Genomic DNA, 922746 nt, shown 5'->3' on the forward strand with positions numbered 1-922746 from the left:
GCGAATGCGGCTTGCGGCCTCGTCGACCTCGAAGAGGGTCATGTCGGAACCGCCGGAAATCGATATCAGCACGCCCTTGGCACCTCTCATCGAGATATCGTCGAGCAGCGGGTTGGCGATGGCAGCTTCTGCTGCCTTCATCGCGCGTGCCTCGCCCTCAGCCTCGCCCGTGCCCATCATCGCCCGGCCCATGCCGCGCATGACGGACTTCACATCGGCGAAGTCGAGATTGATCAGGCCTTCCTTGACGATGAGATCGGTGATGCAGCCAACACCAGCATAAAGCACACGGTCCGCCGTCATAAAGGCATCGGCGAAGGTGGTCTTCGCGTCCGCAATGCGGAACAGGTTCTGGTTGGGAATGACGATGACGGTATCGGCCGCCTGACGCAGCGCTTCAATGCCGGCTTCCGCCATCTTCATGCGGCGATTGCCCTCGAAGGTGAAGGGCTTGGTGACGACACCGACCGTCAGGATGCCGGCCGAACGTGCCGCATGTGCAATGACGGGGGCTGCACCCGTGCCCGTGCCGCCGCCCATGCCGGCGGTGACGAAACACATATGCGAGCCGCTCAGGTGATCCATGATCTCGTCGAGCGATTCCTCGGCAGCAGCGCGGCCGACTTCCGGCAAGGAGCCGGCGCCGAGGCCTTCCGTGACATGGGCGCCGAGCTGGATGCGGCGCGTCGCCTTGGAGGTCGCGAGCACCTGGGCGTCCGTATTTGCAGCGATGAAATCAACGCCCGCCAGTTTTTCGGCGATCATGTTGTTGATCGCGTTTCCGCCACCGCCGCCGACGCCAATCACCGTGATCTGCGGCCGTAGTCCCGTAATGCCGCTCTTGGCGTCTGTCATCGAACTCTCCTTTTGTCCCTCGTGCATGCTCCGCCCCGTCGCGGATAGCGAATCGCATAATACGTTAAGCGCGCAACAAGGCAGAGGCGGGGCGAGCTTTGCAATATCCAAAGGGATTTCAGCACTCGTTCATGTTCGAAAAGACCGCACGGTGAGATTGATCCGGAAGATCGCACCAGCAGCGATTGCTTTGCCTCGAGGCGAAGTTTGGCTAAAGATGAAAGCGAAACGAAGGGAGGGCGCATGTTTCTGTCGGATCGTCAGGAGAAGATCATCGCGCTTGCGAGGTCGTCGGGCCGGGTACTGGTTGATGATCTGGCGGCGCAGTTTGCCGTGACACCGCAGACGATCCGCAAGGATCTGAACGATCTTTGCGATGCGCAGCTTCTGACACGCATTCATGGCGGCGCAACCTTCCCGCGTGGGACGGAGAATGTCCGCTATGATGCGCGGCGCCAGATTGCCGCAACGGAAAAACAGGCGATCGGTGTTGCTGCCGCTGATCTCATTCCCAATAACAGCTCGCTCTTCATCAATATAGGCACGACGACGGAAGCTGTCGGAGAGGCGCTCTCCGATCATCACGAATTGATGGTGATCACCAATAATATCAATGTCGCCAATAGATTACGGCTGATCGACAATATCGAGGTGGTTATCGCCGGCGGTGTGGTACGCCAATCCGACGGTGGCATTGTCGGGGAAGCAGCCGTCGATTTCATCAGGCAGTTCAAGGTCGATTATGCCGTGATCGGCGCTTCGGCGATCGATCCGGATGGTGCTTTGCTCGATTACGATTTCCGTGAGGTGAAGGTGGCCCAGGCCATCATCGCCAATGCCAGACACGTCATTCTGGTAGCGGATTCGACCAAGTTCGAGCGCACTGCCCCCGTCCGAATCGGCCAGATTTCGCAGGTCCATACCTTCATCACCGACCAATGCGATTCGCCTTCTATCCGCAATATCTGTCAGCAGAGCGGTGTTGTGCTGGTCGAAACAGCGAAAGCTAATCGCTGATTTTAGCCGTGAATAACATTCGTTTGACATTCGAAAAATTTTCGGTTTAATCATCCTCACTTTCGCAATGGTGGGGGAACCGTTGCGCTGTCCTGGCTCAAAGAGGGGGAGCATGAGCCGTATCAACGATATTTTCGTCATTGGCGGCGGGATCAACGGCTGCGGCATTGCGCGCGATGCGGTTGGCCGTGGTTATACGGTAGCCCTTGCCGAGATGAATGATTTCGCCTCCGGCACCTCGTCGGGTGCCACCAAGCTCATCCATGGCGGATTGCGCTATCTCGAACATTACGAGTTCCGCCTGGTGCGGGAATCCTTGATGGAGCGCGAGATCTTATGGGCCATGGCCCCGCACATCATCTGGCCGCTGCGCTTCGTGCTGCCCTATCACAAGGGCGGCATCCGCCCGGCCTGGATGATTCGCCTTGGCCTGTTCCTCTACGACCACTTGGGCGGCCGCAAGCTCCTGCCGCCGACGGCGGTCTTGAACATGCGCACCGATCCGGCGGCAAAGCCGCTGAAGGCGCTGTTTTCCAAAGCCTTCGAATATTCCGACGGCTGGGTCGACGATGCCCGCATGGTGGTGCTGAATGCCCGGGATGCCGCCGACAAGGGCGCACTGATCATGCCGCGCACCAGGGTGGTGTCCGCAAGACAGGAGAATGGCGTCTGGACGATCGAGACGATCAATACCGTCACCGGCAAGAGTGAGCGCCATCAGGCCCGCATGCTCATCAATGCCGCCGGTCCCTGGGTCGACCATGTCATCCGTTCCGCCTTCGGCCAGAACGAGGCCCGCCATGTGCGCCTCGTCCAGGGCAGCCACATCATCGTCAGGAAGAAGTTCGAGGGGCCACGCGCCTATTTCTTCCAGAACCCCGACAACCGCATCATCTTCGCTATCCCTTATGAGACCGACTTCACCCTGATCGGCACCACCGATCGCGACTACACCGCCGATCCGAAGGATGTGAAGATTTCCGAGGAGGAGACGCTCTATCTCTGCAACGCGGCGTCGGAATATTTCAAGGAGCCGGTCAAGCCCGACGATATCGTCTGGACCTATTCGGCGGTGCGCCCACTTTTCGACGACGGCGCCTCGAAGGCACAGGAAGCGACGCGTGACTATGTCTTGAAGATCGAGGGCAAGCAGGGCGAGGCACCGCTTCTCAATGTTTTCGGCGGCAAGCTCACCACCTATCGGCGGCTGTCGGAACATGCGCTCGAAAAGATCGGCGAGGCGATCGGCGTCAAGGGCAGGCCGTGGACGGCGGGCAGCCATCTGCCGGGCGGCGACTTTCCGGTGCAGGGCTATGAGGGCGTAGTCGGCAAGCTCAAGAGCCGCTATCCGTTCCTGACCGAGCCGCATGCCCGCCGGCTTGTCCGCCGCTACGGAACGAAAGCCGCCACGCTTCTTGGCAATGCCCAGAAGACAGAGGATCTCGGCAGGCTGTTCGGATCCGATCTCTACGAGGCAGAGGTTCGCTACCTGATCAAACATGAATGGGCCAGGCACGCAGAAGACGTGCTCTGGCGAAGAACAAAGGATGGCCTGCGTCTTTCGAAGGAGCAGGTGAGATCACTGGAGGAGTACATGGCTGCCATACCGGCACAGATGGCCGGATAAGGTGGCGTGTGGTCCCCGTTGCGAGGAGGCACGGGAATCGGAATGCTGGAGCTGCGAAACGCCGCCAAGATGGTGGGCGCGGACTATCATATCTATCCGACCGATCTGGTTCTCGAGCGGGGCACGCTGAACGTCCTGCTGGGGCCGACCTTGTCGGGCAAGACGTCGCTGATGCGGCTGATGGCGGGGCTTGATCGGCCGACCGAAGGCTCCGTGCATTTCGACGGCGCCGATGTCACCGGCATGCCGGTGCAGAAGCGCAATGTCGCCATGGTCTACCAGCAGTTCATCAACTATCCGGGGCTTACCGTCTATGAGAACATCGCCTCGCCGATGCGCATTTCCGGCAAGGATGGCGCCACGATCGACCGCGACGTGCGCAAGGCAGCCGAGCTCCTGAAATTGACACCCTATCTCGATCGCACGCCGCTCAATCTCTCAGGCGGCCAGCAGCAGCGCACCGCGCTCGCTCGCGCCCTCGTCAAGAATGCCAGCCTCGTGCTGATGGATGAGCCGCTCGCCAATCTCGACTATAAACTGCGCGAGGAATTGCGCGAGGAACTGCCGAAGATCTTCGCCCAGTCGGGGGCGATCTTCGTTTACGCCACCACCGAACCATCAGAAGCGCTGTTGCTCGGCGGCAATACGGCGACGCTGAACGCCGGCCGGGTCACGCAGTTCGGGCCGACGATCGATGTCTATCGGCGACCGGTCGATCTCGCCACCGCCGGCATCTTCGCCGATCCGCCGCTGAACGCCATCGAGGTCACTAAATCAGGTCCTATCTTTGTGCGCCCAGGCGGGGGTACGCTTCCGGTTCCGGCCCATCTTTCCACCGTGTCCGATGGACCCGTGACGATCGCCTTCCATCCGCACCATCTCGGGCTTGCGCCGCAAACCGGCGATGCGGCTCGCCTCAAGGCGCGCACACTGGTTTCGGAAATCACCGGCTCGGAGAGCTTCGTTCATCTGGACTATGACGGCGTGCGCTGGGTGATGCTGGCACACGGCATTCACGACATCGATCCGGACATGGAGATCGAAGCCTATCTCGACACGCGCCACTTGATGGCATTCGGCGCCGATGGTCAGGCCATCGCCACGGTTGGAAAGGTTTAGGAGAGCACAATGGCACGCATCACGCTCGACCATATCCGCCACGCTTACGGCGCCAATCCGAAGAGCGATAAGGATTATTCGCTGAAGGAAGTCGACCACGAGTGGAACGACGGCGGCGCCTACGCGCTTCTCGGCCCTTCCGGCTGCGGCAAGACCACGCTGCTCAATATCATCTCCGGTCTTCTCCAGCCGTCGCACGGCCGCATCCTGTTCGACGGCAAGGATGTCACGGACCTTTCGACCCAAAGCCGCAACATCGCGCAGGTCTTCCAGTTTCCGGTCATCTACGACACGATGACGGTCTACGACAATCTTGCCTTTCCGCTGCGCAACCGCGGCGTTGCCGAAGCGGATGTCGACCAACGTGTACGCGACATTCTCGAAATGATCGACCTTGCCGGCTGGGCGAAGCGCAAGGCGCAGGGTCTGACCGCCGACCAGAAGCAGAAGATCTCGCTCGGGCGCGGGCTGGTGCGCAACGACGTCAACGCCATCCTCTTCGACGAGCCGCTGACCGTCATCGATCCGCATATGAAGTGGGTGCTGCGTTCGCAACTGAAGCGGCTGCACAAGCAGTTCGGCTTCACCATGGTCTATGTCACCCATGACCAGACTGAAGCGCTGACGTTCGCCGAAAAGGTCGTCGTCATGTATGACGGCCAGATCGTCCAGATCGGCACGCCGGCCGAGCTCTTCGAGCGGCCAAGCCACACCTTCGTCGGCTATTTCATCGGCTCGCCCGGCATGAATTTCATGCCGGCAAAGATCGACGGCAGCACCGTCAGGGTCGGCGACGAGATGCTGACGCTCGACTATGCGCCGAAGACCGAGGGCGCGGCCAAGACCGAACTTGGCATCCGGCCGGAATTCATCCGGCTCGGACGGGAGGGGATGCCTGTATCGGTGAGCAAGGTCGAGGATATCGGCCGTCAGAAAATCGTGCGCGCCCGTTTCGCCGGCCAGCCGATTGCAATCGTCGTGCCTGAGGATGGCGAAATCCCTGATGACGCCCGCGTCAGCTTCGATCCGTCAGCCATCAGCATTTACGCCGACAGCTGGCGCGTCGGCAGGGAGGCCTGAGCCATGCAGAAGACGTGGAACAACAAAGCCTGGTTTCTGGTCTTGCCGGTGCTGCTGCTCGTGGCGTTTTCGGCCGTCATCCCGCTGATGACCGTCGTCAATTATTCGGTGCAGGATACGTTCGGCAATAACGAATTCTTCTGGGCCGGCACAGACTGGTTCGTCCAGACCCTGCATTCCGACCGTTTCTGGGAAGCATTGCAGCGCAACCTGCTCTTCTCCTTCATCATTCTGTCGCTGCAGATTCCGCTCGGCATCTTCATCGCGCTCAACATGCCGAAATCGGGGCCGGGCGTTCCTGTCTGCCTCGTCTTGATGGCGCTGCCGCTGCTCATTCCGTGGAACGTCGTCGGCACGATCTGGCAGGTCTTCGGCCGTGTCGATATCGGCCTGCTCGGCCATACGCTGGAAGCGATCGGCCTCGACTACAACTATGTGCGCGATCCGGTCGATGCCTGGGTGACCGTCATCATCATGGACGTCTGGCATTGGACGAGCCTTGTTGTGCTGCTCTGCTATGCAGGCCTCGTTTCGATCCCGGATGCCTATTATCAGGCGGCCAAGATCGACGGCGCCTCGCGCTGGTCCGTCTTCCGTTACATCCAGCTGCCGAAGATGAAGCGTGTGCTTCTGATCGCCGTGCTGTTGCGCTTCATGGACAGTTTCATGATCTATACCGAACCCTTCGTCGTCACCGGCGGCGGCCCCGGCAACTCGACGACCTTCCTCTCCATCGATCTGGTGAAGATGGCGGTCGGCCAGTTCGATCTCGGCCCGGCGGCGGCAATGTCGATCATCTACTTCCTCATCATCCTGCTGCTCTCCTGGGTGTTCTACACCGTGATGACCAGCGGCGACGCGAACGGCTGAAGGAGGGCGCAGACATGACCAAAAAATACAAACCTGCAGGCAACCTTTCCTGGCTCGTTCCGACGATCTACATCATCTTCCTGATCCTGCCGATCTACTGGCTCGTCAATATGAGCTTCAAGGAGAATGCCGAGATCACCGGCGCCTTCTCGCTGTGGCCGACGAACCCGACGCTGCGCAACTATGCGGTCATCTTCACCGACCCGTCCTGGTACAACGGCTATATCAACTCGATCATCTATGTGGTGATGAACACGGTGATCTCGGTCGCCGCAGCACTGCCGGCTGCCTATGCCTTTTCGCGCTACCGCTTCCTCGGCGACAAGCACCTGTTCTTCTGGCTTTTGACCAACCGCATGGCGCCGCCGGCGGTCTTCGCGCTGCCCTTCTTCCAGCTCTATTCGGCCTTCGGCCTGATCGACACGCATATTGCCGTCGCCCTCGCCCACTGCCTGTTCAACGTGCCGCTGGCGGTCTGGATCCTCGAAGGTTTCATGTCCGGTGTGCCGAAGGAGATCGACGAGACCGCCTATATTGACGGCTATTCCTTCCCGCGCTTCTTCGTGAAGATCTTCATTCCGCTGATTGCGAGCGGGGTAGGTGTCGCAGCCTTCTTCTGCTTCATGTTCTCGTGGGTCGAGCTCCTGCTTGCCCGCACGCTGACGACGACGGCGGCAAAGCCGATCTCGGCGATCATGACGCGCACGGTCTCGGCAGCCGGGATGGACTGGGGCGTGCTGGCGGCAGCCGGCGTGCTGACCATCATTCCGGGCGCCCTCGTCATCTATTTTGTTCGCAACTACATCGCCAAGGGCTTTGCCCTGGGCCGCGTCTGAGGAGGACCGGACATGAGCTTTTCCTGGATGGCCTGGACGCTGCCGACGGCGCTCTTCTTCCTGACGATCCTTCTGCTGCTGATCGGCATGAGCGTCTGGGAATATTTTTCGCCGGGCGGCACGCCGCGCGTTGGCTTGCTTCGTTTCGAGACGACGCGCGGCGACCGGCTATTCATTTCGCTGCTCGGCGCAGCATTCATTCATCTTGCATGGCTGGGTCTCATCGGACCCAACCTGTGGTGGGCTCTTGGCATCTCCGTGATCTACGCCATCGGCGTATTTCGTTACGTGTGATTCCAAGGTGATACGGAGGCCGGGGGTACTGGCCGCCTGAGACGTGAAGACTGCAATCGCTAAACCTGGGAGGATATTATGCGACGGCACTTATTGACGACGACAGCAGGCTTGCTGCTGGCAATGACCTCATCGGCCTATGCCGGCATGGACGAGGCCAAAACGTTCCTCGACAAGGAAATCGGCGACCTTTCGACGCTTCCCCGCGCCGATCAGGAAAAGGAAATGCAGTGGTTCGTTGATGCCGCGAAGCCTTTCGCCGGCATGGACATCAAGGTCGTGTCCGAGACCATCACAACCCATGAATATGAATCGAAGGTGCTGGCACCCGCCTTCACCGCAATCACCGGCATCAAGATCACCCATGACCTCATCGGCGAAGGCGACGTGGTCGAAAAGCTGCAGACGCAGATGCAGTCGGGCGAAAACATCTACGACGCCTATATCAACGACTCGGACCTGATCGGCACCCATTGGCGCTATCAGCAGGCCCGCAGCCTGACCGACTGGATGGCCAATGAAGGCAAGGATGTCACCAATCCTGGCCTCGACATCGACGACTTCATCGGCAAGTCCTTCACCACGGCGCCTGACGGCAAGCTCTATCAGCTGCCCGACCAGCAGTTCGCGAACCTCTACTGGTTCCGCTACGACTGGTTCAACGACGAGAAGAACAAGGCGGACTTCAAGGCGAAGTACGGCTACGATCTCGGCGTGCCGGTCAACTGGTCGGCCTATGAGGACATTGCCGAGTTCTTCACCGGTCGCGAGGTCGGTGGCAAGAAGGTCTATGGCCACATGGACTACGGCAAGAAGGACCCGTCGCTCGGCTGGCGCTTTACCGATGCTTGGCTCTCCATGGCCGGCAATGGCGACAGGGGCATCCCGAACGGCAAGCCCGTCGACGAGTGGGGCATCAAGGTTGATGAGAACTCCCGCCCGGTCGGCTCCTGCGTCGCGCGTGGCGGCGATACCAACGGCCCTGCGGCGGTCTATTCCATCCAGAAATATCTGGACTGGATGAAGGCCTATGCACCGGCCGCTGCCCAGGGCATGACCTTCTCCGAATCCGGCCCGGTCCCCTCGCAGGGCGAAGTCGCCCAGCAGATGTTCACCTACACGGCCTTCACCGCCGACTTCGTCAAGGAAGGCCTGCCGGTCGTCAATGCGGACGGCACGCCGAAATGGCGTTTTGCACCGAGCCCGCATGGCGTCTACTGGAAGGATGGCATGAAGCTCGGCTATCAGGATGCCGGCTCCTGGACGCTGATGAAGTCCACGCCTGACGATCGCGCCAAGGCGGCCTGGCTCTATGCCCAGTTCGTCACGTCAAAGACTGTCGATGTGAAGAAGAGCCACATGGGCCTGACCTTCATCCGCCAGTCGACGCTGGACCACAAGTCCTTCACCGATCGTGCGCCGAAGCTCGGCGGCCTGATCGAGTTCTACCGTTCGCCGGCCCGTCTGCAGTGGTCGCCGACCGGTACGAACGTTCCTGACTATCCGAAGCTCGCGCAGCTCTGGTGGCAGGCAATCGGTGACGCTTCGTCCGGCGCAAAGACGGCGCAGGGAGCAATGGACTCGCTTTGCTCCGAGCAGGAAAAGGTGCTGCAGCGCCTCGAACGCGCCAAGGTGCAGGGCGACATCGGCCCGAAGCTCGCCGAGGAGCACGATCTCGACTATTGGAACAAGGATGCCGTCGCCAAGGGCAACCTCGCTCCGCAGCTGAAGATCGAAAACGAGAAGGAAAAGCCCGTCACCGTCAACTATGACGAGCTCGTCAAGAGCTGGGCCGAAGCCAAGAAGTAGGCTGATCGACCGGGCGTGAGCCCGGCAGCCATCAGACCTTCCCGGCAGTGTGCCGGGAAGGTCGACACCACTTCCAGAACAAAAACGGGGACAGAGCTGCCGTTCCGGCGGAACGATGGCTGCTGCGCAGGAAACAGATGTCATGAGCGGCCATATCCTTGCCATCGACCAGGGCACGACATCGTCACGAGCCATCATTTTCGACCCTCAGATGCGAACCGCATCGTCGGCCCAGACGGAGATCACCCAGCATTTCCCGCAGACCGGCTGGGTGGAGCATGATGCGAACGAGATCTGGAACACGGTGCTTTCGACGGCCCGCGATGCCCTGGCAAAGAGCGGCGCAGCACCCGGCGCAATTGCTGCCGTCGGCATCACCAATCAGCGGGAGACGACCGTCGTCTGGGAAAAAGCCACCGGCCGGCCGCTCCACAAGGCGATCGTCTGGCAGGACAGGCGTACGGCGGAAATGTGCGACCGACTGAAAGTCGATGGCTATGAAAAGCTCTTCACCGCCAAGACCGGTCTGCTTCTCGATCCCTATTTTTCCGGCACGAAGCTGCGCTGGCTGCTCGACAATGTCGAGGGACTGCGTGCCCGTGCCGAAGCCGGAGAGGTCTGTTTCGGTACCATCGACAGCTGGATCATCTACAAGCTGACCGGCGGGCGAGCGCATGTCACCGATGCGACCAACGCCTCGCGAACCCTGCTCTACAATATCGCCGAGAACCGCTGGGACGACGAGCTTCTCGAGATCCTGCGCATCCCGCGGGCGCTGCTGCCCGAGGTCAAGGACAGTGCCGACGATTTTGGCACGGTCGATCCTGACATCTTCGGCGCGGCGATCCCGATCCTCGGGGTCGCGGGCGACCAGCAGGCGGCGACGATCGGCAATGCCTGTTTCGAACCGGGCATGGTGAAATCGACCTACGGTACCGGCTGTTTTGCGCTCCTGAATACCGGCGACGATCGCGTGCACTCGAAGAACCGGCTGCTCACCACCATCGCCTACCGTTTGAACGGCAAGACCACCTATGCGCTGGAAGGATCGATCTTCATTGCCGGTGCGGCCGTGCAGTGGCTGCGTGACGGTCTCGGCATTATCGGAAACGCATCGGAAACCGGTGCTCTGGCTGACAGAGCCGATCCGCAGCAAAGGGTCTATGTCGTGCCCGCCTTCACCGGCCTCGGTGCTCCCTACTGGGATCCGGAGGCGCGGGGCGCGATTTTCGGCCTGACGCGCAACAGCGGCCCGGCGGAGTTGGCGCGCGCCGTCCTGGAATCGGTCGCCTACCAGACGCTCGACCTGCTCGTGGCAATGCGCAGCGATTGGGGCGACCATCCGATCGAAACGGTGCTGCGCGTCGATGGCGGCATGTCGGCCTCCGAATGGACCATGCAGCATCTCGCCAACATTCTCTCAAGTCCGGTCGATCGGGCGGCGACCTTGGAGACGACAGCGCTCGGTGCAGCCTGGCTTGCCGGATCGAAGGCCGGTGTCTGGCCGGACCGGACGGAGTTCGCACGCGCCTGGGCGAGTGACCGTAGCTTTGAGCCCGATATGACTGACGTAGACAGGCAGGCGAGAATTGTCGGCTGGCGCAACGCGATTGCGCGAACGCTCAGCACGGTGACCTGACCTAGCGCGGACCACCACCGTGAAACGAGCCGGGCGGTGTCAGGCCGCCCGGCTCATCGATATGTCTTGCTTCAAGCGTCGATCCGGTTCTGTGTCTGCCGGTCGAAGAAATGCACTTTCGGGGTCGCAAAGGACAGCTTGATCCGCTGCTCGGGTTCAAGGTTCACACGCTCGCGCACAACCCAGGTGAGTTCCTTGCCCTCGACCTCGACGGCGACATGGGTTTCCGAACCGGTCGGCTCGATGACCTTCACGATCGCTTCGACGCCCTCATCGCCACCGAGCGAAATATCCTCCGGACGGATGCCGAGCGTCAGCGACTTGCCAGCGGAATTCTCCGGCGCTTGCGAGAGTTTGACGCGGGCGCCGCCGGGAAGAGCGAGGCTCGGGCTACCGGAATTCTCAAGCGTGCCCTCGAGGAAATTCATCGCCGGTGAGCCGAGGAAACCGGCGACGAAGATATTGCGCGGCCGGTCGTAGAGTTCGAGCGGGCTGCCGATCTGTTCGACGTGGCCACCCTGCAGCACGACGATCTTGTCGGCCATGGTCATGGCCTCGATCTGGTCGTGCGTGACATAGACGATCGTCGTCTTCAGGCGCTGATGCAGCGCCTTGATCTCGGCTCGCATCTTGACACGCAGCTTCGCATCGAGGTTCGACAGCGGCTCGTCGAAGAGGAAGACCTTCGGATCGCGAACAATGGCGCGGCCCATGGCGACGCGCTGGCGCTGGCCGCCCGAAAGCTGGGCCGGCTTGCGCTCCAGCAGCGGCTGCAGGCCGAGGATAGCAGCAGCCTCTCCCACCTTTTTGTCGATCTCTGGCCGCTTGGCGCCGGCAAGCTCCAGCGCAAAACCCATGTTCTGGGCGACCGTCATTTGCGGATAGAGCGCGTAGTTCTGAAAGACCATGGCGATATCGCGGTCCTTCGGCTGCAGATTGTTGACGACGCGCCCGTCGATGCTGATCTTGCCGGCGCTGATCTCCTCCAGGCCGGCGATCATGCGCAAGAGCGTGGACTTTCCGCAGCCGGACGGGCCGACGAGGATGACGAACTCGCCATCGGCAATCTCGACATCGATGCCGTGGATGATGTCGACCGAACCGAAGGATTTCTTGACTTTGTTGATGCTCAATCCGGACATGGGGGCTCCTTCTATCCTTAGCGCTTCCTGCGCACGCGCAGCGCCTGATGCGGCTTGCGGGGAAGCTTGACGCCGAAAGCAGCATCCGGCTTGCCGCCGCGCACGATCGCGCCATGACGGGTGGGATGCGGGACGGGTGCAGCGACCTTCTCGGCCGGTGTGATCGTCATCTCCCAGGTATCGATGATATCGACATCGTAATTGTCGTCGTCGAGCGGCAGGCCCGATGACCAGATGACCGGCTGGTGCTCGCCGAGATAGATCAACCGGAAATCACCATCACCGTCCCGTGCGCCCGAGACGCGCGACCAGGGCCATTCGCCGATGACGCCGAGCGGCTCCAAACCGTGCTTCACATCCGCCTCGAGCAGATCGCGCAGGAAGCCGATGCGCTTCCAGGCCTCGCCGCGCAACTGACCGCCCTTGGCCCACCAGATCAGGTCCTCGGGATGTGAATAGGTCTCGCCGTGGCCGGCATAACCGCCGCGCGCCATGGTGATCCAGTAGCGATGCACCAGTTCCTGAGCCGAAAGATTGCCCCAGGACTGCAGGATGTCGCCTTCATATTCCGGCTCGTCGTTGACGACCGGCTTGCCATAGGCGTTGCGCCATTCCTGCGTGCGCTTGACGTCGGGGTTCTGGATGCAGGTATGGGTGACCCAGGGCTTGCGATGGTCGAAATTTGCCGTCACGTCGCCATTATGGATCGAGCGCAGGTGCTGGTAGGGATCGTTTTCTTCCAGGATATGGAAGTAGCGGTCCCACTGCTCCATCGGCTTGGTATCAATCAGGAAGTCATATTCATTGGCAAGCGACCACCAGACATTCCGGTAAGCAGAAAGCCGCGCCGCGAGATAGGCGACATAGCGGAAATCCTGCTCGGCCGACATGTCGGCATAGCCCCAGCGGTCATAGGGGTGAAAGATGATGATATCGGCCTCGATGCCGAGCGCGCAAAGGGCTGCCACCTGCCGGTCGAAATGCTGGAAGAGGGCAGGGTTCGGCCGGTCGAAATCTTCCTTGCCGTCAGCGCCCTTTTCGAAGCAGGCATGTAGCGGCTCATTGGTATTATAGGGATAGTCCTTCGGGAAGACGCCCATGCGGATCTTGTTGAAGCGGGTTTTCTTCAGCGTCTCCAGTGTCTGGTTCTGCATCTCCAGCGGCTGATGCGTCCAGGCATAGCAGGTCGTGCCGAAGGAGAAGAAGGGCGTTCCGTCGGCATAGCCGAAATGGAACTTGTTGCGCACGTGCACCGGCCCATGATTGCCTGCCGACGGCGCAGCTGCTGTAAACGAACCCGTCTTGCCGTCGAGTGCCGACGTCTTTGAGCGCGTCTTGAAGGACCATTCGCCCTCGACGTCGGGCATGAAGCGGATGCGGTAGGTGCCGTTTCCGTCATAAAAGCCCGGCACGCGGACCTCGCGGCTCTTTTGCGTGAACACGGCATCGAATGCCACGTCGAGATAGGGATTGCCTTCGGACGGGCCGGCAAAGGCCGCTTCGAACACGCCCCATTTTTCGACTGCTGCATCGGACATTCTGTCTCTCCTCGTAAACAAGATTTCGGTCAGCCCTTAACGGCCCCGGAGGTCAGTCCGGACACGAAGTAGCGCTGGAACATGAGATAGACGATCGTCGCCGGTAGCACGGTCATGACGATCGCGGCGTTGAGCTGGCCGTAATTGCTGGAAAACTGCCCCTGGAACGACATGAGGCCGAGCGGCAGGGTCCACATGTGCTGGTCCTGCAAAAGGACAAGCGCCATGGCGAATTCGTTCCAGGTGGAAACGAAGTCGAGGATCAGCAAGGCGGCGAGAACCGGCAGGCAGACGGGCAGGAAGATCCGCCGGAAAATAGTGAAATGCGTGGCGCCATCGATGAGGGCTGCCTCCGACAGCTCCTTCGGAATGCCCTTGAAGAAGCCGTGCAGGATGAAGACCTGATAGGGAACGCCGAAGGCGATATAGGGCAGGATGACGCCCGGGTAGGTGTCGATGAGCCCGAAGGAATTCACCAGCGTGAAGAGCGGTGCGAGCATCACCTGGAAGGGGATCATCGTGCCGAAGACCACGAGCAGCAGGAGCGCCTTGCTGATCTTCAGCTTGATCTTGGCAAGCGCGTAGGCGGCCATTGCCGACAGCGCGAGGCCGAGCGGCACCTTGATGACGGTGATGATGACGCTGTTGAAGAAGGAGCTGGCAAAATTGCCGCGGCTCCAGGCGTCGGCGTAGTTTTGAAAGGCGAGTTCGGTCGGCGGCATGAAGGCGCCGGTGCTGGTGACCGCGGCCGGCGTCTTCAGTGAGGTGAATACGATGAAGACGAAAGGCGCGACCCAAATCAGCGCGACAAGGATGAGGGCGATCCACAAGCCGATGAGGATGGGGTCGCGCTTCAGGCGAAGGGGCTTGGTATCGATGTCGAGATCGTCGGCTTGCGCTCCGAGAACTGTCACGATTCGACCTCCTCATGCTTTTGCGTCCAGCGCAGATAGGGGATGACGATCGCCATGGTGATTAAAAGCAGCACCACCGAGATCGCAGCACCGCGGCCGAAATCGAAGATCTGCATGGCCTGGGTGAAGGCCCAGAGCGCCAGCATCTGGGTCGACTGGGCGGGACCGCCGCCAGTCAGGCCATAGACGATGTCGAAGGCCTTCAGCGACGAGATGATGGAGAGAACCAGAACGATCGTAATAGTGGGACGCAATGCCGGCAGCGTAACATGCTTGAAGACGGCCCAGCGGCCGGCGCCATCGATGCGGGCGGCTTCCACCAGCGTCTGCGAGACGTTCTGAAGACCTGCGAGGAACAGCACCATCGAGAAGCCGACGGTCTGCCAGAGATAGGCGATGAAGACGGAATAAAGCGCGATATCCTTGTTGCCGAGCCAGTCCTTGATCCAGGTCTGCATGCCCCAGGAGGTCAGCATCTGGCTGAACAGGCCGAAGAAGGGATCGTACATCCACTTCCACATGGTGGCGACGGCGATCGGCGCAATGATGACGGGCAGGTAGAAGATGGCGCGCAGGCTGTTGCGGCCGAAAATCTTCTGGTTGAGGCTGAGCGCCAAGAGCAGCCCGACCAGCGGCGGGAAGATCAGGCTCATCAGCGTCCAGATCACGGTATTCCGGAAAGCGACCCAGAAGACCGGATCGCGCGTGAAGATCGCCGTATAATTCGCGAGGCCGACGAAAGGCCGTTGCGGATCGAGCCCGTTCCACTTCTGGAAGCTGATAATAACCACGTTCAGCATCGGGTAGAGCGCGAAGATCGCGTAAATGGCCAGAGCCGGGACGAGCAGGATGAAGGCCTGCATGCGTGGATCATGAGTTGTTTGGCGCAATGACATGCTCACCTCCGGGCAGGGCACGACCCTGCCGGTCTTGCGAATGCGGCGCCAGCCGACCGACATTGTGTCGGCCAGCCGGCGTCTCGGGAGGAGTTAGGTTCTACCGGCGATGAAGGCCTGCATCTGCTTGGCTGCTGCGGCCGGCTCGATGCTGCCGGAGGCAACATCGTTGATGACGCGGAAATATTCCGTCGTCACGTCAAGCGGAAAGGCCTGGTCGCCATTCATGTAGATCTTGCTGTAGGTCTTGAAAATATCCAGCCACTCGGCTTCCAGAGGCTTCTGGTTGGTGTACTGGACATTCTTGTTGACCGAGATCGAGCTGATCTGGCCGACGAGATCCTGCTGCACTTTCGTCGACAGGAAGTAGTCGATGAATTTCGCAGCCATGTCCGGGTTCTTGGTCTTGGTGCTGATGTAGTTGTACTCGGCGAAACCGTAGAGACGGTTGGTGTTGGTCGGGAAGGGGAAGATTCCGTACTCGTCGAGATTGACGCCGCTGCCGGACAGCTGGCCGACCAGCCAGTCGCCTTCCAGCATCATCGCCGCGCGACCGGCGGTGAAGAGACTATAGGACTGCTTGTTGTCGATGCCCATGAAAGGCTGCAGCGTATAGTCCTTCGTCCACTTGGCGAATTCGGTGAACGCGTCGGTCGCGCAGGGCTCCTTCGACCAGTCGAGCTTCATCAGCTTCAGCTGGTCGTGCTTTTCAGCACCGCACTTGGTTTCCAGGATCACATCCATCAGGCGCATGACGTGCCAGTTGACGGTGCCGCCGAAGGTGAAGCCCGGAATACCGGCTGCCTTCAGCTTGTCGGCTGCGGCCAGAAGCTCGTCATAGGTCTTCGGCTCTTCGGTGATGCCGGCCTGCTGGAAGAGCTTCTTGTTGTAATAGACGGCCTCACCCTTGAAGGTGAAGGGCGTGCCGTGCTTGCCGCCCGGATAAAGATCGGCAAAGGCAGCCGCAGAGGGAAGCAGCTCGTCGTTCCACTTGTATTCGGTGTAGTACTTGTCGAGCGGCAGCGACAGGCCGGCCTTCACGTATTCGCCGCCGAGGCCAAGGCCTGCCCAGCTGAAATAGATGTCCGGGCCGCGGTTGGAACCGGCAGCGACGCGTAGCGCCGTCTTGTGCTCGTCGACGGCGCGCTGGACGATCTCGATATGGGTTCCCGGGTTTGCCGCTTCGAAGTCGCTCGCAACCTTCTTTAACGCGACGTTGGCGGCATTATTGTCGAAGTTCAGCGTCCAGAGCGTGATGTCCTCGGCCTTGACGGGGGTGACCGCAACAGCCGCAATTGCGATGGCGGCCATGCATGAAGACTTCAATTTTGCAGAAAGCGTCAGCATTACGTCCTCCTCTTGTAAGCTGGAGCCTTTCTTGCCGGATGCTCATTGACATGTCAACTGGTATGATGAGCTAACCATAGGAATGGGCGTCTTATGATCGCTGCCAGTTTCGTTGAGGCCCTGGGGGCGGCCGCGGCCGGGGAGGATCCGTTTGTTGGAATGGTTATTTCAGGTTGGAAAACCTGGCGCCTTCTAGCTTCGGCGTCCAGCCTCGATTGAGAGACGCCGAAAATCTGCGCCACGCCGGGGTGTGACTACGGTCGGACTAAGCCCTCCCTTCGTGGCGGGCGCTAGTCTAATCCTGACTGAGAGAGAATCCGACCTTGATCGCCGCTACGCATTAGCTGCCAAGCAATCGCGGAAACGCTTCAGTTTTGTTCGCGGTCACTTTTAGTGAGCGCTTCAGCAACGTGTGGCCGTAGCTCTAGCGCCTCTACATGCCTTCATGGGTTTGTGTAGGACCGGGCAAGCCGAGCAGACCTTCGTGCGGTCGAGGGCGGGGCGCCATGCGTCTCGATATGACGGACTTTGAGGCGTCCATCGCCGCGAGGCTGCACCAGCCAGTCATGGCCCGGACGATCTCGCCCGGCTCGGAGGTCGGGCTGCGTGATTGGACGACGCCCGGCATCCAGAATGGATAATTGCGTCGTTTCACATTTTGGAGATTTTTCCTACGATCTCTTACGAAATCTCGGGAGGATTTCGGCGTATCCACGGACATCGGCCTCTAACCGAGTAGCGTGATGGATCATCGCCAGGGGAGGTTGCTGATGATGTCGAATACGCTGACGACCGCTCTCCAGGATTGGCGCAAGGGACGGCGCGCGGAGGTCCTCGATCTCAACGGTCACGTGGTCGAAACCTCGAAAAGGGCGGGCCAGAGCGCGCCTGTCAATCAACGGATCGTCGAGATCGCCCGCGCCATCGAGCGCGGCAGCCTTTCGGCGCAACCGCCAAACGCCACCCTTATCGAGGCATGAATGGCCGTTACCGGCCGGAGCAACAGTATGAGAGGAGAAGTTCATGGGTTGGGATGAGACGCGCGGTCCGCGGATTGCATTTGTTGGAACGGGCGCGCAAGGCGCGTCCATCGGGGCGGATTTCGCCTTGGCAGGCCTTGATGTCACCTTCATCGAGCAATGGCCGGAGCATGTGATGGCGATCCGTGAAAAGGGCATCACGGTGAACCTGCCGAAACGCACCATCAATGCGAAGGTCCCGGCTTTACACCTGTGTCAGGTCGCCGAAATCAAGGAACCCTTCGATGTCGTGTTCCTCGTGGTAAAAGCCTACGACACCAAATGGGCATGCCAGCTGATCGAGCCATGTCTGGCGCCTGATGGGCTGGTCGTCGGTCTCCAGAACGGCATGACGCATGAGGATATTGCCGACGTGGTCGGCCGCGAGCGGACGATCGGCGCCGTCATCGAAATCGCCTCCAATATGTTCGTGCCCGGCGTCACCAACCGGCAGAACGATCATGACACGTCCTGGTTTGCGCTCGGCGCGCTCGATCCGAAGACGCAGGATCGCGTGGAAGCAGTCGCCGATCTGCTGCGCAATTCCGGCACGGTCGAAGTGATGGACGACATTCGTTCCGCCAAGTGGATGAAGCTTGTCGTCAATGCCGCCGAACTTATTCCGTCGGCCATTATCAATCTGCCGCTCGCCGATGCAGCGCGCGCACCGGGCATGCTCGAGGTCATGCGGGCCGCCGGATATGAGGCGATGCGGGCAGCACTCGCCGACGGAGCCAAAATCGTTCCGATCATCGGCATGCCGCCGGTGACCACCAATCATCCGGAACGTTATGTCGATCAGATCTTCGACGAAGTGCTGAAGACCTTTTCACAGGCCGACACATTGACGACGTCGCTGCAGGATTGGCGCAAGGGACGCCGAGCGGAAGTTGGGGAGGTCAATGGCTGGGTTGTCGATATACTGCGCGTGCACGGACAGGAAGCCCCGGTCAATCAACGGGTCATGGACGTGGCTTTTGATATCGAAGCCGGTCAGATCGATGCGCGACCGGAGAATGCAGCACTACTGATCGAGGCATACCAGGCCGTGATGGCACACAGCTAGGATAAGAACAGGCGGCTTTTTGGGGCCGTGGTAAATATCCACGGCCACCCGTCGTCGTTCATCGCCGGTGCATTTTGATTGGCTAAACCGTGCTTTGCCGTGTCCAGCTCCTTTGCGTGGATTTGAGGTTTTCTTCAATTTGAGCGGCGGCGTGCTCAAGTGCAAACCGCGGCGTCTTATTGCCGAGCAATGCCTCATGGATCTCTTCGCCGAGGACCTTCTCGATCGTCGTATATTGTGGGATCTTTGGGCGCTGCCAGGTCTGCAGAAGGTTCTTCTTGGCGAGCTGGTCCACGAAACGCACGATCGGCGAACTTGCGGCAGCCTCCGGATCGGCACTGACGGAAAAGCGCGGCGCGACCGGAAATCCGTTTTTCACATGCGCTTTCATTGCTTCTCTCGATGCCATCCAGGCGATCGCATCGGCGGCCAGTTCCACTCGTTCCTCGGGCAGATTTGTCGGAATGCAGAAGAGAAAGCCCCCGATCGGCGAGGCGCGCGTGCCGCCCGGGCCAGAGGGCTGAGGCAGATATTCGACCCTGCGCTTGACGACCGACTGGACGTCATATTCGAAGCGAGCCGCGCGCATGGTCCAGAAATAGCCGAGACTTGCTTTTCCTTTGAGGAACACTGCGAGCGTCTGGTCCCAAGCCATTTCAAGGATCTTGGGTGGAGAGATTTCGAGCAGCCTGCGCATATAGTCAAGCGCCGCAAAACCAGCGTCGGACAGAATCGTGCAGCTCAATTCTTCGAGGTTGACGCCCTCAAGCGTGAAGCCCGCGCGGATCTTGCGCAGCGAAATCGCCGGTTGACCGCAGGCGCCCATGAAAAACAGGAAGCTCGAGGCGATCGGCATGCCGCGCGCACCATCCCAGACCGCGCCGAACATTCCCTCATCGGGAGCGTGAAATTTGCGACCGGCATTGATCACATCATCGAATGTCTTCGGGAACGACAGGCTCGCATCGGCAAACAGGTCCTTTCTCGCTGCAAGGACCTCGATGGTGCAATAGCCGGGAACGCCATAGTCACGCCCTTCCCAGGTCGCTGAAGACCAGATGGAGGGATGGAAATCGAGTGGGTTGATGCCCGTCTTCTGGATATATTGGTCGATCGGCCTGATAACGCCGCTCTCGGCGAATTCGCCGAGCCAGGGCATGTTGATGGCGATGACGTCGTAATCGGAAAGCCGCTTGGCGCCATTTTCGCGCGCACGTCGATAAAGGTCGGGAAGCGGCAGAAGGTCGAAATTCTTGCGCGAAGCGAGGTTGCTGCGGAAGTCGGCCCACATGTTGCGCATCGCGGAGAAATAATTATCGTCGTTCAGGAGAAAACGAAGCTCGATCTGCGATTCCGCGCGCTTCTGCACCAGCCGCATCGGTGGGATGATTTGCGAGCCGAGCGGTGTTCCGCCGAAATAATACTCATCCTCCTCCTCGCCTGCCCGCAGCCCCAATGTCTGCGCGAGCAGGGATTTCGTCTTGCGGGCATAAAGCTCGAAGGAGCGAAGCAATTGCTCGCTCGGCTGCAGCGCGAAGCTCTTTCCTGTCTGTCCCTTGGCGACCTTGAGAATGTAACCGGCATCGATGAGGCGATTGATCAATCGCATCGAGGTTGCATAGGGAAGACCGGATTCCTGCCCGAGCGTCGAGATCGAGACAGGCTGGCTCAGAATATGCGACTTGATCAGGAACGTGACGATAAGCCAGATCGCATCATCATCGGCCGCTTCGACGACCTCTCTGAAGGGGCGGCGTGTTTTCTCGATGAAATCGATGACGCGCAGCATTTCATATTCGTTCACGTCGGCCTCCCAACCGTCGCGCTGCCTGCAATCAGACTAGCCGGCAACTCTTCCGCTCGCCAGCCCCGTCAATGCGCTAAATGGCCTTGAGGGTGTGCGAAGCAGCAGCCTTTTCCCGGCCCAGGCCAGCAAGGCGCTCATATTGTTCGAAGAGCACGAAGAAGTCCTTTTCGGCAAGACCATCGGCGAAGGCTGCCTCGTACTGCTGGCGGATCATCGAGGCGAGATACATCGGAACATGATCGGATTTTGCCGCCCCAAGGATCAAGTCGAAGTCTTTCATCATCTGTGAGACGGAAAACGCGGGATCGAAATTGCGGTTGACCAGCAGGTCGCGCTTGTAGGCGATCAGCGGTGACGAGACAGCACTCTCGCAGATGACGTTGAGCATGGTCTCGACGGTCAGATTTCCCTTTAATCCAAGCGTCAATGCCTCCCCAAGAAGGGCTGCCGTTGCGCCGACGAGCGCATTCAGCACGAGTTTCAGATAGCGTGCCTGCTCGCCTTCGCCGAGATAGAACTGTTTCGCTGAAAAGCTCGCCAGAACGGGCTCGACCTTTTTATATGCCTGTTCGGGACCAGAGACCATGACCGAGAGCAGACCCGAGGATGCGGTGATCGTACTGCCCGAAACGGGCGCACGCACATAGTCGACGCCCTTGCGGTGAAGGGCTTCTGCAACTTCGGCCGAAAGCTCCGGCGAAACGGTGCTCATCTCCACCAGGATTTGGCCGGGCTTGAGCAGTTCGACAAGCGTGGAGGGTGCAAGTGTGAGCTGACGCAGCACCTCGTCATTCGGAATGGTCAGGATCACTATGTCGGATGCCTCGACCAGATCCTCCAGGCTGTGGGCGACGTTCGCGCCCTGCGCAACGACGGAAGCACGGTTTTCCGGAAGTGGCTCATAGACGGACAAGGCATATCCGTTCTCGAGGACGCGCCGGCTCATCGGCGCGCCCATCTTGCCGATGCCGGCCCATCCCACTTTCAACGTCTCGCTCATGCAAAACCTTCCTTCCCCGGAGGTGATCGCCAACCGGAATTCTCGATGCAGCTCTATGTCGAAGGAGCGCCAGCGAACCGGGCGAAAACATGCCTCAACTCGGCGCGAGCGCCGTCTCCTCCCGAAGAAATACTAGCGTCAGCCGAAGACCTATTGCTGCATTGAAAATATCCATTTCGGACAATTAAGGATTTGTCGAAGCGCAGGTTGATCCTCTAGCCTTCGCTTCGGATCGCACGGCGGTTCCTGTGGGAGGAATATTGCCGTCAACATGTTGGAGATGACGCGGAAGCCAGCGCTTCCGCGCTTGATCCCGCGTCCTCAGCGGTTCGGACAGTTCAGGGGAGGGGTAGATCAGATGAGGCGGCGGCCTGCCGTTCTGGTCGGATCCCCTCACACCGCAACCTGTCGCATTCGCCCTGTCCGTCACTTCTGACGGTCTCAGCTGAAGCGACGGGAATTCTATTAGGAGGGAATGCCATGAGTGGCTTGGTCAACGATAAGGTTGTCGTCATAACCGGCGCGGCGCGCGGTATAGGCGCGGGCATTGCCGCCGATCTTGCCGAAAATGGCGCGCGCGTGGTGATTGCAGATCTCAATCTTGATAGCGCGCAGCAAACCGCATCAAAAATTTCCTCTGCGGGCGGCAGCGCGGTTGCAATTGCCGTCGATGTCTCGAGCCGTTCCAGCGTCAGGGCGCTGATCGACGAAACCGTATCTCGTTTCGGCCGGCTCGACGTCATGTTCAACAATGCCGGCATCAGTCAGACCTGCCCCTTCATGGAGGTGACGGATGAGGATTTCGACAGGATCATGGCGATCAATGGCCGCGGCGTTCTGATCGGAACGCAGGAGGCGGCAAGGCAAATGGTCGCTCAGGGCGATGGTGGCAAGATCGTCAACACTGCCTCGATCGCCGGAAAGCAGGGCTACCCGCTGTTTGCCCATTATTGCGCTTCCAAATTCGCGGTTGTTGCGATCACGCAGGCTGCTGCCCGCGCGCTTGCAGAACACAAGATCACGGTCAACTGCTTCGGCCCGGGTGTCGTCAAAACCGAGCTGTGGGAACAGCTCGACCGCGAGTTCATCGAGCGCGGCCTGACGGAAAAGCCGGAACAGGCGATCAATGATTTTTCCCAATCGATCCTTCTGGGGCGGGTATCGCTTCCCAAGGATATCGCCGGCGTCACGACGTTTCTCGCCTCCCAGGCATCCGACTATGTCACCGGCCAGACCATCATGGTCGATGGCGGCATGGTGCTGATTTAAAAGGGCAAGCGCTGTGAAAGGACCGACCGGAAAGCGTCTTGCTTTGGGCATCGGACCGGTCTGCGACGGCGGCTCAATAACAAGTTCGTCATGAAAGGCGTGAAGATGAAGGCTGTACGGTACTATTCCAAGAAAGATATTCGCGTCGAAGACGTGCCGGCGCCAAGCGGCCGCCTGGGCGACGACATGGTGCTGATCGACCCCCTGGTTTGCGGCATCTGCGGTACCGATATCCACGAGTATATTGCAGGGCCGATCGTCACCCCGGCCACCCCCCATGTCTATTCCGGCGCCACGCTGCCGCAGATCCTCGGTCATGAATTTTCCGCACGTGTGCTGGAGGTCGGCAGGAACGTCACGCATGTTGCTCCAGGCTCGCGCGTCTCGATCCAGCCGCTGATCTCGCCGCGCGACGATTATTATGGCCGGCGTGGGCTCTTCCACCTCAGCGAAAAGATGGCCTGCGTCGGCCTGTCATGGGACTGGGGCGGAATGGGCGAGCGCGCCGTCGTCAATGGCTATAACGTCTTTCCGGTCCCAGACAGCGTCTCAGATGTTCAGGCAGCGATGATCGAGCCTGCTGCCGTCGCGCTTTACGGCGTCGATCGCGGTCGCGTCACCTCCGGAAGCTCGGTGCTGGTGTCTGGTGTCGGTCCGATCGGCGCCCTCGTGCTCCTGGCGACAAAGGCGGCAGGCGCCACGACGATTTTCGTCTCGGAACTCAATCCCAACCGCAGGGCGCTGGCCAAGACGCTCGTTCCTGAAGCGATTGTCTTCGATCCGCGCGAGACCGATACCGAAGCGCTGTTGCGCAGCCACACTGAGGAAGGCGTCGGTGTCGACGTCGCCTTGGAATGCGTCGGCGCCGAGGCGTCGCTCAATCTTTGCGCCAAGGCCGTCCGGCGTCAGGGCACGGTCGTGCAGGTCGGGCTTCACGTCCGGCCGGCGGCAATCGATGCAATGCTCTGGGCGCTCAAGGACATCACCGTCGAAGCCACCTGGTGCTATCCGGTGCAGATCTGGCCGCGCATCGCGCAGATGATCGGAGCGGGAATCTTCCCGGTCGAAAAGATCGTCACGGCGCAGATCGCCCCGGAGGACGTGGTCGAAGAAGGCTTCGAGGCCCTGATCGATCCGGCCGCCTCCCACATGAAGATCCTCGTCAACATGAAGGCCTGATCAAGGAATTTCCAAACGCCAAACCTTCGACGACCACGCCATTGCCTGAATTCGAAAGGAATTAGACATGCATTATGTTGTTCATTGCCTTGATCACGAGGGGGCTGTCGACAAGCGCCACGCCAATTACGACGCCCACAAGGCCTATCTGTCGACCGGCAAGACCAAGACTGTCATCTCCGGTCCGCTTCTGGCCGACGACAACGAGACCATGATCGGTTCGCTTTTCGTTTTCGAGGCCGATACCAAGGAAGAAATCGTTGCGTTCAACAAGGCCGATCCCTTCACCAAGGCCGGCGTTTGGAAAACCGTCAACATCCACGCGTTTAACAAGCGAGTGGACAATCGATGACCATGCGCGAAGATAAACCCGTCATCGCAGCGCTGGTCGGTCTCGGCTGGTGGGGTCGCAAGATGGCGAGCCTCGTCAATGCCGGGGGCGCGAAAATGCATTTCGTCCGCGGCATCGATCCCAATCCCGACGCAGCCGCCTTTGCTGCCGAGATGGGCTTGCAATATTCCCATGACATGGCGGAAGCGCTCGCGGATCCGACGATCGAAGCCGTTGTGCTCGCGACACCGCATTCGCTGCACCGGGAACAGATCGCGCGTGTCGTTGCAGCCGGAAAACACGTCTTCTGCGAAAAGCCGCTGGACCTGACCAAGGCTGGCGCGCAGGCATCGGTGGATCTCTGTCGCGATGCGGGACTTGTCCTCGGCATGGGCCACGAGCGTCGTTTCGAGCCGCCGATCGCTGCAATCCTGGAGGCTGCAAAATCGGGCAAGCTTGGCAGGCTTCTGCAGATCGAGGCGAATTTCAGCCATGACAAGTTTCTGGCACTCGATCCCTCCAATTGGCGGCTGAAGGCCGATCAGGCGCCAGCAGGCGGCATGACGGCGACCGGCATCCATCTGACCGACCTCTCGGTGAAGCTGATGGGCCCTGCCGCGGACGTGCGCGTCGTTTGCGAAAATCTCGCGTCTAGCATCCCGCAGGGCGATACGATGAGTGCTCACATCCGTTTTTCAGGCGGCGGCACGGCCTATGTCTCGGCAACGCTCGCCACCCCCTTCATCTCCCGCTTCGCCGTCTTCGGGACGGAGGGATGGATCGAAGTGCGCGACAGGGCCCATGTCGAGGCACCCGATGGCTGGGTGGTGACCGAAGGCTGGAAGAACGAGAAGATCACCGTTCGTGAGCTGCCACCCGCCGAACCGGTCCGTGACAATCTGAGGGCATTCGCCCGGGCGATCCGTGGCGAGGCGCATTATCCGATCACCGGTGAGGACATGATCAACAACATCGCTCTGCTGGAAGCGATTGTACGCTCCGCAAAGAGCGGCACGCTCGAGAAGGTCTGAGGAGAAGGACATGAAAGCTCTGGTTTTCGAGGCTCCCGAAAAACCCGTCGTCGCCGAGGTTGGAATACCGGACCTGTCGCCGAACGAGGTTCTCGTCCACACCAAGGCGGTTGGGATCTGCCACTCCGATTATGAACTGCTTGCCGGCCGCTACATCATCCCGATCTCCTATCCGGTGACACCAGGGCACGAATGGAGCGGCGAAATTGTCGAAGTCGGACGCAACGTCCAGGGCTTCAGCAAGGGAGACCGCGTTGTCGGCGAATGCGTGGTGCGCACGCCTGAGCGCCTGCATCATTTCGGCTTTTCGATCAGCGGCGCTGACCGCGAGTATTTCACGGTCAATCCGGAATGGCTTCATAAGCTGCCGGACGCCGTGGACGACAAGAAAGCCGCGCTGATCGAGCCGTTTACCTGCGGTTTTTATGCCGTCCTTCGTTCCGGCGGGACAAATGCCAGCGAAACCGTTGTGATCTCGGGTGGCGGTACGATCGGCCTTGTGTCGGCTGCAGCCGCCATCGGCATGGGCGCGCGCGTGATCGTCGTCGATCCGCTTGCCTCGCGCCGGGACGTCGCAAAGCGGCTCGGCGCAGACGTCGCGCTCGATCCATCTGACGGGGGTGCTGCAGAGACGATCCGCGAGCTGACTGGCGGAAAGGGGGCCGATCTCGTCATTGAGGCCTCCGGTCACGATGCCTCGCTTGCGGCAGCATTCGACTACGCGCGCGAGGAAGGCCGTGTGTCGATGGTCGGCATCAATATCGGCCGCAAGGTGCCGGTCGTGATCGGCCAGATTCAGATGAAGAACCTGACGGTGCGCGGTTGCATCGGCTCACCGGGTGTATGGCCGGCTGCTATTCGCTTTCTGGAACGGACAGGCATCGATCTGTCGCCGATCCAGACGCATGACTTTGCACTGACGGAGGCGGTCCAGGCCTTTGCCTTCGGACAGGATCCGACCAAGAGTATCAAGATCACACTGTTGAACGGTTGAACCCATGACAAAGCATGCCCTGATTGTCGGCGCGACCGGCATTACCGGAAGCAACCTAGCCGAACTCCTGCTTGCCGCGGGTGACTGGGGCGTATCGGGCCTGTCCCGATCCGTCAGCCCGATCGCCGGGGTGCAAACGCTTCAGTGCGATCTCGTCGATCCGGATTCCGTCCGTGGTGCGCTGCTCGGTCTGCGGCCAAGCCACGTCTTCATCACTGCCTGGTCGCGCCAGGAGACGGAAGCGGAAAACTGCAAGGTGAACGGGGCGATCGTCCGCAATGTGCTCGATGGCTTGCAGGGCGCAAGTGTCGGCCATGTCGCGTTGACGACTGGCACCAAGCATTATCTCGGGCCGTTCGAATCCTACGCCAAGACACAGCCCGAGACCCCTTTCCGCGAAGAGCAGGAGCGCCTGCCGGGGGAAAATTTCTACTATGTCCAGGAGGATGAGGTGTTTGCTGCCGCAGCCCGCGACGGCTTTACCTGGTCGATCCACCGGCCGCACACGCTGATCGGCTATGCCGTCGGCAATGCAATGAATATGGCTGCAACACTCGCAATCTACGCATCGATCTGCAAGGAGACGGGAAGGCCGTTCATCTTCCCTGGATCGCCGCAGCAATGGCAGGCGACGACCGATGTCACCGATGCGCGCCTGCTTGCCCGGCATCTTCGATGGGCCGCAACCACGAAGGAAGCGGCCAATCTCGCGTTCAACGTCGTCAACGGCGAGGTCTTCCGGTGGAAATGGTTGTGGCCGCGGATCGCCGCCTATTTCGGCATTGAGGCAGCACCCTATTCTGGTGCGCCCGACCCCCTCGAAAACCAGATGGCGGGCGCTGACGAGATCTGGAACGGAATGGTCAGAAAATATGACCTGCAGCCCAATGCGCTCTCGCGGGTCGCCTCCTTCTGGCATTCGGACGCAGATCTCGGTCGGCAGGTCGAGACCTTCAACGATATGGGCCGCAGCCGCAAGCTCGGCTTCATGGATTATCAGGACACGACCCAGTCCTTCACCGACGCTTTCGACCGCCTGCGCGCGGATCGCATCATACCCTGATTGGAGGAGGACCGCATGAGTGCCGACGTCACAGCACCGGTTTCGCCGGCGGGATATTTTACCGAGGAAAACTCGATCGAGACCGTCAATGCGCGCATGGCCAAGGACGTCAATCCGCGGCTCGCCAAGATCATGGCATCCCTCGTGAAGCATCTCCACAATTTCGCGCGCGAGATCGAGCTCACGCAGGAGGAATGGGAATTCGGCATCGATTTCCTGACCCGCACGGGCCACATCTGCACGCAGGAACGCCAGGAGTTCATCCTGCTCTCGGATACGCTCGGTCTTTCCATGCTGGTCGACGCCATTAACAACCGGCGGCCACAAGGGGCGACCGAAAACACCGTCTTCGGCCCGTTCCATGTCGAGGGCGCTCCCGTACGCCGTATGGGCGATCAGATCTGCCTCGACGGCAAGGGCGAAAGCTGTCTGTTCACCGGCCAGGTGCTCGATCTTAACGGCAATCCGGTAGCGGGCGCCCGCATCGATGTCTGGTCGGACAATGCGGAAGGCTATTACGACGTGCAGCAGCCCGATATCCAGCCGAAGTGGAACAATCGCGGTGTCTTTATCACCGGCTCCGACGGAGCCTACAGCTTCGTCGGCATCAAGCCGGTTTCCTATCCCATTCCCGATGACGGACCGGTCGGCAAGATGCTGGCGTCGCTCGGACGCCATCCCTATCGTCCGGCCCACATGCACTACATGGTCCGCGCCGACGGCTTTCAGAAGCTCGTGACGCACACTTTCGTCGGGAAAGACCCCTACCTTCAATCAGACACCGTTTTCGGCGTGAAGAAGACGCTGGTCACGCCTTTCGAACCTGTCGAGAACGGCGACACGATATGGCGCTCCGATTTCGATTTCGTCCTCACGCGCACCGGGCAGGCGCGCTAGGAGGCCGGCATGGAACACTTCGTCTATACCGGAAATCCCGGCCGCGTCATTTTCGGCAGCGGCACGATCTCAAGGCTTGCGGAGGAGGCCGATAGGCTCGGTGCAAGACGCCTGCTCGTGCTCTCCACACCGGAACAGGAAAGCCAGGCGCAGGATATCGCCGCTCATCTCGGTACGCGCGTGGCCGGAATGTATTCCAAGGCGACCATGCATACGCCGACCAATGTGACGGCCGACGCCATGCGACAGGTCGAGGCACTCCGAGCTGATGGCCTGGTGGCGATCGGTGGCGGATCGACGACGGGTCTCGGCAAGGCGATCGCCTATCGTACCGATCTTGCACAGATTGTTGTTCCGACCACCTATGCCGGATCGGAGGCAACGCCGATCCTTGGAGAAACCGAGGGTGGACGAAAGGTGACGCGATCCGATCCTCGCATTCTTCCAGAAATCATCGTCTACGATGTCGACCTGACGCTCAGCCTGCCGGTTTCAATGTCCGTCACGAGCGGTATGAATGCGGTTGCCCATGCGGTCGAGGCACTCTATGCCCGGGAGGCAAACCCGATCATTTCGATGATGGCGCTGGAGGGGATCAATGCGATCGTTCGCGCCTTGCCCGGGATCAGCCAGAACCCTGGAGACAGGATGTCCCGTTCGGATGCTCTCTATGGCGCCTGGCTCTGCGGTATTTGTCTCGGGTCGGTCGGAATGGCGTTGCACCACAAGCTCTGCCACACGCTCGGCGGCATGTTCAACCTGCCGCACGCAGCAATGCATACCGTCGTATTGCCGCATGCCATCGCCTACAATGCCAGTGCCGCACCAGCAGCGATGGACATGCTCGGCGGCAAGCTTGGTGCCGCCGATCCCGCCCAGGCACTCTTTGATCTTTCGAGGCGGCTCGGTGCGACGATGTCTCTGCAGGAGCTCGGCATGCCACAAGGCAGTGTAGGAGCTGCCGTCGAACAAGCCATGTCGAATGCTTACTGGAACCCGCGTGCTCTGGAAAAGGAAGGTCTGACCGACCTGCTCGAGCGCGCCTTCCGGGGCGACGAACCCCGGGCAAAATAGGTTCGCCGCCATCCGGGAGCGTTGGACGCGACGAGGAGTTTTGCGTAGTGGGGGCAGGGAAATCCGGAAATCCAAAATGGATAATTCCACTGTTTCCTTTGCTCAGAGTGCGGTTACCATCACTGTTGCGATGTCTCCGATATCCGAAATTGGACGGGAGACGGGGGCCGATTTGGCTACCAGGGAGGGAGAGGTCATGCTTGCAGTTCGTGTCGCACTATCCAATCCCGGCAGGGCGGCCGAACGCGAAACCTATCTCGAGGACCACAAGCGCCATCTGCGGTCCGGTCGGGTCGGCATCGTCCAGTCCGGACCGATCGTGGATGAATTCGGCGAAGGCAGCGGAGGAGTTGTCGTGGCTGACGTCAGTTCGCTGGAGGAAATGCATCGCTTCAGCGCGGAGGATCCCTTTGTCCTCCACGACGTCTATGCAAGCGTCGCCATCTACGAGTGGCGGCCAACGATCGGCGGCCATCGCTAAGATGACCGCATCGGGATGCCCGCGTGTCCCGGCAGCAGCTGATTTTCTGAGGAGGAGGGAAAATGAAAGCGGCAGGTACAATCAACTGGGACGAGATCCGCGACTGGCTCGCAGAAGCCGGGAGCATTTGCAGCGGATTTCACGTCGAGTACCAGGAATCGCGAAATCCGCCCCACCCACTGTCAGCGCGTCGACGGCCTAGCCGACTGCGACCTCCGCCAAAGGCCGGCCCATCGATAAGTTGGGTTTTTCCGAAACGGGATACCTGACGTCGGTCTCCTCTCTTGAACATTTGCCGAACGGGCCCTCCGGTTTTTGCCGGGAGCTCGGCGGCGGAGCCATGACATTCAGCGCGAAAGACAGACTTCGATGACGAACGCCTTTCCCATTGCTTCCAACAAGCATCCAAGGGGGACAATCTTGCCGATACCGCTGGCACGAAGCTTCGTGACCGTCGTCTTCTCGACGCTCGTTCTCCTTCTCGTATGCGCGGTCTTTGCGCCGTCGAGCCTGTCCTGGGGCGCGCTTTCGGGAAGCCTGCCCTTTGCGGCAATCATCGCCATTGTCGGTCTCGGTCAGTTGCTCGTGGTGCAGCAGGGTGGCTTCGACCTTTCCCTTCCTGGCGCGGTGTCGCTTGCCGTCGTCATCGCAACCCACTTTCCGCAGCAGAACGATGCGTTGCTCCATCAGGCAGTCCTTCTGTCGATTGGCATTTCGCTCGTCGCCGGCTCCCTGAACGGGCTTCTCGTCAGCATCTTCAGGGTGAACGCGATCATCACCACGATCGGCACCAATGCGCTGCTTTACGCAGTCGTCTTTGCTGTGTCGGGCGGCGTCCCCTCGATCACCACCAACCTTCTGGCCGAGATCGCGGGCGGCGAAAGTCTCGGCCTGCCAAACTCGGTCATCTTCGCGCTGGCGGGCATGGCGCTCGTGAGCTTCGCGCTCAAGAAAACGGTGGCGGGTCGACGGTTCGAGGCGATCGGTGCCAATCCTCTTGCCGCACGAGCTGCCGGCCTGAACGTGCGCATTCACCAGATGATGGCCTATGTCTATGCGCAGCTTCTCTATTGCATGGCCGGCACACTAATTGCCGGCATCACCCGCGAACCCACCGCCTTTCAGGGGGACAGCCTGCTGCTGCCCTCCGTCGCTGTCGTGGTTCTCGGCGGTACGTCACTTCTCGGTGGGCGAGGTTATCCCGTCTCGACGGTCATCGCTGCATTTTTCCTCAACCAATTGAGCCAATTCGCACTGACGGTCGGGGTGCCGTTTTCAGCTCAAACCATCATCCAGGCCTTGGCTCTGGGTTTTGGCATCGGTGTTTACTCGATCCGCTGGACGGTAAACCGCAAGACAACGACTGGGACAAGAAAAGTGGAGGACAAAACATGAAACATGCATCTCTCTCGAAATACCTGGCGCTTTCCGTTGTGGCCGCGACCACTGCATTCGCCACTACCGGTATCGCCAAGGCCGAGGCCCCATCCTGGTGCGGCCCGAAGAAGGCAACGCTCGGACTACTGGACGGTTATGGCGGCAACAGCTGGCGCCAGGTCACGACGGCCTCCGGCAAGCAGACCGTGGATCTTTGCCCCAGCATCACCAAGTACGAATATGCTGACGGTCAGGGCGACACGTTGAAATCGATCTCCGACATCAAGAGCATGGCGGCCAAGGGTCTTGATGCGCTTGTCGTCTTTGGCGATGCAGGCCCGGCCGTGCTTCCAGCCATTACCAGCGTCTTCAAATCCGGCAAGGTCGTCGTGCCCTATCGCGTCGCCGTTGGCGGCAAGGATGGCCAGAATTATTCGAAATTCGTCGGCGCATCCTTTGAAAACGATGGCGAAAGCTGGGGCAACTGGATCAAGAGCGTCCTGCCGAAAGGCGGAAACCTCCTCTTCCTCTCCGGGCCTGCCGGCAACAGCCAGGGCCTCGATGAACTCAAGGGCCTCAAGAAGGTTCTTGGCCCCGAATATGTGTTCGTCAATCAGGAGCCCTTCGCCGTCACCAACTGGGATCCGGCGCTGACACAGAAGGTACTGACGGCGGAAATCGCCAAGAACCAGAAGATCGATGTGATCATCTCCGACTTCGGTCCCTCTCTCGTCGGTGCGCTGCCGCTCTTTGCCAAACAGGGGAAGTCGATCCCGGCGCTTGCTACCTCTGATGGCAATTCGCTCGGCTGCTTCTGGCAGGACAACAAGGACAGCAATCCGGACTTCAAGCTCTTCACGGTCGCAACCGGCAACGACAATGTCAGGCTCGCGGTCCAATGGGCCGTCGCGCTTGCCACCGGCGGCACGCCGCCGAGCGAACAGGTCTTCAAGGCACCGGCCTTCGAGGATTCGGTATCCGGCAAGCCAAGCGCGGTGCAGTGCCGCAAGGATCTTCCGGGCGCGATCTACCTGTCCTCCGAACTTTCAGCCGAGGATCAGGCAAAGGCGGTCGGAAAGTAATCGTAAACATCCAGGACCTGCCCGAGCTCCGGGCAGGTTTTCTCTTCCAGCGGATGACAAGCTATGGCTGCAGCAGAAATCAATGCAATCGCGACACCGTTGTCGACCCGTTCCGACCAGACGATCTGCCTGACCGGAATCCACAAATATTTTGGGGGTGTTGCCGCGCTTCGCGACGTGAGCGTCGAATTCCGGCCGGGCGAAGTCCATGCCATTCTCGGTGAGAACGGTGCAGGCAAGTCGACATTGATGAACATCATCGCCGGCACGCTCCAACCGAGCGAGGGCGAGATCAGCTTCGAGGGCGAGCGCATCAGGCAGATGACGCCTGAGTTCGCGAGCACCATCGGCATTGCCATCTGTTTCCAGCATCCCGCCATCCTCAACGACCTGTCGATCCTCGAAAATCTGAGCGTTGCCCTGCCGCCATCGATGTTTTCCGGCAGGCCCATGAGCGAAGTCGCAAGGGAGATGCTCGACACGGTCGGATTGGCACTACCGTTACACATGCGCGCCGGCCAGATGACGGTGGCGCAGAAGCATTTGCTCGAAATCGGCAAGGCGCTCGCAATGAAACCGAAGCTCCTCATCCTTGACGAGCCGACGGCCTCCCTCGACCAGGAGGCAACTGACATGCTCTTCGGTCTTATCCGCAAGGCGGTGAAGGCGGGCACCTCGGTGATCTACATCACCCACCGTCTGGCAGAGCTGCGCCAGATCGCCCAGCGCGTTACTGTCATGCGAGACGGGCGCGTGCGCGGTTCGGCACTTGTCGATGACACGAGCGATGCCGAGCTCGTCAATCTCATCGTCGGCCGCACGCTGGAGGCTGCCTTTCCGCCAAAGTCGAAGCGGGTCGGCGGTGAGGCCAGTTTGTCCGTTGCGGGTTTGAGCGGCCACGGATTTACCAATGTAAGTTTTGATGTAGCGCGCGGCGAGATCATTGGCGTCGCCGGTGTCTCCGGCAACGGCCAGACAGAGCTGATGCGCACGCTTGCCGGTCTGCACACAGCAGAGGGGGCGGTCACGCTTCACGGGCAAGCCGTCAATCAACCGACGCTGTTGCGTCAATCTGCCTTCATGCCGTCTGACAGACATCTCGAAGGCGTGGCGAGCGGCCTGACGGTGCGCGAAAACGCCACCTTCTCTGCGCTGGAGAAATTCGCCGCAAGTGGCGTCATGAACAGTAGGAGAGAGCACGAAAAAGTCACCGCGATCTTCGGCGAGCTGGCAGTCAAAGCTCCCGGTCTCGAAGCACCGATCATGTCCTTGTCCGGCGGCAATCAGCAAAAGGTGGTAATGTCGCGCGCCCTCCTGTCAGAGCCTGGCATTGTCATTGCCGACGAGCCGACGCAGGGTGTGGACGTTGGCGCGCGCTTCGAGATCTATCGTATCCTGCGTGACGTCTCGGAGGCAGGAACGCCTGTTGTCGTCAACTCATCCGATGCGGTCGAGCTCGAGGGGCTGTGCGATAAGGTCATCGTCATGTCGCGCGGTCACGTCGTCGAAACGTTGACCGGTGATGATGTCACCGAAGAGCGCATCGTCGCGGCGGCCGTCAAGGCCGCAACTCACGATGTCGAAAGCGGTTCGATATCAGGGGGGACCGCACCGAACGGGCTGCGCCATTTCCTGCAGTCGGATATTGCGCCCGCCGTGCCGTTGGCGCTTGTGACTATTCTTCTCGGGCTTTTCGTCAATGGTCAGAACGACAACTTTCTGTCGATCTACAACATCTACAACATCCTCCTGCTGTCGACCGCGCTGGGCTTCATCGCCCTCGGACAGACGATCGCGCTGCTCATGGGCGGCATCGACCTATCCGTCGGCCCGCTTGCCGGTTTTCTCGTCGTCGTCGCCTCGTTCTTCGTCACCGAGGATATGTCGAGCGGTATGATGTTGATTGGATTTCTGCTCATGCTGACGGGTGCGTTCGTCACGGGCGCCGTGAATGGCGTTTTGATCCGATACGCGAACTTTACGCCGATTGCGGCAACACTTGCCATGTATATCGCGATACAGGGTTTCAGCTTTCTGCTACGCGAAAACCCGGACGGCTATATCAGCTCGACCGTCACAGATTGGATCAACTGGCAATGGGGGCCGCTTCCCGTCGCCTTCCTCATCCTCGTCGTCGTGACGCTGATTGGTGAATACGCGCTGCGCCGATCGAGACTTGGCTGGCGCTTGCGGGCGGTCGGTTCAAACGAGGAATCCGCACGCAGAATGGGCATTCGTGTCGATCTGACCTATATCAGCGGCTATATCGCTTGCTCCCTGATGACCGCCGTCGGCGCACTCATGCTGATGACACAGATCGGCGTCGGCGATCCACGCCAGGGCGTCAACTACACCTTGTCCAGCATCACGGCAGTCGTACTCGGTGGTACGAGCCTGACGGGTGGTCGCGGAACATTCATCGGCACGGTCCTCGGTGCCGTCCTGCTGACGGAAGTGCTGAGCGCGGTGACATTCCTCAGTCTCACGCAGACCTATCAATATCTGTTCCAGGGCATCCTGATTGTCGTCGCGGCGCTGATCTATTCGGCTGCCCGCAGGCGGACAGCACACTAGCTGAGGCGACCTCCTCCGCGACTGATGGCAAGCCGCGGTTTCTATCAGCACACGCACGTCCGGCATTTTCGAGCGGCTCAACAAATTGGATAAGGTTATCATATGACGGGCAGGGTCTACGGCATGCACCACATCGGCATTACGGTGCCGGATATTGAAGAGGGCATTGCTTTCTTTCGGGCGGTTTTCGGTGCAATCGAGGTCTTTCGTACCGGACCCTTCGATGTCGACCAGGATTTCATGGCAAAAAAGCTGGGCGCATCCGCACAATCGACCATACGCGATCTGGTGTTCCTGCGTTGCGGCGAAGGGACGAGTATCGAGCTGTTTGAATATAGTGGCGAGGAAGACAGCCGACCGAAGCGATCCTCGGAGGTCGGCGGCATGCATCTTTGTTTTGAAGTCGACGACGTTCATGCGTGCGCGAATCGATTGCGAGCGCAGGGCATCGACATGCTGGATGGACCCAACTTAGTTGAAAGCGGACCATTGGCGGGATTCAATTGGATCTATTTCCGAGCCCCGTGGGGGTTGATTTTGGAAGTCGCGAGCTTCGCGGAACTCGGCTATGAGCGCAATTCGCCTGATCGGTTATGGAGAGTGGAGCGGAAGTGAACTTCGGCGCCAGCTGTTGAGTTGTTGGTGGGTCAAGCGCGCCGGTGCTAGTGCGAATGTTGTCCTCGCGTGACTGTCAAAGAACCGGACGTCTGCCAGGTTGGCGGCAGCGTCGATGCAACGGTCACATATTCGGATAGACCGGCCCTTCGCCACCCTGCGGCGGAACCCAGTTGATGTTCTGGTTGGGATCCTTGATGTCGCAGGTCTTGCATTGGACGCAGTTCTGGGCGTTGATGACGTAGGTTTCCTGGCCATCCTTCTCGACCCATTCGCAAACGCCGGCCGGACAGTAGCGGGTCGAGGGACCGGCATAGATGTCGTGCTCGGACGACTTCTGCAGCGCCATGTCCTTGACCTTGAGATGCACCGGCTGGTCTTCCTCGTGATTGGTGTTCGACAGGAACACCGAGGACAGCCGGTCGAAGGTCAGGACACCATCGGCCTTCGGCCAAAAGGCCGACTTTCTGCCTAAACTGCTCATAATAGCGTTCAGCGGGCTTGAGGTTGGTGAAGACCTATCTCGACATAAGTATTGATGACGTCGTCCTCGGCTTGAGGCGACCAAACGAGCTTAACCGCCATGATGGCGAGCGGCGTTCAGTTTCTGACGGGCTTTTCCGTGGGTTGCCTCGAAATTAATAGCTTGAGGCGCGCCGCTGGCTTTGCCCTGCGCTCACAATTCGCGGAGATGCACAATATCGTCCTTCCGGCTAGCCCATTTCGCAGACCAGTCACGCATGGCTTCGCGTACAACTTCGCTGCTGCTGCTGGCATAAGCACCGCTTTCGACCGCATCGCGCAAAAGCTCAGCTTGCTGCGGTGTTACTGCAATGCTGACCTTTGAGACGTTAGACATGATTGCTGCGCGGCGGCAAGTATGTCTTAGACCTACCACAAAGGCCAAGCTCCCGTTATTCCTGCAGAATCTCCTGCAGATAGAATCGTAATGGCAGCGCTCTGGGTTCTGGTCTCATCAAGAGCAAGTACTCAAACAATCAGCGCTCGAGGATTCGATTACCGAGGACAAACTTATAGCGCTCCGGCCGAATAAAGAATTCAGACTTTTCGGCGCAGACGCCGTTATCGAAATAGGAGGTTCGTTCGAGCACGAGCAGGACGGTATTTTCCGTCGCTCCGATCAGCGACGTGATCCGAGGCGAGACAGCACGCGCCCCGATCGCAATCTCAGCGGAGACAATGTCGGTGCCGGCTTTGTCTTTGAGGAGTGCATAAGTCGGTTGCTGTTCTGCGACCGCTGGTTCTAGCTCCAATATGAAGGTCGGCAACAGGCTTCGGCCCAACGCAATTGGTTCATCATTCACGACATGAAGCCGTTCTAAAAGTGCGCATTTCGTTCCGAATAGCGGGATGAAGGCAGGTGGTGTTTCAATGGCGGTCAGTTCAACGATTCGCATGGTGGTATCGAAGCCCTGGACTTTCAGCGACTCATGAAAGCTACGCAGCGTATCGATCCGGTGGCGCACCTGCTTGCCTGCTACGAAAGTGCCTTTGCCTTTCCGACGCTCGATCAGCCCGTCCTTGTCGAGCTGTTCGAGCGCCAGCCGGACGGTAACGCGGCTGACATTGAAGCGGGACATGGTCTGCGATTCTGACGGGAGCCGTCCGGAGGGTTCGTAGGCCCCTTCGGTGATCTCGCCACGAAGGCGGTCGGCGATCTGCAGATACATCGCCACCGGGTTGTTCCGTATCAGACTCATCTATCTTCCATTGGGTCGAAAAGACCACGAAGCAGCAAAGCTTTGGAATAGCGTTCCCTTTAGTCGCCAGACAAGGGGAACTCTTCACGTTGATAGCCTGTATTATAATGTATTAAATTTTGGGGCAACTCCAATCCAGGGTCATCCTCAGGCAACATGGCATCTCGATCTACACCACGGCAGATTTCATCCGGCGCCGCGTTCTCGGTGGACGGCATGGCTTTCGCCTATCCCGAAAGCCGACGCGGCGTATTCGAACGGTTTTCGCTGAAAGCTCGGCCGGGAGAATTCGTGGCAATCCTCGGTCCGTCCGGTTGTGGCAAGTCAACGCTCCTCAATCTTCTTTCCGGTTTCCTGCGCCCGCAATCGGGGCATATCACCATAGACGGTGCGCCTGTTGCGCCGGAGCATCCGGTTCTCGGATATGTATTCCAGTCGCCAAATCTCTTCCCTTGGCTGAGCGTCCTCGAAAACGTCCGCTTCGGCCTACGCATGAATCGCCGTGGATCGTCCCAAGAGCAGCGAGCCCTCGCGCTGCATTTTCTGCGGCTTGTCGGCTTGGAAGAGCAGGCGCATGAGCCACCTCACCGATTGTCGGGCGGCCAGCGTCAACGGGTTGCGCTAGCGCGCTCGCTGGCGCTTGAGCCGCGCCTACTGCTCATGGACGAACCATTTGCGGCGCTCGACGCGATGACGCGCGCCTCTCTCAATGACGAATTGCTTCGCATTTGGTCAGGCTTGGGAAAAACCGTGCTGTTCATCACCCATGACATCGACGAAGCGATCTATCTCGCCGACCGGGTTCTCGTCCTTGGGCTGCCGCCGGCAGGCATCACCGCCGAAGTGCCGATCGATCTGCCGCGTCCTCGCGACCAGCGTGGCACGAGAGCCAATCCTTTATTCGCACAACTGCGCGAACGGCTCTGCGAGGAAATAGCCAAGGTCACGGCCGACAATCAACCCGTTACGTGAAGGGGATCATCCGATGAAACGCATTCTACCTGCACTTCTTCTCGCACTTGCGGCGGCTTTGCCTGCCCACGCCGGGGACCCGCAGCCGCTTCGCATTGGCTGGGTCCAAGCCATGGCGAACGCGCCTGCGCTGATCGCCGAGGAGAAAGGCTATTTTCGGGAAGAGGGATTGAACGTCGAACTCAAGGGTTTTGGCGATGGTCCGGTCATCCAGCAGGCGGTGGCTGGAGGCGAAATCGACGTGGCCTATATCGGTGCGCCGCCGGTCTATCAATGGGCAGCGCGTGGTCTCGATGCCAAAATCATCGCCAAGGTCAATTATGGTCAGGCAGCGCTGATCACGAGGACGGACGGCTCCATCCACGCGCTTTCCGACCTTAAAGGCAAAAGGCTTGCCGGCGTCAACAGGGGCAGCGGCATGGATGTGCTGCTGCGTGGCTACGTCCTGAAGGAGGCCGCCGGCCTCAGCCCGGACACGGATCTTGCGCTGTCGCAAATGCCCGTGGGCAACATGAACGCTGCTCTCGATACCGGTGTCGTCGATGCAGCCTTCTTGTGGGAGCCTTTCATCAGCCAATCGTTGCTCCGTGGTGCAGGTCGCGTCGTCTTTGACGTGAACGAAGCTCTGCCCGGCTATCCCTGGTACGTCATCGCCGCGCCTGCCAAGACGCTGAAGGAGCGACCGGAGGATCTGGTGAAGCTGTTGCGGGCGAATTCGAAGGCCATCGTCTTTCTGCGGGAGAACCCCGAGGAGGCCGACCGGATCATTGCCCGGAGCTTTAAGCTGGAATCTCTGACGGCCGCGGACGGAAGTGTCGTTCCGCCGGAAGCGATCGTCGTGGAGGCAAGGAAGCGCCTTGGGTGGTCGGCCGAAATCGAGCCTTCCGATCGTGCGTTCATCCAGAGGCTCATCGATTATTCCGTCGCCCTCGGCTTTCTCGATAAGCGTTTGAATGTCGACGATATCATTGATGACAGCTTCGCCGTCAAAGCGGCCGCGCAACGATGAGATCCGATCAATGAAGAAGTTGGCAGCGCGGCTGCATTTTCCGCAACCGTCCTGGCGCTGGGCAGCGCTCCCGTTCCTGCTTGTCGTGTGGTGCATCGCGGCAAGCCGCGTTCCCTCCTATGTGCTGCCGCAGCCATGGGACGTGGCGGCCGAAGGGTTTCGCTGGATCCGGTCGGGCGAGTTGGGCCGCCAGGTCATGGCGAGCTTGTTGCGGGAATTCGGCGGCTTCGGAGCGGCCGTCATGGCTGCTGTGCTAATCGGTGTATCCGCCGGACTCTGGCGGCCTTTCCGTGAATTCGTCCAGCCTCTGGTCGGCCTCTTCATGGCTATCCCGCCGATTGCCTGGGCGCCGCTGTCACTGATTTTCTTCGGCCTTGGGTATCTGTCCATTGCCGTCGTCATATTCATCGCATCGGCCTTTCCAATGGCCCTGACGATTCAGGAGGGCGTGCTCTCCATCAGCAGTGGCGAAGTGCGAGCGGCGCGCATTTTGGGTGCCAAGCGGCTGCAATTGCTGGCTCATGTATATCTTCCTGCCTCTCTCCCGTTCCTGACTGCCGCATTGCGCATCGGATTTTCCCAGGCGTGGCGTGCGCTTGTGGCGGCAGAGATGATCGGAGCATCCGAAGGGATCGGCTGGATGGTCGCCATGGGCGGGCAGCTGGGCAACTCGGCGCAGGTGCTTCTCGGCATCGCCCTGATCGGGCTCACGGCGTGGCTCATGGAGAGTCTCGTGTTTCGACGGATAGAGCGCCACTACGAAGGCTGGCGCGGACAATAAACGGACATTCCCCATGACAGAGATTTTGCCGCATCGGACTTTTCAAACCACCGTTCATTCTCCGAAGGGGCTTGCCGGTCATTTCGATACTCTGCCCTTTCTCGGCCGTCTGACCTGCCAGAGGCAGGTGTTGACGGCGGGCGAGTGGACCGAACTGGAGCTCACTTATGAGGTCGGCGCTGTCGGCCTCGCCGACGGCGCGTGGCTGAAGCTCGCCTTCAAGTTCTATTCCGACTGGGCGCTGTTCCAGACAACGAAGCCGACGGGCGCCAACTATGTCTCCGCCGAATACCACGCCGGCCCTCTGGTTTCGGGGCAAAGCCCAGGCACGATTCAAGCATTGAAGGTGCGTTTCGATCAAAAGGGACACGAGCGTCCCTTCCAAAAAGCTGTCATCATTGACGTCGTCGACGGCTATCTCAATCCCGGCGACAAGATCGTCATCCGCCTGGGCGATCGGCGGCAGGGCGGCGCCGGCACGCGGGTGCAGACTTTCGTGGAGAAGGCGTTCCGTTTCCGGCTGTTCGTCGATCCGCTCGGCAGCTCGAAATTTGCAGAAGTTCCAGGCGACTGCACTCTGGAAATCGCGGCCGGCGAGCCGTATGCGCTTCAGGTCATCGCGCCGCGGCTGGTTGGCCTCGGTCAAATCTTCGACGCTATCGTGCGCGTCGACGATATATGGGGAAACACTTGCCGCGGTCGCGACCTGCAGGGCTCGCTCGTCATGACCGCCCCGGATGGCACGCAAACAACGGAGCCAGTGGCACTCGCCGCGGAAGGCTGGACATTCGCGCGGATCTCCGGCCTTTCCTTCGCCGACGCCGGCGAGTGGAAACTGGAAGCACGGCTGAACGGCGAACCCTTCGTCGCCGCGGGCGTCGCCTATGTCCAGGGGGAAGACGGCGCCTTGCGCCCTCTCTATGCGGATCTGCACGTCCATTCCGACGACACTGTCGGCACCAATGACGCGACCTACAATCTCACCTACGGGCGCGACATCGCCGGGCTTGACGTGGTGGGCTATACCGTCAACGACTTCAACATCACCGAGGCGAATTGGGACAAGGCGGTGGAGATCATCCACGATCTCAACGAGCCCGGTCGTTTTGTCTGCTACCCGGGCACCGAATGGTGCGGCAACTCCGCTGCCGGCGGCGACCGCAACGTCGTCTTTCTGCGCGACGGCAAGCCCCGGTTTCCGTTCGACGAGAAGGGGCATTCCCTTCGCTCTTTCGAATGGAATGAGACGACGGCGGGCGCGATCCGTCCTGGGATATGGCCCGTCGACAGGCTCTATGCCGCCTATGAGGATGATCCGGAAGGCCATTTGCTAATCCCGCATGTGGGTGGCAGGCGCTGCATTCTGGACTGGAACCATCCGGAGCTGGAACGACTGATCGAGGTCGGTTCCGCCTGGGGACAATTTCATTGGCTTTACACCGAAGCCCTGGCACGCGGGTACAGGGTCGGCGCTTCCGCTGCGAGCGACGAACACCAGGGCCGCTGCGGCGGTGGTGCGCCGGCCACCGGAGCTTTCGGCGCGCGCGGCGGGCTCACCGGCGTCATCGCCGACCGCTTCGACCGAGCCGGCGTCGGGAGCGCGCTTCGGGCGAGGCGCACTTTTGCCACGACTGGCGAACGTAGTTTCGCCGTTCTGTCGCAAGGCAGGCATTTTATGGGCGAGGTATTCAGCGCCGAATCCAAAGAGCCGCTCTCTTACCGCCTGCTCGGCGATGCCGGATGGGAGGAGGTTCAGCTCTTTGACGGAGATTGCGTCGTATGGCGTCGCGATCTTCATGCCGAAGCGGGCTTCAGCGCGCGGAGAGTGCGCATTCGCTTCGGTGGCGCACGGATCAAGGATCGCTATCGCGCTGCCTATTGGAGCGGGGAGGTGGTTGTGACCGGTGCAGCGCTTCTGGATGTGCACGGGATCGGTTTCGATCATCCCGAACAAAGCGTGTGGCGCACTGGGCTCGGCACGCTCGGCTTTAGGACGGCAACGCATGGAGACGTCGACGGGATCGAACTTGAGCTTTCCGACCTTCGCGACGCGCGCATCGCTATTGCCGTGAAGCTCCATGGCTACAGCAAGATCGGAGATCCGCTCCAGCCGCCGCCGCATCTCCATGCCCCCGAAGTGTCGCTGGAGGCAAGCGGAAACGAGCTGATCGCACAGGGCTCCATCTCGGTCGATCTTGCCGGTGTTGAATTGCGCCTTCTGTTGGAGCGCGTCACCGATCACCCTCTTCCGCGCGACCTCTTGGGTGAGATCCCGCTTGCAGGACTTCCATTGAACGACGGGCCCGAACACCCGCTTTTCCTGACAGCGAGACAGAGGGATCAATCCCGCATTTGGACGTCACCGCTATTCATGACCGCCTGAACTGAGACTGAGCAACCGTCAGTCCCGAAGTTCGGCTAAGTGAGCGGGCGTCCACCTGGTTGGCCCGCAAACCGTGACCAACCGGAATGGGACTTCGTTTAGGGCGGGGCGTGTGTTCCAAGCAATGCAGTTGTAACGCCCACAATCAACTTTCCGGCATTGTAAGGCCTCTAGCGAGAACCAAAGGCCATTCGGCGCCGAAAGCAAATGTCCTGTAGAGCTCGTGCACCGGCAGGTCAAATATCTGAACAACGTCGTTGAGGCCGATCACGGCAAGCTGTAGCAACTGATCAAACCGGTGAGAGGATTCAAGACGCTGAAAACGGCCTATGCGACGATCAAAGGTTTCGAGGTCATGCGCGCTTTGCGCAAAGGACAGGCTGCGATTTTCAACCTGACGGGCGACATCCGTGGAGAAGCACGCATCGTTGAACGTGCTTTCGGGATTGGATCGAGCGGGCTAACAAAGGCGGTAGCACTGCTCGCCAGGAATCTCGAAAACCGCGAGGCTGCCAGGTAATCGAAGCCTCAACCAACCGCCTTCATAACCATGATGGAAATTTGCAACAGAGCCCGTCAGAGACCCGATGTATTCGATGGCGGACGTGAAGGGCTCCCCCGGCGTAAGAACGTCTTGCCCGTTTCTTCTTCAAGCAGGCAGAGGTCGCTGGACCATGCATTCAGCCCGCCAGATCGCTGGTCAGAAGTCTTGCGTAGGGGAAGAGCGCCGGGGAGCCGCCGCAATGGATGAACAGCACCGAGCTGCTCTTGGCGATGGAACCGTTCTCGACACATCCCATGATGCCGGCGAAGGCCTTTCCGGTATAGACAGGATCGAGGAGCATGCCTTCGCGGTTGCCGGCGAGCTTTATCGCCGCATTGCCCGCCTCCGAGGGGATTGAATAGCCAGGACCGATATAGTCGTTCTCGATGCGGATGTCGGCGCCAGTCCAGCGTTTCTTCAGATCAAGAAGTGCGGCGCCGGCGTTCGCCATCGCGGCGATGCGGTCACTGAAGGGAACGGCGCTGCCGGTGACGGCAATGCCGACCACTTCCGTGTTCGGCCAATAGAGCGAGCAGCCGATGTGAAGGCCTGCCAGCGTGCCGCCGGAACCGACGGGAGCGACGAGATATTGCGGTGCCGGCGTGCCGACGGCCATATACTGTTCCGAGAGTTCCTTGACGGCATTGACGTAGCCCATCGCGCCAAGCGCGCTCGCGCCACCGAGCGGGATGATATAGGGCTTTTCACCGCGGGCTTCTGCTTCCGCGGCATGGTGATCCATGCGCGGGTTGATTTCGGTGAAATAGGCATCCGGATCGAGGAAATCGATCTCGGCGCCGAACAGATGATCCAGCAGAAGATTGCCCTGATACTGGTCCGGACGATTGCCGCGCAGCACGAGGATCGGCTTCATCCCGAACTTGCGGGCGGCGGCGGCCGTCATGCGCGCATGGTTCGACTGGTGTCCGCCGGTGGTGATCAGCACCTTGACCTCCTGCGCGACGGCATCCGCCATCAGGTACTCCAGCTTGCGGACCTTGTTGCCGCCACCGCCGAAACCGGTGAAATCGTCCCGTTTAACCGACAGGGATATGCCGATTTCGGCGCCGAGGCGCTCCATCGGTTCGATCGGGGTCGGCAGGTAGCCGAGGGAGAGCCGGGGGAGTTCTTCGAGCTTCATCTGCGGAATTCCTTCATCGCTGCCGAAGCGGACCGCCCCGCAAAGGACGGTTCCGCCAGATCATGATATATAATATATCCTATATCGACCCTGGCAAGATGCTTTTATTTGTGGCATTCAAGATATTGAGGCACGGGCATGCGGGTGCCTTTTCGCGATGAAAGGAATGGACATGACCGAACCTGTAATGACCGTTTCTGGCCTGAAAACCTCGTTCCGGCGCAAGGGTGTCTGGCTGCCAGTCGTCCGCGAAGTGTCCTTCGATGTCTCTGCCGGCGAAACGCTGGCGCTGGTCGGCGAGTCGGGCTCCGGCAAGAGCGTTACAGCATTGTCGATCATGCGGCTTTACGGACAGGACAACTGCCGGATCGAGGGTTCGGTGAGGCTGGAAGGGCAGGAGCTTTTGACGCTGCCGGAGCGGCAGATGCGCAATATCCGCGGCAACCGTATCGCCATGATCTTTCAGGAGCCAATGACCAGCCTCAATCCGTCTTTGACTGTCGGTGACCAGATATCGGAAGTGCTGGTTGCCCATCGCGGCCTGCCTTTCCGGGATGCGGCAAAGGAGACGCTCGGGCTTCTCGAGAAGGTGCGTATCCCTTCCGCCCGCACGCGGCTCACGGAATATCCGCACCAGCTCTCCGGCGGCATGCGCCAACGCATCATGATCGCCATGGCACTCGCCTGCCGGCCACGGCTCTTGATCGCCGATGAGCCGACGACGGCCCTCGACGTAACGATCCAGGCGCAGATTTTGGAACTCATCAAGCTCTTGCAGGAAGAAGATGGCATGGCCGTTCTCTTCATCACCCATGACATGGGCGTCGTCGCCGAGATCGCCGACCGGACGCTCGTCATGTACAAGGGCGAGGCGATCGAACGCGGTGAGACGGAAGCGATCTTCGATCAACCGCAGCGCGCCTATACGAAGGCGCTTCTTTCCGCCGTGCCGAAACTCGGCTCCATGCAGGGCGCATCCGGCCCGGCGCGTTTCCCGCTGATCGATGTCGAAAGCGGCGTGCCGGTCGATATGCCTCCGGTTGCCGATACCGTCTCCGTCAAACCGCTCCCACTTCTCCAGGTGCGCAATCTCGTAACCCGGTTCGATGTCGGCGCAGGTTTTCTCGGGGCGACGTCGGGACGCGTGCATGCGGTAGAAGACCTGTCCTTCGATCTGAAAGCCGGCGAAACGTTGGCGCTTGTCGGGGAATCCGGCTGCGGCAAGTCGACGACCGGACGCACGATCATGCGGCTGCTGGACGCCAATTCCGGCTCGGTCAAGCTCGACGGCAAGGAGATCCTTGATCTCAAGGGCGCGGAAATGCGTGCCATGCGGCGGCATATCCAGATGATCTTCCAGGATCCGTTCGCCAGCCTCAACCCGCGCATAAACGTCGGCGATGCGGTCGCGGAACCCCTGCTGGCCCACGGCATTGCGTCTGGCAAGGGCGACGCGCGAGACGGGGTCGCAGACCTGATGTTCAAGGTCGGCCTGCAGCCGGATATGGCAAGCCGCTACCCGCATGAATTTTCCGGCGGCCAGCGCCAGCGCCTCTGCATCGCCCGAGCGCTCGCCATGGCGCCACAGATCATCGTGGCCGACGAGGCCGTCTCGGCGCTCGACGTCTCGATAAAAGCGCAGGTCATCAATCTGATGCTCGACCTGCAGGAAAGCCTCGGTCTCGCCTATCTGTTCATCTCCCACGACATGGCCGTGGTGGAGCGGATGAGCCACCGGGTGGCCGTCATGTATCTCGGCGAGATCGTCGAGATCGGGCCGCGCCAGTCGATCTTCGAAAACCCGCAACATCCCTATACGAAGCGGCTTCTGGCGGCGGTTCCGGTTCCTGATCCGTCGCGCCGCGGTATCCGGCGGGGCCTCAGCAACGACGAGATCAAGAGCCCGATCCGGCCGACTTCCTACGTGGTCCCGAAGCGGGACTATCTCGAAGTCTCTCCTGGACATAGGGTGCAGGTCTGGGGCGACGAATGGGGCACTGCTGCGGTTGCCGCGTAAAATCTGACAGGTTGGAGGGGCAGAACGATGTCCAGCAACCTGCCGGGTGGCGATGTTCAGTGGCGCTTCGCGGGGGATAGGCGCGCCGATTGCAGCAAAACTGCTCCATGCCGGACGGGTTTCGGGATCGGGCCGGCGAGCGGAGAGCTGCTGGCGCAGATCGCCATCGGCGACAAGCCGTCTGTCGATCCGTCGCCATTCCGCCTCTGGTTCAGGACGGCAGCCCGATCGAAATCCAGAGCTGGCTTTAAACCTCTTCGGCGGGTCCGATCTCGATCGGCAGGGCAGCATTGCCGGCCCATTCGTGCCAGGAGCCGGTATAGATCTTCACCTTGTCGAAGCCGGCGAGCCTGAGGCCGTAGAGCGCGGTGGCGGCCCGGGCGCCGCGGTGGCAATAGGTGATGATCTGGCGATCCGGCGTCAGGCCGGCGGCCTTGGCGATTTCGCGGATCTCAGAGGCGGGGCGATATTTGCCGTCGCGCAGCATGTCCTCGTAGAAGGCGAAATGCGAATGCGGAATGCGGCCGGGACGGGCGCAGCACGGATGCACGAAGGTACCTTCGAATTCCGACTGCCGTCGGACGTCGAAAATTTCGGTGTTGCGGTCCGAATGGCCGAGAACCTCGTCGGTCGAGGCGACAAGCTCGCGCCGAAACCCATTCGGAGAGGTATCCGACTGCCGGATGGCGTCGGTGGCGCCGGTCGCCGGTGCGACCTCACCACCGATTGCCTCCCATGCCTGGATACCGCCGTCGAGAACGAGGCCGCCATCGAATCCGGCCAGTTCATGAAACCAGAGGCCGCGCGGCGAAATCATGCCGGTCTGTTCCTCGAAGAAGACTGGAACGCGTCCCTGACCGATGCCGAGCCGTTCGAAGGCCTCGCGCGCGCCCGCCGCCATGCCTCTTATCCCCGTCTCATCGCTTTGGGGAATGAAGTAGTCGTAGACGTTGAGATTAATGGCGCCTGGCAGCGTCTTTTCGCGCCAGGCGGCTTCGGGGCGAACGTCGACTGGGACAAGTTGTCCTTGCGGTAGCGCCTTCAGCAGTTCTTCGGCGGTGATGATCATGACCGGGTCCTTTCCTTGCAATAGGCATCAGATGGCCGGCATCGCGGTGCCGATCCCGAGTTCGTTTGCCCGTCGCAACAGACGTGCCGCAAAGGCAATGTCGAAAACGTTGAGGCCGAAGCTCGAGAAATACAGCGATGCACCTGTCGGTGGCTGCCAGCCATCGAGGACGATGGCTGGCAGGTCCGCCGCGACACGCGAGGGTGCAAACTGGCCGGCGCGATACATCTGGAAGAGGCTTTTTGCACTCCTATCGGCAAAATCGCCCCAGAGATCGACGGTGACGAGATCCGTCGCAGCGATCGTCTCGAACTTCACCTCGTTGAAACCGATCTGCATGATCAACCGGCCGGCACCGACGGCGGAGGCTTCGAGAAACGGTTCCGGCGCCGAGGTGCAGCAGAGAATGACATCTGCATTTTCCAACGCGTCGTGCAGGTGATCATGCGGGATGAGCCGCGTGATCGCGCTTGGGATTGCCTGTTTGATCAACGTATCGAGATGGGCTCTCGTCCGGTTCCAGAGATGAATTTCGCCCAAGTCCGGAAACAGGCTGCGCAGCATGTCCAGATGCGTCTGCGCCTGTGCGCCAGCACCTAGGATAGAGACGGCTTTGAAAGCGCTCGGCATCAGGCCGCGGATCGCAGCGGCCGAGACGGCGGCGGTGCGCATGCGGGTCAGAAGCGCGCTTTCGACAGTGCCGAGCGGCGCGCCATCGGTCAGGCCGTTGATGAATGTGGTGCTGCTGATACTGGGAAGATCGTCCACCGGTTCGGCGCGATGGACCGTCCATTTCAGGCCGGCTGCGTCGTAGACGCCGCCGACGAAGGCGGGGAGACCATAGGCCTTGTTGCGAGGATCGGCGCCGAGCGGCATGACGCTTTCGGCGACCATGCCGGCCTTGCCGTCACGCAGAAGGCGTATCGTTGCCTGCACGTCCTTGACGGCTTCTGTCCAGTCAAGGGCACCGGCTTCGATCGCGTCGGCACGGGAGAGATGGCGGATAGTGTTCATGCGGCCTCCGCTTCGTCGGCGACAAGATCGAGCCAGAGGGCGATGGACTCGATGAATCGGCGATACCCTTCGAGCGTCATGAACTCGTCGATGCCATGCGCATTGCCGCCGCGACCGGCGCCGGCGAGAAGGAAGGACTTCGCATGCCGCGCAAAAGCATAGGCGGGGGCGGCGCCGATCGCCCAGGGCCAGACCTGCGGCGCGGCAAGGGCGGTCTTTCCGTAGCTCTTCAGAAGCGGTGCGACACCGGGCGCATCCGCGGAAAACCGATGGCCGGGATAACTGTCCGCAACATTCAAGACAGCGCCGGGCGTTGCCTTTAATGCATTTCGGTAGGTGGCCAAAAAATCGGCAGGATTGAGCGTCGGCGGGGTGCGTAGTTCGAAGCCAGCGCGGGCGCCATGCGGTATGACTCCATCGGCGGTGAGCGGCATGCTTTCGAGGCTGGAAATGTTGAAGGAGGCCGCCGACAGGACATGTTCGAGGAGGGATCTGCCACCACCTTCGAGTGCGAACTTTTCGGTTCTGCGAAAGCGCAGTTCCGCCGCCGGATTGAAAGACGCGGCCAGCCTCGCGATGATGCCGGCAGCCTCCGCGTCGATCTCGATCCCGCCGAGTTCGCCGGTCGGCGGTTTGCCGATCAATGACAGGGCCTCGACCAACCGGCTGGCGGGATTGGCGATCCAGGGTGCGTTGCTGGAATGAATGGCCGCTTTCGGGCCACCCCATTCGCCGCCCTCGACACGGACCTCGCCCTTAGCGATGCCGGAAAAACCGAGATAGACCCGCGGCGGACCGCCGCCATATTCGCAGAAGGAGGGAAAGATCGCGGCTGCGCTCGGCCGCACCGGGCAGGCATCGTTGGCCAGGTAGTCGCGCATGGCGCTACTGCCGCTTTCCTCCTCGCCATCAACGAGGATCTCGACATTGACGCGCAGCTTTCCCGCATCCGCAAGCGCCTTGACGGCGAGCAGCATGCCGGCGAGCGGCCCCTTGTTGTTCTCGGCGCCGCGGGCGACGAAACTCGGACCGATCTCCGGCAGATCGACGATGCCGCCGCGGAACGGATCGACGGACCAGCCCTGCGACGTGGCAGGCATCACGTCGTACATGTTGTAGAGGATGACGGTGATTGCGGCTCCCACGTCGATGCGGGCGTGAACCACGGGCGGGCGGCCCCGCGACGAGTTGGAGCAGATGATCTCGGCGCCGAGCTGCTGCTGGAGCCAGCAGCGGATCTCGTCCGCCTGGACGCGCAGCGCCTTGTCGTCGCCCTTGACCGACGGGATGGCGCACCAGTCATGCGTCAGTTGCAGCGCCTCCTCGACCGCCCACTCGTCGATCATAGCCTGATCCTCGGGTTCAGCGAGACATAGGCGAGGTCGACCAGGAAGTTGACGACCACGAAAACCGCGGCCGCAAACAGCACGACCGCCTGGACTACGGGGAAGTCGCGGTTCTGGATGGCTTCGACGGCCAGACGACCGATGCCCGGCCAGGCGAAGATGATTTCCGTCACCAGCGCGCCCCCGAGCAGCGAGGCGAAATACATGCCCTGCACGGTGATGACCGGGATCAACGCGTTGCGCAGCGCATGGTGAACGATGATGCGCCAGGAGGAAATGCCCTTGGCGCGGGCGGTGCGAATATAGTTTTCGCCTAGAACCTCGATCAAGCTGGCACGCACCAGCCTTGTGATGGCGCTGAGATAATAGGCGCCGAGTGCGATCGATGGCATGACCAGTTGGGCAACCGAGCCGATACCGCTCGACGGCAGCCAGCGCAGTTTCAGCGAGAAGAAGATGATCAGCAGCAGCGCCAGCAAGAAGACCGGGATCGCCTGGCCGAGAAGCGAGATGACGCGAATGGCGAAATCGATGGCGCTGTTCTTGCGCACCGCTGCGATCGTGCCGAGCAGGAAACCGAGCAGCGAACTCCAGACGAGTGCCGTGCAGGCAAGCAGCGCCGTCGCCGGTAGGCGTTCGACCAGGAGATCAAGTGCTGGACGGTGGAAGCGCACCGACGTGCCGAGCTCGCCGCTCAGCGCGCCGGCCAGGAAACGGCCATATTGTACCCAGATCGGATCGTTGAAGCCCATGGCCTGGCGAAAGGCCTCGATTTCTTCGCGCGATGCATCGGGCGTCATCATAAGGGCGGCCGGATCGCCGGTCAGGAACAGGGCGAAGAAGACGATAGCCGAGACGCCGAACATGACGACAATGCCCTGCAGCGCTCGTCCGGTGATGAAGCTCGCTGTTTTCATATCGTCAGGCATTCCTACTGTCGGCACGCCGCACGAGCCAGTCACCGATGAGATTGCAGCCGATCACCAATGCCCCTATGACGAGGCCGGGATAGAGAATCAGCCAGTTGGCAAGCAGGATATAGGAGCGACCTTCGCCGATCAGATTGCCGAGCGTCGGTGTCGGCGGCTGCACGCCGAGACCGAGGAAGCCGACCGAGGCTTCCAGGATAATCAGGCGCGGCAGGTCCAGCGTCATCAGTACGGTCTGCGGCCCAATGATGTTCGGCAGGATGTGGCGGAAGATGATTGTCCTGTCCGGCAGTCCGATCGAGCGGGACGCATCGACATATTCCAGCTCGCGAATTTCCAGCGTCTTGGCGCGAGCGACACGGGCAAACACCGCCCAGCCGGTAATACCGAGCACCACGACCAGATTGGCCATGCTAGGTCCGATGACCGCGACGATCAACAGGATCAGCAGGATGAAGGGAATGGCGAGCTGAACATCGACGGCGCGCATGATGACGATGTCGAACCAGCCGCGATAATAACCGGCGATCATGCCGAGCGTCGTGCCGAGCACAACGGAGATGGCAGATGCCGCGGTCACGATCGACAGTGAGATCAACGTGCCGAGACCCAGCCGGGCGAGAAGATCCCGCCCTAGCTGGTCAGTTCCGAGCGGATGGAGTTCTCCGCCGATAACGGAGAGCGGCGGTTTGAATGTCGCGGTCAGGGTTCCGCGCACCGGATCGATCGGCCACAAAAGTGGCACGAAGAGGCAGAGCGCCAGAACCGTGACCAGAAGGAACGTCGCAAATATTGCGTCCGCGTTGTCCCGGACATTCCAAAACCGCGTCATGCTGTCTTACTGCTTCCTGATGTCGAAGATCGGGATACGCGCGTCCGGACGCCCTTCAAAGGTAACCGATTTCGCCTTTCCGTAAAGCGCATCCTCCTGATACAGCGGGATGAGGGGCACGTCCTTGGCGGCCAGATCCTGGATCTGAGCGAGCACGGCTTCGCGTTTCGCCGGATCGACGATCGCCCGGCTTTCGTCGAGAAGCTTGTCCATCTCCGGGATCGAGGCCGTCGAGTAGGGCTCGCCGGTCTTCATGATGGCATAGACGGCAGCATCCGCATCGAGCGTCTGGGTCGAACCCCAGCCGAGCATGAAGATCGGGCCCTTGCGCGGCACCTGCTGCGCATAGACGGACCAGTCGAGCACTTCCTGGTCGATCTTCACGCCGATGTCGCCATATTGCTGAGCGATCGCCTGTGCCACTTCGCTGTCCTTGATGTAGATGTGCGAGGACTGCATCTTGATGCTGAAGCCGTTCGGATAGCCCGCTTCCGCAAGCAACGCCTTGGCCTTGGCAGGATCGTAGGCCGGAACTGGAACGTCTTTGTAACCGAAGTCGGCGGGGCCGACCTGGGTGCCACGTGGGGCCGCCATGCCTTGAAGAATATTATCGACGATCGATTTGCGGTCGATGGCTATGTTGAGCGCCTGGCGGACCTTCACATTATCGAGTGGCTTTTCCTTCATGGTAAGACCAAGATAGATGGTAAGACCGCCATTCTTCACCTGCACGAGATCGGCGTCGGGACTTTCCTTGATTAGCGGGAGCAAATCCACCGGGACTTTTTCGATAATATCGACTTCGCCGGTCAGAAGTGCCGTGACGCGAGCGGTACCGTCCGGAATCGAGCGCCAGGTGACCTTGTCGATTGACGGTGCGCCGCGCCAGTAATCCTTGTTGGCTTCGAGAATGACATGCTGGTCCGGAATGAAGTCGACGAATTTATACGGACCGGTGCCGACGGGATGGGTGGCAAACTTGTCGTTGCCGACTTCCTTCACGTATTTCGGCGGAACGATATAGGCCGGGTAGCGGCTCATGCGGGTTGGAAGCAGCGGATCGGGGCCATTGGTCTTAATGCGGACGGTCGACGGATCAACGACGTCAACACTGGCGATGGTGCGGATGTAAGAGACCGTCGGCGACTTTGCCGCCGGATCGAGAACGCGGTCGAGGGTGAACTTGACGGCCTCGGCGTCGAATGCCTCGCCGTTGTGAAACTTGACACCCTCGCGGAGCTTGAATTCCCACGTCGTGTCGTCGATCGCCGTCCATGAGGTCGCAAGTCCAGGTACGAGCTTCATATCCTTGTCTCGCATGACCAGCGTGTCGAAAATATTATCGACGATGGTCGCGGCCTCGCGAAGGAAGCCAGGGTCCATGGCGGTAGTGGAAGCGCTACGGCCGACGACGAGATCGGCAGCCTCGGCGGTCGCTGTGGTGACTGGCAGCAGCATGGATGCCGCGAGAGCTAAAGCAACTAGTCTTTTCATTCGGCCTTCACCTTCTCCGGAGTTGACATTTCCCCCGTCCGGCAGGACGGCAGTTGATAGCGTCACGATATATGATATATCCTGTATGAGCAAGATATGGGCAGTTCCGAATCTGTGATAAAAAACAGGCAAATTTTCCAATGACGAGGGTGATGTGAGTACGGCTTTGTTCAATGCAGCTCCAAGAAAGAGCCTAGTTACGCATGTCGAGGATGAAATCCGCGCGGCGCTTATCGAGGGCCGGCTGGAGCCCGGGACCAGGCTCGTCACGAAGGATCTGGCGCACTCGCTTGGCATTAGCATTACACCCGTTCGCGAAGCTCTGGTGCGCTTTGCCGCCTCGGGTGTCCTGGCCGCGGAACCGGCTCAATCTTTCCGGGTGCCGACGATGACGGTGGCGCAATATTCCGAGATCGCCGAGATCCGCAAATCTGTCGAAGGGCTTGCGGCCTATAATGCCGCAGGCAAAATTAACGGCTCGGAAATCGCCGAGATGCGAGGGTTGCTGAAGAAATACCTCGCCGCGAAGGCAGAAAAGAACCAGCATCTGGCGCTGACGCTGAATAAGGAATTCCGCTTCGTCCTTTACGCGGCGGCTCGCATGCCGACCCTCCTCGGCGTTATCGAAATGCTCTGGCTGAGGGCTGGACCGGGCTTCAACTACCTCTATCCGGAGGCTCAGTCCGGGTCCAGCGATCATCACAACTACGACGACCTGATGCAGGCGCTACAGCATAAGCGGGCCGATGCAGCCCGCGCGGCGATCGAGCATGCGATAGAGGACGGTGCGCGCATCGTCATCGAAGCCTTGCAGCAGCGCGAAGCGCAACGGGTGACCGTGAGGTGACGGGCCAAGGCAAGGCATCGAACAGCAAGATTCGCACTGCCGCTCATTGGGGTGTCTACGAGGTCGTGCCCCAGCCGGTGGGCAGCCCCTCAATAAGGGGCGCCGCAGAGGATTCCGATCCGTCGCCGATCGGCCTTCATATGGCGTCGGGCGATCTGAAGAAGGTGCGCATAGCAAGACCGTCTGTCCGCAGGAGTTGGCTGGAAAGCGGACCCGGCTCGAATCCTCACTTACGAGGGCGTGAGCCCTTCGTCGAGGTAGAATGGGATGTGGCGCTTGATCTTCTCGCCCGCGAGTTCGAGCGGGTCTGCTCGACCTTCGGCAATGAGGCGATCTTCGGTGGCTCTTACGGATGGGCCAGCGCCGGACGGTTTCACCACGCGCAAAGCCAGGTTCACCGGTTTCTCAATCTGATCGGCGGCTATGTGAGCCATGTTGACAATTACAGCCTCGCGGCCGGTCGGGTGATCCTGCCGCATGCGGTTGCCTCGACCGAAATCCTGCTCGACCAGCATACGTCCTTCGACGTGATGACGAAGCATACGACACTGTTCGTCACCTTCGGCGGCGTGCCTACGAAGAATGCTCAGATGTCGCCGGGAGGCGCTGGCCGCCACCGGGTGACGGCAGGCATGCGGGCCATGGAAAAGGCCGGAACCCGCTTCGTCAATATCAGCCCGGTCTCCGACAATATGCCGGTCGATAGCGAGTGGCTGGCGGTCCGCCCCAATACCGACGTGTCGCTGATGCTGGCGCTCGCCTTTGTGCTGGAGACCGAGAACCTCGCAGACCGCGTCTTCCTCAACAGCCACTGTACCGGCTATGGCCGGTTCAGGCCCTATCTGCTCGGGCACACGGATGGCATTGCCAAGACGCCGGAATGGGCATCCGCAATCTGCGGCATCGATGCCGACCGGATAGCCTCGCTTGCCAGGGAAATGGCTGCAAGCCGGACGATGATCAATGTCTCCTGGTCGCTGCAGCGCGCCGTGCATGGGGAACAGCCTTTCTGGATGACGGTGACGCTGGCAGCGATGCTCGGTCAGATCGGTCTTCCGGGAGGCGGTTTCGGTGTTGGCTATGGCGCACTGAATTCCGTAGGGCACGATAATGCCCGGTTCAAGTTCGGCACTTTCCCGCAGAGCCAGAACCCGATCTCGACCTTCATTCCGGTTGCGCGCGTCGCCGACATGCTGCTCAATCCGGGCGGCAGCTTCACCTACAATGGAAAAAACTACAGCTATCCGGATATCCGTCTCGTCTATTGGGCGGGTGGCAATCCGTTCCATCATCATCAGGATCTTAACCGCCTCCTGAAAGCCTGGGAAAAGCCGGAGACGATCGTCGTCAACGAGCCCTATTGGACGTCGACGGCAAAGCTCGCCGATATCGTCCTTCCAGTTACGACCTCGCTGGAACGCAATGACATCGCCGCTGCCGGCGGCGAGGATCTGGTCGTCGCAATGAAGAAGGTCGAAGAACCTTTTGGCCAATCGCGCAACGATTTCGACATTTTCGACGCGCTGGCCAAACGGCTCGAGATCAATTTCTCCGAAGGCCTCGACGAGGATGGGTGGCTGCGGCGCATCTATGCCGTGAGCCGAGACAATGCAGCCGCCAGAGGCATAGCCATGCCGGATTTCGAGACATTCTGGGAGGCAGGCCTGTTCGATCTCGGCCCCGAGGCAGGCCCGGTCGTCATGTTAGAAGCGTTTCGCCACGCGCCTGGTGCGAACCCAGTTCCTACGCCGTCTGGTCTGATCGAGATCTTTTCCGAGACGGTCGATAGCTTCGCACTCGCCGATTGCCCCGGCCACCCGATCTGGTTCGAACCGCCGGAATGGCTGGGTGCCGCATCGCGCGGCGAACAGGAACTGCATTTGATCTCGGACCAGCCGGTGCGCCGACTGCACAGCCAGCTTGATGCCAGCCCGCACAGCAAGGCAGGCAAGGTGGCAGGGCGCGAGCCGATCCATATCAGTCCGGCCGATGCGGCTGATCGTGGCATCGCTGATGGTGATCTGGTCGAAGTCTTCAACACCCGCGGCCGGCTGATCTCCGCGGCCGTCGTTTCAGACGCGATCATGCCGGGTGTGTTAAGGCTTTCCACCGGCGCCTGGTTCGATATGGACCGTGATAGCAATATTGAGCGGCATGGCAATCCGAATACCGTAACGCTCGACATTCCGGCGTCTTCACTGTCACAGGGCTGCAGCGCCCAAACATGTCTGGTCGCTATCCGTAGACTCGATTCCGACCCACCGCCGGTCGAGGCTTTCAACACTCCGGATTTTACATCATGATTTTTGGACCCGATGTCGCAGGTTTGGACTGAGAGTATCTATTTATTCGATTCATATTCACGCCGGCCCACCATATTCTCCTTTAGTCCTCCACCCATTATCAACCCGCGATGACCGCGACACTGAGGCCAGCCGCTTTGCAGCGAGCAATCTTGCCGCGTTCGTAAAATCCAATCTGGAGATCGGTGCGTCTAATTGCGTCTTCCTTGCAATGCGCCAGCTTTCGGACCCGCGCGCGGTCAGCACCTTGTGCGACTGTTCGAAAGTTCTATTTGCTATGGTCTTTACTAAGGGCAGCGGCTGCGGGCCTGTTCGATGCGCCGTCGCTTTGGACGGGGGCATGTCGTCGGACCTGTGGTTGTCGGTCGTGACGGGATGCGATCAAGGAAATGACGGTTGCAACCAACATATCTCGGCAATTATGGGTTTGCCAAAAGTTGATCTCGTTGGGTAATGGTTCGTTCATGCAGAAACACCGTCTATTTCGTCGACGGAACTCCATCTCTGCGTTCGCAGCCAGCAACAGCTTCCTTTCTACGCACAGAAGCTGCGCGACATCTGCGTGGATATGCCGAGGCGGCACGGCACCCATGGGGCGGTGTATACCTGTTCATCGACTATTTGACGGGGCAGTGTCGAGGAGGTGATTGGGGCACATCCGCGAGCTGGTAGGCTACGAAATCGATCTCTGCAACATGCTCGCCAAATACATCGGCGTGAAGGCGCAGCTCACACCTATTTCTCCTCACACCCGCGGCCGCACCCTCCGCTTAGGGAGCGGGCTGTCGCTTTGCTCGCGAGCGAGCCGAAGTGCGCACGGCCGAACTCACGGCAGGAGAGCGGCCTCAGGCTGCCACTACAAGTATCTTTCCATTAGCCTATATTTGCTGCGCAAGAGACGGTTTGGCCTTTGATAATGAAAGCGGCTAGGTGCTGGTGGCCCGACCGCTTCGCTTTTGGTTCGCGCGTTCAGACGGCGCCGCGAGTTTCCACATAGATCGCGTAGACCGAGTGGCTGCTCGCCATATAGAGGCGGTTCTTCTTCGGGCCGCCGAAGACGAGGTTCGGGCAACGCTCCGGCAGGCGGATGAAGCCGATCGCCTTGCCGATCGAGTTGAAGACCTTGACGCCGTTCAGATCCTCGGGCCTGGCGCCCGCAGCGCCGCTCGATCCCCAGCCGCACCAGAGGTTGCCGTCGATGTCGACCTTGAAGCCGTCGAGACCGCCATTGTCGTCGGCCGTCACCAACGCCGTCTTGTTCGAAAGCTTCACGCCGTCTGCGCCCATGTCGTAGCTCCAGATGATACGGTAGGGCGATGCGCGGCCTTCGACGATGTAGAGCTTCTTTTCATCGGGCGAAAACGCAATGCCGTTCGGGCCTTTCAGCTCGTCGGTGACAAGATCGAGCTTGCCGTCCGGCGAGATGCGATAGACCGAGTGCGGCAGCTCCGGTATTGCTTTCTCGCCTTCCCACTCGCCGGCGATGCCGAAAGGTGGATCGGTGAACCAGATGGAGCCGTCCGACTTGCAGACGATGTCGTTCGGAGAGTTGAGCTTCTTGCCGTTGTAATTATCGGCAAGCACCGTGATCGAACCGTCATATTCGGTGCGGGTGACCCGGCGTGTCAGATGTTCGCAGGAAAGCAGGCGGCCCTGGCGGTCGCGGGCGTGGCCGTTGGCATAGTTGGAGTTGGCGTTGTAGACGCTCCAGCTCTCATTGGCTTCGTCATAGCGCATGACGCGGTTGTTTGGAATGTCGCTGACGAGCAGATAGCGTCCGTCGCCGAACCAGACTGGACCTTCCAGCCAGCGAGCGCCGGTTGCGACCTGCTCAAGCGAGCTGCTGGCGACACGATACTTCGCAAAGCTCGGATCGAGAATCTGGATGGCCGGATCGGGATAGATGGGGCTTGGCGTAAAGCCGATCGCTTGCGCAGATGCCATTTTCGGGACGACGGTTGCCAAGGCGGCCGCCGAAAGCTTCATGATGTTGCGGCGTGAAAAATTCACATTGAAGTCCTTCGATTGTGATTTTTGATTTCATATCAATTTGCCCGACTTGGCGGGGAACCGAAACCACGGTTCGCTTTCCAATTAAAGGCAGCCCGTTGTGCGCCGCAACAAACCAGGATTACCTTGTGTCACCTTGGTTAAGCACCCGTGAAATGCAGATTGGAGATCGGCGTGCGCTTTTGTGCGCTGCGACAAGGGTAAGATTTTATTATGAAAAAGCACCTATGATCCACGAACAATCAAGTTTGATCGCTACCGCACTATGTCCACTGCGGCTCCTGCATTTTGCTTTTCAATACACCTTCATTCATTGAGCGTTTTTTGAGGTATCTGATGTTTAAGAATTTAAAGATCAAAACAAAATTCCTGATGGCGATTGCCGTCCTTGCCGTCATTTCGCTGGCAGGCCTGATGTATGTCACCAGCAAGTTCAGCGCTGCCAATGAGGCCTATTCCGGGTTCCTGCAGAAGGAAAGCAATGCGGCGACCTTCGGACCCCGCGGTGCGGCCGGCATGTGGACCGCGACGACATGGCTGAGCCGCGCGCTGGCACAGGACCCGGCAACGCCGGCTTTCCAGGATCTATCAGGCCGGTTTTCGAAAGAATTTGCCGGCGCCCGTGACCGGTTGACACAGATCCCGGCGCTAGTGCCAAGCCGCAAGGCTGCGATCGACGAACTGCTTGCCGGAGCGGACGCACTGAAGGCAATCGGCGACGATCTTCTCAAGGCCCATACCGCAGGCGATCAAGAAAAGGTTCGCACACTCTCCGCCAAGCTCGACCAGGCGATCGTCGATCTCTCGCCGAAATTCGGCGCCAATAACGGCGCCATGGCCGAAATCCTCAACAACGGCGCCAAGACGTTGAGCCAATCGGTCTCCAGCACGATTACCTATGCGATCTGCGGGATGCTTCTGGGGATTGCGATCGCCGCAGTCCTGTCCATGACTATCGCCCATAAGGGCATCACCGTACCGATGGCCCGCTTGCGTGAACGCATGGCTTCGCTGGCTGCCAGTCAGACGGAAGCTGCCATCGACGGCCTCGACCGCAAGGACGAAATCGGCCAGATGGCAGAAGCCGTGGCGGTGTTCCGCGACAATGCGATCGAGCGCCTTCGCCTGGAGCAGGAAGCGGAAGACAATCGCGGTCTATCCGAACGCGACCGCATGGATCGCGAAGCCCAGAAGACGCGGGAAGCCGCCGAGATCAAGTTCGCCGTCGACAACCTGGCGGAGGGACTGAGCCATCTCTCCGACGGCAATGTGTCCTACCGCATCGAAAAGCCCTTCACCGCGACGCTTGACGGTGTCCGCTATGATTTCAATACCTCGGCCAGCAAGCTGCAGACGGCTCTGGAGCAGGTGGCACAGAATGCCCGCAGCATCGAAGCCGGCTCGTCCGAAATCAAGGCGGCTGCCGACGATCTGGCCAAGCGCACCGAGCAGCAGGCAGCTTCGGTGGAGGAAACCGCCGCCGCTCTGGAAGAAATCACCACCACCGTCAAGGACGCCACCAAGCGCGCTCAGGAAGCCGGCGCCCTTGTTGCCCGCACCCGCAGCGGTGCTGAAACCTCCGGGGAGGTCGTCCAGCGCGCCGTCAAGGCGATGGAACAGATCGAAAAGTCTTCTGGCGAGATCAGCAACATTATCGGTGTCATCGACGACATCGCCTTCCAGACCAATCTTCTCGCGCTGAACGCCGGCGTGGAAGCGGCTCGTGCAGGTGAAGCCGGCAAGGGCTTTGCCGTCGTCGCCCAGGAAGTGCGCGAGCTCGCACAGCGCTCTGCCAAGGCCGCCAAGGAGATCAAGGCGCTGATCACGACATCGAACGAGCAGGTCAATGCCGGGGTGCACCTGGTCGGCCAGACCGGCCAGGCGCTGGCGACGATCGTTGCGGAAGTGCAGGAAATCAACCGGCACGTCAACGCGATTGTGGAATCGGCGCAGGAACAGTCTTCTGGCCTTCAACAGATCAACACCGCCGTCAACCAGATGGATCAGGACACGCAGAAGAACGCTGCCATGGTCGAGGAATCGACCGCCGCCAGCCACGGTCTCGCCCGTGATGCCGCGTCGCTAAACGAGCTTCTGGCCCAGTTCAAGCTGTCTGGTCCGCGTCAGACTTCTGTCGTGCGACCCGTCAAGGGCCGGGACGTACCGGTGGCCTCGCCGGCTCATGCCCTTGGCCGCAAGGTCGCACGCGCCTTCACCGGTAATGCCGCGGTAGCCGTGGCCGGCGACGAATGGCAGGAGTTCTAAAAAAGACGTCGGAAAAATTCGCCATTTGCATCAAGGGCGAGGGATACGAGGCCACGATCAGCGCACCATTCGTGACCAGACACCGGAATCGAAAAGGCTATGAAGGCGGGCATTCCAGTCGATCTTTACACGGGTCTTATCGAGGCCGACACCGTCACCACGGAAATTCATGGTGGAGCCGGACACTTCGGCAATGTCATGGGCGACTTCCTCGTCAAGGAACTCAACGGCAGGGCAACATCTGGTCCTTCGTTGATCTGGCTGGACATTCGGAAGACACCCACGGCTGCAATGGTCCGATCTACGGCTCGGCCTACTGAGGAGTACACCTCGCCTTCGACGAGCCGATTGGATATGTCGACCCGGCGGTCGTGGAGAAGACGACGCATTCCACAATCCGGGGCATCCGCATGGTCCGAAAGTTCCGGGCCGCTGATGGCCAGAGCAGGTAGATGCTGCCATCGGCAAGCATTGATAGCAGCTCCTGATGATCCGGTTCGGCGAGCTTGTGAAGAGTGGAAAGCCGGCGATATCGGACGCCCGTCCAGCAAATAAGCAAAAACAACGACGCCTTGGTCGTACCCTTTGAACGGCTCAGCCATCATCTCGGAAACCTGGGGGCGCAACAGTCGCTTTAAATCGGCGCTCGCACCACAAAGGAACAGCTGAATTTTGCTAGGTTTCAGGATCAAACTTGCGCGCAAGCCTCCGGCTTGTTCCCCTCAAGGCGGCCACACGGGTCGCCAATTAGCAAATGCTCACTGTACCTCATTGACATATCTGTGGTGCGCGGTCGTCGCGCGATGAGCGGATATGAGAATGGGGACCGCGAGTTGGTCATAGGCGACCTCGTCGATCGTTAGCACGGCAGCCGGCAGGGCAAGGTCTAACCACCGGGCATCGAAATCGGACGCGAGATCGGCACCGATCTGTTCGCGTATGGCCGAGATGCGGATTCCGTAATTTTCCAGTAGATGCAGGTAGAAAAGCGCAGGGATTTCTTCTGCCCTCTCCGGGAAGTCCGGAACCCGTTCGCAGGAAAGTGTCAGCGTCTCGTGCATGATCGGTCGATCGTCGACGTAGCGCACCCGGTGGAAGGTGACGATCGGCGATCCTTCCTCGATCTGAAGTTTCCCCGCGTCGGCGGTGGAAGCAAAGCTCCTGTCGAGCGAAATCACCTTCGTCACCGACTTGCTAAGCGAACCATCCAGCCCGTGCAGTCGAAAATACTGAAAAAACAATCGCAGGCTGTGCTGCGGCTTGCGGCCGGTCACGACGGTGCCGGTCTTGCGACGGCGGCTGAGAAGGCCGTCATTGGTGAGGTCCATCAGCGCTCGGCGAATGGTCCCAACGGCCACGCCGTAAGTTTGCGACAATGCCACTTCGCTGGGCAGAACAGAGCCCGGTTCCAGTTTGCCGATCATGATCGCTTCGGTGATCTGTCGCTTGACCACTTCGTAAAGCGGCAAGGACAATTCTGTCAGCTTGCTCGCTCCTGATGAATTATTGGGCAGTTCCGGCAATTATTTGCCTCTTCTTTGGAGTTGACTCATGGTCTCGATCTACTCACTATTACTATATAGTTTATATTAAAGCGCAAGCTGAGGAGGCTGGCGTGACGGGTACCGAGGACACTGCCATGAACACCCAGCAGCCAGCATCTTCGCAACAAGGCTTTGAGTCTGCCATGGCAGCGATTGAGCTGGATGTCGAGGCTGCTGTCGATGATCTGGCGCGGATGATCAAAGTTGACACCTCATTCCCGCCGGGGCTGGGCTATAACGCTTTCGCCGATCTGATGGCCGAGCTTCTGGCGCCGCTGGGGTTTGAGTTCGAGCGGGTCGTCGTGCCGCGTGATCTCTGGTACGTAGCCGGTGGTCTGGCTTCTGGCGAGCGGACCAACCTCGTTGCCACCCGCGAAACGGGAAAGCCTGTCTGCGGCCTTTATTATCACGTCGACACGGTGCCGGTTGCGCCCGGCTGGACTCGTGATCCCCTGAGGCTGACGGTCGAGGGCGATGATCTGTTCGGGCTCGGTGCTGCCGACATGAAGGGCACGATCGCCGCAACCTTGCTGGCGCTGCGGGCCGCCAAGGTATGCGGCGTGCCGCTCGCCTATGATCCGATGCTGCTTTTGTGCACCGACGAGGAGGGCGGGCTCTATCCCGGTATCCGCTACCTCGCGGAGCAGGGCATGCTGAAGGACCATATCATCAATTTCAACGGATCGGCGGCACCGCGTGTCTGGGCCGGCTGTTTCGGCATATTCAATCTGCAGGTGACGATAACAGGGCATGCCGTGCATGCAGGCGAGGGCAATCGCACAGGCGCCGGCATCAATGCCATCGAGGGCGCCCTTCCGGTCCTCCACGCCCTGGTGAAGCTGAAACCGGAGGTGGCAAGCCGGACATCCAGGCTAACGCCGCCGCCGCATGCATCCGGGCCGCTTCGACCACAACTGACCATTTCGGCCATCAACGGCGGCACCGCCGGCGGACAGGTGCCGGCCGAGATCAAGATCCTCGTCAGCCGCCGTTATGCGCCGGAAGAAAACTACGATGAGGCACGCGCCGAAATCGAGACTCTGGTCCGAGGTTGCATCACCGACACAGGGCTTGGCCTTTCTGTGGATCTTGTCGGGCATCTGGTCCCAACTGACGATCCCGATGGTCCGCACTGGCCACGATGGCAAAAGGCGCTGTCGCTGGGCTTCGGCTACAAGCCGGAAGACTTTCAAAAATGGGGCGCCGCAAGCTGTTCGGATTTCGGTTACGTGCAGAGGGCCGGTTTCGGGCCGGAAGTGCTGCTCGGCGGCCTCGGCCGGCCGGAAAGCTGCATCCACAGCCCCGAAGAACACACGACACGGCAGGACATCATCGCCCTCGCGAAGAGCATTCTCGCCTATCTCGCGGCCGACTTCGCCGCGGACTGCATTCCTGAAAACAGCAACTGATACGTCAAGGGGAACTACATATGCTGGAAATGAAACGCCGCTTCTTCCTGGCCGGCACGGCAGCCGTGTTGGTCGCACCGTCGCTGAGCTTTGCTCAAGCAACGCCGGCCAAGGGCGGCACGCTGAAGATCTCCGTCGACCAGGCGGCAAGCGTCATCCATCCGCTTCTCACCCGCGTCAACCCGGAATATTTGGTGACCGAACTGCTCTACAGCAACCTGACGCGCCTCAAGGTCGACATGTCGGTGGAGCCGGACCTGGCCGAAAGCTGGACACCGAACGAGGGCCTAACCGAGTGGACATTCAAGCTGCGCACCGGCGTCACCTTCCATGACGGTTCCGCCTTCACGGCAAAGGATGTCGTCGCCACGTTCAAGGCGATCCTCGACCCGGCGACGGCTTCGCCCGGCCGCAACAATGTCGGCCCGATCGCCGATATCGTCGCCGTCGACGATGCGACCGTACTGTTCAAGCTTTCCGGTGCCTATGCCGACCTTCCGGTCTCGATGGCCTACACCAACGCTCGTATCATCCCGGCCCATTTTGCCACCGGCGACTTGAAGAGCCTGTCGACCAAGGCTGTCGGCACTGGTCCGTTCAAGCTTGTGTCCTACGAGCCGGACCGCCTGATCGTCGTCGAGCGCAACGAGAAGTACTACGACCCTGCGCGGCCCTATCTCGACCGCGTCGAAGTGCATGTTTTCCCGGACACTTCGGCTGAAAGCTCAGCGCTGCTTGCCGGCGATATCGACATAATCTCGACCATCCAGCCGCCGGAATTCATGCGCGTCGATGGCAATGCCGGCATCACCACGCTGCGCACGCCATCCGGCCAGTTCTGCAACATCAACTTCGGCTGCGACACGGCTCCGTTCAATGACGCGCGCATTCGCCGTGCGATCGCCCTGACGGTCGATCGCGAAGCCATGGTCGGTTTCGTCACCGAAGGTTTCGGCACGGTCGGCAACGACACGCCACTCAACCCGTCCTACCAGTTCTTCAAACAGGTCAAGCAGCGGGAGGTGAATATCGAGGAAGCCAAGAAGCTTCTCGCCGAAGCCGGCCATGCGAACGGTCTGGAACTGACACTGATCGCCTCCGACCGTCCGGCGGTGCGCACCCAGCTCGCGGTAGCGCTCCGCGAAATGGCCAAGGAAGCCGGCATCACCATCAACGTCCAGACCATGCCGCATGCGACCTATCTGGAGCAGGTGTGGAAGAAGGGCACATTCTACGTCGGCTTCTACAACATGCAGCCGACCCCGGATGGCATCTTCAAGCTGCTCTACACATCTGATGCGGCCTGGAATGAGACACGCTGGAACAACAAGGCGTTCGATGCGCTGGTCGCGGAAGCCCGTGGCACGACCGACGAGGCAAAGCGCACTGAGCTTTACACCAAGGCACAGGAAATCATGAACGAGGACGTTCCCTCGATCATCCCGTCCTTCTTTGACGTTCTGGCCGCCAAGCGCAGCTGGGTCGAAGGCTTCGAAGCGCATCCGCGCGCCTCGGTGTTCCGCCTCGACTACGCCTCGCTCTCCGACAAGGCGCCGAAGCGCGGCTGATGTCGTGATCCCTTCGGGCGCGGCGAGAGCCGCGTCCGATACCTCTTTCTGCCAAGGAACATGACCTTGTCACCGAATTACATAGCCAAGCGGCTGGTGATGATCGTCTACACGCTGTTCGTCGTGTCGTTGATCGTCTTTGCCATAACCCAGATCCTGCCGGCCGACGCCGCCGTCATGATGCTGGGTGAGAACGCCACGCAGGATGCTCTCGACGCGCTGCGCCAGACAATGGGGCTCGATGCGCCTATCTGGCAGCAATACGCAACCTGGCTTGGCCATGTCCTGCAGGGTGATCTCGGCACATCGCTGCGCACCGGTCAGCCGGTCGGCCCGGTGATGTTCGAGGCACTCGGACGCTCGCTGCTTCTTGCCTTCCTGTCGATCGGCCTGATGCTGGTGCTGGCCATTCCGCTCGGCATCATCGCTGCAATCCGCCGCGGCAAGATTGCCGATATGGTCGTCAGCCTGATCTCCTATGCCGGTGTCGCACTGCCGGAATTCGTCACCGCTACGATTGCCGTGCTTGTCTTTGCCGACTGGATGAAGTGGCTGCCGGCGACCGGTTACGTGCCGCTGACGGAAAATTTCGTCGATGGCATTGCCCATCTCGTCTTGCCCGTCTGCGTCATTTCTATCATCCTGATCGCCCATGTCTCGCGCATGGTGCGCTCCGAACTCATCGACGTGCTGCATACCGACTACATCCGTGCGGCGCGGCTGAAGGGCATTTCCCGCGGCCAGGTGCTGCGCCGCCATGCGCTGCGCAACGCGCTTCTGCCGACCATCACCATCGTCGCGCTGGACGTCGGTTATCTGCTTGGCGGCGTCATCGTCGTGGAAGAGATCTTCGCCATTCCCGGTATCGGCCGCCAGCTGATCGTCGCCATCCAGGCGCGCGACCTGCCTGCCATCCAAGCCGGCGTGCTGATCATGGCTGCCACCTATTCGATCGTCAATTTCATTGCCGACATCCTCTATGCCTGGCTCGACAAGAGGATCCAGTATGACTGAGTTTATCAAACGTCTCCTGAAGACGCCTCAGGGCGCCATCGGCTTCGGCCTCGTGGTGCTGGTCCTGTTCATCGTCGTCTTCGGCCCGCTGGTCGCGCCCTACGACCCGGAAAAGCTGTCGCCGCTTGCCCGCTATAAAGGACCAAGCCTGACCTACTGGCTGGGTACCGACCAGTATGGCCGCGATATCTGCAGCCGCCTGCTGATCGGCGCCCGCGCCACCGTCGTGATGGCGGTGCTGGCGACCATTGCCGGCACGTTGATCGGCGCGCTGATCGGCACCGCATCCGCCTTTCTCGGCGGCCGCGCCGACGAGCTGATCATGCGCACGATCGATGCCGTGATGTCGATCCCGAGCCTGCTCTTCGCTCTGCTGATCGTGAACCTTCTTGGTTCCAGCACGGTCAACGCGCTGGTCGCCGTCGCCATCGCCTTTGCTCCGGGCATGGCGCGGATCACGAGAAGCGTGGCGCTGTCGGTTCGCAAGCAGGACTATGTCAATGCAGCAATCGCCCGTGGCGAGAGCTCCGGATATATCATCCGCCGCGAAATGCTGCCGAACGTGATTGCGCCGATCATCGTCGAGATGACCATTCGCATGTCGTTTGCGGTGATGCTGTTTGCCACCCTGAGCTTTCTCGGTCTCGGCGCCCAACCGCCGGCTGCCGAATGGGGCCTGATGGTGTCGGAAGCGCGCCGCTATATGCATCTTTCCGCCGGCATCTTGATCTGGCCGAGCGTGGCGATCGCCATCGTTGCCGTAGGCTTCAACCTTCTGGGCGACGGTCTCCGCGATGCCCTCAATCCGCGGACGTGAGGTGATGACCATGACCAAGACAGAAAACCGCTCGGTCGTTTCTCCGGTTCTCACCATCGAAAACTACTCGCTGGATTACGAGACCGCGAACGGCCCGTATCACGCGCTGAAAAACATCGGTATCGCCATCAACCGTGGCGAGATCCTCGGCCTTGTCGGCGAATCCGGCTCCGGCAAGACTTCGCTTGCCTGGTCGATCATGCGTTATCTGCCGAAGAATGCCCGCGAGCCGGGCGGCAAGATCCTACTTGATGGCGAGAACCTTCTGGAGAAGTCAGAGCGCGAGATGGAAACTTTTCGCGGGCGGCGCATCAGCATGGTGTTCCAGGATCCGAGCACGTCGCTTAACCCGACTTTGTCGCTCGGCACCCAGCTTGCCGAAGTACTGGTCCGCCATCGTGGCCTGACCCGGCAGCAGGCGTGGAAGGAAGGCGAGGCACGGCTTGCTCACGTGGGCCTCAAAACCCCAGCGCGGATGATGAACCGCATGCCTCATGAGGCGTCGGGCGGCGAGAAACAGCGCGTCGTCATTGCGTCGGCTTTTGCCTGCAACCCGGAATGCATCATCTTTGACGAGCCGACCACGGCACTCGACGTGATCACCTCGCGCCAGATCCTCGACCTGTTCGTCGAACTGCAGGCCGAGACCGGGGTTGCCTCGCTCTATATCTCGCATGATCTTGCTCTGGTGGCACGCACCGCAGGCCGCGTTGCCGTCATCAATCGCGGCGATATCATCGAGCAGGGCAACGTCCGCGAGATATTCACCAACCCGCAGCAGGATTACACCCGCGCACTGATCGCGGCCGTTCCCGATCCGGCCCACCGGCTGGTCAAGGATGATGGCGTTGCAACAGACAAGCCACTGGTGAAGGTCGAGAATGTCAGCGTCCATTTCGGCCGCAAGCCGCTCCTCGCCGCCCTGACCGGCAAAAAGACCGAGCGCGTTACCGGCAACAACGCCATCAGCCTCAGCGTCAATCCGGGCGAGATCCTCGGCATCGTCGGCGAGTCGGGCTCGGGCAAGTCCACGCTCGCCAAGGCGATGACCGGCCTCAACCGCTTCGAGGGCAAGATCTGGTTCGACGGGCGCGAGATCAGGAACCTCGGCGATATGGACAATGCCTATCGCAAGGATGTGCAGATCATCTTCCAGCATCCAGATGCCTCGCTCAATCCGCGCCAGAAGATTTCGGAAATCCTGTCTCGGCCGCTGAAACTGTTCGGCCATGCCTCCGATCTCGACAAGCAGATCGGCGACATGCTGGAACAGGTTCGCCTGCCGCGCACGCATGCAAGCCGCTATCCACACCAGCTTTCGGGCGGCGAAAAGCAGCGTGTGGCGATCGCCCGAGCGTTCGCGTCCAAGCCGAAGCTGGTGATCTGCGACGAGATCACCTCGGCGCTCGACGTCTCGGTACAGGCCTCTGTCGTGGAACTGCTGCTGGAACTGCAGAAGGCGAGCGGCACCGCCTACCTGTTCATCACCCACGACCTCAACCTGATCCGCCAGATCGCCAACCGGATCGCCGTCATGTATCGCGGCGACCTGATTGAGGTGGTGAAGGCCACAGAGATCGATAGTCCTGATCGGGCGGACTATACCCGCCGCCTGATCGAGGCGGTGCCGCGCGCTGCCGCTCAATACCAATGATACCGCATCAAGGAGCATGACAATGGACCCGAAGTCCCTGTTGGACCGGATCGACGAAAAGGCCTGCCTCGATTTCCTGTCGAAAATGGTCCAGCACAAGAGCCATTCGGAAACTGAGGGCGAGAAGGATCTCGCCCGCTGGATGGCCACGGCGCTTGAAAAAATCGGCGTCGAAGCCGAACTCCAGGCCTTCGACGAAGGCCGCCGCTTCAACACGATCGGCCGCCTGAAGGGCACTGGCGGCGGAAAGAGCCTACTGTTCAACGGCCATCTCGACACCAATCCGGTTACCGAAGGTTGGACGGTCGATCCCTATGCCGGCCTTGTCGACGACAAGTTCATCTACGGCATTGGCGTCTCGAACATGAAGGCGGGCGACGCCGCCTATTTCTGCGCCGTGAAAACGCTACTCGAGGCCGGCGTCAAGCTGAAGGGCGATGTTGTCCTGACTTTCGTGGTCGGCGAATTGCAGGGCGGCATCGGAACGCTTGCGGCGATCCGCAGCGGCGTGAAGGCTGACTACTTCATCAACAGCGAGCCGAGCGACCTGGTTGCCGTAACCATGCACGCCGCGGCGCTGAGCTACGTCATCGAGCTCACCGGCGATACCCGCCACCTTTCCAAACGCGAAGAGTCCGTTGACGCGATCGCGGCTGCCTGCGACATCATTCCGCGTATCAATGCGATGACCTTCAGCGGCGCCAGGAGCGACGTGCACAGGTCGATCAATCGCGGTCATGTCGGTGTCGTCCATGGCGCTCTTGGACGCAACCTTGAGGAATGGCGCCCGCCGCAGGTCGCCGATTTTGTCCGCCTCAAGGGCTCGTGCCGCTACGCGCCTGGCCAGACACAGGAAGGTGTGCTGGCCGATCTCGAACGCGAACTGAAGGCGCTCGAAGGCCGCTTCCCCGGCCTCAAGGCCAAGCTGGTTCCCGAGATGATAGAGGGCCGCCCGTTGATGCCGCCCTTCGAGGTCTCGCCGGAATCGCGCATCGTCAAGTCGATCAACGCCGCCTATGAAGCCGTGCGCAGCGAAAAGCAGCCGACCGGTGCCATCACGCCGACGCGCTTCTACGGAACCGATGCTGGCCATCTCTACAAGGAGCTCGGCATGGAAGGCATCGTCTGTGGCCCCGGCGGCCGTTACAACACCATGCCCGACGAACGTGTCGACATCGTCGACTATCTCGACATGATCCGCGTCTACATGCTGACCATCCTCGATATCTGCGAGGTTGCCTGACCATGTTCTCCCGGGCGGAATTTGATCGCCGTATCGCACGCGCCCGGGACGCCATGGCATCCGCCGACGTCGATCTGCTGCTCGTCGATAGCGGCGAGCTGCTGGCTTGGCTGACCGGTTACACCGTCTCCGAAACTATGTACCGTGCCGCCTTTTTGCCGCGCGAGGGTGACGCCTGGTTTACGTTGCGGGCGCTGGACGAGGCGCCATGTCGTGAAAAGAGCTGGATCACCGACGTCATCGGTTTCGCCGACACGGAAGACGCGCAGACGGCAGTCGCGGAAAGCATCCGCCAGCACGGCTTCGAAAAGGCGCGGATCGGTCTCGACACCAATTCATACTGTATAAGTGCGGCAACTTTCATGCGTCTCACCCAGCTTCTGCCAGAGGCGACTATCGTGCCGATGCCGGGCCTGAGCGATAGCTTGCGCTGGGTGAAGTCGGCTGAAGAAATCGCGGTCTTGCAGCAAGCATCGGTGATTGCCGACAAGGCCATGCTGGAGATCGCCCGGCAGGTGAAGCCTGGCATAACCACGCGCGACGCAGCAGCTATCGCCTCCGGCGTCTTCCTGCGCGACGGCGCGGATACCGGCGAGGTCGGCCCGGTGGTGAAGGCCTCCGGCAGCCATGAGTTCCTGCATGGCGTGTTCAAGACCGAGGCGATCGAAGAGGGCGATGTCCTACATGCCGAGCTGACCCCCCGCGTCGGAAATTATGGCGCGCGCATGATGCGGCCGATCATGGTTGGCGCACCGCCGGCAGAGCTTACGGCCGCGGCCGAAAAGCTGGTCGATTTGCAGGATCGTCAGATCGCCGCGATGAAGTCGGGTGCGATCGCAAGCGACGTCGACGCGATCATGCGCCAGGGCGCGCTCGGTGCGGGCTTGCGCCCGACCTACCAAAACGTCACGGCCTATACGCTTGGCCTTTATACCCGCACGCCGCGCACGAGCGATTTCTCCCGCGTCTTCCTGCCGACATCCAACTGGTTGCTGAGGGAGGGCATGGTGTTCCATCTCTATGCGACGGCGCAAGGTCTCGGCTTTAGCGAAACAGTTGCCGTTGGAAAGGACGGTGGTATCCGTCTCACGCAAAGCCCGAGAAGAATTCTGTCGGTTATGAGTTCTTGATCAGAGCAGGCCGGCAGTAGTGAGGGGCGGCGGCTTCGTTTCCCTTCAAGGCGAACAGACTACGAAAGACGTTCCCGGCAGATGATCGCGACCAGTCTTTGCAGGACCTTCACCCTTTCGACCAGCCATGCGAGGTCCTCTATAGTGATCTCATAGTTCGGCGAGTACCGGGCCTCGACGTAGGCGCGTGACAGGAGCTCGAAGCGCCGCCGTGCGATCCGGTTGTCGCGCGGCCAAGCTTCGATAATCCGCTTTTCGAGGTCCTCGGCTTTGAAGCGCAGAACCTTGATGCGGTGCGATTTCGGACTGTAGAGCGTCAGGGCCAGCAGCAGGCAGTGATACAGTGCTTCCGTAGCCTGATGAAGCAAGAAAGCGCGTTGCTTAAGGTACTCCTGTCCCAATGCGTCTTCTGCCTTCAGGAAACCTCTCGCGTTTTGGCTCCATTCATCGAAATACCGCTGCGTTTCAACGTTCGCCTCTTCCTTCGTCAGGGCCTTCGGCTGGACGAAGGGATGACCATCCTCTTCGTAGAGGACCTTGCCGTCTGTGGCGATATCGACAAAGAACGGCCGGCCGCGCGACAGTTGGTCGTTGACGTCATGCAGGCTATGGACGATCGGAATGACCGGCGTCTCGATCCGGTGGGCATCTGTTCCCGCAGGAACCGTTCATCAAGCGAAAGCCAAAGCTCCTGTTCCTGCGCAAAGCTCTCTGAATTGACGACGATGAGAATATCGTAATCCGAGCGATAGCCACTCAGCCGGTCTTCCACCCAGTCGCCGCGGGCGTAAGAGCCGTAGAGGATGACCTTGAGGATCTTGCCATTGGCTTTCTTTGCAGACTGCTTGGTTGACCGAAACTGCTCGATCTCGAAGAAGATGATCTCCAGGACGCGGGCAAGTTCGCGCCGCTTGCTGGCCGGCAGATGATCAAGGGTGTCGGTCAGTGTCAAAGCCACATCAAAGCCTTCGGTGGGAATCGTATCCATCGTAACGGCTCGCCCGATATTTCGCATATAAACGTTTTACGAGAATAGAAACATAAAAGCAACCACAGAATGTGCGTGGCCTGGATTTTTAAACAGTGCATCCTCCACGGCACAGACACTGATGCCCACCGGTCTGCGCGATGTGCCCGAAAGCCCTAAACGGCGAGTTTGATCGACGCCGTACCAAAAGGCGCAAGTGCCATGCTCTTGCCTTGCGAGTCCGAGCCGAAGGCACTGATATCGATGCTTTGCTCTTGGGCCGTCAGATTGACGATATGCAGCGTCGACCCCGACAGGAAGGCCAGAACCTTCGACGGATGCGAAGACGTGCAGCCAATCCAGGCTGACCCGGCAAGGCTGGACAGCAGCTTCACGATGGTAAAAAGCGGCCTGTTGCCGCCTTCTTCCGTTGGTTCTGCCTTACCGGCAACCAGGCCGAAGGGGCCGGTCAGCGCTGCGAGCGTCAGGCATTCGAGATCGGCATCCAGCACGCGGATGGCGTAGCCGAGCGCGAAGGCTTCCGCGAAGCGGCCATTGTGGCGTGGATCGCGGTTTGCCATCGGAATGCGGCCGCCGGCGGGATTGTCCATGGTGCGGCTGCCATAGGGGTTCTGCCGCATGGGAATGGTCGATGGACCGATCCGGTAGGGCTTGTCGCCATAGATGGCGCGTACCGAGCCCGTGATGAAGGGCAGCGCTTCCAGCGTCTGCATGACGCTCAGATCATCGGCGGCATGGACGATCGGGTTGGTGCAGTGGCTGATAAAACCGAGGCGATCGGCCGGCACGCGCTTGCGGTTGAGCTCGGTGAAGTAGCTCAGCATTCCGCCGCCGATGCGAATGCCGGCAAAGGCCTCGTGCGCTGCGGCATAGACCTCTTCAAGCGGCGGGCATTCGGGCCACTTGCTGCCCGGAGGCGTCGACTGCCGGTCGACGGAAGGGGAGATCATGATGGCATCGGGGCGGAAACCCGCAGCCTGCATCTGTTTGGCAATTTCGGCAGTTTCGGATGCTGGCGACTGCTTGCAGGGCAGGGCGATCTCCAGCGTCGACTGTCCGCGGTGAAGCGCGGCAATCGCGGCAAAATCCTGCAATGCATCAGCGCCATGCCCGGCGTTAGGATCGAAGTGGAAAAGCAATTCCTGCGGGGCAATCCCCGAAAGCAGATCACGGGCCGCAAGCACGGCCTTGGCTTCATCAGGCGCGACGATCAGGCCAATGGCCGGCATGGTGCCGCTGTGCTCACCCGGTTCGAGCCGGATCGCGCCAGCAGCGGAGCCGGCGGCGGTCGTTTGTCCGCTCCTGGTGTCGCGGATGGAAAGGACGATCCTCTGCCGCACCGGTTCGTTGGCGGCGATCTGGTAGGGCCAGGGAAGCGCCAGCGGGCGCACATAGGTCTTGTAGGAGGCATCCGACCAGTTGCGCTGGTCTTCCATCTCGAATGTATCGCCTTCCATACGGCATTCGGCTGAAACGCCCGGCAGCACATGATGGGTGATCGCCCGCATATCCTTGAAGGGCTGCCAGGGGTCGATCCGGTCGGGAAAGCGCGTCTCGTTCACGCGACCATCCACATGCTCGACCTTGGCTGGGCTTCCGGCAATGCCGACGATCGGGTGCAGGATGCAGAAACCGCAGCGATTGGTCTCGAAACCAGTCGGCGAGAGCGCGCTGGCTTCGAAGGTCAGTTCATGCTCCGTTGCCGCAACATGCACCGAAATGGCAAGCCTGCTATCCTCGGGTCCGCTGCAATGGGCGACATAGCGGACGGAAAAGGCACCGTTGCCCTGCTCGACCCAGAGATCTTCGATCCGGGGGCTATAGGTTCCCCAGTCGCGGTCGCGCACCAGATAGGAGACGGCGCGCAGCACCTCGATACCGTCATAGCGGATCGTGCGCAGATTGCCGTTGGCAAGATCGGCCGAGAGGCGCCCGGCGATCAGGCGGGCCGGATGCTCTTCGGCCTCATGCGTGCCGTAGAGGGCGAAGGCGTCCGTGGTCATTTCAGCATCGCCTCCACGTCGATCGTCTTTCCCGATGCGGCACTGTCATAGGCCGCTTCGACAAGGGCAAAGGTCTTGAGATTGTCGGCGCCCGACGTTGCCGGCTCGCCGCCATTTTTCAGCCGGTCGACCCAGTGCTTCTGGATTGCATAGACGCTCTCCTGAATATTGTGCCAGGGCCGGGAGGCCCAGGAGAGAAGCTGCGGCGAAGCGTCGGAAACGACGGTACCTGCCGCATTGGTCACTTCGAGCCGATAGCCGGCCGAAAGGCGGATCGTGCCATCGGTGCCGTCGAGCTCGATCAGCGTTTCCGGGAACGGCTCGGTGCCAAGCTTCGTCGCGTAGCTGACGTCGACGATGGAGGTGGCGCCGCTTTCGTGGTCGAGCAGGATCGTCGCGACATCCTCGCCCTTGATCTTTGGGTTGACGCGTTTCGTGCGCGCCGTCAGCGCTTTCACGTCGCCGAGGATGAAGCGGGCAATATCCAGTGTGTGGATGCCGAGATCCTCGATGATGAAGCGTTCGCCTTCGGCGAGATAGGGCTGGCCGGAAAATACGTCATAGCCGGAGCGGAAGGAGAAACGGCCCCAGAAGGGTATGCCGATCGCCTTGCTGTCCAAGAGCCGGCGCACGGCCTGGATCGGCGTCTGCCAGCGGAAATTCTCGTGCACCATCAGCGGAATGCCGGCCTTCCGGCAGGCTTCGACCATCGCCTTGGCATCGGCAAGCGTCTTGGCGAAGGGTTTTTGGCAGATGGCCGGGATCGTGTGGCTGGCTGCCATTTCCACCAGCGCCCGGTGGCTCTGGACCGTGGTGGCGATATCGACGAAATCGAAGCCGCCATCGGCAAACATGGCCGCCGCATCCGTATAGCGCCTGTTAATGCCGAACTGGTCGCCGACGATCTTCAGCCGCTCAGGATCGCGGTCGCAGATTGCCACGATCGCGGCACCGTCAACATCCTTCCATGCATGCATCTGATTGATCGCAAAGAAGCCGCAGCCGATCAAAGCACCTTTCACGTCAGCCATTTCAACCTGCCTTTGCCATCTGCATGAGGGTCACGCGCTGCTGCAGCCGACGCTGCGCCTGGTCGACGACGACGGCGATAATGATCACCAGACCCTTGATGACCATCTGCCAGAAGGAGGAAACCCCCATCATCACCAGTCCGTCGGAGAGAATGCCGATGACGAAGGCACCGATGATCGTTCCCCCGATCGTGCCGCGCCCGCCAGACATCGAAGTGCCGCCGAGTACGGCTGCGGCAATCGCGTTGAGTTCGAAGCTTTCGCCCGTTGCCGGATGCGCGGCCATCAGCTCCGAGGAGATGACGATGCCGACGATCGCGGCGCAAAGCCCGGAGAACATGTAGACGAAGATCTTGACCAGATCCACGCGGATGCCCGACATGCGGGCGGCGCGCTCATTGCCGCCGACGGCAAAGATGTGGCGCCCGATCGGCGTCGAGCGCGCGACGTAAGCGGCTACCAGCGCCAGCACGATCAGGATCCAGATCGATACCGGCAGGCCAAGAACGCGGCCCGCACCGAAGAAATCGAAACCGGTCGTCGCATATTCCGGCCGCCCGACGAGGTTCGGAAAGGTCTGGCCGTCGGATGAAAGCAGCGCCAGGCCGCGGGCGACATAGAGCGTGCCGAGCGTGGCGATGAAGGGCGCGACATTGAGCTTGGTGATCAACAGGCCGTTGATCAGGCCGATGAAGAGACCGATTGCCAGCGTGATCAGCACGATCTCGACGAGATTGAAATAGACCGTATAGCCGATCGGCAGTTCGATGCCGTAGAGGATCAACCCGCCGGCGACCATGCCGCACAGGCCGACGATCGAGCCGACCGAGAGATCGATACCGCCAGTGATGATGACGAAGGTCATGCCCATCGCCAGGAAGGCATTCAGCGCCACGTGTTTCGACATGAGGATCATGTTCGCCGTCGAGGTGAAGTTCGGCGCGAAGATCGAGAAGAAGATGATGACGGCAAAGAGCGCGATGAAGGTTCGAAGCTTCATCAGCGTCAGGAGGAAGGAGCCGTTCGCGCCCTTCGGCGCGGAAGTGGATGCGGTAGCCGACGTCATGACGCAAGTTTCCCTTGATGTTCGTGCCCCTTGGCGGAGGCCGCGATAATGGCCTCTTCCGTTGCTTGCGCGCGGTCGAAGACGGCGATGAGATGGCCGTTGCTGAGCACCGCGATGCGATCGGAAAGCGCCATGACCTCTTCGAGGTCGGATGTTGAAAACAGGATGGCGAGGCCATTGGCGGCAAGCCGGCGCATGGTGCGGAAAACATCCGCCTTGGCGCCGACATCGATGCCGCGGCTCGGCTCGTCCATCAGCAGAACCTTCGGATCGGTCATCAGCGCCTTACCGATGACAACCTTCTGTTGGTTGCCGCCGGACATCGAGGTCACCTCGAAGTCCGGGTTCGGCGCTTTGATCGAGAGATCGCGGATCGCCTCGACGATGGCGTTCTTCTCGGCCTTGGCATTGATATGGAAGAGGCGTGTGAAGCGGCCAAGGCTTGCAAGCGTCAGGTTCGATGCGATCGAGAGCACCTGCACCAGCCCTTCGCGCTGCCGGTCCTCGGGAATGAGCGCGAGGCCCCGGCGGATGCGCCGCGTCGTATCGCGCGCTCGTACCTCCTTGCCGTCGATGAAGATCTTGCCGGTCGAGTGCGCATGGCGGCCGATGACGCATTCGAAGAATTCGCTGCGCCCGGCGCCCATCAGCCCGTAAATCCCGAGGATCTCGCCTGCCCTGACCGACAGTGAGACATTATCGACTGCAAGCCCGCCGGTCGGCCGCGGCAGGCTGATATTTTCGGCGCGGAACATTTCCTTGCCGAGCGCATGATCGTCGGATTTCGCAAAATCCTTGGCATCCGAGCCGATCATCGAACGCACGATCCAGCGGGTGTCGATATCCCTGACCATGGCATGGCCGGTAATCTGCCCATCGCGCAGGACGGTGATGTAATCGCCGATCCGCATGAGCTCTTCGAGGCGATGCGAGATATAGACGATCGCGACCCCTTGCGCCTTCAACTCGCCGATCACCTTGAAGAGGATCTCGACTTCGGCTGCCGACAGCGCCGATGTCGGCTCGTCCATGATGAGGATGCGGGCATTCAGCGACATTGCCTTGGCGATCTCTACAAGCTGCTGCTGGCCGATCGGAAGGTCCTCGACCATGGTCTCGGCATCGATGCCGGCATCGAGACGCCCAAGGAATTCGTTGGCCTTGCGGACCTGTTCCTTGTGGTCGATGCCGAGCACGCCGCGGGTCAGTTCGCGCGTCGCAAAGATGTTTTCGGCAACCGACATGTTGGCGAAAAGATTGAGCTCCTGGAAGATCATGCCGATGCCATGCGCCTGCGCATCGGCGGGGCTGGCGAAGGAAACGGTTTCACCGTCCAGAATGATGTTCCCGAGCGTCGGCCGTTCGACGCCGGCGATGATCTTCATCAGCGTCGACTTGCCGGCACCGTTTTCGCCGACCAGCACGTTGACGGCGCCGCGGCGCAATTCGAGATTGGCACGCTTGACGGCGACGATGCCGGAATAGACCTTCGACACGTCGTCGAGGCGCAGGATGATCTCGTCCTTTGGAGCCTCGGCGATCGTCATGGTGCCACCGTCAGCGCCGAAGGGGTCACGAGCGGCAGATCGCTGCCCGAAGGCAGCGGAAAAGCGCCGGTCACGGTCACCGTCTTGCCGACCAGGCTGTCGCGCGGGATCGCCGACAGGAAGGCGCTATTGGCCTGCTCATTGAAGGACTTGCCGAACTGTGCCCATTCGATCTGGTTCTTGAACTCGTTGAAATTGACGAAATCCAGCGTGTCGCGCAGCGCCGTGCCGCGGATGGCAGGCCCGATCTGGACTTTTGCGTCGGCTTTGCCGTCGCCGTCGGCATCGACATCGAGCGTTGCTGCCCGCGAGGCGGTATCGGCGGCGACGACCTTGCCGCTGAACTTGACGGCATAGGTCCAGGGCGAGCTCGCCTGTTTGTGCGGATTGCCGTATTTCTCGCCGGCCTGGTCGGGGCTCGAAGCGGCAAGTGCTGCGACATCCTTCAGCGCGCCGGCGCGCTTTTCATAATAGGGCACGACTTGCGGCTGCCAAATGGCATCGACCTTGGCATTCGGATCGAAAGCGCTCTTGGCCGCCGCTGCGGCTTTTTCTTCCGCAGTCGGTGTCTTGATGATCTTGCAGCCGGGCAAAGCCGCCGCGACGAGCGCGGCGATCAGGGCGCCCCTGATCCTCAACATGCGATAAACCTCGAAATGAAAGAGAATAGGCTGCAGGGAGCGCGGTCTCCCGCGCTCCCTGCAGCAGTCGTCCGCTTTACTTTGCGATGGCAAAGGTCTCGAGCTTGCCCGCATTGTCGGCATTGATGAGGACGCAGTCCATGAGCTGCTTTTCTTCCTTCGGTGCCGTCTTGTTCTTGATATAGGCATCAGCCTGTTCGACAGCCATCTGGGCCTGTGCATAGGCCGGCTGCAGCACGGTTGCCTTGATGCCGCCTGATTTGATGGAGTCGCGCACATCGTTGGAGCCGTCGAAACCGACGACGATCACGTCCTTGCGGCCGGCAGCCTGAAGAGCGGCGATTGCGCCCATGGCCATCGTATCATTGCCGGAGATGACGCCCTTGATATCGGGGTTCGCCTGCAGGATGGTTTCCATCTTGGCGTAGGCTTCCGTCTGGCTCCAGTTGGCCGACTGCTTGGCGACAGATTTCAGATCAGGATAGTCGTCGATGACGTCATGATAGCCCTGCGAGCGGATGCCGGCATTGGTGTCCGACTCCTTGCCGACGAGCTCGACATAATTGCCCTTCTCACCCATCAGCTTGACGAATTCCTGCGCGCCGAGCTGGGCGCCCTGATAGTTGTTGGAAACGATTTGGGCGACGGCAACGCCGGTCGCATTGATTTCGCGGTCGATGAGGAAGGAGGGGATGCCGGCATCCTTGGCCTTCTTGACGGCGGCAACCGATGCATCGGCACCGGCATTGTCGAGGATGATCGCCTTGGCGCCGCGGCCGATGGCGGTATCGATCATTTCCGACTGCTTGTTGGCGTCGTCGTCATGCGTCATGACGAGCGCCTCATAGCCAAGCTCCTTGGCCTTGGCTTCGGCGCCGACCGCTTCCGCCTTGAAGAAGGGGTTGTCGTGGGCCGGCGTGATGATGGCGATCAGGTCCGCCGAAAAGGCCGGCATCGCAACACCGAGCGACAGGGCGCCGGCGAAGGCTGCAAGGGTCAGTCTACGTGTAAGTTTCATGGTTTCTCCTCCCAGGTTTGACGCATGGCCGAACCAACCCCGGTTCGGTTCAATCCATGCGAGATCGAAAACCGGCCCGTCTTCAAAGTCCCCCCGGGCCGGCAAAGGCGGCAAGGCTCGAGCCCTGCCGCGGCAGTATCAGGTGATGCGCCGGATGCTGTCGGCGATCTCCTGAGGTTCGAAGACCTTCTTCCAGTCGTCGCGCATGAGGGCCGGAATGCCGAACTCGATCGCCTTGTTGCAGGCATCCGAGAACACACCGTCGACTTCCTTGAAGATGACGGCGCCGAGCACGTTCATGTGGCCGAGCAGGAAGTCGCGGGCGGCTTCCGCTGGAACACCGCGGGCGACGCATTCGTCCATCGCCTGGCGCATGATCACGAGCAGCGAGGCGCAGACGGTTTCCGAAAGGCCGGGCTCCAGCATCGCCATCTGGTCGACCGTGACGCGGTGCGAGCGCATGACCGGCGCCCAGATAACCTTTGCGATCTCTTCGCCGAGGCCGTAAGCGCTTTCCGGACCCTGCATCAGGGCGGAGACGATGTGCTGCTTGGCAAAGAGGCCACCAAAATGGTCCTTCTTGGCCTGCATCTCCGTCTCGTCGTTGAAGATCGGCGGATGGCAGGGGTGGGTCACGAAATAGGTTAGGTCCGCGCGCTCAGGCAGATGGCCGGCAAAGGGGGCGGCGGCGTCGAGGGCGACGACCATCGTGCCGGGCTTCAGCTTGTCGACGATACCAGCTGCAACCTTGCCGATCGCGGTATCCGGTACGGCGAGGATCACGACATCAGCGCCATCGAGCGCGGCATCGGCCGGCGTACAATCGATGCCGAGATCGTTCTTCAGGCGCGCCTTGCCGGCGTCGCTGACCTCGACATGACGAACATCAAAACGGGAACCTTTGAGATTTTTGGCCAGCCGGTATCCCATTTTTCCGCCGGCGCCAAAGAGGGCAATTGCAGTCATGTTTCCTCACCTTCATATGCGGGATTGGTATCGTAACTGGTATGATGAGTCAATCACCATTCCATTATCGTTCGCGGACGAAGTCACCTGATTGCATCATGCCTTCCTTCCGTCCCGGATCTGCGCGAAATAGCCGTCGGCGCCGACTTGCCCGCCCTTCAGCGCAATCTGCAGCCCGTCCGTCGACGCGTAGCCGCCATGGGCGGTGCAGAGCGGCGAACCGGGGGTCTGCGGCAGCGGCAAGAGGGTCGTCAGTGCATCGACGCGCAATTCCTTCAGCGCATGGCTCGACGTGTCGCCGCCGGCAATAACGGCGCGCGAAAGCCCTTCGGTTTGGACAAGGCGGCGCAGGATGGTTCCGAGCGCGCGACCCAGCCGATGACGGGCGCCGGGTAGCTGGTCGATATCGGCGCCGCGATCGGCCGAGGGTCCAAGGGCGGTGTGCAGGATGACGCTGCGGCCGGCTTTCAGCGCGGCAAGGCCTGCGGCGACCGCGACGTCCAGTGCCGCCTCGGCATTGGTGCCGACCAGTGCCAGAGGATCGAGTGGAATATCATGAAAGCCGTCGGCAATTGCCGTGCGAATCTGCCGTTCCGTCGTCGGCGAGACGCTGCCAGAGACGACGGCGAGCCGATCCACCTTACCCGGCGACTGAAACTCGACGCCCTGGCCGATCAGGCCCTTTTCGCGCCACGCATCGATGAGCGCATATTCGACGCCGGAGGAGCCGGCGACGAAACTGCCCTTGGCAGCCGCGATGCGCTGCAGCTGCCGGCCGGCGGAAGCCTGGCTCTCGGCGGAATCGACATCGAGAAGCAGGATGCCTGACGCCTCGGCGATCAGCTGGTCGGTCCTCGCGTCCGCATCGGGTGCTGACAGCAGCGTCAGGTCGGCGAGCGAAACGGCAAGGTCGGTCTGTTTGCCGAGATGAACGGCAAGATCCGCCTCCTGCATGGGCGTGACGGGATGACGGCTCATGACCGGGTGGCGGTCGATGCGGAAAACGCGCCCCTGATAGGCGGCAAAGAGATTGCCGAAGGCCGTATAGCGCTTGAGTTGCGGCGCACCGACGATGATGGGCACCAGCTCCTGCTCGAAGATCTCTTTGCCGATCTCGATCGCCTTGCCGATATTGCCGACCTCGGGCGCGGAATCGAATGTCGAACAGACCTTGTAGTGGCAGATATTCGCCTGCAAGCCTTTCAGCCATTGGAAGGCCAGGGCAAGATGTTCCTGCATCCAGGCCGGGCTCTCGCTGCGGCTCGTTCCGGCAATGCCGACAGCCCGGCAATCTCGGAAGCGGTCAATCAGTGCCTGCTCGGGAATGCCGAGGAAGAGCACGGTTGGAATGCCGTTGCTGGTGAGCGCTTCCATCACATCGGTGGAGCCGGTGAAATCGTCGCCGTAATAACTGACGAGCAGGTCGCGCATCCTCACGCCGCCTTGCCGTCGCTGAACTTGGCAATCGATGCAGCAAGTTCGGGATGATCTTTGGCGTAGTCGTCGAGCGGAATGTCGGCGACTGCTGCCTGCCAGGCCTGCTGCACGGCGCGTACGCCGGCTGCCGGTCCCTGCGGATGGCTGACGATGCCGCCGCCGCAGAGATAGAGAAGATCGGTGGTGCGGCCGGTGCGCTGATAGGTTTCGGGTGCCTGGCCGCCCCATTGGCCGGAGCCGGCGACGGGAAGCGGGCAGTCGGAGGGGGTAAAGAGCGGCGTGCTGATCGCCTTGAAGGAAACAACGAAGCTTTCGTCCGGCTCCCAGTATTTCACACGGATGCCGTTGATCTGGAACTGGTCGACGCCGAGCATCCGCCAGAGCTGTTGATAGACCTTGAAGTCGAGGCCGATGCCGGGGTGGCGCGTCAGCACGTCCCAGCCGTTGCGATGCGCATGCAGCACAAGGCCGGAGCGTTTGCGCAGGAAGCTCATGCCGCCAAAGCCGATCGAATTGATGTTGACGACGGCGCAGTTGCCGCCAGCCGCAAGCACGAGATCGTGGTTGCGCATCATCTCGTCGGGATCGGCATGCGAGATGCCGAACGCATACATGACCTTCTTGCCGGTCTTCTGCTCGTGATCGAGAATGCGGGGCATGATCGCCGCCACGCGCTCTTTCAGCGGCGAATAGGCAGGGCTCATCAGCTTCTCGTCGTCCTTGATGAAGTCGACGCCGGATTCGATCAGTTCGCCGACAAGCTCCGCCGTCTCGTGCGGCCGCAGACCGAGTGCCGGCTTGACGATCGTGCCGATGATCGGCCGCCCCTCGACGCCGGTCAGGCGCCGGCTGCCGGGAATGCCGAATTGCGGGCCGGGATGGGCTTGTCTGAAGGCCTCCGGAAGCTTCATGTCGACGACGCGCAGGCCGGTCATGCCCTTGATGGAAAAGGTCCCGCCGATCGCGATCGTCATCAGGGCCGAAAGATCCGTGCCGATCGCATCGAGCGGGAATGCGATATCGACATCGGCGCGCTGCAGCCGTACGCCTTCGGGCGCCTCCGGCCAGGAGGGATGGCCCGCATCTTCCAGCGAACGGATGGCAAGCACCCGGGCGGCGACCCGCGACTTCAATTCCTCTGTCTCGCCCGGAACCGGAACGAAGGTGCCGGTCGATTGATCAGAGGCGATCTTGTTCGCCATCGCTTCGACGCTGCCGGGCGTCTCGATGCGGTAGGTGAGGGTTATCATCATGAATTGCCGGTTGCTCCTCTCGCCACGTCAAGAAGCCATGGCGTCAACTTGTAATCTGGTATAATGAGTATTCCATTTTCTGCAATGGAAATTTTCAACAGGTGTGAATTTCGCGTGGCGCGCTTTGTCGTCGGTCGGTGAAAATGCTAAGGGGAGAGAAGATTTGAGCCAGCGAGACGCCATGACCTCAGCCATCGAGCCAATTGTCCGTCGAAAACTGTCTGATGAAGTTTTTGACCGGCTGGAACGGCTGATCACATCAGGAGAGTTGCAACCGGGCGACGAAATGCCCTCCGAGCGCGTTCTGATGGAACGCTTCGGCGTCGGCCGCCCCGCCATCCGCGAGGCGATGCAATCTCTCGCCAACAAGGGCCTCGTCAGCATCTCGCACGGCGAGCGGGCGAAGGTCTTGAAACTGACTGCCCAGTCGATCTTTCGCCAGGTCGACCTGACGGCGAAGATCATGCTGTCGCAATCGGCCGATTCGCTGGAGCACCTGAAGAGTGCCCGTATCTTCTTCGAGCGCGGCATGGCGCGGGAGGCCGCCCAGCGCGCCAAGCAGGCCGATGTCGAAGCGCTCCGCGAGATCATCGACCATCAGCGCGCCTCGCTCGGCCACGCCGAAGAATTCATTTCCGCCGACATGCGGTTCCATACCCGCATCGCCCAGATCTCCGGCAATCCGATCTATGTGGCCGTCAGCGAAGCCATGCTGGCATGGCTGAAGGAATATCATACGGAAATGCTGATCTGGACCGGCAAGGAAAAATATACGCTCGCCGAACATGAAGAGATCCTGGAGCAGCTTGCCGCCAACGACGTCGATGGCGCCGAAGCGGCGGTGCTCAAGCATCTGGAGCGTTCGCGTTCGCTCTATATGAAGTAGAGCCAGCCGCTTGCGGCGAACGGCGCGGCAACGCCATTCACGCGCAAACAGAATGTCAGTGGTGACAGCAATCCTGAGCCACTTCAGGCGCTGGCGGAACGTAAGCGGCAAATTCCTGCTCAAGTGCCTTTATGACGCCGGTGCGCCAGCCATCGGCAACGCGTTCGGAATAGGGGTCGGGGAAGATATCCTCCTCGCCTCTTTCGAAACCGTCGAGTATTCCCGCTGCCACCAGGGCAGGCGGCGACTTCGGTACCTCGAAGCCGCGTGTCATGTCGGTATCAACCGGCCCCGTGAAACAGCTGTGCACCGCGACACCTCGGCCTGACAAGAGCGCTCGGAAGGCCTGCATGAGATTATGTGCCGCCGCTTTCGAGATCGAATAGGCCGGCGTGGACGCGACCGGCACGAGTGCCGATAGGGAGAGATTGTTGATGATGGCGCCTTTCGACCGGGTCAGTGCCGGCAGCAAAGCCTGGGTCATCCTCAGCGGCCCGAAGAAATTGACCGCCAGATGGCGATTGATGATGTCTGTATCGCCGAGATCGTCGGGCATGAAGATGCCGGCATTGTTGATGAGGATATCGAGGTTCCCGACACTAGCGGCCGCCTTCTGGACATCCCACTCATCGGTAATATCGAGCTTTACGAAGGTGACGCGTTCATCGTCATGCTGTTGCTCGCCGCGCGATCCCGCATAAACGTGCTTTGCACCGCGCCGCAGCGCTTCGTCCATGAGAGCCCGGCCGATGCCGCGATTGGCGCCGGTGATCAGCACCGTTTTGTTTTCGATGTTCAAGACATGCTCCTATAATTGACCATGTCATCAGGAGGGGTTCCCTGATGATCGCCAAGGAGCCTAGGCCCGGGCCGCCAATGAGCGGGAGTAACAAGTCTGGCGGGATTTCTGAAGCGCTGATGACGGCAACAGCTACCCGTTTCGTTTTGTGTAATGCCCCTCTATTCTCAGTTTTTTACTACTTAGGCAGCTCGCCCAATTGCTGCGCCACCGACGGGTCGATCACTACAAGGAACATCAAGGCGCCCGCAGGCGCAAAGGCATCGGCAAGGCTGATGCCGAAAAAGGCCTTTCGTCCGCTGCCATCAACGATCCAGTAGCGAAAGCCCGGAGTGATGGACGACGTCATCTCGCCGACGAACTGGCTTGTCTGGAATGTCGCGAGCAACGTCTCTTCCTGAAAGCTGCCGCCACCCATTCCGAGAACCATGCAACCCTTTGCGGGCTTTTCCAGGACGGTGCCTTCGCTTACCTCCAGCAGAAAATCGTCGGGTGATTTCTCGCCCGGTGTTCCAATCTCCCAGAAGGTCTTGTTGGTCGGCATCATCATCGGCACGTTCGCCGGGCTGAGCCTATCGGTAGTCGTCGAGTTCTTGGAGGGCTGATAGGGCGCCATATCGATATTCTTGAAATCCGGAAACTGCACGAGACAGGTCTTCATGAAGACCTCGGCGACCCTGCCCTCAGCCATTGCCGGCGATGCCAGGAGAGCAAGATCAAGACATGCCGCAAGATGAGCCTTCACCGGAGCCTCCATCGTTTCTATCCGGATATTGCTCAAACTATCCCCGGAGGCTGAGGCAAAGTCCAGTTGCTGCTATAGCCACAGGGGTATGTCCGATGCCGCACATTCGCAATACGGTTCTGCGAGGATATGAAGCTGCGGGCATGCGGAGTAGGCCTCAAGCCATCCCTTCACCTTGCCGACACGAACACGCCGCATATATTCGCCTCGGTTGCGCCTTGGGGTTCCTTGATGAGACATGCTCGAATTATCGTCGTTGGGTTCAGTCTCTGCCTGCCGGTGAGCGCAAGCGCCCAGGCAGATTTTGCCGGGCCGCTGAGCCCCGGCGCCTTCGAGGCCACCTTGAATATGGGGCCGATCGCCGAGACGCTGCGCCGGCAGATGCAGCGCCCGGTGCCGCAATCGAACTCGGGAAAGCAAGCGCCTGCCGCAACCAAACCGGTCAGCGTCGCAGACTTTCGCTATACACCGTCGAAGTCGCGCCGTTCCGCCAATCTCGAGAATTTCGTATCGAAGACCAAAGCCGTCGATCCGAAAGGTGCTGACACGCTCGCCAAACTCTTTGCCTCGCAGGATATCATTGAGGCGATGCGCCCACCACTTGCCCGCTACGGCCTGAGGATCGACAATGTCGTCGATGCCTATACCGTCTGGCTGATCAGCAGCTGGCAGGCGACGCGTGGCACGACTGACGACCCGAGCCCGGCATCGACGGCTGCCGTGCGCCGACAGGTCATGAATGCCATGGCATCGGCCGCCATCGTCACCACCGCAGACGACGCGTCGAAGCAGGAGATGGCTGAAGCCCTGCTGCTGCAGGCGGCGCTGGTCGAAAGCGCCGTCGAGCAGTCTCAAAGCGATCCCGACCAGCTCCAGGCCGTCGGCCGGGCAGCAGCCCAGGGCGCTCGTGGCATGGGCATTGATCTCGCCGGTATGACGCTCACTGATCGGGGCATGGTTCCGGCTCAGTAGCCAGGCGCTACTCGGTATCTCCAGCGCGCGCGATCTGCGCCCGCAAGGCGGCATTCTCGGCTTCCAGCTCTGCGAGACGCTGGCGAAGCGGCTGGACGGCGACGGCGATCTCCGCCTCGGTATAGCGTGGTGTGATATGCTGCGGGCAATTCCAGTCGAAAGCTTCGAGGCGAAGGCGGAAAAGGCGTTCCGGCTTTGCGCGATAGGACGGCGTGGCGACAAGCTCCGTCAGCGTAGGATCCGTATCGAGCGCCAGCTTCTCGGCATGCGCATAGATCTTCAGCCGCGCGCGGCGGGGATAATCCATGAGAAAGAGGCAGACCCGCTCATTGGCCGCGAGATTGCCGACGCTTATATACTGCCGGTTGCCGCGATAATCTGCAAAGGCAAGCGTGCGATCGTCGACCACCTTGAGAAAGCCCTGTGGACCACCCCGGTGCTGGACATAGGGCCAGCCCGTTTCGGAAACGGAGGCCATGTAGAAACTGTCGCGCGACCCAATGAAGGCGCTCTCGTTTTCCGTGAAGCGGTCGAAACTCCTGTCGGTCGGCAGGTTGGTCCAGAAATCCTGAACACCCATTTCGGCCTGGGCTGCGCGCACGCTGGGCGTCGAGGCTATATCGAGAAATCCGTAGGACATGATCCATCTCCTCAAGGTTGGGAGGGAGCGGAGCTTCAGCTCCGCTCGTCATCCATTAGGCGGCATTGGCAGCGGACACGACCGGGAAGTCGATATCGGTCTTGGCGACTTCGTTCAGATAATTGGTGAAAGTGTTTTCGGCGACCAGAGCGACGATTTCGACGACCTGCGCATCCGAAAAACCGGCGGCGCGGACGCTCGCGATATCGGCGTCGGAGACATGACCACGCGCCTCGGCGATCTTTGCCGCAAAGCCGACGGCAGCATTCGCCTTGGCATCGGCAGAGGCACCTTTCCTGTTGAGGGCGATTTCTTCCGGGCTGATCTTTGCAAGGTTGAGGCCGAGATAGGTATGGGCCGACAGGCAGTAGTCGCAGCCGTTCACTTCAGCGACGGCCAGAGCGATCCGTTCACGCGTCTTGACATCGAGTGTCCTGGAAAGGGCGTTCTGGAAGCTGGTGAAGGCGGTCAGCGCGGCCGGGCTGTTGGCGATAAGGCGGAAGATATTCGGAACCGAGCCTAGCGTCTTCTGGATGGCGTCGAGCGTTGGTTTTGTTGCTTCTGGTGCATCGTCCTTGGCGGGAATGATAATACGGGACATGGAGATCTCCTTCGCTGCCGCCAAACCGTGATTGGCTTGTTGAAGCAAATGTGTCGATTTCCATTCACCAAGAGAATATACTTAAAATGAAAGTAATTTTACCGGAAAATGGAAGAGTGGTTTGGATCGGTTCGAAGCCATGTCGATGTTGCTGGAGGTGGTGGACAGGGGAAACCTGTCGGCGGCCAGCCGTTCGCTGAAAATTCCCCTGCCGACTCTGAGCCGCAAGATCACCGATCTGGAGACGCTGCTCGGAACCAAGCTCTTGACCCGCACCACTCGCAGGATCGCCTTGACCGATGCAGGCACGACCTATGTCGATGCCGCCAGACGAATCCTCGAGCAGGTGGAGGAGGCCGAACGTCAGGCATCCGGCGAATTCGCCATGCCGAAGGGCGAGTTGGTGATCACAGCTCCGGTGCAGTTCGGCCGCCTTCACGTACTGCCTGTCGTGACGGACTTTTTGGCCACCTTTCCGGCGATCAACGTGCGGCTGATGCTGGCGGACCGCAATATCGATCTCGTCGACGAGCATGTCGATATGGCCGTGCGCATCGGCAATTTGCCCGACAGCGCCATGGTCGCCACGCGCGTCGGTACGGTTCGCAGGGTCGTCTGCGGCAGTCCGGCCTTCTTTGCCGGCCGCGGTGTGCCGAAGGAGCCAGCCGATCTTCTGGGCCTGCCCTGCATCAGCGTCGAGATCCTGACGCCAACCGCCGGCTGGCAGTTCCGGAAGGTCGGAGCAGCAAAGGCCATCGAGGTGTCGATCAGCCCGCGACTTTCCGTCACCACGACCGAGGCGGCGGCCGAGGCCGCCATCCGCGGCGCCGGCATCACCAGGCTGCTTTATTACCAGGTCGCAGGGGCGGTCGCGGCTGGCGCACTGAAACTCGTGCTTGAAGACTTCGAACCGGAGCCCGCTCCCATCCACCTGGTCCATCTCGCCCGTGGCCAGATGCCGCTCAAAATGCGCCACTTTCTGGATTTCGCCGCACCCCGGCTGAGAGCGAGCGTCGCTGCCCTGCAATCTTCCTCCAGGTAAGGCAATTCCTGCTCATCTCCATCCTGACGCCAGCTGTCTTCGGACATCCGTCGGGAGCAATTTCCGTTCGTTTTAGAATATCGTTTGAATCCTAACTATTTTAATGCTACTAGAATGACATGCAATCATTTACGTCCCTTCAGCGCGTTTTCACCGCGAACCTTCTGTCGACCGGCCGCAGCTGGCGCCGGGCGGTGGATCTTGCGCTGACCTCCCACGGCATCTCGGAAGCCTGCGCAGCGCCATTGCTGTGGATTGGCCGTTTGGGCGGTGGTGTGCGCCAGGTCGTGCTGGCCAATCACGTTGGCATCGAAGGGCCCTCTCTGGTCAGGTTGCTCGACCAGCTGGAAGCGCTCGGTCTCGTGGTGCGCAAGGATGATCCGATCGACAGGCGGGCAAAGGGTCTCTGGCTGACGGAGGAGGGCCAGAGCCTCGCAACCCGGATGGAGACCGTTCTCGATGACCTGCGCGGCAGGATCCTCGCGAATGTCAGTGAAGCCGATCTTGAAGCGGCGGTCCGCGTTCTGCAGGCCTTCGAAGAGATCAACCCGTCGCAGGTTGCGGCGGTTGCACAGCAGTTTGAGGAAACATCGTGACCCTTCCCTCCTGGCGGGACTGGCTTTTCTCGGCCAAGGCCTTCCTCGCCTCCATGCTTGCCCTTTTCATTGCCTTGTCCCTGGACCTGCCGCGGCCTTACTGGGCAATGGCGGCCGTCTATGTCGTCGCCAATCCGCTCGCGGGGGCGACAAGTTCGAAGGGCCTCTATCGCGCGCTCGGCACGCTTCTCGGCGCAAGTGCGGCCGTCTTCTTCGTGCCGCTCTTTGTCAATGCGCCGGAGCTTTTGAGCATCGTCATCGCGCTCTGGACCGGCACTTTGCTGTTCATCTCGATGCTGGACCGCTCTTCGCGCAGCTATGTCTTCATGCTGGCCGGCTATTCCCTGCCGCTTATCGCGCTACCGTCCGTCGGTTCGCCTGACACCATCTTCGACACAGCCCTTGCCCGCTCGGAAGAGATCATTATCGGCATCGTCTGCGCCAGCCTCGTCAGTGCCGTCGTCTTCCCGACCAGTGTGCGCAGCGTGCTCGGCCAGCGCATTTCCACCTGGCTTGACGATGCCGGCAGCTGGGCCAATGATATTCTGCGCGGCGAGGGTGCGACGCCGGCAACGCCCTTGAAACGGCAGAAGCTTGCCGCCGACGTCACCGGCCTCGACCTCATCATCAGCCAGCTTGGTTACGATGCGGGCAGCCGCGATATCGTACGCCATTCGCGTGAAGTGCGCGGCCGTCTCCTGATGCTGCTGCCGCTCTTCTCCTCGCTCGCAGATCGTCTTCATGCGTTGAAGACCGAGCGCGAGGTGCTGCCAAAAGATCTGATCTGCCTGCTGAACGAAGTCGCGGACTGGCTGAGCCTCGGCGCGAAATCTCAAGCTGACGACACGACTGAAAAGCTGGCGCAGCGGATCGAAAGTCTCCGCGAGGCCGACCCGGATCGGCGCTGGGGCGACCTGCTGCTTTCCAGTGCGCTGGCGCGGCTGAAGGAGATCGTGGATCTCTGGCAGGATTGCCTGACGCTGCGCGACGAAATCATCAGCGGCAAACATTCCGGTCCTTGGCGGCCGGCCTTTCGCCATCGCCAGATCGTCGGCCGTATCAGGCATTTCGATTATGCGCTGCTCGCCTTCCAGGCCGGCGCCGTCGTAGCCGGCATTCTGGTCGCCTGCCTGTTCTGGATCTATAGCGGCTGGCAGAATGGCGCCGGCTTCGTCACCATGGCAGCCGTTGCCTGCTCCTTCTTCGCAGCGCTTGATCGGCCGGCACCGTTCATCACCTCGATGTTCATCTGGTGCGGCATCAGTCTCATCATCTCCTTCGTCTATATTTTCGGCATCCTGCCGATGGTCAACAGCTACGAGCTCCTGGTTCTTGTCTTCGCTCCGCCCTTCCTGCTCTTGGGGTTGATGATCCCCAAGCCGCAGTTCAACATGTTGGCCATGCTCTTGACCGTAAACAGCGCCTCCTTCATCGCGTTGCAGGACCGTTACACGTCGGATTTCACCAGCTTCACCAATGAGGCGATCGCGGCCCTTGCCGGTATCGGCTTTGCGCTGGTCTGGACGCTGATTGCCCGTCCCTTCGGCGCCGAGCTTGCCGCCTGGCGGCTGGTGCGGGCGGGCTGGACCGATCTTGCCGAGACGGCGGCAGGCGAACGCCGCGCCGATCACCAGCGGCTTTCCGGCCGCATTCTCGATCGCCTCGGCCAGCTCGTACCGCGTCTTGCCGTCGTCGAGGACCGCGAATTGAAGAAGGTGGATGGCTTTGCCGAAGTGCGCATCGGCTTCAACGTGCTGATGCTGCAGAACGAACGCAAGAGACTGCGTGGCGCGAGCGCCGCATCGCTTGGCGCGGTTCTCTCCGGCGTCGCCGAGTTCTATCATGACCGTATTGCGGCCGGTCGGGCGCTCGATCCGCAGGACGGCCTGCGCCAATCGATCGACGACAGCCTCAAAATCATTGCGCTCGAAGACAACAGGCGCGGCGCCGACAGCATCGACGCCCTCGTCGGCCTCAGACGCGCTCTTTTCCCTGACGCAGCCCCGCCAGCAAGCTGGCACGCGGCCGAGGCTGCGCCGCAACTCCTCCCGCTTGCCGCCGAGTAATTGTCATGCCCGCAGAATTTGATGTTTACGGCGTCTATGTCCCACGCCTCCTCGTTCTCATGGTGCTGAGCCTGATGCTGATCATCGTCATCAGACGGATGCTGGCCTGGCTCGGTGCCTATTCCCTCGTCTGGCACCGCGGTCTCTTCGACCTCGCCCTCTACGTGCTCGTCCTTGGAGCCGTTTCCTCCTTCACACGCTGGTATTTCGCATGAACTCCCTGAAATTCATTGGTCGCCTCATCGTCACTCTTGCCATGGTCGTCGCTGCGGTCTTCGTCGGCCGCGGGCTCTGGGGCCATTATATGGACGAGCCCTGGACGCGCGATGCGCGACTGCGCGCCGATGTCGTCGGGATCGCGCCCGATGTCTCCGGCCTCGTAAGCGAGGTGCTCGTCACCGATAATCAGGCGGTGAAGACGGGCGATATCCTCTTCCGCGTCGACCGCGCACGTTTCTCGATCGCGCTCGCACAATCCGAAGCGGCACTCGAAGGCAGCAAGGCTGCGCTCGACCAGGCACACCGTGAGCGCGAGCGCCAGGAGCGCCTCGGGCAAGCCGCGTCCCTGCAGCAGAAGGAACAAGCGCAGACGGCCGAAGAACAGGCCGAGGCCGCCTTCCGCCAGGCGACCGCCAACCGCGATCTCGCTGCGCTCAATCTCGAACGCTCGGAGATCAAGGCGACGGTCAATGGAACGGTCTCCAATCTCAGCCTGCGCCCGGGCGACTATGTCAGCGCCGGAACCGCCAAGATTGCCTTGATCGATACCGATTCCCTGCGTGTCGAGGGCTATTTTGAGGAAACCAAGCTGCAGCGCATCCATCCCGGCGACAAGGTTTCGATCCATTTGATGGGCCAGTCGCAGAGACTTGGCGGCCATGTCGAAAGCATAGCAACCGGCATCGAGGACCGCGAACGCACCGCCGGTACCGGCCTTCTCGCCAACATCAACCCCACCTTCAGCTGGGTGCGCCTTGCCCAGCGCGTGCCCGTGCGCATCAGCATCGACAATGTGCCTGATGATGTCAGGCTGATCGCCGGGCTGACGGCAACCGTCGAGGTGGACAAGAGCTGATGGCAAGCTTTCGTGTGGCCTGCGAATCTGGATAATAATGCAGGCTGAACAAGATCGAAGGTGAGATCACCGGGGCTTCGCAGAATGATAAAATCCGCTTGCAGGCACGCAGTCCTTGTCGCTGCTGTGCTGCTGTCATCGGTGGTCGCCACAATGGCGCAGAGCCAGCCCGTCTCGGTCTGGAGCGACTTCATCCGGAACAGGCGCGATCTCGCCGCTCTCAATGAGCACAAACGGAAAAAAATCCTCAATGACCTCGGTGCGGCGATCATGGCCGATCCCGACGGCGTGAGTATCGAGATCGAAAGAAGCAGGGGCGCGCCGGCGCTTTGCCAATATATGCGCGTCATGTTCGCAAGCGACAGAACGCCTGAGGTGGTTGATCAGCTTGACGCCGTGCTCCATTGGGGCAAGCCGGATAAATCCATCCGCGAGATGCTGAGTACACCCGCCTATGACGACGGCAGCACCTGGTTTCCAAGGGCGAAGAGAGCTGGCTATTTCACCGGTTGCGTGGCCGGGGTGCTCGATGGAAAGAGGAGAAGCAGCACGAGCCTCGCGAGCCGATTACCTTTGCTCCTGAGTTCGAGGGATCAAACCATCATTGCCCTGCAGATTGCCGAGCGCTTGAAGATTGGACGGCCATCCAAAGGCGATAGCTATGCCAAGTGGATGCTGAATGGCCTATCGAAAAAAGACCTTGTCTCCCCGGATGTGATGGATTGGTTTGAGCTTGGTTTCGACAGAGCGTATTGAATGGGTTCAATAAGCACAGCTGTCGCAATCGCGATGCGGCCCGGCAATTATCTTGCCTGCCGGACGTCGAGCAGCACCACCACATTGAAGAGAATGATCAGCAAGGATAGGGCGGGCCTAGGCGTGGATAGTCGGAAAATTTGCAACCGACCGACCCCAGCCCTGATGAGATCGCCTATTTAGATCAGCTTGCCTTCCACGTGTTCACGACCGCCAGGCCGATATTCTCGAAATCGGCTTCGTTGCGCGTCGCAAGCGACGCGCAACGAGATAAGGTTATGGCTGCGATTTGTGCATCAAATTGGCTGATGGGGCGACCGGCAGCGCGCGGCCTAGTCGCTATAGTGGCATAGACGTCAGCTGCTTCGCGATCGAAGGGTAGGACACGCCCTGCAAGATCCTCATTGAAGATCGTATTATTGTGGCCTCTAGCTCCCGACGGCGGCGACCTCCGGGTAGTAAACGCAATCCGTACAGGATTTCTGCCTCGGTGATAGACGTCGTGAATACAGAAGCTGGGCCCTGCTCGGCCAACCAGTCGATGACGGCTGGACTCGGGGATGACACCAGCAGCTCGGAAAGAACATTTGTATCGAGGATGATCACTTTTCGAGGTCCGGCATGTCACGAATAGGCTCACGTGCGGGAATATCAAGGTCAACGCCACCAGTCGGTGCAACGCGTGCCCTGATGGATTGAACAAGGTTGCGTGGTGTCTCGCCGGTGGCCAGTGCCGATCGAAGAATATCGCGCGCTTCCTCTTCCATGGACCGGACGTGGCGCGCAGCCCGGATTCGCAGGCGCCGTTTCAGCGCATCATCGATATTGCGGATGGTGATGCTGGCCATAAAGGCCTCCTGATATCGTTGATTGCGCATAATGCAATGATGGCAGAATTGCAATTCAATGGATCCCGGAAGCGTTCTGTTTCGGGCGCGTGAGCAACGCCGGTTCAATCAAAGTGAAACACTTCCGGCATCATCGCCCACCACTCACCGTCCTTGCGCGTAGCAAGCGGCTTCTGGCAGGGCATGCAGGCCGCCCACCATTGCCGATTTGCCGGATCGGCGGCCATCTTCGCCATATCGGCTTCGAAATCGTCACCGACATATTCCCAATAGCCGAACAGCAGGTTTTCCGGCTCCTTCAGGAAGATCGAATAGTTGGTGATGTTGCAGGCCGAAAGCAGCGCCAGGATCTCCGGCCAGACGGCCGCATGCAGCGCCTTGTAGTCTGCGACCCTGTCAGGCTCCAGACCGATCACCATGCCCATGCGCTGCATGTTCTACCGCCCTTTCGAGATTTCCGTCGTGAATTCGGCGATGCTGCGTTTCTTGACGGCATCCCAGTCCCATTCGATGCCGATGCCGGGTTCGGAGGGGGCGATGGCGCGGCCGTCGCGGATTTCCATGCCCTTGGTGGTCAGATCGTCGAGCTGCGGAATGTATTCGACATATTTGCCGTTCTGGATCGCGCAGACCAGGCTGACATGCAGCTCCATCAGGAAATGCGGACAGACGGGGATATCGAAGGCTTCGGCCGCATGCGCAACCTTCAGCCAGGGTGTGATGCCGCCGATGCGGGCAACATCCACCTGCACGATCGAGCAGGCGCCCTTCTGCATATATTCGCGGAAATGCCGGATCGAATAGATGGATTCGCCGACGGCAATCGGCGTCGGGGTCGAGCGCGACAGCCGGATATGGCCGTCGAGATCGTCGGCCGGCAGTGGTTCTTCGATCCAGGCGAGATCGAGTTCCCTCAGCCGTTCTGCCCGGCGGATCACTTCATCGATGGTAAAGCCTTGGTTGCAGTCGGTCATGATCTCGAAGCCATCGCCGAGAGCGGCGCGCACGGCAGACAGACGGGCATAATCCTCAGCGCCGTGCGGCTTGCCGATCTTCACCTTCGAGCCGCTAAAACCCTTCGCCTTCGCCTGCAGGGCGTCTTCGACAAGCGCCTCCTTTTCGATATGCAGCCAGCCGCCTTCGGTCGTATAGAGCGGGCAGCTCTGCTTGGCACCGCCGGCAAGTTTCCAGAGCGGCAGCTTGTGCTTCTTGGCTCTCAGATCCCAGAGTGCGATATCGACGGCCGCGAGCGCCAGCGCCGTGATCGCGCCGATCGTCGTTGCATGTGTGGCAAATTCCATTTTGTGCCAGATCGCCTCGATGCAATCGGCATCCTCGCCGATCAAGAGCGGCGCCAGATGGTCCGACAGAAGGCGCATGACGGAGGAGCCGCCGGTACCGATCGTGTAGGAATAACCGGTACCCGAGGCACCGTCGGAATCGGTGATGGTGACGATTGGCGTTTCCTGGCTGACGAAGTTCTGGATGGCGTCGGTACGCTTCACCTTCGGCGGCAGGTCCACCATGCGCAATTCGATCTTTTCAATGCGGGCCATGGTTCCTCCTAACGTGCCGTGCGGGTTTGGGCGGGTTCGGCCGCGTGGATTGCCGACATGATGGCGCGGCTTGCCGTCTCATATTTGCGGTCGTTTTCATGTTCGTGGACGATCCTGAAACCGTGCATGACGAGGATGCGGTCGGCGAGCGCCACCATTTCCGGCATGTCGCTGGAGATCAGCAGGATCGCCATGCCCTTGTCGGCAAGCCCGTTGATCAGCTCGTGAATATAGGCCTTGGCCTTGATGTCGATGCCGACGGTCGGCTCGTCGATGAAGAGGATATCGACATCGGCGGCGAGCCACTTGGCGAGCGACACCTTCTGCTGGTTGCCGCCCGAGAGATTGCCGACGAGCTGTTCGAGATTGGGCGTGCGGATTTCCAGCTGCCGGGCAAGTGGTGCGGCGGTCCTGCGCTCCTGGCCGGCGCCGATCAGGCCGAAGGTCGAGGCGATCTTGCCCCAGACGGTCATGGCGATATTCGAACGGATCGGATGAGCGAGGATGACCCCCTCATGTTTCCTGTCTTCGCTGACATAGCCCATGCGAAAGCGCTTGATCGCCTCCTCCACCGAGCCGATGCGCACCGGTTTGTCGTCGATCAGGACCGTGCCCGACTTAAGCTTGTCCTTGCCGATGATAGCGCGGACGAGCTCAGTGCGGCCGGCACCGACGAGGCCGTAGAGGCCGAGGATTTCACCGCGACGGAGGCAAAAAGAGATATTGCCGTGGCCGGTCGCTGTCGCGACATCGCGAAGCTCGATCTTTGGTGCACCTTCCTGCGGCTTGCCGGAGCGGGCAATCACCGGCCGCTCCGCGCGGCCAATCATCGCCTCGATCAGCGTCTGCCGTGTCATGCCGGCCATCGGCGCGCCACGCAGTGTCGTCTCTCCGTCGCGCAGAACCGTGACCCGGTCGCAAAGGCTCAAAACTTCTTCGAGCTTGTGGCTGACGAAGAGGATCGCGGTTCCCTGATCACGCAGTTGTCGCACGAGCCTGAAGAGAATTTCGGTCTCAGCATCGGTGATCGATGCCGTCGGCTCGTCGAGCAGCAGAACCTTGGCCTGGTGGCTGAGCGCCTTGGCAATCTCCACCATCTGCATCTGGGCGACGCTGAGGCGGCGCACTTCCATTGCCGGATCGACATCGAGGCCGACTTTGCGAAGGTGTTCGCGCGCCTGTTTGTTGGCGCGGCGAAAATCGACGAGGCCGTTTCGAACCGGCAGCCCTTCCAGGAGAATGTTTTCGGCCACCGAGAAGCGAGGGATCAGGTTACGCTCCTGATGCACCGCCGAAATGCCGAGGGCGATTGCATCGCGGGGCGAGGAGAGGGATAGAGGCGTGCCGTCCAGCGTCACTGTCCCGCTGTCTGGCCGATGGACGCCGGTGATGATCTTGATCAGCGTCGATTTGCCGGCGCCGTTTTCGCCCATCAGCGCATGGATCTCGCCGCCATTGAGGGTCAGAGATGCATTGTTGAGCGCCCGCACGCCCGGGAAGGACTTGCCGATCCGGTCCAGAATGAGTGCCATCTCAATCCTCCCCGACCCGGACTGCGCGGTAGCGGTTGATCCAGACGGCGGCGAGGATCAGCGCGCCGAGCAGGAAGGTCACCCAGTAGGGATCGACCGCCAGCAGCACCATGGCATTCTGGATCAGCCCGACCAGCAACACGGCGATGAGAGTGCCGAGAATGAAGATCGAGCCGCCGGCAAGGCTCGCTCCGCCGATGATCGGCGCCGCAAAGGAAATGACCACCCAATCTGCGCCGATCGTCGGCTGCGCTGAGCCGAGCTGGGCGACGGCGAGCACGCCGGCAGTTGCGGCCAGCAGGCCGGAAAGCACATGCGCCATGATCGTCGCGCGGGCGACCGAGATGCCCGAAAGCTCCGCCGCATGGGCATTTCCTCCGACCGCCAGCATGTAGCGTCCCTCGACCGTGCGGGCAAAGAAGATGACGAGCAGCACGGTCACCACCAGTGGTACGATCAGCAGCAGCGGGAAGGGACCGAGGCGTCCATTGCCGAAGGCGACGAAGGCCGGCGACAGATTGTAGAAGGGAATGGCCTTGGTGATGCCGAGATTGATGCCGGCAAAGGCTGATCCGGTCGCGAGTGTGACGATGAAGCCGTTGATGCCGGTGCGCACCGTCAGCCAGCCATTGATAAAACCGGCAAGACCGCCGAAGGCGAGGCCGACAATGATTGCGGCGATGGCCGGCAGTCCCCAGACATCCATAAGTCCGCCGGTCACGACAGCGACGAGCCCGCCGAGCGCCCCGACGGAAAGGTTCATCTGGCCGACGCCCAGCATGACCATCTGGCTGAAGGCGACGAGCAGCGATACGCAGATGCTGCGCAGCATGACGAACCAATTGAATTCCGTCATGAATGCGGGGGAGGCGAAGGCGAGCGCGATGCCGCCGGCGATGACGCCGACCAGGATGCCGGACCATTGTGTCCTTGCGGCAAGGGAAATCAGCGTCTTCATGCGCGCCTCGTCTGTTCGCGGATTGCGAGCTTCGTCCGGTAGCGTTCGAACAGGATCGCCGAGAGCAGGAAGATGCCGAGGAAGAGCTGCAGCCAGAAATTCCCGACCTGCAGCACCAGCAGGCCGCTGCGGATGGTCGCGACCAGCATTGCACCGAGGATCGTACCAACCACCGACACCATTCCGCCGGCAAGCGCCGTGCCGCCGATGACGGGGGCAAGGAAAGAGGGCAGCAGCCAATCGTCGCCGGCAACGCCGGGCATGGCCGCTGACAGTCGTGACGTCAGCATCAAGGCTGCTGCTGCGGCCAGCATTCCCGAGAGCACATGCACGAAGACGGTAATCCGTCCGACAGGGACGCCCGACATTTCCGCCGTGCGCGCATTGGCACCAACAGCCAGGATCTGCCGGCCGAGCACGGTATGCTTGAAGAGCATGTAGAGCAGGGCGCCGATGAAAAGTGCTACGACCGCCAGCGACGGCACCGGACCGATGCCACTGCGGCCGAAGGCGCCGAAACTCGCCGGCAAACCGTTCAGCGGCACGCCCTTGGTGAAGATCAGCATGCCGCCGGAAAACAGGCTGGCGCTGGCGAGCGTCACGATGAAGCTGTTGACGCCGGTCTTGACGATCGCAAGCCCATTCAGCGCGCCGAGAAGGCCGCCGAAGGCGAGCGTCAGGATGATCGCAAGCGGAATGGGCAGGCCTGCCGTCTGCATCAGATAGCCCGCAGCCATGACGGAGCAGACACCGATCGCGCCGACTGAGAGGTTCATGCCGCCGGTCGCCAGCACTACCATCTGCGCGAAACCGACGACGACATCGATCGCGACCGAGCGGCCCATGGAATTCAGGTTGAAGCGCGACAGGAAGCCCGGCGCCAAGCTGGTGAAGACGGCCCACAGGATCAGAAGGATGATCAGCAGGCCGAGCTGCGCGGGCCCCCTGGTCAGCAATCCCAGCAGGCTGTGTCTGCCTGCATCTGGGACGGGGCTATCATTGTCGATGGGTGCCATGCGCTGGGATGACCGGTCTCGTGGAACAGGAATGATCGGGCGCAGGGCAGATTCGACCCCGCGCCGCTCTCGTTATTTGCAGGAGAGGTAGGTGTCCTTGAAACTCCCCTGCAGTTTCTTCGTCAGCGCCTTCAGATCGTCCTTGTAGCTGTCGACGTTCTTTTCCGAGATCAGCAGCGTGCCGGAATCGACGAAATGCGCCGTCTGAGGTGTGGCGATCCAAGGGGCGTCCGCCTTCACGCTGCAGCCTGCTGCCATCTGGTCGAGCACATAGGCGCCGATATAGGCCTGGCCATAGGGGTTCTGCGCCATGGTGCCGGCAACGAAACCGTCGCGGATGCCGTCAAGGATGATCTTGTCATCGTCGATGCCGACAAGCTTGATCTTCTTGTCGCCAAGGTTCTTGAGCGCGGTCGCAGCCACGACTGAGGAAATATAGCCGGTGGCGATCAGGCCGTTGATCTTGTCCTTTTGCGCGGCAAGCAGGGCATTGATCTTCTGGTCGCCCTGTTCCTGGCTGTCGGTATCGCCGACCGTCTGCAGCAGGGTGACGGCGCCATTTGTCTCGCCGACGGCCTTTTCGACCGCCTTGACGCGCAGCGTCGTATTCGGGTCGACGAGCAGGCCTGCGAGATGAACAATCGTGCCCTTGCCACCCATCGCCTCGATCAGCGCCTTGGTGCCGAGATAGGCCGATTGCGAAACATCGGTCGCCAGGCAAAGCCCGACATCGGTCGGATCCTGCGCGCAGCCGCCAAGTGCCACCGAGGGAATGCCGTTGCTCTTCATTTCCGACAATATGGCGTTGACGCCGACTGCGTCACCCGGAAACACGCCGAAGCCATTGGTACCCTGTGCCGCAAGGCTTTCCAGAAGCTCAGTCTGCGCCTCCAGCTTCCATTCGCTCGGCACTTTGTACTCGACTGCAGCGATGCCGAAATCCTTGGCGGCATCGGCGGCAGCCTGTTCCCATGGCGCGAAATAGGGGTGCGGACCGCCCGGAACCAGGGCGATCTTGTTGTCCGAGGCGAAAGCGCTGAGCGGCGCGACTGCCACGGAGCATGCAAGGCCTGCAGCAATGAGACTGCGAATTGTCATGACATCCTCCCGTTTTGGGCAAGTCCGGTCCTCTTCCAGCATTGCCATGTCCAATCGCTAACACGATCGAATATCGCATGCAATATTCGATTATTGACTTTTTTGTCATCTTCCCTTTCCATCGCACCAGGCAATCGGCGAGGAGGAGTTGATGGAGCCGCAAGAGAACGGGGCGCGTGTCGACCGATCGAGGCTTCTGCCGGAATATCGGACCATGCTGGAGGATCAGGACGCGCTTGGCGGAGCTGCGATGGAGACGCTCCCACCGCAACAGGCGCGCGCCGATTCCGAAATCCGGCTCGCCCTTCATTGGGGCGCGAAGGACGCGGTCTCCGGCATTGAGGATGTCGAGATTCCAAGCGGCGACGTCAGGCTGAAGGCGCGGCTCTACCGCGTGGCCGGCACCACGCGGACCATGTTGTTCTTCCATGGCGGTGGCTGGATGGTCGGCAGCATCGAGACCCATGACGGGCCGGTTCGCACGCTCGCCAATGCCGCCCACGCCAATGTGCTGTCTGTCGAATACCGCAAGGCGCCGGAAGCGCCGTTTCCGGCGGCCTTCGAGGACGCCGAGACGGCACTTCTCTGGCTTCAGGAAAATGGCGAAGCGCTTGCACTCGATGCAGGCAAGGTGATCCTTGCGGGCGACAGCGCCGGCGCCAGTCTTTCCGCATCGCTTGCGATCCGGGCGCGCGATCTCGCCATCCCGATTGCCGGGCAGGCTTTGATTTTTCCGGCTACCGATCTCTCCGGCACGACACAAAGCCGCCAGGAATTCGCGAACGGCTTTTCCCTGCAACAGTCGACGATGATCTGGTTTGCGGAACATTATCTTTCGGGCGACACGCTACCCTCCGACCCTCGCGTCTCGCCGCTGCTCGCCAGTGATCTTTCGCACCTGGCACCAACCCTGCTGATCACCGCTGACCACGATCCGCTGCGTGACGAGGGCCGCGCTTATGCACAGCGCTTGATTGCTGCCGGAAATGACGTCTGTTACGAGGAGTGGCAGGGAACCATCCATGGTTTCTTCATCATGGATCGTGCAGGAAAAACCGCCCGCAAACTGATCGGGCGCATCGGGAAATGGGCAGACGGCCTTTGGAACAGACATGACGATGGCAAGCGGGGTGGAGGCTGAAACCGCAGCCACGGCTGTGCGGTCCGAGCCGATCTATTTGACGATCTATCAGGTTCTTCGTGACCATCTGGAGCGGGGTGCGCTGGAGCCTGGCCTCATTCTCGGGCAGGCAAGCATTGCGCGCGCCTTCAATGTCAGCCGTATTCCAGCCGGTATCGCGCTGGCGCGGCTCCTGTCGGAAGGCCTGATCCGGACCTTCGAAGGGCGTGGTTATGTCGTTCCGGGCGGCGAGCCGCAGCGCGGCGACCTTTTTGCTGCGGGCCTCGACCTGCCGCATTCGCTGACCGTACCGGTCGTCAACCGCCGGGAGCAGATCTATCCGGAAGTCGAGCATGCCGTTGCCGTCTGTCTTGCCTATGGCCGTTTTCTGTTGAACGAGACAGCACTTGCCCAGCACTACGACGTCAGCCGTACCATCGCCCATGAAGTGCTGACCCAGCTTGAGCGCAGCGGCATCATCGAACAGGACAGCAATAACCGCTGGTATGCCGGCCCACTCAGCGCCAAGGTCTTCCGCCATCACTATGACATGCGCCGCCTGCTGGAGCCGGAAGCCCTGCGCCAGGCCTATCCTTTCCTTGAGAAGGAAAACCTCGAAGAACGGCGACACAGGCTGAAATCGCTGGGTCCCTATCCGCAGGCGCCGGAAATGCTGGAGCGGGCCGAAGCCGACCTGCATCTCGATTCACTCGCGCCCTGCCCCAATACGGTGCTTCTTGCGGCCGTGCGCCGCAGTCAGCGCGTCCTCATCGCCACCCACTCGACCTTCGCCAATTTCCGCACCGAAGCGGAAATTTCCATGATGATATCGGAGCATACGCGCGTTTATGACGCGCTGCTCGCCGGCGATATCGAGAAGGCCCGCGTAGCACTTGCAGATCACCTGCGCCGGGCGCTGGACCCCAACCTGAAGATCCTCCAGCACTTGCCCGCCATGCCCTCAGGCCTGACGCCACCCTATCTGATCCAGGTCAAGGGCGAACGCTGAGCGTGCGCACCCAAGAAGAGGTCTAGGCGCCGGGGACGATTGGTGCATAGGCAGCCCCGTCAACCGTTGCCGGGCGCCCGGCAAGATGCAGTTCAGCAATCCGCGGAGCCGAACGCGCGATGACCTTGCCGCGGCGGATGACGGCCAGCCGGTTCGCCTTCAGCCTGAGCGCTTCCACCGGATCGTGCGCCTGCAGGATGACGAGATCGGCATTCCTGCCCTTTTCCAGGCCGTAGCCTTCGAGGCCCATGGTTTTGGCAGAGTTGATCGTCAGCGCATCGAAGATCTTCTTCTTGTCCTCGATGCCGGCCATCTGCGCCACGTGGATCGCCATATGGCCGACCTCTAGCATGTCGCCGGAGCCCATGGAGTACCAGGGGTCCATCACGCAGTCATGGCCGAAGGAGACGTTGAGGCCGGCTTCCATCAGTTCGCGCACCCGCGTCATGCCGCGCCGCTTCGGATAAGTGTCGTGGCGGCCCTGCAGCATGATGTTGATCAGCGGATTGGGAATGACGTTGATCTCCGCCTCCGCCATCAGCGGAATGAGCTTGGAGACGTAATAATTGTCCATCGAATGCATGGACGTCAGGTGCGAGCCGGCAACGCGACCCTGCAGACCGAAACGCACCGTCTCTGCTGCCAGCGTCTCGATATGGCGTGACAGCGGATCGTCGGTTTCATCGCAATGCATGTCGACGGGCAGGCCACGATCGGCAGCGATGCGGCAAAGAGCTGCGACGGAGGCCGCACCATCAGCCATGGTGCGTTCGAAATGTGGAATGCCGCCGACGATGTCGAGGCCCATGTCGAGGGAGCGGTTCAGAGCGTCAACACCGCCTGGCGAACGATAATAGCCATCTTGCGGAAAGGCGACGAGCTGCAGGTCGATATAGGGGGCGACTTTCTCGCGCACCTCGATCAGCGCTTCAGCAGTCACCAGCCTGGGATCGCTGGTATCGACGTGGCTACGGATGGCGAGAAGCCCCTGCGAGACGGCGAGATCGCAATAGCGCAGCGCCCGCTCCACGAGCGCCTCGCGGGTCAGGATCGGCCGCAGTTCACCCCAGAGCGCAATCCCCTCCAGCAGCGTGCCGGAGCGGTTCATGCGCGGTAGGCCAAGCGAGAGCGTTGCATCCATATGAAAATGCGGATCGACGAAAGGCGGGCTGACGAGCCTTCCCGTCGCATCGATCTCCTCGGCCGCCTCGGCTTCGATCCTGGAAGCGACCTCGGCGATCTTGCCCTTCTGAATGGCGATATCGATGCCGCTGCGGCCATCGGGAAGATTTGCGTTTTTGATGATCAGGTCAAACATGGCGGCACCGGTCTGTTGAGGATTTTGAACATGGCAATCAGCGCTCGCCGCGGCGATAGGGCTGCATCAGCGCCTGCGGCACGCGGGCGCGCCGCGCCATCACGGCAAGGGCTGCGATCGACAGGAGATAGGGCGTCATCAAGAAAAGCTGATAGGGCACATACCCTCCCAGCACCGTCTGCAGTCTCAGCTGAAAGGCATCGAAGAAGGCAAAGAGCAGGGCGCCGAAGAGGGCCCGGCCCGGCCGCCAGGAGGCGAAGACCACGAGCGCGATGGAAATCCAGCCGCGTCCCTGGACCATGGTTGGGAAGAAGCTGTTGAAGGCTGCGAGCGTCAGGAAGGCGCCGCCGACGGCCATCAGCGCGCTTCCGGCAATGATTGCGCCATAGCGGATCCTGATCGGATTGATGCCTTGGGCTTCCGCCGCATGCGGATTTTCGCCGGTCATACGGATCGTCAGGCCAAGTGGTGTGCGGAAGATCAGATAGCCCATCGCAAGCGCCAGGAAGATCGCCAGATAAGTCGGCGCCGTCTGTGCAAAGAGGGCAGGGCCGAGGAAGCGCAAGCCAGAGAGAAGCGGGATGTCGAGCGGTTGGAAGGGCACAATCGTCGGTGGGGTGCCGGCAAGCGGCACGACCAGGCGGAAGACGAAATAACTGAGGCTGGAGGCAAAGAGCGTGATGCCAAGGCCCGTGACATGCTGCGAGAGGCCGAGCGTCACGGTCAAAAGCGCATGCAGCAGACCGAAGACCGCACCGGCGAGCGCCGCAACCAGAATGCCGGTCCAGAGATCGGCGCCGTGGAAGACGGCGAGCCAGCCGATCATCGCCCCGAAGGTCATGATGCCTTCGATGCCGAGATTGAGCACACCCGCCCTTTCGCAGAGCAGCGCGCCGAGCGTGCCGAAGATCAGCGGTGTCGCGATGCGCAGCACAGCGGCCCAGAGGCCCGCGGATGAGACAATGTCGATGAGAGCCATCATCTGCGGATCCTGTATTGGGTGAAGAACAGGGCAATAAGCATGGTGAGCAGCGAGACGGCCACGGTCACGTCTGCGATATAGGTCGGTATGCCGAGCGCCCGGCTCATGCCGTCGGCGCCGACGAACATGGTGGCGGTGAAGAGGGCGGCGAGGATCACGCCGATCGGGTGCAGGTTGGCGAGCATGGCGACGATGATGCCGGAATAGCCGAACCCGGGCGACAGATCCGTCGTCACATAGCCCTTCACGCCCATCACCTCGATTGCGCCGGCAAGACCCGCCAGCCCTCCGGAAAGGCAGGCGACCTTCACCAACGTCATGGCGAGCGGCACGCCGGCAAAGGCGGCGCCGGCGGGATTGAGGCCGGCTGCGCGTGAGCGCAGGCCAAAGACGGTGCGTGACTGGAGGAGGTGAACGGCGAGCGCAATGACGATGGCGATGATGAAGCCGACATGCAGCCGCGAACGCGCCACCAGCTTCGGTAGCAGCGCATGATCGCTAACCGGCATGGATTGCGGCCAGCCGAAGGCGAGCGGATCCTTTAAGACACCATCGATCAGCATGGAAACGAAGAGCAGGGCGACGAAATTCAAAAGCAGGCTGGTCACCACTTCATCGACGGAAAAGCGCAGCCGCAGCCACAGCGGCACGAGGATCAGCACCATGCCGGCGACGGCGCCCGCAATCAGCAAGGCGGGGATAAGCAACGCTGCGGGCAGTCCGGCCAAGAGCTTGGAGCCGAGTGCGGCAACTGTAATGGCGCCAAGATAGAACTGGCCTTCGGCGCCGATATTCCAGAGCCGGGCGCGGAAGGCGACGGCTGCGGCAAGGCCGGTCAGCATCAAGGGTGTGGCCCGCGTTAGCGTCTCCGTCGCCGAAAGCCGCGTGCCGAAGGCGCCGGTGAGGATGCGCCAATAGGCTTCGAACACGGGGGCGCCGGCAAGCGCAATCAGGATGCCGGCAATGGCGAGTGCGGCGATGACGGCGGCAATGGGCGCTGCCACGACCAGATAGAGCGGACGGTGATCGCGGCGTTCAAGACGCATGCTGGACCTCGGACGTCCATTCGCCTGACATCATCAGACCGAGTTTTCTGGGATCGGCACTTTCCGCATCGATGGGTGGCGACAGGCGCCCCTTGACGATCGCCTGGATGCGATCGGCAAGGCCGATCACCTCGTCCAGATCCTCTGATATCAGAAGCACGGCCGTGCCCTCCTTGCGTGCCTGCAATATCCTTGCATGGACGGCGGCGACGGCGCCCTCGTCGAGCCCGCGTGTCGGCTGCGCCGCAATCAGGATCTTCGGCCTGTCATGCAGGTTGCGACCGAGGATCAGTTTCTGCATGTTGCCACCTGACAGAAGCCGCGTGCGTGTCGTCGGGCCGCCACCGCGTATATCGAATTCTGCGATGATCTCCTGGGCGAAGGCCATGCCGGCCTTGCGGTCGACCAGCCCGTGACGCGAAAAGCGCGGCGCGGCGATGCGCTCCAGCACGGCATTTTCCCAGACAGCGAGTTCGCCGATCGCGCCTTCCTTGTTGCGATCCTCAGGTATGCGGCCGATGCCGGCGGTAATCAGGCTTTCGACGCCGATCTCGGTGACCGGCTGTCCGAACAGCAGGATCTCGCCGCTGCTCCAGCCGGCAAGTCCGCTGACGAGATGGCTGAGCGTCGCCTGGCCATTGCCGGAGACGCCGATAATGCCGAGCGTTTCGCCGGCATGAAGCTGCAAGCTGATATCCTTCAGCCGCTCCTGGCCGCCGTCGTAAACGGTGACGCCGACGGCTTCGAAGACGACAGCACCGGGCGTTGACGCCTCGCGCACCGGGCGCGTCACCCGCCTGCCGACCATGAGTTCTGCGAGCTCGGACTTGCTGGTCCGACCGGTCAGCCGTTCGGCAACGACCTTTCCGCTGCGCAGCACGACGACGCGGTCAGCTGCGCTGATCACCTCGTCCAGCTTGTGCGAGATGAAGATCAGCGACAGTCCGTGGCGGGCCATTCCCCTAAGCGTCTGGAAGAGGCGTTCCGCCTCGATATTGGTGAGGACCGCCGTCGGCTCGTCGAGGATCAGGATACGGGCGTCGTTATAGAGCGCCTTGAGGATTTCGACGCGCTGCTGTTCGCCGACCGAGAGATCGCCGAGCCGGGCATCGGGATTGACGTCGAGGCCGAAGCGCGAAGAGATCGACATCAGTTTAGCGCGGCCGGCCGCCTTCTCCGACTTCCAGGACCAGAGCTTTTCCGTTCCCGTCATGACGTTTTCGAGCACCGTCAGGTTCGGCGCCAGGGAAAAATGCTGGTGCACCATGCCGATGCCGGCCCGAATCGCCGCCCGCGGCCGGCCGGCCGGCAATTCGGTGCCCTCGATATGGATGGTTCCCGCATCCGGTACATAGTGGCCGAAGAGGATGCTCATCAATGTCGTCTTGCCGGCGCCGTTTTCGCCGAGCAGTGCCAGCACTTCGCCCTTGTCGAGGCTCAGCGAAATATCCTCATTGGCCTGGATGGCGCCAAAGCGCTTGCTGATGCCGGCAAGCTGAAGCACGGGAGCTGATGTCATGGGGCAAGTCCCGCAATGGCATGGGGATGGATCCAACGTTGCTCCGCTTCCAGCCGCGAGGCAAGGGCAAGCAACATGGGTTCCCCGCCCATCGGTGCCATTAGCTGAAGAGGAAGCGGCATTGCGTCCGCATCGTGTCCATAAGGCAGGGTCAGCGCCGGAAAGCCGGATATATTGGCAAGGCAGGCGAGCGGCGCAAAGCGCGCCATGCGGTTCAGATGCAGCTCCGTGTCGTGATGATCGGTCGGAAAAGAGCCGATCGGCAGCGGCGCTGTGGCAAGCATGGGTGCGAGCAGGCAATCGATGCCGTCGAACAGCCGCCAGAGATCATGGCTGACATGCGGCATGGCGCTGAGGGCCTGCCAGAGCGCGGTTGGCTCAAGTGCTGCCCCACGCGCCGCAAAGGCGGCGGTCAGCAGCTCAGCTTTCGAAACGTCGAGATGCAGGCTTTCGACGAGCCATGCCAGATTGATCGAAATGATATCTGCGAAAATGGCAGCACTTGCAGCGACGCTTGCTGCAAGCCGCTCCCATTCAACGGTGACGATCTCATGCCCGTCCTGTTCGAGGCTGCGGGCCGCGGCTTCGACGGCTTCCTGGCGTGCCGGCTCGGTGGGGAAATCGCTGCTGGTCTGCGTCAGCAGGCCGATGCGCAGGTGGAGTTTTTCGTTCTTCTCGAGGGCCGGTTCCGCATAGGGACCGGCGGGTTTTCCGCGCAAGGCTTCGAAGATCGCACCTGCGTCGCGAACGGAACGGCAGACGGCGAGCTCGCTGGCGATGCCGCCGAGATGATTGCCGAACCCCGGTCCGCCGGGAATGGCGCCGCGACTGGGCTTCAGGCCGACGAGCCCGCAGCATGCCGCGGGCACGCGGATCGAGCCGCCGGCATCCGTTGCATGGGCGATTGCGACGATACCGGCTGCGACGGCTGCGGCCGCACCGCCGGAAGAACCGCCTGCCATGCGGGAGGGATCGAGCGGATTGCGGCAGACAGGCCCGCGGGTCGGCTCGCTCGCAAGCGAGAGGCCAACTTCCGGGCTGGTGGTGAGGCCGAACAGCGTGAAGCCGGCCTGCCGGAAGCGCGCCGCCAGATCAGAATCAGCCGATGCGTCGAGCATCCCGTCGAAGAGCCGCGAGCCGGCGCGAACGGCCAGGCCCTTGAACGGGCCGCCGAGATCCTTGGCAAGCGCCGGCACGCCGGCAAAGCGCCTGATGGAAAAAGTCGCGTGATTGGCCCTGAATTCGTGGTCGAGCGCAGTGGCATTCGCCATGCCCAGCGCTTCGTCGAGATGACAGATCGCGCCAAGCGCCTCGTTGGCCCTGGCTGCTGAAATCGCCTGCTCCATCGCCTCGGCACAACCAAGTGCACCGCTCCCGATCCGGGCGGCGAGCGCAATCGCGTCGCCGCCCGGTATCGAGCCCTTGCTTGCATCAGTCCCGTTCATGCGGATGCCGGCTTATTTCGGCTCCTCGGGCATGATGGGCACTTCGAAGGCGCCGGACTTGATGGCGGCGCGCTTGGCTTCCATCGCCGCTTCGGCTTCCGCCGGTGCGACGCCCTTGACGTAGACGATATCGCTGCCGCCTTCCTTCATCAGGCCGAAGCGCGTGTAGTTGTTGCCGGTCGGCTTGCCGGCCTTCACATCGGCGATCGCGGCATTGAGGATCGGGCGGAAGCCCCAGATGGCGTTGGCAAAGACGGTCTCGGGATAACGCGGCGTGTAGTCGATCAGCGAGCCGACGGACTTGATGCCGCGCTCCTTGGCGGCGTCTGCCGTGCCGATACGTTCGCCGAACAGGATGTCGGCGCCAGCATCGATCTGGGCAAGTCCCGCTTCGCGCGCCTTCGGCGGATCGAAGAAAGTGCCGATGAAGGCAACGAGATGCTTGGCATCCGGGCGGACTTCCTTCACGCCGGCCGCAAAGGCGTTCATCAGCATGTTGACCTCGGGGATCGGCAGTGCGCCGACCGAGCCGACAACGCCGGATTTCGTCATCTTGCCGGCCAGCATGCCGGCGAGGTAGGCGCCGTCATGGTTCCAGGTGCCGAAGACGCCGAAATTATCGCCTGATGCTTCGCCGCTCGAACCCAGCATGAAAGCGGTCTTCGGATAGTCGGCGGCAACCTGGCGGGCTTCCCGCTCGACGGCATAGGCCTCGCCGACGATGAGCGCGTTTCCCTGCTCGGCATATTCGCGCATGGCGCGCGGATAGTCTGTGCCCGAGACTCCTTCGGAGAAGACGTATTCGATCACGCCTTCGGAAGCGGCATCCTGCAGCGCCTTGTGCAGACAGGAATTCCAGGCATTTTCCACCGGCGAGGCATGAATGCCGGCGACTTTGAGTTTTTCCTGCGCCCAGAGCTTGGGTGCGAAGGCGGTCGCGCCGAGCGCCATGCCGGAAGCGAGCACCGTGCGGCGCGTGATAGTGATCTGATTTTTCATGAGTTCCCCTCTTTTTTACCAGATGGATAAAACTCTATGGATCGCCCAAAATTGTGTCAAGTAATGCTGCTGCGCAAAAACTAGACAATAGCGGTGAGCGCCTGCACTCTGAGGCCATGGAGAGAGGGAAAGGGCCTTCTATTATTGGTGCTGCATAACGCTCAAGCCGCCGTCGATCGTCAGGCAGGTGGCATTCATGAAGGTGCATTCGTCCGAGATCATGAAGACTGCGGCCATGGCGATTTCCTGCGGCGTGGCGATACGCCCGCCCGGATGCAGCTTCATCGTTTCGGCCCTGGCCTTTTCCGGATCCGCAAAACTGTTCCAGTAATCGATGACCTTCTGGGTCGAGACATAGCCGGGCGCAATCGCATTCACCCGCACGTTTTGGGGTGCATATTCGATGCCGAGCGACTTGGTCATGCCGAGCAGCGCATGTTTGGCAAGCGGATAGGGGAAGGTGTGGGGAATGATGGTAAAGGCGTGCGTCGAGGCGATATTGAGGATCACCCCGCCTCCTTCCGAAATCATTTGCGGCAGAACCGAGCGGCAGCAGTGCCAGGCGCCCTTGAGATTGATGTCGAAGCAGCGCTGCCACTCTTCGTCCGTCGTCTGCAGAGGCTCGGCGAAGACGTTGACGCCGGCATTGTTGACGAGGGCATTGATGCTGCCGATCTGCTCTTCCGCCTTGGCAAAGGCCGCCTCAATAGCCGCAGCATCGGTGATGTCGGCAGCCTGATAGCCAAGCACGGTGCCCTTTGATGCGAGTGCTGTGGCTGTCTCTTCGAGCAGCGTTTCATCGCGGTCGACGAGGAAGAGGCGCGCGTCTTCGACCGCAAAAGCTTCGGCGATCGCCTGTCCAATCCCTTGCGCTGCGCCGGTGATGAAGACCCGTTTTCCGGAAAGGCGGTTTGGCATCGTCTGTTTCCTCTTTATGCTCGTTCTTGATGATCAGGAGATTTCGTGCGGCTGCATGCGGATCGAACCTTCCAGGCTTTCGCCCGGCTGCAAGATCTTGAGATCGCCAAACCCGGGAAGATTATGCCCGTTGGCGAGATGGGACATCGGTTCGAAGCAGAAATAGTCTCGGCGAAATCCGGGGTCGAAGCGCTCGTCCGACAGGAAGATGACCGCGTGGCGGAAGATCGGGTCCGCCGCCAGGTCAAGCGCCGCACGGCTCTCGGGCCAGGTAATGCGCGCACTACCGCTCCAGCCCTCAAAGCCGTTATTGATCCAGCGCCGCGGCAGGGGCGCGGGCTGCGAGAAATCGAGATCGGCAGGGATCTCGGCCGGTTCGCCTGGCAGCCAGCCCTCCGTCTCGGTCCAGAAGCGCTCTGCCTTGGCAAGAAGCATCGTCTGTTCCGTCAGCGGAAAGAACGGATGCCAACCGAGCCCGAAGGGCAGGGCCGCTTCACCGGTATTCTCCACGCTCATATGCAGCTTTAGCCCCTTGCCCGACAATCTGAAGCTCTGCTTCGCCTTATAACTAAAGGGCGAACCGTCCGCCTGGTGGCGGAAACCGATCTCAGCCTCTGTGGCACTCTCGGAAAGAACCGCCCAGTCGGCCAGCCAGCCATCTCCGTGGAGGTAGTGTGGGTCCCAGGACGTGTTCGGCTGAAGGCTGTAGGCGCGTCCTTCGAAATGGAAACGATTGCTCCTCACGCGATTGCCGAAGGGCACGAGCGGATAGCAGGCCGACGACCGTGCATCGGCATCATCGGCTGCCGGCCTCAGAAGCGGAATTTTCCGGCCATCCCGCATCCAGGAGAAATCAAGGAGCACACCGCCGGCCGTCGAGACACGGGCCGAAAGTGCACCGTCCTGCAAATCGATGATCGCCATGAAACAATGCCTTCCCCACGGATCAAGGCTGATCCGGACTGTGGCGGCACCCTATTATCGGTCGATTGATTGTCAATATAGATAGGATTTATTTTGCTTATCAGGCGGCGTTCTGGCCTAAGTTTCTGCTGATTTCAGCGAGATGCGCCGCACCAATATGAATTTAGTCGGCTTTTCACCCGCTGAATCGCATAAATAATCATACACAAATCTTGACTGGTATGATGTTTCTTTTTATTCAATGGCTGCTGCCGAGTGAGCGGCAGATCGAGATTTTAGGGAGAGAGATTATGCGCTTCTTCAAAGCAGCCATCCTCGCTGGCGCCTTTGCCGTTTTGGCCGCCGGCTCCGTCTTGGCGGAGGATGTCAAGATTGGTTTCATCGTGAAGCAGCCGGAAGAGCCCTGGTTCCAGGACGAATGGAAATTCGCCGACCAGGCCGCCAAGGAAAAGGGTTTCACCGTCGTCAAGATCGGTGCCGAAGATGGGGAGAAGGTCCAGTCGGCGATCGACAATCTCGGTGCGCAGGGCGCTCAGGGCTTCATCATCTGCACGCCTGACGTCAAGCTCGGCCCCGGCATCGTCGCCAAGGCCGCCGCCAACCAGCTTAAGCTGATGACGGTCGACGACCGTCTGGTGGGTGCCGATGGCAAGCCGCTGGAAGACGTGCCGCATATGGGCATTTCAGCTACCAAGATCGGAGAAGGCGTCGGCCAAGCAATCGTTGACGAAATAAAGAAGCGCGGCTGGGACATGAAGACTGTCGGCGCAATCCGCGTCTCCTACGACCAGCTTCCGACCGCCGTCGACCGTGTCGAAGGCGCAATCTCGGTGCTGAAGGCCGCCGGCTTCCCGGCTGAAAACATCTATGATGCGCCGCAGGCAAAGACCGATACGGAAGCGGCACTCAATGCCGCGACGACCGTTCTCAACAAGCATGCCGACGTGAAATATTGGGTCGCCTTCGGCCTTAACGACGAGGCCGTGCTCGGCGCAGTGCGTGCCTCTGAATCGGTCGGCATTCCCACCGACAACATGATCGGTGTGGGTATCGGTGGCGCGGAATCGGCGATCAACGAGTTCAAGAAGCCGTCTGCGACCGGCTTCTTCGGCACGGTCATCATCTCGCCGAAGCGTCACGGCTATGAAACCGCACTCGACATGTATGACTGGATTGCCAACGGCAAGGAGCCGGCAAAGGTGACGCTGACCTCTGGTTCGCTGGCGCTGCGCGGCGACTATGAAAAGGTTCGCAAGGACCTCGGCATCGAATAATCATCCTCTGATGATGATTTCATCCCGGCGGCATTTTCGGCCGCCGGGCATATTCTCGACGGAGCGATGATGGCTTTCCTCGAATTCAAAACCATTTCCAAGGGCTATCCGGGGGTCCAGGCGCTGTCCAACGTCTCCTTCGGCGTCGACAAGGGCGCCGTGCACGGGCTGATGGGCGAAAACGGCGCCGGCAAGTCCACCCTGATCCGCGTACTCTCGGGCCACCAGTCAGCCGATGAAGGCAGCATTCTCATCGATGGCCTCGAGCAGAAATACAGCTCCGTTCGCGATGCCTTCCATGCCGGCGTCATCGTCATCCATCAGGAGCTCCAGCTCGTTCCGGAACTGACGGTTGCCGAAAACCTCTGGCTTGGGCGCTTTCCCGGCAAGGCCGGCGTCATCAACGGCAAGACGTTGGTCGAAACCGTTCGCGCCAGGCTCGATGAGATCGGTATCGACGTCGATCCCTCGGCAAAAGTGTCTTCACTTTCGATTGGCGCCCGCCAGATGGTGGAGATCGCCAAGGCCGTCATGCTCGATGCGCGCGTCATCGCGCTCGACGAGCCGACCTCGTCGCTCTCGTCGCGCGAAAGCGAAATCCTGTTTTCCCTCATCGACAAGCTGAAGGCCAAGGGCACCGTTATCCTCTATGTCTCTCATCGCCTCGACGAGATCTTCCGGCTTTGCGACAGCCTGACCGTCCTGCGTGACGGCAAGCTCGCCGCCCACCACCCAAAAGTCGCCGAGACGACCCGCGAACAGATCATCGCCGAAATGGTCGGGCGCGAGATCAACAATATCTGGGGCTGGCGCGAACGCCCGCTCGGTGAGGTATGCCTCGAGGTTAAGGCCCTCTCCGGTTCCAAGCTCCGCACCCCAATCAGCTTTTCCGTCCGCAAGGGCGAAATCCTCGGCTTCTTCGGCCTGATCGGTGCCGGGCGAAGCGAAATGGCGCGCCTGCTCTATGGCGCCGACCACCGCCATCAGGGCAGTGTTGCGATTGATGGCGTGGCTGTCTCCCCAAGCAATCCGAAGGCGGCGATCAATGCCGGCATGGTTCTCTGCCCGGAAGACCGCAAGTTCGACGGCATCATTCAGGGCCGCTCGATCGAGGAAAATATCGCAATCTCCTCACGCCGGCATTTCTCGCCCTTCGGCGTTTTGAACCCGAAGAAGGAAGCTTCGGTTGCCGACCAGTTTATCGCCAAGCTCAGGGTGCGCACGCCCTCGCGCAAGCAGGACATCATCAATCTCTCCGGCGGTAACCAGCAGAAGGTCATTCTCGGCCGCTGGCTATCCGAGCAAGGCGTCAAGGTACTGGTCATCGACGAGCCGACGCGCGGCATCGATGTCGGCGCCAAGTCGGAAATCTATGAAATCCTCTACGAGCTTGCAGCCGGCGGCATGGCGATCGTCGTCATCTCCAGTGAGCTGCCCGAAGTCATGGGCATTTCCGATCGCATCATCGTCATGTGCCAGGGCCGCGTTGCCGCCGACGTGGCGCGCGCCGATTTCGACGAACGCAGCATTCTGACCGCGGCCCTCCCCGACAAGAATGCCGCCGGTACCATATAAATCAGGAACAGCAGTGATGAACGCGTTGAAAAAAATCCTTCTCGGCGAACAGGGTCTGGTGGTGATCTTTTCGATCGCCTTCGTGATCGTCTCACTGACCGTGCCGAGCTTCCTGACCGAACGCAACATGCTGGGTCTGCTGCAATCGGTGGTGACGATCGGCATCGTCGCCTGCACCATGATGTTCTGCCTTGCCTCACGCGACTTCGACCTTTCGGTCGGCTCGACCGTCGCCTTTTCCGGCATGATCGCCGTCATGGTATCGAACGCGACCGGCTCCATTCCGCTTGGCCTGCTGGCAGCGCTCGTCTGCGGCAGCATCGTCGGCGTCGTCAACGGCGTCGTCATCGCCCGTTTCCGCATCAATGCGCTGATCACAACGCTCGCGACCATGCAGATCGTCCGCGGTCTGGCGCTGATCGCGTCGGACGGCCGCGCCGTCGGCATCAACGATCCGGCCTTCTACCAACTGGCGCTGTCGCGCTTTCTCACGGTCCCGACGCCGATCTGGATCATGGCTCTGCTCTTCATCGTCTTCGGCTTCGTGCTGAACCGCACCGTCTTCGGCAAGAACACGCTGGCGATCGGCGGCAATCCGGAGGCTTCGCGCCTTGCCGGCGTCAATGTCGTCACCATGCGCATCTGGATCTTCGCACTGCAGGGCTTCGTCTGCGCCATCGCCGGCATTCTGCTCGCCTCGCGCATCACGTCGGGCCAGCCCAATGCGGCAACCGGCTTGGAACTCTCCGTCATCTCGGCCTGCGTGCTCGGCGGCGTATCGCTTGCCGGTGGCCGCGCGGCGATGACCGGTGTGATCGTCGGCGTGCTGATCATGGGCATTGCCGAAAACGTCATGAACCTGCTCAACATCCAGGCCTTCTATCAATATGTGGTGCGCGGTCTTATTCTTCTGATCGCCGTCCTGCTCGACAATATGCGCTCGTCGGCCGCCGGGCGCGGCAGTCGCACGTGATGACTAGATTTCTTGGGAGAAGCCGGCTGAGCCTGCGGTTGCACATTGATGAGAAAGCATGGCGCTGCTCATGGTGACATCGAGACCAGCGCTACGGGGGACGTTATGAGCACGCGATCGGGACTTCTGCGAACGGGAAGTACATCAGCCAACCTGGAGCAGGGACGGCGCACGGTGCGCGAGGAGCTGTTGAAGAAGCTCATCGGGCAGATCGTATCCGGTGACATTGCCGAAGGCTCGCTGCTGCCGAACGAAGCGGAGCTTTCCGAGGTCTATGGCGTCAGCCGCACCAGCCTTCGGGAGGCGATGCAATATCTGTCGGCTCTCGGCATGATCCGCTCCCGCACGCGTGCCGGCACCAGCGTGCTGCCGCGCGAGAACTGGAACTATCTTGATCCGATGGTCCTCGATGCGACGCTCGAATTCAGCGACGACCGCAGCTTTTACGATTCGCTCCTCGATGCCCGCCAGCTTCTGGAGCCGGCAGCAGCCGCACAGGCCGCTGCGAACGCCACAGCCAAGCAGCTCGCCCAGATCGCCGAAGCCTTCGAGGACATGGTGGCTGCCAACGCCCGCGACAACGAGGCCTGGAGCCAGGCCGACCTCGAATTCCACACCGCCATCATCAATGCCAGTGGCAACTGGGTGTTCCGCCAGTTCGCCACCGCTATTCGCGCTGCCCTGCTCGCAAGCTTTCGTCTGACCAACCGGGCAAGCCAGAGCCATGATTACGCCATCGCCCGGCATCAGGACGTGCTTGATGCCATCCGCATGCGGCGGCCAGATGCGGCGCGTTTTGCCATGGAGCAGCTGATCGGCACGGCGCGGATGGAATTGAGTGACGCGTTGCGCGTCGGCAAGCCGGGCAAACAGGAATAGAGGCACCGCCGTCTCCCCGCCGAGGTAATAGGAACATTCAAAATTCCGCTTGCCGACAGAAAGTATATTAAGTTTGAAGTCCTTTTGCGGATTCGCTAGTAACTGGGTGTAAACTCGGCTGCTTGAAAGGACGATGGGCGCGTGGACGAGACCGAAAAACTGCAAACGCACAGGCGCGGCTCCGGCGTATCGACGGTCTATGAGACGCTTCGAAACGAGATCATCGAGCTGAAATTGCCGCCGGGCAGCCCGATCGATGAACAGCAGCTGTCGGATCGTTTTGCGCTGTCGCGCACGCCGATCCGCGAAGCCTTGGTGCGGCTTGCCGCCGAAGGCCTGATCACCACGCTCACCAACCGCGCGACGATCGTCTCGAACATCGATTTCCTCGGCCTGCCGGAATTTTTCGATGCGCTGACGCTGATGTACCGCGTCACCACCCGGCTTGCGGCTGCCAATCACGCCGAAGGCGATATCGCCGCTATCCTTGTGCAGCAGAAGGCTTTCGAGGCGGCGGTCAGCAACCGCGATGTGCTCGGCATGATTTCGACCAATCGCGACTTCCATATCGCGATCGCCCAGGCCGGCCGGAACAGATATTACGTCGAGCTTTTCACCCGGCTGCTGGATGAAGGTCGCCGCATTCTGAGGCTCTACTATTCCTCCTTCAACGATGTGCTGCCGCGCCAATATGTCGGCGAGCACGAGGAGTTGATCCAGGCGATCATCAATCGCGACGTCACGCTGGCCGACAGGCTGGCATCTGCCCACGCTGATCAGATCGTCGGCCAAATCCGCTCTTACATCACCGCCGATTCCCGCCAGAACGCGAAGCTGGCGCTCTAGCCGCCGCAAAATTCTCGCACCACAAGAGCAGTGCCTCGTTCAGCATTGAAGGAAAATCGTTTCCTGTATTTTTCTTGTCGACAAGAAGTCGGCAGGATGCTACATGCCTCATCAACCCCGCTGTCCGGGGAGTTTTCGAAAGAACGAGAGATTGGCGATGACTGGTTCCGTATTCCAAGGCTGCATCCCGGCGCTCATGACGCCATGCAATGACGACCGCACCCCAAATTTTGACGCGCTTGCCCGCAAGGGCAAGGAACTGATCGACCTCGGCATGTCTGCCGTCGTCTATTGCGGTTCGATGGGCGACTGGCCGCTCTTGACCGATGAGCAGCGTCAGGAAGGCGTCAAGCGCCTCGTCGAGGCGGGTGTTCCCGTTATCGTCGGCACCGGTGCCGTCAACACCAAGTCGGCCGTCGCCCATGCCGCCCATGCTGCGGCTGTGGGCGCCAAGGGGTTGATGGTCATCCCCCGCGTTCTGTCGCGCGGTTCGTCCGTTTCGGCCCAAAGGGACCATTTCTCGGCGGTTCTCGAAGCGGCCAAAGGCCTGCCGGCGGTCATCTACAACAGCCCCTATTACGGCTTTGCGACGCGCGCCGATCTGTTCTTCGATCTGCGTTCGCGCTTTTCGAACCTCGTCGGCTTCAAGGAGTTCGGCGGTAAGAGCGACATGACCTATGCGGCCGAAAACATCACGTCGGGCGATGATGCGCTGACGCTGATGGTCGGTGTCGATACCGGCGTCTATCACGGCTTCGTCAATTGCGGCGCGGGCGGGGCCATCACCGGCATCGGCAACGCGCTGCCGAAGGAAGTGCTGCATCTCGTTTCGCTCTGCGAACAGGCAGCCAAGGGTGATGCGGCCGCCCGCAGCGCCGCCCGCGAGCTCGAAGAGGCGCTGATGGTTCTGTCGACCTATGACGAAGGTCCAGATCTCGTGCTGCACTACAAGTATCTGATGGTGCTGAACGGCGAGAAGGAATACACGCTGCACTTCAACGAGACCGATAAGCTGAGCAACTCGCAGCGCCGTCACCTCGAAAACCAGTATCGCCTGTTCAAGACCTGGTACGCTGCGCGTTATCCGAACGCCGCCTGAAGCTGTCAGGAACGCTTCGGCCTCGCAGCTTGCCTGCGAGGCCGCTCAATGAAGGGCGCCAATCAGGTGAGCGCCGCGCGTAGGCAAATGGATTGCTGTTGGTTCTCCTACTGGAGACGGGGTCAGTTCGCCACATCGGTGGCGGCCAGGGAGTGGATCAGCATCGTCAGATCGCGTCGGATCTTCAAATCCGAGATACGCTCGATTTCCCTGGCAAGATAGGCTGCCTCGTCCTCGACGCCAGCGCCCGCCTCGGTTTCGATGCCGTTGATGAACCAGCCGGCATCCACCTTCATGAAGTCGCATAACCGCAGCATGACCGCGACGGACAGGCGGTTTGTACCATTCTCGTATTTCTGGATCTGCTGAAACGCGACGCCGATATGCGCAGCGAGTTCGCTCTGGGTGAAGCCGCGAGCGGCGCGCACGGAGCGTAATCTCTGGCCGATTGCCAAATTCAGTTCCTGATCTTTCATGCCTATCCTTGAGAATACTTTCGTCGACTGCAGAATTTGCAGGTTCTCTTTACATGATCGGCTTTTGAGATCCACCTCCATCTGTCAAAAGCGTCAGTTGTTCTTTGAGTTGCCGCTGTTCTCTCTCGGACAGACGCGCAATCTCATTTTCGACGAAGCTCGCGATGGCCCGTGGGTCGTCGCCAAACCGGCGTGCCCCTTCCGCGCAGAGAGCGATGATGGTTGCCATCGGATTGGCAGGGTCCGTCATTTTTGAAATCCCCCCTGAAATCTTCGTCCTTCGCGCCGCAGTCGTTCTGCGGTTGAAGTGGGTTGTGCAGAAAAAGAGGCCGACCGATGGTGAACAAATATCCCAATCTTCGATGCCAAGTCGCAACGACCCAGGACCATGTTCGGGATGCGATGATCTTGAGAAGCATCTGCTTTGTCCATGAGCACGGTATCTCGCCTTCCTTCATCTTCGACGGTAATGATCACCAGGCCACGCATTTCGTCTTTTATGATGGCGAAGAGCCGGTTGGTTCGCTTCGCATCCGCTGGTTCGCCGACTTTGCCAAGTATGAACGAACCTGCTTCCGCGAAAAGTACCGACACCCTTTTACGGTTAAGCGTTGCATTCAGATGACCTTCGATCACGTAGCGCGCAAGGGCTATACGAAAGTTCTGACCCAGGCCGAGCAGCGTCTCGCGCGGCTGTGGACCATTCTCTTCGATCTGGAGATCGTCGACAGCCCGCCGGTGGAGATCGCCGGCCATCCGGAACCCTATCTGACCGTTGTCGGCACGATCCCCGCGTCATCTGATCCGATTACCATGGAAAGCAGCAGCGCAATGCTGTTGCGCATCGAAGGTCAATGGGACGCCCCGAGTTCGTTTGAGACAGCATAACAATGGCAGGTTTTGACAACGCGGGCGACATGTCTGCAACGGCTGCGCTGCAGGAGGAAATTCTCACGCGCACGAAACTACACACCGAAATGGTGCGTCGGCTCATCAATGATCCGACAGTGCAGCCGGTCGAGCTCGCCGGCTTCCTGGAGGATGTCGCAAATGCCTATCTTTCGATCTCGGAAGAGCTCAGCCAAATTGTGAAGGCGGCGGAGGAGCGATAGTTTCGAGCATCTTGCGCAAGCTCTCTTCCTGTTCGTGCCGCCCGGACGGAAAGGTCAATCTGCTGCTGAAAGACGGGTTGGTCCTGAAAATATCGACGATCCAGTCATAGACGGCGGCCACCGGTCTCGATTGCCGGCGATTGGCAACCGAGGTCAGGTAGACGGGCAAGGCGACATGTACGCCGAGTTCGAGCGGTACGAGTTCGGGATCTGCAAGCACGTAATTGCCGAGCAGCCCCACGCCGGCGCCGTTGCGAACGAGGGCAAAGTAGGCAAGCGAATTCTCGCAGTTGTGGGTCTGGTGGCCGGCTTCGACAAGACCGCGCCAGCCATCCCAGATCTCGCGTTCGGAAGCATAATAGTTGCACTGCACGTAGACATGCTGGGAGATGAACTGGCGCTGCGGAACACCGGATTTCTTCAGATAATCACGGCTGGCGATCGGAATGAGATGAAGAGTGCCGATCTCGATGCAATCGACATCCGCCCTCGAAATCGGAGAGAGCGAGATCATCAGATCAGCCTGGTTCTTCTCGAAATTCACGAGCGACACCTGTTCCCGGATATCGAGATTGAGGCGCGGATAGCTGTCGTTCAGCCGGGGCACGGCGGGAGCGACGATGGCGACAGCGAGGCCGGAGGTCACGCTGATGGCAACCCGTCCGGTGACGGCGTCCATTTCATCCTTCAGGTCGTTGGAAAGGGAAAACAGCTGGAAATCGAGCTCTGCAACCTGGATGGCGAGCTTGCGCCCGGTTTCGGTCAGCGTGACGCCGGAAAAGGTAGAGATGACGAGTTGCGAACCCATCTGATCCTGGAGGCGCTTCACGTCACGGCTGACGGTTGGCGCACTGGTGCCGAGCAGTTCAGCGGCTTGAGCAAAGGAAGGGCTTTTGGCGACCGCCAGAAAGGTCCTGAGCTCGCGCCAGATCGGCTGCGAAAGCAGGCCTCTGATTTCAAGTGGCGATTTATCCAGATCGGCGCGTTCGCTGCCGAATGGAAGAGGAGGGAAGGGTTTGTTCACGGCCGCCTCGCGTATTAGTGGAGGCGCAACAATATACTTAATCAGGGATTACGGGCAATTGTTGAAGAATGACAGCTTATCGGTGCTGAGAAGTCGCCGTTTAACGATCGCGAGCGTCCATTCCGGTCGCTGGCTCCTCCGGAATACTACTCATCAGGTGTTCATTTCAATTCCGACGTTTCAATAAAGTGAGGTTGATTTAGCCGTTTAAATCGATCTAATCGGGTCATTTACGCAACTGATGGGGTGTGTTAGCGTTTGCGGCGGGCAAGACCCGATTTCAACATTCCGTTTCGGGACCGATGCAGGCGGACCTGCCCGATCGCGAAACTTTCGCCAAGCTCGGAGGCAAATCAAGGCGATGGCCGATGGAATTTCTGATGTGATTGACAGCAACGAGCCGGTGGGATTCCTGCGGCTTTTTCGTCTTATTTCTGCAGCAAGAGATAGTGCTTCATCACTGGAGCTCATGGATCTCGTGCGTCTGGTGGATATGGCGCTCATGCAGACGGCGCTCGACTGGGAAGGGCTTGATGCCGAAAACCTGGATGAGCGCGCCTTCCTGAATCTCATCCGCGAGAAGCGGGAAATCGCTCACCAGACGCATATCCATGCCGTTTCAAATTGAAATGTCATGATTACTGACCAGTTGCAAGCGTGTCTTATGATCTAAATGCAGCCTCGCCAGGGTCGAAAGCGAGCGGAGAACGAGTTGTAGGTCATTGAGGTGGAGAAAGGCGCGCTGATAGGCCTTTATGTCGGAAATGCTTGAAAACCAGCGGATTTGGAGGAGGGCAGGGGCGTCAGCTCCGCTTGCCGAAGTTCGGGATCGCGCCTCCGCCGTGCTTGAAAAATTGGGCCTCACGGTATCGGATGCGGTTCGTATCTTGCTCACCCGGACGGCCAACGAGGGTGCGCTGCCACTCGACCTTCTTTCAGGCAGCGAGGCCCATGACGCTTGGTTGCGGACCAAGGTACTTGAAGCATTGAACGATACTCGACCGGACGTCTCGGATGATGAAGTCGAGGCCCATTTTGCGAAACGTCGAGCGGCAGCCCGCCTTAAAGCGGATGCACGCAAATCGTGAAGCTTACCTGGTCTGCGTTCGCGTTATCGGATCGTGACGCCATCTTCACATATATCGAGGCAGATAATCCTTCAGCCGCCGTCCTTGTCGATGAACCGATCATCGCTGCCGTTCGTCGTCTGATTGATTTCCCCACGAGCAAGTCGTGTTGGCAGAATTGCTGGCACGCGCGAACTGGTAATCAACAGCACGGCGTATGTCGCGGCATATGTGGTAATGGAAGCATCTGTTCGTATTCTTCGCGTCCTCCATGGCGCGCAGGAATGGCCAGACACTTTGCCAACTAGCTAGACTTCGAGCTCGATGCCTGGAATCAACGGGTCGGTGGTTCGAACCGGTTCAAGACCGAAGAACTTACAACGCAGAATATCAGGTTATCTCTCAAAAGAGATTGGGGCACCCTCGCGCTCTACATACTATTTCACCCGCCGAATTGGGCTGCGCGCAAACCGCCGCTCAAGTCGGCCCTAGTCCACGCGCGCATCGTAGCTGCGCTGACAATCCTGGATGACGTCGATATTCTCGACAGTCCAGTCGAACAGGGTTGAGAACGGCCCTTGCAGTGACCTGCCGAGGGGTGTCAATGCATATTCAACCCCGAGCACACGCCCATCCAGGATCCTGCGCGTCAGCATGCCGTTGCGCTCCAGCTTTCGAAGTGTCTGTGTCAGCACACGCTGGGTCACGCCATCGAGGCGACGCTTGATCGCATTGAAGCGACGGGGCTCGCTTAACACGGCCAGCACCATCATCGACCACTTGTCGGCGATCTGGTCGAGGATCACGCGGCTCGGGCAGTCGGCACGGTAGACCGGGCCATTTTCATCGGTCGGTTCATCCATCGGTATCCTCCAGCATCCCTGGGATGCTTCTGGTGCGTAATTGACGCTAGGTATCCAATGAATACTTTAGGGTCAATGGCGCATATGCGGCGCCAGAGGTTCCTGAAGAAACAGAGACTCACATATGACCGACACAGATTTCAGCCGGCTTCGGATTACTCGGACAGACGGCGTTGCCACGATCACGATCAACAACCCGCCGGTAAACGTTCTCGATGTCCCCCTGATGAGCGAGATCCGCCGCTTTCTCCTTTCTGTTCGCAACGATCCGGACACCCGTGTACTGGTTTTCCAAAGTGCGGACCCCGAATTCTTCATTGCCCATGTCGACATGACATTGATCGATGAACCGCACGCCTTCGACGAGATCGCCCGTGAAGCTCCGGAAGGCCTCAACCCGTTCCAGGCATTTGGCGAACTTCTACGAGAGCAGCCGCAAGTGACGATCGTCAAGCTCGCCGGGCTGGCCCGCGGCGGCGGAGCTGAGTTTGTCGCGGCGGCGGACATGGTGTTTGCTGCGGAAGCGCAGGCAGGGCTTGCTCAATGCGAGGCGTTGATGGGGATTACGCCGGGCGGCGGAGCCACCCAGTATCTGTCCAGCCGGATGACGCGTGGCCGAGCTCTTGAAGTGATCCTTGCCGCCGATCTCGTCGATGCGATGACGGCGGAGCGATACGGGTGGATCAACCGGGCACTGCCGGCTTCTGAACTCGACGGCTTCGTCGAGCGTTTGGCACGCAACATCGCCGCACTGCCCACCGGCGTCATCGCCGCGGCCAAGAGGGCGTTGCCTCCCGAAGACCTGCGGGATGGCTTTCAGCGCGAGCATGAGGCCTGGGCAGGATTGTTCGAACTCCCTGCTGCCGAAAAGCTCATCCGGGGCGGACTGAAAGCAGGAGCGCAGACCAAGGAGGGCGAGAGAAATCTGGAAGGCTTGCTTCGTGCATTGAAGGTGTGAGTACTGACTGATGAGAGAACAACGAAACCGCTGCAAGAAATTGTTGCATAGCGGTTTCGGTCTTTGGATGGCGCGTATGCGTTATCGGAAGCGCCCGCGCTGAATCATGACCTCGTTCGCACCACTGTCTGCCGCGGGAGGAGAACCTCTCCAGAAGATGTCTCCATTCCGCTAACGGCGAAGTGGAATATCATACCGCGCCGGGCACGATATTCCTAGTTTCGTGTGCAGCCTGGACTAGTCCCCGCCGAAGCCATCGACTTTTTTTCTTCCGTCAGCGGATAACGACTGGGTTCACCGCGCAAGATAAGCCACCGGCGCGCTGCCGAACATGCTCTTGTACTCGCGGCTGAACTGCGACGGGCTTTTATAACCCACCTCATACGCCACGCGCGACACATTGGTGCTGCCGCCGGCAAGGAGCTTCCGCGCCTCAAGCAAGCGGATATGGCGTTGAAACGCAAGTGGGCTGAACCCGGTGACTTCCTTGAAATGCCTGTGAAAGCTTGTAACGCTCATGTGAGAAGCCGCCGCCAGCTCAGGAATATTGACAGGCTCACTATGATTGGAAGCGAGCCAATCGGCCGCCGACTTGAGTTGTTGAAAGCGGCCGTTTCTCTGGCTGACCTGTCGCAGCGTGTCGCCCATCGAGCTCTGAAGCAGGCGATAATAAAACTCAAACTCGTAGTGTGGTGCCAGCGCACCGATATCGTCGGGCGCGTTCAGCAGCCCGACGAGGCGAGCAAATGCGTCGCCGACGGGTCCGTCCAGACCGCCGGCGGCGACTGCGCATGTCCAACGGTCCTCACGCTTGGGGATATCGAGCATGACGCGCGTCAAAATATCGGCATCAAGATGAAGGCTGATGCCGACATAGGGGAAATTGGGCTTAGCGCCGGTCAATTGGTGGCTGTAGGGCAGGCCAAAGGACGATACCGCGCAAGCGCCTGTGGCCAGTTCGAACCGATTGGCGCCCATGATCAAGACTTTGGTTCCGCGCAACACCGCATAGAACATGGGTTCGAACACCGCCGGAGTGGGCGACGTGGCCCTTGTGCTTGTCCAAATCGTCAAGCGCGGAACGGAGGTGGGAACGCCGACTGTACCCGCATGCGCCGAAACAAACGGAGCAACGGCGTTCAGCAGAAGTGTCGATGGCTTCACAGGGTCGAACATCACGTCAGCATGTAGTGATTTGGTAGGATCAGGCAAGTGTCTGGGAAGATCAGGAATGTTGCCTGCGTCGCAATTGCCTATTTTGAGGCTCAACAAAAAGCCTGCCGGAGCAGCCCGTAGTGAGGAATGAACCTCCCAATCGGCGTCAAGGCGACAGGAATAGGAAAGGGTTCGACCATGCAGGAACTAGCTGGAAAGAATGCGCTCGTCACGGGTGGATCGCGTGGCATCGGGGCCGCGATCGCGATTGCTCTGTCGGAGAAAGGTGCGAACGTTGCGATAACGTACGAGCGATCCGCCGACAGCGCGGAGCGACTTTTCCGGACTATTGAAGGGAATGGGGGCAAGGCAATCGCGATACAGGCCGACAGCGCGGATCCCTCGGCCATCCAGCGGTCAGTGGACGAAACTGTCCGCACACTGGGCGGTCTCGACATTCTCGTCAACAATGCGGCGATCGCGCGATACAACAACATTGCAGATTTCACGATCGAGGACATCGACGCGCTGCTTGCCGTTAACGTGCGTGGGCCTGTTCTGACCGCAAAGGCTGCCATCCCACACCTCAAGGAGGGCGGGCGCATCATTACCATCGGATCAGCGGGCGCGGATCGCATAGCCGGGGTGCCTGGTACGGTCTATTATATGACCAAAGGCGCGCTCCAGGCATTCAACCGCGGCCTCGCCCGCGAATTGGGCGCCCGAGATATAACGGTCAATCTCGTCCAGCCGGGATCGACAAACACGGACTCGAACCCCGAGACGGGGGAATTCGCCGACTATCAGCGTGGTCTCAGCGCCCTTGGCCGCTTTAACCAGCCGGAGGATGTCGCGGCGGCAGTCGCTTTCCTCGCAACGCCGGCCGCCCGGCAAATCACCGGCACCATCCTTACGGTGGACGGCGGCGCTCTTGCGTAGTGTTTGGTAATGGCTGTTGGTTGCCCGGCGGAGGTCAGGCAACCTTCACTTTGTGAATAATGTATCAGTCGGAGAGCTGGCGTTCCTCGTTCCGCGACAGAGTTTTGCCGATGCGATGACTATTCGAGCCCGCTCCGCAACGCTACCAAACTCAGTGAGAAGTAGATCGGCCAGGCAAAGCCTGTTGCTAGCCGCTTCAAAACGAGAGACCGGGGATGTGAGTGCATGGCTGAAGCGAGCTTGGGGCAGACGATAGGGCCGGCGATCGTCCTGATGGGAGCGGCCGTGGTCGCGGTACCCCTGTTTCGACGGCTTGGCCTTGGCTCGGTTCTCGGATATTTCGCAGCCGGCGTGCTTGTCGGCCCGTCGGTTGTCAGGCTGTTCACCGATGCTGCGTCGATATTGCATTTCTCCGAACTCGGCGTTGTGATGTTCCTATTCGTCATCGGACTGGAACTGCGGCCCTATAAGCTTTGGGCCATGCGCGGCCAGATTTTCGGGCTCGGTCTCGTGCAGGTCGCGGCGGCGATTGCTGTGCTATCGCTGACGGGCATGCTGCTCTTTGGCCTGCCTGCCCCGGTGGGCTTCATCGCCGGCGCGGGTTTCGTTCTTTCCTCGACGGCCGTCATCATGTCCGTCCTGCAGGAAGGAGTCGAGATTTCGAGCCGTGAGGGACAGAAATCCGTGTCCATCCTGCTTTTCGAAGACCTGATGATCGTGCCGCTTCTGGCGGTCGTCGCCTTCCTTTCGCCGCTGTCGCAGGGGCAGTCGGGATGGATGGATGTTCTCTTGGCGCTCGGTGCGCTGCTGCTTCTTCTCGGCGTATCGAAATGGGGGCTGAACCCGTTCTTCGCCCTCCTGGCGCGGGCAAGGACCCGCGAGGTGATGACGGCGGGCGCGCTGCTGGTGGTGCTGGGGGCAGCCTTGCTGATGGCCGGCGCCGGGCTTTCCATGGCCATGGGTGCCTTCCTCGCAGGCGTGATGCTGTCGAGTTCGAGCTACAGGCACCAGATTGAAAGTGATATCGAGCCGTTTCGCGGCCTGCTGATGGGCCTGTTCTTCATGGCTGTCGGCATGTCGCTGGACCTTGCCGTGGTGGCAGCCGAATGGGGCCTTCTGCTTGCCATGCTGGTCGCATTCACCATCGCCAAGGGCGCCGTTGTGTATGCGGTTGCCCGCCTGTTCGGCGGCTCCAGCCACCAGGCCCTGCACCGTACCTCGATGTTCCTGCAGGGCGGCGAGTTCGCCTTCGTGCTCTATGCTGCGGCGACCGCCGGCGGGGTGATCGACGCGCGCGAAAATGCGCTGTTCACTACCGTCATCATCTTCTCCATGGCGCTGACGCCGCTGCTGATGATCGCCGCGGACCGTCTGCTGCGCAGCGAAGCGTCGATGGAGGGTGTCGAGGCGGCGCGTGATCTAAGCGCAAGGGTGCTCATCATCGGTTTCGGCCGTTTCGGCCAGATTGCCTCGCAACTGCTTCTGTCGAAGGGGGTCAACCTTTCCGTTATCGACATGAACCCTGACCGTATCCGTGAAGCGGGGCGCTTCGGTTTCAAGGTGTTTTTCGGCGACGGCACCAGGCTCGATACGCTGCACCATTCTGGTGCGGGTTCTGCCGAAGCATTGATGATCTGCGTCAATGATCCGAAGGCCGCGATTCAGATTGTCGAATTGGCGCAGCATGAGTTTCCGCAGGCGAAGATCCTCGTGCGCAGCTATGATCGCGGCCATGCCGTGGACCTGATCCGCGCCGGTGTGGACTATCAGATCCGCGAGACGGTTGAATCCGCCTATCTAATGGGAGCCGAGGGCCTACGAGCATTGGGCTATGCCGAGCTTGACGTGGAGGAGGCGGCAGAGGATGTGCGCCGGCGGGACGAAGAGCGTCTCTCCGAGCAGGTGCAGGGAGATGCCATGTCCGGCCGAGACCGCCTGCATGTCCGGCCGGTTCCCGAGCCGCTAAGCGCAGTGGCAGCGTCGAAATAGGGCGCGCTAGGCAGAAGAGAGAAGATGAAGACATACAAGATCGCTATTGCAGGGTTCGGTGGCGTAGGACGGGCGACCGCAGGCCTGCTTCTGTCTCGGCGGACACGGTATCGCGAGGTTTACCAAGCCGACGTCCTGCTGGTTGCCGTCTGCGGCTCGCGATCTGGTCTGGCAGATGCGGAAGGCCTTGAGGAGGAGCAACTGGACGCGCTTCAAGATGGATTTTCCGGGCCCGATTTCATTGCTGATAGCGGCGCTGATATCGTCATCGAGGCCGGACCAAGCGATTTTCGCAGCGGTGGGCCGGGACTTGTCTACATCCGTTCGGCACTATCGGCCGGTCGTGACGCAGTGGTCATATCGAAGGGCGCTTTGGTTCACAGCGGGAAAGAGCTCAGAGAGCTTGCCCGCGAAACACGCGCCATGCTGAAACTCAGCGGTGCCGCCGCAGCCGCTCTGCCGACGATCGATCTGGTCGAGCATAGTCTCAAAGGCTGCGCGGTGCTCGAAGTCGAGGGCATTTTGAACGCTACCACCAATTACCTGCTCGATGCCATGATGGCGCGCGGGATCGGCTTCGACGAGGCATTGCGCGAGGCACAGATTGGCGGCTTCGCCGAGGCCGATCCGCGCAACGACACGGAAGGATGGGACACCGCCTGCAAGCTGCTGATCCTCGCCAATTTCGGCCTCGGCGCCGATCTGGCAATGGATGATCTGACCGTCGAGGGGATCCAATCGGTCTGCGCCGAACGGATCGATGCCTGGCGCGGGCAGGGGCTCGTTCCGAAACTCGTTGGCCACCTTTCGCGCGTGAACGGCGCAACCCGCGCCCAGGTCGGCATAAGGACATATCCGCTTGCCGATCCCTTCGCCAACATCCGCGGTAAGGACAAGGCGATCCGCATCGTGACCGACGCGATGGGCACGACGCTCGCGATCGGGTCCGGCAAAGAGCCGCTGGCGACGGCTGCTGCGGCGCTGAAGGATCTGGAACATATCCTGGTGGCACGGACGGGCTGAGAGGCGGCCTGCAGCCGTTGTGACCATTTGAAGGCAGGACGTCCCATACGGGAAAGGAATAGCACATGAAGGCTGCAGTCTATGACAGCCCCGGTCCCCCGACAGTCTTAAGATATGCCGATGTGCCGGATCCCGTCTGTGGACCGGGGGATGTTCTAATCGCCGTCGAGGCGATTTCGATTGAAGGCGGCGATCTTGTCAATCGGCGCTCGACGCCGCAGCGCCCTTCGTGGATCGTCGGTTATGCTGCTGCCGGGACCATCGTCGCGATCGGCGAAAATGTGAGGGATCGGACGGTTGGCCAAAAAGTGACAGCCTTCGACATGCAGGGATCGCATGCCGAACTCTGGGCCGTGCCTGCCTCACGCACATGGTTGATGCCGAACGACGTCGACATGGCGCAAGCCGCGGCGCTACCAATCTCCTTCGGGACGGCCCGCCACTGCGTCATCACCAAGGGCAGGCTAAATGAAGGCGAAACAGTTCTGATCCAGGCCGCCGCTGGCGGCGTCGGTCTGGCAGCCATTCAGCTCGCGCATCAAGCGGGGGCGACGGTTATTGCTGTTGCCGGCGGTCGCGAACGACAAACGCGTCTGACCGAGCTTGGCGCCACCCATGTCATTGATCGATTTGAGCAGGATGTTGTTGGTGAAGTCCGTCGGTTGACCGATGGCAAGGGGGCTGATCTCGTGATCGACCCTGTTGGATCGACCTTGCAAAGTTCTCTTTCCTCACTGGCAGTCGAGGGGCGTCTCGTCTTCGTCGGAAATGCCGGCGGCGGCCTCGACGTCGATCTCTGGTCGCCCCTGCAGAACAATCAGACCCTTCATGGTGTTTTCATGGGATCGCTGTTCGAACGACGTGCCGTGCATCGGACGGTTGACGAACTTCTGGAGGCCGTGGCGGAAAGGCGTCTGGACGTCGTCATCGATAAGGCCTTCCCGCTGCGAGACGCGTCAAAAGCACACGAATATGCCGAAACGGCAAAGCCATTGGGCCGCGTTGTGATGACACCCTGACGCTGAGGGAGTCCGGCTATCGCCACCCTAACTCCACCAACCCGTCTGCTGTTCGTAAGCTACGCGAACCTGCTCGGCTTCGATGCCTTCAACCTCGTTCCCGAGCTATTGTTTCAGCCTCTTCAGGTCATCGTCGGAGGTCGTCGCGGCGCTACCGGCCAATACGAGGCCGGCCAACGACTATTCGATCTTTCACCTGCCGATGAGAAGGACTTTTTCGTGGTCGAGGGCGCCGGCCATTACGACATGTATTACAAGCCGGAATATGTGGGTCCGGCAATTGACCGGCTGACGGCGTTCTACTCAAAGTATCTGCCGACATAATCGCAGGCCTGCGCGTCAGCTCCGGGACCGTCTCGATCTGCCGCTCTATATCCGTTAGATGGGCTGTTCGTTTCCTTGCCCGCTATGATCGAAACACTCGATCAGCATTTCGGTCAGGACGCGGACCTTTCTTGAGGGGTGCTGTCCCGGCGGACGAACGACATAGATTCCGGCCGGTGGCGGCGGATGATTTTTCATGACCGTCACCAACGCGCCGGAATTGAGATAGTCCTGGGTGAGGCCATCGGGGAGGGCCGCGATACCCAAACCGGCCGCGGCAGCGACGACGAGAGCTGCCCCGTTGTCAGCCTTGAAACGGCCCTGCGGGCGAATGGTCAGGATCTTGTCGCCGTCCATCACCTGCCACGTTTCCATCCCCTGCATAAGCGCCTGATGCGTGACGAGTTCCTCCGGTGTTTCCGGGGAGCCATGGGCTTTGATATAGGCGGGGCTCGCGACGTATTTTCCATAGAGGGGGCCGACGCGTCTTGCAATCAGGTTGGAATCCTGAAGTGTGCCGACCCGGATTGCGCAATCAAACCCTTCCGCGATCAGATCCACGAAACGGTCGCTATAGCTGGTCTGGATCTGAAGTTGCGGATGGCGAGATGCCATTTGCGCAATAACAGATGCAAAGTGGGTAGGTCCGAAGGAAAGGGGTGCGGCAACTCTCAGGCGCCCGCTCAGTTCGCCGGCGGGCAGGATCGTGTCTCTGGCGACATCGATCTCGGCGCTGACCCTGGCGGCATAATCCCGGAAAGTGGCGCCCGCTTCCGTCAAGGACGCCCCGCGTGTCGACCTTGCAAGCAGCTGGACGCCAAGCTCAGCCTCGAGCCTTACGAGCCGTCGGCTGACCATTGATTTGGAGACACCCAGTCGGAGCGCAGCAGACGTCACTCCGCCCGCATCCGCAACCTCCACAAACGTCCGCAGGTCTTCGATGTCCATGCTGCGTTCCCCGTTCCGCGACACTGTTCGGCACAAACGATGACTACCGCATCGAAATCGGGAATGACAAGGTCCTTTCGCAGACGACGCTTCGGAGGGTGTTCGCCCCTCCTGCAGTTTGTCTCAATCAACCGCCAACACAGGATGTAAGTATGACCTTTCGTAACGGCCTTGACTCACTTCTTCGTCCCGAAGACTCCGTCCTCGTCATGATCGACCATCAGCCTTATCAGCTCGCAAACGTGAACAGCCACGATCCGCAGGCAGTCGTGAACAACACCACGGCGCTTGCGAAAGCGGCAAAGGTTTTCAACGTTCCTACGATCCTGACGAGTGTGATCGCCGGCCGCGGTGGTCTGCTCTTCAAACACCTCACCGATGTTTTCCCGGGACAAGAGGTGATCGACCGTACATTCATCAACACCTGGCAGGACCCGAAAGTGGTGGACGCGGTCAAGGCCACCGGCCGCAAGCAGCTCATCATTGCTGGTCTGTGGACCGAAGTCTGCGTTGCGATGCCGGCTATCCAGGCTGCCGGCGAGGGCTGGGACGTTACGGTGATTACCGACGCATCGGGTGGCACCTCGGTCGAAGCGCATCAGGTCGCCATCCAGCGGATGATCGGGGCCGGCATCAACATGATGACCTGGCTCGCGATCGCCGCAGAATGGCAGCGCGATTGGGCTCGCGAGGAAACTGCGGCTGCGCTGACGGACGTCATCATCGAGCATGCCGGTGGTAGCGGCATCGCCTATCTGTGGGAGCAGCAGCTCCTCAAAACGCCCGTACAGGCGGCCAGCCAGGCCGGTCTTTAAAAGCTGGGATGGCGGAATCTCGAATTGATGTCACCGTAAAGGCCCCAAAGTCGAGCCTCGCCATCCCGACTCAAGCGAGTTCACGCTTGGCCCAGCCGTGCACCGACGCGAAAGATGCGCCTGCGACCACCGTGACGGCGACAATCTGAGGGCGGAAATGAAGCCGGCCTGGTAGCGACGACAACGAACCGCGCAATCAACTTAAGGACCAAGCATGGAAATCGGTATCGACAGTTTTGCAGCCATCCTTCCTGATCCGAAAACGGGTAAGCTCCCTTCACCATCGGATCGCATGGCCGAGCTTATCGAGGAGGTCGTTGTCGCTGATCGCGTCGGGCTCGATATCTTCGGTATCGGCGAGCATCATCGGGCTGAGTTTCTCGACTCCGCTCCGACTGTCATTTTGGCCGCGGCCGCGGCCCGCACTACCCGTATCCGGTTGGCGAGCGCGGTCACGGTTCTAAGCGCGGCCGATCCGGTGCGTGTCTTCCAGGAATTCGCGACGCTCGACTTGATTTCCAGGGGGCGTACCGAGCTCGTGGTCGGTCGAGGCTCCTTCGTCGAGGCCTATCCGTTATTCGGGCTGGATACGCGTCATTATGACGAGCTTTTCGCCGAAAAGCTCGATCTGTTTCTCAAGCTCGGCGAGACGAGAGATATCACCTGGGAAGGCCGCTTTCGTCCGGCACTCAAAGGGCAAGGCGTCTTTCCGCGTCCACATCAATCGCGGCTTCCAGTCTGGATTGGCGTCGGCGGTTCGCCGGAATCCTTCGCACGCGCCGGTGCACTTGGCCTTCCCTTGATGGTGGCGATCATCGGTGGCAGCTTCGAGCGCTTCCGGCCACTTGTCGATCTCTATCGCGAAAGTGGCCTGCGCGCCGGGCATGATCGCGAAAAACTTAAGGTGGGAGTCCATGCAATGGGTTTCGTCGGCGAGACCGACATGGCTGCAAAGGATGCCTTCTTTCCCGGATGGGCGCATCTGACGACGAAGATAGGTCGTGAGCGCGGCTGGTCGCCTCCGACGCGACAGCAGTTCGAGATCATGGCGGGTCCCGACGGTGCATTCCTGGTCGGCGATCCAAGATCTGTTGCCGCCAAGATGCTGCAGGCAAGCGAAACGCTTGGCGGTCTATCGCGCATCACCTTTCAAATGAGTACCGCGTCGCTCGAGACTGAAGCGATGAAGCAGTCGATCGAGCTTCTGGGCACCGAGGTCGCGCCGATCATCAGGGCGACGCGATAGGACGGGTGTCGACCGTGTCGCAACGGAGGAATGCCGGATGGACATCGAAGATCTGCGGATATTCGTGGAGGTCGCCGATTCGGGGGGTATCACCTCGGCTGCGCGCCGATTGGCAGTCTCCAAGTCGATGGTCAGCCGCGCCCTCACCAGGATTGAGGGTGCGCTCGGCACCCAGCTTCTTGCGCGAACGACACGGGGGGCCGGTCTGACGGAAGCAGGGGTCTTGTTTCGGGACCATGCAGCAAAGGTCTGTGCGGAGATCGACATTGCTCGCGAGGCGATCCTGCCGGAAGGTGACCTTCGTGGACGTTTCCGGATTGCAGTTCCGCTGACATCGGGTCCGGTACATTTCGCACCGGTTCTGGCCAAAATGGCGCGCCACCACCCGCAGCTTCAGATCCATGCCGACTACAGCGATCGGTTCGCTGACTTGATCGTCGACGGGTTCGATTGTGCAATCCGTGTCGGCGCTCTTCGCGATTCGAATTTGATCGCAAAACGCGTCGGCCAGATCTACGGCAAGCTGGTGGCGAACCCGGACTACGTAAGATTGCACGGCTCGCCGGAGACGCCGGAAGACATCGCGTCGCATCAGGCTCTGGTCGGTGCGGAGAGCTGGCGATTCATGGATGGCGAAAAGATCATCACAGTGCAACCGCAGGGTCGCTTCAGGACCGACAACGGCATGGCGCTTGCGAGCGCAGCCGCTGAAGGGCTCGGCATCGCCTGGCTCCCCGATTGCGTCACCCGCGACTATCTCGCTTCAGGGGCTCTCGTTCCGATCATGACCCGTTTTCCGCTACCGGTCGGCGGGGTCTATGTCGTACGGCCTCCCAGCCCGCATCCATCCCGAAAGGTGCGGGTCCTCTCGGAATTCCTGATCGAATCCTTTGAGAATGACGCGCATCTTTGGGGCGCCGGAAGTTGATGCCGCGAACAGCGTGTTCCGCTTGTCGCAACACAGTGTAGCGTTTCCCAAACCTAGTCGCGGGTGCTGTAGCTTTCTAGTTTCGGTGGCGGCTTTGGCCAACCGGGTAGCAGAACGGAACGGCAGCTCGGCGGCGCTAACCCTGCAGGCTGAAGAGGAGAACATGCATGAGTTGGAATCCCGCAATCGCGCCAGCCTGTCCTGAAGATATCGGCTTGGATGCGATCGACACTCTCATCATTCCACGTTCGCGCGACCTTGGTGGCTTTGAAGTTCGGCGCGCCTTGCCTGCACCGAAGCGCCAGATGGTGGGACCTTTCATCTTCTTCGATCAGGTCGGGCCTGCGGAATTCCTGACTGGACAGGGCATCGATGTCAGGCCGCATCCGCATATTGGCCTCGGCACCGTTACTTACCTCTATCGCGGCGAATTTCATCACCGCGACAGCACCGGGGCCGACCAGATCATCCGTCCCGGCGAGTTGAACTGGATGGTTGCCGGGCGAGGTGTTTCCCACTCCGAGCGCACCACAGCGGCGGGTCGAAGCGGGCCACAAAGCTTGCTGGGAATACAGACCTGGGTGGCGCTTCCCGACAGCCACGAAGACACGACGCCCATGTTTGAACATCATGGTAAGAACACGCTTCCGATGATCGAGGATCGCGGTGTCAAGCTGCGGCTTATCCTGGGTAATGCCTACGGCGAGGCCGCTCCCGCAACGATGTTTTCCGATACTTTCTATGCCGATGTTGCACTGGAGGCAGGCGCTCGCCTGCCCTTGCCGGACAATCATGAGGATCGTGGGATCTATATCGTTGAGGGCTCGATCTCGATTGCTGGTCAGGACTTCGAAGCACCGCAGATGATGGTGTTTCGTCCCGGTGACAGGATCACGGTCACCGCCGGCGGCCAAGGTGCAAGGCTGATGGCACTTGGTGGAGCGACACTTTCAGGACCCCGCTACATCTGGTGGAACTTCGTCGCTTCTTCCAAGGAGCGCATCGAAGAGGCCAAGGCCGAGTGGCGCGCCCAGAACTGGGGGAAGGGGCGTTTCGATCTGCCGATTGACGACAGGGATGAGCACATCCCCTTGCCCGAGTAATCTCGGCTGATCGGTTTCAATTGGAAAGACCATCTAATAATGGGGCGAGTCGGCACGTCGAAATGACATACCGCCGAGCGGGTCAAAAGCTGATTATCATCGACTACACAGAAGTCTCTACAGCGCTACGTGGCCGGAAAGTTGGCGAGCGGTTGGTCCGCCAGGCGGTAGAGGATGCCAGGCGGGAGGGCGTCACGATCATCCCGCTTTACCCATTCGCGAAAGCGCAGATCGAACGCCACGCTGAATGGCAGGATGTTTTGAGAAGGTGAGTAAATTCTGCCGAACAACGAAATAGATCCGGCAGAAAGGAATGCTATGCAGAAAAACACCTTTCTGTTCCAAGAGGCGGAACAGGCCCTTCGGGCTGCTGTCGATGGAGCAATCGACCATGCGGCCGAGACCGCAGGGTCCGAACTACGGTCGCTGGGATCACGCATACGACCGCATGAATACTTTGTCGACGCTGTGATGCGAAACTTGTTCCTACCCTTCTGTGGCGCCGTTCCAAAGACAAGCAGGGGCAGTGGCTCGGAGGCTGGATGGGGAATTCTGTATATGGGTCGAGATGTTACGCGTCACAGGGGTGGGACACGCATGTGCAAGCAATTGACTGCTGATGAGGTGAATAATGGCCGAAAATGTCCCTGATCTTACTTTGGCAGAGCGCCAGATCGTCGATGTCATCAGTCGCGCCGACAGGAAGCTGGCTGCCGCAGTCTCGCGCGCCTTGGAGGATGCGACCGAACGAGCTGCCGAGGATATGCGAGCGATCGGGCAGGAAGATGCTGCGCCAGCATTGCAATATTTCGCGGCAGTTGTTCACCAGCGAATGTATTGTCTCATGTGTGGTGCAGACCCGGATACATTCGAAGGGGGAAACCCTGAAACTGCCTACCACGTCATCCGCAACAGCCAGAACATCGCCAGGCATTATTGGTCAGCAGACATTGAGCCTTACCCAGCGAAATAGCGGTGGATCATCCATCGGCATCCATCACCGCGCCATTATTGCATCAGCGGCACCTTTCGTTGCGGATCAACTCGGCACTAAGAGAAAACCATTTCGTGACGTTGGGGAGGAACTGGCCGCGTCCGCGATCGCTGATGCAGGTCAGATTCCTGTATAATCGGGAATCCGCGGCGACCCGTTACCCACATGCTGATCATTCGTCTGGCCTGCCGAGGCCTGCCGCGCCGTCCTTGACGGCCGCGGTTCCGAAACGTTCGATAAGCATTTCAGTGAGGATCCTCACCTTTCGCGAGGGATGCTGGCCGGGCGGCCTTACGACGAACATGCCGGCTGGCGGAATCGGATGACGCGTCATGATTGGCACCAGTGCGCCCGAACGAATATGATCCGCGACAAGCGGTTCTGGCAGGTAGCCGATCCCAATACCGTCTAGAGCGGCAGATACGAGCGATATTCCGTTATCAGCTACGAAGCGTCCCTGGGGACGCACCGTAACTATTTTACCGCCATCCATGAATTGCCACCTCTCGTCGTCTCGCATGACGACTTGATGATCTACGATCTCGTCCGGTGTGACGGGAGCACCGTGAGCTTCTATGTATTCGGGGCTCGCAACCAGAATGCCGAAGATCGATCCGACACGTCGTGCGATTAGGACAGAATCTTGAAGGTGGCCAAGCCGAATAGCGCAGTCAAACCCCTCTCCGACGAGATCTACGAAACGATCGGTATAGGAAGAAAGGACTTGTAGTTGGGGATGTCTGCGCGCCATTTGTGAGAGGATAGGAGCAAAATGTGTTGGGCCAAAAGAAAGCGGCACAGCGACACGTAACCGGCCGCGAAGATCTCCGGAGGGAAGAGTGGCCTCCCTCGCAACTTCAAACTCGCTGCAGATTTTTGCCGCATGCTCGCGAAACGTCGCGCCAGCTTCGGTCAAGGAGGCGCCGCGCGTCGTTCGCGCGAGCAATTGAACGCCCAGGAATTGCTCAAGTCGCGCAAGCCTTCGGCTGACGAGCGATTTGGAAACGCCAAGCCGGCGCGCTGCCTGTGTGACGCGGGTTGCGTCAGCAACCTCCACAAAGGTGCGCAGTTCCTCAATATCCATTGGTGTTTCCTTTTTGGCGACATGGTGTGTCAGTTTGATGGCCTACCGTAGCCGAAATTGCAATGGCACTGTCCACTTGGACGTTTTCACAAGGGTTTTGTCTTCCGACAAGTCGGCCTTCAACGACGGCATGCGAATAAAGTGATGACCTTTCGCGAGCGCTTGGACTCACTTCTTCGCCCATCGCGCGCATCCGCATGGCACCGGCTCCGAATGACCGCATTTCGTAAAATCAGTAGAACGAGGATAAAATGATCAGAAAGATATTCATCGCGTTTGTGACAACTTTTTCTTTCTCTGTAGTTCAGGCACAAACGACGCAGGAACAGCCCGGCGCCGATCTGATCGTTATCAATGCAAAGATCTTCACCGGCAGCCGTGTTCAGCCTGAAGCTTCGGCTTTGGCGGTCAAGAATGGCCGCATTTATTCCGTCGGCTCCGATGTGGACATTCTCGGTCTAAAGAACTCCAACACCGAGATTATTGATGCTCGCCGCCGCACACTCATTCCCGGCATCATTGATGCCCATATCCATGTCCTCAACGATCTGGCCTATAACTACAATGTTCGATGGGATGGCGTGCCGACGCTGCGCCGGGCGTTGACTATGCTGAGCGAGCAGGCCGCACGTACGCCGAAGGGCCAATGGGTCAAAGTGATCGGAGGTTGGTCACCCTACCAATTTGAGGAGAACCGCTTCCCCACGCTGGATGAATTGCGCAGCGCCGTGCCCGATCGCCCCCTGATCGTGCAATATGCCTATAACCAAGCCTTCTTGAACAAGCAGGCGATGGAGGCGCTTGGCGTGGGTACCGATCGGTTCCCAAAGGTGCCGGACACCGAATTCGAAAAGGACAGCCGCGGTTATCCCACTGGTGTGATCCACGGTTATACTTGGTTGTTTCTCGCCCTCGAGAGCATGGTGCCGCAGCCCACGTTCGACGAACAAGTGAGTTCGATGGTCTATAGCATTCACGGTCTGAACCGGTTCGGCGTGACCTCGATCATTGATAACGGCGGTAGGTGGCCCTACCCGGAGGCCCAGGCGAGGGTAGACGTGCTTGCGCGAGACAACCGTCTCAATGTGCGCATGCCCTTTGTGGACTTGCAACTCGGCGACGGCGGACCGGTGAACATGGTGGATCTGGAAATCGAGGCGATCACAAAAACGGCGCCGATAAGTCCAGGACAAAACCTGCATCCCACCCTGGCACATGGCCATGAATATCAAGGTGCCGGGGAGGTTCTGAGCGGGGAAGTGCACGATCATGAGAACTTCGACCGTCCGGCGGTCATCATCGAGCCCGAGAAGATGCGGCGCTTCGTCGAGCAGGATGTGATGAAGCTGGTCCAGCGGCGCATCCCGTTCCGAATGCACGTCAGCTACAACGAGAACATCTCCCCCTTTCTCGACGCGCTGGAGAAGGTGAACAAGACGATCCCGCTCGATGGCCTGAAATGGAGTCTTGAGCACGCTGAGACCATCAGTCCGGAGAACATCGCTCGGGCGAAAAAGCTGGGTGGCGGAATTGCCCTGGACGCCAAAATGGCGCTCCACGGCGATGGCTTCATCAGGACATATGGTCGCGAGAAGGCGTTGGAGACGCCGCGTCTGCGCATGCTCGTCGATAGCGGCATGCCGCTGGCCATGACCACCGATGCATTCCGGGCAGCCACGTTCAACCCTTGGGTTGGTATAAGCTGGATGGTATCTGGCAAGTCTGTGTCCGGATCCGAAATTCTTGCCGAGGACAATCGCCTATCCCGCACCGAGGCGCTGAAACTGTTCACCAATGGCGCAGCGTGGTTCATGAACACAGAATCAGAAATGGGCGTAATCGCTCCCGGATACCTGGCGGATTTTGTTGTGCTCGACAGGGACTACTTCGCCGTGCCGGAAGATCAAATCAGCTCTATATCTTCTGTACTGACTATTATGGACGGAAAGGTAGTGTTTGGTGCACAGGACTACATCGCTCTATCGCCAAAACTGCCCGACATCCTTCCGGCTTGGTCACCCGTAAAATACTTCGGCAGCTATCATGGGGAAAAATGAACCCGGAGGAATGGTTCCCCCTGCTCCACCGACAGTTCCATTGCAGGAGCTCATTGGACCGCGGTTTCGCCGCCCGGCCGTACCCTACCGCGGCGAAAGAACCATCACCTACATTGACGGCGATCGTTCAATACCCCGTCGAAAACAACGCGCGTCAAGGGGTCTGTCGTTATATCGAGGTCCGCATACGGTACCGGTTTACAAGGATCTGGCGACAGCTTGAAGCATGCCAGTTGTCACCACTTCTGCCTGACCGGCGCCGATATCGAAGCCACTGTGGAAGAGCTGCGCCGCCGCAACGTAAAGATCCTCACCGAACCGTTTCAGGTCAACGAGATTAGCCGCAAGATTGCTTTCTTCGCCGATCATTTCGGGAACGTGGTTGAGTTGACCGAAGTCATCTAGCAGCGCAGCCGCGCACGCCCCACGGACGAGCCCAAAACGATTTCACCATAAACGCGCCGGGTGACGGAATCCACCTTCAGCCGGTCGATACGCAACTGGGGTGGCCGTGTGCGCCCCATGCTTCGCCGTGCCAATGGCGGACTGCGTCGACCACCCACGCAGGATGTGGCCACGTGCCGAAGGCTGAAAGGCGAGCAGATGATTGACCAACAGAGATGTTTCACCTCGCTTTTTTCAATGGCGCTCAGCCTTCGGTTCGTATCCATGGTGCGGTCACTCCTGCTTTCGCTTTTCGCCCTTGCATTTGCTCAAGGGGGCTACCGGTCAGCCCTGGCGGCGGATGATTTTTCCTTGAAGCAGAAGAGGCCCTCGATAAAAGCCGACCGTTCGCAGGAGGACTGGTCGCTTCTCGCGGATCCGAAACTGCGGAATGAGCCGTTGGATGGTCTTAAATACATTCCGTTGTTTCCTTCCAATCCCGACAGCTACATCTCGTTAGGGCTCAATCTACGCGAAATCTTCGAAGTCAGTGATGCGCCGGCTTTCGGAACCGTGCCGGCGAATCCCAGAGATTCTTATTGGTTACAGCGTGCGCAGTTTCAGATCGACGTTCACCTGAATGAAAACTGGCAACTGTTTACACAATTCGAGGATGTGCGTGCGTTCGACAAGACTGTGGTCAGCCCTAACGACGCAAACCGATTTGACCTTCGGCTCGCATTCATCGGCTATACGCAGGAGACTGACCTAGGAACCTTCAGGGCAAGGGTCGGCCGCCAAGACTTCGCGTTTGACCTGGAGCGGTTCGTATCGGTGCGCGATGGGCCCAATGTCCGCCAGGCGTTCGATGCCGTCTGGGCCGGGTGGGAGACGGAAGCATGGCGCTTCTATGGTCTGGTCAGCCAGCCGGTTCAGTATCGGGATGACAACCCCTTCGATGATCGATCAAGCGGCGATGCACTGTTCAGCGGCGCCCGCGTTGAGCGGCAACTCTCGCCGACGATCGAGGCCTCCGCCTATTACGCGCTCTATCAGCGCAAGGACGCCACTTTTCTCACCGCGTCGGGTGAGGAGGACAGGCATGTGCTCGATATCCGGTCGGCCGGCAAATATGCCGGTTTCGACTGGGATGCGGAAGCGATGGGACAGGTTGGCCAGGTCGGCTCAGCCGATATTCTGGCCTGGGCCGTCGGTGCGAGGACTGGTTACACCTTCGAGGATGTCCCTTGGTCGCCGCGGATCGGTCTGCAGTTCGACGTGGCGTCCGGCGACCGGGACGCAAGTGATGGCACGCTTGGCACCTTCAACCCGCTGTTTCCGAACGGCTTCTATTTCTCGCTTGGCGGCCATACCGGATATGCTAACCTCATTCACCTCAAGCCGTCGATTACCGTTCAGCCGACAGAAGACCTGACCCTGATGGCCGGGGTCGGACTGCTCTGGCGACAGACAACACAGGACGCTGTCTACACCCTGCCAAGCGTTCCCGTCGCTGGCACGGCGGGTAACGGGCAGGCATGGACCGGAGCTTATGTGCAGGTCAAGGCGGACTACCGCTTCAATCCCAATCTCACGGGGTCGCTGGAGGCTGTTCATTACCAGGTCGGCTCGGCGCTCGAAGCTGAGGGCGGCCGCGACAGCAATTATCTCAGGGCAGAACTGAAGCTGGCCTGGTAACAAAGCCGAAGCTACAGTGTTCGCAGACGAAGGAAATCACCGATTGAAGCGGCGGCCAAGCTTCCTCCCATTACGCAGGCACGCACCTCACCTCATCCGCCCGCCAGCAACGCCCTTGCGCTCTCCTCATCCGTGATCAGCGCGGTTGCGAGTCCGGCGCGTACGGTGGCGGTGAGGATGGCGTGTTTGTGGATGCCGCCCGAGGCGACGATGCGGCAGGGGATTTTGCGGTAGTCGGTGAGGTCGGGGGCTAGCACCTGTGCGTTCAGCGGGTGGGCGACGGGCCGGCCCTCGGCATCGATATAGCGGCCGAGCAGGTCGCCGACGGCGCCGACGGCGATGAGATCACCGACGTCGGTTCCTGCCGGCAGGCCGTAGCGCACCTGCAGGGATTGCCTGGTCACGTCGCCGACGCTCAGGTAGGAAATATCCACTTCGCAGGTCTGGCGGAAGATGCGCTCGAAGACCGATTGCGTGATGATCGCCTCGCGCGATTGCGGGCTCTCCGCATAGATCGGTGCCGCGAAATAGTGACATTGCGCCTTTAGGACCTGCGCGAAGGCGCGCACGATCTCGAACGTGTTGATCTCCGAACCGCGTGTCAGCCCGCCCATCATCGAGCGCAGCTCGATCCCGGGCTCGCTTGCCGGCGTCATGTTGGTGACGGTCTCGCGCAGCGTTGCGCCCCAGCCCACCCCGATAGAACGGGGTTTGCGGGCCTGGATCAGCCGGTCGAGATAGGCGGCCGCGCCGCGGCCGAGCGCCTGGTGCAGAAGCTGCGGATCGGCAGGGGTGGGCACGACGACTGCCGCCTCCAGGCCGAAACGTTCCTGCAGGCGCGATTCCAGCTCCATGCCGGCGGCAAGCGGCGAGGCGAAGCTCACCCTGACGATGCCTTCCTCAAGGGCTGCGGCCAGGAACTCGTTCACCCGGCGACGGGTGAGGTACATGCGCTCGGCGATCTGCGCCTGCGTCAGCCCCTCCACGTGATAGAGCCAGGCCGCCCGGATTTTCAGTTCATGCGATTCCATCAATCCCCATCCAGATGTGCCCTAAACGCCTCGGCGTTACATATTTCACATTGGTGTAACATATGTAACGTAATGCCGTCTGCATGACGATAGAACTTCTGATCTTCGATTGCGACGGCGTATTGATCGACAGCGAGCCGGTGGCGAGCGGCACGCTGGCGCAGGCCCTGCAGCGCGCCGGCGTTCCCTTGAGCCACGCTGAGGTCTACCGTCGCTTCACCGGTCTTTCGGGGGAGGCGGCCGGCCGCCTCTGTCGCGAGGAACTCGGCCTTGCCGATCCGGACCGTGTCTTCGCCGATGCCAAAAGCGCGCTCTACGCGGAATTTTCCCGTTCGCTGCGGCCGATGGCCGGCATGGAAGAGCTGGTGCGGAATGTGAAGCAGCGCAAATGCGTCGCGTCCAACAGCGATATGGAGAGACTGCGCCGCAGCCTCGGTCTTCTGGATCTGTGGACGGAATTTGCCCCGCATATCTACAGCGCCGAGATGGTGGCGAGGCCCAAGCCTGCGCCTGACCTTTTCCTTCTCTGCTCCGAAAATCTCGGCGTGGCGCCGCACCGCTGCCTTGTCATCGACGACAGCGCGCTCGGGATTACGGGTGCCGTGGCGGCCGGCATGGCGGCGATCGGCTTCGTCGATCCGGCCGATCCGCGCAGCGGACGGCACGAGGCGCTGAAGGCGGCAGGCGCTCTGCAAACGGTGGAGGGAGCGGGCGAACTGGCGCGCGCGCTCGAAGCGTTTTCGGCGGGAACCGCCGCTTCGCCCGCAAGCAAACCGGTGGTTCCTGTCGCCGGCTGATTTCGTCGCGCGGGGGCCTTGCCTCACGCGCTGGAACGGCTCTTCGCGGCATCCGCGACGGGCGCCTTTATTGAAAAATTCATGAAGCCGTCAATGCGGCGACATCTAGCTGATTTTAACAACACAGACCACGAGCGGGGGCTCGTCGGTCAAGACAAAAGGAGTTTCCGATGATTTCGATCAATCGACGCGGCGCGCTCGGCCTTATCGGCGCCGCCACCGCCGGCACGCTCGTTCTGCCGCGCCTCGCTTTCAGCCAGGGCAAGCGCCCGTCCATCACCATCGCGGTGCAGAAGATCACCAACAACAACTCGCTCGACGTCTACCACGAGCAGTCCAACGTCGGCGAGCGCATCTTCTTCCCCAACCTCTGGGAAGGCCTGATCCTGCGTGACTGGATGGGCAATCAGGGTCCGGTTCCGGGTCTTGCCACCGAGTGGAAGCGTATCGACGACAAGACGCTCGAGCTGAAGCTGCGCCAGGGCGTCAAGTTCCACAACGGCGATGAAATGACCGCCGAGGACGTCGCTTTCTCCTTCTCCAAGGAACGCGTGTTCGGTAACACGGAGCCCGCCGGCGGCAAGACTATTTTCGAAGCCGACCACAAGCCTGCGACCGCCAAGGAACTGCCGGCAACCGTTCCCGGCGTCGGACGTCGCCTGTGGCCGGCGCTCGCCGGCATCGAGATCGTCGATAAGTACACCGTGCGCCTGCACAACACGACGCCCGACGTGACGCTGGAAGGGCGCCTCTATTCCGGCGGCAGCCAGATCACCAACCGCCGCGCCTGGGATGAGGCGGCAAGCTTCACCGAATGGTCGCGCAAGCCGATCACGACGGGTCCTTACATGGTCGGCGAGTACAAGCCGGACGTTTCGCTGACCCTCGTTGCCTTCGACGAATATTGGGGCGGCCGCCCGCCGCTCCAGCAGATCCGCTTCGTGGAAGTTCCGGAAGTCGCCTCGCGCGTCAACGGCCTCTTGTCTGGCGAATACGACTTCGCCTGCGACCTGCCGCCGGACCAGATCGCCGCCGTTCAGGCCGCTCCGGGCTACGAGATCCAGAACTCGACGATCTGGAACCACCGCATTTCGGTCTTCAACACCCAGAACGAGATCCTCGCCAACCCGCTGGTTCGCCGTGCGATGACCCATGCCATCGACCGCCAGGCGATCGTCGATGCGCTCTGGGCCGGCAAGACGGTCATCCCGGCCGGCCTGCAGTTCGAATCCTTCCGCAACAGCGACATGTTCATCGATGGCTGGGCACCCCCGGCATTCGATCCGGCGCTCGCCAGGGACCTCCTGAAGCAGGCCAATTACAAGGGCGATGCGATCCCCTACCGCCTGCTCAACAACTACTACACGAACCAGACGGCCAACGGCCAGATCATGGTCGAGATGTGGAAGCAGGTCGGCCTCAACGTCGAGATCGAGATGAAGGAGAACTGGGCGCAGATCCACGATCCCCAGGGCATCAAGGGCGTGCGCGACTGGTCGGCTGGCAACTCGATCAACGACCCGATCACGCCGATGGTCGTGCAATTCGGTCCGAACGGCGAAGTGCAGCAGAAGAAGGACTGGACGAACGCAGAGATGAACAAGCTCGCCGTCGTCATGGAAACCTCCACCGACCGGGCGCAGCGCAAGAAGGCCATCGCCCGCATGCTGGAAATCGCCGAGCGCGAAGACCCGGTCTATCAGGTCCTCCACCAGAATGCCGTCTTCACCGGCATGAAGTCGTCGCTGAAGTGGAAGGCCGCTCCGGCCTTCGCCATGGACTTCCGCGCCACCAACTGGTCGATCTGATCGGTCCGTCACTTCGGTCTCCGGCGGCTAAAGCGCTGCCGGAGATCCTCTTCTTGCGGCAACAAAGAGCGGGGATGAAAGATGGCCACGACCGGCTCCAATCTCGTGGAACTGCGTGACCTGGCGGTCGCCTTCGACGGGGTGCAGGTTCTCCACGGCATCGATCTCGATGTCGCCAGAGGCGAGGCGCTCGGCCTCGTCGGCGAATCCGGCTGCGGCAAGTCGGTCACGTGGCTTGCGGCCCTCGGCCTGCTGCCCGGCAAGGCGGGCGTTTCCGGCTCGGTGCAAATCGAAGGCCGCGAACTCATCGGCGGATCGCGCACGGTGCTCGAAAGCGTGCGCGGTAGCCGCATCGCCATGATCTTCCAGGATCCGTCCAGCTCGCTCAACCCGGTGCTGCGCATCGGCCGGCAGATCGCGGAAGCGCTGTGGGTCCATCGTGGGCTCGGCGGCGAGGCGGCAAAGGCCGAGGCGCTGCGGCTGATCGATATGGTCGGCATTCCCGATTCGCGCCGCCGCTTCGATCTCTATCCGCACGAGTTTTCCGGCGGCCAGTGCCAGCGCCTGATGATCGCCATGGCGCTCGCCGGTCAGCCCGATCTTTTGATTGCCGACGAACCGACCACCGCGCTCGATGCGACGATCCAGGCGCAGATCCTCGATCTCTTGATCGGCCTGCGTGCCGAAACCGGCATGGCGACCGTTTTCATCAGCCATGATCTCGGCGCAGTCAGCCAAGTCTGCGAGCGCGTCTGCGTCATGTATGCCGGACGCATCGTGGAGGAGGGCAGTGTCGAACAGCTCTTCTCCGAGCCGCGCCACCCCTATACGCGCGGCCTGTTCGATGCCATTCCGCGCCTCGACGGCACCCGCGAACGGCTGATCCCCATTCCCGGCACCGTTCCCAATCCGAAACATCTGCCGGAGGGCTGTTCCTTCTCGCCGCGCTGTCCGCGCGCCGTCGAGGCCTGTCGCAGCGAGCGCCCGCCGCTCGTTTCCCTCGATGGCGGCCGCAAGCTCGCCTGCACGCGCCCGGTGCCCGTCGCGGGTGCCGTCGAGACCCGGTCGTCCCGTATCGCCGAAGGCCTGCTGCAATGACGCCGCTCATCGAAGTCCACGATCTCGTCCGCATTTATCAGATCCGTCGCGGCCTCTTCGGCCGCCCGACGCCGGTGCGCGCCGTCGACGGCGTTTCGCTCTCGGTCATGCCGGGCGAAACACTCGGCATCGTCGGCGAATCCGGCTCCGGCAAATCGACGCTTGGGCGCATGCTGCTCGGCATAGATGACGCACAGCAAGGAAGTGTGCGCTTCCAGGGGCAGCCGATGCCGGCGCGCCATACCGCGGAATGGCGGGCACTGCGCGCCAAGATGCAGCTCGTCTTCCAGGACCCGCTCGCAGCGCTCGACCGCCGCGTAACGATTGCGAAGCAGATCGCCGAGCCGCTTGATATCCACAAGCTCATTCCTAGGGAGCATCAGGGGTCGCGCGTGACGGAACTGATGCGGGCCGTCGGCCTACGCGATGACCAGGCCGACCGCTATCCCCACGAACTTTCGGGCGGCCAGCGCCAGCGCGCCGTGATCGCCCGGGCGCTGGCTTCGCGGCCAAAACTGCTCGTCTGCGACGAGCCGGTTTCGGCGCTCGACGTCTCCATCCAGGCGCAGGTGGTCAACATGATGCGCGACCTGCAGGAAAAGAACCGCATTGCCATGGTCTTCATCAGCCACGACCTGAAGGTGGTGCGCAACATCGCCGACCGTGTCGCGGTCATGTATCTCGGCCGCATCGTCGAGGAGGCTTCTTCCGACGTCATCTTCCGTGCCCCGCAGCATCCCTACACGAAGGCGCTGGTATCCAGCGTACCCATTCCCGGCAAGCCGCTGGAAGGCCGCGTCATCCTGCAGGGCGAGCCGCCGAACCCGGCCAAGCGCCCCTCTGGCTGCGCCTTCCATCCGCGCTGTCCGCTGGCCCGCGACATCTGCCGTTCCGTCGTGCCGGAGCTCCAAGGGATCGGCGAGTACCGCACCGCCGCCTGCCATGTCGTGGCGGGCGAGACCACGCCGGTGGCGGCATAGGGGAGGGTTCCATGATCCGTTTTGTTCTCGTCCGCCTGTTCCGTGCGATGGTGACCATCATGGCGGTCGTCACCTTCGCCTTCGTGGTCCTGCGCATGTCGGGCGATCCCGCCATGGTGATGCTCGGGCCTGACGTGCCGCGGGAGGCGGTCGATGCCTTCCGCAAGGCATGGGGCCTCGACCAGCCGCTCTGGATCCAATATCTCGCCTATATCAAGTCGATATTCACCGGTGATTTCGGCGTCTCGATGCGTGACAAGGCATCCGCAATCCAGCTGGTGCTGGAACGTGTGCCGGCGACACTGCAGCTGACGGTGCCGGCCCTCATTTTGAAGCTCGTCTTCGGCATTCCGGCCGGCGTCTACGCGGCGCTGCACCGGCAAAGCTTCTCCGATCGCGGCGTCATCCTGCTAGCCGTCCTCGGCTTCACCATTCCCTCTTTCGTCATGGGATTGCTGCTCGTGCTGCTCTTCTCGGTCATCCTCGGCTGGCTGCCCTCGGGCGGGCAGGATACCTGGGTGCACGGCATTCTGCCGACGCTGACCATGAGCATCGGCGGCATCGGCATCCTCGCCCGCTTTTCGCGCAGTGCCATGATCGAGGTGATGGGCCAGCCCTATATTCGCACCGCCTCGGCCAAGGGGCTGACATGGCGCGACGTGGTCTGGAACCACGCATTGCCCAATGCGGCGGTGCCGATCGTCACGATCGTCGGCTTCATGGTCGGCTCGCTGATAGCAGGCGCAGTCGTGGTGGAATCGATCTTTTCCTGGCCCGGCATCGGCCGCCTGCTGGTGGTCTCCGTCAGCAATCGCGACCTCGCCGTCGTTCAATGCATCCTGCTGATCATCGCCGCCGTCATGGTCCTGTCGAACCTCGTCGTCGACCTGCTCTACGGCTGGCTCGATCCGCGCCTTCGCTCGCACGCGGCCGGACATTGAGGAGAAAGCCGATGGCAACTGTCGATCTCGCTGGTACGCCGGCTTCCGGAAAGCCGAACCGCCTCGTCTCCTTCCTGCGCCGCAACGTGCCGCTTTCGGTGGTGGTCTGCCTGCTGTGGCTTGCGGCAATGGTGCTGACCGCCATTTTCGCCGATACCATCCGCCCGTTCAACATCACGGCCATGGATCTCAGCAGCCGGCTTTCGGCGCCGGGCGGGCTCAAGCATCTGCTTGGCACGGACGAACTCGGCCGCGACGTGCTTTCGCGCCTCATCCAGTCGATCCGCGTCTCGCTCGTCATCGCCTTCGGCGCGACGATCCTGTCGGCACTCTTCGGCACGCTGCTCGGGTTCCTGGCGGCGCAGCTGCGCGGCTTTGTAGAGCATCTGGTCCTGATGTTCGCCGATTTCCAGGCGGCACTTCCCTTCCTCATCATGTCACTCGCGGTTCTCGCCTTCTTCGGCTCCTCTATGCTGCTGCTCGTCTGCCTCATGGGTTTCTACGGCTGGGAGCGCTATGCGCGCATCGCCCGCGGCCTCGCCATTGCCGCCGGCGCGCAGGGTTATGCGGCGGCGGTGGTGCAGCTTGGTGCCACACCTTCGCGCGTCTACCTGCATCATATCCTGCCGAACGTCGCCTCGACGCTGATCGTTTCCATGACCCTCACTTTCCCGGAAATCATCCTGATGGAAAGCGGGCTCTCCTTCCTTGGCCTCGGCGTGCAGCCGCCAGAAACCAGCCTCGGCAACATGGTGGGCTTCGGGCGCGAATATCTGACGCGCGCGCCCTGGATCATGCTGGCGCCCGCCGCCGTCATCATGCTGACGACGCTTTCGATCTCGCTCGTCGGCGACTGGCTGCGCGACAAGCTCGACCCGACGATCCGCTAACGCTTATGAAATCAACAGGTTGAAGGATATTTCATGACGCTTATCACCGGCCACCGCGGCGCCCGCAACCTCTGGCCCGAAAACTCGCTCGCCGGCTTCCGCAACGCGACCGCGCTCGGGGTCGACGCCATCGAATTCGACGTGCACCTGACGCGCTCGGGCGAACTCGTCGTCATCCACGACGCGACGCTGGAACGCACCGCCGAAGGTGTTGGCCCGGTCCAGGACCTGTCGGTGGAAGCCCGCAAGTCCGTCAGGTTGAAAGGCACGGACGAGGCCATTCCGACGCTCGGCGATGTGCTCGACGTGCTTGCCGTCAACAAGGGCATCGACCTACATGTCGAGATCAAGATCGACGAGACCGGTACTCCCTATCCTGACATTGCCGCGCGCGTCGCAGCCGAGCTTTTTCGCTTCGGTGTCAGCGAACGTTCCTACCTGACCTCCTTCGATACGTCGGTGCTGGAGGAGTGCCGTCTTCAGGCGCCTGATGTTTCCCGCCTAGTCTCCGTCAACGCCGCCTGGGCCGAGAAGCAGGGCGGGCTCGCCGCCTTCATCGACCGCCTGAACGGGCTGGTGGAGATCGTTGCCATTCATCACGAGCTGATGGAAGCCGAATGGGACTTGATCCGCAGCCGGCTGCCGCTCGACCGCCTCTGTGTCTGGACCCTCAACGACGAACCCGGCATCCGCCACTGGCTGGAGCGCGGCATCGGCAGCTTGACCTCGGACAGCCCGGATCTAGCGCTGAAACTGCGCGCCGGCATTGCTGCGTGAGCTATGGCTTTGCCTCTTCGCCCCAGCGGCCCATTGAGGCCTGAAGCCGGCGGCAAGCTGGGCGTCGAACTCTGCCTGGTATTCGCTCGCGGTCAGACGTGGCGACCGATCTCGAAAAAGCGCTCGACCAGATCAACGACGGCCACGTTATCGAACTGCCGCAGCCTCGCCAGCGCGCTGGTTTTTCGTCGACGAAGTTCTTCCTTTGGCACTCAATTGAAGAACGCTGATTCGAATTGGTTCAGAGCGTTGTTAGATCTTGCTTCACTGCAAATGATACCTTATATGTAGGTACGTTCCTACATGGAGGCATTCTATGAGCTTAACGAGTTTATCTAGTCGGGAGCTGAACCACGATGTCAGCAGGGCAAAGAAGGCCGCCAAAAACGGACCTGTAGTTATCACCGATCGCGGGAAGCCGTCCCATGTGTTGATGACCTACAGCGAGTTCGAGCGCCTGACTGGTAAGCGCCGCAATCTGGTCGATGCGCTTTCAATGCCTGGTTTGTCATCCATTGATTTCGATCTACCTCGAGCCGAAATCGCGCCTCGCGGGATCGATCTGTCTTGAAGCATCTGCTGGATACAAATGTCGTCTCGGAGTTGCGCAAAGTTGGCGACGGGAAAGCCGATCCGAATGTCACGAAGTGGGTGGGTGCGCAAGACTCCAACGACCTGTTCATTTCCGCGATTACGATCCTAGAACTTGAGCGTGGGATACTAGGCATCCAGCGTCGCGACGCTGACCAGGGTTCTCGCTTGCGGCGATGGATGGATGGCCGGGTTCGCCCTGAATTTGCTGAGCGAATACTGCCAATCGATGACGCGGTAGCTACGCGTTGTGCCCATCTACATATTCCAGACCGCCGCAACAAGGCTGATGCTTTGATAGCGGCTACTGCGCTGGTTCATGGATTAACTGTGGTCACACGGAATGTTCAGGATTTCGGTGGCACAAACTTGATCATAATCGATCCATGGCTGGACTGAAATCGGCGCGGACTCAGGCGAGGGGAGGCCCTTTCGCAAACACCAAGTCCACGGGGTACCGACAGCGTCGTCGCTTCGCGTCCGACGACTGGAGCGATCGAACTCAGTAATTGAGCTTCGGGTACCAGTCCGTACCGCGGCCGTCCGGCGTCATGTCCAGGATGTTCCAAAGCGGTGCGATATCGACCGCGCCCCTCGGATCCTGGCCGGGATCCGCCGCTTCAGCCGGCATCTCGGCATTGTAGAAGACCCGAACCTCATTCCTGATCTTCTGGTAGACCGTGAACCCAGGAGATTCGTAGCCCTTGCCGTCGAGCAGGCCCAAGTCTCGCGCATAGTCGTCGCCGACGGTCTGAACGAAATCGAGGTCGCGCCAGCCGCGTTCGATGGCGAACGCGCGCTGCCGATCCACTGGGCTGCGACCGATAATCTTGAACGCGACCCGCTGCTTGACATCGGCGCCGTTGCCGTTCGCTCCCCCGAGGAAGTTCGTGCACATGGGGCAGGGCCGTTCGCGCTGCGGGCCGAACATCCAGAAGTACGTCACAAGCGTATCATGATCCCCGAACAGGTCCGCGAGACCGACTTCGTCACCGTTTTCATCCTTGAAGCGATAGTCCTTTTGGACGACCGGGCCGGGAGGCAGGCGCCGGCGCTGCTCCGCAAGCTTGGAGAGATGTCGTCGGACTTCGATCTCCTCCGCCAAGAGGGCCTTCCTTGCCTCGGCGTAGTCCGGGGTTTCGGTCGTGAATCTGCTTGCGCGTTTCTCCGCCAGTTCCTTCGCAGGTCTCAACTCACTCGTGTCCATGTGCTTGCTCCCTTGATCCGTTCTGACCGTCTCGCGATCCGATCAGCCTTTCGGCGTTTTCGCGTCTTCTCTTCGAGGCTGGCGAGCGCGCATGATGATTTTCTACGGTCCCACCTCTAATAGACGTACGAGGAGATCCGTTCCCGACATGGACGAAGATTTTTTGCGGGGGTTCCTTCAGCGCAGACCGCCGCGACGACATCATCGATATCGCAAGGTCGCTCGCGCGGCCGGGGCGGTGAGGGGAGCGCAAGGCCGGTCGGTGTTACGACGAGCGCCAATGGTCGCCACGTCGGCCCGAAAACGGAACACGACGGCGTGCGGCAGTCGGTCCCGCGTCTGCTCGCACCACTAACGCTGACGCTCCTGCGGCTGCCTTTCTTCACGCCCTCGTGTGACGCGAATTACCGCTTTCCCGCGCGTGTCCGCGCGTCGCGACGCTGAAAGCTCCGATACGCTCCTTTGTTTTTCTGGCCGATCTTTTGGATCGATGAGCTGGGCAGTCCACCTTGCAGTTCCCCTGATTCCGCAGGGAGCGACTCGACGCATTCGAATCGCGTCCCATGTGAATCTGTCGAGATGTCGAGAGGTACTGCGTCATGGGCAATGTTCAGATCCCAACCCCGATTCGTCCGCTTCACGTCGAGATCGACGGAATGGAGAAATACCGCCAGGCACACAGCGTCGAAGATCTCGCGGCATTTCTTCTCAGCGAACAATGGCCGCATCTCGAAAACGATCCCGCCCTGTTCCACCATGCGCTGGCGACCTCGATGGACGCCATGCAGCTCTATGTGGACCCGGAAGTTGCCCGCAAGGCGTTCGTGGAGGCGGCACACGCATCGAGAATGCACATCCTGCCGGATGACATGAAAGGGAAAAAGAAGGCCGGCAAAAGACGCCAAAAGCCCCGCCGAAGCGGGGCAGTTGAAGGTCATCACGCTCAAGTCCGCACCCGGTAAGGTGACTGGCAGGAGGGTACTATCCTTAGCCATCAAGACAACCACTTCTTTCATGCCGGAACCGCGCAGGCACGCACGACGGCTGCAATCCGGGCGACAGACGCTTCCTCTTCCAGTCGGATAGTAATGGAACCGATGATGATCTCGGGCCGACCGCCTTCGTTAGCCGACGGCTGCGAAACGGGCGGATCGACGATCACTGCCGCAAACTCTACCGCATCTTCAGGTGCGGGCAGAACCAGTTTGCCCATTCACCCTCGCACCGGACCGAAGGCTCTCCGAAACAATCTGCGCCTCAACATCGATCGTGCGCGTGTTTGCCGCGGTGTTGGGAATGAGGCGCCCGAGAGCGCCGTCGCATATGGCCTCTACCACAAGGGCTTTCATGCTGTGGGCCGCAGATCTTTCGATCGCCGTAGAACGCCGTTCATGCACAGTTAAAGAGTGACAAGCAGACGACCTAACTCAAACCGTTTCTCTATCTCAGTCTTTACCTCAAGGCCTATCGAAGGGAATATTATCGATTACTGCAAGAGGTCCGTGAACTGAAACGGCACGCGCTTAATGACTTCGAATGACGATATCCTTCGCGTCCTCCGCCGCGTCGAGGAGGGGGTGAAACGGATACGTGAGGACTTGCAAGAAGAAAAGTAAAACGCCCACGAGAGCGGGGCCGTCATTCATTCCAGGCTCGATGACCAGGCCAACCCGATCGCCCACCTCGATACCACGGTTGCGATCAGCGGTGGCGTCGACGCCCAGATCCGGGAGGAGATCAAAGCCCTCAAAAAACACCGTGGACAGGAACCAGGCATCCGTTCAGCCGGCGCCTGAGGAGTGGAAGCGCATGAAGACGCTCCCGGTTGAGGATCTCAGGACTGATCGCATTCGCCGGCCTGACGATCGGCGGCATTGTCGCCTAAATCGGTGACGGGACGTTCGCCGCGATCCGCCATTGGCTGAAAATCAACTCGACGCCACCCAATAATTCTTTCCAGATCCACAAGTGGGATCTTTGTGCCTTACAATCTTGCGATTGAATTAATTAAGACTCTGCACGCATTAAGGAGTACGATCCTCACGTCGGCCCGGTAGTACAACGGTAGTGGCCGCTTGGGAGACCATGGGTGCTCTTGCCGCAACACAAGGTGCCGGCGATGTCTCTACTCAATCTGCTTTCGTTGCATGACGAAGAAATCGATCAGATTATAGCAGTCGTTCAGAAATGGTCTTCCGCTCATAGTACGTCCATGGACAGCCAGCGTGGACGCCGTGCGATGTGTGAGACGGTGAGCATGGTCCTTCTTGCTAAGCAATCACATGAACTTCTCTATGAAGAGCTTAGCCGACACATGGACAAGCCAATCATAGAGCGGGAAACTCCAGCTTCTGCTCCTTGATGCACTTCGTATGGTGGAACATGAATGCACTGTCACGCGGCTTCTCGTTTGAAACGCCGAACTGCGCGAAAGCAAGCGCGTCGAGTGATAGCGGAAACCACCGATCGAAATGCTTCCGTGCCTCGGCGTTGGCTTCCTCTGTTGTCAGCGGTTTCGGCTTGGCCAGCGGATGCCCCTCCTCCTCGTAGAGGACCTTTCCGTCTCTGGCGATATCCACGAAGAAAGGGCGGCCGCGCGACAGCTGGTCGTTGAGATCGTGCAGCGAATGGACGATCGGGATGACCGGTGTCTCGATCTGGTGGGTGATCTGCTCCTGCAGGAACCTCTCGTCGAGCGAAAGCCACAGGTCCCGCTCCTGAACGAAACTCTCGGTGTTGACGACAATCAGGATATCGTAGTCCGAGCGATAGCCACTCAACCGGTCGTCCACCCAGTCGCCGCGGGCATAGGAACCATAGAGGATGACCTTGAGGATTTTGCCATTGGCTTTCTTTGCAGACTGTTTGGTCGCGCAGAACTGTTCGACCTCGGAGAAGATGATCTCGAGTATGCGGGCAAGCTCGCGCCGTTTGTTTGCCGGGAGATGATCGAGGGTATCGGTCAGGGTCAATGCCGCATCAAAGCCTTCGGTGGGAATCGTGTCCATCGTAACTCAAACCTTTTACGGGAATAATAGATTGGTTGCAATCACGGAGGGTGATGCGGACGCATCTATGTCGAAGCCTTATCCGACTATCAGGTCGAACGCGTCGCGGTCATCGGATCCGCCCGCATATCGAAAGCGACATCACCGATGACATTATTCGTCAAGTCTAGACTCGCCGCGTCAATCTCGGCTTCGCAAAGGGTCGGCTCTTCGCTCAGGGTGTCAGCGGTTACGAACCGCTGCGCCAGAATCGGCGCAATATTGGTGAAGAATTAATTTCAGGTTGGCTCCTGCCAAGCTGGCGGTTCATGCGCGCCCCTCATTATTCCATATAGCTGGTCGAAAAAGTAACGCCACTTTCCTAGCCTCGCAATGCGAAGCAGAACGTTGCTCTTCCTCCGGTCCTTCCGATCTGCCTGGCGGTACTGTCCGCCCGAACAAGGGACAGATCAGTGAATTTGGCGTTCTGCGGTTCGATGAGATCGACGATCTTGAGATCATCCACGAGCTCTTCCCCCGTCGGCGGCTTACTCAGCCGCCGATACCCTCCGGGCTGCCGCCCGCGGTTCTAGATCTTGACAAAGGAAAAGGCGTTGATCGGCAGGTCAGTCTGTCCATCAATGGCAAGATCCGCCAGGATTTCGCCGACGACGCTCGTGAACTTGAAGCCGTGGCCGGAGCAGGGCGAAGCGACGACAATGTTCTTTTCGCCTGGCACATGGTCGAGAAGAAAGTCCTCGCTCGGCAGCATTGTATAGCGGCAGGTCGTTTCCTTCATGCGAGGACCGGCCGCAGCCGGAACACGCTTCCTGATGAAGCTGTCAAGCAAATCCCGGTCGGCATCGTTGACGGGCGGGTTTGGCTTGTTAGGATCGATCGGCTCGCGGAAATGTGCGTGCTTGCCGACCTTCACCCCGTCGACGCCGATGGCGGGAAATCCGAAATAGGTGCCTTGCGCACCTTCGTCCCGCAGGAAACAGGGCATGCGCTGCGGCTGCGTGGCGACATCATCCTGCGGCTGATACCAGGCAACCACCTGACGGATTGGCACCGCCGCCTGCTTCAGCTGGGGTATCAGTTCGGCAATCCACGATCCGGTCGCCACGACGATTTTCCCTGCCCGATACCGCCCGGTTTCAGAGATGATCGTCACGCCGGCATCATCGGGTTCGATTGCGGTCACTTTCTCGCCGAAGTGGAGGATGGCTCCGTCTTCGACAGCGAGCCTCAGGTAGCCCAGCACAGCCGCCTCGGGACGAAGATAGCCGCCCTGCGGATCAAACAGCGCCATCTCATGATCGTCGAGCTGGAAGGCCGGAAAGCGGCGCGCCATCTCTTCCTTGTCCAGCGCCTCATAGGCCAGTCCGTGGAGTTCGGAGGACGCGCGCGTACCGGCAACGATCTTGCTGTCCGGTGCGCCGATCTGCAACACGCCTGTTATCGTCAGGATCTCAGTGCGCAGCCGTGCCTCCAGCGACCGCCAGTTCTGATAGGCGCGCTTGAGCAGCGGAACATAGGACGGGTCCTCAAAGTAGCCGAGCCGGATCAGGCGGCTGTCGCCATGCGAGGAACTCAGCGCATGGGCCGGAAAATGGGCATCGAAGCCGATCGCCCTGACACCGCGGGCTGCCAGAAAGGAGAGTGCAGCGCTCCCCATGGCACCGAGGCCGATAACGGCGACGTCGAAGCTGGCGGTCATGAAGTCTCCTCAGGGAATTGCTGGTGCTGCGGCCTTACGGATCAGTCCGCGTAAGGCCTCGATGTCGCGCGAAAGCGGCCGGTCGTCGGCATAGGCAGGCACGATCGTGCGAACGGCTTTGTAGATAGCATCCGTACCCGTCGCCCTCGACGCGGTACCGACGAGGAACTCGTGGGCCTGCGCAGCCGCCATCAATTCGATTGCCAGGATGTATTCGGCATTATCGATCAGCGTGAGAAGCTTGTTGGCGGCGGCCGTCGGGTGGGCCAGGAAATCCTCCTGCAGGCCGGATGTGATACCGCCATCGGTAGAGGCCGGTGCGGCAAGTCGCCGGTTCTCGTTGGCAAGGGCTGCTGCCGTATATTGCGCGATCATGAGGCCGGAATTGCTGCCGGCGTCGCTTGCCAGGAATGGCGGCAGGCCGCTCACGAGCGGATTGACGAGGCGGTCCATGCGCCGTTCGCTCATGGCGGAAATCTGAGCGAGAGCCGTCGCAAGACTATCGGCAGCCTGCGCAAGGGCAGGGGCTACGGCATGTGCTTCGGAGGATATGATCGGCTCCTCGGGCGTGCCTGACACGGCGGGATTGTCGGTGACCGAGGCAAGCTCCTGATCGACGACGAGGGCCGAAATATCGAAGACATCGCGCGCGGCGCCATGGGCATGCGGGATTGAACGCAGGCTGAGCGCGTCCTGCGTCCGTTTGCCTGTCGCAGCTGATATCAGCCCGCTGCCGGCAAGCCTGGCGCGCAGCGAGGCGCCGACGCTGGCGATGCCCTTGGAGGGACGCAGTGCCAGAACAGCCGCATCGAAGGCCGCCATCTGGCAGCCGGCCGCTTCAAGCGTGAGTGCCGCGATCGCATCGGCCCAGTCTAGAAGCCGCTCGGCGCGCGCCAGGGCAACACTTGCGAGCCCGGTCGCGCAGGCTGTGCCGTTGACGAGGCTGAGACCCTCCTTGGCACCGAGCACCAAGGGTTCGAGGCCGATGGCGGCAAGCGCGTCGCGGCCGCTCATATGGCCGCCCTTAACGCGGGCGCTGCCTTCGCCGATCAGCACCAGCGCATTATGGGCGTTATGGGTGAGGTAGCCCGCCGAACCCTTGGAGGGAACGTCGGGAATACAGCCCTTTTCGAGAAAAATGGCGAGATGGCGGACGATCTCGGGACGCACGCCGGAATGTCCGTGGGCAAAATTGGCGATCTGCGCGGCGATGATGGCGCGCACTTCGCGCGGTGCCAGCAATTCGCCGACGCCAACCGCATGGCTGAGAATGATGTTGCGTGACAGTCTGCTCTGCGAGGCCCTGTCGACAACGGTATCAGAAAGCGCACCAACACCGGTATTGATGCCGTAGGCCCGCACGCCGGTCTCGACGATCCGCTCGACGATGCGGCTTGCATGCGTGACACGATCCCAGGCCGCTTGCGATAGGGCAAGCGCTTCCCCCTCGGCCACGCGCGCGATATCGCGCCAGCCGGCAACCCTGTCGATGGTGATGGTCATTGGCCGGTTCCGAAATGGCCGATGAACTGGCGGAAAGCCGGCGATGCGCCGCCGCCGAACATTTCGTTCGGCGTGCCGCTGCTTTCGACCAGCCCTTCGCGCATGAAGACGACGCGGTTCGACACATTGCGGGCAAAGCTCATTTCGTGGGTGACGACGAGCATGGTCATGCCCTCTTCGGCAAGCGCGCGCATGACGCGCAGCACTTCGCCGACCAGTTCCGGATCGAGCGCCGACGTCGGCTCGTCGAACAGCATGACCTTCGGCTTCATGGCGAGCGAACGGGCAATGGCCGCCCGCTGCTGCTGGCCGCCCGAAAGATGCGCCGGGTAGGCATGGCGCTTGTCGGCAATGCCGACCTTTTCGAGCAGCGCTTCGGCTTCGGCGATGCATTCGGCCCGCGGCCGCTTCAAGACATGGACGGGTCCTTCGATGACATTCTGCAGGATGGTCATGTGGGACCACAGATTGAAGGACTGGAAAACCATGCCGAGTTCCGAGCGGATATGGTCGACCTGCTTCTGGCTCGCCGGTTTCGTCTTGCCGTTCTTGTGGATCATCTGGATGTGTTCGCCGTCGACCCAGATTTCGCCGTCGCTCGCCACTTCAAGAAGGTTGATACAGCGCAGGAAAGTGGATTTGCCGGAGCCCGACGCGCCGAGAAGCGAGATTACATCGCCATCTTCGGCATCGAGCGATATGCCGCGCAGCACTTCATGGGTGCCGAAGCTCTTTCTGATATTGCGGACCGAAAGTCGGGTTACGCCGGGCATGGAAGCTCCAATCACGTTCAGTCGGGTTCAAGCCTTCAGCGCCGCCGGAATGGCGCGGCGATGTCGGGACAGCCAGTATTCCAGGAGGGACATGGCCTGCAGGATGATGAAGTTCAAAACGAGGTAGATGATGGCCGCACAGAGAAAGACTTCCATCGTGCGGTAGGTCTGCGAAATCAGCCGCTGTGCAACGCCCGTCACTTCCCAGACCGTCACGAGGCTTGCGAGTGCTGTCGATTTCATCATCAGCACGATTTCGGTCGAATAGGCCGGCAGCGCATGCCGGAAGGCGATCGGCGCCAGGATGCGGCGCACCATCAGGAAGCCGGACATGCCGATGGCGCGCGCTGCCTCGATTTCCTTCGGCGAGACGGCGCGAATGCCGCCGCGGAAGATCTCGGCAGAGTAGCCGGCGGTGCAGAGAGCGAGCGAGAGAACCGCGCAGACCATCGGCTCGCGCAGGAAGGGCCAGAGGAAGGAATAGCGGATGACGCCGAACTGGCCGAGCCCGTAAAAGACCAGGAACATCTGGATCAAGAGCGGCGAGCCGCGGAAGATGAAGATGTAGCCCTTGGCGAAGCCGGAGAGGATCGGATTGCCGCTGACGCGCATGGCGACGATGACGAGCGCCAGCAATCCGCCGAAGAAGATCGACAGGAAGAACAGGATCAGCGTCGTCGGCACGGCTTTCAAGAGCGTGACCATGGTGCTGAACAGGAAGGCGATATCCATCTGTCCCTCCTATGCCTGGCCCATGGCCGAAGCCGGCATGCTGCGATTGGCCTTGCGCTCGGCGCCGTTGAAGACGCGGTCAGACAGGCTGGTGAGGATCAGATAGAGCGCACCGCCGACGATATAGAAGAGGAAATATTGCCGGGTCGAACCCGCGGCGACCTGGCTCGAACGCATCAATTCTGCAAGGCCGGTTACCGAAATCAGCGCCGAATCCTTCAGGCTGAGCTGCCAGACATTGCCGAGGCCGGGAATGGCAAGGCGCAGAACCTGGGGAATGATGATGCGGCGAAACCTGAGACCGCGATGCATGCCGATCGCCGAAGCTGCCTCGAGCTCGCCCTTGGAAATGGCGTTGTAGGCGCCACGATAAACCTCCGCCTGATAGGCGCCCGAGATGATGCCGACGGCAAGCGCGCCGGCGGCAAAGGATGGCAGGCCGAGAAAGCCTTCATATCCCATGGACTGGCCGATCGCGGTAATGGCCGAAGAACCGCCGAAATAGATCAGATAGATGATCAGCAGTTCCGGAACACCGCGGAAAACGGTGGTGTAGATATGGCCGATTGTGACGAGCACGAAATTGCTGGAGAGCTTCGCGGCTGCGATGATCGCGCCGAGCACGGCGCCGATCGCAAGTGCGGTGGCGGTCACGCAGAGCGTCAGCAATGTGCCGACGAGAAGGAACGCTCCCCACCCGGTTGAGCCGAATCCAATCAATTCGAGTGTCGCCATGGGCCTTCCCAGCTCTGTCTTCGTCGTGATGACGGGCGGTCAGAATAGCACGTGGTCTCCGATCGCAAAGTGGAGACCACGGAACGCGGATTCCCTCGAACGCTTAGTTCTGCGGGCTGACGTCGACCTTGAACCACTTCATGGAGAGGTTCTTGACCGTGCCGTCGGCAAGGGCCGACTTGATCGCCTCGCTGAACTTATCGCGCAGATCCGTATCGGCCTTGCGGATGCCAAGCCCTTCGCCCTCGCCCCAGATCGAGCCGACGATTTCCGGACCGGTAAAGGCAAGCGCGCCATTGGCGGCTTCAAAGGCATTGTTGAAGTAGACGGCATCGTCGAAGCCGAGGTCGATACGGCCGTTCTGCAGGTCGAGGTCGCGGTCGGCGCCCGTCTTGTATTCGCGGATCTCGGCGATGCTGCCGAAATTGTCATAGACGAATTTGGCATAGACGGTTGCCGCCTGAATGCCGATCGTCTTACCCTTGAAGGCTTCCTTCAAGGCTTCGATTTCTTTCACGCCGGTCTGGCCGGGTGTCATCTTGATCGTCGCGCCGGTGCCGGAAGCATTGGCAAGCGGGCTGTCCTTGGCGGTAGCGAAGGCTGCCGGCGTTGCAGCGTAGGGAATGGTGAAGTCGATGACCTGCTTGCGCTCTTCCGTGATCGACAGCGCGTCCATGATGACGTCGAACTTGCCCGCGTTCAGCGCCGGGATCATGCCGTCCCAATCGGAGGCGACCAGGGTGCACTCGATCTTGGCGCGTTCGCACAGAACCTTGGCGAGTTCCGGTTCGAAGCCGCCGAGCGAGCCATCGGCATTGGTGAGGTTCCAGGGGGCGTAGGCGCCTTCGAGCGTGATGGTCGCCTTCGTCCAGTCCTTGGCCGAGGCGGGAGCCGCAAAGGCGGCTGCCGTCATCGCGCAGGAAAGAAGAATCGTGCTGAGCTTCATTGATGTGATCTCCTCTGAGATTGGACAGACCTTGCGGTATGAATGCCGATCTTCGCCGGCTTGCCTGTCCTGATCCTTTGTTTCATTTTTGGATCGGCAGGTTGTATAGGGTACCATATGAGATATTTTGTGATATGCAAGTGGAAAGTCGATTTAAAAGGCAGATTCCATTCATGCAAAGGGAATAGGCAATGAAGCGTTCCAGCGAGATGAAACGCGAACTGGCGGAAAATGACGGCGGCCCGCTTTATGCCGGCGTCAAGCAGGTCATTCTCGACCGGATCCGCAGCGGCGAATGGCCGCCGCGGCACCGCGTGCCCTCCGAAAACGAGCTGGTGGTGGAGCTCGGCGTCAGCAAGATGACCGCCAACCGGGCGCTGCGGGAACTGGCGAACGAAGGCGAGCTCCTCCGCATCCAGGGCGTCGGTTCCTTCGTCGCGGAACGCAAGGGCTATTCGGCGCTCTTCGAGGTGCGCAATATCGCCGACGAGATCGCCGAGCGCGGCCATGTCCATGAGGCGACAGTCATCGTTTTGGCTGAAGAGCCGGCCTCTCCGGAGGTTGCCGATGCGCTGGAGCTTGAGATCGGAGCGCCGGTTTTCCACTCGCTGATCGTCCACAACGAGAATGGCGTGCCTGTGCAGATCGAGGACCGCTTCGTCAATCCGGGGGCGGTGCCCGACTATCTGGCGCAGGACTTTTCGACGCTGACGCCGAATGCCTATCTGACGGCGGCGGCACCGCTCAGCGCATCGGAGCATATCGTCGAGGCGGTGGTGCCGCGCGCCTGGGAATGCAAGCTGCTGACAATCCTGCAGAATGAGCCATGCCTTGCCATCCGCCGCCGCACCTGGTCGGCCCGTCAGGTGGTCTCGACGGCGCGCCTCGTCTATCCCGGACACCGCTACCGGTTGGAAACGCGCAGTGGTAAGGTCTTCGAGGAATAGGCTAGTTGTATATGGAACTTGCCTCGAAAAAGCGATTTCCCTAGCCCATTCCATGATTTTACGCCTTCCAGATCGAGATGGCGAAGCAGAGCGCCTGGCCCGAAAGATCGAGCCTGCTGCCATCGCTCTCTTCAAGCAACATTGCATCGCCGGCGTCGAGTTCGATGCTTGCCGCACCTGTTCGCGCCGCCAGAGTTCCGTTGGCGCAAAAAAGCAGGAAAATCCCTTTCGCAAACCCCAGGCTCTTCTCGCCATCGATGAAATGCCGCGCGATTGCGTGCCTGACGATACCCCGCCTCGTCATCACGTTCAGGTCGGTGATTGTGCCATCCGGCAGCGTTGCCGAGACGGCGATATCGGCGGCAAAGGCGAGGGGTTCACTCTCCTGCGTCAGGAGCATCGGCTCACGTCCCTCGATGAAGAGCCGCATACCCTTGCCTTTCAGGATCGACAGCGTGCGGTCGATCCCGGGAAAGACGGAGAAGGGCCCGTCGGAGGCAACGGTTGCCGTGCTGACCCGCCAATCGAAATCGGCAAGGCCGGCACCATCAGGCGAAATGGCGATTTCTACCGTTTCGCCGCCACCGTTCTTCCACGGCATGCGTTTGTGACCGGCAGCGCGCAGGACCTTCATGGCTCAGTTTCCAAGAATGCCGGGCAGGCGCAGGCCCTTTTCCTTGGCGCAATCGATGGCGATGTCGTAGCCGGCATCGGCATGGCGCATGACACCGGTCGCCGGGTCGTTCCAGAGAACATTTCCGAGGCGGCGGGCCGCATCGTCGGTGCCGTCGGCGCAAATGACCATGCCGGAATGCTGCGAGAAGCCCATGCCGACGCCGCCGCCATGATGCAGCGAGACCCAGGTGGCGCCCGAGGCGGTGTTGAGCAGGGCGTTCAGGAGCGGCCAGTCGGAGACGGCATCCGAGCCGTCCTTCATGGCTTCCGTCTCGCGGTTCGGCGAGGCGACGGAACCGGAATCGAGGTGGTCGCGGCCGATGACGACGGGTGCCTTCAGCTCGCCATTCTTGACCATCTCGTTGAAGGCAAGGCCGAGGCGGTGGCGGTCGCCAAGACCGACCCAGCAGATGCGTGCCGGCAGGCCCTGGAAGGCAATGCGCTCGCGCGCCATGTCGAGCCAGTTGTGCAGGTGCTTGTTGTCGGGCAGCAGCTCCTTCACCTTGGCGTCGGTCCTGTAGATATCTTCGGGATCGCCGGACAGGGCGGCCCAGCGGAACGGACCGATGCCGCGGCAGAAGAGCGGGCGGATATAGGCCGGCACGAAGCCCGGGAAGGCGAAGGCGTTTTCCAGGCCCTCGTCCTTGGCGACCTGGCGAATGTTGTTGCCGTAATCGAGTGTCGGAACACCGGCATCCCAAAAGGCGACCATGGCTTCCACGTGGGCCTTCATCGAGGCGCGCGCGGCGGTCTCGACCGCCTTCGGGTCGTTCTCGCGCTTGGCCTTGGCTTGGGCAACGGTCCAGCCGACCGGCAGGTAGCCATTACGCGGATCATGCGCCGAGGTCTGGTCGGTGACGATATCGGGACGCGGGCCGCCGGCCTTCATGCGACGAACGAGTTCCGGGAAGATCTCGGCGGCATTGCCGACGAGGCCGACCGACTTTGCTTCGCCGGCCTTGGTCCAGCGTTCGATCTTTTCCAGCGCCTCATCCAGCGTATGGGCCTTTTCGTCGACATAACGGGTGCGCAGGCGGAAATCGATGCGGGTCTCGTCGCATTCGACGGCCAGGCAGCAGGCGCCGGCCATGACGGCGGCGAGCGGCTGGGCGCCGCCCATGCCGCCGAGGCCGCCGGTCAGGATCCACTTGCCCGTGAGATTGCCGCCATAGTGCTGGCGGCCCGCTTCCACGAAGGTCTCGTAGGTGCCCTGCACGATGCCCTGCGTGCCGATATAGATCCACGAACCGGCCGTCATCTGGCCGTACATGGCCAGACCCTTCTTGTCGAGCTCGTTGAAATGGTCCCAGGTCGCCCAGTGCGGCACGAGGTTGGAATTGGCAATCAGCACGCGCGGCGCATCCTTGTGGGTGCGGAACACCCCGACCGGCTTGCCGGATTGGACCAGCAGCGTCTCGTCCTCGTTCAGCGTCTTCAGCGTCGCAGCGATGCGATCGAAATCGTCCCAGGTGCGGGCTGCACGACCAATGCCGCCATAGACGACCAGCTCATGCGGATTTTCTGCGACGTCAGGATCGAGATTGTTCATGAGCATGCGCAGCGGCGCTTCGGTCATCCAGCTCTTGGCGTTCAGCTGATCGCCGCGCGGCGCACGGATTTCGCGGATATTGTGGCGCGGGTTTACGGTCATGATGATGTTCCCTTTCTAGCGTTTCAGACCAAGCGCGATCTCTTCGATCCGCGTCAGAATGGATTTGAGATGGATGCGCAGATTGTCGGCCTCCTCGCCGTCATAGGCGAAGGGTGGCGCTTCGGTTGCAAGATGCGTGGATTGTGCGAGCTCCATCTGGATGGCGTGCACGCCGGTTTCCGGCTTGCCGTAATGGCGCGTCGTCCAGCCGCCCTTGAAGCGGCCGTTCAGGATGCTGTCATAGCCTGCCGCAGTCGACGCAATGGCGATGGTCGCCTGCTCGATCGCCGGATCGCAGGTCCTGCCCATATCGGTGCCGATATTGAAATCCGGCAGCTTGCCCTCGAAGAGGAAGGGGATATGCGAGCGGATGGAGTGGCAGTCGTAGAGAACGGCGACACCATGAATGGATTTGATCCGTTCGATCTCGGCCGCAAGGGCGCCATGGTATGGCGCGTGAAAATCGCGCAGCCTGACGGCGATATCGGCTTCGGTCGGCGCAGCCCCATCCTTCCAGATTGCCTTGCCGTCGAAATCTGTCTGCGGGATCAGCCCGGTCGTGTTCTGGCCGGGATAGAGGCTGGTGCCCGAGGGATCGCGGTTGGCATCGATCACGTAGCGATGGAAAGTCGCGCGCACCGTGGTCGGATTGTCGAGCAAGCCGTCGTAGAGCTGGTGAATGTGCCAGTCGGTATCGGCAAGCAGCTGGCCATTATCATCAAGGCGTTCCCATATATCGGCCGGAACCTCTGTGCCCGTATGAGGAAAGCCGAGGATGACGGGGGAGGTGCCTTGCTTGACCTCGAAAACAGACATGTCAAACCTCCAGAGCGGGCAGGATGCCGCTTGAAACGGATGCGTTGAGACCGCCGCTCGCAATGAGCACTGTCGCCGCCTTCAGATCGTTCGCCATGTAGCGATCTTCCTCTAGCGACGGGACAACAGCGCGGATAGCGGCGATCGCCTTCTTGAGTTCGGGGCTGGTCGCAAGCGGTGCGCGAAGCTCCACCCCTTGCGCGGCGGTGAGCGCCTCGATGCCGATGATGCTGAAGAGATTTTCGGTCATCGGCAGAAGCCGGCGCGCGCCGTGGCAGGCCATGGACACATGGTCTTCCTGGTTGGCCGAGGTCGGCGTCGAATCGACGGAGGCCGGGTGCGACATCTGCTTGTTTTCGCTCATCAGCGCGGCGGATGTGACTTCGGCGATCATCAGGCCGGAATTGAGCCCCGGCTTCTTGGCGAGGAAGGCCGGCAGACCGTAGGAAAGGGCGGGATCGACGAGCAGCGCGATGCGGCGCTGGGCGATCGCCCCGATCTCGCAGACGGCAAGCGCGATCTGGTCGGCGGCAAAGGCAACGGGTTCGGCATGGAAATTGCCGCCGGAGACGACGGAATTATCCGACAGAACCAGCGGATTGTCGGTCACCGCATTGGCTTCGATCGCGAGCGTGCCGGCCACCGAGCGCAGGAGATCGAGGCAGGCGCCGTCGACCTGCGGCTGGCAGCGGATGCAATAGGGATCCTGAACACGCTCATCGCCCTCGATATGGCTCTGGCGGATCGGCGAGTTTTCGAGCAGGGCGCGTAGGCCCGCTGCCGTGTCGATCTGACCGCGGTGGCCGCGTAGAGTATGGATATCGGGATGGAATGGTGCGGACGAGCCCATGGCCGCGTCCGTCGACATGGCGCCGGTAATCAGCGCCGATTGCGCCGCCCGGTGGGCGCGAAAAAGGCCGGCAAGCGCAAGAGCGGTCGAGGTCTGCGTGCCGTTGATGAGCGCCAGGCCCTCCTTGGCAGCCAGCACGACAGGTTGCAGCCCGGCTTTGACAAGCGCCGTTGCACCATGCAGTCTCTCGCCGCCGAAGAACGCCTCGCCATGACCCATCATCACGGCCGTCATATGGGCAAGGGGTGCAAGATCGCCGGAGGCGCCGACCGAGCCCTTTTCCGGGATGACCGGAATGACGCCGCGCGCCATCATCGCTTCGATCAGCCGCACAATGTCGAGCCGGACGCCGGAGGCACCACGGCCGAGCGAAACGAGCTTCAGCGCCATGATGAGACGCACGACATTTTCCGGCAGCGGCTCGCCGACGCCGCAGCAATGGGAAAGGATGAGATTGCGCTGGAGTGTGGCGACATCGGCGCTGTCGATCTTGATCGAGGCAAGTTTACCGAAGCCGGTATTGATGCCGTAAACCGGCGCATTGCCGGCAGCGATCTCGGCAATGCGTTTCGCCGCCTTGAGGATCCCCGCATCAAACGACGGATCGAGTTTTGCCGGAACGCTGGTCCAGTAGATGGTGGCAAGATCCTGAAGTGAAACGGAACCCGGATGGAGAGTGATGGTCATCGGTCGATCCTCTCGCCCTTGAAGATGTGCGCATAAAGCGGGTTGAAGCCGATGCGATAGACGAGCTCGGCCGGGCTCTCGATATTCCAGACCGCCAGATCGGCGGACTTGCCGGCTTCGAGCGTCCCTGTTTCGGCAAGCAGGCCGAGCGCGCGCGCGCCCTCGCGGGTTGCCCCGGCAATGCATTCTTCCACGGTCAACCCGAACAGCGTCGCCGACATGTTCATGGTGAGCAGCATGGACGTCAGCGGCGAGGTGCCGGGATTGCAGTCCGTGGCAATTGCGATATGCACCCCGGTCTGGCGCAAGGCCTGAACCGGCGGCTTCTGCTTTTCGTTGATCGCGTAAAAAGCGCCCGGAAGCAGTACGGCGACCGTGCCGGCCGCAGCCATTGCCCGCGCGCCATCCTCATCCAGATATTCCAGATGATCGGCCGAAAGCGCGCCGTAGGAGGCTGCGAGTTTTGCGCCGCCGAGATTGGAAAGCTGCTCGGCATGGAGCTTGACGGGAATACCAAGCGAACGGGCCTTGTCGAAGACTCGGCCAATCTCGTCGACCGAGAAGGCAATTCCTTCGCAGAAGCCGTCGACGGCATCGACGAGGCCTTCCGCATACGCCCGTTCCAGTCCAGGCAGGACCACTTCAGTAATATAATCCTGATTGCGTCCCCTGTATTCGACAGGTGTTGCATGAGCACCGAGATAGGAGGTGACGACCCGCACGGGTCGGACATTTGCGAGCGCGCGAGCAGCGCGCAGCATCTTCAGCTCCGCCTCGATGTTGAGGCCATAGCCGGATTTGATCTCGATGGTGGTGACACCTTCGGAAAGCAGCGTATCGAGCCGCGGCAGCGCGGCCTCGACCAGGCCCTCGACGGACAGTGCATTGGTTGCTTTCACCGAGGAGACGATGCCGCCGGCGGTGCGCGCAATCTCTTCGTAAGTCGCGCCTTCAAGGCGCATCTCGAATTCCCGCGCCCGATTGCCGCCATAGACGATATGCGTGTGGCAGTCGACGAGGCCCGGCGTGACCCAGCGGCCTTCAAGATCCGTGATCTCGGCCGTCTCGATCAGGGCGGACGGCAATTCGCCTTCTGGCCCGGCAAAAAGGATACGGCCGCCTTCGCAAACGATGGCGCCTTTGTCGATAATGCCGAGGCCCGTTAGATCCTCCCGCAGCGTCGCAAGGCGCCCATTACGCCAAAGCGAACGGGCGGCGGAGCCGCGACCCGATCCGGAAAATTTGTTCCCACTCATCAGCTTTACGCCTTTCTTTATGGGTTAATATGTATATACATAATAGTAGTGGTGACAAGTGGAAATTTATGGCCCTGTGCACAAAGCCAAGCGGTGGGCCAATAAGAAAGAAGGGGAGCAATCATGACGAAACTTCATGGAACGACTGCCTTGCTGGCCGAGGGCTGGCGCAAGAATGTGCGCCTGACGCTCGAAAACGGCCGCATTTCCGCAATCGAGACGGATGTCGCGCCTGATGCCGATGACGAGCGCCATGCCACCCTTTTGCCGGCTATGCCAAACCTCCACAGCCATGCCTTTCAGCGGGCGATGGCGGGGCTTGCCGAAGTGCGCGGTCCGGCCAATGACAGCTTCTGGAGCTGGCGCACTGTCATGTATAAGTTCGCCCTGTCGATGACGCCTGACCATGTCGAGGCGGTGGCAGCCAAGCTCTATATGGAAATGCTGGAATCCGGCTTTAGCCGCGTCGGTGAGTTCCACTATCTGCATCACGACAAGGACGGCAGCGCCTATGCCAATATCGCCGAAATGGCCGAACGGATCGGTGCTGCGAGTGCGGAGACCGGCATCGGATTGACACTGCTGCCGGTTCTCTACGCCCATTCCGGCTTCGGCGGCGCCGCACCCATTGAAGGACAGCGCCGCTTCATCAACTCCGCAGACAGTTTTGCGCAGCTGATGGACGGCTGCCGAAAAGTCACGGGCCGGCTCCCCGGCGCTGAGATCGGTGTTGCGCCGCACAGCCTGCGCGCCGTCACGCCGGACGAGCTGTCTGTCGCGATCGGGCTTGCCGACGACGGCCCCATCCACATTCACGTCGCCGAACAGGTCAAGGAAGTCGAGGATTGCCTGGCGTGGTCCCGCGCAAGGCCTGTCCAATGGCTGCTTGAGAATGCACCGGTCGATCAGCGCTGGTGCCTCATCCACGCGACCCACATGACCGACGACGAAACACGCCAGATGGCAGGGAGCGGCGCCATTGCCGGCCTCTGCCCGATTACCGAAGCCAATCTCGGCGATGGGACATTTTCGGCGCCCCTGTTCCTGTCGGAAGGCGGGCGCTTCGGCATCGGTTCAGATTCCAACATTCTGATTTCCATCGCCGAGGAACTTCGTCAGCTCGAATATTCCGAGCGTCTCGCGCTGCGTGCCCGCAATGTCATCGCATCGACGGGCGGTTCCACGGGTCAGGCCCTCTTCGAACAAGCACTTGCTGGCGGTGGCGCGGCACTGAAGGCGCCGGCGGGTTTTGTCGCCGGCAACCATGCCGACATCATATCGCTCGAGACCAATGCCGTTTCCTACCTCTCCGAGGACCGGCTTCTCGATCACTGGATTTTTGCCGGTGGTGTGTCGGTCGACTGCGTCTGGTCGCTCGGCCGCAAGCAGGTCGAAAAGGGCCGGCATCTGCGCCGCGACCTGATTGACCGCCGCTTCATCGCCGCGATGAACGAGCTGTTGGCAGCATGACGACCTTTCCTCGGCGCTTCCCAGGCGTTACAGCGGAGGAAGAGCCGGAGCGTGATGATGAATGAACCCAAGGAAACGACCTTACACCAGCGTATCCTCACGGATATCGAAGGTCGCATCGTCTCGGGCGAATGGCCGCCGGGTTACCGCATTCCGTTCGAAATAGAGCTGACGAAGCAATATGACTGCTCGCGTATGACGGTGAACAAGGCTCTGACCCAACTGGTGAAAGCCGGTCTCATCGAGCGCCGCAAGAAATCCGGCAGCTTCGTCATCCAGCCGCAGGCGCAGTCCGCAGTGCTTGAGATTCACGATATCAAGGCGGAGGTCCAGTCCCTCAATCTCGCCTATTCCTACAAGGTCGCAAAGCGTATCCGCAGGAAGGCACAGGCGCAGGACCGCCAGATGCTGGACCTGCAGCAAAATTCCAGTCTCGTCGAAATTATCTGCACCCACTACGCTGGGACGCAACCGTTTTGCCTGGAAAAGCGGTTGATCAATCTTCAAACCGTGCCCGAGGCAGCCGGCGAGGCGTTTGAGCAGACGGCACCCGGCCCCTGGCTCTTAAGCCAGGTTCCCTGGAGTGCTGCCGAGCACAAGATCTTCGCAATCGGCGTTGATGAGGAGGAGGGAGCCATGCTTTCCGTCCCGGTGTCAACCGCATGCCTTGTCGTCGAACGACGCACCTGGAACAAGTCAGGGCCGGTCACGCATGTGCGCTTCGTGTATCCCGGCAATCGCCACGCCCTTTATGCCCGCTTCACGCCGGAGGCGCCGAAATAGGCTTGATTCTCAAGTGAAAAAGCGTCCGGTCACCTCGTATGACCGGACGCCTGTTGCTGCCGCCGCACTGGGTCGGCGGCTTCCCATAGAAAGCGATTTCCCCACCGTCAACATCCCCAAACCAAGGGTATTGCGAAAGTCCACACTTACGATCAAACGGTAGCGAATTAGCGGTTCTCAGCTCTGTTCCTCGGAAACCAACTCAAGCATCAGTCCTGCCTTGGCGTCGGGAGCCAGCCAGCGGCCGTCGACAACGTTGAAGGCACCTGTTGCGGCTATCTGGACGGCTAGCAGGGCCGGGCAGCTTCCTCTACATTGATGTTACACAGCGAGAGCTAAGCTGTTCCTGGGTGGCCAACGGAACCAAGATAGACTGGCCAGGAAAGACGCTTACGCTTCCTGCGCTTCCGGAATGAGGGGCGGCACCTGGATGACGACAGGTTTGTTCGCTCCGGATTCGATGAGCTCGAAAACCTTGTTCAGCATGCCCGGCACGTCCTGGCGCACCATCTCGATGCCGTTTCCAAGCAGGGTGACGAAGGGGTCCCAGTCGAAACAACCGAGCACCAGACTGCGATCGTCGAGATGGCCGGAGCGGCGGATCCAGCGCATGACGCCTTCGAGCGAGATTGTCGAGTTGACGAACATTCCCTTAGGCAGTGCATTGCCGCCAAGCGCGCGCTCGTCCAACGCCTTTTCAGCCTTTTCCGGCGCATAGCCGCAGGCAAGGATATTTTCCTCATGCACGGCAACGCCGAGGTCGGCATGTGCCTCGCGAAAGCCGCGGATACGCTCGGCGGTGTTGTGGTCGCTGCCGCGGCCACCGATGAAGAGCAGCGGCTCCATCTTGCCGAGCCGTTGCTCGCTGTTTTTCAGGATGCGACGCGTCAGCTCGCGTGCGCCGGCGAAATTATCCGAGATGACGGAGGGGGCAAGCGCACCGGGCAGGTCGAGATTGAGGCTGCGCACGCCGGCAGCCGCACACATTTCGGTAATACGGTCGGGGTCCGTGGCACCCGTCGCGATCAGGCATTCGACCTGATAGGAGAGCATGGTGCGCGCTGCCTCAACCTCCAGCTGAGGATCGCGGCGCGTGCAGGTGATGATCGGGAAAAGGCCGCGCGCACGCGCCATGTCCTCGAAGAGTTCGACGATCGAGCCGAAGTAGCGGTTGTCGTATTTCGGCACGATCATGCCGATGATGTGGGACTTTTCGCGCCTCAGCAGGCTTGCCTGCATGTTTAGCGCATAACCCTGTTCCTCGGCGATCCGCATGATCTTTTCGGCAAGCTGGCTGCTGATCCTGCGCTTCTTCCAATTGCCGTTGAGCACGGCGCTGACGGCGCTGGCGGATGTGCCGGCAAGCTCCGCCAGATCGTAAATCGTCGTCCTCTTCGTCTGCTTCACCTGATTCAAAATGTCGTCTCCGTTTGACGGTAACTTGACATCAATCGGTGGAAGTGGCAATTCTTGCTTCATCGATTGAGCAAGGTTGCGCAATCGATGATACAAACCGGACAGCAGGCCGGTGCAGGGAGGTATTTCTAAGAAGCTGCGGAGAGGTTGCCCTTTTTCTGGGGCGCTTTGCTCGTCGTTTTCATGCCGGCGGAGGCTGCGGCGAGCGGGCGAACCGTGGTGACTTCCAGCAATGCCTGGGCCTGTCTTTCGATCACACCAAGGAGGAGAAAATGAATTATCGCAATTTGCTTATGGCCTCGGCGACCGTTTTCATCGGTTTTGCCGGCATGGCCTCGGCTCAGGAAGCGGCGACCGTCGCGTTCCTTATGCCCGACCAGGCATCCACGCGCTATGAGCAGCACGACTTCCCGGGCTTCAAGGCCGAGATGGAGAAGCTGTGCCCGAAGTGCACGGTGATCTACCAGAACGCCAATGCCGATGCCTCGCTGCAGCAGCAGCAGTTCAACTCGGTCATTGCACAGGGCGCCAAGGTGGTCGTTCTTGACCCTGTCGATTCCGCCGCTGCAGCCGGCCTCGTCGAAATCGCCCAGTCCCAGGACGTCAAGGTCATCGCCTATGACCGCCCGATCCCGGACAAGCCGGCCGATTATTACGTCTCCTTCGACAATGAAGGCATCGGCTATGCGATCGCCAAGTCGCTCGTCGAGCATCTCAAGGCTTCAGGCGTTGCCGATGGCGCAGGCGTGCTCGAGATCAACGGCTCGCCGACCGATGCGGCCGCAGGCCTCATCCGCGACGGCATCCACCGCGGCCTGAAGGAATCCACCTACAAGACGCTTGCCGAATATGACACGCCGGAATGGGCGCCGCCGAAGGCGCAGGAATGGGCTGCCGGCCAGATCACCCGTTTCGGGGCCGATATCAAGGGCGTGGTTGCCGCCAATGACGGCACGGCAGGCGGCGCGATTGCCGCCTTCAAGGCCGCAGGCGTGAAGCCGGTTCCGCCGGTCACCGGCAATGATGCCACGATCGCAGCCCTTCAGCTGATCATTTCCGGCGACCAGTACAACACGATTTCGAAGCCATCCGAAATCGTCGCGGCAGCCGCTGCCAATGTGGCGGTGCAGATGATCAAGGGTGAAAAGCCTGAGGCCAAGACGACGCTCTACAATACGCCGTCTCAGCTGTTCATCCCCGCCGTCGTGACGGCAGAAAACATCAAGGCCGAAATCTTCGACAAGAAGATCCAGACGCCCGAGCAGATCTGCACCGGCGAATATGCCGAAGGCTGCAAGAAACTTGGCATTACCAACTAAACGCGCTTGAGTGAGCTCCGGCCGCGCTTGTCGCGGCCGGATGCCCCTATGGCAAGAAGGGCTGCCCCATGACTAGGGATGTGAAGGATATGCCGGAGAAGGGACAGACGATCCTCCGGTTGAGCAATATTTCCAAGAATTTCGGCGCGGTGTCGGCGCTGACCGACATCGATCTCGAAGTGAAGGCCGGCGAGGTCGTGGCGCTGGTTGGCGATAACGGCGCCGGCAAGTCGACCTTGATCAAGGTTCTTGCCGGCGTGCATCAGCCGTCCTCGGGAACGATCGAATTTTGCGGCCGCAATGTCACGCTCGATAGTCCCGGCAAGGCGCTGGAGCTCGGCATTGCCACCGTCTTTCAGGACCTGGCGCTCTGCGAGAACCTTGACGTCGTCGCCAATCTCTTTCTCGGACATGAAATGTCCCCCTGGAGCCTCGATGAGGTTGCTATGGAGGTGCGCGCCTGGACGTTGCTCAGAGAACTTGCCGCCCGTATCCCCTCGGTGCGCGAGCCGATCGCCTCGCTTTCCGGCGGCCAGCGCCAGACGGTTGCCATTGCCCGCTCGCTGCTGCTCGATCCGAAGATCATCATGCTCGACGAGCCGACGGCGGCTCTCGGTGTCGCCCAGACCGCGGAAGTGCTGAACCTGATCGAACGCGTGCGCGAGCGCGGCCTCGGCGTCATCATCATCAGCCACAATATGGAAGACGTGCGCGCTGTGGCAGACCGCATCGTCGTGCTGCGCCTCGGTCGCAACAATGGCGTCTTCACGCCCGATTCGTCCAATCAGGAACTCGTCGCCGCCATCACCGGCGCCACCGAAAACGCCGTCTCCCGGCGGATCGAGCGCAAGACCGGTGCACACGAAACCAGCGGGAGGTCCGCATGAGCCAGAAGATGTCCGATACAGTCAGCCAGCCGGCTGCCCTTGATCGCAGCGACGAACGCGTCCGCCACGACGACAACATCATGGGCATGGTCAAGGCCTTCTTCGACCGCGTACGCTCGGGCGATCTCGGCATGCTGCCGGTCTTCGTCGGCCTGATCGTTATCTCCACAGTCTTCTCGCTGCTCAATCCGGTGTTTCTGGCGCCAAACAACCTCGTCAACCTGCTGTTTGACTGTGCCACCGTCGGCGTCATCTCGCTCGGCATCGTCTGTGTGCTGATGCTCGGCGAAATCGACCTTTCGGTCGGCTCGATGAGCGGACTTTCCTCCGCCATCCTCGGCGTGCTCTGGGTCAATATGGGCTGGCCGATCCCGCTCGCGATCCTGGTTGCGATCGTCGCCGGCATCGTCGTTGGTGCGTTGTATGCGGTGCTCTACAACAGGCTTGGAATGCCGAGCTTCGTTGCGACCCTTGCCGGTCTGCTGGCCCTCCTCGGCATGCAGCTCTATATCCTGGGGCCGACCGGCAGCATCAACCTTCCCTATGCCTCGCCGCTCGTGCGCTTCGGCCAGATTCTCGTCATGCCCGACTGGCTGTCCTACGTGCTGGCGCTCTTGCCGGGCGTGGTCCTCGTCGTCAACGAGATGCGCAAGCGCCGCCAGCGGCAGGCTTCGAACCTCTCCTCGCCACCGGTCGGGGCGCTTGCGGTCAAGGCCATCATTCTTACCGCCGCGTTGGAATTTGCCGTCTATTATCTCAATCTCGGCCGTGGCGTGCCGTGGATGTTCGGCCTTTTCGTCGCAATCGCTGTCATCCTGAACTATGCGCTGACGCGCACCAAATGGGGACGCTCCATGTTTGCCGTCGGCGGCAATCGCGAGGCGGCTCGCCGTGCCGGCATCAATGTGCGCCGCATCTATCTCAGCGCCTTCGTGCTTTGCTCGACGCTTGCCACCATCGGCGGCATTCTCTCGGCCTCGCGTCTTGCCTCGTCCAGCCAGCAAGCCGGCACGGGCGACGTGAACCTCAATGCCATTGCCGCAGCAGTCATCGGCGGCACCAGCCTGTTCGGTGGCCGCGGCAGCGCCTATTCGGCTCTTCTCGGCATCATCGTCATCCAGGCGATTTCCAACGGGCTTACGCTGCTCAATCTCAGTTCGTCGCTGCGCTACATGATCACTGGTGCCGTTCTCGCCATCGCCGTCATCGTCGATTCGCTAGCTCGCCGGTCCCGTGTCAGCCATGGCCGCGCCTGATTACGCATTCTCAAGGAGTATTTGCATGACTGATCTCATGAAGGGCAAGGTTGCCGCCATCACCGGTGCGGCATCGGGCATCGGGCTGGAATGCGCCCGCACCCTGCGTGCCGAAGGCGCAACCGTTGTTCTTATCGATCGTGCCAAGGACAGGCTCGAGGCCCTCTGCAAGGAGATCGGTGAAGGCGCCCTGCCGCTTGTCGTCGATCTTCTCGATGGCCCGCGGGTTTCCGGCATGCTGCCGCGCATTCTGGAATTGGCCGGCCGGCTCGATATCTTCCACGCCAATGCCGGCGCCTATATTGGCGGCCCGGTCGCCGACGGCGATCCGGATGCCTGGGACCGCATGCTGAACCTCAACATCAATGCGGCCTTCCGTTCGGTCCATGCGGTGCTGCCGCATATGATCGCTCAGAAGTCTGGCGATATCCTGTTTACGAGTTCGATCGCCGGCGTCGTGCCGGTCGTTTGGGAGCCGATCTACACCGCCTCGAAATTTGCCGTTCAGGCCTTCGTTCACTCGACCCGCCGCCAGGTTGCCCAGCATGGCGTGCGTGTCGGTGCGGTGCTGCCCGGACCGGTCGTCACCGCGCTCCTGGATGACTGGCCGAAAGCCAAGATGGAAGAGGCGCTGGCCAATGGCAGCCTGATGCAGCCAAAGGAGGTGGCCGATGCCGTGCTCTTCATGCTGTCACGGCCACGTAACGTCACTGTGCGCGATCTGGTGATCCTGCCGAACAGCGTCGACCTCTGAGAGGTTGACAGGTCCGGTTGTGGATTGCTCTAGAGCAATTCCAGCAAGTATGCGTAGCGGTCTTGCGTCCGCAATTGCATGAAAACAAAGAGATAGAGCGTTTCCGCGATTCGAGGAAAGATGGAAATGCTCTGGAACCCTGATACTGCCGATTTGAACGAGAGATCATGAGCGACACTTCACACACGCCATCAGCGGGTGCCAAACATGTCATCGGCGTCGATGTCGGCACCGGCAGCGCCCGCGCCGGCCTCTTCAACCTCGATGGCCTGATGCTCGCATCCGCCAAGCGGGATATCACGCTGTTTCATGAAGCCGGCTCCATCGTCGAGCAGTCGAGTACGGAAATCTGGAGGGCCGTCTGCGCTTGCGTCCGCGAGGTCGTCGCCGCAAGCGGTATCGATCCGGCTTCGGTCGCTGGCCTGGGGTTTGACGCCACCTGTTCGCTCGTCGTGCTCGGCGAGGCTGGCCGGCCGCTGCCCATTGGTCCCTCGGAAGACCCGAACCGGGATATCATCGTCTGGATGGACCATCGCGCGGTCCCGCAGGCGGAGCGTATCAACGCGCTCGGCCATGACGTGCTGCGCTATGTCGGTGGTCGTATCTCCCCCGAGATGGAAACGCCGAAGCTGCTCTGGCTGAGGGAAAGGCGGCCGCAGGTCTTCGATGCTGCCTGGCAATTCTTCGATCTGGCGGATTTCCTGACATGGCGGGCGACCGGCGATCTCGCGCGTTCCACCTGTACCGTCACCTGCAAATGGACCTATCTCGCCCATGAGAAGCGCTGGGATGCGACCTACTTTCATGAGATCGGCCTCGGCGCATTGGCCGACGAAGGTTTTGCCCGCATCGGCCAGTCGATCGTCGAGCCTGGCTCGCCGCTCGGTCAGGGCCTGACAGCGGCGGCCGCCGGTGAACTCGGCCTCGTTCCGGGAACGGCTGTCGCCGCGGGGCTGATCGATGCCCATGCTGGCGGCATCGGAACCGTTGGTATCGGCGCCGGTCCGCAGGCCAATCTCGGCTACGTCTTCGGCACGTCGTCCTGCACCATGACATCAACCGTCGAACCGGCCTTCGTGCCGGGCGTCTGGGGTCCCTATTATTCAGCCATGGTGCCAGGCATGTGGTTGAACGAGGGTGGTCAGAGTGCTGCGGGTGCGGCGATCGAACAGCTCTTGTCCTTCCATCCCGCCGCCAGCGAGGCAAAGGAATTGTCGAAGCGCAACGGCGTTCCGCTGCCGGTCCTTCTGGCTGACATGGCCGCGCAAAAGGCAGGCCATTCTTCCGATGCCGTCAAACTCGTCGCAGGCCTGCATGTCGTTCCCGAATTCCTCGGCAATCGCGCGCCCTTCGCCGATCCGCACGCCCGCGCCGTGATTGCCGGTCTCGACATGGAGAGGGGTCTCGACAGTCTGGTCTCGCTCTATGTCGCAGGCCTCTGCGGCATCGGCTATGGCCTGAGACAAATCATCGACACGCAGGCTGATGCCGGCGTCACCATCGAGAACATCGTCATCAGCGGGGGTGCTGGCCAGCATGATTTCGTCCGTCAGATGCTTGCCGATGCGAGCGGCAAGCCGGTGGTCGCGACGAAGGCCGAGGAACCGGTGCTGCTGGGTGCTGCGATCCTCGGCGCCGTCGCCGGCGGGCTCTTTACCGATATGCGTGAAGCAATGACGAAACTCTCGGCGGCAGAAGGGACTTACAAGCCGGCGCAGGGTGTGATCGCTGATCTTCACGCAAAGCGCTACGAGGGCTTCAAGCAACTCCAGGCGCTGACGCGTGAGTTGCGGAAGTTCTAAACGGCCGTCTCCTCAATCGCGAGTGCCTCACGGCCAGGCGGCAAAGGATGGGGCGAGGCCCTTCTGCGACTGCGCGGCGATCTTGCGCCGGTAGGCGCCGGGCGGTTCGCCGACGCGGCTCTTGAAGAAGCGGCTGAAATAGCCCGGATCGCGAAAGCCGAGCCCGAAGCCGATCTGCTCGACGGATTGCTCCGATTGCCCAAGCCGCAGCTTTGCTTCGGCGATCAGCCTTTCATGGATCAGTTCCATCGGGCTTCGTCCGGTGCCGGAAATGCAGGCCCGATGCAGGTGATCATAGGTGATGCCCATGGCGCGGGCGATATCGGTGATCGCCGGCTGTTCGCGGAAACGCAATTCGACGATCTGCCTGAACCGCTGCAAGGTGGTCGCCCCTGTGCCTGACGTCTTCGTCGGGGCCGATGCCCCTGAGGCCCGCCATATCAGCAGCAGCAGCACGGAAAAATAGGCGCCGACAATCGCTGTCCCGCCGGGTCGGTGGTCCCGTGTCTCCTGCGTCATGACCTCGAAGGCACGACCGATATCGCCTGCACGCCCCGCCAGATTTTCGTTCTGAGCCACGACTACGCGTTCGATCATATCGTGCAACTGCACGGCGGCCGGGCTGTCGCCGACCGTTCTGCCGACAAAGTCATAGGGTGCCGAGAGCATCGCCCCCTCGCTGCCGGCGGTAAGAACGAAAGCCCCCGAAATCCGCCGCGGCAGCCAAAGTACCGCAGGCGCCGAAAGCGTAAGCCCCGCCTGTCCGTCGATGGATAGGCTCGCTCTGCCTCGCGAGACGAAAAAGGCCTGATAGAAGGGACGGCTGCCGTGGGCGTCAAGGCTCCAGGTCTGGCTGCCGAGGCCGGCGGAAATCGTCGATGCGGTGACCGACAAAGCCGGCATATCGAGCAACTTTTCCGGCATCATGAACTCCGGGCGCGCAACCGGCCGGGCAACCACATGCCAAGCGGGAATCTGAAAAAATCGCGGAAAAGTACAATAAGCTGCCAGGAAAATCCATTCATTTCGCCGATGGATTGGTTCCTACTGGCTCCTGAGGAGCGCCTGAATTCAGGCGATATGGGTGAGGATCTTCCAATGAAAGACGTCGATCTCCCGGCGTGACCGCGGGATACATGACTCCCGGCGGATGCCGGAAACCAGCAGACATCATCGCGCCAGCCCTTTGGGAGGGAATCAGGCGCATATCTGAAAGGGAACGAGATGGTTGACCTGATGCTTCTCATTGGCGGTCGTGCCATGCCGGCTTCGAACGGCGCGACCTTCGAACGGCTGAACCCGATTACCGGTCAGCTGGCGACGAAGGCGGCCGCAGCAACGCTGGAGGATGCGCATGCAGCGGTTGCCGCTGCGGCCGCGGCCTTTCCTGCCTGGTCGGCGCTTGCACCGACAGAACGGCGCAAGCGCCTTTCGAAGGCAGCCGACCTCTTGGATTCCCGCACCGGCGAATTCATCGCCGCCATGGCCGAGGAAACGGGCGCCACAGCCGCCTGGGCGGGCTTCAACGTCTATCTCGCCGCCAATATGCTGCGGGAAGCCGCCGCCATGTGTACTCAGATCACCGGCGAAGTGATCCCCTCGGACAAGCCCGGCTTGTTGGCGATGGCCGTGCGCCAGCCGGCCGGTGTCGTCCTTGGCATTGCGCCCTGGAACGCGCCCGTCATTCTCGGCGTGCGCGCCGTCGCCCTGCCGCTTGCCTGCGGCAACACCATCGTCCTCAAGGCGTCCGAGCTTTGCCCGAAGACGCATCATCTGATCGGCGAGACATTGCGCGAAGCGGGCCTCGGCGACGGTGTTGTCAATGTGCTCACCAATGCACCCGCCGATGCTGCATCCATCGTCGAAAAGCTGATTGCCCACCCGGCCGTGCGCCGTGTCAATTTCACCGGCTCGACCCGCGTCGGCCGGATCATCGCCGAGGTCTCCGCCCGCCATTTGAAGCCCGTGCTGCTGGAGCTTGGCGGCAAGGCACCCTTCGTCGTGCTCGATGATGCCGATATCGGCGAAGCCGTGAAAGCCGCTGCCTTCGGCGCATTCATGAACCAGGGGCAGATCTGCATGTCGACCGAGAGGATCGTCGTCGACGAGGCGGTGGGCGACGAGTTTGCCGATCAGTTTGCCCGCAAGGCCTCGACGCTGGTTGCCGGCGATCCGCGCCAGAGCAATTCGCCGCTCGGCTCGATGATAGGCCTCGATGCGGTTGAACGCGTCAATGGCTTGATCGAGGATGCAGTGTCCAAGGGCGCCCGCCTGCTTGCGGGAGGCCGTGCGATCGGGACCTTGATGGACGCCACGGTGCTTGACCACGTGACACCATCGATGCGGATCTATGGAGAGGAGAGCTTCGGTCCGGTTGCCTGCATGGTGCGCGTGCGCGGTATCGATGAGGCTGTCCGCGTTGCCAATGATACCGAATATGGCCTGTCCGCCGCCGTCTTCGGTAGGGATGCGGCCCGCGCCATGGAGGTCGCAAGACGGATTGAAAGCGGCATCTGTCATGTGAACGGACCGACCGTGCATGACGAGGCGCAGATGCCCTTCGGCGGTGTGAAAGCCTCCGGTTATGGCCGCTTCGGCGGCAAGGCCGGCATCAACGAATTCACCGACCTCAGGTGGATGACGGTGGCATCGCAGCCCGGGCACTATCCAATCTGACACCGGCCTTGGCTGGCCTCAGATACGATGGCACACGGTCACGAAATCCGTACGCGGAATGTAGCGGTATTCGACAGTCATATCCGTGCAATCGAGATGCCGGCGCTGCACATAGCGTGCACGAATGACCGGCTTCGGTCGATGCTTGACGACATGGGGGCGTTCATAACCTTGGATCATGTCGGCAGATAGGGCCGGGCCTGTCGAAATGGCGGTCACGGCCAAGGTCAGCAACGATACCAACAGGGCGCGCATGCAGTCTCCTTCCTCAGAAATATGGGTGGACGCGGCATGTGCGCGTCCACCCCTCGGGGTCAATGTGTGGTTAGTCTCGCTTCTGCTGCCGCCGCGAGAAAATCTTCCCTTGCTGTTTCCAGACTAACGCGTCCTTCGACGGCGCCCTTGCAGGCATTGCTTGCCCTGACGAATTTCGCTCCCGTGCGCCGCGGCCACATGTCGTGGAGATAGATGAGTGCGTCGAAGGGGCCTCTGACGGTCCGGGATCCGGCATTGTCGAACTCGATTTCGACCGGTTCGCTCCATTTTGCATTTGGCATCTGTTTTTCCTCCTCCTGTCGCGAGCGCCAAAACGTTGCCGAGCAGAATTTGTTCCCGCGTCAGAGGCTGGTTGGTTAATCGCGGCTTTAACGACCCGGCGGAGACCGACGATTGGGCCTGAAACGCCTGGTTTCTCACAGATTTCGTTGATCCTTCGCCATACTAAAACTGATTTTCGGATATTAAACAAATTACTTGATTAAAAAAATCTCTCAGAATAGCTTGCTCAAAAATCAAATTCAATAAACGAGGAACATCAATGCGGGCTAAAGCGACCCTGAACAGGGAATTTACCATCTCGACCGTCGATAAGCGCGTCTATGGCTCCTTCTTGGAGCATATGGGTCGTGCCGTTTATACCGGTATTTATGAGCCGGGTCACGAAAAAGCTGATAAGGACGGTTTCCGTACCGACGTTCTTGATATGGTGCGCGATCTCGATATGCCGATCGTCCGCTATCCGGGCGGCAATTTCGTTTCGGCCTATCATTGGGAGGATGGCATCGGTCCGCGCGACCAGCGTCCGACGCGTCTCGATCTTGCCTGGCGGACCCGCGAGACCAACCAGATGGGCGTCAACGAATTTGCCGACTGGTCGAAGCTCGCCAAGACCGAGATGATGCTCGCCATGAACCTCGGTTCGCGCGGCCTGAATGACGCTCGCAATTTCCTGGAATATTGCAACCATCCGGGCGGCACCTACTGGAGCGACCTACGCGCCAAGCACGGATACAAGGACCCGCACAATGTCCGCATCTGGTGCCTCGGCAATGAGATGGACGGCCCCTGGCAGGTCGGTCACAAGACCGCAACGGAATATGGTCTGCTTGCCAACGAAGTCAGTAAAGCCTTCAAATATTTCGACAAGACGCTCGAAACCGTGGTCTGCGGCTCGTCGAACGACAAGATGAAGACCTATCCCGAATGGGAGGCACAAGTTCTCGATGCGAGCTATGACAGCGTCGACTATATCTCGCTGCACAAGTATTTCGGCAACGAGGAAAGCGACACGCTGAACTACTATGCCAAGGCGATCGAGCTCGACCGCTACATCGTCACGATCGGCGGCGTCATCGATTACATAAAGGCGAAGAAGCGCTCCAAGCGCGACGTGAAGATCTGCTTCGACGAATGGAACGTCTGGTATCACGACCGCAAGGAAGACGATCAGCGCTACAAGAACTGGGACTGGCCGGAAGCGCCGCCGCTGCTCGAAGAGCTTTACAATCTCGAGGACGCGATCTTCGTCGCCTCGCTGATCAACGTCTTCATCCGCCGCTCCGACCGCGTCAAGATCGCCTGCATGGCGCAGCTCGTCAACGTCATCGCCCCGATCCTGACCAAGGCGGGAGGCCCGGCCTGGCGCCAATCGATCTACTATCCGCTACAGTTCGCATCGAAGTATGGCCGTGGCACGGCGCTGACGGTTTCGGCCTCTGGCCCGACCTATGATTGCGATGTGGCGCAGGACGTTCCCTATCTCGATCTTTCGGCCGTGCTGCAGGAGGATGGCAAGAGCATCGCGCTCTTTGCGATTAACCGCAGTCTCGATGAGGCCATCGATCTCGATGTTGCCCTGCAGGGCTTCAAGGGCGCGAAGGTCATCCAGCATCACACGATGGCGGGCGAAGACCTCAAGGCGCGCAACTCCGTCGAGGATCAGAACCGTATCGTGCCGACGGCAGGATCCGGCTTCCAGGTCACCGACGAGGGCAGGCTCACCGGATCGCTGCCGGCGAAATCCTATCATTTCATCCTGCTCTCCGTCGCTTCGGCGTGAGTTGATCGCCATCGGGGCAGCAGAGGAGGCTGCCCCGTCTGGAGTGTCCATCGGGAGGATATATGTCTGGGATAAAACTGACTGACGTCAGGAAGTCGTTCGGGGCCTTCGCGGTCATCCACGGCGTCGATATCGAGATCGAGCAGGGTGAGTTTGCCGTTTTCGTCGGCCCTTCCGGCTGCGGAAAATCGACGCTTTTGAGGATGATTGCGGGGCTCGAGGAAACGAGCGGCGGGCAGATCAGCATCGAGAATGAAGACGTCACGCACAGGGAAGCATCGAAGCGCGGCGTCGCGATGGTCTTCCAGTCCTACGCGCTCTATCCGCATCTTTCCGTCTTCGAAAACATGGCTTTCAGCCTGTCGATCGCCAAACGACCGAAGGCAGAGATTCAAGAGAAGGTGAAGGCGGCCGCCGATATCCTTCGCCTTGGCGATTATCTCCAGCATAAGCCGAGCCAGCTTTCAGGCGGCCAGCGCCAGCGCGTGGCGATCGGCCGCGCCATCGTGCGCGAGCCGCGCGTCTTCCTGTTCGACGAGCCACTGTCCAATCTCGATGCCGAATTGCGCGTGAAAATGCGCATGGAAATCGCCCGCCTGCACCGGCAGATCGGAGCGACCATGGTCTACGTCACCCATGACCAGGTCGAGGCGATGACGCTTGCCGACAAGATCGTCGTCTTGAAGGAGGGCATCGTCCAGCAGGTCGGCGCGCCCTTGGAGCTCTATCGCGATCCGCAGAACATGTTCGTCGCCGGCTTCATCGGATCGCCGGGCATGAACTTCCTTAAGGGCAAGGTCATCGGCGCCGGACAGGGCTCTGCCCGCGTCGAGCTCGATGACGCACCAGGCCAGGCTTTCGAGCTGCCGACACGCACGCCGGTCGCCGAAGGCGCTGCCATCAATATCGGCGTCCGGCCCGAGCATATCGGGCTCAACAACGGGGAGGCCGGCCTGACGCTGCCCGTCACTGCGGAGTTCACCGAAGAGCTTGGTGGCACCGGATATCTTCACGTGCTGACCGCGACCGATGCGGAGATGACGGTCGAGTGCCGCGAAAGCAGGCCTCAGCCAAAGGAGAAGATCAGCCTCTCTCTGAGAGTGCCTGAGATGCTGGCTTTCGATGCCGAAGGCAGGAGGCTCAGCTGATGAACGGGTCCGGAGCTTGAGATCCGGAGACCGGAAAGGAATGCAGGAGATCTTGATCGCGCGCCTTTGGAGGAGGCTCGCGGCACAAGTCATCCCGTGACGCGGGATGATCCCAACCCATGCTTTAGAGGAGGAACAAACGTGAGAAAACTCTTAAAACTTGCCGTTTCGGCGGCCATCGCATTGCTGCCCTCGGCAGCCGCATTCGCCCAGACCGACATTACCTGGTGGGATTTCTTAAGCGGCGGCGACGGCGTGCGCATGAAAGCGCTCATCAAGGAATTCAACGACACCCATCCCGACATCAAGATCAATGCCACGACCCTGGAATGGGGCGTGCCGTTCTACACCAAGGTGCAAACGTCGGCTGCCGTCGGCCAGCAGCCCGACATCATGACCTATCATATGTCGCGTTATCCGCTTGCCGTACCGACCGGCATCCTGCGTCCCTTCACGGATGAGGAACTGGCTTCCGCCGGCATCAAGAAGGAAAACTATGTCGATGCGGCCTGGAAGCAGGCGACCTTCGACAACAAGGTCTACGGCATTCCCTTCGACGTCCATTCGATCGTTCTCTATTATAACAAGAATATCCTGAAGGAAGCCGGCCTGCTCGGCGACGACGGTCTGCCGAAGGGTCTCGACGGTCTCGACAATTTCAATGCTGCGCTCGACAAGATCAAGGCGACGGGCAAGGTGGAATATCCGCTGTCGCTGCACACGGATGAAGGCGGTTCCATGTGGCGCGTCTTCTATACGCTTCTCTCTCAGCAGGGCGCCAAGTTTATCGACGGTGACCAGATCCTGCCGGGCGATGCCGGCGTAAAGGCGCTGAAGACCATGGCGAACTGGGTCTCCTCAGGCTATTCGCCGAAGCTGATTTCCTATGAAGCCTCAATCGCGCTCTTCACCTCGGGCAAGGCTGCGATGCACGTCAACGGCGTCTGGGAAGTACCGACGATGGCCGACCTCGCAAAGAAGGGTGAGCTCGGCTTCGAATGGGGGGCTATCGAAATCCCGAACCTGTTGGGCACGCAGGCCACCTGGGCGGACTCGCATTCCTTCGCCGTTCCAAACAGCGAGAGCAAGCCGATCACGCCTGAAAAACTGAAAGCCGTGCTGCAGACCATCGCCTGGATGAACGAGCATAGCATCTCCTGGGCAAGTGCTGGCCATATCCCCGCTTACAAGCCGGTGACGGACAGCAAGGAATTCAAGGAAATGCAGCCGAACGCCACCTATGCGAAGCTTGCCGATACCGCCGTCTTCGACCCGGTCTCCAAGCTCGCGGGCGTTGCCGGCCCGATCTACGAGGCAACGCAGAACTTCGTGGTTCCCGCACTCAACGGTCAACTCGATCCGGAAGATGCGATCGAACAGATGCGCGAAGAGCTGCAGAGCCAGCAGTGAGAAGATGCTGGCCGGAGCCTGTCTCCGGCCAGCCCTTCGTCCAGGGAGATGATCTGTGGTCAATACTGAAAAGCGACGCAAGACGCTGACGGCGATCGTCATGATCGCGCCGTTCCTGATCGCCTATGCGACCGTCTTTGCCTATCCGGTCTACAAGATGTTCGCCTTGAGCTTTACCGACGCCCCGCTCGTCGGCGAGGGGCAATGGGTGGGCCTCGACAATTATGTGAAGCTCTTCCATCAGAAGCTCTTCTACACTTCGGTCTGGAATACCGGATATTTCGTCGTGCTGACGGTCATCCCGAACACGTTGATCGGCCTCGGGCTGGCGCTGATGGTCGTGCGCCTGAAAGGCTGGGTGCAGAGCCTGGTGCTGGTGCTCTTCTTCATCCCCTATATTCTTCCGGTTTCCGTAGTCACCCAGATCTGGAAATGGGTCCTCGACCAGCAATTCGGGATCGCGCAATTCCTCATCGAGGCCTTCACCGGCGGGCGGGTCAGTGTCTTCCGTGATCCGATCTGGGCGATGCCGATGGTGGCGCTCGTCACAGTGTGGTGGACCAACGGCTTCAACCTGCTGCTCTTCATCGCCGGCCTGCGCAACATTCCCCACGACTATTACGAGGCGGCGATGCTCGATGGCGCGACGCGCTGGCAATGCTTCAAGCGCATCACCTGGCCGCTGATCTGGCCGGTGACCGCGCTGGTGCTGACATTGCAGCTCATCCTGCAGCTCAAGATCTTTGACCAGGTCTATCTCTTGACCGAGGGCGGGCCGTTCAATTCGACCTATGTGCTCTTGCAGCTCGTCTATCGCGAGGCCTTCCGATCGAACCATGGCGGTCTCGGCTCAGCTGTCGCGGTGATCCTGTTCGTCATCATCGTCGTCGTCTCGGTGCTGCAATATCAGCTCCTGCGTGTACGGGAGCGCTGAGATGCCCGGCAAGACAATCGGCAACGCGCTGCTTCTGATCCTCACGCTGGTGATTGCCTGCACCTGGGCTTTCCCGATCTATTGGGCGATCGTGACATCCATCAAGCCGGAACAGGATGTGGTCAACAAGACAACCCTTTTCCCTGACGTCTTCAATTTCTCTGCCTATTACTACGCCCTCTTCGAGACGAAGCTTTCGACGTGGTATTTGAACTCCATCGTCACCTCGGTGAGCGTGACTGTCGTCGTCATCTTCATCAGCGTCATGTGCGCCTACGCACTGTCGCAGATCGTCTTTCCGGGCCGCAAGCTTCTCTACGGCATCATCCTGGCAAGCTTCATGGTGCCTTCGCAGGCGCTCGTCATTTCGCAGTTCGTGCTGATGCATAAGTTGAACCTGATCAATACCTGGGGCGGCATCATCCTGCCGCAGTTGATCGTGCCCGTGGTCGTCATCGTCTACAAACAGTTCTTCGATTCCGTGCCGAAGGAACTGCGCGAGGCCGCCAAACTCGATGGCTGTGGTGAATTCCAGATCCTGTTCAAGCTCTATCTGCCGCTGAACTGGGGAATTACCACGGCCCTTGCCATCATCACCTACATCATGGCGTGGAATGCCTTCCTCTGGCCATTCCTCGTGACCAACTCCGACGACATGATGACGATCACGGTCGGCATTACCCAGACGAGAGATGCCTTCGGCGTCAAATATGCACGCGATATGGCAGTGGCGATCCTTGCTGCCATGCCGGTCGCCGTCGCCTACCTCCTGTTCCAGAAACGCGTAACGCAGGCGCTGATGCTGTCGTCGGGCATCAAGGGATAAGTGCATGAGAGATTTGCTTCCGGGCCGAGGTGAGAAGGCCCTGCCGGTCCGCGAGAGCTCTCCCGAGGCGCGGACCGGCGCTTATGAAAAAGAGCGGCGACATCGGACATGACGCCGTGATATCAGCTGAAACCAGCAAGAAAGACTGGAGAACCAGTATCAAGGTATGGAGACGAAACTTCTAACCGTCGATCCAATGAGGGACGTTGACGTCGTTCAGGCTCTCGGCTCTCCGACGCGTATCGAAATCCTCAACCTGCTGCGCCAGAAGGGGCCGCTGAATGTCAACGACATTGCGGCGCAGATGCGCTTGCCGCAATCGACGACGGCAACCAATCTGAAGTCGCTCGAGCAGGCCGGCCTCATCCAGACCCAGACGATGAAGGCGACGAAGGGAAATCAGAAGGTCTGCTCCAGCATCTACGATGAAATCCTGATCCGCTTCGATACCAACGGCACCAAGGCGAGCGAAGATGTGGTCACCGTCAGCATGCCGATCGGCCTCTTCACCGAATTCGACGTGGGAGCGCCTTGCGGGCTCTGTTCGGTCAACAACGTCATCGGCATGCTCGACGTGCAGGAGGTCTTCCTCGATCCGCAGCGTATGCAGGCGGCATTGCTCTGGTTTACCCGCGGTTATGTCGAATACAAGTTTCCCAACAACGCCAAGGTCTCCGGCAAGAAGATCCGCAAGGTGGAATTCTCGGCCGAGCTGAGTTCCGAGACGCCGGCCACGAATGCCAACTGGCCTTCCGACATTTCGATCTGGGTGAATGGTATAAAGGCCGGGCACTGGACCTCGCCCGGCGATTTCGGCGACCGCCGCGGCATGTATTCGCCCTCCTGGTGGAAGCTGTCCGGCTCGCAATACGGCAAGCTCAAGACGTGGACGATCGACGAGACCGGGACCTGGATCGATGGCGCGATGGTTTCGACCCAGACCATCGCCTCGCTGCGCATAGCCGATCACCATTCGATCCGCTTTCGCATCGGCATCGACGAAAAGGCCGAAAATCCAGGTGGTATGAACCTCTTCGGCAAGGGGTTTGGTGATTTCGACCAGGATCTGGTCATGTCGATCTATTTCTGACGGACGACGAGTGCACGACGATTGCCGCAACAGTGGCGCAATTGACAGCCTGTCTACGCTCCCGATGGCTGCCCATACTCTCTTTTAACCAGCCGTACACTTTATTCGTGAGTGCGATGCAGGTTATCTCGACATCCGCGATACCGCTCGTGAAAGGGACGGGAAATCCGCCAGGGCTTGCGCAGCGGCTCTCGGGGGCCCGTCATTTAAAGAGGAAATAAATTGAGCATTTCAAGCGACAGAATCTCCTGGGAAGAGATTATCGAGGCCAAGGCTTTCATTGATATGGCCAGGATCACGCCCCAGCCCTTTAAAGACAGCGTCGAGTTTACCTGCATGCCGGTGGGTACCGGCTGCGCCATTTCGCTGCCCGCGGCTCCCGCCGTTGGGCTCAATCGCATTTTTGCTTTGAATGACAGAGACGAACTCAATCTCGCATTCGAATGGCTGAAGACCAAAACAGGCAGGCGGCATGTCCAGATCCGCGAAACCTTTGCCGCCAACGAGCTGCGTGGCTGGATACTGGATCAGGGACTGGTCGAAAACGGCGCCTGGATGAAACTCACGCAGCCTGCGCCATCCGCTCCGCTTGCAATCGAAGGACCTGTGCACACGCGCTTGGCCGGTATCGATGACGCGCCGATTTTCGGCAGGCTGATGTGCGCAGGTTTTGGTTTTCCGACGGAACTTGAGCCGTTGTGGTCATGCCTGGTCGGCAAGAAAGGCTGGGCTTGCTTCATTGCGGAATTGGAGGGAACGGCGATCGGAACCGGGGCAATGTTCATGGAGGATGGATGCGCTTGGCTGGGAGGCGGAACGACACATGCCGAGTACCGGAACCGCGGCGCGCAAAAGGCGCTGATCAATGCTCGCTTGAACGAGGGTCTCGCGCAGGGCGTTTCTCTCTTTGCCGTGGAGACGGCCGAACCTCAGGAAGATCAGCCGAACATCTCCTTCGCCAACCTGACGAAGGCAGGCTTCAAGCCAACCTATATCCGCAAGAACTATCTCCTGCCGAACTAAGCTCTTCTAATCGGTGCGGATTGCCGCACCGATGCCATATCCCGTGACTAGATCGGAATAGGCTTGTGAAGCCGCCGCACTGGAGAAGGAAACGAGATGCAGCTGAACGGCGAATTGAACCCGAACGATCCCGAATTCTTCGAACTTCTCACTGGGAGCTTCCGGCGCCTTGTCGGCCGGGACCTTCTTCCCAGGGATCGGGGCCCCGAGTGGCTCTACGGCGATGCTCCGTTTGTGGTCCTTGCACACAATTCCGCGCCCGATCCCGTCTTTGTCTATGCTAATGGTGCAGCACAGAGGCGGTTCGGGTATAGCTGGAGCGAGTTTGTGAAGCTGCAATCCCGGTTGTCCGCTGGTCCAAGTGAACGGTCGGAGCGTCAGGCGTTGCTCGATGCGGTGGCACGAAACGGGTTTATGACGGGTTATCGTGGTTTGCGGGTGACGAAGTCGGGCAGCCGGTTCTGGATGGAAGACGGAATAGTCTGGCAACTCCGGAACGCAGAAGGACAGGATTTGGGCCAGGCGGCGACATTCTCGCAGTGGATGGAGATACCGCCCCCCTAAATCATCAATGGGGCTTGGTGGTCATCCGCGCTTCCTCGAACGAGTTGCTGCCGGAACGCCTCACAGTTCCAACGGGGTATGATCCCGACCATATATGTCCGATTGCCTAATGTGAAATCGATCCGGAAGCGGCGGAAAACCGCGCGTTTCCGCTGACTATCGCAATTCTGGCATCGATGATCTGCGCCCCGCACATCGATCACTATCGATACTTGAAACTTATTGCGACAGCGAATTTGGCGGCTCACGAGCCACCAAGGGGCCAGATTTGTTACTCGCGCAGGACTTCGGCGACAAGTTTATGCTTGTCGAATTCAAGAGGCCGAGCCACCCGATAGACCGAGATGACGTCAACTAGGCGGAGAAATATCGCGACGATCTTGGCGTGCGGGTTTCGTCATCTTCAGTTAGGGAAATCCTGATGCTGGGACGTGATCGGGTTCAAAGTTTAAGCACGCAGCACCTCGCTCCGAACATACGCATTAGTTCTTACGCGGCGTTGATCTCGTCGGCTCGGTCAGTTGAACTGGCTACTGAGGTCGCTCGATTGGGAGCGCAACTGATACCTGAAGCTGCATTGTGAACAGCTTTTCGACTCGATTTTAGGCAGGCTCTGCCCAGACTCTATCTCGCTGTAACAGGTGAGCCGAGTTCGATTCCTTGCGAGACCTGTTAGATACTCAACTGTTGAGGCGTGGATTAATCTTCGGGTGCCACATTGCTCGTGGTCGTCTCGGCCTGTTCGTCGTGTTGTCTGTTGCTATCCAGAACTACATCACATCCGCGCAGCTTACAGCTACCTTTGACGTGCTGTGGATCGGTGAAGAGAACCGTGTCTTCTCGGAATCCCTTGCCGACGCGCAGCACGTTTGTACCGCAGCAAATCAAGGACAACTACGAGGTCGCTACGAGGTCGCTCTTGCCGACAAGGACGGTGACATCGCTCGGCTCGTGATCGCTCGCCGGCAAATTGACTATACTGAGGTTAAAAACTTCGACCTGAGCGCTGGTCGATCACAAACACATCTACCTTCGTCAAGATGACCCACCTCTATTCGTTGCTCTAGCGACAGCCGGAAGGTGAGCAAATGAAAATTACCTTCGACTTCATCAATGCCTACTCGATCGCCAAACGAAGATCGATAATGCATTTCGGGATAATGTCAGTATGGACGAACTTGCGACGCTTTATGTCAACGGCGAGGCAGAATGCTACAGCAGCCTAGTCTTCGCCGTCACCGCCTTCGTACATCGGCAATCTTTCAACGGCACCAGAATTGAGTTGAGGCTTTTGCCTGATGCGGATGAAGGGCACGCTGAAGCGCGTTGTCAGCTTTCTCGAAATCGCCTTCGCCAAGGCGGGGCGTAGGAGGTGAGGGCATAAAGGGCGCCAGATCGGTTCCGATCAACGCCGATACAATGTTCAGGCCGAGCAAGCTCTTTCGGCAATTTTGATTTGAATGATCCGAAAAACGGCATGCCGGATCAACCCGTCAGCGCCAGCCAATCGCCGATCGTTTTTCCGTAACGCCGCGTGGAGCGGACGGCCGGCGCCGGCCGCTGTTCGGTTGCCACCGCCCTTCGGATTTCACGCGGGCTCAGCCCGAATTCATGGATGAAGGCGCGCGTAAAATTGGCGGCGACCTCGAAACCGGCGGCTTCTGCGATTTCTGAAATCGGCCTGTGGTCGGCCGGAATGCTGAGATCCGCATAGGCCTGCAGCAATCGCCGCCTGCGAATATAATTGAGCACGCCTCCGTTCGCCTCGAACAGTTGGTAAAGCCGCGTACGAGAAATCCCCAACGCGCGGCACATCATGTCCGGTGTCAAGTTTTCCGAATGGAGATTGACGTGAATGTAGCGGTGCGCCCGCTCCATCAGTCCCAGGTTGGTCTGGTTTTGACCGGTATCCGTCCTTGTCGACGATGCCGCGCCCGCAACGACCATATCGCCGATGGTTTGGATGATCCGGGGCACTTCCTCTATCGTCAGATTGCCGAGGTTCGTTTCGAGGCCCGTGAGATAGCCCGTGAGCAGCTCGGCGAGGCTGCCCGAGAGAACCGTGTTGCCGGCGCTCTGGAGAAGGCTCGCATCGCGAGCCAGCAGCTCATAGGGCAAGAACACGAGCAAAGCTTCGGTGTCGGTCATCCGTCCGCGATAGGGGCTGCCCAGAGACATGAAAAATATCTCGCCGGCGCCGGTCTCGGTGACACGACGGTTGACCTCGGTCCAGGCCTGGCCGCTGTGCAGCAGGCCGACGTTCCAATGGTCGATGGGGCTTGATCGAAGCACGGCCTGATCGCGGATATATCTGTGGGCCTGCGCGCGCTGCTGGACGATGAGGATATCGCCGAGATGCCAGCCGATCTGCTCCGCGAGGAACCCGTCTTCCGGTGATTTTCCCTGCGGCAGATGAACATCCACGAGCGGCGCCATATGTGCCCGCCAGGCCGGGAATTGTTCTGCTGGTGGTAGGTCCTGCGTCGAGAATCGCAGCGGCACGAGGGCAGGGGAGGCATGGGGCGGGCGTTCCTTGCGCACGGCCGGTTCACGCGGCCAGCGCCGCCGCTCCATATGCGCCGGCCGTTCCTGTTCTGGAGGAGGACCATCGTCGGATTCAGCCCCTGTAGCCATCCAATTCCTCCAGCGCATGACCCGACGCGAGCCATGGAAATTGACAAAAGCAATTGTTTTGCGGCTGAAATCTCCGCAGAACCCCGCCTTAAAAAGCGGAGGTGCCCGAAGCCACCTCCATAAGTTGTTTATCATACTCCTTTTCGCTCAGAAATGTACGGAGCGATAATTTCCAGGATGTGAGGATAACGACAATTGCCTCCCTTGGCTGTATCTAAATAAACAACGGTTCTTTCCAGAGAAAAAGCCAGGTTAATAAAATATTCTCCTGATCGAACGACGTAGTTGTTCGGAATGGCGAAGTAGAAAACGAAACTTCCACAGGACAAATCTGAAAAAACGGGAGGTAGTCGTGAACTATCTTGGTAAAATTCGTGCGCGCTCTGCGCAAGCGTCGGCTCGTGACGCAAATTATTCATCGAGAAAATCTTGTGCGCCTAAGAGAGTTCTTGTCACCGGCGGTGCAGGTTTCCTCGGATCACATCTGTGCGAGACCCTTTTGGCCGCCGGACACAAGGTGATCTGCCTCGACAATTTTTCCACCGGCATGAGGCGCAATATCGCCCATCTGAAGCGCGTTAATCGCTTCAATGTCGTCGCCCACGATATCGTCCACCCGCTCGATCTGGAAGTCGACGAGATCTATAACCTCGCCTGCCCGGCATCGCCCCCGCATTATCAGGCTGATCCGGTCCATACGACAAAGACCTGCGTGCTGGGTTCCCTCAACCTTCTGGAGCTGGCCGCGCGCACCGGCGCACGCATCCTCCAGGCATCCACCTCCGAAGTCTACGGCGACCCGAGCGTCCACCCGCAAGTTGAAAGCTACTGGGGCAACGTCAATTCGTTCGGGCCACGCGCCTGCTATGACGAGGGCAAGCGGTGCGCGGAGACGCTGTTCTTCGACTTCCACAACACGCACGGCGTCGAGATCAAGATCATCCGCATCTTCAACACCTACGGCCCGCGGATGCGTCCGGACGACGGCCGCGTCGTCTCGAATTTCATCGTTCAGGCCCTGACGGGGCAAGACATCACCATATATGGCGACGGTTCGCAGACCCGCTCGTTCTGTTTCGTCGATGATCTCATTGGCGGCATCGTGCGCATGATGGCCTCGCCGTCGTCGCTGACGGGGCCGGTCAATCTCGGCAATCCGGGCGAATTCACGATCCGGGAGTTGGCCGAGCAGGTGATCGGATTGACCGGCTCCCGGTCGCAAATCATCCATCTCCCTCTGCCGGTTGACGATCCTCGTCAGCGTCGCCCCGATATTTCGCTTGCCATGCAGGAACTCGACTGGCGGCCGAAGATGGCCTTGTCGAGCGGCCTGCGTCAGACGATCGACTATTTCGATGGCCTTCTCACCCGTTCGGCACGAGAACTGGAGGCGGTCTGATGGATGCGCCCCGGGTCCTTGTTACGGGCGGTGCCGGCTATATCGGCAGCCACACCGCCAAGCTCCTCCGCTCGGAGGGGATTGAGCCTGTCGTCTACGACAATCTCACGACCGGAAACCGTTCGTCGGTGCGCTGGGGCCCTTTCGTCGAAGGTGACGTCCTCGACTCGCCAAGCCTGATCGAGGTCATCGAGAAATATGCTCCCGATGCCGTCATCCACTTTGCCGCCTCGGCCTACGTGGGCGAGTCCGTGCAAAACCCGGCAAAATATTACAACAACAATGTCTGCGGTACATTGTCGCTTATCGATGCCTGCCGGCAGACGGGGCTTCAGAACGTCATCTTCTCATCGAGTTGTGCCGTCTATGGCGTCCCCTCTGTGCTGCCGATCGACGAAACGATGCCAAAGGCGCCGATCAATCCCTACGGCATGACGAAGCTCATCGGCGAGCATATGCTCGCCGATTATGCGGCGGCCTTCGGCCTGCGTTATGTTGCCCTGCGTTACTTCAATGCCTGTGGAGCCGATCCGGACGGCGAGCTTGGCGAGTGGCACGTTCCGGAAACCCATCTCATTCCGCGGGCACTGCTGGCCGCGGCCGGCCGGATTCCGCACCTGGAGATATTTGGCGACGACTACGACACCCCTGACGGGACCTGCATAAGGGACTATATTCACGTCGCAGATCTCGCGCGTGCCCATGTTCAGGCCTTCACCCATCTCGCCAATGGCGGATCAAACCTCGCTGTCAACCTAGGCACCGGGCGAGGGTTTTCCATTGGGGAAGTGCTGCGCGTGATCGAGGAAACGACCGGGTGCGAAGTCCCGGTCGTCATCCATCCGCGCCGGCCGGGCGATCCGCCCAGCCTTTACGCCGACGCCAGCCTGGCCCGCGAGATGCTCTGCTTCCAGCCTCGATATTCCGACCTGGAAACCATCGTGAGGACCGCGGCTCCGTTCTTCGGACTGGAGGCGCGCGTGACCGAACCCGCGATCACCCAAGCGACGCATGCTCCGGAACCCTGCCAGGAGCCGCTTCTTGTCCCGGTTCTGACCGGATATCGGCGGGCCGAATATCTGTTCTCGGCGGCTGTATGGGCCTGCGCCTTCGCCTATTTCTGGATCTGGTGGCTGGAGCCGCGCCATCACGTCGATGCTTTCGGCACAATTACGGTGAGCCTCGTTCTTGCCTGGGTTACCGCTCTGCCGGCCTATTTCATCGTCGTCTTCTATCGGGCGGCAAGACCGAACGGTCCCTTGCGCTTACCGGCCGGCAGCCGAGTGGCCATGGTCGTGACCAAGGCGCCGTCGGAACCTTTCTCGGTCGTCAGTGAAACCCTGCTGGCAATGCTTGCCCAGGATGTGGAACACGACACCTGGCTTGCCGACGAAGACCCTTCCCCCGAGACCCTCGACTGGTGCTCCGGGCACGGGGTCTTCGTCTCGACCCGCAAGGGGCGATCCGATTACCATCGGACGTCGTGGCCCAGACGCACGCGGTGCAAGGAAGGCAACCTCGCCTTCTTCTACGACCACTACGGCTACAGCCGCTACGATTTCGTGGCGCAACTCGATGCGGATCATGTTCCCGCGCCCGACTATCTCTTCCACATGCTGCGTCCGTTCGCCGATCCAAAGGTCGGCTATGTCTCGGCCCCCAGCATTTGCGACAAGAACGCGTCCGAAAGCTGGTCGGCACGGGGAAGGCTCTATGCCGAAGCCAGCATGCATGGCTCGCTCCAAGCCGGTTACAATGACGGCCTGGCGCCGCTGTGCATAGGGTCGCACTACGCGGTGCGTACCGTCGCCCTCAAACAGATCGGCGGCCTTGGCCCGGAGTTGGCTGAAGACCATTCGACGACATTGATGATGAATGCCGGCGGCTGGCGGGGTGTGCATGCGCTGGATGCCATCGCCCATGGTGACGGCCCCAGAACCTTCAGCGATCTCGTGACGCAGGAATTCCAGTGGTCGCGCAGCCTGGTCATGCTGCTGTTGCGGTACTCGCCGAGCCTCGTCGGCCGGCTGCCGCCTCGGCTCAGGTTCCAGTTCCTCTTTTCGCAACTCTGGTATCCCCTGTTTGCGTTTTTCATGTTGCTCATGTTTGCGATGCCGATCATCGCGCTCGTGCGCGGCCAGAACTTCGTGACGGTGACCTATCTCGATTTCCTCGCGCATTTCGCGCCGCTTTCTATCGCGCTCGTGGTGATGGCTTATCGCTGGCGCGCCAGCAGCTCGTTTCGTCCCCACGATGCCAAGATCCTGAGCTGGGAATGCATGCTCTTTCTCTTCGCGCGCTGGCCCTGGGCGCTCGCCGGCACCCTGGCTGCGGTGCACGATTTTCTGACGGGCTCCTTCGTCGATTTCCGCATCACGCCAAAAGGGCGGTCCGAAGTCGATCCGCTGCCGGTGCGAGTCCTGGCGCCCTACGCTGCGCTGGCGCTCATGGCGGTATTGCCCGCCTTGGCGATCGGCGATGCCGGCGCCCCCAAGGGGAGCTACTTCTTTACCGTCCTGAACGCGGCAATCTACTGCGCGCTGCTGCTGGTCATCGTCGGGCGCCATTCGAAGGAAAATAAGATTACGGCGGCCCCGCGTTTCTACCGTCCGGCAATGGCGACCTTGCTTCTTGCGCTCGTCGCGCTGCCGGGGGCTGCAACCATCATGCGCGGAAAGGATGCGACCGAGGCACTCGCCTGGGGCAGCGGCCGTCTTCAGCTGTTCGAAGAACGCTACGCCGTCTCCGGTGCAGGCCGGGGCGGAACCGCCCTGCGCACGATCTTCTTCAAACCACGATGGATCTCCGATCCGGAGGAAATCCAACTGAGAACGGATGCCGCTCACCCGGATTTGCGGCCGAGCCTAGAGGAAGTAGACAATGTATAGCCCATCCAAAATAGCCCTGTTGTCATTCACCGGCCTGTTGCTGTCGGGAGTTGCGGTCCTACCGACCGCTCCGGGCAGCTTTGCCGAAGGGAACCCGCTTGCCATGACGACATCGTCCATCGCGCCGCCGACCAAGATGCCGGTCGTTACGAAGGAGTCGATCACGTTCGGCGCCTATGATCCGCACGGAGATTTCGGCGCCTCGCCCGATTCGAAGATCGAACACCTCTTCCTGCCCTGGGAAGACGTCGATCTGCGCACGCTCACCCTCGCCGATGATTATGCACGAGCGCATGGCCGCACCCTGCTGATCTCGGTCGAGCCCTGGACCTGGTCACCCGATTGGCGCCAAACCTCGCAAGAACTGCTGCACAGCATCCTGGACGGTTCGCGCGATGCGAACATGGCCGCCGTCTGCTCGACTGCTGCCAAGTTGAAAAGTCCGGTCATCATTCGCTGGGCACAGGAAATGGACGAAACCGACAACCAGTTCTCCTGGTCGCATTGGCATGGCGCCGATTATGCCAAGGCCTATCGTCGAATGGTGGAGGTCTGCAAAGTTCACCTGAAGACGGCCAAATACATGTGGTCACCGAAGGGCAATGAGGGGCTTCAAGCCTTTTATCCCGGCAACGATGTCGTCGATCTCATCGGGCTCTCGGTCTTTGGCCTGCAGCAATACGACAGGGACAAGACCGGCCATGACCAGACGTTTGCAGAGCGCCTTGCGCCCGGATACGCCCGTGTCGCTGGTTACGGCAAGCCCATCATGGTTGCGGAACTCGGCTACGAAGGCGACGATTCATACGTGCGAAACTGGGCTGAGAGCGTAGCGAAACGCCATCCACAGTTCCCGGCCCTGAGCGCCGTTATCTACTTCAACGACCGTGAAGTCTATCCGTGGCCGGACGGCTATGGCCGCCCCGACTGGCGGGTTGTCCGCGAAAGCATCAATTGAACAAGAAGGAACCTGAACATGTCCATGCTTCAAAAAATGCTCCTGGCCGTGGCCCTGACCAGCGGTATCGCCACGACCGCGTCCGCTGCCGGAACCAGTGAGCCTGCGGGGATCGAGACCGCAAAGCCGATGAGCAGCGCGGAAATCTATCAGCTCTACAACCAGAATTCCTGGATGTGGAAAGCCGGCGCCGGCTACTTCTCCACAAAGGCGCGCCGCTTTACCGCCTGGTCGCGGGAAAACGGCTCGCCGTCCTTCGGCGTGGGCCGCTGGTTCATCACGGAGCGGGGTAAACTCTGCTTCAACGCCGACTGGCACGCCAAGACCGGGACGGCGACGGCAATCACCTGCTTCAGCCACCGCAAGAAGGGCGGCCTGATCTATCAAAAACGCGAACCGGACGGTCAATGGTACGTTTTCAAGAGCGCACCGGCACAAGCAACCGACGAATTCGCAAAGCTTCGCCACGGCGACTACGTGAGCTCTCAATTGGGGAGAATTGAGACGAGCGTCAGGAGGACCAAATAAAGGCGAAGCAAGGGGTTGCGCGCGGCCGAGGCGCCATCTGTGTCCTTGCCTGGGAGCCGATGCCTGCGCGCAACCCTTTTCATAAAGGATCGCGAAGCGCCTTCAAAATCAAAGAGGCGGCGAACGGACGGTCGGCGCCTCTTTTGTCGTGGCCGGACCATCGGGTGTCCCGTCGGCTGTTCCGATTAATGTCGCGACAGTGTTCAATTGAGAGAGAGCCATGGCACCGCAGGCAGAGTCTGGAAGGGCGCAACAGGTGCTCTGGAGCCTACATCTCTATTTATCCAATCCACTGGACGGCGTCGCGACGGGTTCGAATCCTTTCAGGAGTTTGGAGTGTATAGAGCGCACCCAGGCCGAGCGGGCATCTGTCGGCGTCGAAAGTTTCGGCAACTATGCGCTTTCATGCCTGGCATAGAGGGCGGCTTCACAGCTTCCTGAAAGCAGATCTTGCTGGAGGTCGTCGTTGCGCCGGCGCTGGCTATTGCTCATACTCTGTGCAAATGGCGGCAACAGGTTCAGGATCGGACATTAATCACCGTCATTGTACGACACCGGCCTTGCGTAGCCCCTCCATGACGAGCTCGAAATCGGCGGGGTTCTTGAAGGGCAAGACTTTGCGCCGGTATTCCAAGGAGTAGTCGGGATTGACGCGCAGCACCTCTTGCCACGTTGCGCGAGCCTCTTCGAAACGGCCGAGGTGCCCGTAACAGGCAGCCAGAAGCGCGCGAGAGACATCGGTGACGGGGTTGCGGTTCACGCGCTGCAGCAACGGTTCGACGGCCTCTTCGTACCTTCCCAGTTGAAACAAGGCCCAGGCCTGAAAGTGAAGAACGACATCCGGAAAGTAAGGGTTCAGAACCCTCGCCCGATCGAAATAGCCGAGTGCCTCCTCGGATCTGCCTGAATAGACAAGTGCCTCGCCGAGGCTGACCTGCCCTTCCGCGAAGTTCGGATTGAGGACTATCGCACGCTCGGCCTCGCTGATGGCTCCATCGTGCTGTCGCGAGTAAAGGTTGACCAGACTTAGCGACCAGTGCGCCACGGGATCGCTATCATCCCGCGCTACCGCCAGCGTCGCAGCCTCTTCGGCTTGCTCGATCGAGCGCTGCGGCGACGCGCTCCACCGGTTCAGGTAGTCGAGCCCGTGGGTAAGGGCGAGGAAGGCGTGCGCCGAGGCGAAGTTCGGGTCCAGTTCGACGGCACGTTGCAAAAGGTCGCGGGCGTCGCTGTTCGTTTGCTTCGTCAGCCGGTGCCACAGCTCCCGGCCACGCAAGAAGCAGTCATACGCCTCGGGGTGCCGGGTCTGCCCCGGTGCAAGCCTTTGCCGATCACCCTCTGTCAGGTTGACCGCCAGCGCGCCGACGATCTGTTGCGTGACATCGTCCTGAACCGCGAATATGTCGGTGAGGTCGCGATCGAACCGCTCCGCCCATAGATGCCCGCCGGTGGTCGCGTCGATGAGCTGCGCGGTGATGCGTACCCTGTTCCCCGATTTGCGTACGCTGCCTTCAAGTACATGCCGCACGCCGAGCTTTGTGCCCACCTCCTGCACATGGACGTTCTTGCCCTTGAAAGTGAACGACGAATTGCGAGCGATGACGAAGAGCTGCGACAGCTTCGATAGCGCCGTGATGATGTCTTCCGAAATGCCGTCGGCGAAGTAGTCCTGTTCGGCGTCACCGCTCATGTTGGCGAAGGGCAGGACGGCGATCGACAGCTTCGGCGCCGCTGCCGTCGCCGGTTGGCTCGTCGAGGTTTCCGGGGTCGCGGCTAACTTGGTCCCTGCGCTGCCGACTTGCAGCGAATAGACCCGGATCGGCTCGGCAATGTTCTTGAGCTGTGTGCTGCCGAGATCGCTGACCGAGAGGTCGAGTCTTGCCTTGACTTGGCGATAGGCATCCTCGGACAGGCAGATTGCGCCCGCTGCGGCGACGCCCTCCAATCGCGAGGCGATGTTGACGCCGTCGCCCATCAGATCGCCGTCGCTTTCCTCGACGACGTCGCCCAAATGGATACCGATCCGGAACTCGATGCGACGGTCCTGCGGGACGCCGTCATTGCGCTCCACCATACCGTTCTGCACCTCGATGGCGCAGCGCACGGCGTCCACCACGCTTCGGAACTCGACCAGCGCACCATCGCCGGTGCGCTTCACCACCCGGCCATGATGCACGGCGATCGTCGGATCGATGAGATCGCTGCGCAGTGTCCGCAATCTCGCCAGGGTGAGGTCCTCGTCGGCGCCGGCAAGCCGGCTGTACCCAACCACGTCCGCGGCCAGGATTGCAACCAGCTTTCGGTTCTCGCTCATGGCACCGTCTCCTAACTCCCACGATAGCAGGGAGACAGAGGGTAAGAAAGAAGTTTAGCCGCTGCTCAGAGCGACCTTGGTTGAGATCGAGTTGGCCATGGCTCATGTGGACGCAGCCGACGTTGTAGCCCACGCAATGACAGTTCTGTCGGGCTCCCGGCCGTCCGAAACCCACTGAGGGTCAGGTCACGACGATGTCCGCGTCCACCCGTATGTCCGCTCTTTGAAGATCCGCACCTGAAGTTGCCAGTGCGCTTCCGGCCCCAATCAGTCATTCCAGCCAGGCCAAGTTCTTGGCTCGCCTAACGAATCTGTTACAGAGGAAATTTGAAATAACAGGGCCATTGGTTCCAATCCCTCAAGGCGTACAGTTCCGCGCTGCTTCGTAACGTTGCCGCTCATTGGACATTCACTATCCACGCTTAAATTTCGTCGCGGTCGCGACACGGCTTGCTGGCTACAGCCTTATCTTCGCAAAAGCCTTGAAGAAGTTTCCCTGCGTCAGGTCCATGACATTTTCCACGCTTGTCCTCCTGATCAGCGCCAACATATCGATCGTGTGCCTGATAAACGCTGGCTCGTTCCGCTCATCGCGATGGGGAACCGGAGCCAGCGAAGGTGCGTCTGTTTCGACCAGGATTCGATCCTCGGGAAGCCCCGCGGCAATGGCGCGAAGGGCGTCATTTTCCTCGAAGGTCAGCAGGCCTGAGAATGAGAAATAAGCGCCTAGCGCGAGGCATTTTTCAGCCAGTTCAGCACCTCCGGAATAGCAGTGCATGACGATCGGGAAGCTGCCCTTCCGGCTTTCGCGTACCAGCATCTCGGCCATTGCTTCGTCCTCGCGGACAGAGTGGATGATCAGCGGCAATTGTGTCTCGCGGGCAGCGGCGATGTGCGCTTGCAGAACATCTAGCTGGGCGTCCCAGGAGGCGCTGCCGTAAAATCGATCGAGACCGGCCTCGCCGATCCCCACCACCTTAGGATGGCGCGAATGCGTAATCAGTTCGGCAGTGGTAACATCGCGTTCCTCGTCCGCGTAATGCGGCAAGGTGCCGACGCTGCAATACACGTCCGGGTATCGCTCCGCCATGGCAAGCACCCTGTCGAACTGGCGGACACGAATGCCGATTGTCAGAAACACGCCGATGCCGGCTTCCCTCGCCCGTGCCATGACGACCTCGCGGTCGGCTGCAAACTCGGCAAAGTCCAGATGGCAATGGCTATCGACAATCATAGGATCTCTCACTCAGCTTTGTCACGGTCAAAAGGAATGCCGAGAGCCGCGGGATTGCGCGTCTTGCCGGCAAAGAAAATGAGCACAAGAATGGTCAGAATATAGGGAAACATCAGGAATGCCTGGTAGGGCAGTTCTATGCCAAGGTTCTGACCGCGAAGTTGCAGGGCATCCGCAGCCCCGAACAGCATCGCGGCGATAAACACACCCAGCGGATTCCTGCGGCCGAGAACCAGAATGGCAAGTGCTATGTAACCACGCCCTGCGGTCATGTTGTCGATAAAGATGCCGGTTGCACTCAATGACAGAAAGGAACCCCCGAGGCCTGCAAGCAGGCCCGAAAGCAACAGGCAGAGGAAGCGCGTTCGCACAACCGAGATACCAAGCGTCTCGGCCGCCTCTGGATGCTCCCCGACGGCGACGACCTGCCACCCGAACGCGGTCCTTGTCATCACGATCCAGACCACGGGAATGAGGACGAGCCCAAGATAGACGATGGGCGCCTGATGGAACAGCAGCGGGCCGATCAGCGGAACATCCGAGAGCCCAGGCAATTCGAGCGGCGCAAACGACGTCACGCGTGGCTGGGTGATGCCGACCCCGAAGATCGCCCGGTAAAGGAAACTGGTGGCACCGACAATGAGGAGATTGATCGCCACGCCAACCACCACCTGGTTGCTGCCGATCAATACCGCATAGAGGGCGAGCACAGCACCGACGAGCGCGCCCGCCAGCATGCCGGCCGCGACCCCAAGCCACAGGCTGCCGGTGAGGTAGGCGATGACGAAGCCGGTGAAGCTGCCGGCAAGCATCGTGCCGTCAAGGGCGATGTTGAGCACACCCGCCCGTTCGGCAAAGATACCGCCCATGGCGGCAAGCATGATCGGCATGGCCAGGCGCATGCTGCCCTCGAGATAGCCCTGTGTGACGGGATCCGAAAAAAATGACATCATCGTTTCAGCCGCCTCATGGCACGGACGATCTGACCCACGGCCGGTCGCCCGATCAGAAATAGGACCACCATTGCCTGGATGATGATCGTCAAGGTGGCCGGAACGCCTGCCGCCGCCTCCATCGTCGTTGCGCCGACCTGCAGCCCGGCGAACAGGACCGCCGCGACCAGCACGCCGAGCGGGCTGGTTTGGCCGAGCAGGGCAACGATGATGCCGGTATAGCCGAAACCCGGCGACAGGTTCTCGATCATCCGGTGCTGTACACCGACCACCTCCATGAAGCCAGCCAGGCCGGCGAGGGCGCCGCTGATGAGAAAGGCAGAGAGACTGAGACCGTCGACGGCCATGCCGGCGGCCATTGCAGCACGGGCGTTGAGACCCGTCACACGCAGCCGAAAACCCCAGACCGCCCGCCAGAGCAGAAAATGCATCAGCGCGACGGTGGCGAGAGCCACCAGGAAGCCGATATGCAGGCGGGTTGCAGGGACAAGCCCGGCAAAGCGGGCTGCGCCAGGCAGGCGGTCGGTCTGCGGCAGATAGCCTGCCGCCTCCTGCAGTGGACCACGCAGGAGATAGGACACCAGGTAGATGGCGACATAGGTGAGCATGATCGTGGTTATCAGCTCCGATGCGCCGAAGCGCAGCTTCAGTACGCCGGCAAGGCCCGCCCAGGCGGCACCCGCTGCCATGGCGCCTGCCATCATCAGGGGCAGCAGCAGATAGCCGGGAAGGGCGGGCAGCCACAGGGCAACAATAGCGGCGGCCGTCCCGCCGACATAGAGTTGGCCTTCGGCGCCGACGTTGAAAGCGCCGCCGCGAAAGGCAATGGCGACGGCAAGACCTGTGAAGGTCAGAGGGACGGAGCGCAGCAGCGTCTCCGCGACGCTGTTCCAGCTGCCGAAGGCGCCGTCTGCCAGCGCGGCATAAGCTCTCAACGGATTGCCACCCCACAGGAGGATCAGCACTGCTCCGGTGACGAGGGCCAGAAGAAAGGCTGTGGCGCTTGGCAGCAAAAGTCGCAGCCGCCGTAGGACGGGCGTTTGTGCCGCTGACACTGTCTCAGAAGCAGGATCGATGGCCGTCATTCTCCGCCCCCCAGCATGAGCGTAGCAAGGCGCTCGACCGTGACGTCGGCGCGGGCGAGATCGCCGACGATCCGCCCCTTGAACAACACGAGGATCCGGTCCGACAACGCCAGGACCTCATCCAGTTCGGTGGAGATGAGCATGACGGCAGCCCCGCGCTCGCGCTGGGCGAGCAGCTGGCGGTGGATGAAAGCGGTTGCGCCGATGTCGAGCCCGCGGGACGGCTGCACCGCGATCACAAGGTTCGGGTCGCGCATCAACGCGCGTCCCAGCACAACCTTTTGCTGGTTGCCGCCGGAAAGCGTGAGAATGGCCTGCGACGGCCCGGTGCACCGCACGTCGTACTGGTCTATCAGGTCGCGCGCGAAACGATCGGCAGCCTTGGGGGCCATCAGGCCATGGCGGGAGAACGGCTGGCGGCCGGAGACTTCCAGGATCGCATTGTCGCGTATGGCGAGATCAACCAGGGCAGTCCGATGCCGGTCTTCCGGAATGTGCGCCAGGCCACGCGCGATGCGTGCACCCGGGTGGGCATTCGAAATATCCTCACCATCCAGAACGATCCGGCCGCTCTGTGGACGGATCAGCCCGACAATGACCTCGGCGAGCTCCTGCTGGCCGTTGCCATCGACGCCGGCGACGCCGACGATCTCGCCCGAGCCGACGGTGAAGCCGACATTTTCGAGGCGAAGGCTTTGCCCGTCATTGTAGGTCAACCCATCGACCTGCAGGCGTTGCGCCGTCGCGGGTCGCGCATGCCCGTCAACCGTCGGCAACTGGATGTCTCCACCTATCATCAGCCGGGAAAGCTCGGCCACGGAGGTGTCCTGCTTGTCCATGCTGGCAATGACTCGACCTACGCGCAGGACGGTGACGCAGTCGCTGATCGTCATCACCTCGTGCAATTTGTGACTGATGAACACGATGGCCGTGCCGGCAGCGGAAAGCTTTCGCAGCACGTCGAAAAGGCCATCGACCTCCTGCGGCGCAAGAACGGCGGTCGGCTCGTCGAGGACAAGAATCCGGGCGCCGCGATACAGTGCCTTGACGATCTCGACTCGTTGCTGGCCGGCCACGGAAAGGTCGCCAACCCAGGCGAACGGATCGATATCGAGCCGGTAGAGCCGGGAAAGCTCGTCGAGCTCGGCGGCGACCTTGCGCAGATTCGGAAAAATGCGGCCGGCACGGGTAAGGCCGAGGCAGACATTCTGCGCCACCGTCAGTGTCGGCACCAGCATGAAGTGCTGGTGGACCATGCCGATTCCCAGTGCCGTCGCATCGAGCGGCGACTGCAGGTGGACAATCTTGCCGTCCACCCGGATCTCGCCGGCCTGCGGTCGCAGCAACCCCGCCACGACGCGCATCAGCGTGCTCTTGCCAGCGCCATTCTCCCCGAGAAGCGCATGCACCTCTCCGTGGCCAACGGAAAAGCCGATGTCGTCGTTGGCCAGCATCTGGCCGAAGCGGACCGTGATCCCCTTGAGTTCGAGGGGAACGGGCTTCCGGTCCGCAGAGGGCTGCGCTGTGGCGGAGAAGGCTGGCATTCGCTCACTTCACCATGGTGATGTCGTGCGGAACTTCGAACTGTCCAGCCTGGATGGCGCTGAACTTCTCGTCGACCTTCTTTTTGACGTCCGCCGGAACCCTGTCACCGAGGCCGTGGAAGTCTGCAAGCTTGATCGAACCATTGGCAATGCCGTACGTCCAGGCCTTGCTGGTCCAGCTCTTGTCCATCACCGCCTTGGCGGTATCGGTCACCAGGGGACCGAGATCCCACAGCACGCTGGTCAGCACGGCATCCGGGCCCAGATGGTTCTGGTCGGAAACGGCGCCGATCGCCAGCACCTTCTTGTCGGACGCCGCGTCGATGACGCCGACCGCCTGGGCACTGAGAACGTCCGCGCCCTGCTCGACCTGGGCAATGGCTGCTTCCTTGGCCTTGGGCGGGTCGAACCAGGAGCCGATGAAGGTGATCAGCACCTTGACGTTCGGGTTGACCGCCTCGGCGCCGAGCTTCCAGGCGTGGAAGTTCGCGAGCATGTTCGGCGCAGGATTGCCGCCGACCCAGCCGATAACGCCGCTCTTGCTGGCGCCGGCAGATAGCATGCCGCTCAGATAGGCGCCCTGATAGTCCGGATTGTCGTAGGTGCCGACATTCGGCGCAAGGTTTTGGGCCGTGCCGGCCATGAACACCGTATTCGGAAAATCGGCGGCGACATTGAGCACGGCATCGCCATAGGAAAAGGAATGGGCGAAAATCAGCCCGTAGCCCCGCGATGCATATTCGCGCAGCACGCGCTCGGCATCGGCGTCGGCGACATTTTCCGAGTAGGCGACTTCAACGCCGAGCGCCTTCCCGGCTGCTTGCAGGCCGTGATAGCCGCCGGCGTTCCAGTCATTGTCGCTGATCGGGCCCGGCAGGATCATGGCGATCTTCAGGGGCTGCTGTGCGCCGACGGGCATTGCCACGGCGGCGAGCGAAAGCACGAGCGCCAAGACGGCGACGAGCCTCGCAACGGTTGATATGAGTATGCGCGAAAATGTCATCTTCTCTATCCTTTGGAGTTGAATGTCGGGGCGGAGGCGAACGCTGCGAGGAGGTCACCGATGTTGATGATGTGACGGGCGCCGGGCTGGCTGATCGCTTCTCGGTGCCCTCTGTCGGGTCCATGACGGTCATGTCCGGATCGATGCGCTGTCATCATGTTGACGACCACGAAAAGACGCCCTCGGTTGCGATCCGTCGCGACCCATCGGGCTCGCCGAGCGACAACAGCCCGCCGCTAAGATTGGCTACGGGGCATGCGTGGTTGGGCAGGATCAGGACCGGGGTGCCGACCGGCGGGCGGTCGCCGTCATGGACGAGGAAGGCATGCTCTTCCGAGAGCTTCGCCACGCTCAATGGTGCCGTGCGATCGTCCCGCCATGCCTCACCAAAGGAGGTTGTCGCCGATGTCCCATGTGCGCCGAGGTCCGACGAGAGCATCTTGGAGCCGACATTGGCGATCGCGTAGCGGTCGTTGACGGATATGATCCGCGCCGCGATAGCCAACGCAAGGTCGCTACGTTCGGCAAACCCCAGGCGGACGGCCGTCAGGTCCATGAACACGTAGTTGCCGGGCCTGACTTCATCGACACCGTCAAAACCGGCATTGGCGAAAAAGGTCGGCGTGCTGCCTATCGACAAGCTGGGCACATTCACGCCGGACAGGCGCAGCCGTTGACGCAAATCCTGCAGCAGGCTCAGTTCAGTCTCGGCAATGGAACGGATCGCCGTCACGGACGTCGCGCCATAGGCATGGCCGGCATGGGAGAGAAGGCCTGCAAATGCCAGCCGCGTATCGTGGTCGATGTCAGCGCACAGCTTCAGAGTCGACGGCGCTCGCGGATCGACGCCGCATCGATGCAGCCCGACGTCGATTTTGAGGAAAACCGATGCCGTACGGCCGGTCTCAAGCGCGGCCCTGGAGAGGATTTCGATCGTCTCGCTGCTGTCGGCGATGAAACGGATATCGCCCTGCCGGCTACTCGCCTGCAGCAGCGCGCACACCGTCCGATGGCTGGTCATCGGGTAGGCGAGGGTGACAGGAGAGAGCCCCGCTTCCAGCAGCATCAGGGCTTCGTATGGCCTGGCCGCGGTGAAACCGACAGCGCCCGTCTGCCTCTGCAAACGCGCGATCTCCAGACTTTTGTGCGTCTTGACGTGCGGATGCAGCGCCGCCTGACCGCCGACCAGGTTAATGGCGCGCGCGAGGTTGCGTCGAAGGGTCGGCACATCGACTACGACACGCGGCTCCTCGAGCCGCTCGAAGCCACCGAAACGGTGATCGAGCGCCGGACCCTTCATCTCTGTCGTCCTGTCTGTATCGGTCAGCATGCGTTGCTTTCATGTGTTGTCGAACCAAGCGGTCGCCCGCGCCGGCTTGTTTCCAGCCGCTAGAACACCACCGGGTGGGTTTGACCCGTCTGGACGTTGACGAAGCCTTCGGGGGCATAGTCGCTCGGCGCGACAAGCACCCAACGCCAAGGCGCGCAGGTGAGCGTGGCGAAGGCCAGGCGCTCGGGGAAGCCGGGGAACCAGCGTGGCTGGAAGCTCGGCTCATACATCCAGTCGACCAAGGCGCCCTCGGCATAGAGCGCCTCCATGTCCGCATGCAGCGCCTCTGCCGGCCGGCAGCTCATCAGGCCCGCCACCTCGTAACGCACGCGTGCGACCAGCCGGCCTTCGCGCACCAGCGCCCATCCGCCGTCATTGTCGGCAACGGAATTGACAGCCAGCGCCATGGCCTCGTCCGATGATCCGACGCACCAGATATTGTGCTTGTCATGGGCCATCGAGCAGGCAAGTGCGGTGTTCGGCGTGCGCGGCCCGCAGCCGATCCAGAACATTTTTGACACACTGCCTTTGCCAGAGAACCGGTCGACGATCGAGAATTTGGTAATGTTTCGGCTCTCGTCGCGCTGGACCATGGCGTCTTTCACGGGCAGGTCGTAGGTCAGAAAGTCGTCCGTCCAGTGGAACGGCCGAAGGACAGCCGCCTTCATGGTCTCCCGGCCCGCCTCCGCCGCAATCTGGAAGTCGGCGGCATCGAGTGCGCGGCCGATGTTGATCGTCTTGGTGGCCCAATCCGGCCAGGCGATCTTTGGAACCTCCGGGAGATAGGCCTTACCCTCCGAGACCTGCCGGCCATCGGCCCACACCTTGGCGATCTGGAAGGTCGCCACATCCGACAGCAGGACGATATCGGCATAGCGGCCGGGCGCGATCGAGCCGACCCACGGCGTCAGGCGCATGTGGCGCGCCGGGTTGATGGTGACGCACTGGATGGCGATTTCCGGCGCCAACCCGGCCTCGATCGCGAGCCGGACGTTGTAGTCCGTTGCCCCCAGCTTCAACGTGTCGGATGCCGAACGGTCGTCGGTGGTCAGGGCAATCTGTGACCAGTCGGACAGGCCGCGTTCAAGCAGTCCCTTAATGACCTCGGGCACGCTGTGCGGCCGCAATTCCATGAACAGTCCATGGGTGAGCTTGTCCCAGAACTCGTTCACCGTCCAGGCTTCGTGGTCTGAGGAAAGCCCTGCCGCTGCAAAAGCATTGATCGTCTGGATGTCACGGATGCCGGCAGCGTGACCTTCAACAACAGCGCGCTTTTCGAAAGTGGCGCGGATCATCCCCCAGAGCCGATCATAGGACGGGTTTTCCGGATTCCAGACGGCCGGCCAGTCCATGACCTCGTCGAGACCGGCCGTCATCAGGCTGTCCTGCAAGAAAGCCTTCTGCTCGTCATAGCCGAGATAGCCGCCGCCGTGCTCATAGCCGGTCGGCGGCACGGCCGAGCCAGGCAGGGGGAAAATTTTCAGCGGCGAACCGCCGGCGCGTGCCTTGAGCCAGAAGTCGAGTGTTCTGGCGCTGTTGACGTTCGAGAATTCGTGGCTGGCCTCGCAGGTCCAGGTGTTGCCGCGCGGCAGCACCAATGCAGCTTCCCATTCCGGCGTGAGATGGGAACTTTCGATATGCTTGTGCACTTCCCCCAAACCGGGGACAGCAGTAAGGCCCGGTTCATGCACGCGCTGCGATACTTCGCCGACATAGCTCCCCGCTTTGCCGACATAGGCGATACGCCGATCCTTCATGACGATTTCCTGGTCTTCCAGCCAGGTCCGCGTCGCCACGTCCAGAAGCTTGCCGACGCGCAATGCCACGTCCGCCTTCTCCTTGCCCAACGCCACCAACGTCAGCCGCTGGCGGATGAGCACCTCGTTGGTCGCGTCGATTGCCACATCTTCGATTTTCGGGTCACTCATGAGGATGGTCCTCTGCAGAGCGGGAGCTTGCGCCGGGTCGCTCCAGGCAGACCGACAGAATGCGCGCAGGTTGATCGAGGTTGGACGAAAAGCCGTGCTCGCTGGCGGAATCGAAATAGACTGTATCGCCCTTCGACAGCACGACTGGCGCATAGGGGGCCATGAAGAAGACGACCTCGCCCTCGAGCACGTAGACGAATTCCTCGGCGCTGTGGGCGCTGCGCACCGGGCGGCTTCTTGCCGTTCGCACCGGAAGATCGATGATCATCGGCTGCATCGATTTTGCGGCAAGATCAGGGGCGAGGGCCTCGTAGAGGCCCATCCGCGTCGTATAGCGAGTGCCTTCGCCCGCCCTGGTGATGACGCGGGCGGCCGAGGCGAACGTTTCGGTCGGGCTGCCGATCAGCGCGGCAAAATCGATATCCAATCCCTCCGCCAGCCGCACAAGCACGCTGTAGGCCGGCGATGATTGGTTGTTTTCGATCTTTGACAACGACGAGATCGAAACGCCGGTGCGGCGCGACACTTCGGCCAGCGTCCAGCGCTTCTCGAAGCGTAGCCGTGCCAGCATTTCGCCGACCGCCTTGCCGGTGATCTTGTCGCCGCTGGGCCTGGCGGATGTGCTCTCGATGTCGATCATGGATACCTCCATCTTCCTACTCCGGAAGGATCGCGCCCTTGCGCTCGACAATAAGCTTGTACTGGGACGGCTCGCGATGCCGGGCGAAATCGAAGATCGTGCGTTTGTACAGCGCCCCCATGTCCAGATCGCAACGGGCCGTGACAAGCTCATCGCCTGTCGTCGAGGCCATGGCGACAATCTGGCCTGAAGGTGCGACGATCATCGACAAACCGATCATGTTCGAGCCCTCCTCGCAGCCGGCCTTGGCCGCGGCTGCGACCCATGTGGCGTTCTGGTAGGCACCCGCCTGGAGGGAGAGCTGATGGTGAAAGCCTGTCAGTTGATCGAAGTCGAAGACGCCCGTGTGATCATCTGGCGTGTTGTAGCCGAGGCAGACAAGCTCGGCGCCCTGAAGCGCCATAACACGGTAGGTTTCCGGCCAGCGGCGATCGTTGCAGATACACATGCCGACAATGCCTCCGAGCGTCCGCCAGACGGGAAAACCAAGGTTTCCGGGCTCAAAATAGCGCTTTTCCAGATGCTGTGATCGCCTGTCAGCAACGGGTTCGGCATGACCCGGCAGATGAACCTTGCGATATTTACCGACCAGTTCGCCATCGGCGCCGACAATAATCGATGTATTGAAATGTCGCGTTTTGCCGTCTTCCACCGCGAGTTCGGCGTAGCCGATGTAAAAACCGATGCCGAGGCGCTTGGCCTCATCGAAAAGCGGCCGCGTTTCCGGTCCCGGCATCTCCCGTTCGAAAAATCCGTCGACCTCCGCCTGGCTGTCGAGAAGCCAGCGCGGAAAGAAGGTCGTGAAGGCCAGTTCCGGAAAGACCACGAAGTCAGTGCCGCGGCTCTTTGCCTCGCGGAGCAGTGCGATCTGTCGCCGGACAACGGCTGTGCGGCTGTCGCTGCGCGCAATCGGTCCCATCTGCGCGCAGGCGATATTGACAAGACGGCTCATGGTCATTGCTCCTTGCTTGCGCCAATATCCTCATAGGGTAGCACCGCGGCAGCCAGGGGATTGATCGACAGCCCGACGGTTGTTCCGGCCTCCAGCGGCGCCTCGGTTGGACCGAGGGCAATCAGCCTGCCTGCCGGACTTTCGCAGTGGTATTGGTAACTGCGCCCGAGAAAGGTCCGCACGCCAATGGTGGCCGCGATACCGGCCTCTACCGATCCGGCGACCAGCCCTTCGGGCCGTGCGGCGATCAGGCCGCGATCGGGAATTTCACCGTAGTCCGCCGCGTGCAGCAGGCTCCGTGCGCCGCCGCCATATTCCACCTCGGTCGCGCCCTCCGGCCCGCGTCCGACGACCCGGAACGCAAGGATGTTGTCGAAGCCGACGAAACGCGCCACGAAAGCGTTGGCCGGGCGACGATACAGCGTCTCCGGCGTGTCGAACTGGACGACCCGGCCAGCGTCCATGATGGCGACGCGATCGGAAATCGAAAAGGCCTCCTCCTGGTCGTGCGTCACGTAGACGGCGGTGCGTCGTCCGGCCATCTGCAGCCGGCGGATCTGAACGCGCATGTCGACGCGCAGTTTTGCGTCGAGATTGGATAGCGGCTCGTCAAACATCAGCAGCGGCGGATCGATTACTAAGGCGCGTGCCAGTGCGACGCGCTGTTTCTGGCCGCCGGAGAGGACTGCGGGAAGGCGGGCGGATAGATGCGCCATGCCGACGATCTCCAGCATTTCCATGGCCCGCTTTTTCCGCTCGGCCGCGGCAATGCCGCGCTGCTTCAGTCCGAAGCAGACATTGTCGAGGACGCTCAGATGCGGCAGCAGGGCGTAGTTCTGGAACACCAGCCCGATGTCGCGGCGGTGCGGCGGTAGCGTCGTGAGTTCATTTGCGCCGAGCCGGATCGTGCCGGAAGAAGGCTGCAGGAAGCCAGCGATCAGGCGCAGCGTCGTGGTCTTGCCGCAACCCGAGGCGCCCAGTAGCGAGATCAGTTCTCCGCTTCCAATCTCAAGGTTGAGATCGTCGAGCACGTGGGTCTGGCCATAATGTGCGCTGATGCCGCGCAGGGAGAGGGAAGGGCTGGACATCGGCTACCTCATGACTTTCGACAGCCCGAGCGTCCGTTCGACGACGATGATCACGGCCGCAGTCAGCAGCATGAGCAGCACCGACACGGCGGCGACGGAGGGGTCGAAATGCTGTTCGACATAGGTGAACAGGTTGATCGGAAGCGTGCTGATGCCCGGCCCGGTGAGGAATAGCGAGACTGACACGTCGTTCATCGAGGTAATGAAGGCAAGGATGAAGGCTGCAACGATGCCGGAACTGATATTCGGCAGTACGACCACAAAGAACGCCTTGATCGGCGAAGCACCAAGACTGACCGCGGCCTCTTCGGCGCTGAAGTCGAAGCCTGCGAGGCTGGCGCCGACGACCCGTACCGCATAGGGCAGGGTGATCATCGTATGACCGATCAGCAGGGCTGTCATGACGGGCAGATCGAACGCGACGATGACGCTCTTCAACAACGAAAAACCGAAGACGATCTCCGGAACCAGAACCGGCAGAAAGAAGATCGACCCCAGCCAGGACGGAAGGCTGCCGCGATGACGGATCAACGCATAGGCGACCGGAATTCCCACAAGCATCGCCAGGCACGTGCTCGCCGTGGCGACGATGATGCTGGTGTTAAAGCTTTCGATGAAGCTCTCTTCACCCAGCACGAAGGCAAACCACTTGAGTGAAAGGCCCTGCGGCGGAAAGGCGAGATAGCTGCCATTGGTCAACGAAGCACCAACGATGATGACGAGCGGAAACAGCAGGAACAAGAAGACGAAAGCAGCGAGGATGAGCACGGGAAGGGAGGTTTTGGTTGGCATCGTCGTCACCCCGCGGCCGGGTTGAGGCGGCCGGCGGCATACTGACCGAGAAGCACAACGGCAAAAGTAATCGCGACCATCACCACGGCGATGACGCCGGCGGCATCCCAGTCAAAGCTGACCATTGCCTTGTCCTGCAGCAGGGTGGGCAAGATAGTCTCAGCCTCGCCGCCGAGAAGATGGCCGGTGGCAAAAGCTGCGAGACTGCCGGTGAAGACAAGCACACCGCCAACAAGAAGCCCCGGCGCGATCAGCGGCAGTGTCACCTGCCTGAGAACTCCGAACGGGCTGGCGCCGAGCGAAGTTGCCGCATCGATGACGCTCTGGTCGATCACTTCGATGACCCCGATCAGCGACAGGATGGCAAGCGGCGTGAACAGATAGACCAGACCGACGATCAGAGATCCCTCGGTGAACAGCAACGGTAGCGGCGTGTCGATCAGCCCCAGCGACATCAGCGATGAATTGAAGACGCCGTTACGGCCGAGGATCACCATCCAGGCAAAGCTGCGCACGATCGCCCCGGTCAGCAGCGGAAAGACGCTGGCGATCAGCAATGCTTGGCGATACGTTCCTGAACTTCGCGAAATCACCGTCGCTGCGCAGAAACCAAAACACAACGAGATGATCGTGGCGATCAGCGCAATGCGAAGCGAGCGAACAAGGACGACGATGTTGTAACTGACCCCAAAGAACTTGGTGTAGAGTGAAAGCCGTTGGCCGGCCGGTCCGATTGTGTCGGAGAAGGTTGCTAACACCGGAAGGACGAGGAAGCCAAGCACGATCAATGTTCCCGGCAGAACCAGCAACATCGGCAGCGTCCGCTTGAGCGGATAGGTCATCCTGCTACCCTCCGGCCGTTCAAAAGAGAGCCGCTCACTGGCCGAAAATGTTGTTCCAGCGGGCTTCCCAATCGGCCTTGTGTGCGAGGATTTCCTTGAAGTCGGGCCTGCGAAGCTTGCCGATCTCATCGGCGCCGTAGACCATGTCACCGACCTGCTCGGGGCTCAGGGCAACGTTCTTGTTCACGGGGCTGTCGCCGACGGCGACGAACTTCCGCTGCACATCGGCCGACAGCTTGTAGTCGATGAACTGGTAGGCAAGGTCCTGGTTTTCGGATTTCGCGCCGATGTTCAGCGTGTTGAAGATGGCGTAGTCGCCTTCTGACAGCGGCGCCCACTTGGCATTGGGCACGGCTGCGTGGATGGCCGGCGCGGCAAAGTCCTGGACCGCCGCGGCCACCACTTCGCCGGTTGAAAACAGGTTCACCAACTCCGATCCCGTGTTGTATGTCTTGCGGATATTGGGCTTCAGCTCCGCGAGGCTCTTGAAGGCTGCATCTGGATCCTTGAAGGCATCGACGCCGACCCGGTCGCCGGCGATCAGCGCGGTGACAGGGCCGGTCGTTGTATTGAAGCCGGGAACAGCAACCATTCCCTTGAGCTCCGGTCTCCAAAGGTCCTTCCATGATGTGATCGGCTGCTTGACCTTTGAGGCGTCATAGATGATGCCGTAGTGGCCGGCGACATAGGCGGGGCCGAAGTCAGGCCCCTGCGGCGCCTTGGCGATATCGTAAATCTCGCCCAGATGAGGCAGCTTTGTCGGGTCGATCTTAGCAAACACACCGGCATCAATGCCCTGCTGCGTGAAAGCATCGGTGATGAACATGACGTCTATGCCGCCGCGAATACGCATCTTGTTCAGTCGGTCGGCATTATTGCCGGTATCAACGACCACCTTGCAGCCACAGAGCTTTTCGAACGGTGCGTAGAGGAATTCCTCAGACTGCTTTTGCGTATAACCCCATTCGGACACCACTAGCGTCTTCTGTTCCACGGCGAAGGCGGATGGGATTCCAGCGACACTTGTCAGGGCAATCAGGACAAATGAGAGACGAAGATGCATGCGGAACTCCTGATTGACGAGAAGCACAATAAAAGAGCATTTTAAATCTCTGACCAACTTATAAGCAGAAAGTATTTTCTCCATCAAGAAATTTTTTCTTGATGGAGAAATTTGTTCCACGACTATACGGCAGCGTTTTGGCTGCGAATTCCTGCGACTGACTGAGTCTTGCGGCACTTGCGACCCCATCGGCGGAAAAGCATCATTCTCTACAGTGCGTCTCTTGCTGCTGAAATTCACGCTGTAAATCGGCAGGGGCCCGATGCCGATACGCACGACAAGCCATTGTAAAGACATGTGCCGGTGGGTTATTTCACGACGCTGATTCACAGTGAAGGCATAGATCGTTTCGGAGAGTCTTCGGCCCGACGCGATGGTGAGTGAGGTTCGCCGGCAGCGAGATTGAGCGCGGATATCTTCAGAGGATCCAGCTTCCGGTATTCATGGCGCACGGCGGCTGGATGTGTTGATGCCGCCGATCAACGCCTTCGCCGTGCAACACTGTCTCCCAAACGCTCAGTTCGTCGTGCTTCATCCGGACGCCAACCACGGGCCGTAGCCAGTATCCGGACTTGTTCGTAGAGCACACCACGCTTTTCCTGGATGCATGATGGTGGCGGCTTCGATTGATCTAGCCGAGAAAGACACCTCTCCATTGATCACGAGATGACCCTAATCCCGGCGTCGGGCAACGAGATCGATCTCGATCAGTGCGTCATAGGCGAGGCCGGTCACCCCGACGCATGTCCTCGCCGGCAGTCGGTCGGCGGGGAAATAGCTGCGATAGGTGGCATTCATCGCCTCATAGTCCTGTTTGAAGCGCGTCAGGTAAATCCGCGCCATCACTACATGCTCGAGCCCCAGGCCAAGCCCGGCGAGGACCGTCTTCAGGTTTGCCATGACGTGATGCGTCTGGGCTTCTATACCGTCCGGCAAAACGCCCGGGGCCTCCGGCGTATCCGGCATCTGACCGGTGACGAAGACGAAGCCATCCGTTTCCACCGCATGGCTGAAGGGCGCGACCGGCTTCGGTCCGCCGGAAATCATGTGAAACTGCATTTCGCTATTCCTGTTCGCTTTCGAATATGGCCTTACGGATGATGGCATGGACGCCCCAGTTTCCATCGACCACCTGAGTCACGCCGAAATCGACGGCAGCCGACATGACCGCAATCGCCTCGTCTTCGCTGAACCCTTGAACGGACATAAGAAAACGTCGCGCCTTGCGAAAAGCGTCTTTCATCGCAAGGTCGAGGGAGGACTTGGCATAGACCTCTCCCTGCCCCTTAGCGCCGAACTCTGCCAGATAATCAGGGTGGCTGAAACCGGTCAGTACCCATTCACCGGGCGTCTCGATCAAAGGATAGGTCAGGTCTTTGAAGCGTGGATCCTTCTTGTGCAGCGTGATCTTCACCCGTCCAGTCATCGAGCATTCGATCGCCGTACCTGAAAGCTCGCCGTCACCCTGGGCGGCATGCGGGTCGCCGATGGACAGAAGCCCGCCGTGAACCGATACCGGAAGAAAGACACTCGCACCCTTGCCAAGCCGCCAATTGTCGAGATTGCCCCCGAAATAGGCCGGCGGCACGGAATCGATGAGATCCACCTCCCGTGGGGCCAGCCCAATGACGCCGAAATGCGGTCGAAGCGGAATGCGGATGTCACTGCGCGTCGCCCGGCGGATATCGACACTCGCCGCATTTACTGGCACGCCGGGATAATCATAGGTCCGATGGACGACACCATAGGGATCCGTCTGCGCGGCCCAGGGATAGGAATAGAGCGCCTGAGCGTAGCCATCCTCGGGAAAGACCTCGTAAATCGTGACATTCTCGCGCGGCTTGGGTTCGCTCAGCAATTCACCGTAGTGATAGCCCCACCAGGCTGCGACGTTACTGCCGAAATACCGCCCTCCATGGCCCGGCCCGCGGCTCGGTCGTGGGAGCATGTCCTCGATATGGACCTCGATGACATCACCAGGCTCGGCATTCTTCACATAGATCGGGCCAGTGCAGATATGCACGCCGAAGCCTTCGCCGGCCCCCCTCCCGAAGATCGAGGCGTCAACTGGCCCGGCGCCTCGGCGGTCGACCGACTTGCGGTCACTTGTCCAGTGAAAGACCTCCTCGGCTGCGGCATCGCCCGCAATCATCAGGTCGGGTGCGTCGGATGCGTGCTGGCTGAGCGTCTCGATCTCGACCGTGTCGCCGGAACTGATCTCCAAAACCGGCTCAAGCGACCGGCTGAAATACCCCCAGTGAACATTCGAGGCGTTGACGTCGAGCTTGTGGTGCGTGCTCGCAGGACGCCCCGCGGTCGGCAGATCCCATTCGTCTCGTCTTGGGCTATCATCCGCCCTTGTCCGCGATGCTGCTTTTTTGGCGGCAAGCGCCTTTACCGGCCATCCGCGCTGTTCGGCATTGGGCCCGTCGATTTGGCTTTCGAGGTGACGGATACGGAAGGCTCCCGGCGGCAGGCCGAAACGTTCCTTGAAGACACGATTGAAGTTCGCCGCATCGCCAAAACCACAACTATAGGCGACATCCGCAATCGGAAGCCTGATTTCCGCTGAAGTGACCAGAGCCGCGCGGGCGCGCTGCAGGCGTCTCTCGCGCAGGTAATGGGTGAAGCTCTCGCCATTCTGCTCGAACAGTTTTTGCAGGTAGCGTTCCGAGATCCCCTCGACCCGCGCGACCTTGGCAGACGACAGGTCCGAGTCATGCAGGCGCTTTTCGATCGCCACCGTAATCCGGTTGAACAATGCCGCAAGGCTTGGCGTCGAGCGCATATCAGTCGCTTCGGTCTCGACAATCATGGTGACGAACAGGTCGGCGATGAACTGCTCGAGCGACTGCCATTCCGCATTCGAAAAGCCGTCGATTTCCGTAGCAGCACTTTCCATCGCGCGAATGAAGACTGAGGCAAGCCCCTTCGGCGAATAACAACGCGGTTGAGCAAATGGCGTCCAGCCCGCACCGCGTCGTTGCATGGCCGCGTCGGACAGGCCAAAGATAAGGATTCGGTTACTGCCCGAAATCCTGATCTCCCATGGCCTGTCCATCTGCACCACGACCAGCGCGCCACTGTCGACTTTCAGGCTGAAGCTGCCGCCGGCGACGTCCAGAGCTGCCTCCAGCGGGATCATGCCCATTAGCATGCGCGAGCGTTGCGGGATCGAAGACAGAACCTGCGAGCTTGCAACGAGGCGGGCGACGATAACGCCTTCACGGTCGCCTCGCAGGATCGCGCTCGAATATCTGCCGCTCTCTCCGTCGACAGCGACCGAATGAAGATGAAGCTCCGCCAGTACCTCGCGCCACATGTGGGCACGGGTATCGCTGGGATAGGATTCGGCTATGAACTGCCTGACATTCATCCCTTCATCCGAGGTGCGCAGCGGCGCGTGCAGCGCCTTGGTCTGATTATATTGCACCTGCGAAGTAGGAAACGCCATAGCCGGTCTCAATAGCATCGGAACACGTTCTTGCGGATCGATCCGTGGACACCCCAGTTTGCGTCGACCACCTGCGTCACACCGAAATCGGCGGCGACCGACATCAGCGCAATTGCCTCGTCTTCGCTCAGCTTATGCGCTGTCATCAGGAACCGGCGAAGCTTGCGAAAGGCATCGCGCATGGCACGGTCGACGCTGGAATGTTGGGCGATCTCAGCCTGTGCATTGTCACCGAGGCTTTCGAGATAATTGGCATAGGTAAAGCCATAGACTGACCATTGTTCGTCGGTCTCCAGCATCGGATGTGACAGGCCTTCGAGGATCGTGCCACCCAGATCGCCCTTCTTGTGCAGGATGAACTCGAAATCGCCCGTCAATGACGTCTCGATCGCCGTGCCGCCGAGTTCGCTGTCGCCCTGTGCCGCATGGGGATCGCCGACTGAGAAATAGGCGCCGTCAACGGCGACTGGATAATACATGTGTGCACCGCGACCGATGCGCCAGTCATCGATATTGCCGCCCGTATAGGAGGGTGGGATAGAGCTGACGAAATCCGCTTCCGCCGGTGCCAGGCCCATCGTACCGAAATGCAGCCGTGCCGGCACGCGCACATTCTGCAGGATGTTTTCACGCCGCTTCACCAGCCGATGGTCGACGCGCACGCCGGGATAGTCGATGGTGGGATGGACGATGCCGTCCGGATCGGTCTGCGGCGTCCAGATGTAGTTGTAGACCGCCTTGGCATAGGGGTCGCCGGCTGTGTCGAGCTCGAAGATGGTCACGACCTCGCGTGGCTTCGGCTCCTCGATCAGGTCGTGATAGTGAAAACCCCAGTTCGCCGCCACGTTGGAGCCGAAGCAACGGCCGGCATAGCACGCGCTGCAGCTCGGACGCGGCCTGACATCAAGAACGCGCACTTCCAGGATATCGCCGGGTTCGGCGCCCTCGATGGCAATGGGTCCGGTCAGCAGATGGACGCCCACCCCCTCACCCGCACCGATCTTGAACGGCCCCTCGGTCGGGCCGGAACCGCGACGCGAGATCGTCTTCTGTTCCTTCGTCCAGTGAAAGATCGCTTCCGCAGCGGGGTCGCCCTCGATCATCCGCTCGTAATCGTCATTGGCATGATGGGTGAGCGTCTCAATCGTCGCCCGGTCGCCGGACTTCAGCACCAGTGCAGGCTTTACCGCTTTGCTGAAATAACCCCAATGCACCGTGGAAGGCGAAACTGGCAATGTGTGGTGTTTCATCTGGTTCTCCGATTGCGAGGCTCGCCATGGACCGTCATGCGGTCTGTCCGGCCTCGTCTTCCATGATCTGAAGGAATTGCGCGGTGCGCGGGCTCTTGGGCCGGACAAGCATCTCGTCTGCAGCACCCTGTTCGACGATTGCGCCATCGGCGAGGAACACCGCCCGGTCTGCTACATCGCGGGCAAAGCCGATCTGATGGGTGGAAATTACCATTGTCAGCCCGTCCTCGACCGCTAGCCTGCGGATGACCTCAAGCACTTCGCTGACCAGTTCGGGATCGAGCGCCGAGGTCGGTTCGTCGAGAAGCAACACGGCGGGATTGGGTGCCAGTGCCCGGGCAATGGCGACGCGCTGCTGCTGGCCACCCGACATGTGGCGCGGCAGAGCATCCGCCCGATGCGAAAGGCCGACGCGGTCAAGAAGTCCGTTTGCCCGACGGTTTGCTTCACTGACGGAGAGACCTTGCACCCAGCGCAGCGGACCGGCAATATTTTCCCTCGCCGTCAAGTGGCCGAACAGATTGAAGTTCTGGAACACCATGCCGACGCCGACACTTGCCCGCTCGTTGGCGATCGCGCGCGGAGAGCGCGGACGGCCATCAGCTCGCGTCCCAATCCGGCGCCCCAGAACCTCGATTATACCGCTATCCCAGGTTTCCAGGCGATTGATGCAGCGAAGAAGCGTGCTCTTGCCGGAGCCGCTCGGTCCGAGCAATGCAACGACCTCGCCAACGCGCACATCAAGGCTCAGCTCGTCCAGGACGGTGCGGCCGGAATAGCTCTTGCGCAGATCGCGGATTTCCACCGCCGCACGGCTGGTAGCGACTGCTGCCCAGCGCTTCTCCTTGTCCAGTGGCCGCGAGGCTTTGGCCGTCGCAGGCGGCAGCGGCGCATCTACGGCGACGACCGAGGGCGCAGGATCGGGCGCGGCCTCGTCGACTGTCACCGCCCTGCGCCACGGCAGCAGCCGCGCGAATCGGTTGCCGGCCTTTTGCCTTTCGAGGTCGAGTGCTGCCTCGACCACCAGTTGGATAACGGCAATGGCGCCGGTCAGAACCAAATACATCAGCCCCGAAGCGAAGAAGATCGAGAAGAAATCGAAGGTTGCCGACGCGAGCTGGGTGCTGCGAAGGGTTAGCTCCTGCACCGACACGACCGAGGCGAGCGAAGAATTTTTAAGGGCGCTGACCGCTTCGTTGCCGAGCCCTGGCACCATGGTGCGGACAGCTTGGGGAACCACGATGCGCAGCATGATCGCAAATGGCCGCATGCCGAGAGCCTGGCCTGCCGCGATCTGCCCGCGATCGACGGCGATTACGTTCGCGCGAACGATCTCGGCAATGAACGGCGCCTCGTTCAAGGCAAGCGCCAGGCTTGCTGCGTCGATGGCCGTTAGCCGGATGCCGATCAGCGGCAAGGCGTTGTAGCAGAAGATCATCTGCAGAATTAGCGGCGTGCCACGAAAGATGATCGCATAGGCGCGAGCAACAATGGCCAGCATGCGAAACCGGCTGAGCTGCATGCCAGCGAGCACAACGCCCATGACGGCACCGCCGAGGAGCCCGTAACATGTAATCAGCAAGGTGTAGACGATACCGGTGACAAGATAAGGTTGACTGAGATAATGAAAGAATAGATCCATCTTAGCCCGCTTTGGCGTTCGAGGAGCATTGACCGGGCTTGGTAGTGCCCGGCCAGTTCGTGGAGCTAGGCTCAGTCGGCGAGCACGAGCTTCGGCTCTTCCATCTGCGCTTCCGGAAGGTGCCATTTCTTCATCATCTCGACCTGGTGGCCGGATTTCTGGATTTCAGTAAGAGCTGCCATGACCGCCGTACGGAAGTCGTGCTTGCCGAGCGGGACGGCGATGCCGACCGAGTAGGGCAAGGTGACGGCCGTCGCCTTTTCCAGCTTGTCGGGGTAAGCCTTGACTGCACCATCGACGGTGTTGACGTCGTTGATATAGGTGTCGGCACGGCCCGCCAGGATTGCCTGGATGCAATTGGCGTTATTGTCGTAGAGTTGGATTTCCGGCGCCGGCAGTCCGGCCGCCTTGCACTCCGCTTCCAGTGCCTGGATCAGCGGCACTTCGACATAGCCAGTGTTCTCAGCAGCAACCGTGCCGCAGAGCGACTTGTTGATGCCGTCGATCTTTTTCGGATTGCCCTTAGCGACGAGAACGCCGTCATAGACCTTCAGATAGGTGATGAAATCGCCGGCCTTGGCGCGATCCTTGGTGGCGTAGATGTCGGAAATGACGATATCGGCCTGGCCGGCCTGCAGTGTCGTCAGGAGTGCCGCGAAGGTGACGGCCTTGTATTCAAGCTTAAAGCCTAGGCATTCGCCGATCGCCTCGCCGAGATCGATATCGAAACCGACATACTTGGTCGGATCGTTCGGGTCGATGGCTTCATAGCCCGGCGTGTGGGGATTGACCGCGTTGACCAGCGTCTTGCCTTTCAGCGACGGATATTTCGCCTGGAGGTCGGCGCAGGCGGCCGGCGCTGCGGCATGGGCGTCTGACGACGGCACGAAGGCTGCGGCGCCCATTGCTACCGCCAAGAGATGAGCAGCGATGCCGAGGCCAAGCCATGTCCGGCGAAGTGTCTTGATGCTCCCAGTTTCAAATATTCTCATGTCCCGCTCCATTAGTTTAAGTGCTGCTTTCTTCACCCAGCAGACACATTGAAGCTTAGGGGCAATCGCGCCGGGTGCCGTTGTCGGCAAGCGCACATATTATTGTCGTTCTTGGCCGAAAAATTCGCTTTTAAGTTCAGATGCTTAAGTCTTGTGCGGCAAAGAGATAAAAAACAAGCAGACCGGTCAAGGAAGCGGCACCTGAAACTCTGGATATACTAAGAGTGGCCGGTCCGCGTACCCGATCCTGCTTGCAATCTCGCTGTAGGTGAGGCCCTGCTGCCGCAAAGCTTGAAGCGTGATGAATATTTCCTGACGAGATTGCCTGTGCGCCAAGCGGGCACGGCGCTGAGACGGAGAAGACGCCGGTCATGGCGATCGTGTAGCGACCGACAGACATCACCCCGGGTTCAAGTGCCGGCGATGCCCGTGCGGCTGTCGTCACCGGCCTTTCGTTGCGTGCTGCCGTTCGAGCAGTTGCAACACAAGTTGAACTTCGAGCGCATTTGATGAGTGACGAAGCAAAGGCATTCGTTGCCATAGGCGAAAGCTTTGCCGCACACGAGACGGTCAACCACTCAAGCCGCGAATATGTCCGGGATGCCGTCCACGTCAATTCAGCCGAGGGGTTCAATCCACGGGTCCGGCGAACCATTGCAGGCGTCTTTCACCACATCAGCCCGGAACTTGCCGACCTGTATTTCCATGAAATCGGCTTCAGATGGTCTCAGCGCGTTGTTACCGGCCAAGCAGTGCGGAAAAGCCGAAGCGGCAAGGAAAGCAAGAAGATCCTTTGGTCACGAGTACCTCCTGCACTGCAATTACTGCAAGTGTTCCGTGCTGCTACCGGCCGCCAAATGCGCCGTAGTCATAGCGGAGGCATCACCATCAAATCTGCCGTGGCTGTCTTTGGTTGATAAAGCCGGCGTACGATTTCGAACTGCTCTTGATGATGGCGCTTGAGTGCGGCGGACGCTGCGACGGTGTCGTCCTGCAACTTGCGCCCGCGCGTCGTCGAGAGGATCTTCGGGCGCTCGTCAAACGCGAAATCAAATATCGGGACGTCATCGACATGGTCCGGTGGGTGCAGGTTAAAACACCCCATGGCGTGCGGGAAGCCCTGACATTCTGGACAAGCACGAAACGCGCGGGGCTGACGATGCCCTTGTCGCAGGAGACCACCGCGATGCTGATCGCGAACGCCTGCGGGGAGGGAGGATCCTGCGCCCAATATCTGCACAATACGATCGTCGATCTTCAATCCGAAGGCATCCGCGACCGAAACCTCTGGAACCTGCAAGCGCTGGTCGCCGCCGAGATCACCGCAAAGCAGCACTGACCGGGCGGGATACCGTGACGTCAATCAAGCATGACCATCTGAGCCGCCACCTGCTCCTCGAAGAACTTCGAGAAAGAGGCGATGCGTGGAGGCAGCGCCTGATAGGGCGGGTAATACAATGTCAGCCACAGATCGGGCGGCGCCCAGCCCTTTAACACATGCACGAGGCGCCCGGTCCGCAAATGCTCCGAGACGTGGAAGTTTGGCAGCATGGCAACACCTGAGCCGTCGGCGGCCATATCGGCGAGCACCTCGCCATTGTTGGCGCTGAATGCCCGGCCCGCCGAAATTGTCATGCTTGAGCCGCCGTCGGACAGAACCCAGTTCTCACGCCGGCTTTCGCCGCTATAGGCCAGGCAGTCGTCCGGCGTCAGTTCGTTCGGATGCTGCATTTCCACGAACCGGCTTCCCGGTGCGGCAACGAGAATGCGCGGCACCACACGAATCTTCCGCCAGATCGTGAACTTGTCCGATGGCTGGGAAGAGATGCGGATCGCCAGGTCGTAGTCGTCATCGACGATATTCACGAGCCCGTCGGACAGTGAAATCTCGAAGCTCATCTTCGGATATTTTTCCTTGAAGCCCGACAGGATCGGCGGCAATACGGCCTTGCCGAACCATGTGGGGGCGCTGATGCGCAGCCTTCCCTGGTCCGCCTTATGGGCATTCATCACATCGCGGCGCGCGTCTTCGAGCGTCTTCACCGCCGGCTGGATCTGGGCGGCGAAGATGGCACCATCTGTGGTCAGGGAAACCTGGCGCGTCGTCCGCACGAACAGCTGCACGCCGAGCTCGGCCTCCAGTGCCGCTATGGCGCGGGTGACGGCCGCCGGCGTCATATCGAGTTCGCGCGCCACCTGGGCGAAATTACGCTTCTCCGCAGCAAGCAGGAAGGTTCGAAGAGCTTTGTAATCGTTCATGTCATTGTTTCAAAAATAGCAACGCAGTCGAAATGAATATTGCAATTCTCTGAGTTGATCAATCCGCCTAAATATTCGTCAACAGCGAAACACTAACGGTGACACTGAAAGGCAAGGACATGATCAGGGATATCAAGGGACTGCATCACGTAACCTCGATGGCCTCGGATGCAAGGCAGAACAACCGCTTCTTCACCGACACGCTGGGCCTGCGCCGCGTCAAGCAGACCGTGAACTTCGACGACCCGAGTGTCTACCACCTGTACTACGGCGACGAGAACGGTTCCGCAGGCACCGTCATGACCTACTTCCCGTTTCCCAACATGATGCTTGGACGGCCGGGCGTCGGCGAAGTCGGCGAAACGCAGTTTTCGGTTCCCAAGGGCTCGCTCAAGTTCTGGCAGAATCGCTTCGTCGGTCAGGGCGTCGGCGGTGTGGAAACGGACACCGTCTTCGGCGCCAACCGCCTTCGCTTCATTGGGCCGGATGGCGACGGCCTCGCGCTGATCGAATCCGCCGACGATGTGCGTAAGCCATGGCTGGCAGACGGAATTCCGGACGACGCGGCCATCCGCGGTTTTGCCGGCGCCCGCTTTAGCCTGCATGATACCGCAGCAACCGAAGAACTGCTGGGCTTCATGGGCTATGAGCGCGCGGATACTGAAGGCGACGTCACGAGGTTCATCATTCCCCACGGCAACGGTGCCGACACGATCGATCTCGCCGCACTGCCGAAAACACCTTTCGCGCGACAGGGCGCCGGTTCGGTACACCACATCGCGTTTGCAGTCGACAACCGCGAGAAGCAGCTTGAGGTCCGCAAGGCGCTGATGGACACCGGTTACCAGGTCACGCCGGTCATAGATCGCGATTATTTCTGGGCAATCTACTTCCGGACGCCGGGTGGTGTGCTGTTCGAGATCGCCACCAACGAGCCGGGCTTCAATCGCGACGAAGACACGGCTCACCTTGGGGAAGCGCTGAAGCTACCGGACCGATATGAAGCTTTTCGCGATCAGATCCAGGCAAACCTCGAGCCACTGGCAGCCTGACCATGGCATTAAAACTGTGGCGTCTCGATTTCGGGACGCCACATGGCGACCCTTGCGGCACCATGAGGCTTTTGCAAGAACGATTTTCAAACATTCGACTGCGCCTGATGTCCTTGAGCAACAATCGATACCTGAGCCCCAAGACATTCGTATGCATAAACGTCGATGGAGAGATACCAATGGATCAATTGGGGGCGATCAGAGCCTTTGTTCGCGTCGTCGAAGCCGGATCGTTTGCAAAGGCCGCAGACACGATGGGTGCGCCACGGTCGACCGTGAGCAAGCTCGTTCAGGATCTCGAGGCAAGCTTGAGCCTCAAACTGCTCGAACGCACGACACGTTCAGTCAACGTGACACCTCAGGGCGTTGCGTATTACGAGCGCGCCATCCGGCTGATCGCTGATTTCGATGAAATGAACAATGAGGCGAGCCGTGGGCGCCTAGCCACCAGGGGAAAACTTCGGGTCGACGTGGGAGGGACCTTCGCCAATACGATTCTGATCCCTCGGTTGCCAGAATTTTACGCGCTCTATCCAGAGATCGAGTTGCATCTTGGTGTAACCGAACGTCAGGCCGACATCGTCGAAGAGGGCATAGACTGCGTCATTCGTGCCGGTGATCTGCCGAGCGCATCTCTTGTTGCGAGGAAGTTATGCAGCGTTGAAATAGTGACTTGCGCAACCCCGTCGTACCTCGAAAAGCACGGCGTGCCAGCTTTGCCATCAGACCTGCAGCGTGATCATATTTTCGTTCAGTACTTTTTCGCACGCAGCCTGAAAGCTGCACCCGTTCGACTGATGAAAGGCGATGAGAAAGTCGAAATCTATAGCCCCATCAAGCTCTCCACCAGTGATGCGACGGCGCATTTGCATGGAATATTAGCAGGACTGGGTATTGGACAGACATTTGAATTCTTGGCACGACCGCATATCGCTCGTGGCGCACTGGTCCCAATCATGAACGATTGGGCGCCACCACGTTATCCTGTTCACATAGTCAGGCCAGCAGGCCGGTTTCCAAGCATCAAGTATCAAGTCTTTGCAGACTGGGTCGCGGGCGTGTTTTCTGCCTATGACGATGGCACCGCACCGGCCTGATCGCTTTATCCATATCGATGGATAGTTACTCCACAACGACGGGCTTCTCCACTCTCTCCTTTGAAGATATTTCCCACGGCTGATTTGATCCGTCGTCGGACAGCGCGGAGTGGGTGATGGCCCTATCCTGTATGGGAGGTGCCGTGACATGGCACTCGCCTCCTGGTTCGACATAAATCGATCTCTGAATTTGGAGCAACGCCTGTTGAGAGCAAGTAGAAGACAAAGTAATCGCGATATGAGCCCCTGCGCGTATAGCGTATTCACCATCTAGTCGCGTCAATGCTCAATGGCAGACCGGCGCATTTCGCGGCTCACACGCTCTCCTGTTGTCCACGGGCTGTCTCTCCCCAAGCGAATTCAGCCAAATCGCTCCACGCCGAATAGCATGAACAGCGACACTGCAGACTACCTGAGGGACGCCAGTCCAGATGGAATTTTCCTGAGCAAATCCTGGACCGAATGGTCGCGTAGCGCAGCCTCGCGCGACGTCTGCAGGTCAACCGAACTTCCGGCTAATTATTGCGACAAAGGCAATTCATTCGCAACTAATATTGCAATTTTGCACAAGAGCAAATCGCACTACTTTGCCTTTCAGCAGCCGAGGCAACGACTGAAGGGAAGCATCGGTTTCGACCACTCAGGGCCCTCTCACAGGCCCCGCCCAATTTATAACCCGCCGCATTCGCGGTCCAAACAACCGAAGAGGAAAATCTCATGTCCAAGCTCGAAGTCCTGACCCCAGCGAACAGCCAGCTCATCTTCATCGACCAGCAGCCGCAGATGGCGTTCGGCGTCCAGTCGATCGATCGCCAGGTACTGAAGAACAATGTCGTCGGCCTCGCCAAGGCTGCCAAGATTTTCAATATCCCAACGACCATCACTACGGTCGAGACGCAATCCTTCTCGGGCAACACCTTCCCAGAACTGCTTGCCGTCTACCCGGAGAACGATATTCTCGAGCGCACCTCGATGAACTCCTGGGACGACCAGAACGTCCGTGACGCGCTGGCGAAGAACGCTGCAGATGGCCGCAAGAAGATCGTCGTCTCCGGTCTGTGGACCGAAGTCTGCAACACGACCTTCGCCCTCTCGGCTCTCCACGATGTTCCGGACTACGAAATCTACATGGTTGCCGATGCTTCAGGCGGCACTTCGTCCGACGCCCACAAATACGCGATGGACCGGATGGTTCAGGCAGGTGTGATCCCAGTCACTTGGCAGCAGGTTCTGCTTGAGTGGCAGCGCGACTGGGCACGCAAGGAAACCTACGATGCGGTCACGACGCTGGTGAAGGAGCATTCCGGCGCCTATGGCATGGGTATCGATTACGCCTATACCATGGTTCACGGTGCGGAAGAACGCGTCAAGCACGGCAAGCGTATCGGCCCCAATCCCGCCAAGTAATATTCGTCTTAGGCCGCTTCGAATTCATCGGAGCGGTCTTTCCGTTATCGGAGAGAAATCCCATGAAAATCTATCTTCTTTCTCTCGGTGCAGGCCTGCTTGTGGGCATCGTCTACAGCCTCCTGAACGTCCGCACGCCGGCTCCGCCTGTCATCGCCTTGGTCGGCCTTCTCGGCATTCTCGTCGGTGAACAGATCATCCCTTTCGCAAAGACCTTGTGGAGCAGGGAGCCAGCAGCCGTTTCATGGCTTCATCAGATCAAGCCGCACATGTTCGGCCACCTGCCGAAGGGTGGCGATCAGATCGACCTCGCCCACCAGGCGGAGGCGAAAGCGAAGGAGCGGAGCTGATGACGACTCGTCGATCCTTTCTTGGGGGCGCGTCGAGTCTGGCGTTCTCGAACCTCTTCTCCCCGGCGAAAGCTGCCGATCCCAACCAGACCGGAGTAGACACCATGCATCCCGACTTGATTCTCCACAACGGCCGCGTGACGACCCTCGACCGGACCAATCCGAACGCCACGGCGATCGCCATCAAGGATGGCCTGTTTCTCGAAGTCGGATCCGACAGCGAGATTATGGCGCTGGCTGGTGCCAACACGAAGATCGTGGACCTCAGGGGCAAACGGGTCCTGCCGGGTCTGATCGACAACCACACCCACGTCGTGCGCGGCGGCCTCAACCACAACATGGAGCTGCGTTGGGACGGGGTTCGGTCGCTCGCCGATGCGATGGACATGCTGAAGCGCCAGGTGGCGATCACGCCGGCCCCGCAATGGGTTCGTGTCGTCGGCGGCTTCACCGAACACCAGTTCGCCGAGAAGCGCCTGCCGACGATCGAGGAGATCAATGCGATCGCTCCCGATACCCCGGTCTTCCTGTTGCATCTCTACGACCGGGCACTCCTGAATGGAGCGGCCCTGCGCGCCGTCGGCTACACCCGCGATACGCCGAACCCTCCCGGCGGCGAAATCACGCGCGATGCCAACGGCAACCCGACTGGCATGCTGCTCGCGAAACCGAATGCGGGCATTCTGTACTCGACGCTCGCCAAGGGGCCGAAGCTTCCTCTGGACTACCAGGTCAACTCGACCCGCCACTTCATGCGCGAACTGAACCGCCTCGGCGTAACCGGCGTGATCGACGCCGGCGGCGGCTTCCAGAATTATCCTGACGACTACGAGGTGATCCAGAAGCTGTCGGATGAGAACCAGATGACGGTTCGGCTCGCCTACAACCTCTTCACGCAGAAGCCGAAACAGGAGAAGGAAGACTTCCTCAACTGGACGCAGTCGGTCAAATACAAGCAGGGCAACGACTATTTCCGCCACAACGGTGCCGGCGAGATGCTCGTCTTCTCGGCTGCCGATTTCGAGGATTTCCGTCAGCCCCGGCCGGAAATGGCTCCGGAAATGGAAGGCGAGCTGGAAGAGGTCGTCCGCGTGCTGGCAGAAAACCGCTGGCCCTGGCGTCTCCACGCCACCTATGACGAGACCATCTCCCGCTCCCTCGACGTCTTCGAGAAGGTCAACAAGGACATTCCGCTCGAAGGACTGAACTGGTTCTTCGACCATGCCGAAACCATCTCCGAGCGCTCGATTGACCGTATCGCCGCGCTTGGCGGCGGCATCGCAACCCAGCACCGCATGGCCTATCAGGGCGAATATTTCGTCGAACGTTATGGCCAGGGCGTGGCGGAGGCCACACCGCCGATCAAGCGCATGCTGGACAAGGGTGTGAATGTCTCCGCAGGCACCGATGCGACGCGCGTAGCTTCCTACAATCCGTGGGTCTCGCTGTCGTGGATGGTCACCGGCAAGACTGTCGGCGGAATGCAACTCTATCCGCGAGCCAACTGCCTCGATCGCGAGACGGCGCTGCGCATGTGGACCGAAAAGGTCACATGGTTCTCCAACGAAGAGGGCAAGAAGGGCCGCATCGAGAAGGGCCAGTTTGCCGATCTGGTGGTGCCGGACAAGGACTTCTTCTCCTGCGCCGAGGACGAGATTTCGTTCCTCACCTCGGAACTGACCATGGTCGGTGGCAAGATCGTCTACGGCGCGGGGGACTTCAAGACGCTCGACGAGAACGACATCCCGCCTGCGATGCCCGACTGGTCTCCCGTACGCAAGTTCGGCGGTTACGCGGCCTGGGGCGAACCGGAAGGCGCAGGCGCTCGCTCATTGCGCCGCACGGCGATCTCCACATGCGGATGTGCCAGCGATTGCGGCGTGCATGGCCATGACCATGCCGGAGCTTGGACATTCAAGCTTCCGATCGCCGACCTTAAGGGATTCTTCGGCGCTCTCGGCTGCTCCTGCTGGGCGGTCTAAACTCAGCTTTGCGCTCGGGCGGCCACGCTGCCGCCCGAGCATTTCAAAAACCGCAATTAAATCGAAACGATTGCTGCAATTGTTGGTAAGTCGGTAACCAGCCAATATCGCTCCATCAAACGCAGCCGCTCGATCAGATCGGCGAACATGCAGGAGCAGATATGACCCACCAATCCCATATGTCGAATCCAGTCCGGAGCAGTCTGGCACGCATCGTCGCTTCTCCGGTCACGCGAACCGTGTCGCTACTTGCGCTCTGCGCCGCCTACATTCAGGGCCCGCTCACCAAGATCTTCGATTTCAACGGCGCATTGGCCGAAATGGACCACTTCGGTCTCCACCCAGCCGCCTTCTTCGCAGTTGCCGTCATCGTGTTCGAACTTGCGGCTTCAGCCATGGTGGTCTCGGGCTTCCTGCGTTGGGCAGGCGCCCTGGCGCTGGCTGGCTTCACACTTCTCGCGACCTTCATCGCTCTCCGCTTCTGGGAGATGGCGCCCGGCATGGACCGCATGATGGCAACCAACGCCTTCTTTGAACATGTTGGCCTCGCTGGCGCATTCCTCTTCGTCGCCGCATTTGACCTCGCCAAGGGAGCAGGCAAATGAGCGCTGCAAAAGCATCCGGCGGAACCTTCGCGCCGCTCGCACAGCCTGTGTTTGCGGTTCTCTGGATCGCCACTGTCCTTGGCAATACCGGAAGCTTTATGCGCGACGTCGCAAGCTCCTGGCTGATGACAGATCTTTCGGCATCGCCGGCCGCGGTCGCCATGGTCCAGGCGGCCGGAACCCTGCCGATCTTCCTGCTTGCCATTCCTGCGGGCGTTCTGACCGACATCCTTGATCGCCGCAAGTTCCTGATCGCCGTCCAGCTCCTGCTGGCGTCCGTCAGCATCTCACTTATGGTCCTGTCCCAGACGGGCATGCTGTCGATCAGCGCGCTGATCGGTCTGACCTTCCTCGGCGGCATTGGCGCTGCTCTGATGGGACCGACATGGCAGGCCATTGTCCCCGAACTGGTCAAACGCGAGGATGTCAAGAGCGCCGTAGCGCTGAACTCGCTCGGCATCAACATTGCTCGTTCCATCGGGCCTGCCGCCGGTGGTCTGCTTCTTGCCGCTTTCGGGGCGGGGATCACCTATGGTGCTGATGTTGCCAGCTATATCGTTGTCATTGCTGCTCTCGTTTGGTGGCCGCGTGCAAAGAACGCCAACGATGCGCTTCAGGAAAACTTCTTCGGCGCCTTCCGCGCAGGCCTTCGTTACACCCGCTCCAGCAGGCCGCTGCATGTGGTGCTTCTGCGCGCTGCCATCTTCTTTGCTTTCGCCAGTGCCGTCTGGGCACTTCTTCCGCTCGTTGCCAGGCAGTTGCTTGGTGGCGATGCCAGCTTCTACGGGATACTGCTTGGAGCAGTCGGCGCCGGTGCGATCGGTGGTGCGCTGATCATGCCAAAACTGCGCGAACGCCTGACTTCCGACGGCCTTCTGCTCGGTGCGGCTCTGATCACCGCAGCCGTCATGGGCATCCTGTCGCTTGCCCCGCCGAAGATCGTCGCCGTCATCGTTCTGCTCTTCCTCGGGGCTGCATGGATTACCGCACTGACGACCCTCAACGGCGCAGCGCAGGCAGTGCTTCCCAACTGGGTGCGTGGTCGTGGTCTTGCCGTCTACCTCACCGTCTTCAATGGTGCGATGACTGCCGGAAGCCTCGGCTGGGGCGCGGTCGGTTCGGCTGTCGGTATCCAGTCGACCCTGCTCATCGGTGCCGCAGGCTTGCTCGTCGCAGGCTTCATCATGCACCGCATCAAGCTTCCCGCAGGCGATGCCGACATGGTGCCTTCGAACCACTGGCCCGAACCGCTTGTCGCCGGACCTGTCGCCCATGATCGTGGCCCGGTTCTGATCCTGATCGAATACAAGGTCGAGAAACAGCACCGCAGCGCGTTCCTGCATGCCATCGATCAACTGTCCAAGGAGCGTCGCCGCGATGGCGCCTATGGATGGGGTGTCACCGAGGACGCGGCTAACCCGGAGAAGATCGTCGAATGGTTCATGGTGGAATCCTGGGCTGAACATCTTCGCCAGCACAAGCGGGTCTCCAATGCCGACGCCGACCTGCAGGGCAATGTGCTGACCTACCATGTCGGTCCCGAGAAACCCGTTGTTCGTCACTTCCTGACGATCAATCGGCCTGGTGCCGCATAACGAAAATGCAAAGGGCAGGCGGCTTCGGCCGCCCTTTCCATTATGTCGCCTGGCGCAATGAATTCGAAACAATTGATGCAATTGTGAGAGCCGAAGTTCGGTCACAAAACTAGCCTAACCCGCGAAACACGACATCGCGGCATCGGCATCAATCGAGATCACGATCATGAAATCTCCTTCCCTTCCCACACTCCTGAGGGCCGCCAAAAATCGCTCATCTGGTCTAGCCTAATTCGTGCATATTTTCCGTTGGTTGCCGCCTGTGCTGAATATGAAGTTTTAGAGAGAAATGCTATTTAAGACCAAATTTGGGAACGAACATCCATCTCGAGCATCACTTTCGAGCTAGATGTACGATTTCGCACTAGTCTGTTCTCACCCCTGGCTGGCATTGACCCGTTACGCTCGTTCGCAACTCGCCTGGCTGACGTCAGCCGTCCCGCAAATTGAAATATCTTCAATTTCTCATTTTCTGGGTATTCCGGTGCTTAATTATGCAGAAAATAATAATAAATAAGACAAACTCATAACAAAATTAGAATACTATTCTTTTGACGCCCTAAGCCAGCGCCCCTACGCTTTGAAGCGTTTCAATCGGTGGGGAAGTGATGAAGAGAGGCCGTCCTACCATAACGGATGTTGCACGTGCCGCCGGCGTTTCTGTCGGTACGGTGTCGAACTTTCTCAATGGGACGGTGCCTGTCAAAGCGGAGACTGCCGAGAAGATTCAAGCCGCTGTACAGAAGCTCGCCTATCGTCCCAGCGTGTTCGCCAGATCCTTGCCGATGATGTCGGCTCACAAGGTGAAGGCTGCTGAGGGAAATCCGCGGCTTCTGGTGGTCGGCCATATCTGTGTCGACTATCTCTGCCGTGTACAGGTGCTGCCGCATCGCGACGATCGGGTGGCGGCAAGTCATATCAACAAAGCGCTTGGTGGCCCAGCCGCCAACCTGGCGGTCGCCGCGTCCGCCGTTGGTTCGCCTTACGAATTGCAGGTCGATCTTGCGACAGCCGTTGGCGATGACGCCGACAGCGAATGGGCGATGGCGGAACTGCTGGCCCACGGCGTCAATGTGCTGCCGATCCGGCGGCCGGGAAAGAACCGGCTGCCGCGGGCGATGGTGATCATCGAAGCGAATGGCGGCCGCACGATCATTCACGAGACCTTCGAGCTCAGTGAGATCGATCTCACCGCAAACATGGATATTACGCCCGGCCGCGTTCGGTCCTGTCTGCATATCGAGGGCTTCCACTACGAACGCATGATGCCGTCGATCGCTCGTTTCCACGAGGCCGGCTGGAATGTCAGCCTCCACACCGCCGGCCTGCCGGAGGGGTCGCGCAATCCGGAAGCCTTCGAGCACATGATCGGCCAGGTCGACCTGACCTTCATCAACGACGACACGCTGCGCGAGATCTACGCCATCGGCACGCCGCTCGCCTCTATGATCGAGGAAGCCGCGCGCACCATCGCGCGGGTGAAGCGGCGCGGCGACGTCGTGCTCACGCTCGGCGAGTTCGGCGCCGTCGTCTTCCGTAAGAGCGGCGGCCCGCCGATCGAGGTGCCGGCATTGCCGGTGAGCCGGGTCGATGCGACCGGCGCGGGCGATGCTTTTGCCGGAATCTTCCTCAGCCTGTGGTTGCACGGCCGGCCGCTTGTCGATGCCGCACGCCATGCCGCCGTCGGCGCCAGCCTAACGACGACGGCCGAAGGCGCGCAGGGTCGCACGGCGAGCGCCGGGGAGCTCGAAGCACTGCTGTCGGCAGTCGAGGCTAAGGCCGGATAATTTTCGAAACGACATGACTGAAAAGACAGGAGATGGACATGGTGACGAAGGTTTTGCTGGTTGGGGAGAGCTGGGTCAGCTCGGCGACCCACTACAAGGGGTTCGACCAGTTCGGCAGCGTGACCTTCCACCTGGGCGCCGAACCGCTGGTCGCTGCCCTTCAGGGCGACGAATTCGAGATCACCTACATGACGGCGCATGATTGCGTCGAGAAATTCCCCTTCACGCTGGAGGGATTGTCGGAATACCAGGTCATCCTGCTATCCGATATCGGCGCCAATTCGCTGCTCCTGCCGCCAGCCGTATGGCTGCACGGCAAGCCCGTTCCCAATCGGTTGAAGCTCATCCGCGAATGGACGAAGGCCGGTGGCGGCCTGGTCATGGCCGGCGGTTACTTCTCCTTCCAGGGCATTGATGGCAAGGCGCGCTGGCGCCGCACGCCGGTCGAGGAAGCGCTACCCGTCACCTGCCTTCCCTATGACGATCGCCTGGAAATACCGGAAGGCTTCAAGGCCGTCGTCACCGGCGCCGCTACCCATCCGATCCTGAATGGTGTCGAGGGAGAATGGCCGCTGCTTCTCGGCGCCAACGAGGTCGTCGTCAAGGACGGCGAGGGCATCGAGGTTCTGGCCACTCTGCCCGAGGAAGAGGGCGGTCATCCGCTCCTCGTCACCGGTAGCTATGGCAAGGGGCGCACGGTCGCCTGGACGTCGGATATCGGTCCGCACTGGCTGCCAAACGAATTCGTCGCCTGGCCCGGCTACGCGACTATCTGGAAGAACATCCTGCGCTGGGCGAGCCAGGCCAAGTGATCAGCCGCGAAGGACAAGCACGATGACTGTTCCATTTCTGCGCGCGACCGGGATCACCAAACGCTTCGGCGCGCTCACCGCGCTGAGGGGCGTTGATCTCGAGATCAACGGCGGCGAGGTTCTTGCCCTGCTCGGCGACAACGGCGCCGGCAAGTCCACCTTCATCAAGATCCTCGCCGGCGCTCATCCCCAGAGCGACGGCGAGCTGTTGGTCGAAGGTGAACCCGTCCATTTCTCCTCGCCCAAGGACGCGGCAAGCTCCGGCATCGCGACGATTTTCCAGGAGCTCGCGCTGTCGGAAAACCTGTCGATCTCGGAGAATGTCTTTCTTGGGCGCGAACTCAAGCGTTCGGTGCTCGGGGTTCCGTTCCTGCGGCGCAAGGCAATGCGCGATCGCGTCGATGGCCTGCTGCACGAGCTGGACGCCCACATTTCCGACCCGGAGGCACCTGTCGGCAGCCTCTCGGGCGGGCAGCGCCAGGCGGTCGCGATCTGCCGGGCGCTCAACCTCAACGCCAAGCTCGTCATCATGGATGAGCCGACGGCGGCGCTTGCCGTTGCCGAAACCCGCAAGGTGCTGCAACTGACCCGCAAGCTTGCCGAACGCGGCTGCGCGGTCGTGCTGATCAGCCACAACATTGCCGATGTCTTCGAGGTCGCCGACCGCATGGTCGTCTTCCGCCGCGGCCGAAAGGTCGCCGAGCGGCGCAAGGAAGAGACCAACCCCGAAGAAATCGTTTCCCTCATCACAGGCGCTCATCCCGACGTGCGGGCGCTTGAACAAAACAACCAATAAAGCGCGTCAAACCGTTCCAGAGAGGATCCCATGTTTCCAAAATTCAAGACAGTTCTCGCCGTATCCGCACTGACACTCGCGCTTGCCTCCTCCGCTTTCGCGCAGGACAAGCCGAAGGTGGCCTTCGTGCCGCAGCTGATCGGCATTCCCTATTTCAACGCCATGGAAGCCGGCGGCAAGCGCGCGGCGGAAGAGCTCGGCGTTGATTTCATCTATTCCGGCCCGGTCGACACCAATCCGGTTGACCAACTGCAGATCGTCCAGAACCTGATCGACCAGGGCGTCAACGCGGTCTCGGTCAGCGTGCTCGACGCCTCCGCCATTGCCCCGGTTGTCGAAGCCGCCAAGGCGAAGGGTGTCAAGCTCTTCACCAGCGATAGTGATGCGCCCGACAGTGGCCGCGCCGTCTATGTCGCGCAGGCGACCGACGAAGGCCTCGGCGGCACGATCATCGACGAAATGGTCAAGCGCGTTGGCGAAGATGCCAAGATCGGTATCGTCTCAGGCGAGGCGACAGCCTCCAACCTCAACGCCTGGATCGGCTTCATGCAGAAGCGGGCGAAGGAGAAGTATCCGAAGCTGACGCTGCTCGAGCCGCAGTTCGCCGGCGGCACCGCCCAGCGCGCCGCGCAGATCGCCGGCGACCTGATGACCGCGAACCCCGATATCAAGGGCATCATCGCGGTTGCCTCATCCACATGCCCCGGCGTCGCCCAGGCGATCGAGACGGCGGGCAAGATCGGCTCCGTCATCGGTACCGGCTATTGCAGCCCGAACACGGCGCGCGCCTATCTCAAGAGCGGCTCCTTCGGCTTCTCGGTCCTGTGGGATCCGGCACAGCTCGGCTACCTGACGGTTTGGGCCGGCAAGCAGCTGATCGACGGCAAGCCGTTTGCGGCTGAAAACACCGTTCCGGGCTTCACCTCGCCGGTCACCTACAATGCCGACAGCGGCATTCTGCTGCTCGGTCCTCCGGCCGTCTTTACCGCTGACAACGTCGACAAGTTCGACTTCTAAGGCCAGGTAAAATTTGTGATGCGACAGTCAAGTCCACGTCTTCCCGCCATTGGCGGACGTGAATGGGCGCTGCTTGGCGCCGCCATTCTCGCTTCGATCGTATTTTCTGTCGCGTCACCCTATTTCGCGACGGCAGGCAATGCGGCGACCATCGCCCGCAACAGCACGGAGCTGATGCTGGCCGGTCTCGGCATGACCCTGCTGCTGGCGATGGGCAGCATCGACGTCTCGATCGGTATCCTCATGGGGCTTGCCGCCATCGCCGTCGCCCATGGCTTGCTGGCGTCGGTGGCGCCGGCGCTTGGCCTTTTGATCGGCCCGGCGGCCGGAGCGATCCTCGGTCTGGTGACGGCGCTCGTCGTCGTCCTCGGCCGCGTGCCGGCGATCGTCGGCACGCTCGGCCTCCTCGGCGTCTATCGCATGGGGATCTTCGCGCTTCTTGGCGGGCAATGGCTTTCGGGCCTGCCAGTAGGGCTGACGCAACTCCTATCAAGCACCGTTTTCGGCCTGCCGCTATCCGTCATTGTCATCGCGCTTGCCTATCTCGTCGTCTGGCTCGCGCTTCGCCGCACGCCCTATGGACCGCATCTGCTGTCGATCGGCAATGCGGAGGAGAAGGCGCGGCTTTCGGGCGTGCCGGTGACCAAGGTCAGGATCGCCACCTTCGTCATCAGCGGTGCGCTGACCGGATTGGCCGCGAGCTTTTACGTGGCGAACTATCGCAACGTCGAAATGGCGATCGGCAGCACGCTGGCGCTCGATGCTATCGCCGCAGTGGTCCTTGGCGGCACCAGCGTCATGGGCGGGCGCTGCAGCCTATTCGGCACGGCGCTCGGCGTGATCCTGCTCCGCATCCTGCAAAACGGTCTGCTTCTGATCGGCGTACCGTCCCTCTGGCAGCCAGTCGTGACGGGTGCGCTTCTGATCGGCGTACTTGCGCTCGAGGTGCCGGCCTCGCGTGTTGGTGAATTCAAGGCGAAGTGGATGTCGCGATGATAAACTTTCTGAAGCTCTCGGGCTCCAACCGCATCCTCGCATTGCTTGCCCTGTTGTGGTTCGTCGTCATCCTGCTCTTCGCAGCACTTCGGCCGACCATGTTCAGTGCGTCGACGGTCACGACCGTCCTGCAGTTCTCGACCATCCTGGCGCTCGTCTCGCTCGGGCAGTGCCTCGTCATCCTGGCCGGCGGCGCCGGTATCGATCTGTCGGTCGGCGGCACCATGTCGCTGTCGGTGGTGCTTGCCATGCTCGCCGTCAAGGCCGGCCTGCCGCCGAGCCTGCTGCCGCTCGCCTGCATCTGCGCCGGGCTGCTGCTCGGCCTGTTCAATGGTCTGCTGGTTACACGGCTGAAGATCCTGCCGCTGATCGCGACACTCGGCACGCTGTTCATCTACTCCGGTCTTGCGCTGGCGTTGACCGGAGGCGCGGCGCAATCCGGCGTGCCGGGCTGGCTGCTGCCGTGGGGTCGTGGTGCGGTGCTTTCCCTGCCGATGCCCTTCGTGACGCTTGTCGTGCCGGTCTTCGCCGTTGCCGGCTTGCTGCTGCTTTATAGCGCCTGGGGGCGGTGGCTGTTCGCCATGGGCTTCAATGAGCGGTCGGCGCGGCTGGTCGGCATTCCGGTCGATCGCGCCCGGCTTCTGGTCTACGGCCTGAGCGGCCTGCTTGCTGGCGTGGCGGGGCTCGTGTCTCTCGCCTGGTTCGGAAGCGGCAGGCCCAATATCGGACAGAACCTGGAGCTTGAATCGCTGACGGCGGTCATGCTCGGCGGCGTCGCCATCACGGGTGGTGTCGGTGGCGTCGGCGGTGTGATCGCCGCGGTGATCCTCCTCGTCACGCTGAAAACCGGGCTTCTGCAACTCAACGTCAACACCGTCTGGCAGGTCGGCATCGTCGGTGCGCTGCTGATTGCCGTCCTCCTCATCGAACGCCTTTCAAAACGCTGGAGTTAAGCATGCCATCCCTAGAAGAACAGATTGCCGAACGCGTCGAGGCGGCGCAGGACCGGATCGTCCAGACGCTGAGCGACCTCGTGTCCTTTCCGTCGATCGTCAAGTCCAACCCGAAGGAAGCCGGTCCCGGCGAGCGTGATTGCCAGCTTTATCTGCAGAAGCGGCTGGAAGCGCTCGGCTTCGCCACCGATCTCTGGGATCCGGACGGTCCAGCACTTTACGCCAAATACGAGGGGCGCCCCGGCGCCAACAAGGGTCGTACCTTTGAAGGCCGTCCGAACCTCGGTGGCACGCTGAAGGGCACCGGCGAGGGGCGCTCAATCATGCTGACCGGCCATATCGACGTCGTGCCACCCGGTGCTGCCGAGCACTGGACCACCGACCCCTTCGTGCCGGTGCTCAAGGATGGCTTCCTGCATGGCCGCGGTACCGTCGATATGAAGGGCGGCGTCGCCTGCATGCTGATGGCTGTCGAAATCCTCAAGGAGATGCGCATCGAGCTGAAGGGTGACGTGGTCTTTACCACCGTCGTGGACGAGGAAATCGGCGGCATGGGCTCTCTCGCCATGGTTGATCGTGGCTTCAAGGCCGATGCGGGCATCATGACGGAGCCGACCGCCAATCGCATCGCGCCGCTCTGCCACGGCATTCTCTGGGGCAAGATCATCATCGACGGCATCGGCGGCCACGCCGAACTGACGCCGAATGCCTGGTATACGAGCGGCCCGGTCGACGCGGTCCAGCTCTGCCGCCAGATGCTCGACGGCATCGACATTCTCAATCGCCGCTGGATGTTCGACCCGAAGAAGAACCATCCGCTGATGGATCTCCCCAACCAGATCATCGTTACGCAGATGACCGCCGGCGAACATCCGTCCTCCATGGCCGGCCGCGCCGAGATCATCATCGACGCGCAGTATCTGCCCAGCGAAAAAGACGAATTCGGCCTCGGCGGTCATGTGAGGCGCGAGATCGAGGAACACGTCCGCAATATCTGCCAAGCAGATCCCTATCTGCGCGCACATCCGGCCCGCATCGAATGGATACTCGATGCCGACTGCGCCGAGATCCCGGCCGACAGCCCGTTCGTCACGATGCTCCAGCATGCAGTCGAGACGGCAGACCTGTCGCCGAAACTCTCCGGCTTTGGTGCCCACAGCGACATCGGCCTCCCCACCGGACTCGGCAACACGCCGACGGTCAATTTTGGCCCCGGCGATCCGGCACAGGCGCATCAGCCGAACGAGCGGGTTTCGGTGCGCGACCTCATCGACTGCACCAAGGTGATCGCGCTCGCAGTCCAGAAGTGGTGTGGCTAACCGCCGGGAGGTGTAAAACACTTGTCCAAGCTCCTGCTGCGAAAGGCAGGAGCATACACAGTTTCAGTTCTCGTCGGGGCTGACGGGAAAGAAGATGCTGCTTCCTCGTTATCGGCATCTGCATACAAAGCTTTGCCGCTGCATCGTCGGAGCGACACGGTTTTCTCATGCGCAGACCCGAAAATGTCAGAGGAGAGTTCAGCCTGACAGCGCTGGCCCACAACATCAGACGAGCGATAACCGTCGTCGGCATTGCGGGTCAATCGCCGCGGTGAGCGCATAACGGGCTGCCACACGCACTCCTTTGAACCAAAAGGGCGAACGAAGGTCGCCGTCATCCGCATTGGGCTACCGGCTGCCCACATCATTATGCCGATGCAGGCCTGGCCAGCCGACCTGCGCGCCTGCGTCGAAGGGCCGGTCTTCCTCAGCGATCCTGTCGACGAGATCGGCAAGCTGCTTCTCGATCCAGCCCTCGACATGTTCCGAGAGCGAAGGAGCGAGATCCGCCACACGGTCCGCATCGCCAAAACCCATACGCCCACGATTCACGGCGACATCGGTCAACGTCAGCGTGTCACCGCCGGGAACCCTTGCCATCTGTGAGATGCGATAGCCAACACTCGCCGGACCTATGGCATTGTCCTGATCGACGATCGTCCCGCCGCCGAGCGCAATGGCAACGACGTCGGGCGTGCGGAAGAAGGTGGAGACGCCGCCGACATCGAGGACGATCGCCCCGTCGAGCCCCGAAAGCATCCGGGCGCTGCGCGTGCTGTTGGTCGCCCCGGAAGCGAAGCAGAGAACCATCTGCCGGGGGTCTCCCGCGTCAGCAAGGTCGAGAATGCCGGTATCGCCAATGCCATCGGCGCCGCCATGGCGCAAGTCAGCGGCGAGATCGACCGGGTGTTCCACGACGTCGACCGCGCGGAGGCCATCGGCAGCGCCACCGAACTCGCCCGCCACCGCGCCATCAGCGCCGGTACCGAGGAGGCCACGCTCGAGACGCTCGATGTGGACGATACGCCGCTCTCCTATATTCCAGGCAATCCGATTCGGGTGCGGGTGATCGGTGATCTGAAGATCTAGGTCGGGCGAAGAGAAAGTCGACTGCAGCCAGGTCTTGAGTGGATATATCATCAAGACCGCCGCTTGTGTGCTCTCAGCTAGGGCAGGCGACACGCTCCTAATCCTGATCTTACGCAGCTGCCGCCAAACAATAAATAAGGCAACGTTCTGAAGCGGAGGGCACTGTCTGGATGTGTCCGACATGGCGAATGCGACAGCGAATATCGCCATCGCGATGCCGATCGTCACTGGACCCGCCGTGGTGGAAATGCCGGTCATAAGCAACCCCGTAGTCGTGGATCCCGCAGCGCTTCCTGCAGCATAGGCGAGTGTCCAACCTCCACTGCCCGTAACCAATGCCTGACCGGAATATCGTTCGCCCAGCAGCGTCAGGGCGCAGGTGTGGCTGAGACGATCACTGGATTAGCGCCAAGCCAAAAAAGCCAGGGAGCGGCATTGTCATCAGCCGCCGCCGCACACATAGTCCTATGACCAGATCGGTCTGACGATGCCAAGCAGTTAGGATGACCCGCCGCCACCGCAGTTCCGGAACGCGTTGAGTGTGCTGGCAATCGTTCGGATTCTATAAGCCTGTGGGCGATGCCTTGCAGGAGGGCATGCCATGCATCGAGACGGCAAAAGAGCTACCGCAGTGCCGTCACGATGCCCATCGCGATCAAGGCCGGCCCCGCAACGAGGTGGAGGTGCGTGAGAAGCTGGCGCGGGAGGCGCTGGCGCAAGAGCCACGCGGATCCGCTCATCGTCCAATACCAGGAGAGCGTGCCGAGGCCCACACCGCAGACGATCAGGACGTGAAAGAGGCCGCCGATCTGATCGGTCAGCGCGAGGGAGCCGGCGAAGGCGAGATAGGGCAGCAGCGTCATAGGGTTCGCCAGTGCCAACCCCGCACCGGCCAAAAATGGACCCAGTTCACCCGTGGTTGACGTCTTGTTGTCCCGCGCACTCGGATGTCGGAACAGCGTCCATATGCCGAGCAGCACAAAAACTATCCCCGAGAAATAATGAGATTGCGTTTGAAAGCCTGCAACGGGTGCGGCCGAGACATGGGCACCAAAAACCGCCAAGGTCGCGTAAAGACCATGGGTCGTTGCTGCGCCTGCACCACTTGCCAACCCAGGTCCCACCCCTCGCATGAGGCTCTGCTCCAGACACATCATGCCGACCGGCCCGAACGGCATCGCGATCGACAGCCCGAAGACGAAGCTTGAGACGAAATGATCCACACCAGCCCTCTCGGTGTTCCCTGGGAAGGCGCTACTTTAAATAACACCCTCCTTGACATTCTTGTTTTGACGATCGGCACGTCACAATCAGAAGAAGATCATCCTGCCTCCGGCTCTGCATCACCTGAACGAGTAATGCTTGTTAAAATTTCAGCACGACGTTATCGTCCGACGGCAAGATCAGCGTCGGTCACGCGTCGGGGCGTTTGGATGAAACCTTCCACATCGGAGCTGGACGGGTTGTCGGAGATCATCGGCCTGATCTACGACACAGTTCTCGATGAGACGATTTGGCCGCAGACGCTACAGCGGATCTGTGACTATACTGGGGGCAGCGCTTCTCGCATCTATTGGCGTGATGCGACCAATGGGATGGGCGAGACTGTCTATTCCTGGGGGATCGCGCCAGATTTTCTCCGCTTGTATCGAGAGAAATTCGTCACCCTCAATCCCACCTATCCGGCGTCAATCTTCATCAAACCGGGAGACGTGTTTTCGAGCCGTGATCTCGTTCCCTCAGAAGAGTTTCAGGCCAGCCGTTTCTTTCGTGAATGGGCAGCCCCGCAAGGCTTTCTCGACGCCGCCATCTTCAACATTCAACGCTACGAGGCCAGCGCCGCGGCTTTCACGGTCATTACTGGCGATGGCTATGGCCTCGTCGACGAGAACTTGCGGGTGAGGCTGAAGAGGCTGGCGCCGCATCTGCAACGCTCCGCCCTAATCCGCCGCGAATTTGGCAGACACGAAAAGCGTATTCTCTCGCTGGAAGCGGCGCTGAACAGGGTGGAGGCCGGCGTGTTCATTCTCGATCCGGCCGGCCGAGTGACCTGGACTAACCAGAGTGCGCAATCGCTTCTAAGCAGGGGCGACATCGTCCGCGACGACGCGTTCGGCCTAACGCTCTCCAACCCAAACGCCCATCGCCTGCTCCGCGAGGTGTTGTCGGGCGGTCGCGGCCAGCCGGAGCAGCTTCTTCTAGACCGTCCTGCGCTGATCAAGTTGATCGACAGTCAGGGCGGCGAATGGATCGCCTCTCTGATGCAACTGGCGCCGCATTCGCAAACGCAAGCCGCCTTCGAGCGGGTCGGTCGGTCGGCGCGTGCAGCACTGTTCGTGCGCCGCGCGGAGACCGTGCCGCAATCCGGCATTGAGGCCTGCGCAATTCTTTATGGCCTGACGCCCTCCGAGATGCGCGTCCTTCAGGCCGCGCTGGACATTCACACCGTCGCGGAGATGGCGAGCGCGCTGGGGGTTTCTCCGAACACGATCAAGAAGCATCTGTCTGCGATCTTCGCGAAGATGGGTGTCAGCCGCCGCGCGGGTCTCATCCGCCTCGTCATGGATGCCCGCCCTTAATCCGAACGTGGAACAAAGTGGCTTCACGCTTCTTTGTATCCAAGACGTTACCGGCGAAGCATAGATGCCAACAGCTTCCTCCCAAGCGAAGCAGGCGGTCTCTGCGAACAGAAAACCGGAAAATCAGATTGCAGGAAAAGCACCCTCAGCGAGCGCCTTTCTTGCAACACTTCGCCGCAGGAAAGCGGAAATTACCGAGCACTATCAGCGAGGTAGGGATAGTTCACGGACGACTCCTAGCGTGGCGAGAAGGCTCGAAATCCCGCCTTGCGGTGGCGCCACGCTGCGCGGCACGTCGGGTTTGCCACATTGCGGGAGTTTCGCGCGATGATGAAAGATCATCTTCGCCAGACTGCCGCAAATCATCGCTAGGGAGTTGTTTGGCCGGCGATGTCACGTTGTCTGCAGCTAAACGGTTGGGGGATTACGAGTTTGAGATGAGTTCTCCGACCATCTGCTACAAGAACCACCGCTTTCCACCGTCGATCATCGCCCGTGCAGTCTGGCTGTATCTCCGGTTCCCTTTGAGCCTGCGCCTCGTTGAGGAAATGCTGTTGGAGCGCGGTATTGTCGTATCTTACGAAACGATACGGCGATGGGCTCGCAAATTCGGGACGGCCTACGTCAAGCAGTTGCGCAGGACGCGGCCATCGCGAAGGGATATCTGGCATTTGGACGAAGTGGTGATTTCAATCGGCGGCCGAAAACATTGGCTTTGGCGGGCGGTTGACCAGGACGGTTACGTTCTCGACGAAATCGTCCAAGCTCGCCGCGATACCAAAGCTGCCAAACGATTGTTGGTCAGACTGTTGAAGAAGCAGGGCCTGGCGCCCAAGCGCATCGTCACCGACAAACTGCGCTCATGCGGAGCGGCAAGACGGGACGTGATGCCCGCGGTCGAACATCGATCGCACAAGGGCCTAAATGATGCAGGGATTTCGTTCTGTCGGTGGTTTGCAACGCTTCACCTCGGTCTTTTCAGCAGTTCGTAATCTCTTCGTCGCACCGCATCAGAAACACTCAGCCCTGGCCACCCTCGTTCATCGGATCCGTGCAATGGCGCAGTGGAAAGCCGTGACCGGCGCAACCGGCTGAGTTCACAGATAAACGCCTTGTCCGGGCGTTGAGGAAACAACGCGCTATCGCCAGTATGCCTTGTCGTGCGGTGTCATTTCGACCATCCTTTATGCTTATTAGGTTTGTCGGTGGCCGGGGGATACATGACTGATCGGGTGCTGCCTTTGCGCGGAATCTCTGTTTTTGAAGCAGCGGCGCGGGCGGAAAGTTTTCATGCTGCTGCGGAGGAACTGAACCTGACGCCCTCCGCCGTCAGCCACCAGATCCGTCTGCTGGAGGCAGTTTTGGGCGTAAAACTCTTCGACAGGGTAGGGCGTGGTGTCACGCTGACACCAGAAGGCGCCGAATACGCCCGGTCGGTGCGCCACAGTATCCGCTGGCTGCGCGCCGCGACGAGCGACATGAGGGCACGCGGGCAGAACGGAAGCGTGTTGGATGTCGTCAGGATCGAAGCGCCGCCGTCCTTTGCTCATTCCTGGATCCTGCCGAGGCTGGCGGATCTGATGTCTCTCCAGCCGGGGATCGATATCCGGCTGAACGCACAGGGATCATCTATCCAAGGCGAGAGGTTGCCCTGGGAGCCGCTGGTCGATGCGCCGGCAGACATCCAGATAGTCTATGGCGGCGACATATGGAAAGATCGCGCCTCCTTAATGCTCAGAGAAACCTTCCAGCCATTCTGCGCCCCCGACCTATTGGAGCCAAATGCGTTCGAATCCCCCCAAGCGCTACTCAGCCAAACGCTGATCAGCACATTTCACAATCATATGTCCTGGGAGGAATGGCTGAATCTGCAAGGCGTTCAGCTCGACAGGAATCCGGTTAACAGGCTCCAACTGGACCCGTCCTATCTAGCTATACAGGCGGCTACGGGTGGCCTAGGCATCGTGCTGGAAAGCAGCATTCTGGTGCAGCGCGAGTTAAGGTCTGGCGCGCTTGTCGCACCTTTTCCGCATCTCGTGCGTCCGGGCTTGGGGTACTGGATCTTCACGCCCTCCACGAAAAGACTGAGCGCGACAGTCGGTAACGTTATCGATTGGCTGATGGCTGGAGCAGGTTCCGACAAATAACAGGATAAGACGCAATGCCGTCCTAGCAGATGTTCGAGGCGCTCGCGCTGTTCTGAGTGTGATGTTCAACGAGAGATCAACTCTCACAAATGATGAATATTTCTCATTGATTGGCGCGAAATCTTTGCGCTTTTCAAGCCAGATACCCGCGCTAATCTGCCAAAACACATCGCTGGCAGTCTTTGTAGCTGCGGGGAAATACGAACAAGAGAGTTTATTTCGTCAATGAATGCTGATGAGCAAACCGCGATCAAAGCCGACAAATTCCTGCTGCGCTACATGGGATTGGGCGGCGATTTTACCCCTTTCATACCTGAGCGTGCCGAAGGCTCCTGGCTTTACGACGCCACCGGTCGCCGTGTCCTCGACTTTACCTCCGGGCAAATGAGCTCCGTGCTTGGCCATGCCCACCCGGAACTTGTTGCGACCATCCACGAGGCCGCCGGCCGCCTCGACCACCTTCTCAGCATGATGGTGTCGAAGCCAGTCGTGGACCTCGCCGAGGCGCTGGCCGAGCTCGTGCCCGAGCTTCCACGCTCGATGTTCCTTTCGACGGGCGGTGAATCGGTCGAGGCGGCTATCCGGCTGGCCAAGGTTGTGACTGGAAAATGGGAGGTTGTCGGTTTCGCCCAATCCTATCATGGATCGACCGGCGCGGCCGCGTCGGCCACCTATTCGATCGGAAGGCGTGGTCACGGGCCATTGATGCCAGGCGCCTTTGCCATCCCCGCGCCCAATGCGTTCCGTCCCCGCTTTCCCGGTGTGACCTGGCAGCAGGAGCTCGACGACAGTTTCGAACTTCTCGATCGCCAGTCGACCGGAAACCTCGCAGCCTTCGTCGCCGAACCGATCCTCAGCACAGGCGGTGTCATCGACCTGCCTGTCGGCTACCTGGCTGCCTTGAAGGCTCACTGCGAACGTCGCGGCATGTTGTTGATCGTCGACGAGGCTCAGACCAGCCTCGGGCGCACCGGCGAAATGTTTGCCTTCGAGCGCGACAATGTGGTGCCCGACATTCTCCTATTGTCCAAGACGCTCGGGGCAGGCATGGCGATGTCGTCGGTCTCCACGTCGGATGCGATCGCGGAAATTGGCTACAGCCGCGGATTTATGTTCGCCACGACCCACGTCAACGATCCGCTGCCAGCCTGCGTCGCCCTAAAGGTGCTTGAGATCATCCGGCGCGATAGCCTCGTCGAGAAAGCGGCAGTATTGGGTACCCGCCTGAGGAGAGGTCTTCAGAACCTGATGCAGCATCACGAATGTATCGGAGATATACGCGGCCGTGGTTTGCTGCTGGGCGTGGAATTTCTTCCCCGCGCGGGTCACACGGGCACGGCCATCTCCCAGAAGGTCACGCAGGTTGCGCTCGACCTCGGCCTCTCCGCCAACATCACCGGAGCCTACACATCCGGCGTGATACGCCTGGCGCCGCCGATCACGTCAACGGAGGAGGAGATCGACTTCGGACTGAACGCGCTGGATACGGCAATCGGGAGGGTTGTCGAGACGCTCGGAAGCTGACGCGCGGGCTTGGATGATCGGGAGTATCTGGAATGAAAGAATGACGCCCGTTTAGGAGGGCGGGTGGAAAGCAGAACCGGCCGGTAGGGAGGAACCGGCGCGGACCAACCAGAGGGAAGCATAATGAACGTCACACGTCGCAGCATTCTCATCGCGTCGGCCGTAGCCGGCATCATCGCCATGCCCGTCATTGCTAACGCTGAAGGTGTGCTCAATGTCGGCTCCTATCCGAACAATCCCCCATTCGAGTTCAAGAACGCGAGCGGCGTATTCGAAGGATTCGAGATCGACATCGTCACCGAAGCGGCAAAACGCATCGGCATGACGGTCAGCATCGTAGGGTATGACTTTCAGCCGCTTTTCCCGGCCACAAATTCTGGCCGTATCGACGCCGCCATTTCGTCGATTACCATAACCAAGGAGCGCCTTGTTTCGCAGGCTTTCACCCAGCCCTATTACGATTCCGCCATGGGAATCGCGGCGAGGGATGATGGTGCTATCAACGGTCTCGCAGACCTCAAGGGCAAGATCGTTGGCTCGCATTCCGGATCGACCAGCCACAAATGGTTGGTGGACAACAAGGACAAATACGAATTCAGCGAGGTGAAGAGCTACAACAGTCCCCAGGATGCGCTGCTGGACCTCTCAGCCGGTCGCGTTGATGGTGTTACCAGTGACGTTCCGAACATGGAATACGCCTTTACCAAGATGAAAGGCATGCGCGTGGTGGAACGCATCAAGTCAGGCGAGCAGTACGGCATCATGATGGCCAAGAGCTCGCCCTATCTCGGCAAGATCAACCAGGCGCTAACCGCCATGAAGAAGGACGGCACAATGCAGACCATCCACAAGAAGTGGTTCGGTACGAATGCGCCAGAGCAGTCTTCTACAGTGTTGGAAGCGGACCTGCCGAAGGGCTGAAAACGGCAGGCACGAGCCCGATGCCGATCGGGCCGGTGGAGGTTGGCTCCATCGGCTCGATCCCGAGATTCTGACTTCACGGTTCTTCCGCACGCCTATGACCCTCATTGATACATTCTTCAACGTCGACGTCTTCGTCGGGGTATTCCCAGCACTGCTTCGTGGTGTCATCAACACTCTGTTGCTGGGGGTTCTGGCTATTTGCTTCGGCATTCCCGCGGGCATCGTCATCAGCCTCCTCCGGCTCTACGCTCCGCGGCCGGTCCGCTGGCTCACCATTGCCTTTATCGACATTTTCCGAGCGGTGCCTTTGCTGGTCGTCCTGATCCTGATCTACTTCGCATTGCCATTTGTCGGTATACGCCTGTCGGCGTGGGTTTCGGCGACGCTCGCTTTCTCCCTTGTCATGTCGGCCTATTCGGCGGAGGTTTTTCGCAGCGGAATCGAGAGCATACCCAAGGGGCAATTCGAGGCCGCGCATGCGCTCGGCCTGTCCTTCATCACGACACTTCGAAAAGTTGTTTTGCCGCAGGCGATCAAGCTCGTCATCCCGTCGATGACGAGCAACTGCGTCTCGATGTTCAAGGACACGTCGCTTGCTTCCGCGGTAGCCCTGCCAGAACTGTTGAAGGAGGCCAATGACGCCCAGGCATTCTTTGCCAGCCCCACGCCTCTGATTGGCGCGGCTCTAATTTACCTTGCGTTTCTCTGGCCAATGGTCCGGCTGGTCACTTATGTTGAGCAGCGTAGTAAATTGCAAAATAGCCGCTGATGCCGATACCCTTTGAATTTACGCTAGGTCCTGGCTTGTGACCGTCGCTAGGCAATCTTGGTGGTTCGATCCACGGCACATCTTCACGCACGATCTCCATAACGATACGCTGGACTGAACGGCGCGAAATTTCAGTTGAATTTTGCCTCTAATAACGGGTCAAGGTCCACATCCCTTCAAGACCGCCTGCTCTCTCTGAGCGCTTCCTTGAACAGTTCGAAAGCCGTCGTCCCCTTCCGACTTAAGTAATAAAGGTGATAGCCGAGGAACGGCTCGCACCATAGCTCCAGCAGGCGAATGAGACGGCCGTCGGCAATCGGCGCCGCCACCAGATCCTCCAGGATGTAGAGGATGCCGAAACCCTCAAGGGGGTCGGCAGCGCGATGGCATATCGGGATATGGTCGCTTTCGTCGACGAGAATCGCATCAAGCTACCGATTGCGGAGGTTTACGCATTCGACCAAGTGCTTGCCGCTTATCAGCGTGCGGCAGGCAGCGACCAGTTCGGCAAGATCGTCATCCGCATCGGCCACTAGCCGATAGGGGGCAGATTCTTGAGGTCGGGTTTCACGACGCAGAGCCTGACCTCGTCGCTGGTCGCCGAACGGGCAGGTCTCACCTGCAAGGCGCTTCTTGCCCGCTTCGAGGAATTCCTTTGACAGCTATAATACAGGTCCTCGGCTATCCCCTCACGGTGGCAGATTGCGGCAATGCTGTCCTCGCGTCGCAGGCCCTTCCAGAACGCTACCATCTTGTCCTGGGTCGTACGTGTAGACCGCACCGGGCATAACGAAGGTAGTCGTAACTTTTTCTCTGTGGTGATCACCGGCATCGACGATGGTCTGATCAGCACTCTGACAGTCGCCTAGATGATTGTCCGAGCCGCCAATGAGAACTGAGGCGGCATCTGCGGTTTCTGTCGAAAATGACTGAACGGCTGCATTAAGCGGATCGGCGTACCGTTTATCTCGGTCAGGGAGCCGCTCCAGGCTTGTTGATAAAGGCGTGCGAGATCATCGATATCGGTGGTTGTCAGGACACTCTGAGGCCCATAATTCATAATGGAGAGAGGATCATGGGTGCCGAAGATTTCGCTCGCGGAGCCCGTTTCTGACACTTTCGCAAAGAAATGGCGCAGTCCGAACACGTGACCGAGCTCGTGCGCGAGGGTCTCGATTTGCTCTTTGCGCACTTGCTCGAACATTTTCGGAAAGAGTACGAGCTCGTGTTGTCCGGCATCCGGGAAGAAGGCGCGCGCCAGGGTGCAGCCTAAGGAGCTACAATTATCCTGTGACTTGACGACGAACTCGAAATCCCAAGGTTCGGAAGTTTCTGAGAATTTGATCGGAACCGCCTTTCCCCATTTGATCAGCGTCTCACCAAACAGCGTCCGTAGATAAGATTTGACTGCGTCGGGATCAGCGAACTGTCTTAGAGACGCCTCCTGAAACCTCCAATTCAAGGTCACATTGCTGTCCCACAGCGGGATGAATCCGTTGGTGGCGTCGACAACGATTTCGGTGATCGACCGGTTGTCGGGCAAGGCAAATCCCACGCCATCAGTCTCGCAGCACGCGCCACCGTGATAGACGTGGGTGACTTCTTTCAAGACGGACTTAAGTTGCGTGTCTGACTTCAGTGTGAATATGTCAGCGCTGCCCTTCTTTTTGACGACCATTTTGGCCTCCCCCTGCCAGTGCTCGTATTCCCTCGAGCCACTTTTCCCACGCATGTGGCGCGGTTTTATTCTGCTGTGAAATACAAGTTCAGCGTGCATGATAGCAAATCAATATCAAAATTAAAGTATAAAATTGAACCGTTGCCGAACAGGTTTTGAATGCCCATGAAATATAGTAGAAACGCCTTTGAAGTTTTCAGCCTCAATCGATTTTATGCGGTTGGAGTTCTTGCATCATTCGTAAAAAGGTGTCAGGGCGGGAACGCGTCATTGAGAGCGACCTAGAACGTGCAATGCGAACAACGCCATCGGCGACTAACAGGGCCTGGTCGCCAATGTCGAGGAATTGTCCGCTGGATCAGGCCCCGGCATACGTGATTTCACTGGACGGCGGCGGCACCCATCGGTTACTCTACCTATAGGGGAATTAAATATAATCATTCGCGTGTGCGCGCTATGCGCTGCGTTGACAAGGTGGGGTATTGGTCGATGCAAAAGCAATATGTCGTGCTCCCGGCCCACGGTTTTCGGTCCCCGGCCCTGGCGCAAGCGGCCGCCTTGCGAGCAACAATTCCGCTGGTCGCCCGGGGCGCCGGTGGGCTCGCCACGGCACGGGCCGTTGCGGCTGACGTCAATGTAATCGACTCGGTCAGCGTCGATGGCCCGAAACTGGTCGAAATGTCGCCCGAGGCCGAACTCAACCTGCGTCTTCAGGAACCGTCACTGAAGATCGTCCCGCTCGTCAGATACGAAAAGATGCGCGTGGTCTTCGACATCGAGCGGCAGCCCAGCGAGGCGGTTTCGGCTGCCGGTGTACAGGCAGCCGTGCTGAGGGTCGAGGACGACGGGGGCAATCCGGTTGAGAACGCCCGGGTTGTGGCCTTCACCAATTTCCGCAACAGGGCAGGCGACGAAGGCCGCAGCGGTGCCGACGGCAAGGTGGCGCTGCGGATTGCGACCGGCACAACGCTGGAACGGGTCTATGTCTACGGCCCCGCCGGATGGTGGGGATATTTCGAGAAAAGCTTTAGCTTGTCGCAAAATGCGGTGATCCGCCTGCAGGCGATCGATCTGGCCGGGCAATCCCTGGCTTTGCGGCGCTTCCGTACCAACCTTCCCCTGACCGCCGGCGACCAGATCGTCGTTGGCATCGTCGACAGCGGCATCGACCCGCAACACCCGCTGCTGCCCAACGTATCCGGCGGTGCCAACATGGTGCTCGACGAGACGAGAGACGATCCCGGCCAGGTGGCCGACTGGGGGCCGGCCGCTACCGACGGCGAGCATGGAACGCATGTAGCGGGCATCGTGGGCGCGCGCCCGACCGCAGCCCTTGATCTCGCCGGCGTCGCCCCGGGCGTGACACTGAGGAGTTACCGGGTCTTTCCCCATACCGGGGGCGGGGCAACCAACTACGACATCATGAACGCCATCGACCGGGCGGTGCAGGACGGCTGCCATATCATCAATCTTAGCCTCGGTGGCGCAAGTGAGGATGAAGCCGTTCGCGCGGCAATCGGCTCGGCGCTCGACAACGGCGTGCTAGTGATTGCCGCCGCCGGCAATGATGGCCGCAAACCTGTCAGCTTTCCGGGAGCCCTGCCGTTTTGTGTGGCCGTCTCGGCAATGGGCTGGTCTGACAGCTTTCCCACGACCTCCTCGGAAGTCGGAGACATCGCCAAACCCTATGGCTCGAACAGTACCTTCCTCGGCGCCTTCTCCAATTTCGGGCCGCAGATCGATCTGACAGGGCCGGGTGTCGGTATCGTCTCCACGTTGCCGGGAGGGCGGTTCGGGCCGATGAACGGAACATCCATGGCAAGCCCCGCTGTGGCCGGATACGCAGCCTTTCTTTTGTCCTCGGAAGCCACTATATTGGCATTACATGGTGCAGAGCGCAGTACGGCGCTGAGGGACCGGTTGTTTGGCGCTGCGACCCCCTTGGGCTTCGGGCGCGATTACGAAGGCTTTGGACTTCCGAGTTAGGATGATCATGAGCGACATGATGATGCAACAGGTCATATTGCGCAAGGAAAGCGCTTCTGCGCCGTCCTCCAAGGAAGCGGCCGAAAAGCTTGGCCGCGCCGGTGCGACTGTCGTGGACGAACAGGCCTCGTCGCTTCTCGTCGAAGGCGAGGAGGAAACTCTTCGCAATGCCACGGCAGCCCTCAAGGGCTGGAAGACCATTCCGATGAAACGCTATTCCGTGCCGGACACCCGCGAGAAAATCGCTTTATAGCCGGCCGCGACGTCAGCATAGTTTTATGCGCGGATGACGGGCCGTCACGGCCCGGCATTCGGCTTTTTGCGCGCTCCAATGCGCGTTATTATAGAATATCTGAGTGGATTGCGATTTAGCATTGTAATGCCGCATCCCGCATGTATAATCCAAGCACATCCTAAAACTCTGCCAGAATAATGCCTAATCGGGGGAAGTCATGATGTTTGTTCGCAAAGATGTTTGGAAGCTACCAACTGGCGATCAAACGTTACTTTGGTATGGCCGTGCCGTCGAGCGTCTTCAGGGACTGCCATTTTCCGATGTCACGAGCTGGTGGTCGCTTGCCGCCATGCACGGCATCGACGAACCGATCTGGCGCGGTTTCAACATCATCCCGGCTGGCGCAACTTTGCCGGCCGGCCCGGCGCAGGCAGCGCTTTGGCGGCAGTGCCAGCATCTGACCTGGTATTTCCTTCCCTGGCACAGAGGTTATCTGCTTGCCTTCGAGCGTATCGTCCGCAACGCCATTATCGACCTGGGTGGCCCGAAGGATTGGGCGCTCCCCTACTGGAATTATTCGGCCGATGCGCGCAGTCGCGAATTGCCGCCCGCCTTCGCGACGGACAAGCTTGTCGGCGGTCAGCGCAACTTCCTCTTTGTGGCGCAGCGTTACGGTACGGGGCAAGTACCCCAGGTGCAATCGCCAATCGTGCTAGACCCCCGCGCCGTTACCATCACCGACCCGCTCGCCGAACGGTTTTTCGAAGGCTCGGCCGGTGGCGGTTCGCCAGGCTTCGGGGGCGTCAAGACGCCCTTCTGGCATGGCGACGAAAGCAATGACGGCACCTTCGGCGTGCTCGAAACCCAACCCCACGGCCCCGTCCATGTTCTCGTCGGCGGCGGCTTCAAGGGCAACGGCCTCAGTCAGGATCCCCTGGAAATCGGCTGGATGACCAACCCCGACACCGCCGCCCTCGATCCCATCTTCTGGCTGCATCATGCCAATATCGACCGCCTTTGGAATGTCTGGTTGCGCCAGAAGCGCCGTCCGAACGACAGTGCGGATGTATTTGCCAATCCGATTGACCCGGACTGGCTCGATGGGCCACAGGATCGAGAATTTGCGATGCCTGCCGTCGATGGCACGATCTATAATTTCAAGGCGCAGGACGTCCTCGATACACAATCGCCGTCGCTCAACTATATCTATGATGACGAGCCGGCCGGCGAGGACCTGACGAGCGTGGTGGCCGCTCGCCTCCAGCGGCTCGGAGCAACGCCGCAGGTCGCATTCCAGGTTGCAGGAGCTGTGTCAATGGCGCCACCGAAACAGGCAGAGCTCCTCGGAGCCAATAGCGGGACGATCAAACTTGGCGATGACGTCGTCGAGACAAAAGTGCGGCTGGACAAGGACCAGCAGCAGCGGCTGTCCACCACCTTGTCGATCTCCCCCAGCGTCCAGAAGGAACCGGACAAGGTCTATCTCAACCTTGAGAACGTCAAAAGTCCGACCGACGCCGCGGTGTTTTACGTCTATGTCAACTTGCCCGGCGATGCCGATCCATCCGACGATACCGAGCATCTGGCCGGCACCCTGTCGATGTTCGGTGTCAGCAAGGCAAGCAAGCGGGAAGGGCCGACCGGCGGCAGCGGCATCAATGCCTCCTTCGACATCACCAGGATCATCGATGCCGCTTTTGCCCAAGAGGGACTGGCAGAGGAGATTTCGGTCAAACTCGTCTCGGCCGTGCCGGGGGTGACAAGCGAAGGAATTTCCATCGGGCGTATCAGCGTCTACCGACAGGAGCAGTAAGGTGCGGCCCGTCGTCGTCGTTTGGTGTCTCATCACACGACTTCCCAAGCCGCTTCTCCTCGCCACGCTGTTCGGCTGGATGGTGATGACGGGCAAAGAGGTTTTGCCGGCCATGCCTGACCTCTGCTTTTCCTCGTCCTCGGTGGCAGGCCGCCTGACGACCCAGGTCGATGTCGCCCTCGCAGACAAAGGTTTGTTTTTGACGGCGTTGGCCTGGGTCGCGATGATCCTGGCAATGATGCCGCCTCTGCTCGCCGGGCCATTGCTGCATGTCTGGCGACGCAGTTTCAGCCGCCGCAGGCCAAGAGCTGTCGGTGCGTTTGTCGTGGCCTATCTCCTCGTCTGGATTGCGGCCGGGACCATACTCGTTCCTGCCGCCATCGTGCTGAATGCCTGGAGCCAGACCGTCGCATTGGCACCAATCCTGCCCGCGCTGCTGATCGCCTTCGTCTGGCAGGTGACGCCGAGCAAGCAATGGTTCCTGAACGCCTGCCATGGTAGGCCGCCTCTTGCGGCCTACGGCAAGCGGGCCGACCTCGACGTGTTTCGGTTTGGTGTGGCCCGCGGACTGTCATGCGCGGCGACCTGCTGGGCCTTCATGCTGGTGGTCCTCGTCTCTAGCGGCATCGTTCACTGGGCTGTCATGGCCGCCACGATGATCCTTGCTCTTCTCGAGCGAAAACGCGGCCCCCAGCCTGCAACATGGTTCAACGGGGTCCGGCTGTCGGTCTGAACCGGGTGTCGAGGAGGTTTTCCATGATATTGGGCATTCCCGCCTATGACCATGTCGACCTCCTTGATGTCACTGCGACGCTCCCCACCACTTTCGCACGCCGCGATGGTGCCCCACACGAGCCTATCGACCTGAATAAAGCTGCAAGATTGTGCCAGGGGTCGTGTTTGCAATCTGAAGCGCCTGGACGGCAAGCTGCTGCTGGGTCTGTTGTGCTGCTAGCCTGGCAGATTCTTCCTCCATGTCCGCATCCACCAGACGGCCGATCCCGGATGTCATGCTGGCTTGCAGGTGGCTTACGAAATCCGACTGCATGTCGAGCCGCTTGTTGAGAGAGCCAAAGACACTGCCGCTCGCCGTTGAGCGGTGCAGCATGTATTCGATGCCGACAAGATATTCGTCGATCGTGAAGTTCGACGACGTGACATCGACTTCCGCAAGATCGAACTCCAATGCCCATGTGGGATTTGAGCTGACGTTTCCGACCATGACGCGCGCCGCGCGATTTCCCGCGTTGGGATAGACCGTCTGGTCGGCCGAAAAAGTCAGGCGGTTGCCGGAGGTGACTATCGACAGGCCCAGTCCGGCTGTGACGAACCCAATGACAGTCGCAAGGTCGGCTGCATTGCCGATAAAGCCATCCGTCGTTCCAAGGGCCGCATCCACCGTCGTCCGGTCGATCGTGAAGGATTGAGGAGCTCCCGGTCCCACCTGTGCGTCAAAGAAAATCTGGGACTTCGGCGAGACGGTGAATGGTTTGGTGAAATCGAAGAAGGCTTCCGGGTACATGTTGTCGTGGTTGGCATTTGGCGGATTTTCGAGGCCCATTGCAAAACCGGCGGGATAGGTGCTTGCGAGATGCGATATGACGTTGGAGATATCGATGCTGGAGCCTGGATGCCCCGAGGTCTCAAGCGAGCCGACTTCAAAGACACCTGGAGCCGTAGGTGAGCCTGTGAACATGGTCTCGTTGGCTGTTGCGGGGACCGAGTTGTCTGCGAAGACCTTCTGCAAGACCTTTCTCATCTCTGCGCCGTCGTGGATCGTGCCATCCGTGGTGCCGAGAGCAACATCTATGACACTCTTGTCGATCCGCAATCCCGCGAAACTGACGCCCGCGGAGTGGGTCCCCGCGTCGACCACCAGATCAAATGTGATGTAGTCTGTTGCACTAAATGTCGCTGGACCAGTGAACAGGTGGCTCTCGTGGCCTTCATGTGCCACGGAATTGATGCCGGTGCTCCGAAACCCACCGATGTCTCCAACACCGCCGATCTCTTTCTGGAGGATGCCTCCTCCTCCAGCGTTCAGCATGCTAGTCGATTTGAGGTTCACCTTGTTTGTTGCAACCGCCACTGCTCCGTTCTCTGATCGGACGAATGACGAGACCACGTCGGTTGTGAGGTCAATCGTCTCCATCAGGTGCGTTGGTGCATTGGTGCTCAGCCAGTTCTGGCCGCTAAAACTCGCCGAGATCACCGTTGTTTCGGCCTGTGCGTTTAGTTGATCGAGCTCATCCTGGATTTTCGATTTGTCGACGCCATTCTCTTTGGCTGCAACCAGTTTGGCTTTGAACTCGCTGAGGATATCGATGATGGACGAGGTTGCGGTATAGGCGGTATTGACTGTGGCCGATCCCAATTCGATGGCGTCAGATACCGCAGAGAAAGCCTTGTTGTCCGACCTTATCGCCGTGGAGATCGCCCAGTAAGCCGCATTGTCGGATGCTTTTTGAACCCTTAGACCCGAGCTGACTTGCTGCTGCGTCTTTTCGAGACCGGCGTTGACGCCGCGTAATGTCTGGAGGGCTGTCATAGCGGACGTGTTGGTCAAAATGCTGGCCATGTTAAAGCCCCGTGAGGATAAGCCAGCCCCCGGACTTAAGCGCGTCCGGCAAACATAGCTGGCGATGTCGGAACATTTAACGGCTAACCACGAGGGTGCCTGCGATCATGGCAGGACCGTCTCCCCCACAAAACCGAGCGAAATCAGTATGCTAGGGCTATTGCCGGGCGCTCAATTAGACCGGCAATTTCGTGAACCTTTTTGCAATGGAGATGGTTAAAAAAAGGTTAGCGCGACTACGCGGAGCGCGAAAAATTCTATTCCTGGTTGCTCGTTTTTCCAATGCTGTCAGCAGATCTTGGGTGTGGAAGTTGACCCGATCGAACGTCATCTCGACGGAGAGCGGCGGCTTATCCCCCACGTCTCGAATACGTGCTGGCGTCGGCGCGGTCTCTGTCGGTGGCAAGATCCTACCTTATCACTCTTCGTCGCGATGCTTGCCTGTGATCACGCCCCACCATCGAAGCGTCGGAATTGTGGTATCACCGATGCGACGAATGCCAACTCGGGTTCGAAGCCGGCGTGAAGGTGAACGAATTTCTTTTCGATTTCATGTGCGTTGTGAATGTCATCGAGAGCGAGAATGTTCCTTGCAGGAAGCGCATGTAGAGCTTTTGCCGATCAGAAACTCCTGCTTGGAAAGCAGCTTGTGTCGGCAGGGACGATCGCAAATAGTGTCATCGCCGGAGGAACATGGCATTAATGCTTTGCTTCAAGGAGGAGCGCGATTGTCGGAGGAGTGACGATGATCAGACACGATACCGAGCTGTTCGACCGGATGCTCGCGATCTCGCGTGCCTTTGCTGGACATACCGAGACGGGAGCAGCGTTTCGGGCAACGGCAACAGAGATCTTCAAGTTGCTGCCGCATGACCATATCGATGTCGCGGTTCTATTGAACGGCGGGCGGAGCCACATTTGCTATGAGACAGGTTATCAGACAAGCTGGAGCGAACTGGCGCTCAGTCCACCGCCGGTCGAACTTAGCCCGGTGCGGGCGGTGCTCAGAGGCGAGCTGCCATATCTCTTAAGCGATGATGCGCTCGGAGATGAGCGGTTTCATTTCACGGGCGCAATAGACGAGCCGATCTTTACCGCCAAGTTACGCAGCCGCATCGTCGTGCCGATGCGGGCAAGGGGCGAGATCATCGGCGCCCTCAACATCAGCAGGCACGAGCCCGGCTGCTACACGCCTACCGATCTGGAGATCGCCCAGCACTGCGCCGAATTCATTGCGCCCTATATCTTCGCGCTGATCCAGAGCGAGGAGGCACGCCGGGCGATGATGGCAGAAAGCGATGCGCGCAATCGCGAAGAGATCCTGCGCGTCGGCGCATCTCGGCTGACCGAAGGCATGGAGCAGGAGCGGCGACGCATCGCCATGGACCTGCACGACCAGACACTCGCCGATCTCGCCCGCGTCGTGCGCCAGGTCTCTGCGCTGCATCGCCGTGGCATGGCCGGCGTCAGCCAGCTTGCGGATCTCGAGCGGGAAGTCGTCAACTGCCTGACGGAACTGCGCCACATCGTCGACGATATGCGGCCGAGCGTGCTCGAACTCTTCGGCTTGCGCGATGCCATAGAGGCGCATCTCAACCGCAGCGTCAGCCGGGCAACGCCTTCGATTGCGGTGCGGATCCAGGATACCAGCGAAGGCGCCGCCGACATGCTGTCGGAGCGCACGCTGACGGCGATCTACCGCATCGCCCAGGAGGCGATCAACAATGCCGTCAAGCACGCAATGCCGCGGCGCATCGAGGTGCGCATCGAATCGACGCCGTCGCTGCTGAAGATTGTTGTCACCGACGACGGGTCAGGTTGCGTCCAGGCCGACCCGCAGGCGAGCGGCGGCATCGGCCATATGCACACGCGGGCGGCGCTGATCGGTGCGCAGCTTCGCATCGGCCGCTCCAGCCGCAAGGGCGGTACGCGCGTGGCAATCGACGTGCCGCTTACTGGTGAGACGATAAGTGCCGGCACGCTGCCGCCGGACGCCGCGGTCGCTGCAGCCAACGCCGCGGGGAGGCTCTGACATGCTGGTGATGATTGCCGAGGATGAGGGGTTGCATCGCGCATTCGTGCGCGCCACGATCGAGCATCTGTGGCCCGGTGATGTTGAGGTGATCGAGGCAGGCAGCGGCGACGTCGCAATCGATCTCGCGCGACGCCGCGAGCCGCCCTATGTGGTGCTCGATCTGCAATTGCCGAAAGCGACAGGCATCGAGGTGGCGCGATCCATCTGGAGCCGACGGGCCAATACCTACATCCTTTTCTGGTCGAATTTCGCCGATGAATCCTACGTGCGCGGGGTTGCCCGTATCGTGCCGCCGGGCACCGTCTACGGCTACGTGCTGAAATCGGCCTCGGAGGAGGGCATGCGCTCGGCTCTCCGCGGCGTCTTCGCCGAGGGCCACTGCATCATCGACCGGGAGGTGCGCGGCATCCAGCATCGCGTGCAGGATCGCCTGGAGGGCATTACAGACAGCGAATATGAGAGCCTGATCGATGTCGCGCTCGGGCTGACGGACAAGGCGATCGCCGCCCGCCGCGGCCTCTCTACCCGCGGCGCCCAGGCGCGCATCCGCCATCTCTACGAAAAGCTCGGCGTCGTCATGCCCGAGGACGGGGCGGGCGAGGGCTCGCTCTTCAATTCCCGCACGCGGGCGATCTGTCTGGCCTTTGCCCGCGGCCTTATCAATGTCGATGCGCTGAGGCGCGCGCAGGAGAGCCTTGATGCCTGGATCGACCAGGCTTCGCCGTCGAAGGACCTCTGAAGATCCGAGTGTGTGTTTGCACATTCAAATCTGCGTCTTCAAACGTAGCCGAACCCTTCCATCCGTGGCTAACTCGGACACAAGCAATAAAAAGCAGACGGGAGAAGACGCCATGCCCTTCGTCAACATCCAGATTCTCAAAGGCCATTCCCAGGAGCGCAAGGACGAGATCGCGCGGCGCGTCACCGCTGCCGTCAGCGAACTGGCCGAACTGCCGAAGGAGGCGATCTGGGTTGTCTTCGAGGACGTCCTGGCATCCGACTGGTTCGTCGGCGGAAAATCCGTCCAATCCACGAAGAGCTGAGCCATGGCGAGGAGCACCCGCGATCCGCGATTTGCCGACGTGGTCGGCGACGGGGCGCTGGAGACCTTGGCAAGCGGTCTCGGCTTCACCGAAGGTCCCGTCTGGCATCCTTACGAGAAATGGCTTGTCTTCAGCGACATGCCCGAAGACCGCATGTATATCCGCCGGCCTTCCGGCGCGGTCGAGGATTTTCGCCGACCGAGCAACAAGGCGAACGGCAATACGCTGGACCGCGAAGGGCGTTTGCTCACCTGCGAACATGCGATGAGCCGGGTCACGAGGCTCGAGCGCGACGGTTCGACGAGTGTCATCGCCACACACTACAAGGGCAAGGAACTCAACAGCCCGAACGACATCGTCGTTGCGACCGGCGGCGCGATCTATTTCACCGATCCGACCTATGGGCGGATGGAATATTATGGCGTGCCACGGCCGCAGAATCTCTCCTTTCAGGGCGTCTACCGCGTCGATCCCGACGGTTCCAACTTGACGCTGTTGGTGGATGATTTCGCCCAGCCGAACGGGCTCTGCTTCTCGCTCGATGAATCGCGCCTCTTCGTCAACGACACCGAGCGCCAGCATATCCGGGTCTTTGCCATCTCGCCGCGGGGCGAGCTCACGGGCGGGGCGGTCTGGGCCGAGACGAAAGGAGAGGCGCCGGGTGCGCCTGACGGCATGAAGATCGACAGCTGCGGCAATGTCTATTGCTGCGGGCCGGGCGGCATCCATGTCTTCGATCCTTCGGGCCATATGCTCGGCCTTATCCGCACGCCAGAGCCGACCGCCAATTTCGCCTTCGGTGACGAGGATCTGAAGAGCCTATATATTACCGCCTCGAGTTCGCTGCACCGGCTGAGGGTGCGCGTCCCGGGGTTAAGACTGTTCTGACATCCGGGAAACCGGCTAGCAGGAGTGGCTGCCGATGGAGGATCGGCGCCATGGATGTCCAAGCATCCGATCGACGGATTGCCGGAGAATGACCGGCGCTGGGTGAAAGCCTTTCACTCAAGGCCAAACAACTTAGGGAGGATTGAAATGCGTAAAGTCTTCGTACTTGCCAGCCTTGCCGCACTGCTCGCATCGGGCACGGCCTTTGCCGACACGAGCGGCAAGAAAATCGCCTTCTCGAACAATTATGCTGGCAATTCCTGGCGCCAGGCGATGCTCAAGAGCTATGACATCGTGACCAAGAAGGCCGTCGCCGACAAGATCGTGGGCGCGGCCGACGTCTTCACCACGGCCGACCAGGAAGTGCCAACCCAGGCCGCCCAGATCCAAAACCTCATACTGCAGGGCTATGACGCGATCGTCATCAACGCTGCTTCGCCGGATGCGCTGAATGGCGCCGTCAAGCAAGCCTGCGAAGCAGGCATCGTCGTCGTGTCCTTTGATGGTATCGTCAACGAGCCTTGCGCCTATCGCGTCGTCGTTGATTTCGAGGATATGGGCAAACAGGAAATCGCGCAGATGAAGGCGTTTCATCCGGAAGGCGGGAACCTCTTGGAAATCCGCGGCCTTGCCGGTACCTCGATCGACGATTCCATCCACAAGGGCCTGATCGAAGCCGTTGCCGCTCATCCCGAATTCAAGATTGTCAATTCGGTTACCGGCAACTGGGACCAGACGACGGCGCAAAAAGCAGTCGCGACCGTTCTCCCCTCGCTGCCCGATATCGTCGGCGTCGTCACCCAGGGCGGCGACGGCTACGGCGCGGCTCAGGCCTTTGCCGCTGCCGGCAAGCCGCGCCCGACCATCATCATGGGAAACCGTCAGGACGAGCTGCAATGGTGGAAGGAACAGAAGGCCAAGGACGGCTACAAGACCTGGTCCGCCTCGATCGCGCCCGGTGTCTCGACGCTCGCCTTCTGGGTCGCCCAGCAGGTGCTCGACGGCCGCACGGACATCCCACACGATCTCCTGGTGCCTTATCTCGCGTTTACGCAGGATGATTTCGAGAAGCATCTGACGGATATTCCCGTCGGCAGCGTTGCCACTAAGGAATATACGCAAGCCGATGCCATCGAAGCCATTAAGGCCAATATCAAGTGATGATCACGCCGGTGCAGGCTGTGGCCACCCGGATCATCGTCAGCCTCAGCGGCGCCGAGAAACATTTCGGCGCCGTGAGGGCGCTTGATGGCGTCGATTTCGACGTTCGCGCCGGCGAATGCGTCGGGCTCGTCGGCCATAACGGCGCCGGCAAGTCGACGCTGATGAACATACTGGCGGGAACGCTGGTGCTCGACCGCGGCAGCATGACGATCGGCAAAGCGGTCACGGAGAACTATTCGGTCATCCGCGCCCAGAGGTTCGGCATCCGCTGCGTCTTCCAGGAACTGTCGCTCTGTCCCAATCTTTCCGTTGCAGAGAATACCCGCATCAACCATCCGTCACTGCGTGGTTTCGGCTGGCATGGGCGTGCCGCCGAACTGATTAGCGCCAAGCTCGACGAGATCTTTCCCGAGCACGGCATCGATGCCTCCGATATCGTCGCGGATCTGTCGATCGGGCGGCGGCAGATGGTGGAGGTCGCCCGCGCCTTCACGGTGACGGATGATCCGCTGAACCTCGTCATCCTCGATGAGCCGACCTCTTCGCTCGATGCCCATACCGCTGGCCAGCTGCTCGCCTTCGTCCGGCGCTTCGTTGCGACCGGCGGCAGCTGCATCCTGATTTCGCATGTGCTTGGCGAGGTGCTGCAGAATGCCGACCGCATCGTCGTCATGCGCGACGGCAAGGTCGTGGCCGCCGATGCGGCTCGTGGCTATGACCGCGACCGGCTCGTCGCGACCATGGGTGGGGCTGCCCATCGCGAGAAAGGCGCAACGCAAGCCGTCGCGGCCAAGCCGACAGGTGCGCCGCGCGTGCGGGCCCGACCGGCGCGTCAGGGCGATGGCGCCGAACTCGTTGCCCAATCAGGTTCCATCATCGGCCTTGCCGGGCTTGCCGGTCACGGCCAGACCGATCTGTTGCTGGCGATCTTCAATAGCGCGCGCCGCAGCAAGATCGGTATCGAGGTGACAGCACCGGTGGCGCTTGTCGCCGGCGACCGGCAGTCCGACGGCATCTTCCCCCAATGGTCGATCGCCGAGAATATCGGCATCCGATCGCTGAAGCGGCTGCGTGCCGGTCTGCTCATCTCGCAAAAGCGCGAGGCCGAGCTTGCCGATGGCTGGAAGCGCCGGATCGGCATCCGCACGCCCGACATGAACAACAACATCCTGTCACTTTCGGGCGGCAACCAGCAGAAGGCGCTCTTTGCCCGTGCGCTCGGCTCCGATGCCGAGATCATTCTAATGGACGATCCGATGCGCGGCGTCGATATCGGCACCAAGCTCGAAGTCTACGATCTCATCCGCCAGGAGGCCGCCAATGGCCGCACCTTCATCTGGTATACGACCGAGACGGAAGAGCTCGACAATTGTCACCATGTCTACGTCTTCAAGAACGGCCGCATCGTCGCCAACCTCACGCGCGACGAGCTGACCGAGGAGAAGATCATCCAATCCTCCTTCGTCGAGGCAAGCTGAGATGACATTCGTTTCGCTGAACAATTCCCCCATGCGCCCGGCCCGCAGCAGCGCCAGAAGGGCACGCACCCTGCGCGCCATGTTGCCGGCGCTCTCGCTCGTTCTGGTGCTGATTGCGATCGCCTGGCTCAATCCGCGCGCCATCTCCTATTTCGGCTTCAGCCTGATGCTGAACCTCGCGATCCCGATTGCGCTCGCCACCATAGCGCAGATGTTCGTCATCGCCGGCAACGAGCTCGATCTTTCGATCGGCACCTTCGTCGGTTTCGTCGGCTGTGTCACCGCCACCTGGCTGCGCGACGCGCCGCTGCTCGGCATTGTCGTGTTGCTTGGTTCGATTGGTGTCTATGCGCTGCTCGGCGCGCTGATCCACCTGCGCAACCTGCCGTCGATCGTCGTGACGCTCGGCATGAGCTTCGTCTGGCAGGGGCTGGCGATCCTCGTGCTGCCCAAGCCTGGCGGTAAGGCGCCGGAGTGGCTGCAGGCGATCACGTCCTTCAAACCGCCCTTCATTCCTTTTCCGATCGTCGCTGCGATTGTCATTGCCGCCGTCGTCTATTTCGGCCTGATGCGCACCTCGTACGGCGTCATTCTGCGCGGCTCGGGCGGCAATCCGGCAGCGCTGGCGCGGGCCGGCTGGTCGCTCCTGCGTACCAAGATCACCCTCTTTGCCTTGGCCGGAAGCTTCGGCGTGCTCTCCGGCATGACGCTGATTGGCATTACCTCGTCGGGCGATGCCAATATCGGTAATGGCTATACGCTGCTGTCGATCGCCGGCGTCATTCTCGGTGGCGGCGAATTCATGGGTGGGCGCGTGTCGCCGATCGGCGCGGTCATCGGCGCGCTGACGCTGGCGCTCGCCGCCTCGTCGCTCCTGACCTTCATGCATATTCCGCCGGACTGGCAGGTGGCAGCGAATGGCGCGATCCTCATCATCGTGCTTGCCGCACGCGCGCTCATCAGCCGCAAGGAGGCATGACATGGCGCAATTGAAGGCGCTCGCCGCAAAACCCTGGATCTGGTCCTTCATCGGCGCTCTCGCCGCCTGGCTCGCCACCATCGCGTTTACCGGCGGCTACGGCGCCGGCGGCATGCTGACGGCCGCCTTCTCGCTCGCCGTCTTCATGGTCATCGTCGGTACAGGGCAGATGTTCGTCATCACGCTCGGCCCCGGCAATGTCGATCTCTCGCTGCCGGCCAATATCGGGCTTGCCAGCGCCGTCGCGATGAAGACTATGGACGGGCAGGACAGCATGATCGCAATCGGCCTGCTTGCGGCGCTCGCCAGCGGTGCTGCGGTCGGCGCTGCCAATTACCTGCTGATCTGGGCGCTGCGCATTCCGCCGATCATAGCCACGCTCTCGGCAAGCTTCATCATCCAGTCTATCGACATCAGCTATGGCCGCGGCCTGCAGATCAAGCCACCGCCGGGTTTTGCGGAATTCACCAACCTGCAAATTCTCGGCGTTCCTGTACTGGCCCTTGTCACCATCCTGTTCACCTTGGGCGCCGGCATTGCGCTCCAGAGGATGATCTACGGGCGCTCGGTGCTGGCGATCGGGCAGAATATCAGCGCCGCCTGGCTTGCCGGTGTTCCTGTCGGGCGCATCCGTTTTCTCACCTATACACTCTCGGGCACGCTCGGCGGTCTGAACGGGGCGCTGCTTGCCGGCTATTTTCGCGGCGCAAATGTCGATATAGGCAATGAATATCTGCTTTCCTCGATCGCCGTCGTCGTCATTGGCGGCACCTCGGTCGCGGGCGGAAAGGCCAATATTCCCGGCATCTGGGGGGCCGCCCTTTTCCTCGTGCTTCTGCTCACCATGCTCAACACATTCGGCGTCAGCGCCGGCGTGCGCCTGCTGCTCACCGGCCTCATCATCGTCGGGGTCATCACCGCTGCTGGAGGCAAACGCTCATAAGATCGTCAGGCGCGCGCGCCCCGCGTAAGCGACCTCAAGCCCGGACGTCGAACTCGATGCGGAGGAAGCGAGGGCGATCGCAAGCACGATCGCGAAGTTTCGGCCGCGTTGCGCCGTCGGATATCGCAGAGCAGTTGGGGAAGCTGTTATCGATATGACCTCCTGTGTCAGGCAGCCATCCAGCCACCGTCAACCAAAAGGTTGTGACCGGTAATATAGGACGCTTCATCGCTCGCCAAAAACAGCGCAGCGCTTGCGACATCGGTGGGTCTACCCAGGCGCGGCATCGGCGTCCGTTTGTGCGAATATTCCAGCATCTCCGGCAGGATTGCCCGGCCCGATTTCCCGGTCAATATCTTACCCGGCGCGACAGCGTTGCAGATGATGTTGGCGGCGGCGTAATCAGCGGCAATCTGTTTCGTCATGTAGACGAGGCCGGCCTTGCTGACACCATAGGCGAAATCACCCGGCGCAGAAACCATGCCGTGCTGCGAGGAAATATTGACGATCCTGCCACGCGTTTCGGCGACGATCTCCTGCTGAAGCATGATCCGCACGGCCGCACGGCTGCAAAGAAAGGCGCCCTTCAGGTTCACGTCCATGACCCGGTCCCACTCTGTCTCCTCCGTTTCGGCGAGCGGTTTCGGCGCGTGAATGGCGGCGTTGTTGACGACGATGTCGAGCCTTCCGAAACGGGCCTGGGCTTCTGCAAAGACATGCGAGACGTCCTCGGAGCGCGCGACGTCTCCTTGGATGAAGATAGCATTCGGACCAATTGCGCTTAGCACTTCGATCACAGGCGCGCCACCTTCGACAACCGCCGTCGAAATATCGACGGCGACAACATTGGCGCCTTCCTCCATGAAGCGGACAGCAATAGCACGGCCAATACCGGAGGAAGCGCCGGTTATGATGGCGGTCTTGTTCTTCAGGCGCATGATCGCTGTCCGTCCTATGATTTTTCTGTCCGGAGGGAGGATTGCCATTTGATGTAGTCTTCAGCAGCATGCCGGCCGGCGAACCGTGGTTGGAAACCCGTATCCGACAAGAGCCGGTCGATCGAAAGAGGCGCTCGGTCCGCGGCGAGGCCGAATGTCAGGTTCGCCACTTCGCCGCCATTGGCAATGCGCCAGCCGCGCGCATCGGGAAGGCCTTGCAACGCATCGCACCATTCGGCCACGCTCGTGAGCTGCCCGCCGCCGAGATTGTAGATGGTGTGGTTCAATTCCTTCTGCCGGAGAAGGGCAGCAATGCCGGCCCCGGCATCGCGACTATAGAGCCAGTCGCCCGTCAAGGGCCGTGGCAGAACGACATTTTCTCCTTCCCGCCAGAGATCGACAACCTGGCCATGCGGGCTCAGGACAGGGCGCAGACCGGTCTTGTATTCCCACGGACCATAGACAGGGCCGAGCCGGACGATCGTCAGATCAATCCCGTAAAGATCTGCAAGTCGCATGGCTGTCGCTTCGGCGGCGAGCTTCGTAATGCCGTAGAGGCTGACCGGCGACGGCCGGGATTCATCTTCCTGATAGGTACCTCCCTCCGGCCTTGCCACTCCATAGACGGCGACGCTGCTTGCCAGGATGAGGCGTGGCCGTGGCGAAAGACCGGAAAGGGCGTGCATGAGATTGGCCGTTCCGCCGACATTGACCGCGATCACGCCGGCGGGATCGTCCATTTCTGCCTGACGATCCGGCGTAACGGCCGCCAGATGGATGACGGCCTTTACAGCCTCGGTGCCAACGAGGTGATCGATGTCGGCGGCGCTGGTAATGTCGCCGGCAACGAACTTGATATTCCCAAACACGCCGCCAAACGCTGCAGGAACCGCTTCGCGTCCAAAGAGCACGACGGCCTCATCAGCCTGTCCGAGAGCCTCGGTCACGGCCAGGCCGACGAAACCCGTGCCGCCGGTAATGACGATGCTCATCTCCGATTGCTCCCGATGATGGCGCGTCTCTCCATGCGCGATACCCAGTGGGAGAAGGGCCACAACATGACGAAGAAGATCACTGCTGCCGCGGTCAGCGGTGTCGGATTGTAGGTCTGCTCCTGCGCGACACGGGCTGAACGCAGCAATTCAGGAAGTGCCACCATCGAGGCGATCGAGGTCGTCTTGACAAGTTCCAGGGAATTGCTGGCGAGCGGGGCCAGAACCTTGCGTAGGACCTGGGGAAGGATCACGAGCATAATCGTGTGGAAACGATGGAGGCCGAGCGCTGCTGCCGCTTCGTGCTGGCCCTTGGGGATAGACTGGAGACCGGCGCGAAAGATCTCGCCGAAATAGCCGGTATTGTTGATGATCAGCGCCACGACGACGGCAGTGAAATTGCCGAGCGTCAGCCCGAAAAACGGCAGGCTGTAGAAGATCAGGATCAATAGGACGAGGACCGGAAAAGACCGCAGCAGATCGATGAACATCACAACCAGACGTTGCGCGAGCGGTCCGCCGAAGCTGTAGATCATCGCCACGCCGAGGCCCGAAAGCACTGACAGGGGCAGTGAGACAAGCGCCAGCAGGACCGTGACTTCAAGTCCCTGCAGCAGCAGCGGATAAATCAGCAGGAAGGACTGAAAACTTGCGAAATTCTGGATGAAAAGATCCACGGCCACTCCTCAATGCGCATGTGCATAGCGCTTTTCCATCACACGGCTCAGGAAAACGAGCGGGATGAAGAAAGCCAGATAGAAGGCGGCCGCCAATGTCAGCGGTGACGGGTTGGCGTAAATGGACATGGCGCTCTGGGCGCTGCCGAGCGCCTCGGGAAGGGAGACCGCTGCACCAAGCGCCGTGCCTTTTGTGATGGCGATCGAGCGGTTGGTAATCAAAGGGATGGCGAGCCGGATCGATTGCGGCAGGATGACCAAGCGGAGCGTCAGGGCACGGGAAATGCCGAGTGCAGACGCGGCCTCCCATTGGCCCTTGGAAACCGCCATGATCGTTGCCGAGAAGATTTCCGCGGAAAAGGCGGCAAGGACCGCAGCAAGCGCAAGCGCCGTCGCGAAGAATGGCGAGAAGGTCAGCCCGAGATAGGGCAGGCCGAAATAGATGAAGATGATGATGACGAGTTGCGGGAGCGTGCGAAATACCTCGACATAGGCCGTCACCAGCCCGTTGAGAGGCCGATTGTTGGCGCAACGCAGCAGCGCAAGCGCAAGCCCGGTAAGGACGCCGATGACGATCACGCAGACGGCCACTTCGACCGTTACGATGAAGCCGGCAAAAACCTCCGGCAAAGCTTGAGCGATGACCGGGGCATTGAAGTAGTTTTCGAGAATCTGGTCCATGGAACCCTCGCCGTGGAGCGCGGCGCGGCACAGCCGCGCCGGATCTGAGCAGCGTTAGTTGCAGGCGAGTTCGTGCGGCTTGTCGTCGTAGCCTTTGAAGCCCGGCGCGCCATAACCGGGAAAAACGGTCGTCAGGGCCGTGCCGTCAGCAGGCTTTTCGCCGTACCATTTCTCGTAGAGTTTCGCCATCGTGCCGTCCTGTTTCAGGCATTCGATCGCGCCTTCGACCTTGTCTCGATAGGCTTCGTCCCCGTAACGAAAAGCATAGCCGAAATTACGGCCGTTGAAATCCTTGAAGCCGACCTCGATGGCAGGATTCTTGCTGGCGGCATAGACAGTTGTCGGGATCTCGTTGAGTGCTGTGAAAGCGCGATGGGTGATAACGGCCTGCACCGAATCCGGGAAGGTCTCGTAGCGCTCCACCTCGAAGCCATATTTCTCGGCGTTCTGCGTCGCCCAGGTGTCCGAGATGGTGCCCCGGTTGACGGCTAGGACCTGACCCTTCAGCCCCTCAAGCGCGGGGAGTTTCTCGCCCTTTCTGACGAGGAAGCCGTTGCCCGTTGCGAAAAAGGGCTCGGTATAGAGCATCTTTTCGGACCGCTCCTGCGTGATGTTGAGTGGATTGACGGTGAATTCGATACGTTTGGAAAATAGTGCCGCAAACAGGCCGGAGAAGTTGATGTCCTGCACGTCGACCGAAGGCCGTCCGACCTTTTTTGCGATCGCGTTGATGAGATCGACGCCGAACCCTTCCGGGCCGCTTGCGCCGCGCACCATCCACGGCGCGACGCCGAAATCCGAGCCGACGACGAGTGGCTGGTCCTGAGCATGGTCATCTGCAAGAGCCGGTGCGCCGGAAAGCCCCAAGGCTCCAAGCGCGGCCAGAAGTGCGATTGAATTGATTGCTTTTTTTGTCATTGCATTCCCCATTTCTATTGCTGGCGTTGATTATGGTGACGGCTGATGGTGCTGATGCCAATGCCTGGCAATGTCGGCGCGGCGACACACCCAGACGCCGTCGTGGCGAGCGACATGATCGAGAAAACGCTGGAGCCCGGCTGCCCTTCCCGGATGACCGGCGATGCGCAAATGTAGACCGACCGACATCATTTTCGGGGCATGCCTGCCTTCGGCATAAAGGAAGTCGAATGCGTCGCGCAGGAACTGGAAAAAATGGTCGGCGGTGGCCATGGCGCCGCGCATGAACTTGGCGTCGTTGTTGGTCAGGCTATAGGGAACAATCAGCTGATTGCGGTCCCCGACCTTCACCCAATAGGGCAATTCCTCGTTATAGGCGTCGCTGTCGTAGGAAAATCCGCCATGTTCGACGAGCAGATTTCGCGTGTTGACGCTTGGGCCATAGCGGCAATACCACCCTTCGGGTGCGGTGCCGATCGAGGCCTCCATGCTTTGCACGGTTCTTTTGATCCGTGCACGCTCCTCGTCGACGGAAAGCCCGCGATGGTGCTCCCAGCGCCAACCATGAGCGCAGACGTCGAATCTGCTGGTCCGCAGATACGTAGAGATTTCGGGGTTTCGCTCAAGCGCCAGGGCGCATGCCATGACGGTTGCCGGAAAGGCGCGTTCCTCAAGCAATCGCGCCAGGCGCCAGAACCCGACACGGCTCCCATATTCGAACATCGATTCAGCGGCAAGATCGCGGCCGGCAAACGAGCCCGAACCGCCTTCCGTCAGCGCGGTCTCGCTTGCGGCATCTCCATCGAGGGTAGAGGGCTCCGACCCTTCTTCGACATTGATGACAATGTTCAGCGCCAAGCGCGCTCCATCCGGCCATTTCGGATCGTAGCCATTGGCGCCGTAGCCGACAAAATCCCGCGTCAGGTGGCTTTTCGGTCTCATTCTCATGCCCCCGGATTGATCACGACAGGTGTCGGCAGCTCGTAGAACTCGTCATTTGCGGCCTTTTCGGTGACCCCCATCGTGACGAAGAATTCGACGGGAGCGTCGAAAGCGGAAAGCGGTGCGTGCCAGACATTGCGCCTGTAGATCACACCCTGCCCGGGACCTGCTTCGTAGGCGTGGATCTGTTCCAGGTCGGGGCTGCCGTCCGGATTGCTCGGGCAAGTCACGACAAGAAAACGGGTGTCGCGAAGAGGCACGAAGGCCTGGTCGGAGAAGGGATGTCTCTCAAGGAATTTGACTTCTGCCGGAAGCGCTGTCGCTGCGACGACTTTCGACACCCAAAAGGCGCGACGCATGCCGTCCTGTTCGTGCGTAAAGTCGATCGAGAGCGCGCGGCGGCGCTGATCGCCCTGATGTTCAATGACATCGCCGAAATCCACGAAGTCGGCCTGTTTAAGCTGTTGAACGATCCTGCTCACGTCAACTCCATATAGATCCCACTGGGATACCAGCGGGGCACGCGGTGAAGTTAGCGACAAAAATGGGTTTGTAAAGCGCAAATCCCGCACTTGGCACGACGAACAAACCAGCGGGACCCCGCTGGGATTGCTTGGCGTCCTCTCATCGTCTAAGAGGGAGGCCGGCGGGAAAACTCTCAAGGATTGAATGTGGCGGACGAAGCAACCATCACCACGGGAAAAGATCAGACGAAAATCTCGGAGCAGGCCTATCAGTACTTAAGGAGCCTGATTCTGGCGCGCGAGCTCGGTCCCGGCGATGTGTTTACGGAACGCAAGCTTGCAGAGCAGATCAAGGCGTCGCGAACGCCGCTGCGGGCCGCCATCAACCGGCTTGTGGGCGAGGGCCTCGTGTCGCGCCTGTCGAACGGCAGCATCGTCATCCGGCAGGTGGCGGTCGAAGAGCTGATGGAGATCCTGGTGATCCGCCGTCTACTCGAGGGCGAAGCCGCCGCCCAGGCTGCCCATCGCAGTAGCCCCGGCAGCGTCGATGCCATACTGGAAAAGAGCCGGGCGATCGTCGCGGATCCGAGTCTGGAATTCGATTCTTTCTGGGAATATGACGACGACTTTCATCTGTTCATCGCCGATGCCAGCGGCAAGCCCATGCTTGCGCAGTATATCCGCAATCTGCGCGACAAGGCGCGCATGGCCCATGTCGTGCGCATGGAGAGGAATTTCGAGCAGCAAGCGCGCGAGCACATCGCCGTCCTGCAGGCGGTGGCTGACAAGAAACCGGACGAGGCGCGCCAGGCAATGGCCGACCATATAGACCGCGTTCGCGAACGCTTCATGCGTTGGCTCTTTTCGGATTGAGGCATCAATGCCGCTAGCCCTTGGTCAGCAGGCTTGAGAAATCCGAGCCTGACCCGATCGAGGTGATTGCGCGTGTTCTGTCTGGCAAGATCGGCATCGTTTGCTTGCATGGCGCCGAGGATGCAAAGCTGCTCTCAACGGGCCTGGCTAAAACGCCGAGGAAGTTTCGACCTCGCACATATGCAGCAGCGTGCGCACCATCGGCACCGCTGCTCGAGCCATCGATTGGCGCAGGATTTCGCAATCAACACATGCGGTTCGTCGTCAAGGTTCAATGAGGTCGAGACAGGCGGCCTCGCTTTCGACGTTAGGGCGAAACTGGGTCAGCTGCGCAAAATCCTTCACGCACGTTCCGTAACCGCCAGGCACCGTTCGGCGTGCGGTCTCCAGCAGCGTCCCCGAGCGCAGCTCACGAGTCTCGATCAGCGAGAGTATCTGATCGTCGCTGAGTTCCGATATCCGACTGGCCTCTGCGCCGATGCGCCTTTTCATCGTCCTCTTCCCAATTCGTGAGCGGCCCTTCGCCAATTTGCCGATTGACTCAATCAACCAGCTCTTGCTACGGTATCTTGGTGGGATACCAGCGGGATTGCATAGGGATTTCCATGCTGAATACCGACGCCGACATCGTGATCCACGATGACGAAATACGTGCGCGGATCAGCGCCGGGACACTGCACGACCAACTGGATTACCCCCCCGTAAGCGAACGGTGCTCGACGGGGCGGCCGAAGACGGCCGTCTCGCGAGGCCAATCCTGCGTCATGACGCAAGACTGCCCGCCGAGCCGGTGACGGCTACGATGTGACGGAAAACCGATTGACCATGCGATGAGACAAGATCGTCGGTATCTGCTTTTAGTTGCCCGCCAAAGCCCGCGGCTGCTGCAGACCGGCAAAAGCAGGGCAAGCGGATGTTTGGAGCTCGCCCCATGATGGAGCAGACCTATACGCTGAAGCAATTGGCACAGGGTGATCGGCCGATCCGGATCGGCTTTTTCCTGGTGCCGGACTTCCCCCTGATGACGTTCGCCGCCGCGCTCGACTCGCTGCGGCAGGGCAATCGTCTGGCCAAGCGAAAGGCCTTCGAGTGGCTCATTCTCTCGGCCGATGGCAGCCATGTGAAGTCCAGTAGCGGTTTGGGCTTCGATGCCGATACGGCAATAGGGCAGGCGCCCCGTTGCGATATCGTCATACTTTGTGCCGGGATCAATTATGCCGATGCCTATGATGCCAATGTCTTTGCGTGGTTGAGACGCATCCATTCAGAAGGATGCGTGCTGGGCGCCGTCAGTACGGCAGTGTTCTTCCTAGCAAAGGCGCGGTTGCTGGAGGGACGACGTTGTGCAGTTCATTGGGAATCGCTTGCAAGCTTTCGCAGCGAGTTTCCGAACTGCCTCGCCACGGACGACATTTTCGCGATCGACGGACGCTTCCTGACCTCTTCGGGCGGTACGGTCACGCTCGACATGATGCTCTACCTTATTTCCGCTGTGGAAGGCAGGGAGCTCGCCGCGCTCATTTCAGACCAGTTCAACCATGCGAGGATCAGGCGCCAGGATGACGTCCAGCGCATGTCGCCAGAAGATCGTTTCGGCATCAGGAATGCCAAGCTTGCATTCGTGGTGCGCCGCATGGAGGCAAGTCTCGGCGATCCCGTGGAGATTTCAGATCTCGCCGACAGCGTCGCGCTTTCGCTGCGGCAGCTCGAACGGCTGTTCCACGCCAACCTCGGAAAAAGTCCCAGTCATTTCTACATCGAACTGCGCATGGCGCGAGCAAGAGAACTGCTGGTCTACACGGAATTGGCGATCGGACAGATCGCTGAAATCTGCGGTTATCAATCGGCCTCCCATTTCGGTCGCTCGTATCGCACGCGATTTCGCGAGAGCCCTGCTGCCACCAGAAACGCCGAGAAACGACGGGGGATGTCAACCGCATGAACAATGTCGATCGACGCAGAGAAGATGTCGGATCACTGCATGTCACCGAGGTTCATCCCGTTTTAATTTTTATGAAGACGGACGGGCGACGGGCAAAAAGCCCGCGGCGACCGCGGCTTGCCGGCAAAGGTTAGCCGATCGGTCCAACCCATAAAATCGGAACAGTTAAAGCGCTAACTAGGAGATGACTACCGTGGATAAGTCTCAACATTCCTATATTCCGACCCTGGTCGAACAGATGTCGAGCGGCGCGATCGGCCGCCGCGAATTCCTTCGAAAGGCAACACTGCTCGGTGTTTCGGCGGCCGCTGCCTATTCTCTGGCCGGTGTAACGATGCCCGGCGATGTCGCCCAGGCGGACGATTTGCCGAAAGGCGGAAATCTGCGCATCGGCATGCGCTGCATGGAGATCAAGGATCCGCATCTGGCAGACTTCGCCGAGAAGTCGAACGTGATCCGTCAGGTCTGCGAATATCTCACGCTCACGGACCGCAACAATATCACCCATCCCTATCTTCTCGAGAAATGGGACGTCAGCGACGACCTGAAGACATGGACGCTGCATGTGCGCAAGGACGTCAAGTGGCGCAAGGGCAAGCCATTGACGGCAGACGACGTCGTCTGGAACCTGAAGCGCGTCTGCGATCCGGCGATCGGTTCGTCGATGCTCGGGCTTTTCACCGGCTATCTCGTCGAGGAATACGAAACCGGCGAAAAGGACGAGAAGGGCAATCCAAAGAAGTCGAGCAAGCTCTGGGCCGACAATGCCATCGAGAAGGTCGACGATCACACCGTCCGTCTCAACTGCTCCTCGCCGCAGATCGCCGTGCCCGAGCACCTCTATCACTACCCGATGTTCATCCTCGATCCGGAGGAAAACGGTGCCTTCGGGGCCGATGCAAACGGCACCGGTCCCTTTGTCATCACCGAATACGTCGTCGGCAAGGGTGCCAAGTACAAGGCCAGGACCGACTATTGGGGCACAGGCCCCTATCTCGACACGTTCGAATATGTCGACCTCGGCGACAACCCGGGCGCCGGCATCGCCGCCATGGCCTCCAAGCAGGTCGATGGCCTGTCGGAAGCCGATGCGGTCCAGATCAATGCGATGAAGAATTTCCCGCATGTCGCCGGCTACCAGGTCGAGACGACGCAAACGGTCGTTGCCCGCATGCATCCGGATATCGAGCAGTTCAAGGACAAGCGCATACGCCAGGCGATGCGCTACGCGATCGACCGTGACAAGGTCATCCAGACCGCGCTTCTCGGTGCCGGCATTCCTGCCGAGGATCATCACGTCGCGCCGTCACATCCCGAATATGCGGCCCTGCCGAAATATCCCCGAGATATCGAGAAGGCCAAGAAGCTCCTGGCTGACGCAGGCTATCCTGACGGTTTCGAATTCGACATGACCACGCGCCCCGATCCGATCTGGGAGCTCAACACGGCGCAAGTCCTTGCCGAACAATTCAAGGACATCGGTGTGAAGGTCAACATCAAGTCGCTGCCGAGTGCGCAATATTGGGAAGTCTGGACGACGTCGCCGTTCAGCCTGACGGCCTGGGGCCACCGGCCGCTGGCAATCATGACGCTGTCGCTTGCCTACCGTTCGAATGCCGCCTGGAACGAATCCAACTATTCCAATCCGGATTTCGACAAGCTGCTGACGGAAGCCGAAGGCATCCTCGATCCGAAGGAGCGCAGCAAGGTGATGGCAAAGATCGAAGCGATCATGCAGGACGACGGACCGATCGTTCAACCCTTCTGGCGTGTCTTCTCGACAGTCATGGACAAGAAGGTCAAGGGCTTCGAGCTTCATCCTTCGCAATATATCTTCGCGCATCAATACGCGATCTCGGCCTAACCTCTCGGCTGGTGCCCGGCCGCCTTTACGCGGTCGGGTGCTACGCCCCGATATTCGGGATCCCCGGCTATGGCGAATTTCCTTTGCAAGCGTCTGGTGATGATGATGGTGACGATGCTCTGTGCCTCGTTCCTCGTCTTCGCCGTCTGCGAATTCACTCCCGGCAGCGTGGCACGCAAGTCGCTCGGTCCCTTCGCCACCCAGCAGCAGGTCGACCTTTTGTCGCAGAAGCTGAAGGCCAATGATCCGCTGCTGGTGCGTTATGGCCGCTGGCTGGGCGTGCTCGTCGGCGCAATTCCCGACCCCCTCCAGGATCCGGCCACCGGACTGAATTTCAAGGATCCGCGCGGTGCCCAGTATTTTGGCAATTTCGGCTATTCGACGCTGAACAAGCTGCCCGTCAACGACGTCATCTGGGATCGCCTCGGCAATACCGCTATCCTCGCCGGCCTGGCGTTCCTCTTGATCGTGCCGCTGTCGATCATCTTCGGCATCCTGTCGGGGCTGAAGGAGGGCGGCGTGCTCGACCGGACATTGTCGGTCATCTGTATCACTTTCACTTCCATTCCGGAATTTGCGTCCGGGGTCTTCCTAGTGACGCTTTTCGTGATCCTCTGGCCGATCCTGCCAGGCACGAGCCCTCTCAACAGCGATGGCGGCTGGGCAGTGCCCTACCAGTTCGTACTGCCCGTTGCCGTGCTGGTCATCTACGACTTTGGCTATGTCGCCCGCATGATCCGCGTCTCGATGATCGGCGTGATGGAGCGGCCCTATATCCGAACGGCAATCCTCAAGGGCATGAGCACGCGCCGCATGGTCCTCGGCCACGCGCTGCGCAATGCGATGATCGCACCGTTCACCGTGCTCCTGCTGCAAATCAACTTTCTGATCAGCGGCGTCGTCGTGACCGAACTCGTCTTTGCCTATCCGGGCTTCGGCCGCCTGATCCTCGACGCAAGTCTGTTCGGCGATATCGCAACGCTTGAAGCCGCCACGCTGATCACGGTCGCCATCGCCGTCGTTACGCAGCTGCTCGGCGACCTTGGCTACATGCTGCTCGATCCACGTATCCGGGTGAGGTAAATCATGGCTGTTCAAGACAATATCGTCGGTGTCGTTGGCGTACCGTCAAAACGCGCAGCGCGACCCAACTGGATGCGCATTTTCCATTCGCGCACAGCCGTCGTCGGGCTTTGCCTGGTTCTCTTCTGGGTACTTGCCGCCCTACTCGCCCCCATCCTGCCGCTGCCATCGCCGACGGATTCCGATGTCATGGCGATGAGCAACCCCTATCCGTCCGCGGCCCACTGGCTGGGAACCGATATCCTCGGTCGCGACATGCTGTCACGGCTGATCTTCGGTGCCCGCACCGTGCTTTCCGTCGCGCCCTTGTCGGTGGCGGTTGCCATGATCGTCGGCATCACCATGGGCATGATCGCCGGCTACTACGGTGGCTGGATCGATGTGCTGATCAGCCGGTTCTCCGACATCATCCTGGCCTTTCCGGTTCTCGTCATCTACGTCATCCTGATCGCCAATATCGGACCGTCGGTCCTGAATATTGTCATCGCGACGATGATCGCCTCGGCGCCGGGCATTGGCCGTATCACGCGCGGCCTGGTCCTCGGCCTAAAGCAGCAGGAATATGTCGCCGCGGCGAAGCTGCGGGCAGAAAGCACGTTCTACATCATGATTGTCGAGCTGCTGCCGAACTGCCGCAGTCTCCTGATCGTCGATGCCTGCCTGCGCATCGGCTACACGATCATCACCATCGGCATTCTCGGTTTCCTCGGCCTCGGCCTGCCGCCACCGAACCCCGATTGGGGCGGCATGGTCAAGGAGAGCGTCACTGTCTTGAATGTCTGGCCGCACATGTCGCTGATCCCGTCCTTCGCGCTCGTCAGCCTGGTTCTCGGCTTCAATCTCCTCGCCGACGGTATGCGGGAGGCATGGAAGCCATGAACATCATCGCGTCCAATCCTCAAGGAGCGGCCATGTCCACCACGCCATCGATCGATCGTGAACCTGTTCTCGACATTGAAAACCTGCGCATCGAATTTCGCGGCAAGAACGAAACGGTCGTTGCGATCCCTGACCTCTCGTTCAAGGTCATGCCCGGCGAAAGTTACGGGCTCGTCGGGGAGTCAGGCTGCGGCAAAAGCACGACGGCCATGGCGATCATGGGCTATCTCGGCAATACCGGTGTGATCGCCGGCGGCAGCATCCGCTTCAATGGCAAGCAACTGGTCGATGCTTCGACCAGGGAGTTGCGCTCCATCCGCGGGCGGCAGATCGCCATGGTCTACCAGGATCCGATGAGTGCGCTTAATCCGGTCAAGACGATTGGCGCGCAGCTTGCCGAAGTGCCGCTGCTTCACATGGGCGCCAGCAAGAAGGACGCGATGGCGATGGCGGAGGCGATGCTTGCCGACGTTCGCCTGCCGGATGCCCGCGACATGATGCGGCGATATCCGCATCAGCTATCAGGTGGCCAGCAGCAACGTGTCGTCATCGCCATGGCATTGCTCGCCAAGCCGTCCCTGCTGCTGCTCGATGAGCCGACGACAGGCCTCGACGTGACGGTCGAGGCTGCGGTCATCGATCTGATTGCCGAATTGCGTCAACGCTATTCGACGAGCCTCTTGTTCATCTCGCACAATCTCGGTCTGATCGCGGAAAGCTGCGACCGTCTCGGCATCATGTATTCCGGCGAGATGGTCGAAGAGGGAACGACAGGTGAAGTGTTCCGCCGGCCGAAACACCCCTATACGCGTGGTCTCATCGACTGCATTCCCGATATCACGGGTGACAAGCGCAGCCGAACACTTGCCGCGATCCCAGGCTCGATCCCGCTACCGCAGGAACGGCCGCAGGGCTGCCTGTTCGGGCCACGCTGTTCAAGTTTCGTCGCAGGCCTCTGCGATCGCCCCGGGCTTGTTCTGGAGCCGGCGGGCGAGGACCATCTCGTGCGTTGTGTTCGCTGGCCGGACATTCCGGCTGCGACCGCAAGCGGGGCGCATGTCGAGGCGTATGATACCAAAAAAACGACGGCCATTTCGCTAGCCGACGTCAACCGTCTCTATCCTGTCGGCCACCAGCAGACGGTCAAGGCGAATGAAGCGGTCACATTCGAAGCGGCAACAGCCGAGATCGTCGCGCTGGTCGGTGAGTCCGGCTGCGGAAAATCGACGCTCGCGCGCATCGTGACGGGTCTCGACAAGGCGACGTCGGGAAAAATCCGCATGGCTGGCGAAAACATTGCCGAGCTGCAGGCGAGCGAGCGTCCACGCGAACTGCTGCAGCAGGTTCAGATGATCTTTCAAAATCCCGACAGTACGCTCAACCCTTCGCATTCGGCTGCCTTCTCCATTCGTCGTTCGATCAAGAAATTCGGTATCCGGAAAGGAAAGGCTGAGATCGAGCAGCGCGTCCGCGAGCTCCTGGAAATGGTGCGGTTGTCTCCAGCCGTTGCAGATCGAAAGCCGAACCAGCTTTCCGGCGGCCAGAAGCAGCGTATCGCCATCGCCCGCGCCTTTGCGGCCGAACCTTCGCTGATCGTCGCCGACGAACCGGTTTCAGCTCTCGACGTCTCGGTGCAGGCAGCGGTCGTGACGCTTCTTCTCGACATTCAGCGGGAAAAGCATGCCACGATGCTGTTCATCAGCCACGACCTGGCGCTGGTCCGCCATGTCGCCGACAAGGTCGTCGTCATGTATCTCGGCAAGATCATGGAGCAGGGAGCCGTCGAGGAAGTCTTCGGAGAAGGCGCCCATCCTTATACCGAGGCGCTGCTGTCGGCGATCCGCAGCCCGCATCCAGACGAAACGCCGCGCGAGCGTATTCGCCTGTCGGGTGAAACGCCAAGCCCTGTCAACGTACCCGCCGGTTGCCGCTTTTCGACGCGATGCCACCGCAAGCTCGGCAGCATCTGCGACACTGTACCGCCGCCGCTGCGCAAGATGACCGGCACGCACGAGATTCTCTGCCATATCGATCAGGCGGACCTCGCCGCCCGGCCATCCATTCTTGTTCCCGTCAAACAGGCATAATGATGCGCGATCCCGACAGGTTGATTGGTGATTTCTGGCGGAAAGCCGCCGGTCTGCGTGCAATCCTGCACGTGTTGGCGAGCATCTGCATCGTTGCGACTGGAAATTCTCTTCTGACGACGACGGTTTCGCTTCATCTGAGCGATCCCGCAATCGATTCGCACGTGGTCCAGTTGCTGCTGACAGCATTTCCCATAGGCTTTCTTGGCGGTTGCCTGTCGGCCCGTTTCCTTGTCGTCCGTTTTGGACATGAGCGTGCCTTCCAGATCGTCTCATTGCTCGCCGCGTTCGGCGCCGGCGGCTATATGATGACGGAATCCGCGCCGGTCTGGTTCTGCCTGCGTTTGATAAACGGCTTTTCGATCGCGACCCTCTTCGTCGTCTCCGAAAGCTGGATCAACCTTTATGCCGATCAGAAGAATCGCGGGACATATTTTTCCCTCTATATGCTGATGACCTCGCTTGCGACATTGTTTGCGCAATTGTTGATCGAGGCGGCCGGACCGAAATCTCCCCATCTCTTTCAGCTTGTGCTCGGGGTCATCCTGTCCGGGTTGGCTTATGCCCGCTTTGTCGGTGGCCCCTGGCCGGCCTTGCGATTGCCGCTGCCAGTCACGGTCGATGCCGGCAACGTCCACTCCGGGAGCCGGTTTGGCATCTGGCGGCTCGCTGCTCTCGCGCCAGTCACTGTCGTCTGCGTCTTTCAGTCCGGCATGACCAACATGAACGTCTATACGATGACGCCGATCTATGCGGAGCGGGTGAACCTCGACGCAGCCGTTGCGGTGACGCTGGTGACGGCTTTCAGCCTGGGCGGGATGCTCGCCCAGGCGCCGATCGGATGGTTGTCGGATCGCATGGACCGGCGCGTTCTGTTGCTCCTGCAGGGAGTGGCGGCAGCGGGTCTATGTGCTGCAATCGCCTGGCCCGGAATGCGGCCGCAGGCGCTGCTCTACGGCCTGTTCTTTGTCTATGGCGCAGTCGCGCTGACGATCTACCCGGTCGCAATCGCCTATGCCAACGCGCAGCTCGATAGCCGGCACATGGTTTCCGCGTCAGGCAGCCTGTTGCTCCTCTATTCGATCGGCAACATCATGACGCCGGGGCTTGCCGCGCAATTGATGGAACAATTCGCACCGCAGGCTCTCTTCCTTCTCCTCGGCGGCGGAGCCTTTCTGGTTGCTGCCGCCGCCTGCTTCAATTTTGTCCGCCGTCCGATCGGCGCGGCCAAGCCTTGCCTCGTTTCGGGAGGATGCGAATGACATGCGCCAAGCCTTATGACCTTGTGATCCGTGGTGGCCGTGTGGTGCTTCCGGACGCGACCAGGCAGATCGATATCGGCATTCGCGATGGCGTGATTGCCGCGCTGGAGCCGGATCTGCCCGAGGGAAGAAATGAAGTCGCAGCAGAAGGTCGTCTGGTCTTGCCAGGTGGGGTCGACAGCCATTGCCACATGGATCAGCAGCCATGGGAAGGCAAAACGACGGCCGACGATTTCAACACCGGTACGCTGTCTGCAATGTGCGGTGGGACGACCACCGTCGTGCCTTTTGCCATGCAGATGCGCGGCCAGTCGTTGCGCGAGATCGTCGAGGATTATCACGAGCGGGCCCGTCCAAAGGCACGGATCGACTATGGCTTTCACCTGATCGTCGGTGATCCCTCAGCCGAAGTATTGCGCGACGAAATTCCCGGCCTGATCGCCGAAGGCTGTACGTCGATCAAGATTTACCTCACCTATGACGGGCTGAAACTCGATGACTACGAGGTGTTGAACGTCCTCGACCTTGCCCGTGCGCAGGGTGCGATGGTCATGGTCCATGCCGAAAATGATGCCTGCATTCGCTGGCTGACCGAAAAGTTCATCGCTGCGCGCAAGACCGACCTGCGCTATCACGAGAAGGCCCATTCGGCGATCGGCGACCGTGAAGCAACCTTTAGGGCGATCAGCCTTTCGGAACTGATCGAGACCCCGATCCTCGTCAGCCATGTTGCCGCCGGCGGGGCCGTCGAGGAGATTCGCCGCGCCAAGGCGAGAGGGCTTCCGATCTATGCCGAGACCTGCCCGCAATATCTCTTCCTCTCGGCCGATGACATCGATACGCACGACCTGTCCGGCTCCAAATGCGTCTGCACGCCGCCGCCGCGCGACAAGTCCAACCAGCCGGCAATCTGGGGCGGCATCCTGGATGGAACGCTTGAGGTCTTCACGTCCGATCACTCGCCCTGGCACTATGCCGACAAGATCGCGGGTGGGCCGGGAACCCCGTTCCATCGCATTCCCAACGGCATTCCCGGTATCGAAACGCGGCTCGCTTTGCTGTTTTCCGCTGGTGTGAACGGTGGCCTGATCTCGCTGCAGAAATTCGCGGATCTGACCGCCGGCGCCCCGGCGCGGCTCTTTGGTCTCCATCCCCGCAAGGGACGGATTGCAGTTGGTGCCGACGCCGATATCGCGATTTGGGATCCGGATCGCAGCGTCACGATCACCAATTCGCTGCTGCATCATGCGACGGACTACACGCCCTATGAAGGCCAGGTCGTGAAGGGCTGGCCCATCATGACGATCTCACGGGGCGACATCGTCTGGGACGACGGAAAGATCATGGCCGAGCCGGGACGGGGCCAGTTCGTCGCCCGTCACCGGCCGTTCCCACCGCAGCAAGGTCTTTCGAAGGTGCTTGCATCATGACGGCGGCGATGTCACGCCTTGATGGCAAGGTAATCTTTCTGACCGGTGCTGCGAGCGGTATCGGCGTGGCGATTGCGCGCCGCTGCATCGATGAAAACGCCTCGGTGATCTGTGCGGATCAATCGCTCGATAGCGTCACTGCGCTCGCCCAGTCCCTTGGCCCTCAGGCTTTCGCCATCCAGTGCGACGTGACGGACGATGCGTCAGTCAGTCGCGCGGTGGATAGTGGTGTGAAACGGTTCGGACGCCTGGACGGGCTCGTGCACAACGCCGCAGCACCTTCGATGGATGGCACGGTCGTCGATCTTGACGAACAGCAATGGCGCCTCGAGATCGACGTCATCCTGACGGGCGCCTTCCTGGCCAGCAAGCATGCGCTTGCGGCAATGATTGCAGGCGGCGGCGGATCGGTCGTCTTCATCGCATCGCAGTTTGCGCATGTGGCGACCGGCAGGGCTGTCGCCTACTGCGCAGCAAAGGCCGGTCTCGTGCATCTCGCCAAGGCCATGGCCACCGATCATGCGATCCATGGCATCCGCGTCAACAGCCTGTCGCCGGGCGCTGTTGCCACGCCAAGGCTGCTGCAGCGTTGGCCGGATCTTGAGGCGGCCAATGCCGGACTCGGACCTGCGCATCTGCTCGGTCGTATCGCAAAGCCCGATGAAATTGCCGCTGCCGCCGCCTTCCTGCTGTCGTCGGACGCTTCCTTCGTCACCGGAACCGACCTCCTGGCCGATGGCGGCTATGCCACGCGCTGATGCATGTCGCGAAATCTTTGGATGGATTTGAAATGACCCTTCTTGTCACTGGTGGAACCGGCTTTGTCATGAGCGTCCTTGCCCGGACGTGGCTCGATCGTGATGCCGAGGCGCGTGTCGTCATTCTTGACCGCGCCGGCCTGGATGACATGGCTGAGCGCTATTTTGCACCGGTCCGCGATCGGCTCACTGTTATCACGGCTGACATCTGTGATCCCGGCCAGTGGGAGGCAGCGCTCGACAGTCACGATATCCGCTACGTGGTCCATGGCGCGACTGTCACTCCAATCTCGCGTGGCAGTGCCGCCGAAGCAAAGCGCCAGCCCGAAGCTGACGATCCCGCCAGGATCGTCGATGTCAATTTCATGGGCACCGTGCACATTCTCGAATGGTTGAGGGAACGCCCCGGCATTCAACGCGTCGTCTTCGTCAGTTCGGGCTCCGTCTACCGTCACCACGGGCCGGATTGGACGGGTGAGCCGCTTCCTGAAGATGGCTATGTCGCGCCGCTGACGCTTTACGGGATCTCCAAATTTGCAGCCGAGATGGTCGTCAACCGCTACGCAGATCTGTTCGATCTGTCGGCCGCCTCCGTTCGGCTTGCGTCGGTTTATGGGCCGATGGACCGGGTCACCGGCAGCCGCAATTTCCGGCACGTGCCGAACCGGGTCGCCCACATGGCGCTTGCTGGCGAGACCATCCGGCCAAACAGCCTGGAGCCCGTCGGCGATTACATCACCTCGACCGATGTCGCCGATGCGATCATCGCGCTGATCCTCGCAGAACGCCTGCGTTACCGGCACTACAATATCGGCAGCGGCGAGACCTCGACGATCGGCGACATCATCGCCTGGGCGAAGGAGCGGGCTCCGGACCTGCAGGTCGATTTGAGCCGGGGGGAAACTGCCAACATCATTCAGGACGTCTCACTCAAAGACGGCATGTGGGGAGCCTACGACATTGCCCGCATCGCGCGCGACACCGGCTGGCAGCCGCGCGGCGCAAGGCAATCGTTCCACGATTACATGGACTGGATTATCGACAACGAAAATCAGAGCGAGGGAAAGTGATGAGCGCCATGGCAAAAGATCAATCGCGCGACTTTGTCGGTTACGGCCCGAAGCCTCCTGTCATGACTTGGCCAGGTGGGGTCAAGCTCGCGATCAACCTTGTCCTGAACTACGAGGAGGGCGCCGAATATTCCTGGCTCGAGGACGGGCGAAACGACAATTGGGGTGAATACAATATCCCAAACAGCCCGCCGCTGCGCGACCTCGGCACCGAAACGCATTTTGAATATGGCAGTCGCGCCGGCGTCTGGCGCCTAGCACGCCTGTTCGACCGCTACGATATTCCGGTAACCGTCTCGGCCTGCGCCGTTGCGCTCGAGAAAAACCCTGCCGTCATTGATTGGATGAATGCCCGCGGCCATGACCTGCTCGGCCACGGCTTGCGCTGGAGTGAATATTCCATCATGCCGCGCGATGAGGAGGAGCAACAGCTTCACGAAGCCATCGCCCGTTATCAAAAATTGACCGGCAAGCGGCCGATGGGCTGGAACTGCCGATCCTTTCCAAGCGTCAACACCCGCGATCTGATCGTCAGGGAAGGTGGCTTTCTCTATTATTCCGATCCCTGCAACGACGATCTTCCCTATTTTCTCGATCACGAAGGCACGCGCCTTCTCGTCGTTCCCTATTCGAAGACACTGAACGACAGCCGTTATCTGATTGCGCCCGGCTACAGCAATCCGCGCGATTTTGCCGAGGATTGCCGTTCTGCCATCGACTACATGATTGGCGAAGCCGACGAGATCGGGGGGCGCATGCTGACGATCGGCGTGCATGCGCGCTGGATGGGCCAGCCCAATCGGACGTCGGGCCTTCGGGACGTGATCGAACACGTCAAGAAGACCCCGGGCGCTGCCTTCATGCGACGCGAAGACATCGCTCGCTACTGGATGGATCATCATGGCTGACGGTGCGCATGCGATGCCGGGTGACCATCGTCAAGCAGAGGCGGGAACGATAAGCGGCGCCGAATATGTCGCCGGTGTCTTGAAGCAGGAAGGCGTCAAGCAGATCATCGGCTTTCCGGCAAGTGAGCTTTTTGATGCGTCTGCCGCGCTCGATATTCCGCCGCTGATCGCACGTACGCAGCGGGTCGCCGTCAACATTGCCGAAGGTTACGCCCGGGCGACGGCCGGCAGGGAGCTCGCCGTCGTCACCGTCCAGTATGGTCCGGGAGCCGAAAGCGCTTTTGCCGGTATCGCTCAGGCCTTCAATGATCGTGTGCCGATGCTGTTCCTGCCGACCGGTTACCCGCGCGGATCGGAAGCGGTCGCCCCGAATTTCGAATCCCGTCGCAACTTCCGCCACATCACCAAATGGTGCGAAGCGGCAACGCAGGTCGCCGACCTGCCGAAGCTGATGCATGCGGCAATTTCACGTGTCAGAAACGGGCCGCCGGCGCCCGTTCTGCTGGAACTGCCGGTCGACTTGTTGGCCGAAACGCTCGACGCCCGTCCGGCCGATCATCGCCGCCCGCGCCGCAGCGTGCCGCAGGCCGATGACGGTGAGGTGGCCAATCTGGTTGAAACCCTGATTGCGGCCAAGAGCCCGGTGATCCTGGCAGGCCAGGGAGTTCTCGCCGCATCGGCCACGCAGGACCTGGTCGAGCTGGCCGAGCTGTTGAATGTTCCCGTCATGACGACACCGAACGGCAAGAGCGCCTTTCCCGAAGACCATCCACTTGCGCTTGGGACTGCTGGCCGGGCGCGACCGGCGACAGTCGACCATTTTCTCGAAAGGGCCGATGTTGTGTTTGCCGTCGGCAGCAGCCTGACGCGCTCCTATTACATCCTGCCGGTCCCGGACGACAAAACCATCCTGCAGGTGACGCTCGATGAAGCCGATCTCGGCAAGGACTATGCGATCGCTCAAGGGGTGATCGGTGATGCCGCCTCCGTCCTCAGGCAGATGATTACGCTTATCCGCCGGGAATTTCTGCCACTTGGCGACCGGCCGCAGCCGGCCGCAGAAATCGCCGTCATTCGTGCGGCCTTCTTGGAAAAGTGGATGCCGCTGCTGACATCGGACAGCACACCGATCTCGCCCTACCGTGTCGTCTGGGAGATCATGCAGGCGATCGATCCGAAGACCTCGATCGTGACGCATGATGCCGGTAATCCGCGTGACCAGTTCTGCCCGTTCTATATGGCAAACACGCCCGGCGGCTACATCGGCTGGGGCAAGACCACCCAGCTCGGCAGCGGCCTCGGCTTTGCGATGGGGGCCAAGCTTGCTCGTCCCGATGCGACGGTCGTCAATCTGATGGGAGAGTCCGCCTTCGGAATGGTCGGCATCGACTTCGAAACCGCCGTGCGGTGCAATCTGCCAGTCCTGACAGTCGTGCTGCGCAACAACGTGCTCGGCGGCTACGCAAAAAGCATGCCGATTGCCACCACGAAATATGGCGCGAACCGGGTGACGGGCAACTACGCTCCGATCGCTGAAGCCCTCGGCGGCTACAGCGAATGTGTGATCGAACCGGAGAACCTGCGTCCCGCATTGTTGCGCGCCCTGGACAGGGTCATAGCCGGCCAGGCCGCGCTGATCGAGGTTGTCACGCACGAAGAACCGCGGCTCGCAGGTCTGTGGTAGAAAAGCGGAGGCGGACGTGTTCGATACGATGATCCTTGGCGGCACGGTCGTCAATGCAAACGGTCAAGGCCGTGCGGATGTCGGCATTCTCGATGGACAGATAGCGGCTCTGCTTGCGCCTGGCGAGACCGCGATGGCACGCAGTTTCGTCGATGCGGGCGGCAAGCAGTTATTGCCGGGGCTCGTCGATGCGCACGCGCATCTGCGAGAGCCCGGACTGACGCACAAGGAAAACTTTGAGAGTGGCACGCATGCCGGCGCTCTCGGCGGCGTGACAACGATCCTCGATATGCCGACGGACGATCCCTGGACGGCTTCGGCGCAGCAATTGTCCGACAAGATGGCGAGCGCAGCGGGACGACTGAATGTCGATGTTGGTTTCCAGGCCGCGGTTTCGAAGAGCTGCGACAGCCTGGATGACCTGCTTGCCTTGTCGCCGGTTTCGCTTGAACTGTTCACTGCGGATGTGCCTGCCGACTATCGGTTCGACAGTCTGGACGCGGTCACGCAGATGCTGCGCCGGTTGAAGGACACCGGCACGGTGATCGGTGTTTCCCCCGGCGACCAGTCGATCCTCGAGGGAACCAGTTCACGCGACCGCAGCGGCGGCATTTCGGCGTTTCTTGCCAGCAGGCCGCCGCTCGCCGAAGCCGGCGGTATCGCGCGCGCGGTTCTTGCCGCGGCCGAGAGCGGTGCGCGAGTGCATATTCGCCAGGTCAATTCGAAGCTCGGCGTCGAAACCTGGCGCCGCCTTCAGGACATGGCTGATGTCACCGTCGAAACGACGCCGCAGAACCTGTTCTTCACATCCGACGACTACGAGACGGACGGTGCCAAGCTGAAGGGATCACCGCCGTTTCGCGCGCATGACGATGTTGCTGCCCTGCGCCATGCGGTCTCGGAGGGCCTGATCACGATCATGGCGACCGATCACGCACCGCACAGCCCGGCCGAGAAGTCGGCGGCCTATGAATCCTTTGCCGACATTCCCGGCGGCATGCCCGGACTTCAGACATTGCTTTCGGTGATGCTGGGCCTTGTGGCAGAAAAGGTCATAGGGCTTTCGGATCTGGTGCGGATCTGTGCGTACAATCCCGCCCACCGCTTCGGGCTTGGATGTTCGAAAGGGTCGATCGCCGTCGGTCGTGATGCCGACATGCTGATTGTCGATATGGGCAAATCAGCTGTCATCACCAATGCCGAACAGGCTTCCCACGCCGCTTACACACCATTTCATGGCAAGCGTGCGGCCGGCCGGTTGACCGATGTCTTCCTCCGCGGCGAACGCATCGTCAAAGACGGAACGCTCATCATCCCCAATCGCGGCCAGGTCGTCCGCAGGGCCGACTAAAGGAACTCCCATGCCTATGCTCGAGAAGAAAATTGCCATTGTCACCGGGGCGAGTTCCGGTCTCGGTCGCGCGATCGCGCTTCGCTACGCCCAAGAGGGCGCGACCGTCGTGATTGGCGACGTCTCCGAGGATCCGATCGAGGGAGGTGAAACGACCCTGTCCCGCATCCTAGCGGAAGGCGGAAAGGGCATGTTCTTAAAAACCGACATCTCCAGATGGGATGATGTCGACGCGCTGGTTTCACAGACGGTGAAAGGGTTTGGTCGGCTCGACATCATGGTCAACAATGCCGCGATCTACACTTCGACCGATCTCCTGGAAACGTCGCCGCAACAATGGGATCGGCTGATCGCCGTCAATGTCACGGGCTTCTTTTATTGCTGCAAGCGGGCAGCGCAGCAATTCCTACTGCAGGAGCCGGTCGGCGACACGCGCGGCCGCATCATCAACATTTCGTCGCAGCACGGCATGGTCGCCTGCCCAGGCGATTTCCCCTACGGGGTCAGCAAGGGTGCGATCGTCCAGATGACCCGGCAAATTGCAGTCGACCAAGCCGCGGCGGGAATCGTTTGCAATGCGATCGCCCCCGGCAAGATCATCACCGGTAAGCCGGGTGTCGCCAACGATCCCGACGCTCTCGACTATTCACGCCGTCGCACGCCCTGGGCGCGGCTCGGCGAGCCGCGCGATGTCGCGAATGCCGCACTCTTCCTCGCCAGCGACATGGCGAGCTACATGACCGGCGTCAACCTGATGGTCGACGGCGGCTGGATGGCGGGCTGATCATGACGTCGCACAAATTCAACAATAACGGAAAGGAAACAGACCATGGATCTCGGATTGAAAGGCAAGACGGCCCTCGTATTGGGCGCCGGTGGCGGACTTGGCGGAGCAATCGCCAAGACGCTAGCTGGGGAGGGCGCGAATGTCGCCGTTGCCGATATCAACAGGGAGGCGGCCGACAAGACCGTCGCAACAATCGCGACGGCCGGCGGATCGGCGATGGCGTTTCACTGGGATCTTGCCGATCTCGGTGTGATTGAGCCCAATCTCGGTGCAATAGACCGACGGTTCGGTCCGGTAGACGTTCTCGTCAATATCACCGGCGGCCCGCCGCCGACGCTCGTTTCCGGTCAGAACGCCGAAAGCTGGCGTAAGTATTTCGATAGCATGGTTCTCTCGGTCATCGCCGTCAGCGATGCCGTGCTTCCCAAGATGCGTGAAAGGAAGTGGGGCCGCATCATCACCTCGACATCGTCGGGTGTCGTCGCGCCCATTCCCAATCTTGGCCTCTCGAATGCCCTGCGCATGTCGCTGCTTGGCTGGTCCAAGACTTTGGCGGGTGAGGTCGGTCGCGATGGCGTGACCGTCAATGTCGTCCTGCCGGGACGTATCGCTACGCAGCGCATCACTTTCCTCGATGAGCAAAAGGCCAAGCGTGAAGGCAGACCCGTGGAGGAGGTCTCGGCCGCAAGCACCGCTTCGATCCCTGTCGGCCGCTATGGAGACCCTCAGGAATATGCTGACGTGGTGGCTTTCGTTGCTAGCATACGTTCCTCCTATCTGACCGGCTCTGTCATCAGGGTCGATGGCGGTCTGATCGCAAGCGTGTGAGAGGGCGGCCATGCCGATCGATTGGGAAACTGCCTCGGAGAAGCTAACCCGAGGGCGTCAGGCCCATGGGGTAGGGTATCATGCCTCTTCCTGCCCTCAAGGCGAGGGACAGCGATCAGCAAAACAGCTCCAGACAGTCATCCGGCTTGGCCGCGCCTAAAAATCGGTGACTTTGCCCCAGACCGATCTCAGGAACCGCTCGGGATGATAGGGCCTGGGATCGACGATTGGCATGTTGCCGCTGACGATATCGGCGATGAGATGGCCGGCGGCGGGACCGATGCCGAAGCCATGACCGCTGAAGCCGGCGGCCATCATCTGTTCAGGACAAACGCGAGGGACGGCCGGACCAATCTCACCTGCGCTTCAAGCCAAGGGGAGCACGACCCGGAGCGTCCGCCAATCATCCAGCAATCAGTGCAAATTGAACATACAAGGGGAGGGATGGCCGGCCGTTGGTTGCGAGTGTGGCAACCGTGGGAGCCCGGTCCGAAAGCGGAACACGAGGTCGTGGGGCAGTCCTTCCCGCTTCTGCTGCGCACCGCTGACGCGGAAGCTCCAGCGGCTGCGTTTTCTCACGCCCTCGTGCGACGCGAATTCCCGCTTTCCCGCCCCCTAAGGTAGCCATGCATCAGGAAGATCTCACGAGGTTGAAAGCTCCGCAATCTGCCATGAACGAACGGGCGAAGCGGCCTCCTCTCCGCCGATCTCGTATCGGATGGCAGCGGCTATGGCCTGATCAACATCCCGGCCGGCGGCAGCAACCAGCCGTTCTCTCCCGAAATCAGTGCCGAAGATTTCCTGACGACGATGCAGAACGGCCGCGAGGTCTTCTCGCGCGCCGTCGCCTTGATGACCGAAACCTCGAAGCGGGCGCTGTAGCAGGCAGGAATTGTCGCGGCCAATATCGACCGGTTCGTTCCGCATCAGGCCAACGCGCGCATGTTCGACGCCGTCTCCGGCAACCTCGGCATCGCGCCCGAAAAGACGATCCGCGCGATCGAGAGCTTCGGCAATTCGTCGGCCGCGACTATCCCGCTTTCCCTCTCCATCGGCCATGTCGAGCGACGGTTTGTGGGAGGAGAAAAGCTGCTGCTCACCGCCGCCGGCGCCGGCCTGATGGGTGGTGCCGTGGTTTTTGGCATGTGACCAAACGATAATTCTGGAAGGAACACACAGTGGAAAAGGACGTGGGCGCGAAGCTGCATGGCATCCGGGTGAGAGACGCAAGACTGAACCACCACGGATCGATCACGACGAACGGCTCTCTCGACATGTCGGCTACGACGGAACTTGCCAACAATGATTAAGGACTTCCAGCAGGTTTGACATCGAGCGAAGCGGGTCCCTTAACGGGATGTAGGTTCAAATCTTTTCCGGACTCAAGGAAGGCCGGATAGCAAAGATCTTTCTCATGAGTGGGTTCACATTGGCCGCAAAGCCTCGCAACACAAACGCCACAAGTGTGTTCAAGTGCAATACCAGTTACTGGCAACCGATCGCCTTCAGATTTGACATACGCTTTGGGATCGCCGTGGCTGGTGAAGAAACTTCTGCCTTATCTTTTGGTAAATCTGGCGTATATTTGAGTGTATGAATATTGATCGGGTGACCGTGCGGCCCCGGAGGTATTGCCGAGAGGCAATCCGTATTTTCGCTTTGGCATTGATCTGGGGTTCAGCATTCCTGTTTTCCGTCGCCACGACAGCGGGCTCGGAACGCGTCGCTTTACTGCTGCGATTGAATGGCGCCGTCAGCCCGGCGTCCGCCGACTATGTGATACGCGGCATCCAGCTTGCCAACGATCGTAAAGTGACGTTGGTCGTCCTGCAGATGGATACGCCCGGCGGTCTCGATACGTCGATGCGGGACATCGTTCGGGCAATCCTTGCCTCGTCTGTGCCGGTCGCGAGCTACGTGGCTCCGAGCGGCGCCCGCGCGGCCAGTGCCGGCACTTACATCCTCTATGCCAGTCATATCGCCGCCATGGCGCCGGGTACCAATCTGGGCGCCGCAACACCCATTGCTCTCGGTGGGAGTGGACAAGAAAACGGCCAGAACGGCGACAGCAAGGAGCGACAGTCGCCCAACGCTGCAGAGGCAAAGGCAGTGAACGACGCTGCTGCCTATCTTCGGGGGTTGGCCGAGTTGCGTAATCGCAACGCCGACTGGGCGGAAAAGGCGGTACGCGACGCAGCCAGCCTCTCATCGACTGCGGCCGAACGCGAAAAAGTCATCGATTTCGTCGCGTTCACCGTCGACGAGTTGATGGCGAAAGCCAACGGTCGCACGGTACGGGCAGGAGGAACGGACATCCGGCTTGATACGACGGGCTTCGCTGTCCAGAGCATCGAGCCTGACTGGAGAACGCGCCTGCTTTCGGTCATCGCCGACCCGAATGTCGCACTCATTCTGATGGTTATCGGCATTTACGGCCTGATATTCGAGTTTCTCACGCCCGGAGCGGTTATCCCGGGAACAGTCGGCGGCATATGCCTGCTGCTCGGTCTCTACGCCTTGGCAATGCTACCGGTCAGCTATGCCGGCATCGGCCTCATCGTGCTTGCGGTTGCTCTCTTTGTCGCGGAGGCGCATGCACCGACATTCGGCGTCCTCGGCCTCGGCGGTGCGGTCGCCCTCATCCTGGGCGCAACCATTCTCTTCGATACGGATGTGCCCGATCTGGAAGTGAGCCGGCAGGTCATGGTTGGTATCGGTGTTTCAGCCCTCGCCTTCAGCCTCATTGTCGTTCGCCTTGCATTCGGCGCGCGCCGGCGTGCCGTGGTGACCGGTGCGGAGCAGATGATCGGCATTTCAGGGAAAGTCTCCAGTTGGACGGGCACGACCGGCTACGTTGTCGCGCATGGAGAGCGCTGGAGCGCCGCCTCCGCCGAAACGCTCGCGGACGGAGACGACGTGACGGTCATTGCCAGAAATGGGCTAACCCTCGAGGTCACCCGTGATCCCGGCAAGAATCAGCGACCTCAAGAATGCAAGGAGGAGCGCACATGACCATGATTGGAGGTTTCATCTTCTATATCGTCGCAGTCGTCCTGTTATTGATCATCCTGGCGAACGCGATCAAAATCTTGCGCGAGTATCAGCGGGCCGTCGTCTTTACGCTTGGCCGATTTACCGGCGTGAAAGGCCCCGGATTGATCCTACTTGTTCCCTACGTACAGCAAATGGTGCGAGTCGACCTGCGCACGCGCGTGCTCGACGTCCCCAGCCAGGACGTCATCTCCCGTGACAACGTTTCGGTTCGAGTAAGCGCGGTGATTTACTTCAGAGTCATCGATCCGGAGAAGTCAGTGATTCAGGTCGAGGATTTTATGGCAGCCACGAGCCAGCTTGCCCAAACGACGTTGCGCTCGGTGCTCGGCAAGCACGATCTCGACGAGATGCTCGCGGAACGCGACAGGCTCAACGAAGATATCCAGAGAATGCTCGACGCCCAAACAGACGCGTGGGGCATCAAAGTGGCCAATGTTGAGATCAAGCATGTTGACATCAACGAGTCGATGATCCGTGCGATTGCCAGGCAAGCTGAGGCAGAACGCGAGCGACGTGCGAAAATCATAAATGCCGAGGGCGAACAGCAGGCCGCGGCAAAGCTGGTGGAAGCGGCTGAAATGCTGGCCAGGCAACCGTTGTCAATGCAGCTGCGCTACTTGAGCACGCTGAACGTTATTGCCGGGGAAAACAGTTCGACGATCATATTCCCGTTCCCCATGGAACTCATTCATCTCCTGAACGGCAAGGCAGACAGACCAACTGAATGAGCACATGAGGTGCACGAAGCGGAGCGGCTGCGTTTTTCGGGATTGAAAGGGCTCTATTTCGGCAGCGGATTTGCGGCCAATGTCGCGCCCTTCTCGTCGCTGCCGCAACGCGACGATCTGATCGTCCATGATGTGCTGATCCATCCCAGCGCCCGTGACGTCATCTCGGCCAGCAAGGCGAAGGCGGCTGCCCTACCGCACAACGACGTCTACGCTGATTACCTTGATAACGACGCTGCGCATGCAGAGAACCCGAAAGGTTTACCCTAAACCAATCCATCAAGTGCCGGGATTGAGCACTTTAGCGCAGCTTCTCAACGGCGACGGCAAGACACGTCCTGAACGCGGCAAGGTCCGTATAGAGCGCATCCCGCGCTGCGTCTCCGATGATGAGGACGCCACCGCGTCGCTCAATCCCGGCGTGCAGCATGAGATTGTCGGCCAGGCCGAAATCCTCGATCGCAATCCCGTTCGGGTCACGTAGTCGACCTTCCGCATCATACGCGACGGCCCCGCCATAAAGATCGCTCACTCGTCCGCTGTGATCGCGTGCCACATTCGTGTAAGCGAATACAGGCTTACCGCTTGCGCACATGAAGCCGAGTTCGAAGGCCGTCCCGGTATCGGCGGCAATGCCACGAAAGGGCGTCAGATTGGCGATGATTGCGTCAGCCTGGATCATCATCTTCTCGTCCACCGCGTTTATCGCTGCGGCCCGCTCGCGCTTCGAGTTCGTGTGCGGGATTTCCAGATCGCCGGGTGAGAGCGGGAGAAGTCCGGCCTCACGGGCAAGTGCTGCCTTGCGGTCGAGGATCTCACGGGCGTTGGGAAGGAAGACCTCGGGGCCAGCGAGATAAACTTTTCTTGTCATAAAATTGCACCTAAAAGTGATGGGCTCGGCAACTGATACGTTCTCGCTGTACAGCGAAGAAGGATCACAATCCAGTGGGCGAAAACCGCCCACCGGCGCGGCGCGTATTGGCGCGTACAAATCGCGCTCCGGCGCTGCGGCCGGAAATGTCGGGACGGGACTTCAGCGCCCCGAACCAATCCCATTCCCCCATAACGTCGATGACATCCTCAAAGGTGGAGGGCATGCGCGACTTCGCGCTGATTGTGATGATACTTCGCCTTCAAGCTTCCATGTGATCTCCGCCGGATGGTCCCGCCGGAGCGCGCACCCCTCTGCCGCGTCGAGGCGCCTTCTATCCAGCTCAAATTTTGAAACGAACGTCGGGCGCTGACCGATCCGCTGGCCAACTCGGCTTGGGTAACCTTCGCGGCTTTTCAGTCGGCACCAGCCGACGCTGAGACGTTGAGCCGCTATTGAGGCGAGAACGACAAGATAGTTGACAGTAAAAGAATACCGGATGTTGCAAACAGCGAGCCTGTCGCGCCTGGGTCGTGCACAATTCCAGCAACATGACTGATGAGAGAGGCAAATGCTGCTGCCATCGCGATTACGGTTGCCGCACTAAGGAAGATAAAGACGGCTACCAAGCCATCCAGCACAACTTCAACAAAGGGGTTTCCATCGTTCACGATAGAACCTCCAGGCCCGCTGCGTTACATGTCGCAACGCATCCTCCGCGAAAAAATTGCAAGCTGCAACCCTGCATCGTCAGGCTGGTGTGGTACGGCCGATGCATCATCAAAGGTGTTTCGGCGCGTCTCCAAATTTCGCGCGCAACGCAGCAATGGCTTCGGTACCTGAAGTATGGTGCGTCCTCCTATCGCCGTCATCGACCGTGAAGTTTCTTCAGCTTGTCGTAATGATCCTCGGCCGCTCGGAAAGCCTCACGCGGTCTCAGCCCAGCCTTGCTGCGGCATGGCTCTGTGCCGGACCTCGAACGCAAATCCGCCCTACAGCGCCACCAGTTACTTTTGCCGCTAGTCGTAATGTCGAGCTGAATTCGAGCGACGATTTCCCGGCCGTCTTAGCCCGCGAAATCCTGTTTGCCTTTTCCAGGCCAGGTTTCACACCATGGGTATTTCAGACGAAAGTCGGAGGACATTCCGTTAGGCAGGCCGCTGGAGAGAACACGATATTGGATAAAACCTGGGGCAAGGTCACCAGGCCTGCTCGCCCCGAAGTTACTCCGTTTTTGGAGACTGGCCTTCGGTAAGCGCCCCATCCGCCCTGCATGCCGGTCAGCCACGCTGCTGGACGTGTAGCATGCGCTCGCGTGTCGCGAACCATTCCTCGGCGTAATCGTCGCTCCTGTATTCGTCGAAATAGGGTCCGCCATCTGTGAAATGCACGATCTTCGCGTCATCGCGCTTGTCATATTCGTTGACAAGATAGTTCCAGGTGATCGGTAACTCGCCGATCAGATCGTCACCGTCGAGCCACTTGAACTGGTGCAACTGCAGCCCGGTTGCGGTGTTGACATAATCGGGCGTGAGCGCCCTGCATTTCGTATTGTTGAAGAGGATCAGGCTCGACCAATTCTTCTTTTCGTATTTCGTCTGCACCTGGCCGAGAAACTTCGTTTCGATCTTCGGCTGGTAATCGTGCTTCACGCACATGACGGAATAGCGCTCATCGCGCAGCGCCCAGAGTTCGGCAATATCCGTCCGCGCAAGCATGTCGCAATCCATGAACAGGCTCCATCCCTCATACCGACTGAGATAGGGCGTCAGGAAGCGCGAGAAGGAGAACTCGGTCGACTGCAGGGCGTTGCGTTCACGCGTAAACGTGCTTTCGATATTGTGCAAGTAGATCGGCGTGATTCTCACCGGCACGCTCGATTTTTCCAGAATGCTTTGCGACAGCACGTGATGGGCGACAACTTCCTTTGAATCAAAACCAACATAGATGTTGACGATATCGGCCATATCAATTTCTCCTTGGGACGAATTATGTGTTGCCTTCAGGAAGCTTGCTTCTTTGGGCGGTCGAGCGCGCGCTGCTTGCGGGTTTTTGGCCGCGCCTTGCGGAAGGCCTGATCGAGCGCGCGTTGCCATTTGGTTAGTGACATCAGGCCGTCGATGAGGGTCAGCGCGTGATCGAGCCGCGTGGAGAGTGCATCGTTGATCGCCGCCTGGATCTCCTCGCTTTTCGCATCCGGAAAATGCCGGGTCAGAAGATCGAAGCGTGGCGGCCGGGCATGTTCGGCGCTGGCGATGACACCTCTTCGCGCCAGAAGCCTGAAATAGATCCGCTCGAATGTCCAGTCATGAACGTCGAAGACCTTCCAGCGCGCGCTCCGTTTCCCGGAAAATCCGGCGAGCACAATCTTCGGTGTCAGCTGAAGCTCCCGCATCCACGCAACCAGCGCAAAGCCGCTCGTCGGGATCTTGTCCGGCGGATAGTGCTCCGCCATCAGCGTCTCGAGATCGCTGTACATCACTATCGCACCGTTGAATGCGCCGACGGGGCTGAAGCGCTCTTCTGGTGCCGTACGGATATTCAGAACGCCGAGAAACTTGTCGGAAGTGAAGAATTTCAGGACCTCGTCCACCTCCCGCCGATGGACGATATTGGCGCCCATCATGCCGCTGCGCGCCACAAGAATGGCATGCCCGGGGAAACTGTCGTCGAGAACCTTGTAGACTTTGTTGAAGAAGACGAACAACGCATTGCCGGGAAGCTCCGTCCGCATCCGCTGCGGATCAAGCGCCTCGCTATTGGCGACCAGAACAATGTGCGAATAGCGATTGAAGAATGCGCGCCACGCATCGGCGCCCTGTGTGTGAAAGACGTGGCTTCCGGAATTTTCGGATCCGGGGTTCCTTTCGGCCCTAGGGACCCCACTCGCGGCAAAATGTGCCTTCAGTTGCTGGGAGCGGTTTATCGCGCCGACGCGCTTGCCGAGCGCCAGGAGATAGTCGGCAGCCTTTCGGAAGCCGCTGCGCTGGCTGACAAATCCCGACCACGGCGTTTTCGAAAGCATGTTTGAATAGATCTCGGCATAGACCGACTGCCCAGCCTGCACCGAAAAATGCCACGGCTTGCGACGTCCGGTGAAATGCAGGAGCACAGCATCACGGATATACGGCATGATCCCGGTCTGGACATTCCACCGGTTGTCCAGCCGTTGCCACGTCCCGCGAAAGACAATATTGAGAATATCCTGGTCGTTGGAGGCAAAGCATTGCCCTGATCTGAGCAGCGAACGTGCCATCTCGAAAAAGCCGCCGGCCCGGACGGCGGCGCAATCCATGAGAAAGACGCCGGCATTGAAATATCCCGCCCCCGGGTCGAGGCCGAGTTCCCGCTCCAGCCGTCCGATCTTGTCGGGGAAGGCAATGAGGTAGTCGTCAACCGCACCGATCGCCTTGCCGTTGAGATCGACATCGAAGAGTGGATCGACATTGCCGACTGCCAATATATCCGCATCAAGGTAAAGAACGCGCTCCAGCTCCTCGCCCATCAGCTTGTCGAGATAGAGGCGCGCAAGCGTCGACTTGTGCCAGCGGCCTTCCGTCTCGGGCGTATCGGTGGGAAAGGTGAAATCGATGATGTCGATATCGATGCCGTTGACGGCGTTGAAGGTCGCAACCCGAGCTTTCTGGTCCTCAGGCAAATCGATGCCGACAATGATCAGCTTGATATCGTTCTTTTGACTGTTGCGTTCGACAGATAGAAGCGCGCAGCAGGCTGCCGGAAGCATTCGCGCATCCGTGAACACGTATATGGCCTTGCTGCGTATGTGAACCGACATCCCAATCACCTGAGATATGCAGTATTGAACGACGCCAAAAGCCTTGCCGATATTGGATATTCAATAAAAGTTCTGGAAAAGCCAGATATATTTTCCGCATTAACGATAAAATATTTGCGCAAAGAGATTTTTGTCAACGCCATCAAGGTTTTCTACCTTTTGGCATTCGCCGCAGTGTCACCGACAAGCGGCCGGGTGAGGAACGCACGGCCCGCGTGAGCGCAGGCGTCAAGGCTAGGGGATCATCATGAACCTGAAGAAGCTCTGGCGTCTCTATCGGGAAGAGAAGCTGACCGTGCGCAAACGTGGCGGTCGCAAGCGTGCCTTGGGAACGCGACGGCCTTTGGCATTGCCGTCGCGTCCCAATGAGTGCTGGAGCCTCGATTTCGTCAGCGACGCTTTCACGGATGGTCGTCGCTTTCGGGTCCTGGCTGTCGTTGACGACTTCACCCGCCAATGCGCTGGTCGCCGTCGCCTCGGCGCGGCTACGGGGAAGGAAAGTGGGTGACATACCCGCGCTCATGCTTTGCTTGGTGACATTTCGCGACAGTGTTGCGGCCTGTTCCGGCGACCGTGGTAGGAAGGTCGGCGAAATGAGATTGCCGCCGTTGATAAGAGATGCGGCCGCAGACGCCGCCTGCAGCGGGGTCGTCGCGACGCCGTGGGCGAGTTTTACGGTCGTGGCGCTCGCGCCGCAATCGCATGACTGCCACAATAAATGATACATAAATGGATCAAACTCGCTGATATGATCCCTATTGGTATCTTCTTTCTCGACGATCTCGGCGAGTTAGGATATTTATACGTATCATCGCGAAGAAAATGATCTGTTTAGGTGTTACGATGAAGCCGGCATCAGAAGCTCTTCTGGAAATAGGTCAACTGTTGAAGGCAGCCCGCAAAGGCCTGGGGCTCACTCAAGAACAGGTCGCCGAGATGGCGGGCATATCGCGTCCGCGGTATCGCGAAATCGAGACTGGAAGCAGCGCGGCCCGCACGACAACCCTGATCAACATTGCTCGTGCGCTTGGTCTCGAACTGATGCTCATTCCGCAGGCAATGGTTCCGGCGGTCGGTGCTCTATTGCAGCCGCATGATGACGACGATGATATACCTGCCTTCTTAGCCAGCTCTGACGGTGACGCCGATGCCTGAGGCTCCTATCGATCCAAGATCCATCTCATCGCTTGAGGTGTTGCTGAACGATCTGAAAGTCGGTACGATTGTCAGGACACCTGGCGACTTCAACGCGTTCAGCTTCGAGGAAAGTTATCGCGCGACAGGCGGCTTTCCTGTGCTCAGTCTCTCTTTCCGAGCGGCAACCGGAGGGTTGCGCAAGGATCCCAGGCCGGTAGCCAGAGCTTTGCCGGCGTTTTTTGCCAATCTTCTTCCAGAGGACAAGCTGCGCGAGGCGATGGAAAAGCACCATGCAGGCAGTGTCCGCGCCGGAAACGATTTCGATCTGCTTGTCGCGCTCGGGTCGGATCTTCCGGGTGCCGTCCGCGTCGTACCGACCGAAGATACGATTGCTCGTGTCGACGATCTATTCCGTCCCAAACCGAAGGCCCGGTTTTCGCTCGCCGGCGTGCAGATGAAGCTCTCTGTCATCAAGAACATGGGTAAGGGTGGCGGCCTGACTATACCGCTGGGGGATGAGCAGGGTTCGTATATTGCCAAGTTTCCGTCGACATCGTTTCCCGGTGTCTCGGAAAACGAATATGCCAATCTCGCTTTGGCTGAAGCGATCGGCATGGACGTGCCGGAACGCGAACTCGTGGAGCAATCGGCATTCGAGGGAGTTCCGGAAGAGTTCGAAACGCTGTCCGATGGAAAAGTCCTTCTCGTCAAACGCTTCGATCGCGGCGCCGGCGGCGAGCGGATCCATATCGAGGATTTCGCTCAGGTGTTCGGTATCTATCCTTCGCGCAAATACCAAGGCGCGGCTTATCACGATATTGCCGCAGCACTTGGTGTTGCCGTCTCGTCCGTGGCTACCCTCGAATTCGTCCGCCGGCTGGCTTTGGCCGCCATCACCGGCAATGGCGACATGCATCTCAAGAACTGGTCGCTGATCTATTACGGTGCGGGTAACAAGCCGGCACTAGCTCCTGTTTACGACGTGCTCTCGACCGTTCCATATATCCCGGTGGATGCCATGGCGCTGTCGCTTGCAGGAGAGCGCTCTTTCAAGGCGATAAACGTCCAGCGATGGAAGGCCTTCGCCAATCGAGCACGCCTGCCGGAAGCTGCCGTGCTTAAAACGGTGACCGAAACCGTTGAACGCGTCAACCAGTTTTGGTGGTCGCTGCCAGAGCGTGAGGTCGTTCCTCAAAAGGTGCTCGAGCGGATTGATGCGCACGTGAAGCTCATGACACCGATCCTCGGCACCTGTGCCGATTGACATGGCCATCATGTCATACGATTCAGGAAACATCGCCGACCGAGATCACCCCCCGCGCCAATTCACCTGTCGCTTCTTTACCTTTTTTCACAGGGCATCGTCGATGATCCTGAGCGACGGGACTTCCTGGACGATAGTATCATGACCTGTAGAGGCGGCAGGAAATCTGGGTGGCGAAATTCGACTCCGTGCTTTTTGTGTAGACGCCGGCGATACTCCAGGAAGTTCTCCGCCGCCTAGGTAATCCATTGGCTAAGTTGTTCCCAGCCGGTTTGTTTTGCGCCACTCTTCGTACTCTGCGCGGGCATCGTCATGCAGCGGATAGTAGCGCTGCAACGACCCGCCTCCCATAAGCTTCACTCGCGAGAACTCCTCCCAATCGTGATGCTTTTGCGATTCTTCGATTACCTTCGAGGCCATTGCGACTGGAAGCACCACCACCCCGTCATCGTCGGCGACAATGATGTCTCCGGGGATTACCGTGACACCGCCGCAGGCAATCGGAACGTTGACGGCGTTTGGATAGATGCCAGTCTGCACATGATAGTTGGGCGTCCAGCCGCGCAGCCATAAAGGTAGATCTAGCTTCTCGACATTAGGCCGATCGCGCATGCAGCCATCGATCACGATGCCAGCGCCGCCTCTTCCTTTGAAATAGGTCGACATCATGTCGCCGAAGACGCCCGAACTCATGTCGCCGCGCGCGTCGACCACGACCACATCGCCCTCCTGCGCGTGATAAAGCACATGGCGGTGCAACTGCGTCTCCGGATCTGCATATTCTCCCTCGGTGAAGAGGTCCGGCCGCTGCGGCAGGAATTGAAGCGTCAGGGCCGGGCCGACAATCGATTTCCCGCGATTCTGCGCCACGGGACCGACCATGTGCGGATTGCGGAAGCCCATGTGGCCAAGCGTGCCGGAAACCGTCGCGGCGCCGATTTCCTTCAGTGCGTCGATCAGCTCTTTGGGCGGTCGCGTAATGTCGGGCGTGTGCGTCATTTTAGGCTCCGGGTGAATGAAACTACCAGTTTGTGACAGAACCGTCGCGGCGCTTCAGGTGAGGCGCTTCCCAGAAACGAAAGCTCTCCGCCTTGACCGCCTCTTCGTTGACCTCGACGCCGAGCCCCGGCAGATCGCTGACCGGATAGTCGGGGCCGTCTAGCCGTGGTTGCACGGGGAAGAAGTCGGAATTATCGAAGCCCAGCGTTGCTTCGGGCGCCCTTGTCTCGAGCCAAGCGAAATTCGCGACCGCGGCGGCGAGATGGATGGTCGCGGCCGTGCAGACTGGGCCGAGGGGATTGTGCGGCATCAGGTCCACATAGTGCGCCTCGCTCCAGCCCGCGACCTTCATCGCTTCAGTAAGCCCGCCCACATTGCAAACATCGACCCGGTTGAACTGATGGATGCCCCGCTCGATATAGGGCAAGAACTGCCACTTGCTGGCAAATTCCTCGCCGATGGCGAACGGGATGTCGGTCATCGTGCGCAGGGATTGGTAAGCCTCCGGCGTTTCGTCTCGTATCGGCTCCTCGAGGAAATCAAGCACGCCACGGTCGAGCTTGTTGCAGAAGCTCGCCGCCTCTGCCACCGACAGCCGATGATGATAGTCGATGCCGAGGACGACGTCGTCGTCCAGCGCTTCACGCGCCTTGTTCAGCATTCGTGCGGTAGGCCCGATCGACTCCCGCGGCTCAAAGATATCCCTGCTGTTTTGCCCGATGGGGAAGAAGCGGATCGCCTGCCACCCTTGGGCGCGTAGTTCGCGGGCCCGTTCGATGGCAACATCGCCCTCGGCCTCGTCACCGGTCGAGGCGAAGGTCGGAATGCGGTCGCGCTGCTTGCCGCCCAACAGATCGTAGGCCGGCACCCCCAGCGCCTTGCCCTTGATGTCGTGAAGGGCAATGTCGATGGCCGAAATCGCCGCCTGCAGAACCCGCCCACCTTCGAAATATTGGCTGCGATAAACTTCTTGCCAGATCCGACCAATCTGCATCGGGTCGCGGCCGATGAGAAATTCGCGATAGTGCTCGATCGCGCCGGTCACGGCCTTCTCGCGCCCGCTCAGGCCGCTCTCGCCCCAGCCGAAGATGCCATCGTCGGTCTCGACCTTGACCAGCATCTGATTGCGCGTTCCTACCCATACTGGATAGGGCTTGATCGCCGTGATCTTAAGCTTCGCAGTCATCCACGCCCTCGTTTCACACGCACCCGCACGGTCTTAGTTGGCCTTGAGCGCCATTTCTGTTTCGCCGTCGAAAAGATGCATCCGTTCCTGATCGAACTCGAGCCAAATTTGTTCGTCGGGCGCCACCGCAATGGTCGGCGGCACGCTGACGTTGACGATGGCGCCGGACAAGAACGCCTGCACGAAAGTGACGTCTCCGGTCGGCTCCACCGTGTAGGCCTTGGCAGGGACGCTTCCAGGTATCGCACTCTTATGCAGCCTGATCGTCGAGTGTCGTGCGCCGAGCACGACTTTCTTGGTTGTTGCCCTCGAGACCTTCTGAGCGTTTTCCGGCGAGAGTTCGAGGCGCCAGCCCTCCGCGCTCGTCAACACAGTGTTGCCGTTTGCCGTTGATGCCTCCAGCGGAACAAGGCTCATCGCCGGGCTGCCGACGAAGCTGGCGACGAACATGTTCACAGGATGGGCAAAGACCTGCGCCGGTGTATCGTATTGCTGCAAGTAGCCGCCGTTCATCACCGCCATCCTGTCGGCCATGGTTACCGCTTCGAGCTGGTCGTGCGTCACGTAGATGATCGTCGCGTTGAGGTCCTGGTGGAAACGCTTGATCTCGGAGCGCATCTGCACGCGCAGCTTTGCGTCGAGGTTGGAGAGTGGTTCATCCATCAGGAATACCGCCGGATCGCGAACGAGGGCGCGGCCCAGCGCCACGCGCTGCTGTTGCCCGCCCGAAAGTTCGCGCGGCTTGCGCTCGAGCAGTTGCGTCATGTCGAGCACGCGCGCTGCTTCCTTGACCTTCTTGTCGATCTCGTCCCTTGGCAGTTTGCGCATCTGCAGCGGGAACGCCAGATTTTTGTAGACCGATTTCTGCGGGTAGAGCGCGTAGTTCTGGAACACCATTGCGATGTCCCGGTCCTTGGGGTCGAGGTCGTTGACCACCCTGTCGCCGATGACGATATCGCCAGATGTGATGGGGATGAGCCCCGCCACAAGATTGAGCGTGGTTGTCTTGCCGCAGCCTGAGGGGCCGACGAGTGCAACGAATTCGCCGTCGTTGACCGTCAGCGAAACATTGTTGACAGCTTTGAAGCTGCCATAGGTCTTGACCAGATCTTTGAGGACCACGTGGGCCACCGGCAACTCCCTAGTGCTTGACTGCGCCTTCCGTGAGAGCGCGTACGAAGTATCGCTGCAGGACAAGGAACAGGACCACGACGGGCACGCTCATCATGAAGCTCGCCGCCATCAGGCCCGGAAAGTCCGTTGTATTTTCCGAGAAGAAGCGCTGAATGCCGACCGGCAGTGTCAACTGCTCGTTCTTGGAGAGGAAGGTGTAGGCGTAGATGTACTCGTTCCACGCTCCGATGAAGGAATAGATCGCCGTGGCGATGATTCCTGGCGCCGAGAGCGGCATCACGATGAGGACAAAGGCCTGGAACCGCGTTGCGCCGTCGATGCGCGCAGCCTGCTCGAGTTGCACCGGGATGTTGTCGTAGAAGCCCTTCAGGAGCCAGATTGCCAGCGGCAGGCCGAATGTGAGGTAGGTGAGGATGAGCGACCCATGCGTGTTCACCAGCCCGATCGCGCGCATCAGGATGAAGAGCGGCACGAGAAAAATCACTGCCGGGAACATGTTGCGAAGCAGGACGGCGAAGAACAGAAAGTTCCGGCCCGGGAAGGTGAAGCGCGAAAACGCGTAGGCCGCAGGAACTGCCACGATCACCGAAAGGATGGTCGTGGCGGTGGAGACGAAAAGGCTGTTCCAGAAGAAGCGGAGGAAGTCCTGGCCGACGCTGTTTTGCGGATCGAGCAGCTTTTGGTAGCTGGCAAGGGTCGGTTGGTCCGGCCACCATTGCGGCGGGAATTGCATGGCCGCGAAGCCGGACTTGATCGAGGTGATCAGCATCCAGATCATCGGTAATGCGGTGTAAAGCAGCATGAACACGAGGAAGATGCGTCCGCCCCACCGCCATCCATCGATGCGGGTACGGCGACGCGCCTGGCTCCGACGAGCAGTCTCGGCAATCGCGCTCATTCGTTTCCATCCTTCCGTTCATTGCCGCTTAGCGCACGGACGTAGAAATAGCCGAGCGACATCAGGATCAGGAACAGCAGCACCGAATAGGCTGATGCCACGCCCCAGCGCTGGCGGCCGAAGGCCAGCTCATAAATATGGGTGATCCATATATGCGATGCGTTCGACGGACCACCGCCGGTCATGATCCAGGGGATGATGAAAGAATTGAAGTTGGCCACTGCCAAGAGAAGGATCGTCACCGTCGAGACGTTTCTCAAGTGCGGAAAGGTGACGTGCCAGAACCGTTGCCATGCATTGGCGCCGTCGACCTTTGCTGCGCGCAGCAACTGATCGGGAACCGTCTGCAGCCCAGCCATCATCATGATCATAGCAAACGGAAACTCTCGCCAGATATTGACGACGATCAGCGAGGGCAGCACCGTGCTGACGCTGTCGATGAAATTCGGCGGTCGGTCGGCCAACCCGAGGCCGACCAGCACCGCGCCAATGATCCCAAAGTCCGAATGGTAGATCCACTTCCAGATATAGGACGCGGCGACCGCGCTGATGACCCAGGGAATGATCAGGATGGCCCGCAGGATGCCGCGGCCGATAAAGTCGCGATGGAGCGCCAGGGCACAGGCAAATCCGAGCACAAATGAGACAAAAGTGGATGCCAGTGTCCAGATAAGAGTGTTCGAGGTGACCGTCCAGAACACCGGACTTGTGAGAATGGCGACGTAGTTGTCGAAGCCGACGAAAATCTTGTCCCGGAGCTGAAGGCCAGGTGGTGTATTAAAGAACGACAGCTCGATCGTGTAGTAGATAGGGTAGGCTATAACGATGAGCATCACGGCGATCGCAGGAAGCACATACGCGTAGTCAGCGCGATGCTCCCAAATCTTTCGCAGCACGCCGGACCTATCGGGGTGCAGTCTTCGGCGAACCTCGGCCTTGCCAGTCAAGATCGTCACTGTGCCCTGCCCTTATTCTTCGGAAGAAACCGGCTGCAATCGAGGCGCAGCCGGTGAGATCGGCAAGCCTGGACTAGAGTCCGCCGTCCGTCAGGTCTTTTACCTTCTTGGCTGCGTCGTCCGCTGCTTGGTCGACGGTCATGGCTCCGGTCAGGGCATTCTGCAGCATGTCCGGGACGATAATATTCATGATCTCGGGAGACTGTGGCAGCGCCGGGAAGGGGATTCCATATGGCAGCATCGAGGTCGTGACATCAAGGAACTTGATACTGTCCAGCCGTTCCTTCATCCATTTGGTCTTGAAGCCGTTAAGGTTTCCCGGGTTCGAGCCGGCATAGGCCATCTTCAGCGACCATTCGGGGCTCGTCCACATGCAGATGATAGCCTTTGCAGCTGGCTCGTCTACCTTGCCGCCCTCGACATATTCCGGCTTCAGGATGTGAATGTTGGAGCCGCCAAACACGACGGCACGCTTGCCGTCGGGGCCGGTCGGAATCAGGCCGTAGCGCATGTTGTCGATGACGGTCTGCGCCTTGTCCTTGTCGCTGCCCGTCGTCTTCTTCTGGAGGTCGAGCATGACGTTATAGTCGGACGGGTGCGAGATCATCATGCCTAGCTGGCCAGCCAGGAAGAGGGGCTGGTTGTCGGCCTGCTGGTTGGTGAGTGCCGAAACCGGAACCGACTTGTCGCGAACATACATATCGTAGGAGGCTTGCAATGCCGCCTTGCTCTGCGGGCTATTGAGCTCGACCTCTTTATAGGTTGGGTTGGCGGTAGCTTCATCGAAGACGCCGCCGCCATAAGCCCACAGCTGCGGCATGAAACGGTACGGCGTATTGCCCGCATTCTTGCGCGCCACGAGGCCGTAACCGGCAATGCCGAGCCTGTCGTGGATCTGCTTGGAATCTTTGACGACGTCGTCCCAGGTTGCCGGAGCCTTGTCCGGATCGAGGCCTGCACGCTTGAAGATGTCGGCGTTCCAGATGAACGCCATCGTCTCGTTGTTGGTTGGAATGCCGTAGGTCACCCCGTCCCAGGTTACAGCCTTCATTGCGCCGGGCCAGAAATCCTCGGTCGAATACCCTACATCCTCGGGTTTGAGCGGCTGCAAATAGCCCTTTGCGGCGAACTCGGTGCCACCAAGGATTTGCAGGCGGACCGCCATGGGCGCTGCATTGCCAAGGAGTGCGGTCCGGAACTTGTCCAGCAGGTCGTTATAGGTGAGGGCTTGTTCCTCGAGCTGGATGTTCGGATAGGTTTTGCGAAAGGTCTCGAAGAAGTCCTTGTAATACTGGCGCAGGAGGTCGGGGTCGCCCTCGAAGACGCCCTGATACCAGAAAGTCAGTCGCCCCTTATAGTCGAGCGGAGTGACCTTGGCGCAATCGCCGGCCGTGTCAAAATCTTGTGTGCCGGCGATGGAGCGAACGTATTCCGGCGACCACTTGCTCAGGTCGACCGGCGCACCCATCGCAGACACGGACATCAACGATACCATCAAAGCAGTCGAGACAGTGCCGCACAGGATGGCACGGCCGAGTGAAATCCTCGTCATAGGTAACCTCCCAGGTTTTCTCCCATGCCGCTCCGCATCGAGGCGAGCGGTCTTTGCTCTCCGGCCGCGGGACTTCCCCTAATGTATCCCTTCGACCTGATCATACGTTTTCAGATCGTAGATTGCCTGTCAATCAGAGAAATCGTACATTGTTTAAAGAAGCTTCGCGTGATATCCGAACAATGTGTGTATTCATTGGGGACAATTTTGGCCGAAACGAGCGATTTTAAAGCACAGCCACCCGAAGGCATCGACGCTATCGGGGCCTCCAGTGAGGGCGCCTCGCTTTATCAACTGATCAGGGATGACATCATCGAAGGGCGGCTCGCTGCCAACGAGCGGCTTGTTGTCACCGATCTCGCCCGGCGCCACGGCACCTCGACCAACCCCGTGCGCGAGGCTCTGCAACTGTTGCGCGGGGAGGGCTTCGTCACCTTCGTCCCCAACCGCGGAGCGCGTGTCCGGCCCATAGATCAGGATTTCGTTAGGGACATCTATGAGATCGGGGTCTTGATCGAGCCGGCACTGACGAAATGGTTCGTGAATATGGCCACCGTCGAGGACATTGCTGAACTCGAACGCATCCAAGGCCTGATTGAAGAGAACAACTTCGCCGACCCGTTCAGACACAGCGAACTGGACACCGCCTTTCACACGGTAATGTACCAGAAGCACTACAACCGCCATGCCGCCGAGCTTTGGTGGAAGCATCGCGAAGTGCTTCGAGCCGTAAGTCGGCGTTTCGACTTCACGCTCGCCCGGCGTGCCGCAATCCTTAGCGAGCATCGCGAGCTCATCGCGCATGTAAAAGCGGGACATGCGAACGAGGCAGCCGAACTCATTGCACGCCATGTCGAAGGCTCCGGCCGGCACATCCTCGAGCACATGCGTGCGCGTAATGCCGCTCGAGCAGGATAGAATCCACAACCTGAATATAGTTATCCCGACCACTTCAGTTAAAGGCAGTTGAGATGAAAATCACCAGCGTTCGGCCGTGGTTAATCAGATCCGATGCTTCCTATTGGGGAGAGTTCCTGTTCGTCGAAGTGACGACTGACGACGGGGTGAGCGGCTGGGGAGAGATCACCACCACCACAAGGCTTGCCAATCGCGCCCTCTGCACGATCCTTCGCCAGATCGGTGCCGCTTTGACAGGCGAGGACCCGGCGCGGATCGAGTATCTGTGGCACAAGATATTCCGTAGCTTCACTTATATGGGCAGTCGCGGTGCGGCAGTCGAATGCGTAAGCGCCATCGATATCGCCCTTTGGGACATCCGCGGCAAAGTTCTCGGCAAGCCGATTTACGAGCTGTTGGGCGGACCGGTACGCGATGAAATTTCGCTCTACACCCATCCCAACCAACGCAAGTTTACCAGCAAGGAGGCTGTGGTCCAGGAAATTCGAGACATCGTCGACTCGGGCCACACTGCGCTCAAGTTCGATCCTTTTCCCCAGCAGGGTCGCACCGCCGGCGGAGAGGCTCGCGAGCAGCGGGACGGCTATCTCGATGGCAGCATGACCCGCAAGGATGAGCGCGAAGCCGCCGAACTGACGGCTCTGATCCGCCAGACGGCGGGCGCTGATGTCGACATCCTCATCGATGCGCATGGCCGGTTCGACGTTCCCACCGCCATTCGCCTTTGTCGGAGCCTCGAGGAAGCTGGTCAGATCGACTGGTTCGAGGAGCCCTGTCCACCGGAGAGCCTCAACGCTCTCAGACAGGTCCGTGAGAAGGTCAGCGCCGCGATCTCGTGGGGCGAGCGCGGCCACACGAAGTGGGATTTCGTGCCGGTGCTCGAAAGCAGGCTCGCCGACTACATCATGCCTGATGTCACTTGGACGGGCGGCATTACCGAACTCAAGAAGATTTCCGCGCTCTGCGAAGCCTATTACATCCCGGTCTCGCCGCATGACGCTGCAGGGCCAATCAACGTGGTTGCGGGAGCGCAGGTGATGATGACCGTTCCCAATTTCTACAAACTTGAAACGTCGGAGTGGAACCTGGGCAAATACGATCACCTCATCGACAGACCACTCGATGTTTCGAACGGCAGCCTCAAGCTTACGCCCAAGCCTGGTCTCGGCGTCGAAATGAACCGCGACTACCTTCAAAATCACGAGATAGAGCTCGACTAGCTAGCAACGCTCTACGCCGCCTCAGCGTGCGCGACGACGAGCTCCCCCCGACCAGAACGAGGATAAATCATGCCAGAGGCACATGGAGCCGACGAGGCGCTCAATCGGGTGAACACGCATTCCAAGCCGTCCGACCTTCGCATCACCGACATGCGGGTCGCCGAAATTGTCGGCGCGCCGTTCACCTCAGTGCTGCTTAAGATTTACACCAACCAGGGCATCGTCGGGCTTGGCGAGGTGCGCGACGGCGCCAGCGCCACCTACGCACTGATGCTGAAGAGCCGGTTGCTTGGCGAGAACCCTTGCGACATCGACCGCCTGTTTCGCCGCATCAAGCAGTTCGGCGGGCACGGCCGGCAAGGCGGCGGCGTATCGTCGGTTGAAATCGCGTTGTGGGATCTTGCCGGCAAGGCCTATGGCGTCCCTATCTACCAGATGCTCGGTGGCCGGTTTCGCGAGAAAGTGCGCGTCTATTGCGATACCGACGCTACCGTGCCGAGCGGTACTGAGACCGGTAAGCGCCTCAAGCAGCGCATGGAGCTCGGATTCACCTTCCTCAAGATGGATTTGGGATTGATGCAGATCGCGGATGTGCCCGGTGCGGTCGTATTTCCTGCCGGCTCACTTGAAGGATACCGCGACGGTCCCAGTCGCGGGCCGCTGAAGACCATTGAAGAGCGGCGTCTCCGCAACGCTTCATACGATTTGCATAACGTCCCGCACCCGTTTACCGGCCTGCACTTTTCCGACAAGGGCCTCGACCTGCTTGAGCAATACATCGCCGAGGTTCGTGAAGTTATCGGCATGGATGTGCCGCTTGCGATCGACCATATCGGCCATATCTCTATGCAGAACGGCATTCGCCTTGCCAGGCGAATTGAAAAATACGTGCCAGCCTGGCTCGAGGATGTGATCCCCTGGCAATATACCGAACAATACCGACAACTGCAGGACGCCACCACGATACCGATCTGCACTGGCGAGGACATATATCTTAAGGAGGGTTTCGAGCCTCTGCTCAACAGCGGTGGCGTCTCCGTTATCCACCCGGACCTGCTCACCAGTGGGGGCATCCTCGAGACCAAGAAGATCGGCGATATGGCGCAGGACCGTGGTGTCGCCATGGCTATCCACATGGCAGAAAGTCCAATCGCCGCGATGGCCGCGGCACATGTCGCGACCGCGACCGAAAATTTCATGGCGCTCGAATACCATTCCGCCGATGTCGACTGGTGGGACGATATCGTCACGGGCCTTCCCAAGCCGCTGGTCAAGAACGGCTTCATCACTGTTTCGGATAAGCCGGGCCTTGGGATTGACGATGTCGTCGACGAGGTGATCGCGCAGCATCTGCAGCCGGGCGTCACCGGCATTTGGCAGCCTACCGATCGCTGGGACGATGAGTATTCCTGGGATCGCACCTGGAGCTAAGGCGAAAAGGAACGAAGATGAAGATCACCGATCTGCGCTGCGCCGTTATCGGCAAACACCCGATTGTCCGCATCGTAACCGACGAGGGCCTTTATGGTTTGGGTGAAGTCGAGTTCACCAAGTCCTACCTCAAGCCCTTTGTGCTGCACTTCCGCGAGGCGCTGATCGGCGAAGACCCGACCGATGTCGAGAGAGTAATGCTGAAGATCCGCCAACGCGGCTCTTTCAAGCCGTACGGCGCGGCGGTGAGCGCTATTGAGCATGCGCTGTGGGATATTGCTGGCAAGGCCGCGGGAATCCCCGTCTATAAACTGCTCGGCGGCAAGGTGCGGGACAAGGTGCGCGTATACAACGGCTCTGTCCGCCAGAAACGCACGGGCGACCGACCGGAGGATTACGCCGCTGATGTCAAATGGATGATGGAGCAGCCGCAGAACTTCTTCATGGTCAAGCAAGGAATCTCGTTCCACTCGAACATGAAGGACACCATCGAGGACTTCCACTACGGCGTGACGCAGAAGAAGGCCGGTTATCACGGTGCCATGGATCAGGGCGTGATCAGCGAGCGCGGTTTCAATCACATGCTCGACTGCGTGATCGCGATGAAGGAAGTGCTGGGCGACAAAGTCAGCCTGGCGCTCGACTGCGGCCCGGGCTGGATGCTGCCCGATGCGATCAAGTTCGCTCGCGCAGTCGAGAAGTACAATTTGATGTGGCTCGAGGACATGCTGACTGGCGACTACGTGCCGTGGGTCAATCCGCAGGCCTATCGGGAACTGACAACCTCCACCTCGACGCCAATCCACACTGGTGAGCAGATCTACCTGCGGCACAATTTCAAGGAGCTGATCGAGACGCAGGCGGTGCGCGTCATCGGCCCAGATCCGGCCGATATTGGCGGCATTGCCGAGCTTAAATGGGTCGCCGAGCACGCCTACATGCACTCGATCCTGATGGCACCGCACGGCACCGCTAACGGTCTGCTAGGCCTCGGCGCGTTGATCAATGTCTGCGCCACATTGCCTGCAAATTACATCGCGTTCGAATATCCGAGCGCCTCCGACCCCTGGTGGGAGGATCTGGTAATCGGCTTGCCGCCGCAGATCGTGAAGGACAGCATGGTGGACCTGCTGGAAGCGCCGGGGCTCGGCCTCGATATCGACGCTGAAGGGGCCAGGAGATATCTCAGGGAAGAGGATGCGGGCTTTTTCGACTGAACCTCCGTCCACCTGCCGTGCCCATCTTGTCTGGCGCCAGGTAACAGGGCTTGTCGAAATAAGTGGTATCGATCTGTAAACGGAGAATGAAGGCCTCGATCTTCAAGGTCTTGTCGCCATCGGGTACGGCGGCGACCTCTTCCGGCGCCAGTGCGATATACTGGCCATTCTCGATAGCCCTCTTCTATGTCATCACCTGCGGCTGGATGATGTGGAACTGGCTGGCGTCAGGACTGGCAAGTAGCGCGATGTATGCTTGTTCGACGGCTCGCCCTTCGCCTCGGGCAACAAAGGGACTTTGGCGTGGATTTGCTATGCCCACGCTCTGAATCGACCGACCTGGAGCGGCTGTCCTATCGTGATGTCCACCTGGAAATCCACGCCCGCGCTCCGTCCAGCGTCTTGAAATCGTCGAGCGATCGGCTCGGAATGTCCGGGTAACTCGTGGCAGCCATTTCACTTAACGCGCGTCCCGGTCCAAGTTCCAGGAATGCCGTTGCGCCGTTTTCGACGCATCCCTGCAAGTTGTCCGCCCATCTGACCGTGTGCGAAATCTGCGCCGCCAGCTTGTCCAGCCCCTGATCCAGTCGGGACACGCTGGCTCCATCGATCCCGCTCAGAAGTCTAGCTCCAGCAATAGGTGGAAACGCCTTGGATGGACCTTCGAGGGCGCTACGAAACTGCGCGGATACCTCGGAAAGGAGCGGGGTGTGAGACGCGACCTCCACGGGGAGACGAACGATGCGCGTGGCGTGTGCTTCACTAGCGTTCCGCGTGATCGCCCCCAGGAAGGCCTGCCCCCCTCCGACGACGAAAGCATCATCTGGATTAATTATCGCTATGGCTCCGTGGTGCTCTTCACAGAGGCGACGTATCGCCTCGTAGGCGAGACCTCTTATAAAGACCAGCCCATCACCTGCCGCGCTAGCCCCAGACATCATCTCGGCGCGTCGCGCAGCAAGCGTCAAGGTATCAATGTGACGGAAGACGCCAGCTGCGCCCCACGCGGCAATCTCTCCGACGCTGTAACCGGCGAAAACCGAACGCTGCGGAATGCTCGTCTTCAGCGCGGTTATCGCAGCGAGCGACTGAAGGGTGCAGAGGATTTGAGCGGTCCGGTTTTCGAAGACCCCATTCTCGGCCTCTTGCCTTACGATGATGCGTGGATCGACACGGTCCAGCAGCATCGTCGCACTGGCGAACAGGTGGCTGGCCATCGCGCAATCCCCGGTCAGGGTGAACATGTTCGGGTTCTGATTCCCCTGGCCGGAACACAAGATGGCAAGTGTCATGACTGGACCTACCGGGGATAGAGTATGATTATGGCAATGGGCAGGGTGATCACGCCGAACACCGTGAGTGACATCACGAAAAAAGTTGGTGTCAGCGCGAGTAGGATGGTTCCGGCCATCGACTTCAGGGTCCCTCTATCTCATCGACGAACAGCGTCATTGCAAGAAGGTCCGCTGCTCCGCCTGCGCTGAGTGTTCTGGTGATGAACTCTTCGTGGATCGATTGTGCGCGTCGTTGCCAGCGACCGGCGCTGATTCCGCCTGTCGCCAGAAAATGACGTGCAGCCCGCTGGGCAAAGCGAAGGCCCTCCTCGCCGCCCCTGTGCAGAAGGTTGGTGTCATCCAGCTCTGCGATCAGCGCAAAGCAGGTTTCGACCCTCTGCGCCTCCAGATCGTCGGGCGATTTGAGCCGCGCAGCCTGTAGTGCGGGAATTCCGATCTTGTAGACACTCGGAAATCCCTTGGCGGCCTCCGCTCGCGCGCCGCCCGCTCCGTAGCGAAGTTGCGCCTGTGCACCGTGACTATCGGCAAGCCTTGGACCTGCAAGAATGCTTTGGCCCCAAAGCTCGTGGACGACGGAGCCAAGCGGCGATCGGGGGCTGACAACGCCGTTGGCCCTCGCGCCCGCGGCAGCACATAGCAGACCCATGCCGAAGATTGCTCCTCGATGAGTATTAATGCCGTTCGTCGCCGACAGCATCGCCGTTTCGGCTGCGAGTCCGATGGACCTGAGATGCGTCATTTGACAGCCACTTGCGCCGGCGACCACAAGAGACCGGAGATACGGCTCGATTGCGGAAGCACTGTCGCGAAACGTCCCGGCGTCCATGTCACTGTGGCTGCCTGAATCCACATGGCTGACCAAACCCGGCTTCGGCCACGTCTCCACCTCCAGAAGGAGGCTTTTCTTCGCTAGAGAAGCGATGCCCGCCGCATCGACAGTCAAGCGCGCGGAAGCTTCGAACATGGAGACAGGAAGGGAGAGGGCATTCATGAGAGAAAATCTCCGGCGAGGAACCGTCTTCGGTCGAGTAGTGCGATGCCCTGCATGGACTTCACCATGACGTCGGCCGGCCTGAACAGGAATTCGCGCCAGTTGGCGGCAAGGCCGTCGTCACGGATAAACTCGCCGTCGATGCGGCTGGGCGATACATCCTCGATCCTGGAAATCTCCGAGGAGAGCAGGTCTATGTCGGCCGGGGAACGGACATGCAGCAGCAGGTCGATGTCCGACGAGCTTGTAAGATACGCAAGACCGGTCAGCGCCTGCCAAGCGAGGCTGCCGAATACTTGCAGTTCGATACCGCGATGCGCCGCGAAGAACTCAAGTTCGTCGAAGGTCCGTTGCCATACCATGGGGGCTTGGCCGCGGGCGCAGGCGAGCGCCGTCGGTTCGTGGATCGCGAGGATGTCATCGGCTTCCACCACGAACGGAATGCGTCGCTTTTCCAGTGATGGTGGCAGCGGCAGGCCAAGGGCAATGCCGTGCGTCTCGTGCGCCATGGGCCGGCGCGCCACGAGCGGCCATTCTCTGTGCACCCAGGACTGGATCAAAGGATCGGCGCGATCTGATCCCAGCTGCCTTTCAAGCACGGAATCCCATCTCGCCGGGTCGAGATAAACCAGGTCGTGGCGTTTCAGCGGGCGAAGCTTAGGAAGCGCGTGCGATCGCATAGACGCGCTCCGCGATTTCCGCCGCTTTGGTACGGCCATGCCGTTCGAAGCCGAGAAGGTCGCGCTTGTCGACTGTGTCAGGGAGATCGGCCAGAAGCGCGCTCAGTTGGCTTGCCAGCGATTCCCGCTCGTTCCATACGAAATGGACCGCACCCGTTTTCGCGAGATTGTCCAATCCGGGAGCGAAGATGGCAGTCGTCTTAGCCTTTTCCTGCAGAACTTCGATGGATAGCTTCGTCACCTTTGACATGGACGCGAGATCCATCACAGCAGGCTCCGCGCCAGGAAGCGCGACGAGAACACGGGTCGCAAGCGCGGTCGCGAGAAACGCCCCGGCCGCCGTGTGGCCGTAGAGGATGCCGATCGTCGGACGGCCGTGAAAATCGGCGAAGATCAGGCATTTGGCGAGATGAGCCAGGAACTCGTTGAGCCCGAGCAACTCGTCGCGTTTGCTCATCATTTGGCTATCGCTGTCGACGATCACCAGGATCGGCCCCGTCCCCGAATGGTCGTCGAGGATGTGACGGGAAAGCAGGGAGGCCTGATCGACGCCAACTGCTGCCCGATCCGAAACGCCTACGACAAGTGCCTGCTGTCCGTCCGAAAGCAGAGCCGAACCGTACAGCAGACCATGGTCGGTTTTGATGCTGTGACCGTCCGGGAAAAGTGACGCCAGGATATCAGCGAGCTGCATGGTTCGGCCTCCGTACTTTTTGAGCGGCGGCCGTGAACCGCGCATAGGTCATCTCGGGAATGGAAGCGGCGTCGGTGATACCTATGGACCGCCAGATGTCGATCGCATCGGCGGATTTGCCAAACTGTTCAATCCGCCATTCGAGCCGCCTCTGCTCGTCCTGCAATGTCTGGAGAGTGAGCGGCCGAGTGTCGGCCAACAGGCTGAGGGCGGTCTCCCGGAAACCTGCGATCGTGTCATCGACGAAGCCGTCGGCCCCGCCGATCAGACGGCGATGCTTGCCGCCCATGGTGCGCCAGACGAGTGCCCGGTCTTTAGAATCGAATTCCTCAACGCCGCGATTTGTCTCGATCACTTCGGGTCCCGAGACGGAAATGCGGCCCTGCTCGGAGACTGCGAGAGCGGAGCAGCATCCGGCAATCAGGCCCCCGCCGCCGTAGCATCCGGCTCTTCCGCCAATGAGGCCTATGACTGTGACGCCGGCGATCCTCGCCTCTATGACCGCACGCATGATTTCGGCGATCGCCAGTTCGCCGGCGTTAGCTTCCTGGAGACGCACACCACCCGTATCAAACAGGATGATGACTGGTACCGAACGTATATCGCGGGCCGCCCGAAGAAGGCCAGTGAGCTTTGCGCCGTGAACCTCGCCGAAAGCCCCGCCCATGAAACGGCCTTCCTGCGCTGCGATGAAAACGGGTATGCTCTTGATCAGCCCACGTCCAACAATCATCCCGTCATCGAATTGCTCGGGAAGATCGAAGGACTTGAGATTTGGGCTCATCTCGCGTTCTGCCGGGCCGAGAAACTCGTTGAAGCTATCGTCGTCTAGGAGAAGCGATACACGGGAGCGAGCCGAGGACTCATACCAGCTGGCTTGTCTGGCGTCGGTGCCGGCGGCTTGGGTGGCAGCGTTTGTTGGAACGTTCATTTCTCTGTTTTCTCCATCAGGCGCAAAGCCTGTGCCAGGCGAAGCGACACGGTGTCGGGTCGCGCGCCGCCATCGTTGATCGAGAACCGCAGGCCGCCCGTTTGGAAGCGCTCGACGAAATCTTCGACGACCGCCTGCCAGACGGGATCGAACCCTCGAACTGTGGTTCGAATCTCGACAACGCACTGCTTTTCAGGAACGATGCGCTCTACGAGGACTTCCAAATTTCCTGACGCAACGACCCCTGTAATCGCTTGCTTCGTGTTGCCCGCGGCCTTGTCGGCCACGGCATGTGTGAATGTGAGGTTTTCCATGGACTGCTCCCATCACCAGTTGCGAAACTTCGAGGGCGGAACGTAGAGGCCGCCCGACCAGCGAACGATGTCCTTGATGGACCGTGCTGCCAGCAGATTGCGGTCCGCCTGAAGCGGATCGATTCCAAGGTCTTCCGGTCTGAGAATGACGCCGCGGCCCCTGAGCTGGTTGACCATCGCCTTGTCGCGGGCGCGGCCCACGTCTGTGTAGCCGGCAACCCCGCGGATAGCCTGTTCGCGCTCCTGCGGGTTGCGGCACAGCAGCAGGTTCGCGATGCCTTCTTCCGTCACGATGTGAGTGACGTCGTCCCCGTAGATCATGATGGGCGCGAGATCGAGCTTGAGCTTTTCGGCCAGGGCAAGCGCGTCCAGCTTCTCGACGAACAAGGGGACGTTCTTTTCTCCGAACGTCTCGCCAATCTGGACGACGAGTTTCCGGCCGCGGCGCAGGGCCGGCAATCCCGTGGGGTCCGCTTCACTTCCTGCCTGCAGCCAGGGATCGCTCGGATGCCGCCGACCGCGAGCATCCGATCCCATGTTGGGAGCACCACCGAATCCCGCTATCCGTGAGGTCGTCACCGTTGAAGAGTTTCCAGCCAAGTCGATCTGGAGCGTCGAGCCAATGAACATGTCGCAAGCGTAAAGGCCCGCCACCTGACTGAAGGCGCGGTTCGAGCGAAGTGACCCGTCAGGCCCAGTGAAGTAAACATCGGATCGGGCCCTGATGTAGTCTTCCATCCCGACCTCGGAGCCAAACGAGTGTATCTGCTCCACCCACCCGGATTCGATCGCAGGAATAAGTGCGGGGTGCGGGTTGAGGGCAAAATGGCTTGCGATCTTGCCTTTCAGCCCCAGAGCTTCGCCGAACGTCGGCAAAAGAAGCTCGATGGCAGCCGTATTAAACCCGATGCCGTGGTTCAGGCGCTTGACGCCGTAGGGCGCGTAGATGCCCTTGATGGCAAGCATTGCTGTCAGGATCTGGGTTTCGGTGATGGCCGCCGGATCGCGGGTAAAAAGGGGCTCGACGAAGAAGGGCTTGTCGGCTTTAACCACGAAGTGCACGCGGTCTCCGGGGATGTCCACGCGAGGGACCTTGGCGACGATTTCATTGACCTGGGCAATGACGATACCGTCCTTGAAAGCAGTTGCTTCGACGACAGTCGGCGTGTCTTCGGTATTCGGACCCGTATAGAGATTGCCTTCGCGATCAGCGCTAACCGCCGCAATAAGAGCCACGTTGGGCGTCAGATCGATAAAATAGCGGGCAAACAGTTCGAGGTAGGTGTGCACCGCGCCGAGTTGAATTTTTCCGCCGAACAGCATTTCCGCAATGCGGGCCGACTGCGGACCGGAGTAGGCATAGTCGAGTTTGGTGGCGACGCCGCGCTCAAAGAGGTCGAGATGCTCGGGAAGTACCACCCCCGACTGTACCATATGCAGGTCGCTTATGTTTTCCGTATTTACTGCTAGGAGGGCCGAGCTGAGCAAGTCGGCCTGCTTCTGGTTGTCGCCTTCCAGGCAAACGCGATCGCCTTTACGGATGACGGCCTCAAGCAGGCGAGTGGCATCCTGGGCGTCGACGATTTTTCCCGCTGACAGTTTGCGGCCCGCTTCGATGCGTTGATCCCTGGCGTCACGGTTCTTGTGCCACTGCATGCGAAACTCCTGCATTTGGAAGGTGGACCATGCGATCCGTCGGTGTGGACCGAATTGCGGGATGAAGGGCTGCCGCCTGGCGGCAGCCTTTTTGGCCGGCTGTTATTTGTCGCTCGCCATGGCCTCAGTTTCAACTTTTCGCGCGGCTTCGGTGATGACGGCCGCCACTTCCTTCGGATGGGACACGTAGACCGAGTGGCTCGCACCCTTGATCTCGACCGTGTGGCTATTGGCGCGCTTGTAGTACCAACGCTCAAGGTCCGGATTGATGATCTGATCGTTGCCGGCAACGACAGCCCAGCTTGGTTTGGTCTTCCACGCGGCCGCGGTCAGTGGTTGGGTGAACACTTCGGCAGATGCCAGGACCTGTGAACGTGCTCCGAACAGAGCTTGTTCGCGGGGCAGGTCAGGAGCGAACAGTTTCGGAAACTCGTCGGGGTCGAGATAGGTGTAGCCATCCGGGGTTTTCTTGATCGCGCCCGGCGTCTTGGCGAGCACGCTGGGCGTCTTCTTGCCTAGCGATCCTTCGTCTTCCCCGACATCCGGCGCATGGGCGGCGACATAGACCAGACCTACGACAGACGGATGGACACCCGCTTCAGTGATGATGGAGCCTCCATAACTGTGGCCAACGAGCAGTGTAGGGCCGTCCTGCATGTCGAGGACGCGCTTCGTCGCCGCCACGTCATCGGTGAAAGAACTTTCGGGTTCCTGGACCATCGAAACGTGGAACCCTTCCTTCGTCAGGATTTCGAAGATCGGCTTCCAGCCGGAACCGTCTACCCACGCACCATGCACGAGAACGATGTTCTTGACAGGTTCTGCGGCTGCGGGATTGGCCAAGGTCGCGAGCGGAAGGAGTGTGGCAAGAGCCATGCATGCGCTAGTGTATCTCATGATCACGGTTCCTCTGTTGCTGCTGGTTAAAGGCTGTCGCCGATTAATTTCTGAATCGAGTCTAACGTTGCAAAATCAGAAGTTTGCTCCGGGCCCGCTGTTTCGATCGCCGCCGAGTGACCGGGCGTTCGGCACGTTTCGTCTGAGGCCATGGGTTTGCCGTCCTCATAACGCTTTGCGCTGACGATATCGGGCGATGAGTGCTAGGTTAGGCCAGACCGGATTGGAGTGAAACCAAATTAAAGTGTAGGTACCCCCACACTCCGTGGTAGGTACTAGTGATGATCGTCAGGTCTCTTTCTGACGGGGGCCGCTTGTTCCCATCGGATATTCGATTACGAGACCCTAGAGTGGGCCAGCTTCCTAACCTCAACATTTCCGCGAATGGCATTCGAGTATGGGCATATCGCGTCAGCCCGCGCGACAAGCTCGTCGATCAGGCCCGGTTCAATCCCTGCAATCGTGATGTGCAGGGTAACAGCCAGCACGAACGTGTCGCTCTCGGTCTTGCCGAGCCCAACTTCACCAACTACCTCGATGTCACCGTCGGGAATGTGATGACGGCTTTCCCGTGCTGCCCGGAAAAGGGCGTTTTCGAAGCACGCGGCATAGCCTCCCGCGAAAAGTTGTTCAGGATTGGTCGCGCCTCCTTTGCCGCCCAAAGCTTGCGGCATAGCCAGCTGTAAGTCGAGAATGCCGTCGTCGCTCCTAATCTTGCCATGACGTCCACCGAAGGCAGTTACCTTGGCTGTGTAGATCGCTTCCATATACTTACTCCTTTGAGTTCGTTTTTTTGTGAGTGAGGGGCAGGCTCACGCGGAATACGGCGCGCCGCCCGACGCATTGGCTCCGGCCGATCTTTTCAGTCATGGGCTTCGACGATAGACCTGCAAATGGCGAGGCCCATGCCGATTCCGTGCTGTTTCGTCAGTTTGGAAAGGTTTGAAAAACACCTCTCCCTAGCCGGAGATTCCGGCCCGTTGACGACATCGGGCAACTTCACACGAGTTCAATCCCTGTGTCATTGGTATAGCGCGAGAAGCATTCCGATCAGCTGGGCTCCCGCCCAAGAAACTGCAACGAACGCGACAATCGCGATAGGGAGAACTGTCGAGAGCGCAATCAACGGGTGCAATTGACGCGAACTGTCCATGCCCGTGTTCACGCCTAAGGGGCCTGGTTCGGGGCCGTAAGGGAACGCCATTGGCACCGCTAGAGTGTTTTGGCAATTCGAATTCGCGGCGGTCAGAACGCGCGAGTGGGACGACGAGGTCTCGCCCCGACCGCGATGGTACAAGGATAATTGGGTGTGTGACATCGGGGTTCCTCAAGATGCCGATGAGCGTCGGTTCACAATCGAGGATCGCGCAGTTGGAGACTTTGGAGAATCAGGACTAGGTCTATTTGACCGATACCTAAGTTTAGATTCTGGTCGAGCGAATTACAGCGAAGCGTGACTATAATCAGGGCGTAAAGACTCAGCGCTCTGAGTTGGCATGCAGTTGGTTGAGGATCGTAGGGATCTCCAGATCGTGTCCCTTCAAGAGCAGAGGCGGAACTGATGCACAGCCGAGTAATAGCTGGAAAAAGTGGGAATCTGTGGGGTAAATCGGAGAGATCAAGCAGGCGCGGGTGCGCTTCTCCCTTGCTTAGCCTCGTGGAGGGTTCAGCCTTGGTAGAGAATTCGCGTGAGCTGCCGCTTCCCCGGGGTATGGGAAATCATCCCCGAGCTGATGGTCGCCCTCAAAGACTTTGAAGGCGGGGCCATCGACCTCAACAATCTTGTAACCGTTGACATATTCGATTTTCGGCGTTTTCCAACCCACTATGAGCTCTCCTACTGAAGGTCGAGTATTTCTCTGCTCGGGAAGATATGACCGACAGGCCATATTCGGTGATCTGTCGGACCACATGTTTGGTTGCGCAGTATCAGGTAGTATTTCCGCCTTTGCCGCCATCATCGGAAGGCCCCTCATCTAGAAATATCGGCTTCATGGAAGGCGATGGAACTGACGAAGCAACTGACCGAAGGATTGGTGAGGGAGGTTTACCACAATTCAAAACCCTCACAAGCCGAGGGGGTTGATAGCCCCACACTTTCCGGACGCACAGATAGTTGCGGTGGACGCCCGGTCACGTATCAGCCCGGGCGTGACTTTACCTAGATTTGGACCTGCGCGTCACATTGTGCGCAAGCTCACTTGTCGTCGCGAACTCACCGAAAAGCGCGGTCAGCTTCGCTTGCTCCCTTTCGTCCAGCCTGTGCTTCGAGCAAAAATCAGAAATGCACCAAACCTTCGTCACTACGATGGGCTCGGCTGAAATCGAATCGATGTGTTGCATAGTAGTCCTCCCAAATAGGAGGCTACAGAAGGGAACATTAGCCGGCAATAAATAACTGGTTTTTCCCATCAATTCTGTATTGACCGCCACGCGCGACCTCGCGCGCATAGGCCACGCTTCATGCGCTGGCGTCATGAACGGGCCCGTGCTCGGCGGTTGCTCGGTATTACGAGAGACTTTTCGGCACGAACCGTGAGGCCTGTGTCGGCTGGCTGCATGTCAAAGCGTATCGGGAAAGGTTTCCCGACCTGCCGGTGCGTTCCGACAGGCTGTTCAACCTCGATCGGCGCCGCGCGTCTTGCGCGGGCAGAAACAGTGCAGCCGACATGGCAGCCCTTCTGGTGCCGCGTTCGATCAGCTTGGGGACCGACCGCAATGCACCTGAAGTCCTGCAAATCGAAAGGGCCCGCTCGGCTGTCTCGACCAGACCTAGTGGCCCGATTCCGAGATGCCTTTCGGCTCGGCAAGAGGCAGCATGCCGCGATAGATGCCAGGTTCCGAGCCTTCGATCGGAACTGCCCCGACGCTTCGACGGTAAAATTCCATTGGACCGGCGCCCCCGATTACCCCGTAGGCATACCCCTGCGCGTACATATCGAGAAGCGTGGTCAGCAGCAGAGCGTGGCCAACACCTTTGCCGCGGGCGACCGCATCGACGCCGGTCGGCCCGAAGAAACCCTTCGCGGTTGCCTCGTGGCAGGCAAAGCCGATGAGTTCGTCGTTCTGAATTGCGATGAAGCAAGTGGGCGGCTGGCGCATGGTGGCAACGGTCGCTTCCGCGACCCAGCCGGATCCGAAGCGCGGCTCGATCCAGGCCGTCAGAGCGTTCAACTCCGGCGCAAGGACGCGCCGGATGGTGATGCCCTTTTCGGCGATGCGCGCATCGAGTTCAGGATCGGCCCTCAGCTCGTAGAGTTTTACCAGCATGTCCATGGTCTTTTCCTTTGTCAGCCTTTGATGGCGCCTGCCGTCAGGCCGGCAACGATGCGTCTCTGGAAGATCAATACGATGATGATCAGCGGCAGCGTCACGGTAACGGATGCGGCCATGATCTGACCGAACGGATATTCGTACCGGCTATTGCCTGCGATCAGGCCGATCGCAACCGGCACGGTCCGGTTCTCGTCCGTCAGGGTGAAGGTCAGTGCGAAGAGAAACTCGTTCCACGCCAGAATGAAGGCAAGGATGCCTGTGCTGGCAAGCGAAGGTCCCATCAAGGGCAGCAGGATCTTCGTCAGAATTCTAAAATGTGAGCAGCCGTCGATGATCGCAGCCTCTTCCAGCTCCCTTGGAAACTCGCGGATGAAGGTGGTCAGGATCCAGGTCGTGAAGGGCACGGTCGACAGGAGATAGGTGAGGACGAGCGCGCTTGGCCGGTTGAACAGACCCATCCAGTTGATCAGCTCGAACATGCCGGAGAGAACGACGACCTGCGGGAAGATCGAGATCATCAGCACGATCATCAGGATAGTGCGCCGTTGCGGAAAGTCGATGCGCCCCAGCGCATAAGCGGCGCTGAGCCCGATGACGAGCGACAGGAACGTGGTTGAGACCGCGACATAGGCCGAGTTCAGAAGCGAGCCCATGAAAACAGGATTGTCGATCAACTGGCGATAGTAGGTGAAGTCGAACGCAGGCATAAGCGCGGATTGATAGAGCGCCGAACCCTGCTTCGTCGAGGAAACGAAGGCCCAGTAATAGGGAAACAGCGTGTAGAACAGGACGAGCAGAAGAGCCAGGATCTGCAGGCTTCGCACGGCGCGTCGCCGCATCCGGAAGTAGGAGGCAGGCTTGCGCATGGTCTTCGGGATGGTTGCATCGGCCATGTCGCTCAGGTCCCCGCGGCTCTGTCGAGGCGAAGGACCCCGATGATGACGATGGCGACAAGCGCGACGAGCAGGAAGACCCAGGTCGATGCCGCCGAGCCGATGCCGAGCTCCTGGAAGCTGATCAGCCGGTCGCGCGCGTAAATGGAGACGGTCATAACGCTCTCGTTGCTGGCCGCCATCACATAGGCAAGATCGAACATCCTGAGCGCATCAAGGACGCGGAAGAGCACCGCTACGCCGATCGCCGGGCGCAGCATCGGCAGGGTGATCGACCAGAAGCGCTTCCATGCCGGAATGCCATCGACCTCTGCCGCCTCGAATATCTCCGAGGATATCAGTTGCAGGCCCGCCAGGATGAGCAGAACCATGAACGGGGTTGTCATCCACACGTCAACAAAGATCACGACGCCCATCAGCAGCGATCCGCTCGCCGTCCAGGGGATGCCATGATCGATGAGGCCGAGCCCGATGAGGAGCTTATTGATAACGCCGAACTGGTCGTTCAGCATCCATTCCCAGATCTTCGTCGAGACGACGACCGGGATTGCCCAGGGCACGAGGATGGCGGCGCGCGCCAGCCCGCGGCCGGGAATGGCTTCATTGACGAGGAGCGCTATCGCCAGGCCGAGAACCGTCTCGATCGCGACCGAGATAACCGTGAAGATCAGTGTGTTCTTGACGGCAATCCACCAGCTGCGGTCGTTGATGACCTCAAGGAAGTTGTCGACCCCTGTCATTGAATAGACGGAGGGATCGTCAAGATAGGCATCGGTGAAGGCGAAGAAGAAGGTGCGGCCGAGCGGCCAGAGGGCGACGACCAGCATGACCATGATGACCGGCAGCAGAAACAGCCAGGCCGCACGATGGTCGCGGCGGGCGAGCCGGGCACTCATTGCCGCGCTCCTTCGATCACGCCGACCTGGCGGTTGAGAATGAGCCGTCTTCCGTCGGCGGCGAAGGCAAAGATCGAGGCGTCCTGGAAATTCAGGCCGACCTCCTTGCCGATCAGTTCCCTCGGCGGCTCGACATTGACGCGGACGACCCAGATGACGTCACCGTTGATGCGGCAATAGGCGAAATGCTCGTGGCCAAGATCCTCGATACGTTCGAGCATGCAGGTCATTCGTCCGTCCCCTGCCGCCACCAGCTGGATCGCTTCCGACCGTATGCCGATCTCGGTGACTGCCTGGCCCTCGGTGTCCGCGTCGATGACGAGGCCGCCCGGTCCGCTCACTTTGGCTGATGTTGTCTGCACGGGCAGGAAGTTCATGCGGGGACTGCCGATGAAGCCTGCGACAAACCGGTTGTCAGGAGTGTGGTAGAGTTCCTTCGGCGTGCCGACCTGCTCAATGCGTCCGTGATTGAGAACGACGATCCGGTCGGCAAGCGTCATCGCTTCCGATTGGTCATGGGTCACATAGATCATTGTCGTCTTCAGATCGTCGTGGAGCTTGGCGATCTCCATGCGCATCTCCATGCGCAGATCCGAGTCGAGATTGGACAGCGGCTCATCGAAGAGGAAGATTTCGGGCTGGCGCACCAAGGCGCGGCCGATCGCCACGCGCTGGCGCTGTCCGCCGGACAGCTCGCGCGGCCGGCGTTCGAGCAGATGATCGACCTTCAACATTCGTGCGACCGACCGCACTTTCTCACTGATTGCGGCCCTGTTCATACCGAGGGTCTCAAGCGCGAAGCCGATATTGCGCGCAACGTTCATATGCGGATAGAGCGCGTAAGACTGGAAGACGAAGGCTACGCCTCTCTTGGAGGCAGGCACATCAGTCACGTCGTCGCCGCCTATCCTCACCACACCCTTCGATGCGGAGATCAGGCCGGCGACGATGCGCAAAAGCGTTGACTTGCCGCAACCGGAGGGACCGACGAAAACGACAAACTCGCCGTCGATGATCTGCAGGTCAACATTCTGGATAACAGCATGCGTACCGAAATTCTTCGAAACGGATTCGAGCGAAACCGATGCCATTTTTCACCTGGGGGTATGAGACGGCAGAGGGCTCGCCACCGTGATTGGTGGCGAGGCAGTGACGCGTTCCGGTCGCGGACCGTTCCCGCCGCCGGAAATCCGAAGAGCGTCAGCGGCTTTCCTTCAGTTTCTCGAGCCGGCCGGCCAGCGACGTCAGGCTGGACTTGACCTCGGCACCGCCGGAAAGCACGTCGTGAACCGAACGGTAGAAAGCCTGCGAAACGCGGTTGTAGCTGGTGCCAGTGTAGCCGGACGGGCGCACGGCGCTGTCGGCAAAGGCCTGCTGGTTATCCTTGAGGAAGGGTATCTTCTCAAGAACTTCCGGATCGCTGTAGAGCGCCTGGATCGACGGGTTGAGGGCGGCCTTCAGCGCCCGCATCTTCTGCATATCGGGGCCGGTGATGAAGTTCACGAAGTCGGCCGCCACCTCGGGCTTGGCGCTGTATTTGTTGACGCCGTAATACATTGGGCCAAGGCATCCGCTTGACTTTTCGCCTTCCTTGCCGACCGGTAGAGGCATCACGCCGACCTTGTCGACAATATTGCTCCCTTTTTCATGCGAAGTGCCCCAGACATAGGGCCAATTGCGGTGGAAGACCGCGTTGCCGGATTCGAAGACGGCGCGCGACTGCTCTTCATCATAATTGAGGACGCCCTCTGGGCTGATCGAGCCGATCCAGCCCTTCGCCTCTTCGAGCGCCTCGGCAGCCTGCGGGTTGTCGATAGTCACCTTTCCGTCGTCAGAAATGATGGTGCCGCCACCGTTGGAAGCAACAAGCTCGATCGCATCGCAGGTCAGGCCTTCATAGCTCTTGGCCTGCCAGGCATAACCCCACATGTCGGCCGAGCCTGCAGCCCGTTCCTTGTCCTGAATTTCCTTGGCGGTGGCAGCAAGCTCGTCCCAGGTCTTGGGCGCCGGCTTGCCGTATTTTTCGAGCAGGTCTTTGCGGTAGAACATGAGCCCGACATCCATATAGGCAGGCATGGCAATAAGATTGCCATCGAGCTTGGCCGCATTGAGTGTCGAGGCGAAATGCTTGTCCTGATCTGTCTGCGGGATCATTGCCTTGAGGTCGAGCAGGTTACTCTTGAACATGCCGAGCCAGATCACATCGAGGAAAAGGACGTCGACATCCTTGGATTTGGCGGCGAGCAACTGCTGATAGATCGGGATCGCATCGTCCAGAAGCGCGGGCATCTTGTTGATCTTGGCCTCGTTGCCCGTCTTTTCTTTCCAGGCATTGGCAACGTTCGTGCAGAGCTCGAATTCCGTCGGCGAGCAAAACACGGAAATGGTTTCGGCATGCGCGCTGCCGCCCCAGAGGGCTGCAGATATCGCCAATGCGGCAAGGCTTTTCTTCAGCATCGATTGTTCCCTTCGTTGATAACGCTTCGGCATCATGCGGAGCTCTCTGTCCCCTTGTTTCCAATAGGACTGGTTATGACCAGTCATGTCAACATGGACTTTGCCGGCGTTTGCGTCGAAGATGCAAAACGGCAAGAGTGCTCCGCACAGGATCGGATTTCGAAGATGCAGCAAGCTCCGGCATCATTCATCGCGACACAGGGCGGCATCGACCGGAACGACCCTCGCCCCTTGCACAAGCAGGTCTACGAAGCTCTTTTGGCATCTATCCGCGACGGTAAGCTGCCGTTGCGCGGAAAGCTGCCATCAGAACGGGAACTCGTTGATCTCTATAATGTCAGCCGGATCACCGTGCGCCACGCCGTGCGCGAATTGATCCAGCAAGGCGTCATACATAGCCAGCCGGGGAAAGGACTTTACGTCGCTGAGCGTGGTGGCGGCTTCGAACTCCAAGTTCTGAAAAGCTTCACCAGCATTGCCATGGCGAACGGGCGAAGTCCCGGCCATCGGCTGATTGAGGCCAGCATCGTGCATGCGCCGCTTGAGGTGAGCCGCCCGCTTTTCCTTGCACCCGGCGCCGAGGTGGTTCTCTTGTCGAGGCTTCGTCTTCTCGACAACATACCTTCTGTCGTCCAGACCGATTGGATACCGGTGGCCCGCGTTCCGGGCCTGCTTGATCTCGACTGGGCCGTTGCCAACCGGTCGCTCTATGCCGAGCTTCGCGAGCGCTATCGCATTCATCCGAAACGGGGGCAGACAACGCTGAGCGCGCGTCTTGCGACGGATAAGGAGGCTGCGATGCTCGGGCTGCCTCCGCCAGCTGCGGTTCTCACCGTGGATCAGATCGCATTCGACGATCGCAACCGCCCGGTCAACCTGACGGCGCTGGTCCATCATCCTGCGCGTTATCCGCTGACGTTGCTTCAGTCGGAATCGGGCGATTTCACGCAGTATTGAGCCACTCTGTCCTGCTCATCCAGCGATTGCGGCTCGGGATAATTCCGCAGCATGCAGTTACCTGACATGTCCGGCTCCGATACGCTTCTTTCTCGTTGCGCAATCTCCATCTCTTAGCTGTATTCACGCCACCCTGTTCAGGGCATCGCCGATCTTGGAGACAATCGTTTCGATTTCGCTCTTCTCGGCGATAAGCGGCGGGGAGAGGGCTATGATGTCGCCGGTGACGCGGATCAGCAGTCCCTTGTTGAAGCAATCGACGAAGACGTCATAGGCGCGTGTGCCGGCGCTCCCTTGCGAGGCATAAGTGCGGAGCTGCGGTTCGATCCATTTCAAGAGCAGGGGTTACTCATCGAGCATTCGATCAGTAACCCCTTTAGTATCCAACTCACGCTATCGGTCTGTCTCGTTTGTTTGTCGCGCGAAATGAAGCGCAACATGGCCGGTGCCTCAATAAAGACAGGTCATGCCGCCACGCGCAAGCGGCGACATCGCAAAACCCGGGCATCGGATTTTGTGATGCGCGCCCGGCCCGTCGGGGCTTACGACCGCTTCCTGATGGTGGCGTAAATGATGTTGCGGTTGGCACCGAACCAGACCGTCTTGTCATCAGTGTCTTCCGTCGCACTATGATGGGAAATACGCCACATGTCGGCTTCCGAACGCTGGAGAAGCTCCCAGTTCATGTAGGATTCCATGTACCCGTCATCGGCCATCTCGTCGGAAAAGTTGGCAAATAGAAAGACGCCGCCTGGCTTCAGCATTTCCATGCAAATCTGCGTGAGCCGGATTGCCACTTTATCGGTGAGATAATCGTACAATCCTGCTGCGTAGATCAGATCGAAAGTGCCGATCCGATGCTTGCGTGCGAGCAAGCCGCGCACGGATCCATTGATAGGTTCGACGGAAGTTCCGTGGAATTGGCTAGAGATCGAGCCGATACTTTCCGGATCCTGATCAAGAGCTGCCCAGCGTTTAAGGCGGCCTTCCGCAAGTGCCTTTGATGCCTCCGCTTCGCGCAGGTGACCGGCAGCGATGGCCAGGACTTCGGTATTCGAACCCGTTCGCGCGGCGGTCTCGTCGACGTAGCGGGTCAGGATGTCGCGACGTTCCCTTACGGCGACCGGGCCGGGGGCGTTTATCGTATAGTCGAAGATATCCAGGCCGAGACGGGTGGATCTGGCCACTTCTTCGGCCACCGCCGGATGCCCATAAATGAAGTCTATGAGACTGGCATCACCGGAATAGCCGCGAGGCTTGTCAAAGGACCAACGGGTGAACGGGCACTGCTGGAGGATCTTTGCCGAGGGATGGGCCTGAATGATAGGGATGAGCTTCTGCCACACGGCAGCGCCGAATTTATGACGGACGTCATGGAGCTGGCCAATCAGCCACCTGACTGCATCAGGCAGGTTCTTGCCTGCGGAGAACCGTTGTATCGCGATGTTGATGACGATCGCAAACTCAGCCTCCGCAGTTCGCAGGAGGTCTGTTTGGTCATCTCGGTTCGGTGAGGGAAGCTTATTGCTGAAGGACTGCGGCGTGATCAGGCTTTGGCCATCAAGAGAAAAGAGCGGCTGAGCCACTGAAACCTCACTGGTGAATAAGAACTTAAAACATTGCGTAAAATCCTCACCATTTTCACGCAAGTCAAGCGTTAAGGTTGGGCCGCGGCGCCAGTGCACGTCTTAGCTTTAGAAAATATTAGTGAACCCGAGAGATAGCCTGCCCGCTTGGGGATCGTTTGAGCGTTATCGGTTGATGTGGAGTCTGCGTACGGCTATCCAGCTTTAGTTGGCAGTCTGCGAAGGGCAACTGCTGCAAGATGTTGGGTGGCAGGGGCATGATGCACGTGTTAGCCGAGACCGCAGCTGCTACCGTGCGGCCGACGCTGTCGCCAGAGCAGTTGCGTTGCCTTTATGAGCAGAAGAGCGAGAGCGGTCGAAAGAGCGGGACGCGCAAAGGCCTCTGGACAGCGGTCGCTGCTTACCTTGCATATTCCTTCACGGACTATCTTTTTATCGGCGATGTCGTCCAGTACACGGTCGCCGGCCGGCTGGCGGTTGGCGTCAGTGCGTTATGCGTGCTGGAATTTCTGCTCTACCGCAAGGCAAAAGCCGATACGGTCGACATGGCCGCGGCGATGTCGGTGCTCGTAGCCTATCTTGTCTGGCTTCTCACCGCCCAGATGAGCGCGGCCGGGGATGCGTTCTCATATTATATGGTGTTTGGCGCGATCTTCATGATGAGCGTCAACTTGTTCTTCAGTTTCCGGTTTCCGGTTGCTCTTGCGGCCTCCGCAACGAACGTGCTCATCTTCATCGGCGCCCTCTATCTGTTCGCGCCCATGTTGCTTCTCCACAAGCTCATCCTCGGCTCGTTCTGTATTTCCTGCTTTATTTTCACGTCTTACGTGAACCTTCAGCTCAATAGGGAGCGCTACAAAGTCTTCCTTAATGCAATTGAAGCGAGTTTGCAGCAAGCTGCCGCCGACGAAAGAGGCAAGGCTCTTTTGCACCTCTCGAACACCGACTCGTTGACCGGCCTCGAAAATCGCCGGGCAGTCGATCAACGTCTGCGTGATCATTGGCAACGCTGGCAGGACGACAGGGTGCCCTTTGCCGTCCTGCTTATCGATGTGGATTATTTCAAACGCTATAACGACTGCTACGGCCATCAGGAAGGTGACCGCTGTCTTATCGCTGTCTCCCAGCTTCTTCAAAGCGTGGCCTCTTCCTGGGGTTCGATCATCGGGCGATACGGCGGTGAGGAATTCATCGTCATCACACCGATGCCGAATTCGCAACGAGCGGTCGAGCTCGCAGAAGCAATGTGTGCTGCCGTTCGGGCGTTGGCTTGGCCACACGAACACAGGCGAGACGGGACCACTGTCATCACCGTGAGTGTCGGCGTGTCCTATACGCGGGACGAGAGCAAGCATGTCGAGAAGGTCATTCACGAAGCTGATCGCGCGCTTTACGCCGCCAAGGCTGCGGGCCGCAACACCCTCGTGGTCTTCGATCCCGAAGATCCTGAGAGCAGCGATGACAGCGAGGATATAGCTGCGACCCTGAAGATCGCGCTCGAGCACGGCCTTGTCTCGCTCGTCTATCAACCGATCCGCAACGTCCAGACGGGCAAGACGGACGCTGTCGAAGCTTTGATGCGTTTGAGCATGTTGGATGGAACGCCCGTATCGCCTGGTAAATTCATCCCGGTTGCGGAAAGGACGGGCTCGATCGTCGAACTCGGCCGGTGGGCAATCCGCACTGTTTGCCGAGACTTGTTGGCGACCGACCTCGTGCAGGTTGCCAGCGTCAACGTTTCCCCGATTGAACTCAAGATGCCGGGTTTCGCCACCTATGTGGCGGCAACACTGGCAGAATTCGGCGTGACGGGTGCCCGACTTGCTTTCGAGATTACCGAAGGCGTGGAGCTGGAAATCGACCAGGATGTGGTTCGTTGCATTAGCGACCTGAGAAAGCTCGGCGCTCAAGTCTGGCTCGACGACTTTGGCACAGGCTTCGCAGGGCTCTCGTGGCTTCGCCTCATAGAGTTCGACACCGTCAAGATCGATCGATCCTTCCTCCATGACTGCAACACGGAGAGAGGCAAGAGGATGTTGCTCGACATCATCAGCCTGCTGCGCAATCGCGGCGTGAGGATACTCATTGAAGGCGTCGAGACCATCGAACATCAGCGGCTGATGCAGCAGTACGGAATCAACCAGCTCCAGGGATATTTCATTGCAAGGCCCGCGCCGGCAGCCCAGTTTGAAGCTGATAACGTGCTGCCGTTCAGCATGGTCAGGAACCTTGATTCAAAACGCCTGTTCCGGAATGGGGCATAGGTTCAATCCCGTTCAAGGCGTCTTGATTATCAGGTTGCCTCAGATGCGGATTGATCTGCCCCTGAGGCGACCAGTTTGACCGGTTAAGCAGCTTGCCAAACCTGATTCAAAATCTTGGCCGCCAATGCTGCCTTGTCCTGCGGCAGGAATCGACCGTAACGCTGCTGCACGACATCCGGTGTATCCTGGATGGCGTAGCTCGCCTGCTCATACGATCCGGTTTGCTTGAGGATGTGTGTCGGGAGGACGTCGAGTAGCGCCATTCAGGTCCGTTGGCGACATTTCGATGTCGATATGCCCCCGACGCATTGCCATTGTTGCGCACGATAGGAACAAATCGCGGCTGTAACGTGTTCTGTCGAGGTCTTCGGCACTCTGGCTTTGGAACCCGTCGGCAATACGGTCTGGCGCGTGACAGCTCAATGACGGTGCGTTCCACAAACTAGGTTATCGGCGATGGGGAAAGACATGGAAACGCAAAAGATCGTTTTTGAGAAAAGCGACTGGGTGCCCAACAACCAGACGATTCCGGTTATCGTCTATCGCAGCATCTTCATCTGCGATGATGGGTGCGAGGAGTTCGCGCGTCTCTTCACCTCGCACGGGTGGGAAGGCATCTGGCGCGATGGTGTTTTCGATTATCAGCACTATCACGCGGGCGCTCATGAAGTGCTTGGTGTCGGAAAGGGAACGGGAAAGCTGCTGATCGGCGGTCCGACCGGTAAGGTGTTCGAGTTGCATCCGGGAGATTGTCTTGTCCTTCCAGCGGGGACAGGTCATCAAAACCTGGAAGCGAGCAGCGACTTTCAAGTGGTTGGCGCATACCCGCCAGGCCAACACGCCGATATTCAGACAAGCGCTCCAACCGCAGAACTCCTCAGAACAATCGCCGACGTCGCCTTACCTGAAACCGATCCGGTGCAAGGTGCCTCGGGCCTGTTGTTTGAGGCTTGGCATCTCGGCGATAACTGACCTAAGTGGGTCAAGGCACCGATCCAACCCATCCTGTAATCGCAAACCATTGAAAAGTAGGGTTCACTCTCGTGGACGAGGGCCTCAACCGCCTGGATCATTGCCTATTGGTGAGCACGAAGTGCTTTCCTCCTCGACATCAAATGCGGACGACCCATCACGATCCACACCACGGTCCATATCCTTTCAAAAACACCTGTCCAGCCGCTCTGTTTCGAAGCCGTCTGCCGGAGTCTCTTAGCCGCTGGGTTTCCAGACTATCCCAAAACCGATGATAGAAATTCGCGCGTCCGCTCCACTTGCGGCGCGCCGAATATCTCTTCAGGCGCACCCTGCTCGCAGATGCGCCCCTTGTCGAAAAAGCAGACGCGATCCGACACCTCTCGGGCAAAGCGCATCTCATGGGTGACGAGCAGCATGGTGAGATCATGTTCATGCGCCAGCCCGCGGATGACGGAAAGCACCTCGCCCACCAGTTGCGGATCAAGCGCAGAGGTCGGTTCATCGAAAAGCAGAACCCGTGGGCGCATCGCAAGCGCACGGGCAATTGCCACACGCTGCTGCTGACCGCCGGAAAGCTGCGCCGGATAATGGTCCTTCTTGTCCGCCAGCCCCACCATCTGCAGCAGTTCGATTGCTCGCGCTTCCGCTTCCGCCCGCTCCATTCCCAGTACCCGTACCGGCGCTTCGACAACGTTGCGAAGGACTGTCATATGAGGAAAGAGATTAAAGCTCTGGAAGACCATGCCGACATGGTTGCGGATCTGGCGCAGGTGTTTTTCCGAGGCCTGGAACCGGCCCTTGCCATCCGGCTCATGGTAGGACGTACCAGCAAGCGTCAGCTTGCCTTCCTGGAACGGTTCGAGTGTCATGAGAATACGCAGGACCGTCGATTTGCCGGAGCCGGACGGTCCGATGAGCGTGACCTTCTCGCCCTTCGCGACGCTGAAATTGAAATGGTCAAGCACTGTCAGAATGCCGAAGCGCTTGGTGACATCGGAAAACTCGATGATGGGTGGATCGATACTGTCGGTCATCGCAAGGGTATTCCTGCCTTTGGAAGAGCTTTCTGCAAGCGGTGGAGGCCTGCTGAGCAGATCAGCGTCAGCAGAAGGAAGATCAGGCCGACAAGCGTCAGCGGCACGAGATATTCGAATGTGCGTTCGCCGATCATGTTGGCAAGGCCCATCATCTCAAGAACGGTGACAACCGATAAAACCGGGGTCTCCTTGATCATGGCCACGAGATAATTGCCCATGGCGGGCACGATTCGCGGAATGGCCTGGGGCAGGATGATGTCGTAATAGGTCTGCATGCGGGTCATGTTGAGCGCGGTTGCCGCTTCCCATTGGCCGTGCTGCACGGCTTCGATGCCGCCGCGATAGACCTCCGACGTGTAGGCCGCATATTGTAGACCGAGGGCCATTGCACCGGTGAGAAAGGCCGGCAGCACGATACCGAAATCGGGCAGCACGTAGTAGAGGAAGAACAGCTGCACCAGAAGCGGCGTATCGCGCAGGAACTCCACGATAAAGGCTGTCGCCCAGGAGATCACCTTGACGCGGCTTCGGCGCAGGAGGGCAAACGCCAGGCCGAGCACCAGTGCAATCGCAAATCCAGCGGCTGCAGCCTTCAACGTGACGGTCAAACCAATAAGAATGATTGGCAGGATCGAGGTCGTGTAGGTAACCCAGGTTGTTGTGTCCCATTCGTAACCATACATCATAGCCGTAAGGTCCTCACGAATGAGCCGAGCGAGGGAAGACATCGCCGCGCCGCACGAAATGCTCGATCACGCGCACGGCTGCCATCAAGACGAGCGACATGGCGAAGTAGCACACGAGGGTGATTGAATAGATGCTTGCGCTGTCCAGCGTGATGTTGCGGATGGATTGGGCCGCAAAGGTGAGATCGGCTATCGAGATTAACGACACCAGCGAGGACAGCTTCAGCGTTTCGATGGCGAGGTTTCCGAAGGCCGGCATCATTTCGACGATGGCTTGTGGCAGCGAAATGCGAAAGAGGGTCTGGGCACGGTTGAAGTTCAACGCCCGGGCGGCTTCCAGCTGCTGCACGGAGACCGACATGAGGGCCCCTCGAACGATTTCGGCCCCATAGCCGCCGACATGGGCGGCCAATACCAGGATGCCGGTGGTGATCGGATCGAAACTCAGACCGACGAGCGGCAGCGCATAATAGAACCAGAACAGCTGAACGAACAGCGAGGTCCCACGAAACACCTCCGTGTAGCAGAGCGCGACGGCTGACAGGATCGGTCCTCCCTCGACGCGCAGGATGCCGAAAACGAAGGCAAGCACCGCGCCGCAGACGATCGCTGCCAAAGTGATCGTCATCGTCACGGTAGCGCCTTGCCAAAGCATCGGCAGATAGGCTGTCCAGCTCATCTGGCAATCTCTCCGAATGAAAGCAGGCGGCGCCCAGTCCGGGACCGGGCGCCTTTCTTGTTACTTCCCGGCGCAGAGATCGGCGACGTTCTTCTCTGCCGCTGCCGCGATGCTCTGTTCCGACAGACCATACTTCATGAGGATCTTCTTATAGTCGTCCGTCTTTCGGAACGCGACGAGCGCAGTGTTGAACGCGTCGCGCAATTCCTTGTCTTCCGGACGGAAGGCAAAGCCGCCATAGTTGCGGACCGGTGCGCCCTTGACGATCGGATCCTTGAATGGCGCGACCTGCTCGACATTGGCCTGTCCCTTGGCAAGTTCGGAAACGGTCAACTCGGTTGCCGCATAGGCATCGACCCGGCTTTGCACGGTGGGGATCGCATCGGCATTCGCCGGAATGAAGACGATCTGCTCGTCCTTGACGCCGACGGCGCGCAGGAAGTCGACATTGTTTGCGCCGGAAACAACGGCGACTTTCAAGGATGGGTCTTTTGCGATGTCGCCATAGGTCGTCAGGCCCTTCGGATTGCCCTTCTTGACCAGCAGTCCCTCACCGTAGGACGAGTTGGGTTCGGTAAAGGCGACCTGCTTGCAGCGCTCGGGCGATATGTTCTGCTCGGCGGCGGCAAAATCGAAGCGACGAGCCTTGAGACCCGGAATGAGCGTGCCGAAGGGCGTTACGGTCCAATTGACCTCCTCGATGCCCATGGATTTTAGGACGGCATTGGCGACGTCAGGGCCGATGCCGGCAGAGGTGCCGTCCGGCTGCATATACGAATAGGGTACCTCATTGGCTGTCGCGGCGCGGATAAATCCCTGTTTCTTGGCTTCTTCGACGGTCAGTGCGCTGGCCGATGTCACGCCGATGCTGAGCGCCAGCGCGGAAAGGCAAATGGATTTTGAGATGCGCATTCGAATTCTCCTCTGGTTAAGGTTCTTGTGGTCCGTTTTCGGATCTCACATGGTTGCGTTTATTTGGTCTTCTCCGTGATCGTCGCGATGACGGAAAGGCAGTCGCCGGCCTTAATGAGGCCGGGCACGTGGCGAGCCGCCAGAATGCCATCCATGGCTGCGCGGCAGTGGATCGGCGCGACACCGGTCTTTCCGACCGGGTAGATGCTGGCGATGATATCGCCGGTATGGATCGGATCTCCGAGATCCTGCGCAAAGGCGACCAGGCCGTCATCCTCTGCGAATGTGAAACAGTTGCTCGACGGCATATCGAGCCAGCACGTCGGCCGGGTATCCGGCGCCCCCTCAAGAATTCCGGCGTGGCGCAGGAGGTTGAGACTGCCCTTTCGCGCGATCTCGATCGACTTCGCGCTGGCGGTGCCAGCACCGCCGAGCTCAGTGGTGACAAAGGTCTTGCCCATCTCCTCGACCGTCGTATCCAGCATGCCGACCGCATCGATCTCCAGCATCTTCATCGAGTAGGGCGCAGCGAAAGCCGCAACGGCATCAAAACAGCGCGCCTCCTGACCCTTGTCAGGCAACTCGTGTGCCGCGGCATAGGGCAGAAAGTCGAGCGTCTTGCCGCCCGAATGGAAGTCGAGCACGATGTCGGCGAGCGGTATGAGATGGCGGGTGACATAGTCCGCGATCTTTTCCGTCACCGTTCCATCCGGGCGACCCGGAAAGCTACGGTTCAGATTTCCGCGATCAATCGGCGACGTGCGGGTCCCTGCGCGAAACGCGGGATAATTGAGCGCCGGGACGATGATGATGCGCCCACTCACCTGCGCCGGATCCAGTGTCTGTGCCAGCTCGTAGAGAGCCGCCGGACCCTCATACTCGTCGCCATGATTGGCACCGGTGAGGAGGGCGGTCGGACCTTCGCCGTTGGAGATGACGCAGATCGGGATCATGACCGAACCCCAGGCGCTGTCGTCACGGCTATAGGGCAATCGCAGGTGCCCGTGCTGCACACCCTTTCCGTCGAAATCGACGGATGAGGCGATCGGCGAGGGGCGGGGCGCACTCGTCAGCATGGCCTCAGCCTTTCACGAACAGCTGGCGCGGAACATTGGACAGGCATTCGACACCCGTTTCGGTAATCGCGATGCTCTCCGTGATTTCCAGCCCCATGTCTTCGAGCCAGAGACCGGTCATGAAATGGAATGTCATGCCGGGCTTCAGCTCCGTACGGTCGCCTGGGCGCAGGCTCATCGTGCGTTCGCCCCAGTCAGGCGGATAGGAAAGACCGATCGGATAGCCGGTGCGGTTGTCCTTCATGATCCCGTATTTTTTCAAGACGGCAAAGAAGGCGTTGGCGATGTCCTCGCACATATTGCCGGGCCTTGCTGCGGCAAGGCCCGCCTCCATGCCTTCGAGCGTTGCCTTTTCCGCGTCGAGAAAGGCCTGCGTCGGCTTGCCCAGGAATACGGTACGCGACAGTGGGCAATGATAACGCTTATAGGCGCCAGCGATTTCGAAGAACGTCCCTTCGCCCGAACGCATCGGCTTGTCGTCCCAGGTCAGGTGCGGCGCGGAAGCGTCTGCGCCCGACGGCAGGAGCGGCACGATCGCCGGATAATCGCCGCCGAATTCGGACGTACCCCGTATGCCGGCATCGTAGATCTCGGCGACGAGATCGCATTTGCGCATGCCGGGTTCGACGACGTCGACGATGCGCTTGTGCATCAGTTCGACGATCTTGCCTGCCTTTCGCATATAGTCGAGTTCAGTTGGGCTCTTGATCGCGCGCTGCCAGTTGACGAGCCCCGCCGCATCCTTGAAGCGGGCATTTGGCAGATGCTTTTGCAGAGAGGCGAAGGCGGCAGCCGAGAAATAATAATTGTCCATCTCGACGCCAACAGTGAGGCTGGACCACCTGCGCTCATCGATGATCTGCGCCAGGAGATCCATCGGGTGGCGTTCGCTCGACTGGACGTAGTGATCGGGGTAGCCGATGATATTGTCATGGTCCAGATAGGCGGTGCGCTTGGCGCCGTTGGAATCCTGCTTGCGACCGTACCAGATCGGCTCGCCGCTTGGCGGCACCAGGACGCATTGATGCACGTAGAAGGACCAGCCGTCATAGCCGGTCAGCCAGTGCATGTTGGATGGATCGGTGACGATCAGGAGATCGATCCCCGCCTGTTCCATCGCGTGACGGGTTTTGGAAAGGCGCGCGGCATATTCCTCGCGCGTAAAGTTCAGCGTCACACTCACGCTGCATCTCCCATTTTGATGTCATTTTCGATCGTCTGGCCCCGTCCGGCGTCTGTCGCGCGGGCGAGCGCCAGGTTGGCGATGGCTGTGTCCTGCGCGCCGGTGCCCGTGAGGTCTGCAAAGGTTATTTCGTCTGCATTCGACCGGCCAATCGCCTTGCCGGCGATGACAGCTCCGAGTTCGGCAAACTGTTGGTCCGGCAAGACTGCGCCGGCCTTGATGGCATGGTGCAACTCGCCGAGAATGCGGGTCTGCGATATTCGATCCGGGACGTAAGTAGCGCGAGCAAAGACGGCCGGATCGACCTCGTTCTTGTGCTCTGCATCCGATCCCATTGCGGTCAGATGCTGACCGCGTTCGAGCCATTCGGCCATCAGGATCGGCCTTTCTGCCGGCGTCGTTGTGACGACGATATCTGCCCCGCGCACGGCCTCGCGCGGATCGGCAACGGCGGCGACGTCGATTCCGTGGTCGCAAGCGAAATCAATCGCAAGCTTCTGCGCCTTTGCATGATCGCGTGCCCAGATTCGCGCCGATTTGATCCGGTGCACAAGCATGAGAGCCTCAAGCTGCAGCTGCGCCTGCATGCCTGCACCAAAGATCGTGGCGACGGAGGTGTCTTCGCGCGACAGATGTCGTGCGGCGACGGCACCGGCCGCTGCCGTGCGCACGTCCGTGAGATAGCCGTTGTCAAGAAGAAGGGCTTCGACCAATCCGGTCTTGGCGCTGAGCAAGATCATCAGCCCGTTCAGGCTTGGCAGACCGATCTTGGGGTTGTCGAAGAAGCCAGGGCTGACCTTGATGGCGAAGCCGTCAAGGCCTGGCACATAGGCTGTCTTGACGTCCACTTCACCCCGAAATTCCGGAATGTCGAGGCGCAGGATCGGCGGCATAGCAACGGCTTTGGTGGCAAGCGCCGCAAAGGCCTGTTCGACGCAATCGACGGCAGCGACGTCGAGCTTGACGATGGTGCGAAGGTCTTTTTCCATCAGAATGCTGATGCGGCTCATAGGGTGGTCCCATCGACGATTTTCTGGTGCATCTTCGGGTCAATGTTGCCGCCTGATACGATGATGGCGGTTGGACCGGATAGGCGGGCCTTGTCTGCGAGGATGGCGGCAATGCCGACTGCGCCAGCGCCCTCGACGGTTACGCTCTCGTTGCGCGCGGCATGGCGGATGCCTTCGGCAATCTCGTCCTCGCTGAGGAGGATGACGTCGTCGAGCAGATCGCGGCAAAGGATAAAGGTGACATGGTTTTGGAGGCCGATGCCACCCCCTAGCGAATCCGCCAGCGTTTCCTCCTCGCGGATTGCGACAGGCTTGCCGGCGGCAATCGCTGCATGCATGGCTGCCCCGCGCTCCATCGATATGCCGATGACGCGGCTCTGTGGCTTCAAGGCCTTGACGGCAACCGCAATGCCACCGGCCAGACCCCCACCGGAAAGAGGAACAAGCACGGCCGCAAGTTCAGGCAGGTTTTCCACAATTTCGAGGCCGATCGTGCCTTGACCGGCAACGACGTCCGCATGGTCGAACGGCGGGATCGGCGTGAGGCCGCGGCTCTCGGTCAGGTGTTCGACCTCCTCTTGTGCATCGTCCTGCGATAGGCCGACAATGCGGATTTCGGCGCCGAGCGAGCGGATCGCTTCGACCTTGTTGGCCGGAACGAGCGATGACATGCAGATGATGGCGGGAACGCCAAGCTCGCGTGCGGCGTAAGCGACGGCGCGACCATGATTGCCTGTCGAGGCGGTAACGAGACCGCGCTTGCGCGCCGCATCATCGAGCAACAGGATGGCGTTCATCGCGCCGCGCAGCTTGAAGGCGCCGATGGGCTGGCACGTTTCGAGCTTCAGGTGGACAGGCTGACCGGTGCGTTCAGAGAGCGTGCGAGAGCGAATGAGCGGCGTACGCGTCACCCGGCCGACGATGCGGGCTGCAGCCTGCTTGATGTCTGCCAGCACGACTGGCTGGACCTTTTCTTCGGTCAATCTGGACTGGGCGTCGCTCTTCATGATTGTCATGTTGTGAGCGAACTAAAATCATGTCAATTATTATATTGTAATGATTCAATGATTGCCGTGGGATCGCTCTAGCCGATCGAACCGACATCATAGACCGGGGGCAGTTGCTCAAAGGCCTGCCGCACGGTCGTCAGCGCCTTGGCCAGGCTTGCATGGTTCAGGCGTCCGCCCAAACAGATACGAATCCCGCCACCATGACCCGGCCCGGCAATGAAGGGTTCGGACGGCGTGACGGCGACTTTCTGGTTGGTGAGCGAACGAACCAGACCTTCCTCGGACCAATGCGGCGGGACCTTGAGCCAGGCGCAAAGCGAGAGCGGATGAGTGGAGGCGATATGGTCGCCGAGGATTTCTGTGGCGATGTTCTGGCGCACCTGTGCTTCGTCACGCTGGATTTCGAGCAGACGCTGCGCCGTGCCATTCTCGACCCAGCGTGTTGCGATTTCGCCGGTCAGGTAGGTGCCGCTCCAACTCGACACGCGCAGGATTGAGGCGGCGCGGATGGAATAGGCTGGTGGAACAACAAGATAGCCAACGCGCAACCCTGTCAGCACCACCTTGGTGAAGCTCGTGACGAAGAAACCGAGATCAGGCAGCATTTCTGTGATCGAAGGCAGGTTCTCTTCGATCATCGGTCGATAGACCTCATCTTCGATGACGAACACGCCGTGACGAGCCGCAATCGCGGCTATCTCACACCTGCGTCCTGCGCCCGCGACATGACCTGTCGGATTGTTGAGGGTCGGAATGAGCACCAACGCCCGGACACCGCCTGCTGCACACACGGCCTCCAGCGCATCGGGCAAAATGCCCTCATTGTCGGTAGGCAAGCCCTTCAGGCTGAAGCCGAGGATATTGGAAAGCCCGATGATACCGTGATCGGTGAGATTTTCGGTTAAGACGACATCGCCGGAGCGGACAATGCAGCTCAGAGCAAGAAAAATGGCGTGGGCGGCGCCGTTGGTGAGGAGAATGCGCTCTACCCCGGCCGCGACGCCGAGCGTGCGTAACCAGATGCGCGCCGTCTCCCGATGACGATCAAGGCCGGCGATCGGGCGGCAGGGACGCATGAAGCTTGCATTGTCGCCTTCGGAAAGCTCACGAAGGATCTCGCGCGATGCGGCCTCATGCGCATCGAGATAGATGCCGCGAATGATGGAAAGGTCGAGCACTTCGTTGGCGCTATGGTCAAGCATCATGCGGCCGGCGCGGTCGGTCACGCGTGTCTTGACGAAGGTGCCGCGACCGATCTCACCGCTCAGATAGCCAAGCCGCTCAGCCTCCTTGTAGGAGAGGCTGACGGTTTGGACGGAAAGGCCGAGTTCGCGCGCCAGATCGCGATGCGTCGGCATGCGATCCATTGGCTTGAGAACGCCGGCATCGATATCGGCGATGATGCGCTCGGTGAGTGCTGCATGCTTCGTCTCACCCTTTTGCTTGGAAAGGTGCGGTTGCCATGCCACCGGCTTGGTGGCCGTGACCGGAACAAGGTTCAGGGGATTGGCTTGACGTCGCATGAAATTGTCTCGTTTTGAGGACGACTATTTCATGACATTATGCACGCTTCGTTTCAAAAGATGAAGCGTTATGCAGCCAGAGCCGTGATTGCATCAGGAATAATCACGATCGCCGCGATTTTGCTCGGCAGGCGGCAGTGCCGAGCAAGCCTTGTCCCGTGTGGCGGCCATGCTTGCATCAGATCCTCTCGCCAGCCTGGACCAATTCGTCCATGACTGAGCGTACAGCGGATTCGGCGATGACAATGATCTCGTCGACCTCTTCCTTCGTCGTGACGAGGGGCGGCGCAAAACCCAGAATATCGCCATGCGGCATGGCACGGGCAATCAGTCCACGACTGCGCGCGGCCTTCGAGATACGTGCACCGACAGCAAGGCTGAGCGCAAAGCGCGTCTTCTTTTCGCGATCCGCCACAAATTCGATGGCGCCCATCAAACCGACGCCTCGCACTTCACCGACGATCGGAAGCTGAGCGAACTTTTCCTTCAGCTGCGCTTGGAAATAGGTGCCGACCGTGCGTGCATTGCCCGGCAGATCCTCCTTCTCGACGATGTCGAGAACGGCGTTGGCTGCTGCAGCGCCAATCGGGTGGCCGGAATAGGTGTAGCCATGTGAGAACGCGCCGACGCGGTCGGCCCCTTCTTCCATCACCTTGTAGACCTTTTCGCCGACGATTGCGCCCGATAGCGGGAAGTAGGCCGAGGTGAGGCCCTTGGCGACCGTAATTAGGTCAGGTTCGATGCCGTAGTGCTGCGATCCGAACATCGAGCCGGTGCGACCGAAACCGGTGATGACTTCGTCGGCGATGAGCAGGATGTCGTATTTCTTGAGGACCTTTTGCACTTCGTCCCAATAGCCTTGCGGCGGTGGGGTGATGCCGCCGGTGCCAAGTACGGGCTCGGCGATGAAGGCCCCAATGGTGTCGGGGTCTTCGCGCAGGATCAGGGCTTCAAGTTCGTCGGCGCGGCGCTTGGAAAATTCGAGTTCCGTTTCGCCTGCTTCCGCGCCCCAATAATGATGCGGCGCGCCGGTGTGAAGAATACCCGCACGCGGCAGGTCCATATGGTCATGGTAAAAACTCATGCCCGTCATGGAACCGGAGACGACGCTGCAACCATGATAACCCCGTTCACGGGAGACGATCTTCTTCTTGTTCGGCGTGCCCCGCAGGTTGCTGTAGTACCAGACGAGCTTGGCCTGGGTTTCGTTGGCGTCGGAACCCGACATGCCGTAGAAAACCTTGCTCATCCTACCAGGTGCCATTTTCACCAGACGATCGGAGAGGATCGCGAGTTCGTCCGTCGTGTGGGCGGCATAGCTATGGTAATAAGCGAGGCGATAGGCTTGGCGCGAGATGGCCTCGGCGACCTCGGTGCGCCCGTAGCCCACATTGACGCAGTAAAGACCGGCGAAGCCGTCGATCAGCTGCTTTCCCTGTGCATCCTGGATGCGGATGCCCTTGCCGGTTTCGACGATTGTCGGGTCGCCCAATTTCCCGCTGGCGAAATCTTTGATCTGCGTAAAGGGATGCAGGACCGAATTGCGGTCCATTTCGGCGATCTGATCGAGGTTGGCGGTCATGGCAGCACAGATCCTTTCATGCGGCGAGGTTGCCGAAGCAGACATATTTTGTTTCGAGATATTCCAGGACGCCGTGGCGGGAGCCTTCGCGACCAAGGCCGGATTGCTTCCATCCACCGAAGGGGATGGGCGCGCCGGTGAATTTCGAGGTGTTGACGGCGATCATGCCGTATTCGAGCCGGTCGGTCAGGCGCATCGCGCGACCAAGATCATTGGTGTAGACGTAGGCTGCCAGCCCCATTTCGGTGGCATTGGCTCGGGCGAGGACCTCCTGTTCGTCATCGAACGGCAGGATTGCGGCAACTGGGCCGAAGGTCTCTTCGCGTGCGATCAGCATGTCATCGGTGACATCGGCAAGCACGGTCGGCGTGACAAAATTGCCGCCAAGCGGGCTGTCCTGTCCGCCGCAGACGAGACGCGCGCCAGCGGAAAGCGCCTGCGCAATCTGCTGGCGGCATTTTTCAGCGACCGAAGGGCGTGTCATCGGCCCGATATCGGTGCGGGGGTCGAGGCCGTGACCGACTTTGAGCTGCCGGGTCGCGTTGGCGAAGGCATCGACGAAGTGATCGTAATGCCCGCGCTGGACGTAAATCCTATTGGCGGCGAGACAGTCCTGCCCTGACGTGGCAAATTTTGCGCCCATACAGCCCTTTACGGCTTTGGAAAGCTCGGAGTCGCCGAACAGGATGAATGGTGCGTGGCCGCCAAGTTCCAACGAGGCCTTCTTCACCGTGGCGGCAGATTGCCTGAGCAAAATGCGCCCGACTTCAGTAGAGCCGGTAAAGGAAAATGCGCGCACATCCGTGTGTTCCAGCAGACGGCGCGCAAGCGGTGCAGCTTCGCCGGTGAGAACCTGGAATACGCCGGCGGGCATCCCGGCCTCCTGCGCGAGCTTTGCCAGAGCAAGCGCCGATAGTGGTGTTTCCGGGGCAGGCTTGACGATCATGGTGCAGCCGGCCGCGAGCGCAGCACCTGCCTTGCGGGTGATCATGGCGGAGGGAAAATTCCAAGGCGTGATCGCGACGGTGACACCAAGCGGCTGCATCTGTACCGCGAGGCGGCTGCCCGGCAGGTGGCTCGGTATCGTTTCGCCATAAGTACGCTCGCCTTCGGCGGCAAACCACTCGAGGAAATTCGCGGCATAAGAAATCTCGCCTAGCGACTCTGCCAGCGGTTTGCCCTGTTCGGCCGTCATGATGACGGCGAGGTCCTGCGCGTTGTCGCGCATCAGCTTTCCCCAGACACGAAGGATCTGACCACGTTCGACGGCAAGCTTGTCACGCCAATCGAGAAAGGCATTTTTCGCCGCGTCGACGGCAGCGTCGGCATCTTCAAGCGAGCAGGCTGCCACGTCGACGAGGTATTCGCCGCTTGCCGGATCGGTGACGCTCAGCGTCTCTTCGCGCGAAGCCCATGTGCCACTCAGAAAGGCGCGGCGCTCGATCAGATCGGGTCGTTGCAGGTTGTTCAGCGCAGCGCTGGCAATACCTTTCATACGAATCTCCAAATTGGGTTTACAAAGAGACTAATGGTAGGCCATGATCGTTTGACTGCATTGATCTGATCCACCATGCAGGAATTGTGCTCAATTTGGACTGTGCCCGCAGGATTTCTGCATGACTACTCTCGATAGAGCCGACAGAGCGCTGCTTCAGGCTGTTCAAAAGAACAATCGCCTGACCTCGGAAGAGCTGGCGCAGATCGTCAATCTCTCACCGACGGCCTGTCAGCGACGGCTGAAGCGCTTGCGTGAGGAAGGGGTGATCGAAGCGGATGTGTCGATCGTCTCGCCCAAGGCTGCCGGGCGCGGCATCACCATGATCGTGCTTGTCTCTCTAGAGCGCGAACGGGCTGACATCGTTGATCGATTCAAGGCGGCGATCCGCGCCACAAAGGAAGTGATGATCGGCTATTACGTGACGGGAGATGCCGATTTCATCCTGGTCATCACGGCGAAAGACATGGAGGACTACGAAGCCTTCACACGTCGGTTCTTCTATGAGAACCACGACATCAAAGGTTTCAAAACCATGGTGGTAATGGATCGAGTGAAAGCTGGCTTTGCTTTCCCGATAGAGGACTGATTGCTGTCGGCGCAAGGGATTGCTCTGCGACAAGATATTTTCTGTCCCAGAAACCTCATTCTCGCTAAGACCGTTGAGCTTTCGGCAAGCGGTGTCCCGGTTGCACCTTGACCAAGATGCTCTAAGCAGTTTCCAAGACTGCCGCCATGATGAGACGGTAGCTCGCGCCAACAGCGGACATTGCCACGGTATGGGGGAACAAATAATCAATTTCTGCAGCATGTTGGTCAAAGAGGTGACGGGTGGATGCCACGATATGTTTCTCTGGGGGAAGCGGCAGACCTTCTCACGAAAGTTCAGCGCGTGCTGGTTATCGGATGTTCGGGCGGAGGCAAGACGACGTTCTCTGCAAAGATTGCGGCGTTCCGCCATCCCGAATTCCAGTCGCTTGACCGATGTACGATGGCTTCCTGGGTGGAAAGAGCGTGATCGAAGTGAACAACGAGACATCATCGCGCAGTTGGTTCACCGCGAGCGGTGGGTCATGGATGGCAGCGGAGCGTCTTCATTCGATATCAGGCTGCCCCGAACTGAACTGATATTGTGGGTGCGAGTGCCTAGACGTACCGCGCTGCTCGGCCTGTTGAAACGTGTTTCTCGTTACTACGGTTCAGTTCGCCCAGCGATGGCCGAGGGCTGCCCTGAACCGCTGCCTGATCGAGAGTTCCTGTCCTACATCTGGAATTTCGAGAAGAAATACGCCCCTCTTTTCATCAAGCAGATTGATCAGCATGGGGCGGATCTTCCTGTAGTGGTGCTTCGCTCTCATCGCGAAATACGTGACCTTATTGAACTGGCTGCTGGGGGCGCCCACTCTGAGGCATGACCGCTTCGGGCCGACAGAAGCCTTTAGGCACATCAAACCGAAAATCTTGAGATCGTCGAAGTCGCGCTCCCGCCCGGTTTTTGCAGCCCGGATCATTTCTCTCACAATCCTTTCTGAGCAAAATCCTCAATCACTGATCGCGTCGGCTTTTTTGGATGCGGCCGAACATCGAGGCATTCGGCGAGTGATCTTGTAGCAACGCGGAGGTCGTGTTGCGCAGCGTCCTCCGGGCTTAAGGATTTCGTTCTTTTGATCGAGAGCCAGGCTTTCCGTTGTCCCGGTGGCGGCTCCGAAAAGCATTTCGCGTAGCATTGAAAACAAATCGTCTTCACGCATGCGCTGAAAGCGCGTGTTTCACGCGCAGTATGGAGATGGCAACGGCTCCAATAACGAGTGGGATCGATACGAGCATCGCCAACGGGCTGATGTGAAAGCCAGCGTGATCGGCGGTCTCGAAAGCGACCTTGAGCAGACTGAGAAGATAATAGCTGATGGCGATGATGGAAAATCCTTCCACCGCCCTCTGGATCTTGACCTGTGTCGCGGCCCGGTCTGCCATCGCCTGGATCTGGATGGCATTCTGATATTCGATCTCGACTTGTATGCGTGTCTGCAGAAGGTCGATCAGGTGCATCGTTGCGTGGGAGAGCTGATCTAGGCGCAACGCGGTCGCTTCGCAGGTTCGAACGGCAGGTCGGAAGCGCCGCGCAACGAAAACTCCAAACCGCTGGAAGCCCGCAACATGAGATTCGCGTAGCTCGCCGATGCGTTCCTCGACGATTTTTGCATAGGCGGACGTTGCGCCGAAACGATTGCGTGTTTCGGCAGCCGCCGAAATGATCTGGGCGGACAGGCTGGAGATTTCGTCGAGCAGTCTCTTATGCTCAGTGGTCGGCGTCGTCTGGTTTCGGTTCGTCAATTGCACGAGCTTCTTGTCATAATCTCCGAGCAGCGGAGCTAGCCGGCGGGCTTCGGGAAGACCGAGCAGGGCCATGGATCGATAGGTTTCGATCTCATAGATCCTCCGAACCATTCTACCGAGGCGGTAGGCATTCAGATCCTTGTTGAAAAGAAGGATGCGACTCGTCTGGTCGTCCTGGACACGAAAATCCGAACACACCTGTGCCGCCCCGCCGCCGATTAACGACGCAGCGGTATCGCGAAATCTGAGCTTTGAAAGGGTTGATCCGAGTTCCGCTGGTGTGGAGCCGAGCACCAGGATACCCACCCGGGATATGAGCCGTGGCGCGTCCATCTCTACCAGCGCCGCGATGTCATCGACCGAAAGGCTGGAAACCGGCCACGTGTCGGCTTCTGCGCTCAATTGGGTGACACGCGTGATGGTCACGAACTCGGTGTGGTGCTCTACCTGTGTTCGCGGATCGTCATTGTTGCCTCCGTCGGGTAGATAGCGACTGCCATGAAAGGCGGGGAGGGCGGATGGCATGAGCGCGATGTGTTCAACAAAGGCGGGGCCGGTAAAGTAGATGGAAGGCCGGGCATGGAGCTCGGCATTGAAATCCGACGTCATATATCTCACCGCAGGAAAGAGCCGAAACCGCTAAGAGTTCGCCTTCAACGAAAAATCATTGTTCTATCGAAGTGCAGCTTTCCAAAGCAGCCAGATCGCAGGAGGTCAACCGTCCCGGATATTGCTAATCGATTTTACTTTGGCCCGACATGAAGACGCATCTGAATAAGACCTTCCTTCATCCGTTCGCTCTGCCTGCTTTTCGCAAACGCACCCATCAGTGGAGACACACCCCGACCGCTGACCGGTCTTTGATTTTAGGCAAATGGTACTCGTGTTTCCTGCCCTTTGGACTTTACACAGCAGCTGCGATCTGTCTGGCGACAGCGAAGAACGACGCTTCATGTCGCGCAATTTGAAGTTGCTTTAGCATATCGATCTCATCTTCAATCTCTGTCACGTCACCCACGTACGCCGTGGGTTGGTCGACTGCTGGAGCAACTCAAGACTGGATAAGACTTGGGGCGCGCAAGGTCATCACCCATCGGGTCATCCAGATTGGGGTCTCACGATCGTGTTCGGACAAATCACCTTCCGCTACCATCACTGAACACGTGCTCTGTCTCAACCGACACGAGGCCGTTTTGGTCAAGATAAAGCACGCGATCGGCCGAAGCCACGGTTTCAAGGCGGTGGGCGACGATGATGCGGGTGATGCCGAGGGCCTTGACCGAGGCGTTGACGCGGGCCTCGTTGGCGACATCCATGTGCGAGGTGCCTTCGTCGAGGAAGAGCATCTTCGGTTTGCGATAAAGGGCACGCGCGAGAAGCACGCGCTGCTTTTGGCCCCCCGACAGGCTGGAACCCATGTCGCCCACCAATGTCTCATACTGCATCGGTGTCGCCATGATCTCGTCGTGAATGGCCGCGGCACTGGCGGCGGCGATGATGGCGTCCCGGTCCGGCTGCTCGTCGAAGAGGGCGATGTTGTCGGCAATCGAGCCGGCGAAGAGATTGTCGTCCTGCAGCACGGCTGCAATCTGGTTATGGAAGGATTTGTGGCCGAACTGGTTGAGCGGCATGCCGTCGATCAGCACGTCGCCGCTCATCGGTTCCAAGAGCCCGATCATCAGCTTCAAGAGCGTGGTCTTGCCCGCACCCGAAGGGCCGGTGATAGCGATATGCTCGCCGGCGCGGATCGTCAGGCCGACATCGGAAAGCACCAGTGGATCGGTCGGCGAGTAGCGGTAAGAGAGGTTCTTGAGCTCGATGGCGCCCTTGAGCTTCGTCATCGAATTCTCGGTTGAGCCGAAGCTGCGATCGTCGGGTTCGAGTGCGATATCGGACAGACGTTCCAGATGCAGGCGCAGCATGAAGAAGGCCGTTGCCTGGTCGACGAGGTTGCCGGTCTTTTCCAGGAACTGGCCCTTGTAGGCGAGATAGGCAAAGACCATGCCGACGCTGAAGCCACCCTCCATGACGAAGCCGATTGCGAGCCAGATCGTGACGATGTTTTCCAGCCCGAAGATCAGCGCATTGGCTGTGCTTTGCCAGATGCCGACGCGGGAGACGCGGATATTGGCGTTAACTGCATCCGTCAGCAGCGTCTGCCACATGCTGTGGCGCATACTTTCCCGGTTGTAGAGCCGGAAGGTCTGGATGCCGCGAATCGTCTCGATCAGCGCCGTCTGTTCCTTGCCATGGGCAATGATGCTGCCCTCCTGTGCCCGGCGTTCCAGCGAGAAGGAGACGAGGCGCACGACGAAGTAGAGGAAGAAGGCGGTGATAGCGACCAGCGCCAGCTTGGCGCTGTAGAAGAACATGATAACTAGCGTCGTCAGCGCCAACACGCCATCGACCAGTGTCGCCGCAATTCCTTCGCTCAGCAGCTTCTGGATCGGTGTCACCGACTGGAAGCGTGAGAGGATGTCCCCGACCTCGCGCTTCTGAAACCAGTCGAGCGGCAGGCGAAAGAGCTTGCGGGCAATATTGGCGGCAATGCCGAATCCGAGGGCGGAACCCGCGGCAAGGATGACAAAGGAGCGCAGGAAACTCGCAGCGGCATTGAAGACGGTGAATAGTCCGAAGCCCAGCGCCAGGACGCTGAGCAGATCGTGGTCGAGGGCCGGCAATGCAGTATCGATGCCGATCTGCAGGTAGTAGGGCAGCGCCAGCACATAGACCTGCAACACCAGGCTCAAGACCAGCACCTGCACGAAGGCGCCGGCAAGCCCGGTAATACGGCTCCAGAGCTGCGACCAGCGCAGCGTCTCGCGCTCACTCTTCTTCTCGAATGTTTCGTTGGGCCTCAGCTCCAGCGCCACGCCGGTGAAATGGCCTGACACTTCCGAGGTCTGCAGCCATTCGCTTCTTCCCGCAGGATCGTGGATCAGCACCTTGCCGGCCGAGACCTTTTCGACCACCACATAGTGGTTCATATCCCAGTGCAGGATGGCGGGAAGCGCCAGATTGGGGATCTGCTCCAGCGGCAGCTTGACGGCGCGCGGCGACAGGCCGATCCGGTCGGCGATCTTGATGAGGCTCGAGAGCGGCGCGCCGCGCAGCGAGGGCGTGAAGCGCCGGCGCATGGTCGCCAGATCGACGCTGCGTCCGTAGAAGCCGGCGATCATCGCAAGGCAGGCAAGGCCGCATTCGCTGACTTCCGTCTGGCGGATCAGCCGCACGCGGGCGCTGGAGAGGAAGCCTGATTGGAGGACGGCAGTGTTCACGGGGTGCGTCTCCTAGCGGCGCTGCAAGGCGTAGAGCGGCTGGAACAGCCACTCCAGCAGCGACTGGCGGGCCGTCGCGATGCGGGCCGACAGCGTCATGCCGGGAAACAGTGCCTGCGGCTTGCCGTAAGCGAGGATATCCTGCCGTTCGAGCTCGATCTTGACGAGATAGTTGAGATTGGCGCTGCCGGCGCCGCTGCGCGACACCGGGCTTTTCGACAGGCTGCTGACATGGCCGCCGACGGTGCCGAAGCTCTGGTAGGGGAAAGCGTCGATGGCGAGCCGAACATCCTGGCCGACCTCGATGAAACCGATTGCCGCATTCGGCACGTCGAGCTGGGCATGCAGCACGGCCTGATCGGGCACGATGCTCATCAGCGCCTGCTGCGGATTGACGGCCTCGCCGATCCTGGCGGTGAGCCCCGATATGGTGCCGGGCATGGCGGCGCGGATGATATAGGCGCGCGACTGCTCGTTGGTCGCCATGCCGCGATTGACGTCTTCGCGTTGGGCCTCCAGCGATGCCATCTTCTCATTGGCGCGGGCTTTCACCTGGTCGAGCATGCGTTGCGCATCGGAAAGATCCGAGCGCCGTTCGGACAGCGTACTCTCGATGACCGACATCTGCTGGCGGCGCTCGGTCAGCGAGTCCTCGCGCAGCAGCACGTCGCGCTGGGCCACGATGCCCTTGCTGACGAGGCCGCGAATGCGCTCGACATCGGCCTCGATCGACTTGATGAGATCCTGCTGCAGGCCGATCTGGCCTTCGAGTTTGGTAATCTGCGTTTCGAAGCCGGAGATCTGCGCGGAAAACTGCGCCGTTTGGGACGCTTCGTCATTCTTCACTTCCTGCAGCTGCTCGTCGATGCTGGCATTCTGCCGCTGCAGCATCTCGGCGACTTTTTTCGAGGCGGATTCGCCGCTGACGAGATAGTCCTCGGAGCGCACGGCGATCAGTTCCTGTCCCTCGTTCACATGGTCGCCATCGGACACCATCATCTGCATGATGACGCCGGCGCGGGGCGGGATGACCACGGCAATGCCTTTGTCTGGCAGGATGACGCCAGTCGCCTGGACGATGCGCGAATAGCTCGCCATCGAGAGGAAGATCACGACGCCCGCAAGCACGACAGCCATCAGATAGCCGGTCAGATGCCAGCCCATCGGTACGGCCATGGAGACCGTTCCGGCCAGCCGCTGGGATTGTCTTTCCAGAGCTTCTCGGCGAAACAGGTTCATCTCAACGAGACAAGACCTCTGATCGGGTAGGGGCGGGGCAAGGCCGGCTGGATGCCTGTATCGACATTCACTTGAATTTCCTCCTCTGTCGTCCCTAAAGGAGCTAGGCGAAGAGGAATATTCGTCAACCTTGAGAGGAAAAATGAAGCTTTCGACGGAAGGGACGGGCTCTGCGCGATGAGAATGAGGCCGGTGACCCGGCCCCTGATCGTGTCAGCTTCGAAAGCTCAGGTCCGCCGGGCGAAAAGTTCGTACCCAACGAAGGCAGCGGAGCATGCCAGAAACACGATGATAGCCAGCGGATAGTTTACCGGCGCTGCCGGATCGCTGAGCTTCGGCAACCCGATCACCGCGGCCGCCGCAATGATGGCGGAAAGACCGATTTCGCTGATAATGATGCGTTGGAGTGCGGTCATGGCGACACCTCACCCGTTACTGGTTTCGGTCCAAAGCGGCGCAAAGTCCTTTTGCTTCACCATGGAGCCGATCACGTAGCAAATCGGTTCGCCGATCAGACGAACGATCTTACCGGAAATCGATCCTTTGGCGCGACGGCCCGCCTGGAAGGCTATTTCCTCAGCACGGGCCCTTGCCAGCGGATACATGATCTGTTCTGCGAGCCGGCTGCGGCGCATCAGGTGCACGTAAGGGATAGCCCAGTAGTGATAGCCGCGAATGGTGGTTTCCGACAGGTTCGCAAAGGTGAACTCAAGATCCGCGCGCCAAAGATCGCGATCGAGTTTTCCACGTCGATAGAAATGAGTGCAGATCACGCGGCCGCTCGAGTTGCCGCTACCGGATAATCCGCCATTGTAGACGCTGTTCCCGGCACCCGCGGCAAATCCAAATCCGCTGGCTATTCCCGCCTTGCTGAGACTGCCTGTCGTCGAAAAGGTAGCGCCGGCCGCAGCCGTGCCGCCGATCATGCCGCGATCGACGTGGCCGACCCAGGAGCCGGCGCCATTGACCGCATCTATCTCAAAGTCTTCGAGGGGAAGGATGTAGTAGTCGTTCGAATTTGCGTTAACGCTCTGAACGTCAGCCATAGGTGCCTCCGAGGTGAACAGAAATCCGCCGTTTCTAGCGAACGAGAGCAAGTTTAGAGCAATCAGCACGAGCATCAACCCTTCGTGACCAATGAAATTGACGCGCACTGCGTGTGTAAATCATCTGGAGGACCAATTTTTTCTTATTTCCAATACCTTGCTAGGGCCGTCCGCCAATCGAATTTTTTTGCCTTTCCGCCAATGCAACCGGCAAGAAAGAGCTCTATTGCACGGGCTCTGGCCAGTTTCGTCTGCCATTTCGTGTAGCCGTGTGCTTCGCCGGCGAAGTAGTGAGCGGTCACCGCGCGACCGGCTTTGCGCAGCGCCATTTCGTACCGCCTGGTCTGCTCCGCACCGACGATCGAATCGGCTTCGCCTGCCGTCAGCAGGAAGGCGCCCTCGGCGCGCTCGACCTGGTTGATCGGCGAGGATTCAGTGAGTGCGCGGGCATCCGCCTCATTGGCGGGGGTGCCGAAATATTGCTCTACCTGCTCGGTGAAAAGCGCCCAGCTGGCGGGGTTGTGTTCCATCTGAAAGGGCAGGTCGACGACGGGATAATCGATGATGGCTGCAGCAAACAGCCCGGGGTCGCGGCTCATGGAGAGCGCCGCGATCATGCCGCCGAAACTTTCGCCCTGAATGGCGATGCGGCCGGGCACGGTAATGCCCTTGTCGATGAGCCAGCGTGCGGCATCGGCGAGGTCATCCTGCATGGCGCGGCCGAACTGCCGGAAGCCGAGCGCCTGGAAGCGCTTTCCAAAACCGGTCGAGCCGCGATAGTTGACCGACAGTACGGCATAGCCCCTACTTGCCAGGAAGGCCCTGTCGCGGTCGAAGCCCCAATTCTCATGCCGGGCCGGGCCGCCATGGGCGGCGATGACGGCGGGCAGGGGTGTTTTAGCCTTTTCCGGCAAGGTGAGAATGGCGCTCAACTGCTCGCCATCGCGTGCGGCGATCTCTACGGGCGTGGTTGCCGTCGCGGGCAACGCCTGCGGCCCAGGCCCGAGCGTCAGAGCGGTTTTCCCAGCGAGATCGAAGAGCATGGCGCGCGGTTGCTGCGCGTCGAAAGAGACGGAGGCGGCGATGATCCTGCCATCCTTCGACGCGCCGGAAATTTCGAAATCGGCATGCCGGCCAGCGCTGGACACGAGTTCGGCGAAGGCCTCACCGCGTTTAGAGATAGGCACGAGCCGTGGAAAGCCGTTGCGGATGACGACAAGGTCGGTCGGCTCTGCGGGGTTGAAACGGATCGCATCGAGGATATCGACGGCGTCGCTGCCGGCGATTGCGGTTTCCTGCCCGGTTGAAGGATCGATGCCGACGAGGGCGATCTTGTCGCGGCCGCGGTTCGACAGTGCCTCGTAGCGCAGGCCATGCGGGTCGGCGTTCCAGATGATCAGCGTTTCCTCAGCCTTAAGCGCCGCAATCTCTTTCCAGCTGCCGTCGGCAAGCCTTGCGACATAGCGCCTGGCGCCATCCTCGCTGCGCTCGACACGCAGGCAGGGCAGCAGATCGGCATCGAGCAGCCAGCTTTCGGTGCGCCCGGAATTTTCCTCGAGCAGTTGCCGTGCCGTGCCGTCGGCGAGCGTCGTGTAAAGATCGGTGAAGACGGGGCTGCGGTCGTGCGAGATGACGGCCTGTCTTGCGCCGGGGGCGGACGGCTCCGCAATGATCTGCCAGGTCTGGAAACCCTGCGGCGTGACGTCGATGCGTCCGTTCGGACGTCTGGGATCCACCTCGAACAGCCGGTCCCCTTCCGTCAGCAGCAGCCGGTTGGCGTAGTCGCGCCAAGAGAAATGCAACAGGGGTCCGGAAAAGCTCGCAAAGGCCTTCAGCGGCTTTGCTGTGATCTCGCCGACGAAAACCGTCGGGTGTCCGCCCTTCGTGCCCCACCATGCCAGCAGTGTTCCATCAAAGCTCGACTCGTATCCCCAGCTTGCCCAGGGATCGGCGTAAAAGCGGCTGGCTGAAAGCAAACGGTCACGCTTTCTGAGGATGGAGCCAATCGGCCACTTGCGGGCGCGGACCGATCTCTGGCGGCTCTCCGCCTGACGGCGAAGAGCCTGAGTGATTTAAAAGGAATTGTCTCAGGCCGTTGCGAGCCTGTAGATGCCGTAAGCTCCGAGGCCCACCGCTCCGACGGCAAGAGCGCCGACACCGAAGGTCGATAGACCGACCCCGGCACCGATTGCCGCGGCATAACCCATAGCCCCGCCGCCGGCCAATGCGGCCGCGCCGTCAATATAGCTTCTGACAGACCCGGTAACGGAAGCGCCGCCGGAGACATGATCGATTTCGCTATGCGAAAGTTCTTTGATTCCCTTCACTTAACTCACCATTCGTTTGTTTCAGAAAGGTAGTCGAAAGCACCTCAGTGCGTGTGGAAAGCTAATGGCCGATGCCGGAGAGTCAACCTTCAAGGCTTTGTTCCCGTCCTGAGAACCATCGCGGCGTGGCTAAAGGTGGAAACACCGAACAGCAAAACCGCTCCGCATGGTGGCGGAAGAGCGTGCCAAGCCTTTCGATCATCGTTCGCCCTCCCGGCGCTGGCCGCCCGTCGAAGTGGCTTCAGCCTCGCCGGCTGCGATTTTCTGACCCCCATCGGGCATCAGTGCAACACACTTGGATGGGGCCGGGCGGGCTGTTATTGTCGGTCTGGCCGATTTGACTAAAACGATGACTGAGATGGAGGAACACGCGCGCACTGCCGGTCGTTTTCCAGATGTACCTGCACTGGAGGACCCAAGCCATGGAGACTCTCATAGGACAGAAACCTGCAATTCCGCTCAACACGGACTCAGACGAGCGAATTGGCCCGCCGCTTCCGACAAGTTCCACTGAGAAGGTGAATGCGGTTATCCACTACTATCGCGGTGAGATGGGCCGGATGACAAGTTGGCGGGACCGAATTGACCGGACATCCAACTGGGCAATCACCGTCGTCGCGGCACTGTTATCGGTCTCATTGTCGACACCGACGTCTCATCATGGGGTGATCGTGTTCGGCATGCTGCTTGTATCGCTTCTTTTGCTGATCGAAGCACGACGCTATCGCTTCTTCGACGTCTACCGCAGCCGGGTGCGACAATTGGAGCGCTATTACTTCGCTCAGGTTTTAAGCCCGCAAGCCGAACTGAACGTGGATTGGGCGTGCGCAATTGCACAAAGCCTGCGCAGGCCGACATTCTTTATTTCGTATAGGCAGGCCGTGTTCCGAAGGATTCGCCGCAACTACAGTTGGATGTATCTTATCCTCGTTCTCGCATGGGCATTGAAGATATCGTCACCGAAATTGCTGCCAGACGATACAAAGGCCGAGGTCGTCAACCGTTGGAGCGACCTAGTGGCGAATGCCGCGCTCGGACCGGTAAGCGGTTGGATCGTTTTGGGTGGAGTAGCGGCTCTTTATGCAGCAGTTCTGATCGCATCGCTCTATCGTGAATCTGACGAAGGTGAGTTCGCCTTTGGTCAAGCCCATGTGTGACGGTGGAGCCAATGTACTGAGCGTGCGGTTCCTTTTTTGGGATGCGGCTGGAATGGCCAAGTTTGGAATATGATCCTTAGGTTCAATGGCAACAACAGGACATCACCCGCAAGCCCAGTTTCAGCAATCGCTGGTACCCGAAAGGGATCGAAACGGACGCCGGTCGCTGAGGCCCGAGTGGCGCGAAACCGAGATCGTCCGCTCAGTTGCCGGAAAGACGACGCAGACGATTTAGATCGGCACTCTTTTGCTTGGGGCTGTTACGAACACACCACGGTTTATCATAAGCTCGGGGCGCAGCACCTTCCTTTCCGGTCGGCGAAGATGAGGCACGAAGCCGATTACCTCATCTATGCTGAAAGCTCCGATACGCTTCTTTCTCGTTGCGCAATGTCCATGTCTTAGCTGTATTCACGCCACCCGGTTCAGGGCATCGCCGATCTTGGATACGATCGTTTCGATTTCGCTCTTCTCGGCGATAAGCGGCGGGGAGAGGGCGATGATGTCGCCGGTGACGCGGATCAGCAGTCCCTTGTTGAAGCAATCGACGAAGACGTCATAGGCGCGTGTGCCCGGCGCGCCCTCGCGAGGCGTAAGCTCCACGGCGCCGACAAGACCAAGGTTGCGGATGTCGACAACATGGGGATGGCTCTTCAGCGAATGCAGGGCTTCCTGCCAGTGATCGGCAAGGCTGGCGGCACGGGTTAGCAACCCCTCTTCCTCGTAGATCTCCAGAGTAGCGATACCGGCGGCACAGGCGACCGGATGGCCCGAATAAGTATAGCCGTGAAACAGCTCGATGGCGTTTTCCGCACCGACCATCAGTCCGTCATAGACCTTCCGGCTGGCAAAGACCGCCCCCATCGGGATCGTGCCGTTCGTCAGCCCCTTCGCCGTCGTGATCAAATCTGGAATGACGCCAAAATAGTCTGTTGCGAACGGCGTTCCGAGCCGTCCGAAGCCGGTGATCACCTCATCGAAGATCAGGAGAATGCCGTAATTGTCGGCGATGGCGCGCAATCTTTGTAGATATCCCTTCGGCGGAAGGATAACGCCTGCGGAGCCGGACATCGGTTCGACGATGACGGCGGCGATGGTCTCGGCCCCGTGTAGCTGAACGAGGCGTTCGAGATCGTCGGCGAGCTCGGCACCATGGTCCGGCAGGCCCTTGGTGAAGGCATTGCGCTCCACGTCGAGCGTGTGGCGCATGTGGTCGGCTGGGATCTGCGGGAACATCCGGCGATTGTTGACGAGGCCGCCAACCGAAATGCCGCCGAAACCGACGCCGTGATACCCCTTTTCCCGGCCGATAATGCGGGTGCGGGTGCCCTGGCCGATCGCTCGCTGATAGGCGATCGCAATCTTCAGTGCAGTGTCGACCGATTCCGAGCCGGAACCGGTGAAGAAAATCCGGTCGAGCTTCGCGTCAGGCCCGCCGGGCGCGATTTTTGCGAGCTTGGCTGCGAAGTCGAAGGCGATCGGGTGTCCCATCTGGAAGGTGGGCGCAAAATCCATGGTCGATACCTGGCGCTCAACGGCCTGGGAAATTTTCCTGCGGCCATGGCCGGCATTGCAGCACCAGAGGCCAGCCGTTCCATCGAGAACGCGGTTGCCGTCGACATCGGTATAGTACATGCCCTCAGCGGAAGCGAGGAGGCGGGGCGCCGCCTTGAACTGGCGGTTCGCCGTGAACGGCATCCAGAAATTATCGAGCACCGGCGCGTTCGTCTTGCTGATCTGATCCATCTTGCCCTCCTTTGGCTGTCAGAGAGACCTCCCGTATTTTCATCGATCGAACAAGTCCTTTTCTTTGTGCCCGTAACCTATTGAATATACGTGAGTGCTGACCTACAGATTTCGATATTCTGGACAACATAAACGGTGATACATGTCGTTTGATCTTGGAAACCGCCTGCGCTATGTGCGGACGGCTCGCAAGCTTTCCCAGCGTGAACTGGCGAAGCGGACCGGAGTGCCGAACTCGACGATCTCGCTGATTGAATCGAATGCCTCGAATCCGTCGGTCGGTGCGTTGAAGCGGATCCTGGATGGCATTCCCATCGGACTTGCGGAATTCTTTGCCCTGGAGCCGGAAAAGCCAAGGAAGGCATTCTATGCCGCGGACGAACTGGTCGAGATCGGCAAGGGCGGCATCTCCTTCAGGCAGGTGGGCGAGAGCATGTTCGGCCGAAGCCTGCAGATCCTCAAGGAATGCTATCAGCCCGGCGCCGACACGGGAAAGGTGCCCCTTGTGCATGAGGGGGAGGAGGGCGGCATCGTCCTGTCGGGAAGACTCGAGGTCACAGTCGACAATGAGCGACGAATCCTAGGTCCGGGTGACGCCTATTATTTCGAGAGCCGCCGCCCGCATCGCTTTCGATGCGTTGGCCCCGCTGCCTGCGAGGTCGTCAGCGCCTGCACGCCCCCGACGTTCTAGGGACGGCCCTGGATGCGGGCAAGCACCCGGCCAAGTGCGTCATGGAGTGAAGCCTGGCCGCCTTTCGTCTGGAAGTCCGTAAGGACCTGTTCGTTCAGTCCGCCCTTGGTGGCGAACTCGCGGCTCAGTTCGACAACGCTCGCGTCTGGGTCCTCGTTTGCGCATCTGGCAAGCCTCTCGAACAGAGGGGCGAGATAGGAATGGGCCTTCGATTGCGCAAGTCCAACTCTGCAAGCCACGCCGTCGCGATCTCCGTCACCCCGAAATAGGTCGACATCAGCGCACTCGCTGCCGCAAGAAGATCGTACTCCTTCCTGGAGGCGCGTTGCACGGCGCTGCCAAGAGTGTCGAAAAGTGCCGCGACGGCGGTATCGGGAGGATAGATCGCCGTCACGCCGTTTCTGTCTGACGCAGGGGGATCGCCTGGACCAGATGCACATCCGCGCCGATCCAATCGAGCAGCGTCTGCCGCTCGATTCAGGCCGGTAGAGAATATCGGCTCCTTGCGCTTCTTCTCGATTGCCCACGAGCGCTATCTGCTGGCCGTCGCCAAGGGACGCTTGCTGTCGCGCAAGAGCATCTCCACGTGGCATCGACGCCGACTAGATCGATGTCTGTCCTCGTGACGTATTGTTGCTGGCAGAGGACAGAAAATTATCCTCGGCACTGGGGACTTGGCCATTAGGGGTGAGGTCGTCGACCGCCTTGGGAAGGTCGCGGCTCAAACGGGCGAGAATTTCTTCTCGAGAGAGCCCTGTCTTGGCAGCCAACTCGTCTAAGGTCTCGGCGCCCAGCGCTTGCTCGAGTTCGCCATCGTTGATCTCCGCATTAGGGCCGGGCTTGACCCAGGACTCCGCTTTTTCGCCCTGGCCGTTTTGCTGGAAGGTCTTCAGGAGATCGCCCAGTCCCCCGCTGAGGATGCCCCCCGCGGTGAGACCGCCGAGAAGGTCTCCAAAGCCGCCGGGCCTGACGCCTCCCTGATCGTCGCTTGGTTGCGGGGCTGACGCTCCGTCACGCTGCCGGTCTTGCAGCCCCCGCAGAAATTCGCCGATCTTGTCTCTGTTCTGGTACCCGGCAACTGCGAGAACGCCGAGTAGGGCCTTCATAGGTCCGCTCATCATAGTTATTTCTCCTGGCTAGATTTCGGGGCATCCCCGACGGTTTGCGAAGATCATCCGATCCGGACCTCGTCTGGTGAACCCTTCGACGACTATGCTTCGAGGTGTCACCCGGACGACCTGTGCTCTGCGGAGCCCTTCGCCTCGCGCAATGTCAAGGGCCTCCCGAGGAGGGCAGCCTCGTGGCCGCCGGTCGTAGCGTTCATATTGATCACGGTCGTAGACGCCGATGCCTCCGGGGCCTACGCGCAGTTCCAGATTCTGAGTTGACGCGATCGTCGGGAGGACTGTCAGCCCGGACATGGCCGCCATACCTACGAGCACGAACTGAAGCGTTTTCTGCATTGTCTATTCCTCCGAGCATGCAAGCCTTTGAAGAGCACAACATCGATGCGCGGTTTTTGTTCCTCCATCGAGCGGCGTTGAGGCGCTGTCTGACTTTGGACAGCCCCGCGTCACTCATGGCCTCGCGACGGCTTCGCAAGCCCGCCAACGTGTCGGCGATCTCTTGGAACGTGTCGGCCTTGCAGCTTCGATGGCGGATCGTTTTCCGCACGAGTTTTCCGGCGGCCAGCGCCGGCGCGTCTGCATCGCGCGTGCGCTCGCGCTGGAGCCAAAGCTTCTGATCGCCGACGAATCCGTTTCCGCGCTCGATGTCTCCGTGAAGGCGCAGGTGATCAACCTGATGCTCGACCTGCAGGAAAAATACGGCCTCGGTTATCTCTTCATTAGCCATGACATGGCGGCGGTCGAGCGCATCAGCCATCGGGTGGCGGTCACGTATCTCGCCGAAATCGTCGAGATCGGCCCGCGCCAGGCTGTGTTCGAAAACCCGCAGCACGAATATACCAAGCGCCTGATGGCGGCGGTGCCGATCGCCGGTCCGTCACGCCGGCAGCCGCGACGGATCTCCGACGCCGAGATCAAGAGCCCGTTCCGCGCTGCAGATTATGTGCCGCCGAAGCGCACCTACGAACAAGCCGGTGACGGCCACTTCGTTCAGGTGGCCTGAAAAGGATACGTCGTGATCGTCACCTTTGGCTCCATCAATGTCGACTTCGTCTACTCGGTCACAAAGCTGCCTCAGCTGGACCAGACGCTGATGGCCAAAACGTTTCGTACCGAAGCCGGCGGCAAAGGCGCAAACTAGGCATCGGCGGCGGCTCGTAACGGCGCCGAGGTGGTACAACCACCGCTTTGTCCGCAAATGGCGCAAAGCCAGAGACGCGCATCGAACCACTTGTCTCAAACATCCTGAGCCGGACACATCATAGCCAGCAGCGACTTAACTGTGATGGCATTGTATGCGGTGTGTCGCCGTTGTACCATGTAGCCCGACGGTTGCGCATAGTGCTCGATGTATAGCCGGAGCCAAAGTCCGGTCGCATGTTTCAACCCGATGAATAAGTGGCGCGGATCATGGAACTTATCGTCGCCCTTGGCCTGATTGTCTTCAAGGTCGCGTTTCTGATTGCGATCCTGCTGCTGCTGCCGTTGCCGTTAACCTGGGTGGAACGCAAGATCGCCGGGCACATCCAGCAGCGGATGGGGCCGATGCGCGTCGGGTGGCACGGGCTGCTGCAGCCGGTGGCGGACGGAATTAAGCTCTTAACCAAGGAGGACCACATCCCGGCCGAGGCCGATCGCTTCCTGTTCAAACTGGCGCCAATCCTGGCGCTCACCCCGCCCTTTGTGGTGTTCGTCGCGATCCCCTTCGGCGAAAGCATCTCGGTCCTCGGCGCCGAGATCACGCTTTACGTCTCCAACATGAATGTGGCGTTACTCTTCGTCTTTGCGGTGATCGGGATCGAGGTCTATGGCGTGATCTTCGGTGGCTGGGCCGCTAACAGCAAATACGCGGTCCTCGGCAGCCTCAGGACCTGCGCGCAGATGATCAGCTACGAGATTCCGATGGGGTTTGCGGTGATCGGGGTGGTCATGTTGGCGCAATCCATGAGCCTGCTCGACATCGTGCGGGCCCAGACCGATGTCTGGAACATCGTCTACCAGCCGGTCGGCTTCTTCGTGTTCTTCGTCGCCGGATTGGCCGAAGCGCAGCGTATTCCCTTCGATCTTTCGGAAGCGGAGGGAGATCTCGGGGCCGGCTTCCATACCGAGTACAGCGGTATCCGCTTTGCGTTTTTCATGGTCAGCGAATATGCCATCGTGTTGCTGGTATCGGTCCTGGTGGTGATCCTGTTTTTCGGCGGCTGGAACGGTGTGCTAATCCCCTTGCCACCACTCCTCTGGTTTGTGCTCAAGGTCGCATTCTTCGTCTACGTGTTTATCTGGGTCCGCTTCACTTTCCCCCGCTACCGCTACGACCAACTGATGGCGATCGGATGGAAAGTCTTGCTTCCTCTGTCGATGGCGAACATAATTATAACTGGTGTACTTTTAGGGGCCGTAGCGGCTCCGTAGCGAGGCGGCGATGTCGCGCGCGCAGGACAGAGTTGGAACATGGATTGGCTGGGCGTTCTTCGCCGATCTGGCGAATGCGTTGGCTTTGACCTTCGGCTACCTGTTCTCCAGAACCGTAACCATGCAATATCCGGACACGGAAAAATGGCTACCCTACTCACGCTATCGCGGGCATCACTTCCTGACGCGTGATGAAGAGGGCGAGATCAAGTGCGTGGCCTGCGAACTCTGCGCGCGGATCTGTCCCTGCGACTGTATCGAAGTCGTTCCCTACGAGGACGAGAAGGGCAACCGGCACCCGGCAAAATTTGAGATTGACACGGCTCGCTGCCTGTTCTGCGGGCTGTGCGAGGACGCCTGCCCAGCGGATGCAATCGCGCTTGGCCAGCAGTACGAATTTTCGAGTTTTTCCTCGCGTGACCTGGTGATCGGGCGCGACGACCTGCTCGCCAAGCCGGGCAAGGCTGAAACCGGCGGCGGCGTGGTCGCTGCGCGCCTGAATACACAGAAGGACGTGCTCGTCGAGACGAAAGAGATGCAGGGCTACAATTGGTGGCGGAATATCCGGCGAACGTGAACGCGCGCCATCCGTCAAGCCGGAGCGCGCAGACAGGAGGCTCAGATGCTTGTCGGCGAAATCATGAAGAACAAGGGTGTCGGTGTCATCGCTGTCGCTCCCGATCAGACGATGGTGGAAGTCTTGAGGCTGTTTCGCGACAACAATATCGGCTTCGTCGTCGTCAGCCAATCGAACGACGAATACCTGGGTTCGCTATCGGAGCGGGATTGCTGCAATGCGGTGGCGGAATACGGGGCCGAGGCGGTGATGATGCCGGTCGCGGATGTCATGAACCGCAATGTGGCGACCTGTTCGACACGGGATTTGCTACCCGTCGCGATGGGGATCATGACCCAGCGGCGTACGCGTCATGTGCTGGTCATGGATGGAGGCGACGTTGTCGGTGTGGTCAGTGTCGGCGACGTGGTTAAACACAGGCTCGACGAAGCGCAGCGCACAGAGCAGGATCTGCAGGATTACATCTGCGGGACCAGGTATCACTGACGTCGCCAACTTGATGTGAAGGCGCTGGGGCAGGGCAGCTTGCCGGGTGGCCCGCGGCGCGGCGATCCCAAATCTTCAGACCCCACGCCAGATCCGGCTCGTGCGGTCGACCTCAAGAGTGGCATGCACCTTGTGGACCTCCACCGGGCATGGGTATTCGCCCCGCCGCATCAAGCCGTTGAGACGCAAGGCTCGATAGTTTTCCGGAACGAAGACGAGGCCCTTGGGAAACCGCCTGTCGACCTTGAGCTGCGCCGTCAGTTCGCCCTGGGCGGAACGCACAATGACCTGATCGCCATCTAAAAGGCCAAGCTGCGCGGTATCCTGCGCGCTCATCGCGACATAGGGATCATTGGCGACCGTGTTTAAGATGTCCGACCGTTCGGAAAGATATCCGTTGTGGAACAGGCAGTCGCCGGTGATCAACATGAGCCGGTCGGCTTCCGCCGGGACGGACGGCGGCGCAAAGAACCTGGCCACAGGTGGCGTCGGCACCGCCTTGGTAAATGCGCCGTCGGCGCCAAGCCCGTCCTGTCTCAATCCCTGATAGGCCGGAACCAGCCGTGCAATCTCGTCGAAAATTTCGCCTTGCGTCGACGGCCGCAGTGCCTGGTTGCTGAGCGCTGCGACGAAGTCGAAGATCGCCAGATTGCTCCGCGCCTCGAAGGCGGGTTCGCGGAATTTGCGGACCGTCTGGGTCCGGCCCTCGTTGTTGGTGAACGTGCCGGTTTCCTCGCCGTAACCTGCCGCAGGCAGGACGACCTCGGCAAGGCCCGCCGTATCCGTGAGGAAGGCGTCCTGCACGATCAGGAGATCGGCGGCGCCAAGCGCGCGCGTCACGAAATCCCTGTCGGGATAGGCGATCAGGGGGTCGGTTCCGACGATGTAGAGGGCGCCCATCCGCCCGCCGACGCAGAGCTCCAGAATGGCGTCGAGATCCGCGCCGGGTTCAGGCGGGATTTCGGCGCCCCAGTCCCGCGCAAGACTTGTGCGCGCCACATCGTCGGCGACCGCCCGCAGCCCCGGCAGAGCGGCCGGCAGGACTCCCATGTCCCAGGCGCCCATCTGGTTGGCGCGGTCGAAGAGGAACTGCATTGCCAGGCCCTTGCCGAGCAGGCGCAGAACCTGCAGCAGGTTATTGATCTGCTGCAGCGTCGCGCGCGCTTCGGGTGATCTCAGGAGGTCGACGCTAACAAGCAGGGTGACGCTACGGCCTTCCCTGAGCGCCGCGGCCAGACGATCCGGCCCGTCAATGCCGGTTTCCGCCGCCGGCTTGCCGATTGTCGCGGCGATGCCTGCAAGAACGTCGTCCGGCAAGGCCTGACCAACAGCCGCTGCGAGACCGGCCACCACTGCCGCAAGGCTCGCCGCTTCTCCGCCCGGCAGCACGCGAACCACCACCCTGGCATCGGCATCCAGACGGGATGGCCGCGCCGAGAGCATGAGCAATCCGGTCTGCCGCCGCCGCACGCCATCCCGCAGCAGGTATTCGGTGACCGGGTTCTCCTCGGTGACATTGCCGCCGACGACGAGCACGCAGTCGTTGCCGATCACGTCGTCCAGCGGTGCACGGCTGTTGAAGGCTGCCAGTAGCGGGCCGAGCGTTTCGAAGGGCGTGGACCAGCGTGACGAGCAATCAATGTTGTTGGTCCGGAATGCCGTCCGCATCAGCTTCTGAAACTGATAGAGCATCTCGTTGGGGAGGCGAGGCGAGGCCAGCCCGCCGGCAGCCTTGCCCTCGACGCCCGATAGCCGCCGGCGCAGGTAGTCCCCAGCCTCATCCCAGGAAACCGGAACCAGGGCGCCATCACGACGGATCATCGGTCGCTTGATCCGGTCCCGGCTCGCGACGAAATCGAGGCCGAAGCGTCCCCGGACGCAGAGCGTTTCGCGGTTGACCCCCTCGTCCCATTTCGAGCGCACCCGCATGAACTCGCCCTTACGTGTGCCCACCGTCAGCTGGCAACCGGTGCCACAATGCGGGCAGACCGTGTCGGTCTCAGTGAGATCCCAAGGCCGCGCCTTGTAGCGATAGGGGAAGCTCATCAGCGCGCCGACCGGGCAGACCTCGACGCAATTGCCGCACTGGTCACAAGCCGCGAGGCTGCCCTCGAAGCCGGTGACGGCGGTATCCATGCCTTTTTCGATTGTGCCGAGGGCGACCGCGCCGACGACCTCCTCACACATCCGGACACAGCGCTGGCACTGGATGCAGCGGTTGACGTTCATGATGATGACCGGGCTCAGACGAATGTCCTCGGAGTGGAACACACGCTTGTCATCGCGGAATCGGCTCTCGCGGGGCCCGTAGGCCATCACCATGTTCTGAAGCTCGCATTCGCCGCCCTTGTCGCAGATCGGACAATCGAGGGGGTGGTTGGCGAGCAGCATATCGAGCATGGAAGAGCGCGTTTCCTCGATCAGAGCTGTGTTCGCCCGCACCACCATACCCTCGGTGACGGCGGTGGCGCAGGACGGCTGCAGCCGCCGCTGCCCCTCGATCTCCACCAGGCACATGCGGCAGGAGGCCAGCGGCGGCAGACGCTTCAGATAGCAGAAGGTCGGGATATCGATGCCCAAACGCTGGGCGGCCTGCAGCACTGTCGAGCCAGCCTCAACTTCCAGCGTTTGTCCATCGATCGTAATGCTAACCATGCTTCCTCGCAGTCCTGTCGCAGCACACGCCTTCAGTGAAAAGGACACCTGCGGTCCTCGATATGGGCAACGAACTCATCGCGAAAATGGCCGAGTGCCGCCCGCAACCCCATCGCCGCCCCGTCACCCAAGGCACAAAACGTATTGCCGAAAATGCCTTTGCAGAGCATCTCCAGCTGCTCCAGATCACCGGGCGCACCTTCGCCGGCCTCGATCCGGCGCAGGACCTTCACGACCCAGTTCAATCCTTCCCGGCATGGCGTGCACTTGCCGCAGGACTCATGATGGAAGAATTCGATGATCCGGGTGGCGACCTTGACCATGCAGGTCGAGTCGTCGATGACGATAACGCCAGCCGAACCGAGCATCGAGCCGGCGGCAGCCAGCGAGTCGAAATCCATCCTCACCTCCAGCCCGTGCTCCGGTATGACCGGCGCTGAGACACCGCCCGGGATCACCGCCTTGATTCTGCGTCCCGGCAGCGCGCCGCCGGCGTGGTTCTCGACCAGTTCGCGCAGCGGTATGCCCATCGGCAACTCATAGAGGCCGGGTTTGCGCACCTGTCCACTGAGGCAGTAGAGCTTCGGGCCGGGGCTCTTGTCCGGGCCGATGCCCCGAAACCAGTCCGACCCCCGTATGACGATATGCGGCACGCAAGCGAGCGTCTCGACATTGTTGATCACGGTCGGGCTGGCGTAGAGCCCGGCCACGGCCGGAAATGGCGGCTTCAATCGCGGTTGCGCCCGCTTGCCCTCGAGCGACTCGAGCATCGCAGTCTCCTCGCCGCAGATATAGGCGCCGGCGCCGCAGTGGATATGTACGGCGAAATTGAAATCGGAGCCCAGAATGCGCTTTCCGAGATAGCCCTTTGCGTGTGCCTCGGCGATCGCCTGCTCCAGACGACGGGTCGCCGTCACATATTCTCCGCGAATGTAGACATAGGCGGTTTCTGCCCCAATCGCATATGCACTGACCGCCAGCCCCTCGATCAGTTGATGCGGGTCGCGCTCCATGATGATCCGGTCCTTGAACGTGCCTGGCTCGCCCTCATCGGCGTTGCAGCACAGATATGTCGGCTTGCCGGTGCGCTTCGGCACGAAACCCCATTTCATGCCCGTTGGGAATCCGGCACCGCCGCGACCGCGCAGGTTGGACCGTTTGACGAGGTCGACAACCTCGTCAGGCGTGTACGCGCGCAGCGCCTTTTCCAGCGCCTGGTAGCCGCCGCCAGCCTCGTAGGTCGACACCAAATGACTGTCGGCCACATCGACATTTTTGAGAAGAACCGGCTCGAACATGGCGCTACTCCCCCGGCAGCCGCGCGGAGGCGTGCTCGACGCTCGGCGCTCCCACTGTCGCCCGCAGGCTGCCCAACAGTGCGTTTATCCGCGCCACATCAAGGTTGGCGTGGTAATCGTCGCCGACTTGCATCACCGGAGCCATCTCGCAGGCGCCGAGGCATTCGACGGTCGAAAGCGTGAACAGCCCGTCCGGGGTGGTGTCGCCTTTCCTGATCCCCAGCACCGTTTCCAGGTGGTTTAGCAGCTCCTCTGATCCGCACAGCATGCAGGAAACATTGTTACAGAGCTGCAGGTGGAACATCCCCACCGGCTCGGTGTGGAAAAGGGTGTAGAAAGTCGCCAACTCGTAGACCCAGATCCGCTCGACCTTGAGAATGTCGGCGACCTCTTCCAACACCGGCCCAGGCAGATGGCCATGTTCTTCCTGCGCGATCAGCAGCGCGGGCATGATCGCAGAACGCTGGTCGGGATAGCGCGCCGCCGCCTCTTGGATCTTTTCGCGCATGGTCATCGCATCAAATCCTTGCTACTTGTCCACCTCCGCCATCACAGGGTCGAGGCTGCCGAGCACGGCGATCATGTCCGCCAGATAGCGGGCGTTGGTGACCCCGAAGAGAGCCTGAAGATTGACGAACGAGGGTGCCCGCACCTTCATGCGGAACGGTTTTGGCGACCCGTCGCTGATGATGTAGAAGCCAAGCTCGCCCTTTGGCGCCTCGATCGCTGAATAGACCTCGCCCTTCGGCACCTTGAAGCCGTAGGCAGACAGGTCGAAATGCTGGATCAGCGCCTCCATCGAGCAGTGCACCCGATCCTTGTTGAGCGGGAAGGCGATTGTCGGATTGTCGATCTGGAACGGGCCCTCAGGCATCTGGTCGATGCATTGTTCGATGATCCTCATGCTTTCGCGCATCTCGTCGACGCGGCATCGCCAGCGTGCATAGCAATCGCCCTCGTTACGGGTGATGACGTTGAAATCGAGCCGGTCGTAGATCTCGTAGGGCTCATCGCGCCGGATGTCCCAGTCGACACCGGAAGCACGCAGGTTCGGGCCGCTGAGGCCGAGATCGACAGCATCTTCGGCAGAGATCACGCCGATCCCCTTCGTGCGATTGAGAAACACCCGGTTATCTTCGAGCAGTCGCTCATAGTCGCGGATCCGGTTCGGGAAGATGTCGCAAAACTCCCGGATCTTCGGGAAGAACCCGTCAGGCAGGTCCTCGCGCACCCCGCCGACCCGGCAGAAGGACGTGTGCATGCGCGCACCGGTGATCATTTCCAGGAGGTCCATGATCATTTCGCGCTCGCGCATGACGTAAAGCAGCGCGGTCATGGCGCCGAGATCCATCGGCAGCGCGCCGGTGATCAGGAGGTGACCGGAGATCCGTGCCAGCTCGGCCATCATCACGCGGATATATTGCGCTCGGATCGGTGCTTCTATGCCGAGGAGTTTCTCCACCGCCAGCGCGAAGGCCAGGTTGTTCGAGGGCGGACAGAGATAGTCGAGCCGGTCCGTCAGCGGGAAAATCTGGGTATAGGTGAAGCTCTCCGCCAGTTTTTCGGTGCCGCGATGAAGGTAGCCGATATGCGGATCGACGCGCTCGACGAACTCGCCGTCCAGTTGGAGGACGAGCCGAAGAACCCCATGCGTGCTGGGGTGCTGCGGACCGAGGTTGAGAAGCACTTCCCTGGTATTGAGCGCTTCGCCCTCAGGCCTGCTGAGCTCGGTGACTTCGGTCATCTCAACGTTCCGGCGTAGAACGGCCTCCTTACGGAATGTCCCTGGTGGCAAGGTCGGGCTGCGTTGGCGGCGGACCTTCGGCACCGAAGGGGTTCAACTGGTCCTTATAGCCCCTTAAGGGGAAATCCTTGCGCTGGGGAAAGCCCTCGAAGCCTTCCCACATGTAGATCCGGCGCAGATCGGGATGTCCCTGGAACCGGATGCCATACATGTCCCAGGCCTCACGCTCATGCCAGTTGGCGGTGCGCCAGACCCCCGTGACCGAAGGCACTTCAGGAGGATCGCCAAGCCGGCACTTGATGCGGACCCGCCACCTGTTGGGCAGCGAATAAAGATGGTAGACCGCCTCGAACCGCGGCATTTCGGGATAGTGATCAACCCCGCAAATGTCCGAGAGGAAGTTGAATTGCAGCGCCGGATGCTCTTTCAGGAACCGGCAGAACTCGACGATCCCTCCGGGCGGAACGGCAAAGGCGTCGATACCGTGCGCAGTGCCGAGGTCCTCGATTGTTTCTCCGAAGCGCTCCATGATCGGAGCGCGATTGAGGGAGGGCTGCGCACTCATGACGCTATGACCCGATCCAGAGGTGTGCCGGCGAGCGCCCGGGATCTCTTGATCTTTTCTTGAAGCAGGAGGAAGCCGTGCATCAGCGCCTCGGGCCGGGGCGGACAGCCAGGCACATGCACATCGACGGGCACGAAGGTTTCCGATCCCTGCACCACGGCATAGGTGTTGTAGACCCCGCCCGAAATAGCGCAGGTGCCCATGGCGATCACCCAGCGCGGTTCCGGCATCTGGTCATAGAGCCGCCGCACGACGGGCGCGAATTTCCGGGTCACGGTGCCGGCGATGATCATGACGTCGGATTGTCTCGGCGAAGGGCGGAACACCACGCCGAACCGGTCGAGATCGTAGCGGGCGCAACCGGCCGAGATCATCTCGATGGCGCAGCAGGCAATGCCGAAGGTCTCCGGCCACAGCGCCGATCTCCGGCTCCAACTGATGATGCTGTCAGCCGTGGTGAACAGCACGCTGTCGCGGATCGCGTTGTTTACGCCTCCCATTCCAGCGCTCCTTTCAGCCAGGCGTAGGCGAAGCCCACGAGAAGCAGCACCATGAAGACGATCATCTCGATATAGCCGACCAGCCCGATCTCTTTCAGGACGACGGCCCAGGGAAAGAGGAACATCGCTTCGACATCGAAAACGACCAGCAGGATCGCGAGGATAAAGAACGGCACCCTGAAGCGGCCCGCCGCCGCCTCGCCCGCTGCATCCATGCCGCATTCATAGGGCATATTCTTGGCGGGGTAGGGATTGGATGGGCGCAGCAGCGAGGAAACGAACAACGTCACCCCGACCACCAGAACGACTCCGGCGACCATGAAAAGAACGGGCAAGAATTCCATTGCAGTCATATCACTGCACCGGTTGCCCACCGACCTCGTCCCGAACCGGTAAATCGGTCCGCCGCGGCGCGACTTGGGCAATCCTTCCTCCGCGTTCAAGTCTATTCCGTCGGTGTGATCATTGCAAATCCAATCGCTCACCCACCAAAGACCGATCCTTGGGCGAGCTTCAGAAACCACGACGGAAACAGGCCAATGCCGATGGTGCCGGCGGCGGTGACGGCGAGTGTCGCACCCACCAGAGGCGTCAGCGCCGGGGCGAAGGCCCTCTTCGGCTCGCGCATGTAGATCACCATGACGATGCGGATGTAGAAATAGGCGGCGACGGCGCTGAGCAGCACTGCGATTACCGCCAGCATGACGAAACCACGCTCGACGAGGGCGACCAGCACGTAAAACTTGGCGAAGAACCCGGCCGTCGGCGGAATGCCGGCCAGCGAGAAGAGATAGAGCAGCATCAGAAGCGCCAGCCCTGGATGTGACTTGGCGAAACCCGCATAGTCTTCGATGACCTCGCCCGAGAAATCGCCGTTCCGCATCATGATGACGGCGGCGAAAATGCCGAGATTCATGAAAGCGTAGATCAGCAGATAGAGCATCACGCTGGCGATCCCATCGGCACCGCCGGCGGCCACGCCGAAAATGGCGAAGCCGGCATGGGCGATGCTGGAATAGGCCAGGAGACGCTTGAAATTATCCTGGACCAGCGCCACGAAGCTGCCGAGCGCCATGGTCACCACCGCAATGACGGCGAGGATGATCCAGACGTCCGAGGCTGCGACCAGAGGGTTGAGGAACACCCGCAGGATCACCGCGAACCCCGCCGCCTTGGGGCCTACCGACATGAAGGCGGTGATCGTCGTCGGCGCGCCTTCATAGACGTCCGGCAGCCACATATGGAAGGGAACCGCGCCGACCTTGAAGACCAGCCCCGCGACGATGAAGACCACCGCCAGCAACAATCCGGGATCGAGCCGATCGCCGGTCACGGCCGCAGCCATCCCGTCCAATTGCGTTGTGCCTGTGAGCCCGTAGACCAGCGAAACGCCGTAAAGGAAAATCCCGGTCGAGACCGCGCCAAGGATTACGTATTTCAGTGCTGCTTCGTTCGACCGCCGCTCACGCCGCAGGAAACCGGTCAGCACATAGGTGCAAATCACCATCAGTTCGATGCCCACATAGATCGACAGGAGATCGGTCGCCGAGGCCATGATCATCATGCCCGAAAGCGCAAAGAGCAGCAGGACATAGTATTCGCTGCTGCCGATCCCTTCGATATCGGCATATTTTCGCGAAAGGAGGAATGTCAGAACGGTGGCCAAGTAGAAGACGAACTTGAAGAAGACCGCGAAGCGGTCGGCGAGGAACATGCCCGTGTAGGCCGGCCGCACCTCGCTCGCCAGCATGAGTGTCGCCAAGGCGGCAATCAACACGACCGCGACCGACGCCCAGACAAGGAAATGTTCCTGTCCCTTTCGCACAAACTGTCCCAGGATCAGCAGGATGCAGGCGCCAGTGATCACCACGATCTCGGGCAGGCTCGCCAGGGCCGACTGGAAAAGCGTGGCGGCGGTCATGGGCCGCTCCCCCTACTTTGCACCTGCGTCAGCAGATGCTTCACCGAGGCATCGATGACGTTGAGAAAGGGTTTCGGATAGAGCCCAACCCAAAGTACGAAGACGGCCAGCGGCAGGATCGCAGCCATCTCACGTGCGTTCACGTCGCGTATCGTCAACCCGGCGCCGACGCTGGTCGGGCCGAGCGCGACTTTCCCATACATGCCAAGCAGATAGGCAGCCCCCAGCAACGCGCCCAAAACGGCGGCCGAGCCGGCGACCAGGTTGGCGGCAAACCCGCCTGACAGCACCAGCAACTCGCCGACGAACGAATTCGTTCCCGGCAGCGCCATCGACGACAGGGTAAACAGTGCCAGAAACGTGGTGTAGACCGGCGCCACTTTCATCAGCCCGCCATAGTCGGCGATGCTGCGGGTATGGGTCCGCTCGTAAATCAGCCCGACGAAGAGGAATAGGGCGCCTGTCGTCACGCCATGATTGAACATCTGCAGGATACCGCCCTCGAGCCCACGGAGGTTCAGCGCAAAAATCCCGAGCGTCACGAAGCCCATGTGGCTGATGCTGGAATAGGCGACCAGCTTCTTCAGATCGTCCTGCGCCAGCGCGAGCAACCCGCCATAGACGATCGCAAGCACCGAAAGCGCCAGCATCAGCGTCGAATAATACATCGATGCCTCCGGCAGCATCGGCAGCGAGAACCGCAGGAATCCGTAGGCGCCCATCTTCAGGAGCACGCCGGCGAGGATAATGCTGCCCGCCGTCGGCGCCTGCACATGGGCGTCCGGCAGCCAGGTATGGACCGGCACCATCGGCACCTTGACCGCAAAAGCGATCAGGAAGGCGAAGAACAGCCAGGACTGGATCCGGAACGGCAAGTCCTGCTCTGTCAAAGCGAGGATATCGAAGGTCCTGCCACCGTAGAAATAGAGCACGATGACACCGATCAGGAATAGGAGGCTGCCCGCCAGCGTGTAGAGGAAAAACTTGATCGCCGCATAGACCCGACCCTCGCCGCCCCAGACGCCGATGATGAGGTACATCGGGATCAGCATAGCCTCCCAAAAGACGTAGAAGAGGAACAGATCGAGCGCGCAGAAGACCCCGAGCATCAGCGCCTGCATGGAGAGCAGGCAGATCATGAATTCCTTCACCTTGCGGTCGATCGCGACCCAGGAGGCGAGCACGCAGATCGACCCCAACAGTGCGGTCAGGAAGACGAAGAGCGCGCTGATTCCGTCGATGCCAAGCGCATAATTGATCCCGAGCGCGGGCACCCACGGGCGCGTTTCGGTGAACTGCATGGCATGGGTCGTGGTGTCGAAGCCGACCAGCATGGCGATGCAGAGAGCAAGGTCGAGGACGGTGAAAGAGAGCGCAGTCCACCGCGCCGCATCGTCAGCGCGCAGGAACATCAGGACCGCGGCCCCGGCGACCGGTGTGAATATGATGAGGCTCAGCAGCGGGAAGCCCATGGCACCCCCTACCGCCACGCCACGACGAAGACGACGGTGGCTGCGATCAGACCGACGACCATCGCCAGCACGTAATGGGTCACGACACCCGTCTGGAGCCGCCTGAGCCGTCCGCCGCTCTGCAGGATCGAGTGGGCGACGCCGTTCACGACGGCATCCACGCCGAAAAGATCGAGCCGGAGTCCTGCCCGCGCGGCGCCGTGCAGCAAGGGCATCGCTGCGGTCTCGGAGACATTGCTCGCCACCTGCTCATAGCGCGCCAGCGGCCTTTCGGCGAGCCACATGAAGGCCCGCGCACCCTTGCGGTAAAACCAGTCGGTGTCGAGGCTGATCGTGTTCTCGGGATCGAGCGCCCAGAGGAAAAGCACGAACCCCAGGGCGGTGAACATCAGCAGGCCGAGGCTCTCCATGACATGCGAGCCCGTATAGGGTTCGAAATCCACCGGATAGGGCAGAAGCGCATAAAGCGGCTGGGGGAACACGCCGATCGCAATGCAGAGTATTGCCGCCATGCCCATGGCAATCAGCATGTTGCTCGGCGGCTCCCGCGCCTCCAGTTTCCGGTCCGTCCCGAAGAACATGTAATAGGGCAGCTTGAGGCCGGTGTGCAGGAACGTCCCGGACGATGCCATCGTCAGCGCCAGCACCACCAGCGCGCGGTGATCCGCTCCTGCAGCCGCTATCACCATCGATTTGGTGACGAAACCCGAGAAGAACGGGAAGGCCGAGATCGCCAAGGCGCCGACCATGTAAAGCGCCACGGTCAGCGGCATGGTCTTGTAAAGCCCGCCGAGCTCGGTGAGCTTGCGTCGGCCGGTGACGTAGATGACTGCCCCGGCACCCATGAACAGCAGCGCCTTATAGAGGATATGCGCGAAGGCGTGGCTGGCGGCTCCATTCACCGCCATTTCGGTCCCGATGCCGATACCCGCGATCATATAGCCCACCTGGCTGACGATGTGATAGGCGAGAAGCCGCCGGCAATCGTTCTCCAGCACCGCGTAGATGACGCCGTAGAGCGCCATGATGGTGCCGAGCCAGACCAGGAGCTCGGTCCCCGGAAACGCCCGCGCCAGCACATAGACGGCAGTCTTGGTGGTAAACGCGCTCATGAACACCGCCCCGGTGACGGTCGCCTCCGGATAGGCATCGGTCAGCCAGGCATTGAGCGGCGGCACGGCCGCGTTGAGGATGAAGCCGGCGAGGATCAGGTAGTCGCCGCCCCCCATTCCCCCGTTGGTGAGGTCCCCCGCGATCGGACCGAAAAGCAGTGAACCGGTGGCGAGCCCGTGGGAAATGATGCCGCCGAGCAGGACGACGCCGCCGGTGATATGGACCATGAGATAGCGGAAGCCGGCCCGGATCGCCGGCCCACCACGCTGCGCAAAGACCAGATAGGCGGAAGCGAATGCCATGCCCTCCCAGAACAGGTAGAGGGTCAGATAGTCACCGGCAAACACCACGCCAAGCGCGCTGCCGACATAGACGAATGCCGCTACGTGCTGGCCGGCATCCGTCAGGTGCAGCGCGTAGACCATGCCGATCAGCGCCATGATGGTGAAAACGGTGGCGAAGACGATGCTGAGCTTGTCCACCTTCGCAATCAGGACCTCCTGCCCGATGAACCGCGCTTCACCATAGCTGCCCGGCTCCATCGCAAGTACGGCAAGGATCGCGAGCGCCGGGATCAGAAGCAGATAGGCCTTGCGGATCGACCCGCTGAGGAACGGGATCGGCAGGGCGCCAAGAATAAAGAGCAGAGCCGGATGGATGAAGTCAGTCATAATAGTCCTCGCGCCGCATCAGCCCGACCCGATGGCCGAGAAACTTGGAAACGAAGATAAGCAGGACGCAGGAAACGAAGCCGTAGACGGCCGACCAACCCGGCAGGCTGTCCCACAGATATTCGGCATGTTCGCGCAAGACCAGAAAGTCGGCGAGGACGATCAGGACGAGCGCCAGGTAGAACAGTCGGCGTCGCGGCCTCGCATATTGCTCGTCACCAAAGAAGTCGACGACACGCTTGATCATCGGATCACTCCGTCTGCCAGGGTGAGAAAATAGCCCGGGAAAATGCCCATCAGCACCGACAGGATCGCCGTTGCGACCAATGGAATCGTGACCAACGGAATTTCACGGACCGTGGTCCGGCTCTCCTCTTTCCTCTCCGCCTGGAAGAAGGCGGCATAGCTGACCGGCAGGAAATAGGCGGCGTTCAGGATCGAACTCACCAGGAGCACGACCAGGAACGCGGTCTCTCCTGCCGCCACGGCGCCCTCCGCCAGATACCACTTGCTGACGAAGCCGGCAGTGGGCGGCACGCCAATCATGCTGAGCGAGGCGACGAAGAATGCTCCCATCGTCCAGGGCAGCCTGCGGCCGATACCGGCCATGTCGCTGATGTTACGCTTGCCCGACGCGCAATAGATCGACCCGGCGCAGAAAAAGAGCGTGATCTTGGAGAATGCGTGCGCCGCGATGTGGATAATCCCGCCGACCATCGCGACCGGCGACAACAGAACCGCGCCCAGCACGATGTAGGAGAGCTGGCTGACCGTCGAATAGGCGAGCCTGGCCTTCAGGTCGTCTCGCGTCAGGGCGTAAACCGATGCCATCAGGATCGTGAACGAAGCCAGATAGGCCGTGGCGATGCCGAGGCCGAGCCCGCCCACTAGTTCCGTGCCGAAGACATGGAACACCACCCGCAGCACGCAGAACACGCCCATCTTGACCACTGCCACTGCATGCAAAAGCGCGCTGACCGGTGTCGGCGCGACCATCGCGGCGGGCAGCCAGGCGTGCATCGGCATTACGGCGGCCTTGGCGAAGCCGAAAAGATAGCAGAAATAGACGACCGTCAGCAGCGCCGCCGAGGCATTGCTCCCCGCCAGCAGTCCCCCCGCGACAAAGTCGAGCGATCCCGCAATATGATAGGTCAGCGCCAGTGCGGCGAGCAGCGCGCTTTTCGAGGCACCCATCAGATAGACGAGGTACTTGCGGCTGCCCCGCCATCCCTCTTCGTCCTCGTGGTGGTAGACGAGCGGATAGGTAACGAGGCTGAGCACTTCGTAGAAGATCACCAGCGTAAACAGATTGGCGGCGAAGGCGCCCCCGGCGGCGGCCGCAAGACTGCTGGCGAAGCAGGCGAAGAACCGGGTCTGCGCATGCTCGTTCAGATGCCGCATGTAGCCGATGGAATAGATCGCCGCCACGATCCACAGCAGCGACGAGACGGTGGCAAACACCATGCCGAGCGCATCGACCCGGAAAGCAAAGTCGATCCCCGGCACAGTCTCGAACAGGCGCAATTCGACCGTCCCGCCCGCCAGCACCGTGGGCGCCATCGACACGACAATCGCGAACATGGCGATCGCGGCCAACGGCGAGACCAGATCGCGAAGTCTCTCGCGGTTGTTCAAAAGGAGAACTGCAAGGGCCGCCAGACCGGCGACGGTGATGGCAAGCAACGGCCGGATCGATACAACCGGGTCCAAAGCCGCTATCCTTTCATCACCGTCACGTCGTCGACCTTGAGGGTGGATTTGTTCCTCACGAGGGCGACCAGGATACCGAGGGCGACGGCAACCTCTGCCGCGGTGATTGCGATGACGAAGATCGCGAAGATCTGCCCGCGGAAATCGGCATGGTAACGCCCGAAAGCGATGAAATTGATGTTGACCGAGTTGAGCAGCAGCTCCAGCGACATCAGTACGACGAGAATATTGCGCCTGAGCAGCACGCCCGCCGCTCCGATCACGAACAGGGCCACTCCGAGCACAATGTACCACCAGAGCGGAACCATCACCCCTGCTCCTTCCGCGCCAGGATGATGGCGCCGACCAGGGCCGCCAGCAGGATTACGGAGGCGGTTTCAAACGGTAGGAGATAGTCGGCGAAAAGTGCCGTGCTAAGCTGCCTGATGTCATCGCCGCCGCCCATGGCGACGGGCTCCATGAGCGAAAAGCGGTCGCTCCAGAGCACCAGCACGAGCATCTCGACCCCGAGCAGGACGAGCAGTACCAGAGCCGGGAGGTTGCCGCCCGGCAAGAACCGCTGCAACACCACTTCGCGCACATCGATCATCATGATCACGAACAGGAACAGGACCATGATCGCGCCGACATAGACGAAGATCTGGATGACCGCGAGCAACGGTGCCTCGAGCAAGACGAAGATTGCCGAGACCTGCAGGAAACACGCCATCAGCGCCAACGCGCTGTGAACCGGATTGCGCGCCAGGACCACCGTCAGGGCCGTGATCACGGATACCGCAGCGAACAGAAGAAAAAACCCCTGATCCATCGACGCCGACCCTCCGACGCGAACTGCCACTCGGCGCGAGACGGCCGGATTTGAGACTGCGCCGCAACTTCAGATGCCTTCGGAAATTGTGCCCTAGTATCGGATTTTTCACAAGATTATTGTCATCGGGCAGCAAAACTAGGCCAGTCCGGATGTGGCGAAGGCCGCTCTCTCCATAGCGCCACAGCAAGCGGGGAAATTTCCCTGTCCACCTCTCTGCGAATGCAAGGTAAAATTTACCAAGATTTGTAACGATCCGACCCTATCCAAATCGCGGAGGGAATTTAGTGAAGACTGCCACGCTCGCATCCATAGCCTTGGCGATGTCGATCTCCGCCGCCGGCGCCCAGACAATCGGCGTCTCGATGTCCGATCTCGACAAATTCAGAACGGCGCTGCTGAACGGCGTCGTCACCCACGGGCAGACGATATCAGGACTCAAGCTCGTCACCGAAAATGCCAAGGGCGACAATGAGCTGCAGAAGAAGCAGGTCCAGAAGCTCATTGCCGACAAGGTCGACGCCATTATCCTTGCCGTCTCCGATGGCGACCTCGGGCCGCAAATGACCAAGATGGCGGCAGACGCGGGCATTCCGCTGGTCTACATCAACAACGTTCCCTCCAACCTGCTCGACCTGCCGGAAAATCAGGTGGTGGTCGCCTCCAACGAGAAGGAGTCAGGGACGCTCCAAACGAAGCAGGTCTGCGCGCTCCTCAAGGGCAAGGGCCGCGTCGTCGTGCTGATGGGCGAACCCTTCCACGCGGCCGCCCGTGCCCGCACCCAGGACATATCGGACGTCATCGCCACGCCGGAATGCAAGGGCCTCGAGATCGTCGAGCGGCAGGCCGCCTATTGGTCGCGCGATTATGCCGATCAGCAGATGCAAGAATGGCTGGCGGCCGGCGTCAAGTTCGACGCTGTCATCGCCAACAATGATGAGATGGCGCTCGGCGCGATCCGCGCCATGAAGAAGGCCGGTATGACGATGAAGGACGTCGTCACCGCCGGGGTCGATGCGACCGACGACGCGCTTGCCGCGATGGCAGCCGGCGATCTCGACGTCACCATTCTTCAGAGCGCTGTCGGGCAGGGTGCGACCGCTGTCGACGCTGCCGTGAAGCTCGCCAACAAGGAGAAGGTGCCGCGCGAAAATAACGTTCCCTTCGAACTCGTGACGCCCGAGAACATCACCAAATATTTGCCGAAGAGCCAGTGAGCATAAGAGGCCAATCATGTTGCATTTCTGGAATAAATTCGGCATCCGCGCGCAGATCACCTCAGGCTTCGTACCGCTGATCCTGTTGATGAGCCTTCTTACCGTCAGCGCGATCTCCGGCATGAACGGGCTTGCTGCCATCTTCACCTCTTATCGCGCCACGGCAGGCCAGAGCCTCGCCATCTCCGATTACAGCGACAGACTGCACGAGATCCAGATGTCAGCGGAAGCCTTCCGCTCCACGCCGACGCAGGCCGTCGTCGACAGCTTCCGCGCCGGCGTCAAAGCCTTCGAGGCGGGCGATCCGCGTTTTGCAGATAACAAGGACCTGCAGTCCGGTCTTGCGACAATCCGCCAGGACATTGCCGCCTATGGCAATGCGTTCGAACAGATTGTCGCCCTTCAGGCCCGACGTGACATGCTGATTTCCAAGGTCACCGAATTCGGACCCTGGACCAGCATCGCACTCAACGACGTCATGCGCAGCGCCTGGCGCCAGAATGACGTGGCCCTGCAGCACATGACGGCAGAGACGCTGGAGGCCTTGAACCGCAGCCTCTATTTTTCCGAGCGTTTCGTGCATTCGGACGATTTCGCCGCCTATGATACGGCGCAGGCAGCGCTCGCCGAGGCGGTGGCGCTCAACGATGCCGCCGCCAAGGCGGTGAAGAACGAGCTGCAGAAGAAGCGCCTGATGGGCGCCGGCCAGCTCATGCAGAATTACACTGCCCGTCTCAGCGATTTGAAGGAAGTACTGCAGGCATCCGGCAATATCCGGCAGACGCAGCTCAACGTGCTCGCGCCGAAGATATCGGGTGAGTTCAAGGATCTGCAGGAGAGCGTGACCGGCGCGCAGAAGAACCTGGACGGTTCAGTCGAAGCAACCGTCGCCTCCGCGACCAGCACGACGCTGGTCATCAGTGGCCTGTTGATCGTCATCGGCCTCCTGCTCTCCTATCTCGTCGGCCGACTGATTGCCTCCGCCGTTCGCGGCATGGCGCAGTCCATGGAGCGGCTTGCCCGCGGCGACAACACCATCGTGATCAAGGGCGTCGAGCATCGTCACGAGCTCGGCGCCATGGCGCGTTCGCTGAAGGTCTTCCAGGAGACCGGTCGCGCCAAGCTGATCGCCGAGGCCAATGCCGAGCGCGCCCGCCTCGCCGCCGAAGAAGAGCGGCTGCGCCAGGAAGCCGAGCGCCTCAGCGATGCACAGGTGATGGAGCATGCCTTCCGCCAGATTTCGGTCGGCCTGGATGCGCTCTCGAAGGGCGATCTCTCGGTCCGCGTCGGCGAAGTCGACCACCGATACGTCAGGATCCGCGATCACTTCAACAACTCGGTCGCAAGCCTGGAAGAAGCAATCGGTTCCGTTATTCGCGCGGTCACGACCATTCGGTCAGGCCTTGCGGAAATCTCCACCGCCTCTAACGATCTCGCCCGCCGTACCGAGCAGCAGGCCGCTTCGTTGGAAGAAACGGTCGCGGCGCTCAGTGATGTCACCCGCGGCCTCAACGGAACGGCGGAAGGCGCCAGCCGCGCTCAGGCTGTTGTGGCGACGGCCCGCACCAACGCAGAAAAGGGTGGTGAGATCGTCTCCCGCGCCATCGCCGCGATGACGGAAATCCAGAACTCCTCGTCGAAGATCGGCAACATCATTGGCGTCATCGACGAGATCGCCTTCCAGACCAACCTGCTGGCGCTGAATGCCGGCGTCGAAGCCGCACGCGCCGGTGAGGCCGGCAAGGGCTTTGCCGTCGTCGCCCAGGAAGTGCGCGAACTCGCCCAGCGCTCGGCCAATGCGGCAAGAGAGATCAAGGAACTCATCTCCACCTCCTCGATGCAGGTCAAGACGGGCGTCGAACTGGTCGGCGAATCCGGTGTTTCGCTCGAACAGATCGTCGAGCAGGTGACCGCGATGAATGCGACGGTCGCCGAGATCGCGGTGGCCGCCCGCGAGCAGGCCACAAGCCTGCGCGAGGTCTCGGCCGCCGGCGACCAGATGGACAAGGTGACCCAGCAAAACGCCGCGATGGTCGAACAGACCACGGCTGCAGCTCAGAGTCTGACGCAGGAAACTGAGAACCTCGCGGAACTGCTGCACCGGTTCCGGACAAGCAGCGCTCACATCTCAGAAAATCGGCATTATGCGATGGCATCGTGACGCGTTCGATCGCTTCTGAGGCGCGCGTAAAGGCGCAAGGCTGAACCCAGGCAGAAGCCGCACGCGTGTCGGATCTAATCCGTCACAAGAACTGTGTCTTTGGTCTGGACAGCATCCGACAGGAGAGCCGGTCACTCATCGCCAGGCACGCCGTATGACGGAGCAGCCAGCGGGTTGAGTGCTCGTGTCACGTAATCTGCAGCTTGTGGTTTATAGATCGCCCATGCGTGGGCTACAGCTGATATTGGGCAGCCCCCATCAAGCCAGTCGATCCGCAGTTCGGCATAAGGCCAGGATTCCTTGTCGACGATAAGCAGGCCTGCCGAATGGACCGGGCCGGCTTCGCCGCCCGCATCAACGGCCGCCTTGAGCGCCGCGATCAGCCGGTCTCCCAAAGCACCCGTCGCTGCCTCGAACGTGTCGACCATCGCCTTCGGCACGCCGTCGTTTGCCAGCAAGTTGCCGGCCGCAATGCACTGATGACCGGTGAATGACGTCCAGATCCCGAGAGCGTTGGTGCCGGAATGAATGGCCGTCCTGCCTTCCGCATCCACTGCCAGCAACTGGCGATAGTCTGGAAAATCATCGCTCTGTCGCGCCGCAGCGACGGCATCTGCCGCGCTCACGCCGTTTGCAAGTTCCTCGATCATTTTTGGGCCAAGTGCTGGATTGGTGACATTCTGCGTCGCAACCGCGCCGATGCCGGCGCGAGCCCAGGCGCACCGCGCGGCCACAGCAGGAGAAGATGACGAAATCGCGACGCCGAGCTGGCCGGTCTGTTCACAACGAGCGGCGATGGAGAAGGTCATGGGAACTCCTGTGTCAGGACAGTGGGATATTGTTTTCGTCAGGGGTTGGTCCCGGCGAGCGACGAGACCAATGTCATCGCTCAGATATTAGTCCGGAATGACGGCCGTCGCGTCGATCTCGACGAGCCATTCCGGTCTGGCCAGCGCCACCACGACAAGGCCGGTGCAGACCGGGTGAACGCCCTTGATGTATTCGCCCATGGTCCGGTACACCGCCTGACGGTGGCGCACGTCAGTCAGATAGACAACCAGCTTGGTAACATGCTCCATCTGGCCGCCGGATTCCTGTACCAACTGGCGGATGTTCTGCATGACTTTGTGCGTCTGCTCGACCGGGTCATGGCTTTCGATGTTCTTGGCGGTGTCAAGATCCTGCGGGCACTGGCCGCGCAGGAAGATCATCGTGCCGCGGGCAACAACGGCCTGGCAGAGGTCGTTGTCGAGGTTCTGCTCCGGGTAGGTTTCTTTGGTATTAAACGGGCGAATGCGCGTATGTGCCATTCTCTTCTCCATAGGATTGTTCATGCAAAATGCCGGCGCACCGCCTTGATCAGCTCCTGGGCGCATAGGCGAGATAATTGTCCTGGATCAGGATGTGGTCAGCCACGTGTTTCGCGTCGTGCCAGACGCCCCAGATGAAGCTGGACCCTCGCCCGGACAGCCACGGAAGGCCAAGGAAATAGATTCCCTTTTCCGCGGAAACGCCGCGCTGATGTTTGGGGCGACCGGCATCGTCGAAAGCGTTCACCTTCAGCCAGCTGTAATCGGAGACGAAGCCCGTTGCCCAGATGATCGTCGTGACACCTGCATCCTGCAAGTTCAGTTCCTTCAGCGGGTTCGTCACGCAGTCGACTTGCGGCCCAAGCATACGCGCATCCGGTTCTTCCGGTAGATCGAGGCCGTTGCGCGTCACGAAGGCATCGGCCTCGTCGAGCAGCGCCAGATAGTTCTGGTCGCCGCGATCGAGATTGCGGGCGAGATCGTCGGCAAAGAACAGTGATCCGTCACTGTAAGCGCCGGTCATGCCGACAAGCACCATGCCTTGCGCAGCCAGGCGGCGGAAATCGATCGTCTTGCCGCCGCCCGCACCGCTAACAGCAATGGTCACGTGCTCGGAGCCGGGAGCCTGCGCTTGTGCATCCCATTTTCCAAGAATGCCAAGCCACCAGACGAAGTCGCGGCCGCGATAGGCCCGGGGAGGACGGTCGTGCGGGCCGACGGAAAGGTAGACCTTGCGTCCCGAAAGCATCAGTTCCTCGGCGATCTGGACACCTGACGAGCCGGCGCCGACCACCAGCACGGCGCCCTCCGCAAGTTGGGAAGGATTGCGATAATCGCTCGAATGCATCTGCATAATACCGGCGTCTGCAGGTACTATGGGCGGAATGCTCGGGCTTTGGAACGGTCCGGTGGCGGCGATGACATTGAGGGCTTCGATCACGCCATCCGATGTTTCGACGCGAAAGCCGGGGCGGTCTTCAAGTCGTTCGACGTTGGTCACGTCGACGCCGCAGCGGATCGGCGCCTTGTGCATCTCGGCATAGGCTTCGAAATAATCGGCGACGCCGTCCTTGGGCACGAAGCCATCCGGATCGCCGGGAAAGTTCATGCCGGGAAAGCGATCGTGCCAGGCGGGGCCATTGGCAACGAGCGAATCCCAGCGCATCGAACGCCAGCGTTCGGCGATGCGTCCGCGTTCAAGGACGATATAGTCGATGCCATTGCGACTGAGATGCTCGCTCATCGCCACACCAGCCTGGCCGGCTCCGACAACCAGCGTATGGATCTTCTCGACTGACATGCACTCGCCCTTTTCTGTTTCGCCACGACCCGCCGATCGGCGTCAGCTATCGTTCCGCTCTAGCGAACGGTTGGCATTCGGAAAATTACGATTTGCTGCAGCATTGGTTAGGATTGCCGAAAGCAGAGCGCGGGAGAACATTTACATTTTAGCAAATGGCAAATATTAAGCTGACCTCCGTAGCCTTCGCATTGGCATGGGCATACGCGTCAGCTCTTTGGGCGTGACACTTGGCATCAGGGCCTCAAATGCGCTTCACACTGCGTCAGCTCGAATATTTCATCGCGACGGCCGAGGCCGGTTCGATCACTTTGGCATCGGACCGTATCCGCGTTTCGCAACCTTCCATCTCGACCGCAATCTCCCAGCTTGAAATCGAGCTCAACACCCAGCTTTTCTTGAGGCGCCATGCCCAGGGATTGTCGCTGACGCCTGCCGGCCAGAAGCTGTTGCTGCAAGCCAAGACGGTCATCGAGCAGGTGCAAAATCTCTACACCGCGGCTTCTGAGGCGACGGATCAGATCCGCGGAACTTTGTCACTCGGCTGTCTCTTGACCTTTGCGCCGATGTTGCTGCCAGAGGTCAGCCAGAGTTTTAAGGCCGCTTATAACGGCGTCACCGTAAGGCCCACAGTCGCCGATCACCGAACGCTCCTGACGCGGCTGGAGCGTGCCGAGCTAGATATCGCGCTCTCCTATGACCTGCTGATTCCGGAGGGATTTGAGTTTACGCCGCTTGCGGAGTTGCCGCCCTACGTTCAGGTGGCCGAAACCGATCCGCTGGCGGAACGCTCCGCGATCTCGCTGGCCGAACTCGAGGAGCATGAATTCATTCTTCTCGATCTGCCGCTCTCTCGGGATTATTTCCTAGGGCTTTTTGCGGCCGCCGGCGCCAACCCGAATATCGTCGCACAGATCCAGCATCAGGAAGTCATTCGCACGATGGTCGGCAACCGCTATGGTTACACGCTCGCCAACGTCCGGCCCAAGAACAAGGCGGCGCTGGATGGCCGGCGGCTCGTCAGTCTTCGTTTGTCCGGTGAACACAAGCCGATGCGCATCGGCCTGATCCGTGTCGCACAACAGGTGTCTACCCGGCTTGTACGGACCTTCGAAGAGCATTGCAGCAATCTCATTTCCGACAATTACGTGCCCGGCATGGAAGCTCCGATCCTCAATCTGCGTCGCACCAGCCAGAGCTAGGCTCGCTTTTTTCAAAGCACCAGTTCCGAATATCCTATTTTTCTTTTTGATCGTCGGCTGACAGTGTGCGCGCCAAACGTCGCCTGACCAGCGCGGCGTGCCGCATCAAGGAGTCTAGCATGCAAGAGAAGAGCCAGTCCGCAAGCCAGACAATCGCATCGATCGTCGAAGCGATGACCAATCAGGAAAAGGTCGATCTCCTTTCCGGCTTCGGAATGTGGAAGACCGCGGCAGTTCCCGCTTACGGCATCAAGCCGATCGTCATGACCGACGGAACGTATGGCGTGCGCTACTCGATTCCGCAGATCGACAGCGACGAGCGTGGCGGCATGGATCTTGATGCCTTCCTGTCGGTGGTCAACCAGCGCGCCAGCGACGTCGCCATCGCATGGGGAGAAATGAAGCCGGCGACCTGCTTCCCGAATGGCTCGGCCATGGGCAACAGCTGGGACGAAGGCCTGATGCAGCGGCTGGGCGTGCTACTCGGCCAGGAATGCCGTGCCATGGGCGTGAATCTGCTTCTAGGCCCCGGCATCAACCTGCGCCGTACGCCGCTTGCCGGCCGGTCCTATGAATATTATTCGGAAGATCCGCTGGTCACCGGCAAGCTGTCGGCTGCCGTCATTGAGGGCGTTCAGTCCCAAGGCGTCGGCACGTCGCTCAAGCATTTCGCCTGCAATAATTCCGAAGTCGAGCGTACGACAATGGACAGCGTCGTCGAAGAACGCGCACTCCGGGAAATCTATCTCAAGGGTTTCGAGATCGCCATCAAGCAGTCCAAGCCTTGGACGATCATGTCCTCCTACAATCGCCTGAACGGCGTCCAAACCTCGCAGGATCCGTGGCTTCTCGATCAGGTCCTGCGCAAGGACTGGGGTTTTGACGGCGTCGTCGTTTCGGACTGGCATGGCATCAAGCAACGTCCGGTATCGCTGGTTGCCGGTGGCGATCTCGACATGCCGGAAAGCCCGCGCCGCAAGGCCGATCTTCTCGCAGCGCTGGACAGTGGCGCTGTTCCGGCGGAAGTCGCGAACCTGTCGTGCCAGCGCATGCTGGACATGATCAAGCGCTGCAATGAAGGCGCAAAGGCGCCGCTGCCGGTCTATACCGCGGAGGAACATCATGCCGAAGCGCGCGCGATGGCCGCGGCTTCCATGGTGCTCGTGCACAATGAAGGTCTCCTGCCGATTCGGCCGGGTATGAGAAATATCCTCGTGGTCGGTCGTGATGCGGGTACCCCGGTCATTCAAGGCTCCGGCTGCGCCACCACGATCCCGACGATGGTCGATCAGCCGCTGGAACAGCTGGAACGGGCTCTTGGAGCAAGCCATGTTCTGACGTTCCGCGAGGAGGCAGATGCGGAAACGCTGGCGCTCGCGGCCAAGGCGGATCTGGTTCTGGTCTATACGTCGACGGAAGGTGCCTATGATGGCGAGGGTTCGGACAGAACCACGCTGGCGCTCGGCCCCGGTCAAGATGGGATGATCGCCGCTCTTGCGGCGGTGTCGCAGAAGGTGGCGGTAGTGATCGCCTGCCCGGATGCGGTGGAAATGCCATGGGTCAATGATGTCAAGGCGGTGCTTGTCACCTTCTACTCTGGCCAGGCGATGGGCGGTGCCGTCGCTGACGTGCTGACCGGCAAGGTCAATCCGTCCGGCAAGCTGTCCGTTACCTTCCCGAAGCGTCTCGCCGATGTGCCCGGCTTCCTGCATTACCCGGGTGAAAACGGCCGGCATATCTACGGTGAAGGCATCCATGTCGGCTACCGCGCCTACGATCTGCGAGAAATCGAACCCCTGTTCCCTTTCGGCCACGGCCTGAGCTACACGACGTTCGCTTATTCCGACCTCACGGTGTCATCGGTGCAGATCGGGCTTCGCGACGAGATCACCATCGCCTTCACCGTGACCAATACGGGTGAGCGGGCAGGTGCTGAAGTCGTTCAGCTTTATCTGCAGGCACCCGGCAAGCGGCTGAAGCGTTCGCCGCAGGAACTCAAGGGTTTTGCCAAGCCGGTGCTGGCGCCCGGTGAAAGCAAGCGGATCGAACTTGCCATCAAGGGTCTTGATCTGGCGATCTGGGATCCGGTGCTTGGGCGCTGGGTGCTGGAAGGTGTCGATGCGCGCCTTGTCGTCGGTGCCTCTTCGCGCGATCCAAAACTCTCCGCCAAGCTGACGATCAAGCCTTCGGTCCTGCCGTTCCGCCGGATCGCCTATGATACGCAGCCGGCCTATGTGCTGCCGAACGCCATCGCTTGTGAGCACATCTGCGCCTATCTGACGAACCGCTGCAATATTTCGAAAGAGGATGCGATGCGCATGCTCACGCATTGCTCGAACTCATTCTTTGGCATTTTCACCTCGCTCGAGCGCCGTCTTCGTCTGTCCATTCCGGAGGCCGAGGTTGCCGGGTTGATTGCTGAGATCAACGCCGCAATGGACGAGGCGGAGGCAAAACTGTGACCTCGACGCTGGATTGGCTGGAGCGACTGGTTGCCCATCCCACCGTCAGTTCGGACACCAACCTGCCGCTGATCGGGGAGATCGAGACCGCGCTGGCGAGTGCCGGCGCCGTCTGCGAGCGCTTCTACGATGCGACCGGCCAAAAGGCAGCGCTTCTGGCGCGTCTAGGCCCGGATGCACCCGGCGGGCTGATGCTCTCCGGGCATGTTGACGTGGTGCCGGTCGCCGGACAGGACTGGACGGTGCCTCCTTTTAACCTGACCCGGAAGAACGGCAGGCTTTACGGGCGCGGCACGACCGACATGAAGGGATTTGTCGCTTCGGCATTGGCGCTGGCCGAGACGATCGACGTCAAAAGTCTGGCGGCTCCGCTGTGGCTGGCCATCTCCTATGACGAGGAAATCGGCTGTGTCGGCGTCAGGCCGATGCTTGAGGAAATCGCGGCTCGCGACATCCTGCCGGATCTGATCGTCATCGGTGAGCCGACATCGATGCAGCTCGGCCTTGGTCACAAGGGCAAGATGGCTTTCCATGTGAAGGCCACCGGCGTTCCACGCCATTCGGCGGAAGCGCCGCTAGCCCTCAATGCGTTGCATATCGCCACGGACTTCATAGCGAGCCTGCGGCGCCTGCAGGACGAGATCGAGGCCCGCGGCCCGCGTGAGCCGGGCTATTCCGTGCCCTATGCGACGGTGCATGTCGGCAAATTGGCGGGCGGAACTGCGGTCAATCTCGTGCCGGATGCCGCTGAACTGCTGATAGAATGCCGGATGATGGCGGCGGACGATCCTCTTGCTCTGGCCGAACAGGTCCGCAAGGCCGGCGCTGCCGGCGTTGCCCCGCATAAGGAGCGATTCAAGGAAGCATCGATCGATATTGAGATCACCGGCAATTATCCCGGCCACTCGATTGATGGAAGCCATCCTGTGGTTCAGGCCTTTGCTTCGTGCCTGCCGAAGGGCAGCAAGGAATGCCGCGTCAGTTTCGGAACGGAGGCTGGGCTGTTTGCGCAGGCGTTGGACGTGCCGGTGGTGATCTGCGGGCCTGGCAGCATGGACCAGGGACATCGCCCGGACGAATTCATCGAGGAAACGCAGCTTGCCGTCTGCGATGCGGTAATCGCTGCCGCCGTTATTCGCTTTTGCGCAAGCCGTCGCCTGCTTGCTTCGTATGTCCCAAAGCAGATGCACGGAAAAATGTAATTTACCGAAGCCGTGGCGACGGGAAAAGTAGAGTTGACGAAGGTCAAACAAAAATACCGGAGGGTAAAAATGAACAACAATGTATCACGCCGTGGTTTCATGAAGACGACCACCGGGCTTGCTGCCGTGGCGCTTGCCGCTCCGGCGCTTCTGAAGGGCAACCGCGCATTTGCCGGCGAAACTCTGGTCGTGCGCGACATGGGCGGCGCCTTCTACGAAGGCTTCAAAGTCGCCTTCTACGACACCTTTGCCGCCGAGACAGGTGTCACCATCCAGACCAATACCAACGAGCCCGACCCGATCCCGCAGTACAAGATGGCGATCGACACGGACACGAAGCTGTTCGACGTCGCCCTGATGACGCCGGAGCACGTACTGCGCATCCGCCAACTCGGCGACAATTACATGCTGCCGCTCAACATCGAAGTGCCCAACAAGGACGATTTCACGCCGCACACGTTCGAGCCGGATTTTGCCGGTGTCGCGATCTTCGCGCTGGCCATGGGCTACCGCAAGGATACCGTGAAGACGGTTCCGACAAGCTGGGCCGATTTCTGGAACACCGAAGCCTTCCAGGGCCGCCGCGGCCTGTGGCGCAGCCCGGTCACGACACTCGAAATGGCACTGCTTGCCGATGGCGTGCCGCTCGACAAGCTCTATCCGCTCGACGTCGAACGTGCCTTCAAGAGCCTTGACAAGATCAAGTCCCACATCAACATCTGGTGGACGTCCGGCGCCCACGCGACCCAGCTTTTGAAGGACGGCGAACTGGACCTGATGTCGACCTGGTCGACCCGCGCGCAGGCCGCCATCAATGCCGGCGCACCGGCCGGCATCGTCTGGAACGGCGGCCTCTTCAACATCGACGGCTGGACCATCGCCGGCAATACCGAGAAGGCCGATCTCGCGCGCAAGTTCATCGAGTGGTGCCTGGATCCCAAGCGTCAGGCTGCCTATACGGACATCCTTGCCTGCGGCCCGACCAACATGAAGGCCTATGAGCATCTGAGCGCAGAAAAGGCGGCTCTGCTGCCGACGGCGCCAGACAATATCAAGGGTCTGACAGTTCTCAATGCTGCCTACTGGGCAGAACATCAGGACGAGCTGACACAGCGTTTCGAGCAGTGGATCCTGAGCTGATTTCAGCTTGCAAGACCACCTGATCTTCAAGTCCCGCCTTTCGGCGGGGCTCCGTATCTGACAATGGGTGGCCCGGTTCCGTAAAATGCGGAACGGGCCATTTCAACGAACGGGACCATCATGGCTGAACTCTCTGCCAACAACACATTCTCTCGGCAGCGCCTGAGGCTCGACAGCCTCTGGCTTTCCATGCCCGGGCTTGTTTATATGGCGCTGTTGCTGATCCTGCCGGCCGGCGCGCTGATCTGGCAGTCCTTCGTCAACCCGAAGACCGGCGCTTTCGATCTGACCGTCTACGAGCAGATGTTCTCGGCCGGGGTCTATGTGAAGGTCCTTGCCAACACATTCGCCATCTCGGCGCAGGTCACCGTCGTGTGCCTTCTGGTCGGTTATCCGATCGCCGTCTGGCTGGCCGGCATGCCGGAGCGGCGCCGGCGCATGGCCATGTGGCTTGTCCTGCTGCCCTTCTGGGTGAGCCCGCTTCTCAAGAACTTTGCCTGGATCGTGCTTCTGGCTCGCAAAGGCATTGTAGCGCAGATGCTGACCGGCATGGGTTTCGATACCGAGCTCAACCTGCTTTATGGTCGCGGCGCCGTCGTCTTTGGCATGGCGCACGCCATGCTGCCGATCGCCATCCTCACCATGTTGCCGACCATGCTGGCCATCGACGGGCGCCTGATGCCCGCGGCAATGACGATGGGCGCAAGCCGCAGCCAGTCCTTCTGGCGCATCTTCATGCCGCTTTCGATGCCTGGCGTCGCTGCTGCCGGCCTGCTGATCTTCGTCATGGGCCTCGGCTTCTTCATCACGCCGGCTCTGCTCGGATCGCCGAACGAGACCGTCATCGGCCAGATGATGATTACGCAGGTGCAAAAACTCTTCAACATGCGGCTTGCCGGTGCGCTTGCAGCTCTGCTTCTGGCGGTGACGCTTATCACTATCGCCGTCTATGACCGCTTCTTCGGAATGTCGGCCGTATCGGGCAACGGTGCGGTCGCAAAACGCGGCGGTATCATTGGAGCGATCGGCGGCTTGATCATCGAGGTCGGCGCTGCCGTCAGCGATTTCGTCGCCCGCTTGCTGCCGGCCCGCCTCAGTCGCAGTTTCTTCATCATCTTCGTCTGGATCGTGATTGCCGTGATGATCGTACCGGTTCTCGCCTTCCCGCCAATGGCCTTCTCTGGCTCGACCTTCCTTGAATTCCCGCCAAAGAGCTTTTCGCTGCGCTGGTTCCAGGCCTATATGGGTTCCGACCAGTGGATGGGGGCGACCACGCGTTCCGCCGTCATCGCTATCGTCACCGGTGTTCTCGCTACGATCATTTCGGGCATGGCAGCTTATGGCCTGGCACGCACGCAGCGCAAGGCGGGTGGCCTGATCTTCCTCTCCTTCATGCTGCCCATGGTCGTGCCAAACATTGTGATCGGCGTGTCGCTGTTCTACGTGCTCGCCAAGGTCGGCCTGATCGCCACCAATACCGGCATCATCCTCGGCCACACGCTGTCCGCAATGCCGATCGTGTTCGTGATCCTGCTCACCACCTTCCGCAGCGTCGACTGGCGTTTGCTGCAGGCGGCGGCGACGCTTGGCGCAAGCCGCTGGCAGCAGATCCGTCTCGTGCTTCTGCCGCTGGTAAAGGGCGGTGCCGTGGCGGCATTCCTGTTCGGCTTGCTGCATTCCTTCGAGGAACTTACCATCGCGCTGTTCGTCGGTGCGGGCGTGAAGCAGACGCTGCCCAAGCAGATGTGGGACGATATCATCCTCAGCATTTCCCCGACCCTGGCTGCAGCCTCGGTCTTCATCGTGGCGGTGGTGACAGTGCTCTTCGTCATCGCCGAAAAGGTAAGGCCGCGCTGACATGCGTGAACCTGCCTCTCCAATCACGACCAAAGGAACCACTTTCGACATGTCAGCCGCTTCTGCCAACACGCCGGAAATCAAGCTTCAGGTTCAGGGGCTTGCCAAGCTCTACGGCCAGACCACCGCACTCGATCAAGTCGATCTCGAAGTGCGAAAGGGTGAACTTCTGACGCTTCTCGGACCTTCGGGTTCCGGCAAGACCACGCTCCTGCAGCTCATCTGCGGCCTGCAGGAACCAACGTTTGGCACCGTCGTGATCGACGGCAAGGACCAGACCCACGCGCCGGTCAACAAGCGCGACATCGGTGTGGTGTTCCAGAACTACGCGCTCTTCCCACATATGACGGTGGCGGAAAACGTCGGCTTTGCATTGAAAATGCGCAACCTGCCGAAGGCCGAAATCAGTACCAAGGTGGCCAAGGCGCTGGAAACCGTCGGGCTTGCCCATGCGGCCGAACGTTCCCCCTCGCAGCTGTCCGGCGGCCAGCAGCAACGCGTGGCGCTCGCTCGTTGCCTCGTCTACGATCCGGCCATTATTCTGATGGATGAACCGCTCGGCGCGCTCGATGCCAAATTGCGCGAAGTGATGCAGATCGAGATCAAGCGCATTCACCGCGAGACGGGTGCCACGATCATCTTCGTCACTCACGACCAGCAGGAAGCGCTCGCGCTTTCCGACCGCATATGTCTGATGAACAACGGCAAGATCGCTCAACTCGGCACGCCCCGGCAAATGTACGACGAGCCCGAGAACTTGTTCGTGGCGGATTTTATCGGCCTGTCCTCGATAATTCGCGGCACGGTCAGGGCCGGTGCGCTTGAAACGGCTATCGGGACGTTGCCGATCGCCGGTGCTGCTCCGGCCGAAGGGGCCAAGGGCGCGCTCGTCGTCCGCCCCGAAATGATCACGCTTGGCGAAGGTTTCTGCGAGGGGCGTGTGCGCGAAACGGTCTACGGCGGTTCGGAACTGCGCGTCATCATCGATGCCGATGCACAAGAAATCATTGCCCGCGCACCAGCCCAGGCCGGCGATGTGGCAGTCGGCTCGACGGTCCGTTTCGGCTGGTCGGCGGAAGCTGCTCGCTTCCTGGCCGACAAGGATTGACCCAGGGAACTAAGCGATGACTGCTTGCGTTTTCTCTAAGATTGCGATCCTGGTGCTGATGATGCGCTCGCCATGCTGCGCTTGGTCGGTCGGACGCGCTGGACATGATCGCTGTAACCTGTGTCGCCGGCAATGTCGGGCTTGAGCCGGTGCCGAACAACGCAAGGCGCATTCTCGAACTGGCTGGGCGGCAGGACGTGCGCTGGCTGCATCGGCGCCGCTATGCGGACGGCGCCGAGGACATTCTGCTGGAAGAAGCCAAACAAGCCATTGCCGCCACCGAGGGTGAGATCGGAGCGCGAGGTCGAACAAGACGTCTGCCGCCTGGCGGTGCTGAGTCCATCGGGCGGAAAGAACTCGGCCTCGCCGGCTGTCGGCCAGGGACAGCCCTCTATCAGCGCGCGGCCAGGATCTTGAGCGGTGGACATGTCGAAAGATCGCCCTTTTAATTGTCGGCAAGACGCGGAGGATTGCGATCGGCACCGTCTATCCCGCCACCATCGGCGTGCTGCCTGCGTTCCTTGCGCGCATTGCCCGCAAATATCCTGATATCCGCATGCATATCGAAGCGCCACCACCGATGACATCATTGATATCGCACGATCGCGGGTGCGGCCGGGCAGGTGATCTGTGTTCGTTGTCAAGGCAGATTTGGCCCAAGGCCGTTCTGGCTGAGCGAGTAGTTTGCTAGCACGAGGTGGATATAAGCCCTCCAGGTCTCGCGCTGCCGCGCCAAGAGCTCAATCCTGTCGTTGCCCATTGGTTGGCTCGGATAAATGACAGTAGGCCCATTCGAACGCTTCGTCGATGGCGGCAAACTTCACGGCCTGCCAATGGCGATAGTCGCGGATCAGCTCTGCAGCAACCCAGAAATCACAACGGTTGCTGGAGAGATCCCAGCCACTGATTTCAAGCAAGTGAGCACGCTCGAAAATGCGCCGCGTGTGGGTTCGGGAAATGGCGTAGCGTTTGAAGAATTCGCCGATGCGCAAAGGACCAATAGGCATGCGCAGCTCCAGCTCCTTTTCCGGGGGCAGGCGAGACATCAGGTCGTGCAGGATGTTGCTGCCGGAAGCAGTTCGGACGAAAGTGTCCACCGTCTGCGGAGGACTAGTCCAGTTTGGATCGTGGAAGAGGCTCTGGGACATTCTTGGTTGCGCATACCAAAGCAGGCGCCGATCGGCTGATGATCGCGAGAATCGCGTGCCGCAATCCAGCATGTCGAGTGATTTCAAATGCTCATTGAACCATTCGCGTATCAAGGTTTCGGCCGTTTCAGAAATTCTGAGCTGGCGAACGCGCCTGTCCACGCTTTCATGAGTATCAACCAAGAGACCGTAATTGCGCATCTCTGCGAGATGTGCGAATGCCGTGTTCTTGGAGGCAACGTCACTCTCGGCAATGAGGGCATTCAGTTTGGCGGCCGTAAGGCCTGGATGAGACGGCGACGTGACGCGCTGAAAATGAAAAGCCAGAATTGATTGCGTCAGCAACCATCGTTTCATATCTGCGGTATAGCGAACGATACGAGGCGCAGCATCGTGCATGGCAATGAGCTTCAGCGCAGCATCCCTTAAGGCGAACGCATAAAGGCGATTTTCCAAAATAGTTTCGACCGTCAAAACCGTCGGCGCATTAATGGCGGAGCGCATTGCGGTCGATATGAAAGTCAACGGATATCTCCAAGCAAGGATGAATTGGGCAAGCTACGGCCTGAGCGACTGCTTGCGCCCACGGTGTAGTTTATGCGACCAACGCGCTCGCAGGGTTTCGTGTTCACGTGCACTTTCCTTGGACGCTGGGCCATATCGATATCGCCAACTTTCAGCCGCCAGCACTCGGCCATCTCCTGCTGCACTATGTCCCTTAAGAAAGAATTGTAAAATATAGCTATTCTTTTGATTTCCACTAGAACTGACCCGGGCCACAGCCACGCGGGTCGCAGCCGTAACGGCAGACGGCCGGCCGGCGCGGATCTGGATTGTCCGATGCCTCTGCGGGGGACAGGGCCCGGAGACGTGCAAGTGTTCCCCAGTCCCAGATCGTCGACGGCGTTTAGGAGAAGCTAGCCCGATCGCCCGTCAACGCCGTAGGACCCGGCTTTTGAAATCGGAAGCCTTAGGAAAAAAGAAATGCGCCGTGCGGCTTGACACCGGAACGACGGTGTCACTCGATACCATCGTATGATGGATTGTGAGCGGGTGGGGCTGTTGCCTGCTTCAGGCGCTGTGCGGAGCTTGCGGGGTGGTGCGGCGAGGGGTTCTCGTCATGATCTTCGAAAGGGAACTTTATGGTTCATCTGCTTTCGGTCAACGTCGGCCTGCCACGCGATATCGAGTGGCAGGGGAAGCTGGTGAATACGGCGATCTGGAAGACGCCGGTCAAAGGACCTTGCATGGTGCGCCGCCTCAATATCGACGGCGACGGCCAGGCGGACCGCGCTGGCCACGGCGGCGAGAACCGCGCAGTTTATGTCTACCAGACGGATTCCTACCGGTATTGGGAGGAACATCTGGGCCGACGTGATTTCGTCTATGGTCAGTTCGGCGAGAACTTCACCGTCGACGGTCTTCCAGGCGCTGAAGTCTGCATCGGCGACCGCTACCGCATCGGCGAAGCTGTTTTCGAGGTGAGCCAGCCTCGCGTCACCTGCTATCGGCTCGGTATTCGGATGGAACTGCCGGAAATGGCCGCTCTGCTGGTTTCGCACGGAAGACCGGGATTCTATCTCCGTGTCCTGAAGGAAGGAAAAGTTCAGGAGGGTGACGAAGTCGAACAGGTGGCATCGGCAGAGGACAGCATGACGGTCGCCGACATCAACGACCTTCTTTACAAGCCTGGTCACCCTCGCGATCGATTGGAACGTGCATTGCGGATCCTCGCATTAAGTCCCGGTTGGCGTCGCTCGTTTCGGTCGTTGCTGGAGCAATCTCCAAAAAACGGGGCTTCGCCTGGAAACGCTGGCCTTACGGGGGCGAAGCATCTCGAGCCGGCGTGGGAGGGATTTCGCTCGTTCAAAGTGTCGCGTATGTCGCTCGAGAGTGAAAGCGTCAAGTCTCTTGAGCTCGAGCCGACGGATGGAAAGCGGCTGCCCGCCTTCCTTCCGGGACAGTTCATCGTGCTCGGTTTCCAGCCCGGAGGGGCTCCTGTCTTGCTGCGGAGCTATTCCTTGTCGGGCCAGTCAAATGACGCCTATTACAGAGTAAGCATCAAGCGGGAAGCTCACGGCGCAGCCAGCGCCTATGTCAATGACGAGCTGGGCCTCGGCGAGGTGGTGCAGGCAAGCGCTCCGCGCGGCAGCTTTACGCTGGCCCAGGGCGAGACGCCGATCATCCTCCTCAGCGCGGGTATCGGCGCGACGCCCGTCCTTGCCATGCTCCACGCCCTGGCAGTCGATCGCTCGGGCAGAAAAATCTGGTGGCTCCATGGCGCCCGGAATGGACGAGAACACCCGTTTGCGGACGAAGTGAGAGGGTTACTACAAATCCTTCCGCATGCGCAAAACCTTGTCTGCTACAGCGCACCCGATCCGGCCGATAAGCCAGGTATTGACTACGACAGACGATCTCGCCTCGATCTGGCGGTCATCCAGTCGCTGCGCCTGCCGCTGGGCGGCGACTTCTATCTCTGCGGGCCGGCAAGCTTCATGAACGATCTTGCAGCAGGGATTGAGAAGCTTGGAGTGGACCGCGGCCGAATTCATACCGAAATGTTCGGATCGGCCTCGTCGATCACTCCAGGGATCGCGGCCTCGCCGAGCCGGCAACCGCATCTGCCGGACGGGCCACCCGGTGCAGGCCCCTTGATCTCGTTTGCACGCAGTGGTCTTAGCGTCGCCTGGAACCCGAAGTTCAACAATCTTCTGGAGTTCGCGGAGGCCTGCGACGTACCCGTGCGCTGGTCGTGCAGGACAGGCGTCTGCCACACCTGCGAGACCGGATTGATTTCCGGTGCAGTGTGCTACCGTCCCGATCCGATCGATGCCCCGGCGGACGGTAATGTGCTTCTATGCTGCTCGCAGCCAAAAGGCGAGCTCGTCATCGATATGTGAGAGCCGGATGCGATCAGGTATTGTGACCGGGCAGTTTTCCCCGATTGCGAGCGATCACTCAGGAAAGCGCCGGATGCTTTCCAAGCTTCGAGGCCGCTTTCCGGTGGTGCTTGTCTTCCGTCGCGGCAGCTTCTGACCTTCGGATCGTCGCCAAGCGGAGGGACGACTTCACCCTCACCTGCGAGATGGAGGTGGCTATCAACGGAGGGTGACGGTCAGCACCGACGCCGGCTGGTTCGCTGCACCCGAAACCGCGCCAATGTGGCTGCGTTGGCGAAAGGCGGTGCGGAAGGCTTAGTCCTCGATCACCTCGATCTCCGGCCGGCCGGTGAGCGTCAGCCGCAGACGCCCTCGGTCGGCACGTTCCAGTTTGATCGGCCCGGCCTTTTCCTCTAGCCGCCGGCGCAGCAGGATCAGCCGGGTCTCCAGGTTGTCCTTAAAATCCGGCAGCTGCAGGCGCCGGTCGCGGCGGATCTCGCGGTTCAGGAACTCCTGCTTGCCGCTACGGGTGTAGTCTTCGAGAAAGTGCAGCAGCAGCCGCCCCGGCACGCCGCGGATCAGGTAGTCGTCGTCGACGAATAGCGAGCCATCGCGCTGGTAGAAGCGCACCGCGATCCGCCGACCGGCCGGCAGGTGTTCCACCTGCGGCCCGGCCCTGTCGCGCAGGCCCGTCTCGGCCCGCTCGCGCTCATCGGACAGGAAGGAGAGGGCAGTGGCGAGGTGTGCTGCCACTACTGTCAGCGCTTCCTCGTCGCGATGCCGGAAGGTGAAGCGTTCCGTCGATTCCAGGAAGAGCACGCCGACGAGTCTCGAGTGCGCGACCAGCGGCAGAGCGATCTGGCTCAAGGGCTTTTCGAGAGCCGGCAGCGGGATGGATGCGGCGTCCTCGATACCGGCCATGGCCCGCACCGCCTGGACGTAACGCTGGCCGCGGCTGAGATCGGTGATCCGGACGGCGCTCCTGCGCTCGGCGGCGACCCCGATGATGCCGCTCCCGGCCGCAACCTCGGCGCCGAAGCCGAACTGCTCGTAGCCACGGCTGGCGATCGTCGTCAGGCCCCCGCGTTCGCCGTCCGGCACCAGGACTATGGAATGGCCATAGCCGAAGTGCTCGGCCAGCCCCTCGAGCGTCATGTCGAGCAGCGTTTCGGGGTCGGCGCAACCCGACATCCACGCCGCAAGCCTCGCCACCTTGCCCATTAGGTCGGGCAGCACCAGGGGCTCGGGCGCGACGAGCGGATTGGCGGCCGGAACCGGCTGGCAGTCCTCCACCCGGTAAATGTCGAGGGCGCGCAGCTTCATGATCCCGCTCATCCGGCTTTCGAGGATCGCGAGATGGACTGCCACGCGTTCGAAGGCCTCGCCCTCCGTCTCCGAGCGCTCGAAAACAAGGTCGAGCACGTGTTGCTGGCCGCTGTAGCCGTCGACCACCATGACGGTCGCGAACCCGTTGCGCGCCACGTTGGCGGCAGTCTTGGAAAAGAACTGGTTGGAAAGCGCCACATGTGTCTCGTCGACATAGTGCACGTGCGAGAGATAGGAGACGTTGGGCATGCCATTGGCATCGGTGGTGGCGATAACGGAGGGGATGACGCCTTCGAAACTGTCGCGCAGCCGCTCGAGAGGGATCATGCCATGGTTTCCGGCGTCAGCCTGCGTCCGGCGCCCGGCCCCGGCGTCTGCTCGAAGACTTCCTGCGGCTCAATCGTCAGGCAGACAAGATCCTGGTCGGACAGCGTGCTGGAAAGCTGCATGCGGGTGACACCGAGCGCTAGCATGCGCGCCAGCTGCTCGGCGACATAGGCCTCGCCCAGCGTCTGGCAGGCGGCGTCCGCGGGTCCGGCATTCAGGATCCGGCCCTTGATTTGACAGGCCTTGTAATCGGCCGCCCGAACAAAGGTCGTGGCGATCGGGCGCCCGACCAACGCCTCGCCCACGGCCTTCGGCCACTGGCAGCGCGAGGCGAGAAAATGCAGATAGCCGCTTGACCGATCCAAGCGCACGCCCGACCCGCGGCCGATCATTGGGCGGCCGCTAGCGTCGCGCGTCGCAAACAGCATCATGACGGGACTTTCGATGAATTCCGCCAGTTTCGAGCCCAGCAATGCTTTTCTCCCTGCTACGAAGTCACAATAAGTAGTTAGGATATTCTTAGCAATCGTGACGATCGCTTAGGATGGTTTTAGGAAGCTCTTCGCAGGTACCTCGACTATCCCCTCCCTATCGGCCGGTACACAGAGAAACGCCGCCGGCTAAAGAAAGGAAAACCAGTCATGAGCCACGAATTTTCGCTTACCAGCATTCCCGATCTCAATGGCCGCTACGATATCTACGGCGCCGTCCACAAGGGCCTGCGCAAGGCCGGCTGTGACCTGCTCGGACGCCTCGGCACGGCCGATTTCCACAATGCCGAGGAGACCGGCTTTCTGATCGAGGACCTGCGCCACTACCTGATGCTCGCCGCCTCCCACGTCGGTCATGAAGATGACCACATCCACGAAGCGCTCGCCGCCAAGGGCCTTTCCACCACCACGCTCGACGAACAGCACGACGATCACCGTACTGCCTTCCGTGAACTCGAAGAACTGATCGTCGCCTGGGAAAATGCCTGGCCGCTGCACAGGCCGGCCTGCGGGCGCAAGCTTTACCTCGCTTTCGCGGCGTATATCGCCGACGACTTCGCGCATATGCACGAGGAGGAAGCGGTGAGCGGGCCGCTTCTGTGGCGCAACTTCACCGACGATGAAATGCTGGGTATCGAGATGCGTATCATCGCTTCCCTGCCGCCGGAAAAGAGCATGGCCTTTATGCGCATCATGATCCCGGCGATCAATCCGGCCGAACGTGCTGCTCTGCTCGGGGCCATGAAGAAGGATGCGCCACCGGAAGTCTTCCAAGCGGTCATCGATTTCGCCGTCCGCCCCGCCCTTTCGGTCGGCGACTTCGCGCAGCTCGCCGGCGCATTGCAGCTGGTAGCCTGAAAGGCCGGCAGCGGGCGGGAGAAGGCTCGCCCGCTGCCGGTCCAGAATTTCCGGAGAAGACCTATGTGCAAACCAAATGGCGAAGTCGCCATCCCGGCCGTATGTCCGCATCGCGGCGATTGCCGTCACTGTCCCATGCTGTACGCGGTCGCGGCCGAGGAGGTAGCCGAGCGGGTTGATGCGCTCGTCCGGCTAAAACCTCCGACGCCTCACGACCGCCTCGTCTGGAACAGGGAAGACCCGACCGTCGCCCGTGACGACACCATCGATATCGCAATGTCACTGGCGCGGCTTGGGAGGTGAGAGAAGCGCTGGCGATCAATCGATCCAAGTCGCGTCGAACCGGAACGGTCGCTGTTTGGGCCGTCGACTAGAATCCCTTCAAAGCGGGCATGGCCATACGTGACCCCGAACGATTTATGCGATACCGATGCTGGCCATCACCTAAATCGTCTGCGATGGAATACGGCCACTTGCCGCCATCGGGCACTTTCTCAGCGGTGACGAACAATGTGCTGCCCTTGACGTGGGCCGAGCAACTCGAGGATCCATGTTCCGGATGCGACGCACTCGCGTACCGCTACCCTACCCCCTACTCAGCGGCCACATTTTCGTGCGAAGCGTTGCCAGGTTCGAGGAAAAAACGCACCATCTCATTTGTTGCGTCCGGCCCGCGCTGGTCTGTGTACGATCCGCGAGCGTCGCCGCCGAACCAGGCATGCCCGGCGCCTTCGACAAGCCAGTATTCTAGCGCCGGCAACCCTTGCGCATTTGTAACAATTTTTCTGGTGTAGGCACGCTTACCGGGGGAGCGGCCGGTATGAGTTTGAATTGTCCTGGTGGGTTCTGGCGGAATGGCCGCCGCGACTATCCGCTCAGCATTTGAGGGATGGACCGTGCGGTCTGCACCACCCTGAAACACGATCGTGCGAACCTCCGGTGTGGAGCGGTAGCGGGGTTTTGGATCAGATATGAGAGGCGCATCTCCTCGCATGACGGAGAAGGCTGACATGACGTCGTTTGCCGAACCGCAGGCCAGTCCGGAATGAATGCCCACGGCGCTGTAAAGATCGGGATACGTCTCGCTCATAACCGCGGCCATGGCGCCGCCGGCTGACAGTCCCGCAACAAAAACCCGACTGCGATCGAGGTGGAATTCCGCCATGATCTCCGCGGTAATTCCAGCAATGATCGATGGCTCCCCTGCATCGCGCGTCTGATCGGAGGGCCTGAACCAGTTCCAGCAGGATGAGGCGTTGTCCGATCCGGTCTGGTGGGGATAGGCAACGAGGAGGCCATGCGCCTCAGCAACGGCGTTCATGCCGGTGCCCGTGGCGAAGTCGCCTGGGTCTTGTTTGCAGCCGTGGAGCATGACGACCAATCCCAGTGGCTGGCCCTGTTTGGATGCCGGTATATAGAGTTTGTAACTTCGGATGCCGGCCGCGCAGGCATAGGATCGTGCCAGAAATCGCGCCCCGGACGGCACAGCAGCAGAGAGTTCAGGTTTCGTCGGTTCGTGCAGACCCAGGCCCGGCACGGAAGCGAATGCGCCAGAGCCTCCCCGTCCCTCGCGTAGGATGCTGAGTGTCTCGCCAAGGGGCTTTCGCAGCCGATTAAATCCAACACCGTCAAGCGGGTTCGTGGCTCCGGCTGCTTGCGGTGTTTCAGGCTCGATGATCTCGGCGTTCGGATCTATCTGAAAAGGTTTCGAATGATGCGCTCGTGCAGCGTCCGAGATGTCGGGTTCCGTTAAGGCATGAGCGCCGGAGATCGGTCGGCTAGCGAGTGCATCCTGGATCACGCGGGTTGCCTCGGCGAGATTGAAGGATCGCGTCAACGACGTCGCACGCCTCATGGCAATGAGGAAATTGTTCATCGGATGTCCTTGTGGTCGGGCCTTAGCCTAGCGAATACGTTCGGCCAATGCCGATTTCAGTTCCGCACTCGCCTGAAGCGCGCCAAGTACGGTGATCGATTCAATTGTCGCAAGAGCGAGTTCGGGTGTGACGTCCGGGGCGATCCGGGCCAGTCCAAGCACCCTGATCTCAAGCTTTTCTCCAGCGGTCTTCATCGCTTCCAGATCAGCCTTGCTGTAATCCCTTAGGCCGAGTTCCAGCGTTTGCCTGATGGTGGATTGTTTGACAGCCTCACTCTCGCCGGCGAGCTGGTTTCGGATCGCTGTTCGTATGAAATCGCTGCGATTGGAATAAAAGCCCTCCTGCACGAGGAGGTCGATACGACCAAGATCGACATAGCCGAGATTGATCGTGATTTTTTCCGACTCGCTATTTTTGTCGCGAAGCTTGTAAACGCCGTCAGTCATCATTCACTACCATCCACATGGATGCCATATGGATGTTCTCTGGATGGTTTGCAAGGCCATCAATCACAAACCTCAAAAATAACCAGGCGCCAACCGTGAATGTTTGGTAGAGATCGCTCGGACCTTCATTCTGACCCTCAAGGGCTATCGGTCCTGCTTCCCATGTTTGCGATAAATCCTATTGTTGAGGCGACGGTTGGCCCGTTCCACCGCCGGAAGGGCGGGATTTTCGCCGTCATCTCGATTTTGCAATCGCGCCGGCCCCTAGTTATTTTTGGAATTATATCAAAAGCTTGGAATAAGCCTTCGCGGATGGTGTTACCGAGCATGGATAAAGAGCATCTCGACAAGATCCCGGAGCCCATCGCACTCGTCGTGGATGACGAACCGTTGATACGGATGGATATCGCCGACATCATTTCCGATGCCGGATATCATGTCGTAGAAGCGGCCACGGCTGACGAAGCTCTGGCGTTTCTCGAGAAATATAGCTCGCTCCAGCTGCTCTTCACGGACGTGCAGACGGGTAGTGATCTCGACGGCTTTGAACTGGCAAGGAAGATCGCCGAGCGGTGGCCGAATATAGAGGTCGTCGTTGCGTCCGGAGCGAGAGTGCCGAAGGAGAGCGAGCTCCCGGGCAATGCGAGCTTCATACGCAAGCCGTTTTCCGCCGAGACCGTTCTTGAAACATTGCAGGAGCACTTTCCGGATGGACCAAGCAAATCCTGAGTATCGCCCTGCTCAGACTATGGGGCGAGGCACTCGCGCTGTTTGTTGGACCTGCGCTGACGCGACTATAGGGGCATCGTCAATGTGAATCGTGTCTCGGACTCGTGCGAATTTACGGAAAGCTTTCCGCCGTGCACTCTGGCGATCTCGCTCGCTATGTAGAGACCAAGACCCAAACCCTGCTGGCTGCTTCTGACTTCGCCCCGGAAAAAGGGCCGAAACAGTGTCGTCTTCACCTCGTCTGATATCGGCTCGCCACTGTTGGCGACCCAGAGTTCCAGACGGCCTCTTGTCGTCGTCGCGCCGATTTCGATGGGTTTCTTGCAGTCGCCATGCGTCACTGCGTTCCCGATCAGGTTCGAAAGAAACTGGGAAATTCGGGAATGATCGCAGCGGACGTCGCGATCGAGCTCGAAATCAGTGCGGATATCCAGATCTGGGTGCACTGAACGGATCTCTTCGACGACATTTTCCAGAACAGGGCGCAAGGGCGCACCTGTCACGACGTCCAGTTTCAATCCGTCTCCTAAGCGGGCTCTTGCGAAATCAAGTACGTTGTCGACGAGATCGCGCATGCGGATGGTGCTCGACTGCATAAGCCCAAGAACGTCGCGGCTTTCCGAACTCATCCCCACCGCCCGACTTAGGCGTCTGATCCCCGCCATCATCGAAGCGATTGGATTTCGCAAATCGTGGCCAAGAACGGCAACGAACTGCTCTCGGACGACCGAGAGCTCGCGCTCCTCGGCACGGTCGACCTGCGCCTGAACGAGATCGGCATTGTTATCCAAGTTGCTGGCAATTAGTTTGGCGAATAGCCGGAACATCCCGATCGTCTCGGAATTGTCGACCTTGTGAGGTGCCGGGTCGATCGCACAGAGCGTTCCAAAGAAGCTGCCGTCGCGTCTGATGATCGGCACGGAGATATAGCTTTTCAGGCCGTAGATCGCAGGCGTGTGATGGTCGCGATATTGGAGGCTCTCATCGACGTCGTCGATGACAACGAGATCGTGACTTTGCCTAATCTCGTGGCAGATCGTCGACTCAACCTTGAGCTCCCCGCCAGCCTTCAGCCCGAAATCGACAGTATCGAGGATGGCGCATGCAATCCAGCGACTGTCCGTCACCCGAGCGACCGCAGCAAACCCCATCCCGGTTGTCTTGCAGATGACTTCGAGGATCGTCGGCACCTCTGCCATCCGGCCGATAGCCTGGACGTCTGCCTGGATGTCATCCATGGCATCGCTCCTTCTGTAAGCCCTGTTTTTACAGTCTTGGAGCGAGGAAGTCATTTCATTAAGACATAGTGTGGATGCGATGAAGTGACGACGACGAACGAGAAAATATTCTCAGTTGACCCGCCTCGTCATCCTATTCGTAGTTCAGCGTTGCCTTCAAATCCCTGAGTTCGACCTCCTGTCGAGCTGCGTCGTGCTCGACACTGTCGCGATAGGCAGCATTGGTCGCCGCGACAACCTTGTTCAGTTCCGCTATCTGGCTCTGCAACTCGTAGGGCATACATGCCGACGTTATCGTGTTCCCGGAAGCAATAGCCGCCCGTCTCATCACGGATGCGCCTCCCTTCCATATCTCGTTGAAGGCATCGGACCAAGCCGCGGGCGCATCGGCCGAAAGTTGCAGGACCATTGTCGTGAGCGGCCCTACTGCGGCCCCGGATGCACCGTCGTTTAACTCGACGATCTTAATATCCTGGAATTCGGTCATTGGAGAGTTCCCTTCCACCGGATGCTTAGGCTCCATGGCCGGTCACCGCCAACGCCCTGCTGCGGTGACCGCGTGCTGATGGCTGACGCAGTTACGTCAGGGCGTCAGGCAGCCTTTTCGGCATTCTGATTGACGACTTTTGTCGCGATGGAAGTGAGAGCAATATCGGTCGCCTGTTCCTCGTCGAGTGTCGTCTGAAGGAGCTTGGCGGCATCCTTCATCCCCAACTCGAGCGCCCATGTTCGCAACGTGCCGTAGCGCGCCATCTCGTAATGTTCGACAGCCTGGGCTGCGGCAAGAAGGCCGGCGTCGAGCGCCGGCATCCCGGCATACTCATCTATGATTTCGGCGCCTTCCTTGACGATGCCCATCATCGCGTCGCACGTCTTCTGTTCCGGTTTTTTACCGATGATCTTGAAGACATCTTCAAGACGGGTGACGTGCACCTTGGTCTCGGCGAGATGCTTGGTGAAGGCGTCCTTGAGCTGCTTGCTTTTCGCCGCTTCGTGCATTTTCGGCAAGGTCGCAACGATCTTATTTTCGGCAAAATATACGTCCTTCAAAGTGTCGTGAAACAGGACGTCGAGTGTTTTGGTTTCCTTGGCCATCATTGGCTCCTCGGGGTTTGGAATAGCTTCTGTAAAGGACCAGATTTCCGGTCAGGTTCACGGCTGCCGCGACGCAGCCGTGCATTGTAATCAAGCAGCCGGAGGGCGACGGTAGCGATCACGTTCCTGTTCGATCTGCTCCCGCCCATACGGGTCCAGCGTTTCGTCGAAACGTGTCCAGCCCTGCTCGTTGTAAGCGGCCTTGCGTTGGGAAGGATCGATCCAGTTCGAACGCTTCAGGATAGCTTCGGCTTCGGGAGCAAGGGCGTCGTCCACTTTGGCTGTAACCAGAGAGCCGCCGCGACGGACCCCTTCCGCGTAGAAGTTGGCGTCGTCCTCAGACACCCCTGACGCGGTCAGCGCACCGATCAGTCCGCCGGCCGCGCCGCCGGCTACTGCACCCGCCACGGCACCAACTGCGGTCGCCGCAAGCCAGCCGGCAGCGACCACGGGACCGACGCCTGGAATGGCCATAATGCCGAGCCCGGTCAAAAGACCGCCGGCGCCGCCGACGACGGCACCGAGGCCCGCGCCGGATTCCGCGCCGGTAGCGGCACCGTTGTTGGAATGGCGATCATCGGCGTTGTTGGAAACGATGCTGATGTCGTTCGAGGGAACGCCTGTTGCTTCAAGCGCGCTGACGGCGGAACTCGCGTCGGTGTAGTCGTCAAAAAGTCCAGTAATGGTTTTCATGAAAGGTATCCTTGGGAATTTGAGGAGTGGCGTTACTTCGCGACGACGTTGCCCTGATAGTCGAGGGCGACCATGACGGCTTTGCCGTCCTTCATGCCTGCCGCCATCCAGATGCCGTTGTCGTCCTTCTTGAGGTCTTTGACCTCGATGAAGCCGGCCTTCTCGATGCGGTCCTTAGCCTGAGCCTCGGTGAAGCTGTTTGCGCCTGCGACCGGTGCAGCCGGGTTATTTGTGTTGGGTGTGGCGACCGCGGGTGTTCCGGCATCGGTGGAGGGTGCGGGGGTTGTCTGCGCGACAGCAGTCAGTGCCGACGCTCCGACGAGCGCCGCCGCTAGGATCATATTTTTCATTGAGGTTTTTCTCTTTCTCTGACCGGGTTCACACGGCCGTGAAGAGACAACCTATCCAGCCTGTATAAGTTCCGTGCACCTTCCCGGAATATGCGGCGTGCCGACCTCTGCATGTCAGAAAGGATGAGACCGTGGATGAACCTGATAGGGATCGGTTCAAGCGGACAAGATCAGGGCCAGCTGCCATATCGGACACGTAAACAGGCCGGAGACATGACTGCATCCGACCCGCAAAGCTCAAACACCGGCCAACATCACATTGCCAATCGGCGCCATCCAGACATGGTGCGTACCGCGTTAGAACTCGTCCCAGTTGCCCTCGGTCGTCACCTGTGCAGGCGACGTGCCAAGCGCGACTGCGAGCTTCCCACCGAGTGTGCGGGCCGGCGAGGGAGCGGGCTTATAGCCGATGGCCGAGGCGGGAACCATTCTTTGCGCAACAAGGGTCGCGACCGGGCGCGCCGACGGCCTGATAGTCGCGCGAGCGGCAGAGGCCGCCTTTGCCGCCTGACCGAGATTGAACTGGGCCAGACGCCCTGAGAGAGCCGATATCTCCGTCACCAGCGTATGCGAGGCGGCGTTCGATTCCTCGACCATTGCGGCATTCTTCTGGGTCGACTGGTCCATCTGGTTGACTGCCGTGTTGATCTCCGTGAGACCCGTCGACTGCTCTCGGGCTGCCTGGACAACAGCCTGGACATTGATGTCGATCTGCTGCACTTCGGCGACGATCGCCTGCAATGCTTTGCCGGTCTGGCCGACTAGGCTGACGCCACGCTTGACTTGGTCGCCGGACGAGGTGATTAGCGCCTCGATCTCCTTGGCCGCCGCCGCCGAGCGCTGTGCGAGTTCACGCACTTCCTGTGCGACGACGGCGAAACCCTTGCCTGCTTCCCCAGCACGCGCCGCTTCAACGCCGGCATTGAGGGCCAGAAGGTTCGTCTGGAAGGCGATGTCGTCGATCACGCCGATGATGTTGGAGATCGACTGCGAGGATTGCTCGATGCCTCTCATGGCCTCAACGGCACTGCGCACAACCTCCCCGGATTTTTCCGCACCTTCCTTAGTTCGACCAACGAGAGCCCCTGCCTCCTCGGCGCGAAGGGTGGAGTCCTTGACGGACGTCGTGATTTGCTCGAGCGCGGCGGCCGTCTCCTCGACGGAAGCCGCCTGCTGCTCTGTGCGGCGCGCGAGATCATCGGCGCCCGAGCGGATTTCCTCGGAACCGGCTTGGATGACGGCGGCGTTTTCGGAGAAGGAAATCAGGGCTGCCTGGAGTTTTTCGACAGACGCGTTGAAATCGACGCGGATCTTGTCGAGGGAGTCAGTGAACGGCTTTTCCAGCCGGACGGTCATGTCTCCATTCGAAAGGCTGGCGAGCCCGTTTCCGAGCTCGCTCACTGCGAACTTGATTGAATCCTCGCGGGCGGCATGGAGGACGGAACGTTCCTGCCGTTCGACCTCCTCGCGAGCCCGTGACGTTTCCGCATCGACTTCGAGCTTGATCTTCTGACGATTGCTATCCAGCAGGATGCCGAGGGAGCGCGAGAGGTCGCCGATTTCGTCCTTCGCATTCTTGTCGCTCAGTTGCACGTCGAGTTGGCCATGGGCGATACGATCAGTCTCGGAGATCACACCCTCTATGCGGCGGATGAATCTGCGGGCAATGAGCCAGCCTGCGAGACCGAGCAGGAAAGCGGCGACAGCCGTGATCGCAACTGCGCTCCAGACCATGTTGTTCAGTTGGGCGAAGACCGTGGATTTGGGCACCGAAACGACCGCATACCAGTTCAGGTCATTCGTGAGCTTTACCGGATAGGCAACCGAGAAATAGGTCTGGCCGTCGGGGCCTGCGATCTCCTGTTCAACTCCTGGTCTTGCGATCAGCCGATCCCAACCGGCGGTCAGATCCCCGCCATCCTTGATATTCGTGCCTGCAAGTTTGACGGAGGGATGGCTGATGATGCTGCCGGCGCCCGTCACGAGACTGAGATAGCCGGTCTCCATCGGGTGGACTGCGGAGATCGCCTTGTTGGCGTCGTCGAGCGAAATGTCCATGCCGGCCACGCCGAGCGCCTTGCCTTCGACCATGATCGGCTTGGCGACCGAGGTCATCAGCACGTCCTTACCGTCGACGGCGTAAACATAGGGTTCGATGACGACGGTCTTTTTCTGAACAAAGGGAAGCTGGTAGTAGTCGCCGGCGCCCGACACGGTATAATCGACCAGAGGCGTGTGCTGAATCTTGTCGCCACTGCGTACCCAGTAGGGTACATAGCGTCCCGTAGTGTCGTGGCCTTCCTTGTCGACGAAATCCTTGTCCTTGCCGTCGAAGGCATTTGGTTCCCAGCCGGTCCAAACGCCAAGCGCCATCGGATTGTCCTGCAGCGTGTTCCTGAGCAGGGCGTCGGCGGCCGCGCGGTCCGAGTTTCCACCTTCCTTCATCGTCGATAGCGACGTTTCCAGCCCGTTGACGATATTGAGCGCCACGCTCATGGATTTCTCAACGTTGAGCGCGTTGGTGGCAGCGATCTGGAGCATCTGGTCGAGGTTCGATTTGCGCATATCGTTGTAGGCGATATAGGAAAGGACGCCCGATGCTGCGATCGTGGCGACGACACCGCAGGCCGCCACCGAGAAAATATTGCGTCCGGTAGCCGATTTGAACTGCATGCGCTTGCCTCCTCGAGCGAGCATGTGATCGATCGCACCCCGATCTATTCCGTCCCGGTTCCTCTGACCGAGAACTGATTTCGGGACGCGCCTCAACGTTACGAAAATCGTTTGCGAATTAAGGAATATTCGAAGAGGCTTAATTTAGGGTGTATCGTCCGGTATTCGCTAATGAAATGGGCAGCCGTTCACTGGTTGATTTGCAACAATCTGACGACAAGATAGCGTCGCCTTCACTTGCGCCGGCATAAGCCTGCCGCGGTTCATGCTCGATCCGCAGTCTCCCGGCGAGGACGAGCAACCCGAATAACGTCGGCGGCGGCCGGCAGGACAACTCGGCCACGGAGGCGAGCACCCGATAGGGTTAGCAGGGTAAGTATTGTCGAATACACGTATATAAGCATAATTTCTGCGGCTGGCGCTGCCAGCGAGATCGGTCGAGGCTCTGGGGATACCATGGAAACAATTGTTGAGGACGCCCATACCGGCGTAGTGTCGCCTGAACTCGTGGTCGATGCACTGTTTGCATGCCGAAAGACAGCAGCGATCAGGGCGGCCATCGAGCTCGATCTCTTTACTCATATCGGCGAGGGCAAAACGGCAGCATTGCTGGCGTCGGCGACAAGCGCCTCGGAGCGTGGAGTGCGCATCCTGTGCAACTACCTCGTGGTACATGGTTTCCTGACGAAGGAGAGCGGACAGTACCGAATGACACCCTCGACCAGAATGTTCCTCGATCGCAATTCGCCAGCCTATATGGGCTCTGCCGTCGAATTCACCGCCGCACCTGAAATACTGGATAATTTTCTGCGCGATCCGGCCGCCGTCGTGCGAAACGGCGGTTCGGCCGGGCTTGCGAACATGTCGGCAGACAACCCCGTTTGGGTGAAATTTGCGCGCGGCATGGGCTCCTTTACGGGGATGAGCGCCAAAATACTGGCTGGCGAGATCTCCGGCTGGCCGAGGCCTCCCAAAAAGGTTTTGGACATCGCTGCAGGTCCAGGCGTTTTCGGGATCGAAATTGCGAAGGCCCTTCCATCGGCGGAGATCGTCGCCGTCGACTGGGCCTCCGTATTGGAGCTGTCGAGGCAGAATGCGGAAAAAGCCGGAGTGGCCGATCGGTACCGGACGATCGCCGGCAGTGCCTTCGATGTGGAATGGGGCACGGGTTATGATCTCGTGCTACTTCCGAATTTTCTGCACCACTTCGATTTGCCGACATGTGCCCAACTGTTGCGAAGGATCATCGCGAGCCTTGCTGAGGATGGTCGGATCGTCGCGGTTGATTTCGTGCCGAACGAAGATGGCGTGTCGCCGCCTTTCCCCGCGGCCTTCTCCTGGGAGATGCTTGCCGGCACGCCGGCCGGTCAGGCTTATACGCAAAATGAGCTGACTGAGATGGCAAGACTGGCCGGCTTTGCTGGCGTCATGGTCAAACCGCTACCGCCAACTCCGGCAAGCCTCATTCTTTTTGAATAGCCGGCGACAGTAGCCTGCGCCGCCTGGCCGACACGTGCCGGGTCGCCCAGATCATGCTTTTCCAGGACGTGAGGACCAGACGCGAGGTCTAATACAACCGCGCTTTCAGCCTATTGTCAGGATTCGATGTTAAAGTTTTGTGACGCATTATGGGCGGGGGAATGACGCGCCCAATTTCCATTCATCGACCTTGGAGCGGATATGACCGAACAGTCTAACCGTCTAATATTGCATACCAATTCGCGAGACGAAGTTTTTGCTGAAGAACACGATTCCGTTGCCGACTTTTCGTTCAACTCGACCGTCGCGAATGTCTTTGACGATATGGTCAGCAGATCGGTTCCTTTTTATGGCGAGATGCAACGGATGGTTTGCGAGCTCGCCAGGGATTTCGCACAGCCTCAGTCGAAACTCTATGACATCGGCTGCTCCACGGCCACGACCCTTCTGGCGCTGGACCGTGAAGTCGACAATCACATCGATTTCGTCGGGATCGACAATGCTCCGGAGATGCTGAAGAAAGCTGCCGAAAAGATCGCGGAGTCAGGAACCAACCGCTCCATCGATCTTCACACGGTCGACCTTCATCGCGGCTTCTCGATTGAGAAGGCAAGCGTCGTAACGATGGTGCTGACGCTGCAGTTTGTTCGTCCACTCTACCGCGAGCGGGTCATGCGGACGATTTACGACGGGCTCAACGACCAGGGGTGCCTGCTCCTGGTTGAAAAGCTGACCAGTGAAGACACGACATTCAACCGCCTGTTTATTGATCACTACTACGATTTCAAGCGACGGAACGGTTACTCCACCATCGAGATCTCGAAGAAGCGGGAGGCGCTGGAAAACGTCCTTATTCCTTACCGCTTGGAGGAAAACATCCAGCTCCTTCGTGAGGTCGGCTTCAAGAGCACAGAGGTCTTCTTCCGCTGGTACAATTTCTGCGGGATCGTCGCAATCAAGTGAGCATCATGAAAGACATCATGCTGAGGATTGGCACGTTCCTCTTCAAGTATCGCAATCAGGCTTTCCCGCTGATCATCATAGCGCTCTTTATCGCCGCGCCGCCGTCGACCGCGCCATGGGGAAATCCTGCGCTTGAACAGGCGAAGGACGCGCTGGCCCTGCTCATCGTGGTCAGTGGGCTGATCTTGCGGGCAAGCGTTATTGGCTATGCCTACATCAGGCGGGGCGGCTTGAACAAACGTGTTTACGCCGATGAGCTTGTCACCGAGGGCATGTTCGGCGTCTGCAGAAATCCGCTCTACGTAGGCAACATGCTGATCTACGTCGGACTGTTCGTCTTCCACGGCAATCCGGTCGTGATCGTGGTCGGATGCACTCTCTTCGCCTTTTTCTACCAGTGCATTGTCTACGCCGAAGAGGCTTTCCTCCATGATAAGTTCGGCGCAGCCTACAAAGCCTACTGCCGGGATGTTCCGCGATGGACATTTAAGCGCGGCGCCTTTGACGAATCGACGAGGGGGATGGCGTTCAACCTGAAACGGGTCGTGGCGAAGGACTATTCCACGGTGTCGTCAACCTTTATCGCACTGTTGGCAACCGAGTTTTACAGGGTCGCAGTCGGCTCGATTACGGAACAGGAACAAGCCCGTGCAATCGTGCTGGTATTGCTGCTTACCGCCGTTCTGGTCCTCACAGGCTTAGTCAGCGCTTTCAAAAAGCGTGGCGTATTTAAAGAAATCTAATCCGAAGGTATCCAATGAGACTTGCATTGCGTCTTTCCGCCGTGCTTCTGGCAGGCATTGCGTTTTCCGCACTTGCGTCGGTGGCTGGCGCGGCTTCGGCCGAGGATCTGGAATTTTCTATTTACGGCGGTTACCAGACGGCGCCGCATAGCCACGTCGATGTTTCCGACGGCACCTCCTTCAGCGCCGGCTGGGAGGGCAAGTCGTTCGGCAGCCCACCCTATTACGGCGGCCGCGTCACCTGGTGGCTGGGCGACTTCAACCTGCCGAACTGGGGCGTGTCGCTCGACTATACCCATGACAAGGTCTATGCCGATGACGAGACAATGGCACGCTCGCCGGGCTGGACGCATTTCGAATTCACCGACGGCCTGAACCTCCTGACGGTCAACGGCCTCTATCGCTTCAAGGACCCGGCCCGCCGCTGGACCCCCTATCTCGGCGCCGGTGTCGGGGTAAACATTCCGCATGTCGAAGTCACCCGTCCGCAGGGCACGACCTTCGACTATGAATTCGGCGGCGTGACCTTCCAGGCGCAGGCGGGCGTCGACTTCCGCGTCACCGACAATTGGTCGACCTTCGTGGAATACAAGGGCACCTATTCGCGCGTCGACGTTCCGATCGACAGCGGCGACCGCCTGAAGACGAACATCGTCACCAACGCCGTCAACGTCGGTATTTCCTACCACTGGTAATACACGAGGAAGCGATCAGCGCTGACCTTCAGATGCTGGTGGCTTGTCCGCACGACCGTCTGGGATCAGGGGATGGACGGGTTCTCGATAGCCGCAACGACGCCTGAGAGTGCTACGTTGGCAATGGTCTGGTATGACACCGCCATCGAGCGCTCTCCAAGGCGTAAGGCTGGAAGGAATAGATCGTGCGTATTCTCTTGATCGAGGACGACGACATCATCGGCGATGCGGTCCGGGACCATACGAACACGGCAGGTTATGCGACGGACTGGGTCCGTACGATCGTCGATGCAGAAGCCGCGAGCAAGTCCATCGACTACGGCCTGGTCCTCCTTGACCTGCAGCTTCCCGATGGCAACGGTCTGGCCTTCCTTGAATATTTTCGGGCAAGGGGAGGTGACGCTCCGGTCATCGTCCTGACCGCTCGAGATCAGATATCCGACCGCATCGCCGGGCTGAACGCCGGCGCGGACGATTATCTGATCAAGCCCTTCAATCTCGACGAACTCGAAGCTCGAATCCTTGCCGTCCGGCGTCGCTACGAGGGACGTCGGCAAAACACCATTCAGATAGCAGATCTCGTGATCGAGCGATCTACGCACTCTATCAGCGTGGGCGGACAGGACGTTCAGTTGACGCCGCGCGAATGGGCATTGCTCGATCTCCTCGTCGAGCGACCGGGAAAGCTCGTTGCGCTGAAACGGATCGAGGATGCCCTCTATGCGTTTGGCGAGGAGGTCGAGAGCAATACGGTGCAGGTGTACATCAGCAGGCTTCGCAAGAAGATTGGGATGGAGAAGATCAGGACAGCCCGCGGCATCGGCTATATGCTGTCAGTCGAATGACGAGGAACCGCAGCATCATCCGACCCCTTATGGCCGCGCTCACGGGCGCGCTGGTGGCGTTCTGGCTTGGTGCGATCGGGCTTGGCATCTTCGTGATGCGGAGTGAGTTCGACGAGATCTTCGACAACGCGCTTGAGGAAACCACCGAACGGCTGCTGGCGATCGTGGAGGAGGGGCACCTGCCGAATGTTCAGGGCGGTGAGCAGCCCGAGCGGGCGCCGCCCACGACGTCGAAACATGAATATCTTGTCTACCAGGTTCGAACCGCCGACGGAGTGGTTGTCTTCCGTTCGAAAGACGCTCCCGTCGAGCCATTCGACGCCCCACTCACTGTCGGCTTCCATGATTCTGCAAAATATCGCTTTTACACCGCGATGAGCTCGGACGGCGCTCTCATCCTTCAGACGGCGGACCGGTTGAGCCACCGACGTGAGGCCGTGCGGGAAAGCGCGGTCACGATGCTTATCCCGCTCGCCATTCTGCTGCCTGTTAGCGTCCTCTTGATGATGTGGATTGCGACACGAGCAGTAGATCCCATCAACAAGCTGCGCACAGCGATCTCCGAAAAGGACGGTGGCAACCTTTCACCTGTCGAGACGGAGACGATTCCACGAGAATTGAGGCCGATCGCTCAGTCAGTAAATCTGCTGCTGCAGCGCGTGCAGGCGACCATCGATGCGGAACGGGAATTCGCCACCAACAGCGCTCATGAGCTTCGGACACCTGTAGCCGGGGCCTTGGCGCAAACACAGAGACTTCTTGCCGAGTTGCGGGACGAAGCGTCGAAAGCTCGCGCACGGAACATAGAGACCGCGCTCACCAAGCTTGGGCGCACATCGGAAAAACTCCTGCAGCTTGCTCGAGCCGACGCAGGTCTTGGGCAGACGGCCACGGTGGCCGATCTCGGCAAGGTACTCAGCCTGATCGTCCGCGACTATCAGCGCAATCCTGGAACGGGCAAGACGCTTATCTACTCCGCTTCGGCAGATCCCCTGATGCGTGCCGTCGATGTGGACGCCTTCGGGATCGTCGCAAGCAATCTCATCGAGAATGCCATCCTACACGGAAGTCCCGGAGGTACGATCGGCGTTTCGGTCGACGATGATGGCAGCATCAGTATCGCCAATGACGGCCCCGTGCTTTCTGCTGCAGAACTGGAAAGCCTGAAAGTTCGATTTCGCAGAGGTGCGACTGTTGCCAAGGGCGCCGGCCTGGGACTTGCCATTGCCGATACTATCGTTCGCCAGATGGGTGGATTATTGGAGCTCCGCTCGCCAGCAAGTGGACGCATGGATGGTTTCGAGGCCCGGATCGTTCTGCGGCGATGAGCTTCAGGTCGCCCTTCGGGTCCACATCTGACGACGAGTTGTCTGCGGGCGAACTGGTGGGCGAGCCAAAAGGCGAATGCGGCGCCACCAGTCCAGCCCATCATCGTATCGCTTGCCCAATGCGCCGATCATCTGCCGGAAGAAGCAGATCGAGACGCCGAGCGCGATCACGAAAGGCCTGAGCGCCGACCGCATCGACTTGATGCTGAAAGCTCAGATACGTTTCTTTATTGTGGAGGGTGCCTGCGAGATCGCAGAGCATTCGGGATACGCTCAAAGACCTCCGACTGGACATATACTCCGCATCGAACGGTCGGAGCCGAAGATTATTGGGCTCTCTGCGAACCGTGCCTCACCGTGCCGGTCGGCGCAAATTGCCGGTCATCAAAACTTCGTCTGACCCCATCGTCACAAGCATCATGCTAGGGAATGGTCATGCAGTCGTCGCCGTCGGGCGGCTGGAAGTTGCATTCCAAATACCGAGATGCTCATGGATCTGGAAAAGATAAAGACCTTGATCGACTTCGTTGGGCGGTCGAACGTCACTGAGCTGACGGTCACACAGAAGGACACGACCGTCCGGATCTTTCGCCTCAACGATCAGGCAGCCGCGCCCGCTCCGGTCTTATCTGACCCTTCCAAGGACGCGGTTACGGGACCGGTAACGGCCGACACCGCCGCGGTGACAGTCAGGGCGCCCGTCTTCGGCATCCTCCACCGCGCTCCCTCTCCCGGCGAACCGGCGTTCGTGCAGTTGGGCGAGACCGTCGAGGAAGGTCAGACGCTGTTCATCATCGAGGCCATGAAGGTATTCAACCGCATTACCTCTCCGCGCGCGGGACGCATCACACGTCTGCCCGAGATCGACGGTGGCGAGGTGGAGACCGGGGACTTCCTTGCGGAGATCACGGCATGAGGCAGTCTTCCGACAGTGCAGTGGCGCCTCTCCGGTTCGATACCGTGATGATCGCCAACCGCGGCGAGATCGCAACGAGGATCCAGCGTGCCTGCCACGCTCTTGGGATCAAGACCGTCATGATCTGCTCGGAAGCCGATAGGCAGGCGCCATACGGGCGCGACGCTCAACACTTCCTCTGCGTGGGACCTGCTCCGGCGGCAAAGAGCTATCTCAATCAGGATGCAATCCTGCTTGCCGCCCGGCTGACCGGTGCCGGCGCCATTCATCCCGGATACGGTTTCCTGTCGGAGAAGGCGGCTTTTGCGGAGGCGATCGAAAGAGCCGGCCTCGTCTTCATTGGACCACCGGCCTCGGCCATCGCAACAATGGGTGACAAGATTGCCGCAAAGCGGGCGATGATCGCAGCCGGCGTTCCCTGCGTGCCCGGGCCGGACACGGCCCTTCCGGAAGACAGGGATGTGATCGAACGCACCGCCCGTAAGATCGGATATCCCGTCATCATAAAGGCCGCTGGCGGTGGTGGTGGTCGCGGCATGCGCGTCGTTGCCGATGCGGGGCAGCTGCATGAAGCCGTCGCGCTGACCCGCCAGGAGGCGCGGCAGGCCTTCGGCTCGGCCGAGCTCTACATGGAAAAATTCCTCCAGCATCCTCGTCACATCGAGATCCAGGTCCTCTGCGACAACAACGGAAATGCTCTCTGGCTCGGCCATCGGGACTGCTCTATGCAGCGTCGCCACCAGAAAGTGGTCGAGGAGGCGCCAGCCCCGGGTATCTCGCCGCGGATCATCGATCCCGTCGGGCTGGCCTGCGTGGAGGCCTGCCGTCAGATCGGCTATCGCGGCGTCGGGACTTTCGAGTTTCTCTTCGAGGACGGCAGGTTCTATTTTATCGAGATGAATACGCGCCTGCAGGTCGAACATCCTGTCACCGAAATGACGAGCGGTCTCGACATCGTCCAGGAGCAGATCAAGGTCGCCCAGGGCTGCCGTCTGGAGATCGATCAAGCCGGGGTCCGATGCACCGGCCATTCGATCGAATGCCGTATCAATGCCGAGGATCCGGATAGCTTCCTGCCGTCGGCCGGGATGATCGGTCGTCTGACACTTCCCGAAGGTGAGGGCGTGCGGGTGGATACGCACATCCATGAAGGATACAGGGTTTCTCCCTACTACGACTCCCTCATCGCCAAGCTGATCGTGCATGCACCGAACCGACCGGCGGCGATCGCCAGGATGCGCGAGGCATTGGCTGCCACCGAGATCGGTGGAATTTCGACCAATCTTGCCTTCCTGCGCGCGCTCTTTGATGACGAGGCCTTTGCCAGCGGCGCGACGGATATCCACTATCTCGAACAATGGCTCGCACGGCGGAGGTCGACATGAGCAAAATCGACCTTACGGACGCCGAAACGATTGCCACGCTCACCGATGCGCTGACGAGGGCAGGGGTCGAGGGTCTTGAGATCACCACGCCCGACGGCCATCTGCGGATCGTTATTGCCAAGGGAAAGGACGTTGCGGTTTCCGGTTCGGCCACCACCCCTGAGGTCTCCACTTCCACTTTCTTCCTCAAGGCGCCTTTGGCCGGCCATTTTCGACCGTCGGAACCGGGCGGCGAGGCGAGCAACAGCGCGTCGCACTGGGTCGGCGAAGACGACATCCTCGGCTTCATCGCTGTCGGGCCGATCCTCCTTCCTCTGTCTGCCGGTCGCGCGGCCATGGTGCGGCGACGCCTGGCCGATGCCGATGCCCTGGTGGGCTTTGGCGAACCCTTGTTCGAACTCGAGCAATTTACATGACGATACAGCCCAACAACCATGCCCCGCGAGATGAGACGCTGACTGTCGTTCGGGACGGTGCGCGGGTTTCCTTCATCGGGGCGAAATCCTTCCTGCTCGAGGCGCCAGGCGACTTTGATCTTCCCGCCCAGCGCCTCATCTGGGCGACATCGCGCCTGGTTTCGACATGGCATGACGTGGCGGAAGTCATTCCGGGCATGACCAATCTGCTGGCGATCCTGAAAGAGACGCCGGAAGATCCGACCCCCGTCGTCGAGCGGCTGCAGACCGCGTGGCAGGAGGCCCGCAGCATCGATCTGGCCGGCAAGACGATCGAAATCCCCGTTCAATACGGCGGAGAATTCGCTACCGATCTTCCTGCCCTTTGCAACCTGTCGGGGTTGAAAGACCGGGAGATCGTGCGGATCCACCATGAAGCGTCCTACCGGGTCTTTGCGCTCGGAAGCGCGCCGGGCTTCGGTTACCTGCACGGCCTCGACCCACGCATCTACATGCCGCGCAAGACCGTACCGTCGCTTCGGATGGAAAAGGGCTGCGTCACGATCGGCGGCATGCAAACCGGCGTCGCCATGCTGACCGGGCCAAACGGCTGGAATTCGATCGGCTATGCCGATCTCAAGATGTTCGACCCGACGTCGTCGACGCCCGCCTTGATGGCACCCGGTGACCGCGTGCGTTTCGTGCCGGAAAGGATCGAACTGTGATCGAGATCGTCCAGACAGGTCCCCTCAATACGATCCAGGATCTCGGCCGGCCCGGCTATCGCGACATCGGCGTCTCGGCGAGCGGCGCCATGGATCCGCTCGCCGTCAGGATCGGCAACATTCTGCTTGGCAACCCAGAGAGTGCTGCCGCCATCGAAGTACAGACCTTTCCGTTCAAGCTTCGTTTTGCCGTCGACGCGGATTTTGTCGTCACTGGCGCGGAAGGCAGGCCACGCCTCACCGGACGTACATTGTTGCCATGGTGCACACATCGCGCAGCCAAGGGCGATGTCCTGGAGCTCGAGCAGCCCCGTCGTCTGGCACGTGCCTACATCATGGTGGCCGGTGGGTTCGACGTGCCTCTCCTCATGGGATCGCGCAGTACCACGCTGCGCGGCGGGTTCGGCGGCAATTGCGGCAGGCCGCTGGCTACCGGCGACACGCTCTCGATCGTGGCTGCCGACGAGGCGTTGCCGCTCCCGAAGGGCGGCATCTCTGTCATCGAACCGGAGGTCGCCTTGCGCAATCTCTTTCCCGAGGCCATCGATGGAGAGCTTTCGGTTCGTGCCATCGTCGCCGGCGAGCACGAGCTTTACGGCGCCGACGCCGACCGGTTCTGGAGCCAGGCCTGGCGGATCTCCTCGCAGAGCGACCGGACGGGCTATCGGCTGTCCGGCGAACCGATCAAGCCGGCTGCGCCTGTCGAAATGCGCTCGCATGGGGTGATTCCTGGGGTGGTTCAGGTTCCACCGGGCGGTGAGCCCATCATTCAGATGAGCGATGCAAACACGGCAGGCGGATACCCGAAGATTGCGGGTGTGATCGAAAGTGACCTGTGGCGGCTCGGCCAGGCGCGCATCGGCAGCAGGGTAAGGTTCGTTCGCGCAACCCATGCCGAGGCAAGGGCAATCGAGCAGGCGGTCACCCACTATGTCGATAATGTCAGGCGCACTGCAGCGATGGTCAAACGAGCGCTCGGCGTGATCGGCTGACGGGGCGGGTGGGTTGAAATGGAGGACGCGATGAAGATCGATCTGAATTCCGACATGGGCGAAGGATTTGGGCCCTATCGGCTTTGTGACGACGAAGCGATGATGAGGATCGTCTCGTCAGCCAATATCGCCTGCGGTTTCCATGGCGGAGATCCTGAGACGATGGGGCGGATGGTGCGTCTCGCAAAGGAAAACGGCGTCGGCATCGGCGCCCATCCGGGCCTGCCCGATCGCGCCGGCTTCGGCCGCCGCGAGATGTCGTTCCAGCCGGACGAACTGCGCCAGCAACTGCTCTATCAGCTCGGCGCGCTTTCGGCGATCGCCAGCGCGCAAGGCATGAGCGTTGCTCACTTCAGCTTCCATGCCGCGATGGGCAACATGGTCAACCGGGACCCGCAGCTGGCCGACCTGATGATGGACGCGATCGCAAAGGTGGACGATAGGTTGGTGATTTTCGTCACGCCCGGCAGCGAGATCGAGAAAGCGGCCAAGCGGGCCAGGCTGAAGAGGCTGGCGCTCTTCCTTGCCGACCGCGCCTATGATGCGGCCGGAAATCTCGTCGCCCGTGGCCTTGCCGGGGCGCTCGTCAAGGACGAGGCGTCGGTGCGCGCACGCGTGCGCCGTTTTCTTCTCGAGGGTACCGTCGAGGCGATCGACGGCAGCATCATCGCGATGCCGGCGCGGTCCATCCTGGTGCACAGCGACACCCCCGGCTCGCTCGAACTTGCAAGCCTGATCCGCAACGAAATTGAAGCCGTCGGCGCAGTGTTGGCACCCGCATCCGAACTTGCCTCGTGACGTTGCCCGCTGATCGCCGAATCCATCCAAGAGCGAAAGATCTGTTCCATGTCATCCATAGCCGACCGCCTGAAGAACGTTTCCGTATCCGCATCAGCCGCAATGACCCAGCGTGCCCGTGAATTATCCGCCAAGGGGATCAAGGTCGTCAGCCTGTCTTCGGGAGAGCCGGATTTTCCAACACCTGCCCATGCCATCGAGGCGGCGCATGCCGCAGCACTTGCCGGCGATACGAAATATCCGCCGATGGACGGTACCGCGGCGCTGAAGGCGGCAATCGCCGGAAAGTTCAAGCGCGACAACAACCTCGACTATGACGCCAGCCAGATCGTCGTCTCGGGCGGTGGCAAGCAGGTGATCTTCAATGCGATGCTTGCGACCTGCAATCCCGGCGACGAGGTTGTCATCCCGACGCCGTCATGGGTGAGCTACGCCGACATCGTCAAGTTTGCGGGCGGCGTGCCGGTGGCCGTACCTTGTTTCGAACAGGCCGGTTTCAAGCTGCGTGCGGAAGACCTCGAGGCGGCGATCACGCCACGCACGAAATGGCTAGTGCTGAATTTTCCCAACAATCCGACGGGGGCTGCCTGCTCGCGTGCCGACATGGCGGCGATCGCCGAGGTGATGCTGCGCCATCCGCATGTCTGGATCCTAACCGACGATATCTACGAGCATCTGGTCTATGACGACTTCGAGTTCTGCACCATCGCCGAGGTGGAACCCAGACTTTACGACCGGGTGCTGACGATGAACGGCGTTTCGAAGGCCTATGCCATGACCGGCTGGCGACTGGGCTTCTGCGCCAGCGGCTCCAAGGCGCTGATCGGGGCCATCAGCAACGTCAACGGCCAGAATGGCGGCGGTATTTCGACGGTCGCCCAGGCCGCCGCGATCGCCGCGCTCAACGGCCCTCAGGAGCTGTTAAAGGAAAGGGCGGCGATCTATCGGGAAAGGCGTGACTACGTCGTGGATGCCCTGTCGAAGATCGACGGCCTGCGCTGCCACAAGCCGGAAGGCGCCTTCTACGTCTATCCGAACATGGCCTCCCTGATCGGCAAGACCACCAAGGGTGGCCGCAAAATCGAGGGTGACGTCGATTTCGTCATGGGGCTCGTCGACGAGCACCATGTCGCAACCGTCCAGGGCGCGGCCTACGGCATGAGCCCCTATTTCCGCATCTCCTATGCGACGAGCATGGAGATGCTGCGCGAAGGATGCGCGCGTATTGCTGAGTTCTGTGCCAACATGCGCTGACGGTTCAGATGCGCACGAAAGGCCCGTCTCTGGCGGGCTTTTCAGACCTTCAGGCGTTCGGTTAGTTCGACGAGAATGCCCCGAACGGCAAGGGCGGGTTCCGACAGGGCATTCTGATCGGACGTGCAGAGCGACAGGGTCTCCTCGATGCGGGGAGAAACGAGCCGGCAGACGAGCGGCTCGCTTGCTTCCGCGACGATGCGGTCGGCGATCGCTTTCGGCATGATCGTCGCCCCAAGGCCGCTTGCAACCGCACGCGCCAGCGTTCTGACGACCTCGACTTCAGCGACAACTTTCAGGTTGATCCGGCTACGGGTAAATGCTGTGTCTACGGCTCGGCGCACGAAGTTGTAGGCCGGCGGCAAGAGCAGCGGGATGCCATCAAGCGCGCCGATCGGGATTGGCTTGGCATCCGCTTCTATGGCGAAGTCCTGGGGCGCGACGAGGTAGAATTCCTCACTCAGGATCGGGTCGAAACGAACGCCCTTGATCGGACCGACACCATGGATCAGTGCCATTTCCAGCCGGCCGTTCATGATCAACTGGCTATAGGTCTGGCCGACGCTTTCGGTCAGATGCAGGAGAATGCCGGGATGGCGCTTCCTGGTTTCGGATAAGAGATCGACCGACAACATCGCCGCGCTGCTGAAGGGGACGAGGCCGACCGAGACGCGCCCCGCAAGCGAATTGCCGGCGGCGGCGGCATCGGCCTGGGCCTGTTCCATCTGCCTGAGGATGATTTGGGCATGTCGATACACAGCGTGTCCGGCATCCGTCATGCTGACGCCCTGCTGGCTGCGGATCAGCAGTTTCTGGCCGAAATAGTCCTCCAGCGCCGCAAGCTGCTGGCTGAGCGCCGGCTGGGCGAGATGCAGGATGTCGGCTGCACGCGTGATGCTGCCGCTGTCGACGATGACGATGAAGGACTTGAGGCGTTTTATATCCATTTGCGAAGGTGCGTTACAGGCATTGCAATGCATGTTTACAGAGCTGCCGCGCTTTTGCAACGCGCCCGCCAGTCGGCCTCGTCAGGCCAGAACGATCGTGTGAAGCCCTGCGCGAGAGGGGGTTCGGCGCCTGAACCGCATCCATAAGAGTTGCTTATTGCTCCAGACATAATCGGTCTTAGGCAAGGGTTCAAAGCTCCGCTAAGGTCCACGCCAACAACAAGGGAACGCAGATGCCATTCGCAGATTACAAGACAGCATTGGTGACCGGCGCTTCCTCCGGTATCGGCGCAGCGATCGTGGAGCGGTTCGCCCGCGAAAACATCGAGGTGCACGCGATCGCCCGCAGTAGCGACGCCTTGGCAGCACTTGCTGCCCGCACTGGCTGCATCGCTCACACCATCGACGTGACCGATCGCCAGGCGATCACCGAACTTGCCGGCCGCGTTGAGTTCGACATTCTCGTCAACAATGCCGGCGTCGACCGGCCGAAGAAATTCCTCGAAGCCGACGAGGGCGACATCGATCTTCTCGTCGACGTCAACTTGCGTGCCGTCCTGCATCTGTGCCGTCTGATTGTTCCGGGTATGGTCGCGCGCGATCGCGGTCACGTCATCAACATCTCCTCGATTGCCGGCAACTATAATTTTGGGGGCAACTCGACCTATCACGCCGTCAAGGCGGGTGTCGCCATGTTGTCGAACCAATTGCGCATCGACGCCTTCGGCAAACGGGTACGCGTCACCGAAATTTGCCCCGGCCGCGTAGCGACGGATATCTTCAACCACGTTCACGGCAACGATCCGAGCGTGCGCGAACGGTTCATCGACGGGTTCGAACTGCCGCAGGCAAGCGACATCGCCGATGCAATCGCCTTTGCCATCGCGGCCCCGGTTGCCGTCAATATCGGCCATATGGAAATCACGCCCACCCTGCAGGTCATTGGCGGCCTGCAGACCGCAAAGCCGCAGTCGCCGGCCGCCGACGATCGCAGCGAAGGGGCAAGACCGTGAGCGGATTCGATCTCTCTGCGATCCTGTCTAATCCGGAATACCTCTCCATGCTCGCGCATGGGATCGTCATGACGTTCGTCATCTATGCCGGTTCATGGCTGCTCGCCATGACGCTCGCCATCCTATTGCTCTGCCTGCGCATCTCGCCGATCCGGTTCGCCGATCCGGTCGTAAAGGCCTATGTCTCCTACCATCGCAATGTCCCGACCCTCGTACAGCTCATGCTCTGGTACTTCGGGATCTACACGCTGATGCCGGATGCCGTGACGGGCTGGCTTGCTCAGCATAACGCCGAAGCAATCTTTGCGGTCATCGGGCTCGGGCTCTGCCAGGCCGCCTATTTTAGCGAGGACCTTCGCTCCGGTCTTCGTGCCGTCAGTCCTGGGCAGATGGAGGCGGCCAAGGCGCTTGGCCACGGCTACGTCTCGGCGATGCGTTTCGTCATCATGCCGCAGGGCATCCGCAACGCGCTGCCGCCGCTGATCAATCATTCCGTTTCGCTCTTCAAGAATAGCAGTCTCGCCATCGTTGTCGGTGCCTCGGAATTGACCCATGCGGTCAAGGAGATCGACAATGTCAGCTTCCGCACCTTCGAGATCTACCTGATCGGCACGGTGATCTATCTGTTCTTCTCGCTCATCATCATGAGCACGGGCGCGGCGATCTCGATGCGCGCCGACCCGGCTTGGAAGGTGCGCCGATGATCCAGGACGTCGTCGCCATCATCAAGGACTACTGGCTCCTGCTTCTGATCGGCCAGTATCCGAACGGCCCGCTCGGCGGCCTTGCTAATACGCTTCTTCTGTCGGCGCTGGCGATCGCGCTCGCCTTTCCCGTCAGCATCCTGCTGGCGCTTGCCCGCCTGTCGAAGTTCACCGCCCTCAGATGGCCGGTGACGGGTCTCGTCTACGTGACGCGCGGCGTGCCGCTCTTGATGCTGATCCTGTGGTTCTATTTCCTCGTACCGCTCTGGACTGGCGCCGACGTGCCGAGCTTCTGGATCATGCTCGTGACGCTCGTCATTTACGAGGGGGCGTTCCTCAGCGAAGTGGTGCGGGCTGGCATCGTCTCGCTCGGTCAGGGGCAGATGGATGCCGCGCGCGCTCTCGGGCATAGCTACATGGGTGCGATGCGATATGTGATCCTGCCGCAGGCGCTCTACAACATGATCCCGAGCATGATCTCGACCTTCGTCTCAACGATCAAGGATACGACGCTCGGCTACGTCATCAATGTCCCGGATCTGACCTTTGCGGCAAGCCAGGTCAACAACCAGCTGCTCACCCAGCCCTTCCAGGTCTTCCTTGTGCTTGCCCTCGTTTACTACGTGCTCTGCTGGAGCCTGACCTATGTTGCCAATACCGTCGAGCGGCGCATCACGCGTCGCCGTGCCGGACCCGTCAACGTGCGTCTCCCGGCCGAGAGCGTGGCTCTCAAGACACTTACGGAGCAACTATGACCGCGCTTCAACCAAAGCCGCAGGACGGGCAGGCCATTCGCCTGACGGGGGTTTGCAAGAGCTACGGCGACCATCCGGTGCTCAAGAACATCGACGCCGAGGTAAAGCGCGGGGAAGTCGTGGTCATCTGCGGGCCGTCCGGCTCGGGCAAGTCGACCTTGATCCGCACGGTCAACCGGCTCGAGGAGATCAGCAGCGGCTCCATCGAATTCGAGGGCCAGAACATTCACGCCAGGATGCGGGCAGGCGAACTCAACCGCTTGCGCAGCCAAATCGGCTTCGTCTTCCAGAGCTTCAATCTCTTCCCGCATCTGTCCGTCGTCGAAAACGTGTCGATGTCGCCGATCAGGGTCAAGGGTCTGGCGGCGAACGTGGCTCATGACAAGGCCATCAAGCTGCTTGACCGCGTCGGTCTTGCCGACAAGGCGAATTCCTATCCGGGCCAACTGTCCGGCGGACAGCAGCAGCGTGTGGCGATCGCCCGGGCGCTGGCGATGGAGCCGCCGGTCATGCTCTTCGACGAGCCGACGAGCGCGCTCGATCCGGAGATGGTCGGCGAAGTTCTGACCGTCATGAAGGGTCTGGCGGCAGAAGGCATGACGATGCTCTGTGTGACGCACGAGATGAACTTCGCTCGCGATGTCGCCGATCGGATCTGGTTCATCGACGCCGGCGAGATCCTGGAAACGGCAACACCGGACGAATTCTTCAAAAATCCCCGTCATCCGCGCGCCCAGCGCTTCCTGTCGGACCTGCGGCATTGACGGGGCACGACTTCATAACAAGGAGAACAGCAATGAACTGGAAATGCATTACTGCAAGCCTGGTCCTCGTCGGCGCCGCCGCGCTGCCGGTGAAGGCCGATCAGCTTGATACGATCCTATCCAATAAGACGCTGCGTTGCGCGACCTATGCCGACGTGCCACCCTTTTCCTCGCCGGATGTCAAGACGCGCGAGATGGTCGGCTTCGACGTCGACCTCTGCAAGGCGATCGCCAAGGAGCTCGGCGTGACGGCCGAAATCAAGCCGATCTCGGTCGAAGCCCGCATTCCGGAGGTCAAGCTCGGCCGTGTCGACATCACCGTCGCCAATCTCGCCTATACGCTCAGCCGCGCCGAGCAGATCCAGTACAGCGATCCCTATTATGTCGCCAAGGAAATGCTGATCGTGCCGGCAGACGATGCAGGCAAGTCGAAAGCCGACTATGCGGGCCAGCGGCTTGCCTCGACAAAGGGTTCGACCTCTGAGATGTCGATCAAGCTCAACAAGTCCGATCCGTTGACATTCCAGGATACCGGCTCTGCCTATCTTGCCGTCCAGCAGGGCAAGGCGCGCGGCATGGTCGCCAATACCATGACCACCACCAAGCTCGTCAACGAGTCCCAGACGCGCGGCAAGAAGATGCGCATGATCGACGAACCAATGCTTTACCAGCCGATCGGCATCGGCATGCAGAAGGATCAGCCGGCGCTGACTGCCAAGGTCAACGAGATCCTGCACAAGCTCGACGACAGCGGCGAGATCAACAAGATCTGGGACACCTGGCTTGGCCCGAACACCGAATACAAGATGACCCGTACCGACAAGGTCGTACCGCTCTCGCAGCTGAAGTTCGATCCGATCCCCTAAGCCGGCATCTGCCGCAAACGATCTGAGACATCATCCATCAATGCCGGCGGCGGGTCTGCCCGCCGCTCCCAAAACTGTCTCCCGAGGTTTCCTATGATCCACATCAAAGACATCGCTGAACGGCCGAGCAAGGTCGAGATCGAGGCGCTTTCCAAGTTCTCGCCCGCAACGATCCATGAGGCGCAGGGCCGACGCGGCGCTCTCTCCTCGCGGTTGAAGCCGGTCGACTATCGCATGAAACTGTGCGGGCCGGCCTTCACCGTCAAATGCGCGCCGCGCGACAACATCATGCTGCAGCTCGCCATCAATTACGCCAGGCCCGGTGACATTATCGTGGTCTCGGCCGGCGAATACGAAGAGGCTGGCTCGTTCGGCGACGTGTTGGCGAATGCCTGCCTTGCAAAGGGCATCGGCGGTCTCGTGACCGACACGGGAGTGCGCGACACGCTTCAATTGCGCGACCTCGGCTTTCCGGTCTTTTCGCTCAGCGTCTGCATCAAGGGCACGGTCAAGGAGACGATCGCGGCCGTCAACGACCCCATCATTGTCGGCGGCGAGATCATCAATCCCGGCGACATCGTCGTTGGCGACGCCGACGGGCTGGTCGTCGTGCGGCGGGCCGAAGCCCAGGAGGCGGCAAGGCTGTCAAAGCTGCGCGAGGATGCCGAAGCTGGCTTCATCGAGGCCTACAAGCAGGGCAAGTCGGTCATCGAGGTCAGCAAGCTGGAGCCGGTCCTGAAGGCGAAGGGTCTGGTCGTCGACATCTGACGCGCAGGTCCAGTATTGCCGCATACGCGGTCGGAGACAGTCAATGAGCTTTCCATTATTCGACCTTTCCGGACGGCGAGCGCTCGTCACCGGCTCGTCGCAAGGCATCGGTCTTGCGCTCGCCAGGGGCCTTGCCGATCACGGCGCCGACATCGTCCTCAACGGTCGGGACCGGACAAAACTTGACGCGGCCGTACGCGGCATAAAAGAGGCTGGCGCCACTGTGTCGGCTTGCGACTTCGACGTGACCGATGCCGAGGCGGTACGTCTTGGCGTCGACCGCATCGAGTACGAAATCGGCCCGATCGACATCCTCATCAACAATGCTGGCATGCAGTTCCGCACGTCGCTCGAGGACTTTCCAGTCGAGAAGTGGGACCAATTGCTGCGCACCAACGTCTCCAGCGTCTTTCATGTCGGTCAGGCCGTCGCCCGCCACATGATAAAGCGCAAAAGAGGCAAGATCATCAACATCGCCTCCGTTCAGAGCGAGCTCGCCCGCCCCGGGATCGCGCCCTACACGGCGACGAAGGGCGCTGTGAAGAATCTGACGCGCGGCATGTGCGCCGATTGGGCGAGATATGGTCTCCAGATCAACGCCGTAGCGCCCGGCTATTTCAAGACGCCGCTCAATCAGGCGCTTGTCGACAGTGAGGAATTCTCGTCCTGGCTTGAAAAGCGCACGCCCGCTGCCCGTTGGGGCGATGTCGAGGAATTGGTCGGCGCGGCCGTCTTTCTTGCCGGCAATGCTTCCTCCTTTGTGAATGGACACACGCTTTATGTCGACGGCGGCATCACCACTTGCCTTTGACACTAGCTCGCATCTCGGCCCCATCGTAGTGATGGGCGTATCGGGATGCGGCAAGACGTCGGTGGGAGAGCTTCTGGCATCCCATCTCGGCTACCGCTTCGTCGAAGGCGATAGCCGTCATCCGGCGAGCAATATCGAGAAAATGACGGCGGGCGTGGCTCTCGAAGACGAGGATCGCTGGCCATGGCTGCAGACCCTCGGCGACGAACTTGCCGTGGTCGAAGAGACCGTGATCTCCTGTTCGGCGCTGAAGCGGTCCTATCGAACCTTCCTGCGGGCGAGGGCAGGCCGACCTCTTTCGTTCATCTTCCTGCAGGGCGATCGCTCGACGCTAGCTGCACGGCTGAGTGGTCGCAAGGATCACTACATGCCGCTCGCACTCCTCGACAGCCAGCTAGCCATCCTGGAGTTGCCTCTCGGCGAGCGCGACGTCGTAACGATCGAAATCGACCAGCCGCTTGTACGCATGGTCTCGGTTGCGTTGGTAAGCGTCGCATCGCTCGCCAACCGCCGGCACGAATAATCACGATAGTGGAGGAAACCATGACAAAACCTGAAATCCTTCTGGTCGGGCCCTATCCGGAATGGGACCTGGTCGAACTCGAGCGGGATTATACGGTCCACAAATTCTACGAGGCCCAAGACAAGGAGAAGTTCTTGCCGACCACGGTGCCGGTATCCGCGCCGTGGCAACACGCGGCGAACTCGGTGCGTCGGCCGCGATGATCGAAAAACTACCCGGGCTTGAAATTGTCTCGGTCTACGGGGTCGGCTATGATGCCGTCGACCTTGGTGCATGCCAGACAAGGGGCATACGCGTCACCAATACGCCCGACGTCCTGACCAACGACGTGGCCGATCTCGGCATTGCGATGATGCTTGTCCAGTCGCGGGGCATGATTGGCGCCGAGACCTGGGTCAGGGACGGCAGCTGGGAAAACCGGGGGCTCTATCCGCTGAAGAGACGAGTCTGGGGTCGCAGCGCTGGTGTTCTCGGGCTCGGCCGGATCGGATTCGAGGTCGCCAAGCGTCTTCGCGGGTTTGACATGGACATTGCCTATTCAGACGTGAGCGAGAAGCCCTATGCTGCGGGCATGACCTTTGTCGCCGATCCTGTCGCACTTGCGGCGCGTTCCGACTTCCTGTTCGTGACGCTCGCCGCATCGTCTCGAAGGATGTCATAGAAGCGCTAGGTCCCGACGGCATGCTCATCAATATCTCGCGTGCCTCCAATATCGATGAAGACGCGTTGCTCGATGCACTTGAAAGTGGTGCACTGGGATCGGCGGCGCTCGATGTTTTCGAAGCCGAGCCGAAGCTCAATACGCGCTTCCTGGGGCTCGACAACGTACTCGTCCAGCCCCATCACGCCTCCGGGACGATAGAAACCCGCAAGGCGATGGGCAGGCTGGTGCGAGACAATCTCGCTGCCCACTTCACCGGCGCCACACCTCCAACCCCCGTCATTTGAGGACCACATCGATGAGAGCTCTCGTCATTCACGCAGCCAAGGATCTTCGCATAGAGGAGCGGCCTGTCGAGGCACCGGCGCGCGGTCAGGTCGAAGTGGCGATCGAGGCAGGAGGGATATGCGGCTCCGATCTGCATTACTACAATCACGGCGGCTTTGGGACGGTGCGCCTTTGCGAGCCGATGATTCTTGGGCATGAGGTGGCCGGCGTCGTCGCGGCACTTGGCGAGGGTGTCTCGGATCTTGCGGTGGGGGATCGTGTCGCCGTCTCGCCAAGCCGGCCATGCAATGCCTGCGACTATTGCCTGAAGGGCCAGCAGAACCATTGCCTTAACATGCGCTTTTACGGCAGCGCCATGCCGATGCCGCACATCCAGGGCGCATTTCGCGAGCGCTTGATTGCAAAGGCGTGGCAGTGCCACAAGGTCGCCGAAAGCGTATCGATCGGCGAAGCCGCCATGGCCGAGCCTTTTGCAGTGACGCTGCACGCCGTCAACCGCGCAGGCTCGCTGACGGGCAAACGTGTGCTCGTGACGGGCTGCGGTCCGATCGGTGCGCTCGCCATCATTGCCGCAAGGGCGCACGGCGCGCGCGAGATCGTCGCAACAGATGTTATGGACACGGTCTTGAACAAGGCTCTGGAAGTGGGGGCCGATCGCGTCATCAACGTCGCGGAAAATCCTGGGAAGCTGTCGGCATACGCTGAAAGAAAGGGCTACTTTGACGTCCAATTCGAAGCCTCCGGAAACGAACGCGCGGTCCGTGCGGGGCTTGAAGTTCTCCGACCCCGCTCGACCCTCGTCCAGCTCGGCCTCGGCGGAGATGTTTCGATCCCGCAGAACGTGGTTGTCGCCAAGGAGATCGAGATGAAGGGAACCTTCCGCTTTCACGAGGAATTCGCTCTTGCCATCGACCTCATCAACCAAGGTCGCGTCGATCTCAGGCCGCTGTTGACCGAGACCTATCCATTGGACGATGCCGTCCGCGCCTTTGAGGTGGCCGGCGACCGAAATCGGTCGATGAAGGTCCAAATCGCCTTCTGAGAGGAAGCGTGCCGTCAGTCGTGTTGATGGCGCTTCGCGATCGATGATGCCTTCACACACTGGCGCGCTTGTACCTGCACGACCCTCCTGGCTGGCCCAGCGCGCTTCCATTTGAGCAACAATTCCGCTTGCCACGCATCCCATTTGTCGAATCAAATTTCCAATTGTCAGCGGGCTACGGCGGCTGCTGGAATAGTCTATATTTTTAATAGATAAATATTTTGCGATTTTACGCTGGGGCGCATGAGTTTTCCTTTTTCGAAACGCGGTCGGCAAACTTGTGTGGCGCAAGCGCGCTTTGATCGCCTCTATAGTGGCGTTTCAAGATATTGCTTTTTTGGATCTCGTGAATGCCGCTCCGTACGGGTGTCGAAAATCTTCCCTCCCAGTCCGTCGTTTCCATTGCACGCATCGAATGGCAGACTGTTGCCTTGGCGCTCGTCATCTATGGCGGCTTTCTGGCGCTGACCTGGTTTTGGCAGAAATTGCCGCTCGTTGTCGTTATCGCGCTCGGAAGCTGGTTGATTGCCTGGCACGGATCGCTGCAACACGAGGTGATACATGGGCACCCGACGCGAAATCGGCGCATCAACAATGCGATCGGCTGGCCGCCCCTATCACTCTGGTTGCCCTATGCCATCTATCGCGAGGCCCATCTGGTCCATCACCGCGACGAACTTCTGACTGATCCGATTGAGGATCCGGAATCCTCATACTTTACCCAGGTGGCTTGGAACCGCATGGGCCGCTTCGGCCGCGGTTTGGCTGTCTGGAATACAACGCTATTGGGACGGTTGACCCTTGGCCCCCTCGTCATGATCCTAAACTTTGTGGGGGAAGAGTTCGTCAGGGTCACGGGCGGAGACAGGCATCGCGCGATACTATGGACATGGCACTTCGTCGGCATTGCGGTCGTTCTTTATTGGATTGGCGCAATTTGCCAAATGCCGATTTGGCTTTATCTGCTGGCGTTCGTCTATGGCGGCGCGTCCCTCAGCAGGCTGCGCTCCTATGCCGAACACCGCTTTGCCGATCATTACCACGAACGCACGGCCATCGTTGAAAACAGCCCGCTGTTCGGTCTGCTGTTCCTCTACAACAACCTGCATGTTCTCCATCATCAGAGGCCCAGCATACCATGGTACCGGATTCCGCGTCTCTACCGCCGGCACCGGAACCTGCTTGTCTCGATCAATGGTGGTCTCGTCTATAATGGCTATATCGATGTCGCCCGTCGCTTCTTTCTGACATCACATGATGATCCACGCCATCCACGTCACGCTTTTTCAGAACCTCTCGCTCGATCGCTCGATGAAGGCGTCGTCACGACAGGCGAAACACAGCTGACCGGGGCATAACGGAACGCAGCGCTTGCTGGGAAAGACTGAGAGCAGACGGGTTCAGATCGCCAATCGATGAACCAGCGTCGAAGCTATCATGAATCGTACCTTGGAGCGGGGCGAACGCTGCCCGGCGATGAATTGTAAAAGGAACGCCATGCCGATCATCCCGAGCTCTTAAGATCTATCACGTGCTGGACTGGAGATTATGATGCCTTCGACTCGCATCGAGACACGGCGTGGATGGATAGGAGAGCGCAGGCTCGAACTTATCGAAGCCGTGCAACGTGCCTTATTGGACGCCTTGAAACTGCCAAGTGACGACCGGTGTGTGCGTCTCTTTGAGTACGATGACGTCGCCATTATCACCCCGCCCGGAAAAGGTTCCTCCTATATGGTGGTGGAGGTAACCCTATTTTCCGGCCGTACCGACGACGCCAAGCGGCGGCTCTACGCTGGTTTGGCGAGGGAGCTCTCATCCCTCGGTATCCCTGCTTCCGATATCAAAACCATCCTCGTCGAAGTGCCCGCCTCAAACTGGGGGCTTCATGGGAAAGCGGCAAGCGACATTGACCTTGGTTACAAGATCGATGTTTAGGCTGCCGGCCGATGAGGTGCAACTTTGCGAATCCAACGGACAGGACAGAATGATCGGCGGCATCCGTTTCTTCCGACGAACGCTTCCACATCAGATGCCGGTCATGTCGCGACACCCGATAATGTGATTGCGCAGCAAATCTGTGTGAGTGTCTTCGACGGATGGGGACCTCCGGTGTTCGGTCTTCGGGTTGGCGCGATCTGTCCGCTATCTGTCCGCAATCGGCATTTCGCAGTATGGTGTTGTCGGTAGACTGTCTTCACGCTCATCCCTTGGAGATAATCACATGTCTGCAGATACCGCACTCCTCGTCATCGATGCCCAGGAATCCTTCCGTCATCGACCCTATTTCCGTGAAGATGAGATCGGGACTTACATTGCGTCTCAGCAGGCGCTGATCGATGGCGCGAAAAGGGCCGGTCTTCCGGTCGTCCAGATATTTCACGTCGAGGAGTCAGGCGTTTTCTCTGAAGGCTCGGGTTTCGTCCGTCCGCTGACGCCGCTTCAGATCAAGGCGGATGCGGTGTTTCGCAAGCGCCGCCACAGCGCGCTCGTTGGCAGCGGCCTGGACGTCTGGCTGACTGAAAACCACATCCGGCGCGTCATCGTCTCCGGCATTCGCACAGAGCAGTGCTGTGAGACGACGACCAGGCACGCCTCCGACCTCGGTTATGAGGTCGACTATGTCGGCGAGGCGACACTGACCTTTCCAATGACCGATACATCCGGCCGCGAATGGAGTGCCGCCGAGATCAGGGCGCGCACGGAACTGGTCCTTGCCGATCGTTTTGCCCGTATTGTTACCGTGGAGCAGGTGCTCAACGGGCTTTCAGCACGAGCGGCCGCATAATGGTGGAAGGCCCCCGGCGCATCATCCCGGTTTTTGTGGTCGTGCCGCCGCGGGCGCTCCTGCTCGATATCGCAGGTCCGATGGAAGTCTTGCGCAGAGCCAATCTCGAACAGGAATCGATAGCGTTCGTGCCGACCTACATCGGACCTGCCGCTGAGGTGCGAAGTTCGACAGGTCTCGACCTGGCCAGGATTTCCCCGCTTCCGGCACGCCTGCCCGATGACGCATTTCTCGTTGTTTCCGGTGCGGTGGATGAACCGCTCGCTGGAGCGGTTGAGACTGCTCCGGGAGACGCGGCTCTCGAAGCGGAAATCGTTGAATGGCTGAGGGCGATCGTTCGTCCTGGTATCCGGCTTGCGACGATCTGTTCCGGTGCCTTGCTTGCGGCACGCTCGGGACTGCTTGAGGGACACGAATGCACCACCCATCATTCCATGCTGCAGGATCTCGTCCGACTTGCTCCGACCGCTCGCGTCCGCGAAAACCGGCTCTATGTCGAGGACGGCGAGCGCTTGACCAGTGCAGGCGTCACTGCAGGGATCGATCTCATGCTTGCCGTTGTCGCAAAAGAGGTCGGCCACGCCGTGTCGCTTGCCGTCGCACGCACGCTGGTCATCTACCTGCGACGGGCCGGCGGTGATCCTCAATTGTCGCCGTGGCTGGAAGGGCGAAACCACCTCCATCCGGCGATCCACAGAGCTCAAGATGCCGTCGGTGCCGATCCGTCGCAGAACTGGTCCGTCGAGGCGCTTGCCAAGATCGCCGCGACAAGCCCGCGCAATCTGTCACGGCTTTTCAACGAGCACACCGGCATGAGCGTAACCGACTATGTAAACCGCATGCGAATTGCGCTCGCACGAGAACTCATCATCGGTTCAAGACTCGATATGGAAAACGTCGCCGAACGCATCGGCTTTTCGTCGGCTCGCCAGTTTCGGCGGGCCTGGAGACGAGTTCACGACACACCACCAGGCCACGTCCGAGCGCCTGCCAGGGGCTGAAAAGCTAGATCAAATCCCCCGATCCAGAGACAGAATTCGAAATTGTGCTGAGAAAACGCGGCGCAAGAGTGCGCAAACAACGGCTGTATGGCAACGGGATCTGAGCCTGATGGACAAAAAAAGAGGCCACGGGCGTAAAGCCGGGCCTCGAGGTGTGAAGGTCAAGAACCTCCAGAGGGGGAACAGCCGACGTAGCGGGCCGGGAGGAATGAACCGCCGAAGATCGTCGACTGTCGAGATGATGACCGAAGGTCGTTGCTGATGCGAAGTATAAGGCACTCAAATCGAGGCGCTCCTTGACAAATTCTACCGCAGACGATCTCAGAAAGACCCGCAATCACCCGATGGATGGTGAAAGACGATGTCGGCAAGAGCCTGCTGCTGCGCATCGAGAACGTCATTCACGCTCTCGATGCGAGGCTTGAGAGAAGCGTCCGATTAGGCCAGAACAGCCGATCCGTAAGTGGAATCCAATGCTGGCGATCCTCGGCCGACAGCTGTATGCAGCTTGCGGAAAGACGAACGAAGGTCACCTATGAGAATAGAATTTCTGCTTTGGCTCGCCGGCGCAATGGCAACATTCCTCGGTGCGGCGACCGCTTCACGCACCTATATCGCGACCAACAGCATTCTTGTGCTGGTCCTGTCACTTGCGCTTTATTGTGTGGGTAATCTGATCATGGTGCGGCTGATGAGAGAGGGTGGAATGGGGCTCGCCATATCGGTTTCCGCCGTTGCTCAACTGCTGCTCATCAACGTGATTGCATATTTTGTCTTTGACGAGCGGCTCGCTCCCTCACAGATGGTCGGCGCGGGACTGGGTTTGGTCGCAATGATGCTATTGTTATTCCCGATTGGGCAAAGATAGCAGAGCCTGAAGCGGTGAGTGCGGTTCTTCGAAAGATGCGAAACCAGAACGCAACGAGGGGCAATATCCGCCCCAGAGTCTCCTAGAGATAGGGTCCGGGACAGCAGCGTCTGCGAAAGCCTGCATCAGATGATGTATTCCGGCTCTGCCAGCGCTTGATCCATTGTGATGCCGGGAAGGCTTGAGTGGCGTTTTCCGGTCGGTGTCGCCGGAATGCCGACGACGGAGGTGTAGGGCGCAACGGAACCGACGACCACGCTGCCGGCCCCAACCTTGGCGCCGACGCCAATCTCTACATTACCGAGGATTTTGGCTCCGGCTCCGATGAGCGCCCCACGCCTTACTTTTGGATGGCGATCACCGCTTTCCTTGCCGGTTCCACCCAAGGTCACGTTTTGAAGGATCGATACGTCGTCTTCGACAACCGCTGTCTCGCCGATAACGAGGCCGCTTCCATGATCGAGCATGATGCTCTTTCCCATTTTCGCGGCGGGATGAATATCGACCCCAAAGACTTCGGAAATGCGGCTTTGCAAATGCCGGGCCATATGGATGCGGTCATGATGCCAAAGCCAATGCGCGACACGCTGTCCCTGCAAAGCCACGAATCCCTTGAAGTACAGGAATGGCGTCAGGATTTCCGCATTTGAGGGGTCACGTTCCTTGATCGCCGCCAAATCCGCAGCAGCATGATCGACGATATCTGCGTTGCTGATCAGCGCCTGAGCGATCACGGACAACAGCTCATCCTGATCAAGGTCGTGGTTGGCAAGTTTGAAGGCGATGCGCTGCGCGAGCGCCTGAGCAAAACTCGCATGATAAAGAACTGCGGAATTCATTGTACGGGCCAGGGACGGATCCTTCGAGGCTGCATCCATCGCCTCACCGCAAAGCGCGCCCCACAATCTAGAAACGTCTGACGACGGGGGCGGTTCTTTTGACAGATCGCTCAAGCTGCGGTTTAAACCTGCCATGCCAACCTCCTCAAACCGCGAGCACTCGTCTCCATTGTAGGAAGCGATGCTAGGCCGGTTGCTGCGGTGGCGGGAGGTTGCAAACGCTCGCGACGACGACGAAAGCTCGTTTATTTTCCTATATATTCGATAGAAAAAGAGAAAATTCTGCCTTCGACGCAGGTCAAAGGTCGCATTTCGCGGCAGCCCCGCTTGAGAAATTACCCAGCAAATTAAACGGTTTGCGTCCTGTGGCGGGGGTTGGCGAGGATGACTTGCCGAATAGATCTTGCTATCCGGCGACCATTATCTATCATCTTTGTAGAGATTAACGCGGCAAGAACAGTTCCGGCTGTGTTTTTGTAAACCGAGCTGATCCGACGCAGAAGGAGCCAACGCATGACTCTTCTCTCGCCCCACTCTTTGGACCCTCAGGGGAAAGATGCGGACCGCCTTGCGAGAATTGCGATCGTCGGCCGGGGCTTTACCGGCATCATGACCGCAATCGCTCTGTTCAAAGGCATCGATCGTCCTTTTCACCTGATAATGTTCGATCCCCGACCCAAGATCGACGTCGGAGAGGGCGTGAACCATGCTGTGGCAACGGTATTGAACAGTCGTGTTCGTGACTTGTCCGTCGATCCCACGCGCAGGGACGACTTCCAGAGCTGGCTGGAAGCGGACAGGGATTGGCATGATGGCCTTCCCGCCAATTCTGCGGGGCTCGAGCACTCATTCGTTCCGGAGCGGGTGTTTGGCAGCTACGTCTACAAGCGTTTCGCTGAGGCGTTGATGGCGCGGCCGGACGTGGTTGTTCAATTCCTTCCGGAGACCGTGATCGCAATCGATCGCCATCCGCAGATGGGCTTTTCCGTTTTTTTCGGCAATGACCAGAGGAAGCATTTCGACGTCGTCTTCCTGGCGACGGGCTATGGATTGCGCGACAGTCTGGAGAAGCCCACAATACCCATCGGAGCCCAAAGCGGTGTTGTGATCGGAGGCGGGGTCAAAGCCGTGGGTCAAGCCCTTGCGCTTCTGAAAGACGGCAAGGTCCCTCATATCAATCTCATTTCCGAATCCGGCTTTCTGCCGCAATCGCATGCCCAGGCAGCGGTCGGATCCGCCGCTGCGGGCGAACCCATCCCGCGAACGCTGCGTGGTGCGTTCCGCTATCTGCGCGATGCGGCAAGGCGGGCGGACGCAGAGGGGTCTGGATGGCAGGGCATCATGAACGGGTTTCGGCTGCAGGCACGCGAGCTTTGGGAGGAGTTGAGGCCGGATGAACGCGCAAGGTTCAAACGGCATGTGAAAGCAGTGTATGACAGCCATCGCCACCGGTTGCCGCCAGACGATTACAGGCACCTGCATCAGGCTATCGAAAGCGGCGCGATCACCTTGAGGAAGGGCAGGGTTGAACGCATTGCCAGCAATGGTGTGTTGCTGTCGGCCTCGCAAGGCCTCGAAGTACTTCAGGCCGATTTCACGGTTGACTGCCGGCTTCCTTCGTCCACCAATGACAGTTCCCTTATAAGGTCCGTGGTTGCGTGCGGTCTGGCAAAACGCGATGAGCTCGAACTTGGTCTCGTCGCCGACGAATGCGGGCGCACTATTGCTGCGCACCGGTCAGTTTCCGGCCTTTTTGCGATGGGCCTCCTGGGTCTTGGCAGTGTTGCCGATATCGATCTGGTGCCGCAGATCGTCTCACAGAGCCATGCCGCCGCTGCGTCGTTGAATGAATGGATTGGCAACGCTACGAACGTGGTGCAGGCGACAGCCGTGTGATGGGGAACTGGAATATGTGTGTGAGGTTCGCTGCCGCCCGGCAGGATCGACAGGGCTAACGTCTTTCTGAACGGTCGAAGTTGAGATGAAGCCGCCAGCCCGCGGTCCGCCATTCTATCGTGGCGCCTTAGTTCGACCGCAGTCAGGCCGACTGCCTGAGACCGAGTTTCTCTTTTCCGCAATCCTGCCGATGTCGTTTGACAAGATCTGACGATTGGAGTGCGGTCCAATCTGCCGGAGGTCCGTTGTCAGCTCTTGGATCTCCGGCCGATGCGGTTCTGGCAAGGCCGACGCAGAGTGCCTGGAGCGCGTCAGGCCACGTTGCTTAATTCCTGCGACGCAAAATCGATCAACAGGATTGCGATTTCATAACCACGTCGCTGCAGCCAGTGGGCCACGATGCGCGCGCGTGCGCCGATGAGGTCGTCGACTAGTACGACGCGAGCCCCTCTGACCGCGATGGTCCGATAGGCCACACCGAGCAGCTGGCCGCCTTCCGAAGACAGTGTGCCGTCGAGATGGCCGGTTTCGAATTCCTCCGGCGTCCTGACGTCCAAGAGGTAGGTGGTGCGATCGGGATCGGCCGCCCATGCCCTTGCGGTCGCGATATCGATTTCGGGGAAATTATCACCGCTGCTCAGGATGCCGATCTGCCGGCGGGCAAATTCGACCGCCGTCTCGCTGGCCTGTCCGTAGGTGCGCGTCTTGCCTGTCTCCAGGCTGAGGCCGGCTGCGGTCCAGGCCTTGGTCCCGTCGTGAAGATAGGACACCTTGTTGGGAACTTGAGCGTCGATCAGCGTTTGTGCGCCGAGGATGGCGCGCGGCAGGCCGGCGCAGGAGACAACGACCCTCGTCTTTTCGGAGGGCACCACGTCCTTGAAGCGCAATACCAATTCCGCACCGGGCACGCTGACGGCGCCGGGCACGTGCTCGCGGGCAAACTCGGGCACGGTGCGGGTGTCGATGACGACAACATCTTCACCATCATCGCGAAGTCGCTTCAATTCATCGGCAGAGATGACCGGCGTGCCCTTTTCCTCCTTGACTGCAAGGGTAAAGTCGACGCCGGGCGTATCGAATGTCGGCAATTCGGCCCCTTCTCCATCTGCCGTCCAGCCGGGAATACCGCCGTCGAGCGCGAAGATGTTCGGCCATCCGGCAACTGCAAGTTCCGCGGCAAGGCGCTCGGCCGCTCCATCGCCGCCGTCAGCGAGCACGGTGCGGACGACCTTGCGCGGCACGAAGCGCGAAAGTTCACGCACAACTCTGTCGGCCGGCAGATTGGTGGCAAAGAGCGGTGAGGCGTAACCCACGACATCGGGCTCGCGGATATCGAAAACTGCAAGCTCGTTCCCATCTGCAAGCCAATGCCGGAATGTCTCGCGCGAAATCGTCTTCTGGCCCATGATCGGTCTCCTTGTCCTTTGTGGTGATGGCTCAAGACTAGCGGTCGCGCCGTACCGTTTCGAAGCCGGTCGATGCGAGCACAGACCAAAACCCGAAAAGCATTTCCATAATCCATAAAATCTATAGAGTTTATTTTCTTACCAGAATTTCCTGCCTCTCGTAGGTTTTTGACCGTCATTCACCGGCCCTTCGCTCATTGAAGCGCCATGGGGCCGATCGGCCAGGAGGAACGAAGAGTGAGATTGGAAGAGATTACCGGTCTGATCCGCAACGCTGGCTTTGGCATCGCTCTTGCCAGCCTATTTGCCGGTGCATCCTGGGCGCAGGGTGCTCCCGACCTCTCGAGCGTGACCTTGACGGTCGGCACCCCGAACAAGACGGGCCTGCACCGCCAGCTGATCGCTGCCAATGAAATCGAAAATCTTCCCTACAAGATCAAATGGGCGGATTTCGATTCCACGCCGCCGCTCGTCGAAGCGCTGCGCGCCGGACACGTGGATATCGCAGCTGGCGGTGACACCGGCGTGCTCGCGGCGATTGCCAATGGCGTGAAAGTGACGATCCTGGCCGGCACGCGGGAGCGCAAGGAAAGCGGCAGCGCCATCCTTGTGCGCGGCGATTCCTCCTTGAAGGACGTGGCCGATTTGAAGGGTCACAAGGTCGCTTTGCCCTATTTCACGAAGCAGCACTATCAGTTCGCCAAGGCGCTGGAACAGGCCGGCGTGCCATGGGACGACAAGCTGATCCTGAACCTCAACACGACGGACGGCCTGTCGGCGCTGGTCAACAGTCAAGTCGATGCTTTCGTGGTTTGGGATCCGAACACGGCGATCGCCCAGCAGCAGCATGGCGCGCGCATTCTGAAATCGCTGAGCAAGGTGATCGACACGGCGGGCGTCCTCTACGCGCCGACGTCCTCCGTCGAGGATGCGGCCCGCAAGGCCGCTCTCGAGGACCTGGCGCGTCGCATCATCCGGGCGCAAGCCTGGGTGAACGCCCATCCGACGGAATGGGCCGAGCAGGTCGCCAAGCTGTCGCAGATCTCGCTCGATGCGGCAAACCTCCAGGCCAGCCGCTCGCGGGTGGAATATGTTCCCGCAACCGATGACGACGTGCTTGCCGGCTGGCAGAAGGAGGTCGCCTATTTTCATGAAAGCGGCCAGTTCAAGCGCGATTTCAGGGTCGAAGACTATGTCCTCAAGGATTTTGGCGACGTAATCCGTGATGAGAACAAGAAGCTGGCAAAGACGAATTGATGGCGTTGCTCACCAGCCTTTCGGAAGGGCAACCGGCGCTACCCGGATCGGGCGTGTCCGATCCTCGCCCGGTTACAGGTCTTGAACGTATCGTTCCGGCAGGCAAGCAGAAAACGGCTTCCCTGCCGCGGGGCTTCGGCAAGAGCCTCGGACCTGCTGCGCTCGTGGTCGCCTGGTGGTTGGCCACGCGCTACGGCTGGATTTCGGAGGACCTGTTTCCGGGACCGGCGACGCTCTGGGCAACCCTCCTCGACATGATCACGGGCGGCGACCTGTCTGAAGCCCTTTTGCTGTCGCTCCAGCGGGTCGTCATCGGCTTTTGTTTCGGCTTCGTGATCGGCGTCGGCCTCGCGGTCATCTCCGGGCTCCTGCGCCTCGGAGAGGACCTCGTCGATGCGCCGATGCAGATGGCGCGCACGCTTCCCTGGGCCGGCCTCGTGCCGCTCCTGATCATCTGGCTCGGTATCGACGAAACACCGAAGATAACGCTCGTCGCCTTCGCCGTGACGTTTCCGCTCTACATCAATACCTTCGCCGGGATCCGCAATGTCGACAAGACCCTCATTGAGGCGGCGCGCACGCTCTCCTTCGGGCGAACCGCGCTGATCTTCCAGGTCATTTTGCCGGGAGCACTTCCGAACCTGCTCGTCGGCCTGCGGTACTCGCTGGGATCTGCCTGGCTGGCGCTGGTATTTGCCGAGACGGTCAATGCGCAAGGCGGTCTCGGCTATCTGATCACCCACGCACGCGAAGTCTATCGCGTCGACATCATCATCCTTTGCCTTGTCATCTATGCGCTTCTCGGGCTTTCGGCCGACCTCATCGTCCGGCTGCTCGAGCGCGTGCTGCTCAGATGGCGTCAAAGCTTCGATGGAGCATGAGCATGTCCTTTCACGCCCCGTCCCCGACGGGTCTCTCGGTCAGCGTCCACGGGCTTGTGCGCCGCTTTGGGCCGCGCACCGTCATTGATCATCTCGACCTCGAAATCAGACACGGGGAATTCGTCGCCCTGCTGGGCGCGAGCGGCTGTGGCAAGAGTACGCTGCTGCGCATCCTGGCGGATCTCGATCACGAGATCGAGGGCGATGTCTTTGTCTCACCGCGCCGCGGCGTGGCGTTCCAGTCGCCGCGGCTCTTCCCCTGGAAGCGGGTCTGGAGCAATGTCGTGGCCGGACTCGGCAGGAGCGGTAACCGGGCGAGGGCGGAGACGGCGCTTGCCGAAGTGGGATTGGTCCATCGCGGCGATGCCTGGCCAAAGGATCTTTCCGGCGGCGAGGCCCAGCGTGCATCACTGGCTCGCGCGCTTGTGCGCAATCCGCATTTGCTGCTGCTCGATGAACCCTTCGGAGCGTTGGACGCGCTGACGCGGCTGAAGGCCCAGGCCCTCGTCGCCGATCTCTGGCAAAAACATCGGCAAGCGGTGCTCCTCGTCACTCATGACGTCGAAGAGGCGCTGCTGCTTGCCGACCGGGTGCTGGTGATGCGAGACGGGGTGGTGGCGCATGAAGCGACGATCGATCTGCCACGGCCGCGCTCGACCGGCAGCATAGGCTTCAACCGGCTTCGCCTGCAGCTGCTCGACTGGCTGGGCGTGAGCGAGCCGGCAGTCGAAAAGCCAGAACCGAACAATCATAGACATTGAGGAAGCGTGTTGATGACCAGGATCGATGAAGGCTGGGGCCGTGGCCCCTCGGCGCGCTACGAGGAAATTGCCGCACGATTTCGTCCCATCTTCGATCGGATAGGGGAGGCGGCGATCGAAAGGGATCAGCAGCGGCGCCTGCCTTTCGAGGAAGTCCGATGGCTGCGGGAGGCGGGCTTCGGCGCTTTGCGTATTCCGGCGGTCTATGGCGGTCTTGAGGTTACCTTGCCGGAGCTTTTTGCGCTGCTGATCGAACTCGCGGCGGCCGATCCCAATATCACCAATATCTTTCGCAGCCATCTGGGCTTCACGGAGGATCTCCTTAATGCGCCGAACAATAGCTGGCAGGACGAGTGGCTGACTCGCCTCGGGCGCGGCGAGATGATCGGCAGCGGCTTTTCGGAGCTCGCCGGCCTCAAGGTCGGGGACCATTCCACGACAATCGTGCCGGATGGCGATTTCTATCGCCTGAACGGCGAGAAGTTTTATACCACCGGCTCGATCTATGCCGACTGGATCAACCTCGCCGCCGTCGACGGATCGGGTTCGCCGGTCGCCGCTCTCGTGCCCACGTCCGTGTCCGGCGTGGAGATCCTCGACGATTGGGATGGCTTCGGGCAGGCCATGAGCGGCAGCGGCACCGCGCGGTTCAGGAACGTAAAGCTGGAGGGCGTCCACATCAAACCGGATTCGGCTCGTTTTCCCTATACGCCGGCCTTCTTCCAGCTCGTCCACCTGGCAAGCCTTGCCGGGATCGGCCGGGCTGCCGCCAAGGAGCTCGCCCGCCATGTCGGCAGCCGGGCCAGGATCTACCCGCGCGGTAATGGCGCGACGAGCGCGGAAGATCCGCAGGTGCTTGAAGTGGTGGGCCGTGTCAGGGGGCCGGCCTATGCTGCCGGCGCGATCGTGCTCAATGTCGCGCAAGCCCTGCAGCGGTCCTTTGAAGCGAATATCGCCGGCGTGGATCCTGACCAAACCGATACCCACCTTCTTGCAGATATCGAAACGAGCCAGGCGGTCACCGTCATCTCGACGCTCATCCTCGAGGCGACGACGGTTCTCTTCGACGCCCTTGGCGCATCCGCGGCCAAGCGTGCCACGGCGCTCGACCGCCATTGGCGAAACGCCCGCACGATCACCTCGCACAATCCGCGCATCTATCACGATCGCGTCGTGGGCGAGTTCGCCGTCTCCGGCAAGAAGCCGGCAGCCGTCGGTTACCGCAAGATCATCACACCATTCGGCCCGAGCAGCGAGGTTGCCTGACAATGACGACACCGGCCCGCAAACTCAATCTTAACGTCGGCATCAACACCACCGGCTATCTTGCCAATGCCTGGAAATACAGGAGCGGCAGCCGGCACGACATCAACGACCCGGATTATTACCGTCGGTTGACCGAGCTTGCGCACAAGGGGCGCTTCGATGCGGTCTTCTTTTCCGATCATCCGGCGCTGATGACCGATCCCGCGAGCCGGCCCTTTCATACGATCGATCCGCTGATCCTCTGCACCGCCCTTTCGGCACAGGTGCCGGATATCGGTTTCGTCGTGACGATGTCCTCGACCTATAATTCGCCGTTCAATTTTGCCCGGCGGGTGCAGTCGACCGATATCATCTCGGACGGCCGGCTGATCGTGAACGTCGTGTCCTCCTTCAACCCGAATGTCGCCGCCAATTTCGGTTCCGAGCCGCTGCCTGCGCGCAGCGAGCGCTACGCCAAAGCCTCCGAATTCCTTGATGTCGCCAAGGAGCTCTGGGCGAGCTGGGACCCGGCGCGCGAGGGCGAGGTGCCTGAAAACCGTTTCTGGGACGCGGGAAGTTCGCATACGATCGATCACCAGGGCGCCTACTTTTCGGTCAGAGGGCCGCTCAACGTGCCGAAAGGGCCGCAGGGACATCCCGTCATCGCCCAGGCCGGTGCATCCGAGGGGGGTATCGAACTTGCCGCGCGTCACGGTGAAATCATCTATTGCAACATCCTATCGCGCGGCGCGGGCCGGGCTTTCGGCGCGAAGGTGAGGGATCGCGCCGTCGCAATCGGTCGCGATCCGTCGGGTATCCGCATCGTGCCCGGTCTTGTCGTCATCCTCGGCGAAAGCCGCGAGGAAGCGCTGCGCAAGCACGAACTTTACAGCGGCACGGGGTCGGAAGACGGACTGCTGGCGCGGTTCGTCAAGGAGAACGGCATCGACCCAGACGGTTTCGATCCCGACGCCGTGCTGGATGCGGAACGGTTCATCCCTGATCCCAATCGCCTGCAGGCCGTGGGCATGGGACTTGGTCTGTCTGACCTTCTGACGCATGAGAAGCTGACCGCGAGACAAGCGGTGCGCAGGTCGGAGGGCCATCATCGCCTCCTGCTCGGGACGCCGGAGGCCGTGGCTGACGACATCATCGATCTCTGGGCGGACGCTACCGTGGATGGATACACACTCCAGCCACCACGCGCGCCCGACGATATCGAGGAATTCGTCGATAAAGTCATTCCAATCCTGCAGGATCGCGGCGTCTATCGGCGGGAATATGAAGGCAAGACGGTTCGTGACCGCTATGGGCTGCCCTATCCGCAGGATCCTGCGCGGGCTGGTGACGCGAGCGCGCTTGCGGTTCCCGTCGCAGCCCGCATCGGCTCTTGAAACATAAGCATCGATCGCTCAACGCGGCACGGCCGCAGATGGAACGATGCGATGAAGCCCGTTCAAGCTGCCGGAGAAAGAGGCATTTTTTTCGCGCATTGCGCCGATCATAAACTGCCGTTTCTTTAATCTAGTTTTTTTATAGACAATAGTGATTTCAACGAAAGGAAAGCCGATGGCCGCTCTCAAACTCGTTGGAATCGCAGGCAGCTTCAACCGTCCGTCCAAGACGCTGGCGCTCGTGAGCCATATCGCCGGCATCGCTAGCGACAAACATGGTTTCACCAGCAAGGTTTACGACATGCTTGATGTCGGACCTTCCTTGGAGACGCCAGCTGGCGCAGAGATCTTGACGGACAGGCCGAGGCCGTGATCTCCGAGATCGTCAGCGCGGATTTGCTGATCGTCGGCTCCCCCACCTACAAGGGTTCCTATCCAGGTCTCTTCAAACATCTGATCGATCTGATTGATCCGCACGAGCTGCGGGCAAAGCCGATCATCATCACCGCAACGGGCGGCGGCGACCGGCACGCACTGATGGTCGAACATCAACTGCGCCCGTTGTTCGGCTTCTTCATGTCTCATACCCTTCCGACTGCGATCTATGCGTCCGATCGGGATTTTGCCGACTACGCCGTTTCCTCCGAACAGCTTTCCAAGCGCATAGACGAGGTCATAAGCGAGATCGACGCTTTCTTCCCAGGCTCTCGCCCGGCGCTGTATGCCGCAGAATAGGAGGCGGCCATGCACCAGAGATTGCAGGAAAAGACCGAGTCTGAGCCAACGAGCGAGGAATTATGGAGCGTCTTCGACTTCTCGCGGCGCTACCGGCTGGCGAAGTCTGAAGAGAATCGCCTGCTGAAACTGTTCGGAAAGATGGCGTCGCCTCGCGACCTGCTTTCGAGCGCCAGGCGAACCGAATTGTCTCCGTAACAACCGACCGATCGAGGAGGTTCGCTATGACACGAGGCATGCTTGCCCAGCTCGCTGCGAGAATTACCCGGCTTTCTCACCGGCGAGTGCACGGACAAAAGGTCGGATCGCCCGGTCTCGAGGGTGAAGACCGCCAGACGGCACTGGAATACGAGCTTTCCTTTTGGCGAGCGGCAGCTCCAATCTGGTATTAACGGAGGCGACAATGGCAATTGTCGACAATCATCAGCGCTTCTTGCCGCGACGTCGCGCCGACTGGCTCTCTCCCGTCTGTCTGCGCCTCCATCAGGTTGCGGCCGCCGGATCGTTTGCCTTCATTCTGGCGCTCGTCCTCGGACTGATTTGATCGACGACGATGAAGCGGCGAGCCCTGATGGACAGGGACTTGGAAGAAACGGCGTTAGCCGGGGCTGGCGATCCGCCGGCAAGCCAGGCGCGCCGCCGTCAGATCATTGACGAGATTGTGAGAACGCTCGCCGCTCTCGCCGAAGGGCTGGAAGGCCAGAATGGGGTATCGCAGGAATCCATCGGGCGCCTGATCGGAATTCTCCAGACTATGTCGGACGGCATCGCATCGGCCGACGATGCGACCTTCAATGCGATCATGCGCGAGGCCGCCTTGCTGATCCGGGCAGTGCGTGATCGACAGGCCTATTTCAGCCAGTTCACGGTCCACTAGGATGCAGGCGTTCTTGTCGAAAGCCTCACCGATCCATGAGGCCGCCTCGGAAGAAAAGAACCATCCCGCAGACTTGCGTACGATGGCGCTGACGGCCGATCTCGTTTCACTCAGCCTGAGGCTGGAAGCTGACCCCGGACCGGATCCCAATCGTGTTCCGCTAAGCGACGGGGAACTTCAGGTCCTTTCGGAGAGACTGTACCGTGACGCCGTGGGCCGGCCGCTATGGGTTTTTGCTTATGGCTCGCTGATCTGGAAGCCGGACTTCGACGCGGTGGAATGGCAGCACGCCCGTGCCCGCGGCTGGCACAGGTCCTTTTGCCTGCAGATGACGCGGTGGCGGGCGACCGATGCCGTGCCCGGTCTGATGATGGCGCTCGATCAGGGCGGGCAATGCAACGGCGTCGCCTACAGGCTCTCGGAAGAAGACCGCATGGGGCAGATCCGTCGCATGATCCGCAGGGAGATTGGCACGATCACCGACTCCTCCTTCATCCGATGGGTTCCGATCGAAACGCCACAGGGACCTTTGCGCGCCTTAGTGTTCTGGGCCGGACCGAAAGGCAAGCGCGTTCTGCGCGGGCTGCCTCTGGAAAGCGTCGCCGAGGTTCTGGCCAGGGCCTGCGGGCATATGGGGTCCTGTGCCGAATATCTCTATCTCACCGTCAAGCATCTCGAAGAGAAGGGCATCCGCGATCGAAATCTATGGCGGCTCCAGGCACTGGTCGCCGAGGAAATCAGGCGTATTCACGGGCTTGAGGCCGCGTAGCTGCGCAAGACCGCTCCCCACTTCCAAAAAAGCTTCAGCGTCACCGGCGTGGTGTTTGGCTCGGTGCCTTGGCTCTGAGATCCATCACCGATGAGACCCGCCTGGCGCGGGACACGAGACCACCAACGACAATCGTTATTCGAAGGAAAGCGTCAGCAGATGAGCCACGAACTGGATATCGTCGACATTCACACACATCTCTGGCCCCTCGAATGGGGTGCTGATGGCAGCAAACGCATATCCGCCGGGCTTCCCGACACTGTCCGGAAGAAGATTGTCGACCCGGCTTCCCTGATCGACGAGTTTTCCTCGGCTGGTGTCTCGCTTGCTGTTTTGAGCACGACCGTCGAGAGCCTGTTCGGTATGGAGAAGCCTGCCGATCCTCATGTGATCGTCGAGGTGAACGACTGGCTTGCCGGGCTCGTCAAGACCCAGCCCGACCGCCTGGCCGCACTGGCGACCATCGATCCCTTTTCCGGCGAGGTGGCCGCCCGGGAGGCAGAGAGGGCGCTCGGCGAACTTGGACTGGCCGGCCTCGTCGTCGATTCCTATCGTGATGGCAAGTTCATCGGTGATCCGGTCGCCCGCCCTACGCTCGCCGTCGCAGCTCGTTTCGGCAAGCCGGTTTTCGTGCATCCGGTCAATGCGCCGCAAGCCGGCGTCCTTATTGCCGGTGCCGGCAAGCTCGGCAATTCGCTGGGCCGCGGGCTGATGAACGGCGTTGCCTTTCTGTCCCTGCTGGAAAACGGCGTGCTGGACGAGTTCCCGGATCTCAACTTCGTCTTCGCAACCCTTGGCTTGGGCGCGGTCGTGCAGGCGGCGCGTGGTGGCCGCTACTCCCAACAAAACCGCGCTGCCGGGCATCGGCCGAATGTCTACTTCGACACGATGGGCGACGATCCGTCGATCATCGCCATTCTGGTGCAGTTCTTCGGCGCCGAGCGTGTTGTTGCTGGAACGGACTGGCCCATCCTTCCCGCCCTTTCCCGGCAAATGCTGGCGCAAAACCTGGCAGCGGCAGGTCTTGACGCGCAAGCACGGTCTCTGGTTGCCGGTGGCAATGCGCGTCGGCTATTGGGCCACGTCCTTCGCTAGATCCCATCTTTCACCATTGGCAACGTCGAGCGCCGTCCGCTGCCTGTTGCAGCGGACGCGATGCCTGCGCGACAAGCTTTTCTTCTCCGCCGCGATAGAAAATCTGCCTTTGCTTCGGCCGGCCGCAAAGGGATCATTCCGACAGCGGGGCATGGGGCTCCGTCAGCGCTTTCTTGAGCGTCGCCGCCTTTGGAGCCGACCATGTCGATCAATCGCCGTCAATTCAATCAGTTCCTCCTCGCAGGCGCCGCCGGCCTTGCATTTGGTGCCGCCGGTCCCCAGGTTGCCGGCGCCGCAAGCGAGACGCCAGTCAGAGGCGGCACGCTCAACTGGGCCTATTATCCCGATCCGAGCGCACTGATCGCCATCAATACATCCTCAGGCACCGGCCAGGCCATCGGGCCCAAGATCAACGAGGGCCTGTTCGACTTCGACTACGATCTTAATCCCATCCCGCTTCTTGCGACCGAGTGGTCGGTCAGCGAGGATCAGTTGCGCTATACGTTCAAGCTGCGCGAGGGGGTCAAATGGCATGACGGCGCCGACTTCACATCGGCCGACGTCGCCTTCACCATTTTCCGGCTTAAGGAAGCCCATCCGCGCGGCCGGATCACCTATCAGAACGTCACGGCCGTCGAGACGCCCGATCCGCACACAGCAATCGTCGTGCTCACCAAACCCGCGCCCTATCTCATTACGGCGCTCTCCAGTTCGGAATCGCCGATCGTTCCGAAACATGTCTACGAAACCTTCAAACCACAAGAGCAGCCCAAGCTTGCCCAGACGATCGGAACCGGCCCGTTTCTTCTGAAGGAATGGGTTCCCGGCAGCCACCTGATCTTCGAGCGCAATCCGAATTACTGGGATGCGGGAAAGCCCTATCTCGATCGTGTCATCCTGCGTGTCATCCTCGATCCGTCCGCTCGCGCTGCCGCGCTCGAGACCGGCGAGATCGATATCGGCGCCAACCCAGTGCCCCTGTCGGACATCGAGCGCCTCAAGGCCAATCCCAACCTGGTCGTCGATACGACGACCTATGCCTATTCCGGACCACAGCAGCAACTGTTCTTCAATTATGAGAACGAAATCCTGACCAAGCGCGACGTGCGCCTGGCGATCGCGCATGCCATCGATTTGCAGAAGCTTGTCGATATCGCTCTGTTCGGCTATGCGCAGGTCTCGCCGAGCCCGATCAGCACCGCCTTGCCGAAATGGTATGATCCGAGCATCAAGGCCCGTGAACCGGATCCCAAGCTCGCAGAAAAGCTGCTCGATAAGGCGGGCTACCCGCGCGGTGCAAATGGCGTGCGCTTCAAGCTTCGTCTTGCCTACAATTCCTTCCTGCCGCCCTCTTATGCCGACTTCATCCGCCAGTCGCTTTTGGCCGTCGGCATCGATGCGGAAATTCTCAAATTCGACCTCGCGACCTTCCTGAAGACTGTCTACACCGATCGCGCCTTCGACCTCGTGATCGAATCACTGTCTAACACGTTCGATCCGACGCTCGGGGTCCAGCGCGCCTACTGGTCCAAGAATTTCAAGATCGGCCTCGTCTTCTCCAACGCCAGCCACTATGCCAACCCCGAGGTTGACCGGCTGCTCGAAGCTGCAGCCGTCGAGCCCGACGAGGCCAAGCGCCGCGATCTCTGGTACCAGTTCCAGCGCATCATTCACGAGGATGTCGTCTCGGTCGATCTTGTCGCCGCAGGCTCGCAAATCGTCGCCAGTAAAAAGGTGAAGAATTTCGCGCCCGGAGCGCAGGGCATCAACAACAGCTTCGGCCAGATATGGCTGAGCCCGGATGCCTGATGGCTCCGGCATGACCGGCCGCCCCTACGGGGACGGCCGAGCCTTGTTGTTATTTCGAATTTCAGATACGCCCCGCCTCCAGGCGAGCGAGGGCGTTTTTGGCGGCGATCACCCTGACCATGTGGTTTTGCGGCGCATGCGAGCGGCCGGTGATCGCATCGCGATGCTGACGTTCGAGTTCGAAATCCCTGTTGAGCCCGGGATTACCGGCAAGATCGAGCGCCAGGCTTGTCACCGCAACCGCGTTGTCGATCACCACATGGCGCACCGCCATGCCGTCGATCCCGACCGGCCTTCCGGCATCGACGTCTTCGCCGAGCGAACGCAGCAGCCTGGCATTCGTCGACAGGCGAACCTCGATCTCGCCGAGACCATCCTGGATGCGGGGCACGGTTGAAATCGGTGCGCCGAGGCTTGCAGGCGCATGATGCGCCGAGAAGGAGATCACCCTGTCACGCGCCGACAGCGCCACGCCGTGATAGACGGCGCCGATCAGCGAAAAGAAGAAGGCCGTCGCGTGCTCCTCCCGCCTTATCGGCTCCGAAGCGGGCTGCGCCTCGATAACGTCTTCGAGGGGGATCGCGACATCATCAAGAATGATGTCGTCACTGGCGGTCGCGTGCATGCCGGCGGCGTTCCAGGTCTTCTCGATCGTCAAACCGGGGCTGTCGGTCGGCACGAGGAAGGAGGCAAGTCGTGGCTCGGGCTCGTCGGTCAGGGCCAGAAGCGATACCCATTTGAGGATCGGAATGCCGGTCACATAGGTCTTGCGACCGGTAATCCGCCAGCTGTCGCCGACCCGCCTTGCAATCGTCTCCGGCAAGGCGCCATGGGCCGGAGAGCCGATACGCGGCTCGGCCTGGGCGGCGTTGATCAGGGCCGGGCCGAGCCGGTTGGCAAGAAGCACCCGCTCGGCGAGATGGCTCGGCCATTTTCCGAACCGCCGCAGGCTGTAGTGGCTATTGTAGTGCATGGCGAGCACCAGCGCCGTGGAGGGTTCGCCGCGGGCGATCTCGCTGATCACAGCCTGCGCATCCGCAAGCCCCCCGCCATAGCCGCCGTGCTCTGGCGCCGTCATCAAGCCGAGCAGGCCTGCCTCGTAAAGCCGGGCGAAGTTCTCGAAAGGAAATTCGCCGCTCGCGTCGAAATGATGAGCGTCTACCGCGAAATCCTTAGCAAGCCCTCGTGCTCTGTCGATGGGGTCGATCGTTTCCTGCAGCATGCTTATCTCCTGTCAGGCGACAGCGCGGGCATCAAAGCCGTCGATATGACGGCGGTCGACCCAATCGGCGATATCGAAGTCGGCAGCGAGGAAACCAAAGTCGCGCAGGAAATCCTTGTAGTGGCCGACCGCTTCGACCAACCCGGGCTCCAGGCCGAGGCCGAGATGGCGGTGGATCTCCGCCCCGTTTGCCGCCAGTACCTGCTCCTCGGTGGCGCCTGCCTCGCGCGCAACGAAGCGGCGGGTTTCGTCGGGATGGGCTTCGGCCCAGTCGGACGCCTTGTAGATCGCCTCCAGGAGCCGGTAAACGAGATCGGGTCGCTCGTCCGCAAGCAGTTCGTCCACAGTGAGGACGCGCGGCGAACCGGAATTGATGCGGAACTTCGGGTCAGGGTGAAAACCGAATTCAACGACCTGAACGGCACCGATCAGATTGGCGACGCTGATGCCGGCCGTTCCCTTCACATAGATCGCATCCACCTCAGCACGGAGGAGGGCTGCGATCTCCTCGCCATAGGCCTGACGACGCTTTAGACCGAATAGCGATGGTCCCTCCTGGGTGGCAAGCACGGAATCGGCAAGTGCGATGTCGATGATCTCCACATCGCCAAGCGCAAGACCTTCGAGTGAAAGGGCCGACTGCAGACCTTTCAAGGCCGTGGCGCGCATGAAGTCGACGATACCTTCCGGCCGGCGGGCAATGCCGAAACGACGCCCCTTCAGGTCCTTGGTGTGTTTGATCCCGGTCTGGGGCAGGGTGATGATCGCTTGAAACTCGTCGGTCCAGGTGATGCCGACGAGCCGGGTCTTGCGGCCTTCCGAGCGGGCGCGGATTGGCGGCACATTGCCGCCATGGCGGAAGGACCAGTCCAGCGTATGGTTGAAATGGCTCTGGCGGATGGCGCGGTCCGGCGAGTCGATGATCGATTTAAGTGTCACACCTTCCTTGCGGAAGCCTTCCTCCAGGTAGCCGAGTTGGGCGGCAAGGCCAACCGGTGTCGGCACCGGGCAGCGCGTGTACCAGATTTCGGAAATGGCATTGCTGGTCATGGTTGTCCCTTTCTCAGTGGCGCAGGCCGGCCTGCTTCATCAGCGGCAGCACGTCGCTGCCGAAGAATTCGAGGTCGTCACGGAAATCGAAGAAGCTGAGCTGCAGACCGTCGACGCCGGCTGCCTTCAATTTCAGAAACTGGTCGACCACGCTTTCAGGCGAGCCGATGACGCGGATATTGCCGCCGACGAAGCGGTAGGGATCCTGGGGATCGCGGCCTTTCCAGGCCTGGGCGTCGGAGTTTAGCGACGAAAACCCCTGCGGCGAGCGCTGGTCGCCATGGGCGACGATCCTGTCGGCAAGCTCCCAGGCCTCTTTTTCTGTCGGCCGGCAGATGACCATCGGATTGAGCAGCGTGCGCACCGTGCGTCCGACATCCTTGGCCGCATCCTTGACCCTCTTGGTATGGGCGGGCAGCGACTGCAGCGCGCTGTCGATATCGGCCCCCGTCGGGCTGGTGATGAAGACGATGTCCGAATAGCGGGCCGCAAAGGCGATGCCGGCATCCGAACCCGTGGCATTGACGAGGATCGGTCGGCCGAAATTGGGCTTCGGCGTCACGAAGCCGCCGCCGAGTTTCCAGCTGCTTTCGCCCTCGAAGGAATAGTTCTCCGTGTCGCTCCAGAGGCGCTGCACGACCTCGAGGAATTCGGCCGCCAGCTCGTAACGCCTGTCATGTTCGATGCGCGGCCAGCCGAACATTTCGTGCTCGACCGCGCGGTGGCCGGTCACGACATTGATGCCCCAACGGCCGCCGGTGATGTGGTCGAGTGTGGCGCCGAATTTGGCAAGATGCAGCGGATGCCAGGGACCGTAGAGGACATGCATGGTGGAGATCAGCATGATTTTCTTCGTGAGCCCGGCAAGGGCTGCGGTTGATACGAAACTGTCGAGGGCCTGGCCGTTGAAGACGCCGCCATAGCCGCCCTTTGGCAGCCATTGCGACAGGGCGAAGACGAGATCGAAGCCGAGTTCCTCGGCCCTTAACGTGAGCGCCTTGTTGTAGTCGAAGCGCCAGTCGGTCGACCGCTCAAGCGTCGATTGCGTCCAGCCACCGGCCTGGATCGGCAGGAAAAGGCCGAGCAGTACCGGCTGTTTGAGCGCCTGCGAGAGCGGGCTTTCGGCAAAATCGGTGGGGGCGGAAAATTTCGGCAGGCCGACGATGGAGCCGGGAGGATGTTGGATGGACATGACGGATCTGTTTCTCTTTCTGCCTGCCTAGGCTGCCACCACATAGGCGTAGGCGAGGCTGCCCGAAACGCCTTCGCCACCGACCGTGTGGTCGGCGATGCGCTTGTTGTAGATGGTCAGCTCCGGCTGGCTGGCTATGTCGATCGCCGGTAGGTCCTCGACGAGAATTTGTTGGATCTCGCGCCACTGATCGACACGTTTTTTCGCATCGACCTCGATCGCCGCAGCCTCCAAAAGCGCATCGACCTTAGGATTGCTGTAGGCGGAGCCGTTGGAGAAGGGCACGCCCGGCTTGAAGTTCTTGCTCCAGTAGAGACGTTGGACGCCGACGGTCGGATCGAAGAGGTTGCTCATGCCCTCGAAGGCGAAATCGAAATCGCGGTCGGTATAGATGCGTTTGGTATAGGTGGCGAAGTCCTGGCTGCGGACGGTCGCATCGACACCGACCTTGGCGAGCGCCTGGCGGATATATTCCGAACCGCGCGGATAGGTTTCTCCGCTCGGCACATAGTCGAGATTGATGCGGATGCGCACGCCGTCGCTGCCACGCGGATAGCCGGCCTCGTCGAGCAGCTTTTCGGCGGCAGCAAGATCGATCGGATAGGTCTTCAGATCGCCATCATACCATTTGGCAAGATTGGGATTGATCGGACCGGGAATGGCCGCGCCATAGCCGTAGTTGATGGTGTTGAGGATCACCTTGCGGTCGATCACATGGGCGAAGGCCTGGCGGACGCGAATGTCCTTGAAGAAGGGACGTTCGAGGTTGAACTCGATGCGGCTGACGCCGTTCGCATACTGATAGCCGCGCTGCTCGAAGGCGATACCGGGGACCTCCTTCAGACGTTCAAGGTCGCTAAGAGGAACGGGCGTCGAGGGCGCAAGATCGATTTCGCCGGTTTCGATCGCGATGGAGCGCGCCGCTGCATCGGGAATGAAGCGGACGATGAGCTGGTCGAGATAGGGACGCGGTTGATCCCAGTATTCAGGATTGCGCTCATAGACGAGGTGGCTACCGCGAACCCATTCCTTGAACTTGAAGGGGCCGGTGCCGATCGGCGCAAGATTGGCCGGATTTTCGGCGACCTTCGTTCCCTCATAGATATGGCGCGGAACGATCGGCGCCTCTGAGGAGGCAAGCGCGGTGATGAGATAGGGAGCCGGCTTGGAGAGTTTCAGGATCGCCGTCAGCGGATCCGGCGTTTCGACGTCGACGAGGTTGAGGAACGTGTTGCGGCCACGCGGATGAACCTCCTTCAGCGTCTTGATCGAGAAAGCGACGTCGGCCGATGTAAAGGCCTGGCCGTCATGCCATTTTACACTGTCGCGCAGGTGGAACGTGTAGGCCAGCCCATCCGGGCTCACCGACCATTCCTTGGCCAGAAGCGGCTGCGGGTTCAGTTCGAAATCATAGGTCAGAAGGCCTTCAATGACCTTCGGTGAGACGTAGACGGAATTGAAGGCAGTGTTGGCAATCGTCGTCAGCACCGGCGGCTCGGCCGACAGGAGCAGCGTCGCTGTGCCGCCACGCACCGGGGCCGCAAAGGCCGGCAGGCGTGTCACCGACGCCACGGTGAGCGCAACGGAAGCAAGAAGGAAATTGCGGCGTGTCGGGGCAGGAAATGCTGGCATGGTCGGTCCCTCAATGATTGTGCGTGCCCGTTGCCGGGCGTCCTGGGTTCGCCTTTCCATACTTCGGCGCCGTCGTAGAGTTTTTTACCCAATTCCGGAGCTGCGTCGGTAGGAAATTCTTACATAAATCTTAGTGACGTTAAATAATTTCAAAAGACTCCTATATTCGATCTCTTCTTGGAATTATTTACTAATATGGATTTGACAAAACCCACAGATTTAGTCAACTACTATCGCAACGCAGCACGATGAATTCTTCCGGCGACGCGAGGTGGAAATCCATGTCGGCACTCAAGCGGGTCGCCCGCACGATCAGAAAGACCGTCATTCAGGCCGTGCCGACCATGCTCGGCATCGTCATATTGAGTTTCTTCCTGCTCAAGCTCGCACCGGGCGATGCGGCCGACGTGATGGCGGCAGAATCCGGTTCGGCCACGGAGGAAACAATGGCGGCTCTGCGCCAGCGCTTCGGGCTCGACAACCCTCTTCTCGTCCAGCTCGCCAACTACCTGGACAACCTGGCGCATTTCAGCCTCGGTTTTTCGCCGCGCTACGGAATGCCGGTTGCCGATCTCATCGGCCAGCGGCTGCCTGGAACACTGACGCTGATGCTGGCCGCGCTGCTGATCGCCATTGCCGTTGGTCTGCTGCTCGGCGCGCTGATGGCAAGCTTTTCCGGCAGGCTTGCCGACCGGGTGATCTCGGTCGTCTCGCTGCTGTTTTACTCAATCCCCGGCTTCTGGATCGGCCTGATGCTGATCCTGTTTTTCTCGGTCAAGCTCGGCTGGCTGCCGAGCGGCGGCGACAGCACGATCGGATCGCGGCTGACCGGGCTTCCGGCGCTCCTCGACCGGATCCGCTACATGGTGTTGCCGGCAACCTCGCTCTCCCTCTTCTATCTGGCAATCTATGCGCGACTGACACGCGCGGCGATGCTGGAGGTCAAGTCGCAGGATTTCGTCCGCACCGCCCGCGCCAAGGGCGTGTCGCCCTTCTTCCTGACCACGCGTCACGTGCTGCGCAATGCGCTGATCCCGATCACGACAATGGCCGGCATGCATTTCGGGGGCATGCTTGGCGGAGCCGTCGTGGTCGAGACCGTCTATAGTTGGCCGGGGCTCGGCCGGCTTGCCTTCGAAGCCGTGATGGCCCGCGATTTTTCCGTGCTGCTCGGCATCTTGCTCTTGTCCTCCTTCCTTGTGATCGTCGCCAACGCGGCCGTCGATCTGCTGCAGGCATGGATTGATCCCAGAATCGGAGCCAGCCGATGACCAGTCAGAAGCTTCATACCTATGCCGGCAGCGCAATCGATCTGGCCGAGCACGACAGCGACGCCTCGCGGCCGCTGCCCCAGAAACCCGCCGAGCCGCGCTGGACGCATATCCATGCGCCCGACGTGCGCGCCGCCGCCGTACCCGGTATTGCCTGGCGCGGTCTGCGGCGTGAGCTCAAGGTTTTTCTGTCCAATCCCACCGCATTGTTCGGCGTCCTGTTCCTGATCGCCACCGCACTCGCTGCCCTTCTTGCTCCCGTCTTTTATCCCGGCGATCCGATGGAGATGGTGGCGCGACCGTTCCTCTGGCCGGGCCAAAATCCGTCCTATCCGCTCGGTACGGATTCGATGGGACGCGATGTGCTCGCAGGCATCCTCCACGGGGCGCGCATTTCGCTTACGGTCGGTATCGCTGCGACCGCCCTCGGGCTTTCCGCCGGCATCACGATCGGCGCGATGGCGGGATATTTCGGCGGGATCGTCGATGATCTCCTGGTGAAATTCATCGAGATCTTCCAGACGATCCCGAGCTTCGTCTTGCTCGTCGTCCTGGTCGCCATCGCTCAGCCGACGACCTCGACCGTCACGATCGCGATTGCCATCGTCAGCTGGCCGACGGTGGCGCGCCTGACACGGGCCGAGTTCCGCGCCATCCGCGAGAAGGACTATGTGCTGGCCGCTCGAAGCCTCGGCTTCGGCCATGCACGCATCATCTTCCGCGAAATCCTGCCGAACGCCCTGCCGCCGCTGATCGTCACCTCCTCGGTTATGGTCGCAAGCGCCATCCTGATGGAGTCGGCGCTGTCCTTCATGGGGCTTGGCGATCCCAATCGCGTCTCCTGGGGATCGATGATCGGTGCCGGCCGGGACGTGATCCGCACCGCTTGGTACCTGACAGCCCTGCCGGGTCTCGCGATCGTCTTTACCGTACTGGCACTCAATCTTCTGGGTGATGGGCTCAACGATGCGCTCAATCCGCGCTTTTCGGAGGAACGCTGATGAGCCATCTTCTCGAAGTCCGCGATCTCTTCGTCCGCTTTGCGACCGCAGAGCCGGTGAAGGGCGTAAGCTTCAACGCCAATCCGGGAGAGATGCTGGCGATCGTTGGTGAATCCGGCTCCGGAAAATCGCTGACAGCCCTTGCCCTGATGGGGCTCCTGCCACGGCACGCCCGGCCGGGTGGCGAAATCCTGTTTGACGGTCGCAGTCTGCTGACGCTGTCGGAACGGCAGCTGCGCCGGATTCGCGGGCGCGACATCGCGATGATCTTCCAGGAGCCGATGACCTCGCTCAATCCGGTCCTGTCGATCGGTGACCAGATCATCGAGGTGCTGCGGATCCATGAGGATCTGAGCCGCCGCCAGGCGCGTGCCCGGGCGATCGAGCTTCTGGACCTCGTCAGTATTCCGGAGCCGGCCAGACGCATCGATGACTATCCCCATCAGCTGTCGGGCGGCATGCGCCAGCGCGTGATGATCGCGATTGCCGTTGCCTGCAATCCGAAACTTCTGATCGCCGACGAGGCGACGACCGCGCTCGACGTGACCATCCAGGCGCAAGTCCTGCAGCTTCTCGACAATCTGCGCGCCAAGCTGAACATGGCCGTCATCCTGATCACGCACGATCTCGGCATCGTGGCGCAATGGGCTGATCGCGTCGTCGTCATGTATGCCGGCCGCAAGATCGAGGAGGGGCTGCCCGGTCCGGTCTTTGATACGCCCTATCACCCCTATACGCGCGGCCTCCTGGCTGCCTCGCCGCGGCTGACGGCTGATTATCATTATCGCGATGGGTCGCTTGCCGAAATTCCGGGCTCCATCGTCTCGGCCGCCGGCGAGAAGGGCTGCTCCTTCCGCCCGCGCTGTCCGGTCGCCCGTCCCGCCTGCGCCCAGGCGGTGCCGACGCTGTTTTCCATCTCGGCGGGCCGCGAAGTCGCCTGCCCCTATGTTTCAGTCCATGCGGAGGTCGCTCATGTCGCTCCTGTCGGTCGATAGGCTCTCCACCCATTATCCAGGCAGCGCCGGCACGGTGCGTGCCGTCGACGGCGTGTCACTGGAAATCGGCGAGGGCGAGACGGTTGCGCTCGTCGGCGAATCCGGTTGCGGCAAGTCGACGCTTGGCAAGTCACTGACGCGTCTCGTCACGCCGTCTTCCGGGCAGGTCCACTTTCGCGGCCGCGATGTTACGGCCATGTCGAACAGGGAGCTGCAGTCGATCCGCCGCAGCATCCAGATGATCTTCCAAGACCCCTTCGCTTCGCTCAATCCGCGCCAGACCATCCGCACGATATTGACGGCGCCGCTTGCCGTGCACGGCATCGGCGATCGCAGGAAGCGTGATGCGATCGCTGCGGGAATGGTCGAGCATGTCGGCCTGCCGCGCGATTCCCTCGAGCGCTATCCGCACGAATTTTCCGGCGGTCAGCGACAGCGCATTGGCATTGCCCGGGCGCTGATCTTGCAGCCCGAGCTCGTCATCTGCGATGAACCGGTCTCGGCACTTGACCTGTCAATCCAGGCTCAGATCCTCAACCTGCTGGTCGAGATGAAGACGGAGCTGTCGCTTTCCTATCTTTTCATCTCGCACGATCTGTCCGTCGTTCGTTATTTTGCCGACCGGGTGCTCGTCATGTATCTCGGGCGCATCGTCGAAAGCGCCTCGACTGCCGACCTCTGGAGCGGCGCCAAACATCCCTATACGCGGGCCCTGCTTGCCGCCGTGCCCGACCCGTCGCGCCGCAAGCAAGCCGCCCCGATCACCGGCGACCTGCCAAGTCCGCACAATCCACAGTCCGGCTGTCGCTTCAACACGCGCTGTCCGCTTGCCACCGATATCTGCCGGGCCGAGGATCCGGCCTTCCGCCAGTTCGGCGCTGGCCATGCCGTCGCCTGCCACCACGCTCAATGAATGGAGAATGAAATGGTCGATTATCGCTACCTCGGGCGCAGCGCGCTCAAAGTGTCACCGCTCAGCCTTGGAACCATGATGTTCGGCGGGCCGACGCCCGATGAGGTCGCCTTCCGCATTATCGACAAGGCCCGCGAGCAGGGGATCAACTTCATCGACACGGCCGACGTCTATCACGACGGCAAGTCGGAAGAGGTCGTGGGCCGTGGCATCAAGTCAAGCCGCGATCACTGGGTATTGGCGACCAAGTTCGTCAACTCGCACACCAAGGGCCCGAACCTCGGCGGCCACTCGCGCAAATGGGTGATCGAGACGGTGGAGAATTCGCTGCGCCGGCTGAACACCGACTATATCGACATTCTTTATTTCCACCGCGCCGTCTTCGACGCGCCGCTCGAAGAGCCGGTGCGCGCCATTGCCGACCTTATCCGCGCGGGCAAGCTTCGCTATTTCGGGGTCTCGAATTTCCGCGGCTGGCGCATCGCCGAGATCGCTCATCTTGCCGATCAGCTCGGCATCGATCGGCCGGTCGCAAGCCAGCCACTCTACAACATCGTCAACCGCACGGCCGAAGCCGAACAGCTGCCGGCCGCCCACTCTTACGGCCTCGGCGTTGTCTCCTATTCGCCGCTCGCCCGCGGCGTGCTGACCGGCAAATATGAGCCGGGCAAGGAGCCGGGTGCCGATACGCGTGCAGGCCGTGGCGACAAGCGCATCCTCGAAACCGAATGGCGTCCGGAATCGATTGCGATCGCCAAGGAGATCGCTGCCCATGCCAACCGCAAGGGCATTACGCCGACCGAGTTCGCGCTCGCCTGGGTGTTGAACAACAAGCTGATCTCGGCCGCCATCACCGGTCCGCGCACCGAAGAGCATTGGGACAGCTATATCCGCGCGCTCGACGTCAAGCTCGATGCCGAGGACGAGGCCCTGGTCGACAGGCTGGTGACGGCCGGTCATCCGTCGACGCCGGGCTTCAACGATCCAAGCCATCCGGTCGAAGGGCGCGTTCCGCGCCTCAGCGAAGGTGGGACCGACAATGTCGTGTCGCTGACGCGCGCCGTCGCCTGAGGCCGTTGGGGAGGATCCGCTCTCGCGTGGATCCTCCCCATTCTTCAAAAATCCGCCGTTGAAAGCTTGACCATGGCCATTCCGACCTCTTCCGTGCTGTTATCTGCAGGTGGATCAACGCCCGATTCCGATCTTGCCGCCCTGCTTTCGACGGTACCGGCGCTCGCAGCCGAAATCGGCAAGGAAGCGGCACGGCGCGATCTCGATCGCGAGCTTCCGTTTGAGGCTTTCCGCCTGTTCAAGGAGGCCGGTCTCGGAGCGCTGCGCATCCCCGCCTCGCTCGGCGGGCCTGGCGGCAGTGTCCTCGACTATATCGAAACGATCATGGCGATCGGTGCGGCCGATTCCAATGTCGCGCATGCGCTTCGCAGCCATTTCAATTTCACCGAGAGCCTCATTCTCAATCCGAATACAGCGCTCGATCGCACACAGCTTGTCAGAGTGCTTGCCGGCAAGCTGTTCGGCGGCGCTCATACGGAACAGGGCACCAAGCGGCCCGGCGAGGTGACGACCAGGCTTTCAAAATCCGGCGACAGCTATCGCCTCAATGGCCGCAAATGGTATGCGACGGGCACTGCCTTTTCCGATTTCGCTTCCTTCAGCGCGAAAAATGACGAGGACCAGCTCGTCAGCGTTCTCTTGCCGGTCGACCGCAAAGGCATCACCATTCTCGATGACTGGGACGGCATGGGCCAACGGCTGACCGCAAGCGGCGGCGTGCTGCTCGAGGACGTCGAGGTCCTGGCCCATGAGATTTCCACGCGCGGCCTCAATTCGCTTGTCGGGCGCCATACATCGACCCTGCGCCAGCTCCACCTTGCCGCTTCCATGGCCGGCGCGGTGCGCGGTGCGGTGGCCGAAGGCACCGATTACGTGCGCAGACAGGCGCGTTCGGCTGCCCATAGTGCGGCCGAGACGGCCAATGCCGACCCCTTTGTCCAGAAAATTCTGGGTGAGATCGCCAGCGGCTCCTTTGCTGTCGATACGCTGATCCGCGAGGCGGCCCGCGCGCTTGACCGTTCCGTCGCGGCGTTCGGAGCAGGCGATCCGGAACGACTGGAAGCGGCTCTTGTCGAAAGCGCCCTGACGACGGCGCGCACGCAGATCGTCGCCTCTCAGATCGCGCTTTCTGCCGCAACCAACGTCTTCGAACTCGGCGGTGGCTCGGCGACATCGAGGCATCTCAACCTTGACCGCCACTGGCGCAATATCCGCACTGTGCTCAACCATAATCCGCTTCTACACAAGGCGCGTGTGGTCGGCGATTTCTACATCAACGGAACGACGACGCATCTGGAAGAAGGCAAGGTCTTCTAGAACCCAGCCCGTCGCGTCGCTTCCATCTATCGCCCGGGGTCATCCGGATCTCCGGCCGCCGCGTCGGCAGGAGATCTTTGCGCCTTTCTTGCTGTCGTCCCCCGGATCTGCGTAACGGGGAGGGAGGTCTCATGCATTTCGATCCAAAGCCAGGCCATTCCGTCATCATTATCGGCGGCGGGTTTGCCGGCGCGCTAACCGCGCTCAAACTGCTCGACCAGACCACGGTCGCGCTGTCGATCACCATCATCGAGCCGCGTGCCGAGCTCGGGCGCGGCGTTGCCTATAGCACCAGCGATCCCGCCCATCTCGTCAACCCCGCCAACGGCTGGCAGCCGCCCGCAGACGTTGCCGCAAGCAGCCCGCCGCGCCATCTTTACGGCACCTATGTGTGCGACGAACTGAAGCGCGCGGTTGCACAGGCACGCTCCGGATCGAGCCTGCAGCACGTCCGTTCGTCGGCGGCACATCTGTCATCATCGCCACACCGGGTCCGTGTCGCGACCACGGGCGGCACTGTCTTGGAAGCGGACGAGGCCGTACTGGCGCTCGGGGTATTCCAGCCCGATCTGCGCCCTGCCGAGGCAGCTGTGGCGGGACATCCGCGCTTTGCCGAAAATCCCTGGAACACGGCAGCGCTCGACCGGTTGAGCGACAGTTCCGATATCCTCATCATCGGTGCCAGTCTCTCCATGGTTGATGCGATCGCGAGCATGGAGGCGAGGGGGTTTCGTGGACGCTACCGGGTGATTTCGCGGCGGGGCCAGTTCGTCGAGGGTCGCAGGAATGCCGAGCCGGCCCGTGACTTTCTCGCCGAGGGGCCGCTTCCTTCGACGGCGCGGGGCCTGCTTGCGCGCGTCAAGGCGGAACGGCGCCGGCTTGCCGCCGCCGGTGGGGACTGGCAGGGGCTGCCGCTTGCCATTCGCCACCACGTCCTGCCGCTCTGGCAAAACGCAGAGGATCGGGAAAGACTGCGCTTTGCGCGTCATCTGAGGGCCTTCTGGGACGTGACGGCGCATCGATCCGCGCCGGAAAGCCACCGCAGCGTCGAAGAAGCGCGGTCGCAGGGACGGCTCGTCGCAGAGACGGCCCGCCTGCTGGCGCTAAGGCCTGATGAAAACGGTATCGCAGCAACCCTGAAGACGGCGGCCGGCCTCGAGGATACCGTGTTCGGCGGTGTGATCGATTGCCGTGGACATCAGCTGCACGACTGGCGGCAAATCTCTGATCCGTTTGTTCGCCAGCTTCTTTCAAGCGGCGAGGTGCGCCCGCATTCGACCGGCTTCGGCATCGACGCCACCCCTGAAGGCGACCTCATCAATGAGGAAGGGCGCGTTCACCGCAACTTGAGCGCTATCGGCCATCCGTTGCGCGGTGTCGCCTGGGAATCGAGCTCGATCACCGAGCAGCGCACGCAGGCGATCGCGCTTGCCGACCGCATCCTCGCGAAATTCACGCCGGCCCGCGCCGCCTCTTAAGCAAACATTTATTCGACAGATCGGAAAGCGATCGGGGGCGCATCGTCAGATGCGCCCCCGAACCGTCAGCCTTCGCCGTCCTTGATATAGACCTCGGCGAAATTGGCCTGGACGCCTTCGGCGCCGATCGTGTGGTTCTTCACCCGCTTGTTGAAGACCGTGACATTTTCCAGCGCGATCAGATTGACCACCGGAACCTCGTCGGCGATGATCCTCTGGAAATCGTTGAATTCTTGTCTTCGCTTCTGCTCGTCGATTTCGACCGATGCCGCCTCCAGCAGCCGGTCGACCTCCGGATTGGCGTAATGTGCCGCATTGGAAAAGGGCAGGCCGAGCTTGAAGTTCTTCGACCAGTAGATGCGTTGGACGCCGAGCGTCGGATCGAACTGGTTGCCGAGATATTCGGCCGTCACATCGAAGACGCGTTCGGTATAGACCTTCTGGATATAGGTCGAGAAATCGTAGGAATCGATCGTCGCGGTAATGCCGATACGGGTGAGATTCTGTTTCAGATATTCGATGACCCGCTTGAAGCCTTCATTGTAGGAATTGTGGGTGAGCCTGAGGGCAAAGCGCGTGCCGTCGGCGCCGCGCTTGTAGCCGGCCTCGTCGAGAAGCTGTTCGGCTGCCGCAAGATCGTAGGCGTAGGGCTTGATCGAGCCGTCGTGGTAGCGTGACAGGAAGGTACTGATCGGTGTCGGCGAGATATGGCCGTAACCGTACCAGACTGTGTTGAGGATGACGTCGAGATCGATCGCGTGGGCGATGGCGCGGCGAACCCTGACATCCTTCAGATATTTGTTGTCGAGATTGAAGATGAGCTGGGTCTGATCGCCCTTGGTTTCGTAGCCGCGGGAATCGACGTTGATATTCGGCAGCGCCTTGATGCGCTCGAGATCGCTGAGCGGGATCGGATTGTCGCCGCCGATATCGAATTCGCCGGTCTCGAAGCCTGCTGCTCTTGCTGCTCCATCGGGCACGAAGCGGATGACGATCTGGTCGAGATAGGGTTTGCCTGCATCCCAATAATCAGCATTGCGCTCCAGGATGATATGCGAGCCGCGCGTCCATTCCTTGAAGACGAAGGGGCCGGTGCCGATCGGTGCGCTACCGTTCTTGTTGAGCGGCACGTCGGCGATCGCGACATTGTCGTAGATATGCTTCGGCACGATCGGCGATTCCGCCGCATAGAGAGCGCTGAGCAGGTAGGGCGCGGGCTTCGACAGGCGGATCACCGCTGTCAGGGGATCAGGTGTCTCGACCTTGACGACATTGGCGAAGGTGCCGCGCCCGCGCGGATGGACCTGCTTTAAGAGTTCGATCGAATAGGCGACGTCATCGGCGGTGAAGGGTTTGCCATCATGCCATTTGACATCAGGACGCAGCTTGAACGTGTAGCTCAAGCCGTCGTCGGATATCGACCATTCGGTCGCAAGCTGCGGTTTCGGGGTCAGGTCGAAATCATAGGTCAACAGCCCCTCGGTGATCTTCGGACTGACCTTCTGCGTGCCGCCGGCGGTGTGCGCCAGCGCCAGGATTGTCGGCGGTTCGGGCTCGACGATAAAGTTCAGCGTTCCGCCCGGCTTCGGCTTGTCTTCTGCGGCCTTGAGGCCGAACGAGGGCACGAGCGTGCTGGCGGTGGATAAAAGCAGCAGCTGGTTGAAAGTGCGACGATTGATGCTCATGAGGATCGTCCCTGTCAGGCGTTCTTGAGGAGATAGGCGGAGGAGAGGCTGCCCGAGAGACCGTCGGCAACCACCGTATGGTCCTGGACCTTCTTGTTGAAGATCGTCAGCTGCCGGAAGGAGACGAGCGTGATATCGGGCAGATCGCGGGCGATGATCACCTGCATGCGGTTGAAGAGTTCGACGCGTTTGGCCCTGTCGTTCTCGACCGCAGCCTGTTCGAAGATCGCGTCGATTTCCGGATTGTTGTAGCCCGAGCCGTTCGAGAAGGGCACGCCCTTCTTGAAGTTCTTCGACCAGTAGAGACGCTGCACGCCGATGGTCGGATCGAACGTATTGCCCATGCCGTTGGTGACGAAGGCGAAATCGCGGTCGGTGTAGACGCGCTTCAGCCAGGTCGGCACATCCTGTCCGCGCAGCGTCACCTTGACGCCGATCTTGGACAGCGCATCGCGCAGATAGTCACCGATACGAGTATAGGTGTCGCCATAGGGCATCACATCGTGCGGCACCTCGAAGCGCACACCGTCTGGCCCGCGCGGGAAGCCTGCTTCGTCGAGAAGCTGTTCGGCCCTTGCCGGATCATGGGCATAGACCGGGACGTCAGGATTATAGAAAGCCTTGAGGAAGGGGCTGATCGGGCTCGGCGCTGCGACCGCATAGCCGTAGAAGGCGATATTGGCGACAGTCTGCCGGTCGATCGCATGGGCCACGGCCTGGCGGACCTTGTCATGCTTGAAATACTCGTTCTGCAGGTTGAACTCGATGCGGTAGACAGTCGGCGAATAATCGTTGCCGCGATCGTCGACGGCAAGCGTGGGCGAGGCTTTCAGCCGGTCGATTTCGCTCAGCGACACCGGCGTATCGGGAGCAATATCGACTTCGCCGGTCTCAAGTGCTGCAAGTCTGGCGCTGGCATCGGGAATGAACTTGACGACGATGCGGTCGAGATAGGGCTTGCCCTGGTCCCAATAGTCGGGATTGCGATCCAGGATCACATGGCTGCCGACCGCCCATTCGCGGAAGATGAAAGGACCGGTGCCGATCGGGGCGCGACCATTTGCGTGTCCGGCAAGATCGGTGGCGCCCTCGTAGACATGCTTGGGTACGATCGGCGATTCACTCGCCTGCAAGGCGCCGATGAGATAAGGCGCCGGCTTCGACAGACGGATGATTGCGGTATGGGGGTCCGGTGTTGCCACTTCCTTGACACTGGAGAAGGTGGCCCGGCCGCGCGGATGCACCTCCTTGAGCGCCAGGATGGAGAAGGCGACATCCTCGGCGGTAAAGGGTTTTCCGTCATGCCACTTGACGCCCTGCCTGAGTTCGAAACGGTATTCCAGCCCGTCGTCGCTGACGTGCCAGGCGGTCGCAAGCTGCGGGATCGGCTTGAAGTCCAGCCCGTAAGCCAGCAATCCTTCCGTGACCTTGCCGGAGACGCGTGTGGTCGGGCCTGCCGTATGTGCAAGGGTGACGAGTGTGGGCGGCTCCGGCTGGACGAGCAGGTTGAGCGTACCGCCGGCGACAGGCTCCGCCGCCTCGGCAAAGCGGCCGATGGGCACGACCGCACTGAGCGCTGCGAACGCGAAGAGCTGATTGAGCTGACGTCTGTTGATATCCATAACGACCCCCTGTGTCCGTTTCGGCCTGCCGAGGCCCACGCCTTGGTGAGCGCGCATGATCGGTCCGGGGAGGGGAAATCGAGAAGAATGTTTTTCTAGCAGCGCCCGAAAGCAAAGCTTCGCGCAAATCGGCAGGCGTGCCGGGGCCGTAATAATCTAGTCTTTTAGTAGACAATTTTTCGATTTTAGTTTTTGCTTCTCCGGCAAGGGTGATCACGCGCAAGGAAATGTTTCCGGCCTCGCTATCGGCGCAAAGTGGGTTCTCGTCTTGTCTGGTCGGTTTGTGGTGCAATCAGCGCATGAACACGCTCGCGCCCCACCGCAGGAAGACCATCAATCCGACGCTTGCCCGTCTGCCGCCGCTGACGTCGCTGCGCGCCTTCGTCGCGACGGCGCGTCATCTCAATTTCATCCGTGCCGCCGAAGAGCTGCACGTCACCTCGGCTGCCGTCGGCCAGCAGATCAGGCTCCTGGAAAACTACCTTGGCCAGCCGCTGTTCAACCGGGTGCGCGGCCAGCTGCAGCTGACACCGGCAGGCCACGCCCTGATGCCGGGTCTGACCGATGCCTTCGACGCCGTTCTTTCGGCCATGACGCAGTTTGCGACGAGCGATCACGAGCAGCCGATCCGGGTGTCCGTCGCACCGTCCTTCGCCAGCAAATGGCTGATCCCGCGGCTCGATGCGCTTCGCCGCGCAGCCCCCGGCCTGCAGGTCCTGGTCGAAGCCTCGACCGATCTGACGGACCTCGACGCGAGCGACGCCGACTGCGTGATCCGCTTCGGCAGCGGCGCCTATCCCGGCCTCGCGGTCGATCATCTCTTCTCAGAGGCGGTCGTGCCAGTCTGCAGTCCGCAATTTGCCGACCACCACGGATTGTGGGAGCGACCGGAGGCGATCGAAGACGTGCCGCTTCTTCATGAAGAAGGGGCTGAGCATGACCATGCCTGCCCGGACTGGCATGCCTGGCTGCGCGCCGAGGGACTTTCCTATCGCCCGTCGCGCGGCGGCTTCCGATTGAACCAGTCCTCGCTGGTGCTCGACGCGGCTGTCGCCGGCCAGGGGCTCGGTCTCGGCAAGATCCGGCTCGCGGAAGCCGAGATCCGCAGTGGCCGGCTCGTCTGCCCCCTCGGCAGTCCGCAGGCGGTCGGCTATTCCTATTTTTTCGTCACATCCACCCACAAGGCGCGGCTGATGCGGGTCGATCTCTTCCGCAACTGGCTGCTTGCCGAGGCGCGCGCCGCGCAGACGATTGAGGTCGCCTCCTCCCGTAGCCCTCGATCCGATTTCGATATGATCGCCGCCGAGTGAGATCGTGCAGAGGCAGGCCGGGACGGCCTATTTCAGCCGGAACCCCAGTTTGCGCGCCACCTCGCCAAGTACATGGCGGCCCCTGAGCGCCTCGACCGTGCCGATGCGATTGCGAACCTGATCGGTCCAGTCGATCAGAGGCATGGTCTGTTCGGTCTGGAAGGTTCTGAGAATATAATTGTAACCGGCGAGATCATCGGCCGGTGCGCCATCTTGATAGCGCTCGCGGTGCAGGACGCTTGTCTGCGGCAGGCGTGGCTTGACGCCGGCGGGCACCGCCGGATCGGGATAACCGACCGTCAGGCCAAAAACGGGAAAGACACCATCGGGCAGGGCGAGTTCGCGGGCGACCGTTTCCGGATCGTTGCGGATCGCACCGATATAGCAGGTGCCGAGGCCAAGAGATTCCAGGGCGACGACGGCGTTCTGGGCGGCGAGTGCCGCGTCGATCACGCCAAGAAGAAAGCTCTCCACGTAGTCAAGACCTTCGCCCGTCGCGCCGCGCTCGGTTGCAATCTTGCGCGGTCGGGCAAGATCGGCGAGCCAGACGAGCAGAAGCGGGGCCTGGGCGATCTGGCGTTGATTGCCGGCAACCGCATTCAAACGTCCGCGACGTTCGACGTCTTCAACGGCAACCACGCTCCAGGCCTGCAGGTTCGAGGAACTCGGTGCCGACTGGGCGGCGGCAACGGCAAGCTCGATTGCCTCCGCCGGTACCGGGTCCTGCAGATAGTGACGCACGCTCCGATGTGAGAGGATCGTCTCGATGGTTTCGGTCCAATCGCCCGAAAGCTGCTGCTTATTGCGGTAACGCTCGCCGGCAAGCGCCTTCAGCCTGTCGTTGCCGACGTTTCTTTCTGTTGCTGTTGATGGCGTCATATCGATTTCCCCTGTCTGCTGTCATTGTCGATCGCTATTCTGCCGCGGCCGCATACGGGTTGGTCGGGCGGGCAAGACCGAGATGCTCGCGAAGCGTCCGGCCGCTATAGGCTTGCCGGAACAGTCCGCGTTTGCGCAGGATCGGCACGACCTCGTCGACGAAGACCTCGAGCCCGTGCGGCAATACGTCCGGCATCAGGTTGAAGCCATCTGCCGCACCGGCGACAAACCAGCGTTCGATGTCGTCGGCAACGTCCTGTGGCGTGCCGACAATGGTGCGATGGCCAGTGCCTCCGTTCAAGGCGCGGATCAGGCCGCGCGCGCTGAGCCCCTCCCGTTTGGCGAGCGCCAGCGTGGCGCGGAAGAATGTATGGCCACCATCGGGCGGCAGCGGAATGTCGTCCGGTAGCGGCGCGTCGAGGTCGAGGTTCTTGGCGTCGAGCTGCAGCACGCCCGCAAGTCGAGCGAGACTATATTCGAGCGGTATCAGCTCGCGCAGCTCTTCCTGCCGGCGTTTGGCCTCGATCTCGGTACTGCCGATGATCGTCGCGAGGCCGGCAAGCACGAGGATGCTGTCGGCCGGCCTGCCGAAGCGGGCAGCACGCCGGCGCAGGTCGCCGGCATAATCGAGCGCCTCTTCGAAGGATTGCGAGGCGGAGAAAACGGCTTCGGCATGTTCGGACGCAAGCTCTCTTCCATCGTTCGAGCCGCCGGCCTGGACGAGAACCGGATGGCCCTGAGGCGGGCGTGGAATATTGTGCGGCCCGTGCACCTGGAAATGCTTGCCGCGATGGGCGATCGCATGGACACGTGTCGGATCGACGAAACGGCCTGTCGCGACATCGCCGATAAAGGCATCTTCCTCCCAGCTGTCCCACAGCGCCTTGACGACGGCGGTAAATTCGCCGGCGCGCTCGTAGCGGCTGGAATGGGCGACCGGCTTTTCGAGGCCGAAATTGCGGCTCTGCGACAGGTCGGCGCTGGTGACGATGTTCCAGCCGGCCCGGCCGGCGCTCGCATGGTCAAGCGTCGCAAAGCGACGGGCGATATTGTAGGGTTCGTTATAGGTCGTCGAGGCGGTGGCGATGAGCCCTATATGCTGTGTGTTGGCGGCGACCAGCGCAAGCACGATCGTTGGCTCGAGCGAGGTCAGCGGCCGGAAGTCCACCCGGTCCGAGATCGCCGCCTGGTCGGCGAGGAAGACGGCATCGAACGTGCCGCGTTCGGCGATCCTGGCGACATTGATGTAGTGATTGATATCGAAGGAGGCGCGAGGATCGCTGCCTTCCATCCGCCAAGCCGCAGGCGAGAAGCCCGAATGCAGGATATTGATGTTGAGATGAAGCTCACGCCCGCTCATTGGAATATCCCGGGTTCCGGATAGTCGCCCGTCAGGAACCACGTCCCGACATTGCGTGTCTTGTATTCGGCCGGATTGTGCAGCGTATGGATGCGCACATTGCGCCAGAACCGGTCGAAACCATGGGCGCGCACCGCCGACCGCGCGCCCATGACCTCGAAGATCTCGCTTGTGACCTCGAGCGCCACCTTGCCGGCCAGCACGTTGGCGGAAGCAACTGCAATCGCTGCCTGGCCACGCTCGTCCGCCGTCAGCGCAGCGCCTTTGGCATAGGCGGCGTCCAGGGCCTGAGCTGCCCGGTCGGCAAGCGCGGTCGCAGCCTGCACCTTCGTCCAGAGCTCACCATATTGCCGCTTGATCCAGGGATCGTCGACGTGTCGCTCGACGCCCGAATAGATCCAGGGCCGTGATTTCGTGACCGTATAGTCGCGGGCTGCTGTGAGCGCGCCCTGGGCGGTGCCGACAAAGACGTTGAGGAGCACGCTCTGCTGCTGCTGGGGCGCCAGAAGCGCGATCGGGTCGCGCGGGCGCTCCGCCAGGATTTCGTCACCGTCGATCCCGACATCCTTGTAGAAGACTCTACCGCTGCCTGTCTGCCGTTGGCCGATACCGTCCCAATCGTCGGCGATGGTGATCCCCGGACGATTGGCCGGAATATAGGCAAAGCTGCGCTGCGTGGTTTCCTCGTCTTCCCAGGCGACCATGAGATAGTCGGCGACATGCGAGCCGGAGGCGAAGGGGCGAAAGCCGTTCAGGATGACACCACCGGCGGTCTTTCGGCCGAACAGGCTCTTCGAAAAACTGTTGGTCGTATTGCCCCAGAACCAGCGGCCATCCGCTGAGCGACGCAAGATCTCATGTGAGCGATTGTCGCCAGCCGTCGCCGCGTTCTGCAGCGGGCTGAAATGATAGCCGTAGAGATGACCGAGCGAACCATCGACCTTGGAAAATTCACGCAGAACCCTGAGCGCGGTCGAATAGGGCTGCCCCTCACCGCCGAATTCCTTCGGGATCAGCAGATTGACGAGGCCGCTCTCCTTCAGAAGCCTAATCTGTTCGCAGGGTCGGCCGCCGAGCTGGTCGCGTTCGACAGCATCGTGAGCAAAGATCTCCGTGAGTTCGGCCGCCTTGGCGAGATAGGGATTGTCTCGATCCGCCTCAAAGAGGGCAGGCAGATTTGGTGTCGGCTCTGGTTGATTTGGCTCGAACGTTCCAGGCTTTACGGTCACGGTGTTCTTCCTTCAGTTATGAAGCCGGGGGAAGCCATGGCGCTCGGCAAGCAGTTCGAGGATGCGATCGGTCTTGTTGACGAAACGCACGCCATTCCAGTGTTCCGCATCAGCCGGTGCGTTCTCGGCGAGAACAAGCACGGGCAACGACTGATGTTCCTCGCCGACGGCAGCAATCACGCTTGCGCGCGGCCGGGGAAAGGCAACCCGCTCCACCTTGATCTTGCCTGCTAGATCGGGGAAGGACGCCAGCAGTCCCTCGATAGCGTTGCAATAGGGGCAGACGAAACTGACGCCCGGCTTGTTGGGATCGGAAAAACCCGGTTCGATGAGATAAAGCTTGTCGTGGCTCATTGGTTTCTCCCTATTCTGCCGCCGCAGCATTGCCGGCATCTGCGAAGCGGTTTGCCGGGTGCTTGAGACCCAGATTCTCGCGCAGCGTCGCGCCTTCGTATTCAGTGCGAAAGAGGCCTCGGCGGCGCAGCTCCGGAACGACGAGCTCGATGAAGTCGGCAAGCCCGCCCGGCATCAGCGGCGCCATGATGTTGAAGCCGTCGGCCCCGTAATTTTCGAAACGCTCTTCGAGCACATCGGCGATCTGGACCGGCGTGCCGACCACCTGCCAGTGGCCGCGGGCGCCGGCGATTCGCAGATAGAGCTGGCGGATCGTCAGATTTTCGCGTCTGGCGAGATCAAGGACGAGAGCCTGTCGGCTTTTACCGGCATTGGTGGCCGGCGGATCGTCGGGCACCAGCCCATCGAGCGGATAGGCGGATAGATCGACACCGGAGAGCTGGGAGATCAGGTTCAGTCCGACTTCGGGCTGAATGAGCGCCTGCAGGGATTCGAACTTTTCCTGCGCTTCGGATTCTGTTCTGCCGACAACAGGGAAAATGCCCGGCAGGATTTTCAGATCGTCATGTGAACGGCCGAATTTGGCAAGGCGGCCTTTGACATCGGCGTAGAAAGCGACCGCTTCCTCAAGGGTGATCTGGGCGGCGAATATGGCTTCCGCGGTACGCGCGGCAAGCTCCTTGCCGGGCTCGGAGGCTCCCGCCTGAACCAGGACTGGCCGCCCCTGCGGTGAGCGCGGGATGTTGAGGGGGCCGCGCACCTTGAAGTGCTTGCCACTGTGATCGAGCCTGTGGAGCTTGTGAGGATCGAAATAGCGTCCCGATTGCCTGTCGCGAATGAAGGCGTCGTCTTCAAAGCTGTCCCAGAGGCCGAGGACGACATCGGCGAATTCCTCGGCGCGCTCGTAACGGTCGGCATGCAGGATCTGCGCGTCATGCCCGAAATTATAGGCGGCGTCCGGATCGGAAGATGTGACGAGGTTCCAGCCGGCCCGCCCGCCGCTCAACCGGTCGAGGGACGCAAACTGCCGTGCCAGATTGAACGGATCGGAAAAGCTCGTCGAGGCGGTGGCGATCAGGCCGATATTGCGGGTGACGGAGGAAAGCGCGGAAAGCAACGTGATCGGTTCGAACGGATAAATGCCACTATGGGCCTTGCGGCTTGCCGCTTCGACGTCTTTCAACCGTGCTGCCACGCCATCGGCAAAGAAGATGGCATCGAATTTCGCAGCCTCGGCAAGGCGTGCAAGTTCGAGATAATTTTCGAATTCCGTGCCGACAGAGGCCTGCGGATGGCGCCAGGCGGCGACATGGTGGCCGGTGAAGAGCAGGAAGGCACCGAGCTTGATCTGGTCCTTGCGTCTTGCCATGGAATATCCTTTCAGCGGTAGATGGCCGGCACGGGGAACTCGCCCGTCAGCAGAAAGGCGCCGACCGTGCGCTTCTTGTATTCGGCAGGATTGTGCAGCGTGTGGGTCCGCACATTGCGCCAGAAACGGTCGAAGCCGTTGGCCTGCGTAGCGGAACGCGCGCCCATGACCTCGAAGACCTCGCTCGACACGGCAAGGCCGACCTCGCCCGCATAAAGATTGGCCGTGGCGATATCGATGGCGGCAGCACCACGATCGGCGTGGCTCAGGGAGGGTCCTTGCGCATAGGCGTCATCGAGGCTGCGGGCAGCCTTGTCGGCAAGCTCTGCGGCCGCAAGCGTGCGGATATAGAGTTCGCCATATTGGCGTTTGATCCAGGGGTCGTCGATGTGTCGTTCCACGCCCGAATAGATCCACGGTCGGGATGACGTTACCGTATAGTCGCGGCCCTCTTCCAGGATGCCCTGGGCGCTGCCGACGAACACGTTGAGAAGTACGCTCTGCTGAAGAAGCGAGGTGAGGGACGCGTAAGGCGTCAGTGGCACAGAAGGCGCGCTGATCACCTCATCGTCGTCGATGTGAAGATCGCGGAAATGGACGGTGCCGCTGCCGGTTTGCCGCTGGCCGATGCCATCCCAGTCATCCGCAATCACGATGCCCTGATGATCCGCGGGGACCGCCGCGGTCAGGCGTTCGCCGGATGAATTTTCCCAGGATATCTGAATATAGTCGGCAATGTGCGAGCCCGAGGAAAAGGGACGGCTGCCGTTGATCGTCCAGCCGCCTTTGGTCTTTTCGCCTGTCGAGGTCTTCGACATGGCATTGCCGGAATTGCTCCAGATCCAGTTGCCGGCAGCCGATCCGCTCAGCCACCTATCCTTCTGGGGATTCGAACCCCGAAAGAGGATGAGGTTCAGAGGCAGATGATGGTAACCGAAGAGATGTGCGAGCGACCCGTCGGTCTTGGCGAATTCCCGCACGATGCGAAGGATCGTCAGCCAGGGAGCCCCCTGCCCACCATAGGCTTTCGCGATTTGCGCCGACGGCAGGCCGCTTTCCTTCAGGAGCCTGATCTGCTCAACAGGTCTTCCCCCTTGCTTGTCCCGATCGACCGCATCCCGGTGGAACGCCGCCCGCAACTCGGCAGCCTTTGCTAGGAGCGGATCATCAACGTCAAATTCGAACGACATATAGCCTCTGCACATCACGGCGCCAGGAGTTCTGGCGGCGTCTATGGCGCCGACCGTCGACCGATGCTCGGGGCAAGTCCAGACAAATGAATTTGGGGTTCGGGAAAGAAATTCTTTCCGGAACCAGCGCATAATCGGATTACAAGTCTCGGCCTGCTCCGAGTCCTGATACGGCTCAGTCGCCTGACTGATGAGCGCCACCCGCTGGCGCTTGTTTTTGTCCTGCTCGCGCGTCGCAGGAAGCAAGCTTCATCAACGATGAAGTCTATGGCGCCACAGGCGCCAGGGACGTTGCTTGATGTGGACCTTCTTCGCGGGATACTATCTCGCAAGGACCGACTTTGAAGCATGTGCCCGCAGGAGTCCTGGACGTCGCCGATTTCCGAAACTTAGTCAGTGGAAGACATTATGCAAACCATCGTTCTGACGGGAGGCTGCCAATGTGGTGCCGTCCGATATTCGCTCGATCAGCAACCGCAGAATGTTCACATATGTCACTGCCGAATGTGCCAGAAGGCAGTAGGCGGCCCCTTCGCGATCATCTGCCCCGTAATGAAGACGGCATTTCGCGTGACACGCGGTGCAGTCAGCTATTTCCGCAGTTCGGATGTCGGGCGCCGCGGATACTGCTGCGACTGCGGCACCCCGCTGACATTCGACTATCCTGATGGCGAGGACATCGGTGTTCTTGTCGGTACGCTCGACGAGCCTAACCGTGCGCCGCCCGAAAATCAGTACGGTAACGAGAGTCGTGTATCTTGGTATTCTGGGCTCGTACAGGTACCCGGCGACCGACCGACTTACGCCGACAACCCTCAGATGCTGCACCGGATCACGAGCACCAACCATCAGCATCCAGACCATGAAACGGATATCTGGCCTCCGACTGTCTAGTGTCCGGTTTAGTGTGAGCGAATAATAGTGTGACGCGACCACCGCCGAGCGCTGTTGCAACTTCACGCACTTCTTTCGCGACGACGGCGAAACTCTTCCCCAGCACGCGCCACTTCAACGCCGACATTGAGGGCCTAAAACGGCAGCCGTCTGGTTGATTTGCAACATCTGACGACAAGATAGCGTCGCCTCACGTGCGCCCGGCACAGAATGGGACCGATTTTTGCGGCATTCGACAAGGCTATTTCGCGTCAAGTGAACATGGCGGCGGTTCGCGGTATCGATGTTCAGGGGCGCGCTTCCAGTTGCGCTGGAGATGGCCGGTCGTCTGTTGCGACAATGGCGACGTGTGGCGGGTCAGATCCGGAAGCGGAACACGAGGTCGTTGGGCAGTCGCTCCTGCTTCCGCCGCGCAACGCTGACGCTGAAGCTCCTGCCCTTCCTCACCCTCTCGTCTGACGCGAATTCCCGATGCTCGATTTGCAGTCTGCAGGCGAGAAAGAGCAACTCGAATAACGTCGGCGGAGGCCGGCAGGACAACTCGGCCACGGAGGCGAGCACCCGATAGGGTTAGTGCGGTAGGTATTGTCGAATATGCGGATATACGCATTATTTCTGCGGCTGGCGCTGCCAGCGAGATCGGTCGAGGCTCTGGGGATACCATGGAAACAATTGTTGAGGACGCCCATACTGGCGTAGTGTCGCCTGAACTCGTGGTCGATGCACTGTTTGCATGCCGCAAGACAGCAGCGATCAGGGCGGGCATCGAGCTCGCCAAACTTCGCACGTGACTCTCAAGTTAAATCCCCATTCTCAATTCATATGCCGATACAACTATTTGATATCGTTCAGACCGAAGTCTAGCAGTTAACTGCCAAACGACAGCGAGCACGTCGATGGCAGCGAATTGTTAGGGAAGGCGTGCTGTCGCAGCTTGCGCTGCATTTACCACAGTCTAAGTCAACTCTCGGCTCTCGTCCTGCAGGGTAACGGAAACAGTAGATTTCGGAACCTCTCAATTGAGAAAGATCAGGCTTGCGGCACCGATCAAGCCGGCATGCCTTCCGAGTTGTGCCGGCACGACCGGCACATCGCGATAAGCGGGCATCGCCCGCTCCTGAATGGTTCCCTCGATCGGTTTGCGAAGGAGATCGTAGCCGTGGGAAATTCCACCGCCCATGACGATCATGTCGGGCGAGTAGAGATGGAGCAGATTGGTAAAGCCGATGCCGAGCCAGCGGGCTTCCCTGTCAATTAGCGCAAGGGCTGCTTCGTCACCCCCGCGCGCAGCCTCGACAACGTGTCGGCCCGTCACCTCGCCGTCGTGGGACAGCGTTCGCAGCGCCGAACCGTCGCCCGGTTTTGTCAGAGCCGTCGCACGCCGGCCGAGTGCCGTGCCCGACGCCACCGCCTCGAAGCAGCCCACCGCCCCGCAAAGGCATCGTTCGCTCTCGCTGGTGATGGTCATATGGCCGATTTCGCCTGCGAGCCCGCGGCGCCCATGCACGATCCGGCCGTCGGAGATCACCCCGCCGCCGATGCCGGTGGACACGGTGACGAACACCAGCGAGGCCGCGCCGCGGCCGGCGCCGAAACGCCATTCGCCGAGAGCGGCGGCGTTCGCATCGTTCTCCAATCGGACAGGCAGGTTCAAGCGGTCCTGAAGAAGGCGCGCGAGGGGGACTTCACGCCAGCCCGAGAGCGTCGGCGGTGCTGTAAGGATGCCCGCGACCGGATCGAGCGGGCCGGGCGCTCCGATGCCGATACCGAGCGGCCTGGCGTCGGGACGTTGCGAGCAGGTTTTCTCGGCAAGCATTGTGATCTGCTCGATAACGGCATCCGGTCCATCCCTGGCGCGCGTCGGCACGGATGCGAAAGCCAGCAATTTGCCGCCGTCGCCAACCAGTGCAGCGCGCAACTCCGTTCCACCCAGATCGAATGCAAGCGCAATTCTGCTCATCAGGGCCGGGTCTCCAGAGCATGCAGCCAGGCGATACGCTGCGGCAGATTCGTGTCGCCGAACGCCAGCGATCCGAGCACGACCGTCTCGGCACCTGCTGCCCGCAACAGCGGAACGGTCTGTTCGCGGATGCCGCCGTCCGCCGCAAGAACGATCTCCTTTTCACGTCCGGCACGCTTCATCAGCGAGCGCGCTTCGCGAAGCCGATCGCAGGCTTTGTCCGAAAGGTTTTGTCCCTTGACGCCGATCGAGGTCCCGAGCAGCGTGAAGAAAGCGACCTCGGCGAGGAACGGTTCTGCCTCGGCGACCGGAGTTTCCAGCCGCAGGACGACGCCGGCTTCGGCCCCAAGCTCCTTTGCGAGGGCCACTGCGCGCAGGCTAGCCTCACCGTTCTCGGCATGAACGCTGACGAGATCGGCGCCCGCTTCGATGAACTGGCGTGTCTGCTCCTCGACAATCTCGGCCTCGACCATTAGATGCACATGGATCGGTTTTGCCGTCAGCTTGGCGATGCGGGCGACGAAATCGGGAAAGAACAGGAAGCCGGGTGTGAAGCGCGCGTCGGCAACGTCGATATGGTGGAGATCGACATAGGGTTCGATGCGGTGAAGGTCGCGTTCCACATTTGCAAGATCTGCGGACCAGAGTGAAAACTCGCCGAGCAGCCTATGGCGGGGCAATGCGGCGATGGCGCCGCCCGAGAGGGATTTCGATGTCATGGCTGAGCGACGCTCCGATGTTTGAATTCGGTGGTGAGGAATTGCAGGATAACCGTTCGGACCGCGGCGAAATGCGCTTCGGCATCCGCTGCCTTTGCCGGCACTTCGAGGAAATGCGCATTTGGAAGCGCGTCAGCCGTCAACCGTGCGACTGCGAGAGGGTGAATGGCATCCTGCTGATTGCCGAGGACGAGGGCGGGAATAGCAAGCTTTGCCGCGTCTTCTCGCGAAACGCCGGTGCCATCCGAGGCGATGTCATCAAGCACGTTGGCAAAGGCTAACGCATCCGGGCGCTCGAAATAGCTGAGCAGGGAAGCAAGATTGTCCGGCGCTTCCACCCGCAGACGTTCCGCTGTCGCCGACTTGGCAAAAAGCACTTGACCTTCGGCAAGTGGATGAGATCGAAGCAGAGCCGCGATCTCGCGGATCGGCGCGAGATTGTCGGGCGCGTGGGCAAAGGACCAAGCCGGGCGGACCAGGATGAGACCCATGACCCGCTCGGGATGCATTTTTGCCAGATGCAGCGCGATGGCTGCGCCCATAGAGATACCGCCGGCGATGAACCGGTCTATTCCCTTTTCGTCCGCCGCGGCGATGACGTCGGCTGCAAACATCGCAATCGAGAAGGGGCGCTGCGTTCCGAGCGTCGAACTGCCATGTCCGCGGCACTCGGTTGTAATCCGCCGCCAGCCTGACCCTTCGGGGAAAACCTGCGCGACCTGCGCTTCATTTCCTCCGAGCCCGTGTTGAAAGAGCAAGGCTTTGCCGGTCCCGAAGTCTTGAATGGAAAGGTCGGCATCGTCTCGCCTGAGGGTGATCTGCACCTTCATCGGATCAGATCCGAAAGAAATCTGGCGACGGCGGGTGCCTGCTCCGCCGCAAGGCCGTGCGTGACGAGCGCACCGCTGAAACCGGTCGCGCGTAGGCCGTCGATGAAGGCGGGGAAATCGACGATACCCTGACCTGCCGTCGCGAAGCGGCCGTCGGCATCGCGGTCCTTCGCATGGGCCATCGTCACATGCCCGGCCGAGAGTTCGATCGCCCTGGCGACGATCTCGGACACTTCGGCCGGTGTCGCCTTCTCGAAGAGGTTTGCCGGATCGAGCACGATGCGCAGGCGCTTCGAACCCATCTCTCGGATCAACCGCACGGCATCAGCAGCGGACGTGACAACGTTTGCTTGTTCCGGCTCAATGCCAAGATCGATGTCGCACCGCTCGGCAAGTTCCAGCGCTTTGTCCATTTCGGCGGCCATATCGGCCCAGGCGGACGGAAGCGCATTGTCCGGATGATGCATCCATTGGTCCTGGGCATGGCGGCTGCCGGTGCAGAGCGTCACCAGCGGAATCTTCAGGGCCGCTGCCGTTTCGATCACCACCCCAAGCTGTTTGAGCCCCCTTTCTCGCACGGATTTGTCCGGATGGGCCATGTTATAGGTGCCCGATAGTGCTGCGAGCGAAACGCCGGTCTCTTCAGATGCCGCCCGTATCGCGGTAATCGTTTCCGTCGCCACTGCATCCGGCATCGACGGCAGGCCGACGCAGGCGAGATTGAACTGCGTCGTCGCAAATCCGCTGTTACGCACGGCCGAGAGCACGTGCTCCGGATCGGTGCCGGGGAAGGTCTTTGCAAAGATGCCAAGCAGCATCAGACCGATCCCGTGACGGTTGCGAGTGCGACGCGTTCGCCCGTTTCGACCGAGCGGGCGATGGCGACCATGGCGCGGATGGAGGCAATGCCATCCTCTATATCAGCGCCGCGCATCGGCGCGCCGTTCAGCACGGTATCGGCAAGCCCTTCCAGTTGCCGGCGAAAGAAGTGCCCGTCGGCTCCCAGCGGCTTGCGGGTCGTCGCGTCCTTTTCATGGAAGATCTCGACTTCACTCGCCCTGAGGTACCATGGATTGAAGGTTTTGGCGATCACCGAGCCGTTTTCGCCATAGAGCTGGAAGCCCTCATGCCAGTCCATGCGGACCGCGACCGTCAGATCGAGATGACCGAGCGCGCCATTGGCGAATTCGGTCTCCACGAACCAGCAATAGGCGCCGGCACGCTCGAGAAGGCGGGCTCGCACCGCGACGATCTCGCCACACAGGAAACGGGCGGTATCGACGAGATGCGAGCCATGCGCCAGCATGAAATACTGGCGCAGGTCAGCCTTGGGATTTCCGGAGGGTTTTCTGGCAAATTTGCTGGTGATCGGCAGAGGCTGGACCGCGTCGGTATTGGTGTAGCGGTGGGTGGAGTCGCAGTACCAGGCTTTCAGCGCGAAGATCTCGCCGATATCGTCACGGACAAAAGCCCGGGCAGCCTCCAGCGCCGGGTCGAACCGCTTCATGTGACCGACCTGCAGCACTTTGCCGGAGCGCTTGACGGCGTCGGCGAGCGCCCGGCCCTCCTCGATCGTCATACCCGTCGGTTTTTCGCAGAGCACATGCTTTCCCGCATCGAGCGCCTTGACCGACATCGGCACGTGATAGGCGTCCGACGTGGCGATGATGACGGCTTCGAGCTCGGGATCGGCAAGCATCGCGTCATAATCGGCATACATTTTCTGTGGTTCGTATGTCGCACCCATGCGCGCAAGCAGGTCGGGTGCTGCGTCACAGATGGCGTAAAGATCGGCATTCCCTGCCTTCACGCAGGATTCGAGATGGGCAAACTGTGCGATCGGGCCGCAGCCGAGCACGCCCACACGCAGCCGACGGTCTTCCTTACGGATCATGACTTCTCCCTCAGGCGCCGTAGCGGCGCATCGTTTCACGGTTCGCCCGGACGGCTGCCACGGGATCGGCGGCGGCCATGTCTGATTCTTCTTCCAAGACCAGCCAGCCATTGAAGCGCGGCGCGGCAGCGACGATGTCGATCACGGCGGGCGTATCGCAGACCCCTTTGCCAAGCATGGCCCATTTGCCGTCTGCATCGACGTCCTTGAGGTGCAGATAGCGGATACGGTCCTGATAGGTTCGCAACGTATCCAGAATATCGTCGTGGCCGCGCAGAATATGGCCGGTATCGGGCACCCAGCCGACGAGGTTCCTGTCGATAAGCGAGAAGATCCGGTCATAATCGGCACGGTCGAACAGCAGCGTATTGTGGTGCGAGCTCGGATGCACAGCAATATCCACGCCGGAAGCCTTGCCCAGTTCGCCGGCCCGATTGTAGAACTCAGCGGCGATTTCGAATTTCGCCTCCCGTGGTCCTTCGGAGACAACCGTCGCCGAGCCGATCGAAACGAGAGCGCCGGAAAAGGCGGCGGCGAAATCGATCCAGCGCTGTGTGGTCCTGAGATCGTTCTCGAGCTCTTGCCTGACGGTGAAGCCGGTTTTGGAGCCCATCGCAAAAGACACGAGTGTCAGGCCATGTTTCTTCAGGCTCGCGGCGAAATCATCGGGACTATCTGCGTAGTGGCCGATCATCGTGTCGGTAATCTCGATGCCCGCGTAGCCGCCCTCCGCAATGGCTTCCAGCAGATAGTCCGGGCCGCTATTCCAGTTTCTCCCGAGCATTTCCCAGGTGAATGTCTGGCAGCCGACTTTCAGGTCTTTGATACTCATGCCCATTCCTTGACTTCGACCTGCCTAGGCCTTCGTTGATATGCCGCCGGACCGGTATGACCGCGCTCTTGGCATGATGGTGAAGTGGCGACGTCCCCTGGCGAGCCGCGTGTGACGGTCGGATTGCTATTTCCGCATGGTTTATAAAAATTTATCGCGCGTCAAGAAATAAAATGTTCTATAGCGATTGTCGCGGCAGCGATGCCCATCGATGATGGGCTAAACATCTGAAATTGGTGGGGAGGCCAATTCATGAAAGCATATCCGGAAACCAGGCTGGGCATCGGCGTTATCGGCTGCGGCAATATCTCGATGACCTACCTGCGTAACGCCGCCTTGTTTGCCGGAGCCGAATTGAGGGCCTGTGCCGACATCTCATCCGACATGTCGGCGCTGAGGGCGAAGGAATATGGCATCCGGGCGATGGAGGTCGATGCGCTCCTGGCCGACCCAGAAGTCGACCTTGTCCTGAACCTCACCATCCCGGCCGTCCATTTCGACGTGACGATGTCGGCGCTTTCTGCGGGCAAGCACGTCTTCACCGAAAAGCCGCTCGCGACGTCGGCCGCCGAGGGCCGCAAGCTAGTGGCGGAAGCCGGAGGTCGCGGTCTTCTGTTGGGTTCGGCTCCCGATACATTCCTCGGCGCCGCCGGCCGGCGTGCACGAGGCCTGATGGATGCAGGTGCGATCGGCCGCCCGGTCAGCGGCACCGCCTTCATGTTCGGCCGCGGCATGGAACATTGGCATCCCAATCCGCAATTCTATTATCAGCCCGGTGGTGGGCCGATGTTCGACATGGGTCCCTATTACCTGACGATGCTGGTCAATCTGCTCGGCCCGGTGAAAAGCGTCATGGCGATGGCGACGAAAGGCCAGGAAGAACGGCTGATCACCGCTGATGGCCCCTTCAAGAACACGACGTTCAAAGTGGGCACGCCGACCAACGTGCTCTCGCTTCTCGAGTTTCAATCGGGCGCGACGGTGAATTTCGGTGCGTCGTGGGACGTCTTCCGGCACTCCAATCATCCAATCGAGCTGCACGGCACGGAAGGTTCGTTGCGCCTGCCCGATCCCGATACGTTCGGCGGAACGGTTTCGCTTTCCGAGCGCGGCGCCGAATGGAAGAATTTCGAAAGCGAGGGCGAACTGTATGGCGCCCTGAACTGGCCGTACAGCGCTCCCGCCCGCGCCAATTATCGCATGCTGGGCGTTGCCGATCTCGTCCGCGCACTTGGCGAGGGCAGGGCGCCGCGCGCCTCCGGCGATTTGGCCCTTCATGTTCTCGAGATCATGGAAGCGACCCTGGCATCCAGCGAGGCCGGGAGCGCGGTTGCGATTGCGGGCGCAGTCGCACAACCGCCGCTGCTCGGCGAAGATGAAGCCCGCAGCCTGCTTGCTTGAGGTGAAGCGATGAAAGATCGATTGGATCCCGGCGCCGTGCATGTCCTGGCGCTCGGTCGCGCCATAAACCAGCCACCCTTTGAGCGCGGGACAGTCAACGAGGCGCGCGCTGCCTATGACGGGGGTTGCCCGACATTGCAGGGCGATCGCGAGCCGGTCGCGGCCATCGAGGACAGAATAATTGCCGGGACGGGTGGCCCGATCCCGCTCAGGATCTATCGGGGCGCGGGCGCTCCAGACGCGGATGCACCGGCGCTTCTCTACCTTCACGGTGGCGGCTGGGTCGTCGGCACGCTCGACTCCCATGACGAGATCTGCCGGTGGTTTGCGAATATCGGAGCCTGCATCGTATTTTGCCCGGACTATCGGCTGGCGCCCGAGCACAAGTTCCCGGCGGGCCTGGAGGACTGCATATCGGCGCTTGCCTATATGGTGGAGCAGGCAAGCGCGCTCGGTATAGATCCAGATCGGATCGCGGTTGCCGGCGATAGTGCCGGCGGCAATCTGGCCGCTGTCCTGTCACTTCTCGCGCGGGATGGCGTTGCCCAGAAAATCTCGGCGCAACTTCTGCTCTATCCCAACACCGATGCCGGACAGACGACCGATAGCTATGTCAGGTTTTCACAAGGATACGGTTTGACTGCCTCGACGATGCGCTGGTTCCGCGATCATTATATCCGCGATGCGGCTGATATCGCTGATTGGCGCGTTTCTCCCCTGCGCGTCGGAAATGTGGCGGGTGCGCCACCGGCCTTCGTCGCGATTGCGGGCCATGATATCCTCGCAGACGAAGGCGAGGCCTATGCCCGCCGGCTTGCCGAGGCGGGTGTCCCTGTAGCCCTGCGGCGTTGGCAGGACCAGATCCATGGCTTCGTTTCCATGGGGCGGCACATTGCGGCGGCGCGGCGGGCGGTGGAAGAGGCGGTTGCCGGATGGCGCAGCCTCGTCGATCACGCCGACTGACGCATCACCAATGTACCGTCGAGGATGATTTTTCGTGCAACGACCTGCGTGGTGTCATTGTCTTCGTCCAGCATCGAAAGCAATGTGTCGACGCTGCTGCGCGCCATGGCGGTGAAGTCTTGCGCCATCGTCGTCAACGGCGGGCAGGTATAGCGGCTGAGAGGGTGGTCGTCATGGGCGGCGATGCGAAGATCGCTATCGCTTCTGCGGCCGACGCGAAGGCCGCGCGAGTGGGCAGCTGCCATCGCGCCGAAGGCGAGGCGATCGTTCGCGCAGAGAATCGTCCTGCCCGGGAGCGTTCCAGCCGCGATCATTGCGTCGGTCTGCTCATATCCCATACGTTCGAAATCCCAGCCGTAGCTCTCGGTGGCGCCAAACACGACCGGTTCGAAACCGAGCGACTCCATCGTGGCGATATAGCTTGCCAGCCGCTCCCCGGAATTGTGATTGACATGCGGAATGTCGAAATATGTTGGCGGCTCGCCCGATCGGCAGAGATAGTCGACAATTGTCGCGACGCTTTGGGCGTTGTTGTTGCCAATGAAGGGCGTGTCGCCTTCGATGAACGTATCGAAATAGACAATGGGAATGCTCTCCCGGAGTTTTTCGAAGATGCCAGGCTCGGAAGAGAGACCGAGAGGCGCGATGATCGCGCCGGCAGCCTTCAAGGACAGAAGCGTGTTCACAGCCTCGGCTTCAAGATCTGGCAAGCCATGGGACGAAATGACGATTGGCCAGTAACCTTCACCACGGACGAGCAATTCCAGACGGTTGACCATTTCGGCATAGAATGGATCTGTGATGACAGGCACGACAATGCCGATGTTCCGTGTTCTCTTGCGATTGAGATTGCGCGCATAGAGATTAGGACGGTAGTCCGATGCCGATAGCGCCTCCTCGATGCGTTTGCGCGTCCCCGGCTTTACGCTGCTTGGGTTATCGAAATACCTAGAAAGCGTTGGACGAGAAACGCCACAGGACCGGGCGAAATCGTCCATGGTTTTGATCGTCATCTTGTCCATTGGCAATTCTGGTTGCACTGCGCCAGGGCTCGTCTGCGTCAGCCGATATCGCAAAGGCGGTCAGTGTGAAGGCTTTCGAACTGCGTTTGTAGCCCGACAATGTCGCATGCGCAAAATTTTTTGTTACATAAAGCAAAATTGGCAGCGCAGCCGCCTCTACACATAGCGCACTTCGACTCCCAACTTGTCCAGCCGACTGCGAATCCCGTGCGGCATGCCGGTGTCTGTGATGATCAGATCGACCCGGGAAAGCGAAAATGCCTTGGACGAGGCGCCAATATCCCACTTGCTGGAATCCGCCACGAGGATCACGCGCCTCGCCATGCGGACCAGATTGCGTTTGGTGCGTGCAATGTCTTCCGAGACATCGACGACATCGAATGCGTGATCGATGGCATGAGCGCTGAGGAACGCCTGGTGGGCGACAAGACCGCCCACGGCCTTGTCGGAATCCGAGACGATCGTGCTGACGGTGCTGGGAAAAACCCGGCCGCCAATCATATGCACGTCCAGGCCCGGCCGATACATCAGATGCTGCGCGATATTCATGGCGGTTGTGGCCACCACGACGTTATTGACCGGGGGCATTTGCATGGCGACCTGCAGCAGGGTCGAGCCGCTGTCGAACACAATGGACTGGTTGTCGATGATCTGGCGTGCCGCCATCTGCGCGATGCGTCGTTTGGCATCGAAATTGCGGTTCATCCGTTCTTCGAAGGCTGCCGCGGGCGAGCTGGCCGGCAATGCGATCGCGCCGCCATGCGTTTTGATGAGTTGCTTCTTGGCATCCAGAATTTCGAGATCGGATCTGATGGTCACCTCGGAGACGCCGAAGTTTTCCGCCAGCTGCGTGGTGCGCGCTTGGCCGGTCCGCTGAAGTTCCAGCATGATCTGATGTCGCCGTTGTTCCGCAAGCATGTGTGACCTCGAATTCCTTTCGAATAAGTGACGGCACCGAGCTTTCGAAAATCGAAAATGCACGGCAACCACTGTGGTCAAAAAAACACGAGAAAAGACGATGTCGGCACGTGTCTAGCCAGCATTCCCGTCATCTTAAATCAAAACGAAAGAAATCGAAATATTGAACATTCGTTTATTTTCGAGTTAGGGTCTCAGCGCGAAATCAAACTTGTAAAGGGACAGCATCGATATGGGCCTTGGAACCAAAATTCGCCTGTCACGGCTGTTTTCACATCCGTCGGGGCATTTGTTCGGTGGTGCGGTCGACCACTTCGTTGGCTATGGCAACGTCCGTGAGGGCGGCCTGGCGGATCTGCCGGGCGCACTGAAGCGGGTGATGGCCGGAGAGCCGGACTATATCAGCATTCAGCCTGGGGCTGCGCGCCATTTGTGGCCTGCCTATGCCGGCAAGGCGGCGCTGGTCATTCAAGCCGGCTGCTTTACGCCAGACGATCGAATCCGTCAGTTGATCGCGACCCCCGAGGACGCGGTGCGCTACGGTGCCGATGCTCTGGCCGTTGCCATTCCGGTGCGCGGCAATACGGAAGGCGAATATATTCGCTGGCTTACCGATACTGTCAACGCCGCTGCTCGCTTTGAAATGCCGGTCGTTGCTCATGTCTATCCCCGCGACTATTCAAACGGCGGCAAGATCGTATTCACTCCCGATGAAATCGCCTATGCCGTGCGGATCGGGTTTGAGACAGGCGTTGACGTGATCAAGGTCGGATACACCGGGGACTTCGGTTCATTCCAAGAAACCGTGGCCACTTGCCCGGTTCCCATCGTTATCGCGGGCGGTCCGAAAACGGAAAATCTGCTCGGGGCTCTGACCCAGACCGCCGACGCCTTGCGGGCGGGAGCGAAGGGCGCCGTGGTGGGGCGAAACCTTTGGGGACACGGCGATACGACGATGGCGGCGCGCGCCTTCAAGCTAGTCATTCACAGCGGTATGGCGCCGCAAGAGGCGCTCGCTGCCGCGGGCGGTTGACGGGTGACACACAACCTTCAGGTTCTGGGCTTCGGGGCTCTGGCGATCGACGATATCATCTATGTCGATCGACCGCTGAGTGCCGGCAAGGGAAAGGTGACGAGTCGCGCCCAGGACCACGGCGGCAATGTCGCGACGGCCCTTGTTGCGGTCGCAAAGCTGGGGGGACGGGCTGGTTTCATCGGTTGGCTGAGTGATCGGCCTCTTAGCGATATCAGCGCCCGCGAGCTTGAACGGCATGGGGTCGATATATCCTTTGCGCCGCGCCGCCCCGATGCCAGGCCAATACGGTCGGTGATCACGGTCGGACCTGAAGGCGACAGGTTTATCGCCTATGACGATGATGTGCCGCACGGAACCTCCGAGGCATTGGCCGACAGCACTCTTGCACAAGCCCAGGTGCTGTTGATCGACGGCTATGCCACCCACGCCGATACGATCGTTGCGCGCGCCCGCAAGCTGGGTCTGGCGGTGGTGGCAGACATTGAATGGACGATCGGGCCTGCGACCGAACGATTGATGAGCCTGTCCAACCATCTCGTATTGCCATTGAAATTTGCGCAGACTTATTCCTGCGAAACCGATCCGACGTTGATCCTGCACAAGCTTTGGTCTGACGACCGCACCGCAGTCGTTCTGACTGACGGTGAGCGAGGATCCTATATCAGGCAGACGGGAGACGCCGTTTTGTGGCATGTTCCGGCCTACGAGGTCAAAGCGGTCGACACGACGGGCGCCGGAGATTGCTTTCACGGCGCTTATGCTTTTGCGCTGACACAGGGAAAGCAGCCTGTCGACTGCGCCGTTTATGCAACTGCCGCAGCCGCGATCTCGGTGACAGGCCCGGGTGGCCGCATGGCTCTGCCGGATCAAAGCGCCTGTCTCGCGTGGCTGGCGAGGGAAGATGCGTCCGCGCCCAGACCGATTGCGCCGCCAGACTGAGAGTTCATCACACTGGTGCCCTGGACGATCGGATTAGCACTGCGCAGATGACGGTTTCGGTTCGATCTGAAACAGCGCCGGGAGGGGCTGTCTTCAGGATTGGATGGCGATGATACTAAGGAGGAAGTGCCGTGGCTGTTGTTGTACTGGACAAGATTTGCAAGACCTTTGGAACCAAATTCCACGCGATCAAGGATCTTAGCCTGACGATAAATGATGGCGAGTTCCTCATCCTCGTCGGCCCTTCGGGATGCGGAAAATCGACGGCATTGCGCATGATCGCCGGGCTGGAGGAGATCAGCAGCGGGACCCTGAGCATCGGTGGAGAGAATGTCGAGGATCTCGCGCCGAAGGACCGGGATATAGCGATGGTCTTTCAGAATTATGCGCTCTATCCGCATATGACAGTGTTCGAAAATATTGCCTTCTCGATGAAACTTGCGGGCAAGAGCAAGGAAGAGCGCACGAAGCGGGTCCACGAAATAGCAAAGACCCTTCAGTTGCATACGCTGCTCGACAGCAAACCGGCCGCGCTCTCCGGCGGCCAACGCCAGCGGGTCGCCATGGGACGCGCCATGGTGCGGGAACCGGCAGCTTTTCTCATGGACGAGCCCCTGTCAAACCTTGATGCCAAGCTGCGCGTACAAATGCGCGCCGAAATCGTCAGCCTGCAAAGACAGCTTGGCGTGACGACGATCTATGTGACGCACGACCAGACCGAAGCCTTGACCATGGGCGACCGGGTTGCCGTCCTGAAGGGCGGCGTCCTTCAGCAGGTCGACACGCCAAAGACATTGTATAGCCGGCCGGTCAATGCCTTCGTTGCGGGTTTCATCGGCTCGCCGTCCATGAATCTGTTCGAGGGCCGCTTGCAGAACGGCAGGATCGATCTGTCGACCTTTTCCATACCGGTCGCGACGGCCGCATTCGAGCAGTCTCCCGGTCTGACGGCGTTCGAAGGCAAGACGATCATCTTCGGCATTCGCCCGGAAGACCTTTACGACAGCGGTCTTGAATCGGGATCACGCTACGCGACGATCCCGGCGCTTGTAAAATCGATCGAGGAACTGGGCTCGGAGCTGATCGTTCATCTCAAGATCGAAGCAGTGCGGATCGACTCCGGTGACCCCGATGCCGTCGAGGACTTGAGCGGTGCGGCAAACGCCGTGGCGAAGTTCGAAGCCGCCAGCACAGTCCAGCCCGGCGTAATGACCAACCTGGCGATCGATGTGGCCAAACTGCACTTCTTCGATCCCCAGACGCATCTGGCAATCTAGCAGGATCCGCGGTGGCGGACCTGGTTGGAGGGCGCTCGCAAGAGCGCCTGCTTGCTTCATCGTTGACAAGTCTTCGCCGATCTTCGCCGGCCGGCTTTGCGCGTTCCGTATCGAGAGCGCAGGATCCCACGCCCGTCTCGTAACCCTCCAACTTTGCAGCCACAGGTCAGGTTCTTTTGGCGCCCATTGGCACCTGAGAGCTACTTTAAACTGTGATGCGGGCCGCAAACGACCCTGCCGAACCCTGCTTTTCCCAGATCGCCAAGCCTTTCATTTGTTTTCCTTTGGGCGACGCGGCTTTCATTTGTTTACGAAAGTAAAGAAAAAATGCGACACGAGCAATATGACAGAAAGAAAAAAACGTCTCGAAATCCGAAGACAAAGCACATAAAAATCAACAGCTTAATGTCATTTTTATCGCTCCTGGAGCCTTCTTACTTTTTCCGATCGCAGTTCTTCATTGACAGCCAGATGCCTAAAGGAACCTACTTTGGTCTCGATCGGGAGGATCGAGCAAAAATATCATTCCTAGGGAGGGAAACATGAACGTCAGAAGATATATCATGGCGGCTCAGTCGGCTGTGGCCGCTTGGGCACTATGCGCCACCTGCGCCTTTGCTCAGACCAATCTCGAGTTCATCCAATGGTGGGAACCAGAAATGCCCGCCGGCGCTCTGCGCAGCATCATGGACGACTTTGAAGCCAAAAACCCCGGCATCAAGGTGACGCTCGTCAGCGGTCCTTATTCCGCCACCCATGATCAGATCGTTGTGGGCGCAGCGTCCGGGACACTCAGCGATGTCGTCGGCCTCGACGGCGCATGGGTCAACGGCCTGGCAAAGCAGGGCGCGATCGCCTCGATGGACAGCCTGATGGCTGATGCCAAATATGATCAGAGCCAGATCGCCGATATTATCAAGGTCAACGGGCAAAGCGTCATGTTCCCGCTTGCCTCGTTCGTCTACCCGGTCTTTGTCAACCTCGATCTGGCAAAGGCGGCCGGCGTCGAAAAGATGCCGACAAACCGTAGCGAATTCGCCGCTGCCGCGAAGAAGATGACCAATGCGGACAAGAATCAATACGGTTGGGTGCTACCGCTTTCGCTGCAAAATCCTGGCGGCATCCAGAATGACGTGATGTCCTGGGTCTGGGCATCCGGAGCATCCATGCTGAAGGATGGCAAGCCCGATCTGGAAAACGCCTCCGTCGTCGGCACGCTTGAATACATCAAGTCGCTGCAGGACGCCGGCGTCATCTCGCCCGGTATTTTTGCCAAGAAGGAACAGGACAAGGTCGAAGAGTTCGTCAACGGGCGTGTCGGCATGATGATCGACTCGTTGGCGCACATCAATCTCATTCGCCAGCGAAATCCCAATCTGAAGTTCGGCATCTCCGCCCTTCCAGCCGTCGACGGCTACACCGGCAAGCGCGGGCTGCCCTATGCTTCCTGGGGTATCGGCATCAGCGACAAAAGCGAGCACAAGGCGGAAGCCTGGAAGCTCGTCGAATATTTGATGAGCCCGGAGGTGAACAGCCGCCTCGTGTCGATCGCCAATGCCTTCCCGGGCAATATCCACGCCAAACCCGATTTCTCCAAGTCAGACCCGCTGTTTGAAGAAGCCTTCAAAATCTTCCAGAGCGGGAAGCTCGCCAACGAATTCGTCGGACTGCCGGTGGCTGAAGATCTCATGCGCCAGATGAACGTCGAAGTTCAAAAGATGTTCGACGGTCAGCAAGGCGCAAAGGAGGCAGCCGCCAATACGCAGAAGCAATGGTTGGCCGAATTCGCCAAGTAGTCTCCCAAGACGGTAGCGGCAGCGTGATAGACTTCGATCACGCTGCCGCTACACCGCGACGAAGCAATGCGTTACGACCAGGGAGAAATTACCTCTCATGAGCCTCGCCACAGAAACATCGATCCGGACGCGTGTTAAAGTTCGAAGGCCCGGCATTCTTTCCTACAAGACGCGAAAGAGGCTTTTACCCTATCTATACGTCGCACCCGCGACGTTTCTTTTCTGCCTGCTGATGCTGTTTCCCATGCTCACTGTCCTGCGCTATTCGCTGATGGACGGTGCGATCACGAAGAAGGACGCGTCCTTCGTCGGTTTGCAGAACTATGTGACGATCTTCAAAGATCCGGTTTTCTGGCAGTCGGTCGGACAGACACTCTACTTCACGATAATGAGCGTCATCTTCCATCTTCTGATCGGTCTGGCCTTCGCCCTTTTGCTCAACAGCCAGCGTGTCGATCCGTTGATCAGAAGCATTCTGCGGGTTCTCTACATTTTGCCCTGGCTCTTCACGGCGGTGATCATAGCGATCATCTGGCGGCTGCTCCTGGACCCCAATGGCGTCGTCAACAGCATTCTGATGACGCTCCATATCATTGACTTCAAGGTCGAGTGGTTTTCTTCAACGAGAACCGCGCTGCATGCGCTGACCTTTGCGAATATCTGGGCGGGATACCCGCTCTATATGGTCAGCCTTCTCGCTGGCCTTCAGGGCATCCCCAAGGATCTCTACGAGGCTGCCGGCATTGACGGGGCCAATGAGTTCCAGAAATTCCGCTACATCACGATCCCGCAATTGATGCCGATCATCATCAGCATCGCCTTGCTTGATTTCATCTGGACGATGCAGGTCTTTCCCCTCGTGTGGATGACGACGGGAGGCGGTCCGATCTACGCGACCGAGGTGCTCAGCACCTACACCTACAAACTCGCTTTTTCGAGTTATGAATTTTCGCGCGCGTCGGCGAGCGCAATCTTCATTCTGATCATCTCGATGGGCGCCACATATTTCTACATCAAACATCAGAAGGCCAGGTGACCGGCAATGGCAAAACGCTCTCTCAGTCGCACCATAGTGCCAACACTCCTGACATATCTCGGGCTGGCGGTCGGGCTAGTCTTCGCGGGTTTTCCGATCCTGTGGATGTTCTTCACGTCCTTGAAATCAAATACCGAGATCTTTGCCCTGCCGCCGCGGCTGCTGCCCGACCAATTCACCAGTGTCGCCTATCTTTCGATCTTCAACGACCCAACGAAGGTTCGCTTCTTTATCAACAGCTATCTCGTCGCTGGAGTGGTAACGGTTCTGACGGTGCTGATCGCCATCCTGACGGCCTATGCTTTCAGCCGGTATTCATTCCGGCTCAAGAAAACGCTGAACGTGTTCATCATCAGCACGCAGACCGTGCCGCCGATCACGCTTTTGATCCCCTATTTCGGCATGGTCGTCGCCTTCGGTATTTTCAACACCTATTTTGCGCTGATTTTGACCTACATGGTCTTTACCCTGCCTTATGCGATCCTTCTCATGACGGGCTATCTCAATACCCTGCCAAAGGAACTCGACGAGGCAGTGCTTGTCGACGGCGGGTCGAGCTGGACGGCGCTATGGCGTGTGATCATCCCGCTGTCTGTACCCGGCATTGTCGCGACGGCGGTCTATACCTTTCTGCTGGCATGGAACGAATTCCTCTTCGCCCTGACTTTGACGAAGTCGATGGACATGCGGACTGTTCCGATCGGTATCGAATTGCTTATGGGGCAACATGCCTTCGAATGGAACGAGATGATGGCGATGAGCGTGCTGGGATCGCTCCCGCTTTTGGTTCTGTATCTGATTGCTCAACGCTACTTCCTAGCGGGCATGGCAGCCGGGTCGGTGAAGAGCTGAGTAGGCGAGAATCTCGCTTCGTCAATGTCGGATTGTCGTTCCTCCGTTCGTCCTCTGCCTGACAACGGGACAGGAGAGCGGCCGATGAGCAAAGAAACCAACGCGAATATCGAAGAAGAGACGATTGTCGCCATGCTGATGATGCGTGCCACCGCGCTCGGGGAAAAAGACGCCAAAGGCGCATTGTTCTACGAAACCGACGATTCTGTTGAGTTTTCGCTAGCACCACCACTCGTTTATCACGGCAATGACGAGGCAGGCCTGCAGGCCTGGTTCGACACCTGGGAAGGGCCAATCGGCAGCGACATACGCGATGCTAAGCTGACGGTTGGCGGAGACGTGGCTTTCTGGAGTGGCTTGTTGCATATGACGGGAACGAAGACCGACGGCACCGAAGTCGATCTTTGGTACCGCCAAACCCTTGGCCTCGTGAAGCAAGGTGGCCGCTGGATGGTGGCGCATCAGCATGCCTCCGTGCCCTTCGCCATGGATGGAAGCGGCCTCGCGCTGCTCGATCTGAAACCTTAAAACACCGGCTTCAGGGTGCCTTTCCACCAGTTTCATCCGATCGGCGCGAAGGCGACCGGACGAGATGGAGGCGGCCGGATTGCTTACAGCTGCGATGACGCCTTCTCGCCGGCATCGCTGGCCCCGACTGTCCGCTCTCCGGCGGATGGTCCCGCCGGAGCGCACACCAATCATCCAGCACTCAGTCCAAATTGAACATACAAGGGGAATGATGGACGGCCGTCAGTTGCGAGGGTGGCGACTATTTGCGAGTTCGGCCCGGAGCCGGAACACGCGATCGTGGCGCAACGGCGTCCCGTTGCGGATAGCGCCGTTATCCTGATCACCGTGCTGATTGGCGCGGATCAGGACTCGAACTGGTTCCGTTGCCACAGCTTGCTCTTACGAACAGTTCGTAGGGCAATAGCTGGGGCTCGGAAATTTCGCGGTCCTCTTCAATCAGGCGCAGGAGAGTCTGCGCTCCCAAAAATCCAAGCCGCCTGCGCGGCACGGAAATCGTGGTCAATGCCGGACTGAAGGCTTCGCCGACCGGATGATTGTCGAAACCGATGAAGGCGATTTGTTCCGGTACCTCTATCCGGTGTTCCTTGGCCACCTGGATTGCGCCGAAGGCAAGTTCGTCGCTGGCGCATAAGATGGCATCTGGCAGATGTCGTCTGCTAAGGATGCTCCGCATGGCCTCTCGCCCGGCGGAAATATCGAACGAGCAGAGATGTTGCACCTCGCCGTGTTCATGGAGACCGGCTTGTCGCATCGCGTTTCGATAGCCCTGCGCACGGGCGGCGAAAATCGGGCTCTGCTCCGGTCCCCCCATGTGTAGGATGCGGTTGCGGCCGAGAGAAAGCAGATACTGCGTTGCCTCAATTGCCGCCTTTTCATTGTCGATTCCGATGAAGGCAATCGCCGGATTTGCGACGGGTCTGGAGATCGCGACGATCCTGCGAGTGTATTGCGGAAGCTCTCCCAGCTCGGATGGCAGGCGGCCGTTGAGAAGGATGAGGCCATCGGCGGCCCCGGTAATCAGCTGCCGGGCGAGTGCAACTTCCCTTTCTTCGCTTCCTTTCGTGCTCCCGACGATGACGCCGATATTGTGTTCTTCGAGCGCCTCCTCGATCCCCAGTATGACCTCCGGATGGGAGAAAGCGGCAATGTTTGGAACAATGACGAGGATCTGGTTGGCTTTTCGGGATCGGAGCATGCGAGCATTATGGTTCGCAACGTAACCGCTTTCCCTGGCGATCTCTGCAATTCGCGCACGCGTTTGCGGGGTCACGGCGGGCGATCCCGAGAGGGCCCGACTGACAGTGGATGGATTGACGCCTGCGAGCCGGGCGATATCAACGATCGTGATGCTCGCCTTGGCTCTTGCCGCCTGTCCTTTGGTTTTTGGTAGGGTCACGGGCGGTCAGCGCTACCGTTTGAAAGGGAATGAACGCCTCCCTGGTCATCTTGCAACCTCATTCAGGCTCCTCAACCTCGTCGACGTAGGGCGCGATGACGAGGTCCGCGACGACGGAAGCATATTTTGCCCGCTCCTCGGGATTGAGACCCTCGTCCGTAATGATGCGGTTGATCCTTTCGATGGGCGTAGTGCGATAAATCGCCCTGCTACCGAAGCGGCTACTATCGATCAAAAGTGTCGTTTCAACCGACGCGTCGATCATGGCGCGTTGCAGCTGAACCAGTTCGAGTGACGTGTCGCTTGCGCACTCCGTGTCGACTGCCTGAGAAGACAGGAACAGATGATCGCAACGCAGCTCGCGAACGAAATTGATCGCCGTTTCCCCAAGCAGGGAATAGGCCCCCGGACGACAGATCCCGCCAGGCACCACGAGCCTGATATGGTCTTTGTTCACCAGGACATCTGCGACATGCACGTCGTTCGTTACGACCGTCAGCGGCGTTGTCAGTTCAGCGATGACATAGGCGAATTGATGCAGGGTTGAGCGCGAATCGATGAAGATGCTCTGCTCTGGCTGGAGGAGCTTTGCGGCCGCCACCGCGATGGCGCGCTTTTCTTCGACCGCCGTCTGGCGGGCTTCATCGACGAGCTGCTCGAAGGTCGTGTTGCGGCGAACACGGACAGCTCCCCCGTGGGTCCTTCTCACCACGCCCTGAGATGCGAGGAAATCGAGATCGCGGCGGATCGTCGAGATCGAGGTGTTAAGGCGCTTGGCGAGATCCTGGCTCGAGGCGACCTGGTTTGACGAAAACCATTCCATGATTTTCTCGCGCCGCTCGGCGGGCAAAAAGTCTTCCGATTGCGGTGTTTCCGTCTCAGCCAAGAGCAGACCCTCTTTCTTTCTCAATGGAGCGCGACCTTACAGAAACAGCAGGGAAACTGAAAGCAGGGGCGATCGACCGCCACCTCTAGTGGTCGACCGCCCGAGCGCGCCGGGCGGCCGATGATGATCTCGTTACAGAGTGACGTTGATATATTCCGAGCCGGCAGCGCCCACGCCCTTGTAGGCGGTCACCTCGATTTCAACGCGGAAATCCGGACCGCCGAGCGGCGGGCAGGTGACCGTGCTGCAAGGGTCGATGCCTCGGAACTTTTCGCCGACATAGGCCATAACGGCGGGAGCATCGGCAACGTTCGGAATGACGACGCGCGAACGCACGACGTCGGCAAGAGTTGCGCCAACCGCCGCAAGGGCGCCCTCGATATTATGGAAGCACTGCTTGGCCTGTTCGACCGGGTCGGTCGACATCTCGCGGGTCTTGTAATTGCGTCCGGCGGTGTTGGACACAAACACCCAGTTGTCGACTGCGACAACGCGCGAATAGCTTTCCTTTTCCTCATAGAGGCTGCCGGATTTGACTTTGGTCACCTTTACCACGGGTAAGATCCTTCCTTTGATGTGGGATTAAACGATCAGGCGGTTGCCGCCCGATGAGGTGTTTGCTCGGCGCCGAGGCGGTAGATCCGTCCGGCAAATTCGGCCGTGATGCGCTCTTCCTTGATGTCGCGGCGAATGGCCTCCAGGGACCGGCCGGAGGGCTCGCCGTAACCGCCGCCGCCGGGGGTCACCAGCTCGACCACCTGTCCCGCCTTCAACTGCACGGTTCCCGGCAGGTTCTGCTGGCCGTTTCCGAAATCAAAATGCGAACCGGTAGCCTGCAGACCGCCTTCAAGTCCCCAGGGGTAGACTGACAGCCGTCCACCCTCGACGCTGAACCGGCAATCGGCCTCGATGCGATAGACGCGCCGCAGCCCCATGCCGCCGCGCCATGTGCCGGCCCCGGCCGAGCCGTTGACGAGTTCATAGCGCAGCAGCGTCAGAGGATATTCCAGCTCGAGCGCTTCGACCGGAAGGTTGGAGGTATTCGTCATATGGACATGGACGCCGCTCAGCCCGTCTGCCGTTGGACGCGCCCCACCGCCGCCGCCGATGGTCTCGAGATAGACCCAGAGCGAACCATCTTCACGTGTGCCAGTGAAGAGAGCGCCGGTGCAGGCACCATTGCCTGCAGCCGTTACCCTGCCGGGCAAAGCTTTCGCCAGTGCGCCCTGGACAAGGTCGGCAACGCGTTGGCAAGCGGCGATACGTCCGTCGACAGCTGCAGGGTGCTTGCAGTTGAGCAGCGATCCGTGTGGCGCCTTCACGCTGATCGGCCGCGACAGACCGGCGTTCGGCAGGATGGTCGGGTCGATGACCGCCTTGACGGCATAGTAGCAGGTCGCAAGCAGGGCCGTGTAAATGACGTTCAGCCCGGCGGGGACCTGCGGCGGCGCATCGAAGGCGATGTGCATCGCATCGCCACTGATGGTGATGTCCACCTTGAGCTCCATGATATCGGAGAACTGGTTGCTGTCGAAGTAGTCCGTGAAGCTGTAGACCCCGTCGGGAATGGCGGCGATGCCGGCGCGCATCTTGCGCTCTGCATAGTCCTGGAGGGCGTCGCCGGCCGCCAGAACGAGATCCGCGCCGTATTTCGTGCAGAGATCCTGCATGCGCTGGACGCAAAGCCGGTTGGCTGACATCTGAGCGCGCAGGTCCGACAACCGCTCGTGCGGGACCTGGCAGTTCAGCAGGAACATGTCCTGCAGATCCTTCTGCAACTGGCTCTGGCGATAGAGCCGAACGGGCGGGATGCGCAGACCCTCCTGATAGATATGGGCGTGGCCGCGGTCGGCGAAGTCGGCGTGGTGGGCGGTATTGACGGCCCATCCAACCATCGTCTCGCCATGAAAGATGGGTTCTGCGAGTACGATATCCGGCAGATGCGTTGCGCCGCCCTCGTAGGCGTCGTTGCCCATGAACACGTCACCCGGCTTGATATCGTCGGCGGCGAAGCGCTTGTTGATATGCGGGATGATACCGATGAAGCTGCCGAGGTGCATCGGAATGTGCTCGGCCTGGCACAGGGTGTTTCCGTGCCGGTCGAAGAGGGCGGTCGAGCAATCGCGCCGCTCCTTGATGTTGGTCGAGTAGCTGGCACGCACCAGCGCCTCTCCCATCTCCTCGACGATCGATGTCAGCGCGCTGCCGATGACTTCCACGGTGATCGGGTCGATCTTGCTCATGCCCGTGTCTCCAGAATGAGGTTGAGATAGGGGTCGACCGTCGCCTGCATGTCCGGGAGGATGACGGTGGTGGTGTCCATCTGCTCGACGATTGCCGGACCGGCAATGCGGTTGCCTGGTTTCAGTTTTTCACGGGCATAGACAGGGCAGGGCAGGAAATCCTTGGCCTCGTCCATATAGACCTGCCGCGAGCCGATGACGGCGCCGTCACAGGATGGGCCAGCATCCGGCAATGAGGCGAGCTCGGCCTTGTTGACGACACCGGCCGCCTCGAGCCGCAACGTCACGATCTGGATCGCCTCGCCCTCGGCGATGAAACCGAAGCGCTGCAGATGTGCCTGCTCGAAGCCCTTGACCAGGGCGGCAAGAGTATCCGGTCCCACCGTGCCCGCAGGTACAGAGACCTGCAGTTCATAGTTCTGGCCGACATAACGCATGTCGGCGGTCCGATTGACGACACGCCGCTCGGCCTCGATGTCTTCCTGATCAAACCAGGCTCCTGCCTGGGCTTCGAGCGCTTGGAAACCGCTGATCATCGGCTCGACTGCGTTCTCATCGACCTTCATCAGGCGAGAGATGGCGAAATCGGAACGCAGATCGGTCAAAAGCAGGCCAAGGGCGCAGAGCGTGCCGGGCGTGAGCGGCACGATGATGCGGCTCATGTCGAGTTCCTTGGCGAGCCGAGCAGCGTGAAGAGGCCCCGCGCCGCCGAATGCCATCAGCGCGTAGTCGCGCGGATCATGGCCGCGCTGCACGCTGATCAGACGGATCGCTTTTGCCATGTTCGCCGTGACGACTGAAATGATACCCTGCGCCGTCTCCATCAGGCCGAGTCCGAGCTGATCGGCCAGGCGCTGCACAGCCTCGATCGCGAGGTCGCGCCGGACCTTCATGCGTCCGCCGAGGATTTCGACGGGATTGAGGGTCTGGAGGACGATGTTCGCATCGGTGACGGTCGCCTCCGTATTGCCGCGTCCGTAGCAGACCGGTCCGGGATCCGCCCCTGCCGAGCGCGGACCGACCTTCAAAAGGCCGCCGCTGTCGACAAAGGCGATCGAGCCGCCGCCGGCCCCGACGGTATGGATGTCCAGCATCGGCGCCTTGATCGGATAGCCATGCACGTTGGCCTCTCCGGTGAGCTTGCAGATGCCGCCCTGCAGCAGCGCCACGTCGCTCGACGTTCCGCCGACGTCGAAGGTGATGATATTGTCGAAGCCGGCCAGTCGTCCGACTGCTTGGGCCGCCACGACGCCGGTGCTCGGGCCGGAAAGGACGGTGCGGACCGGAAGCTGTGCGGCCATGTCAAAGCCGATGACGCCGCCGTTCGACTGGGTCAGCTGCGGGGCGACCGGCACGCCGAGCTCGCTCAAGCGCAGTTTGAGCCTGTCGATATAGCGCTGCATCACCGGACCGAGATAGGCATTCACGACCGTCGTTGACATGCGCTCGTACTCGCGAAACTCCGGTGCCACCTGATGCGAGGCACTGATGAAGACATCGGGCATTTCTTCGCGGAGGATGTCGACCACGCGCTGCTCGTGGGCGCTGTTTAAGAAGCCATAGAGGAAACAAACCGCGATTGCCTTGACGTCCTCCTCGGCGAGCTTGCGCACGGCCGCGCGCAGCTTTTCCTCGTCGAGCGAGCGATCCGTTGAGCCATCGCATTTGAGACGTTCGGGAACTTCCTGCCGGCGGTCGCGGCTGACGAGGGTTTCCGGCTTCTCGGCATTCATGTCGTAGAGGCTGGGGCGCTTCTGGCGGCCGATCTCCAGCAGGTCGCGGAAGCCATCGGTGGTGATCAGCCCGGTTGCGACGCCTTTCAGCTCGATCAGCGCGTTCGTGGCGACGGTGGTTCCGTGACCGAGAAAGGCCACATGTGCTGCGGTGCTGCCGACGGTCGCGAGCCCCTCCGAGACGCCGCTTGCAATTCCGCGTGAAGGATCGTCCGGTGTCGACGGTACCTTCCAGATGTCGAGCTTGCCGGTTTCGTCATCGAACAGGCAGACGTCGGTGAACGTGCCTCCGGAATCAACTCCAATTCTCAATGCCATGTCTTCACCCTCTGTGGCCAAGGTTTTAGCGAGCGGATCAGGCCGCCTTGGTCTTCTTGAAACGATCGAAACGGAATGGCGCGGGATCGACGCAGGGCCGCGCGCCGGTGACGATGTCGGCCATCAGCTTTCCGGCACCGGGACCGATGCCGAACCCATGTCCGGAGAAGCCGCTGGAAATGAAGAAGCCGGGAATGCCGCCGACCGGAGAGATGACCGGAACCGCATCCGGCGTTACGTCGATCAAGCCGGCCCAGCTCTGCGTGATCCGGCTCTCGGCAAAGGCCGGAAATGCCTTGACCAGATGTGCAAGGCCCTCCCGGTTGAAGCGCTCGAAAGGTACGGGATCGAGAATACGCACCTGTTCGAAAGGCGTGATCTCGTCTGGAGCCCAGTTGCTGGGTGTCCGCCACTCTTCGATGAACCGATTGCCCACCCGAAGTTTCAGCTCGCGCCAGCTCTTAATAAGCGTTGGCACGAAGTCGGCGAACAGGCGGAAGCTGTCGGGCACGATGGGCGCTATATTGGCGTTGCGCATGGCAATCGAAAAACTGCCGTCCAACCGTCGCCGGAAGGAGAAATTGTCCGCGCCGACCGGCAGCTCGGGCACGCCGTCGACCGAAGTGGCCCGTGCCACGGAACCGAGGATCTTCAACTGCGGAAAATCAATCCCCATATTCCCGCTGAAGAGCCGCGACCAGGCGCCGCCGGCCAGGACGACCGAGGAGCAGGCGATACGTCCGCGTTCGGTGATCACACCGCTGACAGCACCTGCCGAGCGCTCGATGGACCGGACCGCGCAGCCGGTGATCACGTGGGCGCCTGCGCGGATGGCACCACGGGCAATCGCCGGAGCCGCCTTGAACGGTTCGGCACGGCCGTCGGTGGAGGTATGCAGGGCGGCAGTGAACCCTCCGGTCATGCCGGGCAGGTGCTGGCCCAATTCCTCGCTTCTCAGCAGTCTGGAATCGAGGCCGAAATCGCGCGCATGCACCAGCCAGGCCTCGTATTCAGCCTCCTGGCGTGCGTTGCGGCAAAGATAGGCGATGCCGGTCTGCCGGAATCCGGTTTCCTCGCCGGTGCGCGCGTTCATACCCTTCCACAGAGAAAGACTTTCGATGGCGAGAGGCAGTTCGGAGGGTTCCCGCCCCATCTGCCGCACCCAGCCCCAGTTGCGACCCGACTGTTCGCCCGCGATAAGACCTTTTTCGCAAACCGCAACGGATACACCGCGTTCGGCCAGCTCCAGCGCCGTGGAGACGCCAACGATTCCGCCGCCGATGACGACGACATCCACCTTTGCCGGCAGGGCCTGAGCGGAGGGGACGGCGTCGGGAATAATACGTGACATAGTTCTATCTCGCGGGCATTGATCACAGCATGTCTTCGAGCCGGCAATTCACCAGCATCTCAGCCATTGCTGCATTGTTGGGAAGCTCGATCGCGGTGCGCACGAGCGAGGCCAGGGTTTCCGGCTGGATCATCTCATCGGGCGTGACCTTGTTCGTGTAGGCGCTCATTTCGGTGCGCACGAAGCTCGGGCAGATCGCCGTTGCCCGCACGCCCTTTTCCCAGGCGACATGGCGTGTCGTATGGGTCAGCCCCATCAGCGCGAACTTGGTCATGTTGTAGCCGACGAAGGCGTTTCTGACCCGCTTTCCGGACAGCGAAGCGACGTTGATGATACGTCCGGCGCCCGTCGCTTCGAGGTGGGGCATGCAAAGACGGGTGAGGCGCAGTGGCGCCTTTACATTGACGGCCCAGAGCCGGTCGAGCGCCTCGTCGTTATCGTCCATGAGCGACACGCGCTCACCGAGGCCGGCATTGTTGACGAGAGCGTCAATCCTTTGAAATTTCGCGGCAGCAGCAGCCACCCATTGCTCAGACGTTACCGGATCGTAGGCATCGAAATGTGCATAGTGCAGCCGATCATTTTCCGGGCCGAGCTGCGCCTCCAGCGCTTTGACGTCGCGGGCGCCGAGGCTGAGCCGATAACCATGTTCGACGAGTTCGCGGGCGATTGCGAGCCCAATGCCACGGCTCGCCCCTGAAATCAGCGCCACGCGTGAGTGATGTTCTGGTGTCATTGTCCATTCCCCCTGACGTGACTGCCCGGTCGCGCATTCGTTTGCATTGACGGTAAGCGGGCTTTTCATTTCTGACAAGCTGGAATTTGGTAGAAATCTCAAAAAAGCTTCAAAAACTCCCACCAAGGAAAAGTTTCTCCCAAAATACAAACGTATGCTTGACGGAGTTTGGCGCTTTGTGCCTTAATAATTCAAAATATGCGCATAAGCGCTCAAAAACTACGGGAACGGGCTCTCCGGCAATGGAGGGCAGAAATCGCAGATCGGATCGCGGTATGCCGGGTAGGGAAATTCTGAGAATCGACAATCTTTCCGTCGCCTTCAAGACGGGCGAGGGCCTGCGCGCCGCGGTCAACGGCGTGTCACTATCGCTGACATCCGGTGAAATTCTGGGCCTCGTCGGCGAAAGCGGCAGCGGGAAAACCATCCTGTCGCTGGCTGCGATGGGCCTGCTGCCGCGCAATGCGGTCGTGACGAGCGGACGTGTCGACTTCGCCGGCGCGAATTTGCTGACAGCCAGGCCCGACGTTCTGCGAAAGCTGCGCGGCAAGCGCATCTCGATGATCTTTCAGGATCCGATGGCGTCACTCGACCCGGTGTTTTCCTGTGGAAGCCAGATCATTGAGGCGATCCTGCTACATGAGCGCGTGAACCGCCGGCAGGCCGGGGAACGGGCCCGCGATCTGCTGGCCCGAGTGGGGATTTCTGATCCGGCGCGCTGCATGCGCTCCTATCCTCACGAACTCTCGGGCGGACAGTGCCAGCGTGTCATGATCGCCATGGCGGTCGCCTGCAAGCCGGATGTCATCATCGCCGATGAACCGACCACAGCCCTTGACGTTACCGTACAGAAGCAAGTGCTCGGTCTGCTGCGCAGCCTCAACCAGGAAATCGGCGCCGCCATTCTGCTCATCACGCATGATCTCGGGGTCATCTACGAGGTCGCTGACCGCGTTGCCGTCATCTACCGAGGTGATCTCATGGAGGAGGCCACCACAAGCGATCTCTTTGTGTCGCCGCGCAGCGCCTACACCAAGGCGCTGATCGCCTCGATGCCGTCTGTCTCCGCACCGAAGAGCCGTCTGCCCGTGATTGGCAGGGATGAGCGCGGTGCGATCTCAAGTATCGTCGAGGCCCGATCGGCGCTTAAGGCGCGACCTGCGTCGGAGCCGGAAGGCGCGACGCTACTCAACATCCAGAACCTGACAAAGACCTTCTGGACTCGTGAGAGCGCCCTTTCAGCGCCGCAGGCATTTAGAGCCGTCGACGACGTCAGTCTCGCAATCCCGGCCCGCTCGACGCTCGGTCTTGTCGGTGAATCGGGCTGCGGAAAATCGACCTTGTCTCGGCTCGTCATGCGTTTGATGGAACCGGACAGCGGCTCCATCGAATTTGAGGGTCGCGATCTCGTCTCGCTTGACCGCGATCGACTGCGTGCAGCGCGTCGCGATTTCGCCCTGGTGTTCCAGAACCCTTATGGCTCTCTCAATCCGCGACAGACGGTGACCGACCTTGTCGCCGCGCCGATCGACATCCACGAGAAAGGACGCGATCGTGAGGCAACGGTCGCGAAGCTTCTCGACGCCGTCGGTTTGCCCCGCAACGCCATGCGCCGCTATCCGCACGAGTTCTCGGGTGGCCAACGTCAGCGCATTGTCATCGCCCGCGCTCTTGCCCTCAACCCGAAGCTTTTGATTTGCGACGAGGCCGTCTCGGCGCTCGATGTGTCCGTTCAGGCGCAAGTCCTCAACCTGCTGCAGGATCTGCAGGACGAATTCGACCTGACTTACCTGTTCATCTCGCATGACATGTCGGTCGTGCGCCACGTCAGCGACACGATCGCAGTGATGCAGAAGGGTAAGATCGTCGAAACCGGCCCTGCCGCAGACGTCTTCGACAATCCCAAGGCTGAATACACCCGTACGCTTCTCAGCGCCGTGCCGAAGATCGGCACGGCGCAGCTAACCGCTCTGGAGGCGCGTTGATGGAGACCCTATCGACATTTGTCATCACGCTGGGATCAAGGCTCATTACGGCGCTCGTCCAGCTATGGGTCATCGCGACCCTCGTATTTTCCATCATGTACATCATGCCGGGCGATCCGGTGCTGTTGCTGCTGGGGCCGGAGAGCAATCCCTCTCCGGAAACAGTTGCCGCGATGCGTCAGCAGCTGGGTCTCGACCAGCCCGTCCTCTCCCAATATCTCAAATGGCTCGGCAATGCCGCGACCGGCGATCTCGGCAACTCTCTCGATGGCGTTCCCGTCGTCGAGTACGTAACCTCCAGCCTTCCCAAGACCATCGAGCTTGCCAGTGCTGCGATCGTCCTTGCCGCCATCATCGGTGTGCCGGTCGGCATTGCGGCCGCCCTGCGACGCGGACGTTTTCTCGACGGTCTTTTGACTTCGCTCTCGACACTCGGCATTTCAGTGCCTGTCTATATTCTCGGGTCGCTTCTTATTCTGCTGCTGAGCCTCCAGCTCGGATGGCTGCCTTCGAGCGGCTACACCGACATTTCCCGAAATGCGTTCCTGCATTTTCAGAAGCTGACCTTACCGGGAGTTACTCTCGGCCTCGGGCTCGCCGCTTCGATCGCCCGCATGACGCGCTCTTCGATGTTGGAGATCCTGGGTCGTGATTTTGTGCGGTCTCTGCGGGCGAGGGGAATGCGCGAACGCCGCGTGATCTGGCTTCACGTCCTTCGCAATGCAGCGATCCCGATCGTCACGATCATCGGTCTGCAACTTGGCAACCTGATGGGTGGCACAGTCCTGGTCGAGGCCCTCTTCAACTGGCCGGGATTGAGCACTCTTCTCGTCACGGCCGTTTCGAACCGCAACTATCCCCTGGTCCAAGGAAGCATCCTGACCATTGCGGCACTGTTCATCCTGATCAATCTGTGCGTCGACATCCTCTACAGCCTGCTCGATCCACGCATCCGCCGGAAACGCGCATGAAGACGACCTTTCTTTTTCGCCGACCGCTCGTTGCCTCCAGTCTGCTTGTCGTGACGGTGGTTCTCGCGATTGCACTGGCGGGGCCCATTCTCGCCCCGCACGATCCGCTCGCCATCAACCAGAACGCGGTCAACCAGGCGAGTTCGACGCAATACCTGCTCGGCACCGACGAGTTCGGCCGAGATATCCTATCGCGTCTCCTTGTCGGCATCCGTCCGACGATCCTGGTAGCGGTCATCTCCACCATCATCGCCGCCATAGGTGGCACGGCCTGTGGTATTGTCGGCGCCTACAGCCGGCCGGTGCTCGCCTTCTTCGTCATGCGTGGCGTCGATATCATGCTGAGTTTCCCGGCAATCCTGCTTGCCTTGCTCGCCGTCGGTTTCTGGCGCAGTGGTGTCGTCAGCCTCAGTGTGGTCATTGGCATCATCTTCATCCCGCAGTTCGCGCGCGTTGCGCAATCGGCGACCCTCCAGGTGATCAGGCAGGAATTCGTGGAAGCCGAGCACGCCATGGGCGCGCGCTACCTTCGCGTCGTCTTGCGAGCGATCTTGCCCAATATTCTGTCGCCACTGGTCGTTCAGGCAACATTGACGATCGCAGCGGCGATCCTGCTCGAATCCGGCCTGAGTTTTCTCGGTCTCGGCATCGTGCCGCCCGAACCATCATGGGGGCAGATGATCGGCACGGCGCGCGGCTATCTCAGCCAGAATCCGATGTATGTGGTCTGGCCCTCCGTGTGCCTCGCGCTCACCGTTCTCGCCATCAACGTCCTCGGCGATGCGCTTCGCGACCATCTCGATCCGAGACTTCGCGAAAACTGACAATCTTCAACAAAGAAAGGGAACATCATGAAGAGAATTCTCCAAATGGCTCTCGCTGCGAGCCTTCTGGGTCTGACCGCGACGAGTGCGCTCGCAGGCGGCACCCTTTACTTCGGCCTTTCGGGAGAGCCGTCGACCCTCGACACAGTCATCCAGCCCGGTACATCCGGCCGCACCGTCAAGCTGGCGATCCATCGCGGACTTGTAAATTATGGTGTCGACGGAAAGATCACACCGGAACTTGCCGAAAGCTACGATATCAGCCCCGACGCAAAGGAATTCACCTTCCATCTGCGAAAGGCCACCTTTCATGATGGTTCTCCCGTAACCGCTGCCGATGTGAAAGCCTCTCTGGAGAGAATTCTCGACCCTAAGGGAAAAGCCGCCTTCCGCAACGAGCTTTCGATCATTTCCAAGATCGAAACGCCGGACGAAAAGACCGTGAAGCTGACCCTTTCGAGCCCATCGGTTGCGCTCGTCGACTATCTTGCGCTGCCGGAATCCGTCATTGTGCCGGCGGCGTGGCTCGCAAAGAATGCCGATAATCCGACCGCCTCGCCGATCGGCGCCGGCCCCTTCAAATTCGCCGGCTGGACGCGCGGGCGAGAGATCGTCGTCAAAAAATATGACGGTTACTACAAGCCCGGCAAACCGGATTTGGACGAGGTCCACTACGTCTTCTACAGCGACGAGAATACGCGGGTGAACGCACTGAAATCGGGCGACGTCGATATCATCGACTATGTTCCGGCCAAGGACGCTGCCGATCTTGAAAAGGGACCCGATACCGAGCTCTTGCGGAACACCGGCCCGTTCATGGGACTGCAGTTCAATACAAAATTCGAGCCGTTTTCAAAGCCGGAAGTTCGCCAGGCAATCGCCTATGCGGTTGATCGCAGCGTGATCATCAATACCGCCTTCAATGGCCTGGGCAGCCCGATTTACGGCATCGCCATTCCGAAGGGCTATATGGGCTATTCCGAAGCCAAGGCGAACTATTTCTCGCATGACATTGAGAAGGCCAAGGCACTGCTTGCCAAGGCGGGATATCCGAACGGCTTTGAGGCGCGACTGCTCGCGTCATCGCAATATAGCTTCCATCAGAATACGGCGATCGCCATTCAGTCGGAGCTTGCAAAAATCGGCATCAAGGTGAAGCTCGACCTGCCGGACTGGGCAAGTCGCATGGCCAAGGCAACTGCTGCAGACTACGATTTTACCGTACTCGGCAGCCTCGGCGAGATTACCGACGCCGACTGGCTAAGCAATTACTACTACGGCGGCGACAAGCTCGTGCGAACCAACAATTCCCCCTACTTCAACGATCCGCAGATCAACGAGTTGCTCGACAAGGGCAGGGCAACCATCGACAAGGACGAGAGAGCGAAAGTCTATGACGCCTTCGTCGATAGAGCGCTCGAATTGTCGCCGCTCGTCTACTTCATGTGGCGCGAACAGAACTACGCCGTCAGGAAGGGTGTAACCGGTTTTACGAACATGCCCGGCTTCCTGACATTCCAGTCGGGTCTCAGCATCGAGAACACCAAAGCCGAATGAACACGAGGCTACCGGACGCAAAGGTGTCCGGTAGCCTCGTCTCCTCGCCGCGCATCGGATCCATCCCGACGTCGATCGCGTGCCGAAGCGCGCCTTGTTCTAACCCATCATATAAGCTCGCAACCTTCTGAGCATCTCCGGGCCGGCGCGTTCGACGAGGTTTTGCCTGCACCGTCATCGTCTCCCTTGCCTTCGATCAGCGATCTGTTGTGGGCCATCAGGATACGGCCGCTCGCGATCGCATGCGCGGGTGCCGCAACGACGGGAGAAGGTCTCGCGCCACACCGAGCATGAGCAGAACAGCTTCATCGGCGACACCGAGTGCCCACCGAAACGCATGTTGAGGAGGAGATCTCCTCGTCCGATTTATACCCTGCGAGCTGTAATGATCCACGCGCGCGACTCAAAGAGTACGCCCTCCTTGGTCATATATGCCTCCAGCAGATCACGCAGCCGCTGCAGCGCCTTGTCGTGTGCTTCACCGGTTTGCGACAGCGCGTCCTTCACAAGATAGAGCTCGACGAGCGCGTCAAAGGCCGTATCGACGTCCGGTCCGTAGAAAACTGGTTCTCGCACGTCGATAAAATCGATCGAAACAAAGCCGGCCGTCTTGAGAAGTTCTGCAGCGATGGTGGGATCGCCAAGCGAAAACGGCGTGGAAGCCTGTGCGGAAATCGCAATTCCCGGAGCCAAGGCTTGCCTGATGGCACCAGACCAACCGTTGCGCTCCTGGCTCTGCCACACCATCCATACAAGGCGCGCGCCCGGACGCATCGCGCGGGCTACATTGGCAAACGCTGCCGCCGGATCGGCAAAGAACATGACGCCAAACCGGCTGATGCAGAGGTCGAAGCCCGCAGCCAGAAATGCGTGGTGCTGGGCGTCACCCTGCTCAAAGGCAATGTTTCGCAATCCCGCTTCGTTGGAACGGCGGCGCGCAACCTCAAGCATCTCTGTGGAAGTATCCACGCCGATCGCCTCGCCTTCCACCGCGACACGGGCGGCCTCACGCGTCGTTTGTCCTGCCCCGCAACCGATATCGAGCACACGGTCACGTATTCCAACGGAGGCGGCGGCACGCAAATGCCCATTGTGCCGCTTTAATTCTGCATCATAGAAGTCAGCACGATCCAACATGTCCATCCTCACGTGGTTTTGCCTCGGTCACTTGACGAGAGTTCGTCATGTTCGTCGATAGCAGAAATGATCGTTTCCCAATCCTCGGAATGAATTTCATGGCCGTCGCCTTCGATCTTCACGAACTTCGCGTCCGCCACAGCTCGCGCGAGTGCCTTGCCGTGCGCGACGGGGAAAACTGGATCGTTGCCGTGAACGACGGGAGGCGGCACTTTGATCTCGTTCAGCCGGCTATGCCATGTCTGGTCCCGGAGGTGCCGTCAACAGTCCTCAGCGATCGAGAGGCTGGCATATCAAAGACCCCAAACGACCGCCTCTTCGTGGCGTTTGATGAGGTGGCGCAAGTTTTCGAAACCAGAGCGGACAAATGTGGCAAACTGGTCGACGGCGGGAGAGCGCGGCGCATCAACACGGCTGAGGATCGCCAATGCCCGTTCGGGATGCGGAATGGTGATTGGCAAAGCCGTGATCGATTTGTCCTTGCGTTGCGCAAAGACGACACTATGGGGCATGATTGTCAGTGCATCGGCGGTCTTCAGATAGTTGATCACCGCCATCAGCGAACCGCCCGAATAGCGGATCTTGAGCTCGGTTGCGCCGAATGAAAGAAGCAGCGCGCGCAAATCCGCAAGCAAGGGACTACCCGGTGGCGGTGCGACCCAGGGATATTCGAGAAGATGGCTCGGCTGCGGCCGCCGCTTCAAGAGCAGGGGGTGCGTGACCCGGCAGGCGACAACGTTGCGGCCGGGAAGAATCTGTTGAAACTCAAGCCCCGAGCCTTCATCGAGAATATCGATCGGGCAGATAGCGAGATCGATCTGGTCGGCTTTCAGCGCTGCCCTGAGATCCGGGAAGTAGCCGTAGCTCTGGTCGATGCGCACATCGGGATGGCTCGACTGAAACTCCGCACAGATTCCGGCAATCAGCCCATCCATGAAAAAAGGCGTGCCGCCGACGCGCACGACGCCACTCTTGCCGACCCTGAAACTCTCGACGAGATCGGAGGCCTTGCGGGAGGCCGCCAGCATGACGAAACCATGCTCGGCGAGCGCCAGGCCAAAGGCTGTCGGCTGCAGGGGCCGACGGCCCCTGACGAAAAGCGGCTCGCCCAGGCGCTTTTCCAACATGGACAAGGTGCGCGAGACGGCAGGTTGTGCAAGTCCCAGCAAAGCCGCGCCTTCGGTAACGCCGCCGGTCTTGACGACGGCGGCGAGCTGGATCAGGTGACGCTCATCGATCTTCATAACGATCCGTTATATTATCTCTCAACAAAATCATCAATCGATGTGGCTCTGCCTGCTATTCTCCCCACACGTCGCAGAGCAAGTCGGGGAGGATTGGCATGGCGGGGCGCTCTCAACCGCTCACATTCAGCGAGGCGACATCGTCTGAAGCCTTCGCTGAGCGTTTTTCTGCCGACAGGGACGCCAGGCTAGTCGAGTTGCTCGCAGCTGCCGTGACCCATGCGCACGACCTCATCAAGCAATTTCGGCCGACCCAGGACGAGTGGCGAAGGTTCATCGCTTTCCTGACGGAGGTCGGTCACGCTTCGGACGAGCGCCGGCAGGAATGGGTCCTTCTGTCCGACCTGATCGGCGCTTCGGCACTTATCGAAGACATCAATTCGCGCCGGCCGAAGGGGGCAACCCCCAATACCATCCGCGGCCCCTTCTTCCGCGCCGATGCGCCTGCACGTGCCTCGGCGTCGTCGATCTCGCTCGACGGTATCGGCGAACCGCTTATGGTGTCGGTTCGCGTCCAGGATCTCGACGGCCTGCCCGTCGCAGGCGCTGAAGTCGTGACCTGGCAGGCCAATGCAGAGGGCTTCTACGAGAACCAGCAACCGGATCTCCAGCCCGAACATAATCTGCGGGGCCTGTTCAGAACCGATGTAGAGGGGTGCTTTTCCTATCGCTCTATTGTTCCGTCCGGCTACGGCGTGCCGGCCGACGGTCCAGTCGGTCGGCTGCTGTCTGCGGCCGGTTATCCCTTGCGCCGGCCGGCGCATCTGCATTTCGTCGTGCGTGCAAAGGGCTTCGAGACGATTACGACGCACGTTTATGACGCAAGCGACCCGCACCTGCACGAAGACGCGCTGTTTGGCGTGCGGCCCGAACTCATCACCTCTTTCGATCCCGTCGAGGTCGACGGACGGACTGCAAAGGCGGTGGAGCTTATCTTCGTCATGGTCCGGGCAAAACCGGGGAGGGCGGCATGATCGGCGCGTTTTCCTTTGCCGGCAGTCCGGCCCGGATTGTCTTCGGCGACGGCAGCAGGAGCAAGGTCGCCGAATGGATTGTGACGACGGGCTGCAAGCGGGCGCTCGTCCTTGCAACGCCCCATCAAAGGGCGGATGCGGAGGCGCTGGCAACCGAAATTGGCTCCCTTGCCTGCGGTGTTTTTGCCGGCGCTACCATGCACACGCCGGTCGACGTGACCGAGACCGCGATGAAGATGGTGGCCGAAACCGAGGCGGATTGCGTGGTCTCGCTCGGTGGAGGATCGACGACCGGCCTCGGCAAGGCGATTGCCTATCGCACCGACCTTCTGCAGATCGTCGTGCCGACCACCTATGCCGGTTCCGAGGTCACGCCCATTCTTGGCCAGACGGAAGGCGGTCGGAAAACGACCGTGCGCGATGCACGGATCCTGCCGGAAATCGTCATCTACGACCCGGCCTTGACCCTGGGGCTACCGGTTTCGATGAGTGTGACGAGCGGCCTCAATGCCATGGCGCATGCCGTCGAAGGCCTTTATGCACGTGATCGTAATCCTATTTCGACCCTGATGGCGCTCGAGGGGCTGCGCGCTTTTTCCAGAAGCCTGCCAAAAATCGTAACAGCACCTGACGATGCCGATGCCCGAAATGAAGCGCTCTATGGCGCCTGGCTCTGCGGCACGGTGCTTGGCACGGTCGGCATGGCGCTGCATCACAAGATCTGCCACACGCTCGGCGGCTCCTTCGACACCCCGCATGCCGAAACCCATGCGGTGATGCTGCCGCATACGGCTGCATTCAACGCGAGGGCGGCAGCGGCAGAACTTGCCCCAGCTGCCAATCTCTTCGCAGGCTCGATCGGTGGCGGCCTGTGGGATTTTGCCAAGTCGATTGGCGCGCCGTTGACGCTCAAGGAATTCGGGCTGACCGAGGCCGATCTCGACGGTGCGGCGTCGATTGCCGTTGAAAATCCCTACTGGAACCCGCGCCCGATCGACCGGGATTCGATCAGGGCGCTTTTGCAGGAGGCCTGGGATGGTCGCCGACCGGCAGATTGATCGTCTGCCTGACTACGCACTCTTTGGGAGGAGAGGACAATGGGAGGACATATGTTTACGAGACGCAATTTTCTGAAGACGACGGCAGCCGGCGGAGCAGCGATTGCCGCATCCAGCCTTGCCGCGCCGGCAATCGGTCAGACGGCGGCAATCAAGCTTGGCTATGTCAGCCCCCAGACCGGTCCGCTTGCAGCCTTCGGAGAGGCCGACAAGTTCGTCATCGATGCCTTCCTGGCGACGACCAAGAAGCTCGGCCTCAACTATGAGGTCGTGGTCAAGGACAGCCAATCCAACCCCAACCGCGCTGCCGAAGTCGCCAAGGAGCTGATCGTCGATGACCAGATCAACCTGATGCTGGTTTCCTCGACGCCGGAAACGACCAATCCGGTCTCGACGACCTGCGAAGGTGAGGGCATGCCCTGCATTTCCACGGTCGCGCCCTGGCAGCCCTGGTTCATCGGCCAGCAGGGCAATCCGGGCGATCCTGCTTCCTGGAAGCCCTTCGACTATGTCTATCATTTCTTCTGGGGCCTGGAGGATATCATTGCTGTCTTCACCGGCATGTGGGGACAGATCGAAACCAACAAGAAGATCGGCGGGCTCTTTCCGAATGACGGGGACGGCAATGCCTGGGGCGACAAGGTCGTCGGCTTCCCGCCGGTGCTTGAAAAGCTCGGCTATGGGCTGACGGACACGGGGCGCTATCAGAACCTGACGGACGATTTCTCGGCGCAGATCAACGCCTTCAAGCAGGCCGGCACGGATATTCTGACCGGCGTGATGATCCCGCCGGATCTCACCACCTTCTGGAACCAGGCCAAGCAGCAGGGCCTGAAGCCGAAGATCGCCTCGATCGGCAAGGCGCTGCTCTTCCCGCAGACGGTTGAGGCGCTCGGCAATGCCGGCCACAATCTGTCGACGGAAGTCTGGTGGACACCAAGCCATCCGTTCAAATCGTCACTGACGGGCGAGACGACGGCTGCCGTCGCCGATGCCTTCACGAAATCCACCGGCCGTCCCTGGACGCAGCCGATCGGCTTTGCCCATGCACTGTTCGAGCTTGCCGTCGATGTCATGAAGCGCGCCGGCGATGTCAGCGACGGTGATACGGTCGCGAAAGCGATCGGCGAGACCAAGCTCGATACGCTTGTCGGACCGATTGCCTGGGGCAATGAGAAACTTCCGCCTTTCGCACAGAAGAACGTCGCCAAGACGCCGCTGGTCGGCGGCCAGTGGCGGCTGAAGTCGGGCGGCGGTTACGATCTCATCGTCGTCGAAAACGGCCTTGCCCCCAACGTGCCGCTCGGCGGCAAGCTCGAAGCGCTGGCGTAAGGCACATCCGCCCGGCTTTGCGGCCGGGCGGATCTTTGCGGAGATTGGCCGATGCCCATCCTGGAACTCAATTCTGTCTCGAAATCCTTCGGCGCGCTCGTCGTTGCCGAGGATATCCGCTTTTCGGTCGAGCCGGCCGAAGCGCTCGGCGTCATCGGGCCGAACGGTGCCGGCAAGTCCACGCTCTTCAACCTGATCAACGGCAATCTGTCCGTTGCGGGCGGGGCAATCCGCTTTGACGGCCGGGACGTTACTCATACGCCGCCGATGCAGCGCTGCCTTGCCGGCATGGGCCGCACCTTCCAGATCCCGCAGCCCTTCGAGCGTCTGACCGTCTATGAAAACCTGCTCGTCGCAGGCGCTTTCGGCACCCGGGCGAGCGAAGCCGATGTCGCCGGTTTCTGCGCCGACATCCTGGTCGAGACCGGCCTGATCGCCAAGGCCAACAGACAGGCGGCATCGCTGACCCTTTTGGAGCGCAAGCGGCTGGAGCTTGCCCGCGCGCTTGCGACCCGGCCGAAGCTCCTGCTCCTCGACGAAATCGCCGGTGGCCTGACGGAGGGCGAGTGCCGGCAGTTGGTGGCGACGATCAGGCGCATTCACCAGCGCGGCATGACCATCATCTGGATCGAGCATGTGCTGCACGCGCTGACCGCTGTCGCCGAGCGCATCCTGGTCCTCAATTTCGGGCGTGTCGTCGGCATCGGTGCACCGGAGGCGATCATGGCCTCGGACGAGGTGCGCGCTATCTATCTCGGCATGGAGGTCTGATGGCAAGCCTTCTTGAAACCCGCGGCCTGACGGCCTTTTACGGCGACTTCCAGGCCGTTTTCGGCATCGACATTGATCTCGATGCCGGCGAGACGATTGCCGTCATCGGCGCCAACGGGGCCGGCAAGTCGACGCTGATGCGCTCGGTCGCGGGTGTGATTGCCAACCGGGCGGATATGGTCCTGCATCGGGGCGAGGCAATCGGTGCAATGCCTTCTTTTGATGTCGTGCGCCGCGGCATCGCTCTCGTGCCGGAAGGGCGCAAGCTCTTTGCCTCGCTGACGGTGGAAGAAAATCTGCAGGTCGGCAGCTACGGCTGCAAGCGATCCGGGCCTTGGTCGCTGCAAAGCGTCTACACGCTGTTTCCGATCCTGAAGGAAAGGCACAGCAATCCGGCGACTGCGCTTTCGGGCGGCCAGCAGCAGATGGTGGCAATCGGCCGTGCCCTGATGTCGAACCCCGAGATCTTGCTCTGCGACGAGCTCAGCCTCGGTCTGGCGCCCGTCGTCATCAAGGATATCTACGCAGCCTTCAGCCGCATTCGCGCATCCGGGATGGCGATCGTCGTCGTCGAGCAGGATATCGCCCAGGCCCTGAAGGTCGCCGATCGCGTCTATTGCATGATGGAGGGACGGATCACCCTGAGCGGGCGCCCGGCCGAACTTGATCGGACCCAGATCCATGCAGCCTATTTTGGAGCGGAGAGCGATGAACTGGCTTGATACGCTTCTTCAGGGCGTGTTGCTCGGCGGGCTCTATGCCCTGTTTGCGGCCGGCCTCAGTCTGGTGTTCGGCATCATGCGGCTTGTCAATCTTGCCCATGGCGACCTTATCGTGCTGGCAGCATTTTTGATCCTGCTTCTCGTTTCGTCGCTCGGCCTCGATCCATTCATTGCGGCGCTGATTGCGGCGCCCTTGATGTTTGCGATCGGCTGGCTGCTGCAATACCACCTTCTCAACCGCACGCTCGGAAAGGATGTCTTGCCGCCACTGCTTGTGACCTTCGGCCTGTCCATCGTCATCCAGAATGGTCTTCTGGAGGTCTTCACTGCCGACAGCAGAAGGATTTCCGCCGGATCGCTTGAGACTGCTTCGCTGCAACTGGGCAGCATCAATGCCGGACTGATGCCGCTTCTGACTTTCGGCTCGGCTGTCGTGGTGATTGTCGCTCTGAATCAGCTCATCTATCGCACCGCACTCGGGCGCGCTTTCCGCGCCACCTCGGACGATGTGGTCACCGCCGGCCTGATGGGCATCCGCCCGAATTCGATCTTTGCGATCGCCACGGGACTGGCGATGATGATCGTGACCGTTGCCGCACTCTATCTCGGCATGCGGGCGAATTTCGATCCGACGGCCGGGCCGGCGCGGCTGATCTATGCTTTCGAAGCCGTGATCATCGGCGGTCTCGGATCGCTCTGGGGCACGCTTGCCGGCGGTGTCATCCTCGGGCTTGCGCAGACGATCGGGGCCGCCATCAATCCGGAATGGCAGATCCTTGCCGGGCATATCGCCTTCCTGATCGTTCTGCTCCTGCGGCCGCGCGGCCTCTTTCCGCGCGCTGTCGATTGAGGCCGCGCCATGACCACGGGTTTGGAAACCATGACAACCGATAGTCAAGCATCCCCGGATTGGAGGATCGAAACAGGCACGCGGCTGTCCCAGATCTTTTCGCTGGTCTGCCTGGTTGTGCTCGCCGGCCTTGCGGCAGCACCGCTTTTCCTGTCACGCGGCGTGGTGCAGGATCTGTTCTTCATCCTGACGATGCTGACCCTGGCGCAGAGCTGGAACCTGCTTGCCGGCTATGCGGGGCTGATTTCGGTCGGCCAGCAGCTCTTTGTCGGCTGCGGCGCCTATGCTCTCTTCGGCCTCGTCATTCTGGCCGGGCTCAATCCGATCCTCGCCATCCCGCTTGCCGGCGTCGCCGCCATGGTGATTGCCGTGCCGACCGCTTTCTTCGCCTTTCGCCTCTACGGCCCGTATTTTGCGATCGGCACCTGGGTTATCGCTGAAGTCGGGCGACTGCTGCTTGCCCAATGGAAGACGCTCGGCGGTGGCACCGGTACGTCGCTGCCGCGGGATGCGACCCGCGACATGCTCGGCATCTCCCTGCTTGAAGACTGGTTCGGCATGCGGGCGGCCGCGGCAGCCGATGCCCTGTCCTTCTGGCTTGCGCTGATCGTCGCGGCCGCAACGATTGCGACCGTCTACAAGCTGCTGCGCAGCCGTCAGGGGCTTGGGCTTGCCGCGGTGCGCGACAACGAGACGGCTGCGCGTGCACTCGGCGTCGATGCACGCCGGCTTAAGACGATGATCTATCTGTTTACGGCCTTCATCACCGGCATCATCGGCGCGCTCATCTATCTCCAGAAGGGGCGGATATCGCCCGATGCCGCCTTCTCGCTGACCGACTGGACGGCCTATGTCATCTTTATCACGGTCATCGGTGGGATAGGCACGATCGAAGGGCCGATCCTTGGCGTGCTGGTCTTCTTTTTCCTGCGGAACGCCTTTTCGGCCTACGGCTCCTGGTACCTTCTGGCGCTCGGGGCGCTTGCCATCGTCACCATGCTGTTTGCGCCCCGGGGACTCTGGGGGCTGATATCCGACCGCACAGGTTGGGAACTCTTTCCGGTTCGCCGCCTGCTCAGGGGCGGATCTGTTCTACCAGATGAAAAGGGAGGGCCGAATGGCTGATATCACCACCGACGTCTTGATCATAGGAACGGGACCTGCTGGCTCGGCGACTGCCGCATTGCTGGCGAGCTACGGTCTGGAGCCGCTCGTGATCAATCGCTATCGCTGGCTCGCCAATACGCCGCGCGCGCATATCACTAACCAGCGCACGATGGAGGTTCTGCGCGATCTCGGCCGTGATGTGGAAGACGAGGCCTATCTGTTTGCGACCGAACAGGACCTGATGGGGCAAAACGTCTTCTGCACGGCGGTCGCCGGCGAGGAAATCGGCCGCATGCAGAGCTGGGGCAATCATCCGCTGTCGCGCGCCGAACATATCCTGTCCTCGCCGGGGCGGATGAACGACCTGCCGCAGACCTATATGGAGCCGCTGCTCTTCAAGACGGCCTGCTCGCGCGGCGCCCAGTCGCGCATGTCGACCGAATATCTGAGCCATGTCCAGGATGCTGACGGCGTCACGACGACATGCCTCGATCGCCTGACGGGGAAGGAAGTGACGATCCGTTCGAAATTCCTCGTCGGCGCAGACGGCGGCAATTCGAAGGTCGCCGAACATGCCGGCCTGACCTTCGAGGGCCGGATGGGTGTGGCCGGTTCGATGAATATCCTCTTCGAGGCGGATCTGTCGCGCTATGTCGCCCATCGCCCCTCCGTGCTTTACTGGGTTCTGCAGCCGGGTGCCGATGTCGGCGGCATCGGCATGGGTCTCGTGCGCATGGTGCGGCCGTGGAATGAGTGGCTGATCGTCTGGGGTTACGACATCAACCAGCCGGCGCCTGCCGTCGACAACGCCCTTGCCACCAAGGTCGTGCGTGAACTGGTCGGCGTTCCCGAGCTTGAGCCGAAGATCAAGTCGGTTTCCACCTGGACGGTCAACAATATGTATGCGACGACCCTGTCGAGCGGCCGGGTCTTCTGCATGGGCGACGCTGTGCACCGACACCCGCCATCGAACGGCCTCGGTTCCAACACTTCGATCCAGGACGGGTTCAACCTCGCCTGGAAGCTTGCCATGGTGATCAGAGGGCAGGCGGGAATGGGTCTTCTCGACAGCTATCAGGCCGAGCGCGGACCCATCGCCAAGCAGATCGTCACCCGCGCCAACAAGTCGATCGAGGAATTCGGTCCGATCTTCAAGGCGCTTGGCCTTCTTGATTCCGTTGATCCGGTGAAGATGCAGCAGAACATGGACGCGCGTTGCGATGACGGCGAGGCCGCCGAGCGCCAGCGCGCCGCCATCCGCGATGCGATCGCCTACAAGGTCTATGAATTCGACGCCCATGGCGTCGAAATGAACCATCGCTATGCATCGAAGGCGGTCGTCAAGGACGGCCAACCGGAGCCTGCCTTCGAAAAGGACGCCGAACTCCATTGCCAGCCGACGACATGGCCGGGTGCAAGGCTGCCGCATGTCTGGCTGTTCGGGGCGCAGGGCGAAAAGGTTTCAAGCCTCGATCTCACCGGTCATGGCCATTTCACGATCCTGACCGGAATCGGCGGCGACGGCTGGGTTTCAGCGGCAAAGGCGCTGTCGAAGGAATTCGGCGTGCCGATCGCCGTCCATAAGATTGGTCCCCGGCAGGCCTGGCAGGATCTGACGGGAGACTGGGCGCGCGCTCGCGAGATCAGCGATTCCGGCGCCTTGCTCGTTCGTCCCGACCACCATGTCGCCTGGCGTTCGCATGCGGCGGCCTCCGAACCGGAAGTCGAACTGAGCCACGTCCTGAAAATAATCCTGGATCGCTGAGGTCGTCATGGGTGCTGAAGAAAACGGTTATTTCACCGAAGAGAATTCCGTCGACGTCGTCATCAGCCGCAATGGCGGGGCAAAGAGCGAGCGGTTGAAGGTGATCATGGAGGTGGTCACCCGCAAGCTCCACGAGGCGGTGAAGGAACTGGAACCGACGCAGGAGGAATGGATGGATGCGATCCTTTTCCTCACGCGTACCGGCCACACCTGTACCGACTGGCGGCAGGAATTCATCCTGCTGTCGGATGTGCTAGGCGTTTCGATGCTGGTCGATGCGATCAACAACCGCAAACCCACCGGCGCCTCGGAGAGCACGGTACTCGGACCGTTCCATGTCGCGGATGCGCCGGAACTGCCGATGGGTGCCAATATCTGCCTCGACCACAAGGGCGAGGATATGGTCATCGGCGGCCGCATCCTGGGTACCGATGGCGAGCCTGTCGCCAATGCCGCCCTCGATGTCTGGCAGGCCAATGACGAAGGTTTCTATGACGTGCAGCAGCAAGGTATCCAGCCGGATTTCAACCTGCGCGGCGTCTTCCGAACGGGAGAGGACGGGCGCTATTGGTTCCGCGCGGTCAAGCCCAAATATTATCCGATCCCCGATGACGGGCCGGTCGGACAGATGTTGGGCGCGCTCGGCCGGCACCCTTACAGGCCAGCGCATCTGCATTACATCATCAAGGCGGCGGGGTTCGAAACGCTTGTCACGCACATCTTTGATCCCAACGATCCCTACATCCATTCGGACGCAGTGTTTGGCGTGAAGGAGAGCCTTCTTGCGGAATTCAAGTTGACCGAGGATCCCGCTCGAGCCAGAGAGCTCGGCTTCGAGGGAAAATTCTGGCAGGTCGAGCACGATTTCGTGCTGGCGCCAGCTAAGTCTTAGGTTGGGACAGGTCCTCACTGGTCGCGGCAATTTGGTCAAAAGCGTTCCCTAGACCAAATTGAGCGGCCGCTCGTTGTGTAAATCGCATCGGCAAATTGCTCAGATTGCGAGGATTAGACCTGCGGCTGTTTAGAACACACAAACGCGATTTTTGAAGTCAGGACCATGACACGCCGCCACCGGAACTGATGGTTTAGTGATAGGTGTTGGAGTCCAAGGCCACGCAAGGTACCCATCGGTCGGCTTTCATAGGCATCGTCGAGAGAGGCTGTACCGACCAGGTGTCACCGCATCTGGGCGCCGAGATCGGCGGCAGCTTTGCGTCGCATGTTTTTTCGATCGGCTCCTGGATGAAATCGCCCAGCAAGGCTGAGCTGCATGTCAATCACACTGCGGTTTCGGCCGACCCGGGACCGGGTGAAGGTTCCAGCGACCCCCGACTGGTGAGGCTCGGCAACTATCAGACGGTGATGACTCTGATGTTCGGTCCTCGTATAGCATCCGCGGCGCGCGCCGGGCGTTGGCTTTCCCCCGAGATCGGACTGCTCACTGACTGGTTGGACCGGAAATGGCTTCTGGGTTTTCCTTCGCCCTACCTCGGTTCTCGTTTCTGGGCAGGTCCGAATGCCGATGTGTTTGCTGAATACGATTGGGCAGGTTGGCCGTTGGTCAACGAATTCGCGCTCGAACTCAATGTCGCAGAGACGGTATTCAAGGCGTTTAGCGCGGAACGGTCGGAAATTGATCCTCTCGCAGCTCTTGCGCCCATGGAGCCGAGCTTGATTGAGCGAGCCAAGGAAAATGGCGGCGCGGTGTTTCCCGACGGCTTCGCCGTGCTTGGACCAGACAAGATCAAGACACACGTTTCAAACTGGGATCCTACATCGGAAAGATCAAGGAACGGCAACCCATCGTTATTCGCGGGTATGATGCTGATCCCGTCTACAGGGTGACTCAAGAGACGTCGGGCTGGCAGCAGGAGACGGAAGAAGAAGAGGCTTTGTACCTTACAGCCCGTCGCACCGACTAGGCGTAGCGAAAGAATGGGTATGCCGGAATTCTCGACGCGCTGCGAGCAAGGGTGTGTGGCGATGAGTCTTGGGGGGAGGTGGCTCATGAAGGTATCAGGTTTGCGGCATGTGCTGTGGCGATTGAGAAGCCGGATCGCGCTGGTGCTAACGGAAATCCATCAGGCGCAGGCGCCGCTGCCCCGGCCTTTTCTCTTGTATTTCTACCGCAAGCTCATGAGGTCTACCGTCGGCTGGCCCTCGATCCGGGGGCAAGTCGGCATCCTCTTCTGGACGCTTTCCACTCTCGTTTTCGGAACGTGGGACTATGGCTCCTCGCACTCCCCTCTCGACAAACGCCGCAGGTACCGACGGTCAGTCGCGGCAGGTTGCGGAGCAATACCCTTGGGCTTTCTATGGACTTCGCTAGGCTGGTGCAGCCACGACCGTTTACGGGCAGTCACAGCCAGCGGGCGTCTTTAATCCACCATCTCGCCGATGTTCACAGAAATTGCCTAACAGCCGGACACCCAGGTCAACGTATTCTGGGAACCGATCGCGGAATTTGTGAATGAGCGCCGAAGGTTGGCCCCCAGCCAAAAGGCAACAGGTGCATAACTTTGCATGCAAATTCGCAAACCGGGTAGGGTCATCATCGGCGCCGACCGTGACCCCGTTCGATTTCCATTTCGTATATGTAAATCAAAGCCTTACGCAGATACGGTAATGGGGTCAACCTTCGGCGCCAATTCACAGTCGAATTTTGTAAAACCCAGCCAGCGACACGAAGAAACCCTTCCTACCGATCGAGTGAGATCGTCTTTGGGGGGGCAGAAACAGGGGCTGCGAGAAATTGATCAAGTAGGGCGATAACCTCGTCGGGCGCTTGCAGTGGCGGTACATGCGCACAGCCCTTGAGTATGGATAATCTGGCATCGCGAAGCCGTCCGACCAGATCATAGGCCATCTCTGGTGGTGTTGCCCGATCTTCATCTCCGACAATGACCAGTGTCGGGCAGCGCGCCGCCGAAACGCTGGCCGACAGATCAAGCGAAGCGAGTGCGTCGCAGGCCTCGCAAAAAACCCCCACATTCGTGCGGAGAAACGCCTGGCGACGATCCTGCATGAGATCAGGATGGCTTTCTTGAAATTCGGCGGCAAACAATCTGTTCATCGCGGTTTCGGCAATCGCGGCAAGCCCGGCCGCTGACGCGGCCGCCGCCATCTTTCGAAACGCCTCCCTGCCCTCGTCCGAAAATCTTGCCCCACAGCCTATCAGAACAAGACGGGATACTAGCGCAGGATGCTTGATCGCAGTCTGGAGCGCCACGAATGCGCCGAAACCATTTCCGATCAGGGCAGCTTCCCCATTCGCCGCAAATGCTTCGATCAGGCTTGCGATACGATCGGCGGTTTCGTCAAAACCTTCCAAGCTCGCGGGCGATCCGCCAAAACCTGGAAGATCGGGGACGATCACTCGATAATGCGCAGTGAGCGCGGGCATTATCCTATCGAAACTTTCACGGTCGGACAGCAGCGAATGAAGCAGGATCAGCGGCTGTCCGCGACCTGCCACGTAAAGGTTCATTTTCTTGTCCATCACAAATCCACAAATGCGTCTGTCTTGATATTTCATAAATCCCATTTTTGTGTGTTGCAAATCCTTATTTTTCAGGTGTAAGACTCGTCTCGTGAAATATCACGAAATGCGCTTATGCCAGAGGCGAGATACGAACTTGCTGCTCAGAGAAAATATCTACGACGCGCTTCGCACCGAAATCTTGACCTGCCGCTTGATGCCGGGCGAGGAGATCCGCGAACAGGATCTCGCTGCCCGTTATGAGGTCAGCCGACAGCCGATCCGGGAAGCATTATTGCGATTGCAGCAGGATCGGCTGGTGACTGTGCAGCCGCGCCAAGGCTATCAGGTCAATCCGATTTCGATGAAGGATGTCCGGGATCTCTTCCAGTTCCGCCTTGCGCTGGAGCCCGCATGTGTCGCGGCTGCGATCGAGAGCGCTGACGATCAGACACTGTCTGCCCTCGATCGTTTTCGATCCATCGGGCCTGAAGAGGATTTTATCGATTACAACAGAGCTTTTCATGATGCGCTCGCCGCAGCCTCCGGCAATAGCCGGATGGAGGCCGCCATCAGGGACGTTCTTGATCAGGCCGACCGCCTGGTCCGCCTTTCCGTCAGCGCCATCAAGGGACGAGATCCGCAAAAGCTCGTTGGTGAACACGGCGCTATCATCGAGGCCGTGCAGCGGCGCGATGTCCGCGCCGCGCGCAAACTTATCAGTGCCCATGTGATTGATGGCCAGAAGCGTGTCCTATCCGCCCTCGGGCGGAGCGCTGTCAGGTCTTGATTGGAGAAAACCCATGAACCAGACGACCCGTGATCCTGCCGTGAAGACCCACGGTAATTTCGTAGATGGCAAGGAAATCGAAGCTGGCAACGGCACCTTCATCGATGTCCGCAACCCGGCGACCGGAATGGTGATCGCGCGCATCCCGAACTCGACACCTGCCGATATCGATCGTGCGATGAAGAGTGCCCGTGCAGCTTTCGAAGGCCGCGAATGGGGTGGAATGGATATTCGCGCGCGGGCCCGCCTCGTCAACAGACTGGCCGATGCTTTTGAGGCTAACCTTGAGACCCTGTACCGCCTGGAGACGCTGAATAACGGCAGGCCGCTCAATGAGACGCGGGCGCAACTCTCGCGGCTTCCGGATTTCTTCCGCTACTTTGCTGGCCTTGCAATTGCCCGCCGCGATGATGTCATTCCGGTCGAAGGGTCCTATCTCAACTACACGCTGCGCACGCCGATCGGCGTCGTCGCCAACTGCACGCCGTTCAACCATCCGCTGATGATCATGTGCAAGTCACTTGCCGCGGTTTTGGCATCTGGATGCACGACCGTCGTGAAGCCGTCGGAATATACCCCGCTGACCACCTTGAAACTTGCGGACATCTTCGTTGAGGCCGGCCTCCCGAAAGGTGTGTTCAACGTCGTCCTTGGCTACGGCCCCGAAGCCGGCCGATTCCTGGCAGAGCACCCCGACATCAACAAGCTCGTGCTGACCGGCGGCACGGAAGCAGGCCGGATTGCAGGCAGCGCCGCAGCGAAAGTGTTCGCGCATCAGACGCTGGAGCTTGGCGGCAAGACGGCCGTCATGGTGTTTGACGACTTCGACGTCGATCAGGCAGTGAATTATGCCGCCTTTAGCGCCTTCATCGGGGCGGGCCAGACATGCGTGTGCGGCAGCCGGCATCTCGTCCAGGAATCGATCTACGATGCCTTTGTCGAAAAACTTGCCGCCAAGGCGCGCTCCCTCCGGATCGGAAACCCCTTCGATCCTGAGACCCAGCTTGGCCCCGTTATTTCGGCCAGACAACGCGAGCGCGTCCTGACTTATTCCCAGCTCGGCCGCGAAGCCGGAGCCCGTGCGGTCGCGGGCGGCGACGTCGCAAACGTACCGGGATTTGAAGGCGGCTATTTCGTCCAGCCGACCGTGTTTGCCGACGTCAAAGCGGATATGCGCGTCTTTCAGGAAGAGGTATTCGGGCCATTCACCAGCGTCACGCCCTTCAAGGATGAAGCGGAGGCGCTGCGCCTCGCCAATGATTCGCCCTTCGGCCTCGGAGCTGCAATCCGCACCCGCGATGTTGCCCGCGCACACCGCGTCGCCGCCGGCGTGAAGGCTGGGATTGTCTGGGTCAACGACCACCACCGCCTGGATCCGGCATCTCCCTGGGGAGGTGTCGGCGAAAGCGGCATCGGCCGTGAGTTCGGGCTGGAAAGCTTCAACGACCACTTCAACGTCAAGAGCGTCATGGTGGCAACCGTAGACAAGCCCTTCGACTGGTACAGCGCCACCGCAACGCAAACCCGTCTGAACTGACGGATAGCGCGAGGCGGTAGCGGAGGAATTCTCCGCCTCGCGACCCACGATTGATCTCAGGAGGAGATAATGTCGACCATCGTCAATGCAGGTGGGCGCCTCGATCGGCTGCCCACCGGTATGTTCCACTATCGCATCATGTGGCTCATCGGGATCGGTATGTTCCTCGATGGCTTCGACATCTACCTTGCCGCGACCGTGCTTGGAGCGACGCTTGCAAGCGGATTTTCGACTCTCGGCCAGAATGCCTTTTTCGTTTCCGCAACCTTTGTCGGGATGATGCTTGGCGCATTCGCGACGGGTTTCCTCGGAGACCGCTATGGACGACGCTTCACCTATCAGATCAACCTGCTTCTCTTCGGCTTGGCCTCGATCGCCGCGGCTTTTGCTCCAACCATGAACGTGCTGATCTTCCTCCGCTTCCTGATCGGCGTCGGATTGGGCGCGGAAAATGTCGTCGGCTATTCGACAATGACAGAATTCGTGCCGTCGCGCACGCGCGGACGCTGGCTCGGCCTGATGGCGGTCTTCGTCGTAACAGGACTGCCCGCCGCCGCGCTTCTGGGCTATCTGATCATTCCGCTCTTCGGCTGGCGAACGATGTTCGTCATCGGCGGCGTCGCCGCGCTCGCTATCTGGTACATGCGTAAAAAGCTGCCGGAATCCCCGCGGTGGCTGGAATCGGTCGGTAGGACAGGTGAAGCGGAGGAGCTCGTATCCAGGATCGAGGCCGAGATTTCAGAGGGCCGGCCGCTGCCACCTCCAAGCCCGGCGGCGGTCCTGCCGCGCGTCGAGATGTCGGCGCTCTTCCGGCCGCCGATGCTGTCGCGCATGTTCGTCGGATGCGTTACGCTGGTAGTGGTGAACACACTGCTTTACGGCTTCGTGACCTGGCTTCCCACGTTCTTCGTCAGCCAGGGCCTTAGCACGGCGAAATCCTTCGGCTTTGCTCTTCTCATGGGTCTGGGCGCTCCTGTCGGCTCGGCGATCGGCGCCCTTACCTCGGACGCATGGGGCCGCAAACCGACGATTATCGGTGCATCCCTGCTCGCGATCGTCTTCGGCATCATCTACCCGCAAGTATCCGACCCCGTCTGGTTGCCGGTTGTCGGTTTTGCGCTGACCGTGCCGATCTATATTCTGGTCGCACTGCTCTTCGGCATCTATATCCCCGAGCTGTTTCCGACAGAGGTGCGCCTGCGCGCTTCCGGGATATGCCAGACCCTGGGGCGAGGAGCCACCATCGTAACGCCCTTCATCGTCGTCTCGCTTTTCCAGTCGCATGGAGTATCCGGTGTGCTCGTCATGATGATCGGCCTACTGGCGCTTCAGATCATCGTCGTGGCTGTTTTCGGCATCGAACCGAAGGCAAGGCGCCTGGAGGAACTAACGCAGCCCGAAACCGATCGCGCTGTCGAGCGCGTTCCCGTCGGGAGACAAACGCCAAGCTGATATCATTTCCATCGCCGGGCAGATGCGGTCTGTCCGTTTCGCTTGTTCCAGTTCAAAATCCTGCCGGCTCAACATTTGGGCCGCATCTTTTACGGCTAGGGCGCTGCCCGTGTTGGGAGACCATCTGACGCTTTCGTCGGATTCGCACTTCTTCTCAATAGCATAACATGTCAACGGACGGAGGCACAGCCGGTGGGTTGAACCGACTCCTAGAGGTTCTTCCAAGCCGGACGCCGCCGCTTCCCTATCCGGTCGGACGTTCGTCAAGGCAGTCAACGCAGCGGACTTGGAAGGGCTTGTCTGCTGTTTTGCAGAGGACGCCCTGGTCAACGACCAGCTGTCCGAATATTCCGGAAAACCAGAGATTGTCGACCGGGCGATGCGCGACATTATCGCGGAGAATCTGACACTTTTTGTCCTGCGCGAAGTTACCAGTTACAACAATTCGAATCTGACGGTGGAAGTCGATGGTGATTCAACAAGCGTGGACTGCCGGAACCACTGGTATTGAATTTTTATGTCACGATCTTCGACACGAAAATCGTTCAGCTTATTATGCTCCGGAATCAAAATTACCTTTGACCTGTTGGCATCCTCTGCTCTGGCTGGGTCTGGTCAGCAATCCATCGAGCACCAGATGAGGCCTCCTCGTCCTGGCAGGTCAGTGTGATCGCAGCCCGGCGGGACGATGTGGCATGCAGATGCGCGAGCGGCGCTTCGAAGATCGTTTGCCGCTCGCCGGCAGGGGCCGATGCAACCCTCATCAGGAGCAGACTTCCACCAGCACGCGATGGCCGTACCGGTTGAGGCGCCATTCCGGCTGGCAGTAATCCGGATAGTAGTCGTCATCATCGCCGAAGAACAGACGATTTCTATCATGGAAGGCGAAGCGACCGTCGCGTTGTCCGTCAAAATGGCCTGGGCCGCCAAATTGATGTCCTCCGAAGCCGCGCCCGGCGAAATTTCCGCCGCTGAAGTGGCCGCCACCAGCCGAGAAACCGGCACCGCCGTGGCCACCGCCTTCGTGAGCGAGGGCAGGTGTGGTTGCTGCAATAGAAGCAGCAGCCAGTGTTAGCGTAACAAGGCCCGCCGAGATGATCTTACGAAACATAACCATAGTCTTATTCCTTGCAAAGCGGTCTGTCGTGAACCGCAAGAAATATATGTGCAGTGAAATTGGCCTCTCCTAGCCGCGGATAGATCATATCTTGGTCACAACTGATCGCGAGAAAGATATGGAATAATTTCGAATTGCCGAAATTCTTCCAAGGCAAGGCGTTCGCAAACTGATTCTCAACGCTCGCGAAAATTCTCCATTATCGGGTGACGAACCCAGCCTTCAGTCGCATCGCTCCGTGTAACCAGTGGCACAGGTGCCCTTGCAGCAGGCGGCCATGGGCGCTGCCGACGAGGAACCGTGCGGCATGGGGAATGACGAGATCGGCTTCGTTGCTTTCGCTGATCGTCGCTCGGCACGTGCAACCCAAGTTTGTCACAGTCATGGCAAATGTTGGAAATCCACCTAGACATAGGTCTGAACAAGCCTGAACAGGCGTCTGATTTTCGAACTGCCATTTTCGGGCCATCGTCTGACCGCTGCCCAAGACGGCCGGTAGTTGATGGTCACCCCCACCATCGATTGCCGACCATGATTGAGGTAGATCAACCCTAAAGGAGAATTAAGATGAACAGCAGATTCAAGATTGCCTTTGTTGCAGCCTTTGCATCTCTGGCTCTGGCCGGCGTCAGCCGTGCCGAAAGCATCGCGATGAACACAGCCCCCGAAATTGCCCAGACCCTTCGTTCCTTCAATTCCGACTTCAATGTTCGTTACGTCGGAAACTGGGACAACGATCCGGAACATGAGACCCGCGGCCTCTCCGCACCGGGCCGCACGGACAACCAGTTGCGCGCGATCCTAGCCTCGATCAGCGAAAACAAGGATCTTGTTCGCAAGCTGAATCAGGACGATGTAAAAGTCGACAATATCGTTGACGCCGAACAGGCCGCCGACGGCAGCGTTACCTTCTTCGTACGCTAAGACGCCTCACAGCATGGACAATGATCGTCAGTCCATGCTGCAGGACCAGCCGGGCAGCGGAAATCTCTACCGATACCGGAGAATGGTTATTCAGGTATTTTAGACTAATGTTCCGGTCTGCCCGGCTGCCAGAATTGGCCCACCTCGTCAGTTCGCTTTCCATGGGGGCACACCTGCGTGCTCGTGCTCTTGGGGATTTAGGTGAGATAAAAAGGTCAAGGCTCAGATCTTTCGCCTTTTGGGACCTGAGATTGCTGCCGTCGGCAAATAGTTCCATAAACTGGACGACGCCTCAGACGTGTGTTTTCAATGATTTAGTGAATAATTAAAGGCGAGTGGGTTCGATTCTCCTCAAGGCGGCCGATACCGCTTGATAACAATTCGCCTGTTCGAGATTGCCGTAGTGTAGTTTCGGCGCCCTGGTCGAAGGTTTGCCTGCGGCTGTTCGCCCTCGCCGGGTTCCACAAGGAGTTCGAACACTTTGCATTCAAGAACACTGGCAATCTTACCCAGAGAGTCAATACGCGGGTTGATTTGCTTGCGCTAGATTTGAGAGATTGAAACACGCTCGAGGTTTGCTTCTAGCGCAGGGCGCTCCTGTGAGAGGCCGCGGGCGATCCTAAGCCCCGCGTCATCGGTCCTGGATAAGGCAAAGTCATCATCAAAACTGCGTCAGATAGGTGTTCGGAACGCCGAGCAGTGCGCATAAAAAGCCGCTTGACAAAACGCGTCCGCCGCCGCTAATGGGTAATCGATAACCCAAGGAGGATGGGGAGGATCGTGGCAGTATCGCTTTCTGACATCGCCCAGCGTGCGGGCGTCTCGGTAAAGACGGTTTCCGGCGCATTGCACGGCGGCTCCGCCCGCATGTCGGACGATACGCGTCAGAAGATCAAGGCCATTGCGGAAGAACTCGGCTATGTGACCAACCTTGCGGCGCGTGGCGTGCGTCAGGGCTGGCTGCCGCTGATCGGCGTCGTCTCCGATGGCCTCATCACTTCGCCCTTCGCCACCGAGATCGTGCGTGGCCTCGACGGGGCGGCCCGCGGCGCCGGTATGGCGGTCTTTGCGGTCAACCACAGCAGCGGCCAGTCTATTGGCTCGGTGCTCGACGAGGTGCAGCAGTTCCGGCCGCGCGCCGTTGCTTATGCCGCCATGTATCACAAGGATGTCGCCCTGTCGGACAGGTTGGCGGGTGCCGTCGGCGTCATGATCAACTGCCGCGAGGCTGCCGGCCGCGTCACCGCGCTGGTGCCGGACGAAGAAGGCGGCGCGCGGGAGATCGTGCGTTATCTCCTCGTCGCTGGCCGCCGGCGCATCGCCTTCATCAACCTGCCGGGCATTCTCGCCGGCACGCTACGCGAGATCGGGTTTCGTGCGGCGCTTGAGGAGGGGGGCATCGACCCCGTCGGCGTGTTGCCGGCGGTGCGCCGCAGCGTCTACAGCGACCGCGCGCCAAGCCTTGTTGCCTCTCATGTGGAGGCGCTTCTGAAATCCGGTCAACGGCCGGACGCCATCCTGTGCGGCAATGACCGCGTCGCGATGGAAGTCTATGCGGCGCTTGCCCGTGCCGGCCTTCGCATTCCGGATGATATCGCGGTGGCAAGCTTCGACAACCAGGTCGAGCTTGCCTCGCGGCTGGACCCGCCATTGACGACGATGGCCCTGCCGCACCGCGCCATGGGCCGCCTTGCCATAGAGATCCTCTTGGCCGAGCAGCCCGAACCGCCGCATCTGCGGAAACTGCCGTTCCATCTGGTCGAACGGGCATCCGTCTGAACATCGATAGCGTCCAATAGGAGGAGAATGCCAATGAGGATTTTAATGGGTAATCGTTTACTTTCCGCACTCTTCGCGTCCGCCGCGCTTGTCGCAACCGCCGGTTTTGCCGAGGCGAAGACCGTCATCCACGTTATGCACCAGGGCGATCCCGGCTGGGTGAAGGCCTATGGCGACGTTGCCACACGCTTCGAGGCCGCCAATCCCGATGTCGACATCGAGATGATCTACGCGCCGCACGATGCCTACAACGAAAAGTTCAGCGCCGCCGTCATGGCCAAGCAGCTGCCCGATATAATGGAACTCGATGCTCCGTTCCTCGCCAATTATGTCTGGTCCGGCTATCTGCAGCCCGTCAAGCCGCTCATTGACAAGGATCTGCTCGATGACATGACGGATTCGAATATCGCCCAGGGCACCTATCCGATCGACAAGGATCTCTATGCGATCGGCCTCACCGACTCCTCAGTCGTGCTCTACGGCAACAAGAAATATCTTGAAGCAATTGGCGCCCGCATTCCAAAATCGGTCGACGATGCCTGGACCCGCGAGGAATTCGAAGGCTATCTCGAAAAGCTTACCAAGCTCGAAGGCGTGAAGTGGCCGATCGACACCTTCCGGGGCTACGGCATCAAGACTGAGTGGATCACCTATGCCTACGGCCCCCTGCTCGAAAGCGCCGGCTGCGACCTGATCGACCGCAAGACTTGGAAGGCCAGCGGCACGCTCGATGGCGAGGCCTGCGTCAAGGCGTTGACGATGATGCAGGACTGGGTGAAGAAGGGCTGGGTCGTACCGACTTCGTCGGGCACCAACCAGTTCTACGCCGAGGGACAGCCGGCCGCCCTCGCTATGGGCGGCCACTGGTTCTACGCGGAAGCATCGGCAGCGATGAAGGACAATATTGTCGTCATGCCGCTGCCGAAGATCGGCGACAAGGGCGTGAGCCCGAACGGCACCTGGATCTGGGGCATTTCCGCGACCTCGGAAAACCCTGAGATCGCCGGCAAGTTCCTGAGCTTTCTGCTGAAGGACAAGGAGTATCGGGAGTACGCCAAGACCCAGTCCGCCTATCCGGGCCTGAAGAGCTTCGCTGCCGAATCCCCCCTCTATGCGGAAGGCGGTCCGCTCGCCATCGCCTTTGAGCAGGCTTCCAAGACCGCGGTCGCCCGTCCGCCGCACCCGGCCTATCCGACGATCACCTCGGCCTTCATGCAGGCCGTCGACAAGATCTTCAACGGTGGTGACGCGCAGGAAGCGCTGACGGCGGCTGCCAAGAAGATCGACGAGGATATCGAGGACAACGCCGGCTACCCGCCCTTCGACAAGCAGCAGTAAGGGGTTTGGACGGGGCCGGTTCTCCGGCCGGCCCTGGACTATCTCGGGAGGATGACCGATGAGGAGGAAACAATGACTTTGCAGCAGACCTCCACGCCCGCTTTGCGGCATCCGGCGAAACGCCGCGACAAGCTGCGGCTCTGGCAGGAAATGGCGATGATCGCGCCTGCCGTTCTGCTTCTGACGATATTCCTGATCACGCCGTTCCTCTTGTCCTTCTGGACGGCGATGACCAACCAGCCGCTCGTGCCGCGCCCGACGCCGGTGCGCTTCGTCGGCCTCCTGAATTTCGAGCGCGTCCTCACCGATCCTCTGTTCTGGACCTCGCTGTGGAACGTTACGCGCTTCACCATCTGGGTGCTGCCGGTGCAGTGCGGCCTCGCCTTCCTGACCGCGCTACTCTTGCACCAGAAGCTGCCGATGCAAAACCTGCTGCGCGGCCTGTTCTTCCTGCCGGCGATCACCTCCATGGTGGTGGTCTGCGTCATCTGGGGCACGCTGTTCCAGTATCCGAGCGGCCCGCTCAACCAGATCGTCGGGTTCCTTTCCGGCGGCACGATCCAGCCGATCGACTGGCTCGGCGACCCCAACTGGGCGATGTTCTCCATCGTGTTGCTTTCAGCCTGGCAGGCCTACGGCTTTCAGATGATCATCTATCTCGCCGGCCTGCAGGGCATTCCCGAAGAACTATACGATGCCGCCCGCATCGACGGGGCAAGCGCGCTGCGCCGCTTTTGGCACGTCACCATGCCCGGCCTTCGCCCGACCCATGTCTTCGTGCTGGTCATCACTACCATCCAGGCCTTCAAGCTCTATACGCAGGTGGCGATCCTCACCCAGGGCGGCCCGAAGGAAAGCACCGAAACCGTTGTCCACTACATGGTGCGCGCCGGCTTCGAGGAGCAGAAACTCGGCTACGCATCGGCCGTTTCCGTCATCCTCTTCGTCATCGTTCTTCTGATCGCGCTCCTGCAACGCAAACTCCTGAGGCGCTTCGATGTCTGATATCGCTTTGAGCCAGCCCACCCCGCTGGCAATCGCAAGGGGCAACGGCAAGAGAAGCCTGCGCATCGTGCAGAGCCTCTGCATCCTGGTCATCGCGCTGGTGATGATCTCGCCGCTGTTCATGCTGCTGATCGCCAGCCTGAAGGACGACCGCTTCCGCATCCTCGCCGACATGGGCAGCTTCCGCGCCTTCTGGGTCAGCGACCCGACGCTATCGAACTACAAGGAGATCGCCCATTTCTCCGGCGAGCTGGCCTATGGCCGATATCTCTTCAATTCGCTGGTGATCCTCGTTGCCACAGTCGTCTCCGGTCTGGTCATCAACTCCATGGCGGGCTTCGTTCTGGCCTGGGGCTCGCTGCGCGGCAAGGCGGCGCTCTTGGCGCTGGTCGTGGCGCTCTATGTCATCCCGCAAGAAAGCATCATCATGCCGCTCGTCGTCATGATGTCGCGGGCGGGGCTGACGGATACCTTCGCGGTGCAAATCCTGCCCTGGGTGGCAAGCCCGCTCTATGTCTTCCTCTTCTACCAGTTCTTCGCACAGCTGCCGAAGGAACTCTATGAAGCGGCGGAAATGGATGGCGCATCGCCCTTCCGCATCTACCGGTCGATCTACATGCCGCTCAGCCTGCCGGCGCTCGCCACGGTCTCGATCCTCATGGGCATCGAAAGCTGGAACCAGTATCTTTGGCCGACGCTGGTCACCCAGACCGACTATGCTCGGCCGATTGCCGTCGCCATCGCCACCTTCTTCGGACAGGACAGCATCTACTGGGACCGCGCCATGGCCGCCTCGATGCTGATGATGATCCCCGTCCTCATTCTCTATCTGGCTTTCCAGCGCTGGTTCGTCAGTTCATTCGTCGGCTCCGCCGTGAAAGGTTGATCATGTCTCTGCAGGCAAAGTCCGAAACGTCAGCACCTGAAACCATCGAAGCGGAGCTCCCCGAAGGCACGGTGCTGCATCTCTGGCTGAAGGCGCGCCATGCCGGCGGCGAGGCGAAGCTCTTCGTCGCCGTTGATGGCAACGACATCGGCGAGCCCACGACCCGTCGCACGGGGGAATTTGAGTTCTTCGCTGTGACGCTCGCGAAGGGCGGTCGTGCCACGCTGTCCTATGATGCGACAACCACAGCGCTCTCCGTCGCTTACGCCTTCCGGCCGGAAGCCGTGATGAAGGAGGGTATCCGCGTCCTGTACAGCGATGCCCGCACCGCCGCCCCCGACGTGCCCGGCAGCTACCACTTCCGCCCGCCCTTCGGCTGGATGAACGATCCGAACGGTTTTGGACGGTTCGGCGGAAACGTTCACCTCTTCTACCAGCATTATCCTCATGAGCCGCGTTGGAACACTATGCACTGGGGCCATGCGGTCTCGAAGGATTTCGTCCGCTGGACGCATCTGCCCATGTTCCTCTTCCCGGCGGCGCATCTATCGGAAAAGGACGATGGCCGCGGCGGCGCCTTCTCCGGCTCCGCGATCCCCGGCGCCGGCCCAGAAGGCGAGGAAATCCGCGTTTTCTACACCGAGCATGTGCGTGACCGGCAACCGGAAGAGCAAATCCAGCTTTCCGCCGTCAGCCGCGACGGCATCGTCGCCGGCCCGTCGGAAACCGTGATGCCGCTGCGCCCGGAAGGCTTGAACCTCACCACCGATTTCCGCGACCCCTATGTCTTCAAAGGCCCGGACGGCCGCTGGAAGATGCTGCTCGGCAGCCGCGACAGCAAGGGCGGCGTCGTACTGCTCTATGAAACCGCAGACGCGCAAGGTGCCGATGGCTGGACCTTCCTCGGCATCATCCATCGCGAGGACGGTTTCGGCATGACGGCGGCGGAATGCCCCTGCATGGTACGGCTTTCCGGCAAAAACGCAGAAACCCGCTGGGCGCTGATCTTCGGTCTGCTTACCAGCCGCGACCCGGCCACCGGCCGCCGCAACCTCACTTCCGTCATCGTCGGCAGTTTCGATGGCCGCACCTTCACGGCGGAGGTCGAGCAGGAGTTGGATTTCGGTTCGGATGCCTATGCCTTCCAGGCCTTCGTTGATAGCAATGAGCCGGTCGGCATCGCCTGGCTGGCCAACTGGACGGATTTTTCCAGGAAGGACGATTTCCCGACGACCATGACCCTGCCGCGCCGCGTGCTTCTCGACGGCGACATCGTGCTGACCCCGCCGGTCGCAGCCGTCAAAAGCCTGCGCCATCAGTTGCTGGACGACACCGCGCTTGCCGCCGGCAAGACCGTGCCGCTCGGCAGCGGCGCTGTCGAGATCGTACTTGATCTCACAGAGCCGGGCGCCGCCTTCGATCTCACCTTCGATCATCCGGATGTCGATCTAGGCGTGAAACTCGATGCCGATGGTCTGGCGATTGTCTTCGACGCTCGCACCGGTAAGACGCCGCCACGTTACGTCGCCACCGGCGCGAAACCGTCGAGCCTGCGTATCTTCCTCGATGCCGGCTCCATCGAGGTCTTCGCTGACAACGGCCGCTGGACGGGGTCCAAACGCATTCCGGGCTTTGCCGCCGCACGTTCGGCAACACTCACCGGCGCCGTCGCAGAAGCCGGCGTCTGGCAATTGAAACTGTGAGGGAGGACAGACAATGGCATCGGTAGCAATCGACCGGGTTCTGAAGCAATACGGTGCGGCCTCCGTTATCCACAGGGTTTCCGCGGATATCGAGGGCGGTAAGTTTGTCACGCTCGTCGGGCCGTCCGGCTGCGGCAAGTCCACCCTTCTGCGCATGCTGGCGGGGGCTAGAGGATATCAGCGGCGGTGAAATCCGCATCGACGGCCGCGTCGTCAACGACGTCGCTCCGAAAGAGCGCGATATCGCCGCCGAAGATCAACACCGCGACGATAACCGCCGGAGTCGATTTCGATGTCGTCTTGTGCCGGCGTTTTCGCGCCATATCAACTTCCGATGGAATACCCGCGAAGATGACATTCTCGCCATTGCACGCTCAAGTCGATCAGAGAGTTGGACTTTTTTGGTAGATTGATGTCCGCATCCGCAGCTTCAGGTAGTCCGGATCGGTGATCCGGAACCATTTGATCCGCCGCCCAGGATAGGGGCTTTCTTTCCGACACAGATTAACCGTGGGGAGCGATTAAACCCCGACCGTTGACGCCGGTGCTGGACCGATCACAACCTCTGAGCTACGCATTGCAAGTTAGGATTTCCGCAACCATGTTTCCGATGAGGACGCATTGCCGTTTGAAGCACTAAACAAGCTCTGGACCAGTGTTCGCGAATCTAGTCACGACTTCCGTGCATCCACGGAGATCTTCCCGTCACTCGATACGGACAAACTGGTCCAGACGCTGGAAGTCCGGGAGAAGGGTACCGAAAACGGAAGGGCTAATCGTCCGGCACCGTCGGCACAGTCGCTGGACGAGGTCGAGCAGCGCATCGTCGGACGCATCGAACAGGAGAAGGCGTCAGCCTATCAGGTGCTGGAGGATCAGTCCCAGACGTTCGACGGACGGCTTCGCAACCTCGATTTCGAGGGGCAATTCGGGCTCATCCGGCAGGCGAACGCGGCCAGTCTTTCCGATTTCAAGGCCGAGATCGCCAGCGGCGTCGACGAACTCCATGGCTTGCGCCGCGATCTCAAGATCGCCGAAGACGAGATGACGTCTTTCAAGAGGCAGCATCGGCTGGATCGGGCGGCGAAGGTACCGAGCGCCGGAGCAACAAGCGTCAAGATCGCGTTGCTCGTCGTCCTGGTGCTCATCGAGATCGTGATGAATGGCAACTTCCTGGCCAAGGGCAGCGAGCAGGGCATCATCGGGGGCATCACCGAAGCGGTAGTCTTCGCGGTGCTCAATATCGGCGCTGCGCTGTTGTTCGCCTTCTTCTGCGTTCGAAATCTCGTCCACCGGTCATGGCTCATGAAGCTCGGCGGATTGCTCGGCCTTACCGCCTATATCGTCGTTGCGCTGGCCGTGAACCTTGCTCTTGCCCACTATCGCGAGGTGTCGGCCACCATTCTGGAAGGGGCGGGGACCGAGGTCATTCGACGAATTCAGGAGAACCCGCTCGGTTTGACCGAGTTGAACTCATGGATGCTCTTTGCCATCGGGATTTTCTTCTCGATCCTGGCATTTATCGACGGCTGCATGCTAACCGATCCGTATCCGGGTTTTGCCGGCGTCCAGCGTCGACTCGACGAGGCGCGGCAAAATTACATTTCTGGAAAGCTGGACCTGATCGATAACCTTCGTGAAATCCGCGATGACCACAACGACAAGATCGAAGAGATCGTGAGGGATTTGAGCTCGCGCCGCCAGGAGTCTGCTGCCATCATCGCTCATCGTACGCGGACCACAGGGCTTTTCGCGGAGTATCAGAGCCATCTTGAGCGCACGGCAAATGCTGTTCTTACGGCCTACCGCGAGGCGAACCGGGCTGCGAGAACAGAGCCGGAGCCTCAATATTTTACGAGCGCGTACAAGCTGGAGCGAATAACGCCCGTCCTGAAAACGAGCGAAGAATGGGACGATCGCGTTCTGTCCGAACGCATCCAGGTCGCCCAAGCAGAACTCAGCGATCAGATCAGAAAGATCGGTTCCGCGTTCGAGATGGCCGTCGAGCAGTACCACAGACTGGACAATCTATTCCCGGAGGCAGGCGTTGGCGCGGAACAGGCGGCGTAGCAGTCGTTCCAGAAAAGGCGGCTTTTCGACGGGCGCTGTGGTGGCGACGATTGCACTTTCGGCAGTCGCGCTTGCCATGATCGGAGCCTTTGGTTGGCTCAAGTACCAGGCGATGTCCAGTGTTTCGCTCGATAAAGCATCTCTCTGCCCGACGACGGGTCCGACCAGCGAGACGGCCATCCTGCTCGATATCACTGACCCGATTTCGGGCACGACATCGCTTGACCTCAAGAACCAGTTCCAGCGCTTGGTTTCCGGCGTTCCGGTCAACGGAGCGATCGACGTCTACGCGCTGACCGAGAAGGAAGGTGAGCTTGAAAGAACCTTCCACGGCTGCAATCCGGGCAGCGGCGATCTGGCCAACGAGTGGACCAGCAATCCGAAGCTGGTGCAGCAACGCTGGGAGAAGGGTTTCCAGAAACCCCTGGATGAAATCGCGGGCAAACTCGGGTCTGGCGCTTCGGGTGAATTCTCGCCGATCATGGCGGGCATCCAACGCATAAACCTTGAAGCCTTCCAACCCTTGCCTGCAGGCATCCCTAAGACCTTGTATGTTGCCTCGGATATGGTCGAACATACCCCGGCGTTTTCCAGCTATCGCGACGGCGTTTCGATCGACAAATTCGAAAGCAGTCCTGCGCGGGAGAAATTCCGGACGTCTTTGGATGGGGTGCAGGTCAAAGTCCTAGCGTTCCAGCGGCCGGGCCAGAAGTTCAAGATGGAGGAGCTGGCTGCGTTCTGGAAATCCTGGGTAGAGAAGAATAACGGCGAGTTCGCTGGTTTCACCCGTCTGGAGGGACTGGAGTGATGGCATCAAACGACACGGGAAGAACCGCGTTTCGGGACTGGGCTCCTATCGTGCTGTTCGCAGCGGTGACGATCGGGGGAATGATCTTCATCTGGTCGGCGAAGCTCGCCGCCTGGTCGACATTTGTCGTGACGGCAGTGCCCTTGGTGCTAATGGCGATCTACTTCCTGGCGTCGATAGCGTTGGCTGGCTTCCGGCTGCACAATGAGCAGGCGGGCGACAACCTCTATTACATGGGGTTCCTATTTACGCTTTCGAGCCTTGGTGTATCCCTCTACCTGTTCGCCGGGGAGACTTCGATCGAGACGATCGTCCGGAACTTCGGTATCGCGGTGACATCGACAATCGGGGGCGTGACGCTACGCATCCTCTTCAACCAGATGCGCCGCGATCCGATCGACATCGAACGCAGCGCCCGCCACGAGCTTGCGGAGATGACGCGACGGGTCCGAACCGAGCTCGACACGTCCGCTCGCGAGTTCTCGAACTACCGCAGGGTCAGCAATCAGATGCTGACGGAGGGCTTTGAGGAGATCGGTCGCCAGGCGGAAAAGAACGGCGAGGAAATCCGCAAGGTGATCGAGGCGATCTCCAGGGAGGCCATCATGCCGATCCAGGAGGCCGCGGCCAAGCTTTCATCGATCATCGAGGATCACAACAGGTCGGTGACGGATCAGGCAGCGGAAGCGACACGGAAACTGAGTGAGACGACGGATAAGCTCTCGACGATCATCGACAAGTTCGGTGTCGCCGTGGAGGGCGTCGGTACCCGTCTTGGAGAAATCAGGCCGCCCGAGGATGTCATCCGGTTCGAGCTGACCCCGACGATCGACGCGATCAAGGATATGACCGATGCCCATCTCAGGCGGATGGAGGAGGGGATCGCGGAAACACGCTCGCAGTCCGCTAAGGTAGATGAAGCATTGAGGCCCTTGACCAGCATCGACAATAAGCTGGATCGCATCGCGGAAGCGCTTGAGCGTGACAAGGAAAATCCGCAACCGTCCATCCCTTCGAAAACGGCAGACGTTGTCGAGGTGGTCGGGGCGAGCGAGAGTGCGACGGTGGATGCCGAACCGGTTGTCCTGGATGGTGAGAAGACGGAGACCAGGCCGACACTAGACGAGCCGAAACGGCGGTTGTTCAGATGGTGACCCAGGCAAGCGGAAGCCCCAAGCTGGAGCATAAGGGATACAACCGCGGGCTCATCCTCGGGCTGACGATGGCGGAATCCATGCTTCTGCTGGTGTTCTGCTTGTTGCTGGTTGCCGCCGCCATGATCACGGCCGAGCGGAAACAGCGGATGGACGCCGAGCAGCGCCTCGCGCAGCTGGAACAGCAGAACAAGGAACTGTCCGCCCAGCTCGTAGAGGTGCAGTCGAAACTCGGCTCGAACATGTCGGCGACCGATCGCGCGAAATTCGAGAGCGAATGGCGCGAGCTGGTCTCTGCCCGGCAGATCATCGACAGGTTGAAAATGAACGACGCCAGCCCCGCTGATCTGGCCAAGCTGGCCGCGGTCGCAAAGGTACTGGCAGCGAACAACATCCAACTCGACAAAGCTCCGGACCAGCTCGAGCAACTGCTGCACGGGGACATCAAACCCCATGAATGGCCGCCTATCATTAGCCTCTCCGAAGCCGGCGGATATTACTTCACGTCAGGCAGCGCCGCGTTGACGCGGGAATTCGAGGACAAGCTTGAGACCTCGATCGCGGACCAGATTGCCGACAACCTCGAGCGTTACCAGGTCGACGTGGTCGAGGTGATCGGGCACACGGACGAGCAGCGCGTCGCCAGAAGCACATCCAATCTCGACGACGCTTCGATCGGCGTCATCGACGGTCAGTTACCTGTCGACGCCCTCCAGCCTGCCGATAATGCCGGGCTTGGACTCGCGCGCGCGATCGCGGTTGCGAATATTCTGAAGGAAAATCCGAAGCTGAAGGATGTGACCGTGTTGCCGATGTCAGCTGCCCAGCTGGTTATTCCGGGTGATACGCTCACCAGCGGGCAGGCGGGAGACGTCAAGGAACGTCGCCGCATCGAGATCAGGATCAGGCGTCGGGCCGAGTCCCTGCAGCCCTGACCGGGAGCGTAGCTAGCAGCTTGCACGTATGGTGAGTGACCAAAGTGGCTCGCAATGGAAGCCTGTTGCTAGCCTGTCCGATAGCATCGCGGGACGGGCGGGTCTGATCGCTGAACGTGCCATTCAGGATATAGCGCCACCTTTATATCGTTAGCGGCTTAGAACGTGGTCTCCTGCACCAACGGGAGGCTCCGAGACCAGGAAATTTCCGTTGACCATGGCCGCTCCGGGCCAGCGTCATTCGCTCTACCATAGCGCCTGAACGGCGATGACGACGAGAAAAGCAACTACCACCACGAAAACCATCCGTAAAACTGTGCGATTGGCCTGGGCGAGTACCTGTGGCTTCGGGTCTCGCTTGGGATGGAATTTGTGGCGACGTTTCTGTGGCGCTCCCGCTTGGGACGATTTGTTTGCTGCGGCCATGGCTGTTTTGCTCGACGTAGTGGATTTCCGGAACGCCAATCTAGCATGAAAGCTGTCTGGCGCTTAGTGCAGCGACACTGCGCTCACGCTCCACGAAGGCTTGGGTACCGTCGACCAAAGTTTCGATCCCTTGTCGGCACGAGCCTCGCCCGGGTACCTGGCGCAACGGTGCATGCTACATTAGGATTGCCCGATTGGCTGAGGGCTGCTTCACAGCCGTGATCCGGCAAAAGCTCGCGCCGAGGAGCGCGAGCGTTGAGCGAATTGTTCGGGTTAGGGCGTGAACAATTCGACCTGAGCTGCTAGTCGGATCAGCTCAGACATCGTGACTAGGTGGCTACGTCTGCAAAGAGCTTGATGCGGTGGACCGCCAGGTCTGGCAGATGGCAAGAGCTGACGAGACGACGCAGCGCTTGATGACCGTTCCCGGTATCGGCGTCGTGACGGCGATCTCCTTCCGCCATACCATTGATGATCCGTCCCGTTTCCGAAGCGCCGCATCAGTTGGTGCCTATCTGGGCCTAACGCCACGGCGCAAGCAGTCGGGCGAGACGGATGCCACAGGCCATATCTCTGGATGGGGCGATCGCCTACTGCGAACCTATCTCTTCGAGGCGGCCAGTATGCTGCTGCATCGAACGAGGCGTTGGTGCGCGCTGAAGGCCTGGGGGCTGCGACTGGCCAAACGCAAAGGCATGAAGAAGGCACAGGTCCGCCGTCGCCCCCAAAACTGGCCGTCATCCTGCACTGCATCTGGGTCGATGGCACTTCGTTCCAGTGGGGCAAGGAGCCGGTCTGACGTAACATTCTCCCGAGATCGCAGGGCTGACCCAGGCCTGTGATGTCCCGCCGGGACGGTGGTTGTGGTGACCTCGTTCAATCGGCCGCGGCTCCAGAACCGCGCTGCGCACATTGAGGCATCCGACCCGAACATCATCATGAGGCCATGACCTCGAAAAGGACCATGACCCCGGGACGGGTAACAGGCTTGACTAGGTTCCCCAATTAAAGGGCCGATTGATACCATTAGTGTGAAGGAGCCGGGAATAGTCGGGTCTACCCAATCGGGATGCTCGTCGAGAGTTGCTACCCTAAACCCGGCCTTGACGACTGCAGTCACGATATCTCCGATAGTCCAAAACCGGTACGCACAGGTCCCGAGACTTTCCTTTCGAGCTGGATCGGGCGGCGCACGCCGGCCAGCCGCTGGGGCAGACTGGAGGAACTGACGGGCGCCTGTATTTTTCTTGCTTCGGACGCCTCAAGCTATGTCAATGGTCACATACTTTACGTGGATGGAGGCATGTCGGCATGTCTGTGAGAGCCAATAAGACACTGGCGATTGGGCCGGCAAGCCGCTGATCGGCATCCCATCCACCTGGTCCGATCTCGATCCGCGTCACGCCCATTTCAAGCATCTGCTGCCGATGCTGAAGGCGCTGCTGCCATCCCGATATTCCGACGCTCATTGACCAAAGCTGTTAATTGACATATGAGTGAGACAGGTCTGTCTCATTTGGGATCTAGCTGTGCCACCCCGCGCCATTGCCATCGAGAAACGTCAGCACATTATTGAAACTGCCTATACCCTGTTCAAGCGCGACGGCTTCCACGCCACGGGCATAGACCGGATCATTGCCGAGGCCAAGGTCGCCAAGATGACCATGTATCGGCATTTTCCCAGCAAGGACGGCCTGATTGTCGAGGTCCTGAACTGGCGGACGGATCGGTTCAAATGCCAGCTCGACCGGCTTTCGGAAACCGCAATGACGCCAGATGAGAAGATCATGGCGGTTTTCGATTGGCATGAACGCTGGTTCGACAGTCCGGATTTTCATGGATGCCTGTTTCAGCATGCGCTCGCGGAGTTCGGCGAGCGGGATCACGCGGTATTCGAGGCTGTCATGCGCCAGAAGCGTGATCTTCAGGACCGCATTCGGGACATCCTGGCGCAGTCAATGCCGGAAGGGCGAGCACCGCATACCGCCATGACCCTGTTCATGCTGATCGAGGGGGCAACGATGCTCGCTCAGATGGGCCAGGGGAAAGAGGCGATCGACAATGCCCGGAAGGTCGCAGCCGATCTGCTGGCGACGAGGGCGCGGCAATGAGCGCCGCCGTCATCGGCCTGGCGCTTTTCGCCGCAGTCCTTCACGCCACATGGAACGCCTTCCTGCGCAGCGGCGGCGATCGGCTCTGGACCGTCACCGTGATGAGCTTTGCGAGCACGGTTGTCGCGCTTCCGTTCCTGTTCATCTATCCGCTGCCGCCGCCGGCCGCATGGTCCTATATCTTTCTCTCTGCCGTCCTTCAGGTCGGCTATAGCGTGTTCCTCGTCGCGGCCTATCGTTATGGGGAACTGGGGCAGGTCTATCCGATCGTTCGTGGAACGGTACCGCTTCTTGTGACGCTCGGCGGGTTCGTCGTCGCAGGCGACCGCCTGGATCCTTTCCAGATTGCAGGTGTTATTCTCATTGCCCTCGGGATCATGAGCCTATCCCTTGGCAAGGGCAGATCCTCCACTTCGTCCATCCTGTTCGCTCTTGCGACAGGAGCGATCATCGCCGCCTATGCAACGGTCGACTCCATTGGCGTACGACGGGCCGGCCAGAGCGGCACCTATACTGCCTGGGTGCTCGTCCTCTATGGCACGTTCCTGCCTGTTGCGTTCATTGGTATGCGTCGGCGGTTTCGGGTCGATTTTCGAGCGTCGGACACATGGAAGGCCCTCGGGGGTGGCTTGGTCGCAATGATTGCCTACGGTGTGGTTGTTGCCGCCTTCTCACTCGGACCGGCCGGCCCAATCACGGCGCTACGGGAAACAAGCGTTGTGTTCGCCGTTTTGATCGGCTGGCTGTTCCTTGGCGAAATCTTGACCGCTCGGCGCATTCTCGCCTGCATTATTGTTACGGCAGGCGCGATCCTGCTCGGGAGTTGAACCCTGCCGCGAAAATCCCAAGCCTCTCGCCGGCGCCTGGCCGGCATTCTTCGCCAATCTTTTTCCTGAACACAAACTGCGCGAGGCAATGGGAGGGGCAGCACGCAGGCAATGTGCGCGCCGTCAATGATTTTGATCGACTGGCTGCTCCAAATTCGAGGGAGGTTCTGCGAGCATATCTCGCATGCAAAATCTGCACTAAGGTGCGATTGGTTCGGACCGCAAATCGACCTATGTTCAGCGTCTGACGTTTCTCATCGCGTCGCCCTTGACCGCGGCGTCAAAGCACACAGGCACCTTCCATGACCAAAGGCTCTGATCTCCTCATTACGGCGCTTGAGAACGAAGGCGTGGAGCGTATCTTCGGCATTCCAGGCGAAGAAAACCTCGATGTCGTCGAATCCATCCGCAAATCGTCAATCGAGCTCGTGCTCACGCGACACGAACAGGCAGCTGCGTTCATGGCAGCGACCTACGGACGGCTGACGGGAAAGCCTGGCGTGTGCCTGACGACGCTTGGGCCAGGAGCACTGAACCTGTCGACTGGAGCGGCCTATGCTCTTCTCGGCGCAATGCCCATGGTGATGATCACCGGCCAGAAGGGTATTCTTTCATCGCGCCAGGCTCGCTTCCAGATCGTTGACGTCGTCGCATCGATGAAGCCGCTGACGAAGCTCACGCGTCAGATCGTTTCGCCGCAGATGATCCCGACCCTGGTAAGGGAGGCGTTCAGGATCGCGCAGGAGGAACGGCCTGGTCCAGTTCATCTCGAACTGCCCGAAGACATCGCAGCAGAAGAGTGTGAAGACATCGCGCTGGTGGCGCCGCATCAGCTCGAACTGCCGACCGCAAGCGACGCTGCGCTCGATCGTGCGGCTGTGCTGATTGCATCGGCCAGGCGTCCATTGCTCATGTTCGGAGCGGCAGCCTCGCGTCCTCGATCCACGTCGGACATCGCCCAGTTCGTTATTCGAACACGCATCCCTTATTTCACAACCCAGATGGGGAAGGGGACGGTTCCAGGGGGAACCGAGCTCTATATGGGCACAGCGGCCCTCTCGGAGCGAGACTACGTCCACGAGGCCATTGAGCAGGCGGACCTGATCGTCACGATCGGCCATGACACGATCGAAAAGCCTCCGTTCATCATGGGCAAGGGCGGTCCCAAGGTCGTTCATGTCGGATACCAGCCGGCGACGGTCGAGCAGGTCTATTTTCCTCAGACCGAGGTCATCGGCGACATCGGGCCGTCACTCAAAGCGCTCGCCGATCGCCTGGAAGGCAAGCTACCAAACGCGCAGGCGCTTCTTCACCTGCGAGAGCGAATTCTCAATCGTATCGCGGACCGGGCGACTGAGGAACGGTTTACGCCCCAGAGGCTGGTCCACGACATCCGAGAGGTCATGCCCCACGATGGCATTCTCGCTCTCGACAACGGCATGTACAAGATATGGTTCGCTCGCAATTATCGCACCAAAATGGCGAACACTCTGCTTCTCGACAACGCGCTCGCGACGATGGGGGCTGGCCTTCCGTCCGCGATGGTCGCGTCGATGCTTTATCCGCAACGGCGGGTCATGGCGATCTGCGGCGACGGCGGGTTCATGATGAATTCGCAGGAGCTGGAGACCGCCGTTCGGCTGAAACTGAACCTTGTTGTTCTCGTGATTGAAGACGATGCCTACGGAATGATCCGTTGGAAGCAGGCCGTCGACGAATTTCCGGACTTCGGAATGACATTCGGCAATCCGGACTTCGTCAAATATGCGCAATCCTACGGCGCCAAAGGAACGAGGGTCGATGATATCGGTCAGCTCAAGCAGGTTCTCGAGGATGCGTTCAAAGATGGGGGCGTGCATCTGGTCAACGTCCCCGTCGACTATTCGGAAAATGAACGTGTGCTGGTGAAAGAGCTGCGCGAACGGCTCCCGGCTATTCTGGAGGCATGAGATGTCGCATAGCTTAACGGTTTATCAGGCGTTTGATCGAGCGATCATCACCGAGTTACCGACCGATGACGCCGCCGCGCTTGATCGCAAACTGGATATTGCCGCGAAAGCCTTTGCCGATCGCGATGGGTGGTTGCCTGCGTATCAGCGCATGGCGATCCTGAGAAAGGCGTCGGAACTGCTGCACGACAACAGGGATCGTTTCGCGATGACGATCGCGCGGGAAGGCGGCAAGCCTCTGGCGGACGCCATCGTCGAAGTCACACGAGCGATCGACGGGCTGATCAACGCCGCCGATGAAATCCGCAACTTCGGCGGCAAGGAAATCCCGATGGGGTTGACTGCCGCGAGCCTGAATCGCCTGGCGTTTACAACGAAAGAGCCGATCGGTGTCGTCGCGGAAATCTCGGCATTCAATCATCCCCTCAACCTCATCGTTCATCAAATTGCGCCGGCCATCGCCGTCGGATGCCCCGTCATCGTAAAGCCTGCGGCAACAACACCCATCTCGTGCCTCGAAATCGTGAAGCTGCTTTGGGATGCCGGCCTGGACGAACGCTGGTGCCAGACCTTCGTCACCGATGACAACGCGCTTGCTGAATCCTTCGCGACCGATCCCCGCGTCGCGTTTTTAAGCTTCATCGGATCTGCGAAAGTCGGCTGGTATCTCAAGAGCAAGCTGCCGCCAGGCACGAGATGCGCGCTTGAACATGGGGGTGCTGCACCGGTTATCGTTGATCGAAGTGCAGATGTGGCCGCAGTCGTCAGTCCCATCGTCAAAGGAGGCTACTATCATGCAGGCCAGGTCTGTGTGTCGGTCCAGCGGATATTCGTGCACGAAGATATCCTGGAGCCGTTCACCCAGAACCTTGCTGCTGCGGTCGAGGCCCTTCGGGTCGGCGATCCAACCCTCAAGCAAACCGAGGTGGGGCCACTGATCCTGCCACGCGAAACGGAGCGGGTAGCGAACTGGATCCGGGAAGCAGTTGATGCGGGAACAAAACAGCTTGGAGGCGGGCGTCTGTCGGAAACGACGCTGCTGCCGTCGGTGCTGCTCAATCCGCCGGCGGACGCAAAGGTGTCGCAACTCGAAGTCTTCGGCCCGCTGACCTGCGTCTACGGTTACCGAAACCTCGACGATGCAATTCAGAGTGCCAACTCGCTGCCTTATGCGTTTCAGTCGAGCGTATTTTCCTCGGATATCGCCGTTGCACTCCGGGCGGCGAAGCGTCTGGATGCAGCCACCGTTCTCATCAACGACCACACTGCGTTTAGGACGGACTGGATGCCGTTTGCAGGTCGCCGCCAGTCCGGTTATGGCGTCGGCGGTATCCCTTGGACGATGCAGGAGATGGCCGATGACAAGATGGTCGTTCTCAATGGGGTAAGCTAGGCGCTTGCCTCTTGCGCCGAGGGGAGCGCCCAGCACCGGGGCAGCGCTCTCCCTTTCTCCTTCGGATCGCTATGCCGAAATTGCTTCGGTTGACATTGTCGATGAGGCCGGCGCCGTCTTCGTTCTGTATTTTCGCCTGTAGGCTCGCAGCTGGAACTCAGCCGACGCGTGGCTGGGTTTCGGCTCTCAAGTCACGGTAATGCACCGTCAGTCGATCGAGGGTAAAAGCTCTGTTAAGCCCGCTGGGGTTCGGCAGAATCCAGGTGTTGGCGCCGGCGAATAGCTCGCTCTGCCTTCCCCAATCGCAGTCCGCCCGTGCGGTAATCGCTGCGAAGGCAGCCTTGCCGAGAAAGGCGAGGTTAGCCGGCGCGAACTTGGTTATCTTCGCTTCGAGCAGAGGTGCTGCCTTTTTATAGTCGTCCAGCCGCAATTCGCTGGCGCTCTTCGTGGCTCGCGAGACGGCGGCCGTGATGCCGCATCCATACTGGAGCAGTTCCTGCTCTTCGTCGGCGCGCAAGAGGCGCGATGTAAAGCCAGAAAGGTGTAACACCCTCCAGAAGCGGTTGCTGGGAGACGAGAAATTATGGCCGTCCCGGACTGCTGACAGTGCAGGGTTCAGGCCACAGAAAACGACGGACAGGCCCAAGCCGAGCACGTCCGAAAGCCCGGCTGGCGTTTGTTTCACATCCCCGTCGCGATCCATCTGCGCAGACACCAGCCGATCTCCCTTCAATTGATCGATCATACCCGGCGCGTTCCCCCGCCCATAGCGTCGTTCTGACCCCGTGGCAATCACGCTTCAGCCCGTCGGCGTGGCACGTCAGGATCTTGCACTGTTCGACATGCCGGCAATCTGCATCGTTTCGGGGTCGGTGACAGGACCGTGACGATTGTTACTTGCAATGTTTATAAAAACGTCTATCACTAAACATATTGCTAAACATGAGGGTTGAGGAGTTCATGTAGGCATTCTCTGAAATTGGTGGACTTGCATGTCGGCGGGGAGCCGGCTTTGGTTCTGGGAGGAACGTATGCAAAAGAAATCGAAAGCCCTTCTCGGGCTGGCATCGGCATTCATCATGTCGTCGGCGCTGCCCAATCTTGCAAAAGCTGATCAACTGACACTCTGCTGGGCGGCCTGGGACCCGGCCAACGCGCTTGTCGAACTCTCGAAAGATTTCACCGCCAAAACCGGCACCGAAATGAAGTTCGAGTTCGTGCCGTGGACCAGCTATGCCGACCGCTTTCTCAACGAACTGAACTCTCACGGAAAGCTCTGCGACCTGATCATCGGCGACAGCCAGTGGATCGGCGGCTCGGCTGAAAACGGCCACTACGTCAAACTCAACGATTTCTTCGACAAGGAAGGCATCAAGATGGATGACTTCGTGCCGGCGACGGTGGTTGGTTACTCGGAATGGCCGAAGAATACGCCGAACTACTGGGCGCTGCCTGCCATGGGCGACGTGGTCGGCTGGACCTATCGCAAGGATTGGTTCGAGCGGCCGGAACTGCAGAAGGAATTCAAGGAAAAATATGGCCGCGATCTTACCGCGCCCAAGACCTATGACGAGCTGAAGCAGATCGCCGAGTTTTTCCAGAAGCGTGAGATCGACGGGAAGACGGTCTACGGCGCTTCGATCTACACCGAGCGCGGTTCCGAAGGCATCACGATGGGCGTGACCAACGTGCTGTATGACTGGGGTTTCCAGTACGAAAACCCTGAAAAGCCCTATGAAATGAAAGGCTTCGTCAATTCTCCCGATGCGGTGAAGGGGCTGGAATTCTACAAGTCGCTCTATGATTGCTGCACTCCGCCCGGCAGCTCCAACGTCTACATGGTCGAGTCGGCTGATGCCTTCAAATCCGGCCAGGTCGCGATGCAGATGAATTTCGCCTTCACTTGGCCTGGCCTCTACAAGGACGAGAAGGTGGGCGGCGACAAGATCGGTTTCTTCCCCAATCCGGCTGAAAAGAAGCACTTCGCTCAGCTTGGCGGACAGGGCATATCGGTCGTTTCCTATTCCGATAAGAAGGACGCTGCTCTCCAGTATATCAAGTGGTTCGCCCAGCCCGAGGTGCAGGCGAAATGGTGGCAGCTCGGCGGCTATTCCTGCCTGAAATCGGTAGTGAATGCTCCTGACTTTGCTTCCAGCCAGCCCTATGCCCAGGCTTTCCTGGACTCCATGGCGATCGTGAAGGATTTCTGGGCCGAGCCGAGCTACGCGACACTCCTCCAGGACATGCAGAAGCGCGTTCATAACTATGTCGTGGCCGGCAACGGTACCGCGCAAGAGGCGCTCGATGGCTTGGTGAAGGACTGGACCGAAGTCTTCAAGGACGATGGCAAGATCTAGTGTCCGGCTGGACGCACAACCTTCTTGTCAGAATGGCGGCCCGGCTCGCCAAGACTGCCGGGCCGCCAAGTGTCTCATATACGCAAAGACCAGGTGACACCTTGAACATTTCTTCTTCCTCTATGGTCGAGAAGGCTGCAGACGCAACTGCAAGGGCGACGCCGACATCGCTTGCCCGCCGCGTCCGCGGACTATCCGATCGAGCGATCGCCTGGGTATTTATCGCGCCCACCATTCTCCTGCTTCTCGCCATCAACATCTTTCCACTGATCTGGGCGATCTATCTGTCGTTCACGAATTATCGCGCCAACCGTCCGAATGCGCCGGTCCTGAACGTTGGATTGGGCAATTACGAGCGGGTGCTCAACGACCCCGACATCTGGCAGGCGATGCAGACGACGGCGCACTTTGTCTTCTGGACGATCCTGCTGCAGACCGTCATCGGTTTTACGCTCGCCTATCTGATCGACCGCAAGTTTCGCGGCCACGCCTTCTGGACGACGCTGATCCTGATCCCGATGATGCTGTCTCCAGCCGTCGTCGGCAACTTCTGGCGCTTCCTCTATGAGCCGCAGATCGGTCTCTTCGCCTATGCCGTTTCCCTGGTCACCGGCATCCCGACAGCCGACATCCAGATGCTCGGCAGCGTTTCGCTTGCGCCGTGGGCGATCATTATCGTCGACACCTGGATGTGGACGCCTTACGTCATGCTGATCTGCCTGGCAGGCCTGCGTTCCATCCCCGACTATATCTATGAGGCGGCCGAGGTGGACCGCGCCTCCGCCTGGCGGCAATTCTGGTCGATCACCGTGCCGATGGCGCTGCCCTTCATCATGCTTGCGGTGCTGTTTCGCGGCATCGAGAATTTCAAGATGTTCGACATGGTGACACTGCTGACAGGGGGTGGCCCGGGCTCGACCACCGAGGTTGCCTCCATCACCTTGAAGCGTGCCGCCTTCGAGAGCTGGGCAACCGGACGGGCGTCGGCCTTTGCCATCGTCCTCTTCGTTGCCGTGTTCGGTCTCGCAAACATCTACGTCAAGGCACTCAACAAGGTGAAGCAGCGATGAGCTCGGTTACCTCAGCCCATTCGGTCGTCGAGCCGAGCCCGACCAGCAAGAGGATCGCCGGTGCTATCGTGATCCTCTACGCCCTGATCACGATGATCCCGCTTGTCTGGATTTTCCTGACCAGTATCAAATCTCCGCCGGATTCCATCAGCTATCCTCCGAAGATCGTCTTCACGCCGACCTTGGAAGGCTACTGCAATCTGCTGACGACCAGAACGCGTCAGACGCCGGAATACATCGCCTCCCTGCCTGCACCGACCGGCACCTGTGATGAGGTGACCCGCAAGCGAAACATGGTCATTGCGGGTCCCTCGAATTTCCTGCCGCGTTTTGCCAATTCTCTGGTGATTGCCTTCGGCTCGACATTTCTGGCCGTGTCGTTGGGAACCTTGGCCGCCTACGGTTTCTCCCGCTTCAGGATACCACTCGCCGACGACCTTCTGTTCTTCATCCTGTCGACGCGCATGATGCCGCCCATCGCGGTCGCCATACCGATCTATCTGATGTACCGCGAGCTTGGCCTCTCCGACACGGCGCTGGGCATGATCCTGCTCTACACGGCAGTCAACGTCTCGCTCGCCGTCTGGCTGCTTAAAGGCTTCATCGACGAGATCCCGCGCGAATATGAAGAGGCTGCGATGATCGACGGCTACACCCGGCTGCAGGCATTCTGGAAGGTCGTCCTGCCGCAGGCCACCACAGGCATCGCCGCCACTGCGATCTTCTGCCTGATCTTTGCCTGGAACGAATATGCCTTTGTCGCATTGCTGACCTCGGGTGAAGCCCAGACGGCACCGCCATTCATCCCGACCATCATCGGCGAAGGCGGCCAGGACTGGCCTGCGGTTGCTGCGGGAACAACGATCTTCCTGATCCCGATCCTCGTCTTCACCATTCTGCTGCGCAAGCAGCTCTTGCGCGGCATCACTTTCGGAGCGGTTCGCAAATGACCCATCTCATCGAGACCCCACGCCCATCCCGTCCGAAGCGCCCGTTCTTTTTGCGCCGAGGCCCCATGGAGAACATCGCGACCGCCTTGATCGCCATCGGTTTCCTCATGCTCTTCCAGCCGTTCCTTCTCGTGCTCTATACCTATTCGTTGGTGACGCTGCTCGCAGGCACCGCCATGTTCATCATCGTCTCGAAGTTTCCGGAGTGAGCCATGGCGGACATCAGGATAGAAAATCTCCGCAAGCAGTTCGGCGGCTTCGTGGCGGTGCAGGATTCGAGCTTCGTCATTCATGACGGCGAGTTCCTGGCGCTGCTCGGCCCCTCTGGCTGCGGCAAGACGACGACGCTTCGCATGATCGCCGGCCTGGAATTGCCGACCAGCGGCAAGATCTATCTTGATGGGGAGGATGTCACCTTCAACCGCGCCAGCGCCCGCGACATTGCCTTCGTCTTCCAGCTTTTTGCACTCTATCCCCATATGAATGTGCGCAAGAACATCGGCTTTCCACTCCTGTCGCAAGGTATGCCGAAGGCGCAGATCCGCCAGCGCGTCGAGGAGACCGCGCGGCTGCTGCAGATCGATCATATCTTGAACCGGTCCGTCTCCGGACTTGCGGGCGGCGACCGCCAGCGCGTGGCTCTCGGCCGCGCGATCGTGCGCCGTCCGAAGTGTTTCCTGATGGATGAACCGCTTGGCACGCTGGATGCCGAATTCCGCGAGGTGATGGTCCATGAGCTGCGCGAACTGCATAACCGCATCCACGCGACGACGGTTTACGTGACGCATGATCAGCATGAGGCGATGGCGATGGCCGACAAGATCGCGGTCATGAACCATGGCGTCATCGAGCAATTCGGCACACCGCAGGAAATCTACAGCAAGCCAGCCACCATGTATGTCGCAGATTTCATCGGCTCGCCGCCGATGAATTTCATGCGCTTCACGTCGGGCCTCAAGGCGGGAGCGCGGTCGATATCGCTTAACGGCGTCGACGTCAGCATTCCCGAGGTGCACCAGGATATGGCCGAGGCGGAGCTTGCGCTCGGCGTGAGGCCCGAACATATCCGCCTCAGCGACGCGTCACCCTTGCGCGGAGCCGTCTATGGCAGCGAATATCTCGGAACCAATCAGGTCGTGGCAATCGAGACATCGAGCGGCGTGATCAAGGCACGCGTTCCGGCAAACCGCGATTTCCGTATCGGCGAGACTGTTGGCCTTGAACTCAATCCGGGAAAGCTCGCGCTGTTCGACTGCAAGTCGGGCCGCGCTGTTGCCTCGGCACTCTACTCGGAGGCTCAGCATGGCTGACGTCGTTCTCAAGGGGCTCAATAAGCGTTTCGGTGACACTCAGGCTCTGGCCGATCTCAACCTGTCGATCCGAGACGGTGAATTCGTCGTTCTGCTCGGGCCGACGGGTGCTGGCAAGACGACCACGTTGCGTCTTATTGCGGGACTGGAGCACCCCGACGCTGGGCGTATCGAAATCGGCGGCCGCAATGTTGCAGGCGAAGCTCCCGCTGAACGGGATGTCGCCTTCGTCTTTCAACAATACTCGCTGTATCCGCATATGACGGTCTACGACAACCTTGCCTTTCCGCTGCGGGCCCCGGCGCACCGACTTGCAAGTGAAGAAATCGACCGCCGTGTCCGCGAAATTGCGCGCATGGTCAGGATCGACCACAAGCTGGAGAACCGTTCAACGCGTCTGTCGGGCGGCGAAATGCAGCGCGTTGCGATCGGCAGGGCGCTCGTACGCCGACCCGCCATTTATCTGATGGACGAACCGCTCTCGTCGCTCGATGCGAAACTGCGCGCAGAACTGCGCCTGGAACTGAAGCGCATCCAGAAAGAACTCGGCTCGACCCTGCTCTATGTAACCCACGACCAGGTCGAGGCGATGACCATGGCGGATCGGATCGGCATTGTCGCGGAAGGACGACTGTTGCAAGTCGGAACGCCGCGCGAAATCTATGGCAATCCGGCCAGCCTTCATGTCGCCGCGCGCCTTGGCCAGCCGCATATCAACCTGTTGCCGGCCGATCTTCTTCCCGGTGCCAATCCGCCGCCGGGAACGAAGACGATCGGCGCGCGAACCGAGCATCTTGATATCATCGTCGATCAGAACGCTGATGCGAAGATCGATTGGATCGAACATCTGGGGGACCAGAACCACCTTCACATCAAGGTGCGCGACCACAAGCTGGTCACGCTTGCCGATCCATATCTCGCGATCCGGCCGGGTGATCGAATAAGCCTGACGCTGCGCGATCCACTCTATTTCGACGCCAGCGGTCAGCGTCTTTGATAAGCAACTGAAAGAAACGAACTCACTGGCATAAAAGACGGGTCTGTCTCCATGAAACATTTCTTCAATCGCCGGGAAACCATTGTCACCGAAGCCCTGGACGGTCTGCTCCAGACAAGCAGCGCCGGTCGTCTTGCCCGTCTCGACACGTTCCCGGAAATCAAGGTGATCCTGCGTGCCGATTGGGACAAGTCGAAGGTCGCCATTATCTCGGGCGGCGGGGCGGGACATGAACCTTCGCATGCAGGCTTCGTCGGCAAGGGCATGCTTACCGCAGCCGTATCCGGCGAAATCTTCGCCTCGCCGAGCGTCGATGCGGTGCTGACGGCGATCCGCGCCGTAACCGGCCCCAAGGGCGTCCTGCTTGTCGTCAAGAACTATACCGGCGATCGCCTTAATTTTGGTCTCGCCGCCGAAAAGGCCCGTGCCGAAGGTTTCGACGTCGAGATGGTCATCGTTGCCGATGATATCGCGATCCCCGGCATCAGCCAGCCACGGGGCGTTGCCGGCACGCTGTTCGTGCACAAGATCGCCGGCTACCATGCCGAAGCCGGCGCCGGGCTCAAGACGGTGGCGGGCCTGGCGACCGCCGCAGCGGGCGGCATCGTTTCGCTCGGCATGTCGCTTTCAACCTGCAGCGTGCCGGGCCAAACGCATGAGGATCGACTGGGCGCCAACGAAGGCGAACTCGGCCTCGGTATTCACGGCGAGCCCGGGGTCGAGCGTATTTCCTTGCAGCCGATTGCCGATCTGGTCGCGACGATGACCGGGCGACTGGCGGCGAAGCTCGATGGTGCGGGAGATCATGCGCTGCTGATCAACAATCTCGGCGCTGTGCCGCCGCTCGAAATGGGCGTCATCGCCAACACTGTGCTGTCGTCACCGATCGCCAACCGTGTCCGGTTGATCATTGGGCCGGCACCGATGATGACCGCTCTCAACATGAACGGCTTTTCGCTGTCGCTCATTCGACTGGACGCCGACCGTGAAGCCGCCCTGAGGGCCGCCGTCGAACCCCATGCCTGGCCGCCCGCGACCGAACGACACGAGATCGCTATCCTTCCCGCGCCACAACCTGCGTCGGCGCAGAGCGAAGCGGCGCCCGCCAGCGAAGATCGGGATAATCGTCGTCTCCTGACCGCACTTTGCGAGCACCTGATCTCGCTCGAAAGCGAACTCAACCGCCTGGATGGCCGGGTTGGTGATGGCGATACCGGCTCCACCGTTGCGACCGGAGCCCGCAGCATTCTTGCCCGCATCGACACACTTCCCTTGAAAGATCCTGCCGCGACGATGGCCTCCATCGGCGAAATCCTGAGCACGAGCATGGGCGGCTCCAGCGGCGTTCTTCTCTCGATCTTCTTCACGGCCGCATCCAAGTCCATGGCCGAAAAGGACGATATCGCCGTTGCCCTGCTTGCCGGGCTTGATCGGATGACGTTCTATGGAGGCGCCGTTGTGGGCGACCGCACTATGGTCGACGCACTGGCTCCCGCGCTTGCGGCCCTTTCATCGAAGGGTGTTGCAGCCGCGGCAAAAGCGGCGACGGCAGGTGCTCAGTCGACAAGAGCGATGCGACAGGCCAAGGCCGGTCGTGCCTCCTACGTTGGCGAAAGGGATCTGGAAGGTGTGCCCGATCCGGGTGCCGTGGCCGTGGCAGGCGTATTCGAGGTAATGGCAGCGCTCGTATGAGTTCTGCAGGCGGGAGGGTTTCGGGTGCTGGCTGAACCGGTTCTTCTCATGGGATTGATCGAAGCTTGCCGTGCGACGATCGCGGCAAACAGCGAGCACCTGTGTGCGCTTGATCGCGCCATTGGTGATGGCGATCATGGAACGAACATGCGCCGCGGCTGCGAAGCGGTGAGCGCCGAGGACGCCTTCGTTTCTGCCCTTCCCTTGCCTGACGCGCTTGAGAAAATTGGCCTGACGCTGGTGATGAACATCGGCGGAGCGGCAGGCCCGCTTTACGGGACGTTGCTCATGGAGATGGGCCGCGAGCTCCGTGCCCCGGACGAGGAGAAGGATTTTCCTTCGGCGCTGAAACAGGCGATCAACGCCGTCGCGCGTCGTGGCCGCTCACATGCTGGGGACAAGACGCTTCTTGATGTTCTCTATCCCGTTCAGGACGCGCTCGCACATCGATTGCCTCTGACGGACATCGCGCGCCAGGCCGAACTTTCTGCCGAGCTGACGGCAGCGATGAGAGCCATGCGCGGGCGTGCCTCCTATCTCGGAGACCGGTCGATCGGTCATGTCGATCCCGGCGCCTCAAGTTGTGCACTGCTGACAACTGCGATCTGCCGCTACCTCGAGGAGTACCGACCTGTATGAATGGGAAGAGGCCCAACGTTGGGATTGTGATTGTTTCCCACTCGCCTTTGGTTGCGCGTGGTACTGCCGACATGGTGCGGCAGATGGTCGGCGACAGTGTGCCGCTTGCCTGGTCGGGCGGTAATAGTCACGGCGAACTCGGGACGGATGCCCGCGGTATTCTCAAAGCCATCGAGGAGGCTTGGTCGGACGCAGGCGTTGCCGTCTTCGTTGATCTTGGTGGAGCTGAAACCAACAGTGAAATGGCGGTCGAAATGCTCGGCCTGCCGCGGTCGAAGCTGGTATCGATCTGTAATGCACCCGTCGTGGAGGGAGCTGTTATCGCGGCGGCCGAGGCCTCCGGCGGCGCATCGCTGGGCAAGGTGATTGCGACGGCAGAGGAGCTATCACCCTGATGAGCGGCGGATTGCGCATGGGAGGCCGTGAGGGCGAACAGATGCATGCCAACTGCCAGACGGAGGTAGAGGTCAAGCATGGCGTTGGACTGCATGCTCGGCCCTCGGTTACATTCACGCGGCTTGCAAAGTCGTTTCCCTGCTCGATCGAAGTCGCGATCAACGGCAGCGATGTCTGGCTGAATGGCAAGAGCATCATCAAGATCATGGGTGCCAGGATCCGTAAGGGATCATTGCTCAAGATTCGCGCCGAGGGGATCCTTGCCGAGGAAGCGATTCGCGCATTGAAAGGCCTCGTCGAGCGTAACTTCGATGAGGAAAAGAAGCATGGCCGCACCGCCTAGTCTGAAAGCCATAGGTGCATCGCCGGGCGTTGCAACCGGGCCGGCCTATGTCGCGAGGCCGATGGCCGCTGCTGCGTTGCCGCCATCGAGCCTTTCCGGCCATGTCGAACTCGGCGATGCCATCAAGAAGGCCATACACGAATTACGCAACATTGCGGCCGGGACAGACCCTGAGAGCGGAGAAATCATCGAGTTTCAGATCGAAGTGCTCGAGGACCCGACGCTGATGGAGACGGCCGGCGCGCGGATCGACGCGGGCGAAAATATGGCGTTTGCCTGGGCCGGGACACTCGATGGCTATATCCGGGAACTGGAATGCGCGGAGGAAGACCAAGTGCAGGCGCGTGCCGTCGATATTCTCGACGTCAAGAATCGCGTCCTGTCGATCCTGACCGGGGCGCCGATCGACGACTTTCCGGCCGGCTCCATCTATGTTGGAAAAGACATGGAGCCCAGTCGCTTCTTGGCACATGACTGGTCGGCCGGTGGGGGTATCGCTCTTTATGCGGGCAGCGCAGTCGGCCATGTGGCGCTGCTTGCCAGGTCTCGCTCGGTCCCGATGGTCATCGGCGCCGGTCGCTTCGCGACTGAAAAGGGACAACATATTGGGGTTGATGGCGATTCAGGTATCATCATGCTTCAGATAGCCAAGCAGGGGGCGACGCCGGCTCCGCTCGGCCATCGCCTGACAAGCATGGCATCGACGGCCGACAACGGCACTTTGTACACCGCCGACGGCTCGCAGGTCCTGCTGGCCGTCAACGTCAACGCTCCCGACGAAGTCGATGCGATCGATGTTGCGACAACCGCCGGCATCGGGTTGATGCGCTCGGAATTTGCACTGACATCGCTTGGAGATGCCGCAAACGAAGAAAAGCAGTTTGCAATCTACCGCCGGCTGCTGGATTGGGCAGATGGCCGGTCAACGACAATTCGCATGCTGGATATAGGAGGCGACAAGCCACTCGCTGGACTTGCCGAAGTACCCTCGCTACGCGGTATCCGTCTTCTGCTTGCCCGGCCGGAGATCGCGCGTGTTCAAGCCCGCGCGCTTTTGCGCGCGGCAGTCTTCGGCAGTCTTCGCATTATGCTGCCGATGGTGATGTTTCCATCCGACGTCGATGATGTCAGACAGATCTATCGGGAAGAATCCGACGCGCTCGCCCGACGCGGTGTGCCGCATCGCATGCCTCCCATCGGAATGATGGTAGAGGTCCCGGCTGCCGCGCTCATGCTGGACGAGTTCGAAAGCGCTGACTTCTTTTCGTTCGGAACGAACGACCTTGCGCAATATCTTGTCGCCTCGTCACGCGAGAATGCCGACTTTACGCTTTACCAGGCCAAGGCGGTGCCGGCTGTACTGCGCCTACTCACCCAGGCCATAAAACTCGCTGGAAGCAAACCGGTCAGCATCTGCGGCGACATGGCCGGGGATCCATCCCTGACCGCGGATCTGCTTGCCGCAGGCATACGCCATTTTTCCGTGGCACCCGCCCAACTTCCCGCGATAAGATCGGCAATCGTCGGCCTGAAGGCAGATGGGACAAAGGCAGCCGGAGAATAGGATGGCGCGCGAAGACACGGAAGACGCCATTATCGCCTACAAGTCCATTCTGGCGCAAATCATCGACAACAGGCCTTCTGGAACACGCCAGCGGCTCGCGACGGAACTTGGCAAACATCGCAGTTTCGTCACGCAGATAACGAGCCCGACCTATGCAACGCCGCTTCCTGCCCGGCATCTCGCGACGATCTTCCGGGTGTGTCATTTCAGTGCCGCTGAACAGGAGCGCTTTCTGGATGCTTATCAAGCTGCACATCCAGGCAAGCTGCCGGAACTTGGCGCCTCGGAAAAACTGCGGCACATTTCGCTGATGGTGCCCGATTTCGGCGACGAGAGACGCAACCGGCTGCTGGAGGAAGCGATTGCCGATCTGGTGCAGAAGATTGCCGCAATTTCAGGGTTGCCGGATTAAGCAAGCCCTTGTGGCATATGCAAACGGATTGGCATGATCATCGCCTTGGGAGGGGCTTGATGAAGAAATTCATGAACACAGCGGAGACCATGGTCGCCGAAAGCATCGAAGGCTTTGTGCGCGCCCATCAGGAGTTCGTTGTGTTTGGCGCCGACCGTAAATGTATACGCCGCCGTGAACTGGTTCCTGGCAAGGTCGCAATCATTTCTGGTGGTGGGGCCGGCCATGAGCCAATGCATATCGGCTTCATCGGTCGCGGCATGCTCGATGCTGCCTGCGTCGGATATATCTTCACATCGCCCACGCCCAGCCAGATCGTCAGCGCGATAGAGGAAGCAGACACCGGCGCCGGTTGTTTGCTCGTCGTCAAGAACTATGATGGCGACGTCATGAACTTCGAAATGGCGTCGGAGATGGCCTCGGACCGGCATAAAATTGAAATCGTCCTTGCCTGCGACGACATCGAAACAACGAGGGGCGGCGACGGTCGCGGGCGACGTGGGGTTGCCGGCACGCTCATCACTGAAAAGCTGCTCGGAGCGGCTGCCGAGCAGGGTCGATCCCTTTCGGAACTAAAAGCCTTTGGCGATAGCCTCTCCTCACGCATCCGGTCGATGGGCGTTGCCCTGACCGGTGTCGCCGTGCCGGACACCCAGCGTACAACCTTCGCGCTCGGGCCGAACGAGGTGGAAATGGGCGTCGGCATTCATGGGGAGCCGGGTCATTCGAGAGAGCGCTTCTCCGACGCTGACACTATCGTCAGGTATCTCAGCGAGACGATCCTCAGCGATACCAGCCGAAGCACAGACAGAGCATTGCTTCTGGTGAACGGACTTGGCGGCACGCCGCCTGCTGAACTCTATCTCGCCTACAACTCTGCCCTTCACATCATGTCGGAACACGGCCTGCGGGTCGAGCGCTCGCTTGTCGGCACCTACGCCACTTCGCTCGACATGCAGGGCCTTTCCATCACACTCGCCTTCCTCACGGACGAGGAGCTTTCTCTATGGGATTCGCCTGTTGCTACCGCTGCATTGCGCTGGAGGTGCTAGGCACCTCGTGATCAGCCGGTTTTCTGGTGGTAAATTCTTCGCGGAGGATCCGTAAATCATATTATGCCTCTCGCGCCAAAATCATCGGCAATTTACGGAAGCGTCAATCGAGGCACGAGCCTATGGCAGGTTCGAATTCCATCAAGGCGACCAAGCGTCTGGCGCTGGCCGATGCCTTGTCCCAACTCTGCTCGGGTAGCAACTGGATCGTTGCGGGGGGACTAGGCCCTCTTGGCCGGCGCTATGAAAGCGCCGATTGCAGCCTCGGCATGCCCGGCTTCCTGAAGGAGGCGTCTGGCAAGTTCCGTCGCTGGCCCGCTCAAAGGTCCGTCGGGCCGCACAATATGAAACGAGACGTGATGGTCCAACGCTCTTTCGGAGACAGCAACCAGTCGACCCGACGCAATGGCTGCGTCCGATAACGGGGGGCGGGCGAGCGCGATGCCGACGCCCTGGACGCAGGCGTCGATGACGAGGTTGTAATCCTCGAAACGACGATCCTGCCCGCGCGGCAGATAGTCGATGTCCTCGGCCGCGAGCCAGCGCCGCCAGCCCTCGATGGTCGAATCATGCAGGATCGGCATCTTGAGGAGCGATCGAGCGTCGCAGTTCCCAGCCAGTTGCCCTGCAAGCGACGGTGCAGCGACCGGAAAGGATTTCTCCTGCCAGAGCGGTGTCGCACGAACGCCGGCCCAGGGGCCTCTTCCGCACCGAATGGCAAGATCCGTTCCCTCGCCGAGATCGGCAAGCCTGTGCTCCAGGAAGAGTTCGATGTGAATGTCGTCGAGTTCCAGCTTTCCCAATCGCGAAAATAGCCACAAGGACGCGACGGACGGCGTGAGTGAAAGGCGCACCGTCGTCTTGTGCCGCCGCGGGATCCATCGCTCGTCAGCCCCACTGAGCAGGGCAAGCGCCTCCTCGGCGCGAGCAAAGAAGCGGATGCCTTCCGGTGTAAGAGCGACGCCCCGCGCCTGACGGGCGAACAGCCGAACGCCCAGCCACCGCTCCAGGCGCGAGATCTGTCTGGAAACCGCCCCATGGGTGATGCCGGCTTCTTCGGCGGCAGCGGAAAAGGATCCAAGGCGCGCGGCTCGGGAAAAAGCTTCGAGCGTATCGAGTGGCGGGAGACTTTGCGAGCTGTGAACCATGGACACACCAGATCATCGATTGCGGTGCTTTTCAAGCCGGAAAGGAGACGCTTAATTCGGCGCACGCAAGCATGGGGGCAAACATGGCGACGGTGGTTGGAGATCCGGAAGACAAGGCAGGGTTCGATCTTGTTGCCTTTTTGGCGATTGTCGTGACGATCGCCTTTTGGGCATCCTCTTTTGTCGTCATCCGCGTCTGTCTCGGGCCGTTGACGCCTGTCGAGCTCGCGACCGCCCGTTATGTGCCGGCCGGCCTGATTGCTGTTTGCTATCTGGCATTTCGCTGGACCCCACTGAAAGGGGCCGATCTTGCCCGGATTTCCGTTGCTGCCGTCTTGTTCATTGCCACTTACGCGGTGCTCCTCAATACCGGCGAACAAACCGTGCCGGCGGGACCGGCAAGTTTCATCATCAACACCATGCCGATCTTCACCGCGCTGATCGCCACCCTCTTCCTTGGCGAGCGCTTCGGCCTATGGGGATGGGTCGGTACCGCCGTATCGTTTGCAGGCGTGGCATTGATCGCCGCTTCCGCCGCCGACGGCTTCGGCCTCGACCTCAACGCTATTCTAATTCTTGGCGCTGCCCTCTGTTCGGCAGTTGCAAGCGTCTTGCAGAAGCCTGTTCTCGCCCGCTTGCCGGCGTTGACGGTGACCGCCTGGGTTCTATTTCTCGGTTCGCTTCCACTCCTCCCGGCGATACCCGCCACCGTCAAGGCTCTGGCTGTTGCCCCGACGATCGTCATTTCAAACGTTGCCTATCTGGTGGTTTTCCCGACGGTGGTTGCCTATGTGACCTGGGCGGTTGCCCTGAAGCGGCTTCCGGCCGCGCGTGCCACGAATTTCCTCTATGGCGTGCCGCCGACAGCAACACTGATCGGGTTTACCTGGCTGGGCGAAACGCCAACGACAATTGGTGCAGCTGGTGGAATGTTGGCGATCGCAGGTGTTCTCATCGTCAATGTCATGCGGCGGAGGTAGCCTCCATTTGCGGGCGCCGGCACCGCCTATGGACGGGTCGGTGCATTGCCTCGCTCACCGGGAGTCGTGATGGCCTTGTCCCTGTCTTCGCAGCGAACCGTTACGCTAGGCGCAAATCAAGCAGCGGGTGCAATTTTTTCAGATTCGGAAGCGATTTCGCCTGCCAGGGATATTGGTTGGTGCCTTTCACAACGAGCTGCAGCTCGTCCATTTTCCTGGCCTCGATGGTCAGTTTGGCAAGTAGGTTTATGCCGGAGGAGTTGAGGAATTCGAGACCCGTCAAATTGAACGTGACTTGTTTGTGCCCTTCATGGAGCAGCCCCAGTACCATCGAATGAATGGGCGCGTAGGCGTCGGGTCCCGCCAGCCGAAATATACCATCGAAATATACCTCGGTGTTTTCTGCCCATACGCGGAAATTTTCGTCGCTGATTTCCATTTTTCGCTCACAGCTTGGAGGAGGGCGGCAACGCCACCAATGCAGTCGTCGTCAGTTTGAAATGGTGGTCGTTGGCTTCTTCGAATGCCCATGCCATTTTTGCATCGTAATCGCTTAGGAGGGTGAGCAATCCCAGACCGGATCCGCTCCCTTCCGATATTGCATTGCTTTCGATCCGTTCGAGAAGAAGCTCGCCGGGTTCCCTCGACCGAAGTCGGTGCAGCAGCTGCTGAAGACGAGATGACGATGCGCTATCGATACTGTTCGTTGTCCTCATGAAAAAACAATCGTCCGATATCCCGGCTTCGATGAGGATTTCTCCGGGTTGTCGAAATTTGACGGCATTTTCGATTAGCTCATTGCTGAGATATCCGATGTCGTGATGCGCTTGCGTGTACGCTTTCCTTGACTGAGAATACGGGAGAGCCATTACTTCTGCGATGAAGTCCGATGTCATCCCCGAATGCTTCCACCCGAGTTGAAGCGGTCCATCGCGCAATGTCAGACGCGTGCTTGCATCCAGGTTCTCATTTGCCAGAGATTCGATCCCATATAACGTTGGTGTCATGCGTCACCTATGTCTTATTGCGAGAAGTGTGATGTCGTCGTGGATCTTTTGTGACCCGATAAAATGCATTAATGCCGCAACGATTTCGGAGACGACTTTGTCGGCACTTTCGTTCTTGAGGCGAAGTGCCTCAAGGCACAGACGGTCAATGCCAAACAGTTCTCCAGCGTCGTTTTCGGCTTCCGTCACGCCGTCTGTGTGGAGAAGAATGAGGTCGCCCTTCTCAAACGCTATCCTGCGGGTATTGATGAACGTGGAAATATCGGCCTGCAGTCCGATCGGTATTCCCAAATCCATCGTATCGATACGTTCGATCTCGCCGCTCGCCCGTATTACGATCACCTCTTCGTGCTGGCCAGACAGGATCATTTCTTTCCCGTCGTAGTCGAGGAATGCCAAAGTGAGGTGCTTGTCGATCTTGGTTCTCACGATATTCTTGAAAAGAGCGCTATTCAGGTCAGTGAGAAATTTCACCGCATCGACATTGCCTGCCTCCTGCAGTGCGCGAGCGACCGACTGGACCATCAACATCAACACTCCGCTTTCGAGCCCGTGCCCGGCGACGTCGCCAATGCCGATTTTCAAACGATTGCCGCTTTTCAAGACATCGTAATAGTCGCCGCCGACCTCCTCGGCGGGTCTCATGTATGCCGCTATTTCCAGCGTCTGCAGTTCGTCAAGTTCCTGATGCAATGGCAGCACCATCAACTGGATTCTCTCGGCGACGGCCAGTTCTGTCCCAAGCCGTCGATTTTCGCGCTGAAGCTGCGCGTTCAACGTTGAGATCTCTTCCTTTGCATCTTCGATCTGGGCCGTTCGCTCTTCAACAAGTTGCTCGAGATTTTCCGTGTGGAAGCTGATCTCTTCCGCCATCCTGTTGAATGCTTCTCCGGCCTCGCCAACCTCGTCTTTGCTGGCGATGGCAACCCGTACCGAGTAGTCCTTCGTCTGGATCCTTCTCGCGGCATCTGCGAGGGCACTGATACCACTCGTTATTCGCTTTGAGGCGGCAAGCACCGCGAGGGTCACGATTGCCAGCGACATTGCGATTGCCAGGATCTGATAGAGTACGATGCGGTTCGTGGCTTCGGAAATCTTGGCTTGCGCCGCGTATAGGGAAGCATCGATTTCCCGCTCGGGTACAGCCAGCACGAGGGACATCGCCTCTTGACGGACCGGGCCGCTGGACCAGAGATTGGTCGGTGGCAGTTTCTTCACGATCACGATGTAGGGGACTTTTTGCCCGTCCCGTTCCAACAATAGGTGTTGGATGCCCTGTTCTCGGTCTAGCGCCATTTTTGCAATTTCGGGTTGGGAGCTTCCCTTCAACGACCGCTCCAGTCCGGTCACGCCTGTTCCGCTCGCATCGCTCGCGGATCGCAGGCCGAGAGTCTCTTCGCCTGTATGGTTGATCGCGACGACATTTCCGTCGGACATTGCGAGGAAGCCAAACCCGGATTGGGCCACTTTAACATTTTCAACAGTCTGCGCGAGTTGGTCGAGCGTGATGTCCGCGCCAGCCGTGCCGGCGACGTCCTTCCTGTCGGCTGTCCATAGAGGATGAAAGAAACTCACGATGAGTTTCCCGGTAATCGCATCGGTATATGGAGCTGTCTGAGTGATATCGTCTGCGACCGGCCGCGCATTCCGATTTGTGGCCCAGCTCTGCCAAGACTCGTAGAGCCCTGGAAAAAAGAAGTCCCAGAAATTTGCATCGTTGTGACCGGGATAAAGACGGTCGAAAGTCTGAGCCTGATCCGTATACGGTGCGGTTCTGAAAATTGGCCTTTCTTTCGGGCCAATGTAATACATCTGGAGCTTGGAAGAACCGTGTTGCAGCAAACTCGGCGCTACGATGTCCAGAACCGCGCTCGCCTGGATGTCGGCCTCGACGTCAGGTCTTGGACTATGGTCAGGCCTCAGCAGGTAGCCCCAAACGCTCACTACGGAGACAGAGCCCGGAATGTTTTGAGACCAGTTCCCCTTCTGGTCATAAGCGAGGCGGACGCTGTCGGGAGAGGTTCGAGCGATCGCCGCACCGACGTCTAAATTGCGCTCGGGATCATCGATTTGTGCCTGAAGCACGCCTGCCAGCGTGCCAACATCGTTGTGAACCTGCCGTAACAGCAAACTGACCTGGGCAGCGGTGGAATCGGCATATGTCCCGATGTATTCCTGGCTTGCTGCCTCGAGGCCTTGCCCGACCTCCAGCGTCGCGTCGCGTGACAGCCGTTGGACGTTCCAGAGTGCCAATCCTCCGCTCACCAGCAGATCAAAGAGGACTGCTCCGCCGACAACCAAAATGAACTTTGCGCGGAATGAACCCAGCTTGATCGGTCTTTTCGAAGATATCCTGTTCATCATAGCGGCTTTCGGCCGGACGCCGCCCAGATCGGCCAGCCCGCGTAACCCTTCGGATGAAGGGCCGCGAAAACGTGGTCTTTAAATCCCTGCCTGAACCTGCGAATGAACTCCGGTGTGTCCCCCCGTCGGACAGCCATCTGGCCCGCGTAGACGTTTTCCCAGGCTTCGATGATGTCGGCGAAGTCCTGAGGATCGCCGTCAAGGTTGGTTACCATGAAAGCATCGACCTTGATCGCGTCGAAGCCCGCGTCTGCGAGCAGGTGACGGCTTTTCGGCCCCATCTCGACGTCCATGTCGAAGTGCCTGAACAATTTGGCGACTTCTTCATACGTCCACTTGATCGTCTCCGCATGTGGCTCGCCCAGGCAATGCGAGTTTTTCTCGTTTGTAATGTAGACCCGGCCGCCGGGTTTGCAGATACGGTAGAGCTCGCGCAGCAGCATCTCGGGACGGTCGAAAATCTGGAGGGAATGCCGGCACGTTACAAAGTCGAATTGATTGTCCCGAAGCAGCATCTGGGACGCATCGCCATAGGTGTATTCGATTTCCTTCAAATCGAAGTCCGCAGCCACTCTACGAGCGTAGTCCAGGCTGCGCACCGAGTGGTCCAGAGCGACAAGGCGGGACGGCTTAAATTCCCGTTGAACCAAGGCTGCGAAATCACCAATCCCGCAGCAGATGTCCGCAACGACAAGACCACTCCGGAGACCGTGACGAGGCAATAGTTCTCTCTCGTGCCTCCATGTCATTTTAGTCTGAGTACGGAGAATGGGAATGAACTGCTCGTCTTCCACAAAGCTCTGACCCGGATAAAAGGCCGAGTCGTAAACTTCCACCGTCAGGTTGGGGTAGCGTTTGGCCAGCTTTTCAAAAACCGGAGCCGACCACGCCATCACGCTCGAGGTCACAATGACGATCTTCCGCTCCGGTCTCGTCCGGCAGCTTTCCATGAGGATATCGGCCAGGGCGGAAAAGGCCGTCATGTTGATATGCGTCAGACGTTTGACATTGAGGTAGACGACCCCGCTATACCTTTCCAGGCTTTGCTGCATCAGCGATAGGGCATCGGCGATTTCTGCGGCACCTTTTGGCCGTATCTTGCCAGACAAAACCAGCTCTTGGTTTGTCGGATCAAAACGAACTGCGAAGGATGCGTCGTGGCTCATTGAAAGTCCTCGGCCAAGGGGAAATCCGCGACGATCTTCGTGCTCTCCACACCGTCTGTCTCAATCCGGATCGCTGAGCGGAATATTGTCGCCAAATCTCCGAGCAGCGCCGTCGTATCGGCCGTGAACGCCTTCCCGTCTCCTGCTTCTCCTGCCTCAGCCGCGAGGGGAGGCCGGAGCTCGATCAGGCTCGCACTTTTGTGACGACCACCGGACAGGTCCTGATAGGGGAGTTCAATCGTCAGGCGATTTGTTGTGGCGTTTCGATGGAGACTGAAACTCATCAAACCTGATTGACCCGACCAGCGGAAAGCAAGTTCAACGAGCTCGTTTGCCGCGACCGAAAGAAAATTCGAATATCGGGCGGGGTCGGTATGTCCTTGGCCGAGAATGTCGGAGAGATACTCGGTAATCCTGTCGCAAAATCTCCATTCGGATTTCACCAATGCGACATCCATTTCCAGCGACAACATGAGGGTGAATGCATGGCGATCGATGCTGGTTGCTATCTCTTCCAATACATCCTCCGTTGGTACATGGGTGGCGCATGCCATCTTTTAGAACACGTTGTAACGTTCGCACTCACAATTGCGCGGCGCGGCCTTGGGATGTGTTCGCATGATCGATAAATTCCCCAATCGTCGCGATCGGGAGCGGTCTGCTCACCAAATAGCCTTGTAGCCTGTCGCATCCCGCCTTGCGCAACCAGTCCGCCTGCTGTGCCGTCTCAACCCCTTCGGCGGTGACGCGCATGTGGAGGCCATGTGCAAGCTCAATGACACAGCGCACGATTGCCTGGCTTTTGAAATCGCTTTCGAGATCAGTAATAAAATATCGATCGATTTTTATCGTGTCGAAAGGGAATGTTTTCAGATAGCTGAGGGATGAATATTCTGTCCCGAAGTCGTCGAGGGCGATTTTGATGCCCAGCACGTTGAGAGTATTGAGGGTGTCGATGTTGTTGACGGTCCGCTCGAGCAGCACGCTCTCGGTTATTTCAAGCTCCAGGCGATCCGATGGAAATCCGACAAGATCCAGCGTTTGCGAAATCCGATCGGTAAGGCCGTTTGTCAGGAATTCAGCCGCCGACACATTGACGGCGACGATGTAGTTCTGTGGCCAGTTCATCGCTTCCCGACATGCCTGTTCCAAAACCCATGCGCCTATTTCCGGCATCAAGCCATCTGCTTCGGCCATCGGAATGAAGGTGCTTGGAGGAATACTTCCGAGCAGGGGGTGGTGCCATCTCAGAAGCGCTTCGAAGCCGACGATGGAACCGACCTCCGCGATTGGTTGATACTCCATTGAGAATTGGTGGTTTGCCAGGGCTATTCGAAGGCTCCGGCGCAGTAGCTCGCGCTGCTCCAGCAATTCAAGCATTGAAGGATCAAACGATTTTGCGCGACGGCGACCTTCTTTCTTCGCGGCGTAGAGTGCGACGTCAGACGCCTTCATGAGTTGCTCCGGACTGGCGCCGTCCGGTGGCGCACTTGACACGCCAACGCTGCTGCCGACAAACACCGCGATGCCGTCGATCATGAAGGGCTTTTGAAATGCCGCAACTAGGGCTTCCGCCAGTTGGTGACCCTTGGCCGGATGTCCCAGGCCCATGGAGATGACCATGAATTCGTCACCCGCGAGGCGATAAGCCCTGTCGTCTTCTGCAAGGCATCCTTGAATGCGGCTAGCAGCAAGCTGAAGAAGCTTGTCTCCGGCCGGATGACCCAACGTGTCGTTCACAGGCTTGAAGTCGTCGAGGTCAAGCTGCATCAGAGACAAGGTCTCGCCCGAGGCAGCTATTTGCGTCAACGACACAGCGAGATCCTCGCTAAACTGGCGTCGATTTGGCAAGCCCGTCAACGGATCGTGGGTTGCCAGATGCAATAGGGTTGCTCGTTCGTCGTCAAGGCGATCGCCCGATCGAACAACGGCGTACATATTTCCGATCTGAAAGATCGTCAGTCTTTGCGAACCAGGTTTCCTGATATTGATCGACAATCGCAAGGACTGGACGCCTTCGCCCATTGAGCGGAGTGCCTGCATGGTCGCCAATTTGTCCAGCTCTGGAAAATGCTCCCATAGCGACATCGCGGGCGCAAGCGCAGCGGGCAGTTCATCGCCCAGCAAGTTTTTGATCGGATTGAAATCGTGGTCGAAGAATAAGAGCCGATCGATCGGGCTCGGGGCATGTTCCTGTCTATCTTCAGGAGTCGCGCGCGTGGCACGAGCTTTACGCATGTCTGAGCTCTCCATGGTCGAGTTTCCCTGAGAACGATCACCGCAACTCAAAGCCGCCACAACTTAGGTATGCAGTATCTAATTTAGATAGTCCGGATTAAAAATGTTCAAACCTCTTTTTCGCACAGGCAATTGCAACTTTCGGCTGGCGTGCTGATTGCTGGGCCTTCTCCTTATATAGCTAAAAGTGTGGGTCGCGGACTAGTCGTGGTGACGATTTAACGTTTTGGAATTCGCGGTTTGGGCAAATTGGATTCAAGACTGGCCATTCGAGGCGTGTCATGGATATCGACACACCCAGCGCTGACCGATGGTCTCGGATCGGATCTTTTTGCCCGAAGCGCGAAGGGGGCAGCGAAGGCCACGCTCTGAACAATCGTCGCGTCGTCGATGCGTTGATCTGGATGGCCCGGTCAGGCGCACGCGGCCGCGATTTGCCTGCGCAGTATGACGACCATCTGGCGTCAAGCGGGCGCTATTACGGCTGGACCGAGATGGGTGTGCTGGAGAACTCCGCTCCCTTCCGCATCGGATGCCGGTCACGGCAATCGCGTGCACAACGCCGCGCGATCCTCGGGAAGTTCGTTTCACGCCTTCGGCAAAAAATAGAATACAAATAACTCTTCTTCACGGAACCAACGCGCAGGAAATCGTAACGACGCTATTTTCCGACCATTACCCTCAGGCAAAATCGATCATCGCCTCGGCCGCCCAGGGCTATGTCGATCTCTCTTCCAAGCTGAACTACGATCCCGAGCAGGCCGCCAAGCTCCTGGACCAGGCCGGTTGGAAGCTCGGCGCGGATGGGCAGCGCGAGAAGGATGGACAGAAGCTCGTCCTGACCGCTTATGAATCGCTGCCGCAGCCACAGAACAAGGCGACGCTTCGGCTGGTCGCCCAGCAACGGGCAAAGCTTGGCGTGACGCTGAACGTGTTGGCTGGCGACGCAGGCAACAAGACATTGGACGATCTCGATCCGGCAAAAAAGCCGGACAGTTGGCTCGAGTGCTCGCGGATAAAACGGAAGAAACGATCGCGGTTGCCATCCGACGCACACTTGAGGAACGGTTTCGCTGCATACAAAGCGGATATTCGCAGGGCCACGTGCTTGAAGACCTCGCACCGCACCCGTTAAGCACTACAACGTGATATCCCCGGACTGTGCGTCGACACCCCAGCTGCACAAACTCTGAAACCGGCATACCCCGTTTGGCGGCATCTCCTTGCACTTGTGCTCAGGTACGCTTGCCGTCCCGGCCCATCACGTCATATAGACGCCACCGGTAACGTTGATGCCCTGGCCGGTCATGAAGCGGGCGCTGTCAGAGCATAGGAAGACGACGACGTCGGCGACGTCCTCAGGTGTTTCGATGCGACCGAGCGGTGTTTGCCCGACATATTCGTTGAAAACCTGCTCCGGCGTGATGCTTCGCAAGGTGGCTTCCCACTCGATCTCGCGGCTCTGCATTCCAGTCTTGACGAAGCCAGGGCAAACAGCATTCACCCTGATCCCCTGGGGAGCAAGCTCGCGCGCCAGCGCCTGCGTCCAGCCGAGCACCGCAAACTTGCTCGCGGAATAGTGCGCGAGAAGCGGGGCGCCGACCTTGGCGGCCAGCGATGCAGTGTTGACGATGCAGCCGCGGCCCTGTTCCGAGAAATGACGCCCGGCGATCTGGTTGGTCAGGAATATGCCGCGAGTGTTCACATCGAAGTTGAAATCCCATTCCTCGTCGGTCAGTTCCAGCGCCTTCTGCATGGTCGAAACCCCGGCATTGGCGATCAGGATATCAGTGCTGCCCAGTTTCTCCAGCGCGGTCGAAAAAGCCGCCTGAACCGACGCGCGCTTGCGCACATCGACCTCGAGGGCAATCGCGCCGTTTCCGATTTCCTGTGCCGCCTTTTCGGCAGATCGCACATCGATATCCGCAATGGCGATCGTTACGCCCTGCCGGGCGAGCGCCTTTGCGATGGCAAGACCGATGCCGGTACCGCCTCCGGTAAGGAAGGCACGGCGCTCGCGTAGTTCTGGGAAACTCGGATGAGTCATGACTGCTCCTTATTATGCTGCACCACGATAAGAAACAAAATCGAACTTATCAAATGTTTTTTTTGTTTGCTTGCGTTCGTTTCTCTGTCTATGCTTTCGACATCTCACACCGGACGGGTCGTTTCGCCCGGAAAAGTCTGACGCCGCTAAAGGATCTGGAAATGGTTTTTGACTGCTTTGGAGCCCGCAAGAAAGTCGTGATCTCCATGGCCCATATAGGGGCGCTGCCGGGTTCTCCGCTCTATGATGCCGATGGCGGCGTCCAGAAACTGATCGATGGTGTAATGTCGGATGTGGAGAAGCTCCAGGCCGGCGGCGTGGACGCCATCATGTTCGGCAATGAAAATGACCGCCCGTATGTGTTCAAGGGCTCGCCGGAAGGCATCGCGGCCATGACGGCTATCGTGCAGGCGATCAAGCCGTCGCTGAAAGTACCGTTCGGCGTCAACTACCTGTGGGATCCGCTGGCCAGCGTCGCCATCGGGGCCGTCACCGGCGCAAGCTTCGTGCGCGAGATCTTCACGGGCCTGTTCGCCTCGGACATGGGATTGTGGCAGCCGGATTGCGCCAGCGCCGCGCGCCTGCGCGCCACTCTCGGCCGCAAGGACATGAAGATGCTGTTCAACATCAACGCGGAATTTGCCCATTCTCTCGACCAGCGCCCGATCGCTCTTCGCGCCCGGAGCGCCGTGTTCTCCTCGCTTGCCGATGCGATCCTCGTTTCGGGCCCGATTACCGGTCAGCCGGCCAATCAGTCGGACTTGCGCGATGTCTGCGACGTCATAAAGGACGTCCCGGTCTTCGCCAATACCGGCGTCAACATCGACAACGTCCGGGATATTCTCGGCATGGCGCAGGGTGTCGTCATCGGCACCCATTTCAAGGTCGACGGCAACACCTGGAATGCGGTTGACGCAAGTCGCGTCAAACGCTTCATGGACGTAGTCGAAACATTGCGCTGAGACGGAACCGCTTTATGACCGTTGTTCTTGGCCTGGATATCGGGACGACCTCGACCATCGGCATCCTGGTCGGGCTACCTGACCGCATATTGGCGACCGCTACCCGCCCGGTCACGCTTTCCTCCCCCCACGCCGGATGGGCCGAGGAGGACCCGGCCGAATGGTGGGCCAATGTGCGCGCCATCGTGACGGAACTCCTGAACGCGAGCGGCATCGAAGCGTCCGAGGTCAAGGCCGTCGGTGTCACCGGCATGTTGCCGGCTGTGGTGCTGCTTGACGGCGAGGGTACCGTGCTGCGTCCGAGCATCCAGCAGAGCGATGGCCGCTGCGGGGCGGAGGTTGCCGAACTTCGGCAGGAATGGAACGAGCCCGATTTTCTCAAGCGGGCCGGCAATGGCATCAACCAGCAACTCGTCACGGCCAAGCTGCGCTGGATCGAGCGGCACGAGCCGGAAGTCTTCTCCCGCATTGCCACTGTGTTCGGCTCCTACGACTACATCAACTATCGCCTGACAGGCAGCCGGGCCATGGAGCAGAACTGGGCGCTCGAAGCAGGTTTCGTGGATATTTCGACGGGCCTTGTCGACGAGGACCTGATCCGCCTTGCCCATGTCAGGCCCGACGTCCTTCCGCCCAAGCGGGCTTCGCACGAGATCATGGGCTTGATCGATGCCCGCGGCGCGAGCGAGACTGGCCTGGCGGCCGGCACGCCAGTCGTCGGCGGCGCGGCGGACATGATCGCCTCGGCGCTCGGGGCAGGTGTCATTGATGCGGGCGACGTGCTCCTGAAATTCGGCGGAGCGGTCGACATTCTCACAGCAACTGATCTCGTCAAGCCCGATCCGCGCCTGTTTCTGGACTACCATCTCGTGCCGGGCCTGTTCATGCCGAATGGCTGCATGTCGACTGGCGGTTCGGCCCTCAACTGGTTCGTCGAGACATTTGCCGGAGGCGAGCGGGAAGCGGCGCGGGCCGCGGGGCGAAGCCTTCATCAGCATCTTGATGTCCTGGCTTCTGCCAAACCTGCAGGCGCGGACGGGCTGACCATTCTGCCATATCTGCTCGGGGAGAAGACCCCAATACATCATCCCGCAGCGCGCGGCGTCATTGAGGGGCTCACGCTTTCGCACGATATCGGCCATCTCTGGCGAGCCCTGCTGGAGGCCTATGCCTATGCGATCCGCCACCATATCGAGGTTCTGGTCGATATGGGCCACCATCTCAGGCGCTTCCTCGTGTCGGACGGCGGATCGCAGAGCACCATCTGGATGCAGATCGTGGCTGACGTGCTGAATGCGCCGGTACAGCGTCTGTCCGGTCATCCTGGCTCCTGCATCGGGGCGGCATGGACGGCAGCGATCGGCGTCGGCCTTGAAAACGACTGGCGGGGCGTGACCCGCTTCGTCACCTTCTCCGAAGTCCTGCAGCCGCAGGCCGAGAACGTTGCTTCATACCGGGAGGGTTACCTCCGCTACCGTGACCTCTACGAACGGCTCGCGCCGCGCTGGAGAGCCGGCTCGTGAGTGATGCCGGCTTTCTGGCCGTTGCGTGGGATATCGACGGAACGCTGGTCGATAGCGAACCGTTGCACCATCGCGCGCTGGTGGCGGCATCGCAGGGTTTCGGCGTCGACCTGTCCGATCTTCCGGATATGGCGTTTCGCGGCGTCCACATGGGCGACGTCTGGAAGCTGTTGCAGTCCCGCCTGCCGCAAGGGCTCGCAGAACAGGAATGGCTGGACGCGATCAATTGCCACTATATTGAAAACTGGCACAGCCTGCAGGCCGTGCCAGGAGCGGTCGAAACCATCCGGATGCTCGCCGATATCGGCATTCCGCAAGTATGCGTTTCCAATTCCTGCAGGCCCATCGTCGACGCCAATCTCGATGCCATGGGCATTTCCTCCTGCATCCGTTTTTCGATCAGCCTCGATGATGTAGCGGAGGGCAAACCCTCGCCCATGCCGTATCGCAACGCGGCAGAACGCCTGGGGTTTTCTCCTGCATCGATCGTGGCTGTCGAAGACAGTCTCACCGGTCTCGTCTCCGCCAGGGCCGCAGGTCTCTATGCTGTGCTCTTCACCATGCAGAAGGGCGGTCTCGAGGAAGAGGACACGGACCGGCGGCCGGATCTGACGATCGACGTGCTGGCCGGGGTCGCAGCCCTCTTTTCGATAGGCAATGCAATCAGCCATACGTGTTAGGCGAAATGTGCAGCCTGTACTTCCGCACAGAGGTGATCATAATCGTCTGTGCATGGCGTGTTTGATTCGAACATGCTTTGTTTGAAACGCTTTCCCTTTCGGCTAAGCTAGCTTTTATCTTCGTCGCAACAGACATTGGCGACAAACGAAAGACAAGAGGCAGATGGCGAGGGAACAGTCGGCGTTGAAAACGAATGAACGGCCCAAATTCCTGGCGCAGGTCAGGCAGGCCGCAATTGTCGAAGCGATCGGCCGCTTCGGCTCAGTGACCGTAAGCGATCTGGCCCAGCAGCTCTCGGTGTCGGAAATGACCGTCCGCCGCGATCTCGTAGAACTCGAAAAGGACGGCAAGCTTATTCGCACCCATGGCGGCGCGGTGAAGCCAGATCGTGCGCCGGCGATGCCGGTCAGCGAAAGTGCCGACAGCGAAGAGCCAGCCTTCGAAACCCGCCTTGTTCGAAATGAAAACCTGAAGAAGCGGATTGCTTCTGCCGCCGTCGATCTTGCCGCGGGAGCTCGCAGCATCGCGCTCGACGTTGGAACGACCACCTATTTCGTATCGGAAACCCTGGCGGTACGTCCGCATACGAAGATCTTCACCAACAGCATTCGCAGCGCCGCACATCTGGCCGGAAGAGGAGCGGAGATCTATCTCGCCGGCGGTCGAATCCGCGGCGAGGAAATGTCCACGAGCGGTTCTTCCGCCGTGAACCAGTTCGAATCCCTCTGGTTCGACGTGGCCTTCGTCGGTGTTTCCGGCCTGACGTCAGAAGGGATCTTCGACTATTCGTTCGAAGAAACGGACATGAAGCGTATCTATCTTTCACGAGCGTCCCGGCGTGTGGTGTTGTGCGATTCAACCAAATTCAACAACATGTCTCTGGTCTATGTGGCCGCGTTGACGGAGTTCAATACGCTTATCTGTGACGAAATGCCGACGGGTGACCTCTACAAGGCGCTGACCAACGCAAACGTGGAAATTATCGTCGCCAATTGACCGGGCCAGTTCCGCATATCCACGAAGCAGTGTCCCTAAATCCGGATCACGATTGCTTTCTGAGAACGTGCTTGTCCTTTGAAGACGTGAATGCGCGTTGCATGCATTGAGCATGCGAACGATAATCCGTTGGAAATTCCCCCGGAGTGAGGGGCAGGTTGCTATTTGTTGTTTTTTGTTAGAGATTGTTCTTTATTCGTGAATTGAGCCCCTGTGGCTCATTTCCGATGGGCAAAAGTCTCCGGACAGAAGAAACGGTGCGCGCGATCATGTTCACTTCCTTGAAAGGCATTTATCCCGATCCGTCGGCCGGGGCGCGGCTGCCCTCGTTGATCGCCGATATCGGCCGTCACAGCGGCGAGTTTCCGGTCCTGCTTGCCAACCATCTTCCCATGGTGCTCGAAGCTATGGGACGGCTCGGCGCTTCACCCGCGCGGCTGGAGGAATATGCGGAGCATTACACGCGCATTCATGCCGTTCCCTTGCCGGCGGCGGCGGTCAGGCAGCTCGATGCCTCGAACTGGGAAACGGTGCTGGGGCAGCGCGAACATGAGGGCGACCTGCGGCGCTTCTTCCAGGGGGTCGTTGCCGAGATAGGCGGGCACGCAGCCATCCGGCGCTACCTGCCACGCCTCTTTCCCGGCGTTGCTGCTTCCGCCACCCATGGATTGATGCGGCTCGCCTATGCAGTGCTTCGCAGCGACGATACCGAGATTGCCGTCGCGCTCGGCTACTGGGCGGCCACCTACCTGTCTTACGACGTCATTCCGGCCGATCGCCGGCGTGACGCCATCGATCCGGTCTCTCTTTTGCTCGACATGCATGCCGATCCGCGGCTTCGCAATATCGACGCGCCGACCTATCTGCTCTGGAAATGGATCGAGGCCATGGGCAAGGTGCCGGCGTTTCAGGAGCGGCTCGGGCGTTTGGCGCCGTTGCCGGATCTGCTGGGCAGGATGCGTCCCGCATCCCTTGCGCTGTTTGCGGCGACAATGAGTTTCGAGGCCCTGCATGCCGTCACCGGCTGCCATTGGCTGCGGCTCGTCAGTCCCCATCTGGATGAGCCGCAACGCCTCGCCATGCATTTCTGGGAAGTCGTCATGGCGCTCTATACCAAGATTGACATGCCGGCGTTGCCCTCGCCGGAGGTTCTCGACCAATGGCGGACTGTGCCGGTGCCGCCGGATGAGATCATTGCCGCCGCTGCCGTCGCCTCAAATGACGAACACGACCATTCGCTGGTGTTTTCGGCATTCGAGGAGTTTCGCGATACCGGCGATCGGCTCTACAAGGTCGTCGCCGCGCGCCGCATGGGCTTGATCGATTTCGATGCGCATGCCCTTCAGGGGTAAGTCACGGGCTGAACGTGGGGCATATTCTTAGCGCCCTGAGGACAGATGACGGGCCGACGCCTCAGGCAGCGCCGCCGTCGAAGCAATATTCCGGCTGGAAATGGATCTTGTCGTAGCCGTCGAGCGATCGGTAGAAATGCTCGATATCGGCCTTGAAAAGGCCGCGACAGATGCCGGAAACGAGTTTCGGCACGCCAGATTTCAGTCCGGTGATGCCGTTGCATACAGGCCCAAGACTCGGGACCGCCGCATTGTTGAAGACATGGATGTTGGCGAGCATCGGCAAAGAGCCAGGCGTCTTCTCGAGGAATTCGAAAGCCGGGCCCAGATAGGGATAGGCCAGGAGATCGCGGTCATCCTCTCCCTCGTTCGGGATGAAGCGGTCCTCCCATGTCGCAACCGAACCGATCAGGTTGGAAAGCTCCGGCCGGCATGAAAGATCGACGCGATAGCCCGTACCGAGCAGGAGGTGATCGAACCGAAAATCGCCGGCGGCTGTTCCTATGCAAATCTTCTCGCCCTCCATGGCGACCGACCGCACAGAGGCGCCCGTCACCAGCCGGCACGCCTCATGTGCCATGGCGCGGTTGAACATCTCGTTGGTCGGCGGTGTTTTGAAGGCAAACATCCGCCGGGCAAATCTGTAGCGGCTGTGATCATCGAGATCGGCGAAATGGTTGAGAAAGCCGGGGAAATTCGACCAATCAAGCAGTTCCGTGCGAGGCAGGACAGTCGAGCGCGCCAGAACCGTCACGGATTCAGCGCCAGCCTCGAGAGCCGCGACCGCCCAGTCGAAGCTGGATGCGGCTGCACCGAGCACGCCGATCCGTTTGCCGACAAAGAAGCCGGCATCGATCTCGTCACCGCTATGGGTCCAGTGCTGACGTGGAAGGTTTTCACGAATTGCGTCCGGCACGTTCAGGCTGCCGGCCCCTTCGAGGCCGGTGGCCAGCACGACCTTGCGGCAGGAAAGCTCTCCTAGCACCCCTTCTCGTTCCACAAGGAGGCGCAGATGCCCTTCATCGGGCTCGATCCGGATCAGTTTTGTATCGTTGCAAACATTCAGCGCAAGGACCGATCTGAACCAGCCGAGATATGCCATCCAGTCGATCCGATCGATCTTGTCCAGCGTCTCCCAATGTTGCGACCCATATGTGGCCTCATGCCAGGCCCGATAGGTCAATGACGGAATTCCGAGATCCGGCCCGGTGAGGGTCTTGGGCGAACGCAATGTGCGCATGCGCGCCGTTGTGATCCAGGGTCCTTCGCGGCCCTCCGGTGCAGCATCAATGAGGAGTATGCGCTGGACGCCCTGCCGCTTCAGCCCAAAGGCAACCGACAGGCCAGAGAGACCTGCTCCCACGATGACGACATCTGATATAGCCTCGCCGGATGTGCGGCGTCGTTCCGGCACCCACTCGCGCAGGCCTACTTCTATCGTTGTGAGGTCGCGCGCAACCTGCGCTTCAAGTGCGGCGACGGCTGCGGCACCATATGCGGGGCGGTGTGGGGCTGAAACATCCATTGGCGATGGCTGCATGGCGACATTTCTCCAGGAAACGACACCAAGGTATCGAGAGGGGGAAAGTTGTAAAGTGTTTGATTGTGTTGTTTTCATTTTTTTCGCACACGCACTCTTCTTCGCAACACAAACGGTGGCTCCCTTCTGAGAACGAAACGGGGAAATATAGAGTGGAAAAATATCTCTGTAAAAACAATAGGATGAAAAATTAGACGCTACTGCCTTAAAATAAATCAGATCGCGGCTACGCATTGATCATCCTGCAAAAGGATTAATCAGAGAGATAGACTTCGGTATGTTTTTTGTGATGGATGTGAATTTTTGTTTGACTTGAGTGCGGTCATAGCTAACCTGCCTTCATCCGGTTCAAAAACAGAAGGGGTTGGCGATCCATGATGAAACTATCCTCACCATGCATGACCATTAAAGCAGGCAGGCTGGCGGTATCGGTGCTCGCGCTCATGGCTTCTGCTGCCTATGCCGAGGCAAAGTCGCTCGATGGCGTAACGCTGACGATCGCCTCCATGAACGACGGCTTCGCGAACGTCCTTCAGGCGCTCGCCCCCGCTTTCAAGGAGGAGACGGGCGCGGACGTCAAGGTCGAGATCATGGACTATGGCACGCTGCTGACCAAGACGACCGCCGACTTCATTGGCGACACCAAGGGCTACGACCTCGTCACCATGGACATCGTTTGGGCCGGCGCCTATGCGGAGAACAAGTATACGGTTGACCTGACCGACAGGGTAAAGCGCGACGCGGCGGAACTCGATCTCGACGATATCTATCCGGTGATCCTTGAATCCCTCGGGCAATATGACGGCAAATATGTTGCCTATCCGCTTGCGGCCTATGCCAACGTTCTGGCCTATCGCAAGGACTTGTTGGAAGCCGCCGGCCTGAAGCCGCCGGCGAACATGGAAGAACTTGTCCAGGACGCCCTGAAACTCAACGACCCGTCCAAGAAGCAGTATGGCTTTGTCGCCAATGGCCAGAAGGGGCCCGCGGTCGCGCAAGACTGGATGCAGTATAACAATCAGCTTGGCGGCTCCATTCTCAACAAGGATGGCCAACCGGCGCTGAACTCCGAAGCCAATATCAAGAGCCTCGAGGTTTACAAGCAGCTCTTCACGGAGGCCGCACCTCCCGGCGCAATCGAATACGACTGGGGCGGTCGCGAAGAAAGTTTCCGTCAGGGGCTTGCAGCCTTCATGCAGACATGGTCCGTCGGTGCGACGTCCTATTCCGATCCGAAGGTCTCCAACGTGGTCGGCAAGGTTGGTATTTCGGTCGCTCCGGTCGCAACGGGCATGACGCCGCAATACGGCGTCGGCGGCTGGGGCCTGTCGATCAATGCCGACATCGACGCCTCCAAGCAGGACGCTGCCTGGACCTTTATCAAGTGGATCAGCAGCAAGAAGGTCCACAAGGAATTCAATATGCTCGGGGCAGGTGGCTTCATCCGCAAGAGCGAGCTCGATGACCCTGATCTCAACGCGAAATTCGACTTCCTGCCGGTTCTCAAGGAAACTTATGAGCACGGCAATGGCGAATTCCGCCCGCGCATTCCCCAGTATCCGGAAATCCAGGATCTGCTTGGCACTGCCGTGAACTCGGCGCTCTCTGGCTCGGTTACGCCGAAGGATGCGCTGGACAAAGCGCAGGCGGCAGCCGAAAAACTGTTCTGACAGACTTTGACGCCCGCCATCCGGGAGAAAAGGGTGGCGGGCCGACCTTCAATGCAACCTGAGTAAAGTTGCGACCTACATGACAGGCGCTGGCTGTTCCCGCGACAGCCTGCCGAATTTAGAGTGGAGCGTTGGACCTGTGCGTTACAGCTTCTCAGACCGTCGCAGGTTTTTCCTGTTCTTCATGGCCGCGCCGGCCGTCATATATGTCGCAGCCGTAGGATTGTGGCCACTTGGACAGGGCATCTGGTACAGCTTCTATAAATACCATCTTCTGCGCCCGGCCCGCACCCAGTTCGTTGGCCTCCAGAACTACTTCGACATCTTCTCGGATCCGTCGGCCCGCAAGGCCATTCTCAATACCTTTCAGTTCACGATCTTCAGTGTCGGGTTGCAGCTGGTTTTCGGCTTCTGCCTTGCACTGCTGCTGTGGCGCGACAGTCGCTTCAATCGCATCGTCCTTGCCTTCCTGCTCATTCCCGCCACGATCACCCCGCTTGTGGTCGGCCTGATCTTCAAGGCGTTGCTCGGTGCGGACTACGGTATGATCGGCTACTTCCTGTCAGAGGCCGGGATCGGGCCGCGCAGCGGGCTGCTGACGGACGGCGGCACGGCGCTCTGGGTGCTGATCTTTATCGATTGCTGGGAATGGACGCCCCTGATGGCGCTGATCCTGCTCGCGGGACTGAAAGCGCTGCCGGCAGACGTGCTGGAGGCGGGGCTGGTTGATGGCGCAACTGCCTGGCAGCGCTTTCGGATGCTTATCCTGCCGCTGATGCTGCCATCGGTCTTCCTGGCGCTCACGCTGAGAAGCATGGACGCCTTCCGCGTGTTCGATTCCGTCTTCGTCACGACCGGGGGTGGACCCGACGATGCTACGAACACGTTGATGATGCTCGGCGTCAAGGAAGGGCTGCAATTCTTCAATGTCGGCTATGCGTCGGCGGTCGGCAACGTCACACTGCTGTTTATAGCGCTGATGGCGACCGCGCTGATGCTGGTGGTGCGCCGCGCCGATGTCCGGATCAATGGGAAGTAATGCGATGGCCATGGTTTCCAAACGACGCGTCTTTCTCGAGCGGACCACCATTCTCACCATTACCGTGCTGTTCCTGCTGCCGGTATGCTGGCTGATTTCCACGGCTTACAAGCCCTCGAACCAGATCTTCTCCGTGCCGCCGCGGTTGTTCTTCGAGCCAACGCTCGACCAGTTCCGCAAGGCCTTCGCTGCTTTCGACGTGTTCTCGCTGGTGCGCTCGTCGCTTGTCATCAGCATCGGCACGACGCTTCTGTCGCTGCTGCTCGGCACCCCCGCGGGTTATGCCCTGGCAAGATCCAAATCCCGATATGCCGCGGGCTTTGCCTATTTCTTCCTGGCGATCCGCATGATCCCGGCAATCGCAGCCCTGATCCCCTTCTATCTGCTCATGCGGGACATCGGCCTGCTCGGAAGCTGGTGGGCGGTCATCGTTTTCAACACCATGCTCAACTGTGCCTTCGTGACCTGGATGATGTTCTCCTACTTCAAGTCGCTGCCTCCAGACATGGAAGAGGCGGCACTGACCGATGGCTGCACGCAGATGGGTGCCTTCCTCAAGGTCGCTGTCCCGACCACCCGTTCAGGCATGATCGCCTGCGCGCTGTTCTGCATGATGTTTTCCTGGAACGACTTCCTTCATCCAATGTTCCTCACGACACTCGATTCCAAGCCGATATCGGTCGCGTTGCTGACCGCCTATGGTACCAAGGACATCACCTGGGGCACGCTCGGCGCGCTCGCCCACTTCTCAACAATTCCGATTGTCCTGATGGCGCTGTTCATGAATCGCTACTTCGTTCAGGGCGCAACGAACGGCGTACAGTAGGACCCAGATCCATGGCCCAGATTTCGTTTCAGAACGTGTCCAAAACCTATGCGGGCGGCAAGTCTGCCGCGCTGACGGACTTTAACCTCTCGATCAACGACGGTGAATTCATGGTGCTTGTCGGTCCGTCGGGCTGTGGCAAGACCACGGCGCTGCGCATGATCGCGGGCCTTGAGGAGATCACCGGCGGCACGCTCAGGATCAACGATACCGTCGCCAATGATCTTGCCCCGCGCGAGCGCAATATCGCCATGGTGTTCCAGTCCTACGCGCTCTATCCGCATCTGACCGTCGGCGAAAATATCGCGTTCGGACTGAAGGTTCGCGGCGCCAAGCCCGAGGAGGTGGCGGAGAAGGTTCGCGAAACGGCTGCGCTGCTCGAACTGACGGAATTCCTCGACCGGAAGCCGGCGCGCCTTTCCGGTGGCCAGCGCCAGCGCGTCGCCATGGGGCGGGCGCTGGTTCGCTCGCCCAACGCCTTCCTCATGGACGAACCGCTTTCGAACCTCGATGCTCGACTGCGTGGCCAGATGCGGACAGAGATTTCGAGGCTGCAGCGTATGCGGGCGGTCACCACGGTCTACGTGACGCACGACCAGGTGGAGGCGATGACGATGGGTCATCGCGTCGCCGTGATGAACAAGGGAACACTGCAGCAGCTCGATGCCCCTCGCAAGCTCTACGACAATCCGGTGAATATGTTCGTCGCGAGCTTCATAGGCTCGCCGCCGATCAATTTCATGGAGGCGACCCTCGTTGGTCGCGACGGCGCACCGGCCTTGCAGATCGGTCCCTTCCTGCTCCCGCTTCCGGCCTCGGCGGACCGGCTGGCCCGACGCATTGGCGGCAAGGTTGTCGCCGGCATCCGCCCCGAAGCCTTCAAAGTGACCACGGGCTCGACGGGACCGGGAACCCTCTCCGCCAGGGTCCTGTTCGTCGAGGATCTGGGAGCCGACCTGCTGCTGCATCTCGATTCCGGCGAGATCGCCATGGGCCATGCCGACATGATCGAGGACGAGCGCGATGTGATGAAGTCGTCGCCGAAGCTGAAGGCCATGATCGACGGCAGCCATCGCATCAGCCGCGACGAGAGCGTGTCCTTCGCCATCGATCCGGCGTCCATCCTCGTTTTTGATGCGCAAACGGGAGTAACCTTGTGACGAGTCCGGCAACCGGCGGCTTCTGGCCGCTCGGCGGTCCCGTCTCAAGGGCGGAGATCGCGCTCATCATCATCGACATGCAGGTGGATTTCTGCGCCCCCGGCGGCTGGGTCGACCAACTCGGCGAGGATGTCTCCAACACCCGCTCCGTCATCGCGCCGATCCGCGATGTCCTTAAAGCTGCCCGGGAGGCGGAGATCACCGTTATTCACACCCGAGAGGGACACCGACCCGATCTTTTGGACCTGCATGCCAACAAGCAATGGCGCACCCGCGTCCATGGGCTCGGTATCGGCGATCAGGGCAAGACTGGCCGTATCCTGGTGCATGGCGAGCCGGGCTGGCAGATCATTCCCGAACTAAGTCCCGTCGAGGGAGAACTGGTGATCGACAAGCCGGGCAAGTCGTCATTCCACCGCACCGAACTGGCGGACGAACTGAAAAAGCGCGGCATCTCTCGCCTTGTCGTCACCGGTGTCACCTCGGATTGTTGCGTGCAATCCACCCTGCGAGACGGTTTCGAATACGGCATCGAGTGCGTGCTTCTCGAAGACTGCACGGCGGCGGTCGAAACACCCAATCACGAGGCGACCCTCGAAATCCTTGGGGCATTCGGCGGGCGCTGGGGCGGCGTCTCCGACCGGGCTGCGTTCAATGCCATGCTGGAGATGCTCGATGGCTGAGCGCGACATGAAAAACTTCGGCGCCATTGCCGCCAATCCCTATTCCTGGCCCTTTGACGGGGTCTGGTCGGCGATCGACACCGCGCTTCTGCTCCTCGGATTCCAGAACGGCAACATTGCCGCGCTGTCGGCCGGGCCGGAGCTCGAAGCCGCCATGGAACTGCTCGAAGGGGCCAAGAAAGCCGGCCTTACCGTCGTTGCCGCCCGCCGTGGAGCAGACCCGTCCGAAAGCGCGATAGCGGCTCGCCGTCGTCTCCTCGGCGACCATGTTCCCGCTAGACATTCTGCCGAATGGGCGCTGAGCGAAATGCTGGAGCTGCCCGATAACGCAATCCTCGTCGATCATGGTGGCGACAACGCATTTTTCCGCACGGGGCTCGAGGATGAGCTGCGCCAGCGCGGCGTGCGGAACCTGCTCGTGACCGGCCTTCCGACCGAAGGCATCGTTCACGCCACACAGCGCGCGGCCAACGACATGGGTTTCGAGTGCCTGACGGTGGCGGATGCCTGCAAGGGCACCTCGCCCCTGCGCCACAGCGCGCAATTGCGTATCACAACTTTCGGCAACGGCCTTTTCGGCACGGTTGCCGCCACCGCCGACGTCCTGGCGGCACTAACGACAATTCAGGAGTAGCATCATGTCAGAATTCACCTGGTCCGACGCCACAGGCAGCCTCGATCTCACCACGCTCGGCAAGGCTTATGCTACCGGTGGCCTGACGCCGACCCGCGTCGTCAACGCCATCTACGACCGCATAGAAGCACGCGGCGACGACCACGTCTGGACCTATCTCGTGTCGCGCGCGACCGCGCTCAAGGCCGCAGCCGAGCTGGAGGCCGCCGGCCATGATGGACGACCGCTCTGGGGAATCCCCTTCTCGGTGAAGGACTGCAACGATATCGTCGGCCTGCCGACGACGAACGCGCTCAAGGAAGCCGCCTATGTTGCCCACTCCTCCGGCCAGGCGCTCGACCGCCTTTTCGAGGCCGGCGCGCTTCTCATCGGCAAGACCAATATGGACCAGTTCGGCATCGGTCTGGTGGGCATGCGCACACCCTATGGCGCCTGCTCCTCCGTCTTCGACGAGCGTTACATTTCCGGGGGGTCGAGCTCGGGCTCGGGCGTTTCCGTGGCCGCCGGTCTTTCGAGTTTTTCCATCGCCAACGATGCCGCCGGCTCGGGACGCGTACCGGCAGGCTTCAACAACATCGTGGGCGTCAAGCCGACGCCCGGTCTGGTCAGCAATGCCTGTGTTTCCGGCGGCGGCTGCGTAAAGACCATCGAAACGCTCTCCGTATTCTCGCTGACGGTCGAGGACGGCATGAGCGTGCTGAAGCTGATGGCGGGCTATGACCCGTCCTATCCCTTCTCGAAGCCGGAAGCCGACGAGGTGCAGCTCACTCCCGTCGCGCCGCCGCCGCACTTCCGTTTCGGCGTGCCGGCCGGCGATGCGCTTCGTTTCTTCGGTGACGCCGAAGCCGAGCGCCTGTTCGGCGAAGCTGTCGAACGGCTGATCGCCTTGGGCGGCGAGAAGGTCGAGGTGGATTTCACGCCCTTCGAGGAAACGCAACGCATTCTCTATGACGGCCCCTGGATTTCCGAACGCGCGCTCAGCCTCGACAGCGTGCTGGAGAAGTATCGGGATGCAATCCATCCGGTAACGCGGCAGATCCTCTCGAAATCCGGCAACTTCAGCGCCATCGACACCTTCGCGGCAATCCATCGCATCGCCGAACTCAAGCGCGACACGCGCGCCGTATGGAAGGACATCGCCGTTCTGCTGGTGCCCACGACACCGACGATCTACACAAAGGAGGAGATCGCCGCGAACCCGATCGAGCTGAACAGCAAGCTCGGCATCTATACGAACTTCGTCAATCTCATGGGGCTTTGCGGTATTGCCGTTCCCAACGGCTTCCGCAAGGACGGCCTGCCGCTCGGCGTCACGTTCCTGGCGCCGGGTTTCGAGGAGGCGCGCGCAGCCGGCATAGCCGCCGCCTTCCACAAGGCAACGGGCCTCAAGCTGGCCAAGTTCGACAACCCGTATCCGGAAGTCGTCGAACAGCCGCTGCCGGAAGGCTATCGGGAGATCGCCGTGGTTGGTGCCCATCTTTCCGGCATGCCGCTCAACCACGAACTTGTCGAACGCGGCGGCTTTTTCCGTCGGTCCACCGCCACCAGCAGCGACTACAGGCTCTACGCGCTGACTGGAACTGTTCCGGCCAAACCAGGCCTGATCCGCGCTGAAAGCGGCGCGCCGGTCGTCGTCGAAATTTGGGCGCTGCCGGTTGCTGGTTTCGGCGATTTCATCGGTCGCATTCCCGCGCCGCTCGGCGTCGGCAAGCTGACGCTCGACGACGGTTCGCAGGTGACCGGCTTTCTCTGTGAAAGTGCGGCCGTCGCCGGCCAGCCGGATATCACTGGTTATGGCGGCTGGCGTGCCTATTGCGCGCAAAGCGCCTGAAAACGATCCAGTGGCCTGTTCGCCGGGTCCATGGTGATGCGAACGTCGGATCCATCGCACATTGAGCTTCAATGAAGCGCATGAAAAAGGGCGAAAGGAGCGTTAGTGCCGAGCACCTCGAGCCCGAGAAGACCGCTGGAGGTGAAGGAGGGATGGCCGGCCTCCGGTTGCCAAGGGAACGATGTTGGCGAGCCCGACCGTGTTGCTGCCACCGGCATGTCAACGCCGGTGGCATTTGTGATTATGTGCCGATGGCGATCGCGTCGCCTATCTTGCGCTTTCGGGGAAGGCCGGCAGGCGAGAAATATGAGTGGGATCGTGTTGGATGACGAGCGTTGCGTTCAGCCCGGCTGCCACCGCTTCGAGGCGTTCCATCGATGCGAGCGTGTCGGCACGGTTTTCATTGAAACGCGGCACGCCGTGGGTGGCCAGATTATCCTCGAAATGCACGACATCGCCGGACAACAGGACCGGCCCCATCTTTGCAAGCTTTACCAGGAGGGCGGCTTCCCCTTTCGTATGACCAGGCATCGACAGCATCATCACGGAACCGTCGCCGAAGACGTCACGGTCACCCGTCACGAGGTCGAGTTTCGCCTTGCCATCGAGCCAGGGTTTGACGAGATCGGGTACGACCGCGAAGGGCGGAGGATTGTCGTGAAAAGTCTGCCAATCGGCGGCGCCGATCATAAGCGTGGCTTTCGAAAAGGTCGCAGCCTGCCCGAGATGGTCGAAATGGTTGTGGCTGATGCCGACGGTTGCGATTTGCTCCGGTTTGATGCCGATCTGTTTCAACTGAGTCGGGATGTCGGTTTTGAGCGAGACGCCGATCGGCGCATTCTGATCGGGTGCCTTGCCGACGATGCCAGCGGGAAGCCCGGTGTCCCAAAGAAGGTAGTCGCCGCCGTGGCGGATAACGTAGCAGCTATCCGTCAGCTCGCCCTTCTTGCCGGCAAAAGCGAAGGTGTCGGAAAACATCGATAAATCCTTGACGATGACGTCGCCGCAGTCGAGACGCCAGAGTTCAAGGTCTGGAGCAGCGCGTGTCGGCGTGGAAGCGAAGGACAGCGATGCGACCGTTGCCCCGATGGCAAGCGCAGATTTGAAGGTCTTCATGAAGGTCTCCTTGTCTTGAAGATCCTTCTTGTGCCGCCCTTGGCCACTCGGCATGCGCCAGATTTGTGATCACTTGGGCCCGAAACGCTCACCGGCGGTATTTTTTCTTGCCGCGCCTTCTCATAGATTGTGCTTATGAACATGATGATCCGCGACCGACGTTCCGAGCTTTCCCAACGCCTGCTCGATCGACTCCGCCCCATGGTGGCGGGAAAGCTCGATGTTGGGATGCATCCCTATGGCGGGCAGCTTTTCGCCTATTGCTGCTTCGACCGCGAACGGGTGGCAGCTCTTCGACTTGATTGTCCGATGATCTGCGTCGTGCTCTATGGCCAAAAGGACGTGTGGCTTGGCGATCGCACCCGGTCCTTTTCGGCCGGCTCGCTCTTCGTCTTGCCCGGTGGCGTGCCGATGGACGTGGTCAACATTCCAGACGATAAAACCGGCGTCTACGCAGCGTTGCGGCTCGATGTGCCGTTCCTGCCGGAGGGCATTCCACCGCTCTCCGTTGCGGAGCGCGCCCATAATGCAGTCGATCTCGACGCCGTGCCGCTGAGCATCGATCTCGTCGAGACGATTTGCCACGCAGCATCCACGATCGCCGATGTCAGCGTCGGCGAAACAATCAAACGGCTGAGGCTGACAGAGGTACTGGCGCTATCGCGGCCACTTGCCGAGGCGCGACCGCTCTTCAGACAAAGCCTGTCCGACGACATCGCCTGGCTGATCGCAACGGCCCCTTCGGAGGCTTGGAACGTTTCTGATGTCGCAGGAAAACTCGGAATTGGAGCGTCCACGCTACGACGTCGATTGGCCGCGGACGGCACGTCCTTCCGCGCAATCTTGCGGCGCGAGCGACTAAAGGCCGCGCAACATGCAATCACATCTGGCGCTACGGCAATCGCCGCCGCCGAGGCTGCGGGCTACGTGTCGCGCTCACACTTCTCCCGCCGGTTTCGCGAGAGTTTTGGGACCAGCCCAACAGGGCGAGCATAGCTTCGCGCAGGTCGATGAGCTTCGGCAAATCACAATATCTTGGCCTTCTCATTCCGGTTGTCGCGAAGAGATACGTGGGCAGTTTCACCTTCATTCGAAACATCCCGATGCATTTCCGATCGATGCCTTTTGGATCGCCCCAACCATTTTCGCTGCCGCGGTCGGCGCCCTGATGGCAATTGTGGAAGCGGTTCGACGGGAGCGGGATTGCGAGGGGCGCATGGGCGGTGGACCTCGGTAACCGGATAGATCCTGAGGATACCTAGGCGGTGATCAGTCGTGATCGCAGCAATACCCGCTTCATATGCAGCGCGGACGATTGCCTCGTGCAAGTTCTCGGGTTCGGTATTTCCGGTAAGGACCTCCAAACAGATTCTCACCGCCGTGAAGAATTCCTCGCCATCGTCGGTGGGCCATTCATTCAGCAGCAGTGGCGCAGCCTCGCGAGCGGTACGGATCACCTTGCGATCTTTACCTCCCGCAAAAGCAAGAATTATCGTTGGGAAATTTGTCATCATATCGAATCTCATTGTTCCTGAACTTCGTCAGACAGATTCGTTTCGACCCTACGGGCTGCTGTCTCCAGGAGTTGCTTCAATTCTTCGCTGGTTACGCCGTCGGCCCGCATCACCATGGCGATCAGCGGATCACGAAGAGCTTCTGATATCGTCAGCTCACCATTCATTCCGCCAGTTTCGCCAGCATCGTAGATGAGCGAACATGGCGCGAGTGACCACATCTGTGAATGGGGCGCCGCCGGATTGATGGCATCAGCGATTTCGACCGGTTCCTTCTTGGCGCCTCCAGGAGCGACGAACGGGCCTCCACTTGCGAGGTTTTTGGAAGGAGAACGGAGCTCGCCCTGATCGGTTTTGAGGTTGGCAATCCATCGGCGTCCTGGCGAGGCAGAGTGTTTCGAAAGGCATTGTTGAGCGATCTGCGAGACGGCATGCACCACGACAGCGGAACTGGTGGTGCGATAGCCTCCGTAGCGGCTCGCTTGCAAATAGGGGGGCATGCCGGCTGCCGATGCGCGACCGGCTGCCACGAACTTCTCTACCGAAAGGGAATCCTCGCCGGCGAGAACGACGAACGGATTATCGGCATAGTCTGCGATCAACCGAAGCGCAACAGCCCCTTCCGCAGTTTCCGGCAGTGCGAAGACGTTGGCAGAAAAACGTGCAGCCAGATAAGTCGCCAGCTTGTCTGTCTTCAGACAGCCGAGGTCAGCTTTTCCCGCCCAAGGGAGGTCGCTTAAGTTATTCTCGCCGATACGATCCGCATCCGCGAGAAGGAAATGGCGCGCGCCGAGGGTCGCAAGCTGGACGGCAATCTGCGAGCCGACGCCGCCGCATCCGATGATGACGAAGTCGATTTCGCGAAACCGCGCGAAGTCGCGTTGCCGATAGCAAAGAGGCGTCAGGAAGGTGTCGTGGTGATCGATTGCTGCGGAGACATATTCGTTCTCCGCCCGCATATCGGATGCCCACGACGACGCGCCGAATGCAGCACTGGTAACATTGGGGCTCTGTTCCTCGACAGCATCAGCACTATTGCCGGTGAACAGAGCCCCTCTGCCGCTCCGCCCAAAGCTGTGGGCGAAGGGGTTCGGGAAATCGACGGACGCGCTGGCAGCCGCTGACAATCGTTTAGACCGAGAATTGACCATCACATCGCCTCCATCTCGCTGGGCGCAGTTACACGGGTCGTCTCGGCGCAGCGACCGTAATCCTTGCTCATTTCATGGTCGGCAGCCTTCGTGATCACGTGAAATCTGCCATCGTACCAGAGGCAGACATTGTCGCCGCTGTCATCGATCTCTCGCTGACCCATCCGCGGATCGATCGGCTCCTTGCCGCGCAGGAGCACCTGTCCGATGTTCCAGGCTTGGCGATCGAGAACTCGCTGGCGCTCGGCAAGGTGAGCCTGCCGGTGTGCATTGGGCTCTTCGGCAAGCAACTGGTTCACGAGGAATAGGATCCGGCCACTCCAGGAAGGAATGGCGGCGATGTCTGGGAGGTCGAGGAGGACATCGCCGCCGAGACGTTCGATTCCTTTCCGAGCGATATCGATGAGCGGGATTTGCCGCGCAGCATAGGCGATTATGAATGCCGTTTTCAGGGCGCGGTGCTCAGGATCCACCTCGGCGGATAGGCATGCCATGCGGAAGGCACACTCCCAGGGAATGGCGTAGGCCGTATGCAGGATGCTCTCGAGCGTCTGTAGGTCGTTCTCGTATGGGGAGATATACCGGAACTCGCCAGGCAGGGATGCCGCCGCCGAGGTCGTATAAAACCCCAGCAGGACATGCCCCGCCTCGTGAAGCAGTTGGGCCGCTGTCGCGGCATGATCGCCGTCGCGCAATCTTTCTCTTGAAAGGGCGATCATCGCGCTGCCCGGCAATTCGTTCGAACTCGAGAAGGAAGACGGCCGATCGAGCCGCACGCCGACGTGAAGCGTGTGCAGGCCGGCGACCAGACGCTGATAGCCGTACACGTCCAGTTCTGCGATCAAGGCGAAGGCCTTCTCCAGATGGTCGGCGATGCGGTCCAATTCGGCCTCGCCCGTGACGGGGTCGTCGGGACCGGGGTAGTCCGGCATGGATTGGCGGAGGAGGGCTTGCATGGCACGGCTCTGCCCCAGGCTTTCGATGCGGACGAGGCCGATGCCGCAGGAGAGCCGGCGCGCCGGCTGACGTTCGAGTTCAAGATCGGCTGCGATCAGATCCGTCCGCAGATAGCGGCGGACGATCTGCGCATCGGAGCCGCCCGCCTGCCATTCCAGACTACGTGCGAGCCCTCCCATCCAGGCTGCAAGCACGGATGAACGGTAAGGGTCGGTGCTGACCGATCCGGCGACCGCCGGCGAAAGCTCGAGCAGGCGAGCGTATCCACCATCTGCAAGGTCGGGAAAATGTCCCGCCAGCGCCTCTACCCCGGCCGAACAATCGGCGAACTTCGAAGCCGCCGCGAGCGTACGGCCATATTGGAAGCGTCGCTTCAAAAGGTTGCGAGTTGCGACACGCTGCCGGGAGACGGTACTTGCCATCAAGGGATTGCCCTTGAGCAGGTGGCGCGCCTCATCTGCCAATTGTTGAATGCGGGTCGCGGACATCAACAGCCTCCGTGAGTTTGTCTTCGGGCGGATCAAGGTTGCATCTCGGGTGAAGATGCCCCGGTTGGGGCCGCTTCGTCCGGCATCGGGACGGTGTGCGTCGTCTGTTGAGAGGCACTATTGCCCAAGGGCGTCATTTGCCCGCCAGTACCGCGTTAAAAATCCGTAAAAAGGGCCTAAACAAAGAAAAAGCCCCCTCGACAGAGGAGGCTTCGAATTATGGAAAACGCACCGCCGAGGTTCAGATGGCAAGAGCTGCCTGTACTGCCGCCCGCGCGTTCGGCAGGCCCGACCCAAAGAAATAGGCCATATCGAGCGCGTCCTCACTTTCGGCATTCATGCAATCCGCCGTCAGTTTCCTCGTTCCGGGCGCGACAATGGCGTCCAGGCGGGACGCGGCCTTCAGAATGGACTTCACGTGAGGCCCCGAAAGGCGGTCACCGGGATTGTGGCGGCTCTTGTGGGCCCGCTGTATCAGGGCGCATAGCCCACCCACCTGCGCCGACGCGCCGGAGGTGCCCCCGAAAGTGGTATAGTATCCGCCCCCGATGCCCGGATTGATTCCGAACGGCACGATGGCAGACCACGGATCGGAGCCATGATTATAGCCGAAAATCCCCGACAGGTCCGTCGTCAGCAGCGAGAAGTGCGAATAGTAGTATTCCCGCGCTCGAAAAGCGCCGTAGTCGTGCTGCGCCGCAAATGGAGAAAGCCGGTCGAGGCGCAACTGATGCCTGTTGAAGACCTCACCATCGTCAGAGGGGGAGACAACCGTTAATCCTTCGCCGTAATTGCTGTAACCCGAACGGAAACCTTCGACGGTAACGGCCCCAACAGCAATGATGCCGTTGTTATCGGCGGCAAGACTTGCCGGATAGATCAACTGGCTTTCGCCACTATTTCCTGCGGCGCAGACAATCGGGATGTGCCGGCTGATGGCGAGGATGAGTTGCTTGAGGATATGCCACGGGCGATCCGGATTGGATCCTTCCTGCGCGGCTTTCGGCTCCAGTTCAGGCCCACCCTGATCAGCAACGGCAATACGCGTGAACAGATTGGCGGCATCCTGGTTTTTCCATAGCTCCAGGTCCGCCTTCAGCTCGTTCTTCGGATCGACAATGCTGCGTTTGGGGTCAGGAAGACCGCGCGGCAAGACGATCACGTCCGCTTTCTGATGATAGGCATAAAGAAAGGCCGCAATGAACTGCCTGACATCGTCTTCGAAGGACGTTCTGATCGAGATGAGCCTCGAGAAAGGATCAACGCCGAAATAGGGGATGACATTGCGATTGCCGCTCGTGCGCAGCTCGTCACCATTCCCGTAGAAGGCTCCTTCCGGCGGGAGGCTTGCTGTGCCTTCTTCCGCAACAACGGCGGGTTCGCCGACAATCAGCCCCGCGCAGCAGGTACCATGCGATGCGAACAGCGATTCCGGATTGTAGAGCCGCCGGAGAACCCCCTCCGACGCGGCATATTCGGCAACCAGGTCACTGAGATAGTCCCGGTCGTCATTCGAAAGGCCGATATTGCCGAGCGGAGCGATGTTGAGCCCGGCAAAGAAGGCATGCCTTTCCTCACGGTCAAAGGACGTGGTCGTATCGAGAACTTCGAGCACGCGCGCGCCGTAACGATGGGTCGTCAAATCGATTGACGCTTCCCGGTCAAGCCGGGTTGCCAGATTGGGATGATCCGGAGATACGCCGACATCGATCAGCGCGACCCGTGCCGGTCGCAACGGGCCGGCGGAAGCGATGGCATCCCAGACCGTGCCGGTGATAAGGGGATCGGGGAGCGCGCGTGCGGCGCTCGCATCGAGGGCCGGTGGAGCAGGCGGAGCCGATCCATATTCCGCGTCGACGACGCCTAGGGCAGTCAGGTGCCAGAGATAATAGTAGTCGATCGGCGCGGGCTCAGGCATTTGTGTTTGATCCGTCATGGTTGTCATCCTGTTGAGCAGCAGCTGGCGAATTCAGACCCATTCGTCGTGTACGGCCTGGAACAGAGGACCGAACGCGTCGTGGAGGTAAGGAGCGAAGCGTCGGGCGAGATCTCGCCCCGCCTGCGTGTCGCTCGGATAGTGCAGGCCGGCCCATTCGCGGTTTTCGGCGACGTTCTGGGCGATGCGGGCAAGCTCGTCGGTGGCCGGATGTTCCGGCAGGATCGTCGAGAACGCGAAGGCGATAGAAAAGCACTGGAACGAGTGGTTGCTGGGATAGGACTCGTGGCCAGGCACGGCCAGTAGCGGCCGCAGCATGGGCTCGAACTGGTGTGGCCGCAGCCGGTTAAACTGGCTTTTGTAGATCAGCCCGACATATTCGCAGGCCGTCAGGATCGCCTGCAAAAGGCCTTCCGTCTGCTCGAAGCCCCCGAGATCCTCGATATGCAGTGCGCGGGTGAATTCCGCCACGGAGATCGTCGCTTCGATCTGGATGTCGGGCAGGCGCCGCACACGTTCGCGGTCGCGGCGCTGCATGGAAAGCAGCACCGTCGTCTCGAGGCGGGTATAATCCGGGCCGGGCGGCGGAAGTATATCCAGCATTTCCCAGGTGAAGCGTCGCGCCGCGGTATAGGCGTAGCGTGACGGCTGCTGGTGCAGCCTGCGCAGTTCGAAGGAGGGGATAAGTTGCGACACGCCGAGGCTGGCGCCGTCCATCGTCGACTTGTTCTTGTTTTTGTTCTTATTTTTATTCTTGTTTTTGTTCAGTGACGCCTTGTTGAGCACCGACTTGTTCGCGACGCTCTTGTTGAGGACCGAGGCTACGGCCATCGTCGCCATCATGGGCCCGGCCATGGGAGATGCATCTTCATCCGTGCCGAAGAAAAGTGCAGGTTCGGAGGCTGCATCAGGCGCAGCCAGCGATGCGGCGGCGAGGGGATTAGCGATCGCATCGCCCCTCGGTTCGCATGGAAGAACCGTATCCGGCTCAATCCTGAATTTATAACTGTCTAGAAATGAAACAATTTTTGATTGTGGTTCCGGGGTAGTGTCCGCTTCCATTGCAGCCTCCTTGCGCGAAGTTCTGAAGAAATTGTCCGGGGTTCAGCGCAGCTTAGCGCCCGCCTTGAGCAGGCCGTCGATCAAGATCTGGCCGCCACCTGTGTTGAGCAGCGGATAGCCGCTGCCGCGAAAGGCATTGATGGAGAAGCCGCCTTCGGCCGCCTCAAGCCGCTGCAGGTAATGGCGCGCGCCGCCGAGATCGTCGGAATGGGCATGGCTGGAGGCAAGATAGCGCAGCAGGCTGTTGAAGTTCGGCCGTGCCCGCAGGGCCTCTTCGCCTGCAGCTATGGCCGTGGCATGATCGCTTGCAAGCGCCGCTGCAATGCATTTGGTCGTATCGAAGTAATATTTATGCGGGCTGTAGACGCCGAGCTCCTGCACCCAACGCGCCATGGCCACAGCCTTGTCGGGCTGGCCTGCATAGCAATGAAGCATGGCGTAGAGATCCCAACTGAGCGGCAGGGCCGGGTTCAGGCGGATCGATTTTTCGAACAGGTTGGCCGCATAGTCATATTCGCAGAACAGGAACGAATGGACGTGGCCGACGAGTGCGAGCGACACGGAATTCTGCGGATCGAGTTCCAGCGCCTTGCGCGCATAGGCCTGGGCCTCCTCGATCAGATGCGCGTCGAGCGCATTGAAACGTTGGCCGACCTGGAAAGTCCGGATGAACGACAGCCAGGCAAAAGCCGATGACCGCGGTTGATACTGGATCTGTTCTTCCAGGCGCCGCTCGGCGTTATCAAGATCGCTGCGCGACAGCCGAAAGATCGCATTGACAGCGTCGATCAGGAGACCGTCTTGCGACAATCGGCTGTCGTTTGCCTGGGTCTCCTGGAAATAGGCCAACTGATCGATGGCCTGGCTGATCAGCGCAGCGGCGGTGCCGAACTCGCCCCGCTCGAACTGCGTGCGGTTGATTGCCTGACTGCCCAGCCAATGAATGCGGTTGTTGATCAGGTGCTTCATCACCAGTTCGATCAGCACCATGTCACCGTCAAACGTCACGCGAAGCTGTAGGCATATCGGAAGGCTGATTTGCTGTTCACTCTCTTCAATATCCGGCAGGGTGAAGGAGAGGTCGGTGACGCCAATGGCCAGCCCGTCGATGACGGCTTTTGCAATGAGATTCTGGAATCGTGCCGCAGCAATTTGTCCGCCCTCTCCAGCGCCCACCACGATGGGTGACTGAAGCGCCATCACCCATCGCCAGTCACCGGAAGCTCGCCGCGGATTTGGGCCGCTGCCGGTGGTTTCCGTGGGTTTGCCTGGCCTCGGCACATCCGGGGCGCCTGTCAGCGGCAGCAGCGCTGAATGTTTGGCGATATCGCGGCTCGGCTGCTGTCGCGGCTCGAATACATCATGGACTTGTCCTTCATCGAGCCGGCGATACCAGTTCTGCCGTTCCAGCGCTAACCAGTCCTCGAATTCCGGATCGCGGATGTCGATACCTTCGAGCAATTCATCAGTGATTTGATCCGCGGACCGCTCCGCCCGAACCACTAGGTCGGTGTCGAGTACGAGTCGATCCATATCCAGCCAAACGGTATTCTTATCCGTAATTAAGAGATTACGTGCTGGCCCCAGAGTCTTGTGAATGTCGAAAAGAGCCTGGCGCAGACTAGCTGCCGCCTGGTCGTCAGAGCGATCGCTCCACAATTTGTCCCTAAGCCAGATTCTCGAGCGCGAGCCACGGGCGGACAATGCAAGCATCGCCAGAAGAGCCTGGGCCTTTTTTGATTTCGGAGTAACCGACCGACCTCCAGCGTCCACAAGGGCGAAAGGCCCGAGCAGGAACATCCGAAACGGATTTTGCTCCTTGTCCATGCAATCCACCGGCCCCGCCCCCGTTGCCTCCGATGTGCTGGTTTGGCAGCTCGAAGACCTAGCATGCGCAGGCCAGTCTGCCACAACTGCGGCGTCTGGCAAGCAACCGATAAGGGAAACCGGAACTCCAAAAGGCAAATCGATACCTTGGCGATGGTTGAACTGAAGCATAACCGGCTGAAATCCCTCTGCATAACTTCGCAAGCTGGCCGTAGCACCCCACCGTCAAAGCAGCGTCAAAGGAATGTTGTTTAGGCGACGTCACTTTGCAGGCGTCGCCAAAGGCTGCCAACTATTCACAGAGAATAGCGGGATCGATCTTGGGAAAAATACGACTATGTTCAGCTCTGTCGGATTGAGATGCGCAGGTGCAGGCAGCGGCCAAGAAGGTTTGTGAACCGGTGCGCGATTTGAAGAGCGATTGCGCTCTATGATCATTTCAACATGGTCGAAACAAACGGTTGACCACCGGGACGCCACACACCGAAGCGGAGCGCATCAATCTTCGCGGGAGATGGCACTTGTTAACATCGGTTTGACGTTGCGCCTTCGCAGGCTGGACCGATGCGAGCCGCAGGCGGAATCCCTGTTGCAGGCGACGGCAATCTGGACCTCTTCTGCGGAGGCAGAAACCATTGTCGTTCAGCGCGAGTTCTTAAATCCCCGACCCGTCGAGCTGCTCAGTGTCGTCGCCTTCCCAGGGCGAGGGCATCGAGCTGCGGCTGCGGTTTGCCGCGGGCATCGGCATCCAACACTTCAATTCCGGCTCAGCATATTCGATGATGTGTCCGGGGGAGGAATCAGAGGCGCGCCAGCCCTCTCCACCGAACTGATCGCCGTTCGACCAATACGCGAGGTCAACTTCTGCCGGTCCCTGTTCGGACGAGCGGATCGTGACCAAGATCCGACTCCCGTCTTTCGGGGCGCTTTCCATATGGCGCCACCGGTCTGGCTCGTCCATCGCATTTCCTCCTGCCTTGCTGCAAGTTGCAACTGTCGTCTAGCGATCGAGGTCGGTCAACTCAAACTACATACAAACCATCCTCTCGATTGACGACCATCGCGATGGTTGACCCGTAGTCGGCGTTGGCGGGACGGTCGTCAATTTCGGCTTCCATGGTCTGCGGAGGCGTCGGGCTTATATTGGACATCGACCGCCGACCCTCGCCTCGGGCGGTTAGGACGCTTCCCATAGCTGATCAGAATTCTGGCAGTAGGTGCGGCTTTGCGAGGGTGCCGCTGCGTGTGCTCGAAAGCTGCGACCAAAACAGCACCGAGGAAGGCTCGCTCGAGGGCGGCGTCGTTGCGTCCAGCCTTGCAAAAAATACGCGCTCGGCGCTTTTTAAAGAGTGTTCTGTGGCAGACGAAAGCGCCTGCACCGGTCGCAAATGCCGATAACTTTGTGAGCATGGCACTGGATACTGAATTGTTCTGACATGTGCACTGGGAGGAGGGCCCAATGACGACGATCCATCAGAGGCTGTATCGCGAACGGCTGACATCTGCAAACACGGCGGTCACGATGGTTCCGTCCGGCGCGAAGGTCGCGATGCCACTGGCTGCCGGTCAGCCGCCCGCTATCCTCGCGGCGCTTGCCGAACGGGCTCGCGCGGGAGCTGTCGAAAATGTGCGGCTCTACTATCTTCTTTGCACTGGCGTCGCCGGCACTAGTGTATTCGATTTCGAGTTGCGCGACCTGATCGTCCCAATGAGCTACTTTCACGGAGGTGTCGAGCGTGCGCTCGACAAGAGGAGATTGGCGGAGGCGCTGCCCGCGGTCGACCTAGTACCCTGTCATTTCAGCCAGGTGCCGCGCTCAATGGCCGAGCATGTCGGTGTGGACACGTTGATTGCAACCGTCTCGCCGATGGACGCCGATGGCAATTTCAGCCTTGGCGCCAGTACCGACTATGCGCTCACGGTATCGCGAAAGCCCGGACTTCGCCTGATCCTCGAGGTCAACAGCAATATGCCCTATGTGCGGGGTGATTGCATGATTCCTGTTTCAAGCGTGACAGCGCTGGTTGAAAACGATGTCAGCCTGCCCGTGTTGCTCGCCGCTGAGCGTAATGAGGTGGATGATGCCATCGGGGCGATCATTGCGGACCTGGTGGAAGATGGCGACTGCCTGCAAATGGGTATCGGCGCTTTGCCTGATGCGGTGTGCTCGGGGCTTTCACAGCATCGCCACCTCGGCATTCATACGGAAATGATGACGCCGGGCCTCGCAAGGCTGGTCACGGCGGGCGTGGTCGACAACAGTCGCAAGCAGATACATGCCGGGCGGTCTATCTTCACTTTTGCGCTCGGAGATCAAGCCCTTTACGACTTCCTGAACAACAACCCGGCAGTTGAGGCCTACCCAGTCGATTATGTGAACAATCCCTTCATCATCGCGCAGAATGATCGGGTGGTGTCGGTCAACGCGACGCTGCAGGTCGATTTGAACGGCGCGTGCAATTCCGAGTTCGTGAACGGGAGGCAGTTCAGTGCGTCCGGCGGCCAGGTTGATTTCGTGCGCGGCGCTTATGCCTCGCGCGGGGGACGATCGATCATCGCCTGTCATTCCACCGCGGCGAAAGGCACGCTCTCGCGCATCGTTCCGACGCTGACCGGACCAGTGACAACATCGCGCAACGACACGCATATCGTCGTTACGGAGTATGGGTGGGCGAACCTTAAGGGCAAGTCCGTGGCTGAGCGGGCAAGGGCGCTGATCGGGCTGGCCCACCCCGATTTTCGCGGGGAGCTGGACCGGGCAGCGCGCGGGGCAGGGCTCTCCTAATTCTAACGTCGTTCGGCGGCTAAAAACTGATTGATTCGCAAGGATTCCGGAGATGCAAACATCTGCCCGGGCTCGCCTTCTTCTTCGATTTGCCCTTGTGGAGAAAAACGACTCTGTTGGAGACGCTCTCGCGTGAAAGCCATTTCATGCATCACGACCGGCATGGTCCGTCCTTCCTCTGCGAGCGAGCGAAGACGTCGACTCGTCGGACAGCGTCACCTTTTGACTTGTCCACTTCCTCCCCTGGGATCTTGGCGTCGACCCTATGACCACCTCGTCAGCGATGCTTGAGGCGTGTTACCAATGTTTTCGAGCGGCGGATCGTTGTAAGGGCTGCTCCCACGGCTATTACGCAGAGACCGATCGTCAGGATCTGGTTCTGCCCGCCCCATATTGGCTCGAGAAGGGATATCAGTCCCGCCGCCGTGATCGTCGCCATCCGGTGCTGCTTGGCCATCGGGCCGGAGAAATCGCTGGGATTGCCGGTGGCGCAACCGAGCTCCCGGACATAGGCTGTCAGCACGGCGAAGGCTCCGGCGGCCCAGCCGAGTCCCGGCATACCGATACCATACCCGACGCCGGCGAATATCATCAGGTCGGCGATGCGGTCCGGAAACTCGTTCCAAAAAGGACCGTCAGCCTCTCCTTTTCCGCCTTCGACTGCGACCATGCCGTCGAACAGATTGCAAAGAAGGCGTGCCTGGCAGAATAGAACAGCCAGCAGCAGGTATCCGGCACGCGGCAGGCCTGTCGTCTGTCCCGCCAGATAGAAAGTGCTGCCGGCGATTGCTGCCGCCAGCATGCTGGCTTGCGAGATCTGGTTCGGCGTTATGGCCCGGGCGGCCATCCATCGCGCAATTGCGCCCGCCCAGCGCGTATTGCGGCTTGCCAGAGGTCTCCTGTCTCCTGTCTCCATCATGTGTCGAAACCTCGTCTTGCGGAGATCGAATAATTGTAGATCGCTGCATAGGTCGTCGACACCAGCAGCGGCAGCGCGATGGTCCGGAGTATCTCTGGTGTGCCGCTCGCCGCATGGATCACCACAAGAAGGCTGGCCGAGCCAAGGCAGGCAATCAGCGGCGGCGCCCAAAATCGTGTTGAACCGCTGAAGCGGCTGGAAAGCCAGTCGATCACCGATTTTAGGAAAAGCGTCAGGCAGGCGGATATCGTGCCCTGCACAAGACCGGCATAGAGCGGCGCTGGCATGACATGAGCGCGATTGGCGAAAATGGCCCAGCTGCCCATCGCCAGAAAAGCGAACAGGAGGTGTACCACGCCGCTGCGCAAAAGACGTTGCAGCACAACGGGCATCAGAGCGACCACCAGTAGCGTGTCAGATGGAAGAAGATGGGTGCCGAGAAGACGACGGAATCCAGCCTATCGATCAATCCGCCATGGCCTTCGATGAGATTGCCCCAGTCCTTGACGCCGCGGTCGCGTTTGATGGCCGACATCACCAGGCCACCGAAGAAGCCCATCAGCGTGATGACCAAGGCGAGAAGCCCTGCCTGAAGCGGTGCGAATGGTGTAATCCACCAGAGGCCCGTTCCAATCAGCGTCGCGCTGATGATACCGCCGACAAAGCCCTCGACCGTTTTCGAGGGCGACAGTCTTGGAGCAATCTTGGTGCGTCCGAAGAGTTTGCCCCAGACATATTGCAGGACATCGCTGAGCTGGACGACGATCACCAGAAAGGCGATCAGCAGCACATTGCGGCCCTCATATCCCGGTATCTTCAAGGTCAGCAGCGCCGGCACATGGGAGGCGCAGAAGACGCAGATCATCAGGGCCCACTGTACTTCCGCGATGCGAACGAGAAAGCGCTCCGTGTCGCCTCGGAGTACCGAGATGATCGGCATGAGCAGGAAGGCATAGACCGGGATGAAGATCGAGAAGATGCCGTATTGTTCAGCCCAGAGCAGAAAATACTGGATCGGAACGACGACGAAGAAGGCTGCCGCAAGCGCCCAGTGATCCGCTCTTCTTGTATTGATGAGGGTTACGAATTCGCGAAGCGCGGCGAATGAGCAAAAGCCGAACAGGATCAGAACGCCGACACGGCCTGCTATGAAAGCAATGCCGATCAGGATGACCATGACCCACCACGCCTTGATCCGCGCGTTGAGGTTTTCGACAGCCGCATTCGAACCGTTCGGCGAGAGGCGTTGCTGTAATATGTAACCGATGACTGACGCAACGATGAGTACGCCGAAGATCCCGGCTACGAGCGTCATAAGATCGGAATTCGCGCCACTCATTCCCCACCGCCTACAGTGTTCGGAGACAGTGCCAGGAGAGCGGCCCGCATCCGTTCGAGAAAAACATCCTTGTCTTCGCCCGGCGCGATCTGCAAAGCGCTGCCGAAGGTAACTGTGCAGATCAGCGGTATCGGAACGATCTCACCCTTTGGCATGACGCGGTTCAGATTACTGATCCAGACCGGCACGAGATCGACATCAGGGCGCGCCACAGCCAGATGGAAAATGCCGCTTTTGAACGGGAGGAGCCTTGCATCGGACTGGTTTCGTGTTCCCTCCGGGAAGAGAATGAGGGACGAACCGGCATCGATGGCCGAGGCCATCTGAGTGACGGGATCTTCCGTCCGCTTGTCCCGATCCCTCGCGATCAGCACCGCATTGAAGACATCTCTGCCGATGAAGCGATTGAGCCAGGACTTCAACCAGTATTCGGCTCCGGCGACCGGACGGGCTCGATGGCGCAGTCTGGGCGGCAATACCGTCCAGACCAGAACGAAATCACCATGGCTGGAGTGGTTGGCATAATAAACGCAGGGTCGGGAAGGCAGCCCTCCCTCGGGCCACACGGCGCGGACCGCCGTGACCGCGCGTGCGAACAGTACGATTACCGTCGCCGCGGCCTTTGTAGGCAAAGCCTTCATTCATCACTCTGTTGATGTTAGCCGGATCACTAACCGAAACTCTAGCATTATCATCGGCGGAAGGAAGGAGCTTCGCGAGTTTTCAGCCGAAAGGCGTAGACAGGTCGTCCGGCTCCAGCCGAATGTGCAATCTCCATGCACGACAAAGATTGGATTTCGAATTGAGCACATGACGCCGAAAGCCTGATCAATCTGACGCCGACCTATCTGATGAAACCGGATCAGGCGGGCTGGTCGTGCGCAGCACCGCCGGTGGCAAGTCGTCAAGCGGCTGTCACAAAAACCGGCATCGAAGCCGTGTGCTTCACAGATCACGGTATTGCGGAAGCGCGACCATCCTGCGGTCGCCCGCGGAAGGCCATGGGCGGGGCGCCGATGATGCGTTTGAACGCCCGGCTGAATGACGCCTCCGATTCATAGCCGAGGCGTTCGGCAATCGCGGCCACGCGCTGTCCTTCACGTAGCCACTGATGCGCCTGGTGCATGCGCATGCGCGCGACGTATCGAGCGGGTGTTTCGCCAACGGCCCTGGCAAAGCGCTCCGCGAAACCAGAACGGGAAGCGCCCATCTTGCGAGCGAGTTCTTCGACCGTCCAGTCATGGGAAGGGTCGAGATGGATCGCCGCCAGGACCCGCCCGACCTCGGGATTGCGAACGGCTGTCAACCATCCGGAAGCATCGCCGCAGCCGTGCTCCACCCAGGCGCGGATGATCGTCGCGGTCAGAACATCAGCAAGCCGGGCCAGGATACCGCCAGCGCCGACGCGGTTCATATCGACCTCGTGCATCATCGCATCGAGTAGGGCAGGGATGGAGGGTTCGCTGGCTGCCAGATCGCTTGTCCGCATCACATCGGGCATCAGTTGCAGCAAGGGATGCCGCTTGTCGACATTGAAACGCATGACCGCGAAGAACAGCAGGTTCTTGCTATCGGCGCAGGCGCATTGCAGATCGACGATCCCATCGCAGACCGCCTTGCGCGGCATGGATTCGACGGGCGTCGGCACTATACCGGGCGCGCTTGCAAGGACATGGGCATCGCCCCGCGGCAGCAGGACCGCGTCCCCCGGGCGCATTTCCATCCATTCCCCGTCCGGCGTCTGCACAAATGCTTCTCCGGCTGCCAGAAAGTGAAACTGCGCTTCATCCTTGGTCGGAAACGCCGTCGCCCATGGGGCAGACGGCTGGCAGCGGCCGTAGTCGACGCCATCCAGACGAAGCCCTCGCATCATTTCCGTCAGTGCATCACTCATCGTGCCCTCGTCATTTGGACGAACAGTCATGTCTTGTGGATTTTCTAGCATAGAAACACCAGCGTGAGCCGTCTAGCCTTGTCATCACAATCTTTGGAGATGGCATATGAACATCAATCCCGAAGCCAATGGCTTCCACGCGAACAAGAAGGAGGCTGATCCGGCCTGGGCAGGCGTGGTATCGCTTTCGCTCGGCGTCTTCGGTCTCGTGACGGCCGAGTTTCTTCCAGCCAGCTTGCTTACGCCAATTTCACAAGATCTCCATGTCAGTATCGGTGCTGCCGGCCAGTCGGTCACGATGACCGCCGTCATCGGCGCGATCGCAGGCCCCGCAATTGTCATTGGCACCAGCCGATTTGACCGTCGTCTCACCTTGCTCGGATTGACAGCCCTGCTCGTTGTTTCCAGTCTCTTGGCAGCATTCTCTGATGGGCTCGCGACGCTTCTCGTTGCTCGCGGGTTGCTCGGGATCGCGCTCGGCGGCTTCTGGGCCATGTCGCTGGCGCTCGCCATGCGGCTTGTTCCAGAGCGGTTGATGCCGCGGGCGATGGCGATCATCATGACTGGCGTATCCGTTGCAACGGTTTGCGCTGCACCTGTCGGCGCCTGGGTTGGAGAAGCCTATGGCTGGCGTTCTGCATTCGTCATCGCGGCTGCAGTCGGCGGCCTTGCCTTCATCGCTCAGCTCCTCACCCTGCCTGCGATGCCGTCGACCGGCGCCGCAGGATTGGGCACGATGGCCACGGTGCTGCGTCGCCCGGCAATCCGACTGGGCCTGCTGACCGTCTTGCTGGTGGTTGCCGGCCATTTCGCGGGTTTTACCTTCATTCGGCCCTTCCTCGAAACTGTGCCACATTTTGGGGTTGAGGGGATATCCGTGGTTCTGCTGGCCTTCGGGATCGGCGGTTTTCTCGGAAATCTGTTCGGAGGCTTTGTCTCCGAGCGCAGCACGGCGCTGTCCATCGTCATCGCGGCTACCGGGATCGCTGCGACAACAATGGCGTTAGCGCTTGCCGGCAACCTTGCAAGCGTCGCGTTTGTCGCGACCGCGCTGTGGGGTTTTTCCTTCGGAGCCCTGCCGGTGAGCGTTCAAAGCTTCGTCACGCAAGCAGCATCCGATGAAGCGGAAAGCGCCGGTGCGTTGATGTTGACTACTTTCCAGGTCGCCATTTCGAGTGGGGCGGCCATTGGTGGCTTCATCGTCGAGGCGCAGGGGCTGGCAGGGGTGTTCGGCTTTGCAGCTATTGCCGCGCTTTGTGGATCCCTGGTGATTGGCGTCCTGAGCCGAAGGACGGTAGCGGTGGCGTCTTAAGGAAAGACCATCCGGAGCCGCCAAAGCGCGAGAATAGCCACGATGAGGGCCGCCGGGGACGTGCGTTCTTCCTGATGGATGGAACAGTAAGGACGACGATCCCGGGACGGCCTCCATCACATCATGCGCCAAATTGCTCTTGGTGTGACTGACCCCTATCGCTCACTCGATGCAAAGGGTTTCGGTGTTCCAGCCGTCTGGCAGAGGCTCCGGACGCTGGATTTCGATATTGTCGAGCGTGAGGCCAGCGATATTATGCGCAAAGAGCGCCGGCATGCCTGCCGGATAATCGATAAGGCCGACAATTTTTCCGTCCGCTCCCCGCAACCAGGCATTGCCACGACCCTCGTGGTCCTTGGGCGGGGAGAGATCGGCACTTGTGGGGCGCAGGTCATATTGCCTGGCTGTTCCCAGTAAGCCTTCCTCGATCGTCAACTGAATATTGCTGAGGCTCATTCCGGCAATCCCGCCGTTTCTCGCCGCAAAGAGATTGATCGGACCCTGGCAGCGCCCCGTCACGTTCTCGACGCGGACATTGGTGACGAGGCCAGCCGGTATCTCCGGCCTGCGATCGAGCTGGGTAATTGTGAGCGGCTCACCCGAGCCCCAGAAACCATCGGGCGTTTCATGGCAATCGATCTCTATGTCCGAGAAGGCGACGTCTTCGATCACTCCGCCGTCACGCGAGAAAATGCCGAGGGCGCGATTGGAATCTTGGACCTTGCAACGCGAGAAGGCGACGTTGCGGATGTCACCAAAACTCTCCGTGCCGATCTTCAATGCACAACTGTTGCTCTCGACGAGGCAATCCGAAACCTCGATTTCCACGCAGCGTTCGATGCCCTTTTCGCTTCGGCTGGTCTTGAGGCAGACGCCGTCGTCCGCCGTTTTGATGATGACGCGGCGCACTGCGACCTTTGCGCAGCTGTCGATGACGATCCCGTCCGTATTCGGGAGTTGTCGGTTGTTGAATACCGTTATGCCCTCGACGATCACGTCACGGCAGCGCACCAGGTGGACCGTCCACATCGGCGAATCTTCGATGACAAAGCCTTCCAGCCTGATCTTGCTGCAGTCTTCGAACACCAGGACCCTCGGCCGCTTTTCGCTCGGCGTGTAGGTGCCGACCGTCTCGTCGAAGCCGGTGCTGAAGGCGCCGCCCGAAGCAAGGATCTTGCCTTCGCCTGTGATCGCGACGTCATGGGCCTCCTGCGCGACGATATAGGCGCGATCGGATCCCTCGGCGATTACGCTCACCGAATTTCCGGCATAGAGCGCGTAATCGGGGACGAACTCTAGCGTGGCACCCGGCCCGATTGACAGCGTAATACCGCTAAACAGGCGGATGGGTCCCGTAATGTGCCTGCCCGCTTGCAGGAGAAGCGTTCCTCCGCCGGCGCTAACCAGCCTGTCGATAGATTGCTGCAGGTCAGCGCCATTCGGCTCGACTGAAATATCCATTGCTTCTCCTCTGGCTCTCGGGATGATTAAGCTACGCCATTTTATTCGTCAACAGGACGAACTAATTGATGCGGTCAATCTTGTTTGTGTTGACACCACCGAAAACTCGTATTTAATTCGTCATGGTTACGAACAAACGATCGGCCAAAGGGAGATTTGGAGGCCGGTTGTTGCCAAAGTTTGAGGAGCAAAGAAGGGGAACCCTATGAAACCGCTCAAGACGTTGATTATGACGGCAAGCGCCCTGGCGATGACGATTTCGCTTGCGGCAGCATCCGAACTGAAGATCGTCTGGTATGTCGACAATGATCAGGAAGAGGCAAACACACGCGCCTTGCTCGATCAGTACACGAAACTGCACCCGGACACGACCTTCGACCTTGAGATCACCCCTTATGACGGGATGGTCCAGAAGTTCCAGCAATATGCGGCCTCCGGCATCATGCCGGATTTGTCGCTCACTTCGTCGATGGAGCCGGTTATCCGTCCGTTCCTCGTCGATCTCAACAAGGAGATCGGCCCCGAATGGATCAACGACTTCGTCAAGGGCTGGGGCGATGGCGCCAAGCTCGACGACAAGGTTATCGCCGCGCCGCTGCGCGTAACCTCCACGGGCGTCTTCCTGAATGTCGATGCCTTCAAGAAGGCCGGGATTGCCATCCCGGACCACGTAACCGGTTGGACCTGGGATGAATTCGTTCCGAAGATCAAGGAAGTCGCCGAAAAGTCGGGTACGCGCTATCCGCTTGTCTGGGACGTTTCGGCAAGCCGCTGGATCGTTCACGAGTATCAGTACGGAAACCACATCTATACGGAAAAAGAACCTGTGAAGGTCGTCATGGACGAGGCAGCGTGGACGAGCGCGCTCGACAAGTTCATCGACATCACGAAGGCCGCAATGCCGCCCGGGCTCTGGTCCGGTGCGAGTTCGGACAATCCGAAGGAAATCTTCACAGCCGGTCAGGCCGTAGCCTATATGTCAGGAAGCTGGCAAATCGCCGGACTGGCGGACAACGCGCATTTTGCGTGGCAGGCTGGTCCAACGCCGCGGGGCACTGTCGCCTCGTCGATCTACGGAGGCGACTATATCGTGGCCTTCAACACGAGCCAGCATCTTCCCGAAGCGATCGATTTCATCAAATGGGTCACCTCGCCGGATATTCAGGCACAGTACGCCAAGACCTTCGGCATGATCCCGGCCAACCTGAAGGCGGCAGCCGTCAAGTACGATAATCCGGCCGCGACCGATGCGATCAAGGCAATGCAGGCCGAGTTGAACGCCAGCCCTGCTTACGCTGCGACCGACCAGGCCTGGCCGCAGATGCAGGCTGTTTGGGGTACCGTGAAGACAGCCGTCACGCAGGCTGTTGCCGGTCAGATCTCCTCTGCCGAGGCCATTTCGCAGATCAAGAAGGCTGCTGATGCCTCGCTTGAGGCTGGCAAGTGACGACGGACATACTGGAAGATAGCCGTTCGGCACTGGGTCCCCACCCAGTGCCGAAAGGTCTGCGAGGCAGCCTGGCAAGCCTCGGCTGGCCCTACCTGCTCATGGTGCCGACAATGGCGCTCCTCGTTACCTTCACCCTTTACCCGCTGGTCCAGGGCCTCTTCATGGCCTTTTTCAAGCGGGGTGTGGTCGTCGTTCCGCAGGTGCCCAGCACCTTGCCGCAATATGTCGGCCTGGATAACTTCATCGGGCTCCTGAGCAATGCCGATTTTCAGGTTTCATTGCTCAAGACCGTTCTTTTCGTCATCGTCGCGGTTCCGCTGAACATCGTCGTCTCGTTGGCGCTGGCTCTCCTGCTGGCGCCACAGACCAGGCTGTTTGCCATCGTACGCACAATCGTCTTCTTCCCGTCCATGATCAGCCTGCTGATCATCGGCGTCGCCTGGCGTTGGTTGTTCGGCCTCAACAACGGCCTCGTCAATTACCTGCTTTCGCTGACCGGCATCGCGCCAATCCCATGGCTGGAACAGGACACGATGGCTCAGATCGCCGTCGTCATCGCCTGGGTGTGGGCGCAAGCCGGCTTCAACATGATGATCTTCATTGCAGGCCTGACCGCGATTTCCACCGATTATTACGAGGCGGCCTCGATCGACGGCACCAGCAAGTGGCGGCAATTCACCCATATCACCTTGCCGCTCCTCAAGCCGACGCTCGCCGTCGTCCTGGTCCTGTCCTCGATCGAGGCCTTCAAGGTCTACGAACTCGTCGTATCCCTGACGGGCGGCGGTCCGGGCAAGGCGACCGTCTACCTCATACAGACGATCTACGACACTGCGTTCCAGAAACCGATGCAGGCTGGCGTTGCGGCCGCCCAATCCATGGTGCTGTTCATCATCCTGCTGTTCCTCACCATCTTCCAGTTGCGCATATCGCGGAGTGAGAAATGACACGTATCTACTCTCCCTGGCGACTGGCCTTTGTCGTGCTGACACTGTTCGTCTTCCTGATGCCGCCGATCTGGCTCTTCCTGTCTTCGTTGAAATCACAACAGGAGATCTTCCAGTGGCCGCCGACCATTTTGCCGGCGCAACCGACGTTGCAGAACTTCATCGATACGGTGTCGCGCGCGAAGTTCCTCATCTTCTTCCGCAATTCGGCCATTGTCTCCGTGCTCTCGGCGCTGCTGTCCGTCACCATCAGCGTCATGGCCGGCTACGCGCTTGCGAAGTTTCGGTTTAAAGGAGACACGCTCTTCTTCCTGCTCATCATGTCGTCGTTGATGGTGCCGCTGCAGATCATCATGATCCCGGTCTTTCTGGTGCTGCGGGATCTCAATCTTCTCGATACGCTGGCAGGCATCATCATCGCGCCGGCGGCAACCCCGACCGGGGTCTTCCTCATGCGCCAGTACATCACCAACATTCCTGACAGCCTTCTAGAGGCGGCGCGCCTCGATGGTACGCCGGAATGGCGGATCCTGTGGCGGATCATCGTTCCGCTCGCCATACCCGCAATCGGCACGCTGCTCGCCTTCAATCTCGTATGGCGCTGGAACGACTATCTTTGGCCGTTCCTGATCATCAGCGACCAGGACAAGTGGACGGTCCAGGTCGCGCTTGCCAATACGGTGGGGCGCTTCGGTATCAACTGGCCCAGGCTGCTGTCCATGTCGGTGCTTTCGGTGCTGCCCGTGCTCGTCATGTTTACAGCCCTGCAGCGCATGTTGATGAACGGCCTGATGGCGGGCGCAACGAAGGAATAGTGCTGCAACATATCGTGCAAAAAGGGCCGCCTCTCCGGCGGCCCTTTGCATTTTCTCTTTCAAACGCCGTCTCCGTGGCGACCGGTCGGAAAACCTCTAGCGGATCGCCGCCGGCAGTTTGTCCTTGTGGGCGAGGGCGGCGGCGGCCGGCATGCTGCTCCATCCCTGAAGCAGCGAGCCACGCCCCCAGGGTGGCGAGAAATATTCGACGGCACCCATCCAGCCCTCTTCGAGGCAGGTCTTCCACCAGCGCAGGAGCGGGTAGTCCGCGCCGTCCAGGCCGTAGGCAAGCCGTTGCTCGGCATAAAGGCCCGAAAGATAGGGCCAGTCCGACCCATTGTGGTAGCGATACGCGAAATAGGACTTCTCACGCGTATCCTTGGGGCGCTTGAACGGCGGATAGGCGCAAAGCACGCCCCAGTCGCCATAGGGCTGGCCGTCGTTGTTGCGACTTTCCAAGATCTCCTGGACCTTGGCGAGAACGCTTTTCGCTCGCTCGGGAGAAACCGCCTTGAAGCGAAGCAGAGTCAGGCTGTCCAGCGTCAGGTGGTCTTCGACGAAATCTGTCTTTGTCCCGTAGTCCGCATAAGTGCCACACGGTTGCAGAAGCGCCTCGTCCAGCGAAGCGCGCGCCTTTTGCGCCACGGCTGCCGCCTTCGATGCAACGGCTTTGTCGAGCGAGGCGCCGTGCTGTGCGATGACGTCGAGGGCACCGATCCACAGGCCGAGATCATAGGCCACGTAACCGTGGCGGTAGACATTGTCGGCCCAATCGCGGTCATGCCGCGGCTTGATCGGCAAGCCGGTTCCCTTCTCGTCGAAGCCGCAGTAACGATTGAAGATCGCCACCACCTTGTCCCAGTACAGGGACAGCGGTGAGCCGTCGCCGGTCGCATTGATATAGTCGCCGATCGTCAGAATGAAGAAGAGCGGGCTGTCGAAGTGATCGCTCCACCAGTCGCCGGGTCGAAGGTGCTCCTCCTTGATCCGGGGATCTGTCAGACGCACCTTTTCCCATTCCTCGGCCTGCCCAGGTCCCGTCAGGATGACGCCGCTCGGCGCCTCGCCGTTTTCCTGCACACCGCGCGCAAGACGATCGATCTGGGCGCGGACTGCCTCTGGTTCCCGATCCAGGAGAGCCTGGAGCGTCCAATAGCCGTCACGGTAATAGGTGCGAGCCGGCGCGCTGTAGGCCTGGCCGGCGGCGAGGCCGGCAAAGGCACCATGCTCGTCCCGCCTTATGCTGGAAAGAGCGGCATGCAGGCTTTGCGAGATCATGCTGCGCATCAGGGCAGGCGCCTCCGGCATCGCATCGCAACGCGTGACGTAGGCATTGGCCTCGGCAATCAGTTTCGTCTGGTCGAGCTCGAGCGCTGCAAGCGCTTCCTCGATCGTCGCGCCGGCGGTCACGAAAATGCCGTCCGGCCTCTGTTCGGCGATGGCGACGCCCCAACCGGTGCGCGCAATGCGGCGACCCTCTTGCCGTTCGATCGGTTCGCGTTTCGCCGTCGTGCCCCACCAGGCGCAGCGCCGGGCAGGGATGAAGGTCCGCAGCTTTGCGCCCTTCAAGAAGAGCGCCGGCGCCGACTGTGCCACGTAAAGCCCTCCGCCATGCGCTTCCACCCGGTTCGGGGAATAGGTGAAAGGGGCGCTCCAGCCGGTGAAGGTCAGATTGACCAGCTTGCCGGCGCCCCATAGCGAAAGCTCAATCCTGCCTTCCGGCCGACAATCGCCCTGCAGGCGCGGCGCCATGAACGGGACAAGCACCGGTGTCGTAGAACGAAGCTGTCCATCATCAAGTGGTATCAGAACTTGCTGTTTTGCTGGTGCGGCGCTCATTGGATGGCTTCCTGTTTTCCTGCATTCTCAGTTGCCGCAAGGTCGGTCAGGCCAAGCATAAGCGCCCCGAGCATGCCAGCTTCAGGGCCAATCCCGGTTGCCTCTATCCGTGTCTCAAACGGCAGAAGCGTCGACATGTGGCGCCTGACGGCCTCGACAAACTCGCCGCGCGACCCGATGCCCCCGCCCAGCACGATGAGAGCGGGGTCGAAGAGGGCTTGCACGGAGGCCAGGCCGACCGACGCCGATTTTGCGAGTGTTTCGATGGCCGCGACAGCTTCCCCGTCTCCAGCAGCAGCGCTAGCGAATATCTCGGCGACCGACAGCGTCCCATCGCCATACAGGCTGCGCACCGCGGGTGAATCAACCTGATCCTCGAAGAGACCGGCGCGGGCCTGCGGCGCCGCCTGATGAGGATTGGGACCTAGCGGCAGAAAACCCAGTTCGCCTGCCCGCCCGTGCTGGCCGCGGAAGAGCGTTCCACCGATGACCAGCCCCATGCCGACACCGGTTCCGAAAGCGATAAATGCAAGCGAGTCCTGATCCTGTCCTTTGCCGAGAGTGGCCTCGGCGAAAGCTGCGAGATTCACGTCGTTTTCAACCACGACGGGGCAGGGCAGGGCTCGTGCGAGCAGCGCGGCGAGCGGCTGATCGGCTGGAATGGCCAGGTGAGGGGAAAGTGACGCAAGCCCCGTCAACGGCGATACCGCACCCGGTACGCCGACAACGGCCTTGCACAATGGCCCCCGATCGCGATTGTCCTGCACCAGGGACAAAATCATCCGTGGAATTTGCCGCAATACAGGGGCTCCCGCGCCATGTTCGGTCGGCTCTTCGGCCTTTGCCACAATACGCCCCTGCAGATCGGCAAGTCCTACCAGGACCTTGGTACCGCCGAGGTCGACACCGGCGACCATGCCTTCAGATCCGCCCGCTTCGTCCGAACGATGGACGCTGTTCGCCTGTCGCAAGCCAGACGCAATGGTTGAAATATTTGACAAATGCAGTCCTTTTGCGATATTTGTTCGGCAGGTTGACGAATTTATTATGGCCGCGCCCACGAACTGTCAACAAGCTGTTTGAAATCGGGGGGCTTTCATGGAAAAAGCAAAACACCGGTGCAACGATGAAGACGGATCTGGCGGGGTAGCTCGACGATGGTATTGACCGAAAACGCGCCTCCCGTGCTGCGACAGATCTCCGTGCGCGCGGTTATGGACGTGCTGCTCCATGCCGGACCTACCTCGCGAGCCGAGCTTTCAAAGATCACAGGCCTTTCGAAGCAGACGATGTCCGAGGTCATCAGGGCGCTGGAAGAAGGTGGCTGGGTTCGGGAAAAAGGCGTCACGAGCGGTCGCATCGGCCGCACGGCCATTACCTATGAGGTCAATGGCGATGCCGGCTATGCTGTCGGTATCGACATGGGCGCGACAACGACGCGCATCGTGCTTGGCAACATCGTCGGAAACGTTGTCGGCGAGATCGACTATCCGTCCGACCGCCGTGGCGGCTATCATCTGATCGACCAGGCCGAAGCAATGCTGTCGAAGATGCTTGTGGAGATGGGCATCGCCAGGGAGTTCGTTCTCGTAGCGGCGATAGCGACGCCAGGGGTCGTCGATCCTACGACGGGTGCGCTCTCGATGGCGCCGAACCTCGCCGATATCGCCGGCATCGATATCGGCAGGACGCTCAGCCAGAGGCTCGGCTGTCCCGTCGTCCTGGAAAACGATGTCAACGCAGCCGTTATCGGCGAGTCCTGGCAGGGATGCGCGACCGCAATCGATACCGTGGCGTTCATTTCGCTCGGGACGGGTATCGGGCTCGGCGTGCTCCAGGACGGCAAGCTGATGCGTGGCGCAAACGGAGCGGGCGGCGAGATTTCCTACATGCCGTTCGGTGCCGATCCATACACGAAGGACAGTCTTGAAAGGGGCGCGCTGGAATGCGCGATCGCGGCTCGGGGAATTAGCGAGCTCTACGAGCGTTCCGGGGGTGAGAAGGACACCTCGGTCCGGGACATCCTGGAACTTGCCGAAAAGAACGACCCGATCGCGGTCGAGGTGATCGGCAAGGTGTCGGACATTGCCGCGCTGCTTGTTGTGTCCGTCAATGCGATCGTCGATCCCAAGATCGTCGTTCTCGGCGGCAGTATCGGTCGCCACCCCCTGATAGCCGAAGGCGTTCGGCGAGGTATCGTGAAGGCGAGCCGCCGTGCCATCGATGTCGAGGCAAGTGTTCTTGGCGGTCGGGCAACGCTGGTCGGGGCTCTCGCGATTGGACTGAACCACGTTCACAACCTGCTTTTTTCTCCCCAGACCTTGCCGGAGCAGCGGCGCTTGCCGCCGCCGCCGCTTTGATTGTCACGCAGATCTCCGTGTCACACGACAATGGTCGCGGTACCGGAATGGCCAGGCGCAATGACGGTCCCGCCACCGATGAAGGCGACGGCGGCTGCTCATCGCCAAAGGCCAGATAGCCGAGAACAATGACCGCCAGAACCTGCGCAGGCGCGAGCCGCTCAGGATGGGGTTTATTGAAAATCCTGTCTGCAGACGGGAGGAAACTGATGGTCGCCGATAGAAAAATACGTTCGTCATCTTGACGAACTAATTGCTTCCACGCAGACTGAACCGAGATATGAGGAGATCCGATCGCCTCGGTGTGGCTGCGGCCGCCTCCGGAAGAAACGTCAAAGGAATGGATTCATGGCCGGTCTCAAATTGAACGATGTCAGGAAGAGCTTCGGCCATCATTCGATTCTCCATGGTGTCGATCTCGATGTGGGTGAGGGCGAATTCGTCGTGTTGGTCGGCCCTTCAGGGTGTGGCAAGTCCACATTGCTTCGCCTGATCGCTGGCCTCGAAAGTGTGAGCGCGGGAAAGATCATCATTGGCGACGATGATGTGACGGCGTCGCCTCCAGGGGATCGCGGGATCGCGATGGTGTTTCAGTCCTATGCGTTGTACCCGCATATGACCGTTGCCAAGAATCTGTCCTTCGGCCTCGAAAACCTCACGATGAGCCGGGCCGAAATCGATCGGCGTGTGGTGGAGGCGGCAAGAATGCTTGCGATCGAGCCTCTCCTCGATAGACGCCCGAAACAGCTCTCGGGGGGCCAGCGGCAACGCGTGGCGATCGGTCGTGCGATTGTCAGGAACCCCAAGCTCTTCCTGTTCGATGAACCGCTGTCCAATCTGGATGCCGCACTTCGCGTGCAGACAAGAGGCGAGATCAGTCGCCTCCACAAGCGGCTTGGCGCCACCATGATCTATGTGACGCATGATCAGGTCGAGGCCATGACGATGGCGGACCGCATCGTCGTCCTCAATGCCGGACGCGTCGAGCAGGTCGGCACTCCGTTGGAGCTGTTCGAGGCCCCGGCCAACAAGTTTGTCGCGGGCTTCATCGGCTCGCCGCAGATGAACTTCTTCGATGGAATGCTTGCCGGGACCGGTCCTGGTCATGTGGTTGTCGACGTACCGGGCTTCGGCCGCCTGGATATTCCGGCGCAACTGGGGGATGCGACCGTCGGCGAACCTGTGGTCCTTGGTGTCCGGCCGAGCCATTTCGAACTCGCAACGGGCAATGGCGTCGACGGTTTTCCGATCCGCTTCGAAGTCGATTACGCCGAAAGCATCGGCACGGATACCTATGTATATGGCGTGGTGGAGGGCAGCGGGACTGCAACGATCGTCCACCTGCCTGATCATGTAGCGATCAAGGACCGTGCAACCCTGCAGCTTGCGGTCCGGCCCGCGCGCCTTCATCTTTTTCGAGCCAAGACCGGCAGTTCCATCACAAAACCGCCTATCGGCGCCGCGGCTCACGTTCATGCCGGCGATGTCGAGGCGTAAAGCTTCTGCCGCTCCTGAGGCTGCGCCGATGAGGTGACCGGCGGATCGTTGCAATTCTATCCTCCAGAGGATTGGCGATTGACCGCTTCGATGCACCTATAAATTGCTGAAACCATTTGGTGGTGCTCGCCGCCCTGCTGATCATCACGGGCACGATCAACAAGATGACTGCAAAGATTGGCGGGTTTGTGCCCTGATGGTTGCATGCGACTTGCCGCGTAAAGCGGTGCATGTTCCCGAAATTCGTTTGCAAACCACATTAAATTGCATTAGCTTTCAATACACTAGAAAGTTATAACTTTAGCATTGCATATCGGCTTTTACTTCCTCTTCCGTTGCCTCGGCACGTCAATCGGATAGGCCTTCATGCATCCAGACAGTCAATACATCCACGCCGACAATGCGGCGCTCATTTTCGATGAGCTTAAGTTTCGATCGCTGACGGTGAAGAACCGTCTTTTCCGATCCAATATATCCGGCCAGTTCGACGACTATAACGGTCACGGCGGGAACGCCCGGCTGAACTGGGAGGAGAAGTTCGCGCGCGGCGGGATCGGCTGCATCATTTCCTCCTTTACGCCGGTCTCCGTGCGTGGCCGAATCCTCGTGCGTTATGCGATGATCGACGACGACGATAAGATCCCCTTCTGGCGGGAGGTCGGCCGTCGTATCCACGGCTATGACTGTCGGTTCATCATGCAGCTCAGCCATTCCGGTCGCCAGCAGGACATGGGCGGCGTCGAGAACCTGTTCAACAAGGGCCTGAGTTCGACCGATAAGAGCGACTACTTCCATGGGCTGCTCGCCCAGGCGATGACGAAACCCGAAATCGCGGAGGTGGTGGAGCAGTTCGCGCAAGGGGCGCGGCGCGCCCGGGAGGCGGGGCTCGACGGTGTCGAATTGCACGGCGCCAACGGCTATCTGCTGACGCAGTTCCTGAGTTCTGGCATCAACGACCGGACGGACGAATATGGCGGCGGCTGGGAGGGCAGGGCGCGTTTCGTGCTCGAGATCGTCAGGGCTATCCGCCGCGAGGTCGGCCAGGACTTCCATCTGCAGATGAAGATCAACGGCGTCGACCACAATGACTGGCTCTATCCCTGGATCAAGAAGGGCAACACGCTCGACGAGACGCTCAAGATCTGCACGATGCTGCTCGACGGCGGCAAGGGCGTCGACTCCTTCCATGTTTCGAGCGGCTCGACCTTTCCGCATCCGCGCAATCCGGCCGGCGACCTGCCGCTGAACGACCTGCATCGCTGGTACGACGGCATGCTCTCGCAGGGCACGCGGGCGCCGATGAATTATGCGATCTTTTCCAATCCCCTTTTGGGGCGTGCCTTCCAGGCGCTCTGGCGCTGGCGCAGGGGCAAGGTCATCGAGGGCATCAATCTCGATTATGCGCGGGCGGTCTCCGAAGCGATCGGCAAGATCGATCCCGACATCAAGGTGCTCTGTACCGGCGGGTTCCAGCATGCCGACAGGATCGCCGAAGCCATCCGCTCGAAAGCCTGCGACGGCGTCACCATGGCCCGCCCGCTGATCGCCAACAACGATCTGCCGAAGATCCTCGCCGAGGCCAACGGCCCGGAGAAGGAATGCACCTACTGCAACAAGTGTCTGCTCAACGATCTCGAAAACCCACTCGGTTGTTACGATCTCAGCCGGTTTGACGGAACGAGCTTCGAGGATCGCTACGGCAAGATGATCAAGCAGGTCATGTCGGTTTTCGAGCCGCCGACCTTCCATTGACACGCGCCATCACCCGCGCATTCGGAGTGGACCTATGAGCAGCGACAACGACCGCAAGACGCCCGTCGAGATCGCCGTCGCCCGCCATCGCCGCTGGTGGCTGGCGATCGTCGTGCTGCTGTTGCTCGCGCTCGTCTATTATCTGGTGTTCGTCAACCAGTATGTCGTCGCCTTCAAAAGCCAGAGCGAGCATTTCATGCACGGCTCGATCGGCAGTGAGACGGCGACGGGACCGCCTTACTGGGTCTTCAAGGCCTTGCCGGTCATGTATGCCGACAAGCTCGGGCCGGAAGGCTGGGCCCGCTTCGGCTTCCTCTACGAAATGCCTGGCGACGACCTTCCGATCGGGGTGTCGCGCCGCGTGGTCTCAGGCATCGAGCGGGTCTGGCTCAACTGTTCCGTCTGCCATGTCGGCACCTATCATCTTTCTGGAGACGCGGTTCGCCATCTCATCCCCGGCGCACCTTCCAATAATCTGCGCCTGCAGGAATTCATTGGCTTCTTCATCGATGTCGGCCGCGATCCCGGTTTTACTGCCGACGCGCTGATCGCTACGATCGATAGCCCCAAGGTCGGCGGCGATCTCAATGTCTTCGAGCGGTTGGTCTATCGCTACGTGGTCTTCCCTCGGGTCAAGAACGCCTTCCTCGATCTCGGCACCCAGCTCGATTTCGTCAAGCGCCAGGAGGATTGGGGCCCGGGCCGCGTGGACACGTTCAATCCCTACAAGGCGCTGCAGTTCAACTTTCCGATGGACGAGGCCCATATCAGTGGTGCTGCGCTGAACGGCTCTTCCGACTATCCCGCCATCTGGCGCCAGCGCCCGCGCGAGGGCATGAACCTCCATTGGGACGGCAACAATGATTCCGTGGCCGAACGAAACCTGAGTGCCGCACTCGGAGCCGGTGTGACGCCCGTGACGGTCGACCGGGCGTCGATCGCGCGCATTGAGGACTGGATGTGGGATCTGCCTTCGCCGCCGTTCCCCGTCGCCACCAAGATCGATCAGGCGAAGGCGGCGGAGGGCAAGACGCTGTTCCTGCATTATTGCGCCGATTGCCACGGCTTCAAGAATGAGAAGGACTACAGCTACGACAGGCAGCGTTTCACGCGCCTCGGCAAGACGGTTCCGCTCGCCGATATCGGCACCGATGCGGGACGCTGGACCTCCTATACGGCAAATTTCGCCGCCGAGCAGAACCTGCTCTATGCCGGCTATCCCTGGCGCTTCAGCCGCTTCCACAAGACGGACGGCTATGCCAATCACCCGCTCGACGGCATCTGGGCGCGATCGCCCTATCTGCACAACGGCTCGGTGCCGACCTTGCGCGATCTGCTTGAACCGAGAGCCAAGCGGCCGTCCGTCTGGTTCCGCGGCAGCGACGAGTTCGATCTCGCCAAAGTGGGCTATCGGTCGGATCAGTCTGCCGGCGGCGATCTCTTTCGCTACGACACGGCACGTCCCGGAAATGGCAATGCCGGCCACGAAGGATATCGCTACGGCACGGAGTTGCCGGCGGCGGCAAAAGACGCCCTCGTCGAATATATGAAGACGCTATGACCCAGTCGCGATCGCTCAGCAAATGGAAGGCACGGCATGCGGTCCTCGTCTGGATCGGCATCCTTTTGAACTTCGCCTTCGTCCTGCCGCTCATCTTCTGTCCGGAATGGATCCTCGGCCTCTTCGGCATCACCGTCAACCAGCTGATCTGGCCGCGCTTTGCCGGACTGCTGCTCGGGATCCTGTCGATCTTCTACATTCCGGCGACGCTCGATATCGACCGTTACCGCGTCTTCGCCTGGCTCGCGGTCTTCCCTTCCCGCACGCTCGGCACGGTCTTCTTCTTTCTCGCCGTCTTCGTGTTCGACCAGCCGATCGGCTATCTTGCCGGCGTCTTCCTCGACGGGTCGGTCGGCATTGCGACGCTTTTCTGTCTCCTGCGCATCCTGCGGCTCGAACAGAACATCGCCGAAGGGAGACAGGCATGAGGCGCGTCTTCTGGAAATGGCTTTTCGCCGTTCTCGTCCTGATCTTCGTCGGCGCTTTTGCGCTGTTCTTCCTGCTCTTCCGGCCGGTCGCCCAGCCGAGGACGAACGATCTGGCCGAAGTCTTCAATCACGGCTCGATCGGCAATGAAGAGGCGCAGGGAATTCCCTACTGGATCTGGCGCGTCCTGCCGCAGCTCTTTCCCGAACATCTGCCGGCAAACGCGGACGGTTATGGCGCCTTCGGCCTCTACTGGCGCGCCGGCGACGAGGTTCCGGTCGGCCTGTCGGTCAAGACGCTCGGCGTCATAGAGCGCGTTGCGCCGAACTGCGCCTTCTGCCACCAGGGCAGCTATCGGCTCCATGCCGCCGAGCCGGCGCGGCTGGTCGAGGCAGGCCCTGGGACGCGGGTCAATCCGCAGGCCTATATCCGCTTTCTGATCGATGTCGGCGCCGATCCGCGGTTTACCGCCGACCGGGTGATGACGGAGATCGGTAGGATCTATGACATGCCGGTCTGGGAGCGGGCGCTCTATCGCTTCGTCCTGGTGCCGGCGACCCGGGCAGCCCTCCAGGAACAGGGGCGGCAGTTTGCCTGGATGAAGGATCGGCCGGACTGGGGGCCGGGCCGGATCGATCCTTTCAATCCGGTCAAGTTCCAGAACCTCCAACTTGCCGATGACCACACGATCGGCAATTCCGACATGATGCCGCTGTGGTCGCTTGCCGACCTCGCCGCCACCAATACGCGCCGCTTCTCACTCCATTGGGACGGACTGCAGACTGATCTCTACGAGACGGTGGTCTCGGGCGCGATCGGCGACGGCATGACCTACAAATCCTACGGGGGAAGCGAAGAGGGTCTTCGCCGCATTATGGATTTCATCCGCCTGCAGGGGCCGCCGCCGTCGCCGTTTTCTCCCCTCAAGCCGGCAGGCGATCCCTATCATGTCGATGCGGCGGCAGTCGACGCCGGCCGTGCGATCTATACCGCGCAATGCGCCGTCTGCCACGAAGCCAAGGGCGCACGCTACCGGACACCGGTCCCGATCGTCGAGCTCGGTACGGACCGCCATCGCCTCGACATGTGGACATCAGCAGCCCGCGACCGTTATGCGGCCTATGAGCCGCGCTATGCCTGGGGTTTTGCCAATTTCCAGAAGACCGACGGTTATGTCGCCACGGGCCTTGGTGGCCTGTGGCTGCGCGGTCCCTACCTGCATAATGGCAGCGTCCCGACATTGCGCGCCCTGCTGTTTCCGCCTGCCGAGCGGCCGGGGCAATTTTATCGCGGCTCCGATCTTGTGGATGCCGACAATGGCGGCTTCGTGAGCATGCCGGATACGCCAGGGGAGCAATACGGCACGCTCTACGATACGAGCCTTCCGGGCAACGGCAATGGCGGTCATCTCTGGGGCACGGATTTGCCGCCGGAGGCGAAGGAGCAACTGCTTTCCTATCTCAAGACACTTTGACCATCAGGAGGGGGCAATGGCAAACGTCAGACAGCGCATCGTGCGGTTTCTCGCCTGGATCGTGGCAGCCGTCGTCACGCTCGCCGTCATCGCCATTGCTGCGGTTGCGCTCATCGTCTGGTGGCTGATCGAGCCGGATGCGAGCCAGTTCGGCAATGTTGAGGACGAGGCGAAGACAGTCCATCGCAAGGTCGAGGAATTTCCCGGGGCCGGCGAGCCTTACTTCGCGGCAATGGACAAGGGCTTGCTGCTGCCGCCTGCAGCCGGCGCCGATTATCCCGACGAGATCAAGGAGGTCGCAACCGCCACCGGGCTCGATCCGGAGGCCGTCCGCAAGGCGGCGATCCGCGGACAGAATGCCTGGATCGTCTGGACCGGCGGCAACGATCGTTTCTGGGATTTCGCTGCCAGCGCGACGATCGGCTCCTTCGATCTCCTGAAGACCATCTCGTCCCATCCGACGATGGCCTATGGCCGTAACAACCGCTTCCGCTATCTCGGGCTCGTCAACGAACCCTGCTTCGACACTCCGAAGAGCGCTGATCCCGATCATTGGGGGCTGTGGATCGATCAGCGCAAAAAGGACTGCGCGGCCGACAGTTTCGGCGGCAATGCCGAGGCCGATGCCCGCTATCCCGGCGTGCAGATCGGCGCGCGCGGCACCATGGTCAAGGTGAAGGACGAAGAGAAGAAGATCCCGGTCGGCTCTTACTATGGCGAACCGACGGGCGTGATGGGCCTGCGTCTCTTCCCCAATCCCGACTTCGACAGCAAGGCCGCCGAACATTGGGATGCGGTGCGCTATTACACCGATCCCTCCTATTACAACGACAAGGATCTCGTGCGTCCCTATCGCGTTGGCATGTCCTGCGCCTTCTGCCATGTCGGTCCCAATCCGATCAACCCGCCGAAGAATGTCGAGAGCCCGGAATTCTCCGAAATCTCGTCCAATCCCGGCGCCCAGTATTTCTGGGTCGACCGCATTTTCTTCTGGAACACCAAACCGCGCGCGACGCCTGGGGAACCGGCCGAGAACGAGAGGAACTTCCTTTTCCAGCTGTTCCATACGAACCCGCCGGGTTCGCTCGACACATCGCTGGTCTCGACCGATTACATGAACAATCCCCGCACGATGAATGCCGTCTACGACGTCCTGGAGCGGCTGCGCATCGGGGCAAAGACCGGCAAGGAAATCATCAAGGGGGACGAGAAGGACAACAAGCAGGCGCAGGACTATCCGCAGACCGCAGCCTTCGGTTCCCTCTACGACAAGGCGACCGGCACGGTCGCCTCGATGCGCGTCCTGAAGGACGGCGCCGATTCCGTCGGCACGCTCGGTGCGCTCAATCGCGTCTATCTCAATATCGGCCTTTTCAGCGAAGAATGGCTGCTGCACTTCCGCCCCTTCCTCGGCGGGCAGAAGATCTCGCCGATCCGTATCGCCGATGCCGAGAAGAACTCGGTTTACTGGCAGGCCACTGAGGCGATGACGCCTGACATGGCGATATTCTTCCTGGTCGCGGCCCGCGCCGATCACCTGAAGGATACGCCGGTCGGAGAAAAGGTGCTCGAAGCGCGCGATCCGGCCGAGGTCGAGCGCGGAAAGATTGTCTTTGCCGAAAACTGCGCCGCCTGTCATTCGAGCAAGCAGCCGGTGCCGGCGCCGGAGCTCGGCGTCGATCAGGGCATCTGCGCAGGCGGCGGTGCCGGCCCGCATTATCGCGAATGCTGGGACCGCTACTGGGCCTGGGCGCAGTCGGATGCCTTCAAGCACGGCATGGTCAAGCTCGTCACGCAAAAGGATGAGAACGGAAAGGATTTCCTCGACGGCAATTACCTGTCGACGGAACGGCGCGTGCCGATGGACGTCGTGCGCACCAATGCTTGCAGCGCGATCGCCACCAACGGTCTTTCGGGCGATATCTGGGACAATTTCACCTCCTCCACCTACAAGTCGCTGCCGCCTCCACATGAGGTGACGGTCAATCATCCGGTTTCGGGGGCGGCAACGCCGCTGCAGGCGGCCGGCAACGGGCGCGGCTATCTGAGGCCGCCCTCGCTGGTCAGCCTGTGGTCGACGGCGCCCTTCCTGCTCAACAATTCGGTCGGGCACGAGGACAGCTATTACGGGACCGACTACTATAATCAGGACCATGCCGCAGGCTATGGCGCCGGTCGCGGCACCGCGTGCCCGGCGGCCGATGCCGACGATCCCTATCTGCCCTGTGTCGAAAACAGGCTGGGGGTTTTCGACCGGTCCATTCGCCAGATGCTTTCGCCGCAGACCCGCCGCATGGATAAGATGACCGAGGCGCCGGTGCCGGGCTATATCTACCGCACCAGCGCTCCCTCCTGCCTCATCGTGCCGCCGGGCTTCGTGCCCGACAAGGTGAAGCCCTTCACCGGCCTGCTGAACAAGGTCGCCGGCTGGGCCTTCAAGAAGGACGGCTCGATCACCGTCGGCCCGTTCCCAGCCGGTTTCCCTGTTAACGCGCTGACCAACACCGAGCTGTTGCCCGACAATGATGAGGAGAGCAAATTCGCCAATTACAAGCGCCTGATTGCCAACGGCCCGGCGCTGATTGGGGCCTTCTCAGAGCTCGGCGGGCAATGCACGCCGGAGGAACTCGCAGATCCCGCCGTGCTCGCCAAAGCTGAAAAGGTGGTGCGCGACACGAAGCTCATCGATCGCCTGGTGGGCTTGAGCAAATGCCCTGACTATGTGGTCAATGGTGGGCACACATTCGGCGCCGGTCTGCCGCAATCGGACAAGAATGCCCTGATTTCCTATCTGAAGCAGTTCTGACGATGTCCGGCGGGCCGACCCACGATTATATCGTTATCGGCAGCGGCGCCGGCGGCGCCGTCCTCGCCGCGCGGCTGGCCGAAGAGGGGCGAAAGGTGCTCGTCATCGAGGCCGGCGGCGATCCGCTGGCGAAGTCGGACGACGGCTCCGACATGCCGCTTGCCGATGCCTGTCGCGTGCCGGCCTTTCATGCCTTTGCCTCCGAACATCCCGGCATGGCCGAGAACCATTGGGTGCGCCACTGCGAAAATCAGGAAATGCAGGAGCGCGACTGGCGCTACTGCAAAGAGAAGGACGGCGTGCTTTATCCGCGCGTGCGTGGGCTCGGCGGCTGCACCGCCCATCATGCGATGATCATCGTGCGGCCCAATCATTGCGACTGGAACCACATCTTTGCGATCACCGGTGACGAAAGCTGGAAGGCCTCGCACATGCAGGGCTATTTCGAGCGCATCGAGCGCTGCCGCTACCGCTTCTTCCTGTGGCGGTGGCTCGCCGCGGCAACAGGCCTCAATCCGACGGGCCACGGATGGTGGGGATGGATGACGACGGAGCGGGCTCTGCCGCTTCGGGCCTTGCGCGACTGGCCGTTGTGGCGGGCGCTGCTGCGCTGCGTCGGCGCGGCGGCCGACGCCTTCGGCAAGCGGGGCTCCGACTGGGAGACGACCGAGATCGACCCCAACGACCACCGCAATTGGAACGTCGGCGCCTGCGGCGTGCGCGTCACACCGCTTTCGACGCGACGCCACACCAGGCACGGGCCGCGCGAGCGGTTGCTCGACGTGGTGAAGCGGTACCCCGACCGCCTGACGCTTCGCCTGAACACTCTGGTCACGAGCATCGAATTTGACGGCAAGCGCGCGGTCGCGGTCCGCTGCATAAACGGGGAGGGGCGCGAGGAAGTCATTCGGGCCGGCCGCGAGATCATCCTGTCAGGCGGCGCCTTCGCCTCGCCCCAGCTTCTGATGCTCTCCGGTATTGGCGATCCCGGCCATCTCGATGAGCACAATATTCCCGTCGTCGAGGCGCTTCCGGGCGTCGGGCGGAACCTGCAGGACCGCTACGAGGTCGGCGTCGTCAGCCGGGTGAACGAACCCTGGTCGGCCCTCAAGGGCGTCACCTATACGACGGGGGACGCCCATTACCGACGGTGGCGCAGATTTCGCATCGGCAACTATACAAGCAACGGCGTCATGTTTTCCCTGACGCTTAAATCCCGCGACACGCTGACGGAACCAGACCTGCATTGCTTTTCGCTGCTGGCCGATTTCCGCGGCTATTATCCTCGCTATTCCGAACGCATCCGCAAGCCTGATTACATGACCTGGGCGATCCTCAAGGCCTATACCGAAAATCAGGGCGGAACGGTGCGGCTGAAAAGCGCCGATCCCGCGGCCCCGCCTGCCGTCATGTTTCATTCCTTCTTCGAGGGAACAGGCAATTACGACCTCGATCTCAATGCCGTCGTCCATGCCATCCGCTTCGTCAGGAAGGTCAACGATGCGATGGACGATCTCATCGCAAGCGAAGAGGAGCCTGGCCGGCAGAACGAGAGCGACGAAGCGCTTCGCCGCTATGTGGCCGAAAACGCCTGGGGCCATCATGCTTGCGGCACCTGCGCCATCGGCCCCCGCGAAGGTGGCGGCGTGCTCGACAGCCGCTTCAGGGTGCACGGCATCGAAGGCCTGCGCGTCGTTGACGCTTCGGTCTTCCCCCGCATTCCCGGCTACTTCCTTGCCACTGCCGTCTACATGGTCGCCGAGAAGGCGGCCGATGTCATTCTCACCGACAGCTGACTGGAAACACGCTGATGAGCGAACACCCCATCCATCGGGAAGCCAGCATCTACAATTGGCTCGGCGAACGCGTCCGGGGCTTCGTTCGATGGTGGCGGGAATTCGATGCCTGGCTGAACCAGCCGCTGCCGAAGGGGCGGCGCCTCGCGTGGCGATGGCTCGCACCCGACGGCTATGCCTGGTTTGTGCCGCTGCTCGGGGGCATTCTGACCCTTGTCATGGCGCTCGGTCCGGCCGTCGAGATGCGCTGGGGCAATCTCGGTCTGCTTGCGATCGGGTTCGCGCTTCTTTTCCTGCTGCATGCGGCAGCTAGCCGGCAAGCGGTCTTCAACCAGTATCTGCTTGCCGGACAGTTGGTGATCCTTGCGGCCCTTGCCGCGCTTCTCATCATCAATTCGCGCCCGGAAACCTACGGCATGATGACGGCGCGGCCCCGCCTGCATATCGGCGCCGTGATCGTCTGCGCACTCGTGCTTGCGCTGCCGGCGGCCTGGCTGCTCTCGCGGTGCCTATTCCGCTCCAATGCAGGCGGCGGGCTTGCCGACAGCCTGCCGAAAGTGGAGCTTTTCCTGCCCAAGAATCGCTACGATTTCATGGGCCGCGGACCGATTGCCGCGCTGGTGTCGGCCCTTGTCATCGCCCCAATCCGCTATCCGGTCGAATTGCTTCTGCCCGGATCGCTACTCACCCTGTTCGTGCCGGATCACTATCTCTGGTACGCTTTCTTGGTGACCGGGTTTGCCGCATGGATCGCCCTTTTCCTCGGCATCCTGTTCGACCGGTTGATGGAAATCCTTCAGACGATCGGGCGTCTTTTCTTCATTGGCCCGCAGCGGGTCATCAGCGTTCTCGTCATTGTCGTCGCAGTGCTTCGCCTCGCCGACGTCCATTACATCACCTATCTCTTCAATGCCGGCTCCGAAGGCTACGGCAATACGACGCTCATGCGCTATATCGCCTTCGCCTATGCCGTCGCCTGGTACTATGCCTTCTGGTGCGATCACTTCGTCGCGCGCCGGCTTATGCGTCTCATGGACAGGGAGCGGCAGACGATCACTCCTGTCGAAATCGCTTACGACTATGAAGGCAGCGAGACCTTGAGCACGGTCCGCAACCAAGGCCGAACAATCGCGCTGCATGGCGCGGGGCGCCTGAAGATCGAGGGCCGCTACGAGGATCAGTACCAGCAGCGGACCAAGGCCGCGTCTGGCCGGGCGATACAGTTCATGACGCCGGCGGAAGTGCTCGCGCAGTTTCGTGCGCAGCTGGAGCGCCTGCCCGCCGAGCAGGCGCCGGCCGGGGATCTGCTTGCGAGCCTGCGCAATTTCCAGCGCTCGACGCTCGTCTATCCCGCCCTCGTCGGCGCGCTGGCTTATGGCCTCATCGGCGGTCCTGCTGTCTTCAGTTTCCTGCGGGCGATCCAGCCTCCGGAACTTGCAATCCGCTCCGAACGACATGTGGGCAAGCAGCCCGCGTCATTCCTATTCGAAAGCGGCCAACCCAATGGCGGCTGCGGTCCGCTCCAGCCCACAACGCCGCGAATTGCAGTTATCGCCTCCGGTGGCGGCACGCGTGCGGCGATCTACACGGCCTCGCTGCTGCGGGGGCTGGCCGAGCACGACCAGATCTGCAACGTCGTGCTTGTCAGTGGCGTCTCTGGTGGCAGCGCTGCGCTCGGCTATTTCGCGCTTCATGAGCAGGAGCTTCGCCGGCCACGTGACAGCATGGACGTCAAGGCATGGGATGATTTTTCGCAAGCCATGGCGCTGCCCTTCATCGAACAGGTGATCGATGGTGCGAGCGATATGCGCTTCGCCTTCGGGCGCTGGCATTGGGCGTCCTCGGCCTGCCGTGAAGCTCAAAGGCCGGATGAGGACGTGACGGGCTGGATACCGGCACGCTCGAGACTGGGCGCGATTCTCGCTGAATCCTTCATCTGTCATATGGGTGCCGGAACGATGGAAGCGCCGTCCTTTGGCCTGATGCTCAACACTGCGATCGTCGGATCTTTTTCCGATGACAGTCCCTCCTGCCAAGCCGATCGGAGCCTTTCGCTTCCCGAGAGAGCGACACGCTGCCGCCAATTTCTGGATGCTGCCCGGGCGGGCGGACGGCTGGTGCTGACCAATCTTGCCGCGCCTGCGTCTCCGCCGGACGACGGATCGCTGCACATGCAGCTCGTCACACTCGACAATGCGGACATGTCGATCGCGCGCGCCGCAGCCCTGAGCGCAAACTTTCCGCCGATCTTTCCCGATGCTGCAATCGACATCGAAGCATCCGGCCAAGCAAGGACACGATACTGGGTGACCGATGGCGGAGCGGTCGAAAACCGTGGCGCCATGACGCTCTACTACGCCATCCGCAATGCGTTCCACTCAGCGCCGCAATCACCGCAGACGCTGCCGCCGCTGCACGTCGTCATCGCCGATGTTTCGGCGCCGGCCGGCCGCTATAGCGAGAGCTTCGGTTTTGGCTCGGTGCTTGGCGCCGGGGGCCAGTTGGGCCTCGGCCTCGAGACGGAGCTTCGCACGGCGATCGAGAAGCTCTATTGCGATCATAATTCTGAAGTCAGCATCCACGAGATCACCATGCCGCGTGTTTTCCGAGATGGCGGAATCGGGACGCATTGGCTGCTTCCCAATTCGCTCTCGTTCACCAATCCCAAGAGCTTATCGGAGACCGAGATCCTGTCTGCCCGAGACGTTGAAACGCTGGTTCTGACGCTGCACAGCGATGTCGCGGAAACCTATCAGGACGAGGCCGCAGCCAAGAAGGTCAAGCTTTGGGCTCAGCAGGATGACGTCGCAAAGCATGACGAGCGGTGGAGGGATCTTCTGGCTAGTCTCGCAGGAGCAGGAGGCAAGCACGATTGCCGGGACATTCAGGCAGGACTGACGGGGCAATAGAAAAGGCAAGCCTGTGTCGCTGGTCGTGATAAACGGCGGAGACCGATGGGGCGGCCTTCAGGCTGTAGAATAGCTTAAAGCAAAAAGAGCCGCTCTCAGCCGGATCAACCCTTCGATGCGGCGGCAGCTTCGCCGGCACGGCGCATGAGGAAATCACGCTCCCTGTTATTTTCGGAAAGCGCGGCTGCCGCTTCAAAGGCTCGTCGCGCTTCGTCGTATTGGCCAAGCCTATAAAGAAGATCGCCGCGAACGCTCGGCAGAAGATGATAGTTCTTCAATGCAGGCTCATCGCGCAGGCTTTCAATGATGTCCAGTGCCGCCTTGGGGCCTTCGACCATGCCGATGGCCACGGCTCGATTGAGTTCGACGATTGGCGAACGCAGAATCCCGGCAAGTTCCGCATAGATATCAGCGATCCGCCTCCAATCGGTTTCATCGGCGCTTATCGCTTTTGCGTGACATGCGATGATCGCGGCCTGCAGGGCATAAATCCCGCCAGCACCGTCAAGCTCCTGTGCCCGCATCAACGCCTTCAACCCGCGCTGAATCTGCAACTGATCCCAGCGGCCGCGATTTTGTTCTAGAAGCAGGATCGGATTGCCGGCCGCATCCGTGCGCGCCGCAGCACGGGACGCGTTCAGCTCCATCAAGGCCAGCAAAGCGTGCGCCTCCGGCTCCTGCGGCGCCACTGACGTTAGGACCCTGCCCAACCGCAGCGCCTCATTGCACAATTGCAGCCGAAACCAGTTGTCGCCGCGGGCGGCCGTGTAACCCTCGTTGAAGATCAGGTAGATGACTTCCAGCACCGAAGCGAGACGTTGCGGCAGCTGCTCGCCATGCGGTGTCTCATAGGCCAGCCCCGATTCCGACAATGTCTTCTTGGCGCGGACGACGCGTTGGGCGATCGCCGCTTCCGTCACCAGAAATGCCCTGGCGATTTCTTGCGTCGTCAGGCCGCAGATCATCCGTAAAGCCAGGGCCACACGCGCCTCGCGCGAGATCAGCGGATGGCATGCCGTGAATATCAGGCGCAACATTTCATCGCCGATATCGTCATCCAGAGGAGTGTCTAGATCGGGCATGATCTGCTCTTCTGCTTCCATTTCCCGAATAATCATCTCGTGCTTCTGATCCAGCATCCGGCGATGCCGCAGATGATCGAGCGCCCGACGCTTGGCAGTGGTCATGAGCCATGCGCCGGGCCGTTCGGGGATTCCGGTCGTCGGCCAGCGTTCCAGTGCTACAGTGAGCGCTTCCTGGGTAAGATCCTCGGCCAGCGGCACGTCGCGAAGCAATCGTGCCAGGCTGGTGATAAGCCGCGGCTGTTCGATCCGCCAGACGGCCAGGATCGTTTGATGGGTGCCGGCGACCGTCACGGCCGTCCGTCCCGATTACAGGTCGAGAGGATCATGCCCTTGCTTCGGCGAGAGGGTCGCAGATTCCGTCTGCACCCGGTTCAAAATAGGCGCGCACTTCACACGTGCCTTCCCAGCCGGGCATAAGATCCTTGTGCAACTGCATGAACTCGACCGCCAGCGCCACGGCCTCCTCCTTGCTTTGCAGCTCGAAGATCGCATAACCGCCGACGACCTCCTTGGCCTCGACGAAAGGCCCGTCGATCACGTTCAGCTTGCCCTCACGGATCGTGACGCGGGCGCCGGTCGCGAGCGGCATCAGGCCTGCCGTGTCGAGCATGCGGCCGGCCTTGATTTCCCGATCGGCAAGCTTGCCCATCGCCTCGATAAGCTCGGGCGTCGGGTGCATCGAATCGGTGGACGTGACGATAGACATGAAACGCATAGGAAGATTCCTCCGGTAGCGAGACGCCGGCACCATTGCCGCTGAACAAGCCCGCTCATATTGACAACGAAGCAGCCTTTCGCAAATCGACAATAATCTTGAAAAAATCGGCTTAGAGCAGAGCGCCGGCAAATCCTGCATCCGCCCCGGAGCTCCTCGAGATCGCCATAAACGAATTCACCGCAGAAAATCCTTGGATTGAACGATCCGCCAAGCCATCGCGGCGCTTTTGACTTCCCATAGGCTTCTTGCGACAACCAGTTCGCTGAGAGCGCCGGTGCCCATCCAGGCGCATCATGAAAGATTGAAGCAGATCACACCACGTCGAAGGCTGGCCTTTCCTGGCGCGAGTGGGTAAATCCTCGCTGCTGATCACAGGAGCCCAGCACATGAACGATACAATCAAGATCGATAACCGCGGCGATTTCGGGCTATGGGCAATCGAAATGGCCAAGCAGATCGTTGGCGACCAGGGCTTCGAGCTTGCAAGGGCAGCGCGGGACGGCACCGATGACGATGTTCGCCAAGCCGGAAACGCGCTGGGTCAGGCGATCACCAACGCGCTCATGGATGTCTATGATGGCCTTCTTGACGGCGTGCCTGAGGAATGAGCTGTCAGGCTCTGTTGAGCCTTGATTGTCACCCAATAAGTGGCCGGTGCTACCTGGGACCTCTCCGCTGCCCAAACCCAACGGGGTGGCGGGACCATTGCTTGCACGCTATTCCAGCGGGACGAACAGGCCGAGCTTGACGTCTCGCAGCACGACATTCGTGTGCATGCGGCGGATCTGCGGGTTTTCCGCCATGATCAGGGCCGCGATGTCGTCATAGTGCTCGACGTCGCGGGCGGTGACGATCGCGATCAGATCGACCGCACCTGTGACGTAATAGACCTGTTGTATGTGATCCTGCTTTTCTGCCCAGAGGCGGAACTTCGCCAGCGCGTCGTAATTGTCCCGCTCGATCTCCATCCCGACGATGAACACCATCGATGTCCCCGTCGACTTGCGGTCGACGACGGCCACCTCCGCCTTGATGATCCCTTCCTCGCGCAGGCGCTTCAACCGCCTCTGCACGGCCGAGACCGATAGCCCGACCCGTTCGGCGATCGTTTCGGCTTTCAGCTGGCAGTCTCGCTGAACGATATCGAGAATGTCACGGTCAAAGCGATCCAGTTGTTCCATTGCCCAGTCCAATTCCTGCCGTAGCACTTCACGTATTCTGCCGCATTTGCCGCACGGGGAAGATTATTTTGCACAAAATATGCAGAATGGATGAAAATTGCGCGAAAAAACCGCGTTATTTTTTCATTATCCTTCGCAAATTCAGTTCAGCCGGAACCATGCATGTCGGATCAACCCTTTCCTGCTCTTCGCGTCGAAGATCTTCATAAAAGCTTCGGCTCGCAAGAGGTTCTCAAGGGTATTTCGGCGCAGGCCCACAAGTCCGATGTGATTTCGATCATCGGTTCGTCGGGCTCCGGTAAGAGCACCTTCCTCAGATGCATCAATTTCCTGGAAATGCCGGATCGTGGCCGGATTGCGGTCAACGGCGAGGAGATTGTGCTGAAGATCGGTCGGGGCGGACGGCCGCAGCCGCGCAGCTGGCGGCAGATCGAGCGGGTGCGGACCGGGCTCGGGATGGTCTTCCAGAGTTTCAATCTCTGGGCTCATCGGACGGTGCTGGAAAATGTCATCGAGGCGCCGGTGCACGTCATGGGCATTTCGCGGCGCGAGGCCATCGAAAAGGCCGAGGCACTGCTCCACAAGGTCGGGCTCTTCGATAAACGCGACGTCTATCCCGCTTTCTTATCCGGTGGTCAGCAGCAACGCGCGGCGATTGCAAGAGCGCTCTGCGTGGACCCTGATGTCATGCTGTTTGACGAGCCGACTTCGGCGCTTGATCCAGAGCTGGTCGGCGAAGTTCTGAAAGTCATCCGTGATCTCGCGGAAGAAGGCCGGACCATGCTGATCGTCACGCATGAAATGCGCTTCGCCCGGGATGTCTCGAGCCGTGTTCTCTTCCTGCATCAGGGACGGATCGAGGAAGAAGGTCCGCCGGAGCAGATATTCGGGGCGCCAGTGAGCGCCCGCTGCCGGGAATTTACCGGTCTGCGCGCCCACTGATGCGCGAACTCTCGTCGACAACACAAACCAGGAGAATCCTGCGAATGAAACTGCTCCCCACGCTTTTCGCCGGCGCGGCACTCGTGCTTTCTGCCGTCACCGCACAGGCCGAAGTCCGCTTCGGCGTCATGAATGAATCCTATCCGCCCTTCTTCGCCAAGGACGCGTCGGGCCAATGGCAGGGATGGGAAATCGACCTGATGAATGCCGTTTGCGAAGAGATGAAGGAGAAATGCTTGATCGTCGACATTTCCTGGGATGGTCTCATTCCGGCACTGCAAAGCAAGAAGTTCGACGTGATCTGGTCGTCGATGTCCAACACCGCGGAACGCTCGAAGGTGATCGACTTCACCGACAAATATTACAACACGCCGAGCACCTTGATCGGTCCCAAGGACCAGAAGCCGGGCGCCACTGCCGAGGACGTGAAGGGCAAGACCATCGGCATTCAGGTGTCGACGATCCAGTCGGAATATTACAAGAAGTATTTCGCCGAGGCTGCGGAAGAAAAAACCTACCAGACACTCGACGAGGCTTTTCAGGATCTCGCTTCTGGCCGTATCGACTATGTCTTTGGCGATTCACTGGCACTTGACGCTTTCCTGAAAAGCGATGGCGGCAAGGATTGCTGCGCCAACATGGGTGACGTCGCCGACGACAAGGAAATTCTCGGCGCCGGCGTTTCGGGTGGCCTGCGCAAGGAAGACACGGAGCTGAAAGCCAAGCTGAACACGGCCATCGCTGCGGTCCGTGCCAGCGGCCAGTATGACGCCATTACCAAGAAATACTTCGATTTCGACATCTACGGCGCAAAGTAAGCAGTCCTGATAATGGCGACCGCGCAACAAGGTATTCTGGACCTGCTGTCTCCCTATCCTCCGGGATGGGGCGGCGTTCTTCTGGCAGGTGCGGTCTCCACGGTCGCCATTTCGGCTTGCGCCTTCGCGATTGGCCTGCTGCTCGGCATGGGCGGCGCGCTTGGAAAGCTTTCGGGCAATCGCGTGCTCCGCTTGCTGCTCGATTTCTACACTACGGTGATCCGCGCCGTTCCGGAGCTGATCCTGATCGTCGGGCTTTATTATGCCGGCACCGATGGCCTCAACCGCCTCCTGGCCGCCTTGGACCTGCCACCGGTCAACGTGAACGGCTTCGTCGCGGCCGTCATGGTGCTGGGCTTCGTGCAGGGTGCCTACATGACGGAGGTGCTGCGCGGCGCGATCCTCGCCATTCCTGTCGGTCAGATCGAAGCCGCCAAGGCCTTCGGCATGGGACCGGTGCTGAGGTTCCGCCGGGTCTTGCTGCCGACGCTCCTGCCAAACGCCCTGCCGGGTCTTGCCAATCTGTGGATGTCGGTCACCAAGGACAGCGCGCTGGTCGCGGTCGTCGGCTATCAGGAGCTGGCGCTCGCCACCCGTCTTGCCGGGGCAAGCACCAAACACTACTTCGTCTTTTTCCTCGCCTCGGCCCTTCTTTACCTCGCCATCACGCTCGTTTCCAACGTCATCGTCAAGCTGATCGAGGGACGGGTACGGCGAGGGCAGCCGCGCCTTGCCTGAAGAAAGCGCCCCATGAGTTTCACCTGGATCTCTTCTTATTGGCCGCTGCTTCTGACGGGCGTCTGGCAGACGGTCTGCCTGCTGGTGATTTCCGTGGTGTTCGGCTTCGTCATCGCCATTGGCCTCGCCTTCGCGCAGGTCAGCGGCGGCGGGCTGACACGGCTGCTCGCCCGCAGCTACTGCACCTTCTTCCGCGGCACACCTCTGCTGATACAGTTATGGCTCCTCTACTACGGGGTGGGCTCGCTGCTCCCCATGATCCCCGGCATCCGCCAGAGCCTGTTCTGGCCAGTCTTGCGCGAGGGCTTCTTCTTTGCCGCCGTCAGTTTCACGCTGAACTATGCCGCCTATGAGGCAGAGGTGTTGCGCGGCGCGCTGCTTGCAGTTCCCAAGGGTGAGCTCGAAGCGGGCCGGGCCTTCGGCCTTTCACCCTGGATGCTGACCCGCCGCATCTGGCTGCCGCGTGCCATTCGCATCGCCCTGCCGACGATTGCAGGAGAGATCGTCATGCAGCTCAAGGCGACACCGCTCGCCTTTACGGTGACGGTGATGGATCTCTACGCCGTGGCAAACAAGGTTCGGCAGGACACGCTGCTCGTCTATGAACCGCTGCTGGTCGTCACCCTCTTCTATCTCGCGCTGACCGCAGTGATCGCCCGCGTCTTTCGAGGTCTCGAAGCGCAGGTGCCGGTTCGCCGCTAGGCCGACGTAAAAGGACTGGCTCATGAATTCCCTGGCGCACGAACCACGCGCAACTCGCCCACTTTGTTATGAAAAGCCCGCCGCCGCTGACGGCGCGACAGCCTGAATGGAGACCTCTTCATGAGCACGACGCGAATTCTCGATGGCGGCATGAGCCGCGAGCTGCTGCGGCTGGGTGCCGAACTGAAACAACCGGAATGGTCGGCATTGGCGCTGATCAACTCGCCGGATATCGTGCGCAAGGTACACCAGGAATTCATCGCCGCCGGTTCTGAGGTCGTTACGACAAACAGTTATGCGCTCGTGCCCTTTCACATCGGCGAGGACCGGTTTTGGAAGGAAGGGCCGGCGCTGATCCGTCTCGCAGGTCGCCTGGCGCGCGAGGCAGCCGATGCCGTTACAGATCGGAAGGTGCTGGTCGCCGGTTCGCTGCCGCCGATCTTCGGCTCGTACGAGCCGCAGAACTTTCAGCCTTCGCGAGTGCAGGATTATCTTAAGGTGCTTGTCGAAAACCTCGGCCCCTTCGTCGATATATGGCTCGGCGAGACGTTGAGCCTGATCGCCGAGGCAGAGGCTGTCCGCAAGGCGGTGGCGACATCAGGCAAGCCGTTCTGGATTTCCTTCACATTGGCGGATGACGAGGCAGCCATCAGTGGCGGCGAACCGAAGCTTCGCTCCGAAGAAAGGGTCGAGGACGCGGCATCCTGGGCGGTTTCATCGGGCGCCGAGGCTCTCCTGTTCAATTGCAGCAAGCCCGAAGTCATGCAGGCGGCAGTGGAGACGGCAGCGCGGGTCTTCCGAAAGATGGATGCTTCCATCGAAATCGGCGTCTACGCCAATGCATTCGAAGGGGAAACAGGCGACGCAGCCGCCAATGAAGGTCTGCACGACACCCGCAACGATCTGAATGACGATGCCTATTCGCGTTATGCCTGCTCCTGGGTCGAAGCGGGTGCGACAATAATCGGTGGCTGCTGCGGCATCGGTGCTGCTCATATTCATCGCTTGAGGAAGACGTTTTTGGATTGAAGCACCCGCCGAAATCGCTCATAGCCTGGGAGTTGGCAGCGGCAGCATTGTTTTAGCGGCTCCTTCCGTTGCTGATCTGACCCGGCCGATAGGCGAACTGGGCCCGACTGAGCCCGAGCCTACGGGCTGCCCGTGCTACGTTGCCATCTGCTTGCCGCATGGTCATCTGATAGATCTGGCGGTTAAGATCATCGATGGCGAAGCCACCTCGCTCGATTGTCTGCGCCAGAACGGCCGCCAGGGCTTTATCTGTTGCCAGAGGTTATGGCAGCATTCCCATATCCTCGGCGACGGTTTCGAGCGTCGATGCAGTCACCCGATCTTGCTTGGCGGTGAACGATAATGTTGTCGGAAGCTCCCAGTCTGGCAGTTCGAATCTCATCAAGACCATCACGCGAGGGGGTTGGGGCAGAGGCTCGATCGGATTGCACATCAGCGTGAGATTGCAGACCGGCATAGCCTGCATGAACCCGAAACTTCAGCCTGATCCCCCGTGCCGCTTGTTCAAGGATGCTCCATAAATCCGGTCATCGCCCAGGTCGGGTCCGTTGGCGTAGTGGATGTCATTGGAGAGCGTTCGTAAACGCCTCACCTTTCTCGGAAGGTCTTCAGCAATGCGATATTGGAGACATGCACATCTTCATAGGCGGGGATGTAGATCAGCGCGCCGCTTTTCACATCCTCGCTGACCGCTTCGGCCAGAGGCTTGCGCCAGATCTCCGGTTCTGGCGCCTCGTCACTCATCGCCTCGACATACCGGATCGTCGCGTCGATGAAGGAAGGCTCGTAGCCGCCTGCGAAAATACGATCCGGATCGCCATGGCAGGGGAGGATACGGGCGATGGGAAAGGAGCGCAGACGTTTCAGTTCTTCCAGATGCTGCGGCAGGGCGGCAGCATCCGTTATGTAGGTGACGGTGTCTTCGAGTGTGTCGCCGGCAAACAGAAGCCGCTCCTCAGGCAGCCATAGGATCGTCGCATCGGGACTGTGGATGTTGAACTCGTGGAGTTCAATCGCGCGGCTTCCGACCGTGATCGACCGGCTGCCGTCGAACAGGCTGTTCGGCATGATGACAGGATCGATCTTCGGCAGGCGGGCGGCGATGCGCGGTTTTTCCGCTTCGAGAAGCCGGGCGGTCGCGCCATTCGCGACGATGATGCAATCGGCAAATACCTCGTTGCCGGCGATATGGTCGTTGTGAAAATGGCTGAGGACGACCGTGATCTTCGAGATGTCTCGCGCTTCCAGATGGGCGCGGATGGCGCGGGCATGGTCTAGGCTTATGTGGGTGTCGTAGACCAGCGCCTCATTGCCATCGACGATCGCATAGGATGCGATGCCGAGGCTGAAGGCGCCGTCGTCGAGCCAGTTGGGCCCTTCCGAATAGAGCCGCTTGCCGGCGATGCGCCCGTCATAATAGGCGAATATGCCTGGATATGGTTCGAATATGCGGAAGTCGTCAAGCATGCCCTTCATTCGGTTCCTCCTGGACATCAGCCTTTACATTATGATGAGCGGGGTGCTTCAGCGCGCCCAGGTCGCGTCCCAGAAGGACTTCGGATCCTTTGCCAGCACGTCGGAAATCGTCGGTGCCGGTCCCGGAATACGCTTGCCGCCGGTGCGTTCGCTGAGTTCCGCCTTGGCGGTAGCGATCGTTTCCGGCGATGCCAGCAATGTGATTGCGCCCATGGCAAGCGCTTCCGACGCCATCAGCGGCCCCGGACTGCTCGACGAATGTCCTGACAGCGCCGTCCATGCCCAGTGATGGATCGGCACATTGTCTGGATAGGCCCAGTTAACCCGTCCGAGCGGGATATGCCAACTGATGTCGCCGTCATCCTGGCCGTAATAATCGATGCCAGTGTCGAAATATTCGAGTTCACGATGCAGCTTGAAAGGTTTGCCGGGATCACAGGCGGCGGAAAGCTGCTCCATCCATTCGATATCGGCTTCGGTCCAGCGCGGCGGGCCGATTTCCCTCAGGCACGTATCCAGCACACGTCCGACGGTGTCATTGCCGAGATAGCCGCGGCAATTGGCGATCTGCTCGGCCACCAGTTCGACGCCTTGTTCGGCAGCGATCCGGCTGTAGGTGTCGAGCATCAGCTGGTAACCTTGCTGCACTATGTCGAAGTCATGATGCCGGACGGAGGACCAGAGGCGCACTTCCTCAGGCGTCACGCCAGGTGTGATGCCCGCGAAGCGATAGACGTGCTTCAGCTGCAGGCCGGAAACCTCCTTGCGGAGGCTGTCGAATTCCGCATAGGCGGCTTCTGCGGCCAGCAGTGCGTTGCGGGTGGCGGTCTTGCCGCCATGGGCGCTTTCGCCGATGAACTTGAATTCGCCACTCGCCATGGCGTGGCATGGCCGGGCAAGCGAGCCGTTCTGGTAGTCGCCGTGCGAGGTCAGGACGAGGTCGAGCCCGTCAAACACGCCGGCTGCCTGCAGCGCAAGCTTGCCCCAACCGATTTCCTCGGCCGGGCAACCGACGATGACGATCTCGCCGGGCAGGCCGAGTTCGATCATCGCCTTTGCGGCGGCGATGCCGGCGCCGGTATTGGCCGGGCCGATATGATTGTGGCCGCAGCCATGGCCGGGCAGGCGACGATTGCCCTGCCGGTAGGGAACCGCGTCATTGTAGAGGCTCGGCAGCGCATCGTATTCGATCAGGATGCCGATTTTCGGGCCGTCGCCTTTGGCGATGCGGGCGATGAACGAGGTCGGCACGCCGCCGACGCCGCGTTCCACCGAAAAACCGTGCCGTTCGATGAAGTCGCAGAGGATCGCCTGCGACTTGTATTCCAGCGCCGGCAGTTCCGGCACTTTCCACATCTCCGCAAAGAGTTGCTCGATTTCTGCGGCAAGCCCCGACCAGATGCGGCGTGTTTCCGTCTTCAAGCGATCCTGCATGTCAGGCAGCCTTCCCCTGTTTGAAAGCGAGGAATGCTTCGTTGATCTCTGCAGCGGTACGGCGGGCGCCATGCTGCAGATATTCCATATTGGCGAGCGCGGCGTCATGCGCCTCGATCGAGGATCCCGCGACGCAATCCTCGACGACGCGGCAATGGTAATCGGACTGGTGGCCATCCGCGAAGGTATAATGGACGCAGATATTCGTGAGGCCGCCGACGAGGATCAGCGTCTCAGCCTTCAGGCCACGCAGCAGGATCTGCAGGTCGGTACCGATGAAGCCGGAATAACGGCGCTTGACGATCACATAGTCGTCGTCGCGCAGCCCGACTTCCTCGGCGGCGATCTTGGTGCCTTCCCAGTCTTCGCGCAGGTGCATGTCCTCGTCGCCATCCATTTCGCGGCCGTAATCGACGCCGCTCTTGCGGTGGCTTTCCTGCAGGAAGATGATCGGCACGCCGCCTTCGCGGGCGGCATCGATGACCGTACGCGCCTTGCGCATGCGCTCGATTATGCCCGGCATCAGCGGGATCGAGCCATCATCGTCGAAACCGACTTTCTGGATGTCGACGACGATCAGGACCGGCTGGCCGACGATCATGGGGTTTTGCTTCTTTGGCATGGGATGCTCCTTCGATCTAGAAACGTGCACCGAGAAGTTTCGGAAGATTGCCCAGGCGAGCAACGGTGATGAAGCCGAACAGACCGATCAGCATGAAGAGTACCGCCCCAACGCACATGGTCGGCGAGAAGCCGGTGCGCATGTTGGAGAAGATCTTGACCGGCATCGTCTCGGCGGTGAAACCCGCCACCATAAAGGCGATGACATATTCGTTGAGGCTGAAGATCGCGACGAAGATGAAGCTCGAGACGACGAAGGGCAGGACCATCGGTACGGCGACGGTTCTCAGGATATCGTTGTCGCGCGCGCCCATCGTGCGCGCGGCCTCGACAAGCGACTTGTCGATTCCCGAAAAGCCGAGCGAGATCATCACCAGCGGCACGGCGATGAAGGTCACGGCATGGCTGATGACGATGTTCTCGATCTGGCCGACATGCCGGACCGTGCCCCAGAAAAGCAGGAACAGGACGGCGATGACGACCGGCGGCAGGATGAAGGGGACGCCCGCCATGCCCGCCAGCAGCTTTGCGAAGCGCGAATTGGTCTTCCACTGGATATAGGCGATAGGAAAGGCGACGCTGATCGTCAGCAGCGAGGAGGCGATCGCGATAATGACGGAGCGCAGGAAGGCCGAGGTCCATGCCGGATCCTCCATGAAGGTCCAGTACCAGCGCAGGCTGATATTCTGCGGCGGAAAAGTCATCTGCGCCGTGGTGTTGAAGCTGACGCCCGCGACGATGATGAGCGGCGCTGCCAGGAAGAAGGCGAGGCAGAGCAGGAAGAACTGGCGCAGCAGCTTCACGGCGAACCGGCTCATGACGTGTATCCTTTCCCGCCGATGCGGTTAATCACCAGAATCATCGCGCCGGTGACCAGCATCAGGAAGACTGCGATTGCCGAGGCCTGCGGCAGGTTCTGGGCGGAATTGGCGACTTCGCTGATGATCACGCCGATCGTCCAGTTGCTCGGGCCGCCGAGCACCAGCGGCGCGACATAAGCGCCGATCGTCATCACTACCGTCGTCAGATAGGCGGTGGCGATCGGCTTGCGCATCAGGGGCAGAAGCACGTTGAAAAAGGCCCGGACCGGGGTGGCGCCCATGGTGGAGGCCGCTTCCATGTAGGAGGCGTCCATACGCGACAGCCCGGGATAGATGGTCATCACGTTAAAGGGGATGACGACATAGATCAGGCAGCTGACGACGGCATAAAAGCTCGGCGTCAGCGACACCGGCTTGTCGAGGAAGCCGAGGAAGACGGCGATATTCGATATGCCGACCCGCTTGGAGAGGATGATCTGCCAGGAAAAGGTGATCAGCACCTCGGACAGAGCAAGCGTCGTCAGCAGGCCGATCAGCCAGACGATCTGCGCCTTGCGGCTCATCCGGCTAATGAAATAGGTCGCCGGGAAGGCGATAATCATGCTGAGCGTGGCGACCGTCAGCGCCAGCCAGAGCGAGAAAGCGAGGCCGTTCATCACCATGGGCTGGAACAGGCTTGCCATCGCTTCGAGCGACCAGCCGCTGCCCTGGTAATAGGCGGGATCGACGCGGGCGACACTGACACGCAGCAGAAGCACGAAGGGCACGCCGAAAAAGGCAACGATCATGAAGAACGGCCAGAGCAGGCCGAATGCCACCGACAGACGCTGCCGGTTCATGCCGTCTTGTCCGGATACGAGCGACATGGTCAATCCTCCAGCACAGTCACCGATCCCGGTGCGAAGGAGATGGAAAATTCGCTGGCGCCTTCGAGCGCAGCCCAGGCGGCGGGAGCAAGAGAGGCGACGACCTGGCGGCCACCGCTTTCGAGAAATACTTCGACGCTCGACCCAAGGTCGCGCACGAAGGTGACCGTTCCGGACGGGGCATCGCTGCCGGCAGTCGGTCGCGCAATGAGCGTGCTTTCCGGCCGGGCGCAGACCGTGACGTGGTCTCCCATCTTGAGTGCGGCGGGAGCGGGGCTGGTCGTGATCACGCTTTCGCCGATCCGCACATGGTCGCGATCGACGAGAGTTCCCTCGGCGAGATTGCTCTGGCCGATGAAGTCGGCCACGAACCGGTTGACCGGCTTGCGGTAGATATCGACCGGGCTGCCGACCTGCTGCACCTTGCCATGCGCCATGACAACGATCTGGTCGGCGATGGTCATTGCCTCGCGCTGGTCGTGTGTGACGAAAATCGTGGTGATTTTGAGCTTCTGTTGCAGCTGCCGCAGTTCGACCTGCATATGGTCGCGCAGCTTCGCATCGAGCGCGGAGAGCGGTTCGTCCATCAGGAAGAGAAGCGGTTCCTGCGCCAGGGCGCGGGCAATCGCGACGCGCTGCCGCTGGCCGCCGGAGAGCTGATCGACCCGCCTCGACTGCATGTCGGGCAGATCGACCAGCTTCAGAAGCTCGTCGATCCGTTCCTGCTTATGGTGCTTCGCCATCGTCCGATAGCGAAGGCTGTAGCCGATATTGCCGGCCACATCGAGATGCGGGAACAAGGCAAGGGCCTGGAACACCATTCCGAAGTTTCGTTCGTTCGTCGGAATTCCGGTGATGTCACGACCATCGAGACGCACTGTGCCGCTCGTGGGTTGCTCCAAGCCGGCGATGATCCGCATCAGGGTCGTCTTGCCGCAGCCGGACGGACCGAGAAAGCAGACGAACTTGCCCTGTTCGATGGCAAGCGAGACGTCGGAGACGACCGTATTTGTACCGAAGGACTTCGTGAGGTGTGAAATTTCCAAGCCTTGCATCATTCCGTCCAGATTTACTGACCGAGCATCTTGAGCATCTGCGTCGAGATGTAGTCGGCGTTCTTCACCTTTGCCGCGGACGCGACGACAATCGGGTTTCCAGTGAAGGAAACCGCGTTGAACTCGTCATCCGTCAAGCTGAGCTTCGAACGCTCGATCAGCGGTGCTGCGCCGACATTGCGGGCGATCAGTTCGTGGCATTCCGGCGTGGCGCTCCAATCGAGGAAGGCGATCGTCGCGTCGGTCACCTGGGCGACCTTCGGAACGCACCATGCGTTGTAGCCGAGCACGGCGCCTTCCTTCGGGAAGATCGAGGCGACGTCGGTGCCTTCCTTTTTCATGATCATCGAGACGTCGTGGAAGTAGAGGCCGCCGACGACCTCGTCGTTCTGATAGGCGCTTTGCATCGAGCCTTCGTCGGTCCACCAGAGCTTTGCATTGGGCTTCAGCTCGGCGATCTTGGCGATGACCTTGTCGATGCCTTCCTGGGTATCGAGCGTCGAGGCACCGTCGAAATAGACAGAGGCGACGATGTCGAGCAGCACGCTGTTGCCGCCGCCTTGCAGGCCCCAGGCGGAAGCGCGCGGCTTCCAGAGTTCCGTCCAGCTGTCCGGCAGCTTTTCGAATTCGGACGGGTTGGCGATCAGAGTGATGTACCAGGCCATGGCGCCGACGCCGTCGACCTTGCCGCCGTCGCTATAGACGAAACCCTCCATCAGGTTGCCGAGGTTCTTGAGCTTCGAGCTTTCGACCGTTGCCCAGAGGCCGCGCTGGCGGCCGCGGATGACGTCCGCCTGACCGGCGCAGCAGATATCCATGGGTGCCGAGCCAGCCTGGATTGCCTGGCCGAGTTGGACCAGGAACTGCGAGCTGCCGGATTGCGGGATCGACTGAACCGCGATGCCGGTCTGCTTGGTGAAGGCCGGATAGACGCTCTTTGCGAAAGCTTCCTCAAAGAAGCCGCCGAAGTTCGAGACCTTGAGCGTCGCTGCGGCATAGGAGGGACGCACGAAGGGCGCCGAAAGGATCGATACAGCGGCAAGGCCGCCGGCGGCTTTCAGGACCGATCTGCGCGATATCGCCGAGTTGTTGTCCTGACCGGAAGGCGAGGAGGGCTTTCTGGATGCCATGCTATGTTCTCCTTAACTGTTCCATGAGTGGATGATCAAGAACTATGCAACGGCCGTGCCATGTTGGAAGAATCTTACGAAAACAAATAGATATGGAAGTTGAAGAAGTTTTTGTTTGACTCTATGCGCCCTAAAACGTGAAGCCAAATAGGCATATGCACAAATAATATGCGTATTGTATGCAATGTTGCATACTGAATTTCGACGTGTATAATTGCGGCCGTGAAAGCCGTTCCCCCCAACCGAATCTGATGGTCGAGGAGAGGAATGGCGAGGGTGTTTATTCAAAGCGAGCGAGTGAAAATGACGTCTGAAAATCCGATCGTGCCGAAGCCTATGATCGTCGGTCGTGCCGCCCTGATCGTTGTCGATATTCAGAAGTCGGGCTTCATGCCGCGTCCGACGACGTCCCGCCTGGAATTCATGGGCGATCATATCGAGCGCAACTGGCGTGCGAAGTCGGTCGTCGATGCCGCCCGCAAGGCCGGCATTCCCGTCATCTTCGTGCAGGAAGCCCATCGCGACAGCCTGATCGATTTCGGACGCGAACTGGATGGCTCGGAAAGCATCCATTGCCTCGAAAGCTCGCCAGGCACGCCCTTCCCGGTTGAGGAAATGGAGATGCGTCCGGATGACCTGCGCATTACCAAGCGCCGCTATTCGGTCTTCTACGGCACCGAAATGGAAATCCTGCTGAAGGCTGTCAAAGCCGAGACCCTGTTCTTCGTCGGCGGCTTCACCGATGTCTGCATTCATTACAGCTTTGTCGATGCGCACCAGGGCGATTATTACTGCCGCGTCATCGAGGATTGCGTATCCGGTTCCGGGCAGGCTGCGCATGATGCGGCGCTGGTCGCCATGGAATATCTGCAGGCCGGCGCCCGCCGCAGCGCCCAGGAGGTCATCGATGCCTTCGCCGGTCAGGTTGCTGCAGCCTGATCGGGACAAGCATGAGCCGTACGACATGGAATGAACTGCGCTCGCTTGCAGGCATCGCAGCTCCCCTGGCTGTGACCCAGGCAAGCCAGCTCGTTATGAGCCTGGCGGCGAGCGTCATGCTCGGCCGCCTCAGCGGCTCGGCGCTCGCGGCCGGTGGCCTCTGCGCCATCTTCATCCAGGCGCTGACGGTCGTCTCCCAAGGTGTGATCGCCGGCGCGCACCCGCTGATGGCGGCCGCAAAAGGAAGAAGCGAAACGGCGACGGTTGAGGAGGATGGCGCGGCCTATGCCTATGGCGGGGCCGTGCTGGTCGGCCTCGTATTTTCGCTCCTATCGGTGGCGATCCTCCTCAATCTGCCGTCCGTACTTGCGCCGTTCGGTGTCACGTCCGAAATTCTTGGCGATGTAGAGCAGTTCATCAGCCGGGCGGCCTGGGCGCTACCGGCTATCCTGTGGATCGCGCCGATCCGTCTCTATTGCTCGGTATCGGGAAAATCCTGGCTGATCATGGTGTCGGTCGGGCTTGGGGCGCTCTCGTATGTGCCGCTTCTGTCGGTTCTCACCTTTGGTGCCTTCGGCGATCCCGGCCATGGGATTGCGGGTGCCGGCCTCGCCTATGTGATCGCCTGGTGGCTGGTCGCCGGCGGTTTGACGACCTATGCAATTGCTCGAGGACATTTGCCGCTTTCGACGTTCCGCAGCGCCTTTCCGACGGCGGCAAAGGCGGCGAGGGATGTCTGGTCGATCGGCTGGCCAATCGCGCTGATCTATGCGGCGGAACTCGGTATGACGCTGGTGCTGACACTGATTACCAGCGGCTTGGGGACGGTTGCGATCGTTGCCAACCAGATTGCCTATACGCTGAACAACATCGCCTTCAACCCGATCGTTGCGATTGGCCAGGCGGCAACCGTCCGCGTCGCCTACCATCTGGGTGCCGGCAGAGACGCGGTCGCCCGGCTGGCTGGCAATCTCTCACTGATCGCCGCAGCCGGCCTGATGGCGCTGTTCGGCGCGATCCTGCTGGTGGCGTCGGAAGACATTGCCAGCGTGTTCCTCGCCGAAGGGGTCGCCGAATTTTCGGCGATCCAGGCGCTGGCGCAGAAGCTGATCATGATCCTCGCGGCGTTTCTCATCTTCGATGGCATGCAGTCGGCAGCCAATGGCGCTCTGCGCGGTTTGAAGGACACGAGAGTGCCGATGATCATTGGTCTTTGCGGTTATTGGCTGCTCGGCATGCCAATCGCAATCTTTCTCGCCTTCGGGCTCGGTCTCGGCGCCGTCGGCATCTGGTTCGGCGTATTGGTGGGCATTACAAGTGTCGCCTGCACGCTTCTCCTGCGCTGGAGGAGGCTTGCCGATAGCGCGGTTATATCGGTGACGGGATCGCCTAATACACGCCGAGGTCGAAGCATGTTGCGCAAGCTCACCAGTCCGACATAAGAATACTCGCAAAGATGGCCGCTTTGGACAACATAATGAAGACTAGACCCAGCCGGGGCGAAGACAATTCTTTGATCAAGGAAGCCGGATCGCGGCGGAAGCTGACGCGTGCCGAGGAAGTGCGCACGCGCCTTGCAGACGATATCGTCGATGGCAAGCTGTCGCCGGGAATGCCGCTCGACGAGACCGAGATCGCCGCAAGCTACGGCGTTTCGCGAACCCCCTTGCGGGAAGCGATCCGGGACCTGGCAGCCATGGGCCTCGTCGAGACGCGGCCGCATCGTAGCGCAATAGTCACCCGTCCTTCGCCGGAACATCTGCGGCAGATGTTTCACGTCATGGCGGAGCTTGAAGCGCTTTGCGCAAGCCTCGCCGCCGCCAGCATGACCCTTTCGGAACGGCGCAATCTCGAGACCATTCACGAAGGCCTTGCCCAGATTCTCAAGGAAAACGATCCGAGCCATTATCATGTGCTCAACGAGAAGTTTCATGCGGCGATCTATGCCGGCAGCCACAACGCCTACCTTGTGGAGATCACGCTCGCGACGCGTCGGCGGCTATCGCCGTTTCGTCGCGCACAGTTTCTGACCACAGGACGTTTGGCGAAATCGTACAAAGAACATGACGCGATCCTCGTCGCCATCCTGCAGGGCAACCGCGAACTTGCCGCCGATACGATGCGAAGCCATATCCTCACCGTCGAGGATTCCTACGAGGAATATGCCGGCTTAAAAGCCCCGTCCGTTTCTCTGTAGCGGCGGTGCTTAGAGCTCTCGTCGATTGCAAAATAGTACGATTGTGACCAGATGCGATTCGGCGGGATTGGTCTTCTGGGCCGGCAAAAAAAGGGGCCCTGACGCGCATTTGCTGATGGTTTCGAGCGCGTTTTGCTGATTTGCTAGAGGATCAGTAGATGTGCCGTCATGATGGGCGCAAGGACAGTTGCCGTCCGGGCCGCGTGAAGGGCTATCACCGTAGGATCGGAGCGCTGGAGATAGACGCACGTTCAACGAACTCTGTTTGAAGGACGACTTCGCGTCCTAGCCCTGCAAACCCGTTCAAGCGCTCGACGAGAAGACGCGCAGCCATTTCACCAAGCTGATAGACCGGTTGGCGCACGACCGTTACGGGAGGAGAGGTGACCGCGGTCCAGTCAGCATCATGAAATGAGATGAGTGACAGATCATCTGGAATTGCCAATCCGATCGTGCGGCTCGTCTTGAACACTTCCAGCCCGATCACGCTGTCGGAGGCGATGATTGCCGTTGGACGATCCTTTCCCTCGAGCAGCCGCTCGGCGATTTGACGCGTTTGCTCGGGGATCACGGCGCCCATGTGAATCCAACGTTCGACCGGGCCAAGACCGGCCTCGCGACAGGTGCTAAGAAAGCCCTCAATTCGCCTGCGAACGGAACCGGTATTGATGTCGCTCGGCGTTCGGAAAAGGTGATCGGGTGTGTCGCAGGCCGTGAGATAGGCGATATGGCGGTGCCCCAATGCGATAAGCTGGCGTGTGACACCTTCGGCTGCCTGCCGGTCGTCGGCAATGACCGTATCGACCTCGAAAGCATTGATGCCGCGGTCCAGCAACGCCAGTGGTCGTCCTGAACCGACAACCTCCCGAAGATGCTCGACGTCGGTCTCCTTGGCCGGAGAGACGATCAGGCCGTCTACCCGCTTGGCAATCAACGTCCGGATTGCGGCTTTTTCTGCCGAGACGTCTTCACCCGAATTGATAAGGATGACGGTAAAGCCGGCTTGCCGGGCGACGTCCGTGATGCCGCGCATCGCGAGGCTGAAGAAGGGGTTTTCAATATCGCCCACGACCACGCCGATCGTGCCGGAACGTCCCGTCGTCATGCTGCGTGCAAGTTCGTTGGGCCGATAGTCGAGCGCGCGGGCGGCGGCGGTGACAGCATCGCGCACCCGATCGCTGACGGTCCCATAGCCGCCCAGCACGCGCGCAGCGGTTGCCTTTGATACGCCCGCCTTGCGCGCGACATCGGCCACCGTAACGGAGGCGGTTTGAGGTGAGTTCGGATTCATGAAAACTAGCCTTACAAGAGATATTGACGACTAGCAAATGCGAAGATAACAATTGATAAAAGCCAATGAGACCGGTCTCAACTCAAAAAGAGACCGGTCTCATATAAAAATCCATCGAAATCCGACATGCGCTCGCATGGGCCGGACGTGCGGTTTCTGCCGTCGCCCGGATGGGACCCCTGCGTCGTGGAAAACCGCAAACGATACCACCAGAGGAGAATGAAACGATGAAATTTCCCGAGATTGTCACGTCCCCCTTCGCCAGAGTTCGCGTCGCCCTTTTTGCCATCGCCCTTGGCCTTTCAGCAGGTGCCGCGCCGGTCTCTGCCGAAGATAATCCCTATGGCCTGATCGATCCGGGCGTCATCAGCGTCGGCACGATGGGTGACGCAAAGCCCTACGCTTTCACGACCGCTGACGGCAATTTCACCGGCTTTGACATCGAACTTTTTCTCAATGTCGCCGAGCGCATGGGCTTCAAAAAAGAGCAGGTGGTCTTCACCGGTCAGGAATTCTCGGCCCTTATGCCATCGGTCGCCAACAGCCGCTTCGACGTTGCGGCCGCAGCGATCGGTACCACCGCAAAGCGCAAGGAGACAGTCGATTTCTCCGATGGTTACCTTGCGGGTTACCTCACCGTGTTGACGTCGGATGCGGGCATTACCGACGTTGCGGGCCTCAAGGGCAAGCGGCTCGGCGTCGTGCAGGGAACGCTGCAGGAAATCTATGCACAGAAGAACTTCACGAGTGCCGACCTCGTGAAATTTCCGGACAACAACTCTGCTGTGTCGGCCCTCAACAACGGAACGGTCGATGCGCATTTCCTCGACTACGAGGCCGCCAAGGACTATTCGGCGCGTTACCCAGTGCTGAAGGTGGCGATCAACATCCCGAGTTTTGATGCGCCGGCCGGCTTCGTCGTCCGCAAGGGCAACGACGCACTGCGCGAAGCTCTGAACAAGGGTCTTCATGCCGCCATGCAGGACGGAACATGGAAAAAGCTCCACGAAAAATGGTTCCCCGGCACCCCCATGCCAGAGGCCTATCTTCCCAAGCAGTGATGCCACCTTCCGGTCCGACCTCTGTCGGTCGGGCCGGCCTTTCTTGCAAGGGACCATTTGATGAACTGGCTTGAAAATCTGCGTCGCAGCTTCCTTGACTGGAATGCGATGGCCGAAGTCCTGCCGACCATGATCACTGTCGGCCTGAAGAATACATTGATCCTGGCCGCGGCTTCGACCGTGCTTGGCGTCGTCATTGGCATGGTGCTTGCCATCATGGGCATCTCTCGCTCACCTTGGCTGCGCGTTCCCGCCCGCGTCTATACCGATGTCTTCCGCGGTCTGCCGGCCATCGTCACCATTCTTCTGATTGGCCAGGGCTTTGCGCGCATCGGACGCGAGCTCTTCGGCCCGTCGCCCTATCCCCTTGGCATCCTGGCGCTCAGTCTGATTGCCGGTGCCTATATCGGCGAAATCTTCCGCTCAGGCATTCAGAGCGTCGATCGCGGCCAGATGGAGGCGTGTCGGGCGCTGAGTATGAGTTACGGCCAGGGCATGCGGCTGATCGTCGTGCCCCAAGGCGTGCGCCGCGTGTTGCCGGCGCTTGTCAACCAGTTCATCGGCAATGTGAAGGATTCGAGCCTTGTCTACTTCCTCGGCCTGCTTGCATCGGAGCGCGAGATTTTTCGCGTGGGGCAGGACCAGGCGGTCGTAACTGGTAATCTTTCGCCGCTGCTGCTTGCAGGCATCTTCTATCTCATCGTCACCGTGCCGCTGACCCATGTCGTCAACGCGATCGACAATCGCTTGAGACTTGGAAAGCAACGCCCTGCGATCATTACCAGTGGCCTGGAGGAGGTCAGCGAACTCGACGGCACCGGCAGCATATCTCAGCCTAAATTCAAGGGGGGCAGCCTCGATGTGTGCCGGCTCGGCATGGCCTATGGCGAACTCGATGTGCTGAAGGGCGTCGATCTTACGGTGAAAGCTGGTAGCGTCACCTGTATCATTGGTCCGTCCGGCTCGGGCAAATCCACTCTCTTGCGCTGCCTCAACCGATTGGTCGAGCCGAAGAGCGGGGATATCCTTGTCGACGGACAAAGCATTCTCGCCATGAAGCCGGAGCGGCTGCGCCGGCGTGTCGGCATGGTCTTCCAGCACTTCAACCTCTTCCCCGATCATACGGCGCTCGAAAACGTCATGCTGTCGCTGACGAAGATCAAGGGCCTGCCAAAGGCTGAAGCCGAACGCATCGCCAAGGCGCGGCTTGCCGATGTCGGCCTTGCAAGCCGCCAGCATCACCGTCCCGGTGGTCTTTCGGGCGGTCAACAGCAGCGTGTTGCGATCGCCCGCGCGCTGGCGATGGAGCCTGAGGTCATCCTGTTCGACGAGGTGACAAGCGCGCTCGATCCCGAACTGGTCAAGGGTGTGCTCAATCTTATGGCCGATCTTGGAAAGCAGGGAATGACCATGGTCGTCGTCACCCATGAGATGGGCTTTGCCCGTCGGGCCGCCGATCAGGTCGTGTTCATGGACGAGGGCCGCGTGGTCGAGGCGGGAACGCCCGAGGCGATCTTCGACAATCCCGAAAGCCCGCGCCTCCAGCGCTTCCTTGCGGAAGTGCTCTGACCACCCGCCGCATGGAGATGACAATGACACGGAACGGTACGATGGGGCGTGCTTGGCTGCGCAAGGATTGCGATCAAAGCGGCTCTTGCGGCGATCCAGTCGAGCCGTCTGGGCAGGGCGGCGGCCATCGCCTTTGCCTCAACCGTTTCAACGGGGGACCGCTCTTGTCAGGGCTGGATGATGCCATCGCCAACATGAAGGCGGTTGACGTTCTCATTCGCTCAGCGACGACCGGCGGCTGGGAAACCTTCTGATCTTTCTCACGATCATCACGCACAACCATTGAAAGACACGAAAATGAACGACAACGTCATCAGTTCAACGGTCATCATCGGAGCCGGTATCTTCGGCGTTTCCACCGGTCTGCAGCTGGCCCGGCGCGGCATCCGGGTGACCATCGTCAATGACGGTCCGCCGGCCAACGGCGCTTCGGGCCGTTCGCTCTCCTGGCTCAATTCTGCGCGCATGCGCTCCAGACCCTATCATTTGCTGCGCATGGCAGGGATCGACCGTTATCGCACGCTGGCTGCACGTAACCCTGATGCGGACTGGCTCCGCTTCGAGGGCGGACTGACCTGGGACGCCGAGGGCGAGGGGAATGAGATCGTTTGCGCCTTCGACTACGAGACCTCGATCGGCTATGACGCTCAGCATCTTTCGGCCGACCAAATCGCGAGTGTGACCCCTGGCGTTGATGCAAGGGCCGTCACGTCGCCGGGCGCCATCTTCAATCCAGGGGAGGGTTGGGTCGATTTGCCGAGATTGATCGACCATTTGCTTGAGGAGTTTCTTACGCTGGGCGGCGTGCTCATTACGGATCAGGGCAAAGCCAGGGTCGTGGTCGAGGGCGGGCGGGCCATCGGGGTCGACACGACATCCGGTACCCGTTTCAAGGCGGATGCCGTCCTTCTTGCCACTGGCCCTGCCGTACCGGAAATGGCCGCCGACTCCGGGCAGACGATCGGCGATGGGACACCGATTGCACTTCTGGTGCAGACCAAACGGCTTGACCATCCCCTCAAGGCCGTCTTGAACACGCCGCGTGTCGCGGTGCGTCCGGCACCAGACGGAACCCTTTCGCTTGATGCCGACTGGGCGGCAGATCAAGGCGTGAAGATCAATCCGGATGGCAGCTATGAGATCGACCACTCAGTCGTTGTGGCTTTGCTTGAAGAAGCGTCGAAGGTATTGGAGGGTAATCCAAAACTCGAGGTTGCTTCCATCGGCGTCGGCGGCAAGCCAATCCCCGGCGATGGAGAACCGGTCCTCGGTGCATTCAAAGCCATTGCAGGCTACCATGTTGCCTTCAGCCATAGTGGCGCAACGCTCGGCCTCATCGTGGGCGAGCTGCAAGCTTTCGAAATCGCCACGGGGAGGGAGCATCCTATGCTTGCTTCGTTCCGACCTGAACGGTTTGCTGCGCATTAGTTGGCGCGTGGTTTTTGCATGTGGTCTCGCCGCGAAATACAGCGGGACCCTTAGCGCAATTGTCGCGCCAAGGTGAATGGCGAGGTAATTCCATTGATTTGACACAATGCCGAGCCGCAATCTGCTGGCTGGGACAGTTTGCGTTCCCTCGTGGCGTGGCAGCGTCAAGGCATTGAACAACGAGGTGGCGTCCTCGCTGCTTCGAGCCAATATGCCGAGATGGTAGCGTGGAAGGGCTTCGGACAGCCCGCGGAAACCTTCGCCGGATTTCGGCCTCAATCGAGACCGAAGAAGCAGGTTGAGAGTTGAAATCGCAAGGACGCGGACGTGCGCATACTCCTGGTCGAAGATGATTACATTCTCGGCTCCTCGCTGAAACGCGCATTCGAGAAGCACGCCTATGGCGTGGATTGGTTCCGCGATGCCGAGACGGCGCTTGATGCGCTGCGCGACAGTCAATTTGGATGTGTGATCCTCGATGTCAATCTTCCCAAAGCAAGCGGCTTCGAGGTGGTCCGTTCGCTGAGGAGGGGAGGCAACGACGTCCCGATCCTGATGCTGACGGCGCTTGACAGCGTGCGCGATCGCGTCAACGGCCTGGACGAGGGTGCGGACGATTACCTCGTCAAGCCCTTTGACCTTGACGAACTGCTCGCCCGGCTGCGTGCACTGATCCGGCGACGGCAGGGCCGCACCGAAACCATTATTCGATGCGCCGACGTCGAGCTCGACCCTTCGGCCATGGTGGCGCGTCGAAATGGCGTACAGCTTCACATCCCCGCCAAGGAGTTCCATCTGTTGCGCCTCCTGATGGAGCGGAGCGGACGGTACGTCACGAAGAACGATATCGAATATGCACTCTACGACACGGATGTTTCGGTCGAGAGCAATACGATCGAAGTGACGGTCTATAATCTGCGCAAGAAGCTCGGTACCGATTTCATCCGATCGATCCGCGGCGTCGGCTACATGGTCGAGCGGCAGCAGTGACACTCAGCCAACGTCTTTTTCTCCGCATTCTCCCGACACTCATCATCACGATCGCCATCGTCGGCATCTTCGCCTATCACAGCGCAACGCGCGAGATCGACAACATCTACGATGCGCAGTTGATCAACGATGCCAACGTGCTCTGGTCGTTGATGAAGCACCCCCTCACACGAATGACTGCGAGGCCGACGGTGCAGGTTCCGGATCTTGATTTCAATATGGACAACCAGCTTGCGCTCAACGAGGATGCGGACGACTATGCCGACGCCCATTCGTTTCGCGCCTGGAAGGGGCCGGCACTGGCCTTTGCCAGCAGCAACGCCTTTCCAGCCGAGGTCAAGCGCTTCTCGGCCGGTTTCTCCGATGTGACCTATCAGAACGAGCTCTGGCGGATCTACTCTCTGCCGATCCCGAATAGCGACGTGACCATCGAGGTCGCCGAAAAGATCATCCTTCGGGAAGGCCTCGTCGATAACATCCTTCTCAATCTCGCCTTTCCGCTGCTCGTCCTTGTGCCTGTCAGTGCCATCATCATCTGGCTCGCCATCAATAACGGGCTTGCCAATGTCCGGGGACTGGTCTCGCAGATCCGGACCCGCACGCCGGATGATCTGTCGATGATTGCGACGGGAAGACTGCCGCGGGATCTGACGCCGCTTGTCCACTCGCTCAACAACCTTTTGCGAAAGCTAGGCCACTCGCTGGCAATGGAGCGGCGCTTTTCCGATCTTGCCGCCCATCAACTGCGCACACCGCAGGCCGGCATCAAATTGCTTCTGCAAATGTTCGATCGTGCCGATTCCGACGAGGAGCGCGCCGCCCTGCTGAAGGACCTTGTTGTCAGCAATGAGCGCGCCATGCATCTCATAGAACAGCTGCTGCGGCTTGCACGGGTCAGCCATCAGCCGCTGCAGCTGGAGGCGTTGCCACTGCGCCAGATTGCGGCGGCAGCCCTGGCGGATTTTGGGGTCATGCTCAATCGCCGCGGTTTCAATGCCGGGCTGGTCGGAACGCAAGACCCACAAGTCTTGACCGACCGTGCCCTGCTGCGCGTCATGATCGATAATCTCCTCGACAATTCTATCAAATATTCGCCTGCCGGCGGTCGCATCGAGGTACGCATCGAACCTAGCTCGCGCGGCTTTCGCCTCTCCATTGAAGACAGCGGCCCCGGTATCCCACCCGAACAGCGAGAAGCCGCATTTCAGCGGTTCAACCGCCTTGACGCGCGAGCCGGCGAGGAGGGCGCGGGATTGGGATTGCCGATCGTCGCCGATATCGGCAACCGTCTCGACATTGGGATCAGCCTCGGCACGCCTGCCTGGGGATCCGGCCTGAAGGTGGATCTCGATATTCCTGCCGCGTAAGCGGTCAATTCAGTTTCGCTTCACATTCGCCTCATCTCGCCTTCAGGTAGCGACGCTAAATGCTTCGTCACATTGAAGGAGCATGCGATGCAGGTGTTTTGCGATTTCGACGGAACCATATCGAAAGAAGACGTGACCGATCTGGTTCTGGACCGCTTCGCGCGTCCAGAGTGGCGCGAGATCGAAGATCAGTGGACCAACGGCAGGATCACAGCCGCCCAGTGCATGCGCCGCCAGATCCAGCTGCTTCAGGCAAAACACGAAGACATCGACGCATTCCTGGACATGATCGAAATCGACAGTGCCTTCGGAGCTTTCAAGGCATTCTGTGAAAAGAACGGGTTCGGCCTCACCATCGTCAGCGACGGTGTCGATCATTTTATCAGGCGGGTCCTTGCCAGACATGGTCTTGAAGACATTCAGATCATCGCAAACAAGCTGATTTCTCGCCCGCACGCTTGCACTATGCCCGATTTCGATCTCGGCTTTCCGTTCAAGAGCGCAGCCTGCGCTTCTGGTGCCGGCGTGTGCAAATGCGCCCAGGTGAGGCCGTCCGGCAACCATATCTATATCGGCGACGGCCGCAGCGACTTCTGCGTCTCCCACGAGGCGCAGCTTGTCTTCGCCAAGGCCAAGCTTGCGGATTATTGCCGCGCGAACTGCCTTCCTTTCATCCCCTATAGCGGTTTCGCCGAAATCCAGGCGAGTGTCGCAGCCATCCTTTTTAGCCCGTCACGGCAGCCTGTTGCGCTGCCCGTGGCAAAAACTGCGTGAGAAGAGGACTTCATGCGTTCCAACCTGAAACTTGCTGCAAGCATGCACCCCATCGCTTCCGAAGACGAGCTGCGACGGCTCGAAGAGACCTATTGCTCCCACGGCGATACGGTTCACTATTCGCAGAAGCCGAAATTCTTCGAAAGCTGCGATGGTTCATTCGTCTTTGACGCAGCCGAGACACCATTTCTCGATCTCCAGATGTGGTATTCGGCCGTCAATTTCGGCTATCGCAACGAGCGTTTGAACAATGTCGCGCATCGGCAGCTGGATCGATTGCCGCAGGTCGCCTCGCAATATCTCCATCGCGAAAAGGTCGAACTCGCAGCGCTGATCGCTCGGGATGCCGAACATAAATTCGGTTCGAAAGGTCGCGTTCACTTCAATGTCGGCGGCTCGCAGGCCGTCGAGGATTCCTTGAAGCTCGTTCGCAACTATACCGGCGGCAAGAGCCTGATGTTCGCCTTCGAGGGCGGATACCATGGGCGAACGCTCGGCGCGACGTCGATCACCTCAAGCTACCGCTATCGCCGGCGTTACGGCCATTTCGGCGAGCGTGCCCAGTTCATCGAATTCCCCTATCACTTTCGCGGGCCGAAGGGCATGTCGAAGGAGGAATACGGGCATTATTGCGTCCAGAAGTTCGCGCGGCTGTTTGAAAGTGAGTACAACGGCGTCTGGGATCCGAAGGCCGGAAAATCGGAATATGCCGCGTTTTACATCGAACCCATCCAGGGCACCGGCGGCTATGTCATTCCGCCGATGAATTTCTTCAAGGAGCTCAAGAAGGTCCTCGACGATCACGGCATCCTGCTTGTCGTCGATGAGATCCAGATGGGCGTCTATCGGACCGGAAAGCTCTGGTCGATCGAACATTTCGGCGTATCGCCAGATGTACTCGTGTTCGGCAAGGCGATCACCAATGGTCTCAATCCGCTCTCGGGCATCTGGGCCAAGGAAGAGATGATCAACCCGACGATCTTCCCGCCAGGCTCCACGCATTCGACCTTTGCCAGCAACCCGATGGGCACGGCCGTCGCTCTCGAAACACTGAAGATGGTGTCTGAGACCGACTTCGGCGCGAATGTGATGGAAAAGGGCGCGCACTTCCTCGAAGGCCTGAAGGACCTGCAGTCGCGGCATGCGATCGTCGGCGATGTCGATGGCCTTGGCCTTGCCCTTCGCATGGAAATCTGCGGGCCTGACGGCTTCACCCCCGACAAGGCGACGCTCGACTGGATGGCGGATGAAGGCATGAAGGGTGATCTTGTGGTCGATGGCAGGAAATATGGATTGGTGCTCGATGTTGGCGGATACCACAAGAACGTCATCACTCTTGCTCCGAACCTGATGATCAGCCGCGAGGAGATCGAGCTTGCGATCTCGCTGCTCGACCAGCTTCTGACACGCGCCGAGCGGAGGTAGAACCTTGCAGCTCCTCCTTCTCCATCTTGATGATGCGTTGGAGTTGCAGCCCGACTTCGTGCATTCCTGCCGGATGGCAGGGGCGCGCGAAGTCGAGGCCAAGGATAGCGGCCGCGCCATCAGGCTGTGGGGGCGCCGGCCGGACCTTGATACCGTCTGGCGCAACCTGGCGAAGGCACGGCCCTCAGCCGGTGAGGGAGCCCGCCTTTGTTTCATGGGATCGGGCGACTTCCACCATGTGACGGCTCTTCTTCTGTCGCAGGCTCTGGAAAATAGCCGCAAGGCCGTCACCGTTATCCATATCGACAATCACCCCGACTGGGTCCATTTCGACCCTGGCATGCATTGCGGTTCCTGGGTCAACAAAGCGCTCGAACAGCCACTGGTCAAAAAAGTGATAACCCTCGGGGTCTGCAGCCGCGATCTCAAGTCGCCGGAGCGCAAGGGGGCCAATCTCATGCCGCTATCCGATGGCCGCCTGGAACTCTATCCCTATCAGCATCCGCCGAGCAAAGTGAAACTGCACTACGGCTCCGGCCCGAGTTTCAGCCAGATCGACGGCGCCCTGCACTGGCAATCGATATCGGAACTCGGCGAGAGCAATTTCCTCGACCGGCTTCTTGGCCGCATCCAAACCGAAGCGGTCTATGTAACGATCGACAAGGACGCCCTCTCCGACGCCGATGCCGTGACCAATTGGGATCAGGGCTGCATGCGGCTACCCTACGTCCTTTGGCTGCTCAGCGAAATCGGTGAACGGTATCGCGTCATCGGAGCAGACGTGACCGGCGATTATTCGACGCCGCACTACGGCGGCGATCTTTACACGCGCGCGATGAAGAAAGCAGAGGTGCTGATCGATCAGCCTTTCCGCCGTCGCGACATGAAGGCCGTCCGCAACATCAACAGCGCGGCAAACCATGCACTGCTCGAAGTCCTGTCGGAGCTGATGGCATGACGACGGGACTGACAGGATCGACGTTCGCCATCATTGCTTTTTGCATTCTTGCCGAAACCGGCCGCGAGCTGTGTTTCAAGCATGGCGCAGCAAGCGTGCTGGTTGAGACCCTTCAGAAACCGGTCATCTGGCTCGGGATCGTTTTCTGGGCGGCCGAACTGGTTATGTGGACGCGCGTGCTGGAACAGGTGGCGTTGTCGGTGGCCTTTCCGCTGATGGCGCTGAGCTATGCGGCGATCGCTTTTGCAGGCGCCGCCATCTTCAAGGAAACCATCAATTTTCGCCACGCTCTCGGCATCGTCCTGGTGACGGCCGGCGTGGTCTGTATTGGAGCGACGGGACTATGAAAATCTTCGCGCACACGAAATGGGATATCGTGCCGGTGCTTGCCGCGACAGCGCATCTGGCATTCAACATCTATCTGATCGCCGGCTTCCAAAGCCGGCCGCTCTGGCTGTCGGCGGTGCTCGGTGCGGTCTATGCCGTGTCGATATCGTGGAACATCAACAGCATCTCGCACAACTTCATCCACACGCCGTATTTCAAGCCGAAGTGGATGAACTACGCATTCAGCCTGCTCGAATCCGTAACGATCGGCTTTTCGCAGGTCTATTATCACTGGGTGCATATGCGTCACCATTCCGGCAATAGCGACCGTCCCAACGAAAACGGCGAGACGGTCGACCTCCTGTCGATCTACAAGCATGGCAAGAACGGTGCGCCGGAAAATGTCTTCTCCTATACCTTTCTCAGCTTCTTCCGCGATGATGTCGGCGACATCCATCGAGCGATTGCGAAAAAAAGGCCGTTCGATGCGAGATGGGCGCGCATCGAGCTCGTCTCGTTCTTTGCCTTCGTCGTCCTCGCTCTTATCTACGACTGGAGAGCGGCGTTCTTTTTCCTGCCGTTTTACTATCTTGGCAACTGCCTGTCCTCCCTCAACGGCTATTACGAGCATCTGAACGGCGACCCCGATGTCCCCATCGCCTGGGGCGTCAGCAGCCATAACGGTTTCTACAACTGGCTCTGGTTCGGCAACGGCTATCACGCCGAACATCACTACCGCCCGAAGATGCACTGGACGAAGCTCAGGACCTTCCACGATCAGATCAAGCAGGAGCAGGAGGCGGCGGGCACGCATGTGATCAGCACTTGCCATGCTCTGGGTTTCATGGCGAAGGAGAACCGCCAGCAGGGAGAATTCCCGCATGTCGGCTGACGGTCTTTCCTTCTTTCTCGAGGGCACGAACGGCAAGGGCGTCATCCTCGTTCATGGGCTGACGGGGGCGCCGGCGGAAATGCGGCTTGTGGCGAGGCAATTCCATCGCCGCGGCTTCAGCGTCTACGCCCCGCTGCTGGCCGGCCACGGCGAAAACGAAGCGGCGCTCCGTCGCTCGCGCTGGGAAGACTGGCTCGGCAGCGTCGAAACGGCGGCTGGTTGGCTTTGCGAACGCAGCGATATGGTCTTTGCCGCCGGAATTTGCGTTGGCGGCAAGCTGGCGATGATGGCAGCCGATCGCCATCCCATGTCGATCCGTGCCGTCGCCGTCTATTCGCCCTGTTTCCATTACGATGGATGGGACGTGCCGCGCTATTATTCGCTGTTTTCTCCGCACATTCGCTGGATCTCGTTTATCCCATTCATCGACCGGCTGAATTTTCGCGAGACGGCTTCCCTCGGCATCAAGGACGAGCGCATGCGCCGAATGGTGGCCGGCATGACAGGCGAGGGCATGCTCGAAACCTTTCCCGGCCGCGGCCTGATCGAGATGCATGAGCTTGGCCGGACGCTGAAAGCGCGGCTTCCCGACATCAGGACACCGACCCTGATCCTCCATTCGCGCGAAGACGATCTCAGCGGACCCGCGCATGCCCAGTATATCGCCGCGCATATTGGCGGGCGCCGGGAGCTGCGCTGGCTCGACGACAGCTATCACATGATCCATCTCGATCGGCAGCACAGGCGTGTGGCTGACATGACAGCGGAATTCTTCGAGGCAGAATATGCAGCAGCAAGCGCTTAAAGTGCGGTCACCTGAAGCGCAGGTCTCAAGCGATACGTCATCTGTGGCGGCGATGATCGTTCCGAGCATTCGAATACTCGACCGCGATGACTGGAACGCCTGCTTCCCCGGTGAGGTCGAGACCTATGACTATTTGCTCGCGGTCGAGGAAGCCGGTATCGAGGGTTTTGAGTGGCGCTATGCGGTCGTGCGCGAAGACGACGAGATTGTTGCCGCCATGCCGGCATTCCTTTGCAGCTATGCCCTTGAGACGACGCTGGAGGCCGGGCGTTTCCGCAGGGTGGTGGAAAGCATTCGCCGCATCTTCAGCGGCTTTCTGACGCTGCGCCTCGCCTGTCTTGGCTCACCTTGCACGGAGACGGCTTCCATCGGCTTTCATCCTGATATCGCGCAGTCTCGCCGGCCGGCGCTTTTTACCGAACTCCTCGACGCTTTCGAGGCGCATGCGCGCATGGAAGGTTGCTCGCTGACGGCGCTGAAGGATCTGTCCTACCCCATTCCGTCAGGCGTCGAACCGGTCTTGTCGACGAGAGGTTACGCCGAGATCGGCGGACTGCCGACAGCATGGATGAACATCGGGTTCGGTACGATCGACGCCTATTTTGCCACTCTGTCCACGGCAACCCGCAAGGATATGCGTCGGAAACTGCGGAGCCGGCAGGAGGTTCGGGTCGAATACCGCACGGAATTCGGTGATCTCCTGCCGCGCGTCATGCAGCTCTATCGTGAGACGCGCGAGCGGAGCGGATTACAGTTCGAAGAGCTGACGCCGGCCTATTTCGAAGGGGTGCTGAAAGGCATGCCTGGCCGATCTTTCTGCGCAATGTATTTTGTGGGCGACGAACTGCTTGCTGCCAATCTGCTGATCCACGACGAGGACAGGTTGGTCGACAAGTTCTTCTGTATGGACGGTCAGAAGGGCAGATCCTACAATCTCTATTATCTCAGTTGGTGCGCCAATATCGAATATTGCCTGAGCCATGGCATGGGCCGCTATCAGAGCGGGCAGGCCTACTATCGCAACAAGGTTCGGCTTGGAAGCTGCTTGACGGCAAATGCGATGTATTTCCGCCATTCCAATTCGCTGCTGCAATTCATCCTCAAGACGATCTCGCCGCTTTTTGCCGCAGACGATGGTGGCGAGGTGCAAGGATGAGAACGATGCGGCCGATCTGGCTGATGGTGCCGCTCCTGAACACGGCGCAACAGATATTGCTGAAGCAGAGCGCGGTCGATGCGGGCAGGGCGGGCGGAGCTTGGCTGGGCGATATTCTGTCGTCACACTGGTTCCTGGCGGCGATTGTCGCAGAGATCGTCTGCTTTGCCATCTGGATGAGCGTGCTCTCCGAGCTCGATCTCAGCAAAGCCTTCCCGCTCTCGGCCATCAGCTATGTTCTCATCATGGGCGTTGCCTGGCTCGCCTTTGGCGAGCCATTGCCGTTGCTTCGGCTTGCGGGCAGCCTCCTGATCTTGGTCGGTGTCTGGTTGATCGCAACGGCGTCGAGACCGGCCGGCTGAGCGGTTGAATTACGGATTTCAGAAGCTGACGTTGAAGGCCTTGGTGAGCGAGATGCCGATCACATTCTGGTTCTCGCTGCCGAGCTTCGATGTGATCGGGCTGTTGGCCGCATCTCCGGTCAGGCGATCGAAGCGATCATAAATCTGCAGCGTCCAGGTCGGGGTCACATTATAGGCGGCCGAAACCGTAAAGCCGATCGACTTCAGTCCGCCCTTTGCATCGAAGGCAGGTAGGGCGCCGTTCTGCAATGCTTCGCTCGACGAAATGCCGAAATAGGTCCGCATATACGCGCCGTTGCCGAACGAAGCACGAGGGCCTGCCGAGAGCAGCCATCTGTCGCCGAGCGGCTGGAACCAATCGGCGCCGATATCGACGACGAGACCGCTGCCATTCGATACGGCCTGGCGGATTTCGGAGCGGAATCGAAGCTGGTTCGGAATCGCCCAATATTGTGCAAAAATCCCGGCATCGACGTCCCAATCCACCGAGTGGATGCCTTTCAAGCGGTCATCATCGGACTGCGAACGGCTGTCGCGCAAGCCGACTACCGGACCCGCTTCGAAGCCGCCGAAGTCGATAAGGCCATAATCGATATTGTCGTCCGGCGCGCTGTGCTCATCCGGTTCGTCGAAACGCCTGATATCGAAAGAGGGCAAGGCGCTGAAGGCATCATGCTTCGAGCCCGGAAATTTCGGACCGTACTCGACACTCGCACCCAATGTCACGATCCAGGTGCCGGAATCGGGATGGTTGCGCGTGTCTGCGCTATCGGCGGCACGCGCCAGCGACGCGGTCAACAGCCCCCCCAAGGCGACAGAAAAAAGCGTAAGCCTCTTGGCTCTCATTCTCAACGAGATTGCTCTCCGGATAAAGCATCGCCCCTAGGCGCCACGATGCAGCCGAAAAATGGCCGGCAAGGCGAGGCTAGTCAATAGGTTATCTGCGCGAGGGCATGTCGGGGTCGTGATCCCTGCGCGACTATCGTTCCGTCGGTCGCCGCCGAGACGATGTTGACCCAGCCCATCGCGAAGTCGTAACCAATCTGACCGAATTGCAATTTCGAGTTCCTTTCCTGGCGATCAGCAGCGAGTGCCACTCTCAGGATAGGACAGCTTGGCGTCTCGGATTTCATCGGTCGGCGAAGAAATATTCCTTGTTTACCTCTCGGCAGCCGCTCAAGAGGCACGATCTCCCTCAGCCCAAGGGGTCGCCGAATCCCGCATAGGATCAAAGGCTCCGGGCCAACATGACTAAATGCAAAGCTGCAAGTTGCCAAATTGTGTGATTTTCGCATCACTTTCCATAAGGTTGTAAAAACCGGTTGGCAATGGCGAATTGGTTCGTTACAAAACGCTTACCGCTTTAGATCGAACATAGGGAGGCGTTGCATGAGACCAGCAATCATCGAAACCTTCCTGCGTGGAATGTCCCGACACTAGGTCATTTCCATTCGCGGCCTGCCTTGAGCGCGCGACACGCGGTTTGTCTCCCTTCATAGCCCGATTGATCTGACGGGATCATTTCGTCTCCCGCACGGGCTGTGCCCTTAAACTCTCGATTTTGAGGACCGGTTACCGAGATACGGGCCGGGCTGGTTAAAATGACTCGCAAGAAGCTCGATTTTCGCGCCGATGCCTATCGCCACGTGCTCGGCTTTGTTTTCCATCATTGGACCCATCGGCCGGCATTGGTCGGCGGCATCATCGTGCTGGTGATCTCAAGCACGCTGGCCGAAGTCATGGTGCCGGTGTTTTCCGGCCAGATCGTCGATGCCATTGCAGGCAGCGATGGGACTGACGGTGCCCTGCGCGCCTTTGTCATCGTCGTGGCACTCGGCCTGACCAGCGTGGCACTGCGCTGGTTCATCTTCAATGGCATTATCCGGCTGACGCTGCGCACCATGGCGGATGTGGTCAACAATGGCTTCCACAAGGTGCAGCGTTTCTCAACCGACTGGCACGCCAACAGCTTTGCCGGTTCCACGGTGCGCAAGATTACCCGGGGCATGTGGGCGCTCGACTCGCTCAACGACCTGCTCCTGGTCGCCCTGCTGCCGTCCATCGTCATGCTGGTCGGCGCCAGTATCGTGCTCGGAAGCTACTGGCCTATCATGGGCCTAGTCGTGAGCGCGGGATCGCTCATCTATATTGGTGTGACTGTGACGCTCTCCATGGGTTTTGTGTCGCCGGCGGCAAGGCTTGCCAATGCCTGGGACACCAAGCTTGGTGGTGCGCTGGCGGATGCCATCAGTTGCAACTCAGTGGTGAAAGCCTTCGGCGCCGAGAGCCGCGAAGAGACGCTACTGGCCCACGTGCTCGCCAAATGGGACAGACGCACGCGGCGAACATGGAAGCGCGGCACATTGAGCGGCACGATCCAGGGCTTCATGATGGTTTCCATGCAGGCCGGTATTTTGGGAACGGGCTTGGTTATGTGGCAGCGGGGGCTGGCGACAGCTGGGGACATTACCTTCGTGCTGGCAATGTTCTTCGTCCTGCAGGGCTATCTGCGCGATGTCGGCCAGCACATCCGCAATCTGCAGCGGGCCGTCAACGACATGGAAGAATTGGTGCTGCTCGACAAGATGCCGCTGGGCATCGAGGACAAACCGCACGCTGCGCCGATCAAGATCGGCAGGGGTGAGATTGTCTTCGAGCGAGTCACCTTCCAATACGGCGCTCATCCCAACCCGCTTTATGAGGATTTTTCGGTCACCATCAAGCCGGGCGAGCGCGTGGGACTAGTGGGACATTCGGGCTCGGGCAAAACGACCTTCGTCAAGCTCATCCAGCGTCTCTATGACGTGAAGTCGGGCTCGATCCGCATCGACGGGCAGGATATCGCCCAAGTCAAACAGTCAAGCCTGCGCGGCCAGATCGCCATCGTGCAGCAGGAGCCCATCCTGTTCCATCGCACATTGGCAGAAAACATCGCCTATGGTCGGCCGAACGCCTCACGGCGCGAAATCGAGCAGGCTGCGAAACAGGCCAATGCCCACGACTTCATCATAGACCTTCCCAAGGGTTATGAGACGTTGGTGGGGGAACGTGGCGTCAAGTTGTCGGGCGGGGAGCGGCAGCGTGTCGCCATTGCCCGGGCATTCCTGGCTGATGCGCCGCTGCTGATCCTGGACGAGGCGACCTCGAGCCTCGACAGCGAGAGCGAAGTACAGATCCAGCAGGCGATGGAACGTCTGATGGACGGTCGCACGACGCTTGTCATCGCGCACCGGCTGTCCACGGTGCGAGCGCTGGACCGGCTGCTGGTCTTCGACAAAGGAAAGATTGTTGAAGAGGGCGACCACCAGGCGCTCATCCGGTTCAATGAAGGCATCTATCGCCGGCTGTTCGAGCGGCAGGCGCTGGAGTTGACCAAGGGTTTGGTGGCCTCATGACCGCGGTGAGCAACCGTCGGAAACACGAAGCATTCATCTCGCTTGCGTCGATGATCCCGGCATAATCTGCCGGGGTCTGGTATCCGAGCGATGATGGTGCCGTCGAATATGAAGTCGCGACTTTTGGCGAGCGTGGCCTGAGGCCGGAACAAGGGTCGTGGGTAGGCGGCCCCCGCTCATCCACGGTGGATCGGGGTACGGGCGACGCCACTATGCCTGTTGCCTGGCGGCCACCCGGCAACAGGCTCAATCGCACAAAATCACGGCTGTGCGGATATAAGGGCGTTACACGTTCAAGGCGGCCGGCGACGTGGCAACGCAGGGATCTTCCACAGTCAGCGAGATGTCATCGAATGTCCTGCAGACGCCTGATCCTACTATTCTATGGACCAGATGGACCAGATGCATTCAAAGTTCTGACGTTCTACCAATTGCGAGAGGGAGGCCTTAAACGATGAAGCAGATCTACACGACCTTGGGACCAAAGCGCCGTGACGAACTCGGGATGATCCTCCCGCACGAGCATGTGTTCGTCGACCTTAGGACGCCGGACCAGCCTGGCTATGCCGAGGCGGAGACAGACGCCGTTGTAGCACTGATGGTCCCGCAGATTGAGGCGATCAAGAGACAAGGCATTACGCTGCTCGTCGAGTGTACGACGGGTGGCGTTGGAAGACGTGCTGACATAGATCTCGCTGTGTCGAAGGCAGCCGACTTTCCGATCGTCGTCCCGACCGGCAACTATCGCGAACCATGGATACCCGCTGGGGTAGCCGAGGCTAGTGAGAGTGATCTTGAACAATGGATGGTAAGTGAGCTTACAGAGGGAATCGAGGACACCGGTGTGCTGGCGGGATGGATCAAGCTCAGCGCCGGCGACGATGGGATTACGCCGCTCGAAGCCCGTATCCTCCGCGCCGCGGCAAGAGCATCCGTGCGGACCAATGCGGTAATCGGCTCGCATACGATCCGGGGAAGGGTTGTGATGGAGCAGTTGGACATCCTTCAGTCAGAGGGCTGCGCACCAGAACGCTTCATATCCATTCATACTCAGGAGGAAAGGGACTTCGGGCTTCACCGGGCATTGGTGGAGCGCGGTGCGTGGATCGAATACGACCATGTCGGAAGGGCCCCCGACGAGGAGCTGGTCGCAATGATAACGCGCGCCCTTGAAAACGGGCTGGGCGAGCAACTGCTCATAAGCCACGATCTCGGCTGGTATGATCCAGCGCAGCCCGGTGGTGGAACCCCGAGACCTTACACGCACCTTGTCGAGGGCCTTCTGCCGTTGCTCAAAGTCGCGGGTGTAGGCCAGGACACGGTCCGGCAACTCACCGAAGTCAATCCGTTCGAGGCATTTGCACGCTGAAGCAAGGCGCGATTCTCGCTTTTGGATGCCGCGGCGAGAGAGACGGCCGCGTGTCCCGTTGTGGATGAGAGCACGGGCAATCGCAATGACCGGATGGCGCTTTCCCGTTTCCCGTGCCGCCGGCGATCACGGACGTTACGGGTTGTGGTGAGAAGATGTGACAACATGTGAGCAAAATCCCTGAATTGTGGCAAGTGTTCGCCAATTTCGATGAACATATGCAGATGGCGGCTACACAGAGCCGCTTTATAGGAAAACTACCATGTCTATGCTTCGTAAGATCGCCGCAACGGGTCTAATCTCTCTGACCCTCGCCGTTGGCTCCATCGCAACAGTAACGCCCGCACTGGCTCACAACGGGGGAGGAGGTCATGGAGGGGGAGGCCACGCGGAAGGGGGGCACATGGGAGGATTTGGTATGGGCCATTTCGACAGGGAGGGAAACCGCGGTGCGTTTTTTGCCCATGACCGCTTCGATGGACGGTTCAGGGACCGCAGTCCTATCTTCCTGGGTAGCAACGATGACTATGATCGCTGCTATTGGCAATGGAACGATGAGCACTCCGGGCATCCAGTCAGAACCGAGGTATGCTACTAGTCGATGCGAAACATAAGGTCTTTCTGACGAGACGGTGACTGGCACGAACCAAAACCAGCAGTCGACCGAACTTGACCTTCTGGTTCAAACGCCGCCGCCGCAGCTTCTTCGTGCAACGCTGCGGCACGGCGCTCGCTAGAGTTTAGGCCAAGGTACCGCGTGTCCAAAGGTACCGCGTGTAATGCAAGCGACGCTTCGATGACTTGAAGATCTCGACGTCCTTCAAGCTCGCATTGTTAGCGACGTGTGCGTCCACAGCTCCCCAAACTCAATCCATTTGCCTGGCGCGGTTCGAGTACGGCTGCGCTTTTCAAGCGATATAAGGTCCAATCAATGCGAAATACCCTCAGCTCCGGACATCATGTCATCGATATCGACGGAATTCAGCAAAGCTTTTATGTCACGGGCCAAGGGCCGGTTATAGTAGTTCATCCCGGCGGCCCAGGGATCCACTGGCAATATCTTCGCATGGGTTTTTTGGAGCGTCATTTTACCATGCTGTACCTGGAACCAATCGGTACAGGTGGTTCAGGCCGGTTAGCGGAGCACCCCCATGGCTATACCGTCGAACGCTTCGCAAAACAGCTTGGCAGGTTCCTCGAGACACTCGACCTGTCCGAAGTCGTTCTTCTTGGTCATTCCCACGGAGGGTTCGTCATCCAGCAACATACGATCGACCACCCGGATCGCGTATCGGCAATGATCTTGTACTCGTCATCGGCTGTGACGGGCAGTGACTTCATGGCGGCGGCGGCAAACGGCGTTGAGAGCTTTGCCGATCGTTACCCGGTTGAGGGGCCGGCGGTACTGCGAGCCTGGCAGTCGGTTCCGAACATGTCGAGCGACGACGACTATACGAAGATCATGCGCGACCTGCTTCCCGTTTACTTTGCCGATGGTGTTCGTGAGAAGCTTGATCTTGAAGCGTTGCGCTCACGGATAAAGGCGACAATTCTCATAGGTAACAACGAGCCGTTCGATGTTCGAAAGAAACTTCAGGGCCTTTCCGTGCCGGTGCTTGTTCTCGTCGGCGATCACGATTTCATATGCGGTCCGAAACGGGGAAAAAACCTGCATGACAGCTGCTCGAACTCGGAGCTGGTACATTTCGCCCAAAGCGGCCATTTCGCGCACTTGGAACAGCCGGAAGAATTTTTAAGCGCAGTCCTCGCATTTTTTGAAGCTCATAAGCTGGTCTCACGATGAAGTCGTCCCTAATCTGCCCTCCCAGCGGGAGAAGATTCATTCAAAAGTAGTTCTCGGAGATTATAGGCATCGGCAGCCTTGGTTGTTTTTCGGTTTGACGATGGATCTTGCTACAGTTCTTCTTCTTCACAAGTGCTCGTTCATAGTCGGCGCGATCTGCTTTTTTTACGTTAGGTGGCGCTCCAGGGAGCCAGGCCTCGATTTTCTGGCAATCGGCGAAGGCCTTCTTGCTTTTGCATCCACGCTCGCCGGAGTGGGAGAGCAGGGCATATTGCCCTATGAGGTGTGGACTTTTGGAAGCTTTTCCGTCGGCGTCATAGGTTATGCGCTGATGGCGATGGGATTTGTCCAGTTGAGCGGCCGCCGGCGAAAGAGTACGGATTGCTTTCTGCTCGTTGTGGCCCTGACCTTGTCGGTCGCTGTTGGCTTTATGCATTGGTACGCCGAAAACCAAATGCGCGCTGCAATATTCAATGCGAACACCGCGGTTTTCCTTGGGGTCTCCTGCGCTGTCATCTTAAGGGATTTTTTCCTCGACCGCTTGCCCGCGAGATGGGGTCTGCTTGCATCGCTCGCGGCAGCGATGAGCTTTTCGACACTGGTCGCTGTCGGAATGATCTTTCCGCAGTATGGGCCGGTCGAACCCCGCTATGCCTTTTTCATGCTTATCATTTGCCATTTCTCTGTCGCGCTCTTCGTGGTTGTCCTGGTCCAGGAACGAGCGGAAGCTCAGCTCAAACGTCTGGCATACACCGATGCACTGACGGGAATCCCAAATCGGCAGCACTTCCTGGCATCCCTTCCGAGAGAGCTCAGGGGAGGTGACGCCTTCATCATGATAGACATCGACCACTTCAAGAGTGTCAACGACCGCTACGGCCATGAAACTGGCGATGTGGTTCTTGTCGGCGTAGCACAAGCCATAGCCACGGCCGCTGGACGCAAGATCACGCTCGGCCGTCTTGGTGGCGAGGAGTTCGCGCTGTTTCTGCGTGATCAAACCGAAGAAACTGCTGTTGCAAAGGCGGATCAAATCCGCAGGACGGTCAATACTTTGGCATTCGCATCTGGTGCGGAGACGATAGTGCCGAGTGTGAGCGCGGGCGTTGCCGTTTGGAGAGGCGATTGCAATGCACAGAAGCTGCGGGATCAGGCAGACCAGGCACTCTACCTTGCGAAGCGAGGCGGCCGTAACCGAGTAGAGCTATATGCAAACCCACAAAACATGGAAGAACTCTCTTCAAGCGCGACGGCAACGACCGTAACCCAGCATTCGAGCGGACCCGAACATCCCCTGGGGGAGCTTGCCGCTTAGCTGCAATTATCAGGTAGCCGGCTCTGTTGGCGTCGCTCCCATATCCCTGCCCAGCCATCTCACCTGCAGTGGCTGTTCGCCTCTTGCAAACTCCTCCTCACGAAAGGAGGGGGAGGCGGTTGTTTTTCGGAGCTGGGCCAAGCTTGGACCGCTCCAACCGGTGTGGCCGCGCCCATTCGCGCCGCGCTTCCTCGGAAAGCACGAGACCATGACCCAAGCGGTCTGGTGCGTAGGCGAAGCCGTCGCGGATCTCGATCGGCGTCTCGACCAGGTGGTCAAAGTTCTGGAAGGAATATTCCAGCCATTCGACCTCCGGCAGTGCGACAGCCATGTGCACACCGATCTCCAGGAAAGTATTGCCGAGGCTGACCGGCACGCCCAGTTCGGCGGCCAGCCAGCCGATCCGCATAACGTCCGTCACCTGGCCGTGAACGTTCAGAATGTCGGTGCCGTGATGGTCGAGCAGGATCCTCTTGCCGGACAGGTCGAGATATTCCCCGCTGTTAATCTGCGTCCAGTTGACGGCGTGACGCAGGGTTTGCAAACCCTCGAAATCGTGGCGCAAGATGGGATCTTCCACCCAGAGGAGATTGTGTCCTGCATCGCGTATTGCCGTCAGCTTGACCAGGGCTTCCTTGGAACTCCAGGCTTCGTTCGGATCGATCATGATCTGCGATCCCTCCGGCACGACCTTCTTCAAGAGTTCGAGGCGGCGAAGGTCGCGGGCAAAATCGGGATGGCCAACCTTAATCTTGAAGGCCGTGTAGCCGACGCTTGCAGCATGCGCGAACAGTGCGCTGAAGGCGTCGTCGCTCAGATGGAAATCAAGGCCGCTCGCATAGGCGCCGACGCGGTTGCGTCGGCTTCCAAGAAGACGGTGCAAGGGCATGCCCGCCTGCTTGGCGACCAGATCCCAGAGAGCCACCTGCAGCGCTTCATGGAACGGCAGGGAATAGGCGCGCTGGTTGCCACCGCGCGGCCTGTTCACGCGATGAACCAGTCCGATCGCCTTTTCTCCCTTGATCGTCGGCCAGACCTCGCTCTCAAAAACAGCCTCGATCTCCGCCTGATCCGGCAGAGGATAAAAAAGGGTCTGGATGAATCCGAGCCCCACCTCGCCTGTGTCCGAGATCAGTTCGAGTGCTGCGACGTTGGTCTCGTCGGCGCGAACCTGGCTGTCGCCGATTACGCGGTCGCGAGCAAACTGAAATCGGGTTATACGGAAGTGGGAGAGAGACATCGTAGCGCTCACTGATCGTTTAAAATGTTGACCTGATCGATCAGAAAGGTGATATCGGACCTATGAAGAAACTGCAAGAGCTGCATGTCGCGAAGTCGGCGATCGGGGATGCTGCAGCAATGCGCCTCAGCGACATAGCCTATGAGCGCATCCTGGAAAGCCTGTTCGAGCGGAAGGTGCCTGTGGGTGCCTTCATCTCGCAGAACGAGCTGTCGGCAATCGTTGATGTTCCCGTGGCACCCTTGCGCGACGCGCTGCGGGTGCTGGAAGCGGAGGGCATTCTGACCATCCATCCTCGCTCGGGCATCCAGTTCGTCCGGCCGGGCATGGAGCTTACGCGCTCCACCTATCAGTTCCGCTCGATCGTCGAGCGCGCGGCTATTCGGGTGTTTGCCGAGGAGGGCGACGAGCATCTGATGAATGCCCTGGAAGTCAGGCATTCCAGGCTTATTCGCCAGCTTGAGCGCAACGGCATAGGGCCGGAACAGCTTCTGGAGACGGACGCGCTCGAACTGGAGTTGCACGGCGAGATCATCAAGGCCCTGCGCAATCCGCTGATCGACAGTGCTTACAAGCGCATGCACAATTATCTGCGTCTTCTGCGGCTCGAGCGAAAGGTCACGACGCCGATCCTTGTGCGCACGTTGAAGGAGCACCTCGATATCCTCGAAGCATGCAGCACGAGGGACGCGGATGCTGCCGAAAAGGCCCTGATTGCGCACTTCCAGGCTGCCGTACAACGCAATCTCGGTCTCGTCTGAGCGTTTCCACATTCGCTGTCTTCGAGCGAGTGTGTTGCGGGATTTCCAAAACGATGATATTGCCATCTGATCGATCAGATTGATGGTCTGATATCTCGGGAGGAGATGGTAGTGCAACTAAGCAAGCGTGAATTCCTGATAGCCTCGGCAGCTCTGAGCCTGGCGGCCAGCCTTCGCAGCGCCAACGCCGCCACCGCCATCAACTACTGGCACCATTTCGCCAGCCAGTCGGAGATGGCCGGACTCGCAAAGATCATCCAGCTTTTCGCAGCAGCAAATTTGGATGTGACGGTGACGCAGGAGGGCATCCCCAACTCCGAATATATGGCGAAGGTTTCGTCGGCGGTCGTTGCCGGAGGGCGCCCCGACACCGGCATGGTAATCGCCGAGCGTTTTGCTGACCTGACGGCGATGGGAGCGTTGGTTGACATCAGCGCGCGCGTCAACAATTGGGCCGGCAAGGCGAACTTGCCTGACAACCGCTGGACGGGAATGTCGCAGGATGGTGCCATCTACGCAGTTCCCGCCTACGCCTTTGTCGACTGGATGTACTACAGAAAGGACTATTTCGAGGAAGCTGGGCTTTCCGCTCCTCCCAAGACTTTCGAGGAATTCCTGGTCGCTTGCCGAAAGCTGACAGATCCCTCCAAGAACCGCTATGCATTCGGGATGCGCGGCGGCGCCGGGGCTTTCAAATACGTCATCGACGTGATGGAAGCGTTCGGCTCGCCGCTCGTCAAGGATGGCCAGGCCGCCATCGACAAGCCGGCCGCCGTCGAGGCGATCACCTTCTACGCCGATCTCTTCCGCAAGGAGAAAGTGGTTCCGCCCAGCGCGCCGAACGATAGCTACCGGCAGATCATGGAGGGCTTCAGGACCGGTCAGACGGCGATGGTCTGGCACCATACCGGTTCGCTCATCGAGATCTCTGCAGCGCTCAAACAAGGCGAGCAGTTTTCCACCGCACCGATGCCTGCGGGTCCGAAGGCGCATATTGCCCGCGTCGCCTACGCCGGCAACGGGATCTTCAAGGAAGACAATGTCGAAGCCGCGTGGAAGTGGATCAGCTTTTGGGGCGAGACCGATGCGGCCATAGCGCTTCTTGAGGCAACGGGATATTTCCCGGCCTCCACGGCAGCATTGAAGGACGAGCGCATCACGGGTAACCCGATCTACAACGCGGCAACGCAGACGTTGGAGTTCGGGCGCCTGCCCAACAGTTTCGTTGGTGCCGCCGGTTGGTCGGAGAACGTCGTCAATCCGACCTTCCAGGCAGTCCTCACCGGTCAGTTGACGCCGGAGCAGGCCGTGGACCGCATCATCGAAGGCCTTGAAGCCGCCCTTCGCTAACCTCGTTCAGGCGCAATGTCCCCGTAGGGGGCACGCGCCTTAATCAAGGACGGCGCATCGCCGACATCCAATGACATCAGCCTCACGCCGCCAACCGCTTCGCCGCCTCGGCGAACTCTCGGAAACACGCTCCTGGGTCTATCTTCTCCTGTTGCCGAGCCTCCTTCTGCTACTCCTCGTCGTCGCCTATCCGACGATCTATGGATTCGTCATCAGTGCGCGGGAAATGCGGCTCACCCGGCCAGGCCTCAACGGCTGGGTGGGGATGAAGCACTACGTGGCGATGATGTCCGATCGCGTGTTCTGGATCTCGTTGAAGAACACTGCGATATGGGTGATGGCGGCGATCGCCGTCGAGATGACGCTCGGCTTCATCGCTGCCGTTGCGCTGAACCGAAATCTGCCGGGGACGAAGATCTTCGGCGTTTTGATCCTGCTGCCCTATTTCCTTCCGAATGTCGTGGCCGGACACATGTGGGCCTTGCTTCTCGACCCGCGACTTGGCGTCATCAATGACATCCTCGTCCAGATAGGCGTGCTCAATACCTACAAGGCATGGTTCGCCGACCCGAGTACCGCGCTTGCGGCCACGATCCTCGTCGAAGCCTGGCACGGTTTTCCGTTCTTTGCTCTGCTGTTTCTCGCTGGTCTTAAGGGGATTCCCGAGGACCTTTACAAGGCTGCTGCGGTAGACGGCGCCGGATCCTTTACGAAATTCCGGTTGATCACGGTGCCGATGCTGAAAACGGTGATTGCCGCTGCAGTCATTCTGCGCGTCATCAGCCTTGTCAATTCTCCCGATCTTCTGCTGGTCCTGACGGGCGGCGGCCCCGGAAACGCGACCCAAGTGCTGTCACTCTATGCTTTTCAGACCGCCCATCGGGATTTCAATTTTGGCTATGCCGGCGCTCTGTCGGTCGTGATGTTCCTGATCCTGATGATCTTTGCGACGATCTACATCCGCCTGTCGCGCATAACGAAAGAATGATCCATGTTTCGAACCAAACACAGCAGGCGGTTGGCAGCCGATGTTCTCACCTACATCGTCCTGTGTGCGCTCGGGACCTTCTGCCTTGGGCCGATCCTCTGGATGTTCCTGACCTCGCTGAAGGCAGAGACGGACATCGTCACCTCGCAGATGCAGTATATTCCCCAGCACGTGACATTTCAGAACTATGTGGCGATCTGGACGCAGTCTAACTTTCCGGTATTGATCACCAATAGTCTGATCGTAACGATCGTCACCGTCGCCATCTGCGTCGTTGCCGGCACACTGGCCGCTTATGCGTTTGCACGGATGACATTCCGCGGCCGCAACAGCCTCATGCTGGGCTATCTGCTGATCCGCATGTTCCCCGCCGTGATGATGATCATCCCGCTCTATGTGATGATGAAAACCGTGGGGCTGGTGGACAGCCGTTTCGGCCTAGCGCTTGCCTATACCAGCTTCCTGCTGCCGCTCTTCGTGTGGATGCTCAAGGGCTTCCTGGACGCCGCACCAAAGGAGCTGGAAAGCGCTGCGCGCATCGACGGGTCGACGCGTCTCGGCGCCATGGTCCGCATTGTCTTGCCGCTAGCGCGAAATGGTCTCCTCGCCAGTTCCGTCTTCATTGCCATCGCCGCCTGGAACGAGTTCATTTTTGCCCTCATGCTGACCACCGGGCAGGGGTCACGCACGTGGCCCGTCGGGCTCCAACTGATGGTCGGTGAATTCCAGCTTCCCTGGGGCGTTCTCGCCGCCGGAGGCATCCTCAGCATTCTGCCCGTCATGCTTCTTTTTGCAATTGTCCAACGGGCGATGGTCCAGGGGCTCACTGCCGGTGCGATCAAGGGTTGAAGGGACAATATCGAATGGCTACGCTCTCACTCAAAAACATCCGAAAGTCCTACGGCGCGCTTGAAGTTCTTCACGGGATAGACGTCGAGCTGGAGGACGGCGGTTTCCTTGTTCTGCTTGGACCATCCGGCTGCGGCAAGTCGACCTTGCTCAACATTATCGCAGGGCTCGACGATTCCTCCAGCGGCGATATCGCCATCGGCGGTCGCTCGGTATCGGCTCTGCCGCCGAAAGACCGCAATATCGCGATGGTCTTCCAGTCCTACGCGCTCTACCCGACGATGTCGGTCGAACGTAACATCGGTTTTGGTCTGGAGATGCGCGGTGTGCCTGCGGATCAGCGGCGCGAAGCCGTGGCGCAAGCGGCCGACATGCTGCAGGTCACGCATCTCCTCGATCGCAAACCGGCAAACCTGTCCGGCGGGCAGCGCCAGCGCGTGGCAATGGGCCGCGCAATCGTCCGGAATCCGGACCTGTTTCTGTTCGACGAGCCGCTTTCCAATCTTGATGCCAAGCTCAGGGTCGAGATGCGCACCGAGATCAAGAGGCTCCACGAGCGGCTCGGGACCAGTATCGTCTACGTGACGCACGACCAGATCGAAGCCATGACACTCGCCACCAAAGTGGCGGTCATGAAAGGCGGCCACCTTCAGCAGCTGGCCGATCCGCGAACCGTCTACGAGCGCCCCGCCAACATGTTTGTCGCCGGTTTCATCGGCTCACCGGCCATGAATTTCCTCCACGGGCGCGTGGTCGGAAGCGAGGGTGGCTGGCAGTTCAGGGCGGAAGGCGTAGCGCTGGAACTTGGATCCGGCAACGGTGGATTGACCGAGCGAGTCTTAATTCTCGGTGTTCGTCCGGAGGAGTTCAAGGTTGTGCAAGGACATGGCGCCTTCAATGGCGTCATCGACGTGGTCGAGCCGACGGGACCAGATACGATCCTGACGACTGTCATCGGCCGCCAAACCGTTATCGCCCGGGTGGAACCACGCTTTGCCGGAAAAAGGGGAGAGCCAATTGCCTTTGCTGTGGACCCATCGAGCGTCAGTCTCTTCGATGCAGAGACGCAGATGAGGCTATAGCGCTGACGTAGATTGGCTTCCTGTCGCGTCGCAGCATGGAGGCGAATGTCATCATTGGCGGACAGTTTTGGATTATCACGCCTTCTTCGCGAGACGTTGCCCGTTGGAAGTCTCAGAAGAGAACGAGAGACAGCAAAGACAAAATCAGTGCCGGAAACATGACGACAGTTCCGAGCTTCAGAAACTGCCACGCGCTGACGTGAAGTCCCTCGCGGCGAAGGACAGACAACCACAATATTGTTGCCAGGGATCCGGTGACGGAAAGGTTGGGGCCGAGATCGACTGCGATCAGCACCGCTCCGGCGATCTTGTCTGAGACATGCGCCGCCTGCACGGCGCTTCCCGCGACCAGGCCTGCCGGAAGATTGTTAACAAGGTTGCAGATAATCGCAACAAACACGCCTGCGATGCCAGCCGCCTGTGTTTCCGATGTTGCCGCGAGCAAGGCCAGTTGGTCTGAGAGCATGGTCGTCAGACCGGTGCGATCCAGGGCTTCCACGACGACGAACAAGCCAGCGACCAGAGGCAGGACGCTCCAACTGACGCCCTTGAAGGTCTCGATTGGACTTTGCCGGGTCAGCGCCAGGACGAGCACCGAGGTAATCGTGCCGGCGAGAAAGGTCGGCATACCCAAATCAATATGCATCGCCGATGCGGCGATAAGAATGATGGCCGTCAGGACAATTCCCCACCCGGCCAGCCGAGCGCTCGCCGAAAGGATCGGCCTGGCCACATTTTCGGCAACGCTGTCCGAAGCAAGAGCCCGGCGCTGGGTCCAGTAAAGGCAGCCAAACGTAACCACGATCGAAACGATCGACGGAAGCATGAACGTCGACATCCAGCGCGCCAGGGGCGGCATCTCGCCGCCAGCAAAGATTACCAGATTGGCGGGATTGGAGATGGGGAGGACAAAGCTCGCCGCATTGGCGATGAAGGCGCAGGTCAGGAGGTAGGGCATCGGGTCCCGAACCCGGGCAGCCCGGCAGGCAGCGAAGACGGCTGGGGTAAGAACGACGGCCGTCGCATCATTTGAGAGAAAGACCGTCACGATAACGCCAACCACATAGACAAGTAGGAACAGGCGTCTGGGGGAGCCGCTGGAGTGCGCTGTGGCGATCGCTGCAATCCAGTCGAACAGGCCTTCCCGACGAGCGAGTTCCGATAAAAGCATCATCCCGATCAGAAAGAGATATACGTCGCCGCCTTTCGAGATCCCCGCGATGACATCGTGTGGTCCAATCAGGCGAAAGGCAAAGAGCAACAAGGCGCCAAATATGGCCCATACCGCTTCCGGCCATCGGAATGGACGAACGACCACACCCATGGCGGTCAAGCCGGCAATGCTCCAGGTAATGGCGTGTTCTGTCATTCAGTCGCTGTTTTCGGTTGGCAGGCCGGCTTTTATCAGCCGACACGGCAGGCGCAAGAGAATTATCTCGGGGACGTTTGCCCGGGCCAATCGGAAGCACCAAGCGAGAAGGCCGATTTTCAGTTGCGCCAGGTCGCTGGCCGCAGACTGGTGTTAGCTCCCGCAGGATCGGCACAATACAAGGCTTTTGGTGTGGTTTTATCGGTCAAAGGCTAGGCGTCAATAGCGCTCCAGACTGAAACCACCTGATCCTGATCAAGATCTGTCCTTGGACGTCACCGGGCGTATGCAATTGTTTTGCCGAGGATTCGGCCGATAGCCGTTTCCGGCAGACCAAGATCGCGAACGCTACTCATATGGTTTAAGCCTTCGAGCCTTTCGTTGGTCACCGACAGTCCTTGCTGTCGCAAGCGCAATGCGAAGGCGTCCGCCTGCCGATGAAACGGCGGCGTTTCTTCAGCGCCGATCGCGATAGTGGCATGACACCCCTCGTCATAGGAATGCAGCATCGGCGAAAAGTCGGCAACCTCTCTATCGGTGATGGCTATCTCTGAACGCAGAAACGATGACTGCAGGGGCTTCAAGTCGTAAAGACCGCCAAGCAGGAGAGCCGCCGACACGCCCGAGAAAGCCTCCTGTCTATGAAAGAGGAAGCTCGCAAGATGCGCACCGGCGGAATGACCGCTGACCGTAAAAAGCGATACGTCGCCGCCGTGGGTCGCGATATGTTTAATCACCCATTGCTTGGCCCGTCGAACCTGGTCGACGAGCACCTCCATCCGGACATGCGGCATCAGGGCGTAATCGACGATGACGGCGATTGCCCCTGCGGCGGTAATAGTGTCGGCGACATAGGAGTAGTCGCGCTTGGAAAACATCCGCCAGTAGCCGCCGTGGATGAACATGTGCACCGGCAGCCCGTCACGCGTACCTTCCGGGTAGAAGATGTCCAGGGTTTCGCTTGCATCGCCTCCGTAGGAGATTTCCTTCATGCGGAGCCTTGCGCGGGTTGAAGCACTCCTTGCCTTGATCTCCGACACGATGGCGTCGAATTCCGGCACGTGTCCCCGTATGCGGAACGGATCGATCTCCAAAGATTTCCCCCCTGGCGTGTCAGAAGCTGGTTGCGATATATTTGGCTTCCATGAATTCGGCGATGCCGTGATGCTGCCCGCCCTCACGGCCGAGACCACTCTGCTTGACGCCGCCAAAGGGCGCCGCCGGATCGGAAACCAGACCCCGGTTGAGCGCGATCATACCCGCTTCCAAAGCAGAGGAAACGCGCAGTCCCCGCGTAATGTCGCGCGTGAAGACGTAAGCGGCAAGGCCGTATTCGGTGTTGTTGGCACGTCCTATCACCTCGTCCTCGGTCTCGAACCTGTAAAGAGGCGCAACCGGTCCGAAGATTTCCTCATGCGCCATCTCGACGCCATCAGGCATGTCGACAAGAACTGTCGGCGGGTAAAAATAACCCGGCCCAGCAGAGACCTCGCCGCCACACATGGCCCGCGCGCCCTTTTCCTTTGCGTCGCCAACCAGGCGATCAATTTTCTCCACAGCCTTGGGCGTGATCATCGGCCCGCATTCGGTCAGGGCGTCGACGCCCGGACCAACGGTCAGAGCTGCCATTCTTTTGGTCAACCCTTCAGCGAAGGCCGCGTAGATTCCGGACTGGACGTAGAGGCGGTTTGCGGCGGTGCAGGCCTCGCCGGCATTGCGCATCTTGGCAACCATCGCGCCGTCGAGCGCTGCCTCCAGATCGGCGTCGTCAAAAACGATGAACGGAGCGTTGCCGCCGAGCTCCATGGAACATGAGACGACATGCTTGGCCGCTTCTGCGAGAAGCAGGCGACCGACACCTGTCGAGCCCGTAAACGAAAGTTTTCTAACGCGTGGATCCGCCAGAATGGCGGCACTGAATGGGGCAGGGGCGCTTGTCGTCAGAACGTTGACGACGCCTGATGGTACGCCGGCCTCTTCATAGATCGAGGCCAGCGCGTAGGCCGTCAGTGGCGTCTCGCTTGCTGGCTTCAGGATGACGGTACAGCCAGCGGCGAGGGCCGGCGCGATCTTTCGCGTGGCCATCGCAGCAGGGAAGTTCCAGGGCGTGATCAGCAGGCAGATGCCGATCGGCTGGTAGTCGACAATGATCCGGTTGGCACCCGACGGAGCGACGCCGAATTCTCCCGTTATGCGGACGGCTTCTTCGGCGTTCCAGCGAAAGAACTCGGCGGCATAGGCGACCTCGCCGCGGGCGTCGCGCAGCGCCTTGCCGTTCTCGAGAGAGATCAGGGTAGCAAGCATTTCGGAACGCTCGATCATCAGCTCGAAACAGCGTCGCAAAATCTCCGAACGCTTGCGTGGTGGTGTCGATCGCCAGGCAGGCGCAGCCTGGGCCGCGGCCTCGACGCCTGCCTGCGCATCCTCGACGGTCGCGTCCGCTACAGCCGCAAGAAGCGCGCCGGTCGAGGGGTTGATCACATCGATCTTGCGCCCGTTTTTTGGCTGCCGCCAGCTCCCATCGATATAGAGGCCGCGGGCCGCAGCCTCGATGTCTGGCAGGTGGCTGTCGGCCTGTGGCACTTGCTGGGCAATGGTCATTTTGTTCCTCGAATTTTTAAAGGGCGGAGGCGGCAAGATCGCCGTCATAGGCGGCACGAACGAGACGTTTCATGGCGTCGATGTCGAAGGGCCGCGGGTTGTTCTTGATCAATCTGTCGATGCTGAGCGCCTGTTCGGCGGTCCAGTCGAGCTTGTCGGCGGAAAGCCCGAGATCGGCGAGCGTCGGCGTGATGCCGATGGCCTGAAAGAGCCTGCGGATCTCCTCAATGGCTGCGTCTGCCACCTCCTGCGTCGTCTTGCCGGTTGAATCCAGACCCAGCGCTTGCCCGATCTCAGCCATTTCGGTCATCGAGGCCGAGCGGTTGTAGTTCATGACATAGGGCATCATCGTTGCGACGCCGAGCCCATGGGCCGTATGGGTCAATGCGCCTGCGGGATACTGGATGGCGTGCGCTGCTGCGGTACCGGCCGTGCCGAATGCACAGCCGGCGGCCAACGCACCCATCATGACGTCAGCGCGCGCATCTTCGTTCGATCCCTCCTTGCAAGCCGCCTCCAGGCTGCGTCCCAAGAGCTTGATGGCGAGTAGCGCGAAATGATCAGTAAGTGTGCTCTTACCAATGAAGACATGGTTCTGTGGCAGCGACGGGTCGGTGCCGCGTCGAGCGGCCGTGAATGCCTCGATTGCATGAGTCAGTGCGTCTGCGCCTGCGACAGCGGTCAGGCCCGGCGGGCAGGACATCGTCAGGTCAGGATCGCAGATGGCCGCTGCGGCGATGAGATATGGGCTCGATATGCCGACCTTCAACGTCCGGTCCGGGTCGGAGATGACGGCAACCGGCGTCACCTCGGAGCCGGTCCCCGCCGTAGTCGGGATAGCGATGATCGGGATTGTCGGACCGGGAACCTTGAACTCACCGTAATAGTCGGCGAGGCTTCCGCCGTGGCTCAGCAGAAGGGCGGCGCATTTTGCCATGTCGAGGCAACTCCCTCCGCCTATCCCGATCACCATGTCGGGCGCGAAGCTTCGAGCCTCTTCAACGCATGAGGCAACAGTGTCGCGCGGGACATCCGGTAACACCCGGTCGTAGACCAATGGCTCGATCGATGCTGCGTTCAGCGCGGCGACGAGTTCGGCGAATGTGGACGTTCCTGCGAGGCGCTCATCCGTGCAGATCAGTGCCCTTCGACCAAGCCTGGTGGCGACCGCCGGCAGCGCAAAACGTTGACCTTTGCCGAACAGGATTTCTTTCGGGAGCCTGATGGCGGCGAAGAGGGTCATTGTGCTGGTCCTTTCACCAGTTGTGGGATGAAGAAAGACCGTGAGGAAGTGTCGCAAAATTGGCGCGCGATTTCTTTCGCACCCACCCAAATGACCCTCATGAAACCTCCGATATAAAATCCTATAGGATATGGGATTGCATATCGCCGAGCATCGTGTTAGCGATTGTTCCTGTCAAGAGGCAAAAGAAATACAGGGCCGGAATACGATGATGCTCAATGCCACGCCTGATCCGAGTGGTTTCATCCAGCGCAGCAACAGTCTCGCGGACAGCGTCTACGAGGTGATTTTTGCGCAGTTAATGTCCTTGAAGATCGCTCCAGGTGCGCGCATCACCGTCGATAATCTTGTCAAGGAGTTCAACGTCTCCCAGACCCCGATCCGCGAAGCGCTCGGCCGCCTCGAGGGAGAGGGACTTGTCGTCAAGACGCATCTCATCGGTTACAGCGCTGCCCCGCAGATCACCCATCGGCGCTTCGACGAGCTTTACCATTTGCGGCTGCTTCTCGAACCTGATGGTGCGGCAAGGGCAGCAAGGGCGATGGACGATGAGAAGCTTGCCATCCTGCGGGAGGCGGCCGGTGTCATGGGGCGCCGGGAAGGAGGCGATGAACGGCTACGCTATTCGACCTTCGCGCGGCAAGACGCCCTTTTCCATGACAGGATCATGGAATTTGCCGGCAACGAGCTCATTCGCCAAACCCTTAGCCACCAGCACACGCATTTTCACATTTTTCGACTGATGTTCCATTCCCGCGTCACCGAAGAGGCGTTGGACGAGCACGAGGCACTTCTCGCCGCCTTCGCTGCAGGCGACCCGTCGGCCGCCGAAAAGGCAATGAGAACCCATCTCGAACATTCGCGGGACCGGCTCGTGCCGGCCTTCGATTAAGGGGCGGGTAATGTCGAACGTCATGACCATCGAGAGGAGAGGGAGGAGCGTGGTGGCCGAGACAGAAGACCTCGCCTCTCGTCCGGTCCTTCGTGCAGAGGGCATGTCGAAGCAATACGGATCCGTCACCGTACTCTCGGAGGTCACGCTCGATATCTTGCCCGGTGAGATCCATGCCATCATCGGCGAGAATGGCGCCGGCAAGTCGACATTCATGCGGCTCCTCTCCGGTTATGCCGAACCCACTGCCGGAACGCTGTCGATGGACAGCCGCAAGGTCGGTTTCTCGAAGCCGGAGCAGGCCCAGGAGGCGGGTATCGTTCTGGTGCACCAGGAGATCCTACTTGCCGATGCCCTGACCGTTGCCGAAAATCTCTTCCTCGGCCGGGAACTGATGCGCCATGGCTTGGTCGATGATCGGACGATGCGGCGTCTGGCCGTCGAAAAGCTTCACGACCTCGGCTGCCACGTGTCGCCGAATGCTCTGGTGCGCGACATCTCGCTTGCAGATCGCCAGCTCGTGCAGATCGCGCGCGCACTTCTCGACGACTACAAGCTTGTCATTTTCGATGAGCCCACCGCAGTCCTGACGGGTGAGGAGGTCGAGCGGCTGCTCGCAATCATCCTGCAGCTGAAGGAACAGGGTGCGGCGGTGCTCTACATCAGCCACCGCCTGGATGAGGTCCAGCGGCTTGCCGACAAGGTGACGGTGCTCAGAGACGGCAAGATGGTCGGCACATATCCCGGCCATAGGCTGACGCAGATGGACATGGCGCGGCTGATGGTCGGGCGCGATCTCGCTGCACTTTATCCTGAGAAGACCGCAAAGCCGGCTTTACAGGCGATGCTTGAAGTCCGGGACCTCAGCGTTCCTGGCTTTGCAAGCGACATCTCGTTTACCGCCCACAAAGGCGAAGTCCTCGGATTTGCTGGCATGATCGGTGCTGGCCGCACCGAAGTGTTCGAGGGCATCATGGGCCTGCGTCCCGCCACGGGAACCGTAAAATTGCAGGGCAGGGCGATCGACATCAGGCGCCCCCGGGCGGCGATGGATGCCGGCATCGGTTACCTGACTGAAGACCGCAAGGGCAAGGGGCTGCTGCTACAAGAGCGACTCGCGCCGAACCTCACGCTGTCCGCCCTCAGCAGGTTTCATCCCGGCCTTCTGATGCGCCGCCGCCGCGAGCAGGGCGCGCTTGTCGAGGCCGTCAACGCCTACGACATCCGCCTGAAAAGTTACGCGGTCAAGGCGGGCCAGCTTTCCGGCGGCAACCAGCAGAAGCTTCTGCTTGCCAAGGTGCTTCTCACCGAGCCTTCGGTCGTGGTCATCGACGAGCCGACGCGCGGGATCGACATCGCCAATAAGGCCCAGATCTATGCCTTCATCGAGCGCCTTGTCGCGGAGGGCCGGACTTGCATCGTCATCTCGTCCGAAATGCAGGAACTGATCGGGATCTGCGACAGGATTCTTGTGATGCGGGAGGGGCGCATCACAGGAGAGGTGACGAGCGACAGAATGACGGAACATGAGATTGCGCTTCTTGCCACCAGCGAAACGACGCTTGTGGCGAAGCAGGGAGGAAGGCAATGACTGTGATTACGGGTTCGACGCCGGTTCGGCCGGAGCGGGAATGGAACATCGGCTGGTCGGATGTCGGTCCTTTCCTTGCGCTTCTGGCGCTGCTGGTGATCGGTTTTTCGGTCAACTCGGATTTTCTCTCTGCGACCAATCTCGGCAATGTGATCACGCGAAGCGCTTTCATTGCCATCATCGCGGTCGGTGCCACCTTCGTTATCTCGTCCGGCGGGCTGGATCTCTCCGTCGGTTCGATGGCCGCGTTCATCACCGGCATAACCATCATGTTCATGAATAGGATGGCTCCCGACTGGGGTGTTCTGGCAATTCCCGCCGGCATGGCGGTCGCGCTCGTCGTCGGGCTCATCTGCGGGCTGATGAACGGGGTCATCGTTACGGTCGGAAAGATCGAGCCCTTCATCGCAACGCTCGGCACTATGGGGATCTTCCGGGCCCTCATCACCTATATGTCGGACGGCGGAACGATCCCGATCGATCGCAGCCTCCGCGACGCCTATCGGCCCGTCTATTTCGGGACCCTCGGCGGTATTCCTTTCCCGATCCTCATCTCGATTGCCGTCGCCGCCATCGCATCCTTCATCCTCTACAAGATGAAATATGGCCGGAAATGCGCCGCCGTTGGTGCAAACGAGGACGTTGCTCGCTATTCAGGCATTTCTATCATCAAGACGCGCACGATCGCCTATGCGATCCAGGGCGCTTGCGTTGCGATCGCCGCGATCTGCTACGTGCCGCGCCTCGGTGCCGCAACGCCGACCACTGGCGTGTTGTGGGAATTGCAAGTCATCACTGCGGTCGTCATCGGCGGAACCGCACTGCGCGGCGGCAAGGGCCATGTCTGGGGCACGGTCGCCGGGGCGGTCATTCTCGAGCTCATTGCCAACCTCATGGTGCTCTCGGATTTCGTGTCCGAATATCTCGTCGCCGGCGTTCAAGGCGTCATCATCATCATCGCCATGCTCATACAGAGGTTCTCGAAGTAACCGCGTCCGGACCGCGCGGATTGATGTTTGTGGTCCGATTCTGGGAGGAATGAATGTCTAAAAAATGGATTGCCGCCTTGGCCGTCAGTACGGTGCTGCTCGCCAGCCAGGCCCTTTCGGCAGACAAAAAGGTCGTCGCAGTGTCGATCCCGGCAGCCGACCATGGCTGGACGGCGGGCATCGTCTATCACGCGCAGGCCGCCGCCAAGGAAATCAATGCCGCCTTTCCGAATGTCGAGGTCGTCGTGAAGACCTCGCCCTCGGCAACGGCGCAGGTGAGCGCGCTTGAAGATCTCTCCGCAGGACGAAAGCTCGATGCGCTGGTCATCCTGCCCTATACGTCAGAGGAACTGACAACGCCGGTCAAGGCGGTCAAGGATGCAGGCACTTTTATCACCGTCGTGGATCGTGGCCTGAACGACCAGTCCATCCAGGACCTCTACCTTGCCGGCGACAACATCGCGGTCGGCCGCAATACGGCGAAGTTCATGATCGACAAGCTGGGCGGCAAAGGCAACCTGGTCGTTTTGCGCGGCATTCCGACTGTCATCGACGATGAACGCATCCAAGGCTTCCAGGACGCCATCAAGGGAACCGATCTCAAGGTTCTGGACATCCAGTACGCGAACTGGAACAGTGACGACGCCTTCAAGCTGATGCAGGACTATCTCGCCAAATACCCGCAAATCGACGCGGTCTGGGCAAACGACGACGATATGCTTCTCGGCGTACTCGAGGCCGTTAAGGAATCGGGCCGCAAGGACATCAAGCTCGCCCTCGGCGGCAATGGCATGAAGGACATCGTCAAGAAGGTCATCGACGGCGATCAGATGACACCCGTCGAGACACCCTATCCGCCGTCGATGATCAAGACCGCCATCTACATGACCGTTGCTAATATTGTCGGCCAGGCGCCGGTGCGAGGCACTGTCAAGCTGGATGCGCCGCTGATCACGCAGGAGAATGCCAAGGAATATTACTTCCCCGACTCTCCATTCTGACAATACCTGAAACCGGGGCGGCCGCGGCCGCCCCATTGCATGAAGAAGAGGAGCAAATCATGCCTGGTAAGAAGATACTAATGCTGACCGGTGAGTTCACCGAGGAATACGAAATCTACGTCTATCAGCAGGCGATGGAGGCAGTTGGCCATACAGTCCACGTCATCTGCCCCGATAAGAAGGCTGGCGAGCTGATAAAAACCTCGCTCCACGATTTCGAAGGCGATCAGACCTACACGGAGAAGCTCGGGCACTTCTTCACGATCAACAAGACATTCTCGGAGGCCGAGGCGCAGCTCGACCAGTATCATGCAGTCTATTGCGCAGGCGGTCGCGGCCCCGAATACATCCGGACCGACAAACGCGTCCAGACAATCGTTCGCCATTTCCACGAGAAGCAGAAGCCGATCTTTACGATTTGCCACGGCGTCCAAATTCTGATCGCAGTCGATGGCGTTGTGCGCGGCAAGAAGGTGGGTGCCTTGGGGGCTTGCGAGCCGGAAGTCACGCTGGCGGGCGGTACCTATATCGATCTGTCGCCGACGGAAGCCTATGTCGATGGCACCATGGTTTCGGCGAAGGGATGGACTGCACTTGCGGCATTCATCCGCGAATGCCTCAAGGTGCTGGGCACGGAAATCCGCCACAGCGACGATATCGCCAAGGCTGCTTGAACCTTCACTCTTGTTACACCTTGTTCCCTTGGTTTGATGATCAGGCAATCCTCGTAGGACGCGGGGATTGCCTTTCCAGGGACGGTCCTTATGTGTCCCCGGGTGGCAGATGCATGGGTAGCGTCATCTGCCGGCAGCAAATCACGGTGGGGACGAGAGCGCCTGCCGCGATCTGCCGGATCTCGCTTCAATCTAAATTATGAATATAAGCGCGTCGCGCGCGAGACAATTCCGGCTCCCGCCTTTCCGTCGCCGGCTGCGCGGCGCCGCCGTTCGAGTTGCTAGGCCGTTGCAGCGAAATCTGCGCTCAGCACGGCCTCCTTCAGCGCACGCGAGTAGGGGTGCTGAGGATTGTCGAGGACCTTGCGCGCCGCGCCCTGCTCGACGATCTCGCCTTTGCGCATGATGATAATCCGGTCGCTGATGTAGTAGGCGGTGGCGAGATCATGGGTGATGTAAACGATCGAAAGTCCGAGCTCGCGTTTCAGTTGTTCGAAAAGACTGACGATTGCCATGCGCAGTGACGCATCGACCATGGATACCGGCTCGTCGGCGATAAGCAGGCGTGGCTGCGGGATCAGAGCACGGGCAATTGCGGCGCGCTGGAGCTGGCCTCCGGACAGTTCGTGCGGAAACCGGCCCTTCACTTCCGCAAGACTAAGGCCCACATGGTCGAGAGCCTCGTCGGCCAATCGTTCGATCTGCTGCCGGTCCAACTTGCCCGCGCCAGCTGAGAAGTTCCGCGCCGTTTCGAAAAGGTAGCGATCCACGCGCTTGAGCGGGTTGAAGGCTTCGAAGGGATTCTGCAGGACTGGCTGCACTTCCCTCATGAAGGCGCGACGCTCGGCCTTTCCGTGGAGGGCCACCACTTTCTGACGAAATTGGAGTTCGCCTTGCGTGGGCGCTGTCTGTCCGAGGATCATCGCTGCGATCGTTGATTTTCCGGAACCGGATTCTCCGACGATGGAGAGAATCTCTGGCTCGCTGCCGATCTCGAAGCTGACATCGTTGACCGCCACAATCTGCCGCCGGCCAAGCATGCCGCCCTGACGGTAGATCTTCGTGACATGAGAGAGAGTGAGAAGAGCGCTCAAGCCTGATCTCCCGTAACCGCAAAGCAAGCCACTCGCCGATCTGGCTCAACCGTGATCATCGGTGGGACCTTCTGCGAACAGATCTCCATCCGCTTCGGACAGCGCGGATGGAACCGGCAGCCCTCGGGCGGCATGGCAAGGTTCGGCGGACGGCCTTCGAGCGAGGGCCGGGCCTTCGCATCGCCGATACGCGGCAGGCTGCCGACTAGATGCTGCGTGTAAGGGTGCAGCGGCAGGGCAAAGAGCTTGCGGGTCGGCGCTTCCTCGACGAGGCGACCGGCGTAGACGATGCCGACGCGGTCAGAAACCGTCGCATGCACGCCCATATCGTGAGTGACGAACAAGAAGGAGGAGCCTATCTCACGTTGGATTTCGCGGATCATCGACAGCACGTCGCGCTGGACGATGACGTCGAGCGCCGTTGTCGGCTCGTCGGCAATGATGAATTCGGGTGTCAGGATCGTTGCGAGCGCGATCGTCATGCGTTGGCGCATGCCACCGGAGAGTTCGTGCGGATAGGCCTGGAGCAGATGCGGATCAAGTTTCAGTCTCTCAAGATGCGAGCCGACTTTTATGAAGAACTCATTCTTGCCGACCTTCATGTGCCGGAAGGCGAAATCGGTGAAGGAGTGGTGGATGCGCCGAACCGGGTTCAGCACATTCATCGACGCTTGCATGATATAGGATAGGTACAGCCAGCGAAGCGCCATACGCTCGTCCGGCGTCATGGCGTACATGTCCTGCGTGCCACCGGCAAAATGGAATATCACCTTGCCAGATACGACCTTGAGCGGCGGCCGGATGGCGCCGGCAATGGTCTTGATCAAGGTTGTTTTGCCACTGCTGGATTCGCCGGCGATCCCATAGATCTCGCCGCGCCCGATCGTCAGGGTGATGTCGTCGACGGCGCGCACCTCGCGATCGACGCCGTAAAGGAAGGCGCGGTAATAGGCTTTCAGGTTCTGGACTTCGACCAGGGCATCCATGGCTAGCCTCCCATCCGGTTCAGCCGGCTGCGCGGATCGTTGTATTCGTTCATCGACATGGACAGGAGAAACAGCGCCAGGAAGAGAACGACGATGACGGCAACGGGTGCAGCCACCCACCACCATATTCCCGCTATCAGCGCCGAATGGGCATTCGCCCAGTAGATCATCATGCCCATGGTCGGCGTCTCGATATCGGTGAAGCCCAGCACCGACAGGGTGATCTCCATGCCGATCGACCAGATCATGTTGTTCATCGTGGTGGCGAAGACGATCGGCAATACATAGGGCAGGTGCTCCTGGACGAGGATCTTGCGCATGCTCATGCCGGAATAGACGCTCTGGGTGGTGAAGGGTCTCGTCTTCAGACCGATCGCGACCGAACGGATGAGGCGGGCATCGTAGGACCAGCCGAGCGCGGCCATGATGACGATCAGCGCAGTCCAGGTCATGCTGTCCTTCAGCACGAAATAGAACAGGATCAACAGAGGGAACTGCGGGATGACCATGACGCTGTCATTGATGGCCATCAGCACCCGGTCGACCGTGCCGCCGGCATAACCAGCGACGAGACCGACGACCAGCGATATGATGCGCGAAAGGAAGGCGACGCCGATGCCGAAAAACAAGGTGTTGCGAAGTGCGGTCGTCAACTGCCAGAAAACGTCCTGGCCGCGGGATGTCGTGCCGAGCCAATAATCGCCATCGGGCGGCATGTCGGGTGGCAGCAGATAGATGTCGGTCGCGCCGTAGGGCGAGAAATAGGACATGATGACTAGGCCGACGATGATGGCAAAGAGCAGCAGGCCGCAGAGGAATTCCATATTCTGGCGCGCGAGGTCGCGGACGATCGTAAACATGCTCTATTCCACCTTGATGCGCGGATCGATCAGCGGGCTCAGAATGTCGATGATGAAGACGGCGGCGGCGACGCCGACGATCGACAAGGCGCTGAGGCCGAGCACCAGGCTGTAGTCGCCGGCATGCACCGCCGAGATCAGCAGGTTGCCGATGCCGGGATAGCCGAAGACGATTTCGGTGATGACCGTGCCGTTGAAGATCGCGCCGAGCGACATGGCAAGCCCGGTGAATTGTGGCACCATGGCGTTGCGGGCGATGTAGGAGCGGAGGATCTTCCTTTTGGGAACGCCGCCAAGCTCGGCGAAGACGACGTAATCATCGGTGATGATGTTGGAAACCAGCGCGCGCATGCCGATCAGCCAGCTTCCAGCTCCTACAAGGATCAGCGACAGGGCCGGCAGGATGGAGTGTTTCAGGATATCGAGGACCAGCGCGAAGGAGAGGTCCAGATTGGCGTTCATCTCGTAGCCGCCATTGATCGGCAGCACCGGCCAGAGATAGCCGAAGATAATGAGAAGGACGAAGGCGAGGATATAATAGGGAATGGGCAGCAGGGCGATGAAGACGAGGCTGACGCCCTTCAGCACCATATTCTTCCGGTAGTAGCCGGCAAGCGCGCCGATCGCATTGCCGAGCACGAAGGTGATCAGCGTCGACACCGTCATTAGCCCGACAGTCCAGGGTAGGGAGCGCAGAATGATTGTGGTGACCGGTGTCGGAAAAGCCGAAAGCGAGGGGCCGAGATCGCCGGTCGCCAGCCGCAGCCAGAAATGCAGGTACTGCTGCCAGATCGAACCTTCCATTCCGTAGAGTTCGCGAAGCGACTGACGCATCAGTTCGATCGCATTCGGATCGGACTGCCCCATCTGGGTGATGGCGCCTATGCTTTCTTCGACCGGATCGATCGGGGTCAGGTGGGTGACGAAGAATGTTATGGTCACGCCAAGAAATACAACGAGCAGAAACTGACCGAACCGCTTCAGCACAAAGATCAGATAGGACGTCATAGAGCAGTGGTTCCTCTCTGGTTCCCTTTTTCGAAAGGATTGACGGACATGGGGCGCATGCCCGTCAATAGGGGGCCGGCGCGACGTGATCGCGCCGGCGTTGGGAGGATTATTTCGGTTGTGCCGCCTTTAGTTTGACCATCATGAGCCTGGAATTCGCCCAATTCGGAACCGGGTCGGTATAGGGGTCTGATATCGTCGGATAACCGGTCCAATACGTCGTATCCATCGAGGTGAAGACGTTGTAGGACATCAGCGGGATCGTCGGCATTTCACGGGCGACCAGCTTCAGATAATCGTTGCCGAGCTCAATGCCCTTCGGATCGTCGGCGCTGATGCCGCGGATGCTTTCGATGATCTTGTCGAGCTCCGGATTGCTCCAACGCTGCCAGTTGCGCGGCGGCTGATTGTCACCCTTCTTTGCCACGAATTGCGAGTGCCAGCTGTCGAGGAAGAACGACAGGTCGGGATCGCCGCCCCAGGTCTCGACGCTCCAGGCAATCGCCACCTGGAAATCGCCGGGCTGCAGTGCAACCTGCCACAGTTTCGCGGCGGGCACGGCTTTGGCGTCGATGCCGAAAGAGGCCCATTGCTGTGCGATCAGGGTGCCTGCCCGGGTGAAGACGGAGCGCGTGTCGCCCTCAACCGTCATCCGGATCTTGAACGGTTGGCCGTCCGGGGTCATCCATTTGCCGCCGGTTTTCTTGAAGCCTGCCTTTTCCAGAAGTTCGGCTGCTGCCTGCGGATCCGGTTTCCACCAGCCGTAGCCGAATGCCGTGCTGATAGCCGCCGGATCGGTCGGGATCTGGTCCTTGAACTTCGGCTGCTTGCGCAGGATATCGGCAACCTGTTGCCCGACCGAGGGATCATAGGGCTTAATCTTTCGTTTGCCGGTATCAACCTCGAAATTCTTCAGCCAATCCTGCATCGGCGCCTGATAGTCTTTCATGGTGGCCGCCGTCGGCGGCACGCCGAGCGCCGAGAGCGTCGCAGCGCCACGGTAGCTTGCCATGTCAACGGCCTTGATGTCGATCAAGAGGGCCAGCGCCCAGCGCACATCGGCATTGTCGAATGGCGGATCCTGGGTGTTGAAAATCACAGCCGGAAGTGTCGGATCCGGATGGGCGAAGGGGAAGCCCGGGAACCAGGTATCGATCGTCTTGGACTTCTCCTTGAGGGTGAACATGCCCTCCGGCGTATTGTCGTGAATGATATCGAGATTGTGCTCGAGCTGCGCGATGGTGCGTTTATCCGGCGGGCCGGGATCGACATAGGTTACATATTTCGGAGCCGGCTCGCCGAAGCGTGCAAGTGATGTCCGCTGCCAGTCGTCCCGCTTCTCCCAGGTATACCATTGGCCCTGAGGGTCATAGGCCTTGAGCTTGTAGGCGCCGAGTGAGACCGGATTGGCGAAATCATAGCGCAGCGGATCGGCCACCTTCTCGAAGACATGCTTGGGCATGATCCAGGCGCCGTTCCAGCGAACGGTGAAAATGGCGTGGAAGCGCGAATTGGGCTTCTTCAGCTTGAAGACGACCGTATAGGGATCGGTCGCTTCAACGCTTGCCACCTGCACGGAAAAGGCAGCACTCCAGACCATGCCGGGATGGTCCATCTGCGTCTTGACCGTATAGACAAGGTCGTCGGCGGTGAATTCCACGCCGTCGCTCCAGTAGAGCCCCTTGCGCAGCTTCACCGTCATCTCGGTGAAGTCGGCATTATATTGCGGTTTGTCGGCGGCAAGGGAGTTGTCCCAGGTTGAGCCGCCGAGACCTTTTTCCGGATCGATGTACCAGAGCGTGTCCATGGTCAATTGCTGCAGGCCGGTTGAAACGCCGCCGCCGCCGTTGACCCAAATATTGAACCAGCCGGGATTCTTGATAGTGCCTTCCGGATTTTCGACGATGAGGGTGTCCTTGCGAGGCAAGGATTTATAGTCATCAGCCTTAGCCGCGGCCATCAGGCCGAGCGTCGCCAAGGCGACGCCGAATGCAAGCTTCTTCCAATGCTGCATAATCTCCTCCCTTTGAATGCGACGAGCACGCGGCCGCAATGGACGCATGGGACGTCGCGGTTTTGGGTTCGTAGCAGCATTGGGACTTGCGCTTGTCAGGTCCGATGCTTCTGCGAACCATTCCTCCGGCTCGGCTGCCTCCTCGCAGCGAGCGGATATTCTCCAGGCCAGCACGAGTGTGATGGCCGGAAAGGTGTCAGACCGACAGCCGGATGACGCTGTAGGACTGGGGCTTTAGCGCTGCGCGCAATCTGCCATCCTCGATTTTCGCGTTCTCGACTTTGACGGGGGCGACTGTCTCCGGCTGCCGAGCCGTGTTGACGGCCTGCAGGTCCGGATGCGTCATCTCCACCTGTTCCAGCACGCGGGCGTTGGCAAAGCCATCCAGCCGGGCGTCGAGGTCAAGCGCGTTTTGCGGATGACGGTTGACGACAAAGAAGGTCAACGTCTGGCTGTCATCGGAAAGGACCGCTGATGCGTCGAGATAGGGGACGTCGTCTGCTTCGTCGCAGTCATAGGTCGGCGCGTCGGCGATGAGCTGCAGGGCCGATCCGCGGCCATACTTTGATGCGAAATAGAAGGGGTAGTAGATCGTCTGACGCCAGGCCGGACCGCCATTCTCGGTCATGATCGGAGCGATGACGTTGACGAGCTGGGCAATGCAGGCAATGCGCACACGATCCGAACGGCGAATGAAGGTATTGAGAATACCGCCGACCTGCAGCACGTCCTCGAAATTATAGACGTCTTCAAGAAGATGTGGGGCATCGGGCCACTCGTTCTTCGCGAGAATATCCTTGTCCTGTTGGTTGGAATGATACCAGACATTCCATTCGTCGAAGGAAATGCCGATCGTCTTCTTCGACCGCTTCTTCGCCTTGATATAGTCGATCACGCCGCCGATGGTGGTGATGTAACGATCAAGCTTGGTCGTGCGGGCAAGATAATTGAGCGTATTTTTCTCGCGGTTTGCGAAATACATATGCAGCGAAATATAGTCGGCGCTATCATAGCACTCGTCGAGGACCTGCGCTTCCCAGTCCGGATAAGTTTTCATATCGGAATGCGATGAGCCGCAGACCACGAGTTCCAGCGATTTGTCGAAATTCCGCATTGCCTTTGCCGTTTCGTCGGCGAGCCGGCCATATTCATGCGCTGACTTGTGTCCGACCTGCCAGGGGCCGTCCATTTCGTTGCCGAGGCACCACAATTTGACATTGTGGGGCGCTTCCCAACCATGCTTGCGACGCAGGTCCGACCAGTAGGTGCCGCCGGGATGGTTGCAATATTCGAGGAAATTGCGGGCCGAATCCAGCCCGCGCGAGCCGAGATTGACGGCGAGCATCGGTTCGGTCTTCGCCTTCTTGCACCAGTCGACGAATTCGTTGACGCCGATCTGGTTGCTTTCACGGGTGCGCCAGGCAAGGTCGAGACGGACAGGGCGCTCCGAACGCGGGCCGATGCCATCTTGCCAATCGTAGGCGGAAACGAAATTGCCGCCGGGGTAACGGCAATAGGGCGTATCGAGTTGCTGCACGAGATCGATCACGTCTCGCCGGAAACCGTCCGCATCGGCTGTTGGATGCCCAGGCTCGTATATGCCACCGTAAACGGCTCTCCCGAGGTGCTCAAGGAACGAACTATAAAGTCTGGGATCAATGTTCGCGACCCGAAAATCGCGATGAACGACAACATTCGCCTTCAACGAACCCTCCCTTAAATATCGATTTCTTCGTTCTTATACAGTTATCTTGATGGCTTGATAGAAGGGAGTCAATTGAACAGCGCGTGTGCTATGCGCCGCTCGGGTGTCAGAAATAATTATTAGTTCACAGTGATTTAGATCGGAATTGCCGTCTTTTGGCGAAAAAAATATCGCAATATTGAAATCAGGATTTCTGATATTGTTCGTTAAATGTAGAGCCGCATAACGATGTCGCGGCCATGATTCCCAAAGCCACGGCCGAATATATTCACGCCGCCGGTATGACTGGCATTCTCGGCAATACCGACGCGCAGACGGATCGAGGAATGTTGCGCGAGGGCAAGGTCTCCAACCGTGACGTTGGAGGTTGAGACGCCGTCGATGAATGTGCCTCGTGTGGAGATACGCCAGGTTTTCAGGTTGCCATATTGGGAGCCTTTAAGCTTCCACCAGTCAGGCGTATAGGCCCCGCGCTTGTCGCCATAGTCGCCCGGGGAAGTCCATGTGCCGACCGGCATTCCATTGACCCAAAGCGTGATGTCGGAGGGCCAGTCGGGATTGGTTCCCGGTACTTCTGAAGACAGTTCCATCGAAAACTCGATGGCGCGCACGTCCTTGTTCAAAACCTTAGCATTGTTCGGGAACTTGTATTCGACAAAGCCCCTTCCGAACCACACGAGACCGGCCTGCATACGCTGTGGATCAAGGAAATAGTCAGGAACGTCGAGCAGGCCGATTACACTGTCGCTTGAGCAAAGGCCACAAGGGGCGTGGATGTCGCAACTCGTATAGAGCCCAACCGGCATCTCAACCTCGATGACGTCGTCTACCTTGTTGACGGACTTGTCCTCGAAGCTGATGAGGATTTCATCATAAACTGCGGAACAGATCTTCTGATTGCCCTTCCGGCCTTTGGCAAGGCGAGATTCGACCAATCCCACATTTTCCAGAATTTGAATGCCGGTTGCGACGGTTGACTGCGGCAGCGACAGAGCTCGGGCAATGTCGTTGACGTTCATGGGGCCCTTTGAGCATAAAAGTTTGAGGAGCTGCAGGCGTCCTGGCGCAGAGAGAGCTTTGATAACGGTGTCATTGACTCCGGCATCGATCGTCAAAAACGAGCGTTCCATGATTACTCCATGCTGCGTCACACACGGCTTTATATCGACAATGCTGATACAGCAAGCTGTCAGAGGCGGATATGAATCGATTTCTCTGATTTAAATCTCAGGATTCGTTTAAATAATAGGCCCGTTTTCTCCGCAGCCGTCTCCAATTGGCTGCCGGATCTCAAGTGGGGGCTACACAATGCCCGTAATCTCGGGGACGAAGGCGGTGATCTTGCTGACCGATGGAGCGTCCGGCGCCATGGTGCCACGTGCCAGACGCGCTGCGACTTCGCCGATCATACGGCGGGGTGATCTGGATGTGGCGATCCTCAAGGGAAGCGCGGCCGCGAGTTCCAATCCGTTGAAGCCTGCCATCAGAATGTCGTCGGTGCGAGAAGCCTCCATGATAGCGAATGCGCCTCCGGCCGCCATGTCGTCGTTGGAATAATAGATGCAGTCGAGGCTCGGCTCGGCACTCAACAGCTGGTGCGTCAGATATTTGCCGAGACCAACGGAGGAAAGGGTGTCGCCAAGCCTTTGCCCGATGAAGGCGAGACGGTTTTCATGCAGGACGCGCTCGAAGCCGGCTTTGCGTTTTGCCGCACGCAAGTCCCGGTCCAGTGCACTGCCGATGTAGCCGAAACGCTTCCGGCCGGCCGCAAGCAGTGCGCTTGCCATCTCCTCACCCGCCTTGCCGTGCGAGAGTCCGACATTGAAATCGATCGGCGTGCCATCGAGGTCCATGATTTGAATGACGGGAATAGCCGCGTTCTTCAACATCCTCACGGTCTCATCCGGCTGGTCCAGACCCGTGACGATGATGGCAGAAGGCCGCCAGGACAGCATGTCTCTGATAACGTTGCGCTCCTTAGTCACATCGTAATCGGAAATGCCGAATACGGCCTGCATGCCCGACCCTTCCAGGCCGGTCGAGATGCCGGCAAGGACTTCGGGAAAGACGATGTTGGACATGCTCGGAACCACGACGGCGACAAGGTCGGTTCGCTGCGATGACAGCGACAGAGCCAAGCGATTGCCGAGATAATTCAGCCGCTCGGCCGCTTGCAGCACCTTGTCCCGCGTTTTTATCGAGACGTCGGGCGCGCCGCGTAGGGCTCGCGATGCAGTCATCTTGCTGACGCCGGCTGCCGCAGCGACCTCTTCCAGAGTGGATTTGTGCGTATGCAAGGGATCTCCCGATAGCAGGGCGTCTGCCGCGCCAGTATTCATAAGCTTGTTGCGGTTGAAGTGGAACTGGCGGCGCTTGACATTTGTAGCGATTCTAGCGCTTGGTATCGATACCGGTATCGGTAACACAAGATCAATCGACGGATTGGTATTATGAAGAGAACTTTGCAGGACGTCGGCAGGGCTGCAGTCATCGGCCTCGGTTCGATGGGATGGGGTGCTGCCCTGTCCCTCTTGCGGGCAGGATTTTTCGTCAACGGATGCGATGTTCGCCAGGATGTTCTCCAGCGCTTTTCACAGGCCGGCGGCAAATCGTGTAAAACCCCGTCTGAAGCTGCCAGTACAGCCGACACGGTTTTCGTGTTTGTCGTCAACAGCAGCCAGACCGAGCAGGTGTTGTTCGGGCCTGGCGGCGCGCTGGAGACGGCTCGTGCCGGCACCGTCTTCCTGCTTTGCACCACCATGGCGCCGAGCGCCACGGTCGCGATTGCCGATCGGCTCGAAACCGCCGGCATGCTTGTCGTCGACGCGCCGGTTTCCGGCGGTCACGCCAAGGCACTTTCCGGAGAGATGGTCGTCATGGGTTCTGGTTCGCCGGAAGCTTTCGCGCGTGCCAAACAGGCGCTCGATGCGGTCTCCGGCAAGGTCTTCCGGCTGGGGGACAGGCCTGGTCTCGGCTCGCAGGTGAAGATGATCAACCAGCTCCTCGCCGGGGTGCATATCGCCGTGACGGCTGAGGCGATGACGTTTGCGGCCAAGACCGGGATCGACCTGAAGACGCTCTACGATGTGTTGCGGGTTTCGGCCGGGTCCTCCTGGATGTTCGAGAACCGGGGCGAGCATATCGTCTCGGGTGACTATGCACCGCGCTCGGCAGTCGACATCTTCGTCAAGGATCTCGGCATCGTCACCTCTGAAGCAGATCGGGCAGGCGCAGTTACACCGCTCGCGGCGACCGCGCTCGATCTCTTCCGGCAAGCGTCCGATGCTGGTCTCGGCCTCGAAGATGATGCCGCGGTGGCAAAGATCCTCGCTGAAAAGAGCGGTGTCGTCCTGCCGGGCATGACGGTTATAGGTTGATGGCGGCACTGGGCAAAATGCGCATGAGACTTATGTTCGATTGCTACCATCCGCAGATCATGCGAGGTAAGTTTACCTGCAGGTTGCAGTTTTGTTTGGTTTCGTCTGATCGCTAACGTTCCGGAGTATCGGTCTGAGGCAGTGGAAAACTTGAAGGAGTAGATGGCGTTGCGCCTCGCGTGACGTGCGCGGAATCCGACTGGGGAGAAGGGATTCCGATCAAACATCGAGATCGTCTCGAAAAAATGACGCCGGCAGCGCTGGGAGGTAAGCCAATATGCATGTGATGATTTTGGGTGCGGCAGGCATGATCGGTCGCAAGCTGGTCGAAAGAATTGCCCGCGAGCCTAGTGTGCTTGGCGCCGCGATCAGCCGACTGACGCTGGTCGATGCAGTTCAGCCGCCGGTGCCCGAGGCGCTTCGGTCCGTGTCAAGCACCCTGACGATCGACCTCGCCCAGACAGGTGTCGCCGAAAAGCTGATCGAGACCCGGCCCGGTCTGATTTTTCATCTGGCGGCGATCGTTTCCGGTGAGGCGGAGGCCGATTTCGATAAAGGCTATGCCGTCAATCTCGATGGTGTGCGCGCTCTGTTCGAGGCGATCCGCCACCAGGGCCTGAAGTCCGCCTATGTGCCGCGCGTAGTCTTCGCCTCCTCTATCGCCGTGTTCGGCACGCCTTTTCCTGATGTCATTCCGGACGAATTCTTTTCCACGCCGCTGACGAGCTACGGCACCCAGAAGGCAATTGCCGAGTTGCTGCTTGCCGATTATTCGCGCCGTGGCATTTTCGATGGCATCGGTATTCGCCTGCCGACGATCTGCGTGCGGCCGGGCGTACCGAACAAGGCGGCCTCCGGCTTCTTCTCCAATATTCTGCGTGAGCCACTCGCCGGCAAGCCAGCGGTGCTGCCGGTCAGCGATAACGTCCGGCACTGGTTCGCAAGCCCGCGGGCGGCAGTCGGTTTCTTCGTTCACGCGGCGAGGATCGACACGGCAAAGGTGGGGTCGCGGCGCAACCTGACCATGCCGGGCCTCTCGGCCCTGGTTTCGGAAGAGATCGAAGCGTTGCGCCGGATTGCGGGCGACAAGGCCGTTGCGCTGATCAAGCACGAGACCGACCCGGTGATCGAACGCATCGTGGCCGGTTGGCCGACGCAGTTCGATGCGAAGAGAGCGTCCGCGCTCGGCTTCAAGGCGGAGACGAGTTTTGACGAGATCCTGCAGGTGCATATCGAGGATGAACTCGGCGGGAGGATTGCATGAGTGAAAGTACCGGCACGCAATCGAAGATTGCCCTGGTGACCGGTGGCGGCACGGGCATCGGTCGCGCGATCGCAAAGGGGCTCGCGGCTGCCGGCTACAGGGTCGTGATCTCGGGACGGCGTGCCGAGATTCTCCAAAAAGCCGCCGCCGAACTCGGCAGCGAGACGGGTGCGGAAGTTACCGCAATCCGGGCCGATGTCGGCGATCCGGTCTCGGTCAGAGCCTTGTTCGATGCGATCGCAAATCAGCATGGCCGCCTCGATCTGCTGGTCAACAATGCCGGTGTCTCGGTGCCGGGCATGCCGCTGGAGGATGTGTCGTTCGAAGACTGGAGCGCCATCGTCGCGGCCAATCTGACAGGCGCCTTCCTCTGCACGCAACAGGCGTTCAGGCTGATGAAGAGCCAGACACCACGTGGCGGCCGCATCATTAATAATGGCTCGGTTTCGGCAACGACGCCACGCCCCAATTCCTCGCCCTATACGGCGACCAAACACGCCATCACCGGCCTGACGAAATCGACCGCGCTTGATGGGCGCGAATTCGACATCGCGTGCGGCCAGATTGATATCGGCAATGCGGCAAGCGACATGACAAAAAGGATCGCCGCCGGCGTTCTTCAGGCCAATGGTACGACTGCCGCGGAGGCGACCATCAATCCTGCCCATATCGCCGATGCGGTCGTCTATATGGCGGGCCTGCCGCTCAGCGCCAACGTGCTGACGATGACTGTGATGGCGACGAAAATGCCCTTTGTCGGGCGTGGATAACTGGCGGTGTTTGGCCGAAAAAGCCGCGAGAATGCGTATACATAGCGTGTAATGCTCGATATCTGGGAGGAGGGAGTATGGCAGGCGTTCAATTCGCGGATGTCCGCAAATCGTTCGGTGCGTTTCCGGTCATCAAAGGCGTGAACATCGATATTGCCGACGGGGAGTTCGTGATCCTGGTCGGGCCTTCCGGCTGCGGCAAGTCCACGCTGCTGCGCATGCTGGCGGGGCTGGAAAATATCTCCGCCGGCGAAATCCGGATCGGCGGGCGGGTGGTGAACGCTTTGCCGCCGAAGGACCGCGACATCGCCATGGTCTTCCAAAACTACGCGCTTTACCCGCATATGACGGTGCAGCAGAACATGGGCTTTTCGCTGATGCTCAACAGGGCGCCGAAGGCCGAAGCCGAAAAGCGCGTGAAATACGCCGCCGGCATTCTCGGGCTCGATGCACTGCTCGACCGCTATCCGCGCCAGCTTTCCGGCGGCCAGCGCCAGCGTGTCGCGATGGGCCGCGCCATCGTGCGCGATCCGGAAGTCTTCCTCTTCGATGAGCCGCTCTCCAATCTCGATGCAAAGCTGCGTGTCGCCATGCGCGCCGAGATCAAGGAACTGCACCAGCGGCTGAAGACCACCACCGTCTACGTCACCCACGACCAGATCGAAGCGATGACCATGGCCGACAAGATCGTCGTCATGCATGACGGGATTGTCGAACAGGTGGGCTCGCCTCTGGAACTCTACGACAAGCCGGCCAATCTCTTCGTCGGCGGCTTCATCGGCTCACCTGCGATGAACATGATCAAGGGCAGGCTCGATCCCGAGAATCCCATACGTTTCATCGCCGCCGACGGCACGGCGCTACCGGTCGCCAATCCTCCGGACAGTGCAAAAGGGCGTGACCTCGTCTATGGGCTCCGCCCGGAATATATTTCGCTCGACGCGGGCGGTCTGCCGGGCGAGATCGTCGTGATCGAGCCGACCGGCTACGAGACGCATCTCACGCTGAAGTTCGGCGGCAGCGATCTCAACTGCGTCTTCCGTGAACGCGTCAACGCGCGCCCAGGCGAAAGCCTGAATGTCGCAATCGACGCCTCGCATGTTCATCTCTTCGATGCCGAAGGTGGCCGGAGATTAACCAGCTGACGCCTTCAGGCGGTGCGCGGGAGAGGAGGAGTCTTCCCGTTCAGTCGCCAGATGGCAGGCATCCCATTCCGGATGCAGATACCGTCGTTCATCAAGCGGGAGATGAATGTCGGAGAATTCTCTCCCGCGTTTTTCAAGGAGGAGGAATATCATGACGATCAAGAGACGTGAATTTCTTGCTGCTTCGGCAGCCGCAGCCGGCATCGCCGGTCTGGGCATCAGGCCTTCTTTCGCACAGGCCGAACCGGCTTATAAGCCGGAAAGCGGCGCGAGCCTGCGGCTGCTGCGCTGGACACCCTTCGTGAAAGGCGATGAGGAAGCCTGGCTTGCAAACACCAAGAAATTCACTGAGGCGACCGGTGTCGAGGTGCGCATCGACAAGGAGAGCTGGGAGGACATTCGCCCAAAAGCTGCGGTTGCGGCCAATGTCGGTTCCGGTCCGGATCTCATCATGTGCTGGTTCGATGATGCTCATCAGTATCCGGACAAGCTGGTCGACCTGACCGAGCTCGCCAACTATCTCGGCAACAAATATGGCGGCTGGTACGATGGCGTCAAAGGTTATGCCTCGCGCGGAGATACATTCATCGCCATGCCGTTGACGGCGATCGGCAATGCCGTGGTCTATCGCGACAGTCATGTGAAGGCGGCGGGCTTCAGCGAATTCCCCAAGGATACCGCAGGCTTCCTTGAGCTTTGCAAGGCGATGAAGGCTAAGGGCACGCCCGCCGGCTTCCCGCACGGCAAGGCCGTCGGCGACGGAAACAACTATGCCCATTGGCTGCTCTGGAGCCACGGCGGCAAGATGGTCGACGAAGGCGGCAAGGTGACGATCAACAGCCCGGAAACGCTGGCTTCGATCAATTATGCCAAGGAGCTCTATGCGACCTTCATTCCGGGCACGGAAAGCTGGCAGGACGTCAACAACAACCGCGCCTTCCTCGCCGGCCAGGTTTCGCTGATCGCCAACGGTGTGTCGGTCTACTACACCGCAAAGAGCGATCCCAAGCTTGCAGAAATCACCAAGGACATTCGCACGACGAACTTCCCGATCGGCCCGGTCGGCCAGAGCGTCGAGCTTTACCAGACAAGTTCGCTGCTTCTCTTCAAGCACAGCAAATATCCTGAAGCAGCAAAGGCTTACATCAAGTTCATGATGGAAGCCGATCAGATGAATGCCTGGATCCAGGGCTCCAGCGCCTATTGCTGCCAGCCGCTCAAGGAATTCGCCAAGAACCCGATCTGGACTGCTGATCCGATCCATGCGCCTTACGCGCGCGCCTCGGAAAAGCTGCGCCCGAACGGCTATGCCGGCCCGCTCGGCTATGCCTCGGCCGCGACCATGGCCGACTACGTGCTGGTCGACATGTATGCCGCGGCCGTCACCGGCCAGAGGTCGCCAGAGGATGCAATGAAAGAGGCCGAGCGCCGGGCAAACCGCTACTATCGCGTTTGATCCCATTTTTCAAAGACTTGCGGCATGCCGGAAACGACGTGCCGCAGGTCTCTAAGGCATATCGCAATCTGGAGATAAGCAATGTCGACGGTGAATTCCGGGGATACGCGCGGACCGACATCCTCGCTCCTGCAGAACAACAACGTGCTCGGCTTCCTGTTCATGCTGCCGGCGGCGGTCTTCCTAGTCTGCTTCCTGACCTATCCGCTGGGGCTCGGCGTCTGGCTCGGCTTCACCGATACGCGCATCGGCCGCGACGGTATCTTCATCGGGTTGGAGAACTACCAATACCTGATGGAGGATGACGTCTTCTGGCTGTCGGTCTTCAACACCGTCCTCTACACCTTCGTCGCTTCGATACTGAAATTCGTGCTTGGTCTCTGGCTGGCGCTGCTTCTGAACCAACATTTGCCGTTCAAGAGCTTCTTCCGGGCGATCGTGCTTCTGCCCTGGGTCGTGCCGACCGTTTTGTCCGGCCTGGCCTTCTGGTGGATCTACGATTCCCAGTTTTCGATCATTTCCTGGTCGCTGATGGAGCTTGGTCTCATCGACGCGCCGATCAACTTCCTCGGTGATCCCACAAATGCGCGCATTTCAGTCATTATCGCCAATGTCTGGCGCGGCATTCCCTTCGTGGCGATCTCGCTGCTTGCCGGCCTGCAGACCATTCCGGTCTCGCTGCAGGAGGCAGCGTCGCTTGACGGGGCGACCAGCTGGCAGCGCTTCCGCTATGTGACGCTGCCGATGCTGACGCCGATTATCGCCGTCGTGATGACATTCTCAGTGCTCTTCACCTTCACGGATTTCCAGCTCATCTACGTGCTGACCAAGGGCGGGCCGGTCAACGCCACGCATCTGATGGCAACATTGTCCTTTCAGCGCGGAATTCCCGGCGGCCAGCTCGGCGAGGGTGCCGCGATCGCAGTCGCGATGATCCCCTTCCTGCTCGGCGCGATCATGTTCAGCTTCTTTGGCCTGCAGCGCCGCAAATGGCAGCAGGGCGGACAGGATTAGGGAAATTCCAGCAAAAGCGTGCAGCGGTCTTGCGTCGGAATTGCGTGAAAACAAAGAGACAGGGCATTTCCATGGATCGAAGAGACGGAAATGCTCCAGGGAGGAAGATATGTCGACCAATTCCAACACCGCCAATGTCGTCCTGACCGACAATGCCGAAGGCATGAGCTACCTGAACCGCCTGCCACGGCGGGTGGTGATGCTCTACCTGCCGATGGCGGTTTTCGTCTTCGTGCTGCTCTTCCCATTCTACTGGATGGCGGTCACCGCGGTGAAGCCGAACGAACAACTGACCGACTATAGCAATTACAGCCCGTTCTGGGTGGTCGGGCCGACGCTTGCACATATCAAATATCTGTTCCTTGAAACGTCCTATCCGGGCTGGATGTGGAACACGATCCTGGTCGCAGTCTGCTCGACCTTTCTGTCGCTTGTTGCATCGGTCTTCGGTGCCTATGCAATCGAGCGCGTGCGCTTCACCGGCTCCCGTTCCGTCGGCCTCGTCATCTTCCTCGCCTATCTCGTGCCGCCATCGATCCTGTTCATCCCGCTTGCCTTCATCGTCTTCAAGCTCGGGATCTATGACTCGCGGTTCGCGCTGATCTTCACCTATCCAACCTTCCTCATTCCCTTCTGCACCTGGCTTCTGATGGGTTACTTCCGCTCGATCCCGTTCGAGCTGGAGGAAAGCGCACTGGTGGATGGCGCCAATCGCTGGCAGATTCTGACGAAGATCATCCTGCCATTGGCAGTGCCCGGCCTGATCTCGGCCGGCATCTTCGCCTTCACCCTGTCGTGGAACGAGTTCATCTACGCCCTGACCTTCATCCAGTCGTCGGAGAACAAGACGATCCCCGTTGGCGTGCTGACGGAGTTGGTGCGCGGCGATGTGTTCGAATGGGGATCGCTTATGGCGGGAGCTCTCTTCGGCTCGCTGCCCGTCGTCATCCTCTACTCGTTCTTCGTGGACTATTACGTCTCGTCGATGACAGGCGCGGTCAAGGAATGAAAAAGGGCAAAGCTGCTCCTTTCCGCGCCTACCGGTTATTCTTCTTGCGCCATTCCGCAAACATTTCGCGCGGTGCTTCGCTGGTCGCCGGATAGAGCCCGATGATGGTCGCGCCGCCGAGCACCTCCTCGGTAACGAAATCCTCGTAGGCCGTCATCTCGACGGCCTCGTTGGCGATTTCCTCGGCAAGATGCAGGGGGATGACCACGACGCCCTCATTGTCGCCGACCACGACGTCGCCGGGGAAGACAGGAACATCGCCGCAGCCGATCGGAACATTGATCTCGATCGCCTGATGCAGGGTCAGGTTGGTCGGCGCCGATGGCCGGTGGTGATAGGCGGGAATATCGAGACCGGCGATTTCGGGGCTGTCGCGGAAACCACCGTCGGTAACGACGCCGGCAACGCCGCGCACCTGCAGGCGCGAGACGAGAATCGAGCCGGCGGAGGCAGCACGCGCATCCCGCCGGCTGTCCATGATCAACACGGCGCCCGGCGGGCAGCGCTCGACGGCGGCGCGCTGGGATGTTCCGGATTGCGGAAGACATCAAGCGTGTTCAGGTCTTCGCGCGCCGGGATATAGCGCAGCGTGAAAGCCTGGCCGACCATGTTGGTCTTCTTCTGCGAGAGCGGGCGCACATCCTGGATGAACTGGTTGCGCAGGCCGCGTTTGAAAAGAGCGGCACAAAGGGTTGCGGTCGAAACGCCCTTCAGCTTCTCACGCGTCTGCTGGCTCAAAGTGATGGTCATGTCTTGTCCTCCTGAAATCAATAGATATCCGGCTCGCCTGGAGTGGGGCCAAAGCCGGTTTCCAGAAAATCGAAATCGCAGCCCGCATCGCCCTGGGCGATGTGGCGGGCAAACATCCAGCCGTAGCCGCGGCCGAACTTTTCCGCCGGCTTGAGCCAGGCGGCACGGCGGCGGGCCAGTTCCTCATCGTCGACAAGCATGTCGATTCGGCGGGCTTCGAGATCGAGGCGAACGATATCGCCGGTTTTCAACAAAGCGAGCGGGCCGCCGACGGCGCACGTATTGGAGCGGGTACTTCGGCAACAGGAGACGGTGGCCTCGGCGGATGAGTTTGACCAGTTCGATTCATTCGACAGGGATTTCCATCGCGTGCTCTTTGAGCGCAGCGGCATTCTGGGCCTCTGGGCAACGATGCGGCGTCTGAGCGTCCATCTCGACCGGCTGCGCCGCCTCAACCTGCCGATGCCCGGCAAGTTGGAGACGGTGCTTGCCGATCATCGTACGATCATTGAAGCGGTTCGCTCCGGCGAGCCTGAAAAGGCGGTCGCGGCCATGCGCAAGCACCTGTCCGGCACGCTGTCGATCATCGATCTCATCTGCGAATAATATCCCGATTTCGTCCGGCGCTAAGGGCAGCCTCAGGCAAGCAGGCAGCGCAGGAGATGGCCGGAGGCGTCGCTCTGATCCGGATCAGCCATGCGTCGCGTGGTGACGAAGACCGTGCGCGGCATTGTCCGGTTCATCACGAGCTTGGTCGGGTGGGTTACCGGTAGCTCCACCGGCTCAAGCGGCTCACCCGATGGCGCAAAGCGCAGCAACTGCGAGCCGCCGACACCGGCAATCCAGTAGACGCCGTCCTCATCGACGAATGCGCCATCGGGCCGTCCAGCAAAGGCATGCGTGGTCGCAAAGACCCGCCGGTTGGACGGCGTGCCGGTGGCGAGATCGTAGTCGCAGGTCCAGATGACCTGAACCGAAGGATGGGAATCGGAAAAATACATTCTCTGCCGTATCGGATCGAAGGCCAGGCCATTCGGCGTCCAGAAATCTTCGAAGACCCGGCGGTGGCTAAAATCGGGCTCGATGCAGAAGATTGCTCCCGCTGGCGCTGCCATCTCCCGCTGCATCGTGCCGGCCCAGAGCCGGCCGGCGGGGTCGAGCGTCCCATCGTTGAAGCGGACATCAGCGCGGCTTTCCGGCGCGCAGACGCGCTTGAACAGGCCTGTCCGCTGATCAAAGAGGAAAATGCCGGTCGCAAGGCCTGCGAGCAACGTTCCATCTGTCCGCAACGCGATGCAGCCGACTGCTTCGGGTGCGTCCCATGTCGAGGTCTTGCCGGTTGCCGAATCGGTGCGAAGCAGCCTGCGGCCATCGGTATCAACCCACCAGATGCAATTTTCATTCTCCGACCAGACCGGGCTCTCGCCGAGATGCGCCCAGTGGTCGGAGAAGACTTCGAATGTGATCTTCATTTTGCTCCCAGGCTTGCCTCACCGCCCACTTTTTCACCGGAAAGGCCGCTAATGAGGTCCTTCGGACGCCGGATCTCGGTTCTGATCCATAAAGACCTCCAACACCACAATATGCTACGCAAGGAGATTCTAAAGACTAATGCATCAATATATCAATACGATTTGCGTTGGTATGCGGTCACTTGCCGAACCGGGGGTGAACTGAAAAAAGGTGAGAGAGTGCTGGCTGGTTGGCAGGCGTGAGGATCGCGACTTATTGCGAGCGCGGCCCGAAGGCGGAACGCGAAGTCCTGGGCAGTTGGCTCCGCTTCCCTGCGGACCGCTATGCTGAAGCTCCTGCGGCTGCCCTTGTCACGACCTCGTGTGACGCGAATTCCCGCTTTCCTGCGCGCTTTGCGCGGTGCTATGCTGAAGCCCCGATAGGCTCCATTGTCTCCCGACTGACCGTGCCGGATGGTTTTTCGCGGCTTCGCAAACCATGCCGTTTACCATTTGGTTGCCAAAAAACCATAATTACCCGCCTAGATCGCACATCGACAACAGGCACTAAGAATTGGATCGAAGCTGAATGCGCATACCATACCTTTTTCTTGCTGCATTTCTTGCGCTCGCGCAGTCCGCCTATGCTGAGGTCGCATCACCGCCTGTTTTGGCGCCGCTAAAGCAACAGGCGCAAGCTGCGCAGTTGAGTGCACAACTTCTCACGCGATACAGTTACAGGCCCATTGCACTCGACGACGCCTTGTCGGCCAGAATCATGGATCAGTTTATCAAATCACTGGATCCGGACCATGTGCTCTTCCTGCAAGCGGACATCGACAGGTTCATGTCTGAGCGCAGCGAGATCGACGATGCCATCGAACGGAAGGATTTGAAGATCCCGTTTGCGATCTTCAACGCGTATGAACGTCGTATTGTCGATCGCATGAACTACGCTCGCAATTTGCTTAAGCAGGACCTCGATTTCAGTGTGCAGGAAAATTATTCCGTACTGCGCGACAAAGAGCCCTGGCCGCAGTCGGAAGCCGAGAGCAATGAGCTTTGGCGCAAGCGCGTCAAAAGCGATTGGTTGCCGTTGAAACTCGCCGGCAAAACCGACGCGGCTATTCGCGAAACGCTCGAGAAACGCTACGCAAACGCTCTTGAGCGCGCCTACCAGTATAAAAGCGACGACGTTTTCCAGTTGTTCATGGATGCCTATGCGACGTCGATCGATCCGCACACGGACTATTTTGGCGCGAACGCTTCGGCCGACTTCAATATCTCGATGAAGCTTTCACTGTTTGGTATCGGTGCGGTACTGCAGGAGCGCGACGACTACACGACGATCCGCGAGCTCGTGCCTGGCGGTCCGGCTCAGTTGTCCGGCAAGCTCTCGGTCGGAGACCGCATTACCGGCGTCGGTCAAGGCAAGGATGGTGCGATAAAAGAAGTGGTAGGCACGCGCCTTGATGAAGTCGTGCAATTGATACGCGGGAAAAAGGGGTCCGTCGTGCGCTTGGACATCCTGCCGGCGGATGCCGGCGCAGATGGCACACACCGCGTTGTCAGCCTTGTGCGCGATAAAATCAGTCTCGATAAGCAGGCCGCCAGGAAGACCGTGCTGTCCGTGAACGTGGGCGACGTCACGCGCAAAATCGGGGTGATTACTCTGCCAACATTCTACGAGGATTTTGAGGCTCGGCACAAAGGCGACAAGGACTATAAAAGTGCAAGCCGCGATGTCGCCAAGCTTCTCGATGAACTGAAACAAGAAAAGGTCGATAGCGTTCTCATTGACGTGCGCAACAATGGCGGCGGTTCATTGGACGAGGCGATTGATTTGACCGGTCTGTTCATCGGCAATGGCCCGGTCGTTCAGCAACGCGGCAGCGATGGTAAGGTCGAGGTCAGAAGCGCTGAGTTTGCAGCACCTGTCTGGACAGGCCCGATGGGTGTCCTGATCAATCGCGGGTCGGCATCGGCTTCAGAGATTTTTGCTGCGGCAATTCAAGATTACGGTCGAGGCGTGATCGTCGGCGAACCCAGTTTCGGGAAGGGGACGGTTCAGACCGTCGTCGACCTTGACCAGATGGTTCGCAACAGCAAACCCGAATTCGGGGAACTGAAAGTGACGATTGCCCAGTTTTTCCGGGTCAACGGCGGTACGACGCAGTTGCGCGGTGTGACGCCTGATATCAGTTTGCCTGGACTTTCCGATCCGACGAGCTTCGGCGAGACCAGTTATGACAATGCCCTGCCGTGGGCGCAGATCAAGCCCGCGAACTACACGCCCGCCGACACGGTTACGACGTTGCTGCCGACATTGCAAAGCCGCCATGACGGGCGGGTTGCGAGCGATCCGGACTTCCAAGATCTCGTGAAGGATATTGCCGACCTGAAGGCGCAGCGCGAGAAGGGGATTATCTCTCTCAATGAAGCCGAACGTCGCAAGGAAGCGACCGCTCGAGAAAATCGACGGAAGTCTCGAGCCGAGTTAGGCGATGGCGAAGATCCTGGTGGAGATGATGGCCTGGAGTCAAACGAGCGCAGCCTGAGTGCCGATATTGCCATTGAAAATGCACGCAAGAAAGCAAAAGACGTCTTGCTGAACGAGGCAGCGGCCATTCTTGCCGACGAGGTAGATTTGCAGAAAGGCGTGTTGCGGGCAGCTACGAAACAATCGGGGGACGCGGGCAAATAGTCATACCCGATCAATTTCCTGCGCCAGGCGAGCGGTAGGCGGCACTCAGCGCTCTTTCGACGCCTCGCAATTCGGCAAGCCCTTTCATCCTCCCGATCAGGGGATAGCCAGGCTGCCCGCCACGGCCAATGTCGTCTAAAATCTCCTGACCGTGATCCGGCCGCATCGGGATCTGGTGGTCGGCCCGGCCCTGATCGCGCCGACTGGCCTCCTCATTCACGATCGCGCCGATCAGAGCGACCATGTCGACGCTGCCGTCCAGATGCTCGCTCTCGTGGAAGGAGCCGCCGGCAGTATCGCTCTCCCGCAAGACGTTCCGCAGATGCAGGAAGTGCACGCGGTGGCCGAGGCGTCTCATCATGCCCGGCAGATCATTGTCGGAGCGGGCACCAAGAGCGCCAGAGCATAGTGTGATGCCATTTGCAGGGTCATCGACGGCTTCGATGATCCGGCGATAGTCGTCCTCGGTCGACATGATCCGCGGCAAGCCCATCAGTGGAAACGGCGGATCGTCCGGATGGCAGCAGAGCCGCAGGCCGAGCCGGCTTGCGACCGGCGTGACCTCTGACAGGAAATCGATGAGATTGGCGCGCAGTCGATCCGGTGAGATCGCACCATATTCGGCAAGATGCTGGCGCACCTTATCGAGTGAGAGACTGTCAGCGGCTCCGGGCAGGCCGGCCATGACGGCGGCGGCGATCGATGTCTTGCGCGCATTGTCAATCGTTGCGAAGCGTTCTTCGGCCGCTTCGACGATTTCCCCGGCGAATTCACGATCCGCGCCGGGACGTTGCAGCAGGAAGATATCGAAGATCGCGAAATCGGCAGCGTCATAACGCATTGTTGTGCCGCCATGGCCAACCTTCCAGCGCAGATCGGTCCGTGTCCAGTCGATCACCGGCATGAAATTATAGCAGATGGTCGAGATTCCGGCCGCGGCTAGGTTTTCCAGGCTTTGCTTGTAGTTGGCGATATGGGTGCGCCATTCGCCCTTCTGTTTCTTGATCGCCTCCGACACAGGAAGGCTTTCGACGACCTCCCATGTCAGTCCCGAGGGTGTTCCATCACTGCGGTTGGCGATCTGCTGCTGGCGCTCTGCAATTTGCTGCGGTCTCCAGAGATCGCCGTCCGGCACGTGATGCAGGGCAGAAACGATGCCGGTCGCCCCGGTCTGGAGGATGTCGTCGATGCGGGTCAAGTCATTGGGGCCAAACCAGCGCCAGCTATGCTTCATGGGATTCCTCTCGGCTGTTGCCGGCTCTGCCGTCGTTTCCGTCAGGTCTCGATACGCAGGCCATCCGCATCGAAGAGATGCCAATGGTCCGAGCGGGGAACGACCGTGAGCGTATCCCCGCGCTGGACCCGGCTCTGCCCCTGCTGATGCAGGAGAAGCGGTTCACCGTTCGGCAGCGTGCAATGCAGGTAGCTATTGGCACCATGCTGCTCGGCGACGCTGATCGTCACCGGCCAGCCCTTGCCCTGTTCGTCGACCGAAAAATCCTCCGGTCGTATGCCGAGCGTCACCTTCGCGCCGGCGGGCAGCTTGACGCTTGTGGGCAGGGTAAGGGATGGCAGGCCTTCTCCGGTAAAGGTCAAGGCATTCCCATCCGAAGCTGGAGCCGTGCCCTCGATGAGGTTCATGCGGGGCGAGCCGATGAAACCCGCCACGAAAGTATTGCGGGGCCGGTTATAGAGATCGAGCGGCGCACCGACCTGCTCAATCACACCACGGCGCAGAACGACGATCTTGTCGGCCATCGTCATGGCCTCGACCTGGTCATGGGTAACGTAGATCATTGTGTTGCCGAGCCGTTCGTGAAGCTTTGTGATCTCAACCCGCATCAGCACGCGCAGCTCGGCATCGAGATTGGAAAGCGGCTCGTCGAAGAGGAAGATCTTCGGGTCGCGGGTGATGGCGCGGCCGATGGCGACGCGCTGGCGCTGACCGCCTGAGAGTTGTCGCGGCCGGCGTTCGAGCAGCGTGTCGATCTGCAGCATCTTGCCCGCCGCATCGACCCGCCGGGCGATCTCATCCTTCGGCATGCCGATATTTTCCAGCCCGAAGCTCAGGTTCTGGCGTACCGTCATATGCGGATAGAGTGCATAGGACTGGAACACCATAGCAACACCCCGGTCGGCGGCGGGCGTATCGATGACGCTCTCGCCGTCGATACGGATGTCACCGGCGCTTGCCTCTTCCAGGCCGGCGATCATGCGAAGCAAGGTCGACTTGCCGCAGCCGGATGGACCGACGAAAACGACGAATTCGCCATCCTCGATGTCGAGGTTGATTTTGGGGATCACCTCCAGGACGCCGAAGGATTTATTGATGTTTTCAAGCACGAGATTGGCCATGGATGAAGCTCACTTGATGCCTGTGGATGCAATGCCTGTGGTGATGTAGCGCTGCAGGAAGATGAAGGCGCAGGCCAGAGGCAGCGCCGTCAGCGTCGTCATCGCGAGCAGCAGGTCGTAGCGGACCTCGTATTCGCTCTGGAAAGAGCTGAGCGCGAGCTGCAGCGTGTAGACCTCGCGCCTATTGAGCACGATCAGCGGTAACAGGAAGTCGTTCCAGCGCGACAGGATCGAAAAGATCGCAACGACCGCCAGCGCCGGCGAGGAAAGCGGCAGGATGATGCGCCAGAAGATGCGCCATTCGCTGGCATGGTCCATGCGTGCCGCTTCGATCAATTCGTCGGGAATGGTCAGCATATATTGACGCAGCAGGAAGACGCCGGTCGGGGTGGCAACGGTCGGCAGGATCACGCCCCAGAGATTGCCGACAAGGCCAAGCTCGGCGACGATCAGATAGGTCGGCACCAGCACGACAGTGGCCGGGATCATGATCGTCGATAGGATGGAGACGAGCGCGATGTTGCTGCCCTTGAAACGGTATTTCGAGAGTGCGAAGGCGGCCATGGAATTCATGACGAGGGTGATGACCGTCGCCACGACGGTAATGAAGAGACTGTTGTAGACATAGCCGCTGATCGCGCCGCCGGAATTGGCGACAAGTCCCGTATAGTTCTCTGTCGCAAGCCTGACCTTGCGCACAGCCACCGCGTCGGTCACGGAAACGGTCACGCGGCCGGCCTGCGGATTGAAGGGATCGATCATCTGCGCGTTGCGACCGACGCGGCGGATCTGCGCCAGGCGATGCTTGGAGCCGTCCTTCAACGTTACATCGTAGAGAGGCAGCGGCTGACCGAAACCTTCGACGATGGCGGTCTCGCTGGAATAAGGCAGGATGCTCGGCGGGAATTCCTGCAGGTTCGCCTGCGTCTTGAAGGAGGAGAGTACCAGCCAGGCGACCGGCGTGAACATGATCAGCAATCCGACAACCAGGAAGCCGTAGGTCAGCACGTCGCTGAGGTCCATTCTTCGGCGCCCGCGCCGTGCTGTCAGCAGGCCGCGCACGGATGTTTCGGGTTTGTTGAGCGCAACATCAGCCATTCTGCGAATTCCTCGACAAGCGAAGCTGGAGAGCCGTGAAGATGAGGAGAACGATGCCAAGCAGGATCGACGCGGCGGCGGCAAGGCCGAAATTACGCGGCTGAACGGCAAAGCCGACCTCGTAGATATACTGGACGATCAGCATGGTCGCCGAACCAGGCCCGCCGCCGGTGAGCACGTAGAGTTCGTCGAAGGTCTGGACCGACCGGATGACGCAGAGCACGAAGACGACGAGCAGAACGGGTTTCAGCAACGGCAGCGTAATGCGGGTGAAGACGCGCCAGTTGGTGGCGGAATCCATCTTCGCCGCCTCGTAGACATCTTTCGGGATGGACTGCAGTCCGGCGAGCAGGATGATCGTGTAGAACCCCATATGCGCCCAGACGGTCACGAACACGGACCAGAAGAACGCCGTATTCGGAAAGACCAGCCAGTTGACCGGCTCAAGGCCGATTGCCGTCAGGATGCCGTTCAGCGCGCCGTTGCGCTGCAGGATCCACTGCCAGGTCAACGCGACCACGACAGGCGAGAGCATGACCGGAAAGAAGAACACGGCCCGGAAGAAGCCGCGGCCCTTGATCTCGCGGTTGAGGCAGATGGCGGCCAGCAGTGCCACGCCGATCATGCAGATGACCTGGACCGGCACGAAGACGAGGCTGTTTCCGACAGCACGCCAGAACAGGTCGCTGGCGCAGCTCGATGCATCGAAATAATTGCGGCAATCAAAGAGTGTCGCGTAGTTGCCGTTGCCGACGAAAGGCCGCTCGGACGGGTAGAGCCGGTCGCTTCCGGTAAATGAATAGAAGACGTTGATGATGACCGGGAGGAGCGAGAACAGAAGTACGGCCAGAAGGTTGGGCAGCAGAAAGACCCACGGCATTCGCCTGATGCCCAAAACCCTCTGCAATCCGGTCATGACCGGCTCGAGGAAGCGCGCCGGCAGGACGGCGATGTTGCCTGCGACATCAGCTGTCTGGCTTCTAAAGCCCATGTCTTGCTCCTCCCGCCGGGTCTTATTTGCCGCCGGCAGCCTTGATGGCGAGTTCGACGTCCTGCTTGATTCTGGCAAGAGCGGTATCGACGTCGAGTTCGCCGTTCAGGACCTGGCTGACGCGCGTCGTCATCGCGTTCATCATGGCGCGCTGATAGCGCCAGCCCTGGAAGCGATAGGCGGCCGGCGCCATTTTCGGGATCTGGGCGATGAAGGTCGACAGCGACTGCTGCGTGCGCTCGGACGCACCGGGATAGGTCACGCCGCCATCGATCAACGACTTGCTCGACGGGATTTCGACGGCCGCAGCGATGATCTCGGCATTGTTCTTGGGCTGGGCCACATAGTCGATGAACTTGCCGACGAGTTCCGGGTTCTTGGTATGCTTGAAGCCGACGAGAGCGCCACCGCCCGGCATGACTGTGCACGAGGAGGGGCCACAGGGTGCCGGCACCACTTCCCAGTCGAAGAGGTCGCCGACTTCCTTGTCCATCTGGCTCAGGGTCCAGGAGCCGCCGAAATAAAAGACGGTCTTGGCGTTCAGGAAGTCCGAGAAGAGCTCGCGATGGGTTGCGCCGCCGACGGCGCCCCACAGATCCATCGGCATCGTGCCATCCTTGTGCCAGGCGACGAACTGCTCGATGGCATCCTTCAGGCCCTTGTCGATCACCGGCTGGCCCTTGTCGTCGACGAGCTCTGCACCGTAGCTGATAGCAAGGCTTGCAAAGCGGTGACCGGACCGGTCCATCTCCATGGAAAAATCAGTGCCGGTGGCTTTGGAGACCTTGCGCGTCGCCTCAGCCCATTCTGCCCAGGTTGCCCCTTCCTTCGGAACTGGGACGCCTGCCTGCTCGAAGAGAGCAAGGTTCACATAAGCACCATTGACAGTCAGCGAGGTCGGCATGCCGTTGATCGCCTTGCTGCTGGGATCGGCGCCCCGCAGCCATTGCAGGACTTGCCCATATTCCTTTTCGAATGAGGCGACGTTCACATAAGGCGTAAGGTCGAGATAGTAGCGGCTCAGGCCGCCAAGGTCGGTGATGATTGCAACGTCGGGACCCTCGCCGGATTCGAGCTGCACCGGCAAGCTTTCGACGATCGTCTGGTAGCTTACGGTCTCGAGCTTGATGGTGGTGCCGGGATTTTCTGCCTCGAAACGTTTGGCAATCGGCGCCATCGTAACGCAGCCAAAACCGATGTCGTCGCAATAAACTGTGATTTCCTGCGCCTGGGCAATACCCGTCAGCGCCGTGACCGCGAGCAGCGCTGATGCCGCCCGCAAGCCAATGCGAGTGAGTGTCATATCTTGCTCCTCCAGAGATCAGTCACGGGCCTCCCGCCCGTCCAGTAATCTCGCATCAAAACTTGTCTGGTCTTACCAGATTGTCAACCAGCTTTTTGAATCAAAATTTTTCGTCATTTAATATCAATATGATATGCATTTTATCGCCGGAGCTCGCTCAGAAATCCACCTTGACAGGCTGTTTTTTTGGATATCTGGTCTAACCAGTTTGAGCGGCTGGGAGTGCCGTCAAAACCAGGAGGATAACACTGCGATGCTGAGATTTGCCGTCGTCGGGATCGACCATGGGCACACGTTCGATCATGTGAAGGGATTGCTGGCGGCCGGTGGCGAGTTCGTCGGCTATTGCCCGCAAACGACTGTGCCTGCAATCCGCGAAATGTTCGAGAAGACCTATCCGGATGCGCCGCAGATCGATCGCGAGAAGATCTTTGCCGATCCCTCGATCGATGTCATCTGCATTGCCGCCATTCCGCGCGACCGCGCCGGCCTTGCCATCCGCGCCATGAAGGCTGGCAAGGATGTGATGACCGACAAGCCGGGTGTGACGACCTTTGCTCAGCTCGACGAGGTCAAACGTACCGTTGCCGAAACCGGCAAGATCTTCTCCATCTGCTTTTCCGAGCGTCATTGCGTGCGCTCCGCCGTCAAGGCGGGCAAGCTGGTGAAGGAAGGGGCGATCGGCAAGGTCATCCAGACGCTCGGCATGGGGCCGCACCGGCTGCAGCTGCCGACACGGCCGGACTGGTTCTTCGATCCGGAAGCCTTCGGCGGCATCATCGTCGATATCGCCTCGCATCAGGTCGACCAGTTCCTGTTCTACACCGGCTCGACGACGGGTGAGGTGGTCGCAAGCTCTGTTGGTAATTTCGGCATGCCGGAAAAGCCTGATTTCCAGGATTTCGGCGAAGTGCTGCTGCGTTCCGACAAGGCGAGCGGTTATGTCCGCGTCGACTGGTTCACGCCGGAGGCGCTGCCCACCTGGGGCGACGGACGCCTGACCATTCTCGGCACCGAGGGTTATATCGAGCTGCGCAAATATATCGATATCGCCGGCCGGCCCGGCAAGGATCATCTCTTCCTCGTCAACGGCAAGGAGATGACGCATATCGATTGCAGTGGCGAGAAGCTCGATTATTTCGACGCCTTTGCCGCCGATGTGCGCGACCGCAGCGAAACGGCGATGACGCAGAACCATGTCTACGAAGTCTGCCGCCTTTCAATCGAAGCACAGACCAAGGCCGCCACGCTGGGCGGACGGTAAGGAAGGAAATATCATGACCAAGAAATTGCGCGTCGGCGTTATCGGAGCAGGTATCGCCGCCCGCCATCTGATCGGTTACGATTGGAACAAGGATCTTTTCGAAGTCCGCGCACTTTGCTCTCTCGATGAGGAACGCGGTCGCGAACTCTGCGCCAAGCACGGCATAGCGACATACACGCAGAACGTCGATGAACTCTTTGCGCGTGACGATCTCGACATTATCGACGTGTCGACGCCGCCGGATTCGCATTATGAACTTTGCAAAAAGGCGATCGAAAGTGGCAAGCACGTCATCTGCGAAAAGCCGCTTTTCGGCTCGATTGCCGACGTCGATGAGATGAGCCGCATCGTCGCTCGCTCCGACAAGAAGCTGATGCCGATCTTTCAGTATCGCTACGGCAGCGGCCTGCAGAAGCTGAAGCTTCTGATCGAGCGCGGCCTTGCCGGCCGGCCATTCATGACGACGATCGAGACCCATTGGTGGCGCGGCCCCGCGTATTACGAGGTTCCGTGGCGTGGCAAATGGGCGACGGAGCTCGGGGGCGGCCTGCTCGGCCATGCGATCCACGCCCATGACATGTTGAATTATGTGCATGGCCCCTGTGCCGAGGTGTTTGCCTATGGCGCGACGCTCCTCAACAGGATCGAGGTCGAGGACACGATGGCGCTTGCCGTGAAGATGCAGAACGGCTCGCTCGCGACCCTCTCCATGACACTCGGTTCGCGCAAGGAAATCTCCAGGCTGCGCTTCTGCTTCAGCGATCTCGTCGCCGAAAGTATTCTGGAACCCTACACGATGGGTCGCGATCCCTGGACCTTCATCGCGGGGACCGAGGAACATCAGGCCCGCATCGACGCAGCGCTTGCCGGCTACGAAGCCAAGGAAGACGGTTATACGCGCCAGTTCGAGCTGTTCCATCAGGCCCTTATGGAGGGCAAGGATCCGCCGGTCACCCTGCAGGATGCGCGCAATTCGCTGGAGCTCGTAACAGCCGCCTATTACTCGCAGCGTTCCGGCCAGCCGACGCCGATGCCTATCACGGCCGACCATCCGCTCTATCGTTCCTGGCTGCCGGAAGAGCAGCAGCGCCTGGTCGCCAACGCCTGATATAATAGCCCATTGCAAAGTCGCGTCGCTCGAGCGGGCGGCGCAGACAAGGAGAGAGTGAATGGAGTTCGCCGCACAAGGCTTCCGAATTCAGGGTGAACAGCGTCTATACCAGATCGTTGCCCGGCGCATCGCCCGCATGATCGAGGCGAATACCGCAAATCCGGACTGGCGCATGCCCTCGGAGCGAGAGTTGGCCGAAGAGCTCCAGGTCAGCCGGCCTGTTGTACGTGAAGCAGTTATTGCGCTCGAGATGCGCGGCATCGTCGAGGTCAAGGGTAGGGCGGGCATCGTTGTGCTGCCCGCACGAAACATCTCGAACAATTTTGAGAAGATCAGCGCCGATATCGGCCCGGGCCCATTCGAATTGTTGGAGGCACGGCTCGCAGTCGAGTCGAGCGCAGCCGCGATGGCTGCGGAACGAGCGACGAATTACGATATCCTGGTGCTGGAAGAATGCATTGCCCAGATGGAGCAGGAGACAAATGTCATGCTGCTCAAGGAAAAGGGCGACCGCGACTTCCACATGACAATCGCGCGCATGACGGGTAACGCCATCATCGTCTCGATTGTCGAGGCCCTCTGGGCGCAGCGAGACGAATCCGTGATGTGGCGCAAGCTCCACGAACATATTCACGCACCAAGTGTGCGCCCGCTATGGATCGGCGACCACCACGCCGTCCTGACAGCCCTTCGCCTGCGTAACCCGGACGCCGCCTACAAGGCCATGGCCCGCCACATACGCAACGTAAGCAACGAGTTGATGGACGCATACGAGCGCGGCCGGTTTTCCCCGGACATCATGCAGCTCGACGAAAAGAAGGGCCTATGAAAATGCTGAAATCCTTCGAGCATGTTGGCATGACGGTCAGCGACATGGATCGCGCCATCGAATTCTATTGCACACTTCTTGGCCTGCGCCTGCATTTGCGCAAGACTGCGTCCGATGGCTCTCATATCGCCTTCCTCGATGCCGGCGGCGCTATGCTGGAAGTCTTCGCGCCCGCCGACGGCGCGGCGCGGGCCGTCGACGTCCCGGAAGGTGTCGCTGGCCTCAGGCACCTGACTTTCCTCTTTGAGAACATCGACGAGACCTTCGCGAAGCTCGAGAAGGCCGGCGTCGAGCTAAAGGAGCGGCCGCGCCTCGCCATCAATCGCGAGATACTGCACAAAGTGGCGTTCGTGCGCGATCCTGATGGCATCCTCATCGAACTTGCTGAACGAGCGAACTAAAGCTTCATCGCCGACAGCCTCAGGCTTTCGCAGACACGCATCCGTCCATGAGTTCGACAGCAAGGGAAAAGCGCGCCGCCCATCGGGGCCGGCCGTATCGAACTCCCGTTTGGTCCGGCCGACGAAAGGAATGATTACCGCCAGTCGCGATCGTGATCCCAGCGATCGTAGCGTCTGTATTCGCGCCAGCCACGATGCGGACGATCCCAACCGTAGCTGCGATCCCAACCGTAATAGCGTCGCGGCGGCGGTGCCCACCGATTGGGTCGGCAAAAGCCGCGCGGGCTCAGATGATAACCGCGGCCACACGCATAGTCGACCGTTATGACGTTCGAGGCTGCCAGCGCCGTTACGTTGCCAACAGGCGCGGCATTTGCGGCTCCGGCTGTTATTCCGGCTGCGAGAAGGGCCACAGTGACTAGAAGTTTTCGCATCTTCGTTTCTCCGATTGTCGGAGGGATTTAGCGCCTGTCCCGGTGAACCGAGGCTGAAAACGCCGTTCACCTGAGTGACAGCTTCAGCTGCTAGTCGCGCTCCCAGCGATCACGTCGATCATCGCCGCGTCGATCGTTGTTGCCGGAGTTGGATGTTTGCAAATGCTCCAGCACCTGCAGAACTGCGTCGGCGCAGTCCTTCGTGGAGTCCCCGTCGGCGCACCTGAGGTCGATCCTGGTCTGGCCGTTCTCGATGTGGAACCGGGCGCCGCGCTCCCTCGGCTGCGAATGCCAATCAGCGTCCGCACGCTCTTCGTTCTTGCTTGAAGAATTCGGCGCAGGTGGCGGATTTTCCTTACTGGCTTCTGGCGACGAGGGTGGAAGCGGCGATGGTTCAGCTGGGGCCTGCGCAAAGGCGCAAGTGGAGATCAATCCAAAGATAGCCGCCGATAGTCCTATAATTTTCTTCATGACGTTACCTCGCTTTTGTGCGGAGGTAACGATGGGTCGAGGCGATAGTTCCTATTGAGGGGCTGCGACTGGTGCGTGACGATGCGGACGACTGTATCGTTCAGTCGATCTTGCCTGTCACGAACAGATTGCATGCTGCTGCAAGCACTGTCGTGCCTGTCGGCTCGCAGAAAAGTTCTGCCTTGCGAATTGGACCTGGCGCAAGAGATCGCATACTTCCTTTGGGTCCGATCAATAACTCAATGAAGGCCCTGCAGCCGATTTCGCCGCTCATTCAACAATTCATGTTGGACCAGGTCTCTCGCTTCGTTCGAAAGACCATTCGGCCCGGATAGTCCGAGCTCGGTTAACCTCGCTTCGATCGCCTTGGGAATGCTGTCCGCCTCGTGCTGGCAGAGCCGCACAAGCCACTTCCATTCGTCGCTTGTCATGTCCCTTCGCGCGACCATCAACTGCCTCCCAGCCAAGGACAACCGTAATTTTGAGAATACCATAATTCTCGTCGAAAGGCAGCAATGTCAGCCGCCGCACAATCGAGCCTTCCGAACTCGTCCGATCGAAGGCGGTCCAAGGTTCTGAGCTGGTTCCTCACATCGTCCTCATCCCATTGGCGGGTAGAGTGGCGTGACTTCGCGACATAGATCCCGAGGCAATTGCATAGTTTACGCAGGCTTGCAGGCATGGACCTGAGCCGTTGGGGTCGCCGAACAGTCGACGCCGTCTTGGGGTGCCGATTTCATCAGCCGGAACCTTTCGCCAGCAAGCTCGGAAAGCGTGTGTTCGTCCCTTAAATCGGGTTGCGGAGAATGGGAAGAGTGGGACGGCTGCAACCTATCCTTGACTCTGATAGCCTGCTATCCGACAGTACCGCCTGTTAAATCCATGGGGATTCGATGGGCCTCACGAAAGGCTTCACGATTGTCGGCAGGGCCGCAATAGCCGCCATCGTGTCAATGTTCCTTGCGCTCTCGCTTGTCTTGGGCTTCTGGCTGCATTCGAGCTACATGTCCGCTTTCAGGCGTGGAGAAGATCAGGTCACAGCCACGGCCAAGATCGTTGCAGCCAACGCGATCTGGATCAACTCCCTGGCGCGCCAGACCCTTCACCGCATGGATGATGCCTTCGGAACGGCGGAAGCCTTGTCAGACGGGGAGCGCATTCGAAGGTTCAACGCCGCGACGGCCGAATTGCCGACCACTGCAACCGCCTATGTGGTCGCCGCGGACGGGACCCTGCTTTATTCGACCGACCGGGAAAGCAGCCCCGCCGACATCGTCGACCAGACCTTTTTCCGTCGCCTGGCCAATGGCGCAGAGGACCATACGTCGGCGATGACGGTCATGCGCAACACAGATCGCCACGTCTTCCTCTCGGCTGCGCGCATCGAGCGGAACGACAAGTTCGAAGCCGTCGCGATCCTGGCGTTTGATGTGGGGATGCTGCGATCGATCTGGGACGCTGCGTCGCTCGGGCCAGGCTCGACGGTGAGCTTCCTGAGGCGCGATGGAAAGCTGATCGCAAGATATCCCGAGCCGAAAGAAGCTGTCGATCTCGGCAACTACGTCCTGTTCACCGACTATATGCGCAAGGCAACGTCGGGCTCTTATGTGTCTGTCTCACCCGTCGACCAGGTCGAAAGGTTGGTGGCATACCGCATCGTCGAGCGCACACCCTTCGTCGCCATCGCATCGGCCGACACCGCGGCAATCCTCAAGCCTTTCTGGACCGATGTTTCGATTGCCGCGCTGATCGTTCTTCTGGCCCTTTGCGCGGCCGTGATCGGCGGATTGAAGATCCTGAGGCTGGCGCATGCGGACGCGCGCCACACCGCCGAACTTGCCGAGGCGCTTCGAACCAATCAGGTGCTGATGCGGGAAATTCATCATCGGGTGAAAAATAATCTGCAGACCGTGATGGCGCTCATCCGGCTGCAGGGGTTGCGGCCTGAAACCGTCCGGAGGGTGAACGAGCGGATCGTCGCCATGTCGGCGGTGCACGAACAAATGTACGGCTTCGATCAGTTCAGCAGCGTCACTGCACGGCAGTTCGTCCCAAACCTGGTTCGCACGCTGGTCGGGCTGCATGATCGCGAAATCAAGCTGACCTTCGAGATCGACGACATCAGGATCGATGCGGACAAGGCCACGCCATTTGCATTGCTGTTGAACGAACTTCTGACAAACAGCATGAAATACGCCTTTGTCGGCCGGGCCGACGGACATATCCGCATCAGGCTGCTTCAGCGTCCCGACGGCAAGGTCCTGCTTGAAGTGGCGGACGACGGCGTCGGATATGAGCCGGTTGCAACGGAAACCGGCATGGGAAGCAGGTTGATCAAATCCTTCGTCGGCCAGATGGATGGGACTTACGGTACCGAGCGGGCGCAAGGTACCGTCTTTACCGCTCTATTGTCGATTACCGCACGGTAGCCGCCACACGTCCATGGACCTCAGATCTACGGTGATCTGCTGGCGATCTGGAAGACCTAGGCAAATGACGTTCGTGATTCGCATCGACAGCCGGCTGGCGATGCGGTCTGACGGGTTGAAGCATACCCATTCGGAAGCCGAGTTATGATACCAGCTCTGCTGTCACTGCGTATCTTTAGGGGGAAAGTTCAGTCTCGTCGCAGCTTGGCATTGCAAGTTTCCTACCCTGGATTATTTGATAGGGCTCGAAGAACACATCCGGAGTGTCCGTTGAACAAAACCCGGCCAGCGCTCCTTCTCATTACGGCGTCGCTCATTCCGGTCATCATACTGGCGGCGCTGATGGGAAGGTTCTTCATCAAGGAGCAGCAAGCCGCTCTCGACGATGACATTCGCGGCCGGGCAGCGACGCTGGCCGCTACTCTTCAACGTGAACTCAAGAGCCAGATCCAGTTGCTCTCGATCGTCGCCGACTCTCCCCGCCTCGACCCTCCGATTCCCCGCGCGGCTTTTGCCGAGACTGCGCGGCGTCTGCGCGATCGTGTGCCCGAGTGGGAGCAGATCCGCATTTCGAATGAGAAGGGCGAAGTGGTTCTGTCGTTCCCGCCGCTCGATCCGTCGGCTGATACGCACGTTGTGGACATGGAAAGCCACGACGACCTGGTTCGCACAGGTGTCGCCCTGGTCGGCAATATCGCCATCGGGCCGAAAGGCCAGGCGGCCTTTGCGTTGCGCGCCCCGATCCAGAGAAGCGATCGTTTGAAAGCCGTCCTGTCGGTGGTGATCCGTCCAACGATCGTGACCAAACTGCTTTACGCCAATGGACTTCCAGGATCCTGGTCGGCCTGGATCGTCGATGGACGGGACCGTCTGGTGGCATCGACCGGCGCTCCCGCGCTTGCCGGTAATCCGGCCAGCGAATTCGCAACCTTCTCCGGCCAGGACATCGGCGCGGCCACGCTCAAGGACGGGATGGAGCTTCGGGTCGCCGAAGTCGCGCTCGCCGACACGCCCTGGCGGGTGAGGGTTGGCCTGCCGGTCTCCGACTACGAGCGGCTGGCGCGCAGGGCCACCATGCTGCTCGTGACGGCGAGCTGTTTCACGTTCCTGCTGTCAGGCTCGGCTGTATTCCTCTTCTATAGGGAGGTGCGCGCCAGAAATCGGGAATGGGAGAGTATGGCCAACTGGCAGCGGATGGATGCGCTTGGAAAGCTGACGGGGCAGGCGGCCCACGATTTCAACAATCTCCTGATGGTTTTCCAGTCCGGAGTGGAGGGCATCAAGAGGCGACGAAATGACGAACAGCGTGTGACGCAGCTTCTGGCGCATATGAGCGATGGAGTCGCTCGGGGAAAGGCGATCACGCAAAGGCTGCTGTCGTTTTCAAGACGCTCAAACCAGGGCGCCTCCCAGGTCGAGCTGGACGTCAGGCTTGCCGAATTGTCTCCGCTGCTGCGCCAAGCCGTCAACGACGCGATCCTGATGGAGATCAGGGTTCCGGAAGATACCTGGCCGGTTCACGTCGATCCTGCGGGGCTTGAAATTGCCCTGATCAACATCCTGACGAATGCGCGCGAAGCCATGACGGCAGGCGGAAAGGTCACCATTTCCGCCCGCAATGTGCTCGACGCCGCCACCGAGGATTCCGGGCTGGAGGGGCCGTTCGTCGCGCTGACGATTTCCGACACCGGGACAGGTGTTGCCCCGGAAAATCTCGCACGGGTGTTCGAGCCGTTCTTTTCTACCAAGAAGAATGGTGGCTCGGGCCTTGGTCTGACGCAGGTCCACAGTTTCGCCACCGGCAGCGGCGGTGCAGTCAAAGTCGCAAGTCTGGCCGGCCACGGCAGCGCCTTTACCTTGCTTCTGCCGCGATCAAACGAGCCGCGGGCGGTGCGTGCGGATACAGCTCCTTCGGCGAACCTTCCCCGTACAATCATGATCGTCGACGACACACCGGCATCGTTGGAATCCGTGCGACTGGCGCTTGACGGCATCGTGCCGACGATCTTCGTCGCCGCAGGTGGACCCGAGGCGATCGAGATCCTGAACCGTCATCCTGAAATCGAGGCGATCGTCAGCGACATCATGATGCCGGGCATGTCAGGCATCGAGCTTGCCGAGGAGATCCGCCGCAGAAATGCGTCTCTGCCCGTCGTGCTGATGACTGGCTATAGCGACAGGCTGGAGGCCGGTACGGAAGTCGGACGTCCGGTCGTCCCGAAACCCTTCAAGGTCGAGGATCTGGCCGCCTGCCTGGAGAAGGCGAAAACCTCGGTGGTCCAATCGGCAAACGTCGTACGTCTGGAAATTCCGACAAAGGGCTGATCAGCCGACACCTGTGTGAGACTCATTTTTTCGCGCGACTGCGGCAAACCCACGCCGGTACCGATGCTTCTCTCCATCGGCGGTCACGCTGATATCCACCGGCCCTTTCGAACGGAACCCAGGTCAATCTTTGCCGTTTGCCCTTTGCGGAGATGCGACGCTGGAACAAGCGCCAAGTGAGGCGGTCACCGGTCAGGTCGCCTCGTCAGACAATTCGGTTGGAGCATGCGGTGTTATGATTACGAGCGAACAGCTGCGTGCAGCTCGCGCGCTATTGCGGTGGAAGCAGAAGGACCTTGCCGAAGCCGCGCGGGTTTCATTGCCCCTGATCCAAGAGCTTGAAGCCATGCCAGGGCAGCTGGAGGCAGAGGCGCGAGCAATTGACGCGATCGTCAACGCAGTCCATTCGGCAGATGTTTCGTTTCTCGACGGAAACTATTCGAGCCCGGGCGGATCCGGTGTCCGGTTCAGCCAACCGGCCGGGACCAATCTGGATACCATTGAAGACGAAACGATCCAGTACCGGGAATTCTTCGAGAATGATGCACCGCCCGGTGCGGGCGGCTGAGACTACCGGCGCCGAGCATCGCGGACGAAGGTTCAGACAGAAAGCTGCGGGACGCCACGTCGCGTCCCGACTTGCCCTCATTTTATCGGCGGCGAGGCCTTGCCAAGCTTGACGGAGGGTTCCCGGCCCCAGACCCTCAGCTTGCCGAGTTCGGTGACGAAGGCGGCGATGCCATCTTCCCCGGGCAAGCTCAGCACGCCCTCGTCGATACTTTCGGAAATTCCCGCCTTTTCAAGCAGCGGCAGTGCCGACGGATCATAGCCGATGAACTTGCAATGCTGGAAGGCGTCGGCGACGAAGTCGCGAGCCGTAGCCTCCTTGACGAGATCCTCGATGGCCGCCGGCGAGGTCAAAAGTGCGATCGCATCGAAAAGCACCGAGGGTGCGCCATCGATCATATGCTGCGCTTCGATCCGAGTGCCGTCCGAAGCGGTCACGCCACCGACCTTCGGAGCGATCAGTTCGAAGACGGCTTTCTGCCTGAGGAGCGCTGTTGTCAGGCCCTTGAGCAGTTTGGCGTCGACGCCGTCGGTGATCAGGATGCCAAGCTTGCGCCCCTCGAAGCGTCCTGGACCGCGTTTCACAATGCTGAGCGCCGGTGAGGGCTCCAGGTCCTGGCGCGTTGGAATGGCGGCTTCAGCTGGTTTCGGCAGAGACTGCAATCCGAGTTTTTCTGCGACGGTGGTCGCCAGCGTTTCGTCGATATTGATAAGATGGGATACCATCCGCTCGCGGATGATAGGATTTTCGACCTTGCTGAGTTCGAAGGTCAGCGCCATGGCGATGTGGCGCTGCTCGGGCGGCGTCTGGCTGATGTAGAACTGGCGCGCCTGGCTGTAATGGTCGGCGAAGCTTTCCGGGCGCAACCTGAGCTTTGGACCTTGTTCCTCGGACGCGAAATGTCGAAAGCCTTTCTGAGGCGATTCCCGTGGACCCTCTCCCCAGGAATTCGGCTGGTAGTTGACCCGGCCGACCGGATTGCGCATCGCCATGTGACCGTCCTGCTGAAAGGTATGGAAGGGACACTTGGGCGCATTGATCGGCAGATGCGTGAAGTTCGGCCCGCCGAGGCGCTTGAGCTGAGTGTCCAGATAGGAAAAGTTCCGGCCCTGCAGAAGCGGATCGTCGCTGAAGTCTATCCCCGGTGGAACGTTCTGCGTCATGAAGGCGACCTGTTCCGTCTCGGCGAAGAAATTGTCGGGCATGCGATCGAGCACCAGCCGACCGATCGGTTGAACGGGAAGGATTTCTTCCGGGATGATTTTCGTCGGATCGAGCACGTCGAAATCGAATGTATCGGCAAACTCCTGATCGAAGAGCTGGACACACAATTCCCACTCCGGAAAATTGCCCGACTGGATCGCCTGCCAGAGATCACGGCGATGGAAGTCCGGATCGGCGCCGTTGATCTTGACCGCCTCGTTCCAGGCGACGGACTGCAGCCCGAGCTTCGGTTTCCAGTGGAACTTGACGAATGTCGACTGATCCTTGGCGTTGACGAAGCGGAAGGTATGGACGCCGAAGCCCTCCATGAAGCGGAAGGAGCGGGGGATCGCCCGGTCGGACATGACCCACATGATCATATGCATGCTTTCCGGCGTCAGGCTGATAAAATCCCAGAAGTTGTCATGGGCGGACTGCGCCTGCGGGAATGCCCGGTCCGGCTCCGGTTTCACGGAATGGATGATGTCGGGAAACTTGATGGCGTCTTGGATGAAGAAAACAGGGATGTTGTTGCCGACGAGGTCCCAGTTTCCCTCCTTGGTATACACTTTCACGGCAAAGCCGCGAACATCCCGGGCAAGATCGAAGGACCCCTTGCTGCCGGCAACCGTCGAAAAGCGCACGAAGACGGGCGTCTTTTCGCCTGGGCGCTGGAAGACGTCGGCCCGCGTATAGTCAGCCAGGGACTTATAGGTCTCGAAGAAACCATGTGCGCCGTAGCCGCGCGCGTGGACCACGCGTTCGGGAATGCGCTCATGGTCGAAATGGAAGATCTTTTCGCGGAAGTGGAAGTCATCGATGAGCGCAGGTCCAGGAACCCCAACGTGCAGGCTGTTCTGATCGTCTGCTATGGGTCCGCCTTGGGCGGTCGTTAGAACCGGATGCCCATCTTCGGCGAACTGATGAAGCTCGCCACCTTCGCCGCGATGGAGTTTCTGGTCGTGGATCGTCGCTGTGTTTGTTCTGGCGGGCGTCGACGTTTTCTTGGTCATTGTCTCAATCCCTTACGATATGTGTGAATTGCCGATTGGAGAAAGGCCGCCCTGGTGGGCGGCCTTCTCGTGGGACCTATGTCGGTTCAGGCGGCTTTCTTCCCCTTGGCGTTGGCCGAGGCGAGTGCGAGCTCGGTCAGCTTCTTGTCCGTGGCCTCTTCCTCGGCGAGGTTTGCCTGAAGAAGGGCGACAGCGTCGTTGAGGCCGATCTGCTTGGCCCAGGTGATCAGCGTGCCGTAGCGTGCGATTTCATAGTGCTCGACGGCCTGTGCTGCCGAGATCAGACCGGCATCAAGGGCGACCGTGCCCTTGTATTCCTCCATGATCTCTTCGCCTTCGGCAATGATGCCCTGGATGGCCTCGCAGGTCTTGCCGCGGGCCGGTTTGTCCAAAAGTCCGAAGACCTGTTCGAGGCGTTCGATCTGGCCCTGAGTTTCATCGCGATGCTTGAGGAAGCCGGCCTTACCGTCCTCGGACTGGGCGGCGCGCGCCATTTTTGGCAGAGCCTTCAGGATCTGTTTTTCCGCGAAGTAAATGTCCTTGAGTGTATCAAGGAAAAGGTCGTCGAGCGTCTTGGTGGCTGCCATGATGGGGTCCTTCTGTGGCGAAGCGCTGTTGGTGCTAATCCGTCCTTCCGTCTACCGGGTGCGGACGCATTCCCAATGTCTGCGCGGCGTGATTGTTCCCGTCCCCGACCGTACTGGAACGAAAGACACCCGGTCGGCGGTTGCTTCGCCGCCCTGGCGCCTCCTTGAGGTGAACCTTCGAACCAGCTGGAACGTCAAAGGCCGGCATTGTGCGCCGGCCGCTCGACAGTCTAGCTGGCCTCAGAGCGCGCCAGCTCACAGGATCGGTTTGCCGCCCGTCACGGCAATCGTTGCCCCCGAAACATAGCTCGACAGCGGATCGGCGAGCATCACATAGGCGGTCGCAAGCTCGGCGGGCTGGCCAGGACGTTGCATCGGGACCTGCTTGCCGAAATTCCTTACGGCTTCGTCCGGCATCGTGGAGGGAATGAGCGGGGTCCAGATCGGGCCCGGCGCGACGGCATTGGCGCGAATGCCCTTCTCCGCCAGCATTTGGGCGAGACCGGCCGTGAAGTTCTGGATGGCGCCCTTGGTCGTCGCATAGGCGAGCAGGTGCGGGCTTGGACTATCGGCATTGATTGAGGCGGTATTGATGATAGCGCTGCCCGCTTTCATATGCGGGACTGCCGCCTTGGTCAGATAGAACATCGCATGGATATTGACCTTGAAGGTCAGCTCCCACTCGTCATCGCTGATCTCGCTTATATCCTTGAAGCTTGCCTGATGCGCCGCGTTGTTGACGAGGATGTCGATGCCGCCAAGTTCGCTGCGTGCGGTTTCGATGATGTGGCGGCAATGCTCGGGATTCTGCAGATCGCCCGGGACGAGGATGGCCTTTCGCCCTGCCTCTTCGATCCACTTTTTGGTTTCGCGTGCGTCTTCGTCCTCGTCGAGATAGGCGATGAGAACATCCGCACCCTCGCGGGCATAGGCAATCGCAACGGCCCGTCCGATGCCGCTGTCGCCGCCGGTAATGACGGCCTTCCTGCCGGTTAGTCGGCCAGACCCGCGATAGGTCTGCTCGCCGTGGTCAGGTACCGGCGACATCGCCTCGGTCGTGCCCGGCATGGGCTGGCGCGGCGTATCGAAGGGTGGGGTCGGGTAATTGGCCATTGTCTGTTCCTCCAGGTTTGAGACCGCGGACCGGCGCCAGATGACGTCGGCCAAATGAACTTTCGGTCTTCGCTCGCGGCAGAAGCGGGGCGAACGTTCCGGAACAACAACTCGTCGGTCGGCCGGCAGTTCCCTGTCAGTTCGCAGGGATGACCCAGATCGAACGCGTGCCTGACGCAGCGCGCAGTCGAAACCGAAGCGCGCATTTCCACGGGGCAGCGTAATCATCCTTTCAAAACGAATTATCGGCAGCTGACAACGGCTCTTGACAGGCAATCCCTTGTGATGGAGGGTAAGTAAAGCGTTTTACTAAAGCGGTTTACAAAGCTAATGGCGCAAGGACGAACCCCGGGGTTAAAGGATGTCGCGAAAGCGGCGGGCGTGTCGGTAACGACAGTCTCACGCATGCTGAACGGTTCGCTGGATCTGCCCGCCCTCACCAAGCAGCGTATCGAAAATGCTATCACTTCCCTCAAGTACCAGCCGAACCCTCACGCGCGGCGGCTGAGCCGCGGTCGTTCCGACACGATCGGACTGGTCGTGCCCGATATCGCCAACCCATTCTTCGCGACCATGGTGGCGGCGGTCGAAGAGGAGGCGAACGACCGGGGGCTTGCCGTTTCGCTCTATGCCACTCTCAACCGGACCGGCCGTGAAGTCGCCTATCTCCGGCTGCTCGAGCACAATCACGTCGATGGCCTGGTTTTCGTCACCAACCATCCCGACAACGGAGACCTCGCAGCTCTCATCAATCGAACAGGCAAGGTCATCGTCGTCGACGAAGACGTTCCGCTTGCCAGTGTCCCGAAGCTCTTCTGTGACAACTTTCAGGGCGGCCATCTCGCGGGACGCCATCTGGCGGAGTTCGCTCATCGCGATGTGCTCTATGTCGGCGGCCCTGATGCGATGATCAGCACGCAACGGCGCTTCAACGGATTGCGCAAGGGCCTGCAGGAACGTTTCGGCGACGATACCTCGATCAGGCGCTACAGCGGCGAATATACGATCGCCTGCGGGCGGGACATGGCGCGCCGCTTCCTGGAAGAAGGCATGCCGGCGACCGCAATCTTCGCGAGCTCCGACGAAATCGCCATCGGCATGATCGAAGTCCTGAGGGAGAAAGGAATATCGATCCCCGAGGACTTGTCGATCATCGGCTTCGATGATGTCAGTCCGCTGCACCTCTTTGCGCCGCCGGTGACCGCGATCCGACAGCCGGTGCGCGCCATTGGCAGGCGTGCCCTATCCCTTCTTCTCGAAACAAACTGGCAGGAGAGCAAATCGCTCGCCACCGAGGAACTCGTGCCAGTCGAAATCGTCGTGCGGAACTCCGTTGCGCCGCCGTCGACCTATAATAAGCAACGAGAACAAAACCAGAGGATGAGAACATGAAACAGATCAGACGTCGGGCGTTTACCGCCGCTCTTGCCTTTACCGCGCTTGCCGGTGCAACGCTCGGAGCCTCACTTGCTCAGGCTGCAGGCAAGACCTATGCGCTGGTGCAGATCAACCAGCAGGCCCTTTTCTTCAATCAGATCAATGAAGGCGCCCAGAAGGCGGCGGATGCTGCCGGCGACAAGCTCGTCATCTTCAACGCCAACAATGAAGCGGCCGCACAGAACAGCGCCATCGAAAACTACATCCAGCAGAAGGTCGATGGCCTGATCGTCGTCGCAATCGACGTCAACGGCATCATGCCTGCCGTCAAGCAGGCTTCGGATGCCGGCATTCCGGTTGTCGCCATTGACGCGATCCTGCCGGATGGTCCGCAGAAGTCGCAGATCGGCGTCGACAACGGCAAGGCCGGCGCAGACATGGGCGCCTATTTCCTCGACTACGTGAAGAAGAACATGGGCGGCAAAGCCAAGTTCGGCGTGGTCGGCGCCCTGAACTCCTATATTCAGAACGTTCGCCAGAAGGGCTTTGAGGACGCTGTCAAGAGCGACGGCATCGAGACGGCTGGCGTCGTCGACGGCCAGAATATCCAGGACAATGCACTTGCCGCTGCCGAAAACCTGATTACTGGCAATCCCGACATGACGGCGATCTATGCAACCGGTGAACCGGCTCTCCTCGGCGCGATCGCCGCTGTCCAGAGCCAGGGCAAGCAGGACAGCATCAAGGTCTTTGGATGGGATCTGACCGCGCAGGCGATTTCGGGTCTCGACGACGGCTACGTGGTTGCTGTCGTCCAGCAGGATCCTGCTGGCGAAGGCAAAGCCGCGGTCGAGGCTCTTGCCAAGCTGACCGCAGGTCAGAGCGTTGAAAAGAGCATCTCCGTTCCGATCACGATCGTGACGAAGGAAAATGTCGAGCCGTACCGGGCCGTCTTCAAATGATGACGGACAACCGGCCTGTTTATGCCGGGGCCGGGGAGGCGCAAGCCTCCCCGCATTCCTCCGGCTCGTCCGTCCGGACACCTGCTGTTTCACTGCGCGGGATCCGCAAGACTTTCGGCTCGCATCAGGCGCTGCGTGGCGTCGATCTCGACCTCTTTCCCGGCGAGTGCCTCGGGCTTGTCGGCGACAATGCAGCCGGTAAGTCAACACTTACCAAAATCATCTCCGGAACCTATCTGCCGGATGAGGGGACGATTTCGCTGAACGGTGAGGAGGTCCATCTCTCCGGACCTGCGGACGCCCGCGGCCGCCATATCGAAATGGTCTTCCAGGATTTGAGTCTCTGCGACCATATCGATGTCGTCGGCAATCTGTTTCTTGGGCGCGAACTCACCAGAGGTCCGTTCCTCGATCGTCAGAAGATGATGAGCGAGGCGCGCAAGATGCTGGATGCGCTGGAAATCCGCATTCCGCGTCTCTCCGCCAAGGTCGAGAAGCTGTCTGGCGGCCAGCGCCAGGCGATCGCAATCGCCCGTGCCGCTTCCTTCCAGCCCAAGGTTCTGATCATGGATGAACCGACATCGGCCCTTGCTGTTGCCGAAGTCGAAGCCGTGCTCTCGCTGATCAATCGGGTCAAGGCGAAGGGTGTTTCCGTCGTCCTCATTACCCATCGTCTGCAGGATCTGTTCCGTGTCTGCGACAGGATTGCCGTCATGTACGAAGGCACCAAGGTTGCCGAGCGGGATATCGGCAAGACCAATCTCGAGGATCTCGTCAAGCTCATCGTCGGGGGAGAAAGACATTGACCGTCTACACCGAACGCGCCAAGGGCTCACCGATGGCGGATTTTCTGGGGGAGAATGCCCAGGTCCTGTCGATCGCCTTCTTCTTTCTGGCATGCCTCGTCTTCTTTTCACTGACGACCACCACCTTCATGACGACGGGCAACATCCTGAACATAGTGCGCCAGGCGGCGCCCATCCTCGTCGTCGCCATCGCCATGACCCTCGTCATCGTGACCGGCGGGATCGATCTGTCCGTCGGTTCGATGCTGGCCCTGATCAACGCCGTCGCTGCCATTACTCTTGCGACAGGCATACCCTGGCCGATCGTCTCGATCGGCATGCTCGCCTTCGGCGGCATCGTTGGTCTGCTGCAGGGCTGGTTCATCGCCTACCAGAACATTCCAGCCTTCATCGTCACCCTTGCCGGGCTTTCCATCCTGCGTGGCGTGGCTCTCTACCTGACACAGGGCTATTCCATTCCGATCAATAACGAGCCTGGCTTCTTTTACTTGGGGCGCGGCGAACTGGCGGGCTTTCCCATTCCGGCACTTATCGCAATCCTGGTCGCAATCGTCGGCTACGTCATCATGGCGGTCACCAAATATGGACGGCAGATTATCGCGGTGGGATCCAACATGGAGGCGGCGCGTCGCGTCGGCATGCCGGCCAAATGGATCGTCGCCTCGGTTTACCTCGTATCGGGCGTCGCCTCGGCGCTCGCCGGTCTTTTGATCGCGGCCCGTCTCGGCTCTGGCTCGTCGAATGCCGCTGTCGGTTTCGAACTGCAGGTTATCGCCGCGGTCGTGCTTGGCGGCACCTCCCTGATGGGCGGGCGCGGCACGATGATCGGCACGGTGCTCGGCACGATGACCATCGCCGTTATCGGCAACGGGCTGATCCTGATGCATATCTCGCCCTTCTTCACCCAGATCGTCACTGGCGCCATCATCCTCGTTGCTATCTGGCTGAACACCCGCATCTTCACCACCAGTTTCCGCCTGACGGGCAGGAGGAAAAGCTGATGGCAACGGACGAGCTTTCGCCGGGTCATGTGCGATCCGGGAATGTGATGACGGTCTCGGGGCCGGTTCCGGCGTCAGAGATCGGCGTCACATTGATGCACGAGCATATTCTCAACGATTGCCGCTGCTGGTGGCATGCACCGAAGACCTCCGAGCGGCAATATCTTGCCGAAGGTTTCGTCTGCATGGAGATCCTCGGCGAACTCAGGCAGGATCCTTTCGTCAACAAGCACAACATCACCCTCGACGATGAGCAGCTTGCCGTGACGGAACTCCAGGACTTCGCCGGCCTCGGCGGTCGAACGGTCGTCGAGCCAACGTGCCAGGGCATCGGCCGGGATCCTCTCGCCTTGCGGCGGATTTCCAGGGCGACGGGACTGAACATCGTCATGGGTGCCGGGTTCTATCTTGGTTCCTCGCATCCGGCCAAGGTCGCCGGCATGTCTGCTTCCCGGATCGCCGACGAGATCGTCTCCGAAGCCACCGTCGGCGCGGATGGTACCGACGTGAAGATCGGCCTGATCGGCGAGATCGGCGTGTCCTCCGATTTCACCGCCGAGGAGGAAAAGTCCCTGCGCGGTGCTGCCCAGGCGCAGGTGCGCACTGGTCTGCCTTTGATGGTCCATCTCCCCGGCTGGTACCGCCTGGGCCACAAGGTTCTCGATATCGTCGCCTCCGAAGGCGGCGATCTCAGGCATACCGTGCTCTGCCACATGAACCCGTCACATGACGATCTCACCTATCAGTCAGAGCTTGCCGCCCGCGGCGCGTTTCTCGAATATGACATGATCGGCATGGATTTCTTCTACGCCGATCAGCAGGTGCAATGCCCGAGCGACGAGGAGGCGGCTCGCGCGCTCGTCAAGCTCGTCGAGATGGGGCATACCGATCGCCTCCTGCTCTCCCACGACGTCTTCCTGAAGATGATGCTCAAGCATTACGGGGGCAACGGCTATGCCTATATCCTGCGCCACTTCCTGCCGCGCCTGAAGCGTCACGGTCTCGATGACGCGACGCTCGATATCTTCATGCGCGCCAATCCGAAATCAGTCTTTCAGGCCAGCGCCTGACCGTGACATAAAAGAAATGGAAACATCATGACAAAGAAGGTTCTTCTCGTCGGCGAAAGCTGGGTCAGTTCCGCCACGCACTACAAGGGTTTCGACCAGTTCGGAAGCGTCACGTTTCATCTCGGCGCCGAGCCGCTCGTTGCGGCACTCAAGGGCAGCGCATTCGAGCTGACCTACATGCCGGCCCATGAAGCGGTCGAAAAATTCCCCTTCGATATGGCGGGGCTCGACGCCTTCGATGCGATCATTCTTTCCGATATAGGCGCTAATTCCCTGTTGCTTCCCCCGGCGGTCTGGCTGCATTCGAAGACGGTTCCGAACCGATTGAAGCTGCTCAAAGCTTGGGTTGAAAAGGGCGGCGGTCTGCTGATGGTCGGCGGCTATTTCTCGTTTCAGGGCATTGACGGCAAGGCGCGCTGGCGCCGCACGCCGGTTGAGGATGTCCTGCCGGTCACGTGTCTGCCCTATGACGACCGAGTGGAAATTCCGGAGGGAACGACGCCGGTCCTCGTCAAGTCCGATCACGCCACGGTTGCCGGCCTGTCAGGTGAATGGCCTCTGCTTCTGGGCGTCAACGAGGTAGAAGTGCGCGAGCGCGACGATGTCGAAGTCATCGCTCGCCTGCCGGAAGAGCAAGGTGGCCATCCATTGCTGGTCACAGGCCGCTTCGGCAAAGGCAGAACCGCCGCCTGGACTTCGGATGTTGGGCCGCACTGGCTTTCGCCTGCCTTCTGCGAGTGGGAAGGCTACGGGCGTCTCTGGAAGAATATCCTCGGGTGGTTGACAGAGGCGAAGTAGGCGTCATTCGCCGGCGAGAATGCCGGCGAGTTCGGTCCTGCTCGGGAAGGCCGAACGCGTCCCGCGGCGGCTGACGGTAATGGCCGCCGCCGCAGTCGCATGATGAATGGCTTTGGTGTCGAGCGTGGTCGATCTGAGCGCGGCAGAGGCGAGGGCGACGGCCATGAATGTGTCGCCGGCACCGGTCGTATCGACGACCTCTGTGACACGGGCAGGAACGGTTGCCAGCACCTGATTGCCTCTGGCAAGGATTGCCCCGCTGCCGCCGAGGGTGAGCACGGTCTGCGCCACCCCGGCTTCGGCGAGGCGGTGGATCGCGGCCTCGCCGGATGATCCGGTCAGGCTTTCGGCCTCGCCCCTGTTGAGAAAGGCGATGTCGATGAACGGCCAGAGCTCGGCGAAATAGGGCCTGAGCGGCGATGGGTTGAAGGCGGTCGTCAGACCGCGGCGTCTGGCTTCGGCCAGAATGCCGCGGGTCACGTCTTCGCTGAGGTTGCCCTGCAGCACGACGAGGTCGCCGCCGACCGCATCGCCGAGCGGGGCAAGCGCCTCGGACAGGGTCAGTGCCTCGGCCGAGTCCGTCGTCGTGACGATGGCGTTTTCGCCATCGGGCGTCGTGAAGATGATGGAGAAATCGCTGGAGCGGTGAGGGCTGCCTAACAATCGGGCGTCCAGCGCTTCACCAGCAAGCTGGTCGCGGATCGTCTGGGCGCGAAAATCCTCGCCGACGGCTGTGACTAGCGTCGTGGGAAGGCCGGTGCGGCCCATTACGACGGCCTGATTGGCGCCCTTGCCGCCGAGGTCGCGGGTTTCCTCCCGACCGAGGATCGAGGCACCCGCTTCGGGCATGGACATTACAGAAATGGTTTCGTCGATGGCGACGTTACCGATGACATAGGCACGCATGGCGGGCTTTCAGAAGGGAAAGAAAAATGCAGCAGGTATCGGATAAGGCCACAAGCGCCATACGGGAAATATTCGGCACTGACAAGGCGCTGATCGGCATGATCCATTGCCCGCCCTTCCCGGGTGCTCCACGCTACCGCAACGCGGCAATGGATTCCATCTACGACACCTGCATGCGCGATGCCGAGGCGCTTGTCAAAGGCGGCATTCATGGATTGATCGTCGAAAATCACGGCGACATCCCCTTCTCCAAGCCGGAGGATATCGGCCACGAAACCGCAGCCTTCATGTCTGTCGTAACCGACCGCATCTCTCGTGCTGTCGGCGTACCGCTCGGCATCAATGTGCTTGCCAATGCGCCGATCCCCGCTTTCGCGATCGCGGCCGCCGGCGGCGCACGCTTCATCCGCGTCAACCAGTGGGCGAACGCCTATGTCGCCAATGAGGGCTTCATGGAGGGCCGCGCTGCCGAGGCCATGCGCTATCGCTCGCTGCTGCGTGCCGAACATATCAAGGTGTTTGCCGACAGCCACGTCAAGCATGGGGCACACGCCATCACCGCCGACCGGACGATCGATGAACTGACTCGCGATTTGGCCTTTTTCGATGCGGATGTGGTGATCGCTACGGGCCAGCGAACGGGCAATAGTGCAACGATGGAGGAGATCGAGGAAATCGGTGCTGCAACCCATCTTCCATTGCTCGTCGGCTCGGGCGTGACCAAGGATAATATCGTCGAGATCCTCAAGCGCACCAACGGTGTCATCGTCGCTTCTTCGCTGAAGGAGGGTGGCGTCTGGTGGAACCCTGTGGAGCCGGCCCGTGTCGCAGCCTTCGTCGAAGCCGCAAAACCCGGTCTGGAGTCGTGACGATCATGGTATCTCTCTCCGAACAGATGCTCGACGAGAACCGCGACGTCTTTGAAGCCATGGTCCGCCACCGCTTTGTCGAAGACATCAAGGCTGACCGTCTCCCGAATGAGGCCTTCGAACGATATCTCGTCTTCGAGGGTGCCTTCGTCGATACGGCAATTGCGATCTTCTCCTATGCCACTGCAAAGGCCGGGACCATCAAGGAGAAGCGCTGGTTGATCGGCGTCCTGGACGCGCTGGCAAACCAGCAGATTGCCTATTTCGAGAAGACCTTCGCAGCTCGCGCCATCGACCCCGCCAGCTATGACACCGGCCGAGCCGATGTCGCTGCGTTCCGAGAGGGAATGCTGGCGATTGCCCGTGACGGCGGTTTCCTCGATACGATCGCCGCCATGTTTGCCGCCGAATGGATGTACTGGACCTGGTCGACCGAGGCCGACAGAGCGGCCATCAGCGATCCACTTCTCAAGGAATGGGTCAAGCTTCATGCCGAACCGGAATTCGAAGCGCAGGCGCGCTGGCTGAAGGCGGTGCTGGACGAGGCTGGCGAGACGATGGATCTTGCCGAACGCAAGCGATTGAGCGCCATTTTCGGCCGGGCCCAACGCCTTGAGATCGACTTCCACGAAGCAGCCTATTCCTGAGAGCCCGCGCAATGACTGGCAATCCCGTTATCAATGAAGCACGTCTGCAGGAACGCCTGGATCGGTTTGCCGAGATCGGCGCGACCGCGGGCGGCGGCGTCAATCGCCAGGCTTTGACGGAGCTGGATCGAAAGGCCCGGCTGCTGCTGGCAGAGTTAGCAGAGGCGCGCGGTTTCGGCGTGTTCCAGGATCCCGCCGCCAATCTCTTCATCCGCCGCCCGGGCAGGGACGAGGCGGCGACGCCGCTTCTGATCGGCAGCCACCTCGATAGCCAGCCGTCTGGAGGCCGCTTTGATGGTGCGCTCGGAACGCTGTCGGCCTTCGAGGTCCTGGAAAGTCTTGAGGATGCGGGCGTTGAAACCGGAAGGCCGATCGAGGTGGTTGCCTGGACCAACGAGGAGGGATGCCGCTTCGCACCCGGCTGCATGGGGTCGTCAGCCTTCTCCGCAGGCGAAATTCCGCTTGCATGGTCCAACCTCATCGCAACCGATGGCGTACGGTTTGACGACGAGTTGAGGGCAACCGTTGCCAGTCTTCCGCAGGCCGCTATGCGCGCTCTCGGCTTTCCTGCTTACGCGTATCTCGAAGTGCATATAGAGCAGGGACCTTCTCTGGAGAAAGAGGATATTCCTATCGGTATCGTCACCGGCATTCAGGGGACGCGGTGGCTGGAAGTGACAGTCTCTGGCCAGACCGCCCATGCTGGGACCACCGCGCTCAACTATCGTCGAGATCCGCTTCGCGCGATGATCGCGGCCCTCGATGGACTTTACGCCGGTATCATGCCTCAGGACGACCGTGCTCGATTTACCGTCGGACGTATCGCCGTGGAACCCGGTGCCGTCAACGCTATCCCGCAGACGGCGCGATGCACTATCGACATCCGTCACCCGGATCCATCAGAGATCGAGCGGCTCAGCGCGGCCATCGAGCAGGTCTTCAGCGATCGTGCCCAAGCAGAACGTTGCCAGGTTGCGCTCAGGCAGACCTTCAATATGCCGCCGGCCAACTTTCCTCAAAAGGTGTTGGATGCATTGGACAGGGCCGCGGTGAAAGGCGGACTGGCAACCAGGAGAATGTTGTCAGGTGCCTTCCACGATGCGCTGTTCGTCAACCGGGTCGCGCCCGCGGCAATGATCTTCGTGCCTTGTCGCGATGGCCTCAGCCATAATGAAGCCGAATATGCGGCGCCGCATCATGTTGTCTCGGGCGCGCGCATGCTGCTGCTGTCGACGATCGAAATCCTGGAAACCGAGGTTTGAGCAGGCTTTGGATCGGGATTGATGGCGACAAACGCCGCATTGAAAGATGGCCCGTCGCAGAGATGGTTGCGCGTTTGAGGAAGGTGCGGATCAGCCCGCAAGCGGATGTATCAAGAAAGTGCGGGTGGTCGGGCCGGCGGACACACGTGGCGCCCAATGGTGTGCCTGAGCGTCATTCGCCCCGAGGAAACCGCTGGTTTTCCTCCAGCACGTTCAGATCCATATGATTGCGCATATATCGCTCGGCTGCTTTCTGCAGGGGTTGATAATCCCAGGGATAGTAGGCTCCCTCGCGCAAGGCCGGATAGACGACCCAGCGCCGAGCCTGACTTTCTCGAACCGCTTCATCGAAAGCTGCAAGGTCCCAACGTAACTTCGCCTGATCGAGAAGCGTGTCCAATGTGTTCGCATAGGCCGGATCTGCGGCCAGATTGACAAGCTCATAGGGATCGGCCTGAAGGTCGAACAGCAGGTGTGGGTCCTTCTCGCAAACCGTCAGTTTGAAGCGCCCGGCGCGAATGCCCACCAGCGGTGCGATCGATCCTTCTGCGGCATATTCCATCAAAACCGGACCGCGGGCTTTCGCGCCATTCAACAGCTGTGCCAAATCTTCGCCATCCGTCCATTTGGCAATCGCCGAAATATCCAGGCCGGCAAGGCATGCGAGCGTCGGTGTGACGTCAAGAGTGGAGACCGGCTGATCGATCAAGGCGGGTTGCCAGTTGGGTGCCGATATCATCAGCGGCACGCGCGCAGACCCGTCGAAGAAGCACATCTTGAACCATAGGCCGCGCTCGCCGAGCATGTCCCCATGGTCCGAGACGAACAGGATGACGGTATTGTCGCGCATCCGCCCCCGCTCCAGCACCTCGAGGATTTCCCCGACTTTCTCGTCGATATAGGAGATGTTGGCGAAATAGCCGCGCCTTGCCCGGCGGATCTGCTCTGCTGTAATATCGAAGGCCGTATAGTCGCAGGCTTCGAGCAGACGCTGCGAATGCGGATCCATCTCGTCGAAAGGCAGTGCCGGAACAGTCGGCTCAAGGGCCGGGCAGTCCTCGTAGAGATCCCAGAATTTGCGCCTGGCGACATAGGGATCGTGAGGATGGGTGAAACTAACGGTCAGGCACCAGGGACGCTCGTCCTGCCGGCGTGACAGGTCGTAGAGCTTGCGGGTGGCGTTGTAGGCGACCTCGTCGTCATATTCGAGCTGATTGGTGATCTCGGCGACCCCCGCGCCGGTGACCGAGCCGAGATTGTGATACCACCAGTCGATCCGCTCTCCAGGCTTGCGGTAATCGGGCGTCCAGCCGAAATCGGCCGGGTAGATATCGGTCGTCAGGCGCTCCTCGAAGCCGTGCAGCTGGTCAGGGCCGACGAAATGCATCTTGCCCGACAGGCTGGTGTGATAGCCGGCGGACCTGAGATGGTGCGCATAGGTCGGAATATCCGAGGCAAATTCGGCCGCATTGTCGTAGACGCGCGTCCGGCTCGGCAGCTGGCCCGACATGAAGGAGGCGCGCGCCGGAGCACACAGGGGGCTTGCCGTATAGCTATTGGCAAAGCGGACCGAACATGCCGCGAGTGCCTTGAGATGCGGCGCATGCAGGAAGTCGGCCGGCCCGTCCGGAAACAGCGTGCCGTTCAGTTGGTCGACCATGATGATGAGAATATTGGGACGGGCCATGATATGTCGCTGCTGTTCGTGTTCGATGGCTATTAGGCGGAAGGGCTTACGGATGTGTCCACCACCAGTTGGCGAACGCCTGACGGAACCGTCTTGTCGGCGGGGCGAGTGCCGATCGGATCCATTATCCTCTTCAGAAGCGGCGCTGGTCGTCGCATGAGTGATCCTCTTGGCGGCGTGGGTCGCAATTGACACATCGACGATAGCCGACTGCGTGACTGCGCACTATCGCCTCGCCGACATCGGTTGTTCCGGACAAGCGCGGGGGGTCTGTTTTCCAGCGACGGACCTACCGGCGACACCAAGGGTCGCGGCAAGACAGGCGTCGCCACACAGCGCGTGCATGATGCAGTATTGCCTGGCGGGCCATCGCCTCGACAGCATCTTGCGAGCACGCGGAAGGATCTTCATGTCGATCGCCCGACCGATGCCCACCGAAGAGGGCATTCTGGAATTTCTGGAGATTTGCGAAGGCTTTTATCCACCGGACGCGGTCGAAGCATCAATCCAGCAGCAACGGCAATGGTATGATGCACTCTGCGCGCGGTTTGACCACCTTCTGCCGCAGGGGCTGGTCTATGCCGATGGCATGGTGCTGCGTATACCGATCCGCCGATATCGGCCGCGGACAATCACGACATCAACTGTTCTCCTTTATCTTCACGGCGGCGGCTTCGTTGTCGGCTCGCTCGAAAGCCATCACTCGATCTGTGCTGAAATCGCCGATTTTGCCGGCGCTGAACTCGTTTCCGTCGATTACCGGCTGGCACCCGAGTACCGCTGGCCGGCGCAAAGTGAGGATTGTTTCCTCATCTTGAAACACCTGCTGTCGTCCGTTGGCAGCAAGGTCGTCATCATCGGCGATAGCGCCGGCGCCAATCTGGCGGCGGGGCTTGCGATCAGGGCGCTGGACGAGGCGCTACCCGGTGTTGCCGGTCAGGTTCTCGTCTATCCGGCGTTGGGCGGCGACCTGCAGAAGGGTTCCTATGTGGAAATGGCAAATGCACCTGGCCTGACCACGGCTGATGTCGCTTATTATCGCGACGTCCTGCAGGCTCCGTCGCGCCACCCTGTGGCCGCGCCGCTTCATGCGGGTTCGGTCGAGGGGCTTGCACCCGCCTTCATCACGGTCGCGCGGTTCGATCCCTTGCGAGACGACGGGCGCACCTACGCTGTCCTGCTTGCGGAGGCCGGCGTGGAAGTCTGGTTCCGCGAGGAACCGCAGATGGTGCATGCGTGGCTACGTGCCCGCCATATGAGCGAGGGTGCCCGGGCCGGCTTCAAGGCGGTATGCGAGGCGGCACGGCTCTTCGCATCGCGCTGACGGTTACATCAGATCGCGAGCGATTGCCGTCTCGCCAAAATCCTTCTCAAAGATTTTTATTCCGCCTTCATGGGCGATGACCGTGGCGGCGATGATCCAGTGCGTTGCCGTGCAACCGATCGATGCGGTCGCAACCGTCGTCACGGACCAGCCGGGACGCTGCATGTCGCAGGTCCAGGTAGATTGCCCCGTCATCGAGAGCGGGTCATCCGGCGAAATCGACCATGTCTCATCCCGCACCTGGCGCGTGCTGAGCCCGGTGTCGGGATGCTCGAAAAGGCCGGTATCTTCGTGAATGCGGTATTCTGTTCGATTGGCGGAAAGCTCCCTGATGACCTGTCTTTTGGTTTCCGCCGGCGCATGCTCGATATATTTCGGCAGTGGATCGGGATTATCCGGCTCGTTCACGGCGATGAGGCGATGATCGGTAAGTATCGGCAGGGCAAGTTCGATTGCGGCTGTATCGATGACAAGGCCGGGATCAGTCGGCGGCGGCAGGATCATCGGCCAGTAGGCCGTCGAAAGCGAAAGGCGAATGCGATGGCCAGCGCGAAAGCGATAGCCGCAGGCATCGAGCAGCAGGCGCACCGACGTCCGCTCTCCGCTCTTCACGGGTTTGGGCTCGGCATTGCCGTCACGATGAGCAAGATTGAGAACGCCGAAGGAAACGCGTGTCGCAGTCCCATCCTCATGCACGTCGACGAGCCGCACGCAGAGATTTGCGGTCCTCTCCTCACAGCGTAGCGCCAGGGTAACAACAGGCTGGCCGAGATAGTCGTGATCTTCGGCAAGTGGCGCGGTCTCGAATGTGAGCGAGCCGGCATCGTCCCCGCGCTGGTCGATGGCCATTTCGGCATCCGGTTTCAGCGTGAAATATTCCCCCGATGCTGTTCCTGTATCGAGCGGCGAGCGCAGATAGACCTCGTGCGCCAATGCCTGCGGCTCGGCCTTACCTTCCTCGATCCGGCCCGACGAACCGACGTGGAAGAATTGCATTGCCGGTGCGCGCCATATGTCTACGGCGGCCCAGAAACCGGGATCGGCATCGCGGCGCGTGGCAGGGCGCACGGCATCGAGAATATAGGCGCGAAGCTGCGGCGTGTTTTCCGCACCGTTCTCTTCGCCGCGCAGCCAGCGGTTCCACCAGGCGATCGCTTCGCCATGGAAATCGGCGCGCGGCTTTGGAAAGGCGAAATGCGGATATTTGTGAACCCAGGGACCAATCAGCGCCTTGGCTCCCGCCCCAAGCCCCGCGATCGCCTTCAGCGGCGTATTGCGATAGCCGTCGGCCCAGCCGGCAATCACCAGCGCCGGGATCTCCACGCCTGAGAAATCCTCACAGATCGAACCGTGTTTCCAGAACGCGTCGCGTCGCTGGTGGCTAAGCCACTCCTCCATGAAGAAGGGCTCGTTTTCCAGCCGCTCCAGCCACATGTCCTTCCAGCGATCACCGACGATGGCAGGATCGGGCGAGCGAGACTGGTAGCCGAGCATGGTCGCCGCCCAAGAGAGCTGTGCGGAAAGGTGACAGCCGTTCTTGTAATGGATGTCGTCATTGTAGCGGTCGACGGTCGAGGCGATCGAGATGACGGCCTTCAATGCCGGGGGTCGAAGGGCTGCGACCTGCAGGCTGTTGAACCCGCCCCAGGAAATGCCCATCATGCCGACCGAGCCATTCGACCAGGGTTGCGCTGCGATCCACGCGATCAGTTCGCAGGCATTTGCAAGCTCAAGCTCGGTATATTCGCCATCGATCACGCCTTCGGATTCGCCCGAGCCGCGGATGTCGACACGCACACCGGCAATGCCGGCGGCGGCAAAGACCGGATAGGTCGACTCATCGCGCAGGCTCGTTCCATCGCGCTTGCGATAGGGCAGGAATTCGAAGACGGCCGGCACCGGATCGGCGTCCGCACCGTCGGGCATCCAGATGCGCGCGGCAAGGCGCGTCCCGTCGCCGAGCGTGATCCACTGGTTTTCGATGGTGGTGAAGCTGTGCTCGGTCATGGTTCTCCTTGGAAGCAATCTTTCAGGCGGCCGAACGCGACTGGCGGCCGTGACGGTTCAGTTTCCGGCACTCTCCATCCGGCGGGTGGTCAACACTTTTTCCAGCCAGCCGATCTCCATTTCCGGGACGGATTTCAGCAGCAGGTCGGTGTAATCGTCGAAGGGCGGCGATAGCGCTTGGGATTTGGGACCGAAGCGGACGAGGTTGCCGCGATGCATCACCGCGACGCTGTCGGCGATGGCGCGCACGATAGCGATATCATGGGTGATGAAGACGTAGGAGAGATGTTCCTCTTCCTGCAGCTTCAGCAGCAGTTTCAGAATGCCTTCGGCAACCAGCGGGTCGAGTGCCGAGGTCGGCTCGTCGCAGAGGATGAGTTCCGGCTTGGCCGCAAGCGCGCGGGCGATGGCGACGCGCTGCTTCTGGCCGCCCGAGAGCTCTGCCGGGTAGCGGTTCAGGAAGCCGTTGCCCATCTCGATCTGGTCGAGCAGTTCCTTCACGCGGCCCGTCTTCGCAGCTCCCCTGAGGCCGTAGTAGAAGGTCAGCGGTCGACCGATGACGTCGCGCACGGTCTGGCGCGGGTTCATCGCCGTGTCGGCCATCTGATAGATGAGCTGGATACGGCGCAGATCGTCGCGCGAACGATGCCTGACCTCGGCGGTCAACGGCTTGCCGGCAAAGGAGATCGTCCCGGCGCTGGGCGCCAAGAGCCCGGTGATGACGCGGGCGAGCGTCGATTTTCCCGAGCCCGATTCACCGACGATCGCTAGTGTCTGTCCCTTCGGTAGATGGAGGCTGACATCGTTCAGGACCTTGAAGCCATTGGAATATTCCGCACTGACGTTTTCGACTTTCAATAAAGTGTCGGACTGGTCGGTTGCTTCCTGTCGCAAGCTCTGCCGTACATTGACGAGGGCGCGGGTATAATCCTCCCGTGGCTCTTCGATGATCTGCCGGACGCTACCATATTCCACCGTCCGACCATGGCGCAGCACCATGATGTCGTCGGAGATCTGGGCGACGACCGCAAGGTCGTGGGTGATGTAGAGAGCCGCGGTATGGGTCTCCTCGATGGCGTGCTTGATCGCTGCCAAGACGTCGATCTGGGTGGTGACGTCAAGTGCCGTGGTCGGTTCGTCGAAGACGATCAGTTCGGGGTTGGGGCAGAGCGCCATCGCCGTCATGGCGCGCTGCAGCTGGCCGCCCGAGACCTGGTGGGGAAAGCGCTCGCCGAAGCTTTCGGGATTGGGCAGGCCGAGAACGCCGAACAGATAAAGCGCGCGCTTGCGCGCCTCGTCCTTACTCATCAATCCATGTTTGATCGAAGCTTCGACCACCTGATCGCCGAGCCGATGCGCAGGATTGAAGGCAGCGGCCGCAGATTGCGCGACGTAGCAGACCCGCGCGCCGCGGATTTGACGGATGCCGTTCTTGCCGAGCGCCAGGATATTGTCGCCGTCGAGCAGCACCTCGCCGCCGGTGATTTCGGCTCCACCCCGGCCATAGGCGAGTGCGGAAAGGCCGATCGTCGACTTGCCGGCACCCGATTCCCCGATAAGGCCGAGAACCTTGCCCCTCTGCAGGTCGAAGGAAACCCCATCGACGATCGTCACCCGCCTGGGCGGTTCGCCCGGCGGATAGCTGGTGGCTTCGATCTTCAGATTGCGAACGGAAAGAAGCTCAGGCATCGCCGCGCCCTCCCTTGAGGCTGGATGTGCGTTTTAAGAGCCAGTCGACGACGAGGTTGACACAGACGGCAAGCACGGCGATCGCCGTGCCCGGCACCAGCGCTGCGGAAATGCCGAAGATGATGCCGTCCTTGTTGTCCTTGACCATGCCGCCCCAATCGGCCGCGGGCGGTTGAATTCCGAGGCCGAGGAAGGACAATGTCGAGAGGAACAGGATCGAGAAGGCGAAACGCAGCCCGAATTCGGCAAGCAGCGGCGACAGCGTGTTCGGCAGGATCTCGCGGAAGATGATCCAGAGCTTGCCTTCGCCGCGAAGTTTCGCTGCCTCGACGAATTCCATCACCGCGACATCGAGTGCGACGGCGCGGCCGAGACGATAGACGCGGGTGGAATCGAGGATAGCCATGACGAGGATCAGAACGATGAGGTTTTGCGGCAGCACCGCAAGAACCACGAGCGCGAAGATCAGCGTCGGGATCGACATCATTAGATCGTTGAAGCGTGAGAGGACGGTGTCGATGAGGCCGCGCGAGACGGCGGCGGTGAAGCTTAAGATGACGCCGAGCGAGAAGGAGATGACGGTGGCGGCGGATGAGACCAGCAGCGTCGTGCGCGCGCCGTAGATCAGGCGCGAGAGAATGTCGCGGCCGAGATTATCGAGACCGAAGATATATTGATCATCAGGCAACTGCCAGACGTCGCCGACGACCTGCGTCTCGCCATAGGGCGCGATCCAGGGTGCGAAGATCGCGAAGATGAAGGCGACGGCGATGCCAAACATGCCGATCCAGGCGGTGATGGGGATATCTCGCAATCTCATCTTGGATGCCTCAGCCTGGGATTGGCGATGATCGCGAGGATATCGGCCAGCATGTTGAGGAAGATGTAGACGGCGGCAAAGATAAGGCCGCAGGCCTGCACGACCGGCATGTCGCGCACGGTCACGGCATCGACCATGTATTGCCCCATGCCGGGATAGACGAAGACGACTTCGACAACGACGACGCCGACGACGAGATAGGCGAGGTTCAATGCGACGACGTTGATAATCGGCGCGAGCGCATTGGGGGCGGCGTGTTTGACGATCGCGCGGAAGGCGCTAAGGCCCTTCAGCTCAGCGGTTTCCATATAGGCCGAGGACATGACGGAGAGGATCGCAGCCCGCGTCATGCGCATCATGTGCGCGAGCACGACGAGCACGAGGGTCGCCGTCGGCAGCGCGATCGCCTTCAATCGCTCGACGAAGCCCATGCTGTCGTAGACGGTCGCCGGAAATGTGGCCATGCCGAACTTCACCGCGAAGAACAGGATCAGCAGGTAGCCGATGAAGAATTCCGGGAGCGAGATCGCCGCAAGCGAGATGACGTTGATGATCTTGTCAGGCAGGCGGTTGCGGAAGTGCACCGACAGCATGCCGAGGCCGATGGCGAGCGGCACGGATATCACCGCTGCGAAACCAGCCAGAAAAAGCGAATTGCCGAGGCGTTTGCCGATCTGTTCGCTCACCGAATTCTTGCTGGCCCAGGAGGTGCCGAAATCACCCTGAATGGCGTTGCCGAGCCATTCGGCATAACGCGTCGTGACCGGGCGGTTCAATCCGAGATCTTGACGAATATTGGCAACGGCCTGCGGCGTCGCCGACTGGCCGAGATAGGTGGTAGCAAAATCGCCGGGCAGGGCTTCCAGGCCGCCGAAGATGAGGATGGAAACGGCAAAAAGCAGCAGGAGGCTGAGCACGAAGCGCTCGAGGATGAGGGCAAGCAGCGGAAAACGCTGCCGGAACCTGAGGCCGGGCAAGATATTGCTTGAGGCAGGATTGGTCATGGCGAGGACCTCGCGCTAAAACGTCGGGAGGACCGCGGGTTTTCATCCCACGGTCCCGGCTTCGTTGAAGGTCGGAGGGGCATGTGCCCCCTTGCCATCAGGCGTCCAGCCAGACGCGCGTTGCGACGTAGCCGTTCGACATGTCGTTGCCGATGTCGTGCACATAACCCTTCACCTGCTTGGTGGAGGCGTTCACGAAATCGTTGAACATTGGCAGGATCACGCCGCCCTCGTCGCGTACCATCATCGCCATGGTGCGATACATGTCCTTGCGCTTGGCTTCATCAAGTTCGGAGCGGGCCTGCAGCAACAGCTTGTCGAAGTCAGGACGCTTGAACTTGGTGTCGTTCCAGTCCGCCGTCGAGAGATAGGCGGTGGAATACATCTGGTCCTGCGTCGGACGGCCGCCCCAATAGGAGGTCGAGAAGGGCTGGACGTTCCAGACGTTGGTCCAGTAACCGTCGCCCGGCTCGCGCTTGACCTCGATCTCGATGCCGGCCTTCTTGCAGCTTTCCTGATAGAGGACGGCCGCGTCGACCCCTCCGGGGAAGGCGACTTCGGAAGTGCGTAGAAGGACCGAGCCGCTATGGCCTGATTTCTTGTAGTGGAAGGCCGCCTTGTCGGGATCGTAGACGCGCTGCTCGATGCCCTCGGGGAAAAGCGCATAGGTGCTGTTGATCGGGAAGTCGTTGCCGACCTTGCCGTAGCCGCCGAGGATCTTCTCCACCATGGTCTCGCGGTCCATGGCGTATTTGAGCGCCAGGCGCAGGTCGTTGTTGTCGAACGGCGCCTTATCGCAGTGCATGATGAAGACGTAGTGGCCGCGGCCGGCGGTCGAGAGGATCTCGACGTTCGGAGCGCGTTTCAACAGATTGACGGTCTTCGGATCGACGCGGTTGATGTAGTGGACCTGGCCGGACGACAGTGCCGCGATGCGGGCGGTGGCGTCGTTCATGCCGATAATTTCGATCGAATCGACATAACCCCGGTCCGTGCGCCAATCGTCCTTGTTCCTCTCGAAGGTGGCGCGGACGCCGGGCTCGAAGCTCGTCATCTTGTAGGGGCCGGTGCCGATCGAGGCCAGAGGGTCGTCGACGCCGCCGTTCGGCTGTATGACCAGATGGTAGTCCGACAGCAGCAGCGGCATGTCGGCATTGCCTTCGGAAAGCGTCAGCACGAGATTGCCGCCGTCGGCCTTGATCTCCTTGATCGAGCCGAGAACACCGAGCGCGCCGGATTCCGACTTCGCGTCGGTGTGACGCTTCAGCGTCGCAACGACGTCGTCGATGGTCAGTTCCTTGCCATCGTGGAACTTGACGCCCTTGCGGATCTTGAAGGTCCAGGTCGCCGCGTCCTTCGACGGCTCCCAGGATTCGGCAAGCGACGGCACGGCAGCCCCCGTCAGCGGATCGGATTCGACCAGCATGTCGCCCCAGCAGCGGCCGATGCAGAACATGACCTGCGACAGGAACTTCGCCGGATCCTTCGAATCGGTGGCGGCACCACCTTCGAGGCCGAGTTTCAGATGACCGCCACGCTTCGGTTCGGCGGCCTCGGCACTTTCGGTGAAAAGCTTATCGGCAACAGCAAGCGTCAGGCCGGCTGCCATGGCGCGTCCCAGGAATTCGCGGCGGCTGAGGCCACCGGCGGTCACCCGGCTTGCGAGATATTTCGTGTAGTCGTTCATTCCCCTTCTCCTTCTTATGGTGCGTTGACTTCGGTTTTTGGGCATGATCCCCGAACGGTTTCCTCTTCCGTTCGCGGTGCCCGCACGCTTGCGGGAAGATGATGCGGTTGCCGCCGCCTTGTTACCGTCCTTTCCAGTTAGGGCTTCGTTTCTCGGCGAAAGCCCGGGCGCCTTCCAATTGGTCCTCGCTCGAATAAAGTCGGTCGACCGTCGCAAACTGCCGTTTGGTGATTTTGTTCATGGCAGTCTGGAAGGTCGAACCCTCCGATTCACGGACGATTTCCTTGATTGCCGCGTAGACGAGCGGCGGTCCGCTTTCGAGCAGGCGGGCGAGATCCCAGGCCCGCTCCATCAGCTTGTGCTCTGGCAGGATTTCGTTGACGAAACCCCAGCGATGCGCCTCCTGGACGTCAAGCCAGCGGCCGGTCAAAAGCATGTCCATGGCGATATGATAGGGGATGCGCTTCGGTAGCTTCACCGAGGCGGCATCGGCAACCGTGCCGGAGCGGATTTCCGGAAGGGCGAAGGTCGCATGTTCGGCTGCGAGGATCAGGTCGGCGGAGAGCGCGATCTCCAGCCCGCCGCCGCAACAGATGCCGTTGACGGCACAGATGACCGGCTTGTTGAGATCGCGCAGTTCCTGCAGCCCGCCGAAACCGCCGACACCATAGTCGCCGTCGGCCGCGTCGCCTGCTGCGGCAGCCTTCAGGTCCCATCCGGCACAGAAGAATTTCTCGCCCGCGCCGGAGACGATCGCCACGCGGAGCAAGGGGTCATCGCGGAAATCACGGAATACCAATCCCATGGCGCGGCTGGTCGCAAGGTCGATGGCATTTGCCTTCGGCCGGTCGATGATGACTTCCAGCACTGCGCCAACCTGTCGGGTGCGAATGGGGTCGCTCAACCTATGCTACCTCCTTCGCCGGATCAGGGCATCGACTGCGGCAACGCCGCGACTTTCGGGAAGAACCATCAATGGATTAATGTCGAGTTCCTCCAGCCGTGCCGCATTCATTACGACATAATCTGCCGCCCGTGCGACAGCCGTTACGGTTGCTTCGAGGTCGCCTCTCGGGCGTCCGCGATAGCCGTCGATCAGCTTTGCGATCTTCAGGCGTGAAATTGCTTCTGAAATATCCGATCTCGTCGTTGGCAGTGGCAAAATGACGGAATCCTCCAGCAATTCGACGAAAATCCCGCCGGCGCCAAGCGTCAGCGATAATCCGAAAACCGGGTCGCGGGAAGTGCCGACAATCAGCTCGGCGACGGGACGGTCGATCATCTGCTCGACCAGAAAACCGCTTGTCGCAGCCATCTTTGATGCGGCATCCGAGACGGCTCTGGCATCCTTCAGGTTGAGTACGACCGCTCCTGCTTCGGTCTTGTGCGCGACGCCGAGCGCTTTCAGGACGACGGGAAAGCCGATCCGCTCAGCACAATCTGCCGCCTGAAGGGGCGTACTCGCAATCAGGCCTTTGGGTATCCGAAGGCCGGCGAGGTTGAGTTCTACCTTGGCATCGGCCTCCGTCAGCGTTTCGACTGCGCCTTCAACGGACGACACATTGAGGAGCGGCAGGGGCGGCGGTTTGCGCCAGGCATGGCCGATGCCGGCTGCGACTTCCGCGGCAATCAGGGTTTCATCGATGCCGCAGAAGGGAACGACGCCTTCGGCGATCAGGCGGCTGGCGACGGCCTCCGGCATGGTCTCGGGCAGGGTCGCCAGGATCCCGGCGAGTGCGTCTGTCGCGGAGGCAGCGGCAATGACGGCATCCGCCGTCGTCACCCAGTCGGCTGTACTGCACCGGTCGGTGCGGGGAAAATCGAGGACGACGAGATTAAGGGCGTAGCCACCCTCGAACATGGCAGTGAAAGCCTCTGTCTGGCGCGCGAGATCGCCCCACACGAACGTGTGGTAATCGAGCGGATTGGAGAGCGTCACCATGTCGCCGAGGACGTGCCTCAGACGCGGCAACTGGTCCGGCTCGAGGTCCCGGAACGTGACGGCGCACCCGACCGCAGCATCCGCCATCAACGAGGCCTCGCCGCCTGAACAGCTCATCGATGAGATCGAAGGGTCTGGCAGCGGGCCGGCGACATGCAGGAGCTTCAGCGTTTCAAGCAGCGCTGGCAGCGTCCCGACGCGGCCGAGGCCGAGGCGGGCAAGCACCGCATCGGCCAGAGCATCACCACCGGCAAGTGATGCAGTATGGGAAAGCGTTGCCTGCCTTGCCTGTTCGGACTTGCCGACTTTCAGCACGACAACAGGCTTTTTCGTCAGGCGGGCGGTGGCGGCGAGGCATTCGAGCGCGGCTGGATCTCCAAAGCCTTCGACATGCAGGCCAAGCGCCGTCACGCGCGGGTCGGAAAGCAGGCCACAGGCGACGTCGGACAGCGAGGTTTGCGCCTGATTGCCTGACGTTACGACATAGGCGATCGGTAGACCGCGCGTCTGCATGGTCAGGTTGAGCGCTATATTCGACGATTGGGTCAGGATCGCCACGCCGCGATCGACACGCGCCATGCCGTGCTGGTCGGGCCACAGCAACGCGCCGTCGAGGCCGTTGATGAAGCCGTAGCAGTTCGGTCCGAGGATCGGCATGTCGCCTGCAGCGGCAATCAGCGCCTGTTGCAGGTCGGCGCCATCGGCAAGTTCCGCCACGGCCTCGCTGAAGCCCGAAGCATAACAGACCGCGCCGCCGGCGCCAGCCGCCGACAGGCTGCGAACGATCTCGATGGTCAATGTCCTGTTGACGCCGACGAAGGCCGCGTCTGGCGGAGAGGGCAGTTCGGAAACGTTTCTGAAGCACCACCGTCCGAGGACTTCATCGAGCGTCGGATGAACGGGCCAGATCTCGCCCGCAAACCCCATCCGGTCGCACTGTTCAATTACCCGGCGCGCCTCACGGCCGCCGAAGACGGCGATCGTTTGTGGTCTGAACAGGCGCTCGAGCGGGCGGGACGTCATCGGCTACGCTCCCAGAGGCCGTAGGAGATCGCGGCTGATGATATGGCGCTGGATCTCCGACGTGCCGTCCCAGATGCGCTCGACGCGCGCATCACGCCAGAAGCGGGCGAGCGGCAGGTCATCCATCAGGCCCATGCCGCCATAGATCTGGATCGCCTCATCCGTGACGCGCGCAAGCATTTCAGAGGCGTAGAGCTTGGCCGACGCGATTTCGCGATCGGAGGATAGGCCGGCGTCCAGGCGCCATGCCGCCGAAAGCGTTAGCCAGTCGGCTGCGTCGATCTCCGTGATCATGTCGGCAAGCTTGAAGGAGACGCCCTGGTTGGCGCCGATCGGCCTGCCGAACTGCTTGCGCTCGGCGGCATAGGACAAAGCCATGTCGAAGACGCGCCGCGCCCTGCCGACGCAGGTGGCAGCGACCGTCAGCCGCGTGCCGTAAAGCCATTGATTGGCAAGCTCGAAACCGCGATGCAGTTCGCCGAGCACCTGGGACTGCGGAATACGGCAGTCAGCAAAGCTCAGGGTGCAATTGTGATAGCCGCGGTGGGAGACAGAATCATAGCCTTTGAGAATTTCGAAGCCCGGCGTGCCGCGGTCGACCAGAAATGCGGTGATCTTCTTCTTGAGGCCCTTTGGCGTTTCCTCCTCGCCGGTTGCGGCAAAGACGATGATGAAATCGGCGGCATCGGCATGCGAAATGAAATGCTTGGTCCCATTGAGCACGAAATCGCCACCGTTGCTGCGAGCGGTGCATTTCATGCCGCGCATGTCAGAACCGGCGTCCGGTTCGGTGATCGCCAGCGCGTCGATCTTTTCTGCGCGGACGGCAGGAAGCAAATAACGTTCGCGCTGCTCGCCCTCGCAGGCCATCAGGATGCCTGAGGGACGGCCGAAAAAGACTGTCAGCGCCATGGAGCCGCGGCCAAGCTCGCGCTCAACCAGCGTGAAGGTGACATGGTCGAGGCCGGCGCCGCCGGCCTCTTCGGGGAAATTGCAGGCATAGAAGCCGAGGTCGATGCATTTTTGCCGGATCTCAACGGCGAGATCCGGCGGGACGATGCCGGTGCGCTCGACTTCGTTCTCATGCGGATAGATTTCGGTTTCGACGAAGCCGCGGACCGTCTCGACGATCATTTCCTGCTCTTCGCTGAGGCCGAAATCCATGACGATCTCCTTATCGTTTCTGGCCGACATGGCGGCCGGCCCCTTCCGGGGGAGGCAGCGTTGAGTGAGCCGCGGCAATAGCATTCGCCTTGTCGAGTACGGCGGCTGGCGCCGGCGTCGCCTTGCCGGCCTCGGTATCGACATGCAGCAGCATCTGCTCGGCAGTGGCGAGCACGGCGCCGCTCTCGGTGTCGCAGATGGTATGGAAGAGGTGCAGCCGCTTCTCATCGACTGCGAGGATCTGGCATGTCGAATGGATGGCCTGCCCGAGCTTTGCCTCGCCGAGATGGCGGATATGGGTCTCGACCGTATAGTAGCTCTGCCCGGCTTCAACATAGGCAAGATCGACCCCGATCAGGCGCAAGAGCGCGTCGGAGGTGTCGCCAAAGACCTGCAGATAGCGATGCTCCGTCATATGGCCATTATAGTCGACCCAGGCGGGGCTCACCTTCGTCTCGACGAGCTTCAGGGGTTCTGTGGGATCGACAGCAGCGGTTTTCCCGCCGCCTGCTGCCCAGAGGGCACGTTCGAAATCCTTCAGCAATTCGCCGGCACCCCAGCCCTTGCCGTCGTTTCCGGCCTTCAGCGCCTGCAGGATGCCGACGAGGTTTTCGTCGCGGATGCGCTCCAATGCGCGGATTGAAAGGCCGGCAGCCTGGTCGTCGGATTGTTTTCCGATCTTCTCGATCAGCGCGTCGTCGAGATCGACGACGTCGGTTAGCTTCGTCCAGGGCCAGGCAAGGCATGGCCCGAACTGGGCGAGGAAATGGCGCATGCCGGCCTCGCCGCCGGCGATACGATAGGTCTGGAACAAGCCCATCTGCGCCCAGCGCAGGCCGAAGGAATAGCGGATGACGTCGTCGAGCGTCTCGACGGTGCAGATATCGTCATGGATGAGCCAGAGCGCCTCGCGCCAGAGCGCTTCGAGCAGCCGGTCGCCGACGAAGGCTTCGATCTCCTTGGCGATATGGACGCCCTTCATGCCGATCGGGACCAGACACTCCATCGCTGCCTCGATGGTGGCTTTCGAGGTCCTCTCGCCGCCGACGATCTCCACCAGCGGCAGCAGGTAGACGGGATTATAGGGATGGGCGACGAAGAGACGCTCGGGATGCTTCATGTCGCGCTGCAGGTCGCTCGGCAGCAAGCCGGACGTAGACGAGCCGATCAGGGCATCCGGGCGTGCGGCAGCGTCGATCTCGCTTAAGACGCGGCGCTTCAAATCGAGCCGTTCCGGCACGCTTTCCTGGATCCAGTCGGCACCGGAGACGGCCTCTTGCAGGGACTTTTCGAAGGTGAGCCGACCTCGCGGCGGCAGCGGGGCGCCGGTCAGCATTCCATAGGCCTTTTCCGCATTGGCAAGGACCTCGCCGACGATGCGGCTTGCTTCCGGATGCGGATCGAAGACGCTGACATCAATGCCGGCAAGCAGAAAACGTGCAATCCATCCGCCGCCGATGACGCCGCCGCCGATACAGGCCGCTTTGGTAATCCCTGTCATTTCGTCCTCAGCGCTTCGTCAGTTTCAGTTTCTTGCGGACGTCATCAGGACCGATGATCCGCGCGCCCATGCCTTCGACCACCTGCACCGCCTTTTCGACGAGCTGCGCATTGGTGGCGAGAGCGCCCTTGCCGATATAGAGATTATCCTCCAGGCCAACGCGAACATTGCCGCCCGCCAGAACCGCGGCAGCCGGATAGGCCATGGCGTTGCGACCGATCGAAAAGGCCGAGAAGGTCCAGCTATCGGGCACGTTGTTGACCATTGCCATGAAGGTGTTGAGATCGTCAGGGGCACCCCACGGAATGCCCATGCAGAGCTGGATCAGCACCGGATCCTCGATCAGGCCCTCTTCGGCGAGCTGCTTTGCAAACCACAGATGGCCGGTGTCGAAAGCTTCGATCTCGGGGCGCACGCCGAGATCGGTCATTTTCTTGGCCATTGCCCGCAGCATGGCGGGCGTGTTGGTCATGACGTAGTCGCCGAGATTGAAGTTCATCGTGCCGCAGTCGAGCGTGCAGATTTCGGGAAGGCATTCGGCAATATGGCTGACGCGCTCGGTTGCGCCTGCCATGTCCGTCCCCTTCTCCTTTAAGGGAAGGGGGCTTTCGACGTCGCCGAAAATCAGGTCTCCACCCATGCCGGCCGTCAGGTTCAGCACCACATCGACGTCTGCCGAACGGATGCGGTCGGTGACCTCCCTGTAGAGGTCGTTGCGGCGGCTCGCGGCGCCGGTTTCCGGATCGCGGACATGGCAGTGAACGACTGCCGCCCCAGCCTTGGCGGCGTCGATCGCGGAATCCGCGATCTGCTTGGGAGTAATGGGAACGTGGCTGGATTTCGAAACCGTATCACCGGCACCGGTGACGGCGCAGGTGATGAAAACATCGCGGTTCATCGCAAGAGGCATGTTTGTTGTTCTCCCTCGTCTTGAGGGTATTACGCGCCAGGATGGGAGAGGATGCTTTGCATTTTCGGAATCGATCGATACATTATCGGAACACTAGGGAGGGGACTGTGCTGGAGCGATCGACGGAACGGCTCGACATCGATCTTCTCGTCCTGCCGGACACCAACCTCATCCTCATTGCCTCTGTCATCGAACCGCTGCGCGGGGCAAACCGCATTTCCGGCAGCGAGCTCTACCGTTGGCGCATCTTCACGCCTGATGGAGAAGCGGTGCCGACAACCAGCCACATTGCCATACCGACACAGGGAACGTTCCAGACCACGGCATCGGATACGCCGCTCTTCGTGCTGGCGAGCTACAACTGGCGGCAAAGCGCGACTGCTGGCCTGAAGATGCAGCTATCGCAGGCGGCACGCCACCGGACCATGATCGCCGGCATCGAATCCGGCACCTGGCTGCTTGCGGAAGCCTGCCTGCTCGACGGCTTGTCGGCGACCGTCCATTGGGAGGACTACGAGGATTTCGCGCTCGCCTATCCGCAAGTGTCGGCCGTCAAGGACCGGTTCGTCATCGACGGCAAGCGGCTGACGACATCGGGCTCGCTGCCGACCGTGGACCTGATGCTGGAGGTTATCCGACGGCGTCAGAGCTATTCGCTGGCGCTCGAGGTCAGCCGGCTGTTCCGCTACGAGCAGCCATCCTTTCACGCCGCCGAGGCGCTATCGGCGGGCTTGCGCATGGATGATCCGCGAGTGGCCCACGCCGTGCGGCTGATGGAGGAAAATATCGAGCAGCCGATCGTGCTGGCACGGCTTGCACGCAGGGTCGGCATCAGCGCGCGGCACCTGCAGGATCTCTTCCAGGCGTCGATCGGTGCGCCGCCACATATCCACTATCTTGCTCTGAGACTGAACGCGGCGCGGCGCAGAGTGATCGAGACGACGGCGTCCTTCGCCGATATAGCAGCCGCAACCGGCTTCAACTCGGCCTCCGCCTTCGCGCGAAGCTATCGGGCAAGCTATTCCGAAAGCCCTTCGGAAACGAGGCGACGGCTGCGACGCCCGATCATGCCGTCGCAGACGCGGCCATAGGCTGGAAGGCATCGCGGACCATCTCGGCCAGTTCGCGAACCGCTTCGCTCGACCGGAATGTGTTGCGACGAAGAACGACCCTGGAGGAATCGACCGGCGGGAAGCCGTCCTCGGTCGTCAGTTCCCGGCAGCCGGGCGGGATATTGCTGCGCGACAGCGTCGTCACGGCAAGACCGGCCGTCACGGCGTTCTTCAGTCCGGAGCTGGTATCGGCAATGAAAGCGACCCGGTAGTTGCGTCCAAGCTGGTGCAGCGACTTCAATGCAAAATCGCGACACCAGCTCGAGTCTCTATAGGTTGCGATCGGCAGCGGGTCGATGTCGTGCAGCCGGTGGACGATCGAGGTCACCCAGACGGTCGGGTCGATGCAGAGCACCTCGCCACTCATTTGATCGCTCCAGTCGAAGACGACGGCGAGATCGAGCTCGTCGCGTTCCAGGGCGGCGATGTTGCGGACAGTATAATCGCAGGAGATCGTGACCTCGACAGCCGGATGACGCACGGCGAAGGCCGCAAGCGCGGCAGGCAGCACCGTCTGGCTATATTCCTCGGGAATGCCGATGCGAACCGGTCCGCCGAGCGGTTTGCTGCGGATCGTCGCCGCCGCCTCGCTCAGGAGATCGATGACACGGCGGGCATAGGGGACAAGCTGGACGCCCTGACGTGTCAGCACCACCCCTCGGGCGCCGCGCTCGAACAGTGCTTCGCCGATCGTGTCTTCCAGCTTCTTGATGGCCGCGCTGATCGCAGACTGTGTTCTGCCGACGCGCTGTGCCGCCGCCGAAAAATTGGTGGTCTCGACGACGACGAGGAAGGTTCGGAGAAGATCACTCTCGATGGGCTCGCGCATGGACAGCCATAGAAAAAATCGATGACATCCATCTCTACTATTCGTTTGTCTGATGTCAATTGCGGGTGCAAAAAGGAGGTGCGTTCGACTTTCCTCCTTCGAGAATAACCTGCGTGACGATTGAACATCCGGCCAGGCACCTCGGTGCCGGCGAGCGCGAGAAGGGCATCCTTCTCGTCATCGGGGCGACGCTTGCCTGGAGCGCCAGCGGGGTCTACTCGCGGCTCCTGACGACAGACGTCTGGACGGCGATCGCCTGGCGTTCGCTGTTCGGTGGGCTGTTCCTGCTGATCCCCTGCCTGTTCCTCGAAGGCGGGGTATCACGAAAGCAATGGCGTTCGGTCCTGCATCCGTCCGGCCTGGCGATGATTGTCTGCCAGACCGTCAGTCAGGGCTGCTTCATCGGGGCGCTCTATATGACCAGCGTCGCGAATGTGACGATGATCTATTCGACCGCACCCTTCATCGCCGCCCTGTTCGGATGGATCATCCTGAAAGAGGGGGTCGCCAGGCGCACGCTGATCGCCGGGGGCATTTCTCTTCTGGGTGTTGTGGTCATCGTTGCCTCGTCGATCGGCGGCAGGACCGGGCTCGGCGACCTGCTGGCGCTCGGCATGACGGTTTCCTTCGCACTCGTCATCATCATTCCGCGCATCAATCCCGAGGTGCCGAGCCTGCCGCCGACCGTTGTCAGCGCCTTCCTGACGCTTATCATTTTCGCCCCTTTCGGCTCGGTCGGCTCGCTCGATCTTCACAACTGGATCGTGCTGGCAGCCTTCGGAGCGACCAATTTTTCGCTGGCGCTCGTGCTTTTCCTGGCTGGGGCGAGGCGAATGCCGCCGGCCGAAGCCGCGCTGATCGGAACAATGGAGATTGTATTGACGCCGTTCTGGGTCTGGCTCATGTTTTCCGAACAGCCGCCGGTTGCCACCTTCTTTGGGGGGGCCGTCATCCTTGGAGCCGTGCTCTGGCACACCGCAATCGACCTCAGCCGCAGCCGGCGGGCGCATGCCGGCTAGAATGCGGCGTCGGCCGGATCGTCATTCGTTGCGGCATCGGCCAGAATACCGGTTCGATTGCCACTCCCACCCAAGCGACGAGAGCGGATATGACCTCTAGAGATCCCCTGCTGCAGCCTTTCCAACTCAAGCACCTGACGCTGAAAAACCGCGTCATGTCGACCGCTCACGAGCCGGCCTATTCGGAAAACGGCATGCCGACGGATCGCTACCGGCTCTATCACAGGGAAAAGGCGAGAGGCGGTATTGCACTCACCATGACGGCGGGATCGGCGGTCGTCTCGCCTGACTCTCCGCCATCCTTCGGCAATCTCCATGCCTATCGCGACGAGATCGTGCCCTGGCTGAAGAAGCTTGCCGACGACTGTCATGAGTTCGGTGCAGCGGTCATGATCCAGCTCACGCATCTTGGCCGCCGCACGGGCTGGAACAGGGGCGACTGGTTGCCTGTGCTATCAGCCTCGCCGATCCGTGAGCCGGCGCACCGGACCTTCCCGAAAGAGGCCGAAGATTGGGACATCGACCGCATCGTCGCCGATTATGCCACGGCGGCGCAGCGCATGCAGGAAGCCGGCCTCGACGGTATCGAGATCGAGGCCTACGGCCATCTGCTCGATGGCTTCTGGTCGCCGGCGACCAATCGGCGCGAGGACGAATTCGGCGGTTCGCTCGACAATCGCATGCGTTTTTCGGTCATGGTCACGCGGGCAGTTCGCGAGGCGGTTGGACCGGATTTCATCGTCGGCATGCGCCTTGTCGCCGACGAGGACTGGGAGAAAGGACTGCCACGCGAGGAAGGCATAGAGATCGCTTCACGATTCGCGCGATCCGGCGATATCGATTTTCTCAACATCATTCGCGGTCATATCGACAGCGATGTCGCGCTCAACGAGGTCATTCCGATCCAGGGCATGGCGTCTGCCCCGCATCTCGATTTTGCCGGCGAAGTGAAGGCGATAACAAAGTTCCCCGTCTTTCATGCTGCGCGCATCGGTGACGTGGCAACAGCCCGTCATGCGATCGCCGAGGGAAAGCTCGACATGGTCGGCATGACGCGCGCCCATATTGCCGATCCACATATCGTGCGCAAGATCGAGAGCGGCGAGGAAGCGCGCATCCGGCCCTGCGTCGGCGCCACCTATTGTCTTGACCGTATCTATGAAGGCGGCGAGGCACTCTGTATCCACAATGCCGCGACCGGTCGCGAAGGGGAAATCCCGCACGAGATCCCCAAGGCGGAGATCCGTCGCAAGGCGGTCGTGGTCGGTGCCGGACCGGCCGGTCTCGAGGCCGCCCGCGTGCTTGTCGAGCGTGGTCACGAGGTGGATGTTCTGGAAGCGACCGGAAAGGCCGGCGGACAGGTCAACCTGCTCATCCGCAATCCCCGGCGCAAGGAGATGATTGGTATCATCGACTGGCGGCTGGCGGAACTGGAGCGGCTGGGTGTTCGCATGCACTATGATGTCTACGCAGAGGCAAGCGACGTCATAGCTCTTGAACCCGACCTCGTTGTCATTGCGACCGGTGGCATCGCACAGCAGCCAGAACTCGATGCAGGTGATGAGCTTGTGACATCTTCCTGGGAAATCCTCGCCGGCGGTGTCAGGATCGCCGACACTGTACTGCTCTTCGATGACAATGGCGCACATCCGGGCATGTCGGCGGCTGAGGTGATTGCCAGAAGCGGCGCGGAGCTCGAGCTTGTGTCGCCCGAACGCTTTTTCGCGCCCGATATGGGGGGCATGAACCACGTGCCCTATGCCCGTGCCTTCGCAGAACGGAACGTCAGGGTTACCATCAACACGCGGCTCAAATCCGTCCGGCGCGACGGCAACGCCCTTGTCGCCGTACTCGGGTCGGATTTCGCAGACGGCGCACAGTTGGAGCGGCGCGTCTCCCAGGTCGTTGTCGAACATGGCACGCTTGCCAATGACGGGCTCTATCTTGAGCTGAAGCCGCTTTCGCGAAATCTTGGTGCGGTGGACTATTCTGCCCTGATCAATCGTCAGCCACCGCTGCCGCTGCGCAATAGCGAGGGGCGTTTCGACCTCGTGCGGATTGGCGACGCGGTTTCCAGCCGCAACATCCATGCTGCCGTCTATGATGCGCTGAGGTTCTGTTCGTTGTTTTGAGCTCTTGACCGTGGGCCTGGCTTTTGTGTGTCTATGTGACCTCAGGGCCCGCGCTCAGGCCGCCGCGGCGTGTTCGAGCATCTCGTAGAGATCCTCGGCAAAGCTGCGCAGCACCGTGAGTTCGAAGCGCGTCGCCTGCGTCCGGGTCAGCTGGACGGAGACATGTCCGAAAAGCGTGACTGCCGATTGGCCGACGGGGAAAGCGGTGGGATCGATGTCGACTGCCGTTCCCCGAGTGAGCAGGTCCGCAGCGCGGGGACCGGAAAGAGCGATGCGGATGCGGCCATGGCTCTGATCGCAGACGAAGCCTCTGCCTCTTAAATGATCGGCAAGGAGCGTGATACGCGAGGGCGGCAGGCTTTCCTCGCCTGTTATATACCATTGCTGATAACCGGCCACTCGCGCAGCGCTCGTTGCCAGTCCAGCGGCAGAGAGCGCGTCGGCGAGGCTATCGCCATCAATTGCGGCCATGACATGCAGGAGATGGCCTTCCGGCAGCGGCTCCAGCCGGATGCCGGAGGCTTCAACTGTCGCCTTGCCGGCGAGGGCCGGCTTGTGTTCGGGACGTTCAGGCATGGAGCTTCTCGTTGTCGGGATCGATGAAGACGGGACTGCAGAGCACCGCCTCGGTGGACTCGTTTCTCAGACCATTCCAGACCACGACCTTTTCGCCTATGCGCTCCGGCCCGCGCTTGACGAGCGCAAGGCCGATCGTATGGCCAAGACTCGGCGAGAAGGCGCTCGAGGTCACATAGCCCTGGTCGTTTTCAAGGGTCGCGGCGGCATGCTCGGCAAGGATATGGGAACCGGTGCGGAAACTCGTCGCTGGATCGAGCGGCTTGACGCCGACGAGGCGGGGGCGGTCCTCGGCCTGCAGACCTTCGCGGGCGAGCATCGTCTTGCCGATGAAGTCGGGCTTGGTGGCCGAAACCATGCGGGCGAAACCGAGATCGCCTGGCGTAACCGTTCCGTTGATCTCAGCATGGGTGACATGGCCCTTCTCGATGCGCATGACCCCGAGCGCCTCGGCACCGTAGGGGCAGATGCTGTGCTTTTCACCTGCCCGCATGATCTGGTCGGCGACCCATTCGCCGTAGCCGGCCGGCACGGCGAGTTCATAGGCGAGTTCGCCGGAGAAGGAGATCCGGAAGAGCCGGCCTTCGAGCGAGCCGCCGAAGAGCGAGACCACGCGCGCGCTCACGAAGGGGAAGGCGGCATCGGAAATATCCGCGTCGACGATCTCGGAAAGGATCGCGCGCGATTTCGGGCCGGCGACCGCCATCTGCGCCCATTGGTCGGTCGAGGAGGCAAAACGGACGTCAAGTTCCGGCCAGAGCGTCTGGGCGCAGAATTCGAGATGGGTCAGCACGCCGGCGGCGAGCGCCGTCGTCGTCGTCATGAAGAAATGGTCCTCGGCGAAGCGGCTCGTCGTGCCGTCGTCGTAGATCATGCCGTCCTCGCGCAGCATGATGCCATAGCGCGCCCGGCCGACCGGTAGCTTGGCAAAGCCGTTGCAATAGACGCGGTCGAGGAAGGCAGCGGCATCCCTGCCGAAGACCTCGATCTTGCCGAGGGTGGAGACGTCGCAAATGCCGGCATTCTGCCGGATGTTCAGCACCTCGCGGTCGACGCTCTCACGCCAGGTCGTCTCTCCCGCACGTGGAAACCACGAGGAGCGGTACCAGAGCCCGGTCTCGACGAAGACGGCGCCATTCTTCTTTGCCCAGCCATGTAGCGGTGACCTGCGTACCGGCTGGAAATGACGGCCGCGCGAGCCGCCCGTCAGGGCGCCGAAGGAGACAGGCGTATAGAAGGGACGGAATGTGGTTGTGCCGACGTCGGCAGGCGACACGCCGCGGGCCTCGGCCAGGATGCCGATCGCGTTGATATTGGAAAGCTTGCCCTGGTCGGTCGCCATGCCGCTTGTCGTATAGCGTTTGGCAAGCTCGACATGCCCATATCCCTCGCGAACGGCAAGGCCGAGATCTTTGAGGTGTACGTCGTTCTGATAATCAACGAAGGCCTTGCCCTTTCCGCCCTTGACGGACCAAAGCGGCTTCGAGGCCGCCTCGGTTTCCTCGACGGGCGCGAAGGCGGGCTCAACCTTGACGAAGCCGATCGCCTGCAGCGCCTCAACGGCCTTCGCCGCGCCATCGCCGAGGCAGGCGCCCGTCGCGCCGAGCCCGGCCGCAGAGCCGGCAATCGACAGTCCCTGCTGGCGTTCCGGCGCCAGGAAGGCTGCCCTTTCCTCGGACCAGACCGGCTTGGCGCCCCGATGGCAGGCAAGGTGGATGATCGGGCTCCAGCCGCCGGACATGGCAAGCGCATCCGCCTCGATGCGCTGCACTGCCGAAGCGGTCTCGATCGTGACATGGCGCAGGCGTTGGCCGCCATGCGCGTCGCGCACGCGGCTGCCGTTCAGCACACGGGCACGTCCGGACCAGGCATTGTTGGCCGCATCGCGGCCGTCGATGATGGCGGCGACATCGACACCGGCGGCTTCGAGCGCGGCCGCTGTACGATAGCCGGACGCATTGCTGGTGAAGATCACGGTGCGGGCGCCGGGCGTCACCGCCTGGCGGCTGAGATAGCTGTGCATAGCACCGGCCACCATCACGCCTGGAATATCGTTACCGCCGAAGACGAGCGGACGCTCTTCAGCGCCCGAGGCGAGGATTGCCTGTTTGGCGATGATGCGCCAGAGGCGCTCGACGGGCCGATGCGGATCGGGCAGCGCCACATGTTTTTGCACACGTTCGACGGCGCCGAAGACATTGTCGTCGTACCAGCCGACGACGGTGGTGCGCGGCAGGAGACGGACGTTCGGCAGGCCCTCGAGTTCGTCGAGCATGTCCTGCAGCCGGGTGCCGTTTTCGAGGAGCAGACTGCCGCCGAGCGCGAAATCTTCGTCGGCGAGGATGACGCGGGCGCCGGCGCGTCCTGCCGTCAGCGCCGCTGCGAGCCCGGCAGGTCCTGCGCCGATGACGAGCAGATCACAGTGAGCCCAGCATTTCTCGTAGGAGTCAGGATCGGGCTCGTAGGACGCCTTGCCGAGGCCGGCGGCCTTGCGGATCAGCGGCTCGTAGAGCTTTTCCCAAAGGGCGGCCGGCCACATGAAGGTCTTGTAGTAGAAGCCGGCGCTCAGGAAGGGCGACAGCAAGCCGTTGACGGCGCCAATGTCGAAGCCGAGCGAGGGCCAGCGGTTCTGGCTGCGGGCGATGAGCCCGTCATGGAGTTCGATCATCGTGGCGCGCGTATTGGCCTCTGTGCGGCCGCCGGTGCCCGTCGTGACCAGCGCGTTGGGCTCGGCCGCGCCCGCCGTCAGGATGCCGCGCGGCCGGTGATACTTGAAGCTGCGGCCGACGAGCTGGATGCCGTTGGCAAGAAGGGCGGAGGCGAGCGTATCGCCGGGATGGCCGGCCAGTTGTCTGCCATCGAAGGTAAAGTTCAGCGTGCTCGATCGGTCGATCCCGCCACCGCTGGGAAGCCGCGAACTCGTCATGCCGCACCTCCGAGCTTGGCAAGCGCGGCATCGCTGACGGTGTGAACGGCGTGGGTGACGGTGTCGCGCTCGACAATCAGCCAGCGCCGGCAGCCGGAGGAATGGTGCCAGTACTCCTTATGCCGTCCCCTCGGATTATCCCGCAGATAGACGTAGTCGTACCAGGCGTCAGCGCCTGCATCGGCTGCCGGCCGGGTCAGGCTCGCATCGCCCCGGATGGTGAATTCTTCCTTGGGACGGACACCGCAATGGGGGCAGGAAATCAGGCTTGCCATGGCGTCAGGTCCTCAATGCAGGTTGGGCTGGGCGCCGACGCCCTTTTCATCGATCTGATAGCCGCGCCGGAAACGGTCGAGGCGCAGCTCGCGCGCCGTCTCGTGCGGCTCGTTGCGGGTGATCAGATGGGCGTAGCAATAGCCGGAGGCGGGTGTCGCCTTGAAGCCGCCGTAGCACCAGCCGGCATTCAGATAGAGATTGTCGATATGGGTTCGGTCGATGATCGGCGAGCCGTCCATGCTCATGTCCATGACACCGCCCCAGGTTCGCAGGTATCTGACCCGCGTCAGCGAGGGGATCATTGCCACGCCTGCTTCGGCGACATGTTCGACGGTCGCAAGATTACCGCGCTGGGCATAGGAATTGTAGCCGTCGATATCACCGCCGAAGACGAGGCCGCCCTTGTCCGACTGCGAAACATAGAAATGGCCTGCGCCGAAGGTGACGACGGTATCGATGAACGGTTTCAACCCCTCGGTGACGAAGGCCTGCAGCACATGGCTCTCGATCGGCAGGCGCAGGCCCGCCATGTCGGCGACGACGGTGGAATTGCCCGCGGCAGCGAGCGCCAGCTTACCGCAGCCGATGAAGCCCCTGGTGGTGTCGACGCCTGTCACTCTGCCATTCTCGCTGCGAATGCCTGTGACCTCGCAATGGGTGATGATGTCGACGCCGCGGCTGTCGGCGCCGCGGGCATAGCCCCAGGCGACCGCATCGTGGCGCACCGTGCCGCCGCGCGGCTGGCGCAGGCCGCCCATGACGGGGAAGCGGGCATTGTCGAAATCGAGGAAGGGCAGCATCTTGCGGACCGCAGCCCGGTCGAGGAGCTCTGCATCGACGCCGTGCAGGCGCATGGCATTGCCACGCCTTGTATAGGCATCGCGCTGCGCATCGGAATGGAAGAGGTTCAGCACGCCGCGCTGCGAAACCATGGCGTTGAAGTTGAAATCCTGTTCCAGCCCTTCCCAGAGCTTCATCGACAACTCGTAGAAGGGGTTGTTGCCGGGCAGCAGGTAGTTGGAGCGGATGATCGTCGTGTTGCGGCCGATATTGCCGGAGCCGAGATAACCCTTCTCCAGCACGGCGACATTGGTGATGCCGAACGTCTTGGCGAGATAATAGGCCGTCGAAAGGCCATGGCCGCCGCCGCCCACGATGATCACATCATAATGCGGCTTCGGCGAAGGCTGGCGCCAGGCAGGCGCCCAGCCATTGTTGCCGCGAAGCCCGTTTAAGAAGATGGAAAGAGCGGAATAGCGCATGGATAGATCCGGTGGGAGCTGATGCCATGATGCCAGAAAGGCGAGGCGTGACTTGCCTGTTTGGGACATTTATCGATAAGAAAGGGACATGGCGTCTATCGAAGCAAAAAACCTGCATTCCATCGGCTTCATTCTTCTGCCGGGATTTGCCCTGATGTCCTATGCCTCGGCGAGCGAGCCGCTGCGAGCCGCCAACCTGCTCGCCGGGCGGGAAATCTACCGTATCTCATGCTTTTCGCCGGAAGGCGGGGCAGTGTCGTCTTCCGGTGGCGTACCGGTTCCGGCCGCGCCGCTTCCGGGTCGCGGTTTTGGGCTCGGCACTGTCTTTGTCTGCGCAGGTGGTTCGCCGCGCGACTGGCACTATCCGGCCGTGCTTTCCTGCATACGGCAGCTCGCGCGCGAAGGCGTGCGCATCGGCGGCATTTCGGGGGGGCCCTATCTGCTGGCCGCGGCCGGGCTGCTGACAGGCCGTGACTTTACAATCCATTGGGAGCATGCGCCGACGCTTCTCGAAGCCTTTCCCGACCTGTCGCCGCGCCAGGCGCGTTTCGTCGTCGACGGCAACCGCATTACCTGCGGCGGCGGCATTGCGCCGCTCGACATGATGCATGCGCTGATTGCCGAGCGCATGGGACCGGATTTCGCCCGTCGGGTCAGCGACTGGTTCCTGCATACGGAGGTCGGTCAGCCGACAGCGCCGCAGCGCGCTTCCCTTGCCGAGCGCTACGGCGCGCACCATCCGGGTCTGCTGAGCGTCCTGGAGAAGATGGAGGAAACCATCGAGATGCCGCTCAACCGTGCAGCCATGGCTCGCATTGCCGGGGTGACGCCGCGCCATCTCGACCGTCTGTTCGCCGCTCACCTCGATACGACCTTCCTCGAGCAATACAGACGCATCAGGCTGCAGCACGCCCGAAGGCTCCTTGAGCAGAGCCCGCTGTCGATCTCCGAGATCGCCATTGCGACAGGTTTTTCCGGCGCCGCGCATTTTTCACGCCTCTTTCGCGGCCTCTACGGCACCAATCCGAGTTCAAGCCGCAAGCTCTGACTTTCTTCAGGGTTGAGAAGATTTCACTCTGACGATAGGATACTTGCAGAGAGAGTGCGCGAAGGACCGTGAATGAAGATCAAGCTGGATGAAACGTCGAGCCAGGAGCATGCCCATGCGGTTCGTCAGGCCCTGTCCCAGAACCCGCACGCGGTGCGCGAGCCGAAGGAAAACAATCTCGAAATGGCGATCGGCCATGAAGTTCGCGCCTATCGCAAGAAGCTCGGCATTACCGTGACCGACCTTGCCGCCGCGACCGGCATTTCGCTCGGCATGCTGTCGAAGATCGAGAACGGCAATATCTCGCCATCGCTGACGACCTTGCAATCGCTCTCGCGCGCTCTCGGCGTGCCGTTGACAGCCTTTTTTCGCCGTTACGAGGAGCCGCGCAACGCCGTCTTCGTCAAGGCGGGGCAGGGTATCGAGCTTGAGCGCCGCGGCACGCGCGCCGGCCATCAGTATAATCTGCTCGGCCATATCGACAACAACAGCAGCGGCGTGATCGTCGAGCCCTACCTCATCACGCTGACGACCGATTCGGATGTCTTTCCGACCTTCCAGCATGAGGGCATGGAGCTGATCTACATGCTGGACGGAGAGGTCGTCTATCGCCATGGCGACCAGCTTTTCCCGATGCAGCCGGGCGACAGCCTGTTTTTCGATGCCGATGCGCCGCACGGACCGGAAAAACTTGTGAAATTGCCGAGCCGATATCTCTCCATCATCAGCTATCCGCAACGCGGCAAGAATGACTGACTTGCCTTAAAAGAAAAAAATATTCCTGCAGGTTGAAAACCCAAAACAGACCTGATAGTCATTTTGCAGACGCGAAATGGAGGGTCTGTCATGTGCGGAATTGTGGGTCTCTTCCTGAAGGATAAAAGCCTCGAGCCGGAGCTCGGCGCGATGCTGTCGTCCATGCTGGTGACGATGACGGACCGCGGGCCTGATAGCGCCGGCATTGCCATCTATGGCGCAAGCAGCGGCAATAGCGCGAAGATCACCGTCCAGTCCGCCAAGCCGAAGAAGGATTTCTCTGGTTTTCAGGCCGAGCTGGAGAAGGAACTCGGCACAGAGGTCTCAATCGACATCAAGAGCACCCATGCCGTCGTCACCCTGCCGAAGGACATGCTCGAAGAGGGCCGTGCCGCCATCGCCGAGCTGCGCTCCGACATCCGTATTATGAGCAGCGGCGACGCGATCGAGATCTACAAGGAAACCGGCCTGCCGAAGGACGTCGTTTCCCGTTTCGCGGTCAATTCCATGGCTGGTACACATGGCATCGGCCACACCCGCATGGCGACGGAATCGGCAGTCACCACGCTCGGCGCTCATCCCTTTTCCACCGGCTCCGACCAGTGCCTCGTCCACAACGGCTCGCTCTCCAATCACAACAACCTGCGCCGTGAACTGAAGCGCGAAGGCATGACTTTCGAGACCGAGAACGACACCGAGGTTGCAGCCGCCTACCTGACCGCCGAAATGGCCAAGGGCAAGAATCTCGGTGAGGCGCTGGAAGGTGCCGTCGACGATCTCGACGGTTTCTTCACCTTCGTCGTTGGCACCAAGTCCGGCTTCGGCGTCGTGCGCGATGCGATCGCCTGCAAGCCTGCCGTCATGGCCGAGACCGACCGTTACGTCGCCTTCGGCTCGGAATACCGCGCGCTCGTCAACCTGCCCGGCATCGAGGCCGCGCGCGTCTGGGAGCCGGAGCCTGCGACCGTCTATTTCTGGGAACGCTGAGAGCAGCTTTTCTGCCTTCATCCCATCGGCTCGATTTCATTTCAGGACGATTTCATGCCCACATTCGATCTTGCGGTGACCCCGCTTCGTGACCTCAATCAAGCCCTGCATGACGTGGCGTCAGGCGACAACGACCTGCAGTTCGACGTCGTCAATCCGCGCGGCCATCATGCCGTCGCCGCCGGCGTGCATGCGCCCGTCAGCATCGATATCCACGGCAGCGTCGGCTATTATTGCGGTGGCATGAACGAGGAGGCGGTCATCACCGTGCACGGCTCGGCCGGTCCCGGTGTCGCCGAAAACATGATGTCCGGCCGCATCACCATCAAGGGTGACGCCAGCCAGTATGCGGGCGCCACCGGCTGCGGCGGCCTGCTCGTCATCGAGGGCAATGCCTCTTCGCGCTGCGGCATCTCGATGAAGGGCATCGATATCGTCGTGCGTGGCAATATCGGCCACATGTCCGCCTTCATGGCGCAGGCCGGCAACCTCGTCGTGCTCGGCGACGCCGGCGATGCGCTGGGCGATTCCCTTTACGAGGCCCGCATTTTCGTGCGCGGCAAGGTCGAGAGCCTCGGCGCGGACTGTATCGAAAAGGAGATGCGGAGCGAACATATCGAGCTTCTCGCCGCGCTGCTCGCAAAGGCCGGCATCACCGATGCGCGGCCGGAGGAGTTCAGCCGTTACGGTTCGTCCCGCAAGCTCTACAATTTCAACGTCGACAATGCCGACGCCTATTGAGTTTTATCGAGGTCTTCCATGAGCTATCACAACCCGCCCACAAAGCCTCGCCTTTCGGCAACCTTCGACGAATACACGATGTCGGAAATCCGCCGCGCCGCGGCGACCGGCATCTATGATATCCGCGGCGGCGGCGCCAAGCGCAAGCTGCCGCATTTCGACGATCTCTTGTTCCTCGGCGCCTCGATCTCCCGTTATCCGCTCGAAGGCTACCGCGAGAAGTGCGGCACCAATGTCGTGCTCGGCTCGCGCTACGCCAAAAAGCCAATCGAACTCAAGATCCCGATCACGATCGCCGGCATGAGCTTCGGCTCGCTCTCCGGTCCGGCCAAAGAAGCGCTCGGCCGTGGTGCTACGATCGCCGGCACCTCGACGACAACAGGCGATGGCGGCATGACGGAGGAAGAGCGCGGGCATTCTGAGACGCTCGTCTACCAGTACCTGCCGTCGCGCTACGGCATGAACCCGCGGGATCTGCGCCGCTGCGATGCGATCGAGATCGTCGTTGGCCAGGGTGCCAAGCCCGGTGGCGGTGGCATGCTGCTCGGTCAGAAGATCTCCGACCGCGTCGCCGAGATGCGCACGCTGCCGAAGGGTATCGATCAGCGTTCGGCAAGCCGTCATCCCGACTGGACCGGCCCTGACGACCTCGAGATCAAGATCCTCGAACTGCGCGAGATCACCAACTGGGAAAAACCGATCTATGTGAAGGTCGGCGGTGCGCGCCCTTATTACGATACGGCCCTTGCCGTGAAGGCCGGCGCCGATGTCGTCGTGCTCGATGGCATGCAGGGCGGTACTGCGGCGACGCAGGAAGTCTTCATCGAGCATGTCGGCATGCCGACGCTCGCCTGCATTCGCCCGGCCGTGCAGGCGCTGCAGGATCTCGGCATGCACCGCAAGGTGCAACTCATCGTTTCGGGCGGCATCAGGAATGGCGCCGACGTGGCGAAGGCCCTGGCGCTCGGCGCTGATGCGGTGTCCATCGGCACGGCCGCCCTCATCGCCATCGGTGAGAATGATCCGCGCTGGGCGGCCGAATACGAGGCGCTGCAGACGACGGCGGCCGCCTATGACGACTGGCACGAAGGCAAGGATCCGGCCGGCATCACCACGCAGGATCCGGAACTGATGAAGCGCGTCGATCCGATCACCGCCGGTCGCCGCCTCGCCAATTACCTCAAGGTCATGGCACTGGAGGCGCAGACGATCGCGCGCGCCTGCGGTAAGAATCATGTCCACAATCTGGAACCAGAAGACCTCTGCGCATTGACGATCGAGGCTTCTGCGATGGCGCAGGTACCGCTCGCGGGAACGAGCTGGATACCGGGCAAGGGAGGTTACTGATTTCTACCGGCCGGGCAAAAAGTCCGACCGCTTCGCATCCATAACCAAAGTGTCTCTGAGAAATCCAAAGGGGAACGAGAATGACACTGGACCTTGCTGCTTTTGCGAAAGACAAAGGCATCAAATATTTCATGATCAGCTATACTGACCTCTTCTCCGGCCAGCGCGCCAAGCTGGTGCCGGCGCAGGCCATTGCCGGCATGCAGGAAGAGGGCGCGGGTTTTGCCGGGTTCGCCACCTGGCTCGACATGACGCCCGCCCATCCCGACCTCTTTGCCGTTCCCGATACCACCTCCGTCATCCAGCTTCCCTGGAAGAAGGACGTCGCCTGGGTAGCCGCCGATTGCATGATGGAGGGCACACTCGTGGCGCAGGCGCCGCGCAATGTGCTGAAGAAGCTTGTCAATAAAGCCGAAGCGGCGGGCAAGCGGGTCAAGACCGGTGTCGAGGCCGAATTCTTCCTGATCACCGCCGACGGCGAACAGATTTCCGATGGCCGCGACACGGCTGAAAAGCCCTGCTACGACCAGCAGGCCGTCATGCGCCGCTACGACGTCATCGCCGAGATTTGCGACTATATGCTGGAGCTCGGCTGGGGCGCCTACCAGAACGACCACGAGGATGCCAACGGCCAGTTCGAGATGAACTGGGAATTCGACGACGCGCTGAAGACAGCCGACAAGCATTCGTTCTTCAAGTTCATGGTCAAGTCGATCGCCGAAAAGCACGGGCTTCGCGCCACTTTCATGCCGAAGCCCTTCAAGGGCCTGACCGGCAACGGCTGCCATTGCCATATCTCGGTCTGGGACAATGACGGCAAGACCAATGTCTTTGCCGACAGGACAGCCGAATTCGGCCTGTCGGCGGAAGGCAAGCACTTCCTCGGCGGCATCATGAAACACGCCTCGGCGCTTGCCGCGATCACCAACCCGACCGTCAATTCCTATAAGCGCATCAACGCGCCGCGCACGACCTCGGGCGCCACATGGTCGCCGAATACGGTAACCTGGACCGGCAACAACCGCACCCACATGGTGCGCGTGCCAGGCCCCGGCCGCTTCGAACTGCGCCTGCCCGACGGCGCGGTGAACCCTTATCTGCTGCAGGCAATCATCATTGCGGCCGGTCTTGACGGGCTGCACAGCAAGGCAGATCCCGGTCCGCATCACAATATCGACATGTATGCGGAAGGCCATCTGATCAAGGATGCGCCGCGCCTGCCGCTGAACCTGCTCGATGCGCTGCGTGCCTATGACGCCGACGAGGGTCTGAAGGCTGCGATCGGAACCGAGTTCTCCGCCGCCTATCTCAAGCTCAAGCACCAAGAATGGAATGCCTTCTGCTCGCATTTCACCCAGTGGGAACGCGACAGCACGCTCGATATCTGAGCCGACCGGTTGAGGTTTTGACATCATGCGCCTACGGGCCGGAGCATCAACGCACCGGCCCGGCTGGTGGCCTATGCTTCAAGTGACGAAGGAAGAGATGGCATGAAGAGCTACGTACTGACAGTATCCTGCAAGTCGACGCGCGGCATCGTTGCGGCGATCTCGGGTTATCTCGCCGAACAGGGCTGCAACATCGTCGACAGCTCGCAATTCGACGATCTGGACACTGGCCAGTTCTTCATGCGCGTTTCCTTCATTTCCGAAGAAGGCATCTCCGAGGCCGATATCCGCGCCGGCTTCACCAGCATCGCCACGCGCTTCGGCATGACTTATGATTTCCATGACAGCGAGAAACGCATGAAGGTGCTGCTCATGGTGTCCCGCTTCGGCCATTGTCTCAACGACTTGCTCTATCGCTGGAAGATCGGCGCGCTGCCGATCGATATCGTCGGCGTCGTCTCCAATCATTTCGATTACCAGAAGGTCGTCGTCAACCACGACATTCCCTTCCACCATATTCCCGTCACTAAGGCCAACAAGGTGCAGGCGGAAGCCCATATCATGGACGTGGCCGAGCAGACCGGCACGGAATTGATCGTGCTCGCCCGCTACATGCAGATCCTGTCGGACGAGATGTGCCAGAAAATGTCGGGCCGGATCATCAACATCCACCATTCCTTCCTGCCGAGCTTCAAGGGTGCCAACCCCTATAAGCAGGCCTATGAGCGCGGCGTGAAGCTGATCGGCGCCACGGCGCATTATGTGACAGCCGACCTTGATGAAGGCCCGATCATCGAGCAGGACACGGCCCGCATCACCCATGCGCAGAGCGCCGAAGACTATGTCTCGATCGGCCGCGATGTCGAAAGCCAGGTGCTGGCGCGCGCCATCCACGCCCATATCCACCACCGTACCTTCATCAACGGCAACCGTACCGTCGTCTTCCCGGCAAGCCCCGGCAGCTATGCCTCCGAGCGCATGGGCTGAGCCATGGTCAAGGTCATCGACGGCAAGCAGGTTGCCGCTTCCGTAATCGAAACCGTGAAATCGGCAAATGCTGCGCTAGAAGCCGCCAAAGGCGTCCAGACGGGCCTTGCCGTCGTCATTGTCGGCGACGATCCGGCGAGCCACACCTATGTCAGCTCCAAGAGCCGCATGGCCAAGGAATGCGGCTTCAAATCCGTCCAGCACACACTGCCAGCCGAGACCAGGCAGGAGGAGCTTGCAGCGCTCGTTGCTTCGCTCAACGCTGATCCGTCGATCCATGGCATTCTCGTGCAGCTGCCATTGCCGAAACATCTCGACAGCGAGCCGATCATCCAGTCGATCCTGCCGCAAAAGGATGTCGATGGCCTGAGCGTCGTCAATGCCGGTAAACTTGCGACCGGCGATCTGAAGACCGGCCTCGTTTCCTGCACGCCGGCCGGCGCCATGGTTTTCGTGCGCCGCACCCATGGTGAGGATCTTTCCGGCCTCAATGCCGTCGTCATCGGCCGCTCCAACCTGTTCGGCAAGCCGATGGCGCAGCTTCTGCTGAATGCCAATGCGACGGTCACCATTGCCCATTCGCGCACCAAGAACCTCGCCGAAGTCTGCCGCAACGCCGATATTCTGGTGGCCGCCGTCGGTCGTCCGGAAATGGTCAGGGCCGATTGGGTCAAGCCCGGTGCCACCGTCATCGATGTCGGCATCAACCGCATCGCGGCACCCGAGCGCGGCGAGGGCAAGACCCGTCTCGTCGGCGATGTCGCCTTTGCGGAAGTTTCTCCGGTTGCCGCCGTCATCACCCCGGTGCCGGGTGGCGTCGGCCCGATGACGATCGCCATGCTGATGGCCAATACCGTGATTGCCGCCCATCGTTCGGCAGGGCTGACGCCGCCGATATTCTAAGGAAAGTGCCATTGAGACAGCCGACAAAAATCACCGGGATCGGCTTGCCACAGCGTGAAAGACGAATATAGTCAGGAAATAAATATTCCGTAGAGGAAACAAGAGGGAACGGAAATGGCATTATCTTGGCGTTTCTCCGCCTTGGCGGATCGGCATCGCGCTCTGGGATCGAAGCTCGAGGACTGGAGCGGCATGGGAACCGCCTGGACTTACGACAAGAACATGTCAGACGAGCATGTCGCGGTCCGCACCAAGGCCGGCATCATGGATGTCTCGGGCCTGAAGAAGGTGCATCTGGTCGGCCCGCATGCGATCGCCGTGCTCGACTATATCACCACCCGCGACATGACGAAGATCTATCCCGGCCGCTCGGTCTACGCGACCATGCTGAACGACCGCGGCCATTTCACCGACGATTGCATCGTCTACCGCACCGGCCCAAATTCCTGGATGCTGGTACACGGCTCAGGCTCCGGCCATCAGGAACTCGTCAAGCAGGCGGCAGGCCGCAATTGCGCCGTGCTCTTCGACGACGACCTGCATGACCTGTCGCTGCAGGGGCCGTTGGCGGTCGATTACCTCGCCAAATATGTGCCCGGCATCCGCGACCTCAAATATTTCCATCACATGCAGACGACCCTGTTTGGTGCGCCGGTCATGATCTCGCGCACCGGCTATACTGGCGAGCGCGGCTACGAGATCTTCGTGCGCGGCCAGGACGCCGTCATGGTCTGGGACCGGATCGTCGAGGAAGGCAAGGAGATGGGCATCATTCCCTGCTGCTTCTCCGTTCTCGACATGCTGCGCGTCGAGAGCTACCTGCTCTTCTATCCTTACGATAACTCGCAGATGTATCCCTTTGCCGACCAGCCGCCCGGCGACAGCCTGTGGGAGCTCGGCCTCGATTTCACGGTCAGCCCCGGCAAGACCGGCTTCCGTGGTGCGGAGGAACATGCGCGGCTGAAGGGCAAGGAACGGTTCAAGATCTTCGGCATGCTGATCGACGCGGACGGTCCGGCCGATCTCGGCGACGAAGTCTACGCCGACGGAAAGAAGGTCGGCGTGATCACCTGCCCGAGCTATTCTGCGTTGACGAAGAAGTCGATGGCGATCGCCCGCCTCGACGTCGACAAGGCTGCGCACGGCACGAAGCTCGAAGTGCGCGGCAAGACCCTGAAGACCAGCGCGATCGCCCATACGCTGCCCTTCGACGATCCAGAGAAGAAGAAGAGGACTGCCATAGGTTAAGGAGCACGCGAATGCTCGTTGCAGGCATCAAGAGCCGACCAGTCTACAAGGGCCTGACCATCCAGCCGCACGCCCGGCGGCACATTTTCGCGCTCGAAGGGGAGGGCGCCAAGGCTCTCCTCGACCAGCAGCCGGTGCTTGACGAGGCAGCCCTTTCCCGCAGCGAGATCCTCTATGTCGCCCGCGGCTCCCAAGGGTCCGGCCTGGACGAGGCGCTGCGCCATCTCGGCGCCGACATGTTCTTCACGGCCCCGACGATCGCGACGCTGCTCTTTCGGTTGAAGGGTTCGCTCGCCACCGCCCATATGGGCACGCGGCTTTATATTTCGGGGACGGAAGGTTTCATCGGCCAGGCGATGCTGGTGGCGCTCGAATACGGCATGGACCATGCCTCCATCATCACCGAGCATCGCGGCTCGCTGGCTAGGCGCGTGCAATGTGTCCATTGCAAAGGCATCACCGACGACGTCACCGTCAGCCCCTTTGCCTGCAGCCATTGCGGGCTGACGCTTCTCGTGCGTGACCATTATTCGCGCCGGCTCGCCTCCTTCCAGGGCGTCAATATCGATGCGGAAGAGCCCGGCAGCGCGCCCAATCCGGAGGAGTTGTTCCTTTGAGCGGTGGTACAGAAATTCCCGTCCGCGTGGCGCGGATCACCTCGATCGCCGAGCGCGTCAAGCGCTTCCGCTTCGAGCGGCTGGACGGCAAGCCGATGCCTTATTTCTCCGGCGGCGCCCATGTCATCGTCTCGATGAACGATGGCGGCCATATGCGCCGCAACGCCTATTCGCTGATGTCGCCGCCGCATGATTGCGCCGCCTATGAGATCAGCGTGCTGCACGTCGAGGATTCGCGCGGCGGCTCCACCTTCATGCATGAGAAGGTCCGCGAAGGCGACGAGCTGAAGGTCAGCTACCCCGTCAACCTGTTCCAACCGGATTGGCGCGGGCGCAAGCATCTTCTGATTGCCGGCGGCATCGGCATTACGCCCTTCATTGCGATGATGGAGCAGTTTTCCCGCGAAGGCGCAAATTTCGAACTGCATTACGCCATCCGCACGCGGGACCGCGGCGCCTACTGGCGGGAACTGCTGGAGCGCTACGGTCCGCATCGCATCAAGATCTATTGCGACTCCGAAGGCGGCGCCATTCCTCTGACACGGCTGCTCGACAGCCAGCCGCTCGGCACGCATCTTTATGTCTGCGGCCCCACAGGCATGATCGACGGCGTGCTGAAGACAGGGCTGAATTCCGGCTGGCCGGAACAGAACCTGCATTCGGAACGGTTCCTGTCGTCGCTGCCCGGTAAGCCCTTCGCGATAGAACTGCTGCGATCCGGCAAGACCGTGAAGGTCGGCCATCACGAAAGCATGCTGGAGGCGATCGAGGCGGCGGGCGTCGACGCGCCCTTCCTCTGTCGTGGCGGGGCCTGCGGTCAATGCGAGACCGGGGTCGTCACCTGCGATGGCAAGCTGCTGCACAATGACGTCTATCTGACGAGCGAAGAAAAAGCATCCGGCCGCAAGGTGATGATCTGTGTTTCCCGCTTCGAGGGAAACACGCTGCATCTCGATCTTTGACGGTAAAAAGGAGACCGGACATGGCAATCGCCTTCAAGCAGGAAACGTTCCGGGACGATTTCAGCTATCGGAACAGCCCTGGGAACATCCGTCGCTTCCCGTTTCCCTTCGACCGCGACGAATACATGTATTCCGTCAATATGGAGCCGCATGTGCGCGGCCGGGCAGACACCGTTTACGAAAACCTGATCGACGTCGACGAGCACTATGTCGCCGAGATGCGCGATCGCGCGCTGGTGTTGAAGGAAGACCCGCTGCGCTATCAGGCTCTGCCGCACATGATGAGCGCGCAGTGGGACACGCTCGAACTGCTGATGGAAGAGCAGGCGGCGGGTTATCCTGACCACTTCACGCTGATCCGCAACGGCGACCATTGGCGCTGGGTCAACCGCCCGCTCGGCATCGACGACAGCTTCACCTTCGGCGATGCCTCGACGCTGCCCTGCGAGCCCTTCGAATATATCACCCGCCAGGCCCAGGGCGATTTCTGCATCGTCGATCAGCGCGACGGCAATCTCTGGATGGATGCCGGCATGGTGACGACGCAGGCCGACTGGTCGCTCGATTTCGACCTCGGCATGAACTTCATGGAATGGCATGGACCGGTGCCGCTCGCCCACCAGATCGGCGTCTTCGATCGCGCGCTGAAATTCCTGCTGAACCTGCAGCAGGGCAAGCCGACCCGGCGCTTCAACTGGACGATGACGATCAATCCGCGGCTCGACACCAGTCCTGAGAATTATCACAAATGGGGTCCCGACCGCACGACGGTGACGCCTGACAATGTTGGCAAGAAGGTGCATCTGCGCGTCGAGCTGCAAAGCCTCTGGCGCCTGCCGCGCTCCAACGCCATCCTCTTCGTCATCCGCTGCTACCTGATGAACATGGAAGAACTCGTCACCGTGCCGAAATGGGCGCGGCGCTTCCCGCGCGTGCTGAAGACGCTGCCGCCGGAGCTTATCGACTACAAGGGCCTCACCCGCTTCCGCGAGACGACGATCGACTGGCTTTCCAAATACGACGATGGGGCGCCGACCAGCCCCGGCATTTATCCGGACTGAGGCGCAGCGATGCGCACCAGCGCCGTGCGTCTTCTCAGACGCGCGAAATAAGCAATGAAATATAATCAAGAGGGGAATGCTTCATGACAAGAGTAGCCGTCATCGGTGCCGGTCCTTCCGGGTTGGCGCAGTTGCGCGCCTTTCAATCGGCCGCCCAGAAGGGCGCCGAAATCCCGGAGATCGTCTGCTTCGAAAAGCAGTCCGACTGGGGCGGGCTTTGGAACTATACCTGGCGCACCGGGCTTGACGAATATGGCGAGCCGGTTCACGGCAGCATGTATCGTTATCTCTGGTCGAACGGACCGAAGGAATGCCTGGAATTCGCCGACTATTCCTTCGAGGAGCATTTCGGAAAGCCGATCGCCTCCTATCCGCCGCGCGCCGTGCTCTGGGACTATATCAAGGGCCGCGTCGAAAAGGCGAATGTCCGCCATTGGGTGCGCTTCAATACACCGGTGCGCATGGTGCGTTTCGATGATGCCACGAAGAAATTCACGGTGACGGCGCATAACCGCGTCGAGGATCAGATGTACGACGAGGAATTCGACTATGTCGTGGTGGCGAGCGGCCACTTCTCGACACCGAACGTGCCCTATTTCGAGGGAGTGAAAACCTTCAATGGACGTGTACTGCATGCCCACGACTTCCGCGATGCGCTGGAATTCAAGGGCAAGGATATCCTCATCGTCGGCCGCAGCTACTCGGCCGAGGATATCGGCTCGCAATGCTGGAAATACGGCGCCAAGTCGGTCACCACGAGCTATCGGTCGAAGCCGATGGGGTTCAACTGGCCGGATAATTTCGAAGAACGGCCGCTGCTCACCAGGCTCGAAAACCGCACCGCCCATTTCCTCGACGGTTCAACGAAGGAAGTAGATGCGCTGATCCTGTGCACGGGATACCAGCATCACTTCCCCTTCCTGCCTGACGAATTGAGGCTCAAGACCGCCAACCGCCTCTGGGCCGACCATCTCTACAAGGGTGTGATCTTCGACAGGAACCCGCAGCTTTTCTATATCGGCATGCAGGACCAGTTCTACACCTTCAACATGTTCGACGTGCAGGCCTGGTGGGCACGCGACGTGATGATGGGTCGCATCACCCTGCCGCCGGAAGAGGAACTGAAGGCGAATTTCGACATCTGGCGGGCCCGCGAGGAGACGCTCGAGGATGCCGAGCAGATGATCTGGTACCAGGGTGACTACGTGAAGGAACTGCTTGCCGAAACCGACTATCCGAGCTTCGACATCGAGGGGACCAACAAGACCTTCATGGAGTGGGAGCACCACAAGGCGGAAAATATCATGGGCTTCCGCGATCACGCCTATCGTTCGCTGATGACCGGTAACATGTCGCCGACGCACCACACGCCCTGGGTCAAGGCGCTCGACGATTCCATGGAGGAATATCTGCGCAACTGATCTTTCCCAGGCTCCCGCGTAACCGAGAAAGGGTCGTCCGTCGCGGCCCTTTCCGGCGTGTTTGAAATGAGACGAAGCAAACCCGATCTGCAACTCATTTTCTCAAGGCGTGGTCTTCATGGATTTTCAGAGCAGTGTTCTCGGCCGCATGAGCGGTTTTCTCTATCGCTGCCGTGCGGATGAAAACTACACGATGCTGGAGATGACCGATGGCATCGAACGCATCTTCGGCTATCCGGCGGAAGAAATCATCGGCAACAGCACACGCACCTTCACCTCGATCATGTGCGAGGAGGACGTGCCGCTGATGGATGAGGTCGTCGGCATCGCGCTGGAAAGCCGCACCGACTGGACGATGGAATATCGTATCCGCCACCGTGACGGATATTATGTCTGGGTGACGGAGACGGGCGGAGGCGTCTGGGACGAAAACGGCGAGCTGCTCTATCTCGAGGGCAGCATTATCAACATCGAGTCACTCTACCGGCGCATCGACGAGCAGACCGCCGGCATGCGCATCACCGCCTCGAAGACCAACGAGATCCTGCAATCGTTGCGCTACCTGAAGCTGCTCGCCGTCAATGCCGGCATCGAGGCGGCAAGGGCGGGGACGGCGGGTTCCGGCTTCGCCGTGCTCGCCGCTGAGATGCGTCAGCTCGCCAATTCCTCCGAAGAGGCCGCAAGGGCAATCACCAGTGCCCAGCGCAAGGCGGAATAAAGGTTTTTACGAACGCGGCCGGGTCTTCTGCGGATCGTAGTGCGACAGCGGCACCACGATCGCCGGCAGGCGCTTCTGCTGGCCGTCGAGCTTGCCGATCTCAACCTCCGTGCCGACGGCGGCATGGGTGACGTTGACGCGAGCGAGCGCAATCGTCTTGCCGAGGATCGGAGAGCGCGTGGCGCTGGTGATAACGCCGACCTGGGCGCGGCCAACATGGACGCAATCGCCGTGGCCGACCGCGTCGTTCGCCTGTATGTCGAGACCGACCATCAGGTGGCGCGGATGCTCCTTGCGGCGCAGGAGCGCCTCGCGGCCGATAAAATCGTCCTGCTTGGATTTTAGCGGCACGGTGAAGCCGATGCCGGCCTCGAAGGGATCGGTCTGGTCGTCGAATTCGTGATGGGCGAAGACGAGGCCTGCCTCGATGCGGACCATGTCGAGCGCTTCCAGTCCCATCGGCTTCAGCCCATAGGGTTCGCCGGCCTTCCAGACCGCATCGAAGACGGTCAGCGCATCCTTGGGATGACAGAAGATCTCATAGCCGAGTTCGCCGGTATAGCCGGTACGCGAGACGACGACAGGGACGCCTTCAAAGCCACCGATGCGGCCGACTGTGAAACGGAACCATTCGAGCTCGCCGATATCAGGCTGGCGTGGCGCCGTCCAGATGATCTCCTTGAGGATGTCCCGGCTCTTTGGTCCCTGCAGGGCGATATTGTGCATCTGGTCTGTCGAAGAGCGTACCCAGGCCTTGAAGCCCTTCTTCTCGGCCTGTTCGCGCAGCCATATGCCGCTGTAGTCGTCGCCGCCGATCCAGCGGAAATTCTTGTCGCCGAGGCGGAAGAGCGTGCCGTCGTCGATCATGCCGCCGTGCTCGTAGCACATGGCGGAATAGACAACCTGCCCGGTCGACAGTTTGCGCACATCGCGCGTCAGGCAATATTGCAGTAGTCCCTCGGCATCCGGACCCGTGACTTCGAATTTGCGCAACGGCGACAGGTCGATGACGGCGGCCTTCTCGCGGCAGGCCCAATATTCCTCGACCGGACCTGCGGAGGAAAACCGGTTTGGCAGCCAGTAGCCGCGATATTCGGTGTAATCCCGCGTCAGTGCCGAGAGGCGGGGGTGGAAGGCGGTTTCCCGCGTCAGTTCTGCATCGGCGTCAGGGGTCATGCGATAGGCTACCGCTCTTGAGAATTTTTCTTTTCCGGAGAAGGTGCGCACGTGGATATCGGTCGGATCCCAGCCGTTGGCCGCATCGATATCGTCGGGGCAGGAGGAGGAGACGCAGACGAGGTCGGTCAGCGCCCGCATCAGCACATAATCGCCCGGCCGCGACCATGGCTCGTCGAGATAGAGCTGGTTGTTGTGGTCGATATTCGTATTGTAGAAATAATTGAGCGCCTCCCAGCCCTTCCGGCCAGCTATGCCGTAGGGCGCCAGCGCCGCATTGAAATTATCGGTGCAATTGACATGGCCGGGATAGCCCATGTCGTCGTAGTAGCGCGAATTGCAGGCGGTCGCGAATGCGTCATGGCGGCCGACCGTGTCCTGGACGACTTCCACCAACGGCTCGAAATCGCGGTCGAAAGCCTTGGACGGCAGGCCGGGGGCAGGATAGCTGCGGCCGAGCAGGGTGCGGGTCACGGTGGAATCGAGCGCAAGATCAAGGCCCTTGTCGACCTTGCGGGCGGCAAAGGCCTGGAAATCGGTGCATTGCCTCCCGTAGACATCGATGATCTGGATGAACTCTCCGGCACGGACGAAATAGGCCGAGGCGGTCGCTGCCTTGATGCGGATGTCCTCGATCGGATCGGCCATCGGCTCAGGGAGGGCGGCGGCATAGTCGCGGATCAGCCTGCTGCGCCTGATGCGGATCTCGATCGGCGTTGCCGTATCCTGCGCGTCAGGCGACATCGTCGTTGCAGGTGCGGCGGCAATCAGCAGACCCTTCATCGTGATCGCAAACTCCGCCTTGCTGCCCGGAATGGAGGCTTCGCTGAACATGCGGATCGCACCTGCCGTGGCGAGATCGGCACCGCGTCGCTCAAGCGCCGTGCGGGTCCGGTCGGCGCCCTCATCACCTGAAGAGAGAATGGCCTTCAGTCCTTCGGCCGAGCCGGTGAAGGCTGCGCCGAGGCCGGTCGATTGAAACCGGCCATTTTCGTCGAGGAAGGAAAGCTCGCAGGCTTGTCCACCTTCGCTGTCGATCAGGGTGACGTGGTCGCCTGCCTCGACGCGAACAACAAGGGATCCACCGCCCTTGCAGCGGTAACGCTCGACACCCTCGGGCAGCGCGGGGATACCGGGATAGCGGATGATGCTTGCCGATACCGGTCGCACCCCTGACATCCCGGGATGGAGATCTCGCATGTGGTCCTCATGGGATTGATGTGCTCTCCGGCACGCAAATCATGCTGACAAAATGCCGCCCGAAAGTAAAGGGATGTTGACTAAAAAGAAAATATCTTCACTATGCATAAAGGGTCGAGACTCGGAAATCCGCTCGGGAACGCGGATCGAGAAAATGCCGGGCAGCCCATGCAATGCCACGGGAGGCGCGTTCAGGGAGACGTACGCAAAGCTACGTCCCGAACAAATAGAATGGGGAATTTCACCGATGACGGATATCGTGGACGCCGGCGTTGCCGCCGGCACCGAAGGTAAACTTATACGCGCGCTTGACTGGAAGGGTGCGTTTTGGGTGGCAGCCGGCGTGCCACCGCTTGTTCTCTTCTCCATCGGCGGTATTGCAGGTACGACCGGCAAGCTCGCCTTTGTGGTCTGGATCATCTCGATGATCATGGGCTTCCTGCAATCCTTCACCTATGCCGAAATCGCCGGCATGTTCGGCAACAAGTCGGGCGGCGCATCGGTCTATGGCGCCACGGCCTGGCTGCGCTATTCGAAATTCATCGCGCCGCTGTCCGTCTGGTGTAACTGGTTTGCCTGGTCTCCGGTGCTTTCGCTCGGCTGCGCCATTGCGGCCGGATATATTCTCAATGCCTTCTTCCCGATCCCGGCAGCGGATTCGCAGGCGGTCCTCGCCTGGATCAGCGCGCATGCCGCTTCGATCACGGCCGATAGCCCCCGCGTCGCCGAATATATTGCTGCCCATGCCGGCACTTCGCCTGAGGATGCGGTCAAGGCGCTGCTGAGCGCGGACGGCGTATCCGCGCTGACGCCGGCGATCCGCAGCTGGTCGCTCGTCAGCTTCAGCATTCCCTTCCTGGCCACCGCCAATATCAACGCCACCTTCTTCATCGGCGGCATCCTGATGCTGATCATCTTTGCGATCCAGCATCGCGGCATCTCCGAGACGGCGAGCGTCCAGAAATGGCTGGCGATCATCGTGCTCGTACCGCTGCTCATCATCGGTCTTTATCCGATCATCAGCGGCCAGATCGTTAGCGCCAACGTCACCGGGCTGGTTCCGCCAACGGCGGCCTATGCCGGCACCGACGGTACCTGGAGCAATGGCGGCTGGACGCTGTTCCTCGGCGGTCTCTATATCGCCGCCTGGTCGACCTACGGTTTCGAGACTGCGGTCTGCTATACGCGCGAACTGAAGAACCCCAAGACGGATACCTTCAAGGCGATCTTCTATTCCGGCCTTGCCTGCTGCTTGTTCTTCTTCCTCGTACCTTTCGCCTTCCAGGGCGTGCTCGGTCATGCGGGCATGCTGGCGCCGGGCATCATTGACGGGACGGGTGTCGCCGAAGCACTCGGCGGACTGATCGGCGCCGGCCGTGTCGTCACCCAGCTTCTCGTCGTGCTGATGATCATGGCGCTTTTCCTCGCCATCATGACGGCGATGGCAGGCTCCTCGCGCACGCTCTACCAGGGCTCGAAGGATGGCTGGCTGCCGAAATATCTCGACCATGTCAACGAACACGGCGCCCCGACCCGGGCGATGTGGACGGACTTTGCCTTCAATCTTTTCCTGTTGGCGATCGCGTCCGATGCTGGCGGCTATTTCTTCGTGCTCGCCGTCTCCAATGTCGGTTACATCATCTTCAACTTCCTGAACCTTAATTCCGGCTGGATCCATCGCATCGATTCCGGTCATGTCGAGCGTCCCTGGAAGGCCCCCACCTGGCTGATCGGCGTCAATACCGTGCTTGCCTTCGTCAACGCGCTCTTCCTCGGCGCCGGCGCGAAGGTCTGGGGCTACGCCAACGCGCTCTGGGTCGGCTTCATCTTCGCCGCGCTTATCCTGCCGGTTTTCGCCTATCGCCACTACGTCCGCGACGGCGGCAAATTCCCGGCCGGCGCCATGGACGACCTCGGGCTCGTGGGCCAGGACCTCGGTGTCAAAAAGGCCGGAATATTGCCATACCTCGCGCTTGCCGGCGGTCTCGCCATCGTATTGATCGCCAACTGGATCTTCCAATTGCCCGCTTGAGGATCGTCTGCCCGGGTATTCTGACAGATTTGTCTGATGCTTGGGCTCCGGCAGAGAAACCATAGGCATGCAGACCGGCGTCAGTTGGAAACGGCTGACGCCGGTCTGCATGCATATATGTGGTGTCAGGACCTGCCGGGGCTCTGCGGCCCGATCAGCGATCGAGAAACATTTTTCACTGTGTAATCCCTAAATAGCATTCATAACTTCCTGTGCTGCATCGCCGGGCGGTCGGCCTCTGCTCGCCCTTTCGGCTTGTCGCGGTCGTGGCTCTCGGCGCGCGTGATCCGCCTATCGGTGAGATGCGTTTTGAACTTCGCTTTTCCATTCCGTCTCCCAAACGCTTTTTCCCGCTGCTGCCCTGAAATGAGAAAGCGATTTCTTATAATCCATATTATCTACTGTTTTTATAGACAATATGGATCCGGATGAGGCGTTTTCGCATGACCTATTTTCTCAGCCTTCTCGACAAGAGCCCGATCGAACAGGGAAAAAGCGCTAGCGAAGCCTTGCAGGCAAGCGTGCGGCTGGCGGTTCGGGCCGAGGAACTCGGCTATCACCGGTTCTGGGTCGCCGAGCATCACAATATGTCCAATCTGGCGAGCTCTGCGCCGGAAACACTGATTGCCTATCTCCTGGCGCGAACTTCGAAAATTCGCATCGGGTCGGGCGGGGTGATGCTCCAACACTACAGCGCCTACAAAGTGGCCGAGACCTTCAATCTTCTCGCCTCGCTTGCGCCCGGCCGCGTCGACCTCGGCGTCGGCAAGGCGCCAGGCGGCTTTCCGCTGTCGACACGGGCTCTTCAGGCGGCTTTCGATCCTGAAAGAAAGCCGGATTTCGCCGTCCAGCTTTCCGACATCAACACCTATCTTGCGGCTGATCCCAACTATGAAGGTGCGCAGGCGATGCCCTTTCCGCCTCATGCGCCGGAGCGCTTCCTTCTCGGCGCAAGCGTCGAGAGCGCAGTGCTTGCCGCCGAGAAAGGCTGGGAGCTGGTTTTTGCCGGGCATCTCAACGGCGATCCAGAGAACCTGCGCAAGACCTTCGAAGCTTATGAACGCGCCTCCGATGGCAAGAGGCCGATTCTGGCGCTGGCTGCCTTCGCAGCCGACAGCGAGGAACAGGCGCGCGAGCGCGTCGGCAATCTGCGCATTGTGAAGGTCTTCCTACCGAACGGCCAGACCGTGAATGTCGGCGGCGAAGAACAGGCGGCCGAATTCGCAAGGCAGGCCGGTGTCACCGAGTATCGCATCGAGGAAAAAGTGCCGAGCGTGCTGCACGGTACCGCAGCCCAGATCCGCAAGGAACTGGACGAGCTGCATCGCCGCTACGGGGTCAAGGAATTCATTCTCGATACACCGGCACTCGCCGCTTCCGAGCGGCTTTCCTCAATCGAGTTGCTCGCCAAGGAACGGCTTTCCCTCGCAGCCTGACCATCCCCAGGAGGATTGAACCCATGGCCAAGAAGAAAATCACTTTCGGTATCATGCTGCAGGGCCCGGGCGGCCATATGAACGCCTGGAAACATCCAAGCGGCCCGGCCGATGCCAGCACCAATTTCGACTTTTTCGTCAAGACGGCGCGCAAGGCCGAAGAAGCAGGCATCGCCTTCGCCTTCGTTGCCGACGGCCTCTATATCAACGAACAATCGATCCCGCACTTCCTCAACCGGTTCGAGCCGCTGACGATCCTTGCTGCGCTTGCGGCCTCGACCTCGAAGATCGGCTTAGTCGGCACCGTCTCCACTTCCTACAGCGATCCCTTCACGATTGCCCGGCAGTTCGCCTCCATCGACCTCGTCAGCGGCGGCCGTGCCGGCTGGAATGCCGTGACCTCGCCACTCGAAGGCTCGGGCCGCAACTATGGCCGCGAGCATCCCGAGCACGAGCTGCGTTACGAGATCGCTGAGGAATATATCGACGCCATCAGGGGTCTCTGGGACTCTTGGGATGACGATGCCTTCGTGCGCGACCGTCAGAGCGGCGTCTACGCCGACAAGACCAAACTGCACCGGCTGAACCACAAGGGGCGCTTCTTCCGCATCGAAGGGCCGCTCAATATCGGCCGCTCGAAACAGGGCCAGCCGGTGGTTTTCCAGGCGGGCGCCTCCGATTCCGGTATCCGGCTCGCCGGCAAACATGCCGACGCGGTCTTCACCAACGGCGGACCGATCGAGGAAGCGCAGGCTTTCTACAAGCAACTCAAGCAGAGCGCGATCGCGCAAGGGCGACGGACCGCAGAGATCGGCGTCTATCCCGGTATCGGCCCGATCGTCGGCGCGACGGCAGAGGAAGCGGAGGCCAAGTATCAGGCGATCCGCAATCTCGTCACCATTGAAGAGGCGCTGCTCTATCTCGGCCGCTTCTTCGACCATCACGATTTCAGCGCCTATCCGCTCGACGAACCTTTCCCTGATATCGGCGACATCGGCCGCAACAATTTCCGCGCCACGACGGATAGGATCAAGAAGACGGCGCGCGAAAAGGGGCTCACCCTCCGGGATGTCGCGCTCGACGCGGCAACGCCGCGCACGGCGTTCATCGGTACTGCAGATCATATCGCCAACGAGATCATCCGCTGGATCGACGGCGAGGCTGCCGATGGTTTCATCCTTGGGTTCCCCGTCATCGCCGAAGGCTTCGATGATTTTTCCCGCCATGTGCTGCCGATCCTCGAAAGGCGCGGCTATTTCGATCCCGTACTGAAGGGTGAGACGCTCCGCGATCATCTGGGGCTGCCTTTCCGCGAGAGCCGCTATGCGACAGATGCCGGTGAGGTCGAACAGGGAAAGGCTGCCAGCGCCTGAGGCGCGGCGGACAATTCCATGAACGTCATTGCAAAACCTTCGCGCAGCCACGATCCGGTCGAGACGGGAATTGCCGCCTATCTCGATGAATTCATCGCGCTGCGCCACGACCTTCACCAATATCCGGAGCTTGCTTTTCAGGAGCGCCGCACGAGCAAGCTCGTGGCATCACACCTTTCCTCCTGGGGCTATGAGGTGGCGACGGGCATTGCCGGCACCGGCATCGTCGCCACCCTGGTCCGCGGAAACGGCAAGCGCTCCATCGCCATCCGAGCCGATATGGACGCCCTGCCGATCGAGGAGGCGACAGGCCTTTCCTATGCAAGCAGCAATCCCGGTGTCATGCATGCCTGCGGCCACGATGGCCATACGACGATCCTGCTTGCCGCTGCGCGCTATCTGGCCGAGGCCGGCAATTTCAGCGGTACGTTGCGGCTGATCTTCCAGCCGGCCGAGGAAATCGGCGCCGGTGCCCGCAAGATGATCTCGGAAGGCCTGTTCGAACGGTTTCCGGTCGATGCGGTCTTTGGGCTGCACAATTGGCCGGCCGTGCCGGCCGGTAAGTTCGGTTTCGTTGCCGATGCCGCCATGGCGTCCGTCGACCAGGCGGTCATCCGCATCGTCGGTAAGGGTGGACATGGCGCCGAGCCGCATCGCGCCGTCGATCCGGTGCTGGCATCGGCTTCCTTCATCACGGCGTTGCAAAGCATCGTCTCACGCAATGTCGATCCGCAGGATATGGCCGTCGTCACCGTCGGCTCCATCCATGCCGGGTCAGCGTCGAATGTCATTCCGGAGAGCGTCGAGCTAAAGCTCACCATGCGTGCCTTCAACCAGGCGGTGCGCGACAAACTCCAGGAACGCGTGCCGGCGCTTGCCCTAGCCCAAGCTGAGAGCTTCGGGGCAACGGCCGAGGTCGATTACCGGCTTGGCTTTCCGGCGCTCATCAACCATCGGGCCGAGACGGCCTTTGCCCGCGATGTCGCGCTCTCCTCTTTCGAGCCGGAAAGGATCGAGGCTGGGTTCCGCCCGCGCACGGCAAGCGAGGATTTCGCCTTCATGCTGCAGGAGAAGCCGGGCAGCTATCTCTTCGTCGGCAATGGCGACAGCGCGCCTCTTCACAGCGCTCACTATGATTTCAACGACGCGATCATTGCGCCCGCCGCCCGCTACTGGGTGCGGCTTGCCGAGACCTTCCTCACTGACGACAACGGGTGACGAACGACATGAGCGACACGTTTCTCTACACTTCCCCCCTCGACCCCCGCGCCAAGCCGCTGATCGACGAACTTATCCACGAATATGACAGCCGCTACGGGAACTATTTCAGCGATGAGGGTGCCGTGGCAGAGCTCAACCGCTATCCGCCCGAGGCTTTCGCGCCGCCCGTCGGCAGTTTCGTGCTGCTGGTACGCGGCGGCGAGACGATCGGCGGCGGCGCTTTCAAATATTATGATGAGCAGACCGCCGAGTTCAAACGCATCTGGACACGCTCTGACCTACGTCGGCAGGGCCTTGCCCGCAAGGTTCTCGTGGAACTGGAAGCGCAGGCCGCCCGCCAAGGCTATTCGCGGGTCTACCTGACGACCGGCTTTCGCCAGCCGGAGGCGGTCGGCCTCTATCTCAACTACGGCTATACGGCGCTCTTCGACCCCAAGGTCGACCCGGAAATCTATAAGACGCTGCCCTTCGAGAAGGATATCCGCCACCTCGCACCGCAGCTGTCGACCAACGCCGATCGCCCGCCACTACAGGCAGCAGCAGGTCGCTGAATCCAGGCAAAGAACGCTCCATAAAAAGGGGATATACGATGGCACTGACGAGTGACTATGCCGGCATCGATACCGGCAGCAGGGCAGGGGACCGAACGCTTCAGGATTATTCCCGACTGAGGATCGTCCCGGCGCGGCATCCCGGCCGGGTTGCCGGCACCATGTTCGCTGCTCTGGTCATTGCCGCCGTCCTCTATTCGACCTTCACCAATCCGCGCTGGGGCTGGGATGTTTTTGCCGAATGGTTCTTTGCGGCGCCCGTTCTTGCCGGCCTCGGGCGCACGCTGCTCCTGACACTGTTGGCAACGATCTCCGGTTCGCTCCTCGGCACGGCACTGGCGCTTGCCCGTGTCTCGAGATCGCCGCTGCTTTCGGGCCTATCCTGGGGCTACATCTGGCTGCTGCGATCGATCCCCGTGATCGTTCTGCTGCTGGTGCTGAACAATCTCGGCTATCTCTATGAGACGGTGAAGCTCGGGGTGCCGTTCACTGGCACTGTCCTCTTCGAATATCCGACGACACAATTGCTGACGCCCTTTGCTGCCGCGTTCCTCGGTCTCACGCTCAATCAGTCGGCCTTCTTCGCCGAGATCGTCCGCGGCGGCATTCTGTCCGTCGATCAGGGGCAACTTGAAGCCGCTTCGGCGCTCGGTCTCTCGCGCCGTCGTCAGGCATTCCGTATCGTGCTGCCGCAGGCGATGCGTTCGATCCTGCCGACCGGGTTCAATGAGATCATCGGTCTCGCCAAGGCGACCTCCATGGTCTACGTGCTTGCCTTGCCGGAACTGTTCTACACGGTCCAGGTCATCTATCGCCGTAACCTCGAAGTCATTCCGCTGCTGATGGTAGCGACCGTCTGGTACCTCATCATCATGACGGTGCTGTCGATCGCCCAGCATTATATCGAGCGCTATTTTGCCAAGGGCGCATTGCGCAACCCGAAGCCCTTGCCCTTCCAGTCTTTCCTCAAGCGTTTTGCCCGCCCTTTGCCTACGGCAGCGATCTCTGGCGACTTTACCCGTACCTCCGGCTTCCGTGACGCAGCGGTTCTTCGCACCGGCGGGACGGTGCGCATCCACGGCATTTCCAAGAGCTTCGGCTCTCTGAAAGTGCTCGATGGTATCGACCTCAATCTGCCTGCCGGCAGCGTCACCGCCATTCTCGGTCCCTCGGGCTCCGGAAAGTCCACCCTGCTGCGCGCCATCAACCACTTGGAGCGCGTCGATGCCGGCTTCATCTCGGTCGACGGGGATCTCGTCGGATATGAGCAGAAAGGTGATGTGCTCTACCAGCTCAAGGAAAAGGAAATCCTCAAGCGGCGTGCCGATATCGGTATGGTCTTCCAAAGCTTCAATCTCTTTCCGCACCTGACAGTGCTTGAAAACCTGATCGAAGCGCCGATCCAGGTGCGTGGCGTGAGCCGTGAAGAGGCCGTGCAACTTGCGCAGGAGCTGCTTGCCCGCGTCGGCCTCGGCGACAAGATCAATACCTATCCGCGCCAGCTCTCCGGCGGCCAGCAGCAGCGCGTCGCCATTGCCCGTGCCCTGGCGTTGCGTCCGAAGGTGCTTTTGTTCGATGAGCCGACATCAGCGCTCGACCCTGAACTGGTCGGCGAAGTCCTTGATGTGATCAAGGAACTGGCGCGCACGGGTACGACGCTTATCATCGTCACCCACGAAATCGGCTTTGCCCGCGAAGTTGCCGATACTGTCGTCTTCATGGATGGCGGCCATATCCTCGAGGCCGGCTCGCCAGCCCGCATCTTCAATGGCGCGGAACACCCCCGCACACGCGAATTCCTCGCCAAGGTTCTCTGAAAAAGCAGCGAGGCAGCAGCAGATCCCGGCCGCGACGGGCGTCCGGAGGGCATGAAAAGAACAACAACCCTAAGGTGAAATGGAGAAGGGAAATGGCATTCAGAAATAGCGCCAACTACCTGTTTGCCGGAGTCGTCGCCCTGGCGGCAATCGGCCTCGGCACGGCGCAGGCAGCCGAGAAATTCAATCTCAGCCCCGACACGTCGAACCGCGTGCGGGCCGAAAAAGATGAGGCCGCGATCAAGGCCATCGCACCCAACTTCAAGTTCGTTGAGCCGGGCAAGCTTACCGTTGCCGTCAACGCCTGGGATCCGCCGATCGCCACCTATGCCTCCGACGCTGCGACCGTGGTCGGGGCAGACCCGGATCTCGCGCAACTGCTCGCCGATTCCTTCGGCCTTGAGCTGAACCTCGTTTCTGTCGCCTGGGCGGACTGGCCGCTCGGCGTCTCCTCCGGCAAGTATGACGCCGTCATCTCCAACGTCACGGTGACGGAGGAGCGCAAGGAGAAGTTCGATTTCTCCACCTATCGCAAGGATGTGCTCGGCTTCTACGTCAAGTCCGACAGCAAAATCAGCGAGATCAAAGAACCGAAGGATGTCGCCGGGCTCAAGGTGATTACCGGTGCCGGCACCAATCAGGAGAAGATCATCCTGGAATGGGATCGCCAGAATGTCGCCGCCGGCCTGAAGCCGATTGAAGTTCAATATTATGACGACCGTGCCGCAGCTGATCTGGCGCTGCAGTCCGGCCGTGCGGATGTCGAGTTCAATCCGAATGCGACGCAGGCCTACAGCTCCTCAATCAAGGGGCACACCAAGCTCGTCGGTATCGTCTCCGGCGGCTGGCCGCTGACGGCTGAAATCGCTGTTACGACGAAGAAGGGCGCCGGCCTTGCCGATGGTGTCACCGTGGCGCTCAACGACCTTATCAAGAACGGCAGATACGGCGAAGTGCTGAAGCACTGGAGCCTGAACGCTGAAGCCATCGACGAAGCCAAGACCAACCCGCCGGGGCTGCCGAAGAGCGGTTCGTAAAGGATGGTCTGACGGACCGGCGTTGGAGGTCGCGCCGGTCCGTCCCCGTGTTCATATATTCTTATGGAGAGTCCTCTCGTGACGATATTTTCCAGGCTGCGCATCGCATCGATTGCCGCCATCGCATCTCTGACAACCTGCTATTCAGGCATGGCCGCGGCTGATGAATTCGACCTGAGCCCCGAGCAGCCCAACCGCGTGCACGCTCAGCGCAACGAGGCGGCGATCGCGTCCATTCCGAAGGGTTTCAAGTTCGTCACATCAGGCAAATTCACGGTTGCCGTAAGCCCGGGGGGGCCGCCGCTTGCCACTTATGCGACGGACGCCAAGACCGTCGTCGGAGCCGATCCCGAGTACGCGAACGCCATTGCCGAAAGCCTCGGGCTACAGCTTGAACTCGTCCCGGTTGCCTGGATCGATTGGCCACTTGGCCTGACGTCAGGCAAATATGATGCTGTTATTTCCAACGTCGGTGTTACCGAACAGCGCAAGGAAAAGTTCGATTTCTCGACCTACCGCAAAGGTCTGCATGGCTTCTTCGTCAAGGCTGATAGTGCGATCACCTCGATCAAGGAGCCGAAGGATGCGGCAGGACTGCGCTTCATCGTCGGCGCCGGCACCAATCAGGAACGCATCCTGCTGAAATGGAGCGATGAGGATGTCGCTGCCGGTCTCAAGCCGCTCGAGCTGCAATATTATGACGACGAGGCAGCGAGCCTTCTGGCGCTACGCTCAGGCCGTGCCGATGTCATCGTCCAGCCGCATGCCCAACTCGTCTATATCGCCGCCCGCGACAAGAACCTCAAACGGGTCGGAACGCTGAGCGCTGGTTGGCCCGACCGGTCGGACGTGGCGATCACGACCCGCACGGGAAGCGGCATTGCCGATACGCTGACGCTCGCCACAAACGACCTGATCAAGGACGGGACCTACGCAAAAATCCTTGCGCACTGGCAGCTTTCGGAGGAGGCACTGCCTGCCTCCGAGACGAACCCGCCCGGCCTGCCGAAATTCTGAGTGAGGACAAGATGAGCGGCAACGCGCTTGCGATCGGCCACATCGGCTTCCTGACACCCGGCAACTACCCGGATGACGACCCGCTCTCCGGCCTCGAAAAGACATTGCAGCTTCTGGACTTCGGTGAAGAGCAGGGCTTTAACAGTGCCTGGGCCCGCCAGCGGCATCTGGAGCCTGGGATTTCCTCGGCGACCGCCTTCCTGGCGGCCGCTACTCAACGCACCAGCCGTATCGAACTCGGCACCGCGGTCATTCCGATCGGTTACGAAAGTCCCTATCGGCTCGCCGAAGATCTCTCTACCGTGGATGTTCTATCGAAGGGAAGGCTGAATGTGGGCCTGAGCGCCGGCCGGCCGCTGCATGCCGATCTCATCGGTCCGCTTTCCTTCGACGGCGACTGGCAGAACCATGATTTCTCGCATGCGCGCGTGCTGCGCTTTGCCGACAATCTGAAGGGGACCTATCTCGGTGACGAGAACACCTTCATCAAGACGCCCTTTGGACCCCAGCGCCCGAGACTGCAGCCCTACGTTAAAGGCCTGATCGATCGCATCTGGTATGGCGGTGGCTCATTGCGGTCGGCCTCATGGGCCGGCCGGAACGGCTTCAACCTGCTGATCGGCAATGTCACGTCCGGCGAAGAGACCGATGACTTTTTCGTCGCCCAGTCCCGTCAGCTCGAAGCCTATCGGGCTTCCGGCGGAGCGGAACGGCGCGTGGCGCTCGGTCGGGTCATCGTGCCCTTTGACAGTGCGGATGCGGCCACCCGCCAGCGATACTCAGACTATGCCGCCGGACGATATGAGCGCACGCTATCTCCGCAGGGTGAACGACGCACGCTGTTTGCCCGTGATCTCGTTGGTCCGTCAGAGCAGATCCTCGAGCGCCTTCTTGCCGATCCCATTTTGCCGCATGTGAGCGAGCTCAGGCTGGAGTTGCCCTACGAGTTCGAGCATGATGAATATCGCCAGATTCTACACGACTTCGTCACCCACATTGCTCCCGAGCTCGGCTGGAACACGAAGATTGCCCTCCGGGCGGCGTCGTGAGCGGCGCGACAAACGCCGGAATTGTAGGAAATCTCTCCGTGACGAAATCAGTTGAATACTTTTTCTCCATCAGTTCGCCCTGGTCCTATATCGGTCTGGATGCTTTCGCCGAGCTTGCCGTAAACAACGACATCATCATCAAGCCGTATCTGACGACGGTCGTCGAAGAGAATGGCGGGATTTTCTCGCGCAATCGCCCGGAAATTCGCCGCGCCTACTGGATCCGCGATCTCAAGCGCTGGGCGAGGGTGCGCGGCAAGACCCTCATCCTCGAAAATCGTCCCGAGCTCAGTGATCCGACACCGGCCTCCTTCTTCGTCATTGCTGCCTATCTCGATGGCCAGGATTGGATCGGCGTGACGCGTGCCCTGCAGCATGCCTTCTGGAGTGAGGCGAAAGATATCGGCAGGCCTGATATCCGCGAAGCGATCGTCAACGCTGCTGGTCTCGATGGCGCGGCCTTGCTGCGACGGCAGGCCGATGACGATGTCCAGCAGAAATGGGCAGCCGATCGCGTTCATGCACGCGAAAGAGGCGTCTTCGGTTTCCCAACTTTTGCCTATGAGGATGAGCTCTACTGGGGGCAAGACAATCTCCCCTTCCTCGAACGCCATCTTTATGGCGACAAGCCGTAAAGGGCTGACGCAGCGCGTTCTGCCAAAAGCCGGTGGCGGGCTGAAAAGCATCCTCCGGTGCGTCGCAAATGCCGAAGCTGGCGGGCTTGCTCTCCGGTAGAGCTGCAACGGCGAAAGGGGCATACTGACAGCGACGACAATACCGGCGGCTTCTTCGTCAGGGCGACACCGCCCTGCCTGACGGAACCGAGGCTTGGCGTCCTTGATAGTAACACTCGGTCGTCGATGCCGCGACGACTTGAAGGGCGACCAGAATCCGGTCCGCGACGGGCATTGGATCCCGGCCCGCCGTCGCCCGCACATAGTGCGATATCTCCTGTTGCCCAGTGCTTGTCTTTCCAAATCAGCACCTATCACGGCAATTGACACGGCCGTCCGCCGCACTAGTTTAAATTGTCAAGTCATTGGCTGCATGCGTCTGGTTGCGATGCGCATACCGCCAGTTGCGCTGTGACTGAAGGATCGGACATGCCCACAACTTGGATGTGTCTGGTTCGCAAAGTGAGACACACGTACAGCGTTTGCATTTGAAAGGTGATCGTCTCCGGAAACATCCCGGAAATAAAGGATCGCGACCAAGCGCCCAGCCGTCCGAATGACGCGCCTGAAAGAGCTTCATCACCGCTGGGCGAACCTCATCATCGTTCGATCAACCACCACACGGAGGTATAAGATGCGCAAGCATGAACTGGTTATCGTGATGACGCTTGCATCTCTTTTCTCGGTTCAGACTGCTCACGCGGACGGGCCTGCCGGTGCAGCCCGTGGCCTGAAGGCGGCGCCTGTATTCAGCTATATTTCTGAAAAGCGCCGGACTACAGCACCTTTCGCGCATGTGATGTTCTGCGCTCGAAATCCCGATGAGTGCACTGCTCGCGGCGATGCTTCGGAAGTCTCCTTGGGCCCCTTAGCGGACGAGCAGCTTCGCACTGTCAACACCTCGGTCAACCGCTCGATCCGCTCGCTCGACGACCGGCCCGATCAAGGTGATGTCTGGCAGGTGAACGTCACGGCGGGCGATTGCGAGGATTTTGCGTTGACGAAGCGCGACCACCTCATTGCCATGGGCTGGTCGACGAAGGCATTGCGGATCGCCGTGACCAAGACGCCCTCCGGCAAGGGCCACGCGGTTCTGGTCGTCAGAACCGATCAGGGCGATCTGGTGCTCGACAACCGCACGAATGCGATCAAGGGCTGGAAGGATACGGATCTTCGCTGGCTGATGATCCAGTCGGGCGACAATCCGCGAATATGGTACGAACTTTAGATGCACGGGCATGATACGAGTTCGGGCGGATGTGGGGCGTGGAGATCTTTTGTGCCGCTATCTGTAAGCAGATGCGCGGAAGTCACGCGCGTGGAAACACCATCAACTCAGCCGCCGCCCCTTGTTGCCCAGTGAGAAATCCGCCGCCTCGGTTGCGGTCCGCAATATTTGAACACGCCCTGATGGAAGCTTCTTCATCTAATCGGTCTTATCGAAAAGAATCCATTGACCTGCGACCCTGCTTACATCTTCTATCCGCCCCCAACGTCAGGAAGGCGGCCAGGGAGGGCACATGCAGGTCCTATCGAGCATTGAGGCGGTGCGCGCAGCGCTTGCAGCGGTGAGAACAAATGGCGGAGGCATCGGTTTCGTGCCGACGATGGGTTATCTTCACGCGGGGCACATGGAACTTGTTGCGCGAGCCCGCGCTGAGAACGAAATCGTCGTTGCTTCGATCTTCGTCAATCCGCTCCAGTTCGGGCCGACGGAGGACCTGACCCGATACCCGCGCGATCTGGAACGCGACAGAACGATGCTGGAAAAGGGTGGCGTCGATATTCTCTTTGCGCCCGGTGTCGGAGATATGTACCCGCACCCGATGAAAACTGTGGTTGATGTGCCGGAGCTTGGCTGCGAGCTCGAAGGCGCCGTTCGACCGGGGCATTTCGCGGGTGTCGCCACCGTCGTCAGCAAGCTCTTCAATATCGTCCAGCCAAACAACGCCTATTTCGGCGAGAAGGATTACCAGCAGGTCGTCATCATCAAACGGATGGCCGACGATCTGGCTCTGCCAGTGCGTATCGTTTCGGTGCCGACGGTCCGGGATGCGGATGGTCTCGCTCTATCTTCTCGTAACGTCTATCTCAGCGAGGAGGAACGACGCGCAGCGGTCATCATCCCGCGCGCATTGGACGAGGCGGAGCGCCTTGTCGCTCAAGGCCTCTCCGACCCGCAGGTCCTTGAAGCGAAGCTAGTCGGCTTCATCGGCCGTGAGCCCCTGGCAAAGCCGGAAGTCGTCGCTGTGAGGGACGCCTCGACCTTGAAGCATGTGGCGAAAATCGAGGACCCGGTGGTTGTCGCACTGTTCGTGCGGATTGGCACGACCAAGCTCCTCGACAATCGGGTGATCGCGAGAAAAGGTTCGTCTGGAACAGGAGAAGCACAATGAGCGCTGTCAGCTCCGCAAAACGCCTGACGCCAACGCGAATCCGGGCGATGAAGGGCGGAACGCCGATTGTGTGTTTGACGGCCTACACTACACCGATGGCGCGGCTCCTGGACGAACACTGCGATCTCCTGCTCGTTGGGGATTCGCTCGGCATGGTTCTTTACGGCATGGAGAGCACCGTGTCGGTGACGCTCGACATGATGATCGCCCATGGCAAGGCGGTGATGCGTGGCGTCGCTAAATCCTGCGTGGTCGTCGACATGCCCTTCGGCAGCTACCAGGAGTCGAAGGAGCTGGCCTATCGCAATGCTGTGCGCATTCTGCAGGAAACAGGGTGCGACGCGGTCAAGCTCGAAGGTGGCGAGGAGATGGCCGAGACAATTTCCTTTCTCACCGCGCGCGGTATTCCGGTCCTCGGGCATATCGGGCTCATGCCTCAGCAGGTTCATACCGCAGGCGGCTACCGATCTGTTGGACATTCCGAGGAGGAGGTTGCCAAGATCCGGCGTGATGCCGACGCGGTCGGCAACTCGGGAGCCTTTGCGGTGGTCATCGAGGGCACCGTCGAGACATTTGCCCGCGAGGTGACGAGGGCAATTCCTGTTCCGACAATCGGGATCGGTGCCTCGGCTGCCTGTGACGGTCAGATCCTGGTTTCGGACGACATACTCGGACTGTTCAATGACTTCACGCCGCGCTTCGTCAAACGATACGACGAACTTGGAAAGAGGGTCGGGGTGGCGGCTGCCGCCTATGCAGAGGAGGTGCGCTCCCGCGCATTCCCCACGGAGAAACATACATTCAAGCGCAGGTCTTGATCGCGCGACCTATTGCGTTGGAGAGTCCGGCGATAAGCCATATCGGCTCCAACCCCTGGAGCAGTCGCCAGGGCGGGATTGGCGCGTGAGGTGCCGAATGCAGGATCGAGAGCAAATATCTTAAAAACTGCGTACCGATCCGCGTAAAACTGGGCTGTAATCGTTCCACTTCATACGATAAATGCTTTTTCAGCGACCGCCGCTGAAATTCACTTCCCAAGCGCCGATCGCCTTAAGAACAGCACGCACGAAAACCGACGACGGACCGGCATGATTCCGGCCGCGCAGGAGGAAGACCCATGGCATCCGTTGCCGAGAGCGCCCCCCGCTTTGAAAAGACCGCAATGTCCATCCTGGTGGCAGTCAGCTTCTGCCACATGCTCAATGACATCATGCAGTCGCTGCTTGCCTCGCTCTATCCGCTCTTCAAGGCCAATTACAACCTCGATTTCGTGCAGATCGGCCTTCTGACCATGACCTTCCAGGTCACGGCCTCGCTGCTCCAGCCGCTCGTCGGCATCGTCACCGACCGCTGGCCGATGCCCTATTCGCTGCCGGTTGGTATGGCGAGCACCTTCTGCGGCCTGATCCTGCTCGGCAATGCCGGCAGCTTCGAGCTGCTGCTGGTTGCGGCAAGCCTCATCGGCTTCGGTTCGGCGGTCTTCCATCCGGAATCCTCGCGCGTCGCGCGTCTTGCTTCCGGCGGTCGCCACGGCTTCGCCCAGTCCTTTTTCCAGGTGGGCGGCAATGCCGGTCAGGCGATCGGTCCGCTGCTGGCCGCCTTCATCGTGTTGCCGAACGGTCAGCACAGCGTGTCCTGGCTTTCCGGCATCGCCATGGTCGGCATAGTGGTCCTGAGCTGGGTCGGCAACTGGTACATGAGTCACCGTCGCCAAAACGCCAGCAAGGCGGCCGCGAGCCGCACGCTGCCGCTGCCTCAGAGCAAGGTCGTCTGGGCGCTACTCATCCTCGTGTTGCTGACGGCGACGAAGAATGTCTACATGGCAAGCGTCTCGAGCTACTTCACCTTCTACGTCATCGACCGTTTCCAGCTCGACGTGCAGCAGGCGCAGCTCATGCTTTTCCTGTTCTTGGGTTCCGTTGCCACCGGCACCTTCCTCGGCGGCCCGATCGGCGATCGTTTCGGCGCCCGTTTCGTGATCTGGTTCTCGATCCTCGGCGTGATCCCCTTCGCGCTGCTGCTGCCCTATGCGAACCTTTTCTGGACGGGCGTGCTCAGCGTCGTCATCGGCCTGATCTTTGCGTCGGCCTTTTCGGCCATCGTCGTCTTCGCGCAGGAACTGGTGCCGGGTCGCGTCGGCCTGATAGCCGGCGTCTTCTTCGGCTTCGCCTTCGGTGCGGGCGGTCTCGGTGCGGCCTTGCTCGGCGGTTTTGCCGACTCGCACGGTATCGCCTTCGTATATCGTATCTGCTCCTACCTGCCGCTGCTCGGCCTGTTCACCATCTTCCTGCCGCGCATCCCGAAGCATCGAGCAGTTTAAGTTTCGCACTCAGAAAGAGGCACCGAAACGTGTTTCGGTGCCTCTTTTGCGTCAGGGCAAGCGCGCGGCGCGGTGTTGCGTTCGAACGAACATTTTTTCCCCGGCCCTCGGAGAAGACGGATCGTCATTTCTTTAATCTACTATTTTGATGGATAATATCCGTCATATGATGCAGCCATCGACGGCGCGATAGTGGAAGGAAATGATATGTCTGCACCCAAACTGGTCGGTCTTGCCGGCAGCTTCAATCGTCCCTCGAAGACCTTTGCGCTGGTCGAGAATATCGCCGGCCTCGCCGCCGAAAAATATGGCTTCGACAATACGATTTACGACCTGACGGACGTCGGCCCTTCGCTCGGCCAGGCGTTGCGCCGCGACGATCTCGACAATCGCGCCAGGGAAATCATCGCCGACATCGCCAATGCCGACGTCCTTGTCATCGGTGCGCCGACCTTCAAGGGCAGCTATCCGGGTCTCTTCAAACATCTGATCGATCTCATCGACCCGCATGAGCTGCGTGCCAAGCCGATCGTCATCACTGCGACTGGCGGCGGCGATCGTCATGCGCTGATGGTCGAGCATCAGCTGCGCCCGCTCTTCGGCTTCTTCATGGCCCACACGCTGCCGACCGCTGTCTACGCCTCGGACCGCGATTTCACCGACTATCGCGTTTCCTCCGAACAGCTTTCCAAGCGCATCGGGGAGGTGATCGGCGAACTCGCAGCCTTCTTTCCGGGCAGAAGCTCAAGGCTGATCGCAGCGGAATAAACAATATCCAAAGACGGATTTCAGCGGCGCCTTCGGGCGCCGTTTTGTTTGGAGCGTGCCTGGCAGCTGGCATTTAATCCATAAATTTGATGGAATTTTATCCTGCCACTCTCGAAGACGCGGCAAGAGTTTTTCCGGTGGTGAGAAGACATCAGACGTTCGTGCTTCGCTCGCAGTAAGCGCATTTGCAATTATCCGCCTGCTCGGGGCTCGGCCTCATTCAGTCAGACGGGATAAAAAAATGACCAAGAACAAGAATTTCGGCGCCATTTCGCTTTCGCGCCGCGCGGCTCTTACTGTTGCCGCCTCTGCGGCTGCGCTCATCGCCTTTGCTGCGCCGGCTCCTTCCTTTGCAGAAGACAAGTCGATCAAGGTCGGCATCATGAGCGGCGAGGACGAGGATGTCTGGCGCGTCGTCACCAGCGAAGCCGCCAAGAAGGGCCTCAAGATCGAAACGATCACCTTCAACGATTATACCCAGCCGAACGAGGCTCTGGAGCGCGGCGAAATCGACGCGAACGCCTTCCAGCACCAGCCCTATCTGGACAATCAGGTCAAGCAGCACGGCTACCATATCGTATCCGTCGGCTACACGGGCGTCTGGCCGATCGGTCTCTATAGCAAGAAGCACAAGTCGGTTGCCGAACTGCCAGCGGGCGCCGTAATCGGTGTCCCGAACGATCCGTCCAACGAAGGCCGTGCGCTTCGCGTTCTGCAGAATGAGGGCCTGATCAAGCTCAAGGACGGCACCGGCATTCTGGCGACGATCGTCGACGTCTCGGAAAACCCGAAGAACATCGAGATCCGCGAACTCGACGCCGGTATCGTCGGCCGTTCCATTGATGACCTCGATGCCGGTATCGTCAATACCGACTGGGCGCTGAAGAGCGGTCTGTCCCCGAAGGAGCGCATCGCGCAGGAGCCGATCGCCGACAATCCCTATCGCAACTTCATTGCCGTCAAGGAAGAGAACAAGGATGCCGATTGGGTAAAGACGCTCGTCTCCTCCTATCAGAACGAGACGGTTAAGGCCGAATTCGATAAGGTCTATAAGGGCACGGGCCTCAGCGCCTATTGATTTCGCCGCCCTAGAAGGGCGTCAGCAACCGAGGCGGCCCTGGCCTTTTGCCAGGGCCGCCTTCAGCGTTTGTGAAGGAACGAGCATGAATTCAATTGTCTCCGCCTTAGGGATCGAGACGCGGCCGGTCGATGCCGAAGAGGTCGTGCGCCTGAAGGATGTCAGGCGCAAGTTCGGCGTGACGGCAGCACTCGACGGCGTTTCGCTCAGCGTGAAGAAGGGCGAAATCCTCGGCATCATCGGCCGCAGCGGCGCCGGCAAATCGACGCTGATCCGCTGCCTCAACGGTCTCGAAAGGGCCGATAGTGGCGAGATCGTCATCGAGGGCCGCAATATTGCAGGCCTCGCCGAGCATGAACTGCAGCCCTTGCGCCGCCGCATTGGCATGATCTTTCAGCATTTCAATCTGCTGTCGGCCAAGACGGTTGAGGAGAATGTCGCCCTGCCGCTGAAGATCGAGGGTCTCGCCAAGGCCGAACGGCTGAAGCGGGCGCAGGAGCTTCTGGAACTGGTCGGTCTTTCCGATAAGGCTAGGGCTTATCCGTCGTCGCTCTCAGGTGGCCAGAAGCAGCGCGTCGGCATTGCCCGCGCACTGGCCGCCCGGCCGGCCCTCTTGCTGTCCGACGAAGCGACCTCGGCTCTCGATCCGGAAACGACGCGTTCCATCCTAGCTCTGCTGAAGGACATTAATCGTAAGCTTGGACTTACGATCCTGCTGATCACCCATGAGATGGAGGTGGTGCGCGGCATTGCCGATCGCGTCGCCGTCATCGATGCGGGGCGCATCGTGGAAGAAGGCCAAGTCTGGTCGATCTTCGGCGATCCGCAGGCGGCGATCACAAAAAGCCTGCTCGGCGGCATCCGCCCGCAGCTTCCGGAACACATTGCTGCACGCCTGTCGCAGACCGGCGGCACGGAAGCTATCCTCAGTGTCGATCTTGCTGGACCGGAAGCGCAAGGCGCGCTTTTTGCCGATCTCTCGGCAGCGCTGCCGCATTCCTTCCGCCTCGTGCACGGTGGTATCGATCACATCCAGAACCAGCCCGTGGCGCGGTTCTTCATTGCCGTTCCTGCGCGCGATCCCGCGCTTGCCGGGACGGTCGAACAGTTTCTGAAGGCCCGGTCGGCCCGGGTGGAGGTGCTTGGTTATGTCACCGATCATGATTAATCTGCTGCTGCGCTCCCTCTGGGAGACGGTGCTGATGACAGCTGCATCCGGCCTGATTTCGCTGGTAGCAGGCTTGCCGCTCGGCCTGGCGCTGGTGCTGACGAACCGCGGCGGCATTGCCGAAAATCTCTGGATCAACCGCATCCTCGGCGCCGTCATCAACGGCTTCCGTTCCGTGCCTTTCATCATCCTGTTGGTGGCACTGATCCCGCTGACGCGCCTTATCGTCGGCACGGCGATTGGCACCTGGGCGGCCATCGTTCCACTCGCCATTGCCGCGACGCCATACTATGCCCGTATCGCAGAAGTCTCGTTGCGCGAGGTCGATCGTGGCCTGATCGATGCGGTGCGTGCCATGGGCGGCAATCGCTGGACGATCATCCGCGAGGTTCTGGTGCCCGAAGCCCTGCCCGGAATCGTCGCCGGCTTTACCGTCACGCTGGTGACGCTGATCGGTGCTTCGGCGATGGCCGGCGCCATCGGTGCCGGCGGTCTCGGTGACCTCGCCATTCGTTATGGCTACCAGCGCTTCGAGACCAATGTGATGATTGCGGTCGTGGTCGTGCTCATCGTTCTCGTCTGCGGCATCCAGTGGCTGGGCGACCGGCTGGTCGCCCGCATGGATCATCGCTAGAAATTATCGCCTGAACTGTGCGGCGGGGTGGCTGGCCGGCAGCCGGCCATTGCCGCCGAACAGCTTCTGGCGCAGCGGCCCTTCCACATAGTCGGCCTTGAACAGGCCGCGCTCCTGCAGCACAGGCACGACGAGATCGACGAAATCATGAAGGCTCTCAGGTGCCACAGTGCGTGCGAGATTGAAGCCGTCGATGCCGCCTTCCTCGATCCAGCGCTGCAGGGTATCGGCAATCTGTTCCGGCGATCCGACAATCGGCTTCATGCGGCTGCCGAGCACCATCTGGTCTATGATCTGCCGCTTCGTCACCGGCTTTGCCGCCTGCTTGGTGATTGCCGCCAGTGCCGACTGATTGGCGTTGGTCGAGTTCTGGTCGATCACGTCATCGAGCCCGTATTTCGAAAAATCGACGCCGACGGAGGCCGAATAATGCGCAAGCGACGCTTCGATGCTTGCGTGCCGGCGATAGTCCTCGAGCTTCTCCTGCGCTTGGGCTTCGGTCTTGCCGACAACGACGGTAATCAGGCTCAGGATCTTGATCGCATCCGCGCCGCGGCCATTGGCAAGCGTCTTGGCGCGAAGCGCATCGACGGTCGGCCGCGCCGATTGCGGCGTCGGTCCGGCGATGAAGACGCATTCGGCATGGCGGGCGGCGAAATCCTGTCCGCGTGCGGATGCGCCGGCCTGGAAGAGCAGGGGCGTGCGCTGCGGCGAGGGCTCCGAGAGATGGATGCCCTCCATCTTATAATACTGGCCCTGATGGCTGACGGCCCGCACTTTAGCGGCATCCGCAAAGACGCTGCGTTCCCTATCGCGCAGCACCGCACCGTCATCCCAGCTGCCTTCCCAGAGCTTGTAGAGGATTTCGAGATATTCCTCGGCGGCGTCGTAGCGCGCATCATGCTCCGGCAGCTCGTCGAAACCCATGCTGCGGGCAGCGCTATCGAGATAGCCTGTCACGATGTTCCAGCCGATGCGTCCCTTGGTCAGGTGATCGAGGGTCGACATGCGCCGCGCCAGCAGGAAGGGCGGCTCATAGGTCGTATTGACGGTGACGCCGAAGCCGAGGTGCTTCGTGACGTAGGCCATTGCCGAAATCGGCATTAGCGGATCGTTGACCGGGATTTGCGCGCCCGTCTCGATGACCGGGCCCGGGCTGTCCTTATAGATATCGTAGACGCCAACAATATCGGCGAGAAATACGCCGTCCAGCTTGCCGCGTTCGGCCGTGCGCGCAAAATCTGCCCAATAATCAAGATCGGTATAGTTGACCGAACGATCCCGCGGATGCGTCCACATGCCGTGATTTATGTGTCCGACGCAGTTCATGTCGAAGGCGTAGATCTGCATTTTCTTCATCAATACTGTCCTGAAATGTTAGTCGGTCATTTGGTGGAATTATCGGGCAGATCGGGAAACCACCGGTTCTCTCTCGTTATTTAGAAGCAAATTATCTCGCATGCCCGATTCCGGGAATTTTCTATCTCTATAAAATCTATGAATTTTACAATGATCTAACCACATTCCGGGGTGGAATGATTTTGAACATTGCGGGAGAGGGATATGAAAATCAACCGACGCAACCTTCTGGGTACGGCCGCTGCCGCTGTCCTCACCTTGACCACCTATGCGGCCCACGCTGCCGAAGTCACGCTGAATATCGGCTACCAGCCGATCGTCGAGCCGTCCCGCGTACCGCAGGCCGACGGTACCTATGAAAAGGAGACCAAGGCCAAGATCAACTGGCAGAAATTCGATAGCGGCGCCGATGTCATCACCGCCATCGCTTCCGGTTCCATCGATATCGGTTATGTCGGCTCATCGCCGCTTGCCGCTGCCGCCAGCCGCGAACTGCCGATCGAGACGATCTATGTCGTCGGTCTCATAAGCGACGCCGAAGCGCTCGCCGTCAAGGGTATCACCAAGCCAGAAGATTTGAAGGGTAAGAAGATCGCCACGCCCTTCGTTTCGACCGCGCATTACAGCCTGCTGACGGCGCTGAAGCATTGGAAGGTCGATCCGAAGTCGGTGCAGATCCTCAACCTGCGTCCGCCGGAAATCGCTGCTGCCTGGGAGCGCGGTGATATCGACGGCGCCTATGTCTGGGACCCGGTCCTGGCGCAGCTGAAGAAGAGCGGCAGCGTGCTCGCCACTTCGGCCGATGTTGCCAAGTGGGGCGGCCCGACCTTTGACGCCTGGATCGTCAACAAGAAATTTGCCGAGGCCCATCCTGAAGTGGTCACCGGCTTCGTGAAGGTCACCGGTGCGGCTTATGCCTCCTACCTCGCCAATCCGGATAGCTGGAATGCGAAATCACCGGAGGCCGAAAAGATTGCCAAGCTTACCGGTGCCAAGACCGATGAAGTGCCGGCTCTTCTCAAGGGCTACATTTTCCCGAGCCTGAAGGAACAGGCGAGCGCCGATCTCCTCGGTGGCGGTACGACGAAGGCCGTTGCTGAAACCTCGGCCTTCCTCCTCGAGCAGGGCAAGATCCCCGCCGTTCTGAAGGACTACAGCCCCTATGTTTCCGACCGCTGGGTCAAGGAAGCAGCCAAGGCAGGTCTTTGATCCTCCCAAGGGTCCCGGCGCGGCTTCGGCTGCGCCGGTTTTTTCTCCAACAGGTGATGCCCATGAGCATACTTTCACTACAGTCCTTGTCGCTCGACTATGCCGAGGCAGGCAGTCGTCGGAAGAGACGTGTGCTCGATGGCGTCAACCTGCATATCGCTTCGGACGAATTCGTGGTCGTCATCGGCCGTTCCGGCTCCGGCAAGACTAGCCTTCTCAATATTGCTGCTGGTTTCACTGAGCCGAGCGAGGGGCGTGTACTGGTCGACGGCAAAGAGATCGAAGGGCCAGGCGTGGACCGGGCCGTCGTATTTCAGGACGACGCGCTCTATCCATGGCTGACCGCCGCCGGCAACGTGGCCTTTCCACTGAAGCTTCAAGGCATCCCGAAAGGCGAGAGACAGCGCCGCGCGGAAGAACTGCTGGTGAAGGTTGGGCTCGATGGCGCGGGTCACAAAAATATCTGGGAACTCTCAGGCGGCATGCGCCAGCGCGTCGGCATCGCTCGCGCGCTCGCCTCCGGCCCACGCTTCCTGTTGCTTGATGAACCGCTCGGTGCGCTCGACGCGCTGACACGCAGCCGCATGCAGAAATTCCTGCTGGATGTCTGGGCGGAAAGCAAAACCGGTGCCCTGCTGATCACCCACAGCATTGACGAGGCCCTGTTGCTTGCGACACGCGTCATCGTGCTGGCGCCCAATCCCGGTCGCATCGTCGCCGACATCAGGACCGAGTTTGGGAAGGCGTTGCTCAACGGCAGAAGCGTCAAGGAGATCAAGGCGCTTACCACCTTCAAAAATCTGCATGAGGAGCTGACTGCACTCATCCACGCGGATGAAGAGGAGATTGCCGCATGAGCGTCGAGGCGGAAGCACTCACGACCGCAGTGTCGGATCAGGTAGAGGCGCGGCCGAAACGCCGCGGCACGCTGGCGATCTCGCTTGCAACAATTGCCGTCATTATCGCCGGCTGGAGCCTTGCTTCGGCCTATGGCGCCGTCTCACCGGTCTTCCTGCCGTCGCCGCTGGTCGTGGCGAAATCGCTCGCCAATGTCGCGATCAACGGCTTCGTCGATTCCACGCTTGCCGAACATACGCTCGCAAGCCTGCTGCGCATCTTCGCAGCGCTCGCCGTCTCGCTCATCATCGGTGTGCCGGCAGGCCTCGCGATCGCCACGAGCCGTATCGGCAAGGGCATCCTTGATCCGATCGTCGAATTCCTGCGGCCCCTGCCGCCGCTTGCCTATTTGCCGCTGATCATCATCTGGGTCGGCATCGGCGAGGCGTCGAAGGTCACCGTCATCTCGCTCGCGATGCTGCCGCCGATCATCCTGTCGACAGCGTCAGGCGTCAAATCCGCGCCGGGCGATTTCGTCAACGCTGCCCGCTCCTTCGGGGCGAGCCGGCTGCAGGTGCTGCTGCATGTCATTCTTCCAGGCGCCATTCCGTCGATCCTGACGGGGACGCGTATTGCGCTCGGCGCCGGCTGGTCGACGCTGGTCGCGGCCGAACTCGTTGCGGCAAGCCAAGGCCTCGGCTTCATGATCCAGTCTGCGGCGCAGTTCCTCGTGACCGATATCGTCATCGGCGGGATCATCGTCATTGCCGCGATTGCCTTCCTGCTCGAGATCCTGGCACGGCTGATCGAGCGGTTGTTCGTGCCCTGGGCCGCGCATCGCTGAACGTCTATCATCGCCTTGCCGATGAAATTATCCTAAGGCTGTATCGCGCCGCGTCACCGCATGGTGGTAGCGTGGCGCGCAGACGATCCGGAGGATGATATGACGAAGAAGACGCTGTCGGACTGGGAGGCGCTGGCGGAAAAGGAGCTGCGCGCAGCACCGGATACGCTGACCTGGCACACGCCCGAAGGCATCGACGTCAAACCGCTCTACACGGCCGCCGATCTGAACGGCACGGATGCGGACAGCCTACCGGGCTTTGCGCCTTTCACGCGCGGTCCGCGCGCCACCATGTATGCCGGCCGGCCCTGGACGATCCGGCAATATGCCGGCTTTTCGACCGCCGAGGCATCCAACGCCTTCTATCGTCGTAACCTTGCTGCGGGCCAGAAGGGTCTCTCCGTCGCCTTCGATCTTGCCACCCATCGCGGCTATGACAGCGATCATCCCCGCGTCGTCGGCGATGTCGGCAAGGCGGGTGTTGCGATCGACAGTATCGAGGACATGAAGATCCTCTTCGACGGCATTCCGCTGCAGGACATGTCCGTGTCCATGACCATGAATGGCGCGGTCATCCCGATTCTTGCGAATTTCATCGTTGCCGGCGAGGAGCAGGGCGTTTCGAAGGCGGAGCTTTCCGGGACCATCCAGAACGATATCCTCAAGGAGTTCATGGTCCGCAACACCTATATCTACCCACCGGAACCCTCGATGCGCATCGTCGCCGATATCATCGAATATACGGCGAAGGAGATGCCGAAATTCAATTCCATTTCGATCTCCGGCTATCACATGCAGGAGGCCGGCGCGACGTTGGTGCAGGAGCTTGCCTTCACCCTCGCCGACGGGCGCGAATATGTGCGTGCGGCGATCGCCAAGGGGCTGAATGTCGATGATTTCGCCGGCCGGCTCTCCTTCTTCTTCGCGATCGGCATGAATTTTTTCATGGAGGCGGCCAAGCTTCGCGCTGCCCGCCTGCTCTGGACCCGCGTCATGGAGGAGTTCCAGCCGAAGAAAGCGTCTTCGCTGATGCTGCGCACCCACTGCCAGACATCGGGTGTGTCGCTGCAGGAGCAGGATCCCTACAACAACATCATCCGCACTGCTTTTGAAGCCATGTCCGCCGTGCTCGGCGGCACGCAGTCGCTGCACACGAATTCCTTCGATGAGGCGATCGCGCTCCCGACGGAGTTTTCCGCGCGTATTGCCCGCAATACGCAGCTCATTCTGCAGCACGAGACTGGCGTTACCAACGTCGTCGACCCGCTCGCCGGCTCGTACTACGTGGAGAGCTTGACGAAGGAACTGGCTGACAAGGCCTGGGCGTTGATCGAAGAGGTCGAGGCGCTCGGTGGCATGACGAAGGCCGTCAATGAAGGCTTGCCGAAGCGGCTGATCGAGGAAGCCGCCGCCCGTCGCCAGGCCGCGGTCGACAAGGGCGACGAGGTCATCGTCGGCGTCAACAAATACCGGCTGGAGACCGAACAGACGATCGACATTCTCGAAATCGACAACAGCGCGGTACGCACCGCTCAGATCCGCCGCATCGAGGAAACCAAGCGGCGGCGCGACGGCGTGAAGGTCAAGGAAACACTGGAAGCGCTTCTGGAGATTGCCCGCAGCGGTAACGGCAATCTGCTTGCGGCCGCCGTCGAAGCGGCGCGGGCGCGCGCCACGGTCGGCGAAATCTCCGATGCGATGCGCGAGGTCTTCGGCGATCATTTTGCGACGCCCAAGGTCATCCGCGGCATCTATGGTGCGGCCTACCGGGACGAGCCGGAGCTTGACGTGCTCAAGGTGCGTATGGCGGAAGTCACCGAGGCCATTGGCCGCAAGCCGAAGATTATGGTCGCCAAGCTCGGTCAGGATGGGCATGACCGCGGTGCCAAGGTCATTGCCACCGCTTTCGGCGATGTCGGTTTCGATGTTCTCGCCGGCCCGCTGTTCCAGACACCCGAAGAAGCGGCCAGCATGGCGCTCGGCGAGAAGGTCAATGTCGTCGGCGTTTCGTCGCTCGCCGCTGGTCACCGGACGCTATTGCCACAGCTTATCGATAAGCTGAAGGAACAGGGCGGCGGCGATATCATCGTCGTCTGCGGCGGCGTCATTCCGCGGCAGGACTATGAATTCCTGCACGAACACGGCGTTGCCGCCGTGTTCGGTCCAGGTACGAATGTGCTCGAGGCCGCAAACTCCGTTCTCGACCTGCTGCAGGGTATCAGGCGAAACCAGTAGCTCAGATCAGCCCGCGCTTTGCGAGATTGCCCATCAGCGACGAGATGCCAAAGGTCCAGGGTGGGCATTCTGTGGAAAGCCTCACCGTATTGACCAGCGCGCCAAGGCCGGCCGACGAGATTTCCACGACGTCGCCGATCTTGTGCGTGAAACCTTGGTTCTTCGCGTCGCGATCCTGCGTCGGCGCAAAGAGCGTGCCGAGGAACAGCATGAAACCATCCGGATATTGGTGATGAGCGCCAACCGTCTGCTTGACGAGATCGGTTGGATCGCGGCTGATCTGCGACATGGAGCTCTTGCCATGCAGCACGAAACCATCCGTGCCAGTGACCTTGAGGTCGAGCTCGGCCTTGCGTACATCGTCGAGGCTGTAGCTCGCATCAAACAGACGGATGAAAGGACCGATGGAGCAGGAAGCGTTGTTGTCTTTCGCCTTTCCAAGCAGCAGCGCGGAGCGGCCTTCGACATCGCGCAAGTTCACGTCGTTGCCGAGCGTGGCGCCCTTGATCTCGCCGCGGCTGTTGACCGCCAGCACGATTTCAGGCTCCGGATTGTTCCAGGTCGAGATTGGGTGAAGGCCGACGTCCGAGCCCCAGCCGACGGATGAGAGAACCGGCGACTTGGTGAAGACCTCGGCGTCAGGGCCGATGCCGACCTCAAGATATTGCGACCAGATGCCTTCTTCGATCAGAGCTTGCTTAACCTCTTGCGCTTCCGGCGAACCGGCCTTGATGTTGGTCAGGCTGCCGCCGATCAGCGTGCTGACGCGTTCGCGGATAGAGGCAGCGCGATCCGGATTACCAGCCGCCTTCTCCTCGATGACGCGTTCGATCATCGACTGGGCGAAGGTCACGCCGCAGGCCTTGATTGCCTGCAGGTCCGCCGGCGCCAGGAGATAGGCCTTGCTCGCATCGGGCTTGCCTGTGCTGTTGGCGGCAATCGCCTCCAGCGTGCCAAGCACCCTGCCGGTGGCGGCCCGGACGAACTCTGCCGCATCGGCTCGTTCCAGCAGCGCGCTAAGCGTCGGCGCTTCGGCCGAGGTGATATCGACAAGTGCGCCGTCGCGAAGCGTCACGGTGCTCGGTCCGACAACATCAGGATTCCAGGCGCGGCCGACAAACAGGCCACCCGAAGCGGTAGCATCGAGGGGAGAATGGGACATGGTGATCTTCCGTCACAGGGCGGAGCGGGGAGCGCTCCTGCAGAAAGGGATAGCTGCCGTCCTCCTACCCGACGGCTACGAAAATCGAGCATATTCATCGGGCAAGAGCAAGTCTCAACGGACGAAAAGCGGTTCTCATCGGCGGCTTGCGCCCGCGACGCAATGGAGCACCCAAGCGGCATTTCCTCATAACTTATAACTATTTAGATACAAAATAACCGTTCTATTTCATATATTTACCAATGCGGCAAAAGAGTTTTACCGCTGATCTTGCCTTGACAGGGCTTCTCTTTCGCTGTCTGTTTTGCGCCATGGAGGAGGGTCGGCGGCTGCCGATTCCGGAAATTTCGCGGGAGGAAATACTGCGATGCTGAGATTTGCCGTCGTCGGGATCGACCATGGGCACACGTTCGATCATGTGAAGGGATTGCTGGCGGCCGGTGGCGAGTTCGTCGGCTATTGCCCGCAAACGACTGTGCCTGCAATCCGCGAAATGTTCGAGAAGACCTATCCGGATGCGCCGCAGATCGATCGCGAGAAGATCTTTGCCGATCCCTCGATCGATGTCATCTGCATTGCCGCCATTCCGCGTGACCGCGCCGGCCTTGCCATCCGCGCCATGAAGGCTGGCAAGGATGTGATGACCGACAAGCCGGGTGTCACGACCTTTGCCCAGCTGGAAGAGGTCAAACGTACCGTTGCCGAGACCGGCAGGATCTTCTCCATCTGCTTTTCCGAGCGTCATTGCGTGCGCTCCGCCGTCAAGGCGGGCAAGCTGGTGAAGGATGGGGCGATCGGCAAGGTCATCCAGACGCTCGGCATGGGGCCGCACCGGCTGCAGCTGCCGACACGGCCGGACTGGTTCTTCGATCCGGAAGCCTTCGGCGGCATCATCGTCGATATCGCCTCGCATCAGGTCGACCAGTTCCTGTTCTACACCGGCTCGACGACGGGTGAGGTGGTTGCAAGCTCTGTTGGCAATTTCGGCATGCCGGAAAAGCCTGATTTCCAGGATTTCGGTGAAGTGCTGCTGCGTTCCGACAAGGCAAGCGGTTATGTCCGCGTCGACTGGTTCACGCCGGAGGCGCTGCCCACCTGGGGCGACGGACGCCTGACCATTCTCGGCACCGAGGGTTATATCGAGCTGCGCAAATATATCGATATCGCCGGCCGGCCCGGCAAGGATCATCTCTTCCTCGTCAACGGCAAGGAGATGACGCATATCGATTGCAGCGGCGAGAAGCTCGACTATTTCGATGCCTTTGCCGCCGACGTGCGCGACCGCAGCGAAACGGCGATGACGCAGAACCATGTCTACGAAGTCTGCCGCCTTTCAATCGAAGCACAGACCAAGGCCGCCCGCATCGGCACCCGCTGAGGAAAACATCATGACACGGAAACTGCGCGTGGGCGTCATCGGCGCGGGCATTGCAGAACGGCATCTGACAGGCTTCGGCTGGAACCGCGATCTTTTCGAGGTTCCCCTTCTCTGCTCTCTCGACGCGGATCGCGGCCAGTCGCTCTGTGAGGAGCACAAGATCCCTGAATATACCCAGGATACGGATTCGCTCTTCACACGCGACGATCTCGATATCATCGATATCGCCACGCCGCCGAACTCGCATTTCGAGCTCTGCAAAAAGGCGATCGAAAGTGGCAAGCACGTCATCTGCGAAAAGCCGCTTTTCGGCTCGATCGCCGAAGTGGACGAGATGGCGCGCATCCTGGCGCGTTCGAACGGCCGCAAGCTGATGCCGATCTTCCAGTATCGCTACGGCAGCGGCCTGCAGAAGCTGAAGCTTCTGATCGAGCGCGGCCTGGCTGGCCGGCCCTTCCTCACCACCATCGAGACCCATTGGTGGCGCGGGCCGGACTATTACGCCGTGCCATGGCGCGGAAAATGGGCGACGGAACTCGGCGGCGGCCTGCTCGGCCATGCGATCCATGCTCATGACATGCTGAATTATGTGCATGGCCCCTGTGCCGAGGTGTTTTCCTATGGCGCGACGCTGGTTAATCCGATCGAGGTGGAAGATACCGCCGCGCTGTCGGTGAAGATGCAGAACGGCTCCCTTGCTACGCTGTCCATGACACTCGGCTCACGCAAGGAAATCTCCAGGCTGCGCTTCTGCTTCAGCGATCTCGTCGCCGAGAGCATTCTGGAACCCTACACGATGGGCCGCGATCCCTGGACCTTCATCGCTGGGACCGAGGAACATCAGGCCCGCATCGACGCAGCGCTTGCCGGCTACGAAGCCAAGGAAGACGGTTATACGCGCCAGTTCGAGCTGTTCCATCAGGCCCTTATGGAGGGCAGGGATCCGCCGGTCACCCTGCAGGATGCGCGCAATTCGCTGGAGCTCGTAACAGCCGCCTATTATTCGCAGCGTTCCGGCCAACCGACGCCGATGCCGATCACGGCCGACCATCCGCTCTATCGTTCCTGGCTGCCGGAAGAAGAACGGCGCGTTGCGGCAGGCGTCTGAGGTAGTGAAGATGCTGAAATCATTCGAACATATCGGTATGACCGTCAGCAATATGGATCGTGCCATCGAGTTCTATTGTGGTCTGCTCGGGCTGAAACTGCAGCTGCGCAAGCAGATGCCTGATGGCATGCAGGTTGCCTTCCTCGACGCTGGCGGCGGCATGCTAGAAGTTTTCGCCCCGCCTGGCGGGGCCGCTCGCGCGGTCGATCTTCCCGAAGGAACGGCAGGCGTCAAGCACATCACCTTCCATTTCGAGAAGGTCGAAGAAACCTTCGCGCAGCTGGAAGCGGCAGGCGTCGAAATCAAGGAACGGCCGCGCTTTGCCGTCCATTCGGAGATGCTGAACAGGATCGCCTTTGTCCGCGATCCCGATGGCATCATTGTCGAGCTTGCGGAGCGGTCGCAGAACCGGCTTGGCTGACAGCTGTGCGGCGATGAGCTGAAAGAAAAAGGGCGCGGTTTGGGCCGCGCCCTTCAATTCGCTATCGGCGTTCGCCCGATGCCTTTTTCTTGGCTTCGTCATCCACCAGCTCGTACCATATGGCGTTGAGGACGGCGAAGGCGGCTGCCAGTGGCAGGCCGAGTATCCATGCGAAATACCACATCGTTTCGTCTCCTCAGTAAGCGTGGCTGTTTTTGTCGGTGATGCTCTTTTCGTCGACCTTGCCCCACAGCACCTTGTAGACCCAGGCGGTGTAGGCAAAGATGATCGGCAGGAAGATGACCGTAACGACCAGCATGATGAAGAGCGTCTGGTGGCTCGACGATGCATCCCAGACCGTCAGGCCCGACCTCGGGTCGAGCGAAGAGGGCAGGATGAACGGGAACATCGAAAGACCGACCGTCGAGATGATGCCTGTTATCGAGAGGTCGCTGAAGAGCAGGGTCATGACTTCCAGCCGTGCTCGCATGGCAAGGAAGGCGGCCGCCGCACCCAGGAAGCCGAGTACCGGAGCGGCGATCATCCAGGGATGGGTGAGGTAATTGGCAAGCCATGCACCGCTTTCCAGCGCCACCGTCTTCAGAAGCGGGTTCGACGGGCCGACCGGACTGATATCGCTGGTGATGCGATAACCGCTGACGCCGGCCCAGAGCCATAGGCCGCCGAGCGCAAAGAGCACGATGACCACAAGCGCTGCGATACTGCCGAAGCGCCGAGCGCGATCGGCAACCGGCCCTGTTGCCTTCAGCACCAGCCATGCGCTGCCATGCATTACCAGCATGGCGACGGAAAGCAGGCCGCAGAGAAGGGCATAGGGGTTCAGAAGCGCGAAGAACGAGCCCTCGTAGAAGATCCGCATATCGTCCGCGAAGCGGAAGGGAACGCCTTGCAACACGTTGCCGACGGCAACGCCGAAGATCAGCGACGGCACGAAACCGCCGATGAAGAGCGCCCAGTCCCAGCCGTTTCGCCAGCGCGCGCTGTCGCGCTTGGAGCGATACTTGAAGCCGACCGGACGCAGGATGAGCGCGAAGAGGATCGCAAACATCGCCAGATAGAAGCCCGAGAAGGAGACCGCGTAGAGCGGCGGCCAGGCGGCGAAGATCGCGCCGCCTGCGAGGATGAGCCAGACCTGATTGCCTTCCCAGGTGGCGCCGATCGTGTTGATGGTGACACGGCGTTCCGCATCGGTCTTGGCGACGAAGGGCAGGAGCGTTCCGACGCCGAGGTCGAAGCCGTCGGTGACGGCGAAGGCGATCAAGAGCACGCCGAGCAGCACCCACCAGATGAGGCGCAGGGTTCCATAATCGATGAGTTCATGAAGGATCATGACAGGTCACTCCGCGGGAACGAGGGTTTCGGAAATGAGCTTGGCTTCCGGCTCGTGGTCCGGTTCCGGCCCCTGGCGGATCGCCCTGAGCATCAGGCTCATCTCGATGATGATCAGGGTCGTGTAGAGTGCGGCAAACCCGATGATGGTGAGCAGCACTGCCCAGGCGCCGTGATTGGAGACGGCAACCGCCGTCGGCAGCACGCCTTCGATCACCCAGGGCTGACGGCCGATTTCGGCAACCACCCAGCCGGCCTCGATGGCGATCCAGGGCAGAGGGATGGCAAAGACCGCGATGCGCAGCAGCAGCGGATATTTGTCCAGATGTCGGCGGGCCGACAGCCAGAAGAAGGTTGCCGTCAGAACGATGAAGAACATGCCGAGGCCGACCATGATGCGGAACGACCAGAAGAGCGTCGGCACATGCGGGATGGTGTCGCGTGCCGCCTGGGCAATCTGTTCGTCGGTCGCCTGACGCGGATCGTCGACATAGCGCTTCAGGAGCAAACCATAGCCAAGGTCGTGGCCGAGATCCTCGAAGGAACTGCGGACTTCCTGGGCGACCTGATCCTGGGCCGGTGCGGAACGGATCTGCATCAGCGCATCATAGGCCTTGATGCCGTCGCGGATGCGGATCTCGGCCTGCTGTTCCAGCTTGTCGATGCCGGGGATTTCCGTCGTCAGCGAGCGTGTGCCGATCAGGCCCATGACCCAGGGGATATGGACGGCGAAATGCGTCTCGCGTGCTTCCTGATCCGGGAAGCCGAAGGCGGTGAAGGCAGCCGGTGCCGGCTCCGTCTTCCACATGGCTTCGATCGCGGCGAGCTTCATCTTCTGGTTTTCGGTGGCGAGATAGCCGCTTTCATCACCGAGCACCACCACCGACAGTGCCGAGGCGAGACCGAAGGAAGCGGCGACCGTCATCGAGCGCTTGGCAAGCTCGATATGCCGGCCCTTCAGCATATACCAGGCCGAAACGCCGAGCACGAAGATCGAGGCGCAGACGTAACCGGCCGAAACCGTGTGGACGAACTTCGCCTGGGCGACGGGGTTGAAGACCACGTCGAAGAAGCTCACGATCTCCATGCGCATCGTCTGGGGATTGAGCGCGGAACCGACCGGGTTCTGCATCCAGCCATTGGCGATGAGGATCCAGAGCGCCGAGAAATTCGAGCCGAGCGCCACCGCCCAGGTGGCGACCAGATGGCCGACCTTCGACAGCTTGTCCCAGCCGAAGAAGAAAAGGCCGACAAAGGTCGCTTCGAGAAAGAAGGCCATCAGGCCCTCGATTGCAAGTGGCGCGCCGAAGATATCGCCGACATAATAGCTGTAATAGCTCCAGTTCATGCCGAACTGGAATTCCATGACGATACCGGTTGCGACGCCCAGCACGAAATTGATGCCGAAGAGCGTGCCCCAGAATTTCGTCATCTGCCGCCAGATCTGGCGGCCGGTCATGACATAGGTCGTCTCCATGATGGCAAGCAGCACGGAAAGGCCGAGCGTCAAGGGCACGAACAGAAAGTGATAAAGCGCAGTCAGCGCAAATTGGAAGCGCGATAGCGCTACGATGTCTAGTTCCATTGTCTTACTCCCACGGTCCCACGGGGTATCAAGAAGTTTCCGCATGCCGGCTGGCCGTGCGGAGCATGCCTGTTCGCTCAATCCGGCCGAAGCAGGTCGAGCGCCTTTTCGAACGCCGCCTCTCCACGGCGCGAAACTTCTGAGATGCGGCCGTCCTCGATGACGGCGATCAAGTCTGCAAGCGCCGCTTCGCGGCGAATATGTGTGGCAATGACAAGCGCGCGGCCTTCCGCTCTCAGCGCGAGGCGATGCAGCACATCGCGGGCGGTGCGGCCGTCGAGCCCCTCGGTCGGCTCGTCGAGCAGCCAGAGCGGCGTGTCGCGCAGGAAGAGGCGGGCGAGCGCCAGCCGGCGCGACTGGCCGCCGGAAAGCCCCATGCCGCCTTCGCCGAGCGGGGTATCGAGGCCTGATGGCAGCGCATCGACATCGGCAAGCAGGCCTGCGGCTCTGAGCGCATCTCGCACTTGGTCATCATCAGCATCGGGCGCCGCGAGCAGCAGGTTGCCGCGCAGCGTGTCCTGGAAAAGCTCGGTGCGCTGGGTGAGCAGCGTTGCGTCGAGCGCTGCGGCCATGCCGGCAGTTGGCGGCAGTTCGCCTGACAGTAGCGACAGCAGGGTCGATTTGCCGGCGCCGCTGCTGCCGACCACGGCCATGTGCTCGCCGCGGCGAAGTTCGAACGTCACCTCCCGCAAGGCCGGCAGTGCCGCCCCGTCATGGGCGACGGTCAGATTCTGCAGCGCGAAGGCAAGCTCATGGGCCGGAGCCTTGGGCGTGAAATCCACTTGAACGGCCGAAAGACGCGGTGCGATGCGCTTGGCCGCCAGCATGGTCCTGCCGAATTCCATCGCACCGCGGCGCAATGCGGCAAAGGGTTCTGTTGCGGCAAAGGCGACGAGCATGCCGAGTGCGGCAACAGGTGCGGTGATCGTGCCCGTCTGCATCAGCGTCGCTGATGTCAGCAATGCCCCAACCAGCAGGGCGGTCGAGACGAGCCCGAAACCGAAACTCACGCGGGTCTCGATCCTGTTCAGGCGGTCGTCGGCCTTGGCGGTATAGGCGTCCGCGGCGGCGATTGCCTGCTGCTGTGCGGCAAGGCGGTTTGCCATGAGAAGATCGGTCTGCCCAGCGACGAGATCGATGGTCCGCGACCGGATGGTTTCGATGCCGTAGGCGCGGCGGCGAGCGTGCTTCAGTGCCAGCCGGCCGGCGGCGAGCGGCAGGCCAAGCCCCACCAGAACGAGGCAAGATCCGAAGAGCAGGCCGAACAGCGGATGCATCAGGCCGAGTGTCACGCTGGCAACAAGTGCCGTGCCGACTGCTACGGCTGCCGGCACCAGGATGCGAAGATAGAGCGAATCCAACGCATCGATATCGGCGGTCAGCCGGAAGAGCAGCCGGGCCGGACGGTTGAGAAGGGCGCGCGCCGCACCGGCGGAGGCCCAGCCGCGAAACAGGCGCTCGCGAAGGGCGGCGAGCACGGCGAGCGTCGCGTTGTGGGTCGTCAGTCTTTCGCCATAGCGTGCAGCCGTGCGCAGGATGGCAAGGAAACGGATGCTGGCCGATGGCGCGAAGACGTCAAAGGTCGCGGCAACGGTTACCGAGAGACCTGCAAGCGCGGTTGCGGTAATGAACCAGCCGGATAGGCCGAGCAGAGCGATGCCAGCCGTGACGGTCGCAGCCGACAGTGCGGCGCCGAGCAGGAGTTCCTTGCGGCGCGTCTGCATGAACAGGCGCAGGACCGGCTTGACGTCTCTGAGGAACGTGGTCATTCGGCAGCCTCCTGAAGACGCTCCGTATCAAGGCGGATCGCGTGGTGCATGCGTGCGGCCAACAGCGGGTCGTGCGTTGCAACGATCAGTGTGCGGCCCTCAGCAAGAGCAAGCAGGCTCTCGGTGATCTCGGTGGCCGTCTCGGCATCGAGATGTGCGGTCGGCTCGTCAGCGAGGATGATGCGGATATCGGGATCGCAGGCGGCTCGTGCGATCGCAAGGCGCAGCGCCTCGCCGCCAGAAAGGCCGATGCCGCTTTCACCGAGCGGGCGATGTCCATAGGCATTCGCGACACCGCCAAGCTTTGCGGCATCGAGCGCCTTGGAGACTTCTGTCTTGGTGATGCCTGGTCGTCCCAGCGTAATATTGGCAGCAACAGTGCCTGCGAAAATATGCGGCTTCTGGCCGATCCAGGCCATTTTGCCGCGATCTGTCGCTGTGCCGCCAATCAGAACCTGGCCCTCATTGCAGGGCGCCAGACCGGCGATCAGCGACAACAATGTTGATTTGCCGGTACCGCTGGCGCCAAGCAGCGCTACGTGTTCGCCGGCGGCAATGTCGAGATTGAAGCCATCAAGGACCAGCACATGATCCGGCTGATAGCGAAAGCTGATATTTTCCAGGCGGATATTGAGGCCCCCGTTCGAGGCAAAGGCTCCTGCCTCTTGGCGATCGGGAAGCGCCATGCCTTCGGCAGCGAGCCTATCCAGCGCCTTCAGCGCGGCCTCGCCCGAGGCCCGGTCATGCCAGACGGCGGAGAGTTCACGCAGCGGCTCGAAAAAGGCCGGTGCCAGCAGCAGGACGAACAGGCCTTGCGAAAGGTCAAGGCCGCCCGACCAGGCGCCAAAGCGGATTTCGCCGAGCAGGCTGAAGCCGACATAGACGGCGGTCATCGCGACGCCGAGTGCCGAAAAGAGTTCGAGCACAGCCGAAGACAGGAAAGCGATCTTCAGCACTGTCATGGTGCGCGTGCGAAGCGATTCTGCTTCCGCGCGAAGCCTGCGCGCCGTGGCATCGACCGCGTTCAGAGAGCGGATCGTCGCAAGACCGCGCAGCCGGTCGAGCAGGAAAGCGTTGAGGCCGCCCGTTGCGACGAGTTGCTTTTCGCTCGCAGTCTGCGCGCGCCAACCAATCAGCGCCATGAAGATCGGAATGAGCGGCGCCGCAAACAGCAGCACGAGCGCGGCGATCCAGGAGATCGGAAAGATGCAGCTAAGGATGATGAGCGGCACAAGGCTTGCCTTCATCCGCGCCGGCTGGAAACGGGAGAGATAGGGCACGATCAGCTCAGCTTGTTCGCCGAGAATGCTGGCGGCCTCACCCGACGCAGGGCGCCCGGCATCAACAGGCGAAAGACGGGCAAGCAGGCGGATGGCGGCGGCGCGTTTTTCACTGAGCTCAGCGCGTGCTGCGCGAAAAGCAATGCGGCCGCCAGCCGCATCGAGACAGCTTTTAACGACGCCGAGCAACAGGATGAAGACCGCGGACCAGAGGATATCGGCAGGGCTTCCATCATCGGCGAGCCGGCCGACGGACCAGGCGAGCAGGCCTGCCTGGGGAATCCAGAGTGCAGCCGCAAACGCTTGCAGCATCGCGGCGCCGCGTAGGTGGCTTTTGGTCTTGGACGGCTTGCTTGCCGCGACCTTACGATCCGGCATCCCGGCCAACTGCTGGTCTCTCGCGTCGAAGGAAGCACTGCCCATGGCGCTAACTCTTGTTCGCAGGATTGGGACGGCGGCGGCCAAGCGAAACGACTCTGTCCTTGGCCTCCAGCAATTTGGTCACTTTCGCACCTAACGAGAGCAACGTCGCAAGCCTTTCTGTTTCAAGTTGTTTTACGTCTTCATACCAATGCGTCAGCTGTTCGATCAGCGTGTGCATCTCGCTCATACGCTCCTGCGCATGGCGTTCGGCCTCGCTCGCCGGGCGCTGCATGAGGATCTCGCGCAGCACAGATAATGTGGGATCGACTTCGCGCTTCTTGCGCTCTTCGGCAAGCGTTCTGAGAATCAGCCAGACATCATCGGGTGTGGTGAAGAAGTCGCGCCGGTCATCCGGCTTGTGGCGCAGAAGCACCAAGTTCCAGGCCTGCAATTCGCGAAGGCTCATGGAGACATTCGAGCGCGATATGCCGAGCGCATCGACGATCTCCTCGGCGCAAAGCGGCGAAGGCGAGACGTAGAGCAGGGCATAGATCTGGCCGACCGTGCGATTGATGCCCCAGCGGGAACCCATTTCACCGAAGTGCAGGACAAAGGACTGAACGAGAGGCGGAAGGTTCATTGTCGTTTCCGTTATATCTGTTATTTCAGAAATTTCTGAAATCACTATACAGACGTTCGCGTTTATGCCGCAATTGCCCAGCTTGACCTGCGTCAATTTGGATACATGCTTCGGTCGTCTGTTCTCATAGACCGGCGTCGCGCGCCTGGAATTGACTTGAGTCAAATCGCGCAAATATAAAACGCCCGACAGACAAGTGTCTGCCGGGCGCCAAATGCCATATAAATTTATCGGAGAGGCGTGAGCCTCAGATCAGGCCGGTCAGGATGCCGACGCCGGCAACTGCCGCAAGGCCGCCTGCGGAACGCACGACAAAGGCGCCCTGACGCTCGCCGAAGCGGGCGAAGAGGAAGCCGATGCTGAGCCCGACTGCATGCAGCAGGGCGGTTGCGATCATGAAACCTACGGCATAGGCAGCGCCGCCGGCATTTTCAGGCATCTCGGCGCCATGCGCGTGGCCGTGGAAGATTGCAAACAGGCCGACAATTGCCATCGCGACTGCCGTCGAGGCACGGATGTTCAGCGCCACGACAGCGCCGAGCACGATGACGGAAAGCGCAATGCCGGTCTCGACGAAAGGCACATTGATACCGGCAATGCCGAGCGCGCCACCGAAGGCCATGACGAGCACGAAGGTCGCGGGCAAGGCCCAGAGAGCGCGGCCGCCAAGCTGGAAGGCGAGAACGCCGACCATGACCATGGCAAGGATGTGATCGAGGCCGGAGATAGGATGGCTGAAACCATGGACAAGGCCGGCCGTTTCACCGACGCCGGTATGAGCGTAGGCGACTGCCGGGAGCGCTGCGGTGGCGAGCGTAAGGACGCCGCTCTTGAAGATTGATTTCATTGTGGAATTCCCTCCGAGCCTTTAGATCCTGCGGCCGCCGACCCCTCAGGCACGGTTTCAAGTCGCCTCGCCAAGCTAGTCCAGCGAGATTTTATCGTCAACGAAAAGCATGAAAATAAATAGGAATTTCAATTGCTTATATCATAGGCAATTGCCTTTTTGAAGGGCGGCTTCACAAGGGGCGCTCAACCGGATTATCAATCATCTTGCGGAGGTGTGCCGCCGCGTCTCGAGGAGGACCCCATGACGAATACCGAAAGGCCGCTGGCGATCAGCGCGCCGGAGCCGCGTACGCTCGACCTGATCTTCAGCGATAAGGCGCGCGCCGAACTCAACGCCAAATATGAAATCGTCGAGGCCGATCCCGAAAACATCGCTGGCCTCGACGATGATGTCATCGGCAAGGCGCGCTACATCATCGGCCAGCCACCGCTTTCTGCGGAAACGCTTGGTCGTATGCCGCAGCTCCGCTCGATCCTCAATGTCGAGAGTAATCTCCTCAACAACATGCCCTACGAGATCCTCTTCCAGCGCGGCATTCATGTGGTGACGACCGGGCAGGTCTTTGCCGAGCCGGTGGCGGAGATCGGTCTTGGCTTTGCGCTCAGCCTCGCCCGCGGCATCGTCGATGCCGATGTGGCTTTCCGGGAAGGCAATGAACTCTGGGGCGGTGAGGGCAATACAAGCGCCCGGCTAATATCCGGTTCCGAGATCGGCATTGTCGGTTTCGGCGATCTCGGCAAGGCGCTGCGGCGGGTTCTGTCGGGCTTTCGCGCCAGGATCAGGGTTTTCGATCCCTGGATGCCACGCTCGATCCTGGAGGAAAATGGCGTGCAGCCCGCGAGCCTGAACGAAGTGCTGACACAGAGTGATTTCGTTTTCGTCGTAGCATCGGTCACCAGCGAGAACAGGGGCTTTCTTGGTGCGGATGCGTTTGCCAGCATGCGCAAGGGTGCCGCCTTCATCCTGCTCAGTCGTGCTGATGTCGTGGATTTCGACGCGCTGATGGCCACCGTCGCGTCAGGCCACATCGTTGCGGCAAGCGATGTCTATCCGCAGGAGCCGTTGCCGTCAGACCATCCGGTGCGGAACCTCAAGGGCTTCATCCGCTCGGCCCATCGGGCCGGTGCACTCGATATCGCCTTCAAGAGGATGGGCGACATGGTGCTTGAGGATATGGATCTGATGGACCGCGGCCTGCCGCCGATGCGCTGCAAGCGGGCGGAGCGCGAAACGGTGTCCCGCATGCGCTCCAAACCCGTTTCGGTTAATTAAGCAGCGCGCTGGCCGGTGCCCTGGATGGCGGCAAGCTTCCAGTCGGCGCCGGACTTGCGCACGAAGGTCCAGACCTCAGTGCTTTCGCTCGGGCGGCGGTCGTCGCCCGAGACGAGGCGACCGCTGTTACGCTCGACCATGGCGTCGATCGAGGAGTAGCGCATCGCAAGCGTCGCATATTCCAGCCCGTCGTCGCGCCAGGCTTCGGCGATATCGCCCTGTAGCAGCTTGACGTCGGTAACCTGGTTTCGGACGCCGTTGGTCGCGTTCTCGCCGAGTTCTTCAGCAAGGTAGGACATGGCTTCCGGCGTCGTCAGGCGGCGCAGCGCACCGTAATCCTCCGCGCCATAAGCGGTCTGAATCTTGGTCAGCAATTCCTCGAACTGATCGAGGTCGGCCTGGGCAAGGCCGATCTCATCGCTCGGCCGTGCGCTGTGCTGCTGTTGGCCGCTGGAGCCCGAACCGATTGCCGGAATATGGAAGGACGAACCGCCATTGGCCGGCGACATGCCGTAGGACTGCGGTCCGCCATAGCTCTGGCCCCCTGCGCCGTAGGACGGCTGGCGGCGATTGGCGAAGAAGCGCATGGCAAGGGTGATCGCTCCGAAGATCAGCGCGATCTGCAGGAGCATGCCGAGGAAACCGAAGCCGCCGCCGAAACCGTGGCCGAGCAGCATACCGAGCAGACCGCCAGCAATCAGACCGCCGATCATCGAACGGCCGAAGCCGCCAAAGAAGCCGGGGCGCTGCTGGGCGTAGCCGGGTTGTTGCGTGTTATAGGGCGTAGTTGTCTGCGGGCGCGGCGTCATCGAGCGCTCAATGGGCGCAACCGGGGCAGGAGCAGTCTGCGTGACCGGAGGCGCGCTGAAGGTACGCGTGCCGCGGCTTCCGAATCCGCCGAATCCACCGGCGCGGCGCGCATCGGCATCACCGATCGAAGCAAAGACGGTAGCGCTCGCAAGAACGGCAATCGCCGCGATCCTGGCAAAACGCGAAACGGCAGTGGGCATTCGTTCATCTCCTATCATGCGCTGAATGGCATGTCGGTACCTAATATAGGTATTCTTTCTGCGCTGTGAAGTTATGCGCCGCTACTGGCAGACGTCGACCCATTCGGCCCGGGTGATTTCCGCCAGTCTTTCGGTGGGGATGCGCACCGCGGAATTGGTCGAGCCGGCGGCCGGAACGACCTCATCGAACTGCTTCAGCGACATGTCGCAATAGATCGGCAAGGGTGCCGGCAGGCCGAAGGGGCAGACGCCACCGACTGGGTGGCTCGTCACCGCCAGCACTTCCTCCGCGTCGAGCATGCGCCCCTTGCCGCCGAAGGTGTCCTTGAACTTCCTGTTATCAAGACGCGCCATGCCGCTCGCCACAATCAGCATGATGCGATCACCGACGCGCAGGCAGATCGTTTTGGCGATCTGCGCCGGCTCGACGCCATGCGCTTCTGCGGCGAGGGTGACTGTCGAAGAGCTGCCGGCGGTTTCGATGATGGCAATGTCGGGGGCGTTGGTCGCGAAGAAGGTGCGGACGGATTCGAGGCTCATGGGATGGATACTTCTGGATGAACAGCCGACAAGGGACCGCGAAGCGGCATGGGGATTCACGCGTTCAACTTAATATCTCAATTTCAGAAAATTCAATCGCTTGGTTTACAGAGACGATTTCGGGTGCTTCGAAAGGCCACCCGGATTGCCGGCCGCAAGCCGGCGGGATGATCTGAAAGAGGATCACCCGCCAGTTGATCGCTGGAAAGGTTTGCAAAGTGTGGGACTTACTCATCGAACAGAGCAAGATCACGGCGCAGCCATGGTGGGAAAGCTTCGACGCTGTTCACGACGCGACGACGTCTCCACCGGGCAATGATGGTTGCGACGAGAATTTCTCTAAAGCTGAAGCGCGAGCAGAGCTCGCTCACGGATGTCGCCAGGCTCTCGCCGGCGTGTTGATTGTTCATGATCAAATGCGGCCAGAATTCTGGACCGCCCTTCTTTCAAGCTGAATGTGCGCAGCAAGATCAGGCGCAGTCGTTATCGCTGCCAGGCGCTGCGTGCGAAACGGGTGCCATCTTTGGATGGTGAAGCTTGAAAGACCCCGAATAGGGGCAAGGGTTGGGAGCTTCGAAGGCTATGCCAAAGCGGCGTGGGACGAAGAAATATCTGTCATTGCACGCCTCCGTTGTTGAACAGCTCCGGCGAGATTACTAGCCGATTGAGAAAAGGTAGGCAAGAGCTTGAATGTGGACGCAGGGTCCGTGTCGCGGTCGATGACCGGCGTCGTTGCGTCCTTTGATATCAATTTCCACCGGCAGCTGAACTGGCCTTTCCATCAGCGATTGACCACGTCGAGAACATCGTCATAATAATTTTGCACACGTGCTCAATTTTGTCATTCGGCCGTTACGTTCGCCCCCTAGAGCGGGATACGCCACGTTTTCGTGGGGCTATCGGAACGGCCATCAACACCAGTGATGACCCGTCAAGAGGCCTCACACTGCTCTTCTAGGGAGACGAAGAAGATGACCATTTTGCCGACACTGAAATCCCTTACCGTTGCGGCCGCAATCCTGGCCTCGACCTCTGCATTTGCGCTTGCCAAGGATGTTCACATCAGCGTCTGGGCTGGTGGTACCGGCCCGAACGACGTTTATCGCCTCGATGCCATTGAGATCGCCGCTCAGCAGCTTCAGCGCGAAGCTGCTTTGAAGGGCGAAGATCTGAAGATCATTGTTGAAAAGACCCCTTACTCCGGTTGGGATGATTTCAAGCAGGCGCTGACGCTTGCCGCCGAAGCCAAGAAGGCTCCGAATATCGTCGTCAGCGGCCATGAAGACATCGCTCCCTGGTCGCAGGCCGGCCTCATCGTTCCTGTGGAGGATTATGTCGACCTCGACTCCTGGCCGCTTAACAACATCTACGAAAACCTGATGCAGATCGCCTCCTACAATGGCTCGGTCTACGGCATCCCGCAGGATGCAGAATCCCGCCCGATGCTGTTCTGGAAGCCGCACATGAAGGCGATCGGCTACAGCGATGCTGACCTCGACGCGCTGCCGCAGAACGTCCAGGACGGCAAGTACACGATGAAGAACTTGCTCGAAGACGCCAAGAAGATGCAGGACAAGGGCCTCGTACAGCCCGGCTACGGCTTCTATCCGCGCACCAGCAACGGTCCTGATTACTGGCAGTTTTACACCTCCTTCGGCGGAGCCATGGAAGAGAACGGCAAGCTCGTTTTCGACAAGGCTGCGATGAAGCGCACGTACCAGTTCTTTGCTGATGCCGTTGCTTCCGGCGTCACCAAGAAGAACCACATCGGCATGCCGGGCGACCAGTGGTGGAAGGAAGTCTCCAGCGGCAAGGCCGGCATCTGGGACGCCGGCACCTGGCACTATGCCCGCATGGTCAACCAGGAAGGCCTGAAAGACTTCTTCGGCAACATCGCCTTCACGCTGATTCCGGCTGGCGAAGGCGGCAAGGCCAACACGCTGACGCACCCTCTCGTTTACCTGCTGACATCGGGTCATAGCGACGAGGACACGCAGATCGCAGCCCAGCTGATCACGATCGCTTCGGAGCCGCGCACCAATGCGCTGCACGCTATCAAGTCGGCGCATCTCGGTGTCTCCAAGTCCGAATCAGCCGTTGATTTCTACGCCGCCAATCGCTGGGCCCGCGAGGCGACGGAGCGACTGCTGCCCCACGCCAACGCGATGCCGAACAATTCAGATTTCGGCACTTACTGGAACATCATGTGGAAGAACCTTGAAGCATCCTGGACCGGCGCCAAGGCTGTCGACGCCGCCGTCAATGATGCCGAGAGCGAGCTGAAGAGCACGCTCGGCGACAAGATCGTCATCCGCTAAGATCGACGCACTCTGCCGGAAGGTGGTGGCTAAACACCGCCTTCCGGAGCGTCGTCCATGAGGGGACTTCCATGAAATCGTCCAGAACGCTTGGGCTGGTGATGATCACACCTGCAGCGATCATGATCCTTCTGTTCTTCCTGCTACCGGTCGTTCTGACCGCCGTCTTCTCGATGACGAACATGACGACGGCGACCGGCATTTCCGGCGGCGTCTACCAGGTCGCGCCGAATTCGCTGATCACGCTCAAATCGACCATGCCCGATATCGCCGATCAGCTGGGCGAGCCGCGCTACACGATCGACGAAGCTGGCCTGAAGGCCCTCGAAGACCTGAGCCTCTCGTCAGCCATCGTCTCGGAACTGCGCGAAAAGCATATGAACGAGTTCTTCCCATCACGCCGCGAAATCGAGCGCATGATCAAGGACCTGAACGAGCGCCCCTCGACGCGCGAGGTCAAACAAATTTCCGACAAGTTCAACCGCTCGGTCGTCAATGCCCGATTCGACAGCAAGGACGAGCTTTTCTCTGCCCTCGATACGCTCGGCTTCAAGCTGACGCCTGACCAGAAGGAACAGGTCGCCAAGGCCACCTATACCGGTTGGGTGTGGACATCTGACAATTTCTCGCGCATGGCCTCCTCGCCGGATATGGCCCGCGTGCTGCTGAATACAGTGCTCTACGTCGCGCTGGTGCTGGTCATTTTCAATGTCGGCTATGCGCTGCTGCTTGCCATCTGGACGCATTATATGCCGGCGGCACCGGCTTCCTTCTTCCGGGGTGTCTGGCTGCTGCCGCGCATCACGCCCGTCGTCATCTATGTCATGCTCTGGAAATGGCTTGCCTGGGATACCGGCTTCATTTCCACGCTGATGGGCAATTTCGGTTATCCGCCGAAGAATTACCTGCTCGACAATGCCTATAATGCCTGGGTCTTCGTTGTCATGATCAATGGCTTCATCGGCGCCTCCATGGGCATGCTGGTTTTCTCGTCTGCGATGAAGGCTATTCCGAAGAGCCAGTTCTATGCGAGCGAGGTTGACGGCGCGTCGCGCTGGCAGCAGATCCGCTACATAATCTTGCCGCAGATGCGCTGGCCGATCCTCTTCGTCACCTGCTACCAGACGCTCTCGCTGCTCGCCTCCTTCAACGAAATCCTGCTTTCGACGAACGGCGGACCCGGCAGGGCGACCGAAATCTGGGCGCTCGCCGCCTATCATACGGCGCTCAACAACTACGCCGGCAACCTGGAATACGGTCTCGGCGCCGCCATGGCCCTCGTGCTTGTGGTCATCGGCGTGACATTGTCTCTAATCTATCTGCGCATCTTCAACTACGGCACGCTTGTCTCCAAGCCGCTGATCGAGGACTGACCCATGGCCGAAAAAGCGCAACCTTCCGCGAATTTCAGCAGTTGGCCGGTCATTGCCGCGCTCGCCGTCGTCAGCCTGCCGCTGCTTTTGATGTACGCCTATTTCTTCATCGACACGGTAACGGTGAAAGAGGCTGGCTCACTCATACCCTCCAGCTTTACCATCCAGCACTGGCGCTTCCTGTGGCAGACGACCGAAGGCAAGCCGAACATCTGGATCGTGACGCTCAACACGCTGCTTTTCGCCAGCTCCACGACGAGCGTGGTCGTCATCGTCTCGTCGATGGCAGGCTATGTGCTCTCGCGGCTCAATGTACCTGCGCGCGGCTTCTTCCTTGCCGGTGTCATGGTGCTCCACGCCTTCCCGTCGGTAACGCTGATCATCGCCATCTTCATCGTGCTGCAGATGATCGGCCTCTACAATTCCTTGATCGGCGTGATCCTGGTGAAAGCGGCGATCGATCTGCCGCTCGGTATCTGGTTGATGAAGGGTTTCTACGACACGGTGCCCTGGGAAATCGAAATGGCCGGCGTCGTCGACGGCGCTTCGCGGTTCCGGGTCTGGCGCAGCCTCGTGCTGCCGCAGGTCGGACCCGGCATCATGGCGCTCGGCCTCTTCTCGTTCCTGTCCGGCTGGGGCGAATTCATCCTGCCGCAGGTGCTGGCGCCCGGCAATCAGGTGCAGGTGCTCTCGGTCTATCTCGCCGGCTTCCTCGCCGACGATAACAATTATGATTTCAACATGTTCAAGGCGGTAGGCCTCTTCTACGTCATCCCGGTTCTGATCGCCTACGCACTCTTCCACAAATATCTCATGAACATCTATGGCGGCGGGAGCAAAGGCTGATGCGTATCCTCCTCGACAATTTTTCGAAGAGCTTCGGCTCCACCAAGGTCATCGAGAACATGAATCTCGAAGTCGGCAGCGGCGAGATGCTGGCGCTTCTCGGGCCCTCGGGCTGCGGCAAGTCCACAACGCTGTTTGCCATCTGCGGCATCCATCGCCCGACCGGTGGCCGTATTCTCTTTGGCGACCGGGACGTCACCGACCTGCCGAGCCAGATGCGCAATGTCGGCGTCGTCTTTCAGTCCTATGCGCTCTATCCGCATATGACGGTTGCAGAGAACATCGGCTTTCCGCTGAAGGTGAAGGGCGTCAATGCGGCCGATATCCGCAAGGAGGTCGAGCGCATTTCCGGCCTCGTGCAGATCGGCAATCTGATGGAGCGCCGGCCAGCCCAGCTTTCCGGCGGCCAGCAGCAGCGCGTGGCCCTTGCCCGTGCGCTCATCCGCAAGCCGGACGTCCTGCTGCTCGACGAGCCGCTTGCCAATCTCGATGCCAAGCTTCGGCTTGAGATGCGTTCGGAAATTCGCCGCATTCAGCGCGAAACGGGCATCACCGCCATCCTCGTCACCCATGATCAGGTGGAAGCGATGAGCATGTGCGACCGCATCGCCATCATGAAGGAAGGCGAGATCGTGCAGATCGCGACGCCGGCCGGGATGTATAGCGACCCGCGCACTGCCTTCGTCGCCGGCTTCCTTGGTAATCCGCCGATCACCTTCCTGCGTGGCGTGATGAAGGACGGCGCTTTTGCCATGCCGGAAAGCGAGATCCGCGTGCCGGTATCGGTCCAGGCCGCCGAGGGTGCCAAGCTGACGCTCGGTGTGCGTCCCGAACATTTCAATCCGGCCGGCGACATCGCCGTTCCCGGCAAGGTCACCTTTGCCGAAACGCAGGGCCGCGAGAACCTTTACGACGTGCAGCTTGCCGGCGGCTCGCTGCTGCGGTCCATTCAGCCGGTCCGCAATGACATCACCGTCGGCGACGAGGTGAAGTGGGCGATCGACAGCCGAGGCGTGTTCGTCTTCGATGAAGAAGGCCGGAGGCTCTGAGCGATGCGTGACTTCTCGTCTTTCTTCGAACGTTATGATTGGCCCTCGAACAAGGGATATCTGCCTTTCTGCATCGGCCATCGCGGTGCAAGTGGGCATGAGCGGGAGAATACCCTCGAAGCCTTCCAGCGCGCTGCCGAACTCGGCGCGGAAATGTGGGAGCTCGACACGCAACTCACCAAAGATGGTGTGGTTGTCGTTTCCCACGACGATCATCTCGAACGCGTCTTCGGTATCGACCGCCGAATTTCCGAGATGACGGCGGCCGAGCTTGCTGCTCTCGAAGGCGTCAACGTTCCGACCTTCGAGGCGGTCGCAGCCCTTGGACGGCGGACCAATACAGGCCTCTATATCGAGCTCAAGGCGCCGGGCACGGGGCTTCGGTGCTGGAAGCATCTTATTGAGAAAAACCAGCGCTTTGCCTGCCTCGGCTCTTTCGATACCGCGCAAGTGCGTGAGCTTCGCGATGCGGGCTGCGATTACCCGCTCTCGGTACTGGTCCGTGTTGGCCACGATCCGCACGCAGCTGGCGATGAAGCCGGCGCCGATATCCTGCACCTTTGCTGGGAAAGGGCCGGCGAGCGCCCGCAGGATCTGGTCACAGAAGAGCTGATGCGGCGAGCCTTCGGCGAAAGCCGTGAAATCGTGCTGTGGCACGAGGAACGGCCGGCCATTTTGTCCGACATCATGAAGCTTCCGGTACTCGGCATCTGTACGGACCTGCCCGATCTGATGCGCCCGGCCGCCAGGGATGAGAAGCATGGCAGACAAGGATAACAAGGGACCGAGGAAGGTCACGTCCTTCGACGTGGCACGTGTGGCGGGCGTCTCGCGCGCTGCCGTTTCGCGCGCTTTCACCCCGGATGCCAGTGTTTCGCCGAAGACGCGCGAGAAGGTCTATCAGGCGGCCAAGGATCTGGGCTACCGGGTGAACTATCTGGCTCGCAGCCTCACCAACAAGCGTTCCGATCTCGTCGGCCTTGTCGCCGCCGGCCTCGATAACCCGTTCCGCACGCTGCAGATCGAGCATCTGGCGCGGGTGCTGATCGCCCGCAATTTTCGCCCGATCCTGTTGCCGACCTCGAAGGAGGCGGACACCTCGACCGTCATCGGCCAGCTTCTGCACTATGCCGTCTCCGGCGTCATCGTCACATCGGACGCGCCGCCGACGGAGATCTGCGAGCAATGCGCAGCCGAAGGTGTGCCGATCGTGCTGATCAACAAGGGCGACGATATTCCCTTCGTCGACCGCATCATTTCCGATGATCGCATGGCAGGCCATCTCGCTGCCACGCATCTGATCGAAAGCGGCGTCAGCGCGCCGGCGGTCATGGCGGCGCCCGCTATCTCCTATACGGCAAGGCGGCGCGGTGAAGCCTTCGTGACGGCCTGTCGGCAACTCGGCCTCGAGCCGCGCATGATCGAACTGAAAATCAACGACTATAAGAGCGGCCACGACGCGGCCGCCGATCTTGTTTCGCTCGGTATCGACGGTCTGTTCTGCGCCAACGACTACATGGCCTGCGGCGTGATCGACCGCATCATGAAGGGGCTTGGCCGCGACGATGAGCCGCCGCTACGCATCATCGGCCATGATGACATTCCGCAGGCCAGCTGGTCGGCCTATGACCTTACGACCATCCGCCAGCCCTGCGATTTCCAGGCCGAACAAACGGTCGATCTGCTGATGACCCGCATGTCCGAACCGGATATGACCGCCCGCGTCGAATTTACCCCCGTGACGCTGATTAAAAGAAGGACTGCTTGATGAATTCCGCATTCGATGCCTCTGCTCTAACCGCGCGGGCGGAGGTCGCAATCGACGTGGCCCGCAAGGTTGGACGCGAGGCTGCGCGCTTCAGGCGTGAAGGACACCCAGGCACGCTGCATGTCGAAAACAAGGGATTGCAGGATTTCGTTACCGTCGCAGACAGGCAGGCAGAACAGTCGATCCGCGAAGGGCTGCTGGTGCGCTTTCCAGACGATACATTCATGGGCGAGGAAACCGGCGGCGAGTCCGGCTCCGCCGGCACCTGGGTCGTCGATCCGATCGACGGCACGACAAATTATATCAGAGGCTTCCGTCACTGGGGCGTCTCTATTGCTTTCGTCGTTGGTGGCAAGGTAGAGATCGGCGTGGTCTATGATGCGGCCAACGACCAGGTTTTCTCCGCGATCCGCGGCCGTGGCGCCTTCAAGGAGAGCCAGCCGATCCACGCTGCTCCGACGACCGATCCTGCCAATGCGATCGTCGTGCTCGGCCATTCGCGCAAGACGAGCTTTGACGACTATGCGGCGCTCTCCAAGCGGCTCTACGAGCGCGGCATGGATTATCGCCGCATGGGTGCAGCCGCAGTCGATCTCGTGCGCGTGGCGGAAGGTGTTTCCGACCTCTTCTACGAACGGCACTTGAATGCCTGGGATATGCTGGCTGGCGCGCTGATCGCCTCGGAGGCCGGTGCGAAGGTCGCCATTCCACCTGTCGATACGCTGCTGGAGGATGGCGGTCCTGTTATCGCCCATTCGCCTGGACTGGCAGAAGAATTCGCCTTCCTCGTCGAATTCGAAGGTCTGGCGGGCTGATCAGCCCGCCATGCGCTTCAGCCACGCCAGCTCGGTCGCCAGGGCTTCGTCCGTGGTGATCTGATCCGGCTTCAAAGCGACCAGTGCCGAGAAGTTCGTCCACTCCGCATTGCTGAAGCCGCCGTCGGGATCTTTCAGTGTGAAGGTCCAGGCATCGACCAGCTTGGCCTCGCCGTGGCAGAGCGCGATCATGTCGAGGCCGGCCTTCGCCGCATCGAGCAACATCGGCCAGTAAAGGTAGATTGTTTCTGGCTCCGTCGGGCCGCGCATATCTGCAAGCAGTTCCCTTTCGACCGCTTTCCAGCCTTCGGCTTTGGCGATATCGCCGAGCTTGTTGGTGGGGTCGATGCCGCGGCGCAGATGCGGCAGCTTCTCCTTGACGGCCAGGATCAGCTCCGGACTTCCAGCGCTGACGATGACGGAGGCGGAAATCTGCTGCAGGTGTTCTGCAAGATGGGCGATGCCCTTTTCGCCGATCGCCTCGTAATCGTCCTTCATATCGAACTGCAGCAGCGCGTCCGGATGGGCCGATTGCAGCATGGCTGCCAGATCCTCGCTGTAGAGGAGCGGACGATTGCCGTCCTTCATGCGCAGGTCGCGCAGATCCGCAAGGCTCTTTTGGGCAATGAGACCGCGCCCGGTCGTCTCGCCTTCCAGCTCCTTATCATGCAGCACGACGAAACCACCATCGGCGCGCACCCGCAGGTCGAGCTCCATCGAAGCGCCGGCCTTGAAGCCTTCGGCCATCACCTCGGCCGAAAACAGCGGGTCGGCCATACGCCGGCGCAGCCGGTGCCACTTCAGCAGGGGCGAATGGCCTTCAAACTCTATCCGAAGTCCGCCTGTATCGGTCATTCCATCATCCTCGACCTATTCGTCTCGGCCTCTTCGTGCATCGGAAAGGCCCGATTCTCAAGGGGCGGTGGCAGATTGGACTCGATCTCCCCGCCGCGGCTCCTCTTTTGCCGAACAAAGCCTTTTTCGTGAGCCAGTCTTCCGGCGGCATCGGCATGCGGCACAATTGCGCAAATTAGAATACTAATTTTGTAGACAATGTTTCCTGGCTCAGCGATCCGTGCGAAAATCGTGGCTCGGTTTTCCAGGAGGTGACGTATGTTTGCGGCATTCAAAACTTTCTTTGCGAAGCTTTTCCGAGACCGTGATCAACCGGTGTTCGAAACATCTGCCCGCGCGACGGAAGAGGATTCCGAAAGCCGTCTGCGTAGCCTGCGGGAGGAAGAATTCTTCTTCTGGCAGCCGACGCCGAATTCCTGGTACTGAGCGATCAGCTGCTATAAATCTTCGCGACAGCTTCCGATGCGGCGCCGATATTCGCCGGGAAGCCGGCCTGCCGAAGCGCAGCACCATAGGCCACGACATGTGCGAGCACCGTCTGGAAGGTTGCCCGTGCCCCTGTGTGGTTGATACGCATGAGGTGCGACGAGCCTGTCCCGACACCGGGCGTCAGTTCGACGCCCAACCCCGCCGCAAAACCAACCACAGAGGTGGGTTTAATTCCTGACGGTAAGGAGACCGTTGTCACGAGGTTCGATGCCTGTTCGGCCGGCACCCAAAGGTTGGCGCCCAGTGCTGCAAGTCCGGCCCGGCTCGCCGAAGCTGCTCTCTCATGGCGGGCGACGACCTGCCCGAGGCCTTCCGCCTCGACCCGGTCGAGGGCCGCTTCCAGTGCAAAGAATTCCAGCGGTGCCGGCGTTCCCGGTAACGCGCCGCAGCCGGCATCCACCCAAGCCTTCAGGTCGGCCAGCGACAGGATGGAATCACGCGGCGCACCGTCATGGAGGGCTAGTTCCCAGGCATGCTGGCTGACTGACAGCGCGGAAACGCCGGCCGGCCCGCCGAGTGCTTTCTGTGGGCCGATCACGGCGATATCGATGCCCAACGCGTCGACATCGAGCGCATGGCCGCCGACGGAAGCAACGGCATCAACTATCGTCACAATGCCTCGCGCCTTTGCGAGAGCGACGATCTCCGGCAATGGATTGAGTATACCGCTTGCCGATTCCGCGTGGACGAGTGCCAGTACGCTGACATCGGGATAGGCATCCAGCGCGACGGCGATTGCTCCGGCCTCGATAGGCAGGCCGGGCTGAGCGACGATATCGATGACGTCGGCACCGCCGCGTCGCAGCCATTGTCCAAACCAGCCGCCGTAGGCGCTGGTGACGACGTTCAGCGCGGAAAAGCCAGGTCTGGCAAGGCTGGTCGCAACGGCTTCGAGGGCAACCACCGCCTCGGCCTGCACCAGCAAAACGTCGTTGTCCGTCTTCAGGATCGTGCCGATACGACCGGCAAGGGCGGTGTAACGTTCGGCCGGATAGACCGGCGCACCATAGAACGGGTTCCAGGCGACTTCGGTCATGGGAAACTCCTTCAAACGGGTTCGGTTACAAGGCGCGGCACAGCCGCGACGAGCCGGCGCGCTGCATCGGATCGCGGGGCATTGACGATATCCGCTGCCGGTCCCTCCTCAACGATTCGGCCCGCATCCATGACCGCGATACGATGCGAAACCGCGCGCACCACCGCGAGGTCATGGGATATGAAGAGATAGGCAAGGCCACGCTCGCGCTGCAACTCGACCAGCAATTCGAGAATACGGCCGCGAACGGTCACGTCGAGTGCGGAAACGGCTTCATCGAGCACCAGCAGTGACGGTCGCGTTGCGATGGCGCGGGCGATGGCGACGCGCTGGCGCTGTCCGCCCGAGAGTGTGCGAACAGGGCGGGAGGCAAAGGCCGAGGGCAGACCAACGCGCTCCAGCAGGGTAGCGATTTCGGCCGGCCGCTGTTTCCTGTTCGCAATGGCATGGATCCGCAGCGGGTCGTCGAGAACGGAGCTGACGGATGCAAGCGGATTGAAGGCGCCGAGCGGGTCCTGAAACACCATTTGCATGCGCGCACGCCTGCGCCGCAGCTCGGCGCCGCGAAGCGCGAACCAATCTTGCCTTTCGAAGCGGATCGAACCGGAATCGGGCTCCAGCAAGCGTAACAGTACGCGCGACAGAGTCGATTTTCCACTGCCCGACGCTCCAACCAAGCCCAGGGTTTCGCCGGCTGCAATCGTCAGTGAAACATGGTCGAGAGCGGCAACCTGTCGGCCGGTGGAGGAATAGGCCTTGGATAGAGCCTCAACAGTCAGAAGCCCGCTCATGACGCTGCCTCGGCAATCAAGGGCGGCGTGGACAGATCGCGATGGCTTGCGATGAGGGCCGCGGTATAGCCATCGGCCGGCGATGACAGGACCGATCTGATAGGGCCGGCCTCGACCAGTTCTCCGATCCGGAAGACGGCGATTCGATCGGCGAAACCGGAGGCAAGTGCGATATCATGGGTGATGAAGAGCAGGGTCATACCTTCTTCGCGCACCAGCCCATCAAGAAGGTTGACGATCTCGGCCTGAACAACGACGTCGAGCGCGCTGGTCGCCTCATCGGCGATCAGCAAGGTTGGCTTGGCCGCAATCGCAGCCGCAATTGCCACACGCTGCCTTTGGCCGCCGGAAAGCTGATGCGGAAAGGCGCGCATGGCGCTCGCGGGCTGTGCTATGCGCACCCGATCGAGAAGCTCTTCGGCACGGGCATAGGCTCGCCGCCAGTCCAAGCCCAGGTGCTGTCGGGCAACTTCGGCGACCTGCTCGCCGATTGTCAGCACCGGATTGAGGCTGGTGCCGGGGTCCTGAAAGACGAAACCGAAATCGCGGCCGGGAAGCGGTGCATGACCAAGCGCCGGCCATGTTATGTCGCCTCTGATCCTGGCGCTCTTCGGCAGAAGTCCGGCAAGCGCTCGGGCAAATGTGCTTTTGCCGGAACCGCTTTCGCCGATGAGGGCCAGCCTTTCACCTTTGAGGACATCGAGGTCGATGGATTCCAGAGCCGCATCGCGCTCGTAATGGACGGAAAGCCCTCTCACGCTGCCGAAGAAATCACTCATCGCAATCCCTCCTCATTGCCAAGCGCCTTGCTCAGGCCCTCGCTAAAGAGATGAACGCCGAGCACCGTTATTGCCAGCGCCAGACCGGGCATCACCGAGAGATAGGCGGCCGAGCGCAGCACGCTGCGGCCTTCGGCGATCATTGATCCCCAGGTGGCGAGATTGGGATTGCCGAGACCGAGGAAGGAAAGGGCGGCTTCAGTGAGGATCGCGCCTGCGACAATAGTGGCGGACAGGGCCAGAACCGGAGGCAGCGCATTCGGCAGGATTTCCTTGAAGGCGATCTCAGCCGGGTGCATGCCGATCACGTGTGCGGCAGCCACATAATCCCGTTCGCGGATGGACAGCACTTGCGCGCGCGTCAGCCGCGCAGGATCGGCCCAGGTCCCGAGCGCAATGGCGAAGACGATGACCGGCGTCGAGACGCCGATGATGCTGACAAAGGCGAGCGCCAGTAGGAAGCCCGGAACGATCTGGAACGCATCGACGACGCGCATCAGTGCTTCATCGATGACACCACCGGCAAAACCGGCAGCCATGCCGACAAAAAGCCCAAGCACCATGGCGGACAGAGCAGCAGCGATACCGACGGCGAGCGAGGTGCGCGCGCCGTAGAGCAGGCCAGCGAGCACGTCGCGCCCCAATCTATCGGTGCCGAGCGGCAGGCTCGGATTGGTGAACGGCGTAAGGAGCGCCCGGCCGGCAATTCGTAGTGGATCTCCTGGCGAGATGATCGGCGCCAATAGACCGGCGACGAGCAAAGCTGAAAGGATTGCAAGCCCGATCGCACCTTCCGGAGTTTGAGAGAGACGGCGCAGCAGTGTCATGCCCGGCCCCCGGATGCGCCAATGCGCGGATCGAGCGTCGCATAGACCAGATCGACAATGAAATTAACGCAGATGACGAGAACAGCGCTGGAAAGGATAATGCCCATCAGCAATGGCGCGTCACGACCGTTGACGGCTTCCTGGGCCAGTCGGCCGAAGCCCGGAATGGCAAAGACGCTCTCGATCACCACACTGCCGCCGAGCATAGCCGCGGATTGCAGGCCGAGCATGGTAACAAGCGGCAGAAGCGCATTGCGTGCCACATGGCGAAGCACGATACGGCTGCGCGACAGGCCTTTGGCCCGGGCAAAGAGCACGAAATCGAGCTTCCAAGCTTCTTCCATACCGGAGCGCATGACGCGCAGGAACAGCGCGAGATAGATGAAGGCAAGTGCGCCAACCGGGAGGGCTAGGTGCTCCGCGATATCGAGCGCACGCGCGAGGCCTGTCTTGCCCGAGGCGATGGTTTCGATGCCAGCAATCGGCAGCCAGCGTAGCTTGACCGAAAAGAAGATGCTGAGCACCAATCCCAGCCAGAAGCTCGGAATGGCGTAGATGACAAGCGAGCCGATCGAGAGGAAGCGATCCCGCAGGCTGCCGGGCCTTGCGCCAGCCAGAATGCCGAGTGTCGAACCAAGCCCGAAGGAAAGTGCCGTGGCACTTCCCATCAAAAGCAGCGTGTTCGGCAGCCGCTCGACAATCAGATCCCGCACCGGCCGGTTGAAGGCCACCGACCAGCCGAGATCGAGGCGGGCAAGCGACGACAGATAGAGCCAGAGGCGGGCAAAGACCGATTGATCGAGGCCGTAGCTCTGCCGCAGCGACTTTATAAGGGCGGCGTCACCACCGCCGATCGAACCAAGATAGGCATCGACCGCATCGCCGGAGGCGGATTCCAGCAGGAAGAAGCTGAAGATCACGACGATCATCAGCACCGGAATGCTGCTGATGATCCTGCGTCTCAGGAGGAGAAGTGCACGTTTCACGCCGGACGAGGCCCCTGCAGCAATTGCGCCTTCGACCCTATCACGATTGCAGCGCGGTATCGCCCCAGTTCGAAACCGCCCAGCGCGGATTGTCGGACACATTCAGCACGGTGTCTCGGGCGACCGTGATGAAGCCCCATTCGGCGACGTTGATCAATGGCAGCTCGGCCACCACAAGCTGCTGGAACTTGTAATAGAGGTCGGTGCGTGCGGCCGTATCAACGGTCTCGGACGCCTGCTTGATGATCTTGTCGAGCTCGGCGCTGACATAACCGCCCTGGTTGGAGAAGGGCACGCCGTCAGGTGTTCCGGACTGCACGAGGATCGTCGTGGAAATTGCCGGATCACCGCGGAAGACCGGCGGGCCGACGGCGATGTCGAAGTCGTGGTCGGTATAGACGGCCTTCTGGTGGGCGGCCGCATCGGCATTGACGATGACGGCATCGATACCGACGGCAGCAAGCGCCTGGCGCAGATAATCGCCGAACTGGCGTGTCTCGTTGAAATAGGGTGCAGGGCGCAGCTTGAGTTGGAACCGATTGCCGTCAGCGCCTTTGGTATAGCCGCCCTGGTCCAGCAGCTCGTTTGCCGCCTTCACGTCGAAATTGTAGTTGGCGACATCGGCGGTGTAGAATTCTTTCGAATTCTTCGGAACGGGGCCGGTGGATTCTGTCGCATAGCCGAGAAAGATCGTATCGACGACAAACTTCTTGTCGATCGCATGGGCAATCGCCTGACGAACTCTGAGATCTGACAGCTCCTTGCGGCGATGATTGATCTCGATGACAAGCTGATAGGTTAGCGCCTCATAGCCCTTGGAAATCACCTTGATGCCATCGACCTTGGAGATGCGGTCGAGATCGGCAAGCGGCACGGCCGAGAAGGCAGCGAGATGGATCTCTTCTGCTTCGAGCGCGGCCCCGGCCGATTCACGGTCCGGCAGCACGCGGTAGACGATTTCGTTGAGCTTCGGCTCGCCCTTCTGCCAGTAATTTTCGTTGCGTGTCAGCCGGTAATATTCGCCAGGCTTGTATTCGGCGAATTTGAAAGGTCCGGTGCCAACGAGTGCATTGTTGGCCGGATTGGTGGCGATATCGGTGCCTTCGAAAATATGCTTGGGAACGACGCTGGTGACAGCCGGAAGCGCATTGCGGATGAGCTGGAACGGCGTCGGCTTCGAGAAGCGGAAGATCGCCGTATGATCGTTGGGCGTATCGACAGCCTGCAGATTGGCAAAGACCAAACGCCCGAGATTCTGAAGCGGTTTCCACACGTTAAGCGCCGAGAAGGCAACGTCGGCCGAGGTGAACGGCTTGCCGTCGTGCCAAGTGGCGTTTTCGCGCAGCTTGAAGGTCACGGAGAGCCCGTCCGGCGAGCCTTCCCATGACGTTGCAAGACGCGGTGCGAGACCGTCCGAACCTTCATAGGAAGCTTCCGCCAACGGTTCGATCACCTTGCTTGAAATGAAGAAAACGCCGTTCGAGGCGACGATGGCAGGATTGAGGTTCTTCGGCTCGGAGTCGGCTGCAACGATCAGACGCCCGCCGGCCGGCACATCCTGCGCCAGCGCAATACGCGACAGCGCCGTCGTTGCGAGCAGCAGCGCCGTGCCCTTCAGCAGGCCACGCCGAGAGATATCCGCAATAGTCATGCCCCCTCCTGATCCCTTAAAAATTCAATGATCTATATTCGAGCTGAAACCGTAAGTGTGACAGGAATTAAATTCGAACAGGATGACTAGGCGAGATATTTTTTGTCACCCAGCCATTATTTTTCAGCGGCCGCCGACGGCGAGCCGCGGAGCTTCGATGCCCAGGTTGCGATAGGCCGCTCCCGGATGCGGCGCAACCAGCCGCGGCCCCGCACCACCGAGTTTTTCGCGCAGCGTACCCTGACGGTATTCGGTCTTGTAGACGCCGCGCTTCTGCAACTCTGGCACCAGTAGGTCGACAGTGTCCTCGAAGCTTTCGGGCGTCACCGCATAGGCCAGATTGAAGCCATCAACATCTGTATCCTCGGCCCATTCCTGCATCAGATCGGCGACTGTCGATGGCGAGCCAACGAAGACCGGGCCGAAACCGCCGACGCCGACCCAATCGGCCATTTCGCGCACCGTCCATTCCTTGTCCGGATCGATGGTGGTGAAGGTTTCGACAGCCGATTGCACGGCATTGGTATAACGATGGCGCAATACCTCGTCCGGGCCGAACTGGCCGAAGTCGATGCCCGTCCAGCCCGATATCAGCGTCAGGGCGCCTTCGAAGGAGGCGTACTCGCGATATTCGTTGAATTTGCGCTGTGCCTCGGCATCCGTCTCCCCAAGCACGACGGTCTGCAGGTTGAAGGCGAGGATTTCGCGCGGGTTACGCCCCAGCCGCTCGGCGGCCTGGCGGACATTGGCGACATAGCGCTTCAGAACCGTCTTGGAGGGCGCAGCCACGAAGACGCATTCGGCATGCGCGCCGGCAAAATCCTTGCCGCGGCTGGAGGCGCCAGCCTGATAGAGAACGGGCGTGCGCTGCGGTGAGGGCTCGCTCAGGTGAATGCCGGGAACGTTAAAATACTTTCCCGAATGGTTGATCGGATGGACCTTTTCCGGATGGGTAAAGATGCCGCTTTCGCGGTCGCGCACGACAGCATCGTCCTCCCAGCTTCCTTCCCAGAGCTTGTAGCAGACCTCGAGATATTCGTCGGCGAGATCATAGCGGTCGTCATGGTTGGTCTGTGCCGGCTGGCCGATATTAAGCGCGCCGCTGTTGAGATAAGACGTGACGATGTTCCAGCCGACGCGGCCCTTGGTCAGGTGGTCGAGCGTCGAGATCCGCCGGGCGAATGTATAGGGGTGATCAAAGGAAAGCGAAGCCGTCAGGCCGAAGCCGAGATGCTCGGTCTCATAGGCCATGGTCGGTATGAGTTGCAGCGGATCGTTGACCGGCACCTGCGCCGAATGGCGAAGTGCTGCATCGACGTTGCCGTTCAGGACGTCATAGACACCGAGCACATCGGCGATGAAGAGACCGTCGAACTTGCCGCGCTCCAGCGTCTTTGCCAGATGCACCCAGTAGTCGAGGTCCTTATAGGTCCAGGACTTGTCGCGCGGATGCCGCCAAAGCCCTGGCGACTGGTGTCCGACGCAATTCATATCGAAGGCGTTGAGCCTGATTTCACGGGTCATTTTATTCTTCCTGCATCGGTCGGCGAGGTGCGGTTCAGGTGCCGACGGTTTTTCTGTTGATGAAGCTGAAGGCGAGCACGGCAAAGATGAGCGTGCCGGTACCGACCTGCTGCCAGTAAAAGTTCAGGCCCGTCAGCAGCAGGCCGTTGGCGACGATGCTGAGGAGCAGGACGCCGAGAACGGTGCCAAGCACATTGGGCCGACCGAGCGGCGACAGCGTCGTGCCGATGAAGGTGGCGCCGATGGCGTTCAGCAGGAACGCATTGCCGGAGGAGGGGATGTAGACGGTCACGGTCGCCGTCAGGATAAGGCCGGCAACGGCGGCAATCAGCCCGGCGAGAATGAAGGTGGCGGCCACAGGGACGCCAAGCCCGATGCCGGAATAGCGCACGACGCTTGGCTGAATACCGATTGAGACCACCACCCGCCCGAAACGCGTCCAGGCAAACACGGCTGCTGCACCGGCAATGACGACCGCGGCGATCACCAGCGGAACGGGCACACTGGCGATCGTGCCGTGACCGACGAAGCGGAAGGCGTCCGGCACGCCCGAGGGCGGCAGATAGACCGGATTTCCGCCATTGGTCAGCAATTGCTGGATGCTACGACCTATAAACAAGGTGCCGAGTGTCGCCAGAAATGGTGCAACGCCGATCACGGACACAAGAACAGCATTGAACGCGCCGACCAGTGCGCCGGCTGCAAGGCCGGCGAGCAGCGCGAGCGGCACCGGCTGGCCCGCCAGAACGAGGGAGACGAAGGCGAAGCTTGCAAAATCGACGGCCGTGCCGACCGACAGATCGATGCCGCCCGCGGAGACGGCGAAGGTCATGGCGATCGAGACGATGGCGAGCAGCGTGAAATTGTTGACGAGAATGCTCTGCAGGTTGCCGGGAGTGAAGAAGGTTGGCGCCAGGATCGAGAAGACGGAGAAAACCACGATGAGCGCCACGATCAGGCCAAAGCGTGCGAGGCCGGCGAGCGAGCGGCCGGCTGAAGTCGAGGCGGTCATGTCAGATCTCCCGCTTGCGCAGCAATGTCGTGGCCGACACGACGATCAGAATGAGAAGCCCCTGCACGCCGCTGACGAGCGTGCTCGGCAGGTTCAGGAGCTGGAAGCCGTTGGTGAGGAAGCCGATGAATAGCGCCGATATCAGTGTTCCCGGAACAGTGGGCACCAGCCGACGCGAAAAGACCGAGCCGAGCAATGCGATAACGACGACGGGCAGCAGCGCTTCGCCCGAACCGGTCGTGCTGCCGCTGAGATAGGAAACCGAGAGAATGCCGGCAAAACCACCGCAGAACCCGCTGGCAATGAAGGCCCCGGCAAGCAGCCGCTTGAGCGGCAGGCCAGCGGCGCGCGCGGCATCCTGAAATTCGCCGACGGCATAAAGCCTCAGACCGACTGGCGTATATTGCACTATCGCGGTGGCAATTGCTGTAAACCCGATCAGCACATAGGCGAGAATGGGAATGCCGAAACTGTCGGAAGCCGAGACCACTGTCAGAAAATCGGTCGAGGCGGGCACGACGGTATTCTGCGTTAGGACGAGTTCGAGACCGGCGACGATATTCATCACTGCGAGCGTTGCTAGCAGCGGGACGATGCCCGCGAGCACGACGGCGACAGCGTTGACCGCGCCGATCGCAAGCCCGGTCAGCAAGGCCGCAGCCACCGCTGTTGCGTCGCCATAGCCGAGCTGGATCAAAGTCGCATAGACTGCAGCACTCAGGCCCATATTGGCGGCCAGCGACAGGTCGATGCCGCCGGTGACGACATTCGACCCCCCCGCGATCAGCACTACGGTCAAGCCGATCGCCAGCACGCCCGAAATGGCGGACTGGCCGAGAACATTGCCGATATTGCCGACCGACAGGAAGTAGGGCGCCGTCAACGAGAACACGACGAGGATGGTCGCGAAAGCAAGCAGCGAGCCGAAGCGGAGCACCGCGACGGCTGCTGCGCCCTTGGCTTGCGGCACGGGGTCGGAGGAAACGGCGGGATGGGGCGCGAAGTGAACGTCAACCGACATGGCGCAATCCTTCCGAAGCGCCGGTCGAGATCGACAGCACTTCATCCGTTGTGGTTTTGGAGGAGTCTAGCTCTCGGATCAGCCGACCGCGGAAGAACACCAGGATCCGGTCCGTGATGCCGACGAGCTCCGGCAGGTCGGAGGAGAGGACGATGACGCCGGCGCCACGCGCCGCAAGTTCGCCGATCAGCGCATAGATCTCGACCTTCGAGCCGATATCGACGCCGACGGTCGGTTCATCCAGCAGGTAGATTTCCGACTGGCGGCTCAGCCACTTGGCGATCGCCACCTTCTGCTGATTGCCGCCCGAGAGTGTGCGGACCAGCGCATCGCGCCCGGCCGTCTTGATCTGCAGCCGCTTGATCAGGTCCTCGGTATCGGAGCGCTCACGCCTGCGATTGAGGAAACCGAAACGGCTGTAACGGGCAAGACTCGGGAGCGTGACATTTTCGGTCACGCTAAGATCGAGGCCGACGCCATGTCCGCGTCGATCCTCGGGAACAAGTGCAAGCCGACGGTCGACGGCCTTTGCCGGGCTGCGCGGCTGTGCTGCTCGACCTTCTATTTCAATCTCGCCGCTTGCGGCCTGTTCCAGACCGAAGAGCGTGCGGATCAGGTCTTTGGCGCCGGAGCCGAGCAGACCGGTGATGCCGAGCACCTCGCCACGCCGTAGGCTGAAACTGACATCGTCAAACCGGTTGGGCGCTGAAAGCCCCCGGATGTTCAGGATCGTTTCGCCGAGGTCGACCTGGCGCTTGGGGAACATTTCGGCGATGTCACGCTCGATCATCAAGCTGGCGATCGCCTTGGCCGAGGTCTCTCCTATCGGCAGCGAGGCCACATCCCGACCGTTGCGCAGCACGGTGACGTGATCGCAGAGTTCTTCGATCTCGTTGAGGTAATGCGAGATGTAGATGATGGTTACGCCTTCGTCGCGCAGCTGGCGGATCAGGCGAAAGAGGATCTCGGCCTCGCGCCGCACCAGGGATGCGGTCGGCTCATCGAAGACGAGAACTTTCGGCTGATGGAGCAGTGCTCGGGTGATCTGGACGATCTGCCTTTCGGCGGTCGAGAGCTCGCCGATAAGGGCATTCTTCGGCAGATTGATCCCGAAATAGTTGGCAAGGAGCTCGCTCGCACGCTTTTGCATCGCCCGGCGATCGAGGAAGGGAGTTTTCGCAAGCCGCGTCTCGCGGCCGAGGAACAAGGCCTCGCCGACGGTGAATGTCGGCACCAGCAGCCTGTCCTGATGGATGAAATGGATGCCGAGCTCTTCGTTGAGATGCGGCGTCAGCCGATCATAGGCTTTGCCTTCGATTTCAATCGTGCCCTCGTCTGCGACATGCAGCCCTGCAAGCAGCTTGATCAGCGTCGACTTACCGGCGCCGTTCTGTCCGACGAGGCCGTGGACGGTGCCGCGGCGTATGGCGAGCGATGCGTCGGCGAGCGCCTGGGCACCGCCGAAGCGCTTGACGATGTGATCGAAGCGAATGATGACATCTTTACTGTCGGTCGCTTGCGTCGGGACGGGTTCAGTCATGATGCCGCTTTCCAGGGACATGCAGACCCTGCGGCGCTAGCCGCAAGGTCTGCCTTGATATCAGCCGATGCCGAGCTTCTTGATGATCTCGGAAACGTTTTCCTTGTTGGCGAGCAGCGCCGGAACATAGGTCTCGCGCGGCAGCGTCTGGCCGGCGAGCAGCTTGGCGACGTTGCGGACTGCGACACGGCCGATTTCGGCGGGCTGCTGAGCGGCATCGGCGCCAGCCGGCGAGTTCTTGTCGGCAACGAGCTGGAGAACCTCCGGGCTGCCATCGACGCCATAGGTGCGGATCTCGTTGCGGCCGGCGGCGGCGATCGCCTGCGTGGCGCCGAGCTGTGGAATGTCCCAGGCCGACCAGACGGCCTTGATCGAGCCCTTGTCCGGATATTTGTTGAGGATCGCGGTGATCTGCGTGAAGGCGTCCTGAACCGTATTCGGGATGACGTCGCGCAGTTCCGGCTGGATGATCTTCACCTTCGGGAAATACTTGACGACGTTGACGAGCTGGTCGTAGCGGATGGCGCAGGGTGTCACGCCGTAGAAGCCGTTGAATACGACGATATTGCCTTCGCCGCCGATGTCAGAGACGAGCTGCAGGGCGAGATCCTTGCCGATGCCCCAATTGTCCGATGTCGTGTTGTTGATCGAATTGGTCGAGCCGACATCGACGGTCAGTACCGGGATGCCGGCGTCACGGGCCTTCTTCAGCCAGGGATCGATGACGCTGAGCGTGCCGAGGATCTGGACGATCGCATCCGGCTTCTGGGCTACGAGCGTCTGAAGCTGGGCGATCAGCTTGCCGTCGTTACGGCCGGCATCAACGGCGATCGGTTCGCCGCCAAGCCGCTTCACCTCTTCGATCTGGGCATTATAGACCTGCAGATCGAAATAGTGGTCCGTACCAGTGGCGCTGATGGCGATGCGCTTGCCCTTCAGGGAAAGCCCCTCGTCGTCGGCCCTTGCGGCGGGTGCGGTCAGCATGCTGGCGCCTGCAAAGGTCGCGCTGGCGACAGCCGCGAGCTTCAAGATTTCACGGCGTCCGAAGCCGCCTCCAAGTCCTTCATTCATAACGATACCCTCTCAATTTGATAGTCTGTAAATTATATAGATTTAAGGCGCATAAGAGGTACGTTATTCCAAAAGCACACCGTCGCAGGAAATTTTCTGAAGCTAAAGCCTGGCTTCAGCGATCGCTGTTGCGGCCGAGCCCATAGGTCAGGGCAAGTGCTCCCACGAGCACGGCACCCTTGACGAAATCCTGCGTGTAATAGGGCGCGTTCAGCATGGTCAGGCCGTTGAGCAGCACACCGACGAAGACGGCGCCGGCAATGGTGCCAAGCACGTTGGGTCGACGCAGGTTGAGAACGGCAAAACCGATGAGGGCGGCCGCGACCGAGTCCATCAGCAGCGAGCCGCCGGAGGAGACGTCGCCGCGCCCGACACGGGCCGCGATTACGATGCCACCGAGGGCTGCCAAGGTCCCCGAGATGACATAGGCCAGCGTCTTCAGCCGTGTTGTGGACGCGCCGGCAAGCCGCGTCGCCACCTCATTGCCGCCGGTCGCAAAAAGCAGCCGGCCGATGCGCGTTCGTTCGGTCAATACGAAAAGGACGATGGCGACGACGGCCATCAGCACGACAGAAACGGGGAGGGTGGCAAACAGGCTGTAGCGGCCGATCAACAGGAAAGCCGGATCATAGGCACCGGTCGCCTTGGAGCCGTCGGGCAGGACAAGGCCGGCTGAGATCGACCGCCCGGCGGTCGGGATGAGCTGCAGGCCGGAGAGCAGGAACATCATGGCAAGCGTCGCCAGCAGATCGGGTACGCGCAGTCGCACGATCAGGAGGGCATTGACGAGCCCGACCGCTGCGCCGAAGGCAAGGACCAGCGGCACGGTGGCGAAAACATCGAGATGCCAGACGATCATAGCATAGCTCGCGGCCATGACGCTGGAGGCGGCCACCGCGCCGATCGAGAGATCAAAGCCGCCGACGGCAAGTGTCACCGTCACACCGGCGCCGAGGATCGCAACGACCGATACGGCCTGCAGGATGCTCATCAGATTGCCGATGTTGATGAAGGCCGGTTGGGCGATGGTGAAGCCGATCACCATCAGCCCGAGCAGGATGAACACCGCCCCGGCGCGCAGAAAGCTGCCGAGTGCCAGAGCGCGGCTATCCTGGCTGCGGCTATGCGGGGCAGCGCCGGTCTTTGGCAGGGCTTCTTCGTCGATGGTCGTCATGCGGAAATTTCCTGTGAAGCTGAAGAAGAGGCGATGTCGACGAGATCGGGCAGCAAGCTGTGATGGTCGATCGTCAGGATGCGGTCGGCGACCTCATAGGCCTCTTCGGGATCGGATGTGGCGATCAACGTCGCGCGGTCGGTCCGTGCCCGGATCGCCTGGATGATGTCATGGCGGGCGCCGACGTCGACCCCCTGGAACGGCTCGTCGAGTAGCAGCAGCCGGCTCGGCTCCGCCTCCCAGCGGGCGATGACCGTCTTCTGCTGATTGCCGCCCGACAGTGACCAGATCGAGGCGAGCGGACCGGGGGCCTTGATGCCCAGCCGGGAAATGGCCTGCTCTGCTTCGCGCCGCTCGCGGCTACCGAAAAGCAGACCGCTCGGATACCATTTGGCAAGATGCGGCAGGCTGATGGTGGCCGCGAGCGAATTGCCGGGCCAGGCGGCCGGCATCAGCGAGGAGCGATGACGATCCTCCGCCGCCATGGCGACGCCTGCGGCAATCGCCTCGCCCGGCGATTTCGGCCGGTAGGGCTTGCCGTCGAGCTGCATCGCGCCGTCAGCTAGGTCTCGAACGCCGAAGATCGCCGACAACAGGCGGCTTTTGCCGGCGCCCAGCACGCCGGTAACGGCAACGACCTCGCCTTCGTGCAGGGTCAGGTCGAAGGGCTTGCTTGACGGCAGGAGGCGGATGCCGTGCATCTCGAAAACGGCTGAGCCCGTTGCTGGGCGGGCGTCCGGCCGCGCAGCTTCAAGCCTGCGGCCGATCATCGTTTCAATGGCGCTTGAAAAGTCGATCGGCCGGTTGAAGCTGCCGACGATGCGGCCGCCGCGCATGACGAGCGCTCGATCTGCGATCGCCTCGAGATCGGCGGTCCGGTGGGAGATATAGAGGATGGCAAGGCCTTGCGCCCGCAAGGTGAGCAGGATGTCGAACAGGCGCCGGCTCTCATCCGCCGAAAGGCTTGCGGTCGGCTCGTCCAGGATCAGCAGCTCGGCCTTGTTGGCAAGCGCGCGGGCGATGGCGACGAGCTGCCGGTCGGCCGCGGTCAGATCGCCGAAATCCCGGTCGAGCGGCAGGGAGAAGCCGGCGGCATCGAGCATGGCGCGCGCTTCGCGCCGTACGCTTGTCCGGGAGAGAAAGAAGGGCGTGCTGCCTTCGGCAAAGCGATGCAGCAGCAGGGCGTCGGCAACCGTCAGCCCCGCCGCTCCGACAAGATCTGTCGACTGATGGACAGTGACGACGCCAGCCTTTGCCGCCTCGGACGGCGTTTTCGGAGAAAAGGGCCGGCCGTTCAGGCTGATTGTGCCGCCATCGGCCGCAAGCACGCCGGAGACTATCTTCACAAGCGTCGATTTGCCGGCGCCATTGGCTCCCATCAGCGCGACGACCTCACCCCGCTCGATAGAGAAATGGGAGCCTGAAAGCGCGCGTGTGGACCCGAAACTGCGGGTGATATTGTCGACATGAAGGAGTGGCATCGGGCAAATCCGGGACTGCTTTTAAGCCGCGATATTGGCCTGACACATGCCCGAACTTCGAGGCAAGCCTTGCCTCGGTCGGAAGGCGATGGGAACAAAGAATCTCCTGAACCCGCAAAAATCGGATCATTAAATCTACTAAAAACATAGAGTTTATATCTAATAATTTTATGCGTCGCAGGGAGCTGCCAACCTGTCAGACGACGCTCCCGATTGACCGGAAGGACCGCGACGATGAAATCCCTCGCACGGCTGACGCTCTCTGCAGCCGCAATTTCTTTTTCTCTCTATCAGACCTCCTTTGCCGCCGGTCTCAACGGCGCACCGGCGCCCTTCGATAAGGGCGGCGTCAAGGTGGCGCTGATCAGTTACATCTCGGCGGGTGACTTCTTCCAGGCTTATCAGGCCGGTGCGGAAGCCCAGGCCAAGGCGCTGGATATCGACCTGCGTGTGTTCCCCGGCCGGCAGGATGCCGCCGAGCAGCGTGAGCAGATCCTGCAGGCGATCAATCTTGGCGTCGCCGGCATCGTCGTCGATCACGGCCTGCCGGAATCGCTCGGCGATGTCGTCCAGCAGGCGTTGGACAAGGGCATCAAGGTCGTCGCCTTCGACGTCAACCTCAACAATCCCAAGGTGCCGCAGGTGGAGCAGAGCGACCACGAACTCGCTCAGCTCGGGCTCGAACAGGTGGTGAAGGATAACGGCAAGAGCTTCAATGCCGGTTATGTCTATGTCGCCGGCTTCGCGCCGCTCGACCGCCGCAACGAGGTCTGGGAGAAGTTCAAGTCGGAGAATTCCGGCGTCGTTGAAAAGGCGCGCTTCGGCAACGTGAGCGACACAACCGCGACCTCGACGGCCGATCAGGCCAAGGCCGCACTGACCGCCAATCCCGATATCAGTGTCGTGTTTGCGCCCTATGACGAGTTTGCCCGTGGCGTAAAGCTTGCCGCCAACGATCTTGGTATCGCAAACAAGCTGAAGATTTATTCGGCCGACGTTTCGACCGCTGACATTCAGGAGATCACCGAAGAGGGCAGCTCCTGGGTTGCGACCGTCGCCACCAACCCGGCTGTCGTCGGTGCGGTCTCCGTCCGCGCCGCGGCTCTGCAAATTGCCGGACAGGACGTCCCCCATCAGATCACAGTCAAGCCGACGCTGCTCACGCAGGAAAGCCTGCGCGCCGCCGGCGTCAAGACGATCGAGGACCTGGCGCAGAAGATCCCGGCCTTCAGCACAAGCGACGCGGCAACCGCTAGCTGGATCCCGGACAAGCTTTTCTAGGCTGCCTGCCTCGATCTTCCGGCGGGGGTTGTGCGGCCCCCGCCGGCCCATTTTTTCAGGAAATCGGAGTTTCGACCCATGAGCCAGTCCAATGTCGTCTTCGCGACCAATCGCAGCACGACGCGAGAGGACCTCTTTGCCCGCGCCGAGGAAATCTCGACCGATCTTTCCAATCGCGCCGCCGAACTCGACCGCGACGGTCGCCCGCCTCTTGCGGAGATCGTCAAGCTGAAGAATGCCGGCCTGCTGAATGCCTTGCATGATCAAAAGATCGGCGGCGGCGGCCTTGATTGGGTGGATGGCTTGCGGCTGGTGCGTATCCTTGCGCACGGCGAAAGTTCCATCGGCCAGCTGCTCGGCTATCACTTCGTCAACAGCCAATATGTCTACTGGGCGCTCGAGGAAGCCCGTGCTCATGCGTTGGGTACCGAAACCGTGGCGAAAAACCTCTATTGGGGTGCTGCCGTCAATCCGCGCGATCCGGGCCTTGTGCTCACCCGCCGCGGCAATGGCTATGTGCTGAACGGGCGCAAGTCCTTCTCCACCGCCGCCCATGTCTCCGACTATATCAATGCCAATGCCACGCTCGACGACAAGATCGTCGGTTTCGCCGTGCCGACCAACAGGCCCGGCTATCAGGCCAATGACGACTGGGACAATTTCGGCCAGCGGCTCTCCGACAGCGGCAGCGTCGAATTCCATGATTTCCCTGTCTATGAGGAAGACTTCGTCGGCGCCCCGGCTGCTCTCGATGCTGCCTCACCGGTGCTTTCCACCTTCAATACGCCGCTCATCCAGCTCGTTTTCGTCAACTTCTATCTCGGCAGCGCCGAAGGCGCGCTCCAGGCTGCTGTCGATTATGTGCGCACGACGACGCGTCCTTGGGTCACCTCGGGCGTCGAGCGGGCTGCAGACGATCCCTATATCCTGGAGCGGGTGGGAGAGTTCACCGCCGCGCTGAAAGCTTCTGCCGCCTTGGCCGATGCGGCAGCCGCCGCCGTTCAGGCAGGTCTCGCAAAGGGCCATAGTGTCACCGCCCGCGAGCGCGGCGAAGCTGCGGCAGAAGCCTATGCCGCCAAGGTGCATGCAACCCATGTCTCGCTCGATATCACCTCGCGTGTCTTCGAGCTGACCGGCGCGCGCTCCACGGCGGAGAAATATCGCTTCGACCGTTTCTGGCGCAACGTGCGCACCCATACGCTGCACGATCCGGTCTTCTACAAGGCCAAGGAAGTCGGAGAGTTCGTACTGAACGGCAAGATTCCCGAAGTCAGCCTCTACAGCTAAGCTCAGGAAAATAGGCAAAAAAGAACCCCATTTCCGGTGACGGAGATGGGGTTTTTAGTTGAGGAGAGGGTTCAGAGCGCGCCGTTCTTCGGCGGGATCGCGCCGTTCAGGTGGTAATTGCCGACGACATGGTACTTCCAGCGCACGGGATCGTGCAGCGTGTGGGTGCGTGCGTTGCGCCAGTGTCGGTCGAGATTGAGGTCGCTCTTGACCGCAGAGGTTCCGGCAAGCTCGAAGAGTGTGTTGGTGGCCTCAATGGTGATCTCGGTCGTCAGCACCTTGGCGGCAGCAACCGCAAGCGTCGCTTCGACAACGGTCTTTTCTGTCGTCTCGATCTGCGCCGCATCGACCTTGCGGCCGGCTCGTTCGAGGAGTGCCGCCGCAGCTTCCAGCCGGATCGCGATCTGCCCGACCTTGGAGATCGTCAGCGGATCCTCGGCGGCGCGCTCCACGCCGCTATCCATCCAGGGGCGTGACTTGGTGCGCACGAATTCGAGCGTCTCGGCGAAAGCGGCACGCGCGATGCCGAGATCGATGCCGGCATGGACGATCTGGCCGACCGAGCCAATCGTCGTCGGGCGCTCGAAACCCTTGTGATGCAGGACGACGGTATCGGCATGGACATAGACATTCTTGAGGATCGTGGTGCCACTGCCGGTCGTACGCTGGCCAAAGCCGTCCCAGTCGTCGAGGATCTCAACACCCTCGGTCCCTTTCGGCACGAAGGCCATGACAAGCCGGTCTTCCTCATCAAGCGCGAAGACTGTGATCCAGTCGGCAAACAGTACACCGGTCGAGTAATATTTCTGGCCGTTGATGCGGTAGCCGGGTCCGTCCCTGACGATGCGCGTATTGTAGTGGCCGACCGTCTTCGTACCGCGCTCTGAAAGCGCATTGCCAAAACGATCGCCGGCAAGCGCCCGGCCGAAGAAATACCGTTTCTGCTCCTCGCTGCCGTCGGTGCGCAGGGCTTCCAGAATATAGAAATGGTTCTGCGGGATCTGGCCGATCGAGCCATCGGCTTCGGCCAGGATCGCGGTCACTTCGGCCAGCACGGCATTCGAAACATCAAGCCCACCATATTGCGCTGGAACGGCAATCGCCAGCAGGCCGGATTGCGCCACCGCGTCGAGTTCGGCGAAAGGCAACCGGCGCTCGGCATCTCGCGTGGCGGCCGTGGCGGCAAATTGAGCGCCAAGCCTGCGGGCCGTCTCAAGTGCCTCCTCGTCGCTGGCTATGCGGGCGGCCACGGGCCGGATCTGGTCTTGCTGCCTGAGCACGGTCGTCATTGATTTCTCCAGTTCTGAGCGTGATATGGGTGAAAGAAATCGGAGCGACAGGTAAGATTATAAATTCTATAGATGTGATAGAAAATGGAAAGTGCTTGCTTCTGCGAAGCGCGTCGGCACGGCTAACGTCTGCCCCTATCCATCTCACCGGGAATTGACCGGGTTGCCGGTGAAATCGCCGCCAGAAAATGCCAATGCTGATCTCGAATTGCTGTGCGCCAACGCCTACGTAACCCAAACGGATACGTCGTTCCGGCATCACCGTTCAGCAGAGGGCAGGCGGCCGCTTCGCCCGATCCATGAGGAAAAACATGACCCGTTCACGGCAGTTGCGCCTCGGCGCCTTCATGCGTCCCGTTAGCCTGCACACCGGCGCATGGCGCTATCCCGGCTCCTATCCGGATGCCAATTTCAATTTCTCCCATATCAAATCCTTCGCGCAGAAGCTCGAGGCCTCGAAATTTGATGCCTTCTTCATGGCCGATCACCTGGCGGTGCTCAACATGCCGGTCGAAGCGCTGAAACGCAGTCACACCGTGACCTCCTTCGAGCCCTTCACGCTGCTGTCGGCGCTTGCCTCCGTCACCGAGAGGATCGGGCTCGCTGCAACGGCATCGACGACCTTCGACGAGCCCTACCATGTGGCCCGCCGTTTCGCTTCGCTCGATCACATCAGCAATGGCCGCGCCGCGTGGAATATCGTCACGACCTCCAATCCCGATGCTGCGCTCAATTTCGGCCTTGACGAGCATGTGGAACATGGCGAGCGCTACAAGCGGGCGCGCGAGTTCTACGATGTCGTCACCGGCCTCTGGGACAGCTTCGCCGACGACGCCTTCATTCGCGACCGCGAGAGCGGCATTTATTTCGATCCCGAAAAAATGCATGTGCTCAACCATAAGGGCGAGGAACTGAGCGTGCGCGGGCCGTTGAATATTGCCCGACCGGTTCAGGGCTGGCCCGTTATCGTGCAGGCCGGCCAGTCGGATCCCGGCCGCCAGCTAGCCGCGGAAACTGCCGAAGTGGTCTTCTGTTCGCCGCGTGATCTCGAAGGCGGCAAGGCTCTCTATGCCGACATCAAGGGCCGGATGGAGGCGATCGGCCGCAACCGCGATCACCTGAAACTGCTGCCGGCCGCCTTTGTTGTCATCGGCGACAGCATCGAGGAGGCGCGCGCCAAGCGCCTCGCCCTCGACAGTCTCGTTCACTATGACAGCGCCATCGCCTCGCTGTCGATCGCGCTTGGCCATGATGCCTCGGGTTTCGACCCGTATGCGCCGTTGCCCAAGGATATTCCCGATACCAATGCCAGCAAGACCGGCCGCGCCCAGGTCATTAAACTGGCGCAGGAGGAAAACCTGACAGTGCGCCAGCTTGCCCAGCGTTACGGCGGCTATTCCGGCCTCGCCTTCGTCGGCACGCCCGAGAGCATTGCCGATGAGATGGAGCGCTGGATGGACGAAGAGGGCTCCGACGGCTTCAACGTCGTCTTCCCCTACCTGCCGCAGGGGCTCGATGATGTCACCATGCGCCTGGTGCCCGAGCTGCAGCGCCGCGGCTTGTTCCGTAGGGAATACGAGGGCACGACGCTGCGCGAACATCTCGGCCTACCGCGACCGGAAAACCGCTTCTTCAGCTGAGCCCGTCAGGGGTGAGCGGCGATCAGGCGGAGCGATCCTTCGAAGAAGGGCTGCATACGCAAATGTCCGTAGCGGGCATCCCACGTGCCGTCCTCGAGGTCGCGGCCGAGTTCGGTCACGAAGCGTTCGCCGATCGATGGATCGACGAAGCTCCAGGCCGAGTTTGCAAGCCGGGCGCCGGGATCGAGAATGAGTTCCGGGCGGCCATAATAGGCCTCACCGAAACCATCGATGCAGGCAAGCGGGATCGGCTGTGCCGCCGAGATGATCGGCAATGGTCTGCATGGCCGGATAGCGGCTCGCCTCGACGGCGATCATCTCGGGTGCGTAGTCAAACAGCCAGGAGCGTTCCAGCTCATCGGGATCGCAGCTTAGGACCAGCACCGGGCCGCGCGAAACACGACGCGTTTCTGAAAGACCAGCCTTGAGGTCCGACCATTGATGCACAGTGAAGGTCGCCATGCTCGCGTCGAATGATTGATCTGCGAAGGGAAGTTTTTCGGCCGTTGCATCGATTGCCTCGGGCAGATGGTCCGGACGTTGGGCGCGCATGGATGCAGAAGGTTCGACAGGTGTCACCTTCCGGTCGACCGGCTCGTAGGAACCTGCACCGGCGCCGACATTCAGAACGGTCTCGGCGTTGCCACCTGCGACACAGAGCCAGACCGTCGCTATTTCCTGACGACGCCGACCCGCGCCAGCACTTCGCCGGGAATGGCGTAACGCTGGACAATATCCTTGTTATTGCGTAGCCCGCAGATCTCGCGCTGGACGAAGAGCGCCCAAACGGCATCGGACGCATCGTTGATCAGCGTTTCGCGCTGCTCAACGCTATGGCGATCGGGATTCCAGGCCTTCAGGGCTGAGAGAGCCGATTCGACTTTGAGACCGTTGCGTCCGAGTGAATTGGCGCGCTCCGACATGAGCTCGTATTCGAGTACATTCACCCCGCCTTCGGCCGAAAAGGACTGCCTGAAGGATTGCGGCGGGCGAACGCTCATCGGACGATCCCTCGCTGGATTATTGCGGCTGCACGCCGGTGACCTGGACATAGACCCAGGCCAATGCAAACACGATGATCACCGCGGCGATGATCACAAGCTTGCGGAGCATGGGATTGGGGGCTTTCGGCGGGGGCTTCGGCTTGCGAAACTTGATAACGTTATCGCTCATTGTCTTGCTGTCTGGTTCGTTCTTCCCACAGCAGTAACGCATATCGACGGATTTGGCACCCGTGTCGTGCCCAAATATATACTTTTCATGTGGGGCTGCCGGCGAGGCACCGGCAGTCCCAACGTCGAACCGATCAGCGCGCTGCCCAATTGGCGCCGCGGCGGAAGATCGTCTTCATCTGCGGCACCTCGAATTCCTTGGCGACATGGCCGAGTGACGAATAGAAGACGCGACCCTTGCCGTATTTGCGCTTCCAGACGACAGGCATGGTCACGCCATCGATCCAGTAGGCATGTTCGCCGGTAAAGGTCGTCGTCGCCAGCACCTCGTTCGAGGGGTCGACATGCATGTAATACTGCTCGGAATTATAGGGGAAATCAGTGATCCCCTCCATCAGCGGATCGTCCGGCCGTGTGATGTTGACGGTGTAGTTGATGATATTGCCCGGATGGGCAACCCACTGGCCGCCGATGATGAACTGGTAATCGGTCGATTCGCGGAAGCTGTCGCCGGCGCCGCCGTGATAGCCGGCAATACCGACGCCGCTTTCGATCGCGGCAGCGAGGTTCTTGACCTCTTCCTTCTCGATCTTCGACATGGTGATAACAGGGACGATCAGGCTCAGATCGTGGATCGACGGATCGGCGAAGGCCTCCGTGCTGTGCTCCACATAGACCTTGAAGCCGTCTTCCTCGAGTATGTCCTTGATGATTGCGGCGCATTGTTCCGGTTCGTGGCCGGCCCAGCCGCCCCAGACGATCAGTGCTTCACGCATCGTGTATTCCTCCTGAATGTTACTTGCCGAGCAGTCCGTCGACGAGGGATTGAGAAAGCGGAGCAGGGCGCTCCGTTGTCGTGGTGAGCGTTACCGTGCTGCCGGTGTCAGATGCCTTCTGGAAGGCTTCCATCACCTCGAGCACATGCAGCGCCAGATCGCCATTTGCGCGATGCGGCCGGTTCGAGCGGATCGCGTGGGCGAGATCGGCCACACCGAGGGAGCGATAATTGCCGTCGGCATAGGGCAGCGTCACGGGCTGGTCCTCGAACTGGCCGCCCTTCTTCAGATATTCGACCGGTCCGGCAAAACGGTTTGGATCCGGCACGATCAGCGTGCCTTCGGTGCCGTAGACTTCGAGCGGCACATGCTTGTGGCCTGCCACATCGAAGCTCATGCCGATCTGGACGACGGCGCCATTGGCGAAAGCCATCACGCCGGCCACATGCGTCGGGATATGAACCGGAATGCGCTCGCCATTGCGCGGCTCGCTGGTGATGATGCGCTCATTGCGCGGCGTGACCGCAAAACCGGCGACCTTGGCGACCGGCCCTAGCAGATTGACGAGGTCGGTGATGTAATAGGGACCCATGTCGAGCATCGGGCCGCCGCCGACTTCATAATAGAAGGCCGGATTGGGATGCCAACGCTCATGGCCCGGGCACATGAAGGTCGCGGTGCCGCCGACCGGAATGCCGATGACGCCCTCGTCGATCAGCGCGCGGGCGGTCTGATGGCCGCCGCCGAGGAAGGTGTCAGGGGCAGCGCCGATGCGCAGACCCTTGGCCTTGGCGGCATCCGCCAATTTTTTCCCTTCCGCGAAATTAATCCCCAGCGGCTTTTCCGAATAGGTATGCTTGCCGGCCTCCAGTGCCTGCAGACCGACTGCGACGTGGGCCTTCGGAATGGTCAGGTTGACGATGATTTCGACCTTCGGATCGGCCAGAAGCTCTTCGACAGACCTGGCATGAAGATTGAATTCGTTGGCTTTTGCCTCTGCAAGTTCGCGATTGAGGTCGGCCAGTCCGCGGATCTCGAGAATCGGGAATGCCGATGTCATCGCCTTCAGATAGGCGCCCGAAATATTGCCGCATCCAATGATGCCGATACCGACTTTTTCCATCATATCCTCCATAAATACTGATTTTTGCGCGTCAGAGCGCCGGTCCTGTAGTGCTCCAGGGCGATTCGTAGAGTTCATAAAGCGCAACAGCGGCAGCACCCTGCGCCCAGAAGTCGTCGGTCGAATCATCGAAAACGAGTTCGCTGACGCCTTGCAGGGACGGCGGGATAGCCAGCGCATAGGCATCCCGCAGACTGTTGAGGAAGGGCTCACCCAGCGCAAGCGAGGAGCCGACGAGAATAACGCGCGGTGGCGCAAACAGCGTGACGATATTGGCAACGGTCAGCCCCACCGCCTCGCCGGCGCGCATGGCCGCGCCGATCAGACGGTCGTCATCGGCCTGGATCAGCGCCTGAACATGGGTCATGCCTCGGCCGAGGCGTACCGCTTCGGCAAAGCGGCCATCGGCCTGTTGTTCGCCGAGAATGGCGCTTTCACCGGCCTGGCTGGAAAGACGCACCACGCCCTGCTGACCCATGCCGAGGACAAGATCGCCGAGATTGTGGCTGAGGCCGCCAGCGCCGCGGAAAAGCTGGTTGTCGTGCAGCACGCCGAGACCGAGTGTCTGCTCCAGCGAGATCAGCACCATGTCTTCGAGATCGCGGGCCTTGCCGAACCAATGATGGCCAAGCGTGATGGCATGTGCGTCGCTCTCGATGATGGTCGGCGTCGACAGGCGGGCCGACATTTCCGCAGCAAAATCAATGTTGACTTCGCGGAAGATGGGGCTTGAACGGATATGGCCGGTACGGTGCTCGATGACGCCAGGGAGTGCCAGGCAGATGCTGTCGATATCATCGAGCGAGAGGCCGATATCGACGACGCAGCGCCGCACGCCATCCTCGATGAGGTCGGCAATCACGGCAATCGGCTGCCGGTCGATGCGGATCGGCAGGGCGAGCTTGGAGAGCACGTCCCCGCGGAAATTGGTAACCACGAAGATCATGCGGCTGGCGGCAATCTTGGCGCCAACTACGCGGGCGGCATCCGGATTGACCTCCAGCATGACGCGCGGCCTGCCACGCACTGCCTCGTTGCGGATATCACCCTCGTGAATGGGCAAAATGAGGCCGTCATCGAGAAGCGAAGCGGTAATGGCCGAAACTGTCGTCGTGGACAATTCGGTGCGTTCGCTGATCTGGATGCGGGAGATCGGGCCGTGGCGCCGGATCGTATCCAGCACGTTCAAGCGGTTGATGGCACGCATCAATTCAGGATCGGCAGTCTTCATCGTCTCGTGCGCACCTAAACTGTCATAGGCCTCGCGATTTTTTTCGAGAGGCAAATTAAATTCGCCTTGTTGTAGATCTGATTTTCACAATCGCGCAACAGGAATTTCCATAACTGCATCATTTTACGCATCTTCTGCCGCTTTTTCAGGCAGGGTATTGACAGAAAGGCAAAGGTTGCGATTATTTAATCCGGATACAGAAATAAAGCGCCTCGGGAGGAGTGCCAAGTGCTGACTACCAAAACTCATCGCATCAACATGCTGTCGGCGATCGCAATCGCGGTTGCCGGTTACTGTGCATCAACGGTAACGGCTGCCGCCGATACGACCATCCGCTGGCTCCACCTGGAGCAGGTTCCGGGCACCCTCGAGGTGTGGAACAAGCTCGCCAAGGACTTCGAAGCGAGCCACCCCGGCGTCAAGGTCGAGCTGCAGTTCCTCGAAAACCAGGCCTTCAAGGCCAAGCTTCCGACGCTCCTGCAGTCGAACGAAGCCCCGAGCTTCTTCTACACCTGGGGTGGCGGCGTGCTGAAGGCGCAAGCCGAGACCGGTATGCTGCGGCCGATCGATGCCGCCCTTGACGCCGATGGCGGCGCATGGCGCAACGGCACCAGTGCTGCCACGATCGACGGCATGACCTTCGACGGCAAGGTCTGGGCAGCGCCCTACAAGACTGGCCTCGTCTCCTTCTTCTACAACAAGGAATTGTTCAAGAAGGCCAATGTCGATGTCAACAAGATCAAGACCTGGGGCGATTTCCTCAGCGCCGTGAAGACGCTGAAGGCCGCAGGCATCGTGCCGATCGCCGGCGGTGGCGGTGATAAGTGGCCGATCCATTTCTATTGGGGCTATCTCGCCATGCGCGAAGCCGGCCATGATGGCTTCGAAAAGGCCAAGGCTGGCGAGGGTGATGGTTTTGCCGGTGAAGCCTTCGTGAAGGCCGGCGAGCATCTCGCCGAACTCGGCAAGCTCGAACCCTTCCAGAACGGCTATCTTGGCGCCACCTGGAACGATGCGCTTGCTGCTTTCGGCGACGGACGCGCGGCCATGCTGCTCGGCTTTGAAAACACCAACGACACCTCGCGTGCGAGCTCAACCAGCGGAAAGGGTCAGCCGGACGACAATATCGGCCGCTTCCCGTTCCCGGTCGTCGAAGGCGCTCCGGGTCTCGCGACCGATTACCTCGGTCGTCTGAACGGTTGGGTCGTCACCAAGAATGCGCCTCCGGAAACCGAAGAGTTCCTGAAGTTCCTCGGCAATCCGGAAAATCAGAAGCTGTTGGCTCAGAAGACCGGTATCATCCCCGTCGCCAAGGGCGCAGCCGATGGCGTTAAGAACGTGCTTCTGAAGGACAGCGCGGTCGCTCTCGATCAGGAAACTTGGCACCAGAACTTCCTCGATCAGGATCTCGGCCCGAATGTCGGTGGTGTCGTCAACGACATGACGATGGACATCGTCTCCGGCTCGACTTCGCCGGCCGACGCCGCCCAGCAGATCCAGGACGCCTACTCGCTCGAAGCGAAGTAAAAAATCCGCCGGCGCTCGAACTGAGCGCCGGCTCCTTCTCACTCGCGGCGCAGTCGCGAATTCGCCCGAGGAGTCCTAGAGACCGATGAGTGATACTTTCATGTCAGCAAATGTGGCAGGGACGAGCGCCAAAGTGGCCCCGCGCCGGCACAAGCGTTCGCTGGCCCACAGCAAATGGCCGGTGCTGATCCTTTTCCTGCCGCCGGCATTGATGCTTTTCACGCTGCTCGTCATCGTACCGATGGGCGAAGCCGCATGGTATTCCTTCTATAACTGGAATGGCTACGGCGACCCAACGCAATGGATCGGCTTCCGCAATTACCAGCTCATTTTCCGCAACGGTGCCTTTACCCAGGCGCTCATCAATAACGGCCTGATCGTCCTCATCTCGCTCTGTGTGCAGATCCCGCTGGCGCTATGGCTCGCGACAATGGTCTCCACCAAGATCAAGGGCGCGCTGTTCTTTCGCCTCATCTTCTTTCTGCCCTATGTTCTGGCCGACGTTGCCGCCGGCATGATCTGGCGCTTCGTCTATGACGGCGATTTCGGCCTGGTCGCCGGCATTTCGCATATGATCGGCGTTGAGCCACCCTTCTGGCTCGCCGATCGCAACGTCGCCATGTATGCCATTCTCGGCGTCATCGTCTGGAAGTATTTCGGCTTTCACATGATGCTCTTCATTGCCGGCCTTCAGGCGATCGATAAGAGCGTGCTGGAGGCGGCCGATATCGATGGCGCGACCGGTTGGCAGAAATTCCGGCACGTCACGTTGCCGCTTCTCGGCTCCACCGTTCGCCTGTCCGTCTTCTTCGGCGTCGTCGGCTCTCTGCAGCTCTTCGACATGATCATGCCGCTGACCGGCGGCGGTCCATCGAACTCGACGCAGACGATGGTGACCTTCCTTTATAATTTCGGGGTGACCCGCATGCAGGTCGGTTTCGGCAGCGCCGTCGGCGTCGTGCTGTTCGTGATCTGCGTCACGCTCGCCTTCAGCTACAAGCGGATATTCATGCGCAATGACTGATATCTCAACCGCACCACCTATCGATGCCGCATCGGCAAATAGCGCCGGCCGCAAGGTCCGCACCGGTACGCAGATCTACATGTACGTCTCGCTGCTGATCGTCGCCGGCCTCGTCGTCATCCCGCTCATCAGCACCGCGCTCGGCGGCTTCAAGACACTTTCCGACCTTCGGGGCAATCCCTTCGGTCTGCCGACGGAATGGCAGTGGAGCAACTATATCGACATCATCGTCAGCCATCGCTACTGGCTGCAGATGGGCAATTCATTGCTGATCGCGCTGCTCACCGTCTTTCTGACGCTGACGCTCGGTGCCATGGCGGCCTTCTGTTTTGCCCATATCCGCTTCTTCGGCTCGACCTATCTGGTGAACTATTTCCTGATCGGGCTGATGTTTCCGGCTGCAACTGCCATCCTGCCGCTCTACATCCGCATCCGCGATCTCGGCCTTCTCAATACATATTGGGGTGTGGTGCTGCCGCAGGTGGCCTTCGGGCTCGGCATGAGCATCATGCTCTTCCGCAACTATTTCAGGAACCTGCCGTCCGAGCTCTTCGATGCGGCTTTCGTCGATGGCTGCGGTTATATGCGCTTCTTCTGGCATATCTCGCTGCCGCTCTCGCGCCCGATCGTCGCGACCGTCGGCATCATTTCCTTTGTCGGAAGCTGGAACAGCTATATCGTGCCGCTGATCATGCTCAATTCGGAGAGCCTCTATCCCTGGCCGCTCGGCATCATGGTCTACAGAGGGGAGTTTGCCACTGACTGGCACCTCATCCTCGCCTTCATCACGCTGACCATCCTGCCGACCATCATCGTCTTTTTCCTCGCCCAGAAGCACATCATCGCCGGCCTGACCGCCGGTGCGGTGAAGTCCTGAGCCCGCATCGGAGACACGCACATGGCGTCTGTCGAACTCAAGAATATTCGCAAGGCCTATGGATCGCTCGATGTGATCCATAATATCTCGCTGTCGATCGAGGATGGGCAGTTCGTTGCCCTCGTCGGCCCGTCCGGCTGCGGCAAGTCCACGCTCCTGCGCATGATCGCTGGTCTCGAGGAAATCAGCGGCGGTGAGGTCATCATCGACAACGCCGTCGTCAACGAACTGACACCCCGCGAGCGCAACATCGCCATGGTCTTCCAGTCCTATGCGCTCTATCCGCATATGACCGTCGCACAGAACATGGGTTTCAATCTGAAACTATCAGGTCTTCCCAAGCCGCAGATCGAGCAGCGCGTGGCTGAGGCCGCGCGTATGCTGGATCTGACGAAGCTCATGGAGCGTAAGCCGGCGCAGCTTTCGGGCGGCCAGCGCCAGCGCGTCGCCATGGGTCGCGCCATCGTGCGCAACCCGGCCGTCTTCCTGTTCGACGAGCCGCTATCGAACCTCGATGCCAAGCTGCGTGTGCAGATGCGCTCGGAAATCAAGACGTTGCATCAGAAGGTCAAGACGACGTCCATCTACGTTACGCATGACCAGATCGAGGCCATGACGCTCGCCGACCGCATCGTCGTCCTGAACCAGGGCAATATCGAGCAGGAGGGCACGCCGCTCGAACTTTACAAAAAACCGGCCAATCTCTTCGTCGCAGCCTTTATCGGCTCTCCGGCGATGAACCTCATCGCAGGTATTGTCGAAGGCGAGGGTGGCGTGCCTGCAGCCCGTCTTTCAGATGGAACCGCGATCCGCATTGCGCCGGACCGTAAGGTCCGTCCGGGCCAGGTGGTGACAGTCGGCCTGCGTCCCGAACATCTGACGCCGGGCGGCAGGGATGGAAATGCGCTCGCCGGCCAGACCCTTCTTGTCGAGCCGACCGGCGCCCAGACGCACGTCGTCTTCGATCTGGCCGGTCAGCCGGTCACGGCGGTGGTGGATGGAGACTATGCCGCCCGCTACGGCGCCCGTTTCGAGGCCAATATCGCCAGCGATCAGGTCCATATTTTCGACCGCGGCACGGGTCTGGCGCTTTAAATCTGAGAGATCGCTGACGATCCGGACGTGTGCCGGCTCGTCGACATCAAATGAAATCCGCCGCCAATCGTATGACTGGCGGCGGGTTTGTTTTGTCAGTGTTTATTCGGCGGGCTGCGCCACTGGAACAAGCACGTCGTTGTCTTCGCGCAAATCGCCGGCCATTGCGGCGGCAAAGCGGGTCTGGTCGAGTTCGTGTTCCCAACGGGCGACGACGATAGTCGCGACGGCATTGCCGACAAGGTTCGTCAATGCCCGGCATTCCGACATGAAGCGGTCGATGCCGAGGATGAGCGCCATGCCGGCGATCGGAACCGAGGGGACGACTGAGAGTGTGGCGGCAAGCGTGATGAAGCCGGCGCCGGTAATGCCCGCAGCACCCTTGGAGCTCAACATTGCCACCAGAAGCAGCAGGATCTGGTCGCCGAAGCTCAGATGCGTATCAGTAGCCTGGGCGATGAAGAGTGCAGCCAGCGTCATATAGATGTTGGTGCCGTCGAGATTGAACGAATAGCCGGTCGGAATGACGAGGCCGACGACCGAGCGCTTGCAGCCGGCCCGTTCCATCTTGTTCATCAGGCCGGGCAGGGCGGCTTCCGAGGACGAAGTCCCGAGCACCAGCAGTAGTTCTTCCTTGATATAGCGCAGCAGCGCCAGGATGGAGAAGCCGTTGTAGCGGGCAACTGCACCGAGCACGACCAACACGAAGAGCAGCGACGTCAGATAGAAGGTGCCGATCAGGAAGGCGAGGTTGGCGATCGCACCGATGCCATATTTGCCGATGGTGAAGGCCATGGCGCCGAAGGCGCCGATCGGGGCGAATTTCATCAGGATTGCGACGAGGCGGAAGACCGGAGCGGTCAGAACCTGGAAGAAATCCAGCACGGGCTTGCCACGCTCCCCGACAGAGCCGAGCGCAATGCCGAAGACGACTGAGAAGAATAGCACCTGCAGGATGTCGCCCTTGGCGAAGGCGCCGACGATCGTGTCCGGGATGATGTTCATCAGAAAGCCGACGATCGTCGCATCATGGGCCTGGGCGGCATAATTGTTGACCGCCTTCGTATCGAGCGTCGCCGGATCGATATGCATGCCGGCGCCCGGCTGCAGCACGTTGGAAACAACGAGGCCAACGACGAGCGCCAGCGTCGAAAAGACGAGGAAGTAGCCGAGCGCCTTGCCGACCACGCGGCCGAACTTCTTGAGATCGGCCATGCCGGCTATGCCGGTCGTGACAGTCAGAAAGATGACGGGTGCGATCACCATGCGCACGAGCTTGATGAAAGCGTCTCCGAGCGGCTGCAGCGAAGCGCCGAGAGCAGGGTAGAAGTGGCCGAGCAGAATGCCGGCGGCGATGGCGGCGAGAACCTGCACGTAGAGGTGCCGGTAAAAGGGAGTTTTGCCGCGCTCTGTAGCGGCGTTCATTGCAATATCCATGGTGTCCTCCACTATGCCGGACGCCAATAGGGCGACGGCCAAGTCATGATGGTCAAACAGCCTCCCGACTGGTGACGACTTATTTTGCAACGCGCGTGCCAGTTTCCTCCGATTGCCTAATTCATTGATATTATTGAATGCGACGGGCTGAAGCAAAAGCGATAGTGCGATTTTTCGCACAAAGTGATTTGCTGGTCGTGCGAAAAGATGCACAATGCGGCCATGCTCCAGAGGACAGATGAACGTTTACTGACGCCTGAACAGCTTGGCCGGCGCTCCCGGTCCGTCTGGCTAATCTTTGCGGCGCTCGCCGCCGTCCTCATCGGAACGGCCCTTTACGGCGCTGGCATTTATGGCCGTCTGCAGGCAATTGCAGCGCTGGAGGATCAGGGACAGACCGACGCCAATCTCAAGGTGGCGCTACTGCGTGCCGTGCTCGAAGGGCCACGGGCTCTGCCGCTGCTCCTTGCCGATGACCAGCAGGTGCGGGACGCTTTGGCCTCGGGGCAGGGAGAAGCCGTCATGGGGCTTGACCGCAAGCTCCAGAGCCTTGTCGCCGGCACCCGCGCCTCGGTTCTCTATGTAACTGGCAAGAACGGCATCGCGATCGCTTCCAGCAATTGGCGGGAGCCTCTGAGTTTTGTCGGCAACGACTATTCCTTCCGCGATTATTTCCGCCGTGCGATGGAAACGGGCACGGCGGAGCATTTCGCGCTTGGTAATGTCAGCAACCGGCCGGGCCTCTATATTTCCCGGCGGGTCGGGGATGCTGCGGCTCCGCTTGGTGTCGTCGTCGTCAAGATGGAGTTCGATCAGCTGGAATCCGACTGGCGCGATGCGGTTCGGCCGGCCTATGTTGTCGACGAGCACGGTGTCGTGCTCATCACCAGCCTGCCGTCCTGGCGCTTTATGACGGCGAAGCCTCTGCCGCAAGAAAGCCTTGCGGCGATCAGGAGCAGCTTGCAATTCGGCGAGGCGCCATTGCTGCCCTTGCCGATCGACGAACGGCAGGCGCTGGGGCCTGCAGCCGCAATCGTCCATGCCATCATGCCGGGCGCCGGGGAGGGCGAGTTCCTGCGATTGCGCACGGAGGTGCCATCGACAACCTGGCAACTCGAATATCTTGTGCCGACCGAAGCGCCGATCGCCTCTTCGGTGCGGGAATGGCGGCTGCTGACATTGGCCGCCCTCATTCCGGTGCTGGCGATCATGACCTTCCTGCTGCGCCGCCGCCAGATCGTCGTCATGCGTATCGCGACCGAGCGCGCCGCCCGCGAGGAGCTGGAGCGCCGGGTGCTGGAGCGCACACAGGACCTTAGCCGCGCCCGTGACCGTCTGCAGGAGGAGATATCGGACCACCGCGCGACCGAGGCGCGGCTGCAGGTGGTGCAGCAGGAGCTGGTGCAGGCGAACCGCCTGGCGATCTTGGGGCAGGTCGCCGCAGGCGTGGCGCATGAGATCAACCAGCCGGTCGCGACCATCCGCGCCTATGCCGACAATGCCCGAACCTTCCTCAAACGCCATCAGCCGGAATCGGCTGACGGCAATCTCGATGCGATTGCCAGCCTGACGGAGCGCATCGGCACCATCACCGAGGAGTTGAAGGCCTTTGCCCGCAAGGGCCGCACTGCGGCGGAGCCGATCGAACTGCGCGCCGTCATCGAAGGCGCGGTCGTGCTGCTGCGCAGCCGTTTTGCCGGCCGATTGGATGCACTCGATATCAGGCTACCTCCGGCCGATCTGAAGGTGAGCGGCAACCGCATCCGGCTGGAGCAGGTGCTGATCAACCTCTTCCAGAATGCGCTGGAAGCGCTGGAGGGCAGGGAGGGCGCGAAGGTTGAGGTCTTCTGCGAGGAGACGGACAGCGGGGTGGCGGTGACGGTGGCAGATAACGGCCCCGGCATATCGGAGAACATCCTTGGCTCGCTTTTTTCGCCTTTTAACACCTCGAAAGAAAAAGGCCTGGGCCTTGGGCTCGTCATTTCGAAGGATATCGTTGCCGATTATGGCGGCCGTATCGAGGTCGAAAGCAACGAAAGCGGCACCCGCTTTACCGTTTATCTGCAGAAGGCACAGGCATGAGTGAAGCAATCCCGGTCTTGCTTATCGACGACGACAAGGATCTCCTGAAGGCGACGAAACAGACGCTGGAGCTTGCCGGCTTTTCTGTTTCGACCTTTTCCGCCGCTACGGAAGCGCTGACGGATCTGACCGCGGAGTTCTCGGGTGTGGTCGTTTCCGATATCCGCATGCCGCATGTCGACGGATTGCAGCTCTTCGATCGGATCCGCTGGCTCGATGAAGACCTTCCCGTGATCCTGATCACAGGGCACGGTGACATCCCGATGGCCGTCAAGGCGATCCAGGACGGGGCCTATGACTTTATCACCAAGCCTTTCGCGGCCGACAGGCTGGTGCAAAGCGTGCATCGTGCTGCCGAAAAGCGCCGGCTCGTGCTCGACAACCGGTCGCTGCGCGAGGCGGCCGAGCAGGCACAAGGCGACCTGCCGCTGATCGGCCAGACGCCGGCCATGGAGCGCCTGCGGCGAACGCTCCGGCAGATCGCCGACACGGATGTCGATGTGCTGGTGACCGGCGAGACCGGCAGCGGCAAGGAAGTGGTGGCAAGCCTGCTGCATCGCTGGAGCCGTCGCTCAAAGGGAAACTTTGTGGCGCTGAATTGCGGCGCCCTGCCGGAAACCGTGATCGAGAGCGAACTCTTTGGCCATGAGGCCGGCGCTTTCACAGGCGCGCAGAAGAAGCGCATCGGCCGCATCGAACATTCGAGCGGTGGGACACTCTTCCTCGATGAAATCGAAAGCATGCCGCCTTCCGCGCAGGTGCAGATGCTGCGCGTCTTGGAAATGCGGGAAGTCATGCCGCTCGGCACCAACGAGGTGCGCCCCGTCGACCTGCGTGTCGTGGCCGCCGCCAAGATCGATCTCGGCGATCCGCGTGAGCGCGGCGATTTCCGCGAGGACCTCTATTACCGGCTCAATGTCGTGACGATCAGCATCCCGCCACTGCGCGATCGGCGCGACGATATCCCGCTTCTCTTCGCCCACTTTACCGAACGGGCCGCCAACCGCTTCAAACGCCCGGTTCCGCCTGTTGCGCCCGAACTGCATCGCCATCTGAAAGGCCATGACTGGCCAGGAAATGTACGCGAGCTCTCCCACTTCGCTGAGCGTTTCGTGCTCGGCCTTGAAGCGGCGCCGGCAGAAGGGGCGCAGGGCGAGATGGAGGACAAGGATGCTTCCCTGTCTCTGCCGGCAAGGATCGACCGCTACGAGGCCGACATCATCCGCGAGACGCTGACCCGGACCGATGGCGATGTGCGCCGCACTATCGAGACCCTCGGCATCCCACGCAAGACCTTCTACGACAAGCTGCAGCGCCACGGGATAGAACGCGCCGCTTTCAGTCCTTCGAAGGCAGAAAACTGAACTTCAAATCTCGATCCGGCTTTTCACAGCGCGCTTCGTATCGGATCGTAACCTAGCTCATTGGGCGCATGGCCGTAGCGCTTGCGGAAAGCGTTCGAAAAATATTGGCTGGAATTGAAGCCACAGGAAAAGGCGATCTCCGTAATGCTGCGGCGACCAGGGGTCTTGAGCAGACGCGAAGCCTCTTCAAGCCGCAGATGCTGGAGATACTGTCGAGGCGACATATTCGTCAGTCGCTTGCAATATTCGGAAAACCGCGTACGCGAAAGACCGCATTCCTCGGCCATCGATTCCAGTGTCCAATCCTCGCCAAGCGCAAAGGCGAGACGGCGCAGGAAGATCGCCACCGTATGCTGCGACGTCGAAAGATCGGGGTCGATCTTTGGCGCTTGCTCGGTCATGCGGTCGATAAGGCTCAACATGATCGTGTTGATCGCGACCTTCAGCCGGGTTTCGCCGTCCTCGGGTGTGCGGCTGAGAAGGATCGACGGGACGGCTTCGAAAGCACGGGAAAGATCCGTACCGCCATCCCATACGGGCTGGCTGTTCTGCGTCAGCAGCTCACCGAGCGCCTGAGCTTCCCGTCTCGAAAACACCATCCAATTCGGCCATTGCCAGGGCTCACTCGGCCGTCGCAGCCCTCCGTCGAGGATGAGCCACAGCAGCCGACTGGCATCGACAACCGGATTTCCGATCGAATGAAGCTGCCAGGGCCGGATGACAATGAACTGGCCCTGTTCGAGATCGTAGGTCTGTTCGTCAACGATCAGGTTGAGATTGCCACGGGCGAGATAGGCAATCTTGAAGCCTTCATTGCAATGACGACCGAGACCCCAGTTCTGTGTATGGCGCGCATCCCAATAGCCGACCGTGCAGATACCCGGCAGCCTGTCGCCGAGCGACTGGCCAGGATAGCTGCCGCGCGTCCAGGCATGCAGTTCCACCTCCCCACGCGCTGCCGCAGCCTGAAGTTCCCGACAGTTATCGGCATACATTACTGAATCCGGCTGTCGAAAGACGGATGGACGATGGGCATTGCCGGAGCTGATGACGGTGTGTTTGTTCACTTTAACGCGCCTCCCAACGCAGAAAAATGACTTAAGAAATTTACCACTGTTGTGAGACGCAAGTCATGCCAAGTCAAGTCTGCCATGCTCTTTCGAAACAGAGGAAAATCTTCGAGATCGCCTGTCTGGGAGGAGATGACGTGAAGATCGCATTCAATCTGCTCGTGCTCGGAGCGGAGATCACGACAGCGCATGGGCGCCAGCTAGAGAGACTGAAAGCGCTGGGCTACGATGCCGTCGAGATCCCGGTCTTTTCAGGCAGACAGGAGGATTACGCTGATCTCGGCAGGCTGCTACGCGATATCGGCCTTTCCGCCGGCGCTGCGGCGGTGGCGCCGGTGGAGGCCAATCCGATCAGCGCCGATCCAATCGTCCGCCAGCGCGCCAGCGATCATCATCGCTGGATTGTCGATTGCACCGAGGCCATGGGTGGCGAGGTGATTGCCGGTCCGGTTCATTCTCCCGTCGGCGTCTTTACCGGCTTCGGTCCGACGGAGGAGGAACGTAGCCGTTGCGTGGAAGCGATGCGCGCTCTTGCCGAATATGCCGCGCCTGCCCGCATCCGCATTTCCGCCGAAGCAGTCAATCGTTTTGAGTGCTATCTGATGTCGACGATCTCTGCGGCGTCCGCGATACACCGGGCGGTCAACCACCCGAACTACGGTTACATGTTCGATACGTTCCACGCCAATATCGAGGAAAAGGATCCGGCGGCGACTTACGAACGTTACCACCGGGAGATCAACCACTATCATGTTTCAGAGAATGATCGTGGCATTCCCGGTACGGGGCATGTGCCTTTCACTGCGCATTTCGAGGCGCTACGACGCTGCGGCTACGATGGCTGGCTGACGGTCGAATCCTTCAGCCGTGCCCTGCCGGAACTTGCGGGCGCCACGCGGGTGTGGCGCGATCTCTTCGACGATCTCGACCATCTCTTTGCCGAGAGCGTCGCGTTCATCCGTCACGAATGGCAGGCGGCAGGCGAGCGGGTGATGTCGAAGACGGAGGGTTCGCCGTGACGGTACCAGCGCTTGAAATGACTGGCATCTGCAAGGCTTTTCCTGGTGTGCTTGCTCTTGACGCCGTCAACTTCGACTGCCTTCCGGGTGAGGTCCACGCGATTTGCGGCGAGAACGGTGCCGGCAAATCCACATTGATGAAGGTACTCGGCGGCAGCTACCGGGCGGATAGCGGCGAGATCCACATCGGTGGTCGGCCCGCCCATTTCACCCATCCGCAGCAGGCGAAGGCGTCCGGTATCTCCATCATCCATCAGGAACTCAGCCTGTTGCCCTACCGCAGCGTGGCGGAGAACATTTTCATGGGCTGCGAGCCCTCGCGCTACGGCTTTCTCGATCGCCATGCGATGCGCCGGCGCACTGCAACGCTTCTGCAACGCCTTGGCGCCGATATCGATCCGGACCGGCAAGTCGCATCGCTTTCGATCGCCGGCCAGCAACTGGTGGAGATCGCCAAGGCATTGCTGCTCGATGCCAAGGTACTCGTCATGGACGAGCCGACGGCCGCTCTCGACGGGCGTGATGCGCAAGCGCTGCTGCACCTCGTGCGCAGCCTGAAAGGCGAAGGAGTGGCAATCGTCTACATCTCGCATCGTATGCCCGAAATTATGGCGATTGCTGACCGCGTCACGGTACTGAAAGACGGACGCAAAATCTGGACGCGGCCGTGGATCGAGGTCGATATCGGCGCGATCGTAAAAGCAATGGTTGGTCGCGACCTTCGGGATTTCTATCCTCAGGCACCGGCGGCCGGACCGGGGCAGTCGCTTCTTGCCATCGAAAACGGCAGTAACGGTATGCTGCGCGCCATCAATCTCGATGTCCGTGCCGGGGAAATCGTCGGCATTGCCGGGCTGGAGGATTCCGGCAAGGCCGCACTTGCGCAGGCAATCGTTGGCGATGTGCCGCTGTCAAAAGGCGTCACAACACGCAAGGGCAAGCCGCAGGCAATCGGCTCGCCTCGTGAATCCACGGCGCTCGGCATCGGCTATCTGCCGGGTGACCGTAAGCGGGAAGGGTTGTTGTTGCGCCAGTCCGTGCGCGACAATGCGCTGCTGACACTGCGTTCCATGTCGAATGTCTTCGCTCGGCCGCAGGCCGGCGCCTTTGCTGATCTCCATATCGATCAGGCTTTGCGGGCAATAGACGTGCGCGCCACCGACTTTGGTCAGCCGATCGGTTCGCTCTCCGGAGGCAACCAGCAGAAGGCAATCATCGCGCGATGGTTTTCCCGCCAATCCGATATCCTTGTGTTTGTCGAGCCGACCCGCGGCATCGACATTGCTGCAAAGGCTGCGATCTATCAGGCAATGCGTGATTTTGCGGATGCCGGCCGGGGCATTGTCGTCGTTTCCTCCGATATGCCTGAGCTGATCGGCATTTCCGATCGCATCCTCGTCATGCATCAGGGAGGCATCGCCGGCGAGCTTCCACGCGGAGCAGGCGAGGAGGCTGTCATGGCGCTCTCGCTTGGCATCGGTATGCGCCATAAGGGGGAAGCCGTCGCATGAGTGTCGAGACTGTCCCGCAGGCTATTCGGCTTCAACGTCGTCCTTTGCATTTTTCCGTCGCAACTGTGCTCGTATTCGTCTCCGCCATCATTTATGCGGTGACGGCGCTTGTGACGGGTGAGATCAATCAGCTTAGTTTCGAGGGACTGACTGGCCTCTTCCAGCGCATGGTCGCGCTCGGCCTCGTGGCATTGGGCCAAACCTTCGTCATTCTCGTCGGTTCGATTGATCTTTCGGTTGCCGCGCTGATCAGCGTCGTAGCCGTGCTTGCCTCCTACATAATGCAGGCGGATGCGGCGATGATCGCGCCAGCGATCGTCGTCTGCCTGGTGGTTTGCGTGCTCGTGGGGACGGTTAACGGCCTCCTCGTCGCTTATTGTGGCATCAACCCGCTGATCGCGACGCTCGGCACGGGACTGACGATCCAGGGCATCCTGGCGGCTGGCTTCACCTATCTGCAAGGTTCCGTCGCCCCCGCTTTCCAGGCCTTCGCATATGGCGATGCGTTCGGGATCCCCTGGCCATTGCTGCTTTTCTTACTACTTGCCGCGGGTGCCGGCTTCGTGCTCTCGGGCACTGTGTTCGGCGCGCGCCTTTATGCGGTCGGCGGCAATCCCGAGGGTGCCCGCCTTGCCGGCATCCGCACGGAGCGTTTTGTCCTTGTCTCTCATGTGATCGCCAGTCTCTTCGCCGGCGTCGCCGGTCTCTATCTTGCAGCGCGGTTGCAATCCGGCACGCCCTGGATCGGTCGGGACGGCATCTATGACTTGGAGTCGATCGCGGTCACCGTCATTGGCGGGACGATCCTAGCCGGCGGCAAGGGTGGCGTGGCGGGTACAGTCGCCGGTGTGCTGCTATTTGCCAGCTTAGATGCGAGCTTCAACATGCTGGGTGTCGACGCCTTCCTGAAACAGGTCCTGCGGGGCGCGATCATCATTGTCGCGGTTGCCGTTCATGCCGTGCGCAACAAGGAGCATGTCGCATGACACCGCTCCCCGACACAACGCCCATACGGCGCTCCAGTCTCTCGTTCTCGAGGCTGAATTTCGGCCTGATTATCTTCGTTCTGTTTTACGCAGCCATTGTCATCCTGCAGCCGAACTACCTCGAAGTCGGGCTGTTCATGAATTTCCTGCGCCGGGCCGCACCGCTTGTTATCCTCGCAGCTGGCCAACTCTTCGTGGTTCTGACGGGTGGTTTCGATCTTTCGATGGGCGCGGTTGTCACCCTGGTGGTGCTCGCTGCTTCGATTTTGATCAATGGCGATCCCGCCATGACCTGGCCGATGATCGGTGTCCTCTATCTGATGGGCTTCGCCGTCGGAATGGTAAACGGGCTTGTCGTCGCCTTCCTGAAAGTGCCGTCAATCATTACGACGCTTGGCACCATGCTGCTCGTCAACGGGCTAGCACTGGCCTGGTCAGGCGGGGCGGCTCGCGGCGATCTGCCGGACAATTTCCGGGATCTCGGCCGTTTTGTCATGCGCGACGTCTGGCCGATTGGCATGCTGCCCATTGCAGTTGTTGTGCTCGTGGCGTTCATCGGCGTCGCCTGGTGGTGCCTGCACGGCACCGTCTACGGCAAGCGGGCGCTGGCGATCGGTGACAATGCGCGCGCGGCTGAACTTGCCGGGCTCCCGGTCGCAGCCACGAGGATTACCGCCTTCGTCGTTTCCGCCCTTGCCGCCGTGACCGCAGGCATTCTCGTCGGTGGCTTTTCCGGCGTATCGGTCAATGCAGGACGCGGGTTGGAACTCCAGGCGATAGCCGCATGCGTGATCGGCGGCGCGCAACTTCTTGGCGGCCGCGGTTCGATCTGGAGTGCGCTTTTTGGTGCGCTCAGCCTGTTTTCGCTGTTCACCCTGCTCAATCTGGCCGGCTTGCCGCAGGCACTGCGCGACAGCATCCAGGGTGTGCTTCTGATCGCCGCCGTCGGTGCCAGCGCCTGGCGCGACCGTCGGAGAACGTGATTGCTTGCAAGGAGAGACAAGCGATGAACCGCCGGTGTTCCGGCATTTTGAGGAGGAAAAACATGCAATACAGAGCAGTCGTGGCAGCACTGGTCGTGATGGCATTTGCCGGCGTGACCTATGCGCAGGAATTCAACGATCCCGCCGAGTTCAAGAAGCAGCGAGAGCAGCTCTCGATGACGCCGCAGGGTCCGGAGGGCCAGCCCTGGGCACAACACCTTGGGGACACGATGGTCGACACCGCCAAATACAAGAAGGATGGTCCGGTAACGATCTGCTTCTCGAATGCGGGTATCTTCAATCCCTGGCGCGTCGTCGGCATGAACAATCTGCAGGCAGAAGCGGAACTGCACAAGGACCGCATCAAGGAACTGGTTGTGGTCGATGCTGAGGGCAAGGACGACAAGCAGATTTCTGATATCGAAGCGCTTGTCAGCGGTGGCAGATGCGATGCGCTGATCGTTTCACCCAATACTACGGCCGCTCTGACGCCTGCCGTGGAAGCTGCCTGCGCCAAGCTCCCGGTCATCGTCTTTGACCGCGGTGTCGCCACTTCCTGCCCGGTGACTTATATTCACCCGGTCGGCGGCTATGGTTTCGGCATCACCTCCGGTGAGTTCATCGCCGGCAAGCTGCCGAAGGGCGCTAATGTGCTTGCATTGCGTATCATGCCGGGCGTCGACGTCCTGGAAACCCGCTACTCCGCCGCCAAGAACATCTTCGACGAAGCCGGATTGAAGGTTATCGGCTCCGAATTCACCGGCAGCGACCGCGCGAAGACGAAGGGGATCGTCGAGGACTATATAAATCGCGGCGAGAAGATCGATGCCGTCTGGATGGATGCTGGTGATACCGCGACCGCGGCGCTCGAAGCTTTCGAGGATGCGGGTTTGCCATATCCGGTCATCAGCGGCGAAGACCAGCAGGACTTCCTGCGCAAGTGGCAGAAGGATAAATTGACGGCTATTGGCCCCTCTTATCCCACCTACCAGTGGCGTACTGCCATTATCGGCGCTCTCGATGTTCTCGACGGCAAGCCGGTACCGGGTCCGGAATGGCTTCTTCCGCAGCCGGCCATCACCCAGGACACGCTCGCAAACTACATAGACGAGCGCATGCCGCCGCTGCACTACAGCTTGTGTGGTTGCCAGGATCTTCCGGGTTATCCCGAACGCTGGGGTGGAAAGAAGTAAGCGGCATCCGCTTCAGTCATCGGCGATATCACTCCGCGGGTCGACGGATCCGCGGGGTCGGCTGCCTGCCGGTTGCAGGGCACCGCAACCCACCTACGTGGCCACGATTTCAATGGTTCTCTTGAAAATACCGCTAGCTCATCTAAGCGCGAGCTGTAACAAGCTTGCGACCTGGGCTGCGGCATGGCGCATTTATCCTCTGGCGACCGTTAAGAGACTGCTTAAGGCCCGAACGGCGTTCATTTAGGCAAAAAATGCATGAGGGTCACCTTCGTGCGGCCAGGAGTGAAGTTCCTTCCCGGGATGGCCTATATCTCTCTGAAATATAACAAGAATCTCCCAGAATCCCACTCTGGCACGCGCCTTGCTTTGTTAATGGCGAGGGGTGCAACGCACCGTAACTCTGCCATTCAAGAGCTTGGAGATATCGCATGATAGACGCGTTTGAAGATCATTGCTGGCGTGATGTCATTCCAGAAGAGGTCCTCGACCTATACAGCCACTACAAACGCCCCGTCACAGTCGGTCCGCAGGCCGCCCTTCTGGCGATCGATCTCTACGAGCTTGCCTACCAGGGTGGTCCGCGACCGGTCGCGGAAGTCTCGAGGACCTATCCGAGCTCTTGCGGCGAATATGCCTGGAATGCAATCGAGCCCACCAAGCGCCTGTTTGCAGCCGCGCGCGCTGCCGGTCTGCCGATCATCTACACGACCAGCGATACGCGGCCCGACAGCAAGCCGAATTCGATCCGCGCAACAAGGCGCAACAGTATCAAGACGGATCCTGATGTTTTCGCCATCCGGCCGGAATTTGCGCCCGTCGCCGGTGACATCGTCATTACCAAGCAACGTGCGAGCGCCTTCTTTGGCACTCCGCTCATCGCCCATCTGACGCTTCTCAACGTCCAGACAGTCATCGTCTGCGGCGAGAGCACCTCGGGCTGCGTGCGCGCCAGCACGGTTGATGGGTATTCCTATGGCCTCCAGATGGTGATGGCCGAGGAATGCTGCTTCGATCGCAGCCTCATCTCCCACAAGATCAACCTCTTCGACCTGCATCACAAATACGCCAACGTCATGCATACGGACGACATCGTCGCCCATCTCGACGGTCTCGCTCTGAAGGAGGCCGTGTGATGGAACCTCGCTCCTACGGTCCGTTCGCCTATTCGCCGATCATCCGCCGCGCTCGCTGGAAGCTTCCGGGCAATGCCCGCGTGGCATTGTGGGTCATTCCCAACATCGAGTTCTTCGCGCTTGACGAACAGGTGCCGGCGGCAGCCGGCGGAGGCGGCGTCACGCCCGATATTCCGACATGGTCGGTGCGCGACTATGGCAACCGCATCGGCATCTTCCGGATGATGAAGGTATTCGACAAGTTCGGCATCCGCGGAACCGTGGCGCTCAATAGCGACCTCTGCAAGCAGCATCCCGAGATCCTCGAAGAAGCTGCAAAGCGTAATTGGGAACTCATGGGCCACAATGAAAGCAACACCCGTCGCCTGAATGCCGTGCCGCCTGAAGAAGAGCGCGGCATCATCAATCGCGCGGTCACCACCATCCGTGCGGCGACCGGCCAGCAACCGGTCGGCTGGCTCGGTTCCGGCCTGCAGGAAACATGGAACACCCTGGAACATCTGCAGGCCGAGGGCGTGCGTTACGTCTGCGACTGGACCAATGACGACCAGCCCTACTGGATGTCGCTGCCGAATGGCAGAAATATCCTGTCGGTTCCTTACAGCCAGGAACTGAACGACAAGCCGGCCTTCGAGAAGAAGCATATGACATCAGTGGAATTCGGCGAGATGATATGCCGCCAATTCGACGTCCTCTGGGAGGAGGGAGCTGAATCCGGCCGGGTGATGGCAATCGCGCTGCATCCTTACATCACCGGTGTCCCACACCGCATCCGCGCGCTGGAGGAGGCGCTCGCCTATGTCTGCAAACATGAAGGCGTGTGGCGGGCGACGGGCAGCGAAATCGCGCAAGCCTATGCCGAAGCCTTTCCCCTTTCCAGCACCGAAGCCGCATGATGGAGCCGTCGATGAACACCGCGATGAAAAATATCCCCCTCTCGCTTGCAACGATCCTCGTAGTGTCTGCGGCAGCTATTGGCGCCGCATCCGCTGAGGAGACGATCACGCTTGGAACGGTCGGCTCGGGGTCGGCACTGAACTGGCCATTGCTCGTTGCTCTCGACAAGGGCTTTTTCGAGAAGAACAATGTGAAGATCGACCTCGTCAGCGCGCCTTCCAGCGCCGCCGTTCAGCAGCAGGTCGCCGCCGGTTCGGTCGACATGGGCTCGGGCGGCCTCGTCGATCCAATCCGGGCGATCGAAAAGGGAGCGGCCATCTCGATCATCCGCATTGAAGCCAAGGCCGCGCCTTACGCGCTCTATGTGAAGCCAGAGATTGCCGACTATGCCGCGCTCAAAGGCAAGACCATCATGGTCGGCGGCGCCAAGGACATCACCCGCATCTATCTGGAGCGCATGGCGGAGCCGAACGGCCTGCATAAGGGCGATTACGACCTGATCTACGCCGGTGCCACTTCGGCCCGTTTCGCGGCGCTGCAGTCGGGTGCCGTCGACGGCGCGTTGATCAGCGCTCCCTTCAACTTCCAGGCCGAAACGGCGGGCATGAAGAACCTCGGTGTGACGGTCGATTATGTGAAGGATTTCCCCTTCACCGGCTATGCGGTCAATGTCGATTGGGCCAAGGATCACAAGCCGGCGATCCAGGGCTTCCTCACGGGATATTCGCAGGCTGTGACCTGGCTTGCCGATCCTGCCAACCGCGATGAGGCGGTGAACGTCTTGATCAAGGATATTTCCGCCAAGCCTGACGATGCCCAGAAGACCTACGACTTTTTCAAATCGCTCGATATCTATGATCCCGAGGGCACGGTCGACAAAGCCGGCCTCGGCAAACTCCTGGATATCATGAAGGGTCTCGGCGACCTCGAAGGCAGCGCCGATCCTGACCGCTTCTATAACGCAACCATCCTCGCAAAGGACTGACGAATGGCGGTACATGTTTCCACTTTGCCTGACGCAGGAAGGGAGGGCAGCCGGTCGCTCACAGCTGCCGCCCGTCTCTTGCTCCCCCTGCGGCGGTCCGGTTGGGCCTTCGCCTCCGTCATCGGAGGTTTCCTCATCTGGGAACTCGTCAGCCGCTACCTCGTAGCCAGCAAGCTCTTTCTTGCCGCACCGAGCCAGATCCTCGTTGCAATCGCCGATCTCTGGGCCGATGGCGAGCTGACGAAACATATCGAGGTCAGTGCCAGCGAATTCCTGCTGGGTTATGTTTTTGCCTCTATTGCCGGCGTCCTGCTCGGCATCGCGCTTGCCAATTCCAATGTGACCAAGCAGGTACTGCAGCCTTGGATCTCCGGCCTCTACGCAACGCCGACGATCGCGCTTGCGCCGCTCTTCATCCTCTGGATGGGCGTCGGCATCTGGTCGAAGGTGATCATGGTCGTCACGCTGGTGGTCTTCCCCGTCATCATCAACACCGAGGCGGGCCTGCGCACGACGAGCCGTGAGTTGGTCGAAATGGTCCGCTGTTTCGGCGCCAGTCGCCGGCAGATCTTCCTGAAGGTGGCCCTGCCGTCTGCCTTGCCGTTCATCTTCGCCGGGCTGAAGCTCGGCATCGGTCGCGGTTTGATCGGCGTCGTCGTGGCCGAACTCTTCGGCTCCCGCGCCGGTATCGGCCAGATCATCAGCCAGGCGGCGGATGCCTTCAACATGCCGCAGCTCTTTGCCGGTGTCGTCATCCTCGCCGTTGCGGGCGTTGGGCTGACATCGGCCTTCGGTTGGCTCGAAGGCCGGCTTCTGCACTGGAGGGAATAATCATGGTCCAGGTCGTTCCAAAACTCGTCATCGACGGACTCACCAAACGCTTTACCGGCATAGATGCGCTGACGCGGATCGATACGACGATCCAGTCCGGCGAATTCATCTCGATCGTCGGCCCCTCCGGATGCGGCAAGACCACCTTCCTGCGCATTGTCAGCGGCCTCGAGGAAGTGACGACCGGCGAGATCCGTCTCGACGGCCGTGCCATTTCAAAGCCTGGCAGCGACCGTGGCTTCGTATTCCAGCAAGACAATCTCCTCCCCTGGAGGACCATCCTGCAGAACGCGATGATCGGGCCGGAGATCGGCGGCTATGCCAGTCCCGAGCGGCTGAAGGAGACGAAGGGTCTTCTGAAACTCGTCGGCCTGGAGGGTTTCGAAGACTACTATCCAAGGCAGCTCTCGGGCGGCATGCGTCAGCGCGTCAACCTAGCGCGTGCACTGGCAATCGACCCCGAGATCCTGCTGATGGACGAGCCTTTCTCGGCGCTTGATGCGCAGACGCGCGAGATCATGCAGACCGAACTGCTGCGCATCTGGGAGAAGGGACGCAAGACGGTGCTCTTCGTTACCCACCAGATCGATGAGGCGGTCTTTCTCGCCGACCGTGTCTTCGTCTTCGCCCGCCGTCCCGGTCGTCTGCAAGAAATCATCGAGATCGACCTGCCGCGTCCGCGTCCGCTCTCGATTAAGCGAACGCCGGCCTTCGTTGCGCTGGTTGAGCGCATCTGGAACCTCATCGAGCATGAGGTCCGGGAATCGATCATGGAGGAGATGGTTTGAGAAGGGAGCCGGTTTTTGCGGCAGCAGCATGGACTGGAAGGGCAGGTGCCGGTGGCAAGACATCTTGATTTGCGGCTGCTTTCGCAGTTCCTCGTGATCTGCCAGACCTCGAAGATGTCGGCGGCCGCGCGCAAGCTCGGTCTTTCGACACCGGCAGTCTCTCAGATCGTGCACCGGCTGGAAAGGGACGTGGGCATCGTGCTCTTCGAGCGAAGTGCGCAAGGCCTCCGGCTCACACCTGCCGGCAGCATCCTGCAGGAGCGGGCGCGCGACATTATCAACAGCGAGGCCGATATCCTTCAGGAGCTGGAGGCCTACAGGACCCAGCTTCTGCCGAAGCTACGGCTCTATATCGCCGAAAGTGTCGCGAAATATACGACACCCGCCATCGTCTCGGAGCTGAACCAGATCGTCGGGCAGCTCGAAGTCCGCACCGGCCAGTCCTTCAACTATGTGCAGGAATTTCTGCGGGGCGATTTCGAGGCACTGATTTCCAGCGAGCCGCTGGAGGGCATCTCCAGGCTCGACCGCTTCAACCTCTGCGAGGAGGATCTGATCGGTCTTGCCCCAGCGGGCATTCCGGCGGAGCGGCGTACGCTACATGCTCTTGCCAGGGATATGCCCTTCATCCGTTCCAGCAGCGGCAGCCGCAAGGCCGAGCTCATCGAAGGTTATCTGGCAGGCCAGGGCCTCAACCCGCCACGCGGCATCGAATGCAACTCGGCGGTGCCTATCCTGGAACTCGTCAGTGCCGGCATCGGATGGACGATTACGACGCCGCTCACCATTGCCTATTACCGGCCGGATCCGGCACGCGTCGCCGATCTGGAATTGCCCGGAGATGTTCCGTCGCGACAAATCCTGCTTCTCGTCAACAGTGGCAAGCTTCTGGACGTGCCTACATCGATCGCAACCAGTTCGCGCGCCTCGCTCCGCATGCATGCGGCAACCTGGCCCGCGCATCTCACCAGTGCCATTCGCTTTCCCGATGACCTGAGCGAGCTTTGAGCCGGCGGGCACAAGCCCGCCATAAGTCTTCGAACCGCCGAAAAGCTGAAACAGTTGAGGCCGGCCCACCGGTCAAGGTATTCGCATGTTCAAAAAACTAAAAGAAATCATAGGTTTCGACGGAGCATTGCAGGCGGGTTTTCCGCTCTGGGGCTTCTTCGCTGGCCACGCGGTGAGGATCCACCACTACGCAAAGGACAGGACAGGTATTTGCCATGCTCGTCGATACAGCTGAAGCCCCCTGGATGCGGACTCTGTGGCTGATGGTCTGCGTCCAGTTCATCATGAGCGTGGCGCTTTCGGTCATGAGCCCGATCCTGCCCCTCTTCCTGCCGGATATCGGTGTCACCGATGTCAGCGCCATCAATTTCTGGTCAGGCCTCCTGAATTCGCTGAACTTCCTGATTTCGGCCTTCGTCTCGCCGCTCTGGGGCTCGATTGCCGATCGTTATGGACGCAAGGTGATGGTGCTGCGCTCAAGCCTTGCCATCTGCTTCTTCACGCTGCTCATGGGCTTCAGCCAGCATCTCTGGCAGCTCGTGACGCTGCGCGTGATGATGGGCGCCTTCAGCGGCTTTTCCGCATCGGCGATCGCGCTTGTCGCAACCCAGATGCCGGAGCGGCGTCTTGGCTATGCGCTCGGCTGGCTTGCGACCGGTCAGCTTGTCGGCAACCTGACCGGCCCGATTGCCGGCGGTGTGATTGCCGATATCACTGGCGACTATCGCATGACCTTCTATTTCACGGCCGTGATCTCGGGGATTGCCGTCTGCCTTGCCTACTGGGGTGTTTCGGATTCGTATAATCCCGACAATGGCGTACATAAGGTTTCCGTTTTCGACGCCTTTTCCGCGCTGACGAAGACCCAGGGGCTGCTGCCGCTCTTTGTCGTTCTGCTGCTCGCCCAATTTGCCGTACGCGCTGTCCAGCCGGTCATAACCCCCTTTATCCAGGAACTCGTCTCGACGCCGAATGGGATCGCAACGCTTGCCGGTTTTGCTTTCTCTGTGACCGGCGTCGCCGATCTCATTGCCTCGCCCTTCCTCGGAAAGAGAAGCGATACGATCGGTTATCGCCGCGTTCTCATCATCTGCCTGTTCGGTGGCGCGTTGATGAGCCTGCCGCAGGCCTTCGTTGGCAGCTACTGGCAGTTCCTTGCGCTGCGCTTCGGTATCGGCATGTTCATCGGCGGCATCCTGCCGACGGCCAATGCGCTTGTCGGCCATCTCGCCCCGCCCTCGCAGCGCGGCCTTGCCTATGGCGTCACGGCGTCGGCGTCCTTTCTCGGGGCCTTCCTCGGACCATTCACCGGCGGCGCCATGGCTGCTACAGTCGGCATCCGCTGGGTTTTCGTGCTGACGACGGGGCTGTTCCTTGCCAATCTTGTCTGGGTTTATCGCGTCGTGCCGGAGGTTCGGGGCAAAGCAGAAGGAGAGAAATGGCCTCAAAAAGGCGAAGAGCGGTAAGGCAGTCGAAAAACCCCTGAAATGCTGATGCCTCTGGTCGTGACAACTCACCAGCCTGCGCTAGTTCCATCGATGCCTCACCCGGTGATTCATGGAACGAGCGCTTGATTTATGATGTTGTTGTCGTCGGCTCCGGCTTTTCTGCGATCGCAGTCGTCTGCAATCTTGTCCGGAAACTTCCGCAGACGGCGTCGATCGCCGTCATCGGCGATGATCCGGGTTTTGGCAGAGGCACGGCCTATCGCACTGAAATGCATCTCCACCGGCTGAATGTCCCAGCGGCGCGCATGAGCCTCTTCACGGACAGGCCGGCCGATTTCGTGGAATGGCTGAGCCGCAAGAACCGTCCGTCGCGGGATGCCGATTTCGCGTCACGGAGCGATTATGGGCTCTATGTCAGGGATACGCTTGCAGATCTCCTGCGGTATAGGGACGACCGGTGCCGCGTCGATTTCATCAAGGCCAAGGCCACCGGCTGCGTCGAGCGCTATCCGGACGCCCTCGGCTTTCTGCTGGAGCATGGCGGTGAAATCGCCGGCCGCCGCGTCGTCCTCTGTCTTGGATTGGGAAATGCGAAATTGCCGGTCGATACCGGAGTTCTTGGGAGCGTCATGCGTTCGTATGTGATCGAAAACCCCTGGCGCCTCTCCTGGTTGACACATGTCGGCCCGCAGGATCGGGTCTGTATCCTGGGCTCGGGCCTTACCATGATCGATCAGGTTCTTGGGCTTCGGTCGCATGGGCACCGCGGCCGCATCGATGTTCTCTCCCGGCGCGGGCTCGCGCCACACGGACATGTCCGCGATCCGAAATCACCTGCGGCCATCGAGATCGATGCAAACGGGACGACACTCAGCCAGATCCTGCACGATATCAGGCGGCGGGTGAGATCGGAGGCCGACTGGCGAAGCGTCATGGATGGGCTGCGGCCCAAGACCCAGGCGATCTGGCAGAACCTCGCTCCGGCGGAGCGGTCGCGTTTCCTGCGGCATGCCATGCCATGGTGGAACGTCCACCGCCATCGCGTGGCGCCTGACATCTACGACCGGTTCGAGCAATTGCGGCAGCAGGGTGTCGTCAATTTCCACGCCGGCTATCTCAAAACGCTCAAGGATGCCGGCGACGGGATCGGCATCGAATACCGCAAAAGAGGACGCCGTGAGACAATCGCTCTCACAGTCGATTGGATCGTCAATTGCACGGGGATGGAACGGGCAGGGTTGGCGCATTCACCGCTTCTGCAGGAAATGCGCCGGCAGGGCTTTGTCGCTGCGGATTCGCTTGGGCTCGGAATCTCCGTAGACCGGGATTCGCGCGTGCTGAATTCAGAAGGCGTGACGCAATCGAACCTTTATGCGGTGGGTGCGCTGACAGCCGGTCAATTCTGGGAGATTACCGCCGTTCCCGATATCAGGGCTCAGGCAGAACAGGTCGCTGCGCAAATAGCAATGTGAGAAGGACCCGAGCTTTGACCGCATGGGTTGCGCCGATGGCCTGTTTTCGACCAAGCCTTGCTTTTCTCACGGAGGGTTCTTGAAGGCACATTTCACATTCGGACGGCGAGAAATCCTCGCTCCATCGAATCAGGCAGCCCTTTAAGGGGCACCAACACATATTCGCGTCATGGCGTGAAGGTGCGCGGCGTTCTCTTTCATACCGCGCGCGAATAATACTCCCGGTGCTGCCGCAAATCTATAGAGGCGGTCAACTTTCGAGGATCAAATCGGCAGGTTACGCGCAATTTTTTGTGTAGCGATGCTGGAATGCCAGCGATGTCTTATTTCCGTCTAGGAGGACCTTGATCTTTCGAAACATTGGCGCACCATCTTACTTAGCGAAGGCGAAAATCGCTGAGGCAGACCTTTATAGGAGGGCCTATGCTGAACAACTCCCTATTTGATGCGTTCACCCGTAACTACGAGTCTCGCCGCGAGACGGATATGTCTATCGCGGACTATTTGTCCATATGCAAGAAGGATCCGATGGCTTACGCCAACGCCACCGAGCGGCTGCTGGCGGCAATCGGCGAACCTGAGATCATCGATACAGCCAAGGATTCGCGGCTCGGGCGGGTCTTTATGAACAGGACGATCCGAACCTATCCGGCCTTTGCGGGTTTTTTCGGTATGGAGGAGACGATCGAGCGGATCGTGTCCTTCTTCCGGCATGCAGCCCAAGGCCTGGAAGAGCGTAAGCAGATCCTCTACCTGCTCGGTCCCGTCGGCGGCGGCAAGTCTTCGCTTGCGGAGCGCCTGAAGCAGCTCATGGAGGTCAATCCCATCTATGTGCTGAAGGCAGGCGACGACTTGAGCCCGGTCTTCGAAAGCCCCCTCAATCTCTTCGATCCTCTGGCCATGGGGCCGTTGCTACTCGAAGAATACGGTATCCCTACCCGTCGCCTCAGTGGCCTGATGAGCCCATGGTGCCTGAAGCGCCTCGACGAGTTCGACGGCGATATCTCTCGTTTCCGCGTCGTGAAAATCCAGCCGTCCAGGCTTCGCCAGATCGCGATCGCCAAGACCGAACCGGGTGACGAGAACAACCAGGACGTCTCATCGCTGGTCGGCAAGGTCGATATCCGCAAGCTCGAGCACTATTCGCAGAACGATCCAGACGCCTACAGCTATTCCGGCGGTCTCAATCGCGCCAATCAGGGCATTCTGGAATTCGTCGAGATGTTCAAGGCGCCGATCAAGATGCTGCACCCGTTGCTGACGGCGACGCAGGAAAGCAATTACATGGGCACCGAGAATATCGGTGCGATCCCGTTCTCGGGCATCATCCTTGCTCATTCGAACGAAGCAGAATGGCAGACTTTCAAGGCCAATAAAAACAATGAAGCCTTCATCGACCGCATCTGCGTCATCAAGGTTCCCTATTGCCTCCGGGTCATGGAGGAGCAGAAAATCTACGAGAAGCTGATCGAGGGTTCGGAGCTTGCAGATGCAGCCTGCGCGCCAGCGACGCTGGAGATGCTGGCCCGCTTCTCGGTTCTGTCACGGCTTCGCAAGCACGAGAATTCCAATCTCTTTTCAAAGATGCGTGCCTATGACGGTGAAAGCCTGAAGGAAACCGATCCGCGTGCCAGAAGCGTGCAGGAATATCGCGACTCTGCCGGTGTCGACGAGGGTATGGACGGAATATCGACACGTTTTGCCTTTAAAGTCCTTGCGTCGACGTTCAACCACGACACGACGGATATCGGCGCCGATCCGGTGCATCTGATGTATGTTCTGGAACAGGCTATCCGCCGCGAGCAGTTTTCCGAGGAGACGGAAAAGCGCTATATGGAGTTCATCAAGGCAGAACTGGCACCGCGTTATGCGGAATTCATCGGTAACGAGATCCAGAAGGCCTATCTGGAATCCTACTCCGATTACGGTCAGAATCTGTTCGACCGTTACGTCGATTACGCGGATGCCTGGATCGAGGACGTCGATTTCAAGGACCCCGACACAGGTCAGTTGCTCGACCGCGAACTTCTGAACCAGGAGCTGACGAAGATCGAAAAACCCGCGGGCATCGCCAATCCCAAGGATTTCCGCAACGAGATCGTCAAGTTCTGCCTCAGATCGCGCGCCCACAATGGCGGCAAGAACCCATCTTGGACCAGTTATGAAAAAATCCGGGAAGTGATCGAAAAGCGTATGTTTTCGCAGGTCGAGGATTTGCTGCCGGTCATCTCCTTCGGATCGAAGAAGGATAGCGAGACGGAAAAGAAACACAGTGAGTTCGTCTCGCGCATGGTCGCGCGGGATTATACCGAACGGCAGGTTCGCCGGCTGGTGGAATGGTACATGCGCGTCAAGCAGGCGAGTTAGGTAGGCTGTCCGGCGAGTACCCATTAGGAGCAAACATGCACATCATTGACCGGCGGCTCAATCCGCGCGGTAAAAGTTTAGAAAATAGACAACGGTTTCTACGGCGTGCCAAGGACGCCGTAGAACAAGCGGTTAAACGATCTTTGCAAAACCGCTCCATCCGCGATGTGCTTGATGGCGGTGAGGTCACTCTTCCGATCGGCGGCATGGCCGAACCGGGCCTTCACCGGGGCGGAGGAGGAATTCAGGATCGTATCCTTCCCGGCAATCAGAAATTCGTCGAGGGTGATTTCATCAAGCGTCCGCCGGCATCGGGCGGAGGCCGTTCGTCCGAGGCGGGGGAGGGCGACGGCGAAGACGGCTTCCGCTTCGTCCTGACCCGGGAGGAGTTCCTCAATATCTTCCTCGAAGATCTGGAATTGCCTGACCTCGCCAAGCGCCGATTGAGCGAGACCGAGGAAGTGACGCCGCAAAGGGCCGGTTTTTCTGTCTCCGGCTCTCCCTCCAACATCGCCGTCGGGCGCACGACACGCCTTGCCATGATGCGGCGCCTGGCGCTTCATCGCCCGAAGGTAGAGGACATAGAGGCACTTCAGAAGCAGATCGACGAATGCGACAATGCGGAAGAGCGCCTTGTTCTTGAAGACAGGCTGAGGACCTTGACGCTCAAGAGCAAGCGCATCCCCTATATCGACCCGCTCGACGTCCGCTACCGGCGCTTTGAAAACACACCGAAGCCTGTCGTCAAGGCGGTGATGTTCTGCCTCATGGACGTGTCCGGTTCCATGAGCGAGCATATGAAGGATCTCGCCAAGCGTTTCTACCTGCTCCTCTATCTCTTCCTGTCGCAGCGTTATGAGAAGGTGGAGATCGTCTTCATCCGCCATACTGAAAAGGCGGAGGAAGTCGATGAGGAGACTTTCTTCTATAGCCCGGCGACAGGTGGCACGCTGGTTTCCAGTGCGCTGGCGGTCATGCGCTCGATCGTTGCCGCGCGCTTCGATCCGACGGAGTGGAACATCTATGCCGCGCAGGCTTCCGATGGCGACAATTCCTATTCCGACGGCGCTCTGACCGGCCAGTTGCTACAGCAGGAAATCCTGCCGGTTTGCCAGTACTTTGCCTATATCGAAGTCGGTGAGGAAGACGGGGATTCCTCAATGTCGAGGTCACCGCTCTGGACGCTCTATCAGGAGATCCGCTCCGCAGCACTGCCTCTTGCCATGCGCAAGGTCTGCCGCAGGAACGAGATATTCCCTGTTTTCCATGACCTGTTTCAGAAGAAGGCTGCCAAGGCAGGGGCTACGCCATGAAGACCAGCACGCGGCATAAGGAAAAGCTTCTGTTTGAAGGGGCTGACTGGGATTTTCCGACCCTGCAACGCATTCATGATGCCTGCGAGGACATTGCGCTTGGGGAACTGGGGCTCGATGTCTATCCGAACCAGATCGAGGTCATTACATCGGAGCAGATGCTCGATGCGTATTCCTCGACAGGCATGCCGCTGTTCTATCGCCACTGGTCCTTCGGGAAGCATTTTGCCCATCACGAAGCCTTCTACCGCCGCGGGATGCGCGACCTCGCCTATGAGATCGTCATCAACAGTTCGCCCTGTATCTCCTATCTCATGGAGGAGAACACGGCGACCATGCAGACGCTGGTCATTGCGCATGCTGCCTTCGGCCACAACCACTTCTTCAAGAACAACTATCTGTTCAAGCTCTGGACCGACGCCGAAGGCATCCTCGATTATCTCGACTTCGCCAAGAGCTACATCTCCCGTTGCGAAGAACGATATGGCGAAGTGGCCGTCGAACGCACACTCGATGCCGCACATGCGCTGATGTCGCACGGTGTGCACCGCTATGCCGGCAAGACGACGGTCGACCTCCGGCAGGAAGAAAAGCGGCTGCAGGAGCGCCGTGCGCACGAGGAGAAGATTTTCAACGATCTCTGGCGCACCGTGCCTGTCGGCCTCAAGCGCAACAAGTCCGATCGCGATCTCGAGCACCGGCGTGCCGCACTCGGTTTGCCGCAGGACAATATCCTTTACTTCCTCGAAAAATCCGCGCCCCGGCTGCATTCCTGGCAGCGAGAGATCTTGCGCATCGTGCGCCACGTCGCCCAGTATTTTCATCCCCAGCGCCAGACCAAGGTGATGAACGAGGGGACCGCCACCTACGTCCATTACAACATCATGCAGCGCCTGCACGAGCGCGGGCAGCTCAGCGACGGCAACTATTTCGAGTTTCTGAAATCGCACACCAATGTCGTGTTCCAGCCGATGTACGATGATCGGCGGTTCTCCGGCTTCAATCCCTATGCGTTGGGCTTTGCGATGATGCAGGATATCGAGCGCATCGTGACGGAGCCGACTGGCGAAGACCGCGACTGGTTTCCTGACATCGCCGGACGGGGCGATCCGATGGCGGTTCTGCGTGATATCTGGGCCAACTACCGCGACGAGAGTTTCGTCAGCCAGTTCCTGAGCCCGAGCCTCATGCGGCGCTGGCGCATGTTCCAGCTCCATGACGACCCGGAGATTCAGGAGGGTATCCTGGTTTCCGCGATCCATGACGAGCGCGGTTATCGGCGTATCCGCCGGCAACTTTCCCGCGGCTACGATATTGGCCATACCGATCCCGCGATTGAGATCGTCGACGTCGATCTCGCAGGTGACCGTAGATTGCTGTTGCAGCACCGAGCCGCCAATGACGAGTTCCTGGAAGAGGAGGATCTGAAGCTCGTCCTGCAGCACCTTGCCGATCTCTGGAGCTATGACGTTCTGCTGGAAGAACTCGACAGCAAGGAGAGTGTCGTCCGGAAGCACGTCGCCCATCCGCGGACATTTTCGCGACAGAGCGAATTCGCCTGAGTGGCGGGATTCTGCCTGCATTTAAGAGACACGATTCTTCAAACGTGATTGGACAGGCAGCGTAGTTGGGATCAACCTTTCCGAGGGGGCGTGCAGTCTATTTTTCCAAATAGGAGGCCGTCATGGAACAATACGCAGTCGATCAGCTTAAGGCTATAGCCAGGGTCAGCCGTACCACGCCACAACTGTCTCGCGCCGAGCGGTTGGACCGGTGGGCTGAGCTTCTGGAAGTCGATCCTGCGCGTTCGCTCGTTACCCTTCGGGAAACCGAATATCTACCCCGCGACCAGCGGATACTGATGAGGATCACCGGGTCACCCATATCCGTAGCCTATGACGATCCGGTTCTGCGTGCCGCGGGTCTCGAAGGCGATACTTATGGGGACGCCCAGAGCTTCTTCGATCTTAACGATCGGCAACTGCACGGGCTCGTCTGCTCCTGCCATTTCGGAGCACGGGTCGATGCGGGTGTCGTCGCCCGCCATCTGAGAGCGACCTCCATACCGGGCATGAGGGGCATTCTGGCGCGCATGCGGCTGATGTTTACGCGATAGGCCGACTGCCTATCCGAACCCAATGCTTAGACACCTGGCGGCAGCGGAACCGGAACCGGGGTGGTGAAATGTGGCACTTCGTAGCCGCGCTTCACCTGCGGCCGGGCGGCAAGCTGCAGATACCAGCGGCGGACATTCGGGAAGTCGTTTAGGTCGATCTTGTGGCGCACGAAGCGCGAAACCCAGGGCCAGACGGCCATGTCGGCGATGGAATAGTCGCCGACAAGGTACTCCCGGCCTTCAAGTCTTGCATCAAGTGTTTCATAGAGCCTTATTGTATCCTTGCGGAAAAGCTCTTCGGCGAAGGGCGCGCGACCTTCGTTGTAGGTCAGGAAATGATGGGCATGGCCGAGCGTCGGCCCGAAGCCGCCCATCTGCCACATCAGCCATTCGATCGTGTGATGGCGGGCAGCACCTTCACGCGGCAGGAACCGTCCTGTCTTTTCGGCGAGATAGAGAAGAATGGCCCCGGATTCGGCGAGTGTAGTACCGGTTTCGTGGTCGACGATGGCTGGGATTTTGCTGCCCGGATTGATCGTCACAAAGTCGGCGGAAAACTGATCACCTTTGGTGATATCGATCGTGTGGGTTTTATAGGGAAGCCCGAATTCCTCGAGCGCGATCGATATCTTCAGGCCGTTCGGCGTGATCCAGGTATAGAAGTCGATCATAGGAGCGGTCAGTCGAACATCACTTCATCGACCGGCAGCTTTGCCATGCCGAAACGGCCGGTGACGTCGTCGAGGCCGGAGAACATGTCCCGCAACGCGTGGACGATGGTTTTAATCCTCGGATCGACCACGCGGTAGACGATCGCCTTGCCGTCACGGCGCCCTTCGATGACGTTTGCTTCGCGCAACTCCGCAAGCTGTTGGGAAAGCGTCGGTTGGCGGATGCCGAGTTCGTCTTCCAGAGCGGACACCGATGCTTCCGTTTCCATCAGATAACAGACAATTGCCAGCCGGTTCGCATTGGCGACCAGCTTCAGAAGTTCACTCGCCTCGCCGACACTGCGGCAGACCCTTGATGATACGGGTTTGGTCATGGTCATCTCTCTTGTTCTACAAAAAAGTAAAGTGAGTGCTCGGAAATTTCAATGCTCAGCCGCTTTGGGACGCATTTGCTATAAAAGATTTTATTATCGGTAGATTTAATAGGCTTTTTGATCTGATTTCCCGCGGTCTGCAGGAGGACTTTTCTCGCTTTCAATTTATAAAAAAGTAAATTGATGGCAGTGACAATCCCGACCGGAATGAAGATGAGAATCGGCGTCCATCCCAACAATCTCCACTTGCGGCTCGCCAGCGTATGGCCGGGTGCCTTTGCCGGGCTCAATCCAATCTTCGTTCCCTATGGTGAAGGCCGGGACACAGCCTCTCTGCTGGAAAGCGGCGCGATCCATGTCGGCGGAACCGGCTCGACGCCGCCAATCGAGGCGGATGCGCGTGGCCTTCATGTCGAATATGTCGCCGCATCGGCACCGCGGCCAGCCAATGGCGCGATCTTCGTGCGCGCCGACAGTGATATCGGCTCGGTAGCTGATCTTGCCGGCCGAAAAATCTTGCTGATCGATGGTTCGTTTCACACCTATCTGCTCGCTCGCAGCCTGGAGGGCGAGGATCTTGCGCTTGGTGACGTCGAGCGCATCGAAAGCGGCACGCGGGATTCCCTGACGGAGCTGCTGGAGGGCAGGGTTGATGCCTGGGTCGCCATGTCGCCGCGGCTGGAGAAGGCGATCGAGCGGACGGACCTCCGTCTCATCGTCCGATGTGGCGCCACCATCCCCAACCGGTCGCTCTTCTGGAGCCTCGCGCGCATCGGACTTTCCCCCAGAGAAATTGCCGGCATTGCCTCGGAGCTTGCCCGTGTCGGCAGTGAGATCGCCACCGATCCGGTAAGGGCAGCTCACCTTCTGGCGGAAAACGACCGTAGCGGTATCGACGCCGAGGCCTGGGAGAGGGTGGTACGCGCACGCGATTTCTCGGTCGTGCCGATCGATGCAGCAGTGCTGGCCGAGCAGCAGGAGGAAGCCGACACGCTCTTCCTCCATGGCCATTTTGATTGCGCGGTCGCCATTGGCGGACCGCTGGAAGCGACGAAGTGAGGAGCCGGGAATGAACGTCTTCTGGTATATGTGTGCTCCTGACGGCGCCTATCCGTGGCAGCCGGAAGGCTCGCGTCAGGTCGATTACGGTTATTACAAGCAACTCGCCCAGGCTTACGATCATCTGGGTTACACAGGCGCACTCTTTGCGACCGGCGCTCACGATGTCTGGGTGCTGGCAAGCGCGCTGCTTTCCTATACCGAACGGCTGCGTTTCCTCGTCGCCATCCATCCCGGGCTCGTCGCGCCGACGCTGCTGGCCAAGATGGCAGCAACCTTCCAGGAATTTGCGCGTGGACGTCTGCTGATCAACGTCGTCTCAGGCGATGCCAAGATGCTCGGCGCCTATGGGATGATGCTACCACATGATGAGCGCTACGACATGGCGGACGAATATCTACAGGTCTGGCATCGACTCTTCGCCGGTGAAAGTGTCACCTATCAGGGCAAGTATTTCTCCACCGACGGCGCCAAGCTCGCCCTGCCTGTCGGCGAAAGCATCGCCTCGCCGCCGCTCTGGTTCGGCGGCTCCTCCGACAAGGCGCTCGATGTCGCGGCAAAGCACGTCGATACCTACCTTTCCTGGGGTGAAACGCCGGAGCAGATCAAGGGCAAGGTCGACGCCGTGAAGGCGCGTGCCGCCCAATACGAACGTGAGCTCGAATATGGCATCCGCCTTTATGTGATCGTGCGTGATACCGACGAAAAGGCGTGGGAAGCCGCCGCTGATCTCTATGGCCGCATGGATGAGGCGGCAATTGCCGCCAACCAACGCTTCGTTGCCCGCAGCGATTCTGTCGGCCAGCAGCGCATGACGGCGCTGCATGGTGGCCTGAAGCCGGACAACCTGCGCGATCTTGAAGTCGCTCCCAATCTCTGGGCCGGCATCGGCCTGGTACGGCCCGGTCCCGGCACGGCGATTGTCGGCTCGCCCGATACAGTGCTGCGCACGCTGGAGGCCTATCAGAGGGCCGGCGTCGAAACCTTTATTCTTTCCGGCATGCCGCTGCTTGAGGAAGCCTATCGTTTCGGCGAAAAGGTTCTGCCGCGTCTTGATGTCAGCAGGGAAGTGTCGAAGGCGCGCAACTACACCTGGTCGACGCTCTTCGATCGTGACCTTTCCACCGTCAAGAGCGCCTGACCCTCCGGCAAGAAAGCAAGTTCTGTGGCAGCAAGCGAATTCCACCCAGCCGAACAGGAGACGACAGGTAATGGGCTTGCAGCCCGCATCCTGAAGACGACCGAAGCCGTACTCGGCGTAGCCGCTGCGTCCGTGCTTGCCGTGCTGCTCTTCATGGTGCTGGTTACGGTCTGTATGCGCTATTTCTTCGCGGCTGGCTTCATCGGCGTCGAGGATCTCGGTATCTGGTTGCATGTGTTGCTGATCGCGCTCGGCGCGCCGCTCAGCCTCAACAGTGCGCTCGCCATGCGCCTTGACGTCTTCGTCAAGATGTTGCCAGAGCGCCTTCATCCGGCAACGCAGGTTGCGGCAGACGTCTTTACCGTGCTGTCCGGCCTGATCCTGAGCTTCGGCGGCAGCGAGATCATGACCATGCTCGGCGGCGTCTCTCCGACGCTCGGCGTGCCGGAATGGATCCGATTCGGCTTTCTCGGCGCCGGCGGCGCGCTGATCCTCGTCGTTCTTCTGCTGCAGCGCATCGCCGAAGGAAAGGCTTGGCCGGTCCTGCTCTCCCTCGTAATTGGCATGGCTCTCTATGCCGGCATTCCCTTTGTCTCTGTCGAACTCGACTGGCCACCCAGCATCTTCCTCGGCCTGATTGCCGCGATCGGCCTCGTACTTGCCGCGCCGCTACCGCATGCTTTCCTGGCGGCTGCCTATGTCGTGATTGCCTTCGGCAGCAGCCTGCCGGAGCCGGCGATCGTCTCTTCGACCGTCACGGGCATTTCGAAATTCCTGCTGCTTGCCATCCCCTTCTTCCTGCTTGCTGGCGGTCTGCTGACGGCATCGGGCGTTGCCAACCAGCTCGTACGCTTTGCCGCCGCCATGGTCGGCCATCGCCGTGCCGGTCTCGCCCAGACGACGCTGCTCACCAGCGTGCTCTTTTCCGGTGCATCCGGCTCCTCGGTTGCTAATGCCGCCTTCGGTGCGTCCACCTTCCAGCCGGAGCTCGTCCGCCACGGTTATCCGCCGGCAAAGGCCGCAGCGATCATCGCGGCGACCTCGGTTCTAGACAATGTCATCCCGCCGTCGATCGCCTTCCTGATCCTGGCAACCGCCACCAATCTTTCGGTTGGCTCCCTGCTGGTCGGGGGCTTCTTTGCCGGTGGTCTGATGGCGATCTGCCTTGCGGTCGCTATCCATCTGACGGTCCGCAATCAGGCGCCGCTGCCCCGAGCCACATCTGTGCAGCGCTGGCAGTCGGCCGTCCAGGCAATTCCGGCTTTCGGTCTCGGCGTCATCGTCGTGGTCGGCATCCGCATCGGCATCGTCACGACGACGGAGGCCGCGGCCCTTGCCGCCTTCTACACCTTCTTGCTTGGCATCGGTGCACGGCTTGGCATCCTCTCGCTTTACACGGCCTTCCGGCAGGCGGCTGTCGAGGCCGCCGCGATCGGCCTGCTAATCGGCACAGCCGGACCCTTTGCCTTCCTGCTTGCGGTCGACGATGTCTCGGGCCTGATCTCACACCTGACGACGGTGCTTGGCGGCAGTGCGCTCGCCGTCATCCTGCTGTCCAACATCATCCTACTGGTCGTTGGCCTCGTTCTCGACATCGGCGCGGCGATCCTGCTCTTCGGCCCGATCCTGTTGCCGGCCGCCGTCGCCGCAGGCATCGATCCCATTCATTTCGGCGTCATCATCGTCGTCAACCTGATGATCCACGGCCTGACGCCGCCGCTCGGCATGCTGATCTTCGTCGTCAGCGGCGTGACCCGCATTCCAGCTTCCGCCCTCTTCAAGGCGGTCGTTCCCTATCTGCTTGCCCTTCTCGTCTCCCTCGCAATCCTTTGCGCCTGGGCGATTATCTTCTAACGGACAGGACCTCATTCATGGACAATCTCAACCGACGCAATTTCCTGAAGACCGCCGCGCTTGCCGGCACTGCCCTTGCCGCCCCGGCCTTCGTTCGCACGGCGGCTGCCCGCACGACGACGATCACGATCGCCTCGCTGCTCGGCGACGATAAGCCGGAGACGAAGATCTGGGTAAAGATCAGCGAGCTGGTCGAGGCCAAGCTGCCGGGCCAGTTCAAGTTCAACATCGTCAAGAGCGGTGCGCTCGGCGGCGAAAAGGAAGTGGCGGAAGGTGTTCGCTTAGGCTCCATCCATGCCAGCCTGTCGACGGTCTCTTCGCTCTCCGGCTGGGCGCCGGAACTGCAGATCCTCGACCTTCCCTTCCTGTTCCGCGATGCCGATCATGTGCGCCGCACCGTCAGCGGGGAAGTCGGCGCCGATCTGAAGGGCAAGCTGCAGGCGCAGAATTTCGTCGTCGGCGACTTCATCAATTACGGCGCCCGTCATCTGCTCACCAAGGAGCCGGTGACGCGCCCGGAACAACTGAAGGGCAAGCGCATCCGCGTCATCCAGAGCCCGCTGCACACCAAGCTCTGGAGCGCTTTCGGCACGACGCCGATCGGCATCCCGATCACCGAGACCTATAATGCGCTGGCAACCGGAGTTGCTGACGCGATGGACCTCACCAAATCGGCCTATGCCGGCTTCAAGCTCTATGAAGTCGTGCCCTACATGACCGAGACCGGCCATATCTGGGCGTCGGGCATCATCTATTATTCGTCGACCTTCTGGGGCGGTCTGAACGACGAGCAGAAGGCCGTCTTCCAGCAGGCCTCCACGGAAGGTGCTGCCTACTTCAACCAGCTGATCGTCGGTGACGAGGTCGCATCGGTCGAAATCTCGCTGAAGAACGGCGGCAAGCTGCTGAAGCCCGAAGCCTTCGATGAATGGCAGAAGGGTGCACAGGGCGTCTGGGACGATTTCGCCTCTGTCGTTGGTGGCCTTGACCGCATCAAGGCCGTCCAATCGGCTTGAGAAAGCTCTGAACGCGAGGCTGGCCTGTCAGCCAGCCTCGCTCAGTCGTTAGGTTGACGAAGCAGGTGCTGCCGAATTTACGCTGCTTCCTCTCCCAGTATTTTCACCGGCCTGTCCCACTGGATCAACACCACGCAACCGGTATCGCTCCAGACCGAATGTTCGGTGCCCGGCGCATTGACGATATAGCTGCCGCGGCCGTAGTCGCCCGCTTCATCCGATTGCACACCGTCGAGGACGAGAATGGTTTCCAGTCCTTCATGCCGATGGCGGGGAACGCTGGCGCCGGCCTCATATTTCAACAGCGCTACGCCCGGCTGGTCACCGTCGAAAGGACGGATCCAATGGATCGTCACTTCATCGCGGAAGGGGCCGAATTCAAGTGTCTTCCAGCCATCTGAAGTTAGGAGTTCGCGGGTAGTCTCAGGCATGGGCGATGCTCTCCAGGATGTCGTCAACATGCGCCGTCCAGCCGATGATCGCGCCCTGGGCGCGGATCATGGCGATGGCAGCCGCCTTGAATTCGGGAAAGTAACTTTCCGTCGCCTCCTCGGCGAGCAGGCATTCATAGCCGCGGTCGTTCGCCTCGCGCATGGTCGTCTGAACGCAGACTTCGGTCGTGACGCCGGCAAAGACGAGCTGCCTGATGCCCTTCCGCTGCAGCACGTCGCCGAGCTCGGTGGCGTAGAAGGCGCCCTTGCCAGGCTTTTCGATCACCACTTCGCCCTTGAGTGGCGCAAGTTCCGGCAGGATCGCTGTGCCGGGTTCTCCCGAGATGAGGATGCGGCCCATCGGCCCTTCATCACCGATCCGGAGCGTCGGGTTGCCGCGGTCGCGTTTTGCCGGCGGCAGGTCCGAAAGGTCGGACCTGTGACATTCCATCGTGTGGATCACCGGCAGGCCGGCATTGCGAAAGCCTTGGATGAGTCGTTTGACGTCGGGCACGATCCTGGTGATGCGGCTGACATCGTTGCCAAGGCTTGCGCCGAAGCCGCCGGGTTCAGCGAAATCGCGCTGCATGTCGATGACGATGAGGGCGAGCCGGTCATGTTTCGCCGGAAAGGCAAAGGGTTCTGCCTTGATCTCAACCATCAGTGATGCCCCGCCATGTGGCCGCCGATGACGCCGATATCGGCCGAACGCGCGGGTGTTTCGTAAACCAGCTTGCCTTCGGAAATCACCATGATGCGGTCGGACATTTCGAGCAGCTCATCGAGGTCTTCCGAGAGCAGCAACACGGCCGTACCGGAATTGCGGGCTTTCATGATGCGGGCACGGATCTCCGCAACGGCCGAGAAATCGAGGCCGAAACAGGGGTTGGAAACGATCAGTAGATCCACTTCGCCGGTCAGTTCACGGGCGAGTACGGCGCGCTGCACGTTGCCACCCGAAAGCGCTGCGATCGGTGAGGAGGAGGAGGCCGTCTTGACTTTAAAATCGAAGATCAGGTCGGTGGCGCGTTTCTTCATCTTGCCCTTGTTCAGCCAGATCGCATCCTTGCCATCCGCCTTCAGATCGAAGGTGCGGAAGGCGAGGTTTTCGCTAACCGTCATGCGCGGCGCGCAGGCATTTTGCAGCGGTTCCTCAGGGATGAATCGGACATTGTTCCTGCGGGTCTCCGGGCGCGTCGCGCCATAGGTCTCGCCTTTGACACTGACGCGGCCGGTATCGGTCGGCCGCTGGCCGGCGAGGATTTCCGTCAGTTCCTTCTGGCCATTGCCCGATATGCCGGCAATGCCGACGATCTCGCCGGAGCGAACAGTGAGATTGTCGATCTCGATGGTCTTGAGGCCTGAACGGTCCGGCGCCTTGACCTGCTCGACCGTCAGCACCGGCCTTGCATTGTCGGAAATCGGAACGCGGGTGTCGAGTTCGGCCAGTTTGATGTCACCAATCATCATCGCTGCCATGTCGGCGGCGGAAAGCTCGCCAACCTTGCCGGTGCCGACGAGCTTGCCGCGCCGTAGGATGGAGACGGCATCGGCGAATTTCGTGACTTCGTGAAATTTGTGGGAGATCATCAGCACGGTCAGCTCGCCTCGTTCGGTCATGCCACGCACGAGGCCGAGCATCTCGTCGGCTTCGGCAGGCGTCAGCACCGAGGTCGGCTCGTCAAGCACCAGGAAGGAGCGGCCAAGATAGAGCTGCTTGACGATCTCTAACTTCTGTTTCTCGCCGGCGGCAAGTTCGCTCACCGGCCGGTCGAGCGGGATCTTGAAGGGCATGCGCTCCATGAAGGCCGCAAGATCCTTGCGCTCCTTCGCCCAGTTGATGATGGCGGGCACTTCTGCGCGGCTGATGACGAGGTTTTCCGCACCCGTCAGCGAAGGGACCAGCGTGAAGTGCTGGTAGACCATGCCGAGCCCATAGGTTGCCGCATCCTTCGGCGAAGCGATCGCCACTTCGCGGCCATCGACGGAAAGCGCGCCTGATGTGGCATGGTAGAAGCCCATGATGCATTTGACGAGGGTCGATTTGCCGGCGCCGTTCTCGCCGAGCAACGCGTGGAAGCTGCCCGAGGGCACCTTGATCGACACATGGTCGAGTGCGGTGAAGCTGCCGAAGCGCATCGTCATGTCGATCGTGTCGATGCCGACAGCCTTGCCGGCCTGCGGAAGAGAGGTGTCGCGGACCGTACTCATGGGAGTTGGCTCACAAGCGTTTCAGAATTGGAGACTGAGCCGAAGACGCCGCCCTGCATCTTCACCATCTTGATGGCAGCGAGGTGGTTTCCGTAATCAGTCGCGCCGCAGCAGTCTTCCAGAAGCAGGCATTCATAGCCGCGGTCATTTGCCTCGCGCATGGTGGTGGAGACGCAGACGTCGGTGGTGATGCCGGTCAGGATGATATTCTCGATGCGCTTCTGGTTGAGGATCAGTTCCAGATCGGTGGCGCAGAAAGAACCCTTGCCGGGCTTGTCGATGATCGTCTCGCCTTCGATCGGGTAGAGTTCCGGAATGATGTCCCAGCCGGGTTCGCCTCGGGTCAGAATGCGCCCGCACGGGCCTGGATCGCCGATACCAGCGCCGATGCGCTGTGAGCGCCAGCGCTTGTTGGCCGGCAGATCGGCGAGATCAGGGCGGTGGCCCTCGCGGGTGTGGATGATGTGGTAGCCCTTGGCGCGCATGGCGGCGAGCACCTTCTGGATCGGCTCAATCGGCGCCTGCACCAGCGACAGGTCGTAGCCCATGTGGTCGACATAGCCGCCCTTGCCACAGAAATCCGTCTGCATGTCGATGATGATGAGCGCGGTATTGTCCGGCCGCAGGGCGCCATTATAGGGCCAGGCATAGGGATCGGCGTCGATATAATGTCCTTTGGTTTCGACCATGGCGTCCATCGTCTTCTTCTCCTATTCACCCGCGAGTTTGAATGTTTCGCCGTAACGGCGCGTCGGCTTGTCGAAGCCGCAGGATGTGCCGTCCGTGACCTTCACCTGATCCTCCCAAGGGAGGCGGTATTTGCCGGCGATAAGATCGTGCATGTAGGTATAGGGTGCATCATCAGCGCCACCGGAAACAGCGACATAGCCGCGATGGCCGAACTGATAGATGTTGTTTTCGACGCCCCAGCCGAGGCGGGCTTCGCGCACGAGATCGGGGCGGATTTCGGCGGTGATGATCTCGTTGACGCGGCCGGATGTGCCGTGGGCGATGATCGAGCCGTCGAAATTGCAGATCATGCCTTCGCCCATCGAATCGAAGGTACCGTCCGAGCCGCACATGCAGACGCTGGCCGTGACCATGAGATTGCAGAAGGCGTTCGACTGGTTGGTGAATTTCCAGCTTTCGCGTATCGGGGCCGTGTAGCCGGCCGTGCGGATCATGATTTCCGCACCCTTATACGCGCATTCGCGCGCCATCTCGGGAAACATGCCATCATGGCAGATGATGAGCGCGAGCTTGGCGCCTTTCGGCCCGTCGATGACGGGAACGGCGAAGTTGCCGGGCTCCCAGGGTTCGACAGGCACCCAGGGATGCATCTTGCGGTAATAGAGCTTCAGCTCGCCCTTGTCGTCGATGATGATACCGGAATTATAGGGCATACCATCCGGGTTTAGCTCCATGATCGAGAAGCAGCCCCAGATCGCGTTCTCCCTGCAGGTCTTCTTGAAGGCTGCGACCTCCGGCCCGTCGAGCGTGCACATGATCTCGGGATTGATATCCATCGACAGGCCGTGCAGGGCATATTCCGGAAAGACGACCAGATCCATGCCCGGCTGGTTGCGCCGCGCCTTGCCGACGAGATCGACGATCAGCTGCGTCTGGCGGGCGAGATCTTCCCTTGTGATGGTGACAGGAAGCTGCAGCTGCACAAGGCCGATGCCGACGCCATGTTCCGACTTGTTCAATCCGCCGAGACCATTCATGGCTTGGCTCCTTTCATGCTTATTTCTCTCGGGCTTATTTCGTCAGGGAAAGCGCGCCGGGTGCACCGGCGAGCGAACGTGTCGGCGAGGACGTCGCGATCATGATAACCAGCGTCAGCACGTAGGGGGCGGCATAAAAAAGGTAGTAACCCTGTGTGACGCCGACCGATTGCAGTGCCGGCCCTAGCGCGCCAGCGCCGCCGAAGAGCAGGGCAGCGAGGAAGCAGCCGATCGGGTTCCAGCGGGCGAAGATGACGAGTGCGACGGCCATCAGGCCCTGGCCAGAAGAAATGCCCTCGTTCCAGGAGCCGGGATAATAGAGCGATAGATAGGCGCCGCCGATTGCCGCCAGCGAACCGCCGACGGCCGTTGCCAACAGACGTACGCGATCCGGATTGATGCCCATGGCGCGTGCGGCATCAGTGCTGTCGCCGACGACGCGCAGGACCAGGCCGACACGGGTGTTCTTGAAGGCCCACCAGAGTATGAAGGCGAGTGCCGCGCCAAGCAGGAAGAGTACATTGATATTCAGCGCCGCCTGGATCTGGGGCATGCTGGACCAGAAACCCAAGGGGATTGCAGGCAGGTGCGGCGCGGCCGGCTGGATGAACGGCTTACCGAGAAAGAAGGCAAGACCGAGCCCGAACTGCATCATGGCGATGCCGATCGCGATATCGTTGACCTTAGGCCATTTGCAGATCCAGCCATGCACGAGGCCGAAGACCCCACCCGTCGCCATGGCCGCCAGCACGCCGAGCCAGGGCGAATTGCTCATGACGGCAACGGCGTAGGCCGTCATGGCACCGAAGACCAGCGTGCCTTCAAGGCCGAGATTGATGCGGCCGGAGCGTTCGGTGATGGTCTCGCCGAGGCTGACGAAAATGAAGGGCGTGGAAACGCGGATGGCGCCTGCGAGGATGCCGAGGGGCACGCCCCATATGCCGATACCTGTCTCTTCCATCAGAGGCTCCTTTTCCAGAGGTCGGGATTGAAGATCTTGAAGCGGCCGTAGAAGGTCTCGCAGAAGAGAATGACGATGAAGAGCGTGCCCTGCAGCACCAGAACGGTGGCATCCGGCAGGCCCATGCGGCGCTGGATGAGGCCGCCCGAGGCATCGATGCCGCCGAGCAGGATCGCGACCGGAATGATCGCCAGCGGATTGTGCCGGGCGAGGAAGGCGACGAGGATGCCGGTGTAACCGTAACCTGCGGCAAGCGATGCATTGGCGCTGCCCTGGACGGCGGCGACCTCGACCATGCCGGCGAGGCCTGCAAAACTGCCGGCGATCGCGGTGAAGCCGACGATCAGCCTGCCGACCGGAAGACCTTGGATCTGGGCGGCGCGTACATTGCCGCCGGCGATGCGGGCCGCAAAGCCGTAGCTCGTCACCTCGATCAGGATCCAGGAGAGGATACAGGCGACGATGCCGATCACGAGACCCCAATGCACGTCCATGCCCGGGATGTTGCCGAGCATATATTCTGGCGGCAGCGGCGTGGTCGAAGGTTTGTTGAGGCTGGCAGGATCACGCAGCGGCCCTTCGACGAACTGGTTCATCAGGGCGATGGCGATATAGGACAGCAGCAGCGACGAGATCGTCTCGTTGACGCCGCGATAGTGGCGCAGGAAGCCGGCTAGGCCGATCCAGATACCGCCGACCACCATGGCGGCAATGCCCATGAGAATGAGGGTCAGGAAAACAGGCGCGGGGCCTGCAAGCGGCATGGCCATGGCCGCGGCGGCAACGCCGCCCAGCACGACCGCTCCTTCCCCGCCGATGATGACGAGGCCGAGGCGGGCGGGCAGGGCGACGCAAAGTGCCGTCAGGAGAAGGGGTGCGGCACGGCTTAGGCTGTTCTGCACCGAAAACCAGCTGCCGAAGCCGCCGGTATACATGAGCTGGAAGAGCATCGCCGGCGATCTGCCAATCGCCAGGATGAACAAGGAGAAGAGCGCAAGACCGATCAGGATGGCCGCAAGGCCGATGACAACAGGTTCGGCATGTCGCGCGATCCATTCGAGGAAGGGGCGCAGCGACGCCGGCTTTTCGGAAGCGACTGAGATTGCGGGATCGTTGGCCTGGACAGTCATGGCGCTTCTCCCTTTTCGGTTTACGCCGTGGACCCGACGACGCCCTCGACCAGATAATTCATGCTCTCGAGCTCGATCGCGTCTTCGGCGTAGCTCTTGTCGGCGGTCACGACGGAATTGCCCTTATTGTCCTTCAGTGGACCCTTGAAGACCGAGAAGCCGCCCTTCATCATCTCGGCGTGGGTGGCTTCGAAAGCCTTGCGGCCCGCCTCGGAAACACCGGGTCCGAGTGCGCTCATCTTGACGAAACCGTCTTTCAGGCCACCGCGGACGAAATTGCCGAGCTTTTCGCCGGCCTGTGCCTTCTTGACGAAATCGCTGTAGACATTGCCCCAGGCCCATTCCGCACCAGTGAGGTACTTTTCGGGAGCAAGCGGGCTCTGGTTGGCGTGATAACCGCAGACAAAGGCGCCGCGGCCGGCGGCCGTCTCGACGACGACCTTCGGGCTGTCGACATGGCAAGTGATAACGTCGGCGCCCTGATCTACCAGCGCATTGGTGGCTTCTGCTTCCTTGACGGCGAGTGACCACTCACCGGTGAAGATCACCTGGCAGGTGATGGTCGGATCGACCGTGCGCGCGCCGAGCAGGAAAGCGTTGATGTTCTGCAGAACCTGCGGGATCGGTTTGGCGGCAACAAAGCCGATCTTCTTGCTCTTCGTCGCATGGCCAGCGGCAATGCCGTTCAGGTACTGGCCTTGGAAGATATAGCCGAAATAGGAACCGGTATTGGCCGGGTTCTTTCCTTCCTGCCAGAGGCCGCCGCAATGGCGGAACTGGATATCGGGATATTTGGCGGCCATCGCCAGCATATGCGGGTCGAAATAGCCGAAGGAGGTCGGGAACAGCAGGGTCGCGCCATCGAGATTGATCATCGATTCCATCGTTTTCTGGACGTCGACGGTCTCCGGCACATTTTCTTCTTCGACGACAGTAATGCCCTGTAGCGCCTTGACGACTGCAGCGCCCTCGGCGTGCGACTGGTTATAGCCATAGTCATCCTTCGGGCCGACATAGATGAAGCCAACGGTCAGCGCCGTCTGCGCAAGTGCAGGCGAGGAGAGGAAGCCGGGAGCTGCGCCGACCAGGGCGGTAGCGGCAGAAGCCTGAAGGAAATGGCGGCGGTTCATGGAAAGGAGTTTGGTCATCAGAATGCTCCTCTTGCGGCAGTTTTGCCGGTTCAATCGATTACGGAAAAGTGTATGCAATGACCGTGCCAGATTTTATTCCATTGAATACATTGGAAATGTTAGGGCCCCTGCAAAACGCTGCAGAAAAGTGTATGCAATTTTTAGCAACGTAAGATTAAAAACTATGCAGAGACAATAAAATTAGCTAATTTCGGCGTCAGATGCTTTCATGTTCTGCATCTTAACGCATCGGCTATTGCTTTTCTTTATTAAAACAATGATTTGCTGCTGTATTTGACTTTGGGACGTCAGCAATGCATGTGTATGCATGCAGTTAACGGACAGAATCATTCCTTGAAGCAGGTCAGGCGCAGAGAGATCATCCGGGCAGGAACGACCGTCGAACAGATGGTGCGGGCAATTGCCGATATGATCGTGACCGGGCGGATTCTGCCGGGCGACAAGCTTGACGAGATCTCGCTTGCGGCCCGTTTCGAAGTGTCGCGCACGCCAGTGCGCGAGGCGCTTCGCGAACTCGGCGCAATGGGGCTCGTCGATCGGGAGCCAAACCGCAGCGCTGTCGTCACCAACGTGACCGAAACCTATCTGCATTCGATGTTCGAGGCGATGGCGGAGCTCGAAGGTGTCTGCGCGCGTCTAGCCGCCGAGCGGATGACGGTTGACGAGCGGCGCATGCTGGAAATCGAACATCGCGCTTCCGCTCGCCTCGTGCATCAGGGTGCGGAAGAGGACTATGCTGTTCACAATACAGAGTTCCACACCCGGCTCTATCGCGGTGCGCATAACGAGCATATCTATGAACTGGTAACCCAGAGTCGGGCCCGGCTCGCACCTTTCCGCAGGGCGCAGTTCCGGCTGCCGGGTCGGCTTGCGAAATCCTATGACGAGCACGACATGATCGTGACTGCGATCATGCGCGCAGATGGCGTAGCCGCTGCAAAAGCAGCTTATTCGCATGTAGAAATCGTCAGTGATGCCAGCGTCGTTTTTGCCTCGGCGAGAGAGAAATAGTTGCCACGGATGGCGCCGACTGCGTAGGCGACAATCATGAGCGTAACGTTTGGAACTGCAGACGTCACCGAACGCGGAGGACCAAATCTCCGATTGGGAGGTTGATGCCGAATGGACAACATCCAGACCACACCATAAGCCGGACTGAGACCGGCAATTGAAGAGGCAGTGATAATGTCGATCTGGATTGGGCGAATTCTGTCAGCGGCAGTTGTTGTTCTGCTTCTTGCCGATGCGGCCACCAACCTTTTTGCACCGGATTTCATAAGGGCGGAAATGGAAGCAACCGGTTTTCCTGTCAATCTCGCTCCAGCGCTCGGCGTTATCATTGCGATCTGCGCGATCCTTTATGCTGTTCCAAAAAACAGCCTTCCTTGGTGCGATACTGGTGACCGGTTTTCTCGGCGGTGCTATCTGCACGCACTTCCGCCTGGGTGAGTTTTTTACGCCTCCCCAGATCGTCAGCCTTCTTCTCGGCGTTGCTGCCTGGGGTGGCCTGTATCTGCGCGACCCAAGACTGCGCCAGTTGATACCGCTGAATATGGTCTGAGCGCGTAGCGATCTCGCACCGGAGTACGAAAGCGGCGGCAATCGCTCTGTCCCTGGCCAGGACAGGCGCGCGATCTGCGACCAGAGCGACTGTTACGTTACCGGCTGCAATTCTCTCTCGAAGGAAACCGGCGGCTGGTTCTTCAGACCCTCAGCCGCCGACAAAGACCCCCGGCCGTCGGACAACCCAGTCCCGTCAAGTAAAAAGCTCGCCCTCGGATGAGGGCGAGCCAGAACCATCTACAGGAGTGGATTTCTGTATCGATGGGTGAGGCCGATCCAGCAGGGAACCGGACCGACCTCTTTCTTCTGAATTGGAGGTCACCAAACCAGAAGCCTGTGATGAAAAACCCCGAGATACGATCCCGGGGTCTTCAATGTTCAAATTAGAACGAGCGCTGCAGACGGAAGTAACCGGTCGTGGAGTCGTCGCCATCTTCCGGATCCAGGTACTGAACCGAAGCCTTGGCGTAGAAGTTGTCGACGATCTGGTAGTCAACCGTCAGACCGGCCTTCCAGGCATCGCCGGTACCGTCGAAGCTATCCGGAACGGTGTCGAATGGGTCGGCACCGCCGATGTAGTTGCCGTAGTACTGAACACCAGGGGTGATCTTCAGCTTGTCGGTAGCCTTGATGGCGTATTCGGCAGCAACTGCCCATTCAGCCGTCGAGTAGTAGGAGTTCGGGCCGCTGGAGTAGACAACAGCGAGGCCAAGCGTGCCCGGGCCGAGTTCAGCCGTACCCATAGCGCGGATAGCGCCATCTTCGTTGTCGAAGTCCCAGCCGCCAGTGATCTGGTAGCTGAAGGCACCAGCCGTGCCACCGATGCCGAAGGCAACGCCGACATTGTTCGGACCGTCATTGGCAACGAGGTCGCCGGTGACGGGATCCACGTCACCCTGGTAGATGCCGTCTTCCAGCTCGTCGACGCTGATGCCGGCGTAGAAGGTGCCGGTTTCGTACTGATAACGGATCGAGTTATGCAGCGTTACGACGGAACCGATGTCGTCCGTTTCGCCGGAGAGACCATCGTCCCACCAGGAGTAGAAGAGACCAGCGCGGAAGCCCGCGATGTCGAGGTAGGCGGAGTCGAGGATCGTTTCCTGGTTCGTCGCGTTGTCAGCGTTGGCCTGGAGAACGATCACGCCGGTGAGCGGACCGTATTCGGTGTCGCTCTTGGCCGTGAACTGAACCTGACCACGGGTTACAGCATCCCAGTCAGAGTCGTTGTCGCCGCCAACGTTTTCGCCGACGTTAACCTGGAAACGGATATAACCTTCGATCTTCAGGCAGGTTTCCGTGCCGGGGATGTAGAAGTAGCCGGTGCCGTAGGCGTCGCAGACGCGAACGTATTCAACCGGTTCCGGCTCGGCAGCGACGATTGCGTCTGCTGCGAATGCCGGTGCAGCGATGAGGGCAGCTGCAGAACCAAGCAACATCATACGAATGTTCATGGAAAGCCAATCTCCTAAGTTCGAGTGCGTTCCACGAAAGAACGTCCCCTCTGATAAAACCCGATCAATTCGGTAAGACCTAAAATAACCGAAAGGGGGGCGGGCTCAACAACGAAAGCTCTCATTTTGTAGAGAATTCTAACTAAACCTTGATGTGTGTGACAGATGTACAACAGTCCTTGCGCGGGTATTAACGAGAGGTAAAATAGAAAGGCGAAATATTGCTATATTAGGACGACTTAGCCGGATTGGCCACGCGCAAAGGGGCGCGGGGAGTTGTCGATGAACGCTGAATTTATCTAAAATCCAGCAGCTGCGAGCCTGTATTTGCCCATCTGGACGGGCTGTCGAAAGAAAATGCGGCTGACAAATAGGCTTCAGCAGGCAGGCGCGACCGACATTCGACCATGCCGAAAGTCGATTTTAAGCGATGATTCGGCGGAGGCCGAGAGCAAGCCTCGCGGAAGCGTACACGGCTCCAAAGGAGGCGCTTCGGCTCTCACTGTCTAGGGATATCAGATCTGCGCTCGCCGAGCTTCCGGATCGGGGATCGGAACGGCAGCCATCAGGGCCCTCGTGTAATCCTCTGCCGGATGTTCGAAGATCTGGCGGCGGGTGCCTGTTTCGACGATCCTGCCGCTGCGCATGACGGCGACCTTATGGGACATGCGTTCGACAACCGCCATGTCATGCGAGATGAAGAGGTAGGAGAGCCCCATGCTTTCCTGCAGTTCCAGCATCAGGTCGAGCACGCGGGCGCGCACGGATACGTCGAGCGCCGCAACGCTCTCATCGGCAACAATCAGCTTCGGCTCGAGTGCCAGGGCACGCGCAATGCAGATGCGCTGGCGCTGGCCGCCGGAAAATTCGTGCGGATAACGCGTGGCGGCATCCGCCGTCAGGCCGACACGGCGCAGGAGTTCCGCAACCCTGTCCTGCCGCTCGGCCTTGTTCGCGATACCGTGGATGACCAGCGGCTCGGCAATCGCGGAGCCGACTGCCATGCGCGGGTCGAGCGAGGCATATGGGTCCTGGAAGATCATCTGCGCCGTGCGGCGGATGGGCTGCATCTCGCGATGGCTGAGCCCGGCAATGTTACGGCCATCAATGATCACATCGCCGGTAAAGGGGATAAGGCCGAGCACCGCCTTGCCGGTTGTCGATTTTCCCGATCCGCTTTCGCCGACGAGGCCAAGCGTTTCGCCCGGCAGGATATCGAAGGAAACGTCGCTCACGGCCGCAGCGGGCGCCTTGCCCTTGAAGAGAAAGCTCGCTGCCCCGCCATAGGTGACGTTGAGGCCGCGTACATTCAAGACCGGGGTGCGGTCGGGATGCAGGGTCTCGACTCTGCGCGACGTGATGCGCGGAGGAGCGTCGGTGCCGGCAAAAGCGCCAAGGCGCGGCACGGCCGAGAGCAGTTGCTGCGTATAGGTCTGGCGCGGCGCGCGGAAAATGGCGACTGCCGGGCCTTCTTCGACGATACCGCCATTCTGCATGATAATGACGCGATCAGCCATTTCGGCGACGACGCCCATGTCATGGGTGATAAGAATAATCGATGTGCCGAATTCCGACTTTAGTTCGCGCATCAGCTTGAGGATCTGCGCCTGCACCGTCACGTCGAGCGCCGTGGTCGGCTCGTCGGCGATCAGTACTTTCGGACGGCAGGATAGCGCCATGGCGATCATCACGCGCTGGCGCATGCCGCCGGAGAGTTCGTGCGGATATTGCTTCAGACGTTTTGCCGGGTCGGTGATCTGCACGGCATCGAGCATCTGCAGCGCAATCGCCTCGGCATTCTCGCTGCCCTGATGCTCGCGGATAGCTTCGGCCAGCTGCGCACCGATCGACATGACCGGGTTGAGCGAGGTCATCGGCTCCTGGAAGACCATGGCGATATCGCCGCCGCGCACGCTTCGCATGGCCCGGTCGGAAAGTTTCAGCAGATCGTGTTCGCCGAGCATGATGCTGCCGGAGGCGACCTGGAGCGAGGCCTTCGGCAGCAAGCCCATGATTGACAGCGACGTCACTGATTTGCCTGAGCCGGATTCCCCGGCCAGGCAAAGCGTTTCGCCGCTCGCGAGATCAAAGCTGATATCTTTCAGAACCGGTTTGCGTCCATCAGGCGTTCGCGCATCGACATTGAGATTGCGGACGCTGAGAATGGGCGCGGCGGGCATGGCTTCAATCACGCGAATACGATCCTCGGGAAGTAGAAGGAAACGACCCAGTTCGGCATATCGACGATTTCGCTGATGCGCAGATCGCCGCAGACCGAGCAGAGCAGATAGGCGTCGACGGCGCTCATGCCATGTTCCGCGGTCAGAAGATCGATCATGCGCATGACGCTTTCGCGTGCGCCGGTCATCAGGTCGGGGCCGATACCCGTCGTGACTTCATAGCCGGCGCCGTCGAGGTGGCGGGTGACGGGCTCGGTGGTGGTGAAGCGCGGCGTCTGCAAGCGCGCATCCTTGACGAGTTCGATCGTCGCCTCGACATTCATCTGGCTTTCGATCGCCGTGCCGCAGACTTCGCCGTCGCCTTGCGCCGCATGCGTGTCGCCGATGGAGAAGAGTGCGCCTTCGACCTCGATCGGCAGATAGAGAGTGACACCTGCGGTCAGGTCACGAATATCCATATTGCCGCCGACGCGGCGGGGCGGCACGACGGAATGCGTGCCCGGCTCGGCCGGGGCGACACCAATGGTGCCGGCAAAGGGTTTCAACGGCACGCGGCCGCCAGGGCCGTAAAGGGCCGGCGTCATGCTGTTAGCGTCATAGGACCAGACATGCAGCGCCGGATCCTTGAACTGGTCGGCCAGCAGGCCGAAACCCGGAATATTCGCCGTCCAGCCGGTGCCCGAGGGAATGAACTTGCGCAGCGTTACCTTCAGTGCATCGCCGGGCTTGGCGCCCTCGACGTAGATCGGGCCGGAAACCGGATTGATCTTGCCGAAATCCAGATTGTTCAGCGTATCGAGCGTTGCGTCGCTGCCGAGCTGGCCGCCGGAGGAATCCAGGCATTCGAAGTGGATGGTCTCGCCGGGCTTGGCGACGACAGCCGGTGCGAAATCCTTGTTCCAGCCGAAATTATGCTGGGCGCGGTGAATTGTGTGGGTGCAGGCAATGCACATAAGGTGTCTCCCTCGATCTTATGAGGCCTTCCCGGTCGGACCGGGAAGGCGTTATTTCCTAGGGCTTATTGCTTCACGTAGATCGCGTCGTAGTTGATGACGCGGGTGGGGTCGATGTAGATATTGTCGGCACCGCCCATGCGCAGCGACTTGGCAACGACGCGACGCTCGTTGATGACGGGAACCCACGGCGCATCGGCCATGATGTCGGTGAAGACCTTGCCCCAGGCGGCGGTGCGTTCGGCAGACTTTGCCGGATCGGACATGGAGTCGGCGGCAACCGCGCGCTTGTCGAGATCGGCATCGCAATACCAGGACCAGTTCCAGCCGCCCTGAACAGCGCCGGCGCAACCGAGGATCGGGCCGTAGAAGTTGGACGGATCCGGGAAGTCGGCGATCCAGGCCATGCCGCCCGACCAGATCATCGGCGCTTCGCCTTCCGTGCCGCCGGCCGAAATGACGTTGGCCTGCGCGAGAGCTCGCACTTCGGCCTTCACGCCGATTGCAGCGAGATCCTGCTGGATCGCTTGGGCGATACGCGGCTGCGGATCGGTATTGGTCGAGTAGAGCACTGTTTCGAAGCCATCCGGGAAGCCCGCTTCGGCAAGTAGCGCCTTGGCCTTGGCAACATCATACGCATAACCAGTGAAGGACTTATCGTATCCCGGCATCAGCGGAGGCAGAGGTTGATTGGCAGGTGTTGCGCGGCCGTTCAGGATGCGCACGATGCGGTCTTTGTTGACGGCCATGTTGATCGCCTGGCGCACCTTGGCGTTGTCGAAGGGCTTCACCTTGGTGTTCAGCGTGATGTAGCCCGTATGCAGCTGCTCGCCGTCGACGATCATCTTTGCGCCATCGGCGGAGTTCTTGATTTCCAGGAACTTGGCGGGCGGGATGCCGTCGCCGGCGATATCGACTTCGCCCTTCTGCAGGCGCAGCAGCGCGACCAGCGGCTCCTGGCCGACCTCGACCTTGAAGCTGTCGATATAGGGTACGCCCTTGACGAAATAATCCTTGTTGCGCTCGAAAACGAGCTGCTGGCCGATCGTCCAGTCCTTCAGGATGAAGGTGCCGGAACCGACAGGCTTCTTGCCGAAATCGCCGCCTGCGGCTTCGACGGCTTCCTTCGGCACGACCGAAGCGAAGTTGATGGCGAGCACGTGCAGGAAGGTGGCGTCGGGACGCGACAGATGGAAGATGATAGTGCTGTCGTCAGGCGTCTGGATGCCGGAGAGCGTCTCGGTCTTGCCGCCGGTCTCGTCCTCGAAGCCCTGGATGGCGCCGAAGAAACCGGCGCCCGGGCCCTGCGTCTTCGGATTGACGGCGCGCTCGATCGAATATTTCACGTCGGAAGCGACGACTTCGCGGCCGTTGGAGAACTTCACGCCCTTGTGCAGCTTGAACGTATAGGTCAGGCCATCGGGCGATACCGTGAAGCTTTCGGCGAGCGACGGGATCGGGTTCGGTGTGCCCGGCGCATAGTCCATCAGGCGCGAATAAAGGCTCTTGATCATCGACCAGTTGACCCAGTCGTAACCGATGGCCGGGTCGAGCGTGGTGATGTCGTCCTTGTAGGTGACGACGATATCGCCGCCCTGCTTGGGTGTTTCCTGTGCCGTGGCTGCGAGGGGGGCGAGCGCCACCATCGTTGCCATGGTTGTGTGTCGAAGCCAGCGTTTGAACATTCGGGTTCCCCTTCTTTGGTTGCTGTCAACGTGTACGGATGCGTGGATCGATGAGCGGCGCCACCAGATCGGCGAGCAGGTTGCCGATGACGATGGCAAGCGCTGATGTCAGCGTGACGCCCATGATGATGGGTATGTCGACCTGCTGGATGGCCTGCCAGGCGAGCTGACCGATGCCTGGCCAGCCGTAGACCGCCTCGACGACCACCACGCCACCCATGAACTGACCGATATCGATACCGATCATGGCGATGATCGGCAGGATGGCGTTTGGCAGGGCGTGGCGGAAAATGATGCGGCGCGAAGACAGGCCCTTGGCGCGGGCCGTGCGTACATAGTCCTGATTGAGCACATCGATCATGGCCGATCGCACCATGCGTGCATACCAGCCGGCGCCAAGGACACCGAGGGTGGAGGCCGGCAGCACGACATGGGCGAAGGTGCCGTAGCCGCTCATGGGTAGCCATCCGAGCGTTACGGCAAATACATAAAGAAGCAGCAGGGCTACGACGAATTGCGGCGCCGAAACCCCGACGAAGGAAGCCGTCATGACAAGTCGGTCGACGAAACCGCCGCGGCGCACGGCGGCGATCGTGCCGAGGGTCAGGCCGAGAGCAACTTCCACCAGAATACCGGCCAGCATGAGCACGAGCGTCGCCGGCAGGCGGGCGGCGATCAGCGTCCAGACCTCAGTCTTCTGCGCATAGGAGCGACCGAGATTGCCGTGCAGAAGATTGTTCAGATAGGTGCTGAACTGAACGAGCAGCGACTGATCGAGGCCGAGTTCGTGGCGGATATTGGCGACCGTCTGCGCTGTGGCGCTTCGGCCGGCGATCATGCGAGCCGGGTCGGCCGGCAGCGCGTAGAGCAGCACGAAGGTAATGGCGGCAACGCCGAGAAGAATGAGGGCGGCCTGAACGAGCCGGCGAAGGATGAGAAAGACCATCAGCCTCTCCCGCGCTGGGTCGGATCGAGAATGTCGCGCAGCGCATCCCCGACGAGATTGAAGGACAGTGCCGTCAGCAGGATGATCGCGCCGGGGAAGAAGACGAGCCAGGGCGCGGCCTGGAAGTAACTCTGGCTTTCGAAGATGATATTGCCCCAGGAGGGCTGCGGCGGCTGCACGCCGATGCCGAGGAAGGAGAGCGTCGCTTCGAGCAACACGGTCGTGGCGATGCCGAGCGTGCCCCATACGATCGCCGTCGGCACCAGATGCGGCAGGATATGCAGGAAAAGCACACGCATATGGCCGGCACCTAGCGAGCGCTCGGCCATGATGAAGTCGCGCTCCACCAGTCCGCGCGTCTCCGTATAGACGATGCGGGCGACCTGCACCCAGTTGACGAGCGCAATCACCATGGCGACGATCCAGAGGCTCGGCCGCAGCAAGGCGGCAAGGACGATTGCCAGCAGCAGCGCCGGGAAAGCCATCATCAGATCGGTGAAGCGCATCAGGACATTGCCGACGATGCCGCGCAGGTAGCCGGCGAGGATACCGATGAGGAGGCCGATCACGACCGCAATGCCGTTGGCAACGAGGCCGATGACGAGCGAGGTGCGTGCACCGAAGAGCATGCGCGAAAAGAGATCGCGGCCGAGCGTATCGGTGCCGAGCAGATAGGGGCCGCCGGGCGGCAGCGGTGCGCCTTCAAGCGACAATCCGTCGAACATTTGCTCATCAGGGTTGAAGGGCGCGATCCAGGGGGCTGCCACGGCAAGGCCGATGACAATAAGCACGACAATAAGGCCGAAGAGGGCGGTCGGCTGCCGCAAAATGGCTTTTAATACACGCATTCAACCCGCCTCCGGCAGGGGTTCTATGCCGCCGATAATGAAGGCGGCGATCTGTTCCATCGGCAGGCGGCGGCGCATGGCGCAGTTGCGCAGGATCGAATAGGCGCGTTCTTCATCCACTCCATGCGCATTCATCAGCTTCTCGACGGCGGCATGGACGAGCGGTCGCAGGCGCACGCGCTCTTCGAGATATTGCAGGCGCTCAGTGACACCCTTGCGCTCCTGATGAATGGAGACGGCCATGACGAGGGCCGGATAGACGGCGGAGGCGGCAATCGGCTTGGCGATGATCGCACCGGCACCCTGACCGAGCGCCCAGGCGATACGGCCCGGCGCTTCCGAGCCGAGCAGGGCGACGACCGGGCATGTCGGCGTTATCCCACTCCAGGGTAGGAGATCGTCAAAGCCCTGGTCTGCATCGACGATGACGAGATCGGGCACGCCTGCGGCCGAAAGCGGCGCCCATTGCAGGGTTGCCGACAGGCCGAGAAGGCGCAGCTGGCGGATCAGTCTTTCGGTATTGCCGTCCTCGCGGTGCAGGACGACAGCATGCCAGCCGGCGAAATTGGGTGTTTCCTTCATGATACCACCCGCAATTTCGGCAAAGCCGTCTTGTTGCGGCCGGTCAGATAGGGATCAGCAGCAAGCGGCGGACGCGAAGCGATCACATCAAAGCCGTTATGTGTATTGATACGACCGAGATGAAAGGGCAGGGCAGCGTGGTTGGTTTCGCGGTCGATATTGAGCGTGCCGAAAGGCGTCTCCCAGCTCTTGCTATATAATTCCCGGCGCACGCTTGCTGGCTCGTCGCCATCGGCAGCCACGATCGCATCAACGCAAAGACGCACAGCCGTATAGGCACTGGCAAAGACGCTGGAGATGCGGCGCGGCGCGCCGTAATGAGCGAGGATCCGCTGTTTGAAGTCGCCATTTTCGGAGGTGGCAACACTATCGAAATAGGAGGCTGCGCAGAGCTGGCCGATGGCCGCACCCGGCGCGATATCGTCAAGCTCGCATTCCATCAGGTCGCAGCTGACGACCGGGCAGTTCTCGGGCCGGAAGGCCGCGTCGCGATCGGCAAGCCGGCGGATCGCCTCATGGAAGGCGTAGCTTGAGGGGCCGATCAGATTGTTGAGGATGAAGCTCGGGCGACGCTGCTCGATATCGGCGACGATGCGCTCGACCGCGGTTTCCTCGAGCGGCAGGTAACGCTCGCCGAGAACCTCGCCGCCTGTATTGGTTGTCAACTCGCGGGCGAGCCGGTTCATCTCCCAGCCCCAGACATAGTTGGCGCCAACGAGATAGGGCCGGTTGCCGTAGCGGGGGATCAGATATTCGAAGAGCGGCAGCAGGTGCTGGTTCGGGCAGCCGCCGACATAGATGACGTTTTCGTTCGCCTCGAACCCTTCGTAGGGGCACATGTACCAAAGAAGCCCGTCATGCTTTTCAATGAGCGGGATGACTTCCTTGCGGGCGGCCGAGGTAATGGTGCCGACGATGTGGCGGCAGCCGGCGCGCAGCAGATGGCGCGCGCCTTCAAGATAGGCGGCAAGATCGGCCTGCGGATCGAAGAAAACGGGCTCGATGGGCCGGCCGCTTTCTGCGGCGAATTCGGCGATCGCAAATTCCGCGCCGTCGCGCGCGTCGCGCCCCATCGAGCCGTAAGGGCCGGTGGTGGAGTAAAGAATGCCGATTTTCAACGCATCATTCATCTGTAAGCCAAAAAAACCAAAAACCCCATGAGGGCGTCCCATCCGCGATGGGGCCATCATGGGGCGAAACTGCCCAGCGACTATCGAAGTCATGTAAGAATGCGGAGGCGCTCTCTGCCTAATCCGCAGGCTTGAATAAAATACAGGCAGTCCGGTTTTGTCAAGCGCGAGGCAGGCGAAATCCGGGACGTTGCGGCAAGATTACAGCAGAGGCGAAGGCCTGAAGATGAAGCTCTCGCCCCGTGCCGGGTCCCGTTTGGGAGTGTTGGCAAAAATATCAACTCCGGCGATAGTGTCGATGAGGTGTTTTGTTGGGGCGGCATTGAATGAAAGCGCAAATAAAGGTCAATGCCGAAGATATTCATAGGAAACTCAACCGGCTGGGACCCGGTGGCGAGCTCTACCTGAAAAAGGGCCGTTATCCCGATCCGATAACGATAATAGGTAAACGAGGCTCCGAGGATTGCCCTATATACATCACCGGTCCGGGAGCGATCTTCGGCTCTGATATGGACTTCGACGCCTATCGGGAAACTGCGAACAAACTGGCCGCCGCTCACCAGAAAGGTGGTTCGTTTCCCGGCATCTATTTCATGGCCGACAATGCGGCTTTGACATTGCGGGATTGCCAATGGGTTATCATCGACGAACTGGTTTTCAGGAACTGCTGGCCGACAGCAATATACCTCGATAACTGCCAACACATTTTCATACGCCGCGTCGATTTCAGGGGAGGGTGCATTGCGATCGGTGCGGCCGGTCCCTACACGCGTCATCTGCTCATCGAAAAATGCAACTGGGTGCAGGATACGAAAAGCCACGGTGAAGACGACATCCTGTCGATCCGGGACAATGGTTATGTTCGTGCCGACTTATCCCTAGGAGATTGCAGGCTTTGGAGCGATATCCCCTGGAAGCAGGTGCACGGATCGGGCGACGAGGATGGTCCCGTTGACCCCGTTGGCGATGCACGAGCCTATGACGGTGACTTCTTTCGCGCTTGGACCATTGCCGGATATGTCATCATCCGCGACAACGTCATCATAGACGCATTCAATGGCGTCCATTTCTTCAATCAGGCATCGGAGTCCACCAAGGAAGCCTTCGCTCGGAACGTTCTTATCGAAGATAACTGGTTCGTGCGGATAAAGGATAACGCCGTCGAGCCTGAGAATTTCGCGTGGAACTGGACTATCCGCCGGAACCAATTCGTCGATTGCTACATGCCGTTTTCCTTCGAAATGCAGCGCTCCGGCTACTTCTATGTCTACGGCAATCTTGGCTGGAACGTTCACATTCCCGGACCCGAAGACGACAAGCATGCCAAGGGCGTGCTTTTCAAGTTTCCCGAGACGCATATTGCGGATGGACCGCATTACGTCTTCAACAATACCTGGCTCCTTCGCGCGCCGATTGCCAAGAAGAAGAGATTTGCGAAGCTGGAGCATCGCAACAACCTTATTGGCTATGCGACTGACGCCGATAAGTTCAAGTGGGAGGCGTGTTCTCCCTTCGGATCAGGCTGGAGCTTCGACTCCTATCCCTTGACCGAGCTGGATGACCTCATCCGCTTTGAGGAGGGGTGCTTCACACGTTCCTGGGGATCTCTTGGCATCGTCTTTGACGGTGATGTGATCTCGCACCGGGATTTTCCCGATCGATTGCGGCAGGCGCATTATGATATCGGCAAAAATGCCAGGTACGCGGACGTCCAATTCCAGGATCAGACCATCGGTCTGCCTTCCGGATTGAAGATAACCAAGGCTCCGGCGGCAATAGCCTTCTCCATCGAGTTGCCGGATAAATCGCGCAGTCTGTTTGCGCCATCCAACTATTGCGTCGGCGCCTGGCAAGAAACCGGCCGGATCGATGCCTTTGATCCATCATTCGCAGTCATATGGCCTACACCAGCACGATATTCTGAGGGAGATCAGTCTTAGGAAGGGAAGAGCAAGGACAGCGGCAATACGAACGCTTGCGATCAAGCGTCTGCGGCCGTCAAAAGTTCAACGCGCACTGGCTGATATCGTGCGGGCAAATGATGCACTCGATCAAGCCGCTATCGTCTGATCGCCAATGTAGGCCGTTAAAAGCTGAGTTCGCATAGAGGCCCGACCTCTATGCGAAGAGATCGTCCTTGCTCGCCATGAAAGTCTGTCCAGCGGCAAGGGTGACGCTGAACCTGCCGTCCGCAAAACGGACGGCCGTGCGAATATCCCGTGCTGCCGAAATCGCAATCTTCACCGGCCTGCCATTCTCCCAATCAAGGTCGAGAAGCATGCCGCCGCGCACCCGCAAACCGCGCAATGAGCCGCGCGGCCACGCTTTGGGCAGGGCCGGGAGTAGGTGAATTTCGCCTGGGCGAGACTGCACCAGCATTTCCAGAATGCCGGCGGCCCCGCCGAAATTACCGTCGATCTGGAAGGGCGGATGGGCGTCGAACAGATTGGTATAGGTCCGCTCAGGGCTGATCAGCAGTTTGACCACATCGAGTGCATGATCGCCGTCACGAAGCCGTGCCCAGAGATTGATGCGCCAGCCGATGCCCCAGCCCGTCGCGTCGTCACCGCGGATCTCCAGAGAGCGACGGGCAGCGGCGGCAAGCGCAGGCGCGTTGTCCATGTCGATCTGCCAGCTCGGATAGAGGCCATAGAGATGCGAGACATGCCGGTGGTGCATTTCCGGCGCTTGCAAGTCCCAGTCTTCAAGCCATTCCTGGAGCTGGCCCGCTGATCCGATCCTGTCGGGCGGAAGGCGCGGCAGGACGCGATCGATCTCCGAGACGAACTCATCCTCGCCGCCGATGGACGTGGCGACGGGGCGAAGCAGATTGAGGAAATCCCGGATAATCTGGCTGTCCATGGCGGGCCCGGCGCAGATCGAAGCGCCGTGCGGGTGGACATTCTCGGGTGAAAGCGACGGGTTTGTCACGAGATAGTTTGTGCCCGGAAGCGACACCAGCACATCGAAGACAAACTCTGCCGCAGCCTTGGCAACCGGGAAAAGCCGCCGGCGTAGACGATCGGCGTCGTCGAGGTAATCGCTGAGATCAAGCAATTGTGTCATGAGCCAGGCGCCACCGGTCGGCCAGAGGCCCCATTTGGCGCCGTCGATCGGCCCGGTCGCGCGCCAGAGATCGGTATTATGGTGCATAACCCAGCCGCGGGCGCGATAGTGTATCTGTGCCGTCTCACGTCCGGCTTCAGCAAGCTCCTCCGCCATCTCGACCAGCGGCACGATACATTGGGGCAGATTGGCAGGGGCCGGCAGCCAGTAATTCATCTGCAGATTGATGTTGGCTGTATATTTGCTGCCCCAGGGCGGATCGACCTCCTCGTTCCAGATGCCCTGCAGGTTTGCAGGCTGCGTGCCTGGGCGGGACGAGGCGATCATCAGGTAGCGGCCGAATTGCACATAGAGTGCCGCAAGCCCGGGATCCTCTCCGTCGGCAAAGCCCGCAATCCGGCGATCGGTCGGCTGCGAGGCTGCCTGCGTCGTGCCGAGATCGATCGCGAAAGTGCGGAACAGCCTTTGATGCTCGGTGATATGGTCACGGCGCATGGCCTCGATGCTGCGGCCGCCGGCTTTCGAAAGGCGCCCGGTGATAGTGCCATCCGGATCGCCGGAAACATCGTCAAAACGCCGGAAACTTGTGGAGGCATCGAGCAGAATCACAAGCTCGTCGGCACTATCTACGGAGATGACGCCGTCGGAGGAGATCAAGCTCCCTCCTGTATTGATCACTCGAATGCCGAAGGCAAAGCGAAGGGCGGCGGCAATGCCCCATTCCGCCTTGCCGGTGCCGGAGAAAGTCAGTCTTGCAGCGTCCTGGTCGACGAGTTGCCCCTGCTGGGGGCTGTCGAGCGATATCCGGCATCTGATGGCTCCGGGCCGATCCGCTGAAAGGCGCAGGACAAGCACGCCATCCACCGCGGAAACGAAGGCCTCGCGAAAGAAGGTGATGCCGTTGGCAACATAGGAGGTCGTGGCGATCGCAGTGTCGAGATCGAGCGTGCGACGGTAGCTGCCGACAGTTTGCGAAGGGAGGAAATCGATATGGAGATCGCCGATCGGCTGATAGGACATCTGCTTGATCGGCCGCGCCATCAGATGTTCTTCGGCCATTGCTTCGGCTTCCGCATAGTGCCCGGCGAAGATCAGTTCCCGTATTTTCTCCGAGTAGCCATAGGCCTCGGGATTGACCGGCCGGTAAGGCCCGCCGGCCCAGAAGGTGGACTCGTTGATCTGCAGCCTCTCGGAAACAGGGTCGCCGAAGACCACGGCGCCGAGCCGACCATTGCCGAGCGGCAGCGCATCCGTCCAGAGCCGGGCAGGGGCATCGTACCAGAGAAGGTTGTCCGCCATCGTCATTCTGCCGGGATGCTGTTTGCCGGCCTGATGTCGCGGATCCGCAGGCCGTCAACGCTGAAGAGCAGCGCCTTTCTCGCAGAAAAGCCGGCGCTGACCGTTTCGCCCGGGCGCAGGGTTCTTTCCGAGCGATCCTCGATGATCACAGATTGGCCCGAAGCGAGAGTTCCGTAGATGAAGCGCGTTCCGCCAAGGTTTTCCACCACGTCGACCTTGACGTCGATCGCGCCGCCGCCTTCGTCCTGTCCGGTGAAATGTTCCGGGCGGATGCCGACCTTGACTGGCATTTCCTTGCCCAGGCCGACGATGCCGGCTCTAAAAACCGTGCCGCAATCGAGCTTGATCACCCCATCCGCGCCCAGCTTGCCGTCGAGGAAATTCATCCGCGGCGAGCCGATGAAGCCGGCGACGAAGAAATTGTCGGGATCGGCGTAGAGCGTGTCCGGCGTGCCGGCCTGCTCGATCTTGCCGGCGCGCATGACGACGATCTTATCGGCAAGTGTCATCGCTTCCGTCTGGTCATGCGTGACATAGATCATCGTCGCGCCGATGCGCCGGTGCAGTTTCGCGATCTCGACGCGCATGGAGACGCGGAGTTCCGCATCGAGGTTCGACAAGGGCTCGTCGAACAGGAAGACGGCCGGGTTGCGCACGATCGCCCGGCCGATCGCGACGCGCTGACGCTGGCCCCCGGAGAGCTGTGCAGGTTTGCGCTTGAGCAGCGGCTCGATCTGCAAGGTGGTAGCGGCGGCGGCAACGCTCCTGTCGATATCGGCCTTGCCCATGCCGGCCATGCGCAGCGAGAAACCGATATTCTGCTCCACCGTCATATGCGGATAAAGCGCGTAGTTCTGGAAGACCATGGCGACGCCGCGTTCGATCGGATCGGCCTCGTTCATGCGCCGCCCGTCGATCGTGAGGTCCCCGGCGGTGATCTTCTCAAGGCCGGCGATCATACGCAGCAGCGTCGATTTTCCGCAGCCGGAGGGACCGACGAAGACCGTGAATGAACCGTCATCGACGCTAAGATTGAGGCCCTCTATCGCTTGAAAGCTGCCATAGGATTTGTCGATATCGTGCAATTCTACGCTGGCCAAAGCTTCCTCCCTTTAACCGCTTGGCGGGCAGAGCGCGTCAGGTGATCCGTCGCGTCGAGCCTCGCAGGATGATGTCGCATTCAAGGACGACGCTGCGCGTCGCCCCGCCTGACGGTTCTGTCAAGCGTTCCACGAGAATGTCGGTGATGGTTTCTGCAATGCTTGCCACCGGTTGGGCGACGGCCGTAATACCGGCTTCATAGAGCCGGAAGATTGCCACGTCGTCGAAGCTGGCGAGCGAAATATCCTCGGGCACATGGCGGCCGTTCTCCTTCAGCCAGCTCAGCCCTCCGACTGCCATGCCGTAGTTGGCGGAAAAGATTGCGGTCGGCGGATTTTCGAGCGACATCAATCGCTTGGTCGCCTCATAACCGCCATCCATGCGCCAGTTTCCACGCGCCGCGAGCGTCGGATCGATTGTGATGCCCCGGTCGCGCAGCGCCTGCTCATAGCCCGCCAGCCGCTCGATACCCGAAGAATTGCGTGGATCGCCTGTCAAAATGCCGATGCGGCGGTGACCGAGATCGATGAGGTGGCTGACGATGCGATAGCTTGCGCGGTGGTTCTCTACCATGACCCGGTCGGCCGCCAGCCCGCGGACGTCGTTATTGTAGAAGATGATCGGAATATCGTGATGGATCAGGTCGTCGACACGGTCGTAAACCTCCGCTGTGCCGTCCATGACCAGCGCATCGACACGCTGCGCGGCGAAGAAATCCAAGGCTTCCGCGACCACCCGCGGATCGCCGCCATGGCAATAAGTCAGAAGTGCGCGTCCGGTTGGGCGCACCGAATGGGCGAGATGCTCCAGCATGCGGGCATGGAATTCGTCGAATGTCGGCACCAGGAAGCCGATCATATGGGTGAGGTCGGTGCGGATCGAGGCCGCGGCGGCATTGCGCCGATAGCCGAGATCCTGGATCGCCTGCTCGATTTGCTCGCGGTTGGACCGGCGGATCGTCTGGCCGTTGAGATAGCGGGACACGGTGCCGACTGCGACGTTTGCCACCCTTGCAACGTCGATGATCGTGGCTCCGCGCCTCCTTGCAGCCGTCTGGTCCGTCTGTCGCATTTCGAGCGGGCTCCTACACTCATTCATGGGAAATGGCGCCTGGTCAGGCGCCTTTCCGTCGTATAGCCCAGCGCTCCGCCGCCCACCAGTATTGCGGGCGGCAAGAGCAAAGTCCGACGGTTCCCTTACCTCAACCTGCATCAGGCGCCTTCGAACACCACTGCGCTGTGGATGTGCAGGCGTGGCACGGTAATGTTGATGGCGCCGTCGTCGCCGGCATTCCACGCGAGATCCTCGCCGGTCATCGCATCGAAGACGCGTTTCGGTTTTGCCGGCAGACGCACTGTGGCATTGACAGGGCCGATCGCCGGAATGTCCTCGATCATTTCCATCACACGCGTCGAGCCGTCATCGTCGCGCACGTCCTTGCCGCGGATCTGCGGCGGACCGTAGAGGAGATGCAGGATATGGCGATCGTGCTCGATCTGACGCGTCAATGTCGCCCGCCCGGAGGAGGGCAGGTCGGTGACCATAGCCGGATTGGGAACGAGCCGGTCGATAAGGCCGCGAACGACATATTTGTAGAGCGGCTGACCCATCGCTCGGTAGAGCCGGAAAATCGGGTAGGCTATATAGGCCGCCCCCTTATGCTCGGTCACGGCAGCGCCGACCATCTCGGCATTTGTGTCGTCGGGCGCATGCTGGTGCGAGCAGAAATGTTTGTACGAGCGATTGAAGTAGGATGGGAAAATACCTGCCAGGACAGTCGCACCGGCTGAGCGGACGGTTTCAGCGTCATCGTAGAAAACGAAAGCCGTTTGCGGCATGGAGGTGTCAAGGTCCTTGCCGGCCCTTACATAGCTCGGCTTGAAAGCGACGGGTGCCACACCTCTTTCAATGCCGAAGTCGATCGCGAATTTACCGCTCTCATCAAGCCCCGAATGCCAGGAAGCGATGATTTTTCCGCCGCCGGCCAGATAGGATTTCAGCCGCGCGGCGAGCGTCGCATCGACGGGGATTTCGTCCGGCAGGATCAGCAGGCGGTATTGTTCGAAGCGGCCGGATATATCGAGGACATCGAAGGGGCGCTTCAGCTCCTGCAGCATCTGCGCCGCACCATCATCGCTTGGATGGTTGCGTGACCCCTTGGGGTTCATATGTTCGGCCGAGAGGATTGCGATCTCGGAGATCTGCCTTGCACCTTCCAGGAAGGGTTCGAGCTTTTCGACGCGATGATAGGCCGGTGCGATCGACGCATAAGTGTCGGGGTTAATTGCTCCGTTCGGATGAAGCTGGTCGCCGACTAGGCATTTGGAGCCGAGCGCGATCATCTGGGCGCATTCATATTCCAGCGCGTCCGGATGTTTGAAACCGCCAAATTCGCCCCAGGATGTGTGGAACTTGCCGGTATGAGCGAGGAAATCCATGCCGAGTGTGGCCGCATAACGGGCGCTCGATGGGAAATGGTCGTAGCCCCAGCCGCCGGTCGGCAGGCTTTCGAGCTCGAGATGCGAATAGGTCGAAAAGCGTTCTGGCCCCTGCTTGTGGATATGACCGCAATTGTAGAACACGCGCAGGCCCGGAAACTCTGCGAACAATGCCTCGCTGGTCTCGCGACGGAACTGCTCGTTGACCGCCTCGTCATTCTTCAGGCGGTCGGCCGGATTTTCCGGGTCAAGGCCCTCGCATTGCATGCGCTCGATACAATCAGGGCAGACGCAATCCGGTGTCAGGATGATATCGAAGAAAAGCCCCTGTGTCGGATAGTTCTGGGCAACTTCGCGCGCCTGTTCCAGGATGTAGTGGCGGAGCCCCGCATGGTTGAGGCAGAGCGTGTGCCAGGCCGGGCTCAGTTGCTTGCCGGCTGAAGGGTCTGCCGGCCTGTCGTGATGATAGCGGTTCGAGGCGCTCATGGCCCGCCATTCGGGATGTTCGCGCGCCGTCAACTCGTCCCACTGCACGGAGATGTAGATCGGGCTTTCGATATCGGCGGCAGACAGCGCCTTCACCATGTCGCCGAGCAGATCCGGGCGGGCAAGCTGCGGATGCGGCTTGCCGACCTTGGTCGGATAGTAGGACCAGCCATGATGGCACTTGGCGAAGATGGTGATGGAATCGACATGTGCTGCCTTCAGCGTCGAGACGAAGGCATCCGGATCGAAATCGGCGCCGATGCCGGGAATATGTTCCGACGTATGGAAATCGAGATGGATCTGGCGGTAGCGCAGCGGCTTGTTCGTAGTTTTGGGCATGGTTCTATTCCTTTGCGCCGGTGCGTGTCTGCGATCCGGCGGCGAACTGACGTTGGAAGACAAGGAAGACGAGCAGGGGAACGAGGGTGGTGATGATGGCCGCCACCGATCTCAGGTCCCAGTTGATCTCGTAGCTGCCGGAAATGCGGGCAAGCAGCACGGGAAGGGGCACATCGCTGCGCAGGAAGAGCATGGGCAGCAGCAGGGCGTTCCATGTCCAGAGGAACTGCAGGATGCCGACGGCGAAGATCGGCGAAAGGCTGTTCGGCAACACCACGTGGCGGAAGGTCGTCAGCGGCCCGCAGCCGTCGATCTTGGCGGCCTCCACCAGTTCGCGCGGGAAATCCTCGAAGAAGTTTTTGACGAGGAAGATCGACCAGGCGAAGGAGAGCCCGACATAGGGGATAAGCACCGACAGCATGTTGTCGATCAGCCCCATGTCGCGCCAGAGCGTGAAGAGCGGAATGATGACGACCTGCTGCGGCAGCACGAATGCATTGATGATGACGATCAGCAGCACCCGACGGAATGGGAAGGTCAGGAAGTGGAAGGCATAGGCTGCAGCCGGTGTCAGCAGCATGGTGAGCGCCGTCGCGATGCCAGCCGTCTTCATCGTCACCCACATGGAGTCTGCGAGCGGATATTTGTCCCAGACGCGGCGCCAGGCATCGAGCGTGAGATCGAAATGATCGAAGCGCCACCAGCCGAGCGAGACACCCTCGGGCGGGCGGAAAGAGGTGACGACAATGCCCATGATCGGGATCACCCAGATGAAGGCGACGATTCCGACGACGACGATAATCCAGCGAGGAGCCTTGCCGATCATTTCGCACCTGCCGTTCGCTGGATGATGGCGGGGATGGAAATGATAAGGACCGCCAGCAGCAGGATGACGGTCGCGGCCGCACCATAGCCCAGTTTGAACTGAGTCATAGATTCCCGGTACATGAAGTAGCCGACGGTTTCCGTCGAGCGCACGGGGCCGCCGCCGGTCAGGATATAGATGATGTCGAAGGCGCGCAGTGCCGTGAGCAGGTTGATGAAGACGGCGACGCGCACGCCCGGCATCGACAGCGGCATCATGATATGCCGCATGGTCGAGACCGGCTTGGCGCCATCCATATAGGCGGCTTCGAGCACAGATTTCGGGATCGCCTGGATGGCCGCAAAAATCAGCATGAGGGGCAGGCCGACGCCGCTCCAGGAGGCCGCGATGATCAGCGCCCAGAGGGCCGTGTTGGCATCCCCCAACCAGGCATGCGCAAAGCCCGGAAAGCCCAGGAGTTGGATCAGCGAATTGAGCAGGCCGCCGGCATCCGCCCTGTAAATGCCGATCCACATATAGCCGGAAACCGCTTCCGAAATGCCGAAGGCCGCGAAGATCATCACGCGGAAGGGCAGGGTTTGCTGCGGCGCAAAAGCGCACAGCATTGCCAGAATCCAGCCGATCGCCACTGAGATGACAGTCGTGCCGATGGTGAAGATCAAGGTCGTCAGCAGCGTGTTGCGAAATGCCGCGTCGGCAAACAGCCGCGCGTAGTTTCCGAAGCCGATGAAAACAGGCTTTCTCAGCCCCTGGATATCCCAGAAGCTCAGTCGGATCGTCTCCACCAGCGGGTAGATCACGGCAATCGCGAACAACACGAGAACCGGCGCAATCAGGATCAGTGCGGCGGGCGTGTCCCTGAGCAGACGCCGACGGCTTTTAATGCCAGCCGCCAGCGGAGAACCCTGCATCACGCCCGCCGCTTCCCGCACCGGGGAAGCGGAGGTGCTAGCCATCAGTAGGAACCCTGGGCCTTGGTTTCGATAGCCGCAAGAACCGTGTCGATATTGGCGCCCGACGGATCCTGCAGGAATTTCTGCAGCTGCACGCGATACTCGTCGACGAGATCGCCGGGCAGCAGGTCACCGAGCACGAATTGCAGCTTCGAACTCGCAACGGCCTGCGTCGCCACTTTCTGTACTTCGCCATAGAACGAAGTATCGACGTTGCTGCTTGGCGAAGCATAACCGGCCTTGGCGAGAATGTTGGCGGCCTCGGCACTCGTCCAGAAATCGAGGAAGGCGTCTGCAGCCTTCGGATTGGGGCCATTCGTCGTCACCAGCAGCTCCTTGGCGTCGACGCTCGATGTATCGTCATGGCCCATGCCGAGAGACGGGAACTGGAAGAGACCGTAATCCTTGCCTTCGACCAGCTTGTAGTCGTTCTTGGCACGATTGTTCATCCACATGCCGATCAGCAGATAATTCTTGGCGTTGGCCTGGAAGACTTGGTCGGCCTCGCCGTCCCAGTCATTGGCAAGCATGATGTTCGCCGCGCCGCAGCAGCCGGCAGTCATCATCTCGGCGTATTTTGTCAGCGCCGTCTTCACAGCGGGATCGGTCCAAGGAATTTCATGAGCGCCAAGCTTCGTCGCCGTCTCGACGCCTGCGGTTCTGAGCAACAGAGTTTCGAACCATTCGGCGTGTGCCCAGTATTTGCCGGGGATCGCGACCGGGGCCGCATAGCCGGCCTTGGTGAGCTTTGCGAAGGAGGCAACAAACTCGTCCCAGGTCTTGGGCGGTTCGGCAATACCGGCCTTGGCGAGATGCTCCTTCTTGTACCAGATGCCGGAGCGATCACCGAAGGTGTAAGTCAGACCGTAGGTCTTGTCGCCGATAGATCCGAGATCCTTCCACGACTGGCTGATGAGCTTGTCCCAACCGAAGGATTTCCACGGGTCGTCAATCGGCCGGAGCATGCCGGCATCGGCGAGTTCCTTGCGGAAGGCCGGCCATGTGTTGAAGAGCACGTCGACGACCTCGCCGCCCATCAACGCGGTGCGGATGCCGCCACGCATGTCACCTTGGCCGGTGATGGCGACTTCGCGGATCGTGACATTTGGATATTTCGCCAGAAAGGCCTTCTGGATCGAATGCATCATGTCGAGTTCGGAGCCGCCGAGCCAGTTCAGAACGACGAGTTCGCCGCTGACTGGATCCTGAGCCCGTGCCGCACCTGATATGGCCAGTAAGGCGGTGCTGCCTGCTCCAGCGAGCAGCGTGCGGCGGCGGATTTCAGGCATAAATTTACTGCTGTTGGTCATGTCAAGTCCTCCCAAACGTTGACTGCTGCCATCCGGCATTCAATTTAGTTGAAACGTTATCATCTATTTTACCTCGAACAAGTGTTTTTATCGATAAATAAACGACAATGCGCTTAAGCCATTATAATAAATGCGTAAATTCAGGCATGTATGATGATTTAAAGCTGGCTTTCTCAAGCCAGGGGTTCGCAAAAAGGGGCCAGGAATCCGGGTCGTCTCCGCAGGATTGCGGTGGCGTTGCCCGACCTGGTGGCGGCGTGGCGCACGATCTCGTGAACAATCATTTTTCGGTCGATGCATTCATCTTTCCAGCGTTGACGCTTGCGCATGGTAGCGTTACCATAAGCCGCGACGGCGCCAGGAGATGCTGAATAATTGCAATGGAGGAGACGCATGGGAGAGCGGGTGGAGGAGAAAAGTCTTCACGGGCGCGTTCAATCGATCGACCGCGCCATGATGCTGCTCGAAGCGATGGGAATGGACGAGGACGGCAACCGTCTGGTCGATCTCGCCACCCGTACGGGTCTGGCGCCCTCGACGGTCCATCGCATTCTGACGACGCTGGAGCAGTGGCAATTCATCCAGTACAATCCGAATGATCGCATGTGGCATATCGGCCGGCAGGCCTTTGCCATCGGTTCCGTGTTCACCCGTCAGAGCAACCTTGTTGCGAGCGCGCTCCCCTATCTCAGGCGCTTGCGCGATCAGACGCGAGAGACTGCCAATCTCGGCTTCGTTCAGGACGGCGAGGTGGTCTGCGTCGATCGAGTTGAGAGCCGCGATATCACCCGCAGCGTCACCCGGGTCGGCAGTAGGGTGCCGATGACGGCCTCAGCCATGGGCAAGGCGATCCTGGCAACCTATTCGCAGGAAGATCTGGAGACGATCCTGTTGCGCGAGGGAAGCCGGCGCTTTACGGCCAATACGCTCACCAGACAATCGGCGCTTCGCGCCGATCTCGAGAAAATCCGGACAGACGGTTATGCTATCGATGATGAGGAGCTGGTTTCCGGCCTGCGTTGCGTGGCCTCTGCTGTCTATGACCATCACGGCGAGGCGATCTGCGCCATATCACTGTCGAGCA

Annotated in this window: 832 protein-coding genes and 32 pseudogenes (2 of these 864 cut by a window edge); 491 read left to right on the plus strand and 373 right to left on the minus strand. The window is 60.3% G+C overall.

Annotated features, from left to right (window positions below; all coding sequences use genetic code 11):
- Positions 1–855, minus strand: the 5' portion of a protein-coding gene (ftsZ, locus tag J2X71_RS06525; RefSeq protein ID WP_310380292.1) for a cell division protein FtsZ. Its footprint begins 168 nt before the window's first position; only the first 855 of its 1023 coding nucleotides appear in the window; the start codon lies at positions 853–855; the stop codon falls past the left edge of the window.
- Between the two features lie 243 nt (positions 856–1098).
- Here ftsZ and J2X71_RS06530 point away from each other — a divergent pair, with 243 nt between their 5' ends.
- The 9 genes from J2X71_RS06530 (at position 1099) to glpK (ending at position 11146) form a co-directional block, all read left to right on the plus strand.
- Positions 1099–1872: a DeoR/GlpR family DNA-binding transcription regulator gene (locus tag J2X71_RS06530; protein WP_310380293.1), complete on the plus strand. Its 774-nt coding sequence runs from the start codon at positions 1099–1101 to the stop codon at positions 1870–1872.
- A gap of 112 nt (positions 1873–1984) precedes the next feature.
- Positions 1985–3499 (plus strand): glycerol-3-phosphate dehydrogenase, encoded by a 1515-nt coding sequence (gene glpD, locus J2X71_RS06535; protein WP_310380295.1) that lies wholly within the window; start codon positions 1985–1987, stop codon positions 3497–3499.
- A gap of 42 nt (positions 3500–3541) precedes the next feature.
- A complete protein-coding gene (locus tag J2X71_RS06540) occupies positions 3542–4618 on the plus strand; it encodes an ABC transporter ATP-binding protein (RefSeq protein WP_310380297.1) in 1077 nt (358 codons plus the stop codon).
- Between the two features lie 9 nt (positions 4619–4627).
- Positions 4628–5698, plus strand: coding sequence for an ABC transporter ATP-binding protein (locus J2X71_RS06545; protein ID WP_310380299.1), 1071 nt, complete (start codon positions 4628–4630; stop codon positions 5696–5698).
- 3 nt (positions 5699–5701) lie between these two features.
- Positions 5702–6568, plus strand: coding sequence for a sugar ABC transporter permease (locus J2X71_RS06550; protein ID WP_310380301.1), 867 nt, complete (start codon positions 5702–5704; stop codon positions 6566–6568).
- A gap of 14 nt (positions 6569–6582) precedes the next feature.
- Positions 6583–7404, plus strand: a complete 822-nt coding sequence (locus J2X71_RS06555; RefSeq protein WP_310380303.1) for a carbohydrate ABC transporter permease — start codon at positions 6583–6585, stop codon at positions 7402–7404.
- 12 nt (positions 7405–7416) lie between these two features.
- Positions 7417–7698, plus strand: coding sequence for a DUF2160 family membrane protein (locus tag J2X71_RS06560; protein WP_310380305.1), 282 nt, complete (start codon positions 7417–7419; stop codon positions 7696–7698).
- 78 nt (positions 7699–7776) lie between these two features.
- Positions 7777–9507, plus strand: coding sequence for an ABC transporter substrate-binding protein (locus J2X71_RS06565; RefSeq protein ID WP_310380306.1), 1731 nt, complete (start codon positions 7777–7779; stop codon positions 9505–9507).
- 142 nt (positions 9508–9649) lie between these two features.
- Positions 9650–11146, plus strand: a complete 1497-nt coding sequence (gene glpK, locus J2X71_RS06570) for a glycerol kinase GlpK (RefSeq protein ID WP_310380308.1) — start codon at positions 9650–9652, stop codon at positions 11144–11146.
- Positions 11147–11217: 71 nt separating this feature from the next.
- Here glpK and J2X71_RS06575 read toward each other — a convergent pair whose 3' ends face one another.
- The 5 genes from J2X71_RS06575 to J2X71_RS06595 all read right to left on the minus strand — a co-directional run bounded on the left by J2X71_RS06575 (position 11218) and on the right by J2X71_RS06595 (position 16983).
- On the minus strand, positions 11218–12288 hold the full coding sequence (locus tag J2X71_RS06575; protein WP_310380310.1) for a sn-glycerol-3-phosphate ABC transporter ATP-binding protein UgpC: 1071 nt from the start codon (positions 12286–12288) through the stop codon (positions 11218–11220).
- A 17-nt stretch (positions 12289–12305) separates the two neighbouring features.
- A complete protein-coding gene (locus J2X71_RS06580; RefSeq protein WP_310380312.1) occupies positions 12306–13826 on the minus strand; it encodes a DUF5060 domain-containing protein in 1521 nt (506 codons plus the stop codon).
- A 29-nt stretch (positions 13827–13855) separates the two neighbouring features.
- Entirely contained in the window at positions 13856–14740 is an 885-nt protein-coding gene (locus J2X71_RS06585) for a carbohydrate ABC transporter permease (protein ID WP_007812244.1), read from the minus strand.
- Positions 14737–15636: a carbohydrate ABC transporter permease gene (locus J2X71_RS06590; protein WP_007812246.1), complete on the minus strand. Its 900-nt coding sequence runs from the start codon at positions 15634–15636 to the stop codon at positions 14737–14739. Before J2X71_RS06590 ends, J2X71_RS06585 begins: the two co-directional genes overlap by 4 nt.
- 93 nt (positions 15637–15729) lie before the next feature.
- The gene (locus J2X71_RS06595; RefSeq protein ID WP_310380317.1) at positions 15730–16983 is read right to left on the minus strand and encodes an extracellular solute-binding protein; all 1254 of its coding nucleotides are present in this window, start codon (positions 16981–16983) and stop codon (positions 15730–15732) included.
- 506 nt (positions 16984–17489) lie between these two features.
- On the opposite strand from J2X71_RS06595, the gene J2X71_RS06600 reads away from it, so the two are divergent.
- The 3 genes from J2X71_RS06600 to J2X71_RS06610 all read left to right on the plus strand — a co-directional run bounded on the left by J2X71_RS06600 (position 17490) and on the right by J2X71_RS06610 (position 19068).
- Positions 17490–17624, plus strand: coding sequence for a hypothetical protein (locus tag J2X71_RS06600; protein ID WP_310380319.1), 135 nt, complete (start codon positions 17490–17492; stop codon positions 17622–17624).
- A gap of 102 nt (positions 17625–17726) precedes the next feature.
- A complete protein-coding gene (locus J2X71_RS06605; protein ID WP_310380321.1) occupies positions 17727–17963 on the plus strand; it encodes a ketopantoate reductase C-terminal domain-containing protein in 237 nt (78 codons plus the stop codon).
- Between the two features lie 43 nt (positions 17964–18006).
- Entirely contained in the window at positions 18007–19068 is a 1062-nt protein-coding gene (locus tag J2X71_RS06610; protein WP_310380323.1) for a 2-dehydropantoate 2-reductase N-terminal domain-containing protein, read from the plus strand.
- Positions 19069–19150: 82 nt separating this feature from the next.
- Here J2X71_RS06610 and J2X71_RS06615 read toward each other — a convergent pair whose 3' ends face one another.
- Positions 19151–20872 (minus strand): extracellular solute-binding protein, encoded by a 1722-nt coding sequence (locus tag J2X71_RS06615; RefSeq protein WP_310380324.1) that lies wholly within the window; start codon positions 20870–20872, stop codon positions 19151–19153.
- Positions 20873–20948: 76 nt separating this feature from the next.
- Positions 20949–21875, minus strand: a complete 927-nt coding sequence (locus tag J2X71_RS06620) for an NAD(P)-dependent oxidoreductase (protein WP_310380326.1) — start codon at positions 21873–21875, stop codon at positions 20949–20951.
- A 480-nt stretch (positions 21876–22355) separates the two neighbouring features.
- Here J2X71_RS06620 and J2X71_RS06625 point away from each other — a divergent pair, with 480 nt between their 5' ends.
- The 13 genes from J2X71_RS06625 (at position 22356) to J2X71_RS06685 (ending at position 35842) form a co-directional block, all read left to right on the plus strand.
- A complete protein-coding gene (locus tag J2X71_RS06625) occupies positions 22356–23144 on the plus strand; it encodes a glucose 1-dehydrogenase (RefSeq protein ID WP_310380328.1) in 789 nt (262 codons plus the stop codon).
- 90 nt (positions 23145–23234) lie between these two features.
- The gene (locus tag J2X71_RS06630) at positions 23235–24323 is read left to right on the plus strand and encodes a 2,3-butanediol dehydrogenase (RefSeq protein WP_310380330.1); all 1089 of its coding nucleotides are present in this window, start codon (positions 23235–23237) and stop codon (positions 24321–24323) included.
- 67 nt (positions 24324–24390) lie between these two features.
- The gene (locus tag J2X71_RS06635; protein WP_310380332.1) at positions 24391–24675 is read left to right on the plus strand and encodes a YciI family protein; all 285 of its coding nucleotides are present in this window, start codon (positions 24391–24393) and stop codon (positions 24673–24675) included.
- Positions 24672–25685 (plus strand): Gfo/Idh/MocA family oxidoreductase, encoded by a 1014-nt coding sequence (locus J2X71_RS06640; protein ID WP_310380334.1) that lies wholly within the window; start codon positions 24672–24674, stop codon positions 25683–25685. The genes J2X71_RS06635 and J2X71_RS06640 overlap by 4 nt, the downstream gene beginning before the upstream one ends.
- Positions 25686–25695: 10 nt before the next feature.
- Positions 25696–26679, plus strand: a complete 984-nt coding sequence (locus tag J2X71_RS06645; RefSeq protein ID WP_310380336.1) for a zinc-binding dehydrogenase — start codon at positions 25696–25698, stop codon at positions 26677–26679.
- Between the two features lie 4 nt (positions 26680–26683).
- Entirely contained in the window at positions 26684–27742 is a 1059-nt protein-coding gene (locus tag J2X71_RS06650; RefSeq protein ID WP_310380338.1) for an SDR family oxidoreductase, read from the plus strand.
- Positions 27743–27757: 15 nt separating this feature from the next.
- Complete coding sequence (locus J2X71_RS06655; protein ID WP_310380340.1) at positions 27758–28639, plus strand: intradiol ring-cleavage dioxygenase; 882 nt, start codon at positions 27758–27760, stop codon at positions 28637–28639.
- 9 nt (positions 28640–28648) lie between these two features.
- Positions 28649–29713 (plus strand): maleylacetate reductase, encoded by a 1065-nt coding sequence (locus J2X71_RS06660; protein WP_310380342.1) that lies wholly within the window; start codon positions 28649–28651, stop codon positions 29711–29713.
- Positions 29714–29909: 196 nt separating this feature from the next.
- On the plus strand, positions 29910–30194 hold the full coding sequence (locus J2X71_RS06665) for a YciI family protein (protein WP_310380343.1): 285 nt from the start codon (positions 29910–29912) through the stop codon (positions 30192–30194).
- 420 nt (positions 30195–30614) lie between these two features.
- Positions 30615–31589, plus strand: a complete 975-nt coding sequence (locus tag J2X71_RS06670) for an ABC transporter permease (RefSeq protein WP_310380345.1) — start codon at positions 30615–30617, stop codon at positions 31587–31589.
- Complete coding sequence (locus tag J2X71_RS06675) at positions 31586–32653, plus strand: substrate-binding domain-containing protein (RefSeq protein WP_113320217.1); 1068 nt, start codon at positions 31586–31588, stop codon at positions 32651–32653. Before J2X71_RS06670 ends, J2X71_RS06675 begins: the two co-directional genes overlap by 4 nt.
- A 63-nt stretch (positions 32654–32716) precedes the next feature.
- Positions 32717–35227: an ATP-binding cassette domain-containing protein gene (locus J2X71_RS06680; protein WP_310380350.1), complete on the plus strand. Its 2511-nt coding sequence runs from the start codon at positions 32717–32719 to the stop codon at positions 35225–35227.
- Positions 35228–35329: 102 nt separating this feature from the next.
- Positions 35330–35842, plus strand: a complete 513-nt coding sequence (locus tag J2X71_RS06685; protein WP_310380352.1) for a VOC family protein — start codon at positions 35330–35332, stop codon at positions 35840–35842.
- A gap of 124 nt (positions 35843–35966) precedes the next feature.
- Here the strand turns inward: J2X71_RS06685 and J2X71_RS06690 are convergent.
- The 3 genes and pseudogenes from J2X71_RS06690 to J2X71_RS06700 all read right to left on the minus strand — a co-directional run.
- Positions 35967–36293: pseudogene (locus J2X71_RS06690) on the minus strand (4Fe-4S dicluster domain-containing protein); the annotation flags it as partial.
- A 225-nt stretch (positions 36294–36518) separates the two neighbouring features.
- Positions 36519–36701, minus strand: coding sequence for a type II toxin-antitoxin system ParD family antitoxin (locus J2X71_RS38070; protein WP_405049686.1), 183 nt, complete (start codon positions 36699–36701; stop codon positions 36519–36521).
- A 139-nt stretch (positions 36702–36840) separates the two neighbouring features.
- Positions 36841–37533 carry a GntR family transcriptional regulator gene (locus tag J2X71_RS06700; protein WP_310382155.1) on the minus strand — a complete coding sequence of 231 codons (693 nt, stop codon included), beginning with the start codon at positions 37531–37533 and terminating at the stop codon, positions 36841–36843.
- A gap of 246 nt (positions 37534–37779) precedes the next feature.
- On the opposite strand from J2X71_RS06700, the gene J2X71_RS06705 reads away from it, so the two are divergent.
- From J2X71_RS06705 to J2X71_RS06725, 5 genes and pseudogenes are all read left to right on the plus strand, one after another.
- Positions 37780–38535, plus strand: coding sequence for an ABC transporter ATP-binding protein (locus tag J2X71_RS06705; protein WP_310380354.1), 756 nt, complete (start codon positions 37780–37782; stop codon positions 38533–38535).
- 13 nt (positions 38536–38548) lie between these two features.
- The gene (locus J2X71_RS06710; protein ID WP_310380356.1) at positions 38549–39544 is read left to right on the plus strand and encodes an ABC transporter substrate-binding protein; all 996 of its coding nucleotides are present in this window, start codon (positions 38549–38551) and stop codon (positions 39542–39544) included.
- Positions 39545–39554: 10 nt separating this feature from the next.
- Positions 39555–40325 (plus strand): ABC transporter permease, encoded by a 771-nt coding sequence (locus J2X71_RS06715; protein ID WP_310380358.1) that lies wholly within the window; start codon positions 39555–39557, stop codon positions 40323–40325.
- A 13-nt stretch (positions 40326–40338) separates the two neighbouring features.
- Complete coding sequence (locus J2X71_RS06720; protein ID WP_310380360.1) at positions 40339–42708, plus strand: hypothetical protein; 2370 nt, start codon at positions 40339–40341, stop codon at positions 42706–42708.
- A gap of 199 nt (positions 42709–42907) precedes the next feature.
- A pseudogene (locus J2X71_RS06725) lies at positions 42908–43228 on the plus strand (DDE-type integrase/transposase/recombinase); the annotation flags it as partial.
- Positions 43229–43388: 160 nt separating this feature from the next.
- Here the strand turns inward: J2X71_RS06725 and J2X71_RS06730 are convergent.
- Positions 43389–44393: a D-cysteine desulfhydrase family protein gene (locus J2X71_RS06730; RefSeq protein ID WP_310380362.1), complete on the minus strand. Its 1005-nt coding sequence runs from the start codon at positions 44391–44393 to the stop codon at positions 43389–43391.
- Between the two features lie 172 nt (positions 44394–44565).
- On the opposite strand from J2X71_RS06730, the gene J2X71_RS06735 reads away from it, so the two are divergent.
- Positions 44566–46410 carry an ABC transporter ATP-binding protein gene (locus tag J2X71_RS06735; protein ID WP_310380364.1) on the plus strand — a complete coding sequence of 615 codons (1845 nt, stop codon included), beginning with the start codon at positions 44566–44568 and terminating at the stop codon, positions 46408–46410.
- A gap of 247 nt (positions 46411–46657) precedes the next feature.
- Here J2X71_RS06735 and J2X71_RS06740 read toward each other — a convergent pair whose 3' ends face one another.
- Genes J2X71_RS06740 through J2X71_RS06765 form a run of 6 tightly spaced genes read right to left on the minus strand, consistent with a single transcriptional unit; the run spans position 46658 to position 53094 of the window.
- Complete coding sequence (locus J2X71_RS06740) at positions 46658–47479, minus strand: rhodanese-like domain-containing protein (protein ID WP_310380366.1); 822 nt, start codon at positions 47477–47479, stop codon at positions 46658–46660.
- A gap of 27 nt (positions 47480–47506) precedes the next feature.
- Positions 47507–48493 carry a hypothetical protein gene (locus tag J2X71_RS06745; protein ID WP_310380369.1) on the minus strand — a complete coding sequence of 329 codons (987 nt, stop codon included), beginning with the start codon at positions 48491–48493 and terminating at the stop codon, positions 47507–47509.
- Entirely contained in the window at positions 48490–49839 is a 1350-nt protein-coding gene (locus J2X71_RS06750) for a M20/M25/M40 family metallo-hydrolase (protein ID WP_310380371.1), read from the minus strand. Before J2X71_RS06750 ends, J2X71_RS06745 begins: the two co-directional genes overlap by 4 nt.
- A complete protein-coding gene (locus J2X71_RS06755; RefSeq protein ID WP_310380373.1) occupies positions 49836–50756 on the minus strand; it encodes an ABC transporter permease in 921 nt (306 codons plus the stop codon). The genes J2X71_RS06750 and J2X71_RS06755 overlap by 4 nt, the downstream gene beginning before the upstream one ends.
- A 4-nt stretch (positions 50757–50760) precedes the next feature.
- Positions 50761–51600: an ABC transporter permease gene (locus J2X71_RS06760; protein ID WP_310380375.1), complete on the minus strand. Its 840-nt coding sequence runs from the start codon at positions 51598–51600 to the stop codon at positions 50761–50763.
- Between the two features lie 6 nt (positions 51601–51606).
- Positions 51607–53094, minus strand: a complete 1488-nt coding sequence (locus tag J2X71_RS06765) for an ABC transporter substrate-binding protein (RefSeq protein ID WP_310380377.1) — start codon at positions 53092–53094, stop codon at positions 51607–51609.
- Between the two features lie 154 nt (positions 53095–53248).
- Between J2X71_RS06765 and J2X71_RS06770 the strand changes: the two genes are divergently transcribed.
- Entirely contained in the window at positions 53249–53941 is a 693-nt protein-coding gene (locus J2X71_RS06770) for an FCD domain-containing protein (protein WP_310380380.1), read from the plus strand.
- Positions 53938–56244, plus strand: coding sequence for a molybdopterin guanine dinucleotide-containing S/N-oxide reductase (locus J2X71_RS06775; protein ID WP_310380382.1), 2307 nt, complete (start codon positions 53938–53940; stop codon positions 56242–56244). Before J2X71_RS06770 ends, J2X71_RS06775 begins: the two co-directional genes overlap by 4 nt.
- Before the next feature lie 969 nt (positions 56245–57213).
- Here J2X71_RS06775 and J2X71_RS06780 read toward each other — a convergent pair.
- The gene (locus tag J2X71_RS06780) at positions 57214–58254 is read right to left on the minus strand and encodes an SMP-30/gluconolactonase/LRE family protein (RefSeq protein WP_310380384.1); all 1041 of its coding nucleotides are present in this window, start codon (positions 58252–58254) and stop codon (positions 57214–57216) included.
- A 336-nt stretch (positions 58255–58590) separates the two neighbouring features.
- On the opposite strand from J2X71_RS06780, the gene J2X71_RS06785 reads away from it, so the two are divergent.
- The gene (locus J2X71_RS06785) at positions 58591–60519 is read left to right on the plus strand and encodes a methyl-accepting chemotaxis protein (RefSeq protein WP_310380386.1); all 1929 of its coding nucleotides are present in this window, start codon (positions 58591–58593) and stop codon (positions 60517–60519) included.
- Positions 60520–61277: 758 nt separating this feature from the next.
- Here J2X71_RS06785 and J2X71_RS06790 read toward each other — a convergent pair.
- Entirely contained in the window at positions 61278–62042 is a 765-nt protein-coding gene (locus tag J2X71_RS06790; protein WP_310380388.1) for a GntR family transcriptional regulator, read from the minus strand.
- 164 nt (positions 62043–62206) lie between these two features.
- Between J2X71_RS06790 and J2X71_RS06795 the strand changes: the two genes are divergently transcribed.
- The 7 genes from J2X71_RS06795 to J2X71_RS06825 all read left to right on the plus strand — a co-directional run bounded on the left by J2X71_RS06795 (position 62207) and on the right by J2X71_RS06825 (position 70898).
- Complete coding sequence (locus J2X71_RS06795; RefSeq protein ID WP_310380389.1) at positions 62207–63472, plus strand: M20/M25/M40 family metallo-hydrolase; 1266 nt, start codon at positions 62207–62209, stop codon at positions 63470–63472.
- 20 nt (positions 63473–63492) lie between these two features.
- Positions 63493–65040, plus strand: coding sequence for an ABC transporter substrate-binding protein (locus tag J2X71_RS06800; protein ID WP_310380391.1), 1548 nt, complete (start codon positions 63493–63495; stop codon positions 65038–65040).
- Between the two features lie 66 nt (positions 65041–65106).
- Complete coding sequence (locus J2X71_RS06805) at positions 65107–66054, plus strand: ABC transporter permease (protein WP_310380394.1); 948 nt, start codon at positions 65107–65109, stop codon at positions 66052–66054.
- On the plus strand, positions 66047–66871 hold the full coding sequence (locus tag J2X71_RS06810; protein WP_310380396.1) for an ABC transporter permease: 825 nt from the start codon (positions 66047–66049) through the stop codon (positions 66869–66871). The genes J2X71_RS06805 and J2X71_RS06810 overlap by 8 nt, the downstream gene beginning before the upstream one ends.
- 10 nt (positions 66872–66881) lie before the next feature.
- Positions 66882–68525, plus strand: a complete 1644-nt coding sequence (locus tag J2X71_RS06815) for an ABC transporter ATP-binding protein (protein WP_310380398.1) — start codon at positions 66882–66884, stop codon at positions 68523–68525.
- Between the two features lie 22 nt (positions 68526–68547).
- Entirely contained in the window at positions 68548–69768 is a 1221-nt protein-coding gene (locus J2X71_RS06820; RefSeq protein ID WP_310380399.1) for a M20/M25/M40 family metallo-hydrolase, read from the plus strand.
- Positions 69769–69770: 2 nt separating this feature from the next.
- A complete protein-coding gene (locus J2X71_RS06825) occupies positions 69771–70898 on the plus strand; it encodes a Xaa-Pro peptidase family protein (protein WP_310380402.1) in 1128 nt (375 codons plus the stop codon).
- 59 nt (positions 70899–70957) lie between these two features.
- On the opposite strand, the pseudogene J2X71_RS38075 reads toward J2X71_RS06825, so the two are convergent.
- The 10 genes and pseudogenes from J2X71_RS38075 to oiaX all read right to left on the minus strand — a co-directional run bounded on the left by J2X71_RS38075 (position 70958) and on the right by oiaX (position 82848).
- Positions 70958–71886: pseudogene (locus J2X71_RS38075) on the minus strand (HEPN domain-containing protein).
- Between the two features lie 155 nt (positions 71887–72041).
- Positions 72042–73889 carry a hypothetical protein gene (locus J2X71_RS06840; RefSeq protein WP_310380409.1) on the minus strand — a complete coding sequence of 616 codons (1848 nt, stop codon included), beginning with the start codon at positions 73887–73889 and terminating at the stop codon, positions 72042–72044.
- Positions 73886–74920 carry a Gfo/Idh/MocA family oxidoreductase gene (locus J2X71_RS06845; protein ID WP_310380411.1) on the minus strand — a complete coding sequence of 345 codons (1035 nt, stop codon included), beginning with the start codon at positions 74918–74920 and terminating at the stop codon, positions 73886–73888. Before J2X71_RS06845 ends, J2X71_RS06840 begins: the two co-directional genes overlap by 4 nt.
- Position 74921: 1 nt before the next feature.
- Entirely contained in the window at positions 74922–75986 is a 1065-nt protein-coding gene (locus J2X71_RS06850; RefSeq protein ID WP_310380413.1) for an ABC transporter permease, read from the minus strand.
- On the minus strand, positions 75983–77533 hold the full coding sequence (locus J2X71_RS06855) for a sugar ABC transporter ATP-binding protein (RefSeq protein WP_310380415.1): 1551 nt from the start codon (positions 77531–77533) through the stop codon (positions 75983–75985). Before J2X71_RS06855 ends, J2X71_RS06850 begins: the two co-directional genes overlap by 4 nt.
- Positions 77530–78174, minus strand: coding sequence for a DUF2291 domain-containing protein (locus tag J2X71_RS06860; protein WP_310380417.1), 645 nt, complete (start codon positions 78172–78174; stop codon positions 77530–77532). The genes J2X71_RS06855 and J2X71_RS06860 overlap by 4 nt, the downstream gene beginning before the upstream one ends.
- Positions 78175–78250: 76 nt before the next feature.
- Positions 78251–79192 (minus strand): D-ribose ABC transporter substrate-binding protein, encoded by a 942-nt coding sequence (locus J2X71_RS06865; protein WP_007820525.1) that lies wholly within the window; start codon positions 79190–79192, stop codon positions 78251–78253.
- A gap of 138 nt (positions 79193–79330) precedes the next feature.
- The gene (locus J2X71_RS06870) at positions 79331–80158 is read right to left on the minus strand and encodes a phosphogluconate dehydrogenase C-terminal domain-containing protein (protein ID WP_007820524.1); all 828 of its coding nucleotides are present in this window, start codon (positions 80156–80158) and stop codon (positions 79331–79333) included.
- A gap of 96 nt (positions 80159–80254) precedes the next feature.
- Positions 80255–81589, minus strand: a complete 1335-nt coding sequence (locus J2X71_RS06875) for a four-carbon acid sugar kinase family protein (protein WP_310380422.1) — start codon at positions 81587–81589, stop codon at positions 80255–80257.
- Between the two features lie 2 nt (positions 81590–81591).
- On the minus strand, positions 81592–82848 hold the full coding sequence (gene oiaX, locus J2X71_RS06880) for a 3-oxo-isoapionate-4-phosphate decarboxylase OiaX (RefSeq protein ID WP_310380424.1): 1257 nt from the start codon (positions 82846–82848) through the stop codon (positions 81592–81594).
- A 181-nt stretch (positions 82849–83029) separates the two neighbouring features.
- Here oiaX and J2X71_RS06885 point away from each other — a divergent pair, with 181 nt between their 5' ends.
- On the plus strand, positions 83030–83734 hold the full coding sequence (locus J2X71_RS06885) for a transcriptional regulator NanR (RefSeq protein ID WP_310382156.1): 705 nt from the start codon (positions 83030–83032) through the stop codon (positions 83732–83734).
- 55 nt (positions 83735–83789) lie between these two features.
- Here J2X71_RS06885 and J2X71_RS06890 read toward each other — a convergent pair whose 3' ends face one another.
- A complete protein-coding gene (locus J2X71_RS06890; protein WP_310380425.1) occupies positions 83790–84533 on the minus strand; it encodes an SDR family NAD(P)-dependent oxidoreductase in 744 nt (247 codons plus the stop codon).
- 178 nt (positions 84534–84711) lie between these two features.
- Entirely contained in the window at positions 84712–85278 is a 567-nt protein-coding gene (locus tag J2X71_RS06895; RefSeq protein WP_310380427.1) for a hypothetical protein, read from the minus strand.
- 231 nt (positions 85279–85509) lie between these two features.
- Here J2X71_RS06895 and J2X71_RS06900 point away from each other — a divergent pair, with 231 nt between their 5' ends.
- A complete protein-coding gene (locus J2X71_RS06900) occupies positions 85510–86250 on the plus strand; it encodes a DUF6683 family protein (protein ID WP_310380430.1) in 741 nt (246 codons plus the stop codon).
- A gap of 7 nt (positions 86251–86257) precedes the next feature.
- Here J2X71_RS06900 and J2X71_RS06905 read toward each other — a convergent pair whose 3' ends face one another.
- Positions 86258–86890, minus strand: coding sequence for a pyridoxamine 5'-phosphate oxidase family protein (locus tag J2X71_RS06905; RefSeq protein ID WP_310380432.1), 633 nt, complete (start codon positions 86888–86890; stop codon positions 86258–86260).
- A 55-nt stretch (positions 86891–86945) separates the two neighbouring features.
- Positions 86946–87491: a peroxidase-related enzyme gene (locus J2X71_RS06910; protein ID WP_310380434.1), complete on the minus strand. Its 546-nt coding sequence runs from the start codon at positions 87489–87491 to the stop codon at positions 86946–86948.
- A gap of 121 nt (positions 87492–87612) precedes the next feature.
- Between J2X71_RS06910 and J2X71_RS06915 the strand changes: the two genes are divergently transcribed.
- The 6 genes from J2X71_RS06915 to J2X71_RS06940 all read left to right on the plus strand — a co-directional run bounded on the left by J2X71_RS06915 (position 87613) and on the right by J2X71_RS06940 (position 93026).
- Complete coding sequence (locus J2X71_RS06915; RefSeq protein ID WP_310380436.1) at positions 87613–88533, plus strand: LysR substrate-binding domain-containing protein; 921 nt, start codon at positions 87613–87615, stop codon at positions 88531–88533.
- A 119-nt stretch (positions 88534–88652) separates the two neighbouring features.
- A complete protein-coding gene (locus J2X71_RS06920) occupies positions 88653–89129 on the plus strand; it encodes a MarR family transcriptional regulator (RefSeq protein WP_310380438.1) in 477 nt (158 codons plus the stop codon).
- Complete coding sequence (locus tag J2X71_RS06925; RefSeq protein WP_310380441.1) at positions 89126–91195, plus strand: FUSC family protein; 2070 nt, start codon at positions 89126–89128, stop codon at positions 91193–91195. The genes J2X71_RS06920 and J2X71_RS06925 overlap by 4 nt, the downstream gene beginning before the upstream one ends.
- A 5-nt stretch (positions 91196–91200) precedes the next feature.
- Complete coding sequence (locus J2X71_RS06930; RefSeq protein WP_025668935.1) at positions 91201–91410, plus strand: DUF1656 domain-containing protein; 210 nt, start codon at positions 91201–91203, stop codon at positions 91408–91410.
- Positions 91407–92270, plus strand: coding sequence for an HlyD family secretion protein (locus J2X71_RS06935; RefSeq protein ID WP_310380444.1), 864 nt, complete (start codon positions 91407–91409; stop codon positions 92268–92270). Before J2X71_RS06930 ends, J2X71_RS06935 begins: the two co-directional genes overlap by 4 nt.
- 153 nt (positions 92271–92423) lie before the next feature.
- Complete coding sequence (locus tag J2X71_RS06940; protein WP_310380447.1) at positions 92424–93026, plus strand: hypothetical protein; 603 nt, start codon at positions 92424–92426, stop codon at positions 93024–93026.
- A gap of 184 nt (positions 93027–93210) precedes the next feature.
- On the opposite strand, the pseudogene J2X71_RS06945 reads toward J2X71_RS06940, so the two are convergent.
- The 8 genes and pseudogenes from J2X71_RS06945 to J2X71_RS06980 form a co-directional block, all read right to left on the minus strand.
- Positions 93211–93632: pseudogene (locus tag J2X71_RS06945) on the minus strand (type II toxin-antitoxin system VapC family toxin).
- Positions 93629–93874, minus strand: a complete 246-nt coding sequence (locus J2X71_RS06950; protein WP_310380449.1) for a FitA-like ribbon-helix-helix domain-containing protein — start codon at positions 93872–93874, stop codon at positions 93629–93631. Before J2X71_RS06950 ends, J2X71_RS06945 begins: the two are co-directional and overlap by 4 nt.
- 104 nt (positions 93875–93978) lie before the next feature.
- A complete protein-coding gene (locus J2X71_RS06955) occupies positions 93979–94308 on the minus strand; it encodes an L-rhamnose mutarotase (RefSeq protein ID WP_310380451.1) in 330 nt (109 codons plus the stop codon).
- 3 nt (positions 94309–94311) lie between these two features.
- Entirely contained in the window at positions 94312–95430 is a 1119-nt protein-coding gene (locus J2X71_RS06960) for a mandelate racemase/muconate lactonizing enzyme family protein (RefSeq protein ID WP_310380453.1), read from the minus strand.
- Positions 95431–95438: 8 nt separating this feature from the next.
- Positions 95439–96962 (minus strand): sugar ABC transporter ATP-binding protein, encoded by a 1524-nt coding sequence (locus J2X71_RS06965; RefSeq protein WP_310380455.1) that lies wholly within the window; start codon positions 96960–96962, stop codon positions 95439–95441.
- 1 nt (position 96963) lies between these two features.
- On the minus strand, positions 96964–97920 hold the full coding sequence (locus tag J2X71_RS06970) for an ABC transporter permease (protein WP_310380456.1): 957 nt from the start codon (positions 97918–97920) through the stop codon (positions 96964–96966).
- Positions 97917–98936, minus strand: coding sequence for an ABC transporter permease (locus tag J2X71_RS06975; protein ID WP_310380458.1), 1020 nt, complete (start codon positions 98934–98936; stop codon positions 97917–97919). The genes J2X71_RS06970 and J2X71_RS06975 overlap by 4 nt, the downstream gene beginning before the upstream one ends.
- A 72-nt stretch (positions 98937–99008) precedes the next feature.
- The gene (locus J2X71_RS06980) at positions 99009–100034 is read right to left on the minus strand and encodes a sugar ABC transporter substrate-binding protein (protein WP_310380460.1); all 1026 of its coding nucleotides are present in this window, start codon (positions 100032–100034) and stop codon (positions 99009–99011) included.
- A 151-nt stretch (positions 100035–100185) separates the two neighbouring features.
- Here J2X71_RS06980 and J2X71_RS06985 point away from each other — a divergent pair, with 151 nt between their 5' ends.
- Both J2X71_RS06985 and J2X71_RS06990 read left to right on the plus strand, forming a co-directional pair.
- A complete protein-coding gene (locus J2X71_RS06985) occupies positions 100186–101175 on the plus strand; it encodes an alpha/beta hydrolase (protein ID WP_310380462.1) in 990 nt (329 codons plus the stop codon).
- The gene (locus tag J2X71_RS06990) at positions 101147–102163 is read left to right on the plus strand and encodes a GntR family transcriptional regulator (protein WP_310380464.1); all 1017 of its coding nucleotides are present in this window, start codon (positions 101147–101149) and stop codon (positions 102161–102163) included. Before J2X71_RS06985 ends, J2X71_RS06990 begins: the two co-directional genes overlap by 29 nt.
- Before the next feature lie 22 nt (positions 102164–102185).
- On the opposite strand, the gene J2X71_RS06995 is transcribed toward J2X71_RS06990, so the two are convergent.
- The 8 genes from J2X71_RS06995 to J2X71_RS07030 form a co-directional block, all read right to left on the minus strand.
- Positions 102186–103481, minus strand: a complete 1296-nt coding sequence (locus J2X71_RS06995; protein WP_310380466.1) for an amidohydrolase family protein — start codon at positions 103479–103481, stop codon at positions 102186–102188.
- A gap of 37 nt (positions 103482–103518) precedes the next feature.
- Complete coding sequence (locus J2X71_RS07000; RefSeq protein WP_310380468.1) at positions 103519–104463, minus strand: ABC transporter permease; 945 nt, start codon at positions 104461–104463, stop codon at positions 103519–103521.
- Entirely contained in the window at positions 104460–105509 is a 1050-nt protein-coding gene (locus J2X71_RS07005) for an ABC transporter permease (RefSeq protein ID WP_310380470.1), read from the minus strand. The genes J2X71_RS07000 and J2X71_RS07005 overlap by 4 nt, the downstream gene beginning before the upstream one ends.
- Positions 105499–107028 (minus strand): ABC transporter ATP-binding protein, encoded by a 1530-nt coding sequence (locus J2X71_RS07010; RefSeq protein ID WP_310380472.1) that lies wholly within the window; start codon positions 107026–107028, stop codon positions 105499–105501. Before J2X71_RS07010 ends, J2X71_RS07005 begins: the two co-directional genes overlap by 11 nt.
- Positions 107025–108473 (minus strand): amidase, encoded by a 1449-nt coding sequence (locus J2X71_RS07015; RefSeq protein ID WP_310380475.1) that lies wholly within the window; start codon positions 108471–108473, stop codon positions 107025–107027. Before J2X71_RS07015 ends, J2X71_RS07010 begins: the two co-directional genes overlap by 4 nt.
- Before the next feature lie 12 nt (positions 108474–108485).
- Positions 108486–109472: a BMP family protein gene (locus tag J2X71_RS07020; protein ID WP_310380478.1), complete on the minus strand. Its 987-nt coding sequence runs from the start codon at positions 109470–109472 to the stop codon at positions 108486–108488.
- 141 nt (positions 109473–109613) lie between these two features.
- Entirely contained in the window at positions 109614–110390 is a 777-nt protein-coding gene (locus tag J2X71_RS07025; RefSeq protein WP_310380479.1) for an SDR family oxidoreductase, read from the minus strand.
- Positions 110391–110423: 33 nt separating this feature from the next.
- Entirely contained in the window at positions 110424–111314 is an 891-nt protein-coding gene (locus J2X71_RS07030) for an aldose 1-epimerase (RefSeq protein ID WP_310380481.1), read from the minus strand.
- A 290-nt stretch (positions 111315–111604) separates the two neighbouring features.
- Between J2X71_RS07030 and J2X71_RS07035 the strand changes: the two genes are divergently transcribed.
- The 6 genes from J2X71_RS07035 to J2X71_RS07060 all read left to right on the plus strand — a co-directional run bounded on the left by J2X71_RS07035 (position 111605) and on the right by J2X71_RS07060 (position 117960).
- A complete protein-coding gene (locus J2X71_RS07035; protein WP_310380483.1) occupies positions 111605–112588 on the plus strand; it encodes an arabinose ABC transporter substrate-binding protein in 984 nt (327 codons plus the stop codon).
- Between the two features lie 69 nt (positions 112589–112657).
- Entirely contained in the window at positions 112658–114163 is a 1506-nt protein-coding gene (araG, locus tag J2X71_RS07040; protein ID WP_310382157.1) for an L-arabinose ABC transporter ATP-binding protein AraG, read from the plus strand.
- 16 nt (positions 114164–114179) lie between these two features.
- A complete protein-coding gene (gene araH / locus J2X71_RS07045) occupies positions 114180–115136 on the plus strand; it encodes an L-arabinose ABC transporter permease AraH (protein WP_310380485.1) in 957 nt (318 codons plus the stop codon).
- Between the two features lie 105 nt (positions 115137–115241).
- Positions 115242–116015: a FadR/GntR family transcriptional regulator gene (locus tag J2X71_RS07050; RefSeq protein WP_025668963.1), complete on the plus strand. Its 774-nt coding sequence runs from the start codon at positions 115242–115244 to the stop codon at positions 116013–116015.
- A gap of 141 nt (positions 116016–116156) precedes the next feature.
- The gene (locus J2X71_RS07055) at positions 116157–116861 is read left to right on the plus strand and encodes a GntR family transcriptional regulator (RefSeq protein WP_310380490.1); all 705 of its coding nucleotides are present in this window, start codon (positions 116157–116159) and stop codon (positions 116859–116861) included.
- Between the two features lie 157 nt (positions 116862–117018).
- Positions 117019–117960, plus strand: a complete 942-nt coding sequence (locus J2X71_RS07060; RefSeq protein ID WP_310380491.1) for a dihydrodipicolinate synthase family protein — start codon at positions 117019–117021, stop codon at positions 117958–117960.
- Positions 117961–118082: 122 nt separating this feature from the next.
- Here J2X71_RS07060 and J2X71_RS07065 read toward each other — a convergent pair whose 3' ends face one another.
- A complete protein-coding gene (locus tag J2X71_RS07065) occupies positions 118083–118436 on the minus strand; it encodes a helix-turn-helix transcriptional regulator (protein ID WP_310380492.1) in 354 nt (117 codons plus the stop codon).
- A gap of 49 nt (positions 118437–118485) precedes the next feature.
- Positions 118486–118686, minus strand: a complete 201-nt coding sequence (locus J2X71_RS07070; protein ID WP_310380494.1) for a hypothetical protein — start codon at positions 118684–118686, stop codon at positions 118486–118488.
- Positions 118687–118838: 152 nt separating this feature from the next.
- Between J2X71_RS07070 and J2X71_RS07075 the strand changes: the two genes are divergently transcribed.
- Positions 118839–119324: a hypothetical protein gene (locus tag J2X71_RS07075; protein WP_113182666.1), complete on the plus strand. Its 486-nt coding sequence runs from the start codon at positions 118839–118841 to the stop codon at positions 119322–119324.
- A gap of 2 nt (positions 119325–119326) precedes the next feature.
- Positions 119327–119548, plus strand: a complete 222-nt coding sequence (locus J2X71_RS07080) for a hypothetical protein (protein WP_007825337.1) — start codon at positions 119327–119329, stop codon at positions 119546–119548.
- Here J2X71_RS07080 and J2X71_RS07085 read toward each other — a convergent pair.
- Positions 119514–120572, minus strand: coding sequence for a LysR family transcriptional regulator (locus J2X71_RS07085; protein WP_310380500.1), 1059 nt, complete (start codon positions 120570–120572; stop codon positions 119514–119516). The two genes, J2X71_RS07080 and J2X71_RS07085, sit on opposite strands and share 35 nt — an antisense overlap.
- A 361-nt stretch (positions 120573–120933) precedes the next feature.
- Here J2X71_RS07085 and J2X71_RS07090 point away from each other — a divergent pair, with 361 nt between their 5' ends.
- The 3 genes and pseudogenes from J2X71_RS07090 (at position 120934) to J2X71_RS07100 (ending at position 121951) form a co-directional block, all read left to right on the plus strand.
- Positions 120934–121200 carry a hypothetical protein gene (locus J2X71_RS07090; RefSeq protein ID WP_310380501.1) on the plus strand — a complete coding sequence of 89 codons (267 nt, stop codon included), beginning with the start codon at positions 120934–120936 and terminating at the stop codon, positions 121198–121200.
- 136 nt (positions 121201–121336) lie between these two features.
- Positions 121337–121660, plus strand: a complete 324-nt coding sequence (locus tag J2X71_RS07095) for a type II toxin-antitoxin system RelB/DinJ family antitoxin (protein ID WP_310382158.1) — start codon at positions 121337–121339, stop codon at positions 121658–121660.
- A pseudogene (locus J2X71_RS07100) lies at positions 121657–121951 on the plus strand (type II toxin-antitoxin system RelE/ParE family toxin). Before J2X71_RS07095 ends, J2X71_RS07100 begins: the two are co-directional and overlap by 4 nt.
- A gap of 176 nt (positions 121952–122127) precedes the next feature.
- Here J2X71_RS07100 and J2X71_RS07105 read toward each other — a convergent pair.
- Positions 122128–122502 carry a helix-turn-helix domain-containing protein gene (locus J2X71_RS07105; RefSeq protein WP_310380503.1) on the minus strand — a complete coding sequence of 125 codons (375 nt, stop codon included), beginning with the start codon at positions 122500–122502 and terminating at the stop codon, positions 122128–122130.
- A gap of 124 nt (positions 122503–122626) precedes the next feature.
- On the opposite strand from J2X71_RS07105, the gene J2X71_RS07110 reads away from it, so the two are divergent.
- A complete protein-coding gene (locus tag J2X71_RS07110; RefSeq protein ID WP_310380505.1) occupies positions 122627–123460 on the plus strand; it encodes an enoyl-CoA hydratase/isomerase family protein in 834 nt (277 codons plus the stop codon).
- Between the two features lie 294 nt (positions 123461–123754).
- Here the strand turns inward: J2X71_RS07110 and J2X71_RS07115 are convergent, their stop codons facing one another.
- Positions 123755–124729: an AraC family transcriptional regulator gene (locus tag J2X71_RS07115; protein WP_310380507.1), complete on the minus strand. Its 975-nt coding sequence runs from the start codon at positions 124727–124729 to the stop codon at positions 123755–123757.
- An 84-nt stretch (positions 124730–124813) separates the two neighbouring features.
- Between J2X71_RS07115 and J2X71_RS07120 the strand changes: the two genes are divergently transcribed.
- The 5 genes from J2X71_RS07120 (at position 124814) to J2X71_RS07140 (ending at position 129909) form a co-directional block, all read left to right on the plus strand.
- Positions 124814–125554, plus strand: coding sequence for an SDR family oxidoreductase (locus J2X71_RS07120; protein ID WP_310380509.1), 741 nt, complete (start codon positions 124814–124816; stop codon positions 125552–125554).
- A 225-nt stretch (positions 125555–125779) separates the two neighbouring features.
- The gene (locus tag J2X71_RS07125; protein ID WP_310380511.1) at positions 125780–127543 is read left to right on the plus strand and encodes a monovalent cation:proton antiporter-2 (CPA2) family protein; all 1764 of its coding nucleotides are present in this window, start codon (positions 125780–125782) and stop codon (positions 127541–127543) included.
- 24 nt (positions 127544–127567) lie between these two features.
- The gene (locus tag J2X71_RS07130; protein WP_310380512.1) at positions 127568–128566 is read left to right on the plus strand and encodes a homoserine dehydrogenase; all 999 of its coding nucleotides are present in this window, start codon (positions 127568–127570) and stop codon (positions 128564–128566) included.
- 65 nt (positions 128567–128631) lie between these two features.
- Positions 128632–129585: a zinc-binding alcohol dehydrogenase family protein gene (locus J2X71_RS07135; protein WP_310380514.1), complete on the plus strand. Its 954-nt coding sequence runs from the start codon at positions 128632–128634 to the stop codon at positions 129583–129585.
- A gap of 108 nt (positions 129586–129693) precedes the next feature.
- The gene (locus tag J2X71_RS07140; RefSeq protein WP_310380516.1) at positions 129694–129909 is read left to right on the plus strand and encodes a hypothetical protein; all 216 of its coding nucleotides are present in this window, start codon (positions 129694–129696) and stop codon (positions 129907–129909) included.
- A 54-nt stretch (positions 129910–129963) separates the two neighbouring features.
- Here J2X71_RS07140 and J2X71_RS07145 read toward each other — a convergent pair whose 3' ends face one another.
- Positions 129964–130857: a LysR family transcriptional regulator gene (locus J2X71_RS07145; RefSeq protein WP_310380517.1), complete on the minus strand. Its 894-nt coding sequence runs from the start codon at positions 130855–130857 to the stop codon at positions 129964–129966.
- Between the two features lie 152 nt (positions 130858–131009).
- On the opposite strand from J2X71_RS07145, the gene J2X71_RS07150 reads away from it, so the two are divergent.
- The 6 genes from J2X71_RS07150 to J2X71_RS07175 all read left to right on the plus strand — a co-directional run bounded on the left by J2X71_RS07150 (position 131010) and on the right by J2X71_RS07175 (position 135922).
- Entirely contained in the window at positions 131010–131672 is a 663-nt protein-coding gene (locus tag J2X71_RS07150; RefSeq protein WP_310380519.1) for a hydrolase, read from the plus strand.
- 214 nt (positions 131673–131886) lie between these two features.
- Positions 131887–132918 (plus strand): LLM class flavin-dependent oxidoreductase, encoded by a 1032-nt coding sequence (locus J2X71_RS07155; protein WP_310380522.1) that lies wholly within the window; start codon positions 131887–131889, stop codon positions 132916–132918.
- Positions 132919–132955: 37 nt separating this feature from the next.
- Complete coding sequence (locus J2X71_RS07160) at positions 132956–133846, plus strand: LysR family transcriptional regulator (protein ID WP_310380524.1); 891 nt, start codon at positions 132956–132958, stop codon at positions 133844–133846.
- 167 nt (positions 133847–134013) lie between these two features.
- Entirely contained in the window at positions 134014–134949 is a 936-nt protein-coding gene (locus tag J2X71_RS07165; RefSeq protein ID WP_310380526.1) for a pirin family protein, read from the plus strand.
- 62 nt (positions 134950–135011) lie between these two features.
- Positions 135012–135221 carry a GNAT family N-acetyltransferase gene (locus J2X71_RS07170; RefSeq protein WP_310380528.1) on the plus strand — a complete coding sequence of 70 codons (210 nt, stop codon included), beginning with the start codon at positions 135012–135014 and terminating at the stop codon, positions 135219–135221.
- Between the two features lie 359 nt (positions 135222–135580).
- Positions 135581–135922, plus strand: coding sequence for a hypothetical protein (locus tag J2X71_RS07175; protein ID WP_310380530.1), 342 nt, complete (start codon positions 135581–135583; stop codon positions 135920–135922).
- Between the two features lie 193 nt (positions 135923–136115).
- On the opposite strand, the gene J2X71_RS07180 is transcribed toward J2X71_RS07175, so the two are convergent.
- A complete protein-coding gene (locus tag J2X71_RS07180) occupies positions 136116–137027 on the minus strand; it encodes a LysR family transcriptional regulator (RefSeq protein WP_310380532.1) in 912 nt (303 codons plus the stop codon).
- 251 nt (positions 137028–137278) lie between these two features.
- Here J2X71_RS07180 and J2X71_RS07185 point away from each other — a divergent pair, with 251 nt between their 5' ends.
- The 3 genes from J2X71_RS07185 to J2X71_RS07195 all read left to right on the plus strand — a co-directional run bounded on the left by J2X71_RS07185 (position 137279) and on the right by J2X71_RS07195 (position 141166).
- Positions 137279–139084: an amidohydrolase gene (locus J2X71_RS07185; protein ID WP_310380534.1), complete on the plus strand. Its 1806-nt coding sequence runs from the start codon at positions 137279–137281 to the stop codon at positions 139082–139084.
- Between the two features lie 219 nt (positions 139085–139303).
- Entirely contained in the window at positions 139304–139489 is a 186-nt protein-coding gene (locus tag J2X71_RS07190) for a VOC family protein (protein ID WP_310380536.1), read from the plus strand.
- Positions 139490–139687: 198 nt separating this feature from the next.
- Complete coding sequence (locus J2X71_RS07195) at positions 139688–141166, plus strand: alginate export family protein (protein WP_310380538.1); 1479 nt, start codon at positions 139688–139690, stop codon at positions 141164–141166.
- 92 nt (positions 141167–141258) lie between these two features.
- On the opposite strand, the gene J2X71_RS07200 is transcribed toward J2X71_RS07195, so the two are convergent.
- Positions 141259–142197 (minus strand): sugar-binding transcriptional regulator, encoded by a 939-nt coding sequence (locus J2X71_RS07200; RefSeq protein ID WP_310380540.1) that lies wholly within the window; start codon positions 142195–142197, stop codon positions 141259–141261.
- A gap of 83 nt (positions 142198–142280) precedes the next feature.
- Here J2X71_RS07200 and J2X71_RS07205 point away from each other — a divergent pair, with 83 nt between their 5' ends.
- The 7 genes from J2X71_RS07205 to J2X71_RS07235 all read left to right on the plus strand — a co-directional run bounded on the left by J2X71_RS07205 (position 142281) and on the right by J2X71_RS07235 (position 149488).
- Positions 142281–142994, plus strand: coding sequence for an HAD-IA family hydrolase (locus tag J2X71_RS07205; RefSeq protein WP_310380542.1), 714 nt, complete (start codon positions 142281–142283; stop codon positions 142992–142994).
- 170 nt (positions 142995–143164) lie between these two features.
- Positions 143165–144802, plus strand: coding sequence for an ABC transporter substrate-binding protein (locus J2X71_RS07210; protein WP_310380544.1), 1638 nt, complete (start codon positions 143165–143167; stop codon positions 144800–144802).
- Positions 144803–144883: 81 nt separating this feature from the next.
- A complete protein-coding gene (locus tag J2X71_RS07215) occupies positions 144884–145900 on the plus strand; it encodes an ABC transporter ATP-binding protein (protein ID WP_310380546.1) in 1017 nt (338 codons plus the stop codon).
- Positions 145897–146880, plus strand: a complete 984-nt coding sequence (locus J2X71_RS07220; RefSeq protein ID WP_310380548.1) for an oligopeptide/dipeptide ABC transporter ATP-binding protein — start codon at positions 145897–145899, stop codon at positions 146878–146880. The genes J2X71_RS07215 and J2X71_RS07220 overlap by 4 nt, the downstream gene beginning before the upstream one ends.
- Positions 146881–146891: 11 nt before the next feature.
- Positions 146892–147821: an ABC transporter permease gene (locus J2X71_RS07225; protein ID WP_113320742.1), complete on the plus strand. Its 930-nt coding sequence runs from the start codon at positions 146892–146894 to the stop codon at positions 147819–147821.
- Positions 147822–147832: 11 nt separating this feature from the next.
- Positions 147833–148711: an ABC transporter permease gene (locus J2X71_RS07230; RefSeq protein ID WP_310380551.1), complete on the plus strand. Its 879-nt coding sequence runs from the start codon at positions 147833–147835 to the stop codon at positions 148709–148711.
- Positions 148712–148744: 33 nt separating this feature from the next.
- Positions 148745–149488, plus strand: coding sequence for a glycerophosphodiester phosphodiesterase family protein (locus J2X71_RS07235; RefSeq protein ID WP_310380552.1), 744 nt, complete (start codon positions 148745–148747; stop codon positions 149486–149488).
- Here the strand turns inward: J2X71_RS07235 and J2X71_RS38080 are convergent.
- The gene (locus J2X71_RS38080; protein WP_405049700.1) at positions 149453–149584 is read right to left on the minus strand and encodes a hypothetical protein; all 132 of its coding nucleotides are present in this window, start codon (positions 149582–149584) and stop codon (positions 149453–149455) included. The two genes, J2X71_RS07235 and J2X71_RS38080, sit on opposite strands and share 36 nt — an antisense overlap.
- A 2-nt stretch (positions 149585–149586) precedes the next feature.
- Here J2X71_RS38080 and J2X71_RS07240 point away from each other — a divergent pair, with 2 nt between their 5' ends.
- The 3 genes from J2X71_RS07240 (at position 149587) to J2X71_RS07250 (ending at position 150478) form a co-directional block, all read left to right on the plus strand.
- Positions 149587–149718, plus strand: coding sequence for a hypothetical protein (locus J2X71_RS07240; protein ID WP_310380554.1), 132 nt, complete (start codon positions 149587–149589; stop codon positions 149716–149718).
- A gap of 86 nt (positions 149719–149804) precedes the next feature.
- Positions 149805–150059, plus strand: a complete 255-nt coding sequence (locus tag J2X71_RS07245) for a type II toxin-antitoxin system Phd/YefM family antitoxin (RefSeq protein WP_310380555.1) — start codon at positions 149805–149807, stop codon at positions 150057–150059.
- The gene (locus J2X71_RS07250) at positions 150056–150478 is read left to right on the plus strand and encodes a type II toxin-antitoxin system VapC family toxin (RefSeq protein WP_310380557.1); all 423 of its coding nucleotides are present in this window, start codon (positions 150056–150058) and stop codon (positions 150476–150478) included. The genes J2X71_RS07245 and J2X71_RS07250 overlap by 4 nt, the downstream gene beginning before the upstream one ends.
- A gap of 103 nt (positions 150479–150581) precedes the next feature.
- On the opposite strand, the gene J2X71_RS07255 is transcribed toward J2X71_RS07250, so the two are convergent.
- Entirely contained in the window at positions 150582–151286 is a 705-nt protein-coding gene (locus tag J2X71_RS07255) for a DUF899 family protein (RefSeq protein WP_310380559.1), read from the minus strand.
- A gap of 599 nt (positions 151287–151885) precedes the next feature.
- Between J2X71_RS07255 and J2X71_RS07260 the strand changes: the two genes are divergently transcribed.
- Positions 151886–152248 carry a DUF982 domain-containing protein gene (locus tag J2X71_RS07260; RefSeq protein ID WP_310380561.1) on the plus strand — a complete coding sequence of 121 codons (363 nt, stop codon included), beginning with the start codon at positions 151886–151888 and terminating at the stop codon, positions 152246–152248.
- Positions 152249–152298: 50 nt separating this feature from the next.
- Here J2X71_RS07260 and J2X71_RS07265 read toward each other — a convergent pair whose 3' ends face one another.
- Positions 152299–152499: a hypothetical protein gene (locus J2X71_RS07265; RefSeq protein ID WP_310380563.1), complete on the minus strand. Its 201-nt coding sequence runs from the start codon at positions 152497–152499 to the stop codon at positions 152299–152301.
- A gap of 427 nt (positions 152500–152926) precedes the next feature.
- Here J2X71_RS07265 and J2X71_RS07275 point away from each other — a divergent pair.
- Positions 152927–153171: pseudogene (locus tag J2X71_RS07275) on the plus strand (hypothetical protein).
- 442 nt (positions 153172–153613) lie between these two features.
- On the opposite strand, the gene J2X71_RS07280 reads toward J2X71_RS07275, so the two are convergent.
- The 7 genes from J2X71_RS07280 to J2X71_RS07310 all read right to left on the minus strand — a co-directional run bounded on the left by J2X71_RS07280 (position 153614) and on the right by J2X71_RS07310 (position 160682).
- Positions 153614–154294, minus strand: coding sequence for a nucleotidyltransferase domain-containing protein (locus J2X71_RS07280; RefSeq protein ID WP_310380565.1), 681 nt, complete (start codon positions 154292–154294; stop codon positions 153614–153616).
- A 568-nt stretch (positions 154295–154862) separates the two neighbouring features.
- The gene (gene solA / locus J2X71_RS07285) at positions 154863–155993 is read right to left on the minus strand and encodes an N-methyl-L-tryptophan oxidase (RefSeq protein WP_310380567.1); all 1131 of its coding nucleotides are present in this window, start codon (positions 155991–155993) and stop codon (positions 154863–154865) included.
- 9 nt (positions 155994–156002) lie between these two features.
- A complete protein-coding gene (gene hutH, locus J2X71_RS07290) occupies positions 156003–157496 on the minus strand; it encodes a histidine ammonia-lyase (RefSeq protein ID WP_310380569.1) in 1494 nt (497 codons plus the stop codon).
- Entirely contained in the window at positions 157493–158269 is a 777-nt protein-coding gene (locus tag J2X71_RS07295) for an ATP-binding cassette domain-containing protein (protein WP_310380572.1), read from the minus strand. Before J2X71_RS07295 ends, hutH (J2X71_RS07290) begins: the two co-directional genes overlap by 4 nt.
- Positions 158270–158296: 27 nt before the next feature.
- Positions 158297–159001, minus strand: coding sequence for an ABC transporter permease (locus tag J2X71_RS07300; protein ID WP_007817207.1), 705 nt, complete (start codon positions 158999–159001; stop codon positions 158297–158299).
- 9 nt (positions 159002–159010) lie between these two features.
- Positions 159011–159736, minus strand: a complete 726-nt coding sequence (locus tag J2X71_RS07305; RefSeq protein WP_007817209.1) for an ABC transporter permease — start codon at positions 159734–159736, stop codon at positions 159011–159013.
- A gap of 103 nt (positions 159737–159839) precedes the next feature.
- Positions 159840–160682 carry a transporter substrate-binding domain-containing protein gene (locus J2X71_RS07310; RefSeq protein ID WP_310380576.1) on the minus strand — a complete coding sequence of 281 codons (843 nt, stop codon included), beginning with the start codon at positions 160680–160682 and terminating at the stop codon, positions 159840–159842.
- A gap of 191 nt (positions 160683–160873) precedes the next feature.
- On the opposite strand from J2X71_RS07310, the gene hutC (J2X71_RS07315) reads away from it, so the two are divergent.
- Positions 160874–161629, plus strand: a complete 756-nt coding sequence (hutC, locus tag J2X71_RS07315) for a histidine utilization repressor (protein WP_310380578.1) — start codon at positions 160874–160876, stop codon at positions 161627–161629.
- A 58-nt stretch (positions 161630–161687) separates the two neighbouring features.
- Here hutC (J2X71_RS07315) and J2X71_RS07320 read toward each other — a convergent pair whose 3' ends face one another.
- Genes J2X71_RS07320 through hutI form a run of 5 tightly spaced genes read right to left on the minus strand, consistent with a single transcriptional unit; the run spans position 161688 to position 167564 of the window.
- Positions 161688–162263, minus strand: a complete 576-nt coding sequence (locus J2X71_RS07320) for a HutD family protein (RefSeq protein WP_310380581.1) — start codon at positions 162261–162263, stop codon at positions 161688–161690.
- 3 nt (positions 162264–162266) lie between these two features.
- On the minus strand, positions 162267–163955 hold the full coding sequence (hutU, locus tag J2X71_RS07325) for a urocanate hydratase (RefSeq protein WP_310380584.1): 1689 nt from the start codon (positions 163953–163955) through the stop codon (positions 162267–162269).
- Between the two features lie 15 nt (positions 163956–163970).
- Positions 163971–164771, minus strand: a complete 801-nt coding sequence (hutG, locus tag J2X71_RS07330) for an N-formylglutamate deformylase (RefSeq protein ID WP_310380587.1) — start codon at positions 164769–164771, stop codon at positions 163971–163973.
- Position 164772: 1 nt separating this feature from the next.
- The gene (hutH, locus tag J2X71_RS07335) at positions 164773–166308 is read right to left on the minus strand and encodes a histidine ammonia-lyase (protein ID WP_310380590.1); all 1536 of its coding nucleotides are present in this window, start codon (positions 166306–166308) and stop codon (positions 164773–164775) included.
- Positions 166305–167564 carry an imidazolonepropionase gene (hutI, locus tag J2X71_RS07340; protein WP_310380591.1) on the minus strand — a complete coding sequence of 420 codons (1260 nt, stop codon included), beginning with the start codon at positions 167562–167564 and terminating at the stop codon, positions 166305–166307. Before hutI ends, hutH (J2X71_RS07335) begins: the two co-directional genes overlap by 4 nt.
- A 123-nt stretch (positions 167565–167687) precedes the next feature.
- Between hutI and J2X71_RS07345 the strand changes: the two genes are divergently transcribed.
- Both J2X71_RS07345 and hutC (J2X71_RS07350) read left to right on the plus strand, forming a co-directional pair.
- Positions 167688–169034: a formimidoylglutamate deiminase gene (locus tag J2X71_RS07345; RefSeq protein ID WP_310380594.1), complete on the plus strand. Its 1347-nt coding sequence runs from the start codon at positions 167688–167690 to the stop codon at positions 169032–169034.
- Positions 169035–169091: 57 nt separating this feature from the next.
- Positions 169092–169817: a histidine utilization repressor gene (gene hutC / locus J2X71_RS07350; RefSeq protein WP_310382159.1), complete on the plus strand. Its 726-nt coding sequence runs from the start codon at positions 169092–169094 to the stop codon at positions 169815–169817.
- Between the two features lie 390 nt (positions 169818–170207).
- Here hutC (J2X71_RS07350) and J2X71_RS07355 read toward each other — a convergent pair whose 3' ends face one another.
- Positions 170208–171233, minus strand: coding sequence for a substrate-binding domain-containing protein (locus J2X71_RS07355; protein WP_310380597.1), 1026 nt, complete (start codon positions 171231–171233; stop codon positions 170208–170210).
- 272 nt (positions 171234–171505) lie between these two features.
- Between J2X71_RS07355 and J2X71_RS07360 the strand changes: the two genes are divergently transcribed.
- The 5 genes from J2X71_RS07360 (at position 171506) to J2X71_RS07380 (ending at position 177251) form a co-directional block, all read left to right on the plus strand.
- A complete protein-coding gene (locus J2X71_RS07360) occupies positions 171506–172552 on the plus strand; it encodes a sugar ABC transporter substrate-binding protein (protein WP_310380600.1) in 1047 nt (348 codons plus the stop codon).
- 68 nt (positions 172553–172620) lie between these two features.
- A complete protein-coding gene (locus J2X71_RS07365; protein WP_310380603.1) occupies positions 172621–173439 on the plus strand; it encodes an ATP-binding cassette domain-containing protein in 819 nt (272 codons plus the stop codon).
- Positions 173436–174695, plus strand: coding sequence for an ABC transporter permease subunit (locus tag J2X71_RS07370; RefSeq protein WP_310380606.1), 1260 nt, complete (start codon positions 173436–173438; stop codon positions 174693–174695). Before J2X71_RS07365 ends, J2X71_RS07370 begins: the two co-directional genes overlap by 4 nt.
- A gap of 25 nt (positions 174696–174720) precedes the next feature.
- Positions 174721–175449, plus strand: a complete 729-nt coding sequence (locus tag J2X71_RS07375) for an SDR family oxidoreductase (RefSeq protein WP_310380609.1) — start codon at positions 174721–174723, stop codon at positions 175447–175449.
- A gap of 167 nt (positions 175450–175616) precedes the next feature.
- On the plus strand, positions 175617–177251 hold the full coding sequence (locus J2X71_RS07380) for an FGGY-family carbohydrate kinase (RefSeq protein ID WP_310380613.1): 1635 nt from the start codon (positions 175617–175619) through the stop codon (positions 177249–177251).
- Positions 177252–177278: 27 nt separating this feature from the next.
- Here J2X71_RS07380 and J2X71_RS07385 read toward each other — a convergent pair whose 3' ends face one another.
- Positions 177279–178178: a helix-turn-helix domain-containing protein gene (locus tag J2X71_RS07385; protein ID WP_310380616.1), complete on the minus strand. Its 900-nt coding sequence runs from the start codon at positions 178176–178178 to the stop codon at positions 177279–177281.
- A 297-nt stretch (positions 178179–178475) separates the two neighbouring features.
- Here J2X71_RS07385 and J2X71_RS07390 point away from each other — a divergent pair, with 297 nt between their 5' ends.
- A complete protein-coding gene (locus J2X71_RS07390) occupies positions 178476–179927 on the plus strand; it encodes an aldehyde dehydrogenase (RefSeq protein WP_310380619.1) in 1452 nt (483 codons plus the stop codon).
- 18 nt (positions 179928–179945) lie between these two features.
- Here the strand turns inward: J2X71_RS07390 and J2X71_RS07395 are convergent, their stop codons facing one another.
- Together J2X71_RS07395 and J2X71_RS07400 are read right to left on the minus strand one after the other, a co-directional pair.
- Positions 179946–180182: a hypothetical protein gene (locus J2X71_RS07395; RefSeq protein ID WP_310380621.1), complete on the minus strand. Its 237-nt coding sequence runs from the start codon at positions 180180–180182 to the stop codon at positions 179946–179948.
- A gap of 59 nt (positions 180183–180241) precedes the next feature.
- Entirely contained in the window at positions 180242–180484 is a 243-nt protein-coding gene (locus tag J2X71_RS07400; RefSeq protein ID WP_007819632.1) for a DUF982 domain-containing protein, read from the minus strand.
- A 260-nt stretch (positions 180485–180744) separates the two neighbouring features.
- On the opposite strand from J2X71_RS07400, the gene J2X71_RS07405 reads away from it, so the two are divergent.
- The 10 genes from J2X71_RS07405 to J2X71_RS07450 all read left to right on the plus strand — a co-directional run bounded on the left by J2X71_RS07405 (position 180745) and on the right by J2X71_RS07450 (position 190629).
- Positions 180745–182265, plus strand: coding sequence for an alpha-N-arabinofuranosidase (locus J2X71_RS07405; RefSeq protein WP_310380624.1), 1521 nt, complete (start codon positions 180745–180747; stop codon positions 182263–182265).
- Between the two features lie 62 nt (positions 182266–182327).
- Complete coding sequence (locus tag J2X71_RS07410) at positions 182328–183413, plus strand: ABC transporter ATP-binding protein (RefSeq protein WP_113321109.1); 1086 nt, start codon at positions 182328–182330, stop codon at positions 183411–183413.
- A 141-nt stretch (positions 183414–183554) separates the two neighbouring features.
- Positions 183555–184823: an ABC transporter substrate-binding protein gene (locus J2X71_RS07415; RefSeq protein ID WP_310380628.1), complete on the plus strand. Its 1269-nt coding sequence runs from the start codon at positions 183555–183557 to the stop codon at positions 184821–184823.
- Positions 184824–184923: 100 nt separating this feature from the next.
- Positions 184924–185757 (plus strand): sugar ABC transporter permease, encoded by an 834-nt coding sequence (locus J2X71_RS07420; RefSeq protein ID WP_310382160.1) that lies wholly within the window; start codon positions 184924–184926, stop codon positions 185755–185757.
- A gap of 1 nt (position 185758) precedes the next feature.
- Entirely contained in the window at positions 185759–186583 is an 825-nt protein-coding gene (locus J2X71_RS07425) for a carbohydrate ABC transporter permease (RefSeq protein ID WP_113321107.1), read from the plus strand.
- A 166-nt stretch (positions 186584–186749) separates the two neighbouring features.
- Positions 186750–187673, plus strand: a complete 924-nt coding sequence (locus J2X71_RS07430) for an ArsR family transcriptional regulator (protein ID WP_310380632.1) — start codon at positions 186750–186752, stop codon at positions 187671–187673.
- Between the two features lie 222 nt (positions 187674–187895).
- Positions 187896–188696 carry a GNAT family N-acetyltransferase gene (locus tag J2X71_RS07435; protein WP_310380635.1) on the plus strand — a complete coding sequence of 267 codons (801 nt, stop codon included), beginning with the start codon at positions 187896–187898 and terminating at the stop codon, positions 188694–188696.
- 96 nt (positions 188697–188792) lie between these two features.
- Complete coding sequence (locus tag J2X71_RS07440) at positions 188793–189260, plus strand: MEKHLA domain-containing protein (RefSeq protein WP_310380638.1); 468 nt, start codon at positions 188793–188795, stop codon at positions 189258–189260.
- A gap of 660 nt (positions 189261–189920) precedes the next feature.
- Entirely contained in the window at positions 189921–190304 is a 384-nt protein-coding gene (locus tag J2X71_RS07445) for a hypothetical protein (RefSeq protein ID WP_310380641.1), read from the plus strand.
- 124 nt (positions 190305–190428) lie between these two features.
- The gene (locus J2X71_RS07450) at positions 190429–190629 is read left to right on the plus strand and encodes a hypothetical protein (protein ID WP_310380645.1); all 201 of its coding nucleotides are present in this window, start codon (positions 190429–190431) and stop codon (positions 190627–190629) included.
- A 116-nt stretch (positions 190630–190745) separates the two neighbouring features.
- On the opposite strand, the gene J2X71_RS07455 is transcribed toward J2X71_RS07450, so the two are convergent.
- Positions 190746–191894 carry an AraC family transcriptional regulator gene (locus tag J2X71_RS07455; RefSeq protein ID WP_310380647.1) on the minus strand — a complete coding sequence of 383 codons (1149 nt, stop codon included), beginning with the start codon at positions 191892–191894 and terminating at the stop codon, positions 190746–190748.
- A 352-nt stretch (positions 191895–192246) separates the two neighbouring features.
- Here J2X71_RS07455 and J2X71_RS07460 point away from each other — a divergent pair, with 352 nt between their 5' ends.
- The 5 genes and pseudogenes from J2X71_RS07460 (at position 192247) to J2X71_RS07480 (ending at position 197667) form a co-directional block, all read left to right on the plus strand.
- Entirely contained in the window at positions 192247–193293 is a 1047-nt protein-coding gene (locus J2X71_RS07460) for an SDR family oxidoreductase (RefSeq protein ID WP_310380650.1), read from the plus strand.
- Positions 193293–194234 (plus strand): annotated as a pseudogene (gene galE, locus J2X71_RS07465) (UDP-glucose 4-epimerase GalE); the annotation flags it as partial. The gene J2X71_RS07460 and the pseudogene galE, both read left to right, overlap by 1 nt.
- Before the next feature lie 39 nt (positions 194235–194273).
- On the plus strand, positions 194274–196181 hold the full coding sequence (locus J2X71_RS07470; protein WP_310382161.1) for a glycosyltransferase family 2 protein: 1908 nt from the start codon (positions 194274–194276) through the stop codon (positions 196179–196181).
- A 19-nt stretch (positions 196182–196200) separates the two neighbouring features.
- Complete coding sequence (locus J2X71_RS07475) at positions 196201–197139, plus strand: glycoside hydrolase family 26 protein (protein WP_310382162.1); 939 nt, start codon at positions 196201–196203, stop codon at positions 197137–197139.
- 18 nt (positions 197140–197157) lie between these two features.
- A complete protein-coding gene (locus J2X71_RS07480) occupies positions 197158–197667 on the plus strand; it encodes a DUF995 domain-containing protein (RefSeq protein WP_310380653.1) in 510 nt (169 codons plus the stop codon).
- Between the two features lie 541 nt (positions 197668–198208).
- Here the strand turns inward: J2X71_RS07480 and J2X71_RS07485 are convergent.
- The 20 genes and pseudogenes from J2X71_RS07485 to J2X71_RS07580 form a co-directional block, all read right to left on the minus strand.
- Positions 198209–199981, minus strand: coding sequence for an adenylate/guanylate cyclase domain-containing protein (locus J2X71_RS07485; protein WP_310380654.1), 1773 nt, complete (start codon positions 199979–199981; stop codon positions 198209–198211).
- A 457-nt stretch (positions 199982–200438) separates the two neighbouring features.
- Positions 200439–201215, minus strand: a complete 777-nt coding sequence (locus tag J2X71_RS07490) for a TatD family hydrolase (protein WP_310380657.1) — start codon at positions 201213–201215, stop codon at positions 200439–200441.
- Positions 201216–201223: 8 nt separating this feature from the next.
- The gene (locus J2X71_RS07495; protein WP_310380659.1) at positions 201224–202168 is read right to left on the minus strand and encodes an ABC transporter permease; all 945 of its coding nucleotides are present in this window, start codon (positions 202166–202168) and stop codon (positions 201224–201226) included.
- Positions 202165–203253 (minus strand): ABC transporter permease, encoded by a 1089-nt coding sequence (locus tag J2X71_RS07500; RefSeq protein ID WP_310380664.1) that lies wholly within the window; start codon positions 203251–203253, stop codon positions 202165–202167. Before J2X71_RS07500 ends, J2X71_RS07495 begins: the two co-directional genes overlap by 4 nt.
- Complete coding sequence (locus tag J2X71_RS07505; protein WP_310380667.1) at positions 203250–204797, minus strand: ABC transporter ATP-binding protein; 1548 nt, start codon at positions 204795–204797, stop codon at positions 203250–203252. Before J2X71_RS07505 ends, J2X71_RS07500 begins: the two co-directional genes overlap by 4 nt.
- Before the next feature lie 4 nt (positions 204798–204801).
- The gene (locus J2X71_RS07510) at positions 204802–205800 is read right to left on the minus strand and encodes a BMP family protein (RefSeq protein ID WP_310380669.1); all 999 of its coding nucleotides are present in this window, start codon (positions 205798–205800) and stop codon (positions 204802–204804) included.
- A 154-nt stretch (positions 205801–205954) separates the two neighbouring features.
- A complete protein-coding gene (locus tag J2X71_RS07515; RefSeq protein WP_310380671.1) occupies positions 205955–207100 on the minus strand; it encodes an alanine racemase in 1146 nt (381 codons plus the stop codon).
- 89 nt (positions 207101–207189) lie between these two features.
- The gene (locus J2X71_RS07520) at positions 207190–209058 is read right to left on the minus strand and encodes an adenine deaminase C-terminal domain-containing protein (protein ID WP_310380674.1); all 1869 of its coding nucleotides are present in this window, start codon (positions 209056–209058) and stop codon (positions 207190–207192) included.
- Positions 209051–209698, minus strand: coding sequence for an XRE family transcriptional regulator (locus tag J2X71_RS07525; protein ID WP_310380677.1), 648 nt, complete (start codon positions 209696–209698; stop codon positions 209051–209053). The genes J2X71_RS07520 and J2X71_RS07525 overlap by 8 nt, the downstream gene beginning before the upstream one ends.
- Before the next feature lie 16 nt (positions 209699–209714).
- The gene (locus tag J2X71_RS07530) at positions 209715–210650 is read right to left on the minus strand and encodes an N-carbamoyl-D-amino-acid hydrolase (protein WP_310380680.1); all 936 of its coding nucleotides are present in this window, start codon (positions 210648–210650) and stop codon (positions 209715–209717) included.
- Between the two features lie 2 nt (positions 210651–210652).
- On the minus strand, positions 210653–211738 hold the full coding sequence (locus J2X71_RS07535; RefSeq protein WP_310380681.1) for an ABC transporter ATP-binding protein: 1086 nt from the start codon (positions 211736–211738) through the stop codon (positions 210653–210655).
- Positions 211739–211741: 3 nt separating this feature from the next.
- A complete protein-coding gene (locus tag J2X71_RS07540) occupies positions 211742–212530 on the minus strand; it encodes an ABC transporter permease (protein ID WP_310380685.1) in 789 nt (262 codons plus the stop codon).
- Positions 212531–212535: 5 nt separating this feature from the next.
- Positions 212536–213372 carry an ABC transporter permease gene (locus J2X71_RS07545; RefSeq protein WP_310380688.1) on the minus strand — a complete coding sequence of 279 codons (837 nt, stop codon included), beginning with the start codon at positions 213370–213372 and terminating at the stop codon, positions 212536–212538.
- 34 nt (positions 213373–213406) lie between these two features.
- Entirely contained in the window at positions 213407–214711 is a 1305-nt protein-coding gene (locus J2X71_RS07550) for an ABC transporter substrate-binding protein (RefSeq protein WP_310380692.1), read from the minus strand.
- A gap of 396 nt (positions 214712–215107) precedes the next feature.
- Positions 215108–215494, minus strand: coding sequence for a RidA family protein (locus tag J2X71_RS07555; protein ID WP_310380694.1), 387 nt, complete (start codon positions 215492–215494; stop codon positions 215108–215110).
- A gap of 4 nt (positions 215495–215498) precedes the next feature.
- Entirely contained in the window at positions 215499–217811 is a 2313-nt protein-coding gene (locus J2X71_RS07560; RefSeq protein WP_405049701.1) for an acetamidase/formamidase family protein, read from the minus strand.
- 86 nt (positions 217812–217897) lie between these two features.
- Entirely contained in the window at positions 217898–219139 is a 1242-nt protein-coding gene (locus J2X71_RS07565; RefSeq protein ID WP_310380699.1) for an acetamidase/formamidase family protein, read from the minus strand.
- Positions 219140–219173: 34 nt separating this feature from the next.
- On the minus strand, positions 219174–220781 hold the full coding sequence (locus J2X71_RS07570) for an amino acid ABC transporter permease/ATP-binding protein (protein ID WP_310380702.1): 1608 nt from the start codon (positions 220779–220781) through the stop codon (positions 219174–219176).
- A 71-nt stretch (positions 220782–220852) separates the two neighbouring features.
- Positions 220853–221773, minus strand: coding sequence for an ABC transporter substrate-binding protein (locus tag J2X71_RS07575; RefSeq protein WP_405049687.1), 921 nt, complete (start codon positions 221771–221773; stop codon positions 220853–220855).
- 195 nt (positions 221774–221968) lie between these two features.
- Positions 221969–222124: pseudogene (locus J2X71_RS07580) on the minus strand (ISL3 family transposase); the annotation flags it as partial.
- A gap of 2 nt (positions 222125–222126) precedes the next feature.
- Here J2X71_RS07580 and J2X71_RS07585 point away from each other — a divergent pair.
- Together J2X71_RS07585 and J2X71_RS07590 are read left to right on the plus strand one after the other, a co-directional pair.
- Positions 222127–222690, plus strand: a pseudogene (locus J2X71_RS07585) (transposase); the annotation flags it as partial.
- Between the two features lie 32 nt (positions 222691–222722).
- Positions 222723–223112, plus strand: a complete 390-nt coding sequence (locus J2X71_RS07590) for a gamma-glutamylcyclotransferase (protein ID WP_310382164.1) — start codon at positions 222723–222725, stop codon at positions 223110–223112.
- Between the two features lie 20 nt (positions 223113–223132).
- Here J2X71_RS07590 and J2X71_RS07595 read toward each other — a convergent pair whose 3' ends face one another.
- The gene (locus tag J2X71_RS07595; RefSeq protein ID WP_310380705.1) at positions 223133–224032 is read right to left on the minus strand and encodes a LysR family transcriptional regulator; all 900 of its coding nucleotides are present in this window, start codon (positions 224030–224032) and stop codon (positions 223133–223135) included.
- A gap of 119 nt (positions 224033–224151) precedes the next feature.
- Here J2X71_RS07595 and J2X71_RS07600 point away from each other — a divergent pair, with 119 nt between their 5' ends.
- The 14 genes from J2X71_RS07600 (at position 224152) to J2X71_RS07665 (ending at position 239800) form a co-directional block, all read left to right on the plus strand.
- Complete coding sequence (locus J2X71_RS07600) at positions 224152–225084, plus strand: VOC family protein (RefSeq protein ID WP_310382165.1); 933 nt, start codon at positions 224152–224154, stop codon at positions 225082–225084.
- 179 nt (positions 225085–225263) lie between these two features.
- Positions 225264–226181, plus strand: coding sequence for a LysR family transcriptional regulator (locus tag J2X71_RS07605; RefSeq protein ID WP_310382166.1), 918 nt, complete (start codon positions 225264–225266; stop codon positions 226179–226181).
- A 717-nt stretch (positions 226182–226898) separates the two neighbouring features.
- The gene (locus J2X71_RS07610; protein ID WP_310380708.1) at positions 226899–227588 is read left to right on the plus strand and encodes a hydrolase; all 690 of its coding nucleotides are present in this window, start codon (positions 226899–226901) and stop codon (positions 227586–227588) included.
- A 62-nt stretch (positions 227589–227650) separates the two neighbouring features.
- Positions 227651–227938, plus strand: coding sequence for a XapX domain-containing protein (locus tag J2X71_RS07615; protein WP_310380711.1), 288 nt, complete (start codon positions 227651–227653; stop codon positions 227936–227938).
- Positions 227938–229920 (plus strand): amidohydrolase, encoded by a 1983-nt coding sequence (locus J2X71_RS07620; protein WP_310380714.1) that lies wholly within the window; start codon positions 227938–227940, stop codon positions 229918–229920. Before J2X71_RS07615 ends, J2X71_RS07620 begins: the two co-directional genes overlap by 1 nt.
- Before the next feature lie 161 nt (positions 229921–230081).
- Positions 230082–230525: a DoxX family protein gene (locus J2X71_RS07625; RefSeq protein WP_192732051.1), complete on the plus strand. Its 444-nt coding sequence runs from the start codon at positions 230082–230084 to the stop codon at positions 230523–230525.
- A complete protein-coding gene (locus J2X71_RS07630) occupies positions 230522–232120 on the plus strand; it encodes an MFS transporter (protein WP_310380718.1) in 1599 nt (532 codons plus the stop codon). The genes J2X71_RS07625 and J2X71_RS07630 overlap by 4 nt, the downstream gene beginning before the upstream one ends.
- A 608-nt stretch (positions 232121–232728) precedes the next feature.
- A complete protein-coding gene (locus tag J2X71_RS07635) occupies positions 232729–233907 on the plus strand; it encodes a PfkB family carbohydrate kinase (RefSeq protein ID WP_310380723.1) in 1179 nt (392 codons plus the stop codon).
- Positions 233908–233945: 38 nt separating this feature from the next.
- Positions 233946–234719 carry a glutamine amidotransferase gene (locus J2X71_RS07640; RefSeq protein ID WP_310380726.1) on the plus strand — a complete coding sequence of 258 codons (774 nt, stop codon included), beginning with the start codon at positions 233946–233948 and terminating at the stop codon, positions 234717–234719.
- A 22-nt stretch (positions 234720–234741) separates the two neighbouring features.
- On the plus strand, positions 234742–235515 hold the full coding sequence (locus J2X71_RS07645) for an ATP-binding cassette domain-containing protein (protein WP_310380728.1): 774 nt from the start codon (positions 234742–234744) through the stop codon (positions 235513–235515).
- A gap of 30 nt (positions 235516–235545) precedes the next feature.
- Positions 235546–236532, plus strand: coding sequence for an autoinducer 2 ABC transporter substrate-binding protein (locus tag J2X71_RS07650; protein ID WP_310380729.1), 987 nt, complete (start codon positions 235546–235548; stop codon positions 236530–236532).
- Between the two features lie 18 nt (positions 236533–236550).
- On the plus strand, positions 236551–237528 hold the full coding sequence (locus tag J2X71_RS07655) for an ABC transporter permease (protein WP_310380731.1): 978 nt from the start codon (positions 236551–236553) through the stop codon (positions 237526–237528).
- Positions 237525–238481: an ABC transporter permease gene (locus tag J2X71_RS07660; protein WP_310380734.1), complete on the plus strand. Its 957-nt coding sequence runs from the start codon at positions 237525–237527 to the stop codon at positions 238479–238481. Before J2X71_RS07655 ends, J2X71_RS07660 begins: the two co-directional genes overlap by 4 nt.
- A gap of 2 nt (positions 238482–238483) precedes the next feature.
- On the plus strand, positions 238484–239800 hold the full coding sequence (locus tag J2X71_RS07665) for an ArgE/DapE family deacylase (RefSeq protein WP_310380736.1): 1317 nt from the start codon (positions 238484–238486) through the stop codon (positions 239798–239800).
- 348 nt (positions 239801–240148) lie between these two features.
- Here the strand turns inward: J2X71_RS07665 and J2X71_RS07670 are convergent, their stop codons facing one another.
- Positions 240149–240940: a hypothetical protein gene (locus J2X71_RS07670; protein WP_310380739.1), complete on the minus strand. Its 792-nt coding sequence runs from the start codon at positions 240938–240940 to the stop codon at positions 240149–240151.
- Between the two features lie 130 nt (positions 240941–241070).
- Between J2X71_RS07670 and J2X71_RS07675 the strand changes: the two genes are divergently transcribed.
- On the plus strand, positions 241071–241193 hold the full coding sequence (locus tag J2X71_RS07675) for a hypothetical protein (protein WP_310380743.1): 123 nt from the start codon (positions 241071–241073) through the stop codon (positions 241191–241193).
- A 319-nt stretch (positions 241194–241512) separates the two neighbouring features.
- On the opposite strand, the gene J2X71_RS07680 is transcribed toward J2X71_RS07675, so the two are convergent.
- Complete coding sequence (locus tag J2X71_RS07680; RefSeq protein ID WP_310380746.1) at positions 241513–242112, minus strand: LysE family transporter; 600 nt, start codon at positions 242110–242112, stop codon at positions 241513–241515.
- On the opposite strand from J2X71_RS07680, the gene J2X71_RS07685 reads away from it, so the two are divergent.
- The 7 genes and pseudogenes from J2X71_RS07685 to J2X71_RS07720 all read left to right on the plus strand — a co-directional run bounded on the left by J2X71_RS07685 (position 242104) and on the right by J2X71_RS07720 (position 249368).
- A complete protein-coding gene (locus tag J2X71_RS07685) occupies positions 242104–243468 on the plus strand; it encodes a LuxR C-terminal-related transcriptional regulator (protein ID WP_310380748.1) in 1365 nt (454 codons plus the stop codon). The genes J2X71_RS07680 and J2X71_RS07685 overlap by 9 nt on opposite strands.
- Before the next feature lie 390 nt (positions 243469–243858).
- Positions 243859–244563: pseudogene (locus J2X71_RS07690) on the plus strand (IS6 family transposase).
- Between the two features lie 125 nt (positions 244564–244688).
- Complete coding sequence (locus J2X71_RS07695) at positions 244689–245615, plus strand: LysR family transcriptional regulator (protein WP_310380751.1); 927 nt, start codon at positions 244689–244691, stop codon at positions 245613–245615.
- A 225-nt stretch (positions 245616–245840) separates the two neighbouring features.
- Positions 245841–247139: an aspartate aminotransferase family protein gene (locus tag J2X71_RS07700; RefSeq protein WP_310380754.1), complete on the plus strand. Its 1299-nt coding sequence runs from the start codon at positions 245841–245843 to the stop codon at positions 247137–247139.
- A 123-nt stretch (positions 247140–247262) separates the two neighbouring features.
- On the plus strand, positions 247263–248060 hold the full coding sequence (locus tag J2X71_RS07705; protein WP_310380756.1) for an ABC transporter substrate-binding protein: 798 nt from the start codon (positions 247263–247265) through the stop codon (positions 248058–248060).
- 97 nt (positions 248061–248157) lie between these two features.
- The gene (locus tag J2X71_RS07710; protein ID WP_310380759.1) at positions 248158–248832 is read left to right on the plus strand and encodes an amino acid ABC transporter permease; all 675 of its coding nucleotides are present in this window, start codon (positions 248158–248160) and stop codon (positions 248830–248832) included.
- Positions 248833–249215: 383 nt separating this feature from the next.
- A complete protein-coding gene (locus tag J2X71_RS07720) occupies positions 249216–249368 on the plus strand; it encodes a zinc-binding dehydrogenase (RefSeq protein WP_310380762.1) in 153 nt (50 codons plus the stop codon).
- 44 nt (positions 249369–249412) lie between these two features.
- On the opposite strand, the pseudogene J2X71_RS38085 reads toward J2X71_RS07720, so the two are convergent.
- Both J2X71_RS38085 and J2X71_RS07730 read right to left on the minus strand, forming a co-directional pair.
- Positions 249413–249568, minus strand: a pseudogene (locus J2X71_RS38085) (IS3 family transposase); the annotation flags it as partial.
- A 129-nt stretch (positions 249569–249697) separates the two neighbouring features.
- Complete coding sequence (locus J2X71_RS07730; protein ID WP_310380766.1) at positions 249698–250510, minus strand: reprolysin-like metallopeptidase; 813 nt, start codon at positions 250508–250510, stop codon at positions 249698–249700.
- Between the two features lie 558 nt (positions 250511–251068).
- On the opposite strand from J2X71_RS07730, the gene J2X71_RS07735 reads away from it, so the two are divergent.
- The 4 genes from J2X71_RS07735 (at position 251069) to J2X71_RS07750 (ending at position 255277) form a co-directional block, all read left to right on the plus strand.
- Positions 251069–252496, plus strand: coding sequence for a S8 family serine peptidase (locus tag J2X71_RS07735; RefSeq protein WP_310380770.1), 1428 nt, complete (start codon positions 251069–251071; stop codon positions 252494–252496).
- A gap of 7 nt (positions 252497–252503) precedes the next feature.
- Entirely contained in the window at positions 252504–252749 is a 246-nt protein-coding gene (locus tag J2X71_RS07740) for a hypothetical protein (RefSeq protein ID WP_162747940.1), read from the plus strand.
- 199 nt (positions 252750–252948) lie between these two features.
- Positions 252949–254544, plus strand: coding sequence for a tyrosinase family protein (locus J2X71_RS07745; RefSeq protein WP_310380774.1), 1596 nt, complete (start codon positions 252949–252951; stop codon positions 254542–254544).
- Position 254545: 1 nt separating this feature from the next.
- Entirely contained in the window at positions 254546–255277 is a 732-nt protein-coding gene (locus J2X71_RS07750; RefSeq protein WP_310380776.1) for a DUF2182 domain-containing protein, read from the plus strand.
- A 123-nt stretch (positions 255278–255400) separates the two neighbouring features.
- On the opposite strand, the gene J2X71_RS07755 is transcribed toward J2X71_RS07750, so the two are convergent.
- A complete protein-coding gene (locus J2X71_RS07755; protein WP_310380777.1) occupies positions 255401–257122 on the minus strand; it encodes a flagellin in 1722 nt (573 codons plus the stop codon).
- A gap of 745 nt (positions 257123–257867) precedes the next feature.
- Between J2X71_RS07755 and J2X71_RS07760 the strand changes: the two genes are divergently transcribed.
- The 8 genes from J2X71_RS07760 (at position 257868) to J2X71_RS07795 (ending at position 265652) form a co-directional block, all read left to right on the plus strand.
- Entirely contained in the window at positions 257868–259154 is a 1287-nt protein-coding gene (locus tag J2X71_RS07760; protein WP_310380781.1) for a GAF domain-containing protein, read from the plus strand.
- 1 nt (position 259155) lies between these two features.
- On the plus strand, positions 259156–259896 hold the full coding sequence (locus tag J2X71_RS07765; RefSeq protein ID WP_310380784.1) for a response regulator transcription factor: 741 nt from the start codon (positions 259156–259158) through the stop codon (positions 259894–259896).
- Positions 259897–260008: 112 nt separating this feature from the next.
- Positions 260009–260200 carry a 4-oxalocrotonate tautomerase family protein gene (locus tag J2X71_RS07770; RefSeq protein WP_310380787.1) on the plus strand — a complete coding sequence of 64 codons (192 nt, stop codon included), beginning with the start codon at positions 260009–260011 and terminating at the stop codon, positions 260198–260200.
- A 3-nt stretch (positions 260201–260203) separates the two neighbouring features.
- On the plus strand, positions 260204–261088 hold the full coding sequence (locus tag J2X71_RS07775) for an SMP-30/gluconolactonase/LRE family protein (RefSeq protein ID WP_310380789.1): 885 nt from the start codon (positions 260204–260206) through the stop codon (positions 261086–261088).
- Positions 261089–261235: 147 nt separating this feature from the next.
- Positions 261236–262249, plus strand: a complete 1014-nt coding sequence (locus J2X71_RS07780; RefSeq protein ID WP_113321084.1) for a substrate-binding domain-containing protein — start codon at positions 261236–261238, stop codon at positions 262247–262249.
- Positions 262249–263730, plus strand: coding sequence for a sugar ABC transporter ATP-binding protein (locus J2X71_RS07785; RefSeq protein ID WP_310382167.1), 1482 nt, complete (start codon positions 262249–262251; stop codon positions 263728–263730). Before J2X71_RS07780 ends, J2X71_RS07785 begins: the two co-directional genes overlap by 1 nt.
- Position 263731: 1 nt before the next feature.
- Entirely contained in the window at positions 263732–264709 is a 978-nt protein-coding gene (locus J2X71_RS07790) for an ABC transporter permease (RefSeq protein ID WP_310380794.1), read from the plus strand.
- Position 264710: 1 nt separating this feature from the next.
- Positions 264711–265652, plus strand: coding sequence for an ABC transporter permease (locus J2X71_RS07795; RefSeq protein ID WP_310380797.1), 942 nt, complete (start codon positions 264711–264713; stop codon positions 265650–265652).
- A gap of 167 nt (positions 265653–265819) precedes the next feature.
- Here the strand turns inward: J2X71_RS07795 and J2X71_RS07800 are convergent, their stop codons facing one another.
- Genes J2X71_RS07800 through J2X71_RS07830 form a run of 7 tightly spaced genes read right to left on the minus strand, consistent with a single transcriptional unit; the run spans position 265820 to position 271282 of the window.
- A complete protein-coding gene (locus J2X71_RS07800) occupies positions 265820–266590 on the minus strand; it encodes an SDR family oxidoreductase (protein WP_310380799.1) in 771 nt (256 codons plus the stop codon).
- Between the two features lie 14 nt (positions 266591–266604).
- On the minus strand, positions 266605–267582 hold the full coding sequence (locus J2X71_RS07805; RefSeq protein WP_310380802.1) for an NAD(P)-dependent oxidoreductase: 978 nt from the start codon (positions 267580–267582) through the stop codon (positions 266605–266607).
- On the minus strand, positions 267579–268259 hold the full coding sequence (locus J2X71_RS07810; RefSeq protein ID WP_310380805.1) for an amino acid ABC transporter permease: 681 nt from the start codon (positions 268257–268259) through the stop codon (positions 267579–267581). Before J2X71_RS07810 ends, J2X71_RS07805 begins: the two co-directional genes overlap by 4 nt.
- A 9-nt stretch (positions 268260–268268) precedes the next feature.
- Complete coding sequence (locus J2X71_RS07815; RefSeq protein ID WP_310380808.1) at positions 268269–268940, minus strand: amino acid ABC transporter permease; 672 nt, start codon at positions 268938–268940, stop codon at positions 268269–268271.
- Positions 268941–268994: 54 nt separating this feature from the next.
- The gene (locus J2X71_RS07820; RefSeq protein WP_310380811.1) at positions 268995–269858 is read right to left on the minus strand and encodes an ABC transporter substrate-binding protein; all 864 of its coding nucleotides are present in this window, start codon (positions 269856–269858) and stop codon (positions 268995–268997) included.
- 30 nt (positions 269859–269888) lie between these two features.
- A complete protein-coding gene (locus J2X71_RS07825; RefSeq protein ID WP_310380813.1) occupies positions 269889–270800 on the minus strand; it encodes a polysaccharide deacetylase family protein in 912 nt (303 codons plus the stop codon).
- Positions 270801–270802: 2 nt separating this feature from the next.
- A complete protein-coding gene (locus J2X71_RS07830) occupies positions 270803–271282 on the minus strand; it encodes an ureidoglycolate lyase (protein WP_113321075.1) in 480 nt (159 codons plus the stop codon).
- Positions 271283–271471: 189 nt separating this feature from the next.
- On the opposite strand from J2X71_RS07830, the gene J2X71_RS07835 reads away from it, so the two are divergent.
- The gene (locus J2X71_RS07835) at positions 271472–272137 is read left to right on the plus strand and encodes a GntR family transcriptional regulator (protein WP_310380818.1); all 666 of its coding nucleotides are present in this window, start codon (positions 271472–271474) and stop codon (positions 272135–272137) included.
- A 264-nt stretch (positions 272138–272401) separates the two neighbouring features.
- Here J2X71_RS07835 and J2X71_RS07840 read toward each other — a convergent pair whose 3' ends face one another.
- On the minus strand, positions 272402–272629 hold the full coding sequence (locus J2X71_RS07840; RefSeq protein ID WP_310380821.1) for a hypothetical protein: 228 nt from the start codon (positions 272627–272629) through the stop codon (positions 272402–272404).
- Positions 272630–273068: 439 nt separating this feature from the next.
- Between J2X71_RS07840 and J2X71_RS07845 the strand changes: the two genes are divergently transcribed.
- The 14 genes from J2X71_RS07845 (at position 273069) to J2X71_RS07910 (ending at position 290070) form a co-directional block, all read left to right on the plus strand.
- Positions 273069–274079, plus strand: a complete 1011-nt coding sequence (locus tag J2X71_RS07845; protein ID WP_113321070.1) for a GlxA family transcriptional regulator — start codon at positions 273069–273071, stop codon at positions 274077–274079.
- A 184-nt stretch (positions 274080–274263) separates the two neighbouring features.
- A complete protein-coding gene (locus J2X71_RS07850) occupies positions 274264–275943 on the plus strand; it encodes an ABC transporter substrate-binding protein (protein WP_310380826.1) in 1680 nt (559 codons plus the stop codon).
- Positions 275944–276012: 69 nt separating this feature from the next.
- Positions 276013–277026, plus strand: a complete 1014-nt coding sequence (locus J2X71_RS07855; RefSeq protein WP_310380830.1) for an ABC transporter permease — start codon at positions 276013–276015, stop codon at positions 277024–277026.
- Positions 277027–277029: 3 nt separating this feature from the next.
- On the plus strand, positions 277030–277905 hold the full coding sequence (locus J2X71_RS07860; RefSeq protein WP_310380833.1) for an ABC transporter permease: 876 nt from the start codon (positions 277030–277032) through the stop codon (positions 277903–277905).
- On the plus strand, positions 277902–279992 hold the full coding sequence (locus J2X71_RS07865) for a dipeptide ABC transporter ATP-binding protein (protein ID WP_405049688.1): 2091 nt from the start codon (positions 277902–277904) through the stop codon (positions 279990–279992). Before J2X71_RS07860 ends, J2X71_RS07865 begins: the two co-directional genes overlap by 4 nt.
- A complete protein-coding gene (locus J2X71_RS07870; RefSeq protein ID WP_310380838.1) occupies positions 279992–281254 on the plus strand; it encodes an MFS transporter in 1263 nt (420 codons plus the stop codon). Before J2X71_RS07865 ends, J2X71_RS07870 begins: the two co-directional genes overlap by 1 nt.
- A complete protein-coding gene (hydA, locus tag J2X71_RS07875) occupies positions 281251–282684 on the plus strand; it encodes a dihydropyrimidinase (protein ID WP_310380841.1) in 1434 nt (477 codons plus the stop codon). Before J2X71_RS07870 ends, hydA begins: the two co-directional genes overlap by 4 nt.
- Entirely contained in the window at positions 282681–283442 is a 762-nt protein-coding gene (locus J2X71_RS07880; protein WP_310380844.1) for an SDR family oxidoreductase, read from the plus strand. Before hydA ends, J2X71_RS07880 begins: the two co-directional genes overlap by 4 nt.
- 32 nt (positions 283443–283474) lie before the next feature.
- Positions 283475–284512 carry an NAD(P)-dependent oxidoreductase gene (locus J2X71_RS07885; RefSeq protein ID WP_310380847.1) on the plus strand — a complete coding sequence of 346 codons (1038 nt, stop codon included), beginning with the start codon at positions 283475–283477 and terminating at the stop codon, positions 284510–284512.
- Complete coding sequence (locus J2X71_RS07890; protein WP_310380850.1) at positions 284512–285420, plus strand: allantoinase PuuE; 909 nt, start codon at positions 284512–284514, stop codon at positions 285418–285420. The genes J2X71_RS07885 and J2X71_RS07890 overlap by 1 nt, the downstream gene beginning before the upstream one ends.
- Entirely contained in the window at positions 285413–287104 is a 1692-nt protein-coding gene (locus tag J2X71_RS07895) for a thiamine pyrophosphate-requiring protein (protein ID WP_310380853.1), read from the plus strand. Before J2X71_RS07890 ends, J2X71_RS07895 begins: the two co-directional genes overlap by 8 nt.
- A gap of 16 nt (positions 287105–287120) precedes the next feature.
- Complete coding sequence (locus J2X71_RS07900) at positions 287121–288455, plus strand: dihydroorotase family protein (protein WP_310380856.1); 1335 nt, start codon at positions 287121–287123, stop codon at positions 288453–288455.
- A gap of 10 nt (positions 288456–288465) precedes the next feature.
- The gene (locus J2X71_RS07905) at positions 288466–289239 is read left to right on the plus strand and encodes an SDR family oxidoreductase (RefSeq protein ID WP_310380858.1); all 774 of its coding nucleotides are present in this window, start codon (positions 288466–288468) and stop codon (positions 289237–289239) included.
- A 45-nt stretch (positions 289240–289284) separates the two neighbouring features.
- Positions 289285–290070 (plus strand): SDR family oxidoreductase, encoded by a 786-nt coding sequence (locus tag J2X71_RS07910; RefSeq protein WP_310380861.1) that lies wholly within the window; start codon positions 289285–289287, stop codon positions 290068–290070.
- Between the two features lie 156 nt (positions 290071–290226).
- Here the strand turns inward: J2X71_RS07910 and J2X71_RS07915 are convergent.
- Positions 290227–290397 (minus strand): annotated as a pseudogene (locus J2X71_RS07915) (D-amino-acid oxidase); the annotation flags it as partial.
- Between the two features lie 363 nt (positions 290398–290760).
- On the opposite strand from J2X71_RS07915, the pseudogene J2X71_RS07920 reads away from it, so the two are divergent.
- The 5 genes and pseudogenes from J2X71_RS07920 to J2X71_RS07940 all read left to right on the plus strand — a co-directional run.
- Positions 290761–291219, plus strand: a pseudogene (locus tag J2X71_RS07920) (3-oxoacyl-[acyl-carrier-protein] synthase III C-terminal domain-containing protein); the annotation flags it as partial.
- A 29-nt stretch (positions 291220–291248) separates the two neighbouring features.
- Entirely contained in the window at positions 291249–291380 is a 132-nt protein-coding gene (locus tag J2X71_RS07925; protein ID WP_310380864.1) for a hypothetical protein, read from the plus strand.
- Positions 291381–291663: 283 nt separating this feature from the next.
- Positions 291664–293082: an NfeD family protein gene (locus J2X71_RS07930; RefSeq protein WP_405049689.1), complete on the plus strand. Its 1419-nt coding sequence runs from the start codon at positions 291664–291666 to the stop codon at positions 293080–293082.
- A complete protein-coding gene (locus tag J2X71_RS07935; RefSeq protein ID WP_310380869.1) occupies positions 293079–293852 on the plus strand; it encodes a slipin family protein in 774 nt (257 codons plus the stop codon). The genes J2X71_RS07930 and J2X71_RS07935 overlap by 4 nt, the downstream gene beginning before the upstream one ends.
- Positions 293853–293855: 3 nt before the next feature.
- Positions 293856–294068 (plus strand): annotated as a pseudogene (locus J2X71_RS07940) (8-amino-7-oxononanoate synthase); the annotation flags it as partial.
- 85 nt (positions 294069–294153) lie between these two features.
- On the opposite strand, the gene J2X71_RS07945 reads toward J2X71_RS07940, so the two are convergent.
- From J2X71_RS07945 to J2X71_RS07965, 5 genes are all read right to left on the minus strand, one after another.
- Complete coding sequence (locus J2X71_RS07945) at positions 294154–294723, minus strand: nucleoside 2-deoxyribosyltransferase (RefSeq protein ID WP_310380871.1); 570 nt, start codon at positions 294721–294723, stop codon at positions 294154–294156.
- A gap of 64 nt (positions 294724–294787) precedes the next feature.
- On the minus strand, positions 294788–294949 hold the full coding sequence (locus J2X71_RS07950; protein WP_310380874.1) for a hypothetical protein: 162 nt from the start codon (positions 294947–294949) through the stop codon (positions 294788–294790).
- 226 nt (positions 294950–295175) lie between these two features.
- Entirely contained in the window at positions 295176–295394 is a 219-nt protein-coding gene (locus J2X71_RS07955; protein ID WP_310380877.1) for a hypothetical protein, read from the minus strand.
- Between the two features lie 609 nt (positions 295395–296003).
- Positions 296004–296690, minus strand: a complete 687-nt coding sequence (locus J2X71_RS07960; RefSeq protein ID WP_310380879.1) for a glycosyltransferase — start codon at positions 296688–296690, stop codon at positions 296004–296006.
- 35 nt (positions 296691–296725) lie between these two features.
- Positions 296726–298519, minus strand: a complete 1794-nt coding sequence (locus J2X71_RS07965) for a glycosyltransferase family 8 protein (protein ID WP_310380881.1) — start codon at positions 298517–298519, stop codon at positions 296726–296728.
- A 238-nt stretch (positions 298520–298757) separates the two neighbouring features.
- On the opposite strand from J2X71_RS07965, the pseudogene J2X71_RS07970 reads away from it, so the two are divergent.
- The 3 genes and pseudogenes from J2X71_RS07970 to J2X71_RS07985 all read left to right on the plus strand — a co-directional run.
- Positions 298758–298979, plus strand: a pseudogene (locus J2X71_RS07970) (IS3 family transposase); the annotation flags it as partial.
- Between the two features lie 383 nt (positions 298980–299362).
- Positions 299363–299674: a helix-turn-helix transcriptional regulator gene (locus J2X71_RS07980; RefSeq protein WP_310380885.1), complete on the plus strand. Its 312-nt coding sequence runs from the start codon at positions 299363–299365 to the stop codon at positions 299672–299674.
- Positions 299667–300920, plus strand: coding sequence for a HipA domain-containing protein (locus tag J2X71_RS07985; RefSeq protein WP_310380888.1), 1254 nt, complete (start codon positions 299667–299669; stop codon positions 300918–300920). Before J2X71_RS07980 ends, J2X71_RS07985 begins: the two co-directional genes overlap by 8 nt.
- Before the next feature lie 252 nt (positions 300921–301172).
- Here J2X71_RS07985 and J2X71_RS07990 read toward each other — a convergent pair whose 3' ends face one another.
- The 6 genes from J2X71_RS07990 to J2X71_RS08015 all read right to left on the minus strand — a co-directional run bounded on the left by J2X71_RS07990 (position 301173) and on the right by J2X71_RS08015 (position 307645).
- The gene (locus J2X71_RS07990) at positions 301173–301919 is read right to left on the minus strand and encodes a ribonuclease activity regulator RraA (protein ID WP_310380891.1); all 747 of its coding nucleotides are present in this window, start codon (positions 301917–301919) and stop codon (positions 301173–301175) included.
- 22 nt (positions 301920–301941) lie between these two features.
- The gene (locus J2X71_RS07995) at positions 301942–303105 is read right to left on the minus strand and encodes a mandelate racemase/muconate lactonizing enzyme family protein (protein ID WP_310380894.1); all 1164 of its coding nucleotides are present in this window, start codon (positions 303103–303105) and stop codon (positions 301942–301944) included.
- Positions 303106–303138: 33 nt separating this feature from the next.
- Positions 303139–304236: an ABC transporter ATP-binding protein gene (locus J2X71_RS08000; RefSeq protein WP_310382168.1), complete on the minus strand. Its 1098-nt coding sequence runs from the start codon at positions 304234–304236 to the stop codon at positions 303139–303141.
- Positions 304237–304246: 10 nt separating this feature from the next.
- Positions 304247–305137 (minus strand): carbohydrate ABC transporter permease, encoded by an 891-nt coding sequence (locus tag J2X71_RS08005; protein ID WP_310380897.1) that lies wholly within the window; start codon positions 305135–305137, stop codon positions 304247–304249.
- On the minus strand, positions 305134–306093 hold the full coding sequence (locus tag J2X71_RS08010; protein ID WP_310380900.1) for a sugar ABC transporter permease: 960 nt from the start codon (positions 306091–306093) through the stop codon (positions 305134–305136). Before J2X71_RS08010 ends, J2X71_RS08005 begins: the two co-directional genes overlap by 4 nt.
- Before the next feature lie 73 nt (positions 306094–306166).
- The gene (locus J2X71_RS08015; protein ID WP_310380902.1) at positions 306167–307645 is read right to left on the minus strand and encodes a sugar ABC transporter substrate-binding protein; all 1479 of its coding nucleotides are present in this window, start codon (positions 307643–307645) and stop codon (positions 306167–306169) included.
- A 207-nt stretch (positions 307646–307852) separates the two neighbouring features.
- On the opposite strand from J2X71_RS08015, the gene J2X71_RS08020 reads away from it, so the two are divergent.
- The 4 genes from J2X71_RS08020 to J2X71_RS08035 all read left to right on the plus strand — a co-directional run bounded on the left by J2X71_RS08020 (position 307853) and on the right by J2X71_RS08035 (position 312431).
- Entirely contained in the window at positions 307853–308563 is a 711-nt protein-coding gene (locus tag J2X71_RS08020; protein ID WP_310380905.1) for a GntR family transcriptional regulator, read from the plus strand.
- 53 nt (positions 308564–308616) lie between these two features.
- Positions 308617–309783: a mandelate racemase/muconate lactonizing enzyme family protein gene (locus tag J2X71_RS08025; RefSeq protein ID WP_310380910.1), complete on the plus strand. Its 1167-nt coding sequence runs from the start codon at positions 308617–308619 to the stop codon at positions 309781–309783.
- A 69-nt stretch (positions 309784–309852) separates the two neighbouring features.
- A complete protein-coding gene (locus J2X71_RS08030) occupies positions 309853–311214 on the plus strand; it encodes a mandelate racemase/muconate lactonizing enzyme family protein (RefSeq protein ID WP_310380913.1) in 1362 nt (453 codons plus the stop codon).
- Between the two features lie 17 nt (positions 311215–311231).
- Positions 311232–312431: a mandelate racemase/muconate lactonizing enzyme family protein gene (locus tag J2X71_RS08035; protein WP_310380915.1), complete on the plus strand. Its 1200-nt coding sequence runs from the start codon at positions 311232–311234 to the stop codon at positions 312429–312431.
- Positions 312432–312447: 16 nt separating this feature from the next.
- On the opposite strand, the pseudogene J2X71_RS08040 reads toward J2X71_RS08035, so the two are convergent.
- From J2X71_RS08040 to J2X71_RS08085, 10 genes and pseudogenes are all read right to left on the minus strand, one after another.
- Positions 312448–312606: pseudogene (locus J2X71_RS08040) on the minus strand (Ku protein); the annotation flags it as partial.
- Between the two features lie 178 nt (positions 312607–312784).
- On the minus strand, positions 312785–313723 hold the full coding sequence (locus tag J2X71_RS08045; protein WP_310380917.1) for an acyltransferase domain-containing protein: 939 nt from the start codon (positions 313721–313723) through the stop codon (positions 312785–312787).
- Positions 313724–313847: 124 nt separating this feature from the next.
- Entirely contained in the window at positions 313848–314717 is an 870-nt protein-coding gene (gene mdcB / locus J2X71_RS08050; RefSeq protein ID WP_310380919.1) for a triphosphoribosyl-dephospho-CoA synthase MdcB, read from the minus strand.
- Positions 314714–315436: a malonate decarboxylase holo-[acyl-carrier-protein] synthase gene (gene mdcG / locus J2X71_RS08055; RefSeq protein ID WP_310380922.1), complete on the minus strand. Its 723-nt coding sequence runs from the start codon at positions 315434–315436 to the stop codon at positions 314714–314716. Before mdcG ends, mdcB begins: the two co-directional genes overlap by 4 nt.
- Positions 315375–316091: a biotin-independent malonate decarboxylase subunit gamma gene (locus J2X71_RS08060; protein WP_310380925.1), complete on the minus strand. Its 717-nt coding sequence runs from the start codon at positions 316089–316091 to the stop codon at positions 315375–315377. Before J2X71_RS08060 ends, mdcG begins: the two co-directional genes overlap by 62 nt.
- A complete protein-coding gene (locus tag J2X71_RS08065) occupies positions 316078–317022 on the minus strand; it encodes a biotin-independent malonate decarboxylase subunit beta (RefSeq protein WP_310380928.1) in 945 nt (314 codons plus the stop codon). Before J2X71_RS08065 ends, J2X71_RS08060 begins: the two co-directional genes overlap by 14 nt.
- Positions 317019–317336 carry a malonate decarboxylase acyl carrier protein gene (mdcC, locus tag J2X71_RS08070; protein WP_310380931.1) on the minus strand — a complete coding sequence of 106 codons (318 nt, stop codon included), beginning with the start codon at positions 317334–317336 and terminating at the stop codon, positions 317019–317021. Before mdcC ends, J2X71_RS08065 begins: the two co-directional genes overlap by 4 nt.
- Before the next feature lie 12 nt (positions 317337–317348).
- Positions 317349–318992: a malonate decarboxylase subunit alpha gene (gene mdcA, locus J2X71_RS08075; RefSeq protein ID WP_310380933.1), complete on the minus strand. Its 1644-nt coding sequence runs from the start codon at positions 318990–318992 to the stop codon at positions 317349–317351.
- Positions 318993–319094: 102 nt separating this feature from the next.
- Positions 319095–319889: an alpha/beta hydrolase gene (locus J2X71_RS08080; protein WP_310380936.1), complete on the minus strand. Its 795-nt coding sequence runs from the start codon at positions 319887–319889 to the stop codon at positions 319095–319097.
- Between the two features lie 335 nt (positions 319890–320224).
- On the minus strand, positions 320225–320656 hold the full coding sequence (locus tag J2X71_RS08085; RefSeq protein ID WP_310380939.1) for an organic hydroperoxide resistance protein: 432 nt from the start codon (positions 320654–320656) through the stop codon (positions 320225–320227).
- Positions 320657–322426: 1770 nt separating this feature from the next.
- Between J2X71_RS08085 and J2X71_RS08095 the strand changes: the two are divergent.
- A pseudogene (locus tag J2X71_RS08095) lies at positions 322427–322675 on the plus strand (GlxA family transcriptional regulator); the annotation flags it as partial.
- On the opposite strand, the gene J2X71_RS08100 reads toward J2X71_RS08095, so the two are convergent.
- The 5 genes from J2X71_RS08100 to J2X71_RS08120 all read right to left on the minus strand — a co-directional run bounded on the left by J2X71_RS08100 (position 322662) and on the right by J2X71_RS08120 (position 327411).
- Entirely contained in the window at positions 322662–323165 is a 504-nt protein-coding gene (locus tag J2X71_RS08100; RefSeq protein WP_310380944.1) for a GNAT family N-acetyltransferase, read from the minus strand. The pseudogene J2X71_RS08095 and the gene J2X71_RS08100 overlap by 14 nt on opposite strands.
- 14 nt (positions 323166–323179) lie before the next feature.
- Positions 323180–324004 (minus strand): carbohydrate ABC transporter permease, encoded by an 825-nt coding sequence (locus J2X71_RS08105; RefSeq protein WP_051942331.1) that lies wholly within the window; start codon positions 324002–324004, stop codon positions 323180–323182.
- Between the two features lie 59 nt (positions 324005–324063).
- Positions 324064–324954, minus strand: coding sequence for a sugar ABC transporter permease (locus J2X71_RS08110; RefSeq protein ID WP_310380946.1), 891 nt, complete (start codon positions 324952–324954; stop codon positions 324064–324066).
- On the minus strand, positions 324951–326045 hold the full coding sequence (locus J2X71_RS08115) for an ABC transporter ATP-binding protein (RefSeq protein ID WP_310380949.1): 1095 nt from the start codon (positions 326043–326045) through the stop codon (positions 324951–324953). The genes J2X71_RS08110 and J2X71_RS08115 overlap by 4 nt, the downstream gene beginning before the upstream one ends.
- Before the next feature lie 109 nt (positions 326046–326154).
- On the minus strand, positions 326155–327411 hold the full coding sequence (locus J2X71_RS08120) for an ABC transporter substrate-binding protein (protein WP_310380952.1): 1257 nt from the start codon (positions 327409–327411) through the stop codon (positions 326155–326157).
- A gap of 165 nt (positions 327412–327576) precedes the next feature.
- Here J2X71_RS08120 and J2X71_RS08125 point away from each other — a divergent pair, with 165 nt between their 5' ends.
- On the plus strand, positions 327577–328368 hold the full coding sequence (locus J2X71_RS08125; RefSeq protein ID WP_310380954.1) for a GntR family transcriptional regulator: 792 nt from the start codon (positions 327577–327579) through the stop codon (positions 328366–328368).
- 123 nt (positions 328369–328491) lie between these two features.
- Here the strand turns inward: J2X71_RS08125 and J2X71_RS08130 are convergent.
- Together J2X71_RS08130 and J2X71_RS08135 are read right to left on the minus strand one after the other, a co-directional pair.
- Positions 328492–328662 (minus strand): annotated as a pseudogene (locus J2X71_RS08130) (aspartate aminotransferase family protein); the annotation flags it as partial.
- Between the two features lie 248 nt (positions 328663–328910).
- Positions 328911–329954: a class I SAM-dependent methyltransferase gene (locus tag J2X71_RS08135; RefSeq protein ID WP_310380957.1), complete on the minus strand. Its 1044-nt coding sequence runs from the start codon at positions 329952–329954 to the stop codon at positions 328911–328913.
- Between the two features lie 260 nt (positions 329955–330214).
- Here J2X71_RS08135 and J2X71_RS08140 point away from each other — a divergent pair, with 260 nt between their 5' ends.
- Positions 330215–332218, plus strand: a complete 2004-nt coding sequence (locus J2X71_RS08140) for an EAL domain-containing protein (RefSeq protein WP_310382169.1) — start codon at positions 330215–330217, stop codon at positions 332216–332218.
- Between the two features lie 83 nt (positions 332219–332301).
- Here J2X71_RS08140 and J2X71_RS08145 read toward each other — a convergent pair whose 3' ends face one another.
- Entirely contained in the window at positions 332302–332481 is a 180-nt protein-coding gene (locus J2X71_RS08145; RefSeq protein ID WP_310382192.1) for a hypothetical protein, read from the minus strand.
- Positions 332482–332686: 205 nt separating this feature from the next.
- On the opposite strand from J2X71_RS08145, the gene J2X71_RS08150 reads away from it, so the two are divergent.
- Positions 332687–333190, plus strand: coding sequence for a cupin domain-containing protein (locus J2X71_RS08150; protein WP_310380960.1), 504 nt, complete (start codon positions 332687–332689; stop codon positions 333188–333190).
- Between the two features lie 257 nt (positions 333191–333447).
- On the opposite strand, the gene ehuA is transcribed toward J2X71_RS08150, so the two are convergent.
- From ehuA to J2X71_RS08205, 11 genes are all read right to left on the minus strand, one after another.
- Entirely contained in the window at positions 333448–334227 is a 780-nt protein-coding gene (gene ehuA / locus J2X71_RS08155) for an ectoine/hydroxyectoine ABC transporter ATP-binding protein EhuA (protein WP_310380967.1), read from the minus strand.
- A complete protein-coding gene (ehuD, locus tag J2X71_RS08160; RefSeq protein ID WP_310382170.1) occupies positions 334224–334916 on the minus strand; it encodes an ectoine/hydroxyectoine ABC transporter permease subunit EhuD in 693 nt (230 codons plus the stop codon). The genes ehuA and ehuD overlap by 4 nt, the downstream gene beginning before the upstream one ends.
- A 13-nt stretch (positions 334917–334929) precedes the next feature.
- Positions 334930–335595, minus strand: a complete 666-nt coding sequence (gene ehuC / locus J2X71_RS08165; RefSeq protein WP_310380970.1) for an ectoine/hydroxyectoine ABC transporter permease subunit EhuC — start codon at positions 335593–335595, stop codon at positions 334930–334932.
- 60 nt (positions 335596–335655) lie between these two features.
- Entirely contained in the window at positions 335656–336507 is an 852-nt protein-coding gene (gene ehuB / locus J2X71_RS08170) for an ectoine/hydroxyectoine ABC transporter substrate-binding protein EhuB (protein ID WP_310380973.1), read from the minus strand.
- A 59-nt stretch (positions 336508–336566) separates the two neighbouring features.
- Entirely contained in the window at positions 336567–337583 is a 1017-nt protein-coding gene (gene doeB / locus J2X71_RS08175) for a N(2)-acetyl-L-2,4-diaminobutanoate deacetylase DoeB (protein WP_310380975.1), read from the minus strand.
- Between the two features lie 4 nt (positions 337584–337587).
- Entirely contained in the window at positions 337588–338766 is a 1179-nt protein-coding gene (gene doeA, locus J2X71_RS08180) for an ectoine hydrolase DoeA (protein WP_310380982.1), read from the minus strand.
- Positions 338763–339776 (minus strand): ectoine utilization protein EutC, encoded by a 1014-nt coding sequence (gene eutC, locus J2X71_RS08185; protein WP_310380985.1) that lies wholly within the window; start codon positions 339774–339776, stop codon positions 338763–338765. The genes doeA and eutC overlap by 4 nt, the downstream gene beginning before the upstream one ends.
- A complete protein-coding gene (gene eutB, locus J2X71_RS08190) occupies positions 339773–340792 on the minus strand; it encodes a hydroxyectoine utilization dehydratase EutB (RefSeq protein WP_310380987.1) in 1020 nt (339 codons plus the stop codon). Before eutB ends, eutC begins: the two co-directional genes overlap by 4 nt.
- A gap of 68 nt (positions 340793–340860) precedes the next feature.
- On the minus strand, positions 340861–342309 hold the full coding sequence (locus J2X71_RS08195; protein WP_310380990.1) for a PLP-dependent aminotransferase family protein: 1449 nt from the start codon (positions 342307–342309) through the stop codon (positions 340861–340863).
- A gap of 178 nt (positions 342310–342487) precedes the next feature.
- The gene (locus J2X71_RS08200; RefSeq protein WP_310380992.1) at positions 342488–343891 is read right to left on the minus strand and encodes an aspartate aminotransferase family protein; all 1404 of its coding nucleotides are present in this window, start codon (positions 343889–343891) and stop codon (positions 342488–342490) included.
- 16 nt (positions 343892–343907) lie between these two features.
- Complete coding sequence (locus tag J2X71_RS08205) at positions 343908–345386, minus strand: NAD-dependent succinate-semialdehyde dehydrogenase (protein WP_310380995.1); 1479 nt, start codon at positions 345384–345386, stop codon at positions 343908–343910.
- Positions 345387–345507: 121 nt separating this feature from the next.
- On the opposite strand from J2X71_RS08205, the gene J2X71_RS08210 reads away from it, so the two are divergent.
- On the plus strand, positions 345508–345975 hold the full coding sequence (locus tag J2X71_RS08210) for an Lrp/AsnC family transcriptional regulator (RefSeq protein WP_310380998.1): 468 nt from the start codon (positions 345508–345510) through the stop codon (positions 345973–345975).
- Positions 345976–346221: 246 nt separating this feature from the next.
- Positions 346222–346801: pseudogene (locus J2X71_RS08215) on the plus strand (AAA family ATPase).
- A gap of 328 nt (positions 346802–347129) precedes the next feature.
- On the opposite strand, the gene J2X71_RS08220 reads toward J2X71_RS08215, so the two are convergent.
- The 7 genes from J2X71_RS08220 to J2X71_RS08250 form a co-directional block, all read right to left on the minus strand.
- A complete protein-coding gene (locus tag J2X71_RS08220) occupies positions 347130–348332 on the minus strand; it encodes a DUF3422 domain-containing protein (RefSeq protein ID WP_310381001.1) in 1203 nt (400 codons plus the stop codon).
- A gap of 527 nt (positions 348333–348859) precedes the next feature.
- Positions 348860–351001: a peptidase domain-containing ABC transporter gene (locus tag J2X71_RS08225; protein WP_310381003.1), complete on the minus strand. Its 2142-nt coding sequence runs from the start codon at positions 350999–351001 to the stop codon at positions 348860–348862.
- A 12-nt stretch (positions 351002–351013) separates the two neighbouring features.
- Positions 351014–352177 (minus strand): HlyD family efflux transporter periplasmic adaptor subunit, encoded by a 1164-nt coding sequence (locus tag J2X71_RS08230; protein ID WP_310381006.1) that lies wholly within the window; start codon positions 352175–352177, stop codon positions 351014–351016.
- A 290-nt stretch (positions 352178–352467) separates the two neighbouring features.
- A complete protein-coding gene (locus tag J2X71_RS08235; RefSeq protein ID WP_310381009.1) occupies positions 352468–352656 on the minus strand; it encodes a hypothetical protein in 189 nt (62 codons plus the stop codon).
- Between the two features lie 9 nt (positions 352657–352665).
- Positions 352666–353361 carry a hypothetical protein gene (locus J2X71_RS08240; protein ID WP_310381013.1) on the minus strand — a complete coding sequence of 232 codons (696 nt, stop codon included), beginning with the start codon at positions 353359–353361 and terminating at the stop codon, positions 352666–352668.
- A 68-nt stretch (positions 353362–353429) separates the two neighbouring features.
- Positions 353430–355262, minus strand: coding sequence for a prolyl oligopeptidase family serine peptidase (locus tag J2X71_RS08245; RefSeq protein WP_310381016.1), 1833 nt, complete (start codon positions 355260–355262; stop codon positions 353430–353432).
- Positions 355263–355373: 111 nt separating this feature from the next.
- Positions 355374–355613, minus strand: coding sequence for a hypothetical protein (locus J2X71_RS08250; RefSeq protein ID WP_310381018.1), 240 nt, complete (start codon positions 355611–355613; stop codon positions 355374–355376).
- A 422-nt stretch (positions 355614–356035) separates the two neighbouring features.
- Here J2X71_RS08250 and J2X71_RS08255 point away from each other — a divergent pair, with 422 nt between their 5' ends.
- On the plus strand, positions 356036–356770 hold the full coding sequence (locus tag J2X71_RS08255; protein WP_310381020.1) for a DUF2270 domain-containing protein: 735 nt from the start codon (positions 356036–356038) through the stop codon (positions 356768–356770).
- Between the two features lie 411 nt (positions 356771–357181).
- Here J2X71_RS08255 and J2X71_RS08260 read toward each other — a convergent pair whose 3' ends face one another.
- Positions 357182–358516, minus strand: a complete 1335-nt coding sequence (locus J2X71_RS08260) for an aspartate aminotransferase family protein (protein WP_310381023.1) — start codon at positions 358514–358516, stop codon at positions 357182–357184.
- A gap of 142 nt (positions 358517–358658) precedes the next feature.
- Here J2X71_RS08260 and J2X71_RS08265 point away from each other — a divergent pair, with 142 nt between their 5' ends.
- On the plus strand, positions 358659–359207 hold the full coding sequence (locus J2X71_RS08265) for a cupin domain-containing protein (RefSeq protein ID WP_310381026.1): 549 nt from the start codon (positions 358659–358661) through the stop codon (positions 359205–359207).
- Here J2X71_RS08265 and J2X71_RS38090 read toward each other — a convergent pair.
- Positions 359204–359681 (minus strand): annotated as a pseudogene (locus tag J2X71_RS38090) (pyrroline-5-carboxylate reductase); the annotation flags it as partial. The gene J2X71_RS08265 and the pseudogene J2X71_RS38090 sit on opposite strands and share 4 nt — an antisense overlap.
- A 5-nt stretch (positions 359682–359686) precedes the next feature.
- Here J2X71_RS38090 and J2X71_RS38095 point away from each other — a divergent pair.
- A pseudogene (locus tag J2X71_RS38095) lies at positions 359687–359782 on the plus strand (LysR family transcriptional regulator); the annotation flags it as partial.
- Between the two features lie 27 nt (positions 359783–359809).
- On the opposite strand, the gene J2X71_RS08275 reads toward J2X71_RS38095, so the two are convergent.
- Complete coding sequence (locus J2X71_RS08275; RefSeq protein WP_310381031.1) at positions 359810–360328, minus strand: YidB family protein; 519 nt, start codon at positions 360326–360328, stop codon at positions 359810–359812.
- Between the two features lie 15 nt (positions 360329–360343).
- Positions 360344–360670 carry a hypothetical protein gene (locus tag J2X71_RS08280; RefSeq protein ID WP_310381034.1) on the minus strand — a complete coding sequence of 109 codons (327 nt, stop codon included), beginning with the start codon at positions 360668–360670 and terminating at the stop codon, positions 360344–360346.
- Between the two features lie 100 nt (positions 360671–360770).
- On the opposite strand from J2X71_RS08280, the pseudogene J2X71_RS08285 reads away from it, so the two are divergent.
- From J2X71_RS08285 to J2X71_RS08305, 5 genes and pseudogenes are all read left to right on the plus strand, one after another.
- Positions 360771–361337 (plus strand): annotated as a pseudogene (locus J2X71_RS08285) (ATP-binding cassette domain-containing protein); the annotation flags it as partial.
- Positions 361338–361349: 12 nt separating this feature from the next.
- Positions 361350–361475, plus strand: a complete 126-nt coding sequence (locus J2X71_RS08290) for a hypothetical protein (RefSeq protein WP_310381036.1) — start codon at positions 361350–361352, stop codon at positions 361473–361475.
- Positions 361476–361744: 269 nt separating this feature from the next.
- Positions 361745–362746 carry an NADH-quinone oxidoreductase subunit NuoH gene (gene nuoH, locus J2X71_RS08295; protein ID WP_310381038.1) on the plus strand — a complete coding sequence of 334 codons (1002 nt, stop codon included), beginning with the start codon at positions 361745–361747 and terminating at the stop codon, positions 362744–362746.
- A gap of 10 nt (positions 362747–362756) precedes the next feature.
- A complete protein-coding gene (locus J2X71_RS08300) occupies positions 362757–363323 on the plus strand; it encodes an NADH-quinone oxidoreductase subunit I (protein ID WP_310381040.1) in 567 nt (188 codons plus the stop codon).
- A 45-nt stretch (positions 363324–363368) separates the two neighbouring features.
- Positions 363369–363809 carry a CBS domain-containing protein gene (locus J2X71_RS08305; protein WP_037108634.1) on the plus strand — a complete coding sequence of 147 codons (441 nt, stop codon included), beginning with the start codon at positions 363369–363371 and terminating at the stop codon, positions 363807–363809.
- A 75-nt stretch (positions 363810–363884) separates the two neighbouring features.
- On the opposite strand, the gene nuoG is transcribed toward J2X71_RS08305, so the two are convergent.
- The 14 genes from nuoG to J2X71_RS08375 form a co-directional block, all read right to left on the minus strand.
- Complete coding sequence (gene nuoG / locus J2X71_RS08310) at positions 363885–366464, minus strand: NADH-quinone oxidoreductase subunit NuoG (RefSeq protein ID WP_310381045.1); 2580 nt, start codon at positions 366462–366464, stop codon at positions 363885–363887.
- A gap of 32 nt (positions 366465–366496) precedes the next feature.
- Positions 366497–367762 carry an NADH-quinone oxidoreductase subunit NuoF gene (gene nuoF, locus J2X71_RS08315; protein ID WP_310381046.1) on the minus strand — a complete coding sequence of 422 codons (1266 nt, stop codon included), beginning with the start codon at positions 367760–367762 and terminating at the stop codon, positions 366497–366499.
- Positions 367763–367766: 4 nt separating this feature from the next.
- On the minus strand, positions 367767–368276 hold the full coding sequence (gene nuoE, locus J2X71_RS08320) for an NADH-quinone oxidoreductase subunit NuoE (protein WP_310381049.1): 510 nt from the start codon (positions 368274–368276) through the stop codon (positions 367767–367769).
- A 15-nt stretch (positions 368277–368291) separates the two neighbouring features.
- Positions 368292–369506 carry an NADH dehydrogenase (quinone) subunit D gene (nuoD, locus tag J2X71_RS08325; protein WP_310381052.1) on the minus strand — a complete coding sequence of 405 codons (1215 nt, stop codon included), beginning with the start codon at positions 369504–369506 and terminating at the stop codon, positions 368292–368294.
- 28 nt (positions 369507–369534) lie between these two features.
- A complete protein-coding gene (locus tag J2X71_RS08330; protein ID WP_310381055.1) occupies positions 369535–370071 on the minus strand; it encodes an NADH-quinone oxidoreductase subunit C in 537 nt (178 codons plus the stop codon).
- A complete protein-coding gene (locus tag J2X71_RS08335; RefSeq protein ID WP_003582024.1) occupies positions 370068–370571 on the minus strand; it encodes an NADH-quinone oxidoreductase subunit B family protein in 504 nt (167 codons plus the stop codon). Before J2X71_RS08335 ends, J2X71_RS08330 begins: the two co-directional genes overlap by 4 nt.
- Positions 370559–370924 (minus strand): NADH-quinone oxidoreductase subunit A, encoded by a 366-nt coding sequence (locus J2X71_RS08340; protein WP_037071608.1) that lies wholly within the window; start codon positions 370922–370924, stop codon positions 370559–370561. The genes J2X71_RS08335 and J2X71_RS08340 overlap by 13 nt, the downstream gene beginning before the upstream one ends.
- A 128-nt stretch (positions 370925–371052) precedes the next feature.
- Entirely contained in the window at positions 371053–372492 is a 1440-nt protein-coding gene (locus tag J2X71_RS08345; RefSeq protein WP_310381090.1) for an NADH-quinone oxidoreductase subunit N, read from the minus strand.
- Positions 372489–373964, minus strand: a complete 1476-nt coding sequence (locus J2X71_RS08350) for an NADH-quinone oxidoreductase subunit M (RefSeq protein WP_310381093.1) — start codon at positions 373962–373964, stop codon at positions 372489–372491. The genes J2X71_RS08345 and J2X71_RS08350 overlap by 4 nt, the downstream gene beginning before the upstream one ends.
- A gap of 8 nt (positions 373965–373972) precedes the next feature.
- Complete coding sequence (locus J2X71_RS08355; protein WP_310381095.1) at positions 373973–375748, minus strand: Na(+)/H(+) antiporter subunit D; 1776 nt, start codon at positions 375746–375748, stop codon at positions 373973–373975.
- Complete coding sequence (locus tag J2X71_RS08360) at positions 375741–375995, minus strand: hypothetical protein (RefSeq protein ID WP_310381098.1); 255 nt, start codon at positions 375993–375995, stop codon at positions 375741–375743. The genes J2X71_RS08355 and J2X71_RS08360 overlap by 8 nt, the downstream gene beginning before the upstream one ends.
- Positions 375992–377458: a monovalent cation/H+ antiporter subunit D family protein gene (locus tag J2X71_RS08365; RefSeq protein WP_310381102.1), complete on the minus strand. Its 1467-nt coding sequence runs from the start codon at positions 377456–377458 to the stop codon at positions 375992–375994. Before J2X71_RS08365 ends, J2X71_RS08360 begins: the two co-directional genes overlap by 4 nt.
- 5 nt (positions 377459–377463) lie before the next feature.
- Positions 377464–377766 (minus strand): NADH-quinone oxidoreductase subunit NuoK, encoded by a 303-nt coding sequence (nuoK, locus tag J2X71_RS08370; protein WP_310381107.1) that lies wholly within the window; start codon positions 377764–377766, stop codon positions 377464–377466.
- Positions 377766–378266, minus strand: coding sequence for an NADH-quinone oxidoreductase subunit J (locus J2X71_RS08375; protein WP_310381110.1), 501 nt, complete (start codon positions 378264–378266; stop codon positions 377766–377768). Before J2X71_RS08375 ends, nuoK begins: the two co-directional genes overlap by 1 nt.
- A gap of 287 nt (positions 378267–378553) precedes the next feature.
- Between J2X71_RS08375 and J2X71_RS08380 the strand changes: the two genes are divergently transcribed.
- Positions 378554–379483 carry a substrate-binding domain-containing protein gene (locus tag J2X71_RS08380; RefSeq protein WP_310381113.1) on the plus strand — a complete coding sequence of 310 codons (930 nt, stop codon included), beginning with the start codon at positions 378554–378556 and terminating at the stop codon, positions 379481–379483.
- A 16-nt stretch (positions 379484–379499) separates the two neighbouring features.
- Positions 379500–381644 carry a methyl-accepting chemotaxis protein gene (locus tag J2X71_RS08385; protein ID WP_310381115.1) on the plus strand — a complete coding sequence of 715 codons (2145 nt, stop codon included), beginning with the start codon at positions 379500–379502 and terminating at the stop codon, positions 381642–381644.
- A 131-nt stretch (positions 381645–381775) separates the two neighbouring features.
- Here J2X71_RS08385 and J2X71_RS08390 read toward each other — a convergent pair whose 3' ends face one another.
- The 3 genes from J2X71_RS08390 to J2X71_RS08400 form a co-directional block, all read right to left on the minus strand.
- On the minus strand, positions 381776–382453 hold the full coding sequence (locus J2X71_RS08390; RefSeq protein ID WP_310381118.1) for a DUF1028 domain-containing protein: 678 nt from the start codon (positions 382451–382453) through the stop codon (positions 381776–381778).
- A gap of 87 nt (positions 382454–382540) precedes the next feature.
- Complete coding sequence (locus J2X71_RS08395; protein ID WP_310381120.1) at positions 382541–382954, minus strand: RidA family protein; 414 nt, start codon at positions 382952–382954, stop codon at positions 382541–382543.
- Between the two features lie 49 nt (positions 382955–383003).
- Positions 383004–384254, minus strand: a complete 1251-nt coding sequence (locus tag J2X71_RS08400) for an NAD(P)/FAD-dependent oxidoreductase (protein WP_310381123.1) — start codon at positions 384252–384254, stop codon at positions 383004–383006.
- 248 nt (positions 384255–384502) lie between these two features.
- On the opposite strand from J2X71_RS08400, the gene J2X71_RS08405 reads away from it, so the two are divergent.
- From J2X71_RS08405 to J2X71_RS08440, 8 genes and pseudogenes are all read left to right on the plus strand, one after another.
- Positions 384503–385456 (plus strand): LysR family transcriptional regulator, encoded by a 954-nt coding sequence (locus J2X71_RS08405; protein WP_310381126.1) that lies wholly within the window; start codon positions 384503–384505, stop codon positions 385454–385456.
- Between the two features lie 119 nt (positions 385457–385575).
- A complete protein-coding gene (locus J2X71_RS08410) occupies positions 385576–387918 on the plus strand; it encodes a glycoside hydrolase family 3 C-terminal domain-containing protein (protein WP_310381129.1) in 2343 nt (780 codons plus the stop codon).
- The gene (gene argE, locus J2X71_RS08415) at positions 387915–389120 is read left to right on the plus strand and encodes an acetylornithine deacetylase (protein ID WP_310381131.1); all 1206 of its coding nucleotides are present in this window, start codon (positions 387915–387917) and stop codon (positions 389118–389120) included. Before J2X71_RS08410 ends, argE begins: the two co-directional genes overlap by 4 nt.
- A gap of 69 nt (positions 389121–389189) precedes the next feature.
- Positions 389190–390260, plus strand: a complete 1071-nt coding sequence (locus J2X71_RS08420) for a polyamine ABC transporter substrate-binding protein (RefSeq protein ID WP_037106855.1) — start codon at positions 389190–389192, stop codon at positions 390258–390260.
- Positions 390261–390380: 120 nt separating this feature from the next.
- Positions 390381–392117, plus strand: coding sequence for an ABC transporter permease subunit (locus J2X71_RS08425; protein WP_310381137.1), 1737 nt, complete (start codon positions 390381–390383; stop codon positions 392115–392117).
- Positions 392118–392166: 49 nt separating this feature from the next.
- On the plus strand, positions 392167–393225 hold the full coding sequence (locus J2X71_RS08430) for an ABC transporter ATP-binding protein (protein ID WP_310381140.1): 1059 nt from the start codon (positions 392167–392169) through the stop codon (positions 393223–393225).
- 104 nt (positions 393226–393329) lie between these two features.
- A complete protein-coding gene (locus J2X71_RS08435) occupies positions 393330–393674 on the plus strand; it encodes a hypothetical protein (protein ID WP_310381143.1) in 345 nt (114 codons plus the stop codon).
- A gap of 2 nt (positions 393675–393676) precedes the next feature.
- Positions 393677–393796: pseudogene (locus tag J2X71_RS08440) on the plus strand (LysR family transcriptional regulator); the annotation flags it as partial.
- Between the two features lie 169 nt (positions 393797–393965).
- Here the strand turns inward: J2X71_RS08440 and J2X71_RS08445 are convergent.
- Positions 393966–394898 (minus strand): hypothetical protein, encoded by a 933-nt coding sequence (locus tag J2X71_RS08445; RefSeq protein ID WP_310381146.1) that lies wholly within the window; start codon positions 394896–394898, stop codon positions 393966–393968.
- 617 nt (positions 394899–395515) lie between these two features.
- Between J2X71_RS08445 and J2X71_RS08450 the strand changes: the two genes are divergently transcribed.
- On the plus strand, positions 395516–397276 hold the full coding sequence (locus J2X71_RS08450) for an MOSC and FAD-binding oxidoreductase domain-containing protein (RefSeq protein WP_310381149.1): 1761 nt from the start codon (positions 395516–395518) through the stop codon (positions 397274–397276).
- A gap of 294 nt (positions 397277–397570) precedes the next feature.
- Here J2X71_RS08450 and J2X71_RS08455 read toward each other — a convergent pair whose 3' ends face one another.
- Together J2X71_RS08455 and J2X71_RS08460 are read right to left on the minus strand one after the other, a co-directional pair.
- Positions 397571–398908: a GAF domain-containing protein gene (locus J2X71_RS08455; protein WP_310381152.1), complete on the minus strand. Its 1338-nt coding sequence runs from the start codon at positions 398906–398908 to the stop codon at positions 397571–397573.
- Positions 398905–399381: a hypothetical protein gene (locus J2X71_RS08460; protein ID WP_310381155.1), complete on the minus strand. Its 477-nt coding sequence runs from the start codon at positions 399379–399381 to the stop codon at positions 398905–398907. Before J2X71_RS08460 ends, J2X71_RS08455 begins: the two co-directional genes overlap by 4 nt.
- Before the next feature lie 168 nt (positions 399382–399549).
- On the opposite strand from J2X71_RS08460, the gene J2X71_RS08465 reads away from it, so the two are divergent.
- Positions 399550–400257 (plus strand): hypothetical protein, encoded by a 708-nt coding sequence (locus J2X71_RS08465; RefSeq protein ID WP_310381157.1) that lies wholly within the window; start codon positions 399550–399552, stop codon positions 400255–400257.
- Positions 400258–400320: 63 nt separating this feature from the next.
- Positions 400321–400560 (plus strand): hypothetical protein, encoded by a 240-nt coding sequence (locus J2X71_RS08470; RefSeq protein ID WP_310381160.1) that lies wholly within the window; start codon positions 400321–400323, stop codon positions 400558–400560.
- Between the two features lie 289 nt (positions 400561–400849).
- On the opposite strand, the gene J2X71_RS08475 is transcribed toward J2X71_RS08470, so the two are convergent.
- Positions 400850–402133: a PHB depolymerase family esterase gene (locus J2X71_RS08475; RefSeq protein ID WP_310381162.1), complete on the minus strand. Its 1284-nt coding sequence runs from the start codon at positions 402131–402133 to the stop codon at positions 400850–400852.
- 27 nt (positions 402134–402160) lie between these two features.
- Entirely contained in the window at positions 402161–402580 is a 420-nt protein-coding gene (locus J2X71_RS08480; RefSeq protein ID WP_310382171.1) for a CopG family transcriptional regulator, read from the minus strand.
- 99 nt (positions 402581–402679) lie between these two features.
- On the opposite strand from J2X71_RS08480, the gene J2X71_RS08485 reads away from it, so the two are divergent.
- Positions 402680–403309, plus strand: a complete 630-nt coding sequence (locus J2X71_RS08485; protein WP_310381164.1) for a response regulator — start codon at positions 402680–402682, stop codon at positions 403307–403309.
- A gap of 65 nt (positions 403310–403374) precedes the next feature.
- Here J2X71_RS08485 and J2X71_RS08490 read toward each other — a convergent pair whose 3' ends face one another.
- The 6 genes from J2X71_RS08490 to J2X71_RS08515 all read right to left on the minus strand — a co-directional run bounded on the left by J2X71_RS08490 (position 403375) and on the right by J2X71_RS08515 (position 409358).
- Positions 403375–404547 carry a GAF domain-containing sensor histidine kinase gene (locus J2X71_RS08490; RefSeq protein WP_310381167.1) on the minus strand — a complete coding sequence of 391 codons (1173 nt, stop codon included), beginning with the start codon at positions 404545–404547 and terminating at the stop codon, positions 403375–403377.
- A 133-nt stretch (positions 404548–404680) separates the two neighbouring features.
- Complete coding sequence (locus J2X71_RS08495; RefSeq protein ID WP_310381170.1) at positions 404681–405034, minus strand: hypothetical protein; 354 nt, start codon at positions 405032–405034, stop codon at positions 404681–404683.
- A 104-nt stretch (positions 405035–405138) separates the two neighbouring features.
- Positions 405139–405642 carry a ferritin-like domain-containing protein gene (locus J2X71_RS08500; RefSeq protein ID WP_310382172.1) on the minus strand — a complete coding sequence of 168 codons (504 nt, stop codon included), beginning with the start codon at positions 405640–405642 and terminating at the stop codon, positions 405139–405141.
- Positions 405643–405732: 90 nt separating this feature from the next.
- Positions 405733–406335, minus strand: coding sequence for a general stress protein (locus J2X71_RS08505; RefSeq protein WP_310381172.1), 603 nt, complete (start codon positions 406333–406335; stop codon positions 405733–405735).
- A gap of 32 nt (positions 406336–406367) precedes the next feature.
- Complete coding sequence (locus tag J2X71_RS08510; RefSeq protein WP_310381174.1) at positions 406368–406685, minus strand: PepSY domain-containing protein; 318 nt, start codon at positions 406683–406685, stop codon at positions 406368–406370.
- 297 nt (positions 406686–406982) lie between these two features.
- Positions 406983–409358, minus strand: coding sequence for a methyl-accepting chemotaxis protein (locus tag J2X71_RS08515; protein ID WP_310381177.1), 2376 nt, complete (start codon positions 409356–409358; stop codon positions 406983–406985).
- Between the two features lie 456 nt (positions 409359–409814).
- On the opposite strand from J2X71_RS08515, the gene J2X71_RS08520 reads away from it, so the two are divergent.
- From J2X71_RS08520 to J2X71_RS08580, 13 genes are all read left to right on the plus strand, one after another.
- Complete coding sequence (locus J2X71_RS08520) at positions 409815–410837, plus strand: class I SAM-dependent methyltransferase (RefSeq protein WP_310381180.1); 1023 nt, start codon at positions 409815–409817, stop codon at positions 410835–410837.
- A gap of 201 nt (positions 410838–411038) precedes the next feature.
- Positions 411039–411800 (plus strand): carboxy-S-adenosyl-L-methionine synthase CmoA, encoded by a 762-nt coding sequence (cmoA, locus tag J2X71_RS08525; protein ID WP_113320986.1) that lies wholly within the window; start codon positions 411039–411041, stop codon positions 411798–411800.
- A gap of 5 nt (positions 411801–411805) precedes the next feature.
- Positions 411806–412543, plus strand: a complete 738-nt coding sequence (locus tag J2X71_RS08530; protein WP_310381184.1) for an isoprenylcysteine carboxylmethyltransferase family protein — start codon at positions 411806–411808, stop codon at positions 412541–412543.
- A 14-nt stretch (positions 412544–412557) separates the two neighbouring features.
- Positions 412558–413238 carry an outer membrane beta-barrel protein gene (locus J2X71_RS08535; RefSeq protein ID WP_310381187.1) on the plus strand — a complete coding sequence of 227 codons (681 nt, stop codon included), beginning with the start codon at positions 412558–412560 and terminating at the stop codon, positions 413236–413238.
- Between the two features lie 185 nt (positions 413239–413423).
- The gene (locus J2X71_RS08540) at positions 413424–414083 is read left to right on the plus strand and encodes a response regulator (RefSeq protein ID WP_310381191.1); all 660 of its coding nucleotides are present in this window, start codon (positions 413424–413426) and stop codon (positions 414081–414083) included.
- A 29-nt stretch (positions 414084–414112) separates the two neighbouring features.
- Positions 414113–415411, plus strand: coding sequence for an ATP-binding protein (locus J2X71_RS08545; RefSeq protein WP_310381196.1), 1299 nt, complete (start codon positions 414113–414115; stop codon positions 415409–415411).
- 490 nt (positions 415412–415901) lie between these two features.
- Entirely contained in the window at positions 415902–416327 is a 426-nt protein-coding gene (locus J2X71_RS08550) for an acetyl-CoA carboxylase biotin carboxyl carrier protein subunit (RefSeq protein ID WP_310381198.1), read from the plus strand.
- Positions 416324–417712 carry an acetyl-CoA carboxylase biotin carboxylase subunit gene (locus J2X71_RS08555; protein WP_310381200.1) on the plus strand — a complete coding sequence of 463 codons (1389 nt, stop codon included), beginning with the start codon at positions 416324–416326 and terminating at the stop codon, positions 417710–417712. Before J2X71_RS08550 ends, J2X71_RS08555 begins: the two co-directional genes overlap by 4 nt.
- Complete coding sequence (locus J2X71_RS08560) at positions 417709–418128, plus strand: acetyl-CoA carboxylase (protein WP_310381203.1); 420 nt, start codon at positions 417709–417711, stop codon at positions 418126–418128. The genes J2X71_RS08555 and J2X71_RS08560 overlap by 4 nt, the downstream gene beginning before the upstream one ends.
- Positions 418125–418832, plus strand: coding sequence for a 5-oxoprolinase subunit PxpB (pxpB, locus tag J2X71_RS08565; protein ID WP_310381206.1), 708 nt, complete (start codon positions 418125–418127; stop codon positions 418830–418832). Before J2X71_RS08560 ends, pxpB begins: the two co-directional genes overlap by 4 nt.
- On the plus strand, positions 418829–419824 hold the full coding sequence (locus J2X71_RS08570; protein WP_310381209.1) for a biotin-dependent carboxyltransferase family protein: 996 nt from the start codon (positions 418829–418831) through the stop codon (positions 419822–419824). The genes pxpB and J2X71_RS08570 overlap by 4 nt, the downstream gene beginning before the upstream one ends.
- Positions 419825–419854: 30 nt before the next feature.
- Positions 419855–420622 carry a 5-oxoprolinase subunit PxpA gene (locus J2X71_RS08575; protein WP_310381211.1) on the plus strand — a complete coding sequence of 256 codons (768 nt, stop codon included), beginning with the start codon at positions 419855–419857 and terminating at the stop codon, positions 420620–420622.
- A gap of 48 nt (positions 420623–420670) precedes the next feature.
- Positions 420671–421876, plus strand: a complete 1206-nt coding sequence (locus J2X71_RS08580) for a pyridoxal phosphate-dependent aminotransferase (protein WP_310381214.1) — start codon at positions 420671–420673, stop codon at positions 421874–421876.
- Positions 421877–421917: 41 nt separating this feature from the next.
- Here J2X71_RS08580 and nac read toward each other — a convergent pair whose 3' ends face one another.
- Complete coding sequence (gene nac, locus J2X71_RS08585; RefSeq protein WP_310381216.1) at positions 421918–422823, minus strand: nitrogen assimilation transcriptional regulator NAC; 906 nt, start codon at positions 422821–422823, stop codon at positions 421918–421920.
- A gap of 233 nt (positions 422824–423056) precedes the next feature.
- Here nac and J2X71_RS08590 point away from each other — a divergent pair, with 233 nt between their 5' ends.
- From J2X71_RS08590 to J2X71_RS08660, 15 genes and pseudogenes are all read left to right on the plus strand, one after another.
- Complete coding sequence (locus J2X71_RS08590; RefSeq protein ID WP_310381219.1) at positions 423057–423836, plus strand: SDR family oxidoreductase; 780 nt, start codon at positions 423057–423059, stop codon at positions 423834–423836.
- Positions 423833–424540, plus strand: coding sequence for an amino acid ABC transporter permease (locus tag J2X71_RS08595; protein WP_310381221.1), 708 nt, complete (start codon positions 423833–423835; stop codon positions 424538–424540). The genes J2X71_RS08590 and J2X71_RS08595 overlap by 4 nt, the downstream gene beginning before the upstream one ends.
- On the plus strand, positions 424537–425295 hold the full coding sequence (locus J2X71_RS08600) for an amino acid ABC transporter permease (RefSeq protein ID WP_310381224.1): 759 nt from the start codon (positions 424537–424539) through the stop codon (positions 425293–425295). Before J2X71_RS08595 ends, J2X71_RS08600 begins: the two co-directional genes overlap by 4 nt.
- The gene (locus J2X71_RS08605) at positions 425292–426059 is read left to right on the plus strand and encodes an amino acid ABC transporter ATP-binding protein (RefSeq protein ID WP_310381227.1); all 768 of its coding nucleotides are present in this window, start codon (positions 425292–425294) and stop codon (positions 426057–426059) included. The genes J2X71_RS08600 and J2X71_RS08605 overlap by 4 nt, the downstream gene beginning before the upstream one ends.
- Positions 426060–426091: 32 nt before the next feature.
- Positions 426092–426925: an ABC transporter substrate-binding protein gene (locus tag J2X71_RS08610; protein ID WP_310381231.1), complete on the plus strand. Its 834-nt coding sequence runs from the start codon at positions 426092–426094 to the stop codon at positions 426923–426925.
- 93 nt (positions 426926–427018) lie between these two features.
- Positions 427019–427693, plus strand: coding sequence for a 4-carboxy-4-hydroxy-2-oxoadipate aldolase/oxaloacetate decarboxylase (locus tag J2X71_RS08615; RefSeq protein ID WP_310381234.1), 675 nt, complete (start codon positions 427019–427021; stop codon positions 427691–427693).
- A 43-nt stretch (positions 427694–427736) separates the two neighbouring features.
- The gene (locus J2X71_RS08620; protein ID WP_310381237.1) at positions 427737–428504 is read left to right on the plus strand and encodes an SDR family oxidoreductase; all 768 of its coding nucleotides are present in this window, start codon (positions 427737–427739) and stop codon (positions 428502–428504) included.
- Positions 428473–429027: a gluconokinase gene (locus J2X71_RS08625; RefSeq protein WP_310381239.1), complete on the plus strand. Its 555-nt coding sequence runs from the start codon at positions 428473–428475 to the stop codon at positions 429025–429027. Before J2X71_RS08620 ends, J2X71_RS08625 begins: the two co-directional genes overlap by 32 nt.
- Positions 429028–429047: 20 nt before the next feature.
- Positions 429048–429975 (plus strand): annotated as a pseudogene (locus tag J2X71_RS08630) (2-hydroxyacid dehydrogenase).
- Positions 429976–429986: 11 nt separating this feature from the next.
- Positions 429987–431018 carry an L-idonate 5-dehydrogenase gene (locus tag J2X71_RS08635; RefSeq protein ID WP_310381241.1) on the plus strand — a complete coding sequence of 344 codons (1032 nt, stop codon included), beginning with the start codon at positions 429987–429989 and terminating at the stop codon, positions 431016–431018.
- A 350-nt stretch (positions 431019–431368) separates the two neighbouring features.
- Positions 431369–432376 (plus strand): fatty acid desaturase, encoded by a 1008-nt coding sequence (locus tag J2X71_RS08640; RefSeq protein WP_310381244.1) that lies wholly within the window; start codon positions 431369–431371, stop codon positions 432374–432376.
- Between the two features lie 190 nt (positions 432377–432566).
- Entirely contained in the window at positions 432567–432956 is a 390-nt protein-coding gene (locus tag J2X71_RS08645) for a tautomerase family protein (protein ID WP_310381247.1), read from the plus strand.
- 286 nt (positions 432957–433242) lie between these two features.
- The gene (locus tag J2X71_RS08650; RefSeq protein WP_310381250.1) at positions 433243–433806 is read left to right on the plus strand and encodes an isochorismatase family protein; all 564 of its coding nucleotides are present in this window, start codon (positions 433243–433245) and stop codon (positions 433804–433806) included.
- The gene (locus tag J2X71_RS08655) at positions 433806–434807 is read left to right on the plus strand and encodes a helix-turn-helix domain-containing protein (RefSeq protein WP_310381256.1); all 1002 of its coding nucleotides are present in this window, start codon (positions 433806–433808) and stop codon (positions 434805–434807) included. Before J2X71_RS08650 ends, J2X71_RS08655 begins: the two co-directional genes overlap by 1 nt.
- Positions 434808–435342: 535 nt before the next feature.
- Positions 435343–435675 carry a hypothetical protein gene (locus tag J2X71_RS08660; protein ID WP_113184976.1) on the plus strand — a complete coding sequence of 111 codons (333 nt, stop codon included), beginning with the start codon at positions 435343–435345 and terminating at the stop codon, positions 435673–435675.
- A 125-nt stretch (positions 435676–435800) separates the two neighbouring features.
- Here the strand turns inward: J2X71_RS08660 and cysE are convergent, their stop codons facing one another.
- The gene (gene cysE / locus J2X71_RS08665) at positions 435801–436649 is read right to left on the minus strand and encodes a serine O-acetyltransferase (RefSeq protein ID WP_310381262.1); all 849 of its coding nucleotides are present in this window, start codon (positions 436647–436649) and stop codon (positions 435801–435803) included.
- 378 nt (positions 436650–437027) lie between these two features.
- Here cysE and J2X71_RS08670 point away from each other — a divergent pair, with 378 nt between their 5' ends.
- Complete coding sequence (locus J2X71_RS08670; RefSeq protein WP_310381266.1) at positions 437028–438410, plus strand: FAD/NAD(P)-binding protein; 1383 nt, start codon at positions 437028–437030, stop codon at positions 438408–438410.
- Between the two features lie 311 nt (positions 438411–438721).
- On the opposite strand, the gene J2X71_RS08675 is transcribed toward J2X71_RS08670, so the two are convergent.
- Complete coding sequence (locus tag J2X71_RS08675) at positions 438722–439816, minus strand: rhodanese-like domain-containing protein (protein WP_310381270.1); 1095 nt, start codon at positions 439814–439816, stop codon at positions 438722–438724.
- Positions 439817–440053: 237 nt separating this feature from the next.
- Between J2X71_RS08675 and J2X71_RS08680 the strand changes: the two genes are divergently transcribed.
- The 12 genes and pseudogenes from J2X71_RS08680 (at position 440054) to J2X71_RS08735 (ending at position 450639) form a co-directional block, all read left to right on the plus strand.
- Complete coding sequence (locus J2X71_RS08680; RefSeq protein ID WP_310381274.1) at positions 440054–441073, plus strand: ABC transporter substrate-binding protein; 1020 nt, start codon at positions 440054–440056, stop codon at positions 441071–441073.
- Entirely contained in the window at positions 441073–441954 is an 882-nt protein-coding gene (locus J2X71_RS08685; RefSeq protein ID WP_310381276.1) for an ABC transporter permease, read from the plus strand. The genes J2X71_RS08680 and J2X71_RS08685 overlap by 1 nt, the downstream gene beginning before the upstream one ends.
- On the plus strand, positions 441951–442715 hold the full coding sequence (locus J2X71_RS08690) for an ABC transporter ATP-binding protein (protein ID WP_310381279.1): 765 nt from the start codon (positions 441951–441953) through the stop codon (positions 442713–442715). Before J2X71_RS08685 ends, J2X71_RS08690 begins: the two co-directional genes overlap by 4 nt.
- Positions 442716–442727: 12 nt before the next feature.
- A complete protein-coding gene (locus J2X71_RS08695; RefSeq protein WP_310381281.1) occupies positions 442728–443981 on the plus strand; it encodes an acyl-CoA dehydrogenase family protein in 1254 nt (417 codons plus the stop codon).
- Positions 443982–443983: 2 nt separating this feature from the next.
- Positions 443984–445354: an NtaA/DmoA family FMN-dependent monooxygenase gene (locus J2X71_RS08700; RefSeq protein ID WP_310381283.1), complete on the plus strand. Its 1371-nt coding sequence runs from the start codon at positions 443984–443986 to the stop codon at positions 445352–445354.
- Positions 445355–445529: 175 nt separating this feature from the next.
- Positions 445530–446089, plus strand: a pseudogene (gene msuE, locus J2X71_RS08705) (FMN reductase).
- Positions 446090–446098: 9 nt separating this feature from the next.
- Entirely contained in the window at positions 446099–446287 is a 189-nt protein-coding gene (locus tag J2X71_RS08710; RefSeq protein ID WP_113323913.1) for a hypothetical protein, read from the plus strand.
- Between the two features lie 205 nt (positions 446288–446492).
- On the plus strand, positions 446493–446633 hold the full coding sequence (locus tag J2X71_RS08715) for a hypothetical protein (RefSeq protein WP_310381287.1): 141 nt from the start codon (positions 446493–446495) through the stop codon (positions 446631–446633).
- Between the two features lie 27 nt (positions 446634–446660).
- A complete protein-coding gene (locus J2X71_RS08720; protein WP_310381288.1) occupies positions 446661–446966 on the plus strand; it encodes a hypothetical protein in 306 nt (101 codons plus the stop codon).
- A gap of 82 nt (positions 446967–447048) precedes the next feature.
- Positions 447049–447735, plus strand: a complete 687-nt coding sequence (locus J2X71_RS08725; protein WP_310382173.1) for a gamma-glutamylcyclotransferase — start codon at positions 447049–447051, stop codon at positions 447733–447735.
- Positions 447736–447894: 159 nt separating this feature from the next.
- The gene (locus J2X71_RS08730; protein ID WP_310381291.1) at positions 447895–448830 is read left to right on the plus strand and encodes an amidohydrolase family protein; all 936 of its coding nucleotides are present in this window, start codon (positions 447895–447897) and stop codon (positions 448828–448830) included.
- A 201-nt stretch (positions 448831–449031) separates the two neighbouring features.
- Positions 449032–450639, plus strand: coding sequence for an ABC transporter substrate-binding protein (locus J2X71_RS08735; protein ID WP_310381293.1), 1608 nt, complete (start codon positions 449032–449034; stop codon positions 450637–450639).
- Between the two features lie 61 nt (positions 450640–450700).
- Here J2X71_RS08735 and J2X71_RS08740 read toward each other — a convergent pair whose 3' ends face one another.
- Genes J2X71_RS08740 through J2X71_RS08755 form a run of 4 tightly spaced genes read right to left on the minus strand, consistent with a single transcriptional unit; the run spans position 450701 to position 455735 of the window.
- Complete coding sequence (locus tag J2X71_RS08740) at positions 450701–451861, minus strand: acyl-CoA dehydrogenase family protein (RefSeq protein ID WP_310381296.1); 1161 nt, start codon at positions 451859–451861, stop codon at positions 450701–450703.
- Between the two features lie 12 nt (positions 451862–451873).
- The gene (locus J2X71_RS08745) at positions 451874–452911 is read right to left on the minus strand and encodes an ABC transporter substrate-binding protein (protein WP_310381298.1); all 1038 of its coding nucleotides are present in this window, start codon (positions 452909–452911) and stop codon (positions 451874–451876) included.
- A gap of 13 nt (positions 452912–452924) precedes the next feature.
- A complete protein-coding gene (locus tag J2X71_RS08750; RefSeq protein WP_310381301.1) occupies positions 452925–454103 on the minus strand; it encodes an LLM class flavin-dependent oxidoreductase in 1179 nt (392 codons plus the stop codon).
- Between the two features lie 27 nt (positions 454104–454130).
- Positions 454131–455735 carry an ABC transporter substrate-binding protein gene (locus J2X71_RS08755; protein WP_310381304.1) on the minus strand — a complete coding sequence of 535 codons (1605 nt, stop codon included), beginning with the start codon at positions 455733–455735 and terminating at the stop codon, positions 454131–454133.
- Between the two features lie 281 nt (positions 455736–456016).
- Between J2X71_RS08755 and J2X71_RS08760 the strand changes: the two genes are divergently transcribed.
- The 7 genes from J2X71_RS08760 (at position 456017) to J2X71_RS08790 (ending at position 463781) form a co-directional block, all read left to right on the plus strand.
- Positions 456017–457006 carry an ABC transporter permease gene (locus J2X71_RS08760; RefSeq protein WP_113320712.1) on the plus strand — a complete coding sequence of 330 codons (990 nt, stop codon included), beginning with the start codon at positions 456017–456019 and terminating at the stop codon, positions 457004–457006.
- Positions 457003–458007, plus strand: coding sequence for an ABC transporter permease (locus J2X71_RS08765; protein WP_310381308.1), 1005 nt, complete (start codon positions 457003–457005; stop codon positions 458005–458007). Before J2X71_RS08760 ends, J2X71_RS08765 begins: the two co-directional genes overlap by 4 nt.
- Positions 458007–459002, plus strand: coding sequence for an ABC transporter ATP-binding protein (locus J2X71_RS08770; protein WP_310381311.1), 996 nt, complete (start codon positions 458007–458009; stop codon positions 459000–459002). The genes J2X71_RS08765 and J2X71_RS08770 overlap by 1 nt, the downstream gene beginning before the upstream one ends.
- The gene (locus J2X71_RS08775; RefSeq protein ID WP_310381314.1) at positions 458980–459915 is read left to right on the plus strand and encodes an oligopeptide/dipeptide ABC transporter ATP-binding protein; all 936 of its coding nucleotides are present in this window, start codon (positions 458980–458982) and stop codon (positions 459913–459915) included. The genes J2X71_RS08770 and J2X71_RS08775 overlap by 23 nt, the downstream gene beginning before the upstream one ends.
- 12 nt (positions 459916–459927) lie before the next feature.
- Positions 459928–460986, plus strand: a complete 1059-nt coding sequence (locus J2X71_RS08780; RefSeq protein ID WP_310381316.1) for an aldo/keto reductase — start codon at positions 459928–459930, stop codon at positions 460984–460986.
- 72 nt (positions 460987–461058) lie between these two features.
- Entirely contained in the window at positions 461059–462303 is a 1245-nt protein-coding gene (locus J2X71_RS08785) for an acyl-CoA dehydrogenase family protein (protein ID WP_310381319.1), read from the plus strand.
- A gap of 131 nt (positions 462304–462434) precedes the next feature.
- Entirely contained in the window at positions 462435–463781 is a 1347-nt protein-coding gene (locus J2X71_RS08790; RefSeq protein WP_310381322.1) for an FAD/NAD(P)-binding protein, read from the plus strand.
- A 65-nt stretch (positions 463782–463846) separates the two neighbouring features.
- On the opposite strand, the gene J2X71_RS08795 is transcribed toward J2X71_RS08790, so the two are convergent.
- A complete protein-coding gene (locus J2X71_RS08795) occupies positions 463847–465466 on the minus strand; it encodes an ABC transporter substrate-binding protein (RefSeq protein WP_310381324.1) in 1620 nt (539 codons plus the stop codon).
- Positions 465467–465480: 14 nt separating this feature from the next.
- A complete protein-coding gene (locus tag J2X71_RS08800; RefSeq protein WP_310381326.1) occupies positions 465481–467088 on the minus strand; it encodes an ABC transporter substrate-binding protein in 1608 nt (535 codons plus the stop codon).
- 299 nt (positions 467089–467387) lie between these two features.
- Here J2X71_RS08800 and gcvA point away from each other — a divergent pair, with 299 nt between their 5' ends.
- On the plus strand, positions 467388–468398 hold the full coding sequence (gene gcvA, locus J2X71_RS08805) for a transcriptional regulator GcvA (RefSeq protein WP_113320719.1): 1011 nt from the start codon (positions 467388–467390) through the stop codon (positions 468396–468398).
- Positions 468399–468425: 27 nt separating this feature from the next.
- On the opposite strand, the gene J2X71_RS08810 is transcribed toward gcvA, so the two are convergent.
- From J2X71_RS08810 to J2X71_RS08835, 6 genes are read right to left on the minus strand one after another with little or no spacing between them, the layout of a single operon-like run.
- Positions 468426–469277, minus strand: coding sequence for an NADPH-dependent oxidoreductase (locus J2X71_RS08810; protein ID WP_310381330.1), 852 nt, complete (start codon positions 469275–469277; stop codon positions 468426–468428).
- A gap of 34 nt (positions 469278–469311) precedes the next feature.
- Positions 469312–470637: an LLM class flavin-dependent oxidoreductase gene (locus J2X71_RS08815; RefSeq protein WP_310381335.1), complete on the minus strand. Its 1326-nt coding sequence runs from the start codon at positions 470635–470637 to the stop codon at positions 469312–469314.
- Entirely contained in the window at positions 470634–471866 is a 1233-nt protein-coding gene (locus J2X71_RS08820; RefSeq protein ID WP_405049690.1) for an acyl-CoA dehydrogenase family protein, read from the minus strand. The genes J2X71_RS08815 and J2X71_RS08820 overlap by 4 nt, the downstream gene beginning before the upstream one ends.
- Positions 471867–471878: 12 nt before the next feature.
- A complete protein-coding gene (locus tag J2X71_RS08825) occupies positions 471879–472220 on the minus strand; it encodes a DUF3088 domain-containing protein (protein ID WP_310381338.1) in 342 nt (113 codons plus the stop codon).
- Positions 472221–472230: 10 nt separating this feature from the next.
- Positions 472231–473589: an LLM class flavin-dependent oxidoreductase gene (locus tag J2X71_RS08830; RefSeq protein ID WP_310381341.1), complete on the minus strand. Its 1359-nt coding sequence runs from the start codon at positions 473587–473589 to the stop codon at positions 472231–472233.
- 11 nt (positions 473590–473600) lie between these two features.
- Positions 473601–474779: an acyl-CoA dehydrogenase family protein gene (locus tag J2X71_RS08835; RefSeq protein ID WP_310381344.1), complete on the minus strand. Its 1179-nt coding sequence runs from the start codon at positions 474777–474779 to the stop codon at positions 473601–473603.
- A gap of 408 nt (positions 474780–475187) precedes the next feature.
- On the opposite strand from J2X71_RS08835, the gene J2X71_RS08840 reads away from it, so the two are divergent.
- Together J2X71_RS08840 and J2X71_RS08845 are read left to right on the plus strand one after the other, a co-directional pair.
- Entirely contained in the window at positions 475188–475673 is a 486-nt protein-coding gene (locus J2X71_RS08840; RefSeq protein ID WP_310381346.1) for a GFA family protein, read from the plus strand.
- 662 nt (positions 475674–476335) lie between these two features.
- Positions 476336–476446 (plus strand): annotated as a pseudogene (locus tag J2X71_RS08845) (SAM-dependent methyltransferase); the annotation flags it as partial.
- A gap of 242 nt (positions 476447–476688) precedes the next feature.
- Here the strand turns inward: J2X71_RS08845 and J2X71_RS08850 are convergent.
- From J2X71_RS08850 to J2X71_RS08875, 6 genes are read right to left on the minus strand one after another with little or no spacing between them, the layout of a single operon-like run.
- Entirely contained in the window at positions 476689–477633 is a 945-nt protein-coding gene (locus J2X71_RS08850) for an ROK family protein (RefSeq protein ID WP_310381349.1), read from the minus strand.
- Complete coding sequence (locus tag J2X71_RS08855; protein WP_310381351.1) at positions 477633–478352, minus strand: ribulose-phosphate 3-epimerase; 720 nt, start codon at positions 478350–478352, stop codon at positions 477633–477635. Before J2X71_RS08855 ends, J2X71_RS08850 begins: the two co-directional genes overlap by 1 nt.
- Entirely contained in the window at positions 478349–479182 is an 834-nt protein-coding gene (locus tag J2X71_RS08860) for an alpha/beta fold hydrolase (RefSeq protein WP_310381354.1), read from the minus strand. Before J2X71_RS08860 ends, J2X71_RS08855 begins: the two co-directional genes overlap by 4 nt.
- Positions 479179–480000, minus strand: coding sequence for a sugar phosphate isomerase/epimerase (locus J2X71_RS08865; protein ID WP_310381357.1), 822 nt, complete (start codon positions 479998–480000; stop codon positions 479179–479181). The genes J2X71_RS08860 and J2X71_RS08865 overlap by 4 nt, the downstream gene beginning before the upstream one ends.
- Positions 480000–481076, minus strand: a complete 1077-nt coding sequence (locus J2X71_RS08870) for a Gfo/Idh/MocA family oxidoreductase (protein ID WP_310381360.1) — start codon at positions 481074–481076, stop codon at positions 480000–480002. Before J2X71_RS08870 ends, J2X71_RS08865 begins: the two co-directional genes overlap by 1 nt.
- A gap of 10 nt (positions 481077–481086) precedes the next feature.
- Positions 481087–481908 carry a sugar phosphate isomerase/epimerase gene (locus tag J2X71_RS08875; protein ID WP_310381363.1) on the minus strand — a complete coding sequence of 274 codons (822 nt, stop codon included), beginning with the start codon at positions 481906–481908 and terminating at the stop codon, positions 481087–481089.
- A gap of 252 nt (positions 481909–482160) precedes the next feature.
- Between J2X71_RS08875 and J2X71_RS08880 the strand changes: the two genes are divergently transcribed.
- Positions 482161–483309, plus strand: coding sequence for a Gfo/Idh/MocA family oxidoreductase (locus J2X71_RS08880; RefSeq protein WP_310381366.1), 1149 nt, complete (start codon positions 482161–482163; stop codon positions 483307–483309).
- A 9-nt stretch (positions 483310–483318) separates the two neighbouring features.
- Entirely contained in the window at positions 483319–484272 is a 954-nt protein-coding gene (locus J2X71_RS08885) for an alpha/beta hydrolase (protein WP_310381370.1), read from the plus strand.
- On the opposite strand, the gene J2X71_RS08890 is transcribed toward J2X71_RS08885, so the two are convergent.
- Positions 484260–485294: a LacI family DNA-binding transcriptional regulator gene (locus J2X71_RS08890; RefSeq protein WP_310381373.1), complete on the minus strand. Its 1035-nt coding sequence runs from the start codon at positions 485292–485294 to the stop codon at positions 484260–484262. The two genes, J2X71_RS08885 and J2X71_RS08890, sit on opposite strands and share 13 nt — an antisense overlap.
- A gap of 156 nt (positions 485295–485450) precedes the next feature.
- Positions 485451–486212 carry a DeoR/GlpR family DNA-binding transcription regulator gene (locus tag J2X71_RS08895; protein WP_037097941.1) on the minus strand — a complete coding sequence of 254 codons (762 nt, stop codon included), beginning with the start codon at positions 486210–486212 and terminating at the stop codon, positions 485451–485453.
- 232 nt (positions 486213–486444) lie between these two features.
- Here J2X71_RS08895 and J2X71_RS08900 point away from each other — a divergent pair, with 232 nt between their 5' ends.
- The 7 genes from J2X71_RS08900 (at position 486445) to J2X71_RS08930 (ending at position 493676) form a co-directional block, all read left to right on the plus strand.
- Positions 486445–487245: a class I fructose-bisphosphate aldolase gene (locus tag J2X71_RS08900; protein ID WP_310381376.1), complete on the plus strand. Its 801-nt coding sequence runs from the start codon at positions 486445–486447 to the stop codon at positions 487243–487245.
- Between the two features lie 3 nt (positions 487246–487248).
- Positions 487249–488187, plus strand: coding sequence for a PfkB family carbohydrate kinase (locus tag J2X71_RS08905; protein ID WP_310381378.1), 939 nt, complete (start codon positions 487249–487251; stop codon positions 488185–488187).
- Between the two features lie 131 nt (positions 488188–488318).
- Positions 488319–489464, plus strand: a complete 1146-nt coding sequence (locus J2X71_RS08910) for a sn-glycerol-3-phosphate ABC transporter ATP-binding protein UgpC (RefSeq protein ID WP_310381381.1) — start codon at positions 488319–488321, stop codon at positions 489462–489464.
- Between the two features lie 542 nt (positions 489465–490006).
- Positions 490007–491260, plus strand: coding sequence for a sugar ABC transporter substrate-binding protein (locus tag J2X71_RS08915; protein ID WP_310381384.1), 1254 nt, complete (start codon positions 490007–490009; stop codon positions 491258–491260).
- A gap of 97 nt (positions 491261–491357) precedes the next feature.
- Positions 491358–492296 (plus strand): sugar ABC transporter permease, encoded by a 939-nt coding sequence (locus tag J2X71_RS08920; RefSeq protein ID WP_310381387.1) that lies wholly within the window; start codon positions 491358–491360, stop codon positions 492294–492296.
- Between the two features lie 6 nt (positions 492297–492302).
- On the plus strand, positions 492303–493148 hold the full coding sequence (locus J2X71_RS08925) for a carbohydrate ABC transporter permease (protein WP_310381389.1): 846 nt from the start codon (positions 492303–492305) through the stop codon (positions 493146–493148).
- A gap of 84 nt (positions 493149–493232) precedes the next feature.
- Positions 493233–493676 carry a nuclear transport factor 2 family protein gene (locus tag J2X71_RS08930; protein WP_310381392.1) on the plus strand — a complete coding sequence of 148 codons (444 nt, stop codon included), beginning with the start codon at positions 493233–493235 and terminating at the stop codon, positions 493674–493676.
- A gap of 322 nt (positions 493677–493998) precedes the next feature.
- Here the strand turns inward: J2X71_RS08930 and J2X71_RS08935 are convergent, their stop codons facing one another.
- The 7 genes from J2X71_RS08935 to J2X71_RS08965 all read right to left on the minus strand — a co-directional run bounded on the left by J2X71_RS08935 (position 493999) and on the right by J2X71_RS08965 (position 502342).
- Positions 493999–495075: a LacI family DNA-binding transcriptional regulator gene (locus J2X71_RS08935; RefSeq protein ID WP_310381394.1), complete on the minus strand. Its 1077-nt coding sequence runs from the start codon at positions 495073–495075 to the stop codon at positions 493999–494001.
- Between the two features lie 58 nt (positions 495076–495133).
- Positions 495134–495961, minus strand: coding sequence for a DeoR/GlpR family DNA-binding transcription regulator (locus J2X71_RS08940; RefSeq protein ID WP_310381396.1), 828 nt, complete (start codon positions 495959–495961; stop codon positions 495134–495136).
- A gap of 132 nt (positions 495962–496093) precedes the next feature.
- Positions 496094–496516 carry a RidA family protein gene (locus J2X71_RS08945; protein WP_047522366.1) on the minus strand — a complete coding sequence of 141 codons (423 nt, stop codon included), beginning with the start codon at positions 496514–496516 and terminating at the stop codon, positions 496094–496096.
- Between the two features lie 35 nt (positions 496517–496551).
- A complete protein-coding gene (locus tag J2X71_RS08950) occupies positions 496552–498204 on the minus strand; it encodes a hydantoinase B/oxoprolinase family protein (protein ID WP_310381398.1) in 1653 nt (550 codons plus the stop codon).
- Positions 498201–500255 carry a hydantoinase/oxoprolinase family protein gene (locus J2X71_RS08955; protein WP_222032795.1) on the minus strand — a complete coding sequence of 685 codons (2055 nt, stop codon included), beginning with the start codon at positions 500253–500255 and terminating at the stop codon, positions 498201–498203. Before J2X71_RS08955 ends, J2X71_RS08950 begins: the two co-directional genes overlap by 4 nt.
- Positions 500256–500292: 37 nt before the next feature.
- Complete coding sequence (locus J2X71_RS08960) at positions 500293–501606, minus strand: FAD-binding oxidoreductase (protein ID WP_310381401.1); 1314 nt, start codon at positions 501604–501606, stop codon at positions 500293–500295.
- A 22-nt stretch (positions 501607–501628) separates the two neighbouring features.
- On the minus strand, positions 501629–502342 hold the full coding sequence (locus J2X71_RS08965; protein ID WP_310381404.1) for an SDR family NAD(P)-dependent oxidoreductase: 714 nt from the start codon (positions 502340–502342) through the stop codon (positions 501629–501631).
- Between the two features lie 275 nt (positions 502343–502617).
- On the opposite strand from J2X71_RS08965, the gene J2X71_RS08970 reads away from it, so the two are divergent.
- The 4 genes from J2X71_RS08970 to J2X71_RS08985 are packed head-to-tail and all read left to right on the plus strand — an operon-like array spanning position 502618 to position 507679.
- A complete protein-coding gene (locus tag J2X71_RS08970) occupies positions 502618–504327 on the plus strand; it encodes an ABC transporter ATP-binding protein (RefSeq protein ID WP_310381406.1) in 1710 nt (569 codons plus the stop codon).
- Positions 504327–505298: an ABC transporter permease gene (locus J2X71_RS08975; RefSeq protein WP_310381408.1), complete on the plus strand. Its 972-nt coding sequence runs from the start codon at positions 504327–504329 to the stop codon at positions 505296–505298. The genes J2X71_RS08970 and J2X71_RS08975 overlap by 1 nt, the downstream gene beginning before the upstream one ends.
- Complete coding sequence (locus J2X71_RS08980; RefSeq protein ID WP_310381410.1) at positions 505295–506122, plus strand: ABC transporter permease; 828 nt, start codon at positions 505295–505297, stop codon at positions 506120–506122. Before J2X71_RS08975 ends, J2X71_RS08980 begins: the two co-directional genes overlap by 4 nt.
- Positions 506123–506149: 27 nt before the next feature.
- On the plus strand, positions 506150–507679 hold the full coding sequence (locus J2X71_RS08985; RefSeq protein WP_310381412.1) for an ABC transporter substrate-binding protein: 1530 nt from the start codon (positions 506150–506152) through the stop codon (positions 507677–507679).
- Between the two features lie 366 nt (positions 507680–508045).
- Here the strand turns inward: J2X71_RS08985 and J2X71_RS08990 are convergent, their stop codons facing one another.
- The 3 genes from J2X71_RS08990 to J2X71_RS09000 all read right to left on the minus strand — a co-directional run bounded on the left by J2X71_RS08990 (position 508046) and on the right by J2X71_RS09000 (position 510060).
- Positions 508046–508816, minus strand: a complete 771-nt coding sequence (locus J2X71_RS08990; protein ID WP_310381414.1) for a methyltransferase domain-containing protein — start codon at positions 508814–508816, stop codon at positions 508046–508048.
- A gap of 8 nt (positions 508817–508824) precedes the next feature.
- Complete coding sequence (locus J2X71_RS08995; RefSeq protein ID WP_310381416.1) at positions 508825–509028, minus strand: hypothetical protein; 204 nt, start codon at positions 509026–509028, stop codon at positions 508825–508827.
- 81 nt (positions 509029–509109) lie between these two features.
- Entirely contained in the window at positions 509110–510060 is a 951-nt protein-coding gene (locus tag J2X71_RS09000) for a LysR family transcriptional regulator (RefSeq protein ID WP_310381419.1), read from the minus strand.
- Between the two features lie 98 nt (positions 510061–510158).
- Here J2X71_RS09000 and J2X71_RS09005 point away from each other — a divergent pair, with 98 nt between their 5' ends.
- The 10 genes from J2X71_RS09005 to J2X71_RS09050 all read left to right on the plus strand — a co-directional run bounded on the left by J2X71_RS09005 (position 510159) and on the right by J2X71_RS09050 (position 520484).
- A complete protein-coding gene (locus J2X71_RS09005; RefSeq protein ID WP_310381422.1) occupies positions 510159–511034 on the plus strand; it encodes a dioxygenase in 876 nt (291 codons plus the stop codon).
- On the plus strand, positions 511031–512092 hold the full coding sequence (locus tag J2X71_RS09010; protein ID WP_310381423.1) for a maleylacetate reductase: 1062 nt from the start codon (positions 511031–511033) through the stop codon (positions 512090–512092). Before J2X71_RS09005 ends, J2X71_RS09010 begins: the two co-directional genes overlap by 4 nt.
- Before the next feature lie 51 nt (positions 512093–512143).
- On the plus strand, positions 512144–513424 hold the full coding sequence (locus J2X71_RS09015; protein WP_310381425.1) for an ABC transporter substrate-binding protein: 1281 nt from the start codon (positions 512144–512146) through the stop codon (positions 513422–513424).
- Positions 513425–513475: 51 nt separating this feature from the next.
- Entirely contained in the window at positions 513476–514195 is a 720-nt protein-coding gene (locus J2X71_RS09020) for an ABC transporter ATP-binding protein (RefSeq protein ID WP_310381428.1), read from the plus strand.
- Entirely contained in the window at positions 514195–514917 is a 723-nt protein-coding gene (locus J2X71_RS09025) for an ABC transporter ATP-binding protein (protein WP_310381430.1), read from the plus strand. The genes J2X71_RS09020 and J2X71_RS09025 overlap by 1 nt, the downstream gene beginning before the upstream one ends.
- Entirely contained in the window at positions 514904–515767 is an 864-nt protein-coding gene (locus J2X71_RS09030) for a branched-chain amino acid ABC transporter permease (protein ID WP_310381432.1), read from the plus strand. The genes J2X71_RS09025 and J2X71_RS09030 overlap by 14 nt, the downstream gene beginning before the upstream one ends.
- Positions 515768–515776: 9 nt before the next feature.
- A complete protein-coding gene (locus tag J2X71_RS09035) occupies positions 515777–516892 on the plus strand; it encodes a branched-chain amino acid ABC transporter permease (protein WP_310381434.1) in 1116 nt (371 codons plus the stop codon).
- Positions 516885–518639 (plus strand): FAD-dependent monooxygenase, encoded by a 1755-nt coding sequence (locus J2X71_RS09040; RefSeq protein WP_310381436.1) that lies wholly within the window; start codon positions 516885–516887, stop codon positions 518637–518639. Before J2X71_RS09035 ends, J2X71_RS09040 begins: the two co-directional genes overlap by 8 nt.
- A gap of 7 nt (positions 518640–518646) precedes the next feature.
- Complete coding sequence (locus J2X71_RS09045) at positions 518647–519531, plus strand: intradiol ring-cleavage dioxygenase (protein ID WP_310381438.1); 885 nt, start codon at positions 518647–518649, stop codon at positions 519529–519531.
- Positions 519532–519737: 206 nt separating this feature from the next.
- Complete coding sequence (locus J2X71_RS09050; RefSeq protein WP_310381440.1) at positions 519738–520484, plus strand: hypothetical protein; 747 nt, start codon at positions 519738–519740, stop codon at positions 520482–520484.
- Between the two features lie 853 nt (positions 520485–521337).
- Here J2X71_RS09050 and J2X71_RS09055 read toward each other — a convergent pair.
- Entirely contained in the window at positions 521338–522138 is an 801-nt protein-coding gene (locus J2X71_RS09055; RefSeq protein ID WP_310381442.1) for an alpha/beta fold hydrolase, read from the minus strand.
- Positions 522139–522274: 136 nt separating this feature from the next.
- On the opposite strand from J2X71_RS09055, the gene J2X71_RS09060 reads away from it, so the two are divergent.
- The 4 genes from J2X71_RS09060 (at position 522275) to J2X71_RS09075 (ending at position 526407) form a co-directional block, all read left to right on the plus strand.
- Positions 522275–522907: a GntR family transcriptional regulator gene (locus J2X71_RS09060; protein ID WP_162748173.1), complete on the plus strand. Its 633-nt coding sequence runs from the start codon at positions 522275–522277 to the stop codon at positions 522905–522907.
- Between the two features lie 13 nt (positions 522908–522920).
- Complete coding sequence (locus J2X71_RS09065; RefSeq protein ID WP_310381445.1) at positions 522921–524444, plus strand: aldehyde dehydrogenase; 1524 nt, start codon at positions 522921–522923, stop codon at positions 524442–524444.
- Positions 524445–524513: 69 nt separating this feature from the next.
- On the plus strand, positions 524514–525896 hold the full coding sequence (locus J2X71_RS09070) for an MFS transporter (protein ID WP_310381447.1): 1383 nt from the start codon (positions 524514–524516) through the stop codon (positions 525894–525896).
- Between the two features lie 286 nt (positions 525897–526182).
- Positions 526183–526407, plus strand: coding sequence for a hypothetical protein (locus J2X71_RS09075; RefSeq protein ID WP_310381449.1), 225 nt, complete (start codon positions 526183–526185; stop codon positions 526405–526407).
- A 252-nt stretch (positions 526408–526659) separates the two neighbouring features.
- Here J2X71_RS09075 and J2X71_RS09080 read toward each other — a convergent pair whose 3' ends face one another.
- On the minus strand, positions 526660–527013 hold the full coding sequence (locus J2X71_RS09080) for a hypothetical protein (protein ID WP_310381451.1): 354 nt from the start codon (positions 527011–527013) through the stop codon (positions 526660–526662).
- Between the two features lie 567 nt (positions 527014–527580).
- Here J2X71_RS09080 and J2X71_RS09085 point away from each other — a divergent pair.
- From J2X71_RS09085 to J2X71_RS09135, 11 genes and pseudogenes are all read left to right on the plus strand, one after another.
- Positions 527581–527937 carry a hypothetical protein gene (locus tag J2X71_RS09085; RefSeq protein ID WP_310381453.1) on the plus strand — a complete coding sequence of 119 codons (357 nt, stop codon included), beginning with the start codon at positions 527581–527583 and terminating at the stop codon, positions 527935–527937.
- Between the two features lie 768 nt (positions 527938–528705).
- Positions 528706–529716 (plus strand): LacI family DNA-binding transcriptional regulator, encoded by a 1011-nt coding sequence (locus J2X71_RS09090; protein ID WP_310381455.1) that lies wholly within the window; start codon positions 528706–528708, stop codon positions 529714–529716.
- Positions 529717–529761: 45 nt separating this feature from the next.
- Positions 529762–531054, plus strand: coding sequence for a sugar ABC transporter substrate-binding protein (locus J2X71_RS09095; RefSeq protein ID WP_310381457.1), 1293 nt, complete (start codon positions 529762–529764; stop codon positions 531052–531054).
- Positions 531055–531126: 72 nt separating this feature from the next.
- Complete coding sequence (locus J2X71_RS09100; RefSeq protein WP_310381459.1) at positions 531127–532059, plus strand: sugar ABC transporter permease; 933 nt, start codon at positions 531127–531129, stop codon at positions 532057–532059.
- Positions 532052–532945, plus strand: coding sequence for a carbohydrate ABC transporter permease (locus J2X71_RS09105; RefSeq protein ID WP_310381461.1), 894 nt, complete (start codon positions 532052–532054; stop codon positions 532943–532945). Before J2X71_RS09100 ends, J2X71_RS09105 begins: the two co-directional genes overlap by 8 nt.
- Positions 532946–532947: 2 nt before the next feature.
- The gene (locus J2X71_RS09110; protein WP_310381463.1) at positions 532948–534648 is read left to right on the plus strand and encodes a glycoside hydrolase family 32 protein; all 1701 of its coding nucleotides are present in this window, start codon (positions 532948–532950) and stop codon (positions 534646–534648) included.
- A gap of 13 nt (positions 534649–534661) precedes the next feature.
- A pseudogene (locus J2X71_RS09115) lies at positions 534662–534896 on the plus strand (ATP-binding cassette domain-containing protein); the annotation flags it as partial.
- Between the two features lie 373 nt (positions 534897–535269).
- Complete coding sequence (locus J2X71_RS09120) at positions 535270–536718, plus strand: hypothetical protein (protein ID WP_310381465.1); 1449 nt, start codon at positions 535270–535272, stop codon at positions 536716–536718.
- Positions 536696–537526 (plus strand): hypothetical protein, encoded by an 831-nt coding sequence (locus J2X71_RS09125; protein WP_310381466.1) that lies wholly within the window; start codon positions 536696–536698, stop codon positions 537524–537526. Before J2X71_RS09120 ends, J2X71_RS09125 begins: the two co-directional genes overlap by 23 nt.
- Positions 537526–538680, plus strand: coding sequence for a hypothetical protein (locus J2X71_RS09130; protein ID WP_310381467.1), 1155 nt, complete (start codon positions 537526–537528; stop codon positions 538678–538680). The genes J2X71_RS09125 and J2X71_RS09130 overlap by 1 nt, the downstream gene beginning before the upstream one ends.
- Positions 538674–539615: an OmpA family protein gene (locus J2X71_RS09135; protein WP_310381469.1), complete on the plus strand. Its 942-nt coding sequence runs from the start codon at positions 538674–538676 to the stop codon at positions 539613–539615. The genes J2X71_RS09130 and J2X71_RS09135 overlap by 7 nt, the downstream gene beginning before the upstream one ends.
- A 763-nt stretch (positions 539616–540378) precedes the next feature.
- On the opposite strand, the gene J2X71_RS09140 is transcribed toward J2X71_RS09135, so the two are convergent.
- Positions 540379–540510: a hypothetical protein gene (locus tag J2X71_RS09140; protein WP_310382193.1), complete on the minus strand. Its 132-nt coding sequence runs from the start codon at positions 540508–540510 to the stop codon at positions 540379–540381.
- Between J2X71_RS09140 and J2X71_RS09145 the strand changes: the two genes are divergently transcribed.
- The 6 genes and pseudogenes from J2X71_RS09145 (at position 540458) to J2X71_RS09170 (ending at position 546321) form a co-directional block, all read left to right on the plus strand.
- Positions 540458–540883 (plus strand): transposase, encoded by a 426-nt coding sequence (locus J2X71_RS09145; RefSeq protein WP_405049702.1) that lies wholly within the window; start codon positions 540458–540460, stop codon positions 540881–540883. The two genes, J2X71_RS09140 and J2X71_RS09145, sit on opposite strands and share 53 nt — an antisense overlap.
- Before the next feature lie 335 nt (positions 540884–541218).
- Positions 541219–541362, plus strand: a pseudogene (locus J2X71_RS09150) (SDR family oxidoreductase); the annotation flags it as partial.
- A gap of 208 nt (positions 541363–541570) precedes the next feature.
- Positions 541571–542152: a TetR/AcrR family transcriptional regulator gene (locus J2X71_RS09155; protein WP_310381471.1), complete on the plus strand. Its 582-nt coding sequence runs from the start codon at positions 541571–541573 to the stop codon at positions 542150–542152.
- Positions 542149–542979: a DMT family transporter gene (locus tag J2X71_RS09160; protein ID WP_310381473.1), complete on the plus strand. Its 831-nt coding sequence runs from the start codon at positions 542149–542151 to the stop codon at positions 542977–542979. Before J2X71_RS09155 ends, J2X71_RS09160 begins: the two co-directional genes overlap by 4 nt.
- 302 nt (positions 542980–543281) lie before the next feature.
- Positions 543282–544928 carry an acetolactate synthase large subunit gene (locus tag J2X71_RS09165; RefSeq protein ID WP_310381475.1) on the plus strand — a complete coding sequence of 549 codons (1647 nt, stop codon included), beginning with the start codon at positions 543282–543284 and terminating at the stop codon, positions 544926–544928.
- A 1-nt stretch (position 544929) separates the two neighbouring features.
- A complete protein-coding gene (locus tag J2X71_RS09170; protein WP_310381477.1) occupies positions 544930–546321 on the plus strand; it encodes an aldehyde dehydrogenase family protein in 1392 nt (463 codons plus the stop codon).
- A gap of 157 nt (positions 546322–546478) precedes the next feature.
- Here the strand turns inward: J2X71_RS09170 and mug are convergent, their stop codons facing one another.
- The gene (mug, locus tag J2X71_RS09175) at positions 546479–547024 is read right to left on the minus strand and encodes a G/U mismatch-specific DNA glycosylase (protein ID WP_310382175.1); all 546 of its coding nucleotides are present in this window, start codon (positions 547022–547024) and stop codon (positions 546479–546481) included.
- Between the two features lie 328 nt (positions 547025–547352).
- Between mug and J2X71_RS09180 the strand changes: the two genes are divergently transcribed.
- From J2X71_RS09180 to J2X71_RS09240, 13 genes are all read left to right on the plus strand, one after another.
- Entirely contained in the window at positions 547353–548678 is a 1326-nt protein-coding gene (locus tag J2X71_RS09180; protein WP_310381479.1) for an ABC transporter substrate-binding protein, read from the plus strand.
- A gap of 101 nt (positions 548679–548779) precedes the next feature.
- Positions 548780–549748: a sugar ABC transporter permease gene (locus J2X71_RS09185; RefSeq protein ID WP_310381481.1), complete on the plus strand. Its 969-nt coding sequence runs from the start codon at positions 548780–548782 to the stop codon at positions 549746–549748.
- Entirely contained in the window at positions 549745–550698 is a 954-nt protein-coding gene (locus tag J2X71_RS09190; RefSeq protein WP_113185064.1) for a carbohydrate ABC transporter permease, read from the plus strand. The genes J2X71_RS09185 and J2X71_RS09190 overlap by 4 nt, the downstream gene beginning before the upstream one ends.
- A complete protein-coding gene (locus J2X71_RS09195) occupies positions 550695–550907 on the plus strand; it encodes a hypothetical protein (RefSeq protein ID WP_007814759.1) in 213 nt (70 codons plus the stop codon). The genes J2X71_RS09190 and J2X71_RS09195 overlap by 4 nt, the downstream gene beginning before the upstream one ends.
- A gap of 3 nt (positions 550908–550910) precedes the next feature.
- Positions 550911–552008: an ABC transporter ATP-binding protein gene (locus J2X71_RS09200; RefSeq protein WP_310381484.1), complete on the plus strand. Its 1098-nt coding sequence runs from the start codon at positions 550911–550913 to the stop codon at positions 552006–552008.
- The gene (locus J2X71_RS09205; RefSeq protein ID WP_310381486.1) at positions 552001–553005 is read left to right on the plus strand and encodes an ABC transporter ATP-binding protein; all 1005 of its coding nucleotides are present in this window, start codon (positions 552001–552003) and stop codon (positions 553003–553005) included. Before J2X71_RS09200 ends, J2X71_RS09205 begins: the two co-directional genes overlap by 8 nt.
- A 51-nt stretch (positions 553006–553056) precedes the next feature.
- Positions 553057–554697 carry a dihydroxyacetone kinase subunit DhaK gene (locus J2X71_RS09210; protein ID WP_310381488.1) on the plus strand — a complete coding sequence of 547 codons (1641 nt, stop codon included), beginning with the start codon at positions 553057–553059 and terminating at the stop codon, positions 554695–554697.
- 48 nt (positions 554698–554745) lie between these two features.
- Positions 554746–555336 carry a dihydroxyacetone kinase subunit DhaL gene (dhaL, locus tag J2X71_RS09215; RefSeq protein ID WP_310382176.1) on the plus strand — a complete coding sequence of 197 codons (591 nt, stop codon included), beginning with the start codon at positions 554746–554748 and terminating at the stop codon, positions 555334–555336.
- The gene (gene dhaM / locus J2X71_RS09220; protein WP_310381490.1) at positions 555333–555731 is read left to right on the plus strand and encodes a dihydroxyacetone kinase phosphoryl donor subunit DhaM; all 399 of its coding nucleotides are present in this window, start codon (positions 555333–555335) and stop codon (positions 555729–555731) included. Before dhaL ends, dhaM begins: the two co-directional genes overlap by 4 nt.
- Positions 555731–556075 (plus strand): HPr family phosphocarrier protein, encoded by a 345-nt coding sequence (locus J2X71_RS09225; protein WP_310381492.1) that lies wholly within the window; start codon positions 555731–555733, stop codon positions 556073–556075. The genes dhaM and J2X71_RS09225 overlap by 1 nt, the downstream gene beginning before the upstream one ends.
- On the plus strand, positions 556059–557639 hold the full coding sequence (locus tag J2X71_RS09230; RefSeq protein WP_310381493.1) for a putative PEP-binding protein: 1581 nt from the start codon (positions 556059–556061) through the stop codon (positions 557637–557639). The genes J2X71_RS09225 and J2X71_RS09230 overlap by 17 nt, the downstream gene beginning before the upstream one ends.
- 1 nt (position 557640) lies before the next feature.
- Positions 557641–558051 carry a hypothetical protein gene (locus J2X71_RS09235; protein ID WP_310381495.1) on the plus strand — a complete coding sequence of 137 codons (411 nt, stop codon included), beginning with the start codon at positions 557641–557643 and terminating at the stop codon, positions 558049–558051.
- 59 nt (positions 558052–558110) lie between these two features.
- Positions 558111–559103 (plus strand): dihydroxyacetone kinase subunit DhaK, encoded by a 993-nt coding sequence (locus tag J2X71_RS09240; protein ID WP_310381497.1) that lies wholly within the window; start codon positions 558111–558113, stop codon positions 559101–559103.
- A 221-nt stretch (positions 559104–559324) separates the two neighbouring features.
- Here the strand turns inward: J2X71_RS09240 and J2X71_RS09245 are convergent, their stop codons facing one another.
- Positions 559325–560251: a LysR family transcriptional regulator gene (locus tag J2X71_RS09245; protein WP_310381499.1), complete on the minus strand. Its 927-nt coding sequence runs from the start codon at positions 560249–560251 to the stop codon at positions 559325–559327.
- Positions 560252–560334: 83 nt separating this feature from the next.
- Between J2X71_RS09245 and J2X71_RS09250 the strand changes: the two genes are divergently transcribed.
- On the plus strand, positions 560335–561231 hold the full coding sequence (locus J2X71_RS09250; RefSeq protein WP_310381501.1) for a DMT family transporter: 897 nt from the start codon (positions 560335–560337) through the stop codon (positions 561229–561231).
- A gap of 100 nt (positions 561232–561331) precedes the next feature.
- On the opposite strand, the gene J2X71_RS09255 is transcribed toward J2X71_RS09250, so the two are convergent.
- From J2X71_RS09255 to J2X71_RS09280, 6 genes are all read right to left on the minus strand, one after another.
- A complete protein-coding gene (locus J2X71_RS09255; RefSeq protein WP_310381503.1) occupies positions 561332–561670 on the minus strand; it encodes a slr1659 superfamily regulator in 339 nt (112 codons plus the stop codon).
- 7 nt (positions 561671–561677) lie between these two features.
- Positions 561678–562238: a slr1658 superfamily regulator gene (locus J2X71_RS09260; RefSeq protein WP_310381506.1), complete on the minus strand. Its 561-nt coding sequence runs from the start codon at positions 562236–562238 to the stop codon at positions 561678–561680.
- Positions 562239–562241: 3 nt separating this feature from the next.
- A complete protein-coding gene (locus J2X71_RS09265; RefSeq protein WP_310381508.1) occupies positions 562242–564602 on the minus strand; it encodes a SpoIIE family protein phosphatase in 2361 nt (786 codons plus the stop codon).
- Positions 564599–565768, minus strand: a complete 1170-nt coding sequence (locus tag J2X71_RS09270; RefSeq protein ID WP_310381510.1) for a methyltransferase domain-containing protein — start codon at positions 565766–565768, stop codon at positions 564599–564601. The genes J2X71_RS09265 and J2X71_RS09270 overlap by 4 nt, the downstream gene beginning before the upstream one ends.
- Positions 565765–566286 (minus strand): hypothetical protein, encoded by a 522-nt coding sequence (locus tag J2X71_RS09275; protein WP_310381512.1) that lies wholly within the window; start codon positions 566284–566286, stop codon positions 565765–565767. The genes J2X71_RS09270 and J2X71_RS09275 overlap by 4 nt, the downstream gene beginning before the upstream one ends.
- Positions 566287–566350: 64 nt before the next feature.
- Positions 566351–568006 (minus strand): bifunctional diguanylate cyclase/phosphodiesterase, encoded by a 1656-nt coding sequence (locus J2X71_RS09280; RefSeq protein ID WP_310381514.1) that lies wholly within the window; start codon positions 568004–568006, stop codon positions 566351–566353.
- A gap of 281 nt (positions 568007–568287) precedes the next feature.
- Here J2X71_RS09280 and J2X71_RS09285 point away from each other — a divergent pair, with 281 nt between their 5' ends.
- Together J2X71_RS09285 and J2X71_RS09290 are read left to right on the plus strand one after the other, a co-directional pair.
- Complete coding sequence (locus J2X71_RS09285) at positions 568288–568626, plus strand: transposase (protein ID WP_405049691.1); 339 nt, start codon at positions 568288–568290, stop codon at positions 568624–568626.
- Positions 568617–568997: pseudogene (locus J2X71_RS09290) on the plus strand (ABC transporter substrate-binding protein); the annotation flags it as partial. The gene J2X71_RS09285 and the pseudogene J2X71_RS09290, both read left to right, overlap by 10 nt.
- 270 nt (positions 568998–569267) lie before the next feature.
- Here J2X71_RS09290 and J2X71_RS09295 read toward each other — a convergent pair.
- The gene (locus tag J2X71_RS09295) at positions 569268–570053 is read right to left on the minus strand and encodes an SDR family NAD(P)-dependent oxidoreductase (RefSeq protein WP_310381516.1); all 786 of its coding nucleotides are present in this window, start codon (positions 570051–570053) and stop codon (positions 569268–569270) included.
- A gap of 161 nt (positions 570054–570214) precedes the next feature.
- Between J2X71_RS09295 and J2X71_RS09300 the strand changes: the two genes are divergently transcribed.
- The 5 genes from J2X71_RS09300 to J2X71_RS09320 all read left to right on the plus strand — a co-directional run bounded on the left by J2X71_RS09300 (position 570215) and on the right by J2X71_RS09320 (position 575567).
- Positions 570215–571015, plus strand: a complete 801-nt coding sequence (locus J2X71_RS09300) for a BtpA/SgcQ family protein (protein WP_310381519.1) — start codon at positions 570215–570217, stop codon at positions 571013–571015.
- 14 nt (positions 571016–571029) lie between these two features.
- Complete coding sequence (locus J2X71_RS09305; RefSeq protein WP_310381521.1) at positions 571030–572538, plus strand: FGGY-family carbohydrate kinase; 1509 nt, start codon at positions 571030–571032, stop codon at positions 572536–572538.
- Complete coding sequence (locus J2X71_RS09310; protein WP_310381523.1) at positions 572535–573218, plus strand: HAD family phosphatase; 684 nt, start codon at positions 572535–572537, stop codon at positions 573216–573218. The genes J2X71_RS09305 and J2X71_RS09310 overlap by 4 nt, the downstream gene beginning before the upstream one ends.
- Before the next feature lie 163 nt (positions 573219–573381).
- Positions 573382–574215: a DeoR/GlpR family DNA-binding transcription regulator gene (locus J2X71_RS09315; RefSeq protein WP_310381525.1), complete on the plus strand. Its 834-nt coding sequence runs from the start codon at positions 573382–573384 to the stop codon at positions 574213–574215.
- 269 nt (positions 574216–574484) lie between these two features.
- A complete protein-coding gene (locus J2X71_RS09320; protein ID WP_310381527.1) occupies positions 574485–575567 on the plus strand; it encodes a questin oxidase family protein in 1083 nt (360 codons plus the stop codon).
- Between the two features lie 61 nt (positions 575568–575628).
- Here J2X71_RS09320 and J2X71_RS09325 read toward each other — a convergent pair whose 3' ends face one another.
- Positions 575629–577107 carry an NAD(P)/FAD-dependent oxidoreductase gene (locus J2X71_RS09325; protein WP_310381530.1) on the minus strand — a complete coding sequence of 493 codons (1479 nt, stop codon included), beginning with the start codon at positions 577105–577107 and terminating at the stop codon, positions 575629–575631.
- 374 nt (positions 577108–577481) lie between these two features.
- Between J2X71_RS09325 and J2X71_RS09330 the strand changes: the two genes are divergently transcribed.
- From J2X71_RS09330 to atzF, 7 genes are all read left to right on the plus strand, one after another.
- Entirely contained in the window at positions 577482–578777 is a 1296-nt protein-coding gene (locus J2X71_RS09330; RefSeq protein WP_310381532.1) for a sugar ABC transporter substrate-binding protein, read from the plus strand.
- Positions 578778–578916: 139 nt separating this feature from the next.
- Complete coding sequence (locus J2X71_RS09335) at positions 578917–579816, plus strand: sugar ABC transporter permease (RefSeq protein ID WP_310381534.1); 900 nt, start codon at positions 578917–578919, stop codon at positions 579814–579816.
- Positions 579817–579820: 4 nt separating this feature from the next.
- A complete protein-coding gene (locus J2X71_RS09340; RefSeq protein ID WP_310381536.1) occupies positions 579821–580642 on the plus strand; it encodes a carbohydrate ABC transporter permease in 822 nt (273 codons plus the stop codon).
- 11 nt (positions 580643–580653) lie between these two features.
- Positions 580654–581802, plus strand: a complete 1149-nt coding sequence (locus J2X71_RS09345) for an ABC transporter ATP-binding protein (protein ID WP_310381538.1) — start codon at positions 580654–580656, stop codon at positions 581800–581802.
- Positions 581799–582485 carry an isochorismatase family cysteine hydrolase gene (locus J2X71_RS09350; RefSeq protein WP_310381540.1) on the plus strand — a complete coding sequence of 229 codons (687 nt, stop codon included), beginning with the start codon at positions 581799–581801 and terminating at the stop codon, positions 582483–582485. The genes J2X71_RS09345 and J2X71_RS09350 overlap by 4 nt, the downstream gene beginning before the upstream one ends.
- A complete protein-coding gene (locus J2X71_RS09355) occupies positions 582478–583119 on the plus strand; it encodes a cysteine hydrolase (protein WP_310381542.1) in 642 nt (213 codons plus the stop codon). The genes J2X71_RS09350 and J2X71_RS09355 overlap by 8 nt, the downstream gene beginning before the upstream one ends.
- Before the next feature lie 4 nt (positions 583120–583123).
- Complete coding sequence (gene atzF / locus J2X71_RS09360) at positions 583124–584950, plus strand: allophanate hydrolase (RefSeq protein WP_310381544.1); 1827 nt, start codon at positions 583124–583126, stop codon at positions 584948–584950.
- A 267-nt stretch (positions 584951–585217) separates the two neighbouring features.
- Here the strand turns inward: atzF and J2X71_RS09365 are convergent, their stop codons facing one another.
- Positions 585218–586066 (minus strand): N-acyl homoserine lactonase family protein, encoded by an 849-nt coding sequence (locus J2X71_RS09365; RefSeq protein WP_310381546.1) that lies wholly within the window; start codon positions 586064–586066, stop codon positions 585218–585220.
- 135 nt (positions 586067–586201) lie between these two features.
- On the opposite strand from J2X71_RS09365, the gene J2X71_RS09370 reads away from it, so the two are divergent.
- Positions 586202–587062 carry a helix-turn-helix domain-containing protein gene (locus J2X71_RS09370; RefSeq protein ID WP_310381548.1) on the plus strand — a complete coding sequence of 287 codons (861 nt, stop codon included), beginning with the start codon at positions 586202–586204 and terminating at the stop codon, positions 587060–587062.
- A 29-nt stretch (positions 587063–587091) separates the two neighbouring features.
- Here the strand turns inward: J2X71_RS09370 and J2X71_RS09375 are convergent, their stop codons facing one another.
- From J2X71_RS09375 to J2X71_RS09405, 7 genes and pseudogenes are all read right to left on the minus strand, one after another.
- The gene (locus tag J2X71_RS09375) at positions 587092–587580 is read right to left on the minus strand and encodes a DUF982 domain-containing protein (RefSeq protein WP_310381549.1); all 489 of its coding nucleotides are present in this window, start codon (positions 587578–587580) and stop codon (positions 587092–587094) included.
- Positions 587581–587909: 329 nt separating this feature from the next.
- Positions 587910–588731: pseudogene (locus J2X71_RS09380) on the minus strand (ThiF family adenylyltransferase); the annotation flags it as partial.
- Positions 588731–590176 (minus strand): aKG-HExxH-type peptide beta-hydroxylase, encoded by a 1446-nt coding sequence (locus J2X71_RS09385; RefSeq protein WP_310381551.1) that lies wholly within the window; start codon positions 590174–590176, stop codon positions 588731–588733. The pseudogene J2X71_RS09380 and the gene J2X71_RS09385, both read right to left, overlap by 1 nt.
- 241 nt (positions 590177–590417) lie before the next feature.
- Positions 590418–592112, minus strand: a complete 1695-nt coding sequence (locus tag J2X71_RS09390; RefSeq protein WP_310381553.1) for a S8 family serine peptidase — start codon at positions 592110–592112, stop codon at positions 590418–590420.
- Between the two features lie 33 nt (positions 592113–592145).
- Positions 592146–593174, minus strand: coding sequence for a phosphatase PAP2 family protein (locus tag J2X71_RS09395; protein WP_310381555.1), 1029 nt, complete (start codon positions 593172–593174; stop codon positions 592146–592148).
- Positions 593175–593216: 42 nt separating this feature from the next.
- On the minus strand, positions 593217–595172 hold the full coding sequence (locus J2X71_RS09400) for an SARP family transcriptional regulator (RefSeq protein WP_310381557.1): 1956 nt from the start codon (positions 595170–595172) through the stop codon (positions 593217–593219).
- A 484-nt stretch (positions 595173–595656) separates the two neighbouring features.
- Positions 595657–595962 carry a hypothetical protein gene (locus J2X71_RS09405; protein ID WP_310381559.1) on the minus strand — a complete coding sequence of 102 codons (306 nt, stop codon included), beginning with the start codon at positions 595960–595962 and terminating at the stop codon, positions 595657–595659.
- 498 nt (positions 595963–596460) lie between these two features.
- Between J2X71_RS09405 and J2X71_RS09410 the strand changes: the two genes are divergently transcribed.
- The gene (locus J2X71_RS09410; protein ID WP_310381561.1) at positions 596461–597786 is read left to right on the plus strand and encodes an acetyl-CoA hydrolase/transferase C-terminal domain-containing protein; all 1326 of its coding nucleotides are present in this window, start codon (positions 596461–596463) and stop codon (positions 597784–597786) included.
- A 2-nt stretch (positions 597787–597788) separates the two neighbouring features.
- Here the strand turns inward: J2X71_RS09410 and J2X71_RS09415 are convergent, their stop codons facing one another.
- From J2X71_RS09415 to J2X71_RS09440, 6 genes are all read right to left on the minus strand, one after another.
- Positions 597789–597950 (minus strand): hypothetical protein, encoded by a 162-nt coding sequence (locus J2X71_RS09415; RefSeq protein WP_310381563.1) that lies wholly within the window; start codon positions 597948–597950, stop codon positions 597789–597791.
- Positions 597951–598063: 113 nt separating this feature from the next.
- Positions 598064–598705, minus strand: coding sequence for a CDP-alcohol phosphatidyltransferase family protein (locus tag J2X71_RS09420; protein WP_310381565.1), 642 nt, complete (start codon positions 598703–598705; stop codon positions 598064–598066).
- On the minus strand, positions 598702–599097 hold the full coding sequence (locus J2X71_RS09425; RefSeq protein ID WP_310381567.1) for a hypothetical protein: 396 nt from the start codon (positions 599095–599097) through the stop codon (positions 598702–598704). The genes J2X71_RS09420 and J2X71_RS09425 overlap by 4 nt, the downstream gene beginning before the upstream one ends.
- Complete coding sequence (locus J2X71_RS09430; protein WP_310381569.1) at positions 599097–600044, minus strand: phosphatidate cytidylyltransferase; 948 nt, start codon at positions 600042–600044, stop codon at positions 599097–599099. Before J2X71_RS09430 ends, J2X71_RS09425 begins: the two co-directional genes overlap by 1 nt.
- Positions 600041–600685 (minus strand): lysophospholipid acyltransferase family protein, encoded by a 645-nt coding sequence (locus J2X71_RS09435; RefSeq protein WP_310381571.1) that lies wholly within the window; start codon positions 600683–600685, stop codon positions 600041–600043. The genes J2X71_RS09430 and J2X71_RS09435 overlap by 4 nt, the downstream gene beginning before the upstream one ends.
- Before the next feature lie 311 nt (positions 600686–600996).
- Positions 600997–601938, minus strand: a complete 942-nt coding sequence (locus tag J2X71_RS09440) for an AraC family transcriptional regulator (protein ID WP_310381573.1) — start codon at positions 601936–601938, stop codon at positions 600997–600999.
- Between the two features lie 106 nt (positions 601939–602044).
- Between J2X71_RS09440 and J2X71_RS09445 the strand changes: the two genes are divergently transcribed.
- Entirely contained in the window at positions 602045–603250 is a 1206-nt protein-coding gene (locus J2X71_RS09445) for an MFS transporter (protein WP_310381574.1), read from the plus strand.
- 162 nt (positions 603251–603412) lie between these two features.
- Here the strand turns inward: J2X71_RS09445 and J2X71_RS09450 are convergent, their stop codons facing one another.
- Positions 603413–604711, minus strand: coding sequence for a glycosyl hydrolase family 28 protein (locus tag J2X71_RS09450; RefSeq protein ID WP_310381575.1), 1299 nt, complete (start codon positions 604709–604711; stop codon positions 603413–603415).
- Between the two features lie 205 nt (positions 604712–604916).
- On the opposite strand from J2X71_RS09450, the gene J2X71_RS09455 reads away from it, so the two are divergent.
- From J2X71_RS09455 to J2X71_RS09465, 3 genes are read left to right on the plus strand one after another with little or no spacing between them, the layout of a single operon-like run.
- On the plus strand, positions 604917–606158 hold the full coding sequence (locus tag J2X71_RS09455) for an extracellular solute-binding protein (protein WP_310381577.1): 1242 nt from the start codon (positions 604917–604919) through the stop codon (positions 606156–606158).
- Positions 606155–607108 (plus strand): sugar ABC transporter permease, encoded by a 954-nt coding sequence (locus J2X71_RS09460; RefSeq protein WP_310381579.1) that lies wholly within the window; start codon positions 606155–606157, stop codon positions 607106–607108. The genes J2X71_RS09455 and J2X71_RS09460 overlap by 4 nt, the downstream gene beginning before the upstream one ends.
- A complete protein-coding gene (locus tag J2X71_RS09465) occupies positions 607105–607923 on the plus strand; it encodes a carbohydrate ABC transporter permease (protein ID WP_007814669.1) in 819 nt (272 codons plus the stop codon). The genes J2X71_RS09460 and J2X71_RS09465 overlap by 4 nt, the downstream gene beginning before the upstream one ends.
- A 96-nt stretch (positions 607924–608019) precedes the next feature.
- Here J2X71_RS09465 and J2X71_RS09470 read toward each other — a convergent pair whose 3' ends face one another.
- Positions 608020–609762 carry a GH116 family glycosyl hydrolase gene (locus J2X71_RS09470; protein WP_310381582.1) on the minus strand — a complete coding sequence of 581 codons (1743 nt, stop codon included), beginning with the start codon at positions 609760–609762 and terminating at the stop codon, positions 608020–608022.
- On the minus strand, positions 609759–610763 hold the full coding sequence (locus J2X71_RS09475; protein ID WP_310381584.1) for an ROK family protein: 1005 nt from the start codon (positions 610761–610763) through the stop codon (positions 609759–609761). The genes J2X71_RS09470 and J2X71_RS09475 overlap by 4 nt, the downstream gene beginning before the upstream one ends.
- A 156-nt stretch (positions 610764–610919) precedes the next feature.
- On the opposite strand from J2X71_RS09475, the gene J2X71_RS09480 reads away from it, so the two are divergent.
- From J2X71_RS09480 to J2X71_RS09520, 9 genes are all read left to right on the plus strand, one after another.
- Positions 610920–612122 (plus strand): ROK family transcriptional regulator, encoded by a 1203-nt coding sequence (locus J2X71_RS09480; RefSeq protein ID WP_310381587.1) that lies wholly within the window; start codon positions 610920–610922, stop codon positions 612120–612122.
- A 348-nt stretch (positions 612123–612470) separates the two neighbouring features.
- Positions 612471–613619, plus strand: coding sequence for a sn-glycerol-3-phosphate ABC transporter ATP-binding protein UgpC (locus J2X71_RS09485; protein ID WP_310381588.1), 1149 nt, complete (start codon positions 612471–612473; stop codon positions 613617–613619).
- A 366-nt stretch (positions 613620–613985) separates the two neighbouring features.
- Complete coding sequence (locus J2X71_RS09490) at positions 613986–615371, plus strand: NADH:flavin oxidoreductase (RefSeq protein WP_310381590.1); 1386 nt, start codon at positions 613986–613988, stop codon at positions 615369–615371.
- Between the two features lie 34 nt (positions 615372–615405).
- Entirely contained in the window at positions 615406–616932 is a 1527-nt protein-coding gene (locus tag J2X71_RS09495; protein ID WP_310381592.1) for a cytochrome c, read from the plus strand.
- The gene (locus tag J2X71_RS09500; RefSeq protein WP_007814655.1) at positions 616929–617360 is read left to right on the plus strand and encodes a hypothetical protein; all 432 of its coding nucleotides are present in this window, start codon (positions 616929–616931) and stop codon (positions 617358–617360) included. Before J2X71_RS09495 ends, J2X71_RS09500 begins: the two co-directional genes overlap by 4 nt.
- Positions 617357–618832: a cytochrome c gene (locus J2X71_RS09505; protein WP_310381595.1), complete on the plus strand. Its 1476-nt coding sequence runs from the start codon at positions 617357–617359 to the stop codon at positions 618830–618832. The genes J2X71_RS09500 and J2X71_RS09505 overlap by 4 nt, the downstream gene beginning before the upstream one ends.
- Before the next feature lie 16 nt (positions 618833–618848).
- Positions 618849–621638 carry a hypothetical protein gene (locus J2X71_RS09510; protein ID WP_310381597.1) on the plus strand — a complete coding sequence of 930 codons (2790 nt, stop codon included), beginning with the start codon at positions 618849–618851 and terminating at the stop codon, positions 621636–621638.
- Between the two features lie 2 nt (positions 621639–621640).
- Positions 621641–623434, plus strand: coding sequence for a GMC family oxidoreductase (locus J2X71_RS09515; RefSeq protein WP_310381598.1), 1794 nt, complete (start codon positions 621641–621643; stop codon positions 623432–623434).
- Between the two features lie 14 nt (positions 623435–623448).
- Positions 623449–626343, plus strand: a complete 2895-nt coding sequence (locus J2X71_RS09520; protein ID WP_310381600.1) for a patatin-like phospholipase family protein — start codon at positions 623449–623451, stop codon at positions 626341–626343.
- Positions 626344–626447: 104 nt separating this feature from the next.
- On the opposite strand, the gene J2X71_RS09525 is transcribed toward J2X71_RS09520, so the two are convergent.
- Together J2X71_RS09525 and J2X71_RS09530 are read right to left on the minus strand one after the other, a co-directional pair.
- Positions 626448–627719: an RNA polymerase sigma factor gene (locus J2X71_RS09525; protein WP_310381602.1), complete on the minus strand. Its 1272-nt coding sequence runs from the start codon at positions 627717–627719 to the stop codon at positions 626448–626450.
- Positions 627720–627750: 31 nt separating this feature from the next.
- A complete protein-coding gene (locus J2X71_RS09530) occupies positions 627751–628143 on the minus strand; it encodes a YciI family protein (RefSeq protein ID WP_310381604.1) in 393 nt (130 codons plus the stop codon).
- A 389-nt stretch (positions 628144–628532) separates the two neighbouring features.
- On the opposite strand from J2X71_RS09530, the gene J2X71_RS09535 reads away from it, so the two are divergent.
- Positions 628533–628754, plus strand: coding sequence for a hypothetical protein (locus J2X71_RS09535; protein ID WP_310381606.1), 222 nt, complete (start codon positions 628533–628535; stop codon positions 628752–628754).
- 108 nt (positions 628755–628862) lie between these two features.
- On the opposite strand, the gene J2X71_RS09540 is transcribed toward J2X71_RS09535, so the two are convergent.
- A complete protein-coding gene (locus J2X71_RS09540) occupies positions 628863–629327 on the minus strand; it encodes an Lrp/AsnC family transcriptional regulator (RefSeq protein WP_310381608.1) in 465 nt (154 codons plus the stop codon).
- Between the two features lie 162 nt (positions 629328–629489).
- On the opposite strand from J2X71_RS09540, the gene J2X71_RS09545 reads away from it, so the two are divergent.
- The 5 genes from J2X71_RS09545 (at position 629490) to J2X71_RS09565 (ending at position 633556) form a co-directional block, all read left to right on the plus strand.
- Positions 629490–630269, plus strand: a complete 780-nt coding sequence (locus J2X71_RS09545) for an ATP-binding cassette domain-containing protein (protein WP_310381610.1) — start codon at positions 629490–629492, stop codon at positions 630267–630269.
- A gap of 44 nt (positions 630270–630313) precedes the next feature.
- On the plus strand, positions 630314–631087 hold the full coding sequence (locus J2X71_RS09550) for a transporter substrate-binding domain-containing protein (RefSeq protein ID WP_310381612.1): 774 nt from the start codon (positions 630314–630316) through the stop codon (positions 631085–631087).
- A 12-nt stretch (positions 631088–631099) separates the two neighbouring features.
- Positions 631100–631825, plus strand: a complete 726-nt coding sequence (locus tag J2X71_RS09555; protein ID WP_310381614.1) for an ABC transporter permease subunit — start codon at positions 631100–631102, stop codon at positions 631823–631825.
- A gap of 12 nt (positions 631826–631837) precedes the next feature.
- Positions 631838–632527 carry an ABC transporter permease gene (locus tag J2X71_RS09560; RefSeq protein WP_310381616.1) on the plus strand — a complete coding sequence of 230 codons (690 nt, stop codon included), beginning with the start codon at positions 631838–631840 and terminating at the stop codon, positions 632525–632527.
- Positions 632528–632647: 120 nt separating this feature from the next.
- Entirely contained in the window at positions 632648–633556 is a 909-nt protein-coding gene (locus J2X71_RS09565) for a homocysteine S-methyltransferase family protein (RefSeq protein WP_310381619.1), read from the plus strand.
- Between the two features lie 52 nt (positions 633557–633608).
- Here the strand turns inward: J2X71_RS09565 and J2X71_RS38100 are convergent, their stop codons facing one another.
- The 8 genes from J2X71_RS38100 to J2X71_RS09600 all read right to left on the minus strand — a co-directional run bounded on the left by J2X71_RS38100 (position 633609) and on the right by J2X71_RS09600 (position 640959).
- On the minus strand, positions 633609–633815 hold the full coding sequence (locus J2X71_RS38100) for a helix-turn-helix domain-containing protein (RefSeq protein ID WP_405049703.1): 207 nt from the start codon (positions 633813–633815) through the stop codon (positions 633609–633611).
- A gap of 329 nt (positions 633816–634144) precedes the next feature.
- Positions 634145–635032 (minus strand): MBL fold metallo-hydrolase, encoded by an 888-nt coding sequence (locus J2X71_RS09570; RefSeq protein ID WP_310381621.1) that lies wholly within the window; start codon positions 635030–635032, stop codon positions 634145–634147.
- A 48-nt stretch (positions 635033–635080) separates the two neighbouring features.
- Positions 635081–636466, minus strand: a complete 1386-nt coding sequence (locus J2X71_RS09575) for an amidohydrolase (protein WP_310381623.1) — start codon at positions 636464–636466, stop codon at positions 635081–635083.
- 1 nt (position 636467) lies between these two features.
- Complete coding sequence (locus J2X71_RS09580) at positions 636468–637088, minus strand: cysteine hydrolase family protein (RefSeq protein WP_113320833.1); 621 nt, start codon at positions 637086–637088, stop codon at positions 636468–636470.
- Positions 637089–637104: 16 nt separating this feature from the next.
- On the minus strand, positions 637105–637905 hold the full coding sequence (locus J2X71_RS09585) for an ABC transporter permease subunit (RefSeq protein WP_310381626.1): 801 nt from the start codon (positions 637903–637905) through the stop codon (positions 637105–637107).
- Complete coding sequence (locus J2X71_RS09590; protein WP_310381628.1) at positions 637902–638774, minus strand: ABC transporter permease; 873 nt, start codon at positions 638772–638774, stop codon at positions 637902–637904. The genes J2X71_RS09585 and J2X71_RS09590 overlap by 4 nt, the downstream gene beginning before the upstream one ends.
- 2 nt (positions 638775–638776) lie before the next feature.
- Complete coding sequence (locus J2X71_RS09595; RefSeq protein WP_310382177.1) at positions 638777–639829, minus strand: ABC transporter ATP-binding protein; 1053 nt, start codon at positions 639827–639829, stop codon at positions 638777–638779.
- A 14-nt stretch (positions 639830–639843) separates the two neighbouring features.
- Positions 639844–640959 carry an extracellular solute-binding protein gene (locus J2X71_RS09600; protein ID WP_310381630.1) on the minus strand — a complete coding sequence of 372 codons (1116 nt, stop codon included), beginning with the start codon at positions 640957–640959 and terminating at the stop codon, positions 639844–639846.
- Positions 640960–641262: 303 nt separating this feature from the next.
- On the opposite strand from J2X71_RS09600, the gene J2X71_RS09605 reads away from it, so the two are divergent.
- Genes J2X71_RS09605 through J2X71_RS09615 form a run of 3 tightly spaced genes read left to right on the plus strand, consistent with a single transcriptional unit; the run spans position 641263 to position 644095 of the window.
- Positions 641263–641898 carry a cysteine hydrolase family protein gene (locus tag J2X71_RS09605; RefSeq protein ID WP_113320851.1) on the plus strand — a complete coding sequence of 212 codons (636 nt, stop codon included), beginning with the start codon at positions 641263–641265 and terminating at the stop codon, positions 641896–641898.
- Positions 641899–641909: 11 nt separating this feature from the next.
- Positions 641910–643340, plus strand: coding sequence for an MATE family efflux transporter (locus tag J2X71_RS09610; protein ID WP_310381633.1), 1431 nt, complete (start codon positions 641910–641912; stop codon positions 643338–643340).
- A gap of 35 nt (positions 643341–643375) precedes the next feature.
- Entirely contained in the window at positions 643376–644095 is a 720-nt protein-coding gene (locus J2X71_RS09615) for a GntR family transcriptional regulator (RefSeq protein WP_310381635.1), read from the plus strand.
- Positions 644096–644309: 214 nt separating this feature from the next.
- Here J2X71_RS09615 and J2X71_RS09620 read toward each other — a convergent pair whose 3' ends face one another.
- Positions 644310–645386, minus strand: coding sequence for a LacI family DNA-binding transcriptional regulator (locus J2X71_RS09620; protein WP_310381637.1), 1077 nt, complete (start codon positions 645384–645386; stop codon positions 644310–644312).
- 227 nt (positions 645387–645613) lie between these two features.
- Between J2X71_RS09620 and J2X71_RS09625 the strand changes: the two genes are divergently transcribed.
- The 14 genes from J2X71_RS09625 (at position 645614) to J2X71_RS09690 (ending at position 658500) form a co-directional block, all read left to right on the plus strand.
- A complete protein-coding gene (locus J2X71_RS09625) occupies positions 645614–646447 on the plus strand; it encodes an ABC transporter substrate-binding protein (RefSeq protein WP_310381638.1) in 834 nt (277 codons plus the stop codon).
- Positions 646448–646507: 60 nt separating this feature from the next.
- Positions 646508–648016, plus strand: coding sequence for an amino acid ABC transporter permease/ATP-binding protein (locus J2X71_RS09630; protein WP_310381640.1), 1509 nt, complete (start codon positions 646508–646510; stop codon positions 648014–648016).
- Positions 648017–648039: 23 nt separating this feature from the next.
- On the plus strand, positions 648040–648270 hold the full coding sequence (locus tag J2X71_RS09635; RefSeq protein WP_310381642.1) for a hypothetical protein: 231 nt from the start codon (positions 648040–648042) through the stop codon (positions 648268–648270).
- Positions 648271–648313: 43 nt separating this feature from the next.
- A complete protein-coding gene (locus J2X71_RS09640) occupies positions 648314–649444 on the plus strand; it encodes an FAD-binding oxidoreductase (RefSeq protein ID WP_310381644.1) in 1131 nt (376 codons plus the stop codon).
- 327 nt (positions 649445–649771) lie between these two features.
- Complete coding sequence (locus J2X71_RS09645; protein ID WP_310381646.1) at positions 649772–650434, plus strand: response regulator transcription factor; 663 nt, start codon at positions 649772–649774, stop codon at positions 650432–650434.
- Complete coding sequence (locus J2X71_RS09650) at positions 650431–651801, plus strand: ATP-binding protein (protein ID WP_310381647.1); 1371 nt, start codon at positions 650431–650433, stop codon at positions 651799–651801. Before J2X71_RS09645 ends, J2X71_RS09650 begins: the two co-directional genes overlap by 4 nt.
- 87 nt (positions 651802–651888) lie before the next feature.
- Complete coding sequence (locus J2X71_RS09655; protein ID WP_310381649.1) at positions 651889–652575, plus strand: MtnX-like HAD-IB family phosphatase; 687 nt, start codon at positions 651889–651891, stop codon at positions 652573–652575.
- A gap of 12 nt (positions 652576–652587) precedes the next feature.
- Positions 652588–654000, plus strand: a complete 1413-nt coding sequence (locus J2X71_RS09660) for an aspartate aminotransferase family protein (RefSeq protein ID WP_113325177.1) — start codon at positions 652588–652590, stop codon at positions 653998–654000.
- Between the two features lie 4 nt (positions 654001–654004).
- Entirely contained in the window at positions 654005–654958 is a 954-nt protein-coding gene (locus J2X71_RS09665) for an arginase family protein (RefSeq protein ID WP_310381653.1), read from the plus strand.
- Positions 654955–655305: a permease gene (locus J2X71_RS09670; RefSeq protein ID WP_310381655.1), complete on the plus strand. Its 351-nt coding sequence runs from the start codon at positions 654955–654957 to the stop codon at positions 655303–655305. Before J2X71_RS09665 ends, J2X71_RS09670 begins: the two co-directional genes overlap by 4 nt.
- Entirely contained in the window at positions 655302–656177 is an 876-nt protein-coding gene (locus tag J2X71_RS09675) for a fatty acid desaturase (protein WP_310381657.1), read from the plus strand. Before J2X71_RS09670 ends, J2X71_RS09675 begins: the two co-directional genes overlap by 4 nt.
- Positions 656167–656982, plus strand: coding sequence for an alpha/beta fold hydrolase (locus J2X71_RS09680; protein ID WP_310381659.1), 816 nt, complete (start codon positions 656167–656169; stop codon positions 656980–656982). The genes J2X71_RS09675 and J2X71_RS09680 overlap by 11 nt, the downstream gene beginning before the upstream one ends.
- Positions 656963–658138, plus strand: a complete 1176-nt coding sequence (locus J2X71_RS09685) for a GNAT family N-acetyltransferase (RefSeq protein WP_310381661.1) — start codon at positions 656963–656965, stop codon at positions 658136–658138. The genes J2X71_RS09680 and J2X71_RS09685 overlap by 20 nt, the downstream gene beginning before the upstream one ends.
- Positions 658139–658143: 5 nt before the next feature.
- The gene (locus tag J2X71_RS09690) at positions 658144–658500 is read left to right on the plus strand and encodes an EamA family transporter (protein ID WP_310381662.1); all 357 of its coding nucleotides are present in this window, start codon (positions 658144–658146) and stop codon (positions 658498–658500) included.
- 18 nt (positions 658501–658518) lie between these two features.
- Here J2X71_RS09690 and J2X71_RS09695 read toward each other — a convergent pair whose 3' ends face one another.
- On the minus strand, positions 658519–659346 hold the full coding sequence (locus J2X71_RS09695) for a MipA/OmpV family protein (protein WP_405049704.1): 828 nt from the start codon (positions 659344–659346) through the stop codon (positions 658519–658521).
- A 755-nt stretch (positions 659347–660101) separates the two neighbouring features.
- Here J2X71_RS09695 and J2X71_RS09700 point away from each other — a divergent pair.
- The 4 genes from J2X71_RS09700 to J2X71_RS09715 all read left to right on the plus strand — a co-directional run bounded on the left by J2X71_RS09700 (position 660102) and on the right by J2X71_RS09715 (position 666383).
- Positions 660102–661895 carry an ABC transporter ATP-binding protein gene (locus tag J2X71_RS09700; RefSeq protein WP_310381666.1) on the plus strand — a complete coding sequence of 598 codons (1794 nt, stop codon included), beginning with the start codon at positions 660102–660104 and terminating at the stop codon, positions 661893–661895.
- 454 nt (positions 661896–662349) lie between these two features.
- Complete coding sequence (locus J2X71_RS09705) at positions 662350–663264, plus strand: esterase (protein WP_310381669.1); 915 nt, start codon at positions 662350–662352, stop codon at positions 663262–663264.
- Positions 663265–664195: 931 nt separating this feature from the next.
- Positions 664196–665068, plus strand: coding sequence for an alpha/beta hydrolase (locus J2X71_RS09710; RefSeq protein WP_310381671.1), 873 nt, complete (start codon positions 664196–664198; stop codon positions 665066–665068).
- A 100-nt stretch (positions 665069–665168) separates the two neighbouring features.
- Positions 665169–666383 (plus strand): GGDEF domain-containing protein, encoded by a 1215-nt coding sequence (locus tag J2X71_RS09715; RefSeq protein WP_310381672.1) that lies wholly within the window; start codon positions 665169–665171, stop codon positions 666381–666383.
- A gap of 97 nt (positions 666384–666480) precedes the next feature.
- Here the strand turns inward: J2X71_RS09715 and J2X71_RS09720 are convergent, their stop codons facing one another.
- A complete protein-coding gene (locus J2X71_RS09720) occupies positions 666481–667623 on the minus strand; it encodes a mandelate racemase/muconate lactonizing enzyme family protein (RefSeq protein WP_310381675.1) in 1143 nt (380 codons plus the stop codon).
- 62 nt (positions 667624–667685) lie between these two features.
- On the opposite strand from J2X71_RS09720, the gene J2X71_RS09725 reads away from it, so the two are divergent.
- The 5 genes from J2X71_RS09725 (at position 667686) to J2X71_RS09745 (ending at position 672653) form a co-directional block, all read left to right on the plus strand.
- Positions 667686–668384, plus strand: coding sequence for a GntR family transcriptional regulator (locus J2X71_RS09725; protein ID WP_310381676.1), 699 nt, complete (start codon positions 667686–667688; stop codon positions 668382–668384).
- A 105-nt stretch (positions 668385–668489) separates the two neighbouring features.
- Positions 668490–669734 (plus strand): sugar ABC transporter substrate-binding protein, encoded by a 1245-nt coding sequence (locus tag J2X71_RS09730; RefSeq protein ID WP_310381678.1) that lies wholly within the window; start codon positions 668490–668492, stop codon positions 669732–669734.
- A 70-nt stretch (positions 669735–669804) separates the two neighbouring features.
- Complete coding sequence (locus tag J2X71_RS09735; protein ID WP_310381681.1) at positions 669805–670722, plus strand: sugar ABC transporter permease; 918 nt, start codon at positions 669805–669807, stop codon at positions 670720–670722.
- 3 nt (positions 670723–670725) lie between these two features.
- Positions 670726–671571 (plus strand): carbohydrate ABC transporter permease, encoded by an 846-nt coding sequence (locus J2X71_RS09740; RefSeq protein WP_113324376.1) that lies wholly within the window; start codon positions 670726–670728, stop codon positions 671569–671571.
- Between the two features lie 14 nt (positions 671572–671585).
- On the plus strand, positions 671586–672653 hold the full coding sequence (locus tag J2X71_RS09745; protein ID WP_310381685.1) for a sn-glycerol-3-phosphate ABC transporter ATP-binding protein UgpC: 1068 nt from the start codon (positions 671586–671588) through the stop codon (positions 672651–672653).
- Positions 672654–672765: 112 nt separating this feature from the next.
- On the opposite strand, the gene J2X71_RS09750 is transcribed toward J2X71_RS09745, so the two are convergent.
- From J2X71_RS09750 to J2X71_RS09765, 4 genes are all read right to left on the minus strand, one after another.
- A complete protein-coding gene (locus J2X71_RS09750; protein ID WP_310381687.1) occupies positions 672766–674022 on the minus strand; it encodes an arsenic transporter in 1257 nt (418 codons plus the stop codon).
- Between the two features lie 275 nt (positions 674023–674297).
- Complete coding sequence (locus J2X71_RS09755) at positions 674298–675116, minus strand: alpha/beta hydrolase (RefSeq protein WP_310381689.1); 819 nt, start codon at positions 675114–675116, stop codon at positions 674298–674300.
- 19 nt (positions 675117–675135) lie between these two features.
- Positions 675136–676623 carry an NAD-dependent succinate-semialdehyde dehydrogenase gene (locus tag J2X71_RS09760; RefSeq protein ID WP_310381692.1) on the minus strand — a complete coding sequence of 496 codons (1488 nt, stop codon included), beginning with the start codon at positions 676621–676623 and terminating at the stop codon, positions 675136–675138.
- Positions 676624–676639: 16 nt separating this feature from the next.
- Complete coding sequence (locus tag J2X71_RS09765; RefSeq protein WP_310381694.1) at positions 676640–677866, minus strand: iron-containing alcohol dehydrogenase; 1227 nt, start codon at positions 677864–677866, stop codon at positions 676640–676642.
- A 211-nt stretch (positions 677867–678077) separates the two neighbouring features.
- Between J2X71_RS09765 and J2X71_RS09770 the strand changes: the two genes are divergently transcribed.
- The 5 genes from J2X71_RS09770 to J2X71_RS09790 are packed head-to-tail and all read left to right on the plus strand — an operon-like array spanning position 678078 to position 683013.
- Positions 678078–678758 carry a GntR family transcriptional regulator gene (locus J2X71_RS09770; protein WP_310382178.1) on the plus strand — a complete coding sequence of 227 codons (681 nt, stop codon included), beginning with the start codon at positions 678078–678080 and terminating at the stop codon, positions 678756–678758.
- A gap of 22 nt (positions 678759–678780) precedes the next feature.
- On the plus strand, positions 678781–680349 hold the full coding sequence (locus tag J2X71_RS09775) for a sugar ABC transporter ATP-binding protein (protein ID WP_405049705.1): 1569 nt from the start codon (positions 678781–678783) through the stop codon (positions 680347–680349).
- Positions 680346–681338, plus strand: a complete 993-nt coding sequence (locus J2X71_RS09780; protein ID WP_310381698.1) for an ABC transporter permease — start codon at positions 680346–680348, stop codon at positions 681336–681338. Before J2X71_RS09775 ends, J2X71_RS09780 begins: the two co-directional genes overlap by 4 nt.
- A gap of 53 nt (positions 681339–681391) precedes the next feature.
- The gene (locus J2X71_RS09785; RefSeq protein ID WP_310381700.1) at positions 681392–682339 is read left to right on the plus strand and encodes a substrate-binding domain-containing protein; all 948 of its coding nucleotides are present in this window, start codon (positions 681392–681394) and stop codon (positions 682337–682339) included.
- A 59-nt stretch (positions 682340–682398) separates the two neighbouring features.
- Entirely contained in the window at positions 682399–683013 is a 615-nt protein-coding gene (locus tag J2X71_RS09790; protein ID WP_310381702.1) for a DJ-1/PfpI family protein, read from the plus strand.
- A 281-nt stretch (positions 683014–683294) separates the two neighbouring features.
- Here the strand turns inward: J2X71_RS09790 and J2X71_RS09795 are convergent, their stop codons facing one another.
- The 8 genes from J2X71_RS09795 to J2X71_RS09830 form a co-directional block, all read right to left on the minus strand.
- Positions 683295–684107, minus strand: coding sequence for an ABC transporter ATP-binding protein (locus J2X71_RS09795; protein WP_310381704.1), 813 nt, complete (start codon positions 684105–684107; stop codon positions 683295–683297).
- Positions 684104–685093 carry an ABC transporter ATP-binding protein gene (locus J2X71_RS09800; RefSeq protein ID WP_310381706.1) on the minus strand — a complete coding sequence of 330 codons (990 nt, stop codon included), beginning with the start codon at positions 685091–685093 and terminating at the stop codon, positions 684104–684106. The genes J2X71_RS09795 and J2X71_RS09800 overlap by 4 nt, the downstream gene beginning before the upstream one ends.
- A 2-nt stretch (positions 685094–685095) precedes the next feature.
- Positions 685096–685953, minus strand: coding sequence for an ABC transporter permease (locus J2X71_RS09805; RefSeq protein ID WP_310381708.1), 858 nt, complete (start codon positions 685951–685953; stop codon positions 685096–685098).
- Between the two features lie 3 nt (positions 685954–685956).
- The gene (locus J2X71_RS09810; RefSeq protein WP_310381711.1) at positions 685957–686961 is read right to left on the minus strand and encodes an ABC transporter permease; all 1005 of its coding nucleotides are present in this window, start codon (positions 686959–686961) and stop codon (positions 685957–685959) included.
- A gap of 109 nt (positions 686962–687070) precedes the next feature.
- Complete coding sequence (locus J2X71_RS09815; RefSeq protein WP_310381713.1) at positions 687071–688975, minus strand: ABC transporter substrate-binding protein; 1905 nt, start codon at positions 688973–688975, stop codon at positions 687071–687073.
- Positions 688976–689171: 196 nt separating this feature from the next.
- Positions 689172–690680: an alpha-N-arabinofuranosidase gene (locus tag J2X71_RS09820; protein WP_310381716.1), complete on the minus strand. Its 1509-nt coding sequence runs from the start codon at positions 690678–690680 to the stop codon at positions 689172–689174.
- A gap of 206 nt (positions 690681–690886) precedes the next feature.
- Positions 690887–691810 (minus strand): ArsR family transcriptional regulator, encoded by a 924-nt coding sequence (locus tag J2X71_RS09825; protein WP_310381718.1) that lies wholly within the window; start codon positions 691808–691810, stop codon positions 690887–690889.
- 171 nt (positions 691811–691981) lie between these two features.
- Positions 691982–692977, minus strand: a complete 996-nt coding sequence (locus tag J2X71_RS09830; RefSeq protein ID WP_310381720.1) for a LacI family DNA-binding transcriptional regulator — start codon at positions 692975–692977, stop codon at positions 691982–691984.
- 153 nt (positions 692978–693130) lie between these two features.
- Between J2X71_RS09830 and ltnD the strand changes: the two genes are divergently transcribed.
- The 7 genes from ltnD (at position 693131) to J2X71_RS09865 (ending at position 700715) form a co-directional block, all read left to right on the plus strand.
- Entirely contained in the window at positions 693131–694057 is a 927-nt protein-coding gene (gene ltnD, locus J2X71_RS09835) for an L-threonate dehydrogenase (RefSeq protein WP_310381722.1), read from the plus strand.
- A 277-nt stretch (positions 694058–694334) separates the two neighbouring features.
- Positions 694335–695321 carry a D-erythronate dehydrogenase gene (denD, locus tag J2X71_RS09840; RefSeq protein WP_310381724.1) on the plus strand — a complete coding sequence of 329 codons (987 nt, stop codon included), beginning with the start codon at positions 694335–694337 and terminating at the stop codon, positions 695319–695321.
- On the plus strand, positions 695318–696091 hold the full coding sequence (locus J2X71_RS09845; RefSeq protein ID WP_310381726.1) for an SDR family oxidoreductase: 774 nt from the start codon (positions 695318–695320) through the stop codon (positions 696089–696091). The genes denD and J2X71_RS09845 overlap by 4 nt, the downstream gene beginning before the upstream one ends.
- Positions 696092–696168: 77 nt before the next feature.
- Positions 696169–697236: a sn-glycerol-3-phosphate ABC transporter ATP-binding protein UgpC gene (locus tag J2X71_RS09850; protein WP_310381728.1), complete on the plus strand. Its 1068-nt coding sequence runs from the start codon at positions 696169–696171 to the stop codon at positions 697234–697236.
- Between the two features lie 151 nt (positions 697237–697387).
- Positions 697388–698692: an ABC transporter substrate-binding protein gene (locus J2X71_RS09855; protein ID WP_310381730.1), complete on the plus strand. Its 1305-nt coding sequence runs from the start codon at positions 697388–697390 to the stop codon at positions 698690–698692.
- A gap of 81 nt (positions 698693–698773) precedes the next feature.
- Complete coding sequence (locus tag J2X71_RS09860; protein WP_310381732.1) at positions 698774–699706, plus strand: sugar ABC transporter permease; 933 nt, start codon at positions 698774–698776, stop codon at positions 699704–699706.
- 109 nt (positions 699707–699815) lie between these two features.
- Complete coding sequence (locus J2X71_RS09865) at positions 699816–700715, plus strand: carbohydrate ABC transporter permease (RefSeq protein ID WP_310381734.1); 900 nt, start codon at positions 699816–699818, stop codon at positions 700713–700715.
- 28 nt (positions 700716–700743) lie between these two features.
- On the opposite strand, the pseudogene J2X71_RS09870 reads toward J2X71_RS09865, so the two are convergent.
- Positions 700744–701465: pseudogene (locus tag J2X71_RS09870) on the minus strand (ribonuclease activity regulator RraA).
- Positions 701466–701482: 17 nt separating this feature from the next.
- A pseudogene (locus tag J2X71_RS09875) lies at positions 701483–701737 on the minus strand (dihydroxy-acid dehydratase); the annotation flags it as partial.
- 40 nt (positions 701738–701777) lie between these two features.
- On the opposite strand from J2X71_RS09875, the gene J2X71_RS09880 reads away from it, so the two are divergent.
- Positions 701778–702071, plus strand: a complete 294-nt coding sequence (locus J2X71_RS09880) for an FCD domain-containing protein (protein WP_405049692.1) — start codon at positions 701778–701780, stop codon at positions 702069–702071.
- 32 nt (positions 702072–702103) lie between these two features.
- Here J2X71_RS09880 and J2X71_RS09885 read toward each other — a convergent pair whose 3' ends face one another.
- Entirely contained in the window at positions 702104–702937 is an 834-nt protein-coding gene (locus J2X71_RS09885) for an SMP-30/gluconolactonase/LRE family protein (RefSeq protein WP_310381737.1), read from the minus strand.
- Positions 702938–703505: 568 nt separating this feature from the next.
- Here J2X71_RS09885 and J2X71_RS09890 point away from each other — a divergent pair.
- Positions 703506–705620, plus strand: a complete 2115-nt coding sequence (locus J2X71_RS09890) for a carboxy terminal-processing peptidase (protein WP_310381739.1) — start codon at positions 703506–703508, stop codon at positions 705618–705620.
- A 10-nt stretch (positions 705621–705630) separates the two neighbouring features.
- Here J2X71_RS09890 and uxuA read toward each other — a convergent pair whose 3' ends face one another.
- The 5 genes from uxuA to J2X71_RS09915 are packed head-to-tail and all read right to left on the minus strand — an operon-like array spanning position 705631 to position 711367.
- A complete protein-coding gene (gene uxuA, locus J2X71_RS09895; protein ID WP_310381741.1) occupies positions 705631–706854 on the minus strand; it encodes a mannonate dehydratase in 1224 nt (407 codons plus the stop codon).
- A 41-nt stretch (positions 706855–706895) separates the two neighbouring features.
- Positions 706896–707975, minus strand: coding sequence for a sn-glycerol-3-phosphate ABC transporter ATP-binding protein UgpC (locus J2X71_RS09900; protein WP_310381742.1), 1080 nt, complete (start codon positions 707973–707975; stop codon positions 706896–706898).
- A 9-nt stretch (positions 707976–707984) separates the two neighbouring features.
- Positions 707985–709073: a carbohydrate ABC transporter permease gene (locus J2X71_RS09905; RefSeq protein ID WP_405049693.1), complete on the minus strand. Its 1089-nt coding sequence runs from the start codon at positions 709071–709073 to the stop codon at positions 707985–707987.
- The gene (locus J2X71_RS09910) at positions 709066–710064 is read right to left on the minus strand and encodes a carbohydrate ABC transporter permease (RefSeq protein WP_405049694.1); all 999 of its coding nucleotides are present in this window, start codon (positions 710062–710064) and stop codon (positions 709066–709068) included. The genes J2X71_RS09905 and J2X71_RS09910 overlap by 8 nt, the downstream gene beginning before the upstream one ends.
- A gap of 22 nt (positions 710065–710086) precedes the next feature.
- Positions 710087–711367: an ABC transporter substrate-binding protein gene (locus J2X71_RS09915; RefSeq protein ID WP_310381744.1), complete on the minus strand. Its 1281-nt coding sequence runs from the start codon at positions 711365–711367 to the stop codon at positions 710087–710089.
- 253 nt (positions 711368–711620) lie between these two features.
- Here J2X71_RS09915 and J2X71_RS09920 point away from each other — a divergent pair, with 253 nt between their 5' ends.
- From J2X71_RS09920 to J2X71_RS09935, 4 genes are all read left to right on the plus strand, one after another.
- Positions 711621–712631 (plus strand): Gfo/Idh/MocA family oxidoreductase, encoded by a 1011-nt coding sequence (locus J2X71_RS09920; RefSeq protein WP_310381746.1) that lies wholly within the window; start codon positions 711621–711623, stop codon positions 712629–712631.
- Between the two features lie 13 nt (positions 712632–712644).
- Entirely contained in the window at positions 712645–713739 is a 1095-nt protein-coding gene (locus tag J2X71_RS09925; protein ID WP_310381748.1) for a Gfo/Idh/MocA family oxidoreductase, read from the plus strand.
- Positions 713740–713800: 61 nt separating this feature from the next.
- Positions 713801–714571 carry a FadR/GntR family transcriptional regulator gene (locus J2X71_RS09930; RefSeq protein WP_310381750.1) on the plus strand — a complete coding sequence of 257 codons (771 nt, stop codon included), beginning with the start codon at positions 713801–713803 and terminating at the stop codon, positions 714569–714571.
- 2 nt (positions 714572–714573) lie between these two features.
- A complete protein-coding gene (locus tag J2X71_RS09935) occupies positions 714574–714972 on the plus strand; it encodes a VOC family protein (RefSeq protein ID WP_310382181.1) in 399 nt (132 codons plus the stop codon).
- 134 nt (positions 714973–715106) lie between these two features.
- On the opposite strand, the gene J2X71_RS09940 is transcribed toward J2X71_RS09935, so the two are convergent.
- The gene (locus tag J2X71_RS09940; protein WP_310381752.1) at positions 715107–715406 is read right to left on the minus strand and encodes a GCG_CRPN prefix-to-repeats domain-containing protein; all 300 of its coding nucleotides are present in this window, start codon (positions 715404–715406) and stop codon (positions 715107–715109) included.
- Positions 715407–715496: 90 nt separating this feature from the next.
- The gene (locus J2X71_RS09945; RefSeq protein WP_310381754.1) at positions 715497–715877 is read right to left on the minus strand and encodes a hypothetical protein; all 381 of its coding nucleotides are present in this window, start codon (positions 715875–715877) and stop codon (positions 715497–715499) included.
- An 893-nt stretch (positions 715878–716770) separates the two neighbouring features.
- Here J2X71_RS09945 and J2X71_RS09950 point away from each other — a divergent pair.
- The 3 genes from J2X71_RS09950 to J2X71_RS09960 all read left to right on the plus strand — a co-directional run bounded on the left by J2X71_RS09950 (position 716771) and on the right by J2X71_RS09960 (position 721199).
- Complete coding sequence (locus tag J2X71_RS09950; protein WP_310381756.1) at positions 716771–718306, plus strand: histidine kinase dimerization/phosphoacceptor domain -containing protein; 1536 nt, start codon at positions 716771–716773, stop codon at positions 718304–718306.
- Between the two features lie 270 nt (positions 718307–718576).
- A complete protein-coding gene (locus J2X71_RS09955) occupies positions 718577–720631 on the plus strand; it encodes an ATP-binding protein (protein WP_310381758.1) in 2055 nt (684 codons plus the stop codon).
- Positions 720632–720866: 235 nt separating this feature from the next.
- Positions 720867–721199, plus strand: coding sequence for a helix-turn-helix transcriptional regulator (locus J2X71_RS09960; protein ID WP_310381760.1), 333 nt, complete (start codon positions 720867–720869; stop codon positions 721197–721199).
- Between the two features lie 77 nt (positions 721200–721276).
- Here the strand turns inward: J2X71_RS09960 and catE are convergent, their stop codons facing one another.
- The 3 genes from catE to J2X71_RS09975 form a co-directional block, all read right to left on the minus strand.
- Complete coding sequence (gene catE / locus J2X71_RS09965; protein WP_310381762.1) at positions 721277–723415, minus strand: catalase C; 2139 nt, start codon at positions 723413–723415, stop codon at positions 721277–721279.
- Positions 723416–723501: 86 nt separating this feature from the next.
- Positions 723502–724002 (minus strand): ferritin-like domain-containing protein, encoded by a 501-nt coding sequence (locus J2X71_RS09970; RefSeq protein ID WP_310381764.1) that lies wholly within the window; start codon positions 724000–724002, stop codon positions 723502–723504.
- Between the two features lie 255 nt (positions 724003–724257).
- On the minus strand, positions 724258–725115 hold the full coding sequence (locus J2X71_RS09975; protein WP_310381766.1) for an SDR family oxidoreductase: 858 nt from the start codon (positions 725113–725115) through the stop codon (positions 724258–724260).
- A gap of 330 nt (positions 725116–725445) precedes the next feature.
- Here J2X71_RS09975 and J2X71_RS09980 point away from each other — a divergent pair, with 330 nt between their 5' ends.
- Genes J2X71_RS09980 through J2X71_RS10005 form a run of 6 tightly spaced genes read left to right on the plus strand, consistent with a single transcriptional unit; the run spans position 725446 to position 731129 of the window.
- Positions 725446–726507 (plus strand): LacI family DNA-binding transcriptional regulator, encoded by a 1062-nt coding sequence (locus tag J2X71_RS09980; RefSeq protein ID WP_310381768.1) that lies wholly within the window; start codon positions 725446–725448, stop codon positions 726505–726507.
- Positions 726504–727454: a substrate-binding domain-containing protein gene (locus J2X71_RS09985; protein ID WP_310381770.1), complete on the plus strand. Its 951-nt coding sequence runs from the start codon at positions 726504–726506 to the stop codon at positions 727452–727454. The genes J2X71_RS09980 and J2X71_RS09985 overlap by 4 nt, the downstream gene beginning before the upstream one ends.
- On the plus strand, positions 727451–728260 hold the full coding sequence (locus J2X71_RS09990) for an ATP-binding cassette domain-containing protein (RefSeq protein WP_405049695.1): 810 nt from the start codon (positions 727451–727453) through the stop codon (positions 728258–728260). The genes J2X71_RS09985 and J2X71_RS09990 overlap by 4 nt, the downstream gene beginning before the upstream one ends.
- The gene (locus tag J2X71_RS09995; protein WP_310381772.1) at positions 728257–729261 is read left to right on the plus strand and encodes an ABC transporter permease; all 1005 of its coding nucleotides are present in this window, start codon (positions 728257–728259) and stop codon (positions 729259–729261) included. The genes J2X71_RS09990 and J2X71_RS09995 overlap by 4 nt, the downstream gene beginning before the upstream one ends.
- Positions 729261–730331, plus strand: coding sequence for a phosphotriesterase-related protein (locus tag J2X71_RS10000; RefSeq protein ID WP_310381775.1), 1071 nt, complete (start codon positions 729261–729263; stop codon positions 730329–730331). Before J2X71_RS09995 ends, J2X71_RS10000 begins: the two co-directional genes overlap by 1 nt.
- Positions 730332–730358: 27 nt before the next feature.
- A complete protein-coding gene (locus J2X71_RS10005; RefSeq protein ID WP_310381777.1) occupies positions 730359–731129 on the plus strand; it encodes a glutamine amidotransferase in 771 nt (256 codons plus the stop codon).
- A gap of 3 nt (positions 731130–731132) precedes the next feature.
- Here J2X71_RS10005 and J2X71_RS10010 read toward each other — a convergent pair whose 3' ends face one another.
- Entirely contained in the window at positions 731133–732035 is a 903-nt protein-coding gene (locus tag J2X71_RS10010) for a PfkB family carbohydrate kinase (RefSeq protein WP_310381779.1), read from the minus strand.
- Between the two features lie 26 nt (positions 732036–732061).
- On the opposite strand from J2X71_RS10010, the gene J2X71_RS10015 reads away from it, so the two are divergent.
- From J2X71_RS10015 to J2X71_RS10025, 3 genes are read left to right on the plus strand one after another with little or no spacing between them, the layout of a single operon-like run.
- Positions 732062–732904, plus strand: a complete 843-nt coding sequence (locus J2X71_RS10015) for a BtpA/SgcQ family protein (RefSeq protein ID WP_310381781.1) — start codon at positions 732062–732064, stop codon at positions 732902–732904.
- 5 nt (positions 732905–732909) lie between these two features.
- Positions 732910–733551, plus strand: a complete 642-nt coding sequence (locus J2X71_RS10020; RefSeq protein WP_310381783.1) for a TenA family protein — start codon at positions 732910–732912, stop codon at positions 733549–733551.
- Positions 733552–733562: 11 nt separating this feature from the next.
- Complete coding sequence (locus tag J2X71_RS10025; RefSeq protein WP_310381785.1) at positions 733563–734813, plus strand: Zn-dependent hydrolase; 1251 nt, start codon at positions 733563–733565, stop codon at positions 734811–734813.
- A gap of 172 nt (positions 734814–734985) precedes the next feature.
- Here the strand turns inward: J2X71_RS10025 and betC are convergent, their stop codons facing one another.
- A complete protein-coding gene (betC, locus tag J2X71_RS10030; protein ID WP_310381787.1) occupies positions 734986–736500 on the minus strand; it encodes a choline-sulfatase in 1515 nt (504 codons plus the stop codon).
- 409 nt (positions 736501–736909) lie between these two features.
- Here betC and J2X71_RS10035 point away from each other — a divergent pair, with 409 nt between their 5' ends.
- The gene (locus J2X71_RS10035; RefSeq protein WP_310381789.1) at positions 736910–737824 is read left to right on the plus strand and encodes an alpha/beta hydrolase; all 915 of its coding nucleotides are present in this window, start codon (positions 736910–736912) and stop codon (positions 737822–737824) included.
- Positions 737825–737827: 3 nt separating this feature from the next.
- Here the strand turns inward: J2X71_RS10035 and J2X71_RS10040 are convergent, their stop codons facing one another.
- From J2X71_RS10040 to J2X71_RS10085, 10 genes are all read right to left on the minus strand, one after another.
- The gene (locus tag J2X71_RS10040; RefSeq protein ID WP_310381791.1) at positions 737828–739831 is read right to left on the minus strand and encodes a CocE/NonD family hydrolase; all 2004 of its coding nucleotides are present in this window, start codon (positions 739829–739831) and stop codon (positions 737828–737830) included.
- A 57-nt stretch (positions 739832–739888) separates the two neighbouring features.
- A complete protein-coding gene (locus J2X71_RS10045; protein ID WP_310381793.1) occupies positions 739889–741520 on the minus strand; it encodes an ABC transporter ATP-binding protein in 1632 nt (543 codons plus the stop codon).
- Positions 741513–742340 carry an ABC transporter permease gene (locus J2X71_RS10050; RefSeq protein ID WP_113325142.1) on the minus strand — a complete coding sequence of 276 codons (828 nt, stop codon included), beginning with the start codon at positions 742338–742340 and terminating at the stop codon, positions 741513–741515. The genes J2X71_RS10045 and J2X71_RS10050 overlap by 8 nt, the downstream gene beginning before the upstream one ends.
- Positions 742337–743344, minus strand: coding sequence for an ABC transporter permease (locus J2X71_RS10055; protein ID WP_310381797.1), 1008 nt, complete (start codon positions 743342–743344; stop codon positions 742337–742339). The genes J2X71_RS10050 and J2X71_RS10055 overlap by 4 nt, the downstream gene beginning before the upstream one ends.
- Positions 743345–743441: 97 nt before the next feature.
- Complete coding sequence (locus J2X71_RS10060; protein ID WP_113325140.1) at positions 743442–745031, minus strand: ABC transporter substrate-binding protein; 1590 nt, start codon at positions 745029–745031, stop codon at positions 743442–743444.
- Between the two features lie 121 nt (positions 745032–745152).
- Positions 745153–745935, minus strand: a complete 783-nt coding sequence (locus tag J2X71_RS10065) for a carnitinyl-CoA dehydratase (protein WP_310381800.1) — start codon at positions 745933–745935, stop codon at positions 745153–745155.
- A gap of 6 nt (positions 745936–745941) precedes the next feature.
- Positions 745942–747996 carry an acetate--CoA ligase family protein gene (locus J2X71_RS10070; protein ID WP_310381802.1) on the minus strand — a complete coding sequence of 685 codons (2055 nt, stop codon included), beginning with the start codon at positions 747994–747996 and terminating at the stop codon, positions 745942–745944.
- A gap of 3 nt (positions 747997–747999) precedes the next feature.
- Positions 748000–749160 carry an acyl-CoA dehydrogenase family protein gene (locus tag J2X71_RS10075; protein ID WP_310382183.1) on the minus strand — a complete coding sequence of 387 codons (1161 nt, stop codon included), beginning with the start codon at positions 749158–749160 and terminating at the stop codon, positions 748000–748002.
- 10 nt (positions 749161–749170) lie between these two features.
- Positions 749171–750661 (minus strand): carnitine 3-dehydrogenase, encoded by a 1491-nt coding sequence (locus tag J2X71_RS10080; RefSeq protein ID WP_310381804.1) that lies wholly within the window; start codon positions 750659–750661, stop codon positions 749171–749173.
- Positions 750662–750668: 7 nt separating this feature from the next.
- Positions 750669–751571 (minus strand): 3-keto-5-aminohexanoate cleavage protein, encoded by a 903-nt coding sequence (locus tag J2X71_RS10085; protein WP_310381807.1) that lies wholly within the window; start codon positions 751569–751571, stop codon positions 750669–750671.
- Positions 751572–751612: 41 nt separating this feature from the next.
- Between J2X71_RS10085 and J2X71_RS10090 the strand changes: the two genes are divergently transcribed.
- Complete coding sequence (locus J2X71_RS10090; RefSeq protein ID WP_310382184.1) at positions 751613–752662, plus strand: GlxA family transcriptional regulator; 1050 nt, start codon at positions 751613–751615, stop codon at positions 752660–752662.
- On the opposite strand, the gene J2X71_RS10095 is transcribed toward J2X71_RS10090, so the two are convergent.
- Positions 752637–753512 (minus strand): LysR substrate-binding domain-containing protein, encoded by an 876-nt coding sequence (locus J2X71_RS10095; protein ID WP_310381809.1) that lies wholly within the window; start codon positions 753510–753512, stop codon positions 752637–752639. The genes J2X71_RS10090 and J2X71_RS10095 overlap by 26 nt on opposite strands.
- Before the next feature lie 113 nt (positions 753513–753625).
- Between J2X71_RS10095 and J2X71_RS10100 the strand changes: the two genes are divergently transcribed.
- Both J2X71_RS10100 and J2X71_RS10105 read left to right on the plus strand, forming a co-directional pair.
- Positions 753626–754531, plus strand: a complete 906-nt coding sequence (locus J2X71_RS10100; RefSeq protein ID WP_310381811.1) for a DMT family transporter — start codon at positions 753626–753628, stop codon at positions 754529–754531.
- Between the two features lie 89 nt (positions 754532–754620).
- A complete protein-coding gene (locus tag J2X71_RS10105) occupies positions 754621–756663 on the plus strand; it encodes an NADH:flavin oxidoreductase (protein ID WP_310381814.1) in 2043 nt (680 codons plus the stop codon).
- Positions 756664–756717: 54 nt separating this feature from the next.
- Here the strand turns inward: J2X71_RS10105 and J2X71_RS10110 are convergent, their stop codons facing one another.
- The 4 genes from J2X71_RS10110 to J2X71_RS10125 are packed head-to-tail and all read right to left on the minus strand — an operon-like array spanning position 756718 to position 761703.
- Complete coding sequence (locus tag J2X71_RS10110; protein ID WP_310381816.1) at positions 756718–757239, minus strand: sarcosine oxidase subunit gamma family protein; 522 nt, start codon at positions 757237–757239, stop codon at positions 756718–756720.
- Entirely contained in the window at positions 757232–760165 is a 2934-nt protein-coding gene (locus tag J2X71_RS10115; protein ID WP_310381818.1) for a sarcosine oxidase subunit alpha family protein, read from the minus strand. Before J2X71_RS10115 ends, J2X71_RS10110 begins: the two co-directional genes overlap by 8 nt.
- Complete coding sequence (locus J2X71_RS10120; protein ID WP_310381820.1) at positions 760162–760440, minus strand: sarcosine oxidase subunit delta family protein; 279 nt, start codon at positions 760438–760440, stop codon at positions 760162–760164. Before J2X71_RS10120 ends, J2X71_RS10115 begins: the two co-directional genes overlap by 4 nt.
- A 12-nt stretch (positions 760441–760452) precedes the next feature.
- Positions 760453–761703 carry a sarcosine oxidase subunit beta family protein gene (locus J2X71_RS10125; RefSeq protein ID WP_310381822.1) on the minus strand — a complete coding sequence of 417 codons (1251 nt, stop codon included), beginning with the start codon at positions 761701–761703 and terminating at the stop codon, positions 760453–760455.
- A gap of 88 nt (positions 761704–761791) precedes the next feature.
- On the opposite strand from J2X71_RS10125, the gene J2X71_RS10130 reads away from it, so the two are divergent.
- The 14 genes from J2X71_RS10130 (at position 761792) to J2X71_RS10195 (ending at position 775887) form a co-directional block, all read left to right on the plus strand.
- Positions 761792–762751, plus strand: a complete 960-nt coding sequence (locus J2X71_RS10130; protein ID WP_310381824.1) for a GlxA family transcriptional regulator — start codon at positions 761792–761794, stop codon at positions 762749–762751.
- A 72-nt stretch (positions 762752–762823) separates the two neighbouring features.
- On the plus strand, positions 762824–763507 hold the full coding sequence (locus J2X71_RS10135) for a helix-turn-helix domain-containing protein (protein ID WP_025668617.1): 684 nt from the start codon (positions 762824–762826) through the stop codon (positions 763505–763507).
- Positions 763508–763597: 90 nt separating this feature from the next.
- Positions 763598–764494 carry a glutamine amidotransferase family protein gene (locus J2X71_RS10140; protein ID WP_310381829.1) on the plus strand — a complete coding sequence of 299 codons (897 nt, stop codon included), beginning with the start codon at positions 763598–763600 and terminating at the stop codon, positions 764492–764494.
- 54 nt (positions 764495–764548) lie between these two features.
- Positions 764549–765235: a GXGXG domain-containing protein gene (locus J2X71_RS10145; RefSeq protein WP_310381832.1), complete on the plus strand. Its 687-nt coding sequence runs from the start codon at positions 764549–764551 to the stop codon at positions 765233–765235.
- Between the two features lie 18 nt (positions 765236–765253).
- Entirely contained in the window at positions 765254–766582 is a 1329-nt protein-coding gene (locus J2X71_RS10150; protein ID WP_310381834.1) for an FMN-binding glutamate synthase family protein, read from the plus strand.
- A gap of 80 nt (positions 766583–766662) precedes the next feature.
- Entirely contained in the window at positions 766663–767970 is a 1308-nt protein-coding gene (gene glnT / locus J2X71_RS10155; RefSeq protein ID WP_310381836.1) for a type III glutamate--ammonia ligase, read from the plus strand.
- Between the two features lie 102 nt (positions 767971–768072).
- Complete coding sequence (purU, locus tag J2X71_RS10160; protein WP_310381839.1) at positions 768073–768957, plus strand: formyltetrahydrofolate deformylase; 885 nt, start codon at positions 768073–768075, stop codon at positions 768955–768957.
- A gap of 3 nt (positions 768958–768960) precedes the next feature.
- Complete coding sequence (folD, locus tag J2X71_RS10165; protein WP_310381841.1) at positions 768961–769860, plus strand: bifunctional methylenetetrahydrofolate dehydrogenase/methenyltetrahydrofolate cyclohydrolase FolD; 900 nt, start codon at positions 768961–768963, stop codon at positions 769858–769860.
- A gap of 114 nt (positions 769861–769974) precedes the next feature.
- Entirely contained in the window at positions 769975–771108 is a 1134-nt protein-coding gene (locus tag J2X71_RS10170; protein WP_310381844.1) for an aminomethyltransferase family protein, read from the plus strand.
- Between the two features lie 11 nt (positions 771109–771119).
- Positions 771120–771725: a dimethylamine monooxygenase subunit DmmA family protein gene (locus J2X71_RS10175; RefSeq protein WP_310381846.1), complete on the plus strand. Its 606-nt coding sequence runs from the start codon at positions 771120–771122 to the stop codon at positions 771723–771725.
- Positions 771722–772687 (plus strand): PDR/VanB family oxidoreductase, encoded by a 966-nt coding sequence (locus J2X71_RS10180; RefSeq protein ID WP_310381848.1) that lies wholly within the window; start codon positions 771722–771724, stop codon positions 772685–772687. The genes J2X71_RS10175 and J2X71_RS10180 overlap by 4 nt, the downstream gene beginning before the upstream one ends.
- A gap of 20 nt (positions 772688–772707) precedes the next feature.
- On the plus strand, positions 772708–773748 hold the full coding sequence (locus J2X71_RS10185; RefSeq protein ID WP_310381850.1) for a DUF3445 domain-containing protein: 1041 nt from the start codon (positions 772708–772710) through the stop codon (positions 773746–773748).
- 83 nt (positions 773749–773831) lie between these two features.
- Entirely contained in the window at positions 773832–775169 is a 1338-nt protein-coding gene (locus J2X71_RS10190; RefSeq protein WP_310381853.1) for an NAD(P)/FAD-dependent oxidoreductase, read from the plus strand.
- A gap of 118 nt (positions 775170–775287) precedes the next feature.
- Positions 775288–775887, plus strand: a complete 600-nt coding sequence (locus tag J2X71_RS10195) for a PAS domain-containing protein (RefSeq protein WP_310381855.1) — start codon at positions 775288–775290, stop codon at positions 775885–775887.
- A gap of 6 nt (positions 775888–775893) precedes the next feature.
- On the opposite strand, the gene J2X71_RS10200 is transcribed toward J2X71_RS10195, so the two are convergent.
- Entirely contained in the window at positions 775894–778263 is a 2370-nt protein-coding gene (locus tag J2X71_RS10200) for a DUF1989 domain-containing protein (protein ID WP_310381857.1), read from the minus strand.
- Positions 778264–778510: 247 nt separating this feature from the next.
- Between J2X71_RS10200 and J2X71_RS10205 the strand changes: the two genes are divergently transcribed.
- From J2X71_RS10205 to J2X71_RS10290, 18 genes are all read left to right on the plus strand, one after another.
- Positions 778511–780295, plus strand: a complete 1785-nt coding sequence (locus J2X71_RS10205) for an APC family permease (protein ID WP_113319629.1) — start codon at positions 778511–778513, stop codon at positions 780293–780295.
- Positions 780296–780738: 443 nt separating this feature from the next.
- Positions 780739–781731, plus strand: coding sequence for an LLM class flavin-dependent oxidoreductase (locus J2X71_RS10210; RefSeq protein ID WP_310381860.1), 993 nt, complete (start codon positions 780739–780741; stop codon positions 781729–781731).
- Positions 781732–781754: 23 nt separating this feature from the next.
- Positions 781755–783104 carry an LLM class flavin-dependent oxidoreductase gene (locus J2X71_RS10215; RefSeq protein ID WP_113319627.1) on the plus strand — a complete coding sequence of 450 codons (1350 nt, stop codon included), beginning with the start codon at positions 781755–781757 and terminating at the stop codon, positions 783102–783104.
- 18 nt (positions 783105–783122) lie between these two features.
- Complete coding sequence (locus J2X71_RS10220; RefSeq protein ID WP_310381863.1) at positions 783123–784322, plus strand: M20 aminoacylase family protein; 1200 nt, start codon at positions 783123–783125, stop codon at positions 784320–784322.
- On the plus strand, positions 784319–784876 hold the full coding sequence (locus tag J2X71_RS10225; protein ID WP_310381865.1) for a GNAT family N-acetyltransferase: 558 nt from the start codon (positions 784319–784321) through the stop codon (positions 784874–784876). Before J2X71_RS10220 ends, J2X71_RS10225 begins: the two co-directional genes overlap by 4 nt.
- Before the next feature lie 38 nt (positions 784877–784914).
- Positions 784915–786693 carry an amino acid ABC transporter permease/ATP-binding protein gene (locus J2X71_RS10230; protein ID WP_310381867.1) on the plus strand — a complete coding sequence of 593 codons (1779 nt, stop codon included), beginning with the start codon at positions 784915–784917 and terminating at the stop codon, positions 786691–786693.
- A gap of 92 nt (positions 786694–786785) precedes the next feature.
- Positions 786786–787730 carry an ABC transporter substrate-binding protein gene (locus tag J2X71_RS10235; RefSeq protein WP_113319623.1) on the plus strand — a complete coding sequence of 315 codons (945 nt, stop codon included), beginning with the start codon at positions 786786–786788 and terminating at the stop codon, positions 787728–787730.
- A gap of 63 nt (positions 787731–787793) precedes the next feature.
- Positions 787794–788747 carry an ABC transporter substrate-binding protein gene (locus J2X71_RS10240; RefSeq protein ID WP_405049696.1) on the plus strand — a complete coding sequence of 318 codons (954 nt, stop codon included), beginning with the start codon at positions 787794–787796 and terminating at the stop codon, positions 788745–788747.
- An 11-nt stretch (positions 788748–788758) separates the two neighbouring features.
- Positions 788759–789796: an LLM class flavin-dependent oxidoreductase gene (locus tag J2X71_RS10245; protein ID WP_310381870.1), complete on the plus strand. Its 1038-nt coding sequence runs from the start codon at positions 788759–788761 to the stop codon at positions 789794–789796.
- A 38-nt stretch (positions 789797–789834) separates the two neighbouring features.
- Complete coding sequence (locus J2X71_RS10250; protein WP_113319621.1) at positions 789835–790431, plus strand: 2-hydroxychromene-2-carboxylate isomerase; 597 nt, start codon at positions 789835–789837, stop codon at positions 790429–790431.
- Positions 790432–791104: 673 nt separating this feature from the next.
- A complete protein-coding gene (locus J2X71_RS10255; RefSeq protein WP_310381873.1) occupies positions 791105–791698 on the plus strand; it encodes a transglutaminase-like cysteine peptidase in 594 nt (197 codons plus the stop codon).
- A 292-nt stretch (positions 791699–791990) separates the two neighbouring features.
- Positions 791991–792866 carry a pantoate--beta-alanine ligase gene (gene panC / locus J2X71_RS10260; RefSeq protein WP_310381875.1) on the plus strand — a complete coding sequence of 292 codons (876 nt, stop codon included), beginning with the start codon at positions 791991–791993 and terminating at the stop codon, positions 792864–792866.
- Positions 792863–793684, plus strand: coding sequence for a 3-methyl-2-oxobutanoate hydroxymethyltransferase (gene panB / locus J2X71_RS10265; RefSeq protein WP_310381877.1), 822 nt, complete (start codon positions 792863–792865; stop codon positions 793682–793684). The genes panC and panB overlap by 4 nt, the downstream gene beginning before the upstream one ends.
- 299 nt (positions 793685–793983) lie before the next feature.
- Entirely contained in the window at positions 793984–795186 is a 1203-nt protein-coding gene (locus tag J2X71_RS10270; protein WP_310381879.1) for an MFS transporter, read from the plus strand.
- A 207-nt stretch (positions 795187–795393) separates the two neighbouring features.
- Positions 795394–795954 (plus strand): FMN reductase, encoded by a 561-nt coding sequence (gene msuE, locus J2X71_RS10275; protein WP_113319616.1) that lies wholly within the window; start codon positions 795394–795396, stop codon positions 795952–795954.
- Positions 795955–796195: 241 nt separating this feature from the next.
- Positions 796196–797032, plus strand: a complete 837-nt coding sequence (locus J2X71_RS10280; RefSeq protein ID WP_310381882.1) for a MetQ/NlpA family lipoprotein — start codon at positions 796196–796198, stop codon at positions 797030–797032.
- An 85-nt stretch (positions 797033–797117) separates the two neighbouring features.
- Positions 797118–798200, plus strand: a complete 1083-nt coding sequence (locus tag J2X71_RS10285; RefSeq protein WP_310381884.1) for a methionine ABC transporter ATP-binding protein — start codon at positions 797118–797120, stop codon at positions 798198–798200.
- On the plus strand, positions 798181–798834 hold the full coding sequence (locus J2X71_RS10290) for a methionine ABC transporter permease (protein ID WP_037098446.1): 654 nt from the start codon (positions 798181–798183) through the stop codon (positions 798832–798834). Before J2X71_RS10285 ends, J2X71_RS10290 begins: the two co-directional genes overlap by 20 nt.
- A 3-nt stretch (positions 798835–798837) precedes the next feature.
- Here J2X71_RS10290 and J2X71_RS10295 read toward each other — a convergent pair whose 3' ends face one another.
- On the minus strand, positions 798838–800193 hold the full coding sequence (locus tag J2X71_RS10295; RefSeq protein ID WP_310381888.1) for an LLM class flavin-dependent oxidoreductase: 1356 nt from the start codon (positions 800191–800193) through the stop codon (positions 798838–798840).
- Between the two features lie 204 nt (positions 800194–800397).
- Between J2X71_RS10295 and tauA the strand changes: the two genes are divergently transcribed.
- From tauA to scpA, 4 genes are all read left to right on the plus strand, one after another.
- Entirely contained in the window at positions 800398–801402 is a 1005-nt protein-coding gene (tauA, locus tag J2X71_RS10300; protein WP_310381890.1) for a taurine ABC transporter substrate-binding protein, read from the plus strand.
- Between the two features lie 62 nt (positions 801403–801464).
- Entirely contained in the window at positions 801465–802259 is a 795-nt protein-coding gene (locus tag J2X71_RS10305) for an ABC transporter ATP-binding protein (RefSeq protein ID WP_310381892.1), read from the plus strand.
- Positions 802256–803083, plus strand: coding sequence for an ABC transporter permease subunit (locus J2X71_RS10310; RefSeq protein ID WP_310381893.1), 828 nt, complete (start codon positions 802256–802258; stop codon positions 803081–803083). The genes J2X71_RS10305 and J2X71_RS10310 overlap by 4 nt, the downstream gene beginning before the upstream one ends.
- A 99-nt stretch (positions 803084–803182) precedes the next feature.
- Positions 803183–805318, plus strand: a complete 2136-nt coding sequence (scpA, locus tag J2X71_RS10315; protein ID WP_310381895.1) for a methylmalonyl-CoA mutase — start codon at positions 803183–803185, stop codon at positions 805316–805318.
- Between the two features lies 1 nt (position 805319).
- On the opposite strand, the gene J2X71_RS10320 is transcribed toward scpA, so the two are convergent.
- Positions 805320–806480 carry a fumarylacetoacetate hydrolase family protein gene (locus tag J2X71_RS10320; protein ID WP_310381897.1) on the minus strand — a complete coding sequence of 387 codons (1161 nt, stop codon included), beginning with the start codon at positions 806478–806480 and terminating at the stop codon, positions 805320–805322.
- 367 nt (positions 806481–806847) lie between these two features.
- Here J2X71_RS10320 and J2X71_RS10325 point away from each other — a divergent pair, with 367 nt between their 5' ends.
- The 3 genes from J2X71_RS10325 to J2X71_RS10335 are packed head-to-tail and all read left to right on the plus strand — an operon-like array spanning position 806848 to position 809387.
- A complete protein-coding gene (locus tag J2X71_RS10325) occupies positions 806848–807858 on the plus strand; it encodes a Gfo/Idh/MocA family oxidoreductase (RefSeq protein WP_310381899.1) in 1011 nt (336 codons plus the stop codon).
- A 10-nt stretch (positions 807859–807868) separates the two neighbouring features.
- Complete coding sequence (locus J2X71_RS10330) at positions 807869–808966, plus strand: Gfo/Idh/MocA family oxidoreductase (protein WP_310381901.1); 1098 nt, start codon at positions 807869–807871, stop codon at positions 808964–808966.
- Between the two features lie 10 nt (positions 808967–808976).
- Positions 808977–809387: a VOC family protein gene (locus tag J2X71_RS10335; RefSeq protein ID WP_310381904.1), complete on the plus strand. Its 411-nt coding sequence runs from the start codon at positions 808977–808979 to the stop codon at positions 809385–809387.
- A gap of 61 nt (positions 809388–809448) precedes the next feature.
- On the opposite strand, the gene cydX is transcribed toward J2X71_RS10335, so the two are convergent.
- The 7 genes from cydX to J2X71_RS10370 all read right to left on the minus strand — a co-directional run bounded on the left by cydX (position 809449) and on the right by J2X71_RS10370 (position 817221).
- Positions 809449–809571, minus strand: a complete 123-nt coding sequence (gene cydX, locus J2X71_RS10340; protein WP_007815879.1) for a cytochrome bd-I oxidase subunit CydX — start codon at positions 809569–809571, stop codon at positions 809449–809451.
- 12 nt (positions 809572–809583) lie between these two features.
- On the minus strand, positions 809584–810738 hold the full coding sequence (cydB, locus tag J2X71_RS10345; RefSeq protein WP_310381907.1) for a cytochrome d ubiquinol oxidase subunit II: 1155 nt from the start codon (positions 810736–810738) through the stop codon (positions 809584–809586).
- A gap of 6 nt (positions 810739–810744) precedes the next feature.
- Positions 810745–812322 carry a cytochrome ubiquinol oxidase subunit I gene (locus J2X71_RS10350; RefSeq protein ID WP_113181683.1) on the minus strand — a complete coding sequence of 526 codons (1578 nt, stop codon included), beginning with the start codon at positions 812320–812322 and terminating at the stop codon, positions 810745–810747.
- A gap of 77 nt (positions 812323–812399) precedes the next feature.
- Positions 812400–814091, minus strand: a complete 1692-nt coding sequence (locus J2X71_RS10355; protein WP_310381910.1) for an amino acid ABC transporter ATP-binding/permease protein — start codon at positions 814089–814091, stop codon at positions 812400–812402.
- Positions 814088–815794, minus strand: coding sequence for a thiol reductant ABC exporter subunit CydD (gene cydD, locus J2X71_RS10360; RefSeq protein WP_310381912.1), 1707 nt, complete (start codon positions 815792–815794; stop codon positions 814088–814090). Before cydD ends, J2X71_RS10355 begins: the two co-directional genes overlap by 4 nt.
- A gap of 4 nt (positions 815795–815798) precedes the next feature.
- Positions 815799–816374: a GbsR/MarR family transcriptional regulator gene (locus J2X71_RS10365; RefSeq protein WP_007815869.1), complete on the minus strand. Its 576-nt coding sequence runs from the start codon at positions 816372–816374 to the stop codon at positions 815799–815801.
- A 247-nt stretch (positions 816375–816621) separates the two neighbouring features.
- On the minus strand, positions 816622–817221 hold the full coding sequence (locus J2X71_RS10370; protein WP_310381915.1) for a HupE/UreJ family protein: 600 nt from the start codon (positions 817219–817221) through the stop codon (positions 816622–816624).
- Between the two features lie 243 nt (positions 817222–817464).
- On the opposite strand from J2X71_RS10370, the gene J2X71_RS10375 reads away from it, so the two are divergent.
- Positions 817465–818496, plus strand: coding sequence for a hydroxyacid dehydrogenase (locus J2X71_RS10375; protein ID WP_310381917.1), 1032 nt, complete (start codon positions 817465–817467; stop codon positions 818494–818496).
- On the opposite strand, the gene J2X71_RS10380 is transcribed toward J2X71_RS10375, so the two are convergent.
- The 3 genes from J2X71_RS10380 to J2X71_RS10390 all read right to left on the minus strand — a co-directional run bounded on the left by J2X71_RS10380 (position 818493) and on the right by J2X71_RS10390 (position 820456).
- On the minus strand, positions 818493–819506 hold the full coding sequence (locus J2X71_RS10380) for a Tim44 domain-containing protein (RefSeq protein ID WP_310381919.1): 1014 nt from the start codon (positions 819504–819506) through the stop codon (positions 818493–818495). The two genes, J2X71_RS10375 and J2X71_RS10380, sit on opposite strands and share 4 nt — an antisense overlap.
- Before the next feature lie 81 nt (positions 819507–819587).
- Positions 819588–820046 (minus strand): YbaK/EbsC family protein, encoded by a 459-nt coding sequence (locus J2X71_RS10385; protein ID WP_310381920.1) that lies wholly within the window; start codon positions 820044–820046, stop codon positions 819588–819590.
- A 227-nt stretch (positions 820047–820273) separates the two neighbouring features.
- Complete coding sequence (locus J2X71_RS10390) at positions 820274–820456, minus strand: hypothetical protein (protein ID WP_113319595.1); 183 nt, start codon at positions 820454–820456, stop codon at positions 820274–820276.
- Between the two features lie 561 nt (positions 820457–821017).
- Here J2X71_RS10390 and J2X71_RS10395 point away from each other — a divergent pair.
- From J2X71_RS10395 to J2X71_RS10425, 7 genes are all read left to right on the plus strand, one after another.
- Positions 821018–822364: an extracellular solute-binding protein gene (locus tag J2X71_RS10395; RefSeq protein WP_310381924.1), complete on the plus strand. Its 1347-nt coding sequence runs from the start codon at positions 821018–821020 to the stop codon at positions 822362–822364.
- A 71-nt stretch (positions 822365–822435) separates the two neighbouring features.
- Positions 822436–823737, plus strand: coding sequence for a sugar ABC transporter permease (locus J2X71_RS10400; RefSeq protein WP_310381926.1), 1302 nt, complete (start codon positions 822436–822438; stop codon positions 823735–823737).
- A gap of 3 nt (positions 823738–823740) precedes the next feature.
- Positions 823741–824583 (plus strand): carbohydrate ABC transporter permease, encoded by an 843-nt coding sequence (locus J2X71_RS10405; protein WP_310381928.1) that lies wholly within the window; start codon positions 823741–823743, stop codon positions 824581–824583.
- Positions 824583–825632 carry an ABC transporter ATP-binding protein gene (locus tag J2X71_RS10410; RefSeq protein ID WP_310381930.1) on the plus strand — a complete coding sequence of 350 codons (1050 nt, stop codon included), beginning with the start codon at positions 824583–824585 and terminating at the stop codon, positions 825630–825632. The genes J2X71_RS10405 and J2X71_RS10410 overlap by 1 nt, the downstream gene beginning before the upstream one ends.
- A gap of 3 nt (positions 825633–825635) precedes the next feature.
- Positions 825636–826409 (plus strand): glycerophosphodiester phosphodiesterase, encoded by a 774-nt coding sequence (locus J2X71_RS10415; RefSeq protein ID WP_310381932.1) that lies wholly within the window; start codon positions 825636–825638, stop codon positions 826407–826409.
- Positions 826393–827400, plus strand: a complete 1008-nt coding sequence (locus J2X71_RS10420) for a LacI family DNA-binding transcriptional regulator (RefSeq protein WP_310381934.1) — start codon at positions 826393–826395, stop codon at positions 827398–827400. Before J2X71_RS10415 ends, J2X71_RS10420 begins: the two co-directional genes overlap by 17 nt.
- Positions 827400–828215: an inositol monophosphatase family protein gene (locus J2X71_RS10425; protein WP_113319588.1), complete on the plus strand. Its 816-nt coding sequence runs from the start codon at positions 827400–827402 to the stop codon at positions 828213–828215. Before J2X71_RS10420 ends, J2X71_RS10425 begins: the two co-directional genes overlap by 1 nt.
- On the opposite strand, the gene J2X71_RS10430 is transcribed toward J2X71_RS10425, so the two are convergent.
- The gene (locus J2X71_RS10430) at positions 828216–829070 is read right to left on the minus strand and encodes a glycerophosphodiester phosphodiesterase family protein (protein ID WP_310381937.1); all 855 of its coding nucleotides are present in this window, start codon (positions 829068–829070) and stop codon (positions 828216–828218) included.
- Between the two features lie 258 nt (positions 829071–829328).
- Here J2X71_RS10430 and J2X71_RS10435 point away from each other — a divergent pair, with 258 nt between their 5' ends.
- On the plus strand, positions 829329–829496 hold the full coding sequence (locus J2X71_RS10435; protein ID WP_310381939.1) for a hypothetical protein: 168 nt from the start codon (positions 829329–829331) through the stop codon (positions 829494–829496).
- A 4-nt stretch (positions 829497–829500) separates the two neighbouring features.
- Here J2X71_RS10435 and J2X71_RS10440 read toward each other — a convergent pair whose 3' ends face one another.
- From J2X71_RS10440 to J2X71_RS10500, 13 genes are all read right to left on the minus strand, one after another.
- Positions 829501–830595 carry an aminotransferase class V-fold PLP-dependent enzyme gene (locus J2X71_RS10440; RefSeq protein WP_310381941.1) on the minus strand — a complete coding sequence of 365 codons (1095 nt, stop codon included), beginning with the start codon at positions 830593–830595 and terminating at the stop codon, positions 829501–829503.
- 11 nt (positions 830596–830606) lie between these two features.
- Positions 830607–831386 (minus strand): ATP-binding cassette domain-containing protein, encoded by a 780-nt coding sequence (locus tag J2X71_RS10445; RefSeq protein WP_310381943.1) that lies wholly within the window; start codon positions 831384–831386, stop codon positions 830607–830609.
- Positions 831383–832165, minus strand: a complete 783-nt coding sequence (locus tag J2X71_RS10450; RefSeq protein WP_310381945.1) for an ABC transporter ATP-binding protein — start codon at positions 832163–832165, stop codon at positions 831383–831385. Before J2X71_RS10450 ends, J2X71_RS10445 begins: the two co-directional genes overlap by 4 nt.
- On the minus strand, positions 832162–832992 hold the full coding sequence (locus tag J2X71_RS10455; RefSeq protein ID WP_310381947.1) for an ABC transporter permease: 831 nt from the start codon (positions 832990–832992) through the stop codon (positions 832162–832164). Before J2X71_RS10455 ends, J2X71_RS10450 begins: the two co-directional genes overlap by 4 nt.
- Complete coding sequence (locus J2X71_RS10460; protein ID WP_310381948.1) at positions 832989–833978, minus strand: ABC transporter permease; 990 nt, start codon at positions 833976–833978, stop codon at positions 832989–832991. Before J2X71_RS10460 ends, J2X71_RS10455 begins: the two co-directional genes overlap by 4 nt.
- Before the next feature lie 40 nt (positions 833979–834018).
- Entirely contained in the window at positions 834019–835629 is a 1611-nt protein-coding gene (locus J2X71_RS10465; protein WP_310381950.1) for an ABC transporter substrate-binding protein, read from the minus strand.
- 123 nt (positions 835630–835752) lie between these two features.
- Complete coding sequence (locus J2X71_RS10470) at positions 835753–837153, minus strand: LLM class flavin-dependent oxidoreductase (protein ID WP_310381952.1); 1401 nt, start codon at positions 837151–837153, stop codon at positions 835753–835755.
- Between the two features lie 34 nt (positions 837154–837187).
- Complete coding sequence (locus tag J2X71_RS10475) at positions 837188–838165, minus strand: ABC transporter permease (RefSeq protein ID WP_310381954.1); 978 nt, start codon at positions 838163–838165, stop codon at positions 837188–837190.
- 1 nt (position 838166) lies between these two features.
- Positions 838167–839186, minus strand: coding sequence for an ABC transporter permease (locus J2X71_RS10480; RefSeq protein ID WP_310381957.1), 1020 nt, complete (start codon positions 839184–839186; stop codon positions 838167–838169).
- On the minus strand, positions 839176–840726 hold the full coding sequence (locus J2X71_RS10485) for a sugar ABC transporter ATP-binding protein (RefSeq protein ID WP_310381959.1): 1551 nt from the start codon (positions 840724–840726) through the stop codon (positions 839176–839178). The genes J2X71_RS10480 and J2X71_RS10485 overlap by 11 nt, the downstream gene beginning before the upstream one ends.
- 60 nt (positions 840727–840786) lie before the next feature.
- The gene (locus J2X71_RS10490) at positions 840787–841797 is read right to left on the minus strand and encodes a sugar ABC transporter substrate-binding protein (protein ID WP_310381960.1); all 1011 of its coding nucleotides are present in this window, start codon (positions 841795–841797) and stop codon (positions 840787–840789) included.
- A gap of 115 nt (positions 841798–841912) precedes the next feature.
- Positions 841913–842971 carry an ABC transporter permease gene (locus J2X71_RS10495; RefSeq protein ID WP_310381962.1) on the minus strand — a complete coding sequence of 353 codons (1059 nt, stop codon included), beginning with the start codon at positions 842969–842971 and terminating at the stop codon, positions 841913–841915.
- On the minus strand, positions 842968–844452 hold the full coding sequence (locus J2X71_RS10500; protein ID WP_310381964.1) for a sugar ABC transporter ATP-binding protein: 1485 nt from the start codon (positions 844450–844452) through the stop codon (positions 842968–842970). The genes J2X71_RS10495 and J2X71_RS10500 overlap by 4 nt, the downstream gene beginning before the upstream one ends.
- Before the next feature lie 234 nt (positions 844453–844686).
- Between J2X71_RS10500 and J2X71_RS10505 the strand changes: the two genes are divergently transcribed.
- The gene (locus tag J2X71_RS10505) at positions 844687–845733 is read left to right on the plus strand and encodes a substrate-binding domain-containing protein (RefSeq protein WP_310381965.1); all 1047 of its coding nucleotides are present in this window, start codon (positions 844687–844689) and stop codon (positions 845731–845733) included.
- A 78-nt stretch (positions 845734–845811) separates the two neighbouring features.
- Positions 845812–847020, plus strand: a complete 1209-nt coding sequence (locus tag J2X71_RS10510; protein ID WP_310381967.1) for an acyl-CoA dehydrogenase family protein — start codon at positions 845812–845814, stop codon at positions 847018–847020.
- A 71-nt stretch (positions 847021–847091) separates the two neighbouring features.
- On the opposite strand, the gene J2X71_RS10515 is transcribed toward J2X71_RS10510, so the two are convergent.
- The gene (locus J2X71_RS10515; protein WP_310381970.1) at positions 847092–848309 is read right to left on the minus strand and encodes an SfnB family sulfur acquisition oxidoreductase; all 1218 of its coding nucleotides are present in this window, start codon (positions 848307–848309) and stop codon (positions 847092–847094) included.
- 311 nt (positions 848310–848620) lie between these two features.
- On the opposite strand from J2X71_RS10515, the gene J2X71_RS10520 reads away from it, so the two are divergent.
- A complete protein-coding gene (locus J2X71_RS10520) occupies positions 848621–849949 on the plus strand; it encodes an LLM class flavin-dependent oxidoreductase (protein ID WP_310381974.1) in 1329 nt (442 codons plus the stop codon).
- 5 nt (positions 849950–849954) lie between these two features.
- Here the strand turns inward: J2X71_RS10520 and J2X71_RS10525 are convergent, their stop codons facing one another.
- The 7 genes from J2X71_RS10525 to J2X71_RS10555 all read right to left on the minus strand — a co-directional run bounded on the left by J2X71_RS10525 (position 849955) and on the right by J2X71_RS10555 (position 854251).
- Positions 849955–850224, minus strand: a complete 270-nt coding sequence (locus tag J2X71_RS10525) for a hypothetical protein (protein WP_310381977.1) — start codon at positions 850222–850224, stop codon at positions 849955–849957.
- Positions 850166–850528: a methyltransferase domain-containing protein gene (locus J2X71_RS10530; RefSeq protein ID WP_310381979.1), complete on the minus strand. Its 363-nt coding sequence runs from the start codon at positions 850526–850528 to the stop codon at positions 850166–850168. The genes J2X71_RS10525 and J2X71_RS10530 overlap by 59 nt, the downstream gene beginning before the upstream one ends.
- A gap of 92 nt (positions 850529–850620) precedes the next feature.
- Entirely contained in the window at positions 850621–850950 is a 330-nt protein-coding gene (locus tag J2X71_RS10535) for a DUF6665 family protein (RefSeq protein ID WP_310381981.1), read from the minus strand.
- Between the two features lie 19 nt (positions 850951–850969).
- Entirely contained in the window at positions 850970–851122 is a 153-nt protein-coding gene (locus J2X71_RS10540; protein ID WP_310381983.1) for a hypothetical protein, read from the minus strand.
- 133 nt (positions 851123–851255) lie between these two features.
- A complete protein-coding gene (locus tag J2X71_RS10545) occupies positions 851256–851897 on the minus strand; it encodes a ThuA domain-containing protein (protein WP_310381985.1) in 642 nt (213 codons plus the stop codon).
- 19 nt (positions 851898–851916) lie between these two features.
- Positions 851917–853020 (minus strand): Gfo/Idh/MocA family oxidoreductase, encoded by a 1104-nt coding sequence (locus J2X71_RS10550; RefSeq protein WP_310382185.1) that lies wholly within the window; start codon positions 853018–853020, stop codon positions 851917–851919.
- Positions 853021–853051: 31 nt separating this feature from the next.
- Complete coding sequence (locus tag J2X71_RS10555; protein WP_310382186.1) at positions 853052–854251, minus strand: ROK family transcriptional regulator; 1200 nt, start codon at positions 854249–854251, stop codon at positions 853052–853054.
- Positions 854252–854509: 258 nt separating this feature from the next.
- On the opposite strand from J2X71_RS10555, the gene J2X71_RS10560 reads away from it, so the two are divergent.
- The 4 genes from J2X71_RS10560 to J2X71_RS10575 all read left to right on the plus strand — a co-directional run bounded on the left by J2X71_RS10560 (position 854510) and on the right by J2X71_RS10575 (position 858774).
- Positions 854510–855778, plus strand: a complete 1269-nt coding sequence (locus J2X71_RS10560) for an extracellular solute-binding protein (protein ID WP_310382187.1) — start codon at positions 854510–854512, stop codon at positions 855776–855778.
- Between the two features lie 85 nt (positions 855779–855863).
- Positions 855864–856802 carry a carbohydrate ABC transporter permease gene (locus tag J2X71_RS10565; protein WP_162748019.1) on the plus strand — a complete coding sequence of 313 codons (939 nt, stop codon included), beginning with the start codon at positions 855864–855866 and terminating at the stop codon, positions 856800–856802.
- A 79-nt stretch (positions 856803–856881) separates the two neighbouring features.
- Entirely contained in the window at positions 856882–857679 is a 798-nt protein-coding gene (locus J2X71_RS10570) for a carbohydrate ABC transporter permease (protein WP_112572501.1), read from the plus strand.
- Positions 857680–857700: 21 nt separating this feature from the next.
- Complete coding sequence (locus tag J2X71_RS10575) at positions 857701–858774, plus strand: sn-glycerol-3-phosphate ABC transporter ATP-binding protein UgpC (RefSeq protein ID WP_310381988.1); 1074 nt, start codon at positions 857701–857703, stop codon at positions 858772–858774.
- Positions 858775–858876: 102 nt separating this feature from the next.
- Here J2X71_RS10575 and J2X71_RS10580 read toward each other — a convergent pair whose 3' ends face one another.
- Positions 858877–860211, minus strand: a complete 1335-nt coding sequence (locus J2X71_RS10580) for a dicarboxylate/amino acid:cation symporter (RefSeq protein ID WP_310381990.1) — start codon at positions 860209–860211, stop codon at positions 858877–858879.
- A 207-nt stretch (positions 860212–860418) separates the two neighbouring features.
- On the opposite strand from J2X71_RS10580, the gene J2X71_RS10585 reads away from it, so the two are divergent.
- Positions 860419–862293 (plus strand): sensor histidine kinase, encoded by a 1875-nt coding sequence (locus J2X71_RS10585; RefSeq protein ID WP_310381992.1) that lies wholly within the window; start codon positions 860419–860421, stop codon positions 862291–862293.
- Positions 862290–863657, plus strand: a complete 1368-nt coding sequence (locus J2X71_RS10590) for a sigma-54 dependent transcriptional regulator (protein ID WP_310381994.1) — start codon at positions 862290–862292, stop codon at positions 863655–863657. Before J2X71_RS10585 ends, J2X71_RS10590 begins: the two co-directional genes overlap by 4 nt.
- Positions 863658–863680: 23 nt before the next feature.
- Here the strand turns inward: J2X71_RS10590 and J2X71_RS10595 are convergent, their stop codons facing one another.
- Positions 863681–864724, minus strand: a complete 1044-nt coding sequence (locus J2X71_RS10595) for an AraC family transcriptional regulator (protein WP_310381996.1) — start codon at positions 864722–864724, stop codon at positions 863681–863683.
- Between the two features lie 140 nt (positions 864725–864864).
- Here J2X71_RS10595 and J2X71_RS10600 point away from each other — a divergent pair, with 140 nt between their 5' ends.
- From J2X71_RS10600 to J2X71_RS10680, 17 genes are all read left to right on the plus strand, one after another.
- Positions 864865–865746, plus strand: coding sequence for a sugar phosphate isomerase/epimerase (locus J2X71_RS10600; protein WP_310381998.1), 882 nt, complete (start codon positions 864865–864867; stop codon positions 865744–865746).
- Positions 865743–867257 (plus strand): sugar ABC transporter ATP-binding protein, encoded by a 1515-nt coding sequence (locus tag J2X71_RS10605; RefSeq protein WP_310382000.1) that lies wholly within the window; start codon positions 865743–865745, stop codon positions 867255–867257. Before J2X71_RS10600 ends, J2X71_RS10605 begins: the two co-directional genes overlap by 4 nt.
- A complete protein-coding gene (locus J2X71_RS10610) occupies positions 867254–868243 on the plus strand; it encodes an ABC transporter permease (protein ID WP_310382002.1) in 990 nt (329 codons plus the stop codon). The genes J2X71_RS10605 and J2X71_RS10610 overlap by 4 nt, the downstream gene beginning before the upstream one ends.
- Positions 868240–869226, plus strand: a complete 987-nt coding sequence (locus J2X71_RS10615; protein WP_310382004.1) for an ABC transporter permease — start codon at positions 868240–868242, stop codon at positions 869224–869226. Before J2X71_RS10610 ends, J2X71_RS10615 begins: the two co-directional genes overlap by 4 nt.
- Positions 869227–869288: 62 nt before the next feature.
- Positions 869289–870419, plus strand: a complete 1131-nt coding sequence (locus J2X71_RS10620; protein WP_310382006.1) for a substrate-binding domain-containing protein — start codon at positions 869289–869291, stop codon at positions 870417–870419.
- A gap of 431 nt (positions 870420–870850) precedes the next feature.
- Positions 870851–871555, plus strand: coding sequence for an isochorismatase family protein (locus J2X71_RS10625; RefSeq protein WP_310382008.1), 705 nt, complete (start codon positions 870851–870853; stop codon positions 871553–871555).
- Positions 871555–872451 carry a polysaccharide deacetylase family protein gene (locus J2X71_RS10630; RefSeq protein WP_310382010.1) on the plus strand — a complete coding sequence of 299 codons (897 nt, stop codon included), beginning with the start codon at positions 871555–871557 and terminating at the stop codon, positions 872449–872451. Before J2X71_RS10625 ends, J2X71_RS10630 begins: the two co-directional genes overlap by 1 nt.
- 23 nt (positions 872452–872474) lie before the next feature.
- On the plus strand, positions 872475–873437 hold the full coding sequence (locus tag J2X71_RS10635; protein ID WP_310382012.1) for an ABC transporter substrate-binding protein: 963 nt from the start codon (positions 872475–872477) through the stop codon (positions 873435–873437).
- Between the two features lie 3 nt (positions 873438–873440).
- Positions 873441–874268 (plus strand): ABC transporter permease, encoded by an 828-nt coding sequence (locus J2X71_RS10640; RefSeq protein WP_310382014.1) that lies wholly within the window; start codon positions 873441–873443, stop codon positions 874266–874268.
- A gap of 2 nt (positions 874269–874270) precedes the next feature.
- A complete protein-coding gene (locus J2X71_RS10645; protein ID WP_310382016.1) occupies positions 874271–875056 on the plus strand; it encodes an ABC transporter ATP-binding protein in 786 nt (261 codons plus the stop codon).
- A gap of 15 nt (positions 875057–875071) precedes the next feature.
- Entirely contained in the window at positions 875072–876064 is a 993-nt protein-coding gene (locus J2X71_RS10650; protein ID WP_310382018.1) for a LysR family transcriptional regulator, read from the plus strand.
- A 215-nt stretch (positions 876065–876279) separates the two neighbouring features.
- Complete coding sequence (locus J2X71_RS10655; protein WP_310382021.1) at positions 876280–877530, plus strand: MFS transporter; 1251 nt, start codon at positions 876280–876282, stop codon at positions 877528–877530.
- 104 nt (positions 877531–877634) lie between these two features.
- A complete protein-coding gene (locus J2X71_RS10660; RefSeq protein ID WP_310382023.1) occupies positions 877635–878984 on the plus strand; it encodes an FAD/NAD(P)-binding protein in 1350 nt (449 codons plus the stop codon).
- Between the two features lie 423 nt (positions 878985–879407).
- A complete protein-coding gene (locus J2X71_RS10665) occupies positions 879408–881351 on the plus strand; it encodes a PrkA family serine protein kinase (protein ID WP_113322971.1) in 1944 nt (647 codons plus the stop codon).
- A gap of 35 nt (positions 881352–881386) precedes the next feature.
- Entirely contained in the window at positions 881387–882664 is a 1278-nt protein-coding gene (locus J2X71_RS10670; protein WP_310382027.1) for a YeaH/YhbH family protein, read from the plus strand.
- Positions 882661–884226, plus strand: a complete 1566-nt coding sequence (locus J2X71_RS10675; RefSeq protein WP_310382028.1) for a SpoVR family protein — start codon at positions 882661–882663, stop codon at positions 884224–884226. Before J2X71_RS10670 ends, J2X71_RS10675 begins: the two co-directional genes overlap by 4 nt.
- Before the next feature lie 122 nt (positions 884227–884348).
- Positions 884349–884780, plus strand: coding sequence for a hypothetical protein (locus J2X71_RS10680; RefSeq protein WP_310382030.1), 432 nt, complete (start codon positions 884349–884351; stop codon positions 884778–884780).
- 26 nt (positions 884781–884806) lie between these two features.
- On the opposite strand, the gene J2X71_RS10685 is transcribed toward J2X71_RS10680, so the two are convergent.
- Positions 884807–885451, minus strand: coding sequence for a glutathione S-transferase N-terminal domain-containing protein (locus J2X71_RS10685; protein ID WP_310382032.1), 645 nt, complete (start codon positions 885449–885451; stop codon positions 884807–884809).
- 8 nt (positions 885452–885459) lie between these two features.
- Positions 885460–885825: a metalloregulator ArsR/SmtB family transcription factor gene (locus tag J2X71_RS10690; protein ID WP_310382034.1), complete on the minus strand. Its 366-nt coding sequence runs from the start codon at positions 885823–885825 to the stop codon at positions 885460–885462.
- Positions 885826–886038: 213 nt separating this feature from the next.
- Between J2X71_RS10690 and J2X71_RS10695 the strand changes: the two genes are divergently transcribed.
- Genes J2X71_RS10695 through J2X71_RS10710 form a run of 4 tightly spaced genes read left to right on the plus strand, consistent with a single transcriptional unit; the run spans position 886039 to position 890895 of the window.
- Positions 886039–886884, plus strand: a complete 846-nt coding sequence (locus tag J2X71_RS10695) for an ABC transporter substrate-binding protein (protein WP_310382035.1) — start codon at positions 886039–886041, stop codon at positions 886882–886884.
- Positions 886885–886894: 10 nt separating this feature from the next.
- Entirely contained in the window at positions 886895–888025 is a 1131-nt protein-coding gene (locus J2X71_RS10700; protein WP_310382036.1) for an LLM class flavin-dependent oxidoreductase, read from the plus strand.
- Positions 888026–888049: 24 nt separating this feature from the next.
- Positions 888050–889879, plus strand: coding sequence for a TRAP transporter large permease subunit (locus tag J2X71_RS10705; protein WP_310382037.1), 1830 nt, complete (start codon positions 888050–888052; stop codon positions 889877–889879).
- A gap of 17 nt (positions 889880–889896) precedes the next feature.
- The gene (locus J2X71_RS10710; RefSeq protein ID WP_310382038.1) at positions 889897–890895 is read left to right on the plus strand and encodes a TRAP transporter substrate-binding protein; all 999 of its coding nucleotides are present in this window, start codon (positions 889897–889899) and stop codon (positions 890893–890895) included.
- 77 nt (positions 890896–890972) lie between these two features.
- On the opposite strand, the gene J2X71_RS10715 is transcribed toward J2X71_RS10710, so the two are convergent.
- Genes J2X71_RS10715 through J2X71_RS10750 form a run of 8 tightly spaced genes read right to left on the minus strand, consistent with a single transcriptional unit; the run spans position 890973 to position 898503 of the window.
- Complete coding sequence (locus J2X71_RS10715) at positions 890973–891326, minus strand: cupin domain-containing protein (protein ID WP_007826658.1); 354 nt, start codon at positions 891324–891326, stop codon at positions 890973–890975.
- On the minus strand, positions 891319–891987 hold the full coding sequence (locus J2X71_RS10720) for a cysteine hydrolase (protein ID WP_310382042.1): 669 nt from the start codon (positions 891985–891987) through the stop codon (positions 891319–891321). The genes J2X71_RS10715 and J2X71_RS10720 overlap by 8 nt, the downstream gene beginning before the upstream one ends.
- Positions 891987–893537, minus strand: coding sequence for an ABC transporter ATP-binding protein (locus J2X71_RS10725; RefSeq protein ID WP_310382044.1), 1551 nt, complete (start codon positions 893535–893537; stop codon positions 891987–891989). The genes J2X71_RS10720 and J2X71_RS10725 overlap by 1 nt, the downstream gene beginning before the upstream one ends.
- On the minus strand, positions 893534–894235 hold the full coding sequence (locus J2X71_RS10730; RefSeq protein WP_310382045.1) for an isochorismatase family cysteine hydrolase: 702 nt from the start codon (positions 894233–894235) through the stop codon (positions 893534–893536). Before J2X71_RS10730 ends, J2X71_RS10725 begins: the two co-directional genes overlap by 4 nt.
- Before the next feature lie 12 nt (positions 894236–894247).
- Positions 894248–895264, minus strand: a complete 1017-nt coding sequence (locus J2X71_RS10735; protein WP_310382047.1) for a formamidase — start codon at positions 895262–895264, stop codon at positions 894248–894250.
- 34 nt (positions 895265–895298) lie between these two features.
- Positions 895299–896225 (minus strand): ABC transporter permease, encoded by a 927-nt coding sequence (locus tag J2X71_RS10740; RefSeq protein ID WP_310382049.1) that lies wholly within the window; start codon positions 896223–896225, stop codon positions 895299–895301.
- A complete protein-coding gene (locus J2X71_RS10745) occupies positions 896225–897355 on the minus strand; it encodes an ABC transporter permease (RefSeq protein ID WP_310382051.1) in 1131 nt (376 codons plus the stop codon). Before J2X71_RS10745 ends, J2X71_RS10740 begins: the two co-directional genes overlap by 1 nt.
- 20 nt (positions 897356–897375) lie before the next feature.
- Entirely contained in the window at positions 897376–898503 is a 1128-nt protein-coding gene (locus J2X71_RS10750; RefSeq protein WP_310382053.1) for a BMP family ABC transporter substrate-binding protein, read from the minus strand.
- Between the two features lie 306 nt (positions 898504–898809).
- Between J2X71_RS10750 and J2X71_RS10755 the strand changes: the two genes are divergently transcribed.
- From J2X71_RS10755 to J2X71_RS10765, 3 genes are all read left to right on the plus strand, one after another.
- Positions 898810–899517: a GntR family transcriptional regulator gene (locus tag J2X71_RS10755; RefSeq protein WP_310382188.1), complete on the plus strand. Its 708-nt coding sequence runs from the start codon at positions 898810–898812 to the stop codon at positions 899515–899517.
- 174 nt (positions 899518–899691) lie between these two features.
- Positions 899692–899955: a DoxX family protein gene (locus J2X71_RS10760; RefSeq protein ID WP_310382055.1), complete on the plus strand. Its 264-nt coding sequence runs from the start codon at positions 899692–899694 to the stop codon at positions 899953–899955.
- Entirely contained in the window at positions 899867–900067 is a 201-nt protein-coding gene (locus tag J2X71_RS10765) for a hypothetical protein (RefSeq protein WP_310382194.1), read from the plus strand. Before J2X71_RS10760 ends, J2X71_RS10765 begins: the two co-directional genes overlap by 89 nt.
- 385 nt (positions 900068–900452) lie before the next feature.
- On the opposite strand, the gene J2X71_RS10770 is transcribed toward J2X71_RS10765, so the two are convergent.
- The 8 genes from J2X71_RS10770 to J2X71_RS10805 form a co-directional block, all read right to left on the minus strand.
- Positions 900453–901520, minus strand: a complete 1068-nt coding sequence (locus tag J2X71_RS10770) for a porin (RefSeq protein WP_310382056.1) — start codon at positions 901518–901520, stop codon at positions 900453–900455.
- Positions 901521–902035: 515 nt separating this feature from the next.
- Positions 902036–903712, minus strand: a complete 1677-nt coding sequence (locus tag J2X71_RS10775) for an ABC transporter ATP-binding protein (RefSeq protein WP_310382057.1) — start codon at positions 903710–903712, stop codon at positions 902036–902038.
- On the minus strand, positions 903709–904653 hold the full coding sequence (locus J2X71_RS10780) for an acetamidase/formamidase family protein (protein ID WP_113320428.1): 945 nt from the start codon (positions 904651–904653) through the stop codon (positions 903709–903711). Before J2X71_RS10780 ends, J2X71_RS10775 begins: the two co-directional genes overlap by 4 nt.
- Before the next feature lie 65 nt (positions 904654–904718).
- Positions 904719–906338 (minus strand): ABC transporter substrate-binding protein, encoded by a 1620-nt coding sequence (locus J2X71_RS10785; protein WP_310382058.1) that lies wholly within the window; start codon positions 906336–906338, stop codon positions 904719–904721.
- A gap of 25 nt (positions 906339–906363) precedes the next feature.
- Positions 906364–907284, minus strand: a complete 921-nt coding sequence (locus J2X71_RS10790; RefSeq protein ID WP_310382059.1) for an ABC transporter permease — start codon at positions 907282–907284, stop codon at positions 906364–906366.
- Entirely contained in the window at positions 907284–908132 is an 849-nt protein-coding gene (locus J2X71_RS10795) for an ABC transporter permease (RefSeq protein WP_310382060.1), read from the minus strand. The genes J2X71_RS10790 and J2X71_RS10795 overlap by 1 nt, the downstream gene beginning before the upstream one ends.
- Complete coding sequence (locus J2X71_RS10800; RefSeq protein WP_310382061.1) at positions 908133–908714, minus strand: ANTAR domain-containing protein; 582 nt, start codon at positions 908712–908714, stop codon at positions 908133–908135. It abuts the gene before it with no gap.
- Positions 908711–909844 (minus strand): transporter substrate-binding protein, encoded by a 1134-nt coding sequence (locus J2X71_RS10805; protein ID WP_310382062.1) that lies wholly within the window; start codon positions 909842–909844, stop codon positions 908711–908713. The genes J2X71_RS10800 and J2X71_RS10805 overlap by 4 nt, the downstream gene beginning before the upstream one ends.
- A 326-nt stretch (positions 909845–910170) precedes the next feature.
- Between J2X71_RS10805 and J2X71_RS10810 the strand changes: the two genes are divergently transcribed.
- Complete coding sequence (locus J2X71_RS10810) at positions 910171–911784, plus strand: right-handed parallel beta-helix repeat-containing protein (RefSeq protein ID WP_310382063.1); 1614 nt, start codon at positions 910171–910173, stop codon at positions 911782–911784.
- A gap of 178 nt (positions 911785–911962) precedes the next feature.
- Here J2X71_RS10810 and J2X71_RS10815 read toward each other — a convergent pair whose 3' ends face one another.
- The 7 genes from J2X71_RS10815 to J2X71_RS10845 all read right to left on the minus strand — a co-directional run bounded on the left by J2X71_RS10815 (position 911963) and on the right by J2X71_RS10845 (position 921662).
- Positions 911963–914209, minus strand: coding sequence for a glycoside hydrolase family 95 protein (locus J2X71_RS10815; RefSeq protein WP_310382064.1), 2247 nt, complete (start codon positions 914207–914209; stop codon positions 911963–911965).
- Positions 914210–914211: 2 nt separating this feature from the next.
- Positions 914212–915309 carry a sn-glycerol-3-phosphate ABC transporter ATP-binding protein UgpC gene (locus tag J2X71_RS10820; RefSeq protein WP_310382065.1) on the minus strand — a complete coding sequence of 366 codons (1098 nt, stop codon included), beginning with the start codon at positions 915307–915309 and terminating at the stop codon, positions 914212–914214.
- Positions 915310–915346: 37 nt separating this feature from the next.
- Complete coding sequence (locus J2X71_RS10825; RefSeq protein ID WP_113320419.1) at positions 915347–916381, minus strand: LacI family DNA-binding transcriptional regulator; 1035 nt, start codon at positions 916379–916381, stop codon at positions 915347–915349.
- A 140-nt stretch (positions 916382–916521) separates the two neighbouring features.
- A complete protein-coding gene (locus J2X71_RS10830; RefSeq protein ID WP_310382066.1) occupies positions 916522–918573 on the minus strand; it encodes an alpha-L-fucosidase in 2052 nt (683 codons plus the stop codon).
- 4 nt (positions 918574–918577) lie between these two features.
- On the minus strand, positions 918578–919399 hold the full coding sequence (locus J2X71_RS10835) for a carbohydrate ABC transporter permease (RefSeq protein WP_310382067.1): 822 nt from the start codon (positions 919397–919399) through the stop codon (positions 918578–918580).
- Positions 919396–920355: a sugar ABC transporter permease gene (locus tag J2X71_RS10840; RefSeq protein ID WP_310382068.1), complete on the minus strand. Its 960-nt coding sequence runs from the start codon at positions 920353–920355 to the stop codon at positions 919396–919398. The genes J2X71_RS10835 and J2X71_RS10840 overlap by 4 nt, the downstream gene beginning before the upstream one ends.
- Complete coding sequence (locus J2X71_RS10845) at positions 920355–921662, minus strand: extracellular solute-binding protein (protein ID WP_310382069.1); 1308 nt, start codon at positions 921660–921662, stop codon at positions 920355–920357. The genes J2X71_RS10840 and J2X71_RS10845 overlap by 1 nt, the downstream gene beginning before the upstream one ends.
- Positions 921663–922055: 393 nt before the next feature.
- On the opposite strand from J2X71_RS10845, the gene J2X71_RS10850 reads away from it, so the two are divergent.
- On the plus strand, positions 922056–922746 hold the 5' portion of the coding sequence (locus tag J2X71_RS10850; protein WP_310382070.1) for an IclR family transcriptional regulator. 122 nt of this gene lie beyond the right edge of the window; the window shows 691 of its 813 coding nt (coding positions 1–691); the start codon lies at positions 922056–922058; its stop codon lies beyond the right edge, outside the window.

The sequence above is a fragment of the Rhizobium sp. 1399 genome (assembly GCF_031455475.1).
GTDB lineage: Bacteria > Pseudomonadota > Alphaproteobacteria > Rhizobiales > Rhizobiaceae > Rhizobium.

Excerpts from the sequence above, each read along its gene's own strand:
- J2X71_RS08260 (WP_310381023.1), bottom strand. The coding sequence starts at position 358,516 with ATGGATCAGATCAGCAAGACGAACGCGCCGGTGCTCGATAATTTCTGG.
- J2X71_RS07685 (WP_310380748.1), top strand. The coding sequence starts at position 242,104 with ATGATCCACACCAGCCCTCTCGGTGTTCCCTGGGAAGGCGCTACTTTA.
- J2X71_RS07220 (WP_310380548.1), top strand. The coding sequence starts at position 145,897 with ATGACGCCGCTCATCGAAGTCCACGATCTCGTCCGCATTTATCAGATC.
- J2X71_RS08815 (WP_310381335.1), bottom strand. The coding sequence starts at position 470,637 with ATGAGCGGGCGTGAGCTTCATCTCAACATCAATATCCTGCATTCGGGC.
- J2X71_RS10540 (WP_310381983.1), bottom strand. The coding sequence starts at position 851,122 with ATGAGCGATAACGTTATCAAGTTTCGCAAGCCGAAGCCCCCGCCGAAA.
- J2X71_RS09085 (WP_310381453.1), top strand. The coding sequence starts at position 527,581 with ATGAACAGCAGATTCAAGATTGCCTTTGTTGCAGCCTTTGCATCTCTG.
- J2X71_RS08675 (WP_310381270.1), bottom strand. The coding sequence starts at position 439,816 with ATGGGCCAGAAGACGATTTCGCGCGAGACATTCCGGCATTGGCTTGCA.
- J2X71_RS09280 (WP_310381514.1), bottom strand. The coding sequence starts at position 568,006 with ATGCGTAAAGCTCGTGCCACGCGCGCGACTCCTGAAGATAGACAGGAA.
- J2X71_RS07380 (WP_310380613.1), top strand. The coding sequence starts at position 175,617 with ATGAGCGACACTTCACACACGCCATCAGCGGGTGCCAAACATGTCATC.
- J2X71_RS08210 (WP_310380998.1), top strand. The coding sequence starts at position 345,508 with ATGACTACTCTCGATAGAGCCGACAGAGCGCTGCTTCAGGCTGTTCAA.
- J2X71_RS09600 (WP_310381630.1), bottom strand. The coding sequence starts at position 640,959 with ATGGCATCCAGAAAGCCCTCCTCGCCTTCCGGTCAGGACAACAACTCG.
- J2X71_RS10700 (WP_310382036.1), top strand. The coding sequence starts at position 886,895 with ATGAACGTCTTCTGGTATATGTGTGCTCCTGACGGCGCCTATCCGTGG.
- J2X71_RS07610 (WP_310380708.1), top strand. The coding sequence starts at position 226,899 with ATGTCCAAGCTCGAAGTCCTGACCCCAGCGAACAGCCAGCTCATCTTC.
- J2X71_RS08335 (WP_003582024.1), bottom strand. The coding sequence starts at position 370,571 with ATGGGAGGCGTAAACAACGCGATCCGCGACAGCGTGCTGTTCACCACG.
- nac (WP_310381216.1), bottom strand. The coding sequence starts at position 422,823 with ATGGATATAAAACGCCTCAAGTCCTTCATCGTCATCGTCGACAGCGGC.
- J2X71_RS09145 (WP_405049702.1), top strand. The coding sequence starts at position 540,458 with ATGACCGTTCCCGGTATCGGCGTCGTGACGGCGATCTCCTTCCGCCAT.
- tauA (WP_310381890.1), top strand. The coding sequence starts at position 800,398 with ATGAAAATCAACCGACGCAACCTTCTGGGTACGGCCGCTGCCGCTGTC.
- J2X71_RS06720 (WP_310380360.1), top strand. The coding sequence starts at position 40,339 with ATGACAGAGATTTTGCCGCATCGGACTTTTCAAACCACCGTTCATTCT.
- J2X71_RS06850 (WP_310380413.1), bottom strand. The coding sequence starts at position 75,986 with ATGACGTCGGCTACCGCATCCACTTCCGCGCCGAAGGGCGCGAACGGC.
- J2X71_RS06990 (WP_310380464.1), top strand. The coding sequence starts at position 101,147 with ATGACGATGGCAAGCGGGGTGGAGGCTGAAACCGCAGCCACGGCTGTG.
- J2X71_RS08410 (WP_310381129.1), top strand. The coding sequence starts at position 385,576 with ATGCAAGAGAAGAGCCAGTCCGCAAGCCAGACAATCGCATCGATCGTC.
- J2X71_RS08715 (WP_310381287.1), top strand. The coding sequence starts at position 446,493 with ATGGCAATTGTCGACAATCATCAGCGCTTCTTGCCGCGACGTCGCGCC.
- J2X71_RS10765 (WP_310382194.1), top strand. The coding sequence starts at position 899,867 with ATGCTGTTCCAAAAAACAGCCTTCCTTGGTGCGATACTGGTGACCGGT.
- J2X71_RS09905 (WP_405049693.1), bottom strand. The coding sequence starts at position 709,073 with ATGGCTGATGTTGCGCTCAACAAACCCGAAACATCCGTGCGCGGCCTG.
- J2X71_RS06970 (WP_310380456.1), bottom strand. The coding sequence starts at position 97,920 with ATGAAGACGCTGATTTCCCTTGCCGCAAGGACACAATGGTCCGGCATC.
- J2X71_RS09900 (WP_310381742.1), bottom strand. The coding sequence starts at position 707,975 with ATGGCCAATCTCGTGCTTGAAAACATCAATAAATCCTTCGGCGTCCTG.
- J2X71_RS10075 (WP_310382183.1), bottom strand. The coding sequence starts at position 749,160 with ATGGATTTCGGCCTCAGCGAAGAGCAGGAAATGATCGTCGAGACGGTC.
- J2X71_RS08230 (WP_310381006.1), bottom strand. The coding sequence starts at position 352,177 with ATGGCCGTACCGATGGGCTGGCATCTGACCGGCTATCTGATGGCTGTC.
- J2X71_RS08855 (WP_310381351.1), bottom strand. The coding sequence starts at position 478,352 with ATGACATCGAAATCCCTCTCGGGCGGCGCCATCGCCGCATTGCCCCGC.
- J2X71_RS06745 (WP_310380369.1), bottom strand. The coding sequence starts at position 48,493 with ATGAACACTATCCGCCATCTCTCCCGTGCCGACGCGATCGAAGCCGGT.
- J2X71_RS07740 (WP_162747940.1), top strand. The coding sequence starts at position 252,504 with ATGAGCGACATGATGATGCAACAGGTCATATTGCGCAAGGAAAGCGCT.
- J2X71_RS07205 (WP_310380542.1), top strand. The coding sequence starts at position 142,281 with ATGACGATAGAACTTCTGATCTTCGATTGCGACGGCGTATTGATCGAC.
- J2X71_RS08710 (WP_113323913.1), top strand. The coding sequence starts at position 446,099 with ATGCACCAGAGATTGCAGGAAAAGACCGAGTCTGAGCCAACGAGCGAG.
- J2X71_RS08510 (WP_310381174.1), bottom strand. The coding sequence starts at position 406,685 with ATGAAAAATATGATCCTAGCGGCGGCGCTCGTCGGAGCGTCGGCACTG.
- J2X71_RS08895 (WP_037097941.1), bottom strand. The coding sequence starts at position 486,212 with ATGCTTGCGGAACAACGGCGACATCAGATCATGCTGGAACTTCAGCGG.
- J2X71_RS09715 (WP_310381672.1), top strand. The coding sequence starts at position 665,169 with ATGGATCTTGCTACAGTTCTTCTTCTTCACAAGTGCTCGTTCATAGTC.
- J2X71_RS06910 (WP_310380434.1), bottom strand. The coding sequence starts at position 87,491 with ATGTCCCGTATTATCATTCCCGCCAAGGACGATGCACCAGAAGCAACA.
- J2X71_RS10280 (WP_310381882.1), top strand. The coding sequence starts at position 796,196 with ATGACCAAGAACAAGAATTTCGGCGCCATTTCGCTTTCGCGCCGCGCG.
- J2X71_RS10390 (WP_113319595.1), bottom strand. The coding sequence starts at position 820,456 with ATGAACAATCAACACGCCGGCGAGAGCCTGGCGACATCCGTGAGCGAG.
- J2X71_RS08610 (WP_310381231.1), top strand. The coding sequence starts at position 426,092 with ATGAACTGGAAATGCATTACTGCAAGCCTGGTCCTCGTCGGCGCCGCC.
- J2X71_RS10330 (WP_310381901.1), top strand. The coding sequence starts at position 807,869 with ATGACACGGAAACTGCGCGTGGGCGTCATCGGCGCGGGCATTGCAGAA.
- J2X71_RS09410 (WP_310381561.1), top strand. The coding sequence starts at position 596,461 with ATGACGACGATCCATCAGAGGCTGTATCGCGAACGGCTGACATCTGCA.
- J2X71_RS10655 (WP_310382021.1), top strand. The coding sequence starts at position 876,280 with ATGCTCGTCGATACAGCTGAAGCCCCCTGGATGCGGACTCTGTGGCTG.
- J2X71_RS09985 (WP_310381770.1), top strand. The coding sequence starts at position 726,504 with ATGAAACAGATCAGACGTCGGGCGTTTACCGCCGCTCTTGCCTTTACC.
- J2X71_RS06595 (WP_310380317.1), bottom strand. The coding sequence starts at position 16,983 with ATGCTGACGCTTTCTGCAAAATTGAAGTCTTCATGCATGGCCGCCATC.
- J2X71_RS10385 (WP_310381920.1), bottom strand. The coding sequence starts at position 820,046 with ATGAGCCTCGAATCCGTCCGCACCTTCTTCGCGACCAACGCCCCCGAC.
- J2X71_RS06975 (WP_310380458.1), bottom strand. The coding sequence starts at position 98,936 with ATGGCACCCATCGACAATGATAGCCCCGTCCCAGATGCAGGCAGACAC.
- J2X71_RS09760 (WP_310381692.1), bottom strand. The coding sequence starts at position 676,623 with ATGACCATTGCCCAGCAAGTGCCACAGGCCGACAGCCACCTGCCAGAC.
- J2X71_RS10750 (WP_310382053.1), bottom strand. The coding sequence starts at position 898,503 with ATGACCAAACTCCTTTCCATGAACCGCCGCCATTTCCTTCAGGCTTCT.
- J2X71_RS10670 (WP_310382027.1), top strand. The coding sequence starts at position 881,387 with ATGCACATCATTGACCGGCGGCTCAATCCGCGCGGTAAAAGTTTAGAA.
- J2X71_RS08560 (WP_310381203.1), top strand. The coding sequence starts at position 417,709 with ATGAGCAAAATCGACCTTACGGACGCCGAAACGATTGCCACGCTCACC.
- J2X71_RS09080 (WP_310381451.1), bottom strand. The coding sequence starts at position 527,013 with ATGGTTATGTTTCGTAAGATCATCTCGGCGGGCCTTGTTACGCTAACA.
- J2X71_RS09015 (WP_310381425.1), top strand. The coding sequence starts at position 512,144 with ATGTTTACGAGACGCAATTTTCTGAAGACGACGGCAGCCGGCGGAGCA.
- J2X71_RS09205 (WP_310381486.1), top strand. The coding sequence starts at position 552,001 with ATGGCTGACGTCGTTCTCAAGGGGCTCAATAAGCGTTTCGGTGACACT.
- J2X71_RS09915 (WP_310381744.1), bottom strand. The coding sequence starts at position 711,367 with ATGACACTCACTCGCATTGGCTTGCGGGCGGCATCAGCGCTGCTCGCG.
- J2X71_RS07850 (WP_310380826.1), top strand. The coding sequence starts at position 274,264 with ATGACTACCGTGGATAAGTCTCAACATTCCTATATTCCGACCCTGGTC.
- cydD (WP_310381912.1), bottom strand. The coding sequence starts at position 815,794 with ATGGGCAGTGCTTCCTTCGACGCGAGAGACCAGCAGTTGGCCGGGATG.
- J2X71_RS09425 (WP_310381567.1), bottom strand. The coding sequence starts at position 599,097 with ATGCCCGTTGTGCTGCAACGTCTTTTGCGCAGCGGCGTGGTACACCTC.
- J2X71_RS10115 (WP_310381818.1), bottom strand. The coding sequence starts at position 760,165 with ATGACGAGTTCGCGGCTTCCCAGCGGTGGCGGGATCGACCGATCGAGC.
- J2X71_RS10815 (WP_310382064.1), bottom strand. The coding sequence starts at position 914,209 with ATGGCGGACAACCTTCTCTGGTACGATGCCCCTGCCCGGCTCTGGACG.
- J2X71_RS09595 (WP_310382177.1), bottom strand. The coding sequence starts at position 639,829 with ATGCAAGGCTTGGAAATTTCACACCTCACGAAGTCCTTCGGTACAAAT.
- doeB (WP_310380975.1), bottom strand. The coding sequence starts at position 337,583 with ATGCTGACGAGTGCGCCCCGCCCCTCGCCGATCGCCTCATCCGTCGAT.
- J2X71_RS06960 (WP_310380453.1), bottom strand. The coding sequence starts at position 95,430 with ATGGCCCGCATTGAAAAGATCGAATTGCGCATGGTGGACCTGCCGCCG.
- eutB (WP_310380987.1), bottom strand. The coding sequence starts at position 340,792 with ATGACAATCATGAAGAGCGACGCCCAGTCCAGATTGACCGAAGAAAAG.
- J2X71_RS09355 (WP_310381542.1), top strand. The coding sequence starts at position 582,478 with ATGGCTGAGCGCGACATGAAAAACTTCGGCGCCATTGCCGCCAATCCC.
- J2X71_RS06840 (WP_310380409.1), bottom strand. The coding sequence starts at position 73,889 with ATGACCACGGACGCCTTCGCCCTCTACGGCACGCATGAGGCCGAAGAG.
- eutC (WP_310380985.1), bottom strand. The coding sequence starts at position 339,776 with ATGAGCCGCATCAGCATTCTGATGGAAAAAGACCTTCGCACCATCGTC.
- J2X71_RS08490 (WP_310381167.1), bottom strand. The coding sequence starts at position 404,547 with ATGGATGACATCCAGGCAGACGTCCAGGCTATCGGCCGGATGGCAGAG.
- J2X71_RS09685 (WP_310381661.1), top strand. The coding sequence starts at position 656,963 with ATGCAGCAGCAAGCGCTTAAAGTGCGGTCACCTGAAGCGCAGGTCTCA.
- J2X71_RS10695 (WP_310382035.1), top strand. The coding sequence starts at position 886,039 with ATGAGAATCGGCGTCCATCCCAACAATCTCCACTTGCGGCTCGCCAGC.
- J2X71_RS07770 (WP_310380787.1), top strand. The coding sequence starts at position 260,009 with ATGCCCTTCGTCAACATCCAGATTCTCAAAGGCCATTCCCAGGAGCGC.
- J2X71_RS07160 (WP_310380524.1), top strand. The coding sequence starts at position 132,956 with ATGGACATCGAAGATCTGCGGATATTCGTGGAGGTCGCCGATTCGGGG.
- J2X71_RS10140 (WP_310381829.1), top strand. The coding sequence starts at position 763,598 with ATGTGCGGAATTGTGGGTCTCTTCCTGAAGGATAAAAGCCTCGAGCCG.
- J2X71_RS07575 (WP_405049687.1), bottom strand. The coding sequence starts at position 221,773 with ATGAGAATATTTGAAACTGGGAGCATCAAGACACTTCGCCGGACATGG.
- J2X71_RS08835 (WP_310381344.1), bottom strand. The coding sequence starts at position 474,779 with ATGTCGTTCGAATTTGACGTTGATGATCCGCTCCTAGCAAAGGCTGCC.
- araH (WP_310380485.1), top strand. The coding sequence starts at position 114,180 with ATGAACGCGTTGAAAAAAATCCTTCTCGGCGAACAGGGTCTGGTGGTG.
- J2X71_RS07510 (WP_310380669.1), bottom strand. The coding sequence starts at position 205,800 with ATGACATTTTCGCGCATACTCATATCAACCGTTGCGAGGCTCGTCGCC.
- J2X71_RS07430 (WP_310380632.1), top strand. The coding sequence starts at position 186,750 with ATGGAGACGAAACTTCTAACCGTCGATCCAATGAGGGACGTTGACGTC.
- J2X71_RS06855 (WP_310380415.1), bottom strand. The coding sequence starts at position 77,533 with ATGACGATCGCCGAGGCTCCAAAGGACGAGATCATCCTGCGCCTCGAC.
- J2X71_RS09105 (WP_310381461.1), top strand. The coding sequence starts at position 532,052 with ATGTCTGATATCGCTTTGAGCCAGCCCACCCCGCTGGCAATCGCAAGG.
- J2X71_RS06865 (WP_007820525.1), bottom strand. The coding sequence starts at position 79,192 with ATGAAACTTACACGTAGACTGACCCTTGCAGCCTTCGCCGGCGCCCTG.
- J2X71_RS09025 (WP_310381430.1), top strand. The coding sequence starts at position 514,195 with ATGGCAAGCCTTCTTGAAACCCGCGGCCTGACGGCCTTTTACGGCGAC.
- J2X71_RS08060 (WP_310380925.1), bottom strand. The coding sequence starts at position 316,091 with ATGCAGCTCGCTGATATCCTGGCGTCACTTTTCCCGGACGGTCACAGC.
- J2X71_RS10480 (WP_310381957.1), bottom strand. The coding sequence starts at position 839,186 with ATGTCGGTTGACGTTCACTTCGCGCCCCATCCCGCCGTTTCCTCCGAC.
- J2X71_RS07090 (WP_310380501.1), top strand. The coding sequence starts at position 120,934 with ATGGCCGATGGAATTTCTGATGTGATTGACAGCAACGAGCCGGTGGGA.
- solA (WP_310380567.1), bottom strand. The coding sequence starts at position 155,993 with ATGACCGCCAGCTTCGACGTCGCCGTTATCGGCCTCGGTGCCATGGGG.
- J2X71_RS08695 (WP_310381281.1), top strand. The coding sequence starts at position 442,728 with ATGACCAGGATCGATGAAGGCTGGGGCCGTGGCCCCTCGGCGCGCTAC.
- J2X71_RS10135 (WP_025668617.1), top strand. The coding sequence starts at position 762,824 with ATGAAGATCAAGCTGGATGAAACGTCGAGCCAGGAGCATGCCCATGCG.
- J2X71_RS07600 (WP_310382165.1), top strand. The coding sequence starts at position 224,152 with ATGATCAGGGATATCAAGGGACTGCATCACGTAACCTCGATGGCCTCG.
- J2X71_RS08505 (WP_310381172.1), bottom strand. The coding sequence starts at position 406,335 with ATGAAAACCATTACTGGACTTTTTGACGACTACACCGACGCGAGTTCC.
- J2X71_RS07560 (WP_405049701.1), bottom strand. The coding sequence starts at position 217,811 with ATGAATGTCAGGCAGTTCATAGCCGAATCCTATCCCAGCGATACCCGT.
- J2X71_RS07800 (WP_310380799.1), bottom strand. The coding sequence starts at position 266,590 with ATGCGCCTGAAGAACAAGACCGCCATCATAACCGGCGCTTCCTCCGGT.
- J2X71_RS08720 (WP_310381288.1), top strand. The coding sequence starts at position 446,661 with ATGGACAGGGACTTGGAAGAAACGGCGTTAGCCGGGGCTGGCGATCCG.
- J2X71_RS08140 (WP_310382169.1), top strand. The coding sequence starts at position 330,215 with ATGCACGTGTTAGCCGAGACCGCAGCTGCTACCGTGCGGCCGACGCTG.
- J2X71_RS07185 (WP_310380534.1), top strand. The coding sequence starts at position 137,279 with ATGATCAGAAAGATATTCATCGCGTTTGTGACAACTTTTTCTTTCTCT.
- J2X71_RS10240 (WP_405049696.1), top strand. The coding sequence starts at position 787,794 with ATGGAGAGTCCTCTCGTGACGATATTTTCCAGGCTGCGCATCGCATCG.
- J2X71_RS10060 (WP_113325140.1), bottom strand. The coding sequence starts at position 745,031 with ATGAACGACTACACGAAATATCTCGCAAGCCGGGTGACCGCCGGTGGC.
- J2X71_RS07110 (WP_310380505.1), top strand. The coding sequence starts at position 122,627 with ATGACCGACACAGATTTCAGCCGGCTTCGGATTACTCGGACAGACGGC.
- J2X71_RS06580 (WP_310380312.1), bottom strand. The coding sequence starts at position 13,826 with ATGTCCGATGCAGCAGTCGAAAAATGGGGCGTGTTCGAAGCGGCCTTT.
- J2X71_RS07945 (WP_310380871.1), bottom strand. The coding sequence starts at position 294,723 with ATGACAAGAAAAGTTTATCTCGCTGGCCCCGAGGTCTTCCTTCCCAAC.
- atzF (WP_310381544.1), top strand. The coding sequence starts at position 583,124 with ATGTCAGAATTCACCTGGTCCGACGCCACAGGCAGCCTCGATCTCACC.
- J2X71_RS10210 (WP_310381860.1), top strand. The coding sequence starts at position 780,739 with ATGACCTATTTTCTCAGCCTTCTCGACAAGAGCCCGATCGAACAGGGA.
- J2X71_RS09720 (WP_310381675.1), bottom strand. The coding sequence starts at position 667,623 with ATGTCTCTCTCCCACTTCCGTATAACCCGATTTCAGTTTGCTCGCGAC.
- J2X71_RS07825 (WP_310380813.1), bottom strand. The coding sequence starts at position 270,800 with ATGAGACCGAAAAGCCACCTGACGCGGGATTTTGTCGGCTACGGCGCC.
- J2X71_RS09100 (WP_310381459.1), top strand. The coding sequence starts at position 531,127 with ATGACTTTGCAGCAGACCTCCACGCCCGCTTTGCGGCATCCGGCGAAA.
- J2X71_RS10790 (WP_310382059.1), bottom strand. The coding sequence starts at position 907,284 with ATGGTCTTTCTCATCCTTCGCCGGCTCGTTCAGGCCGCCCTCATTCTT.
- J2X71_RS08725 (WP_310382173.1), top strand. The coding sequence starts at position 447,049 with ATGGCGCTGACGGCCGATCTCGTTTCACTCAGCCTGAGGCTGGAAGCT.
- J2X71_RS09670 (WP_310381655.1), top strand. The coding sequence starts at position 654,955 with ATGACGACGGGACTGACAGGATCGACGTTCGCCATCATTGCTTTTTGC.
- J2X71_RS10825 (WP_113320419.1), bottom strand. The coding sequence starts at position 916,381 with ATGCGACAGACGGACCAGACGGCTGCAAGGAGGCGCGGAGCCACGATC.
- J2X71_RS08690 (WP_310381279.1), top strand. The coding sequence starts at position 441,951 with ATGAGCATGTCCTTTCACGCCCCGTCCCCGACGGGTCTCTCGGTCAGC.
- hutH (WP_310380569.1), bottom strand. The coding sequence starts at position 157,496 with ATGACCATCACCATCGACAGGGTTGCCGGCTGGCGCGATATCGCGCGC.
- J2X71_RS08645 (WP_310381247.1), top strand. The coding sequence starts at position 432,567 with ATGATGCCTTCGACTCGCATCGAGACACGGCGTGGATGGATAGGAGAG.
- J2X71_RS09020 (WP_310381428.1), top strand. The coding sequence starts at position 513,476 with ATGCCCATCCTGGAACTCAATTCTGTCTCGAAATCCTTCGGCGCGCTC.
- J2X71_RS06685 (WP_310380352.1), top strand. The coding sequence starts at position 35,330 with ATGACGGGCAGGGTCTACGGCATGCACCACATCGGCATTACGGTGCCG.
- J2X71_RS10415 (WP_310381932.1), top strand. The coding sequence starts at position 825,636 with ATGCGTGACTTCTCGTCTTTCTTCGAACGTTATGATTGGCCCTCGAAC.
- J2X71_RS07720 (WP_310380762.1), top strand. The coding sequence starts at position 249,216 with ATGGCATATCGGGATATGGTCGCTTTCGTCGACGAGAATCGCATCAAG.
- J2X71_RS07790 (WP_310380794.1), top strand. The coding sequence starts at position 263,732 with ATGACATTCGTTTCGCTGAACAATTCCCCCATGCGCCCGGCCCGCAGC.
- J2X71_RS09520 (WP_310381600.1), top strand. The coding sequence starts at position 623,449 with ATGAGCGAACACCCCATCCATCGGGAAGCCAGCATCTACAATTGGCTC.
- J2X71_RS10285 (WP_310381884.1), top strand. The coding sequence starts at position 797,118 with ATGAATTCAATTGTCTCCGCCTTAGGGATCGAGACGCGGCCGGTCGAT.
- J2X71_RS10830 (WP_310382066.1), bottom strand. The coding sequence starts at position 918,573 with ATGCCCAAAACTACGAACAAGCCGCTGCGCTACCGCCAGATCCATCTC.
- J2X71_RS10770 (WP_310382056.1), bottom strand. The coding sequence starts at position 901,520 with ATGAACATTCGTATGATGTTGCTTGGTTCTGCAGCTGCCCTCATCGCT.
- J2X71_RS10290 (WP_037098446.1), top strand. The coding sequence starts at position 798,181 with ATGTCACCGATCATGATTAATCTGCTGCTGCGCTCCCTCTGGGAGACG.
- J2X71_RS08455 (WP_310381152.1), bottom strand. The coding sequence starts at position 398,908 with ATGATCCCTCTCGAGCGGCTGCGCGACAGTTTCGAAGGCGTCATCCCC.
- J2X71_RS09170 (WP_310381477.1), top strand. The coding sequence starts at position 544,930 with ATGTCGCATAGCTTAACGGTTTATCAGGCGTTTGATCGAGCGATCATC.
- J2X71_RS09030 (WP_310381432.1), top strand. The coding sequence starts at position 514,904 with ATGAACTGGCTTGATACGCTTCTTCAGGGCGTGTTGCTCGGCGGGCTC.
- J2X71_RS10740 (WP_310382049.1), bottom strand. The coding sequence starts at position 896,225 with ATGGAAGAGACAGGTATCGGCATATGGGGCGTGCCCCTCGGCATCCTC.
- J2X71_RS09825 (WP_310381718.1), bottom strand. The coding sequence starts at position 691,810 with ATGGAACGCTCGTTTTTGACGATCGATGCCGGAGTCAATGACACCGTT.
- oiaX (WP_310380424.1), bottom strand. The coding sequence starts at position 82,848 with ATGATGATAACCCTCACCTACCGCATCGAGACGCCCGGCAGCGTCGAA.
- J2X71_RS07990 (WP_310380891.1), bottom strand. The coding sequence starts at position 301,919 with ATGACGCACACGCCCGACATTACGCGACCGCCCAAAGAGCTGATCGAC.
- J2X71_RS09365 (WP_310381546.1), bottom strand. The coding sequence starts at position 586,066 with ATGAAGACCTTCAAATCTGCGCTTGCCATCGGGGCAACGGTCGCATCG.
- J2X71_RS08860 (WP_310381354.1), bottom strand. The coding sequence starts at position 479,182 with ATGAAGGTGCAGATCACCCTCAGGCGAGACGATGCCGACCTTTCCATT.
- J2X71_RS07080 (WP_007825337.1), top strand. The coding sequence starts at position 119,327 with ATGGCAGGTTTTGACAACGCGGGCGACATGTCTGCAACGGCTGCGCTG.
- J2X71_RS10665 (WP_113322971.1), top strand. The coding sequence starts at position 879,408 with ATGCTGAACAACTCCCTATTTGATGCGTTCACCCGTAACTACGAGTCT.
- J2X71_RS09930 (WP_310381750.1), top strand. The coding sequence starts at position 713,801 with ATGGAGTTCGCCGCACAAGGCTTCCGAATTCAGGGTGAACAGCGTCTA.
- J2X71_RS10190 (WP_310381853.1), top strand. The coding sequence starts at position 773,832 with ATGACAAGAGTAGCCGTCATCGGTGCCGGTCCTTCCGGGTTGGCGCAG.
- J2X71_RS07170 (WP_310380528.1), top strand. The coding sequence starts at position 135,012 with ATGACATACCGCCGAGCGGGTCAAAAGCTGATTATCATCGACTACACA.
- J2X71_RS07060 (WP_310380491.1), top strand. The coding sequence starts at position 117,019 with ATGACTGGTTCCGTATTCCAAGGCTGCATCCCGGCGCTCATGACGCCA.
- J2X71_RS10245 (WP_310381870.1), top strand. The coding sequence starts at position 788,759 with ATGAGCGGCAACGCGCTTGCGATCGGCCACATCGGCTTCCTGACACCC.
- J2X71_RS10780 (WP_113320428.1), bottom strand. The coding sequence starts at position 904,653 with ATGTGCATTGCCTGCACCCACACAATTCACCGCGCCCAGCATAATTTC.
- J2X71_RS10565 (WP_162748019.1), top strand. The coding sequence starts at position 855,864 with ATGAGTGATACTTTCATGTCAGCAAATGTGGCAGGGACGAGCGCCAAA.
- J2X71_RS07530 (WP_310380680.1), bottom strand. The coding sequence starts at position 210,650 with ATGAGCCGTCTTGTCAATATCGCCTGCGCGCAGATGGGACCGATTGCG.
- J2X71_RS07485 (WP_310380654.1), bottom strand. The coding sequence starts at position 199,981 with ATGAGCGAGAACCGAAAGCTGGTTGCAATCCTGGCCGCGGACGTGGTT.
- J2X71_RS10520 (WP_310381974.1), top strand. The coding sequence starts at position 848,621 with ATGACCCGTTCACGGCAGTTGCGCCTCGGCGCCTTCATGCGTCCCGTT.
- J2X71_RS07520 (WP_310380674.1), bottom strand. The coding sequence starts at position 209,058 with ATGAGTGACCCGAAAATCGAAGATGTGGCAATCGACGCGACCAACGAG.
- J2X71_RS09090 (WP_310381455.1), top strand. The coding sequence starts at position 528,706 with ATGGGGAGGATCGTGGCAGTATCGCTTTCTGACATCGCCCAGCGTGCG.
- J2X71_RS06965 (WP_310380455.1), bottom strand. The coding sequence starts at position 96,962 with ATGGCACTCATTCTGGACCGGATCGGCAAGTCCTTCCCGGGCGTGCGG.
- J2X71_RS09940 (WP_310381752.1), bottom strand. The coding sequence starts at position 715,406 with ATGCGAAAACTTCTAGTCACTGTGGCCCTTCTCGCAGCCGGAATAACA.
- J2X71_RS08355 (WP_310381095.1), bottom strand. The coding sequence starts at position 375,748 with ATGACTGACTTCATCCATCCGGCTCTGCTCTTTATTCTTGGCGCCCTG.
- J2X71_RS06640 (WP_310380334.1), top strand. The coding sequence starts at position 24,672 with ATGACCATGCGCGAAGATAAACCCGTCATCGCAGCGCTGGTCGGTCTC.
- J2X71_RS07590 (WP_310382164.1), top strand. The coding sequence starts at position 222,723 with ATGATGGCGCTTGAGTGCGGCGGACGCTGCGACGGTGTCGTCCTGCAA.
- J2X71_RS07845 (WP_113321070.1), top strand. The coding sequence starts at position 273,069 with ATGATGGAGCAGACCTATACGCTGAAGCAATTGGCACAGGGTGATCGG.
- J2X71_RS10410 (WP_310381930.1), top strand. The coding sequence starts at position 824,583 with ATGCGTATCCTCCTCGACAATTTTTCGAAGAGCTTCGGCTCCACCAAG.
- J2X71_RS08790 (WP_310381322.1), top strand. The coding sequence starts at position 462,435 with ATGCATTTCGATCCAAAGCCAGGCCATTCCGTCATCATTATCGGCGGC.
- mdcC (WP_310380931.1), bottom strand. The coding sequence starts at position 317,336 with ATGGAAAACCTCACATTCACACATGCCGTGGCCGACAAGGCCGCGGGC.
- J2X71_RS09500 (WP_007814655.1), top strand. The coding sequence starts at position 616,929 with ATGACCCAGTCGCGATCGCTCAGCAAATGGAAGGCACGGCATGCGGTC.
- J2X71_RS08830 (WP_310381341.1), bottom strand. The coding sequence starts at position 473,589 with ATGGCAAGACGCAAGGACCAGATCAAGCTCGGTGCCTTCCTGCTCTTC.
- J2X71_RS06645 (WP_310380336.1), top strand. The coding sequence starts at position 25,696 with ATGAAAGCTCTGGTTTTCGAGGCTCCCGAAAAACCCGTCGTCGCCGAG.
- J2X71_RS08195 (WP_310380990.1), bottom strand. The coding sequence starts at position 342,309 with ATGCGACGTCAAGCCAATCCCCTGAACCTTGTTCCGGTCACGGCCACC.
- J2X71_RS08430 (WP_310381140.1), top strand. The coding sequence starts at position 392,167 with ATGTCAGCCGCTTCTGCCAACACGCCGGAAATCAAGCTTCAGGTTCAG.
- J2X71_RS06660 (WP_310380342.1), top strand. The coding sequence starts at position 28,649 with ATGGAACACTTCGTCTATACCGGAAATCCCGGCCGCGTCATTTTCGGC.
- J2X71_RS10295 (WP_310381888.1), bottom strand. The coding sequence starts at position 800,193 with ATGAAGAAAATGCAGATCTACGCCTTCGACATGAACTGCGTCGGACAC.
- J2X71_RS09630 (WP_310381640.1), top strand. The coding sequence starts at position 646,508 with ATGAACTGGCTTGAAAATCTGCGTCGCAGCTTCCTTGACTGGAATGCG.
- J2X71_RS06980 (WP_310380460.1), bottom strand. The coding sequence starts at position 100,034 with ATGACAATTCGCAGTCTCATTGCTGCAGGCCTTGCATGCTCCGTGGCA.
- J2X71_RS07595 (WP_310380705.1), bottom strand. The coding sequence starts at position 224,032 with ATGAACGATTACAAAGCTCTTCGAACCTTCCTGCTTGCTGCGGAGAAG.
- J2X71_RS07395 (WP_310380621.1), bottom strand. The coding sequence starts at position 180,182 with ATGCGCGCCCTGTTGGTATCGTTGCTGACCTTGGCCGTGACCGCCATT.
- J2X71_RS09660 (WP_113325177.1), top strand. The coding sequence starts at position 652,588 with ATGCGTTCCAACCTGAAACTTGCTGCAAGCATGCACCCCATCGCTTCC.
- J2X71_RS06605 (WP_310380321.1), top strand. The coding sequence starts at position 17,727 with ATGGATCATCGCCAGGGGAGGTTGCTGATGATGTCGAATACGCTGACG.
- J2X71_RS06795 (WP_310380389.1), top strand. The coding sequence starts at position 62,207 with ATGGCAGCGATTGAGCTGGATGTCGAGGCTGCTGTCGATGATCTGGCG.
- J2X71_RS08205 (WP_310380995.1), bottom strand. The coding sequence starts at position 345,386 with ATGAAAGGTATTGCCAGCGCTGCGCTGAACAACCTGCAACGACCCGAT.
- J2X71_RS06875 (WP_310380422.1), bottom strand. The coding sequence starts at position 81,589 with ATGCGCGACCTGCTCGTCAGTTATTACGGCGACGATTTCACCGGCTCC.
- J2X71_RS07775 (WP_310380789.1), top strand. The coding sequence starts at position 260,204 with ATGGCGAGGAGCACCCGCGATCCGCGATTTGCCGACGTGGTCGGCGAC.
- J2X71_RS08235 (WP_310381009.1), bottom strand. The coding sequence starts at position 352,656 with ATGACCGCACTCCAACGCATCATTATCAGCGAAATCGGTCTTTCCGCC.
- mdcB (WP_310380919.1), bottom strand. The coding sequence starts at position 314,717 with ATGAATGCCCTCTCCCTTCCTGTCTCCATGTTCGAAGCTTCCGCGCGC.
- J2X71_RS08650 (WP_310381250.1), top strand. The coding sequence starts at position 433,243 with ATGTCTGCAGATACCGCACTCCTCGTCATCGATGCCCAGGAATCCTTC.
- J2X71_RS08825 (WP_310381338.1), bottom strand. The coding sequence starts at position 472,220 with ATGAGCCACGACAAGCTTTATCTCATCGAACCGGGTTTTTCCGATCCC.
- J2X71_RS08475 (WP_310381162.1), bottom strand. The coding sequence starts at position 402,133 with ATGAACAATTTCCTCATTGCCATGAGGCGTGCGACGTCGTTGACGCGA.
- J2X71_RS09730 (WP_310381678.1), top strand. The coding sequence starts at position 668,490 with ATGGTAGTGCAACTAAGCAAGCGTGAATTCCTGATAGCCTCGGCAGCT.
- nuoK (WP_310381107.1), bottom strand. The coding sequence starts at position 377,766 with ATGGTTCCGCTCTGGTGGTACATTGTGCTCGGAGTGGCCCTGTTCGTG.
- J2X71_RS07865 (WP_405049688.1), top strand. The coding sequence starts at position 277,902 with ATGAACATCATCGCGTCCAATCCTCAAGGAGCGGCCATGTCCACCACG.
- J2X71_RS09225 (WP_310381492.1), top strand. The coding sequence starts at position 555,731 with ATGAGCGGCGGATTGCGCATGGGAGGCCGTGAGGGCGAACAGATGCAT.
- J2X71_RS07000 (WP_310380468.1), bottom strand. The coding sequence starts at position 104,463 with ATGATGGCTCTCATCGACATTGTCTCATCCGCGGGCCTCTGGGCCGCT.
- J2X71_RS07050 (WP_025668963.1), top strand. The coding sequence starts at position 115,242 with ATGAGCACGCGATCGGGACTTCTGCGAACGGGAAGTACATCAGCCAAC.
- J2X71_RS07295 (WP_310380572.1), bottom strand. The coding sequence starts at position 158,269 with ATGCCCGGCGTAACCCGACTTTCGGTCCGCAATATCAGAAAGAGCTTC.
- J2X71_RS09370 (WP_310381548.1), top strand. The coding sequence starts at position 586,202 with ATGAACATGATGATCCGCGACCGACGTTCCGAGCTTTCCCAACGCCTG.
- J2X71_RS10425 (WP_113319588.1), top strand. The coding sequence starts at position 827,400 with ATGAATTCCGCATTCGATGCCTCTGCTCTAACCGCGCGGGCGGAGGTC.
- J2X71_RS09375 (WP_310381549.1), bottom strand. The coding sequence starts at position 587,580 with ATGATGACAAATTTCCCAACGATAATTCTTGCTTTTGCGGGAGGTAAA.
- J2X71_RS09575 (WP_310381623.1), bottom strand. The coding sequence starts at position 636,466 with ATGCAGGATCGCTTGAAGACGGAAACACGCCGCATCTGGTCGGGGCTT.
- J2X71_RS07165 (WP_310380526.1), top strand. The coding sequence starts at position 134,014 with ATGAGTTGGAATCCCGCAATCGCGCCAGCCTGTCCTGAAGATATCGGC.
- J2X71_RS08550 (WP_310381198.1), top strand. The coding sequence starts at position 415,902 with ATGGATCTGGAAAAGATAAAGACCTTGATCGACTTCGTTGGGCGGTCG.
- J2X71_RS10090 (WP_310382184.1), top strand. The coding sequence starts at position 751,613 with ATGGGAGAGGATGCTTTGCATTTTCGGAATCGATCGATACATTATCGG.
- J2X71_RS09590 (WP_310381628.1), bottom strand. The coding sequence starts at position 638,774 with ATGTCGCTCGTATCCGGACAAGACGGCATGAACCGGCAGCGTCTGTCG.
- J2X71_RS07175 (WP_310380530.1), top strand. The coding sequence starts at position 135,581 with ATGGCCGAAAATGTCCCTGATCTTACTTTGGCAGAGCGCCAGATCGTC.
- J2X71_RS06870 (WP_007820524.1), bottom strand. The coding sequence starts at position 80,158 with ATGACTGCAATTGCCCTCTTTGGCGCCGGCGGAAAAATGGGATACCGG.
- J2X71_RS08035 (WP_310380915.1), top strand. The coding sequence starts at position 311,232 with ATGAAGATCACCGATCTGCGCTGCGCCGTTATCGGCAAACACCCGATT.
- J2X71_RS10045 (WP_310381793.1), bottom strand. The coding sequence starts at position 741,520 with ATGCCTGAGCTTCTTTCCGTTCGCAATCTGAAGATCGAAGCCACCAGC.
- J2X71_RS08870 (WP_310381360.1), bottom strand. The coding sequence starts at position 481,076 with ATGATCCGTAAGGAAGACCGTCGGCTGCGTGTGGGCGTGCTCGGCTGC.
- J2X71_RS08150 (WP_310380960.1), top strand. The coding sequence starts at position 332,687 with ATGGAAACGCAAAAGATCGTTTTTGAGAAAAGCGACTGGGTGCCCAAC.
- J2X71_RS09510 (WP_310381597.1), top strand. The coding sequence starts at position 618,849 with ATGGCAAACGTCAGACAGCGCATCGTGCGGTTTCTCGCCTGGATCGTG.
- J2X71_RS08975 (WP_310381408.1), top strand. The coding sequence starts at position 504,327 with ATGGAGACCCTATCGACATTTGTCATCACGCTGGGATCAAGGCTCATT.
- J2X71_RS06665 (WP_310380343.1), top strand. The coding sequence starts at position 29,910 with ATGCTTGCAGTTCGTGTCGCACTATCCAATCCCGGCAGGGCGGCCGAA.
- J2X71_RS10445 (WP_310381943.1), bottom strand. The coding sequence starts at position 831,386 with ATGAGCGGGCTTCTGACTGTTGAGGCTCTATCCAAGGCCTATTCCTCC.
- J2X71_RS07360 (WP_310380600.1), top strand. The coding sequence starts at position 171,506 with ATGAATTATCGCAATTTGCTTATGGCCTCGGCGACCGTTTTCATCGGT.
- J2X71_RS10475 (WP_310381954.1), bottom strand. The coding sequence starts at position 838,165 with ATGACCGCCTCGACTTCAGCCGGCCGCTCGCTCGCCGGCCTCGCACGC.
- J2X71_RS09680 (WP_310381659.1), top strand. The coding sequence starts at position 656,167 with ATGTCGGCTGACGGTCTTTCCTTCTTTCTCGAGGGCACGAACGGCAAG.
- purU (WP_310381839.1), top strand. The coding sequence starts at position 768,073 with ATGAAGAGCTACGTACTGACAGTATCCTGCAAGTCGACGCGCGGCATC.
- J2X71_RS07095 (WP_310382158.1), top strand. The coding sequence starts at position 121,337 with ATGCTTGAAAACCAGCGGATTTGGAGGAGGGCAGGGGCGTCAGCTCCG.
- J2X71_RS07265 (WP_310380563.1), bottom strand. The coding sequence starts at position 152,499 with ATGGGCAAACTGGTTCTGCCCGCACCTGAAGATGCGGTAGAGTTTGCG.
- glpD (WP_310380295.1), top strand. The coding sequence starts at position 1,985 with ATGAGCCGTATCAACGATATTTTCGTCATTGGCGGCGGGATCAACGGC.
- J2X71_RS10380 (WP_310381919.1), bottom strand. The coding sequence starts at position 819,506 with ATGCCCACTGCCGTTTCGCGTTTTGCCAGGATCGCGGCGATTGCCGTT.
- J2X71_RS06560 (WP_310380305.1), top strand. The coding sequence starts at position 7,417 with ATGAGCTTTTCCTGGATGGCCTGGACGCTGCCGACGGCGCTCTTCTTC.
- J2X71_RS07660 (WP_310380734.1), top strand. The coding sequence starts at position 237,525 with ATGATAAACTTTCTGAAGCTCTCGGGCTCCAACCGCATCCTCGCATTG.
- J2X71_RS06885 (WP_310382156.1), top strand. The coding sequence starts at position 83,030 with ATGACCTCAGCCATCGAGCCAATTGTCCGTCGAAAACTGTCTGATGAA.
- ehuD (WP_310382170.1), bottom strand. The coding sequence starts at position 334,916 with ATGATGTATGGTTACGAATGGGACACAACAACCTGGGTTACCTACACG.
- J2X71_RS09260 (WP_310381506.1), bottom strand. The coding sequence starts at position 562,238 with ATGACACCAACGTTATATGGGATCGAATCTCTGGCAAATGAGAACCTG.
- J2X71_RS07030 (WP_310380481.1), bottom strand. The coding sequence starts at position 111,314 with ATGGCGATCATCGATTTGCAGGACGGTGCACTTTCGGCCCGTGTCTCG.
- J2X71_RS08450 (WP_310381149.1), top strand. The coding sequence starts at position 395,516 with ATGGTTCATCTGCTTTCGGTCAACGTCGGCCTGCCACGCGATATCGAG.
- J2X71_RS06625 (WP_310380328.1), top strand. The coding sequence starts at position 22,356 with ATGAGTGGCTTGGTCAACGATAAGGTTGTCGTCATAACCGGCGCGGCG.
- J2X71_RS09285 (WP_405049691.1), top strand. The coding sequence starts at position 568,288 with ATGGATATCGACACACCCAGCGCTGACCGATGGTCTCGGATCGGATCT.
- nuoF (WP_310381046.1), bottom strand. The coding sequence starts at position 367,762 with ATGTTCGAGCCGGTTCTTCTCAAAAATGTCGATGTGGCCGACAGTCAT.
- J2X71_RS09160 (WP_310381473.1), top strand. The coding sequence starts at position 542,149 with ATGAGCGCCGCCGTCATCGGCCTGGCGCTTTTCGCCGCAGTCCTTCAC.
- J2X71_RS10405 (WP_310381928.1), top strand. The coding sequence starts at position 823,741 with ATGGCCGAAAAAGCGCAACCTTCCGCGAATTTCAGCAGTTGGCCGGTC.
- J2X71_RS09580 (WP_113320833.1), bottom strand. The coding sequence starts at position 637,088 with ATGCCAAAGAAGCAAAACCCCATGATCGTCGGCCAGCCGGTCCTGATC.
- J2X71_RS10755 (WP_310382188.1), top strand. The coding sequence starts at position 898,810 with ATGCATGCAGTTAACGGACAGAATCATTCCTTGAAGCAGGTCAGGCGC.
- J2X71_RS06930 (WP_025668935.1), top strand. The coding sequence starts at position 91,201 with ATGCCCGCAGAATTTGATGTTTACGGCGTCTATGTCCCACGCCTCCTC.
- J2X71_RS10735 (WP_310382047.1), bottom strand. The coding sequence starts at position 895,264 with ATGAATGGTCTCGGCGGATTGAACAAGTCGGAACATGGCGTCGGCATC.
- J2X71_RS09770 (WP_310382178.1), top strand. The coding sequence starts at position 678,078 with ATGCTCAATGCCACGCCTGATCCGAGTGGTTTCATCCAGCGCAGCAAC.
- J2X71_RS08085 (WP_310380939.1), bottom strand. The coding sequence starts at position 320,656 with ATGGAAGCGATCTACACAGCCAAGGTAACTGCCTTCGGTGGACGTCAT.
- hutI (WP_310380591.1), bottom strand. The coding sequence starts at position 167,564 with ATGAGTGGGAACAAATTTTCCGGATCGGGTCGCGGCTCCGCCGCCCGT.
- hutU (WP_310380584.1), bottom strand. The coding sequence starts at position 163,955 with ATGACCGTAAACCCGCGCCACAATATCCGCGAAATCCGTGCGCCGCGC.
- J2X71_RS07795 (WP_310380797.1), top strand. The coding sequence starts at position 264,711 with ATGGCGCAATTGAAGGCGCTCGCCGCAAAACCCTGGATCTGGTCCTTC.
- J2X71_RS08980 (WP_310381410.1), top strand. The coding sequence starts at position 505,295 with ATGAAGACGACCTTTCTTTTTCGCCGACCGCTCGTTGCCTCCAGTCTG.
- J2X71_RS06845 (WP_310380411.1), bottom strand. The coding sequence starts at position 74,920 with ATGGCTGACGTGAAAGGTGCTTTGATCGGCTGCGGCTTCTTTGCGATC.
- J2X71_RS08065 (WP_310380928.1), bottom strand. The coding sequence starts at position 317,022 with ATGAACGTTCCAACAAACGCTGCCACCCAAGCCGCCGGCACCGACGCC.
- J2X71_RS07150 (WP_310380519.1), top strand. The coding sequence starts at position 131,010 with ATGACCTTTCGTAACGGCCTTGACTCACTTCTTCGTCCCGAAGACTCC.
- J2X71_RS06635 (WP_310380332.1), top strand. The coding sequence starts at position 24,391 with ATGCATTATGTTGTTCATTGCCTTGATCACGAGGGGGCTGTCGACAAG.
- J2X71_RS08520 (WP_310381180.1), top strand. The coding sequence starts at position 409,815 with ATGGAAACAATTGTTGAGGACGCCCATACCGGCGTAGTGTCGCCTGAA.
- J2X71_RS09845 (WP_310381726.1), top strand. The coding sequence starts at position 695,318 with ATGAGTGAAAGTACCGGCACGCAATCGAAGATTGCCCTGGTGACCGGT.
- J2X71_RS09065 (WP_310381445.1), top strand. The coding sequence starts at position 522,921 with ATGAACCAGACGACCCGTGATCCTGCCGTGAAGACCCACGGTAATTTC.
- J2X71_RS09270 (WP_310381510.1), bottom strand. The coding sequence starts at position 565,768 with ATGAGCCACGACGCATCCTTCGCAGTTCGTTTTGATCCGACAAACCAA.
- J2X71_RS09470 (WP_310381582.1), bottom strand. The coding sequence starts at position 609,762 with ATGAGCGCCGCACCAGCAAAACAGCAAGTTCTGATACCACTTGATGAT.
- J2X71_RS08120 (WP_310380952.1), bottom strand. The coding sequence starts at position 327,411 with ATGCTGAAGAAAAGCCTTGCCGCATTGGCGATATCTGCAGCCCTCTGG.
- J2X71_RS09190 (WP_113185064.1), top strand. The coding sequence starts at position 549,745 with ATGAGCTCGGTTACCTCAGCCCATTCGGTCGTCGAGCCGAGCCCGACC.
- J2X71_RS07180 (WP_310380532.1), bottom strand. The coding sequence starts at position 137,027 with ATGGATATTGAGGAACTGCGCACCTTTGTGGAGGTTGCTGACGCAACC.
- J2X71_RS10050 (WP_113325142.1), bottom strand. The coding sequence starts at position 742,340 with ATGAGATTGCGAGATATCCCCATCACCGCCTGGATCGGCATGTTTGGC.
- glnT (WP_310381836.1), top strand. The coding sequence starts at position 766,663 with ATGACACTGGACCTTGCTGCTTTTGCGAAAGACAAAGGCATCAAATAT.
- J2X71_RS07105 (WP_310380503.1), bottom strand. The coding sequence starts at position 122,502 with ATGGATGAACCGACCGATGAAAATGGCCCGGTCTACCGTGCCGACTGC.
- J2X71_RS08100 (WP_310380944.1), bottom strand. The coding sequence starts at position 323,165 with ATGGACATGCTGGTAAAACTCTACGAGCTGAGGGCCGATCCTGAACTC.
- J2X71_RS07670 (WP_310380739.1), bottom strand. The coding sequence starts at position 240,940 with ATGATATATCCACTCAAGACCTGGCTGCAGTCGACTTTCTCTTCGCCC.
- J2X71_RS07645 (WP_310380728.1), top strand. The coding sequence starts at position 234,742 with ATGACTGTTCCATTTCTGCGCGCGACCGGGATCACCAAACGCTTCGGC.
- J2X71_RS06680 (WP_310380350.1), top strand. The coding sequence starts at position 32,717 with ATGGCTGCAGCAGAAATCAATGCAATCGCGACACCGTTGTCGACCCGT.
- J2X71_RS09315 (WP_310381525.1), top strand. The coding sequence starts at position 573,382 with ATGGCGAGGGAACAGTCGGCGTTGAAAACGAATGAACGGCCCAAATTC.
- J2X71_RS10235 (WP_113319623.1), top strand. The coding sequence starts at position 786,786 with ATGGCATTCAGAAATAGCGCCAACTACCTGTTTGCCGGAGTCGTCGCC.
- J2X71_RS10200 (WP_310381857.1), bottom strand. The coding sequence starts at position 778,263 with ATGCGAGATCTCCATCCCGGGATGTCAGGGGTGCGACCGGTATCGGCA.
- J2X71_RS07960 (WP_310380879.1), bottom strand. The coding sequence starts at position 296,690 with ATGGCCGATATCGTCAACATCTATGTTGGTTTTGATTCAAAGGAAGTT.
- J2X71_RS08750 (WP_310381301.1), bottom strand. The coding sequence starts at position 454,103 with ATGTCCATCCAACATCCTCCCGGCTCCATCGTCGGCCTGCCGAAATTT.
- J2X71_RS06550 (WP_310380301.1), top strand. The coding sequence starts at position 5,702 with ATGCAGAAGACGTGGAACAACAAAGCCTGGTTTCTGGTCTTGCCGGTG.
- J2X71_RS10805 (WP_310382062.1), bottom strand. The coding sequence starts at position 909,844 with ATGAATGATGCGTTGAAAATCGGCATTCTTTACTCCACCACCGGCCCT.
- J2X71_RS08970 (WP_310381406.1), top strand. The coding sequence starts at position 502,618 with ATGCCGGGTAGGGAAATTCTGAGAATCGACAATCTTTCCGTCGCCTTC.
- J2X71_RS09980 (WP_310381768.1), top strand. The coding sequence starts at position 725,446 with ATGGCGCAAGGACGAACCCCGGGGTTAAAGGATGTCGCGAAAGCGGCG.
- J2X71_RS10080 (WP_310381804.1), bottom strand. The coding sequence starts at position 750,661 with ATGACAGGGATTACCAAAGCGGCCTGTATCGGCGGCGGCGTCATCGGC.
- J2X71_RS09265 (WP_310381508.1), bottom strand. The coding sequence starts at position 564,602 with ATGATGAACAGGATATCTTCGAAAAGACCGATCAAGCTGGGTTCATTC.
- J2X71_RS06740 (WP_310380366.1), bottom strand. The coding sequence starts at position 47,479 with ATGATCATCACCGCCGAAGAACTGCTGAAGGCGCTACCGCAAGGACAA.
- J2X71_RS10725 (WP_310382044.1), bottom strand. The coding sequence starts at position 893,537 with ATGAGTACGGTCCGCGACACCTCTCTTCCGCAGGCCGGCAAGGCTGTC.
- J2X71_RS10840 (WP_310382068.1), bottom strand. The coding sequence starts at position 920,355 with ATGGCTAGCACCTCCGCTTCCCCGGTGCGGGAAGCGGCGGGCGTGATG.
- J2X71_RS10835 (WP_310382067.1), bottom strand. The coding sequence starts at position 919,399 with ATGATCGGCAAGGCTCCTCGCTGGATTATCGTCGTCGTCGGAATCGTC.
- J2X71_RS09005 (WP_310381422.1), top strand. The coding sequence starts at position 510,159 with ATGGCGGGGCGCTCTCAACCGCTCACATTCAGCGAGGCGACATCGTCT.
- J2X71_RS07620 (WP_310380714.1), top strand. The coding sequence starts at position 227,938 with ATGACGACTCGTCGATCCTTTCTTGGGGGCGCGTCGAGTCTGGCGTTC.
- J2X71_RS09735 (WP_310381681.1), top strand. The coding sequence starts at position 669,805 with ATGACATCAGCCTCACGCCGCCAACCGCTTCGCCGCCTCGGCGAACTC.
- J2X71_RS38070 (WP_405049686.1), bottom strand. The coding sequence starts at position 36,701 with ATGTCTAACGTCTCAAAGGTCAGCATTGCAGTAACACCGCAGCAAGCT.
- J2X71_RS07930 (WP_405049689.1), top strand. The coding sequence starts at position 291,664 with ATGAATATTGATCGGGTGACCGTGCGGCCCCGGAGGTATTGCCGAGAG.
- J2X71_RS09245 (WP_310381499.1), bottom strand. The coding sequence starts at position 560,251 with ATGGTTCACAGCTCGCAAAGTCTCCCGCCACTCGATACGCTCGAAGCT.
- betC (WP_310381787.1), bottom strand. The coding sequence starts at position 736,500 with ATGGCCCGTCCCAATATTCTCATCATCATGGTCGACCAACTGAACGGC.
- J2X71_RS10545 (WP_310381985.1), bottom strand. The coding sequence starts at position 851,897 with ATGCGTGAAGCACTGATCGTCTGGGGCGGCTGGGCCGGCCACGAACCG.
- J2X71_RS10570 (WP_112572501.1), top strand. The coding sequence starts at position 856,882 with ATGTACGTCTCGCTGCTGATCGTCGCCGGCCTCGTCGTCATCCCGCTC.
- J2X71_RS09445 (WP_310381574.1), top strand. The coding sequence starts at position 602,045 with ATGAACATCAATCCCGAAGCCAATGGCTTCCACGCGAACAAGAAGGAG.
- J2X71_RS07995 (WP_310380894.1), bottom strand. The coding sequence starts at position 303,105 with ATGACTGCGAAGCTTAAGATCACGGCGATCAAGCCCTATCCAGTATGG.
- J2X71_RS07010 (WP_310380472.1), bottom strand. The coding sequence starts at position 107,028 with ATGACATCAGCTCCCGTGCTTCAGCTTGCCGGCATCAGCAAGCGCTTT.
- J2X71_RS08530 (WP_310381184.1), top strand. The coding sequence starts at position 411,806 with ATGAAAGACATCATGCTGAGGATTGGCACGTTCCTCTTCAAGTATCGC.
- J2X71_RS07505 (WP_310380667.1), bottom strand. The coding sequence starts at position 204,797 with ATGCCAGCCTTCTCCGCCACAGCGCAGCCCTCTGCGGACCGGAAGCCC.
- J2X71_RS07035 (WP_310380483.1), top strand. The coding sequence starts at position 111,605 with ATGCGCTTCTTCAAAGCAGCCATCCTCGCTGGCGCCTTTGCCGTTTTG.
- J2X71_RS09790 (WP_310381702.1), top strand. The coding sequence starts at position 682,399 with ATGCCTGGTAAGAAGATACTAATGCTGACCGGTGAGTTCACCGAGGAA.
- J2X71_RS07910 (WP_310380861.1), top strand. The coding sequence starts at position 289,285 with ATGGATCTCGGATTGAAAGGCAAGACGGCCCTCGTATTGGGCGCCGGT.
- J2X71_RS09975 (WP_310381766.1), bottom strand. The coding sequence starts at position 725,115 with ATGGCCAATTACCCGACCCCACCCTTCGATACGCCGCGCCAGCCCATG.
- J2X71_RS10610 (WP_310382002.1), top strand. The coding sequence starts at position 867,254 with ATGAGTGTCGAGACTGTCCCGCAGGCTATTCGGCTTCAACGTCGTCCT.
- J2X71_RS08555 (WP_310381200.1), top strand. The coding sequence starts at position 416,324 with ATGAGGCAGTCTTCCGACAGTGCAGTGGCGCCTCTCCGGTTCGATACC.
- J2X71_RS09010 (WP_310381423.1), top strand. The coding sequence starts at position 511,031 with ATGATCGGCGCGTTTTCCTTTGCCGGCAGTCCGGCCCGGATTGTCTTC.
- J2X71_RS09705 (WP_310381669.1), top strand. The coding sequence starts at position 662,350 with ATGAAGCAGATCTACACGACCTTGGGACCAAAGCGCCGTGACGAACTC.
- J2X71_RS09200 (WP_310381484.1), top strand. The coding sequence starts at position 550,911 with ATGGCGGACATCAGGATAGAAAATCTCCGCAAGCAGTTCGGCGGCTTC.
- J2X71_RS10105 (WP_310381814.1), top strand. The coding sequence starts at position 754,621 with ATGACCTCTAGAGATCCCCTGCTGCAGCCTTTCCAACTCAAGCACCTG.
- J2X71_RS10730 (WP_310382045.1), bottom strand. The coding sequence starts at position 894,235 with ATGGACGCCATGGTCGAAACCAAAGGACATTATATCGACGCCGATCCC.
- J2X71_RS10720 (WP_310382042.1), bottom strand. The coding sequence starts at position 891,987 with ATGGTTGAGATCAAGGCAGAACCCTTTGCCTTTCCGGCGAAACATGAC.
- J2X71_RS09505 (WP_310381595.1), top strand. The coding sequence starts at position 617,357 with ATGAGGCGCGTCTTCTGGAAATGGCTTTTCGCCGTTCTCGTCCTGATC.
- cydX (WP_007815879.1), bottom strand. The coding sequence starts at position 809,571 with ATGTGGTATTTCGCATGGATACTCGGCCTGCCACTGGCAGCCGCCTTC.
- J2X71_RS10395 (WP_310381924.1), top strand. The coding sequence starts at position 821,018 with ATGACCATTTTGCCGACACTGAAATCCCTTACCGTTGCGGCCGCAATC.
- J2X71_RS08425 (WP_310381137.1), top strand. The coding sequence starts at position 390,381 with ATGGCTGAACTCTCTGCCAACAACACATTCTCTCGGCAGCGCCTGAGG.
- J2X71_RS07855 (WP_310380830.1), top strand. The coding sequence starts at position 276,013 with ATGGCGAATTTCCTTTGCAAGCGTCTGGTGATGATGATGGTGACGATG.
- J2X71_RS09565 (WP_310381619.1), top strand. The coding sequence starts at position 632,648 with ATGAGCACGACGCGAATTCTCGATGGCGGCATGAGCCGCGAGCTGCTG.
- J2X71_RS08990 (WP_310381414.1), bottom strand. The coding sequence starts at position 508,816 with ATGTTGGATCGTGCTGACTTCTATGATGCAGAATTAAAGCGGCACAAT.
- J2X71_RS07155 (WP_310380522.1), top strand. The coding sequence starts at position 131,887 with ATGGAAATCGGTATCGACAGTTTTGCAGCCATCCTTCCTGATCCGAAA.
- J2X71_RS10010 (WP_310381779.1), bottom strand. The coding sequence starts at position 732,035 with ATGCGTGCCTATGTCATCGGTAACGTCGCCATCGACGAAACCATTTCT.
- J2X71_RS09640 (WP_310381644.1), top strand. The coding sequence starts at position 648,314 with ATGAACGACAACGTCATCAGTTCAACGGTCATCATCGGAGCCGGTATC.
- J2X71_RS09920 (WP_310381746.1), top strand. The coding sequence starts at position 711,621 with ATGCTGAGATTTGCCGTCGTCGGGATCGACCATGGGCACACGTTCGAT.
- J2X71_RS10685 (WP_310382032.1), bottom strand. The coding sequence starts at position 885,451 with ATGATCGACTTCTATACCTGGATCACGCCGAACGGCCTGAAGATATCG.
- J2X71_RS07625 (WP_192732051.1), top strand. The coding sequence starts at position 230,082 with ATGACCCACCAATCCCATATGTCGAATCCAGTCCGGAGCAGTCTGGCA.
- J2X71_RS09485 (WP_310381588.1), top strand. The coding sequence starts at position 612,471 with ATGGCCGGTCTCAAATTGAACGATGTCAGGAAGAGCTTCGGCCATCAT.
- J2X71_RS08640 (WP_310381244.1), top strand. The coding sequence starts at position 431,369 with ATGCCGCTCCGTACGGGTGTCGAAAATCTTCCCTCCCAGTCCGTCGTT.
- J2X71_RS07885 (WP_310380847.1), top strand. The coding sequence starts at position 283,475 with ATGACCCTTCTTGTCACTGGTGGAACCGGCTTTGTCATGAGCGTCCTT.
- J2X71_RS09550 (WP_310381612.1), top strand. The coding sequence starts at position 630,314 with ATGAAACTGCTCCCCACGCTTTTCGCCGGCGCGGCACTCGTGCTTTCT.
- J2X71_RS09925 (WP_310381748.1), top strand. The coding sequence starts at position 712,645 with ATGACCAAGAAATTGCGCGTCGGCGTTATCGGAGCAGGTATCGCCGCC.
- J2X71_RS10640 (WP_310382014.1), top strand. The coding sequence starts at position 873,441 with ATGGCGGTACATGTTTCCACTTTGCCTGACGCAGGAAGGGAGGGCAGC.
- J2X71_RS08345 (WP_310381090.1), bottom strand. The coding sequence starts at position 372,492 with ATGACCGCCGCCACGCTTTTCCAGTCGGCCCTGGCGAGCCTGCCCGAG.
- J2X71_RS07020 (WP_310380478.1), bottom strand. The coding sequence starts at position 109,472 with ATGAAAAATCAGATCACTATCACGCGCCGCACGGTGCTCGCTTCCGGC.
- J2X71_RS07535 (WP_310380681.1), bottom strand. The coding sequence starts at position 211,738 with ATGTCCAGCCCTTCCCTCTCCCTGCGCGGCATCAGCGCACATTATGGC.
- J2X71_RS09695 (WP_405049704.1), bottom strand. The coding sequence starts at position 659,346 with ATGAGAGCCAAGAGGCTTACGCTTTTTTCTGTCGCCTTGGGGGGGCTG.
- J2X71_RS09950 (WP_310381756.1), top strand. The coding sequence starts at position 716,771 with ATGGGCCTCACGAAAGGCTTCACGATTGTCGGCAGGGCCGCAATAGCC.
- J2X71_RS10355 (WP_310381910.1), bottom strand. The coding sequence starts at position 814,091 with ATGACCACGTTCCTCAGAGACGTCAAGCCGGTCCTGCGCCTGTTCATG.
- J2X71_RS07780 (WP_113321084.1), top strand. The coding sequence starts at position 261,236 with ATGCGTAAAGTCTTCGTACTTGCCAGCCTTGCCGCACTGCTCGCATCG.
- J2X71_RS09035 (WP_310381434.1), top strand. The coding sequence starts at position 515,777 with ATGACCACGGGTTTGGAAACCATGACAACCGATAGTCAAGCATCCCCG.
- J2X71_RS09610 (WP_310381633.1), top strand. The coding sequence starts at position 641,910 with ATGAGCCGTACGACATGGAATGAACTGCGCTCGCTTGCAGGCATCGCA.
- msuE (WP_113319616.1), top strand. The coding sequence starts at position 795,394 with ATGTCTGCACCCAAACTGGTCGGTCTTGCCGGCAGCTTCAATCGTCCC.
- J2X71_RS07390 (WP_310380619.1), top strand. The coding sequence starts at position 178,476 with ATGGTTGACCTGATGCTTCTCATTGGCGGTCGTGCCATGCCGGCTTCG.
- J2X71_RS09135 (WP_310381469.1), top strand. The coding sequence starts at position 538,674 with ATGGTGACCCAGGCAAGCGGAAGCCCCAAGCTGGAGCATAAGGGATAC.
- J2X71_RS07425 (WP_113321107.1), top strand. The coding sequence starts at position 185,759 with ATGCCCGGCAAGACAATCGGCAACGCGCTGCTTCTGATCCTCACGCTG.
- J2X71_RS10005 (WP_310381777.1), top strand. The coding sequence starts at position 730,359 with ATGACAAAGAAGGTTCTTCTCGTCGGCGAAAGCTGGGTCAGTTCCGCC.
- J2X71_RS06860 (WP_310380417.1), bottom strand. The coding sequence starts at position 78,174 with ATGTTGAGGATCAGGGGCGCCCTGATCGCCGCGCTCGTCGCGGCGGCT.
- J2X71_RS07785 (WP_310382167.1), top strand. The coding sequence starts at position 262,249 with ATGATCACGCCGGTGCAGGCTGTGGCCACCCGGATCATCGTCAGCCTC.
- J2X71_RS07320 (WP_310380581.1), bottom strand. The coding sequence starts at position 162,263 with ATGAAGGTCCTGCGCGCTGCCGGTCACAAACGCATGCCGTGGAAGAAC.
- J2X71_RS08960 (WP_310381401.1), bottom strand. The coding sequence starts at position 501,606 with ATGTCACGTATTATTCCCGACGCCGTCCCCTCCGCTCAGGCCCTGCCG.
- J2X71_RS07880 (WP_310380844.1), top strand. The coding sequence starts at position 282,681 with ATGACGGCGGCGATGTCACGCCTTGATGGCAAGGTAATCTTTCTGACC.
- J2X71_RS08850 (WP_310381349.1), bottom strand. The coding sequence starts at position 477,633 with ATGAGCAGAATTGCGCTTGCATTCGATCTGGGTGGAACGGAGTTGCGC.
- J2X71_RS09865 (WP_310381734.1), top strand. The coding sequence starts at position 699,816 with ATGTCGACCAATTCCAACACCGCCAATGTCGTCCTGACCGACAATGCC.
- J2X71_RS07570 (WP_310380702.1), bottom strand. The coding sequence starts at position 220,781 with ATGGATCTATTCTTTCATTATCTCAGTCAACCTTATCTTGTCACCGGT.
- J2X71_RS07665 (WP_310380736.1), top strand. The coding sequence starts at position 238,484 with ATGCCATCCCTAGAAGAACAGATTGCCGAACGCGTCGAGGCGGCGCAG.
- J2X71_RS06955 (WP_310380451.1), bottom strand. The coding sequence starts at position 94,308 with ATGCAGCGCATGGGCATGGTGATCGGTCTGGAGCCTGACAGGGTCGCA.
- J2X71_RS07210 (WP_310380544.1), top strand. The coding sequence starts at position 143,165 with ATGATTTCGATCAATCGACGCGGCGCGCTCGGCCTTATCGGCGCCGCC.
- J2X71_RS09450 (WP_310381575.1), bottom strand. The coding sequence starts at position 604,711 with ATGGATATTTCAGTCGAGCCGAATGGCGCTGACCTGCAGCAATCTATC.
- J2X71_RS07950 (WP_310380874.1), bottom strand. The coding sequence starts at position 294,949 with ATGCCCTCCACCTTTGAGGATGTCATCGACGTTATGGGGGAATGGGAT.
- J2X71_RS08145 (WP_310382192.1), bottom strand. The coding sequence starts at position 332,481 with ATGGCGCTACTCGACGTCCTCCCGACACACATCCTCAAGCAAACCGGA.
- J2X71_RS09810 (WP_310381711.1), bottom strand. The coding sequence starts at position 686,961 with ATGACGTCCTATCTGATCTTTGTGCTGAAGCGGTTCGGTCAGTTTCTG.
- J2X71_RS10440 (WP_310381941.1), bottom strand. The coding sequence starts at position 830,595 with ATGACCGAAGTCGCCTGGAACCCGTTCTATGGTGCGCCGGTCTATCCG.
- dhaL (WP_310382176.1), top strand. The coding sequence starts at position 554,746 with ATGGGATTGATCGAAGCTTGCCGTGCGACGATCGCGGCAAACAGCGAG.
- J2X71_RS10490 (WP_310381960.1), bottom strand. The coding sequence starts at position 841,797 with ATGAATGAAGGACTTGGAGGCGGCTTCGGACGCCGTGAAATCTTGAAG.
- J2X71_RS09765 (WP_310381694.1), bottom strand. The coding sequence starts at position 677,866 with ATGACCCTCTTCGCCGCCATCAGGCTCCCGAAAGAAATCCTGTTCGGC.
- J2X71_RS09970 (WP_310381764.1), bottom strand. The coding sequence starts at position 724,002 with ATGGCAGCCACCAAGACGCTCGACGACCTTTTCCTTGATACACTCAAG.
- J2X71_RS07555 (WP_310380694.1), bottom strand. The coding sequence starts at position 215,494 with ATGCAGTTTCACATGATTTCCGGCGGACCGAAGCCGGTCGCGCCCTTC.
- panC (WP_310381875.1), top strand. The coding sequence starts at position 791,991 with ATGCAGGTCCTATCGAGCATTGAGGCGGTGCGCGCAGCGCTTGCAGCG.
- J2X71_RS09990 (WP_405049695.1), top strand. The coding sequence starts at position 727,451 with ATGATGACGGACAACCGGCCTGTTTATGCCGGGGCCGGGGAGGCGCAA.
- J2X71_RS06710 (WP_310380356.1), top strand. The coding sequence starts at position 38,549 with ATGAAACGCATTCTACCTGCACTTCTTCTCGCACTTGCGGCGGCTTTG.
- J2X71_RS06900 (WP_310380430.1), top strand. The coding sequence starts at position 85,510 with ATGAGACATGCTCGAATTATCGTCGTTGGGTTCAGTCTCTGCCTGCCG.
- J2X71_RS06810 (WP_310380396.1), top strand. The coding sequence starts at position 66,047 with ATGACTGAGTTTATCAAACGTCTCCTGAAGACGCCTCAGGGCGCCATC.
- J2X71_RS07300 (WP_007817207.1), bottom strand. The coding sequence starts at position 159,001 with ATGGATATCGCCTTCCTGTTCAGCACCATGGTCACGCTCTTGAAAGCC.
- J2X71_RS07870 (WP_310380838.1), top strand. The coding sequence starts at position 279,992 with ATGATGCGCGATCCCGACAGGTTGATTGGTGATTTCTGGCGGAAAGCC.
- J2X71_RS09435 (WP_310381571.1), bottom strand. The coding sequence starts at position 600,685 with ATGAAGGCTTTGCCTACAAAGGCCGCGGCGACGGTAATCGTACTGTTC.
- J2X71_RS10485 (WP_310381959.1), bottom strand. The coding sequence starts at position 840,726 with ATGACTGAACCCGTCCCGACGCAAGCGACCGACAGTAAAGATGTCATC.
- J2X71_RS09620 (WP_310381637.1), bottom strand. The coding sequence starts at position 645,386 with ATGAATCCGAACTCACCTCAAACCGCCTCCGTTACGGTGGCCGATGTC.
- J2X71_RS08125 (WP_310380954.1), top strand. The coding sequence starts at position 327,577 with ATGCAGCAAGCTCCGGCATCATTCATCGCGACACAGGGCGGCATCGAC.
- J2X71_RS10435 (WP_310381939.1), top strand. The coding sequence starts at position 829,329 with ATGTTTGCGGCATTCAAAACTTTCTTTGCGAAGCTTTTCCGAGACCGT.
- J2X71_RS09585 (WP_310381626.1), bottom strand. The coding sequence starts at position 637,905 with ATGAGCCGGTTCGCCGTGAAGCTGCTGCGCCAGTTCTTCCTGCTCTGC.
- J2X71_RS07225 (WP_113320742.1), top strand. The coding sequence starts at position 146,892 with ATGATCCGTTTTGTTCTCGTCCGCCTGTTCCGTGCGATGGTGACCATC.
- hutG (WP_310380587.1), bottom strand. The coding sequence starts at position 164,771 with ATGTCTGTTTTCGAGGTCAAGCAAGGCACCTCCCCCGTCATCCTCGGC.
- J2X71_RS07245 (WP_310380555.1), top strand. The coding sequence starts at position 149,805 with ATGAGCTTAACGAGTTTATCTAGTCGGGAGCTGAACCACGATGTCAGC.
- J2X71_RS08485 (WP_310381164.1), top strand. The coding sequence starts at position 402,680 with ATGTTTGGTAGAGATCGCTCGGACCTTCATTCTGACCCTCAAGGGCTA.
- J2X71_RS09860 (WP_310381732.1), top strand. The coding sequence starts at position 698,774 with ATGTCGACGGTGAATTCCGGGGATACGCGCGGACCGACATCCTCGCTC.
- J2X71_RS07730 (WP_310380766.1), bottom strand. The coding sequence starts at position 250,510 with ATGGTCGTCAAAAAGAAGGGCAGCGCTGACATATTCACACTGAAGTCA.
- J2X71_RS10365 (WP_007815869.1), bottom strand. The coding sequence starts at position 816,374 with ATGAACCTTCCGCCTCTCGTTCAGTCCTTTGTCCTGCACTTCGGTGAA.
- J2X71_RS09385 (WP_310381551.1), bottom strand. The coding sequence starts at position 590,176 with ATGTCCGCGACCCGCATTCAACAATTGGCAGATGAGGCGCGCCACCTG.
- J2X71_RS08875 (WP_310381363.1), bottom strand. The coding sequence starts at position 481,908 with ATGAGTATCAAAGACCTGAAAGTCGGCTGCCAGACATTCACCTGGGAA.
- J2X71_RS07890 (WP_310380850.1), top strand. The coding sequence starts at position 284,512 with ATGAGCGCCATGGCAAAAGATCAATCGCGCGACTTTGTCGGTTACGGC.
- J2X71_RS10575 (WP_310381988.1), top strand. The coding sequence starts at position 857,701 with ATGGCGTCTGTCGAACTCAAGAATATTCGCAAGGCCTATGGATCGCTC.
- J2X71_RS10745 (WP_310382051.1), bottom strand. The coding sequence starts at position 897,355 with ATGACTGTCCAGGCCAACGATCCCGCAATCTCAGTCGCTTCCGAAAAG.
- J2X71_RS08480 (WP_310382171.1), bottom strand. The coding sequence starts at position 402,580 with ATGACTGACGGCGTTTACAAGCTTCGCGACAAAAATAGCGAGTCGGAA.
- ehuB (WP_310380973.1), bottom strand. The coding sequence starts at position 336,507 with ATGCGCATCTCAAAATCCATTTGCCTTTCCGCGCTGGCGCTCAGCATC.
- J2X71_RS08730 (WP_310381291.1), top strand. The coding sequence starts at position 447,895 with ATGAGCCACGAACTGGATATCGTCGACATTCACACACATCTCTGGCCC.
- J2X71_RS10680 (WP_310382030.1), top strand. The coding sequence starts at position 884,349 with ATGGAACAATACGCAGTCGATCAGCTTAAGGCTATAGCCAGGGTCAGC.
- J2X71_RS10305 (WP_310381892.1), top strand. The coding sequence starts at position 801,465 with ATGAGCATACTTTCACTACAGTCCTTGTCGCTCGACTATGCCGAGGCA.
- J2X71_RS09420 (WP_310381565.1), bottom strand. The coding sequence starts at position 598,705 with ATGATGGAGACAGGAGACAGGAGACCTCTGGCAAGCCGCAATACGCGC.
- J2X71_RS09615 (WP_310381635.1), top strand. The coding sequence starts at position 643,376 with ATGAAGACTAGACCCAGCCGGGGCGAAGACAATTCTTTGATCAAGGAA.
- ehuC (WP_310380970.1), bottom strand. The coding sequence starts at position 335,595 with ATGAGCTGGACAGCCTATCTGCCGATGCTTTGGCAAGGCGCTACCGTG.
- J2X71_RS07130 (WP_310380512.1), top strand. The coding sequence starts at position 127,568 with ATGAAGACATACAAGATCGCTATTGCAGGGTTCGGTGGCGTAGGACGG.
- J2X71_RS09515 (WP_310381598.1), top strand. The coding sequence starts at position 621,641 with ATGTCCGGCGGGCCGACCCACGATTATATCGTTATCGGCAGCGGCGCC.
- J2X71_RS08755 (WP_310381304.1), bottom strand. The coding sequence starts at position 455,735 with ATGCCAGCATTTCCTGCCCCGACACGCCGCAATTTCCTTCTTGCTTCC.
- J2X71_RS08375 (WP_310381110.1), bottom strand. The coding sequence starts at position 378,266 with ATGGATCAGGGGTTTTTTCTTCTGTTCGCTGCGGTATCCGTGATCACG.
- J2X71_RS07125 (WP_310380511.1), top strand. The coding sequence starts at position 125,780 with ATGGCTGAAGCGAGCTTGGGGCAGACGATAGGGCCGGCGATCGTCCTG.
- J2X71_RS09330 (WP_310381532.1), top strand. The coding sequence starts at position 577,482 with ATGATGAAACTATCCTCACCATGCATGACCATTAAAGCAGGCAGGCTG.
- J2X71_RS07755 (WP_310380777.1), bottom strand. The coding sequence starts at position 257,122 with ATGGCCAGCATTTTGACCAACACGTCCGCTATGACAGCCCTCCAGACA.
- J2X71_RS10505 (WP_310381965.1), top strand. The coding sequence starts at position 844,687 with ATGAAATCCCTCGCACGGCTGACGCTCTCTGCAGCCGCAATTTCTTTT.
- J2X71_RS10630 (WP_310382010.1), top strand. The coding sequence starts at position 871,555 with ATGGAACCTCGCTCCTACGGTCCGTTCGCCTATTCGCCGATCATCCGC.
- J2X71_RS07695 (WP_310380751.1), top strand. The coding sequence starts at position 244,689 with ATGACTGATCGGGTGCTGCCTTTGCGCGGAATCTCTGTTTTTGAAGCA.
- panB (WP_310381877.1), top strand. The coding sequence starts at position 792,863 with ATGAGCGCTGTCAGCTCCGCAAAACGCCTGACGCCAACGCGAATCCGG.
- J2X71_RS07385 (WP_310380616.1), bottom strand. The coding sequence starts at position 178,178 with ATGATGCCGGAAAAGTTGCTCGATATGCCGGCTTTGTCGGTCACCGCA.
- J2X71_RS09440 (WP_310381573.1), bottom strand. The coding sequence starts at position 601,938 with ATGAGTGATGCACTGACGGAAATGATGCGAGGGCTTCGTCTGGATGGC.
- J2X71_RS10350 (WP_113181683.1), bottom strand. The coding sequence starts at position 812,322 with ATGGAACTAGACATCGTAGCGCTATCGCGCTTCCAATTTGCGCTGACT.
- J2X71_RS09055 (WP_310381442.1), bottom strand. The coding sequence starts at position 522,138 with ATGGACAAGAAAATGAACCTTTACGTGGCAGGTCGCGGACAGCCGCTG.
- J2X71_RS08900 (WP_310381376.1), top strand. The coding sequence starts at position 486,445 with ATGGGCCTTGGAACCAAAATTCGCCTGTCACGGCTGTTTTCACATCCG.
- J2X71_RS09605 (WP_113320851.1), top strand. The coding sequence starts at position 641,263 with ATGACGTCTGAAAATCCGATCGTGCCGAAGCCTATGATCGTCGGTCGT.
- J2X71_RS07450 (WP_310380645.1), top strand. The coding sequence starts at position 190,429 with ATGGACGAACTTGCGACGCTTTATGTCAACGGCGAGGCAGAATGCTAC.
- J2X71_RS08395 (WP_310381120.1), bottom strand. The coding sequence starts at position 382,954 with ATGGCACATACGCGCATTCGCCCGTTTAATACCAAAGAAACCTACCCG.
- J2X71_RS07215 (WP_310380546.1), top strand. The coding sequence starts at position 144,884 with ATGGCCACGACCGGCTCCAATCTCGTGGAACTGCGTGACCTGGCGGTC.
- J2X71_RS10130 (WP_310381824.1), top strand. The coding sequence starts at position 761,792 with ATGGCGTCTATCGAAGCAAAAAACCTGCATTCCATCGGCTTCATTCTT.
- J2X71_RS08435 (WP_310381143.1), top strand. The coding sequence starts at position 393,330 with ATGATCGCTGTAACCTGTGTCGCCGGCAATGTCGGGCTTGAGCCGGTG.
- J2X71_RS09555 (WP_310381614.1), top strand. The coding sequence starts at position 631,100 with ATGGCGACCGCGCAACAAGGTATTCTGGACCTGCTGTCTCCCTATCCT.
- J2X71_RS09040 (WP_310381436.1), top strand. The coding sequence starts at position 516,885 with ATGGCTGATATCACCACCGACGTCTTGATCATAGGAACGGGACCTGCT.
- J2X71_RS08360 (WP_310381098.1), bottom strand. The coding sequence starts at position 375,995 with ATGATCAAGCGTGTCGTCGACTTCTTTGGTGACGAGCAATATGCGAGG.
- J2X71_RS09130 (WP_310381467.1), top strand. The coding sequence starts at position 537,526 with ATGGCATCAAACGACACGGGAAGAACCGCGTTTCGGGACTGGGCTCCT.
- J2X71_RS09800 (WP_310381706.1), bottom strand. The coding sequence starts at position 685,093 with ATGGATGCCCTGGTCGAAGTCCAGAACCTGAAAGCCTATTACCGCGCC.
- J2X71_RS06750 (WP_310380371.1), bottom strand. The coding sequence starts at position 49,839 with ATGATCGACGAGTGGGCGGTCGAGGAGGCGCTGCAACTGACGCATGAC.
- nuoG (WP_310381045.1), bottom strand. The coding sequence starts at position 366,464 with ATGGTTAGCATTACGATCGATGGACAAACGCTGGAAGTTGAGGCTGGC.
- J2X71_RS08465 (WP_310381157.1), top strand. The coding sequence starts at position 399,550 with ATGAGCCACGAATTTTCGCTTACCAGCATTCCCGATCTCAATGGCCGC.
- J2X71_RS10150 (WP_310381834.1), top strand. The coding sequence starts at position 765,254 with ATGAGCTATCACAACCCGCCCACAAAGCCTCGCCTTTCGGCAACCTTC.
- J2X71_RS07500 (WP_310380664.1), bottom strand. The coding sequence starts at position 203,253 with ATGACGGCCATCGATCCTGCTTCTGAGACAGTGTCAGCGGCACAAACG.
- J2X71_RS07650 (WP_310380729.1), top strand. The coding sequence starts at position 235,546 with ATGTTTCCAAAATTCAAGACAGTTCTCGCCGTATCCGCACTGACACTC.
- J2X71_RS08535 (WP_310381187.1), top strand. The coding sequence starts at position 412,558 with ATGAGACTTGCATTGCGTCTTTCCGCCGTGCTTCTGGCAGGCATTGCG.
- glpK (WP_310380308.1), top strand. The coding sequence starts at position 9,650 with ATGAGCGGCCATATCCTTGCCATCGACCAGGGCACGACATCGTCACGA.
- J2X71_RS08110 (WP_310380946.1), bottom strand. The coding sequence starts at position 324,954 with ATGAGTGCCCGGCTCGCCCGCCGCGACCATCGTGCGGCCTGGCTGTTT.
- J2X71_RS07280 (WP_310380565.1), bottom strand. The coding sequence starts at position 154,294 with ATGGACACGATTCCCACCGAAGGCTTTGATGCGGCATTGACCCTGACC.
- J2X71_RS10040 (WP_310381791.1), bottom strand. The coding sequence starts at position 739,831 with ATGACCGAGCACAGCTTCACCACCATCGAAAACCAGTGGATCACGCTC.
- J2X71_RS07455 (WP_310380647.1), bottom strand. The coding sequence starts at position 191,894 with ATGGCTACAGGGGCTGAATCCGACGATGGTCCTCCTCCAGAACAGGAA.
- J2X71_RS06940 (WP_310380447.1), top strand. The coding sequence starts at position 92,424 with ATGGCGCAGAGCCAGCCCGTCTCGGTCTGGAGCGACTTCATCCGGAAC.
- J2X71_RS07305 (WP_007817209.1), bottom strand. The coding sequence starts at position 159,736 with ATGGCGACACTCGAATTGATTGGATTCGGCTCAACCGGGTGGGGAGCG.
- J2X71_RS10310 (WP_310381893.1), top strand. The coding sequence starts at position 802,256 with ATGAGCGTCGAGGCGGAAGCACTCACGACCGCAGTGTCGGATCAGGTA.
- J2X71_RS08920 (WP_310381387.1), top strand. The coding sequence starts at position 491,358 with ATGAGCCTCGCCACAGAAACATCGATCCGGACGCGTGTTAAAGTTCGA.
- J2X71_RS10715 (WP_007826658.1), bottom strand. The coding sequence starts at position 891,326 with ATGCCTGAGACTACCCGCGAACTCCTAACTTCAGATGGCTGGAAGACA.
- J2X71_RS10035 (WP_310381789.1), top strand. The coding sequence starts at position 736,910 with ATGTCGATCGCCCGACCGATGCCCACCGAAGAGGGCATTCTGGAATTT.
- J2X71_RS08670 (WP_310381266.1), top strand. The coding sequence starts at position 437,028 with ATGACTCTTCTCTCGCCCCACTCTTTGGACCCTCAGGGGAAAGATGCG.
- J2X71_RS06935 (WP_310380444.1), top strand. The coding sequence starts at position 91,407 with ATGAACTCCCTGAAATTCATTGGTCGCCTCATCGTCACTCTTGCCATG.
- J2X71_RS07710 (WP_310380759.1), top strand. The coding sequence starts at position 248,158 with ATGACCCTCATTGATACATTCTTCAACGTCGACGTCTTCGTCGGGGTA.
- J2X71_RS09110 (WP_310381463.1), top strand. The coding sequence starts at position 532,948 with ATGTCTCTGCAGGCAAAGTCCGAAACGTCAGCACCTGAAACCATCGAA.
- J2X71_RS07310 (WP_310380576.1), bottom strand. The coding sequence starts at position 160,682 with ATGAAGCTCAGCACGATTCTTCTTTCCTGCGCGATGACGGCAGCCGCC.
- J2X71_RS09180 (WP_310381479.1), top strand. The coding sequence starts at position 547,353 with ATGCAAAAGAAATCGAAAGCCCTTCTCGGGCTGGCATCGGCATTCATC.
- J2X71_RS10255 (WP_310381873.1), top strand. The coding sequence starts at position 791,105 with ATGCGCAAGCATGAACTGGTTATCGTGATGACGCTTGCATCTCTTTTC.
- J2X71_RS07400 (WP_007819632.1), bottom strand. The coding sequence starts at position 180,484 with ATGCCAAATGCAAAATGGAGCGAACCGGTCGAAATCGAGTTCGACAAT.
- J2X71_RS08620 (WP_310381237.1), top strand. The coding sequence starts at position 427,737 with ATGAGCTTTCCATTATTCGACCTTTCCGGACGGCGAGCGCTCGTCACC.
- J2X71_RS09235 (WP_310381495.1), top strand. The coding sequence starts at position 557,641 with ATGGCGCGCGAAGACACGGAAGACGCCATTATCGCCTACAAGTCCATT.
- J2X71_RS09775 (WP_405049705.1), top strand. The coding sequence starts at position 678,781 with ATGACCATCGAGAGGAGAGGGAGGAGCGTGGTGGCCGAGACAGAAGAC.
- J2X71_RS06610 (WP_310380323.1), top strand. The coding sequence starts at position 18,007 with ATGGGTTGGGATGAGACGCGCGGTCCGCGGATTGCATTTGTTGGAACG.
- J2X71_RS08200 (WP_310380992.1), bottom strand. The coding sequence starts at position 343,891 with ATGACCGCCAACCTCGATCAGATCGCCGAAATGGACCGCAATTCGGTC.
- J2X71_RS09455 (WP_310381577.1), top strand. The coding sequence starts at position 604,917 with ATGAAACCGCTCAAGACGTTGATTATGACGGCAAGCGCCCTGGCGATG.
- J2X71_RS09325 (WP_310381530.1), bottom strand. The coding sequence starts at position 577,107 with ATGCAGCCATCGCCAATGGATGTTTCAGCCCCACACCGCCCCGCATAT.
- J2X71_RS08500 (WP_310382172.1), bottom strand. The coding sequence starts at position 405,642 with ATGGCCAAGGAAACCAAAACACTCGACGTCCTGTTTCACGACACTTTG.
- J2X71_RS10635 (WP_310382012.1), top strand. The coding sequence starts at position 872,475 with ATGAAAAATATCCCCCTCTCGCTTGCAACGATCCTCGTAGTGTCTGCG.
- J2X71_RS08220 (WP_310381001.1), bottom strand. The coding sequence starts at position 348,332 with ATGACGTCGGATTTCAATGCCGAGCTCCATGCCCGGCCTTCCATCTAC.
- J2X71_RS08605 (WP_310381227.1), top strand. The coding sequence starts at position 425,292 with ATGACCGCGCTTCAACCAAAGCCGCAGGACGGGCAGGCCATTCGCCTG.
- J2X71_RS10430 (WP_310381937.1), bottom strand. The coding sequence starts at position 829,070 with ATGACCGATACAGGCGGACTTCGGATAGAGTTTGAAGGCCATTCGCCC.
- J2X71_RS10420 (WP_310381934.1), top strand. The coding sequence starts at position 826,393 with ATGGCAGACAAGGATAACAAGGGACCGAGGAAGGTCACGTCCTTCGAC.
- J2X71_RS07980 (WP_310380885.1), top strand. The coding sequence starts at position 299,363 with ATGAAGCCGGCATCAGAAGCTCTTCTGGAAATAGGTCAACTGTTGAAG.
- J2X71_RS10760 (WP_310382055.1), top strand. The coding sequence starts at position 899,692 with ATGTCGATCTGGATTGGGCGAATTCTGTCAGCGGCAGTTGTTGTTCTG.
- dhaM (WP_310381490.1), top strand. The coding sequence starts at position 555,333 with ATGAATGGGAAGAGGCCCAACGTTGGGATTGTGATTGTTTCCCACTCG.
- J2X71_RS10585 (WP_310381992.1), top strand. The coding sequence starts at position 860,419 with ATGCACAATGCGGCCATGCTCCAGAGGACAGATGAACGTTTACTGACG.
- J2X71_RS10495 (WP_310381962.1), bottom strand. The coding sequence starts at position 842,971 with ATGACGACCATCGACGAAGAAGCCCTGCCAAAGACCGGCGCTGCCCCG.
- J2X71_RS09395 (WP_310381555.1), bottom strand. The coding sequence starts at position 593,174 with ATGGAAGCGGACACTACCCCGGAACCACAATCAAAAATTGTTTCATTT.
- J2X71_RS08865 (WP_310381357.1), bottom strand. The coding sequence starts at position 480,000 with ATGCTGCTTGGCATCTTTGCAAAGACCTTCCCCGGCACCGATCCGGAG.
- J2X71_RS07495 (WP_310380659.1), bottom strand. The coding sequence starts at position 202,168 with ATGATGTCATTTTTTTCGGATCCCGTCACACAGGGCTATCTCGAGGGC.
- J2X71_RS10795 (WP_310382060.1), bottom strand. The coding sequence starts at position 908,132 with ATGCGTGTATTAAAAGCCATTTTGCGGCAGCCGACCGCCCTCTTCGGC.
- J2X71_RS09740 (WP_113324376.1), top strand. The coding sequence starts at position 670,726 with ATGTTTCGAACCAAACACAGCAGGCGGTTGGCAGCCGATGTTCTCACC.
- J2X71_RS10535 (WP_310381981.1), bottom strand. The coding sequence starts at position 850,950 with ATGAGCGTTCGCCCGCCGCAATCCTTCAGGCAGTCCTTTTCGGCCGAA.
- J2X71_RS09495 (WP_310381592.1), top strand. The coding sequence starts at position 615,406 with ATGAGCAGCGACAACGACCGCAAGACGCCCGTCGAGATCGCCGTCGCC.
- J2X71_RS07480 (WP_310380653.1), top strand. The coding sequence starts at position 197,158 with ATGTCCATGCTTCAAAAAATGCTCCTGGCCGTGGCCCTGACCAGCGGT.
- J2X71_RS08760 (WP_113320712.1), top strand. The coding sequence starts at position 456,017 with ATGTCGGCACTCAAGCGGGTCGCCCGCACGATCAGAAAGACCGTCATT.
- J2X71_RS10455 (WP_310381947.1), bottom strand. The coding sequence starts at position 832,992 with ATGACACTGCTGCGCCGTCTCTCTCAAACTCCGGAAGGTGCGATCGGG.
- J2X71_RS08515 (WP_310381177.1), bottom strand. The coding sequence starts at position 409,358 with ATGCAGTTCAAATCGGCTACCGGACGCAATATTTTCTCGGTGGCGGCC.
- ltnD (WP_310381722.1), top strand. The coding sequence starts at position 693,131 with ATGAAGAGAACTTTGCAGGACGTCGGCAGGGCTGCAGTCATCGGCCTC.
- J2X71_RS07905 (WP_310380858.1), top strand. The coding sequence starts at position 288,466 with ATGCCTATGCTCGAGAAGAAAATTGCCATTGTCACCGGGGCGAGTTCC.
- J2X71_RS08765 (WP_310381308.1), top strand. The coding sequence starts at position 457,003 with ATGACCAGTCAGAAGCTTCATACCTATGCCGGCAGCGCAATCGATCTG.
- J2X71_RS08280 (WP_310381034.1), bottom strand. The coding sequence starts at position 360,670 with ATGCAGAAAACGCTTCAGTTCGTGCTCGTAGGTATGGCGGCCATGTCC.
- J2X71_RS08015 (WP_310380902.1), bottom strand. The coding sequence starts at position 307,645 with ATGACGAGGATTTCACTCGGCCGTGCCATCCTGTGCGGCACTGTCTCG.
- J2X71_RS08840 (WP_310381346.1), top strand. The coding sequence starts at position 475,188 with ATGCAAACCATCGTTCTGACGGGAGGCTGCCAATGTGGTGCCGTCCGA.
- J2X71_RS09195 (WP_007814759.1), top strand. The coding sequence starts at position 550,695 with ATGACCCATCTCATCGAGACCCCACGCCCATCCCGTCCGAAGCGCCCG.
- J2X71_RS07565 (WP_310380699.1), bottom strand. The coding sequence starts at position 219,139 with ATGAAACACCACACATTGCCAGTTTCGCCTTCCACGGTGCATTGGGGT.
- J2X71_RS10625 (WP_310382008.1), top strand. The coding sequence starts at position 870,851 with ATGATAGACGCGTTTGAAGATCATTGCTGGCGTGATGTCATTCCAGAA.
- J2X71_RS09890 (WP_310381739.1), top strand. The coding sequence starts at position 703,506 with ATGCGCATACCATACCTTTTTCTTGCTGCATTTCTTGCGCTCGCGCAG.
- J2X71_RS08240 (WP_310381013.1), bottom strand. The coding sequence starts at position 353,361 with ATGCTCGTGCTGATTGCTCTAAACTTGCTCTCGTTCGCTAGAAACGGC.
- J2X71_RS06715 (WP_310380358.1), top strand. The coding sequence starts at position 39,555 with ATGAAGAAGTTGGCAGCGCGGCTGCATTTTCCGCAACCGTCCTGGCGC.
- uxuA (WP_310381741.1), bottom strand. The coding sequence starts at position 706,854 with ATGAAGCATAGCTGGCGCTGGTTTGGCCCCAATGACTTGACCCGCATC.
- J2X71_RS07410 (WP_113321109.1), top strand. The coding sequence starts at position 182,328 with ATGTCTGGGATAAAACTGACTGACGTCAGGAAGTCGTTCGGGGCCTTC.
- J2X71_RS10515 (WP_310381970.1), bottom strand. The coding sequence starts at position 848,309 with ATGACGACCGTGCTCAGGCAGCAAGACCAGATCCGGCCCGTGGCCGCC.
- nuoD (WP_310381052.1), bottom strand. The coding sequence starts at position 369,506 with ATGACCGAAGTCACCGAGCTCAGCAGGCCTGAGGGCGAAGCGCTCAAT.
- J2X71_RS07025 (WP_310380479.1), bottom strand. The coding sequence starts at position 110,390 with ATGCCAAACCGCCTTTCCGGAAAACGGGTCTTCATCACCGGCGCAGCG.
- J2X71_RS09300 (WP_310381519.1), top strand. The coding sequence starts at position 570,215 with ATGGTTTTTGACTGCTTTGGAGCCCGCAAGAAAGTCGTGATCTCCATG.
- J2X71_RS09935 (WP_310382181.1), top strand. The coding sequence starts at position 714,574 with ATGCTGAAATCCTTCGAGCATGTTGGCATGACGGTCAGCGACATGGAT.
- J2X71_RS10325 (WP_310381899.1), top strand. The coding sequence starts at position 806,848 with ATGCTGAGATTTGCCGTCGTCGGGATCGACCATGGGCACACGTTCGAT.
- J2X71_RS09140 (WP_310382193.1), bottom strand. The coding sequence starts at position 540,510 with ATGGTATGGCGGAAGGAGATCGCCGTCACGACGCCGATACCGGGAACG.
- J2X71_RS10070 (WP_310381802.1), bottom strand. The coding sequence starts at position 747,996 with ATGACGTCCCGCCCGCTCGAGCGCCTGTTCAGACCACAAACGATCGCC.
- J2X71_RS07345 (WP_310380594.1), top strand. The coding sequence starts at position 167,688 with ATGACGAAACTTCATGGAACGACTGCCTTGCTGGCCGAGGGCTGGCGC.
- J2X71_RS08925 (WP_310381389.1), top strand. The coding sequence starts at position 492,303 with ATGGCAAAACGCTCTCTCAGTCGCACCATAGTGCCAACACTCCTGACA.
- cmoA (WP_113320986.1), top strand. The coding sequence starts at position 411,039 with ATGACCGAACAGTCTAACCGTCTAATATTGCATACCAATTCGCGAGAC.
- J2X71_RS08580 (WP_310381214.1), top strand. The coding sequence starts at position 420,671 with ATGTCATCCATAGCCGACCGCCTGAAGAACGTTTCCGTATCCGCATCA.
- J2X71_RS10125 (WP_310381822.1), bottom strand. The coding sequence starts at position 761,703 with ATGCGCTATTCCGCTCTTTCCATCTTCTTAAACGGGCTTCGCGGCAAC.
- J2X71_RS10470 (WP_310381952.1), bottom strand. The coding sequence starts at position 837,153 with ATGACCCGTGAAATCAGGCTCAACGCCTTCGATATGAATTGCGTCGGA.
- J2X71_RS06800 (WP_310380391.1), top strand. The coding sequence starts at position 63,493 with ATGCTGGAAATGAAACGCCGCTTCTTCCTGGCCGGCACGGCAGCCGTG.
- nuoH (WP_310381038.1), top strand. The coding sequence starts at position 361,745 with ATGGAACTTATCGTCGCCCTTGGCCTGATTGTCTTCAAGGTCGCGTTT.
- J2X71_RS09655 (WP_310381649.1), top strand. The coding sequence starts at position 651,889 with ATGCAGGTGTTTTGCGATTTCGACGGAACCATATCGAAAGAAGACGTG.
- J2X71_RS08405 (WP_310381126.1), top strand. The coding sequence starts at position 384,503 with ATGCGCTTCACACTGCGTCAGCTCGAATATTTCATCGCGACGGCCGAG.
- hutC (WP_310382159.1), top strand. The coding sequence starts at position 169,092 with ATGAATGAACCCAAGGAAACGACCTTACACCAGCGTATCCTCACGGAT.
- J2X71_RS08700 (WP_310381283.1), top strand. The coding sequence starts at position 443,984 with ATGACGACACCGGCCCGCAAACTCAATCTTAACGTCGGCATCAACACC.
- J2X71_RS10270 (WP_310381879.1), top strand. The coding sequence starts at position 793,984 with ATGGCATCCGTTGCCGAGAGCGCCCCCCGCTTTGAAAAGACCGCAATG.
- J2X71_RS07985 (WP_310380888.1), top strand. The coding sequence starts at position 299,667 with ATGCCTGAGGCTCCTATCGATCCAAGATCCATCTCATCGCTTGAGGTG.
- J2X71_RS09250 (WP_310381501.1), top strand. The coding sequence starts at position 560,335 with ATGGCGACGGTGGTTGGAGATCCGGAAGACAAGGCAGGGTTCGATCTT.
- J2X71_RS07440 (WP_310380638.1), top strand. The coding sequence starts at position 188,793 with ATGCAGCTGAACGGCGAATTGAACCCGAACGATCCCGAATTCTTCGAA.
- J2X71_RS10375 (WP_310381917.1), top strand. The coding sequence starts at position 817,465 with ATGACGAATACCGAAAGGCCGCTGGCGATCAGCGCGCCGGAGCCGCGT.
- J2X71_RS08420 (WP_037106855.1), top strand. The coding sequence starts at position 389,190 with ATGAACAACAATGTATCACGCCGTGGTTTCATGAAGACGACCACCGGG.
- J2X71_RS07070 (WP_310380494.1), bottom strand. The coding sequence starts at position 118,686 with ATGACGGACCCTGCCAATCCGATGGCAACCATCATCGCTCTCTGCGCG.
- J2X71_RS08635 (WP_310381241.1), top strand. The coding sequence starts at position 429,987 with ATGAGAGCTCTCGTCATTCACGCAGCCAAGGATCTTCGCATAGAGGAG.
- J2X71_RS06785 (WP_310380386.1), top strand. The coding sequence starts at position 58,591 with ATGTTTAAGAATTTAAAGATCAAAACAAAATTCCTGATGGCGATTGCC.
- J2X71_RS08255 (WP_310381020.1), top strand. The coding sequence starts at position 356,036 with ATGGAGACTCTCATAGGACAGAAACCTGCAATTCCGCTCAACACGGAC.
- J2X71_RS06655 (WP_310380340.1), top strand. The coding sequence starts at position 27,758 with ATGAGTGCCGACGTCACAGCACCGGTTTCGCCGGCGGGATATTTTACC.
- J2X71_RS07760 (WP_310380781.1), top strand. The coding sequence starts at position 257,868 with ATGATCAGACACGATACCGAGCTGTTCGACCGGATGCTCGCGATCTCG.
- J2X71_RS10590 (WP_310381994.1), top strand. The coding sequence starts at position 862,290 with ATGAGTGAAGCAATCCCGGTCTTGCTTATCGACGACGACAAGGATCTC.
- hutC (WP_310380578.1), top strand. The coding sequence starts at position 160,874 with ATGAAGCGTTCCAGCGAGATGAAACGCGAACTGGCGGAAAATGACGGC.
- J2X71_RS06920 (WP_310380438.1), top strand. The coding sequence starts at position 88,653 with ATGCAATCATTTACGTCCCTTCAGCGCGTTTTCACCGCGAACCTTCTG.
- J2X71_RS08660 (WP_113184976.1), top strand. The coding sequence starts at position 435,343 with ATGAGAATAGAATTTCTGCTTTGGCTCGCCGGCGCAATGGCAACATTC.
- J2X71_RS06705 (WP_310380354.1), top strand. The coding sequence starts at position 37,780 with ATGGCTTTCGCCTATCCCGAAAGCCGACGCGGCGTATTCGAACGGTTT.
- J2X71_RS06700 (WP_310382155.1), bottom strand. The coding sequence starts at position 37,533 with ATGTATCTGCAGATCGCCGACCGCCTTCGTGGCGAGATCACCGAAGGG.
- J2X71_RS07745 (WP_310380774.1), top strand. The coding sequence starts at position 252,949 with ATGATGTTTGTTCGCAAAGATGTTTGGAAGCTACCAACTGGCGATCAA.
- J2X71_RS09560 (WP_310381616.1), top strand. The coding sequence starts at position 631,838 with ATGAGTTTCACCTGGATCTCTTCTTATTGGCCGCTGCTTCTGACGGGC.
- J2X71_RS06760 (WP_310380375.1), bottom strand. The coding sequence starts at position 51,600 with ATGACGCGGTTTTGGAATGTCCGGGACAACGCGGACGCAATATTTGCG.
- J2X71_RS07200 (WP_310380540.1), bottom strand. The coding sequence starts at position 142,197 with ATGGAATCGCATGAACTGAAAATCCGGGCGGCCTGGCTCTATCACGTG.
- J2X71_RS09305 (WP_310381521.1), top strand. The coding sequence starts at position 571,030 with ATGACCGTTGTTCTTGGCCTGGATATCGGGACGACCTCGACCATCGGC.
- J2X71_RS06540 (WP_310380297.1), top strand. The coding sequence starts at position 3,542 with ATGCTGGAGCTGCGAAACGCCGCCAAGATGGTGGGCGCGGACTATCAT.
- J2X71_RS07065 (WP_310380492.1), bottom strand. The coding sequence starts at position 118,436 with ATGAAAGATCAGGAACTGAATTTGGCAATCGGCCAGAGATTACGCTCC.
- J2X71_RS08470 (WP_310381160.1), top strand. The coding sequence starts at position 400,321 with ATGTGCAAACCAAATGGCGAAGTCGCCATCCCGGCCGTATGTCCGCAT.
- J2X71_RS10675 (WP_310382028.1), top strand. The coding sequence starts at position 882,661 with ATGAAGACCAGCACGCGGCATAAGGAAAAGCTTCTGTTTGAAGGGGCT.
- J2X71_RS07675 (WP_310380743.1), top strand. The coding sequence starts at position 241,071 with ATGGCGAATGCGACAGCGAATATCGCCATCGCGATGCCGATCGTCACT.
- J2X71_RS08775 (WP_310381314.1), top strand. The coding sequence starts at position 458,980 with ATGTCGCTCCTGTCGGTCGATAGGCTCTCCACCCATTATCCAGGCAGC.
- J2X71_RS09045 (WP_310381438.1), top strand. The coding sequence starts at position 518,647 with ATGGGTGCTGAAGAAAACGGTTATTTCACCGAAGAGAATTCCGTCGAC.
- J2X71_RS10370 (WP_310381915.1), bottom strand. The coding sequence starts at position 817,221 with ATGAAATCAATCTTCAAGAGCGGCGTCCTTACGCTCGCCACCGCAGCG.
- J2X71_RS08080 (WP_310380936.1), bottom strand. The coding sequence starts at position 319,889 with ATGAGATACACTAGCGCATGCATGGCTCTTGCCACACTCCTTCCGCTC.
- J2X71_RS10015 (WP_310381781.1), top strand. The coding sequence starts at position 732,062 with ATGCAGCAGGTATCGGATAAGGCCACAAGCGCCATACGGGAAATATTC.
- J2X71_RS09780 (WP_310381698.1), top strand. The coding sequence starts at position 680,346 with ATGACTGTGATTACGGGTTCGACGCCGGTTCGGCCGGAGCGGGAATGG.
- J2X71_RS08275 (WP_310381031.1), bottom strand. The coding sequence starts at position 360,328 with ATGATGAGCGGACCTATGAAGGCCCTACTCGGCGTTCTCGCAGTTGCC.
- J2X71_RS08745 (WP_310381298.1), bottom strand. The coding sequence starts at position 452,911 with ATGACCAGCAATGCCATTTCCGAAATCTGGTACACGCGCTGCCCGGTG.
- J2X71_RS10185 (WP_310381850.1), top strand. The coding sequence starts at position 772,708 with ATGGCAATCGCCTTCAAGCAGGAAACGTTCCGGGACGATTTCAGCTAT.
- J2X71_RS07255 (WP_310380559.1), bottom strand. The coding sequence starts at position 151,286 with ATGGACACGAGTGAGTTGAGACCTGCGAAGGAACTGGCGGAGAAACGC.
- J2X71_RS07935 (WP_310380869.1), top strand. The coding sequence starts at position 293,079 with ATGACCATGATTGGAGGTTTCATCTTCTATATCGTCGCAGTCGTCCTG.
- J2X71_RS10510 (WP_310381967.1), top strand. The coding sequence starts at position 845,812 with ATGAGCCAGTCCAATGTCGTCTTCGCGACCAATCGCAGCACGACGCGA.
- J2X71_RS09785 (WP_310381700.1), top strand. The coding sequence starts at position 681,392 with ATGTCTAAAAAATGGATTGCCGCCTTGGCCGTCAGTACGGTGCTGCTC.
- J2X71_RS06730 (WP_310380362.1), bottom strand. The coding sequence starts at position 44,393 with ATGAAGCTCGAAGAACTCCCCCGGCTCTCCCTCGGCTACCTGCCGACC.
- J2X71_RS06555 (WP_310380303.1), top strand. The coding sequence starts at position 6,583 with ATGACCAAAAAATACAAACCTGCAGGCAACCTTTCCTGGCTCGTTCCG.
- J2X71_RS08985 (WP_310381412.1), top strand. The coding sequence starts at position 506,150 with ATGAAGAGAATTCTCCAAATGGCTCTCGCTGCGAGCCTTCTGGGTCTG.
- J2X71_RS08735 (WP_310381293.1), top strand. The coding sequence starts at position 449,032 with ATGTCGATCAATCGCCGTCAATTCAATCAGTTCCTCCTCGCAGGCGCC.
- J2X71_RS06630 (WP_310380330.1), top strand. The coding sequence starts at position 23,235 with ATGAAAGGCGTGAAGATGAAGGCTGTACGGTACTATTCCAAGAAAGAT.
- J2X71_RS10230 (WP_310381867.1), top strand. The coding sequence starts at position 784,915 with ATGGCACTGACGAGTGACTATGCCGGCATCGATACCGGCAGCAGGGCA.
- J2X71_RS10550 (WP_310382185.1), bottom strand. The coding sequence starts at position 853,020 with ATGGAAAAAGTCGGTATCGGCATCATTGGATGCGGCAATATTTCGGGC.
- J2X71_RS07540 (WP_310380685.1), bottom strand. The coding sequence starts at position 212,530 with ATGCCAACCAAAACCTCCCTTCCCGTGCTCATCCTCGCTGCTTTCGTC.
- J2X71_RS07605 (WP_310382166.1), top strand. The coding sequence starts at position 225,264 with ATGGATCAATTGGGGGCGATCAGAGCCTTTGTTCGCGTCGTCGAAGCC.
- J2X71_RS08915 (WP_310381384.1), top strand. The coding sequence starts at position 490,007 with ATGAACGTCAGAAGATATATCATGGCGGCTCAGTCGGCTGTGGCCGCT.
- J2X71_RS09240 (WP_310381497.1), top strand. The coding sequence starts at position 558,111 with ATGAAGAAATTCATGAACACAGCGGAGACCATGGTCGCCGAAAGCATC.
- J2X71_RS08600 (WP_310381224.1), top strand. The coding sequence starts at position 424,537 with ATGATCCAGGACGTCGTCGCCATCATCAAGGACTACTGGCTCCTGCTT.
- J2X71_RS08950 (WP_310381398.1), bottom strand. The coding sequence starts at position 498,204 with ATGAGCAAGATCGACCCGATCACCGTGGAAGTCATCGGCAGCGCGCTG.
- cysE (WP_310381262.1), bottom strand. The coding sequence starts at position 436,649 with ATGGCAGGTTTAAACCGCAGCTTGAGCGATCTGTCAAAAGAACCGCCC.
- J2X71_RS07525 (WP_310380677.1), bottom strand. The coding sequence starts at position 209,698 with ATGATCGACATCGAGAGCACATCCGCCAGGCCCAGCGGCGACAAGATC.
- J2X71_RS07630 (WP_310380718.1), top strand. The coding sequence starts at position 230,522 with ATGAGCGCTGCAAAAGCATCCGGCGGAACCTTCGCGCCGCTCGCACAG.
- J2X71_RS10555 (WP_310382186.1), bottom strand. The coding sequence starts at position 854,251 with ATGAAGACTGCCGATCCTGAATTGATGCGTGCCATCAACCGCTTGAAC.
- J2X71_RS10335 (WP_310381904.1), top strand. The coding sequence starts at position 808,977 with ATGCTGAAATCATTCGAACATATCGGTATGACCGTCAGCAATATGGAT.
- J2X71_RS09070 (WP_310381447.1), top strand. The coding sequence starts at position 524,514 with ATGTCGACCATCGTCAATGCAGGTGGGCGCCTCGATCGGCTGCCCACC.
- J2X71_RS07815 (WP_310380808.1), bottom strand. The coding sequence starts at position 268,940 with ATGGACCAGATTCTCGAAAACTACTTCAATGCCCCGGTCATCGCTCAA.
- J2X71_RS10205 (WP_113319629.1), top strand. The coding sequence starts at position 778,511 with ATGACGGATATCGTGGACGCCGGCGTTGCCGCCGGCACCGAAGGTAAA.
- J2X71_RS07405 (WP_310380624.1), top strand. The coding sequence starts at position 180,745 with ATGCGGGCTAAAGCGACCCTGAACAGGGAATTTACCATCTCGACCGTC.
- J2X71_RS07655 (WP_310380731.1), top strand. The coding sequence starts at position 236,551 with ATGCGACAGTCAAGTCCACGTCTTCCCGCCATTGGCGGACGTGAATGG.
- J2X71_RS10320 (WP_310381897.1), bottom strand. The coding sequence starts at position 806,480 with ATGTCCCATTCTCCCCTCGATGCTACCGCTTCGGGTGGCCTGTTTGTC.
- J2X71_RS09255 (WP_310381503.1), bottom strand. The coding sequence starts at position 561,670 with ATGGAAATCAGCGACGAAAATTTCCGCGTATGGGCAGAAAACACCGAG.
- J2X71_RS08785 (WP_310381319.1), top strand. The coding sequence starts at position 461,059 with ATGGCCATTCCGACCTCTTCCGTGCTGTTATCTGCAGGTGGATCAACG.
- J2X71_RS10620 (WP_310382006.1), top strand. The coding sequence starts at position 869,289 with ATGCAATACAGAGCAGTCGTGGCAGCACTGGTCGTGATGGCATTTGCC.
- J2X71_RS06590 (WP_007812246.1), bottom strand. The coding sequence starts at position 15,636 with ATGTCATTGCGCCAAACAACTCATGATCCACGCATGCAGGCCTTCATC.
- J2X71_RS08965 (WP_310381404.1), bottom strand. The coding sequence starts at position 502,342 with ATGACACCAGAACATCACTCACGCGTGGCGCTGATTTCAGGGGCGAGC.
- J2X71_RS10095 (WP_310381809.1), bottom strand. The coding sequence starts at position 753,512 with ATGCGCGAGCCCATCGAGAGTGATCTTCTCCGAACCTTCCTCGTCGTC.
- J2X71_RS07860 (WP_310380833.1), top strand. The coding sequence starts at position 277,030 with ATGGCTGTTCAAGACAATATCGTCGGTGTCGTTGGCGTACCGTCAAAA.
- J2X71_RS09570 (WP_310381621.1), bottom strand. The coding sequence starts at position 635,032 with ATGAAGGGCATGCTTGACGACTTCCGCATATTCGAACCATATCCAGGC.
- J2X71_RS06950 (WP_310380449.1), bottom strand. The coding sequence starts at position 93,874 with ATGGCCAGCATCACCATCCGCAATATCGATGATGCGCTGAAACGGCGC.
- J2X71_RS06820 (WP_310380399.1), top strand. The coding sequence starts at position 68,548 with ATGGACCCGAAGTCCCTGTTGGACCGGATCGACGAAAAGGCCTGCCTC.
- J2X71_RS08005 (WP_310380897.1), bottom strand. The coding sequence starts at position 305,137 with ATGAGCGCGATTGCCGAGACTGCTCGTCGGAGCCAGGCGCGTCGCCGT.
- J2X71_RS09815 (WP_310381713.1), bottom strand. The coding sequence starts at position 688,975 with ATGCAGCATTGGAAGAAGCTTGCATTCGGCGTCGCCTTGGCGACGCTC.
- J2X71_RS10110 (WP_310381816.1), bottom strand. The coding sequence starts at position 757,239 with ATGCCTGAACGTCCCGAACACAAGCCGGCCCTCGCCGGCAAGGCGACA.
- J2X71_RS09700 (WP_310381666.1), top strand. The coding sequence starts at position 660,102 with ATGACTCGCAAGAAGCTCGATTTTCGCGCCGATGCCTATCGCCACGTG.
- J2X71_RS09540 (WP_310381608.1), bottom strand. The coding sequence starts at position 629,327 with ATGGAACAACTGGATCGCTTTGACCGTGACATTCTCGATATCGTTCAG.
- J2X71_RS08495 (WP_310381170.1), bottom strand. The coding sequence starts at position 405,034 with ATGACCGAATTCCAGGATATTAAGATCGTCGAGTTAAACGACGGTGCA.
- J2X71_RS09345 (WP_310381538.1), top strand. The coding sequence starts at position 580,654 with ATGGCCCAGATTTCGTTTCAGAACGTGTCCAAAACCTATGCGGGCGGC.
- J2X71_RS08045 (WP_310380917.1), bottom strand. The coding sequence starts at position 313,723 with ATGACACTTGCCATCTTGTGTTCCGGCCAGGGGAATCAGAACCCGAAC.
- J2X71_RS10175 (WP_310381846.1), top strand. The coding sequence starts at position 771,120 with ATGCTCGTTGCAGGCATCAAGAGCCGACCAGTCTACAAGGGCCTGACC.
- J2X71_RS09545 (WP_310381610.1), top strand. The coding sequence starts at position 629,490 with ATGTCGGATCAACCCTTTCCTGCTCTTCGCGTCGAAGATCTTCATAAA.
- J2X71_RS08305 (WP_037108634.1), top strand. The coding sequence starts at position 363,369 with ATGCTTGTCGGCGAAATCATGAAGAACAAGGGTGTCGGTGTCATCGCT.
- J2X71_RS09745 (WP_310381685.1), top strand. The coding sequence starts at position 671,586 with ATGGCTACGCTCTCACTCAAAAACATCCGAAAGTCCTACGGCGCGCTT.
- hutH (WP_310380590.1), bottom strand. The coding sequence starts at position 166,308 with ATGACCATCACTCTCCATCCGGGTTCCGTTTCACTTCAGGATCTTGCC.
- J2X71_RS09725 (WP_310381676.1), top strand. The coding sequence starts at position 667,686 with ATGAAGAAACTGCAAGAGCTGCATGTCGCGAAGTCGGCGATCGGGGAT.
- J2X71_RS08115 (WP_310380949.1), bottom strand. The coding sequence starts at position 326,045 with ATGGCATCGGTTTCGCTCGAATCCGTTTCGAAGAATTTCGGTACGCAT.
- J2X71_RS10800 (WP_310382061.1), bottom strand. The coding sequence starts at position 908,714 with ATGAAGGAAACACCCAATTTCGCCGGCTGGCATGCTGTCGTCCTGCAC.
- J2X71_RS06995 (WP_310380466.1), bottom strand. The coding sequence starts at position 103,481 with ATGTTTGACCTGATCATCAAAAACGCAAATCTTCCCGATGGCCGCAGC.
- J2X71_RS08545 (WP_310381196.1), top strand. The coding sequence starts at position 414,113 with ATGGCCGCGCTCACGGGCGCGCTGGTGGCGTTCTGGCTTGGTGCGATC.
- J2X71_RS09635 (WP_310381642.1), top strand. The coding sequence starts at position 648,040 with ATGACACGGAACGGTACGATGGGGCGTGCTTGGCTGCGCAAGGATTGC.
- J2X71_RS07765 (WP_310380784.1), top strand. The coding sequence starts at position 259,156 with ATGCTGGTGATGATTGCCGAGGATGAGGGGTTGCATCGCGCATTCGTG.
- J2X71_RS07235 (WP_310380552.1), top strand. The coding sequence starts at position 148,745 with ATGACGCTTATCACCGGCCACCGCGGCGCCCGCAACCTCTGGCCCGAA.
- J2X71_RS09095 (WP_310381457.1), top strand. The coding sequence starts at position 529,762 with ATGGGTAATCGTTTACTTTCCGCACTCTTCGCGTCCGCCGCGCTTGTC.
- J2X71_RS06620 (WP_310380326.1), bottom strand. The coding sequence starts at position 21,875 with ATGAGCGAGACGTTGAAAGTGGGATGGGCCGGCATCGGCAAGATGGGC.
- J2X71_RS10690 (WP_310382034.1), bottom strand. The coding sequence starts at position 885,825 with ATGACCAAACCCGTATCATCAAGGGTCTGCCGCAGTGTCGGCGAGGCG.
- J2X71_RS07700 (WP_310380754.1), top strand. The coding sequence starts at position 245,841 with ATGAATGCTGATGAGCAAACCGCGATCAAAGCCGACAAATTCCTGCTG.
- J2X71_RS09805 (WP_310381708.1), bottom strand. The coding sequence starts at position 685,953 with ATGTTTACGATCGTCCGCGACCTCGCGCGCCAGAATATGGAATTCCTC.
- J2X71_RS07635 (WP_310380723.1), top strand. The coding sequence starts at position 232,729 with ATGAAGAGAGGCCGTCCTACCATAACGGATGTTGCACGTGCCGCCGGC.
- J2X71_RS08890 (WP_310381373.1), bottom strand. The coding sequence starts at position 485,294 with ATGGACAAGATGACGATCAAAACCATGGACGATTTCGCCCGGTCCTGT.
- J2X71_RS10120 (WP_310381820.1), bottom strand. The coding sequence starts at position 760,440 with ATGGCAAGCCTGATTTCCTGCCCCCATTGCGGTGTCCGTCCCAAGGAA.
- J2X71_RS08385 (WP_310381115.1), top strand. The coding sequence starts at position 379,500 with ATGTTGCATTTCTGGAATAAATTCGGCATCCGCGCGCAGATCACCTCA.
- J2X71_RS09340 (WP_310381536.1), top strand. The coding sequence starts at position 579,821 with ATGGCCATGGTTTCCAAACGACGCGTCTTTCTCGAGCGGACCACCATT.
- J2X71_RS08390 (WP_310381118.1), bottom strand. The coding sequence starts at position 382,453 with ATGACCTTCTCCATCGCCGCTCGTTGTGAACAGACCGGCCAGCTCGGC.
- J2X71_RS10215 (WP_113319627.1), top strand. The coding sequence starts at position 781,755 with ATGGCCAAGAAGAAAATCACTTTCGGTATCATGCTGCAGGGCCCGGGC.
- scpA (WP_310381895.1), top strand. The coding sequence starts at position 803,183 with ATGACGAAGAAGACGCTGTCGGACTGGGAGGCGCTGGCGGAAAAGGAG.
- pxpB (WP_310381206.1), top strand. The coding sequence starts at position 418,125 with ATGACGATACAGCCCAACAACCATGCCCCGCGAGATGAGACGCTGACT.
- J2X71_RS06530 (WP_310380293.1), top strand. The coding sequence starts at position 1,099 with ATGTTTCTGTCGGATCGTCAGGAGAAGATCATCGCGCTTGCGAGGTCG.
- J2X71_RS06815 (WP_310380398.1), top strand. The coding sequence starts at position 66,882 with ATGACCAAGACAGAAAACCGCTCGGTCGTTTCTCCGGTTCTCACCATC.
- J2X71_RS09000 (WP_310381419.1), bottom strand. The coding sequence starts at position 510,060 with ATGAAGATCGATGAGCGTCACCTGATCCAGCTCGCCGCCGTCGTCAAG.
- J2X71_RS07420 (WP_310382160.1), top strand. The coding sequence starts at position 184,924 with ATGATCGCGCCGTTCCTGATCGCCTATGCGACCGTCTTTGCCTATCCG.
- J2X71_RS10810 (WP_310382063.1), top strand. The coding sequence starts at position 910,171 with ATGAAAGCGCAAATAAAGGTCAATGCCGAAGATATTCATAGGAAACTC.
- J2X71_RS08740 (WP_310381296.1), bottom strand. The coding sequence starts at position 451,861 with ATGCTGCAGGAAACGATCGACCCCATCGACAGAGCACGAGGGCTTGCT.
- J2X71_RS08800 (WP_310381326.1), bottom strand. The coding sequence starts at position 467,088 with ATGGATATCAACAGACGTCAGCTCAATCAGCTCTTCGCGTTCGCAGCG.
- J2X71_RS07120 (WP_310380509.1), top strand. The coding sequence starts at position 124,814 with ATGCAGGAACTAGCTGGAAAGAATGCGCTCGTCACGGGTGGATCGCGT.
- J2X71_RS08615 (WP_310381234.1), top strand. The coding sequence starts at position 427,019 with ATGATCCACATCAAAGACATCGCTGAACGGCCGAGCAAGGTCGAGATC.
- J2X71_RS10845 (WP_310382069.1), bottom strand. The coding sequence starts at position 921,662 with ATGACCAACAGCAGTAAATTTATGCCTGAAATCCGCCGCCGCACGCTG.
- J2X71_RS06675 (WP_113320217.1), top strand. The coding sequence starts at position 31,586 with ATGAAACATGCATCTCTCTCGAAATACCTGGCGCTTTCCGTTGTGGCC.
- mdcG (WP_310380922.1), bottom strand. The coding sequence starts at position 315,436 with ATGGCCGTACCAAAGCGGCGGAAATCGCGGAGCGCGTCTATGCGATCG.
- J2X71_RS08655 (WP_310381256.1), top strand. The coding sequence starts at position 433,806 with ATGGTGGAAGGCCCCCGGCGCATCATCCCGGTTTTTGTGGTCGTGCCG.
- J2X71_RS09910 (WP_405049694.1), bottom strand. The coding sequence starts at position 710,064 with ATGGGCTTTAGAAGCCAGACAGCTGATGTCGCAGGCAACATCGCCGTC.
- J2X71_RS10055 (WP_310381797.1), bottom strand. The coding sequence starts at position 743,344 with ATGACCAATCCTGCCTCAAGCAATATCTTGCCCGGCCTCAGGTTCCGG.
- J2X71_RS06600 (WP_310380319.1), top strand. The coding sequence starts at position 17,490 with ATGCGTCTCGATATGACGGACTTTGAGGCGTCCATCGCCGCGAGGCTG.
- nuoE (WP_310381049.1), bottom strand. The coding sequence starts at position 368,276 with ATGACCATGCGCGAAAAGATCCAAGAGGCGGCGGCGCGCTATCCCGAC.
- J2X71_RS09295 (WP_310381516.1), bottom strand. The coding sequence starts at position 570,053 with ATGACTCATCCGAGTTTCCCAGAACTACGCGAGCGCCGTGCCTTCCTT.
- J2X71_RS10785 (WP_310382058.1), bottom strand. The coding sequence starts at position 906,338 with ATGTTCAAACGCTGGCTTCGACACACAACCATGGCAACGATGGTGGCG.
- J2X71_RS07365 (WP_310380603.1), top strand. The coding sequence starts at position 172,621 with ATGACTAGGGATGTGAAGGATATGCCGGAGAAGGGACAGACGATCCTC.
- J2X71_RS10580 (WP_310381990.1), bottom strand. The coding sequence starts at position 860,211 with ATGGATATTGCAATGAACGCCGCTACAGAGCGCGGCAAAACTCCCTTT.
- J2X71_RS09855 (WP_310381730.1), top strand. The coding sequence starts at position 697,388 with ATGACGATCAAGAGACGTGAATTTCTTGCTGCTTCGGCAGCCGCAGCC.
- J2X71_RS08025 (WP_310380910.1), top strand. The coding sequence starts at position 308,617 with ATGAAAATCACCAGCGTTCGGCCGTGGTTAATCAGATCCGATGCTTCC.
- J2X71_RS10560 (WP_310382187.1), top strand. The coding sequence starts at position 854,510 with ATGCTGTCGGCGATCGCAATCGCGGTTGCCGGTTACTGTGCATCAACG.
- J2X71_RS08685 (WP_310381276.1), top strand. The coding sequence starts at position 441,073 with ATGGCGTTGCTCACCAGCCTTTCGGAAGGGCAACCGGCGCTACCCGGA.
- J2X71_RS07805 (WP_310380802.1), bottom strand. The coding sequence starts at position 267,582 with ATGAGCATCGTCATTACCGGCGGCACGGGTTTCGTCGGCCTGGCCGTG.
- J2X71_RS10450 (WP_310381945.1), bottom strand. The coding sequence starts at position 832,165 with ATGAGTGATTTCTTCGGCAGCGTGAGAGGGCTTTCCGTCCATTACGAG.
- J2X71_RS08930 (WP_310381392.1), top strand. The coding sequence starts at position 493,233 with ATGAGCAAAGAAACCAACGCGAATATCGAAGAAGAGACGATTGTCGCC.
- J2X71_RS10710 (WP_310382038.1), top strand. The coding sequence starts at position 889,897 with ATGGACAATCTCAACCGACGCAATTTCCTGAAGACCGCCGCGCTTGCC.
- denD (WP_310381724.1), top strand. The coding sequence starts at position 694,335 with ATGCATGTGATGATTTTGGGTGCGGCAGGCATGATCGGTCGCAAGCTG.
- J2X71_RS10220 (WP_310381863.1), top strand. The coding sequence starts at position 783,123 with ATGAACGTCATTGCAAAACCTTCGCGCAGCCACGATCCGGTCGAGACG.
- J2X71_RS08880 (WP_310381366.1), top strand. The coding sequence starts at position 482,161 with ATGAAAGCATATCCGGAAACCAGGCTGGGCATCGGCGTTATCGGCTGC.
- J2X71_RS08795 (WP_310381324.1), bottom strand. The coding sequence starts at position 465,466 with ATGAGCATCAATCGTCGCACTTTCAACCAGCTGCTGCTTTTATCCACC.
- J2X71_RS10465 (WP_310381950.1), bottom strand. The coding sequence starts at position 835,629 with ATGACTATTGCGGATATCTCTCGGCGTGGCCTGCTGAAGGGCACGGCG.
- J2X71_RS07370 (WP_310380606.1), top strand. The coding sequence starts at position 173,436 with ATGAGCCAGAAGATGTCCGATACAGTCAGCCAGCCGGCTGCCCTTGAT.
- J2X71_RS06765 (WP_310380377.1), bottom strand. The coding sequence starts at position 53,094 with ATGAAAAGACTAGTTGCTTTAGCTCTCGCGGCATCCATGCTGCTGCCA.
- J2X71_RS07515 (WP_310380671.1), bottom strand. The coding sequence starts at position 207,100 with ATGAAGGGTCCGGCGCTCGATCACCGTTTCGGTGGCTTCGAGCGGCTC.
- J2X71_RS09885 (WP_310381737.1), bottom strand. The coding sequence starts at position 702,937 with ATGAAGATCACATTCGAAGTCTTCTCCGACCACTGGGCGCATCTCGGC.
- J2X71_RS09710 (WP_310381671.1), top strand. The coding sequence starts at position 664,196 with ATGCGAAATACCCTCAGCTCCGGACATCATGTCATCGATATCGACGGA.
- J2X71_RS09480 (WP_310381587.1), top strand. The coding sequence starts at position 610,920 with ATGGTATTGACCGAAAACGCGCCTCCCGTGCTGCGACAGATCTCCGTG.
- J2X71_RS10020 (WP_310381783.1), top strand. The coding sequence starts at position 732,910 with ATGGTATCTCTCTCCGAACAGATGCTCGACGAGAACCGCGACGTCTTT.
- J2X71_RS07230 (WP_310380551.1), top strand. The coding sequence starts at position 147,833 with ATGGCAACTGTCGATCTCGCTGGTACGCCGGCTTCCGGAAAGCCGAAC.
- J2X71_RS06650 (WP_310380338.1), top strand. The coding sequence starts at position 26,684 with ATGACAAAGCATGCCCTGATTGTCGGCGCGACCGGCATTACCGGAAGC.
- J2X71_RS10195 (WP_310381855.1), top strand. The coding sequence starts at position 775,288 with ATGGATTTTCAGAGCAGTGTTCTCGGCCGCATGAGCGGTTTTCTCTAT.
- J2X71_RS10000 (WP_310381775.1), top strand. The coding sequence starts at position 729,261 with ATGGCAACGGACGAGCTTTCGCCGGGTCATGTGCGATCCGGGAATGTG.
- J2X71_RS06575 (WP_310380310.1), bottom strand. The coding sequence starts at position 12,288 with ATGTCCGGATTGAGCATCAACAAAGTCAAGAAATCCTTCGGTTCGGTC.
- J2X71_RS07195 (WP_310380538.1), top strand. The coding sequence starts at position 139,688 with ATGATTGACCAACAGAGATGTTTCACCTCGCTTTTTTCAATGGCGCTC.
- J2X71_RS08340 (WP_037071608.1), bottom strand. The coding sequence starts at position 370,924 with ATGACTGCAATGGAATTCTTGCCCGTTCTTTTCATGGTCGCCGGAGTC.
- J2X71_RS09415 (WP_310381563.1), bottom strand. The coding sequence starts at position 597,950 with ATGCCGGTCGTGATGCATGAAATGGCTTTCACGCGAGAGCGTCTCCAA.
- J2X71_RS07005 (WP_310380470.1), bottom strand. The coding sequence starts at position 105,509 with ATGCGTCTTGAACGCCGCGATCACCGTCCGCTCTATCTGGTCGTGGCA.
- J2X71_RS07145 (WP_310380517.1), bottom strand. The coding sequence starts at position 130,857 with ATGGACATCGAAGACCTGCGGACGTTTGTGGAGGTTGCGGATGCGGGC.
- J2X71_RS07895 (WP_310380853.1), top strand. The coding sequence starts at position 285,413 with ATGGCTGACGGTGCGCATGCGATGCCGGGTGACCATCGTCAAGCAGAG.
- J2X71_RS10025 (WP_310381785.1), top strand. The coding sequence starts at position 733,563 with ATGACTGGCAATCCCGTTATCAATGAAGCACGTCTGCAGGAACGCCTG.
- J2X71_RS06985 (WP_310380462.1), top strand. The coding sequence starts at position 100,186 with ATGGAGCCGCAAGAGAACGGGGCGCGTGTCGACCGATCGAGGCTTCTG.
- J2X71_RS09945 (WP_310381754.1), bottom strand. The coding sequence starts at position 715,877 with ATGAAGAAAATTATAGGACTATCGGCGGCTATCTTTGGATTGATCTCC.
- J2X71_RS09430 (WP_310381569.1), bottom strand. The coding sequence starts at position 600,044 with ATGAGTGGCGCGAATTCCGATCTTATGACGCTCGTAGCCGGGATCTTC.
- J2X71_RS09490 (WP_310381590.1), top strand. The coding sequence starts at position 613,986 with ATGCATCCAGACAGTCAATACATCCACGCCGACAATGCGGCGCTCATT.
- J2X71_RS09530 (WP_310381604.1), bottom strand. The coding sequence starts at position 628,143 with ATGCGTTTCATGTCTATCGTCACGTCCACCGATTCGATGCACCCGACG.
- J2X71_RS07015 (WP_310380475.1), bottom strand. The coding sequence starts at position 108,473 with ATGAACGGGACTGATGCAAGCAAGGGCTCGATACCGGGCGGCGACGCG.
- J2X71_RS09960 (WP_310381760.1), top strand. The coding sequence starts at position 720,867 with ATGATTACGAGCGAACAGCTGCGTGCAGCTCGCGCGCTATTGCGGTGG.
- J2X71_RS08330 (WP_310381055.1), bottom strand. The coding sequence starts at position 370,071 with ATGAGTGCGCAGCCCTCCCTCAATCGCGCTCCGATCATGGAGCGCTTC.
- J2X71_RS08770 (WP_310381311.1), top strand. The coding sequence starts at position 458,007 with ATGAGCCATCTTCTCGAAGTCCGCGATCTCTTCGTCCGCTTTGCGACC.
- J2X71_RS09625 (WP_310381638.1), top strand. The coding sequence starts at position 645,614 with ATGAAATTTCCCGAGATTGTCACGTCCCCCTTCGCCAGAGTTCGCGTC.
- J2X71_RS08575 (WP_310381211.1), top strand. The coding sequence starts at position 419,855 with ATGAAGATCGATCTGAATTCCGACATGGGCGAAGGATTTGGGCCCTAT.
- J2X71_RS07820 (WP_310380811.1), bottom strand. The coding sequence starts at position 269,858 with ATGACAAAAAAAGCAATCAATTCAATCGCACTTCTGGCCGCGCTTGGA.
- catE (WP_310381762.1), bottom strand. The coding sequence starts at position 723,415 with ATGACCAAGAAAACGTCGACGCCCGCCAGAACAAACACAGCGACGATC.
- mug (WP_310382175.1), bottom strand. The coding sequence starts at position 547,024 with ATGGATCGCGACGGGGATGTGAAACAAACGCCAGCCGGGCTTTCGGAC.
- J2X71_RS10085 (WP_310381807.1), bottom strand. The coding sequence starts at position 751,571 with ATGCCTCTTGCGATGAACCGCGATGTTTTCATCACCTGCGCCGTCACC.
- J2X71_RS06825 (WP_310380402.1), top strand. The coding sequence starts at position 69,771 with ATGTTCTCCCGGGCGGAATTTGATCGCCGTATCGCACGCGCCCGGGAC.
- J2X71_RS10170 (WP_310381844.1), top strand. The coding sequence starts at position 769,975 with ATGGCATTATCTTGGCGTTTCTCCGCCTTGGCGGATCGGCATCGCGCT.
- J2X71_RS08030 (WP_310380913.1), top strand. The coding sequence starts at position 309,853 with ATGCCAGAGGCACATGGAGCCGACGAGGCGCTCAATCGGGTGAACACG.
- J2X71_RS09690 (WP_310381662.1), top strand. The coding sequence starts at position 658,144 with ATGCGGCCGATCTGGCTGATGGTGCCGCTCCTGAACACGGCGCAACAG.
- J2X71_RS06905 (WP_310380432.1), bottom strand. The coding sequence starts at position 86,890 with ATGTCCTACGGATTTCTCGATATAGCCTCGACGCCCAGCGTGCGCGCA.
- J2X71_RS06565 (WP_310380306.1), top strand. The coding sequence starts at position 7,777 with ATGCGACGGCACTTATTGACGACGACAGCAGGCTTGCTGCTGGCAATG.
- J2X71_RS07705 (WP_310380756.1), top strand. The coding sequence starts at position 247,263 with ATGAACGTCACACGTCGCAGCATTCTCATCGCGTCGGCCGTAGCCGGC.
- J2X71_RS07640 (WP_310380726.1), top strand. The coding sequence starts at position 233,946 with ATGGTGACGAAGGTTTTGCTGGTTGGGGAGAGCTGGGTCAGCTCGGCG.
- J2X71_RS06545 (WP_310380299.1), top strand. The coding sequence starts at position 4,628 with ATGGCACGCATCACGCTCGACCATATCCGCCACGCTTACGGCGCCAAT.
- J2X71_RS07375 (WP_310380609.1), top strand. The coding sequence starts at position 174,721 with ATGACTGATCTCATGAAGGGCAAGGTTGCCGCCATCACCGGTGCGGCA.
- J2X71_RS10500 (WP_310381964.1), bottom strand. The coding sequence starts at position 844,452 with ATGCCACTCCTTCATGTCGACAATATCACCCGCAGTTTCGGGTCCACA.
- J2X71_RS09675 (WP_310381657.1), top strand. The coding sequence starts at position 655,302 with ATGAAAATCTTCGCGCACACGAAATGGGATATCGTGCCGGTGCTTGCC.
- cydB (WP_310381907.1), bottom strand. The coding sequence starts at position 810,738 with ATGATCCTTCATGAACTCATCGATTATGGAACCCTGCGCCTCATCTGG.
- ehuA (WP_310380967.1), bottom strand. The coding sequence starts at position 334,227 with ATGACCGACAGTATCGATCCACCCATCATCGAGTTTTCCGATGTCACC.
- J2X71_RS07135 (WP_310380514.1), top strand. The coding sequence starts at position 128,632 with ATGAAGGCTGCAGTCTATGACAGCCCCGGTCCCCCGACAGTCTTAAGA.
- J2X71_RS07545 (WP_310380688.1), bottom strand. The coding sequence starts at position 213,372 with ATGACCTATCCGCTCAAGCGGACGCTGCCGATGTTGCTGGTTCTGCCG.
- J2X71_RS10615 (WP_310382004.1), top strand. The coding sequence starts at position 868,240 with ATGACACCGCTCCCCGACACAACGCCCATACGGCGCTCCAGTCTCTCG.
- J2X71_RS06735 (WP_310380364.1), top strand. The coding sequence starts at position 44,566 with ATGACCGAACCTGTAATGACCGTTTCTGGCCTGAAAACCTCGTTCCGG.
- gcvA (WP_113320719.1), top strand. The coding sequence starts at position 467,388 with ATGAACACGCTCGCGCCCCACCGCAGGAAGACCATCAATCCGACGCTT.
- J2X71_RS08300 (WP_310381040.1), top strand. The coding sequence starts at position 362,757 with ATGTCGCGCGCGCAGGACAGAGTTGGAACATGGATTGGCTGGGCGTTC.
- J2X71_RS09405 (WP_310381559.1), bottom strand. The coding sequence starts at position 595,962 with ATGGACGAGCCAGACCGGTGGCGCCATATGGAAAGCGCCCCGAAAGAC.
- J2X71_RS10400 (WP_310381926.1), top strand. The coding sequence starts at position 822,436 with ATGAAATCGTCCAGAACGCTTGGGCTGGTGATGATCACACCTGCAGCG.
- J2X71_RS09230 (WP_310381493.1), top strand. The coding sequence starts at position 556,059 with ATGGCCGCACCGCCTAGTCTGAAAGCCATAGGTGCATCGCCGGGCGTT.
- J2X71_RS07965 (WP_310380881.1), bottom strand. The coding sequence starts at position 298,519 with ATGTCGGTTCACATACGCAGCAAGGCCATATACGTGTTCACGGATGCG.
- J2X71_RS08105 (WP_051942331.1), bottom strand. The coding sequence starts at position 324,004 with ATGCGGCGACGCGCCGTGCGAAGCCTGCAGATCCTGGCTCTTCTGCTC.
- J2X71_RS08780 (WP_310381316.1), top strand. The coding sequence starts at position 459,928 with ATGGTCGATTATCGCTACCTCGGGCGCAGCGCGCTCAAAGTGTCACCG.
- J2X71_RS09320 (WP_310381527.1), top strand. The coding sequence starts at position 574,485 with ATGTTCACTTCCTTGAAAGGCATTTATCCCGATCCGTCGGCCGGGGCG.
- J2X71_RS08590 (WP_310381219.1), top strand. The coding sequence starts at position 423,057 with ATGCCATTCGCAGATTACAAGACAGCATTGGTGACCGGCGCTTCCTCC.
- hydA (WP_310380841.1), top strand. The coding sequence starts at position 281,251 with ATGACATGCGCCAAGCCTTATGACCTTGTGATCCGTGGTGGCCGTGTG.
- J2X71_RS09390 (WP_310381553.1), bottom strand. The coding sequence starts at position 592,112 with ATGACGGATCAAACACAAATGCCTGAGCCCGCGCCGATCGACTACTAT.
- folD (WP_310381841.1), top strand. The coding sequence starts at position 768,961 with ATGGTCAAGGTCATCGACGGCAAGCAGGTTGCCGCTTCCGTAATCGAA.
- J2X71_RS09750 (WP_310381687.1), bottom strand. The coding sequence starts at position 674,022 with ATGACAGAACACGCCATTACCTGGAGCATTGCCGGCTTGACCGCCATG.
- J2X71_RS06755 (WP_310380373.1), bottom strand. The coding sequence starts at position 50,756 with ATGAAAACAGCGAGCTTCATCACCGGACGAGCGCTGCAGGGCATTGTC.
- J2X71_RS08885 (WP_310381370.1), top strand. The coding sequence starts at position 483,319 with ATGAAAGATCGATTGGATCCCGGCGCCGTGCATGTCCTGGCGCTCGGT.
- araG (WP_310382157.1), top strand. The coding sequence starts at position 112,658 with ATGGCTTTCCTCGAATTCAAAACCATTTCCAAGGGCTATCCGGGGGTC.
- J2X71_RS09535 (WP_310381606.1), top strand. The coding sequence starts at position 628,533 with ATGAACGATACAATCAAGATCGATAACCGCGGCGATTTCGGGCTATGG.
- J2X71_RS07840 (WP_310380821.1), bottom strand. The coding sequence starts at position 272,629 with ATGAAAAGGCGCATCGGCGCAGAGGCCAGTCGGATATCGGAACTCAGC.
- J2X71_RS08350 (WP_310381093.1), bottom strand. The coding sequence starts at position 373,964 with ATGGGCTTCCCGCTGCTGAGCCTCATCATATTCACACCGGTCGCCGGG.
- J2X71_RS09400 (WP_310381557.1), bottom strand. The coding sequence starts at position 595,172 with ATGCTTCAGTTCAACCATCGCCAAGGTATCGATTTGCCTTTTGGAGTT.
- J2X71_RS08810 (WP_310381330.1), bottom strand. The coding sequence starts at position 469,277 with ATGACGCCATCAACAGCAACAGAAAGAAACGTCGGCAACGACAGGCTG.
- J2X71_RS07490 (WP_310380657.1), bottom strand. The coding sequence starts at position 201,215 with ATGATTGTCGATAGCCATTGCCATCTGGACTTTGCCGAGTTTGCAGCC.
- J2X71_RS09465 (WP_007814669.1), top strand. The coding sequence starts at position 607,105 with ATGACACGTATCTACTCTCCCTGGCGACTGGCCTTTGTCGTGCTGACA.
- J2X71_RS08955 (WP_222032795.1), bottom strand. The coding sequence starts at position 500,255 with ATGGCATTGAGAATTGGAGTTGATTCCGGAGGCACGTTCACCGACGTC.
- J2X71_RS09210 (WP_310381488.1), top strand. The coding sequence starts at position 553,057 with ATGAAACATTTCTTCAATCGCCGGGAAACCATTGTCACCGAAGCCCTG.
- J2X71_RS07075 (WP_113182666.1), top strand. The coding sequence starts at position 118,839 with ATGATCTTGAGAAGCATCTGCTTTGTCCATGAGCACGGTATCTCGCCT.
- J2X71_RS07615 (WP_310380711.1), top strand. The coding sequence starts at position 227,651 with ATGAAAATCTATCTTCTTTCTCTCGGTGCAGGCCTGCTTGTGGGCATC.
- J2X71_RS08625 (WP_310381239.1), top strand. The coding sequence starts at position 428,473 with ATGTCGACGGCGGCATCACCACTTGCCTTTGACACTAGCTCGCATCTC.
- mdcA (WP_310380933.1), bottom strand. The coding sequence starts at position 318,992 with ATGCAGTGGCACAAGAACCGTGACGCCAGGGATCAACGCATCGAAGCG.
- J2X71_RS09165 (WP_310381475.1), top strand. The coding sequence starts at position 543,282 with ATGACCAAAGGCTCTGATCTCCTCATTACGGCGCTTGAGAACGAAGGC.
- J2X71_RS10145 (WP_310381832.1), top strand. The coding sequence starts at position 764,549 with ATGCCCACATTCGATCTTGCGGTGACCCCGCTTCGTGACCTCAATCAA.
- J2X71_RS10645 (WP_310382016.1), top strand. The coding sequence starts at position 874,271 with ATGGTCCAGGTCGTTCCAAAACTCGTCATCGACGGACTCACCAAACGC.
- J2X71_RS08400 (WP_310381123.1), bottom strand. The coding sequence starts at position 384,254 with ATGTCAGTCGAGAAGATCCATACGCTGGTTGTCGGAGCCGGCCAGGCT.
- J2X71_RS08265 (WP_310381026.1), top strand. The coding sequence starts at position 358,659 with ATGTCGTTTGATCTTGGAAACCGCCTGCGCTATGTGCGGACGGCTCGC.
- J2X71_RS09850 (WP_310381728.1), top strand. The coding sequence starts at position 696,169 with ATGGCAGGCGTTCAATTCGCGGATGTCCGCAAATCGTTCGGTGCGTTT.
- J2X71_RS07260 (WP_310380561.1), top strand. The coding sequence starts at position 151,886 with ATGGGCAATGTTCAGATCCCAACCCCGATTCGTCCGCTTCACGTCGAG.